This window comes from Micromonospora carbonacea, assembly GCF_014205165.1.
In the GTDB taxonomy this organism is placed as follows: domain Bacteria; phylum Actinomycetota; class Actinomycetes; order Mycobacteriales; family Micromonosporaceae; genus Micromonospora; species Micromonospora carbonacea.
Genome location: NZ_JACHMZ010000001.1, coordinates 1 through 914,915, shown reverse-complemented (window position 1 = coordinate 914,915; position 914,915 = coordinate 1). Strand labels below are relative to the sequence as shown.

The 914,915-nt window shown below is 74.1% G+C and carries 822 protein-coding genes, 11 tRNA genes, 1 other RNA gene, 15 pseudogenes, 1 CRISPR repeat array and 3 riboswitches (1 of these 853 running past the window's edge); of the genes and pseudogenes, 331 read left to right on the top strand and 518 right to left on the bottom strand.

Annotation, left to right across the window (positions count from 1 at the left end; all coding sequences use genetic code 11):
- On the top strand, positions 1-540 hold the 3' portion of the coding sequence (locus HDA31_RS04200) for a penicillin-binding transpeptidase domain-containing protein (protein WP_178066223.1). The gene continues 1,440 nt to the left of window position 1, outside the view; the window shows 540 of its 1,980 coding nt (coding positions 1,441-1,980); its start codon lies beyond the left edge, outside the window; its stop codon occupies positions 538-540.
- Positions 541-747: 207 nt separating this feature from the next.
- On the opposite strand, the gene HDA31_RS04195 is transcribed toward HDA31_RS04200, so the two are convergent.
- The 6 genes from HDA31_RS04195 to HDA31_RS04170 form a co-directional block, all read right to left on the bottom strand.
- Complete coding sequence (locus HDA31_RS04195) at positions 748-2,142, bottom strand: arginase family protein (RefSeq protein WP_376701357.1); 1,395 nt, start codon at positions 2,140-2,142, stop codon at positions 748-750.
- 65 nt (positions 2,143-2,207) lie between these two features.
- Positions 2,208-3,122 carry a tetratricopeptide repeat protein gene (locus HDA31_RS04190; protein ID WP_178066224.1) on the bottom strand — a complete coding sequence of 305 codons (915 nt, stop codon included), beginning with the start codon at positions 3,120-3,122 and terminating at the stop codon, positions 2,208-2,210.
- Positions 3,123-3,264: 142 nt separating this feature from the next.
- Positions 3,265-4,953 (bottom strand): coenzyme B12-dependent isobutyryl-CoA mutase large subunit, encoded by a 1,689-nt coding sequence (icmA, locus tag HDA31_RS04185; protein ID WP_178066225.1) that lies wholly within the window; start codon positions 4,951-4,953, stop codon positions 3,265-3,267.
- Positions 4,954-5,047: 94 nt separating this feature from the next.
- Positions 5,048-5,461, bottom strand: a complete 414-nt coding sequence (locus tag HDA31_RS04180; RefSeq protein WP_074477410.1) for an Asp23/Gls24 family envelope stress response protein — start codon at positions 5,459-5,461, stop codon at positions 5,048-5,050.
- A gap of 88 nt (positions 5,462-5,549) precedes the next feature.
- Positions 5,550-6,485, bottom strand: coding sequence for a methylmalonyl Co-A mutase-associated GTPase MeaB (meaB, locus tag HDA31_RS04175; RefSeq protein ID WP_221486917.1), 936 nt, complete (start codon positions 6,483-6,485; stop codon positions 5,550-5,552).
- Between the two features lie 65 nt (positions 6,486-6,550).
- Entirely contained in the window at positions 6,551-7,747 is a 1,197-nt protein-coding gene (locus HDA31_RS04170; protein ID WP_178066227.1) for an acetyl-CoA C-acetyltransferase, read from the bottom strand.
- An 81-nt stretch (positions 7,748-7,828) separates the two neighbouring features.
- Here HDA31_RS04170 and mce point away from each other — a divergent pair, with 81 nt between their 5' ends.
- From mce to HDA31_RS04150, 4 genes are all read left to right on the top strand, one after another.
- Positions 7,829-8,299, top strand: coding sequence for a methylmalonyl-CoA epimerase (gene mce / locus HDA31_RS04165; RefSeq protein ID WP_074477404.1), 471 nt, complete (start codon positions 7,829-7,831; stop codon positions 8,297-8,299).
- 667 nt (positions 8,300-8,966) lie between these two features.
- The gene (locus HDA31_RS04160; RefSeq protein ID WP_074477402.1) at positions 8,967-10,220 is read left to right on the top strand and encodes a coiled-coil domain-containing protein; all 1,254 of its coding nucleotides are present in this window, start codon (positions 8,967-8,969) and stop codon (positions 10,218-10,220) included.
- A 180-nt stretch (positions 10,221-10,400) separates the two neighbouring features.
- Entirely contained in the window at positions 10,401-12,515 is a 2,115-nt protein-coding gene (locus HDA31_RS04155; RefSeq protein WP_178066228.1) for a coiled-coil domain-containing protein, read from the top strand.
- A gap of 207 nt (positions 12,516-12,722) precedes the next feature.
- Complete coding sequence (locus HDA31_RS04150; protein WP_178067784.1) at positions 12,723-13,952, top strand: AI-2E family transporter; 1,230 nt, start codon at positions 12,723-12,725, stop codon at positions 13,950-13,952.
- Positions 13,953-13,974: 22 nt separating this feature from the next.
- Here HDA31_RS04150 and HDA31_RS04145 read toward each other — a convergent pair whose 3' ends face one another.
- From HDA31_RS04145 to HDA31_RS04125, 5 genes are all read right to left on the bottom strand, one after another.
- Positions 13,975-14,784 (bottom strand): alpha/beta hydrolase, encoded by an 810-nt coding sequence (locus HDA31_RS04145; protein ID WP_178066229.1) that lies wholly within the window; start codon positions 14,782-14,784, stop codon positions 13,975-13,977.
- Between the two features lie 66 nt (positions 14,785-14,850).
- The gene (locus tag HDA31_RS04140) at positions 14,851-15,177 is read right to left on the bottom strand and encodes an Rv1322 family protein (protein ID WP_043966091.1); all 327 of its coding nucleotides are present in this window, start codon (positions 15,175-15,177) and stop codon (positions 14,851-14,853) included.
- Between the two features lie 132 nt (positions 15,178-15,309).
- On the bottom strand, positions 15,310-16,980 hold the full coding sequence (locus tag HDA31_RS04135; RefSeq protein ID WP_178066230.1) for a 3-hydroxyacyl-CoA dehydrogenase family protein: 1,671 nt from the start codon (positions 16,978-16,980) through the stop codon (positions 15,310-15,312).
- 169 nt (positions 16,981-17,149) lie between these two features.
- Complete coding sequence (locus tag HDA31_RS04130) at positions 17,150-18,208, bottom strand: alpha/beta fold hydrolase (RefSeq protein ID WP_178066231.1); 1,059 nt, start codon at positions 18,206-18,208, stop codon at positions 17,150-17,152.
- A 119-nt stretch (positions 18,209-18,327) separates the two neighbouring features.
- Complete coding sequence (locus HDA31_RS04125) at positions 18,328-18,756, bottom strand: FHA domain-containing protein (protein ID WP_178066232.1); 429 nt, start codon at positions 18,754-18,756, stop codon at positions 18,328-18,330.
- Positions 18,757-19,048: 292 nt separating this feature from the next.
- Between HDA31_RS04125 and HDA31_RS04120 the strand changes: the two genes are divergently transcribed.
- Complete coding sequence (locus tag HDA31_RS04120) at positions 19,049-20,551, top strand: aldehyde dehydrogenase family protein (protein WP_178066233.1); 1,503 nt, start codon at positions 19,049-19,051, stop codon at positions 20,549-20,551.
- Between the two features lie 41 nt (positions 20,552-20,592).
- Here the strand turns inward: HDA31_RS04120 and nucS are convergent, their stop codons facing one another.
- On the bottom strand, positions 20,593-21,252 hold the full coding sequence (gene nucS, locus HDA31_RS04115) for an endonuclease NucS (protein WP_043966085.1): 660 nt from the start codon (positions 21,250-21,252) through the stop codon (positions 20,593-20,595).
- Positions 21,253-21,323: 71 nt separating this feature from the next.
- Between nucS and HDA31_RS04110 the strand changes: the two genes are divergently transcribed.
- Positions 21,324-21,941: a DUF4126 domain-containing protein gene (locus HDA31_RS04110; RefSeq protein WP_074477388.1), complete on the top strand. Its 618-nt coding sequence runs from the start codon at positions 21,324-21,326 to the stop codon at positions 21,939-21,941.
- A gap of 82 nt (positions 21,942-22,023) precedes the next feature.
- Here the strand turns inward: HDA31_RS04110 and HDA31_RS04105 are convergent, their stop codons facing one another.
- On the bottom strand, positions 22,024-22,632 hold the full coding sequence (locus HDA31_RS04105; RefSeq protein ID WP_178066234.1) for a hypothetical protein: 609 nt from the start codon (positions 22,630-22,632) through the stop codon (positions 22,024-22,026).
- A 662-nt stretch (positions 22,633-23,294) separates the two neighbouring features.
- Between HDA31_RS04105 and HDA31_RS31735 the strand changes: the two genes are divergently transcribed.
- Both HDA31_RS31735 and HDA31_RS04095 read left to right on the top strand, forming a co-directional pair.
- Positions 23,295-24,290, top strand: coding sequence for a polysaccharide deacetylase family protein (locus tag HDA31_RS31735; RefSeq protein WP_246384118.1), 996 nt, complete (start codon positions 23,295-23,297; stop codon positions 24,288-24,290).
- A gap of 142 nt (positions 24,291-24,432) precedes the next feature.
- Positions 24,433-24,729 carry a DUF1540 domain-containing protein gene (locus HDA31_RS04095; RefSeq protein ID WP_178066235.1) on the top strand — a complete coding sequence of 99 codons (297 nt, stop codon included), beginning with the start codon at positions 24,433-24,435 and terminating at the stop codon, positions 24,727-24,729.
- Between the two features lie 99 nt (positions 24,730-24,828).
- On the opposite strand, the gene HDA31_RS04090 is transcribed toward HDA31_RS04095, so the two are convergent.
- Entirely contained in the window at positions 24,829-26,832 is a 2,004-nt protein-coding gene (locus HDA31_RS04090; RefSeq protein ID WP_178066236.1) for an ethylmalonyl-CoA mutase, read from the bottom strand.
- Between the two features lie 96 nt (positions 26,833-26,928).
- Between HDA31_RS04090 and HDA31_RS04085 the strand changes: the two genes are divergently transcribed.
- The 3 genes from HDA31_RS04085 to HDA31_RS04075 all read left to right on the top strand — a co-directional run bounded on the left by HDA31_RS04085 (position 26,929) and on the right by HDA31_RS04075 (position 29,550).
- Positions 26,929-27,777 carry an ABC transporter ATP-binding protein gene (locus tag HDA31_RS04085; protein WP_178066237.1) on the top strand — a complete coding sequence of 283 codons (849 nt, stop codon included), beginning with the start codon at positions 26,929-26,931 and terminating at the stop codon, positions 27,775-27,777.
- Positions 27,774-28,622: an ABC transporter permease gene (locus HDA31_RS04080; protein ID WP_074472780.1), complete on the top strand. Its 849-nt coding sequence runs from the start codon at positions 27,774-27,776 to the stop codon at positions 28,620-28,622. Before HDA31_RS04085 ends, HDA31_RS04080 begins: the two co-directional genes overlap by 4 nt.
- Positions 28,623-28,746: 124 nt before the next feature.
- Complete coding sequence (locus tag HDA31_RS04075) at positions 28,747-29,550, top strand: alpha/beta hydrolase-fold protein (protein WP_178066238.1); 804 nt, start codon at positions 28,747-28,749, stop codon at positions 29,548-29,550.
- Between the two features lie 133 nt (positions 29,551-29,683).
- On the opposite strand, the gene HDA31_RS04070 is transcribed toward HDA31_RS04075, so the two are convergent.
- Together HDA31_RS04070 and murA are read right to left on the bottom strand one after the other, a co-directional pair.
- Positions 29,684-30,532, bottom strand: a complete 849-nt coding sequence (locus HDA31_RS04070; protein WP_043966069.1) for a 3-hydroxyacyl-CoA dehydrogenase family protein — start codon at positions 30,530-30,532, stop codon at positions 29,684-29,686.
- A gap of 174 nt (positions 30,533-30,706) precedes the next feature.
- Positions 30,707-32,143 carry a UDP-N-acetylglucosamine 1-carboxyvinyltransferase gene (gene murA, locus HDA31_RS04065; RefSeq protein WP_178066239.1) on the bottom strand — a complete coding sequence of 479 codons (1,437 nt, stop codon included), beginning with the start codon at positions 32,141-32,143 and terminating at the stop codon, positions 30,707-30,709.
- Between murA and HDA31_RS04060 the strand changes: the two genes are divergently transcribed.
- Entirely contained in the window at positions 32,142-32,714 is a 573-nt protein-coding gene (locus HDA31_RS04060; protein WP_074472777.1) for a cob(I)yrinic acid a,c-diamide adenosyltransferase, read from the top strand. The genes murA and HDA31_RS04060 overlap by 2 nt on opposite strands.
- Before the next feature lie 301 nt (positions 32,715-33,015).
- Here the strand turns inward: HDA31_RS04060 and HDA31_RS04055 are convergent, their stop codons facing one another.
- The 12 genes from HDA31_RS04055 to HDA31_RS04000 form a co-directional block, all read right to left on the bottom strand.
- Complete coding sequence (locus HDA31_RS04055) at positions 33,016-33,471, bottom strand: DUF2550 domain-containing protein (protein WP_178066240.1); 456 nt, start codon at positions 33,469-33,471, stop codon at positions 33,016-33,018.
- 12 nt (positions 33,472-33,483) lie between these two features.
- Positions 33,484-33,768, bottom strand: coding sequence for a F0F1 ATP synthase subunit epsilon (locus tag HDA31_RS04050; protein WP_178066241.1), 285 nt, complete (start codon positions 33,766-33,768; stop codon positions 33,484-33,486).
- A gap of 125 nt (positions 33,769-33,893) precedes the next feature.
- Positions 33,894-35,030: an LCP family protein gene (locus HDA31_RS04045; RefSeq protein ID WP_178066242.1), complete on the bottom strand. Its 1,137-nt coding sequence runs from the start codon at positions 35,028-35,030 to the stop codon at positions 33,894-33,896.
- A 213-nt stretch (positions 35,031-35,243) separates the two neighbouring features.
- Positions 35,244-36,680, bottom strand: coding sequence for a F0F1 ATP synthase subunit beta (gene atpD / locus HDA31_RS04040; RefSeq protein ID WP_178066243.1), 1,437 nt, complete (start codon positions 36,678-36,680; stop codon positions 35,244-35,246).
- A complete protein-coding gene (locus HDA31_RS04035; protein WP_074472774.1) occupies positions 36,680-37,609 on the bottom strand; it encodes a F0F1 ATP synthase subunit gamma in 930 nt (309 codons plus the stop codon). The genes atpD and HDA31_RS04035 overlap by 1 nt, the downstream gene beginning before the upstream one ends.
- Positions 37,610-37,618: 9 nt before the next feature.
- Positions 37,619-39,259, bottom strand: coding sequence for a F0F1 ATP synthase subunit alpha (gene atpA / locus HDA31_RS04030; RefSeq protein WP_178066244.1), 1,641 nt, complete (start codon positions 39,257-39,259; stop codon positions 37,619-37,621).
- A 103-nt stretch (positions 39,260-39,362) separates the two neighbouring features.
- On the bottom strand, positions 39,363-40,184 hold the full coding sequence (locus HDA31_RS04025; protein ID WP_178066245.1) for a F0F1 ATP synthase subunit delta: 822 nt from the start codon (positions 40,182-40,184) through the stop codon (positions 39,363-39,365).
- The gene (locus tag HDA31_RS04020; protein ID WP_043966052.1) at positions 40,184-40,723 is read right to left on the bottom strand and encodes a F0F1 ATP synthase subunit B; all 540 of its coding nucleotides are present in this window, start codon (positions 40,721-40,723) and stop codon (positions 40,184-40,186) included. Before HDA31_RS04020 ends, HDA31_RS04025 begins: the two co-directional genes overlap by 1 nt.
- Before the next feature lie 30 nt (positions 40,724-40,753).
- Positions 40,754-40,987 (bottom strand): ATP synthase F0 subunit c, encoded by a 234-nt coding sequence (locus tag HDA31_RS04015; RefSeq protein WP_178066246.1) that lies wholly within the window; start codon positions 40,985-40,987, stop codon positions 40,754-40,756.
- Between the two features lie 67 nt (positions 40,988-41,054).
- The gene (gene atpB, locus HDA31_RS04010) at positions 41,055-41,852 is read right to left on the bottom strand and encodes a F0F1 ATP synthase subunit A (RefSeq protein ID WP_007072697.1); all 798 of its coding nucleotides are present in this window, start codon (positions 41,850-41,852) and stop codon (positions 41,055-41,057) included.
- Positions 41,853-41,863: 11 nt separating this feature from the next.
- Positions 41,864-42,100, bottom strand: a complete 237-nt coding sequence (locus tag HDA31_RS04005; RefSeq protein ID WP_074472880.1) for an AtpZ/AtpI family protein — start codon at positions 42,098-42,100, stop codon at positions 41,864-41,866.
- Positions 42,101-42,281: 181 nt separating this feature from the next.
- A complete protein-coding gene (locus tag HDA31_RS04000) occupies positions 42,282-42,713 on the bottom strand; it encodes a hypothetical protein (protein ID WP_178066247.1) in 432 nt (143 codons plus the stop codon).
- A 78-nt stretch (positions 42,714-42,791) separates the two neighbouring features.
- Between HDA31_RS04000 and HDA31_RS03995 the strand changes: the two genes are divergently transcribed.
- The gene (locus HDA31_RS03995; protein WP_178066248.1) at positions 42,792-44,291 is read left to right on the top strand and encodes an SDR family oxidoreductase; all 1,500 of its coding nucleotides are present in this window, start codon (positions 42,792-42,794) and stop codon (positions 44,289-44,291) included.
- A 149-nt stretch (positions 44,292-44,440) separates the two neighbouring features.
- Here the strand turns inward: HDA31_RS03995 and HDA31_RS03990 are convergent, their stop codons facing one another.
- The 4 genes from HDA31_RS03990 to prmC all read right to left on the bottom strand — a co-directional run bounded on the left by HDA31_RS03990 (position 44,441) and on the right by prmC (position 49,255).
- A complete protein-coding gene (locus tag HDA31_RS03990; protein ID WP_178066249.1) occupies positions 44,441-46,561 on the bottom strand; it encodes a transglycosylase domain-containing protein in 2,121 nt (706 codons plus the stop codon).
- A gap of 261 nt (positions 46,562-46,822) precedes the next feature.
- Complete coding sequence (locus tag HDA31_RS03985) at positions 46,823-47,434, bottom strand: arsenate reductase/protein-tyrosine-phosphatase family protein (RefSeq protein WP_178066250.1); 612 nt, start codon at positions 47,432-47,434, stop codon at positions 46,823-46,825.
- A complete protein-coding gene (locus HDA31_RS03980) occupies positions 47,435-48,085 on the bottom strand; it encodes an L-threonylcarbamoyladenylate synthase (RefSeq protein WP_178066251.1) in 651 nt (216 codons plus the stop codon). It abuts the gene before it with no gap.
- 159 nt (positions 48,086-48,244) lie between these two features.
- Positions 48,245-49,255 (bottom strand): peptide chain release factor N(5)-glutamine methyltransferase, encoded by a 1,011-nt coding sequence (gene prmC, locus HDA31_RS03975; RefSeq protein WP_178066252.1) that lies wholly within the window; start codon positions 49,253-49,255, stop codon positions 48,245-48,247.
- A gap of 77 nt (positions 49,256-49,332) precedes the next feature.
- Between prmC and HDA31_RS03970 the strand changes: the two genes are divergently transcribed.
- The gene (locus HDA31_RS03970) at positions 49,333-50,883 is read left to right on the top strand and encodes a GGDEF domain-containing protein (RefSeq protein ID WP_074472762.1); all 1,551 of its coding nucleotides are present in this window, start codon (positions 49,333-49,335) and stop codon (positions 50,881-50,883) included.
- 44 nt (positions 50,884-50,927) lie between these two features.
- On the opposite strand, the gene prfA is transcribed toward HDA31_RS03970, so the two are convergent.
- From prfA to thrB, 4 genes are all read right to left on the bottom strand, one after another.
- Entirely contained in the window at positions 50,928-52,016 is a 1,089-nt protein-coding gene (gene prfA / locus HDA31_RS03965) for a peptide chain release factor 1 (protein ID WP_178066253.1), read from the bottom strand.
- Positions 52,017-52,130: 114 nt separating this feature from the next.
- Entirely contained in the window at positions 52,131-52,355 is a 225-nt protein-coding gene (gene rpmE / locus HDA31_RS03960; RefSeq protein WP_043966028.1) for a 50S ribosomal protein L31, read from the bottom strand.
- A gap of 361 nt (positions 52,356-52,716) precedes the next feature.
- Positions 52,717-54,807, bottom strand: coding sequence for a transcription termination factor Rho (rho, locus tag HDA31_RS03955; protein WP_178066254.1), 2,091 nt, complete (start codon positions 54,805-54,807; stop codon positions 52,717-52,719).
- Between the two features lie 296 nt (positions 54,808-55,103).
- Positions 55,104-56,057, bottom strand: a complete 954-nt coding sequence (gene thrB, locus HDA31_RS03950; RefSeq protein ID WP_221486555.1) for a homoserine kinase — start codon at positions 56,055-56,057, stop codon at positions 55,104-55,106.
- A 112-nt stretch (positions 56,058-56,169) separates the two neighbouring features.
- On the opposite strand from thrB, the gene HDA31_RS03945 reads away from it, so the two are divergent.
- On the top strand, positions 56,170-56,589 hold the full coding sequence (locus HDA31_RS03945; protein ID WP_074472759.1) for a hypothetical protein: 420 nt from the start codon (positions 56,170-56,172) through the stop codon (positions 56,587-56,589).
- Here the strand turns inward: HDA31_RS03945 and HDA31_RS03940 are convergent.
- The 7 genes from HDA31_RS03940 to argS all read right to left on the bottom strand — a co-directional run bounded on the left by HDA31_RS03940 (position 56,505) and on the right by argS (position 67,980).
- Positions 56,505-57,749, bottom strand: a complete 1,245-nt coding sequence (locus HDA31_RS03940; RefSeq protein ID WP_178066255.1) for an MFS transporter — start codon at positions 57,747-57,749, stop codon at positions 56,505-56,507. The two genes, HDA31_RS03945 and HDA31_RS03940, sit on opposite strands and share 85 nt — an antisense overlap.
- Before the next feature lie 11 nt (positions 57,750-57,760).
- Entirely contained in the window at positions 57,761-58,582 is an 822-nt protein-coding gene (locus HDA31_RS03935; RefSeq protein ID WP_178066256.1) for a polysaccharide deacetylase family protein, read from the bottom strand.
- 156 nt (positions 58,583-58,738) lie between these two features.
- On the bottom strand, positions 58,739-61,990 hold the full coding sequence (locus HDA31_RS03930; RefSeq protein ID WP_178066257.1) for an efflux RND transporter permease subunit: 3,252 nt from the start codon (positions 61,988-61,990) through the stop codon (positions 58,739-58,741).
- A gap of 236 nt (positions 61,991-62,226) precedes the next feature.
- Entirely contained in the window at positions 62,227-63,276 is a 1,050-nt protein-coding gene (gene thrC, locus HDA31_RS03925) for a threonine synthase (protein ID WP_074472755.1), read from the bottom strand.
- Positions 63,277-63,442: 166 nt separating this feature from the next.
- Positions 63,443-64,750, bottom strand: a complete 1,308-nt coding sequence (locus HDA31_RS03920) for a homoserine dehydrogenase (protein ID WP_043966014.1) — start codon at positions 64,748-64,750, stop codon at positions 63,443-63,445.
- Between the two features lie 8 nt (positions 64,751-64,758).
- A complete protein-coding gene (gene lysA / locus HDA31_RS03915; protein ID WP_178066258.1) occupies positions 64,759-66,144 on the bottom strand; it encodes a diaminopimelate decarboxylase in 1,386 nt (461 codons plus the stop codon).
- A 171-nt stretch (positions 66,145-66,315) separates the two neighbouring features.
- Positions 66,316-67,980, bottom strand: coding sequence for an arginine--tRNA ligase (gene argS / locus HDA31_RS03910; RefSeq protein ID WP_178066259.1), 1,665 nt, complete (start codon positions 67,978-67,980; stop codon positions 66,316-66,318).
- 99 nt (positions 67,981-68,079) lie between these two features.
- Here argS and HDA31_RS03905 point away from each other — a divergent pair, with 99 nt between their 5' ends.
- From HDA31_RS03905 to HDA31_RS03880, 6 genes are all read left to right on the top strand, one after another.
- Positions 68,080-68,895, top strand: coding sequence for a thioredoxin-like domain-containing protein (locus HDA31_RS03905; protein ID WP_178066260.1), 816 nt, complete (start codon positions 68,080-68,082; stop codon positions 68,893-68,895).
- A gap of 34 nt (positions 68,896-68,929) precedes the next feature.
- Positions 68,930-69,610, top strand: coding sequence for a DUF305 domain-containing protein (locus HDA31_RS03900; RefSeq protein WP_178066261.1), 681 nt, complete (start codon positions 68,930-68,932; stop codon positions 69,608-69,610).
- A 189-nt stretch (positions 69,611-69,799) separates the two neighbouring features.
- Positions 69,800-70,492 (top strand): winged helix-turn-helix domain-containing protein, encoded by a 693-nt coding sequence (locus HDA31_RS03895; protein WP_074472750.1) that lies wholly within the window; start codon positions 69,800-69,802, stop codon positions 70,490-70,492.
- A 65-nt stretch (positions 70,493-70,557) separates the two neighbouring features.
- A tRNA-Arg gene (locus HDA31_RS03890) sits at positions 70,558-70,629 on the top strand.
- A gap of 173 nt (positions 70,630-70,802) precedes the next feature.
- The gene (locus HDA31_RS03885; protein WP_178066262.1) at positions 70,803-71,489 is read left to right on the top strand and encodes a TetR/AcrR family transcriptional regulator; all 687 of its coding nucleotides are present in this window, start codon (positions 70,803-70,805) and stop codon (positions 71,487-71,489) included.
- Positions 71,490-71,594: 105 nt separating this feature from the next.
- Complete coding sequence (locus HDA31_RS03880; protein WP_178066263.1) at positions 71,595-72,785, top strand: FAD-dependent oxidoreductase; 1,191 nt, start codon at positions 71,595-71,597, stop codon at positions 72,783-72,785.
- Positions 72,786-72,899: 114 nt separating this feature from the next.
- On the opposite strand, the gene HDA31_RS03875 is transcribed toward HDA31_RS03880, so the two are convergent.
- Complete coding sequence (locus tag HDA31_RS03875; protein ID WP_178066264.1) at positions 72,900-73,865, bottom strand: DNA polymerase domain-containing protein; 966 nt, start codon at positions 73,863-73,865, stop codon at positions 72,900-72,902.
- 166 nt (positions 73,866-74,031) lie between these two features.
- Entirely contained in the window at positions 74,032-74,814 is a 783-nt protein-coding gene (locus HDA31_RS03870) for an isocitrate lyase/PEP mutase family protein (protein WP_178066265.1), read from the bottom strand.
- A 253-nt stretch (positions 74,815-75,067) separates the two neighbouring features.
- Between HDA31_RS03870 and HDA31_RS03865 the strand changes: the two are divergent.
- The 3 pseudogenes from HDA31_RS03865 to HDA31_RS33315 form a co-directional block, all read left to right on the top strand.
- A pseudogene (locus HDA31_RS03865) lies at positions 75,068-75,604 on the top strand (TetR/AcrR family transcriptional regulator); the annotation flags it as partial.
- A 124-nt stretch (positions 75,605-75,728) separates the two neighbouring features.
- Positions 75,729-76,799 (top strand): annotated as a pseudogene (locus HDA31_RS33320) (MMPL family transporter); the annotation flags it as partial.
- A gap of 9 nt (positions 76,800-76,808) precedes the next feature.
- Positions 76,809-77,948: pseudogene (locus HDA31_RS33315) on the top strand (MMPL family transporter); the annotation flags it as partial.
- Between the two features lie 75 nt (positions 77,949-78,023).
- On the opposite strand, the gene HDA31_RS03855 reads toward HDA31_RS33315, so the two are convergent.
- Entirely contained in the window at positions 78,024-78,215 is a 192-nt protein-coding gene (locus HDA31_RS03855) for a DUF2795 domain-containing protein (RefSeq protein ID WP_178066267.1), read from the bottom strand.
- A 91-nt stretch (positions 78,216-78,306) separates the two neighbouring features.
- Between HDA31_RS03855 and HDA31_RS03850 the strand changes: the two genes are divergently transcribed.
- Positions 78,307-79,563 carry an erythromycin esterase family protein gene (locus HDA31_RS03850; RefSeq protein ID WP_074472744.1) on the top strand — a complete coding sequence of 419 codons (1,257 nt, stop codon included), beginning with the start codon at positions 78,307-78,309 and terminating at the stop codon, positions 79,561-79,563.
- Between the two features lie 30 nt (positions 79,564-79,593).
- Positions 79,594-79,794, top strand: coding sequence for a type II toxin-antitoxin system RelE family toxin (locus tag HDA31_RS03845; protein WP_178066268.1), 201 nt, complete (start codon positions 79,594-79,596; stop codon positions 79,792-79,794).
- Between the two features lie 33 nt (positions 79,795-79,827).
- Here the strand turns inward: HDA31_RS03845 and HDA31_RS03840 are convergent, their stop codons facing one another.
- Positions 79,828-80,733 carry a Gfo/Idh/MocA family protein gene (locus HDA31_RS03840; protein WP_178067788.1) on the bottom strand — a complete coding sequence of 302 codons (906 nt, stop codon included), beginning with the start codon at positions 80,731-80,733 and terminating at the stop codon, positions 79,828-79,830.
- A gap of 219 nt (positions 80,734-80,952) precedes the next feature.
- Here HDA31_RS03840 and HDA31_RS03835 point away from each other — a divergent pair, with 219 nt between their 5' ends.
- Entirely contained in the window at positions 80,953-81,345 is a 393-nt protein-coding gene (locus tag HDA31_RS03835) for a hypothetical protein (RefSeq protein ID WP_178067790.1), read from the top strand.
- On the top strand, positions 81,338-81,754 hold the full coding sequence (locus tag HDA31_RS03830; RefSeq protein ID WP_074472740.1) for a hypothetical protein: 417 nt from the start codon (positions 81,338-81,340) through the stop codon (positions 81,752-81,754). Before HDA31_RS03835 ends, HDA31_RS03830 begins: the two co-directional genes overlap by 8 nt.
- Before the next feature lie 84 nt (positions 81,755-81,838).
- On the opposite strand, the gene fabG is transcribed toward HDA31_RS03830, so the two are convergent.
- Together fabG and HDA31_RS03820 are read right to left on the bottom strand one after the other, a co-directional pair.
- Complete coding sequence (gene fabG, locus HDA31_RS03825; RefSeq protein ID WP_178066269.1) at positions 81,839-82,597, bottom strand: 3-oxoacyl-ACP reductase FabG; 759 nt, start codon at positions 82,595-82,597, stop codon at positions 81,839-81,841.
- 56 nt (positions 82,598-82,653) lie between these two features.
- A complete protein-coding gene (locus HDA31_RS03820) occupies positions 82,654-84,306 on the bottom strand; it encodes an alpha-amylase family protein (protein ID WP_178066270.1) in 1,653 nt (550 codons plus the stop codon).
- A gap of 77 nt (positions 84,307-84,383) precedes the next feature.
- On the opposite strand from HDA31_RS03820, the gene HDA31_RS03815 reads away from it, so the two are divergent.
- A complete protein-coding gene (locus tag HDA31_RS03815) occupies positions 84,384-84,989 on the top strand; it encodes a DUF1349 domain-containing protein (RefSeq protein WP_178066271.1) in 606 nt (201 codons plus the stop codon).
- Positions 84,990-85,108: 119 nt separating this feature from the next.
- Positions 85,109-85,780 (top strand): DedA family protein, encoded by a 672-nt coding sequence (locus HDA31_RS03810; protein WP_178066272.1) that lies wholly within the window; start codon positions 85,109-85,111, stop codon positions 85,778-85,780.
- A gap of 48 nt (positions 85,781-85,828) precedes the next feature.
- Here HDA31_RS03810 and HDA31_RS03805 read toward each other — a convergent pair whose 3' ends face one another.
- The 4 genes from HDA31_RS03805 to HDA31_RS03790 all read right to left on the bottom strand — a co-directional run bounded on the left by HDA31_RS03805 (position 85,829) and on the right by HDA31_RS03790 (position 90,342).
- Positions 85,829-87,412 carry a cellulose binding domain-containing protein gene (locus HDA31_RS03805; RefSeq protein ID WP_246384119.1) on the bottom strand — a complete coding sequence of 528 codons (1,584 nt, stop codon included), beginning with the start codon at positions 87,410-87,412 and terminating at the stop codon, positions 85,829-85,831.
- Positions 87,413-87,459: 47 nt separating this feature from the next.
- Positions 87,460-88,875, bottom strand: a complete 1,416-nt coding sequence (locus HDA31_RS03800; protein WP_178066273.1) for a chitinase — start codon at positions 88,873-88,875, stop codon at positions 87,460-87,462.
- A gap of 62 nt (positions 88,876-88,937) precedes the next feature.
- Positions 88,938-89,780, bottom strand: coding sequence for a YidC/Oxa1 family membrane protein insertase (locus tag HDA31_RS03795; RefSeq protein WP_178066274.1), 843 nt, complete (start codon positions 89,778-89,780; stop codon positions 88,938-88,940).
- A gap of 262 nt (positions 89,781-90,042) precedes the next feature.
- Positions 90,043-90,342, bottom strand: coding sequence for a DUF6412 domain-containing protein (locus HDA31_RS03790; protein WP_246384121.1), 300 nt, complete (start codon positions 90,340-90,342; stop codon positions 90,043-90,045).
- Between the two features lie 223 nt (positions 90,343-90,565).
- Between HDA31_RS03790 and HDA31_RS03785 the strand changes: the two genes are divergently transcribed.
- The 4 genes from HDA31_RS03785 (at position 90,566) to HDA31_RS03770 (ending at position 95,760) form a co-directional block, all read left to right on the top strand.
- The gene (locus HDA31_RS03785; protein WP_178066275.1) at positions 90,566-91,714 is read left to right on the top strand and encodes a carboxylate-amine ligase; all 1,149 of its coding nucleotides are present in this window, start codon (positions 90,566-90,568) and stop codon (positions 91,712-91,714) included.
- A 123-nt stretch (positions 91,715-91,837) separates the two neighbouring features.
- Positions 91,838-93,211 carry an FAD-dependent oxidoreductase gene (locus tag HDA31_RS03780; protein ID WP_178066276.1) on the top strand — a complete coding sequence of 458 codons (1,374 nt, stop codon included), beginning with the start codon at positions 91,838-91,840 and terminating at the stop codon, positions 93,209-93,211.
- Between the two features lie 180 nt (positions 93,212-93,391).
- Complete coding sequence (locus HDA31_RS03775) at positions 93,392-94,813, top strand: WGR domain-containing protein (protein ID WP_178066277.1); 1,422 nt, start codon at positions 93,392-93,394, stop codon at positions 94,811-94,813.
- Positions 94,814-94,854: 41 nt separating this feature from the next.
- Entirely contained in the window at positions 94,855-95,760 is a 906-nt protein-coding gene (locus HDA31_RS03770; protein WP_178066278.1) for an aminoglycoside phosphotransferase family protein, read from the top strand.
- Between the two features lie 12 nt (positions 95,761-95,772).
- Here HDA31_RS03770 and HDA31_RS03765 read toward each other — a convergent pair whose 3' ends face one another.
- Positions 95,773-96,627, bottom strand: a complete 855-nt coding sequence (locus tag HDA31_RS03765) for an Fpg/Nei family DNA glycosylase (RefSeq protein WP_178066279.1) — start codon at positions 96,625-96,627, stop codon at positions 95,773-95,775.
- Between the two features lie 168 nt (positions 96,628-96,795).
- Between HDA31_RS03765 and HDA31_RS03760 the strand changes: the two genes are divergently transcribed.
- Positions 96,796-97,647 carry a DMT family transporter gene (locus HDA31_RS03760; protein ID WP_246384123.1) on the top strand — a complete coding sequence of 284 codons (852 nt, stop codon included), beginning with the start codon at positions 96,796-96,798 and terminating at the stop codon, positions 97,645-97,647.
- Between the two features lie 312 nt (positions 97,648-97,959).
- On the opposite strand, the gene HDA31_RS03755 is transcribed toward HDA31_RS03760, so the two are convergent.
- Positions 97,960-98,328, bottom strand: a complete 369-nt coding sequence (locus tag HDA31_RS03755; protein ID WP_178066280.1) for a winged helix-turn-helix transcriptional regulator — start codon at positions 98,326-98,328, stop codon at positions 97,960-97,962.
- A gap of 97 nt (positions 98,329-98,425) precedes the next feature.
- On the opposite strand from HDA31_RS03755, the gene HDA31_RS03750 reads away from it, so the two are divergent.
- The 3 genes from HDA31_RS03750 to rocD all read left to right on the top strand — a co-directional run bounded on the left by HDA31_RS03750 (position 98,426) and on the right by rocD (position 101,378).
- Positions 98,426-99,079, top strand: a complete 654-nt coding sequence (locus tag HDA31_RS03750; protein ID WP_074472728.1) for an NAD(P)-dependent oxidoreductase — start codon at positions 98,426-98,428, stop codon at positions 99,077-99,079.
- Positions 99,080-99,348: 269 nt separating this feature from the next.
- Positions 99,349-100,164, top strand: coding sequence for a dimethylargininase (ddaH, locus tag HDA31_RS03745; protein ID WP_178066281.1), 816 nt, complete (start codon positions 99,349-99,351; stop codon positions 100,162-100,164).
- Positions 100,164-101,378: an ornithine--oxo-acid transaminase gene (rocD, locus tag HDA31_RS03740; protein ID WP_178067797.1), complete on the top strand. Its 1,215-nt coding sequence runs from the start codon at positions 100,164-100,166 to the stop codon at positions 101,376-101,378. Before ddaH ends, rocD begins: the two co-directional genes overlap by 1 nt.
- A gap of 58 nt (positions 101,379-101,436) precedes the next feature.
- Here rocD and HDA31_RS03735 read toward each other — a convergent pair whose 3' ends face one another.
- The 7 genes from HDA31_RS03735 to HDA31_RS03705 all read right to left on the bottom strand — a co-directional run bounded on the left by HDA31_RS03735 (position 101,437) and on the right by HDA31_RS03705 (position 110,062).
- Complete coding sequence (locus HDA31_RS03735) at positions 101,437-102,585, bottom strand: FHA domain-containing protein (RefSeq protein ID WP_178066282.1); 1,149 nt, start codon at positions 102,583-102,585, stop codon at positions 101,437-101,439.
- Positions 102,582-102,875, bottom strand: a complete 294-nt coding sequence (locus HDA31_RS03730) for a 4a-hydroxytetrahydrobiopterin dehydratase (protein ID WP_074472724.1) — start codon at positions 102,873-102,875, stop codon at positions 102,582-102,584. Before HDA31_RS03730 ends, HDA31_RS03735 begins: the two co-directional genes overlap by 4 nt.
- Before the next feature lie 34 nt (positions 102,876-102,909).
- Complete coding sequence (locus HDA31_RS03725) at positions 102,910-103,956, bottom strand: fatty acid desaturase family protein (protein ID WP_178066283.1); 1,047 nt, start codon at positions 103,954-103,956, stop codon at positions 102,910-102,912.
- A 150-nt stretch (positions 103,957-104,106) separates the two neighbouring features.
- Positions 104,107-107,826, bottom strand: coding sequence for an SCO7613 C-terminal domain-containing membrane protein (locus tag HDA31_RS32865; RefSeq protein WP_184871933.1), 3,720 nt, complete (start codon positions 107,824-107,826; stop codon positions 104,107-104,109).
- Positions 107,827-107,873: 47 nt separating this feature from the next.
- On the bottom strand, positions 107,874-108,194 hold the full coding sequence (cutA, locus tag HDA31_RS03715) for a divalent-cation tolerance protein CutA (protein WP_074472721.1): 321 nt from the start codon (positions 108,192-108,194) through the stop codon (positions 107,874-107,876).
- A gap of 9 nt (positions 108,195-108,203) precedes the next feature.
- Positions 108,204-109,229: a 1-acyl-sn-glycerol-3-phosphate acyltransferase gene (locus HDA31_RS03710; RefSeq protein ID WP_178066285.1), complete on the bottom strand. Its 1,026-nt coding sequence runs from the start codon at positions 109,227-109,229 to the stop codon at positions 108,204-108,206.
- On the bottom strand, positions 109,229-110,062 hold the full coding sequence (locus tag HDA31_RS03705) for a patatin-like phospholipase family protein (protein ID WP_178066286.1): 834 nt from the start codon (positions 110,060-110,062) through the stop codon (positions 109,229-109,231). Before HDA31_RS03705 ends, HDA31_RS03710 begins: the two co-directional genes overlap by 1 nt.
- Before the next feature lie 153 nt (positions 110,063-110,215).
- Here HDA31_RS03705 and HDA31_RS03700 point away from each other — a divergent pair, with 153 nt between their 5' ends.
- On the top strand, positions 110,216-111,778 hold the full coding sequence (locus HDA31_RS03700; protein WP_074472719.1) for a serine/threonine-protein kinase: 1,563 nt from the start codon (positions 110,216-110,218) through the stop codon (positions 111,776-111,778).
- 22 nt (positions 111,779-111,800) lie between these two features.
- Here HDA31_RS03700 and HDA31_RS03695 read toward each other — a convergent pair whose 3' ends face one another.
- The 8 genes from HDA31_RS03695 to HDA31_RS03660 all read right to left on the bottom strand — a co-directional run bounded on the left by HDA31_RS03695 (position 111,801) and on the right by HDA31_RS03660 (position 120,569).
- Positions 111,801-112,859 carry a glycosyltransferase family 4 protein gene (locus HDA31_RS03695; RefSeq protein ID WP_083302446.1) on the bottom strand — a complete coding sequence of 353 codons (1,059 nt, stop codon included), beginning with the start codon at positions 112,857-112,859 and terminating at the stop codon, positions 111,801-111,803.
- Positions 112,860-113,166: 307 nt separating this feature from the next.
- Positions 113,167-114,714 carry a S1C family serine protease gene (locus HDA31_RS03690; RefSeq protein ID WP_178066287.1) on the bottom strand — a complete coding sequence of 516 codons (1,548 nt, stop codon included), beginning with the start codon at positions 114,712-114,714 and terminating at the stop codon, positions 113,167-113,169.
- 62 nt (positions 114,715-114,776) lie between these two features.
- Positions 114,777-116,336, bottom strand: a complete 1,560-nt coding sequence (locus HDA31_RS03685; RefSeq protein ID WP_178066288.1) for a sensor histidine kinase — start codon at positions 116,334-116,336, stop codon at positions 114,777-114,779.
- Positions 116,333-117,034 (bottom strand): response regulator transcription factor, encoded by a 702-nt coding sequence (locus HDA31_RS03680; protein ID WP_043966583.1) that lies wholly within the window; start codon positions 117,032-117,034, stop codon positions 116,333-116,335. The genes HDA31_RS03685 and HDA31_RS03680 overlap by 4 nt, the downstream gene beginning before the upstream one ends.
- 107 nt (positions 117,035-117,141) lie before the next feature.
- Positions 117,142-117,765, bottom strand: a complete 624-nt coding sequence (locus HDA31_RS03675; RefSeq protein ID WP_074472715.1) for a PadR family transcriptional regulator — start codon at positions 117,763-117,765, stop codon at positions 117,142-117,144.
- Positions 117,762-118,589, bottom strand: coding sequence for a DUF4097 family beta strand repeat-containing protein (locus HDA31_RS03670; RefSeq protein WP_178066289.1), 828 nt, complete (start codon positions 118,587-118,589; stop codon positions 117,762-117,764). The genes HDA31_RS03675 and HDA31_RS03670 overlap by 4 nt, the downstream gene beginning before the upstream one ends.
- A gap of 103 nt (positions 118,590-118,692) precedes the next feature.
- Positions 118,693-119,685 carry a lysophospholipid acyltransferase family protein gene (locus tag HDA31_RS03665; RefSeq protein ID WP_178066290.1) on the bottom strand — a complete coding sequence of 331 codons (993 nt, stop codon included), beginning with the start codon at positions 119,683-119,685 and terminating at the stop codon, positions 118,693-118,695.
- Positions 119,682-120,569 (bottom strand): GNAT family N-acetyltransferase, encoded by an 888-nt coding sequence (locus tag HDA31_RS03660; RefSeq protein ID WP_178066291.1) that lies wholly within the window; start codon positions 120,567-120,569, stop codon positions 119,682-119,684. The genes HDA31_RS03665 and HDA31_RS03660 overlap by 4 nt, the downstream gene beginning before the upstream one ends.
- Before the next feature lie 189 nt (positions 120,570-120,758).
- Between HDA31_RS03660 and HDA31_RS03655 the strand changes: the two genes are divergently transcribed.
- The 7 genes from HDA31_RS03655 to HDA31_RS03625 all read left to right on the top strand — a co-directional run bounded on the left by HDA31_RS03655 (position 120,759) and on the right by HDA31_RS03625 (position 130,982).
- A complete protein-coding gene (locus tag HDA31_RS03655; RefSeq protein WP_178066292.1) occupies positions 120,759-121,415 on the top strand; it encodes a hypothetical protein in 657 nt (218 codons plus the stop codon).
- Positions 121,416-121,614: 199 nt separating this feature from the next.
- Positions 121,615-122,556: an ABC transporter ATP-binding protein gene (locus tag HDA31_RS03650; protein WP_178066293.1), complete on the top strand. Its 942-nt coding sequence runs from the start codon at positions 121,615-121,617 to the stop codon at positions 122,554-122,556.
- Positions 122,553-123,377 carry a DUF2705 family protein gene (locus HDA31_RS03645; protein WP_074472710.1) on the top strand — a complete coding sequence of 275 codons (825 nt, stop codon included), beginning with the start codon at positions 122,553-122,555 and terminating at the stop codon, positions 123,375-123,377. Before HDA31_RS03650 ends, HDA31_RS03645 begins: the two co-directional genes overlap by 4 nt.
- Positions 123,378-123,648: 271 nt before the next feature.
- A complete protein-coding gene (locus HDA31_RS03640) occupies positions 123,649-127,404 on the top strand; it encodes a multifunctional oxoglutarate decarboxylase/oxoglutarate dehydrogenase thiamine pyrophosphate-binding subunit/dihydrolipoyllysine-residue succinyltransferase subunit (protein WP_178066294.1) in 3,756 nt (1,251 codons plus the stop codon).
- Positions 127,405-127,520: 116 nt separating this feature from the next.
- Complete coding sequence (locus tag HDA31_RS03635) at positions 127,521-127,700, top strand: DUF6104 family protein (protein WP_074472708.1); 180 nt, start codon at positions 127,521-127,523, stop codon at positions 127,698-127,700.
- A gap of 88 nt (positions 127,701-127,788) precedes the next feature.
- Positions 127,789-129,858 (top strand): phosphate acetyltransferase, encoded by a 2,070-nt coding sequence (gene pta, locus HDA31_RS03630; RefSeq protein ID WP_178066295.1) that lies wholly within the window; start codon positions 127,789-127,791, stop codon positions 129,856-129,858.
- On the top strand, positions 129,855-130,982 hold the full coding sequence (locus HDA31_RS03625) for an acetate/propionate family kinase (protein ID WP_178066296.1): 1,128 nt from the start codon (positions 129,855-129,857) through the stop codon (positions 130,980-130,982). The genes pta and HDA31_RS03625 overlap by 4 nt, the downstream gene beginning before the upstream one ends.
- Positions 130,983-131,033: 51 nt before the next feature.
- Here the strand turns inward: HDA31_RS03625 and HDA31_RS03620 are convergent, their stop codons facing one another.
- Positions 131,034-131,207 carry a hypothetical protein gene (locus HDA31_RS03620; RefSeq protein WP_176734753.1) on the bottom strand — a complete coding sequence of 58 codons (174 nt, stop codon included), beginning with the start codon at positions 131,205-131,207 and terminating at the stop codon, positions 131,034-131,036.
- 187 nt (positions 131,208-131,394) lie between these two features.
- Here HDA31_RS03620 and HDA31_RS03615 point away from each other — a divergent pair, with 187 nt between their 5' ends.
- Both HDA31_RS03615 and HDA31_RS03610 read left to right on the top strand, forming a co-directional pair.
- Entirely contained in the window at positions 131,395-132,300 is a 906-nt protein-coding gene (locus tag HDA31_RS03615) for an alpha/beta hydrolase family protein (RefSeq protein ID WP_221486896.1), read from the top strand.
- A gap of 102 nt (positions 132,301-132,402) precedes the next feature.
- Positions 132,403-133,374 carry an alpha/beta hydrolase family protein gene (locus tag HDA31_RS03610; RefSeq protein ID WP_178066298.1) on the top strand — a complete coding sequence of 324 codons (972 nt, stop codon included), beginning with the start codon at positions 132,403-132,405 and terminating at the stop codon, positions 133,372-133,374.
- 81 nt (positions 133,375-133,455) lie between these two features.
- Here HDA31_RS03610 and HDA31_RS03605 read toward each other — a convergent pair whose 3' ends face one another.
- The 3 genes from HDA31_RS03605 to HDA31_RS03595 form a co-directional block, all read right to left on the bottom strand.
- Positions 133,456-134,418: a zinc-binding dehydrogenase gene (locus HDA31_RS03605; protein WP_178066299.1), complete on the bottom strand. Its 963-nt coding sequence runs from the start codon at positions 134,416-134,418 to the stop codon at positions 133,456-133,458.
- Positions 134,419-134,494: 76 nt separating this feature from the next.
- On the bottom strand, positions 134,495-135,673 hold the full coding sequence (locus HDA31_RS03600) for an NAD(P)-dependent malic enzyme (protein WP_178066300.1): 1,179 nt from the start codon (positions 135,671-135,673) through the stop codon (positions 134,495-134,497).
- A gap of 143 nt (positions 135,674-135,816) precedes the next feature.
- Entirely contained in the window at positions 135,817-136,206 is a 390-nt protein-coding gene (locus tag HDA31_RS03595) for a S24/S26 family peptidase (protein WP_221486549.1), read from the bottom strand.
- A gap of 53 nt (positions 136,207-136,259) precedes the next feature.
- Between HDA31_RS03595 and sodN the strand changes: the two genes are divergently transcribed.
- Genes sodN through HDA31_RS03580 form a run of 3 tightly spaced genes read left to right on the top strand, consistent with a single transcriptional unit; the run spans position 136,260 to position 137,631 of the window.
- Positions 136,260-136,664: a superoxide dismutase, Ni gene (gene sodN / locus HDA31_RS03590; protein WP_074472701.1), complete on the top strand. Its 405-nt coding sequence runs from the start codon at positions 136,260-136,262 to the stop codon at positions 136,662-136,664.
- A complete protein-coding gene (locus tag HDA31_RS03585; protein WP_178066302.1) occupies positions 136,661-137,194 on the top strand; it encodes a GNAT family N-acetyltransferase in 534 nt (177 codons plus the stop codon). Before sodN ends, HDA31_RS03585 begins: the two co-directional genes overlap by 4 nt.
- A gap of 32 nt (positions 137,195-137,226) precedes the next feature.
- Positions 137,227-137,631: an ATP-binding protein gene (locus HDA31_RS03580; RefSeq protein WP_178066303.1), complete on the top strand. Its 405-nt coding sequence runs from the start codon at positions 137,227-137,229 to the stop codon at positions 137,629-137,631.
- Positions 137,632-137,682: 51 nt separating this feature from the next.
- Here the strand turns inward: HDA31_RS03580 and HDA31_RS03575 are convergent, their stop codons facing one another.
- Complete coding sequence (locus HDA31_RS03575) at positions 137,683-138,117, bottom strand: hypothetical protein (protein ID WP_221486548.1); 435 nt, start codon at positions 138,115-138,117, stop codon at positions 137,683-137,685.
- Here HDA31_RS03575 and HDA31_RS03570 point away from each other — a divergent pair.
- Positions 138,116-139,066, top strand: coding sequence for a diacylglycerol/lipid kinase family protein (locus tag HDA31_RS03570; protein WP_178066304.1), 951 nt, complete (start codon positions 138,116-138,118; stop codon positions 139,064-139,066). The two genes, HDA31_RS03575 and HDA31_RS03570, sit on opposite strands and share 2 nt — an antisense overlap.
- Positions 139,067-139,515: 449 nt before the next feature.
- Positions 139,516-139,773, top strand: coding sequence for a WhiB family transcriptional regulator (locus HDA31_RS03565; RefSeq protein ID WP_007072794.1), 258 nt, complete (start codon positions 139,516-139,518; stop codon positions 139,771-139,773).
- Positions 139,774-139,931: 158 nt separating this feature from the next.
- Here the strand turns inward: HDA31_RS03565 and HDA31_RS03560 are convergent, their stop codons facing one another.
- Genes HDA31_RS03560 through HDA31_RS03545 form a run of 4 tightly spaced genes read right to left on the bottom strand, consistent with a single transcriptional unit; the run spans position 139,932 to position 143,324 of the window.
- Positions 139,932-140,693, bottom strand: coding sequence for a sirohydrochlorin chelatase (locus tag HDA31_RS03560; protein WP_376701435.1), 762 nt, complete (start codon positions 140,691-140,693; stop codon positions 139,932-139,934).
- Positions 140,694-140,695: 2 nt separating this feature from the next.
- A complete protein-coding gene (locus tag HDA31_RS03555; protein ID WP_178066305.1) occupies positions 140,696-141,460 on the bottom strand; it encodes a phosphoadenylyl-sulfate reductase in 765 nt (254 codons plus the stop codon).
- Positions 141,457-141,615, bottom strand: a complete 159-nt coding sequence (locus HDA31_RS03550; RefSeq protein WP_176734126.1) for a hypothetical protein — start codon at positions 141,613-141,615, stop codon at positions 141,457-141,459. Before HDA31_RS03550 ends, HDA31_RS03555 begins: the two co-directional genes overlap by 4 nt.
- Positions 141,612-143,324 (bottom strand): nitrite/sulfite reductase, encoded by a 1,713-nt coding sequence (locus tag HDA31_RS03545; RefSeq protein ID WP_178066306.1) that lies wholly within the window; start codon positions 143,322-143,324, stop codon positions 141,612-141,614. The genes HDA31_RS03550 and HDA31_RS03545 overlap by 4 nt, the downstream gene beginning before the upstream one ends.
- Positions 143,325-143,821: 497 nt before the next feature.
- On the opposite strand from HDA31_RS03545, the gene HDA31_RS03540 reads away from it, so the two are divergent.
- Positions 143,822-145,387: a glycosyltransferase family 39 protein gene (locus HDA31_RS03540; protein WP_178067800.1), complete on the top strand. Its 1,566-nt coding sequence runs from the start codon at positions 143,822-143,824 to the stop codon at positions 145,385-145,387.
- 147 nt (positions 145,388-145,534) lie between these two features.
- Here HDA31_RS03540 and HDA31_RS03535 read toward each other — a convergent pair whose 3' ends face one another.
- Positions 145,535-147,124, bottom strand: a complete 1,590-nt coding sequence (locus HDA31_RS03535; protein ID WP_178066307.1) for a PAS domain-containing sensor histidine kinase — start codon at positions 147,122-147,124, stop codon at positions 145,535-145,537.
- Between the two features lie 139 nt (positions 147,125-147,263).
- Entirely contained in the window at positions 147,264-148,295 is a 1,032-nt protein-coding gene (locus HDA31_RS03530; protein WP_178067802.1) for an SIS domain-containing protein, read from the bottom strand.
- 225 nt (positions 148,296-148,520) lie between these two features.
- Between HDA31_RS03530 and HDA31_RS03525 the strand changes: the two genes are divergently transcribed.
- Entirely contained in the window at positions 148,521-150,350 is a 1,830-nt protein-coding gene (locus HDA31_RS03525; protein WP_178066308.1) for a tetratricopeptide repeat protein, read from the top strand.
- Positions 150,351-150,425: 75 nt separating this feature from the next.
- Here HDA31_RS03525 and HDA31_RS03520 read toward each other — a convergent pair whose 3' ends face one another.
- Positions 150,426-152,012, bottom strand: coding sequence for an MDR family MFS transporter (locus tag HDA31_RS03520; protein ID WP_178066309.1), 1,587 nt, complete (start codon positions 152,010-152,012; stop codon positions 150,426-150,428).
- 112 nt (positions 152,013-152,124) lie between these two features.
- Between HDA31_RS03520 and HDA31_RS03515 the strand changes: the two genes are divergently transcribed.
- Positions 152,125-152,688: a TetR/AcrR family transcriptional regulator gene (locus tag HDA31_RS03515; RefSeq protein WP_074472688.1), complete on the top strand. Its 564-nt coding sequence runs from the start codon at positions 152,125-152,127 to the stop codon at positions 152,686-152,688.
- An 80-nt stretch (positions 152,689-152,768) separates the two neighbouring features.
- Here HDA31_RS03515 and HDA31_RS03510 read toward each other — a convergent pair whose 3' ends face one another.
- The gene (locus HDA31_RS03510) at positions 152,769-153,281 is read right to left on the bottom strand and encodes a GNAT family N-acetyltransferase (protein ID WP_178066310.1); all 513 of its coding nucleotides are present in this window, start codon (positions 153,279-153,281) and stop codon (positions 152,769-152,771) included.
- Positions 153,278-153,493 (bottom strand): biotin/lipoyl-binding carrier protein, encoded by a 216-nt coding sequence (locus tag HDA31_RS03505; protein ID WP_074472686.1) that lies wholly within the window; start codon positions 153,491-153,493, stop codon positions 153,278-153,280. The genes HDA31_RS03510 and HDA31_RS03505 overlap by 4 nt, the downstream gene beginning before the upstream one ends.
- Positions 153,494-153,776: 283 nt before the next feature.
- Between HDA31_RS03505 and HDA31_RS33310 the strand changes: the two genes are divergently transcribed.
- The gene (locus HDA31_RS33310) at positions 153,777-153,851 is read left to right on the top strand and encodes a 50S ribosomal protein bL37 (RefSeq protein ID WP_369752275.1); all 75 of its coding nucleotides are present in this window, start codon (positions 153,777-153,779) and stop codon (positions 153,849-153,851) included.
- 115 nt (positions 153,852-153,966) lie between these two features.
- Here the strand turns inward: HDA31_RS33310 and rsrA are convergent, their stop codons facing one another.
- The 5 genes from rsrA to HDA31_RS03480 form a co-directional block, all read right to left on the bottom strand.
- Positions 153,967-154,254 carry a mycothiol system anti-sigma-R factor gene (rsrA, locus tag HDA31_RS03500; RefSeq protein WP_074472685.1) on the bottom strand — a complete coding sequence of 96 codons (288 nt, stop codon included), beginning with the start codon at positions 154,252-154,254 and terminating at the stop codon, positions 153,967-153,969.
- Between the two features lies 1 nt (position 154,255).
- Positions 154,256-155,089, bottom strand: a complete 834-nt coding sequence (locus HDA31_RS03495) for a sigma-70 family RNA polymerase sigma factor (protein ID WP_074472684.1) — start codon at positions 155,087-155,089, stop codon at positions 154,256-154,258.
- Positions 155,090-155,310: 221 nt separating this feature from the next.
- Positions 155,311-155,928, bottom strand: a complete 618-nt coding sequence (locus HDA31_RS03490) for an alpha/beta hydrolase family protein (protein WP_178066311.1) — start codon at positions 155,926-155,928, stop codon at positions 155,311-155,313.
- A gap of 217 nt (positions 155,929-156,145) precedes the next feature.
- A complete protein-coding gene (locus HDA31_RS03485; RefSeq protein WP_043965878.1) occupies positions 156,146-156,538 on the bottom strand; it encodes a WhiB family transcriptional regulator in 393 nt (130 codons plus the stop codon).
- Between the two features lie 199 nt (positions 156,539-156,737).
- Positions 156,738-157,445, bottom strand: coding sequence for an SOS response-associated peptidase (locus tag HDA31_RS03480; protein WP_178066312.1), 708 nt, complete (start codon positions 157,443-157,445; stop codon positions 156,738-156,740).
- A gap of 149 nt (positions 157,446-157,594) precedes the next feature.
- On the opposite strand from HDA31_RS03480, the gene aroA reads away from it, so the two are divergent.
- The 4 genes and pseudogenes from aroA to HDA31_RS03460 all read left to right on the top strand — a co-directional run bounded on the left by aroA (position 157,595) and on the right by HDA31_RS03460 (position 161,915).
- Positions 157,595-158,896, top strand: a complete 1,302-nt coding sequence (gene aroA / locus HDA31_RS03475; protein ID WP_178066313.1) for a 3-phosphoshikimate 1-carboxyvinyltransferase — start codon at positions 157,595-157,597, stop codon at positions 158,894-158,896.
- A gap of 166 nt (positions 158,897-159,062) precedes the next feature.
- Positions 159,063-159,995: a ribosome small subunit-dependent GTPase A gene (gene rsgA, locus HDA31_RS03470; protein ID WP_221486887.1), complete on the top strand. Its 933-nt coding sequence runs from the start codon at positions 159,063-159,065 to the stop codon at positions 159,993-159,995.
- A gap of 87 nt (positions 159,996-160,082) precedes the next feature.
- Positions 160,083-160,901 (top strand): histidinol-phosphatase, encoded by an 819-nt coding sequence (gene hisN / locus HDA31_RS03465; protein WP_178066314.1) that lies wholly within the window; start codon positions 160,083-160,085, stop codon positions 160,899-160,901.
- Positions 160,902-160,960: 59 nt separating this feature from the next.
- Positions 160,961-161,915 (top strand): annotated as a pseudogene (locus tag HDA31_RS03460) (hypothetical protein).
- Here the strand turns inward: HDA31_RS03460 and HDA31_RS03455 are convergent.
- The gene (locus HDA31_RS03455) at positions 161,870-163,072 is read right to left on the bottom strand and encodes a glycosyltransferase (RefSeq protein WP_074472680.1); all 1,203 of its coding nucleotides are present in this window, start codon (positions 163,070-163,072) and stop codon (positions 161,870-161,872) included. The pseudogene HDA31_RS03460 and the gene HDA31_RS03455 overlap by 46 nt on opposite strands.
- Before the next feature lie 172 nt (positions 163,073-163,244).
- Between HDA31_RS03455 and HDA31_RS03450 the strand changes: the two genes are divergently transcribed.
- From HDA31_RS03450 to HDA31_RS03440, 3 genes are read left to right on the top strand one after another with little or no spacing between them, the layout of a single operon-like run.
- The gene (locus tag HDA31_RS03450) at positions 163,245-164,243 is read left to right on the top strand and encodes an SDR family oxidoreductase (RefSeq protein WP_178066315.1); all 999 of its coding nucleotides are present in this window, start codon (positions 163,245-163,247) and stop codon (positions 164,241-164,243) included.
- Positions 164,243-165,094 carry an ATP-binding protein gene (locus HDA31_RS03445; RefSeq protein ID WP_074472678.1) on the top strand — a complete coding sequence of 284 codons (852 nt, stop codon included), beginning with the start codon at positions 164,243-164,245 and terminating at the stop codon, positions 165,092-165,094. Before HDA31_RS03450 ends, HDA31_RS03445 begins: the two co-directional genes overlap by 1 nt.
- A gap of 58 nt (positions 165,095-165,152) precedes the next feature.
- Positions 165,153-165,725, top strand: coding sequence for a DUF5709 domain-containing protein (locus HDA31_RS03440; RefSeq protein WP_178066316.1), 573 nt, complete (start codon positions 165,153-165,155; stop codon positions 165,723-165,725).
- A 66-nt stretch (positions 165,726-165,791) separates the two neighbouring features.
- Here the strand turns inward: HDA31_RS03440 and HDA31_RS03435 are convergent, their stop codons facing one another.
- Both HDA31_RS03435 and macS read right to left on the bottom strand, forming a co-directional pair.
- Entirely contained in the window at positions 165,792-166,457 is a 666-nt protein-coding gene (locus tag HDA31_RS03435; RefSeq protein WP_178067805.1) for a response regulator, read from the bottom strand.
- Positions 166,458-166,489: 32 nt separating this feature from the next.
- Positions 166,490-167,623, bottom strand: a complete 1,134-nt coding sequence (gene macS / locus HDA31_RS03430) for a MacS family sensor histidine kinase (protein WP_246384125.1) — start codon at positions 167,621-167,623, stop codon at positions 166,490-166,492.
- Positions 167,624-167,745: 122 nt separating this feature from the next.
- Between macS and HDA31_RS03425 the strand changes: the two genes are divergently transcribed.
- Both HDA31_RS03425 and glpK read left to right on the top strand, forming a co-directional pair.
- The gene (locus HDA31_RS03425; RefSeq protein WP_246384128.1) at positions 167,746-168,177 is read left to right on the top strand and encodes an ATP-binding protein; all 432 of its coding nucleotides are present in this window, start codon (positions 167,746-167,748) and stop codon (positions 168,175-168,177) included.
- 65 nt (positions 168,178-168,242) lie between these two features.
- On the top strand, positions 168,243-169,730 hold the full coding sequence (gene glpK / locus HDA31_RS03420; protein WP_178066318.1) for a glycerol kinase GlpK: 1,488 nt from the start codon (positions 168,243-168,245) through the stop codon (positions 169,728-169,730).
- 21 nt (positions 169,731-169,751) lie between these two features.
- Here glpK and HDA31_RS03415 read toward each other — a convergent pair whose 3' ends face one another.
- Entirely contained in the window at positions 169,752-170,585 is an 834-nt protein-coding gene (locus HDA31_RS03415; protein ID WP_178066319.1) for a phosphoribosylaminoimidazolesuccinocarboxamide synthase, read from the bottom strand.
- Between the two features lie 127 nt (positions 170,586-170,712).
- Here HDA31_RS03415 and HDA31_RS03410 point away from each other — a divergent pair, with 127 nt between their 5' ends.
- Positions 170,713-172,044, top strand: coding sequence for an ABC transporter substrate-binding protein (locus HDA31_RS03410; RefSeq protein ID WP_246384130.1), 1,332 nt, complete (start codon positions 170,713-170,715; stop codon positions 172,042-172,044).
- Positions 172,045-172,346: 302 nt separating this feature from the next.
- Here the strand turns inward: HDA31_RS03410 and HDA31_RS03405 are convergent, their stop codons facing one another.
- From HDA31_RS03405 to HDA31_RS03385, 5 genes are all read right to left on the bottom strand, one after another.
- Complete coding sequence (locus tag HDA31_RS03405) at positions 172,347-172,598, bottom strand: hypothetical protein (protein ID WP_074472671.1); 252 nt, start codon at positions 172,596-172,598, stop codon at positions 172,347-172,349.
- A 232-nt stretch (positions 172,599-172,830) separates the two neighbouring features.
- Positions 172,831-172,904 (bottom strand) — tRNA-Met (locus HDA31_RS03400).
- Positions 172,905-173,171: 267 nt separating this feature from the next.
- Positions 173,172-173,245, bottom strand: a tRNA-Met gene (locus HDA31_RS03395).
- A gap of 72 nt (positions 173,246-173,317) precedes the next feature.
- Positions 173,318-176,308, bottom strand: a complete 2,991-nt coding sequence (locus HDA31_RS03390) for a UPF0182 family membrane protein (RefSeq protein WP_221486546.1) — start codon at positions 176,306-176,308, stop codon at positions 173,318-173,320.
- 122 nt (positions 176,309-176,430) lie between these two features.
- The gene (locus HDA31_RS03385; RefSeq protein ID WP_176734750.1) at positions 176,431-177,444 is read right to left on the bottom strand and encodes a YlbL family protein; all 1,014 of its coding nucleotides are present in this window, start codon (positions 177,442-177,444) and stop codon (positions 176,431-176,433) included.
- A 179-nt stretch (positions 177,445-177,623) separates the two neighbouring features.
- On the opposite strand from HDA31_RS03385, the gene HDA31_RS03380 reads away from it, so the two are divergent.
- A complete protein-coding gene (locus HDA31_RS03380; protein ID WP_074472668.1) occupies positions 177,624-178,844 on the top strand; it encodes a zinc-dependent metalloprotease in 1,221 nt (406 codons plus the stop codon).
- 165 nt (positions 178,845-179,009) lie between these two features.
- Here the strand turns inward: HDA31_RS03380 and HDA31_RS03375 are convergent, their stop codons facing one another.
- Together HDA31_RS03375 and HDA31_RS03370 are read right to left on the bottom strand one after the other, a co-directional pair.
- Positions 179,010-179,615: a hypothetical protein gene (locus tag HDA31_RS03375; protein ID WP_178066322.1), complete on the bottom strand. Its 606-nt coding sequence runs from the start codon at positions 179,613-179,615 to the stop codon at positions 179,010-179,012.
- A 232-nt stretch (positions 179,616-179,847) separates the two neighbouring features.
- Complete coding sequence (locus HDA31_RS03370; protein ID WP_074472666.1) at positions 179,848-180,378, bottom strand: M48 metallopeptidase family protein; 531 nt, start codon at positions 180,376-180,378, stop codon at positions 179,848-179,850.
- A gap of 513 nt (positions 180,379-180,891) precedes the next feature.
- Between HDA31_RS03370 and HDA31_RS03365 the strand changes: the two genes are divergently transcribed.
- The 3 genes from HDA31_RS03365 (at position 180,892) to HDA31_RS03355 (ending at position 183,915) form a co-directional block, all read left to right on the top strand.
- Positions 180,892-181,059, top strand: coding sequence for a DUF5679 domain-containing protein (locus HDA31_RS03365; protein ID WP_007464795.1), 168 nt, complete (start codon positions 180,892-180,894; stop codon positions 181,057-181,059).
- A 205-nt stretch (positions 181,060-181,264) separates the two neighbouring features.
- Positions 181,265-182,317 carry a hypothetical protein gene (locus HDA31_RS03360; RefSeq protein ID WP_178066323.1) on the top strand — a complete coding sequence of 351 codons (1,053 nt, stop codon included), beginning with the start codon at positions 181,265-181,267 and terminating at the stop codon, positions 182,315-182,317.
- Between the two features lie 266 nt (positions 182,318-182,583).
- Entirely contained in the window at positions 182,584-183,915 is a 1,332-nt protein-coding gene (locus HDA31_RS03355; protein ID WP_178066324.1) for an ABC1 kinase family protein, read from the top strand.
- A 416-nt stretch (positions 183,916-184,331) separates the two neighbouring features.
- Here the strand turns inward: HDA31_RS03355 and HDA31_RS03350 are convergent, their stop codons facing one another.
- The 3 genes from HDA31_RS03350 to HDA31_RS03340 all read right to left on the bottom strand — a co-directional run bounded on the left by HDA31_RS03350 (position 184,332) and on the right by HDA31_RS03340 (position 187,372).
- Positions 184,332-184,697, bottom strand: coding sequence for a WhiB family transcriptional regulator (locus tag HDA31_RS03350; protein ID WP_074472662.1), 366 nt, complete (start codon positions 184,695-184,697; stop codon positions 184,332-184,334).
- A 131-nt stretch (positions 184,698-184,828) separates the two neighbouring features.
- Positions 184,829-185,083 (bottom strand): hypothetical protein, encoded by a 255-nt coding sequence (locus tag HDA31_RS03345; protein WP_178066325.1) that lies wholly within the window; start codon positions 185,081-185,083, stop codon positions 184,829-184,831.
- 126 nt (positions 185,084-185,209) lie between these two features.
- Complete coding sequence (locus HDA31_RS03340) at positions 185,210-187,372, bottom strand: ATP-dependent DNA helicase UvrD2 (protein WP_178066326.1); 2,163 nt, start codon at positions 187,370-187,372, stop codon at positions 185,210-185,212.
- Between the two features lie 88 nt (positions 187,373-187,460).
- Between HDA31_RS03340 and HDA31_RS03335 the strand changes: the two genes are divergently transcribed.
- Positions 187,461-187,703, top strand: a complete 243-nt coding sequence (locus tag HDA31_RS03335) for a mycoredoxin (protein ID WP_043965836.1) — start codon at positions 187,461-187,463, stop codon at positions 187,701-187,703.
- A 61-nt stretch (positions 187,704-187,764) separates the two neighbouring features.
- Here HDA31_RS03335 and HDA31_RS03330 read toward each other — a convergent pair whose 3' ends face one another.
- Positions 187,765-189,039: an MFS transporter gene (locus tag HDA31_RS03330; RefSeq protein WP_178066327.1), complete on the bottom strand. Its 1,275-nt coding sequence runs from the start codon at positions 189,037-189,039 to the stop codon at positions 187,765-187,767.
- A 178-nt stretch (positions 189,040-189,217) separates the two neighbouring features.
- Here HDA31_RS03330 and HDA31_RS03325 point away from each other — a divergent pair, with 178 nt between their 5' ends.
- The 3 genes from HDA31_RS03325 (at position 189,218) to HDA31_RS03315 (ending at position 190,982) form a co-directional block, all read left to right on the top strand.
- Complete coding sequence (locus tag HDA31_RS03325) at positions 189,218-190,198, top strand: helix-turn-helix domain-containing protein (protein ID WP_074472659.1); 981 nt, start codon at positions 189,218-189,220, stop codon at positions 190,196-190,198.
- A gap of 83 nt (positions 190,199-190,281) precedes the next feature.
- Complete coding sequence (locus HDA31_RS03320) at positions 190,282-190,521, top strand: DUF397 domain-containing protein (protein WP_074472658.1); 240 nt, start codon at positions 190,282-190,284, stop codon at positions 190,519-190,521.
- A 218-nt stretch (positions 190,522-190,739) separates the two neighbouring features.
- On the top strand, positions 190,740-190,982 hold the full coding sequence (locus tag HDA31_RS03315; RefSeq protein WP_178066328.1) for a hypothetical protein: 243 nt from the start codon (positions 190,740-190,742) through the stop codon (positions 190,980-190,982).
- A 66-nt stretch (positions 190,983-191,048) separates the two neighbouring features.
- Here HDA31_RS03315 and nudC read toward each other — a convergent pair whose 3' ends face one another.
- From nudC to HDA31_RS03295, 4 genes are read right to left on the bottom strand one after another with little or no spacing between them, the layout of a single operon-like run.
- Positions 191,049-192,029 (bottom strand): NAD(+) diphosphatase, encoded by a 981-nt coding sequence (gene nudC / locus HDA31_RS03310; RefSeq protein WP_376701356.1) that lies wholly within the window; start codon positions 192,027-192,029, stop codon positions 191,049-191,051.
- Positions 192,026-193,366 (bottom strand): M16 family metallopeptidase, encoded by a 1,341-nt coding sequence (locus HDA31_RS03305; protein WP_074472657.1) that lies wholly within the window; start codon positions 193,364-193,366, stop codon positions 192,026-192,028. The genes nudC and HDA31_RS03305 overlap by 4 nt, the downstream gene beginning before the upstream one ends.
- Complete coding sequence (locus tag HDA31_RS03300; RefSeq protein WP_074472656.1) at positions 193,363-194,673, bottom strand: M16 family metallopeptidase; 1,311 nt, start codon at positions 194,671-194,673, stop codon at positions 193,363-193,365. The genes HDA31_RS03305 and HDA31_RS03300 overlap by 4 nt, the downstream gene beginning before the upstream one ends.
- Positions 194,674-194,695: 22 nt before the next feature.
- Positions 194,696-195,775 carry an LLM class flavin-dependent oxidoreductase gene (locus HDA31_RS03295; RefSeq protein ID WP_178066329.1) on the bottom strand — a complete coding sequence of 360 codons (1,080 nt, stop codon included), beginning with the start codon at positions 195,773-195,775 and terminating at the stop codon, positions 194,696-194,698.
- 240 nt (positions 195,776-196,015) lie between these two features.
- Here HDA31_RS03295 and HDA31_RS03290 point away from each other — a divergent pair, with 240 nt between their 5' ends.
- Genes HDA31_RS03290 through HDA31_RS03275 form a run of 4 tightly spaced genes read left to right on the top strand, consistent with a single transcriptional unit; the run spans position 196,016 to position 199,232 of the window.
- Positions 196,016-197,080, top strand: coding sequence for an ABC transporter substrate-binding protein (locus HDA31_RS03290; protein WP_178066330.1), 1,065 nt, complete (start codon positions 196,016-196,018; stop codon positions 197,078-197,080).
- Entirely contained in the window at positions 197,077-197,856 is a 780-nt protein-coding gene (locus HDA31_RS03285) for an ABC transporter ATP-binding protein (RefSeq protein WP_074472653.1), read from the top strand. Before HDA31_RS03290 ends, HDA31_RS03285 begins: the two co-directional genes overlap by 4 nt.
- Complete coding sequence (locus HDA31_RS03280; protein WP_043965819.1) at positions 197,846-198,727, top strand: ABC transporter permease; 882 nt, start codon at positions 197,846-197,848, stop codon at positions 198,725-198,727. The genes HDA31_RS03285 and HDA31_RS03280 overlap by 11 nt, the downstream gene beginning before the upstream one ends.
- Position 198,728: 1 nt before the next feature.
- Positions 198,729-199,232: an RrF2 family transcriptional regulator gene (locus HDA31_RS03275; RefSeq protein ID WP_178066331.1), complete on the top strand. Its 504-nt coding sequence runs from the start codon at positions 198,729-198,731 to the stop codon at positions 199,230-199,232.
- Between the two features lie 77 nt (positions 199,233-199,309).
- Here the strand turns inward: HDA31_RS03275 and HDA31_RS03270 are convergent, their stop codons facing one another.
- The 7 genes from HDA31_RS03270 to HDA31_RS03240 all read right to left on the bottom strand — a co-directional run bounded on the left by HDA31_RS03270 (position 199,310) and on the right by HDA31_RS03240 (position 210,458).
- The gene (locus tag HDA31_RS03270) at positions 199,310-199,531 is read right to left on the bottom strand and encodes a hypothetical protein (protein WP_074472651.1); all 222 of its coding nucleotides are present in this window, start codon (positions 199,529-199,531) and stop codon (positions 199,310-199,312) included.
- Positions 199,532-199,732: 201 nt separating this feature from the next.
- Positions 199,733-201,145, bottom strand: a complete 1,413-nt coding sequence (locus HDA31_RS03265) for a DEAD/DEAH box helicase (protein WP_178066332.1) — start codon at positions 201,143-201,145, stop codon at positions 199,733-199,735.
- Between the two features lie 197 nt (positions 201,146-201,342).
- Positions 201,343-201,546: a cold-shock protein gene (locus tag HDA31_RS03260; protein ID WP_043965813.1), complete on the bottom strand. Its 204-nt coding sequence runs from the start codon at positions 201,544-201,546 to the stop codon at positions 201,343-201,345.
- 230 nt (positions 201,547-201,776) lie between these two features.
- Positions 201,777-205,289 carry an ATP-dependent helicase gene (locus HDA31_RS03255; protein ID WP_178066333.1) on the bottom strand — a complete coding sequence of 1,171 codons (3,513 nt, stop codon included), beginning with the start codon at positions 205,287-205,289 and terminating at the stop codon, positions 201,777-201,779.
- Between the two features lie 91 nt (positions 205,290-205,380).
- A complete protein-coding gene (locus tag HDA31_RS03250) occupies positions 205,381-208,956 on the bottom strand; it encodes an ATP-dependent helicase (RefSeq protein WP_181019397.1) in 3,576 nt (1,191 codons plus the stop codon).
- A 97-nt stretch (positions 208,957-209,053) separates the two neighbouring features.
- Entirely contained in the window at positions 209,054-209,599 is a 546-nt protein-coding gene (locus HDA31_RS03245; RefSeq protein ID WP_178066334.1) for an LOG family protein, read from the bottom strand.
- Positions 209,600-209,603: 4 nt separating this feature from the next.
- A complete protein-coding gene (locus HDA31_RS03240) occupies positions 209,604-210,458 on the bottom strand; it encodes an LOG family protein (protein ID WP_178066335.1) in 855 nt (284 codons plus the stop codon).
- Between the two features lie 162 nt (positions 210,459-210,620).
- Between HDA31_RS03240 and HDA31_RS03235 the strand changes: the two genes are divergently transcribed.
- Positions 210,621-210,788: a hypothetical protein gene (locus HDA31_RS03235; protein ID WP_176734749.1), complete on the top strand. Its 168-nt coding sequence runs from the start codon at positions 210,621-210,623 to the stop codon at positions 210,786-210,788.
- A gap of 153 nt (positions 210,789-210,941) precedes the next feature.
- On the opposite strand, the gene dapE is transcribed toward HDA31_RS03235, so the two are convergent.
- The gene (gene dapE, locus HDA31_RS03230) at positions 210,942-212,015 is read right to left on the bottom strand and encodes a succinyl-diaminopimelate desuccinylase (protein ID WP_178066336.1); all 1,074 of its coding nucleotides are present in this window, start codon (positions 212,013-212,015) and stop codon (positions 210,942-210,944) included.
- 24 nt (positions 212,016-212,039) lie between these two features.
- Between dapE and dapD the strand changes: the two genes are divergently transcribed.
- On the top strand, positions 212,040-212,999 hold the full coding sequence (dapD, locus tag HDA31_RS03225) for a 2,3,4,5-tetrahydropyridine-2,6-dicarboxylate N-succinyltransferase (protein WP_178066337.1): 960 nt from the start codon (positions 212,040-212,042) through the stop codon (positions 212,997-212,999).
- A 150-nt stretch (positions 213,000-213,149) separates the two neighbouring features.
- On the opposite strand, the gene HDA31_RS03220 is transcribed toward dapD, so the two are convergent.
- Positions 213,150-216,485, bottom strand: coding sequence for a S8 family serine peptidase (locus tag HDA31_RS03220; RefSeq protein ID WP_178067810.1), 3,336 nt, complete (start codon positions 216,483-216,485; stop codon positions 213,150-213,152).
- 187 nt (positions 216,486-216,672) lie between these two features.
- Between HDA31_RS03220 and HDA31_RS03215 the strand changes: the two genes are divergently transcribed.
- Complete coding sequence (locus tag HDA31_RS03215; RefSeq protein ID WP_178066338.1) at positions 216,673-217,230, top strand: sugar O-acetyltransferase; 558 nt, start codon at positions 216,673-216,675, stop codon at positions 217,228-217,230.
- Positions 217,231-217,347: 117 nt separating this feature from the next.
- On the top strand, positions 217,348-219,954 hold the full coding sequence (locus tag HDA31_RS03210) for a hypothetical protein (RefSeq protein ID WP_178066339.1): 2,607 nt from the start codon (positions 217,348-217,350) through the stop codon (positions 219,952-219,954).
- Between the two features lie 219 nt (positions 219,955-220,173).
- On the opposite strand, the gene HDA31_RS03205 is transcribed toward HDA31_RS03210, so the two are convergent.
- Genes HDA31_RS03205 through fdxA form a run of 5 tightly spaced genes read right to left on the bottom strand, consistent with a single transcriptional unit; the run spans position 220,174 to position 224,060 of the window.
- A complete protein-coding gene (locus HDA31_RS03205; RefSeq protein WP_178066340.1) occupies positions 220,174-220,821 on the bottom strand; it encodes a nucleoside/nucleotide kinase family protein in 648 nt (215 codons plus the stop codon).
- Positions 220,821-221,468, bottom strand: coding sequence for an SIMPL domain-containing protein (locus HDA31_RS03200; RefSeq protein ID WP_074472639.1), 648 nt, complete (start codon positions 221,466-221,468; stop codon positions 220,821-220,823). The genes HDA31_RS03205 and HDA31_RS03200 overlap by 1 nt, the downstream gene beginning before the upstream one ends.
- Positions 221,469-221,527: 59 nt before the next feature.
- Positions 221,528-222,613, bottom strand: a complete 1,086-nt coding sequence (locus HDA31_RS03195; RefSeq protein WP_178066341.1) for a prephenate dehydrogenase — start codon at positions 222,611-222,613, stop codon at positions 221,528-221,530.
- Positions 222,614-222,621: 8 nt separating this feature from the next.
- On the bottom strand, positions 222,622-223,737 hold the full coding sequence (gene dapC / locus HDA31_RS03190) for a succinyldiaminopimelate transaminase (RefSeq protein ID WP_278136249.1): 1,116 nt from the start codon (positions 223,735-223,737) through the stop codon (positions 222,622-222,624).
- Positions 223,734-224,060 carry a ferredoxin gene (gene fdxA / locus HDA31_RS03185; RefSeq protein ID WP_007072862.1) on the bottom strand — a complete coding sequence of 109 codons (327 nt, stop codon included), beginning with the start codon at positions 224,058-224,060 and terminating at the stop codon, positions 223,734-223,736. Before fdxA ends, dapC begins: the two co-directional genes overlap by 4 nt.
- A 79-nt stretch (positions 224,061-224,139) precedes the next feature.
- Here fdxA and HDA31_RS03180 point away from each other — a divergent pair, with 79 nt between their 5' ends.
- The gene (locus HDA31_RS03180) at positions 224,140-225,297 is read left to right on the top strand and encodes a GNAT family N-acetyltransferase (protein WP_376701355.1); all 1,158 of its coding nucleotides are present in this window, start codon (positions 224,140-224,142) and stop codon (positions 225,295-225,297) included.
- 22 nt (positions 225,298-225,319) lie between these two features.
- Here HDA31_RS03180 and HDA31_RS03175 read toward each other — a convergent pair whose 3' ends face one another.
- From HDA31_RS03175 to mshB, 3 genes are all read right to left on the bottom strand, one after another.
- Entirely contained in the window at positions 225,320-225,784 is a 465-nt protein-coding gene (locus HDA31_RS03175; protein ID WP_178066343.1) for a hypothetical protein, read from the bottom strand.
- Positions 225,785-225,865: 81 nt separating this feature from the next.
- The gene (locus tag HDA31_RS03170) at positions 225,866-226,315 is read right to left on the bottom strand and encodes a hypothetical protein (protein WP_074472864.1); all 450 of its coding nucleotides are present in this window, start codon (positions 226,313-226,315) and stop codon (positions 225,866-225,868) included.
- A 17-nt stretch (positions 226,316-226,332) separates the two neighbouring features.
- Positions 226,333-227,262 (bottom strand): N-acetyl-1-D-myo-inositol-2-amino-2-deoxy-alpha-D-glucopyranoside deacetylase, encoded by a 930-nt coding sequence (mshB, locus tag HDA31_RS03165; RefSeq protein WP_178066344.1) that lies wholly within the window; start codon positions 227,260-227,262, stop codon positions 226,333-226,335.
- A gap of 86 nt (positions 227,263-227,348) precedes the next feature.
- Between mshB and HDA31_RS03160 the strand changes: the two genes are divergently transcribed.
- Complete coding sequence (locus HDA31_RS03160; protein WP_178066345.1) at positions 227,349-229,493, top strand: S9 family peptidase; 2,145 nt, start codon at positions 227,349-227,351, stop codon at positions 229,491-229,493.
- Positions 229,494-229,577: 84 nt separating this feature from the next.
- Here the strand turns inward: HDA31_RS03160 and HDA31_RS03155 are convergent, their stop codons facing one another.
- The 9 genes from HDA31_RS03155 to HDA31_RS03115 all read right to left on the bottom strand — a co-directional run bounded on the left by HDA31_RS03155 (position 229,578) and on the right by HDA31_RS03115 (position 240,757).
- The gene (locus HDA31_RS03155) at positions 229,578-230,687 is read right to left on the bottom strand and encodes a TIGR03857 family LLM class F420-dependent oxidoreductase (protein WP_219824957.1); all 1,110 of its coding nucleotides are present in this window, start codon (positions 230,685-230,687) and stop codon (positions 229,578-229,580) included.
- Positions 230,684-231,754 (bottom strand): hypothetical protein, encoded by a 1,071-nt coding sequence (locus HDA31_RS03150; protein ID WP_178066346.1) that lies wholly within the window; start codon positions 231,752-231,754, stop codon positions 230,684-230,686. The genes HDA31_RS03155 and HDA31_RS03150 overlap by 4 nt, the downstream gene beginning before the upstream one ends.
- Complete coding sequence (locus tag HDA31_RS03145; protein ID WP_178066347.1) at positions 231,751-233,103, bottom strand: cytochrome P450; 1,353 nt, start codon at positions 233,101-233,103, stop codon at positions 231,751-231,753. Before HDA31_RS03145 ends, HDA31_RS03150 begins: the two co-directional genes overlap by 4 nt.
- 74 nt (positions 233,104-233,177) lie before the next feature.
- The gene (locus HDA31_RS03140; protein WP_178066348.1) at positions 233,178-234,515 is read right to left on the bottom strand and encodes a cytochrome P450; all 1,338 of its coding nucleotides are present in this window, start codon (positions 234,513-234,515) and stop codon (positions 233,178-233,180) included.
- 335 nt (positions 234,516-234,850) lie between these two features.
- A complete protein-coding gene (locus HDA31_RS03135; protein WP_178066349.1) occupies positions 234,851-236,593 on the bottom strand; it encodes an ABC transporter substrate-binding protein in 1,743 nt (580 codons plus the stop codon).
- A gap of 38 nt (positions 236,594-236,631) precedes the next feature.
- Entirely contained in the window at positions 236,632-237,618 is a 987-nt protein-coding gene (locus HDA31_RS03130; RefSeq protein WP_178066350.1) for an ABC transporter permease, read from the bottom strand.
- 12 nt (positions 237,619-237,630) lie between these two features.
- Positions 237,631-238,632: an ABC transporter permease gene (locus HDA31_RS03125; protein ID WP_178066351.1), complete on the bottom strand. Its 1,002-nt coding sequence runs from the start codon at positions 238,630-238,632 to the stop codon at positions 237,631-237,633.
- A complete protein-coding gene (locus HDA31_RS03120; RefSeq protein ID WP_246384134.1) occupies positions 238,629-239,705 on the bottom strand; it encodes an ABC transporter ATP-binding protein in 1,077 nt (358 codons plus the stop codon). Before HDA31_RS03120 ends, HDA31_RS03125 begins: the two co-directional genes overlap by 4 nt.
- Complete coding sequence (locus HDA31_RS03115) at positions 239,702-240,757, bottom strand: ABC transporter ATP-binding protein (protein WP_178066352.1); 1,056 nt, start codon at positions 240,755-240,757, stop codon at positions 239,702-239,704. Before HDA31_RS03115 ends, HDA31_RS03120 begins: the two co-directional genes overlap by 4 nt.
- 226 nt (positions 240,758-240,983) lie before the next feature.
- Here HDA31_RS03115 and HDA31_RS03110 point away from each other — a divergent pair, with 226 nt between their 5' ends.
- The 6 genes from HDA31_RS03110 to HDA31_RS03085 all read left to right on the top strand — a co-directional run bounded on the left by HDA31_RS03110 (position 240,984) and on the right by HDA31_RS03085 (position 248,718).
- On the top strand, positions 240,984-241,532 hold the full coding sequence (locus tag HDA31_RS03110; protein ID WP_178066353.1) for a Uma2 family endonuclease: 549 nt from the start codon (positions 240,984-240,986) through the stop codon (positions 241,530-241,532).
- Between the two features lie 110 nt (positions 241,533-241,642).
- Positions 241,643-243,079: a TldD/PmbA family protein gene (locus HDA31_RS03105; protein WP_178066354.1), complete on the top strand. Its 1,437-nt coding sequence runs from the start codon at positions 241,643-241,645 to the stop codon at positions 243,077-243,079.
- 67 nt (positions 243,080-243,146) lie between these two features.
- On the top strand, positions 243,147-244,634 hold the full coding sequence (locus HDA31_RS03100; protein WP_178066355.1) for a metallopeptidase TldD-related protein: 1,488 nt from the start codon (positions 243,147-243,149) through the stop codon (positions 244,632-244,634).
- Between the two features lie 286 nt (positions 244,635-244,920).
- Positions 244,921-245,727, top strand: a complete 807-nt coding sequence (sdhC, locus tag HDA31_RS03095) for a succinate dehydrogenase subunit SdhC (protein ID WP_074472623.1) — start codon at positions 244,921-244,923, stop codon at positions 245,725-245,727.
- A 10-nt stretch (positions 245,728-245,737) separates the two neighbouring features.
- Positions 245,738-247,654 (top strand): fumarate reductase/succinate dehydrogenase flavoprotein subunit, encoded by a 1,917-nt coding sequence (locus HDA31_RS03090; protein WP_178066356.1) that lies wholly within the window; start codon positions 245,738-245,740, stop codon positions 247,652-247,654.
- Positions 247,654-248,718, top strand: coding sequence for a succinate dehydrogenase/fumarate reductase iron-sulfur subunit (locus tag HDA31_RS03085; RefSeq protein ID WP_178066357.1), 1,065 nt, complete (start codon positions 247,654-247,656; stop codon positions 248,716-248,718). Before HDA31_RS03090 ends, HDA31_RS03085 begins: the two co-directional genes overlap by 1 nt.
- A 125-nt stretch (positions 248,719-248,843) precedes the next feature.
- Here the strand turns inward: HDA31_RS03085 and HDA31_RS03080 are convergent, their stop codons facing one another.
- Complete coding sequence (locus HDA31_RS03080; protein WP_043965766.1) at positions 248,844-249,284, bottom strand: (deoxy)nucleoside triphosphate pyrophosphohydrolase; 441 nt, start codon at positions 249,282-249,284, stop codon at positions 248,844-248,846.
- A 183-nt stretch (positions 249,285-249,467) separates the two neighbouring features.
- On the opposite strand from HDA31_RS03080, the gene HDA31_RS03075 reads away from it, so the two are divergent.
- Complete coding sequence (locus HDA31_RS03075) at positions 249,468-249,776, top strand: 4a-hydroxytetrahydrobiopterin dehydratase (RefSeq protein ID WP_074472620.1); 309 nt, start codon at positions 249,468-249,470, stop codon at positions 249,774-249,776.
- A 38-nt stretch (positions 249,777-249,814) separates the two neighbouring features.
- Complete coding sequence (locus tag HDA31_RS03070; protein ID WP_043965760.1) at positions 249,815-250,177, top strand: PH domain-containing protein; 363 nt, start codon at positions 249,815-249,817, stop codon at positions 250,175-250,177.
- Positions 250,178-250,270: 93 nt separating this feature from the next.
- Here the strand turns inward: HDA31_RS03070 and HDA31_RS03065 are convergent, their stop codons facing one another.
- The 3 genes from HDA31_RS03065 to HDA31_RS03055 form a co-directional block, all read right to left on the bottom strand.
- Positions 250,271-252,109: a hypothetical protein gene (locus HDA31_RS03065; protein WP_246384137.1), complete on the bottom strand. Its 1,839-nt coding sequence runs from the start codon at positions 252,107-252,109 to the stop codon at positions 250,271-250,273.
- Positions 252,110-252,464: 355 nt separating this feature from the next.
- Entirely contained in the window at positions 252,465-252,722 is a 258-nt protein-coding gene (locus HDA31_RS03060; RefSeq protein ID WP_178066359.1) for a hypothetical protein, read from the bottom strand.
- Positions 252,722-253,042, bottom strand: coding sequence for a DivIVA domain-containing protein (locus HDA31_RS03055; RefSeq protein ID WP_178066360.1), 321 nt, complete (start codon positions 253,040-253,042; stop codon positions 252,722-252,724). The genes HDA31_RS03060 and HDA31_RS03055 overlap by 1 nt, the downstream gene beginning before the upstream one ends.
- 146 nt (positions 253,043-253,188) lie before the next feature.
- On the opposite strand from HDA31_RS03055, the gene HDA31_RS03050 reads away from it, so the two are divergent.
- Complete coding sequence (locus HDA31_RS03050) at positions 253,189-253,599, top strand: GntR family transcriptional regulator (protein ID WP_178066361.1); 411 nt, start codon at positions 253,189-253,191, stop codon at positions 253,597-253,599.
- A gap of 131 nt (positions 253,600-253,730) precedes the next feature.
- A complete protein-coding gene (locus tag HDA31_RS03045; RefSeq protein WP_178066362.1) occupies positions 253,731-254,450 on the top strand; it encodes a SanA/YdcF family protein in 720 nt (239 codons plus the stop codon).
- A gap of 166 nt (positions 254,451-254,616) precedes the next feature.
- Here the strand turns inward: HDA31_RS03045 and HDA31_RS03040 are convergent, their stop codons facing one another.
- The 8 genes from HDA31_RS03040 to HDA31_RS03005 form a co-directional block, all read right to left on the bottom strand.
- Positions 254,617-254,952, bottom strand: a complete 336-nt coding sequence (locus HDA31_RS03040; RefSeq protein ID WP_178066363.1) for a glyoxalase superfamily protein — start codon at positions 254,950-254,952, stop codon at positions 254,617-254,619.
- A 40-nt stretch (positions 254,953-254,992) separates the two neighbouring features.
- The gene (locus tag HDA31_RS03035) at positions 254,993-255,619 is read right to left on the bottom strand and encodes a histidine phosphatase family protein (RefSeq protein WP_043965748.1); all 627 of its coding nucleotides are present in this window, start codon (positions 255,617-255,619) and stop codon (positions 254,993-254,995) included.
- Between the two features lie 53 nt (positions 255,620-255,672).
- On the bottom strand, positions 255,673-256,200 hold the full coding sequence (locus tag HDA31_RS03030; protein WP_178066364.1) for a dihydrofolate reductase family protein: 528 nt from the start codon (positions 256,198-256,200) through the stop codon (positions 255,673-255,675).
- A 150-nt stretch (positions 256,201-256,350) separates the two neighbouring features.
- Positions 256,351-256,746 carry a PIN domain-containing protein gene (locus HDA31_RS03025; RefSeq protein WP_077938391.1) on the bottom strand — a complete coding sequence of 132 codons (396 nt, stop codon included), beginning with the start codon at positions 256,744-256,746 and terminating at the stop codon, positions 256,351-256,353.
- A complete protein-coding gene (locus tag HDA31_RS03020; protein WP_178066365.1) occupies positions 256,743-256,982 on the bottom strand; it encodes a hypothetical protein in 240 nt (79 codons plus the stop codon). Before HDA31_RS03020 ends, HDA31_RS03025 begins: the two co-directional genes overlap by 4 nt.
- A 72-nt stretch (positions 256,983-257,054) precedes the next feature.
- Positions 257,055-258,140, bottom strand: a complete 1,086-nt coding sequence (ychF, locus tag HDA31_RS03015) for a redox-regulated ATPase YchF (protein WP_074472611.1) — start codon at positions 258,138-258,140, stop codon at positions 257,055-257,057.
- Between the two features lie 84 nt (positions 258,141-258,224).
- On the bottom strand, positions 258,225-258,962 hold the full coding sequence (locus HDA31_RS03010; RefSeq protein WP_178066366.1) for a Type 1 glutamine amidotransferase-like domain-containing protein: 738 nt from the start codon (positions 258,960-258,962) through the stop codon (positions 258,225-258,227).
- 118 nt (positions 258,963-259,080) lie between these two features.
- Complete coding sequence (locus HDA31_RS03005; protein ID WP_176734748.1) at positions 259,081-259,602, bottom strand: MarR family winged helix-turn-helix transcriptional regulator; 522 nt, start codon at positions 259,600-259,602, stop codon at positions 259,081-259,083.
- A 92-nt stretch (positions 259,603-259,694) separates the two neighbouring features.
- On the opposite strand from HDA31_RS03005, the pseudogene HDA31_RS03000 reads away from it, so the two are divergent.
- A pseudogene (locus HDA31_RS03000) lies at positions 259,695-260,465 on the top strand (EamA family transporter); the annotation flags it as partial.
- A 236-nt stretch (positions 260,466-260,701) separates the two neighbouring features.
- Here HDA31_RS03000 and HDA31_RS32860 read toward each other — a convergent pair.
- On the bottom strand, positions 260,702-261,160 hold the full coding sequence (locus HDA31_RS32860; protein WP_311774332.1) for a hypothetical protein: 459 nt from the start codon (positions 261,158-261,160) through the stop codon (positions 260,702-260,704).
- 254 nt (positions 261,161-261,414) lie between these two features.
- Here HDA31_RS32860 and HDA31_RS02995 point away from each other — a divergent pair, with 254 nt between their 5' ends.
- The 5 genes from HDA31_RS02995 (at position 261,415) to valS (ending at position 269,929) form a co-directional block, all read left to right on the top strand.
- Positions 261,415-262,839, top strand: a complete 1,425-nt coding sequence (locus HDA31_RS02995) for an AlkA N-terminal domain-containing protein (protein ID WP_178066369.1) — start codon at positions 261,415-261,417, stop codon at positions 262,837-262,839.
- A complete protein-coding gene (locus HDA31_RS02990; RefSeq protein ID WP_178066370.1) occupies positions 262,836-263,402 on the top strand; it encodes a methylated-DNA--[protein]-cysteine S-methyltransferase in 567 nt (188 codons plus the stop codon). The genes HDA31_RS02995 and HDA31_RS02990 overlap by 4 nt, the downstream gene beginning before the upstream one ends.
- A 17-nt stretch (positions 263,403-263,419) precedes the next feature.
- Entirely contained in the window at positions 263,420-265,288 is a 1,869-nt protein-coding gene (locus tag HDA31_RS02985) for an ABC transporter ATP-binding protein (RefSeq protein ID WP_178066371.1), read from the top strand.
- A 47-nt stretch (positions 265,289-265,335) separates the two neighbouring features.
- On the top strand, positions 265,336-267,174 hold the full coding sequence (locus tag HDA31_RS02980) for an ABC transporter ATP-binding protein (protein ID WP_221486865.1): 1,839 nt from the start codon (positions 265,336-265,338) through the stop codon (positions 267,172-267,174).
- 136 nt (positions 267,175-267,310) lie between these two features.
- Positions 267,311-269,929, top strand: coding sequence for a valine--tRNA ligase (gene valS, locus HDA31_RS02975; RefSeq protein ID WP_178066373.1), 2,619 nt, complete (start codon positions 267,311-267,313; stop codon positions 269,927-269,929).
- Positions 269,930-270,007: 78 nt separating this feature from the next.
- Here valS and HDA31_RS02970 read toward each other — a convergent pair whose 3' ends face one another.
- The 4 genes from HDA31_RS02970 to HDA31_RS02955 form a co-directional block, all read right to left on the bottom strand.
- On the bottom strand, positions 270,008-270,655 hold the full coding sequence (locus HDA31_RS02970; protein ID WP_246384140.1) for a hypothetical protein: 648 nt from the start codon (positions 270,653-270,655) through the stop codon (positions 270,008-270,010).
- A 133-nt stretch (positions 270,656-270,788) separates the two neighbouring features.
- Positions 270,789-272,489, bottom strand: a complete 1,701-nt coding sequence (locus HDA31_RS02965) for a CotH kinase family protein (protein WP_178066374.1) — start codon at positions 272,487-272,489, stop codon at positions 270,789-270,791.
- Positions 272,489-273,166: a DUF4956 domain-containing protein gene (locus HDA31_RS02960; RefSeq protein WP_178066375.1), complete on the bottom strand. Its 678-nt coding sequence runs from the start codon at positions 273,164-273,166 to the stop codon at positions 272,489-272,491. Before HDA31_RS02960 ends, HDA31_RS02965 begins: the two co-directional genes overlap by 1 nt.
- A 13-nt stretch (positions 273,167-273,179) precedes the next feature.
- Positions 273,180-274,124 carry a polyphosphate polymerase domain-containing protein gene (locus HDA31_RS02955; protein ID WP_178066376.1) on the bottom strand — a complete coding sequence of 315 codons (945 nt, stop codon included), beginning with the start codon at positions 274,122-274,124 and terminating at the stop codon, positions 273,180-273,182.
- A gap of 209 nt (positions 274,125-274,333) precedes the next feature.
- On the opposite strand from HDA31_RS02955, the gene HDA31_RS02950 reads away from it, so the two are divergent.
- The 4 genes from HDA31_RS02950 (at position 274,334) to galT (ending at position 278,718) form a co-directional block, all read left to right on the top strand.
- Complete coding sequence (locus tag HDA31_RS02950) at positions 274,334-274,930, top strand: DM13 domain-containing protein (protein WP_178066377.1); 597 nt, start codon at positions 274,334-274,336, stop codon at positions 274,928-274,930.
- Positions 274,931-275,028: 98 nt separating this feature from the next.
- Positions 275,029-276,558 (top strand): adenylyl-sulfate kinase, encoded by a 1,530-nt coding sequence (gene cysC / locus HDA31_RS02945; RefSeq protein WP_074472605.1) that lies wholly within the window; start codon positions 275,029-275,031, stop codon positions 276,556-276,558.
- Between the two features lie 205 nt (positions 276,559-276,763).
- A complete protein-coding gene (locus HDA31_RS02940) occupies positions 276,764-277,636 on the top strand; it encodes a DeoR/GlpR family DNA-binding transcription regulator (protein WP_246384143.1) in 873 nt (290 codons plus the stop codon).
- Positions 277,633-278,718, top strand: a complete 1,086-nt coding sequence (galT, locus tag HDA31_RS02935; protein ID WP_074472604.1) for a galactose-1-phosphate uridylyltransferase — start codon at positions 277,633-277,635, stop codon at positions 278,716-278,718. Before HDA31_RS02940 ends, galT begins: the two co-directional genes overlap by 4 nt.
- Positions 278,719-279,037: 319 nt before the next feature.
- On the opposite strand, the gene HDA31_RS02930 is transcribed toward galT, so the two are convergent.
- Positions 279,038-280,255 (bottom strand): NADP-dependent isocitrate dehydrogenase, encoded by a 1,218-nt coding sequence (locus HDA31_RS02930; protein WP_178066378.1) that lies wholly within the window; start codon positions 280,253-280,255, stop codon positions 279,038-279,040.
- 136 nt (positions 280,256-280,391) lie between these two features.
- Between HDA31_RS02930 and HDA31_RS02925 the strand changes: the two genes are divergently transcribed.
- Entirely contained in the window at positions 280,392-281,189 is a 798-nt protein-coding gene (locus HDA31_RS02925; RefSeq protein ID WP_178066379.1) for an MBL fold metallo-hydrolase, read from the top strand.
- A 113-nt stretch (positions 281,190-281,302) separates the two neighbouring features.
- On the opposite strand, the gene mdh is transcribed toward HDA31_RS02925, so the two are convergent.
- The 4 genes and pseudogenes from mdh to purN form a co-directional block, all read right to left on the bottom strand.
- A complete protein-coding gene (gene mdh / locus HDA31_RS02920; protein WP_074472602.1) occupies positions 281,303-282,253 on the bottom strand; it encodes a malate dehydrogenase in 951 nt (316 codons plus the stop codon).
- Between the two features lie 183 nt (positions 282,254-282,436).
- On the bottom strand, positions 282,437-283,297 hold the full coding sequence (locus HDA31_RS02915; RefSeq protein ID WP_043965711.1) for a bifunctional methylenetetrahydrofolate dehydrogenase/methenyltetrahydrofolate cyclohydrolase: 861 nt from the start codon (positions 283,295-283,297) through the stop codon (positions 282,437-282,439).
- A 127-nt stretch (positions 283,298-283,424) separates the two neighbouring features.
- Positions 283,425-284,996 (bottom strand): bifunctional phosphoribosylaminoimidazolecarboxamide formyltransferase/IMP cyclohydrolase, encoded by a 1,572-nt coding sequence (purH, locus tag HDA31_RS02910; RefSeq protein WP_219825142.1) that lies wholly within the window; start codon positions 284,994-284,996, stop codon positions 283,425-283,427.
- Positions 284,997-285,614: pseudogene (gene purN / locus HDA31_RS31930) on the bottom strand (phosphoribosylglycinamide formyltransferase); the annotation flags it as partial.
- 305 nt (positions 285,615-285,919) lie between these two features.
- Here purN and HDA31_RS02905 point away from each other — a divergent pair.
- Positions 285,920-286,174, top strand: a complete 255-nt coding sequence (locus HDA31_RS02905; RefSeq protein WP_228986539.1) for a CD225/dispanin family protein — start codon at positions 285,920-285,922, stop codon at positions 286,172-286,174.
- A 29-nt stretch (positions 286,175-286,203) separates the two neighbouring features.
- On the top strand, positions 286,204-286,743 hold the full coding sequence (locus HDA31_RS02900) for a DUF4190 domain-containing protein (protein WP_178066381.1): 540 nt from the start codon (positions 286,204-286,206) through the stop codon (positions 286,741-286,743).
- A 126-nt stretch (positions 286,744-286,869) separates the two neighbouring features.
- On the opposite strand, the gene HDA31_RS02895 is transcribed toward HDA31_RS02900, so the two are convergent.
- Positions 286,870-288,150: a cell division protein PerM gene (locus tag HDA31_RS02895; protein ID WP_178066382.1), complete on the bottom strand. Its 1,281-nt coding sequence runs from the start codon at positions 288,148-288,150 to the stop codon at positions 286,870-286,872.
- Between the two features lie 159 nt (positions 288,151-288,309).
- Between HDA31_RS02895 and HDA31_RS02890 the strand changes: the two genes are divergently transcribed.
- Positions 288,310-288,573 (top strand): hypothetical protein, encoded by a 264-nt coding sequence (locus HDA31_RS02890; protein WP_043965704.1) that lies wholly within the window; start codon positions 288,310-288,312, stop codon positions 288,571-288,573.
- Between the two features lie 84 nt (positions 288,574-288,657).
- On the opposite strand, the gene sucD is transcribed toward HDA31_RS02890, so the two are convergent.
- From sucD to icmB, 3 genes are all read right to left on the bottom strand, one after another.
- Positions 288,658-289,545, bottom strand: coding sequence for a succinate--CoA ligase subunit alpha (gene sucD, locus HDA31_RS02885; RefSeq protein WP_178066383.1), 888 nt, complete (start codon positions 289,543-289,545; stop codon positions 288,658-288,660).
- A 2-nt stretch (positions 289,546-289,547) separates the two neighbouring features.
- Complete coding sequence (gene sucC, locus HDA31_RS02880; RefSeq protein ID WP_074472598.1) at positions 289,548-290,726, bottom strand: ADP-forming succinate--CoA ligase subunit beta; 1,179 nt, start codon at positions 290,724-290,726, stop codon at positions 289,548-289,550.
- Positions 290,727-291,149: 423 nt separating this feature from the next.
- Entirely contained in the window at positions 291,150-291,554 is a 405-nt protein-coding gene (icmB, locus tag HDA31_RS02875) for a coenzyme B12-dependent isobutyryl CoA mutase small subunit (protein ID WP_043965699.1), read from the bottom strand.
- 392 nt (positions 291,555-291,946) lie between these two features.
- Here icmB and HDA31_RS02870 point away from each other — a divergent pair, with 392 nt between their 5' ends.
- A complete protein-coding gene (locus tag HDA31_RS02870; RefSeq protein WP_074472855.1) occupies positions 291,947-292,660 on the top strand; it encodes a M23 family metallopeptidase in 714 nt (237 codons plus the stop codon).
- Between the two features lie 330 nt (positions 292,661-292,990).
- Positions 292,991-293,719 carry a M23 family metallopeptidase gene (locus HDA31_RS02865; RefSeq protein ID WP_178067815.1) on the top strand — a complete coding sequence of 243 codons (729 nt, stop codon included), beginning with the start codon at positions 292,991-292,993 and terminating at the stop codon, positions 293,717-293,719.
- Positions 293,720-293,775: 56 nt separating this feature from the next.
- Here HDA31_RS02865 and HDA31_RS02860 read toward each other — a convergent pair whose 3' ends face one another.
- A complete protein-coding gene (locus HDA31_RS02860) occupies positions 293,776-294,225 on the bottom strand; it encodes a tetratricopeptide repeat protein (RefSeq protein WP_178066384.1) in 450 nt (149 codons plus the stop codon).
- 14 nt (positions 294,226-294,239) lie between these two features.
- Positions 294,240-296,639, bottom strand: a complete 2,400-nt coding sequence (gene pcrA, locus HDA31_RS02855) for a DNA helicase PcrA (RefSeq protein WP_178066385.1) — start codon at positions 296,637-296,639, stop codon at positions 294,240-294,242.
- Between the two features lie 203 nt (positions 296,640-296,842).
- On the opposite strand from pcrA, the gene HDA31_RS02850 reads away from it, so the two are divergent.
- Both HDA31_RS02850 and HDA31_RS02845 read left to right on the top strand, forming a co-directional pair.
- On the top strand, positions 296,843-298,693 hold the full coding sequence (locus HDA31_RS02850; RefSeq protein ID WP_178066386.1) for a bifunctional metallophosphatase/5'-nucleotidase: 1,851 nt from the start codon (positions 296,843-296,845) through the stop codon (positions 298,691-298,693).
- Between the two features lie 505 nt (positions 298,694-299,198).
- Positions 299,199-299,561: a chorismate mutase gene (locus tag HDA31_RS02845; protein ID WP_074472852.1), complete on the top strand. Its 363-nt coding sequence runs from the start codon at positions 299,199-299,201 to the stop codon at positions 299,559-299,561.
- Positions 299,562-299,668: 107 nt separating this feature from the next.
- On the opposite strand, the gene HDA31_RS02840 is transcribed toward HDA31_RS02845, so the two are convergent.
- The 7 genes from HDA31_RS02840 to HDA31_RS02810 form a co-directional block, all read right to left on the bottom strand.
- Positions 299,669-300,682, bottom strand: coding sequence for an ABC transporter ATP-binding protein (locus HDA31_RS02840; RefSeq protein WP_178066387.1), 1,014 nt, complete (start codon positions 300,680-300,682; stop codon positions 299,669-299,671).
- Positions 300,675-301,703, bottom strand: a complete 1,029-nt coding sequence (locus tag HDA31_RS02835) for an ABC transporter ATP-binding protein (RefSeq protein WP_178067816.1) — start codon at positions 301,701-301,703, stop codon at positions 300,675-300,677. Before HDA31_RS02835 ends, HDA31_RS02840 begins: the two co-directional genes overlap by 8 nt.
- Positions 301,704-301,729: 26 nt before the next feature.
- Entirely contained in the window at positions 301,730-302,713 is a 984-nt protein-coding gene (locus HDA31_RS02830; RefSeq protein ID WP_178066388.1) for an ABC transporter permease, read from the bottom strand.
- Positions 302,714-302,788: 75 nt separating this feature from the next.
- Entirely contained in the window at positions 302,789-303,715 is a 927-nt protein-coding gene (locus HDA31_RS02825; RefSeq protein WP_074472592.1) for an ABC transporter permease, read from the bottom strand.
- Between the two features lie 146 nt (positions 303,716-303,861).
- Positions 303,862-305,502, bottom strand: coding sequence for a peptide ABC transporter substrate-binding protein (locus HDA31_RS02820; protein ID WP_178066389.1), 1,641 nt, complete (start codon positions 305,500-305,502; stop codon positions 303,862-303,864).
- A gap of 641 nt (positions 305,503-306,143) precedes the next feature.
- On the bottom strand, positions 306,144-306,830 hold the full coding sequence (locus HDA31_RS02815) for a response regulator (RefSeq protein WP_178066390.1): 687 nt from the start codon (positions 306,828-306,830) through the stop codon (positions 306,144-306,146).
- 2 nt (positions 306,831-306,832) lie between these two features.
- A complete protein-coding gene (locus HDA31_RS02810; protein WP_178066391.1) occupies positions 306,833-308,071 on the bottom strand; it encodes an ATP-binding protein in 1,239 nt (412 codons plus the stop codon).
- Positions 308,072-308,288: 217 nt separating this feature from the next.
- Between HDA31_RS02810 and HDA31_RS02805 the strand changes: the two genes are divergently transcribed.
- The 3 genes and pseudogenes from HDA31_RS02805 (at position 308,289) to HDA31_RS02795 (ending at position 312,009) form a co-directional block, all read left to right on the top strand.
- Complete coding sequence (locus tag HDA31_RS02805) at positions 308,289-310,103, top strand: PspC domain-containing protein (RefSeq protein WP_221486544.1); 1,815 nt, start codon at positions 308,289-308,291, stop codon at positions 310,101-310,103.
- A pseudogene (locus tag HDA31_RS32855) lies at positions 310,100-310,312 on the top strand (hypothetical protein); the annotation flags it as partial. The gene HDA31_RS02805 and the pseudogene HDA31_RS32855, both read left to right, overlap by 4 nt.
- A 443-nt stretch (positions 310,313-310,755) precedes the next feature.
- Positions 310,756-312,009 (top strand): phosphatidylserine decarboxylase, encoded by a 1,254-nt coding sequence (locus tag HDA31_RS02795; protein WP_178066392.1) that lies wholly within the window; start codon positions 310,756-310,758, stop codon positions 312,007-312,009.
- 60 nt (positions 312,010-312,069) lie between these two features.
- Here HDA31_RS02795 and HDA31_RS02790 read toward each other — a convergent pair whose 3' ends face one another.
- The 3 genes from HDA31_RS02790 to HDA31_RS02780 all read right to left on the bottom strand — a co-directional run bounded on the left by HDA31_RS02790 (position 312,070) and on the right by HDA31_RS02780 (position 315,332).
- Positions 312,070-312,990 carry a CDP-alcohol phosphatidyltransferase family protein gene (locus tag HDA31_RS02790; protein WP_178066393.1) on the bottom strand — a complete coding sequence of 307 codons (921 nt, stop codon included), beginning with the start codon at positions 312,988-312,990 and terminating at the stop codon, positions 312,070-312,072.
- Positions 312,991-313,335: 345 nt separating this feature from the next.
- The gene (locus HDA31_RS02785; RefSeq protein ID WP_178067821.1) at positions 313,336-314,241 is read right to left on the bottom strand and encodes an NUDIX hydrolase; all 906 of its coding nucleotides are present in this window, start codon (positions 314,239-314,241) and stop codon (positions 313,336-313,338) included.
- 143 nt (positions 314,242-314,384) lie between these two features.
- Positions 314,385-315,332 carry an NUDIX hydrolase gene (locus HDA31_RS02780; protein WP_178066394.1) on the bottom strand — a complete coding sequence of 316 codons (948 nt, stop codon included), beginning with the start codon at positions 315,330-315,332 and terminating at the stop codon, positions 314,385-314,387.
- A 144-nt stretch (positions 315,333-315,476) separates the two neighbouring features.
- Here HDA31_RS02780 and HDA31_RS02775 point away from each other — a divergent pair, with 144 nt between their 5' ends.
- A complete protein-coding gene (locus HDA31_RS02775; RefSeq protein ID WP_178066395.1) occupies positions 315,477-315,743 on the top strand; it encodes a PspC domain-containing protein in 267 nt (88 codons plus the stop codon).
- Between the two features lie 15 nt (positions 315,744-315,758).
- On the opposite strand, the gene guaA is transcribed toward HDA31_RS02775, so the two are convergent.
- Together guaA and HDA31_RS02765 are read right to left on the bottom strand one after the other, a co-directional pair.
- Positions 315,759-317,315: a glutamine-hydrolyzing GMP synthase gene (guaA, locus tag HDA31_RS02770; RefSeq protein WP_178066396.1), complete on the bottom strand. Its 1,557-nt coding sequence runs from the start codon at positions 317,313-317,315 to the stop codon at positions 315,759-315,761.
- Between the two features lie 137 nt (positions 317,316-317,452).
- On the bottom strand, positions 317,453-319,150 hold the full coding sequence (locus HDA31_RS02765) for an FAD-dependent oxidoreductase (RefSeq protein WP_178066397.1): 1,698 nt from the start codon (positions 319,148-319,150) through the stop codon (positions 317,453-317,455).
- 139 nt (positions 319,151-319,289) lie between these two features.
- Between HDA31_RS02765 and HDA31_RS02760 the strand changes: the two genes are divergently transcribed.
- Positions 319,290-320,411, top strand: a complete 1,122-nt coding sequence (locus tag HDA31_RS02760; RefSeq protein WP_178066398.1) for an LCP family protein — start codon at positions 319,290-319,292, stop codon at positions 320,409-320,411.
- A gap of 6 nt (positions 320,412-320,417) precedes the next feature.
- Here HDA31_RS02760 and HDA31_RS02755 read toward each other — a convergent pair whose 3' ends face one another.
- Positions 320,418-321,266, bottom strand: a complete 849-nt coding sequence (locus HDA31_RS02755; protein ID WP_178066399.1) for a LysR family transcriptional regulator — start codon at positions 321,264-321,266, stop codon at positions 320,418-320,420.
- A 92-nt stretch (positions 321,267-321,358) separates the two neighbouring features.
- On the opposite strand from HDA31_RS02755, the gene HDA31_RS02750 reads away from it, so the two are divergent.
- Positions 321,359-322,090, top strand: a complete 732-nt coding sequence (locus HDA31_RS02750; RefSeq protein WP_178066400.1) for an SDR family oxidoreductase — start codon at positions 321,359-321,361, stop codon at positions 322,088-322,090.
- 38 nt (positions 322,091-322,128) lie between these two features.
- Here HDA31_RS02750 and HDA31_RS02745 read toward each other — a convergent pair whose 3' ends face one another.
- From HDA31_RS02745 to guaB, 4 genes are all read right to left on the bottom strand, one after another.
- Entirely contained in the window at positions 322,129-323,580 is a 1,452-nt protein-coding gene (locus HDA31_RS02745) for a M1 family metallopeptidase (RefSeq protein ID WP_376701434.1), read from the bottom strand.
- Positions 323,581-323,758: 178 nt separating this feature from the next.
- A complete protein-coding gene (locus tag HDA31_RS02740) occupies positions 323,759-325,174 on the bottom strand; it encodes a M1 family metallopeptidase (protein ID WP_178066401.1) in 1,416 nt (471 codons plus the stop codon).
- A gap of 163 nt (positions 325,175-325,337) precedes the next feature.
- The gene (locus HDA31_RS02735; protein WP_074472577.1) at positions 325,338-326,456 is read right to left on the bottom strand and encodes a GuaB3 family IMP dehydrogenase-related protein; all 1,119 of its coding nucleotides are present in this window, start codon (positions 326,454-326,456) and stop codon (positions 325,338-325,340) included.
- 38 nt (positions 326,457-326,494) lie between these two features.
- Entirely contained in the window at positions 326,495-328,057 is a 1,563-nt protein-coding gene (gene guaB, locus HDA31_RS02730; protein WP_178066402.1) for an IMP dehydrogenase, read from the bottom strand.
- A 233-nt stretch (positions 328,058-328,290) separates the two neighbouring features.
- Here guaB and HDA31_RS02725 point away from each other — a divergent pair, with 233 nt between their 5' ends.
- Positions 328,291-328,695 carry a DUF5319 domain-containing protein gene (locus HDA31_RS02725; protein WP_043965658.1) on the top strand — a complete coding sequence of 135 codons (405 nt, stop codon included), beginning with the start codon at positions 328,291-328,293 and terminating at the stop codon, positions 328,693-328,695.
- A 28-nt stretch (positions 328,696-328,723) separates the two neighbouring features.
- Here HDA31_RS02725 and HDA31_RS02720 read toward each other — a convergent pair whose 3' ends face one another.
- Positions 328,724-329,545 carry a helix-turn-helix transcriptional regulator gene (locus HDA31_RS02720; RefSeq protein ID WP_178066403.1) on the bottom strand — a complete coding sequence of 274 codons (822 nt, stop codon included), beginning with the start codon at positions 329,543-329,545 and terminating at the stop codon, positions 328,724-328,726.
- A 254-nt stretch (positions 329,546-329,799) separates the two neighbouring features.
- On the opposite strand from HDA31_RS02720, the gene HDA31_RS02715 reads away from it, so the two are divergent.
- Together HDA31_RS02715 and HDA31_RS02710 are read left to right on the top strand one after the other, a co-directional pair.
- The gene (locus HDA31_RS02715) at positions 329,800-330,183 is read left to right on the top strand and encodes a WhiB family transcriptional regulator (RefSeq protein ID WP_178066404.1); all 384 of its coding nucleotides are present in this window, start codon (positions 329,800-329,802) and stop codon (positions 330,181-330,183) included.
- Between the two features lie 87 nt (positions 330,184-330,270).
- Positions 330,271-331,509 carry a hypothetical protein gene (locus tag HDA31_RS02710; protein ID WP_178066405.1) on the top strand — a complete coding sequence of 413 codons (1,239 nt, stop codon included), beginning with the start codon at positions 330,271-330,273 and terminating at the stop codon, positions 331,507-331,509.
- A gap of 108 nt (positions 331,510-331,617) precedes the next feature.
- Here HDA31_RS02710 and HDA31_RS02705 read toward each other — a convergent pair whose 3' ends face one another.
- The 3 genes from HDA31_RS02705 to groES form a co-directional block, all read right to left on the bottom strand.
- Positions 331,618-333,240, bottom strand: a complete 1,623-nt coding sequence (locus tag HDA31_RS02705) for a molybdopterin-dependent oxidoreductase (protein WP_178066406.1) — start codon at positions 333,238-333,240, stop codon at positions 331,618-331,620.
- 178 nt (positions 333,241-333,418) lie between these two features.
- Complete coding sequence (gene groL / locus HDA31_RS02700; RefSeq protein ID WP_178066407.1) at positions 333,419-335,065, bottom strand: chaperonin GroEL; 1,647 nt, start codon at positions 335,063-335,065, stop codon at positions 333,419-333,421.
- Positions 335,066-335,135: 70 nt separating this feature from the next.
- Entirely contained in the window at positions 335,136-335,444 is a 309-nt protein-coding gene (groES, locus tag HDA31_RS02695; RefSeq protein ID WP_012015047.1) for a co-chaperone GroES, read from the bottom strand.
- Between the two features lie 349 nt (positions 335,445-335,793).
- On the opposite strand from groES, the gene HDA31_RS02690 reads away from it, so the two are divergent.
- The 8 genes from HDA31_RS02690 (at position 335,794) to HDA31_RS02655 (ending at position 343,693) form a co-directional block, all read left to right on the top strand.
- Positions 335,794-337,089 carry a THUMP-like domain-containing protein gene (locus tag HDA31_RS02690; RefSeq protein ID WP_178066408.1) on the top strand — a complete coding sequence of 432 codons (1,296 nt, stop codon included), beginning with the start codon at positions 335,794-335,796 and terminating at the stop codon, positions 337,087-337,089.
- A 9-nt stretch (positions 337,090-337,098) separates the two neighbouring features.
- Entirely contained in the window at positions 337,099-337,578 is a 480-nt protein-coding gene (gene ybaK / locus HDA31_RS02685) for a Cys-tRNA(Pro) deacylase (RefSeq protein WP_178066409.1), read from the top strand.
- Positions 337,579-337,937: 359 nt separating this feature from the next.
- Positions 337,938-339,038: a sugar ABC transporter substrate-binding protein gene (locus HDA31_RS02680; protein WP_178066410.1), complete on the top strand. Its 1,101-nt coding sequence runs from the start codon at positions 337,938-337,940 to the stop codon at positions 339,036-339,038.
- A gap of 118 nt (positions 339,039-339,156) precedes the next feature.
- Positions 339,157-339,978 carry an ATP-binding cassette domain-containing protein gene (locus tag HDA31_RS02675; RefSeq protein ID WP_178066411.1) on the top strand — a complete coding sequence of 274 codons (822 nt, stop codon included), beginning with the start codon at positions 339,157-339,159 and terminating at the stop codon, positions 339,976-339,978.
- Positions 339,975-341,234, top strand: coding sequence for a sugar ABC transporter permease (locus tag HDA31_RS02670; RefSeq protein WP_178066412.1), 1,260 nt, complete (start codon positions 339,975-339,977; stop codon positions 341,232-341,234). The genes HDA31_RS02675 and HDA31_RS02670 overlap by 4 nt, the downstream gene beginning before the upstream one ends.
- Positions 341,235-341,259: 25 nt before the next feature.
- On the top strand, positions 341,260-342,441 hold the full coding sequence (locus tag HDA31_RS02665; protein ID WP_074472567.1) for an ROK family protein: 1,182 nt from the start codon (positions 341,260-341,262) through the stop codon (positions 342,439-342,441).
- Positions 342,442-342,495: 54 nt separating this feature from the next.
- Positions 342,496-342,783, top strand: coding sequence for a DUF1707 SHOCT-like domain-containing protein (locus HDA31_RS02660; RefSeq protein ID WP_178066413.1), 288 nt, complete (start codon positions 342,496-342,498; stop codon positions 342,781-342,783).
- 166 nt (positions 342,784-342,949) lie between these two features.
- Positions 342,950-343,693 carry a DUF4142 domain-containing protein gene (locus HDA31_RS02655; RefSeq protein ID WP_074472565.1) on the top strand — a complete coding sequence of 248 codons (744 nt, stop codon included), beginning with the start codon at positions 342,950-342,952 and terminating at the stop codon, positions 343,691-343,693.
- A 95-nt stretch (positions 343,694-343,788) separates the two neighbouring features.
- Here HDA31_RS02655 and HDA31_RS02650 read toward each other — a convergent pair whose 3' ends face one another.
- The 10 genes from HDA31_RS02650 to HDA31_RS02605 form a co-directional block, all read right to left on the bottom strand.
- A complete protein-coding gene (locus HDA31_RS02650) occupies positions 343,789-344,043 on the bottom strand; it encodes a hypothetical protein (RefSeq protein WP_043965635.1) in 255 nt (84 codons plus the stop codon).
- Positions 344,044-344,103: 60 nt separating this feature from the next.
- Positions 344,104-345,150, bottom strand: a complete 1,047-nt coding sequence (tsaD, locus tag HDA31_RS02645) for a tRNA (adenosine(37)-N6)-threonylcarbamoyltransferase complex transferase subunit TsaD (RefSeq protein WP_074472564.1) — start codon at positions 345,148-345,150, stop codon at positions 344,104-344,106.
- 6 nt (positions 345,151-345,156) lie between these two features.
- Positions 345,157-345,603: a ribosomal protein S18-alanine N-acetyltransferase gene (rimI, locus tag HDA31_RS02640; protein WP_074472846.1), complete on the bottom strand. Its 447-nt coding sequence runs from the start codon at positions 345,601-345,603 to the stop codon at positions 345,157-345,159.
- Positions 345,604-345,772: 169 nt separating this feature from the next.
- The gene (gene tsaB, locus HDA31_RS02635; RefSeq protein ID WP_178066414.1) at positions 345,773-346,450 is read right to left on the bottom strand and encodes a tRNA (adenosine(37)-N6)-threonylcarbamoyltransferase complex dimerization subunit type 1 TsaB; all 678 of its coding nucleotides are present in this window, start codon (positions 346,448-346,450) and stop codon (positions 345,773-345,775) included.
- Positions 346,451-346,580: 130 nt separating this feature from the next.
- On the bottom strand, positions 346,581-347,441 hold the full coding sequence (locus HDA31_RS02630; RefSeq protein ID WP_083302421.1) for a maleylpyruvate isomerase family mycothiol-dependent enzyme: 861 nt from the start codon (positions 347,439-347,441) through the stop codon (positions 346,581-346,583).
- A gap of 186 nt (positions 347,442-347,627) precedes the next feature.
- Positions 347,628-348,329: a uracil-DNA glycosylase gene (locus HDA31_RS02625; RefSeq protein WP_043965627.1), complete on the bottom strand. Its 702-nt coding sequence runs from the start codon at positions 348,327-348,329 to the stop codon at positions 347,628-347,630.
- Between the two features lie 120 nt (positions 348,330-348,449).
- Complete coding sequence (gene tsaE, locus HDA31_RS02620) at positions 348,450-348,956, bottom strand: tRNA (adenosine(37)-N6)-threonylcarbamoyltransferase complex ATPase subunit type 1 TsaE (RefSeq protein ID WP_376701354.1); 507 nt, start codon at positions 348,954-348,956, stop codon at positions 348,450-348,452.
- Positions 348,953-350,050, bottom strand: a complete 1,098-nt coding sequence (locus HDA31_RS02615) for an alpha/beta fold hydrolase (RefSeq protein ID WP_178066415.1) — start codon at positions 350,048-350,050, stop codon at positions 348,953-348,955. Before HDA31_RS02615 ends, tsaE begins: the two co-directional genes overlap by 4 nt.
- Positions 350,047-351,165, bottom strand: coding sequence for an alanine racemase (gene alr / locus HDA31_RS02610; protein WP_178066416.1), 1,119 nt, complete (start codon positions 351,163-351,165; stop codon positions 350,047-350,049). Before alr ends, HDA31_RS02615 begins: the two co-directional genes overlap by 4 nt.
- Positions 351,166-351,313: 148 nt before the next feature.
- Complete coding sequence (locus tag HDA31_RS02605) at positions 351,314-352,783, bottom strand: NAD(P)H-hydrate dehydratase (protein ID WP_178066417.1); 1,470 nt, start codon at positions 352,781-352,783, stop codon at positions 351,314-351,316.
- Positions 352,784-353,114: 331 nt separating this feature from the next.
- Between HDA31_RS02605 and HDA31_RS02600 the strand changes: the two genes are divergently transcribed.
- The 4 genes and pseudogenes from HDA31_RS02600 (at position 353,115) to HDA31_RS31915 (ending at position 355,140) form a co-directional block, all read left to right on the top strand.
- A complete protein-coding gene (locus HDA31_RS02600) occupies positions 353,115-353,411 on the top strand; it encodes a hypothetical protein (RefSeq protein WP_074472559.1) in 297 nt (98 codons plus the stop codon).
- Positions 353,294-354,655 (top strand): annotated as a pseudogene (locus HDA31_RS32850) (alpha/beta hydrolase); the annotation flags it as partial. The gene HDA31_RS02600 and the pseudogene HDA31_RS32850, both read left to right, overlap by 118 nt.
- Positions 354,556-354,858: pseudogene (locus HDA31_RS32845) on the top strand (alpha/beta hydrolase); the annotation flags it as partial. The pseudogenes HDA31_RS32850 and HDA31_RS32845, both read left to right, overlap by 100 nt.
- A gap of 117 nt (positions 354,859-354,975) precedes the next feature.
- On the top strand, positions 354,976-355,140 hold the full coding sequence (locus HDA31_RS31915; RefSeq protein ID WP_246384734.1) for a hypothetical protein: 165 nt from the start codon (positions 354,976-354,978) through the stop codon (positions 355,138-355,140).
- 43 nt (positions 355,141-355,183) lie between these two features.
- Here the strand turns inward: HDA31_RS31915 and glmS are convergent, their stop codons facing one another.
- Positions 355,184-357,097 (bottom strand): glutamine--fructose-6-phosphate transaminase (isomerizing), encoded by a 1,914-nt coding sequence (glmS, locus tag HDA31_RS02590; protein WP_074472558.1) that lies wholly within the window; start codon positions 357,095-357,097, stop codon positions 355,184-355,186.
- 250 nt (positions 357,098-357,347) lie between these two features.
- Between glmS and HDA31_RS02585 the strand changes: the two genes are divergently transcribed.
- Positions 357,348-358,535, top strand: coding sequence for a pyridoxal phosphate-dependent aminotransferase (locus HDA31_RS02585; RefSeq protein ID WP_311774331.1), 1,188 nt, complete (start codon positions 357,348-357,350; stop codon positions 358,533-358,535).
- Positions 358,536-358,541: 6 nt separating this feature from the next.
- Here HDA31_RS02585 and glmM read toward each other — a convergent pair whose 3' ends face one another.
- From glmM to HDA31_RS02555, 6 genes are all read right to left on the bottom strand, one after another.
- A complete protein-coding gene (gene glmM / locus HDA31_RS02580) occupies positions 358,542-359,897 on the bottom strand; it encodes a phosphoglucosamine mutase (protein WP_178066418.1) in 1,356 nt (451 codons plus the stop codon).
- A gap of 114 nt (positions 359,898-360,011) precedes the next feature.
- Positions 360,012-360,476, bottom strand: coding sequence for a 30S ribosomal protein S9 (gene rpsI, locus HDA31_RS02575; protein WP_043965609.1), 465 nt, complete (start codon positions 360,474-360,476; stop codon positions 360,012-360,014).
- 20 nt (positions 360,477-360,496) lie between these two features.
- The gene (gene rplM / locus HDA31_RS02570) at positions 360,497-360,940 is read right to left on the bottom strand and encodes a 50S ribosomal protein L13 (RefSeq protein ID WP_043965607.1); all 444 of its coding nucleotides are present in this window, start codon (positions 360,938-360,940) and stop codon (positions 360,497-360,499) included.
- A 210-nt stretch (positions 360,941-361,150) separates the two neighbouring features.
- Positions 361,151-362,518: an MFS transporter gene (locus HDA31_RS02565; protein ID WP_178066419.1), complete on the bottom strand. Its 1,368-nt coding sequence runs from the start codon at positions 362,516-362,518 to the stop codon at positions 361,151-361,153.
- Between the two features lie 180 nt (positions 362,519-362,698).
- Positions 362,699-362,992: a type II toxin-antitoxin system PemK/MazF family toxin gene (locus tag HDA31_RS02560; RefSeq protein WP_043966519.1), complete on the bottom strand. Its 294-nt coding sequence runs from the start codon at positions 362,990-362,992 to the stop codon at positions 362,699-362,701.
- Complete coding sequence (locus HDA31_RS02555) at positions 362,982-363,239, bottom strand: DUF6364 family protein (RefSeq protein WP_178066420.1); 258 nt, start codon at positions 363,237-363,239, stop codon at positions 362,982-362,984. The genes HDA31_RS02560 and HDA31_RS02555 overlap by 11 nt, the downstream gene beginning before the upstream one ends.
- Before the next feature lie 176 nt (positions 363,240-363,415).
- On the opposite strand from HDA31_RS02555, the gene HDA31_RS02550 reads away from it, so the two are divergent.
- The 7 genes from HDA31_RS02550 to HDA31_RS02520 all read left to right on the top strand — a co-directional run bounded on the left by HDA31_RS02550 (position 363,416) and on the right by HDA31_RS02520 (position 372,340).
- Positions 363,416-363,874: an excisionase family DNA-binding protein gene (locus HDA31_RS02550; protein ID WP_178066421.1), complete on the top strand. Its 459-nt coding sequence runs from the start codon at positions 363,416-363,418 to the stop codon at positions 363,872-363,874.
- Between the two features lie 37 nt (positions 363,875-363,911).
- A complete protein-coding gene (locus tag HDA31_RS02545) occupies positions 363,912-364,538 on the top strand; it encodes a PIN domain-containing protein (RefSeq protein WP_178066422.1) in 627 nt (208 codons plus the stop codon).
- 101 nt (positions 364,539-364,639) lie between these two features.
- Complete coding sequence (locus tag HDA31_RS02540) at positions 364,640-366,754, top strand: molybdopterin oxidoreductase family protein (protein ID WP_178066423.1); 2,115 nt, start codon at positions 364,640-364,642, stop codon at positions 366,752-366,754.
- Positions 366,751-368,277, top strand: a complete 1,527-nt coding sequence (locus HDA31_RS02535) for an FAD-dependent oxidoreductase (RefSeq protein WP_178066424.1) — start codon at positions 366,751-366,753, stop codon at positions 368,275-368,277. Before HDA31_RS02540 ends, HDA31_RS02535 begins: the two co-directional genes overlap by 4 nt.
- Positions 368,278-368,321: 44 nt before the next feature.
- Positions 368,322-370,877 carry a nitrite reductase large subunit NirB gene (nirB, locus tag HDA31_RS02530; protein WP_178067828.1) on the top strand — a complete coding sequence of 852 codons (2,556 nt, stop codon included), beginning with the start codon at positions 368,322-368,324 and terminating at the stop codon, positions 370,875-370,877.
- Positions 370,874-371,251 carry a nitrite reductase small subunit NirD gene (gene nirD / locus HDA31_RS02525; RefSeq protein WP_178066425.1) on the top strand — a complete coding sequence of 126 codons (378 nt, stop codon included), beginning with the start codon at positions 370,874-370,876 and terminating at the stop codon, positions 371,249-371,251. The genes nirB and nirD overlap by 4 nt, the downstream gene beginning before the upstream one ends.
- Complete coding sequence (locus tag HDA31_RS02520) at positions 371,252-372,340, top strand: uroporphyrinogen-III synthase (protein ID WP_077938323.1); 1,089 nt, start codon at positions 371,252-371,254, stop codon at positions 372,338-372,340.
- A 289-nt stretch (positions 372,341-372,629) separates the two neighbouring features.
- Here the strand turns inward: HDA31_RS02520 and HDA31_RS02515 are convergent, their stop codons facing one another.
- The 4 genes from HDA31_RS02515 to HDA31_RS02500 form a co-directional block, all read right to left on the bottom strand.
- Positions 372,630-373,253 carry a GTP-binding protein gene (locus tag HDA31_RS02515; protein WP_043965589.1) on the bottom strand — a complete coding sequence of 208 codons (624 nt, stop codon included), beginning with the start codon at positions 373,251-373,253 and terminating at the stop codon, positions 372,630-372,632.
- Complete coding sequence (locus HDA31_RS02510; RefSeq protein WP_007072983.1) at positions 373,234-373,599, bottom strand: DUF742 domain-containing protein; 366 nt, start codon at positions 373,597-373,599, stop codon at positions 373,234-373,236. Before HDA31_RS02510 ends, HDA31_RS02515 begins: the two co-directional genes overlap by 20 nt.
- A gap of 70 nt (positions 373,600-373,669) precedes the next feature.
- Positions 373,670-374,077: a roadblock/LC7 domain-containing protein gene (locus tag HDA31_RS02505; RefSeq protein WP_043965587.1), complete on the bottom strand. Its 408-nt coding sequence runs from the start codon at positions 374,075-374,077 to the stop codon at positions 373,670-373,672.
- Entirely contained in the window at positions 374,074-377,250 is a 3,177-nt protein-coding gene (locus tag HDA31_RS02500) for a sensor histidine kinase (RefSeq protein WP_178066426.1), read from the bottom strand. Before HDA31_RS02500 ends, HDA31_RS02505 begins: the two co-directional genes overlap by 4 nt.
- A 448-nt stretch (positions 377,251-377,698) precedes the next feature.
- Between HDA31_RS02500 and HDA31_RS02495 the strand changes: the two genes are divergently transcribed.
- Positions 377,699-378,880 (top strand): ABC transporter substrate-binding protein, encoded by a 1,182-nt coding sequence (locus HDA31_RS02495; RefSeq protein WP_178066427.1) that lies wholly within the window; start codon positions 377,699-377,701, stop codon positions 378,878-378,880.
- A gap of 52 nt (positions 378,881-378,932) precedes the next feature.
- On the opposite strand, the gene HDA31_RS02490 is transcribed toward HDA31_RS02495, so the two are convergent.
- A complete protein-coding gene (locus HDA31_RS02490) occupies positions 378,933-379,793 on the bottom strand; it encodes an ABC transporter permease (protein ID WP_178066428.1) in 861 nt (286 codons plus the stop codon).
- A 101-nt stretch (positions 379,794-379,894) separates the two neighbouring features.
- The gene (locus tag HDA31_RS02485; RefSeq protein WP_178066429.1) at positions 379,895-380,923 is read right to left on the bottom strand and encodes an ABC transporter substrate-binding protein; all 1,029 of its coding nucleotides are present in this window, start codon (positions 380,921-380,923) and stop codon (positions 379,895-379,897) included.
- A 266-nt stretch (positions 380,924-381,189) separates the two neighbouring features.
- Between HDA31_RS02485 and HDA31_RS02480 the strand changes: the two genes are divergently transcribed.
- The 4 genes from HDA31_RS02480 to HDA31_RS02465 all read left to right on the top strand — a co-directional run bounded on the left by HDA31_RS02480 (position 381,190) and on the right by HDA31_RS02465 (position 385,602).
- Positions 381,190-381,984 (top strand): ABC transporter ATP-binding protein, encoded by a 795-nt coding sequence (locus tag HDA31_RS02480; RefSeq protein WP_074472544.1) that lies wholly within the window; start codon positions 381,190-381,192, stop codon positions 381,982-381,984.
- Between the two features lie 2 nt (positions 381,985-381,986).
- Positions 381,987-382,955: an LLM class F420-dependent oxidoreductase gene (locus HDA31_RS02475; protein WP_178067830.1), complete on the top strand. Its 969-nt coding sequence runs from the start codon at positions 381,987-381,989 to the stop codon at positions 382,953-382,955.
- 4 nt (positions 382,956-382,959) lie between these two features.
- Positions 382,960-383,268, top strand: a complete 309-nt coding sequence (locus tag HDA31_RS02470) for a cupin domain-containing protein (RefSeq protein ID WP_043965575.1) — start codon at positions 382,960-382,962, stop codon at positions 383,266-383,268.
- A 66-nt stretch (positions 383,269-383,334) separates the two neighbouring features.
- On the top strand, positions 383,335-385,602 hold the full coding sequence (locus tag HDA31_RS02465; RefSeq protein ID WP_178066430.1) for a hypothetical protein: 2,268 nt from the start codon (positions 383,335-383,337) through the stop codon (positions 385,600-385,602).
- A 129-nt stretch (positions 385,603-385,731) separates the two neighbouring features.
- Here the strand turns inward: HDA31_RS02465 and thiC are convergent, their stop codons facing one another.
- The 8 genes and pseudogenes from thiC to HDA31_RS02430 form a co-directional block, all read right to left on the bottom strand.
- Positions 385,732-387,324, bottom strand: a complete 1,593-nt coding sequence (gene thiC / locus HDA31_RS02460) for a phosphomethylpyrimidine synthase ThiC (RefSeq protein WP_178066431.1) — start codon at positions 387,322-387,324, stop codon at positions 385,732-385,734.
- Positions 387,325-387,344: 20 nt separating this feature from the next.
- Positions 387,345-388,130, bottom strand: a complete 786-nt coding sequence (gene thiD / locus HDA31_RS02455; RefSeq protein ID WP_178066432.1) for a bifunctional hydroxymethylpyrimidine kinase/phosphomethylpyrimidine kinase — start codon at positions 388,128-388,130, stop codon at positions 387,345-387,347.
- 254 nt (positions 388,131-388,384) lie between these two features.
- Positions 388,385-388,693: pseudogene (locus HDA31_RS33420) on the bottom strand (thiamine phosphate synthase); the annotation flags it as partial.
- A 213-nt stretch (positions 388,694-388,906) separates the two neighbouring features.
- Positions 388,907-389,206, bottom strand: a pseudogene (locus HDA31_RS33300) (thiamine phosphate synthase); the annotation flags it as partial.
- Positions 389,207-389,277: 71 nt separating this feature from the next.
- Positions 389,278-390,063 (bottom strand): thiazole synthase, encoded by a 786-nt coding sequence (locus HDA31_RS02445; RefSeq protein ID WP_178066433.1) that lies wholly within the window; start codon positions 390,061-390,063, stop codon positions 389,278-389,280.
- Between the two features lie 4 nt (positions 390,064-390,067).
- Positions 390,068-390,268 carry a sulfur carrier protein ThiS gene (gene thiS / locus HDA31_RS02440; protein WP_074472538.1) on the bottom strand — a complete coding sequence of 67 codons (201 nt, stop codon included), beginning with the start codon at positions 390,266-390,268 and terminating at the stop codon, positions 390,068-390,070.
- Positions 390,269-390,355: 87 nt separating this feature from the next.
- Complete coding sequence (thiO, locus tag HDA31_RS02435) at positions 390,356-391,441, bottom strand: glycine oxidase ThiO (protein WP_178066434.1); 1,086 nt, start codon at positions 391,439-391,441, stop codon at positions 390,356-390,358.
- Positions 391,442-391,566: 125 nt separating this feature from the next.
- Complete coding sequence (locus tag HDA31_RS02430; RefSeq protein WP_178066435.1) at positions 391,567-392,193, bottom strand: thiamine phosphate synthase; 627 nt, start codon at positions 392,191-392,193, stop codon at positions 391,567-391,569.
- Positions 392,188-392,296: riboswitch (TPP riboswitch) on the bottom strand. Its footprint overlaps the gene before it by 6 nt.
- Before the next feature lie 486 nt (positions 392,297-392,782).
- On the opposite strand from HDA31_RS02430, the gene HDA31_RS02425 reads away from it, so the two are divergent.
- On the top strand, positions 392,783-398,605 hold the full coding sequence (locus HDA31_RS02425; protein WP_178066436.1) for a ThuA domain-containing protein: 5,823 nt from the start codon (positions 392,783-392,785) through the stop codon (positions 398,603-398,605).
- Between the two features lie 79 nt (positions 398,606-398,684).
- Entirely contained in the window at positions 398,685-399,233 is a 549-nt protein-coding gene (locus tag HDA31_RS02420) for a hypothetical protein (protein WP_178066437.1), read from the top strand.
- 106 nt (positions 399,234-399,339) lie between these two features.
- On the opposite strand, the gene HDA31_RS02415 is transcribed toward HDA31_RS02420, so the two are convergent.
- From HDA31_RS02415 to HDA31_RS02405, 3 genes are all read right to left on the bottom strand, one after another.
- The gene (locus tag HDA31_RS02415; protein ID WP_074472839.1) at positions 399,340-400,284 is read right to left on the bottom strand and encodes an aldo/keto reductase; all 945 of its coding nucleotides are present in this window, start codon (positions 400,282-400,284) and stop codon (positions 399,340-399,342) included.
- 88 nt (positions 400,285-400,372) lie between these two features.
- Positions 400,373-402,049 (bottom strand): ABC-F family ATP-binding cassette domain-containing protein, encoded by a 1,677-nt coding sequence (locus HDA31_RS02410; protein ID WP_074472533.1) that lies wholly within the window; start codon positions 402,047-402,049, stop codon positions 400,373-400,375.
- 179 nt (positions 402,050-402,228) lie between these two features.
- Positions 402,229-402,834 carry a class I SAM-dependent methyltransferase gene (locus HDA31_RS02405; protein WP_178066438.1) on the bottom strand — a complete coding sequence of 202 codons (606 nt, stop codon included), beginning with the start codon at positions 402,832-402,834 and terminating at the stop codon, positions 402,229-402,231.
- A gap of 155 nt (positions 402,835-402,989) precedes the next feature.
- On the opposite strand from HDA31_RS02405, the gene HDA31_RS02400 reads away from it, so the two are divergent.
- Positions 402,990-404,084: a hypothetical protein gene (locus tag HDA31_RS02400; protein WP_178066439.1), complete on the top strand. Its 1,095-nt coding sequence runs from the start codon at positions 402,990-402,992 to the stop codon at positions 404,082-404,084.
- A 27-nt stretch (positions 404,085-404,111) separates the two neighbouring features.
- Here HDA31_RS02400 and truA read toward each other — a convergent pair whose 3' ends face one another.
- The 59 genes from truA to HDA31_RS02105 form a co-directional block, all read right to left on the bottom strand.
- A complete protein-coding gene (gene truA / locus HDA31_RS02395) occupies positions 404,112-404,957 on the bottom strand; it encodes a tRNA pseudouridine(38-40) synthase TruA (RefSeq protein ID WP_074472531.1) in 846 nt (281 codons plus the stop codon).
- 71 nt (positions 404,958-405,028) lie between these two features.
- Positions 405,029-405,595: a 50S ribosomal protein L17 gene (gene rplQ / locus HDA31_RS02390; protein WP_178066440.1), complete on the bottom strand. Its 567-nt coding sequence runs from the start codon at positions 405,593-405,595 to the stop codon at positions 405,029-405,031.
- Positions 405,596-405,629: 34 nt separating this feature from the next.
- Entirely contained in the window at positions 405,630-406,652 is a 1,023-nt protein-coding gene (locus tag HDA31_RS02385; protein WP_074472529.1) for a DNA-directed RNA polymerase subunit alpha, read from the bottom strand.
- Between the two features lie 98 nt (positions 406,653-406,750).
- A complete protein-coding gene (gene rpsD / locus HDA31_RS02380; protein ID WP_043965544.1) occupies positions 406,751-407,377 on the bottom strand; it encodes a 30S ribosomal protein S4 in 627 nt (208 codons plus the stop codon).
- Between the two features lie 14 nt (positions 407,378-407,391).
- Positions 407,392-407,799 carry a 30S ribosomal protein S11 gene (gene rpsK / locus HDA31_RS02375; RefSeq protein ID WP_007073011.1) on the bottom strand — a complete coding sequence of 136 codons (408 nt, stop codon included), beginning with the start codon at positions 407,797-407,799 and terminating at the stop codon, positions 407,392-407,394.
- Between the two features lie 18 nt (positions 407,800-407,817).
- Entirely contained in the window at positions 407,818-408,198 is a 381-nt protein-coding gene (gene rpsM, locus HDA31_RS02370; protein ID WP_043965541.1) for a 30S ribosomal protein S13, read from the bottom strand.
- A gap of 256 nt (positions 408,199-408,454) precedes the next feature.
- The gene (gene rpmJ / locus HDA31_RS02365) at positions 408,455-408,568 is read right to left on the bottom strand and encodes a 50S ribosomal protein L36 (protein WP_043965539.1); all 114 of its coding nucleotides are present in this window, start codon (positions 408,566-408,568) and stop codon (positions 408,455-408,457) included.
- A gap of 96 nt (positions 408,569-408,664) precedes the next feature.
- On the bottom strand, positions 408,665-408,886 hold the full coding sequence (gene infA, locus HDA31_RS02360; RefSeq protein ID WP_007073013.1) for a translation initiation factor IF-1: 222 nt from the start codon (positions 408,884-408,886) through the stop codon (positions 408,665-408,667).
- 286 nt (positions 408,887-409,172) lie between these two features.
- The gene (gene map / locus HDA31_RS02355) at positions 409,173-410,024 is read right to left on the bottom strand and encodes a type I methionyl aminopeptidase (protein ID WP_178066441.1); all 852 of its coding nucleotides are present in this window, start codon (positions 410,022-410,024) and stop codon (positions 409,173-409,175) included.
- 133 nt (positions 410,025-410,157) lie between these two features.
- On the bottom strand, positions 410,158-410,811 hold the full coding sequence (locus tag HDA31_RS02350; protein WP_043965534.1) for an adenylate kinase: 654 nt from the start codon (positions 410,809-410,811) through the stop codon (positions 410,158-410,160).
- Positions 410,812-412,140, bottom strand: a complete 1,329-nt coding sequence (gene secY, locus HDA31_RS02345) for a preprotein translocase subunit SecY (protein WP_074472527.1) — start codon at positions 412,138-412,140, stop codon at positions 410,812-410,814.
- 235 nt (positions 412,141-412,375) lie between these two features.
- Positions 412,376-412,819: a 50S ribosomal protein L15 gene (gene rplO / locus HDA31_RS02340; protein WP_074472526.1), complete on the bottom strand. Its 444-nt coding sequence runs from the start codon at positions 412,817-412,819 to the stop codon at positions 412,376-412,378.
- Positions 412,819-413,001: a 50S ribosomal protein L30 gene (gene rpmD, locus HDA31_RS02335; RefSeq protein WP_043965530.1), complete on the bottom strand. Its 183-nt coding sequence runs from the start codon at positions 412,999-413,001 to the stop codon at positions 412,819-412,821. The genes rplO and rpmD overlap by 1 nt, the downstream gene beginning before the upstream one ends.
- The gene (rpsE, locus tag HDA31_RS02330; RefSeq protein WP_007073019.1) at positions 413,001-413,615 is read right to left on the bottom strand and encodes a 30S ribosomal protein S5; all 615 of its coding nucleotides are present in this window, start codon (positions 413,613-413,615) and stop codon (positions 413,001-413,003) included. Before rpsE ends, rpmD begins: the two co-directional genes overlap by 1 nt.
- Positions 413,616-413,648: 33 nt before the next feature.
- Positions 413,649-414,038: a 50S ribosomal protein L18 gene (gene rplR, locus HDA31_RS02325; protein ID WP_043965529.1), complete on the bottom strand. Its 390-nt coding sequence runs from the start codon at positions 414,036-414,038 to the stop codon at positions 413,649-413,651.
- Complete coding sequence (rplF, locus tag HDA31_RS02320; protein WP_043965528.1) at positions 414,035-414,577, bottom strand: 50S ribosomal protein L6; 543 nt, start codon at positions 414,575-414,577, stop codon at positions 414,035-414,037. Before rplF ends, rplR begins: the two co-directional genes overlap by 4 nt.
- 16 nt (positions 414,578-414,593) lie before the next feature.
- Entirely contained in the window at positions 414,594-415,001 is a 408-nt protein-coding gene (gene rpsH / locus HDA31_RS02315) for a 30S ribosomal protein S8 (RefSeq protein WP_018784557.1), read from the bottom strand.
- A gap of 118 nt (positions 415,002-415,119) precedes the next feature.
- Positions 415,120-415,305 (bottom strand): type Z 30S ribosomal protein S14, encoded by a 186-nt coding sequence (locus HDA31_RS02310; protein ID WP_007073023.1) that lies wholly within the window; start codon positions 415,303-415,305, stop codon positions 415,120-415,122.
- A 1-nt stretch (position 415,306) separates the two neighbouring features.
- The gene (gene rplE / locus HDA31_RS02305) at positions 415,307-415,876 is read right to left on the bottom strand and encodes a 50S ribosomal protein L5 (RefSeq protein ID WP_007073024.1); all 570 of its coding nucleotides are present in this window, start codon (positions 415,874-415,876) and stop codon (positions 415,307-415,309) included.
- Entirely contained in the window at positions 415,876-416,196 is a 321-nt protein-coding gene (gene rplX / locus HDA31_RS02300; protein ID WP_007073025.1) for a 50S ribosomal protein L24, read from the bottom strand. The genes rplE and rplX overlap by 1 nt, the downstream gene beginning before the upstream one ends.
- The gene (rplN, locus tag HDA31_RS02295) at positions 416,193-416,561 is read right to left on the bottom strand and encodes a 50S ribosomal protein L14 (protein ID WP_007073026.1); all 369 of its coding nucleotides are present in this window, start codon (positions 416,559-416,561) and stop codon (positions 416,193-416,195) included. Before rplN ends, rplX begins: the two co-directional genes overlap by 4 nt.
- A 97-nt stretch (positions 416,562-416,658) precedes the next feature.
- Complete coding sequence (gene rpsQ / locus HDA31_RS02290; protein WP_178066442.1) at positions 416,659-416,940, bottom strand: 30S ribosomal protein S17; 282 nt, start codon at positions 416,938-416,940, stop codon at positions 416,659-416,661.
- Positions 416,937-417,173, bottom strand: a complete 237-nt coding sequence (gene rpmC / locus HDA31_RS02285) for a 50S ribosomal protein L29 (RefSeq protein WP_007073028.1) — start codon at positions 417,171-417,173, stop codon at positions 416,937-416,939. Before rpmC ends, rpsQ begins: the two co-directional genes overlap by 4 nt.
- The gene (gene rplP / locus HDA31_RS02280) at positions 417,173-417,598 is read right to left on the bottom strand and encodes a 50S ribosomal protein L16 (RefSeq protein ID WP_043965519.1); all 426 of its coding nucleotides are present in this window, start codon (positions 417,596-417,598) and stop codon (positions 417,173-417,175) included. The genes rpmC and rplP overlap by 1 nt, the downstream gene beginning before the upstream one ends.
- Before the next feature lie 3 nt (positions 417,599-417,601).
- The gene (rpsC, locus tag HDA31_RS02275) at positions 417,602-418,456 is read right to left on the bottom strand and encodes a 30S ribosomal protein S3 (protein WP_074472522.1); all 855 of its coding nucleotides are present in this window, start codon (positions 418,454-418,456) and stop codon (positions 417,602-417,604) included.
- A complete protein-coding gene (gene rplV / locus HDA31_RS02270) occupies positions 418,456-418,914 on the bottom strand; it encodes a 50S ribosomal protein L22 (protein WP_043965515.1) in 459 nt (152 codons plus the stop codon). The genes rpsC and rplV overlap by 1 nt, the downstream gene beginning before the upstream one ends.
- Before the next feature lie 39 nt (positions 418,915-418,953).
- Positions 418,954-419,235, bottom strand: a complete 282-nt coding sequence (rpsS, locus tag HDA31_RS02265; protein WP_007073032.1) for a 30S ribosomal protein S19 — start codon at positions 419,233-419,235, stop codon at positions 418,954-418,956.
- Positions 419,236-419,247: 12 nt separating this feature from the next.
- A complete protein-coding gene (gene rplB / locus HDA31_RS02260; RefSeq protein ID WP_043965513.1) occupies positions 419,248-420,087 on the bottom strand; it encodes a 50S ribosomal protein L2 in 840 nt (279 codons plus the stop codon).
- Between the two features lie 12 nt (positions 420,088-420,099).
- Positions 420,100-420,402, bottom strand: coding sequence for a 50S ribosomal protein L23 (gene rplW, locus HDA31_RS02255; RefSeq protein WP_007073034.1), 303 nt, complete (start codon positions 420,400-420,402; stop codon positions 420,100-420,102).
- Positions 420,399-421,049 carry a 50S ribosomal protein L4 gene (gene rplD, locus HDA31_RS02250; RefSeq protein ID WP_074472520.1) on the bottom strand — a complete coding sequence of 217 codons (651 nt, stop codon included), beginning with the start codon at positions 421,047-421,049 and terminating at the stop codon, positions 420,399-420,401. Before rplD ends, rplW begins: the two co-directional genes overlap by 4 nt.
- Positions 421,046-421,711 (bottom strand): 50S ribosomal protein L3, encoded by a 666-nt coding sequence (rplC, locus tag HDA31_RS02245; RefSeq protein ID WP_074472519.1) that lies wholly within the window; start codon positions 421,709-421,711, stop codon positions 421,046-421,048. The genes rplD and rplC overlap by 4 nt, the downstream gene beginning before the upstream one ends.
- 11 nt (positions 421,712-421,722) lie before the next feature.
- The gene (gene rpsJ, locus HDA31_RS02240) at positions 421,723-422,031 is read right to left on the bottom strand and encodes a 30S ribosomal protein S10 (RefSeq protein WP_007073037.1); all 309 of its coding nucleotides are present in this window, start codon (positions 422,029-422,031) and stop codon (positions 421,723-421,725) included.
- Between the two features lie 357 nt (positions 422,032-422,388).
- Positions 422,389-423,582, bottom strand: a complete 1,194-nt coding sequence (tuf, locus tag HDA31_RS02235) for an elongation factor Tu (protein WP_043965499.1) — start codon at positions 423,580-423,582, stop codon at positions 422,389-422,391.
- A 223-nt stretch (positions 423,583-423,805) separates the two neighbouring features.
- Positions 423,806-425,902 carry an elongation factor G gene (gene fusA / locus HDA31_RS02230; RefSeq protein ID WP_178066443.1) on the bottom strand — a complete coding sequence of 699 codons (2,097 nt, stop codon included), beginning with the start codon at positions 425,900-425,902 and terminating at the stop codon, positions 423,806-423,808.
- A 75-nt stretch (positions 425,903-425,977) separates the two neighbouring features.
- A complete protein-coding gene (gene rpsG / locus HDA31_RS02225; protein WP_013735957.1) occupies positions 425,978-426,448 on the bottom strand; it encodes a 30S ribosomal protein S7 in 471 nt (156 codons plus the stop codon).
- Between the two features lies 1 nt (position 426,449).
- The gene (rpsL, locus tag HDA31_RS02220) at positions 426,450-426,824 is read right to left on the bottom strand and encodes a 30S ribosomal protein S12 (protein ID WP_014440718.1); all 375 of its coding nucleotides are present in this window, start codon (positions 426,822-426,824) and stop codon (positions 426,450-426,452) included.
- A gap of 733 nt (positions 426,825-427,557) precedes the next feature.
- Positions 427,558-427,926, bottom strand: coding sequence for a hypothetical protein (locus HDA31_RS02215; RefSeq protein ID WP_074472517.1), 369 nt, complete (start codon positions 427,924-427,926; stop codon positions 427,558-427,560).
- Between the two features lie 941 nt (positions 427,927-428,867).
- Complete coding sequence (locus HDA31_RS02210; protein WP_074472837.1) at positions 428,868-429,236, bottom strand: hypothetical protein; 369 nt, start codon at positions 429,234-429,236, stop codon at positions 428,868-428,870.
- A 164-nt stretch (positions 429,237-429,400) separates the two neighbouring features.
- Entirely contained in the window at positions 429,401-433,288 is a 3,888-nt protein-coding gene (locus HDA31_RS02205; protein ID WP_178066444.1) for a DNA-directed RNA polymerase subunit beta', read from the bottom strand.
- Positions 433,289-433,409: 121 nt separating this feature from the next.
- A complete protein-coding gene (gene rpoB, locus HDA31_RS02200; protein WP_074472515.1) occupies positions 433,410-436,841 on the bottom strand; it encodes a DNA-directed RNA polymerase subunit beta in 3,432 nt (1,143 codons plus the stop codon).
- Positions 436,842-437,420: 579 nt separating this feature from the next.
- Positions 437,421-437,810, bottom strand: a complete 390-nt coding sequence (gene rplL, locus HDA31_RS02195; protein ID WP_074472514.1) for a 50S ribosomal protein L7/L12 — start codon at positions 437,808-437,810, stop codon at positions 437,421-437,423.
- A gap of 54 nt (positions 437,811-437,864) precedes the next feature.
- Positions 437,865-438,413, bottom strand: a complete 549-nt coding sequence (rplJ, locus tag HDA31_RS02190) for a 50S ribosomal protein L10 (protein ID WP_074472513.1) — start codon at positions 438,411-438,413, stop codon at positions 437,865-437,867.
- A gap of 331 nt (positions 438,414-438,744) precedes the next feature.
- Entirely contained in the window at positions 438,745-439,434 is a 690-nt protein-coding gene (locus tag HDA31_RS02185) for a hypothetical protein (RefSeq protein WP_178066445.1), read from the bottom strand.
- Positions 439,431-440,315: an ABC transporter ATP-binding protein gene (locus HDA31_RS02180; RefSeq protein WP_178066446.1), complete on the bottom strand. Its 885-nt coding sequence runs from the start codon at positions 440,313-440,315 to the stop codon at positions 439,431-439,433. Before HDA31_RS02180 ends, HDA31_RS02185 begins: the two co-directional genes overlap by 4 nt.
- Positions 440,316-440,393: 78 nt before the next feature.
- The gene (gene rplA / locus HDA31_RS02175; protein WP_043965479.1) at positions 440,394-441,107 is read right to left on the bottom strand and encodes a 50S ribosomal protein L1; all 714 of its coding nucleotides are present in this window, start codon (positions 441,105-441,107) and stop codon (positions 440,394-440,396) included.
- Between the two features lie 85 nt (positions 441,108-441,192).
- On the bottom strand, positions 441,193-441,624 hold the full coding sequence (gene rplK / locus HDA31_RS02170) for a 50S ribosomal protein L11 (RefSeq protein ID WP_074472510.1): 432 nt from the start codon (positions 441,622-441,624) through the stop codon (positions 441,193-441,195).
- Positions 441,625-441,817: 193 nt separating this feature from the next.
- A complete protein-coding gene (nusG, locus tag HDA31_RS02165; protein ID WP_043965476.1) occupies positions 441,818-442,540 on the bottom strand; it encodes a transcription termination/antitermination protein NusG in 723 nt (240 codons plus the stop codon).
- Between the two features lie 38 nt (positions 442,541-442,578).
- Positions 442,579-442,974, bottom strand: coding sequence for a preprotein translocase subunit SecE (secE, locus tag HDA31_RS02160; RefSeq protein WP_074472508.1), 396 nt, complete (start codon positions 442,972-442,974; stop codon positions 442,579-442,581).
- 209 nt (positions 442,975-443,183) lie between these two features.
- A tRNA-Trp gene (locus HDA31_RS02155) sits at positions 443,184-443,256 on the bottom strand.
- 127 nt (positions 443,257-443,383) lie between these two features.
- Positions 443,384-443,776: a MaoC/PaaZ C-terminal domain-containing protein gene (locus tag HDA31_RS02150; RefSeq protein WP_178066447.1), complete on the bottom strand. Its 393-nt coding sequence runs from the start codon at positions 443,774-443,776 to the stop codon at positions 443,384-443,386.
- Position 443,777: 1 nt separating this feature from the next.
- A complete protein-coding gene (locus HDA31_RS02145; protein WP_043965472.1) occupies positions 443,778-444,224 on the bottom strand; it encodes a MaoC family dehydratase N-terminal domain-containing protein in 447 nt (148 codons plus the stop codon).
- 123 nt (positions 444,225-444,347) lie between these two features.
- Positions 444,348-444,515: a 50S ribosomal protein L33 gene (rpmG, locus tag HDA31_RS02140; RefSeq protein WP_013288652.1), complete on the bottom strand. Its 168-nt coding sequence runs from the start codon at positions 444,513-444,515 to the stop codon at positions 444,348-444,350.
- A 133-nt stretch (positions 444,516-444,648) separates the two neighbouring features.
- A tRNA-Met gene (locus tag HDA31_RS02135) sits at positions 444,649-444,721 on the bottom strand.
- 25 nt (positions 444,722-444,746) lie between these two features.
- Positions 444,747-444,819, bottom strand: a tRNA-Thr gene (locus HDA31_RS02130).
- Between the two features lie 126 nt (positions 444,820-444,945).
- On the bottom strand, positions 444,946-447,486 hold the full coding sequence (locus tag HDA31_RS02125; RefSeq protein ID WP_178066448.1) for a putative bifunctional diguanylate cyclase/phosphodiesterase: 2,541 nt from the start codon (positions 447,484-447,486) through the stop codon (positions 444,946-444,948).
- Between the two features lie 110 nt (positions 447,487-447,596).
- On the bottom strand, positions 447,597-447,743 hold the full coding sequence (locus HDA31_RS02120) for a hypothetical protein (RefSeq protein ID WP_158229434.1): 147 nt from the start codon (positions 447,741-447,743) through the stop codon (positions 447,597-447,599).
- Between the two features lie 464 nt (positions 447,744-448,207).
- Positions 448,208-448,834, bottom strand: coding sequence for a class I SAM-dependent methyltransferase (locus tag HDA31_RS02115; protein WP_178066449.1), 627 nt, complete (start codon positions 448,832-448,834; stop codon positions 448,208-448,210).
- A 365-nt stretch (positions 448,835-449,199) separates the two neighbouring features.
- Positions 449,200-450,387, bottom strand: a complete 1,188-nt coding sequence (locus tag HDA31_RS02110) for a helix-turn-helix domain-containing protein (RefSeq protein WP_178066450.1) — start codon at positions 450,385-450,387, stop codon at positions 449,200-449,202.
- The gene (locus HDA31_RS02105) at positions 450,384-450,527 is read right to left on the bottom strand and encodes a hypothetical protein (RefSeq protein ID WP_178066451.1); all 144 of its coding nucleotides are present in this window, start codon (positions 450,525-450,527) and stop codon (positions 450,384-450,386) included. Before HDA31_RS02105 ends, HDA31_RS02110 begins: the two co-directional genes overlap by 4 nt.
- 325 nt (positions 450,528-450,852) lie before the next feature.
- Here HDA31_RS02105 and HDA31_RS02100 point away from each other — a divergent pair, with 325 nt between their 5' ends.
- Positions 450,853-451,626, top strand: coding sequence for a GntR family transcriptional regulator (locus HDA31_RS02100; protein WP_178066452.1), 774 nt, complete (start codon positions 450,853-450,855; stop codon positions 451,624-451,626).
- Positions 451,616-452,539 (top strand): DMT family transporter, encoded by a 924-nt coding sequence (locus HDA31_RS02095; protein WP_219824958.1) that lies wholly within the window; start codon positions 451,616-451,618, stop codon positions 452,537-452,539. Before HDA31_RS02100 ends, HDA31_RS02095 begins: the two co-directional genes overlap by 11 nt.
- Positions 452,540-452,738: 199 nt before the next feature.
- On the opposite strand, the gene HDA31_RS02090 is transcribed toward HDA31_RS02095, so the two are convergent.
- From HDA31_RS02090 to HDA31_RS02080, 3 genes are all read right to left on the bottom strand, one after another.
- Complete coding sequence (locus tag HDA31_RS02090; protein WP_178066453.1) at positions 452,739-453,257, bottom strand: hypothetical protein; 519 nt, start codon at positions 453,255-453,257, stop codon at positions 452,739-452,741.
- 338 nt (positions 453,258-453,595) lie between these two features.
- On the bottom strand, positions 453,596-453,832 hold the full coding sequence (locus tag HDA31_RS02085; protein WP_178066454.1) for a hypothetical protein: 237 nt from the start codon (positions 453,830-453,832) through the stop codon (positions 453,596-453,598).
- Positions 453,833-454,385: 553 nt separating this feature from the next.
- A tRNA-Tyr gene (locus tag HDA31_RS02080) sits at positions 454,386-454,469 on the bottom strand.
- Positions 454,470-454,619: 150 nt separating this feature from the next.
- Here HDA31_RS02080 and HDA31_RS02075 point away from each other — a divergent pair.
- Complete coding sequence (locus HDA31_RS02075) at positions 454,620-455,114, top strand: YajQ family cyclic di-GMP-binding protein (protein WP_074472499.1); 495 nt, start codon at positions 454,620-454,622, stop codon at positions 455,112-455,114.
- A 124-nt stretch (positions 455,115-455,238) separates the two neighbouring features.
- A CRISPR array of direct repeats spans positions 455,239-456,243; the repeat unit is 28 nt; unit sequence GGATCACCCCCGCGTGCGCGGGGAACAG.
- A 355-nt stretch (positions 456,244-456,598) separates the two neighbouring features.
- A complete protein-coding gene (locus HDA31_RS02070) occupies positions 456,599-456,934 on the top strand; it encodes a YnfA family protein (RefSeq protein WP_178066455.1) in 336 nt (111 codons plus the stop codon).
- A 52-nt stretch (positions 456,935-456,986) separates the two neighbouring features.
- Here HDA31_RS02070 and HDA31_RS02065 read toward each other — a convergent pair whose 3' ends face one another.
- The 8 genes from HDA31_RS02065 to HDA31_RS02030 form a co-directional block, all read right to left on the bottom strand.
- Entirely contained in the window at positions 456,987-458,246 is a 1,260-nt protein-coding gene (locus tag HDA31_RS02065; protein ID WP_077938275.1) for an MFS transporter, read from the bottom strand.
- A gap of 184 nt (positions 458,247-458,430) precedes the next feature.
- Positions 458,431-459,309 (bottom strand): zinc metalloprotease HtpX, encoded by an 879-nt coding sequence (gene htpX / locus HDA31_RS02060; protein ID WP_178066456.1) that lies wholly within the window; start codon positions 459,307-459,309, stop codon positions 458,431-458,433.
- A gap of 156 nt (positions 459,310-459,465) precedes the next feature.
- Entirely contained in the window at positions 459,466-460,962 is a 1,497-nt protein-coding gene (locus HDA31_RS02055; protein WP_178066457.1) for an NADH-quinone oxidoreductase subunit N, read from the bottom strand.
- Positions 460,959-462,464 (bottom strand): complex I subunit 4 family protein, encoded by a 1,506-nt coding sequence (locus HDA31_RS02050; protein WP_178066458.1) that lies wholly within the window; start codon positions 462,462-462,464, stop codon positions 460,959-460,961. The genes HDA31_RS02055 and HDA31_RS02050 overlap by 4 nt, the downstream gene beginning before the upstream one ends.
- Positions 462,461-464,404 (bottom strand): NADH-quinone oxidoreductase subunit 5 family protein, encoded by a 1,944-nt coding sequence (locus HDA31_RS02045; RefSeq protein ID WP_178066459.1) that lies wholly within the window; start codon positions 464,402-464,404, stop codon positions 462,461-462,463. The genes HDA31_RS02050 and HDA31_RS02045 overlap by 4 nt, the downstream gene beginning before the upstream one ends.
- A complete protein-coding gene (nuoK, locus tag HDA31_RS02040) occupies positions 464,401-464,793 on the bottom strand; it encodes an NADH-quinone oxidoreductase subunit NuoK (protein WP_246384145.1) in 393 nt (130 codons plus the stop codon). Before nuoK ends, HDA31_RS02045 begins: the two co-directional genes overlap by 4 nt.
- Positions 464,790-465,362, bottom strand: a complete 573-nt coding sequence (locus HDA31_RS02035; protein WP_246384147.1) for an NADH-quinone oxidoreductase subunit J family protein — start codon at positions 465,360-465,362, stop codon at positions 464,790-464,792. The genes nuoK and HDA31_RS02035 overlap by 4 nt, the downstream gene beginning before the upstream one ends.
- Entirely contained in the window at positions 465,359-466,012 is a 654-nt protein-coding gene (locus tag HDA31_RS02030; RefSeq protein ID WP_178066460.1) for a NuoI/complex I 23 kDa subunit family protein, read from the bottom strand. The genes HDA31_RS02035 and HDA31_RS02030 overlap by 4 nt, the downstream gene beginning before the upstream one ends.
- Before the next feature lie 95 nt (positions 466,013-466,107).
- On the opposite strand from HDA31_RS02030, the gene HDA31_RS02025 reads away from it, so the two are divergent.
- Positions 466,108-466,683: a Uma2 family endonuclease gene (locus HDA31_RS02025; RefSeq protein WP_178066461.1), complete on the top strand. Its 576-nt coding sequence runs from the start codon at positions 466,108-466,110 to the stop codon at positions 466,681-466,683.
- Positions 466,684-466,764: 81 nt separating this feature from the next.
- Here HDA31_RS02025 and HDA31_RS02020 read toward each other — a convergent pair whose 3' ends face one another.
- Complete coding sequence (locus HDA31_RS02020; protein WP_246384151.1) at positions 466,765-467,205, bottom strand: ester cyclase; 441 nt, start codon at positions 467,203-467,205, stop codon at positions 466,765-466,767.
- 141 nt (positions 467,206-467,346) lie between these two features.
- On the opposite strand from HDA31_RS02020, the gene HDA31_RS02015 reads away from it, so the two are divergent.
- Positions 467,347-468,426 carry a glutathione S-transferase family protein gene (locus HDA31_RS02015; RefSeq protein ID WP_221486540.1) on the top strand — a complete coding sequence of 360 codons (1,080 nt, stop codon included), beginning with the start codon at positions 467,347-467,349 and terminating at the stop codon, positions 468,424-468,426.
- Positions 468,427-468,630: 204 nt separating this feature from the next.
- The gene (locus tag HDA31_RS02010; protein WP_219824959.1) at positions 468,631-469,893 is read left to right on the top strand and encodes a S8 family peptidase; all 1,263 of its coding nucleotides are present in this window, start codon (positions 468,631-468,633) and stop codon (positions 469,891-469,893) included.
- 55 nt (positions 469,894-469,948) lie between these two features.
- On the opposite strand, the gene HDA31_RS02005 is transcribed toward HDA31_RS02010, so the two are convergent.
- Positions 469,949-470,911, bottom strand: coding sequence for a complex I subunit 1/NuoH family protein (locus tag HDA31_RS02005; protein ID WP_178066463.1), 963 nt, complete (start codon positions 470,909-470,911; stop codon positions 469,949-469,951).
- Positions 470,911-471,594, bottom strand: a complete 684-nt coding sequence (locus HDA31_RS02000; RefSeq protein ID WP_246384153.1) for an NADH-quinone oxidoreductase subunit C — start codon at positions 471,592-471,594, stop codon at positions 470,911-470,913. The genes HDA31_RS02005 and HDA31_RS02000 overlap by 1 nt, the downstream gene beginning before the upstream one ends.
- 125 nt (positions 471,595-471,719) lie before the next feature.
- Here HDA31_RS02000 and HDA31_RS01995 point away from each other — a divergent pair, with 125 nt between their 5' ends.
- Positions 471,720-472,766 (top strand): glucose 1-dehydrogenase, encoded by a 1,047-nt coding sequence (locus HDA31_RS01995; RefSeq protein ID WP_178066464.1) that lies wholly within the window; start codon positions 471,720-471,722, stop codon positions 472,764-472,766.
- Between the two features lie 21 nt (positions 472,767-472,787).
- Here the strand turns inward: HDA31_RS01995 and HDA31_RS01990 are convergent, their stop codons facing one another.
- From HDA31_RS01990 to HDA31_RS01980, 3 genes are read right to left on the bottom strand one after another with little or no spacing between them, the layout of a single operon-like run.
- Positions 472,788-474,104: a DUF2252 domain-containing protein gene (locus tag HDA31_RS01990; RefSeq protein ID WP_178066465.1), complete on the bottom strand. Its 1,317-nt coding sequence runs from the start codon at positions 474,102-474,104 to the stop codon at positions 472,788-472,790.
- 50 nt (positions 474,105-474,154) lie between these two features.
- Positions 474,155-474,391 (bottom strand): flavin reductase, encoded by a 237-nt coding sequence (locus tag HDA31_RS01985; RefSeq protein WP_178066466.1) that lies wholly within the window; start codon positions 474,389-474,391, stop codon positions 474,155-474,157.
- Positions 474,388-474,756: a hypothetical protein gene (locus HDA31_RS01980; protein WP_246384154.1), complete on the bottom strand. Its 369-nt coding sequence runs from the start codon at positions 474,754-474,756 to the stop codon at positions 474,388-474,390. The genes HDA31_RS01985 and HDA31_RS01980 overlap by 4 nt, the downstream gene beginning before the upstream one ends.
- 147 nt (positions 474,757-474,903) lie before the next feature.
- Between HDA31_RS01980 and HDA31_RS01975 the strand changes: the two genes are divergently transcribed.
- Positions 474,904-475,089 (top strand): helix-turn-helix transcriptional regulator, encoded by a 186-nt coding sequence (locus HDA31_RS01975; protein WP_246384722.1) that lies wholly within the window; start codon positions 474,904-474,906, stop codon positions 475,087-475,089.
- A gap of 549 nt (positions 475,090-475,638) precedes the next feature.
- Here the strand turns inward: HDA31_RS01975 and HDA31_RS01970 are convergent.
- From HDA31_RS01970 to HDA31_RS01950, 5 genes are all read right to left on the bottom strand, one after another.
- Positions 475,639-475,989, bottom strand: a complete 351-nt coding sequence (locus HDA31_RS01970) for a hypothetical protein (RefSeq protein ID WP_178066468.1) — start codon at positions 475,987-475,989, stop codon at positions 475,639-475,641.
- 557 nt (positions 475,990-476,546) lie between these two features.
- Positions 476,547-477,128, bottom strand: coding sequence for an NADH-quinone oxidoreductase subunit B (locus HDA31_RS01965; RefSeq protein ID WP_178066469.1), 582 nt, complete (start codon positions 477,126-477,128; stop codon positions 476,547-476,549).
- 85 nt (positions 477,129-477,213) lie between these two features.
- Entirely contained in the window at positions 477,214-478,761 is a 1,548-nt protein-coding gene (locus HDA31_RS01960; protein ID WP_178066470.1) for a pyridoxal phosphate-dependent decarboxylase family protein, read from the bottom strand.
- Complete coding sequence (locus HDA31_RS01955; RefSeq protein WP_178066471.1) at positions 478,758-480,203, bottom strand: MFS transporter; 1,446 nt, start codon at positions 480,201-480,203, stop codon at positions 478,758-478,760. Before HDA31_RS01955 ends, HDA31_RS01960 begins: the two co-directional genes overlap by 4 nt.
- Positions 480,204-480,235: 32 nt before the next feature.
- Positions 480,236-480,550: an MGMT family protein gene (locus HDA31_RS01950; RefSeq protein ID WP_074472481.1), complete on the bottom strand. Its 315-nt coding sequence runs from the start codon at positions 480,548-480,550 to the stop codon at positions 480,236-480,238.
- A 13-nt stretch (positions 480,551-480,563) separates the two neighbouring features.
- On the opposite strand from HDA31_RS01950, the gene proB reads away from it, so the two are divergent.
- Both proB and HDA31_RS01940 read left to right on the top strand, forming a co-directional pair.
- Positions 480,564-481,721: a glutamate 5-kinase gene (proB, locus tag HDA31_RS01945; protein ID WP_178066472.1), complete on the top strand. Its 1,158-nt coding sequence runs from the start codon at positions 480,564-480,566 to the stop codon at positions 481,719-481,721.
- Between the two features lie 69 nt (positions 481,722-481,790).
- Positions 481,791-483,035, top strand: coding sequence for a glutamate-5-semialdehyde dehydrogenase (locus tag HDA31_RS01940; RefSeq protein ID WP_074472479.1), 1,245 nt, complete (start codon positions 481,791-481,793; stop codon positions 483,033-483,035).
- Between the two features lie 90 nt (positions 483,036-483,125).
- Here the strand turns inward: HDA31_RS01940 and HDA31_RS01935 are convergent, their stop codons facing one another.
- The 6 genes and pseudogenes from HDA31_RS01935 to HDA31_RS01910 form a co-directional block, all read right to left on the bottom strand.
- Positions 483,126-484,088 (bottom strand): prenyltransferase/squalene oxidase repeat-containing protein, encoded by a 963-nt coding sequence (locus HDA31_RS01935; RefSeq protein WP_178066473.1) that lies wholly within the window; start codon positions 484,086-484,088, stop codon positions 483,126-483,128.
- Positions 484,089-484,289: 201 nt separating this feature from the next.
- On the bottom strand, positions 484,290-485,537 hold the full coding sequence (gene moeZ, locus HDA31_RS01930) for an adenylyltransferase/sulfurtransferase MoeZ (protein ID WP_176734760.1): 1,248 nt from the start codon (positions 485,535-485,537) through the stop codon (positions 484,290-484,292).
- Positions 485,538-485,577: 40 nt separating this feature from the next.
- Positions 485,578-486,483: a DUF3152 domain-containing protein gene (locus HDA31_RS01925; protein ID WP_178066474.1), complete on the bottom strand. Its 906-nt coding sequence runs from the start codon at positions 486,481-486,483 to the stop codon at positions 485,578-485,580.
- A gap of 135 nt (positions 486,484-486,618) precedes the next feature.
- Positions 486,619-487,551: a DUF3152 domain-containing protein gene (locus tag HDA31_RS01920; protein ID WP_376701353.1), complete on the bottom strand. Its 933-nt coding sequence runs from the start codon at positions 487,549-487,551 to the stop codon at positions 486,619-486,621.
- Positions 487,552-487,556: 5 nt separating this feature from the next.
- Positions 487,557-488,531 (bottom strand): alpha/beta fold hydrolase, encoded by a 975-nt coding sequence (locus HDA31_RS01915; RefSeq protein ID WP_178066475.1) that lies wholly within the window; start codon positions 488,529-488,531, stop codon positions 487,557-487,559.
- Positions 488,532-488,656: 125 nt separating this feature from the next.
- Positions 488,657-490,360: pseudogene (locus tag HDA31_RS01910) on the bottom strand (hypothetical protein); the annotation flags it as partial.
- A 1,305-nt stretch (positions 490,361-491,665) separates the two neighbouring features.
- Here HDA31_RS01910 and HDA31_RS01905 point away from each other — a divergent pair.
- The 4 genes from HDA31_RS01905 to HDA31_RS01890 all read left to right on the top strand — a co-directional run bounded on the left by HDA31_RS01905 (position 491,666) and on the right by HDA31_RS01890 (position 495,961).
- A complete protein-coding gene (locus HDA31_RS01905; protein WP_074472473.1) occupies positions 491,666-492,304 on the top strand; it encodes a TetR/AcrR family transcriptional regulator in 639 nt (212 codons plus the stop codon).
- Between the two features lie 65 nt (positions 492,305-492,369).
- Positions 492,370-492,597, top strand: a complete 228-nt coding sequence (locus HDA31_RS01900; protein ID WP_007073114.1) for a DUF3107 domain-containing protein — start codon at positions 492,370-492,372, stop codon at positions 492,595-492,597.
- A 384-nt stretch (positions 492,598-492,981) separates the two neighbouring features.
- The gene (locus HDA31_RS01895; RefSeq protein ID WP_178066476.1) at positions 492,982-494,646 is read left to right on the top strand and encodes a DEAD/DEAH box helicase; all 1,665 of its coding nucleotides are present in this window, start codon (positions 492,982-492,984) and stop codon (positions 494,644-494,646) included.
- A gap of 160 nt (positions 494,647-494,806) precedes the next feature.
- Positions 494,807-495,961: a class I SAM-dependent methyltransferase gene (locus HDA31_RS01890; RefSeq protein ID WP_178066477.1), complete on the top strand. Its 1,155-nt coding sequence runs from the start codon at positions 494,807-494,809 to the stop codon at positions 495,959-495,961.
- Positions 495,962-496,105: 144 nt separating this feature from the next.
- Here HDA31_RS01890 and HDA31_RS01885 read toward each other — a convergent pair whose 3' ends face one another.
- A complete protein-coding gene (locus tag HDA31_RS01885) occupies positions 496,106-496,567 on the bottom strand; it encodes a hypothetical protein (RefSeq protein WP_178066478.1) in 462 nt (153 codons plus the stop codon).
- A 274-nt stretch (positions 496,568-496,841) separates the two neighbouring features.
- Between HDA31_RS01885 and HDA31_RS01880 the strand changes: the two genes are divergently transcribed.
- A complete protein-coding gene (locus HDA31_RS01880) occupies positions 496,842-497,258 on the top strand; it encodes a helix-turn-helix transcriptional regulator (protein ID WP_043965390.1) in 417 nt (138 codons plus the stop codon).
- Between the two features lie 148 nt (positions 497,259-497,406).
- Here HDA31_RS01880 and HDA31_RS01875 read toward each other — a convergent pair whose 3' ends face one another.
- The 8 genes from HDA31_RS01875 to HDA31_RS01840 all read right to left on the bottom strand — a co-directional run bounded on the left by HDA31_RS01875 (position 497,407) and on the right by HDA31_RS01840 (position 507,427).
- Positions 497,407-498,363, bottom strand: coding sequence for a DUF8832 domain-containing protein (locus HDA31_RS01875; RefSeq protein ID WP_178066479.1), 957 nt, complete (start codon positions 498,361-498,363; stop codon positions 497,407-497,409).
- 149 nt (positions 498,364-498,512) lie between these two features.
- Entirely contained in the window at positions 498,513-500,663 is a 2,151-nt protein-coding gene (locus HDA31_RS01870; RefSeq protein WP_178066480.1) for a RecQ family ATP-dependent DNA helicase, read from the bottom strand.
- 38 nt (positions 500,664-500,701) lie between these two features.
- Positions 500,702-501,817 (bottom strand): branched-chain amino acid ABC transporter permease, encoded by a 1,116-nt coding sequence (locus tag HDA31_RS01865; RefSeq protein WP_178066481.1) that lies wholly within the window; start codon positions 501,815-501,817, stop codon positions 500,702-500,704.
- A complete protein-coding gene (locus HDA31_RS01860) occupies positions 501,814-502,704 on the bottom strand; it encodes a branched-chain amino acid ABC transporter permease (protein ID WP_178066482.1) in 891 nt (296 codons plus the stop codon). The genes HDA31_RS01865 and HDA31_RS01860 overlap by 4 nt, the downstream gene beginning before the upstream one ends.
- Positions 502,701-503,489, bottom strand: coding sequence for an ABC transporter ATP-binding protein (locus tag HDA31_RS01855; RefSeq protein ID WP_074472465.1), 789 nt, complete (start codon positions 503,487-503,489; stop codon positions 502,701-502,703). The genes HDA31_RS01860 and HDA31_RS01855 overlap by 4 nt, the downstream gene beginning before the upstream one ends.
- Positions 503,486-504,229, bottom strand: coding sequence for an ABC transporter ATP-binding protein (locus HDA31_RS01850; protein WP_178066483.1), 744 nt, complete (start codon positions 504,227-504,229; stop codon positions 503,486-503,488). Before HDA31_RS01850 ends, HDA31_RS01855 begins: the two co-directional genes overlap by 4 nt.
- A 3-nt stretch (positions 504,230-504,232) precedes the next feature.
- Complete coding sequence (locus tag HDA31_RS01845; RefSeq protein ID WP_178066484.1) at positions 504,233-505,438, bottom strand: substrate-binding domain-containing protein; 1,206 nt, start codon at positions 505,436-505,438, stop codon at positions 504,233-504,235.
- Between the two features lie 828 nt (positions 505,439-506,266).
- Positions 506,267-507,427: a glycerophosphodiester phosphodiesterase gene (locus HDA31_RS01840; protein ID WP_178066485.1), complete on the bottom strand. Its 1,161-nt coding sequence runs from the start codon at positions 507,425-507,427 to the stop codon at positions 506,267-506,269.
- Between the two features lie 105 nt (positions 507,428-507,532).
- Between HDA31_RS01840 and HDA31_RS01835 the strand changes: the two genes are divergently transcribed.
- Both HDA31_RS01835 and HDA31_RS01830 read left to right on the top strand, forming a co-directional pair.
- Positions 507,533-508,867, top strand: a complete 1,335-nt coding sequence (locus HDA31_RS01835; protein WP_178066486.1) for a TrkH family potassium uptake protein — start codon at positions 507,533-507,535, stop codon at positions 508,865-508,867.
- A 25-nt stretch (positions 508,868-508,892) separates the two neighbouring features.
- A complete protein-coding gene (locus HDA31_RS01830) occupies positions 508,893-509,525 on the top strand; it encodes a potassium channel family protein (RefSeq protein ID WP_178067843.1) in 633 nt (210 codons plus the stop codon).
- A 6-nt stretch (positions 509,526-509,531) separates the two neighbouring features.
- On the opposite strand, the gene HDA31_RS01825 is transcribed toward HDA31_RS01830, so the two are convergent.
- The 7 genes from HDA31_RS01825 to HDA31_RS01795 all read right to left on the bottom strand — a co-directional run bounded on the left by HDA31_RS01825 (position 509,532) and on the right by HDA31_RS01795 (position 518,337).
- Complete coding sequence (locus tag HDA31_RS01825; protein WP_178066487.1) at positions 509,532-511,217, bottom strand: serine/threonine-protein kinase; 1,686 nt, start codon at positions 511,215-511,217, stop codon at positions 509,532-509,534.
- A gap of 70 nt (positions 511,218-511,287) precedes the next feature.
- On the bottom strand, positions 511,288-512,862 hold the full coding sequence (locus HDA31_RS01820) for a fused MFS/spermidine synthase (RefSeq protein ID WP_178066488.1): 1,575 nt from the start codon (positions 512,860-512,862) through the stop codon (positions 511,288-511,290).
- Positions 512,863-512,898: 36 nt separating this feature from the next.
- Entirely contained in the window at positions 512,899-513,912 is a 1,014-nt protein-coding gene (locus HDA31_RS01815; RefSeq protein WP_074472833.1) for a coiled-coil domain-containing protein, read from the bottom strand.
- Between the two features lie 145 nt (positions 513,913-514,057).
- Positions 514,058-514,876, bottom strand: coding sequence for an inositol monophosphatase family protein (locus HDA31_RS01810; protein ID WP_074472457.1), 819 nt, complete (start codon positions 514,874-514,876; stop codon positions 514,058-514,060).
- Positions 514,869-515,321 (bottom strand): response regulator, encoded by a 453-nt coding sequence (locus HDA31_RS01805; protein ID WP_178066489.1) that lies wholly within the window; start codon positions 515,319-515,321, stop codon positions 514,869-514,871. The genes HDA31_RS01810 and HDA31_RS01805 overlap by 8 nt, the downstream gene beginning before the upstream one ends.
- Positions 515,318-517,135 carry a sensor histidine kinase gene (locus HDA31_RS01800; RefSeq protein ID WP_246384159.1) on the bottom strand — a complete coding sequence of 606 codons (1,818 nt, stop codon included), beginning with the start codon at positions 517,133-517,135 and terminating at the stop codon, positions 515,318-515,320. Before HDA31_RS01800 ends, HDA31_RS01805 begins: the two co-directional genes overlap by 4 nt.
- A complete protein-coding gene (locus HDA31_RS01795; protein ID WP_178066491.1) occupies positions 517,132-518,337 on the bottom strand; it encodes a PP2C family protein-serine/threonine phosphatase in 1,206 nt (401 codons plus the stop codon). Before HDA31_RS01795 ends, HDA31_RS01800 begins: the two co-directional genes overlap by 4 nt.
- Positions 518,338-518,676: 339 nt before the next feature.
- On the opposite strand from HDA31_RS01795, the gene HDA31_RS01790 reads away from it, so the two are divergent.
- Both HDA31_RS01790 and HDA31_RS01785 read left to right on the top strand, forming a co-directional pair.
- Entirely contained in the window at positions 518,677-521,058 is a 2,382-nt protein-coding gene (locus HDA31_RS01790) for a M28 family peptidase (protein ID WP_178066492.1), read from the top strand.
- A gap of 144 nt (positions 521,059-521,202) precedes the next feature.
- Positions 521,203-521,847, top strand: coding sequence for a class I SAM-dependent methyltransferase (locus HDA31_RS01785; protein ID WP_178066493.1), 645 nt, complete (start codon positions 521,203-521,205; stop codon positions 521,845-521,847).
- Between the two features lie 225 nt (positions 521,848-522,072).
- On the opposite strand, the gene HDA31_RS01780 is transcribed toward HDA31_RS01785, so the two are convergent.
- From HDA31_RS01780 to HDA31_RS01770, 3 genes are all read right to left on the bottom strand, one after another.
- Complete coding sequence (locus tag HDA31_RS01780; RefSeq protein ID WP_178066494.1) at positions 522,073-522,714, bottom strand: hypothetical protein; 642 nt, start codon at positions 522,712-522,714, stop codon at positions 522,073-522,075.
- Positions 522,715-523,220: 506 nt separating this feature from the next.
- Positions 523,221-523,475: a Smr/MutS family protein gene (locus HDA31_RS01775; RefSeq protein WP_030329768.1), complete on the bottom strand. Its 255-nt coding sequence runs from the start codon at positions 523,473-523,475 to the stop codon at positions 523,221-523,223.
- 128 nt (positions 523,476-523,603) lie between these two features.
- Entirely contained in the window at positions 523,604-523,972 is a 369-nt protein-coding gene (locus tag HDA31_RS01770) for a tetratricopeptide repeat protein (protein ID WP_074472452.1), read from the bottom strand.
- 187 nt (positions 523,973-524,159) lie between these two features.
- Between HDA31_RS01770 and HDA31_RS01765 the strand changes: the two genes are divergently transcribed.
- The 3 genes and pseudogenes from HDA31_RS01765 to HDA31_RS01755 all read left to right on the top strand — a co-directional run bounded on the left by HDA31_RS01765 (position 524,160) and on the right by HDA31_RS01755 (position 527,010).
- Positions 524,160-525,797, top strand: a complete 1,638-nt coding sequence (locus tag HDA31_RS01765) for an ABC-F family ATP-binding cassette domain-containing protein (RefSeq protein ID WP_178066495.1) — start codon at positions 524,160-524,162, stop codon at positions 525,795-525,797.
- Positions 525,798-525,884: 87 nt separating this feature from the next.
- A pseudogene (locus tag HDA31_RS01760) lies at positions 525,885-526,130 on the top strand (hypothetical protein); the annotation flags it as partial.
- 154 nt (positions 526,131-526,284) lie between these two features.
- The gene (locus tag HDA31_RS01755; protein WP_074472450.1) at positions 526,285-527,010 is read left to right on the top strand and encodes a methyltransferase domain-containing protein; all 726 of its coding nucleotides are present in this window, start codon (positions 526,285-526,287) and stop codon (positions 527,008-527,010) included.
- Positions 527,011-527,063: 53 nt separating this feature from the next.
- Here the strand turns inward: HDA31_RS01755 and HDA31_RS01750 are convergent, their stop codons facing one another.
- The 3 genes from HDA31_RS01750 to HDA31_RS01740 form a co-directional block, all read right to left on the bottom strand.
- Positions 527,064-528,482: a hypothetical protein gene (locus tag HDA31_RS01750; protein ID WP_178066496.1), complete on the bottom strand. Its 1,419-nt coding sequence runs from the start codon at positions 528,480-528,482 to the stop codon at positions 527,064-527,066.
- On the bottom strand, positions 528,479-528,946 hold the full coding sequence (locus HDA31_RS01745) for a hypothetical protein (protein WP_178066497.1): 468 nt from the start codon (positions 528,944-528,946) through the stop codon (positions 528,479-528,481). The genes HDA31_RS01750 and HDA31_RS01745 overlap by 4 nt, the downstream gene beginning before the upstream one ends.
- A gap of 136 nt (positions 528,947-529,082) precedes the next feature.
- Positions 529,083-530,090, bottom strand: a complete 1,008-nt coding sequence (locus HDA31_RS01740) for a LacI family DNA-binding transcriptional regulator (protein WP_178066498.1) — start codon at positions 530,088-530,090, stop codon at positions 529,083-529,085.
- Between the two features lie 103 nt (positions 530,091-530,193).
- Between HDA31_RS01740 and arfA the strand changes: the two genes are divergently transcribed.
- The gene (gene arfA, locus HDA31_RS01735; protein ID WP_178066499.1) at positions 530,194-531,705 is read left to right on the top strand and encodes an arabinosylfuranosidase ArfA; all 1,512 of its coding nucleotides are present in this window, start codon (positions 530,194-530,196) and stop codon (positions 531,703-531,705) included.
- Between the two features lie 244 nt (positions 531,706-531,949).
- Positions 531,950-533,149 (top strand): IS110 family RNA-guided transposase, encoded by a 1,200-nt coding sequence (locus HDA31_RS01730; protein ID WP_178067049.1) that lies wholly within the window; start codon positions 531,950-531,952, stop codon positions 533,147-533,149.
- A gap of 99 nt (positions 533,150-533,248) precedes the next feature.
- Here HDA31_RS01730 and HDA31_RS01725 read toward each other — a convergent pair whose 3' ends face one another.
- On the bottom strand, positions 533,249-534,736 hold the full coding sequence (locus HDA31_RS01725) for an amino acid permease (RefSeq protein WP_246384161.1): 1,488 nt from the start codon (positions 534,734-534,736) through the stop codon (positions 533,249-533,251).
- 274 nt (positions 534,737-535,010) lie between these two features.
- Here HDA31_RS01725 and HDA31_RS01720 point away from each other — a divergent pair, with 274 nt between their 5' ends.
- Both HDA31_RS01720 and HDA31_RS01715 read left to right on the top strand, forming a co-directional pair.
- On the top strand, positions 535,011-536,738 hold the full coding sequence (locus HDA31_RS01720) for a glycoside hydrolase family 10-like protein (RefSeq protein ID WP_178066500.1): 1,728 nt from the start codon (positions 535,011-535,013) through the stop codon (positions 536,736-536,738).
- 182 nt (positions 536,739-536,920) lie between these two features.
- Positions 536,921-537,445, top strand: coding sequence for a phospholipase (locus HDA31_RS01715; protein ID WP_178066501.1), 525 nt, complete (start codon positions 536,921-536,923; stop codon positions 537,443-537,445).
- A gap of 52 nt (positions 537,446-537,497) precedes the next feature.
- On the opposite strand, the gene HDA31_RS01710 is transcribed toward HDA31_RS01715, so the two are convergent.
- The gene (locus HDA31_RS01710; protein ID WP_221486537.1) at positions 537,498-540,329 is read right to left on the bottom strand and encodes an ATP-binding protein; all 2,832 of its coding nucleotides are present in this window, start codon (positions 540,327-540,329) and stop codon (positions 537,498-537,500) included.
- 201 nt (positions 540,330-540,530) lie between these two features.
- Positions 540,531-540,758: an FmdB family zinc ribbon protein gene (locus HDA31_RS01705; protein ID WP_074472443.1), complete on the bottom strand. Its 228-nt coding sequence runs from the start codon at positions 540,756-540,758 to the stop codon at positions 540,531-540,533.
- Between the two features lie 56 nt (positions 540,759-540,814).
- Between HDA31_RS01705 and HDA31_RS01700 the strand changes: the two genes are divergently transcribed.
- The 3 genes from HDA31_RS01700 to HDA31_RS01690 all read left to right on the top strand — a co-directional run bounded on the left by HDA31_RS01700 (position 540,815) and on the right by HDA31_RS01690 (position 546,660).
- Positions 540,815-542,176 carry a lytic transglycosylase domain-containing protein gene (locus HDA31_RS01700; RefSeq protein ID WP_178066502.1) on the top strand — a complete coding sequence of 454 codons (1,362 nt, stop codon included), beginning with the start codon at positions 540,815-540,817 and terminating at the stop codon, positions 542,174-542,176.
- 89 nt (positions 542,177-542,265) lie between these two features.
- Positions 542,266-543,276: a GNAT family N-acetyltransferase gene (locus HDA31_RS01695; RefSeq protein ID WP_178067849.1), complete on the top strand. Its 1,011-nt coding sequence runs from the start codon at positions 542,266-542,268 to the stop codon at positions 543,274-543,276.
- A gap of 105 nt (positions 543,277-543,381) precedes the next feature.
- A complete protein-coding gene (locus HDA31_RS01690) occupies positions 543,382-546,660 on the top strand; it encodes a lamin tail domain-containing protein (protein WP_178066503.1) in 3,279 nt (1,092 codons plus the stop codon).
- Between the two features lie 84 nt (positions 546,661-546,744).
- Here HDA31_RS01690 and hemB read toward each other — a convergent pair whose 3' ends face one another.
- Genes hemB through HDA31_RS01665 form a run of 5 tightly spaced genes read right to left on the bottom strand, consistent with a single transcriptional unit; the run spans position 546,745 to position 552,425 of the window.
- Positions 546,745-547,728, bottom strand: coding sequence for a porphobilinogen synthase (gene hemB / locus HDA31_RS01685; RefSeq protein ID WP_178066504.1), 984 nt, complete (start codon positions 547,726-547,728; stop codon positions 546,745-546,747).
- A 41-nt stretch (positions 547,729-547,769) separates the two neighbouring features.
- On the bottom strand, positions 547,770-549,350 hold the full coding sequence (locus HDA31_RS01680; protein WP_074472437.1) for a bifunctional uroporphyrinogen-III C-methyltransferase/uroporphyrinogen-III synthase: 1,581 nt from the start codon (positions 549,348-549,350) through the stop codon (positions 547,770-547,772).
- Positions 549,347-550,315, bottom strand: coding sequence for a hydroxymethylbilane synthase (gene hemC, locus HDA31_RS01675; RefSeq protein ID WP_178066505.1), 969 nt, complete (start codon positions 550,313-550,315; stop codon positions 549,347-549,349). The genes HDA31_RS01680 and hemC overlap by 4 nt, the downstream gene beginning before the upstream one ends.
- Positions 550,312-551,655, bottom strand: coding sequence for a glutamyl-tRNA reductase (locus HDA31_RS01670; RefSeq protein ID WP_178066506.1), 1,344 nt, complete (start codon positions 551,653-551,655; stop codon positions 550,312-550,314). The genes hemC and HDA31_RS01670 overlap by 4 nt, the downstream gene beginning before the upstream one ends.
- Positions 551,652-552,425 carry a redox-sensing transcriptional repressor Rex gene (locus HDA31_RS01665; RefSeq protein WP_043965317.1) on the bottom strand — a complete coding sequence of 258 codons (774 nt, stop codon included), beginning with the start codon at positions 552,423-552,425 and terminating at the stop codon, positions 551,652-551,654. Before HDA31_RS01665 ends, HDA31_RS01670 begins: the two co-directional genes overlap by 4 nt.
- A 386-nt stretch (positions 552,426-552,811) precedes the next feature.
- On the opposite strand from HDA31_RS01665, the gene HDA31_RS01660 reads away from it, so the two are divergent.
- Both HDA31_RS01660 and HDA31_RS01655 read left to right on the top strand, forming a co-directional pair.
- Positions 552,812-554,107, top strand: coding sequence for a sensor histidine kinase (locus HDA31_RS01660; protein WP_178066507.1), 1,296 nt, complete (start codon positions 552,812-552,814; stop codon positions 554,105-554,107).
- A gap of 131 nt (positions 554,108-554,238) precedes the next feature.
- Positions 554,239-554,892, top strand: coding sequence for a response regulator transcription factor (locus HDA31_RS01655; RefSeq protein WP_178067851.1), 654 nt, complete (start codon positions 554,239-554,241; stop codon positions 554,890-554,892).
- A gap of 16 nt (positions 554,893-554,908) precedes the next feature.
- On the opposite strand, the gene HDA31_RS01650 is transcribed toward HDA31_RS01655, so the two are convergent.
- Together HDA31_RS01650 and HDA31_RS01645 are read right to left on the bottom strand one after the other, a co-directional pair.
- On the bottom strand, positions 554,909-555,559 hold the full coding sequence (locus HDA31_RS01650) for an HAD family hydrolase (RefSeq protein WP_074472433.1): 651 nt from the start codon (positions 555,557-555,559) through the stop codon (positions 554,909-554,911).
- An 87-nt stretch (positions 555,560-555,646) separates the two neighbouring features.
- Positions 555,647-555,901: a glutaredoxin family protein gene (locus HDA31_RS01645; RefSeq protein ID WP_043965311.1), complete on the bottom strand. Its 255-nt coding sequence runs from the start codon at positions 555,899-555,901 to the stop codon at positions 555,647-555,649.
- 572 nt (positions 555,902-556,473) lie between these two features.
- Here HDA31_RS01645 and HDA31_RS01640 point away from each other — a divergent pair.
- The 3 genes from HDA31_RS01640 (at position 556,474) to HDA31_RS01630 (ending at position 559,888) form a co-directional block, all read left to right on the top strand.
- Positions 556,474-557,442: an ECF subfamily RNA polymerase sigma factor, BldN family gene (locus tag HDA31_RS01640; protein ID WP_178066508.1), complete on the top strand. Its 969-nt coding sequence runs from the start codon at positions 556,474-556,476 to the stop codon at positions 557,440-557,442.
- A 419-nt stretch (positions 557,443-557,861) separates the two neighbouring features.
- Complete coding sequence (locus HDA31_RS01635; protein WP_178066509.1) at positions 557,862-558,776, top strand: DUF5667 domain-containing protein; 915 nt, start codon at positions 557,862-557,864, stop codon at positions 558,774-558,776.
- A gap of 254 nt (positions 558,777-559,030) precedes the next feature.
- On the top strand, positions 559,031-559,888 hold the full coding sequence (locus HDA31_RS01630) for an HAD family hydrolase (protein ID WP_221486800.1): 858 nt from the start codon (positions 559,031-559,033) through the stop codon (positions 559,886-559,888).
- A 49-nt stretch (positions 559,889-559,937) separates the two neighbouring features.
- Here HDA31_RS01630 and HDA31_RS01625 read toward each other — a convergent pair whose 3' ends face one another.
- From HDA31_RS01625 to HDA31_RS01600, 6 genes are all read right to left on the bottom strand, one after another.
- Positions 559,938-560,795, bottom strand: a complete 858-nt coding sequence (locus tag HDA31_RS01625; RefSeq protein WP_178067853.1) for a lysophospholipid acyltransferase family protein — start codon at positions 560,793-560,795, stop codon at positions 559,938-559,940.
- A 230-nt stretch (positions 560,796-561,025) separates the two neighbouring features.
- On the bottom strand, positions 561,026-562,099 hold the full coding sequence (locus HDA31_RS01620) for an NAD-dependent epimerase/dehydratase family protein (RefSeq protein WP_178066511.1): 1,074 nt from the start codon (positions 562,097-562,099) through the stop codon (positions 561,026-561,028).
- Between the two features lie 124 nt (positions 562,100-562,223).
- A complete protein-coding gene (locus HDA31_RS01615) occupies positions 562,224-562,325 on the bottom strand; it encodes a 30S ribosomal protein bS22 (RefSeq protein WP_007465623.1) in 102 nt (33 codons plus the stop codon).
- Between the two features lie 340 nt (positions 562,326-562,665).
- Positions 562,666-562,875, bottom strand: coding sequence for a helix-turn-helix domain-containing protein (locus tag HDA31_RS01610; protein ID WP_007073166.1), 210 nt, complete (start codon positions 562,873-562,875; stop codon positions 562,666-562,668).
- A 731-nt stretch (positions 562,876-563,606) separates the two neighbouring features.
- Positions 563,607-564,020 (bottom strand): hypothetical protein, encoded by a 414-nt coding sequence (locus tag HDA31_RS01605; protein ID WP_219824960.1) that lies wholly within the window; start codon positions 564,018-564,020, stop codon positions 563,607-563,609.
- A 77-nt stretch (positions 564,021-564,097) separates the two neighbouring features.
- Positions 564,098-570,982 (bottom strand): RHS repeat-associated core domain-containing protein, encoded by a 6,885-nt coding sequence (locus tag HDA31_RS01600; protein ID WP_246384163.1) that lies wholly within the window; start codon positions 570,980-570,982, stop codon positions 564,098-564,100.
- A gap of 333 nt (positions 570,983-571,315) precedes the next feature.
- On the opposite strand from HDA31_RS01600, the gene HDA31_RS32835 reads away from it, so the two are divergent.
- Positions 571,316-575,914 (top strand): FG-GAP-like repeat-containing protein, encoded by a 4,599-nt coding sequence (locus tag HDA31_RS32835; protein WP_178066514.1) that lies wholly within the window; start codon positions 571,316-571,318, stop codon positions 575,912-575,914.
- A 69-nt stretch (positions 575,915-575,983) separates the two neighbouring features.
- Here HDA31_RS32835 and HDA31_RS01590 read toward each other — a convergent pair whose 3' ends face one another.
- From HDA31_RS01590 to HDA31_RS01575, 4 genes are all read right to left on the bottom strand, one after another.
- Positions 575,984-577,297 (bottom strand): hypothetical protein, encoded by a 1,314-nt coding sequence (locus tag HDA31_RS01590; protein WP_246384165.1) that lies wholly within the window; start codon positions 577,295-577,297, stop codon positions 575,984-575,986.
- A gap of 154 nt (positions 577,298-577,451) precedes the next feature.
- Positions 577,452-578,024 (bottom strand): TetR/AcrR family transcriptional regulator, encoded by a 573-nt coding sequence (locus HDA31_RS32830; protein WP_178066515.1) that lies wholly within the window; start codon positions 578,022-578,024, stop codon positions 577,452-577,454.
- Positions 578,017-578,817: an alpha/beta fold hydrolase gene (locus HDA31_RS01580; protein ID WP_178066516.1), complete on the bottom strand. Its 801-nt coding sequence runs from the start codon at positions 578,815-578,817 to the stop codon at positions 578,017-578,019. Before HDA31_RS01580 ends, HDA31_RS32830 begins: the two co-directional genes overlap by 8 nt.
- 95 nt (positions 578,818-578,912) lie before the next feature.
- Positions 578,913-579,833 carry a proline dehydrogenase family protein gene (locus HDA31_RS01575; RefSeq protein WP_178066517.1) on the bottom strand — a complete coding sequence of 307 codons (921 nt, stop codon included), beginning with the start codon at positions 579,831-579,833 and terminating at the stop codon, positions 578,913-578,915.
- Between the two features lie 196 nt (positions 579,834-580,029).
- Here HDA31_RS01575 and HDA31_RS01570 point away from each other — a divergent pair, with 196 nt between their 5' ends.
- From HDA31_RS01570 to HDA31_RS01560, 3 genes are read left to right on the top strand one after another with little or no spacing between them, the layout of a single operon-like run.
- Positions 580,030-580,320: a hypothetical protein gene (locus HDA31_RS01570; protein ID WP_246384167.1), complete on the top strand. Its 291-nt coding sequence runs from the start codon at positions 580,030-580,032 to the stop codon at positions 580,318-580,320.
- A gap of 1 nt (position 580,321) precedes the next feature.
- Entirely contained in the window at positions 580,322-581,488 is a 1,167-nt protein-coding gene (locus HDA31_RS01565) for a glutathionylspermidine synthase family protein (RefSeq protein WP_178066518.1), read from the top strand.
- Positions 581,489-581,506: 18 nt separating this feature from the next.
- A complete protein-coding gene (locus tag HDA31_RS01560; protein ID WP_074472421.1) occupies positions 581,507-582,076 on the top strand; it encodes a CGNR zinc finger domain-containing protein in 570 nt (189 codons plus the stop codon).
- Positions 582,077-582,154: 78 nt separating this feature from the next.
- Here HDA31_RS01560 and HDA31_RS01555 read toward each other — a convergent pair whose 3' ends face one another.
- On the bottom strand, positions 582,155-582,961 hold the full coding sequence (locus HDA31_RS01555; RefSeq protein ID WP_178066519.1) for a sugar phosphate isomerase/epimerase family protein: 807 nt from the start codon (positions 582,959-582,961) through the stop codon (positions 582,155-582,157).
- An 86-nt stretch (positions 582,962-583,047) separates the two neighbouring features.
- Positions 583,048-584,013, bottom strand: a complete 966-nt coding sequence (locus tag HDA31_RS01550) for a Ppx/GppA phosphatase family protein (RefSeq protein ID WP_178066520.1) — start codon at positions 584,011-584,013, stop codon at positions 583,048-583,050.
- Between the two features lie 74 nt (positions 584,014-584,087).
- On the opposite strand from HDA31_RS01550, the gene HDA31_RS01545 reads away from it, so the two are divergent.
- On the top strand, positions 584,088-584,894 hold the full coding sequence (locus tag HDA31_RS01545; protein ID WP_178066521.1) for a DUF3109 family protein: 807 nt from the start codon (positions 584,088-584,090) through the stop codon (positions 584,892-584,894).
- 107 nt (positions 584,895-585,001) lie between these two features.
- Here the strand turns inward: HDA31_RS01545 and HDA31_RS01540 are convergent, their stop codons facing one another.
- Complete coding sequence (locus HDA31_RS01540) at positions 585,002-585,685, bottom strand: response regulator (protein ID WP_043965295.1); 684 nt, start codon at positions 585,683-585,685, stop codon at positions 585,002-585,004.
- Positions 585,682-587,010, bottom strand: coding sequence for a sensor histidine kinase (locus HDA31_RS01535; protein ID WP_178066522.1), 1,329 nt, complete (start codon positions 587,008-587,010; stop codon positions 585,682-585,684). The genes HDA31_RS01540 and HDA31_RS01535 overlap by 4 nt, the downstream gene beginning before the upstream one ends.
- 212 nt (positions 587,011-587,222) lie before the next feature.
- Here HDA31_RS01535 and phoU point away from each other — a divergent pair, with 212 nt between their 5' ends.
- Positions 587,223-587,876 (top strand): phosphate signaling complex protein PhoU, encoded by a 654-nt coding sequence (gene phoU, locus HDA31_RS01530; protein ID WP_074472419.1) that lies wholly within the window; start codon positions 587,223-587,225, stop codon positions 587,874-587,876.
- Positions 587,877-587,944: 68 nt separating this feature from the next.
- On the opposite strand, the gene HDA31_RS01525 is transcribed toward phoU, so the two are convergent.
- Entirely contained in the window at positions 587,945-588,712 is a 768-nt protein-coding gene (locus HDA31_RS01525) for a phosphoglyceromutase (RefSeq protein WP_074472820.1), read from the bottom strand.
- A 151-nt stretch (positions 588,713-588,863) separates the two neighbouring features.
- On the opposite strand from HDA31_RS01525, the gene HDA31_RS01520 reads away from it, so the two are divergent.
- A complete protein-coding gene (locus HDA31_RS01520) occupies positions 588,864-590,141 on the top strand; it encodes an MDR family MFS transporter (RefSeq protein WP_178066523.1) in 1,278 nt (425 codons plus the stop codon).
- 407 nt (positions 590,142-590,548) lie between these two features.
- On the opposite strand, the gene HDA31_RS01515 is transcribed toward HDA31_RS01520, so the two are convergent.
- The 3 genes from HDA31_RS01515 to mshA form a co-directional block, all read right to left on the bottom strand.
- Complete coding sequence (locus HDA31_RS01515; protein ID WP_246384724.1) at positions 590,549-591,412, bottom strand: hypothetical protein; 864 nt, start codon at positions 591,410-591,412, stop codon at positions 590,549-590,551.
- Positions 591,413-591,602: 190 nt separating this feature from the next.
- Positions 591,603-592,136, bottom strand: coding sequence for a type III secretion system chaperone family protein (locus tag HDA31_RS01510; RefSeq protein WP_178066525.1), 534 nt, complete (start codon positions 592,134-592,136; stop codon positions 591,603-591,605).
- A gap of 127 nt (positions 592,137-592,263) precedes the next feature.
- Entirely contained in the window at positions 592,264-593,625 is a 1,362-nt protein-coding gene (gene mshA, locus HDA31_RS01505; protein WP_178066526.1) for a D-inositol-3-phosphate glycosyltransferase, read from the bottom strand.
- Between the two features lie 192 nt (positions 593,626-593,817).
- Here mshA and HDA31_RS01500 point away from each other — a divergent pair, with 192 nt between their 5' ends.
- Both HDA31_RS01500 and HDA31_RS01495 read left to right on the top strand, forming a co-directional pair.
- Positions 593,818-594,582 (top strand): SDR family NAD(P)-dependent oxidoreductase, encoded by a 765-nt coding sequence (locus HDA31_RS01500; RefSeq protein WP_178066527.1) that lies wholly within the window; start codon positions 593,818-593,820, stop codon positions 594,580-594,582.
- Positions 594,582-595,391, top strand: coding sequence for a class I SAM-dependent methyltransferase (locus tag HDA31_RS01495; protein WP_178066528.1), 810 nt, complete (start codon positions 594,582-594,584; stop codon positions 595,389-595,391). The genes HDA31_RS01500 and HDA31_RS01495 overlap by 1 nt, the downstream gene beginning before the upstream one ends.
- A 33-nt stretch (positions 595,392-595,424) precedes the next feature.
- On the opposite strand, the gene HDA31_RS01490 is transcribed toward HDA31_RS01495, so the two are convergent.
- Positions 595,425-596,516, bottom strand: coding sequence for a UDP-N-acetylmuramate dehydrogenase (locus HDA31_RS01490; RefSeq protein WP_178066529.1), 1,092 nt, complete (start codon positions 596,514-596,516; stop codon positions 595,425-595,427).
- A 69-nt stretch (positions 596,517-596,585) separates the two neighbouring features.
- Between HDA31_RS01490 and HDA31_RS01485 the strand changes: the two genes are divergently transcribed.
- The 7 genes from HDA31_RS01485 (at position 596,586) to HDA31_RS01455 (ending at position 603,880) form a co-directional block, all read left to right on the top strand.
- The gene (locus HDA31_RS01485; protein WP_074472412.1) at positions 596,586-597,347 is read left to right on the top strand and encodes a maleylpyruvate isomerase family mycothiol-dependent enzyme; all 762 of its coding nucleotides are present in this window, start codon (positions 596,586-596,588) and stop codon (positions 597,345-597,347) included.
- 283 nt (positions 597,348-597,630) lie between these two features.
- The gene (locus HDA31_RS01480; protein ID WP_074472411.1) at positions 597,631-598,935 is read left to right on the top strand and encodes an ABC transporter substrate-binding protein; all 1,305 of its coding nucleotides are present in this window, start codon (positions 597,631-597,633) and stop codon (positions 598,933-598,935) included.
- An 86-nt stretch (positions 598,936-599,021) separates the two neighbouring features.
- Positions 599,022-600,038: a carbohydrate ABC transporter permease gene (locus HDA31_RS01475; protein WP_074472410.1), complete on the top strand. Its 1,017-nt coding sequence runs from the start codon at positions 599,022-599,024 to the stop codon at positions 600,036-600,038.
- Entirely contained in the window at positions 600,035-600,868 is an 834-nt protein-coding gene (locus HDA31_RS01470; RefSeq protein WP_074472409.1) for a carbohydrate ABC transporter permease, read from the top strand. The genes HDA31_RS01475 and HDA31_RS01470 overlap by 4 nt, the downstream gene beginning before the upstream one ends.
- A gap of 58 nt (positions 600,869-600,926) precedes the next feature.
- A complete protein-coding gene (locus HDA31_RS01465; protein ID WP_178066530.1) occupies positions 600,927-602,306 on the top strand; it encodes a GH1 family beta-glucosidase in 1,380 nt (459 codons plus the stop codon).
- A gap of 19 nt (positions 602,307-602,325) precedes the next feature.
- Positions 602,326-603,333 (top strand): LacI family DNA-binding transcriptional regulator, encoded by a 1,008-nt coding sequence (locus HDA31_RS01460; RefSeq protein WP_178066531.1) that lies wholly within the window; start codon positions 602,326-602,328, stop codon positions 603,331-603,333.
- A 130-nt stretch (positions 603,334-603,463) separates the two neighbouring features.
- Entirely contained in the window at positions 603,464-603,880 is a 417-nt protein-coding gene (locus HDA31_RS01455; RefSeq protein ID WP_178066532.1) for a RidA family protein, read from the top strand.
- Positions 603,881-603,975: 95 nt separating this feature from the next.
- On the opposite strand, the gene HDA31_RS01450 is transcribed toward HDA31_RS01455, so the two are convergent.
- Together HDA31_RS01450 and HDA31_RS01445 are read right to left on the bottom strand one after the other, a co-directional pair.
- Complete coding sequence (locus HDA31_RS01450) at positions 603,976-604,509, bottom strand: hypothetical protein (RefSeq protein WP_178066533.1); 534 nt, start codon at positions 604,507-604,509, stop codon at positions 603,976-603,978.
- A gap of 130 nt (positions 604,510-604,639) precedes the next feature.
- A complete protein-coding gene (locus HDA31_RS01445) occupies positions 604,640-605,455 on the bottom strand; it encodes an EI24 domain-containing protein (RefSeq protein ID WP_178066534.1) in 816 nt (271 codons plus the stop codon).
- 121 nt (positions 605,456-605,576) lie between these two features.
- Here HDA31_RS01445 and HDA31_RS01440 point away from each other — a divergent pair, with 121 nt between their 5' ends.
- Positions 605,577-606,596 carry a helix-turn-helix transcriptional regulator gene (locus tag HDA31_RS01440; protein ID WP_178066535.1) on the top strand — a complete coding sequence of 340 codons (1,020 nt, stop codon included), beginning with the start codon at positions 605,577-605,579 and terminating at the stop codon, positions 606,594-606,596.
- Between the two features lie 43 nt (positions 606,597-606,639).
- Here HDA31_RS01440 and HDA31_RS01435 read toward each other — a convergent pair whose 3' ends face one another.
- Positions 606,640-607,560, bottom strand: coding sequence for an SDR family oxidoreductase (locus HDA31_RS01435; protein WP_178066536.1), 921 nt, complete (start codon positions 607,558-607,560; stop codon positions 606,640-606,642).
- Between the two features lie 75 nt (positions 607,561-607,635).
- Between HDA31_RS01435 and HDA31_RS01430 the strand changes: the two genes are divergently transcribed.
- Positions 607,636-608,334 carry a nucleotidyltransferase domain-containing protein gene (locus HDA31_RS01430; RefSeq protein WP_178066537.1) on the top strand — a complete coding sequence of 233 codons (699 nt, stop codon included), beginning with the start codon at positions 607,636-607,638 and terminating at the stop codon, positions 608,332-608,334.
- A gap of 18 nt (positions 608,335-608,352) precedes the next feature.
- On the opposite strand, the gene HDA31_RS01425 is transcribed toward HDA31_RS01430, so the two are convergent.
- From HDA31_RS01425 to HDA31_RS01410, 4 genes are all read right to left on the bottom strand, one after another.
- Positions 608,353-609,240: an alpha/beta fold hydrolase gene (locus HDA31_RS01425; RefSeq protein WP_178066538.1), complete on the bottom strand. Its 888-nt coding sequence runs from the start codon at positions 609,238-609,240 to the stop codon at positions 608,353-608,355.
- Entirely contained in the window at positions 609,237-609,554 is a 318-nt protein-coding gene (locus HDA31_RS01420) for a DUF2516 family protein (RefSeq protein ID WP_043965247.1), read from the bottom strand. Before HDA31_RS01420 ends, HDA31_RS01425 begins: the two co-directional genes overlap by 4 nt.
- Before the next feature lie 204 nt (positions 609,555-609,758).
- Positions 609,759-610,634, bottom strand: a complete 876-nt coding sequence (locus HDA31_RS01415; RefSeq protein ID WP_178066539.1) for a hypothetical protein — start codon at positions 610,632-610,634, stop codon at positions 609,759-609,761.
- Positions 610,631-611,386 carry a helix-turn-helix domain-containing protein gene (locus HDA31_RS01410; protein WP_178066540.1) on the bottom strand — a complete coding sequence of 252 codons (756 nt, stop codon included), beginning with the start codon at positions 611,384-611,386 and terminating at the stop codon, positions 610,631-610,633. The genes HDA31_RS01415 and HDA31_RS01410 overlap by 4 nt, the downstream gene beginning before the upstream one ends.
- Positions 611,387-611,586: 200 nt before the next feature.
- Here HDA31_RS01410 and HDA31_RS01405 point away from each other — a divergent pair, with 200 nt between their 5' ends.
- Positions 611,587-612,384 (top strand): alpha/beta fold hydrolase, encoded by a 798-nt coding sequence (locus HDA31_RS01405; protein WP_246384168.1) that lies wholly within the window; start codon positions 611,587-611,589, stop codon positions 612,382-612,384.
- Between the two features lie 61 nt (positions 612,385-612,445).
- On the opposite strand, the gene HDA31_RS01400 is transcribed toward HDA31_RS01405, so the two are convergent.
- The 4 genes from HDA31_RS01400 to HDA31_RS01385 all read right to left on the bottom strand — a co-directional run bounded on the left by HDA31_RS01400 (position 612,446) and on the right by HDA31_RS01385 (position 616,133).
- Positions 612,446-613,405, bottom strand: coding sequence for an asparaginase (locus HDA31_RS01400; protein WP_178066541.1), 960 nt, complete (start codon positions 613,403-613,405; stop codon positions 612,446-612,448).
- A 121-nt stretch (positions 613,406-613,526) separates the two neighbouring features.
- Positions 613,527-614,363 (bottom strand): beta-keto acid cleavage family enzyme, encoded by an 837-nt coding sequence (locus tag HDA31_RS01395; protein WP_178066542.1) that lies wholly within the window; start codon positions 614,361-614,363, stop codon positions 613,527-613,529.
- Between the two features lie 199 nt (positions 614,364-614,562).
- Positions 614,563-615,669, bottom strand: coding sequence for a CAF17-like 4Fe-4S cluster assembly/insertion protein YgfZ (gene ygfZ, locus HDA31_RS01390; RefSeq protein WP_178066543.1), 1,107 nt, complete (start codon positions 615,667-615,669; stop codon positions 614,563-614,565).
- Positions 615,666-616,133 (bottom strand): Fur family transcriptional regulator, encoded by a 468-nt coding sequence (locus HDA31_RS01385; protein ID WP_178066544.1) that lies wholly within the window; start codon positions 616,131-616,133, stop codon positions 615,666-615,668. The genes ygfZ and HDA31_RS01385 overlap by 4 nt, the downstream gene beginning before the upstream one ends.
- A 78-nt stretch (positions 616,134-616,211) precedes the next feature.
- Here HDA31_RS01385 and HDA31_RS01380 point away from each other — a divergent pair, with 78 nt between their 5' ends.
- Positions 616,212-617,084 carry an aminotransferase class IV gene (locus tag HDA31_RS01380; RefSeq protein ID WP_246384725.1) on the top strand — a complete coding sequence of 291 codons (873 nt, stop codon included), beginning with the start codon at positions 616,212-616,214 and terminating at the stop codon, positions 617,082-617,084.
- Between the two features lie 37 nt (positions 617,085-617,121).
- On the opposite strand, the gene HDA31_RS01375 is transcribed toward HDA31_RS01380, so the two are convergent.
- Positions 617,122-617,715, bottom strand: coding sequence for a heme-binding beta-barrel domain-containing protein (locus tag HDA31_RS01375; RefSeq protein ID WP_178066545.1), 594 nt, complete (start codon positions 617,713-617,715; stop codon positions 617,122-617,124).
- Between the two features lie 4 nt (positions 617,716-617,719).
- Complete coding sequence (gene mtfM, locus HDA31_RS32825) at positions 617,720-617,824, bottom strand: small membrane protein MtfM (RefSeq protein ID WP_278129622.1); 105 nt, start codon at positions 617,822-617,824, stop codon at positions 617,720-617,722.
- 12 nt (positions 617,825-617,836) lie between these two features.
- Here mtfM and HDA31_RS01370 point away from each other — a divergent pair, with 12 nt between their 5' ends.
- The 3 genes from HDA31_RS01370 to HDA31_RS01360 are packed head-to-tail and all read left to right on the top strand — an operon-like array spanning position 617,837 to position 620,715.
- Positions 617,837-618,211 carry a DsrE family protein gene (locus HDA31_RS01370; protein WP_074472393.1) on the top strand — a complete coding sequence of 125 codons (375 nt, stop codon included), beginning with the start codon at positions 617,837-617,839 and terminating at the stop codon, positions 618,209-618,211.
- 49 nt (positions 618,212-618,260) lie between these two features.
- A complete protein-coding gene (locus tag HDA31_RS01365) occupies positions 618,261-618,653 on the top strand; it encodes a hypothetical protein (RefSeq protein ID WP_074472392.1) in 393 nt (130 codons plus the stop codon).
- Positions 618,654-618,663: 10 nt separating this feature from the next.
- Positions 618,664-620,715: an amylo-alpha-1,6-glucosidase gene (locus HDA31_RS01360; RefSeq protein WP_178066546.1), complete on the top strand. Its 2,052-nt coding sequence runs from the start codon at positions 618,664-618,666 to the stop codon at positions 620,713-620,715.
- 28 nt (positions 620,716-620,743) lie between these two features.
- On the opposite strand, the gene HDA31_RS01355 is transcribed toward HDA31_RS01360, so the two are convergent.
- Positions 620,744-621,598, bottom strand: coding sequence for a hypothetical protein (locus HDA31_RS01355; RefSeq protein WP_178066547.1), 855 nt, complete (start codon positions 621,596-621,598; stop codon positions 620,744-620,746).
- 214 nt (positions 621,599-621,812) lie between these two features.
- Between HDA31_RS01355 and HDA31_RS01350 the strand changes: the two genes are divergently transcribed.
- From HDA31_RS01350 to HDA31_RS01335, 4 genes are all read left to right on the top strand, one after another.
- The gene (locus HDA31_RS01350) at positions 621,813-623,018 is read left to right on the top strand and encodes a glycosyltransferase (RefSeq protein ID WP_178066548.1); all 1,206 of its coding nucleotides are present in this window, start codon (positions 621,813-621,815) and stop codon (positions 623,016-623,018) included.
- Between the two features lie 11 nt (positions 623,019-623,029).
- The gene (locus HDA31_RS01345) at positions 623,030-623,170 is read left to right on the top strand and encodes a hypothetical protein (RefSeq protein WP_178066549.1); all 141 of its coding nucleotides are present in this window, start codon (positions 623,030-623,032) and stop codon (positions 623,168-623,170) included.
- Positions 623,171-623,411: 241 nt separating this feature from the next.
- Positions 623,412-624,002 carry a DinB family protein gene (locus HDA31_RS01340; protein WP_178066550.1) on the top strand — a complete coding sequence of 197 codons (591 nt, stop codon included), beginning with the start codon at positions 623,412-623,414 and terminating at the stop codon, positions 624,000-624,002.
- A 311-nt stretch (positions 624,003-624,313) separates the two neighbouring features.
- Complete coding sequence (locus tag HDA31_RS01335) at positions 624,314-624,523, top strand: hypothetical protein (protein WP_376701351.1); 210 nt, start codon at positions 624,314-624,316, stop codon at positions 624,521-624,523.
- A 143-nt stretch (positions 624,524-624,666) separates the two neighbouring features.
- On the opposite strand, the gene HDA31_RS01330 is transcribed toward HDA31_RS01335, so the two are convergent.
- From HDA31_RS01330 to HDA31_RS01315, 5 genes are all read right to left on the bottom strand, one after another.
- On the bottom strand, positions 624,667-624,999 hold the full coding sequence (locus HDA31_RS01330; RefSeq protein ID WP_178066551.1) for a DUF1416 domain-containing protein: 333 nt from the start codon (positions 624,997-624,999) through the stop codon (positions 624,667-624,669).
- Between the two features lie 3 nt (positions 625,000-625,002).
- Complete coding sequence (locus tag HDA31_RS01325) at positions 625,003-625,851, bottom strand: sulfurtransferase (RefSeq protein ID WP_043965215.1); 849 nt, start codon at positions 625,849-625,851, stop codon at positions 625,003-625,005.
- Between the two features lie 205 nt (positions 625,852-626,056).
- Positions 626,057-626,134, bottom strand: a complete 78-nt coding sequence (locus HDA31_RS32820; protein WP_311202345.1) for an Ms5788A family Cys-rich leader peptide — start codon at positions 626,132-626,134, stop codon at positions 626,057-626,059.
- Positions 626,135-626,251: 117 nt separating this feature from the next.
- The gene (locus HDA31_RS01320; RefSeq protein WP_178066552.1) at positions 626,252-627,040 is read right to left on the bottom strand and encodes an LmeA family phospholipid-binding protein; all 789 of its coding nucleotides are present in this window, start codon (positions 627,038-627,040) and stop codon (positions 626,252-626,254) included.
- A gap of 146 nt (positions 627,041-627,186) precedes the next feature.
- Positions 627,187-628,239 (bottom strand): hypothetical protein, encoded by a 1,053-nt coding sequence (locus tag HDA31_RS01315; protein ID WP_074472384.1) that lies wholly within the window; start codon positions 628,237-628,239, stop codon positions 627,187-627,189.
- 252 nt (positions 628,240-628,491) lie between these two features.
- On the opposite strand from HDA31_RS01315, the gene HDA31_RS01310 reads away from it, so the two are divergent.
- From HDA31_RS01310 to pstB, 7 genes are all read left to right on the top strand, one after another.
- A complete protein-coding gene (locus HDA31_RS01310; RefSeq protein ID WP_043965210.1) occupies positions 628,492-629,205 on the top strand; it encodes a winged helix-turn-helix transcriptional regulator in 714 nt (237 codons plus the stop codon).
- A 260-nt stretch (positions 629,206-629,465) separates the two neighbouring features.
- On the top strand, positions 629,466-630,359 hold the full coding sequence (locus tag HDA31_RS01305; RefSeq protein WP_178066553.1) for a polysaccharide deacetylase family protein: 894 nt from the start codon (positions 629,466-629,468) through the stop codon (positions 630,357-630,359).
- A gap of 103 nt (positions 630,360-630,462) precedes the next feature.
- Positions 630,463-631,386, top strand: coding sequence for a mycothiol synthase (mshD, locus tag HDA31_RS01300; protein ID WP_178066554.1), 924 nt, complete (start codon positions 630,463-630,465; stop codon positions 631,384-631,386).
- Between the two features lie 310 nt (positions 631,387-631,696).
- A complete protein-coding gene (pstS, locus tag HDA31_RS01295; RefSeq protein WP_074472381.1) occupies positions 631,697-632,803 on the top strand; it encodes a phosphate ABC transporter substrate-binding protein PstS in 1,107 nt (368 codons plus the stop codon).
- A 46-nt stretch (positions 632,804-632,849) separates the two neighbouring features.
- The gene (pstC, locus tag HDA31_RS01290; protein ID WP_074472380.1) at positions 632,850-633,941 is read left to right on the top strand and encodes a phosphate ABC transporter permease subunit PstC; all 1,092 of its coding nucleotides are present in this window, start codon (positions 632,850-632,852) and stop codon (positions 633,939-633,941) included.
- A complete protein-coding gene (gene pstA / locus HDA31_RS01285) occupies positions 633,938-635,026 on the top strand; it encodes a phosphate ABC transporter permease PstA (protein WP_178066555.1) in 1,089 nt (362 codons plus the stop codon). The genes pstC and pstA overlap by 4 nt, the downstream gene beginning before the upstream one ends.
- A 20-nt stretch (positions 635,027-635,046) precedes the next feature.
- On the top strand, positions 635,047-635,823 hold the full coding sequence (gene pstB, locus HDA31_RS01280; protein ID WP_074472378.1) for a phosphate ABC transporter ATP-binding protein PstB: 777 nt from the start codon (positions 635,047-635,049) through the stop codon (positions 635,821-635,823).
- A 105-nt stretch (positions 635,824-635,928) separates the two neighbouring features.
- On the opposite strand, the gene HDA31_RS01275 is transcribed toward pstB, so the two are convergent.
- Positions 635,929-636,762, bottom strand: coding sequence for an NUDIX hydrolase (locus tag HDA31_RS01275; protein WP_178066556.1), 834 nt, complete (start codon positions 636,760-636,762; stop codon positions 635,929-635,931).
- Positions 636,763-636,843: 81 nt separating this feature from the next.
- Here HDA31_RS01275 and HDA31_RS01270 point away from each other — a divergent pair, with 81 nt between their 5' ends.
- Complete coding sequence (locus HDA31_RS01270; RefSeq protein WP_178066557.1) at positions 636,844-637,812, top strand: Gfo/Idh/MocA family protein; 969 nt, start codon at positions 636,844-636,846, stop codon at positions 637,810-637,812.
- 118 nt (positions 637,813-637,930) lie between these two features.
- On the opposite strand, the gene HDA31_RS01265 is transcribed toward HDA31_RS01270, so the two are convergent.
- The 4 genes from HDA31_RS01265 to HDA31_RS01250 all read right to left on the bottom strand — a co-directional run bounded on the left by HDA31_RS01265 (position 637,931) and on the right by HDA31_RS01250 (position 641,412).
- A complete protein-coding gene (locus HDA31_RS01265) occupies positions 637,931-638,938 on the bottom strand; it encodes an inorganic phosphate transporter (protein WP_074472375.1) in 1,008 nt (335 codons plus the stop codon).
- Positions 638,939-638,942: 4 nt separating this feature from the next.
- Entirely contained in the window at positions 638,943-639,569 is a 627-nt protein-coding gene (locus tag HDA31_RS01260) for a DUF47 domain-containing protein (RefSeq protein WP_043965192.1), read from the bottom strand.
- A gap of 258 nt (positions 639,570-639,827) precedes the next feature.
- A complete protein-coding gene (locus HDA31_RS01255) occupies positions 639,828-640,739 on the bottom strand; it encodes a PPK2 family polyphosphate kinase (protein WP_178067863.1) in 912 nt (303 codons plus the stop codon).
- Positions 640,740-640,905: 166 nt separating this feature from the next.
- A complete protein-coding gene (locus tag HDA31_RS01250) occupies positions 640,906-641,412 on the bottom strand; it encodes a ribonuclease FAU-1 family protein (RefSeq protein ID WP_178066558.1) in 507 nt (168 codons plus the stop codon).
- Between the two features lie 138 nt (positions 641,413-641,550).
- Between HDA31_RS01250 and HDA31_RS01245 the strand changes: the two genes are divergently transcribed.
- The gene (locus tag HDA31_RS01245) at positions 641,551-643,713 is read left to right on the top strand and encodes an ATP-dependent DNA helicase (protein ID WP_178066559.1); all 2,163 of its coding nucleotides are present in this window, start codon (positions 641,551-641,553) and stop codon (positions 643,711-643,713) included.
- Positions 643,714-643,756: 43 nt separating this feature from the next.
- On the opposite strand, the gene HDA31_RS01240 is transcribed toward HDA31_RS01245, so the two are convergent.
- Positions 643,757-645,106, bottom strand: a complete 1,350-nt coding sequence (locus HDA31_RS01240; protein ID WP_376701350.1) for an AI-2E family transporter — start codon at positions 645,104-645,106, stop codon at positions 643,757-643,759.
- A gap of 152 nt (positions 645,107-645,258) precedes the next feature.
- Here HDA31_RS01240 and HDA31_RS01235 point away from each other — a divergent pair, with 152 nt between their 5' ends.
- Together HDA31_RS01235 and HDA31_RS01230 are read left to right on the top strand one after the other, a co-directional pair.
- Positions 645,259-645,606, top strand: a complete 348-nt coding sequence (locus HDA31_RS01235; protein ID WP_178067867.1) for a GroES family chaperonin — start codon at positions 645,259-645,261, stop codon at positions 645,604-645,606.
- Between the two features lie 162 nt (positions 645,607-645,768).
- Positions 645,769-645,930 (top strand): hypothetical protein, encoded by a 162-nt coding sequence (locus HDA31_RS01230; RefSeq protein WP_176734729.1) that lies wholly within the window; start codon positions 645,769-645,771, stop codon positions 645,928-645,930.
- Between the two features lie 35 nt (positions 645,931-645,965).
- Here the strand turns inward: HDA31_RS01230 and HDA31_RS01225 are convergent, their stop codons facing one another.
- Entirely contained in the window at positions 645,966-647,465 is a 1,500-nt protein-coding gene (locus HDA31_RS01225) for a PrsW family intramembrane metalloprotease (protein ID WP_074472372.1), read from the bottom strand.
- A gap of 24 nt (positions 647,466-647,489) precedes the next feature.
- A riboswitch (SAM riboswitch) is annotated at positions 647,490-647,609 on the top strand.
- A gap of 46 nt (positions 647,610-647,655) precedes the next feature.
- On the opposite strand from HDA31_RS01225, the gene HDA31_RS01220 reads away from it, so the two are divergent.
- Positions 647,656-648,954 carry an aminotransferase class V-fold PLP-dependent enzyme gene (locus HDA31_RS01220; RefSeq protein ID WP_178066560.1) on the top strand — a complete coding sequence of 433 codons (1,299 nt, stop codon included), beginning with the start codon at positions 647,656-647,658 and terminating at the stop codon, positions 648,952-648,954.
- Positions 648,955-649,035: 81 nt separating this feature from the next.
- Here HDA31_RS01220 and HDA31_RS01215 read toward each other — a convergent pair whose 3' ends face one another.
- Positions 649,036-650,259 carry an FUSC family protein gene (locus HDA31_RS01215; protein WP_181019400.1) on the bottom strand — a complete coding sequence of 408 codons (1,224 nt, stop codon included), beginning with the start codon at positions 650,257-650,259 and terminating at the stop codon, positions 649,036-649,038.
- A gap of 237 nt (positions 650,260-650,496) precedes the next feature.
- Here HDA31_RS01215 and HDA31_RS01210 point away from each other — a divergent pair, with 237 nt between their 5' ends.
- The 3 genes from HDA31_RS01210 to HDA31_RS01200 all read left to right on the top strand — a co-directional run bounded on the left by HDA31_RS01210 (position 650,497) and on the right by HDA31_RS01200 (position 652,340).
- Positions 650,497-651,156, top strand: coding sequence for an HD domain-containing protein (locus HDA31_RS01210; RefSeq protein WP_178067869.1), 660 nt, complete (start codon positions 650,497-650,499; stop codon positions 651,154-651,156).
- Positions 651,157-651,306: 150 nt separating this feature from the next.
- Positions 651,307-651,639, top strand: a complete 333-nt coding sequence (locus tag HDA31_RS01205; RefSeq protein ID WP_246384172.1) for a PadR family transcriptional regulator — start codon at positions 651,307-651,309, stop codon at positions 651,637-651,639.
- Complete coding sequence (locus HDA31_RS01200) at positions 651,636-652,340, top strand: hypothetical protein (RefSeq protein ID WP_178066562.1); 705 nt, start codon at positions 651,636-651,638, stop codon at positions 652,338-652,340. Before HDA31_RS01205 ends, HDA31_RS01200 begins: the two co-directional genes overlap by 4 nt.
- Positions 652,341-652,763: 423 nt before the next feature.
- Here the strand turns inward: HDA31_RS01200 and HDA31_RS01195 are convergent, their stop codons facing one another.
- Positions 652,764-653,036 carry a DUF4031 domain-containing protein gene (locus HDA31_RS01195; RefSeq protein ID WP_074472369.1) on the bottom strand — a complete coding sequence of 91 codons (273 nt, stop codon included), beginning with the start codon at positions 653,034-653,036 and terminating at the stop codon, positions 652,764-652,766.
- Between the two features lie 35 nt (positions 653,037-653,071).
- Between HDA31_RS01195 and HDA31_RS01190 the strand changes: the two genes are divergently transcribed.
- Positions 653,072-654,472, top strand: coding sequence for an FAD-binding oxidoreductase (locus HDA31_RS01190; protein ID WP_178066563.1), 1,401 nt, complete (start codon positions 653,072-653,074; stop codon positions 654,470-654,472).
- 44 nt (positions 654,473-654,516) lie between these two features.
- Here the strand turns inward: HDA31_RS01190 and HDA31_RS01185 are convergent, their stop codons facing one another.
- Both HDA31_RS01185 and HDA31_RS01180 read right to left on the bottom strand, forming a co-directional pair.
- Entirely contained in the window at positions 654,517-655,017 is a 501-nt protein-coding gene (locus HDA31_RS01185; protein ID WP_246384173.1) for a hypothetical protein, read from the bottom strand.
- 121 nt (positions 655,018-655,138) lie between these two features.
- On the bottom strand, positions 655,139-657,007 hold the full coding sequence (locus HDA31_RS01180) for a glycerol-3-phosphate dehydrogenase/oxidase (RefSeq protein WP_178066565.1): 1,869 nt from the start codon (positions 657,005-657,007) through the stop codon (positions 655,139-655,141).
- 27 nt (positions 657,008-657,034) lie between these two features.
- On the opposite strand from HDA31_RS01180, the gene HDA31_RS01175 reads away from it, so the two are divergent.
- Complete coding sequence (locus tag HDA31_RS01175; protein ID WP_178066566.1) at positions 657,035-659,560, top strand: S8 family serine peptidase; 2,526 nt, start codon at positions 657,035-657,037, stop codon at positions 659,558-659,560.
- 189 nt (positions 659,561-659,749) lie between these two features.
- Positions 659,750-660,013, top strand: coding sequence for a hypothetical protein (locus HDA31_RS01170; protein ID WP_074472364.1), 264 nt, complete (start codon positions 659,750-659,752; stop codon positions 660,011-660,013).
- A 238-nt stretch (positions 660,014-660,251) separates the two neighbouring features.
- On the opposite strand, the gene groL (HDA31_RS01165) is transcribed toward HDA31_RS01170, so the two are convergent.
- Positions 660,252-661,874: a chaperonin GroEL gene (groL, locus tag HDA31_RS01165; protein WP_178066567.1), complete on the bottom strand. Its 1,623-nt coding sequence runs from the start codon at positions 661,872-661,874 to the stop codon at positions 660,252-660,254.
- Positions 661,875-663,098: 1,224 nt separating this feature from the next.
- On the bottom strand, positions 663,099-663,302 hold the full coding sequence (locus HDA31_RS01160) for a cold-shock protein (RefSeq protein WP_007073263.1): 204 nt from the start codon (positions 663,300-663,302) through the stop codon (positions 663,099-663,101).
- 338 nt (positions 663,303-663,640) lie between these two features.
- On the opposite strand from HDA31_RS01160, the gene HDA31_RS01155 reads away from it, so the two are divergent.
- Entirely contained in the window at positions 663,641-664,120 is a 480-nt protein-coding gene (locus HDA31_RS01155) for a GNAT family N-acetyltransferase (RefSeq protein WP_246384726.1), read from the top strand.
- A 66-nt stretch (positions 664,121-664,186) separates the two neighbouring features.
- On the opposite strand, the gene paaN is transcribed toward HDA31_RS01155, so the two are convergent.
- From paaN to thrC (HDA31_RS01140), 3 genes are all read right to left on the bottom strand, one after another.
- Complete coding sequence (gene paaN / locus HDA31_RS01150) at positions 664,187-665,860, bottom strand: phenylacetic acid degradation protein PaaN (RefSeq protein WP_178066568.1); 1,674 nt, start codon at positions 665,858-665,860, stop codon at positions 664,187-664,189.
- An 87-nt stretch (positions 665,861-665,947) separates the two neighbouring features.
- Positions 665,948-666,967, bottom strand: coding sequence for a GNAT family N-acetyltransferase (locus HDA31_RS01145; protein WP_178066569.1), 1,020 nt, complete (start codon positions 666,965-666,967; stop codon positions 665,948-665,950).
- Between the two features lie 260 nt (positions 666,968-667,227).
- Entirely contained in the window at positions 667,228-668,514 is a 1,287-nt protein-coding gene (gene thrC / locus HDA31_RS01140) for a threonine synthase (protein WP_178066570.1), read from the bottom strand.
- 12 nt (positions 668,515-668,526) lie between these two features.
- Positions 668,527-668,658, bottom strand: a riboswitch (SAM riboswitch).
- A gap of 186 nt (positions 668,659-668,844) precedes the next feature.
- On the opposite strand from thrC (HDA31_RS01140), the gene HDA31_RS01135 reads away from it, so the two are divergent.
- A complete protein-coding gene (locus HDA31_RS01135) occupies positions 668,845-669,300 on the top strand; it encodes an Rv0361 family membrane protein (protein ID WP_178066571.1) in 456 nt (151 codons plus the stop codon).
- A gap of 181 nt (positions 669,301-669,481) precedes the next feature.
- Here the strand turns inward: HDA31_RS01135 and HDA31_RS01130 are convergent, their stop codons facing one another.
- The 3 genes from HDA31_RS01130 to HDA31_RS01120 all read right to left on the bottom strand — a co-directional run bounded on the left by HDA31_RS01130 (position 669,482) and on the right by HDA31_RS01120 (position 673,916).
- Positions 669,482-669,931: a DoxX family protein gene (locus HDA31_RS01130; RefSeq protein WP_178066572.1), complete on the bottom strand. Its 450-nt coding sequence runs from the start codon at positions 669,929-669,931 to the stop codon at positions 669,482-669,484.
- 242 nt (positions 669,932-670,173) lie between these two features.
- A complete protein-coding gene (locus HDA31_RS01125) occupies positions 670,174-671,046 on the bottom strand; it encodes a DUF2705 family protein (RefSeq protein WP_074472356.1) in 873 nt (290 codons plus the stop codon).
- Entirely contained in the window at positions 671,046-673,916 is a 2,871-nt protein-coding gene (locus tag HDA31_RS01120; RefSeq protein WP_178066573.1) for an alpha/beta fold hydrolase, read from the bottom strand. Before HDA31_RS01120 ends, HDA31_RS01125 begins: the two co-directional genes overlap by 1 nt.
- A 368-nt stretch (positions 673,917-674,284) precedes the next feature.
- Between HDA31_RS01120 and HDA31_RS01115 the strand changes: the two genes are divergently transcribed.
- From HDA31_RS01115 to HDA31_RS01085, 7 genes are all read left to right on the top strand, one after another.
- Positions 674,285-675,517, top strand: a complete 1,233-nt coding sequence (locus HDA31_RS01115; RefSeq protein WP_178066574.1) for a hypothetical protein — start codon at positions 674,285-674,287, stop codon at positions 675,515-675,517.
- Positions 675,507-678,323, top strand: a complete 2,817-nt coding sequence (locus tag HDA31_RS01110; protein WP_178066575.1) for a sensor histidine kinase — start codon at positions 675,507-675,509, stop codon at positions 678,321-678,323. The genes HDA31_RS01115 and HDA31_RS01110 overlap by 11 nt, the downstream gene beginning before the upstream one ends.
- Positions 678,320-678,784 carry a roadblock/LC7 domain-containing protein gene (locus tag HDA31_RS01105; protein ID WP_074472352.1) on the top strand — a complete coding sequence of 155 codons (465 nt, stop codon included), beginning with the start codon at positions 678,320-678,322 and terminating at the stop codon, positions 678,782-678,784. The genes HDA31_RS01110 and HDA31_RS01105 overlap by 4 nt, the downstream gene beginning before the upstream one ends.
- A gap of 377 nt (positions 678,785-679,161) precedes the next feature.
- Positions 679,162-679,545 carry a DUF742 domain-containing protein gene (locus HDA31_RS01100; protein ID WP_178067872.1) on the top strand — a complete coding sequence of 128 codons (384 nt, stop codon included), beginning with the start codon at positions 679,162-679,164 and terminating at the stop codon, positions 679,543-679,545.
- On the top strand, positions 679,523-680,275 hold the full coding sequence (locus HDA31_RS01095) for a GTP-binding protein (protein WP_083302415.1): 753 nt from the start codon (positions 679,523-679,525) through the stop codon (positions 680,273-680,275). The genes HDA31_RS01100 and HDA31_RS01095 overlap by 23 nt, the downstream gene beginning before the upstream one ends.
- Before the next feature lie 39 nt (positions 680,276-680,314).
- A complete protein-coding gene (locus tag HDA31_RS01090) occupies positions 680,315-680,989 on the top strand; it encodes a hypothetical protein (RefSeq protein ID WP_178066576.1) in 675 nt (224 codons plus the stop codon).
- Positions 680,990-681,053: 64 nt separating this feature from the next.
- On the top strand, positions 681,054-683,345 hold the full coding sequence (locus HDA31_RS01085; protein WP_178066577.1) for an AAA family ATPase: 2,292 nt from the start codon (positions 681,054-681,056) through the stop codon (positions 683,343-683,345).
- A gap of 36 nt (positions 683,346-683,381) precedes the next feature.
- Here HDA31_RS01085 and HDA31_RS01080 read toward each other — a convergent pair whose 3' ends face one another.
- From HDA31_RS01080 to HDA31_RS01055, 6 genes are all read right to left on the bottom strand, one after another.
- Positions 683,382-683,891: a GNAT family N-acetyltransferase gene (locus tag HDA31_RS01080; RefSeq protein ID WP_178066578.1), complete on the bottom strand. Its 510-nt coding sequence runs from the start codon at positions 683,889-683,891 to the stop codon at positions 683,382-683,384.
- Positions 683,892-683,961: 70 nt separating this feature from the next.
- A complete protein-coding gene (locus HDA31_RS01075) occupies positions 683,962-684,957 on the bottom strand; it encodes a hypothetical protein (RefSeq protein ID WP_178066579.1) in 996 nt (331 codons plus the stop codon).
- 66 nt (positions 684,958-685,023) lie between these two features.
- Positions 685,024-685,473 (bottom strand): DUF3263 domain-containing protein, encoded by a 450-nt coding sequence (locus tag HDA31_RS01070; RefSeq protein ID WP_178066580.1) that lies wholly within the window; start codon positions 685,471-685,473, stop codon positions 685,024-685,026.
- 127 nt (positions 685,474-685,600) lie between these two features.
- A complete protein-coding gene (locus tag HDA31_RS01065; RefSeq protein WP_178066581.1) occupies positions 685,601-686,626 on the bottom strand; it encodes an ABC transporter permease subunit in 1,026 nt (341 codons plus the stop codon).
- Positions 686,623-687,573, bottom strand: coding sequence for an ATP-binding cassette domain-containing protein (locus tag HDA31_RS01060; protein WP_311774380.1), 951 nt, complete (start codon positions 687,571-687,573; stop codon positions 686,623-686,625). The genes HDA31_RS01065 and HDA31_RS01060 overlap by 4 nt, the downstream gene beginning before the upstream one ends.
- A gap of 146 nt (positions 687,574-687,719) precedes the next feature.
- Positions 687,720-688,505, bottom strand: coding sequence for a DeoR/GlpR family DNA-binding transcription regulator (locus HDA31_RS01055; protein ID WP_074472345.1), 786 nt, complete (start codon positions 688,503-688,505; stop codon positions 687,720-687,722).
- Positions 688,506-688,699: 194 nt separating this feature from the next.
- Between HDA31_RS01055 and HDA31_RS01050 the strand changes: the two genes are divergently transcribed.
- From HDA31_RS01050 to nagA, 3 genes are all read left to right on the top strand, one after another.
- Positions 688,700-689,629 (top strand): SIS domain-containing protein, encoded by a 930-nt coding sequence (locus HDA31_RS01050; RefSeq protein WP_074472344.1) that lies wholly within the window; start codon positions 688,700-688,702, stop codon positions 689,627-689,629.
- A gap of 62 nt (positions 689,630-689,691) precedes the next feature.
- Positions 689,692-690,600 (top strand): ROK family protein, encoded by a 909-nt coding sequence (locus HDA31_RS01045; RefSeq protein WP_178067876.1) that lies wholly within the window; start codon positions 689,692-689,694, stop codon positions 690,598-690,600.
- 35 nt (positions 690,601-690,635) lie between these two features.
- The gene (gene nagA / locus HDA31_RS01040; protein ID WP_074472342.1) at positions 690,636-691,745 is read left to right on the top strand and encodes an N-acetylglucosamine-6-phosphate deacetylase; all 1,110 of its coding nucleotides are present in this window, start codon (positions 690,636-690,638) and stop codon (positions 691,743-691,745) included.
- A 218-nt stretch (positions 691,746-691,963) separates the two neighbouring features.
- On the opposite strand, the gene HDA31_RS01035 is transcribed toward nagA, so the two are convergent.
- Positions 691,964-693,187: a DUF4032 domain-containing protein gene (locus HDA31_RS01035; protein WP_176734741.1), complete on the bottom strand. Its 1,224-nt coding sequence runs from the start codon at positions 693,185-693,187 to the stop codon at positions 691,964-691,966.
- A 78-nt stretch (positions 693,188-693,265) separates the two neighbouring features.
- Here HDA31_RS01035 and HDA31_RS01030 point away from each other — a divergent pair, with 78 nt between their 5' ends.
- Positions 693,266-694,042 carry a phosphatase PAP2 family protein gene (locus HDA31_RS01030; RefSeq protein ID WP_178066582.1) on the top strand — a complete coding sequence of 259 codons (777 nt, stop codon included), beginning with the start codon at positions 693,266-693,268 and terminating at the stop codon, positions 694,040-694,042.
- 10 nt (positions 694,043-694,052) lie between these two features.
- The gene (locus HDA31_RS01025; protein ID WP_178066583.1) at positions 694,053-695,303 is read left to right on the top strand and encodes an APC family permease; all 1,251 of its coding nucleotides are present in this window, start codon (positions 694,053-694,055) and stop codon (positions 695,301-695,303) included.
- Positions 695,304-695,314: 11 nt separating this feature from the next.
- Here the strand turns inward: HDA31_RS01025 and HDA31_RS01020 are convergent, their stop codons facing one another.
- Positions 695,315-697,111 carry a potassium channel protein gene (locus HDA31_RS01020; protein WP_178066584.1) on the bottom strand — a complete coding sequence of 599 codons (1,797 nt, stop codon included), beginning with the start codon at positions 697,109-697,111 and terminating at the stop codon, positions 695,315-695,317.
- A gap of 99 nt (positions 697,112-697,210) precedes the next feature.
- Between HDA31_RS01020 and HDA31_RS01015 the strand changes: the two genes are divergently transcribed.
- Both HDA31_RS01015 and HDA31_RS01010 read left to right on the top strand, forming a co-directional pair.
- On the top strand, positions 697,211-697,693 hold the full coding sequence (locus HDA31_RS01015; RefSeq protein WP_178066585.1) for an MSMEG_6728 family protein: 483 nt from the start codon (positions 697,211-697,213) through the stop codon (positions 697,691-697,693).
- A 99-nt stretch (positions 697,694-697,792) separates the two neighbouring features.
- Positions 697,793-699,340 carry an FAD-dependent oxidoreductase gene (locus HDA31_RS01010; RefSeq protein ID WP_178066586.1) on the top strand — a complete coding sequence of 516 codons (1,548 nt, stop codon included), beginning with the start codon at positions 697,793-697,795 and terminating at the stop codon, positions 699,338-699,340.
- Between the two features lie 79 nt (positions 699,341-699,419).
- Here HDA31_RS01010 and adhE read toward each other — a convergent pair whose 3' ends face one another.
- Positions 699,420-702,110, bottom strand: a complete 2,691-nt coding sequence (adhE, locus tag HDA31_RS01005) for a bifunctional acetaldehyde-CoA/alcohol dehydrogenase (RefSeq protein ID WP_178066587.1) — start codon at positions 702,108-702,110, stop codon at positions 699,420-699,422.
- A 214-nt stretch (positions 702,111-702,324) separates the two neighbouring features.
- On the opposite strand from adhE, the gene HDA31_RS01000 reads away from it, so the two are divergent.
- On the top strand, positions 702,325-703,797 hold the full coding sequence (locus tag HDA31_RS01000) for a hypothetical protein (RefSeq protein ID WP_246384175.1): 1,473 nt from the start codon (positions 702,325-702,327) through the stop codon (positions 703,795-703,797).
- Positions 703,798-704,019: 222 nt separating this feature from the next.
- Positions 704,020-704,463 carry an HNH endonuclease gene (locus HDA31_RS00995; RefSeq protein WP_178066588.1) on the top strand — a complete coding sequence of 148 codons (444 nt, stop codon included), beginning with the start codon at positions 704,020-704,022 and terminating at the stop codon, positions 704,461-704,463.
- 103 nt (positions 704,464-704,566) lie between these two features.
- Here HDA31_RS00995 and HDA31_RS31725 read toward each other — a convergent pair whose 3' ends face one another.
- From HDA31_RS31725 to HDA31_RS00980, 3 genes are all read right to left on the bottom strand, one after another.
- Positions 704,567-706,186 carry a serine/threonine-protein kinase gene (locus tag HDA31_RS31725; protein ID WP_246384177.1) on the bottom strand — a complete coding sequence of 540 codons (1,620 nt, stop codon included), beginning with the start codon at positions 706,184-706,186 and terminating at the stop codon, positions 704,567-704,569.
- 66 nt (positions 706,187-706,252) lie between these two features.
- Positions 706,253-707,062: an enoyl-CoA hydratase/isomerase family protein gene (locus HDA31_RS00985; protein ID WP_178067878.1), complete on the bottom strand. Its 810-nt coding sequence runs from the start codon at positions 707,060-707,062 to the stop codon at positions 706,253-706,255.
- Positions 707,063-707,141: 79 nt separating this feature from the next.
- Positions 707,142-709,538: a M4 family metallopeptidase gene (locus tag HDA31_RS00980; protein WP_178066589.1), complete on the bottom strand. Its 2,397-nt coding sequence runs from the start codon at positions 709,536-709,538 to the stop codon at positions 707,142-707,144.
- A 167-nt stretch (positions 709,539-709,705) separates the two neighbouring features.
- Here HDA31_RS00980 and HDA31_RS00975 point away from each other — a divergent pair, with 167 nt between their 5' ends.
- Positions 709,706-710,245 carry a hypothetical protein gene (locus HDA31_RS00975; protein ID WP_178066590.1) on the top strand — a complete coding sequence of 180 codons (540 nt, stop codon included), beginning with the start codon at positions 709,706-709,708 and terminating at the stop codon, positions 710,243-710,245.
- A 15-nt stretch (positions 710,246-710,260) separates the two neighbouring features.
- On the opposite strand, the gene HDA31_RS00970 is transcribed toward HDA31_RS00975, so the two are convergent.
- The 3 genes from HDA31_RS00970 to HDA31_RS00960 form a co-directional block, all read right to left on the bottom strand.
- On the bottom strand, positions 710,261-710,680 hold the full coding sequence (locus HDA31_RS00970) for a VOC family protein (RefSeq protein WP_178066591.1): 420 nt from the start codon (positions 710,678-710,680) through the stop codon (positions 710,261-710,263).
- A 35-nt stretch (positions 710,681-710,715) separates the two neighbouring features.
- On the bottom strand, positions 710,716-711,114 hold the full coding sequence (locus HDA31_RS00965) for a helix-turn-helix domain-containing protein (protein ID WP_178066592.1): 399 nt from the start codon (positions 711,112-711,114) through the stop codon (positions 710,716-710,718).
- Positions 711,115-711,495: 381 nt separating this feature from the next.
- Positions 711,496-711,572 (bottom strand) — tRNA-Thr (locus HDA31_RS00960).
- A 365-nt stretch (positions 711,573-711,937) separates the two neighbouring features.
- On the opposite strand from HDA31_RS00960, the gene HDA31_RS00955 reads away from it, so the two are divergent.
- On the top strand, positions 711,938-713,029 hold the full coding sequence (locus HDA31_RS00955) for an ABC transporter ATP-binding protein (protein ID WP_178066593.1): 1,092 nt from the start codon (positions 711,938-711,940) through the stop codon (positions 713,027-713,029).
- A gap of 133 nt (positions 713,030-713,162) precedes the next feature.
- On the opposite strand, the gene rlmB is transcribed toward HDA31_RS00955, so the two are convergent.
- Complete coding sequence (gene rlmB, locus HDA31_RS00950) at positions 713,163-714,293, bottom strand: 23S rRNA (guanosine(2251)-2'-O)-methyltransferase RlmB (protein ID WP_178066594.1); 1,131 nt, start codon at positions 714,291-714,293, stop codon at positions 713,163-713,165.
- On the bottom strand, positions 714,293-715,708 hold the full coding sequence (gene cysS, locus HDA31_RS00945; RefSeq protein WP_091277942.1) for a cysteine--tRNA ligase: 1,416 nt from the start codon (positions 715,706-715,708) through the stop codon (positions 714,293-714,295). Before cysS ends, rlmB begins: the two co-directional genes overlap by 1 nt.
- 193 nt (positions 715,709-715,901) lie before the next feature.
- Here cysS and HDA31_RS00940 point away from each other — a divergent pair, with 193 nt between their 5' ends.
- Both HDA31_RS00940 and HDA31_RS00935 read left to right on the top strand, forming a co-directional pair.
- Positions 715,902-716,513: an IclR family transcriptional regulator gene (locus HDA31_RS00940; protein WP_141723625.1), complete on the top strand. Its 612-nt coding sequence runs from the start codon at positions 715,902-715,904 to the stop codon at positions 716,511-716,513.
- Positions 716,514-716,806: 293 nt separating this feature from the next.
- Positions 716,807-717,886, top strand: coding sequence for a hypothetical protein (locus HDA31_RS00935; protein WP_178066595.1), 1,080 nt, complete (start codon positions 716,807-716,809; stop codon positions 717,884-717,886).
- 266 nt (positions 717,887-718,152) lie between these two features.
- Here the strand turns inward: HDA31_RS00935 and HDA31_RS00930 are convergent, their stop codons facing one another.
- The 3 genes from HDA31_RS00930 to HDA31_RS00920 form a co-directional block, all read right to left on the bottom strand.
- Positions 718,153-719,829, bottom strand: coding sequence for a S8 family serine peptidase (locus HDA31_RS00930; RefSeq protein WP_178066596.1), 1,677 nt, complete (start codon positions 719,827-719,829; stop codon positions 718,153-718,155).
- A 184-nt stretch (positions 719,830-720,013) separates the two neighbouring features.
- Positions 720,014-720,712, bottom strand: a complete 699-nt coding sequence (locus HDA31_RS00925; RefSeq protein WP_074472325.1) for an HAD family hydrolase — start codon at positions 720,710-720,712, stop codon at positions 720,014-720,016.
- Between the two features lie 58 nt (positions 720,713-720,770).
- Complete coding sequence (locus tag HDA31_RS00920) at positions 720,771-721,742, bottom strand: EamA family transporter (RefSeq protein WP_178066597.1); 972 nt, start codon at positions 721,740-721,742, stop codon at positions 720,771-720,773.
- A gap of 76 nt (positions 721,743-721,818) precedes the next feature.
- On the opposite strand from HDA31_RS00920, the gene HDA31_RS00915 reads away from it, so the two are divergent.
- The gene (locus HDA31_RS00915; protein WP_178066598.1) at positions 721,819-722,364 is read left to right on the top strand and encodes a CGNR zinc finger domain-containing protein; all 546 of its coding nucleotides are present in this window, start codon (positions 721,819-721,821) and stop codon (positions 722,362-722,364) included.
- A 187-nt stretch (positions 722,365-722,551) separates the two neighbouring features.
- On the opposite strand, the gene HDA31_RS00910 is transcribed toward HDA31_RS00915, so the two are convergent.
- The 4 genes from HDA31_RS00910 to HDA31_RS00895 all read right to left on the bottom strand — a co-directional run bounded on the left by HDA31_RS00910 (position 722,552) and on the right by HDA31_RS00895 (position 725,726).
- The gene (locus tag HDA31_RS00910; RefSeq protein WP_178066599.1) at positions 722,552-723,283 is read right to left on the bottom strand and encodes a GNAT family N-acetyltransferase; all 732 of its coding nucleotides are present in this window, start codon (positions 723,281-723,283) and stop codon (positions 722,552-722,554) included.
- Between the two features lie 110 nt (positions 723,284-723,393).
- Positions 723,394-723,795, bottom strand: coding sequence for a TIGR03618 family F420-dependent PPOX class oxidoreductase (locus HDA31_RS00905; protein WP_178066600.1), 402 nt, complete (start codon positions 723,793-723,795; stop codon positions 723,394-723,396).
- Positions 723,792-723,974, bottom strand: a complete 183-nt coding sequence (locus HDA31_RS00900) for a DUF397 domain-containing protein (protein WP_178066601.1) — start codon at positions 723,972-723,974, stop codon at positions 723,792-723,794. Before HDA31_RS00900 ends, HDA31_RS00905 begins: the two co-directional genes overlap by 4 nt.
- A gap of 342 nt (positions 723,975-724,316) precedes the next feature.
- On the bottom strand, positions 724,317-725,726 hold the full coding sequence (locus tag HDA31_RS00895; protein WP_176734739.1) for a class II fumarate hydratase: 1,410 nt from the start codon (positions 725,724-725,726) through the stop codon (positions 724,317-724,319).
- A gap of 130 nt (positions 725,727-725,856) precedes the next feature.
- Between HDA31_RS00895 and HDA31_RS00890 the strand changes: the two genes are divergently transcribed.
- Positions 725,857-726,468, top strand: a complete 612-nt coding sequence (locus HDA31_RS00890; protein ID WP_178066602.1) for a DNRLRE domain-containing protein — start codon at positions 725,857-725,859, stop codon at positions 726,466-726,468.
- Positions 726,465-728,276 carry a hypothetical protein gene (locus HDA31_RS00885; protein ID WP_178066603.1) on the top strand — a complete coding sequence of 604 codons (1,812 nt, stop codon included), beginning with the start codon at positions 726,465-726,467 and terminating at the stop codon, positions 728,274-728,276. The genes HDA31_RS00890 and HDA31_RS00885 overlap by 4 nt, the downstream gene beginning before the upstream one ends.
- 105 nt (positions 728,277-728,381) lie before the next feature.
- Here HDA31_RS00885 and HDA31_RS00880 read toward each other — a convergent pair whose 3' ends face one another.
- The 3 genes from HDA31_RS00880 to HDA31_RS00870 are packed head-to-tail and all read right to left on the bottom strand — an operon-like array spanning position 728,382 to position 729,232.
- Positions 728,382-728,624, bottom strand: coding sequence for a type II toxin-antitoxin system RelE family toxin (locus HDA31_RS00880; RefSeq protein WP_178066604.1), 243 nt, complete (start codon positions 728,622-728,624; stop codon positions 728,382-728,384).
- Entirely contained in the window at positions 728,621-728,920 is a 300-nt protein-coding gene (locus HDA31_RS00875; protein ID WP_176734164.1) for a type II toxin-antitoxin system Phd/YefM family antitoxin, read from the bottom strand. The genes HDA31_RS00880 and HDA31_RS00875 overlap by 4 nt, the downstream gene beginning before the upstream one ends.
- A 48-nt stretch (positions 728,921-728,968) precedes the next feature.
- Positions 728,969-729,232, bottom strand: a complete 264-nt coding sequence (locus tag HDA31_RS00870) for a GntR family transcriptional regulator (RefSeq protein WP_178066605.1) — start codon at positions 729,230-729,232, stop codon at positions 728,969-728,971.
- A gap of 487 nt (positions 729,233-729,719) precedes the next feature.
- Between HDA31_RS00870 and HDA31_RS00860 the strand changes: the two genes are divergently transcribed.
- The gene (locus HDA31_RS00860) at positions 729,720-729,911 is read left to right on the top strand and encodes a hypothetical protein (protein ID WP_178066607.1); all 192 of its coding nucleotides are present in this window, start codon (positions 729,720-729,722) and stop codon (positions 729,909-729,911) included.
- Between the two features lie 205 nt (positions 729,912-730,116).
- On the opposite strand, the gene HDA31_RS00855 is transcribed toward HDA31_RS00860, so the two are convergent.
- From HDA31_RS00855 to HDA31_RS00845, 3 genes are all read right to left on the bottom strand, one after another.
- On the bottom strand, positions 730,117-731,784 hold the full coding sequence (locus HDA31_RS00855) for a fumarate hydratase (protein WP_178066608.1): 1,668 nt from the start codon (positions 731,782-731,784) through the stop codon (positions 730,117-730,119).
- Positions 731,785-731,910: 126 nt separating this feature from the next.
- Complete coding sequence (locus HDA31_RS00850) at positions 731,911-733,335, bottom strand: PQQ-binding-like beta-propeller repeat protein (protein WP_178067880.1); 1,425 nt, start codon at positions 733,333-733,335, stop codon at positions 731,911-731,913.
- Between the two features lie 135 nt (positions 733,336-733,470).
- The gene (locus tag HDA31_RS00845) at positions 733,471-733,977 is read right to left on the bottom strand and encodes an Lrp/AsnC family transcriptional regulator (protein ID WP_178066609.1); all 507 of its coding nucleotides are present in this window, start codon (positions 733,975-733,977) and stop codon (positions 733,471-733,473) included.
- A gap of 140 nt (positions 733,978-734,117) precedes the next feature.
- Here HDA31_RS00845 and hppD point away from each other — a divergent pair, with 140 nt between their 5' ends.
- Genes hppD through hisC form a run of 4 tightly spaced genes read left to right on the top strand, consistent with a single transcriptional unit; the run spans position 734,118 to position 738,147 of the window.
- Positions 734,118-735,323: a 4-hydroxyphenylpyruvate dioxygenase gene (gene hppD, locus HDA31_RS00840; RefSeq protein ID WP_074472310.1), complete on the top strand. Its 1,206-nt coding sequence runs from the start codon at positions 734,118-734,120 to the stop codon at positions 735,321-735,323.
- A 21-nt stretch (positions 735,324-735,344) separates the two neighbouring features.
- Positions 735,345-735,983 (top strand): RDD family protein, encoded by a 639-nt coding sequence (locus tag HDA31_RS00835; RefSeq protein WP_178066610.1) that lies wholly within the window; start codon positions 735,345-735,347, stop codon positions 735,981-735,983.
- Complete coding sequence (locus HDA31_RS00830) at positions 735,980-737,047, top strand: RDD family protein (RefSeq protein WP_246384180.1); 1,068 nt, start codon at positions 735,980-735,982, stop codon at positions 737,045-737,047. Before HDA31_RS00835 ends, HDA31_RS00830 begins: the two co-directional genes overlap by 4 nt.
- On the top strand, positions 737,044-738,147 hold the full coding sequence (gene hisC, locus HDA31_RS00825; protein WP_178066611.1) for a histidinol-phosphate transaminase: 1,104 nt from the start codon (positions 737,044-737,046) through the stop codon (positions 738,145-738,147). Before HDA31_RS00830 ends, hisC begins: the two co-directional genes overlap by 4 nt.
- Positions 738,148-738,225: 78 nt before the next feature.
- Here the strand turns inward: hisC and HDA31_RS00820 are convergent, their stop codons facing one another.
- From HDA31_RS00820 to HDA31_RS00800, 5 genes are all read right to left on the bottom strand, one after another.
- On the bottom strand, positions 738,226-739,479 hold the full coding sequence (locus HDA31_RS00820; RefSeq protein ID WP_178066612.1) for an outer membrane protein assembly factor BamB family protein: 1,254 nt from the start codon (positions 739,477-739,479) through the stop codon (positions 738,226-738,228).
- A 75-nt stretch (positions 739,480-739,554) separates the two neighbouring features.
- The gene (locus tag HDA31_RS00815) at positions 739,555-740,037 is read right to left on the bottom strand and encodes an SRPBCC family protein (protein WP_178066613.1); all 483 of its coding nucleotides are present in this window, start codon (positions 740,035-740,037) and stop codon (positions 739,555-739,557) included.
- A 114-nt stretch (positions 740,038-740,151) separates the two neighbouring features.
- Positions 740,152-740,361, bottom strand: a complete 210-nt coding sequence (locus tag HDA31_RS00810) for a DUF397 domain-containing protein (RefSeq protein WP_178066614.1) — start codon at positions 740,359-740,361, stop codon at positions 740,152-740,154.
- Between the two features lie 242 nt (positions 740,362-740,603).
- Complete coding sequence (gene fahA / locus HDA31_RS00805) at positions 740,604-741,800, bottom strand: fumarylacetoacetase (RefSeq protein ID WP_178066615.1); 1,197 nt, start codon at positions 741,798-741,800, stop codon at positions 740,604-740,606.
- Positions 741,797-742,771, bottom strand: coding sequence for a hypothetical protein (locus HDA31_RS00800; protein WP_178066616.1), 975 nt, complete (start codon positions 742,769-742,771; stop codon positions 741,797-741,799). Before HDA31_RS00800 ends, fahA begins: the two co-directional genes overlap by 4 nt.
- 133 nt (positions 742,772-742,904) lie before the next feature.
- Between HDA31_RS00800 and HDA31_RS00795 the strand changes: the two genes are divergently transcribed.
- Positions 742,905-744,077 carry a homogentisate 1,2-dioxygenase gene (locus HDA31_RS00795; RefSeq protein WP_178066617.1) on the top strand — a complete coding sequence of 391 codons (1,173 nt, stop codon included), beginning with the start codon at positions 742,905-742,907 and terminating at the stop codon, positions 744,075-744,077.
- On the opposite strand, the gene HDA31_RS00790 is transcribed toward HDA31_RS00795, so the two are convergent.
- Positions 744,074-744,976 carry an NAD(P)H-binding protein gene (locus HDA31_RS00790; RefSeq protein ID WP_219824962.1) on the bottom strand — a complete coding sequence of 301 codons (903 nt, stop codon included), beginning with the start codon at positions 744,974-744,976 and terminating at the stop codon, positions 744,074-744,076. The genes HDA31_RS00795 and HDA31_RS00790 overlap by 4 nt on opposite strands.
- A 112-nt stretch (positions 744,977-745,088) precedes the next feature.
- On the opposite strand from HDA31_RS00790, the gene HDA31_RS00785 reads away from it, so the two are divergent.
- Positions 745,089-745,535, top strand: coding sequence for a winged helix-turn-helix transcriptional regulator (locus HDA31_RS00785; RefSeq protein ID WP_246384183.1), 447 nt, complete (start codon positions 745,089-745,091; stop codon positions 745,533-745,535).
- Between the two features lie 177 nt (positions 745,536-745,712).
- Here HDA31_RS00785 and HDA31_RS00780 read toward each other — a convergent pair whose 3' ends face one another.
- Genes HDA31_RS00780 through HDA31_RS00765 form a run of 4 tightly spaced genes read right to left on the bottom strand, consistent with a single transcriptional unit; the run spans position 745,713 to position 748,477 of the window.
- Positions 745,713-746,735 (bottom strand): tetratricopeptide repeat protein, encoded by a 1,023-nt coding sequence (locus HDA31_RS00780; RefSeq protein ID WP_178066618.1) that lies wholly within the window; start codon positions 746,733-746,735, stop codon positions 745,713-745,715.
- Positions 746,736-746,744: 9 nt separating this feature from the next.
- Positions 746,745-747,227, bottom strand: a complete 483-nt coding sequence (gene ispF / locus HDA31_RS00775) for a 2-C-methyl-D-erythritol 2,4-cyclodiphosphate synthase (protein ID WP_074472299.1) — start codon at positions 747,225-747,227, stop codon at positions 746,745-746,747.
- Positions 747,228-747,243: 16 nt separating this feature from the next.
- Positions 747,244-747,939: a 2-C-methyl-D-erythritol 4-phosphate cytidylyltransferase gene (gene ispD, locus HDA31_RS00770; RefSeq protein ID WP_074472298.1), complete on the bottom strand. Its 696-nt coding sequence runs from the start codon at positions 747,937-747,939 to the stop codon at positions 747,244-747,246.
- Positions 747,940-747,991: 52 nt separating this feature from the next.
- Entirely contained in the window at positions 747,992-748,477 is a 486-nt protein-coding gene (locus HDA31_RS00765) for a CarD family transcriptional regulator (RefSeq protein ID WP_007073334.1), read from the bottom strand.
- A gap of 328 nt (positions 748,478-748,805) precedes the next feature.
- Between HDA31_RS00765 and HDA31_RS00760 the strand changes: the two genes are divergently transcribed.
- Complete coding sequence (locus HDA31_RS00760) at positions 748,806-749,537, top strand: hypothetical protein (protein WP_178066619.1); 732 nt, start codon at positions 748,806-748,808, stop codon at positions 749,535-749,537.
- Between the two features lie 19 nt (positions 749,538-749,556).
- On the opposite strand, the gene HDA31_RS00755 is transcribed toward HDA31_RS00760, so the two are convergent.
- The 3 genes from HDA31_RS00755 to HDA31_RS00745 all read right to left on the bottom strand — a co-directional run bounded on the left by HDA31_RS00755 (position 749,557) and on the right by HDA31_RS00745 (position 752,337).
- Entirely contained in the window at positions 749,557-750,300 is a 744-nt protein-coding gene (locus HDA31_RS00755) for a hypothetical protein (protein WP_178066620.1), read from the bottom strand.
- Positions 750,301-750,410: 110 nt separating this feature from the next.
- Positions 750,411-751,460 carry a type III polyketide synthase gene (locus tag HDA31_RS00750; protein WP_178066621.1) on the bottom strand — a complete coding sequence of 350 codons (1,050 nt, stop codon included), beginning with the start codon at positions 751,458-751,460 and terminating at the stop codon, positions 750,411-750,413.
- A 94-nt stretch (positions 751,461-751,554) separates the two neighbouring features.
- Positions 751,555-752,337: a class I SAM-dependent methyltransferase gene (locus tag HDA31_RS00745; RefSeq protein WP_178066622.1), complete on the bottom strand. Its 783-nt coding sequence runs from the start codon at positions 752,335-752,337 to the stop codon at positions 751,555-751,557.
- A gap of 46 nt (positions 752,338-752,383) precedes the next feature.
- On the opposite strand from HDA31_RS00745, the gene HDA31_RS00740 reads away from it, so the two are divergent.
- The 4 genes from HDA31_RS00740 (at position 752,384) to disA (ending at position 757,002) form a co-directional block, all read left to right on the top strand.
- Entirely contained in the window at positions 752,384-753,226 is an 843-nt protein-coding gene (locus HDA31_RS00740; RefSeq protein WP_246384186.1) for a UbiA family prenyltransferase, read from the top strand.
- 134 nt (positions 753,227-753,360) lie between these two features.
- The gene (locus HDA31_RS00735; protein ID WP_178066624.1) at positions 753,361-754,143 is read left to right on the top strand and encodes a copper chaperone PCu(A)C; all 783 of its coding nucleotides are present in this window, start codon (positions 753,361-753,363) and stop codon (positions 754,141-754,143) included.
- 89 nt (positions 754,144-754,232) lie between these two features.
- Positions 754,233-755,675, top strand: a complete 1,443-nt coding sequence (radA, locus tag HDA31_RS00730; RefSeq protein ID WP_043965049.1) for a DNA repair protein RadA — start codon at positions 754,233-754,235, stop codon at positions 755,673-755,675.
- A gap of 142 nt (positions 755,676-755,817) precedes the next feature.
- Positions 755,818-757,002 carry a DNA integrity scanning diadenylate cyclase DisA gene (gene disA, locus HDA31_RS00725; protein WP_074472796.1) on the top strand — a complete coding sequence of 395 codons (1,185 nt, stop codon included), beginning with the start codon at positions 755,818-755,820 and terminating at the stop codon, positions 757,000-757,002.
- A 97-nt stretch (positions 757,003-757,099) separates the two neighbouring features.
- On the opposite strand, the gene HDA31_RS00720 is transcribed toward disA, so the two are convergent.
- The 3 genes from HDA31_RS00720 to HDA31_RS00710 all read right to left on the bottom strand — a co-directional run bounded on the left by HDA31_RS00720 (position 757,100) and on the right by HDA31_RS00710 (position 759,080).
- Complete coding sequence (locus HDA31_RS00720; RefSeq protein WP_178066625.1) at positions 757,100-757,852, bottom strand: hypothetical protein; 753 nt, start codon at positions 757,850-757,852, stop codon at positions 757,100-757,102.
- A 158-nt stretch (positions 757,853-758,010) separates the two neighbouring features.
- Positions 758,011-758,571 (bottom strand): peptide deformylase, encoded by a 561-nt coding sequence (locus HDA31_RS00715; RefSeq protein WP_178066626.1) that lies wholly within the window; start codon positions 758,569-758,571, stop codon positions 758,011-758,013.
- Complete coding sequence (locus tag HDA31_RS00710) at positions 758,568-759,080, bottom strand: glycine cleavage system transcriptional repressor (RefSeq protein ID WP_178066627.1); 513 nt, start codon at positions 759,078-759,080, stop codon at positions 758,568-758,570. The genes HDA31_RS00715 and HDA31_RS00710 overlap by 4 nt, the downstream gene beginning before the upstream one ends.
- 96 nt (positions 759,081-759,176) lie before the next feature.
- Between HDA31_RS00710 and HDA31_RS00705 the strand changes: the two genes are divergently transcribed.
- Entirely contained in the window at positions 759,177-760,088 is a 912-nt protein-coding gene (locus tag HDA31_RS00705; protein WP_178067886.1) for an iron-sulfur binding domain-containing protein, read from the top strand.
- A gap of 267 nt (positions 760,089-760,355) precedes the next feature.
- Here HDA31_RS00705 and HDA31_RS00700 read toward each other — a convergent pair whose 3' ends face one another.
- From HDA31_RS00700 to HDA31_RS00650, 11 genes are all read right to left on the bottom strand, one after another.
- A complete protein-coding gene (locus HDA31_RS00700) occupies positions 760,356-762,875 on the bottom strand; it encodes an ATP-dependent Clp protease ATP-binding subunit (protein WP_178066628.1) in 2,520 nt (839 codons plus the stop codon).
- Positions 762,876-763,522: 647 nt separating this feature from the next.
- On the bottom strand, positions 763,523-763,867 hold the full coding sequence (locus HDA31_RS00695) for a histone-like nucleoid-structuring protein Lsr2 (RefSeq protein ID WP_198956599.1): 345 nt from the start codon (positions 763,865-763,867) through the stop codon (positions 763,523-763,525).
- A 113-nt stretch (positions 763,868-763,980) separates the two neighbouring features.
- The gene (gene lysS, locus HDA31_RS00690) at positions 763,981-765,489 is read right to left on the bottom strand and encodes a lysine--tRNA ligase (RefSeq protein ID WP_074472290.1); all 1,509 of its coding nucleotides are present in this window, start codon (positions 765,487-765,489) and stop codon (positions 763,981-763,983) included.
- A 166-nt stretch (positions 765,490-765,655) separates the two neighbouring features.
- Positions 765,656-766,414: a type III pantothenate kinase gene (locus HDA31_RS00685; protein WP_074472289.1), complete on the bottom strand. Its 759-nt coding sequence runs from the start codon at positions 766,412-766,414 to the stop codon at positions 765,656-765,658.
- A 25-nt stretch (positions 766,415-766,439) separates the two neighbouring features.
- Entirely contained in the window at positions 766,440-767,390 is a 951-nt protein-coding gene (gene nadC, locus HDA31_RS00680) for a carboxylating nicotinate-nucleotide diphosphorylase (protein ID WP_178066629.1), read from the bottom strand.
- Entirely contained in the window at positions 767,387-769,072 is a 1,686-nt protein-coding gene (locus HDA31_RS00675) for an L-aspartate oxidase (RefSeq protein WP_178066630.1), read from the bottom strand. The genes nadC and HDA31_RS00675 overlap by 4 nt, the downstream gene beginning before the upstream one ends.
- A gap of 138 nt (positions 769,073-769,210) precedes the next feature.
- Positions 769,211-770,107, bottom strand: a complete 897-nt coding sequence (locus tag HDA31_RS00670) for a septum formation family protein (protein WP_178066631.1) — start codon at positions 770,105-770,107, stop codon at positions 769,211-769,213.
- 156 nt (positions 770,108-770,263) lie between these two features.
- Entirely contained in the window at positions 770,264-770,689 is a 426-nt protein-coding gene (gene panD, locus HDA31_RS00665) for an aspartate 1-decarboxylase (RefSeq protein WP_178066632.1), read from the bottom strand.
- Positions 770,690-770,720: 31 nt separating this feature from the next.
- On the bottom strand, positions 770,721-771,569 hold the full coding sequence (gene panC, locus HDA31_RS00660) for a pantoate--beta-alanine ligase (RefSeq protein WP_178066633.1): 849 nt from the start codon (positions 771,567-771,569) through the stop codon (positions 770,721-770,723).
- Entirely contained in the window at positions 771,566-772,534 is a 969-nt protein-coding gene (locus tag HDA31_RS00655) for a Rossmann-like and DUF2520 domain-containing protein (RefSeq protein WP_178066634.1), read from the bottom strand. Before HDA31_RS00655 ends, panC begins: the two co-directional genes overlap by 4 nt.
- Before the next feature lie 145 nt (positions 772,535-772,679).
- The gene (locus tag HDA31_RS00650; protein WP_178066635.1) at positions 772,680-773,957 is read right to left on the bottom strand and encodes a phytase; all 1,278 of its coding nucleotides are present in this window, start codon (positions 773,955-773,957) and stop codon (positions 772,680-772,682) included.
- Positions 773,958-774,012: 55 nt separating this feature from the next.
- On the opposite strand from HDA31_RS00650, the gene HDA31_RS00645 reads away from it, so the two are divergent.
- Both HDA31_RS00645 and HDA31_RS00640 read left to right on the top strand, forming a co-directional pair.
- Positions 774,013-775,056 carry an SAM-dependent methyltransferase gene (locus HDA31_RS00645; protein ID WP_281370242.1) on the top strand — a complete coding sequence of 348 codons (1,044 nt, stop codon included), beginning with the start codon at positions 774,013-774,015 and terminating at the stop codon, positions 775,054-775,056.
- A complete protein-coding gene (locus tag HDA31_RS00640) occupies positions 775,053-776,222 on the top strand; it encodes an NADH-quinone oxidoreductase subunit D (RefSeq protein ID WP_178066636.1) in 1,170 nt (389 codons plus the stop codon). The genes HDA31_RS00645 and HDA31_RS00640 overlap by 4 nt, the downstream gene beginning before the upstream one ends.
- Before the next feature lie 31 nt (positions 776,223-776,253).
- Here HDA31_RS00640 and HDA31_RS00635 read toward each other — a convergent pair whose 3' ends face one another.
- From HDA31_RS00635 to HDA31_RS00620, 4 genes are all read right to left on the bottom strand, one after another.
- Positions 776,254-777,993: a hypothetical protein gene (locus tag HDA31_RS00635; protein WP_178066637.1), complete on the bottom strand. Its 1,740-nt coding sequence runs from the start codon at positions 777,991-777,993 to the stop codon at positions 776,254-776,256.
- A gap of 94 nt (positions 777,994-778,087) precedes the next feature.
- Entirely contained in the window at positions 778,088-779,092 is a 1,005-nt protein-coding gene (locus HDA31_RS00630; RefSeq protein ID WP_178066638.1) for a glycine betaine ABC transporter substrate-binding protein, read from the bottom strand.
- Between the two features lie 165 nt (positions 779,093-779,257).
- Positions 779,258-779,983, bottom strand: coding sequence for an ABC transporter permease (locus tag HDA31_RS00625; RefSeq protein WP_077938030.1), 726 nt, complete (start codon positions 779,981-779,983; stop codon positions 779,258-779,260).
- An 82-nt stretch (positions 779,984-780,065) separates the two neighbouring features.
- The gene (locus HDA31_RS00620; protein WP_074472276.1) at positions 780,066-780,752 is read right to left on the bottom strand and encodes an ABC transporter permease; all 687 of its coding nucleotides are present in this window, start codon (positions 780,750-780,752) and stop codon (positions 780,066-780,068) included.
- 2 nt (positions 780,753-780,754) lie between these two features.
- Between HDA31_RS00620 and HDA31_RS00615 the strand changes: the two genes are divergently transcribed.
- On the top strand, positions 780,755-781,768 hold the full coding sequence (locus HDA31_RS00615; RefSeq protein WP_178066639.1) for an ABC transporter ATP-binding protein: 1,014 nt from the start codon (positions 780,755-780,757) through the stop codon (positions 781,766-781,768).
- A 24-nt stretch (positions 781,769-781,792) separates the two neighbouring features.
- Here HDA31_RS00615 and HDA31_RS00610 read toward each other — a convergent pair whose 3' ends face one another.
- The 7 genes from HDA31_RS00610 to folP form a co-directional block, all read right to left on the bottom strand.
- Entirely contained in the window at positions 781,793-782,311 is a 519-nt protein-coding gene (locus HDA31_RS00610) for a hypothetical protein (protein WP_178066640.1), read from the bottom strand.
- A gap of 64 nt (positions 782,312-782,375) precedes the next feature.
- Positions 782,376-782,684, bottom strand: coding sequence for a hypothetical protein (locus tag HDA31_RS00605; protein WP_074472273.1), 309 nt, complete (start codon positions 782,682-782,684; stop codon positions 782,376-782,378).
- 60 nt (positions 782,685-782,744) lie between these two features.
- Complete coding sequence (locus tag HDA31_RS00600) at positions 782,745-783,962, bottom strand: ABC transporter permease (protein WP_178066641.1); 1,218 nt, start codon at positions 783,960-783,962, stop codon at positions 782,745-782,747.
- 119 nt (positions 783,963-784,081) lie between these two features.
- Complete coding sequence (locus HDA31_RS00595; protein ID WP_074472793.1) at positions 784,082-784,618, bottom strand: DUF3180 domain-containing protein; 537 nt, start codon at positions 784,616-784,618, stop codon at positions 784,082-784,084.
- A 19-nt stretch (positions 784,619-784,637) separates the two neighbouring features.
- Positions 784,638-785,165, bottom strand: a complete 528-nt coding sequence (gene folK, locus HDA31_RS00590) for a 2-amino-4-hydroxy-6-hydroxymethyldihydropteridine diphosphokinase (protein WP_178066642.1) — start codon at positions 785,163-785,165, stop codon at positions 784,638-784,640.
- Positions 785,162-785,560 (bottom strand): dihydroneopterin aldolase, encoded by a 399-nt coding sequence (gene folB, locus HDA31_RS00585; protein ID WP_178066643.1) that lies wholly within the window; start codon positions 785,558-785,560, stop codon positions 785,162-785,164. The genes folK and folB overlap by 4 nt, the downstream gene beginning before the upstream one ends.
- Entirely contained in the window at positions 785,557-786,477 is a 921-nt protein-coding gene (gene folP / locus HDA31_RS00580; protein WP_178066644.1) for a dihydropteroate synthase, read from the bottom strand. The genes folB and folP overlap by 4 nt, the downstream gene beginning before the upstream one ends.
- Before the next feature lie 352 nt (positions 786,478-786,829).
- Between folP and HDA31_RS00575 the strand changes: the two genes are divergently transcribed.
- Genes HDA31_RS00575 through HDA31_RS00545 form a run of 7 tightly spaced genes read left to right on the top strand, consistent with a single transcriptional unit; the run spans position 786,830 to position 795,303 of the window.
- Positions 786,830-787,144 (top strand): hypothetical protein, encoded by a 315-nt coding sequence (locus HDA31_RS00575; protein ID WP_077938023.1) that lies wholly within the window; start codon positions 786,830-786,832, stop codon positions 787,142-787,144.
- Between the two features lie 10 nt (positions 787,145-787,154).
- Positions 787,155-787,517 (top strand): hypothetical protein, encoded by a 363-nt coding sequence (locus HDA31_RS00570; protein ID WP_043965000.1) that lies wholly within the window; start codon positions 787,155-787,157, stop codon positions 787,515-787,517.
- A gap of 49 nt (positions 787,518-787,566) precedes the next feature.
- Entirely contained in the window at positions 787,567-791,034 is a 3,468-nt protein-coding gene (locus HDA31_RS00565) for an ATP-binding protein (protein ID WP_178066645.1), read from the top strand.
- A gap of 1 nt (position 791,035) precedes the next feature.
- Positions 791,036-792,988, top strand: a complete 1,953-nt coding sequence (locus HDA31_RS00560) for an MraY family glycosyltransferase (RefSeq protein ID WP_178066646.1) — start codon at positions 791,036-791,038, stop codon at positions 792,986-792,988.
- Positions 792,985-793,542 carry a hypothetical protein gene (locus HDA31_RS00555; RefSeq protein WP_178066647.1) on the top strand — a complete coding sequence of 186 codons (558 nt, stop codon included), beginning with the start codon at positions 792,985-792,987 and terminating at the stop codon, positions 793,540-793,542. Before HDA31_RS00560 ends, HDA31_RS00555 begins: the two co-directional genes overlap by 4 nt.
- Before the next feature lie 8 nt (positions 793,543-793,550).
- Positions 793,551-794,690, top strand: coding sequence for a M23 family metallopeptidase (locus tag HDA31_RS00550; protein ID WP_178067889.1), 1,140 nt, complete (start codon positions 793,551-793,553; stop codon positions 794,688-794,690).
- Positions 794,691-794,703: 13 nt separating this feature from the next.
- Entirely contained in the window at positions 794,704-795,303 is a 600-nt protein-coding gene (locus tag HDA31_RS00545) for a hypothetical protein (protein WP_074472263.1), read from the top strand.
- 9 nt (positions 795,304-795,312) lie between these two features.
- Here HDA31_RS00545 and HDA31_RS00540 read toward each other — a convergent pair whose 3' ends face one another.
- On the bottom strand, positions 795,313-795,876 hold the full coding sequence (locus tag HDA31_RS00540) for a hypothetical protein (protein WP_178067891.1): 564 nt from the start codon (positions 795,874-795,876) through the stop codon (positions 795,313-795,315).
- Positions 795,877-796,082: 206 nt separating this feature from the next.
- Here HDA31_RS00540 and HDA31_RS00535 point away from each other — a divergent pair.
- From HDA31_RS00535 to HDA31_RS00530, 3 genes and pseudogenes are all read left to right on the top strand, one after another.
- Positions 796,083-798,521 (top strand): annotated as a pseudogene (locus HDA31_RS00535) (FtsK/SpoIIIE domain-containing protein); the annotation flags it as partial.
- A gap of 138 nt (positions 798,522-798,659) precedes the next feature.
- Positions 798,660-799,169: pseudogene (locus tag HDA31_RS33295) on the top strand (hypothetical protein); the annotation flags it as partial.
- Complete coding sequence (locus HDA31_RS00530; protein WP_178062720.1) at positions 799,166-800,041, top strand: hypothetical protein; 876 nt, start codon at positions 799,166-799,168, stop codon at positions 800,039-800,041. The pseudogene HDA31_RS33295 and the gene HDA31_RS00530, both read left to right, overlap by 4 nt.
- A gap of 112 nt (positions 800,042-800,153) precedes the next feature.
- On the opposite strand, the gene folE is transcribed toward HDA31_RS00530, so the two are convergent.
- The 4 genes from folE to HDA31_RS00510 all read right to left on the bottom strand — a co-directional run bounded on the left by folE (position 800,154) and on the right by HDA31_RS00510 (position 804,058).
- A complete protein-coding gene (gene folE, locus HDA31_RS00525) occupies positions 800,154-800,819 on the bottom strand; it encodes a GTP cyclohydrolase I FolE (protein WP_074472260.1) in 666 nt (221 codons plus the stop codon).
- Positions 800,820-800,851: 32 nt separating this feature from the next.
- A complete protein-coding gene (gene ftsH / locus HDA31_RS00520) occupies positions 800,852-802,867 on the bottom strand; it encodes an ATP-dependent zinc metalloprotease FtsH (protein WP_178066648.1) in 2,016 nt (671 codons plus the stop codon).
- A gap of 378 nt (positions 802,868-803,245) precedes the next feature.
- Positions 803,246-803,818, bottom strand: coding sequence for a hypoxanthine phosphoribosyltransferase (gene hpt, locus HDA31_RS00515; RefSeq protein ID WP_074472259.1), 573 nt, complete (start codon positions 803,816-803,818; stop codon positions 803,246-803,248).
- 102 nt (positions 803,819-803,920) lie between these two features.
- Positions 803,921-804,058, bottom strand: coding sequence for a hypothetical protein (locus HDA31_RS00510; RefSeq protein WP_176734735.1), 138 nt, complete (start codon positions 804,056-804,058; stop codon positions 803,921-803,923).
- A gap of 150 nt (positions 804,059-804,208) precedes the next feature.
- Here HDA31_RS00510 and HDA31_RS00505 point away from each other — a divergent pair, with 150 nt between their 5' ends.
- Positions 804,209-805,180, top strand: a complete 972-nt coding sequence (locus tag HDA31_RS00505; RefSeq protein ID WP_178066649.1) for a GlxA family transcriptional regulator — start codon at positions 804,209-804,211, stop codon at positions 805,178-805,180.
- Between the two features lie 118 nt (positions 805,181-805,298).
- Here HDA31_RS00505 and tilS read toward each other — a convergent pair whose 3' ends face one another.
- From tilS to dacB, 3 genes are all read right to left on the bottom strand, one after another.
- Positions 805,299-806,324: a tRNA lysidine(34) synthetase TilS gene (tilS, locus tag HDA31_RS00500; RefSeq protein WP_178066650.1), complete on the bottom strand. Its 1,026-nt coding sequence runs from the start codon at positions 806,322-806,324 to the stop codon at positions 805,299-805,301.
- A gap of 10 nt (positions 806,325-806,334) precedes the next feature.
- The gene (locus HDA31_RS00495) at positions 806,335-807,399 is read right to left on the bottom strand and encodes an Rv3626c family coenzyme F420 biosynthesis-associated protein (protein ID WP_178066651.1); all 1,065 of its coding nucleotides are present in this window, start codon (positions 807,397-807,399) and stop codon (positions 806,335-806,337) included.
- Positions 807,400-807,468: 69 nt separating this feature from the next.
- Positions 807,469-808,896, bottom strand: a complete 1,428-nt coding sequence (dacB, locus tag HDA31_RS00490) for a D-alanyl-D-alanine carboxypeptidase/D-alanyl-D-alanine endopeptidase (protein WP_376701430.1) — start codon at positions 808,894-808,896, stop codon at positions 807,469-807,471.
- A 552-nt stretch (positions 808,897-809,448) separates the two neighbouring features.
- On the opposite strand from dacB, the gene HDA31_RS00485 reads away from it, so the two are divergent.
- On the top strand, positions 809,449-809,955 hold the full coding sequence (locus HDA31_RS00485) for an inorganic diphosphatase (RefSeq protein WP_007073387.1): 507 nt from the start codon (positions 809,449-809,451) through the stop codon (positions 809,953-809,955).
- Between the two features lie 31 nt (positions 809,956-809,986).
- On the opposite strand, the gene eccD is transcribed toward HDA31_RS00485, so the two are convergent.
- Positions 809,987-811,387 (bottom strand): type VII secretion integral membrane protein EccD, encoded by a 1,401-nt coding sequence (gene eccD, locus HDA31_RS00480; RefSeq protein WP_178066653.1) that lies wholly within the window; start codon positions 811,385-811,387, stop codon positions 809,987-809,989.
- Between the two features lie 101 nt (positions 811,388-811,488).
- Between eccD and eccCa the strand changes: the two genes are divergently transcribed.
- The 3 genes from eccCa (at position 811,489) to HDA31_RS00465 (ending at position 817,810) form a co-directional block, all read left to right on the top strand.
- Positions 811,489-815,469 carry a type VII secretion protein EccCa gene (eccCa, locus tag HDA31_RS00475; protein ID WP_178066654.1) on the top strand — a complete coding sequence of 1,327 codons (3,981 nt, stop codon included), beginning with the start codon at positions 811,489-811,491 and terminating at the stop codon, positions 815,467-815,469.
- Positions 815,470-815,568: 99 nt separating this feature from the next.
- Positions 815,569-816,969 carry a type VII secretion-associated serine protease mycosin gene (gene mycP / locus HDA31_RS00470; protein WP_178066655.1) on the top strand — a complete coding sequence of 467 codons (1,401 nt, stop codon included), beginning with the start codon at positions 815,569-815,571 and terminating at the stop codon, positions 816,967-816,969.
- 109 nt (positions 816,970-817,078) lie between these two features.
- Positions 817,079-817,810, top strand: coding sequence for a phosphatase PAP2 family protein (locus tag HDA31_RS00465; RefSeq protein ID WP_178066656.1), 732 nt, complete (start codon positions 817,079-817,081; stop codon positions 817,808-817,810).
- Between the two features lie 18 nt (positions 817,811-817,828).
- On the opposite strand, the gene HDA31_RS00460 is transcribed toward HDA31_RS00465, so the two are convergent.
- The 6 genes from HDA31_RS00460 to HDA31_RS00435 form a co-directional block, all read right to left on the bottom strand.
- Entirely contained in the window at positions 817,829-819,007 is a 1,179-nt protein-coding gene (locus tag HDA31_RS00460) for a MarP family serine protease (protein ID WP_043964968.1), read from the bottom strand.
- Between the two features lie 89 nt (positions 819,008-819,096).
- Positions 819,097-819,795, bottom strand: a complete 699-nt coding sequence (locus HDA31_RS00455) for an NUDIX hydrolase (RefSeq protein ID WP_178066657.1) — start codon at positions 819,793-819,795, stop codon at positions 819,097-819,099.
- Positions 819,792-820,406 carry a TlpA family protein disulfide reductase gene (locus HDA31_RS00450; RefSeq protein ID WP_178067893.1) on the bottom strand — a complete coding sequence of 205 codons (615 nt, stop codon included), beginning with the start codon at positions 820,404-820,406 and terminating at the stop codon, positions 819,792-819,794. Before HDA31_RS00450 ends, HDA31_RS00455 begins: the two co-directional genes overlap by 4 nt.
- A gap of 80 nt (positions 820,407-820,486) precedes the next feature.
- Positions 820,487-821,275, bottom strand: coding sequence for an endonuclease III (gene nth, locus HDA31_RS00445; RefSeq protein ID WP_074472248.1), 789 nt, complete (start codon positions 821,273-821,275; stop codon positions 820,487-820,489).
- Between the two features lie 84 nt (positions 821,276-821,359).
- Positions 821,360-822,544: a CapA family protein gene (locus tag HDA31_RS00440; protein ID WP_178066658.1), complete on the bottom strand. Its 1,185-nt coding sequence runs from the start codon at positions 822,542-822,544 to the stop codon at positions 821,360-821,362.
- Positions 822,545-822,600: 56 nt separating this feature from the next.
- Entirely contained in the window at positions 822,601-823,326 is a 726-nt protein-coding gene (locus HDA31_RS00435; protein WP_178066659.1) for an adenosylcobinamide amidohydrolase, read from the bottom strand.
- Between the two features lie 160 nt (positions 823,327-823,486).
- Here HDA31_RS00435 and HDA31_RS00430 point away from each other — a divergent pair, with 160 nt between their 5' ends.
- The 7 genes from HDA31_RS00430 (at position 823,487) to HDA31_RS00400 (ending at position 832,454) form a co-directional block, all read left to right on the top strand.
- Complete coding sequence (locus HDA31_RS00430; protein WP_007073398.1) at positions 823,487-824,164, top strand: Crp/Fnr family transcriptional regulator; 678 nt, start codon at positions 823,487-823,489, stop codon at positions 824,162-824,164.
- Positions 824,165-824,248: 84 nt separating this feature from the next.
- Positions 824,249-824,992 (top strand): metallophosphoesterase family protein, encoded by a 744-nt coding sequence (locus tag HDA31_RS00425; RefSeq protein WP_178066660.1) that lies wholly within the window; start codon positions 824,249-824,251, stop codon positions 824,990-824,992.
- 310 nt (positions 824,993-825,302) lie between these two features.
- Positions 825,303-825,908, top strand: a complete 606-nt coding sequence (locus tag HDA31_RS00420; RefSeq protein ID WP_178066661.1) for a TetR/AcrR family transcriptional regulator — start codon at positions 825,303-825,305, stop codon at positions 825,906-825,908.
- A 65-nt stretch (positions 825,909-825,973) separates the two neighbouring features.
- The gene (locus tag HDA31_RS00415; protein WP_178067895.1) at positions 825,974-827,659 is read left to right on the top strand and encodes an acyclic terpene utilization AtuA family protein; all 1,686 of its coding nucleotides are present in this window, start codon (positions 825,974-825,976) and stop codon (positions 827,657-827,659) included.
- The gene (locus HDA31_RS00410; protein WP_178066662.1) at positions 827,656-829,257 is read left to right on the top strand and encodes an acyl-CoA carboxylase subunit beta; all 1,602 of its coding nucleotides are present in this window, start codon (positions 827,656-827,658) and stop codon (positions 829,255-829,257) included. The genes HDA31_RS00415 and HDA31_RS00410 overlap by 4 nt, the downstream gene beginning before the upstream one ends.
- Positions 829,258-829,269: 12 nt before the next feature.
- A complete protein-coding gene (locus tag HDA31_RS00405; protein ID WP_178066663.1) occupies positions 829,270-831,294 on the top strand; it encodes an ATP-binding protein in 2,025 nt (674 codons plus the stop codon).
- Positions 831,291-832,454 carry an acyl-CoA dehydrogenase family protein gene (locus HDA31_RS00400; protein ID WP_178066664.1) on the top strand — a complete coding sequence of 388 codons (1,164 nt, stop codon included), beginning with the start codon at positions 831,291-831,293 and terminating at the stop codon, positions 832,452-832,454. The genes HDA31_RS00405 and HDA31_RS00400 overlap by 4 nt, the downstream gene beginning before the upstream one ends.
- A 154-nt stretch (positions 832,455-832,608) precedes the next feature.
- Here the strand turns inward: HDA31_RS00400 and HDA31_RS00395 are convergent, their stop codons facing one another.
- Together HDA31_RS00395 and HDA31_RS00390 are read right to left on the bottom strand one after the other, a co-directional pair.
- The gene (locus HDA31_RS00395) at positions 832,609-832,797 is read right to left on the bottom strand and encodes a DUF397 domain-containing protein (RefSeq protein ID WP_178066665.1); all 189 of its coding nucleotides are present in this window, start codon (positions 832,795-832,797) and stop codon (positions 832,609-832,611) included.
- Positions 832,794-833,648, bottom strand: a complete 855-nt coding sequence (locus HDA31_RS00390) for a helix-turn-helix domain-containing protein (RefSeq protein ID WP_178066666.1) — start codon at positions 833,646-833,648, stop codon at positions 832,794-832,796. The genes HDA31_RS00395 and HDA31_RS00390 overlap by 4 nt, the downstream gene beginning before the upstream one ends.
- Before the next feature lie 231 nt (positions 833,649-833,879).
- On the opposite strand from HDA31_RS00390, the gene HDA31_RS00385 reads away from it, so the two are divergent.
- The 5 genes from HDA31_RS00385 to HDA31_RS00365 all read left to right on the top strand — a co-directional run bounded on the left by HDA31_RS00385 (position 833,880) and on the right by HDA31_RS00365 (position 837,366).
- Positions 833,880-834,065 (top strand): hypothetical protein, encoded by a 186-nt coding sequence (locus tag HDA31_RS00385; protein WP_178066667.1) that lies wholly within the window; start codon positions 833,880-833,882, stop codon positions 834,063-834,065.
- 50 nt (positions 834,066-834,115) lie between these two features.
- Positions 834,116-834,418, top strand: a complete 303-nt coding sequence (locus HDA31_RS00380; protein ID WP_246384729.1) for a hypothetical protein — start codon at positions 834,116-834,118, stop codon at positions 834,416-834,418.
- A gap of 85 nt (positions 834,419-834,503) precedes the next feature.
- Positions 834,504-835,178 (top strand): hypothetical protein, encoded by a 675-nt coding sequence (locus tag HDA31_RS00375; RefSeq protein WP_178066668.1) that lies wholly within the window; start codon positions 834,504-834,506, stop codon positions 835,176-835,178.
- A 125-nt stretch (positions 835,179-835,303) separates the two neighbouring features.
- The gene (locus HDA31_RS00370; protein ID WP_178066669.1) at positions 835,304-836,500 is read left to right on the top strand and encodes a hypothetical protein; all 1,197 of its coding nucleotides are present in this window, start codon (positions 835,304-835,306) and stop codon (positions 836,498-836,500) included.
- Positions 836,501-836,511: 11 nt separating this feature from the next.
- Positions 836,512-837,366, top strand: coding sequence for a hypothetical protein (locus HDA31_RS00365; RefSeq protein WP_178066670.1), 855 nt, complete (start codon positions 836,512-836,514; stop codon positions 837,364-837,366).
- An 83-nt stretch (positions 837,367-837,449) separates the two neighbouring features.
- Here HDA31_RS00365 and HDA31_RS00360 read toward each other — a convergent pair whose 3' ends face one another.
- Both HDA31_RS00360 and HDA31_RS00355 read right to left on the bottom strand, forming a co-directional pair.
- A complete protein-coding gene (locus tag HDA31_RS00360; RefSeq protein WP_178066671.1) occupies positions 837,450-839,078 on the bottom strand; it encodes an ArnT family glycosyltransferase in 1,629 nt (542 codons plus the stop codon).
- Positions 839,079-839,224: 146 nt separating this feature from the next.
- Complete coding sequence (locus tag HDA31_RS00355) at positions 839,225-840,370, bottom strand: phospholipase D-like domain-containing protein (protein WP_178066672.1); 1,146 nt, start codon at positions 840,368-840,370, stop codon at positions 839,225-839,227.
- Positions 840,371-840,571: 201 nt separating this feature from the next.
- Here HDA31_RS00355 and HDA31_RS00350 point away from each other — a divergent pair, with 201 nt between their 5' ends.
- On the top strand, positions 840,572-840,988 hold the full coding sequence (locus HDA31_RS00350; RefSeq protein WP_178066673.1) for a hypothetical protein: 417 nt from the start codon (positions 840,572-840,574) through the stop codon (positions 840,986-840,988).
- Here HDA31_RS00350 and HDA31_RS00345 read toward each other — a convergent pair.
- The 3 genes from HDA31_RS00345 to HDA31_RS00335 form a co-directional block, all read right to left on the bottom strand.
- A complete protein-coding gene (locus HDA31_RS00345; protein ID WP_178066674.1) occupies positions 840,978-842,060 on the bottom strand; it encodes a hypothetical protein in 1,083 nt (360 codons plus the stop codon). The two genes, HDA31_RS00350 and HDA31_RS00345, sit on opposite strands and share 11 nt — an antisense overlap.
- The gene (locus tag HDA31_RS00340; protein WP_178066675.1) at positions 842,057-842,998 is read right to left on the bottom strand and encodes a transporter substrate-binding domain-containing protein; all 942 of its coding nucleotides are present in this window, start codon (positions 842,996-842,998) and stop codon (positions 842,057-842,059) included. The genes HDA31_RS00345 and HDA31_RS00340 overlap by 4 nt, the downstream gene beginning before the upstream one ends.
- Positions 842,999-843,129: 131 nt before the next feature.
- Complete coding sequence (locus tag HDA31_RS00335) at positions 843,130-844,944, bottom strand: alpha/beta hydrolase (RefSeq protein ID WP_178066676.1); 1,815 nt, start codon at positions 844,942-844,944, stop codon at positions 843,130-843,132.
- 288 nt (positions 844,945-845,232) lie between these two features.
- Here HDA31_RS00335 and HDA31_RS00330 point away from each other — a divergent pair, with 288 nt between their 5' ends.
- Positions 845,233-845,583 (top strand): hypothetical protein, encoded by a 351-nt coding sequence (locus HDA31_RS00330; RefSeq protein ID WP_178066677.1) that lies wholly within the window; start codon positions 845,233-845,235, stop codon positions 845,581-845,583.
- Here HDA31_RS00330 and HDA31_RS00325 read toward each other — a convergent pair.
- The 7 genes from HDA31_RS00325 to HDA31_RS00295 form a co-directional block, all read right to left on the bottom strand.
- Positions 845,570-847,192 (bottom strand): serine/threonine-protein kinase, encoded by a 1,623-nt coding sequence (locus tag HDA31_RS00325; RefSeq protein WP_178066678.1) that lies wholly within the window; start codon positions 847,190-847,192, stop codon positions 845,570-845,572. The genes HDA31_RS00330 and HDA31_RS00325 overlap by 14 nt on opposite strands.
- A gap of 30 nt (positions 847,193-847,222) precedes the next feature.
- Positions 847,223-847,738, bottom strand: a complete 516-nt coding sequence (locus HDA31_RS00320) for a hypothetical protein (protein ID WP_178066679.1) — start codon at positions 847,736-847,738, stop codon at positions 847,223-847,225.
- A gap of 178 nt (positions 847,739-847,916) precedes the next feature.
- Complete coding sequence (locus tag HDA31_RS00315; protein ID WP_178066680.1) at positions 847,917-851,498, bottom strand: adenylate/guanylate cyclase domain-containing protein; 3,582 nt, start codon at positions 851,496-851,498, stop codon at positions 847,917-847,919.
- Positions 851,495-852,307: an MBL fold metallo-hydrolase gene (locus tag HDA31_RS00310; RefSeq protein ID WP_178066681.1), complete on the bottom strand. Its 813-nt coding sequence runs from the start codon at positions 852,305-852,307 to the stop codon at positions 851,495-851,497. The genes HDA31_RS00315 and HDA31_RS00310 overlap by 4 nt, the downstream gene beginning before the upstream one ends.
- Positions 852,308-852,447: 140 nt before the next feature.
- Positions 852,448-852,909 carry a RidA family protein gene (locus tag HDA31_RS00305; RefSeq protein WP_074472790.1) on the bottom strand — a complete coding sequence of 154 codons (462 nt, stop codon included), beginning with the start codon at positions 852,907-852,909 and terminating at the stop codon, positions 852,448-852,450.
- A 5-nt stretch (positions 852,910-852,914) separates the two neighbouring features.
- On the bottom strand, positions 852,915-853,070 hold the full coding sequence (gene sp36 / locus HDA31_RS00300; protein WP_141723594.1) for a Sp36 family protein: 156 nt from the start codon (positions 853,068-853,070) through the stop codon (positions 852,915-852,917).
- A gap of 44 nt (positions 853,071-853,114) precedes the next feature.
- On the bottom strand, positions 853,115-853,603 hold the full coding sequence (locus tag HDA31_RS00295) for a hypothetical protein (RefSeq protein ID WP_074472226.1): 489 nt from the start codon (positions 853,601-853,603) through the stop codon (positions 853,115-853,117).
- A gap of 361 nt (positions 853,604-853,964) precedes the next feature.
- On the opposite strand from HDA31_RS00295, the gene HDA31_RS00290 reads away from it, so the two are divergent.
- The 3 genes from HDA31_RS00290 to bagB are packed head-to-tail and all read left to right on the top strand — an operon-like array spanning position 853,965 to position 856,897.
- Complete coding sequence (locus tag HDA31_RS00290; protein WP_178066682.1) at positions 853,965-854,666, top strand: Rv0361 family membrane protein; 702 nt, start codon at positions 853,965-853,967, stop codon at positions 854,664-854,666.
- A 47-nt stretch (positions 854,667-854,713) separates the two neighbouring features.
- On the top strand, positions 854,714-855,691 hold the full coding sequence (gene bagA / locus HDA31_RS00285) for an ATPase BagA (protein WP_178066683.1): 978 nt from the start codon (positions 854,714-854,716) through the stop codon (positions 855,689-855,691).
- A 54-nt stretch (positions 855,692-855,745) separates the two neighbouring features.
- Positions 855,746-856,897, top strand: a complete 1,152-nt coding sequence (bagB, locus tag HDA31_RS00280) for an ArsA family ATPase (RefSeq protein ID WP_178066684.1) — start codon at positions 855,746-855,748, stop codon at positions 856,895-856,897.
- Between the two features lie 41 nt (positions 856,898-856,938).
- Here the strand turns inward: bagB and HDA31_RS00275 are convergent, their stop codons facing one another.
- Entirely contained in the window at positions 856,939-857,256 is a 318-nt protein-coding gene (locus HDA31_RS00275) for a WhiB family transcriptional regulator (protein WP_074472222.1), read from the bottom strand.
- A gap of 396 nt (positions 857,257-857,652) precedes the next feature.
- On the opposite strand from HDA31_RS00275, the gene HDA31_RS00270 reads away from it, so the two are divergent.
- Positions 857,653-860,109: a penicillin-binding protein gene (locus tag HDA31_RS00270; RefSeq protein WP_178067897.1), complete on the top strand. Its 2,457-nt coding sequence runs from the start codon at positions 857,653-857,655 to the stop codon at positions 860,107-860,109.
- Between the two features lie 118 nt (positions 860,110-860,227).
- Here HDA31_RS00270 and HDA31_RS00265 read toward each other — a convergent pair whose 3' ends face one another.
- Positions 860,228-860,683 (bottom strand): GatB/YqeY domain-containing protein, encoded by a 456-nt coding sequence (locus HDA31_RS00265; RefSeq protein WP_043964919.1) that lies wholly within the window; start codon positions 860,681-860,683, stop codon positions 860,228-860,230.
- Between the two features lie 25 nt (positions 860,684-860,708).
- Between HDA31_RS00265 and HDA31_RS00260 the strand changes: the two genes are divergently transcribed.
- From HDA31_RS00260 to HDA31_RS00230, 7 genes are all read left to right on the top strand, one after another.
- On the top strand, positions 860,709-861,602 hold the full coding sequence (locus HDA31_RS00260; RefSeq protein ID WP_178066685.1) for a metallophosphoesterase: 894 nt from the start codon (positions 860,709-860,711) through the stop codon (positions 861,600-861,602).
- A gap of 298 nt (positions 861,603-861,900) precedes the next feature.
- A tRNA-Pro gene (locus HDA31_RS00255) sits at positions 861,901-861,974 on the top strand.
- A gap of 265 nt (positions 861,975-862,239) precedes the next feature.
- Entirely contained in the window at positions 862,240-863,463 is a 1,224-nt protein-coding gene (locus tag HDA31_RS00250) for an NsdA family TPR-like regulatory protein (protein ID WP_376701429.1), read from the top strand.
- A 148-nt stretch (positions 863,464-863,611) separates the two neighbouring features.
- On the top strand, positions 863,612-863,818 hold the full coding sequence (locus tag HDA31_RS00245; protein WP_178062721.1) for a hypothetical protein: 207 nt from the start codon (positions 863,612-863,614) through the stop codon (positions 863,816-863,818).
- Positions 863,805-865,007: a helix-turn-helix domain-containing protein gene (locus tag HDA31_RS00240; protein ID WP_246384191.1), complete on the top strand. Its 1,203-nt coding sequence runs from the start codon at positions 863,805-863,807 to the stop codon at positions 865,005-865,007. The genes HDA31_RS00245 and HDA31_RS00240 overlap by 14 nt, the downstream gene beginning before the upstream one ends.
- Before the next feature lie 2 nt (positions 865,008-865,009).
- Positions 865,010-865,249, top strand: a complete 240-nt coding sequence (locus HDA31_RS00235) for a hypothetical protein (RefSeq protein WP_178066686.1) — start codon at positions 865,010-865,012, stop codon at positions 865,247-865,249.
- 774 nt (positions 865,250-866,023) lie between these two features.
- Positions 866,024-866,260, top strand: coding sequence for a hypothetical protein (locus tag HDA31_RS00230; RefSeq protein WP_178066687.1), 237 nt, complete (start codon positions 866,024-866,026; stop codon positions 866,258-866,260).
- Positions 866,261-866,420: 160 nt separating this feature from the next.
- Here the strand turns inward: HDA31_RS00230 and HDA31_RS00225 are convergent, their stop codons facing one another.
- The 5 genes from HDA31_RS00225 to HDA31_RS00205 all read right to left on the bottom strand — a co-directional run bounded on the left by HDA31_RS00225 (position 866,421) and on the right by HDA31_RS00205 (position 869,938).
- Positions 866,421-867,080 (bottom strand): HNH endonuclease family protein, encoded by a 660-nt coding sequence (locus HDA31_RS00225; protein ID WP_178066688.1) that lies wholly within the window; start codon positions 867,078-867,080, stop codon positions 866,421-866,423.
- 125 nt (positions 867,081-867,205) lie between these two features.
- A complete protein-coding gene (locus tag HDA31_RS31720; protein WP_219824963.1) occupies positions 867,206-867,442 on the bottom strand; it encodes a GNAT family N-acetyltransferase in 237 nt (78 codons plus the stop codon).
- Positions 867,443-867,777: 335 nt separating this feature from the next.
- Positions 867,778-868,236: a lamin tail domain-containing protein gene (locus HDA31_RS00215; RefSeq protein WP_246384193.1), complete on the bottom strand. Its 459-nt coding sequence runs from the start codon at positions 868,234-868,236 to the stop codon at positions 867,778-867,780.
- 288 nt (positions 868,237-868,524) lie between these two features.
- Complete coding sequence (locus HDA31_RS00210; protein WP_246384194.1) at positions 868,525-869,157, bottom strand: histone deacetylase; 633 nt, start codon at positions 869,155-869,157, stop codon at positions 868,525-868,527.
- A gap of 1 nt (position 869,158) precedes the next feature.
- A complete protein-coding gene (locus HDA31_RS00205) occupies positions 869,159-869,938 on the bottom strand; it encodes a phosphodiesterase (RefSeq protein ID WP_178066689.1) in 780 nt (259 codons plus the stop codon).
- 253 nt (positions 869,939-870,191) lie between these two features.
- On the opposite strand from HDA31_RS00205, the gene HDA31_RS00200 reads away from it, so the two are divergent.
- On the top strand, positions 870,192-871,571 hold the full coding sequence (locus HDA31_RS00200) for a sensor domain-containing diguanylate cyclase (protein WP_178067906.1): 1,380 nt from the start codon (positions 870,192-870,194) through the stop codon (positions 871,569-871,571).
- A 25-nt stretch (positions 871,572-871,596) separates the two neighbouring features.
- Here the strand turns inward: HDA31_RS00200 and HDA31_RS00195 are convergent, their stop codons facing one another.
- Positions 871,597-872,658, bottom strand: coding sequence for an aspartate-semialdehyde dehydrogenase (locus HDA31_RS00195; protein WP_178066690.1), 1,062 nt, complete (start codon positions 872,656-872,658; stop codon positions 871,597-871,599).
- Positions 872,659-872,662: 4 nt separating this feature from the next.
- Positions 872,663-873,928 (bottom strand): aspartate kinase, encoded by a 1,266-nt coding sequence (locus HDA31_RS00190; RefSeq protein ID WP_077937963.1) that lies wholly within the window; start codon positions 873,926-873,928, stop codon positions 872,663-872,665.
- Between the two features lie 289 nt (positions 873,929-874,217).
- On the opposite strand from HDA31_RS00190, the gene HDA31_RS00185 reads away from it, so the two are divergent.
- The 3 genes from HDA31_RS00185 to leuA all read left to right on the top strand — a co-directional run bounded on the left by HDA31_RS00185 (position 874,218) and on the right by leuA (position 877,852).
- Positions 874,218-875,024 (top strand): hypothetical protein, encoded by an 807-nt coding sequence (locus HDA31_RS00185; protein ID WP_246384735.1) that lies wholly within the window; start codon positions 874,218-874,220, stop codon positions 875,022-875,024.
- An 84-nt stretch (positions 875,025-875,108) separates the two neighbouring features.
- The gene (locus tag HDA31_RS00180) at positions 875,109-875,735 is read left to right on the top strand and encodes a nitroreductase family protein (RefSeq protein WP_178066691.1); all 627 of its coding nucleotides are present in this window, start codon (positions 875,109-875,111) and stop codon (positions 875,733-875,735) included.
- 353 nt (positions 875,736-876,088) lie between these two features.
- A complete protein-coding gene (leuA, locus tag HDA31_RS00175) occupies positions 876,089-877,852 on the top strand; it encodes a 2-isopropylmalate synthase (RefSeq protein ID WP_178066692.1) in 1,764 nt (587 codons plus the stop codon).
- Positions 877,853-877,922: 70 nt separating this feature from the next.
- Here the strand turns inward: leuA and HDA31_RS00170 are convergent, their stop codons facing one another.
- Entirely contained in the window at positions 877,923-879,317 is a 1,395-nt protein-coding gene (locus HDA31_RS00170) for an MFS transporter (RefSeq protein ID WP_178067910.1), read from the bottom strand.
- Between the two features lie 154 nt (positions 879,318-879,471).
- Between HDA31_RS00170 and HDA31_RS00165 the strand changes: the two genes are divergently transcribed.
- Both HDA31_RS00165 and HDA31_RS00160 read left to right on the top strand, forming a co-directional pair.
- Positions 879,472-880,131 carry an HNH endonuclease family protein gene (locus tag HDA31_RS00165; protein WP_178066693.1) on the top strand — a complete coding sequence of 220 codons (660 nt, stop codon included), beginning with the start codon at positions 879,472-879,474 and terminating at the stop codon, positions 880,129-880,131.
- Entirely contained in the window at positions 880,113-880,631 is a 519-nt protein-coding gene (locus HDA31_RS00160) for a hypothetical protein (protein ID WP_178066694.1), read from the top strand. Before HDA31_RS00165 ends, HDA31_RS00160 begins: the two co-directional genes overlap by 19 nt.
- Before the next feature lie 94 nt (positions 880,632-880,725).
- On the opposite strand, the gene HDA31_RS00155 is transcribed toward HDA31_RS00160, so the two are convergent.
- The 9 genes from HDA31_RS00155 to ffs form a co-directional block, all read right to left on the bottom strand.
- A complete protein-coding gene (locus HDA31_RS00155) occupies positions 880,726-881,829 on the bottom strand; it encodes an ABC transporter ATP-binding protein (RefSeq protein ID WP_043964893.1) in 1,104 nt (367 codons plus the stop codon).
- A complete protein-coding gene (locus tag HDA31_RS00150) occupies positions 881,826-882,893 on the bottom strand; it encodes an ABC transporter ATP-binding protein (RefSeq protein WP_074472206.1) in 1,068 nt (355 codons plus the stop codon). The genes HDA31_RS00155 and HDA31_RS00150 overlap by 4 nt, the downstream gene beginning before the upstream one ends.
- A gap of 69 nt (positions 882,894-882,962) precedes the next feature.
- Positions 882,963-883,925, bottom strand: a complete 963-nt coding sequence (locus HDA31_RS00145; RefSeq protein ID WP_178066695.1) for an ABC transporter permease — start codon at positions 883,923-883,925, stop codon at positions 882,963-882,965.
- The gene (locus tag HDA31_RS00140; RefSeq protein WP_043964889.1) at positions 883,922-884,926 is read right to left on the bottom strand and encodes an ABC transporter permease; all 1,005 of its coding nucleotides are present in this window, start codon (positions 884,924-884,926) and stop codon (positions 883,922-883,924) included. Before HDA31_RS00140 ends, HDA31_RS00145 begins: the two co-directional genes overlap by 4 nt.
- Positions 884,927-885,004: 78 nt before the next feature.
- The gene (locus HDA31_RS00135) at positions 885,005-886,669 is read right to left on the bottom strand and encodes an ABC transporter substrate-binding protein (RefSeq protein ID WP_178066696.1); all 1,665 of its coding nucleotides are present in this window, start codon (positions 886,667-886,669) and stop codon (positions 885,005-885,007) included.
- A gap of 236 nt (positions 886,670-886,905) precedes the next feature.
- Positions 886,906-887,499, bottom strand: a complete 594-nt coding sequence (gene recR / locus HDA31_RS00130; protein WP_043964885.1) for a recombination mediator RecR — start codon at positions 887,497-887,499, stop codon at positions 886,906-886,908.
- A 14-nt stretch (positions 887,500-887,513) separates the two neighbouring features.
- Positions 887,514-887,822, bottom strand: a complete 309-nt coding sequence (locus tag HDA31_RS00125) for a YbaB/EbfC family nucleoid-associated protein (RefSeq protein WP_043964883.1) — start codon at positions 887,820-887,822, stop codon at positions 887,514-887,516.
- Between the two features lie 111 nt (positions 887,823-887,933).
- On the bottom strand, positions 887,934-890,471 hold the full coding sequence (locus HDA31_RS00120) for a DNA polymerase III subunit gamma and tau (RefSeq protein ID WP_178066697.1): 2,538 nt from the start codon (positions 890,469-890,471) through the stop codon (positions 887,934-887,936).
- A 131-nt stretch (positions 890,472-890,602) separates the two neighbouring features.
- Positions 890,603-890,692, bottom strand: an RNA gene (gene ffs, locus HDA31_RS00115) — signal recognition particle sRNA small type.
- Between the two features lie 82 nt (positions 890,693-890,774).
- On the opposite strand from ffs, the gene HDA31_RS00110 reads away from it, so the two are divergent.
- The 6 genes from HDA31_RS00110 to HDA31_RS00085 all read left to right on the top strand — a co-directional run bounded on the left by HDA31_RS00110 (position 890,775) and on the right by HDA31_RS00085 (position 897,483).
- Positions 890,775-890,859: transfer RNA gene (locus tag HDA31_RS00110), tRNA-Ser, on the top strand.
- Positions 890,860-891,083: 224 nt separating this feature from the next.
- Positions 891,084-892,748: an FG-GAP-like repeat-containing protein gene (locus tag HDA31_RS00105; protein ID WP_178066698.1), complete on the top strand. Its 1,665-nt coding sequence runs from the start codon at positions 891,084-891,086 to the stop codon at positions 892,746-892,748.
- Between the two features lie 183 nt (positions 892,749-892,931).
- The gene (locus HDA31_RS00100; RefSeq protein WP_178066699.1) at positions 892,932-893,546 is read left to right on the top strand and encodes a hypothetical protein; all 615 of its coding nucleotides are present in this window, start codon (positions 892,932-892,934) and stop codon (positions 893,544-893,546) included.
- On the top strand, positions 893,543-894,145 hold the full coding sequence (locus HDA31_RS00095) for a hypothetical protein (RefSeq protein ID WP_178066700.1): 603 nt from the start codon (positions 893,543-893,545) through the stop codon (positions 894,143-894,145). Before HDA31_RS00100 ends, HDA31_RS00095 begins: the two co-directional genes overlap by 4 nt.
- A 112-nt stretch (positions 894,146-894,257) precedes the next feature.
- A complete protein-coding gene (locus HDA31_RS00090; protein ID WP_178066701.1) occupies positions 894,258-896,330 on the top strand; it encodes an NACHT domain-containing protein in 2,073 nt (690 codons plus the stop codon).
- 112 nt (positions 896,331-896,442) lie between these two features.
- Positions 896,443-897,483 carry a hypothetical protein gene (locus tag HDA31_RS00085; RefSeq protein WP_178066702.1) on the top strand — a complete coding sequence of 347 codons (1,041 nt, stop codon included), beginning with the start codon at positions 896,443-896,445 and terminating at the stop codon, positions 897,481-897,483.
- Between the two features lie 73 nt (positions 897,484-897,556).
- Here HDA31_RS00085 and HDA31_RS00080 read toward each other — a convergent pair.
- A tRNA-Ser gene (locus tag HDA31_RS00080) sits at positions 897,557-897,643 on the bottom strand.
- A gap of 75 nt (positions 897,644-897,718) precedes the next feature.
- Here HDA31_RS00080 and deoD point away from each other — a divergent pair.
- Positions 897,719-898,426, top strand: coding sequence for a purine-nucleoside phosphorylase (gene deoD / locus HDA31_RS00075; RefSeq protein ID WP_178066703.1), 708 nt, complete (start codon positions 897,719-897,721; stop codon positions 898,424-898,426).
- 131 nt (positions 898,427-898,557) lie between these two features.
- On the opposite strand, the gene HDA31_RS00070 is transcribed toward deoD, so the two are convergent.
- The 4 genes from HDA31_RS00070 to HDA31_RS00055 form a co-directional block, all read right to left on the bottom strand.
- Complete coding sequence (locus tag HDA31_RS00070; RefSeq protein ID WP_178067912.1) at positions 898,558-899,031, bottom strand: nucleoside deaminase; 474 nt, start codon at positions 899,029-899,031, stop codon at positions 898,558-898,560.
- Between the two features lie 190 nt (positions 899,032-899,221).
- Entirely contained in the window at positions 899,222-899,749 is a 528-nt protein-coding gene (locus HDA31_RS00065; RefSeq protein WP_178066704.1) for a tRNA adenosine deaminase-associated protein, read from the bottom strand.
- 137 nt (positions 899,750-899,886) lie between these two features.
- Entirely contained in the window at positions 899,887-900,054 is a 168-nt protein-coding gene (locus HDA31_RS00060; RefSeq protein ID WP_176734415.1) for a hypothetical protein, read from the bottom strand.
- A gap of 112 nt (positions 900,055-900,166) precedes the next feature.
- Entirely contained in the window at positions 900,167-900,562 is a 396-nt protein-coding gene (locus HDA31_RS00055) for a hypothetical protein (protein WP_178066705.1), read from the bottom strand.
- Positions 900,563-900,653: 91 nt separating this feature from the next.
- Between HDA31_RS00055 and HDA31_RS00050 the strand changes: the two genes are divergently transcribed.
- The 3 genes from HDA31_RS00050 (at position 900,654) to HDA31_RS00040 (ending at position 905,704) form a co-directional block, all read left to right on the top strand.
- Positions 900,654-901,430 carry a M23 family metallopeptidase gene (locus HDA31_RS00050; protein ID WP_178066706.1) on the top strand — a complete coding sequence of 259 codons (777 nt, stop codon included), beginning with the start codon at positions 900,654-900,656 and terminating at the stop codon, positions 901,428-901,430.
- Positions 901,431-901,626: 196 nt separating this feature from the next.
- Complete coding sequence (locus HDA31_RS00045; RefSeq protein WP_281370211.1) at positions 901,627-904,563, top strand: glycosyl hydrolase; 2,937 nt, start codon at positions 901,627-901,629, stop codon at positions 904,561-904,563.
- 76 nt (positions 904,564-904,639) lie between these two features.
- Positions 904,640-905,704 carry a PHP domain-containing protein gene (locus HDA31_RS00040; protein WP_178066708.1) on the top strand — a complete coding sequence of 355 codons (1,065 nt, stop codon included), beginning with the start codon at positions 904,640-904,642 and terminating at the stop codon, positions 905,702-905,704.
- A 31-nt stretch (positions 905,705-905,735) separates the two neighbouring features.
- Here HDA31_RS00040 and HDA31_RS00035 read toward each other — a convergent pair whose 3' ends face one another.
- The gene (locus HDA31_RS00035; protein ID WP_178066709.1) at positions 905,736-906,707 is read right to left on the bottom strand and encodes a DMT family transporter; all 972 of its coding nucleotides are present in this window, start codon (positions 906,705-906,707) and stop codon (positions 905,736-905,738) included.
- Between the two features lie 117 nt (positions 906,708-906,824).
- On the opposite strand from HDA31_RS00035, the gene HDA31_RS00030 reads away from it, so the two are divergent.
- Positions 906,825-907,424 (top strand): Uma2 family endonuclease, encoded by a 600-nt coding sequence (locus HDA31_RS00030; protein WP_178066710.1) that lies wholly within the window; start codon positions 906,825-906,827, stop codon positions 907,422-907,424.
- A gap of 52 nt (positions 907,425-907,476) precedes the next feature.
- Complete coding sequence (locus tag HDA31_RS00025) at positions 907,477-909,147, top strand: DUF885 domain-containing protein (protein ID WP_074472181.1); 1,671 nt, start codon at positions 907,477-907,479, stop codon at positions 909,145-909,147.
- A gap of 62 nt (positions 909,148-909,209) precedes the next feature.
- Here HDA31_RS00025 and HDA31_RS00020 read toward each other — a convergent pair whose 3' ends face one another.
- Both HDA31_RS00020 and HDA31_RS00015 read right to left on the bottom strand, forming a co-directional pair.
- Positions 909,210-910,901, bottom strand: a complete 1,692-nt coding sequence (locus HDA31_RS00020) for a DUF6114 domain-containing protein (protein WP_178066711.1) — start codon at positions 910,899-910,901, stop codon at positions 909,210-909,212.
- Between the two features lie 82 nt (positions 910,902-910,983).
- Positions 910,984-911,526 carry a DUF6230 family protein gene (locus HDA31_RS00015; protein ID WP_074472784.1) on the bottom strand — a complete coding sequence of 181 codons (543 nt, stop codon included), beginning with the start codon at positions 911,524-911,526 and terminating at the stop codon, positions 910,984-910,986.
- A gap of 608 nt (positions 911,527-912,134) precedes the next feature.
- Here HDA31_RS00015 and HDA31_RS00010 point away from each other — a divergent pair.
- Positions 912,135-913,958 (top strand): VanW family protein, encoded by a 1,824-nt coding sequence (locus HDA31_RS00010; RefSeq protein WP_178066712.1) that lies wholly within the window; start codon positions 912,135-912,137, stop codon positions 913,956-913,958.
- A gap of 102 nt (positions 913,959-914,060) precedes the next feature.
- Here HDA31_RS00010 and HDA31_RS00005 read toward each other — a convergent pair whose 3' ends face one another.
- Positions 914,061-914,687 (bottom strand): NADPH-dependent F420 reductase, encoded by a 627-nt coding sequence (locus tag HDA31_RS00005; protein ID WP_178066713.1) that lies wholly within the window; start codon positions 914,685-914,687, stop codon positions 914,061-914,063.
- Between the last annotated feature and the right edge of the window lie 228 nt (positions 914,688-914,915).

Below are 914,915 nucleotides of genomic sequence, written 5' to 3'. Positions count from 1 at the left end.
AAGCTCGGGCCCGACGGCCTCGCCGCGACCGGCCGGGCACTGGGCCTGGAGACCGAGTGGGACCTCGGCCTGGACGCGTTCACCGGCAAGGTCTCCGCCGGCGGCTCACCGGCCGAGCAGGCCGCCGCCGCGTTCGGGCAGGGCACCACCCTGGTCAGCCCGCTGGCCATGGCCGCCGCCACCGCCGCCGTCGCCCGGGGCCGCTGGGAGCAGCCGAAGCTGGTCGTCGACCCGGCCCCGGCCAAGGCCGCGCCCGCCGGGCCGCAGCTCAAGCCGGAGTCGGTCGAGCCGCTGCGCACGATGATGCGCGAGGTGGTCACCGCCGGCACCGCCACCGCCCTCAAGGACGCTCCCGGCGGCCCCGTGCACGGCAAGACCGGCACCGCCGAATACGACGACGACCCGGCGCACACCCACGCCTGGTTCGTCGGCTGGCAGGGCGACGTCGCGTTCGCGGTGTTCGTGGAGCGGGGCGGGTCGAGCGGGTCGAGCGCGGTCCCGATCGCCGAGCGCTTCCTGCGCGCCCTGGCCGCCTCCTGACGCCCCGGCCTGGGCCGCGCCGCGCGGGCCGCGCACCGGGCCGGGCCGCCATGTCGGCGACATAGCGGTATCCGGGGCGGCGGGATGCCCCCATGTCGCCGACATGGCAGCACGCCCGAGCCCCACGCGCCCCCGCCCGAGCCCCGCGACGGCCCACGACGAGACCGGCGGCGGCACCGGCGGGCGGTGGGGAGCAGCGGCCCTCGGTCAGGCGATGCCGGCCGCCGGCCGGGGCGGGGCACCGTCCTCGGAGGGCGGCGGGGCGTCGCCCGGGGCCGCCCCGGTGACCCGGCGCAGCAGGCCCGGCCCGGCCGAGGCCGGCGGCCCGACGGGCTCCAGCAGCGGGGCGGTCCCCGTCGGGCCGGGTGGATAGCCCGCGACGAGGCCGGCATCGTCGACCCGCCCAGCCGGTCCCACCGGCCCGCCCCCGGTCCTGTCCGGCCCGGCCGGCGGGTCGGTCGGCGCACCGGCTGCGGCCGGCGGCGCACCGGCTGCGGCCGACAGGTCGGCGGCCAGCGGGTCGACGGCAGCGGCCAGCGGGTCGGCGGCCGGGCCGTCCGGGCCGGCGGGCGCCAGCCGCTCCGGGGCCGGGAACGGGCGGGACCCGGGAGGCAGGCGGGGTTCCGGGGCCGCCGGGACCAGACGGGTCTCCGGGGCCGCCGGCAGCAGGCGGGGCGGCACCGCGCTCGGGGCGGTCACCGGGGCGAGCCCGGCCACCACCGTGTTGACGATCTCGGCGGCGTACGCGCCGTCGACGTCGTAGTCGGGGTCGAAGACGGTCAGCTCCACCCCGAGGCAGTGCGGGGTGTCGACCAGGCCGGCGAGCAGGATCTCCAGCTCGGCGAAGGCGATCCCGCCCGCGTCCGGTGCGTCGACCGCCGGCATCACCGCCGGGTCGAGCACGTCGACGTCGACGTGCACCCAGTAGCCGGCGCAGTCGGCCAGCTCCTCGTGGGCCCACTGGGCGGTGCGGGCCGCGCCCTCGGCGCGCAGCGCCGGCACCGGCCGGGTGGTGATGCCGGCGGCCTGGAGGTCGAGGCGGTACTCGTCCTGGGCGCGGATGCCGAGGACCACCACGTCGATGTCGCGGAAGTAGGGTCGCCGCCCCTCGATCGCGGCCAGGTCGGCCTGCCCCCGCCCGGTGACCAGCGCCAGGTCCTCCCCGGCCGCCGCGCCGACGTACGAGGCGTTGCCGGGGTGCCGGAAGTCGGAGTGGCCGTCGACGAAGACGAGCCCGATCCGCCCGCCGACCGCCTCGCCGAGGCGGTGCATGGCCAGCGCCGAGCCGAGCAGGATCGAGCAGTCCCCGCCGAGGACGAGCGGGAACTCCCCCCGGTCGATGATCGCCCCGATCCGGTCGGCCAGCGCCGCCGAGTACGCGGCGATCTCCGGGGCGTGGCAGACGCCGTCGCCGGGGCGCCAGTCGCCCGGGTCGTACCGGGGCGGGGTGAGGCAGCCGGCGTCGCGCGCGCGCAGCCGGGCGAGCAGGCCCTGGTCGCGCAGCGCTCCCGGTGCCTTGGCGCAGCCGGGGACGGCGGTGGGGGTGGGCGGGCGCAGCCCGAGGTTGGACGGCGCGTCGAGGACGGCGATCCGGCGCATCATGGGCTCCCGTCCTCGTGGGTCGGGCGGGCCGGCGAACGCCGGCCCGCGCTGGCGTACGGCGGAACTCAGAACAGGGCGCTGGCCAGGGCCCGGCGGGCGGAGGCGACGGCGGGGTCGTCCGGGCCGGCGACGGTGAACAGGGCGATCAGGTGCTGGCGCGCCTTGTCCCGGTCGTCGCCGGAGGTGCGGCGCACCAGGTCGACCAGGCGGGCGTACGCCTGCTCGGCCATGCCGCTGAGCACCTCGATGTCGGCGGCGAGCAAGTGGGCGGGCACGTCGCCGGGGTTGGCCTCGGCGGCGGCGAGCGCCGCGCGCGGGTCGGCGCCGGCGACCCGGCGGGCCAGCCCGACCTGGGCCAGGCCGGCCTCGGCCGCGGCGTCCGCCGGCGACTCGGCGAGGATCTTCCGGTACGCCTCCTCGGCCGCGTCCAGGTCGCCGCTCATCAGGGCGTCGTCGGCCTCGTCGAGGCGGGGGTCGCCCGGTGCGGCGACGTCGACGCCGCCGGCCTTGAGCACCGCGCCGATCCACTGCCGCAGCTGGGCCTCGGGGACCGCACCCGAGAACGCGTCGACGGGCCGGCCGCCGACCACCGCGTAGACCGTCGGGACCCCCTGCACCTGGAACATCTGAGCGATCCGCGGGTTTTCCTGGACGTCGATGCGGGCCAGCGCCCACGCGCCGCCGCCCTCGGCGGCCAGCCGCTCCAGCAGCGGGGCGAACTGGTCGCTCTCCGGGTAGCCGGCCGCGCCGAAGAAGACGACGACGGGCATCGTGGTGGACCGTTCGAGCACCTCGGCCTGGAGGTTGGCCTCTGTCACGTCGATCACGGAGCCGCCGCCGGCGGCGGCCGGCAGCCCGGAGGACGGACCGGCCTGGGCCGGTGTGCTGGGGCGGGTGGCGGGCGGTGCGGTGTTGCGCAGTCCGCTGAGGTCGACCGCGCCGCGGGTGAAGATCGACGAGGTGATCCGTGGGTCGCTCATGGTTATCTAGTCTCGCACGTGTCCCGCCGAACTCAGATCAACCGCGACGGCGACAGTTGCGACTCTCACCCCCGCCCCGGCCTGCAAGGAAGGGTCCCTTCCTATCGCTTTTCGGATAGGAAGGGACCCTTCCTTGCACCTGTCAGAAGCGGGCCGGCTCGCGGTAGGTGCCCCACTCGGCGCGCAGCGCGTCGCAGATCTCGCCGAGGGTCGCCTCGGCGCGGACGGCGTCGAGCATGGCCGGGATCATGTTGTCGCCGGTGCGGCCGACCTCGACCATCCGGGTCACCGCCGCGCGTACCGCCGTGTCGTCGCGGGCCGCCTTGCGCTCGGCGAGCACCCGGCGCTGCTCCACCTCGACCTCGTGCGAGATGCGCAGGATCTCCAGGTCCTTGGCGATGGTGCCGGTGTGGCAGTTGACGCCGACGATGCGCTTGTCGCCCTTTTCGAGGGCCTGCTGGTAGACGAAGGCGGACTCGGCGATGTGCCCGGTGAACCAGCCGTCCTCGATGCCGCGCAGGATGCCGGAGGTCATCGGACCGATCCGGTGCGGCCCGTCCCCGCCAAGCTGCCGGATGCGGGCGAAGATCTCCTCCGCCTCGGCCTCGATCTTGTCGGTCAGCGCCTCGACGTACCAGGAGCCGCCGAGCGGATCCGCCACGTTGACCACGCCGGTCTCCTCCATCAGCACCTGCTGCGTGCGCAGGGCGATCTCGGCGGACTCGTCGGTGGGCAGCGCGAGGGTCTCGTCGAGGGCGTTGGTGTGCAGCGAGTTCGTCCCGCCGAGCACGGCGGCGAGCGCCTCGACGGCGGTGCGTACGACGTTGTTGACCGGCTGCTGGGCGGTCAGCGACACCCCGGCGGTCTGGGTGTGGAACCGCAGCCACTGCGCCTTCTCGCTGGTCGCGCCGTAGACGTCGCGCAGCCAGCGGGCCCAGATCCGGCGGGCGGCCCGGAACTTCGCGATCTCCTCGAAGAAGTCCACGTGCGAGTCGAAGAAGAAGCTGAGCCCGGGGGCGAAGACGTTCACGTCCAGCCCGCGCGACAGCCCCAGCTCGACGTAGCCGAAGCCGTCGGCGAGGGTGTACGCCAGCTCCTGCGCGGCGGTCGCGCCGGCCTCCCGGATGTGGTAGCCGGAGACGGAGAGCGGCTTGTACCGGGGGATCTCGCGCGCGCAGTATTCCATCAGGTCGCCGATGAGGCGCAGGTGCGGCTCGGGGTCGAAGAGCCACTCCTTCTGCGCGATGTACTCCTTGAAGATGTCCGTCTGGAGGGTGCCGTCCAGGGTGGACACGTCGGCGCCCTGCCGCTCGGCGGCGACCAGGTACATGCAGAACACCGGCACCGCCGGCCCGGAGATGGTCATCGAGGTGGTGACGCCGGCGAGGTCGATGCCGTCGAAGAGCGTCTCCATGTCGGCGGCGGAGTCGACCGCCACCCCGCAGTGCCCCACCTCGCCGAGGGCCTGCGGGTCGTCGGAGTCGCGGCCCATCAGCGTCGGCATGTCGAACGCGACGGAGAGGCCGCCGCCGCCCGCGCCGAGGATCATCTTGTAGCGCTCGTTGGTCTGCCGGGCGTTGCCGAAGCCGGCGAACTGCCGGATCGTCCAGGTCCGCCCCCGGTAGCCGGTGGGATACAACCCCCGGGTGTACGGGAACTCCCCCGGCCAGCCGATCCGCTCGAAGCCGGGGTGGGCGACGCCCTCGGGCGGCCCGTAGACCGGGTCGACGGGCATCCCGGAGAGCGTGGTGAAGTCGGCGTCCCGCTTCCGCGCGGCGTCGTAGCGGGCCTGCCAGCGCGCCCGTCCGGCGGCGATCTCGTCGGCGTCCATGCGCAGGGCTCCTCCTCGAGTCCTCGTCAGAGGACCGAGTGTAGCCCCCGGCCTGAACGATCGCTAAGGAGTCGTGTACCGGCAGGTAACCCGGTCAGGCCGGCGCGGCGGCGGGGTCGCCGAGCGCCACGTCGTCCACCCGGATGTTGATCTCGTCGACCCGCAGCCCGTACGCCTCGACGGCCCGGGTCACCGCCGCCCGCACCCCGTCGGTCACCTCCGGCACCGGCCGGCCGGCGTCGAGCACGACGACCAGGTTGACCACGGCCGCGCCGTTCGTGACGTGCGCCGAGCAGCCGCGCCGGGCATCGCCGACCTGGTCCAGCCCGACTCGGTCGAAGACGGCGTTGAAGAACCGGGCCACGTCGCCACCGAGGTCGGCCACCCCGGGGACGGACCGCGCGGCGGCCACCGCGATCTTCTCCACCACCTCGTCGGAGACGTGGGTGGTCCCGCCCGCCACCGCGTCCGGCGTCACCGACAGCTCCTGCGTCGCCTCGTCAGCCATGACCTCTCCCCCAACACGCGCGCACCGCCCCACGCCGACCGTGGGGCGGTGCGAGCGTACTCGTTGCCGGGGGTCCGCAGTGGACGCGTCAGGAGCCGATCTGGGCCAGCAACTCGTCGGCGGCGGCGTACGGGTCGAGCGCCCCCTCGGCCACCTTCGCGGCGAGCGCCGGCAGCTCCGTACCGTCGTGCAGCGAACCGATCCGCGCCCGCAGCACGCCCAGCGTGATCGCCTCGATCTCGGCGGCGGCCCGCTTCTCGCGGCGGCGGCGCAGCTCGTCGTGCTCGACCAGCCAGCCGCGGTGCTTGTCGATCGCGGCGGCGACGTCGTCGATCCCCTCGCCCCGCGCGGCGACCGACCGCACCACCTGCGGCCGCCACTCGCCGGGCCCCCGCTCGCCGAGGGCGATCATGCCCTGGATGTCGCGGACGGTGGCGTCTGCGCCGTCGCGGTCGGCCTTGTTGACCACGAAGACGTCGGCGATCTCCAGGATGCCGGCCTTCACCGCCTGGATCGCGTCGCCCATGCCCGGGGCGAGCAGCACCAGCGTCGTGTCGGCCAGCGAGGCGACCTCGACCTCGGCCTGCCCGACGCCGACGGTCTCCACCAGCACCACGTCGCAGCCGGCGCCCTCCAGCACCCGCACCGCCTGCGGGGTCGCCGCCGACAGCCCGCCGAGGTGGCCCCGGCTGGACATCGACCGGATGTAGACGCCCGGGTCGGTGGCGTGGTCCTGCATCCGGACCCGGTCGCCGAGGATCGCCCCGCCGGTGAACGGGCTGGACGGGTCGACGGCCAGCACCCCGACCCGGTGCCCGCGCGAGCGCAGCGCCCGGACCAGCTCGTTGGTGGTGGTCGACTTGCCCACCCCGGGCGACCCGGTCAGCCCGACCACCTGGGCCTGCCCGGCGTACGGCGCGAGGGCCGCCGCCACCCGGGGCAACACCTCGTCGCCGGATTCGACCAGGGTGATCAGCCGGGCCACGGCGCGCGGGTCGCCGGCGCGGGCCCGCTCCACGAGCATCGGCACGTCCCGGCTGCGGCGCACCGACGGCACGCCGCCGGCCGGGACCTGCGCGACGGCTCCGCTCACTGCTGCTCGGCGGGGTCGGGTACGTGGATGATCAGGGCGTCGCCCTGGCCCCCGCCGCCGCAGAGCGCCGCCGCGCCGGTGCCACCGCCGCGCCGCCGCAGCTCCATGGCGAGGGTGAGCACCAGCCGGGCCCCGGACATGCCGATCGGGTGGCCCAGCGCGATCGCGCCGCCGTTGACGTTGACCTTGTCGTCGCCGATGCCCAGGTCGCGCATGGACTGGATGCCGACCGCGGCGAACGCCTCGTTGATCTCGACCAGGTCGAGGTCCTCCACCCCCAGGCCGCCCTTGCGCAGCGCGTGGTTGATCGCGTTGGAGGGCTGCGAGTGCAGCGAGTTGTCGGGGCCCGCCACGTTGCCGTGCGCGCCGATCTCGGCGAGCCAGGTCAGCCCCAGCTCCCGGGCCTTCGCCTCGCTCATCACGACCACGGCCGCGGCCCCGTCGGAGATCGGCGAGGCGCTGCCGGCGGTGATCGTGCCGTCGGAGGTGAAGGCGGGGCGCAGCCGGCCCAGCGACTCGACGGTGGTGTCCGGGCGGATGCCCTCGTCCTCGCTGATCACCACCGGGTCGCCCTTGCGCTGCGGGATGACCACCGGGGTGATCTCGTCGGCGAAGTGGCCGTTCTTCTGCGCGGCGGCGGCCCGCTGGTGGCTGGCGGCGGCGAAGGCGTCCTGCTCGGCGCGGGTGATGCCGTGCCGCGCGCCGTGCCGCTCGGTGGACTCGCCCATCGAGCAGCAGTCCCAGGCGTCGGTCAGCCCGTCGAGGGCCATGTGGTCCTTGATCGTCACGTCGCCGTACTTGTAGCCGGCGCGCTGGCCGAGCAGCAGGTGCGGGGCGTTGGTCATCGACTCCATGCCGCCGGCCACCACGACGTCGAACTCGCCGGCCCGGATGAGCTGGTCGGCCAGGGCGATCGCGTCCAGGCCGGAGAGGCAGACCTTGTTGATCGTCAGCGCCGGCACGGACATCGGGATGCCCGCCTCGACGGCGGCCTGCCGGGCCGGGATCTGCCCGGTGCCGGCCTGGAGGACCTGGCCCATGATGACGTACTGCACCTGCTCGGGGGGCACCCCGGCGCGCTCCAGCGCGGCCTTGATCGCGATGCCGCCGAGCTTGGTGGCGGGAAGGTCCTTGAGGTTGCCGAGCAGGCGACCCATCGGGGTCCGCGCGCCGCTGACGATCACCGAAGCCATGTGCTTGCCCTCCGAGGGGGGTGCCGAGCTGTGAACCTTAACGATTGTTCGGTTGGACGGGTGTTCGGTCAGACTAACGCCATGGCTGAGAACTCCCCCGTCGAGCCCGCTGCCGACTTCGTCACAGACATCGGCCTGCGCCGCATCGACCACGTCGGGATCGCCGTCGCCGACCTCGACGCCGCGATCGACTTCTACCAGCGCACCTTCGGCATGCGCTGCGTGCACACCGAGACCAACACCGAGCAGGGCGTCCGCGAGGCGATGCTGACGGTCGGGCCGACCGCCGAGGGCGGCTGCGTGCAACTGCTCGCCCCGCTCACCCCGGAGTCGACCATCGCCAAGTTCCTCGACCGCTCGGGGCCCGGCGTGCAGCAGGTGGCGTACACGGTGGCCGACATCGACGCGGCGTGCGCGGCGCTGCGCGAGCGCGGCCTGCGGCTGCTCTTCGAGACCCCGCGCCGGGGCACCGCCGACTCCCGGATCAACTTCGTCCACCCGAAGGACGCGGGCGGCGTCCTCGTCGAGCTGGTCGAGCCCGCCCGGCGGTGAAAGGTGAAAGGAAGGGCCCCCTGTTAACGCATTCTGTAGAGCAGGGGCCCCTTCTTAACCACCCCCACCCCACCCCGCGCCGGCACCACCACAGCCCCCCGCGCGAGCGCAGTGGTGCGCGGCCGAGTTGATCGACTTCACGTCGGTGACCTGGCGGTGTCGACGGGACGGGAGACCCCCATCCGGCCGACATGAAGTCGATCAAGCGGTCCTGCAGCCGCTGACCCCCCGGCCGCCGGCGAGTCGTCCGGGGAGGCCCAGTCGGGCATCGCGGTGGTCGGGCATTGCCTTTCGACGCCGGCTGCGGTCCCCATTTCGCGCGATGCCGGCACGGCCGACAGGGAAAATCGCCGGCACCGGCCGACAAGAAACCGGCACGGGCCGGCAAAGGACCGCCGGGCGCTCCCGCGGCCCTTTTCCCGCACGCCCCCGCGCGCCCGAACACCCGCCCACCGGGCCACCCGGCCACCGCCCACCCGGCCGCCCGACCACTCGCCTCCGGCGCGCCCGACCATCCGCCCACCGGGCCGCCGGACCGGCCCGGGAGCTGCCAAGATCGCCCACCGATCGGACCCGCCCGACGGCAGTCAGTTGACCATGTAAACAGGACACGAAAGGCCCGCACCGCTCTTGCGAAGCACCCCGGGGGGTCTGCGAGTATGTCCCAATGCCCCAGCAGCAGTCCTCCCCTCTTGCGTTCTTCGATAACGCGAACTCGCAGCCAGATTTCACCGTTGGCCTGCGCGGATACAACGTCGGGCAGGTCGATGACTTCATCGGTCGGCTGACCGCCGCGCTGACCCAGTCCGAGCAGGCCCGCGCCGAGGCCGAGCAGCGGATGAACGACGCCCAGCGTCGGCTCCGCCAGGCCGAGCAGCGCCAGAGCGCGCTGGAGCAGAAGCTCGCCGAGACCAACAAGCAGCTCGAGGAGAACAGCCGGCCGACCCTCTCCGGCCTGGGCACCCGCGTCGAGCAGATCCTGCGGCTGGCCGAGGAGCAGGCCAACGACCACCGCAACGAGGCCAAGCGCGAGTCCGAGGGCATCCTCTCCGCGGCCCGCCTGGAGGCGCGCGAGATCACCGACAAGGCCCGCGCCGAGGCCGCCGCGATGAAGGCCACCGCCGAGCGCGAGGCCGGCAGTGTCCGCACCGCCGCCGAGCGCGAGGCCGCCGAGGTGCGCGTGCAGGCCCGCCGGGAGGCCGACACCCTGCGCGCCGACGCCGAGCGGGAGACCAAGCAGCTGCGCACCGTCACCGCGCACGAGGTCGCCGAGCTGAAGTCGACCGTCGAGCGTGAGGTCGCCACCCTGCGCGCCACCGCCGAGCGGGAGATCACCCAGCAGCGGGCGAAGGCCGCGCGGGAGGCCGAGGAGAAGCGCGCCGAGGCGACCAAGCTCCTCACCGACGCCCGCGACAAGCGCGACAAGGACCTCCAGGCCCTGGAGCTGCAGCTCGCCGAGCGGCGCGAGAAGGCCGAGCGCGAGGAGTCCGAGCGGCACGCCGCCCAGGTCGCCCAGACGCAGAAGCTGGTCGGCGAGGCCGAGCAGCGCGCCCGGGCCGCCCAGGAGCGGGCCAAGGAGATCGAGCAGCGCGCCGAGGCCCGCCGGGTCGAGTCCGAGCGCACCGCCAACGACACCGTCGAGAAGGCCAAGGCGCTGTCCGAGAAGACGCTCAACGAGGCCAAGGCCGAGGCGAAGCGGCTGCTCACGGAGGCCCGCACCGAGGCCGACCTGACCACGCAGGCCGCCCGCCGCGAGGTCGAGGACCTCACCCGGCAGAAGGACGCCGTCACCTCGCAGCTCGGCCAGATGCTGTCGGGCCTCGCCGGCATCGTGCCGGGCGTGCCGCCGGCGCAGGCCAAGCCGGAGCCGGCCAAGGCGGACGGCAAGGACGAGCGGGTGAGCGCGGAGTCCGCCGGCTGACCGACCGCACGGCCGGGGGGCATGGACACGGCGCGGGGTGACACCGGGTAACCGGTGGGACCCCGCGCCGTATGCGTTTTCCCGCGCCGCGGCACGGGCGTCGGTAACGGCAGTGAATCAGCTCCCATCCGGGGCGTCCGTATCGCCCCAGCCGAGCCGGATGCGTGTGAGGATGGGGGCATGTCGCACGGCGAGGAACTGTTCGCTCTCGGCGGGGATGTGACGACGGAGCCCAGCTTCGAGTCCGCCCTGCGGGGGTACGAGAAACGACAGGTCGACAGGTACGTCGCTCGCGCGGAGCACGAGATCGCGACACTGGCGGCCGAGCGGGAACAGGCGTACACCCAGATCCACAAGCTGGCCGGGCAGGTCGAGGTGCTGCAACGCGACCTCGCCCAGGTGCGCAAGCAGGTCGGCGTGGTGGACCGGGCCTCGTTCCGGCACCTCGGCCCGCGGGTGGAGCAGATCCTCGTCCTCGCCGAGGAGCAGGCCGACGACATCCTCGCCGCCGCCAACGAGGAGATCGAGGCGCGGCGGGCCGCCGCCGAGCACATCGTCGCGGAGGCCAAGGAACAGGCCGCCCAGGCGCTCAAGGACTTCGAGATCGCCCTCGCCGCCCGGCGGGCCGAGGAGGAGCGGCACGGCGCCGCCCGGCGCGCCGAGGCGGACGCCACGCTGAAGGCCGCCAAGGACGAGTCCGCCCAGCTGCGCGCGGCGGCCAAGGACGAGTCGACCCGGCTGCGCAAGGCCGCCCAGGAGGCCCTGGAGAAGGCCCAGCAGGAGGCGACCCAGCTCCGGGACGCCGCGAAGGAGATCCACACCCGGGCCCAGCAGGAGGCGACCAAGCTGCGCGAGGCCGCCCGGGAGGCCCTCGCCAAGGCCCAGCAGGAGGCCACCCAGCTCCGCGAGGCGGCCAAGGAGGTGCACGCCAAGGCCCAGCAGGAGGCGAAGCGGCTCACCGACAACGCCACCGAGGCCAGCCGGGCCACCCACGCCAAGGCGTTGCAGGAGGCCAAGCGGATCACCGACGACGCCGAGGGCGCCGCGAAGGCCACCCGCGACCGGGCCCGGCAGGAGGCCGAGCGGGTCACCGCCCAGGCGGCCGAGGCCGGCAAGCGCCAACGTGCCGACACCGAGGCGTACGTGCAGCGGATGCGCACCGAGACCGAGGCGTACGTGCAGCAGGCCCGCGCCCAGACGCAGCAGGAGCTGGGCGCCTGGCGGGCCGGGGTGGAGCAGGAGGTCAACGGCCGGCGCGAGGCGGCCGACCGGGAGCTGGCCCAGCGCAAGGAGGCCGCCGAGCGGGAACACTCCCAGCGCCGCGACGAGCTGGACCGGCAGCACACGGCCCGGCAGACCGAGCTGGAGCAGCAGTACACCGCCCGGCGGGCCGAGATCGAGGACGGTGCCGCGGAGATCCGGCGCGCCGCCGAGCAGGACGCCCTCACGATGCGCCGGCAGGCCGAGGAGGAGGCCGCCGACCTGCTGGGCCGGGCCGAGGCCGACGCGACCGACAAGCGACGCCGGGCCGACGAGCACGTCGCCGCGTCCCGCCGCCAGTTCGAGGAGTACGCGGCCACCACGCAGCAGCATCTGGCCACCACGCAGCAGCACCTCGCGGCGACCCAGCAGGAGGTGGCCGCCGGCCGCCAGCAGCTCGCCCAGGTGATGCTGGAGATCGCCCAGGCCCAGCAGCAGCTGGCCGACCTGCGGCAGGAGACCTGGCAGTCCCGGCAGGAGTCGGACGAGCTCCAGCATCAGCTGCTCGACCTGCGGCAGCAGCTGGCCGGCGTCCGGCTGTCGGCCACGGCGGGCGCGCCGGTGGCCGGGCCCGCGAAGGCGGGCGACACGCCGAACGGGACCGAGCCGGCGACGACGGCCGGCGCGCCGAAGGGGACCGGGCCCGCGAAGGCGACCGGCGCGCCGAAGGGCACCGAGCCGGTGCCCGTGAAGGCGACCGGGTCGGCGACGGCAGCCGCCGAGTCCGGCGAGCCGGTGCAGCCCGCGCGGGTCAAGGCGACCGCCGACGCGGGGGTGGCGAAGGCCGTGCCGGCCGACGACGCCGCCCCGGCCCGGACCCGGCCGGTGGCCGAGCCGGTGACCACGGTGGACGGGGGCGCGGCCAGCGCCGGGGTGGACGGCGAGCCGACGGTGGCCGCGGTGCCCGGCGAGGGCGGCCGGGGGGCGACCCCCACGAAGATCACCAGCACCGGCGAGAACGGCAAGCGGCCGACCAAGCCGACGACCGACGAGCGCAGCGCCCGGCCGAGCAAGGTGTCCGTCGAGTCCGAGTGAGCCGGGGTGGCCGGGCCGTCCGCCCGGCAACTACCCTCCTGTCGGCAGGACCCGCGCCCGGCCAGGGCCGTGGGCGGCTGACGACGACGCTCCGGGCGCATCCGCCGGAGGGCGGAGGAGGTCTCGGTGGCGGACGGCGCACGGGCGCACGGCGGGCAGCCGGACGACAGGCCGGTGAGCCACGAGCCACCGGTAAGCCACGGACCGGTGGGCCACGGGCAGCCGGCCCGCACCGGTCCGGACGGCGACCCGGCGGACCGCGCCACCCCCGTCGGCCCCCCGCCCGGCGGCGACCGGCCGGACGACGACCGGCCGGACGACGACCGGCCGGACGACGACCGGGCGGACCCCGGCGACTTCGACCCGCCCGGCGCGCTCGCCGCCGGCTCGGGCCGCTTCGGGGTGCCGGGGCGGCCCCTGCGCCGCAACAGCTTCCTCGTCGGCTTCACCGGCGCACTCGGCGTGCTGCTGGCGTACGCCGTCTTCCTCGGCGTCCGCAACTCGGCCGGCATCCTGGTGCTGGTCGTCATCGCGCTCTTCCTCGCCGTCGGGCTCAACCCGGCGGTGGTCCGGCTGCGCTCGTGGGGCCTGCCCAACGGGCTGGCCGTCGCGGCGGTGACGCTGATCGTGCTGTCGCTGATCGTCGGCGGCCTGGTGGCGCTGGTCCCGCCGGTGGTCACCCAGTCCGGGCAGTTCGTCGAGCAGTTGCCCAGCTACGTCGAGGAGCTGCGCCGCAACGAGGCCGTCAACGACTTCGTCGTCCGGTACGACGTGATGGCGAAGGTGCAGGCCGCGGCCAACGCCGACACCGTGGGGCGGGCGCTCGGCGGGGTCCTCGGCGGCGCCCAGCTCATCTTCGGCACGGTCTTCCGGGCGCTCACCGTGCTGGTCCTGACGATCTACTTCCTCGCGTACTTCGACCGGCTGCGCCGCGTCGGGTACGCGCTGGTGCCCCGCTCCCGCCGGCACCGGGTGCGGCTCATCGGCGACGAGATCCTGGCGAAGGTCGGCGCGTACATGGTGGGCGCGCTGAGCATCGCCGTGCTGGCCGGGGTGACCACCTTCGTGTTCGCGCTGGCCGTCGGGCTGCCGTACCCGTTCGCGCTGGCCGTGGTGGTCGCGGTGACCGACCTGATCCCGCAGATCGGCGCCACCATCGGCGCGGTGGTGGTCAGCCTCGTCGGCTTCGCCACCGACCTGCCGGTGGGGATCGCGTGCGTCGCGTTCTTCGTGGTCTACCAGCAGGTGGAGAACTATCTGATCTACCCGAAGGTGATGCGCCGCTCGGTCGAGGTCAACGAGGTCGCGGCCCTGCTCGCCGCGCTGCTGGGGGTGTCGCTGATGGGCGTGGTCGGCGCGCTGATCGCGATCCCGACGGTGGCCGCCCTCCAGCTCATCCTGCGCGAGGTGGTGCTGCCCCGCCAGGACTCCCGCTGACCGCCGCCCGCCCCGACCGGGCTCAGTCGGCGGCGTCGGCCTTCGGGCCCGGCACCGGGACGTCGGCGAACGAGGCGACCGTCCGGTCGGCGTACGCGCTGACGTCGCCGGTGGTCATCGGGCCGTCCCAGGTGCGGGGCAGGGGCAGCGGGGCGGCCGGGTTGACCCGGCGGACGATCTCGTCGAGCACGGTCTCGGCGTCGCCGACCCACAGGTGCTTCGCGCCGGGCACCCCGACGACCTCGGCCTGCGGCACCGCCGCGAAGCGCCGCCGCGCCTCGTCGGGGCGAAGGTAGTCGTCGAACTCGGGCACCAGGGCGGTCAGCGGCTTGCCCTCCTGCGCCCAGTGCGCGAGATCGGCGGGGGCGGAGAAGCGCAGCGGCGGGGAGAGCAGGATCGCGCCGGCCACCGCCGGGTCGCAGCCGTACTTGAGGGTCAGGTCGGTGCCGAACGACCAGCCGACCAGCCAGACGTTCGGCAGCTCGGCGAACTCGGCGTACTCGATGGCGGCGGCCACGTCGAAGCGCTCGCCGACGGCGTTGTCGAACGCGCCCTCGCTGGTGCCCCGCACGCTGCTGGTGCCGCGCGTGTTGAACCGGAGCACGGCCAGGTCGGCCAGCGCCGGCAGCCGCCAGGCGGCCTTGCGGAAGACGTGGCTGTCCATCATCCCGCCGTGGGTGGGCAGCGGGTGCAGGCAGACCAGCGTGCCGGCCGGCTCCTTCGCCACGGGGCGGGCCAGCTCGCCGACGAGGGTCAGGCCGTCGGCGGTGTGCAGCTCGATGTCCTCGCGGTGCCCGGGCAGGATCGAGGACGCGCGGATCGGTGTGCTCACCGTCCCAGTCTCGCGCGTCGGCGCCGGCACCGCCCGCCCGGGCGGAAACAGGGTGATCCAGATCGCTCAGCCGTAGCGGGGCGCGCCCCGCCCGCGCTGGATCCCGGGGCCGCGCCGGTCCCGCGCCCGCCAGCACCCGCTGTGCCAGTGCCGGCGGTCGGTGAGGTCGCCCCGGTCGTCGGCCGGCCAGGCCACCAGGTGCGCCACCCCCGGGCGGATCTCCTGGTCGCAGCCCGGGCAGCGGTACGTCTTGACCGACGCGCCGCCGCTGATCCCGCGCACCTGCCAGTCGCCGTCGCGCCACTGCTGCACGGTGGGCACCCCGTGGCGGGCCCGGTCGGCGTCGAGGTGGGCGTGCTCGTCCCGGCGGGGACGGTTGCGACGGGGGCTCACCTCGTCAAGGTTACGGTCGGTTCCCCACCCCGGCCCGGCGAGGTGCGCGGCTGCGCGGCCCGGCCGGCGGAAGGTGCCGCACGCGCGGGGGCGGCCCGGCCGGCGACCGGGGCCACCCGCCGGGGCGGCCCGTCAGCGGCCGGGGTGCTCGCGGAAGCCGCGCCCGGCCCTGCGGCCCAGGTAGCCGGCGGTGACGAGGTGCTCCAGCAGCGGGGCCGGGGCGAGGCCGGGGTCGCGCAGCTCGCGGTACAGCGCGCGCTGGCTGGCGAGCGCCACGTCCAGGCCGACCGCGTCGAGCAGCTCGAACGGGCCCGTCGGGTAGCCGCAGCCGAGCTTCATCGCGTGGTCGATGTCGTCGATGGTGGCGTAGCCGGCCTCCAGCATCTTCACCGCGTCGTTCAGGTACGGGAAGAGCAGCGCGTCGACCACGAAGCCGGCCCGGTCGCCGCAGACCACGGCGGTCCTGTCGAGCGTGGCGCAGACGGCGCGGGCGGTCTCGGTGGCCTCCGCGCCGGTGCGGACGGTCCGCACGATCTCCACCAGGGGCCGCGCCGGCACCGGGCCGGAGAAGTGCAGCCCGATCACGTCGGCGGGCCGCCCGGTGGCCATCGCGATGTCGATCACCGGCAGCGACGAGGTGGTGGTGGCGAGCACGACGCCCGGCTTGCAGACGCCGTCGAGGCTGGCGAACAGCTCCTTCTTGACGTCGAGGTCCTCGGCCACGGCCTCGACGACCAGGTCGACCTCGGCCAGGCCGTCGAGGTCTCCGCCCGGGGCCACCCGGACCACCTCGTAGCCGGCCCCGGCGAAGACCTCGACGAGCCCGGCGGCCGTCGCCCCGGAGCCGACGACGCCGACCCGGGCGACACGGCGCGCGCCGTCGCCGGCCGCCGGCCGCTCCTGCGGGGTCGACCCGTCCGGCACGACCTTCGCCGAGCCCGGCTTCTCGTAGGTGTAGAAGCCCCGGCCGGACTTGCGGCCGAGCAGGCCCGCGGTGACCATCTGCCGGACCAGCGGCGCCGGGGCGTGCCGGCGGTCCCGCCCGCCGCGCCGGTACATGGTGTCCAGGATCTCGCACGCGGTGTCGAGGCCGATGAGGTCCAGCAGGGCGAGCGGCCCCATCGGCAGGCCGCCGCCGAGCTTCATGGCGGCGTCGATGTCCTCGCGGCTGGCGTAGCGCGACTCGAACATGCCGACGGCGTGGTTGAGGTAGCCGAAGAGCAGCGCGTTGGCGATGAACCCGGCCCGGTCGCCGATGGTGACGCCGACCTTGCCGAGCCGGGCGCAGAGGGCCTCGACGTCGGCGACCACGTCGGCGGCGGTGACCACCGTGCGGACCACCTCGACCAGCCTCATCACCGGGGCCGGGTTGAAGAAGTGGATGCCGACGACCTGCTGGGGTCGGCCGGTGGCGACGGAGACCTCGGTGACCGACAGCGAGGAGGTGTTGGTGGCGAGGACCGCCTCGGGCTTGCAGACCCGGTCCAGTTCGGCGAAGATCCGCCGCTTGAGGTCGAGGCGCTCGGGGACCGCCTCGACCACCAGGTCCACCGAGTGCAGCGCGGCCAGCCCGACCTGGAAGTCGACCCGGGCCAGCAGGGCGTCCCGGTCGGCCTCGGCGAGCTTGCCCCGGGCGACGGCCCGGTCGGTCGAGCCGGTCAGGTGGGCCCGGCCACGGTCGAGGGCGGCGTCGGAGACCTCGACCGCGACGACGTCGATGCCGTTGCGCGCGAAGACCTCGACGATGCCGGCACCCATGGTGCCCAGCCCCACAACGCCCACGCTGGTGAACTCGCGCGCCACGACCGGCCTCCCCAATGCTGCGCGGGACCGCGGGACGGGACCCCCGCGGGACCGCTTGAACGGTCACTAAGGTTCTGCGCGCGAGTCTGCCACGCGACGGTCCGCCGCCGGGACGCGGAGGGTGCCGGCGGCTCCGGCCGGGCGGCTCAGTGGCTCCGGCAGGGGCCTGTCAGCGGCTCCGGCCGGTCAGCGCCAGCAGCTCGGCGACGAACTCCGCCGGCCGCTCCAGGTGCGGGCTGTGCCCGCACCCCGGCAACACCACCTCGCGGTACGCCCCGCCGGCCGCAGCGTACCGGTCGAGCACCGCCCGGGTCTGCCCGACCATCGGCTGCGGCGGGCAGTCCCGCTCCCCCGGCCAGCCGGGCACCACCCCGAGCGACCCGAGGTGGGCCAGGTCGAACAGCGAGGTGTCCGACACGATCACGTCGGCGTCGCCGCGTACCCAGGTGACGGGGGGCTTGCCGGCGACGGCGACGAGGTCGTCGGCGATGCGGAAGTGGGCCGGGGCGAGCGCGTTGAGCACGCCGCTGCCGCCGGCCGCGATGCCCGGCCAGTGCGGCGAGGCGACCGCCGTGCCGGGGTAGTTGCCGTCCCCGGTGGCGGTGGACAGGAGGCTGTCCAGCAGCAGTTCCTCGTCGTCGCCGAGCGACGCCGGATCGGCCACGTACGCGGTCCGCAGCACGTTGCGGGGGCTGGTCGGGCCGTCCGCGCCCCGGTCGCCCGCGACCAGCCGGGCCACGAAGTCCCCGTTCGCGGTGCCGCCGCCGGTGCCCGCGAAGTCGGGCGTGGTCGGGGTGCCGGCCAGGTCCCGGGTGCCGCCGAAGCCGTACGGGGAGACGGGCGCGGAGAGCAGCAGCCCGGCCACCCGGCCGGGGTGGTCGACCAGCAGCCGCATCGCCACTCCCCCGCCGAGGGAGTGCCCGACCACCACCGGCCGCGCGCCGGGGGCGAAGAGCCCCGGGGCGTCGAGCAGGGCGGCGACGTCGTCGGCGAAGTCCCGCAGGCCCCGGGTGGCGTCCACCGCGGCGGTCTCGGTGCCGCCGTAGCCGCGCAGGTCCGGGGCGACCACCCGGAGAGTGTCGGGCAGCCGCCGCAGCAGCGGCTCCCAGAACGCCGAGGACGAGCAGTTGCCGTGCACCAGCAGCACGGGCGCGCCGTCGGGCGGGCCGGCCACCCGGACCCGCTGGACGATGCCGTTGGCCTGCACGGTGTGCTGCGTGCTCTCCATGCCGCGGCATGCTGCCACGGGGCGGCGGCCGGCTCCATGTGGGCGGCCCACATGAAAGGAGGGGCCCCCTGTTAACGCCCGTGGTAGAGAAGGGTCCCCTTCTCGCCCGCCGGCACGGGTCAGACGCGGGCGGCCGGCGGGGTGGCGACGGGCAACGGCAGGGTGGGCCGGCGGTCGCGGCGCTGCGGGCCCAGTTGGGGGGCCAGCCGCAGCCCGACCGGGTCGGTCCGGGCCAGGCCCGGGTCGAAGAAGCGCAGCTCGGTGCGGCCCAGCCGGATCACGTCCCCGTCGGAGAGCAGCTCCGGCGACTCGATCCGGCGGTCGTTGAGCCACGTGCCGTTGGTCGAGCCCAGATCCTCAAGCCACACCCCGTCGCCCGACAGCCGTACGCTGGCGTGCCTGCGGCTCAGATGCGGATCGTCCACGCTGACCTCCGCGGTCGTCGCACGGCCGATCACCTGTGGCGTGCGGCCGAGCCGGAAGCTCACCCCACGCATCGGTCCACCCGCCACCGCCAGCAGCGGCATCAGTTCCGGAAAGTCCTCCATGGACGGTCAGCCTCCAGCCACCGGTGTCCGGCGTCAGCCTGCCAGCACACCGCATCGATGCCCACCACCGCCCGGACACCTCCCGGTCCCCGGGCGGACAACTCCCGTTAGCCGATTCGGCTTTCGCCGGTGGCGCACCAGGGCCGTTGGTCCCGTGCCGAAAACCGACTCCCGGGTCCGCCGGTCCCGCCCGGGAGGCCCCGCCACCAGGCCCGTTGGCCCCGCGCCGGGGTCGGCGTACGGGCCACCCGAACACCTACCGACGAGTAGCTTCGGGGTCTACACTTCCGCCATGACGGCTGTGCGTGTCCCGGGTGCCCCGATCATCTCAGACGGCCGGCTGGTCTCCACCAGCCCCGCCACCGGGGCCGAAGTCGGTCGACTGCCCGTCGCCGCCGGGGACGACGTCACGCGCGCGGTCGCGCGGGCCCGCGAGGCGGCCGGCTGGTGGGCGGGGCTCGGCTTCACCGGCCGCCGGGAGCGGCTGCTGCGCTGGCGGGGTGTCCTCGCCCGGCGGATCGAGGAGCTGGCCGAGCTGATGCACGCCGAGGGCGGCAAGCCCGTCCCGGACGCGATCGTCGAGGTCCTCACCGCCATCGAGCACATCGACTGGGCCGCCCGCAACGCCGGCCGGGTGCTGCGCCCGCGCCGCGTGCGCTCCCGGCTCATCCTGGCCGAGTTCACCGGCCACCTCGAATACCAGCCGTACGGGGTGGTCGGCGTCATCGGCCCGTGGAACTACCCGGTCTTCACCCCGGTCGGCTCCGCCGCGTACGCGCTCGCCGCCGGCAACGCGGTCGTGCTGAAGCCCAGCGAATACACCCCCGTCGTCGGCCAGTGGCTGGTCGACAGCCTCGCCGAGGTGGTGCCCGAGCAGCCCGTCCTCACCGCCGTGCACGGCCTCGGCGACGTCGGCGCGGCCCTGTGCCGATCCGGGGTCGACAAGCTGGCCTTCACCGGCTCGACGGCCACCGCCAAGAAGGTGATGGCCGCCTGCGCCGAGACGCTCACCCCGGTCCTGCTGGAGGCCGGTGGCAAGGACGCGATGATCGTCGACAGCGACGCCGACCTCGACGCCGCCGCCGAGGCGTGCGTCTGGGGCGGGCTCACCAACGCCGGCCAGACCTGCATCGGCATCGAGCGGGTCTACGCCGTCGAGCCCGTCTTCGACGCGTTCGTCGGCAAGGTCGTCGAGCGGGCCGGGCGGCTGACCGTCGGCGCCGACGGGGCCGACATCGGGCCGATCACCATGCCCGGCCAGCTCGACGTGATCCGCCGGCACATCGACGACGCGCTGGCCCGGGGCGGGCGGGCGGTCCTCGGCGGCGCCGACGCGGTGCAGCCGCCGTACGTGCGCCCGACCATCCTGGTCGACGTGCCGGAGGACTCGCTCGCCGTCCGCGAGGAGACCTTCGGCCCGACGCTGACCATCAACCGGGTCCGCGACGCCGAGGAGGCGATCACCCGCGCCAACGCGCTCCCGTACGGCCTGGGGGGTTCGGTCTTCGGCCGGCGGCGGGCCGTGGCCATCGCGCGGCGGCTGCGCTCGGGGATGGCCGCGGTGAACTCCACCCTGACGTTCGCGGGCATGTCCACCCTGCCGTTCGGCGGGGTCGGCGAGTCCGGCTTCGGCCGCATCCACGGCGAGGACGGGCTGCGCGAGTTCGGCCGCCCCAAGGCCGTCACCCGCCGCCGGGCCCGGTCGCTGCTGCCGGCGATGACCTTCGAGCGCACCCCCGCCGACGTCGCCCGCCTGGTCAAGGTCACCAAGCTGCTGTACGGCCGCCGGCGCTGACTCGGCCGCCGGGTGACGCCCGCCGAGCGGGCGGTGAGCGCTCAGAACAGGGTCAGCTCGTCGCGCTCGATCCCGCGCAGCTTGTCGTAGTCGACGACCACGCACCGGATGCCCCGGTCCGTGGCCAGCACCCGGGCCTGCGGCTTGATCTCCTGGGCGGCGAAGACGCCGGTGACCGGGGCGAGCAGGGGGTCGCGGTTCATCAGTTCGAGGTAGCGGGTGAGCTGCTCCACCCCGTCGATCTCGCCGCGCCGCTTCACCTCGACGGCGACGGCGCCGAGGTCGGCGTCCCGGCAGAGCAGGTCCACCGGCCCGATCGCCGTCATGTACTCCCGGCGCACCAGCGTGTAGCCCTCGCCCAGCGCCGTCGGGTTGGCCGCCAGCAGCTCCTGGAGGTGCGCCTCGACGCCGTCCTTGCGCAGCCCGGGGTCGACGCCCAGCTCGTACGAGGTGTCCTGGAAGACCTCCTCCAGGGTGATCCGCAGCTCCTCGCCGGCCTTGTTGACCACCCGCCACACGCCGGGGGCCTCCTCCAGCCGGCAGGGCGGACTCATCCAGTTCAACGGCTTGTACGCCCGGTCGTCGGCGTGGATCGACACCGACCCGTCCGCCTTCACCATCAACAGGCGCGTGGCCAACGGCAGGTGTGCCGAGAGCCGTCCGACGTAGTCCACCGAGCACTTCGCAATCACCAGCCGCACCCGAAGAGGGTAGCCCAGACGCCGGCGTCCACCGCCGAGCGGCACTGGCGCGCCGGTGCCATGCTGAGACGGTGTTCGAAGTCCTCACGGGTACCGGGCTGGCCGCGTCGGCCGGCCTGAACGCCTACATACCCCTGCTGACCATGGGACTGCTCGCCCGCTACACCGATCTGATCGACCTGCCCGGCGGCTGGCAGTGGCTCGGCAACGGCTGGGTCGTCGCCATCCTCGCGGTGCTGCTCACCGTCGAGGTCGTCGCCGACAAGGTGCCGGTGCTCGACCACGTCAACGACGTCGTACAGACCGTGGTCCGGCCGACCGCCGGCGGCCTGGCCTTCGGCGCGGGCGCCACCTCCGAGACGGTCACCGTGAGCGACCCGGGCAGCTTCTTCTCGTCCAACGACTGGGTCCCGGTGGTCACCGGCGTGCTCATCGCGCTCGGCGTCCACCTGCTCAAGTCCGCCGCCCGCCCGGTGATCAACGCGACCACCGCCGGCTTCGGCGCGCCGGTCGCCAGCACCGCCGAGGACGCCACCAGCGTCGTCATGTCCCTGGTGGCGATCATCCTGCCGGTGCTGGTGCTGGCCTTCCTGCTCGGCCTGGCCGCCTTCACCGTCTGGTTCCTGCGCCGCCGCCGGGGCCGCCGCCGCGAACGCCAGGCCGCCCGCGCCGCCGGCTACCGCGTCTGATCCGGTACGCCCCACGCAACCGCCACCGGCCGGGCCCCGTCATCGGGGCCCGGCCGGTGGCTGGTTGTGGCTGGTTTTGGTGTCAGCTGTTGTTCCAGTGCCGGGTGACGAGGTCGGCGGCCTGCTGTTCCCACTGCGCGTACGCGTCGGGGTAGGCCGACACCTGCACCGTCTGGGCGGCGTCGGTCAGGGCCATGTCCTGCCAGCCGTCGACCTGCTTGAGGCCCTTGAGGAACGCCGTCGTCGCATACTCGGGGTCGGTGATCTGCTCCGGCGAACCCCAGCCGCTGGAGGGGCGCTGCTGGAACAGGCCGAGGGAGTCGTGGTCGTTGCGGTCACCCAGGTGGCCCAGGTTCTCCAGCTTCGACTCCTGCAACACCGTGCCGATCGAGATCACCGCGGCGCGCTCGTCCAGGCCCGCCTTCTTCGTGGCGGCGATGACGGCCTTGACGTTGGCGGTCTGCTCCGGGTCGAGGTCGATGCGCGACTGCGCGCCCTGCACACCGTGGGGGATGAGCTTCCCGGCGTCCACGCCAGCGGCCTTGTCGGCCTGGACGGCCTGGACGGCGGCGACGGGCCGCGCGTCAACAGTGTCGGTGGTGGCGTGGTGGAGGGGGCCGGCGGCGAGGCCACCGGCGAACGCGAGTCCGGCGATGCCGAGGACGCTCTTGCGCAGGATGGTCGTGTTCATGGGGGGGTGACTCCAATCCGGGGGTCGGCACACCCACCTGCGCCGGGGAAGGCTCAGGGGTGTGCGAGCACCACGTCGAGGCGCCCGAACAACGAACAAAGGGGGAAAGACGAGGGAGGGCCGGGCCGGCTGCCATGTGCGGTACCGCGCCGGGTCCAGGTGTAACGACCGGCGACCCGCCCCCATTCCCGGCGACCGGCCACCACGCTGGGGGGGCGGGGGCTGCTGGGTCGGGGGGTCTGGTGGGTGCTGCTTCGGTCGTGCGTCAGGTGTAACGACCCCGACCCCGCCGAGATTCCGGCCCTCGGGTGCCGCCGGCCACCCCACCCCCGGTCCCGCGCCCGGGCCGGTGCCGGCCTCGACGCCCACGCCCCGCACCCACTCCCCGCCCACCCCACCCACCCCGCCAAGTCGGACAATCCGCCCATCCCGGTGGGGGCGTGACGGGATGCCGGGCAGGTGGGGGTATCAGCGGGCCGGGATACCGCCATCTGCCCGACATGAAGTCGATCAAGCCGGCCGCCCCCGCCTCGACCCACCCCGCCACGCCCCACCTCGCACCGGCCCACCCCGCGCCGCCCGACACCGACCCGCCCCGCCCGACGGCGTGGCCCCGGTGGGGTGGGGCAGCCGACGGGCACCCGCCAAGAGATCATCTCCCGGTGCCCGCACAGACCTCTCGCGTACCACTGATCGCGACGCTCGCCGCCCTGGCGGGCGTCGCCGTCCTCCTCGTCGCGCCCGCGCCGTCGGACGCCCCCGGCCGGGCCGCCATCGGCCGGGTGCCCACGTCCGCGACACCCCCCGCCACCGACGGGGAGGACCAGCCCGGCCAGGGGACGAACCGCCCGACCCCGCCGGTGTCGGCATCGGGGCGACCGGGAGACCCCTCGCGGCCGGAACGGGACGGGCGGGCCGACGAGCCCGGCGCGGTACCCTCCGCCACGGCCCACCCGGGCGCGAGCCGCACCGACCGGCGGCCCCCGGTGGTCGACCACGGGCCGCGCGTCGGCAATCTGGTGGCGTTGACCTTCGACGCGGACATGACGGACGCCATGCGGTACCAGCTGCGCAGCGGGGCGGTGCGGTCGTACGCGAACCTGGCGATCATCGACCTGCTGGAGCGGGAGCGGGTGCCGGCCACCTTCTTCCTGACCGGCAAGTGGGTCGAGGAGTACCCCGGGGTGACCCGTCGCCTGGCCGCCAATCCACGCTTCGAGCTGGCCAACCACACGTACGGCCATCTCGCCTTCACCGCCGACTGCTACCAGTTGCCGACGATCCCCCGGCAGCGGATGGCCGCCGACGTGGCCAGGACGTTCGACGTGATCGCCCCGTACGGCGGCCGGCAGACCCGCTACTTCCGTTTCCCCGGGCTGTGCCACGACCGCACCGCGCTGGCCGAGCTCGCCCCGCTGGGCGTGACCGTGGTGGACGGGGACGTCGTCAGCGGGGACCCGTTCGCGAAGTCCTGGCGGCCGGTCGTCGACGCGGTGCTGTCCCGGGTGCGTCCCGGCTCGGTCGTCGTCCTGCACGTCACCGAGGCGAACGCCCCCATGACCGACGAGGCGCTGCCGCGCATCCTGGCCGGGCTCGCCGAGTTGGGCCTGCGGCCGGCCCCGCTCTCCGAGGTACTGGAGGCGAGACCGGCCGGGTGACCCGGTGGCCCGATCGCAGCTCGCGGCCTGATCGCGGTCGGCGGCCCGATCGCGGTCGGCGGGCCGGGACGGCCGATCGGCTACGACAAACCCGGCAAAAACCTAATATGGGAGGAGACCCGAGAGCCCAGAGGAGGCCGTCATGACTACGGCGATGGAGATGCCCCGCGTCCAGGAATGCGTGGTCGCGGCCTGCGCCTACAACCACACCGGCGACTGCCACGCGTTCGCCATCACGATCGGCAGCGCCGATCACGCGCACTGCCACACCTTCGTCGAGATGCCGATCCGGGGTGGCATCGACACGATGATCGCCCAGGTCGGCGCATGCCAGCGCTCGGACTGCCGGCACAACTCCGACCTGGAGTGTCATGCCCCGGCGATCCGCGTCGGGCCGGACAACGACATGGCCGACTGCATGACCTACGCCAGCCGCTGACCCACGTCCGGCAACCGACCCGCCGCCGCTGGCGGCGGCCACGGCAGGTGTTAAGAGGGGCCCCTTGTACAACGGAATGCGTTAACAGGGGGCCCTTCCTTACAAGCCGTTGGCGTGGCGGACCACGGTGACCAGCTCGTCGACGATGCCGGTCAGCGCGAAGTCCCTCGGCGTGAAGACCCGGGCGACGCCGGCCGCCCGCAGCGCGTCGGCGTCGCCGGCCGGGATGATGCCACCGACCACCACCGGCAGGTCGCCCCGGCCGGCGGCGCGCAGGCCGTCCAGCACCGCCGGCACGACGGCCAGGTGCGAGCCGGAGAGCACGGACAGGCCGACGAGGTCGACGTCCTCCTCCACGGCGGCGGCGACGATCTGGCCGGCGGTCAGCCGGATCCCCTGGTAGATCACCTCGAAGCCGGCGTCGCGGGCGCGCACGGCAATCTGCTCGGCCCCGTTGGAGTGCCCGTCGAGGCCGGGCTTGCCGACCAGCAGCCGCAGCCGACCGCCGCCCAACTCCCGGCCGGTCACGGCGACGCGCTGCCGCACGGCGGCCAGGGTCGCGTCGCCGCCGGCCCCGACGCCGCCGGCCAGCCCGGTCGGCGCCCGGTACTCGCCGAAGACCCGCCGCAGCGCGCCGGCCCACTCGCCGGTGGTCACCCCGGCCCGCACGCACTCCAGCGTCGCGGGCATCAGGTTCGCGGTGGTCGCGGCGTCCGCGCGGAGCCGCTCCAGTGCCGCGTCGACGGCCGCGCCGTCGCGTCCGGCCCGCCAGTCGCGTACGGCGGCCACGGCCGCCGCCTCCACCGCCGGGTCGACCTGCTCGATGGAGTCGGCGCCGGCGGCGGTCAGCGGCGACGGCTCGGTCCCGGTGAACCGGTTGACGCCCACCACCGTGTCCGCGCCGGACTCCAGCCGGCGACGGCGCTCGGCCAGCGAGGCGACCAGCGCGCTCTTGAGGTATCCGGATTCGACGGCGGCCACCACGCCGCCCATCCCCAGCACCTTCTCCAGTTCGACCCGCGCCCCGGTGACGATCCCGTCGACCAGCGCGGTCATCACGTGCGAGCCGGCGAACAGGTCCGGATATTCCAGCAGGTCGGACTCGTACGCGAGGACCTGCTGCATCCGCAGCGACCACTGCTGGTCGAAGGGGCGGGGCAGGCCCAGCGCCTCGTTCCAGGCCGGGAGCTGCACGGCGCGGGCGCGGGCGTCCCGGGAGAGGGTGACGCCGAGCATCTCCAGCACGATGCGCTGGACGTTGTTCTCCGGCTGGGCCTCGGTCAGCCCGAGCGAGTTGACCTGCACCCCGTACCGGAAGCGGCGCTGCCCGGGGTCGGTCACGCCGTAGCGGTCGCGGGTGATCTCGTCCCAGAGCGCGCCGAACGCGCGCATCTTGGCGGTCTCCTCGACGAACCGCACCCCGGCGTTGACGAAGAACGAGACCCGGGCGACGACGTCGCCCATCCGCCCGGGCGGCACCTGGCCGCAGTCGCGCACCGCGTCGAGGACGGCGACGGCGGTGGCGAGGGCGAAGCCGACCTCCTGCACGGGCGTCGCCCCGGCCTCCTGGAGGTGGTAGGAGCAGATGTTCACCGGGTTCCACCGGGGCATCCGGAGCAGCGCGTACGCGACCAGGTCGGCGGTGAGCCGCAGCGACGCCGCCGGCGGGAAGATGTACGTGCCCCGGGACAGGTACTCCTTGATGATGTCGTTCTGCGTGGTGCCGGCGCAGCGGGCCAGCTCCGCCCCCTGCTCGGCGGCGACCGTGCCGTAGAGGGCGAGCAGCCACATGGCCGGCGCGTTGATCGTCATGGACGTGTTCGTGTCGGCCAGCGGGATGCTGTCGAAGAGGGCCCGCATGTCGCCGAGGTTCGCCACGGGCACCCCGACCCGGCCGACCTCGCCGGCCGCGAGCTCGTGGTCGGGGTCGTATCCGGTCTGGGTGGGCAGGTCGAAGGCGACCGACAGGCCGGTCTGCCCCTTGGCCAGGTTGCGGTGGAAGAGGGCGTTGCTCGCGGCGGCCGAGGAGTGGCCGGCGTAGGTGCGCATCACCCAGGGGCGGTCGCGCTCGGGCAGCCGGCCGGCGGGGGCCTTCTCGTCCATTTCCGGAGTTTAAGTTACCGGTCAGTAGAACGGGTTGTGCAAAACCACACAGGCCCGCCTGCCCGCCCGTCCCGCCCAGGTCGCACACTTGACGGCATGGATGACGAGCTGGCGATCTCCGTCCGGGGGCTGCGCAAGGCGTACGGCGACAACGTCGCGGTGGCGGGCGTGGACCTCGACGTCCGGCGGGGCGAGGTGTTCGCGCTGCTCGGCCCGAACGGGGCGGGCAAGACCACCACGGTGGAGATCCTGGAGGGCTACCGGCGGCGCGACTCCGGCGAGGTCCGGGTGCTGGGCAGCGACCCCGCCGCCCCAGCCCCGGACTGGCGCTCCCGGGTCGGCATCGTGCTCCAGGGCACCGGCGAGTTCGACGAGCTGACCGTCGGCGAGGTGGTCCGGCACTTCTCGGGCTTCTATCCCGACGCCGACGACCCGGCGAAGGTCGTCGAGCGGGTCGGCCTCGGCGCGAAGGCGAAGGCCCGCACGCACACCCTCTCGGGCGGGCAGAAGCGCCGCCTCGACGTGGCGCTGGGCATCATCGGCCGCCCCGAGCTGCTCTTCCTCGACGAGCCGACCACCGGGTTCGACCCGGAGGCGCGGCGCGAGTTCTGGGAGCTGATCCGGGACCTGGCCGCCGCCGGCACCACCATCGTGCTGACCACCCACTACCTCGACGAGGCCGAGGCGCTCGCCGACCGGGTCGGGGTGATCGCCGCCGGACGGGTGATCGAGGTGGCCCCGCCGAAGCTGCTAGGCAACCGCCAGGAGTCCCTGGCGACGGTCTCCTGGCGTACCCCCGACGGGGTGCCGGAGAGCGCGGAGAGCGCGACGCCGACGGCCCTGGTCGCCGAGCTGGCCGCGCGCTACGGCGGTGAGGTCCCCGGCCTCACGGTGACCCGGCCGACCCTGGAAGACGTCTACCTGACCATGATCGGACACCGATGACGACCACGACGAAGCCGGCGGCCCCGGCCACCGCCGCCGCGCCCGCCCGCCGGCCGGGCGCGGGCACGCTCGCCCTGCGCCAGGGCCGGCTGGAGATCACCCAGTTCCTGCGCAGCCGGGAGTCCGTCGTGTTCACGATGGGCTTCCCGATCATCATGATCCTGATCTTCGCGGCCATCTTCAGCGACGAGATCGCCCCCGGGGTGAGCTACACGCAGTACTTCATCACCGGCATGATCGCGACCGGCCTGATGACGGTCAGCTTCCAGAACCTGGGCATCTGGATCCCGATCGAGCGGGACCGGGGGGTGCTGAAGCGCTACCGGGGCACGCCGATGCCGAAGTGGGTGTGGTTCGCCGGCAAGGTGATCATGGTGGTGGCGGTCGGCGTCGCCGAGACCGCCCTGCTGCTCGCCGTCTCGGTCGCCCTGTTCGACCTGGAACTGCCCGGCACGGCCGGCAGGTGGCTCACCTTCGGCTGGGTCTCCGTCCTCGGGGTCACCGCGTGCACGCTGTGCGGCATCGCGATCTCGTCGCTGGCCCGCACGGCGCGCAGCGGCTCGGCCGTGGTCACCCCGGTCGCCCTCGTCCTCCAGTTCATCTCCGGCGTCTTCTTCGTCTTCACCAACCTGCCCTCCTGGATGCAGCAGGTGGCGGCGCTGTTCCCGCTGAAGTGGATGTGCCAGGGCCTGCGCTCGGTCTTCCTGCCCGACGGCTTCGGCGCGCAGGAGCCGGGCGGCTCGTTCGAGCTGGGCCGGGTCGCCCTCGTGCTGGGGCTGTGGTGCGTGATCGGCCTGGTCCTGTGCCTGACCACCTTCCGCTGGACCACGAAGCGCGACGGCTGACCTGGCGCAAGGAAGGGCCCCCTGTTAACGCATCCGGTAGAGCGGGGCACCCCGCTCACCGCCGGCCCCCACCCGCGCCGGGCGCGGGGCAGCCGCTGCGGGGCGGGGCTGGGAGACTGTGCCGGTGGTGGCACGACTGAGTCGGCGCGGGGTGCTGGTGGCCGCGTCCGGCGCGGCGGTGCTCGCCGTGGGCGGTGCCGTGGCGGCCCGGGAGCTGATCCGCCCCCGCCCGGGGCCGGCCCCCGCGCTGCCGGACGCCCCGGCCGGCGACGAGCGGCTGCTCCGGCGGGAGTCGGCGGCCCGGGGCCGTACCGTCGACTTCTGGACGGCCGTGCCCGCCGGCCACGGCGACGGGCGGGGGCTGCCGGTCTGCCTGGTGTTGCACGGCGCGTCGGCCACCCCGCGCGACTACGCGCGCTTCGGTCTCGCCCGGTTCCTCACCGACGCCGTGCGCGGCGGCGCGCCGCCGTTCGTCCTCGCCGGGGCGACCGGCGGCCGGCTCTCCTGGCGCCCGTCGGGGGCCGACGATCCACAGCGGATGGTGCGCGAGGAGGTGCCGGCCTGGTGCGCCGAGCGCGGCTTCGACGTCGCCCGGGTCGCCGCCTGGGGCTGGTCGATGGGCGGCTTCGGGTCGCTGCTGCTCGCGGAGACCTTCCCCGGCTGGCTGCGCGCGGTGGCCGCCTTCTCCCCCGCCGTACACGCCGGGGACGCCGTCTTCACCGGCGCGGCCCGGCTGCGCGGCACCCCGGTCGGGCTCTGGTGCGGCCGGCAGGACGGGCTGCTGGACGACGTGCAGGCGCTGGCCCGCGCCCTGCCCGAGCCCCCGGTCCGGGAAGGGTACGCCGACGGCCGGCACGACTTCACCTACTGGGGGCGGGTCGTCCCGGACGCCTTCGCCCTGCTGGGCGCCGCCCTCGCCCGCCCCTGACGTCGACCGGCGGCGGGCGGGGTCCCCGGGAGCGGGCTGCGGGAGGGCCGCAGGGCGTGGACGGCGACGTGGCCCGCAGGGCACGGGCGGCGGGAGGGCCCGCAGGGTGCGTCTGCGGGCCACGCCGCGCCCGTCAGTACGTGTAGAAGCCCTTGCCCGTCTTGCGCCCCAGGTCGCCGGCGGTGACCATCCGCTGGAGCAGCTCCGGCGGGAAGAACTTCTCGTCGGCCGTGTCGGTGTAGATGTTCTTCGAGGCGTGCATGAGCACGTCGACGCCGGTCAGGTCGGTGGTCGCCAGCGGCCCCATCGCGTGCCCGAAGCCGAGCTTGCAGGCGGTGTCCAGGTCCTCGGCCGACACCACGCCGGACTCGACCAGCTTGACCGCCTCGACGACCAGCGCGGCGATCAGCCGGGTGGTGACGAAGCCGGCGATGTCCCGGTTCACCACGACGACGGTCTTGCCGATCTCCTCGGCGAACGCCCTCGCGGTGGCCAGGGTCTCGTCGCTGGTCTTGTAGCCCCGGACCAGCTCGCACAGCTTCATCATCGGCACCGGCGAGAAGAAGTGCGTGCCGACGACCGACTCGGGGCGCTCGGTGACGGCGGCGATCTGGGTGACCGGGATGGCGGAGGTGTTGGTGGCGAGCACCGCGTCGGCCCTGCAGAGCTTGTCCAGGGCCCGGAAGACCTCCTGCTTGATCTCCAGCCGCTCGAAGACCGCCTCGACGACGATGTCCGCGTCGGCCACCGCCTCCAGGTCGGTCGTCGGGGTGATCCGGCCGAGCGCGGCGTCCACCTCGCCCGGCTCGATCTTGCCCTTCTCGGCGAACTTCTCCAGCGACTTCCGGATGCCGGCCAGTCCGCGGCCGGTGGCCGCGTCGTCCAGGTCCCGCAGCGTCACCTGCCATCCCGCCTGCGCCGCCACCTGGGCGATGCCCGAGCCCATCAGCCCGGCCCCGACGACCGCGAGTCGACCCGCCATCTGCTTCTCCCTCGCCTGATTGAGTGTCTGTCAGCACCCTAGCGGCGAGACTGAACGAAGGCTAAGGCCAGGGCCACGCGGTGCACAGGCTGGGACGAGGCCCCCCGACCCGCGCCGGGGCACGGGCCGCCGGGCACGGGCCGCGCGGCGCGCGCCGGGCCCGCCCGCGCGCGCTCAGATCTCCAGGGCTGGTTCCTCCGGTACGCTGCCCCGCTCGACCTCCACGCCGAGCGCCCGCAGGTCGGCGACGAAGTCGGGGTAGCCGCGGTCGACATGGTGCACGTGGGAGACCTCGGTGACCCCGTCCGCGCAGAGCCCGGCGATGATCAGCCCCGCGCCGGCCCGGATGTCGGTGGCCCGCACGGGCGCGCCGGAGAGCCGGTCCCGGCCCCGCACGACGGCGTGGTGCCCGTCGGTCTTGATGTCCGCGCCGAGCCGCATCATCTCGTTGGCGAACATGAACCGGCCGTCGAAGATGTTCTCGGTGATCAGGGACGCGCCGTCGCTCACCGCCGCGAGGCCGATCGCCATCGGCAGCAGGTCCGTGGCGAACCCCGGGTACGGCAGGGTGACCACGTCGACGGACGTGGGCCGCTCGTCCATCCGTACCCGGAAGGCGTCGCCCCGGGTCTCCACCAGGCCGCCGGCGCAGACCAGCTTGTCCAGCGCGACCTCCAGGAAGCCCGGGTCGATGCCGGTGACGGTGACGTCCCCCCGGGTCATCGCGGCGGCGAACGCCCAGGTCCCGGCGACGATCCGGTCCCCCACCGTGGCGTGCCGCACCGGCCGCAGCTCGGGCACCCCGTCGATGTGCAGGGTGGAGGTGCCCTCCCCCTCGATGCGCGCGCCCATCCGGATCAGCATCGAGCAGATGTCGACGATCTCCGGCTCCCGGGCCGCGTTGTCGATCACCGTCGTGCCCTGGGCCAGCACGGCGGCCATCACCAGGTTCTCGGTGGCCCCGACGCTGGGGAAGTCGAGGACGATGTCCGCGCCGTGCAGGCCGTCCGGGGCGGCGGCGATGACGAAGCCGTGCTCGCCGGAGATGTCCGCACCCATCCGGGTCAGCCCGGCGACGTGCATGTCCAGCCCTCGGGAGCCGATGGCGTCCCCGCCGGGGTGGGCCACCCGGACGTACCCCCGGCGGGCCAGCAGCGGGCCCAGCACGCAGATGGACGCGCGCAGCCGACGGACGAGGTCGTAGTCGGCCTCCGCGCCGGGCAACTCGGGCACGTCGATGGCGACCGACCGGGACCGGGCCACGCCGCCCCGGGCCACCATCGGATCGACCGGCTCGTCGGCGTCGAAGCGGACGCCGCAGCCCAGCCGGCGCAGCACCTCGCCCATGATGGCGATGTCGGTGATGCGCGGGACGTTGGTGATCACGGTGCGGCCGGGGGCGAGCAGCGCGGCGGCCATCAGCTTGAGGGCCGAGTTCTTCGCCCCGACCACGTGCACCGTGCCGGCGAGGCGGGCGTCACCGGCGACGCGGATGACGTCGACGTCGTTGACCGCCGGGTCGCCGGCGTCGCCGGGGCCGAGCCCGGCGGGGCGCGCCGGGGCCGGTCGGGCGGGGATCGTCAGGTCCGGTATCCGTAGGCTGTGCGTCATGGCCGTCCACCTCACGCGCATCTACACCAAGGCCGGCGACGCCGGCATGACCAGGCTGAGCAACAACGAGCAGGTGCCCAAGACCGATCCGCGGATCGCCGCGTACGCGGACGTGGACGAGTGCAACGCCGCGATCGGGGTCGCGCTCGCCCTCGGCCAGCTCGACGACGAGTTGCGGACGGTGCTCGGGTCGATCCAGAACGACATGTTCGACGTGGGCGCCGACCTGTCCACGCCGGTGGAGCCGGATCCGAAGTATCCGCCGCTGCGGGTCACCGAGGAGTACGTGGAGCGGCTCGAAGGATGGTGCGACGAGTTCAACGCACGCCTGGGCAAGCTCGACTCCTTCATCCTCCCCGGCGGCACCGCGGGAGCGGCGCTGCTGCACGTGGCACGGACGATCGCCCGGCGGGCCGAGCGGGCGGCGTGGGCACTGGTCGCGCACGACCCCGACCGGACCAGCACCCTCCCGGCAAAGTATCTCAACCGGCTCTCCGATCTGCTCTTCATCCTGTCAAGAACGGCGAATCCGGCGGGCGACGTGCTATGGGTCCCGGGCGGCCAACGCTGACCCGTCTCCCCCTCGGATGATCGGGCGGCCAGCCGCTCACCAGCGGGCCCACCCGGTCGGCTGGGCCCGCCCACCTCGGGCCGGCAGAGTCCCCGCCCCTGCCCAACCGAAACCCACCCCGCCCCCGACACGCCCCCGACCACCGCGATCTTGCACTTGCGGCCCTCGGGATGCGCCTTTTGCCCCGTTCGCCGGGGCCCAAAGTGCAAGATCGCGCACGGGGCGGGGGGAGCGGGCGGGGCGGGCGGAGCGGGGTGGGGTGGGGTGGGGGCTTGCCGGAAAGCTTGGGGGGCGGGACGGGTTAGGCGGCGGGCCAGTCCTGGGGGGCCAGACGCGGCGAGGCCGCCCCGGGCGGGGCGGCCTCTAGCCAGGACAGGAAGCCCGTGACGGTGGAGCGGGCCATGGCGATCTCCACCGGCACGTGGCGACTGGCACAGCGCAGGATCACCCAGTCGGCGGGCATGGAGAGGCGTTCCTGCCCCTCGGGCAGCCGGCGGCGCTCCACGACCAGCGTCTTGCGGGAGAGCACCCGCTTGGGGCGCAGGGCGAGACTGAACATCCGGTACCACCGGAGTTCGTCACCGGCGAACCGGCCGAAACCCGGCGACCAGCCCCGCCCGTCGAGCACGGTGGTCACCCGGACGCTGAGCCGGATGATCCCACCGCTGCGGGTGACCAGCGCGCGCCGGAGGAAGAGGACGAACAGGGCCACGAGCACCGCGGCGACGCCGATTCCGATCCCTTCCACGATCTCCATCGGCGGGGCGGCTCAGCGGCTCTGCGCGGCGGTGACCGGGGTGGCGCTCTCGGCCAGCACGGTGACGCCCTCGCGGCTCACCGAGAGGAAGCCACCGGCCACCTCGTACGAGACCTGCTCGCCGCCGGAAAGCTTGATGCGGACCTGACCGGGCTCGGCGAGCTGCCCCAGCAGGGGCGCGTGCCCCGGCAGCACACCCAGCTCACCCTCGGTCGTGCGGGCGACGACCATCTCGGCCTCGCCGGACCAGACCTTCTCCTCGACGGCTACGAGCTCGACGTGAAGCTGCTGTGCCACGCTGTCTCCTTGCTGCGGCGGCGGATTGCCGAAAGTCTAGTCGCGCCCGTCGCGGGCCCCCAACGCGGGTGGCGTAAGCTGCGCCACCCGCGCCTGAGGAGCGCTCCGTTCGGCCCGGGGAAACGCTACTTCGTCTTGTTCCGGAAGTCCGGGTGCTCCAGCAGGAAGGCGTCGAGCTGTTCCTTCTCCAGGGCGGTGAAGAAGTCCTCCGCCTCGGGCCGCAGCCGCTCCCCCCGGTACGCCGACCCGGTGCCGATGTTCTCCCCCGGCAGCTTGATCAGCTCGACGTTGTTCGAGCGGATGTCCTTGAGCGCGATCGCGAAGTCGACCACGCTGTTGCCCCGGCCGTTGAAGATCAGCGACTGCCCGGCGGCCCGGATCACCTTGTCCAGCTTGATCGGGTTGGTCACCACGTCGGCGCTGAACGCCTGGTCGACCATCGCCTTGATGAACTGCTGCTGGTGCCGCTGCCGGCCGTAGTCGGCGTCGGGGACGCCGTTCTTCGGGTACCGCTGCCGGACGTAGTCCAGCGCCTGCCAGCCGCTGAGGTGCTGGTTGCCCTTCTTGTAGACCGCCTGCGGGCCGATGTAGCCCTCGCCGTTCGGGTTGCCCTTGCGGTGCACGCCGCTCGGCTCGCGGTGCTCGGAGCGCACCTCGCGCTCGATGTACATGTCGACGCCGCCCATCGCGTCGACGATCTTCTGGAAGCCGGTGAAGTTGATGATCGCACCCGCGTCGAAGCGGTCGATGCCGGTCACCTGCTGCACGGTCTTGGCCAGCAGCTCGAAGCCCCGGGCCGCGTCGGGATTCTGCCCCGGCACCCGGCTGCCGTACGACATGGCGGCGTTGAGCTTGTCGGTGCCGCCGTTGAAGTCCGCCTTGCTGAACCTCGGGATCTCGACCCGCAGGTCCCGGGGCAGCGAGAAGAGGTAGGCCCGGTCCAACTCGCTCGGGATGTGCAGGACCATGATCGAGTCGGCCAGCGGCGGGGTCTTCGCGTCGCGCGGGTCGATGCCGACCAGCAGGATGTTGAGCGGGCCCTTGATGTCGCTCTTGCGCTCCTGGGCGCCGGCGGCCTGGTCGCCGAACAGGTCGCCCTTGCCCACCGCGCCCTCGTAGCGGGCCATCAGCGCCTCGTAGCCGACCAGCACCGCGCCGCTGAGCAGCATGAGCACGGAACCGAAGATCGTGCACACCCGCGCCCAGCGGGGCACCCGGGACCACGCCGACGGTTTCTTCCTGCCGCCCTTACCCACGAGCATCTCCGTTCGTCACGCCCACGAAGTGGAGACGGGCGCACGCAGCCGAAAAGTTGCAACGATGTTCACTCGTCCGGGGGACGGCGTGAGTCGACGGTACCTCGCGTTCGGCCGAGCCGCCGATCAGCGACCGGACAGCGGAGATCATAGGGCCTGTAGATGAACGAGGGCCGCCCCGGATGTTTCCGGGACGGCCCTCGACAGTGTGACGTGCGTCTAGCTCTTCATCAGCTCCGCGGCCTTGCGCTCCAGGTCCTCCAGGCCACCGCACATGAAGAAGGCCTGCTCGGGGAAGTGGTCGTACTCACCCTCGCTGATCTTCTTGAACGCCTCGATGGTCTCGGCGATCGGGACCGTCGAGCCCGGCACGCCGGTGAACTGCTCAGCGGCGTAGGTGTTCTGCGACAGGAAGCGCTCGATGCGCCGCGCGCGCTGCACGGTGATCTTGTCTTCCTCGGAGAGCTCCTCGATGCCGAGGATGGCGATGATGTCCTGCAGGTCCTTGTACTTCTGCAGGATCCGCTTGACCTCGGTGGCCACCGCGAAGTGCTCGGCGCCGACGAACTCCGGGGCGAGGATCCGGGACGAGGACGCCAGCGGGTCCACGGCCGGGTAGATGCCCTTGTCGGAGATCGACCGCTCCAGGTTGGTGGTCGCGTCGAGGTGGGCGAACGTGGTGGCCGGGGCGGGGTCGGTGTAGTCGTCCGCCGGCACGTAGATCGCCTGGAGCGAGGTGATGGCCTGGCCCCGGACGGAGGTGATCCGCTCCTGGAGCTCGCCCATCTCGTCGGCCAGGGTCGGTTGGTAACCCACGGCGCTCGGCATCCGGCCGAGCAGGGTGGACACCTCGGAACCGGCCTGGGTGAAGCGGAAGATGTTGTCGATGAAGAGCAGCACCTCCTGCTTCTTCACGTCGCGGAAGTACTCCGCCATGGTCAGCGCGGACAGGGCGACGCGCAGCCGGGTGCCCGGCGGCTCGTCCATCTGGCCGTAGACCAGCGCGGTCTTGTCGATGACGCCGGACTCGGTCATCTCGGCGATGAGGTCGTTGCCCTCACGGGTGCGCTCACCCACGCCGGCGAAGACCGACGTGCCACCGAAGTTCCGCGCCACCCGGGTGATCATCTCCTGGATGAGCACCGTCTTGCCCACGCCCGCGCCGCCGAACAGGCCGATCTTGCCGCCCTTGACGTACGGGGCGAGCAGGTCGATGACCTTGATGCCGGTCTCCAGCATCTCGGTCTTCGGCTCCAGGTCCGCGAAGGCCGGGGCCTTGCGGTGGATGCCCCAGTGGTCGTCGGGGCTGAGCGTCTCGCCCTCGGTGAGGTTGAGGCACTCGCCGATGGCGTTGAACACGTGGCCCTTGACGGTGTCGCCCACCGGCACGGTGATCGGCGAGCCGGTGTCGCGCACCTCGGCGCCGCGCACCAGGCCGTCGGTCGGCTGCATCGAGATGGCGCGGATCAGGTTGTCGCCCAGGTGCTGGGCGACCTCCAGGGTCAGCGTCTTCTCGCCGCCGGAGAGGCTCACCTGGACGTTCAGGGCGTTGAACAGGGGCGGCATGGCGTCGCGCGGGAACTCGGCGTCGACGACCGGGCCGATGACCCGGACCACCCGACCGGTGGCCGTCTTGGTCTCTACTGGGGCAGTCATCACACTTCACTTCCCGACGCGGCGAGCGCGTTCGCGCCGCCGACGATCTCGCTGATCTCCTGGGTGATCCCGGCCTGGCGGGCCGAGTTCATCTCACGCGTGTACTTCTCGATCATCTCTTCGGCGTTGTCGGTGGCGCTCTTCATCGCCCGCCGACGCGACGCCGACTCGCTCGCCGCCGACTCCAGCAACGCCGCGTAGATCCGCGTGTTGATGTACTTCGGCAGGAGCGCGTCGAGCAGCGCCTCCGCCTCCGGCTCGAACTCGTACGCCGGGAGCAGGCCCTCGGACTTGGGCCGGTCCTCGACCTGCATCGGGCCGATGACCTTCGTGACCGGGGTCTGGGTCATCAGGGAGTGGAACTCGGTGTAGACGATGTGCAGCTCGTCGACCCCGAGCACCCCGTCCGGCCCGGCGGAGCCGTCGGTGTCGTCCGCGCCGGCGGTGAACGCCTTGATCAGCGTCTCACCGACCTCGCGGGCGTCGGCGAACGTCGGCTGCTCCGAGAAGCCCGTCCAGTTCGCCTCGATCGGCCGGTCGCGGAACCGGTAGAACCCGACGCCCTTGCGCCCGATGACGTAGAGCACGGGCTCCTTGCCCTCGGCGCGCAGCCGGGCGATCAGCGACTCCGCCGTCTTGATCGCGTTGGAGCTGTAACCGCCGGCCAGGCCCCGGTCGGCGGTCACCAGCAGGACGCCCGCCCGCCGCACCCGCTCGCGCGGGGTGAGCAGCGGGTGGTCGATCCGGGCGTTGGACGCCAGCGCGGTGAGCACGCCGGTGATGGCCTGGGCGTACGGCAGGGACGCCTCCACCCGGGCCTGGGCCTTGGCGATCCGGCTCGTCGCCACGAGCTCCATCGCCTTGGTGATCTTCTTCATCCCCTTCGCCGAGCGGATCCGTTGACGAAGAACGCGTACCTGGGCCGCCATGAGTCAGCCCTACTGCTTCTCGGCGTTGTCGCGGTAGCGGGTCACCGTCTCGCGGTCCACGTCGCCCTCCAGCGGGGCGGCCGGGGCCTCGTTGATCCGGGGCTCGTCCTCCTTGCCCAGGAACGTCTGCTTGAAGCTCACGATGGCCTGGTCGAGGGAGGAGATCACCTCGTCGTCCCACTTGTTGTCGGCGATCGCCGCGAGGGTGCCCTCGTGCTTGTGCCGCAGGTACTGGAGGAACTCGGACTCGAACCGGCGGACCTCGCCGACGGGGATGTCGTCGAGCTTGCCCTCGGTGCCGGCCCAGACGGAGACGACCTGCTCCTGCACCGGGAACGGCGAGTAGTTCGGCTGCTTGAGCAGCTCGACCAGGCGGGAGCCGCGCTCCAGCTGGGCGCGGGAGGCCTTGTCCAGGTCGGAGGCGAAGGCGGCGAACGCCTCCAGCTCACGGAACTGGGCGAGGTTGAGCCGCAGCGAGCCGGCGACCTTCTTCATCGGCTTCACCTGGGCGGCGCCGCCGACCCGGGAGACCGAGGTGCCGACGTTGATGGCCGGCCGGACGCCCTGGTTGAACAGGTCCGTCTCCAGGAAGATCTGGCCGTCGGTGATGGAGATGACGTTGGTCGGGATGAAGGCCGAGATGTCGTTGGCCTTCGTCTCGATGATCGGCAGGCCGGTCATCGAGCCGCCGCCCAGCTCGTCGGAGAGCTTCGCGCAGCGCTCCAGCAGGCGGGAGTGCAGGTAGAAGACGTCACCCGGGTACGCCTCGCGGCCCGGCGGGCGGCGCAGCAGCAACGACACGGCGCGGTACGCCTCGGCCTGCTTGCTCAGGTCGTCGAAGACGATGAGGACGTGCTTGCCGCCGTACATCCAGTGCTGCCCGATGGACGAGCCGGTGTAGGGCGCGAGGTACTTGAAGCCGGCCGGGTCGGACGCCGGGGAGGCCACGATGGTGGTGTACTCCATCGCGCCCGCCTCCTCCAGGATGCCCTTGATCGAGGCGATCGTGGAGGCCTTCTGGCCGATGGCGACGTAGATGCAGCGGACCTGCTTCTTCGGGTCGCCGGAGCGCCAGTTGTCCCGCTGGTTGAGGATGGTGTCCAGGGCGACCGTGGTCTTGCCGGTCTTGCGGTCGCCGATGATCAGCTGCCGCTGGCCCCGGCCGATCGGGGTCATGGCGTCGACCGCCTTGATACCGGTCTGCAGCGGCTCGTCCACGGACTGCCGGGCCATCACGTTCGGGGCCTGGAGCTCCAGCTCGCGGAAGCCCTCGTTGGCGATGTCACCGAGGCCGTCGATCGGCTGGCCGAGCGCGTTGACCACGCGGCCGAGGAAGGCGTCGCCGACCGGCACCGAGAGCACCCGGCCGGTGCGCTTGACGCGCTGGCCCTCTTCGAGCTTGGCGGAGTCACCGAGAACGACGACGCCGATCTCCCGGACGTCGAGATTCAGCGCCACGCCGAGCGTGCCGTCCTCGAACTCCAGGAGCTCGTTGGTCATGGTCGAGGGCAGGCCCTCGACGTGGGCGATGCCGTCGCCGGTGTCGGCGACGGTGCCGACCTCCTCGCGGGAGACGTCGGGCGAGTAGGAGGAGACGTAGCGCTCCAGGGCGCCGCGGATCTCCTCCGTCGAGATGGTCAGCTCGGCCATCCTCTGCTTCCTTAAGTATCAGGGGCCCGGGGATACCTAGTACCGACCGGTCCGAATGGCGTCTGTCAATCCAGGCGTTCGCGGTGTGCCAGCGGGACGCCGGTCAGCGCTTCGCGAGCGCGTTGCGGGTCTCGTTGAGGCGGCGCAGGACGGTGCCGTCGTACAGGTCGGACCCGACCCGGACGCTGACGCCGCCGAGGACCGAGGGGTCGACCGTCTGCTTGACGGAGACCTCCCGACCGTACATCGCGGAGAGGCGGGCACCGAGCCGGCGCTCGTCCTCGTCGCTCAACGGGGCCGCCACGGTCACGTACGCGACCTGCCGGTCCCGCCGGTCGGCGGTCAGCTCGACCAGCCGGGTCAGCGAGCCGGTGAAGGAGCGCCCGCCAAACCCGTTCAGCGCCACCTCGACGAGGCGGACGGTGACCGGGCGGGCCTTGCCGGCGAGCAGCTCGCGGGCCAGCTCGGCCCGCCGCTCGGCCGGGCCGACCGGGTCGGACAGCGCCGCCGACAGCGCGGGCTGGCCGGCGACCACCTGACCGAAGCGGAACAGCTCGTCCTCGACCTCGCCCAGGTCACCGGCCGCGTCGGCGCTGGCCAGCAGCGCCTCCACGCCGAGACGCTCGACACCGTCGAGCAGCTCCGACGGCGCCGACCACCGGCCGGAGACCAGCCCGGTGAGCAGGTCGAGCGCGTCCGCGCCGACCTTGCCCCGGAGCATGTCCCCCAGCAACCCGGCGCGGTCCGCGCCCGGCCGGGCCGGGTCGGACAGCGCCCGGCGCAGCCGCGGCTCGCGCCGCAGCAGGCCGGCGACGGCGAGCAGGTCGTCGGCGGTGGCGGCCACCGCCGACGGCTCCGCACCCCGCGCGTACGCCGCCAGGCGCTCGGTCGCGGCCTGGTACGACTCCCGGCTGGCGGCCTGCATCAGCGGGCCCCCGCGCTCTCGAGGTCGCTGAGGAAGCGGTCGACGGTGCCCTTGCGGCGGGCCTCGTCGGCCAGCGACTCACCGACGATCTTGCTGGCCAGGTCGACCGCGATCGTGCCGACCTCCGTGCGCAGCTCGCGCACGATGGTGGCCCGCTCGGCGGCGAGCTGCTCCTTGCCGGCGGCGATGATGCGGTCGGACTCCTCCCGCGCCTTGGCGAGGATGTCCTGCCGGATGCCCTCCGCGTCGGCCCGGGCGTCGTCCCGGATCTTCGCGGCGTCGGTGCGCGCCTCGGCGAGCTGCGCACGGTATTGCTCAAGGAGCTGGTTGGCCTCGGCCTGGGCGGCCTCGGCACGCTTGATGCCACCCTCGATCGCGTCGACCCGGGCCTGGAACGTCTGCTCCATGCGCGGGAAGACGAACTTCATCAGCACGATGCAGAGCAGGATGAAGGCGATGCCACCGACCACGATCTCCTGCCAGATCGGGATGATCGGGTTGTGCGTCGACTCACCACCCTCTGCGGCGAGCAGGTACATGGGAGACCTCCCGGTCAAAGGGGGGCGGGTTTAGAGCTGGCCCTGCCAGATGAAGCCGAAGGCGATGCCGAGCAGCGCGAGCGCCTCGATGACGGCGAAGCCGATCCAGACGTACGGCAGGGTCATCCGGGACGACTCCGGCTGCCGGGCGGTCGACTGGATGTAGGCGGCGAAGACCAGGCCGACACCGATGCCCGGGCCGATGGCCGCGAGACCGTAGCCGATGGCGGCGGTGCTGCCCTCTACCGCGGCGATGAAGTCCATTAGTGGGTTCCTCCTGGTTATCACGCGTGACTCTCACGCGGGACGACAACGGGTGGTACGAGGTTGATCAGTGCTCGTCGGCGAGCGCGCCCTGCACGTAGCTGGCGGTGAGCACCGTGAAGACGTATGCCTGCAGGCAGATGACCAGGAACTCGAGGAAGGTGAGCGCGATGGTCATCACCCACGAGAGCACCGAGACCGGGGCCAGCCAGGCGTTGGCGCTGAGCATCGCGAACCCGCCGAGCGTGAAGACCAGCAGGAGCATGTGGCCGGCGAACATGTTCGCGAAGAGACGGACGGCCAGCGAGAACGGCCGGACCAGGAAGGTCGAGAAGAACTCGATCGGGATCAGCAGCGGCAGGATGTACCACGGTGCCGGCGGGATCAGGGAGTTCTTGACGAACTTGCCGAAACCGTGGTGCCGGATGCCCACCCAGATGAACATCACGTAGCTGATCACGGCGAGGAAGGCCGGGAAGGCGATGTGCGAGTTCGGCGAGATCTGGAACAGCGGCACGATCGCGAAGAAGTTGGTCAGCAGGATGAAGCAGAACAGCGTCGTGAAGTACGGCGCGAACCGCACCCCCGCGTGCCCGATCATCTCGACGGCGATGTTGTTGCGCACGAAGCCGTAGATGGACTCGGCGAGCCACTGCTTCTTCGTCGGCACCAGCTGTGGCTTCCGGTAGGTCGCCAGGAAGAAGATGATCAGGACGCCGACGGCGATCCAGACCATGGCCGTGATCTTGGTGAACCAGTAGGAGTCGTGCGCACCCCAGGGCAGGATGCTGGGCAGGTAGAAGTCCTCCACGCTGGGTGGGAATGCCGCCTGGCCCGCTGCCAGGACGTTCGCCTGTCCGAACACCGCGTCCCTTCCTAAGTAGGCGTGCCGAGTCGGCGGACGACCAGGATGATCCCCCCGGCCATGCCGAGCACGACGCCGATCCCGGTGGCGATGCCGCCGGTGTCGAGCCACTGGTCGACCAGCCAGCCGATGAAACCCCAGACGAGCATGCCCCCGATGAGGTACGAGAGCGCGGTCCAACCCTGGCCGGCACCGGTCGGAATGTCGTCCGGGCCGCCGCTGGGTCGGGGGTTTTGGTCACCAGCCATGACGGGGCGAACGATATCAGTCGGGAAAACGAGGCTGTGCCTCACCCCCCGCACAACCGTGGTTGTGTGGGCGTCGGGCGGGCGCGTCGTCTGTGGGCACGCTACTCCCCTTGCGCCACCGAATGAACGACCGGTGTCGGACACAATCGCGCGTCGTACCGAAACGTGGGACGCTGGAACCTCAGCCCCTGCTCCGGCGCGCGTGCACCGTGCTGATCCACCAGATGTGCGCGCCGGTCCAGACGACCACGCCGACGGCGATGCCCAGGCAGAGCGGGACCACGCCCGCCCAGCCCGTCGAGGCGACCGCCACCATCACGCCACCCAGGAGGGTGAACTTCGCGACGTACAGGCCCACCCCGAACGGCAGCACGAGCTGCGGGTTACGCGCGTCCGCCCAGGCCAGGACCACGGTGGTGAGGACGTAGCTGGCCATCGTGACCGCGACACCGACCGCCACGCCGAGCGCCGCGTCGGCCCCGCCGAGGACGCCGCCGGCCGCCGTGCCCAGCGCCGCCACCGCGGCCGAGACGGCCAGCAGCACCGGCAGGTGGCGCAGCCGCCAGCCCCGGTCGTCGGCCGCCGGCTCCGCGGCCACCCCGGGCTCAGCCACGGGAGCACTCCGGCCCCCGGAAGGTGCTCCTCGCGTTCTCCACAGCGAACGAGTCTACGGAGCCGCACACTGGAGGCCGTGAGATGCCTCGTCACCGGCGCGACCGGGTACATCGGCGGGCGGCTCGCGCCCCTGCTGCTCGCCGAGGGGCACCAGGTGCGCTGCCTGGCCCGGCACGCCGGTCGGCTGCGCGACGTGCCGTGGGCGGAGCGGGCCGAGATCGCCGAGGGCGACCTGCGCAAGCCGGAGACCCTGCCGGCCGCGTTCGCGGACGTGGACGTCGCCTACTACCTGGTGCACTCGCTCGGGCAGGCCGGCTTCGAGGCCGCCGACCGGGAGGCCGCGGTCGCCTTCGCCGACGCGGCGCGCGCCGCGGGCGTACGCCGGATCGTCTACCTCGGCGGCCCCGAGCCGAAGGGCGACGACGGCCTCCCGTCGGCGCACCTGCGGTCCCGGGCCGAGGTCGGCCGGATCCTGCTCGACAGCGGGGTGCCCACGGCGGTGCTCCGGGCGGCGATCATCATCGGGTCCGGCTCGGCGTCGTTCGAGATGCTGCGCCACCTCACCGAGCGGCTGCCCGCCATGGTCACGCCGCGCTGGGTGCGCAACCGGATCCAGCCGATCGCCGTGCGGGACGTGCTGCACTACCTGGTCGGCTGCGCCGCCCTGCCGCCGCAGGTCAACCGGACGTTCGACATCGGCGGCCCCGACGTGCTCACCTTCGGCGACATGATGCAGCGCTACGCCCGGGTGGCCGGGCTGCGCCGGCGGCTCATCCTGCCGGTCCGGCCGCTGACCCCGTCGCTGTCGTCGCACTGGGTCGGCCTGATCACCCCCGTGCCCAACGCGATCGCCCGGCCGCTGGTGGAGAGCCTGGTCCACGAGGCGGTCGCCCACGAGCACGACATCGCGGCGTACGTGCCGGACCCGCCCGGCGGGCTGACCGGCTTCGACCGGGCGGTCGAGCTGGCGCTCGCGCGGGTCCGCGACGCGCAGGTGGAGACCCGCTGGTCCACCGCCAGCGGGCCGGACGCCCCAGCCGAGCCGCTGCCCAGCGACCCGAAGTGGTCCGGCGGCACGGCGTACACGGACGTGCGGGAGCGGGCCGTGCGCGCCCCGGCCGACGCGCTGTGGCGGGTGATCGAGGGCGTCGGCGGCGAGAACGGGTGGTATTCGTTCCCGCTGGCCTGGGCGGTACGCGGCTGGCTGGACCGGCTGGCCGGCGGGGTGGGGCTGCGCCGGGGCCGGCGCGACCCGCACCGGCTGCGCGTCGGCGAGGCGCTGGACTTCTGGCGGGTCGAGGAGATCGTCCCGGGCGAACTGCTGCGGCTGCGCGCCGAGATGCGGCTGCCCGGCCGGGCCTGGCTGGAGATGCGCGCCGAGCCGACCGGGGACGGCACCAGCCGGTACGTCCAGCGCGCGGTCTTCCTGCCGAGGGGCCTGCCCGGGCACGCCTACTGGGGCGCGGTGTTCCCGTTCCACGCGATCGTCTTCGGCGGCATGGCGAGGAACATCGCCCGAGGCGCGGAAGCCCTCCCGTCGGCGGCCGACGACCCTTCGCGCGCCCTACGAAGCTGAGTCGAACACGACATCACCCCCCACGCGTCGTCGCAGCGCCGCGCGCCCCGGAGCCGGGCGCGGAGGTCGGGCAGATCTTGGAGGATTTCGGCCCCTTGAGGGGCCCGTTGTTTCCAAGACCCCCCATTTCCTCGGTTCATGAGCCACGGTCAGTTGCCGGCGCGGGGGGCCGTGGCGTGTCGGGCCACCGACTCGCTCGGTGGGACGAAGTCACGCACCGGCTGGCCCTGGAGGGTGTCGTAGAGGATGCGCCCCACCACGTCGACCAGTTGGGCCTGGACCGCCCGGCCGACCGCGTCGCGGGGATCGTCCGGGTTCGCGGCGATCGAGGCGACGGCGAGCTGCGGCGTGAACGCGACGACGGTCTCCGTGCCGTTCCCCTCCGAGCTGCCGGTCTTGCCGGCCACCGGCCGACCCAGCCGGGCGCGCAGGTCCGGGGCGGTGCCGCCGGCGCAGCCGCCGTACATCGACTGGTCGCCGACCGGGCACCGGGCCGCGTCGGCCGCGCCCCGGGCCACGTCCGTGTCGAGCACCTGCCGGCAGTCCGGGCGTCCGGCGGCGACCTCCCGCCCGGCGGCGTCAAGGATCCGCACCACCGGCGTGGGCGCGCACCACATCCCCTCGGCGGCCACCGCCGCGTACGCCCCGGCGAGGTCGAGCGGGGTGGTCGCGGCGACGCCCAGCGTGAACGGGCCCCAGTCCCGCGCGCCGTAGCGGGCCATCCTGGCGTCGGGCTCGGCGCGCAGCCGGATGCCGAGCCGTTCGGCCATCTCCACCACCCGGTCCGCGCCGACCCGCTCGGTGAGCCAGGCGAAGTAGGTGTTCACCGACCGGCCGAACGCGTCCCACATGGTCCGGTAGCCGTCCATCCCGAGCGGGTCGGCGTTGACCGGGCACCAGCGGCCCCGGCAGTCGGCGGTGCCGCCGGTCACCGGGAAGCGGGTGACGATGCGGGACGGCGCGTCGAACAGGGTGTCCAGCGGCAGGCCCGCCTCCAGCGCCGCAAGCACCGCGAAGATCTTGAACGTCGACCCGGCCTGGTAACCGGTGATGGCCCCGCCCCCGGCGACGAGCTGGTTGACGGTGTTCGGCCGGTTGCGCCACCCTTGCGGGTTCTCCTCGACGCTGTAGTTGCGGTTCACCGCGAGGGCGAGCACCCGGCCGGTGCCGGGCTGCACCACGGCGGTCGGCGCGGCGCGGGGGTCGTCGACGTCGTAGACGCCGAGCACCTGCTCGGTGGCGGTCCGCTGCACGGCCGGGTCGAGCGAGGTGACGATCCGGAAACCGCCCCGGCGCAGGGTGCGCTGCCGCTCGTCGGCGGTGGCGCCGAACGCCGGCTGCTCGCCCCACCAGCGGGTGAACCAGTCGCAGAAGAAGCCCCAGTCGTTGTGCTCCTGCGGGACTGCCGTGCAGTCGTTCGGCGTGGCGCTGGGCTTCAGCTTGAGCGGCTCGGCCTTCGCCGCCTCGGCCGCCTCGGGCGCGACCTGGCCGGTCTCGACCATCCGGTCCAGCACGTACGCCCGGCGGGCCAGCGCCGCGTCGGCGTCGCCGTTGATCGGGTCGTCGGTGTCCGGCGAGCGGACCAGGCCGGCCAGCAGGGCCGACTCGGCCAGGGTGAGCTTCGCCGGTGACTTCGAGAAGTAGCGCTTGCTGGCGGCCCCCACCCCGTAGGCTCCGGCGCCGAAGTAGGCGATGTTGAGGTAGCCGGCGAGGATCTGGTCCTTGCTCAGCTCGCGCTCCACCGCCAGGGCGTACCGCATCTCCTTGACCTTGCGGGTGAGGGTGACCTCGGTGGCCTTGGCCCGCTGCTCCTCGGTGAGGGCGGGGTCGCCGGCAAGCACGTTGCGCACGTACTGCATGGTCAGGGTCGACGCGCCCTGCCGGGGCGCGCCGTCGCGGCGGTTGGCGGTGAACGCCCGGACGACGCCGCGCGGGTCCACGCCCTTGTGCTCGTAGAAGCGCACGTCCTCGGCGGCGACGACGGCCTGGCGCATCGCCGGCGCCACCTGGGCCAGCGGCACGTCGACGCGGTCCTCGGTGTAGAAGGACGTGATCAGGGTGCGGCCGTCGTTGGCGTAGAGGGTGGACCGTTGCGCCGTGGGCGGCGTGAGCAGCGACGCCGGCAGCTCCGACCACGGCTCGGTGATGCCCCGGATGCCGATCCCGAAGACCAGGGCGGCCGGCAGCGCCGCCACGGCGAGCGCCAGCCCGGCGAGCACGCCGGCCAGCACGATGGTCATGAGCTTGTGGAGACGACGGGCCCGGATCATCAGCTCTCCCCGCAGGAGCCGGTCAGGTACGGACCCGTTCAGAATGACCCGGACGGCGGCTAACCCCGCCGCTTTTCCCCAAAGGGGTACGAAATTCGCGAGAAAGACACGCGACGCGCGCCGCCGGCTCCCGGGGAGGGGCACGCCGCCGGGCCCCGGGCCCAGCGCGGCGGACTCCCCCACAGTCGCTCGGGGCAGCCGGCGGGTCAGCCCTCCGCAGCCGGCTCAGGGTAGCCGGCGGGTCAGTCCCCCGCAGCCGGCTCAGGGCAGCAGCGCGGCGGCCAGCGGGTGAACGGTCTCCTCGATCTCGTCGGCGACCCGGCTGAAGCACTGGTCGCCGCGCCCCCACGGGTCGTCGAGGTCGTCGGTGTGCAGCGGGGCCGCGCCCTCCCGGGCGGCGTGCACGGCGGCGACCAGGGCCACCCCCCGGGCGTACACGGCGTCGCCGGTGGCGTCGGCCGGAGGCAGCCCGGCGGCGTCCACGGCCGCCAGCAGCCGGCCGAACTCGCCGAGCACGAACGTGCGGGGCGCGGCGTCGGGGCGCAGCGCCACCACGTACTCCTGCTGGTCTGCGGTGGCCGTGAGCACCAGGTCGGCCGCGTCGATGAGATCGGAGCGCAGCTTGCGGGCGGCGAAGCCGGCCACGTCGCCGCCCCGGGCGGTCAGCTGGCGGGCGGCCGGCGGGTTCATCTCCTCGCCCGCGTGCCACCCCCCGGTGCCGGCGCTGTGGCTGTGCAGCAGCGCGTCGGCGTCGGCCGGGTCGACGCCGCGCCGCGCCAGCCGCTCGCGGACGGCCAGCGCCAGCAGCCGCTCCGCCATCGGCGAGCGGCAGATGTTCCCCATGCAGACGTGCAGGACGGTGAACGGCGGCACTCAGCCCACCCGGCTCTCGACGAGGTCCGGCACGACGTCGCGCAGTTGCTCGACCGGGATCGCCCCGGCGCGCACCAGCGTCGGCGTCTCGCCGGTGAGGTCGACGATGGTGCTCGGCACCGGGTCGGGACACGCCCCCGCCTCCAGGTAGGCCCGCACCGTGTAACCGAGCTGTTCCCGGGCCGCCTCGGCGGTCACCGCAGCCGGCTGGCCCACCTTGTTGGCCGACGCCACCGCCATCGGGCCGGTCTCCCGCAGCACCTCCAGGGCCACCGGGTGCAGCGGCATCCGCACCGCGACCGTGCCGCTGCCCGTCTCGTCGCCGAGGTCCCACGACAGGCTCGGCGAGTGCTCCACGATGATCGTGAGCGCGCCCGGCCAGAACGCCTCGACCAGGTCGCGGGCCGACCGGGGCAGCGTGAAGACCAGGCCGTCGAGGGTGTGCCGGGACCCGATCAGCACCGGGGGCGCCTGCCGGGTGCCGCCCTTGGCGTCCGAGAGCGCCCGCACCGCGTACGGGGTGAAGGCGTCCGCGCCGATCCCGTAGACCGTGTCCGTCGGCAGGACGACCAGCTCGCCGTTCTTGACGGCCTCGATGGCAGCGGCGATGCCGCGGTCCCGGTCGGCGAGCGACCGACAGTCGTAGAGCATCACGAGAAGTCAGTCTGCCACGCCCCGGCCCGGTCGGCGTCGTCGGCGTGAACGGGTCCCACAGGTCCGGATGCGACCGCCTCCGCGAGGCGCGGCGGGCGGCCGGTCACCGACGGCGCGCGGTCACCGACGGGCGGGCCGGCAACCGGCGGCGGGCGGTCACCGGGCGGCGGCCGGCAGCCGGCGGCGGGCGGTGGTGAACCGGGGCCGCCCGGCCAGGTCCCGGTGCTCCTCGACCACCTCGTACCGGCCGTCGGCGGCCAGCAGCGCGGGCACCGCCGCGCCGTGCGTGTCGTCGTGCTCGACGCCGAGCACCCCGCCGGGGCGGAGCAGCAGCGCGGCCCGGGCCAGCACCGGCCGGATCACGTCCAGCCCGTCCGCCCCGCCGAAGACCGCCTCGTCCGGGTCGTGCGCCGCCACCTCCGGGGGCACCTCGACCGCCCTCGGCACGTACGGCGGGTTGCACAGCAGCACGTCCACCCGCCCCTCAAGGCCGCCCAGCAGGCCCGGGTCGGTGACGTCGGCGGCCACCACCTCCACCGGGCGATCCCCGGCGGCGGCCCGGTCGGCCGCGTTGCGCCGCAGCCACGCCAGCGCCGCCGGGGACCGCTCCACGGCCACCACCCGGGCGGCGGGCGTCTCCTGGGCCACGGCGAGGGCGATCGCCCCCGACCCGCTGCACAGGTCGACGACCAGCGGGCTGCCGGCGGTCGCGGGCGCGCCGGCCGGCGCGGCGCCGCTGGCCGCCGACCCGCCCGGGACCGCCGACCCGCCTGGGCCCGACGACCCTCCGCCGCCGGACCGTAGCCGGGCCTGGTCGACGCCCCAGCCGGCGAGCAGCTCCGTTTCCGGGCGGGGCACGAAGACGCCGGGGCCGACCGCCAGCTCCAGGTGTCGGAAGGCGGCCGTGCCGGTGAGGTGCTGGAGCGGCTCGCGGGTGGCCCGCCGGGCGACCAGGGCGTCGTACCGGTCGAGCTGGTCGGGGGCGAGGCCGTCGGCCAGCGCCAGCCGTCCCCGGGGCACGCCCAGCACGTGCGCGGCGAGCAGCTCGGCCTCGGCGCGGGGGGCATCGATCCCCGCCGCGGCGAGGACGCGGGCGGCGCGGGCCACCGCCACCGTGGGCCTGAGGCGTTCTGACCCTTCGGACGGGTGTTGCGGACGGGAGGTCACGACATAATCATGAAGCGTCGCGGACCCGCGCCACGAGTTGGTGCCTCCGTGTGCACACACCGACAGGGAGGTCGCGGGTGGGGTGGCTCAACCGGGTCAACGACCAGGTTGACGTCCTGACACGGGCACGCGCCCTGCAGGAGGTGAGTCGCTCCGCCGAGTCGTGCCTCCTGCTCGACGGCGTGATCCGCAGCACGGACGACCAGTACGCCCGGGCCGACGCGCTCGTGCAGCGCCTCTCCGCGTTGATCAATCTCGGGCGCACCGCCGAATACACCCGGGCCATCGAGGAGGCGTCCGCCGCCGTACGGGACCTCGCCGAGCCCTACCTGCACGGGCACCTCAACGCGCTGGCCGCGCTCGCCGCCCACCATCAGGGGGCGCTCGACCGGTGCGTCACCCACCTGGTGAAGGCGGCCCGGGCGCTGGGCGCGGTCGAGGACCCGGACCGGGACACCGCCTGGGGCTGGCACGACCTGGCGATGGCCTACTCCTACCTCAGCTTCCACGGGTACGCGCTCGGCGCGATCGAGCGCGCCCGCCAGCTCGGGCTGGCCGCCGGCATCCCCGAGGAGACGTTCGCCGCGCCCGGCATCCGGCTGCGCAACGCGGTCGCCCTCGACCACAACGGCGACAGCGACGGCTGCCTGCGGGTGCTGCGGGACGTCGCCGCCGACCTGGGCCGGTTCCTGCGCGGCGGGCGCGCCGAGGAGCTGCGCCCGAGCAGCCTGGCCGCGTACGGCTACGCCGCCGCCCGACGGGCCGCCCTCGGCGACCGGGTGGAGACCGCCGCCGACGCCGACCCGAACCGCCTGCTCGGCCACGGCGCGGACAGCGCCCGCGCCCGGGACATGCGCCAGCTCGGCCAGGTCTGCCTGGCCATCGCGGCCGGCAACCCGATCGAGGCGATCACCCGGCTCGACACCGCCCGGGTCTCCAACGAGACCCTCGGCGCGGCGGAGCCGGCCCGGCTGCGCAGCATCGCGTACGCCCGGGCGGGCGACCACGCGGCGGCCCACCGGGCCGACCGGCACGCGTTCCGCCTCGCCGCGCAGCGCAACGACCGGCTGCGGGACGTCTACATCGACGGCATCGCCGCCCGGATCGACCACGAGGAGATGCGGCGGGAGGCGGCCCGGTTCGAGGGCGAGGCGCTCACCGACCCGCTGACCGGCCTGCCCAACCGCCGCCGGCTGGAGCGCTACATCGCGGCCGTCGTGGCCGGCGGGGAGCGGGTGGTGATCGGGGTGTGCGACCTCGACGGCTTCAAGGCGGTCAACACCCGCCACGGCCACCACTCCGGCGACCTGGTCCTCCAGCGCATCGCCGGGGTGATCAACCGGGTCATGCGCCGGGGCGACTTCGTGGCCCGCTACGGCGGCGACGAGTTCGTGGTGGTGCTCTCCGGTGCGGGCATGGCCGAGGCGGCCGACGTGGCCCGCCGGATCGAGGCGGCGGTGCGCACGGAGGACTGGGAGGCGCTGGTGCCGGGCACCCCGGTCGGGGTGACCATCGGCTTCGCCGAGGTCGAGGCCAACGGCCCGGGCCTGCGCGGGGCGATCGGCGCGGCGTTCGAGACCGCCGACCGGGAGATGCTCGCCGCGAAGAACCGCCTCCGCGCCGGCTGAGCCCCCGTGCGGGGCGCGCCCCGCCGCAGGCCCGCCGGCACGCCTCAGCGGCGGGTCAGCTCCGGGTCGCCGGCCAGCCGCGCCGCGCGGTCCGCGTCGGCCAGGGCGTCCAGCACGCCGTCCAGCTCACCGGCGAGGGCCAGGTCGAGGTTGTACGCCGTGTAGCCGATCCGGTGGTCGGTGATCCGGTTCTGCGGGAAGTTGTACGTGCGGATGCGCTCCGAGCGGTCCACGGTGCGCACCTGGGCCTTGCGGGCGTCCGAGGCGGCGGCGTCGGCCTGCTCCTGGGCGGCGGCCAGCAGCCGCGCCCGCAGGATGCGCATCGCCTGCTCCCGGTTCTGTAGCTGCGACTTCTCGTTCTGGCAGGAGACGACGATCCCGGTCGGCACGTGGGTGATCCGCACCGCCGAGTCGGTGGTGTTGACCGACTGCCCGCCCGGGCCCGACGAGCGGAACACGTCGATCCGCAGGTCGTTGGCGTCGATGGTGACGTCGACGTCCTCGGCCTCGGGCAGCACCAGCACCCCGGCGGCGCTGGTGTGGATGCGCCCCTGCGACTCGGTGACGGGTACGCGCTGCACCCGGTGCACGCCGCCCTCCCACTTGAGCCGGGACCACACCCCGTTGCCGCCCTCCGGGACGCCCTTGGTCTTGATCGCCAGCGAGACGTCCTTGACTCCGCCCAGGTCGGAGTCCTGCGCGTCGATGACCTCGGTGAGCCAGCCACGGCGCTCGGCGTACCGGGTGTACATCCGCAGCAGGTCCCCGGCGAACAGGGCCGACTCCTCGCCGCCCTCGCCGGCCTTGATCTCGACGATCACGTCCTTGGCGTCGTGCGGGTCGCGCGGGATCAGCAGCTCGGCGAGGCGCTCCTCCAGGGCGGGCAGCCCGGCGGCGATCGCCTCCGCCTCGCCGGCGAAGGACGGGTCCTCGGCGGCCAGCTCCCGGGCCGCGGCCAGGTCGGCACGGGCCTGCTCCAGCTCACCGGCCGCCTTGTGCAGGGGCGACAGCTCGGCATAGCGGCGGCCGACCCGGCGGGCGACGCCCTGGTCCGCGTGGATCGCCGGGTCCGCGAGGCGCTTCTCCAGCTCGGCGTACTCGTCGAGGAGGGCCGCCAGCCGCTCGCTGCTCATGCTCGGGTGCTCCTTCGACGACGACGTACCGGCCGGCAGCATCCGGACGGAAGCGGGCAATACGGACAGCGCCCGCGCCCGGCGGGAAGCCGGACGCGGGCGCCGAACGTGGAGCTACTTGGCCTTCTTGGCCTGAACCTTGGCGTACTTCTGCTGGAACTTGGCGACCCGGCCGGCCGTGTCGAGAACGCGCTGCTTACCGGTGTAGAACGGGTGGCAGGCGCTGCAGGTCTCGACGTGGATGGAACCGCCCTTGGCGGTGCTGCGGGTCGTGAAGGTGCTGCCGCAGGAGCAGGTGACCTCGGTGGTCGTGTACTCCGGGTGGATGTTGGGCTTCATGTCGCCTCGGTCCTCTCGCTTGGTGGTCGCCGGGTCGCCCGTGCGGCCCCGACACGTGCGTCGGGATCGGGCGTGAACCGGAACCGGTGGCCGATTGACCAGTGTGCCATGGGCGTGAGCCGGCCCCTCGCGCGGGCCGCACAGCAGGTCCGGCTTGGTCAACGTGCCGGTCCCCTCCCGCATTCCCCGGGTGCAAGGAAGGGCACCTTGTTAACGCATCCGGTAGAGAAGGGTCCCCTTCTCACCACCCGGACCGGGGGCGCGGGGCGCGCGGAGGGGGCACGGGGCGCGCGGGGCGCACACCGCGCGGAAGGGCACGGCCGCTCACGGCCGTGCCCTTCCGCGCGTACTGCCTACCGGATCACTCGCCCGGTGTGGACTTCGCGATCTGCATCAGGAACTCGATGTTGGTGCGGGACTGCTTGAGCCGGTCCAGCAGGAGGTCGAGCGCCGCCTGCGAGTCCAGCGAGTGCAGCACCTTGCGGAGCTTGTGGATGATGGCCAGCTCCTCCGGCGCGAGCAGGATCTCCTCCTTGCGCGTGCCCGAGGCGCTGACGTCCACGGCCGGGAAGGTGCGCTTGTCGGCGATCTTCCGGTCGAGCTTCAGCTCCGCGTTGCCGGTGCCCTTGAACTCCTCGAAGATGACCGTGTCCGCCATGGAACCGGTCTCCACCAGCGCGGTGGCGAGGATGGTCAGCGAGCCGCCGTTCTCGATGTTGCGGGCCGCACCCAGGAAGCGCTTCGGCGGGTAGAGCGCGGTGGAGTCGATACCACCCGACATGATCCGGCCGGAGGCCGGCGCCGCCAGGTTGTACGACCGACCGAGCCGGGTCACCGAGTCGAGCAGCACGACCACGTCGTGCCCCAGCTCGACCAGTCGCTTCGCCCGCTCGATCGCCAGCTCCGCCACCGTCGTGTGGTCCTGCGGCGGGCGGTCGAACGTGGCCGCGATGACCTCGCCCTTCACCGACCGCTGCATGTCGGTGACCTCTTCGGGCCGCTCGTCCACCAGCACCACCATCAGGTGGCACTCCGGGTTGTTGTGCGTGATGGCGTTCGCGATCGCCTGGAGCACCATCGTCTTGCCCGCCTTCGGCGGCGAGACGATCAGCGCCCGCTGGCCCTTGCCGAGCGGCATGACCAGGTCGATCACCCGCGTCGTCAGGATGTGCGGCTCCGTCTCCAGCCGCAGCCGCTCCTGCGGGTAGAGCGGGGTGAGCTTGTAGAACTCCGGCCGCCGCCGGGCCTCCTCCGGCTCCATCCCGTTGATCGTGTCGAGCCGCACCAGCGGGTTGTACTTGTCCCGCCGCTGCTCGCCGTCCCGGGCCGCCCGCACCGCGCCGGTGATCGCGTCGCCCCGGCGCAGGCCGTACTTCTTGATCTGGGACATCGAGACGTAGACGTCGTTCGGGCCGGCCAGGTAGCCGGTGGTCCGGACGAAGGCGTAGTTGTCGAGCACGTCGATGATGCCGGCGACCGGGACGAGCACGTCGTCCTCGCTCACCTGCGGCTCGCGCCCGCCGCTACCGCCACCGGCGGCGCCGTCGCCTTCGCCGCGCTCGCCCCGGCCCCGGCGGCGGTCGCGGAAGCGGCTGCGCCGGCCCCGCCGGCCGCCGCCCTCGTCGTCGTCGTCGCCGCCGTTGTCCCGCTCGGCGCGCTGACCCCGGTCGTTGCGGTCGTTGCGGTCGCCACGGTCGGTCCGCTCGTTGCGGTCGGCCCGCTCGTTGCGGTCGCCACGCTCGGCCCGCTCGCCACGGTCGTTGCGGTCACGCTCGGCCCGCTCGGACCGGTCGCCCCGCTCGTTGCGGTCCCCGCCGCGGTCGGTGCGGTCGGTGCGGTCGGCACGGTCACCGCGCTCGGCCCGCTCGGCCCGGTCACCGCGCTCAGCCCGCTCGGCCCGCTCGGTCCGCTCGCCGCGCTCGGCCTGGTCCCGGCTGCCCCGCTCCCGACGCCCCTCGACCCGCTCGGCGGGCTCGGCGACAACGGTGGCGGCGGCCGGCGGCTCCTCGGCCCGGGGCTCCGCCGGCCGGGTCTCGGCCTCGGCGGGCCGGGACTCGGCCGCCGCGACGGCCCGGCTGCGCCGGGTCCGGGTCCGGCCCTCCGCCGGGGCGGCGGTCGGCTCGGCCGGGGCCCGCTCGGTGCCCGACGGGGCCTGGGTGACCTCGGCGCGCACCTCCTCGCGGGCCGGAGCGGCGGCGGCCGTGGCCTCGGCCCGTGGACGAGGGGTCCCGGCGGCGGCGCCGCCCTGCCGCTCGGAGATCGCGCTGATCAGCTCGCCCTTGCGCATGCGAGCCGTGCCGGAGATGCCGAGCGACGCGGCCAGGCTCTGGAGCTCCGGCAGCAGCATCGCCGACAGCCCGGTGCCGCTACGCCGACGACGGGTGGGGGCAGCGGCGGTGGCATCGCCAGCGACGTTGGAAACATCCGACGTCACGTCGGTGGTGTCGCTCAATGGATTCCTTCCCTCGATAGGCCGGGACTGCCCGGAGTCGACAAGCAGGTGGCCGGGCGGCCTCGGTGCACCCGCCTCGCATGACGCGTCGCGGGAGACTGTGACACAGCAGCCGGTCGGTTTCCCCGACTCACCAACCTCGGTGAGCAGGTCTCGCCGTCTGCGGCGACCTGCGGAAACTGCGGTGCGGCGTGGGCCTTAGGCAGGGGTGACGGGCTGACCGCCGATAGCTTCGGGGGTGCGCCGACCCGCAGGAGGATCGCATGCTTCGCGGCTGTGCTAAGTCTAGAGCGTAATCAACTCTTCCGACCTGCGGCAACAGGGTCCCGCTCGGCGTGTTCAAGTGTACCCCGCGCGACACGCGCTCCGCGGCTGTCTATACCCAACGACCAGACCTGCCAACCGGCCCCGGGCGCGAAATGTTCCGCGGGCTCGGTGAGCGCCAGCACGGTGGGCCCGGCCCCACTGACCACCGCCGCCACACCGGCCGCACGCAGCGCTGACACCAGCGCCGACGAGCCCGGCATACCGGCGGCGCGGTAGTCCTGGTGCAGCCGGTCGACCGTGGCGGGCAGCAGCAGCGCCGGCTCGGCGGTCAGGGCGTGCACCAGCAGCGCCGCCCGGCCGGCGTTGAGCGCGGCGTCGCCGTGCGGGACCGCCGCCGGCAACGCGGCCCGGGCCACGGCGGTCAGCCCGCGCTCGGCGGGCACGAAGACGATCGGGCGCACCCCCTCGGCCACGGCCAGCGAGACCGCCCGGGCGCCGGTCGGCTCCGTCCAGGCGATCGTGAAGCCGCCGAGCAGGCAGGGCGCGACGTTGTCGGGGTGCCCCTCGATCTCGGCCGCCAGCCGCAGCGCGCCCGCGTCGTCCAACCGGGTCGCGCCGTCGACGACCAGGGACCGGGCCAGTTGCACGCCGGCCACGATGGCGGCCGACGAGGAGCCCAGCCCACGGGCCTGCGGGATCCGGTTGACGCACTCCACCGCGAGGCCCGGCGGCTGCGCGCCCAGCGCGTCGAAGGTGGCCCGCATGGCCTGGACGACCAGGTGCGACTCGTCGGCGGGCAACTCGCCCGCGCCCTGCCCGGACACCGTGACCCGGACGCCGTCGGGCACCACCTCGGCGGCCACGTCGTCGTGCAGGCCGAGCGCCAGCCCCAGCGCGTCGAACCCCGGCCCGAGGTTGGCGCTGGTGGCGGGGACCCGGACCTTCACCGGCCCGGACACGAATGTCGTCGGCACGACGCTCATGCTAGGCCGCCGCACCGGCCCCGCACCGGCCCCGCGGCGTCCCGCCCGGCCCGTGGGACGTGACGCCCTTCGCTAGCCTGACGGCCGACGGGTCCGCAGGGAGGGGAACGGCGTGGAATTCCTGGGGTACGCGGCCGTGCAGACGGCCACCCAACTGCCCACCGTGCTGGTGCTGGTGACCGGGCTGGTCCTGGCCGCCGTGAGCCGCCACCGCCTGCGGGGCCCCTCGCGGGCCCTGCTGCTGGCCGGCGTGGTGGTCCTGCTGGTCACCGCCCTGCTCAACATCGCCTGGCTGGTCGCCCTGCCCCAGCTCTACTCCTCCGCGTGGTCGTCGCTGCCCGCCGGCACGGTCGCCCGCTACAGCGCGGCGGTCGGCGTGGTCTTCGCCCTGCTGCACCCCACCGGGCTGGGTCTGGTGATCGCCGGGGCGCTGACCGGGCGCGCCCCTCACGCCGCCCCCGTCGGACTGGCCTCGGCGACCGGGTCGGTCAGCGACAGCCGCCGGGTGGCGACCCGCCAGCCGAGCGCGTAGACCAGGGTGACCAGGCCGCAGCCGGCCAGCACCACCCGCTCGTCGACCAGGTCCACCACCCCGGCCACCACCAGCTGGCTCACCGAGATCGCCAGGGTGGCCAGCATCATGTCGGTGGCGAAGACGCGCCCGCGCAGCCGGTCCGGCACCTCGCCCTGGAGGGCGAAGTTCGACATCACCCAGTTGCTCCCGCCGGCGAAGTGCGCGACGAACACCAGCGCCAGCACCAGCGGGAACCAGTTCACCACCGCCGTGCCCAGGTAGGCCAGGCCGTACAGCGACATCGACAGCGCGAGGCCGGGGAGCAGCCAGGCGCGGTTCGTCAGCACCCGGCGCATCAGGATCGGCCCGACCAGCGCGCCCGCGCCGCGTACCGCGAAGAGCAGGCCGACGCCGATCGCGCTCACCCCGTAGACGCCGGCGAGCAGCGGGAAGACGGTCAGCACCCCGTTGCCGAGCCCGACCGCCGACTTCACCGTGACCAGGCCGAGCACCCGGGGCCGGTGCCCGATGTAGCCGAGGGCCTCCCGGATCGCCGCCCAGGTGCGCTGTGCGGGCACGGCGGCGTCGCGGGGGGCCTGCAACGGGCGGCGGATCAGCCCGGCGAGGCCCGCCGCCAGCGCCAGGCCGCCGGCGGCCACCCAGAAGCAGGCGTACGGCCCGGCGGCGGCACTGAGCACGCCGCCCAGCGACGCGCCGACGACGGTCATGGTGCCCCAGGCCGAGCCGGCGATCGCGTTGCCGGCGGCCAGGTCCTGCGGGTCGAGGACGTTGGGCAGGGCGGCCTGGGCGGCCGGCGAGTAGAACGCCTTCGCCACCGCCACCACGGCGATCGCCACCATCGCCAGCCACGCCGTGCCCGCGCCCCGGACGCCCAGCAGCAGGAGCACGCCGAGCAGCGCGGCGACGTTGGCCGCCATCATGATCTTCTTGCGGTCGAACCGGTCCGCGATCGTCCCCGTGTACGGCAGCAGCAGCGCCACCACGCCGGTGTCCAGGGCGAGCACAAGGGCGCCCCAGACCCCGCTGCCGGTCAGCTTCGGCAGCAGGACGAGCAGCGGCACCATGACGAACCAGTCCGCGCCGAAGACCACCAGTTCGGCCAGGAAGAGGTTGCGGAAGCTGCGGTTGCGGACCAGGACCGAGAGGGTGGGAGACACGTACGGGAAGCCTACCCGCCGGGCTGCGGCGCGCCCGCCTGCCGCAGCAGCTCGGAGACGGTGACGAAGGTGAAGCCCCGGCCCCGCAGGCCCGTGATCATGTCGGGCAGGCCGCGCAGGGCGACCAGCCGGCGGGCGTCCCCGACGTCGTGGGCGAGCAGGATCATGCCCGGTCGCACCCCGGCGACGACCCGCCGGGCGTGCCCGGCCGGGTCGTCCGGGAACCGCGCCTCGGCCATCTGGAACGACCAGAGCACGAGCCGGTAGTCCAGCCGGGCGGCGGCGTGCAGCACCGCGCCGCCGAGGTGCCCGTACGGGGGACGCAGCAGCCGGGGGGCGACCCCGACGCCCTCGGCGATCGCGTCGTGCGCCCGGCTCAGGTCGTCGTGTACCTCGTCGGCGTCGTGCCGGGCGAGGTCGTGGTGCGCCCAGCTGTGGTTGCCCACCTCGTGCCGGCCGAGCCGGCCGCGCAGCAGGCCCGCGTGCTGCCGGACGCGCTGCCCGACCAGGAAGAACGTTGCCGGCACGGCATACCGCTCCAGGGTGTCGAGCACCATCGGGGTCCACTGTGGGCGGGGACCGTCGTCGAAGGTGAGCGCCACCAGCCGCTGGCCGGTGCGGGCGCCCCAGACGACCGACACCTCGCCGTCGCCGACCTGCTGCGCGTCGCCGCCCACGGTGGCGCTGGCCGGGCCGCCGGCCAGGGGCAGCCGCCGGTCGGCGATCCAGGTGGACTGGGCCGTGACGCCGGCCCCGACGAGCGCGCCCCCGGCGAGCAGCCCGGCCCGGCGCAGCACCGCCCGCCGCCCCCACCGGCCCGCGCCGTCCGCCATGCCCGCTCCCGCGCGACAGCAGGTCACCCGACGCGACCCGACACCGTCAGTATGCGACCTCTGACGCAACGCAACCGGTCGGATGCGCGACCCGGGCGGACGCGCGCACGCCCCCGCCGGAGTGGAACCCGGCGGGGGCGTGCGCGGTCGCGGCGGTTACTCGGCCGGCGGCGGCAGCGGCGACTGCCGGCTCTTCGGCAGGCGCAGCACCTCGAACTGGTCGGTGCCGTCCACCAGGGCCGCCGACGGCGCGGCACCGGCGGGCACGGGCTCGGCGGCGGGCACGGGCTCGCCGGCCGGCGTCGGGCCGGCGTCGGCGGGCTCCACCGGCGGTACGCCCCGACGACGCTGCCGGCGGGCCCGCAGCGACTCCTTGGTGTTCTCCACCATCGTGTAGAGGGTCGGGACCAGGATCAGGGTGAGCATGGTGGAGCTGAGCAGGCCACCGATCACCACGATCGCCAGCGGCTTGGAGATGAAGCCGCCCTCCCCGGTCAGGCCGAACGCCATCGGCAGCAGCGCGAAGATCGTGGCGACGGCCGTCATCAGGATCGGGCGCAGCCGCCGCCGGCCGCCCTCGATCACCGCCTCGCCGACGCCCATGCCCTGCGCCCGGTACTGGTTGATCAGATCCAGCAGCACGATGGCGTTGGTCACCACGATGCCGACCAGCATCAGCACGCCGATCAGCGCCGGCACGCCCAGCGGGGTGCCGGTGGCCAGCAGCAGGCCGATCGCGCCGGTCGCCGCGAACGGCACGGAGATCAGCAGGATCAGCGCCTGGGTCAGGCTGCGGAACGTCGCCACCATGATCAGGAACACGATCGCGATGGCCGCGAGCACGGCCAGCCCCAGGTCGGCGAACGCGTCCGCCTGGTCGGCGCTGACGCCGCCGATGCTGATGGTCGCGCCGGGGACGTCGATGGCGTCCAGCTTCTTGCGCAGCTCCTCGGTGGTCGCGCCGAGGTTGGCGCCGGTCGCCGTGCCGGTGACCGTGACGCTGCGCTCCCCGTCGATGCGGGTCACCTGCTGCGGCCCCTCGGCCTGGGTGATGTCGGCGATGTCGTCGAGCTTGACCGGGCCGACGCGCAGGGCCCGCAGCTCCTCCACCGTCAGCGGCGGCTGCGCGCCGGAACGCAGCACCACGTCCTGCTGGCCGCCGTCGAAGGTGACCTGCCCCAGCGGGGTGCCCCGGTAGACCTGGGCCACGAGCTGCCCGACGGCCGCCTCGGTGAGCCCCGCCCGCGCCGCGGCCAGCCGGTCCACGGTCACGTCCACCCGCGGCACCCGCTCGGCCAGGCTGGTCGAGACGTCCTCGACGTCGGCCGTGCCGGCCATGGCGGCCCGCGCCTGCTCGGCGGCCCGGGTCAGCACCTCGGTGTCCGCCGCCTGCACGACGACCTCGAGCTGGTTGGTCGACCCGCCGGCGTCGGCCCCGCCGAAGCTCAGCTCGCCGACGGAGGCGCCGAGGGAGTCGAACTCGCGGCGCAGCTCCCGCTTCACCTCCGCGACGTCGGTCTCGCCGTCGAGCGTCACCGAGAAGGTGGCGGCGTTGTTGCCGCCGCCGCCCGCCCAGGGCTGGTCGCTGCCCCCGGCGCTGACCTGGTAGGTCTCGACGCCCTCGGCCCGGTCGAGCACCGACTCGACCTGGCGGGCCGCCCGGTCGGTGGCGGCCAGGCCGCTGCCCGCCGGGAGCTGCTGGGTGATGGTCAGCGTGTCCTGACCGGAGTCGTCAAGGAAGTTGGTCTTCAGCGCGCCGGAGAGGACGAACGTGCCGAGCAGCACCACCAGCCCCAACGCGACGGTGATCCAGCGGGTGCCCCGGCTGCGGGTGGCGAACCCGATCACCGGCAGGTAGCCCCGCTGGAGCGGGCTGCGCAGCTCCTTCTCCTCGGCGGCCCGGCGCGCGGCTTCGTCGTCCGCCCCGCCCTGCTTCGGCTTGAGGAACCAGTAGGCCAGCACCGGGATCACCGTGAGCGAGACCAGCAGCGAGGCGAGCAGGGCCACCGTCACGGTGATCGCGAACGGCGCGAAGAGCTGCCCGACGAAGCCGCCGACCAGCGCGATCGGGGCGAACACGGCGACCGTGGTCAGCGTCGACGCGGTCACCGCGCCGGCCACCTCCCGGACCGCCGCGAGGATCGCCTGCCGCTTCGGCTCGCCGTATTCCAGGTGGCGTTTGATGTTCTCCAGCACCACGATCGAGTCGTCGACCACCCGGCCGACCGCGATGGTCAACGCGCCGAGGGTGAGCAGGTTGAGCGAGTAGTCGCCGATCCACAGCGCGATGAGCGCCACCAGCACCGACAGCGGGATCGACACGGCGGTGACCACGGTGGAACGCACCGACAGCAGGAAGACCAGGATGACCACGACCGCCATGACCAGGCCCAGCAGGCCCTCGGTGGTGAGGCTCTCGATGGACTTCTCCACGAACGGGGCCTGGTCGAACACGACGGTCAGGTCCGCGCCGGAGGCCGAACGCAGGTCGGCGAGGCGGTCGCGGATCTCGTGGGAGATCTCGACGGCGTTGCCGTCCGGCGCGGCGATGACGGCGATGCCGAGGCTGTCCCGGCCGTTGGTGCGGGTGAACGAGGTGGGCGGGGCGAGCTGCTGCTCCACGGCCGCCACGTCGCCGAGCTTCACCGGGGCCGTCTTCGGCGCGGTGGAGGCGAGCACGATGCCCTTGAGGTCGTCGACGGAGCGGATCGGCGTGCCCACCTGGACGGTGAGGGCCCGCGAACCGTCGCTGACCGCGCCGGCCGGCACGGCGACGCCGTTGGTCTTCAGGGCGGTGCCGATCGCGGTCGGCGCGAGCTTCGCGGCGGCCAGCTTCGCCGGGTCCGGCGTGATCGTGACGACCTGCTCCCGGGTGCCGGTCACCGCGACGGTGCGGACCCCGTCGATGCCCTCCAGCTCCGGCACGACGGTGTCGCGCAGCCGGTCGGCCAGCGCCCGCTCGTCGCCGCCGCCGCCCGAAGCGGCGATGACCACGGCCGGGAGGTCGTCGGTGGTGCCGGTGAGGATCTGCGGGTCGACGCCCTCGGGGAGCAGGCTGTCGATCCGGTTCAGCGCGGTCTCCATCTTGTTGACCACGTTGTCCAGGTCGGTGCCGAACGTGAACTCCACCTGGACGGTGGCCGAGCCCTCGCGGGAGGTGGAGGTGACCTTCTCGAGCCCGGGGATGCCCTGGATGCTGTTCTCGATCGGCTCGGTCACCTGCGACTCGACGATCTCGGGCGCGGCGCCGGGGTAGACGGCCACGACGAACGCGCCCGGGAACTCCAGCGACGGCAGGAGTTGCTGCTTCAACGACGGGACGGCGAACAGACCGAACAGCGTCGTGACCACCGCGATGAGGGCGACCAGCCCTCGGTTGGCGAGGCTGAATCTGGCGAGCAGCGACATCGGCGTGGCTCAACTCCTGGGAAGAGAAGGATGGGACGACTCGGTAACGAAGAGTGTGCCCGACCCCATCATCCCGGTTGGGCCAGGGGTCGCGCTGCCCCGCCCCGACGGCGTGTCCCGCCCGTCGCCGCGCGGGCCGCGCCCGCCGCCCGTGGACCCGACGGCCCGTCACCCCCCATCACCGGCCCGCCCGACCGGCCACGTCGGCGCTCGGCGGGCCGCCGCCCGGCGCGGGCTCAGGCCAGATCGAGGGAGCGGGCGGCGGCGAGGGCGTCGTTGCCGATGGTGATCGGGGCGGGGGCCGTGGAGATGGCCCACTCCGGGTCCTTCAGGCCGTGCCCGGTGACCGTGCAGACGACCGTCGAGCCGGCCGGAACCCTGCCGGCGGCGGCCTGCTGGAGCAGCCCGGCGACGCTGGCCGCGCTGCCCAGCTCCACGAACGCGCCGACCTCGCGGGCCAGCAGCCGGTAGGCGGCCAGGATCTCCCGGTCGCTGACGGCGGCGATCAGGCCGCCGGAAGCGTCCCGGGCGTCGACGGCCTTCGTCCAGCTCGCCGGGTTGCCGATCCGGATGGCGGTGGCGATGGTCGACGGCTCGTGCACCACCTGGCCGGTGACGATCGGGGCGGCCCCGGCGGCCTGGAAGCCGTACATCTTCGGGGCCTTCGTGGCGTTGCCGTCGCGCAGGTCCTCCGAGTAGCCCATCCAGTAGGCGGAGATGTTGCCCGCGTTGCCGACCGGCAGGCAGTGGATGTCGGGCGCGTCGCCGAGCGCCTCGACGATCTCGAAGGCGGCCGTCTTCTGCCCGTGCAGGCGGTCGGGGTTGACCGAGTTGACCAGCGCGACCGGGTAGTCCTGGGCGAGCTTGGCGGCCAGCGCCAGGCAGTCGTCGAAGTTGCCGGTGACCTGGAGCAGCCGCGCGCCGTGGACCAGCGCCTGGGCCAGCTTGCCCAGCGCGATCTTGCCCTGCGGCACCAGCACGGCGCAGGTGATCCCGGCGCGGGCCGCGTACGCGGCGGCGGAGGCGCTGGTGTTGCCGGTCGAGGCGCAGATGATGGCCTTGTCGCCGTGCTCGACGGCCTTGGAGACCGCGAGCGTCATGCCCCGGTCCTTGAACGAGCCGGTCGGGTTGGCCCCCTCGACCTTGAGATAGACGTCACAGCCGAGCCGGGCGGAGAGCACCGGCGCGGGCAGCAGCGGGGTGTTCCCCTCGTGCAGGGTGACGACCGGGGTGGCGTCGGTGACCGGCAGCCGGTCCCGGTACGTCTCGATCAGACCCCGCCACATGTCGCTCTCCTCACCTCTACCGCCCCGCCGACAGGCCGGGCACACCCAGCGTGGACCAGCCTCGCCGACCGGCGCGCGCCGCACCTGAGCGTAACCACCAGGCGAGACGCCCACGCGCACGCCGTGGTGGGCGCGCCGCCCGCGCGGGAGCCGGCGGGCAGCCGCGTCAGGCCCCGCCCTCGACCCGCAGGACGCTCGCCACCGACCGCACGATGTCCAGCCCGCGCAGCTCCTCCACGGTGGCGGCGAGCGCGGCGTCCGGCGCGACGTGGGTGACGATGACCAGCTCGGCGTCGCCGGAGCCGGCCGGACCGTCCGCCGAGCCCTGCCGGACCGTGGCGATGGACACGTCGTGCCGGGCGAACACCCCGGCCACCGCCGCGAGCACGCCCGGACGGTCGGCCACGTCGAGGCTGATGTGGTAGCGCGTCAGCGCCTCCCCCATCGGCCGCACCGCGAGGTCCGCGTACGCCGACTCGCTGGGCGCGCGCACCCCGGCGAGCCGGTTGCGGGCCACCGCCACCACGTCGCCGAGCACGGCGCTGGCGGTCGGCGCACCGCCCGCGCCCCGGCCGTAGAACATGAGCTGCCCGGCCGCCTCGGCCTCGACGAAGACCGCGTTGAACGCGTCGCCGACGCTGGCCAGCGGGTGGGTCAGGGGGATCATCGCCGGGTGCACCCGCACGCTGACCGTCTCCCGGCCGGCGGCGTCGCGGCCCCGGGCGGCGATGCAGAGCAGCTTGATCGTGCAGCCCATCGCCTTGGCGCTGGCGACGTCGGCGGCGGTGACCTCGGTGATCCCCTCGCGGTGCACGTCGGCGGCGGTGACCCGGGTGTGGAACGCCAGCGAGGCGAGGATCGCCGCCTTGGCCGCCGCGTCGAAGCCCTCCACGTCGGCCGTCGGGTCGGCCTCGGCGTAGCCCAGCTCGGTGGCCTCCTCCAGGGCCTCGGCGAAGCCGGCCCCGGTGGCGTCCATCGCCGAGAGGATGAAGTTGGTGGTGCCGTTGACGATGCCGGTGACCCGGTTGACCCGGTCGCCGTGCAGCGAGTCGCGCAGCGGGCGCAGCAGCGGGATGGCCCCGGCGACCGACGCCTCGTAGTAGAGGTCGGCGCCGCCCTCGGCCGCCGCGTCGTGCAGGGCCGGGCCGTCCTCGGCGAGCAGCGCCTTGTTGGCGGTGACCACGCTCTTGCCCGCCCGCAGCGCCTCGACGAGCCAGCCCCGGGCCGGCTCGATGCCGCCGACGACCTCGATCACCACGTCGACGTCGTCCCGCTTGATCAGGCCGAGCGGGTCGGTGGTGAACAGCGCCTCGTCGACCGGCAGGTCGCCCCGGTCCCGGCCGAGCCGGCGCACGGCGATGCCGGCGATCTCCAGGGGCGCACCGATGCGGGCCGCGAGGTCGGCCGACTGCTCGTGCAGCAGCCGTACCACCTCGCTGCCGACCGTTCCGCAGCCGAGCAGCGCCAAGCGCACAGGTGAGGTCATCCGACGTCCAATGCGAGCAGGTCCTCTTCCGTCTCCCGCCGGACGATCAGTCGCGCCCGGCCGGCGCGCACCGCCACCACCGCGGGGCGGGGCACGTGGTTGTAGTTGCTGGCCATGCTCCGGCAGTAGGCACCCGTCCCGGGCACCGCGACAAGATCTCCGGCCTGCACGTCAGCGGGCAGGAATTCATCCTTCACCACGATGTCCCCGGACTCACAGTGCTTTCCCACCACGCGGGCGAGCAGCGGCTCGGCCGTCGAGGCCCGGGAGGCCAGCGTCGCCGAGTACGACGCGTCGTAGAGGGCGGTGCGGATGTTGTCGCTCATCCCCCCGTCCACGCTCACGTAGGTGCGGATGCCGTCGACGTCCTTGACCGTGCCGACCTCGTAGAGCGTGAACACCGCCGGGCCGACGATGGCCCGGCCGGGCTCGATGGACAGGCGCGGCACGGCCAGCCGCTCGGCGGCGCACTCCCCGTCGACGATCTTGCGCAGCCGCTTGGCCAGCTCCTGCGGGGTCGCCGGGTCGTCCTGGGTCGTGTACGCGATGCCGAAGCCGCCGCCCAGGTCCAGCTCGGGCAGCTCGACGCCCCGGGCGTCGCGGATCTGCGCCTGCAGGGCGAGCACCCGGCGGGCGGAGACCTCGAACCCGCTGGCGTCGAAGATCTGCGAGCCGATGTGCGAGTGCAGCCCGCGCAGGTCGAGCACGCCGTCGTCGATGACCTGGAAAGCGGCGGCGGCCGCCGCCCCGCCGGCCAGCGAGAAGCCGAACTTCTGGTCCTCGTGCGCGGTGGCGATGAACTCGTGGGTGTGCGCCTCCACGCCGACGGTGACCCGGATCAGCACGGCGGGGCGGACCCCGCGCTCGCGGGCCAGCGCGGTGAGCCGGTCGATCTCGGTGAACGAGTCGAGGACGATCCGCCCCACCCCCGCGTCCAGGGCCCGGGTCAGCTCCGCCACCGACTTGTTGTTGCCGTGGAAGCCGATCCGCTCCGCCGGCATCCCGGCCGACAGCGCGGTGGCCAGCTCCCCGCCGGTGCAGACGTCGAGGAAGAGGCCCTCCTCGGCGATCATCCGCACCACCGCCCGGCACAGGAACGCCTTGCCCGCGTAGTAGACGTCGGCGTCGGGGAAGGCCGCCCGGAAGTCGCGGCAGCGCGAGCGCAGGTCGTCCTCGTCGAGCACGTACACCGGGGTGCCGAACTCGGCCGCGATCTCGCGCACGCCGAGCCCGCCGACGGCGAGCGCGCCGTCGGCGGCCCGGGTCACCGTGCGCGGCCAGAGCTGCGGCACCAGGGCGTTGACGTCGATCGGGGTACGCAGCCACGCCGGTCCCCGGCTGCCGATGTCGCCGTGCAGCGCGCCGGCCTCGTGAGCCCGCATCAGTGTTCTCCGCTTCGCGGCTGCGGGGTTCGCAAGCTCACTCCTCGCGCTCGCATGCACCGGTCTCCGCTTCGCGGCTGCGGGGCTCGCAAGCTCACTCCTCGCGCTCGCATGCACCGGTCTCCGCTTCGCGACTGCGGGGCTCGCAAGCTCACTCCTCGCGCTCGCATGTCACATCCTCTCCGGGGCGGACACGCCGAGCAGCCGCAGCCCGTTGGCGATCACCGTGCGGGTGGCGTCGTTGAGCCAGAGCCGGGCCCGGTGCAGGTCGGTGACCTCCTCGTCGCCGCGCGGCAGGATCCGGCAGTTGTCGTAGAACCGGTGGTACGCCCCGGCCAGCTCCTCCAGGTAGCGGGCCACCCGGTGCGGCTCCCGCAGCTCGGCGGCGGTGGCGACCACGGCCGGGAACTCGGCGAGCGCCTTGAGCAGGTCGTTCTCCTTGTCGTGGGAGAGCAGCTCGGGGCGGAACGCCTCGGCGTCGCCCCGGGTCAGCCCCACCTCGGCCGCGTTGCGGCCCACGCTGGCGGTGCGCGCCGCCACGTACTGCACGTAGTAGACCGGGTTGTCGCGGGTGGCCCGGGTCCACAGCTCCACGTCGATGTCGATCGGCGAGTCGCTGGAGTAGCGGGCCAGCGCGTACCGGGAGGCGTCCACGCCGATCGCGTCGACCAGGTCCTCCAGGGTGACCACGGTGCCGGCCCGCTTGCTCATCCGCACCGGCTGCCCGTCGCGGACCAGGTTGACCAGCTGGCCGATCAGGATCTCCAGGTTGACGGCGGGGTCGTCGCCGAAGCAGGCGGACATCGCCTTCATCCGGCCGATGTATCCGTGGTGGTCGGCACCCAGCATGATCACCACGCGGTCGAAGCCGCGCTCACGCTTGTCGAGGTAGTACGCGCAGTCCGCGGCGAAGTACGTCCACTCGCCGTTGGACTTGCGCAGCACCCGGTCCTTGTCGTCGCCGAAGTCGGTGGTGCGCAGCCAGGTGGCCCCGTCGGCCTCGTAGAGGTGGCCCTGCTCGCGCAGCCGGGCCAGGGCGTGGTCCAGCTCGCCTCGGTCGTGCAGGTCCTTCTCGTTGAAGTAGGTGTCGAACTCCACCCCGAAGTCGCGCAGCGAGGACCTGATCTCCTCGAACATCAGCTCGACGCCCTCGACCCGGAACACCTCCTGCGCGGCGGCGTCGCCCAGCTCCAGCACGTCGGGCCGCCGGCTGCGGACCTCGGTGGCGATCTCCGCGATGTACGCGCCGCCGTAGCCGTCCTCCGGGGCGGGCTCGCCCTTGGCGGCGGCGAGCAGGGACCGGGCGAACCGGTCGATCTGGGAGCCGGCGTCGTTGAAGTAGTATTCCGTGCCCACGTCGGCGCCGGTCGCGCGCAGCAGCCGGCTCAGCGCGTCGCCGACGGCGGCCCAGCGGACCCCGCCGATGTGCACCGGGCCGGTCGGGTTCGCCGAGACGAACTCCAGGTTGATCTTCTGGCCGGCGAGGGCCGTGCCGGCGCCGTACGCCGGGCCGGCCTCGACGATCGACCGGGCGAGCTGCCCGGCGGCGGCGGCGTCGAGCCGGATGTTGAGGAAGCCCGGCCCCGCGATCTCCACCGACTTGACCCCGGGGGCCCGGCCGAGCTGCTCGGCCAGCGCCGTGGCCAGCTCCCGCGGCGGCACGCCCACCTTCTTGCTCAGCTGGAGCGCGAGCGTCGAGGCGTAGTCGCCGTGCTCGGGGTTGCGCGGTCGCTCGACGGCGGTGCGCCCCGGAAGCGCGGAGCTGTCCAGGCCCCGGTCGGCGAAGACTGCGTGGGCTGCGGAGAGGACGACCTCGGCCAGTTCTGCGGGAGTCACCGAACCATGTTATCGGGGGTAGACTCGGTCACTCGGCGGCCACCCTGCGCGTGAACACCGTCCGCCACCCACTCTGACCGACCGACCTGACGAGGCACGATGAGCATCAGCACCCCGGGCGGCCCGGAGCGCCGTCCGACCGTGGTCACCACCGGCAAGAAGCCGGCGGCGGGCCGGCCGGCGCCCGGCGCCAAGGCCGGGGCCGGCAAGTCGACGGGCGACGCCCCACGCCCCTCGGCGGGCGGCAAGGGCAAGGGCCCCCGCAAGCCGATCGCACCGGTGAAGGTCAGCCAGGGCCGCTCGTGGGGCCCGATCGCGCTGTTCACCGCGGTCGGCGTGCTCGCCGTCGCCATCATCGGCTTCGGCGCCTGGGCGACGTTCCAGGGCTCGAAGCCGTGGGAGGACCGGGCCGCCGACATCAGCGGCATTGTCAACTTCCGCAAGACGGACCCGGATCTGGTCAAGGGCAGCAACCACCAGCAGGGCTCGATCAAGTACGCCCAGGCCCCGCCGGTGGCCGGCCCGCACAACGCGACCTGGCAGAACTGCATGGGCGACGTCTACGACGCCCCGATCGCCAACGAGCACGCGGTGCACAGCCTGGAGCACGGCGCGGTGTGGATCACCTACCGCCCCGACCTGCCGGCCGACCAGGTGACCAAGCTCAAGGAGCGGGTCCAGGGCCAGGAGAAGCTGATGCTCAGCCCGTACGAGGGGCTGGACAAGCCGATCTCCCTCCAGGCGTGGGGCTACCAGCTCAAGGTCGACAACGCCGACGACAGCCGGATCGACGAGTTCATCAAGACGCTGCGGGTGAACGCCTCGATCGAGGGTCCCACCGCCAACTGCGGCCAGCCGGGCATCACCGCCACCGGCACCACGCCGCGTGACGGCGCCGCGATGCCCACCCAGTGACCCGGGACCGAGACCACCGAGGACGAGGACACCGATGACCGCACCCACGACGACGGAACCCGACACGGCCGAGGGCCCGGCGACCGGCGACGACGGCGGCGCGACGGGCGCGCGCCGACGCTTCGGCACCCTCGCGGTGGTCGCCGCCGTCGTGGTCGGCCTCCTCCTCGGGTACGCGGGCGGCCTGCTCACCCCGAAGCTCACCCGCCCGGGTGACGCCTCGGCCGAGGCGGGCTTCGCCCGGGACATGACCACCCACCACGCCCAGGCGGTGGAGATGGGGCTGATCGCGTTCCAGCAGGGCACCGACGCCGAGGTGGTCAGCATCGGTGGCGACATCGCCACCGGCCAGCAGGGCGAGATCGGCACCATGCAGACGTGGCTGCGCTCCTGGGGTCTCGACCCGACCGGGTCGCAGCCCCGGATGGCGTGGATGCCCGACGGCGCGGCGTCGATGAAGAACGGCCTGATGCCGGGGATGGCCACCCCGGAGCAGATGGCGAAGCTGCGGGACACCCCCCGGGGCCGGGAGAAGGACGTCCTCTTCCTGGAGATGATGATCCAGCACCACCTGGGCGGCGTGCACATGATCGACGGCATCCTCAAGGCCAGCGACGACTCCGAGGTCGTGCGGGTGGCCCAGACGATGAAGAACACGCAGCAGACCGATCTGACCAACCTCACGGCCGCGCGCGACCGGCTCTCGAAGGGCTGACCCGCCGGATTCCGGCATCGAAGGCCCGCGCCCCGCCGACCCCGGCGGGGCGCGGGCCTTTTCCGGGCCGCTCCCGCGCCCATCAGCACCCCGTGTCCGTTTAGATGGCGTCTGACCCTTTGGCCAGCTTGAGAGAGTTTTCTACCTACATATCGTGACCAGTTGCGATTCGGGCTCGTTGCGCAGGACGTGGGGGTTGCACTCAGAGACGCACGGCGGTCGGTCACCAGCTGGTGCCGACGCCACACCATCGGCGGTGACGGGACGGTGGCAGCCGTCCGTCGCGGACAGCGGCAGGGCGAGCCGGGAGCCCTCAGCCGCGAACAGGAACTGGAGCTGATCGACGTCCTGCGCGGCGTCCACCCCGACGAGTTCGGCCTGGACGAGGAGCTGTGGACGCGGCAGAGCCTCACCACGCTCGTCCAGCGCCGCTTCGACCCCCGGGCCGACGCGGGCGCCGTCGGGGCGTACCTGCGGGCCTGGGGGTTGGGTCCGCGCGAGCCGCGCGAGCGCGCCTGCGGGCTCTGCGTCGGCGCGGTCGAGCGCTGGGTACGCCTGGAGTACCCGGCGATCACCCGGGCCGCCCAGGAGCACCTCGCCGAGGTCTACTGGCTCGGCCGGGTGCGGCTGCGCGGCACGATGCCGGCGGCCGACGTGATCTCCGCCGTGTCGTCCCGGGGCCGGGTCCGCTTCATGATCACCACCCCGTCGGTCGACCCGCCGCTGCCCCGCGACTTCGTGCTGCGGCTCAGCGGGGCCGAGGAGAACCCGGTGCACCTCATCGTCGACGGCTCCTGGCCGAAGAACGAGTGGCCGCGCCGGCTGCCCCGGCGGATCGCCCTGCACCCGCTACCGAGCTGCGGACGGGCGATCGCGGCCTGACCCGCCGGGCCCGATACCGATTCGGCGTTCGGTGAGGACGTTTGCTAGTCTTCTCCCGTCGCTGAGCCCCCGTAGCTCAGGGGATAGAGCACCGCCCTCCGGAGGCGGGGGCGCAGGTTCGAATCCTGCCGGGGGCACCTGAGCAGATCAGCACGAAAGGCCGCCGACCAGGGAAAACCCGGTCAGCGGCCTTTATCGTGTGTCCGGCTGCGCCCTACCGTCGGCGCTCTCCCCGTTCGTGGGGTCGTGGTCGACGCACGAAGCCGGCCGCGCCTTGCGGTGGACGAACGCGTTCGTTACGATCGCGTTCATGAGTCCTCGGCGCGTTCCCGTGAGTCGCCGCGACCGCCCCGCCAAGCCGCCGCTGAGCCGGGACGGCGTGGTGAGCGTCGCCCTGCGCGTCATGCGCGAGGAGGGGCTGGAGCGGGTCACGATGCGCCGGCTGGCGGCGGAGCTCGACACCGGCCCCGCCTCCCTGTACGTCTACGTCGACAACCTGGCCGAGATGCACGCCGCCCTGCTCGACGCGCTGATCGCGGATCTTCCGCTGCCGTCCGGCGACGAGCCCCGGCGCTGGCGGGAGGACCTGATCGACCTGCTCGACGCGTACATCCGGATCCTGATGGGCTATCCGGGCCTGGCCCGGTCGGCGCTGGTGCTGCGCCCCTCCGGGCCGCACTACGTCCGGCTGGCCGATGCGGTGCTGGGCCTGCTGCACGCGGGCGGCATCCCCGTGCGGCAGGCCGCCTGGGGCATCGACCTGCTGTTGCAGCACGCCACGGCCACCGCCGCCGAACAGGGCACCCGGGGCGAGTCGGCCGACGCCGACAGCGAGGTGCGCCACCAGGTGTCGGCCGTGGCCAATGCCGATCCGGACGACCACCCCCACCTCCACCGCGCCCGCGGCGAGCTGTTCTCCGGCACGGGCGAGCAGCGGATGCGGTGGGCGTTCACCACACTGCTCGACGGCCTCGCCGCCGGCCGGGCCGGCGACTGACCGCCGCCCGGCCGCGCGGCGGCCTTCCGTGACCATTCCGAACGCGTTCGTCAGGAACGCGTTCGCCGACCGCGACCAGCAACATCCCCACCTGAAGGAGACCCCGTGCGCACACCATCGATCGGCATCGTCGGCGGCGGCCTGGGCGGCCTCACGCTCGCCCGCGTCCTGCACGTCCACGGCATCCCCGCCACCGTCTACGAGCGCGACGCCGCACCGGATGCCCGCACCCAGGGCGGCATGCTCGACATCCACCGGCAGAACGGCCAGGTCGCCCTGCGGGCCGCCGGCCTGCACGAGCAGTTCCTGCGCCTCGTCCACCCCGGCGGGCAGGCCGTGCGGGTGCTCGACCGGCACGGCGTCGTGCACCTGAACGAGGCCGACGAGGCCGACGGCGACCGCCCCGAGGTCAACCGGGGCCACCTGCGCCGGCTGCTGCTGGACTCGCTGCCCGTGGGCACCGTCCGCTGGGGCGGCGGGGTCACCGCCGCCCGCCCCCTCGGCGACGGGCGGCACGAGCTGACCCTCGCCGACGGCGGCACCGCCACCACCGACCTGCTCGTGGGCGCCGACGGCGCCTGGTCCCGGATCCGGCCGCTGGTCTCCGCCGCCACGCCCGCCTACGCCGGGTTGTCGTTCGTCGAGGCCACCCTGCGCGACGCCGACCGCCGACACCCCGCGCACGCCGCGCTCGTCGGGCCCGGAATGCTGTTCGCCCTCGGCCCCGGGCGGGGCTTCCTGGCCCACCGGGAGACCGACGGCAGCCTGCACGTCTACGTCGCCCTCCGGGTGCCCGAGGGCGGACTCGCCGGCCTCGGCACCGGCGCGGCCCCGGGACACCGGCGGCCGGGCGACGACCCGGGGCACCGGCGGCCGGGCGACGAACCGGTCCGGTCCTTCCTGCTCGACCGGTTCGCCGGCTGGGCGCCCGAGCTGCGGGCGCTGATCACCGACGCCGACGGCCCCCTGGTGCCGCGCGCCATCCACGCCCTGCCGGTCGGCCACCGCTGGGACCGCGTGCCCGGCGTCACCCTGCTCGGCGACGCCGCCCACCTCATGTCGCCCTTCGCCGGGGAGGGCGCCAACCTCGCCATGCTCGACGGCGCCGAACTCGGCCGGGCCCTCGCCGCCCACCCCGACGACGTCGAAAGCGCGCTGGCGGAGTACGAACGGGCGCTGTTCCCCCGCGCCGAGGAGGCCGCCCGGGAATCCGCCGCGAACCTGGAGATCTGCTTCCGCGACGACGCACCGAACGGCCTCGTCGACCGCTTCGCCGCGTACGGCGAGGCCCGCTGACGGCCGTCGGGCACGCCGGGGCTCCGGCGGCGGGCCGGCGGGGATCGGCGACGTGGCAGCGGGGATCGGCGTACGCGGCGGTGGCCGGCGTGCCGGTCGCCGGCCGCCCCGCCGCTACGGCGACTGCGCGGCGCGGCGGGCCCGCGCCCGGCGGCGGCCCTCGTGCATCGCCTGCACGCGGGCGACCGGGATGCCGCGCCCCTGCTCGACCAGGTCGGCGGGGAGGCGCTGCGGCGGCGGCAGCAGCCCCGCCCACGGGTCGCGGTCGGCGACCAGCGCGGGCACCGTCCGCACGGTGAAGTCGGTGGGGGCGACCGCGCCGAGGTCGTCCCACCCCACGGGGTACGACACGGGCAGCCCCGGGCGCAGCCGGGGGCTGAACACGGCCACCAGGCTCGCCCCGCCCGCCCGGGTCGAGTCGACGAACACCCGGCCGCCCCGGTCCTCGCGGATGAAGGCGGTGGTGGCCAGCGCCGGGTCGAGCCGCTCGGCCCGGACGGCGAGGGCCCGGGTGGCGGCGGCGGCCTCCTCGGCGCTCGTCGCCCCGTCGACCGGGACGAGGACGTGCAGCCCCTTCGCCCCGCTGGTCTTGACCGCACCGGCGAGCCCGGCGTCGGCGAGCGCCTGCCGCACCAGCCGGGCGGCGGCCACGGCAACGCCGAAGTCGGCCCCCTCCGGCGGGTCCAGGTCCAGCACCAGGTGGGTCGGGTGCCCCGGGCGGTCGGCCGTCGAGAGGGTCGGGTGGTATTCCACCGCGCGCTGGTTGGCGAACCAGAGCAGCGTCCGCCGGTCGTCGCAGAGGGCGTACGACACGTCGCGGTGGGACGCCTCGGCCCAGACCGACGTCCGGCGTACCCAGTCGGGGGTGTACTTCGGCAGGTTCTTCTGCATGAACGGCGCCTGCCCGCGCAGCGCCCGCACCACCGACAGCGGCCGGTCCCGCAGCCACGGCACCAGCCGCCCGTGGACGGCGTCGAGATAGTCGACCAGGTCCCGCTTGCTCGCCCCGACCCCGGGGGCGAGGGGCTGGTCGAGGTTGGTCAGCGACACCCCGTCGCGGGTCTGCTCCGCGCTGCTCATCGTCCTACCCTGGCCCCCCGCCCGCCGGCCGGCAACCGGAACAGGCCCACCGGGCCGACCGGCTGTGCCGCCCCGAGCTGGGCTGTGCCGGCTGCCGGCCGGGCCGGGCCGGGCTGGTTAGGAAGGGGCCCTTCCTATACCGAAAGCGTTAACCAGGGGCCCTTCCTTACGCGTAGGGGTTGGCGCCGGAGCGGACGGCGTCGAGCAGCCCGGCGATCCGCGCCTGACTGACCCGGTACGGGCCGGGGCCGAAGCTCACCCGGGACACGCCCAGCGCGGCCAGCTCGGCCAGGCTCGGCCCGCCCGGTTTGAAGCCGACGTTCACCGGGGCGGGCACGGCGGACACGAGTTCCGCGATCCCCTCCGGCTCGGCGAGGAAGATCGGATAGGCGCAGTCCGCCCCGGCGGCCCGGTAGAGCTGCCCCCGGCGGACCGCCTCGGCGGTGCGGCCCGCCGGGTCGCCGGCCCCGCGCAGGTAGAGGTCGATGCGCGCGTTGAGCACCAGCGGCACCCGGGCCGCGTCGGCCGCCGCCCGCACGGCGGCCAGCAGGTCGGCCTGCTCCTCGGCGTCGTACAGCGCGCCGGTGCGCGGGTCGGAGTCCTCCAGGTTGCACCCGACGACCCCGGCGGCGAGCATCCGTTCGACCAGTTCGGCGGGGCGCAGGCCGTACCCCCGCTCCAGGTCGGCGGTGACCGGGACGGGCACGGCGCGCACCATCCGGGCGACGGCGGCGAACATCTCCTCGACCGGGGTGTCCTCGCCGTCGGCGTACCCGAGGGACTCGGCCACGGCGGCGCTGCTGGTGGCGACGGCCGCGAAGCCGGCCGCGACGACCGCCCGGGCCGAGCCGGCGTCCCAGGCGTTGGGCAGCACCAGCGGGTCGCCGGACTTGTGCAGGGCGCGCAGCGCGTCCGCGCGCTCGACGAGGGTCGATGGGTTCTCGGTCATCCCCGCATCATGGCACCCCGGGGTGTGGGCCCGGTTCTTCGAGCGGGCCGTGTCCGGCGTCGCCGCCGGCCGGTTCGGTCCGACCCCGGCCGGTGCCGTCCGACCCGGCACCGACCGGTGCCGTCCAACCCCGGCCGGTGCCGGTTCCGCCACCGGCGGGCGGCGCTGTGGCCAACGCCACCCGATTCCTCTGACCGATCGGTCAGGGTCTGACCGATCGGTCAGGCATGCTGGTGGGCGGGAGGTGGCCGGCATGGCACGGGCGGTACCGGAGACACACGCGGAGATCCTCGCGGCGGCGGGGCGGCGGTTCGCCGTCACCGGGTACAAGGGCACCTCGTTGCAGGACATCGCCCGCGAGGTGGGCGTCTCGAAGGCCACGGTGCTCTACCACTTCGCCAACAAGGAGGCCCTGCTCAGCGAGCTGATGGCCCCGGAGCTGGCGGCGGTGGTCGAGCTCGACCAGCGGATCGCCGGGCTCGCCGGCGACCGGGCCCAGCGGGTCGCCGCCGAGGGCTTCGTCGACCTCGCGGTGCGCTTCCGCCGGCAGATCGCGCTGCTGCGCGGCGAGTTCCCCGTGCTGCTCCAGCAGCCGGCCTTCGCGCACGTGCAGCAGATCTCCGAACGGCTGGTCGCGGCCTTCGCCGGCCACTCGCCGCGCCCGGCCGCCCGGGTCGCGGCCCTGGTGGTGCTCGCCGGGATCGCCGAGACCTGCGGCGAGTTCGACGACCTCGACGACGACGAGCTGCGCGACGCGCTGCTCGGCCTCGTCCGGCGGGCGCTGGTGCCGCCGGCCGACCCGACGCCGGCCGACCCGACGCCGCCCGGTCGGCCCGACGGCTCCCCCCACGACGACTCCACCACCACGGTTTGACCCACGACAGACTCCACCCACGACCGAGGACAAGGATCTGATGGCGACCCTGTTGTACCGGCTCGGCCGGGCCTCACTACGCCACCGGCGGCTCGTCGCCGTCGTCTGGCTCGTCGTGCTCGTCGGCCTCGGCATCGCCGCGGCGACGCTGCGCGGCCCGACGGCGAGCAACTTCACCATGCCCGGCACCGAGTCCCAGCGCGCGATCGATCTGCTCGCCGAGCGGTTCCCGGCGGCCAGCGGGGCCACCGGCACCATCGCCGTCAAGGCGCCGGCGGACGGCCAGCTCGCCACGCCCGAGGGGCAGGCCCTGGTCAAGCAGGTGACCCAGGAGGCGGCCACCCTGCCCGGGGTGGTCGGCGCGGTGGACCCGTACCAGTCCCAGGCGATCTCCCCCAACGGCCGGTACGCGCTGATCCAGGTGCAGTTCGCCGGCCGCGCCGACGACGTCACCGACGACCAGCGCGACGCGTACGAGCAGGTGGGCACGCAGGCCGAGGCGCAGGGGTGGCAGATCGCCCCGGGCGGCGAAGTGCTCGGCGGCGAGCCGGAGGTCGGCTCCACCGAGGCGCTGGGCGTCCTGGTGGCGGCGATCGTCCTGGTCATCACGTTCGGGTCGCTGGTCGCGGCCGGGATGACCATGCTCAACGCGCTGATCGGCGTCGGCGTCGGCATGGCCGGCCTCTACGCGCTCTCCGGCACCATCGAGCTGACCAGCACCGCGCCGATCCTGGCCCTGATGCTCGGCCTCGCGGTCGGCATCGACTACTCGCTGTTCATCACCTCCCGCCACAGGCAGCACCTGATCGAGGGGCTCTCCCCGGAGGAGGCGGTCGGCCGCGCCGTCGGCACCGCCGGCTCCGCCGTGGTCTTCGCCGGGGCCACCGTGGTCATCGCGCTGGCCGGTCTCGCCGTGGTGGACATCCCGTTCCTCACCGTCATGGGCCTGGCCGCCGCCGGCACGGTGAGCATCGCCGTGCTGGTCGCCATCACCCTCGCCCCCGCGCTGCTCGGCTTCGCCGGCCACCGGGTGCTCCCCCGCCGGCTGCGCCGGGCCGGCAGCACCGCGGCCGCCGCGCCGGCGAACGGCGTCGTAGCCGGTGAGCGCACCGGACCGGAAGGCGCCGAGGACCGGTCCGGCTTCGGCTTCCGCTGGGCCCGCCTGGTCACCCGGCTGCGCGTACCGGTGATCCTGGTGGCCCTGCTCGGCCTGGGCCTGCTCGCGGTGCCCGCCCCCGACATGCGGCTGGCCCTGCCGGACGCCAGCACCGCCGCCGCGGGCTCGCCGGCCCGGGTCAACAACGACCTGGTCCGGGAGGGCTTCGGCCCCGGCTTCACCGGCCGCCTCGCGGTGCTCGTCACGTCCGACTCCCCGCAGGCCACCGCCGCCGCGGCCCCGCAGGTCGCCCAGCTGGTCCAGGCCACCGACGGGGTGCTCGCGGTGGCCCCGCCGCAGACCGACCCGACCGGGCGGACCGCGCTGCTCGGGGTGATCCCCCGCAGCGGACCGACCGACAAGGCGACCGAGGAGCTGGTGCACGACATCCGCCGCCAGGTCGCCGGCGTCGACGGGGCGGACGTGCTGCTGACCGGCGCGACCGCAATCGGCATCGACGTGTCGGAGAAGCTCTCGGACGCGCTGCCGGTCTATCTGCTGCTGGTCGTCGGCCTGTCGATCCTGCTGCTGATGCTGGTGTTCCGGTCGGTCCTGGTGCCGGTCAAGGCGGCGCTGGGCTTCCTGCTCACGGTCGCCGCGACGTTCGGCATCACGGTGGCGGTGTTCCAGGAGGGGACGCTGGCCGGGCTGGTCGGCCTCGACACCCCGGGGCCGCTGGTCAGCTTCCTGCCGATCCTGCTCATCGGCATCCTGTTCGGTCTGGCCATGGACTACGAGGTGTTCCTGGTCTCCCGGATGCGGGAGGACTACGTGCACGGCGACACCGCGCGCCAGGCCACGATCAACGGCATGGGCCACGGCGCGCGCGTCGTCACCGCCGCCGCGCTCATCATGATCTCGGTCTTCGGCGGCTTCGTGTTCCTCGACGACCCGGTGATCAAGTCGATGGGCTTCGCGCTCGCCGCCGGGGTCGCGATCGACGCCTTCGTGGTCCGGATGACCATCGTGCCGGCGGTGATGTCGCTGCTCAACACGGCGGCGTGGTGGATCCCCCGCTGGCTGGACAAGGTCCTGCCCAACGTGGACGTCGAGGGCGAGGGCCTGCGCACCCACCTGGCCGAGAAGGAACCGGCCAACGTCTGAGCGGTGCAAGGAGGGGCCCCCTGTTAACGCTTTCTGTTGCACAGGGGGCCCCTGCAAACACCTGAGCGGGCACGGTCAGGCCAGCGTGCCCAGCGCCTCGGTCAGCTCCGCCGGGGAGAAGAACTCCTCCGCCGGCAGCGCGCGCAGCATCTGCAACACCTCGGTGCCGGCCCCGTTCTCCTGGCCCCAGCGGACCAGGTCCTCCCGGGAGACCGGGTAGTCGAGCCCGGCCAGGTGCTCCTGCAACTCCACCCCACTGACGGTCATGTCGGCCGGCTACCCGTTCGGCCCCGCTCCATGCCCCGCCCGGCGGCCCCGCCGGGCGGTTTGTCCCGGCGGGGGCCGGGTAGCCGCGGACATGCTGGTACAGCGGCTCGGCGCGCCGAGCGACTTCGATCCCCTGCTGGACCGGATCCGGGGCGCCCGGATCGTCATGATCGGCGAGGCGACGCACGGCACCCACGACTACTACCGCCTCCGCGAGCAGCTCACCCGGCGGCTCATCGCCGAGCAGGGCTTCCGCTTCGTCGCCGTCGAGGGGGACTGGCCGGACTGCGAGCGCGTACACCGGTCGGTCACCGCCGCGCCCGGCGGGCTCGCCGACCCGCAGGCCGCGCTGGAACGCTTCACCCGCTGGCCGACCTGGATGTGGTCCAACGCCGAGGTGGCGCGCTTCTGCCGCTGGCTGCGCGCCTGGAACCAGGAGCGCCCCCGGGAGCAGCGCGCCGGCTTCCACGGGCTCGACGTCTACAGCCTCTGGGAGTCCATGCAGGCGATCTTCGACTACCTGGGCGAGGAGGAACCGGCCTCGTTGGAGGCCGCGCAGGAGGCGTACCGGTGCTTCGAGCCGTACGGGCGGCGCATCGAGGAGTACGGGGCGGCCAGCCGGTTCGTCTCGGCCCGCTGCGAGGAGGAGGTGGTGCGGCTGTTGGCGCGTACCCGGGAACAGGCCACCGCGGACGGCCCGGACCGCTTCTCGGCCTGGCAGAACGCGGAGGTGGTGGCCGGCGCGGAACGCTACTACCGGGCGATGATGGGCGGCGGCCCGCACTCGTGGAACGTCCGGGACATCCACATGGCGGACACCCTGGACCGGCTGCTGGACTTCCACGGCCCCGGCTCGCGGGGGATCGTGTGGGCGCACAACACCCACGTCGGCGACGCCCGGGCCACCGACATGGCCGCCGACGGGATGGTCAACATCGGCCAGCTCGCCCGGGAGCGGCACGGCGCGGACGCCGTGGTGCTGGTCGGCTTCGGCAGCTACCGGGGCACCGTCGTCGCCGCGCCGCGCTGGGGCTCACCGGCCGAGGAGATGGTGGTGCCACCCGCCCGCCCCGGCTCGGTCGAGCGGCGGCTGCACGAGCTGCTGCCGGAGCGGGCGGTGTTGGTCTTCGGCGGCGCCGACCAGCCCGGCTGGGTCACCGAGGAGCAGGACCACCGGGCGGTCGGCGTCGTGTACGACCCGAGCTTCGAGTCGTGGGGCAACTACGTGCCGACCCGGCTGGGCGAGCGCTACGACGCGTTCGTCTGGTGCGACGACACGCGGGGCCTGCATCCGCTGCCGGCGCTCACCTCGTTCGGCGAGATGGAGACGTACCCGGCGGGGGTGTGACCCTCAGCGGAGCAGGCGCTCGACCACCGGGTGCAGGCCCGTCTTCTTGCCGCCATCGCCGGACTCGCCACGCAGCCCCGGCCCGCAGGGGTCAAGGCGTTGACCGGGCATCGCGGCCTGCTGCGCATCCGCTCGGGTAGTTACCGGATCGTCTACACCGTCCGCGACGAGGAGTTGATCGTGCTCGTGGTCCACCTCGGCCACCGGAGCGACGGCTACGACGTCCTGTGACGACCGGGATGCCCCACGGCCGACGCTGCGGTCTCAGTCGGGCACGGTGACGGTGCGGCCCTCGGCGCGGGCCGTCTCGGCGGCGGCGAGGACGGCCACCACGTCGCGGCCGAACCGCACGTCGCACCGGTGGTCCCGGGTGCCGGCGTCGATCTCCTCCAGGAGCTGGTCGATCGCCACCCCGAACGCGGTCAGCGAGCTGCCGTCGCCGGGCGGGACCGGCTCGACGCCGCCGTCGCCGTAGAAGGCGAACTCGGTGGCGACGGCCTCGGGCGGGGCGTCGAGGGTCAGCGAGACCGTGCTCGTCGCGCCGCCGGAGTGGGTGAGCAGCAGGTGGACCAGGCCGCGCGGGCCGTCCATCGCGGCGACCCGGGTCACCGGGCCGAGCACCGGCAGGATGATCGACAGGGCGTGCGGGCCGATGTCCCACAGCGCGCCCCGGTCGCGACGCCACTGGGAGCCGCCGTACGGGCTGCCGGGCTGGAAGATCGACCCGAAGCGGACCGCCTTGGCGGTGTGCCAGCCGCCCGCGGCGGCGGCCGAGGCGAGGAAGCCGGCGATGTTCGGCTGGAAGCGGCTGGTGAAGAAGACCACGGAGGCGACGCCGGACTGCGCGGCGGCGGCGACCACCCGGTCGGCGTCGGCGACCGTCAGCGCCAGTGGCTTGTCCAGCAGCAGGTGCCGCCCGGCCGTGGCGGCGCGGACGGCGACGTCGGCCTGGACGTCCGGCGGCAGCGCCACGGCGACTGCGTCGCAGGCGTCGAGCAGCGCGTCGACCTCGGTGAACGCGGGCACCCCGTGCCGGCGGGCCAGCGCGGCGGCGCGCTCGGGGTTGCGGCCCCAAACGCCGGCCAGCTCGGCGCGGGGGTGCGCGCCGATGCCCGCCGCGTGTGTCTCCGCCGCCCAGTGGCCGGTGCCGAACAAGCCGAACCGCAGCACGGTCCACCCCCGGTGTCCGTCGTCGGCACCGGCGAGCCCGGAGCCGTGATCCACGCTAGCCCGCCCGCCCCACCCGACGCAGTCGACGCGTCGGGAACGCCGAACGCGGTCGGACGGGCACGGGGCGGGACGCGACAGCGGACGGACCGGGCCGGGGGCGTGTACTACGCCGGTTAGTAGGCTGTCCCGGTGACCGAGACTGCGACGCCGTTGGCGTCGATGACCAGCGCGGCGGCCGGTTCCCCGGTGGACGGGGCGCTGGCGACGGCGACGATCGTGCTGTCGCTCGTACTCGCCGGGTGGGCGCTGGTGGCGGCGGTGCGCAACCGGCCGCCGGACCGGGCGCAGGTCGCCGGCCTGGCCGTGCTGGAGCTGGCGCTGCTCGCGCTGGCCGTGGTGGCGCTGGTCGCCCTCGGCGGCGGCGAGCGGCCGGGCGAGCCGGGCGCGTTCTTCGGCTACCTGGTGACGCTGGTCTGCCTGCCGCCGCTGGCCTGGGTGCTGGCCCGGATGGAGCCGACCCGGTGGGGCTCGGCGATCGTCTGCGCGATCTGCGTGGTCACGCCGGTCGTGGTGGTCCGGCTCCAGCAGACCTGGGAGGTCGTCGGTGGTTGAGACCGAGACGCACCCGCCCGCCACCAACACCGGGCCCGGCCGGCTGCTGATCGCCGTGTACCTGCTGTTCGCCATCGCCGCGACGTCCCGGGCGGGCCTGCAGATCGCCACGCGGTTCGCCGAGGCCCCGGTGGCGTACCTGCTGTCGGCGCTGGCCGCGCTGGTCTACATCGTGGCCGCCGTGGGGCTGGCCCGCGCCGGGCACGCCGGCCGGCGGGTCGCCCTGGCCTGCTGCTCGGTGGAGCTGGTCGGGGTGGTCGGCGTGGGCCTGCTCAGCCTCGCCGACCCGGCGCTGTTCCCCGACGAGACGGTCTGGTCCGGGTTCGGCAGCGGGTACGGCTACGTCCCGCTGGTGCTGCCGGTGCTCGGCCTGCTCTGGCTCTGGCGCACCCGCACCCGCACCCGCTGACGCCCCGCCCCACCTCACCGCTGACGGGCTGAGAAGGGTGCCCTTCTATACAGAAGGCGTTAACAAGGTGCCCTTCCTTCCACCTCAGTCCTTCGGGCCGCCCGCGACGTAGACGACCTGGCCGGAGACGAACGACGCGCCCTCGCTGACCAGGAACGAGATGGTGTGCGCCACGTCCTCGGGGCGGCCGACGCGGCGCACCGGGATCTCCGACTCGGCGTGCTTCTGGAACGCCTCGAAGTCCACCTTCATCCGGGCGGCGGTGGCGGCGGTCATGTCGGTGACGATGAACCCGGGCGCGACCGCGTTGACGGTCACCCCGAACGGGCCCAGCTCGATGGCGAGGGTCTTGGTGAAGCCCTGCAGGCCCGCCTTCGCCGCCGCGTAGTTGGCCTGGCCCCGGTTGCCCAGCGCGGAGGTGCTGGACAGGTTGACGATCCGGCCCCAGCGCCGCTCGACCATGTGCTGCTGGGCGGCCTGGCTGAACAGGAACGCGCCGCGCAGGTGCACGCCCATGACCGTGTCCCAGTCGGCGTCGGTCATCTTGAACAGCAGGTTGTCGCGGAGCACGCCGGCGTTGTTGACCAGCACGGTGGGCGCGCCCAGGTCGGCGGCGACCCGCTCGACGGCGGCGGTGACCTGGGCCCGGTCGGCGACGTCCGCGCCGACGCCGAGCGCCCGGCCGCCGGCGGCCACGATCGCGTCGACGGTGTCGGCGGTGGCCGCCTCGTCGATGTCGACCACGGCGACGGCCAGCCCGTCGGCGGCCAGCCGGCGGGCGGTGGCCGCCCCGATCCCCCGCGCGGCCCCGGTCACGATGGCGACCCGCTGCTCCTCCGACATTCCTACCTCCCGGTAACCTACGCCCGACCCGGGGAGCGTAACCCACCGGCCCGGGGTCAGAACGTGTCGCCGCGGCAGAGCCGGATCCAGCGGTAGCCGTAGCCGGCGAGCTTCAGCGAGTCGAGCTTGCCCACCTCGCCGTACCGGCGGTCGGCGAGCACGTCCATCGGCAGGTCCGCCTCGGCGGCGAGCATGCCCAGGTCGACCTCCACGTCGTCGGTGCCGAGGTTGTGCAGGAAGACCATCGTCCCGGTCGGGCCGTCGGCCCGGTGCGCCAGCACCCCGGCCGGCATCGGCACGTCGATGTGGGTGGTCGACCCGGAGCCGATCTCCGGGGCCTCGCGCAGCGTGCGGATCATCCGCTCGAACCACGACAGCAGCGAGCGCGGGTCGCCGCGCTGGGCGGTCACGTTGACCTTCTCGTACGAGTAGTCGCCCGCGTCGATCACGGGGCGGACCAGCTTCTCCGGGTCCGCCGTGGAGAAGCCGGCGTTCGGCTTGAACGACCACTGCATCGGGGTACGGATCGCCTCCCGCCCCGGCAGCGACAGGTCCTCGCCCATGCCGATCTCCTCGCCGTAGCGCAGCACCGGCGTGCCGCGCAGCGAGAACTGGAGCGCGTACGCCAGCTCGACGCGGCGGCGGTCGTTGCCGAGCATCGGGGCGAGCCGGCGGCGGATGCCCCGGTCGTAGATGCGCATGTGCTCCTCGGGGCCGAACTCGGCGTACACCTGATCGCGCTGCGCGGCGGTGAGCCGCGACAGGTCGATCTCGTCGTGGTTGCGCAGGAAGGTGGCCCACTGGCCGCCGGTGGGCAGCGTCGGGGTGTCGCGCAGCGCCTCGATGACCGGCTCCGGGTCCCGCCGGGCCAGAGCGAGCATGAGCCGGCCGTTGAGCATGAAGTCGAACAGCATGTGGATCCGGTTGCCGGAGCCGCTGCCGTCGCCGAAGAAGGTAGGCAGCTCGTCGGGCTCCACGTTGGCCTCGGCGAGCAGGACGGCGTCGCCCCGGCGCCACTGGACGTGCTGGCGCAGCTCGGTGAGGAACTCGAAGTCCTTCGGGGAGTCGGCGTTGCCCGGCTCGGTCAGCTCGATGATGAACGGGACGGCGTCCATCCGGAAGCCGGAGACGCCGAGCTGGAGCCAGAACGAGACGATCTTCTTGACCTCGGCGCGCACCTTCGGGTTCGCGAAGTTGAGGTCCGGTTGGTACTTGTAGAACCGGTGGTAGTACCACGCCTTCGCCGTCCGGTCGTACGTCCACGTCTCGTTCTGCTCGCCCGGGAAGACCATGCCCTGGTGCCGGTCGGCGGGCTCGTGGTCGGCCCAGACGAACCAGTCGCGGTAGGGCGAGTCGGGCGACGACCGGGCGGACTGGAACCACGGGTGCTGGTCGGAGGTGTGGTTGACCACCAGGTCGATGATGACGCGGATGCCCCGGTTCTGCGCCTGGTGCAGCAGCTCCGCGAAGTCGCCGAGGGTGCCGAAGCGCGGGTCCACGTTGTAGAAGTCGGTGACGTCGTAGCCGTCGTCCCGGTTGGGCGACGGGTGGATCGGGTGCAGCCACAGGCAGGTCACCCCGAGCCGGGCCAGGTAGTCCAGCCGGCCGATCAACCCCCGGATGTCGCCGACCCCGTCGCCGTCGGAGTCCGCGTACGTGTCGATGTCGAGGCAGTAGACGACGGCCTCGGAGTACCACCTGTCACCCATGCCGGCGTACCTTCTCCGATCCGGCCCGCCGGCAAACGCGAGAACCCTCCGGGCCGCGGGGGCGGTACCGTCCGGGCATGAGCATCGGATCGGGTACGGGGCTGCGCGACGTCGACTGGGCGCAAGGTGGATGGCTGCACCAGCCGGTGCGGGCCGAGCCGACGCCCGACGGGGGGCTCGTCGTGGAGCCGGGCGCGGGCAGCGACTTCTGGCGGCACACCAGCTACGGCTTCGTGCACGACGACGGCCCGGCCCTGCTCGCCCCGCTGCCGGCCGGCAGCGCCGTGGAGGTCGACTTCCGGCTCGACTTCACCGAGCAGTTCGACCAGGCGGGCGTGCTGGTCCGGGTGGACGAGCGCACCTGGGTCAAGGCCGGGGTGGAGGTCAGCGACGGCGAGCCGCAGGTCGGCGCGGTGGTCACCCGGGAGGTCTCCGACTGGTCGGTGGGCCCGGTGCCGCAGTGGGCGGGGCGCGCGGTGAGCGTGCGGGTGAGCCGGGCCGGCGACGCGCTGACCGTGCGGGCCCGCGCGGGCGACGAGCCGTGGCGGCTGGTCCGGGTGGCCCCGCTCGCGCCGGACGCCGAGGCGTCGGCCGGGCCGTTCTGCTGCTCGCCGTCACGCGGCGGGCTGGCCGTGACGTTCACCGGCTGGCGGCGCGGCCCGGCGGACGCGGCCCTGCACTGAGCCCCGCTCCGGGTGGGCCCGGTCACCGGCGGGTGTGATCGGCCGCGGAGTGGGTAACACCTCCCGATCCCCCGGCGGCCCCACCCGGTCCGCTCCCCCGGCTCCACGGAAGGACACCCATGGCCCTCGCCCAGGACGTCGAACCGTCGCAGTTCACCGGGCTGACCGGGTGGGTGGCCGACGTCATCGGGGCGCTCGGCGCGGTCGGGGTGGCCCTGCTGGTGGCCCTGGAGAGCATCATCCCGCCGATCCCGAGCGAGATCGTGCTGGCCATGGCCGGCTACCTCGCCTCGCAGGGCCAGTTCAACGTGGTGCTGATCGTCGTCGCCGCGACGGTCGGCTCGCTGCTCGGGGCGCTGGTGCTCTACTGGCTCGGCGCGGCGCTGGGCGAGGAGCGGCTCAAGCGGTGGCTGGACCACATCCCGCTGGTCGACCGCGACGACCTGGAGAAGGCCGACCGCTGGTTCGAGCGGCACGGCCGGTGGGCGGTGCTGATCGGCCGGGTGGTGCCGGTGGTCCGCAGCCTGGTGTCGGTCCCGGCCGGGGCGGACCGGATGCCGCTGGGCGAGTTCGTGCTGCTGACCACGCTGGGCAGCGGGGTGTGGAACGCGCTGATCGTGGGGGCCGGCTTCGCGCTCGGGTCGCGCTGGGAGGAGGTGGACCGCTACAGCAGCTGGTTCAACTACGCGATCTTCGCCGTGTTCGGGGTGATGGTCGTGAGCTGGGCGGCGAAGAAGGTGCGCCGCCGCCGCGCGCAGCGCGACCGGCAGTCGGTGACCGCCGGCCGCTGACCGCGCGCGGGTTCCGGGTTCCCGTCCCGGCGCTCAGTACCGGGCGGCTCAGTACCGGGCCGTGATGTTGGTGAACTCCCAGGTGTTCTGGGCGATGCCGGAGCAGTTGGCGACCACTCCCCCGCCGGGGCACGGCCGGTCGCGGTTGACCGACCAGAAGGTGAAGCGGGACAGGCCGCGCGCCTTCGCCCAGTCGCGGATCTGCGTCCAGGTGGCCGGGGAGGTCAGCTCCTGCTGGTCGGACAGGCCGTTCATGCCGGAGATGCCCATGTGCGCGTACGCGGTCGCGTCGGACCAGCCGAACGCGCTCTTCAGCGCGGTCTTCAGCCCCTCGGCGGCGTTGACGGTGTTCTGGTACATGTTCGCGCCGCCGCCGAAGTCGAACGGCATGATCGTGAACGTGTCGATGTTCGCCCCGAGCGCGGCGGCCTGGTTGATCAGCCGGGTGCCGTAGTACGACGGCCCGGTGGTCGAGGTGCCGAACGTGACGATCGTCTTGATCCCCGGGTTGTTCTGCTTGACGATCTTCAGCGCGCCGAGGATGCGGTCCTGCACCGCCTCGTTCTCGAACTCGTCGCTGTTCTCGATGTCGATGTCGATGGCCTTGAGCCCGTACGCGTTGATGACCTGCTGGTACGCCCCGGCGAGCGCGCTGGCCGAGGAGCAGTTCGGGCCCAGCTTGTTGCCACTCCAGCCGCCGAAGGACGGAATGACGTCGCCGCCGGCCGCCCGGATCGCGGCGATGGTGGCGGCGTGCGCGCCGCCGGTCAGCGGGCCGCTGCCGTCCCACGCCGGGGTGCAGCCGCCGCCGGAGAGGACGAACGCGATGGTGAACCACTTGACGCCGGTCGCGCCCATCACCGTGGCCGGGGCGGGCGGGTCGCCCCAGCCCGGGTAGAGGTACGGCGCGGCGGCCATCGGGCCGTTCCCGCCCGTGCAGCCGGAGGTGGTGGCGGACACGGCGGCCGACTTCGCCGACTCGCCCGAGGAGTTGTACGCCGCGACGGTGTAGCTGTGCGCGGAGCAGGTAGCCAGCCCGGAGACCGTCGCCGAGGCGCCGGTGACGGTGGCCCGCAGGGCGCTGCCCTCGTACACCCGGTAGCCGGTCGCGCCGGAGACGGTGTTCCAGGCCAGCGACACCGACGAGGCGGTGGTGCCGGTGACCCGCAGCCCGCCGGGGGTGGCCGGGCCGGACGGGTTGCCGCCGCCGGTGCAGGAGCCGCCGTTGACGGTGCAGTTGGTCGGGTCGCCGGTGCCGGCGGCGACGAAGCCGAACGAGGTGCTCGCCCCCGGGGCGAGGGCGCCGTTCCAGGACGCGTTGACGGCGGTGACGTGCTGGCCGGAGGCGGTCATCGAGGCGTCCCAGAAGGAGCCGAGGGTGGTGCCGGCGGGCAGGTCGAACTGGACGTTCCAGGAGCCGATCGCGGCCGAGGTGTTGTTGGTGACGGTGAACCTCGCCTCGTACCCGCTGCTCCAGCTCGCGGTGCGGACGAACGCGGCGGTGGCCGCCGACGCGGCCGGCGGGGCCACGAGGGTGGCCGCGACGACGGCGGCGGCGAGCGCGGCGGCGAACGTCGCCACGCGGGGGGTGCGCAGTCTCGGGGTACGCAGTGTCGGGGCGCGCAGTTTCACGATGGCCTCCAGGGACCGGGGGGTGGGGGTGGGGGCGGGGCAGGAGCTCAGGGCAGGGTGGCGAGGTGCGGCTTGACGGTGCGGGCGAAGCCGTTGCCGTTGCTGACGTCCCAGTTGACCGACCAGGTCATCGCGCCACGGATGCCCGGGTAGGTGCGCGGCGGGCGGAAGCTGCCGCAGTTGGTGCCCCTCGCCAGGCAGTCGAGGGCGGCGTTGACGACGCTCGGGGCGACGATGCCGCCGCCGGCCGCGCCGGGACCGGCGGGCAGGCCGAGGCCGACCTGGTCGGGGCGCAGCCCGGCCTCCAGCTGGATGCAGGCGAGCGCGACGATGAAGTTCACGCTGCCCTGGGGGTAGGCGGCGTTCTGGTCGCAGCCGAGCATCGCCCCCGAGTTGTAGAACTGGGTGTTGACGACGGTGAGAATGTCGCGGATGTCGAGGGCCAGCTTGAAGTAGCCGGCGGCCGGGGACTGCATGTCGATGGTCTGCGGCGCCATGGCGATGATCAGGGACGGGCCGGCCTTGGCCCGCAGGGCGCGCAGCGCCTGCGCCATGTACGTCGGGTTGAGCCCGTTCTCCAGGTCGATGTCGACGCCGTCGAAGCCGTAGCGGCGCAGCAGCGCGTACGTGCTGTCGGCGAACGCGGTGGCCGAGGCGGCGTCGTTCACGGCGACCCGGCCGGTCTCGCCGCCGACGGAGAGGATCACCCTCTTGCCGCGCGAGCGCAGCGCCTGCACGTCGGCGGTGAACTCGGCGTCGGAGTAGCCGCCGAGGGCGGCGGACAGGCCGGGGTCGACGGCGAAGGTGACCGCCCCGGGCGTCGCGGTGGCCTCGGCGAAGGCGACCGCGACGAGGTCGTAGTCGGCGGGCACGTCGCGCAGCCGCAGCTCGACGGCCGGGTTGTCGAAGTTGTGCCAGTAGCCGGTGAGCAGGTGCTTCGGCAGGTCACCGGTGGGTGGGGTGGTGGTGGGCGGGGGTGTCGTGGCCGGCGGGGTGGTGGCCGGCGGGGTCGTCGGGGGCGCGGTGGTGGCCGGCGGCGTGGTGCGGGTCGGGGTCGGGGTGGGGCCCCCGCCGCAGGGCGCGCCGTTGAGCTGGCAGTTGGCCGGGCTGCCGGAGCCGGTGGCGAGGAAGCCGAACGAGGTGCTCGCCCCCGGGGCGAGGGTGCCGTTCCAGGACCGGTTGGTGAAGGTGTGCCGCTGGCCGGAGGAGGTCAGCAGGGCGTCCCAGTAGGTGCCGAGGGTGGTGCCGGCCGGCAGGTCGAAGGTGACCGCCCAGCCGGAGATGGTGCTGGCCCCGCCGTTGGTGATCGTGTACTTGCCCTCCCAGCCGGTGCCCCAGTCGGCGGTCTTGACGAAGGTCGCGGTGGCCCCGGCGGCGAACGCCGGCAGGGCCACCCAGGCCGCGCCGACGGTCGCCGCCAAGGCGGTCACCAGCGTGAGGATCAGGGTTCGGGTACGCCTCATGCAGCCCTCCACGCCCGGACGGCATTCACATCCGTCAACGTTGGCGCTTATTATTAGGACTGTTAACTGTTTCTGTCCAGAGGTTGCCCGGTCCGAACCTGCGGGCGGCGCAGCACCGCCTGTTCGAGGGCCGTCCACGCCGTCGTGGTGACCAGGTAGAGCACCGCCGCCAGCGGCACCACCAGCGCCGCCACCACGGTCAGGTACGGCAGCAGCGGCAGCACCCGGCCGAGCACGGCCGGCACCGCCCCGGCGGCCGCCGCGCCGGCCGGGGTGCCGGCCGGGGTGCCGCCGGTCGCGCCGGGTCCGGTGCCGGCGGCCGTGGCAGCGCCGGCCGCCGCCGCGCGCCGGGCGCGTCGGGACGACCACCAGGCCAACGCCACCAGCGCCGCCAGCAGCGCCCCGAACAGCGGACCCGCCGCCCCGGCCAGCCCGTCGGAGAGGTGCCAGCCCAGCGGCACCCCGGCCAACTGCTCCGCCAACAGCCCGGCGCCGGCGCCCCCCGCGCCGGTCCCGCCGTCGCCCGTGCTGCCCTCGCCGGTGCTGAACAGCCGGTACATCACCAGGAAGAAGGGGGCCTGGAGCAGCGCCGGCAGGCAGCCCGCGACCGGGCTCGCCCCGGCCGACCGGTACAGCCCGAACAGCTCGGCCTGTAGCCGGGTGGGGTCGTCGGCGTGCCGGCGCTGAAGGTCGCGGACCTGCGGGGCGAGGGCCGCGCGGCGGCGCTCCCCGCGGACCTGGGCCAGGGTGAGCGGTGAGATCAGCAGGCGGACGGCGATCGTGAACACGACGATGGCGGCGGCCGTGGCGGCCCCGCCGGTCAGCGGTTGCAGCGTGCCGGCGAGCCAGGTGACGGCGTCGGCGGCGACGCCGGCGGCGGCGTGCAGCGGTGCGAAGGCGAGCATGGGTGACCCCTCGGTCCGGTTTCCGGCGGCGTCCGGCCGGCCCGGGAACGGGCGCGGCGGGACGGACGACTGTCCGTGACCTCCGACCGGCCCGGGAACGGGCGCGGCGGCACGGACGACATCCCGTGATCTCCGGCCGGCCCGGGGACGGGCGCGGCGGGACGGATCACGGCGGAACCGGCCGGGCGGCGGCAGGGGACGGCGGGCTGCCGCCCCGGCCCACCGGCGGGCGGGGCGGGGGGCGGACGCCGCCCGGGGTGCGCTACCCGGCCGGCAGGACCAGGCCCGGCGCGCGGGGGCGGGGACGGCCGTCGGCGTCCGGGTCGACCTGCCGGGGCACGCCCCGGCGGCGGGCGCGTTCGCGCAGGCCCACGCCCCGGCCGGTGCCCCGCCCCGGCGGGCCGGCCGCCGCCGACGGACGACCCGCCAGCAGCACGGCGAGCAGCACGACGGCGACCACGGCCGCCCCGGCGAGCAGCTCGGCGGGACGGTCCGCGAGCAGGGTCAGGTGGGTGAGCGCGTACGCCCACGCCCCTGTCACCGCCAGCAGCAGCCCCGTCACGCCGGCCAGGGTAGGAGGTGCCGTCCACCCGACGAAGGAAGGGCCCCCTGTTAACACCCCCGATGAGAGGGGTTCCCTTCTCTACCGAAAGCGTTAACAAGGGGCCCTTCCTTGCACGCGACGCGCCGGCCCGACACGCGGGTGGGCGTTTTCCCGCGCCGACACGGTGGGTAATGCGCCGTCGACGTCGTGGCACGGTGCCGCGACCGGCACGGGACGGACGGTGAGGGCGATGAGCGGGTCAGTGGTCGAGCGGGAGCGGGACGCCGCCCAGGGCGGCACCGACCTGCTCACCGTCGGCGTGGAGGAGGAGTTCCTGCTCGTCGACCCGCACACCGGCACCGCCGTGCCGGCCGTCGACCTGGTCATGGAGCAGGTGCCGGCGGAGCTGCGCGGGCAGGTCGAGCGGGAGTTCCAGACCAGCCAGATCGAGATCGGCAGCCCGCCGGGGCTGGAGCTGTCGTCGATCCGGCACTCCCTCGGGGTGCTGCGCCGGGCGCTGGCCGACGCCGCCGAGCGGGCCGGCGTACGGGTGCTGGCGATCGGCACGGGCCCGGTCGAGGGTCCCGTCCCGCCGGTGGTCGACAAGCCCCGCTTCGACCGGATGATCGAGCGGTTCCGGCTGCTGGTGCCGGGGCCCGGCAACAACGGCATGCACGTGCACGTCGGGGTGCCGGACGCGGAGACCGGGGTGCGGGTGCTCAACCACGTCCGGCCCTGGCTGCCGATCCTGCACGCGGCCACGGCGAACTCCCCGTTCTCCGCCGGGGCGGACACCGGCTACGCGAGCTGGCGCTCGGTGGAGTGGGAGCGCTGGCCGTCGGTGGCCCCGACGCCGTACCTGGAGTCGCACGAGCACTACGAGCGGCTGATCCGGCAGCTCATCGCCAGCGGGGTGATGCTCGACGAGGGGATGCTCTACTGGTATGCCCGGCTGTCGGCGAAGTACCCGACGGTGGAGCTGCGCATCGGCGACGTCTGCCCCTCGGTGGACGACGCGGTGCTGATCGCCGCCCTGGTGCGGGCCCTGGTGGCGACCGCGATGACCGACATCGCCGCGGGCCGACCGCCCGTCCGCACCGACCACCACCTGCTGGTGGCCGCGCACTGGCGGGCCGCCCACGACGGCCTGGAGGGTCAGGGCGTCGACCTGACCGACGGCGAGCTGCGCCCGGCGTGGGAGCTGCTGGACTCCCTCGTCGAGCGGCTCTCCCCCGCCCTCGAACGGCACGGCGACCTGGCCGAGGTGACCGACCTGCTGGGCGGGCTGCGCCGGCAGGGCACCGGGGCGGCCCGGCAGCGGGCCGTCTTCGCGCGCACCGGCAGCCTGGTCGACGTGGTGCACGACGTGGCCCGGCAGACCCGTGGCTGAGCGTGGCGGCCGGGCTCCCGCCCCCGGCCAGGGTGAACGCCCGCTTCTCCCCCGCCGGGATGCCCGCCACCCGCGCCGCCGGGACCGGCCCGGGGCGGGGCGCGGCGTGACAGGATGGTCGGCGTGGCGCAACGGCTGATCGTCGTCGGCGGGGACGCCGCCGGCATGGCGGCGGCCTCCCAGGCCCGCCGCCGCCGCGACCGGTCCGACCTGGAGATCGTGGCGTTCGAGCGGGGGCGCTTCACGTCGTACTCGGCGTGCGGCATCCCGTACTGGATCAGCGGGCTGGTCCCGGAGCGGGACCAGCTCATCGCCCGCGACCCGGCCACCTTCCGCGCCGACTTCGACATCGACGTCCGGCTGCGGCACGAGGTCACCGCGATCGACCTGGACCGCCGGGAGGTCGTCGCCCACGACCTCGACGGCGGCGGCGAGGTCCGCGAGCGCTTCGACGAGCTGGTATACGCCACCGGCGCGGTGCCGAAGCAGCCCGACTGGGCCGACCCCGCGGTGCGCGGCGTCTTCGGCGTGCAGACCCTCGGCGACGCCTCGGCGCTGCGCGAGTGGCTGGACGCCGAGCCCGCGCCCCGCCGTGCCGTGGTGGTGGGCGGCGGCTACATCGGGGTGGAGATGGCCGAGGCCCTGATCCAGCGCGGGCTGGCGGTCACCCTCGTCGAGCAGGCCGACCAGCCCATGTCGACCGTCGACCCGGACATGGCGGCGCTGGTCGCCGACGCGATGCGCGGCATCGGCATCGACATCCGCACCGGGGTCGAGGTGATCGGGCTCGACGGCCGCGACGGGCGGGTGTCGGCGGTGGTCACCGCCGACGGGCCGCTGCCGGCCGACGTCGTGGTCCTGGGCCTGGGCGTACGCCCCGACACCGCCCTCGCCGAGGCCGCCGGCCTGCCCGTCGGCCTCTCCGGGGGGATCCGGGTGGACCGGCGGATGCGGGTGCCCGGGGCGCCCGGGGTGTGGGCGGCCGGCGACTGCGTGGAGACCCTGCACCGGGTCAGCGGGGTGCCCGTGCACGTGCCGCTGGGCACCCACGCCAACAAGCAGGGCCGGGTCGCGGGGATCAACATCGGCGGCGGGTACGCCACCTTCCCGGGCGTCATCGGCACGGCCGTGACGAAGGTCTGCGAGCTGGAGGTGGGGCGCACCGGCCTGCGCGAGCGGGACGCCGCGGCCAGCGGCTTCGAGTTCGTGTCGGTGCGGGCCGAGTCGACGAACCGGGCCGGCTACTACCCGGGGGCGCGGACGATGACGGTGAAGCTGATCGCCGAGCGGTCCAGCGGGCGGCTGCTCGGGGCGCAGATCGTCGGCTGGTCGGAGGCGGCGAAGCGGATCGACACGCTGGCCGTGGCGCTGTGGAACAGGATGACGGTGGACGAGATGACCGCCCTCGACCTCGGCTACGCCCCGCCGTACGCGCCGGTGTGGGACCCGGTGCTGATCGCCGCCCGCAAGGCGGTCGACGCCCTGCACCAGGGGTAAGGAAGGGCCCCCTGTTAACGCTTTCTGTATAGGAAGGGCCCCCTCCTAACACCGCTGGGCGCGACGGCGGCGGTTCTGTCGCTGGCGCTATGGCGGCGCTTTGTGTCGGGGGGCGTGGTTAGCGTGTGGGCGCAGTCGTGGTGCCGGGTCCGGCGCCCACTCCCCCTCGAAAGGCACGCCATGTCGCAGGAGACGACCTACCTCGAACTGTCCGAAGTGGACGGTGCGGCGCACAAGTTCTACGAGGTGGTGGTGGACGACACCGCGCTGACGCTGCGCTACGGCCGGATCGGCGACCAGGGCCAGGTGAAGACCACGACCTACCCGGACAACGCGCGCGCCCGCGCCGCCGCCGCGAAGAAGATCGGCGAGAAGGTCCGCAAGGGGTACGCCCCGGCGGTGCCCGGCGTCCGCCAGAAGCGGCCCGTGTCGCGGCGGCAGATCGTCAGCACCCGCTCGACGGCCCGCACCGCCCCGGTGCTGTGGCGCTACGCCTCCGGCGCGCCCGCGTTCGGCATCTTCGTCGACGGGCAGCACTGCATGGTCGGCAACGAGCACGGGGTGATCACCACCCTCGACCACGAGGCCCGGGTGCTGGGCCAGGTCCGCCTGCCCGACGGGGTGAAGTGCATCGTCGCCGACGACGCCTGGATCTACGCGGGCTGCGACGACGGCAACGTCTACGACCTGTCCGGCAAGGTGCCCCGGGTCGCGTACGCGATCGCCCCCGACATCGACATCTACTGGCTGGACATCCACGACGGGGTGCTGGGCGTCTCCGACGCCGACGGCGGCATCGCCGCGATCGACCACGAGGACGAGTTCCTGTGGCGGCGGCCGGGGCGCGGCCGGGCGGCGTGGATGGTGCGCTGCGACGCCGACGCGCTCTACCACGGCCACTCGCAGGGGGTCACCGGCTACGACTGGCGCACCGGGCGGGAGCTGTGGCACACCCGCACCGGCCCGGTCCTGTTCGGGTGGCAGGAGCGCGACGCCGTGTTCGCCGGCACCGGCACCCGCGAGGTGGTGCGGCTGCGCAAGGACGGGCGGGCCGGGCAGACGTACCGCTGCGACGCCCCGGTCTTCTCGTGCGCCACCGCGGAGGACGGCCGGTACGTCTTCGCCGGCGACAACCAGTCCTCGATCTACTGCTTCGACGCGGCCGGCAACCGACTGTGGAAGCTCGGCACCGGCTGTGGCTCGGCCTACTCGATGCAATACCACGACGACCGGCTCTACGTGGTCACCACCAGCGGCTACCTGGCCTGCGTCGACGCCAGCGAGCCGGCGATCCGGGCCGCCGAGGCGGGCACCGTGCCCGAGGTGGTGGACGTCAAGGCCCCCGCCCGGCAGCCCGAGCCGGCGGCGTGGACCGCCGTGGAGGTGGTCACCGACGACCGGGGCGGCGTGGTGGTGCAGTGCGTCGACGACGGCGGGCGGCTGCGCATCCACGTGCTCTCCGACGGCTACCGGCGGGACTGGTCGGTGCAGTTCCCCAAGGGCATCCGCGAGCCGGGCGCGCGCTACCTGGTCACCGAGGTCCGCGAGGCGGGCCGGGGCGGCTTCTACCGGGCGTACGGCGACATCCGCCGGCTGCGCTGAGCGGTCCCCGGCGCGCGGCCGTGCTGCGGCAGGATGGTCCGATGGAGACGGAGCTGGCGATCCCCGAGCGGCTGAGCTGGGTGCGGCGGACGCCCGCCGGCCGGGCCTGGCTGGCGGCGCTGCCGGGCCGGCTCGCCGACTGCGTCGAGCAGTGGGGGCTGCGGCTCACCGGCCCGCCGTTTCCCTACGCGTTCGCCTCGCTGGCGCGGCCGGTCGAGCTGCCCGACGGCACCCGGGCGGTGCTCAAGCTCCAGCTTCCCGACGCCGACAGCGTGCACGAGGCCACGGCCCTGGCGTGCTGGGCGGGCGACGGGGCCGCCCGGCTGCTGGCGCACGATCCGGGCCGGCGGGCGCTGCTGGTGGAGCGCTGCGACCCGGGCACGCAGCTGCACGCCCCCGGTCGGGACGGCGCGCCGGCGGTGCCGCTGGACGAGGCGCTGGACGTCGTCGCCGGGCTGCTGCCCCGGCTGTGGCGGCCCGTCGGCGCGCCGTTCACGCCGCTGGCCGAGGAGGCCGCCGTCTGGTCGGAGCAGTTGCCGGCGCGGTGGGAGCGGCTCGGCCGGCCGTTCGAGCGCCGGCTGCTCGACGCCGCGCTCGGCCGGCTCGCCGAGCTGGTCGACACGCAGGGCGAGCAGGTGCTGGTCAACCAGGACATGCACGCGGGCAACATCCTGCGGGCCACCCGCGAGCCGTGGCTGGTGATCGACCCGAAGCCGCTGGCCGGGGAGCGCGAGTTCGGCGTGGTGGCGATCGTCCGGGGACAGGAGCTCGGCCATTCCCCGGCGACGGTGCGGCGGCGGCTGGACCGGCTCACCGACGCGCTCAGCCTCGACCGCGAACGGGTGCTGGGCTGGGCGATCGGGCACACGCTGGCCTGGAGCATGACCGACGACATGGTGTTCGCCGGCCAGGCCGACACCGTCCGCTGGCTGCTCGACCTCGCCTGAGCTGCCGGCCGGTCAGGGCCGACCGGGCTGGCAGCTGGCGCACCAGTAGAGATTGCGGCCCGCCAGCTCGCCCCGGCGCACCTCGTCGCCGCAGACGTGGCACGGCTGGCCGGGCCGGCGGTAGACGTAGACCTCACCGCCGTGCCGGTCCACCCGGGGCGCGCGGCCGGTGGCCTCCGGCAGGTGGGCGTCCCGCACGGTGTCGATCCGGCCCGCCTCGACGGCCCGGGTCATCAGGTGCACCAGGTCCGCCCACAGCTCCCGCCACCGGGCCGGGGTCAGCTCCCGGCCGGGCAGCAGCGGCGACAGGCCGGCCCGGAACAACGCCTCCGTGACGAAGATCAGGCCGGTGCCGGCCACCACCGACTGGTCGAGCAGCAGCGCCGCGAGCGGGGTCGCGCTGCGGGAGATCCGGGCGTACGCGCGGGCCGGGTCGGCGTCGGCGCGCAGCGGGTCGGGGCCGAGGCGGTCGCGCAGCGCCGCCACCTCGGGCGGGGTGAGCAGCTCGCAGGCGTTCGGGCCGCGCAGGTCCAGCCAGTGCGCGGGGGCGGACGCCGCCGACCCGGTGCGCGTACGCCCACCGTCGCCGGTCAGCCGCAGCCGCACCTGGCCGACGGGCGGCGGGGGCGCGCCCGACCCGTCGGCGAACCTGCCATACAGGCCGAGGTGCACGTGCAGGGTCAGCCCGTTCGCGTGGTGGTGCAGCAGGTGCTTGCCGTACGCCTCGGTGCCCTCCAGGACGGTGCCGCAGAGCCGGGCCGCTCCGTCGGCGAAGCGGCCCTGCGGGCTCGTGGCCTGCACCTCCACGCCGGCGAACAGCTCGGCGTGCCGGGCGGCGAGACGGTGGATGGTGTGTCCCTCTGGCACGGCCGCCAAGCATAGACAACGGCGGGGGCGGGCCACCGGGGGCACACGCGACCCCCGATCGGGTGAACCGGGTGTCGCCGGATCGGCGGCTGGGTACCTCTGTGGCGTTACCGCGTGGCTGCCGCCGGCGCTTCCGAGGTCTCCACGCGTTCATCAGGAGGTGAAGAGGTGAAGATTCCTTCGCTGTTGTCCCGCCGGAACGAGCCGGCGACGACGTACGACAGCAACGGCGACGGCCGGGTCGACGAGCGCGACGGTGCTGTCGCGTCCGGCGCCGACGGCCGCCCCGACGGGCAGCCGGTGGTCACCGACCGGGGCGGGGAGCAGACGACGTACCGCAGCAGCGCGACCGCCACCGACGGCGAGCGGGCCTCCGACGTGGAGCGCCGGGCCGCCGAGCGGGGGGCGCTGGCCCGCGCCGCCACCGCCCGCGCGGCCACCGCCCGCACCCCGGACGGCGAGCTGCGCCGCCCGGCCACCGCCGCGCCCACGGTCGACTCCCCGGACCCGGAGCGGGAACACGGCGTCACCCGGACCCTGCCGGCGGCCCCCACGGCCGCACCGGCGACGGACCGCACGGCCGAGCGTCCGCTGCCGGCCGAGCGGGACCGCGCCGCCGAACGCCCGCTGCCGGCCGACCGGGTCGAGGCGGGGGACGAGGCCCGGCGGGAGCCGGTGCCGGTGCCGGCCGGGCCGAAGCCGCGGGCCAGCCTGCTCGCCAGCCTCGGCCTGGTCGTCGGCGTCGCCGGGCTGGCCGCCGTGCTGACCGGCACCCTCGCCGGCTACGGCATCGCGGTCGGCGCGCTGGGCGCGGTGCTGTCGGTGTTCGGCCTGCTCGCCACCCGCCGCCGGCACATCGCGGGCAAGACGGACGCGCTGCTGGGCATGGCCTTCGGCGTGGCCGCCGTGGTGCTCGGCGTGCTGGCGATGACCGGGCAGTTCGTCTGGCCCACCACCGACGGCGACTGGGTGCAGCGGCTGCGCGAGTGGCTCGACTCACAGTTTGTCGACCGCCTCTGACGGGCACATTGGACCCCGCCGGCGGTTCGCCGGCACCGCTCGAACCGGCGATGCGCCGGCCCTGATCGACCCGGCGGTTCGCCGGGGCTGCTCGACCCCGGTGGTGCACCGGGGCGGTGGAACCCGGTGGTGCACCGGGACTTGTGCGACCCGGCGAACCCGCCGGCAGCCCGACGGATCCGGTGGTTCACCGGCCGGGCACACCCTTTTCGGGGGCGGCGATTCGCCGCCCCCGAAGCATGTCCGGCGAGCAGGTGCGGCAAGCCGGTCCGGGTGGCGTCTCCGGGGGTGGGCCCCGCCCTCGGTCCCGCCTCAGTCCGGTCGGGCGACGCCCTCCCGGGCGTCGAGAAGCTCGTCCCAGTGCTCGCGGTTCCAGGCGCAGACGGCCTCGATCGGGCCGAGCATGCTGCGGCCGAGCGGCGTGAGAGCGTACTCGACCCGGCGCGGCGGGCCGGGCTGCTCCGCACGGCGCACCAGGCCGCTGGCCTCCAGCCGGCGCAGCGAGGCGGTGAGGGCCTTGGCACTGACGCCGCGCAGCGGCACCCGCAGCTCGGAGAAGCGCCGGGGGCCGCCCTCCAGGCAGCGGATCACCATGCCGCCCCACTTGTCGCCGAACCGGAACGGCGACAGGTCCGAAGGGCAGAGCGGATCGAACATCTCCGGATCCAGCGGCGTCACCATGGCACTCACCGTAATCGGTATCCGGGCGGTAACCGGCCCCCCGGCTAGCGTCGCCGCGGGGTCGCCGAGGGGGCGACCGGAGCGAGGGGGTACGTCGATGAGTGGGATCGTCGTCTTCGGGGCCGGCGGCCGGGCCGGCCGGGCCGTGCTGGCCGAGGCGCGGGCGCGCGGCCACGAGGTGACCGCCGTGGTGCGGGATCCGGCCCGCCACCCCGCCCTGGCGGCCGAGCCGGGCGTCCGGGTCGCCACCGGCGACGTCACCGACGCGGGACAGGTCGCCGAGCTGGCGGCCGGGCACGACGCGGCGGTGCACGCCGCCGTCGACCTCGGCGTGCCGGCCGACGTCTTCTTCCCCGCCGCCGCCCGCGCGCTCGCGGCCGGGCTGGGGCGGGCCGGGGTGGGCCGGCTGGTGGTCGTCGGGCTGGCCGCCGTCCTGCCCACCGCGGCCGGGACCCCGCTGCTGGACACCCCGGGCTTCCCGCCGGAGTTCCGCTCGTTCTGCCTGGGGCACGGCGCCGGCACGGACGAGTTGCGCCGGGCCGGGGACGCGCCGGACTGGCTGGTGCTCAGCCCGGCCGGCGACTTCGACCACACCGGCCAGCCCGCCGGGGGCTACCGGTTCGCCACGGCGGACGGCGCGAGCCGGATCACCTACCCCGATCTCGCCCTCGCCCTGCTCGACGAGATCGAGGCGCCCCGTCACCACCGCCTGCACCTGGGCGTGGAGGGCACGACCCCACCCGCCCCGTGACCCTCCTCACCCGCCCGCCCCGCCCCCTGGGCTCCCGCTCCCACCCGCCGAGCCGGGCGGGGCGAGGGCGGGACGGCAGCGAGGGCGGGGCGGGTGAGCGTGGGCGCAACGGATCGCCGCTGCCAGCCTTCGAGACGCAACGAATCGTCGGGTGACGCAACTTCCGGCGGTGGATGTCGTCGCTGCCCCCGCATACCGTTGGGCAACGGCGCCAGCCCGTGGGCCGACGGTGGCCGGGCGCGCCCGACCCTGGGAGCAGGACAGTGACGATGGACGCCACCAGCCAGCGCTTTCTGATGTGCCGGCCGACGTACTTCGCCGTCGACTACGCGATCAACCCCTGGATGGACCCCACCGCACCCGTCGACGCCGAGCGGGCCGTCCGGCAGTGGGAGCGGCTGCGGCAGGTCTACCGCGAGCTGGGCCACACCGTCGAGGAGATCGTGCCCGTGCCCGGCCTGCCCGACATGGTCTTCGCCGCCAACGGCGGCACCGTGATCGACGGCAAGGCGATGTCCGTGCAGTTCCGCGACCCGCAGCGCGCCGACGAGGCCCCCGCCTACCGGGCCTGGTTCGCCGCCGCCGGCTTCGAGCTGCACGACCCGAAGCACGTCAACGAGGGCGAGGGCGACGTCCTGCTCGCCGGGGACGTGCTGCTCGCCGGCACCGGGTTCCGCACGGCGCACGCCTCACACGCCCAGCTCCAGGAGGTCTTCGGCTACCCGGTGGTCACCCTGCAACTGGTCGACCCCCGCTTCTACCACCTGGACACCGCGCTCACCGTGCTCGACGAGCGCACCGTGGCGTACCTGCCGGAGGCGTTCTCGCCCGGCAGCCGGGCCGCGCTGCGCCGCCTCTTCCCGGACGCCGTCCACGCCACCGCCGCCGACGCCGAGGTGCTCGGCCTCAACGCCGTCAGCGACGGCCGGCACGTGGTGCTGCCGGAGCAGGCCACCGACCTGGCCGCGCGGCTGCGCGACCGGGGCTACGAGACCATCGGAGTCGACCTGTCCGAGCTGCGCAAGGCCGGCGGCGGACCGAAGTGCTGCACGTTGCGACTCCGTCAGGGAAAGGCGAGCAAGTGATCGTGGAAGACATGCTGCGGACGCCGGGGGCGGTCCGGGACGCCGAGCGCCACACCGCGCACAACTACCACCCGCTGCCGGTGGTGATCAGCTCCGCGGAGGGCGCCTGGCTCACCGACGTCGACGGGCGGCGCTACCTGGACTGCCTCGCCGGATACTCGGCGCTCAACTTCGGCCACCGGCACCCCCGGCTGATCGCCGCCGCGCACGCCCAGCTCGACCGGCTGACCCTCACCAGCCGGGCGTTCGTCCACGACCAGTTCGCCGACTTCTGCCGGGAGCTGGCCGAGCTGTGCGGCAAGGACCTGGTCCTGCCGATGAACACCGGCGCGGAGGCCGTCGAGACCGGGATCAAGGTGGCCCGCAAGTGGGGCTACCGGGTCAAGGGCGTCCCGGCCGGGCGGGCGAACATCGTGGTGGCCGAGGGCAACTTCCACGGGCGCACGACCACCATCGTGAGCTTCTCCACGGATGAGGACGCGCGGGCCGACTTCGGGCCGTACACGCCGGGCTTCACCGTGGTCCCCTACGGCGACCTGGCGGCGCTGGAGGCGGCGATCGACGACGACACCGTGGCCGTGCTGCTGGAGCCGATCCAGGGCGAGCAGGGCGTCGTGGTGCCGCCGGCCGGCTACCTGCCGGGCGTACGGCGGGTCTGCACCGAGCGGAACGTGCTGTTCCTCGCCGACGAGATCCAGTCCGGCCTGGGCCGCACCGGGGCGACGTTCGCCTGCGACCACGAGGACGTGGTGCCCGACATGTACCTGCTCGGCAAGGCGCTGGGCGGCGGCATCGTGCCCGTCTCCGCGGTCGCCGCGAACGCCGACGTGCTCGGGGTGCTCCAGCCCGGCCAGCACGGCTCGACGTTCGGCGGCAACCCGCTGGCCTGCGCGGTGGCCACCCAGGTCGTCCGGCTGCTGGCCACCGGCGAGTTCCAGCGCCGCTCGGCGGAGCTGGGCGAGCGGCTGCACGCCGGGCTGCACGGCCTCGTCGGCCGGGGCCTCGTCGCCGTGCGCGGCCGGGGGCTCTGGGCCGGCCTCGACATCGACCCGGCGCTGATGACCGGCCGGCAGGCGTGCGAGCGGCTGATGGCCCGCGGCGTGCTGGCCAAGGACACCCACGGCTCCACGATCCGGCTCGCCCCGCCGCTGGTCATCACCGCCGAGGAGATCGACCACGCGGTCGCCCAGCTCGCCGCCGTGCTGACCGACTGACCGTACGACGTCGCGGGGGCGCCGGGCCACGGCCCCACGCCCCCGCGACGCGCCCGGCTCACGGCCGGGGCAGGCGCATCGCCATGGTCGGGGCCTCGGCCATCACCGAGGTCGGGGTGAACGGCGCGCCCGAGGGCAGCTCGTCGGCGCGACCGACCTGCACCCCCGGATAGAGCTCGACCATGTCGCCGGCGGACAGCACCCGCGACTGCTGCGGCTTGAGCGCGATCCGGTCCGCCTCCGCCATCGAGCCGCCGGGGCGCACCCCCGACCCGTTGGTGCTCACGTCGGTCACGATCACCTCGCCGACGCGGAGCTCGAAGCGGACGTGGCCGCGGCTGATCCAGCGCCGCGCCTCGTCGTTGAGCCACTGGCCGAGCACGATCCCGCCCTGCTCCTCCGGCGCGCGCCCGACCAGCACCGGCTGCTCCTCGGTGAGCACGAACCGGCGGCGGATCAGCCCGCCGATGCGTACGGCCAGCACCTCCGTGCGGGGCCGGGGCCCGGCGTCGCGGAGCCGCGCGCCGTGCCGGGGGCAGGTCGGCACGCCGCCGCGCAGGGCGGGCGGCGGCTGCCCTGCCGGGGCCCGCTCGACCCGGGCCAGGTCGGCGAACGCGCCGCCGCCCCCGCCGCCGAACAGCGCGCAGCCCGGCTCCGGGCAGCGCCACTGCCGGGCGAGCAGCTTCTCCCCCGTCGCCGAGCGGGTGCCGGCGACCGGCACGTTGCCGCCGCCGACGTGGGCGATGAACACCGGCCCGCCCGCGCCGGGCACCGGGGCGAGCACCCGGCCGGGCTGCTCGACGGTCCACGGGAACCGGCCGCGCAGGCCGTCGAAGCGGGCCCGGCTGAGCACCGGCAGCCCCAGCAGGTCGGCGACCTCCAGCATCCGGTCGCCCGGGTGGTCGAGCACCTCCACCAGGCCGTCGTCGGCCCAACGGCGCACCACCATCCGCTCGTTGGAGGTGAGGTCGGGGTCGGAGAGCAGGGCGCGGTGCACGATCGCGTACACCGGGACGCTGTCCTCCTCCAGGTCGCGGGCGAGCGCGTCGATCACCATGCCGAGCCGGAGCAGGTTCGCCGGACGGCCGCCGTCGAGGTCCTGGTAACGGATCACCTCGGCCAGGTCGAGGACGGCCCGCGCCAGCGACGGGTCGGTGCAGACCCGCCCCTCGATGGCGTCGAGCACCTTGCTGATCTCGAATCTCATCGGGCACTCCGGACGATGTCGTCGATGCGCCGCGCCAGCTCCAGGTCCCGGTGGGTCACCCCGCCGGCCGAGTGGGTGACGCAGCGGAAGGTGAGGGTCCGCCACCGGATGTCGATGTCGGGATGATGGTCGAGCTCCTCGGCCACCTCGGCGACCCGGTCGACCACCGCGACGGCCGCCGGGAAGCTCGCCAGCTCGACGGTGCGACCGATCCCGGTGGGATCCCCCGTCCAGCCGGCCAGCCCGCCCAGCCCGTCTCGCACCGCCTCCGCGGTGAGCACGTCTGCCATGGTCAGACCCTACCGCCAGGGCCGACCGGGCGGCTCAACCCCGCAGCGGGCGGCCCACCTCGTGCAGGTGGGCCAGCGCCTGCCGGTACGACTCGACCAGTCCGGTCTCGACGTACGGCACCCCGTGCTCGGCGCAGTACGCCCGCACGATCGGCCGGGCCCGGCGCAGGTTGCCCCGGGGCATGTTGGGGAAGAGGTGGTGCTCGATCTGATAGTTGAGCCCGCCCAGCGCGACGTCGACGAACCAGCCGCTCCGCACGTTGCGCGAGGTGAGCACCTGCTTGCGCAGGAAGTCCAGCTCCTCGCCGGCCCTCGGCATCGGCATGCCCTTGTGGTTCGGGGCGAACGCGCACCCCATGTAGAGCCCCCACAGCCCCTGGTGCACGGCGACGAACGCCAGCGCCTTCCCCGGCGGCAGCACCGCGAACAGCAGGCCGAGATAGCCGGCCGCGTGCAGTGCGAGCAGCAGCCCCTCGACGGCCCGGTGCCGCACCGGGGTGGCGTACCGGCCGTCGGGGGCGCGGCCGAGCAGCGCCCGCACGCTCGCCACGTGCAGGGCCAACCCCTCCAACAGCAGCATCGGGAAGAACAGCCACGCCTGCCGCCGGGCCAGCCGCCGGCCGATCCCCCGGGTCGCGGCGGCCTGCTCGTACGACCAGACCAGCGCCCCGGCCCCGACGTCCGGGTCCTCGTCGTGGTGGTTGGGGTTGGCGTGGTGCCGGTTGTGCTTGTCGACCCACCAGCCGTAGCTGAGGCCGACCGCGAGGTTGCCGGCGAGCAGCCCGGCCACCTCGCTCGGGCCCCGGCGGCGGAACATCTGCCGGTGGCCGGCGTCGTGCCCGAGGAACGCCACCTGGGTGGTCGCCACGGCCAGGGCGGCCGCCACCAGCAGTTGCCACCAGGAGTCGCCGACCAGCGGCACCACCGCCCAGCCGGCGACGAAGGCCGCCAGCGTCAGGGCGATCCGGGCGGCGTACCCGGCGGGCCGGCGGTCGAGCAGGCCCGCCTCGTTGATCCGTCTGGACAGTCGTGCATAGTCGCTGCCCCGTCGGGCCGGCGGGTCCGCTGTCGCTGCAAGCATGATCTGAGCTCCCCGCATCTCGACACCCGGGCTGCGCCGGACGGCGGGCCCTGATGTCGAGTCTCGCGGCAACAGTAGCTCTGGGTAATCCGGGCAGCACCCGTATCCGGGGTGGGGTGCTCCCCACCCTCGCCCCGCCAGCCCCGTCCGTCAGCTCATCCGCCCCACCGCCGCCCGGAACCGGGCCAGGTCGCGGCGACGCCGCTCGTAGGTCGCGGCCAGGCCGATCAGCGCCAGCCCGCCGGCCGCCAGGAAGATCCACCGGGGCAGCAGGTCCCAGCCGCGGGCCAGCTCGTGCAGCGCGAGCAGGACGAGGGTGACCCCGCCGAGCAGCACCGGGGCCTGCCAGCGGCGGGCCGCGCCGGCCAGCACCACGGCCAGCGCGCCGGCCCCGAGCAGCAGCCGCCGCCAGGGCTGCGGGTCGGGCGCGAACAGCACCGACACCCCGCTGGGCAGCAGCGCGGCGACCAGCCCCGGGCCGAGCGCGAGCCAGCTGTTCAGGCCCGGCCGGGTGCGCAGCGCCACCGCGCCCGCCGCCAGGGCCAGGCCCGCCGCCGGCAGGGTGTACGCCTCCAGCAGCACCACCCCGCCCGCGACCAGCAGCAGCCAGGCGCCGAGCAGTTCGCTGCCCCCGGCGACGCCCGCGAACGCCCAGCGCCAGCCGACCGGCTCGCCCCGGCGCAGCAGCCGCAGCCCCACGGCGGCCCCCCAGAGCACGCAGGCCGCGGCGGCGTAGCGGGGCGACCCGACGGCGAGCAGCACCGCCAGCAGGGCGACGGCCTGGGCGGCCACGTCGAGCACCCGGCCCCGCAGCCGGTCGGCGGCCGGCAGGGCGGCGGCGGCCAGGACCAGCACCGCCACCGCCAGGACGGCGAAGGAGGCCCCGCGCAGCGGCAGGCCCGCCGCCCGCGCGGCGGTGACCGCGAACCCGGTCGCCGAACCGACCGCCACCAGGGCACCGGCCAGCCGGGCCACGCCCGTGCGGCCCGCGACGGCGGCCACCACGGCGGCGACCACCAGCGTCCCGAGGCCGGTGAGCGTGCCGGCCCGGGTGGCGAGCAGCCCGACCAGCCCGGCCACCGTGGCCACCAGCCCCACCGGCACGGTGACCGCGACGAGCAGCGGCCGGGGCCGGGCCAGCGCGGCAGCCAGCAGGGCGGCCACCCCGATCCCCAGCAGGACCGCCGGCACCACCGGCCACGGCGCACCGGCGGCGGCGTGCAGCACCGGCGTCGCCGCCGCGGCGAACGGCAGCGCGAACAGTGCCGCGTCGCCCGGCCCCGCCGCCCGGGGCGGCGGCCCGCCGGCCGGATCGACCGTCGCCCGGCCGGGCGCGCGGCCCGCCAGCGCGGCGGCCAGGGTCAGCACGAGCAGGGCCACGCCGGCCGGGGTGGCCCCCGGAACCGGGCCGCCGGTGGGCGCGCCGGACCACGGCGCGGCCACCTCGCCGTACGGGGCGACGAGCACCCGCGCGAGCACCCCGGCGGAGGCGGACAGCGCCACCGCGAGCAGCCCGAGGCCGCTGACCAGCGGCGCTCCCGCCGGCCGGGTGCCCGGCCCGGCGAGCACGTTCAGCAGGACCGCCACGGCGGCGTAGAGCGCCACCGGCTCGTCGACCCGGGCGACCAGGGGGGCCAGCGCCACCAGCGCGGAGCCGACGGCGAAGGCGACGGAGGCGTACCCGGTCAGCTCGGGCCACCGGCGGCGGACGGCGACCAGCGCGACCAGCGGCAGCCCGACGGCGGCGAGGGCGGCCCGCGCCTGCCACCAGGGCGGCACCCCGGCGGCGAAGAGCGCGACGGCGACCGCCGCCGGCACCGCCAGCAGCGCGGCGGCCAGGGCGGCCCCCGCGACGCCCCGCCGGACGCCGCCGGCCCGCCGGCCCACGGCGGCGACGGCCGCCCCGAGCGGCACGACCGCGCCGAGCAGGGCCGCCTCCCCGGCCGGGGAGGCCAGGCCGACCAGGAGCGCGTGCCCGACCAGCGCCGCGCCGGCGACCGCCGCCGCCAGCACGCCCCACCAGGGCCGGGCCCGGGTGATGGCGAACAGCAGCAGCCCCGCGCCGACGACCAGGCCGGCAGCCGGCACCGCCGGCCACGGCACCGGCCCGACGCCCGACACGCCGAGGGTGGCGAACGCGACGGCGGCCACCCCGACCACCGGCCACGCCACCCGGGGCAGCAGCACCGCCAGGGCGAGGGCCGCCGCCGCCACGGCGACCGGGACCTGCCACCCCCAGGGCAGGTGCGGGCCGGCGGCAACGCCCGACCAGGGCGGCAGCACCCGGCCCACCGCGACCGCGCCCAGCACCACGGCGAGCACGGCACCGACCTGCGCCGCCCCGGCCGCGACCACCAGGGCCCCGGCCCTCGGCCCGGCACCGACCCGGCCGGGCAGCGCCCGGACCGCCCCGGCCAGCGCCAGCGCGACGAGCGCCGTGGCCACCGTCAGCAGCCCCGGGCGCAGCTCCGCCACCGGCCGCAGCAGCGCGAGGCCGAGCACCGGGACCAGCGCCCCGGCCGCGGCGGCCCGGAACAACCGGCCACCGGCGACCAGCGCCGCGCCGAGCAGGGCCAGGCTGACCAGGAGCAGGGGCCCGCCGGCCAGCAGCGGCGACCCGGCGGCCCGGCCCACGGCGAGCGGCACCAGCGCGCAGCCGGCCGCGACGAGGAGCGCGCCGCCGTACCCGAGCCAGGCCAGCACCCGGCCGGCGGCGGGGGCCCACCCCCCGGCGGCACCCGCCCCGACCGGCGCTCCCCCGACCGGCGCTGTCGTCGACGCCGCTGCCGGCTGGGCCGGCGACCCCGGCGGAACCGGGGCCGCTGCCGGAGCGCGGGCCGGCGTCGGGGCCGGGGCACGGTCGCGCAGGGCGGCGACCACGACGAGGTTCAGCGCCGCGACGCCGACGAACACCACCGTCCAGCCGGCGGCCGACGGGTGGGCCGGGCCGGCCAGCAGCGGCAGCACCGGCTGCACGGTGCACAGCGCCGCGAACCACGGCACCGTCAGCCGGGTCAGCCGGCCGTAGCCCGCCGCCAGCGCCGCGCTGACCCCCCCGACCAGCGCGGCGTAGCGGGCACCGGGCCAGCCGGCCACCCCGAACAGGTCCACCGACCAGGCGGCGTACCCGTCGAGCACCACCAGCAGCAGCCCCACGGCGGCGAACGTCTCCGCCGTGCCGCGCAGCCCGCGCCGCGCCGCGAGCGGCGGCACGGCCAGGGCGAGCGCGGTGAACGCGAGCAGGATCAGCGCCCGGCCGGCGACGCCCACCGTGGCCCAGGCGACCGCCGTGAAGACCACCGCCGCCGTGCCGAGCAGCAGGCCGCCGAGCACGAAGAGCAGCCCCTGCACCGTGCGGGTGGAGGTCTCCGCCCCGCCGACCTGCACCGGCCGCTGCGGCGGCATCGGGCCGACCGGCACGGCCGGCACCGGGCCGGGCAGCCGCACCGCCGGGCCCGGCGGCCGCACCTGTCCGCCGGACACCGGCGACGCGGGGCCGGGCAGCCGCACCTGCGGCCCGGCCGCCGGCACGGGGGCCGGCGCGACGGGGGGCGGCGCGACGAGGGGCGGCGCGACGAGGGGCGGCGGCACGGCAGCCGGCCCGGCCGGGCGCAGGGCGCCGACCGGGGTCGCCGCGCGGACCCGGGCCGCCAGGTCCGCCCGGCGGGCCTGCGCCGACCGCACCGACCCGACCAGTTCGAGGTACGCCCGCCGGGCCTGCTCCGCCTGCCCGGAGAGCACGACGATCTCCCGGTCGAGCCGGATCACCTCGGCGGCGGTCGGGTCGGGCGCCCGCCCACAGCGCCGGCAGCCGACACTCAGGTCGGCCGGGGCGCCGCACGCCGGGCAGGGGTAGCCACTCGTGTCCACCCGGCCATCATGGTGCCCTGGTCAAGACCCACCCAGAGTGCGCGTACTCAGGGCCGGGTCTGCTCGTGCACCCAGGCCGTGTAGTCGGGGTTGCCGCTGTCCACCCGGGTCACCAGGACCTCCGGAACTTCGTACGGATGGCTGAGGCGGATGTGGTCGACCAGCGCCGGAACCCGGTCCGGGGCGGTCTTGAACAGCACCGACCACTCGGTGGTCGTCTCCACCGCGGACCGCCACCAGTAGGTGCTGTCCACCTGGCCGCCCACCTGCGCGCAGGCGGCCAGCCGACCGGCGACCGCGGCCGCCGCGAGCACGTCCGCGACCGAGCGGCTGTCCACCACGGTCGTCACCACGCTGATCTGCTCCACGAGCGCACCCTACGCGTCGTCGACGTCCCCGTCGTGGTGCGCCGCGATCCATTCGTCGATGCGTGACCACCAGTCGAACAGCCAGTCAACACGCTCCTGGCGGCCGGCGGGGATCTCCTCCGGGGGCACCGACCAGAACCGCATGATGATCCGCTTGTCCATCGGCAGCTCGCGCCACACGTCGGCGACGGTGAGCATCCGGTCGAGGCCGGTGTGCGCCACGAAGATCACCCCGGCGTCGGGGGCGGCGTCCAGCGCGGCGAGCAGCCCGCCCGGCTGCGGGGCGAGCACGTGCCGCATCCGCTCCGCCCGCAGCGCCATCTGCTCCAGGCCGCGCGACCGCAGCCGGGCGATGGCGCGCAGCCGGCGGCGCGGGGTGAAGTTGCCCCCCTCGGGGAAGATCACGAAGGCGTCGTCGTCGTCGAGGCCGGTCGCCAGGTGGCCGATCTGCTCGGTCACCGGCTCACGCCGGCCGGAGGCCGGGGCGAGGAACCGGTTGGGCAGCCGGTTGAGCAGCACGTCGATCGCCGGGTCCCACTGGAGGCTCTCCTTGAGCACGATCCGGGGCTCCCGGTGGAACCAGTTGACCAAAGCGTGGATCAGGATGAACGAGTCGCCCGGCCCGGCGTGCCGGCAGACCACCAGCTCCGGGCGGCCGGGCAGCGCCGTGTCGGGGTCGGTGCCGACCACGTCGATGCGCAGCCGCAGCGTCCACCGGGCCTGCCAGAAGAACACCTGGAGGAAGTGGCCGGCGAGCACGTAGTGCGCCCGCTGGAACGGCGGCGTCCGCTTCCACACCCCGAAGCCGGAGGCCACCCAGAGCACGAACAGGGCCAGCAGCGCCGCCGCGTCCCAGACCAGGTAGACACAGCCGATCCAGAGCAGGCGCAGCGGTCGCAGCCGGCCGGGGACCAGCGGGGACAGCGCCAGGGCGGCGAACGCCCAGACCGGCAGGCTGGTCACCACGGCCACGGCGAGCAGCACCACACCGGGCGCCAGCAGCAACCGGCGGACCCATCGGGGCGGCAGCGGCATCAGCGGTCCAGGTGGGTGGCCAGGTAGCGGCGGGAGGCCGTGTACGCGCGGCTGATCCGCCGCCCCACCGCCGCCATGTCCCGGTACGCCCACGGGCTGTCCTCACGCGGCCCCGGCCCCCCGGTGGGCAGCACGTGCACCCGCACCCCGTCGGGCAGCGCCGCCATCTCCCGGGAGAACCGGTGCCGGCGGGCGATCTCGAACGCCACCTGAGCGATCTCCCAGGGCCGCCGGGGCGGCGTCAGCTCCCGCTCGATGCGGCCCACCTGGAGCACGAAGACCTCCCGCGCCCCGGCCTCGACCGCCGCGCCGATCGGGATGGAGTTGACGATCCCGCCGTCGATGAAGTGCTGCCCGCCGATCTCGGTGGGCGGCAGCAGCCCCGGCACGGAGGCGGAGGCGAGCACCGCCGGCACCAGCGGGCCCGCGTCGAACCAGTGCTCGGCGGCCCGCTCGATGTGCGCCGCGCAGCAGCGGAACGGCACCCGCAGGTCGGCGAAGGTGGTCTCCTCGCCCAGCTCGGCCTCCAGCAGCCGGCGCAGCGGCCGGGGCGAGTGCAGGTGGGTGCGGGCGGCGAAGCGGCGCAGCTGACGGGCGACGGAGTCGCCGTACACCTCGCTGGCCTCGGGGGACGCCCAGAGCCGGACCAGCCGGTCGGTGACCGCCTCGGTCGGATCGGCCGCGACGAGCGCCCCGTTGACCGCCCCGATCGAGGTGCCGAGCACCAGGTCCGGGCGGACGTCGGCGCGGAACAGGGCGCGCAGCATGCCCACCTCGACCGCGCCGAGGACTCCCCCGCCGCCGAGCACGAACGCCACCGGACCGCTGACCATGCCGTTCATCCTGGCACGCGGGGTCACGCCGGCCGTCCGGTGCCCGGGCGCGCCCGTCCACGCGCCGGTCGGGTGAGACCGGACGGGCGTTGACAGGCCGGACACATTCGCGCAACCTGATACCGCCCCGACCTCAGGCAGGTGCGATCCGTCATGGCAACACTGCACGCCGGCAGGCTGCTGGCCCGCAGGTACCGACTCATCGACCAGATCGGCGCGGGTGGCATGTCGGTCATCTGGCGGGCCCGCGACGAGGTTCTCGACCGCACGGTCGCCCTGAAGGTGCTCGCGCCCTCGCTCGCGGCGGACGCCCGGTTCCGCGACATGGTCCGCGAGGAGGCCCGCTCCGCCGCGCAGCTCGTCCACCCGCACGTGACGTCGGTGCACGACTACGGCGAGACGCTCGCCCCGGACGGCAGCATCACCTCGTTCGTGGTGATGGAGCTGCTCGCCGGGGAGGAGCTGGAATACCGGCTGACCGAGGGCCCGCTGCCCTGGCCGGAGGCGGTGGAGATCGGCGCCCAGGTGGCCGAGGCGCTCGCCGCCGCGCACCGGCTCGGCATCGTGCACCGGGACATCACCCCGGCCAACGTGATGATGACCCCGGTCGGCGCGAAGGTCCTCGACTTCGGCATCGCCACCCACGTCGGCGCACCGGACGAGGACGAGGACGGCGGCACCTTCGGCACGCCCGCGTACGTCGCGCCGGAGCGGCTGGACGGGGCCCCGGCGCAGCCGGCCACCGACATCTACTCGCTCGGCGTGCTGCTCTACGAGACCCTGACCGGGCAGGTGCCGTACCCGGCGGACACCTGGGAGCAGCTCGGCGCGGCCCTGGCCGGCGGCGACGAGCCCCCGCCGCTGGAGGTCCCGGGCCTGCCGCCCGAGGTGGTCCGGATCTGCCTGCGCTGCCTGTCCCGGCAGCCACGGGACCGGCCCACCGCGCACCAGGTGGCCCTCGCGCTGCGCGACCAGCTCCTGCCGGCCGACCCGCAGGCCGCCACCATGCTCGCCCCGACGATGACCCTGCCGTCGATCGTCGCCCCGCCCGCCGCGCCGCCGGTCCCGGCCGGTCCGCCCGCCCCGACGTCGGCTCCCCCGGCGCAGGCCGCGCCCCCCGGGGCGGCCCCGGCGGGTGGCACGCCCGGCCCCGCGTCGTCCCCGCAGCCCGCCGGGGCCGGGTCGCAGGGCCGGCCCCGGCGTCGCTGGGCGGTGCCCGTGGTGGCGGCGGGGGCCGCGGTGGCGGCGGCGGGGGCGCTCCTGTGGCCCAGGCCCGACGAGCAGCCCGACCCGATGCCCCGGGCCCTGCCCACCGAGTCGCCCGCCGGGGAGTCGCTGGGGACGGCGCCGACCCGGTCGCCGAGCGCGCCGCCGACCACGACCCGGCCGCCCGCCCGGCCCCGGGCCACCCCCTCGGCCGCGCCGACGACCACGCCGCCCGCCCCGTCCGGCGGCAGCGTGACCGAGGTGGCCAGCGACATCGGGCAGCTCATCGACACGGGGGTGGACGACGGCGGGATCCGCGTCGACGTCGGCACCGACATCCGCAACCTGCTCGGCCACGCCGTCGAGGCCACCGGCCCGAGCGACCTGGCCGCCGCCGTGCAGCGGGCCCGCGACAAGGTCGCCGAGCGGCAGCGCGAGGGCAGCATCACCCCCGCGTACGCCCGCCAGCTCGACACCGCGTTCCAGCGGCTCGGGGCGGCGCGCCTGTGACCCGCCCCGGCCGCCCCGGCGGTCAGCGGGCCGGCACCGGGATCGGCCGGCTCGGCGGGGCGGGCGCGCGCCCGTGCAGGAAGTCGCGGTAGACCGCCTCGTAGCCCTGCGCCATCCGGGCCGTGGAGAAGTTCTCCGCGACGTGCGCCACGCAGTCGGCCGGGTCCAGCCGGTCGACCTGCCGCAGCGCGCCGGGCAGGTCGTCGGGGCGGTCGCAGACCAGCCCGGTGACGCCGGGGCGGACCAGCTCCGGCACGGCGCCCCGGCGCAGCGCCACCACGGGCGTGCCCGTCGCCATCGCCTCCAGGATCACCATCCCGAACGGCTCCTCCCACTGGATCGGCATGATCAGGCAGCGGGCGTCGACGAGCATCCGCAGCGCGGCCGCCCGGTCGGCGTTGAACACCACTGTCACGTCGTCGTCGAGCATCGGCTCCACCACCTGCTCGAAGTAGCGGCGCTCGGCGGGCTCGTTGCACTTGCCGGCGAGCACCAGCGGCAGGCCCGCCGCCCGGCAGGCCCCGATCGCCACGTCCGGGCCCTTGTCGGGGCTGAACCGGGCCAGCCAGAGCACCGGGCCACGCCCCGGCGCGGTCTTGTGCGGCACGTCGGCGACGTCGAGCGCGTTGTGCACGGTGCCGACCCACGGCAGCCCGGGGTTCAGCCGTCGCTGGGTGTGCGAGATGGCGACCAGGCCGACCCCCTGGTCGGTGTCGCTGAGCACGGTGCCGTACTCGCCGACCGGGTTGCCGTGCACGGTGGCCACCGTGGGCACCGCCCGCCGGCCGGCGACCAGCGGGCCGATCGTGGTGTGGTCGTGCACGACGTCGAAGTCGGCAGGCGAGACGAGGTGGCCGACGTGGGCCAGGTGGGCCAGCTCGGGCAGCGCCTCGCCGAGCCGGTCGTACTGGAGGTCGTCGCAGGTGGCGACGTAGCCGGCCCGGGTGCCGTGCCGCCGGCCCGCCCCGAAGACGGTCACCGCGTGCCCCCGCTCGACCAGCGCGTCCACCAGGCCGGCGACGACCTGTTCCAGGCCGCCGTAGCCGGGCGGTGGCACGGTCAGCCACGGCGGGACCACCATGGCGATCCGCAGCGGCCGTTCCTCCGAGCGGTCGAGCGGCAGGTGGTTCACGGCCACGAGTCCTCCCCGGTGGTCCCAGCGCGCGTGGTCTGCGGGCTTTCCCGGCCCCGGTCGGGCCAAACGGAACGGGCCCGGCACGGGCAGGGCCGGACGGCCGGGGGTGAGCGCGGCTCACCCGGTCCGGGTGAACGGCCTGCGCCCGCGACGGCTCCGGCGGGTCGGGAAGGGCGAAGGGCGGCGGGTGACGAAGCCAACCCCCTTGGCTCCGCCACCCACCGCCCTTCGGGAGGAGGTAGGTCTGCTGTCGTTACGACGTTTCGGCGAGCGTCACGGTTGCCGTCGCCGCCGATCCATTTCGCTGGTACTGCACCTCGACCCGGTCGCCGACCTTGCGGGCCTGGACCGCGCCCACCAGGTCGTCGGAGTCGTTGATCACGGTGTCGCCGAACTTGGTGATCACGTCGCCCTGCCGGATGCCGGCCTTCTCGGCGGCGCTGCCGGGGGTGACGGACGCGACCACCGCGCCGCCGTTCTCGGCCGGGCTCACGCTCACCCCGAGCGAGGGGTGGCTGACCTTCTCGCCGCGCTGGAGCTTGCCGGCCACGTCCTTGGCCTTGTTGCTCGGGATGGCGAAGCCGACGCCGATGTTGCCGGTGCTCTGCCCGGAGGTGGCGATGGCGGTGTTGATGCCGATCACCTCGCCCCGCGTGTTGACCAGCGCGCCGCCGGAGTTGCCCGGGTTGATCGGGGCGTCGGTCTGGAGCAGCCCGGCGATCGAGCTGACCCCCTGCCGCGGGTCCTGCTGCTGGCTCTCGCCGGCCTGGATGGTGCGGTCCCGGGCGCTGATGATGCCCGAGGTGACCGAGCCCTGCAGGCCCAGCGGGCTGCCCAGGGCGAGCACCTGGTCGCCGACCTGCATCGCGTCGCTGTCGCCCAACGTGGCGGCCTTCAGCCCGCTGACCCCGCCGGCCTTCACCACGGCCAGGTCGGTCTTCGGGTCGGTGCCGACGATCTCCGCGTCGGCGGTCTTGCCGTCGGCGAAGACCACCTTGACGGTCTTGCCCGAGGCGGAGGCGACCACGTGGTTGTTGGTCAGCACGTAGCCGTCCTCGGAGAGGATGACCCCGGAGCCCTCACCGCTGCCGGTGCTGATCGAGACCACGCTGTCCTGCACGGACGCGGCGATCTTCGGCAGGTCGGCGCTGTTGAGCACCGGCGCGGCCGAGTAGGTGCGGGTGATCCCGCCCGAGTTGCCGTCGACGGCGAGCGCGAGCGCGCCGCCGGCCACGCCGGAGCCGAGCATCAACGCGAACACCGCCACCCCGGCGCCGGCCAGCTTGGCCACCCGGCTCGGCTTCGGGGCCTGCGCCCACGCCGGCACCGGCTGGCCGGGGTGCTGCGGCGGCACCGGGCCGCCCGGGTACGCGGGACCACCGGCGTGCGGGGCGTACCCGGGGGCCGCCGGACCGTGCTGGCCCCCCGCGGCCCAGCCGGAGTGCTGCCCGGCGGAGTGCTGCCCGGCGTGCTGGGGCTGCCAGGGGCTGTTGGGGTACGGCCCGGCCGGCTGCGGCTGCCCCGACACCGGGTACGGCGGCGCGGACGGGGTGGCCGGGCCGCCGTACGGCTGCGGGCCGGAACCCGGGGCGACGGGCCCGGCGGGGGCGTGCTGCCCGGCGGCCGGCGCGGCGGGGCCTGGGTAGGTGGGGTGGGCGGCGGGCGCGGCCGGAGCGGCGGGCTCGACGGCCGGGGAGTCGGACTGCCCGGTCTCGACGCGGGACAGCTCGGCGGTGGGGTGCGACGGCTCGGCGTCGGAGGGCGCCGGTCGCCGCTGCGGGTCGGTCTCGTACTCGGTCATGCATCCACCTTCTCCCATGCCACTGCGACGAGCCTGGAATCCGCCTGGAAGTTCCCTGAAAGTCACTCGCCCGGGTCGTCGCCGCTGTCGGGCAGCAGCGGCACCCGGACCCGGAAGGTCGCTCCCCCGCCCGGCGTCTCGCCGACCTCGACGGTGCCGTGGTGCGCGGCGACCAGCGCCGCCACGATGGCCAGCCCCAGCCCGGTGCTGGTCATCCCGCCGGCCCGCCGGGTGCGGGCCGCGTCGGCCCGGTAGAACCGCTCGAACACCCGCTCGGCCTGCTCCGGGGAGAGCCCCGGGCCGGTGTCGGCCACCTCCACCACCGCCAGGTTCCCCGGCTCGGTACGCAGCCGCAGCGTCACCGAGGCGTCCGGCGGGGTGTGGGTGAGCGCGTTCGTCATCAGGTTGCCGATCACCTGCCGCAACCGGGCGTCGTCGCCCAGCACCACCAGCGGCCCGGAGCCCGGCTCGATCTCCAGCTCGATGCGCCGGTCGGGGGCCACCACCCGGGCGGCCTGCACGGCGTCGCCGGCCAGCAGCGGCAGCTCCACCGGGCCGAGGGCGAGGGGCCGCTCCCGGTCCAGCCGGGCGAGCAGCAGCAGGTCCTCCACCAGCAGCCCCATCCGGGCGGCCTCGTCCTCGATGCGGCGCAGCAGGCCGGCGGTCTCCTCCGGGGCCCGCGCCGCGCCCTGCCGGTACAGCTCGGCGAAGCCGCGGATGGTGGTCAACGGGGTACGCAGCTCGTGCGAGGCGTCTGCGACGAACTGCCGCATCCGCTCCTCCGAGCGGCGGGCCCGCGCCTCGGACGCCTGCGCCGCGGCGGCCGCGTCCCGCGCGCCCGCCTCGGCCGAGCGGGCGGCGATCTCCGAGGCCGCGCGGGCGGTGAAGGCGGCCTCGATCTGGGCCAGCATCGTGTTCAGGGCCCGGGACAGCCGCCCCAGCTCCGAGGTCGGGCAGGGCTCGCCGTCCTCCGGGTCGGGCACCCGCCGGGTCAGGTCGCCACCGGCGATGGCGGCGGCGGTGCGCTCGATCTCCACCAGCGGCTTGAGGCTGGTCCGCACGATCGCCGCGCCGATGGACGCGAGCAGGATCAGCACCGCCCCGCCGACCAGCAGGTCTATCCAGACCAGCCGCTTGACCGCCAGGTCGACGTCGGTGAGGTTCTGTGCGATGGCCACCATCTGCCCGTTCGGCAGCTCGGCGTAGATGATCCGCCAGCGCACCCCGCTGTCGCGGGCCGGGACCGTCCGTGGCTTGCCGACCTTGGCCGCGAAGCCGGCCGCGTCGCTCGGCCAGGACGGCAGGTCCTCGATGCGGAACCGGCCCCGGTCGTACTCGGTGACCGACACCGCCCCGGAACGCCGGTCGGTGGCCACCACCAGGTAGTCGGTGGGCACGACCGACCGCGTGGGCTGGGCCGTGATCAGGGTGGTCTCGATGTTGTCCACCGAGGCGTTCAGCTCGACGTCGACCTGGGCGACCAGGTAGTTGCGCAGGAAATAGGTGGTCAGGGAGCTGATCACCAGCAGGGCCGCGGCGACCAGCGTCAGCACCGCCGCCACCAGCTTCACCCGCAGCGGTACGCTCCGCAGCCGCCCCTTCGCCAGCGCGACGGCGTTCACGCCGCCGGCTTGCGCAGCACGTATCCCACGCCGCGCAGAGTGTGGATCAGCCGGGGCTGGGTGTTGTCGACCTTGCGCCGCAGGTAGGAGATGTAGGACTCGACGATGTTGTCGTCGCCCCGGAAGTCGTAGTTCCACACGTGGTCGAGGATCTGCGCCTTGGACAGCACCCGGTTGGCGTTGAGCATCAGGTAGCGCAGCAGCTTGAACTCGGTCGGCGAGAGCTGCACGCGCTGCCCGGCCCGGTGCACCTCGTGGGTCTCCTCGTCCAGCTCCAGGTCGGCGAAGGTGAGCCGGGAGGGCGTCTGGTCGCCGCTGGCCGTGCGGCGCAGCACGGCGCGGATCCGGGCCGTGAGCTCCTCCAGGCTGAACGGCTTGGTGACGTAGTCGTCGCCGCCCAGGGTCAGCCCGCGGATCTTGTCGTCGGTGGCGTCCCGGGCCGTCAGGAAGACCACCGGGGTCCGGGTGCCGCCCTCGCGGAGCATCCGGATGACCTCGAAGCCGTCGAGGTCGGGGAGCATCACGTCGAGGACCACCAGGTCGGGGCGGTGGTCCTTGGCGGCGTGCAGCGCGGCGCTCCCGCTGGTCGCGGTGGCCACGTCGAAGCCGGCGAAGCGGAGGCTCGCGGAGAGCAGTTCGAGGATGTTGGGATCGTCCTCGACGACGAGCAGTCGCGCCTCGGTCTGGGTAGCGGCCATGCCGACCATCATCCGTGACCTCGCTGCGTCGGCGCTGGGCGGTTGCTGGAAACTCCCTGAGAACTCCGGGCCGCTTCCGCGCCGGCCCCGGGCCGGCCCGGGGTCGGCTAGCGCAGCAGCCGGCGCAGCCCGTCCAGGGCGCCGTCGAGGACCCGGATCGCCGCGCGGAGCTGGACGTCGTCGAGCCGGCCCGCCCGCGTCAACGCGTCGACCTCGACGGTGAACGCGGCCAACCGGTCGTCGAGCTCGGCCAGCAGCGGCGAGGAGCCGGCGGGGGCGGCGGACCGCGCCGGGCCCGGGGGCGACGCGGCCTCCCACGGGGTACGGCGGGACTGGCGCGTCCGCCGGGTCGCCTCGCGCAGCTCCCGCTTGAGGTCGCGCACCGACCCGCGTACCTCGGAGCGGATCTCGCCGGCCAGGGCGGAGAGGTCGGCCACCGACGAGCTGATGTCGGACTCCAGGGTGGCCAGCTCGGCGGCCCGCTGGCGCAGCTCGGCCCGGCCCGCCTCGGTGATGTCGTAGACCTTGCGGCCACCGGCGGCGGTGTGGGTCACCCGCCCCTCCGCCTCCAGCCGCTGGAGCCGGGGGTAGATCGTGCCGGCGCTCGGCGCGTACAGGCCGAGGAAGCGGTCCTCCAGCAGCCGGATCAGCTCGTAGCCGTGCTTCGGGCCGTCGTCGAGCAGCTTGAGCAGATAGAGCCGGAGCCGCCCGTGGCTGAACACGGTGGTCACGGCAGCTCCTCAGCGTCGTCGACCGGACGGGCGAGCAGCGCGATGCTGCCGGAGGTCGCGGACGCCCAGAGCCTACCCGCGCCGGTGCCGAGGACCCCCGCGCTGTCCCGCACGCCGCCGAGCCCGCTTCCGTCGCGCACCTGCGGGAACCCGCTGGTGATCCGGCCGGCGGTGGTGTGCAGGCGGACGTCGAGGTCGCTGTCCTCGCGGACCCGGACGGTGATCCGGCCGGAGATGGTGCTCAGCCGGATCTCGCCGCCGCGCTGGGTGTCCAGGTCGCAGGTGATCTCGCCGGAGACGGTGTGCGCGCGCACCGTGCCGACGGTGCCGTCGGCGAGGACGACCTCCCCGGAGACGGTCTCCAGGCTCAGGTCCCCGGCCACCCCCAGGGCCTCCACCGGCCCGGAGACGATCTTCGCGGTGGTGCGGCCCCGCACACCCATCAGGGCGATCTGGCCCGCCGTGACGTCGGCGCGCGTCTCCCGGCTCAGGCCCGAGGCGACCAGCGAGCCGTCGACCAGCCCGAGGTCGGCCAGCACGTCGGCGGGCACGGCGATCGAGACGTCGGCCCGGAAGCGCCGGCCGAGCCGGCCGAGCCACCAGAGCAGCCCGGGCCACCTCGGTCGGCGTTCGTGCCGGACGGTCAGCACCCCGTCGTGCTGCTCGACGAGCACGGGCCGGCTGCTGACCCGGGTGACGTCCACCCGGGCCGGGCCGTCCGTGCCGACGACGGCGAGCCGCCCGGTCACCAGCCGGACGTGCAGGGCGGTGACCGGCTCGTCGAGGGTGAGCCGCTGTGGGCGGTCGACGGTCCACCTGGGCATGGCATCCTCCCGCCGGCGGGCGCGCCCCGGCGGCGCGCTCCTCCGGTGGCAGAATAACGCGATACATCGCGACCGAACAAGACTGTCGCGTGTCGGGGACGCGTCAGGCCGCGAGGCCGACCTGCGCGGCGGCGGGGGACGTCGGGCCGACCTGCGTGCCGGCGACCCGAGGCGACCCGGGCGCGAGCGGCAGCACCGGGACGGCGGCCCGGGGCGGGACGGCCGCAGCGGCGGCCCGGGGCGGCACGAGGTGGACCGCCGACTCGGCGATCCGGGCGAGCCGCCGCCGGTCCGCGTCCCGCCCGGGGTGCAGCGCGGCGGTCGCCGTCACCGTCACCGTGAGCCCCCGGGTCGCCAGGACCCGCCAGACCGACCGGCCCAGACTCTCCGCGCCGAGGAAGGCGCCGACGGTCGTCGGCCCACCGGCGGGAGCGGCCGGGAGGCCGGGGGCCGGCGCAGCGGCGGCCAGGTGGTAGCCGATCCGGACCGGGACGACCGGCGCGCCCGCGTCGACCGCCGCCTGGAACACGGCGGGACGGAACCCGCCGCCCGGCCGGCAGCCCACGGCCGCGCCGCACCACGTCGTACCCTCGGGAAAGACCGCGACCGGGTGACCGGCCCGCAGCGCGGCGGCGACCCGGCGCACGGCGGCGGGCAGCGCCCGGGGGCGCGCGCGGTCCACGAAGAGGGTGCCCACCGCGACGGCCAGCGGCCCGACCAGCGGCCAGCGGCGCACCTCGCGCTTGGCCAGGACCCGGGCCGGCGCCACGGCCAGCAGCGCGAGCACGTCCAGCCACGACGCGTGGTTGGCGACCACGAGCGACGGCCGCCGGGGCAGCCGGCCCCGGACCACCAGCCGCACGCCGCAGGCCCGGGCCGCGCCCCGGGCCCAGCCGCGCAGCGCGGCCCGCCGCTCCCGGGCCGGCAGCACCGGCAGCAGCCCGGCCAGCGCCGCGCCGGCCACCAGCATCAGGAGTACGGCCGCCAGCCGCCCGAGCCGGCGGGCGACCGGCACGGTGGGGGTGTCCCCCGGGCCGGGCAGGCAGTCCGCGTCGCAGCCGGAGACCGGCCGCCAGAGGTCGTGGCGGGCGGTCACCGCCCGCCCCCGTCGCCGAGGAAGTGCCGCAGGTGGCGAGGGCTCATCCGGTCCAGCGAGAAGATCACGTAGAAGTCGGCGACCCGGAAGTCCGGGTCGTACGCCGGCTCGCCGGCCACCCAGGCGCCCAGCCGCAGGTACCCGCGCAGCAGCGGCGGCAGCGCGACCCGCCCGGCCGGGCGCGGATCGCCGGGCGCGGTGGTGGTGGGCGTCGCGACGGCGTGCGGGGCGGTGGTGTCGGGCCCGGCGGCGGCCTGCCCGGCGCCGACGCGCGGCCCCGCGACGCGCGGCCCCGCGACGGGCGGCTCAGCGGCGCGCGGCTCGGCCAGCCAGGGGCGCAGCGGCCGGACCCGCAGCGGCGGCGGGGCCAGGTGCCGGGCCCGGACGTGCTCCCAGACGCCGGCGGCGAGCAGCCCGCCGTCGTCGACCGGCACGGAGGCGCAGCCGCCCAGCCAGCGCGACCCGCGCAGGTGCAGGTAGCGGGTGATGCCGGTCCACATCAGGTTGATCACCGCGCCGGAGCGGTGCGCCGGGTGGACGCAGGACCGACCGGCCTCCACCAGGACGTCCCGCAGCGGGTCGAGCGCGGTGAGGTCGAACTCGGCCTCCGCGTACCGGCGCGGGGTCCGGCCGGGCGGCAGCAGCCGGTACGTCCCGACCACCGCCCCGGTGCGCTCCTCGCGGACGATCAGGTGGTCGCAGTAGGGGTCGAGGTCGTCGGCGTCCAGGCCGGCCGGACCGGGGCGCAGGGTGGCCCCGAGCTCGGTGGCGAAGACCTCGTGGCGCAGTCGCTGCGCGGCCGCGACCTGACGGGGGTCGTCGGCGATCGACACGGTGTATCCGCTGGTCGTCAGGGGAACGCCAGCGACGGGCAGAACAGCCATGAGCTCTGTGTAGGTGCCCCGGATGCCGCGGGCGGGGACGACCGGTGTCGATCCGGTGAACGCCACCGGGCGGACTTCCCCGGCCCGGCGGAGGGCGGTGAGAGGGGGACCCTTCTCTACCGCAGGCGTTAACAAGGGGCCCTTCCTTGCCCGGAACCGGGCGTGCGAGGCTGCGCGGAGGAGGTGCGCGTGATCATCCCCGCGAGATACAACGGGCCGCCCGGGTCGGGCAACGGCGGTTGGTGCGCCGGCGTCTTCGCCGCCGCGTCCGGGCTCGGCGGCACGGTCGAGGTGACGTTGCGGCAGCCGCCGCCGCTGGAGACCCCGCTGACCCTCGACGGCGGCGAGGTGCACGACCCGGACGGCCGGCTGATCGCCCAGGTGCGCGGCGTGGACGAGGTTCCGGAGGTGGTGCCCCCGGTGGACGTCGACACGGCGCGGGCCGCGTCGGCGGCGTACCCGGGCCTGGTGGACCACCCGTTCCCCGGCTGCTTCGTCTGCGGGCCCGGCCGGGCCGACGGGCTGCGGATCTTCCCGGGCCGCCTGCCCGACGGGCGGACCGCCGCGCCGTTCACCGCCCCGGCCGAGGTGGACGCGGCTACGGTATGGGCGGCGCTGGACTGCCCCGGCGGCTGGGCGGTGATCGACGCGGGCCGGCCGTACGTGCTGGGCCGGATGACCGCCGTGCTGGAGGGGCTGCCGACGCCGGGCGACGAATGCGTGGTGACGGGCATGGCCGACGGCGTGTGGGGACGCAAGGCGGTGGTCCGGACCAGCCTGTACGCCCCGGACGGCCGGCTGCTGGGCCGGGCCCTGGCCGCCTGGATCGCCCTGTCGGAGGCGTGACCGGCGGGTCGGGGGGCCGGGCCCCGGGCGGGGCGTTCTCGTCCCTGGGGAGGACCGGCTCCTGCCTGAGGTGGAGGCGGAGGTAGGTGTCGCGCCTGATTGACCTGGTTGCGCGGCCTTGCCAGGCTGTGCCACGGCGCGTCCGCAACCGCGCCGCACATCTCGGCGCGCTCTCCGCGCCGTGCACGGGAGGAGAAAGATGTCTGACGGGCAGCGAAGCCCCATAACCGACAGCGGTCAGATCGTGGTGTCCGGCCTGACGAAGCAGTACAAGAACGTCCGGGCGGTCGACAATCTGTCGTTCACGGTCGAACCGGGGCGGGTCACCGGCTTCCTCGGCCCGAACGGCGCCGGCAAGACCACCACGCTGCGCATGCTGCTGAACCTGGTCACCCCGACGGGCGGCACGGCGACCATCGGCGGCCAGCGCTACGCGGACCTGACCGACCCGCTGCGCCACGTCGGCGCGGTGCTGGAGGCGTCCAGCGCGCACAAGGGCCGCACCGGGATCAACCACCTGCGGGTGATCTGCGCGGCGGCCGGCCTGCCGAAGTCGCGCGCCGACGAGGCGCTGGCCCTGGTGGGGCTCACCCCGGCGGCGAAGCGTAAGTTCAAGGGCTACTCGCTGGGCATGAAGCAGCGCCTCGGCATCGCCGCCGCGATGCTCGGCGACCCCCGGGTGCTGATCCTCGACGAGCCGGCGAACGGGCTCGACCCCGAGGGCATCCGGTGGATGCGCGGCTTCCTCAAGGGCCTGGCCCACGAGGGCCGCACGGTGCTGGTCTCCAGCCACCTGCTGTCGGAGATGCAGCTGCTCGCCGACGACGTGGTGATCATCGCGGCCGGCAAGCTGGTCCGGCAGGGGCCGGTCGAGCAGGTGCTGGGCTCGATGGCGCAGGGCGGCGGCCGGGTGCGGGTGCGCACCCCGCAGGCCGACGAGCTGGTCGCGGCGCTGCGCGCGCAGTCGGCGACGGTGGAGACCGGTGAGCACGGCGTGCTGCTGGTCACCGGGGCGGACGCCCCGGCGATCGGCAAGGCCGCGCTGGCCGCCGGTGTGGAGCTGCACGAACTGACCCCGGAACGGCCCGACCTGGAACGGGTCTTCCTGGAGCTGACGGCCGGAAAGGCGGGCATCCGATGAACCTCGTCCGATCCGAGCTGCTCAAGATCCGCACCACCAACACGTGGTGGGTCTTCGCGCTCATCTCGCTGCCGCTGTGGGGCCTCACCGCGCTGATCAACTGGTTGCAGACCGACGCGCTGGCCAGCGGCAACTTCGGCGACGTGCCGGCCGACCAGGCCGACCAGGTGGCGGCCGTGCAGTCCGTGGACAGCCTGGCCGCCAACATCTACACCAACGGGCAGTTCTTCGGGCTGCTCATCGTGATGCTGCTCGGCATCATCGTGGTGACCAGCGAGTTCTTCCACCAGACGGTGACGACCACGTTCCTCACCGTGCCGCACCGCACGGCGGTGATGACGGCGAAGCTGGTCGCGGCGGCCGTGCTGGCGATGCTGTTCTGGCTGGTCACCACGGGGCTCAACCTGGTGCTCGGCGTGCTGGTGCTCAACAGCGTCGACCTCGGCTCCCAGCTCGGCAACGGCGCGGTCTGGACGGCGACGGCGCTCAACGCGCTGGCGTACCTGCTCTGGTCGGTGCTGGGCGTCGGCATCGGCGTGCTGATCCGCAGCCAGATCGGCGCGACGGTGACCGGCATCCTGCTCTACCTGGGCGGCTCGATCGGCGCGGCCATCGCGATCAGCATCCTCGCCGCCCGCTGGGGCGAGTGGATCAACAACCTCCAGGTGCTGGTGCCCTCGCTGGCCTCGTCGCTGATGGTCAGCGGCACCGAGATCCCCGGCAACCCGCCGCGCTGGGCGGGCGCGGCGGTGCTGATCGGGTACGCCGTGGTGACCGGCATGATCGGCACCCTCACCATGCGGCGGCGGGACATCTCCTGACCCCTCGCCGGATGGCCGGCGGCCGGCCCCGGAGCGTGATCGCAGGATCGCGCCCGGGGCCGGCTCCGTTCCGGGCCGGAGTCAACGGGACACGCGGCGCTGACCGAACCTGTGTCATCTTCTGTGAAACCGACCACGCGCCCGAGCCGGAAATGCCTAGCGTATTCGTACGGCGTAGCCTGGGAGCCGTCCCCCGTCCGCCCCTCGCATTCGGGGCGTCGGAGGACACCGCGTGACACACAAACCCGCGTGAAAGAGGCGATTACCGGCCGTGTCGACCCAGCAGACTTCGCAGGAGAACCCACTGGCGGGTTTCGGCCCTAACGAGTGGCTCGTCGAGGAGATGTACCAGCGTTACCTCGCCGACCCGAGCAGCGTCGATTCGGCCTGGCACGACTTCTTCGCCGACTACCGCCCCGCGCCGGGCGCCGCCACGGCACGCCCGGACGGCCAGTCCGCCAAGGCCGCGCCGGAGCCGGCCGGGCAACAGGAGGCCGCCGCCACCGTCGCCCAGCCGGCGGCGCAGGCCGCGCCGGCCCCCGCGAAGGCCCCCGCGCCGAAGGCGTCCGCGTCCGGGGCGCAGCCGACGGTGAAGCCCGCCACGAAGCCGACGCCCGCCAGAGCCACGAAGGCCGAGCCGGCCGCGAAGGCGGCGGCGAAGCCGACGGTGACCGGCCCGCAGACCACCCCGCTGCGCGGCGTCGCCGCGAAGATCGTCCAGAACATGGACGCCTCGCTGAGCGTGCCGACCGCGACGAGCGTGCGTGCCGTCCCGGCGAAGCTGCTGGTGGACAACCGCATCGTGATCAACAACCACCTCGCCCGGGGGCGCGGCGGCAAGGTCAGCTTCACCCACCTGATCGGTTACGCGATGGTCCGGGCGCTCGTCGAGCACCCGGAGATGAACAACTCCTTCGCCGAGGTCGACGGCAAGCCGGCGATGGTCCGCCCCGAGCACGTCAACCTGGGCATCGCGATCGACCTGGCCAAGCCCGACGGCAGCCGCAACCTGGTGGTGCCGTCCATCAAGGGCTGCGAGACGATGGACTTCCGGCAGTTCTGGCAGGCGTACGAGGACGTGGTCCGGCGCGCCCGCCGCAACGAGCTGACCATGGAGGACTACTCGGGCACCACGATCTCGCTGACCAACCCAGGCGGCATCGGCACGGTGCACTCGATCCCGCGTCTGATGACGGGGCAGAGCGCCATCATCGGCGTCGGCGCGATGGAGTACCCGGCGCCCTACCAGGGGATGAGCGAGGCCACCCTCGCCGAGCTGGCCGTCAGTAAGATCATCACGCTGACCAGCACGTACGACCACCGGATCATCCAGGGCGCGCAGTCCGGCGAGTTCCTCAAGGTCATGCACGAGCTGCTGCTCGGCGGGCACGGCTTCTACGACCAGATCTTCACCTCGCTGCGCATCCCGTACGAGCCGGTGCGCTGGATGCAGGACGTGGCCGTCAACTCCGAGGGCCAGATCAACAAGACCGCGCGGGTGCACGAGCTGATCCACGCGTACCGGGTGCGCGGTCACCTGATGGCCGACACCGACCCGCTGGAATTCAAGATCCGCAAGCACCCCGACCTGGACGTCCTCCAGCACGGGCTGACCCTGTGGGACCTGGACCGGGTCTTCCCGGTCAACGGCTTCGCCGGCAAGCAGCGGATGAAGCTGCGCGACATCCTCGGCGTGCTGCGCGACTCCTACTGCCGCCGGGTCGGCGTGGAGTACATGCACATCCAGGACCCGGAGGAGCGGCGCTGGATCCAGGAGCGGATCGAGCGCAAGTACGAGAAGCCCACCTCCGACGAGCAGAAGCACGTGCTCAACCGGCTCAACGCCGCCGAGGCGTTCGAGACCTTCCTCCAGACGAAGTACGTGGGCCAGAAGCGCTTCTCGCTGGAGGGCGGCGAGTCGCTGATCCCGCTGCTCGGCGAGGTGCTGGAGTCCTCCGCCGAGGCGGGGCTCGACGAGGTCGTCATCGGCATGGCCCACCGGGGCCGGCTCAACGTGCTGGCCAACATCGTCGGCAAGCCGTACGAGAAGATCTTCTCGGAGTTCGAGGGGCACCTCGACCCGCGCTCGACGCAGGGCTCGGGCGACGTGAAATACCACCTCGGCCAGAACGGCAAGTTCACCACCCCCGACGGCGAGCACTCCGTCAAGGTGTCGGTGGTGGCCAACCCGTCGCACCTGGAGGCCGTCGACCCGGTGCTGGAGGGCATCGTCCGGGCCAAGCAGGACCGGATCGACCTCAAGCTGGAGGGCTACACCGTGCTGCCGCTGGCGGTGCACGGTGACGCCGCCTTCGCCGGGCAGGGCGTGGTCGCCGAGACGCTCAACCTGTCGCAGCTGCGCGGCTACCGCACCGGCGGCACGGTGCACGTGGTGGTCAACAACCAGGTGGGCTTCACCACCGCCCCCGAGCACTCCCGGTCCAGCCTCTACAGCACCGACGTGGCCCGGATGATCGAGGCCCCGATCCTGCACGTCAACGGCGACGACCCCGAGGCCGTGGTCCGGGTCGCCCGGCTGGCGTTCGAATACCGGCAGGCGTTCAACAAGGATGTCGTGATCGACATGGTCTGCTACCGCCGGCGCGGCCACAACGAGGGCGACGACCCCTCGATGTCCAACCCGCAGATGTACAAGATCATTGACTCGAAGCGGTCGGTCCGCAAGCTCTACACCGAGGAGCTGATCGGCCGGGGCGACATCACCGTGGAGGACGCGGAGGAGCTGCTGCGCGACTACCAGGCGCAGCTGGAGCGGGTCTTCAAGGCCACCCGGGACGCCGCCTCCGCGCCGAAGCAGGCGGCCCGGCCGCGCCGCGAGGACGAGCCGGAGCCGCAGGTGGCGACCGCCACGACGGCCGAGGTCGTCAAGGCCGTCGGCGAGGCGCACACCACCCTGCCGGAGGGCTTCACCCCGCACAAGCGGATCCAGCAGCTGCTCGACCGGCGGGCCAAGATGTCCGTCGAGGGCAACATCGACTGGGGGTACGGCGAGATCATCGCGTTCGGCGCGCTGCTGCACGACGGGGTCACCGTCCGGCTCGCCGGGCAGGACTCCCGCCGGGGCACGTTCGTGCAGCGGCACGCCTCGGTGGTGGACGCCCGCACCGGCGACGACTACCTGCCGCTGAAGTCGCTCACCGCCGACGGCGAGCGGTCCCGGTTCTTCGTGCACGACTCCCTGCTGTCGGAGTACGCGGCGATGGGCTTCGAGTACGGCTACTCGGTGGAGAACGTCAACGCGCTGGTCTGCTGGGAGGCCCAGTTCGGCGACTTCGTCAACGGCGCGCAGTCGGTGATCGACGAGTTCATCTCCTCCGGCGAGGTGAAGTGGGGCCAGCGCTCCGCCGTCACCCTGCTGCTGCCGCACGGCCACGAGGGCCAGGGCCCGGACCACACGTCCGGCCGCCCGGAGCGGTTCCTCCAGCTCTGCGCCGAGGACAACATGCGGGTGGCCATGCCGACCACCCCGGCGAACCACTTCCACCTGCTGCGCCGCCAGGCCCTGTCGCCGAAGCGCAAGCCGCTCGTGGTGTTCACGCCGAAGTCGCTGCTGCGGCACAAGCTCTGCGTGTCGCCGGTGGAGGACTTCACCACGGGCACCTTCGCCCCGGTGCTGGCCGACACCGCCGCCCCGCCCGCCGGGCAGGTGAAGCGGGTGCTGCTCTGCTCGGGCAAGGTCTACTACGACCTGTTCCAGGCCCGGGCCGAGCGCGGCGTCACCGACACCGCGATCGTCCGGATGGAGCAGCTCTACCCGCTGCCCGTCGAGGAGATCCGGGCCGCCCTCGCGCAGTACCCGAACGCCGAGGACTTCGCCTGGGTGCAGGAGGAGCCGGCCAACCAGGGCGCGTGGAGCTTCGTCGCGCTCAACCTGCTGGAGCACCTCAGCGAGGTCCGGCTGCGCCGCATCTCCCGCCCCGCCGCCGCCGCGCCGGCGGTCGGCTCGGCGAAGATGCACGAGGTCGAGCAGAACGCGCTGATTGAGGCGGCCCTGCCCCGCCCGTGACCTGACCGCACCACCGCGCGCCGGGGCAGCGACCGTCACCACGACGGTCGCTGCCCCGCTCGCGTCCCTGACCGCACGACCCGGCCGCCGGCCGGCACTACCGATGAGGACGCACGATGTACTTCACCGACCGTGGCATCGAGGAACTGGTCGAGCGGCGGGGCGAGGAGCAGGTGAGCGTGGAGTGGCTGGGCGAGCGCCTGCGCGACTTCGTGGACCTGAACCCCGAGTTCGAGACGCCGATCGAGCGCTTCGCCACCTGGCTCGCCCGGTTGGACGACGAAGACGACGACTGACCGCGACGACTGACGGCGGCGACGGCCGGCCGCCGGCCCGGGTCCAAGGACCCGGGCGACCCTCGCCGCGATCTTGTAGCGTGGGGACGTGGCCCGGAGCGTGTATCTGACCAGCGTCGGTTCCGGCGGGGGCAAGTCGACGATCGCGCTCGGCCTCGCCGAGCTGCTCTCCCGGCAGGTCGGCCGGATCGGCGCGTTCCGGCCCCTCGTCCCCGGCCGGGGCCCCGACCAGATCCTCGCCCTGCTCACCGAGCGCTACCGCGTCGAGATCCCGGTCGACGAGCTGCACGGCTGCACCTACGCCGAGGCGGGCGCGCTGGTCGGCGACGGGCGGCGCGAGGAGCTGATCTCCCGGATCGTCGAGCGCTACCGCGACGTCGAACGGCGCTGCCCCGCGGTGGTCGTGGTGGGCAGCGACTTCGCCGACGGCGGCGACGGCGCGGGCCCCCGCGAGCTGGCGTTCAACGCCCGCCTCGCCACCGAGTTCGGCAGCGTGGTGGTGCCCGTCGTCGACGGCTTCGGGCAGGAGCCGGAGGCGATCGCGGCGGCGGCGCGCGGGGCGTACCACGATCTGGTGGACCTCGGCGCGACGGTGCTGGCGGTGATCGCCAACCGGGTGCCGGGGCCGATGACGCTGCCCGACCTGCCCGTCCCCGCGTACGCGATCCCGGAGGTGCCGACCGTGTCGGCGCCGACGGTGGCCGAGGTCGCGGCGGCGCTCGGCGCGACCCTGCTGGCCGGCGACGACGCCGCGCTCGGCCGCGACGTGCTCGACTACGTCGTCGGCGCGGCGCACGTGCCGACGCTGCTGGACCACCTCACCGAGGGCGCGCTGGTGATCACCCCGGCCGACCGGGCCGACCTGCTGGTGGCGGCCAGCGCCGCGCACGTCGCCGGCCAGGTCTCCGTCGCCGGGCTGGTGCTCACCCTCGGCGAACGGCCCGACCCGAGGGCGATGCGCCTGGTCGAGGCGCTCAACACCGGGCTCGCGGTGCTCTCGGTGCGCAGCGACAGCTACGACACGGTCGCCGCGTCCAGCCGGATCGAGGGCCGGCCCAGCATGGCCCACCCGCGCAAGGTCGAGGCCGCTCTTGGCGCGTTCGAGGACTGCGTCGACACCGTCGACCTCGCCCGCCGGCTGCGGGTCAGCCGCTCCGCGCGGGTCACCCCGCTGATGTTCGAGTACGACCTGATCGACCGGGCCCGCTCCCACCGGCGCCGCCTCGTGCTGCCCGAGGGGGCGGAGGAGCGGATCCTGCGCGCGGCGGAGATCCTGCTGCGCCGGGGCGTGGCCGACCTGACCCTGCTCGGCCGCCCCGACGACATCGCCCGGCGCACCCGGGAGCTGGGCGTCGACATCACCGGGGCGGCCGTCGTCGACCCGGCGACCAGCCCCTGGCGCGACGAGTTCGCCGAGGCGTACGCGAAGCTGCGCGCCCACCGGGGCATGACCGCCGAGCTGGCGCACGACATCGTGGCCCAGCCCAACTACTTCGGCACGATGATGGTGCACACCGGGCACGCCGACGGGATGGTCTCCGGGGCCACCCACACCACCGCCGCCACCATCCGCCCCGCGTTCGAGATCATCCGTACGGTGCCGGGGGTGTCGGTGGCCTCCAGCGTGTTCTTCATGCTGCTCGCCGACCGGGTGCTCGTCTACGGCGACTGCGCCGTCAACCCCGACCCGGACGCCGCCCAGCTCGCCGACATCGCCATCTCCTCCGCCGACACCGCCGCCCGGTTCGGCATCGAGCCCCGGGTGGCGATGCTGTCCTACTCGACCGGGGACTCCGGGGCCGGGGCCGACGTGGAGAAGGTCGCCGCCGCCACCCGCCTCGTCCGCGAGCGGCGGCCGGAGCTGCTGGTCGAGGGCCCCATCCAGTACGACGCGGCGATCGACCCGCACGTCGCGGCCACCAAGCTGCCCGACAGCGCCGTCGCCGGGCGGGCCACCGTGTTCGTCTTCCCCGACCTCAACACGGGCAACAACACGTACAAGGCGGTGCAGCGCTCCGCCGGGGCGGTGGCCGTCGGCCCCGTCATGCAGGGCCTGCGCCGCCCCGTCAACGACCTGTCCCGGGGCGCGACCGTCCCCGACATCGTCAACACCGTCGCCATCACCGCCATCCAGGCCGCCGCCGAGGAGTCGTCATGAGTCGGGTGCTCGTCCTCAACTGCGGCTCGTCGTCGGTGAAGTACCGGCTCTACGCCGGCGACGAGGTGCTGGCCTCCGGCACGGTGGAGCGGGTCGGCGAGCCCGGCGGCGGGCCGGCCGACCATGAGACGGCCGTCCGGGAGATCCTCGACCGACTCGGCCCGGACGGGCTCGCCGGGCTGACCGCCGTCGGGCACCGGGTGGTGCACGGCGGGCGGCGCTTCACCGCGCCGGTGCTGGTCGACGACGCCGTGTTCGCGGCGATCGAGGAACTCGTCCCGCTCGCCCCGCTGCACAACCCCGCCAACCTGGCCGGCATCCGGGTCGCCCGCGAGGCGCTGCCCGGGGTGCCGCAGGTCGCCGTCTTCGACACCGCGTTCCACCACACCCTGCCCGAGGCCGCCGCCACCTACGCGATCGACCGGGACACCGCCCGCAGACACGACATCCGCCGGTACGGCTTCCACGGCACCTCCCACGCGTACGTCTCCCGGCGCACCGCCGAGCTGCTGGGCCGGCCGTACGACGAGCTGAACACGATCACCCTGCACCTGGGCAACGGGGCGAGCGCCTGCGCGGTGCAGGGCGGGCGCAGCGTGGCCACCTCGATGGGGATGTCCCCCCTGGAGGGCCTCGTGATGGGCACCCGCAGCGGCGACCTCGACCCGACGATCGTCTTCCACCTGCGCCGCGAGGCCGGCATGGGCGTCGACGAGATCGACGACCTGCTCAACCACCGCAGCGGCCTGCTCGGCCTCGCCGGGGTCAACGACATGCGCGAGGTGCTGGCCCGCCGGGACGCCGGCGACCCGGCCGCCGCGCTCGCCTTCGACGTCTACACCCGCCGGATCACCGGCTACGTCGGGGCGTACTACGCGCTGCTCGGCCGGGTGGACGCGGTCACCTTCACCGCCGGGGTGGGCGAGCACGCGGCGCCGGTGCGGGCCGCCGCGCTGGCCGGCCTGGGGCGGCTCGGCATCGCCGTCGACCCGGCGCGCAACGACGGCACCGGCGACCGGGTGATCTCCCCGGCGGGCGCGGAGGTCGCCGTCTGCGTCGTCGGCACCGACGAGGAACGCGAGATCGCCCGCGCGGCCCGGGCCGTGGCCGACGCGGCGACCTGAGGCGGCGGCGCACGCCTCAGTCGAGGGCGAGCCGAGCGGCGACGCGCGTGCTCAGCTCAGGGCCAGCCAGGCGACGACGGCCACCAGCAGCACCACGGCCACCGCGATGCCGGCGACCAACGGAACCCGGGACGCCGGGGCGGCCGGGGCGGCTGCCTCCGGCGCGTGGGCGAACGCCCGGAACTGCTCTGTGTTGCCGCTCGGGTCCACGTACTTGTCAGACATGGCCAGACCCTAGCCAAGAAGGTCCACCCCGCGCCCGCCCGACCGGGCGGCACGCCGTAGGACCGCCGGATCGGCGGAGCCACCCCGACCGGGTGGCGTCGCCCACCGGTCCGGACGGCGGGGCCGCCGGACGTCGCCGGCCGCCTACCGTGAGGGCGTGTGGGTACGCCGGCTGGTCGCCGCGACGATGACGGCGCTGCTGGCCGGCTGCGGCACGGCCACCGTGGCCCCGGGGTCGGCCCCGGGATTCCGCAGCGCCCCGTCTGCCGGCCCCGCCCCGGCGACGGCGTACCCGGTCGGGGTGCACACCTTCACCCTCGACCCGGGCGGCGCGCGCCCGCTGCCGGTGACCGTCTGGTATCCGGCCGCCCGGGGCGGGGTCGCCCCCGGCCGGTTCCCCGTCGTCGTGTTCAGCCACGGGCTCGACAGCCTGCCCGCCCTGCACGCCCCGCTGACCAGCCGGTGGGCCGCCGCCGGCTTCGTGGTCGCCGCGCCCGCGTACCCGCACACCCGGCGCGGGGCGGCCCGGTTCACCCGCGCCGACGTGCGCCACCAGCCGGCCGACGGGTGGCGGCTGATCCGGCACCTGGTGCGCCTCGACACCCGCCGGGGCGACCCGCTCGCCGGGCACCTGGACGTGGCCCGGTTCGCCGCCGCCGGCCACTCGGCGGGCGGCTTCACCACCGCCGGGATGCTCACCTCCGGGCACCCGCCCCGGCTGCGGGCGGGCATCGTGATCGCCGGGGGCGGCCTGGCCGGGGCGTTCGCCGGGCCGACCGCGCCGGTGCTGTTCGTGCACGGCGACGCCGACCCGGTCGTCGGGGTGACCGTCGGCCGGGCCGCGTACGCCCGCACGCCCGGCCCGGCCGGGTTCCTCACCGTGGCCGGGGGCGACCACGGCGCCTACCTGACCCCGGGCCGCCCCGGCTTCGCCCAGGTCCTCGCCGCCACCACGGACTTCCTGCGCTGGGCGCTGTACGGCGACCGGGCCGCCCTGCGCCGCCTCCCCACGGACGCCACCCTCCCCACCCACTGGAGTTGCAAGGAAGGGCCCCCTGTTAACGCTTTCTGTATAGGAAGGGCCCCCTCCTAACAGCGCCCCGCCGGGCCTGCCACCGTCGCCCGGGGTGAGCGCACCCTGACCTGCGGTGCGATGCGGGCCGGCGCCCCCGTCCGGCGAGGCACAATCGGTTTCATGTGCCGCCGCCGTCGTACCGCAGCCCTGCTGGCCACCGCCCTGCTTGCCGCCGGCCTGGCCGGCTGCTCGGGCGGCGCGGAGCCCGCCTGGCGCGAGGCCGCCCCGGCGCAGGCCCCGAAGGCGACCACCCCGGCCCCGCGCGTGCCCGCCGGCAGCGCGCCGAGCGAGAGCTTCGCGGTCGGCGTACGCCAGCTCAAGCTCAACCGCGACGGCGACCGCCCGCTGCCGGTGACGATCTGGTACCCGGCCCGGGGCGCGGCGGGCGGGACGCCGCAGCGGTCCGCGACGGCCGCGACGGGGCGCTTCCCCGTGGTGATGTTCAGCCACGGCCTCAACGGGCGGCCCGAGGACTACGAGCTGCTGCTCACCCGCTGGGCGGCGGCCGGGTTCGTGGTGGCCGCGCCGGCCTTCCCGCACACCGCGCGGGGCACCGACACCAACGTGCTGGACGTGCTGAACCAGCCGGCCGACGTGTCGTACGCGCTGACCCGGGTGCTCGCCCTGGACGCGAAGGCGGGCGACCCGCTGCGCGGGCGGCTCGCCACCGACCGGGTGGCGGCGGCGGGGCACTCGGCCGGCGGGGTGACCACGATCGGCCTGTTCACCGCGGGCCGGGACGACCGGCTGGACGCCGGGGTGGTCTTCGCCGGCACCGGCCTGGGCGTGGGCACCGCGTTCGCGGGGGCCGCCGCACCGCAGTTGTTCGTGCACGGCGAGGCCGACGAGGTGGTCGACTACGCCTCGGGCAAGGCCGCGTACGACAGGGTGCCCTGGCCCAAGGCGATGCTGAGCCTGCCGAAGGGCGACCACGGGCGGGCCCTGCTCACCGACGGCGCTGCCCTGCGGGTGGTCTCGGACACCTGCGTCGAGTTCCTGCGCTGGACCCTGTACGGGGACGCGGCGGCCAAGCGCCGGCTGCCGGACGAGGCCACCCGCGGCGGCGTCGCCACCCTCGACGACCGCTTGTAAGGAAGGGCCCCCTGTTAACGCATTCGGTATAGGAAGGGCCCCCTCCTAACAAGCTCCCGGCAGGCGCCCGACGGCCAGCGCTCACGCCGTGTGGTCGATGACGATCTTGCCGAACGCCGCGCCCGAGTGCAGCCGGGCGAACGCCTCCTCGATCCGGCCGAACGGCACCACGCTGTCCACCACCGGGCGCACCTCGTGCTCGGCGCAGAACGTCAGCAGCTCGGTCAGCTCTCCCGGCGTGCCCATCGAGGTGCCGAGGATCTCCAGCTGCATGGCGAAGACCCGCCGCAGGTTGACCTTCGGCTCGTGCCCGGCGGTCGCGCCGGAGACCACGATCCGGGCCATCGGCGCGGCCGACTTCAGGGAGTGGTCGAACGTGGCCTCCCCGACCGTCTCGATCACCACGTCGACCCGTTCGGGCAGCCGCGCGCCGGGCTCCAGCGCGGTCGCCCCCAGCTGCGCGATCCGCTCCCGCTTGCCGGCGTCGCGGCTGGTCGCGTACACCCGCTTGCCGAGCGCGACGGCGAGCGCGACGGCCGCCGTCGCGACGCCGCCGCCCGCGCCCTGGACCAGCACGGCGTCGGCCTCGTCGACCCGGCCCTTGGTGGTCAGCATCCGCCACGCGGTGAGCCAGGCCGTCGGCAGGCAGGCGGCGTCCGTCGCCGACAGGCCCGCCGGCAGGGGCAGCAGGTTCATCCGGGGTACGGCCACCCGCTCGGCGAAGGTGCCGGGGAAGTGCTCGGAGAGGATCGACATGCCGCGCGGGTCGCCCGGGTCGACGACCAGCGGGAAGACCACCACGTCGGTGCCGTCCGGGGCCGTGCCGACGGCGTCGCAGCCGAGGATCATCGGCAGCCGGTCCGCACCGAGCCCGATGCCGCGCAGCGACCACAGGTCGTGGTGGTTGATCGAGCTGGCCCGCACCTGCACGGTCACCCAGTCGTCCTCGGGGTGGGCCGGCTCGGGCTGCTCGCCGACGGTCAGCGCGGCGAGCGGGTTGTCGGCGTCGAATCTCGAGGCGAAGGCGGCACGCATGATCCGCACCGTAACAAGGAGCGGGGGTGTTAAGAAGGGGCCCCTGCTATACCGAAGGCGTTAACAGGGTGCCCCTCCTTGCACGTCAGGCGCGGGCGACGCCGTCGCGGCGGGCGGCCTCGGCGACGGCCTCGGCCACCGCGGGGGCGACCCGCGGGTCCAGCGGGGAGGGCACGATCGCGTCGGCGGTGAGCGTCTCGGCCACCACGCCGGCGATCGCGTCGGCGGCGGCCACCTTCATCCCGTCGGTGATCCGGGTCGCCCGGGCGTCCAGCGCGCCCCGGAACACCCCGGGGAAGGCCAGCACGTTGTTGATCTGGTTGGGGTAGTCGCTGCGGCCGGTGGCGACGACGGCGACGTGCCGGGCGGCCACCTCGGGGTGCACCTCGGGCGTCGGGTTGGCCAGGGCGAAGACGATCCCGCCGGGGGCCATCCCGGCCACCGCCGCCTCGCAGATCTCGCCGCCGGAGACGCCGACGAGCACGTCCGCGCCACGCAGCGCCTCGGCGACGTCGCCCGACCGCCCCTCGGCGTTGGTGTCGGCCGCGAGGTCGGCCTTGGCGCCGGTGAGGTCGGCGCGGTGCCGGCCGATGATGCCCTTCGAGTCGCAGACGACGACCCGGGCCGGGTCGACGCCGCCGGCGATGAGCATCCGGGTGACCGCCACCCCGGCCGCGCCCGCGCCGCTGACCGCCACCCGCAGGTCGCCGAGCTTGCGGTTGAGCAGCGCGGCCGCGTTGCGCAGCGCGGCGAGCACGACGATCGCGGTGCCGTGCTGGTCGTCGTGGAAGACGGGGATGTCCAGCGCCTCGTCGAGCCGGCGCTCCACCTCGAAGCAGCGCGGGGCGCTGATGTCCTCCAGGTTGATCCCGCCGAACGAGGGGGCGAGGGCCTTCACCACGGCGACGATCTCGTCCACGTCCTGCGTGTCGAGGCAGACCGGCACCGCGTCGACGTCGGCGAACTGCTTGAACAGCACCGCCTTGCCCTCCATCACCGGCAGCGCCGCGCGCGGGCCGATGTTGCCCAGCCCGAGCACGGCCGAGCCGTCGGTGACGACGGCGACGGTGTGCCCCGCCCAGGTGTAGTCGTCGGCCAGCGCCGGGTCGGCGGCGATCGCCTCGCACACCCGGGCCACGCCCGGGGTGTACGCGAGGGAGAGGTCCTCGCGGCTGCTCAGCGGGACGGTGGAGGCGACGGCCAGCTTGCCGCCGACGTGCAGTTGGAAGACGGGATCAGCAGGATCCACGGTGGACGAAGACATGGTGACTCCAGGAAATCTGTCGGGTAGACGAGGCGACCGGCGCCAGCGCGAGGTGAGGCGGCCAGCGGCGGTGGCACGGTGCGGGGGTCACCCGGATACCTGCCGAGCATAGTGTCGGGAGCACAAGTCGGATGTGAGTAGGGTCATACTCGCCGGTAGCCGGCGGGGCGGGGCAGCCGGCCCGGCCGGGGCCAGTAGCGGGCCACGACGCGGCCGTGCACGTCGGCCACGCCGTACGCCCGGGAGTCGTCGGTGACGAGGTCGTTGTCGCCGCGTACCCACCAGCCGCCGTCGGCGGGGCGGACCGCGCGCTTGACCACGAGCAGGCCCGGACGGCTGCGGAAGACCGCGACCACGACGTCGCCGGGGCGGATCGGACGGCCCCCGCGCCGCACCAGCAGGGCGTCGCCGTGGCGCAGGGTGGGTGCCATCGACGGACCGGTCACCAGTACGGCGGCGAGCGGCCCCCGCAGCCGGTCGGCGGCGGGCGTGTCGGGGGGCACCGGTTTCACCTCCGCACCGCTGGGGAGCATCTCCAGGAGTAATGTCGTCCTGGATCATCGCAAACTTCCCATGGAGGATCCCGATGCGACTTCCGCGCATCCTCATGCCGAGCGTCACCGTCAGCGCCCACTGCGACCTGCCGTGCGGCGTCTACGACCCGGCCCAGGCCCGGATCGAGGCCGAGTCGATCAAGGCGATCGCCGAGAAGTACCAGGCGAACACCGACCCCGAGTTCCGCACCCGGGCGCTGATCATCAAGGAGCAGCGCGCCGAGCTGGTCAAGCACCACCTGTGGGTGCTGTGGACGGACTACTTCAAGCCGGCGCACTTCGAGAAGTACCCGAACCTGCACAGCCTGTTCAACGAGGCCACCAAGCTCGCGGGCGCCAGCGGCGCCAAGGGCAGCGCCGACCCGGCCAAGGCCGAGGAGCTGCTCGCGAAGATCGAGGAGATCTCGAAGATCTTCTGGGAGACCAAGCAGGCGTGACCTCCGGGTCGACACCGACGGTACGGCCGGCGCGTCCCGGGGACGTGCCGGCCGTCGTCGCCATGGTGCACGAGCTGGCCGCGTACGAGCGGGCCGCCGACGAGTGCCACCTGACCGCCGGGCAGCTCACCGAGGCCCTGTTCGGCCCGACGCCCGCGCTCTTCGGCCACGTGGCCGTCGACGGCTCCGACCGGCCGGTCGGCTTCGCGTTGTGGTTCCTCAACTTCTCCACCTGGGCCGGCGTGCACGGCATCTACCTGGAGGACCTCTACGTCCGCCCCGAGGCGCGGGGCACCGGCGCGGGCCGGCGGTTGCTGGCCACCCTGGCCGCGATCTGCGTCGAGCGGGGCTACCGACGGCTCGACTGGTGGATGCTGCACTGGAACCCGGCGGCCCGGTTCTACGCCTCGATCGGCGCGTCCCCGATGGAGGAGTGGGTGCCGTACCGGCTGACGGGGGCGGCCCTGACCGCCCTCGCGGCCGACGCGACGCCGCCCGCGAGCGCCGCGTCCACGCGTCCGTCCGCCTGACGGGGTAGAGTCCCCCACCGGGGGGATGAGGCGTGACTCAACTGACCGGCCAGCCAGCCACCGACGACGACATCGTGCACCTCACGGTGCCCGCCGACGGTGGCTACCTCGGCGTGCTCCGCACCGCCACGGCCGGCCTCGCCGCCCGCCTCCAGTTCGCCCTCGACGAGATCGAGGACCTGCGGATCGCCGTGGACGAGGCGTGCGCCATGCTCCTCGCGGTCGCCACCCGCGACGCCGAGCTGGAGTGCCGGTTCCAGGTGACCGAGGACGCCCTGACCGTCGAGGTGACCGTGCCGACCGTGCGCGGGGCGACGCTCCCCTCCGAGTCGTCGTTCGCCTGGAAGGTGCTGACGGCCCTCACCACGGCCGCCTCGGCGAGCGCCCACAACGGCCGGGCCACCATCTCCCTGCTGACCCGCCGCGCCGGCTACTGACCGCGCTCCTCGCCCGCCACGGGCCGCCCAGCGGGCCCGCGCCCACCCGGCTCAGGTGAGGCCGAGGGCCCGGGTGGTCGGCGGGCTGACGAGCAGCGCGCTGACGCCGAGGCCGAGCGCCATCAGCGGCACGCCGAGCCAGCCGAGCCCGCCCTGGATCATGTACCAGCCGACCGGCAGCAGCATCAGTTGCAGGACGATCGCCGGAGCCCGGGCCCCGGCGCGCCGGCGGCCGAGCGCGCCGCCGAGCGCCCAGAGGGCGGCCGCGCCGCCGAGGGCGAACGCGGTCACCAGCAGCGCCGACGGCAGGTCGGTGGTGGTGGCGGTGAGGTCGGCCCAGACGAGCCAGACGGCGACCAGGCCGAGGGCGACCGCCTCCGCCCGGAGCAGCCGGACCGCCCAGCGCAGCGTGGTCGGGTCCTGGTCCGAGTCGATGGTCACGCGCGCCACGATACCGGTGGTGGGGCGCGGTACAGTGCCGCCCATGCGGGCCGTCCTGGTGGTCAATCCGAAGGCCACCACCACCAGCGAACGCAGCCGGGACGTCCTGGTCCGGGCGCTGCGCAGCGAAGTCGACCTGTCGGTGCGGTACACCCGCCGGCGGGGTCACGCCATGGACCTCGCCCGGGAGGCGGCCGAGGAGGGCGTCGACCTGGTGGTGACGCTCGGCGGCGACGGCACCGTCAACGAGGTGGTCAACGGCCTGATGGCGGCCGAGCCCCCGACGATCCGCACCGGGCGCAGCCCCGCCGAGCGGCTGCCGGCGCTGGCCACCGTCCCCGGGGGCTCCACGAACGTGTTCGCCCGCGCGCTCGGCCTGCCCCGGGAGTGGCCGGAGGGCACCAGCATGATCCTGGAGGGGCTGCGGCTCGGGCGGTCCCGCACGATCGGGCTGGGCCGGGCCGACGACCGCTACTTCACCTTCTGCGCCGGCTTCGGCCTCGACGCGGCGGTGATCCACCGGGTCGAGCAGGCCCGTCGGCGCGGCCGGGTCTCGACGCCGGCGCTCTATCTGCGCTCGACGGTCAATCAGTATTTCCTCGGCTCGAACCGTCGCCATCCGACGATCTCACTGGAACGCCCCGGCGAGGTTACCGAGGGTGAGATCGCCACGGTCATCATCCAGAACACCGCGCCCTGGACGTACCTGGGCGAGCGGGAGATCAACCCGAATCCGGCGGCGTCCTTCGATCTCGGGCTCGACGTGCTCGCCATGCGGCAGCTCCGCGTGGCGAGCACGGCACGCACAGTGACCCAGTTCTTCTCCCACACGCCCAATCCGCGGGGGCGTCAGGTGTTGCAGCTGCACGACCTGGCCGAGTTCACCCTGGTCGCGAGCCGTCCTCAGGCTTTCCAGCTCGACGGGGACTATCTCGGCGAGCGGGAAAAAGTCAGATTCGCATCCGTTCCGGCCGCACTGAGAGTAATCTGCTAGGTCTCGGGTACAGCCCTTGGTCGAGCGCGGTTCCCCCACCGCTGTCGATGCGGTGGCCGCCACACCGAGGGCGAGGTGCCGGAAATGTCAGCAATGTCACGCAGACTGTACTATATTGATCCTCGACTGTGGTACGCCGGGTAACCAGGACTCCCTGCAAACCGGACAAAGGGGTCGTGAGCTTGCTCACCGCTCGGAGTTTTTCCGAGCGTCACCCTTGACATCGCGTGAGTTCGTGAAAGTATTCACAAGCGAACTTGAGTTACCGGGACATTGCTAGGACATGCTCATTGTGTTGAGCTGTTCCAGCAGGTCCCAGTGGCTACCAGAGCCTGCTCACGCAGCGCCGAATTGATGGATGCGAACCGTGACCATCGGCGTGCGGATGCATAAAGGAAAAGCACCAACGCAATATCTGCCACCCATCCAGAATGAGGAGTGTTGCCGCCATGGACTGGCGTCACCATGCTGTCTGCCGCGACGAGGACCCGGAGCTGTTCTTCCCGATCGGGACGTCCGGTCCGGCTCTCCTGCAGGTCGAGCAGGCCAAGGCCGTCTGCCGGCGCTGCTCCGTGACCGACCAGTGCCTCCAGTGGGCACTTGAGTCCGGTCAGGACGCCGGCGTCTGGGGCGGGATGAGCGAGGAGGAGCGGCGCGCCGTCAAGCGCCGCGGTGGTCTCCGGGTGCTGCGCGCTCACTCCGCCTGACCTACTGCACGCACCACAGCTCCACGCCCCGACAGGGCAACCCCTGTCGGGGCGTTCTGCTGTGCGGCGTCCTCCCGGGCCCGCTGCGCGCCCCGGGCCGGGCCGCACCGATCACCCGGCCGACGCGCCGCCGCCCGGAAGCAGCCGCCCGCCCGGATTCACTCCGGCGGTGCGGCGTCCGCCCGGCGCAGCACCAGATCGGCCAGCTCCGGGGCGTCGGTGAGCGGCCCGGAGACGGTCACCGCGCCGGCCGCCCGCGCCCCCGCCAGCACCGCGTCGTGGAAGAGCCCCGGGGCCAGGAAGTACGCCGACACGACCACCCGCCGGGCCCCCGCCGCGCGCAGCCGGGACACCGCCGCGCCCGCGTCCGGCGGGGCCGCCGAGGCGTACGACACCCGGCAGGGCACCCCGAGCGCCGCGCCGAGCGCCGCCGCGACCTGGCCCACCGAACCCCGCGCCCGGGGATCCCGGGTGCCCGCGGCGGCGAGCACCAACGCGTCGAACCGGCCGGGCTCCGCCTCCGCCAGCCGCCGCCGCAGCCCGGCCAGCAGCGCCCCGTCGACCACCCCGTCGGCCGGGCCGAGCACGTCGGAGACGCGCACGTCGATCGGCGGCCCCGACTCCCGGGCCGCCGCGACCGCCGCCGGGACGTCCACCCGCCGGTGGTACGCGGCGGTGAGCAGCAGCGGCACCAGCACCGCCCGGGGATGCCCGGCCGCCGCCAGCGAGCGCAGCGCCTCCGTCGGCCCCGGGTCCGTGTGGTCCAGCCAGCTCGCCGACACGGCCACGCCGGGGCGGGCGGCCGCGACCGCCCGGGCCAGCGCCCGGGTCGCCTCGGCCGCCCGGGGATCCCGGCTGCCGTGCGCCACCAGGACCACCGGGTCGCCGGCCGCGAGCGCCGACCCCCGGATCCCGGACACGGTCAGAGGTGCAGCCCGCACTCGGTCTTCTCGAACATCGCCCAGCGGCCGGCCCGCGGGTCCTCCCCCGCCTTCGTGCGGCGGGTGCAGGGCCAGCAGCCGATCGAGCCGTAGCCGCGCTTGAACAGCTCGTTGACCGGGATGTCGTGCCGGGCGATGTAGGCGTCCACGTCGGCCTGCTTCCAGGCGGCGATCGGGTTCACCTTCACCCTGCCCCGGCGGGCGTCGAACGTCACCACCGGCGTGTTGGCCCGGGTCGGCGACTCGTCGCGGCGCAGCCCGGCGGCCCAGGCGTCGTACCCGGACAGCGCCCGCTCCAGCGGCTCGACCTTGCGCAGCTGGCAGCAGTCGTCCGGCGACCGGTTGAACAGCCGGGGGCCGTACTCGCCGTCCTGCTGGCCGACGGTGAGCCGGGGCCGGATCGACCGGACGTTGACGGGCAGCCGGCGGGCCACCTCGTCGCGGACCCGCAGCGTCTCCGGGAAGTGCAGCCCGGTGTCGAGGAAGATCACGTCGACCCCGGGCGCGACCCGGGAGACGAGGTGGGCGAGCACGGCGTCGGCCATCGAGCTGGTCACGCAGAACCGGTCGCCGAACGTCTCGGCCGCCCAGCGGGCGATCTCCAGCGCCGGAGCGCCCTCCAGCTCCCGGCCCGCCCGCTCGGCCAGCTCCCGCAGCTCCTGCGGGCTGCGCCGGGCGGGATCGGCGGGCGTCGGGCCGCCGGGGCCGACCAGCCCCAGGGTCGCGGCCGACACCAGGGCGGTCATCGGGTCACCGCCTCGGTCAGCAGGCCGGTGAACTTCACCGTGAACACCCGGGCGCAGGCGTGGCACTCCCACGCGCCGTGCCCGGCCTCGCTCGGCCGCAGGTCCTCCTCACCGCAGTAGGGGCAGTAGAGCGGCGCTGAACGAGTCTCACTCATCGGAGTTCCTCCTCGTCTACCCTGATCACCCAGTTGGCGAAGGACTCGCCCTCGGTCCGGCTCGCCAGGTAGCGGCGGGCGAGCCGTTCCACGTACTCCGGAAGCTCGGCGGCGGTGGTCTTCAGGCCGCGCAGCTTGCGGCCGAAACCGGCGGTCTGGCCCTGCGCCATGCCCAGGCCACCGCCCAGGTGCACCTGGAAGCCCTCGACCTGGCGGCCGTCCGGGCCGACCACGAGCTGCCCCTTGAGGCCGATGTCGGCGACCTGCGTGCGGGCGCAGGCGTTCGGGCAGCCGTTGAGGTGGATGGAGATGTCCGCGTCGAAGTCGCGCAGGCGCTCCTCCAGCCGGGCCACCAGCTCCTCGCCGCGCGCCTTCGTCTCGACGATGGCCAGCTTGCAGAACTCGATGCCGGTGCAGGCCATCGTGCCGCGCCGCCACGCCGACGGCCGGGCCTGAAGGCCGATCGTGCTCAGCTCGGCCACCAGCGAGTTGGTCCGCTCCGGGGGCACGTCCAGGACCAGGAGCTTCTGGTACGGGGTGAGCCGCACCCGGCCGCTGCCGTGCGCCTCGACCACGTCGGCGAGCCGGGCGAGCTGCGTGCCGGAGACCCGCCCCACCACCGGGGCGGCCCCGACGTAGGCGAGCCCGTCGCGCTGGCGGTGCACCCCGATGTGGTCGACCGGCTTGGCGGGCAGCTCCGGGGCGGGCCCGTCGAGCAGCGTGCGGCCCAGGTATTCCTTCTCCAGCACCTCGCGGAACTTCTCCACGCCCCAGTCGGCGACGAGGAACTTCAGCCGGGCCCGGTTGCGCAACCGGCGGTAGCCGTAGTCGCGGAAGATGCCGACCACGCCGGCCCAGACGTCCGGCACCTCGGTCAGCGGCACCCAGACGCCGAGCCGCTTGGCCAGCATCGGGTTGGTGGAGAGGCCGCCGCCGACCCAGACGTCGAAGCCGGGGCCGTGCTCCGGGTGGTCGACGCCCAGGAAGGCGATGTCGTTCGCCTCGTACGGGGTGTCCACCAGCCAGGAGATCGACGTCTTGAACTTGCGGGGCAGGTTGGAGAAGCGCTTGTCGCCGACGTACCGCCGGACGATCTCCTCCAGCGCCGGGGTCGGGTCGAGCAGCTCGGCCTCGGCCACCCCGGCGACCGGGCTGCCGAGCACGATCCGCGGGCAGTCGCCGCACGCCTCGGTGGTCTGCAGGCCCACCGACTCCAGCCGACGCCAGATCTCCGGCATGTCCTCGACCCGGATCCAGTGGTACTGGATGTTCTGCCGGTCGGTGATGTCGGCGGTGTCCCGGGCGAACTCCCGGGAGATGTCCGCGACCACCCGGAGCTGCTCCAGGGTGAGCTGGCCACCGTCGACCCGGACACGGAGCATGAAGAACTCGTCCTCCAGCTCGTGCGGCTCCAGCACGGCGGTGCGTCCGCCGTCGATGCCGGCCTTGCGCTGGGTGTAGAGGCCCCACCAGCGGAACCGGCCGCGCAGGTCCTGCGGGTCGATCGAGGCGAAGCCCCGGTGGGCGTAGATGTTCTCGATCCGGGCCCGGACGTTCAGCGGATCGTCGTCCTTCTTGATCCGCTCGTTGGCGTTGAGCGGCTCACGGTGACCGAGCGCCCACTGGCCCTCCCCACGGGGGCGGCGGGGTGCCCGCGCGACGGCTGCCGTGGGTGCGTCGGGTCGGGCGGGGGTGCTGCTGACCGCCATCGCGGCGTCCTCCGTTGTCTGCTGTGCCTCTGGACGCGGGCGCGCGGCCGGCCCGTGGGACGGGGCCGTGGACAGCGGTGTCGGACGGCCGGCGCGACTACGCGCCCGAGACGGATGGGTCGGGCGTCGTCAGTGGGCCGGACAGATGGCGCTGCGCACGCGGCCGTAGTCGACGTGGCGACGGGCCACGAAGCGACGGACGACAGCGGCAAGCATGTGCCCATGCTCCCACACGCAGGGTGGACCTACCAACGGCCGTGAGTGTGATCCCACATCACGGGCCACCGATCCCCACCCCCACCGACACCCCACCCCAACAGCCAAACCACCCAACCACCCTCCCACCCCGCACCCCCGCCCCACCGCTCCCCACCCCGACGATCAAGAGAAAGGCGTCGATGTCGATCTCCACGGTGACACTTTCCTCTTGATCACCGGGCTGGGGGGGCGGGTGTGGGAGGCTCGATGACGTGGCGAAATCGTCCGTTTGGCGGTTTTTGTTGGGATGGCCCAGGGCGGTCTGGCTGTGGCCGGCTGTGGGGACGCTGGCGGCCACCGGCGTGGGCATCGGCTCGGCCCAGCCGTGGCGCGACGAGCTGGCCACCTGGAGCGCCGCCACCCGGCCGCTGGGCGACCTGACCCGGATGGCCGGCGCCATCGATGCCGCCACCTGGCCGTACTACCTGTTCATGCACGGCTGGGTGGCGCTCTGCGGGGACTCCCCCGCCGCGCTGCGGCTGCCGTCGGCGCTGGCCATGGCGGGCACGGCCGGGCTCGCCGCCGCACTCGGCGCCCGGCTGCTCGGGCGACGGGCCGGACTCGCCGGCGGCCTGCTGTTCGCGGTCCTGCCCGGCACCTCCCGGTACGCCCAGGAGGCCCGCCCGTACGCGTTCGTCGCCCTCTTCGCGGTGCTGGCGACGCTGCTGCTGGTCCGGGCGCTGGAGCGGCCCGGCTGGCGGCGCTGGGCCGGGTACGCCGCCGCGGTGGCCGCCCTCGGCCTGGCCCACCTGGTCGCGCTCACCCTGCTCGCCGCCCACGCGGCAGTCGTGCTGGCCGCCGACCGCTCCGCCCGCCGCGCCATCCGGCCAACCGTCAACCGGGACGCTCCGGACACCACCTCGGGCACCACCGACGGAAATCCTCCCGGCGTACCCGGGCCGGCGGCCCGCGGGGCCGGCGGCCCGGACGGTCTCCCCCGGATCGCCGGCCGGTGGCCGCGGCGGGCGTTGTGGGGCTGGCTGCTCGCGCTCCTGCCGGCGGCGGTCGTGCTCGCTCCCCTGGTGCTGCTGGCAGCCGGCCAGCGGGGGCGGCAGCTCGACTGGGTGGACCCGGCCCGCCCCGCCGACCTGGCCGCCCTGCCCGGCGCGCTGGCCCAGAGCGGCGCGGTGGGCGGGCTGCTGCTGGGCCTGGCCGCCCTCGGCGTCGCCCGGTCGGGCCGGGCCGGGCTGCCCCCCGCCGCCTGCCTGGTCCTGCCGGTGGCCCTGGTCTTCCTGGCCGGGCTGGCCGGGCCGCTGTGGGTGCCGCGCTACCTGTTCTTCGCCGTGCCGTTCGCGTGTCTGCTGGCCGGGGCGGCGCTGGCCACGGTGGCGCTGCCGGCGGCGCTGGCCGTGGTGCTCCTCGCCGGCCTGCTCGGGCTGCCCGACCAGGTGGCGCTGCGGCGTAGCCACGAATGGCCGCGCGGCGCGCTGGTCGACTACCGGGGGGCGGCCCGGGTGGTCGACGCGGGACGCCGCCCCGGCGACGTGATCGTCTTCTCGCCCCGGGACGGCTGGCTGTTCACGGACCTCGGCATCGGCTACCACCTCGGCGACCGGCAGCCCCCGGACGCGCTGGCCGTGCGGGGCCGCGACGCGCGCGGCGACTACTGGACCGACGAGTGCCCCGCCCCGGCCGCCTGCCTGGCCGGGGCGCGACGGGTCTGGCTGGTGGTCGCCGGCCGGCAGGCAGACCCGGCCGACGCGGTGCCCGGCGCGAAGGGGACGGCGCTGCGGGATGGCTTCGCCGTCGAGCGGGTCTGGCCACGCCCCGGCCTGACCGTGGCGCTGCTCAGCCGCCGAGGCTGACCGACCCGTCGCCCGCTCACCGCTGGACGGCCGGGCCATGCCGGTCAGGTGGGGGTATCCGGGCAACGGGACACCGCCATGTCGCCGACCTGGAGTCGATCAGGCACCCCCGCCAGCGCCCCGCCCCCGGGGACGGGTGGCCCGGTGTCAGGAGCGGACGAGGGGGACCACCAGCACCGCCTCGGTGCCGCCCTCCGCGCCGTTGCGCAGCTCGATGGTGCCGCGCAGCTCGCCGGTCACCAGCGCCCGGACGATCTGGAGCCCGAGCCGGCTGCCGCGTTCGGCGTCGAACCCGGCCGGCAGGCCCCGCCCGTTGTCGGCGACGGTGACGTGCAGCTGCTTGCGGAACCGGTGTGCCGACACGACGACCTCGGGCGGTGTCACCGACTCGACCCCGGCGGCGACCTGCGGAAGCACCCCACTCACCCCGGAGCCGCCGGCCGAAGCGGTGTCCGCCGGGCCGGTCGGGGGCTCGGCGGCCGGCGGGAAGCCGTGCTCGACGGCGTTGAGCAGCAGCTCGTTGAGGACCATGACCAGCGAGGTGGCGATCTCGGCCGGCAGCACGCCGAAGCTGCCCCGGCGGCGCATCCCGACGGTCTGCTCGGTCGCGGCGACCTCGGTCGCCGCGCTGGCCACCCGGTCGACGATGCCGTCGAACTCGACCGCCTCGTCGCTGGACATGGAGAGCGTCTCGTGCACCAGGGCGATGGAGGCGACCCGGCGTACCGACTCCTCCAGGGCGACCCGCGCCTCCGGCATGGCCACCCGGCGGGCCTGGAGGCGCAACAGCGCGGCGACGGTCTGCAGGTTGTTCTTCACCCGGTGGTGGATCTCCCGGATGGTGGCGTCCTTGGTGATCAGGGCGCGGTCGCGGCGGCGTACCTCGGTGATGTCGCGGACCAGGACCAGCGCGCCGATCGGCACCCCGGCGGGCATCAGCGGCAGGGCCCGGGTGAGCATGGTCGCGCCCCGGGCGTCGATCTCCCGCCGCGGCGGGCCCTCACCGCGCAGCGCGGCGAGGATGCCATTGGCCGCCTCGGTGCCCTCCAGGGGGTCGCCGGCCAGCCGGCGGTGCAGCTTGGCCAGGTCCTCGCCCACCAGGTGCGCGGCGAAACCGAGCCGCCGGTACGCGGACTGCGCGTTGGGGCTGGCGTAGGTGACCTTGCCGCCGGCGTCGAGCCGGACCAGGCCGTCGCCGACCCGGGGCGCGGACGTCGTCTCCCCGGGGTGCCGGGGCGGCGGGAACGTGCCGTCGGCGATCATCTGGGCGAGGTCGTCGGCGGTGGTCAGGTAGTTCAGTTCGAGCTGGCTGGGCGTGCGCGCGGTGGAGAGGTTGGTGTCCCGGCCGACGACCGCGATCACCTCGCCGGCCTCCCCGTCGGCGGTGCGCAGCCGGACCGGGATCGCCTCGTGCCGGGCGGGCACGTCGCCGTACCAGACCGGGTCGCCCTCCCGCCAGATCCGGCCCTGGCCGTACGCGACCTCCAGGTGGGCCACCTCGGGCCCGCCGACGATCCGCCCCACCTGGTCGTCCTGGTACGCGGTGGGCGCGGTCGTCGGCCGGACCTGGGCCACGCAGAGGAAGGTGCCGTCGCGGTCCACCGGCACCCACAGCAGCAGGTCGGCGAAGGACAGGTCGGACAGCAGCTGCCAGTCTCCGGCGATCCGGTGCAGGTGGTCGATGTCGGCGGGGCGGAGCTGGGTGTGCTCCTCGGCGAGGTCGCGCAACGTGGACACGCTGCACAGCGTGCCACGCCCACCCGCGCCCCGTCCCGCTGGCCGGCCGGGCTCACACCGACCGGCCCGTGCACCCGCGCCGGCCCGGCCGGCGCGGGTGCACGGGCCCGCCCCACGTTCGCCGGCCGGCCCGGGGCGCTCACATCGTCGCGGTGACCTTCTTCAGGCCGCGCGGCGCGTCGGGGTCCTCGCCCCGGGCCAGGGCCAGCGCCAGGGCGAGGCGCTGCAACGGCAGGATGTCCAGCAGCGGGGCGTACCGCTCGTCGACCTCGGGGACGGCCATCCGGGTGGCCCCCTCGACGTCGGCCGAGCCGACCACGACCACGTCGGCGCGGCGCTCGCCGAGGCGGGGCAGCACCTCGCCCATCGACCGGCCGCCGGGGCCGGAGCCGACCACGGCCAGCACCGGCACGTCCGGGTCGGTCATCGCGAGCGGGCCGTGCAGCAGGTCCGCGCCGGAGAAGGCGAGCGCCGGCAGGTACGAGGTCTCCATCAGCTTGAGCGCCGCCTCCCGGGCGGTCGGGTACGCGTACCCCCGGCCGGTGGTGACGAGCTGGGCGGCGAACCGGTAGCGCGGCGCGAGCTGGGCCGGGGTGGGGTCGTCGAGGGTGCGGGCGGCCAGCTCGGGCAGGGCCGCCAGGGCGGCGCGCTCGGCGGCGGGCAGCGCCCCGTCGCCGGCCCGGACGCCCTCCACGAGCAGCAGCAGGGCGAGCAGCTCCGCCGTGTACGTCTTGGTGGCCGCCACCGCCCGCTCTGTTCCGGCGGCGATGTCGACGTTCAGCTCGGCGATCCCGGCCAGCGGCGAGTCGGGGTTGTTGGTCACGGCGAGGGTGAGCGCGCCGGAGGCGCGGGCGGCACGCAGCACCTCGGCCAGGTCGGGTGAGCCGCCGCTCTGGCTGACCCCGACGACCAGCGCGTCGGACAGGTCGGGGCGTGCGCCGAAGAGGGTGACCGCGCTGGGCGAGGCGAGCCCGGCGGGCAGGCCGAGCCGGATCTCGGTCAGGTACGCCGCGTAGAGCGCGGCGTGGTCGGAGGTGCCCCGCGCGGTGAAGACCACGTGCCGGGGGCGGCGCTGCGCGACGACGGCGGCCACCCGGGCGATCGCCCCGGCGTGCTCGGCGGAGAGCAGCCGCTCGTAGCCGGCCGGCTGCTCGGAGATGTCGGCGGCCATGCCGGCCCCTGCACGCGTCACGGAGTGCCCCTTTCCCTGCGCGATTGCCGCGCGTTTCCTGCTCAGTCTTGCATGTTTCGGCGTACGTGAACAATCTTGCGAGCAGCATTGCGCAGTGGATCACCAAGCCGAGCCAACATCACCTACGCTTGCCCGGCCCGGCGACACTGCGACGGGGGACGCATCCGCCGCCCGGCCGCCCGCACCTACCACCGAGAGGCCCACGTGTCCGAGGGAAGGGACGATCCCCCGCTGTCGGCGGAGGAGGAGCTGGCCCTGGCCCGGCTCGCGCTGGACGAGGGGGACCTGGCGCACGCCGCCGGGCACGTCGCCGGCGCGCTGACCCGGTCGCCCACCCTGCCCGAGGCGCACGAGACGCTGGCCCGGCTGGCCGCCGCCAGCGGCGGCGGCCTCGACCTGTTCCCCCTGCACCAGCGCGCCTTCGTCGGCACGGTGGTGGCCCGGGCGCACCTGCTCGCCGCGGCGGGGCGGCCCGCCGAGGGGCTGGAGCTGCTGGCCGCCGCCACCGGGCACGACCGCAGCGCCGACTGGGCCGGGGTGCCCTGGGTGACGGCCCCCGAGCTGCCGGAACGGCTCGACCCGGAGGGCATCGCCCAGGTGCTGATGCAGGTGTGCGCCGCCACGCCCGACCCGGTGCCGCGCGCGGACCGGGCGCCCCTGACGCCGTACCTCACCCTGGCCCGCAACGCGGTCACCGTCCACCCCGAGCACGCCCTGCTGCTGGGCGCGGCGTCCGCGCTGGCCCGGCGCCTCGGCGAGGTCGCCCTGGCGGTCCGCTGGGCCGGCCGGGGCGTACGGGTGCGCCCGTCCAAGCTCGGCGAGGTGTGGCTCGGGTACGCGTACCGCAGCGCCGGCCGCACCCGGGACGCCCTCGCCGCGCTCCGCCGGGCCGTCGACCACGACCCGGACGACCTCGCCGTGTACGCCGACATCGCCGGCACGCTGGCCGACACCGGCCGGCTCGACGAGGCCCTGGAGTGGACCGACCGGGCCCTCGCCCGGAACCCCGCCTTCGACTGCGCCGTGCACACCGCGCACCGGCTGCGCTTCCAGCGCGACGGCGACGTGGCGCACCTGGTGGCGCTGGCCGACTTCGTCCGCGACCATCCCGACGACTCGCACGAGCACGGCGACCTCGCCGAGTGCTGCCGCAGCCGGCCGTGGCTGGGGCAGGTCACCCCGGCCGCCGGGGCGGCGGTCGCCGTGCTGCGGCACGCCCTGGCCGCCGAGCAGGACGCCCTCGGCGCGACCGTACGGCTGGAGACGCTGGAGCCGCCGAGCGCGCTGCGTACCGTGGCGGCGGCCGCGCCCGGCCTGCGGGTCGAGGTGGCGGCGGTGGCCGAGCCGGACCCGCGCGAGCCCCGCCGGGCCACCGACCGGCCGCTGTGGCGCTGGGACGGCACCGTGGCCGCCCCGGCGGTGCCGGCGCCCTCGGCCGAGGCGGCGGACCGCGTCCGGCAGCTCGCCCACCCGGCGTGGCCGCACCCCCCGGCGGCGTACGACGCGGCGGTCGGCCTGGCCACGCTGGGGCTGCCCGACCTGCTCGGGCTGCTGGTGCACCCGCCCGCGGCCCCGCCGACCGGGCTGGGCCGGGTGCTGGCCGGGCAGGACCCGTCGCTCTGGGTGCGCTGCGTGCAGGTGTGGGCGTGCCTGGGCCTGCTGCACCACCGCACGGACGAGCCGTGGCCGTCCTCCACCCGCCGCCGGACGCTTGTCGAGCTGGTCTGGGGGGTGGAGGACTGGATCACCGAGGCGGCCCTGTTCGCCCTGGTCACCGCCGCCTGGGTGGACCCCTCGGTCCGCGAGGACGTGGCCGGCGTGGTGGCCGAGCGGCTCGCCGACGCGGCGGCCGTGGCCCGGGACCGGAGCATGCCGATCGCGGTCTCGCTGGCGTACCTGGCGCTGGCCACCCCGGCCCTCGACCCGGCGACGGCCGCGCTGGCCGGCGAACTGATTTCCGGCCCGGCGGCGGGCCGGTCCCGCCCGGGCCGGCTGCGCCGCCTCTGGGGCCGCCTCACCCGCCGCCGGGGCTGAGGCGGGGCCGGCGGCACTGCCGGCCGGGCCGCCCGCCCCGGCGCTCGGGGTGGGCGGCCCGGCCGGGGCCGCCGCTCAGACCGCCGACGCCTTGCCCAGGGCCGCCTCGGCCTGTTCGTCCGGCGAAGCGGCCGGCGGGGCGTCGTTCGTCGAGCGCAGCGGGATCTCCCGGATGAACCAGGCCAGCACCGGCACCAGCACGGTGAACAGCACGGCCCACCAGAAGACGTGCGAGACGGCGTCGGCGAGACCGCCGAGCACCAGCTCGCGGGCCTGCGCCGGCAGCTGCTTGAGCTTGTCCAGGTCGACCTGGCCGCCCTCGCCCCCGCCGCTGAACGCGGACCCGGCGGGCGAGTCGGCGAGCCGGTTGGCGAAGATCGCGCCGAACAGCGAGATGCCGAACGAGCCGCCGATCGAGCGGAAGAAGGTGGCCGCGCCGCTGGCCGCGCCGAGGTCCTTCTGCTCGACGCTGTTCTGCGCGATCAGCATCGAGGTCTGCATGAGGAAGCCCATGCCGACGCCGAGGACGATCATGTAGAGCGAGGACTCCACCTTGCTCGTGTCCACGTCGAGCCGGGTCAGCAGGGCCAGGCCGGCGGTCATCACCACGCCGCCGACGATCGGGAACATCCGGTACCGGCCGGTCCTCGTGATCGCCCGACCGACCGCCAGCGAGACCACCAGCATGCCGAACATCAGCGGCAGCAGCAGCAGGCCGCTGTTGGTGGCCGACGCCCCCTGCACGGTCTGCTGGTAGAGCGGCAGGAAGTTCATGGCCCCGAACATCGCGAAGCCGAGCAGGAAGCCGATCATCGAGATCAGCGCGAAGTTGCGGTTGGCGAACAGCCCGAGCGGCAGGATCGGCTCCGCCGCGCGCCGCTCCACGAAGCCGAACACGACCAGGCTCACCAGGGCCAGGGCGGACAGGCCGAGGATCTGCGGCGAGGTCCAGTCGTAGGAGTTGCCGCCCCAGGTGGTGATCAGCACGATCGCGGTGATGCCGACCGAGAGCAGCCCCGCGCCCAGCCAGTCGATCCGGTGCTCGGTGCGGTACTTCGGCAGGTGCATGGTGGTGGCGAGCACCAGCAGCGCGACGCCGCCGAGCGGCAGGTTGACGTAGAACGCCCAGCGCCACGAGAGGTTGTCGGTGATGAAGCCGCCGACCAGCGGCCCGGCCACCATGGCGATGGCCATGATGCCGGCCATCATGCCCTGGTAGCGGCCCCGTTCCCGGGGCGGGACGAGGTCGCCGATGATCGCCATCACGCCGACCATCAGCCCGCCCGCGCCGAGGCCCTGGACGGCCCGGAAGGCGATCAGCTCGATCATGCCGCTGTCGGTGCCGCCGAACACGCCGGAGCCGGCCATGCCGCACAGCGCGGAGCCGACCAGGAAGATGCCCACGGAGGTCAGGAAGACCGCCTTGCGGCCGTAGAGGTCGCCGAGCTTGCCCCAGATGGGGGTGGAGACGGTGGTGCCCAGCACGTACGCGGTGACGACCCAGGTGAAGTGGTCGACCCCGCCGAACTCGCCGACGATGCGCGGCAGCGCGGTGCTGACGATCATGTTGTCGAGCATCGCGAGCATCATCGCGATCATGAGGCCGAAAAGGACGACCCGGATGTTGGGTCGTCGCTCCGCGCCCTCGACTTCCTGACTCATCGGTAAGCTCCCCCCGGGATGTGACCGACTTACTTGCCGACCGGCTAGTTACCTTACTAGCCGCACGGTAAGTTGGGTGGCAACTGGTCGTCAAGCGAGTTGGGTGGTTTGGGTGAGAGAGAGCACAGGCACGCGGGAGCGCATCAAGGCCGTGGCCCTCGAACTCTTCACCGAGCAGGGCTACGAGAAGACCTCGCTGCGCGAGATCGCCGAGCGGCTGAACGTGACGAAGGCCGCCCTCTACTACCACTTCAAGAGCAAGGACGAGATCGTCAGCAGCTTCGTCGAGGAGCGGCTGGACCGGATGGACGCGCTGATCGCCTGGGCCGACGGGCAGCCCGCCACGCTGGCGACGCGGCGGGAGCTGATTGCCCGCTACGCCGACAGCATGTTCGCCACCGAGCAGCCCTCGGTGATGCGCTTCTTCGAGCAGAACCAGACCGCGCTCAAGAGCCTGGCCGCCGGGCAGCAGATGCGCGACCGGATGTTCCGGCTGGCCGACGCGCTGGCCCGGGGCGACGAGTCGCCCGAAGCCCAGCTGCGCGCCGCCCTGTCACTGTTCGCCGTGCACAGCAGCTGGTTCGCCATCCGCACCCCGCACGTCACCGACGAGGAGCGGCGGAAGATCGCCCTGGAGGTGGCCGACGAGCTGCTCGCCCGCATCGCCGAGGGCTGAGCCGCCGCAGTCCGGTCGACGCCGGACACCGTCGACGGCGGAGGCTGCGGCAGCGCGAGCAGGACCGACCGGGCGCAGGATCAGCTCGGGCCGGGCAGCTCCCGCCGCAGGCCGAGCAGGTCCACCCCGGGCAGCGGGGACCAGTCCCGCTCCGGCGTGCGGACGAAGCCCAGCCGCTCGTAGAGCCGGTGGGCGGCCGCGGCGAGCCCGCCGCGCACGCAGATCACCACCGCCGAGCAGCCCCGCTCGGCGGCGCGGGACAGGCACGCCTCCACCAGCGCCGCACCGACCCCCCGGCCCTGGGCCGCCGGGTCCACGGCCAGCATCCGGAACTCGGCCTCGCCGGGCCCGGAGAGCTCGGCGTAGGGGGTGCCGGGCAGCACGAACGTGACCGAACCGAGCAGTTCGCCGGTCGCCGCGTCGACGGCGACCAGCACCTCGCCGGCCTCCGCCCGGGCGGCCACGTCGGCGAGCACGGCACCGTAGCCGTGCTCGCCCTTGAGCTGACCGTCGGCCTCGTACGCGGCGACCGTCAGCCGGGCCACCGCCGAGAAGTCGGCAGGGGTGGCCCGCCGGACCCGCAGCCCGGTCAACCGATCACCGCGATCAGGTCACCGTCCTGCACCACGTCGCCCTCGTTGACGGCGAGCCGCTCGACGACGCCGTCGGACTCGGCGACGACCGGGATCTCCATCTTCATCGACTCCAGGATCACCAGCGTGTCCCCCTCGGACACGGTGTCCCCGGCCGACGCGACGACCTTCCACACGTTCGCCACCATCTCGGCGCGGATCTCGTCGGCCATCTCCGGGCCCTCCCTCTTCCGCCAGTGTCTCGATCGGTATCCAATCACGTGCCGGACCGTCGCGGGCGCGTCGGCGGCCCCCGACATGCGATCCCGCCGGGCCCGCGCGCCACACCGGGCCGGTCGACGGAGCATCGGCCCCGCCACCGGTGCCCCGGCGGACCACGGCCGCGGCGGGCCGCACTAGCATCAGCGGATCGGCCCCGGGTGACCGGGCGACCGGTACGCGACCACCGCCGCGCTCGCCGCCGGCGGACACCGACCAGCACCCGAGGAGGTCAGCATGGCGAAGAAGGCCCGCAAGAAGAAGGCCCGCAAGAAGAGCAGCGCGAACCACGGCAAGCGCCCCAACTCCTGAGTCGCGCGGCGGGCGACCGCCGACCGCTCAGCGCTCCTCGCCGCCCACGGCCGGAGACGCCGGTGGCCCGGGTCTGATCGACCCGGGCCACCGGCACGTCCAGGCACGCCGGCCGTCAGTCGGCCAGCTCCCGGGACTCGCTCGTCTCGAAGACCACCAGCTCGGTGAGGCGGACCCGCAGCCGCTCGCGCAACTGCTCGGGCGCGGTCTCGTTGCCGCAGCAGCGGGCGACCAGCGCCTTCACCTCCTGCTCCAGGCCGTACTCCCGCAGGCACGGCCCGCACTCGTCGAGGTGCCGCCGGATCAGCGTCCGGCGCTCCTCGGCGCACTCCAGGTCGAGGTAGAAGTAGACCTCCGCGAGCACCTCACGGCAGTCCGTCTCGTGCGGCTTCCCACAGCTCACGTCACACCTCCCGGCCGGCGGCGGCGGTCGAGCCCTTCGGGGACCGCGCAGCGCTGAAACCGCGCTCGGCGGCGTAGCCCTCGAGCAGCTTGCGCAGATTACGACGACCCCGGTGCAACCGCGACATCACCGTGCCGATGGGCGTGCCCATGATGTCGGCCACCTCCTTGTAGGAGAAGCCCTCGACGTCGGTGAGGTAGACCGCCAGGCGGAACTCCTCCGGCAACTGCTGGAGGGCCTCCTTGACGTCGCTGTCGGGCAGCCGGTCGAGCGCCTCGGTCTCGGCCGAACGCAGCCCGCTGGAGGTGTGCGACTCGGCCTCGGCGAGCTGCCAGTCGGTGATCTCCTCGGTCGGCGCCTGGATGGGCTGGCGCTGCCGTTTGCGGTAGGAGTTGATGTAGGTGTTGGTCAGGATCCGGTACAGCCAGGCCTTCAGGTTGGTGCCCTGCTCGAACTGGTGGAAGGCCGCGTACGCCTTCAGGTACGTCTCCTGGACCAGGTCCTCGGCATCCGCCGGGTTGCGGGTCATCCGCAGCCCGGCAGCGTAGAGCTGGTCGACGAATGGCATCGCGTCCCGCTCGAAGCGGGCCCTGCGCTCGTCCGTCTTCTCGGTGGTCAACCGCACATCCCCTCGCGTCGGATGCTTTCCCGCCGAGGATACGCGCCGGGCAGTGCCCGCAGATTCACTTTCGGCCGGTGTGCTGGTCCTCACCGCCCCGGGCCACCCCGGCCCGGCCGGCCCCGCCACCGCGGGCCAGTCCGGTCCGCCCAGCAGCCTTCTGAGCTGCTGCGCCTCCCGTTCGTCCCGTTCCCGGCTCCGCGTCTCGGTCGGCACCGGTCACACCCCCCTGAAGCAGAAGTCTCTTCCGTGGGGGTAACGCGGGGCGCGGGTCCCGGCATTCCGGCCCGCCGGCCCCGTTCCTGGTCCCGGCCCCGGCGGGCGCCGACGCTGGGACCAGGAAGGGCCTGGGAGGGACGGCGTCGGCCGCCCGGACCGGGCACCCGACACCATCGGAGACAACGAGGCGTACGGCCCCGGGTCACGGCCGGTGCGCCTCAGCGCGACGCCCAGCCCCGCCTACGCAGCCAGTCGACGACCACCGCGGCCGTGCCGGCCGGATCGCCGGCCAGGTCGTGCCGCTCGCCGGGCCGGACCACCACCCGCACCCGTCGGCCCGGCTCGGGCACGCCGAAGGGGTCGCGGTCGCCGTTGACCACCAGCGTCGGCAGCCCGGTGGCCAGTTCCGCCGCCCGGGAACGCTCGGGCCGACCGGGCGGGTGCAGCGGGAACGCCAGGGCCACCACCGCGTCCGCGCCGACGGCGGTCGCGGTGCGGCAGGCCACCCGGGCACCGCTGGACCGGCCGCCGACCACGAGCGCGGGCACGGCGGGGTGCCGCCGGCGCAGCTCGGCCAGGACCGCCGTCCACGCCTCGTCGAGGTGCCCGGCGGGGGCCGGCGCGCGTCGCCCGGCGACCCGGTAGGGCTGGGTCACCCGGCACACGACGAGCCCGGCACGGGCCGCCGCGTCCCGCAGCGCGCCCAGGTCCGGCGCGTCGACGTCACCGCCCGCGCCGTGCCCGAGCGCCAGCAGCGCCCTCGGCGGGCCGGCGGGCAGGTCGGTGTCGACCCGGGCCGGTCCGCGTGGGGTGACGATCTCGTCCGCGTCTCGCACGGGCCCATTCTGCGGGTCACCGCCGCGAACCGACCCGGCACGCGCCGGAGCCGATGGACGTCGCCGGGCCCGGGGCACCCGGCCCACGCCACCCGGAGGCGGGCGCGCCCGCCGTCCCACCCGGCCGCCGTCCCGTTGGTCGCCGCCGTCCCGGCGGGCGCTGTCGGACCGCCGCCGGCCGTCCCGTCCTTGCCGGGGGGCGGGACGGCCGGGGCGGTCAGCTCAGCGGCACCAGGGTGAGCAGCCGGTCCCGCACCGGCGGGCCGGCCTCGTCGGCCGCGTCGGGGTTCGGGTCGACCTCGCTGCGCCAGGCGACCAGCATGGCCCGGCGCTCGCGCGGGGTGGTGCCGCCCCACACGCCGTGGCAGTCACCGACCTCCAGCGCCCAGGCCAGGCACGATCCCTGCACGTCACAACTGCGGCAGAGCGCGACGGCCGCGTCGGCCGGCTCGTTGGGGGCCGGAAAGAACGTCTCCGGATCCACGCTCTGGCAGGTGCCTCTGGTGCGCCAGGCTTCGTCCTGCCGCCGTTCCCGCAACGCCCGCAACAGTCGCGGATCTCGTCGTGCGGCAGCCACCTCGTGCGGGCGGGGCATACGCGCCCGTGTCATCCACCCACCTCCCCCGTGGGACCGGAAAGATCGATGAGTGCCGTTCGCACCGTACGAATCGTCACCCACTACCGGCGCTGTGTTGTATCGCACTTTCAGACACCGGGACAAGAGTCTTCCGTAAAGATGACTAAAAGCTCAGGCGACGATTCGCCCGCAACTCTGGCAAATCAGCACGCGACAATGCCCGCGGCGACTGTCAGAAAAGCGTCACCTCGTCGGCCGGGGCGGCCGGGGCGGGCACCCGGGTGATCAACTCCGGCCCGTCGTTGCGGACGTTGCCGACCGCCGGGCCGACCGGGCGGATCTCCAGCCCCGCCAGCCACCCGGGATCGGGCGGGGCCAGCAGGGCGGCCGGCTCGTCGGTCGACCCCAGCCAGGACGCCCACCGCTGGCGGGGCAGCAGCAGGGGCATCCGCTCGTGCACCCGGGCCAGCTCGCCCACCGCCGCGGTGGTCAGCACGCTGAAGGTCAGCACGGGCCCGGCGGGCCCCTCCCAGACCGACCAGATGCCCGCCAGGGCGAGCACCGACGAGTCGGCCGGGGTCATGAAGTAGGGCTGCCGCCCGCCCTCGGGCAGCCGGACCCACTCGTACCAGCCGTCGGCGGGGACGAGGCAGCGCCGCCGGGCGAACGCGGGCGCGTACGCCCGGCTGGTGGCCACCGTCTCCGCCCGCGCGTTGATCATGCGGGCCCCGGCGGCGGGCGACTTCGACCAGGGCGGGAGGAACCCCCAGCGGCCGGCGGACAGGGCGCGGTGCCCCTCCGGGGTGAGCCGCACCAGCGGCACGGTCGTCGTGGGGGCGACGTTGTGGCTCGACCGGGCCCGGCCCTGCGTCTCGTCGGCCGACTCGAACACGGCGCTCAGGTCGACCGCGCTCCGGGTCGTGGCGTACCTCCCACACATGGGGCACACGCTAACGCCCCGGGCCGCGTTCGGCTGTCCCGCCGGGGACCGCCCCGGCCCGGGCCCGGCGTCGGGAGGCCCGTCCCGCCCACCGGGAGCGCGCCCGGGCGGCCCGTCCGGCGGCGGCCGGGGCGCGGCAGAATGTGACCGTGGGGAACACGACCGCGACCCGGCCGCTGCGGCCGTGGACCGCTCCGACCGCGTCCGACCCGGTGGTTGCCGCGCTGCGGCTGCCCGGCTCCAAGTCGATGACCGCCCGCGCGCTGGTGCTCAGCGCGCTGGCCGGCGGCCCCTCCACCATCGCCGGGGCGCTGCGCGCCCGCGACACCGAGCTGATGGCCGGCGGCCTGCGGGCCCTCGGCGCGCACATGTCGATCGCCGACGACGACCGCTGGCTGGTCCGGCCCCGCCCGCTCGCCGGCCCGGCGCACGTCGACGTCGGCCTCGCCGGCACCATCATGCGGTTCGTGCCCCCGGTCGCCGGGCTCGCCGAGGGGCGGATCACCTTCGACGGCGACCCGCAGGCCCGCACCCGCCCGCTGGGCCCGCTGATCGACGCGCTGCGCTCCCTCGGGGTGCGGGTCGAGTCCCCGGCCACCGGCAGCCTCCCGCTGACCGTGTTCGGCACCGGGAGCGTGGCCGGCGGCGAGGTGGTCATCGACGCCTCCGCCTCCAGCCAGCTCGTCTCCGGCCTGCTGCTGGCCGCGCCGCGCTTCGACCGGGGCGTGGTGGTCCGGCACGTCGGCCCGCCGGTGCCGTCCACGCCGCACCTGCGGATGACCGTGCAGATGCTGCGGGCCGCCGGGGCGGCCGTCGACGACGGCACCCCGGACGTCTGGGTCGTCGAGCCGGGGCCGCTGACCGGGCGGGGCTGGGAGATAGAGCCCGACCTGTCGGGCGCGGTGCCGTTCTTCGCCGCGGCGCTGGTCACCGGCGGCGAGGTCACGTTGCGGGGCTGGCCGCGCAGCAGCGCCCAGCCCGTCGAGCAGCTCCGCACGCTGCTGCACCGGATGGGCGGCGAGGTGGTCCTCACCACCGGCGGGCTGACCGTGCGCGGCACCGGCGTGGTGCACGGCATCGAGGCCGACCTCTCCGACGTCAGCGAGCTGACCCCGGCGCTGACCGCGCTCGCCACGCTCGCCGACTCGCCGTCCCGGTTCACCGGCGTGGCGCACATCCGGGGGCACGAGACCGACCGGATCGCCGCGCTCGCCCGCGAGTTCACCGGCCTCGGCGCCGACCTCACCGAGTCGGCCGACGGACTGGAGATCCGGCCCCGGCCGCTGCACGGCGGGCAGTTCCGGACGTACCACGATCACCGCATGGCGCACGCCGCGGCGGTGACCGGCCTGGCGGTCCCCGGCGTCGAGCTCGACGACGTGTCGTGCACCTCCAAGACCATGCCGGAGTTTCCGGCACTATGGTCGGCGATGGTGACCGGAGCGAGCTGACCCGACGGAGGGCGTCCTGGCGACGAAGCGGCGGGAGTACGACGAGGACGACGTACGGGTCCGGCCCGGGAGGTCGTCGCGCCCGCGGACCCGCACGAGACCCCGGCACGCCGACGCCGTCGACGGCTTCGTCATCGCCGTGGACCGGGGCCGCTACACGTGCGTGCTGCTGCCCGGCGGCGACCCCGACGCCCTGCTGGTGACCGCCATGCGGGCCCGGGAGCTGGGCCGCAAGTCGGTGGTGGTGGGCGACCGGGTGGGCCTGGTCGGGGACACCTCCGGGGCGGCCGGCGCGCTGGCCCGCATCGTCCGGATCGCCGAGCGCACCTCGGTGCTGCGGCGCACCGCCGACGACGACGAGAACACCCCCGAGGGGCGGCTGGAGCGGGTCGTGGTGGCCAACGCCGACCAGCTCGTCATCGTCAGCGCGCTGGCCGACCCGCCGCCGCGCACCGGGTTCGTCGACCGCTGCCTGGTCGCCGCGTACGACGCGGACATCGATCCGCTGCTCTGCCTCACCAAGGCCGACCTGGCCGGCCCGGAGCAGGTGCTCGGCTACTACGCCGAGCTGGAGCTGCCGTACGTGCTGCTGCGGCCCGACGCCGACCTCGACGCGCTGCGCGACCTGCTCGCCGGCCGGGTGTCGGTCCTGGTGGGCCACTCCGGGGTGGGCAAGTCGACGCTGGTCAACCGGCTGGTCCCCGACGCCGACCGGGCGGTCGGGGTGGTCAGCGCGATCGGCCGGGGCCGGCACACGTCGACCAGCGCGGTGGCGCTGCGGCTGCCGCCCCGCCCCGGCGTCGGCACCGACCCGGGCTGGATCGTCGACACCCCGGGGGTGCGCAGCTTCGGGCTGGCGCACGTCTCGGCCGACAGCCTGCTGCACGGCTTCCCCGACCTGGTGGAGGGCACGGTCGACTGCCCGGTGAACTGCCAGCACACCGCCGAGGAGGCCGACTGCGCGCTGGACGCCTGGGTGGCCGCCGGCAAGGCCGACGGGCGCCGGCTGGCCTCGTACCGCCGGCTGCTGGCCTCCCGGTCCGGGGAGGGCGATAGCCGCGAGCCCGACCAGCGCAACCCGGGCGTGCGCGAGGAGTGAGCCGGCGAGCCCCGCAGTCGCACGCGGAAGGCGGGCACGGCGACCCGCCGGCAGGAGCGTGACCGGGCCGCCGCTACCGTTTGCGGCATGACCGGGTACGCCGACGACCTCGCCCTCGCCCACCTGCTCGCCGACGCCGCGGACGCCATCTCCACGGCCCGGTTCCGGGCCCTCGACCTGCGGGTGGAGGCGAAGCCGGACCTGACCCCGGTCTCCGACGCCGACACGGCCGTGGAGCGGCAGATCCGGGCGCTGCTGGCGGAGCGCCGCCCCGGCGACGGCCTGCTCGGCGAGGAGTACGGCGGGCAGCCCCCGGCCGCCCCGGGCGGGCGGCGCTGGGTGGTCGACCCGATCGACGGCACCAAGAACTTCGTCCGGGGGGTGCCCGTCTGGGCCACCCTGATCGCCCTGCTGGAGGGCGACCGGCCGGTGCTCGGGCTGGTCTCCGCGCCGGCGCTGGGCCGCCGCTGGTGGGGCGCGCTCGGCGCGGGCGCGTACGCCGGCCCGGACGCCGCCCACGGCGCGCCGATCCGGGTGTCGGCGGTGGGCCGCCTCGCCGACGCCAGCTTCTGCTACTCGTCGCTGTCGGGGTGGGAGTCCGCCGGGCTGCTGGAGCCGGTGCTCCAGCTCATGCGGGACACCTGGCGCAGCCGGGCCTACGGCGACTTCTACGGCTACATGCTGCTCGCCGAGGGGGCCCTGGACGTGATGGTCGAGCCGGAACTGTCCCTGTGGGACGTCGCCGCGCTGGTGCCGATCGTGACCGAGGCGGGCGGCACGTTCACCGACCTGGCCGGGCGCCCCGCCCCGGGCGGCGACGCCGCGGTGGAGAACAGCGCCGTGGCCAGCAACGGGGCGCTGCACGCCGACATCCTGGCGAGGCTGGGTCGGCCGGCCGCGCGCTGAGCGCCGCCAGCCTCTATCCTCGCCAGGTGGTGTCCTCCGGTTGGTGCTTCCTGGCGGCGATGATCGTCGCGTACGGCTTCGCCAACCTCCTCCAGTCCGTCGCCGCGGCGCGGACCACCGTGCACCACACCTTCGACCCGGGGCTGCTGCTGCGGCTGGCCGGTCACCGCACCTACCTCGTGGGGCTGGCCTGCCAGGTCGGCGGCTTCGTGCTGGCCTTCCTGGCCCGCCGGGACCTGCCGCTGTTCCTGGTCCAGGCCAGCGTGGCGGCGGGGCTCGGGGTGACCGCGATCCTCGGCGTGCTGGTGCTCAAGTGGCGGCTGCCCACCGCCGAGGTCGGGCTGCTGGCGCTGCTCGTCCTCGGGGTCACCGGCCTGGTGCTGTCGGCGCAGCCGGCGCAGTCCCGGCCGCTGGGGCCCGCCGGCCTGGTCACGCTGGCGGCGGCGCTCGCGGTGATCGCCGTGGTCGGCTTCTTCGCCGTACGGCTGCACGGCGCGCCCGGGTCGGTAGCGCTCGGCTCGCTGGCCGGGCTGGCCTTCTCCGCCGCGGCGGTGGCCGCCCGCCCGCTGGCCGCCGTGACGAGCGTGGAGGGGTTCGTCCGGGACCCGCTGCTCTACCTGCTGGTGGCCCACTCGCTGGTCGGCCAGCTCCTGCTCGGCCTGGCCATGCAGCGCGGCTCGACCACGGCGGCGGTGGCCGCGATGGACGCGGCCGGGGCGGTGCCCGCCGCGATCGTCGGGCTGCTGCTGCTCAACGACAAGATCTGGCCGGGCCGGGAGTGGCTGGCCGCCCTGGGCTTCCTGGCCACGCTGGCCGCGGTGATCGGGCTGACGCGCTACGCCGAGCCGCAGCACCACCACGAGGTGGTCTCCCGGGAACGCGCCCGGGGGATGCTCCCCGCCGGCGCGCCGGCCCGCCCCCGCCGCTGACCGGCCGCCCCGGCATCGTGCACGCGGGCCGGTTTCCGGCTACGCCGCCTCGACCGGCTTGCGGCGCAGCACCACCCGCTCGTAGAGCCGCTCCAGCGCGCCGGCCGTGCGTTCCCACGTGTAGCTGCACCGGACCCGGTCCACGGCGGCGTGCCCGTACGCGAACCGGCCGGCGTTGTCGGCGAGCAGCCGGCGCAGGGTCATCCCGAGGGCCCGCACGTCGCCCGGCGGCACCAGCTTCCCGGTGACCTCGTCGACGACGGCGTCGGCGATGCCGCCCATCGCGTACCCGACGACCGGCACGCCGCAGGCCATCGCCTCCAGCGAGACCCGGCCGGCGGACGAGTAGTGCGGGGTGCAGGCCACCACGTCGGCCGAGCGGTACCAGGTGGCCATCTGGTCGTGCGGCACCGCGCCGACCAGCGTCACCTGCTCGGCCACCCCGGTGCGCTCGGCCAGCTCGCGCAGGCGGCGCGCCTCGGCGTGGCCGGCGAGCTGGTCGGCCGGCGGGCCGCCGGCGATCACCAGCTCGGCATCGCCGACCAGCCGCATCGCCCGGATCAGGTCGTCGTGGCCGTGCCCGGGCGTCAGGCCCCCGACGGAGAGGATGCGCGAGCGCTGGTCGCGCGGGGCCGCCTCGCCGTCGGGGTGGAACTGGTCGGTGTCGACCCCGGTGGGGACCATCGCCACGGAGCTGCGTTGCAGCCCCATCCGGGTCAGCTCGTCGACCTCGTCGTTGCACTGGGCGACCGCGATGTCCACCGCCCGGGTCAGGGCCCGCTCCAGCGGGATGCGGGTGCCCGGGCCGTCGTAGCCGGGGCCGAGGTGGCGCAGCTGCTCCACGCCGAGCGAGTGGAAGGTCTGCACGACGGGGATGTCGGTCTCGCGCACCGCGTGCGCGGCGGCCAGGCCGCCGACCCAGTAGTGCCCGTGCACCACCTCCGGGGACCACCCGCCGGCCCACCGGTCGGCCAGCCACCGCCCGAACTCGGACACGTGTCCGACCAGCTCGGCGGTGGGCATCGGGGCGGCCGGGCCGACCGGCGCCCGCTCCACCCGGTAGCCGTCGACCTCCGCCGTGGCGGGCAGCGCGGGATCGTCCCGGCGCTCGTAGACGTGCACGTCGTGGCCGCGCCCGGCCAGCTCGGCGGCGACCCGCGCGATGTGCTCGCGCGTGCCGACGACGGGGCCGTCGGCGGGCCGCGACGGGCCGGAGTGCGCGCACACTAGGCCGACGCGCATGGGTCACCTCCATGCGGTTCGTTGAGCTGGTGGGTCCTCCCGGTCAGAGGGTCCCATTAACCGCGCCGCCCGGAGCCGAAACCTGCCAAGTCCCCCGCCGGTCCGGGCCGCCGGCCGCCGATCCGGGCCGGGCCGCCGGCATGAGCGGGCCCCACCGGGGTACGGGCGTGGAATGCCTCTGACCCGCACCCTCGACGACGCCGTCGTCGTGCTCACCGGCGCCTCCAGCGGCATCGGCGCGGCCACCGCGTACGCCCTCGCCCGACGGGGCGCGGCCGTGGCGCTGGCGGCCCGCAGCGAGGACGCCCTGGAGCGGGTGGCGGCGCGGTGCCGGGAGCTGGGCGGGCAGGCGCTCGCCGTGCCCACGGACGTCACGGACCCGGTGGCCGTGGAGATCCTCGCCGCCCGCACGGCGGAGGAGTTCGGCCGGATCGACGCCTGGGTCAACAACGCGGCGGTGAGCGCGGTCGGACTGTTCGACGAGATACCGGTGCGGGAGTTCCGCCGGGTGCTGGAGGTGAACCTGCTCGGCGTCGTGCACGGCATGCGGGCCGCTCTGCCGTACCTCGCGGCGGCCGGCGGCGGGGTCCTGGTCAACAACGCCTCCGTGCTGGCCGAGGTGGCGATGCCCTACCAGTCGGCGTACAACGCCACCAAGCACGGCATCCGGGGGTTGGCCGACACGGTGCGGCAGGAGCTGCGGCTGACCGGGCGGGGCAACGTCTCCGTGTGCACGGTGCTGCCGGCGAGCATCGACACCCCGTTCTTCCGGCACGCCGCCAACCACACCGGCCGGGAGCTGGTGCCGCCCCCGCCGGTGTACCCGCCGGAGCTGGTGGCCGAGACCGTCGTCCGGCTGCTGCGCCGGCCGCGCCGCGAGGCGTACGCCGGCGGGGCCGCCCGGCTGCTCGGCGCGCAGTGGCGGCTCGCCCCCGCACTGGCCGAACGCGTCCTCGGCTGGTACGTCCACCGCACCCAGTTCGGGCCGGCCCGGCGGCCGGACAGCGCCGGGAACGTCTTCGTCGCCGACGCCACCGCCCGGCGGGACGGCGGGTGGCACGGCCGGCGGCGGCACCTGGTCCGGATGACCACGGCCTTCGGGCTCGCCGCCGCCGGCACGGCGGTCGGCACGATGGCGGCCCGGGCCAGGCGGTCGCGGGCGGACCGCTGATGAACTCGCCCGACCGGCAGGATGCGCCGTCCGTCGCCACGACGCACAATGGGACGATCATGCCGACCGACCTGCGCTGCGTGGTGGAGACGGACGAGTCGTCCGGAGTGCTCCGGCTGACGGGGGTGCTCGACGCCGCCGGCACCGCCGCCGTCCGGGACGCGCTGCTCGTGCGGCTCTGCGACCGCCCCGGCCCGGTGGTGGTCGACCTGACCCGGCTGCGGTTGACCGCCCCCGCCCGGGGGCTGTTCGCCGAGGTGCGCCGCGAGATCGCCGACTGGCCGGCCGCGGGGGTGCTGGTCGTCGACCCGACGGGGGCAGCGGCCGGCCCGGAGCTGCCGGTCTGCGCGACCCTGGCGGAGGCGACGGCGGCGCTGACCCGGGCACCGATGGCCGCGGCGACCACCACCGCGCTGCCGCCGGTCGTCGGCGCGGCCCGGCAGGCCCGGGCGCTGGTCACCGACGGCTGCGCCCGGTGGGGGATCGGCGCTCTGGCCGAGGCGGGCTGCATCGCGGTGACCGAGATGGTCAACAACGTGGTGGCGCACGCGCGCACCCCGATGACCCTGCGGCTGGCCCCCGGCGACGGCACGCTGCACCTCGGCGTGCGCGACCGGTCGCGGCGGCAGCCACGGTACACCGGGGTGACCCCGCCGCACCTGGCCGGCGGCCGGGGGCTGCTGCTGATCGACACGGTGGCCCGCCGCTGGGGCAGCACCCTGCTGCCCGACGGCAAGCTCGTCTGGGCGGTCGTGCACCCCGAGGGCGGGGACACGCGTCCCGACCCGGACGTCGCGCACCCGGACACCGGGGGCGCGCGGCCCGACGGCGGGCCGGACCGGCACGCTTGACCCCGCTTCGCCCGCCCGTGGCCGGTTACGGGCGGTGGGCAGCGGGTAGTGATCAGCCATGCGCGACGACGAGTACCCGACCCCCGTCTCCGACCCGGAGGCCGACGGCCTGCCCGACACCGCCGACGACGACTCGACCGCCAACGACGACGTCGAGACCGGTCGCGAGGCGGACGGCCCGGCGCCGGCCCAGCTGCCCGGCGACCGCATGCCCGTGGCGGTGGACCGGTACGGCACCACCGCCGAGGAGCAGCTCGACGGCGAGTCGCTGGACTACAAGCTCCAGCGGGAGAGCTTCGAGCGCCCCGCCGACGACCCGCTGGCCGGCCCGGTCGACCCGGACATCGCGGCCGAGGCGGACAGCGAGGAGGCCGCCGCCCAGGCGCAGCTCGACGCCGACGTGATCGACCCGGGCCCCACCTCGGACCCGCACTCCCCCGTCTCCCTCTACGACCACGGCCAGCTCGGCAGCGTCGCCGACGCGGAGGTGGGCCGGCTGGTGGAACCGGACGAGGGGGCGCACACCGACCTGGAGACCGACAACGTCGCGTACGACGCGGGCTCCGCCGGTGGCGGGGCGAGCGCCGAGGAGCTGGCGATCCACGAGACCCGGCCGCCCGGGGCGCACTGACCGGGCCCCCGCGCCCGGCCGACCGGATGCGCCGGCCGGTGGGGCGGTCGCGCCCGGCCCGGCGGGTCAGGCGTCGAGGCCGCGCTCGATCGCGTAGCGGGTCAGCTCGACCCGGTTGTGCAGCTGGAGCTTGCCCAGCGTGTTCTGCACGTGGTTCTGCACCGTCCGGTGGGACAGCCCGAGCCGCTCCGCGATCTGCTTGTACGACATCCCCTTGGCGACCAGGCGCAGCACCTCGGTCTCCCGGTCGGTGAGCCGGGGCGCGTCGGCGGGGCGGCCCGCCGGGGCCGCCCCCCGGTCCCCGGCGGCCCCGCCCGCGCCCGCCGCGAGCCGGCGGAACTCCCCGAGCACGAGGCCGGCCAGCCCGGGGGTGAAGACCGGCTCGCCGGCGGCGGTGCGGCGCACCGCGTCCAGGAACTCGGCCGGGGCCGCCGACTTCACCAGGTAGCCGGTCGCGCCGGCCTTCACCGCGTCCAGGACGCTCTGCTGTTCGCCGCTGGCCGAGAGCATCAGCACCCGCACCTCGGGCAGCGCCGCGCGCAGCCCCCGGATCACCTCCACCCCGGAGATGTCCGGCAGTTGCAGGTCGAGCACCACCAGGTCGGGCCGGGCGGCGGGGGCGACCCGCACGGCCTGGCGGCCCTCCCCGCTGGTGGCGACCACGAGGTGACCGGCCTCGGTGAGGTCGCGGGCCACCCCCTCACGCCACATCGGGTGGTCGTCCACCACCATCACCCGCACGCCGGGCGGGGCGTCGGCGGCGCTCACCGGGGCGTCCTCGGCACGGTCAGCTCGACCTCCGTGCCCGCGCCCGGCGTGGAGGTGATGGTGACCGTGCCGCCCAGGTCGGCGACGCGGCCCCGGATCGACTGCGCCACCCCGAGCCGGCCCTGCCGGACCGCCTCGTCGAGCCGGCCCGCCGGGATCCCCGGCCCCTCGTCGCGTACCGAGACCGTCACCGTCTCCCCCTCGTCCTCGATCAGCACCCAGGCCCGGCCGCCCGCGTGCCGGCGCACGTTGTCCAGCGTCGCCCCGGTCGCGGCGGCGAGTTCCCGGGCCACCAGGGCGGGCAGCGGGACGCCGGTGGCCGGCGCGGACAGCGAAACCGTAGCCGAGGCGTACCGGCCGAGCAGGGCGCGCAGGTCGAGGGTGTCCGGCCCGGCCGGGCCGGCGTCGCCGGGGGACGCCGCCCCGGCGATCAGGGCACGCAGGGCGGCCTCCTGCTCCCCCGCCAGCCGGGCCAGCTCGCCGGCCTCCCCGTCCAGGTGCGCGCCGCGCCGCTGCACCAGCGCGAGCACCTGGAGCACCGAGTCGTGGATGTCCCGGGCCAGCCGCTCCCGCTCCCGGGTCGCCGCCTCCAGCTCCACCGCCCGGTGCAGCCGCTGCTCGGCGGTCACCGCCAGCCGGGCGACGTGGCCGACCACCGCCCCCGCCATCAGCAGCAGGATCCAGCCGGTGAGGGCGGACTGGCCGATCCGCTCCCGGGCCGCCAGGTCGGCCGCGCACACCACCAGCGCGGCCACGGTGCCGCGCCGCCGCCCGCCGGAGACCGCCCAGGCGAGCACCGGCCCGGCCAGCCAGACCACGGCGAGGCTGGGCGCGCCGGCCGCGAGGGCCGACCGGCCGACCGCCCACGGGCTGACCTGGAGCACCCCGACCACGACGGCGAGGTCGGCGGCCAGCAGCGGCCAGCCCCGCCGGGCGGGGCGGGCGTAGCCGAGGGCCGTGGTCACCGTCCAGCCGAGCATCACCAGCAGGACGAGGCCGGCGACGACCGGGTGGGCGTACCCGCTGGCGTCGCGCGCCACGATCAGGCCGACGTACGCCAGGGCGGCGAACCGGAACACCGCGACGGCCCGCCAGAGCGGGACCTCGAATCCACCGGTCGTCGACGGCACCCCGACACGATGCCACACGCCCGCGCCCCGCCTGATCGCCTGCCGTCCGGGGCGACCCGCCCGCCACCTGCCCCGGGCACAGCGGACGATCATGGCTGCCCCGACCGACACGGCGTACGGTTGTGCCCATCGACACCACCCTCCTGATCGCCGAGGCCTTCGACCAGGCACAGGTGACCGAGCTCCGGCACTCGGTCACCTCCTGCGCGCACGCCGTCGGGCTGCGCGGGCAACGGCTGGACGACTTCGTGCTGGCCGTCAACGAGCTGCTCACCAACGCGGTGCGGCACGGCGGCGGGCGGGGGTGGCTGCGGCTGTGGCGGCAGCCGGGGCGCCTGGTCTGCGAGGTCGCCGACCACGGTCGGGGGATCAGCTCCCGGCGGCTCGACGACCGGAGCCGCCCCGCGCCCGAGACCGCCGGCGGCTGGGGCCTCTGGCTGGCCCGGGAGCTGAGCGACGCCATGGACGTCGAGACCGGCCCGGCCGGCACCACGGTCCGGATCGGCACGCCCCTCGGCCCGCTCCTCGACGCGGGCGGGCGCGTGTCGGACTGACACCGCGCCGGCCCGCCCGTCGACGATGGGCGGCGCCCCGGCGGCGGGGCGGGTACGGTGCTGCGGTGACCGGAGAGTACGTCGCCGCCATCGACCAGGGCACCACCTCGTCCCGGTGCCTCGTCTTCGACCGGGCCGGGGAGATCGTCTCCGTGGCCCAGCGCGAGCACCGGCAGCACTTCCCCCGGCCGGGCTGGGTCGAGCACGACGCCGAGGAGATCTGGGACAACGTCCGGATCGTCGTCCGCGAGGCGCTGGACGCGGCCGGCACCGGCCCGGAGCGGATCGCGGCCGTCGGCATCACCAACCAGCGGGAGACCACCGTCGTGTGGGACCGCGCCACGGGCCGCCCGGTCGCCAAGGCCGTCGTCTGGCAGGACACCCGCACCGGGCCGCAGCTGCGCGCGCTCGCCGAGGCGTACGGCGAGCAGCGGCTCTGCGAGCGCACCGGGCTGCGGCTGGCCACCTACTTCGCCGGCCCGAAGCTGCGCTGGCTGCTGGACAACGTCGACGGGCTGCGCGCGCGGGCCGAGCGGGGCGAGGTGCTGTTCGGCACCATGGACAGCTGGCTGATCTGGAAGCTGACCGGGCGGCACGTCACCGACGTGACCAACGCGAGCCGCACCATGCTGATGGGCCTGGACACCCTCGACTGGGATCCGGAGCTGCTCGACGCGCTCGGCGTGCCGGGCGCGATGCTCCCCGAGATCCGCAGCTCCGCCGAGGTCTACGGCACCGCCGTCGACGGGCCGCTCGCCGGGGTGCCGGTGGCCAGCGCCCTCGGCGACCAGCAGGCCGCCCTGTTCGGGCAGACCTGCTTCCAGCCCGGCGAGGCCAAGTGCACGTACGGCACCGGCAGCTTCCTGCTGCTCAACACGGGCGCGAGCCCGGTCATCTCCTCGCACGGGCTGCTGACCACCCTCGCGTACCGGATCGAGGGGCAGCCCGCCGTGTACGCGTTGGAGGGCGCGATCGCGGTCACCGGGTCGCTGGTGCAGTGGCTGCGGGACAACCTCGGCCTGATCTCCACCGCCGCCGAGGTGGAGGAGCTGGCCCGCACGGTCGACGACAACGGCGGCTGTTACGTGGTGCCGGCGTTCTCCGGGCTGTTCGCCCCGCACTGGCGCAGCGACGCGCGCGGGGTGGTCGCCGGGCTGACCGGCTACATCACCAAGGGGCACCTGGCCCGGGCGGCGCTGGAGGCGTCGGCGTGGCAGACCCGCGAGGTGGTCGACGCGATGAACGCCGACTCCGACGTGGCGCTGCGCCGGCTGCGGGTCGACGGCGGGATGACCGCGAACGGGCTGCTCATGCAGTTCCTCGCCGACGTGCTGGACGTGCCGGTGGTCCGCTCCCGGATCACCGAGACGACCTGCCTCGGCGCGGCGTACGCGGCGGGCCTCGCCGTGGGCTTCTGGCCGGACCTGGCCACCCTGCGCGCCCAGTGGCGCTCCGACGCGCAGTGGACCGCCGCGATGGCCCCGGACGAGCGGGACCGGGAGCTGCGCCAGTGGCGCAAGGCCGTGCAGCGCACCCTCGACTGGGTGGACTGACCGGCCGCGGGCCGGGGCCGGTCAGGACCAGGTGCGGCCGGTGAGCTTCTCGTAGACCTCGACGTAGCGGGCCCGGGTCGCCTCGATCACCTCGGCGGGCACCTCGGGGGCGGGGGGCCGCTTGTCCCAGCCGCCGCCGGTCGCCCAGTCCCGGACGTACTGCTTGTCGTAGGAGAACTGGGTCCGGCCCGGCTGGTACGACTCGGCCGGCCAGAACCGCGACGAGTCGGAGGTGAGCACCTCGTCGCCGAGGACGAGGGTGCCGTCCGCCGCCCAGCCCAGCTCGATCTTGGTGTCGGCGACCAGGATGCCCCGGTCGGCGGCCAGCTCCGCCCCCCGGCAGTAGATGTCGAGGGTGATCTGCCGCAGCCGCGCGGCGGTCTCCGCGCCGACCTTGTCCACCACCTGCTGGTAGGTGATCGGCTCGTCGTGCTCGCCCTTGGGGGCCTTCGTCGACGGGGTGAAGATCGGCTCGGGCAGGATCGACGCCTCGACCAGGCCTCTCGGCAGCGCCACGCCGGAGACCGCGCCGGTGCGCTCGTACTCGGCGAGGCCGCCGCCGGTGAGGTAGCCCCGCGCGACGCACTCGACCGGGACCATCTCCAGCCGCCGGCAGCGGATCGCGCGGCCGGCGAACTCCGTCGGCACGTCCGTGACGGAGACGACGTGGTTCGGCACCAGGTCGGCGAGCTGCTCGAACCACCACAGGGACAGCGCGGTGAGCAGGCGGCCCTTGTCCGGCACCGGGGTCGGCAGCACCACGTCGTAGATCGAGATCCGGTCGGAGGCGACCAGGATCAGGTCGTCGCCGTCGGCGTAGACGTCCCGGACCTTGCCCGAGTGCAGAAGTTCCACGCGCCCTAGTACACCACGGGCCGGCGGACGCCCCGGGACGGCCACCCGTCGGGCCGGCGGCCGTTGACACCCGCCCGCCCCGGCTGTGTAAATGGTCCGACCCCCGCCGGACAGACCAGGAGCACCCGTGCGCGACGCCCGTACCCCACCGCCCCGCACCGGCCCGGACCCGGGCCGGCGGCGGCTGCTCGGGGCGTTGCTCGGGGCGCCGCTCGCGGCGACCGGCCTCGCGGGCTGCGGCCGCCGGGAGGACGACCGCCCGGTCGAGGACGGGCCGGTCGAGCTCTCGGTCTTCTGGTACGGCACCGCCGCCCGGGCCGAGACGACCGAGAAGGCGCTGCGGCTCTACTCCTCCCGCAACAACCTGGTCAGCTTCCGGGTCACCTGGCAGGGCCTGCCCGGCTACTACGACCGGCTCGCCACCCAGGCCGCCGGCGGCAATGTGCCCGACCTGATCCAGGTCGACGACACCGTCCTCGCCGAGTACGCCCGGCGGGAGATCCTGCTCGACCTCGGCGGGTACGTCACCGACGAAAGGCTCGACCTGCGGGGGCTCCCGCCGGAGCTGGCGCGCTACGGCGAGGTGGACGGCCGCACCGTGGCGGTCGCCGCCGCCCAGACGACCGCCGCCCTCGTCTACAACCGCAGCCTGCTGCGCCGGCTCGGCGTCGCCGAGCCCCGCACCGGCATGTCCTGGCCCGCGTACGTCGACTGGGCGGCCCGGGTCACCCGGGCCGCCGACGGCCGGGTGGCCGGCACCATGGACCCGTCCGGGGACCACCGGGCGCTCTGGCTGTGGCTGCGGTCCGGGGGCACCGAGCTGTACCAGGGCCGGCAGCTCGGCTTCGGCGCGACCGAGCTGGTCGACTGGTTCGAGCTGTGGCAGAACGCGCGGGCCCGGCGCGCCACCCCGAGCGCCGCCCTGGTGGACCAGGCCGACGGCGGCGAGCCGGGACGGCAACTGGTGGTCACCGGCCACACGGCCGCGTCGTTCGCCTGGGCCCACCAGTTCCCCGAGTTCCGCCGGCAGACCCGGGACGAGCTGGCCCTGGCCGCGTTCCCCGGGCCACCGGCGGCGCAGTGGCCGCGCGCCTCGATGTACTGGGCGGGCTTCCGGGGCACCCGGCACCCCGCCCTGGTGGCCGACGTCATCCAGTTCCTCACCAACAACATGGACGCCGGCCTGGCCCTCGGCCACGAACGCGGGGTGAGCCCCAACCTCGCCATCCGCCGGTACGTGCGGGAGAGCCTGGCCGACCCGGGGCAGCAGGCCGCCGCCGCCCTCGCCGAGACCGTGGCCGACCAGCTCGGCCCGGCCCCCGGCCCGCCGCCGAAGGGGCACGCCCGGGTCCGGGCCCTGCTGGTCGAGACGGCCGAGGGCGTGCGCTCTGGCCGCGCCGGGACCCGGGCGGCCGCCACCCGGTTCGTCGCCCAGGCCGAGGCCGCCCTGGCCTCCTGACCCGCCGGCAGGACCCGCAGCCCGCCCGGGCCCGCCCGCGGGTGCCCGTTCTCGGGTGCCCGCCGGCCCCGGGCGCCCGCTTTCGGTACGCGCCCGCGGGTGGCCGCCCTCGGGTGGCCGCCCTCGGGTCACCGCCGGCAAGATCGTGCTCAATCGCGGATCGAGTGGCCTCCGAGTGGCCGGAGGCCACTCTTTCCCGGTTCGAGCGCGATGTTGGGCACGCGGACGCGGGGCGGGCCGGGCACACGGGCCCGGGCCGGGCACACGGGCCCGGGCCGGGCCGGGTCCACGGGCCGCCGGAGTCAGCGCGGCGGGCGGTTGCGCCGGTTGCGCATGAGCAGGACCACCAGCAGGACGATCCCGCCGACGACGACCAGGCAGCACAGCAGCCCGAGGAAGCCGATGCCGCCGCCCCTCGACCGCCGCTTGGCGGCCTCCACCACGAGCTCACCCGTGCCGGTGGACGCCCAGGCCGCGACCGGGACGAAGACCGACAGCACGACCGCACCGAGGACCGTGCTGAGCCGGCCCCACCACTTGTTCCACGAAGACATGCCCCCATCCTCGCCGAGGAACGCAAGTGGAGCACGCGGGACGGCCGGGGATTCGCCGGACGGCGTGCCCGGCGGCGCGCGGAGCCTCGCGGCGGGGTGTGGAGAGGGGCAGCGCGTGCGGCGGAAAGGCGAAGGGCCCGCGCATGCGGGGCGGGAAAGGCGAAGGGCCCGCGCATGCGGGGTGGGAAAGGCGAAGGGCCCCGGAGCGAACTCCGGGGCCCTTCCGAACGAGTAGCGGGGACAGGATTTGAACCTGCGACCTCTGGGTTATGAGCCCAGCGAGCTACCGAGCTGCTCCACCCCGCGTCGGCTCACAAAGCTTAGCGCATCCCCGCGGCGGAGATCAGCGGCCCCCCGAAAGCCCGCCGCCGGACCACCGCACCGCAGCTCAGCCCGGCCGCCGACCGGCGCAGCACCGGACCACCGAACCCCCAGGACCACCGAACCCCCAGGAGCGCCGCACCGCCGGAGCGCCGGAACCGCCGGGATGCCGATCCGCCGACACCGCCCGACCGATTCGACACGGCCCACGCGAAAGGCCCCGGAGCGAACTCCGGGGCCTTTCCGAACGAGTAGCGGGGACAGGATTTGAACCTGCGACCTCTGGGTTATGAGCCCAGCGAGCTACCGAGCTGCTCCACCCCGCGTCGGCTCGTTAACCCTAACGCACCGCGCCCGCGGGCCGCAAAACGGCCCACGGGCCGGGGCGTAACCGCTGGTCATCCCCCTGCCGTCGCCGACGGCGACGGGGCGGAACCACCGCTGGGCGAGGCGGACGGCGAACCCGACGGGGCGGCCGGAGCGGTCGGGCTGGCCGCCTGCTGGGCCTGCTGGAACGCCGTCATCGCCTCGTCCAGGGCCTTGAGCGCCCGGCCGTACCGCTCGAAGTCACCGGACGTCTGGGCGGCCTTGACCTCGGCGATGGCCGCCTGCACCTTGCTCGCCGCCTCGGCCAGCTCGCCGGTCAGGGGCGGGGCGTTGCTGCCGTCGCCCGGCGGCGGCGTGCCGCCGGTCGGCGGCGGGGTCCCGCCCTCGGCGGCCTGCTTGCCCTGGTCGACGAGCTGCTTGATGCCGTCGGTCAGGTTGTTGGCGAGCACCACGTACGAGCCGCCGTCGCCGTAGGAGAGCAGCACCTTCTGCAACAGCGGGTACGCGTCCTGCTGGTTGCTCTTGACGTAGACCGGCTCGACGTACAGCATCCCGTCGCCGAACGGCAGCGACAGCAGGTTGCCGTACTGCACCTGGGCCTGGTTGGACGAGAGCAGGTTCAGCTGCTGCCGGATGTTGGCGTTGTTGGTCATCTGCTGGTGCACCTGCACCGGCCCGGAGATCCGGGTCTGGTCGGGCAGCTCCAGCACCTCCAGCTGCGGCTTGCCGTCGACGTACGACCCGGAGATCAACGCGGCGAGGTTCTGCCGCCCGTTCGGGGTGACGGCGGAGGTGAGCTGGAAGCGCGGCGCGGTCTGCCCCGGGAACTGCGTCCACAGGTAGTACGGCGGCTGCTTCTGCCCGCCGTCGGGGTTGTCCGGCACGTTCGGCACCTGCCAGAAGTCCTGCGCCGAGTAGAAGTCGCCCGGGTCGGTGACGTGGAACTTGGTCAGCAGGTTGCGCTGCACCTTGAACAGGTCGGCCGGGTAGCGGAAGTGCTCCCGCAGCTCGGCCGGGATCTTGTCGTTCGGCAGCACCAGGTCCCCGCCGAACGCCTTGTTCCACGCCTTGAGCACCGGGTCGGTCTGGTCGAACTCGTACAGCCGGACCGTGCCGTCGTACGCGTCGACCGTGGCCTTGACCGAGTTGCGGATGTAGTTGACGTTCTCCCGGGCGAGCTGGAACGTGCCCCGGCCGGTCAGCTCGTCGGTGGTCTCCGCCTGGAGGTTGACCCGCTCGGCGTACGGGTAGGTCGCGGCCGTGGTGTAGCCGTCGACGATCCACTGCACCCGGCCGCCGACCACCGCCGGGTACGGGTCGCCGTCGAGGGTGAGGAACGGCGCGACCTTCTCCACCCGGTCCCGGGGGTTGCGCACGTACAGCAGCTTCGAGTTCTCGTTGACGGCCTCGGAGAGCAGGAAGTTGGACTCCTGCTCCTTGATGGCGTAGAGCAGCCGGCGGGTGAACGAGCCGATCTCGACGCCGCCCTCGCCGGTGTAGGTGTAGTACTGCTCGCCGCCGGTCTGGGTCGGCCGGTCGAACTCGGCGTTGCGCTCCGGGTTGGCCTGCCCGACGATCGCGTAGTCCTCGGGCTCCATCCGCTCGCCGTAGTAGATGCGCGGCTGGGTGGCCGGGATCTGCTCGGTCTGCGAGGAGCACGCCTCCTGGGTCTTCTCGCCGAGGAAGCCCGAGACGAAGTACGGCTGGCCGCCGCAGACCACCTGGTTGGCCGGCGCGGCCACCAGCCCGTAGCCGTGGGTGTAGACGGTGTGCCGGTTGATCCAGGTGTTCTGCTGGTCGGTCAGCTCGCCGTAGTTGACCTCCCGGACGCCGACCACGTAGTCGGAGGTCTTGCCGCCCGCGGCGTACCGGTCGATGTCCAGCTTCGGGCCGAAGTCGTAGAAGCCCCGGACCTGCTGGAGCTGGGTGTACGTCTCGGAGACGAGCTGCGGGTCGAGCAGGCGGACGTTCGGCACCACGGAGGCGTCGGTGCCCAGGCTCGCCGGCGGCACCAGGTTGCTCGCCGCGTACGGCTGGATCTTCGTGTCGGCCAGCCCGAACGCGGCCCGGGTGGCGTCGATGCTCCGCTCGATGTACGGCGCTTCCTTGTCCTTGGCGCTCGGCTTGACCTCGAAGGTCTGCACGGCCCACGGGTAGATGCCGCCGATGGCGACGGCGGAGACGCCGAGCAGGGCCAGCGAGATGCCCGGCCACACCAGGTTTCGCATCACCGCGTTGGAGAAGACGATGATCGCGATGGCCACCACGACCGAGATGTAGGCGAGGATCTCCTTGGCCGGCAGCAGCGCGTTGATGTCGGCGTACCCGGCGCCGTAGAGCTTCGCGCCCTCGTTGTACTCCAGCAGCATGCTGCGCCGGTCGAGCACGTACGCCACGGCCTTGAGCAGGACGAAGACCGCGACGAGCGTGCTCAGGTGGGCCCGCGCGGCGTTGGTCATCCGGTCGCCGACGCCCTGCAGGCGCACGCCGCCGAAGATGTAGTGCACGGCCAGCGCGCCGAGCAGGGCCAGCACCACCGCCGTGAAGCCGACGCCCAGCACGTAGCGCCAGAACGGCAGCTGGAAGACGTAGAAGCCGACGTCGACGCCGAACTCCGGGTCCTTGACGCCGAAGTCGCCGCCGTTGCGGAACAGCAGCCACTGGTTCCACCGGCTCTGCGCCGACAGCCCGGCGAAGAGGCCGACCACCAGGGCGACCAGGCTGATCCACAGGCCGAGCCGGGGGCCGAGCAGCATCCGGTAGCGTTCCAGGGTGGCCTGCTCCAGCGAGTGCGGCCGCAGCTTGGGGCGCAGCCGGTGCGCCAGCCAGAGGTTGCCGCCGACGACCAGCGCCATCGCGAGGCCGACGACGAGGAAGAGCAGCAGCCGGGTGGCCAGCACGCCGGTGAAGACCTGTGTGTATCGCACCTCGTCGTACCACAGCCAGTCCGTCCACGCCTGCACCCCCCATCCGAGGAGGGTGAAGAGGACGAACACCCCGACCAGGACGCCGATGGTGACGCGTCCGCGCCGGCTCATCCTCGGCAGGGGGCTGCTACGCATGACCACTGTTTGGCTCCGCACGCTCGATGTGATCGGCTCCGACCAGGCACCCAGAGTACGGGGTGTTCCTGAGAGTGTCGGCCCACGGTCACGCCGGGCGGCGGGTCGGGCGGGCGCGTCGGTCAGCAGCGGGTGGGCTGGCCCCCGGCACGGAGGGTCTCCAGGGCGGTGAGCGCGTCGGCCAGCGACCCCACCCTGAGCAACGGCAGGCCGGGCTGCGGGTTACGCACCGCCTCCGCGCAGTTCGCCTCCGGCACCAGGAACACCTTCGCCCCGGAGTCCTTCGCGCCGACCAGCTTCTGGGCGATCCCGCCGATCGGGCCCACCCGGCCCTCGTCGTCGATGGTGCCGGTGCCCGCGATGATCGTCCCACCGGTGAGGTCGGCCGGCTCCAGCTTGTCCACGATCCCGAGGGCGAACATCAGGCCGGCGCTCGGCCCGCCGATGTCGCCGAGGTCGATGGAGAGGGTGAACGGGTGCGGCTGCTGCTGGTCGATCTCGACCCCGATGCGCGGCCGGCCGTCGGACTCCCGGCTGGTGATCCGGGCCGTGGCGGCGGCACCGGCGCGGGTGTAGCCGACGGTCAGGGCGGTGCCGGCCGGCTTGGCGCGGATCAGCTCGGTGAGCTTGCCCGCGCTGGTGACCGGCGTGCCGTCGACCGAGGTGACGACGTCGCCCGGCTTGAGCACCCCCTCCGACGGGCCGCCCGCCGTCACGGTCTTGACCAGCACCTGCACGGGGAACCCCAGCTCCCGCAGCGCGGCGGTCTCGGCGCTGGTCTGCGAGTTGCGGAAGTCCTCCTCGTTGCGCTGCTCGACCTCCTGCTGGGTCTCCCCCGGCGGGTAGACCAGCTCGCGCGGCACCACCGCCTCGTCGGCGGAGAACCAGCCCGCCAGCGCGGACCGCAGCCGCACCGTGGGCTGCACGCCGACCGTGGTCAGCCGCAGCTGGCCGGCGGAGGTGGACGTCGCCCGCCCGGTCACCTGGATGACCTCCTTGCCGTCCACGGTGCCGAGCGTGTTGACCGTCGGGCCGGGGCCGAGCACCACGTACGGGATGGGCGCGTTGAGCACGCCGAAGCTGAGCAGGGCGGTCAACAGGGCACCCAGGAGGACGGTCACGCCGCGACGTCTCATGGCGGTGAGCGTACCGAGCGGCGGTGGGTGCCCGAGGGTGACGGGGACTTCGCCCTCAGCGCAACGCCGGTGACGGCTGCCTGGGGCGCAGCCCGCGTACCGTAGAGGTCGTGCCTGATATTCCGTTCGGTTTCGCGCTCCCGGGTGGGCAACCACCAGACCCCAACGATCCCGCGGCGATGCAGCAGTTCATGTCGCAGTTGCAGCACCTGCTCTCCGCGCAGGGCGGCGGACCGGTCAACTGGGACCTGGCCCGGCAGGTGGCCGCCAGTCAGCTCGCCGCCACCGGCGACCCGGCGGCCTCACCCTACGAGCGGCACGCGGTCGAGGAGGCGCTGCGCCTGGCCGACCTCTGGCTGGAGCCGGCCACCGCCTGGCCGACGGGCATCCGCACCTCGCTGGCCTGGAACCGCAACGAGTGGATCTACAAGACGCTCGACGTCTGGCGCAAGCTGTGCGACCCGGTGGCCAGCCGGATGGTCGGCGCGATGGGCGACCTGGTGCCGCCGGAGGCCCGCGCCCAGCTCGGCCCGATGCAGTCGATGGTGGCGACGCTGGGCGGCGCGCTCTTCGGCGGGCAGCTCGGCCAGGCCCTCGGCTCGCTCGCCGCCGAGGTGCTCTCCGCCGGCGACATCGGCCTGCCGCTCGGCCCGGCCGGCACGGCCGCGCTGATCCCGGCCAACATCCGGGTGTACGGGCAGGGCCTGGAGCTGCCGGAGGACGAGGTCCGGCTGTACGTGGCCCTGCGCGAGGCCGCCCACCAGCGGCTCTTCGAGCACGTGCCGTGGCTGCGCGGGCACGTGCTCACCGCCGTCGAGACGTACGCCTCGGGCATCCGGGTCAACCGGGAGGCGATCGAGGAGGCGATGGGCCGGGTCGACCCGACCGACCCGGAGTCGATGCAGGCGATCGCCCTGGAGGGCATCTTCACCCCCGAGGACACCCCGGCGCAGAAGGCGTCGCTGGCCCGGCTGGAGACCGCGCTCGCCCTGGTGGAGGGCTGGGTCTGCCACGTGGTCGACGACGCCGCCGGCGAGCGCCTGCCCAACGTGGTGCGCCTCGGCGAGGCGTTCCGCCGTCGGCGGGCGGCCGGCGGGCCGGCCGAGCAGACGTTCGCCGCGCTGGTCGGGTTGGAGCTGCGCCCGCGCCGGCTGCGCGAGGCGGCGACCCTGTGGGCGGCGCTGACCGAGCACCGGGGCATCGCCGGCCGGGACGCCGTCTGGGGCCACCCCGACCTGCTCCCCTCCGACGACGACTTCACCGACCCGGTGGCGTTCGCCACGGCCCGGCTCGACCTCGACGACGAGCTGGCCACCTTCGACTTCACCGCTCCGGGCGGCCCCGAGGAACAACCCCCGCCCACCCCGGGCCCCTCGGATCCCCCCACCCCCCAACCCTGACCCCACCCGCTCGCTCCCCCACCCCACCCCGCACCGCCTCCACCTCGCCCCGGTGATCAAGAAAGAAGCGTCAGTGTGGATCTCTCCACGGTGACGCAAAGCTCTTGATCACCGAGGGCCGGGCGGGGCGGCGGCGGGGCGGGTGGGGTGGAGCGGGAGGCGGGTTCAGGGGCGGGCCGAGAGCAGGGCGCGGGTGGTTTCCCAGCCCTCGACGGCGGGGTCCAGGGCGGCCAGGTCGGCCGGGCCACGCATCCGCCGCCAGGCGGCGGTGACGGCCACGTCCCCGGGGCGCGGGGCGGCCCGGCGCACCTCGGCCGGGTGCGCGGCGTCCAGGTCGACCTCGGGCAGCCACGCGGGCAAGGGCAGCCGGGACGCGACGCCGAGCAGGCCGGTGTCGGAGCCCTCGACCGGGGCGAGGGCCACCGGCCGGGTGGTCAGCGGGCGGAGCAGCTTGCCGACGGTCAGGCCGGGCAGGTCCGGGGCGTCGGCGGCGACGACGGCAGCCTCGTCGTACCCGGCTCCGGCCAGCGCGGTGAGGACGGCGGTGCCGGTGGCGGCGGGCACCTCGTACACGGCCATGCCGGGCCAGGTGACGGACTCCGCCAGGGCACGGTCGGCCGGGACGGCCGCGATCGCGGTCTCGACCTCCTGGAGGGTGGCGAGCAGGTCCACCACGTCCTCCGCGAGCGCGGCCCGCCAGGCCGCCGGGTCGATCCCCGGGGGCGTCCACGCCACCGGGCCGAGCAACGCCACCACCACACGTCGGGCCACCCGCCGACCCTAGACGAGCCCGCCACGAACCCTCTCCCCCCGCCCCACCACCTCTCCCCCACCCCACCCCCGCGCCGATCTTGCACTTTCGGCCCCTCGAAAGTCCGCTTCACCCCCTTTGCCGGGGCCCCAACTGCAAGATCGGCGCGGGGGCGGGGCGGGGCGGAGTGGGGCGGGGCACGGGGGCACGGGGGGTGAGGGTGGCGGGTGGGTGGGGGGGGTTAGTGGGGATTTAGTGGGGTAGGGGGGTGCCGGAGGCGGCGGCGACGCCCTCCAGGTAGCCGCGGGCGCGCTCGGCCTTCGGGTAGCGGCCGACCAGCGCCCAGAACCGGGCGTTGTGGCTGGGCACGATGAGGTGGGCCAGCTCGTGCAGCAGGACGTAGTCGATCACCCAGTCGGGCATGTCCTGGATGCGGTGCGAGATGCGGATGGTGCGGTCGGCGGGGGTGCAGGAGCCCCAGCGGCCGTTCTGGTTGGTCACCCAGCGGACGCTCACCGGGACGGCCTGGTCGCCGTATTCGGCGAGGTAGAGACCGCGGAGCCGGGTGGCGCGGCCGAACAGCTCGTCGTCGGTGCGGACCAGGCGCCCCTCGCGGGCGGCCAACCGGGCCAGCATCCGGTCGACCCACTCGGTCTCCTCGGCCCGGGAGAACTGGTCGGGGATCAGCACCACGACCCGTTCGCCGTCGCGATAGGCGGACACCGTGCGTCGCCGGCGCTGGCTGCGCCGTACTTCGACGACCGGCTTCCGCGCCCCTGCCATCAGCGGGCCGCGCAGCCTTGGATTGCTGTCACGAAGGAAAGCTAATGGGTACTGACCAGGGGTCCGCAAGAGTCAACACCACGACACGCGCCCGGAAAGTCATGGTTGGTGACCAGGAGTCCCGAAAAAAATCCTTGCGGACCGTCACGGAAGGGCTCCGTCACGGTTCGTGGTGGCCGCGTCGGGACGGCGCGCGCCTCCGCCCCACGGTATGTGATCACGCCGCCGGCCGCCCGCCCGGGGCCGCCTCTCGGGCGATCTGAGTGGGTTCACCCGGCGTGTCCCCGCGAAACTGACTTATCCGACGTAATTCGGCATGCACACTCTCGACGTCGACTTGCTCACAGTGTCGAAGCACAGCTGACATGGAACCGCCCGCACCTGGGTAGGGTCCGCGGACCAGCGGTCACGAGGGTGGCCGCGGAGAAGTCCCAGCGCCGGCGCCCCCTGTGGCCCGCCGCCGGGCAACCCGCCGGAACCGGATTGACCGGCGGACGAGACGAGGAGGACACCGTGGCCGACCAGGCCCAGACCTACAACGGTTACTGCGTGAAGTGCAAGGAGAAGCGGGACTTCGAGGGGCACGTCGAGGTCTCGAAGACCGGGATGAACATGGCCAAGGGCAAGTGTCCGGTGTGCGGCACAACAGTGAACCGCATCCTGGGCAAGGCGAAGGTCTGACCCGTCCGGGTCCGGCACGGGGGAGGGCGGCCATCGGCCGCCCTCCCCCGTCGCCTTTCCGGGGTGCGGGAGTGTCGGTCACCCGACATGGTTACCGGCCGGTTGTGGATAACCCGCGACTTGCTGTGGACAACCCTGCGTAAGCGGGTGCGCACCTGTGGACAACGATCGACGGAAAGCAGGGACTCGGTCACGATTCGTCGTCATGACCCGCGATCCGCTGCCCCGCCCCATCCTGCTGCCCGGCCTGACCCGCCTCTGGCGGGACCGGCACACGCTCCAGCTCGGCCTGGAGCCGGGCCGGGCGGTCCTCGTCGAGGTGGCCAACCCCCGCGCCGTGCGGGTGCTCGACCTGCTCGACGGCACCCGCAGCGAACGCCTCGTGCTCGCCCACGCCGCCGGGGCCGACGTGGCACGGGACGAGGCACGCGGACTCGTCGACGCGCTGTGCGCCGCCGGGCTGGTCGTACCCGCGCACACGCTGCTTCCCCGCGACCTCGCGGGCCCGGCGCGGCGGCGGCTCAGCGCGGAGGCCGGGGCGTTGGCCTTCGCCGCTCCGACGCTGCCCGGCACGCCGGCCCAGGTGCTGCGGCGACGGCGGGCCGCGCGGGTGCTGGTCACCGGTGGCGGGCGGCTCGGCGCGCCGGTCGCCGTCGCGCTCGCCCAGGCCGGGGTCGGGCACGTGCGCCCGGACCTGGCCGGGCCGGTGTGCCCGGCCGACCTGGTCGGCACGGGCCTCGCCGCCGCCGACCTGGGCCGGCCGCTCGCCGCCGCCCTACGCGACGCGGTGGACCGGGTCGCCCCCGGCACCGTCACCCGCCCGCTGCGCGGCGGTCGGCCCGAGCTCGTGCTCCAGCTCGGCCTCGACCGGCCGGCGGCCCTCGTCGCTGCCGGTTTCGCCCAGCGCCGTCAACCGCACCTGCTGCTCGGCCTCCGCGAGGGGGTGCCCACGGTCGGGCCGCTGGTCCGTCCGCCGATCGGGCCCTGCCTGCGCTGCGTCGACCTGCACCGCACGGACCGGGACCCGGGCTGGCCGACGCTCGCCGCGCAGCTCGCCACCGACGCGCCGGGCCAGGCCGGCGGGACGGCAACCCTGCTCGCCGCAGCCGGTTACGCCGCCGCCGAGGCACTGGCCCACCTCGACGGCGGCACCCCGGAGACCCTCGGCTGCGCCGTGGAGATCGCCGGGGCGGGCCGGCTGCGCCGGCGGGCCTGGCCGCCCCACCCGTCGTGCCGCTGCGCCGGGCCGGGCCACTGACCCCGGGGCGGGCCCCGGCGGCACCACGGACGGCCACGATCCCGGGGAGCCGGGACCACCACGATCCGAGGGCGAAGCCGCCACGAGCCGGGGCCGAGGCCGCCACGATCCGAGGGCGGGGAGATGGCTGGGCCGCCACGAGCCGAGGGCGAAGCCGCCACGATCCGAGGGCGGGACGAGGGCTGGGCCGCCACGATCCGGGGGCGGGCGGCTCCGGCCCGGCAGCGGAGCAGCCGCAGGGCCGCCGAGTCGGTAACAATGGCCGGGTGACCGACATCCCGCGCCGGGCCGTGTCCCGGACCGCCAAGCTCGCCGCTCTGCCGCTCGGCTTCGCCGGCCGGACCGTCCTCGGCATGGGCAAGCGCGTCACCGGGTTGGCGTCCGACGTGATCTCCGCCGAGATCCAGCAGCGCACCGCCGAGCAGCTGTTCAGCGTGCTGGGCCAGCTCAAGGGCGGGGCGATGAAGTTCGGCCAGGCGCTGTCGGTCTTCGAGGCGGCCCTGCCCGAGGAGATCGCCGCCCCCTACCGGCAGGCCCTCACGAAGCTTCAGGAGGCCGCCCCGCCGCTGCCGGCGGCCACCGTGCACCGGGTGCTCGCCGAGCAGCTCGGCCCGGCCTGGCGGGAGCGCTTCGTCTCCTTCGACGACACCCCGGCCGCCGCGGCCAGCATCGGCCAGGTGCACCGGGCCGTGTGGCGGGACCCGGACGACGGCGCGCACCGGGACGTCGCCGTCAAGATCCAGTATCCGGGGGCCGGCGACGCGCTGCTGGCCGACCTCAAGCAGCTCTCCCGGCTGGGCGGCATGTTCCGGGCGATCCAGCCGGGGCTGGACGTCAAGCCGCTGCTGGTCGAGCTGCGGGAGCGGATCACCGAGGAGCTGGACTACGAGCTGGAGGCAGAGTCCCAGCGCGCCTTCGCCGCCGCGTACGCCGGCGACGACGAGATCTTCATTCCGGCGGTGCTCACCGCCACCCCCCGGGTGCTGGTCACCGAGTGGATCGAGGGCACCCCGCTCGCCGAGATCATCCGCGCGGGCAGCGAGGAGCAGCGCGACGAGGCCGGCCGGCTCATGGCGATCCTGCACCTGTCCGCGCCGGCCCGCGCCGGGCTGCTGCACGCCGATCCGCACCCGGGGAACTTCCGGCTGCTGCCCGACGGCCGGCTCGGCGTCATCGACTTCGGCGCGGTGGCCCGGATGCCGGAGGGCACGCCCGAGCCAATCGGCCGGCTGGCCGGGCTGGCCCTGCGCGGCGAGGCGGACGCGGTGGTCGACGGGCTGCGCGAGGAGGGCTTCGTCAGCCGGACGGAGCAGATCGACGCCCAGGCCGTGCTCGACTTCATCCGGCCCATGCTGGATCCGGTGGCCGAGGAGGAGTTCCGGTTCACCCGGGCCTGGCTGCGGGCCGAGGCGACCCGGCTGGCCAGCCCGCGCTCGCCCGCGTACCAGCTCAGTCGGCAGCTCAACCTGCCGCCGTCGTACCTGCTGATCCACCGGGTGACGCTCGGCTCGATCGGGGTGCTGTGCCAGCTGGAGGCGAAGGCGCCGTACCGGTCGATCCTGGAGCGCTGGCTGCCGGGCTTCGCCCCGGTCGGCTGATCCGGGGCCACGGGCCGCGTCGGGGCGACGGACTGCGCCGCGCCGGGCGGCAGGCGCCACCTGACGAGGGGCGACGGGCGGGTCGCTAGCGGTACCCCGGTACGACGACGCGGGGCGGGTCGGCCGGCGGCCGACCCGCCCCGCGCGGGTGTGGTGATCGGTCAGTGGACGCCCAGGTCGCGTGCCGACTGGTTGCGGCTGTTCATCGCGACGGTACGGGCGGTTCGGGTGGTGCGGGTTGCCTCAGTGCTCGTGGTGGTGCGACCGGCCTGAGGCCGGGGCATTCGGGCCCGGGACAACGCTTCGTGGAGTAGTTGCAGCTCGACGGCGCCGTGGGGAATGTGCAGCATGCGTATCGACCTTCTCTGATTTGCTCGGGCCGGTGGACACCGGCGGGGTGGTGCGGATCGGGTGTGTCAGGCAGCCAACCGGACGGCGTGCCGCGACGTGGACAGCCCACTGGCCGCCAGGCGCGCCTCGGCCTCGACCTTCAGTGCGGCGTCGCGCGCGACGTCCTCCTTGCGCGGGCGGCCCCGGGGCCGCTTGCGCGGGACGACCGCGCCACGCTCGAAGATCTCGCCGCCCCAGACGCCCCAGGGCTCGGCCCGCTCGACCGCGCCGGCGAGGCACTCGACGCGCAGCGGGCAGTCCCCGCAGAGCGACTTGGCCAACTCCAGCTCGGCGGGCTGGTCGGAGAACCACAGGTCGGGGTCGAACTTCCGGCAGGGCAGGTTCGCCTCCAGCTCGACGCTCAGGTCGACGGGGGCCAACGCCAGACTCATCTCCCGGTCACCTCTCTCTCACTTCGATCTCGTGGATCGGACTGCCGACGTACTTCGGCGGGGCAAAAACTAAGGCCGCGGATCCCGGTAGCGGGTTCCGCGGCCTCGAGGTGAGCCGGTTGGTCTGGTGATCAGACCGGTCTACCTCGAGGTGGAACGCCGCGGACATCGGTGCCCTGCTTGGCGCCCTCGATGTCCATGCCCGTGAAGCCACTGGTCCCCTCGGCTCCGGTGAGCGGCGCGACCGTCAGGTTCAGCTCGGCCTGAACCTGGACCTGGTGCGCCTGCGGAGCCGACGGTCGAGCGGCCGGGACCACCCGGACAGCCGACAGCGGAGCGACGGCAGCGGGCAGCGCCAGCGGACGCTCGTTGGTGTAGATCTCCATTGGTGCCACCTCCCTGACGTTTCCTCGATGCCGACTGGGTCTCCACCCCCGTGAGCAGCCGGAATGGCGCTGCTCGCGAGGTGTGCCCTGAGGCTATTCCTCGCCCCGGGGCGAGGGCAAACGAATTTACGGGTCGATTTTCAAAGTTTTCTCGGGGCAGACTTCGTCGACCGCCGCGCCGGCCACGAGGGCCAGCACCGGCTCGCCGTACAGGCCGATCTTGCGGGGGCCGATGCCGGCGATCGCGACCAGTTCCTCGGCCCGGCCGGGCCGCCGCTCGGCCAGCGCGGTGATGGTGGCGTCGGTGAAGACCACGTACGCGGGGACCTTCTGCGCGGCGGCCACCCGGGCCCGCCAGTCGCGCAGCCGCTCGTACAGCTCCTCGTCGATGTCCGAGGGGCAGGTCGGGCAGCGGCCGAGCTTGCGGTCCGGGCCGGCGAGCAGCGTCGCGCCGCAGATCCGGCAGGACACCACCTGGTTGCGGCGACGCTCGGCCCGCCGGGGCGTCGCCGCGCCGGCCCGCTCCGTCGGACCGCCGGAGCGGTCGAGCTGGGGCAGGAACCGCGACGGCCGCCGGGCCCGGCCGCCCGGCGAGCGGGCCACCGCGTACGACAGCCAGAGCTGCGCCCGGGCGCGGGTGATGCCGACGTAGAGCAGCCGGCGTTCCTCCTCGACCTGCTCGGCGGTGCGCGCGTACGTGGTGGGCAGGGTGCCCTCGGAGAGCCCGACCAGGAAGACGGCGTCCCACTCCAGGCCCTTGGCGGAGTGCAGGGACGCCAGGGTCACCCCCTCGACGGTCGGCACGTGCTGCGCGGCGGCGCGGCGGGCCAGCTCATCGTTGAAGTCGGCCAGCGTCACGAGGCGCTGCACGGCGGCGGCCTCGCCGATCGGCAGCACGGGCGGGCTGGCCGCGTGCTCCTCGGCGAGCTGCACCAGGGCCGCGAGCGCCTCCCAGCGTTCCCGGGCCGCGCCGCCGGCCGGGGCGGCGTCGGGGGCCCAGCCGACGGCGGCGAGCCCCTCCACCACGGCGTCGCGCAGCGGGGTCTCGCCGGGGATCGAGCGAGTGGCGGCCCGCAGCGCCACCATCGCCTGCCGCACCTCGGCCCGCTCGAAGAACCGCTCGGCGCCCTGCACCACGTACGGCACCTCGGCCTCGGTGAGTGCCTTCTCGTACGCCTCGGACTGGGCGTTGGTGCGGAACAGCACGGCGATCTCCCGGGCCGGGGTGCCGGCGTCGACCAGGGCCTTGCAGCGGGTCGCCACGGCGGCGGCCTCCGCCGGCTCGTCGGTGAAGATCCGCAGCTCGGGCTCGGGGCCCGGCGGGCGCTGCCCGACCAGCTCCAGCCGCAGCCGTGCCTCGGTGCCCCGGGCCTGGGAGATCACCGCGTTGGCCAGGCCGACCACCTGCGGGGTGGAGCGGTAGTCGCGGACCAGCCGGACCACGGTCGCCCCGCGGTGGCGGCGGGGGAAGTCGACCAGGTAGGCCGAGGTCGCCCCGGTGAACGAGTAGATGGTCTGGCTGGCGTCGCCGACCACGGTCAGGTCGTCCCGGCCGCCGAGCCACGCCTCCAGCAGCCGCTGCTGCAACGGGTTGACGTCCTGGTACTCGTCGACCACGAAGTGCCGGTACTGCCCCCGGACCTGCTCGGCGACGTCGGGGTGCTCCTCGATGCCCCAGACCGCGGCGCGCAGCATGTCCTCGAAGTCGATGACGCCGTTGGCCCGCTTGAGCTGCTCGTACGCGACGAAGACCTCGGCCACCTTCGCCGGCTCGTGCGGGGTGTCGCGCAGGGCCTTGGCGGCGGCGGCCACGTACTCCCCCGGCTCCACGAGGGACGACTTGGCCCACTCGATCTCGCCGGCCAGGTCCCGGGCGGCGGCCCGGTCGGCACGCAGGCCGACCCGGGCGGCGGCGAGCGTGACGATCCGCGCCTTGCTGTCCAGCAGCTCCGGCATGGCCCGCCCGGCGAGCAGGCGGGGCGCGAAGTAGCGCACCTGCCGCAGCGCGGCGGCGTGGAACGTGCGCGCCTGCACCCCGCCGACCCCGAGCGCGGTGAGCCGGGCCCGCAGCTCGGCGGCGGCGCGGGCGGTGAAGGTCACCGCGAGCACGTGCCGCCCGGAGACCTCGCCGGTCAGGGCGCGGTGGGCGATGCGGGAGGTGACCGCGCGGGTCTTGCCGGTGCCGGCGCCGGCCAGGACGCAGACCGGGCCGGCCGGGGCGGTCACCGCGGCGCGCTGCTCCGGGTCCAGCCCGGCGAGCACCCGTTCCGAGCCTGAGTGAACCCCCACAGCGAGGAATCATCTCAGCTCCCCCGGATGTTGCAGCGGTTAGCCTGGCCTGACCGGACGGGCGGAACGGACCTTGGAGGACGCGATCATGTTGACGATGTACTCGACCCCGTGGTGCGGCTACTGCCACCGGCTCAAGTCGCAGCTCGACCGGGAGGGCATCGCCTACCAGGTGGTCGACATCGAGCAGGACCCGAAGGCGGCCGAGTTCGTGATGAGCGTCAACGGCGGCAACCAGACGGTCCCGACGCTGCGCTTCGCCGACGGCAGCGCGCTCACCAACCCGTCGATCACCCAGGTCAAGCAGCACCTCGCCGGCCTGCCCGGCTGACCGGGCCCCGCGCCCGTCCGGAGGTGGCCGCGCCCAGGCCGGGGGCGGCCACCTCCGCGCGTCAGCGGGCGGGGCGCGCCACCTGCGGCTCGGCCTCGGACCCGGCGGCCGGGGCGGGCCGGCGTTGCAGCGGGATGCGAGGCACGCTGGGCGCGGGCGGCGCGGAGAGCCGGCGGCCCCGCCACAGGAAGACGCCGGCCCCGGTGGTGACCACGCCGACGAGCACGAACAGCAGCCGGAAGTCGAGCACGCCGACGAGCAGCGCACCGGCCCCGATGGAGACCGCCTGCGGGCCGCTGACCAGCGCCTCCGCCGCCGCGACCACCCGGCCCAGCAGGCCCGCCGGGGTGCGGCGCTGGATCAGCGTGTTGAGGCCCACGGTGATCAGCGGGAGCGAGAGCCCGGCCAGCAGCAGCGCCGCGAACCCCAGCCAGAGGGCCGGGTAGGCCAGGGCGAGGGCGGCGGGACCGAACAGGGTCACCCCGACGGCCAGCGCGCCGACCTCACCGGCGCGGCGCACCAGGGCGGCGGAGAAGAGGCCGCCGACCAGGCCGCCGAGGCCCTGCACGGTGACCAGCACGCCGACGAACGTGGCGTCGCGGCGCAGGCCTTGATCGACGTACGCGAAGATCAGCGACTCGGTGAAGCCCATCACCAGCGAGCCGAGGCCGTAGCCGAGCAGGGCCCGGCGCAGCGCCGGCTCGCCGACCAGGTGCCGCAGCCCGGCGCCCAGCTCGGCCGTCCAGCGCGACCCGCCGTCGGCGGGCGTGTCCTCGGGGGCGCGTAGCAGGGTGACCACGGCGGCGGCCGTGACGAAGCCGGCCATCGCCAGCCCGGCCAGCAGCCAGCCGCCGACGGCGGCGTAGAGCGCGGCCCCGGCGAGCGGGCCGGCGAGCCGCAGTCCCTGTCGCACGGTCTGCAGCACGCCGTTGGCGTCGGCCAGCAGCTCGACCGGGACGAGTTGCCGGATCAGCCCGGCCAGGGCCGCGCTCAGCGTCAGGTACGACAGCCCGTAGAGGCCCGCCACCACGTAGATGATCCAGATGTCGCCGGGGCGGGAGACCGCGAACAGCGGGGTGAGCAGGGCGGCGGTGGCGAGGTTCGCGGCGACGAAGAAGGGCCGCCGGGGGTACCGGTCGACGACCCAGCCGACCAGCGGCGCGAGCATCATCGGCGCGATGATCGCGAAGATGGTCGCGCCGGCCAGCCCGTCGGAGCCGGTCAGATCCTTGACCCAGATCGCGAGGGCGAGCAGCAGGATCGACTCGGCGGCCATGCTGGCCAGGAGCGCACCGAACAGCAGGCGGAAGTCGGGGCGACCCAGGACGGTGCGCATCGGGTTCCTCTTCTCGGGGCGGGGAGGGGGTTCTCGGCTGTCGGGCGGGACGGTTTCTGGAAGACACGCGCCTGTCGGAGGCTCCCGACGCCGGCCGCGCCGTCCATACTGACCGTGGGGGGCGAATTTCATACAGTTACCGTCGCGTCCCGCGGCGGTCGACGGAGATGAGGACACCGTGCCTCCTACCGGACCGAGCCCAGTGCTGCGCCGCCGCAGGTTGGGCCTTGAGCTGCGTAAGCTGCGCGAAGCCGCCGGCCTGACCGGTGACCAGGTCATCGCGCGGGTCGGCTGGGCATCCGCGTCGAAACTGTCCCGGCTGGAGAACGGCCGCAGCCGTCCCGACCCCGCCGACGTCGCCGCCCTGCTCGACCTCTTCGGCGTGACCGAAGCGCAGCGCGACGAGTTGCTCGGCATCACCGGCGAGGCCGGGGACATGCGGGGCTGGCTGCGCAGATACTCGGTGATGACCCCGCAGCAGCGGAGCTTCGCCGAGCTGGAGGCGGGCTGCGCCGAAATCCTGGAGTACAACCCGGTCCTGGTGCCGGGGCTGTTGCAGACCATCGGGTACGCCCGGCTGCGGATCGTCTCCGCCCGCCAGGTCGAGTTCTGGGCCGGCGAGTCGGAGCACGTCGGGTCGCCGGAGGACGAGGTGGCCGCCCGGGTGGCCCGGCAGTCGCTGCTGAGCCACCCCGACGACGCGCCGCGCTACACGGCGGTGCTGGAGGAGTCGGCGCTGGGCCGGCGGGCCGGCCCGCCGGAGGTGCTGCGGGAACAGCTCGCCCAGCTCTGCGAGCTGGCCGTGTTGCCGCACGTCACCCTGCACGTGCTGCTGCGGGACACCCCGATCGGCAACTGGTACCTCCCGCCGACGGCGTTCTCGATCTACCGGTTCGCCGACCCGCTCGATCCGGAGACGTTGGCGATAGAAGGTGGCTTCACCAACGCCATGTCGACCGAGGCAAACACCCTAAATGCCTATAAAGTGGCTTTCGAGTGGTTGCGCTCGGCGGCGCTCTCCGCAGCGGACACCACCTCCTGGCTCTTCGAGGCGGCGGGGCGGCTGGCCGAGGCGGCAGGCCCGTCCACGGCGGCCAACGGGTCGGCAACGGCGCCGGCCCAACGCCGCCGGCACTCCGACCGCCTGACGGATCGGTGACCCGCCGAGGCGACGCCGGACACGGCCCGCCCGGCCGCGCGCAGCCACTCGTTCCATCGGTACAGTCCAATCAGGAGCAGACCATGAACGAGATCCCCGACGTGTCCTCCGTTCTCGCCCGGCGGCTGGCCGACGCGCCCTGGCGGACCAGCACCCGCAGCCAGACCTCCAACTGCGTCGAGGTGGCCCCGCTGCGCGGCGGCCCGGCGGCCGTGGCGCTGCGGGACAGCAAGGACCGGGGCGGCCCGGTGCTGCTCTTCGACCGCGCCGGCTGGGCGGGCTTCCTCGCCGGCACGAAGAACGGGCAGTTCGACCTGAGCTGACCGTCCCGGCCCGATCGGGGCCGCCGGCCCGTGCCGGCGGCCCCGATCCGTGTCCGGGCCCGCGACCAGGGTCGGCGCGCCGTCATCCGATCGGGGGATCCGGGCCGCCGAACGCCTCGTTCCACTTGCTGGGACGCCGGTCGGGCGTAACATGTGTCGACAGAGTGACGTGGAACTTCCACCGAGTGCCGCCCGTCACCGTCGCATCGGAGACCACCATGCGGTTCCTGATCGTTCGCACCGACATCCGTGCCGCCGCAGACGTCGACATCGCGGTCGCCTGGGCCGGCGGCGGCCGGGTGCGCGACGAGACCGTCTCCCCCGAGCCGCGCCGCCAGGTGGTGCACGCCGAGGACCGGGAGGCCGCCCTGCTGCTGGCCCGGGCCCTGTCCACGGTGGGCGCGGTCCGGCGCGGCAGGCAGCGCGTCAAGGTGCTGCCGATCGACGACGCCGCCCGCTGAACCCGGCGGGGCGGGACTCACCGCAGCGGCGCGAGCGGGCCCGGGAACCCGGCGCGCCGGCCGGGGTCAGCAGTGGCCGTCGAGCCAGCGGTGGATCAGGAAGAGGGCGATCGACGACGGCGGGGGCAGGAGCAGGTGCTCGCCGTCGCCGTCCACGGCCACCGGCCGCCCGGCCAGCGCCGCGCCGATCTCCCGGCGGGTGAACCAGCGGGCGTACGCGATCTCCGTCGGGTCCACGCGCACCGGCTGCGCCGGGTCGGCCAGGGCGACGAAGCCGAGCATCAGCGAGCCGGGGAACGGCCAGGACTGGCTGCCCGCGTACGTGATGTTCTCGACCGCGACCCCGACCTCCTCGCCGACCTCGCGCACGACGGCGTCCTCGGCCGACTCGCCGGGCTCCACGTAGCCGGCGAAACAGGAGAAGCGGCGGTGCCCCCCGGTGCGCGGCCAGGCCGCGTTGCTGCCGAGCAGGCAGGCGCCCTCAGGCCCGGCCGCCCCGTCGTGCACCAGCGCGATCATCGCCGGGTCGGTGCGCGGCCAGACCCGGTCGCCGGTCTCGTCCACCCGGGACCAGCCGGCCTCGTCGACGCGGGTCGGCTGGCCGGTGACCGAGGAGAAGCCGTGCCGGGCGTGCCAGTTGGTCAGCGCCAGCGCGGCGGTGAAGATGCCGGCGTCCCGGTCCAGCAGCAGGTGCCCGACCTCCCGCAGGCCCACCGCCCGGGTGCCCGGCAGCTCCGGCAGCGGCGAGTCCACCGCGAACACGGGCACGCCGTCGGGCTCGACGCCGAGGAACATCGGCACGGAGCGGGGCACCTCGGGCAGCTCGCCCGAGCCGAGCAGCACCAGCTCCGGCGGGGAGGCCCCGGCGCGGACCAGGGCCCGGCCGTCGGCGGCGGAGTCGAGCACCAGGACCCGGGCCCGCTCCCACGCCTCGGCCAGCCACTGCGGGTCGGTGCGCCGGTGCGCGGCCCGGTCCAGGGTGGAACGGGCCAGCGGCGGGGCGGTCTCCCCGCCCCCGCCCCGGTGCGGCCCGCCCACGGCGGTCACGGCCGGACCGGCTCGGTGCGGACCGGGGCGATGGCCGACAGCGCGGGGGCGATCCGCTCGGCGTCGCCGAGCACCACCGTGACCGCCCCGGTCGGGGCCAGGTAGCGCTGGGCCACCTCGGCCACGTCGTCGACGGTGGCCTTCGCCAGCCGGGCGGCGTGCTCGGCGAGGAACTCCAGGCGCAGCCCGCTGCCCGCGAACGCGCTGGTCAGCGACGCCAACCCGGCCTGGGTGGACATGCCGAGCTGGAGGGTGCCGAGGGCGTACTGGCGGGCCTGCTCCAGCTCGTCCGGCTTCGGCGGGAGCGTGGCGAGGCGACCCAGCTCGTACGTCGTCTCCAGCAGCGCCGGCCCGGTCACCTCGGTGGCCACCTCGGCGCCGGCGACCAGCACCGACCCGGCCACCGAGTGCTCGACCAGCGAGTGCGGCCCGTACGTGTAGCCCTTGTCCTCCCGGATGTTCTCCACCCAGCGGGAGGAGAAGTAGCCGCCGAAGACCAGGTTGGCCAGTTGCAGCGCGGCGTGGTCGGGGTGGGTGCGGGGCACCGCCGGCAGGGCGATCCGCAGCGACGACTGCACCGAGCCGGGCCGGTCGACCAGCAGCAGCGGGCCCGGCTCCAGCGGCGGGGCGGGCGGCAGCTCGGCGGTGTGGCCGCCGCCGTTCCAGGCGGCGAGGGCCTTCTCGGCGGCGTCCAGGGCCCGCTCGGGCTGCACGTCGCCGACCAGCACCAGCACCGCGTCGGCCGGGTGGACCCGCTCGGCGTGCAGCCGGCGCAGCGCCGCCGGCCGGACCGCGCGCACCTGCTCCGGCTCGGGGGTCTGCACCGCGTACGGGTGCTTGCCGTAGACCCGGCGCAGCAGGGCGGTGCGGGCCAGGTGGGCCGGCTGGCTCTGCGCCACCTGGATACGGTCGACCAGCCGGTCCCGCTCGGTGCCGACCTCCTGACCCGGGTACGTCGCGCCGGTCAGCACGTCGGCCAGGATCTCCAGCATCCGGTCCAGCCCGGTGACCAGGCCCGCGCCGGAGAGCATCAGCCGGTCGGGGTCGATGCCGGCGGAGAGCCCGCCGCCGACCGCCTGGAGCTCGGCGGCGATCTGCACGCTGGTCATCGACTGCGTGCCGGAGAGCATGGTCTGCGCGAGCATCGCGCCCCGGGCCAGGTGGGTCCGGCCCGTCGGCATCCACAGCCGCAGCTCGACCAGGGGGACGGCCGGGCGGCGCACCGCGATGACGGTCAGCCCGTTGCCGAGCCTCCGCTCGGCCTGCTTCGGCACCTTGAGCCTGCGGTTGGGGCCGAGCGGCGGCAACGCCCGCGGCGACACGTCTGCCACACTCATCGGGCGCCTCCCGCGATGACCTCGATGGACGCGCGGCGCTCCGGCCGCAGGGTGGCGGCGGCGGCCCGGACCTGCTCGTCGGTGACCTCACCGACCAGCCGGGGCAGGTCGTTGAGCAGCCCCGGCTCGCCGCGCTGCTGCTCCAGCACCGCCATCCGCAGCGCCCGGCCGAGCACCGCGTCGGTGTCGCGCAGCAGGTGGGTGGCCATCCGGGCCTGGGTGCGGGCCAGCTCGCCGGCGGCCGGGCCGTCGGTGGCCAGCCGGTCCAGCTCCTCGTCGACGGTGCGCAGCACCTTGTCGACGTCGCCGCCGGGCGGCAGGTGCGCCTGGAGCAGCAGGGCGGTGGGGTCGCGCACGTCGAACGGGTCGCCCATGAAGCCCACGTACCCGCCGAGGCTGGTCACCGCGCGGTCCCGCTGGACCAGCCGCTCGACCAGCCGGGACGCGTCGCCGTCGGTGAGCACCTCGGCGAGCACCACGTAGGGCAGGTAGCCGGCGAAGTCGGTGACCGGGTCGGGCACCCGCCAGGCCGAGGCCACCGCCGGCAGCGGGGCCAGGGCGTCGGTGTACGACGAGCGCCGCTCGGCGGTCAGGTCCGGCTCGGCGAAGTCGGGGCGGTCGGGGGCGGGCCGGGCCGGCACGTCGCCGAAGTGCCGCTCGATCAGCGCGGTGGCCTCGGCGACGTCGACGTCGCCGCTGACGGCGAGGACGGCGTTGCCGCTGGCGTAGTAGCGGCGGAAGAAGTCTGCCGCGTCGTCGACGGTGGCGGACTCCAGGTCGTCGAAGGAGCCGTAGCCGTCGTGCGCGTTGGGGAACGTGTCGAACATGACCGGCGGGAGGGTCAGCCAGGGGAACCCGCCGTACGGCCGGTTGAGCACGTTGACCCGGATCTCCTCCTTGACCACGTCGACCTGGTTGCGCAGGTTCTCCTCGGTCAGCCGGGGGCCGCGCATCCGGTCGGCCTCCAGGAACAGCGCCCGCTCCAGGGCGTTGCTCGGCAGCGTCTCGTAGTAGTCCGTGTAGTCGTGGTGGGTGGACCCGTTGAACGTGCCGCCCGCGCCCTGCACGTGCCGGAAGTGGGCCAGCTTCTCCAGGTTCTCCGAGCCCTGGAACATCAGGTGCTCGAAGAGGTGGGCGAAGCCCGTGCGTCCCTCGGGCTCGGAGCGGATGCCGACGTCGTAGACGACCGCCACCCCGATCACCGGTGCGCTCCGGTCGGGGGTGAGCACCACCCGCAGGCCGTTGCCGAGGGTGAACCGCTCGACCGGATACTTCGTCGCTGGAATTCTGGATCTCCGCGCCGCCACGGGTCGACCCTAGCGCGTCGGCTCAGCCCACGGGTGCGACGGCGGCGACCCGGGGCAGCACCTCCGCGCCGACCCGCTCGGCCTCCTCGCGGTGCGGCCACCCGGAGAGGACGAACTCGTCGACGCCGTGCGCGGCGTACTCGTCGATCCGGGCCGCGACCTCGGCGTAGCTGCCGACGAGCGCGGTGCCGGCGCCCTCGCGGACCAGGCCGATCCCGGCCCACAGGTTCGGCGCGACGGTGAGCGCGCCGACGGTCCCGCCGTGCAGGGCGGCCATCCGGGCCTGGCCGACGGAGTCCATCCGGCGGAACCGGGCCTGCGCGGCGGCGATCCGCCCGGGGCTCATCCCGGCCAGCAGCCGGTCGGCCTCCGCCCACGCCTCGCCGGCCGTCGGCCGGGCGATGACGTGCAGCCGCAGGCCCGTGCGCAGGGCGCGGCCCCGCTCGGCGGCCAGGGCCCGCACCCGGGCCACCCGGGCGGCGACCGCGGCCGGCGGCTCACCCCACATGAGGTACGCGTCGGCGTGCCGGGCCGCCACCGCCTCGGCGGCCGGGGACGCCCCGCCGAGGTAGACGGGCGGCGGGTCGGCCAGCGGGGCGGGCAGACCGCCGCCGGCGATCCGGTAGTGCGCGCCGGCGAAGTCGAACGGCACGCCGCGCCAGGTGCGGCGGAGCACGTCGAGGAACTCGCCGGTGCGCGCGTACCGGTCGTCGTGGTCGAGGAAGTCGCCGTACGCCCGTTGTTCGGCGGGGTCGCCGCCGGTGACGACGTTGAGCGCGAGCCGCCCGCCGGAGACGGCCTGGAACGCCTCGGCCTGGGCGGCGACGAGCGTGGGCAGCGCGAATCCGGCCCGCACCGCGACCAGCAGGCCGATCCGGTCGGTGTGCTGGGCGACTGCGGCGCAGACGATCCACGGGTCGGGGCAGCCGGAGCCGACCGGGGTGAGCAGCGCGGCGAAGCCGGCCGCCTCGGCGGCGCGGGCGACCTCGGCCAGGTAGCCGACGGTGGCGGCCCGCTCGTGCCGGGCCGCGCCGGCCGTGACGGTGGCGGCGCCGACCTGGTGCCCGTCGCCGGAGGTGGGGAGGAACCAGTGGAAGGTCACGTCGACCGCCTCTCCGCCCGGCGCGCGGGTCGGGCTCTCCGCACCGCGGCGGCTGCGGGTTCCGCGCCGCGGGTGCGCCGCCGAACCGCCGGCAGGCGCGGCCAAACCTAGCAAGAAGGTAGGAAAAACGGGAATAATTTCGAGCGCGAATCCCGCGATGTGGACGGCCCTTGACGCCGGCCAGGACCTGCCCCCAGTCTTCCTACCAACTAAGTAGGAATACTGCGGATTGGACAGACGATGAGACGGCTACCCCTCCGTCGGACGGTCACCCTGGCCACCCTCGCCGTGGTGGGCGCGGCGACCCTGGGTGCCACCGCCGCCTGCGGCGAGGACGACGGCGCGGCCGCGGGCGGCTCCGGCCCGGTCGCGCTCCGGCTGGGCTACTTCCCCAACATCACCCACGCCCCGGCGGTCGTCGGGGTGGAGAAGGGCATCTTCGCCGAGAAGCTCGGCGGCGACGTCAAGCTGGAGACGAAGACCTTCAACGCCGGCCCGGCCGCCATCGAGGCCATCTTCTCCGGCGCGCTCGACGCGACGTACATCGGTCCGAACCCGACGGTGAACGCGTTCTCCAAGTCCAAGGGCGAGGCGGTCCGGGTGATCTCCGGTGCGGCGTCCGGCGGCGTGGCCCTGGTGGTCAAGCCGGAGATCACCTCCGTCGAGCAGCTCAAGGGCAAGAAGATCGCCACCCCGCAGCTCGGCAACACGCAGGACGTGGCGCTGCGCTACTGGCTGCGGGAGAAGGGCCTGACCGCCACCAAGGAGGGCGGCGGCGACGTCAGGGTCGTCCCCCAGGAGAACGCACAGACCGTGGAGACGTTCAGCAGCGGGGCGATCGACGGGGCCTGGGTGCCCGAGCCGTTCGTCTCCCGGCTGGTCAACGCCGGCGGCAAGGTGCTCGTCGACGAGCGCGACCTGTGGCCGGACAAGAAGTTCGTCATCACCAACCTGATCGTCTCTACCAAGTTCCTCAAGGCCCACCCCGACGTGGTGAAGAAGCTGGTCGAGGGCCAGGTGGCGGCCAACGAGTTCGTCAACACCAGGCCCGACGAGTCGCAGCAGGCCATCTCCGACCACATCGGCAAGATCACCGGCAAGCCGCTCGACGTGAAGCTGATCAAGCAGGCGTGGCCGACGCTGGAGTTCACCAACGACCCCATCGCCTCCTCGCTGAAGGCCGGCCTCGACCACGCGGTCGCCGTCGAGCTGACCCAGCCGGTCAGCCTCGACGGGCTCTACGACCTGAAGTACCTCAACGAGGTGCTCAAGAACCAGGGCAAGCCCGAGGTCGTCCAACCATGACGTCGACCACGACGACGCCCCGCAGCGCGACCGGCTCGGTCGCGCTGCACGGGGTCACCAAGGTGTACGGGCAGGGCGAGCACGCCGTCCTCGCCCTGGACGGGGTCTCCCTCGACGTCGCCCCCGGCGAGTTCGTCTGCCTCGTGGGCGCCTCCGGCTGCGGCAAGAGCACCCTGCTCAACCTGGTCGCCGGCCTGGACAAGGTCAGCAGCGGGCGGATCGAGCTGGGCGACGGGGTCAACCCCGGCCTGATGTTCCAGGAGTCCGCCCTCTTCCCGTGGCTCACCGTCGAGGGCAACGTCGACGTGCCGCTCAAGCTGCGCCGGCTGCCCCGGGCGCAGCGCCGGGAACGGGTCGCCGAGCTGCTGCGCACGGTGCACCTGGCCGAGTTCGGGCGCAAGCGCCCGCACCAGCTCTCCGGCGGCATGCGGCAGCGGGTCGCGCTCGCCCGCACCCTCGCCCTGGACACCCCGGTCCTGCTGATGGACGAGCCGTTCGGCGCGCTCGACGCGATGACCCGCGACATCCTGCACGACGAGCTGGAACGGATCTGGGCCGAGCGCAAGCTCACCGTGCTCTTCGTGACGCACAACGTCCGGGAGGCGGCGCGGCTCGCCGACCGGATCATCCTGCTCTCCAGCCGGCCCGGCCGGATCATCTACTCCACCCGGGTCGACGTGCCCCGGCCCCGACGCATCGACTCCCCGGAGATCGCGTCGATCGCCGCCGACGTCACCGACCGGCTCCGTACGGAGGTGGGCCGCCATGGCCAGTGACACGATCGCCGAGGCGCGCGCCGACGCCGAGATCTCCGGCCTCGACGCGCTGGAGATCGCCGGCCGGCAGAAGACGACCACCCGGGCCGCCACCATCTGGGCGTCCACCTGGCCGAAGCTGGCCGCGCTGGCCATCGCCATCGCCGCCTGGCAGGTCGTGGTGTGGGCGGAGATCTGGCCGCCGTACTCGCTGCCCGGGCCCGGCCCCGTCTGGCAGGAGCTGGTCCGCCAGGCCAGCGGGGCGCAGCTCTGGGACGGGCTGGTCACCACCCTGCGCCGGGCCGCCCTCGGCTACGTCTTCTCCGTCGGCGTCGGCCTGCTGCTCGGCCTCGCCGTGGCCCGGTTCCGGGTGCTGCGGGCGGCCATCGGTTCGATGATCACCGCGTTGCAGACCATGCCGTCGATCGCCTGGTTCCCGCTGGCGATCCTGCTGTTCGAGCTGAGCGAGAAGGCCATCTTCTTCGTCGTGGTGCTCGGCGCGGCCCCGTCCATCGCCAACGGGGTGATCAGCGGGGTCGACTACGTGCCGCCGCTGCTGCAACGGGCCGGGCGCAACCTCGGCGCCCGCGGGCTCAACCTCTACCGGTACGTCATCGCCCCGGCCGCCCTGCCCGCCATCGTCGCCGGGCTCAAGCAGGGCTGGGCGTTCTCCTGGCGCAGCCTGATGGCCGGCGAGCTGATCGTGGTGGGCATCTCGCAGACCTCGCTCGGCGCGCAACTGACGTACGCCCGGGAACTGGCCGACGCGCCCTGGCTGCTCTCCACGATGATCGTCATCCTGGTCGTCGGCCTCGGGGTCGACGCCGCGTTCGGGGCCGCGGACCAGGCGATCCGACGCCGCTGGGGCGTGCTGGACCAGGCCGGGCAGTGACGTGTACGTCTCCGCGCGCAGCGACTACGCGCTCCGGGCCATGCTGGCCGTCGCCGCCGCGGCCCGCAGCCCGCGCCCCGCGCCCGGCGGCGAGCTGGTCAAGGCGGCGGCCCTGGCCGAGAGCCAGGCCATCCCGCTGAGTTTCCTCCAGGGCATCCTGCTCGACCTGCGGCGGGCCGGGCTGCTGTTCAGCCACCGGGGCACCGACGGCGGCTACGCCCTGGCCCGGCCGGCCGCCGAGATCAGCGTCGGGGACGTGCTCCGCGCGGTCGGCGGGTCGCTCACCTCGGTGCGCGGCCTGCCGGCCGAGGTGGCCGGCTATCACGGGGTGGCCGCCGGGCTGCGCGACGTGTGGCTGGCGGTCGACGGGGCGATCGCCCTGGTGGTGGACCACACGACCCTGGCCGCCCTGCTCACCGGGGAGGACGACCCGACGCCGACCGCGCGGGACGGGGCCGGGGCGACGGCCAGGACGCCCGTCGTCGACCCGGTCGGCGGGGCCTGACCGGGCGGTCCGCCGGCTGAGCGGTGTGGGCTCAGCCGGCGGACCGCCACGGGTTCGGCCGGCGGACCGGCGCGGGCTCAGCCGGCGGACCGGTCGGTCACCTCGATGACCGCGCCGGTGAGCTTCGCGTCCGCCCCGTCCGGGTTGTGCAGCCCCACCACCCCGGCGGGCGGTCGGGCGCTCCGGGCGGGATGCCACGGCGAGAAGGCCGCCGCCGTGGCAAGCAGCAGTCCCGCCCCCGCGACCGCCAGCACCACCAGCAACTCCCGTGCCGCCCCCGACTCGACGTCGGCCGTCATGGTCTTCCTCCCCCCAGCAAGGCCGGTCCCCACCGGCCGTGTTCCCCCACGGCTAGCATCGTCCACCAGGCGCGCGGGCGACAGTCGCCGATCGGACCCGCGCCTGCCTGATTCCCGACTCAGCCTCCTGATTATCGGCTCAGGCACGCCTGGTTTTCGAATCAGCCAGAGGCAGGGGTGCGGCTCCCGACCGGCGGACGGTCAGGCGGAACGGGGGCGACGCGGGCGACGCGACCGGCCCGACGCGCGGTGCCCGGCGCGCCGGCCCTCGCCGGCCGCCGCGTCGCGGCCGGCCGGGGTGTCGCCCTGCGCGCCGGCGGGACGGGGCGCGCCGCCGGACGCGGCCGCGCCGTGGGCGGCGCGGGCGGACCGGGAGCCCCGGCCCGACGTCGCCGGGGCGGACCGCTGCGGCGGCGGGGCGACGACGGTCACCGGCACGCCCGACGGCTCCCGGGCGCCGGTGACCCGGGCCAGCGCCGCCTCCTCGCCCGGGCGGACCTGGGTGGCCTGCGGCCGGATGCCGGCGGTGGCCATCAGCCGGGACACCTCCCGGCGCTGCTCGGGCAGGACCAGGGTGACCACCGTGCCCGACTCGCCGGCCCGCGCCGTGCGCCCGCCCCGGTGCAGGTAGTCCTTCGCCTCCGTCGGCGGGTCGACGTTGACCACCATGTCGAGGCCGTCGACGTGGATGCCCCGGGCCGCCACGTCGGTGGCGACCAGCGCGGTCACCTGGCCCGTGCGGAACTGCTCCAGGATCCGGGTGCGCTGCGGCTGCGACTTGCCGCCGTGCAGGGCCGCCGCGCGCACGCCCTTGGCGAGGAGCTGCCGGGCCAGCCGGTCGGCGCGGTGCTTGGTGCCCATGAACAGGATGGTGCGGCCCTCGCGGGCCGCGATCCGGGTCAGCGTGGCCGGCTTGTCCTCCGCCTCGACGTGCAGCACGTGGTGCGTCATCGCGGTGACCGTGGCGGTACCCGGGTCGACCGAGTGCGACACCGGGTCGGTGAGGAACCGGCGGACCAGCTTGTCCACGCCGCCGTCGAGGGTGGCGGAGAAGAGCATCCGCTGGCCGTCGCCGGCCACCTGCTCCAGCAGCTTGGTGACCTGCGGCAGGAAGCCCATGTCGGCCATCTGGTCGGCCTCGTCCAGCACCGTCACGGCCACCTGGTCGAGCCGGGCGTCACCGCGGTTGATCAGGTCGTGCAGCCGGCCGGGGGTCGCGACGACCACCTCGGCGCCGGCGCGCAGCGCGTCCGCCTGCCGCCCCAGCGACAGGCCGCCGACCACGGTCGCGACGCGCAGCCCCAGCACCCGGGCGTACGGGGCGAGCGCGGTGGTCACCTGCTGGGCCAGCTCACGCGTCGGCACCAGCACCAGCGCCAGCGGACGCCCCGGACGGGCGCGACGGCCGGCGGTGCGGTGCAGCAGCGGCAGCCCGAAGGCGAGGGTCTTGCCCGAGCCGGTGCGGCCCCGGCCGAGCACGTCCCGGCCGGCCAGCGAGTCCGGCAGCGTCGCCGCCTGGATCGGGAACGGCTCGGTGATGCCCTGCGTGGTCAGCTCGGCGAGCAGCGCCGGCGCCAGGCCGGTGGCGGAGAAAGAGGGCAGAACGGTGGTCATGGCAGAGCCTTCCTCGACGCGGCACGTGTCGAGGGAGGGCGCCGGGGCGGCGCTGTCGACCGGCGGACGGGGCCGCCGGGACTCACAAGCACGAACCGAATGGGGTCGTGGCCGGCCCGCCGCACGAGGGGCGGACCGGCCACGTCGTCACGCCCGGAGGGCGCGACGGATGTTACGGGTGGAACGGGTGCCGGAGATCAGAGCGGGCGGATGTTCTCCGCCTGCGGGCCCTTCTGGCCCTGGGTGATCTCGAACTCGACCCGCTGGTTCTCGTCCAGGCTCCGGTAGCCGGAGGTCTGGATCGCCGAGAAGTGGGCGAAGACGTCGGCGCCGCCGCCGTCCGGGGTGATGAAGCCGAAGCCCTTGTCAGCGTTGAACCACTTGACGGTGCCAATTGCCATGTGTTTCGTCTCCTTGACGGAACGTCGGACCCGCACCTGTTGCGGGCCCGAAGAGGAGCGCTCCGCGCGGGGTGCGCGGACCGCCTGTCGCTTCTGGTTCGCCCCGCCCGGAGAACTCCGGACACAACAAAGAGCGCCTGGGGCCACAATCCGCCAGGCGCACACAGAGTCTCTGGGAACCATAACTGCAACGCAGCCAGGCTATCACGGATCACGCCGCCCGTCGCCCGTCACCGGGAACTTGCCGGCCGCGCACCGCCCGCCGCGGCGTCGGCGCCTGCGGCGACCTGGTCGCGGGCGACCTCCGGCACGGCCGCGACCAGCGCGGTGAGGCCGTCGGCGTCCAGCAGGTCCGCCGGGCGGACGGTCGCGCCGTCCCGCACGTAGTGGAAGGCCGCGCCGACCCGGTCGACCGGCACCCCGGCCAGCTCGGCCCAGGCCAGCCGGTAGACGGCGAGCTGCACCGCCGCCGCCTCGGCCGCCGCCCCCGAGGGCTGCCGCCCGGTCTTCCAGTCGACCACGTCGAACCGCCCGCCCGGCCGGGCGAAGACGGCGTCCATCCGGCCCCGCACCACCACCCCGGCGATCACCGTGGCGAACGGCACCTCCACCTCCACCGGCACCCGCTGCGCCCACTCGCCGGCCAGGAAGCGCGCCTGCAACTCCGCGAGCGCCTCGTCCGGCGCGGCGTCGGCGTCGGCCGCCCCGGGCAGCTCGTCCACGTCGAGCAGCCGGTCCGCGCCGAAGCGCTGCTCCAGCCAGGTGTGGAACGCGGTGCCCCGCCGGGCGTACGGGTTCGGCGCGCTGGGCATCGGCCGGCGCAGGGCGCGGGCCAGCTCCGCCGGGTCGCGGCGCAGCGCGACGAGCTGGGTGACGGAGAGCTGCCCGGGCAGGGCCACCTCGACCGCCCCCGCCCCGGCGACCAGCTCGGCCCGCTCGGCGAGCAGCAGGTCGGCCTCCCGCCGCCAGCGCGCCACCTCCGGGTCCTCGGCGACGACCGGCCCCCGCCCCCCGTCGGGGCCGCCGGATCCGCCACCCGGGACGGCGGCCCCGCCACCAGGAGCGGCCGGTCCGCCGTCCGGAACGGCGGCCCCGCCACCGGTGGCGGCCGGTGCGGCGTCCGGGTCGGCGAGGAAGCGGCGCACCAACGCGGCGGCCTCGGCCAGCGCCGGACGACGCCCGCCCAGCGGATCCGCCGGCCACTCGGCGCGCAGCACCACCTCCGTGGTCGGGTTCACCGCGTCACCGGCCGGCTCCGGGGCCCACCGGTCCACCAGCAGCCCGTCGCCGGAGCACGCGTCGTGCACCTCCCGCAGGAACGCCGACGGGCCGCGCGGACGCTTCGTCCCCTCGCCCCACCAGTAGCCGGAGCAGAGCAGCAGCCGCCGGGGACGGGTCACCGCCACGTACGCCAGGCGGCGCTCCTCCCGCTCGTCGTGCACCCGCCACGCGTCGGTGAAGTCGGCCAGCGCCCGCGCCACCGCGCGCTGGTCGGCGGCGTCGGCCAGGCCCAGCTCGGGCAGCCCGTCGGCGTCCCCGCGCAGCGGGAACGGCAGCACCCCCAGCCCGCCCAGCCAGTGATCGGAGTTGCGCACCGGCCCCGGCCAGACGCCCCGGCTCAGGCCGGCGACCGCCACCACGTCCCACTCCAGGCCCTTCGCGGCGTGCGCCGTGAGGATCTGCACCGCGCCGTCGACCACCTCCACCTCGCCCGGGGCGAGGCCGCGTTCCTCGTCCTCGGCGGCGGACAGGTAGGCCAGGAACCCCGACAGGGTCGCCGCCGGGGACTCCCCGCTGAACCGGGCCGCCACGTCGCCGAGGGCGTCCAGGTGGCCCCGGGCCAGGCCGGCGTCGCCGGTGCCGTCCCGGCCCGCCCGCACCGCCACCTCCACGTCCAGGCCGATGGTCCGCTCGACGTCCGCGATCAGCTCCGGCAGCGTCTGGTCCAGCCGGTAGCGCAGCAGGGCCAGTTCCTCGCCGTACGCGCGCAGCCGCGCGTAGCCCTGGTCCGAGTACGCCTGCGCCGGCCCCAGGTCGGCCAGCGCCTCCACGAGGGTGGCCTCGTCGAGCAGGTCCACGGCGATCTCCGGCTCGTCCCCGGCGGCGAGCCGGCGGCGTTGGCCGGCGATCGACCGGGCCCGCCGGTGCAGGGCCACCAGGTCGCGCGGCCCGATCCGCCAGCGCGCCCCGGTCAGCAGCCGCAGCAGCGCCGCCCCGTCGGTCGGGTCGGCGAGCACCCGCAGGGTGCACACCACGTCCCGCACCTCGGGGGTGTCCAGCAGCCCGCCCAGCCCCACCACCTCGACCGGCAGCCCCCGGGCGCGCAGCGCCGTGGCCAGGGCGGGGATCTGGCTGCGCAGCCGCACCAGCACGGCGGTGGTGGGCCGCAGCCGCACCGGGACGTGCTCGGGCGACGCGCCCGGCATCCCGGCCGCCCCCCGCCACGCCGCGAGGACGCTGTCGGCGATCCAGTCGGCCTCGTCGGCGTACGTCGGCAGGAGCGCACAGTGCACGGTGCCGGCGGCCAGGCCACCCGGCGTGCGGTGCGGGATCGGTTCGGCGACGCTCAGCGCCGCGCGCAGCTCCGGCACCCGGGCGCCCGCCGCCCGCAGCGGCGTGGCCAGGGCGTTCGCCACCCCCAGGATCTCCGGGCGGTTGCGCCAGCTCGTGGTCAGGCCCAGCACGGCGGCGGGGGTGCCGTCGACGCGGGCGAACTCCGCCGGGAAGCGGTCCAGGGTGCCCGCGCTGGCCCCGCGCCAGCCGTAGATGGACTGGCAGGGGTCGCCCACGGCGGTCACCGGGTGGCCGCCGCCGAACAGCGCGTTGAGCAGCACCACCTGGGCGTGGCTGGTGTCCTGGTATTCGTCGAGCAGCACCACCCGGAACCGGTCCCGCTCGATCGCGCCGACCGCCGGGTGGTCGCGGGCCACCCGGGCCGCCCGGGCGAGCTGGTCGGCGAAGTCCATCGCCTCGAAGTCGTCCTTGCGCCGGCCGTACGCGCGGACCAGCGGCAGCAGCTTCAGCCGGGTCTGCTGGAGGGCGAGCGCCCGGCGCACGTCGGCGTAGACGCGGCCGGGGCGGGACTGCACGTCGGCGAAGAACCGGCCCGTCCAGGCGGCCAGGGCGTCCGGGTCGACCAGGTGCTCGTCCAGCTCGCCGGCCAGCGCCAGCACCGCGTCGGTGATCGTGCTGGGCATCCGGTCCACGCCGGTCATGTCGCCGTCGTAGTTGCGCACCAGCAGGTCCACGAGCTGCCAGCGGGACGCCTCGGTGAGCAGCCGGGTGGACGGCTCGTACCCGGCGCGCAGCCCGTGCTCGGTGACGATCCGGCCCGCGTACGAGTGGTAGGTGGACACCGTCGGCTCGCCGGCCAGCGGGTCGTCGAGCGGGTCGCGGCCCCGCCGCCCCAGCCGGCGCACCAACTGGTCGAGCCGGGTACGCACCCGGTGCGCCAGCTCGCCGGCCGCCTTGCGGGTGAACGTCAGGCCGAGGACCTGCTCCGGCCGGACGTACGCGTTGGCCACCAGCCAGACCACCCGGGCGGCCATCGTCTCGGTCTTGCCCGAGCCGGCCCCCGCGACCACCAGCAGCGGCTCGACCGGCGCGGCGATGATCGCGGCCTGCTCCCGGGTGGGCGCGGGCAACCGGAGCAGCCTCGCCAGCTCGACCGGCGTGTAGCGGGGCCCGGAGTCGGCGGCCCGGGGCGCCGGGGCGGCGGCGCTGAACAGGGCGGGCTGGGTCACGGGGCGTCCTCAGGTCGCGACGGCGCGGCTCGCAGGCTCACGGGTTCATCTCAGTTCGCGACTGCGGGGCTCGCAAGCTCACTCCTCGCGCTCACTCTGGCTGCTCCCGCCGGGGGGCTGGTGGCTCGACCACCTGGCGGCCCTGCCCGGACACCGGACAGCTCGTGCGCACCGGGCAGACCCGGCACGTGGAGTTGGCGACCGCGGCGAAGGTGGCGGCGGCCATCGTATCGGCGGTGCGCCGGACCAGCGCGGTCGCCCAGCCGGCCGCCGGCCCCTGCCCCGCCGCCGGCTGGCTCTGCTCCCGGGCGTCGCGCGCCCCCGTGCCGAGCTGCACCAGGGCCGCCCCGCCGGACTCGTCGCCGTGCTCGGCGAACGCCCCCGCCTCGACCGCCGCCTGGTAGGCCCCGAGCTGCGGGTGCTCGCCGATCTCCCGCTCGGTGACCACGGTGGACTTGCCGGTCTTCAGGTCGACCACCACCAGCCGGCCGGCGGCATCGACCTCCAGCCGGTCCACCCGGCCGGTCAGCTCGACGGGCCGCTGCGGGTCGTCCAGGCGGACGGCGAACTCGTGCTCGATGGCCAGCAGCCGGCGCGGGTTGCCCGCCAGCCAGCGCAGCAGCTTGTCCACCATCGCCTCGGCGCGCTCCCGCTCGGGGCCCACCATCCACCGGGCGGCCAGCTCGATCGCGTCGAACCGGGCCGCCACGTATTCCAGCAGCGCGGACCGGTCGGCGCTGGCGTCCTCGGCGAGCATCGCGGCGGCGTGCACCAGGTTGCCCACCCCCTGCGCGGCGCTGGCCGGGCCGCTGCCGCCGTGCCGCTCCAGCAGCCAGCGCAGGCTGCACCGCAGCGCGCTCTCCATGCCCGACGGGGTGACCCGCACCGGCTCGCCCTCGTCGACCAGCGGCCGGTCGTCGGAGAGGCCGCGCAGGCCCCACCAGTCGTCCGGGTGCGCGCCGGGCACCCCGGCGGCGGCGAGGCGGGCCAGCTCGGCCGCCGCCGCGCTGCGCCGGTGGTAGGGCGCGGCCGGATCGGCCACGGCGGTACGCAGCTCCGCGACCAGCGCCGGCAGCGTCAACGCCCGGGGCGGCCCGGCCACCGGCAGGGTCCCCCGGCCGGGCTCCGCGCCGCCGGCCGGCTCACCGGGGATGCCCGCCGGGCCACCGGGGGTGGTGCCCGCCGTTCCGCCTCGCCCGCCGCCGGGGGCGGTGTCGGGGGCGGTGCCCGCCGTTTCGGCTGCCCCGCCGCCGGGGGTGGGGTCGGGGCCGCCGCCGGGGACCGGGCCGCCGGCGTCGCCGCCGGGCGGCGGGGTCGGGTCCAGCTCGTACAGGAACCGGCTGGGCTGCTCCTCGTGGTCGTCGCCGCCCACCGCGGCCGAGGCGACGGCGCTGACCAGCAGCCGGCGGCGGGCCCGGGTCACCGCCACGTGGAAGAGCCGGCGCTCCTCGTCGAGCAGGGCGGAGGTCTGCCCGACGAGGACCGCCCGCCCGACGTCCCCGGAACCCCGGCGACCCTCGCCGGAATCGCGGCCGGCGTCGAGGTCGTGGCCGGCGTCGCGGCCGGCGAGCACGTCCACCAGCCGCTCGGAGCCGAGCAGGGTGCCGCGCAGCCGCAGGTCCGGCCAGACGCCCTCCTGCACACCGGCGACGGCGACCAGGTCCCACTCCAGTCCCTTCGCGGCGTGCGCCGTGAGCAGCCGGACGGCCTCGCCCCGGTCCGCCGTCGGCGCGAGCGTGTCGGCCGGCAGGTCCTGGCCGAGCACGTGGTCGAGGAAGACCTCGGTGCGCGCGCCGGGCAGCCGGTCGGCGAACCGGGCCGCCGCGTCGAAGAGCACCAGCACGGCGTCGAGATCCCGGTCGGCGGCCTCCGCCCGCCACCGCCGCGCGGTCTCGTGCTCCCCGGTCGCCGCCCGTCCGAGGGTGATCGCGCCGGCCCAGCGCTCGGCCAGCCCGCTGGCGTCCCACACCGCCCACAGCACGTCCTCGGCGGTGGCGCCCGGCCGCTGGGCCGCCTCCCGGGCGATGGCCAGCAGCCCGGCGACCGCCTGCGCCGGCTCCGCCCAGTGCCGGTCGATCCCGGACAACTCCTCCGGGTCGCGCAACGCGTCGACGATCAGCTCGCCGGAGGGGCGACGGTCCCCGACCGCCAGGGCGAGCGCCCGCAGCCCCTGGCGCAGCCGCCGCTCGGCCAGCGGGTCTGCCCCGCCCAGCGGCGAGTGCAGCAGCGCCACCGCCGCCTCCTCGTCCAGCCGGGTCGGCTCCAGGGCACACCGCAGCAGGAGCAGCAGCGGGGCGACCGCCGGCTGGAGGTGCAGCGGCAGATCCTCGCCGTGCACCACCGTCGGCACCCCGGCCGTGTGCAGGGCCCGGCGCAGCGACGGCAACTGCCGGGCCGTCGAGCGCACCAGCACCGCCATCCGCGACCACGGCACCCCGTCGAGCAGGTGCGCGGCCCGCAGCGCCTGGGCCAGCCAGGCGGCCTCGCTGGTGGCCGAGCGGAAGGTGCGTACTTCCACCGTGCCGGGCGGGGCGTCGGGCAGCGGGCGCAGCCGCCGGTGGGCCGCCGGGCCACGCAGCCGGCCGGCGAGCCGCCGGGTCGCGGCGATCAGCCCCGGCCCCGCCCGGTACGAGGTGGTCAGCACGACCTGCGCGGCCGGTGCTCCGGAGGCGGTGCGGAAGCGGTGCGGGAACGCGGCCACCCCGGCCGGGTCGGTGCCCCGGAACGCGTACGTGGCCGAGTCGGGATCGGCGAACGCGACCAGGGACTTGCCGCCGCCGGCCAGCACGGCGAGCAGGTCGAGCTGGGCGGGGTCGGTGTCGGCCAGCTCGTCGACGTAGACGTGGGCGAGGCGGCGGCGCTCGGCCTCCAGCAGCTCCGGATCGTCGAGCAGCAGGCCGGTCGCGGCGCGGACCAGCTCCGCCGGGTCGTACGCGATCGAGCCGCGGTTGCTGACGTCGCGCAGCGCGAGCACGGCCACGTACTCCCGCAGGAAACGCGCGGCGGCCGGCCAGTCGGCGCGGCCCAGCCGCTCGCCCAGCCGGGCCAGCTCCACCGGGCCCACCCCGCGCTCGGCCGCCCGCATCAGCAGGTCGCGGAGCTGGGCCGCGAACGCCCGGGTACGCAGGGCGGGCCGCAGGTCCTCCGGCCAGCCGACCGGGTCGTCGTCGGGATCCTCGCCGACCACGTCCAGCAGCTCCCGGATGATCAGATCCTGCTCGGGGCCGGTGAGCAGGCGCGGCGACGGCTCGCCCCGCTCGGCGGCGGCCCGGCGCAACAGCCCGAACGCGTACGCCGGGAAGGTGCGCACCAGCGGCTCGCGCAGCACCCGCTGCCCGTCGCCCGCCACCCGGGCCTCGATCCGGCGGCGCAGGTCGGTGGCCTGCCGCCGGCCGAAGGTGAGCACCAGCACCCGCTCCGGGTCGACCCCCTCGGCCACCCGGGCGGCCACCGCCTCCACCAGGACGCTGCTCTTGCCGGTGCCCGGCCCGCCGACGACCAGCATCGGCCCGTCGGTGTGCGCCACGACCTCGGCCTGCACCGGGTCGGCCCGCCACCCGCCGCCGGCCTCACCTTCGGGCCGACCGCCCCCCAACGCCGCCCCGTCGGACCGACGGTCCCCCCGGGCCGTCTCGACAGGCCGGCGCACCAGCCGGTACGCCTGCATCCCCCCATCCCACCACGCCCCACCGACACCCACCCCACCGCGCCCCACCCACTCCCCCGCCCCCGCGCCGCGAGACGGGGTGGGACGGGTCTGGGGGTCAGGGGAGGTGGGATTCCAGGGTGGTCAGGGCGTCGGGGATGGTGTCGGCCAGCAGGAGGAGGTCCATGCCCGCCGGCTTGAGGAAGTTGCGGTCGGTGAGCAGCGTGAGCCAGTCGAGCAGGGGGCGGTAGAAGCCGTCCGTGTCCACCAGCACCATCGGCTTGGCGTGCAGGGCGAGGGTGGCGGTCGTCCACACCTCGAACAGCTCGTCCAGGGTGCCCAGCCCGCCGGGCAGGGTGAGGAACGCGTCCGACTTCTCGATCATCAGGGTCTTGCGGTCGGCCATGCTGGCGGTGACCAGCAGCTCGTCCGAGGCGAGATCGGCGACCTCCAGGTCGACCAGGGACTGCGGGATCACCCCGACCGTACGGCCGCCGGCCGACCGGGCCCCCTCGACCACCGCCCCCATCATCCCGACGCAGCCGCCGCCGCTGACCAGGGTGTGCCCCCGTCGGGCGATCTCCCGGCCGGTCTCGGCGGCGAGGTCCAGCCAGCGCTGGTCGAGCGTGCGGGAGGACGCGCAGAACACGCAGATCGCGGCCACCGGTTCAGCCCTCCCGGGTCTGCTGGTCGGCGGCCTGCTGGTCGGCGGCGGTCCGCTCGACGGCGGCCTGCTCGGCGGAGAGCGCCGCCTCGGCGGCCACGATGTGCCGCACGGCGGCGTCGACGTCGTCGGTGAGGCAGATCAGCTCCAGGTCGGCCGGCCCGATCTTGCCGTCGACGGCCATCGTGTCGCGTAGCCAGTCGAGCAGGCCCCGCCAGTACTCCGTGCCCATCAGCACCACCGGGAACCGGGTGACCTTGCCGGTCTGCACCAGCGTCAGCGCCTCGAACAGCTCGTCCATGGTGCCGAACCCGCCGGGCAGCACCACGAACGCCTGCGCGTACTTGACGAACATGGTCTTGCGGGCGAAGAAGTACCGGAAGTCGATGGCCAGGTCGACCCAGTCGTTGAGGCCCTGCTCGAAGGGGAGCTCGATGCCGAGCCCGACGGAGAGCCCGCCGGCCTCGCTGGCGCCCCGGTTGGCCGCCTCCATCACGCCCGGCCCGCCGCCGGTGATCACCGCGTACCCGGCGCGGGCCAGGGCGGCGCCGAGCTCCTCGGCCAGCCGGCACTCGGGGCTGTCCGGCTTGCTGCGGGCGGAGCCGAAGACGCTGACCGCGGGCGGCAGGTCGGCGAGGGTGTCGAAGCCCTCCACGAACTCGGACAGGATGCGCAGCGCCCGCCAGGCGTCCTTCGTCTTCCAGTCGCCCCGGCCCCGGGAGTCCAGCAGCCGCTGATCGGCGGTGCTGGTCGGGATCGCGCCGCGACGCAGGGTGACCGCACCCCGGTGCCGCTCCCGCCCCGGCCCGCGGGCCGTACCGCGCCCGTCGCTGTCGCTCCTGGCAGCCCTGTCACTCATGGAAGCAACCGTAGTGGAGGGGTGGTAGCGGGGTGCGACGCCCGCACCAGGGGCGGGCCGGAGAAATTTTCCGCGACCAGGGCAACTAATTCGCTCGCCCGTACGTCTTACCATTCATATACCGGGTATGCCCCGGCACGCGCCTTCGGGGGAGGAGCCAGCGTGATCAGCAACAGCGAGATGATCCGGATCCGTCGGCAGATGCAGCGGCGGATCCGGGACGTGGTGGCCGAGCGCCGCCGCGCCCGGCAGATGGAAGCCCCCGTCGCCGACCTCACCGGCGACCCGACCGACACCCGCCCCGAGTCGTCCCTGACCCCGACCGCCTGACCGACCACCGCAGGTCGCCGGGGCGGCCCGCCCACCGCAGCGCGGTGCCGCGGGCCGCCCCGGCGCGTCCGGGCCGTTCCGGTGCGCTCAGGCCGGACCGGTTCCGGTGCGCTCATGCCGGGCCGGCTTCGGTGCGCACCGGCCCCGGGGTGCTCAGGCCGGGGCGAGCCAGCGGTGCAGGGTCGCCGCGCCGTCGCGGATCTTGCCGATCTCGACGTGCTCGTCGGGGTGGTGGGCCAGGTTGGGGTCGCCCGGGCCGAAGTTCAGCGCGGGGATGCCCATCGCGGCGAACCGGGCCACGTCCGTCCAGCCGAGCTTGCCGATCGGCGCGGCGCCGACGGCCGCCAGGAACTCCTTCGCCGGGGCCGCCTCCAGCCCGGGCGCCGCCCCGGCGGCCACGTCGGTCACCCGCAGCTCGAAGCCGTCGAAGACCTCGCGCAGGTGCGCCTCGGCCTCGGCCGGCGTCCGGTCGGGGGCGAACCGGTAGTTGACCTCGATCTCGCACCGGTCGGGCACCACGTTGCCGGCGACCCCGCCGCTGATCCGCACCGCGTTCATGCCCTCGCGGTAGTCGCAGCCGTCGATGGTGACGCGCCGCGCCTCGTACGCCGACAGCCGGCGCAGCACCTCGCCCGCGCCGTGGATGGCGTTCACCCCGTGCCAGGAGCGCGCCGAGTGGGCCCGGACGCCGGTGGTGGTCACCACCGACCGCATGGTCCCCTGGCAGCCGGCCTCGACGATGCCGTACGTCGGCTCCAGCAGCACCGCGAAGTCCGCCTGGAGCCACTCCGGGTGCGCCTCGGCGACCAGGAAGAGCCCGTTGTACTTGGACTCGATCTCCTCGGCCTCGTAGAAGAAGTAGGTCACGTCGTAGCGCGGGTCGGGCAGGGTGACCGCCAGGTGCAGCGCGTACGCGACGCCGGACTTCATGTCGGAGGTGCCGCAGCCGTACATGAGGTCGCCGCGCATGGTCGACGGGAAGTTGTTGTTCAGCGGCACGGTGTCCAGGTGCCCGGCGAGCACGACCCGGGAGGACCGCCCCAGGTCGGTGCGCGCCATCACGGTGTTGCCGTGCCGGAACGTGGTCAGGTGCGGCACCCCGCGCAGCACCTCCTCGACGCAGTCGGCGATGGCCTTCTCGTGGAGGGAGACGGACTCTATGTCGACCAGTGCACGGGTCAACGCCACCGGATCGGCGAGGACCTCGGGGGTCAGCGGGTTCTCCATGGTTCGCACGGTACCGTCACAGGCGTGACGACTGCACAGCCTGCGTGGGGCATCGGCCTGGCCACGATCACCGCCGACGAGCAGGTGCTCGACACCTGGTATCCGACGGGCAAGCTGGGGCTCGGCGAGCTGCCGCTGGTCCCGGGCGAGGACGAGGCGGACGTGCTGGACCTGCCGCCGGGCGCGGTCGGCGAGCGGGCGCTGCCAGGGCTGCGCACGGTCCAGGTGGTCACCGTGATCGGCTCGCTGGACGACCCGATCAAGGACGCCGCGGACGCGTACCTCAGGTTGCACCTGCTCTCCCACCGCCTGGTGCGGCCCAACGAGCTGAACCTCGACGGCATCTTCGGCAAGCTGGCCAACGTGGCCTGGACGTCGGCCGGGCCGTGCCCGCCGGAGCGGGTCGACGAGCTGCGGGTGATCGAGCGGGCCGCCGGCCGCCACCTGGCGGTCCACGGGGTGGACAAGTTCCCCCGGATGACCGACTACGTGGTGCCCTCCGGGGTGCGGATCGCCGACGCGGACCGGGTCCGGCTCGGCGCGCACCTGGCCGCCGGCACCACGGTCATGCACGAGGGCTTCGTCAACTTCAACGCCGGCACGCTGGGCACCTCGATGGTGGAGGGGCGGATCGTGCAGGGCGTGGTGGTCGGCGACGGCTCCGACATCGGCGGCGGCGCGTCGATCATGGGCACCCTCTCCGGCGGCGGCACCGACCGGGTGCGCATCGGCGAGCGGAGCCTGGTCGGCGCGAACGCGGGCGTCGGCATCTCGCTCGGCGACGACTGCGTGGTCGAGGCCGGCTGCTACGTCACGGCGGCCTCGAAGATCGCCCTGCCGGACGGCCGGGTGGTCAAGGCCCGCGAGCTGTCCGGGGTGGACGGGCTGCTGTTCTGGCGCAACTCGGTCACCGGCGCGCTGGAGGCCCGCCCGCGCACGGGCCGGGGCATCGAGCTGAACGCCGCCCTGCACGCCAACGACTGACGCCCGCGCCGACGGCCGGGCGGCCCTGCGCCCGAGGGCCGGCGGCGGCCCGCGCGCCGACGACCGACGATGGGGCCGCGCGCCGGCGACCGACGGCAGGGCCGCGCGTCCGGGCCCGGCGGGAGGGGACCGCCGGGCCCGGACGCCGGGTCACCTCAGCCGGTACGCCTGGATGATCCGCGTGGTCACCGTGTTGCCGGCGGTGTCCTTCGCGGTGGCGCGCAGCGACACGTAGCCGGTGCCCGCCGGGTGGTGCAGCGTCGCCACCCAGCCGGCGCCCTGGCGGCGCAGTTCCGCCTTGCGCCAGGTCTTGCCGCCGTCGTAGGAGGCGTCGACGGTCAGCGAGGCCACCTTCGCCGCCGGCGCGCCGTCCTGCGGTTCGACCCGCACCGGCACGGTGAAGGTGCGGCCCGCCGGGGCGCTGTTGTCGGGGCGCAGCGCCGGGGCGAAGCGCACCGCCGCCGCCGGCTGCGGCACGAAGTCGTCACCGGCGACGTGCTTCGAGCGGAACGTCCACGCGGCGGCCACCTCGGTGCTCAGGTCGGCGACGTCGCGGGTGGCGAGGGTCTCCACCCGGTAGTCCGCCGCGCCCGGGGGCACCTCGAACTCGCCGTAGCCGGGGTATCCGCTCTCCCCGACCAGCTTCCCGTTGCGGTAGAGCCGGGTCCACTGGGTCTCGTTGAGGGACCCGCCGACGTGCCCGGCCTGGTCGCTGTGCGCGGCCAGGTCGACCACGATGAGGTCGCCCTGGCGGGTGATCCCCTCGGTCCCCCAGCGCCGCACCGGGAACGACGGCGCGAACGGGGCGACGCCCCAGGTCTCGTGCCGGGTCTCGCCGGGCCGGTACCGGGTCAGCGGCGACGCCAGCAGCGCCTTCACGTCCAGCCAGCCGTCCTCGGTCGGGGTGCCGAAGTCCAGCTCGGTGCTCCAGCTCACGGCGTTGGTGCTGAAGTGCTCGACCCGCTTGCCGGGCACCGCCGTGGGCACGACCAGCGCGGACCCGCCCGTGTTGTACTCCGGCTCGCCGTAGACGATCCGTTCCGCCTTCGTCCCCGGGTAGGCGTCCCGGAACGTCTGCACGACCGTGGCGAGGTCCTTGGCGCGGTAGTGCTTGACGAAGCCGGTCGGCAGCCGGCCCGGGAACGCCTCCAGCAGCGCGTAGAGGTAGGGGCTGCTCTCGGCGTCCGCGTCGACCCACTGGCTGCCGATGGTGGCGACGAAGCGGTCCGGCGTGCTGGCCGGGCCGAGCTGCCCGCTGGTCACCCCGGCGAAGCCGGAGCTCCACAGGCTGAACGAGTAGACGCTGTCGTCGGCCCCGTAGAAGACCGCGCTCACGTCGACCAGCTCCGCCGTCGCGCCCCGCTCGGGCACCGTGGCCAGCACCGGCTTGCCGGCGCGGGCGTCGAGGGTGAGCTCGACCGGCCCGTCGACGACCAGCTCGGGCCGGGCGAGCAGGGTGGCTCCGACCGGTTCGCCCGCCTCGTCGGTGGCGAACAGGTAGCTGCCCAGCCCGTAGCGGCCCTTCGGCAGTCGCACCGTGGCCGTCGGGACGCCGCCGTAGAGGTCGACGGGGAAGGCGAAGCCGTCCAGGTCCATCAGGCTGGTGCCGTAGTCGGTGGTGGGCTTGCCGTCGACCCCGATGTGGCTGATGGTGACGTCGTAGCTCTCCACCTCGCGGTGCACGGCGATCGGGGTGACCGCCACCGTGTCGCCGGAGCGGGCGACGACCCGGCCGGTGTGGTAGCCGTCCGGGGCGTCGACCCGGGTGTCGGCGCTGACCGTCACCCCGGCCGTGCCGCCGGCCGGCACGGTGACGCGGGGCGCGCCGAGGCGGAACAGGCCGGCGGGGGCCGGCTCGCCGTCCGGCCCGGTGGCCTCGATCGTGAGGTCGAGGGTGACCGGGGCGGTCCCGGAGTTGTGCCAGGTGACCGTGCGGTCGAGCACCGGGTCGTCGTCGTGCGGCCACTGCGCCCGGCCGAACGACACGCTCACCGGGTCGCTGGTGACCTGCTGCCCGATGGCCCGGGCCACGTCGACCCGGCCCGCGCCCTGCTGGTAGGCGGTCTGCCCGGGGTGCGGCTTCGCGGCCGCCATCAGGGTGGCCTTCAGCGCGCCGGCCTTCCAGTCGGGGTGCCGCTGGGCGAGCAGCGCCACCGAACCGGCGACGTGCGGGGTGGCCATGGACGTGCCGGAGGCCGTCACGTACTGGTCGCCGACCGGCTCGCCGAGGGTGGTGCCGGCGGCCCGGGCGGCGACGATGTCCACGCCGGGGGCGGTGATGTCCGGCTTGAGGGCGTCGTCGCCGGTGCGGGGGCCACGGCTGGAGAAGTCCGCCAGCTCGTCGTCCCGGTCGACCGCGCCGACGGCGAGGGCGGCGTCGGCGCTGGCCGGGGAGCCGACGGAGGCGTCCATTCCGGCGTTGCCGGCGGCGAGGACGAACAGGGTGCCGGTCTGCGCGGTGAGGGTCTGCACCGCCTCCTCCAGCGGGTCGACCTCCGGGGTGTCCCAGCCGCTGAGGCTCATGTTGACCACGGTGGCCCGCTTGTCGACGGCGGCCCACTGCATGCCGGCGAGGATCGCGGAGTCGGAGCAGCCGTTGTCCTCGCACACCTTGCCGGAGACCAGCGTGGCGTCCGGCGCGACGCCCCGGTACTTCCCGCCGGAGGCCGCGCCGCTGCCGGCGATGGTGGAGGCGACGTGGGTGCCGTGGCCGATCGTGTCGCTCGGCTCGGGCACCTCGCTGAAGTTGCGCGACTCGGCGAGCCGGCCGGCGAGGTCGGGATGCTCGGCGTCGACGCCGGTGTCCAGCACCGCGACGGTGACGCCCTTGCCGGTGAGGCCGGCCGCCCACGCCGTGGGCGCGCCGATCTGCGGCACGCTGTGGTCGAGGGCGACCCGACGCCTGCCGTCCAGCCAGAGCCGGTCGACACCCCCCGCCGTGTCGACCCGGGCCGCCGCCCGGCCGGTGGTCACCGCGCCCCAGACCGTGCCGGCCCGGGCCTTCTCGGCCGTCACGGCCGCGCCCCGGATGGCCGGCAGGTCGCGGGTCACCCGGGCGCCGGCGATGCCGGCGACGGCCCGGCGGGCGTCACCCGGCCGGTACGACACCAGCAGCGGCAGGCTGTCGCGGCGGGAGTCGTCGTAGCCGGCGGCGATCAGCTCGGTCACGTCGAACAGCCGGGGATCCACCCGGCCGGAGCGCAGCAGGGGCAGGGCGTCCTGCGGCTGCACGGTGACGTGGCCCCGGTCGCGCCGGACCAGGAAGCGCAGCTTGTCGCGCCCCGCGCCGGGGCGGATGCTCACCGCGCCGGAGCCGGTGACGGTGACCCGGTCACCGGTGACCAGGGTGACGGTGGCCGGGCGGCCGGCGACGGGCCCCGCCGGACCGGTCGCGCCGGTCGCGGCGGCGGGCGTCCCGGGTGGAACGGCCGCGGGGGACGTGGCCGGGGCGGCGGCGGCCGGGGTGGTCAGGGGCGCGGCGAGCACCAGACCCAGGGCCAGCGCCAGGCCGGCCGGTTTTCTTCCCTTTCGATGCAACTCGATCCTCCTCGCAAGGCGTAGTCAATACGGGTCGCATTGACAGGAGTAGAATTGCATACTGAGTATGCAAGGTAAAGACGTAAATGTGACGAACTTCGCACAAGGCGGAGATTCGACCGGGCATCATCGTCCGATGACCTCCATGAAGGACCGCATGCTGGCCGGCGAGCTCTACCGCGCCGAGGGTCCCGAGCTCCTCGCCGACCTGGACCTCGCCGCGCGCCGCAGCGAGGCGTTCAACCGCAGCTCCGCCGCCGACCCCGAGGCCCGGCTGGCCGCGCTGCGCGAGCTGCTCGGCTCGGTCGGCGAGGGCACCTGGGTCCGCCCGCCGTTCCACTGCGACTACGGCTGGAACACCCACCTCGGGCCGCGCGGGTTCGTCAACTTCAACGCCGTCTTCCTCGACGTCGCCCCCATCACCATCGGCGCGGACGTCCAGATCGGACCGAACGTGCAGCTCCTGACGGCCACCCACCCCGTCGACCCGGAGCCACGGCGACAGAAGTGGGAGGCGGCGCAGCCGATCACCCTCGGCGACAACGTCTGGCTCGGCGGTGGGGTGATCGTGCTCGCCGGGGTCACCATCGGCGACAACACCGTGGTCGGCGCCGGGGCCGTGGTGACCCGCGACCTGCCGGCGAACGTCGTCGCCGTGGGCAACCCCGCCCGGGTGGTACGCGCCATCGACTGACCCGCCGCAGATCCGGTCATCACGGCCCCTACCTGCGAAAACATCTCGCCCCAGGGGTGGTCGAAGCAGCCCCGCAGGGTGCACTCTGGGTAGTGGAGCCATCACTAGGAGGTACCGATGGCCGGTCGGGTGCTCGAACTGCGCGTACACGGGGTGTCCAACACTCCCCCGGACCAGGTGCTCGGCCTGGCCCCACAGCCCGGCGACGAGGGCCCCCGCCCCTGGCTCGTCGCCGGCGACGAGGTGACCGGCTTCTACCGCTCCACCGACGTCGGGCCGGACGACGCGGTGGTCGTCGAGGCGTACAGCTGGGGGCAGTTGACCTCCGGCGCGCGGACCGCGCGGGACGTCGAGCGGGCCCTCTGGACGCTGCTGCTGCCCTTCACCCTGGCGAACGTGGCGCTGCACGCCCGGCCCGGCATCCCACCCGACCCGGACGAGGAACGCTGGGGCAGCCGGTCCGGCATCACCGCCTGGCTGGTCCGGCTGTTCTGCCTCAGCCTCACTGGGACGCTGGTCCTCGCCGCCACCGGCATCGGCGTGGACCTCGTCGCCTGGCAGTGCGTCGACGAGGAGTGCCTGCGCCGCGTCCCGGGCGTGTGGGAGTTCCTCGCCCACGGCTGGTGGCGGCAGGGCGCGCACTCCCTCGTCGTCGGCCTCGTGATCCCGCTCGGCCTGCTGGCGCTGCTCGGCCTGCTCGCCTGGCGCACCTACCAGTACGAGGCGGAGATGCCGGCCGCGCCGGCCGCCCGGCCGCCGGCCGATCCCGCCCCGGCCGGCGCGCCGTCTCCCGCCGACGGCCCCCCGCCGGGCGAGGCCGCCAGCGCCAACCCGTTGCAGGACCCCACCTTCTGGTGCGGCGAGGGGCAGCTACGCCGCGCCGGGGTGCTGCACCTCTGCGTCGGCGCGGTGGTCGCGGCCGCCGTGCCGCTCGGCACTGTGCTGGCCATGGACCCGCCCCTGGGCGTACGGGCCGCCGTCGCCTGGCCCACCGTGGCGGTGCTCGGCGCGGTGGTGCTGATCGCCGTGGTGGCCCTCGGCCGGCCCTGGCTCAGCCGCCGCGCCGGAGACACCCCCCTCGGCCCGTGGAGCGCGGCGGTCATCGTGCTGACCTGCGCCGGGGTGGCCGGCACGGTGCTGCTCCTGCTGCTGCCCGACGGCCCGGCCGGCACCCCGCTGGCGCAACTGCGCCCGCCCGCCGGGTGCATCCGCGACCCGGCGCAGGCCGGCTGCCTCGTCGACCGCTCGCTGCCCGGCTACGACTGGATCATCGCCTGGTACGGCACCGGGCAGGTGCTCCTGCTCGCCGCCATCGGCGCGGTCGCCCGGTCCGGCCGGCGGGCGCTGGCCGCGCCGGTCGCCGCCGCGCTGCTCCTGCCGCTCGGCGTCGCCTGGATCGCCGGCTGGCTGCCCGCCGTCCCGCCGGCCCCGCACCGGCTGGACGACTGGATGCTCACCGTCCCCGCGATCGCGCTGGCCGGCGGCGGGCTGCTGCTGCCCCGCACCGGCCCCGCCGCGCCGCCCCGGCCCGGGCAGCCGCACGCCGACCTCGGCTGGGGCGGGCGCGGGCCGGCGGTGATCGCCGGATTCGGCTGGCTGCTCGGCATCGCGTACTGCTCCGGGGTGCTCTACTGGGTCACCGACCGGCTCACCGACGGCGACCCGGCGGGCGGCCGGACCGGGGTGGTCCCGCCGCTGCCGGTGATGTGGGCCGGTCTGGCCTTCGCCGTCGCGGTGCTCGCCCTGGCCGGCGTCGCGCTCCGCGCCGGCCTGCTGTTCCACCGGCTCCGCCGGCAGGAGTACGCCGGGCTGGTGCCCGGCGACAACGCCCTCTCCGCGCACGACCGGCGGCGCTGCCGCGACGTGAGCGGTTACCGGGCGCTGCACCGGCTGGTGGGCGAGCACGCGCTGCGCCTCATCGGCTGGTACGCGGCGGTCGGCGCCGCGCTCGCCACCCTCGGCTCCGCCGCCGCCCTGTCCCACGTCCCGCCCGACGCGGCCGCCGTGAACGGGTGGCCGACCGTGGTCAAGACGGTGGCCGACGCCGGCGACGGCCTGCTCGGCTGGCTGCCGGTGGCCATCGCCGCCGTCGGGCTCATGGTCTACCGCAACGACACCGTGCGCCGCTCGGTCGGCGTGCTCTGGGACATCGGCACCTTCTGGCCCCGGGCCGCGCACCCGCTCGCCCCGCCCAGCTACGCCGAACGGGCCGTGCCGGAACTCCAGACCCGCACCGCCGGCCTGCTCGCGCTCGGCGAGCACGACCCGCGCCGGGTCGACGGGATCATCCTCTCCGGGCACAGCCAGGGCGCGGTGATCTGCGCGGCGGTGCTGCTCCAGCTTCCCGCCCGGTGGCGGCGACGGATCTGGTTCTTCTCCTACGGCTGCCAGCTCACCCGGCTGTACGGGCGGATCTTCCCCGCGTACTTCGGGCCGGACCGGCTGCCGGCGCTGGCCGACGCGCTGCGCGGGCCGTCCGGGCGGCCCGGCTGGACCAACTTCTGGCGGGACACCGACCCGCTGGGCTGGCCGGTGACGGCCGGCGAACGGAACCTGCCCGTCCACGACCCGGACGCGCTGCACCCCACCGGCGGGGAGGTCGCCGACCCGCCGATCCGCAACCACAGCGCCTATCCCGACGCCGCCGAGTTCCGCCGCGAACGGGCCCGGGTGACCTGGCTGCTGCGCCGCGGCGTGCCGACGCCCCGGCAGGGCGTCGGCTGACGTGCCCGGCGCGGCATGCCCGGCGGGCGGGTCGGGCGGCCCCCGCCCGGCGGGGCGTCCCGGTGACCCGCCCGGCGCGGCGTCCGGTGACCCGCCCGGCGCGGCGTCCGGTGACCTGGCCGGCGCGGCGTCCGGTGACCTGGCCGGCGCGACGTCCGGTGACCCGCCCGGCGCGACGTCCGGTGACCCGCCCGGGCCGCGTGGCCGGTGCCGCCCAGGTCAGGCCGGCGGCGGGTCGGCCAGCCGGACCACCAGGTCCGCCCGGTCGGCGGTGCCGGCCACCAGGGCCGCGTTGGTCTCGTCGCTGCCCAGCGCCCAGGCCCGCGCCTGCTCCGGCGACCGCCCGTACGCCTCGTGCCGGGCGGTCAGCCGGCGACGCCGCACCTCGACGTCCAGGTCCAGGAACCACGCCTCGTGCAGCAGCGCCCGCACCTCGTCCCACGGGTAGTCCGGCAGCAGCAGGTAGTTGCCCTCGGTCACCACCAGCCGAACCTCCGGCGGTACCTCGATCGCCCCCGCGACCGGCTCCTCCAGGTCCCGGCGGAACTCCGGGGCCCACACCGACGTCGGCTCCAGCCGATGCAGCCGGCGCAGCAGCGACACGTACCCGACCACGTCGAACGTGTCCACCGCGCCCTTGCGCGCGTCCAGGCCGAGCCGGCGCAGCTCCGCCTGCGCCAGGTGGAACCCGTCCATGGGCACCAGCCGGGCCACCCCGCCCAGCTCGGCGACGACCCGCTCGGCCAGCGTCGACTTGCCCGCCCCGGGCGCGCCCGCGATCCCCAGCAACTGGCGGGGGCCGGCGTCGGCGAGGGCACGGGCCCGCGCGACCAGCTCCTCGACGGCCAGCACGTCGGCGGCCGGCATCAGCCCAGCACCGGCTCGGAGATCGTGAACCGGGCCTCGACCGCCGCGTGCACGGTCTGCGGCTGCGGGTCGAGGTCCAGCTCCGGCGGGCCGCCGGACTCCGCGCCGCCGCCGGCGAACGCGGCACGGGCGAACATCGGCTGCGGGGCCGGACCGGTGTCGGCCAGCTCCAGCAGGGCGGTCACCCGCGCGCCGAGCGCCTCCGCGTACTCCCGGGCGCGGGCCAGCGCGTCGGCGATCGCGGCGTGCCGGGCGTCGCGGTGGGCCGGGCTGTCCGGCCGCAGCGACCACCACGGGCCGGCGATCTCCACCTGGTCCTGGTCGGCCAGCCGCAGCATCAGCTCGCCCAGCGCGGTGAAGTCGGTGACGGTGACGGTGGTGGCGACGCTGCCGTGCCAGGCCACCACCCGCTCGCCGGAGCGACGCGTCTGCGGCCACACCCGCAGGTCACCGGTCTCCCGGCGGTCCACGGCCGGCTCGGCGGCGTCGAGCAGCACCCGCACGGCGGCGGCCCGCTCGGCGAGCCGGCTCAGGACGGCCTCCCGGCTGCGGTCCCGGGCCGTCGCGGTCACCGCGAACCGCGCCAGCTCGGGCGGAACCTCCCGGTACGCCTCGCCGCGCACCGCCACGACCGGTCCGTCCACCATGCCTTCACCCTAAAGGAAGGGCACCTTGTTAACGCATTCTGTAGCGCAGGGGCCCCTTCTTAACCCGGGGCGGCGGGCAGGTGGGCCGTGTAGGTCACCGTGGAGTCCGTGACCACGCAGCCGGTCAGGTAGCCGCCGGCCGCACCGAGCGACAGCAGGTAGGCCAGCTCGCCGTCGGCCGCCGCGCCGCGCGCCTCGTCGGCGGGCTCCGCGTCGTGCGGAAGGTCATGTGGAAGTGCGGGTGGAAGGTCGTGCGGGAGTGCGCGCGGGAAGACGCGGGGGGCGGCGGCGGGCAGCTCCCGGTCGAGCAGCGCCAGCCGGAGCCCGCGCGCCCGCTGCTGGAGACCGGCCAGGGCCGCCGCGTCGCCGCCACGCAGCGCGGCTGCGTACCGGTCGAGGAGACCGGCGACCCGGTCGAGCTGGGCGAGGACCTGGTCGCGGTTGTTCAGCAGCATGTCCACCGTGCGGGCGGCCGGCGTGCCGACGACGCGGGTGCCGTCGCGGAAGCTGCCGGCGGCCAGGCCCAGCGCGGCGTCGCGCAGGTCGGCCTCCGCCACCGTGGCGGCCAGGACGCCGGCCAGCAGGTGCGGCAGGTGCGAGGCGAGGGCCGCGGCCGCGTCGTGGGCGTCCGGATCCAGCGGTACGACCCGCGCGCCGAACACCCCCACGAGCAGGGCGGCCAGCGTCCGGAACCGGTCGAGGCCCGCCGCCGCGGGGCAGAGCACCCAGGCCGCCCCGTCGAAGAGGGCGGGGCTGGCGGCGGTCAGCCCGGCGCGCTCCGTCCCGGCCATCGGATGTCCCGGCACGAAGCGGCCGGTCAGCCCGTGCGCCGCCGCGTACGCGGCGATCCCGCCCTTGGTGCTGCCGACGTCGGTGAGCACGCAGTCGGGGCCGGTCAGCCCGCTGACGGCGCGCAGGGTCTCCGGCAGGCTGGACAGCGGACCGCAGAGGAACACCACGTCCCGGTCGCGGACGGCGTCGGCCAGCGCGTCGGGGAAGTCGACGCCCCGCGCGCGGCCCTCCGCCCGGGTGGCGGCGTCCGGATCCCAGCCGGCGACGTCGACGCCCCGCTCCCGCAGCCGGAGCAGGATCGAGCCGCCGATGAGCCCGGTGCCCACCACCGCGGCCCGGAGACTGTCCACCATCTGCGCCGTCAGGGCTGGGCGAGGCGGGCGGCGACCGCCGCGACGTGCTCGTCGGACTCGGTCAGCGCCGCCCGGACGTGCCGCGCGCCGCCCGGCCCGTAGAAGACGCCGGCGGCGACCAGGATGCCCCGGCGGGCCAGCCAGTCGACGGTCGCCCAGCAGTCCTCGCCCCGGGTCAGCCACAGGTAGAGCCCGGCCTCGGAGTGCTCGACGGTGAACCCGGCCCCGGTGAACGCGGCCAGCAGCCGCTCCCGCCGCGCCCGGTAGCGCTCCCGCTGGGCGTCGGCGTGCTCCTGGTCGCCGAGCGCGGCGATCATCGCCGCCTGCACGGGGGCCGGCACGATCATGCCGGCGTGCTTGCGCACCTTCAGCAGCTCCGCCACGAGGGCGGGGTCCCCGGCGACGAAGCCCGCGCGGTAGCCGGCCAGGTTGGACCGCTTGGACAGCGAGTGCACGGCCAGCAGCCCGTCGTACGACCCGCCGCTCACCTCGGGCGCGAGCACCGAGACCGGCTCGGCGGCGGCCGACCAGCCCAGCGGCAGGTAGCACTCGTCGCTGGCCACGACGGCCCCCCGCTCCCGCGCCCAGTCGACCACCTTGCGCAGGTGGTTGGCGGGCAGCACCCGGCCGGTCGGGTTGCCGGGCGAGTTGACCCAGACCAGGCGGACCCGGGGGTCGGGGCCGAGCGCCGTCAGCGAGTCGGTGCGCACGGTGGTGGCCCCGGCGATCCGCGCCCCGTCCTCGTACGTCGGGTAGCAGATCGACGGCACCACGACGACGTCACCGGGCCCGAGGCCCAGCAGGGTGGGCAGCCACGCCACCAGCTCCTTGGAGCCGATGGTGGGCAGCACGCCGAGGCCGTCGACGCGCGCGCCGCAGGACCGGGCCACCCACGTCGCGACGGCGTCCCGCAGAGCGGGGGTGCCGGCGGTCAGCGGGTATCCGGGCGCGTCGGACGCGTCGGCCAGGGCCTGCCGGATCACCGGGGGCACCGGGTCGACCGGGGTGCCCATCGACAGGTTGATCGGGCCGTCCGGGTGCGCCGCGGCCAGGGCGGCCGCGGCGTCCAGGGTGTCCCAGGTGAACTCGGGCAGCCGCGACGAGACCGGCGCGGGCCGGTTCAGTGGCCCTCTCCGCGCGGCGGCTGGCCCGCGACGAACGTCGCGTCCTTCTCCACCTTGCCGATCTTCGAGGCGCCACCGGGCGAGCCCAGGTCCTCGAAGAACTCGTAGTTCGCCCCGGTGTAGTCCTTCCACTGCTCCGGGACGTCGTCCTCGTAGAAGATCGCCTCGACCGGGCAGACCGGCTCACAGGCACCGCAGTCGACGCACTCGTCGGGGTGGATGTAGAGCATCCGGTTGCCCTCGTAGATGCAGTCGACCGGGCATTCCTCGATGCATGCCTTGTCGAGCACATCCACGCAGGGCTCGGCGATGATGTAGGTCACCGGTCTTCTCCTCCGCAAGACACGCCGCGATCACCCGCGACGGTTAGAGCCTAGTATCTCGCCGGGGAGGGGGTCGATCGTGCTCCGACAGCAGGATGTGGGACACCGGATCGTGGTCCGCCGAATTGTGGGGATTCGCGAAGGCCGGCCGCTTTTTTCCGATGCCCTCGGCGAGCTGGTCGAGCTGACCGAGACCCACGTCACCCTGACCACCGATCAGGGCCGGCTGCGGGTGCCGGTGGCCGAGGTGCACCGGGCCAAGCGGGTGCCGCCGGCGCGCCGGCCGACCGCTGCCGCCGTCGTGGCGCTGGAGCTGGCCTCCGACGAGGCGTGGCCGGCGCCCACCCGGGGCCGGCTCGGCGACTGGCTGCTGCGCAGCGCGCAGGGCTGGACGGGCCGGGCGAACTCGGCGCTGCCGGTCGGCGACCCGGACCGGCCGCTGCCGGCCGCGCTGGACGCCGTCGAACGCTGGTACGCCGACCTCGGGCAGCCCGCCATGGTCAACACGCCGCTGCCGCTCGCCGCCCCGGTCGGGGCCGAGCTGGACGCGCGGGGCTGGACCTCCCGGCCGCTGACGCTGGTGCAGACCGCACCCCTCGCCCCGCTGCGCGCCGGCCGCGCCGCGCCGCCACAGGGCCAAGCCGCCCCGGGCAACGCAGGACCGGAGCACGCAGGAGCGGACGACGAACCGGCGGACCACGCCTCGCCGGGCCGGGTCGACCCGCCGCCCGCCGGGGCCGACCCACCGCCGGGCCGGGTCGGCGCGCCGCTGGGCCGGCACGGCGAGGTCGAGCCGGGGGCCGGCACCCCGCCCGCCGTACCGGGGCCCGCCGGCCTGCCGCCGGTCGAACTGGCCGCCGCGCCGTCCGACGACTGGCTCGCGGTCGCCGCCGGGCGCAAGGGCGGCTTCCCGGACGCCGCCCACCACGTGCTCACCGCCGTGGACCAGGTCCGCTTCGCCCACGTGTACGCCGACGGCGCGCTGCTCGCCGTCGGCCGCGGCACGGTCACCGGCGACGGGCGCTGGCTCGGGCTGAGCCTGATCGAGGCGCTGCCGCACGCCCGCCGCCTCGGCCTCGCCACCCACGTCATCCGCGCCCTGGCCGACTGGGGGGCCGCCCTGGGCGCCTCCGGCGCGTTCCTCCAGGTGGAGCAGCGCAACACCCCGGCGGTGAACCTCTACCGTGGCCTGGGCTTCACCACGCACCACACCTACCTCACCCGCGTCGCCCCCTGACCCGCGACGGCGGGGGTGACGGTCAGCGGCGCACGGGCCGGCGCGGCTTGGCGGTCTTGATCTCGGCGTAGCGCTTGAGCATCCGCGAGCGGTGGTCGCGGCCGAGCGCGGTGACGGTCAGGTAGCCGACGAGGACACCGGCGGCGGTCGCCGCGAGATAGAGCCAGATCTGGGCGAAGAAGGTGCCCGCGCCACCGCCGAACGGGTTCTGCCCGACCAGCAGCGGCCCGACCAGGACGGTCAGCAGCAGTGCCGCCCCGACTGCGGCTGCCACGTCGGCGGCCCAGCGGCCCAACGGGCGGTCCTGCCCCCAGCGGAACGCCAGCACGGCGAGGATCAGCCCGATCACCAGGAACATCGCCAACGAGACCCGGTCGGCGGCGGTGTCGTCGCCGTCGAAGCCGAGCCTGATGACCACCCGGGCGACCACGTTGACCGCGAACAGCGCCACCGCGAGCACCCCGACCGCCCGCCACCGATCCCCCATCGCACGCCTCCCGCCGCACCGCCCGCCCCGACGGCGGGCCTCCTGGCAGGAATATCTACCACCGCAACCTGTGCGTCGTCATCACCCGTCGCGACGGGCCGGTGGCGGGGCGAGCACCTGCCGGAACCCCATCACCGCGAACGTCATCGCGCCCGCCACGATCATCGCCAGCCCGACCCAGTTGTCCCCGGCCAGCAGCAGGTCGCCCTCGCTGGTGCGGATCGCCGCCGCGCCCATCAGCACGAACCACGGCGTCGCGGGCAGCACCACCGCCCAGCGGCGGCCCACCGCCGCGTGGGCGAACCAGCTCAGCGCGACGTTGGCGAGGACCGCCACCGGCACCGACACGCCGACCAGCGTCCCGGAGACCCGGACGGTCGACAGGATCAGCTCCAGCAGGCCCGTCGCCACCGCGCCCACCACGGCCACCACGCCACCGGCGACCCGCAGGGCGAGGTCGAGCAGCCGCCACGGCCAGCCCGGCCGCCCCGGCGGGGACGGGGCGGGGGCCTGCGGCGGGACGACCGACATCGGCGCGGCGGGCAGGGTCACCGGACGCCGGCCGCCGCGACCGGGGCCCGCCCCGAGCCGTCCCCGTCGAGGCCGAGCCCGGCGAACAGGTCGTCCTCCCAGCCGTACGGGCCGCTGCCCGGCCCCTTCTCCCCCACCGCCAGCGTGAAGTACTCCACGCCCATGAACTCGGCCCCGAAGTTGCCGGCGATCGAGTAGAGCCAGGAGTTGGCCGGGATCTGGGTGGCGTGCGCCCGCATCGCCGCCTCCTTCGCGGCGTGCTGGTCGGTGGCGTCGATCCGGGCGGCGATCTGCTCGTCCGGGGTGCCGAAGGGCAGGTCGTCGATGCTGCCGATGCCCTCGAACGGGTTGTCCGCCGCCTCGGTGAAGTGGCTCAGGCCGGCCTCCAGCACGCTGCGCGGCATGGCCGTCCAGTAGACCTTCGCCGGGGCGGTCCCCTCCGCGGCGGCCAGCTCGTGCGCCCGCATCGCCACCCGGTGCGCCTGGATGTGGTCGGGGTGGCCGTAGAAGCCGTTCGGGTCGTACGTGATCATGACCTGCGGGCGTACCTCCCGCATGACCTCCACGACGAACCCGGCGGCCGTGTCGAGGTCGGCCTGCCAGAACGCCCGGGGGTGGTCGTTGGTGGCCAGGCCCATCATCCCGGAGTCGCGGTAGCGGCCCGCGCCGCCGAGGAACCGGTGGTCGGTGACGCCGAGCGCGGCGCAGGCGGCGGCCAGCTCCCCGATGCGGAACCCGCCGAGCTGGTCGGCCTCGGCGGCGGCGAGCTGCGCCAGCTCCGGCACGTGGATCTCGCCCTCCTCGCCGAGCGTGCAGGTCACCAGCGTGACGTGGGCGCCGGCGGCGGCGTAGTGGGCCATCGTCGAGCCGGTGCCGATGGACTCGTCGTCGGGGTGCGCGTGGACCAGCAGGAGGCGGCGGTCGGGCAGCGTCGTCACGACGGTCACTCTAACCGGCGGTTCACCCGCGCCGGCCCCGACGCGTCCCGCCAGGTCCGCCACATCACCCCCGGGGCGGCTCTACGATCCGACGTGTGGACTTTCCGGAGCTGGCCGCCCGCACCCGCCGGTTCGGCCACGGGGCGCCGCGCGCCGTCACCGTGGCCGGCGACGGGTCCCGGGTGATGTTCCTGCGCTCGGCCGGTCCCGAGGATCCCGCCGACGCGCTCTGGCTGCTCGACCCGGCCACCGGCGAGGAGCGGCTGGTCGCCGACCCGGTGGCCCTGCTCGGCGCGGGCGGCGACCCGGCCGCTCTCACCCCCGGCGAGCGGGCGCTGCGCGAGCGGCGGCGGCTCAGCGCCGCCGGCATCGGCTCGTACGCGCTGGACGCGGCCGGCCGGATCGCGGTGTTCGCGCTGGCCGGGCGGCTGTTCCGGGCCGACCTGGTGCACGGCGACGTGGTCGAGGTGGCCACCGTCGGCCCGGTGCTCGACCCGCGCCCCGACCCCACCGGCGAGCGGCTGGCGTACGTCACCGACGCCGCCGACGGGGTCCGCCGGGGTGAGCTGCGGGTGGTGGCCCCCGACGGCACCGACAGCCTGCTGGCCGGCGAGGACGGCGGGGTCACCTGGGGGCTGCCCGAGCACGTCGCCGCCGAGGAGTTCCAGCGGTTCCGGGGCTACTGGTGGGCGCCCGACGGGCGCGGCGTGCTGGCCGCCCGCGTCGACGAGTCCCGCCTGCCCCGCTGGCACCTGCACGACCCGGCCGACCCGGCCAGCCCGCCGACCACGGTGGCGTACCCGCGGGCGGGCGGGCCGAATGCGGAGGTCAGCCTGCACCTGCTCGACCTCGACGACGGCTGGGTCGACGTGCACTGGGACCGGGAGACCTACCCGTACCTCGCCTCCGTCGACTGGGCCGACGGCAACCCGCTGCTCACCGTGCTGCGCCGGTCGCAGCAGCACGGCCTGGTGCTCGCGGTCGACCCGCGCACCGGCGAGACCCAGGTGCACGCCGAGCTGGCCGACCCGCGCTGGGTGGAGCCGATCCCCGGCACCCCGGCCCACCTGCCCGACGGGCGGGTGCTGGTCGGCGGCGAGCTGGCCCACGACGGGTACGACGCCCGCTGCCTGTTCGCCGACGGCACCCTGCTCACCCCGCCGTCGCTGTACGTGCGCCGGGTGGTGGGCCGGCTGCCCGGCGGCAACGGCCCGGCCGACCTGCTGGTGGAGGCGAGCGAGGGCGAGCCCAGCCAGCGGCACCTCTACCGGGTGCGGACGCTGATCGGCGGCGGCGTGGACGCCCGCCGGATGAGCGGCACCCCAGGGTGGCACGCGGCCGCCGTGGGCGGGGACACGCTGGTGGTCGGCACCGCGTCGCTGGACCAGCCGGGCACCACCTGGGCGGTGTGGCGCGGCGACCGGGAGGTCGCCCAGCTCCGCTCGCTGGCCGCCGCCCCGCCGTACGCGCCCCGGCCGACGATGGTGCGGGTGACCGACCGGCGGCTGCCCAGCGCGGTGGTCTACCCCACCCAGCACGTCAAGGGCACCCGGCTGCCGGTGCTGCTGGACGTCTACGGCGGGCCGGGGCACCAGGAGGTGGTGGCCGCGCGGGCGGCCTGGCTGGAGCGGCAGTGGTGGGCCGACTCGGGCTTCGCGGTGGTGACGGTCGACAACCGGGGCACCCCGGGGGTGGCCCCGTCGTTCGAGAAGGCGGTGCACCGCCGGCTGGCCGACGTGGTGCTGACCGACCAGATCGACGCGCTGACCGCGCTCGCCGACAAGCATCCCGACCTGGACCTGGGGCGGGTCGGCATCCGGGGCTGGTCGTTCGGGGGCTGGCTGGCCGGGCTGGCGGTGCTGCGCCACCCGGAGCTGTTCCGCTGCGGCATCGCCGGCGCCCCGGTCAGCGACTGGACGCTGTACGACACGGCGTACACCGAGCGCTACCTGGGCCTGCCGGAGGACGGCATGGACGTGTACGCGCACCACTCGCTGCTGGAGCTGGCGGCCGAACCGCCGGTGCCGGGTGAGCCGGCCCGGCCGCTGCTGCTGGTGCACGGCCTGGTCGACGACAACGTGGTGGCCGCGCACACGCTGCGGCTGTCGGCGGCGCTGCTGGCGGCGGGCCGCCCGCACTCGGTGCTGCCGCTGACCGGGGCCACCCACATGGCGGCGGGCGGCCTGTCGGAACGCCTGCTCCGCCTGGAGCTCGACTTCCTCCGCACCCACCTGGGGTGAGGAGGGGCACCTTGTCACGCGGGCGATGACACAGATCCGGTCGCGGGTCTGCTCATCGATCCGTCCCGGCGCGCCCCCGGTCCGTCATCGCAGGCGGTCCTGTGTGTCTGCCGCGGCGGGTTGCGGTCGCGAGGGTGGGCGGAGCGCAGAGAAAGCGTGGATGACGGGGGCGAGCCGGTCGGGTGTGGTGCCGTGCAGGACCAGCTCGTCGGCACCGGCGTCGAGGTAGTCCTGAAGCCGGGCGGCGCAGGCATGGGGGCTTCCGGTTGCGGTGGACTCGTCAAGCCAGGTAGCGGGTATCAGGTCGGCGGCCTCGGCGAGGTCGAGGGGGTCGAGGACGGCGTCGGCGTACGTGTCGCCGAGCCGGGCGATGTGGGGGTGTCCGCGCAGTCGTCGAAGCGCGTCCAGGTCCCAGCCGTTGGTCCGGACCAGCCGTTCGCCGCCGACGGGAGCCTGTAGGTAGGTTGCCGCCCGACCCGCGATGACAGCCCTGGCCTCGGGTGTCGGGTCGGCCACGGTGAGGACGGTGGCGTAGACGCGCACGGCGTTCGGGCTACGGCCGCAGGTCGCCGCGGTCTGGCGGACGCGGGCGGCGGTCCGTGCGACCGCCTGCGGCGTGGTGAACGCCGGCAGGAGCACACCGTCGAAGTGTTCTCCGGCGAGCCGCAGGGACTGCTCACCTATCCCGGCCAGGACGACGCGGGGTGGCGGTGTGGTCGGCAGTTCCCGGAGCTGAAGCCTCGGGAAATCGCCCACGGGGCCGTGGTAGGTCACCTCTTCGCCGTTCCACAGCCGGCGCAGCATGGTCACGGTGTCGACAACCATCCGTGCCGTGGCGGTGGGCGGCACGCCGAGTCCGGACAGCCAGCCGCCGCCGCGTCCGAGCCCGAGCAGGAAGCGGCCTGCGGTCAGCGACTGGAGGGTGGTCGCGAGTGACGCGAGCTGCAAGGGGTGCCGGGTCTGAAGGGGGACGACTCCGGCGGCGATGCCGGGTCTTGTGGTGCATGCGGCCAGTGCGCCTGCGAGGGCGCCGAGATCCTTCGTGCCGAACTTCTCGGAGATCCACAGGTTGCTGAGCCCGAGTGCCTCTCCGGCCTGCGCCTGGGCGATGCCCGCACGCGCGTCAGGCACGCGGCCGGACAGGATGTATGCCCCCAGCGGCAAGGTGGCGGGGGTGGAAGGGGTGTCGCTCACGGCATCCTGCCGTCGTGGTTCGCGCCTACGGTGTCACGCTGCACGGCGAGCAGGGCCTTGAGGCAGAGCGCGGTGGTGACCGCGCGGCTTCCCCACACTCTGGCGTGGTTGTCGAGCCAGGGCACTGCCTCCCATGAGCCGTCGGGGAATTGGCTGCCGATCAGCAGATGGCAGTCGTCAGGGGACACGGCGGTGCCGGCCGCGGTCAGGGCCAGCATGGCCAGGGCCCGGTTGAGGGGATCGGGTGCGGGTGCCTGTGCGAGGAAGCGTGCGGCCCGGGCGATCTCTTGTTGATGTCCGTCCAGGGCAGCGAGGTGACGTACGGCGACGTAGGTGCTGTAGCAGGTTCCCACATACCAGGAGGCTCGCCAGAAGCCCATGGGCTGTTGCTGGTCGATCAGCCAGCGGGTCGCCGGGCCGACGAGCGGGCTCAGCGGTAGGGGCCCGATGTGCTGCTCGTACAGGTGGGTGGCGTGTGCGAGGTTCGCGACCACCTCGGGATCGCGGCCGGTGTCGTTCCGGCCCCGGCCCCAGACCCGGTTGGCCGTGTCGCGTTCGCCGGGTGTGTCGAGCAGCCAGGTGTTGACGACGCCGTCGTCCCAGGCGCTGCGCGCGGCGAGAGCTGTGGCGGCTCGTACGACGGCGTTGTCGGCGTGGCCTGTGCGGATGAGGATCCGCAGGACCTGGGCGAGGGTGTCGGCGTCGTGCGGTAGGGGTTCGAAGCCGGGGAAGTACCGCCAGGAGACGCCGTCGCGTTGGGAGAACAGCCAGGCGGTGTTCTCGTCGGCGAGCCGCCGGCATTCCTGGTGGCCGGCCTCTGCGGCGTCCAGGAGCGCATCGGTGATGGTGGCAACGTGGTAGATGGCGCCCACGCAGCGGAACTCGGCGAACCTCCCTGCCTCTTCTCCCGCCTTTGGCAGGGGCTGGTGCTGCTGGTCAAGCTTGACGAACTGCGCGGTGGAGTAGGAGCCCATGACGTGTGCCGCGTCCGGGTAGGACAGGTCGTGCTGTCCTGCCAGGTACTCCAGTGCCCGTTCGACGGCGGCGTCGACGGTCGGGGGTGTCATCGGGTCACCGCCTCCGGTGAGGTCGACACGGGTGGCTCCTTGCGGGGACGCACGGCCAGCGGAATGGGCCCCGGCATCGGGATGAGCGTGGTGACGATCCGGGCCGGTTCGTCGGACACCGGAACCAGGGTGTGCCGTTGGGCCAGGGTGGCGAGGAACACCGACGCCTCGGTGTGGGAGAACGGGCCCCCGATGCACCCTCGCGGGCCGGCGCCGAAGGGCAGGTAGGCGTGGGGCGGAATCGTCTCGGCACGGGCCGGCAGCCAGCGGTCCGGGTCGAAGTGCTCCGGATCCGGGAAGAGGGCCGGGTCGCGGTGCAGGGCGAAGATGGAGAACAGCACCATCGCATCGGCCGGGAGCCGGTAGCCGCCGAGGTCGACGTCGACGAGGGGACGGCGCATCAGCATCCAGGTGGTCGGGTAGAGGCGCAGGGTCTCCTTGACGACGCGATGGGTGTACTGCAGTCGCCCCAGGTCCTCGTACCGCACCGGACGGCCCTGTAGGACGTCGTCGACCTCGTCCTGCACGGCGCGTTGCGCAGCCGGGTGGGCGGCGAGCAGGTAGGCCGCCCAGGACATCGCAGCCGCCGTCGTCTCGCTGCCGGCGATGATCATGCTGGTGACCTCGTCGTAGACCTGGTCGTCCGTCATGGCCGCACCGGTGTCCGCGTCCACGGCCCGCAGCAGCGAGGTCAGCAGGTCCGGGTGTTGCCCGAGGTCTAGCCGGTGCTGACGGATCATCCGGTAGACCACGGCCTGGAACCGCGGCAGCGCGCGCTCGAACGCCCGGTTGGTCGGCGTCGGCAACCGGTCCAGGAAGTCGAACGGCGCCAGGGCGCGCTGGCCGAGACCCCGCAGCAGCACGGGGAGGGTCTCCTGGACCTCGGCCGCGGCCTCCGGGTCGAGGTCCGTGGAGAACAGGACCCGGGCGACGATGCCGAGCGCCAGCGGGAAGGTGACCTCGTCCATCCGGACGACTTCCCCGTCGGCCCATGCGGTCACCAGCCCCTGGACGTGGTCCCCCATGGTCCGGGTGTAGCCGGCGATCTCGGAGGCGTGGACTGCCGGCTGGATGAGTCGGCGCTGCCGGGCGTGGAACTCCCCCTCCGACGTGAACAGGCCGTTGCGGGCCAGGACCTGTGCCTTCTGGAACATCACCCCCTTGTGGAACTTCTCGGCATCCGTCACCAGCATCTGACGGATCAGATCGGGGTGGTTCACCACGTACGCCGTCCGCGGGCCCAGTTTGAACGTGGCCACATCGCCGTAGCGGCGGATCTGCTGCACGAACCCCAGCGGATCGCGGCGGATGCGAACGGCGCTGCCGATCAGCGGAACACGCGAACGCATGGCCTTCGGCACGCGGTGCGGGACTGCCGTCGACACGGACTTCTCTCCGCCCTGCCGGGGAACTTGAATTCGCCTCATGGCCGCTCGTGCTCCGACCGCGCCGGAGCCGGCGTGCCCAGCCGGACCGGGAGCGCGGTGACACTGCGGCTGTACGAGGTGCGTCCCCACGTCACCGGCCCCTCCAGGTGCAGGTCCGGCAGGAGCGCGTGGATCTCCTCGAAGACCACCTCAAGCTCCATCGAGGCCAGGTGCGCCCCGACGCAGCGGTGGATCCCCGTGCCGTAGGCCAGCACGGGGGCAGCGACACGCCGCCGTGACGAGGGATCGAAGCGCGACGGATCGAACACTCCAGGATCCTGGAACGCCCGGGGGTCGTGGTTGGCGCCGGTGATCAGCCCGTAGATCCGCGAGCCCGCAGGGAGAACCTCACCCCCCAGTTCGATGTCGCGTACGGCGACTCGCGGGATCGGGCTGTACATCGCCGGCGATTCGAACCGCAGCAACTCCTCGACGTACGCCGCAGCCCCGCCGGGGGGTCCGTCGAGGCGGTCGACGTGCTCACGACGGACCAGCGTGCGCCACAGCGCCAAGGCGATGACCCAGGCCATGGTGGGCCCTCCGCCCGCGAGGATGGTGAACACCATGGCGATGATGTCGTTCTGCGAAAGGCCACCCTCGTCATCTCTCGTGTCGGCCAGTGCCGTGATCAGATCGCTGCCTCCGCTGCCGCGCCGACGGGCCACCAGATCCGTCACGAAGGCGTCCAGTTCCGCACTGCTGCGATCCGCGTCGGACAGGCGGGCGTCGGTGAGCGTCGGATCGAATGGCTGCTCGATGCGCCACACGCACGTGTTCAGCCAGGAGATGTCCGCCGGGGGCAGGTCCAGCAGCAGGCTCATCATGTGCGTGGGCAGAGCCGTCGCCAGTTCGTGCAGGTCCGCCTGCTGTCCGGCGGTCAATCTCGCCGTGAGGTCTCGGACGCTGTCCGCCACGATCACCCGGGTCCGCTCTCGGAGCGCGGACACCCGTGCGGCAGTGAAGTACCGCAGGTAGACCCGGTTGAGGCGGGTGTGCTCGGGCGGATTCCGGAGCCCGATGGTGTCCGCCAGCCGACGAACGCTCGGGTGCTGTTCCATGGCCCCGGACCGGAGGATGCCGGCCGCCTGCACCCGGATGTGATCCGGCGGGGCCCGGAAGAGACGGGAGACGTCCTCGTAGCGGCTGACCAGGTACTCGCCGTTCGCTCTCCGGTACACGGGGGCGTTCTCCCGCAGCCAGGCAGCCAGGGGCAGCGGATCCGCCATCACCGCCGGGTCGGACAGCACGGCGTACACGTCCGACGAGGCCAGCACCGTCCGCCAGTCCCGACTGGTGCTGGAAGCCGACGCAGCGAAGTGCGGTTTGGCTGCCATGCTCGAATCACCCCTGTCCTTCTCCCATCTCGATAACACCACGCACACAGGGGCTCGCATAGAGTTCAATCCATACCTGCAATTTTTCCCTCACCTCCCCAAACTGCTCCCCCCGTGGTCGTCTGGTGATAGCGGCGGACATGTCGATCAGCTAGTGCCCCGTCTTCGAACTCCGACTCCGAGATCCGCCGCCCGGATCACCCGTTCAAGGCTGCATGGCGGGACACAGGTCACCCAGTCGGTCGCCCGGAAAGCCTGAGAGGACACATCCGTAGATCGGATGTGCCCTCTCAGGTGGTTGAGGTGGCCGGGCCGGACGAGTAGTCAGCGGTGGTTCACTGCTTCACGTACGCGTTGACGAAGGACGGGTAGCCGAAGACGCTGGAGATGAAGACGCCGCCGGCCTTGGAGCCGTGCACGTTGTAGGCCACGTCGACGTAGAGCGGCACCACGGGGGCGTGCTCGGTCATGATCCGCTGGTCGAGCTTGGCCCACTCCGGGCCCTGCTTCGCCGGCTCCAGGGCGAGGATCCGGTCGAACTCGGCGTTGATCGCCGGGTCGTTGAAGTACGACTGGTTGCTGTTGCCCTCGGCCTTGATGGTGCGGCCGTCGTAGAGCACCGGCAGGATCGACGCGCCGCTGGGCCAGTCCGCCGCCCAGTTGCCGATGTAGAGGTCCCAGGGGTTGTTCTTCTTCTTGACCTCGTCGAGCTTGGCGTCGTCCGGGATGTTCCGCACGGTGATCTTGAAGCCGGCCCGCTCCAGGTTGCCCTTGAGCTGGGTCGCCTGCACCTGCTCGTCGGTGTTGTCGGCCACGCCGAGGACCAGCTCGGGCGTCTTGCCGCCGAGCAGCTCCTTGGCCTTGTCGACGTCGCCGTTCGCCCCGGCCGGGTACGCCTCGTACGCCTGGAAGCCGATCGTGGCCGGCGGCATCAGGGTGGTCAGCGGCTGGGCGACGGTCTGCCCACCGAGCGCCTTGACCAGGCCCTCCCGGTCGATGGCGTAGTTCAGCGCCTGGCGGACCTTCAGGTCGGTCACCCGCTGGTTGTTGATGACGAGCTGGTTGGCGCTCGGCGTCGGCGAGAGGATGGTGCGCGACTTCAGCGCCGCGTCCTGGGCCACCCGGGCGACCAGCGAGGGCGGCACGGAGTTGAAGGCGAGCGCGCTCTGGTCGGGGCCGTTGTCGGCGATCACCCGGTTGTTGGCGGCGTCGGCGGTGGGGCCGAAGCTCCACACGAACTGGTCCGGGTACTGGTGGCGCACCGGGTCGGTGGCCGGGTCCCAGTTCGGGTTGCGGTCGAGGGTGAGCTGCACGCCGACCTGGTTGTTGGCGATCTTGTAGGGCCCGGACGAGAACGGCCGCTGGTCCAGGTTGACCCCGGTGTCCTTGTCGGGCCGCAGCGGCGCGGTGGTCGGCAGCGACACCGCGAACGGCAGGTCGCAGCGGGGCTTGGCGAACTCGAAGCGCAGGGTCCGCTCGTCCGGGGTGGTCAGGCCGGGCGGCAGCGCGCCCTTGTTCTTCGTGAAGTCCCACTTCGTGTCGAACTGCGGGGTGTCGGCCAGCCACTCCTGGAGGTAGGTGGGGCCGCCGGCGAGGTCCGGGTCGAAGGACCGGGCGATGCCGTACGCGATCTCCTTCGACGTGATCGGGCTGCCGTCCTCGAACTTCACGCCCTGCTTGATCGTGAACTGCCAGACCTTGCAGTCGTTGTCGACGTTGGTCCCCGGGGTCTCGGCCAGGTCGCCGACGAGCACGAGGCCGCCCTTGCCGTCGTCCTTCCAGGTCGTCAGGTAGCGGGCGAAGAGCGGGTTGGCCATCAGGCCCGCGAACGAGTACGTCCGCTGCGGGTCCAGGTGGGAGATCGGGGTCTCCCGGATGATGGTGAACGTGCCGCCCCTGCGCGCCCCGCTCACCTCGGCCGCCGGGCCCTGCGAGTCCTTCGGGTCGGTGGCGATGACGCCGGTCTGCTGCCGGCCGGTGTCGACCGTGGTGCCCTCGCCCGTGTTCTCCGAGCACGCCCCCAGCGCCACCACCAGTGCGATGGCGCCGCCGACGCCGGCCGCTGCGCGTGGTCGCATCTCCTACCTCCTCTGTCGGATGAATCCCGTCGAAACGTTCAGCGCAGCCGCACCCGGGGGTCGATCGCCGCGTAGAGCAGGTCCACCACGACGTTGGCCAGCACCACGAACACCGCGGCGATGAGCACGGTCGCCATGATGGTGGGCAGGTCGCCGGCGCGGACGGCGTCGACGGCCGTACGCCCGAGCCCCTGGATGCCGAACGTGGTCTCCGTGATGACGGTGCCGCCCAGCGCCCCGCCCACGTCCAGCCCCGCGATGGTCACCACCGGGGTGATCGCCGCGCGCAGCGCGTGCCGCCCGTACACCCGGGGTTTGGTCAGGCCCTTGGCGCGGGCCGTGCGGACGAAGTCCTCCGACAGCGTCTCCAGCATCTGCGCCCGCGACAGCCGGGCGTAGATCGCGGAGAAGAGGAACGCCAGCGAGACCCACGCCAGCACGAGGCCGCCGGCCCACTTGAGCGGGTCGTCGAACAGCGGGGTGTAGCCGGGCACCGGCAGCAGCCGCAGGTGGTAGACGAAGACCAGCAGCAGCACCGCGCCGACGAAGTAGAGCTGCAACGACGCGCCGGTCAGCGAGAAGCCGATGGCCAGCCGGTCCAGCCAGGTGCCCCGGCGCAGCGCCGAGACCATGCCCAGGCCGACGCCGAGCAGCAGCCACAGCACCGCCGCCGGGATGACGATGCTCAGGGTCACCGGCAGCACCCGGGCGATGGTGTCGCTGACCGCCTCGTTGGTGACGTACGACCAGCCCAGGCAGGGCGCGTCGCACCGGCCGCCCTGGGCGCTGCCGAGGTCCCGCCCGGCGACGATGCCCTTCATGTAGCCGGCGTACTGGCTGACCAGCGGGTCGCGCAGGCCCAACTCCTGGCGGACCCGCTCCAGGCGCTCCGGGTTGCAGTTCTTGGGGCACATGCCGCTGACCGGGTCGCGGGGCAGGGCGAAGAACATCAGGAAGCTGAGCACGCTCACCGCGAACAGGGTGAGCGTCGCCGAGAGCAGCCGCTTGACCAGGAACCGCGCCACGGTGCAGCCCTCCTACCGGGACGACTTCGGGTCGAGCGCGTCGCGCAGCGCGTCCCCGAAGAGGTTGAAGGCGAAGACCAGCGCGAAGATCGTCACGCCGGGGAAGAAGACGTACGCCGGGTCGGTCTGGAGGTAGTCGAGGCTGCGGTAGATCATCCGGCCGAAGCTCGGCGTGGCGTCGGTGAGCCCGACCCCGATGAACGACAGCGCCGCCTCGCCGGTGACGTACGACGGCACGGCCAGCGAGAACGACACCAGGATGGGCGCCCAGAGGTTCGGCAGGAGCTGGCGGAACAGCATGTGCCCCAGCCCGGCCCCGCTGGCCCGGGCGGCCTCCACGAACTCCCGCTCGCGCAGCGCGATGACCTGCCCGCGCACGAGGCGGGCGGTGCTGGTCCAGCCGAACAGGGCGAAGATGGCGATGAGCACGCCGATCTGGAACGCGGGCGGCACCTCCTCGCGCTGGCCGTAGAAGCGCAGCGCGATGGTCGGGGTCAGCGCCAGCGCGATGATCAGGAACGGCATGGCCAGGGTCAGGTCGGTGATCCAGTTGACCACCGCGTCGAGCCAGCCGCCGAGATAGCCGGCGAGGGTGCCGAGCACGACGCCGATCGCGGCGGTGATCACGGCGGCGGCGATCGCGATGAACAGCGACGTGCGCAGCCCGTGCACCATCCGGATGAAGATGTCCCGGCCCAGGCCCGGCTCCAGCCCGAACCAGTGCTCCCCGGTGACGCCGCCGGCATAGCCGAGCGGCATGCCGAAGCCGTCCAGCCGGCCCTGGAACTGCTCGCGGGGGCCGATGCCGTACAGCGCCTCGATCAGCGGCACGGCGAGCGCGACCAGCAGGAAGAAGGCGAGCACCGCGGCGCTGACGACGGCCGTGCGGTCCCGGCGCAGCCGGGCCCAGGCGAGCTGGCCGGGCGACCGGCCGACGACGCGGGAGCCCCCGGGGCCGTCGCCGGTCGACTCGATCTCCGCGAGGGCCACGCCCTCGACCGGGGACAGGCTCACGCCGTCACCTCCGTACCGCTCACGCCGCTCGCGCCGGTCGCGCCGCGCCCGTCCGGCTCCGGGAGGTCGCCAGCACCGTCGTGCCCCGGGAGGTCGCCAGCACCGTCCGGCTCCGGGAAGTGGCAGGCGACCGACTGCCCGCTGCCGTCGCGGGGCACCAGGGCCGGCTCCTCGGTGGCGCAGACGTCGCGGGCCTTGGGGCAGCGGGTGCGGAACCGGCAGCCCGACGGCGGGTCCAGCGGCGTCGGCACGTCGCCGGTGAGCCGGATCCGCCCGCCGGGGCCGAGCCGCGTCGGGTCCGGGACCGCCGACAGCAGGGCCCGCGTGTACGGGTGCCGGGGCCGCTCGTAGATGTCCGCCCGGTCGCCGATCTCCACGATCCGCCCCAGGTACATGACGGCGACCCGCTGGCAGAAGTGCCGCACCACCGCGAGGTCGTGGGCGATGAACACGAACGCCAGCCCGAGGTCGCGTTGCAGGTCGCGCAGCAGGTTGACGACCTGCGCCTGGATCGACACGTCGAGGGCGGAGACGGGCTCGTCGGCGACGATCAGCTTCGGCCGCAGCGCGAGGGCCCGGGCGATGCCGACGCGCTGGCGCTGCCCGCCGGAGAACTCGTGCGGGTAGCGGTTGTAGTGCTCGGGGTTGAGCCCGACCAGTTCCAGCAGCTCCTGCACCCGGCGGCGCACCCCGCCCGGCGGGTCGATCCCGTTGACCCGCAGCGGCATCGCCACGATCCGGCCCACGGTGTGCCGGGGGTTCAGCGACGCGTACGGGTCCTGGAAGATGATCTGGAGGTCCTGGCGCAGCGGGCGCAGCTCCCGCCGCCCGGCGTGGGTGATGTCGCGGCCGGCGAACTCGATGCGCCCGGCGGTCGGCTCCAGCAGCCGCACCAGCAGCCGGCCGGTGGTGCTCTTGCCGCAGCCGGACTCCCCCACCAGGCCGAGCGTCTCGGCGGGGCGCACCGCGAAGTCGAGGCCGTCGACGGCCCGCACCAGGCCGCTGGCGCGGAACCCGGTGCGCACCGGGAAGTGCTTGGTCAGCCCGCTGACCCGCAGCAGCGGCTCGCTCATCGGGCCGCCCCCGTGGGCGCGACGCCCGCGGCGTGCAGCCGGGCGCGCTCGTCGGCCGGCAGGTGGCAGGCCGCCAGGTGGCCGGGCTCGCCGGCCGGGGCCAGCGCCGGGACCTCGACGCGCGAGCGGCCGCCGGTGCGGTCGGCGTACCGGCAGCGGGGGTGGAAGGCGCAGCCCGGCGGCAGGTCGATCAGGCTGGGCGGGTTGCCGGGGATGGGCACCAGGTCCGCGTCGGCGTCACCGTGCAGCGACGGCACGCTGGAGAGCAGACCCCAGGTGTACGGGTGCCGGGGCCGGCGCAGCACCTGCTCGGCGCTGCCGTGCTCGACGGCCCGGCCGGCGTACATCACCAGCACCTCGTCGGCGACCTGGCCGACCACGCCGAGGTCGTGGGTGATCAGGATGATCGCCGAGCGGAACTCGGCCTGGAGGTCGGCGAGCAGGTCGAGGATCTGCGCCTGCACGGTGACGTCGAGGGCGGTGGTCGGCTCGTCGGCGATCAGCAGGGCCGGGTCGTTGACCAGGGCCATGGCGATCATCGCCCGCTGCCGCATGCCGCCGGAGAACTCGTGCGGGTACTGGTCGTAGCGCCGCTCCGGCTGGGGGATGCCGACCCGGCCGAGCATGTCGACGGCCCGCCGCCGGGCCTCCCGCCGCCCGGCCCGGCGGTGGTGCACCCGGTACGCCTCGGCGATCTGCCGGCCGACGGTGTAGTAGGGGTGCAGCGCCGACAGCGGGTCCTGGAAGATCATCGCGACGTCCCGGCCGCGCAGCCGGCGGACGTCCTCTTCGGGCAGGCCGACGAGCTGCCGGCCGCCGACGGAGATCCCGCCGGTGACGGTGGTGCGCCTCGGGTCGTGCAGCCCGAGGATCGCCAGCGAGGTGACGCTCTTGCCGGAGCCCGACTCGCCGACGACGGCGAGGGTGCGGCCCCGCTCGACGGCGAAGGAGACCCCGTCGACCGCGCGGACGGTGCCGTCGGCGGTGTCGAAGCGCACCCGCAGGTCGTCGACCCGCAGGTACGGGTCGGACGCCGGTGCCGGCTCGCCCACGACCACCTCCCCAGTGACGAAGAAGAGAAACTACAACAGATCACTGAGGCTGAAAATAAGCTACAGATCGAGGGCTGTCAGCGGTGCTGAGCGTAACGACTCGGCAACTCCCTCCGACACCCCTGATCGCGAGACCGGCGCAGCGCACAGGTCGCACGTCGGGTGCGACTGCGGTGGGGGCGGCCGGGAGAGGATCCGGGCCCGATCGATCGAGGTGGAGGTGACCATGACCGCGGCGGTGTTCGACCACGACGGACCGTGGACCGAGGAGGAGCAGCTCGCCCTCGGCGAGACATCGCAACGGGTCGAACTCTTCGACGGGAGCCTCCACCTGACCTCGGCCCCCACCCCACGCCACCAACGGATCTCCCGCAAGCTGGGCAACATCCTCGAACCGGCCGCCGAGGCGGCCGGACTGGAGCTGCTGGAGGCGGTGAACGTCCGGCTCCGGCCCGGGCGGGTGCCCGTTCCCGACCTCGTCGTCACGGACCCGGTCGACCTCGACGACGTCTACGTGGCGGCGGCCGACGTCCGGCTGGTCTGCGAGATCATCTCGCCGGGAAACGCGTCCACCGACAAGGTGCTGAAGATGCACTACTACGCCGCCGCCCACATCGACTGGCACCTGCTGGTCGAGCAGGAGACCGGCGCGCTGCGCCTGCACCGGCGTCGGCACGCCCACTACGTGGAGCACTCCGCCGCCCAGCGGGGCGAGATTCTGGAGTTGGTCGAGCCCGTCCGGGCGAAGATCCGGCCCGAGGATCTCGTCCCCTGACGGATGTCGGTCCCGTCCCCTAGGGTCGGGCGCATGAGCGAGCGCCAGCGAGCGAACCATCCATCTGGCCCGGTGTCTCAGGGCGGCGCGCAGCGCGGCGGAGCGTCGTCATGACCGGATTCGATGCGGCGTCCGCCGCCGTGCAGGCCGCCCTCGACGCGGGCGCGCGCTACGCCGACGCCCGGGTGATGCACCGCCGCTACGAGTCGATGTCGGCCCGCAACGGCGACGTCGAGGAGCTGACCCAGGACGAGAGCCTCGGGCTGGGCGTCCGGGCGCTGGTGGGGTCGGGCTGGGGCTTCCACGCCGTACCGGAGCTGTCGGACGCCGCCGCCCGCGACGCCGGCCGGCGGGCCGCGCTGATCGCCGCCGCGAGCGCCCGGGTCCCCGGCCCGCAGGTCGACCTGGTGCCGGCCGAGCCGGTCGTCGCAAGCTGGTCCTCGGCGTGCGAGGTGGACCCGCTCGGGGTGGCCCTGTCCGCCAAGGGCGACCTGCTGGTCGGCGCGACCGCGACGATGCGGGAGCACGGCGCCGACCTGGCCGAGGGCCTCTACCAGGTGTGGGACACGACGAAGTGGTTCGTCTCCAGCGAGGGCCACCGCATCGACCAGCGCATCCGCGAGTGCGGCGGCGGCATCTCGGCCACCTCGATCGGCGACGGCGAGACCCAGCGCCGGTCCTACCCGAGCTACCGCGGCCAGTACGGCACGACCGGCTGGGAGCTGGTCACCCGGCTCGACCTGGCCGCGCACGCCGCCCGGGTCGCCGAGGAGAGCCGCGCGCTGCTCACCGCGCCCGAGTGCCCGGCGGGCGAGACCGACCTGATCCTCGGCGGCGAGCAGCTCGCGTTGCAGATCCACGAGTCCGTCGGGCACGCCATCGAGTTGGACCGCATCCTCGGCTGGGAGGCCGCCTTCGCCGGCACGTCCTGGCTGGACCTGGCGCAGCTCGGCTCGCTGCGCTACGGCTCCGAGCTGATGAACGTCACCATCGACCCGACCATCCCGGGCGCGCTGGGCAGCTTCGGCTTCGACGACGAGGGCTCCCCGGCGGTGCGGCGGGACGCGGTGCGCGAGGGCCGGTGGGTGGGGGTGCTCGCCGGCCGTGACTCGGCCGCCGTCGCCGGCCTGGACTACGGCGGCAGCGTACGCGCCGACGGCTGGGCGCGGCTGCCGATGGTGCGGATGACGAACGTCGGGCTGGAGCCCGGCCCGCACACCCTCGACGAGATCGTCGCCGCCACCGACGACGGGGTGCTGATGGACGTCAACCGCTCCTGGTCGATCGACGACAAGCGGCTCAACTTCCAGTTCGGCTGCGAGATCGGCTGGGAGGTGAAGCGGGGCCGGCGGGGGCGGATGCTGCGCAACCCGACCTACACGGGCATCGGCCCGCTGTTCTGGCGCTCGATGGACATGCTCTCCGCCGAGACCGTCGCCTGGGGCACGCCCAACTGCGGCAAGGGCCAGCCCGGCCAGGTCGGCCACACGGGTCACCCGGCCGCGCCGGCCCGGTTCCGCAACGTCCGAGTGGGGGTGCGCGCGTGAGCGAGCAAAGCAGCAGGCTCGGTGCCATGAGGTCTCCTACGGCCGCCGAGCGCAGCGGGGTGGTCGCATGAGCGAGGACGTGCTGGGGCTCGCCGACCAGGTGGTCGACCTGGTCCGCCGGCTGGCCGGGCCGCAGGCCGAGGCGGAGGTGGTGGTCACCCGCGCCGACCTGGCGCTGACCCGGTTCGCCAACTCCTTCGTGCACCAGAACGTCGCCGAGTCGGGCGTCTCCGTGCGGCTGCGCGTGCACGCCGACGGGCGCACGGCGGCCGGCGGCGGCAGCGTGGTCACCCCGGAGGGGCTGGCCGCCCTGGTCGAGCGGGTCCTCGCGGCGGCCCGCCTCTGCCCGCCGGATCCGGCCTGGCCGGGGCTGACCCCGCGCTCGCCGGTGCCCGCCGCCCCGGCCTGGGACGAGGCCACGGCCTTCGCCGAGCCGGGCGAGCGCGCCGAGCGGGTGCGCGCCTTCGTCGACGCCGTGGGCGGGCTGGAAGCCGCCGGCTACTGCCGCACCGGCTACCGGGCGGCGGCGTTCGCCAACTCCACCGGGCACTCGGCGCAGGGCGTCGCCGCCGCGGCGGCGATGGACGGCATCGCCCGCACCGGCGGCGCGGACGGCGTGGCCCGGCTGCACGTCGACCGGCTGGCCGACCTCGACGGGGCGGCGCTGGGGGCCCGGGCCGCCGCGAAGGCGCGGGCGGCCGTTGACCCGGTCGAGCTGCCCCCGGGCCGCTACGAGGTGGTGCTGGAGCCGGCCGCCGTCGCCGACCTGCTGCACAACTTCGCCATGTGGGGCTTCAACGGCAAGCGGCACGCCGAGCGGCAGTCCTTCGCCGAGCCGGGCGTGGCCCAGTTCGATCCGGCGGTCACGCTGGTCGACGACCCGCTCGCCGGGTCGGGGCTGCCGTTCGACGTGGAGGGCACGGGCCGGCGGGCACTGACGCTGGTCGACGCCGGCACCACGGTCGCCGTGGCGCACGACCGGCGCAGCGGCGCGGCGGCCGGGGTGGGCTCCACCGGGCACGCGTCGCCGGAGGCAGCCACCTTCGGCCCGATGCCGGTCAATCTGCGGCTGTCGGGCCCCGCCCCGGCGGGCGACGCCGGTGCTCCGGCGCACGCGCCGGCCGGCGGCTACCGGGCTCAGCACGCCGCCGGGGCGGGGCACGCCGCCGGGGCGGGGCACGGCGACGGGGCAGGGCACGGGTCGCCGGCGCCGGCGGGGCCGCTGGTCGACGACGCCACGGCCGACCTGGTCGCCGGGATGGAACGGGGCCTGCTGGTCAGCGACCTGTGGTACACCCGGGTGCTGGACACGAAGAGCCTGGTGATCACGGGGCTGACCCGCAACGGGGTGTGGCTCGTGGAGGGCGGGGTGCCAGTGCGGGCGGTGCAGAACTTCCGGTTCACCGAGTCCTACCCCCGGGCGCTGGGCCCGGGGGCCGTGCTCGGGATCGGCCGCCGGGCGGTCCGGCAGCCGGACCGGTTCGACGGCGTCTGGTGGGACGCGCCGGCGCTGCGGCTGGCGTCCTGGAACTTCACCGGGGGCGCGTCCGGCTGACCCGCGCGGATGATCCTCGCCGGTTCTGGCGGCGGCCGGGGAGTGAGGTTCTTAACATCCGACATCGATCGTGTTGCGGGGACTTTTCCGCAGGCCGGACACACGGGACACTCCCTTGCGCGGACGGCCCACGGAGATCGGCGTAACGTGTGTCAACTAGCTGCGCCGGTACGGCCGGTGTGGTCGTTGGTGTGCGCGGTGAGGTGGCAGCGGGTACGGGGTCGCCGGTCCGCGTGCCGACCGGAACAACTGCCGCCCGTGAGGGCCCCGTCAGGGAGACGACCGAATGACTTCAACGGCAACGAGGCCGCGGGGAGCGCGAGCGCGCGCCGCCATAGCGGCGAAGACGTTGCGGACGGACCGGTGGTGGTTCGCTCCGCTGATCACCGTCATCGGGCTCAGCGCCTGGGTGGCGTACGCGACGGTCCGGGTCTTCATGCACAAGTGGTACTGGGTCGAGCAGTACCACTACCTGACCCCGTTCTACTCCCCGTGCGTCACGGACCGGTGTGTCGAGGGGGCCTCCCACTTCGGCAGGTTCCTGCCCGGCTGGTGGATCATCCCGGACGCGGCGCTGACCCTGCCGTTCCTGCTGCTGTTCCGGCTCACCTGCTACTACTACCGCAAGGCCTACTACCGGTCGTTCTGGCTGTCGCCGCCGGCCTGCGCCGTGCCGGACAAGCACGACAGCTACTCGGGCGAGACCCGGTTCCCGCTGCTGGGCCAGAACCTGCACCGCTACTTCTTCTACGCCGCCGCGATCATCTCGCTGATCAACACCTGGGACGCGGTGCTGGCCTTCCACTCGCCGGAGGGCTTCGGCTTCGGGCTGGGCAACGTCGTCCTGCTGGTCAACGTGGTCATGCTGTGGGCGTACACGATCTCCTGCCACTCCTGCCGGCACATCATCGGCGGGCGGCTCAAGCACTTCTCCAAGCACCCGGTGCGATACAAGGCCTGGACCGGCGTGTCCTGGCTGAACGTCCGGCACATGCAGCTCGCGTGGATCACCCTCGGCACCCTGGCGCTGACCGACTTCTACGTCATGGCGGTCGCGGCCGGCTGGTTCAACGACCTGCGGTTCATCAACTAGAGGGCCTGACATGACGACCACGAATCGCATCGAACGACACCACTACGACGTCGTCGTGATCGGGGCCGGCGGCGCCGGCCTGCGCGCGGCGATCGAGGCCCGGCTCGCGGGCAAGAAGACGGCGATCATCTCGAAGTCGCTGTTCGGCAAGGCCCACACCGTGATGGCCGAGGGCGGCGCGGCCGCCGCCATGGGCAACGTGAACAGCCGGGACAACTGGCAGGTGCACTTCCGCGACACCATGCGCGGCGGCAAGTTCCTCAACAACTTCCGGATGGCCGAACTGCACGCGAAGGAGTCGCCGCAGCGCATCTGGGAGCTGGAGACGTACGGCGCGCTGTTCGACCGCACCAAGGACGGGAAGATCTCGCAGCGCAACTTCGGTGGCCACGAGTACCCCCGGCTGGCGCACGTCGGCGACCGGACGGGCCTGGAGCTGATCCGCACCCTCCAGCAGAAGATCGTCTCCCTCCAGCAGGAGGACAAGGCCGAGTTCGGCTCGTACGACGCCCGGATCAAGGTGTTCGCCGAGACGACGATCACCGAGCTGCTGCTCGACGGCGACAAGGTCGCCGGGGCGTTCGGCTACTACCGGGAGTCCGGCGAGTTCATCCTGTTCGAGGCCCCGGCCGTGGTGCTGGCAACGGGCGGCGTCGGCCGGTCGTACAAGGTCACGTCGAACTCCTGGGAATACACCGGCGACGGGCACGCGCTGGCCCTGCGCGCCGGGGCGACGCTGATCAACATGGAGTTCCTCCAGTTCCACCCGACCGGCATGGTGTGGCCGCCCTCGGTGAAGGGCATCCTGGTCACCGAGTCGGTGCGCGGCGACGGCGGCATCCTGAAGAACTCCGACGGCAAGCGGTTCATGTTCGACTATGTCCCGGACGTGTTCCGCAAGCAGTACGCGGACAACGAGGCCGAGGCGGACCGCTGGTACAAGGACCCGGACAACAACCGGCGTCCGCCGGAGCTGCTGCCCCGCGACGAGGTGGCCCGGGCGATCAACAGCGAGGTCAAGGCCGGTCGGGGCACGCCGGCCGGCGGCGTCTACCTCGACATCGCGTCCCGGCTGCCGGCCGAGGAGATCCGTCGTCGCCTGCCGTCGATGTACCACCAGTTCAAGGAGCTGGCCGACGTCGACATCACCAAGGAGCCGATGGAGGTCGGGCCGACCTGTCACTACGTGATGGGCGGCGTCGAGGTGGACCCGGACTCGGGCGCCGCCTACGGCACGGTGCGCGGGCTGTTCGCCGCCGGTGAGGTGTCCGGCGGCATGCACGGCTCCAACCGGCTCGGCGGCAACTCGCTGTCGGACCTGCTGGTCTTCGGCAAGCGGGCGGGCGGCCACGCGGCGTCGTACGCCGATCAGTTGACCTCGCGCCCGAAGGTGTCGATCGGCGCGGTCGAGGCGGCCGTGGAGACGGCGCTCGCGCCGTTGCAGCGCGACACCGGGGAGAACCCGTACCACCTCCAGCAGGACCTCCAGGCGGTCATGGGGGATCTGGTCGGGATCATCCGCCGGGAGGGCGAGCTGGCCGACGCGCTGGTCAGGCTGACCGAGCTGCGCGAGCGGGTGGCGAAGGTCAGCGCGGCCGGCGGGCGGCGCTACAACCCGGGCTGGCACCTCGCGCTGGACCTGCGCAACATGCTGGTGGTCTCGGAGTGCACCGCGAAGGCGGCGCTGGAGCGGCAGGAGTCGCGCGGCGGCCACACCCGGGAGGACTTCCCGGCGATGGACCCGAAGTGGCGCATGGTGAACCTGGTCTGCGCCCTGGACGGCGACACGGTGCGGCTGACCCACAAGCCGCTGCCGAAGATGCGCGCCGAGCTGGTCGCCCTGTTCGACCGGGCCGAACTGGCCAAGTACCTGACCGACGAGGAGCTCGCGGACTTCGACGCCCTCGCTGAGGAGGCGGGCAAGTAATGGGAACCAAGCGTCACTTCAGGATCTGGCGGGGCGACGAGAGCGGCGGCGACCTGCAGGACTACCAGGTCGAGGTCAACGAGGGCGAGGTGGTCCTCGACGTCATCCACCGGCTCCAGGCCACCGACGCGCCGGACCTGGCCTGCCGGTGGAACTGCAAGGCCGGCAAGTGCGGCTCCTGCTCGATGGAGATCAACGGGATGCCCAAGCTGGGCTGCATGACCCGGATGTCGACCTTCGAGGAGGCCGAGACCGTCACGGTCACCCCGCTGCGCACGTTCCCGATCATTCGGGACCTGGTCACCGACGTCTCGTTCAACTACGAGAAGGCGCGGGAGACCCCGGCGTTCGCGCCGCCGGCCGGCGTGGCCCCGGGCGAATACCGGATGCAGCAGGTCGACGTCGAGCGCTCGCAGGAGTTCCGCAAGTGCATCGAGTGCTTCCTGTGCCAGAACGTCTGCCACGTGGTCCGCGACCACGAGGAGAACAAGCAGGCGTTCTCGGGTCCCCGGTTCTTCATCCGGGCCGCCGAGCTGGACATGCACCCGCTCGACGCGAAGACCGACCGCAAGGAGTACGCGCAGGCGGAGCAGGGCCTCGGCTTCTGCAACATCACCAAGTGCTGCACCGAGGTCTGCCCCGAGCACATCAAGATCACTGACAACGCGATCATCCCCATGAAGGAGCGCGTGGTCGACCGCAGGTACGATCCCCTGGTATGGCTCGGTAGCAAGATCTTCCGGAGGGGTCAGGTGCCTCAGACCAGCGTGACCAGCGCCTCGCACAGCGGCGCCGTGCACTCCCACGCCGCCGCCGGCGGGGTCCACTCGCACGCGGGTGGCTCCCACGACCAGGCCGCCGAGGCGCAGGCCCAGGCCGGCGTCAACTGGCACCGCGAGGTGCCGAAGCCGACCGCCCCGGCCGTGGACGACAACGGCAAGCTGCCGCTGACGGAGCTCACCTTCGACCGGGCCGCCGCGCCGTCGCCGTTCGGCGACGACGTGCAGTTCCCGCTGCCCCCGGAGCACCTCAACTTCGCCCACCCGGAGCAGGACAAGCACTGACCACGGCGAGACGGCGGGGGCTGGCGGCGCAGGCCGCCGGCCCCCGCCGGCGTTTCCGGGGTCGCCCGCCTGGTCCTGCCGCCCCTGCTGCCCGGCTGTCCCCGCTTCCCTGCTGCCCGGCGGCTTCAGTCGGCGGCGAGCAGGGGGCGCAGGGCGGCGACGATGGGGGCGTCGGCGGGCAGCCAGGTCACCGTGTCCAGCTCGGCCGCGGAGAGCCAGCGCAGCGCCGAGTGCTCCAGGGCCTTCGGCCGGTCGCCGTGCAGCAGGCGGGCCGCGTACACCTTCAGCACCGAACGGCCGTGGGCCATCCGCACGTTGCGGCCGACCCGGTCGCCGATCTCCACGCGTACGGCCAGCTCCTCGGCGCACTCGCGGACCAGGGCGGCGGTCTCGCTCTCGCCCGGCTCGACCTTGCCGCCGGGGAACTCCCACATGCCGGCCACCTCGGGCGGGGCCGACCGGGCGCAGGCCAGCACCCGCCCGTCGGCGATGATCGCCGCGCCGACGACCACCTTCGGGTCGCGTCGCTCGGTCTGTCCGCTTTCGTTAGCCCGTTCGGTCCGCACGGGCTCCCAGCGTGCCAGATCAATAGGCGGTTTGGGTACCGTGGCCGTCCGCTAGGCCAGTAGAAGTGGGAAGTGTGGGCGTGGACACACCCTCCGTCGGACGACAGACTGGGGTTACCGACTTAGACACGGGACGGCGACGATTTGGCCACAAGCCGGCAACGACGCCTGGGAGGTGCGGTGATGCGGGTGCTGTTCAGGAGCCGGGCGAAGCACGACTACCTGAGCGACGCACTCACCCTGCTGACCGGGTGGACCCGCGAGGGCGAGCAGATCCGGCGCACGCTGGTGATCGACGACACCCAGCACGCCGCGCTGACCGAACGGGTGAAGGTGGTCGCCGACGCCCTGCGCCTGCGCCCCGAGATCAGCCGCCGCGAGGACCGGACGCAGATCCGGGTCGGACACGGCGACGGCGCGCCGCTGAGCGAGGGCGAGGTCCTGCTGGCGGCCCGCATCGAGGACGCGTACCGCACCGTCACCGGCTCCTGAGCGGTCGCCTGTTTGGCGAGCCCGCCTACCGTGGGGTCATGGCGAATGCGACATACGACCGCAAGGAGCAGTTCCAACAGATCCAGAGCGGCCTGCTCACGGGTGAGCAGATCATCGCCGTCTACGACGCCGTCGGCACCGGCACCGGGTTCATCGGCCTCACCGACCGGCGGGTGATCATCCAGGACCGCTCCTTCGTCGGCAAGCGGTACGCGATCACCAGCATCCCCTACTCGAAGATCACCAGCGTGAGCGTGGTGAGCAACAAGTCGTGGGGCGGGGAGTTCTTCTCCACCGGCTCGATCGCCATCCACGTCGGCACGCACACGTACGAGGTCGAGTTCCGGGGCGCGCAGAAGAGCCACCACGTGCACAACGTGATCCTGCACTACATCTCCTGAGCGGGCCCGAGGCCGACTCCGGCCCCCGCCCCGCCGCCCCGAGCCCGCCCCGGTGGGTCGCCCGGCAAGCCGGGCGACCCACCGGGGTCAGGGTCAGCTCCAGGTCAGCTTGAGCAGTTCCCAGCCGCCTTCCGGGATGTCGTCGGTCGGGTCCGTACGCAGGTTCATCGGGTTGCCCATGCCGAGGTAGAGGGTCTTCCCGTCAGTGATCATGGTGCGGAAGCCGTAGTTGAGCTGGTTGCCCAGCCCCTTCGTGTCCACCGCCGTCGCCGGGTGCAGGTTCGAGTCGAACATGAACAGGTCGCCGCCGTAGAGCTCCGGGTCGATCGTGATCGGGTCCAGCCCGTCGCTCAGCCCCTCGACCGCGCCGCTGAAGCCCATCTGCGCCGCCGTCTGTGGCAGCAGGTCCTTGGCGAGATAGCTCCAGTCCATCGTGCCGACGAAGAGCCGGCCGTCGGTGACGGCCATGGTCCAGGTGTAGTTCGTGTAGATGTTGCCGAACCCCATCCGCCCGAACTGCGCGCTGTAGCCGGTGGACATGTTCTCCCAGCCGCCCGCGCCGGCGTTCGCCTGCGCGTTGTAGACGGGCAGTTGCGGCTCGCCGTAGAGCAGGTCCACGTCCTCGATCAGGTCGATCCCGCCGAGGAGCGGGCCGAACCCCCGGCCCCGGAAGATGCTGACCGCCCGCTGGGTGTTCTCCAGCGTGTCCCGGGCCGCGTACTCGTCGGCCGGCGGGTACATGGCGGCGACCACGCTCGTCGACTTCATCGGCACGTGCATCGTGCCCCAGTAGAGGTAGCCGCCGTAGGAGACCAGCGCGCCGAGCCCGTAGGTGGTGGCGATCAGCGGATCCGGCTCGTACTGCTGGACGCTCCAGACCTGCTCCCAGCCGGTGACGTCGTCCGTGGTCAGGCCGGGCGCGCCGTTCTTCAGCGGCGGGCTCATCCACACCCCGGCGATGGTGGGGTCGACGTCCTGGATCGGCCGGACGCCGAGGCGTTCGAGCAGCGGGTCGAGGACGGTGTGCGGCGGGTTTCCGCCCGCCGACCCACCCGCTGAGCCGCCCGCCAGCGAGCCGCCGCCGCTCCACGCCGACCAGGTGCTGACGAAGATCCGGCCGTCGTGCTCCGTCAGGTCGGCGATCTGGGCCGGGAGCTTGCCGACCTCGACGAAGTTGAACGGGTTGGTCCGGTCGCCGGCCCAGCGCAGCAGGTATCCGCCGTCCTTGCCGTTGGCACCCACCCCGACGCCCGCGTAGAGGACGCCGTCGGCCACGAGGAAGTGGCGGATGTTGCCGTATTTGGTGAAGTTGGCCGAGCCGAGATAGTCGCCGGTGACGGTGTCGAAAGCGAACATGTTGACGGTCGCGCCGAGGGCCGGCCCGGCAAGGAAGACGACTCCCTGGTTGGTCCCGCCGGCCCGCAGTCCCAGCGTCCGCTTCAACCGGTTCAGGTCGTCGGTCGACCGGTTCTTGATGACGTCCGTCTTCTCGGTGAGCACGCCGGAGGCGAGATCTTGGACGTAGACCCGGGGTTGCCGGTGATCGCCGACATTTGTCGGCATGGTCGGATTCTGCACCACGATCTGACTGCTCGCGTATTCGCACACGTAGTCGTCGTACAGCCGGGGCGTCGGCTGGGCGAGAGTGGTGCCGGCGACGATGCAGTTCACATTCGCCCCGGTGCCGAACCACAGCCGGCCGTTCGCCTGGGCGAGCGACCACACGTACGCCTGGTTGACCTTGGCCTGACCCTGCGCGCAGGGCGGCCCGGCCGGATAGGGCACCCCGACCCCGGCGAAGCACTCGTCGGCAGTGGCCTTGGCCAGCAGTTGGTGCCGGAAGGTCGGCGTCGAGTCCGGCAGCAGCACGCCGCGCCCGGCACCCGCTGCGGACGGGACGGCGGCGAGAACCGGCAGGACGCCGAGCAACACGGCGGACAGTAGACGCCATCGAGACATTCTGGGCCGATGCATCGCTAACCTCTCCTCAAACGAAGCCCATTAGTAGTAATGCACGGCAATGGCATCGATCATCGAAAGCCGCAGCCACCACGGGGACGGAGGCGTGGTCGCCAGTGACAGCAATCGGCGCACGAGCATTGCCCGCAATGCATCTTGGTGGCGATTCGACACAGCGGCTCTGGTGGATAGCTTGCTCCGATTTCGAGCGCCCATAGCGTACCGTCGGCGACCGCTCTTGTCAGCCACCCAAAGGCACCGGCCGACCACCGGGAGCTTCGTAGTCGAATTCCCCGAATGCCGGCAATCCGAGCGGCGGTCGCCTGCCTCAGCGAGCCGGACGGCGGGCGCAGGGGCCGTCGTGGTCGGCGCGGAGCAGGCAGCGCCGGCCGCCGGGCAGCCGCAGGTCGCAGAAGACCCGATGCCGTACGCCCTGCTCGTCCTCCGCCGACACGGTGGTCTCCCCCGGGTCCGCGCAGGAGAGCACGCCCACCCAGCGGGCCACCACCCGGGCGAGGCGCACCGCGCCGGCCAGGTCGACGGCGAGCACGGGCAGGTGGATGACGTACCGCCCCCGGTCCGCCATCAGCGTCGGCCCGCGTGGGGTTGGCGGGCGCGCTCGGCCCGCAGGCGGCGCACCTCGCCGCCGAGCCGCACCGCCTCCAGCCGGGCCGCCCGCAGCGCCTCGTGTTGGGCGGTCAGCTCGGTGGCCAGCCGGTCCAGGAACGCCCGCACCTCCCCCGGGTCCAGGCCGCGTCGCCCGAACCGGGCCGCCCGGAACCGCTGGGTGCGCACCTGCCAGGGCTGCAACGGCACGTACGCCGAGGGGCGCGGGCCGGGCGCGGCCCCGAACCTCCGCGACGCCCACCCGGCACCACCGTCCCACCTGAAGAACCCACCCACCATCGCCCCGCTCCTTCGCCTGACTGCTCCGGGTTTCCGTCCCAACTGGGGGAGCAACTGAAACCATAGCCATGGAGCCTTATGGCCACAAGGCCTTGTTGCCATATAGCCAAGAGGAGTCTCGCCCACGAGGCCACCACGCTGATGCCATGACCATCGATCCGCGCTCCCACACGCCCGTCTACGTGCAGCTCGCCGACCTGCTGCGCGAGCGGATCGAGGCTGGCGATCTCCCGGCGGGCTCGGCGATCGGCAGCGAGACGCAACTGATGCAGGAGTACGGCATCGGGCGGGACGCGGTCCGGATGGCGATCTCGACCCTGCGCTCGGAGGGGCTGGTCACCACCAACCGCGGCCGGGGCAGCCTCGTCCGGGAAGCGCCTCCGCGGCGGCGGGTGGAGTTGGCGCCGGGGGCCACGGTCGTCGCGCGGATGCCCAGCGGCACCGAGCGCCGGGCCATGCAGCTCGACGAGGGCGTGCCGGTCCTGGAGGTACGCGGCCCGGACGGCGGCGTGGAGGTCCTGCCCGGCGACGAGGTCGAGCTGACCCGCCCGGCCTGAGGACCCCGAACGCGCTTGATCCACACCATGTCGGGGACATGGTCCGGTCGGGGGCCGGTTGATACCGCGATGTCCCCGACATGGAGTTGATCAACGCTCAGTCGCGCGGATGATCGGGAATACTCGTACCCATGCGGCGTCGACTGTCCACCCTGATCGGCAGGCTGCGCACGGCCGGGGGCGCGCGCTGGCGCTGGCTGCGCCGCGCCCTCGTCGCGGGCGTCGTCGGGGCGGCGCTGCTGACCGGCGGCACCGTGGCCAGCGTGACGTGGATCCGCGCAGGCGCGCAGGGGCACGTCTTCGCCGAGGCGGACGTCCCGGAGGCCCCCGTCGCCCTGGTGCTCGGCACGAAGGTGCATCCGGACGGGACGCCGTCGCCGTTCCTCACCGCCCGGCTGGAGATCGCCCGGCGGCTGTTCGTCGCCGGGAAGGTGCGCGCCATCCTGCTCTCCGGCGACAACATGAACGCCGACTACGACGAGCCGACCGCGATGCGGCGCTGGCTGCTCGACAACGGGGTGCCGGCAGAGAGGATCGTGCTGGACTACGCGGGCTTCGACACGTACGACTCGTGCGCCCGCGCGAAGCGGATCTTCGGGGTGGAGCGGGCCACGGTGGTGACGCAGTCCTTCCACCTGCCCCGCGCCGTGGCGGTGTGTCGGCGGCTCGGCGTCGATGCCAGCGGGGTGGGCGACGACACCGCCCGCGCGTACGCCAGGACGTGGCAGGTCAGCTCCACCCGGGAGTACGGGGCCTGCGTGAAGGCCGCCGTCGACCTGCTCTCCGGCCGCGACCCCGCGCACCTCGGCCGCCGCGAGACCGGCGTCGACGACGCCCTGCGCGGCGCCTGAGCCGGGCTCGTCCCGCCGACCGCTCGTCCCGCCGACCGCCGGACGGCCGGGCCGGGTGTTCGGCGCGGAAGCACAACCGGTGCCCCGCCCCGGCACGCCGGCGTCTCCCGACCCTGGACAGTCGTCGTCGGCCGGTGACGCCGATTGTCCAGGAACGCGGGCGGGATCAGGCGGGGACGGTGCCGACCCGGATGCGGTTGCCGTCGGGGTCGGTCAGGTGGAACTCCCGGCCCCAGTCCCGCTCGGCGATCTCGACGCCGCCGCAGTCCGCCGCGACCGCGTCGACGTCGTCGACGTACAGGTAGAGCGAGGTGCCCGGCCGGGCGTCCCCCGCGTGCTCCGACAGGTGCACCTCGATGCCGCCGCGCGCGATGCTCACGTATCGCGGCAGCTCCGGCGCGAACCGGTGCTCCCACTGCTTGCGGAAGCCGAGCCGGGCATACCACCCGGCGGTCGCCTCCGCGTCCGCGACCCGCAACACGGGTGCCAGTCGTTCCGTCATCCGCACAGTGTGCACGTCAGGACCGACACCCCCGAGGGCTTCAGGAGACGTCGCTGAAGCGCCGCAGGGTCCAGCGGGGCGGCGGCCAGCCCGTCGGATCGCCGTCGGTGGTCCACTCGGTGATCGAGGCCGGCGCCACCTCCATGTCGAACGCCCGGAACAGCGGCTGGGCGGCGAGCGCGTGGAAGGACGCCTCGACCGTCTCGGTGTGCCCGACCAGCACGGCCGTGCCGCCCCAGTGCCGGTGCGCGATGTCCATGATCGCGCGACTGACGCGGACGACCAGCTCGGCCCAGCTCTCGTTGCCCTCCTCGAACGGCCGGAACACCCCGCCGCCCTCGACGGCGTGCTCGGTCTGGAACTGGGCGGTGGGCAGCCCGTCGGCGTACGGCGGGGTGTGCCAGGCGCAGAGCCCGCAGTCGGGCACCGGGCTGACGCCCAGCGCCTCGGCGATGGGCCACGCGGTCTCGACGGTCCGGCGCAGCACCGAGGAGTAGACCGCCACCGGCCCGGCGACGGCGAGTTCGTCGCGGAGCCGGTCGGCCAGCCGGCGCGCCTGCTGATGGCCAGAGTCGGTCAGTCCCCGGCAGCCACCGGGGCCGCCCACGACATCCTCGACCTTGTGCACCGACTCGCCGTGCCGGACGAAGAGGAGCCGAGTTCGCATCAGGACATCATGTCCTGCCCCGGGGCACCCTGTCGATCAAGCAGCGGCAACGTTCAGTACGCGACGCGGTACCAGTGGGCCGTCTCGCCGGGGATCGGCGTCAGTCGAACGGCAGGCCCGCCCGGGTCGTCGAAGATGCGCACCCCCGCGCCGAGCAGCACCGGAGCGAAGAAGATCAGAACTTCGTCGAGCAGCCCGGCGCGGACGCACTGGCGGGCGACGTCCGCGCCGAGGACGTTGACGTAGCGGTCGCCGGCGGCCTCCCCGGCCTGCGCCACGGCGCTGGGCAGGTCGCCGACGAACGTGATCCCCGGGTGCGGCTCGGCCGGCGGCCGGTGGGTGAGCACGAACACCGGCCCGTGGTACTGCCCGCCGAACGCGCCCTCCTTGTCGGTGCCCCGGTTGGGGTCGCCGCCGCCGAAGGTGCCGTTGCCGGCGAGGATCGCGCCGACCCCGGCCAGCAGGCGCTCCGCCGTCGGGTTCTCGCCCGTCAGGTGCTCGGTCAGCCAGGACATGTCGCCGCCGGGGCCGGCGATGTAGCCGTCGAGCGACGCCGTCGCCGAGTACAGCAGCTTGGCCATGGTGCTCCGTTCGTCGGTGGTCGGTCGGGTGGACCGCCGCCGGCCGGCGGACTCATCGGCGGAGCGGCCTCAGACGTTGAAGCGGAACTCCACCGGGTTGCGTCGCCGATCAACAGCTTGACGCACCGTCGCGGCCGTCGGAGAACCCACCTACAGCGCTATGGTCCGCACCCGCCTCCCGCACAGCTTGACCATGTCGTCGACATCGGAGGTCAGGACCGCCACCGGTGCGGGTAGCCGTAGCGCCACCTCGGCGACCATGGCGTCGATGGCGTACTTGTGCCCGTGTAGCCCGGCCGCCTTCAGCAGCCCGGCACTGCGACGGGCACTCTCCTTCGTCACCGCCTCGACTCGGATTCGGGACAGCAACCAGTTCAGCCGCGCGATGTCCAGACCGGAGTGGGAGACCTCGATGATGGTGGCCGCCGACATGGCGAGGTCGACCCCATCACGCTCCGCCTGCTCGAACAGGCGCATCACCTTTCGATCCTGGTCGATCCACCTTGAGAAACCCTGCGAGTCGAGCACCAGCGACTCAAGGCTCACGCCGCGCGCCCGATCTCCTCGGTTCCGTGCAACAGCGCCCGAGCCTCGGCCATCTCCTCGTCAGTGAACGCCCCGAGCTCGTCTTGGTAGCGGTCCAACTCCTCCCGGAGAAGTCTGCGCCGCTCGGCCCGCTCGGCCAGCTCGGTGAGGTAGCCGGAGACGTTGTCGGTGTGGGTCTTCATGCTCTCCAGCAGCTCTGCCGGCAGCGTGATGGTGACCTTCTTCGTCCTCGCCATTCACCGACCATACCACGGTGTTACCACCGCTGAGCGGAACCGATCCGAGCCGCGCGCATGACCTGACCGGCCTCAGACGTTGAAGCGGAACTCCACGACGTCGCCGTCCTGCATGACGTACTCCTTGCCCTCGATGCGGACCTTGCCCGCCGCCTTCGCCGCCGCCATCGAGCCGGCCGCGACCAGGTCGTCGTAGGAGACGACCTCGGCCTTGATGAAGCCGCGCTGGAAGTCGGAGTGGATGACCCCCGCGGCCTCCGGGGCGGTCGCGCCGACCGGGACGGTCCAGGCCCGCGCCTCCTTGGGCCCGGCCGTGAGGTACGTCTGGAGCCCGAGCGTGCGGAAGCCGACCCGGACGAGCTGGTCGAGCCCTGGCTCGGACTGCCCGATGGACTCCAGCAGCTCGCGGGCCTCCTCCTCGGGCAGGTCCACCAGCTCGGACTCGATCTTGGCGTCCATGAAGACCGCCTCGGCCGGGGCGACCAGGGCGCGCAGCTCGTCGAGGAACTCGGCGTTGGCCAGCTCGGCCTCGTCGACGTTGAAGACGTAGAGGAACGGCTTGGTGGTGAGCAGGTGCAGCTCGCGCAGGTGCTCCAGGTCGATCTTGGCGGGGGCCGCGCCGGCGTACAGGGTGGTGCCGCCGTCGAGGACCTCGACGGCCTGCTTCGCGGCGGTCACGGCGGCGGCCCGGTCCTTGCGGAGCTTGGCCTCCTTCTCCAGCCGGGGCAGCGCCTTCTCCAGCGTCTGGAGGTCGGCCAGGATCAGCTCGGTGTTGATCGTCTCGATGTCGTCGGCCGGGGAGACCTTGCCGTCGACGTGCACCACGTTCGGGTCGGAGAAGGCGCGCACCACCTGGCAGATCGCCGACGCGTCCCGGATGTTCGCCAGGAACGCGTTGCCCCGCCCCTGCCCCTTCGACGCGCCCCGGACCAGGCCGGCGATGTCGACGAACGACACCGGCGCGGGCAGGACCTTCTGCGAGGAGAAGATCTCGGCCAGCTTGGTCAGCCGCTCGTCCGGCAGCCCGACGACGCCGACGTTGGGCTCGATGGTGGCGAAGGGGTAGTTCGCCGCGAGCACGTCGTTCTTGGTCAGCGCGTTGAACAGGGTGCTCTTGCCGACGTTGGGCAGGCCGACGATCCCGATGGTGAGGCTCACGGCCGGCCAGTCTACGCGGCCGACCCCCGTCGGCTCCGGTCAGCTCGCCCCACCGGGTCACCGGCCGCCTCCGGTCGGCTCACCTCACCCGGCCAACAGGCGCGGCTCGATCCGGGTCTCCCGGACCTCGCCGTCGGCGGCGCGGGTGACCTCGTACGCGGCGACGCCCGGCCGGTCGGCGACCGCCTCGACCAGGCGGGTGCCCCGGTAGACCAGCCCGACGCCGTCGTCGGTGCAGTGGCTCGTCGGCAGCGTGCCGTCGGCGACCAGCGCGTGCATCAGGGGTCGCCGCTGCTCCTCGCTGTCGTAGTGCACCCCGTTGCCGTACGGCAGCCAGCCCAGGCCGTCGGTGAAGCCGCGCAGCCGGGGGCCGAAGCTGTCGGTGGCGCCGCCGAGGTGCCAGCAGATCGAGCCGGCGGAGACCCCGGCCAGCACCACCCCGGCCTGCCAGCACTCGTGCAGGATCTCGTCGAGGCCGTGCACCCGCCACACCGCGCACAGGTTGGCGACGCTGCCGCCGCCGACCCAGAGCACGTCCTGGGCGAGCAGGTGCGCCCGGACGTCGTCGACGTTCGGCATCGGGAACAACGCCAGGTGCGACGCCCGGAACCGGGTGCCGGCGAAGGCCGCGTGGACGGCGGCGATGGAGGCGTCCCGGTCGCCGACGGCCTGGCCGAGGTAGCACAGCCGGGGCTCGGGACCGGCCTCGGCCAGCTCGGCGGCCAGCTCGAAGACCGGCCCGGGGCGCAGGTCGTTCGGGCCGAGCCGGCGGCTGAGGAAGCCCATGCTGGTGGCGACGATGGTCGGTTCGCTGGCGGGCACGGCGGTCGGTCCTCTCCTCGGCGGGCCGCCGCGACGCGCGGCGGGCGCGCGGCACGGCCTCAGGGCGGGGTGGGGTCGGGGCGGGGTGTCAGGGGTGGGATGGGGTCGAGGGCGCGGGTCAGGGGCGGGGGCGGCGGCTGGTGGGGTCGGGGGCGGCAGCGGCGAGCAGCTCGCGCAGCAGCTCCGCCAGCCGCTCCTGGTCCCGTTGCGGGAGGACGTCGAGCAGCCGCTGCTGGGTCGCCAGCCCGGCGTCGGCGGCCTCCTCGGCGACCCGCCGGCCGGTGTCGGTCAGGGTCACCTGGAGGCCCCGCCGGTCGGCCGGATCCGGAGCGCGGCGCACGAGGCCGGCGCGCTCCAGGCGGTCGAGGCGGCCGGTCATCCCACCCGAGGTGAGCATCAGCCCGGCGGCCAGGGCCTTGGGTGCGAGCGTGTACGGGGCCCCGGCCCGGCGCAGGGCGGCCAGCACGTCGAACTCGCCCCGGCTGATCCCCCAGGCCGCGTACACCCGCTCCTGCTCGTCGCCGACCAGCCGGGCCAGGCGGTAGATCCGGCCGAAGACGGCCATCGGCTCGGGCCGCATCCCGGCGCGTTCGCGCCGCCACTGCTCGACGATGGCGTCGACGTCGTCCCGCTCGGTCACCCCGGCATTGTGCCGCACCTCGCATTGGCTCTGTCTGCTCGGTCGTGATTAGCTTAGTGGCAAGCTACTTAGTTGATAACGATTGGTGTCCCATGTCCCACCGCACCGCCGACCTGCTGGCCACCGCCGCCGCGCCCGCCGCCTGGGGCACCACCTATCTGGTCACCTCCGAGCTGCTGCCGCCCGACCGGCCGCTCTGGTCCGGGGTGGTGCGGGCCCTCCCGGCCGGGCTGCTGCTGCTCGCCCTGACCCGACGCCGCCCCCACGGCGCGTGGTGGTGGCGGGCCGCCGCGCTCGGCGCGCTCAACATCGGCGCGTTCTTCCCGCTGCTCTTCTACGCCGCGTACCGGCTGCCCGGCGGCACCGCCGCCGTGCTCGGCGCGGCACAGCCGCTGCTGGTCGCCGCGCTGGCCGTGGGCGCCCTCGGCGAACGCCCCCGGCCGCCGGCCGTGCTCGCCGCGCTCGTCGCCCCGCTGGGCGTGACGCTGGTCGTGCTCCGCCCCGACGCCGGCACCGACCCGCTGGGCGTCGCCGCCGGGCTCACCGGCACCGCCGCGATGGCGGCCGGGCTGGTGCTGACCCGCCGCTGGGGCCGTCCGGCCGGCGTCGGCACCCTCGCCGCGACGAGCTGGCAGCTCACCGCCGGAGGCCTGCTGATCGCGCCGCTCGCCGTCGCGGTCGAAGGACCGCCGCCGCCCGTCGACGGCCCGGCCCTGCTCGGGTACGCCTGGCTCGGGCTGGTCGGCACCGCCGCCGCGTACGCCCTGTGGTTCCGCGGCGCGGCGCGGCTGCCCCTGACCCAGGTCTCCGTGCTCGGCGCGCTGAGCCCGCTGACCGCCGCCGCGCTCGGCTGGCTGGCGCTGGGCCAGGCGTTGAGCGCGACGCAGCTCGCGGGCTTCGCCCGGGCGATCGCCGCCACCGTCGTCGGGCAGCTCCCGGCGCTGCCGGGCATCCGGCCCGGACGACGCGCCGCCGGCCACCAGCGGCCCCGCACGACGCCGCCCGCAGGCGCTTCGCCGCCCGCGCGCACGACGACCTCCGCAGGCGCGGCACCACCTCCGCGCACGACGACCTCCGCAGGCGCGTCACCGCCCGTCGGCTATCCGGGCTCGCGGCTGCCGACCCCGGAGAGCACGGCGGCGGCGAACTCCCGGCGGGCCGTCGGCGGCAGGCCCCGGGCCGCCGCGCCCGGCAGCGTGAACCGGTGCGCGGCCGACGGGCCGGCCGCCTCCGACTCCCCGAGCATCCAGCGCACCTCGTCGACCGTCCAGCCCAGCCCGGGGCGACCGGCGATCTCCCGCACCAGGCGCAGCCCCACCCGGGTGTCGTCGTCATAGAACCGCATGCACCAGTGGTGCGCCCACATGCCGAGCGCGCGCAGGCCGGGGGCGTCGAGCGAGGCGACGAGCCGGCCGCAGGCCGTGTCCGGGAACGCCCGCCCCGGGTCACCGGCCCGGTCCCGCTCCATCGCCCCGTACGCCGCCGGGGCGACCGCCCGCATCCGGTCGTAGAAGCCCTGGACCACCGTGCGGTCGAGCCGCGCCCGCCCCGACCGCATCAGCGGACCTCCCGCCCGACCAGGCTCGCCATCGCCGCACCCCTTCTTGAGTTGGTGGCGGGACGGTACCGGCCACGACCGACACTTTCCCGCCCGGTTTCGCCCGCCCCGGCACTCGCGGGCGGGCTGACCTGGAGCGCCGTTGTTAACAGGGGGCCCTTCCTCTACAGAAGGCGTTAACAAGGGGCCCTTCCTTGCAACCAGGTCCGAATTCCGCGAGCCGGGCGCCAGGAGGGCGGGGCAGTATCGGGGGCGTGGAGTTGGAGTTCGAGCGCTGCTACCGGGCCGTCGACAGCCGCGACCAGCGGTTCGACGGCTGGTTCTACACGGGCGTGACGTCGACCGGGATCTACTGCCGGCCGTCCTGCCCGGCGACGACGCCGAAGCGGCGAAACGTCCGGTTCTTTCCGTCGGCCGCCGCCGCCCAGTCGGCCGGGCTGCGGGCCTGCCGGCGGTGCCGCCCCGACGCCGCCCCAGGCTCGCCCGAGTGGGACGTCCGGGCGGACGTGGTGGGCCGGGCCATGCGGCTCATCGCCGACGGGGTCGTCGACCGGGACGGCGTGCCCGGGCTGGCCACCCGGCTCGGCTACACCGAGCGGCACCTGCACCGGATGCTCCGCGCCGAGCTGGGGGCCGGGCCCCTGGCGCTCGCCCGGGCGCAGCGCGCCCAGACCGCCCGCATCCTGATCGAGACGACCGGGCTCGGGATGGCCGAGATCGCGTTCGCGGCCGGGTTCGGCAGCGTCCGGCAGTTCAACGACACGGTGCGGGAGGTCTACGCCCTCGCCCCGTCGCAGCTACGGGCCGCCCGGGGTGGCCGGCCGACGCCGGGCGGGGCGGGCACGATCACGCTGCGGCTGGCGTACCGGCCGCCGTTGCACGCGGCGGCGCTGCTGGACTTCCTCGCGCTGCGGGCGCTGCCCGGCGTGGAGGAGGTGCGCGACGGGACGTACCACCGGGGGTTGCGGCTGCCGCACGGCGCGGCGGAGGTGGCGCTGACCCCGGCGGACGGCCACGTCTCGGCGACGCTGCGGCTGGCCGACCTGCGCGACCTGGCCCCGGCGGTGGCCCGCTGCCGCCGGCTGTTCGACCTCGACGCCGACCCGGTGGCCGTCGACGGCACCCTCGCCGCGGATCCCGCGCTGGCCCCGGCGGTGGCGGCCGAACCGGGCGTGCGCCTGCCCCGCGCCGTCGACGGCCTGGAGATCCTCGTCCGCGCCGTCGCCACCCAGCAGGTCTCGGTGGCCTCGGCCCGCACCACCCTCACCCGGCTGCTGCCGCCCGCCACCGCCGACGGCGGGTTGCGGGGCTTCCCCGACGCGGAGGAGCTGCTGGCGGCGGCCGACGGGGCGTTCCGGATGCCGGCGGCCCGGCGGGAGACGATCCGCGCCGCCGCGCGGGCCGTCGCCGACGGCACGCTCGACCTCGACCCCGGCGGGGACCGGGAGGAGGCCGTGCGGCGGCTCCTGGCGATCCCCGGGATCGGCGCCTGGACGGCCGGCTACGTGGCCATGCGCGCCCTCGGCGACCCGGACGTCGGCCTCACCACCGACCTGGCCGTGCGGCGCGGCGCCGCCGCGCTCGGCCTGCCCGACGACCCATCGACCCTCGACGCGTACGCCGGGCGCTGGCGCCCCTGGCGCTCGTACGCGGTGATCCGACTCTGGAGAGCAGCATGACCACCACCCTCGACGGCGCGGTCGTCGGCACCCCCGCCGGCCCGCTGAGCATCGTGACCGGCCCCGACGGGGCGGTCCGGGCGGCCGGGTTCACCGCCGAACCGGATTCGCTGCTGCCGCTGGTGCACCCCGGGCTGCGTGGCCCGGTGCGGCGGCGCGGCGACCTCGGGCCGGTGACCGCCGCCGTCGCCGCGTACCTCGACGGCGACCTGACGGCCATCGACCCGGTGCCCGTGCAGCAGCACACCGGCGGGGCGTTCCAGGCGCACGCGTGGCGGGTGCTGCGCGAGGTGGGGCCCGGTCACCCGGTCACCTACACGGCGTACGCGGCGCTGGCCGGGCGGCCGGCGGCGGTGCGCGCCGCGGCGGCGGCCTGCGCCCGCAACGCCGCCGCCCTGTTCGTCCCGTGCCACCGGGTGCTGCGCACCGACGGGAGCCTCGGCGGCTACCGCTGGGGGCTGGACGTGAAGCGCTGGCTGCTCGCCCACGAGGCCCGGACGGCGGCGGAAGCCGTTGCGGACAAAGAGAACTGCCGAAAGCTGACAGCATCAACCATCCACTGAGGCGCTACCGTCGGTTGATGCCTGCGGAGAGCGACGGCCTACCGACCCACCGTGGCGGCCCCGCTCGCCCGCTGCGCAACCTGTGGCGGCTGCGCCACTACCTCCGCCCGCACGCCGTCGCGTTCTGCTGGCTGCTCGCGGCGGCGCTCGCGGCCACTGGGGCGAGCCTGGCCGTGCCGCTGGTGATACAGAGGGTGGTCGACGGCCCGGTCGCCCGGCACGACCCGGGCGGCCTGGTCCGGCTCGGCGGGCTGGCCCTGCTACTCGGCCTGGCCGAGGCCCTGCTGATCTTCATCCGGCGGTGGGCCCAGACCTCGTCCTCGGTGGGCATGGAGGCGACGATCCGGGCCGACATCTACGCCCACCTGCAACGGCTGCCGGCCAGCTTCCACGACCGGTGGCAGACCGGGCAACTGCTGTCGCGGGTCACCAGCGACCTGTCGGTGATCCGCCGGTTCCTCTCCTTCGGCCTGCTGTTCCTGGTGCTCAACCTGGTCACGTACGTCGCCGTGGTGGTGCTGCTCGTCCGGCTGCACCCGGCGCTGGGGCTGCTGGTGGCGGCCAGCGCCGTGCCGCTGTTCCTGATCAGCCGCCGGTTCGGCCGCTATTACCACGCGGCGTCGCGGCGGATGCAGGACCAGCAGGGCGACGTGGCCACCCTCGTCGAGGAGACCGCGCAGGGCCTGCGCACGATGAAGGCGTACGGCCGGGGGCCGGAGCTGGCCACCCGGTTCGCCGACGGCGCGCGGGCGCTGCACGACACCGGCGTGGCCAAGAGCCGGCTGCTGGCCCGCACCTCCGCGCTGTTCGACCTGGTGCCCAACCTGACCCTCGGCGTGGTGCTGGTCGCCGGGGCGGTCGCCGCCGCCCGGGGCGCGCTGACCATCGGCGAGCTGGTCGCGTTCGTCAGCCTGCAACTGATGCTGGTCTGGCCGGTGCAGTCGCTGGGCTGGATCATCGCCAACGGCCAGGAGGCGGCGACGGCCGCCGACCGCATCCAGGAGGTGCTGGACACCGAGCCGGCGATCGTGGACGCCCCGCACGCCGTCGGCCTGGCCCGGGCGGGGGTCCGGGGCCGGCTGGCGTTCGAGGGCGTGTCGTTCCGCTACCCCGGCACGCCCGCGCCGGTGCTGCGCGGCATCGACCTGACCGTGGAGCCGGGCGAGACGCTGGCCCTGGTGGGCGCCACCGGGGTCGGCAAGAGCACCCTGCTCTCGCTGGTGCCCCGGCTACACGACGTGACCGCCGGCCGGATCACCCTCGACGGCCACGACGTGCGGGACCTGCGGCTGTCCTCGCTGCGCCGGCTGGTCGGGGTGGCCTTCGAGGAGCCGACGCTGTTCTCCATGTCGGTCTGGGAGAACCTCACGCTGGGCCGCCCGGACGCCGACGAGGACGAGGTCCGCGCGGCGCTGGCGCTGGCCCAGGCGGACTTCGCGTACGAGCTGCCGTGGGGGCTGGCCACCCGGGTCGGCGAGCAGGGGCTCACCCTCTCCGGCGGGCAGCGGCAGCGGCTGGCGCTGGCCCGGGCCGTCCTCGGCCGGCCGGCGGTGCTGGTGCTGGACGACCCGCTGTCCGCCCTCGACGTGCACACCGAGGCGCTGGTCGAGGCGGCGCTGCGGCGGGTGCTGCGGGACACCACCGCCCTGCTCGTGGTGCACCGGCCGTCGACCATCGCGCTGGCCGACCGGGTGGCGCTGCTGGAACGGGGCCGGATCACGGCGGTCGGCACCCACTCGCGGCTGCTGGCCACGGTGCCGGCGTACCGGGCGGTCCTCTCCGCCGACCCGGCCCCACCGACAGCCGCGGCCCCACCGACAGACACGGTGCCGCGGACGGGAGCGGCGCTGGCCGGGCCGGACGGACGGGGGCTGGTGCGGTCGTGACCACCAGCGCCGCCGACGACGCCGACAGTCCCGAGCCGGCGACGCACCTGGACCTCCAGCGGTGGCGGGGGCGGGCCATCGACCCGGAGGCCGACCGGAGCCGGGCCGAGGAGGCCACCCCCGAGGCGATCGCGCGGCTGCGGGTGCGCAGCCGGGCCCTGCTGCGCGACCTGCTGCGCCCGCACCGGGGCCGGCTGGGGCTGGCCGTGGGGCTGCTGCTGGCCCAGAACGCCGCCGCCATGTCCGGGCCGTACCTGGTGATGCTCGGCATCGACCGGGCCATCGGGCCGCTGCGGGCCGGCGACAGCGGGCCCCTGGCCGCCATCGCCGGCGCGTTCGCCGCCGCCACCGTCGTCGAGTACGCGGCCCGGCGCGGCTTCCTCACCCTCTCCGCCCGGATCGGCCAGGCCGTGCTGCTGGAGCTGCGCCAGCGGGTGTACGGCCACTTCCTGCGGCTGTCCGTCGGCTTCCACGAGCGCTACACGTCGGGCCGGATGATCTCCCGCCTCACCAGCGACCTGGACTCCATCGCCGAGCTGCTCGACGGGGGCGTCGACAACCTGGTCCTCGCCGCGCTGTCGATCCTGTCGGTGGCCGGCATCCTGCTCTGGCTGGACCTGCCGCTGGCGGCGGTGACGCTGCTGGCGTTCCCGTTCCTGTTCTGGCTGTCCCGCTGGTTCGCCCGCGCCTCGGCCGGCGCGTACCGGCGGACCAGGGAGGCGGTGTCGCTGGTCATCGTGCACTTCGTCGAGTCGCTGCGCGGCATCCGGGCGGTGCAGGCGTACCGGCGGGAGCCGCGCAACCAGCGGATCTTCGCGGCCGTCAACGACGACTACCGGCAGGCCAGCCTGCACGCGTTCCGGCTGATCGCCACGTACTCCCCGGGGATCAAGGTGATCGGGAACGTGACCGTGGCGGTGGTGCTCGGCTACGGCGGGGCCCGGGTGCTCGGCGGCGCGATGGAGGTGGGGGTGCTCGCCGCGTTCCTGCTCTACCTGCGCCGCTTCTTCGAGCCGATGCAGGAGCTGAGCCAGTTCTACAACTCGCTCCAGTCGGCGACGGCGGCACTGGAGAAGCTCGCCGGGGTGCTCGACGAGCGGCCGGCGGTCGCCGAGCCGGCGCACCCGACGCCGTTGCCCGGCGGCGACGCGCGCGGCGCGGTGGAGTTCCGGTCGGTCTCCTTCGGCTACCGGGCCGGCGCCCCGATCCTGTCGGGCCTGGACCTGACGGTGCCGGCCGGGCAGACCGTCGCGCTGGTCGGGGCCACCGGGGCGGGCAAGTCCACCATCGCCAAGCTGCTGGCCCGGTTCCACGACCCGGACGCCGGCGCGGTCGCCCTGGACGGGGTCGACCTGCGGGACCTGGCCGACGCCGAGCTGCGCCGGGCGGTGGTGCTGGTGACCCAGGAGAACCACCTGTTCAGCGGCTCGGTGGCGGAGAACATCCGGTTCGGCCGGCCGGGCGCGGACGACGCGGCGGTGCAGGCGGTGGCCCGCGCCATCGGCGCGCACGACTTCATCGCCGCCCTCCCCGACGGGTACGCCACCGAGGTGCGCCGCCGGGGCGGCCGGCTCTCCGCCGGGCAGCGGCAGCTCGTGGCGTTCGCCCGCGCGTTCCTCGCCGACCCCCGCGTGCTGATCCTCGACGAGGCGACGTCGTCGCTCGACGTGCCCACGGAACGGCTGGTGCAGCGGGCGCTCGCCACCGTGCTGCGGGACCGCACGGCGCTGGTGATCGCGCACCGGCTCTCCACCGTCGAGACGGCCGACCGGGTGCTCGTCCTCGACGGCGGCCGGGTCGTGGAGGACGGCCCGCCGGAGCGGCTCACCGCCTGCGGCGGCCGGTACGCGGCGCTGCGCCGCCAGTGGCGCGACTCCCTGGTCTGACCGGGTGCCCGCCGATCTGGGCTGACCGGACGCCCGCCGATCTGGGCTGACCGGGTGCCCGCCGATGTGGGCTGACGGGCGCCCGGCGAGCCGATATGCCGTGGCCGGCGCGGTCGGCGGTGCCTACCATCGGCGGATGACTGAACCGGGCAGGTCGGCCCGCGCCGGTGTCCCCGAGCGTCCCGCGCTCGACGGGATCGAGGACACCTGGGCGCGCCGCTGGCAGGACGACGGCACGTACGCGTTCGACCGCACCAGGACGCGGGCCGACGTGTACTCCATCGACACCCCGCCGCCGACCGTATCGGGCGAGCTGCACATGGGCCACGTCTTCTCCTACACGCACACCGACACCGTGGCCCGGTTCCAGCGGATGCGCGGCCGGACGGTCTTCTACCCGATGGGCTGGGACGACAACGGCCTGCCCACCGAGCGGCGGGTGCAGAACGTCTACGGGGTGCGCTGCGAGCCGACGTTGCCCTACGACCCGCACTGGCGGCCGCCGGACGCGCCCGTGGACGACGCCGCCCGGAAGAACCCGACCCCGGTCTCCCGGCGCAACTTCGTGGAGCTGTGCGAGACGCTGACCGCCGTCGACGAGGAGGCGTTCGAGGCGTTGTGGCGGCGGCTCGGGCTGAGCGTGGACTGGTCGCTGACGTACACGACGATCGGCCGGGCGGCCCGGGTCGCCTCGCAGCGGGCGTTCCTGCGCAACCTGGCCCGGGGCGAGGCGTACCAGGCGGAGGCCCCGACGCTGTGGGACGTCGGGTTCGCCACCGCAGTGGCGCAGGCCGAGCTGGAGGACCGGGAGCGGCCGGGGGCGTACCACCGGCTGCGGTTCGCCGGGCCGGACGGGCGGGAGGTGCTGATCGACACCACCCGGCCGGAGCTGCTGCCGGCGTGCGTGGCGCTGGTCTGCCACCCCGACGACGAGCGCTACGCCGGGCTGGTGGGCGCGGTCGTGCGTACCCCCGTGTTCGGGGTGGCGGTGCCGGTGCGCGCGCACCCGCTGGCGGACCCGGCCAAGGGCACGGGCGTCGCGATGGTGTGCACGTTCGGCGACCTGACCGACGTGACCTGGTGGCGGGAGCTTCAGCTCGACACGCGGGTGGTGGTCGGCCGCGACGGCCGGCTGCTGCCGGAGCCGCCGGCCGGGGTGCCGGCGGGGCCGTACGCGGCGCTGGCCGGGCAGACCGTGGCCGGGGCCCGGCGGGCCGTGGTGGGGCTGCTCGCCGACGCGGGCGACCTGGTGGGCGAGCCGCGCCCGGTGGTGCACCCGGTGAAGTTCTACGAGAAGGGCGACCGGCCGCTGGAGATCGTCTCGACCCGGCAGTGGTATCTGCGCAACGGGGGCCGCGACGCCGGCCTGCGCGCGGAGCTGCTGGCCCGGGGCGGGGAGCTGCACTGGGTGCCGGGGCACATGCGCAGCCGTTACGAGCACTGGGTGGGCGGGCTGACCGGCGACTGGCTGGTCAGCCGGCAGCGCTTCTTCGGGGTGCCGGTGCCGGTGTGGTACCGGCTCGACGACACTGGCGAGCCGGACTTCACCCACCCTCTCACACCGGACGAGTCGGCGCTGCCGGTCGACCCGTCCGGCGAGCCGCCGCCCGGCTACGACGAGTCGCTGCGCGGGCGGCCGGGCGGTTTCGTCGGCGACCCGGACGTGCTGGACACCTGGGCCACGTCGTCGCTGACCCCGCAGATCGTGGGCGGCTGGGAGACCGACCCGGACCTGTTCGGGCGGGTCTTCCCGATGGACCTGCGCCCACAGGGGCAGGAGATCATCCGCACCTGGCTGTTCGCCACCGTGGCCCGCGCCCACGCCGAGCACGGGGTGCTGCCCTGGCGGGACGCGGTGCTGTCCGGCTGGATCCTCGACCCGGACCGCAAGAAGATGGCCAAGTCCAAGGGGAACGTGGTGACCCCGATGGCGCTGCTGGAGCAGTACGGCTCCGACGCGGTCCGCTACTGGGCCGCCAGCGGACGGCCGGGGATGGACCTGGCGTTCGACCCGGCGCAGATCCGGGTGGGCCGGCGGCTGGCCACCAAGCTGCTCAACGCGTCGCGGTTCGCCCTTGGGCTGGGCGCGGCGGACGCCCTGCGCGCCCCGTACGACAGCTCCAGCTCGGCGCGTCCGACTCCGCGCCGCGACCTGGAGCTGTCGGCGACACAGCCGCTGGACACCGCGCTGCTCGCCGAGCTGTCCGGCGTGGTCGCCGCCGCCACGGCGGCCTTCGACGCCTACGACCACACGGCCGCGTTGCAGGCGACCGAGTCGTTCTTCTGGCGGTTCTGCGACGACTACATCGAGCTGGTGAAGGAGCGCGCCTACGGCACCGGGCCGGGGGCCGACTCGGCGCGGGCGGCGCTGACCACCGCCCTGTCGGTGCAGCTACGGCTGTTCGCCCCGGTGCTGCCGTTCGTCACCGAGGAGGTGTGGTCGTGGTGGCGCTACGGTTCGGTGCACCGCGCGCCGTGGCCCACCACCTACGAGGTGGACCGGGCGATCGGCGGCGCGGCCGACGCGGGGCTGCTGCGGCTGGCGTCCGACGCGCTGGGTCAGGTGCGCCGCGCCAAGTCGGAGCGGAAGCTGTCGATGAAGGCGGAGGTGCCGCTGGCCGAGGCGCTCGGCCCGGCCGACCTGCTCGACCGGCTGACGCTGGTGGTCGACGACGTGCGGGCGGCGGGGCGGATCGGCCGGCTCGACCTGCTGCCGGGCCGCACCCCGGAACTGGTGATCGCCTGCGCCGTGTAGCAAGGAGGGGCCCCCTGTTAACGCATTCTGCATAGCAGGGGCCCCCCTCCTCACACCGGCGGCGGGGCGACGGCCGGGTCACCAGCCGCGCAGCATGCGCACGCCGAGCAGGGCGGCGACCACCGCCGGCCCGAGCAGCAGGGTGACCGCCTGGAGCCGGTACGGCATCCGGTGCCGGGCCACCTCGACGGCGTTCGCGCCGACGAGCAGGCCGGCGGCCAGCACGAAGCCGCCCCACCAGTGCGTCTGCCCCGGGTCGACCAGGCGGTGCCGGATCAGCATCAGGGCCACGCCGACCCCCGCGCCGGCCAGGGCGAGCAGGGCGACCGTGCGGTGCAGCCCGCGCGCCAGCGGGTCGGCGGGCCGCCACAGGTAGGTGCCGACGCCCGCGAGGCAGGGCAGCATGACCAGGACGGGCCAGCCCCCGCCCATCGTGCCGGTCATCAGCAGCGCGCCGACCGTGAAGACCAGCAGCCCGACGCAGCCGACGACGTATCCGGCGAAGGCCCGGCCACCGCCGCGCGTCAGCAGCGCCCCGCCGGCCGCGCCGATCAGCGCGCCGGGGATCAGCACGAAGCCCGCCCACCAGTGGAACCGGTCGATCGTCTGGGCGACCGAGGTGGTCGCCGCCACGGCCACGCCGGCGGCCGCCAGGCTGGTCGCCCAGTGCCGGGCGTGCTTCGGGTACGTCCGCCGGGGCGCCGCCCGGCCCGTGTCGGCCACCATGCCCCCAGCCTGCCGGGCGGCGCGAGCGGGGACCATCCGGCAGGCCCTACCTTGTCCGTTCCGGCAGCCGGGTGGGGAGCCGGCGCGACGCGTCCGCCGTGCCGGCTCCCTGGCTCCCCCGGCTCCCCCGGGCTCAGCTCCGGTTGATCACCTCGTTGCCCTTGAGGCTCTCCGTCCGCTGTTTGACGAGGCTGCGCAGCCGCTCGGCGTCGGAGTCCACCGCCGCCGCGTCGACCCCGTCCACGGTCTTCAGCACACCGGTGATCGCGTCGAGCGCCCCGGTCGCCCGGCCGCTGGCGTAGACCTCCTGGTAGAGCTGGCGGTACGCGTTCTCGTAGACCTCCTTGAACGCCTCGCTGGCCAGGAACCGCTCCTTGAGCTTGTTGCCCATCATCATGCCGCCGACGCGGCCCCGCTCGGCATTGCCGCCCTCCTGCTCCCTCGCTCCGCCGCCCGGCGGTTGCATGCCCTCCGGGAGCTGCATGCCCTCGGGCAGTTCCATGCCCTCCGGGAGCTGCATGCCCTCGGGGAGCTGCATGCCCTCCGGGAGCTGCATACCGCCCCGCATGCCGAAGCCGCCGCTCTCGTGCGGCCCCTGCGCGGCGTTGCCGCTGAAGGTCAGGTTGTGGTCCCAGCTGATCACGCTGAACTTCTTCGTCTCCAGGTCGTACCAGAGGTAGTAGTTCTTCCCCGGCCCGGACATGTCGTCGAAGTTGAGCAGCAGATTCTGTAGGGCCACGTAGCGGGCGAACGACTCCACGTCGACCCGGTCGGCGAGCTGTGCGTCGAACTCCTCGTCGCTGGCCGAGTTGACCCACTTGATCAGGTTGATCACGGGCTGGAGGTCCTGGCTGCCCTTCATCGTGATCTGCTTGAAGTCGTCGGCGTAGTCGGTCTGGTCGTCGCCCTGGTCGGTGAAGCTGCTGCTGGCCAGGGACTTGTAGAGCACGCCGGTGCCGCCCATCTGGTCGGCGAAGTGCTCGTCCGGGTGCTCGACCAGCAGCCGGGCCGTGGTGGGCCGGTCGTTGACCGTGAACGACGAGTACGCGTACCGCTGGGCGGCCTCGCCGGTGCTGTCGAGCAGGGACAGCGCCAGCGCCTCGTTGAGCACGGTGGAGCCGCCGCCCATGCCGGCGACCCGGACGGCCACCTCGCGGTGCCCCTGGTAGCGGCGACCGTCGACGAACTCGTCGAAGCTGATCAGCCAGGGCAGCGCCTCGGGCTCCTCGGCCTTCAGGCTGGTACGGGTCATCCCGCCACCGGGAAACCCGCCACCAGGGAACCCGCCACCGCCCTGCTGTTGACCACCCTGCTGTTGACCACCCTGCTGCTGGCCGCCCTGCTGTTGACCGGCACCGGCGGGGGGCCGCTGGCCGCCACCGGGCGGGCCACCGCCGTTCCCGCGCGGCCGGGACTCGCCCTTCCAGGTCAGGCCCTGCAGGGTCGAGTTGCCCTTGAGCCGGATGCCCACGCTGGGGAGCGTGGTGCCGTCGACGGTCAGGTCCGCCTCGACGTACCCCTTCTCCCCCTCCTTCCAGTAGGTCTCCAGCATCTGCTGGTAGTCCGTGTCCTTGAAGGTCAGCGAGATCGAGTGGGCGACGGTCGCGTCGAACAGGTCCGTCGTGCCGGCGATGTTCACAGTGACCGTGTCCGATCCGACGTCGCCGGTGCTGGTCACGTACGGGCGGATCCGCTCGGTGCCGAGCACCAGGGTGAGGACGGCGAGGAACGCCGCGCAGGTGGTGAGCAGCTTCCAGTTCTGCCGCACCCGGGCGGGCAGCCGGCGGCGCAGCGCCCGGGGCAGCGGGGACCTGGCCCGAGGTGGCTCGGCCATCACAGGTCCGTCTGGTCGTAGCCGGTGAGCACGGTCACCCGCTGGCCGGAGGTCCGCTCGCTCAGCGCCGAGATCAGGTCGCCCGGCTCGGTGCCCTTCTTGAGCCGGACGGTGTACATCAGCTCGGTGAGCGCGCCGGCCCGGATCGACTCCAGGCTGACCAGCTCGAACTCGGTGGTGTAGCGGACCAGCACGTCCTGGATGTCGGCGGTGTGGTTGCCGCCGGCCGGGAGCTGGACCTTGACCACCTGCCGCTGCACGTTCAGCGCGAACCAGTTGAACCGGTACATCACCACGATGATCAGGCTGATCGCGACGGCCGCGACGACCGCCAGGGTGTAGAAGCGGGTGCCGCAGGCCATCCCGACGCCCATCACCAGGAAGATGAACCCGACGTCCCGGGTCTCCTTGATCGCGTTGCGGAACCGTACCACCGACAGCGCGCCGACCAGGGCGAACGCCCGCGCGATGTTGGAGCCCACCACCAGCATGATCAGCGAGATCAGCATACCGAGGATGATCAGCGTCTGGACGTACGACTGGCTGTAGGACACGTTGCGGTGGGTGGCCCGGTAGACCCAGCCGATCATGGCGCTGAGCAGGAACGACAGCGACAGCGCGATGGCGATGTCGCCCACACTGAACGTGCCGGACAGATCCTGGAACGTGATGTCCATCGGGGTTCGGGCCTCACTTCTCGAAGTAGGCCGCCGCCAGATCGGCGGCGGGGTCGGTGTCCTGGACGTGGAAGACCGAGCGCGGGGCGCGGCCGAACGCCTCGACGCTCTGGCAGTACTTGGAGACCCGCACCACCGACAGTTCGGCGCGGGCCGCGAGGTCGGTGAGCCAGTACGGCACCCGCTCGTTGGCCTTGACCTCGACGACCGCGAGCCGGGCCGGCACGATGAGCCGGTTCTCGGCGTCCGCGCCGAGGTGGAAGTCGCGGTCCCGGCCCCGGACCCGGTGGTCGAGGGTGACCCGCAGGCCGAGGTCGGCGTCCTGGCCGACGTACGCCTCGCGGTGGTAGCCCGTCATCGCCACCGGCCGCAGGTCGAGCCCGGAGACGAGTTCGAGGACCTCCTCGACGAACCCCCGCTGGGACGGGTCGTGCTCGACCAGTTCCCGCCCGTCGAGCAGCCGCCTCGCCACCCGGTACGGCAGGGCGATCCGCCGCTTCTGGGTGACCCGGTTGACCCGCTGCTTGATCTCGACGTAGACGGTGGTGTCGTCGTCGATCGTGGACCGGTCGCCGTAGTGGCGCACGCGCAGCTTGCGGCGGAACCTGAGCCCCTCGATCTTCTCCCAGTAGAACCGCAGGTCGGCGGTGTCGTAGTAGACGCTCCACACGCCGTACCCGCTGGTGCCGGCGAAGCTGTCCGGGGCCAGCCGGGCGGCCAGCTCCCGCCGCAGCCCCGGCACCTTCGCGGCGTCCACGAGGTACTTGATCTCGTACCGGTTGAAGGCGTGCAGCTTGCTCGGCGCGCGCAGCGCGTGCCCCGCCCGGTCCGCGCCGGCGGGGGGTGGGCCCGCGGCGGGGGCCGGATCGCCGTCGGGCGGGACGGCCGGGGCCGGTCCACCCCGGCCGTCGGCGGCCGGCTCCGGGGTTCGGGCTCGGCGGGGGAACCGTAGACGCATGGACGCACTTCCTCCGGTCTGGCGGCGCGGACGCTCCGTGGCGGCGCGGATCGGTCGAAGGGCAGCCAACCGGTCGGGTATGCGAACGGCATATGAACGACCTGTGGATGGGCTATGGACGGCAGGTGACGGGCGTCCGACGCGCCGGTAAGGGTTCCGTAACCGGCGCGACCGGTGCCGCCGGGCGCGGGCCGGACGAGACTGGACGCATGATCACCCGCCTGCTGCGCAAGCCGCTGGCCTGGGTCGCGGCCGCCGTGGTCGCCGCCGGGGCCGCCGTCGGCCTGGCCTGGTTCCAGCCCTGGAAGCTGGTCACCGACACCGAGGTCGACGAGACGCTGTCGGCCGTGGCGACCACCTCCGCCCCGGCGACGGCGGGTCCCGCCGGCCCGCCCGCGACCGGCCCGGGTTCCGCCACCGGCCCGGCCGCCGCGACCGGACCGACCGGGCCGACGCTGGTGAGCCGGGGTGACTTCGTCACCCACGAGCACGACACGTCGGGCAGCGCCCGGATCGTCCGGACCGCCGACGGGCGGCACCGCCTGGAACTCGTCGGGCTGGACACCAGCAACGGGCCGGACCTCCGGGTCTGGCTCACCGACCAGCCGGTGCGCGAGGGGGTCGCCGGCTGGCGGGTCTTCGACGACGGTCGCCGGGTGGAGTTGGGCCGGCTGAAGGGAAACCGGGGCGACCAGGCGTACGACATCCCGGCGGGCACCGACCTGACGGCCCTGACCAGCGTCTCGATCTGGTGCAAGCGGTTCTCGGTCTCGTTCGGCGCGGCCCCGCTGCGGGCCGCCACCTGATCCCGCGGCGAGGATCAACCCCTAGTGATGGGAATGGCACTCTCGACCGATCGGCGACGGGCTGAGAAACTGTGAGCCGGCCGGAAAGTGGGGGTGCGATGAGCAACGGGTGGGTGCTGCCCGACGAGGTGCTTCGGGACGCGCCGGCGTACACGCCGCGGCCCGGGGAACTGGCCGATCTGGAGTTGCTGGTCTCCGGGGCGTACGCGCCCCTGACCGGCTTCATGACCCGGGCGGATCTGGCCTCGGTGAGTCGGCGGGGCCGGCTCGCGGACGGCGCGCCGTGGCAGGTGCCGGTGGCCCTCCAGATCCCGGCGTCGCTCGCCGGCGACCTGGATCCGGCCGATCCGGCCCGCCGGGTGCTGGTGCTCTCCGACGGCGAGGGCGCCCCGGTGGCCTCGCTGGAGGTCACCGACGTGTGGTCGGCCCGCGAGGGCGTCGCCGGGGTCGGCGGCACGGTGCGCCGGCTCGGCGACGGCGGCCACGGCCCGTTCCAGCGGCTGCGCCGCAGCCCGGAGGAGATCCGGGCGCTGCTGCCCCCGGGCCGGGTGCTGGGGGTGGTCGCCGACCGGCCGCTGCACCGGCCGCAGCTCGCGCAGATCGCCCACGCGGCGCGCACCCTGGGCGCGCACCTGCTGGTGATGATCCCGGTCGCCGAGGGGACGATCAACGGGTTGCCCTCCGAGGCGCTGGTGCGGGCGGTCTTCGCCGCCCGGGACCGGATGCCCCCGGCGACGCTGGTCGCGGTGCCACTGGCCCGCCGCCGGGACGAGATCAGCGACGCGCTGCTCCAGGCCCGGGTGGCCGCCGCGTACGGGGTGACCCACCTGCTCTCCACCGGCGAGATGCTCTCCGGCGCGGGGCTGCGGGTGCTGGTCCCCCGCGAGCTGGCCTACGACAACCGGGACGGGCAGTGGCGCTGGCGGGAGGACATCCCGCCGCGCAACCGGCGGCTGGCGCTCAGCCAGGCGGAGATCGACGACCTGCTCGACCGGGGCTTCCCGCTGCCGGAGTGGCACACCCCGCCGGCCGTGGCGAAGGAGCTGGTGCGGGCCCGGCCGCCCCGGCGGCACCGGGGGCTGGTGCTGTTCCTCACCGGCTTCTCCGGCTCCGGCAAGTCGACGATCGCCCGGGGCCTGGCGGACGTGCTGCGCGAGGGCGGCGACCGCACGGTGACCCTGCTCGACGGCGACGTGGTGCGCCGGGAGCTCTCCGCCGGGCTGACCTTCAGCAAGGCCGACCGGGACCTGAACGTCCGGCGGATCGGCTGGGTGGCGGCCGAGATCGCCCGGCACCGGGGGGTCGGCATCTGCTGCCCGATCGCCCCGTACGCGGCGGCGCGGACCACCGCGCGGGAGATGGCGCACGCGGCCGGGGCCGGTTTCGTGCTGGTGCACGTCGCGACCCCGATCGAGGTGTGCGAGCAGCGCGACCGCAAGGGCCTCTACGCGCGGGCCCGCGCCGGCCTGCTCACGGGCATGACCGGCATCGACGACCCGTACGAGGTGCCGACGGACGCCGACGTCGTGGTCGACACCACCGGCATGTCGATCGACGAGGCGGTGCAGGCGGTGATGCATCACCTGACCGAGACGGGCTGGGTCGAGCCACGCCTCCAGTCCACCTGACCGCCGCTCCTCCGCCGCGTCGCCGCCGCCCGGTCCTCCTCCGTCCTTCGCCGGGGGGCCGGGCGGCGGTGTGTGCCGGGCACGTGTCGGCGCCCACCGCCCCTACGGCTCCGCTTCCGCAACGGCCACCCGCCGCGCTAGTGTTCAGCTTTGTTGGAACGCGTGCGACCACGTGAGAAGTGGGCGCGGGAGTCGGAGGTGCGGAATGCTCGCGCGGCAACGGCAGGCGGCCATCCTGGACCGCGTCCGGGCCACCGGCGGCGTCCGGGTGACCGAGCTGGCCGCCGAGTTCGGCGTCTCCGACATGACGATCCGGCGCGACCTGGACACGCTGCACGAGCAGGGCGTGCTGGCCAAGGTGCACGGCGGCGCCACCACGACCGGCCCCGGCTCCACCGACGAGCCGGGCTTCCACGCGAAGTCGGTGCGCCAGCTGCCGGAGAAGGCGGCCATCGCCGCCCGCGCCGCCGAGCTGGTGCGCCCCGGCGCGGCGGTCGCCCTCTCCGCCGGCACCACCACCGCCGAGCTGGCCCGCCGGCTGGTCGACGTGCCGGGGCTGACCGTGGTGACCAACTCCCTGCCGGTCGCCGAGATCCTGCACGCCGGGGGCCGCACCGATCAGACCGTGGTGCTCACCGGCGGGGTGCGGACGCCGTCCGACGCGCTGGTCGGGCCGCTCGCGGTCGCGGCGATCCGGTCGCTGCACCTGGACCTGCTCTTCCTCGGCGTGCACGGGATCAGCGAGCGGGCCGGCTTCACCACCCCCAACCTGATGGAGGCCGAGACCGACCGGGCCCTGGTGGCCGCCGCCGACCGGCTGGTCGTGCTCGCGGACCACACCAAGTGGGGCACCGTCGGCATCTCCTCGATCGTCGAGCTCTCCGCCGCCGACGTGCTGGTCACCGACGACCGGCTCGACCCGCAGGCCCGGCAGGTGCTCGACGAGCGGGTCGGCGAGCTGGTCCTGGTCGCGGGGGCGGGGACGACGAGCAGACCGACGCCGGGTCGGACGCCGGCCCCGGCGGATCGCGGCCCCGGCCGCGTGGCCGCGGCGACGAGGGAGGGAACGGCGGAGTGAAGCGTACGACGATCGAGCTGGCCGACGGCCGGGAGCTGATCTACTTCGACGAGCGGGACGACGCGGTCCGCGACCAGCCGGACCGGCGCGAGCTTCCGCCGCCGCCGCCCGCGTCCCAGCTCCGCTACGACCCGCTCACCGACGAGTGGGTGGCGGTCGCCGTGCACCGGCAGAGCCGGATCTTCCTCCCGCCGGCCGACCAGTGCCCGCTCTGCCCGTCCCGGGGCGACCGGCTCAGCGAGATCCCGGCGCCGGACTACGACGTGGCCGTCTTCGAGAACCGGTTCCCGTCGCTGAGCCAGCGCACCGCCGACGAGCCGGCGGAGATCACCCCGTTCACCCCGGTCCGGCCCGGCCAGGGGCGGTGCGAGGTGGTCTGCTTCACCGACGACCACCACGCCTCGTTCGCCGGCCTCCCGCCGGGCCGGGTGCGCACGGTGCTCGACGTCCTCGCCGACCGGACGGCGGCCCTGGCCGAGTTGCCCGGGGTGGAGCAGATCTTCTGCTTCGAGAACCGGGGTGTGGAGATCGGGGTGACCCTGCACCACCCGCACGGCCAGATCTACGCGTACCCGTTCGTCACGCCGCGCACCCGGGCGATGCTCGGCGCGGCCCGCCGCCACGCCGAGCGCACCGGCGGCGGCAACCTCTACGCCGACGTGCTCGCCGCCGAGCGCGCCGCCGGCACGCGCGTGGTGGCGGCCAACGAGCACTGGACGGCGTACGTGCCGGCGGCGGCCCGGTGGCCGTTCGAGGTGCACCTCGCGCCGCACCGGCCGGTGCCGGACATCCCCGCGCTGACCGACGCCGAGCGCGACGCGTTCGGCCCGCTCTACCTGGACCTGCTGCGCCGCTTCGACGCCCTGTTCGACATGCCGATGCCGTACATCGCGGCCTGGCACCAGGCGCCGGTGCGGATCGACCGCGAGCTGGGGCACCTGCATCTCCAGCTGTTCAGCGTCCGGCGGGCGAAGGACAAGCTGAAGTTCCTGGCCGGCTCGGAGTCGGGCATGGGGGTGTTCATCAACGACATCGCCCCGGAGCGCGCCGCCGCCCTGCTGAAAGCAGGGGCCCCTCGTTAACGCTTTCTGTATAGCAGGGGCCCCCTGCTAACAGGGCGGGACAGGCGGGACAGCCAGGCGCAGCGCAGCAGGGCGCGGGGGGCCCGGGACGGGCCCCCCGCAGGGAAGGGACGGCTGGCTGTGTGCGACAGCCGGGGAGGCTGGTTTCGTCGGCACTCGTGCCGCGCGGCGACCGCGGTCAACCCCCCTTGGACGCGACTGGCACCACGTCCATCCTGCACAACGAGCCACCTCACCCCGAGTGACGGCGGGACGGCCGCAGGCGCGCCGAAGCCCGCCGGCGGGCGGCCGGCGGGCTTCGGAAGGTGTGACGGTACGGTCAGGCGGCGAGCCGACGCGCCAGGTTCTCGTCCAGCGCGTTCATGAACTCGTCGGTGGTCAGCCACGGGGCGTCGCGCGAGATGAGCAGCGCGAGGTCCTTGGTCATCTGGCCGCCCTCGACGGTGTCGATGATGACCTGCTCCAGCGTGTCGGCGAACTCGGTGACGGCGGGGGTGCCGTCCAGCTTGCCCCGGTGGGCCAGGCCGCGGGTCCAGGCGTAGATCGAGGCGATCGGGTTGGTCGAGGTCTTCTCGCCCTTCTGGTACTGCCGGTAGTGCCGGGTCACCGTGCCGTGCGCGGCCTCCGCCTCGACGGTGCGGCCGTCCGGGGTCATCAGGACCGAGGTCATCAGGCCCAGCGAGCCGAAGCCCTGCGCCACGGTGTCCGACTGCACGTCGCCGTCGTAGTTCTTGCAGGCCCAGACGAAGCCGCCCTCCCACTTCAGCGCGGCGGCCACCATGTCGTCGATGAGCCGGTGCTCGTAGGTGATGCCGGCGGCCTCGAACTCGGCCTTGAACTCGTTCTCGAACACCTCGGCGAAGATGTCCTTGAACCGGCCGTCGTACGCCTTGAGGATGGTGTTCTTCGTCGACAGGTAGACCGGGTAGCCGCGGTCCAGGCCGTAGCGCATCGAGGCGCGGGCGAAGTCCCGGATCGAGTCGTCGAAGTTGTACATGCCCATGGTGACGCCGCCGCCGGGGAAGTTGGCGACCTCCATCTCGACCGGGGCGGAGCCGTCGGCCGGGGTGTAGGTGATGGTCACCGTGCCCGGGCCGGGGACGACGAAGTCGGTGGCCTTGTACTGGTCGCCGTGGGCGTGCCGGCCGATGATGATCGGCTTGGTCCAGCCGGGGACCAGGCGCGGCACGTTCGACATGATGATCGGCTCGCGGAAGACGACGCCGCCGAGGATGTTGCGGATGGTGCCGTTCGGCGACCGCCACATCTTCTTCAGGCCGAACTCCTCCACCCGCGCCTCGTCCGGGGTGATGGTGGCGCACTTGACGCCGACGCCGTGCTCCTTGATCGCGTTGGCGGCGTCGATGGTGACCTGGTCGTCGGTGGAGTCGCGGTACTGGATCGAGAGGTCGTAGTAGTGCAGGTCGACGTCGAGGTAGGGCAGGATCAGCTGCTCCCGGATCTGCTTCCAGATGATCCGGGTCATCTCGTCGCCGTCGAGCTCAACGACCGGGTTGTTTACCTTGATCTTCGCCATCGACCGGCGCTCCTCTCGGGGGACACGTGCTCAACAGTACGAGCGTACTGGAAACCGACTCGCAGTCCCCAGCCGGCCCGCGCCGACCGGGGAAAACGGGATACACGGCACAGCCGACGGCTGACACGATCACCGGATGCCGCCGCGCCGCACCCTCGGGTCTATCACGGTCACCGCCCTGACCGACGGCGAGGGGCCGTTCTTCCAGCCGCGCGAGGAAACGTTCCCGGCCGCCACCGCCGAGCAGTGGGCCGCCGCCGACCGGCGCGACCCGGGCGCGGTCACCGGCGACGGCCGCTGGTGGCTGCCGTTCCGCTGCTTCGCCCTGCGCGCCGCGGACGGCCCGGTCACCCTGGTCGACGCCGGCATCGGCCCGGCCGACGCGCCCGCCGCGAGCTGGGCCCCGGTGCCCGGCCGGCTCCCCGCCGAGCTGGCCGCCGCCGGCATCGACCCGGCCGACGTCCGCACGGTCGTGCTGACCCACCTGCACACCGACCACGTCGGCTGGGCGGTCGTCGGCACCCCCTGGTTCCCCAACGCCGACTACCTCGTCCAGCGGGCCGAGCTGGCCGCCCTGGCCTCGGTCAACCCCGCCCTGGAGGCCGGCCTGGTCGCGCCGTTGCGCGCCGCCGGCCAGCTCCGGGTCCTCGACGGCGACACCCCGCTCACCCCGGGGGTACGCGTGCTGAGCACCCCCGGGCACACCCCCGGCCACCAGTCGGTGCTGGTGGACTCCGGCGACGAGCGGCTGCTGGTCACCGGCGACCTGCTGGTGCACACCGTCCAGCTCGTTGACCCCGACGTGGCGTACGCCCACGAGGAGCAGCCGGAGACGGCGCGCGTCTCGCGGGCGACGCTGCTGCGCCACCTGGCCGCGCGGGGCCCGGCGGCCCTGGCCACCCCGCACCTGGGCGAGCCGTTCGTGGCGCTCTGAGCGCCGACGGGACTTCACGCACCCGGCGCGCCGGTCCCGGCCGCTCGGACGGGGGCGGCGGAAACGGCGAAGGGGCGGGTCCGGCGTCGGCCGGCCCGCCCCTTCCGCGTGGCTCACATGCTGGCGACGTCGGCCTGCTTCGCGCGGACGGCCTCGGCGGCCTCCTTGAGGCTGGCCAGCTCGTCGGCGTCGAGGTCGGTCTCGACGACCCGCTTGATCCCCTCGGCGCCGATCTGGGCCTCGACGCCCAGGTAGACGCCGGAGATGCCGTACTCGCCGTCGACCCAGGCGCAGACCGGCATGACCTCGCCGGAGTCCTCCGCGACGGCCTTGGCCATCCGGGCGGCGGCGGCCGACGGGGCGTAGTAGGCCGAGCCGGTCTTCAGCAGCGCGACCACCTCGGCGCCGCCGTTGCGGGTCTTGACGACCAGCTCCTCGATCTGCTCGGCCGGCATGGCCTCGCGCAGCGGCTTGCCGTCGACGGTGCTCTGCGACGGCACCGGGACCATGGTGTCGCCGTGCGAGCCCAGGGTCAGCGTCTTCACCGAGCGCACCGGCACGCCGAGCGCCTCGGCGACGAAGTTGGTGAACCGGGCGGTGTCGAGCATGCCGGCCTGGCCGAGCACCCGGTTCTTGGGGAACTGGGTGGCGAGCTGGGCCAGCGCGGTCATCTCGTCGAGCGGGTTCGACACGACGATGACGACGGCGTTCGGGGCGTACTTGGCGACGTTCTCGGAGACCTGACGGACGATCTTGGCGTTCGTCTCCAGCAGGTCCATCCGGCTCATGCCCGGCTTGCGCGGGAGGCCGGCGGTGATCACCACGACGTCCGAGCCCTCGATGGCCTCGTAGCCCTCGCCGTTTCCGCCGGTGGTGACGCCGACGACCTTGGTCTCGAAGCCCTCGATGGCCCGCGACTGGTTGAGGTCCAGGGCCAGGCCGGCGGGCTTGCCCTCCACGATGTCGGTGATCACGACGGTGTCGAAGACGTCGTACTCGGCCAGGCGCTGCGCGGTGGTGGAGCCGTAGAAGCCGGCCCCGACGACAGTGACCTTCTTACCCATGGTCGTCCCACTCCCTGTTACCAGTCGTTTTCCGGACCGTATCAGTCATCCTGGCAGCCCACCGGCCAGGGGCGGCGGCCATCGGCGGGATGGGGCGAACGTCACCGTCGCCGGGTTCGGCCCGAGGTCGCCCCGGAGTCGGCCCGACGCCGGCCCGGCCGCTCCGGGCCGGGCGGTCGCGGCTCAGCCGCGCTCGGCCCGCTCGACGACGTTGGTCAGCAGCATCGCCCGGGTCATCGGGCCGACGCCGCCGGGCATCGGGACCACCTTGCCGGCCACCTCGGCCACCTCGGGATCGACGTCGCCGGTGTAGCGGCCCTTGCCGTCCGCCCCAATCACCCGGGTGATGCCGACGTCGACCACCGTCGCGCCGGGGGTGACCATGTCGGCGGTGAGCAGGCCCGGCACCCCGGCCGCGACGATCACGATCTCGGCCGCGCGGGTGTGCCCGGCGAGGTCGAGCGTGCCGGTGTGGCAGAGGGTGACCGTGGCGTTCTCGCTGCGCCGGGTCAGCAGCAGGCCCAGCGGGCGGCCGACGGTGTTGCCCCGGCCCACCACGGCGACGTTCGCGCCGCGCAGCGGCACGTCGTGCCGGCGGAGCAGCTCGACGATGCCGCGCGGGGTGCACGGCAGCGGGCCGTCGTAGCCGAGGACCAGCCGGCCGAGGTTGACCGGGTGCAGGCCGTCGGCGTCCTTGTCGGGGTCGATCATCTCCAGCGCCCGCTGGGTGTCCAGGTGACCGGGCAGCGGGAGCTGGACGATGTAGCCGTGGCAGGCCGGGTCGGCGTTCAGCTCGGCGAGGACGTCGTCGACCTGCTGTTGGGTGGCGTCGGCGGGCAGCTCGCGGCGGATCGAGGCGATCCCCACCTCGGCGCAGTCACGGTGCTTGCCGTTGACGTACGCCTGGGAGCCCGGGTCCGCCCCGACCAGGACCGTGCCCAGCCCGGGGACGACGCCCCGCTCCGCCAGTGCCTTCACCCGCGCCCGCAGCTCGTCCTTGATCTCCGCCGCGGTCGCCTTGCCGTCCAGGATCGTCGCCGTCACGCCCAGATCGTCTCACGTCCGCCCGCCCCGCTGACTGCGGACCCGGTGCAGGTCGGTCGAGGCAGCGGGGCGCGGCGGCGGCATCAGCGGCTCGACTCGCCAGGATCGGCGGGTCGAGCCGGCGGGGTCAGTGGAAGAAGTGGCGGGTGCCGGTGAGGTAGAGCGTGACGCCGGCCTCCTTGCAGGCGGTGGCGACCTCCTCGTCGCGGATCGAGCCGCCCGGCTGGACGATCGCCTTCACCCCGGCCCCGATGAGGACCTTCGGGCCGTCGGCGAACGGGAAGAACGCGTCGGAGGCGCAGACCGAGCCGGCGGCCCGCTCCGCGCCGGCCCGGGTGACCGCGAGCTGCGCCGAGTCGACCCGGTTGACCTGGCCCATGCCGACGCCGACGGTCGCCCCGTCCTTGGCCAGCAGGATCGCGTTGCTCTTCACCGCGCGCACCGCCCGCCAGGCGAACGCCAGGTCACGCAGGGTGGCCTCGTCGGCCGCCTCGCCGGTGGCGAGCCGCCAGTTGGCCGGGTCGTCGCCCTCGGCGTCCACGGCGTCACGGGTCTGCACCAGCATGCCGCCGGTGACCTGCCGCCACTCCGCCGGCAGCGGGGCGTACGCCGGGGCGCGCAGCAGCCGCAGGTTCTTCTTCGCCCGCAGCAGCTCCAGCGCGTCCGCGTCGAAGCCCGGGGCCACCAGCACCTCGGTGAACACCTCGGCGACCTGCCGGGCCAGCTCGGCGGTGACCTGGCGGTTCACGGCGATCACCCCGCCGTACGCCGACACCGGGTCGCAGGCGTGCGCCTTGCGGTGCGCCTCGGCGACGTCGGCGCCGACCGCGATCCCGCACGGGTTGGCGTGCTTGATGATCGCCACGGCCGGCCGGTCGGCGAAGTCGTTCGCCGCCCGCCAGGCGGCGTCCGCGTCGACGTAGTTGTTGTAGGACATCTCCTTGCCGTGCAGCTGTTCCGCCTGGGCCAGGCCGGCGGGGCTGGCCGGGTCGGTGTAGAGGGCGGCGGCCTGGTGCGGGTTCTCGCCGTAGCGCAGCACCGCCGAGCGGCGCAGCGACACCCCGGCGGACTCCGGCCAGCCGGCGGCGTCGGGGGCGAGCGTGGTCGCGCACCACTGCGCCACGGCCACGTCGTACTCGGCGATGGCGGCGAACGCGCGGGCCGCCAGCACCCGGCGCTGGGCCAGGGTGAACCCGCCCGCGCCGAGGGCGGCCACCAGCTCCGGGTACGCGGCCGGGTCGGTGACCACCGCGACGGACGCGTGGTTCTTGGCGGCGGCGCGCACCATCGCCGGCCCGCCGATGTCGATCTGCTCCACGCACTCCTCGACGCCGGCGCCGGAGGCCACCGTGTCCTGGAACGGGTAGAGGTTCGACACCAGCAGGTCGACGCCGGCGATGCCGTGCTCGTCGAGCTGGGCCGCGTGCGCGGGCTTGCGCAGGTCGGCCAGGAGCCCACCGTGGATCGCCGGGTGCAGGGTCTTGACCCGGCCGTCGAGGATCTCGGGGAAGCCGGTCACCGACTCCACCGGGGTCACCGGCACCCCGGCGGCGGCGACGGTCGACGCGGTGCTGCCGGTCGAGACGATCTCCACGCCCGCCGCGTGCAGGGCCTGGGCCAGCTCGACCAGGCCGCTCTTGTCGTAGACGCTGACCAGCGCCCGTCGGATGGGGCGGCGCTCGCCCTGACTGGAACTCACTCCGACCGTGACCTTTCTTCCGGTGATCGTCCAACCTTCGCGGACCAGCCGACCGACCTGCTCCACGAGCTGACGCCGCTCGGCGGACTTGATGCGCTCGGTGAGCGTCTCCTCGTCGTCGTCGTCGCACACGGGCACGGCGACCTGGGCCACGATCGGCCCGGTGTCCATGCCGGCGTCGACGAAGAAGAGGGTGGCCCCGGTGATCTTCACCCCGTAGGCGAGGGCGTCCCGGGGGCCGTGGATGCCGGGGAACGCCGGCAGCAGCGTGTTGTGGGTGTTGAGGTAGCGGTCGCCGAAGGCGGCGAGGAACTCCGGGCCGACCAGCTTCAGGAAGCCGGCGGAGACCACCAGGTCGGGGCGGTGCGCGGCGACCTGCCTGGTCAGCGCGGCGTCCCAGTCCGCCCGGGTCGGATGGTCGGCGACCCGCTCGACGAAGGTCGACACCCCGGCGGCGGCGGCCCGGTCCAGGCCCGCGATCCCGGCGCGGTCCGCGCCCACGGCGACGACCCGGGCGCCGTACGCGGGGTCGACGGCGGCGTCGAGCAGCGCCTGGAGGTTGCTCCCGGAGCCGGAGACGAGGACGACTATGCGGGCGACGGACGCGGGCTCGGTCACGCGGCCACCCTATCGGGCAGGTCGGGCCCGCTCCCGGGCGGGCGTCCAGGTCGGGGCCGCACAGCAGCGCGCGGGCAGACGGCCCGGGGCCGCACAGCGACGCGCGGGGCGTCCAGGTCCGGGCCGGAATTCGGTGCCCCTTCCTGTCGCCCGGACCCTGTACGCTGCCGGTCGCTCGGTGCCCGGCGCACGCCGGGTCCCGCACCTGTCAGTGACGCGACACGCGCGGTGTGTCGACGGAATGAGGAGCACCCAGGATGCAGCCCGGTTACCAGTCCCCCCAACCGCAACAGATCAATAACAACATGACGATGTCCATCGTGGCCATCTTCCTGTTCTGGCCGCTGGCCATCCCCGCCATCATCAACGCGTCGAAGGTCAACCCGCTGATCCAGCAGGGTGACTACGCCGGGGCCCAGGCGGCGGCGGCCGAGTCGAAGAAGTGGTCCAAGTGGGCCCTGATCGTCGGCATCGTCTGGCTCGTGATCGTCCTCGTGTGCTGCGCGCTGGGCGGTCTTGCCGGGATCATGGGTGGAGCCAGCAGCACCAGCAGCTACTGACAGCAGCCCGAAGCAAGGAGCACCGACGCATGCAGCCCGGTCAGGACCCGTACGGCCAGCAGCCACACGACCCGAACCAGCCGCAGTACCACGACCCGTACGCCCCGCCGCCCGCGGCGCCGTACGGGCAGCAGCCGACATCGGGCCAGCCCTACGGGCAGGACCCGTACGCCCAGCAGGCCCCGCCGCCGTACGGGCAGCCGCCCACCTCGGGCCAGCCCTACGGGCAGGACCCGTACGCCCAGCAGCCGCCGCCCTACGGGGCCGCGCCGGGCTACCCGAACGCCGGCTACCCCCACCCGCAGGGGCAGAACAACACCCTCGGCCTGGTGTCGATGATCCTCGGCATCGCGTCGATCCCGCTGGTCTGCTGCCTGTACCTGGGCATCCCGGTCGGCATCGCCGCCGTGGTCACCGGCTACCTGGGCCGGCAGAAGGCGGCGCAGGGGCTGGCCAGCAACGACGGTCAGGCCAAGGCCGGCCTGATCTGCGGTGCGGTCGGCGCCGGGCTCGGCGTCCTGCTGTTCATCCTCGGGGTGGTGGGCAACGTGACCCTGCCCACCACCTGAGGCGGGCCCAGACCACCTGGTCGCGCACCGACGCGAGGGGCGCTCCGGAGATTTCCGGGGCGCCCCTCGCCGTGTCCCGCCCGCCGCGCTCAGGTGTGAGCGGGGCGCCCCTCTCTACCGGATGCGTTAGGAGGGGGCCCTTCCTTTCACCCGCAGCGCGCGGGTGGCGGCGGCGCCGAGCAGGGCGCCGGCCGCGATCACGGCGGTGGCCGCCCCGGCCACCTGCCAGCCGACCGGGCCGATGTCGGCCAGCCGGCCGCCGCCGAGCGGGCCGCCGGAGACCGCCGCGAGCACGCCGAGCAGCAGCCCGGCGACCGGTCCGGCCAGCGCCGCCGGGACGAGCAGCGCCGGCCAGGCCAGCTCGGCGCGGTCCTCGGCGGCGATCCGCAGCAGCCGGCGGGCGAGCAGCCACCCGGCGGCCATGCCGGCCAGCACGGGCACGGCGAGCAGGCCCGCGCCGTAGCCGTCGACGGGCCCGCTGGGCAGCCCCGCCAGCAGCGGCACCGCCGGGAGCGCGCCGACGGAGACCTCGCTGGTGCGGACGGCGGTGTCGACGCCGACGGCGAACCCGGGGCCGAGCAGGTAGCTGGCCGACCAGATCGTCGCGTTCGGCGCGTAGGCGAGGCTGACCAGGGTGATCCCGGCCTGCCCGGCCACCCCGGTGCGGTAGGCGCCGATCATGTCGGCGGCGTCGCCGCCCCCGGTGGCCACCGCGAGCCCCGCTGCTCCGGCCCCCGCGCCGAGCAGCAGCAGCCCGGCGACGAGGCCGGTGCGCACCCCGTCCCGAAGCTGGGTGGGGGCCCGGGCGGCGAGCAGGCGGGCCACCGCGGTGGTCCGGAGCGCCCCGGCCAGCGCGGCGAGCGTGCCGACAAGGGCGAACGTCGCCCCGGCGCGGGCCGGGGCGGTGCCGGTCGGCACGGCGGCGAGCGCGCCGAGCAGCGCGTACCCGACGCCGACCGCGCCGGCGGCGGTGAGCGCCTGGCGCGGGGAGCGCCCGCCCCGCGCCCCGATGGCCCGGCTGGCGTGCACCCCGGCGCGGGTGAGCCGCCAGACGGCCAGCGCGGTCAGCGCGAGCGGGGTCAGGCCGAGTGGGCCGGCATCGGTGGCGAGCGGGACGCCGTGGCCGAGCAGCCAGCCGGCGAGCCCGGCGCGCAGCGCGCCGGTGACGGAGCCGGCGTCCTCGGTGAGCTGGGCGAGCCCGAGCACGAGGGCGACCGGGAGGTAGGACGTGAGCGCGGCCCAGGCGGCGGCGACCCCGGCGGCCACCACGAGGGGGGCCCGACCGCGGGTGGGCTCCCCGGGCCGGGGCGCGGGCCCCCGGGGACCCGGGACGCGGCCGGCGGGCCGGGCGTCGGCGCCGACCCTGGCGGCCGGACGACGGGGCTGGTCAGGGGTGACGGAGGACATCGGCTCTACTCTGGCATGTCGCGCCGTCGTGGGCAGTCCGATACCGCCCCCGACCGGCCGGAAGTTCGGTGATCCACCGACCTGGCACCCCCGATCCGGTCTAGCCTCGGCCCCAGGACGCGAATTCCTGTCGCGGCCGCGGACCGCTCGGAGGAAGCCGTGAACGCTCCGTATCCACCGCCCCCCGCGCAGGCCGGGGGCCGGGACCGCACCACGTTGTGGGGCGTGCTCGGCATCATCCTGGGCCTGCTCTGCTGCGGCATCCTGGGGATCATCTTCGGGTACCTGTCGATCCGGGACGCCAAACGGTACGGCCAGTCGCCGGTGCTGGGTTACCTCGCCATCGCCTTCGGCGTGATCAACATCATCGGCAGCGCGATCCTGCGGGCGAGCGGCAACTACCCGTTCTGGAACAACAACTGACCGCTGCGGCCGGACGCCGGGCCGACGTGACGACGCGAGGGGGCCGACCGGCTCGGTCGACCCCCTCGGCGCGTCGCGCGGCGGTCAGCCGGCCGACATGATCTCCCGCATGAGCTTGGCGGTCTCGGTCGGGGTCTTGCCGACCTTCACGCCGACGGCCTCCAGCGCCTCCTTCTTCGCCTCGGCGGTGCCCGCCGAGCCGGAGATGATCGCGCCGGCGTGGCCCATGGTCTTGCCGGGGGGCGCGGTGAAGCCGGCGATGTAGCCGACCACCGGCTTGGTGACGTGCGACTTGATGAACTCGGCGGCCCGCTCCTCGGCGTCGCCGCCGATCTCGCCGATCATCACGATGGCGTCGGTGTCGGGGTCGGCCTCGAACGCGGCGAGGGCGTCGATGTGGGTGGTCCCGATGATCGGGTCGCCGCCGATGCCGACGCAGGTCGAGAAGCCGATGTCGCGCAGCTCGTACATCATCTGGTAGGTCAGGGTGCCGCTCTTGCTGACCAGGCCGATCCGGCCGGAGCCGGTGATGTCGGCCGGGATGATGCCGGCGTTCGACGCGCCCGGCGAGGCGATGCCGGGGCAGTTGGGCCCGATGATCCGGGTGCGCTCGCCCTTGGCCACGTTGTACGCCCAGAAGGCGGCGGTGTCGTGCACCGGCACGCCCTCGGTGATGACCACGGCCAGCGGGATCTCCGCGTCGATCGCCTCGATCACGGCGGCCTTGGTGAACTGCGGCGGGACGAAGATGACCGTCACGTCGGCCCCGGTCTCGGCCATCGCGTCGGCGACGGTCGCGAAGACCGGCAGCGCGGTGCCGTCGAAGTCGACGCTCTGGCCCGCCTTGCGCGGGTTGGTGCCGCCGACGACGTTCGTGCCCGCGGCGAGCATCCGCCGGGTGTGCTTGGAACCCTCGGATCCGGTCATCCCCTGCACGATGACCTTCGAGTCCTTGGTCAGCCAGATAGCCATTGTCAGACCCCCGCAGCCGCCAGCTCGGCGGCCCGCTCGGCCGCGCCGTCCATGGTGTCGACCCGCTGCACCAGCGGGTTGTTCGCGCCGTCGAGGATCGCCCGACCGGCCTCGGCGTTGTTGCCGTCCAGCCGGACGACGAGCGGCTTGGTGACCTTCTCGCCGCGCTGCTCCAGCAGGGCCAGCGCCTGCACGATGCCGTTGGCGACCTCGTCGCAGGCGGTGATGCCGCCGAAGACGTTGACGAAGACGCTGCGCACCGACGGGTCGGACAGGACGATCTCCAGCCCGTTGGCCATCACCGCGGCGCTCGCGCCGCCGCCGATGTCGAGGAAGTTGGCCGGCTTGACGTTGCCGTGCCGCTCGCCCGCGTAGGCCACGACGTCGAGGGTCGACATGACCAGGCCCGCGCCGTTGCCGATGATGCCGACCTCACCGTCGAGCTTGACGTAGTTGAGGTCCTTCTCTTTGGCGGCCTGCTCCAGCGGGTCCACGGCGGCCTGGTCGACGAGCGCCTCGTGGTCCGGGTGCCGGAACCCGGCGTTCTCGTCCAGGGTGACCTTCGCGTCGAGCAGCAGCAGCTTGCCGTCACCGGTCTTGGCCAGCGGGTTCACCTCGACCAGCGTGGCGTCCTCGGCGACGAAGGCCTGCCACAGGCCCACGGCGACCTCGACGACCTGGTCGGCGACGTCGGCCGGGAAGCCGGCGGCGGTGACGATCTCGCGGGCCTTCGCCTCGTCGACGCCCGCGACCGCGTCGATCGGGGCCTTGACGACCTTGTCCGGGGTCTCGGCGGCGACCTGCTCGATGTCCATTCCGCCGGCGACGCTGGCGATGCAGAGGAAGGTGCGGTTCGCCCGGTCGAGCAGGTAGGAGAAGTAGTACTCCTCGGCCACGTCCGCCGTCACGGTGATCATGACCTTGTGGACCGTGTGACCCTTGATGTCCATGCCGAGGATGTCGGTGGCGCGGGCCACCGTCTCATCCGTGCCCTCGGCCAGCTTCACGCCGCCGGCCTTGCCACGGCCGCCGACCTTCACCTGTGCCTTGACGACCACCCGGCCGCCGAGGCGTTCGGCGATCGCGCGGGCCTCCTCCGGGGTGTTGGCGACGCCGCCGGCCAGCACGGGCAAGCCGTGCCGCTCGAACAGGTCCCGCCCCTGGTACTCGTACAGGTCCACGATTGCGCGTCCCGTCCCGTCTCCGCGGCGCGCCGTCGCGCCGCCGCCAGCGTTGTGGAATCAGTTTGACGCCTGTCATCAGTTGAAACAGGCCATTGGGCGCAGCCTAGCGAGGTCGGCACCGGCGGCAACCGAGCGGGTGCGCGGTGTGCCCTACTCCACAACCAGCGGGATCGCGGTCGTCGGCGGGGCGCGCAACAGCGCGCGTGGGAATTCCGCGGGGGATGTTCCCAGCTCCGCGTAACCCCCTGGTCAGGGCGTCGTTGAGTCAGGTGTCGGAGCGCTGCCGAGGCGCGAGGACGGAGACGGCCGATGCCCTGTCGGTCGAGGGGTGGCGGCGGGGCATCGTGCATAGAGGGGCCGGACGTGTGAGGGGTGCGTCCGGCCCCTCACCCTGCCCGCCGCAGGGCGGAGGGGCGCGGGTCAGGCGACCGGCTGGGCCACGTTGGCCCGCACCCACTCGACGATCGACTGCGTGGTCGCGCCCGGGGTGAAGATCTTCTTGACGCCGAGCTGCTCCAGCTCGGGGATGTCGGCGTCGGGGACGATGCCGCCGCCGAAGACGACGATGTCCTGCGCGTCCCGCTCGCCCAGCAGCTCGACGACCCGCCGGAACAGGGTCATGTGCGCGCCCGAGAGCACCGAGAGCCCGACCGCGTCGGCGTCCTCCTGGATGGCCGTCTCGACGATCTGCTCCGGGGTCTGGTGCAGGCCGGTGTAGATGACCTCCATGCCGGCGTCGCGGAGGGCGCGGGCGACGACCTTGGCCCCCCGGTCGTGGCCGTCGAGGCCCGGCTTCGCGACGACGACCCGGATACGAGAGCTCATCAGCGGACACCTTTCGAGGGCGCTACGACTGTCACCTGAACGAACGGTAACCCGGCGGGTCGCCGGCAGGGAATCCGACCTGCGCTCCGAGGGCAGAGCCTAGGGGGCCGGGGCAGGGGGTCGGACATTCGGGCGACAGTGGTCACGGTGCGCGACGAACGGGCAGGTGAGGGCACGTATGACCAAGTGACGAGGCGTGACAATAGAGGACGTAAACGGACAGATCGACACGCCAATTACCCCGTCTGGCTTGTGACGGGCGTGGCGGTTGGCTACCGTGTCCACGGTTGTCATCAGGTCCACGGACGGGTGACGACGCGGCCAGCCGACGTTCACCACCGCTTCACGAGCGCCGGCCGACCGCATCGGATCCCCGACAACGGAGGGTGTGCGTGCGCCAGCGCCTGTCGTCTGAGCCCGATCGATATCGCGGTCGCCGCCGCGTACCCACCCCGCCGCGTAGCCGCTACGCCGCCGTCGTCACCACCGCGTTCGTCGGGGCCGGCATCGTCGCGATCGGCGCGGGAGCACTGCCGGACGCCAAGAGCGTCAGCCCGTCGGTCCTCGACGAGCTCAAGCAGGCCTCCATCACCAGCCAGGACGCGGCGGCCCGCGCGGACTCCGCCGACCGGGCCTCCCGCGACAGCCGGGTCGAGACGAAGGCGGCCGGCGAGCAGGAGGCCTGGCTCCTGCCGTTGCAGGGCTACGACTTCAACTCCCCCTACGGCATGCGCTGGGGCAAGCTGCACACCGGGATCGACCTGGTGGCCCCCGAGGGCACCCCCTACGTCGCCATCCACGAGGGCACCGTCACGAAGGCCGGCTGGTTCGGCGGCTACGGCTACGCGGTGATCGTCAAGCACGCCGACGGCAGCGAGGCCATCTACGGCCACTCCTCCGCCGTGAGCGTCAAGGAGGGGCAGCAGGTCAAGGCCGGCGACCAGCTCGGCCTGGTTGGCAATACCGGCCACTCCTACGGCTCCCACCTGCACCTGGAGATCCATGTCAACGGTGACCCGCTGGACCCGGTGCCGTGGCTCCAGGAGCGCGGAGTGGACATCAAGATGCAAATCGAGCTGTACTACAGCGACGTAGCCGCTTCCTGACGCTGCGCATCGACCGTTGACCGCCCGGATCGACTGATCCGGGCGGTTCTTCGTGCGCCGCCCGCACACCAATGTCTGCTGCGTCACAGCCGCTGATGTGACCAGCCGCACATCGCCAATGATCAATTATCCGGACATGGGGGTCCGGCACGGGACGCCGCGGACACCGTCCCTCCCGGTCCACGTCGCCCCACCCGTCCCCCTGCCCGCCTCCTCACCAGCGCGAACACCAGTATTTCGAGGTCCACGTCCCCTCGAAGGTGTAGGTCCGCCGTGCACGAAGAGAACATCCGCGACAGCAGCACCCCCGACGCGCCGGCCCGCCACCGGATGCGTCCCCGGCCCGGCACCCGGGCCCTGGTCGTCGGCGCGGTCGCCCTGGTCGGGCTCGGTCTCGCCGGTGCCGCCGTCGCCACGACCGCCGGCGACGACGACCCGGCCCCCGCCACCGTGGCGGTCGACGCACCGGCCCGCGCCGAGGCCGCCGACCGGGCCGACCGCGCCGCCCGCGGGTCGGCCAGCCCCGCCGCCAGCCCCAGCACCGTCTCGCCGAGCCCGTCGAGCGCCAGCCCCAGCCCGACGGCGAAGAAGGCCACCGCCAAGCCCAAGCCCAGGCCGACCCCGAAGCCCGCGCCGAAGAAGACCAGCAAGCCCGCCCCCGCCTGGGTCATCCCGATGGCGGGGGCGACGATCACCTCCTGCTACGGCCCGCGCGGAGGCGCCCTGCACGCCGGCATCGACTTCGCCCTGCCCGCCGGCACCCCGATCCACGCCGCCGCCGCGGGCACGGTCGTGAAGGCCGGCGACGTCGGCGACGGCTACGGCATCTCCGTCTTCGTCGACCACGGCAACGGCTACCTGACCCACTACGCCCACCAGAGCCGCACCGCCGTCGGCGTCGGCGACAAGGTCACGGCGGGCCAGGTCATCGGCTACGAGGGCTCCACCGGCGACTCCACCGGCCCGCACCTGCACTTCGAGGTGCACCAGGGCCAGATGTGGAACCAGATCGACCCCGCGCCGTTCCTGCGGGCCCGGGGCATCGACGTCGCCTGCTGACGACCCGGCGACGCGCCGGCCGCCGGAGGGAACCACCGGCGGCCGGCGCCCACCGGTCAGCCCAGTTGCTGCGCCAGCGTGTCCAGGCCGCCCCGGATCAGCTCCCCGTAGGCGTCGTCGCCGAGCGCGCCGATGCCCGCCCGCGCCTGCCGGAGGCACTCGCGGGCCCGGTCGAGGTCGCCGAGCCGGCGGTAGCACTCACCGAGGTTGAGGTGCAGCGACGGATAGAGGGCGGCCACCGACATCGGCACCCCGGCCTGCGCCACGCGATCGTCGGTGAGCAGGTCGGCCGCCGCCAGGGCCCGCTGGTCCCAGCGCAGCTCCTCGTGGACGTCGTCCTGCACGTCGGCCATCGAGTGCGCGAGGACGCACACGTGCAGCGGATCGCCCCGCTCCCCGCCGATCTCGGCCCAGAGCTGGGCGAACAGGTCGCGGGCCGCCTCGCGCCGACCCTGCTGGTGGTGCAGCTGCACGCCCTCGTTGATCCGGGTGAGCGTCTCGTCCATGGTCGTCGGCCGGCTCAGAGCTTGTCGATCGGGGCGTGCCGCAGCACCAGCCACATCGTCTGGTCGCCGAAGTCGATCTGCGCCCGCGCCCCCGGGCCGTGGCCCTCCACGGCGAGCACCCGACCCAGGCCGTACCGCTGGTGGTTGACCCGGTCCCCGGCGGCGACCTTCGGGCCCTGGGGCAGCTCGCTGGCCGTGGCCAGCCGGCTGCCGTCGACGCCGAGCCGCTTGGCGAGCTGCGCGGCCTTCGGGGTGCCCCCGGTGAAGCCGCCGCCGCGCGGCGCGCGGTCCGCGCGCCCGCCGACGCCGCCGCCACCGCCGCCCCACGAGGTGTACGTCCCTTCGGTGCGCTCCCAGCGGACCAGCTCCGGCGGCAGCTCCTCCAGGAACCGCGACGGCGGGTTGTAGGCCGGCTGTCCCCACGCCGAGCGGGTCACCGCCCGGGACAGGTAGAGGCGCTGCCGCGCGCGGGTGATCCCCACGTAGGCCAGCCGCCGCTCCTCCTCCAGCTCCCGGGTGTCGCCCAGCGCGCGCAGGTGCGGGAAGACGCCGTCCTCCAGCCCGGTCAGGAACACCACCGGGAACTCCAGCCCCTTGGCGGTGTGCAGGGTCATCAGGGTGACCACGCCCTGGTGGTCGGGGTCGTCGGAGGGGATCTGGTCGGCGTCGGCGACCAGCGCCACCTGCTCCAGGAAGCCGGCGAGGGTGGCCCGCTCCCCCTCCTCCCCCAGCGCCTCGACCCGCTCCGTGTACTCCCGGGCGACGCTCACCAGCTCCTGGAGGTTGTCGACGCGGCCAGCGTCCTGCGGGTCGAGGCTCTCCTCCAGCTCGGTCAGGTAGCCCGAGCGGGTCAGCAGCGCCTCCAGCACCTCCTCCGGGGTGCCGGTCTCGGCCAGCTCCCGGGCCCCGTCGAGCAGCGCCACGAAGTCGCCGATGCCGTTGGCCGCCCGGGTGGAGATGCCCGGCGCGTCGCCCGCCCGGCGCAGGGCCGCCCCGAAGGAGATGCGGTCCCGGCTGGACAGGGCCTCCACGCACGCCTCCGCGCGTTCGCCGATGCCCCGGCGGGGGGTGTTGAGGATGCGGCGCAGGCTGACCGTGTCGTCGTCGTTGACCACCGCCCGCAGGTAGGCCAACGCGTCGCGGACCTCCTTGCGCTCGTAGAAGCGCACCCCGCCGACCACCTTGTAGGGCAGGCCGACCCGGATGAACACCTCCTCGAACACCCGGGACTGGGCGTTGGTGCGGTAGAACACCGCCACGTCGCCGGGGCGGGCCTCGTCGTCGTCGACCAGCCGGTCGACCTCCCGGCCCACCCAGTCGGCCTCGGCGTGCTCGGTGTCGGCCACGTATCCGACGATCTGCTCGCCGGCCCCGGCGTCGCTCCACAGCCGCTTGGGCTTGCGGGAGGTGTTGCGGTCGATCACCGCGTTGGCGGCGTTGAGGATGGTCTGGGTGGAGCGGTAGTTCTGCTCCAGCAGGATCGTCCGGGCGTCGGTGAAGTCCCGCTCGAACTCCAGGATGTTGCGGATCGTCGCGCCCCGGAACGCGTAGATCGACTGGTCGGCGTCGCCGACCACGCACAGCTCCGCCGGCGCGATCCCCTCGGTGCCGGAGACCAGCTCCTTGATCAACGTGTACTGCGCGTGGTTGGTGTCCTGGTACTCGTCGACCAGCACGTGCCGGAACCGGCGGCGGTAGCCCTCCGCGACGTGCGGGTGCGACTGGAACAGGTGCACCGTCGTCATGATCAGGTCGTCGAAGTCCAGCGCGTGCGCCTCGCGCAGCCGCCGCTGGTAGAGCGTGTACGCCTCGGCGAGGGCCCGCTCGTTGGGCCCCTTGGCCCGGCCGGCGAACTCCTCCGGGTCGACCAGCTCGTTCTTCAGGTTGGACACCTGGGCGGCCAGCCCCCGCGCCGGGTAGCGCTTCGGGTCCAGGTCCAGCTCGCGGGCGACGAGCTGCATCAGGCGGCGGGAGTCGTCGGCGTCGTAGATCGAGAAGCTCGACTTCAGGCCGGCGTGCTCGTGCTCGGCCCGCAGGATGCGCACGCACGCCGAGTGGAACGTCGACACCCACATCAGCCGGGCGCGCGGGCCGACGAGCTGGGTCACCCGCTCCTTCATCTCGCCGGCGGCCTTGTTGGTGAAGGTGATCGCGATGATCTCGCCGGGGTGGACGTCGCGGGCCGCGAGCAGGTAGGCGATCCGGTGGGTGAGCACCCGGGTCTTGCCGGAGCCGGCGCCGGCCACGATCAGCAGCGGCGAGCCGGCGTGCACGACGGCGTCGCGCTGGGGGCCGTTGAGGCCCTCCACCAGGGCCTGCGGGTCGAGGCGGACGGCCGGGCCGGGCCGGGGCGGCGGGGCCGACGCGGGCTCGGGCTCGGGCGGGGGCGCGGGGATGTCGAAGAGAGGCTGCATCGCACGGCGAGTCTATGCCGCCGGCCGGACACTTCCCGACAGCGCGGCCCCGACGCGACCGATCGGGGCGGCAGGGACACCGGGCGACATCAGGAAGAGACCAACCCGTCACCCGTCCGGCTCTGGCGCGGCCGTCCCCGATCCACAACGATGGCTGGTGAACCCCCACTTCCTCCCCCGTACACGATTTTGGGAGAAAAACCATGAGTCAACCGCGCTCGCGCGGTCGGGCGGTGCTGCGTCACCTCGCCGCGCCGGCCCTCGCACTGGCTGTCGTCGCCACGCTGCCGGCCGCCACGCGGCCCGCGCCGGCCCCGGCCGCCGACCCCTGGGCGGCGCTCGCCCCGGTCTCGGTCTCCTACGCCAAGCCCCCCGGCGGCGAGGTCAAGGGCAACTTCCTCAGCTACAACGACTTCCACGGCGCGATCGACCCGCCGGCGGGCAGCGGCGCCGTGGTCAACGGCACCCCGGCCGGCGGCGTGGAATACCTCGCCACCTGGCTCAAGAAGCTGCGCGCCGAGGCCAAGGCCGAGGGGCGGACCAGCACCACCGTCGGCGCTGGCGACCTGGTCGGGGCGACCCCGCTGGTCAGCGCCGCGTTCCACGACGAGCCGACGATCGAGCTGATGGACAAGATCGGGCTGGAGATCAGCTCGGTCGGCAACCACGAGTTCGACGAGGGCGTCGACGAGCTGATCCGGCTCAACAAGGGCGGCTGCCACCCGGTCGACGGCTGCCAGGACGGCGACGGCTTCAAGGGCGCGAAGTTCACCTACCTCGCCGCCAACACCATCAGCAAGAAGACCAAGCTGCCGATCCTGCCCCCGGTCGACGTCAAGTTCGTCGGCGGCGTGCCCGTCGGCTTCGTCGGGGTCACCCTGGAGGGCACCCCCGGCATCGTCAACCCGGCCGGCATCACCGGCGTCACCTTCGCCGACGAGGTGGAGACCGCCAACAAGTGGGGCGGCCTGCTCAAGCTGTTCGGTGTGAAGGCCATGGTGCTGCTGGTGCACGAGGGCGGCGCGCAGTCCCCGCCGCCGAGCACCCCCGGCGTCTCCGACTGCGCCAACTTCTCCGGCCCGATCGTCGACATCGTCAAGGGCCTGCGGCCCGAGTTCGGCCTGGTCGTCTCCGGCCACACCCACCGGTTCTACTCCTGCTCGCTGCCGAACTCCTCCGGCCAGCCCAGCGTGGTCACCAGCGCCGGCAACAACGGCCAGCTGATCACCGACGTCGACTACTCCCTCAACCGGCGCACCGGCCGGTTCACCGGGATCTCGGCCCGCAACGTCATCGTCGAGAACGGCGTCCGCAACGCCGACGGCACCTGGCAGCAGACCAGCCCCGGCGTGTACGCCCGCAACCCCGACCTGGTGGACGCGGGCGCGAAGGCGCTGGCCGACAAGTACCGCACGGCGGTCGCCCCGATCGCCAACAAGGTGGTCGGCAAGATCAGCGCCGACATCGTCCGCGACGCCCTGCCCAACGGAGAGAGCCCGCTCGGTGACGTGATCGCCGACGCGCAGCTCGCGTACACGAAGAGCAACGGGGCGCAGATCGCGCTGATGAACCCGGGCGGCGTGCGGGCCTCCATGTCGTACGGGGCGTCGGCCGGCGGCGAGGCGCCGGGCGAGGTGACCTACGGCGAGGCGTTCGCGGTGCAGCCGTTCAACAACCTCGTGGTCACCCAGACCTTTACCGGGGCACAGCTCAAGAACGTGCTGGAGCAGCAGTTTGTGGGCTTCAACGGGCAGACCACCCAGCGGATCCTCCAGGTGTCGGCCGGGCTCACCTACTCGTACGACAGCACCGCCCCGGCGGGCTCTCGGGTGAGCGCCCTGGCGCTGAACGGGACCCCGATCGACCCGGCGGCCAGCTACCAGGTCACCACGAACGACTTCCTGGCCAACGGCGGCGACGGCTTCACGGAGCTGAAGGGCGGCACCGGCCGCACCACCGCCCCCGGCTTCGACGTCGACGCGCTGGTGGCGTACGTGGGCGCGGGCGACCCGGTCGCCCCGGGCCCGGCGAACCGCATCACCCGCCTCGGCTGAGCTGGTGGTAAGGAGGGGCCCCTTGTTAACGCATACGGTCGAGAAGGGGCCCCTTCTCACACTGCCCGCCCGGATGGTGGGCGGCGGCAGTGCTTGCGCAGGTGGCCGGGCAGTCGGCATACTCGACGGCGTGTTCGGTCAGCGCTTCTACTTTTACTACGGCACCGGGAGTCCGGCAGCCGTGGGTCGCGCCTGATCAGATCAGACCTACGAAAGCCCCGGGCTCTGGAGAGCCCGGGGCTTTTCCGTCCCGGGATCCGGGCACCGGGCCCGACGTCCGAGGGGTACGGCGATGATGGCAGACGTGATGGAGCAGAACGGCAGCTTGGCGCGGTCCCGCCCGCAGGGTGACCAGGGCGGCGGCGTCCAGGCCAACGCCGGCAGCGGCGGCACGGGTAGCGGGAACGCGGGCGGCGGCCTCCCCGGCGGTGGCACCGGCCCCGGCAACCCGAACGCGGGTGCCGCCGGCGGCGGAAACCCGGCCAGCGCCGGCAAGGCCGGCAACGTGGGCGGCGGCAACGGCGGCCCGGTCCCCGCCGGCAAGGCGGGCAACACGGGCGGCGGGCGGGGCGAGCCGGCGTCGTCGGCCGCCGGGCCGACCCGGACCGGCACCGACGACTCGGTGGCGGCGGAGCGGATCGTCGCCATCCGGGAGCGGATCGACGAGATCGACAGCACGTTGATCGCGCTGTGGCAGGAACGGGCCGCCCTGTCGCAGGAGGTCGGCGCGACCCGGATGGCCTCCGGGGGCACCCGGCTGGTGCTGTCGCGGGAACGCGAGATCCTGGAGCGGTTCCGGCAGGCACTGGGGGCTGACGGCACCCAGTTGGCCCTGCTGCTGCTCCGCGCCGGCCGCGGCCCGCTGTAGCAAGAACCGCCTGCCGGCGTCGCGGGGACGCCGGCAGGCGGTCGGATGTCACAGGCCGGCCGAAGGCCCGGCAGGTGGGCCGGGACCGGTCGGTCAACCGGGGAGGCTCACGCCTCGTGACTGGCCACGATCTCGCGCTTCTCGGCGAAGTGGCAGGCGCTCGGGTGGTCCGAGCCGGAGCGGATCTCCAGCAGCGGGACCTGCTCGGCGCAGACGTCCTGCGCCTTCCAGCACCGGGTGCGGAACCGGCAGCCCGAGGGCGGGCTGACGGGCGACGGCACGTCGCCGGTGAGCCGGATGATCGCCTTCTGGTCGCGCAGCGTCGGGTCCGGCACCGGCACCGCCGACAGCAGCGCCTGCGTGTACGGGTGGGTGGGGCGCTCGTAGATCTCGTCCTCGGTGCCGATCTCGACGATCTTGCCGAGGTACATGACCGCGACCCGGTCCGACAGGTGCCGGACCACCGACAGGTCGTGGGCGATGAAGACGTACGACAGGCCGAGCTCGGCCTGGAGCTTCTCCAGCAGGTTCATCACCTGGGCCTGGATGGACACGTCCAGGGCCGACACCGGCTCGTCGCAGATGATGATCTCCGGCCGCAGGGCGAGGGCCCGGGCGATGCCGATGCGCTGCCGCTGGCCGCCGGAGAACTGGTGCGGGTACCGGTTGATGTGCTCCGGGTTCAGGCCGACGAGGTCGAGCAGTTCCTTGACCTTGTCTCGCCGGCTGCCCTTCGGGGCCACCTCGGGGTGGATCTCGAACGGCTCGCCGATCAGGTCGCCGACCGTCATCCGCGGGTTCAGCGAGGTGTACGGGTCCTGCATGACCAGCTGGATCTGGCGGCGCAGCCGGCGCAGGGCGCCGCCGGAGAGCTTGGAGATGTCCTGGCCCTTGTAGTTGACGCTGCCGGCGGTCGGCCGCTCCAGGTTCATCAGCACCCGGGCCAGCGTGGACTTGCCGCAGCCGGACTCGCCGACCACGCCGAGCGTCTCGCCGGCCTTGAGCTCCAGCGACACCCCGTCGACGGCCTTGACGTGCCCGATGGTCTTCTTGAACACCACGCCGCGGGTGACGGGGTAGTGCTTGACCAGGTCACGGACTTCGAGGATGTTCTCAGTCACGGTTCACCAGATCCTCAGCGAAGTGGCAGGCGCTGGCGCGGTCGGCGCCGATCTGCAGCAGCGGCGGCAGCGTCTCCCGGCAGACCGGCTGCGCCATGGGGCAGCGCGGGTTGAACGGGCAGCCCGGCGGGATGTTCATCAGGTTCGGCGGCAGGCCCTTGATGGTGCGGAGCTGCTGCCCCCGCTCGTCCATCCGCGGGATCGAGTCGATCAGACCGATGGTGTACGGGTGCGCCGGCTTGGCGTACAGGTCGTAGACGTTGGCTTCCTCGACGATCCGGCCCGCGTACATGACCGCGATCCGGTCCGCGACGTCGGCGACCACGCCGAGGTCGTGGGTGATCAGGATCATGCCCATCTGCCGCTCGCGCTGGAGCTCGGCGAGCAGGTCCATGATCTGGGCCTGCACGGTCACGTCGAGCGCGGTGGTGGGCTCGTCGGCGATCAGCACCTCGGGGTCGAGCGCCAGCGACATCGCGATCATCGCGCGCTGCCGCATGCCGCCGGAGAACTGGTGCGGGTAGTTGCTGAACCGGCCCTTGGCGTTCGGGATCTTGACCTGGTCGAGCATCTCGATCGCGCGCTTCTTGGCGTCGGCGCGGCTGAGGCCGCGCCGGACGCGGAACTGCTCGGCGATCTGGAATCCGACGGTGAAGACGGGGTTCAGGGCGGAGAGCGCGTCCTGGAAGATCATCGCGATGCCCTCGCCGCGGATGCGGCGGCGCTCCTCGGCGGACATGGTGAGCATGTCCTTGCCGTGGAAGCGCACCTGGCCGCCGGTGACGAAGCCGGGCGGCGTGTCGAGGATGCCCATGATGGTCTGCGCGGTGACGCTCTTGCCGGAGCCGGACTCGCCGAGCACGGCGAGGGTCTCCCCCGCGTCGACGTGATAGGTGACGCCGTTGATGACCTTGGCGACGCCGTCGCGGGTGCGGAACTCGACCCGCAGGTCCTCGACCTCCAGGAGGCGACCCGAGGGGCGGCCGGATCCGGCGGCACCCGGCTTGGACTGCTCGGACACGAGAATGTCGGACAACTCAATCTCCCCTAGCGCAGTTTCGGATCGAGGGCCTCGCGGACCGCCTCACCGAGCATCACGAAGCTCAGCACGGCGGTGACGAGGAACGCGGAGGGGAAGAAGAGCAGGAAGGGCGAGACCCGGATGTAGTTCTGCGCCTCACTGATCATGATGCCCCAGGAGACCACCGGGGTCTTCAGGCCGATGCCCAGGAACGACAGCGTGGCCTCCGCGCCGATGAACGACCCGACCATGATCGTGCCGTAGACCAGCAGCGGGGCGAGGCAGTTCGGCAGCAGGTGCTTGAGGATGATCCGGCCGTGGCCGGCGCCCAGCGCCCGGGCCGCGACGATGTAGTCGGCCTCCTTGGTGGCCAGCACCGAGGAGCGCATCAGCCGCATCACGACCGGCCAGCTCAGCACGACCAGGGACATGATGACCAGGCCCATGATCTGCCACTCGTTGTTGCTCGACCCGGCCCCGTTGAAGGTGGTCAGGATGACGATCGCGCCGAGCACGAAGGGCAGGCCGAAGAAGATGTCGGCGAAGCGGGACAGCAGGGCGTCGACCCAGCCGCCGGCGTAGCCGGCGATCATGCCGACCGCGCCGCCGATCAGCAGCGTGCCGATGGTGGAGATCAGGGCCACCACGATCGAGGCGCGGGCGCCGTAGATGACCCGGGCGTAGACGTCACGGCCCTGCACGTCGTAGCCGAACCAGGCGTCGGTGGACGGCTCGACCCGGCTGCGGGACAGCGCGCCGTTGACCGCGTCGCCGGAGGTGAACAGCGACGGGAAGGCCGCCATCAGCACGAAGACCACGATGAGGGCCGCGGAGATCCAGAACAGCGGCTTGCGGCGCAGGTCGCGCCAGGCGTCGCCGAGCAGGCCGCGCGGCTTCTCCTTGCGGGCGTTCTCGGGCAGGCCGGCGTCGACGGGCGCGCCGGAGCCCGCCTCGGTGGGCATGGTCGCCGGCGGGGTCGAGACGATCGATGCGGTGCTGGGGTCACTCATGCCGCCACCTCGCTGCGCTCGGTGCCGGCACGGTGGCCCCGGCACGCTGCGTTCTTGACTCGTTCGCGACGCTGCTCACTCATAGCGGATCCTCGGGTCGAGAGCGGCGTAGAGCAGGTCCACCAGCAGGTTCATCAGGAGGTAGACGAGCACCAGGACCACCACGATGGAGACAACGGTAGCGCTCTCCTTCGTGACGATCGCCCGGAGCACGGCGCGGCCGATGCCGTTGATGCCGAAGATGCCCTCGGTGACGATGGCGCCGCCCATGAGCGCGCCCAGGTCGGTGCCGAGCAGGGTGACGACCGGGATCAGCGAGTTGCGCAGCAGGTGGACGCCGACGACGCGCCGCATCGGCAGGCCCTTGGCGATGGCGGTGCGGACGTAGTCGGCGCGCCGGTTCTCCGCGATGCTGGTGCGGGCCACGCGGGCGACGTACGCCGTGGACGCGCTGCCGAGGACGAAGCCGGGCAGGAGCAGCTCGGTCAGCCGCATCTCGCTGGAGACCGTCGGGTGGACGATGCCCCACTTGACGCCGAGCAGCCACTGGAGCACGAAGCCGACGACGAAGACCGGCAGCGCGATCAGGAAGAGCGTGGAGACGAGGACCAGGTTGTCGAAGAAACCGTTGCGCCGCAGGCCGGTCAGGACACCGGCGGTCAGGCCGATGATCGCCTCGATCGCCAGGGCCACCACGGCGAGCTTCAGCGTGTTCGGGTACGCGGTGGCGATGATGTCGCCGACCTCGCGGTTGTTGAACGTGATGCCGAAGTCCCCCTGGAACAGGTTCTTCATGTAGGTGGCGTACTGCACCCAGATCGACTCGTCGAGCTGGTACTTCTCGGTCATGAAGTTGATGTACGAGTCCGGGCACCGGCGGTCGCCGCACTTGCCGGCGAACGGGTCGCCCGGCACGGACCAGACGAGCCAGTAGATCAGGAACGTCGTACCGATGAAGACCGGGACGAGTTGCAGTAGCCGTCTCAACAGATAACGGCCCATGGGGGTCCTCCTGACAGGGGGCGCGTCGGACGACCGCCGACACGGGGTGACGTCAACGTGGCGGGGAGTGTTGTGCACTCCTCGCGGAACGGCCCCGGGCCGGACCCACCGGTAGGTGAGCCCGACCCGGGGTCAGACCGAACGGATCAGAGCTCGACCGAGGTGATGTCGAGTTCGCCGACGTTGCTCAGCTCCATCTTCTTGACCTTCTCCGAGTGGCCGGACTGCTGGCCACCGAAGTAGATCGGCATCGACGGAACGTCCTGGTCGATGAGCTTGACGGCCTCGGCGAACTTGGCGTGCGAGGCGTCGAGGCTCGGTGCCGCGCTGGCCTCCTTGGCCAGGGCGTCGACCTGCTTGTTGCTGTACATACCGTCGTTGGACGAGCCACCGGTCACGTAGAGCGGGTTGACCCAGTTCTCCACGTCGGGGTAGTCCTGCTGCCAGCCGGCGCGGTAGGCGCCCTTCATCTTGTGGGCGTTGATGTTCTGGCGGAACACCGCGAAGGTCGGCACGCCCTCGGCGCGGGCGTTGATGCCGAGGTTGGTCTTGACCTGCTGCGCGACGGCCTCCATCCACTCCTTGTGGCTGGCGTCGGCGTTGTAGTACATGACCAGCTCGCCCGTGAAGCCGCCGGCCTCGGCGAGCAGCTTCTTGGCCTCGTCCACGTTGAACTGGCACGCGGTGCAGTTGCCCGGCGCCGCGCCCGGGGTCAGCGGGTTGGCCCAGCTGTCGGCCGGCTTCCGGCTACCGAAGAAGATCTTGTCGGTGATCTCCTGCCGGTTGATCGACAGCGAGATGGCGCGACGCAGCTTCGGGTTCTGGAAGCGCTTGTCGTAGATCGGGAAGGCGATGATGCCGGTCGACGGGGTGGTCGACGAGATGGCCCGCTCACCCAGGTCCGACTTCCACTTGTCGCCCGCGATGGCGGACACCGGCACCTGCTGCATGAAGTCGAGGTTCCCGGAGACCAGGTCGCTGTACGCGGCCGTGTCGTCCTGGTACATCTTGATGGTGACGTCCTTGATCTTCATCTTGTCGCGCAGCTGGTAGTCGTCGAACCGCGTCAGCTTGATCTGGACGTTGTTCTCCCAGGACACGAACTTGACCGGCCCGTTGCCGATCGGCTTCTTGCCGAACTCCTCGGCGCTGCCCGAGAAGAACGCGTCCGGCAGCGGCATGAAGGTGCTGTAGCCGAGCTTGGTCGGGAACACGGCGGTCGGCGCGGCGAGCGTGACCTCGAAGTTCCAGTCGTCGACGACCTTGAGGCCGGACATCTCCTTGGCCTTCGGCTCCGGGGCCTTCTGCGGGCCCTCGGGGCCGTCCGGGTCCGCCGTGTTGACGTCGGCGAAGCCCTCGATGTCGGCGAAGAAGCTGGAGTTCTGCGCGCCGTTCGGCGAGTAGGCGCCCCAGTTCCAGGCGTCCACGAAGTTCTTGGCCTTCACGACGGTGCCGTCGTGGAACTTCGTGTCCTGCTTGATCTTGATCTTGTAGACCTTGGAGTCGGTCGTCTCGATCGACTCGGCCAGGGCGTTCTGCGGGGCACCACCGTTGTTGGGGTACTCGACCAGACCGGTCCACATCCAGTCGATGATCTTGCCGCCACCGGTCTCGGTGGTGTTCGACGGAACCAGCGGGTTCTCCGGCTCGGTGCCGTCGACCGTGATCGCGCCGTCCGCGCTGGTGGCGTCGCCACCCTCTCCGTCGCTGCTGGAGCAGCCGGACGCGACGAGCGCGAAAGCCGCGCCCAGCGCGATCGCGCCACTCGCCCGCTTCGAGACTCTCATTCCGAGGGGCCTCCTCTTTCTAACCTGTTCCGTCGTGGGTTTCACGCACGCATGGGGGGTGACACCGCCGGCGGTCACAACCACCGACCGCCGGTTACCGCAGGAAATCGGGACACCCCTGATGTACCGATCCGCCGGGCTGCCGCACCGTACCGGATTCGGCCCCCGCGCAGGAATCGACGACCACGAACCGTGACTTCTCGCCGCATCCGTGGCCGCGCGACCGTGCCTGGGTGCCTCACACCGGGGGTGAGGTGCTGCAACTGTGACACCTACCGGCCCGTTACGTGAAGGTGCCGTTATCAAGCCGTTAGTTGCCCGCAGTGCGGCCGATACTTGAGAAATGATCTTGAAACAAGTCGGCCGCGCCCCGCTGAACAGCCAACATACAACCCCTTTTTGCGCTCCGCCCAACGCCCGTGACCGGCCTGTGAGCTTCCCCGCGCCCGCGGCGCGGGCGCGGGGGATCGGGACGGGCAGCGACACGGTCTGCCCGTCCGGGCGAGGCGGCCTTCGGCCACCCGGTGAGCAGCACGGACCGAGCGGGGGATGCGACGGGAATGACCAGACTCACAGTTACGCTGCGTCACGTCGGCCGGCACCCGGGATCACCGTCGGGGCCGGCCGGGACAAGGAGTGGATCACACCAGTCGGCGGTCCGCAGCCCAGCGCGACAATTCGTACCGATTGGACATCTGGAGCTTGCGCAGGACGTTCGACACGTGCGTCTCGACCGTCTTGATCGAGATGTAGAGCTCCTTGGCGATCTCCTTGTACGCGTACCCCCGGGCGAGCAGGCGGAGCACCTCGCGCTCCCGGTTGGTGAGCTGGTCCAGCTCCGGATCGGCCACCGGGGCGTCCGGCCGGGCGGCGAACGCGTCCAGCACGAACCCGGCCAGCCGGGGGCTGAACACGGCGTCCCCGTCGGCCACCCGACGGATCGCCCCGGCCAGCTCGTCCGGGGAGATCGTCTTGGTGACGTAGCCCCGGGCGCCGGCCCGGATCAGGCCGATCACGTCCTCGGCGGCGTCGGACACGCTCAGCGCCAGGAAGCGCACCTGCGGGTGGCTGCGGCGCATCGCCTCCAGCACCGCCCGGCCGCCGCCGTCGGGCATGTGCACGTCCAGCAGCACCACGTCGGGCGTGCTGGCGGCGATCCGGGCGACCGCCTCGGCCACCGTGCCGGCCTCGCCCACCACGTCGACGTGGACGCCCAACTCGGCGCGGACCCCGGCACGGAACATGGCGTGGTCGTCGACGAGGAAGACGCGCAGGCGCGCAGGCGCGCCCGCCCCGCCCTCGACCGGTCCGGTCGGCTGCTCCGCCATGGTCATCTGTCCCTTTCCGCCGTGGACTGGTCGCGGGAGATCGGCAGGATCAACCGGACCTCCGTCCCCTCACCCGGCTCGGAGCGGATCTCCGCCCGGCCGCCGTGCCGCCTCATGCGCCCGACGATCGACCCCCGGACCCCGTGCCGGTGGTCCTCCACCGTATCCGGGTCGAAGCCCTTGCCCCGGTCCCGGACGAAGACGCTCACCTGCTCCGGTTCGACCTCGGCGTACAGCGAGACCGTCCGCACCCCGGCGTGCCGGGCCGCGTTCACCAGCGCCTCGCGGGCCGCCGCCACCAGCGCGCCGACCCGCTCGTCGGTGCCCCGGTCGCCCACCACCACCGTCTCCACCGTGATGGCGAAGGTGTCCTCGACCTCGGCCGCCGCCTGCTCCAGGGCCGCGGCGAACCGCTCCGTCGGCGAGGCGGTCGGCTTGTAGAGCCAGTTGCGCAGCGACCGTTCCTGCCCGCGCGCGAGCCGCTGCACCGTCGTGGTGTCGGCGGCGTTGCGCTGGATCAACGCGAGGGTGTGCAGCACCTGGTCGTGCACCATGGCGGCCAGCTCCGCCCGCTCCTGCTCGCGGATGCGCCCCTCGCGCTCCGAACGGAGCTGGTTGTAGGTCCGCCAGAGCACCGGGGCCGCCACCACCCCCACCCCGGCCAGCCCCACCAGCGCGAAGATGACGCCGTTGACCACCGCGTCGAAGTTCTGCGCGGGCGAGTAGACCGCCGCGACGCCGATGATGCCGACCGCGACCAGCACCCCGCCGCCGATGAACCGCAGCACGAACGCGCGCCGGTCGTTCTCCTCGATCACCGCGCCGAGCCAGGGCACCGGCATCCGCTCGTCCCACTGCCGACGCCGCTCCGGCGCGGACTGGTGCCAGATCACCCCGGCCCCCACCGCGATGATCGCGACCAGCCAGCCGGCGGTGCCCGCCGCCCCGACGGAGCCGAAGAGCACCGTCTGGAGCACCAGCACCACCAGCCCGATCGCCACGAACGGCAGGAGCTGGCCGAGATCACGACGGGCCGGGACGGCCGCGTCACCGGGCCGCAGCGGGACCACCGCCCAGAACGCGGCGTAGAGCAGCAACCCGAGCCCGCTGAGGCCGAGCAGCACCATGAACGCGATCCGCACCCGGACCACCGAGATGCCGAGGTGGTCGGCGATGCCGGCGGCGACGCCGGCGGCCATCCGGTGCTCGGGCGCCCGGTAGAGGCGGGGCGGCTGGGTCACAGCGCTGATCGCAGGCTCCCTGCTCGGGCGGGGCGCGCCCCGGGCGTGCGGCGCGGGCGCGGGCGCACGCCGGGTCGACGTCGCCGATCCGATCGTCACACGCCACGCCGGCCGCAGACCACGGGGAACGCCCGGACATCCCGGCCCGCCGGATCTCAGGGTGGGGTCAGGGTCGGTTCCGGAGGTCTCTCGCCGGCCCGCGCAGCAGGATCGAGGCATGACCGAGGAAGCTGCCCCGCCGCCCCGCCCCGGGACGGCACCGCCGGGCGGGCCACCACCGCCCCCGCCGCCGGCCCCGGCGGCCCCCGCCACCCCCGCCGCCTGGGCCGCGCCGACCGCCTTCGGCCCGGCGACGCCCGACGCGCCGGGCACACCCGGGCAGGCCGGCCGGGACGCCGGGGGCGCGCCGCCGCCGGAGAGGCCGGGCCCGGCCGCGCCACCCCCACCGCCACCGCCACCGCCCGGGGGCGACGGTCCGGGGGCGGGCGGCCCACCACCCGGGGGGTACGCGGCCCCGCCGCCCCCGCCGCCCGAGGGCGCCGGCTTCACCTCCCGGTACGGGCTCATCCGGCCGCGCGAGGGTCGCTACCTGGCCGGTGTCTGCGCGGCGATCGGCCGGGCCACCAACACCGACCCGGTGCTCTGGCGGGTGCTGCTGGCGGTGCTGGGCTTCTTCGGCGGCATCGGCATCCTGGTGTACGTCACGGCCTGGCTGATCATCCCCGGCGAGGGCGACACCGCCTCCCCGGTCGAGTCGATGCTCGGCCGGGGCCGGTCCAGCATGTCCCCGGTCACCGTGATCGTGCTGAGCATCCTGGTCGCGGTGAGCTTCGGCTACATCGTCACCGACGCGTTCCGGGCGGTGCTGCTCGGCGCGGCCATCCTGATCGGCGGCGCGCTGCTGCTCAACCGCGACCACGCCACGGCGGGCCGGGGCGCGGGCCACGCTCCGACGCCCGCCGGCGGGCCGGGGTCGGCCCCGCCGGTCGCCTGGCCCACGCGAGGCCCGGTCGTCCCGCCCGCGCCGGGCCTGTTCACCCCGCCCACCGGCCCGCAGGCCACCCCCGGCACGCCGCCGGCCGGCCCCGGCGCTCCCGGTCAGCCGGCCACGGCACCGCTCGGGGGGCAGCCGTTCGGGGTCGCCCTGGGGCAGCCGTTCGGGGCGGCCGTCCCCGGGCAGCCCGGCCCCCGGTGGGTCGCGCCGCCCCCGCCCCGGGGCGGGGCCACCGCCGAGCTGCCGGCCTGGCCGCCCACGCCCGCCCCGTCGGCCGGCCCACCCGCTCCGGTCGCCTACCCGCCGGTCACCCCGCCCGCGCCGTCCGGCTACCGGCCGCCGTTCGCCCCGCACGGCCCGTACGCCCAAGGGCCGCAACCGGCCCCGGCCGCGCCGTACCCGCCGGCCAAGCCGCCGAAGCGGCCCCGGGAACGGTCCCCGCTGGGTGCCGTGACGTTCTCGCTGATCTTCCTGGCGCTGGGCGTGGTGGCCGTGCTCGACCTGCTGGACGTGGTCGAGGTGGGTGCGGCGGCGTACTTCGCCGCGGCCCTGGCGACCATCGGGCTCGGGCTGCTCGTCGGCGCCTGGTTCGGCCGGGCGCGGTGGCTGATCGCGCTCGGGCTGGTCACCGCGGCGGCGCTCGGCGTCGCCACCGTCGCCGAGTCCTACGACCGGGTCCGGGGCGTGGACGGGGACGTCACCTGGGCCCCCACGGACCGCCGCGACCTGGCCGACCGCTACGAGAACAACTTCGGCGACGCCGTGCTGGACCTGCGCGCCATCGACTTCGACAAGCAGGAGACCCAGATCACCGTCGCGATCAACTTCGGCAAGGCGACCGTCGTGGTGCCGCCCGACGTCGACGTCACCACGACCGCCGACGTCAACGCCGGGGACGCGACCATCTTCGGCAACCGTTCCGGCGCGCTGGACGGCCGGCTCCGGGAGGTCACCGACCTCGGCGCGGACGGCCCCGGCGGCGGGAAGCTGCGCCTCTACGTCCACGTCAACGCCGGAGACCTGGAGGTGACCCGGTGAAGGCGCACCGCACCGACGTCGTATCGCTCGGCTTCGGGCTGTTCTTCGTCGCGCTGGCCGCCTGGTGGCTGCTCGCCCAGCTGCTCGGCCTGGCCCTCCCCCCGGTCGGCTGGTTCCTGGCCGGCGGGCTGCTCCTGATCGGCGTGCTGGGGCTGGTCGGCGCGCTGCGCTCCGGCCGGGGCAACCGGGCGGCCGACCAGCCGCAGGCCGACCAACCGCAGGCCGACCCGCAGCAGGCCGACCCGCAGCAGGCCGACGTCGGGGCCGAGGCCGAGGAGCCGGGCGTCGGGCGGACCGACGAGTGGCCGACCGCCGCCGTCACCGACGACCTGCCCGAGGCGGTCGAGGACCGGCCGGTCAGCGGCGGCGGGACACCCCGTGGGGACGAGCGGGCCGGCGGTTGACCGCTGCGGTGCGGCTCCCGGCGGAGGGCGCATATGCTGGCCGTGGAGATCTCGCCTCCGCCGGCCGGTCCACGCCGCGGGCCTCGCCCGTAACGAGCCGCCGGGCCGTCGACGACCGGGCCGCGTCGCGGGGCCCCGCCCCCGGCCCGCCGCCCGGTCGTCGGGCCCGTCCGCGGTCGACCCCGACCGGTTCGCCGTGGCGATCCCGCCGCGATTGCCGTCTCTACCCCGTCAGGAGCCCGTCCGACATGACCCAGTCCCCCGCCGTGCGCACCTCCGGCCGGCCCGGTCCGGTCCGCATCGGCGAGCGTGCCGCCCGTACCCTCGTCACCGAGCTCGCCCGGCGCAACGACCCGAAGGCCGCCCTGGTGGTCGGCGCGACCCCGGACTCCGCGGTCCTGGCCGCGGCGATCGACGCCCTGCTGCCCGGCGACGTCCTCACCGTCGTGCCCGCCGGATCGGCGACGCCGGCCGCGCTGCGCGAGCACGTGAGCGCCCAGGGCAGTTGGGTCGCCGACCGGGTACGCGTGGTGGACTCCCTCGCCGAGGCCGACGCCGTCGAGGTGGTGATCGCCGCCGAGCCGCTCACCGGCACCGCCGACGAGACCCGCACGACCGTCGACGGCCTGGCGAAGTACCTTGTCGACGGCGCGGTGCTCGCCGTGGCTGTGCCGGCGACCCCGGCCCGGACGGCCGGCGCGGCGGCCGAGCTGGAGCGGCAGGCAGCCCTGCACGGCGTCGGGAGCGACCTGGTGCTGCGCAACCCCCCGCCGGTGCGGGTGCACCGGCTCCGGTTCACCCCGGCCGACGCGGCGGTCGCCGCCCGCCTCGCCCCGGCCCACCGGCCGTCGAGCGTTCCGTTGACCCGAGGCATGCACATCGACTCCAACGGGGTCGCGGCGGCCGGCATCACCCTCGGCCTGGCCGCGCTGACCCGCCTCGCCCGGCCCAAGTCGAAGCTGTGGCTGGTGCCGGCCCTCGCCGCCGTCCCGGTGGCCGCGTTCTTCCGGGACCCGCAGCGGGACGTCCCCGAGGACCAGTCGGCCGTCGTGGCCGCCGCCGACGGTCAGGTGCTGTCGGTGCAGCGGCTGCACGACGAGCGGTTCGGCGACGGCGAGTGGCTGCGGGTCGCGGTGTTCCTGTCGGTGCTGGACGTGCACGTCAACCGCTCCCCGGTGGCCGGCAAGGTGGTCGACTACTTCGTCGCCGACGGCGGGTTCGTCAACGCCATGAAGCCGGACGCCGAGCACAACGTGGCGGCGTACACGGTGCTCGACACCGACCACGGGACGGTCGTCGTGGCGCAGCGCACCGGGCTGATCGCCCGGCGCATCGTGCAGCGGGCCCCGATCGGCTCGCTGCTGGCCCGGGGTGAGCGGTTCGGCCTGATCCGGTTCGGCTCGCGCACCGACGTCTACCTGCCGGCCGACGCCGCCGACCCGCTGGTCGGGCCGGGCGACCGGGTGGTCGGCGGGTCCACGGTCATCGCCCGCTGGCGCTGAGCCGGGCACGACGAAGGGGGCACCGCGGTCGCGGCGCCCCCTTCGTCGTCGAGCGTCGGATCAGGCGGTGCGGCGCTGGTGCAGCCAGAGCACCGGGCCGCTGACCAGGTAGCCCACCACGATCAGGGCGAAGGTGAGCCGGATGTCGACAAGCGCGCCGACCACCGGGGCCAGCCAGAGCCACGGCGGCAGCTTCACCAGCCGGGCCAGCTTCGCGTAGGGGAAGCTGGAGACCATCGCGAACGCGAGCAGCGCCACCCCGGCGATCTGCACGAGGCCGGGCAGCGGCAGGCCAAGGGCGACGGTCAGCGCCAGCACGGCCGCGGCCATCGTGGTCGGCACGCCGCAGAAGAAGCGGCCGTCCTTCGGCGAGACGTTGAACCGGGCGAGCCGGATCGCCGCGCAGGCGGCGACGAGCGCGGCGGCGACCGCGGCGGCGGCGCGCGGGGCCTCGCCGGCGAGTGAGGCGTAGACCACGACGGGGGCGGCCAGGCCGAAGGAGCACATGTCGGCCAGCGAGTCCATCTGCGCGCCGAACGGGCTGGCCACGCCGAAGCGGCGGGCGAGCGCGCCGTCGAGCCCGTCGAACGCCACGCAGGCGATCAGCAGGAGCGCGGCGAGGCGCACCTGACCCTGCATGGCCACGAAGATGGCGTTGATGCCGAGCACGAGGCTGGCCAGGGTGCAGGCGTTGACCAGCGCGAACTTGACCCGGCGGCCCGTCGTCCGCGCGCCGGGCAGCAGCGGGATCGACATCGACGCCGCGTCGTCGACCGGGGCGGCGGGGCCCACAGCCGGGCTGACCGGCGCGACCGACTCGACCTCGGTGCGCTGGTAGCGGTCGAGGCCGTAGCGGCGGCGCTGCCGGTCGAGGTAGCGGTGCTCGGGCGAGGTCAGGTCGGTGCCCGCGGCGGCGACGCCGTCGCGGCGTCCCACCCGGACGAGCAGCACCTGGCGGGCGAACGTGCTGCTGCGGCGCAACGGGCCCGCCCAGCGACGCCCTGCGGGGCGCGGACTGTCAGTCGTACGACGCCGGCGCCATGGGGCTCTCGGCACGTTTCCTCCATCACCGGATCGGGCTGGCCGCCGCGGGGGCGGGTGTCCGGCTGTCTCGTGCCGGACCGCTTCGGGCCCGGCAGCCGTCAAAGCGGAGTACACCATTGCACAGGGGTAGGGGGCTTGGCGATAGCTGCCGGCGGACCTGATATCTCCGTTAACCGCGCGAATCGCCTCTTCTATTCCCATCTCGGGCCTGATCGCCCGATCCTCCACCAACCCCGCCTTCAGCCTACCGGAGGGCGTCGATACCGGCTCGGCGGGCGGGCGCTATGCGACCCGATGTCCGGTTACCAGGGCCGCCACCTCGGTCAACGGCAGGTCGCCGAGCGCGTCCGGCGGAAACCAGGCGGCGGCGGCCGTCGAACCGCCGGCCAGCTCGGTGACCCGGGCCTCGGTGGGGTCGTCGACCACCACCCGGTAGACCACCCGCACCCCGTGCCAGTCCAGCGGCCGGCCCTCCGGGCCCAGCGCGCCCGGATCGTAGCGGTCGTGGACGGTGAGCAGCTCGACCACCCGGCCGAGCTGGCCGGCCTCCTCGACCAGTTCGCGGAGCAGGCCGGCGGCCGGCTGCTCGCCGTGGTCGGTGCCGCCACCGGGCAGGTGCCACAGCCCGGCCCCCGGGTAGCCGTCGGCGATCAGGGTGAGCAGCACCCGCCCGTCCGGGTCGGTGACCAGCCCGTACGCCGCGAAGCGCTGCCTCCGGTCGGCCGGCACCGGCGGTTGCGCCCCGCCGGGGGACGCCCCGGACGCGGGCCGCACCGGGGCGACCGGCAGGCCGAGCGCCTCGGCGGTGAACGGCAGCAGCGGCAGCCCGGCGGCCTCCTCGGGCGTCGACCAGCGCGCCAGGTCGGTGACGCCGTCGGGCGCGGCGCGCAGCGTGCCGCCGGACGCCTCGACGGCGAAGACGATCCGGTCGGTGTGCAGCGCCACGCCCGGCAGCCCGGTGACGTCCGAGACGGCGGCGAGCAGGCCCGTCACCTGCACGGCGAGGCCGGTCTGCGCGGCGAACTCCCGGACCACGCCGGCCTCCGGGTGCTCCCCGTGCGCCAGCCCGCCGCCGGGCAGCCGCCACGCCCCCGGGTGGTCGGCCGACGCGGAGCCGCGCACGAGCAGCACCCGCCCGTCACGCCCCCGGCACACCCCGTGGACCCCCACCTGCCGTCGCTGCTCCAGCACGCCGCGCCTCCCGATCCCCCGGGCGGGACGCCCGGTCGGTCAAGAAGCTATCGCGGACGCCGGGTGGGCGGGCGACGACGTGGGGCCGTAGGGCCGCGCCCCGGGTCGGGCCACCGGTCCGGCCCGGGCTCGGGCGGCAGTCAGGCGAGGCGGGCGGCCTGGACGGCCTCCGCCGTGACCTCGGTGAGGCGGTCGGCGGGCAGCGCGCCCAGCTCCTCGCGGGCGAACCAGCGGGCCTCGCAGGTGGAGCCGCCGACGTCGGTCACCGTGGGCGGGGCGGGCTGGTCGACCATCACCCGGTAGAAGGCGCGCACGCCGTGCCAGTCGATCGGGTAGCCCTCGGGGCCGAGGGAGGCGGCGTCACGGTGGCTGGCCACCCCGAGCAGCTCGACGAGGCGGCCCTGCTGGCCGGTCTCCTCGACCAGCTCGCGGATGAGCGCCGCGCCCGGCTGCTCGCCGTAGTCGGTGCCGCCGCCGGGCAGGTGCCAGCAGCCGGCCCCCGGGTAGCCGTCGGAGACCCGGGTGAGCAGCACCCGGCCGTCGGGGTCGGTGGCCACCGCGTACGCGGCGAAGCGCTGGGCGCGGTGCAGCCCGTCGGGGCCGGGCACCGCGTAGAAGGAGGGGAACTCCGGCGGCTCGTCGGGCACCACGTCGGCCGAGGAGGCGGGCAGCCCGAGGGCCCGCGCGGTGAACGAGCGCAGCGGCAGCTCGCGCGCCTCGGTGGGAGTGACCCAGCGGGCCAGGTCGGTGGGGCGGTCGACCCGGTCGGTGAGCGTGCCGCCCCGCACCGACACCCGGTAGATGAGCCGGTCGGTGTGGATGGTGATGCCGCGCTCGGGCAGGGCCCGCATGTCGGCCAGCACGTCGTCGAGGCCGGAGACGGCGACCGAGAGCCCGGTCTCGGCGGCGGTCTCGCGGACGACGGTGTGGTTCGGGTCCTCGCCGTGGTCGACCGCCCCGCCGGGGAGGGACCACGTGCCGGGGGTGCCGGAGCGCTCCGATGCGCGGACCAGCAACACTCGGCCGACTGAGTCAGCACAGACTGCGTATGCCGCGATCCTGCGGAGCGGCTCCAGCATGGTGGTCACGGGGCCAAATTCTCCCCGTCCCTCGTTACCTGCATTGAAAAGAGTCAGATTCCTGACTGAATACTTGATCATCAGGGATCGGTCAGGGTAATGATCCGGGCCGTCACCGAGGCCGGCGGGCCCTCCGGCGCGGAACGTGGAGGCATGACCTCGACACCGCACCAGGCACCGTACAAGCAACTCCGCCGACCCACCACGGACCGGATGGTCGCCGGGGTGGCCAGCGGCCTCGGCCGCTACTTCGCCGTCGACCCCACCCTAGCCCGGGTGCTCTTCGCCGTCGCGACGCTCGCCACCGCCGGGGTGGCCGCGCTCGCGTACCCGATCATGTGGTTCCTGATGCCCGAGGAGCCGGCCGACGCCCCGGCCTGGCCGCACCCGACGGACCCCGCGTCGCCGACCGGCGGCTGAGCCGGCGGGCGGGGGTCACTCCCACTCGATGGTGCCCGGCGGCTTGCTGGTCACGTCCAGGACCACCCGGTTCACCTCGGCCACCTCGTTGGTGATCCGGGTGGAGATCCTGGCCACCACCTCGTAGGGCAGCCGGGACCAGTCGGCGGTCATCGCGTCCTCGCTGGAGACCGGGCGCAGCACCACGGGATGCCCGTAGCTGCGCCCGTCGCCCTGCACGCCGACGCTGCGCACGTCGGCCAGGAGCACCACGGGGAACTGCCACACGCCCCGGTCCAGGCCGGCGGCGGTCAGCTCCTCGCGGGCGATCAGGTCGGCCTGGCGCAGCAGGTCCAGCCGCTCCCGGTCGACCGCCCCGATGATCCGGATGGCCAGGCCCGGCCCCGGGAACGGGTGCCGCCAGACCATCGCCTCGGGCAGGCCCAGCTGGAGGCCCAGCGTGCGCACCTCGTCCTTGAACAGCGTGCGCAGCGGCTCGACCAGGGCGAACTTCAGGTCCTCCGGCAGGCCGCCGACGTTGTGGTGGCTCTTGATGTTGGCGGTGCCGGTGCCGCCGCCGGACTCCACCACGTCCGGGTAGAGGGTGCCCTGCACCAGGAACTCGACGTCGCCGTGCGCGGCGACCTCCCGGGCGGCGGCCTCGAAGACCCGGATGAACTCCCGACCGATGATCTTGCGCTTCTGCTCCGGATCGGTCACCCCGGCCAGCGCGCCGAGGAACCGGTCGGCCGCGTCGACCACCTTCAGCTTGATGCCGGTGGCGGCGACGTAGTCCTTCTCCACCTGCTCGGCCTCGCCCGCCCGCAGCAGGCCGTGGTCGACGAAGACGCAGGTGAGCTGGTCGCCGACGGCCCGGTGCACCAGCGCGGCGGCGACGGCCGAGTCGACCCCGCCGGACAGGCCGCAGATGACCTCCTTGTCGCCCACCTGGGCGCGGATGCGGGCCACCTGCTCGTCGATGATGTTCTCGGGCGTCCAGGTCGGCTCGATGCCGGCGATGTCGTAGAGGAACCGGGTGAGCATCTCCTGGCCGTGCGCGGTGTGCCCCACCTCCGGGTGGAACTGCACGCCCGCGCGGCGACCGGCCAGGTCCTCGAACGCGGCGACCGGGGCGCCGGCCGACTCGGCCGTCACCGCGAAGCCCGCCGGGGCCTCGGTCACGCAGTCGCCGTGGCTCATCCAGACCGGCAGGTCGGCCGGCAGGTCGCGCAGCAGCACCCCGGGCTCGGTGAGGCGGGGGCGCAGCGGGGTGCCGCCGTACTCGCGGTTGCCGGTGCGCGCGACCGTGCCGCCGAGGGCCTGGGCCATCGCCTGGAAGCCGTAGCAGATGCCGAAGACCGGCACGCCCGCCTCGAACACCCCCGCGTCGACCTGCGGGGCGTCGGGCGCGTAGACGCTGGCCGGGCCGCCGGACAGGATGATCGCGGCCGGGTCCCTCGCCAGCATCTCCGCCACCGGCATCGAGTGCGGCACGATCTCCGAGTAGACCCGCGCCTCGCGCACCCGGCGCGCGATGAGCTGGGCGTACTGGGCTCCGAAGTCCACCACGAGGACGGGGCGAGGCGTGCTCATGGGCACGAAGCCTACCGACAGTCACCCCCAGCCCCGCGCGGACCCCGGCGCACGCCCGACGCGGCCCCGCGCGCCTGCGGGTGAAGTGGTGAGAAGGGGACCCTTCTCTACCGTAGGCGTTAACAAGGGGCCCTTCCTTACCAGCGGAGCGCGCCGGGTGCGTCCGCCGGCACGGCCGGACGCACCGGCGGCACCGCCGCCACCCGCCGGTACGCCTCCCCCAGCGGCGGCCGGGGGTCCGCCTCGCCCCGGTTGGGCCAGAACGACATCGCCCGTTCCGCCTGCGCGGTGATGGTCAGCGACGGGTTCACGCCCAGGTTCGCCGACACGGCCGCCCCGTCCACCACGTGCAGCCCCGGGTGCCCGTGCACCCGGTGGTACGGGTCGACCACCCCGTCGGCGGCGGTGGCCCCGATCACCGCCCCGCCGAGGATGTGCGCGGTGATCGGGATGTCGAACGGCTCGGTGAGCGACCCGCCCGGCGTGCCGCCGATCTCCTCGGCGAGCAGCCGCGCGGCGGCGTTGCCGGCGGGGATCCACGTCGGGTTGGGCGCGCCGTGGCCGGGCCCGGCGACCAGCCGCCGCCCGAGCGGGCCGCGCCGCCAGCGGGTCGTCAGCGAGTTGTCGGCCGACTGCATGACCAGCGCGATGACGGTGCGCCGCGACCAGTCGCGGACGGTGAGCATCCGCACGGCGAGGCGCGGCTGGGTGAGCAGGCCGACCAGCCAGCGGCGGACCCGGTGCGGCCCGCCGTCGACCAGCAGCGACTGGAGCAGCCCCATCGCGTTGGAGCCCCGCCCGTAGCGGACCGGCTCGATGTGGGTCTGCGGGTCGGGGTGGAACGAGCTGGTGATCGCCACCCCGTCGGTGAAGTCCAGCCCCTGCGCGCGGGCCGGCCCGAGGGGCACGGACGCGCCGAGGATCGCCTCGGAGTTGGTCCGGGTCAGCTCGCCGAGGCGGTCGGACAGGTGCGGCAGCACGCCGGTGGCCTTCATCTCGTGCAGCAGCCGCTGGGTGCCGAGCGCCCCGGCGGCGAGGACCACCTGGTCGGCGTGCCACACCCGGCGACGCCTGCGCAGCCAGGACCCGGTGCGGACGGTCTCGACCCGGTAGCCGCCGCCGGCGGCGGGGCGCACGGCGGTGACGGTGGTCAGCGGGTGCACCTGCGCGCCGAGCCGCTCGGCCAGCCAGAGGTAGTTCTTGACCAGGGTGTTCTTCGCCCCCTGCCGGCAGCCCGTCATGCACGCCCCGCAGTGGGTGCAGCCGGTGCGCTCCGGGCCGACGCCGCCGAAGTACGGGTCGGCGGCCCGCTCCCCCGGCCGGCCGATGTGCACGCCGACGGGGGTGGGGTGGAAGGTGTGCCCGGCCCCCATCCGGTCGGCGACCGCCCGCATCGCGGAGTCCGCGCGGGTGTGCCGCGGGTAGGTGGTGACGCCGAGCATCCGCTTCGCCTGGTCGTAGTGCGGGGCCAGCTCGGCCCGCCAGTCGGTGACGTCCCGCCACTGCGGGTCGGCGTAGAACGCGTCGAGGGGCTCGTAGAGGGTGTTCGCGTAGACCAGCGAGCCGCCGCCCACCCCCGCGCCGGAGAGCACCAGCACCCCGCCGCCGGCCCGCCGGTCGGCGGAGCGGAGCAGGGTGAGGCGTTGCAGGCCGAAGCAGCCGAGCCGCGGGGCCCACAGGAAGCGCCGCAGCCGCCACGACGTCTCGGGGAACTCGTCGTCGGCGAAGCGCCGCCCGGCCTCCAGGACGCCGACCGAGTAACCCTTCTCGGCCAGCCGGAGCGCGGTGACGCTGCCGCCGAAGCCGGACCCGATGACGAGCACGTCGTACCGCATGAACGCATCATTACCGACGAGTAGCTCTCGCGCCATAGCCGGTTTTCGCGCGACCATGCACCCCGCCGCAGGTGATCCGCGGCTCAGCGGCCGCAACCCGGCGCGGCCCTCGGAGCGTTGTAGGTGCGGGGGTGCGGACATGGCCGGACAGGCGGGGACCGGACGGCGGCGGTGGCGGGCGGGGCTGGCCGTCGTCGTGGCGGCCGTCGTGCTGGCGCTCGGGGGCACGGTGGCGGCCCGGCTGGTCGCCGACCGGCAGACCGAGCGCGGGGCGGGGCGGGTCACGGCCGCGCCCACCCCCACGCCGTCGCCGACGCCGAGCCCGACGCCGCCGCCCGGGGCCGACGTCACCGGGCCGCTCAACCTGCTGCTCGTCGGCGTGGACACCCGGGTCAGCGTGCCCGGCTGGGAGCCGCACGGCGACGCGGTGCTGGTGGCGCACGTGCCGGCGGGGCTGGACCGGGCGTACCTCTTCTCGCTGCCCCGGGACCTGCTGGTCGACATCCCGGCCTACCCGAAGGCCGGCTACTCCGGCGGGAAGACCAAGCTCACCCACGCGATGAGCTACGGCAGCCGGGTGCCGGGCAAGCCCAAGAAGCCGAGCGCCGCCCAGGGCTACGAGCTGCTGCGCAGCACCGTCAGCGGCTACACCGGGCTGCGCTTCGACGCCGGCGCCGTGGTCACCTTCACCGGCTTCGAGAAGCTGGTGGACGCCGTCGGCGGGGTCGACCTCTACGTCGACGAGCGGACCGTCTCGCTGCACCGGCGGCCGGACGGCCGGCACCGCGAGGCCGCCCCGGGCGGCGGCGGCTACGTCGGCCCGCAGATGGTCTACGAGAAGGGCGAGCGGCACCTCAACGGCTGGCAGGCGCTGGACTACGCCCGGCAGCGCTACGGCCTGAAGAACGGCGACTACGACCGGCAGCGGCACCAGCAGCAGCTCATCCGGGCCATCGTGGCGAAGATGCAGTCCGAGAGCCTGCCCCGGCAGCCCGACCGGGTCGAGCAGGTCGTCGGGGCGCTCGGCGACACCCTCGTCTACGCGGGCGGGCCACGGATCGTCGACCTCGCGTACGCCCTCGGCGGGCTGCCCGCCGACCGGCTCGTCCTCGTCGGCCTGCCCGGCGAGGGGGTGGGCAGGGGCAGCGGCTACCGCGGTGAGCAGCTCAAGCCGGTCGGCCGGCAGTTCCTCACCGCGCTCGAGGAGGGCCGGGCCGAGCAGTACCTCGCCGACCACCCGGAGCTGGTGGTGAAGAACTAGGCCCGGCTAGAGGCCGAGCGCCGTCCGGATCAGCACGGCCAGCGCCCGGGACCGGCTGTGCGGCGGCCAGGCGATCACCGTCGTCACGCGCGGCGCGTCCGACACCGGCACGGCGGCGATGTCCCGGCGCAGGTGGGTCCGGCACGACTCGGGCACGACCGCCGACGCCCGGCCGAGCGCGATCAGCTCGTGCAGCTGCGCGTGGTCGCGGACCTGCGGGCCGGGACCGTCCGGGTAGCTGCCGTCGCGGCACGGCCACCGCGGCAGCGGCAGGCCGGGAAGATCGGCGACGTCGGCCTCCCGCAGCTCCGCCCGGCCGGCGAGGGGATGCCCGGCCGGCAGGAGCACCACCTGCCCCTCCGTGCACAGCTCCTCAGCGTCGAACCCGACGGTCGAGTCGAACGGCCGGTGCAGCAGCGCCACGTCCGCCCGGCCGTCGCGCAGCAGCCGCTCCTGCTCGCCGATCCCGCACAGGTGCACGTCGACGGCGACCGCGCCGGGCTCGGCGGCGTAGGCGTCGAGCAGCTTCGCCAGCAGTTCGCTTGACGCTCCGGCCTTGGTGACCAGGACCAGGCCGGGGTCGCCGGTCGCGGCGCGGGCGGCGCGGCGGGTACGGCGGTCGGCGGCGGCCACCGCGTCGAGGGCCGCCCGGCCCTCGACCAGCAGCACCGCGCCGGCCTCGGTCAGGGCGACGCTGCGGCTGGTGCGGTCCAGCAGCGTCACCCCGAGCCGCCGTTCGAGTTGCGCGATCGCCCGCGACAGCGGCGGCTGCGCGATGCCGAGGCGCTGCGCCGCCCGCCCGAAGTGGAGTTCCTCGGCGACGGCGACGAAATATCGCAGCTCCCGCGTCTCCATGCCCCCACCGTACCCGCGCCGATACCCGTCGGGTATCGCTGCCCACTCAGCCGGTGTTGGTGACCCGGCCGGCCCCGGCCAGGATCGGCCGCATGAGCGAAGCGAAGATCGCGCTGGTCACCGGCGCCAACAAGGGAATCGGGTACGAGATCGCCGCCGGCCTGGGTGCCCTCGGCTTCACCGTCGGCGTCGGCGCGCGGGACGGCCAGCGCCGGGAGACCGCCGTGGCGAAGTTGCGCGCAGCCGGCGTCGACGCGTTCGGGGTGCCGCTGGACGTGACCGACGACGCGAGCGTGACCGCCGCCGCCGCGCTGGTCGAGGAACGCGCCGGCCGCCTCGACGCGCTGGTCAACAACGCCGGGGTGACCGGCGACCGGGCGCAGCTGCCCACCACCGTCGACCTCGCGGTGATGCGGGCCGTCGTGGAGACGAACGTGCTCGGCGTCATCCGGGTCACCAACGCCATGCTGCCGCTGCTGCGCCGGTCGACCTCGCCCCGGATCGTGAACATGTCCAGCAGCGTCGGCTCCCTCGCCCGGCAGTCCGCCGCCGAGAGCGAGCTCACCACGGGTCCGATCGCCGTCGCGTACTCGCCGTCGAAGACGTTCCTCAACGCCGTCACCGTCCAGTACGTCAGGGAGCTGCGCGGCACGAACATCCTGATCAACGCCGCCTGCCCCGGCTACGTCGCCACCGACCTCAACGGCTTCCGGGGGGTCCGTACCCCGGAGCAGGGTGCGGCGATCGCGGTCCGGCTCGCGACCCTGCCCGACGACGGCCCGACCGGCGGCTTCTTCGAGGACGCCGGGGTGGTGCCCTGGTGACGGCGTGACCGGGTGACGGCGGGCGGAGCGCCCGGGGGTCAGCGGGCCGTCGGGCGCTCCGGCCGCTCGGTGCCGTGGAGCCAGGCGTCGAAGAGCGCGTCGAGCTGCCGGCCGGAGACCTGCTCGGCGTGGGCGACGAAGTCGGCGGTGGTGACGTTGCCGTCGCGCCGGTCGGCCGCCCAGCCCCGGACGATCCGGAAGAACGCCTCGTCGCCGACGGTGACGCGCAGCGCGTGCACGGTCATCGCGCCCCGCTGGTAGACGGAGTCGCTGAACAGGTTCGCCGCCCCCGGCCGGCCGGGCGGCGTCCGCCACAGCGACGCCGACGCGCCGAGGTACTCCCCGTCGAACGACTGCTGCACCGTCCGGCCGCCGTCGTGCTCCAGCCAGAGCCATTCGGCGTACGTGGCGAAGCCCTCGTTGAGCCAGATGTCGCTCCACCGGGCCAGCGAGACGCTGTCGCCGAACCACTGGTGGGCCAGCTCGTGCGCGACCACCCCGCTGTTCGCGCCGCGGCTGAAGAAGGTGGCCGAGTAGACCGGGCGGCTCTGCGTCTCCAGGGCGAACCTGATGCCCGGATCGTCGACGACCACCCCGCCGTACGACCCGAACGGGTACGGCCCGAACACGCCCTCCAGGTAGTCGGCCACCTCGACGGTGCGGGCGATCGAGGCGTCCGCCGCGCCCTCGGGCAGCTTCGTGGTGACCGCGCTGAACACCGGCCGTCCCTTGTGCTCGGCGCGGGTCACCCGGAAGTTCCCGATGGCCACCATGCTCAGGTAGCTGGCCATCGGGGACCGCTCGGCCCACTTCCAGGTGGTCCAGCCGGCGCGGGTGGCCTTGCCCACCGGCACCCCGTTGCTGACGGCGGTCAGCCCCTCCGGGACGGTGATCTCGAAGTCGTAGGTGGCCTTGTCGGACGGGTGGTCGTTGACCGGGAACCAGGTGCTCGCCGACTCGGGCTGGCCGAGGGCCACCGCGCCGTCGGAGGTGTGCCGGAAGCCGCCCTCGCCGAGGGTCTCGTTGGTCAGCGGCTTCGGCGTGCCCTCGTACCGGATCTCGGCGGTGAAGCCGTTGCCCGAGGTCAGGCCGGCGGCGGGGGTGACGACCAGCTCGTCGCCGGCGCGGGCGTGCCGGGCCGCGACGCCGTCGACCGTCACCCCGCGCACGGTGAGCCCGGCCAGGTCCAGGTGGAACGCGGACAGGCTCGCGGTGGCCGTGGCCTGCACGGTGGTGGTGCCGGTGAGGCGGTCCGTCGCGGGGTCGTAGCGGACCTTCACCACGTACCGGGTCACGTCGTACCCGCCGTTGCCGTACCGGGGGAAGTAGTCGTCGCCGACCCCGGCCGCGCCGGGCTTGAACTGCCGCGCCGCCGTCGGCGACGGGGTGGCCTCCCGGGCGGCCGGCTCGGGCGTCGAGGAGCAGGCGGCCAGCCCGAGCACGCCGGCCAGCAGCAGCCCGGTGCGCAGGCGCAGGCCCCGCAGGCGCAGCGTCATCGCGTCGTCCCTCCCGGCGGAGGCCCCCGGCCCGGCGACGGCCCTCGGCCCACCCGGCCGGCCCGGCTCGTCCGGGCCGCTCCACCCGCGGCAGCCTACCGAGCGCGGGCACGGCGCACGGCGGCGCGGGCACGGCGGGTCACCGGCCGGCAGCCCCGGGTGCCGACGCCGCTCAGGGCAGCGCGGGCGCGATGCCGCCGACGAGCCAGGCGTCGAGCAGCGCGGCCAGCCGCCGGCCGGAGACCCGCTCGGCGAGGGCGACGAAGTCCGCCGTCGTGGCGTTGCCGCCGCGCCGCTCGGTGGTCCAGGCGCGCAGGATCCGGAAGAAGGCGTCGTCGCCGACGGTCCGCCGCAGCGCGTGCACCGCGAGCGCGCCCCGCTGGTAGACGGCGTCGCCGAACATGTTCGCCCGGCCCGGGTCGACCGACGGCTGCGACCAGTCCGTCGCGGCGTGGCGGTCCGCGACGGTCTGCGCGACGGTCCGGCCGCCGTCGTGCTCCCGCCAGAGCCATTCGGCGTACGTGGCGAAGCCCTCGTTGAGCCAGATGTCGCTCCACCGGGCCAGCGAGACGCTGTCGCCGAACCACTGGTGGGCCAGCTCGTGCGCGACCACCCCGGTGTCGGGGCGGCCGGAGCGGAAGAAGCCCGGCCCGTAGACCGGGCGCGACTGGGTCTCCAGGGCGTACGAGATGCGGCGCTCGGCGAGCGCGATCCCGCCGTACGACTCGAACGGGTACGGCCCGAAGCGGTCGGCGAGGAAGTCGGCGATCTCGCCGGTGCGGGCCAGCGAGGCGGCGGCCGGCCCGTCGGCGGGCAGGCTCGCCGCGACGGCCGTGACCATCGGCTTGCCCCGGTGGGTGCCGGTGGCGACCCGGTAGTCGCCGATCACCAACGTGCTCAGGTAGCTGGCCATCGGGGCCCGCTCGACCCAGCGCCAGGTGGTCCAGCCGCCGGCGCTGGCGCGTCCCGCCGGCACGCCGTTGCCGAGCGCGGCCAGCCCGTCGGGGACGGTGACCTCGACGTCGTAGGTGGCCTTGTCGGACGGGTGGTCGTTGACCGGGAACCAGGTGCTCGCCGAGTCGGGCTGGCCGAGCGCGACCGCGCCGTCGGCGGTGGCGAGGAAGCCGCCGACGCCCAGCGTGGTGCTCTCGACCGGCTGCGGCACCCCCGCGTACTCCACGTCGACGGCGAACCGGGCGCCCCGGTCCAGGCCGCGCGCCGGGGTGACCACCAGCTCGTCGCCCTCGCGGGCGTGCCGGGCCTTCGCGCCGTCGACGCGGACCGCGCCGACGGTCAGGCCGGACAGGTCCAGGTTGAACCGGGACAGCCCGGCCGTCGCGGTGGCCGTGATGGTGGCGTGGCCGGTGAGCCGGTCGTCCGCCGGGTCGTAGCGGATCCGCAGCCGGTACGCGGCCACGTCGTAGCCGCCGTTGCCGCGCCCGGGGACGTACGGGTCGCCCGCGTCGGCCGCCCCGTGGCGGGCGCGGTCGGCGTCGGGCGGCGGCCCGGTGCAGGCGGCGAGGGCAGCCGCGACGAGGCAGGCGGTCAGGACGACGCGGCCGACCGGTCGGCTTCCTGTTCGGACCATCGCTCTCCCTCGGCTGTCGGGGGCGAGCCTAGCCCACGCCGACCGGCAGAAGCGTCCATAACCGGCAATACCCCCACGAGCGACCCTACCGGTGCGAACGGCCCCGCCGCTGTCCCGCGGCGGGGCCGTTCCACGTGCTCTCCGGGTCGCCCCGGACGGCGGGTCAGCGGTCGAGGACCAGGCCGACCTTCTGGAACTCCTTGAGGTCGCGGTAGCCGCACTTGGCCATCGCCCGGCGCAGCCCGCCGAACAGGTTGAGCTGGCCGTCCGGCTCGTCGGCCGGGCCGAACAGCAGCCGCTCCATCTCCCCGAGCGGCTCGCCGGCCACCTCGAACGCGCCGCGCGGCAGCGACGGGTGGCTGGCCGCCGAGTGCCACCACGCGCCGCCGGCCGGGGCCTCCGCGCACAGCGACAGCGGCTCGCCGAGCATCACCGCGTCCGCGCCGCAGCCCAGCGCCTTGGCGATGTCGCCGGAGGTCTGGATGTCGCCGTCGGCGATCAGGTGCACGTACCGGCCGCCGGTCTCGTCGAGGTAGTCGCGGCGGGCCGCGGCGGCGTCGGCGATCGCGGTGGCCATCGGCACCCGGATGCCCAGCACCGACTCGGTGGTCGACCAGCCGTCGCCGCCGATGCCGACGATCACACCGGCCGCGCCGGTGCGCATCAGGTGCAGCGCCGTCTTGTAGTCGGTGCAGCCGCCGACGATGACCGGCAGGTCGAGGTCGGCGATGAACTCCTTGAGGTTGAGCGGCTCGTCGGTGGTGGAGACGTGCTCGGCCGAGACGATGGTGCCCTGGATGACCAGGATGTCCACGCCCGCGTCGAGGATCACCGGGGCCAGCGCCAGGGTGTGCTGCGGGGAGACCCGCACGGCCACCGTGCCGCCGCCGGCCCGCAGCTCGCGGACCCGCTCGGCGATGAGGTCCGGGCGGATCGGCTCGGCGTAGACCTCCTGGAGCCGCTTGGTGGCGCGGGCGTCCTCGCCGAGGCCCGACAGCTCCTCCAGGATCTTGGTCGGGTTCTCGTACCGGGTCCACAGGCCCTCGACGTTGAGCACCCCGAGGCCGCCGAGCTGGCCGAGCCGCACGGCGGACGCCGGGCTCATCGTCGCGTCAGAGGGGTGCCCCACGCAGGGGATGCCGAACTGGTACGCGTCGAGCTGCCAGGTGGTGGAGACGTCGTCGACGTCCCGGGTGCGGCGGCTCGGCACGATGGCGATGTCGTCCAGGTGGTAACCGCGCTGCGCGGTCTTGCCCAGGCCGATCTCGACCACGTCACGCATGGTGGCTCCAGGTGGTGTCGGGGGTGGTGGTCAGCGGGTCAACGGGAGTGGTAGTTGGGCGCCTCGACGGTCATCTGGATGTCGTGCGGGTGGCTCTCCTTGAGCCCGGCCGCGGTGATCCGGATGAGCTGGCCGCGCCGGTGCAGCTCGGGGATGCTCTCCGCGCCGACGTACCCCATCGCGGCCCGCAGCCCGCCGGTGAGCTGGTGGGCGACGGCGGCGAGCGGCCCCCGGTAGGGCACCTGGCCCTCGACGCCCTCCGGGACCAGCTTGTCCTCGGCGAGCACGTCCTGCTGGAAGTAGCGGTCCTTCGAGTACGACTTGGCCTGCCCCCGCGACTGCATCGCGCCGAGCGAGCCCATCCCCCGGTACGCCTTGTACTGCTTGCCGTTGATGAAGATCAGCTCGCCGGGGCTCTCCTCGCAGCCGGCCAGCAGGCTGCCGAGCATCACGGTGTCGGCCCCGGCCACGAGGGCCTTGGCGATGTCGCCCGAATACTGGATGCCGCCGTCGCCGATGACCGGCACGCCGGCCGGGCGGGCGGCCCGCGCCGCCTCCATGATCGCGGTGATCTGCGGCACGCCGACGCCGGCGACGATCCGGGTGGTGCAGATCGCGCCCGGGCCCACCCCGACCTTCACGCCGTCCGCGCCGGCCTCGACCAGGGCCTTCGCCCCGGCGTAGGTGGCCACGTTGCCGCCGACGATGTCGATCGTCACGTCCTTCTTGAGCTGGCGGACCATGTCCAGCACCGCCCGCTGGTGGCCGTGGGCGGTGTCCACGATGATCACGTCGACGCCCGCGTCGACCAGCGCCCGGGCCCGCTTGTACGCGTCCTCGCCCACGCCGACGGCGGCGGCCACCCGGAGCCGGCCCACGTCGTCCTTGGTGGCGTTCGGGTACTGCTCGCTCTTGGTGAAGTCCTTCACGGTGATCAGCCCGCGCAGCCGGCCCGCGCCGTCGACGATCGGCAGCTTCTCGACCTTGTGCTGACGCAGCAGGGCCAGCGCCTCGTCCTTGCTGACCCCGACCGGGGCGGTGACCAGCGGCGTGCGGGTCATGATCTCGCGGACCGGGGTGGCCGGCTCGGAGACGAAGCGCATGTCCCGGTTGGTGACGATGCCGACGAGCTGGCCCTCGCCGTCGACCACGGGGACGCCGGAGATGCGGTAGCGCCCGCAGAGCGCGTCGACGTCGCGCAGGGTGTCGTCGGGGCTGGCCGTCACCGGGTTGGTGATCATGCCGGACTCGGAGCGCTTGACCAGGTCGACCTGGAGCGCCTGGTCCTCCAGGGACAGGTTGCGGTGCAGCACGCCGATGCCGCCCTGGCGGGCCATGGCGATCGCCATCCGCGCCTCGGTGACCGTGTCCATCGCGCTGGACAGCAGCGGGACGGTCAGCTCGACGTTGCGGGTGAGCCGGGTGCGGGTGTTGACCCGGCTGGGCACGACGTCCGACTCGCCGGGCTGGAGGAGCACGTCGTCGAAGGTGAGGCCGAGCGGGACCACCCGGGCCGAGCCGGCGGGCAGCTCCGGCAGATGGCCGCCCAGCTCGCCGGTGTCGGCGCCGGCCGGAAGATCGATGCTGGGCGAATTGTCCACGATTGCTCTCCTGAGCTGGGTCGGGCGGGCTTCGGCGAGACGGCGCGCGCGGACGTCCGGCGCACGCCGGGTGAGGACGCGTCAGTGCCATCGTACCCATCGGCCCAGCCCGGCCCCGCCGGAGCCGGGCCGGCGGACGACGCTGCGTGACGCTCACGCCCGCCGAGGCCGACGCGGGGTGACCGGCCGGACGGGGGCGGGCGTCCGGCGGGCGCGGGGTCTACGGTGAGGGGGTGCACGACGAGCCCATCGACCCGTTCAACGGCGACCCGGCCGATCCGGCGGCGGAGCTGCACGACCCGGCGGACGACGACACGCTCGACCCGCTGACCGAGGTCGAGCGGCAGGACGTGCTGGAGGATCTGGCCGACCTGGAGATCTACCAGGCCCTGCTGGCCCCCGTCGGCGTGCGCGGGCTGGTCATCGAGTGCGAGGACTGCCGCGAGCCGCACTACTTCGACTGGGACCTGCTCCGGGGCAACCTGCGCCACCTGCTCAGCTCCGGCCGTCCCCGGGTGCACGAGCCGGCCTACGACCCGGATCCCGACCACTACGTGACGTGGGACTACGCCCGCGGCTACGCCGACGGCGTGCACGACACCCTCACCGAGGGCACCGACGACGACCCGACCCCCTAGGGTCCCCGGCGCTTCGCGGGTGGGCGGGTCAGGTGACCAGGCCGGCGCGGAAGCCGGCGGCCACCGCGTGCGCGCGGTCCCGGGCGCCGAGCTTGCGGAACAGCCGGCGGGCGTGCGTCTTGACGGTGTCCTCCGAGACGAAGAGCTCGCGGCCGATCTCGGCGTTGCTCTTGCCCTCGGCCATGCCGAGCAGCACCTGGAGTTCCCGCTCGGTCAGGCCGATCGCGCTGCGGCCGCCCCGGGCCGGGGCGGGGCGCTGCCCCGCCGTCGCCGGGGCCTCCCCCTCGCCGCCCGCCTCCACCTCGTCGTCGCCGCGCTGCACCGGCACCACCGGCGGCGCGCCGCCGGGCGGCTCCTCGGGCCCCGCCGGCCAGGCCGGGCTGGACTTGGCCGAGGGCCGGCCGGCCGGTGCGGGTCGGGCGGGCCCGCCGACGGAGGCCGCGTCGCGGGCCGGATCGGTCACCCGGCTGCGGGTCGCGCGGCCCGGTGCCGAGAGCAGCAGCAGCGCCTTCGCCACCGCGCTGGTCAGGTCGTGGTCGGTGCCCTGGATCAGCCCCCGGGCACCGGCGCCGATGGTCGCGGCGGCGGCCTCGGACTCCTCCGCGCCGAGCAGCAGCACCGCGGCCTGCGGGGCGCGGGCCAGCACCCGCCGGACGAAGCCGGCGCTGTCCGGCCGGGTGAGGGCGGTGTCGGCGAGCACGACGTCCGCCGGGCCCTCCGCCAGGCGCAGCATCACCTCGGGATCGGAGACGGCGGTACGGACGGCGGCGGACAGTCCGAGCCGCGCCGCCGCGGAGTTCAGTTGCTGCGCGGCGAGCGGTGTCCGAACGCACACGAGAACGGTACGCACTGTGGTCTCCTCTCCGACCCCGAGCAGACCATGGGGAGGTGGCGTCGGGTGGGCGTTCCCGGCAATCCTTCGAACTTTTCCGACAGTTAGGTCATATCAGGCAAGTTGTCCGACCTTTTCGATCACACACGTGTGAGCGGGAGCGAGGCTGGGTACCGGGGAGCCCGAGCCGGAAACGGTGCGCCAGCGCGGCCGCCGCCCGGACACCGGACAACTGAGGATCTCCGCGGTGCCGCGCGGGAGGAGGGGTGCTGATGTCGAACGTACGCAGGCTGCCCGGACCCATCGTCGACCTCTGGGACTGGCAGCGGCTCGGTGCCTGCCGGGGCCGCGACAGCGCCCAGTTCTTCCACCCGGACGGCGAGCGCGGCTCCTCCCGGCTGCGCCGGGAGTCCGGCGCCAAGACGGTCTGCCGGACGTGCCCCGTACGTGCCGAGTGCGCCGCGCACGCCCTCGCCGTCCGTGAGCCCTACGGGGTGTGGGGCGGCTTCAGCGAGGCGGAGCGGCTGCGGCTGCTCGCGGTGGGCTGGGAGGACCTGGCCGACCGCCGGCAGTCCCGCGTCGACGTGGCCCGGCTGGAGGCCCGCCTGGGCCGTCCGCACAAGTCCACCGTCCCGGCGCAGCGCAGCGTCGCCTGACGGCGCCGGTGGACGCCGGCGCGAACACCTCCGCCCCCGGCGACCATCGCGCGGTGCGTTGTCCCACCGGTCTGCCAGGATCCCGGGATGCTGATCGACATCGCGGACCCCGACACGCTCTGGGCCCGGTGGGGCACACACGCCGCCGCCCTCGCCGCGCTCGGTCACCACGACGTCTGGTGGTGCGACGCCGACGGGGCCCACCACGACGACCACGGAGGCAACTGGGCCCGGCTCGTGCTGGTCGAGGGCGGCCGGGCGGTGCTCTTCGGGTACGACCACGAGTACAGCGACACGACCTGGGCCAGCCCGCCGCTCGACCTGCTCGCCGGGGCGCCCGCCTGGCTGCCCTGGCCGGAGCTGACCCGGTTCGCCGAGGAGGACCAGCTCGGCTACGTCCACTGGTACGACGCCGGTGGCTGGGCCCGGGTCGCGTACCCGGAACCGAACCTGGGAGACGGCCTGTCGGCCACGGCCGGGCCGGTGCTCGACGGCGACCGGGCCCGGCGGGAACTGCTCGACGTGGTCTTCGAGTGGGGCGGGCACGACGCCGCGGACGAGGCGGAGCGGGCCGACGTGACGGCGGCGGCCGACCGGCTGCTCGCCGCGGCGGTCGCCGGGCTCGTCGACGCGGCGGCGCTGGACGGGCTGCTCGGCCGGCTCCGGCCCGACCGGGTCGACGTGGCCGCCGGCCTGGCGATGGCCGCGCGCGCCGGGCTGACCCCGGGCACCGCCCGGCCGGAGGTCCCCGCGTCGGTCGAGGCCCCGCCGCGGCGCGTCCGGGTGCTCAGCGACGACCAGCACGACGAGCTGGTCTGGGCCGCCATGCGCGCGGCTGCCGAGACGCCCCGCCCGGCCCCGACGCCCACCGCGGAGCTGGCGGCCCTCGTCGACTGGGCGCGCCGCCGGGCCCCGGCCGGGGACGGCCGCTGCGCGCTGGTCGTCCAGGTCACCGACAGCGCCCTCAGCCAGCACGACGGCGACCCGGCACCCGCCCCACGGCCCGGCGAGGACGACTGGACGGCCTTCCGGGAGGCCGGCGAGCTGGTCCGGCGGCTCCGGGCCGCCGAGGCCGACCCGGCCCACGGCCGCTGGATCTTCCTCCGCCTCCGGACCACGGCCGACGGCTTCACCGTCGACCGGTGCTACGACTCGTGGCCGGAATGGCTGCCGCACCACGGCCGGGGCGGGCCGTGGCGCGGCGAGCTCCAGGCGGAGCTGGACCGCCGGTCGCCGGAGTTCCGGCCGCCCTGGTCGGTGCTGCTGGCCCCGGAGGTCGCCCACCTCGGGCCGCCGCCGTCCTTCGCCACGCCCACCGCCGGGTGACCGGCGCGCCGCCCGCCACGCCCACCGCCGGGTGACCGGGCCACCGGCGCGCCACCCGCCACGCCCACGGCCGGGTGACCCACCTGCCGGCGCGGCTCCGCCCGACGGTCAGCGCACGGTGACCCGGACGGTGTGCCAGCCCGTCGCGCCGTCCGGGTCGACCCGCTGCCGGCGCTCGGTCTGCGTCTCGCCGTCGGCGTCGGTGGCCCGCACCTGGAGGGTGTGCTCGCCGGGGGTGGCCGTCCACTGCCAGGACCACTGCACCCAGGTGTCCACCGACACCGTCGGGGCGAGCGTCGCCTCCCGCCACGGGCCGTCGTCGACGCGTACCTCGACCCGGCGGATGCCCCGGTGCTGCGCCCAGGCCACCCCGGCGACCATGACCGGGCCGGCGGTGAGCCGGTTGCGCGGGCGGGGCGTGTCGATCCGTGACTGCGTCTTGATCGGCCCCTGCGCCGACCAGCCCCGGGGCACCCAGTACGCGTCGAAGTCGGCGAAGCTGGTCAGCTCCAGCTCGGTCACCCACTTGCAGGCGGAGACGTAGCCGTAGAGGCCGGGCACCACCATGCGGACGGGGAAGCCGTGCTCCACCGGCAGCGGCTCGCCGTTCATCCCCACCGCGAGCAGGGCGTCGCGGCCGTCGCGCAGCGCCGCCGTCGGGGTGCCGCACGTCCAGCCGTCGACCGAGCGCCCGACGACCTGGTCCGCGCCCTCCTCCGGCTGCGCCTCGTCGAGCAGCTCCCGGATCGGCACCCCCAGCCAGCGGGCGTTGCCGATCAGGTCCCCGCCTACCTCGTTCGACACGCAGGCCAGGGTGACGTACCGCTCGACCATGGGGCGGGCCAGCAGGTCGGCGAAGGTCAGCTCGATCGGGTTGCGCACCCGGCCGTGGATGCGCAACCGCCAGGTGTCCGGGTCCACCTGGGGCACCACCAGCGCGGTGTCGATGCGGTAGAACCCGGACGTCGGGCTGACGTAGGGGGCGAGCTGGGTGAGGGAGAGATCCGCGCCGGCCGGCACCGGCGGCGCGGGCGAGGCCGGCGCGGGCAGGGCGACCGCCTGCCGGGCCTCCGCCACCCCGCGCCGCCCGGCCAGCCAGTGCCCGCCCAGCCCGGTCACGACGGCCGCGCCGGCCAGCGCGCCGACGCCGGTCAGGAACCGCCGCCGCCCCTCCGCGCGCTCGGGGCGCTCGGGGCGCTCGGGGCGCAAGGAAGGGCCCCTTGTTAACAGGGGGGTGTTAACAAGGGGCCCTTCCTTGCCGGCGGCGGCGGTGGGCGGGGTCCACGGCCAGGGGTCGGGGTGCAGGGGGCCGGCCAGCAGGAGCCAGAGCGTCAGCGCGCCGAGGGCCGCCCCGGCCAGCGCCGGCAGCGCGTCGGTGGCGTCCGCGCCGGCCCGGGTCAGCGCGGCGGCCACCCCGAGGGCCGCGAACGCCCCGATGCCCGCCAGGCCGAACCACAGCCGGCGCGCGGCGAGGACGCCGAGCAGCGCCGCGAAGCCGGCCAGCAGCAGCGCCGTCCCGACCAGCAGAGCGATCTTGTCGTACGTGCCGAAGACCGCGATGCCGAACTGCTTGACCGGTTCGGGGACGGTGTCGACGACCAGCCCGCCGACCGCGACCAGCGGGGCCGACCGGGGGCCGGTCAGCACCGCCACCGGTTCGGCGGCGCCGATCGCCACGGCGGCGGCGGTGATCCCGGCCAGCGCGGCGTACCCGCGCGAGATGGTGCCCATCCGCCCAGTGTTTCCGATCGGCCGGGGACGCGACAGGCACGTCAGCGTTCCGTAAGCAACCGCCCCGTGCTCCGGACCCGGGACGGGCGGCCGGGACACGGGGCGGACAAGCGTCAAGGCACGCCGTGGGGAGCCGGCGTGCCTTGACAGTGGTGCGGCTGGGTCGGACCCGGGTGGGTCAGAAACCGGGGCCGTGCTGGTGGCCGTGGCCGTGCGAGTGGCCGTGGCCACCGGCGGCGGCCGGCTCGGCCTTCTCCGGCTTCTCCACCACCAGGCTCTCGGTGGTGAGCAGCAGGCCGGCGATCGAGGCGGCGTTGGTGACGGCGTTGCGGGTCACCTTCACCGGGTCGATGATGCCGGACTTGACCAGGTCGACGTAGTCGCCGACGGCCGCGTCGAGGCCGTGGCCCCACTGGCTGCCGGCGACCTTCTGCACCACCACGTAGCCGTCGTGGCCGGCGTTCTGGGCGATCCAGCGCAGCGGCTCGACGAGCGACTTGCGCACGATCGAGACGCCGGTCTTCTCGTCACCGGTGAAGCCGAGGTCGTCGTCGAGCACCGACAGGATCTGCGCCAGGGCGGCGCCGCCGCCCGGGACCGTGCCCTCCTCGACGGCGGCCTTCGTCGCGGCGATGGCGTCCTCGATGCGGTGCTTGCGCTCCTTCATCTCGACCTCGGTCGCCGCGCCCACCTTGATGACCGCGACGCCGCCGGAGAGCTTCGCCAGCCGCTCGGCCAGCTTCTCCCGGTCCCAGTCGGAGTCCGAGGCCTCGATCTCCTTGCGGATCTGGGCGACCCGGTCGGCGACCTCGTTGGCCTTGCCGCCGCCGTCGACGACGGTGGTGGTCTCCTTGTCGACCACGACCCGCCGGGCGGTGCCGAGCACCTCCAGGCCGACCTGGTCGAGCTTGTAGCCCAGCTCCGGGGCGACCAGCTCGGAGCCGGTGAGGATCGCCATGTCCTGGAGCATCGCCTTGCGGCGGTCGCCGAAGCCCGGGGCCTTGACCGCGCAGACCTTGATGGTCTTGCGGATCGCGTTGACCATGAGGGTGGACAGGGCCTGGCCCTCGACGTCCTCGGCGACGATCAGCAGCGGCTGGTTGTTCTGGAGGACCTTCTCCAGCAGCGGCAGCAGCTCCTCGATCGCCGAGATCTTCTGCGTGGTGATCAGGATGTACGGGTCCTCCAGGACCGCCTCCTGGCCCTCCGCGTCGGTGACGAAGTTGGGGGAGATGAAGCCCTTGTCGAACTGGAGGCCCTCGGTCACGTTGAGCTCGGTGGTGAGCGCCGAGCCCTCCTCGACGGTGATGACGCCGTCGCGGCCGACCCGCTCCATCGCCTCGGCGATCAGGTCGCCGATGGTGGCGTCCTGCGCGGAGATCGTCGCCACGTGCGCGATCGACTCCTTGCCGGCGACCTCGACGGCCCGGTCGAGCAGCGCCTCGGAGACCTTCGTCGCCGCCGCGTCGACGCCCCGCTTGAGGCCGGACGGGTTGGCTCCGGCGGCCACGTTGCGCAGGCCCTCGCGGACCATCGCCTGGGCCAGCACGGTCGCGGTGGTGGTCCCGTCGCCGGCGACGTCGTTGGTCTTGGTCGCCACCTCCTTGACCAGCTGCGCGCCGAGGTTCTCGTACGGGTTGGTGAGCTCGATCTCCTTGGCGATGGTCACGCCGTCGTTGGTGATCGTGGGCGCACCGAATTTCTTGTCCAGGACGACGTTGCGCCCGCGCGGGCCGAGAGTGACCTTGACCGCGTCCGCGAGGGCGTTGACACCGTGCTCCAGCAGGTGCCGGGCGTCGTCCGAGAAGCTCAGGATCTTCGCCATCTGTATCCCTTCGAAGCGTCACTGCCCCGGCCCGGCGAGCCGGACCGGGGCAGTGACGCGGATCGGTTGCTTACTTCTCGATGACCGCGAGGACGTCGCGGGCGGAGAGCACCAGGTACTCCTCGCCGGCGTACTTGACCTCGGTGCCGCCGTACTTCGAGTAGAGGACGGTGTCGCCGACCTTGACGTCGATCGGCACGCGGTTGCCCTTGTCGTCGATCCGGCCCGGGCCGACAGCGAGGACGGTGCCCTCCTGCGGCTTCTCCTTGGCGGTGTCGGGGATCACGATGCCCGACGCCGTGGTGGTCTCAGCCTCGTTCGCCTGGACCACGATGCGGTCCTCGAGCGGCTTGATCGCAACCTTGGTCGCGGTAGTCACGGGCATACCCTCCTGGGGTACTGGTTTCGTTGCCGGACGGCGGGGCCGACCAGCGTCAATCTGCCACATGCCACCGGGCGGGGCCGTCGTCGCGGGTGCCGGTCCGCCTGGCGTCACCCCCGGGCGCGGGGCCCGGAAGCTGGCACCCTCGATGGGAGAGTGCTAATCGCAGGTTAGGCCGTGGCTAGCACTCCGTCAAGGAGAGTGCCAACGCGTCGCCCGTCGTGTCGCCACAGTTCCGCCACCCGTCACCTCGACACGCCGCCGGCACGGGCCCCGGACCCCGCCAACCTCCGGCACCGCCGCCACCGCCGCCGGCCGGCCGCCGCCCGGGCCCGACAATGGGCGCGTGGATCTCGATCAGCTCGCCGCCCTGCGTACCCCCGAGGGGTCGGCCGCGCTCGCCGCGGCGACCGAGGTGGCCGGCGGCGACCCGCTGGCCGCGGCGGCCGCGCTCCGCTCGGCCGGGGTGCCCGCCGGGCTGGCCGCCGCCGCGCTCACCCAGGCCGAGCTGCGCCGCCGGGCGGTCGGCAAGTTCGGGCCGGCGGCGGCCGGCATGTTCCTCACCCGCGCCGGCCTGGAGCAGGCGACCCGGGGGGTCGTCGCGGCCCGGCGGGCCGACCGGCTGCGCGCCGCCGGGGTGCGCACCCTGGCCGACCTGGGCTGCGGCCTCGGCGCCGACGCGCTCGCCGCCGCCCGCGCCGGCATCCGGGTGTACGGGGTGGAGGCCGACCCGGTCACCGCCGCGATGGCCGCCGCGAACGCCGAGGCAGCCGGGCTGGCCGGGGAGTTCACGGTGGAGTGCGGCGACGCCACGGCGTTCGACGTGTCCTCCGTCGACGCGGCGTTCTGCGACCCGGCGCGGCGCAGGGCCGGCACCGGCCGGCGGATCTTCGACCCGAACGCCTACTCGCCGCCGTGGGACTTCGTCACCGCGCTGGCCGAACGGGTGCCGCACACGGTGGTGAAGGTGGCCCCGGGGCTCGACCACGCGCTGATCCCGGCGGGCGCGGAGGCGGAGTGGGTGAGCGTCGGCGGCGACCTGGTCGAGGCCGCCCTGTGGTGCGGCCGCCTCGCCGAGGTCCCCCGCCGCGCCACCGCGCTGAAGGAGGGGCCCCCTGTTAACGCTTTTTGTATAGCAGGGGCCCCCTGCAATCACCCCACCCCCTGCGATCACCCCGCCGGCCGCCAGCCCGCCTGCCATCAGCTCACCGGCTCCGGCGCGGAAGAGGCCACCGTCGGTCCCGTCCGGCGGTACGTCCACGACCCCGACCCGGCCGTCGTCCGCGCGCACCTCGTGGCGGAGCTGGCCGGCGAGCTGGACGCCACGCTCGCCGACCCGACCATCGCCTACCTGTACGCCGACGCTCCCGGCGCGACGCCCTTCGCCCGCTGCCTGGAGGTCACCGACGTGCTGCCGTTCTCGCTGAAGCGGCTGCGCGCCCTGCTGCGCGAGCGCAGGGTGGGCCGGGTGGAGATCCTCAAGCGCGGCTCGGCGCTGGAGCCGGAGCGGCTGCGGCGCGACCTGCGGCTGGCCGGCCCGGAGGCGGCGAGCCTGGTGCTGACCCGGGTGGCCGGCGCGCCGACCGTGCTGGTCTGCCGTCCGGTGCCGGATCCGCTGGATCAGGAGGCGGCGGCCGGCTAGCTTGTCGGCATGGCGGGACAGGGGACTCCGGCGACGGCGCTGCTGACGAAGCGGAAGATCCGGCACAGCACCCACCCGTACGACGTGTCGCCGGACGCGCCGAACTACGGCGCGCTCGTCGCGGCGGCCCTGGGCGTGCCGCCGGAGCGGGTGTTCAAGTCCCTCGTCACCGAGGTCGACGGCGCGCTCGCGGTGGCGGTGGTGCCGGTGACCGGCGAGCTGGACCTCAAGGCGCTCGCCGCCGCGCTCGGCGGCAAGCGGGCGACGATGGCCGACCGGACGGTCGCGGAGCGGGCCACCGGGTACGTGCGCGGTGGGATCAGCCCGCTCGGCCAGCGCAAGCGGCTGCCCACGGTGCTGGACGCCTCCGCGCTGGCCCACGACACCGTGTACGTCTCGGCGGGCCGGCGCGGCCTCCAGCTCCAGCTCGCCCCGGCCGACCTGGTCGCCCTCACCGACGCCACCGCCGCCCCCATCGCCGCCGGCTGACCCGACGCCGCGCGCCGAGCGGCATCCCGGGCCGACGCCCGAGCCCGACATTCCGGGCCGGCATCCCGAGCCCGGCGCCCCGAGCCGGCACCCCCGAGCCGAGGTGTCGGCCGGCGGCAGGTTTGGCGGCCGGCGACATCGGCAACTCTCATGATCGCCGCGCCCGGGCGCGGCTCCTCGGTCTGCCCGCTTTCGGGGCGGTTAGGGCGGAGTGTCGTTCACGTTGCTGAATTGTTACCGCCGCCAACAAACTTCTGACCTCGGTGGTCTTGTGGGGGCGGCGCGGCGCGCAATACGTTGCCGGACACAACAAAACACCGCCCCACTCCCGCTCCCCCACCCCGAAAGGACCCGTGCAGATGCGCAAGGGCTTCCTCACCTTCGCCGCCGTGGGCCTGCTGGCCGCCGGCAGCATGGCCGCCTGCGGCGAGAACTCCGACAGCGGCGACCAGGCCGGCTCCTCCGCCAAGAAGCCGAAGATCGGCGTGATCCTGCCGGACAGCAAGTCCTCCGCCCGCTGGGAGGGCGCCGACCGCAAGTTCCTGGAGGCCGCGTTCAAGACCGCGAACGTCGAGTACGACATCCAGAACGCGCAGGGCGACAAGACCGCGTTCCAGACCATCGCGGACCAGATGATCACCAACGGGGTGACCACCCTGATGATCGTCAACCTGGACTCGGGCACCGGCAAGGCCGTGCTCGACAAGGCCAAGTCGCAGGGCGTCGCCACGATCGACTACGACCGGCTCACGCTGGGCGGCTCCGCGCAGTACTACGTCAGCTTCGACAACGAGGCCGTCGGCAAGCTCCAGGGCGAGGGTCTGGCCAAGTGCCTGACCGACAAGGGCGTCAAGAACCCGGCGATCGCCTACCTCAACGGCTCGCCGACCGACAACAACGCGACCCTGTTCAAGAACGGGTACGACTCGGTGCTCAAGCCGAAGTTCGACTCGAAGGAGTACACCAAGGTCGCCGACGACTCGGTGCCGGACTGGGACAGCACGCAGGCCGCCACGATCTTCGAGCAGCAGTACACCAAGGCCAGCGGCAAGATCGACGGAGTGCTGGCCGCGAACGACGGCCTCGGCAACGCCGCCATCTCCGTGCTGAAGAAGAACAAGCTCAACGGCAAGGTCCCGGTGACCGGGCAGGACGCCACCGTGCAGGGCCTCCAGAACATCCTCGCCGGCGACCAGTGCATGACCGTCTACAAGGCCGTCAAGAAGGAGGCGGACGCCGCCGCCGAGCTGGCCATCGCGGTCGCCAAGGGCGAGAGGAAGGACACCGGGCAGACCGTCAAGGACGTCGAGGGCAACCGGGACGTCCCGGCCGTGCTGCTGGAGCCGAAGGCCATCTACAAGGACAACGTCAAGGACGTCGTCGCCGACGGCTTCGTCACCAAGGAAGAGCTCTGCACCGCCGCCTACGCCAAGTTCTGCACCGAAGCCGGCATCAGCTGACCCGTACGCGACCGTCGTACCCGCCAGGCGACGCCGCCCGGCACGGTGACCCCGTGCCGGGCGGCGGCCCGCGCCGGACGGGCTCCGCGATCTCCCCTCCGTGCATTAGGAGACCCTTGTGTCCGCAACCCCCCTGCTGGAACTACGAGGGATCGACAAGAGCTTCGGTCCCGTCCAGGTGCTGCGCGACGTCGCCCTCACCGTCCACCCCGGCGAGGTCACCGCGCTGGTCGGCGACAACGGCGCCGGCAAGTCGACCCTGGTGAAGTGCATCAGCGGCATCCACCCCGTCGACTCCGGCGAGTTCCTCTTCGAGGGCCGCCCGGTCGGCATCAGCAGCCCCCGCGACGCCGCCGCCCTGGGCATCGAGGTCGTCTACCAGGACCTCGCGCTCTGCGACAACCTCGACATCGTGCAGAACATGTTCCTCGGCCGGGAGAAGCGCACCGGCATCGTCCTCGACGAGCCGACCATGGAGCAGATGGCCGCCGAGACCCTCGCCGGGCTGAGCGTCCGGACGGTGAAGTCGCTGCGCCAGCACGTCTCCAGCCTCTCCGGCGGCCAGCGGCAGACCGTCGCCATCGCCAAGGCGGTGCTGTGGAACAGCCGGCTGGTCATCCTCGACGAGCCGACCGCCGCGCTGGGCGTCGCGCAGACCGCCCAGGTGCTGGAGCTGGTCCGCCGGCTCGCCGACAGCGGCCTCGCCGTCGTGCTCATCTCGCACAACATGAACGACGTCTTCGCGGTCTCCGACCGGATCGCCGCGCTCTACCTCGGCCAGATGGTGGCCCAGGTGAAGACCACCGACATCACCCACTCGCAGATCGTCGAGCTGATCACCGCCGGCCGCTCCGGCGCCCTCGGGCTCGCCGCCGACCCGGCGGGTGGCAACGGCACCGGCGGCGCGGCCGTCGGCACGACCCCGGGAGCCCTCCGATGACCACCACCGCCGTGAAGAAGGAAGGGCCGGCGGCGGTCACCCCGCCCGTCACCGTCGGCGGCCACCTGAGCAACTACGTCAGCCGGGTACGCGGCGGCGACATCGGCGCCCTGCCCGCCGTGCTCGGCCTGATCGTGCTCTGCACGGTCTTCGCGATCATGCGCCCGTCGTTCCTGTCCGCCGGCAACTTCGCCAACCTGTTCACCCAGGGCGCGGCGGTCACGCTGATCGCGATGGGACTGGTCTTCGTCCTGCTGCTCGGCGAGATCGACCTCTCCGCCGGCTTCGCCAGCGGCGTCTGCGCGGCCGTCCTCGCCAACATCGTCACCGTGCTCGGCTACCCCTGGTGGGTGGCGGTGCTCGCCGCCCTCGTGACCGGCCTGCTCATCGGCACCACGCTGGGCTTCCTGGTCGCGAAGGTCGGCATCCCGTCGTTCGTGGTCACCCTCGCCGGCTTCCTCGCCTTCCAGGGCATCGTGCTGATGCTGATGAAGGAGGGCGCCAACATCTCGGTACGCGACGACACGCTGGTGGCGATCGCCAACCGCAACCTCCCGCCCGCGATCGGCTGGGTGCTGGCCGCCGTCGCCGTCGCCGGCTACGCGGCGGTGCAGCTCGTGCGGCACCGCAACCGCTCCGCCCGGGGGCTCGTCACCGACCCGCTGGCCGTCGTGGCCGCCCGGGTCGGCGTGCTGGCGGTCATCCTCGGCGTCGCCGTGTACGTGCTCAACCTGGAGCGCAGCCGCAACGTCCTGATCACCTCGCTCAAGGGCGTGCCGATCGTGGTGCCGATCATCGCGGTGCTGCTGATCGCCTGGACGTTCGTGCTCCAGCGCACCAGCTACGGCCGGCACGTCTACGCGGTCGGCGGCAACAAGGAGGCGGCCCGCCGCGCCGGCATCAACGTCGACCGGATCCGCATCTCGGTCTTCGTCATCTGCTCCTCGATGGCCGCGATCGGCGGCATCGTGGCGGCGAGCAGGGCCAACTCGGTGGACCCCAACACGGGTGGCAGTAATGTGCTGCTCTACGCCGTGGGCGCGGCGGTGATCGGCGGCACCAGCCTCTTCGGGGGCAAGGGCCGGGTGCTCGACGCCGTGCTCGGCGGCGCGGTGGTCGCCGTGATCGACAACGGCATGGGTCTGATGGGCTACAGCTCGGGGGTCAAGTACGTGGTCACGGGCGTGGTACTGCTGCTCGCCGCGAGCGTGGACGCGCTGTCCCGCCGCCGGTCGGCGGCCACCGGCAACCGTTGACACCCGCACGGAAGCACCGGTAGCGATGCGCGTGGGACCGAGCCAGGACGAGATCCGTCGGCAGAACCTCGGTGCCCTGCTGCGCTACGTGCACGTCCACGGCGCGACGACCCGCGCCGAGCTGACCACCACCCTCGGGCTCAACCGGAGCACCATCGGCGCGCTGACCGCCGACCTGGCCGGCGCCGGGCTGGTCAGCGAGGGGGCGCCGAAGGAGACCGGCCGGGCCGGACGACCGTCGCTGGTCGTCCGGCCCGAGTCGGAACGCGTCTACGCGTACGCGTACAGCGTGGAGGTGGACCGGCTGCGGGCCGCACGGATCGGCCTGGGCGGCGCGGTGCTCGACCGCCGGGAGGTCGACCGGCCCCGCAACCTGGTGGCCGGGGAGGCCGCGCCGCTGCTGGCCGGCGCGGTCAAGGAGATGCACCAGTCCGTCGCCGCCGACGCGGTCTGCGTCGGGGCCGGGGTGGCGGTCTGCGGCATGGTCCGCCGCGACGACGGCCTGGTCCGGCTCAGCCCGACCACCGGCTGGGTCGACGAGCCGATCGGCGCGGCCCTCGCCGCCGAGCTGGGCATCGACGTGCCGATCACCGTCGGCAACGTGGCCGACGTGGCGGCGTTCGCCGAGCACGCCCGGGGCGTCGCCGCCGGCTGCGACAACGTCATCTACCTGTACGGGGACGTCGGCGTCGGCGCCGGCATCATCGCCGGCGGCCGGCGGCTGACCGGGCACGGCGGGTACAGCGGCGAGGTCGGGCACATGGTGGTGGTGCGCGACGGCCAGCCCTGCGAGTGCGGCTCGCGGGGCTGCTGGGAGACCGAGATCGGCGAGCACGGGCTGCTGCGGGCCGCCGGCCGCTCCGACGCCCGGGGGCCCGACGCGGTGCTGGCCGTCTTCGAGGCCGCCGACCGGGGCGACGCGCGGGCCCAGACGGCGGTACGGCAGGCCGGCGACTGGCTCGGCTTCGGCGTGGCCAACCTGGTCAACATCTTCAACCCCGAGATGGTCATCTTCGGCGGCGCGATGCGGGACCTCTACCTCGCCGCGGCGGCCCAGGTGCGCAGCCGGCTCAACTCGATCGGGCTGCCGGCCTGCCTGGAGCACGTGCGGCTGCGTACCCCGAAGCTCGGCGACGACGCGGCGCTGATCGGCGCGGCGGAGCTGGCGTTCGAGCGGCTGCTCGCCGACCCCCTCGACGCGGCCTGACCGCCCGCCGCGCGGGCGTGCCGCGACCGGGCGCGGCTGCGTACGCTGTCCGGCGTGGACGTCGAGCTGCGCGCCTCCGACGACGACCGGCACCGGGTGGTCGCCGACCTGCAACGGCACGCCTCGGCGGGCCGGCTCACCCTGGACGAGTTCTCCGAGCGGGCCGCCGACGCCTGGGCCGCCCGCACCCTCGGCGACCTGGCCGCGGTGACCCGGGACCTGCCGGCCGACCCGGTCCTCCCCGCCTCGCCCGCGCACGGCCGGCGCGACCTGCTGGTCGTCTTCGCGGTCGCCGTCGCCACGCTGCTCCTGCTCGGCCTGCTGATGGCCGTCACCCGCTGACCCGCGCCGCCGGCGGATCCACGCCGTCGGATTTCGCGAGACGCTCTTCCGGGATCCGGATGAACTGATCGCGGCGACGATCCGTACCAGTGACCGGAGGGGCGGCCCGGGGGACCCGGCCGCCCGGACGGACGCGTTCGGCCCGGACCGAGGAGGCACCGCACCCATGGCACCGCTCAGATCCGCACGTCGCCGGCCAGGGCACCGGACCCACCGGATGGCGGCGCTGGTGGTCACCTTCGTCGCCGCGCTCGGGGTGCTCCCCGGCGTGGCCGTCGCCGCACCCGCCAACGCCCAGCTCAACGCCGCCGACATGACGCTGCTCGCCGGCGTACGGCTGGCCGGCCTGTGGGAGATGCCGGCCGGTGAGATGGCCGCCGAGAAGGGCCAGTCGGCCCGGGTGCGCGAGATCGGCGCGGAGATCTCCCGGCAGCACGGGGTGCTGGACCAGCTCGTCGTGGACGCCGCCAACAAGCTCGGCGCGACCCTGCCCTCGGACGCCACCGCCGAGCAGAAGGGGTGGCTCAAGGAGATGCAGGAGTCCAGCGGCGGCCGGTTCGACCAGATCTTCGTGACCCGGCTCCGGGTGGCGCACGGCAAGATCTTCCCCGTCATCGGCGCGGTGCGCGCCAGCACCAGGGACGCGACCGTCCGCAAGCTCGCCGACGAGGCCAACGACTTCGTCTCCGACCACATGGCGATGCTGGAGAGCACCGGCCTGGTCCGCTGGGAGCAGCTCCCGCCCGCCGCCCTCCCCCCGGCGCAGAGCGACTCGCTGGTCGCGGCGGCCGCCGCGAACGTCGGCAGCGGCGGCCGGCTCGGCGTCAGCACGACGGTGGTGTGGCTGGTCTTCATCGCCGCGCTCGGCACCGGCGGCATCGCCACGTACCGCATCCTGCGCCGCAGCTGACGGAAGCCGGGGTGCGGGCTGTCACTGCTGCTGCGGTTAGGAGGGGCCCCCTGTGCAACAGAAAGCGTTAACAGGGGGCCCTTCCTTGCGCGCCGTCAGCGGTCGACCTCGGTGAAGTCCCACGCGTGCGGGGGCCGGGCCAGCAGCGTCGCGGGCGGGTCGGGCAGCGGCCGGGGGCTGCTGCGCCACTTCGAGATCACCACCACCCGGTGATCGGTGGAGCTGAACACCTCGCTGGACACGTGCAGCGGGTCGTGCTCGACCTCTGGCAGCGCCGTGTCGCAGACCCAGGTGATCAGGTCGGCGAAGCCGTAGGGCTCCGCCCGCGCCTCCCACATCCGTACGATCACGTCGTCACTCCCCTCGCTCGTGTCGGGCCTCCGGCGGCGCCTCCGGGCCGGGCCTCGCCGTCACACGCTGACCGTGGTCAGCGGCAGGGCCGAGTCGGCCGGCAGGTCGAGCCGGCTGGGCGCGACGCCCGCCGCGACCAGGTGCGAGCCCAGCGCGGCCACCATCGCCCCGTTGTCGGTGCACAGCTTCGGCCGGGGCACCCGCACCCGGATGCCGAGCTTCGCCGCCCGGTGCTCGGCCAGCACCCGCAGCCGCGAGTTCGCCGCCACGCCCCCGCCGATCACCAGCGTGTCCACCCCGTGCGCCTGGCACGCGGCCAGCGCCTTGGCGGTGAGCACGTCGCAGACCGCCTCCTGGAACGACGCGGCCACGTCGGCCACCGGCACCGGCTCGCCGGCCCGCTGGCGGGCCTCCACCCAGCGGGCCACGGCCGTCTTCAGGCCGGAGAAGGAGAAGTCGTAGCGGTGGGCGGCGAGATCCTTGGCGGCGGTGAGGCCGCGCGGGAAGCCGATCGCGGCCGGGTCGCCGGCGGCGGCCTCCCGGTCGATGTACGGGCCGCCGGGGAACGGCAGGCCGAGCAGCCGGGCCACCTTGTCGAACGCCTCACCGGCGGCGTCGTCGATGGTCGCGCCGAGCGGGGTCACCCCCCGGGCCAGGTCGTCGACGAGCAGCAGGGACGAGTGCCCGCCGGAGACCAGCAGGGCGATCGCCGGCTCGGGCAGCGGACCGTGCTCCAAAGTGTCCACGGCGACGTGGGCGGCGAGGTGGTTCACCCCGTACACCGGCTTCTCGGCGGCCAGCGCGTACCCCTTCGCGGCGGCCACGCCGACCAGCAGCGCGCCGGCCAGCCCCGGGCCGGACGTCACCGCGATGGCGTCGACGTCGGCCATGGTCACCCCCGCCTCGGCCAGCGCCCGGTCCATGGTGGGCACGATGGCCTCCAGGTGGGCGCGGCTGGCCACCTCGGGCACCACCCCGCCGAACCGGGCGTGCTCGGCGACACTGGAGGCCAGCGCGTCCGCGAGCAGGGTGTGCCCGCGCACGATGCCGATGCCGGTCTCGTCGCAGGAGGTCTCGATGCCGAGGATGAGCGGTGCGTCGGCCATGGCTCCTCAGTCCTGGTCGCGCCGCATGACCAGCGCGTCGGTGTTGCTGGGTTGGTAGTAGCCGCGGCGCACGCCGATCGGCTCGAAGCCGTACGTCGCGTAGAGCCGCTGGGCGGGGCCGTTGTCCGCCGCCACCTCCAGCAGCGTGCTGCGTACGCCCCGGCGGGCCGCCTCGGCGAGCAGCGCCTCCAGCAGCGCCCGGCCCACCCCGCGCCGCTGGGCGTCCCGGGCGACGGCGATGTTCTGCACCCACGCCTCGTCCGGCGCGGCGACGGCCAGCCCGGCGTAGCCGATCACGGCGTCCCCGTCGGCCGGGGTGGCGACCAGGTAGAAGTGGCCGTTGGCCAACTCGTTCCAGAACATCGCCGGTGACCACCGTTCGGCCCCGAACAGGTCCGCCTCGATCGGGAGCACGTCGTCGACGTGCCACCAGCGGAACCGGCCCAGCCGGATCCCCTCCGGGCCGGGCCGCTCCGGCCGGCTCACCGCCGGCGCTCCCGCCCGCCCGCGGCAGGCGCTCCCGCCCGCCCGGCAGCCCGCCCGCTCACGGCAGGCGCTCCCGCCCGCCCGGCGGCCCGCCGGCTCACGGCAGGCGCGACCATCCGCTCGGCGTCCCGCCGGCTCACGGCAGGACCGGCTTGCGGGCGGTGGCGGCCACGGCGTCGGGGCGGCGCAGGTACAGGGGGGTGAGCGGCTCGCCGGGCGTGCCGGCCCGGATCCGCTCGGCGGCGAGCAGGGCCAGCGCGGTCGGGTCCGGGTAGCGGGGCTCGGCGCGCAGCGGCAGGCCGAGCACGTCGGCGTACCGGTGTGCGCCGTCGCCGACCGCGGCGGTGGCCCCCAGGTCGCGGGCGCGCTGCGCGACGACCGCCGGGGTGTCGACGTCGGGGCCGGCGATCCGCTGGCCCGCGCCGTCGTACACCGCCCAGTAGACCTCCCGGCGGCGGGCGTCGGCCGCCGCCAGGACCGGCCCGCCGGCCGCCGCCGGGTGGCCGATCCCGTCCAGCGAGCACACGCCGTACGCCGCGACGCCGAGCACCTGGGCCATGGTGGCGGCGGTGACCAGCCCCACCCGCAGCCCGGTGAACGGGCCGGGGCCGAGGCCGGCGACGATCGCGGTCAGGTCGGCGGGGCGGGCGGCGACCTCGGCGAGGACGGCGTGCACCTGCGGGGCGAGCAGTTCGCCGTGCGCGCGGGCGTCGACGGTGCGCCGCTGGGCGCGCGGCGTCACCCCGTCCGCCGTGACCTCGACCAGCGCCGCGGTCACCGCAGGGGTCGAGGAGTCCACCACCAGTACGAGCACGAACGCAACCCTAACCGCCCACCCGCCGCCCCTCCCGCACCCCCACGCCCTCGCCCGTTTCTTCGGTGAAAGCGGCAGAGTCGATCTCCACGACGACGCAGACCTCTTGGTCGCCGAGCGGGTGACGGGGTCAGCTCGGGGTGCGCAGGACCCGCAGGAAGGGGAACAGCAGCCAGGGGCGGCGGCCCCGGATGGAGACGCCACCGGTGAGGGCGGTGCGGACGCGGCCCACCCGGCCGAACAGCATCAGGTTGAGCGCCGCCGGGTCGAACCGCACCCGCACGTCCGGCCGGGCCCCGGGCGCGGCGATCGACACCAGCCCCCGGTGCAGGACGAGGGTGACGTCGGCGCAGTACGCCGACCGGAACTCGACGGTGATCGGGCGTTCCCGGGGCGGCTCGTCGTTGTCGAGCAGCCGCCCGTAACCGGCGCGGACCACCCCGACGAGGAACACCTCGAAGAACAGCACGGCCTCGCGGCCGGGCATCTCCCAGGGCCGACCGGTGGCGCGGGCGATGTCCCACCCGTGCACCAGCAGCTCGTTGACGAGGTGGCCGAAGAGACCGGCGAGCGGTGCGCGGGCATCTCCGAACCAGGGCAGCAGCTCGTCGGGGTCACGGTCGGCGGCGATCGAGAGGATCTTCGCCACGTCGGCGCGGAACTGCGCCAGCAGCGGCGCGGGATCCCGCTCCGTCAGGTGCGCCAGGACCAGGTCGTTGACGCCCTCGATGGTGTCCACGGTGACCGTCGGCAGCCGGGCGTCGAGGCCGGGGATCGGCAGCGGCGGGTGCTGCGGGTCGAGCTTCGTCGCATACCACCAGGCGACCGAGACCAGGTGGACGACGGTGTCGGCGACCGACCAGTGCGCGGTCACCATGGTCTGCGGCCGGTCGACCGACTCGACGAGCCGGGCGAACCGGTCGGTGGCCGCCGCCAACGCCTCCCGGGCCGCGCGCCACTGCTGCGGGTTGACCGTCGCCGTAGCCGCCACGTGCCGCCTCCGATCCGTGGAGCCGCCGGGATAGCGGGATGCCGACAGTCTAAATGAGACGGTGATCGCCCGGTCACTCCGAAAGTGCGGTGTGACCGGGCGACGAAACCCGCTCGGACGGGGCGTGCTGCTCGGGCGGGTGGTCGGCGCGGGCGGGCGATCCGGGCGGGTAAGTGGTGGATCCGGTCAGCCGGCCGAACGCTCCCAGTCGATGGTCGGCAGGCCCGCGTCGGCGAGGGCCTTGTTCGTCGCGCTGAACGGGCGGCTGCCGAGGAACCCGCGCGGGTTCATCGGGCTCGGGTGACCGGCCTCCAGCACCACGTGCTGCGGGTTGGTGACCAGGGCCGCCTTCTTGCGGGCGTATCCGCCCCAGAGCAGGAAGACGACCCGCTGGTCGAGGGCGTCGAGGGCGCGGATCGTCGCGTCGGTGAACTCCTCCCACCCCTTGTTGGCGTGCGAGCCGGGGGTGGCCTGCCGGACGGTCAGCACCGAGTTGAGCAGCAGCACCCCCTGGGCGGCCCAGCCGTCGAGGTTGCCGCTGCGCGGCTTCGCCACCCCCAGGTCCTCGGTCAACTCCTTGAAGACGTTGCGCAGCGACGGCGGGACGGACACCCCCTCGCGGACGCTGAAGCTCAGCCCGTGCGCCTGCCCCGCCTTGTGGTACGGGTCCTGCCCGAGGATCAGCACCCGGGTCTGGCCCGGCCCACACAGCCGGTACGCGGAGAACAGGTCCTCGACCGGCGGGAAGACGGTCTGGGTGGCGTATTCCCCGGCGACGAACTCGGCCAGCGCGGCCGTGCGGGCCGGGTCGAGGTGCGGGGTGAGCAGGGCGCGCCACTCCTCGGGCAGCAGGGAGAGCAGGTCGAGGGTGGGGGCGTCGTGGGGCATCGGCAACCTTTCGCAGTCGGTCGCCCCCTTCCTACCAGCCCGGTCCGACACCCGCGCGGGACGGTCCGGCGGTGGGGCGGAAGCCTCGGGCCGGTGGCGACCGGATGCTCCCGTGCCGCGTCAGGCGAGAGCGGACAGCCTGGCGGCCCAGTCGCCGCCGGCCGGCGCCAGCTCGACCAGCCGGGTGTCGTCGTCGCGCCGGTCGATGCGGACCCGCAGGTGGGCGTCGACCAGTTGCTCGACCAGCCCCTCGCCCCACTCGACGACGGTGACCGAGTCGTCGACCGAGGCGTCCAGGTCGAGGTCGTCGATCTCGGCGCGCGGGTCGGCGGCGTCCCCCAGCCGGTACGCGTCGGCGTGCACCAGCGCCACGCCCCGGCCCCGTACCGGATCGGGCCGGTGCACGCGGGCGATCACGAAGGTCGGCGAGGTGATGTCGCCCAGCACGCCGAGGCCCGCGCCGATGCCCTGGGTCAGCGCCGTCTTGCCGGCCCCCAGCGGGCCGGTGAGCAGCAGCAGGTCGCCGGCGCGCAGCACCCCGGCGAGCCGGCGGCCGAACGCGTGGGTGTCCGCCACCGTCGGCAGCGCCGCGCGCACAGCGGCACCGGCCGCGTCGGCCCGGCTCACAGCCCCTCCAGGAAGCGGGTCAGGGCCCCGTTGACCTCGTCGGCGTGCTCCAGCATCACCACGTGCCCGCTGTCATGGATCTTGAGGTATTCGGCGTGCGGCAGCCGCCGGACGATCTCCTCCGAGTGGGTCACGGGGGTGATCATGTCCTTGTCGCCGACCACCACCAGCACCGGGGTGCCGGCCAACGCGGCCAGCGCCGGATAGCGGGAGTGGGTGGCCAGCGTGCGCAGGTAGCGGGTGACCGTGTCGGCCGAGGTGCGGGAGTTCATCAGCTCGACGTACGACACCAGGGCCGGGCTGGGCTTCGGGGTGCCGAAGCCGTACTTGCGGGTGAGCAGCCAGGCCACGTTGGACGTCGACTTGCGCGCGGCGTCGATCGCCGGCCCGCCGTAGCGGGTGGCGTTGCTCATCATGTAGAGCACCGGCGCGCCGACCCGGCCGAGCAGGGCCGGGGCGACGAGCTTCGTCTCGGCCAGCAGCCCGCCCGAGGTGGCCATCAGCACCGTGCCGACCACCCGGTCGCCGAACAGCTCCGGGTAGAGCTCGGCGAACGCCATGATGGTCATGCCGCCCATCGAGTGACCGACGAGCACGAGCGGGCCCTCCGGGGCGGTCCGGTCGATGACCCGGCGCAGCGTGCGGCCGAGCGCGGCGAGATCGTATTCGCCGGTCTCCAGCCGCCCCGACCGGCCGTGCCCCGGCTGGTCGTACGCGACGATGCGGTGCTCGCCCCGCTCGGCGAGCATCTTGCGCTGGAAGTGGAAGGTGCCCATGTCCAGACAGAAGCCGTGCACCAGCACCACGGTCGGGTGCCCGGGGACGGGGCGGGTCGGCTCCACCACCTCGACGTGGATGTCGGTGCCGTCGGGCAGCTCCAGCCGGAACGCCTCGTCGTAACGCTGCTGGCCGAAGACCTCGTCGGCGTGCGGGTCGGCCGGGTCCGCCTTGAGCCGGCGGACCAGGACACGCTCGCTCACCACGCCCGCCGCGAGCCCGGCGGCGGCCACCCCGACGGCCGCCCCGACGACCCCGGCCACCCGGCCGGCGGCGGTGCGCGGCCGGGGGATCCGGAAGCCCCTGCGCTCGCTCACGGCCGCTCGCCGTCGTAGACGCGGGGCACCCGCACCCCGCCGAACCGGGTGACGATCTCGTAGTTGATCGTGCCGACCGCCTCGGCCCAGTCGTCGGCCGTGGGCTCGCCGTCGGCCCCGGGGCCGAACAGGGTCGCCACGTCGCCGGCGGCCACCGGGTCGTCGCCGCAGTCGACGACGAACTGGTCCATGCAGACCCGGCCCGAGACGGTCCGCCGCCGGCCGGCGAGCTGCACCGGGCCGGTGTTGGAGGCGTGCCGGGGCACCCCGTCGGCGTAGCCGAGCGGCACCACGGCCAGGTTGGCGTCGGCGTCGGTGAGGTAGGTGTGCCCGTAGGACACTCCGCTGCCGGCGGGCACCCGCTTGGTGAGCATGACCCGGGCCCGGGCGGTCATCGCCGGGCGCAGCCCGAACCGCTCGCCGGCCACCGGGGAGAGCCCGTACGTCGCGATCCCCGGCCGGACCAGGTCGAAGTGGGTGTCGGGGCGGGTCAGGGTGGCCGCGGAGTTGGCGAGGTGCCGGTAGCGCGGGCGCAGCCCCGCCCGCTCGACCATGTCCAGCGCCTCGTGGAAGACCGCGAGCTGGCGGTCGGTCGTCGGGTGGCCGGGCAGGTCCGCGTAGACGAAGTGGCTCCACACGCCGACCACCTCGACCAGGCCGTCGGCCTGGGCCTTCGCGGCGGCCTCCAGCAGCGCCGGCCAGTCGGCGACGGTGGCCCCGCCCCGGGCCAGCCCCGTGTCGACCTTCAGGTGCAGGCGGGCCGGGCGCTCGGCGAGCCGGCCCGCCTCGACCATCTCGTCGAGCTGGGTGAGGCTCGCGGCGGCCAGGTCCACCCCGGCCGCGACGCCCTCGTGCAGCGGCAGGCCGGGGGCGAGCAGCCAGGCCAGCACGGGCGCGTCGATGCCGGCCCGGCGCAGCGTCAGCGCCTCGTCGAGGGTGCAGACGCCGAGCCAGTCCGCGCCGGCGTCGAGCGCGGCGCGGGCCGACGGGATCATGCCGTGGCCGTAGCCGTCGGCCTTGACCACCGCCATCAGCTCGGCGCCGGTGCCGGCGCGCAGCCGCGTCACGTTCTCCCGGATCGCGTCAAGATCGACCCGCACCTCGGACTGCCACATGCCCCTCAGCCTACTGACCGGGCCGCCGCGGGCTTCTCGATGTCAGGCAGGTGGCGGCATCCGGGGGCGAACGACCCCGCCATGTCGCCGGCATGGCGTCGATCGGCCCGCGCCGGCATGGCGCCGGTCGGCCCGCGCCGGCCGCCCGTCAGGCGAGCGCGGCCACCACCGGGCGGAGCGCGGCGGCCACCTCGGGCGCGGTCACCGGGCCCGACCGGGCCGCCTCCCGCCCGGCCAGCCCGTGCAGGTACGCCGCCGCGGCGGCCGCCCGCTCCGGGGCCAGCCCGGCGGCGAGCAGCGAGCCGAGCAGCCCGGCGAGCACGTCGCCGGTGCCCCCGGTGGCCAGCGCGGGGGTGCCGGTCGGGTTGACGTACGCCCGGCCGTCGGGGGTGGCGACGACCGTGCGGTCCCCCTTGAGCAGGACCACCGCGTTCATCCAGGCGGCCAGCCGCAGCGCGGCGGCGGCCCGGTCCGCGCCCGGTTCCTCCCCGCAGAGCCGGGCGAACTCCCGGTCGTGCGGGGTGACCACGATCGGCGCGTCCCGCTGGCGCAGCCGGTCCGCCATCGACCCGTCCACGAGCAGCGTCAACGCGTCGGCGTCGAGCACCACCGGCACCGGGGCGGCGAGCACCGCCCGCAGCTCGGCGGCGGCCTCCTCGCCGGTGCCCAGCCCCGAGCCGCAGACCCACGCCTGGACCCGGCCGGCGTCGGCGACCCGGCCGCTCGCGATCACGGAGGGGTGGTGCAGCAGCACGTCGGCGCGGGCGCTGCCGGCGTACCGGACCAGGCCCGTCGGGCCGGCGAGCGCGCCGCCGACGGAGAGCACGGCCGCGCCCGGGTACGCCGCCGAGCCCGTCGCCAGGCCCACCACGCCCCGGGTGTACTTCTCCGCGGCCGGGCCCGGCTCCGGCCACCAGTCGGCCACGTCGGACCGCTCGGTGACCCGCAGCGCGGGCGTGCCGCGCAGCCACGGCCCCAGGCCGATGTCGACCAGCTCGACCTGCCCGGCCAGCGCCGCCGCCGGGCCCACCACCAGGGCCGGCTTCAGCGCGCCGAACGCCACCGTCACGTCGGCCCGGATCGCGGTCGACCGGCCGGAGGCGGCCGGCGGCACGTGGCCGGTGTCCACGGCGACCCCGCTGGGCACGTCGACGGCGACCACGACCGCCCGCCCGCCGTCGCGGCCACGCAGGCCGGGCAGCTCGCCGGCCAGCCGGTCGGCCGCCTCGCGCAGCCCGCCGGTGCCGCCGATCCCGACGATCCCGTCCAGCACCAGGTCGACCACGGCGGGCGGCCGGTCCACCAGGCGGCCCCCGGCGGCGCGCAGCGCGGCCAGCCCCGGCGCGTGCGCCCGGCCCGGGGTGAGCAGCAGGGCCGACACGGAGGCGCCCCGGCGGGCCAGCCGCTCCCCCGCGTAGAGGGCGTCGCCGCCGTTGTCGCCCGTGCCGACCAGCAGCAGCACCCGGGCTCCGTAGACCCCGCCCCGGTCGGCGAGCAGCAGCGCGCAGCGGCGCGCCAGCCCGGCCGCCGCCCGGTGCATCAGCGTGCCGGCGGGGAGGGTGGCCATCAGCCCGGCCTCCGCCGCCCGCACGTCCGCGACCCGCCACACCGGTTTCATGCCGCCGCGCCCCGTCCGGCGTCCGCGCCGGGGGCGCCGACGCCGTCGCGGCCCGCCTGCCGGGGCCGCCCCGGACCGTCGAGGATCATGACCTCACCCTACCGGCGGAGGCGGCCGCAGGTTACCCGTCGGGTCGACTGTGGGCAACGCCTGTGGACAACCCGGGGGTACGACCGCCGCCCGTTGTCCACAGGGCGTTCCGGTCGGCGGGGCGGCTGCCTAGCGTCGACGGCGTCGCTGTCCACCCGTCGACGGCGGTGTCGCCGGCCCACCGGGCCGGCCCCGCCGCCCGTCATGTCGTGACGGGGCACCGAGCCGGAGGAGCCCACCGATGACCGAGGAGCCGTTCACCGTCCGCCCGGAGCTGCTGCGGGAGGTCGCCGGGGCGCTGGGCGACCTCGCGTACCGGCTCGGGCACGGGCTGTCCGGCGTGCCCGGGCTGGCGGTGCCGGCCCCCGGCTGGCGGTCGGCCGACGCCCTGGGCGGCCTGGAGTCGGCCGCGCACGCCTGGTGTGGGGCGCTCGGCGCGCGGGTCGCCGCCGCCCAGGGCGCGCTCACCGGTGCCGCCGAGGGCTACCAGGCGGCCGACGAGCGGGCCGCCCACCGGCTCAGGGTGCTCCCCCGGTGAGCCCTGCGGCGCGCCGGGGCGCGGGCGGTGGGAGCCCGGCGGCCGGCGGGGCGGGCGGCCCGGCCGGGGCAGCCGCCGGCAGGGCGGGCCGGGCCGGCGGCGTCGACCCGGCCGGCGGCCCCGGCGGGCGGGCGTCCCCCGCCGCCGCCGGGGGCGACGCCTATGCCCGGCTGTGGGCGGCCGACCCGGCCCGGTGGGCGGCGGCCGGCGCGGCCTGGCGGGGGCTGACCGGGCTGGTCGGCCGGCGGGCCGCCGAGCTGGACGCGGCGGCCCGCGCGCTGCGGGGCGGCTGGGCCGGCGCTGCGGCCGGGGCGGCGGGCGGGCGGATCGGCGCGCTCCGGTCCGAGCTGGCGGCCCTCGCGCCGGCGGCGATCGAGACCGACCAGGTGCTCGCCGAGCTGGCCGGGCGGCTCCAGCGGGCCAAGGCCCGGCTGACCGAGGCGGTCGCCCTGGCCGACGCCGGCGGGGTGCGGCTGGACCGGCGGGGCCGGGCGAGCGCCGACCCGGCGCGGGCGCGGCCGGGCCAGCCGGCCGCCGTGGCCCGGGTCGCCGCCGCCGTGGCAGCGGCCCTGGAGCTGGCCGACGCGGCCGACCGAGAGGCCGCCGGCCGGCTCGCCGAGCTGACCCGGGCGGCCGGCGCGGGCTGGGTGGCCCCGCCCCCGCCCTGGCGTCCGCCGCCGGGCGCCAGCCCGGCGACCGTCCGGTCCTGGTGGGCCGGGCTCACGCCCGCGCAACGCCGCTGGCTGGTTTCCCGGGAGCCCGAGCTCGTCGGCCGGCTCGACGGGGTGCCCGTGGCGGCCCGGGACCAGGCGAACCGGCTGCTGGTCGACCGGCGGCGGGAGGTGCTGCTGGCCGAGCGACGCCGGCTGCTCGACCGGCTGCCGCGCGGGCCGGTGGAGCTGGCCGGGCTGGCCCGGGTGGAGGGTGCCCTGACGGGGCTGGACGCGCTGGCGGCCCGGTTGACCGGCGGCGGGCAGCCCCGGGCGTACCTGCTGGGGCTGGACCCGGGCGGCGAGGGGCGGACGGTCGTGGCGCTGGGCGACCCGGACCGGGCCGACCGGGTGCTGACCTACGTGCCGGGGATGACCGCCGGCCTCGCCGACGCCACCGGCGAGCTGGGCCGCGCCGCCCGGGTGCAGGCCCGGTGCGCGGCGCTGGACCCGACGGCGTCCACCGCGGCGGTGCTCTGGCTGGACTACGACGCGCCGGACTTCCTGCACGAGGCCGTGCTGCCCCACCAGGCCCGGGACGCCGGCCCGGCGCTGCACCGGTTCCAGGAGGGGCTGCGGGCGACCCACGACGGCCCGCCGGCCCGGCGCAGACGGTGCTCGGGCACAGCTACGGTTCGCTGGTCGTGGGCACCGCCGCCCGCGACCACGGGCTCGCCGCCGACGCGCTGGTCTTCGTCGGCTCGCCCGGCGTCGGCGTCGACCGGGCCGACGGGCTGGGGCTGCCCGCCGGGGAGGTCTGGGCGAGCACGGCGCCCGACGACGGGATCCGGCTGGCCCCGGCCCCCGACGAGCTGCCCCGCCGCGTCCTGCGCGGGCTCAGCCCGCTGGCCGCCGTGCTGACCGGCCGGGACGACCACGCGCTGTGGTTCGGCCACGACCCGGCCGACCCGGGCTTCGGCGGGCGCACCTTCCCCAGCGGCCGGCACGGCCACACCGGCTACTGGGACCCGGCGAACCCGGCCCTGGACGGCATGGCCCGGATCGTCCTGGGCCGGTGACCGGCCCCTCCCGCAGGCAGCCGAGCCGCCGGCCCGCGGGCGGCTACTCCACGGTGACGGACTTGGCCAGGTTGCGGGGCTGGTCGACGTCGTGCCCCCGGGCCGCCGCGATCTCCGCCGCGAGCACCTGCAACGGCACGGTGGTCACCAGGGGCGCGAGCAGCGTCGGCGTACGCGGCACCCGGATCAGGTGGTCGGCGTAGCGGACGACCGCCTCGTCGCCCTCCTCGGCGATCACGATGGTGCGGGCCCCCCGGGCGCGCACCTCCTGGATGTTGGAGACGACCTTGTCGTGCAACATGCCCCGGCCGACGGGCGACGGCACGATGCAGATCACCGGGGTGCCCTGGTCGATGAGCGCGATCGGGCCGTGCTTGAGCTCGCCGGCGGCGAAGCCCTCGGCGTGCATGTACGCCAGCTCCTTGAGCTTGAGCGCGCCCTCCAGGGCGACCGGGTAGCCGACGTGCCGGCCGATGAAGAGCACGGTCGGCTCGGACCTGATCTCCCGGGCCAGCTCCCGCACCGGCTCGATCCGGTCCAGCAGCTCGCGCAGCTTGCCGGGCATCTGGTGGAGCTGGTCCACGACGGCGGCCACCTCGTCGGCGAACTTGATCCCGCGCACCTGGGCGAGGTGCAGGCCGATGAGATAGCAGGCGACGAGCTGGGTGAGGAACGCCTTCGTGGAGGCGACGGCGATCTCGGGCCCGCCGTGGGTGTAGAGCACGGCGTCGGACTCGCGCGGGATGGTCGAGCCGTTGGTGTTGCAGATGGCGAGCACCCGGGCCTTCTGCTCCTTGGCGTGCCGCAGCGCCATCAGCGTGTCCATGGTCTCGCCGGACTGGGAGATCACGATGATCAGCGTGGACCGGTCGAGGACGGGGTCGCGGTAGCGGAACTCGCTGGCCAGCTCCACCTCGCACGGGATCCGGGTCCAGTGCTCGATGGCATACTTCGCGACCAGCCCCGAGTGGTACGCGGTGCCGCACGCCACGATGAAGATCTTGTCGACGTCGCGCAGGTCCTGGTCGCTGAGGCGGACCTCGTCGAGCATGATCTCGCCGCTGTCGGTGAGCCGGCCGAGCAGGGTGTCGGCGACGGCCTGCGGCTGCTCCTCGATCTCCTTGAGCATGAACCAGTCGTAGCCGCCCTTCTCGGCGGCCGAGGAGTCCCAGTCGATGTGGAAGTCCTTGCCGGTGGCCGGCAGGCCGGCGAAGTCGGTGATCTCGATCGAGTCGGCGGTGATCAGGACGATCTGGTCCTGGCCCAGCTCGACCGCCTCGCGGGTGTGCTCGATGAACGCCGCGACGTCGCTGGCGAGGTAGTTCTCCCCGTCGCCCCGGCCCACCACCAGCGGCGAGTTGCGGCGGGCGCCGACCACCGCGCCGGGCACCGCCGCGTCGACGGCGAGCAGTGTGAACGCGCCTTCGAGGCGCTGGCAGACCGCCCGCATCGCGGCGGCGAGCAGGGGCGGGCCGTCGGGCTCACCGGCGGCGCGCAGGTCGGCCAGCGCGGCGGAGAGCAGGTGGGCGGCGCACTCGGTGTCGGTGTCGCTGCTGAACTGGACGCCGTCGTCCTCCAGCTCGGCGCGGAGCTTCGCGAAGTTCTCGATGATGCCGTTGTGGATCACGGCGACCCGCCCGTCCGGGGCGAGGTGCGGGTGGGCGTTGCGGTCGGTGGGGCCGCCGTGGGTGGCCCAGCGGGTGTGCCCGATGCCGGTGGTGCCGTCGCCGATGCCGATCGGGCTGGCGGCGCAGGCACCCGGGTCGGTGGCGGCCCGCTCGGCCAGCACCTTCTCCAGGTTGGCCAGCTTGCCCGCCTTCTTCTCGACCAGCAGCTCGTCGGCGCACACGACGGCCACCCCGGCCGAGTCGTAGCCCCGGTACTCCAGGCGACGCAAGCCGTCGAGCACGATGCCGAGCGCCGGGCGCGCGCCGGCGTAACCCACGATTCCACACATGGTCCGCAGCCTAACCCAGTTTCGCTCACCACGCGTGCGCAGAAGCCGGGTAAACAAGCATCGAGCTTGAGCGAATTGGGGGGTGGGCCGCTCTGGGGAACAAATCTCCCGGCCCGCACCCGGGGCGCCGCGCCGACGCGCGCCCGCCGGGCGGCCACCCGGCCGTACCCCCGGCGGCGGGCCGACCGACCACGACCGGCCATCCGGCCGAGGGTGGGCGTGGTCGGGGCGAGCCCGTAGGCTGACGCGGGTGACGACGCCCGCCGATGTCGACCCGCTGGTGGCCCGGATGCGGCCGTTCGGGACGACCATCTTCGCCGAGATGTCCGCCCTCGCCGTGCGGACCGGCGCGGTCAACCTGGGGCAGGGCTTCCCCGACACGGACGGGCCGCCCGAGATGCTCGCCGCCGCCGCCGAGGCGCTGCGCGGCGGCCAGAACCAGTACCCGCCCGGTCCGGGCATCCCCGCGCTGCGGGCCGCCGTCGCCGCCCACCAGCACCGGTTCTGGGGCCTGGAGTACGACCCGGACGACGAGGTCGTGATCACCGCCGGGGCCACCGAGGCGATCGCCGCGAGCATCCTCGCCCTCTGCGAGCCGGGCGACGAGGTGGTCTGCTTCGAGCCGTACTACGACTCGTACGCCGCGTCGATCGCCCTCGCCGGCGCGGTGCGGCGGCCGGTCACCCTGCGGCCCGAGGCCGACGGCCGGTACGCCTTCGACCCGGCGGCGCTGCGCGCCGCGTTCGGGCCGCGTACGCGGCTGGTCCTGCTGAACTCCCCGCACAACCCGACGGGCAAGGTCTTCACCCGCGAGGAGTTGACCCTGGTCGCCGAGCTGTGCCGCGAGCACGACGCGTACGCGGTGACCGACGAGGTGTACGAGCACCTGGTCTTCGCCGACGCCGCCACCCCGCACGTGCCGCTGGCCACCCTGCCCGGCATGCGCGAGCGCACCCTGCGGATCTCGTCGGCCGGCAAGACGTTCTCCTGCACGGGGTGGAAGGTGGGCTGGGTCAGCGGGCCGGCGTCGCTGGTCTCGGCGGCGCTGCGGGTCAAGCAGTTCCTCACCTACGTCAACGGCGCGCCGTTGCAGCCGGCGGTGGCGGTGGCCCTGGCCCTGCCGGACGCCTACTTCGCGGAGTTCTCGGCCGGGATGCAGGCCCGCCGGGACCAGTTGGTCGCCGGGCTGACCGACGCGGGCTTCGGCGTCCTCACGCCCGAGGGGACATACTTCGTCACGGTCGACATCGGCCCGCTCGGCGGGCGGGACGGGGTCGAGTTCTGCCGGTCGCTGCCGGCGCGGTGCGGGGTGGTGGCCGTGCCCACCCAGGTGTTCTACGACGACGTCGAGGCCGGGCGGCGGCTGGTCCGGTTCGCGTTCTGCAAGCGACCGGAGGTGCTCGCCGAGGCGGTCACCCGGCTGCGCAGCCTGGCCTGACCGCCCTTACACCGTGGGGCTGGCGGCGCGGACCTGCTCGGCGATGCGCTCGGCGACCTCGCGGGCGACGCTTTCGGTGGCCGCCTCGACCATCACCCGGACGAGGGGCTCGGTGCCCGAGGGGCGCAGCAGCACCCGGCCGGTCTCGCCCAGTTCCGCCTCGGCCCGCTCGACCTCGGCCCGCACGGCCGGCGCGGCGGCGCCCACCGAGCGGTCCCCGACCGGCACGTTGATCAGCACCTGGGGCAGCTTGGTCACCACGGCGGCCAGGTCGGCGAGGGTGCGGCCGGTGGCGGCCATCCGGGCCATCAGGTGCAGCCCGGTGAGCACCCCGTCGCCGGTGGTCGCGTAGGCCGGCATGACGATGTGCCCGCTCTGCTCGCCGCCGAGGGCGAGGCCGGAGCCGCGCAGCTCCTCCAGGACGTACCGGTCGCCGACCTTCGTCTCGATCAGCCGGATGCCCTGCGCGGACATGGCCAGCCGCAGGCCGAGGTTGCTCATCACGGTGGCGACGAGCGTGTCGTCGGTGAGCGCGCCGGACTCCCGCATGGCCACGGCGAGGATCGCCATCACCTGGTCGCCGTCGACCTCGACCCCGTCGGCGGTGACCGCCACGCACCGGTCGGCGTCGCCGTCGTGGGCGATGCCGAGGTGCGCCCCGTGCGCGACGACGGCCTCGCGCAGCGCGTCGATGTGGTTGGAGCCGCAGTCGTCGTTGATGTTGAGGCCGTCCGGCTCGGCGTGGATGGCGACGACCTCGGCCCCCGCCTCCCGGTACGCCACCGGCGCGACCTCGGCCGCCGCGCCGTTGGCGCAGTCGACCACGACCTTGATCCCGTCGAGGCGGTGCGGCACGGTGCCGACGAGGTGCTGCACGTAGTGGTCGGCGCCGTCGAGCAGGTCGTGCACCCGCCCCACCCCGGCGCCGGTCGGCCGGTCCCACGCGGTGACGGCGTTCGCCTCGACGGCCGCCTCGATCCGGGCCTCGATCTCGTCGGGCAGCTTGTGGCCGCCGACCGCGAAGAGCTTGATGCCGTTGTCGGGCATGGGGTTGTGCGAGGCGGAGAGCATCACGCCCAGGTCGGCCTTGGCCTCGGCGGTGAGGAACGCCACGGCGGGGGTGGGCAGCACGCCGACGCGCACGACGTTGGCGCCCGCGCTGGTGAGGCCGGCGACCACGGCGGCCTCCAGCATCTCGCCGCTGGCCCGGGTGTCCCGGCCGACCACGGCCAGCGGCGGATGGCTGCGGTCCGTCTCGGCCAGTGTGTGGGCGGCGGCCACCGCCACCGCGAGCGCGAGCTCCGGGGTGAGATCCGCGTTCGCGCGTCCGCGTACGCCGTCCGTGCCGAACAACCGGCCCATACCCGCCAACCTCCGATGAAATGGTGCAACAGCGAAAGCGAAACGGCCGGGCCACCCCCCGTCGAGGAGAGGTGGACCCGGCCGTTCGTCAGAAGTACAACGTGAAGCTGTTGATCAGCGCTTCGAGTACTGGGGAGCCTTACGGGCCTTCTTGAGGCCGTACTTCTTGCTCTCCTTGACCCGGGCGTCACGGGTCAGGAAGCCGGCCTTCTTCAGGGCCGGGCGGTCGTCGGGCTCGCTGACGATCAGCGCCCGCGCGATCGCGAGCCGCAGCGCACCGGCCTGGCCGGTGGTGCCGCCGCCGCGCAGGTTGGCGATGACGTCGAACGCCTCGGGCTTCTCGGCGGTCACCAGCGGGTCCTTGATGAGCTGCTGGTGCACCTTGCTCGGGAAGTAGGCCTCGAGGTCGCGGCCGTTGCAGGTGATCTTGCCGCTGCCGGGGACGATGCGCACCCGGACGATGGCCTCCTTGCGGCGGCCCACGGTCTGGATCGGGCGGTCGCCGCGGGGGGCGCGGACGACGGGCGCCGGCGCCTCGGTGGCCTCGGGGGCAACCTCGGTCTCGGTGATGTCGGTCATGCTGTTTCCTTCGCCCGCGCTCACTGCGCGATCTGCTTGATCTCGAACGGCGTCGGCTGCTGCGCGCCGTGCGGGTGCTCGGCACCGGCGTAGACCTTCAGCTTCTTGATGAGCTGACGGCCGAGCTTGTTGTGCGGGAGCATCCCCTTCACGGCCAGCTCGATGGCCCGCTCGGGGCGCTTGCTGAGCAGCTCCTCGTAGCCGACCTGCTTGAGGCCGCCCGGGTAACCGGAGTGGCGGTAGGCGACCTTCTGCTGGCGCTTGTTGCCGGTCAGCGCAACCTTGCCCGCGTTCACGACGACGACGAAGTCGCCCGTGTCGACGTGCGGCGCGAAAGTCGGCTTGTGCTTGCCACGCAGCAGCGTGGCGGCGTGGGTCGCGAGGCGGCCCAGCACGACATCAGAGGCGTCGATGACGTGCCACTGACGCTCGATCTCACCCGGCTTCGGGCTGTACGTACGCACAGGTCTACCTTGTCTCGTCGTCGGTCTGGGGTCGCGCGCCGAGGTGACCAGGACAACCCGGCCGGACCAGCGCGCACGAACGACCAAGCGTACCTGATGCGGCACGCCTCTAAATGTCGTACAACAGCAGGCAACGATACCCGGGGCCGGGTCGGCAGGTCAAAACGGGGGGCCGCCCGGCGCGGCCCCCCGTTTCGATCATGACCAGGGTCACACCCCGGCGCGGGCCATCCGGGAGCCGGGCCGCACGTACGCGACCCAGGTGACCACCAGCAGCAGGAGGAAGAAGCCGACGTAGAAGCGCAGCGCCGGCTGGATGCCGCCGTAGGTGGACTTGGCCCAGGCGTAGCAGATCGGCACGAGGAAGCCGCCGAACGCCCCGACGGAGGAGATGATGCCCAGCGCCCCGGCCGCCTGCCGCCGCATGGCCAGCATGGTCTCCGGGGAGCCGCCCAGATCCTCCCCCTTGACCCGGAAGATCTTGGAGATCATCCGGTACGTCGACCCGTTGCCGATCCCGGTCGCCACGAACAGCAGCATGAACGCGGCGAAGAAGACGCTCAGGCTGCGCTCCTGCACGGACCAGAGCGCGCCGTACGCCCCGACGGCCATCAGCACGAAGCTGCCGATGGTGACCCGCGCCCCGCCCACGCGGTCGGCCAGCCGCCCGCCCAGCGGGCGGAAGAACGAGCCGATGCCGGCACCGATGAACGCCCAGCTCAACGCGATGTCGGGCCGGCCGAACACCGAGTTGAGCAGGGTCGGGAACGCCGCCGAGTAGCCGATGAACGAGCCGAAGGTGCCGATGTACAGCAGCGACATGATCCAGGTGTCGGCGTGCCGCAGCGCGGACCAGACCGGCTTCACGTCCGCCTTCGCCTCGGCCAGGTTGTCCATGAACAGGTACGCGCAGACGGCCGCCGCGACGGCGAGCGGGACGTACATCAGGCCGGCCCGGGAGAGCGCGAGCCCGCCGCCCAACACGATCACCTGGGGCACCAGGAACTGCACGACCGCGACGCCGATGTTGCCGCCGGCGGCGTTGAGGCCCAGCGCCCAGCCCTTCTCCCGCTCCGGGTAGAAGAAGGAGATGTTGGCCATGCTGGAGGCGAAGTTGCCGCCGCCGAGGCCGGCGGTGGCGGCGACCAGCAGCAGCGGCACGTACCCGATCTCCGGGTTCTCGACCGCCCAGGCCAGGCCGAGGCAGGGCAGCACCAGCAGCAACGCGGAGACGATGGTCCAGTTCCGGCCGCCGAAGATCGGCACGGCGAAGGTGTACGGCAGCCGCAGCAGCGCGCCCACGCCGCTGGGCACGGCGGTCAGCCACAGCGTCTGGCTGGTGCTGAGCTGCCAGCCGACGTCGTCGAGCCGGACGACGACGATGCTCCAGAGCAGCCAGACCGAGAAGCCGATGTGCTCGGCGAAGATCGAGTAGACGAGGTTCCGGCGGGCGATCGACCTGCCGACGCCCCGCCAGAAGCCCTGGTCCTCGGGGTCCCAGTGCCCGATCCACCGGCCCGGCCGGCGTTGCAGGTCGATCTCGCCTGTGGGTTCGGTCTCGACCACCGTGCTGGTCATCCGCTGTCTCCTCCCGGCCGGGCGTCCACGTCGCCCGACGCCATGGGGACGGGCGACGGGCGGTTCCGCCAGCAAGTTAGGAGGCCGGGATTACCGGAACATTCGTCGCGGGAGTCGCCGACGCAACAGCCGCCGCACAGGACGGGTCGGGACAATGGTGAGATCCCGGTCGGGCTGCGGTCAGAGTTGTTGCAGGATACGCAATGCGCGGGCGACCCGCTGCATGGTGTCCGCGTCGGCCACGTCCACGCACTCGGTGAACCACTGCTTCATGGGCGAGGAGAGCCGGTCGGGCATCACCACGTGCCCGCCCATCGGCACGGCCAGCGGCGAGTCGCGCAGCAGCGCCGCCTCGACCACCTCGGCGACCATCACGATGGGCACGTCGGTGGAGTTGTAGACGTCGGAGCTGATCACGAGCCCGAGCCGCTCCCGGGCGCCGGAGATCCGCCAGACCTCCCCCCTACGCAGCACGCGGCCGCCCGGGGAAGAGCACGTCGTCGACCAGCGCCACCTCGCGGGCGTCGGCGACGGCGGCCGCTTCCAGGTCGAGCCCGGCCCGGTTGACGGCGTCGGCGTGCGCGGTGAAGACCTCGCGCAGCGCCTTCTCCCGGGCGGCCTGGTCCATCCAGGCGGAGAGCGACAGCCCCTCGCGCTTGGCGAACCGGCGCGCCTCCTCGATCGTCTCGTCGGAGAACGACAGCGTCACCTTGGCAGTCATGCCCCTCAGCCTACTCCCGGTGTGACCCCCGGTCATCCCCACTGCTTGGAACCCGGTCGCGACAGGCGCAATATTCGCAATGGCTTGCGGTTGCTTCGGACACGAGTGAATATGGAGTCCAGGGTGAGTTGTACGGATCCTCCAAACAACTCACGCAGAAGCAGGGGGGAACGGCCATGAGCGTCACCGCCACGATGTCCGTGCGGCCCGCCGAGGGCCCTGAGCGCCAACGAGTGGCCGAGATCGACGACTTCCTCAGGCGTCACCACCGCCGCCTCGGCGACGGCCCGACGCGACTCGTCTCAGCCAACGGCGAGGAGGTGCCCGTTCCCGTGCAACTGTTCGACCTGCTGCGCGAGATCGCCGCCACGCTGGCCCGCGGCGACGGCGTGGCCGTCAACGCCATCTCCCGGGAACTGTCGACCACCGAGGCGGCGAAGCTCCTGGGCATGTCCCGCCCCTCGCTCGTCCGCCTGCTCGACGACGCCACCATCCCGGCGCACCGGGTCGGCAGCCATCGCCGGGTGTTCCTGCGCGACGTCCTGGACTTCAGGCAGCGTCAACTGGAGGAGCGTCGCCGGTCGTACGAGGCGCTGATGCTGGAGTCGGACGCGCTCGGACTCAACGACGAGTAGTGCGTGCTCGATCGGTCACGATCGGTAAAGTGTCCCGGTGATCCCCAGCTCCCCCCTGGTGTTCCTGGATGCCAACGTCCTGTATTCACGGACGCTCCGCGACTGGATCTGCCTCCTTGCGTTGGAGAGCGCCTACGACCTCCGCTACAGCGAAGACGTCCTGGCGGAGTGGATGTACCGCCTGCGCCGCAAGCGCCCGGAACTGTCCGAGCACGCGATCGGCGGGCAGCGACGCAAGTTCGTCGCCGCTTTCCCCGACGGCATGGTCACCGGCTACTCCCCCGGTTCGGTGCCCTGCCCGCCCGACCCCGACGACCGTCACGTGCTCGCCGCCGCGATCCACGGCGGCGTCGACGTGCTGGTGACGAACGACCGACAAGGACGCGAGGCGTTCCCCCCGGAGTGCGTGCGAGACCGCCTTGAGGTCCACACCGCAGACGAGTTCCTGGACCACGTCGCGGGCGACTCGATGGCCCCGGTGTGGCGGGTCATGGCGAAGCAACTCGACTACTACCGGCGCACGCGGGGCATCGACGACTACACCGAGGCGGAACTGGTCGCCTTCCTGCGCAAGGCCGGTGCCGCCCGCTTCGCGGAGCGGCTGGAGCGCCTGCCGAGCCGACCGGAAAGGCTCGCCTCACGTCGGCGGACTGGCGCTGAGTAGGAGGTCCGGCGGGTTTCTCCTGTGCGGTGTGAGGTGCTCTTGACAGGACCGAAACAAACGGGACGCTGACCCGAAACCGCCCGGCGGCACGCTTTGCCGACATGACAGACGGTGCACGGCCGGCGACTGGCCCGGGGGGCTCCCCCCGGGAGGCGGCGACGCACTGCCCGTACTGCGCCCTCCAGTGCGGCATGACGCTGCGCGAGACCGGCGGCCGGGTCGAGGTCCTCCCCCGGGACTTCCCCACCAACCGTGGCGGCCTCTGCCAGAAGGGCTGGACGGCCGCCGACCTGCTCGACCACCCCGACCGGCTGACCACCCCGCTGGTGCGCGACGCCGGCACCGGGCAGCTGCGCCCGGCGTCCTGGGTCGAGGCGATGGAGCGGATCGTCGGGGGCGTGCGCGCCGTCCAGGACCGGCACGGCCGCGACGCGGTCGCCGTCTTCGGCGGCGGCGGGCTGACCAACGAGAAGGCGTACGCGCTGGGCAAGTTCGCCCGGGTGGCGCTGCGCACCCGGCACGTCGACTACAACGGGCGCTGGTGCATGTCGTCGGCGGCCGCGGCCGGCAACCGCGCGTTCGGCGTCGACCGGGGGCTGCCGTTCCCGCTGGCCGACCTGGGCCGGGCCCGCACCCTGCTGATGGTGGGCGCGAACCCGGCCGAGACGATGCCGCCGCTGATGCGCCACGTCGCCGACCAGCAGGCCGCCGGCGGGACGCTGATCGTGGTGGATCCCCGGGCCACCGCCACCGCCCGGCAGGCCGACCTGCACCTGCAACCGGTGCCCGGCACCGACCTCGCGCTGGCCAACGCGCTGCTGCACATCGCGCTCACCGAGGGCTACGTCGACCGGGCGTACGTCGCCGAGCGCACCACCGGCTTCGACGAGGTGCGGCGGACGGTGGCCGGCTACTGGCCGGCCGAGGTGGAGCGGCTGACCGGCGTGCCGGTGGCCGACCTGGAGGCCACCGCGCGGGCCCTGGCCACGGCGGGCGGCGCGATCATCCTCACCGCGCGGGGGGCCGAGCAGCACGCCAAGGGCGTCGACACGGTCACCGCGTTCATCAACTTGGCGCTCGCGCTGGGCCTGCCCGGTCGGCCCGGCTCCGGCTACGGCTGCCTCACCGGGCAGGGCAACGGCCAGGGCGGGCGGGAGCACGGCCAGAAGGCCGACCAGCTCCCCGGCTACCGCAGCATCACCGACCCGGCGGCCCGCGCGCACGTCGCCGGGGTCTGGGGGGTCGACGCCGACGAGCTGCCCGGGCCGGGTGTGCCCGCATACCAGCTCCTGGATTCCCTCGGCACCCCGGCGGGCCCGAAGGCGCTGCTGGTGTTCGGCTCCAACCCGGTGGTGTCCGCGCCCCGCGCGGCCCGGGTCGAGGGCCGGCTGCGGGGCCTGGACCTGCTGGTCGTCGCCGACCTGGTGCGCTCCGAGACCGCCGAGCTGGCCGACGTGGTGCTGCCCACCGCCCAGTGGGCCGAGGAGGACGGCACGATGACCAACCTGGAGGGCCGGGTGCTGCGCCGCCGCGCGGTGCGGACTCCCCCGCCGGGCGTGCGGACCGACCTGGCGATCATCGCCGACCTGGCCGACCGGCTCGGCGCGAAGGCGGGCTTCGGCGACGACCCGGCGGAGGTCTTCGGCGAGCTGCGCCGGGCCTCGGCCGGCGGGGTCGCCGACTACGCCGGGGTCAGCTACGACCGGATCGAGGCCACCGGCGGCGTGTTCTGGCCCTGCCCGGATGCGGACGCGCCGGACACGCCGCGGCTGTTCGCCGACGCGTTCCCCACCCCCGACGGGCGGGCCCGGTTCCGCGCGGTCGACCACCGCCCCGCCGCCGAGGAGGTGTGCGCCGACTATCCGCTGCGGCTGACCACCGGCCGGGTGCTCGCCCAGTACCAGTCCGGCGCGCAGACCCGCCGGGTGGCGGCGCTGCGCCGGGCCGCGCCGGGCGCGTTCGTCGAGCTGCACCCGGACCTGGCCGCCCGGCTCGGCGTCGGCGACGGCGAGGAGGTACGCGTCACCTCGCGGCGCGGCGAGCTGCGCGCCCCGGCCCGGCTCACCCCGACGATCCGCCCCGACACCGTCTTCGCGCCGTTCCACTGGGGCGGGGCCGCGCGGGCCAACTCGGTCACCAACGACGCCGTCGACCCGGTCTCCGGGATGCCGGAGTTCAAGATCTGCGCCGTACGGGTGGAGAGGGCGCAGGCATGACCGCCGTCGTGATCGTGGGCTACGGGATGGCCGGCGCGCGGCTCGCCGCCGAGCTGCACGCCCGCCCCGGGGACCGCAAGGTCACCGTGCTCGGCGCGGAGCCGCACCGGGCGTACAACCGGATCATGCTCTCCACCCTGCTCGCCGGGAAGGTCGACGAGCCGGACGTGGAGCTGACCGAGGCCGCCGGGCACGGCGTGGACGTGCGCACCGGGGTCGCGGTGACCGCGATCGACCGGGCCGCCCGCGAGGTGCGCACCGGCGACGGCGAGCGCGTCGGGTACGACCACCTGGTGCTCGCCACCGGCAGCCGGGCCGTGGTGCCGCCGCTGCCGGGGCTGGACCCGGCGGCCCTGCCCGACCGGGTGGCCGTCTTCCGCACCCTGGACGACTGCCGGCGCATCCTGGCCCTGGCCCGGGGCGCGCGCCGCGCGCTGGTGCTCGGCGGCGGCCTGCTCGGGCTGGAGGCGGCCCGAGGGCTCGCCGCCCGGGGGCTGGACGTGACGGTGGTCCACCCGAACGGGCACCTGATGGAGCGGCAGCTCGACCCGACGGCCGGCGCGGTGCTCGCCGGCACGCTCGCCGGCCTCGGCGTCCGCGCCCGCCTCGGCGCGTCCGCGACGGGGCTCGCCGCCGACGCCGACGGCGTCCGGCTCGACCTGTCCGACGGTTCGTCGCTGGCCGCCGACCTGCTGGTGCTCTCCTGCGGGGTGCGCCCCGACACCGCCCTCGCCGCCGCGGCGGGGCTGGCGGTGCAGCGGGGCGTCGTGGTCGACGACCGGCTGCGCACCAGCGACCCGCGCGTCTCGGCGATCGGCGACTGCGCCCAGCACGACGGCACGCCCAGCGGGCTGGTCGCGCCGGCCTGGGCGCAGGCCCGGGTGGTGGCGCAGCTGCTCAGCGGCGCGGACGCGCACGCGGCGTACCGGGCCCGGCCGGCGGTGACCCGGCTCAAGGCGGCCGGGATCGACCTCGCCGCGATGGGCGACACCGCCGCCGGGGGCGACCGGGCCGGCGACGGGCCGGTCGAGGAGCTGACCTTCGCCGACCCGGCCCGGGGCACGTACGCCCGGCTGCGCATCCGCGACGAGCGGCTGACCGGGGCGATCCTGCTCGGCGACAACCCGGCCGTCGGCACGGTGGTGCAGCTGTTCGACCGGGGCGCGCCCGTGCCGTCGGACCGGCGGGCGCTGCTGCTGGGCCGGGCGCTCGGCGGCGCGCCGGCGGCACCGGCCGCGTCACCGGCGCTGATGCCGGACGCGGCGACCGTGTGCCAGTGCAACGACGTCAGCAAGGGCGCGCTGGTGGCCTGCTGGCGGGCCGGGGCCCGGACGGTGGCGGCGATGTCGGCGGCGACCCGGGCCGGCACCGGCTGCGGCGGGTGCCGCGACGCCCTCGCCGGCATCGTCGGCTGGCTCGCCGAGGTCGACCCGGCGGCCGATGAACCGGCCGGGCCGCCCGCGACCGACCCGGCCGACGACGACAGCCCGAGGGCGCGACACGACCGCGTGGAGGTGGCGTGATGAACGGCGACACGACAGGGCCGGGCACCGGCGCAGACGGCACCGTGACCGGCGGCCGGGTGGTGGTCGTCGGCAACGGCATGGTGGGCCAGCGCTTCACCGAGGCGCTGCGCGCCCGCGACACCGGCCGCCGCTGGCAGGTCACGGTGCTCGCCGAGGAGCGCCGGCCCGCGTACGACCGGGTGCGGCTGTCGGCGTTCTTCGACGGGGTGTCCGCCGAGGAGCTGAACCTGCACACCCCCGACGACGGGGTGGAGCTGCGCCTCGGCGAGGCGGCCACCGCCATCGACCGCGAGCGGCGGGTGGTGGTCACGGCGGCCGGCGAGCACCCGTACGACGCGGTGGTGCTGGCGACCGGCTCGTACCCCTTCGTGCCGCCGGTGGCGGGCCGGGACCTGCCCGGGGTGTTCGTCTACCGCACGCTCGACGACCTGGAGGCGATCCGGGAGCACGCCCGGGGCCGGCGCGTCGGCGCGGTGATCGGCGGCGGGCTGCTCGGCCTGGAGGCGGCGAACGCGCTGCGCCTGCTCGGCCTGGCCACCCACGTGGTCGAGTTCGCGCCCCGGCTGATGCCGGTGCAGGTCGACGAGGCCGGCGGGGCGATGCTGCGCCGCTACGTCGAGGAGCTGGGGGTCACCACCCACCTCGGGGTGGCGACCACCGCGCTGCGGCCCGGCGCGGACGGCGCGGTGGCGGCGCTGGAGCTGTCCGACGGCCGCACGGTCGACGCCGAGCTGGTGGTGGTGGCGGCCGGCATCCGGCCCCGCGACGACCTGGCCCGCGCGGCCGGGCTGGAGCTGGGCCCGCGCGGCGGCGTGCTGGTCGACGCGACGTGCCGCACCGGCGACGAGCGGATCTGGGCGGTCGGCGAGTGCGCCGCCGTCGACGGGGTCTGCCACGGCCTGGTCGCCCCCGGCTACGCCACCGCCGAGGTCGTGGCCGACCGGCTGCTGGGCGGCGCGGCGACCTTCCCCGGCGCGGACACCGCGACGAAGCTGAAGCTGCTCGGGGTGGACGTGGCGTCGTTCGGCGACGCCCACGGCACCACCGAGGGCAGCCTCGACGTGACGTTCACCGACCCGGCGACCCGGTCGTACGCGAAGCTGGTCCTCTCCGACGACGCGACGACGCTGCTCGGCGGCGTGCTGGTCGGCGACGCGAGCGCCTACCCGACGCTGCGGGCCAGCGTCGGCGGGCCGCTGCCGGCCGCGCCGCTGGCGCTGCTGGCCCCGGCCGGCGGGGCGGCGGCCGGGGCCGGGGCGCTGCCCGGCAGCGCGCAGGTCTGCTCGTGCAACGCGGTGACCCGCGACGACATCGACGCGGCGATCGCCGGCGGCTGCGCGGACGTGCCGGCGCTGAAGGCGTGCACCCGGGCCGGGACGAGCTGCGGGTCGTGCGTGCCGATGCTCAAGCAGCTCCTCGACGCGGCGGGGGTGAAGCAGTCCACCGCGCTGTGCGAACACTTCGACCTGAGCCGGCAGGAGCTGTTCGACGTGGTGCGGGTGCGCGGCATCCGCACCTTCTCCCGGCTCATCGCCGAGCACGGGCGGGGCCGGGGCTGCGACATCTGCAAGCCGGTGGTCGCCTCGATCCTGGCGTCGCTGGGCACCGGGCACGTGCTCGACGGCGAACGGGCGTCGTTGCAGGACACCAACGACGCGTACCTGGCGAACCTGCAACGCGACGGCAGCTACTCGGTGGTGCCCCGGATCCCCGGCGGCGAGATCACCCCGGAGAAGCTGATCGTGATCGGTCAGGTGGCGCAGGAGTTCAAGCTCTACACGAAGATCACCGGCGGGCAGCGCATCGACCTGTTCGGGGCGCGGGTCGACCAGCTCCCGCAGATCTGGCGGCGGCTGGTGGACGCGGGCTTCGAGTCCGGCCACGCGTACGGCAAGGCGCTGCGCACGGTGAAGTCGTGCGTCGGCGAGACCTGGTGCCGGTACGGGGTGCAGGACTCCGTCGGGCTGGCCGTCGCCCTGGAGCTGCGCTACCGGGGGCTGCGCGCCCCGCACAAGCTCAAGTCGGCGGTGTCGGGCTGCGCCCGGGAGTGCGCCGAGGCCCGCAGCAAGGACTTCGGCATCATCGCCACCGACACCGGCTGGAACCTCTACGTCGGCGGCAACGGCGGCTTCCGGCCCCGGCACGCCGACCTGTTCGCCACCGACCTGTCCACGGCGGAGCTGATCCCGCTGATCGACCGGTTCCTCATGTACTACATCCGCACGGCGGACCGGTTGCAGCGCACCGCCGCCTGGATCGAGGCGATGGAGGGCGGGCTCGACCACCTGCGCGCGGTCATCGTGGACGACTCGCTGGGCCTCTGCGCCGAGCTGGAGGCGGAGATGGCCCGGCACGTGGCGGGCTACTCGGACGAGTGGCGCGACGTGCTCGACGACCCGGAGCGGCTGCGCCGGTTCACGTCGTTCGTCAACGCGCCCGACGTGCCGGACCCGTCGATCACCTTCGCCGTCGAACGCGGTCAGCCCGTGCCCGCCGGCCGGGCCCGGCCGGTCGCGGCGGCAGCGGCACCCGACGGCGAGGCGCCCGCCCGCCGCCGGCAACCGGTCACCCTCGGCCTTCCGGAGGTACGGCGATGAGCATCGCGACGGACACGTCCACGCGCCGCCCGGCGGCGGACGCACCGGGCTGGAGCCCGGTCTGCCCGCTGGAGCGGCTGGAGCCGGAACGGGGCGTGGCGGCCCTGGTCGACGGGGCGCAGGTCGCCCTGTTCCGCACCGGCGACGAGCTGTTCGCCCTGGACAACCTCGACCCGATCGGCGGCGCGTACGTGCTGTCGCGGGGCATCGTGGGCAGCCGGGGCGGCACCCCGACGGTCGCCTCCCCGCTGCACAAGCAGGTGTACGACCTGCGCACCGGCGCCTGCCTGGACCTGCCCGGCGTGGCCGTGCCCCGGCACGACGTGCGCTGCCGGGACGGCCTGGTCGAGGTGCGGTTGAGACGGGAGGGGTGAATGGCCGACGAGCTGGCCGGCTTCACCATCGGGGTCACCGCTGACCGCCGACGCGACGAGCTGGCCGCCCTGCTGCAACGGCGCGGCGCGCGGGTGGTCATCGCGCCGGCCCTGCGGATCGTGCCGCTGACCGACGACACGGACCTGCGCGAGGCGACCCGGGAGTGCCTGGCCCGCCCGCCGGACGTGCTGATGGCCAACACCGGCATCGGGATGCGCGGCTGGCTGGAGGCGGCCGAGGGCTGGGGGCTGGCGGAGCCGCTGCGCGGCGTGCTGTCGCAGGCGTACGTGGTGGCCCGGGGCCCCAAGGCGCGGGGCGCGATCCGCGCCGCCGGCCTGCACGACCAGTGGTCGCCGGACTCGGAGAGCTGCGAGGAGGTCGTCGAGCACCTGGTGCGGCGCGGGGTGGCCGGGCAGGTGATCGCCATGCAGTTGCACGGCGACCGGCAGCCCGAGTGCACGAGCGCGCTGGAGGACGCCGGGGCGACCGTGATCGAGGTGCCGGTCTACCGGTGGGCCCCGCCGACCGACCCCGCGCCGCTGCACCGGCTCATCGACCTGGTCGCGGGCCGGCTGGTGGACGCGGTCACGTTCACCTCCGCCCCGGCGGCCGAGGCGCTGCTGCGCGCCGCCGGGGACCGCACCGAGACGGTGCTGGAGGCGCTGCGCGGCGACGTGCTGGCCAGCTGCGTGGGCGCGGTGACCGCCGAGCCGCTGGTGCGGCGGGGCGTGCCCGTGAGCGCGCCGAGCCGGGCCCGGCTGGGCGCGCTGGTCCGGACCATCGTGGACGAGCTGCCCCGACGTACGGTCAGCATCAAGGCCGCCGGGCACCTGCTGACCCTGCGCGGCCACGCGGCCGTGGTCGACGGGGAGCTGCGCCCGCTCGCCCCGGCGCCGATGGCGGTGCTGCGGGCCCTGGCCACCTCACCGGGTCGGGTGCTGTCCCGCACCGCCCTGCTGCGGACGCTGCCGCGCGGCGCGGACGAGCACGCGGTGGAGATGGCGGTGGCCCGGCTGCGCGCCGGGCTGAAGGCCCCCCGGGTGGTGCAGACGGTGGTGAAGCGCGGCTACCGCCTCCGCGTCGACTGACCCGGCCGGGTTCTGCTCCCACGGCGTTCGCGGCCGGGGGAAGGTGGCTGCCTCCGGGACACGACACGCCGAGGCGACCACCCCGCAACCAGCCATCGATCGTGTGCCCGCGCCACCCGGCCCGGGGCCACTCGACAGCACGTGGCGCGGACCCCGATCACGCCCGATGCAGGAAAGAGTGGCCTCGGTGTCGCTTCGAGGCCACTCTTTCCACGATCGAGCGCGCTCCCGCCGAGCGCGCTCCCGCCGAGCGCGCTCCCGCCGGGCGGGGTCCCGCCGCGGGCGACGCTCAGCCGACCGGGGTCGGGAAGCCCCGGCCGTGCTCCGCCTGGAGGCGCATCATCGCGTGCTCGACGACCGTCACCAGCACCTGCTTGACGGGTTCCCGGTGCCGGGCGTCGGTCATGATCAGGGGCACCTGGGGCGAGATGGCGAGGGCCTCGCGGACCTCCTCCAGCTCGTACTGCGGCGCGCCGTCGAACCGGTTGAGCGCCACCACGTACGGCAGGCGGCGGTTCTCGAAGTAGTCCAGCGGGGCGAAGGCGTCGGTGATCCGGCGGGTGTCGACCAGCACCGCCGCGCCCACCGCGCCCTTGATGATCTCGTCCCACATGAACCAGAACCGGGTCTGGCCGGGCGTGCCGAACAGGTACAGGATCAGGTCCTCGGCCATGGTGATGCGGCCGAAGTCCATGGCGACCGTCGTCGTCTGCTTCCCCGGCACCTTCGACGGGTCGTCGATGCCGACGCCGGCGGAGGTCATCACCGCCTCGGTGGTCAGCGGAGTGATCTCCGAGACCGCGCCGACCAGGGTCGTCTTGCCCACCCCGAAGCCGCCCGCAACCACGATCTTCGCGGAGGTGATCCCGCGGTTGCGGCGCGCCCCGGCGGGGTCATAGCCTGCGAAGTCCACTTAGCACCCTTCCAAGAATTTCCATCCGCTCCTCGTATCCCTCGGCGGGAGCGGCAGTATGCAGGGTCAGCAGGCCCTCGGCCACCATGTCGGCGACGATGACCCGGGCGACGCCCAGGGGCATCCGGGTGTACGCGGCGACCTCGGCCAGCGACTGGGGCCGACCCTCGCAGATCGTGGCGATCCGGTGCTTGTCGTGACCGGCGAACCGGGACTCGGCGACGGCTGTCGGGCTGGCCGTCAGCACCGCCTCCAGCGCGATGTCCTGGCGTGGCTCGGTACGGCCGCGGGTGACCGCGTACGGACGCACCAGCGCGCCGCGCGGGTCCTCCCGTCGTTGGTCCATCCGCGATCACCTCCTCCCGGTCGACGTCGTCGCTCGACGTCTGGTCATCTGTCCGTGCAGCCCGGCCGCGCTACGCGCGCACCGCGTCGCGGGGCAGCGGCACCAGCGCCGCGCCCACCCGCTCGACCAGCAGGGCCATCTCGTAGCCGACCTGCCCCACGTCGCAGCTACGGGCGGCGAGCACCGCCATCGACGAGCCGTCGCTGATCGACATCAGGAAGAGGTATCCGCTGTCCATCTCGATGACCGTCTGGAGCACCCCGCCGGCGCTGAACATGCGGGCCGCGCCCTCGGTCAGGCTCACCACGCCGGAGGTGATGGCGGCGAGCTGGTCGGCCCGGTCCGGGGGGAGGTCCCGGGACGAGGCGAGCAGCAGCCCGTCCGCGGACACCGCCACCACGTGGGCGATGCCCGCCACGCTGTCGGCGAAGTTGGTGAGCAGCCAACCCATGTCCTGCATGGCCGCTGGCCTGTTCATCGGCTCGTCTCCTTGGTCGAATTGCTGTTCTGGTCCCCGCCGGCCGTCCGCCCCCGCTGCACGCCACGGTGGTAGGCCGACAGCAGGCCGCGTACCTCGTCGGGGGTGCGCCGGCTGCGGTCCCGACCGCTCTTCGGTTCGATCCCGCCGGGGACGAGCTGGGCCTGGGGCACCCGCTTGGGCAGGCCGGAGCGGGTGGTGCCGGCGGCCGGCGGTTCGGCCGCCTGGCTGGCCCGGGACCAGCCCTCGTCGGCGGCGGTCCGCCACGCCTCCGGGTCCACCGCCGGTGGCGGGGTCGGTGCCGCCGGTCCGCTGGGCGCGGCGGCGACCGGCGGCGGCGGGGGCGGTGCCACCGGCGCGCTGTGGACCTGGGGCGCCGTCGTCGTCGCGCCGGGGCCGTCCGTGTCGGTGGCCCCCGGGGTACGGGTGGGCAGCGGGGCCCGCGGCGCGGCGGTGGCCGGTGCCGGGGCGGGCTCGTCGAAGTTGGGGCGCTGGAAGATCGCGGTCACGTCGTCACCGTGCGAGCGGAACCATACCGCCTCCATCTCGCGGAAGATCGGCGCCTCCGCCTGTTGCGCCGGGCGGGCGACCACCGGGGTGGCCGGGGCGACCGGCACGGGCGGGGCGGAAGGGGCGGAGGGCGTCGTCCCGGCGACCGGGCCACCCGGCAGCGCCGGGGTCGCCGGCGCGAGCGGAGCGGTCGGCGCGAACGACGCCGTCGGGTTGGTCTGGGCGAACGGGGCGGCCGGCGCGAACGACGCCGACGGGGTGGCCGGCGCGAGCGGGGTGGCCGGCTGGGCGGGCTCCCCGTTCGGCGACCGGCGGGGCAGCGGGTCGAGCGCCGGGAACGCCACGGTCGGGCTGCCGATCGCCCCGCCGCCGGGCGCGTACGCCGGCTGGGCCGGCGCGGACGGCTGCGGAGTGGGCGGCTGCGACACGGGCGTCATGGTCGGGAGCGTCGGCTGGGACACGGTCGGGCTGCCGAACGGCGCGGCCGTCACCCCGTCCCGGGTGTCGCCGGGCACCTGCCACCGGGCCGGCGTGGGCGCGGCGGTGCGCCACTGGTCGGTCAGGGTGGCGGTGCGGCCGGCGGTCGCCGGCTCGCCGAAGCCGCTCGGGCTCGACGGGGCCTGCTCCACCTGGGCCGGCTGGCGCGCCGGGGTGAGCGGGGCCGGGGCCGGCTCGCGGCCCCGCAGCGACGGCAGCACCACGGTCGTGCTGGGCAGGGTCACCTGGGCGACCGTGCCGCCCTCCACGTTGCGCCGCAGCTCCACCCGGATGCCGTACCGGGAGGCGAGGCGGCTCACCACGGCGAGACCCATCAGCCGGAACGCGGCCACGTCCACCGTCGACGGCGCGGAGAGCCGGCGGTTGAGCGAGTCGAGCTGCTCGTCGGTGAGGCCGAGGCCCCGGTCCTCGACCTGGATGAGCACGTAGTCGCGGATCCGCCGGCCGTCGGCGACCACCACCGTGTTCGGCGGGGAGAAGCGGGTGGCGTTGTCGAGCAGCTCGGCGACCAGGCGGACGACGTCGTTCACCGCGTGCGCGGCGACCGAGATGTCGGTGTCGACGGTGCCGAACTCGATCCGGTTGTACTGCTCGACCTCGGACTGGGAGGCCCGCAGCACGTCGATCAGGAGCGCGTCGTCGCGGCGCGGCACGGCGGAGTCGGCGCCGGCGAGGACCAGCAGGTTCTCGTCGTTGCGGCGCATCCGGGTGGCCAGGTGGTCCAGCTCGAAGAGCTGGGCGAGCCGCTTCGGGTCCTCCTCGCCGCGCTCGATCGCGTCCAGCTCGCCGATCATCCGGTCGACCAGCGTCTGACTGCGCCGGGCCAGGTTGAGGAACATCGCGGAGACGCTGGTCCGCAGCGCGGCCTGCTCGGCGGCGACCCGGACCGCCTCCCGGTGGACGACGTTGAACGCCAGGGCGACCTGCCCGACCTCGTCGCGGTTGGTGAGCTTGATCGGGTCCCGGACCTGCCGGACGATCTCCTCCACGCCGCCGTCGCCGACGTTGCCGATGGTCTGGAGCCGCTGCACCGCGTCGGGCAGGTCGTGGTTGGCCACCGAGAGCGCGCCCTCGCGCAGCCGGCGCAGCGAGTGGTTGAGCGAGCGGGCCAGCACCACGGCCAGCGTGACGGCGATGATGAGGGTCAGCAGCACCAGCACCGACTCGACGATGGCCTGCTGGATGACGTCCGCGCGGGCCTGCTCGGTCTGGTCGAGCAGCCGCCGCTGGAGCTGGATCTCCGCCCACCGCATCAGGTCGTTGACCGAGCCGATGGAGGAGGACACATCGGCGGCGGTGACCAGGGGGGCCTGCCCGACCGACCGGGTCAGGTCGGCGGCCACCCGGTCGGCGAGCACGACGGCGTCACCGGAGACGGTGCCGTCGACCAGGGCCCGCTGGACCGGGTCGGCGGCCAGCGAGAAGGAGACCAGGGCCTCCTGCTGGCTGGTGAGAGTGGCCACGAAGGACGAGAACTGCTCCTCGTCGAGCCGGCCCGAGGAGAGCGCCGTGTAGGCGACCGCCTGCTCCTCGGCGACCGCGGCCTTGGCGTGGGCGAACGCGGCAACCGCCCGGCGGTTGTCGGCCAGGGCCTCCTGGCCGGGCATCTGGGCGAGCGTGTCGTTGTAGGAGACCAGGTCGGTGACGATGACGCCGTAACGCAGCGACGCCTCGGCCACCGGCATCTGCTTGCGGTCCAGCACCTCCTGGCGGGTGCTGTTCAGCGTCTTCAGGTGGTCGTCGATGACCTTGAGCCGGTCCCGTACGTCGGCCGGGACCTCCCCGATGCCGCCCCGCGCGGCGTTGTACGCCTCGATGCGCGCGTCGGTGCTGCGTACCCGCAGGTTGAACTCGTCGACGCGGCCCTTCTCCCCCGGGCGGGCCAGCAGGGTGGCCGCGGCCATCCGCTCCTTGTGCAGGTCCTGGGTGAGCGCCGAGACGTCGATCGACAGGGCGGTCAGCGACCGCAGCTGGGTCGCCTCCAGCGCGCCCTCACCGGTGGAGATGAGCCGGATGGTGGCGAGCGCGATCACCGCCGCGACGGGCACCACCAGAATCAGCGCCAGCTTCGAGCGGATCCGGGCATCCCGGAGGCGGGGCAGCCGTCGCCGGCCCCGCTCGTTCGACTCGCCGCTCTCGGGCAGGGTCGTAGGTCCGGTGCTCACGACATCGCCTCCGTCGTTTCTTCCACGCCTGAACCGCCGACCCGTGCCCGGTGCAGCGGACAGCGCCGCGCGCGGCACGGCCGCGATTTCATCAGAGAAGATCGTGTTTGGGAAGCCGCGGTGAGGTAGGAAACGGTCGCACGGCACTCATCGCGTGATCCGGTCAACTAATACCTTCATTTCCCCAAGCCCCTGATCAGGGGATGTGACTCCAGAGTGGTCGTGCGCTTATGCAAAGTAAGCGTTTGCAAACATCGGGTAGCCCCAACATGTGGGACACCCGTCCCGAAAAGCTTGGGAGCATCCGCGCTTGACCACAGGGCCCGGCATTGGCAAGGTTTTGCAGGCTTCGCGCACACCGTACGGCAGACCAATCCCGTTTCTCCACTGAGGACGGAACAAGCGGCGGTGACCGGGCAACTGCCCGCGCCGCACCTGGAGGACAGAGTTGACTCCCATCCGCTCCGTGACCATCGCGGCGCTCGCCTCGGCCGTCCTGGCCACCACGCTCACCGGCTGCCAGTTCGGCGCGGCGGAGCAGGATACGAGCCCGATCGTGATCGCCGTCGACCTGGAGCTGTCCGGCTCCGCGGCCCCGGTGGGCAAGGCGTACCAGCGCGCGCTGGAACTGAAGGTCGATCAGCTCAACGGCTCGGGCGCGCTCGGCGCCCGCAAGATCGAGCTCAAGGTGAAGGACAACCGGTCGGACGCGAGCGAGTCGCTGCGCAACATCGGCGACTTCAGCAACGACTCCCAGGTGAGCGCGATCATCATGGGCGGGTGCAACGAATGCGCCGTCGGCGCGGCGCGTACGATCAACGAGAAGAAGATCCCGACGATCGCGCTCGCCTCGTCCAGCGCCGTGGCCGCCCCGGTCGCCGACCGGCGGTACCTGTTCAAGCTGGCCCCGAACGCGGCCGACAGCGCCGCCGCCCTCACCACCGAGCTGCGCCGGCGCGGGATCCGCAAGGTGACCGTGCTCAACAGCGACGACAGCTACGGCCGCGAGGGGCTGGACGTGCTGCGCCGCGAGTTCGACAAGACCAACATCAAGCTGCTCAGCGACCAGTCGGTGAAGACCACCGACACCGACGTCAGCCAGCAGGTCGCCACGCTGGCCGCGCGGAATGCGGAGGCGATGGTGGTCTGGACCCCGCCGGAGCAGGCGATGCTCGCCGCGGGCGCGGCCGAGACGGCCGGGTTCACCGGCTCGCTGTTCTTCGACGCCTCGGCCGCCGGGGAGCTGTTCCTGGGCGCGGCGTCCCGGTCGGCGGAGCGGGCCACCCTGATCTTCACGCAGACGATGGTCATCGACGACGTCATCGCCACCACGCCGGCCAAGGCGGCCCGCCGCCAGTGGTTCCAGGACTACACGGCCCGCTTCGGCGGCTACAACGGCTTCTCCTCGTTCGCCGCGGACGCCGTGCAGCTCATCGCCGACGCCGAGCTGCGGGCCGACGGCGAGCCCGGCAGGGCCGGCCGCGACGGGTTGCGCAACGTGCTGGAGACGTCCCAGATGGACGGCCTCTCCGGCCCGATCCGGATGACGCCGGACAACCACTCGGGGCTGATGCCGCAGGCCCTCACCACGCTTGTCGCCCGGGGCGGGCGCTGGCGGCTCGCCGGCTGACGGCACGACGAGAGGGTGGGCCCGCCGGTCGACCGGCGGGCCCACCGTCGTCTCACCTCGTCGAGGTGGTCTCCCGCACCCAGGGCAGGGCCAGGCGCTCCACGAACACCAGCGCCGAGTAGAGCAGGATGCTGACCAGCGCCACCAGCATGATCGCCGCCCAGGCGGTCGCGGTGTCGCCGATGCCGGCGTACTGGGTGATGACGTAGCCGAGGCCGCTCTCGCCGGCCTGGAACTCCCCGATCACCGCGCCGATCGCGGCCAACGGCATCGCCACCTTCAGGCCGACGAAGATCTGCGGCAGCGCGGCCGGGAAGCGCACCTTGCGGAACGCCTGCCACCAGGAGGCGTTCAGGGAGCGGACCAGCTCGGCCAGGTCGGACGGCGTGGTGGTCAGCCCGGTCGCGGTGGAGAGCACGATCGGGAAGAAGCAGAGCAGGAAGACCATGGTCAGGATCGGCTTCTGCCCCCAGCCGAGCGCGACCACGAGCAGCGGCCCCAGGGTGATCTTCGGGACCGCGTTGACCGCGACCAGCAGCGGGGTGAACATCCGCTCGACGGTGCGCGAGGCGGCCAGGGAGAGCCCGAGCAGCACGCCGGCCACGGCGGAGAGCGCGAAGCCGATCAGGATCTCCAGCATGGTGTCGAGCGTGTGCTCCAGCATCCGGTCCGGCTTGTCGGTGAACGCCGACAGCACCGAGCCGGGGGTGGGCAGCGCGGCGGGATGCACCAGCTCCAGCCGGGCGGTGAGCCACCACACCGCGAACGCGACCAGCAGGCCCGCGCCGGGCAGCAGCAGGCCGTTCGCGCCTGCCCGCGCGCCGACGCCGAGTGCGCCGCGCCCCACGGCGGGGCGGCGCTGGGCGACGGGCGGGCCCGCGAGCGCCGGTTCCGGTGACCGGAGGTCGGTCATCTTGTTCTCCTCATCCATCCGGCGCGACGGCCGGGAGACGGAACGGGGGTACGCCCCGCCGGAGGCCGGCGGGGCGTACCCCTGCTGACTTGTCGGACCGGTCAGGACTGCGGCACGAGGCTGAAGTCGATGATCTGGTCGGGGGTGAGGTTCTGCTTGAGCGAGCCCGCGCCCTGGAGGATCGCGATGCTCTTGGCGACCCGGCCGCTGTCCAGCGTGCCGATCTTGGTGCCGGAGTTGTTGGACCGGACGTACCCGGCCATGAGCTGGAGCTCGGCGGCGGCCGCCGCCGGGTTGGTGGCGTCGACGTTCTTCTTCAGCAGCTCGGCGGCCTCCTGCGGGTTCGCCAGGGAGTACTCCAGGCCCTTCATCAGCGCGGCGGTGAACCGCTTCACCATCTCCGGCTTCTCCTTGGCGATCTTGCTGGAGGTGATCAGCACGTTGCCGTAGAGGTCCTGCATCACGTTGCTGTAGGGCAGCAGGACGGCCTTCTTCTTGGTGACCGCCTCGACCGTCGGCTGGCCCACGACGAACTGGCCGATGCCGTCGACGGAGCCGGAGGCGAGGGTGCCCATCAGGGTCTGCGCCTCGCCGTTGACCCAGGTCACCTTGTTGACGTCCACGCCGGCGAGCCGGGCGTACGTCGGGAAGAGGTTGCGGACCACGGACGCCGGGGCGTCGGCGAGCTTCTTGCCCTCCAGGTCCTTCGGCGAGGCGATGTTCTTGCCCTCGACCGTCACGATGGCAGCCATGGTGCGCTGCTGGATCGCCGCGACGGCGACGAAGTCCTTGGCCTGCCCGTTGCCGAGCTGGAGGAGGCCACCGGTGAGGTCGATCGGACCGAAGTCGGCCTGACCGCCGACGATGGTCTGGATCACCGCGCCCGTGCCCTGGCCGGGCTTGATCTCGACGTCGAAGCCGGCCTCCTTGAAGAAGCCCTTCTCCTTCGCCACCCAGGCGTAGGAGTCCCGGCCGAAGTTGCCGAAGGAAGTGAGGTACGTCACTTTCTCCAGTGACTTGCCGTCGCCGCCCTTCGCGTCGGACGCGTCCGAGTCGCTGCTGCACGCGGACACCAGGGTGAGGGCGGAGGCCAGGAGGGCCGCGGCGACCGTGCGGGTCAGCCTGTTCATCTGTGCACCATGTCCTTTCCGACCAGGGGCGATGCGCCTCCGGGCGGGTCGTCGAGAGCAACGGCGTCGACAGAGGGGGGAGCCGACGCCATCGTCGTGAGGGGACTATTCGCCGGCACAGACTACGCAAGAGACCTGCCGGTGTAGCGAGGAGTGTGTGTTTCGGAACGGAAACGAACTGATCTCCACCCCGGACCATTGCCTCCGGACGGCGGCGGGCTACCCTAGCTGCGATCCTGATGGTCCACTCAGGGAGGACACCGGCGATGATCCGACTGTCCGGCGTGTCCCGCACCTTCGACGGTCGGGCCGGCCGGGTCGAGGCACTGCGGGGCATCGACCTCGACGTCGCCGAGGGCGAGTTCGTCGCCGTGCTCGGGCGCTCGGGCTGCGGCAAGTCCACCCTGCTGCGGATGATCGCCGGCCTGCTGCCGGCCACCGCCGGGGAGATCACCGTCGCGGGCACGCCGATCACCCGCCCCCGCCGCGACATCGCCATGCTGTTCCAGCGCCCCGCCCTGCTGCCCTGGCGGTCGGTGCTGGACAACGTGCTGCTGCCCGTGGAGATCTTCGGGTGGAAGCGGGCCGCTCACCGCGAGCGCGCCCGGGAGCTGCTCGACCTGGCCGGTCTCGCCGGGTTCGAGAAGCGGCTGCCGCACGAGCTGTCCGGCGGCATGCAGCAGCGCGTCTCGCTGTGCCGGTCGCTGATCGGCGACCCCCGGGTGATGCTCATGGACGAGCCGTTCTCCGCCCTGGACGCGCTCACCCGCGAGGAGCTCTCCGGTGAGCTCCAGCGGGTGCACATGACCAGCGGGGCCACCGTCGTCTTCGTCACCCACTCCATCGACGAGGCGGTGCTGCTCGCCGACCGGGTGGTCGTGCTCAGCCCCCGGCCGGGCCGGATCCGCGCGATCGTCGAGGTCGACATCCCCCGGCCCCGCACCCTCGGCCGCAACGCCCACCTCGCCGACGTCGCCCGGGTCAGCGCCGAGCTGCACGAGCTGCTGATGGAACGCGACACCCCCGTCGCGCCCGCCGGGGCCGGCACGGAGGGACGGTGACCATGCGGGTCAGCGTCTTCACCGAGCCGCACCGGGGAGCCACCTACGACGACCAGCTGCGCTTCGCGCGGGCCGTCGAGGCGGGCGGCTTCGAGGGGTTCCTGCGGGCCGACCACTACCAGTTCCTCGGCACCGAGCCCGGCCTGCCCGGCCCCACCGACGCCTGGCTCACCCTCGCCGCGCTGGCGCGGGAGACCACCCGGATCCGGCTCGGCACCCTCGTCACGTCGGCCACCTTCCGGCTGCCCGGCCCGCTCGCCGTCATGGTCGCCCAGGTCGACCAGATGAGCGGCGGCCGGGTCGAGCTGGGCATCGGCGCCGGCTGGTACGAGCGGGAGCACATCTCGTACGGAATCCCGTTCCCCGGCGTCGGCGAGCGTTTCGACCGGCTCGCCGAGCAGCTCGAAGTGATCACCGGCCTGTGGCGCACCCCGGTCGGCGAGACGTACAGCTTCACCGGCGAGCACTACCGCCTGGTCGACTCCCCCGCCCTGCCCAAGCCGGTCCAGCGGCCCGGCCCACCGGTGATCGTCGGCGGACGCGGCCCCACGCGCACCCCCCGACTCGCCGCCCGGTACGCCGACGAGTTCAACATGCCGTTCAAGAGCGTCGCCGAGACCGCCGTCGCGTACGAGCGGGTGGCCGAGGCGTGCGACCGGCACGGCCGCCCGGCGTCGGGGCGGGAGCCGCTCGTCCTCTCCGCCGCCATCGCGGTGGCGGTCGGGCGCACCGACGCCGAGGCGCGGCTGCGGGCCGCACCGCTGCACGCCAAGAGCGCCCTGCCGCCGGAGGACGCGGTGGTCGGCTCGCCCGCCCGGCTCGTCGACCGGATCGGCGAGTTCGCCGCCGTCGGCGCGACCCGGGTGCACCTGCGGCTGACCGACCTCGCCGACCTCGACCACCTGGAGCTCATCGCCGCCGAGGTGCTCCCGCACCTGGCGCGCGCCGACGCTGCCGCCACTGGAGGCTGACCGGATGACCGACGTGATCGACGGGACCGAGCTGGGCCCGGTGGGCCAGGAGATCGTCTACGAGAACGACCGGGTGCGGGTGTGGCACATCCGGCTGGAGCCGGGCGAGCGGCAGCCGCTGCACCGGCACGACCACCCGTACCTGGTGATCGCCGTCCAGGGCGCGAAGAACGTGGTGCAGACGATCGACGGCACCACCATCGACGCGGACGAGCCGACCGGCGGGGTGGTGTACCGCGACCCGGGCGCCGTCCACATGCTCACCAATGTCGGGGATACGACGTACCTGGCGCGGCTGGTCGAGCTCAAGTAGTCGCAGGCCGGGCGCGTCGCCGCGCCAAGGTGGCGATCGGGCGCACCGGGCCGTAACGTGCCCGACATGGCCTTTCGGACGTGGGGCAAGCCGCTGCTCACCGCGCTCGGGGTGAGCATGCTGGCCGGGGCCGGCCAGCTCGGCATCGCGTACGGCTTCGGCATCGTGCGGATCGCCGGCGACTTCACCGACGCCACCGTCAACCGGTGGCCCGCCCAGCTCGTCTGGGTGGGCTGGTGCGCGGTGCTCGCCGCCGTGGTCGGCGCGGTGGTCACCGAGCGGCTCACCAGCGCCGACCCGGTCACCGGCAGCACGACCGGGCGGCTCGCCCTGGCCGGCGCGGCGGCCCTGGGCGCGACCGTCGTCGCGCCGTTGTGCATGCAGCCGGCCCGGGCCACCCAGCTCAACAGCGTGGACCCGGTCTGGGCGGTGGGCATCTGCGCGACCCTCGGCGCGGTGGTCGGCGCCGGCGCGGCGCTCGCCGTGCTGCTGCGCCCGCCGCTGGGCTGGAACGTCGCGGCCGTCGCCGGCACGGTCTGGTTCGTCGCCCTGGTCTCGGCCCTGCCGTCCCTCGTCGGCACCGGCCCGCTGCCGACCGTACGCCTCGGGGTGTTCGAGCCGGCCTGGCTCGCCACGGACGCGGCGCAGCGGCTGGCCACGATCGTCCTGCCGCTGGCGGCCCTGCTCGCGGGCGCGGCCTCCGGCGCGCTGGCCCGCCGGCGCGGGCATCCGCCGCTGATCGCGGGCGCGACCGGGGCGGCGGGCCCCGTGCTGGTCGCCTTCGCCTACCTCACCGCGGGCCCGGGCGACCCGGCCGACCGGTATCAGCTCGCGCCCTACTACGGCGCGCTGCTCGCGGTCGTCACCGGCCTGCTCGGCGCCACGGCCGCCGCCCTGGCCCGCTGGCCCCTCTTCGCCGGCTGGCCCCTCTTCGCCCGGTCCGCCGACGCCGACCCGCCGGCCGACGGCCCGGCCGGCGTCGTCGTCCCGGCCGGCGGGCCGGCCGACCTGGCCGGTTCCCGGGGTGCGGCCCTGCCCGGAGCGCTCGGCGCCCGCCCGCCCGGCACGCTCCGCGCGGCCCTGTCCGGGATGCGCGCCGCCGGCCTGGCCAGGGGGCGCGGCGTCGGTCTGCCCGGCACGGCCCGCGCGGCCGGCCACCGGGCCGCGATCGAGCCGACGGACATCCTCCGGCCGCTGCCGACCGGCCAAACCCCACCGGCGGCCGGCGACGCCGACGGGCCCGCCGGCCCGACCGACCCGGCCGCCCAGCCGGGCCCGACCACGGCCCGCCGGGTCCCCGCGACCATCGGCGACCCGCTGCCGGACGACCGCACCGGCGACACCCCCGCCCGCAGCGCAGGCCCCCACAGCCGGGGCGACGACACGCAGGACCCGACCGGGGCCCACGGTCCGGCCGGCGCTCCCCCCGCCCACTGGGAGTGGCCGATGGCCGCCGGCACGCCCGCCGCCCGGCCCACCGACCCGGCCGCGACCGGCGAGACGACCGGGACCGGCGAGAAGACCGGCCCAGCCCCGCTCGGCGAGGCGACCGACCCGCCCCCGATCGGCCGGGCCACCGATCCCACCCCGACCGGCGAGGCCACCGAGCCGACCCCGACCGGCCGGGCCGCCGACCCGACCCCGACCGACCCGGCCACCGAGCCGACCCCGACCGACCCGGCCACGACCGGCCGCCGGGCCACCGACCCGGTCCCGACCGGCGAGGCCGCCGACCGGTCCCCGAGCGGCCAGGCCGCCGAGGCGGCCGCACGGCCCCGCCCCCGGCTCCCCCTGCCCGACCTCGACAAGGCGGCGAGCTGGGACGCGTTCGGCAACGCCGCGCGCCGGTTCGCCACGCCGACGCCCGAGCAGCACCCGGTGGGCGACACGCCGCCCCCGCGCGACGAGCCGGGTGGACCGGGCGAGCTGTGGCAGAGCGCGGTGCGGGCTACCGGCGCGCCCCCCTCCCCCGGCACGGGCCTGCCCCCGGTCGGCGGGACCGGACCGGCACCGGCCGGCGGGGCGGCTGCCGCTCCCGTCGCCGGCGAGCCCGAGGGTCCGGCGGAGGCCGGCGCGTCGCCGGAGGACGCCGCTGCCGGCAGGTCCCGGCTCCTGCGGCCCCTGTTCCGGCGCGGCCGGACCCGGGCGGCCGACGACCCGGGCGCGGCGGCCGAGCGGGACGACCGCCGCGACCCGGAACCGCTGCCGGCGCAGGACGAGGAGTACGTCGACTGGGTCACCGGCCTCGCCCGCCCCGTGTCGGGCGAGACCGGTGGGTCGGAGGACGCCACCCGGCGCTCGCTGCGCGCCTCCGGCCGGCACCACCGGGACTGACCCCGCCTGGCGGCCGGCGTCCCACCATGTCGGCGACGTGACGGGGTCAGCCCCGGCGGGGCACCACCATGTCGCCGACCCGGCTCCGGACGCAGGCCAGGCAAGGCCACCCCGGCGGGCCGGGCGGGATCAGGCCAGCGGCAGGTACACCCGGCCACCGGAAGACACGAACTCCTCCGACTTGTCCCGCATTCCGCGTGCCGCGTACTCCTTCAGCTCCTGGGTGATCTTCATGGAGCAGAACTTCGGGCCACACATCGAGCAGAAGTGCGCCGTCTTCGCCGGCTCGGCCGGCAGGGTCGCGTCGTGGTACGACCGCGCCGTCTCCGGGTCCAGCGAGAGGTTGAACTGGTCGGACCAGCGGAACTCGAACCGCGCCTTCGACAGCGCGTCGTCCCACGCCTGCGCGCCGGGGTGGCCCTTGGCCAGGTCCGCCGCGTGCGCCGCGATCTTGTAAGCGATCACGCCGGCCTTCACGTCGTCCCGGTCGGGCAGGCCGAGGTGCTCCTTCGGCGTCACGTAGCAGAGCATCGCGGTGCCGAACATGCCGATCATGGCCGCGCCGATCGCCGACGTGATGTGGTCGTACGCGGGGGCGATGTCCGTGGTCAGCGGGCCGAGCGTGTAGAACGGCGCCTCGTGGCACCACTCCTGCTGGAGGTCCACGTTCTCCTTGATCTTGTGCATCGGCACGTGCCCGGGGCCTTCGATCATCACCTGCACGTCGTACTCCCAGGCGATCCTCGTCAGCTCGCCGAGGGTGCGCAGCTCGGCGAACTGGGCCGCGTCGTTGGCGTCGGCGATGGACCCGGGGCGCAGCCCGTCGCCGAGGGAGAACGTCACGTCGTACCGGGCGAGGATCTCGCACAGCTCGCGGAAGTTGGTGTAGAGGAAGTTCTCCTCGTGGTGCGCCAGGCACCAGGCCGCCATGATCGACCCGCCCCGGGAGACGATCCCGGTCACCCGGTCCACCGCCAGCGGCACGTACGGCAGCAGCACCCCGGCGTGCACCGTCATGTAGTCGACGCCCTGCTCGGCCTGCTCGACCACCGTCTCGCGGAACACCTCCCAGCTCAGCTTCACCGGGTCGCCGCCGACCTTCTCCAGGGCCTGGTAGATCGGCACCGTGCCGATCGGCACCGGCGAGTTGCGCACGATCGCCTCGCGGGTCTCGTGGATCCGCTTGCCGGTGGACAGGTCCATCACGGTGTCCGCGCCCCACCGCGTCGCCCAGGTCAGCTTCTCCACCTCCTCTGCCACCGAGGAGGTGACCGCCGAGGTGCCGATGTTGGCGTTGACCTTCACCAGGAACGCCTTGCCGATGATCGCCGGCTCGCACTCCGGGTGGTTGACGTTGAGCGGGAGCACCGCCCGGCCGGCGGCGATCTCGTCGCGGACGAACTCCGGGGCCATCCCCTCCCGGATCGCCACGAACTCCATCTCCGGGGTGACGACCCCGGCCCGCGCGTACGCGAGCTGCGTCGGCCGCTTCCCGTCCGCGCCCGCGAGCGGGGTGCCCGCCCCCCGCACCGGCGCGACGTCGCCGCGCTCGGCGATCCACGGCCCGCGCAGCGGGGGCAGCCCCACCTCCGGGTCGGAGCCGGGGCCGGAGGTGTCGTAGAGCCGGACCGGCGGGTTGTCGCCGGTCAGGTCGACCTCGGCGAACGGCACCCGGACGTCCGGCCGGGCCCCCTCGACGTAGACCTTGCGTCGTGCCTGCATGACAGCCTCCCAGGTGGTGGTCAGGACCAGCCGAAGTGGTCCAGCGGGCCGCGTCCCGCGCCCAGTTCCCAGTCCCGCGCGCCGGTCAGCGCGCGGGTGACGTACTCCTTGGCGGCCGCGACCGCCGCCGGCACCGGATCCCCGGCCGCCAGCCGCACGGCGATCGCCGCCGAGAACGAGCAGCCGGTGCCATGGCTGTGCCGGGTGCGCACCCGGGGCGCGCGCAGCAGCGTGGTCGACCCGCCGCCGGCCAGCACGTCCACCGACTCGCCCGCCGCGTCCACGTCGCCGCCGGTGACCACGACGTGCGCCGGGCCGCCGGCGACGAGGGCCTCGGCGGCCGCGACCATCTCCTCGACCGTGGTCACCGGGCGTCCGGTGAGGGCGGCGGCCTCCGCGCAGTTCGGCGTCGCCACCTCGGCGTACGGCAGCAGCCGCTCGACCGCCTCGACCACGCCGAGCCGGTGCCCGCTGGTGGCCACGAGCACCGGGTCGACGACGAGGTGCGGCAGGCGTCCCGCCCGCGCGGCGTCGGCGACCGCGTCGGCGACGGCCGGGTTGCCGAGCATCCCGGTCTTCACCGCCCGCACCCGGAAGTCGCCGAGCACGCTGTCGAGCTGCTCGGTGACGGTGCGCGGCGGCAGCGGCAGGACGGCGTCCACGCCCCGGGTGTTCTGCGCGGTGACGGCGGTGAGGACGCTCGTGCCGTACGCGCCGAGCGCGGCGAAGACCTTGAGGTCGGCCTGGATGCCGGCACCTCCGCCGGAGTCGGAGCCGGCGATGGTCAGCACGGTCGTCGGGGTCACCTGGTCGCCTCGCTCGCTCGGTCTGTCGGGGTCGTGGCGGTGGGTGTGGTGGAGGTCGTGGCCGGGACCGCGGCGGCGGGTGCGGTCGGGGTCGTGTCAGTGGGTGCGGTGGAGGGCTGCGGCCGACCGTGCCCACTCCGGGCGGTCAGGCTCGATCCGTGCGTGGGCACGGCCGGCCGCAGCCCCGTGTGCTGGGCCTCCGCGTGAGCGTGGTGGCTTCGGGCCCCGGCCCGGACGGCCGTCAGCGCGGCGGCCTCGGCCCAGGCGGTCGTCAGCGCGGCGGCTGCCCCGGCCGGGTCACCGGCGCGCATGATCGCGCCCTGCACCGCCACGCCCACCGCGCCCGCCGCCAGGCAGGCGCGCACCTGGTCCGGGGTCTCGATGCCGCCGAGGGCGAGGACCGGCACGGGGCTGAACCGGATCAGCGCGCCGAGCCGCAGTGTCCCCAGGGGCGGGCCGTAGCCGGGCTTCGACCTGCTCGGGTAGACCGGGGAGAGGGTCGCGTAGTCCTCGGTGGTCAGCCGCGCCAGCTCGGCCGCGTCGTGGCAGGACCGGCCGACGAGCCACGGGCGGGCACGACCGGCGGGGCCGGAATGGTCGGCGGGGCCGGGGCAGCCGGGGCGGTCGGCGGGGCCGGCGCGGTAGACCGGTTCGGCGCGGGTCGGGCCGGGGCTGCCGGCCGGGTCGTCGGGGCCGGCAGGGCCGGCGCGGTAGACCGGTTCGGCGAGGGTCGGGGCGGGGCGGTCGGCCGGGTCGGTGGGGGCGTGGCCGGTCGGGTCGCGGCGCGGCGGCGGATAGGGGCCGGCGGCCGGGAGGTGCACGGCGTCGCCGCCGAGCGGGTCGGGGCCCGCCACGACCAGGGTGCCGCCGGCCGCGGCGAGGATCGGGCGCAGCTCGGCGGCGAGCGCGGCCCGCTCGGCGCGGGGCAGGCCCTTCTCCCGCAGCACCACCCAGCGCACTCCCCCGGCGACGGCACCCGCCACCACCCGCACGAGCTCCCCCGGCCCGGCCCCTCCCGTGGCGCCTCCTCCCCGATCGGCCAGCAGGACGACGCCGCACGGCGTCGGCGACGAGATCTTGGAAGAATCCGGCCCCTGGAGGGGCCGTTCCCTTCCAAGATCCGCAGGGGGTGGGGCGGGGGGTGGGGTCACAGGTCGGGCCTTCCCTCGTCGGGGGTGGAGGGCAGGGCGTGGAAGCGGCGGGGGATGCGGCCCGCCCCGGCCGCCAGGCGGCCCGCCTCGACCGCGTACCGCATCGCGGTGGCCATCGCGACCGGGTCGGCGGCCCGGGTGACGGCGCTGGCCAGCAGCACGGCGTCGCAGCCCAGCTCCATGGCGAGCGCCGCGTCGGACGCGGTGCCGATCCCCGCGTCGAGGATCACCGGCACGTCGACGCCCTGCCGGATCAGGCGGATGTGGTGCGGGTTGTTCACGCCCAGGCCGGAGCCGATCGGCGCGCCCGCCGGCATCACCGCCGCGCAGCCGACGTCGGCGAGCCGCCGGGCCAGGATCGGGTCGTCCGACGTGTACGGCAGCACGGTGAACCCGTCCGCGACCAGGATCTCGGCGGCGCGCAGCAGCTCCACCCCGTCGGGCAGCAGCGTGCGCTCGTCGCCGATCACCTCCAGCTTCACCCAGTCCGTGTCGAACGCCTCGCGGGCCAGGTGGGCCACCTTCACCGCCTCCCCGGCCGTGTAGCAGCCGGCCGTGTTCGGCAGCAGCCGCACCCCGCACCGCTCCAGCAGCTCCAGCAGCCCGCCGCCCATGGCGGGGGCGGTGTCGACGCGGCGCAGCGCGAGCGTCACCAGCTCGGTGCCGGACGCCCGGATCGCCTGCTCCAGCGCGTGCAGGCTGGCCGCGCCGCCGGTGCCGAGGATCAGCCGGGACCCGAACGTCACGCCGCCCAGCTCGAACACGGAACCCTCGTGGGACATGCCGTCACCCGCCCTGGGCGGCGCTGAGCACCTCGACGTGGTCGCCGTCGCGCAGCGGGGTCCCCGGCCAGCCGCCGCGCGGCACGACCTCGCCGTTGACCGCGACGGCGAGGCCGCGCCGCTGATCGGTGACCAGGCCGACCAGGTCGGCCACGGTCGCTCCGGCGGGCAGGGTACGCCCGGTGCCGTTCACCGTCAGTTCCATGTGGGTGCTCCTCCTCGGATGCGTTCTCGGCCCGCCACCGGTGACGGGACGCGCCGGGCCGGACGCGATCGGTCGGGTCGACGGCGGTCAGCCGGACCGGCGTTGGCCGGCGAACCGCTCGGGGGTGAAGGGGGCGAGCAGCGGGTCCACCGCCGGGGAGCCCGGCTGCCCGGTGACGATCAGGTCGGTGACGAGGTCGGCGGTGACCGGGGTGAGCACGATGCCGTGCCGGTGGTGGCCGGTGGCGGCGAGCACGCCGGGCCGGCCGGGCAGCGGCCCGATGACCGGCCTGTTGTCGGGGGTGCCGGGGCGCAGCCCGGCGGTCGCCTCGACCAGGTCGTACTCGGCCAGCTCGGGGACGAGATCCACGGCGGCGCGGAGCAGCCGCAGCACCGCCCCGGCGGTGACGTCGGTGTCGGCGCGTTCCTCGACGGTCGCGCCGACCACCACCTCCCCGCTGGAGCGGGGCACCAGGTAGACGGGTTCGCCGTCGGCGTACCCCCGGACGACGTGCCGGAAGCCCGGCGGGCCGCCGTCGGGCGCACGCAGCCGCAGGATCTGGCCCTTGACCGGGCGGACCGGCAGCCCGGTGAGCGCGGCGGTCCCGCAGCCGGCCGCGACGACGGTGACCCGGGCGTCGAGGTCGGACAGCGACCGCACCCCGCCGGCGACGAGGGTCGCGCCGGCCCGCCCGGCGGCGGTGCGCAGCGCCGTGACCAGCCGCCGGGGGTCGACCTGGTGGTCGCCGGGGGCGATCGCGCCGCCGCGTACCCGGGTGGCGAGCGCTGGTTCGCGGTCGCGCAGCTCCGACGGGCGCAGCGGGCTGATGGGCAGCCCCAGGTCCCGCTGGTACGACCACAGCCGCCGTGCCTCGGCGAGGTCGTCGCCGGTGAGCCCGACGACGAGGGTGCCCTCGGTGCGGTACCCGAGGTCGACGCCGCTGGCGGCGGTCAGCTCGGCGGCGAACGCGGGCCAGCGGGCGGCCGAGGCGACCAGCAGCGCGGTCAACTCCCGTTCGCCGAAGTAGGACTCGGCGACCGGCGACAGCATCCCGGCGGCGACGTGGGACGCGCCCGACCCGGGGGCCGGGTCGTGCACGGTGACGCGCAGCCCGCGCGCCGCGCACCGCCACGCCACGGCCAGCCCGACGGCCCCGCCCCCCACCACCGCCACGTCGGTAAGGAAGGGCCCCCTGTTAACGCCTTCTGCATAGGAAGGGCCCCTTCCTAACCCCTCGACGTGGGCTGGCACCTCGGCGTGGGCCGACCCGTCGGCGTGGGCTGACACCTCGGCGCGGGCTAGCACGTCAGCGCCCCGAGCAGCTCGGCGGTGGCGCGCGCCGGATCGGCGGCGGCGGAGAGCGCCCCGACCACCGCTACCCCGTACGCCCCGGCGGCGCGCAGCGCCGGGACACCGGAGGCGGTCACCCCGCCGATGGCGATCACCGGCACCGCCACGGCCCCGGCCACGGCGCGTACCCCGGCGGGGCCGATCGGGTCCGGCAGCCCCGCCTTGGTGTCGGTGGCGTGGCAGGGGCCGACGCCGAGGTAGCTGGCCCCGCCGGCCACCGCCTCGGCGGCCGGTCCCGGTGACCGGGCGGTCGCGCCGAGCACCGCGGTGGGGCCGAGGATCCGGCGGGCCGCCGGGACGGGCAGGTCGTCCGCGCCGACGTGGCCGCCGGCGGCGCCGACCGCGAGCGCCACGTGCAGCCGGTCGTTGACCAGGCACGTCGCCCCGTACGGGGCGCACAGGGCGACCGCCCGCCGGGCGAGGTCGTACGCCTCGCGGTCGGTGGCGTCGTCGGTGACCCGGACCTGGACGACCAACTCGGCGCGGGCCACCGGCAGGGCGGCGCGCAGCACGGCGAGGGGGTCGCGCCCCGGCCGGGTGTCGGTGATCAGATGCAGTCGCCCAAGGGACGGCACGGCAACTCTCCTCCCTGCGCCGGCATTACCCGGATCAGGTTCGACGGTCGGGGGCTCCAGCCCCCCTCTCAGCCCGGTACACCGGGCTCCCGTGGGTTACGTCCGTGTCACCGTACGACGAATCGGCTGATCCGCCAAGGGATCCGACCGGTGGTCCAGACCACGGTCAGCCGGCCGGCGAGCCGCTTCTCCCCATTCCTCCGCATGCGCCGGATAGGTCGATCGCCGATACCGAATCGTTACACGCCGACGCCTTGCCGGAAACGAGTCCAGCGGCGCTAATTTGTTCAACCGATCGACATATTTCGGCGCGTGGCCTCGGCGTGGCCCGCACCGACCTACCGGTGAGCGGCCCTGGCGTGGTCGTCCACCCCGATCCGACCGGTGGACGGCCCTGGCGTGACCGCCCACCGACCACCGGCACGCGACCCCCTCGCGTGCCGGTCCGACCGGCGCGGGCCCAGGCCCGCGCCGACGTTACAGGTGCCCGGGTCCTGGTCTGACCCGGCACCCGCACCGACCGGGGACGGTCTGCGGCGAAGTCGTCCCCGAGCCCACCACTGTCCAGCTCGGACAAAAGGAGCATGGAGTGTCTCCATCCCGCCGCCGCCGCATACCTCGCGGCATCCTCAGTTCCTCACTTCTCAGCCTGTCCCTCGTCGCCACCGGCCTGGTCGCCGGCACCCCCGCCCAGGCGGCACCGGCCGCCGCGCAGGCGGCGCCCCTGGCGGCGGCCCCCGTGGCGGCCGCCGCCACGGACCCGTTCTCGGTGCTCGTCTTCTCCAAGACCGCCGCCTTCCGGCACGACGCGATCCCGGCCGGCATCGCCGCGATCCAGAAGCTCGGGACCGACAACGGCTTCACCGTCGACACGACCGAGGACGGCGCCGCGTTCAACGACGCCAACCTCGCGAAGTACCAGGCCGTGATCTGGCTGTCGACCACCGGTGACGTCCTGACCGCCGACCAGCAGGCCGCGTTCGAGCGCTACATCCAGGCCGGCGGCGGCTACGCCGGCGTCCACGCCGCGTCGGACACCGAGTACGACTGGCCCTGGTACGGCAAGCTGGTCGGCGCGTACTTCTCCAACCACCCGGCCAACCAGCAGGCCACCGTCAAGGTCGAGGACCACGCCCACCCGTCCACGGCCACGCTGCCGGACAAGTGGTCCCGGTTCGACGAGTGGTACAACTTCCGGACCAACCCGCGCGCCAACGTGCACGTCCTGGCCAGCCTGGACGAGAAGTCCTACACCCCGGGCACCGGCGCGATGGGCGCCGACCACCCCACCGCCTGGTGCCAGGACTACGACGGCGGCCGGGCCTGGTACACCGGCGGCGGCCACACCCAGCAGTCGTACCAGGAGCCCGAGTTCCTGGCCCACCTGCTCGGCGGCATCCGCACCGCCGCGGGCGTGGAGAAGGCCGACTGCGGCGCCTCGAAGACCTCGAACTTCGACAAGGTGACGCTGGACAGCAACACCAACAACCCGATGGAGCTGGACATCGCTCCGGACGGTCGGGTGTTCTACGCCGAGCGTGACGGCCGGGTGCAGATCATCAAGCCGGACACCGGCAACACGGTCACCGCGACCAAGCTGGACGTCTTCACCGGCAACGAGGACGGCCTGCTCGGCCTCCGCCTCGACCCGGACTTCGCCACCAACAAGTGGATCTACCTGTACTACGCGCCGGCCGGTGGCGGCCCCCGCAACTACCTGTCCCGGTTCACCGTCAACGGTGACGCCATCGACAAGGCCACCGAGAAGGTCGTCCTCCAGGTCGACACCCAGCGCAACACCTGCTGCCACGCCGGCGGCAGCATGACCTTCGACTCGAAGGGCAACCTGTACCTGGCCACCGGTGACAACACCAACCCGTTCGAGTCGAGCGCCTTCACGCCGATCGACGAGCGGGCCGGCCGGCAGGACTACGACGCGCAGCGCAGCGCCGGCAACACCAACGACCTGCGCGGCAAGGTGATCCGGATCCACCCGGAGGACGACGGCACCTACACGATCCCCACGGGGAACCTGTTCGCGCCGGGCACCGCGAAGACCCGCCCCGAGATCTTCGGCATGGGCTTCCGTAACCCGTTCCGGATCGGCGTCGACCAGAAGACCGACACCCTCTACGTCGCCGACTACGGACCGGACGCCAACTCGGCCAACCCGGACCGCGGCCCCGAGGGCCTGGTGGAGTGGAACATCGTCGCCACCGCCGGCAACTACGGCTGGCCGTACTGCACCGGCAACAACAAGGCGTACAACGACTACACCTTCCCGAACGGGCCGAGCGGGGCGAAGTTCAACTGCGCCGCGCCGGTGAACGACTCGCCGAACAACACCGGCCTGACCAACCTGCCGCCGGCCATCCCGGCGACCGTGGACTACGGCTACGCGGGCGACCCGCGCTTCCCCGAGATCGGCGGCGGCGGCGCCCCGATGGGCGGCCCGGTCTACCGGTACGACGCCGACAGCACGTCGGACCGCAAGTGGCCGGCGTACTACGACGGCAAGGCGCTCCTCGGCGAGTGGAACCAGTCGAAGATGTACACGATGCAGGTCAGCCAGGACGGCAAGTCGCTGATCGACATCAACCAGTTGCTCACCGGCATGACCATGGTCCGCCCGATGGACTTCGAGTTCGGGCCGGACGGCGCGCTCTACATGATCGAGTGGGGCAGCGGCTTCGGCGGCAACAACGACAACTCCGGGGTCTACCGGATCGACTACACCGCCGGCTCCCGGGCCCCGATCGCCCAGGCCAGCGCCGACCCCACCTCCGGGCCCGCGCCGCTGACCGTGAACTTCTCCAGCGCCGGTTCCCGCGACCCCGACGGCGGCACGCTGACCTACTCCTGGGCGTTCGGTGACGGGCAGACCTCGACCGAGGCGAACCCGACGCACACCTACGCCACCGCCGGCGACTACACCGCCCAGCTCACCGTCACCAACCCGGCGGGCCGTACCGCCGTGGCGAACGTGCCGGTGACGGTCGGCAACACCGCCCCGACGGTGACCATCGAGTTCCCGCCGAACGGCGGCTTCTTCGAGTGGGGCGACCAGGTCAACTACACGATCAAGGTGACCGACCCGGAGGACGGCACCATCGACTGTGACCGGGTCCAGCTCCAGGTGCTGCTCGGCCACGACGAGCACGCCCACCCGCTGGAGCAGCACACCGGCTGCACCGGCACCGTGCAGACCTCGCTGGCCTCCGGCCACGGCGCGGAGGCGAACGTCTTCGGCGTCTTCGAGGCGACCTACACCGACAAGGGCGGCGCCGGCGGCGCCGGCGAGCTGACCGGCCGGGCGATCGAGCAGCTCCAGCCCAAGCGCAAGCAGGCCGAGTACTTCACCGCCACCGGCCGGGCCCCCGGCAGCACCGGCGGCGGCGACCCGGGCGTGCAGAAGGAGACCACCACCGACACCGCCGGTGGCAACCAGAACATCGGCTTCATCGAGGACGGCGACTGGTGGTCGCTCGCCCCGGCCAGCCTGACCGGGATCGACTCGATCCGCTTCCGGGTGGCCTCGGAGGTCCAGGGCGGGCGGATCGAGGTCCGCTCGGGCACGGTCGACGGCCCGCTGGTCGCGTCCGCGAACGTGCCGGGCACCAGCGGCTGGCAGCAGTTCGTCGACGTGACCGCCCCGGTCACCGGCCCGGCTGAGGGCACGCTCTACTTCCTCGCCAAGGACCCGGCCGGCGGCACCGGTTCGCTGTTCAACGTCAACTGGATGGACTTCATCGGCCGAGGCGTCACCGAGAACGCGCCGCCGCAGGTCAGCGCCACGGCGACGCCGACCACCGGCACCGCGCCGGTCACCGTCGCCTTCGACGGCACGGCCACCGACGCCGAGGGCGACACCCCGCTGACGTACGCCTGGGACTTCGGCGACGGCAAGACGGCGTCGACCCTCGACGCCACCCACACGTACACCGTGCCGGGCACCTTCACCGCCACCCTGACGGTGACCGACGCCCGGGGCGCAAAGGCGTACGTGACCGTCCCGGTGAAGGTGGAGGCGGCCAACACGTCCTGCTTCGGGGCGCGTTCGGACGACTTCGCCGGCACCAGCCTGGACAAGGACCGCTGGACCGTGGTCCGGGAGAACCAGCTCTACTCGGTCTCGGGCGGGTCGCTGCGGCTGCCCACCGCGTCCGGTGACCTGTACGGCACGACCAACGGCGCCACCAACCTGGTCCTCCAGCCCGCACCCAGCGGATCCTGGCAGGCCACCACGAAGGTCACGCTGCCCGTCACCGCCAACTACCAGCAGGCCGGCCTGCTGATCTACGGCGACGACGACAACTACGCCAAGCTGGACCTGCTCTACTCCGGCTCCCGCCGGGTGGAGTTCATCCGGGAGACGGCCGGGTCGCCCCGCAACGAGGGGGCGGACGCCACCGCCGCGCCGGCCGGTGACACCGTCTGGCTGCGGATGACCAGCGACGGCACCAACCTGACGGCGGAGATGTCCGGCGACGGGACGACGTTCACCCCGGTCGGCCGGTCCGCCGCGCTCGCCGGGATCAGCAACCCCCGGATCGGTCTGTTCGCCCTCAACGGCGCCACCACCGCGCCGGTGGTGGACGCGGCGTTCGACTTCTTCCAGGTCACGCCCGACGAGCCGGCCGGCCCGGTCGACCCGTCGGACGAGTTCGGCGGCACCGCGCTCGACAAGTGCCGCTGGAACGCGATCCTGCGGGAGGACGCGGCCACCTACCGGGTGACCGGCGGGGCGCTGCAGATCGACGTGCCGAAGGGTGACATCTACGGCACCGGCAACACCGGCCCGACGAACTTCATCCTCCAGACCGCGCCGTCCGGCGACTGGACCCTGGAGACGAAGGTCGACGGCAGCCTGCTGGCCGAGCAGTACCAGCAGGCGGGTCTGATCGTCCACGCCGACGACGACAACTACGTCAAGTTCGACTACATCGTGGACAACCAGGCCGGTCAGGCCGTCTCCCGGCGGATCGAGTTCCGTGGCGAGGTCGCCGGGGTGACGCAGAACCCGCAGCCGCAGGTCTCCAACCTGACCTCGGGCGTGTGGCACCTGCGGCTCGCCCGGGCCGGTGACACCTTCACCGCGTCGTACTCGGCCGACGGGCAGGAGTGGACGACCTTCGAGACGCTGACGAACACCGCCGTCGGGGCCACCCCGAAGGTCGGTCTGTTCACCCTCGGGGCCAACGCGGCCACGTCGAAGACGGCGTCGTTCGACTACTTCCGCCTCTCCACCAAGGCCGCCGACACGGCCGCGCCGGTGACCACCGCCACGGTCTCCGGCACCCCGACCGAGGGCTGGCACAACGCGCCGGTCACGGTCACGCTCGCGGCGGCCGACGAGGCCGGCGGCAGCGGGGTGGCCTCCACCGAGTACCAGCTCGACGGGGCCACGACGTGGACCGCGTACACCGAGCCGGTGCAGGTCACCGGTGACGGCGCGCACGAGGTGCGGTTCCGGTCGACCGACAAGGCCGGCAACGTGGAGGAGGCCAAGAAGGTCAACGTCAAGATCGACGCCACCGCGCCGGTCAGCTCGGCGGCGTTCGCCCCGGCGAACGACGACGGCTGGCACGCCGGCACCGTCCCGGTGGTGCTCACCTCCACCGACGCCGGTTCCGGGGTCAAGAAGCTGGAGTGGTCGCTCGACGGCGGGGCCTGGACGGCGTACACCGAGCCGGTCGAGGTGACCGGGAACGGCTCGCACGAGCTGCTCTACCGGGCCACCGACGCCGCCGGCAACGCGGAGGCGCTGAAGTCGGCCGTCGTGAAGATCGACGGTGACAAGCCGACGCTGCTGGTCTCCGGCATCGCCGACGGCCAGCTCTACGGCGACAGCCAGGACGTGCGGATCTCGTGGCAGTCTGTCGACCCGACCTCCGGCATCAAGACGATGTCCGGCACGTTGGACGGCAAGACGTACGCCAGCGGCACCCTGCAGCCCATGTACGAGCTGCCGCTCGGCCTGCACGAGCTGGTCGTGACCGCGACCGACAAGGCGGGCAACTCCACCACCTCGACGGTCCGGTTCTACGTCACCACCTCGTTCCGGGACATGCAGAACCTGCTGGACCGGTTCAAGGCGACCGGACGACTCTCCAACGTGGCGCACCGCAAGCTGTCCAACAAGCTGGACGCGGTGCGGGCCTCCGAGGCGGAGGGCAACGACAAGCGGGCGGTGCAGCAGTTGACCGCCTTCAAGGCGTTGGCCACCGATGCCGCGCTGGTGACCGACACGGACGTCCGGGACGTGCTGGTCCGTGACGCCGACGCCATGATCGTCCGGCTCGGCGGCGCGGCCACCAAGGCCGGCGTCAAGGCGAACGACAACAAGTCGGTCGACGGGGCGGGCCGGCTCGGCGCCGACCCCACCCGGATCGCCGAGGGCGGTTCGCTGTAACGGAAAACGGGGCCGCTCCCGCCGTGCACCACGACGGCGGGGTCGGCCCCACCCGAACCGAGCGAGTGGAGCACGTGTGATGCGTACCCTCAGGATCCTCGCCGCCGCGCTCGTCGCGGCGTGCCTGGTGGCGCTGCCGGCGGGCCCGGCGGCGGCCCACGGCGGAAAGCTCAAGCTGTCGGTGGGCGGCGACGGGGCCGGCGGGGTCACGGTGCTCGCCGTCTACTCCGACGGTCACCGACTGGACCAGCCGGTGCGGCTGACCCTCACCGCCAAGGGCGAGGGCGACCGGACGGCCGGGCCGGTGCAGCTCGAAATGGCCGGGGAGGGGCAGGGCTTCTACTCCAGCGGCCCGCTGCTCTCCCCCGGCCGCTGGCGGGTGACGGTCACCGCGCCGGCCCCGTACAAGACGTCGGCGACCGCGACGGTGCAGGCGCGCGCCGCCCAGACGCCGCCCGCGCCCCGGCCCGTCGCCGTGCAGGCCGGGCCGGAGGAGCGGGACCGGTCGGGGGGCGGCTGGTGGACGTACGCGGCCGGCGGGCTCGTCGCCGTCGCGCTGCTGGCCGCGGTGCCGCTGCTGCTCGTGCGCCGACGCCGGCCGGCCGGGCCGGCAGGACCGACGGCCTGACCGGGCCGGCAGCCGGACGAGGGACGCCGGGGCGAACCGCCCCCGGCGTCCCTCGTCCGTTTCGCCCCTCGCCGTCTCCGCGATCGGCGTCGTTCCCCGACCCGGCTCAGAGGACGGCGTCGAGCGCGGCCAGGTCGTCGTCGCCGGGCTGCCACGCGCCGGCACCGGCGTTGGCGCGCACCTGCTCGGGGGTGGTGGCCCCGGCGATGACCGAGGTCACCGCGGGCCGGGCCGCCAGCCCGCCGATGGCCACCTGGAGCATGGTGAGCCCCCGCTCGGCGGCGTACGCCCCGATCGCCTCGATGGTGTCCCAGCGGGCGGCGGCGAGACGCTCGGCGTACCGGCCGCCGCCGGAGAGCCGGCTGCCGGCCGGGGCGGCCTCCCCGCGCCGGTACTTGCCGGTGAGCAGGCCGTTCGCCAGCGGGAAGAACGGCAGCAGGCCCAGGCCGAAGCGCTCGCACGCGGGAACGACCTCGGCCTCGACGCCCCGCTCCAGCAGCGAGTAGTGGTTCTGCGCGCTGACGAACCGGGTGTGCCCGTTGGACGAGGCCACCCAGTCGGCGTCCGCGATCTGCCACCCGGCGAAGTTGGAGTTGCCCAGGTAGCGCACCTTGCCGGCGCGCACCAGGTCGTCGAGGGCGGCGAGGGTCTCGTCGATCGGGGTGCCCGGGTCGGGCGCGTGCATCTGGTACAGGTCGATGTGGTCGGTGCCCAGCCGGCGCAGCGACGCCTCGACCGCGCGGGCGATGTAGCGCCGCGAGCCCCGGGCGCCGAAGTCGGCCCCGTTGGCCCCCTGCATGTCCATGCCGAACTTGGTGGCCAGCACCACCTCGTCGCGGCGGCCCTTGAGCGCCTGGCCGAGCAGCTCCTCGGAGGCGCCCTGCGGCTCGCCGTAGATGTCGGCGGTGTCGAACAGGGTGATGCCGGCGTCGAGCGCCGCGTCGACCACCGCCCGGGTGCCGTCGAGGTCGAGCTTGCGGCCGAAGTTGTTGCAGCCGATACCCACCACGGACACCACGAGCCCGGAGTCGCCCAGCCGGCGGTACGTCATCTCAGTCACGCGCCAACCCTATGCCAGGTGCAAGGAAGGGCCCCTTCTACACCGTTATGCGTTAACAGGGGGCCCTTCCTTGCACCGCTCACACGTCCCAGACCGGGTCCGGGGTCTCAGTGACCTCGCCGTCCCTGCCGAACAGCAGGAAGCGGTCGAAGGAGCGGGTGAACCAGCGGTCGTGGGTCACCGCGATCACCGTGCCCGCGAACGCCGCGAGACCGGCCTCCAGCGCCTCCGCGCTGGCCAGGTCCAGGTTGTCGGTCGGCTCGTCGAGCAGCAGCAGCGTCGCCCCGGACAGCTCCAGCAGCAGCACCAGGAAGCGGGCCTGCTGGCCGCCGGAGAGGGTGCCGAACCGCTGGTCGCCCTGCCCGGCCAGCTCGTACCGGCTCAGCGCGGCCATCGCCGCGTGCCGGTCCATCCCGGCCCGGTGGTCGTCGCCGCGCCACAGGATCTCGACCAGGGTCTTCTGCATCAGCTCGGGCCGGTCGTGGGTCTGCGAGAAGTGGCCGGGGCGGACCCGCGCGCCGAGCCGCACCACCCCGTCGTGCGCCACCGCGGCCAGCGCGCCGGCCCCGTCGACCGGGCCGTTGGCCGGGTCCGGGTCGGTGCCGCCCCGGGCCAGCAGCCGCAGGAAGTGCGACTTGCCGGTGCCGTTGGCCCCGAGCACCGCGACCCGGTCGCCGAACCAGATCTCCAGGTCGAACGGGTAGGTCAGGCCGTCCAGCTCGAGCTGCTCGGCGACCACCGCGCGCTTGCCGGTCCGCCCGCCGGTCAGGCGCATCCGGATGTCCTGGTCCTTCGGCGGTACGGGCGGCGGCCCGGCCTCCTCGAACTTGCGCAGCCGGGTCTGCGCGGCCTGGTACCGCGACGCCAGCCCGTCGTTGTACGCGGCCTTCTGCTTGTACATCAGCATCAGCTCGCGCAGCTTCTGGTGTTCCTCGTCCCAGCGGCGGCGCAACTCGTCGAGGCGGGCGTGCCGGGCCGTCCTCGCCTCGTGCCAGCTCGCGAAGCCGCCCGGGTGCACCCAGGCGCTGCCGCCCTCGACGGCGACCACCCGGTCGGCGGTGCGGGCCAGCAGTTCCCGGTCGTGCGAGACGTAGAGCACCGACTTGGCCGACTCGCGCAGCCGGTCCTCCAGCCACCGCTTGCCGGGCACGTCGAGGAAGTTGTCCGGCTCGTCGAGCAGCAGCACCTCGTCGGGGCCGCGCAGCAGCAGTTCGAGGGCGAAGCGCTTCTGCTGGCCGCCGGAGAGGGTACGCACCGGGCGCTCCCGGGCCACCTCCCAGGGCGCGTCGAGGACGATCGTCGCGACGGTGTCGAAGACGACCTCGGCGTCGTACCCGCCGGCCTCGCCCCAGGCGGCGAGCGCGTCCGCGTACGCGAGCTGGGCCTTGGCGGCGGCGTCGCCGAGCGTGCCGCGCAGCTCGGCCGCCCGCATGGCCGCCTCGGTCTCGGTGAGCCGGCGGCCGGCGTCGCGCAGCGCCGGCGGGGCGAGCGACAGGGCCAGGTCGGCGAGGGTGGAGTCGTCGCCGATCATGCCGATGAACTGGCGCATCACGCCGAGCCCACCGGAGCGGGCGATCCCGCCGCTGCGCACGGGCAGGTCGCCGGCGACCATCCGCAGCAGCGTCGTCTTGCCCGCGCCGTTCGGCCCGACCAGGGCGACCTTGGCCCCCTCACCGACCCGGAACGACACGTCGGTGAAGAGCTCCCGGCCGTCGGGGAGGATGTGCCCGACGGCTGCCACGTCCACGTATCCCACCCGGGCATCCTGCCTGAGCGGGCCGGCCTGGCGACAGCCGATTACCGGGCGGCCCGGCGACAGCCGATTACCGGGCGGCCCGCGACGACCGGTCGCCGGCCGGCGGCGACGGTCGACTGCCGGCAGGCCGCGCCAGCCGGTTGCCGGGGCGACCGCCGCCCGGCCGGGGGCCGCCGCGGTCAGCGGGTGACCCGCAGCACCCGGTAGCCCTTCTGGCTGGCGTGCCGGCCCACCTGCCAGCCCTGCTCGGTCAGCCAGCGGTGCAGCGAGTCGCCGCCGAGGTGGCGGGCGACCACCAGCCAGGCCACGCCGTCGGGGGCGAGCCGGGGCAGCCAGCGCAGCAGCAGCTCGTGCAGGCCCTCCTTGCCGATGCGGATCGGCGGGTTGGACCAGAGCTGGGCGAACGTCACGTCGGCCGGCACGTCGTCGGGGGCGGCGACCCGGACCCGGTCGGCCGCGCCGACCCGCTCGGCGTTGGCGGCGGCGAGCGCCCGGGCCCGTTCGTTGACGTCGACGGCCCAGACGGTGGCCGCCGGGGCGCTGCCGGCCAGCACGCAGGTGATCGGGCCGAAGCCGCAGCCCAGGTCCAGCAGGTCGCCGGCGGCGTCGGGGGCCGGCAGGTCGGCCTTGCGCAGCAGCACAGCGGTGCCGGGGTCGAGGCGGGCGGCGGAGAAGACCCCGCCGGCCGAGGTCAGCGTGTAGTCGCGCCCGGCGACGGTGAACTCGACCTCCCGGGGGCGGGCGGCGGTTCCGGGTTCAGCGGTGAAGTAGTGGTCGCCGGTCACGCCCGGCATTCTCGCACTGGTGTCGCCGTCCGCCGGGCGGGGTCTCGGGCGGCGCGCGGGGCGCGGCCGGCGTGCCCACCGGCGGCGGCCGGCGGACCTGCCACAGTTTCCGGGTATTACCCCCTAAAGGGACAATAGCCCCTAGTCTGGGTCGCATGGTGTATCGGTACGAGTCCGATGAGGACGCTTTCGAGGGGCACCCCGGGTCGGGGTCGGACCTGTCGGTGGCCTGGAACCGCCCGCCCGCCCGTACCGGGCCCGCGCCGTCCCGCTTCCCGACGCCGTCGCTGCCCCGGACCAGCCGGATCGCGCTGCCCGCGGCCGCCCCGCCCCCGCCCTCGCCCCCGGCGGCGGCCTACCCGCCGCCACCGGCCGCGCACCGACCCGCCCCGCCGGCCGGCGGGTACGCCACCACGCAACCGCTGCACCTGCCCCGGTCCCGGCGCGCCCGGGACAGCGGCCGCCACGGCGCCCGGCTCTGGCAGGTGGTGTTCGGCGGGGCGGCGGTCCTGGCGCTGTTCGCCCTCTGCGGGCTCGGCGGTGCCGCGCTGCTGGCCGACCGGGCCACCGACCCCCAGGTCGCGCCGAGCCCGCCGGCCGCCGCCGCCCCGTCGCCGTCCGCGACCGAACGGCAGGACATCGACTCCCGGGACACCGACTCCGCTCCCCTGACGGTCAAGGAGGTCTTCCCCGGCCGGCAGGTCACGGTCGACGACGGCGCGGAGCCGTACGAGGTGCTCAAGACCCAGTCCAGCGGAAGCTGCGCGCTCGCCGCCAGCGGCGAGGTGGCGGACCTGCTCGCCACGCTCGGCTGCAACCAGGTGGTCCGGGCGAGCCTGCGCTCCCCCGACGGGGAGCACCTGCTCACCGCCGGGCTGTTCAACCTCACCGACAAGGCCACCGCACAGCGCGTCCGGGACCGGCTGCGGCAACTGCTCGACGATCGGGAGGGCCGCTTCCGTGGCCTGCCGGCCGGGGACGACACCGAGGCGCTGACCGAGGCCCCGGCCCGGGTCGGCTGGCAGGTACGCGGCCACTACCTCGCGTACTGCCTCGTGGTCCGCGCCGACGGCGCGCCGGTGAAGGCCGCCGACCCGGCGGTACGCGAGATCCTCTTCGACCTGATCGAGACGCACCTCACCAAGGGGGTGCTGGAGCGCCGGGCCACCGGCGGCAGCGCCGAGCAGCCGACGGCCACCCCCAGCGAGCGCGACAACGACAGCGACGAGAACGACAGCGAGAACGACTGAAACGACGGCGGGAACGGCCGGGGGCTCTCAGCCCTCGACGGCGAGCCCGCCCGTGGGGACGCGGAGCCGGCGGGTCGCCTCGGCGCGGCGGGCGTACTCGGCCGGGTCGTCGGGATAGCCGACGGCGACCAGCGTGAGCCCGTGCGCCGGGGCCACCGTCACCTCGCTGGACCGCTCCCGCCGGGTCAGCAGGCTGCCCGGCCACTGCACCGGACGCCGCCCGTCCCCCGCCACCAGCATCGCCCCGACCAGGCTGCGCACCATCGCCTGACAGAACGCGTCGGCCTGGACGGTGGCGACCAGCAGCCCGTCGGGGTCGCGCCGCCAGTCCAGCCGGGTCACCTCGCGCAGGGTGGTGGCGTGCTCCTTGCGCCGGCAGTACGCGGCGAAGTCGTGCTCCCCCACCAGCCCCGCCGCGGCGGCGTTGAGCAGGTCGAGGTCGAGCGGCCTCGGCCAGGCCAGCACCTCGTGCCGGCGCAGCGGCTCGGCCCCGAACGGCGCGTCGGTCACCCGGTACTCGTAGCGCCGGTAGGTCGCCGAGAACCGGGCGTCGAAGTCCGCCGGCACCGGCGTCATCGCCCGCACCCGCACGTCGGTGGGGAGCAGCCGGGCCAGCCGGCGCAGCAGCCGCCCCTCGTGCTCGCGCCACACGGCGGCCGGCAGGTCGAGGTGGCAGACCTGACCGGTGGCGTGCACCCCGGCGTCGGTCCGGCCGGCCACGGTCAGCCCCGTCGCCACGCCCGCGCCGAGGACCAGGTCCAGGGTCTCGGCGAGCACGCCGGCCACCGTCCGCCGGGTCGGCTGGGCCGCCCAGCCGGAGAAACCGGTCCCGTCGTACGCGACCGCCAGCCGCAGCCGGACCCGCTCGTCCACCTCGTACCTCCTCATGGGTCGGGCCCGGCACCCCAGGAAGGGATGCCGGGCCCGACGGTGCTGCCGTTTGCTCAGGCCTTGTTCTCGGTGCCCTCGGCGGCCTCGTCGCTGTCCTCGCGGGCGGCGGCGGTGTCACCGGACGCCGACACCGGCGCCTCGGAGTCCTGGTCGGCCTGGGCCGACGCCGGGGTCTCCTCGGCCGGGGCGAGCGCCTCGACCTTGTCCTGCTGCGCGGCCTTGCGGGCGGCGGTCTTCTTGTTCGCCTTCGGCTCGGCGACCTGGAGCTCCTCGACCAGCTCGATGATCGCCATCGGAGCGTTGTCGCCCTTGCGCGGACCGGTCTTCACGATCCGGGTGTAGCCACCCGGGCGGTTGGCGTACCGGGGCGCGATCTGGTCGAACAGGGAGTAGACCACGTCCTTGTCCTTGACGACGCCCAGCACCCGCCGACGGGAGGCGAGGTCGCCCCGCTTGGCCTTGGTGATGAGCTGCTCGGCCAGCGGACGCAGCCGCCGGGCCTTCGTCTCGGTGGTCTTGATCTTGCCGTGCTGGAACAGCGCGGTGGCCAGGTTGGCCAGCATCAGCCGCTCGTGCGCGGGGCTGCCGCCGAGGCGGGGGCCCTTGGTGGGCGTGGGCATGCTTGGTGCTCCTCAGGTGTGGCGGCAGCGCGGACTAGAGCTGCTCGGTCTCGCGGTAGTCGTCGGTGTCGTAGTCGGCCTCGCCGAAGGTGTCCACGACGTGCGCCGGGTCGAAGTTCGGAGCCGAGTCCTTCAGCCCCAGACCCATCCCGGCGAGCTTCATCTTGACCTCGTCGATCGACTTCTGGCCGAAGTTGCGAATGTCGAGGAGGTCGGCCTCGGTGCGCCCGATGAGCTCACCAACGGAGTTGATGCCCTCGCGCTTGAGGCAGTTGTAGGAGCGGACGGTCAGGTCCAGCTCCTCGATCGGCAGGGCCAGGTCCGCCGCGAGCTGCGCGTCCTGCGGGGACGGCCCGATGTCGATGCCCTCGGCGGTCTCGTCCAGCTCCCGGGCCAGCCCGAAGAGCTCCACCAGCGTCGAACCGGCGGAGGCCAGCGCGGTGCGCGGGCCCATCGACGGCTTGGTCTCGACGTCGATGATCAGCCGGTCGAAGTCGGTCCGCTGCTCGACCCGGGTCGCCTCGACGCGGTACGTCACCTTCAGCACCGGCGAGTAGATCGAGTCGACCGGGATCCGGCCGATCTCGGCGCCGGCCTGCTTGTTCTGCGCCGCCGTCACGTAGCCGCGACCCCGCTCGACGGTCAGCTCCATGTCGAGCCGGCCCTTGCCGTTGAGGGTGGCGAGCTTCAGGTCCGGGTTGTGCACCGAGACGCCGGCCGGGGGCTGGATGTCGCCCGCCGTCACGTCGCCCGGGCCCTGCTTGCGCAGGTACATGCTGACCGGCTCGTCGTGCTCGGAGCTGACGCACAGCTCCTTGATGTTCATGACGAGCTCGACCACGTCCTCCTTGACGCCGGGGATCGTGGTGAACTCGTGCAGCACGCCGTCGATCTTGATGGAGGTGACCGCCGCACCCGGGATCGACGACAGCAGCGTGCGCCGCAGCGAGTTGCCCAGGGTGTAGCCGAAGCCCGGCTCCAGCGGCTCGATGGTGAACCGGGAGCGGGTCTCGTTGATCGACTCTTCGGACAGAGACGGTCGCTGGCTGATGAGCATGTCTTCTCTTCTCTTCCGGGACGCCCGCTATTTGACGTCCGCGACACAAACCGTTCCGGTGGTCCGCCCCGCAGGGCGGACCACCGCAACGAGCCCGACTACTTGGAGTAGAGCTCGACGATCAGCTGCTCCTGGACCTGGGTGTCGATCACCTGGCGGGCCGGGAGCGAGTGCACGAGCACCTTCATCTGGCTCGGGATGGCCTCCAGCCACGCCGGAACCGTCTTGGAGCCGGCCTCGGCCTGCGCCACGATGAACGGGGTGAGCTCCTTGCTCTTGCCCCGGACCTCGATGATGTCGTGCTCCTTGACGCGGTACGACGGGATGTCGACCTTCTTGCCGTTCACCGTGAAGTGACCGTGCTTGACCAGCTGGCGGGCCATGTCCCGGGACTTGGCGTAGCCGGCCCGGTAGACCACGTTGTCCAGCCGCGACTCGAGGATCTGCAGGAGGACCTCACCGGTCTTGGCCTGCTTGGCCACGGCCTCCTCGTAGTAACCGCGGAACTGCTTCTCCAGCACGCCGTAGACGCGGCGGGCCTTCTGCTTCTCACGGAGCTGGAGCAGGTACTCCGTCTCCTTCGTGCGGCCGCGGCCGTGCTGCCCGGGCGGGAACGGCCGGGACTCGAACGGGCACTTCGGGCCATCGCACTTGCTGCCCTTGAGGAACAGCTTCATCTTCTCCCGCCGGCAACGGCGGCAGTCAGCACCGGTGTAACGAGCCATCTCTCTCTAACCTCTCAGACCCGGCGACGCTTCGGCGGACGGCACCCGTTGTGCGGCTGCGGGGTCACGTCGGAAATCTGACCGACCTCCAGCCCGACGGCCTGCAGCGAACGGATGGCGGTCTCCCGGCCGGAGCCGGGGCCCTTGACGAACACGTCGACCTTGCGCATGCCGTGCTCCATCGCCCGGCGCGCGGCGGCCTCGGCGGCCAGCTGCGCGGCGAACGGGGTCGACTTGCGGGAGCCCTTGAAGCCCACCTGGCCGGCCGAGGCCCAGGAGATGACCGCACCGGTCGGGTCCGTGATGGACACGATGGTGTTGTTGAAGGTGCTCTTGATGTGCGCCTGCCCGTGGGCGACGTTCTTGCGTTCCTTGCGCCGGACCTTCTTGACGGCGGCTCCGGCACGAGCCTTCGGTGGCATAAGTCTGTGCGCTCCTAATTACTTCTTGCCGGGCTTCTTCTTGCCGGCGACGGTCCGCTTCGGGCCCTTGCGGGTGCGGGCGTTGGTCCGCGTCCGCTGGCCACGCACCGGGAGACCACGGCGGTGGCGGATACCGGCGTAGCAGCCGATCTCGACCTTGCGGCGGATGTCAGCGGCGACCTCGCGGCGCAGGTCGCCTTCAACCTTGTAGTTGCCCTCGATGTGGTCGCGGAGCTGGACCAGCTCCTCGTCCGTGAGGTCCCGAGCGCGCTTGTCCGGCGAGATACCGGTCGCGGCGAGCGTCTCCAGGGCACGGGTGCGGCCGACCCCGAAGATGTAGGTGAGCGCGATCTCCATCCGCTTCTCGCGGGGGAGGTCCACGCCGACTAGACGAGCCATGTGCGGGCGTACTCCTTGTGGTTTCCTGGCGGAGGTCTGCACCCGCCCCACCCCGCTCCGGTCGTCCGACCGGCGCCGTGGCGCCGGGAGGAACGACCGCTGCCCGAGCGGGCCCCGGCCTCCGACCGGGGGTCAACCACGCAGGGGTACGCGATGCGCACCGCTCGCGGCTGGGACGAGCTGATGATGTGTTGGCTGGATCTGCGACGCCGGGACCGGACCGACCGGCCGTGGACTCACGGTCGGTCGGGCTGGATCAGCCCTGGCGCTGCTTGTGGCGCGGGTCGCTGCAGATGACCATGACCCGGCCGTGCCGGCGGATGACCCGGCACTTGTTGCAGATCCTCTTGACGCTCGGCTTGACCTTCACGGTTGCCTTACTTCCCATCTGGCCCGGAGGCGCGACGACGCGCGACGCCGGACGTCGAGGACGGACACGGGGACTACCCGGCCGTCGTCAGGTCGCTTACTTGTAGCGGTAGACGATGCGCCCGCGGGTCAGGTCGTACGGCGAGAGTTCGACGACGACGCGGTCCTCCGGCAGGATGCGGATGTAGTGCTGCCGCATCTTGCCACTGATGTGAGCCAGCACCTTGTGACCGTTCGCGAGCTCCACCCGGAACATGGCGTTCGGCAGGGGCTCGATGACCCGACCCTCGATCTCGATGGCTCCGTCTTTTTTCGGCATGTCCTCCGCTGTCCTGACGTCGGTTACTCCGGACGGCCCACAACGTCTTACACGGGCCCCCGACGGTGATCGGGTGCCCGCGCCAGCCGCGGCTCCGGCCCCACCGAAGCGCAGGGTGGGCATGCCGGAGTGGACGCTGTGCGCCGATCAGAAAGTGTACGCCCGCCTGCACGCCGCCGCCAAACCGGCCACCCGCCAGGTCACCCGGCCGGAGTATTTCCGCCCCGACCCGAGCCGGGAGTGACCGGGGTCACCCCGAACGGCCGATCTCCCCGGCCCCCGACGGTCAGATCGCCGGCGAGTCGGCGGGCTGGCGGGCGGTCACGAGGTCGCCCAGGCGCGCCCGGCCGCCGTCGAACGCGGTCAGCACCCAGACCCCGTCCGGGAGCAGCGCCATCGAGTGCTCGACGTGCACCGCCATCGACCCGTCCCGGGTGACCACGGTCCAGCCGTCGGCCAGCTCCACCGTCCGGGGCGAGCCCATCGTGATCATCGGCTCGATGGCCAGCGCCAGGCCCGGCACCAGCCGGGGGCCCTTGCCGGGCCGGCCGTGGTTGAGCACGTGCGGGTCCTGGTGCATCTCGGTGCCGATGCCGTGCCCGCCGTACCCGTCGACGATGCCGTACCGGCCGCCCCGGCGGACCGCGTTCTCCACCGCGTGCGAGATGTCGGTGAGCCGGCCCCGGCCGCTGGCCGCCCCGCGCGCCGCCGCGGCGATCCCGGCCCACATCGCGTCCTCGGCCACCGCGGCCATCTTCAGCAGCGCCGGGTCGCCCTCCCCCACGCCGACCGTGATCGCCGCGTCGCCGTGCCAGCCATCCAGCACCGCGCCGCAGTCGATCGAGATCAGGTCACCCTCGCGGAGCACCTGGGCCGGCGACGGGATCGCATGCACCACCTGCTCGTTGACCGACGAGCAGATCGAGGCCGGGAAGCCGTGGTAGCCCTTGAACGACGGGACGGCCCCCGCCTCCCGGATGGTCGACTCGGCGATCGCGTCCAGGTCGGCGGTGCTGACCCCGGGGGCCACCGCCTCCCGCATCCGACGCAGCGCCTCGGCCACCACGAGGCCGGCGGCGCGCATCTTCTCGATCTGGTCGGGGGTCTTCAGCTGGATGTCCAGCTGGGGACGACGCATGGGGCCGTTACCTTTCGTCGCGCGGAGCAGCGGGGCACGTCGCACGTACCCCGCTGTTCGCACTCTATCCGCCGGGACCCCGGCGTCCGCCAGTCGCCGGACGACCTTCCGTCAGCCGCAGCGCGGCCGTTCGTCAGCCGCCGTACGAGCGCAGGGCGTCGATGGCGCGGACGGTGACGTCCTCCACCGGGCCGGTGGCGTCGATGCCCACCAGCTTGCCCTGGGCGCCGTAGTAGTCGACCAGCGGCGCGGTCTTGTCGGCGTACTCGCGCAGCCGGGCGGCGATCGTCTCGGGCTTGTCGTCGTCGCGCTGGAACAGCTCGGCGCCGCAGCGGTCGCAGATGCCGTCCCGGGTCGTCGCGTCGAACTCGACGTGCCAGATCTTGCCGCAGCCCCGGCAGGTGCGCCGGCCCGACAGCCGCCGGATCACCTCGTCGTCGTCGACGACCAGCTCCAGCACCAGGTCCAGCGCGGTGCCCAGGTCGGCGAGGAGCTTGTCCAGCGCGGCGGCCTGCGGCGTGGTGCGCGGGAAGCCGTCGAGCAGGAAGCCCTCCGAGGCGTCCGGCTCGGCGAGCCGGTCCCGGACCATGTTGATGGTCACCTCGTCCGGGACCAGCTTGCCCGCGTCCATGTAGCGCTTCGCCTCGACACCCAGCGGCGTGCCCTGCGAGACGTTCGCCCGGAAGATGTCACCGGTCGAGATCTTCGGCACCGAGAGGTGAGCGGCGATGAACTCCGCCTGTGTGCCCTTGCCCGCGCCCGGCGGGCCAACCAGAACGAGTCGCATCTACCGCAGGAACCCTTCGTAGTTCCGCTGCATGAGTTGGCTCTCGATCTGCTTCACGGTCTCCAGACCGACGCCGACCATGATGAGCACAGCGGTGCCGCCGAACGGGAAGTTCTGGAACTGCTCGCTGTTCAGCCAGATGAAGAAGAAGTTCGGCAGGATCGAGACGATGCCCAGGTAGAGAGCGCCCGGCAGGGTGATCCGGCTGAGGATGAAGTCGAGGTAGTCGGCGGTCGGCTTGCCGGGGCGGATGCCCGGCACGAAGCCGCCGTACTTCTTCATGTTGTCCGCGACCTCGGTCGGGTTGAACGTGATCGACACGTAGAAGTACGTGAAGAAGATGATCAGCAGGAAGTAGATAGCGATGTGCAGCGGGCTCGACGGGTCGACCACGTTGTTCTGGATCCAGGCCTGGGTCTTGCCCGGGTTCGTCTGGTCGAAGAACTGGAGCGCCAGCTGCGGCAGGTAGAGCAGCGAGGAGCCGAAGATGACCGGGATGACGCCCGCCTGGTTGACCTTCAGCGGGATGTAGGTCGAGGTGCCGCCGTACATCCGCCGGCCGATCATCCGCTTGGCGTACTGCACCGGGATCCGGCGCTGCGCCTGCTCGATGAAGGTGACCGCGGTGATGACCACCAGGACCAGCGCCAGCACCAGGAAGAACTTCCACCAGCCCTGCTGGGTCTTGATCCGCCAGCCCTCGCTGGGGAGGCGGGCCGCGATCGAGGTGAAGATCAGCACGGACATGCCGTTGCCGACGCCCCGGTCGGTGATCAGCTCGCCGAGCCACATCACCACGCCGGTGCCGGCGGTCATCGTCATGACCAGGATCGTCAGCGTCAGCCAGTCCGGGATGCCGGTGCCCTCGGGCACGATCGGGAACTGGTCGCACTGGTTGTTGAAGAGCTGCCCGGACCGGGCCAGCGCCACGAACGCCGACGACTGGAGGATGCCCAGGCCCAGCGTCAGGTAGCGGGTGTACTGGGTGATCTTCGCCTGGCCGGCCTGCCCCTCCTTGCGGAGCTGCTCCAGCCGCGGGATGACCACGGTGAGCAGTTGCAGGATGATCGACGCTGTGATGTAGGGCATGATGCCCAGCGCGAAGACCGAGAGCTGCAGCAGCGCCCCGCCGGAGAAGAGGTCCAGCAGGTTCAGCACCCCGGTGTTCGCGCTGCCGATGGTGTCGAGGCACTTCTGGACGTTGCCGTACGAGACACCAGGGCTGGGCAGGGTGGCGCCGAGCCGGTAGACCGCGATGATGCCTACCGTAAACAGCAGCTTCTTGCGCAGGTCAGGCGTACGGAACGCACTGAGAAAGGCGGACAGCAACTTCTTCCTCCTGCGCGAGGCGGGCCGCCGGTGGTGGTCCCTGGCGGATCGGGGTGGGTGCCGGGCGAGCGCCCGATATCCATAGCTGGGATGGGAGCCTAACAGCCCCGTCCCGGTCCGGGCAGGTGTGCCCGGCTACATAAATCGAATCCGATATTACCCGGTGGTGACGCCCGGGGTAGACCGAGGCGCCCGCCCAGTCACGAAGAACTGAGCGGGCGCCACGGACACAGCCTTACAGCTCGGTGACCGAGCCACCGGCGGCGGTGATCTTCTCCTTGGCCGACGCGCTGAACGCCTGCGCCGACACCTGGAGGGACACGCCGTTGAGGTCGCCGGTGCCGAGCACCTTGACCGGGTGGCCCTTGCGGACCGCGCCGGCCTCGACCAGCTCCTGCGGGCCGACCTGGCCGCCGTTCGGGAACAGCTCGGCGAGCCTGTCCAGGTTGACCACCTGGAAGACCACCTTGAACTTGTTCTTGAAGCCCTTCATCTTCGGCAGGCGCATGTGGATGGGCATCTGCCCACCCTCGAACGCCGCCGAGATGTTCTTGCGGGCCTTGGAACCCTTGGTACCGCGACCGGCGGTCTTGCCCTTGGAGCCCTCACCGCGACCCACGCGGGTCTTCGCGGTCTTGGCACCGGGCGCCGGGCGCAGGTGGTGGACCTTGATCGTCATTACTCGACCTCCTCGACCTTCACGAGGTGGTTGACCGCGAAGATCATGCCCCGGATCTCGGGACGGTCCTCCTTGACCACCACGTCGTTGATCCGCTTCAGGCCGAGCGAACGCAGCGACTCACGCTGGTTGCGCTTGGCACCGATCTCGGACCGGAGCTGGGTGACCTTCAGGCGAGCCATCAGGACGCCACCCCCGCCCGCGACGCGAGCATCGCGGCCGGCGCGACGTCCTCGACCGGCAGGCCACGACGGGCCGCGACGGCCTCCGGGGACTCCAGCCCCTTCAGCGCCGCCACCGTGGCGTGCACGATGTTGATCGGGTTGGACGAGCCGAGGCTCTTGGAGAGCACGTCGTGGATGCCCGCGCACTCCAGCACGGCACGCACCGGGCCACCGGCGATGACGCCCGTACCGGCGGAGGCCGGCTTGAGCAGCACCACACCGGCGGCGGCCTCACCCGTCACCGGGTGCGGGATCGAGGAAGCGATCCGCGGCACCTTGAAGAAGTGCTTCTTGGCCTCCTCGACACCCTTGGCGATCGCCGCGGGCACCTCCTTGGCCTTTCCGTAGCCCACACCGACGGTGCCGTCGCCGTCGCCGACGATCACCAGGGCGGTGAAGCTGAAGCGACGACCACCCTTCACGACCTTGGCGACGCGGTTGATCGCGACGACCCGCTCGAGGTGCGGGGTCTTCTCGACGGGCGCGTTTCCGCGGCCGCCCTCACGGCGGTTGTCGCGGCGACCACCCTCGTTGCCACCGGACCCGCCGCCACGGCGCTGTTGACCTGGCATCAGCAGCCTTCCTTATCTCTCGTGACGGGGTTTCTAGAACTCGAGCCCGGCTTCGCGGGCGGCGTCGGCAAGCGCGGCGACCCGCCCCGCGTACCGGTTGCCACCGCGGTCGAAGACGACCTTCGAGACGCCGGCGGCCTTGGCCCGCTCGGCGAGCAGGGCGCCGACCTTGCCGGCCAGGGCGCTCTTGTCGCCCTCGGTGCCGCGCACCGACGCGTCGAGGGTCGAGGCCGACGCCAGGGTGTGACCCTTGGTGTCGTCGACGACCTGCGCGACGATGTGCCGCAGCGACCGGGTGACGACCAGGCGGGGACGCTCGGGGGTGCCGCTGACGTTCTTGCGGACCCGGAAGTGTCGACGCGCACGGCCGACGGCGCGCTTGGCGGCGACGCCGCGGCGACGCTTGAGCAGCGTGGCGCTCACTTCTTACCTGCCTTTCCGGCCTTACGGCGAATGACCTCGCCCTGGTACTTCACGCCCTTGCCCTTGTAGGGCTCCGGCGGGCGGATCTTCCGGATGTTGGCGGCGACCTCGCCGACGAGCTGCTTGTCGATGCCGGCCACGTGGAACACGGTCGGCTTCTCCACCGTGAAGGTGATGCCGTCCGGCGCGGGGACCAGCACCGGGTGCGAGAACCCGAGCGCGAACTCCAGGTCCTTGCCCTTGGCCGTGACCCGGTAACCGGTGCCGGCGATCTCCAGACTCTTGCGGTGGCCCTCGGTCACGCCGACGATCATGTTGGCGATCAGGGTCCGGCTCAGGCCGTGCAGTTCCTTGGCCTTGCGCTCGTCGTTCGGCCGGTTGACCTGGAGCTGGCCGTCCTCGGCCCGCTCCGCGGTGATCGGCTCGGCGAGCACGTGCGTGAGCTCGCCCTTCGGGCCCTTGACCTTGACGGCCTGGCCGTCGATCGTGATGTCGACGCCGGCAGGCACCGGGATCGACTTACGTCCAATACGCGACATTTCTACCTGTCTCCCGTTACCAGACGAAGGCGAGGACTTCCCCGCCAACGCTCCGCTTGCGGGCCTGCCGGTCGGTGAGCAGCCCCTGGGACGTCGAAATGATCGCCACGCCCAGCCCGCCGAGCACCCGCGGGAGCCCGTCCGACTTGGCGTACACCCGGAGACCGGGCTTGGACACGCGCTTGATGCCGGCCAGGCTCCGCTCGCGGTTCTGGCCGTACTTCAGCTCGACGACCAGTCGCTTGCCGACGGCGCCCTCCTCGGGCTCCTCGACCGACCAGGTGGCGATGTAGCCCTCGGACTTCAGGACCTCGGCGATGTTCGCCTTGATCTTGGAGTAGGGCATCGTCACCCGGTCGTGGTACGCCTGGTTGGCGTTACGCAGACGCGTGAGCATGTCTGCGATCGGGTCGGTCATCGTCATGGATTTCGTCAGCCTTTCTCGCCGGGGTTCCCGGGGCGGTCAGCCCCGGGCCTACGGCGAAGAGCAATACATGATCGGTGCAAGGGGGCCCCGGCCGGCAGCCGGGGCGCGGTCGCCCTTACCAGGAAGCCTTGGACACGCCCGGCAGCTCACCGCGGTGGGCCATCTCCCGGATGCAGACCCGGCAGAGACCGAACTTGCGGTAGACCGCCTTGGGACGCCCGCACCGCTGGCAGCGGGTGTACGCGCGAACCGAGAACTTCGGCTTCGCGGCCGCCTTGAGGATCAGCGCCTTCTTGGCCATCTCAGTTCTCCTTGAACGGGAAGCCCAGGAGCTTGAGCAGCGCCCGGCCCTCGTCGTCGGTCGTGGCGGTCGTGACCACCGTGATGTCCATGCCCCGCTGGCGATCGATCTTGTCCTGGTCGATCTCGTGGAACACCGACTGCTCGGTCAGGCCGAACGTGTAGTTGCCGTGCCCGTCGAGCTTGCGCCCGTCCAGCCCGCGGAAGTCGCGGATACGCGGCAGCGCGATGGAGAGCAGGCGGTCCAGGAACTCCCACATCCGGTCGCCGCGGAGGGTGACCTTCGCGCCGATCGGCATGCCCTCGCGGAGCTTGAACTGCGCGATGGACTTGGTCGCCCGCCGCACCTGCGGCTTCTGGCCGGTGATGGTGGCCAGGTCCCGGACGGCGCCGTCGATCAGCTTGGCGTCCCGGGCGGCCTCGCCGACACCCATGTTCACGACGATCTTGACCAGCCGCGGCACCTGCATGGGGTTGCCGTAGCTGTGCTGCTCCTGCAGCTTGGCCACGATCTCGTTGCGGTACCGCTCCTTGAGGCGCGGCATGGTCTTGGTTTCGGTAGCCGTGGTCATCACAGGTCCTTACCGGTGCTACGCGCGATGCGGACCTTCTGGCCGTTGTCGTCGATGCGGTATCCGACGCGGGTCGGGTTCCCGTCGGAGTCCACGACCATCACGTTGGAGACGTGGATCGGGGCTTCCTGGGTGACGATGCCGCCGGTCTTGGCGCCACGCTGGGTGGTGCTGATGCGGGTGTGCTTCTTGACCCGGTTCACGCCCTCGACCAGGACCTTGTCCTGCCGCGGGTAGGCCGCGATGACCTTGCCCTTGGCGCCCTTGTCCTTGCCGGCGATGACGACGACCGTGTCGCCCTTCTTGACCTTCACGGTCACAACACCTCCGGCGCGAGGGAAATGATCTTCATGAACCGCTTGTCCCGCAGCTCCCGACCCACCGGGCCGAAGATGCGGGTACCGCGCGGGTCCCCGCCGTCCTTGATGATGACGGCGGCGTTCTCGTCGAAGCGGATGTACGAGCCGTCCGGCCGCCGCTTCTCCTTGGCGGTGCGAACGACGACGGCCTTGACGACGTCGCCCTTCTTCACACCGGCACCCGGGATCGCGTCCTTGACCGTGGCCACGATGACGTCGCCGATGCTCGCGTAGCGCCGACCGGAGCCACCGAGAACCCGGATGCACAGGATCTCCCGGGCACCCGTGTTGTCGGCGACGCGCAGTCGCGACTCCTGCTGAATCACGTCTATCTCCTATGTCTGCCGGTTCTCCGGCCGCCTGCCGCGACCGGAGCCTGGCGGAACCTGCGCCCGGCTGACGCCGGGCGAGCTCGAGCCTTCGCTACTTGGCCTTTTCCAGGATCTCCACGAGCCGCCACCGCTTGGTGGCGGACAGCGGCCGGGTCTCCATGATCAGGACCCGGTCGCCGATGCCGGCGGCGTTCTGCTCGTCGTGCACCTTCAGCTTGCTGGTACGGCGCATGATCTTGCCGTACAGCGCGTGCTTGACCCGGTCCTCGACCTCGACGACGACGGTCTTGTCCATCTTGTCGCTGACCACGAGGCCCTCGCGCACCTTGCGGCGGGCCCGCGCGGCGGCGGTGGTGGCGGTGTTCTCACTCATGACGCAGTCACCTCAGTCGGCGCGGCCGAGAGACCCAGCTCGCGCTCACGCATGATCGTGTAGATCCGGGCGATCTCCCGACGGATGACCTGCAACCGCCGGTTGTTGTCCAGCTGACCGGTTGCGGCCTGCACGCGGAGGTTGAACAGCTCCGCCTTGGCCTCGCGCAGCTTCGTGACCAGCTCCTCCTCGGAGAGCTCACGCAGCTCGGAGGCCTTAACGCCCGCTGCCATCAGGATTCACCCACTTCGCGCGTAACAATGCGGCACTTCATCGGGAGCTTGTGGATCGCGCGACGCATCGCCTCTCGCGCGATCTGCTCGTTGGGGAAGGACATCTCGAACAGGATCCGCCCCGGCTTGACGTTCGCGACCCACCACTCGGGCGAGCCCTTGCCGGAACCCATCCGGGTCTCGGCCGGCTTCTTGGTCAGGGCCTGGTCCGGGAAGATCGAGATCCAGACCTTGCCGCCACGCTTGATGTGGCGGGTCATCGCGATACGCGCCGACTCGATCTGCCGGTTCGTCACGTACGCCGGCTCGAGAGCCTGGATCCCGAACTCGCCGAACACCACGCGGTTGCCACCCTTGGACGCGCCGTGGCGGTCCGGGTGGTGCGGCTTGCGGAAGCCCTTCGGGGGCTTGCGCGGCATCAGCATCTGTCAGCCCTCCTGCTGCGTTTCTGCCGCGGCGGCGACGGCGGACGTGTCCACCGGCTCGCCACTCGGCGTCTCGGCCTGCTGCGCGATCGTGGTCGCGGCAGCCCGGCCGGCCTCGGTGCCACCGGCGGTCGTGCCGGACGAACCGGACCGACCACGGCGCGGCCGCTCGGGGCGGTCGCCGCGCTCACGGCGCGGGCGCGACGGAGCCTCGGCCGGGGTCTCCCGACCCGGCACCGCGTCGCCCTTATAGATCCAGACCTTCACGCCGATCCGGCCGAAGGTGGTACGGGCCTCGAAGAAGCCGTACTCGATGTTGGCCCGCAGCGTGTGCAGCGGAACCCGGCCCTCGCGGTAGAACTCGGTCCGGCTCATCTCGGCGCCGCCGAGGCGGCCCGAGACCTGCACCCGGATGCCCTTGCAGACCGGGTTCTTCATCGCCGACTGCATCGCCTTGCGCATCGCCCGACGGAAGCTGACCCGGCTGGAGAGCTGCTCGGCGACGCCCTGGGCGACCAGCTGCGCGTCCGACTCGGGGTTCTTCACCTCGATGATGTTCAGCTGCACCTGCTTGCCGGTGAGCTTCTCCAGCTCGCCGCGGATCCGGTCGGCCTCCGCACCCTTACGGCCGATGACGATGCCCGGCCGGGCGGTGTGGATGTCGACGCGGACCCGGTCCCGGGTGCGCTCGATGTCGACCTTGGAGATGCCGGCCCGCTCCAGACCCTTGGACATCATCCGGCGGATCTTGACGTCCTCGCCGATGTAGTCCTTGTAGAGCTTGTCCGCGAACCAGCGGGACTTCCAGTCGGTCGAGATGCCGAGCCGGAACCCAGTGGGGTGAACCTTCTGACCCATTACTCGGCGCCCTCCGTCTTGCTCTCCGTCTCAGCGGCCGCAGGCTGCTGCGCCGGGGCGGCCTTCTTCGCCGCGGACTTCTTCGGCGCGGCCGGCGCGACCGCCTCGACCGCCACGGTGATGTGGCAGGTGCGCTTGCGGATCCGGTACGCCCGGCCCTGCGCCCGCGGCCGGAACCGCTTCATGGTCGGGCCCTCGTCGACGAACGCCTCGCTGACGAGCAGCGCGTCGGGGTCCAGCCGCTCGTTGTTCTCCGCGTTGGCGATCGCGCTAGCGAGCACCTTGTAAACCTGCTCGCTCGCAGCCTGCGGCGCGAACTGCAGCACCGTGAGCGCCTCCTTCGCGGGCAGGCCGCGGACGAGGTTGACCACCCGGCGCGCCTTCATCGGCGAGATGCGCACGTGCCGCGCAACCGCCCGCGCGCCCGGAAGCACCGGAGCGTCGCCCTTTCCTGGCATCGCTGTAACCCCTTGTTCCTCTATCCGTATGCCCGCGGCTCAGCGCCGGCGGCTCTTCCGGTCGTCCTTCTCGTGACCCTTGAAGGTGCGGGTCAGCGCGAACTCGCCGAGCTTGTGCCCGACCATCGCCTCGGTGACGAACACCGGGACGTGCTTACGTCCGTCGTGCACGGCGATCGTGTGGCCGAGCATCTCGGGGATGATCGTCGAGCGCCGCGACCAGGTCTTGATGACGTTCTTCGAGCCCTTGTCGTTCTGCGTCTCCACCTTCTTGAGCAGGTGGTCGTCGACGAACGGGCCCTTCTTCAGGCTGCGAGGCATGTCTTATCTCCCTCAGCCGCGCTTACGCGTGGCGTAGCGGCGGCGGACGATCAGCCGGTCGCTCGGCTGGCCCTTACGACGGGTGCGGCCCTCGGGCTTACCCTGCGGGTTGACCGGGTGGCGACCACCGGAGGTCTTGCCCTCACCACCACCGTGCGGGTGGTCGACCGGGTTCATGGCGACACCACGGACGGTCGGGCGCTTGCCCTTCCACCGCATCCGGCCGGCCTTGCCCCAGTTGATGTTCGACTGGTCGGCGTTGCCGATCTCGCCGACGCTGGCGCGGCAGCGCACGTCGACGCGCCGGATCTCGCCGGACGGCATACGCAGGGTCGCGTACGCGCCCTCGCGGCCGAGGAGCTGGATGCCGACGCCGGCCGAGCGGGCCAGCTTGGCGCCGCCACCCGGACGGAGCTCCACGTTGTGGATCGTCGTACCGACCGGGATGTTGCGCAGCGGCAGGTTGTTGCCGGGCTTGATGTCGGCGCCCGGACCGGACTCGACCGCGTCGCCCTGCTTCAGGTCCTTCGGCGCGATGATGTACCGCTTCTCGCCGTCGGCGTAGTGCAGCAGCGCGATGCGCGCGGTGCGGTTCGGGTCGTACTCGATGTGCGCGACCTTCGCCGGCACGCCGTCCTTGTCGACCCGCTTGAAGTCGATCAGACGGTACTGGCGCTTGTGGCCGCCACCGTGGTGCCGCGCGGTGATCCGGCCGTGGGCGTTACGCCCGCCCTTCTTCGGCAGCGGCACCAGCAGCGACTTCTCGGGCGTCGACCGGGTGATCTCGGCGAAGTCGGCGACGCTGGAGCCACGCCGGCCCGGCGTCGTCGGCTTGTACTTACGGATAGCCATTGTCTACACCCCTCAGCTGACCGGGCCGCCGAAGGCCTCGATACGGTCACCGTCAGCCAGCTTCACGATCGCCCGCTTGGTGGCCTTGCGCTGACCGAAGCCGGTCTTGGTGCGCTTGCGCTTGCCCTCGCGGTTGAGCGTGTTGACCGTCAGGACGCGGACGTTGAAGATCTGCTGGATAGCGATCTTGATCTCGGTCTTGTTGGCGTCCGGGTGCACCAGGAAGGTGTACCAGTTCCGGTTCAGCTCGCTGTAGCTCTTCTCCGAGACGACCGGCGCGATGATGACGTCACGCGGATCGGCGATCGTGCTCACTTGTCACCCTCCTCGGTGGTCTCGGCCGGCACACCCAGGAACTCGTCCAGGGCGTCCTTGGTGAAGACCACGTCGTCGGCCACCAGCACGTCGTACGTGTTGAGCTGGCCAGCCTCGATCAGGTGCACCCGCGGCTCGTTGCGCAGCGACACCCAGTTCAGCTCGTCGGTGCTGCTCAGCACGACCAGGACGCGCCGCGCCTCGGTCAGCTTGGTCAGCGTGGCCAGGGCGGCCTTGGTCGACGGCTTCTCGCCCGAGACGAACGCCTCGACGACGTGCACCTGGCCGGCGCGGGCCCGGTCGGAGAGGGCGCCACGCAGGGCGGCGGCCTTCATCTTCTTCGGGGTCCGCTGGCTGTAGTCGCGCGGCACCGGGCCGTGGACCACGCCACCGCCGGCGAACTGCGGCGCGCGGATCGAACCCTGGCGGGCCCGACCGGTGCCCTTCTGCTTGTACGGCTTCTTGCCGCCACCGGCGACCTCGCCGCGGGTCTTGGTCTTGTGCGTGCCCTGCCGGGCGGCCGCGAGCTGGGCCACCACGACCTGGTGCATCAGCGCGATGTTGGCCTGGACGTCGAAGACGTCGGCGGGCAGCTCGACGGTGCCGCTCTTCGTGCCTTCGACGTTGAGCACGTCAACGGTGGTCACTTGGCCGCACCGCCCTTCTTCGCCTTGACCTTGGCCGCGGTGCGGACCAGGACCAGCGCGCCCTTCGGGCCGGGGATGGCGCCGCGGACGAGCAGGAGGTTGTTCTCGGTGTCGACCGCCTGGACGGTCAGGTTCTGGACGGTGTAGCGCACGCCACCCATCCGACCCGCCATCCGGGTGCCCTTGAAGACGCGACCCGGGGTGGCGCAGGCGCCGATGGAGCCCGGCGAGCGGTGCTTGCGCTCGACACCGTGGCTGGCGCGCAGACCGTGGAAGCCGTGCCGCTTCATCGGGCCGGCGTAGCCCTTGCCCTTGGTCTTGCCGGTGACGTCGATGGTGACGCCCACCGGGAACTCCTCGACCGTGACCTCCTGGCCCAGCGAGTAGTCCGCGGCGTCCGTGGTGCGCAGCTCGACGATGTGCCGGCGCGGCGCCACGTCCGCCTTGGCGTAGTGCCCGGCGAGCGGCTTCTTGGCCTTGCGCGGGTCGATCGTGCCGTACGCGAGCTGGACCGCGGAGTAACCGTCCTTCTCGGCGCTACGAACCTGGCTGACGACGCACGGGCCGGCCTGAACCACGGTCACGGGCACAACCTTGTTGTTGTCCCAGACCTGGGTCATGCCGAGCTTGGCGCCCAGGATCCCCTTGACTTGCCTGTCCATTTGTCCGGTCCCTACAGCTTGATCTCGATGTCGACGCCAGCCGGCAGGTCGAGGCGCATGAGCGAGTCGACCGTCTTCGGGGTCGGGTCGATGATGTCGATCAGCCGCTTGTGCGTACGCATCTCGAAGTGCTCGCGCGAGTCCTTGTACTTGTGCGGCGAGCGGATAACGCAGAAACGGTTGATCTCCGTGGGCAGCGGCACCGGGCCAGCGACCTGCGCCCCGGTACGCGTCACCGTCTCGACGATCTTCCGAGCCGAGGAGTCGACGACCTCGTGGTCATAGGCCTTGAGCCGGATGCGGATCTTCTGTCCCGCCATGGTGGCTTCTGTTCCTTCTCTCGATGCCGCTGTGTTGCGGGCGCCTGCACCGGCTGGTGCAGGCCCACTTCCGCCGACCCCCGCGGTCGGGCGTGTCGCGCCCTCGGACCAGGCTCCGCCCCGGGACCCCGGAGCTCTGCTGGCCATGCGGTGGGTCAATGGCGCCGATCGCGTTCACCGCGACCCGGACGCCGTGCGAGGGTGGTTGGCCGCCCAGTGGCAGGCCAACCACCCTACGCGCGACTGTTCAACGACCCGGAGGTCCAACGGATGCCGGACACGGGCGAGGAACTGCCGTTACGCAACCTGACTAGTATGCCGCACGACCGGCGGCCACGCTAATCGGGGTTACCCAGTTCACTTGACGATCTTGGTGACCCGACCCGCGCCGACCGTACGGCCACCCTCCCGGATCGCGAACTTGAGGTTTTCCTCCATCGCGATGGGCTGGATGAGCTTGACGCTCATCGTGGTGTTGTCGCCCGGCATGACCATCTCGGTGCCCTCGGGCAGCGTGACGACGCCGGTGACGTCCGTGGTGCGGAAGTAGAACTGCGGGCGGTAGTTCTGGAAGAACGGGGTGTGCCGGCCGCCCTCCTCCTTGGAGAGGATGTAGACCGTCGCCTCGAACTCCGTGTGCGGGGTCGTGGTGCCCGGCTTGATGACGACCATGCCGCGCTCGACGTCCTCGCGCTTGGTGCCACGCAGCAGGAGACCGACGTTCTCACCCGCGCGCGCGTCGTCCAGGGTCTTCCGGAACATCTCGATCGCGGTGACCTTGGTCTTGAAGCCCTTCTCGCGGATGCCGACGACCTCGACGTCCTCGTTCGGGAGCAGCACGCCACGCTCGACACGACCAGTGACGACGGTGCCACGACCGGTGATCGTGAAGACGTCCTCGACGGGCATGAGGAACGGCTTCTCGGTCTCGCGCTCCGGCTGCGGGATCGCGGTGTCGACCGCGTTCATCAGCTCGAGCAGCTTCTCGGTCCACACCGGGTCGCCCTCGAGCGCCTTCAGCGCGGAGACCTGCACGACCGGCAGGTCGTCGCCCGGGTACTCCTGCGAGGAGAGCAGCTCGCGGACCTCGAGCTCGACGAGCTCCAGGAGCTCGGCGTCGTCGACCATGTCGCTCTTGTTGAGCGCCACGACGATGTACGGCACACCGACCTGACGGGCCAGCAGCACGTGCTCGCGGGTCTGCGGCATCGGGCCGTCGGTCGCCGCCACCACCAGGATCGCGCCGTCCATCTGCGCGGCACCGGTGATCATGTTCTTGATGTAGTCGGCGTGCCCGGGGCAGTCGACGTGCGCGTAGTGCCGCGCCTCGGTCTGGTACTCGACGTGCGCGATGGAGATCGTGATGCCGCGGGCCTTCTCCTCCGGCGCCTTGTCGATCTCGTCGAACGGGGTGTACGGGTTCAGGTCCGGGAACTGGTCGTGCAGGACCTTGGTGATGGCCGCCGTCAGCGTCGTCTTACCGTGGTCGATGTGACCAATGGTGCCGATGTTGACGTGCGGCTTAGTCCGCTCGAACTTCGCCTTCGCCACTGGTGTCCTCCTGTGGACTTCTTGGTTCTTCTCGCCCCGGCACGCCAGGTAGGCGCTTAGGACTCTGTCGACAGCCTTTCCGGCCTTGCGGCCGGAGAGCTTTTGTGGGTTCTGCGGCGATGAAGCCTACAGGCCCGGTCTCACACAACCCGACCGAGGTGGCCGCGGGCGGGAGCACCCTCCCGCGACCAGCCCTGGTTCATCGGATCAGCTCAGGCGAGCGTCACTCACCAGTCGCCTTGGCGATGATCTCCTTGGCCACCGAGGCCGGAATCTCGGCGTAGGAGTCGAACTGCATGCTGTAGCTAGCCCGGCCCTGGGTCTTCGACCGCAGGTCGCCGACGTAGCCGAACATCTCCGACAGCGGCACCAGCGCCCTCACGATGCGGGTGCCGCTGCGCTCCTCCATCGCCTGGATGATGCCACGGCGGGAGTTGAGGTCGCCGATGACGTCACCCATGTTCTCCTCGGGAGTGGTGACCTCGACGGACATCACCGGCTCGAGCAGCGCCGGGTCGGCCTTGCGGGCCGCCTCCTTCAGCGCCATCGAACCAGCGATCTTGAACGCCATCTCGGACGAGTCGACCTCGTGGTACTGGCCGTCCACCAGCGTCAGCTTGACACCCACCAGCGGGAAGCCGGCGAGAATGCCGTACTGCATGGCGTCCTGGGCGCCGGCGTCCACCGACGGGATGAACTCCCGGGGGATCCGGCCACCGGTGACGGCGTTCGCGAACTCGTAGGTCGGCGCGTCGTTGTCCAGCGGCAGCGGCTCCAGGCTGATGATGACCCGGGCGTACTGGCCGGAACCACCGGTCTGCTTCTTGTGGGTGAACTCGACCTTCTCCACCTTGCGGCGGATGGTCTCGCGGTACGCCACCTGCGGCTTGCCGATGTTCGCCTCGACGTTGAACTCGCGGCGCATCCGGTCGACCAGGATGTCCAGGTGCAGCTCGCCCATGCCGGAGATGACCGTCTGGCCGGTCTCGTCGTCCAGCTTGACGCGGAAGGTCGGGTCCTCCTCGGCCAGCCGCTGGATGGCGGTGCTGAGCTTCTCCTGGTCGGCCTTGGTCTTCGGCTCGATGGCGACCTCGATGACCGGCTCCGGGAAGGTCATCGACTCCAGGATGACCGGGTTCGCCGGGTCGCACAGCGTGTCACCGGTGGTGGTCTGCTTCAGACCCTGCACCGCGATGATGTCGCCAGCCTGGGCCGAGCCGCGCTCTTCCCGCTTGTTGGCGTGCATCTGGTAGATCTTGCCGATCCGCTCCTTGCGGTCCTTGGTGGAGTTGACCACCTGGGACCCGGACTCGACCACGCCGGAGTAGACCCGGACGTAGGTGAGCTTGCCGAGGTGCTTGTCGGTCTGGATCTTGAAGGCGAGACCGGAGAACGGCTCCGTCTTCGACGGCTTCCGCTGCAACGGCGTCTCGCCGTCGGTGGCGGTGCCCTCGATGGCCGGGATGTCCAGCGGCGACGGCAGGAAGTCGACCACGGCGTCGAGCATGGGCTGCACGCCCTTGTTCTTGAACGCCGAACCGCACAGCACCGGGTTGGCCTTGCTGGCGATCGTGGCCCGCCGGATGGCGGCCTTGATCTCCTCGACGGAGATCTCCTCGCCCTCCAGGTACTTCTCCATCACCGCGTCGTCGACGTCGGCCAGGGTCTCCATCAGCTTCTCGCGCCACTCCGCAGCGGAGTCGGCGAGGTCGGCCGGGATCTCCTCGATCGCGTAGTCCTCACCCTTCTGGGTCTCCCCGCGCCAGGTGAGGGCACGCATGCCGATCAGGTCGACGACGCCGATGTGGTCGCCCTCGAGCCCGATCGGGATCTGGAGCACCAGCGGGGTGGCGTTCAGCCGGTCGATCATCATCTGGACGCAGCGGAAGAAGTCCGCGCCGGTCCGGTCGAGCTTGTTGACGAAACACATCCGCGGGACGTTGTACTTGTCGGCCTGACGCCAGACGTTCTCCGTCTGCGGCTCCACACCGGCGACGCCGTCGTAGACCGCGACCGCACCGTCCAGCACCCGCAGCGACCGCTCGACCTCGACCGTGAAGTCGACGTGACCGGGCGTGTCGATGATCTGGATCGTGTGGCCCTTCCACTCACACTTGGTGGCAGCGGAGGTGATGGTGATACCACGCTCCTGCTCCTGCTCCATCCAGTCCATGACGGCAGCGCCCTCGTGGACCTCACCGATCTTGTACGTGATACCGGTGTAGAAGAGGATCCGCTCGGTGGTAGTGGTCTTACCGGCATCGATGTGCGCCATGATGCCGATGTTGCGTACGTTGGCGAGCGCGTCTGCGGCGGCCACTTCAATCCCTACTTATCGTCGTCTCGACACAACTGGTGGTGGTTCCGGCGCCCGCGGGCGCCGGAACCAGATGTGTTACCAGCGGTAGTGCGCGAAGGCCTTGTTCGACTCGGCCATCTTGTGCGTGTCCTCGCGCCGCTTGACGGCGGCGCCGAGGCCGTTGCTCGCGTCCAGCAGCTCGTTCATCAGCCGCTCGACCATGGTCTTCTCGCGCCGGGCGCGGGAGTAGGTGACCAGCCAGCGCAGGCCCAGGGTGGTCGCCCGGGCCGGGCGGACCTCGACCGGGACCTGGTAGGTGGCGCCACCGACACGGCGGCTGCGCACCTCGAGGGTCGGCTTGACGTTGTCCATCGCCCGCTTCAGGGTGACGACCGGGTCGGTGCCGGACTTCTCGCGGCAGCCCTCCAGGGCCGCGTACACGATGCGCTCGGCGAGCTGGCGCTTGCCGCGCAGCAGGATCTTGTTCACCAGCTGGGTGACCAACGGCGAGTTGTACACCGGGTCAGCGACCAGCGGCTTCCGCGGAGCAGGTCCCTTACGCGGCATCTCAGCTCTTCTCCTTCTTCGCGCCGTAACGGCTGCGCGCCTGCTTGCGGTTGCGGACACCCTGGGTGTCCAGCGAGCCGCGGACGATCTTGTAACGCACGCCGGGGAGGTCCTTCACCCGGCCGCCGCGGACGAGCACGATGGAGTGCTCCTGCAGGTTGTGACCCACGCCCGGGATGTAGGCGGTCACCTCGATCTGGCTGCTGAGCTTGACACGAGCGACCTTGCGCAGCGCCGAGTTCGGCTTCTTCGGGGTGGTGGTGTACACACGGGTGCACACGCCGCGCCGCTGAGGGGAACCCTTCAGCGCCGGGGTCTTGGTCTTGCTCGTCTTCGCCTGGCGGCCCTTTCGGACCAGCTGCTGGATCGTGGGCACCGGGTTTCTCCGCTCCCTTCGGCCGCCTTCCGGCGACCGCGCCGTCTGCTCGTAGCCATCCCTCGTGGAAAGGCTCTCCTACATTCCGGCCAGGCCCACCTCGCGGAGGTCCCGGCACCCGCGGTCGGGCGTGTCGCCCGGCTCACGGTTCCGGCGCAGTCGCTCGCGCGCGCACCGGCTTTCTGTCACCGGCACACGGTCACCGCGCGCCGGGTCTTCTTGGCTCTGTCGTGCTGCCGCGCGATCACCGGGCATCCGGTTCCAACGCACGCACGAGTTGCCCGGGCGAGCCCGGGCACAAGGGGAAAGAGTACCTATCACAGCCGCACAGGTCAAAACGGAGAGGTCCCGGAGATCGGCGTCACCGCCCTGCCGGCCGAACCGTCGCGCCTGCCCACCCGCGATGGGCACCTACAGAAACAAGTGTAACGGCTACCCCGGCACCCGGCCCGTCGGCCCTGGGAACGCCTCCCGCCCCGCCCGCCACCTGCCCGGTTCAGGCCGAGCCGCCCCGGGCTGAGCCGCCATGTCGGCGAGATGGCGGTATCCCGGCACCCACAACCCCACCATGTCGCCGACATGGAGTCGATCAAGCCGGGCCACACCGGGCCACACCCGGAGCCCGCCCCAGCCGAAGCCAGCCCAGACAGAGCCAGGCCAGAGGGAGCAGACAGCGGCGCAGGCCCCAGGGGTGACTCAGGCCCGACGAGGGGGCTTAGCGCAGGGCGGAGGCTCAGGCCAGGGCGAGCAGCAGGGCCAGGCCGAGACCCAGCAGGCTGAGCACCATACCCACCGCGCCGCAGCTGATCCCGGCCACCGCCAGGCCACCGCCGGTGAAGCGCACCGCGGGCGGGGGTGCCGGACGCCGGATCTGCCGCCGGCCGAGCAGGCCGGCCACCACCGCCGCCGTGCCCGCGAGCAGTCCCAGGACCGTGAACACGCCGGCGGCCCAGGCCCCCTGGCTGCCCGCGGTCGCCCCGAGACAGATCACCAGGAACGACACGAGGGTGGAGGCGATGCCCGCCACCAGGGACCCGATCGCGAGCCCGGACGTCACCGGGGGCACGTCGAGGTGCACCACGCCGAACGGGGTGCCCGGCACCGGGTCGACCCGCTTGGGCGGCCGGGCCGCCTCCTTCGGCGGCGGGGGCGCCGCCCCCCAGCCGGTGCCCGGCCCGCCCCAGGCGCCGCCCGGTGCCTGGCCCGGGTATCCCCCCGGCGCGCTCCCCGCCTGGGCTGCAACGGGATGCCCCGCCCAGGGGGCGGGACCCGGTTGCGGCCAGGCCGGCGGCTGTGGGGCTGGGCCAGGCTGCACAGCGGTAGCCGGCTGCGTGGCAGGAGCCGACTGCGTGGCAGGGCCCGGCTGCACGGGAGAGAACGGCTGCCCGAAGGAGGCGGGCGGTGCCGAGGCACCCGGCTGCGCAGGCGAAGCGGCTTGCGCAGGAGGACCAGCTTGCGCAGGGGAAGCCGGCCGCGCAGAGGAGTCAGGCTGCGCCGCCGAAGGACCCGGGGGCACGGCGGAGGCCGGCGGTGACCCGGAACTCGACCGCGCGGCATCACCGGCTCCCAGGCCGGGGCCGAAGGGGCCGGACTGCGGCGACGGGCCGGCCGCCCGGCCAGGATCGAGCTGCGGTGGAGAGCCGGCCGCCCCACCGGGACCGAACTGCGGCGGAGCGCCGGCCGACGGGCCGGGACCGGGCCCGGGGAACGGATCGGGCTGCGGGAACGCACCGGCGGAAGGCCCGGTGCTCCCGATCGACGGGGAGACCGACGAGGCGTCGGCGGCGGGCACGCCCGGTGCCTGCGGATCGGCGTCGGCGGGGGGCCGGGCCCACGGGGACTCCTCCGGCGCTGCCGGCGACCCCGCCGGATCCGGGAGCGCGGCGGATCCCTCCGCCGACTCGCCCGAGGGCCGCGCCGGTTCCGTCACGAGGGCCTCCTGTCACCGGTCGTCGCCCGTCGCCGCGCGACGGACACCGGCCAGGCTACCGCCGCCCGGCCAGCCCCGTGGTCGCGCGTCGACGTCTCCCCCGCGCGGGGCGGTCAGTCCACGTTCGGGGCGTAGTCGTGGCCGAACGGCGTGCCGGCCGACCGGACCAGGCCGATCACCAGGGCCGCCACCACGACCGCCGCGACCAGGACCAGCCCGGCCCAGGCCAGGCGCTCCCCGCGCCGCAACCAGGCCGCGCCGGTGAGGAAACCCCCCGAGGCGTACGCCTCGCGGCGGGCCTGCCGGGCGAGCACGAGAGCGAGCGTGGCCGGCACCACACCGCCGACGAACAGCCCGGTCAGCGCGCCCATCAGGCCGAGCGCGAAGACCGCCCGCGCCTTGCTGGAGCGCACCGGGTCGGGGTCGAGCGGATGGCGTGCCCCGTGCGGGGCGACGGGCACCTGCCCGGGTGCGATCGTCATGCCCTCCATCATGCCCGTCCCCCGCGTCGACTCCAGTCGACCCCGGACAGATGGCGGTATCCCGAGCCTGCGTCCCCGCCAGGTCGGCGACATGGCGGGCGCACGGCCCGACGCGACGAGGCCCCCGGCGGTGCGCCGGGGGCCTCGTCGTCAGTACGTGATCCTTAGCGGTACGACCCGAAGTCGAAGTCGTCCAGCGGCACGGCCTGCCCGCTGGCCGGCCCGAAGCCGTAGTCGGTCTCCGGGTATCCGGTCATCGAGTAGACCTTGGCCTTGGCCTCCTCGGTCGGCTCGACCCGGACGTTGCGGTACTTGCTGATGCCCGTACCGGCCGGGATGAGCTTACCGATGATCACGTTCTCCTTGAGGCCGATCAGCGAGTCGCTGCGGGCGTGGATCGCCGCGTCCGTCAGCACCCGGGTGGTCTCCTGGAAGGAGGCCGCCGACAGCCAGGAGTCCGTGGCCAGCGAGGCCTTGGTGATACCCATCAGCACGGGGCGACCGGCGGCGGGCTCGCCGCCCTCGCCGACGAGCCGGCGGTTCTCCGACTCGAACAGCGCCCGGTCGACCAGCACGCCCGGCAGGAACTCGGTCGAGCCGGAGTCGATGACCGTCACCCGCTTGAGCATCTGGCGGATGATGATCTCGATGTGCTTGTCGTGGATGAGCACACCCTGCGAGCGGTAGACCTCCTGGACCTCCTGGGTCAGGTGGACCTGGACCGCGCGCGGGCCGAGGATGCGCAGCAGCTCGTGCGGGTCGATGGTGCCCTCGGTGAGCTTCTCGCCGACCTCGACGTGGTCGCCGTCGTGGGCCCGCAGCCGGACCCGCTTGGAGATCTTGTCGTAGACGATCTCGTCGGAGCCATCGTCCGGCACCACGATGATCTTCCGCGACCGCTCGCCGTCCTCGATCCGGATCCGGCCCGGGGTGTCGGCGATGGGCGCCTTGCCCTTCGGGACGCGGGCCTCGAAGATCTCCTGCACCCGGGGCAGACCCTGGGTGATGTCCTCACCCGCGACACCACCGGTGTGGAACGTACGCATCGTCAGCTGCGTACCGGGCTCACCGATCGACTGGGCGGCGATGATGCCGACCGCCTCGCCGACGTCCACGGTCTTGCCGGTCGGCAGCGAGCGGCCGTAGCACGCACCGCAGACGCCCAGCTTCGACTCGCAGGTGAGCACGCTGCGCACCCGCACCGTCTCCGTCCCGGCGGCGACGATCGCGTCGACCAGGATGGAGTTGATGTCCTGGCCCCGGTGGGCGACGACGGTGCCGTCCGGGCCCTTGATGTCGTCGGCCAGGGTCCGGGCGTGGACGCTGGTCTCGGCGTGCTCGTGGACGTACAGCTTGCCGTCGCGCCGCTCGCCGATCTGCATCGGGATGGCCCGGTCGGTGCCGCAGTCCTCCTCGCGGATGATGACGTCCTGCGAGACGTCCACCAGACGACGGGTCAGGTAACCCGAGTCGGCGGTCCGCAGCGCGGTGTCGGCGAGACCCTTACGGGCACCGTGCGTGGAGATGAAGTACTCCAGCACGGAGAGACCCTCGCGGTACGACGCCTTGATGGGTCGCGGGATGATCTCACCCTTGGGGTTGGCCACCAGACCACGGATCGCGGCGATCTGGCGGAGCTGGAGCAGGTTACCGCGGGCACCCGAGTTGATCATCTTCCACAGCGGGTTCTCCTGCGGCAGCGCGGTGTCCATCTCCTTGGCGACCTCGTTGGTCGCCTTGGTCCAGATCTCGATGAGCTCGCCGCGACGCTCCTCGGCGGTCATCAGACCACGCTGGTACTGCTTGTCGATCCGGTCGGCCTCCTTCTCGTACCGCTCCAGGATCTCCCGCTTGCGCGGCGGAGCGATGACGTCCTCCATGCCGATCGTCACGCCGGACCAGGTGGCCCAGTGGAAACCGGCCTCCTTGAGCCCGTCGAGGGTCGCGGCGAGGGCGACCTTCGGGAAGCGCTCGGCGAGGTCGTTGACGATCGCGGAGAGCTGACCCTTGCGGATCTCGTAGTTCACGAAGCGGTAGCCCTGCGGCAGCGTCTCGTTGAACAGCACCCGGCCCAGGGTGGTCTCGACGGTGAGCGGCTCACCCTCGACCCAGCCCTCCGGCGCGACCCACGGCTGCGCGCCGGCGCCGTTGTCGACCCCGACCAGCCCGCGCAGCCGGATCCGCACCGGCGCCTGCAGGTGCAGCTCGCCGGCGTCGAACGCCATCCGCGCCTCGGCGTCCGAGCTGAACGCCCGGCCCTCGCCCTTCTCACCGGCGGTGAGGTGGGTGAGGTGGTAGAGGCCGATGACCATGTCCTGGGTGGGCATGGTGACCGGCTTGCCGTCGGCCGGCTTGAGGATGTTGTTCGACGACAGCATCAGGATCCGCGCCTCGGCCTGCGCCTCGGCGGACAGCGGCACGTGCACCGCCATCTGGTCGCCGTCGAAGTCGGCGTTGAACGCGGTGCAGACCAGCGGGTGGATCTGGATGGCCTTGCCCTCGACCAGCTGCGGCTCGAAGGCCTGGATGCCCAGGCGGTGCAGGGTCGGCGCGCGGTTGAGCAGCACCGGGTGCTCGCCGATGACCTCTTCCAGCACGTCCCACACGACCGGGCGCTGCCGCTCGACCATCCGCTTGGCGGACTTGATGTTCTGCGCGTGGTTGAGGTCGACCAGCCGCTTCATCACGAAGGGCTTGAACAGCTCCAGCGCCATCTGCTTGGGCAGGCCGCACTGGTGCAGCTTCAGCTTCGGGCCGACCACGATGACCGAACGGCCGGAGTAGTCGACGCGCTTGCCGAGCAGGTTCTGCCGGAACCGGCCCTGCTTGCCCTTGAGCATGTCGGACAGCGACTTGAGCGGGCGGTTGCCCGGGCCGGTGACCGGCCGGCCGCGGCGGCCGTTGTCGAACAGCGCGTCGACGGCCTCCTGGAGCATCCGCTTCTCGTTGTTGACGATGATCTCGGGCGCGCCGAGGTCGATCAGCCGCTTGAGGCGGTTGTTCCGGTTGATCACGCGGCGGTACAGGTCGTTCAGGTCGGAGGTCGCGAAGCGGCCACCGTCGAGCTGCACCATCGGGCGCAGGTCCGGCGGGATGACCGGGACGCAGTCCAGCACCATGCCGAGCGGCGAGTTGCGGGTGTTCAGGAACGCCGCGACGACCTTCAGCCGCTTGAGCGCCCGGATCTTCCGCTGGCCCTTGCCGGAGCGGATGGTCTCGCGCAGGCTCTCGGCCTCGGCGTCGAGGTCCATGTTCTGGACCAGCGCCTTGATCGCCTCGGCGCCCATGCCGCCGGTGAAGTACTCGCCGAACCGGTCGCGCAGCTCCCGGTAGAGCAGCTCGTCGGTGACGAGCTGCTTCGGCTCCAGCTTGCGGAACGTGTCGAGCACCTCGTCCAGGCGGTCGATCTCGCGCTGGGCCCGGTCGCGGATCTGGCGCATCTCGCGCTCTCCGCCCTCCTTGACCTTGCGCCGGACGTCCGCCTTCGCGCCCTCGGCCTCCAGCTCGGCCAGGTCGGCCTCCAGCTTGGCGGCCCGCTTCTCGATCTCCGAGTCGCGGCTGTTCTCCGACTGCCGCTTCTCGGCGAGGATCTCGTTCTCGATGGTCGAGAGGTCACGGTGACGCGACTCGGCGTCCACGCTCGTCACGACGTACGAGGCGAAGTAGATGATCTTTTCGAGGTCCTTCGGGGCGAGGTCCAGCAGGTAGCCCAGCCGGCTCGGCACGCCCTTGAAGTACCAGATGTGGGTCACCGGAGCGGCAAGCTCGATGTGCCCCATCCGCTCACGGCGGACCTTGGAGCGGGTCACCTCGACGCCGCAGCGCTCGCAGATGATGCCCTTGAACCGGACCCGCTTGTACTTACCGCAGTAGCACTCCCAGTCCCGCTGCGGACCGAAGATCTTCTCGCAGAAGAGCCCGTCCTTTTCCGGCTTGAGGGTGCGGTAGTTGATCGTCTCGGGCTTCTTGACCTCGCCGTGCGACCACTGACGGATGTCGTCGGCGGTGGCGAGACCGATGCGCAGCTCGTCGAAGAAGTTGACGTCGAGCACTATGTCCCCTATGTCGTCGTCTTTACAGCTAGATCACGGGCGGGGTTGGGGGCCGGCCGCCCCGCGGAGGGATCAAGCCTGACCGCCCGGAGCGGGGCGGCCGGCCCCCAACCCACACCACTTACACCTCTTCGACCGAGCTCGGCTCGCGCCGGGACAGGTCGATGCCCAGCTCCTCCGCGGCCCGGAACACCTCGTCGTCGGTCTCGCGCATCTCCAGGGCCACGCCGTCGCTGGAGAGCACCTCGACGTTCAGGCACAGCGACTGGAGCTCCTTGAGCAACACCTTGAACGACTCCGGAATGCCCGGCTCCGGGATGTTCTCGCCCTTGACGATCGCCTCGTAGACCTTGACCCGGCCCAGGACGTCGTCGGACTTGATGGTCAGCAGTTCCTGCAGGGCGTACGCGGCGCCGTACGCCTGCATCGCCCAGCACTCCATCTCACCGAAGCGCTGGCCACCGAACTGCGCCTTACCACCCAGCGGCTGCTGCGTGATCATCGAGTACGGACCGGTCGACCGGGCGTGGATCTTGTCGTCGACCAGGTGGTTGAGCTTCAGGATGTAGATGTAGCCGACCGCGATCGGGTCCGGCAGCGGCTCGCCGGAGCGACCGTCGAACAGCTGCGCCTTGCCGGAGGAGCCGATCAGCTGCTTGCCGTCCCGGTTGGGCAGGGTCGACGCGAGCAGACCGGAGATCTCCTCCTCGCGGGCACCGTCGAAGACCGGCGTGGCCACGTTGGTGTCCGGCTCGGACTCGTGCGCCTCGATGGAGCGCAGCTGGCGCTTCCACTCGGCGTCGTCACCGTCGACGCTCCACCCCGTCTTGGCCACCCAGCCGAGGTGCGTCTCCAGCACCTGGCCGATGTTCATCCGGGACGGCACACCCAGCGGGTTGAGCACGATGTCGACCGGGGTGCCGTCCTCCAGGAACGGCATGTCCTCGATCGGCAGGATCTTCGAGATGACGCCCTTGTTGCCGTGCCGGCCGGCGAGCTTGTCGCCGTCCTGGATCTTGCGCTTCTGGGCGACGTAGACCCGGACCAGCTCGTTGACGCCCGGGGGCAGCTCGTCGCCGTCCTCGCGGGAGAACGTGCGTACGCCGATGACCGTGCCGGTCTCGCCGTGCGGCACCTTCAGCGAGGTGTCCCGGACCTCGCGCGCCTTCTCGCCGAAGATCGCGCGGAGCAGCCGCTCCTCCGGGGTCAGCTCGGTCTCGCCCTTGGGCGTGACCTTGCCGACCAGGATGTCGCCGGGGACGACCTCGGCGCCGATCCGGATGATGCCGCGCTCGTCGAGGTCGGCGAGCATCTCCTCGCTGACGTTCGGGATGTCCCGGGTGATCTCCTCCGGGCCGAGCTTGGTGTCCCGCGCGTCGACCTCGTGCTCCTCGATGTGGATCGAGGTGAGCACGTCCTGCTGCACGAGGCGCTGCGACAGGATGATCGCGTCCTCGTAGTTGTGGCCCTCCCAGCACATGAACGCGACCAGCAGGTTGCGCCCGAGCGCCATCTCGCCCTCGTCGGTGCAGGGACCGTCGGCGATGACCTGGCCGGCCTCGACGCGGTCGCCCTCGAAGACGACCGGCTTCTGGTTGACGCAGGAGCCGGCGTTGGAGCGGCGGAACTTGTGCAGCAGGTACGTCCGGCGGTGGCCGTCGTCCTGGTGGATGGTGATGTAGTCGGCGCAGAGGTCCTCGATGACACCGCCGACCTCGGCCACGACCACGTCACCGGCGTCGACGGCGGCACGGTATTCCATGCCGGTGCCGACCAGCGGCGACTCCGCCTTGACCAGCGGCACCGCCTGGCGCTGCATGTTCGCGCCCATCAGGGCCCGGTTGGCGTCGTCGTGCTCGAGGAACGGGATCATCGCGGTCGCGACCGAGGTCATCTGCCGCGGCGAGACGTCCATGTAGTCGACGGCGGCCGGGACCACGTCCTCGGTCTCGCCACCCTTACGGCGGCACAGGACCCGGTCCTCGGCGAACGTGCCGTCGGCCTTCAGCGGCGCGTTGGCCTGCGCCTTGACGAACCGGTCCTCCTCGTCCGCGGTCAGGTAGTCGATCTGGTCGGTGACCCGACCGTCGACGACCTTCCGGTACGGCGTCTCGATGAAGCCGAACGGGTTGACCCGGGCGAAGGTGGACAGGGCGCCGATCAGGCCGATGTTCGGGCCTTCGGGCGTCTCGATCGGGCACATCCGGCCGTAGTGGGACGGGTGCACGTCGCGGACCTCGAAGCCGGCCCGCTCCCGGGACAGACCACCCGGGCCGAGCGCGCTCAGCCGACGCCGGTGGGTCAGGCCCGCCAGCGGGTTGGTCTGGTCCATGAACTGGGACAGCTGCGAGGTGCCGAAGAACTCCTTGATCGCCGCCACGACGGGACGGATGTTGATCAGGGTCTGCGGCGTGATCGCCTCGACGTCCTGGGTGGTCATCCGCTCGCGGACGACCCGCTCCATCCGGGACAGGCCGACGCGGACCTGGTTCTGGATCAGCTCGCCCACGGTGCGCAGGCGCCGGTTGCCGAAGTGGTCGATGTCGTCGGCCTCGTAGCCGTCCTCACCGGCGTGCAGCCGGCAGAGGTATTCCACGGTGGCGACGATGTCGTCCTCGGTGAGCGTGCCGGTGGTGATCGGCACGCTCAGCTCGAGCTTCTTGTTGAACTTGTACCGACCGACCTTGGCGACGTCGTACCGCTTCGGGTTGAAGAAGAGGTTGTCGAGCAGGGTCTGGGCGTTCTCACGGGTCGGCGGCTCGCCGGGGCGGAGCTTGCGGTAGATGTCTAGCAGCGCCTCGTCCTGGCCGGCGATGTGGTCCTTCTCGAGCGTCGTCATCAGCAGCTCGGACCAGCCGAACTTCTCGCGGATCCGCTCGGCCGACCAACCGATGGCCTTGAGCAGGACGGTGACGGCCTGCCGGCGCTTGCGGTCGATGCGGACGCCGACGGTGTCGCGCTTGTCGATGTCGAACTCGAGCCAGGCACCCCGGCTCGGGATGACCTTGACGCTGGAGAGGTCGCGGTCGGAGGTCTTGTCCGGCTGCTTGTCGAAGTAGACGCCCGGGGACCGGACGAGCTGGCTGACCACGACGCGCTCGGTGCCGTTGATGATGAAGGTGCCCTTGGGCGTCATCATCGGGAAGTCACCCATGAACACCGTCTGGCTCTTGATCTCGCCGGTGGTGTTGTTGGTGAACTCCGCCGTCACGAACAGCGGGGCGCAGTAGGTCAGGTCCTTCTCCTTGCACTCCTCGATCGAGGCCTTGACCTCGTCGAAGCGCGGCGCCGAAAAGGAGAGCGACATGGTGCCGGAAAAGTCCTCAATGGGACTGATCTCGTCGAGGATTTCCGCGAGACCCGAGCGTGCGTGCGGGTCGTCCGCCGACCGGCCCTGCCAAGCCTCGTTGCCGACGAGCCAGTCGAAGGACTCGTTCTGGATGGCGAGGAGGTTGGGGACCTCGAGGTGTTCGGTGATCCTGCCGAATGAAACTCGGCGGGGTGCGAAAGCGCTCGACGTACGACTGGTCTTCGCAGGGCGGGAAGCTGCCAAGATGCGTCCTTCCGAGGACCGGTGCTGCAGAACGGCTGGTACGCGTGCACTCCAATGACCCCACCAGAAATACCCGTAATCGGACATTTCTGCGCAGGGGTCAAGTCGGAAGGCAGCGCAAACTAGCAGTGTAGCCGAGAGGCTAACCGCTGTCCAGCCCAACCCGCAGGTCGCCGCGGAACGTGCCTCGGGGCCCCCGAAACGGGGCCTCACCGGGCCGCTCGGAACGCGGCATACCCACGGACCGCCCAGGTGCAGCGGGCGATGGTGCCGCCGCTGCCAATACCCGGATGGTGGCCGTCGCAAGCGCGGAAGGTCTTGCAGGTGTCAGCGTGCCTGGCAGCCGGGGGCCGCGTCAAGGGCCCGTCTCGTGCGCGACAGGTGTTTCCCACGCGTGGGCGACGGCCCCGAAGCGCCCCGCCGTCGGGCGTGGAGCGTCGCCGCCCTGCTCACGACGCTGTCAGGGAGTCACCACACGAACACGGCGGGCGGTGATCCGGAATCGGATCACCGCCCGCCGCGACGCGATGTGCCCTGGCTCACGTGGCGAGCCGGGCGCACGCCTGAGTCCTACCTCAATTACTTGAGGGTGACCTTGGCGCCCTCGCCCTCGAGCTTGGCCTTGGCCTTGTCGGCGGTCTCCTTGTTGACCTTCTCCAGGATGGCCTTCGGCGCGGCCTCGACCGCGTCCTTGGCCTCCTTGAGGCCCAGGCCGGTCAGCTCGCGCACGACCTTGATGACCTGGATCTTCTTGCCACCGTCGGCCTCGAGGATGACGTCGAACTCGTCCTTCTCCTCCTCGGCCGGCGCGGCGGCGGCGCCACCGGCGCCACCGGCGGCGGCGACCGCGACCGGGGCGGCCGCAGTGACCTCGAAGGTCTCCTCGAACTGCTTCACGAACTCGGAGAGCTCGATCAGCGTCATCTCCTTGAACGCGTCGAGCAGCTCGTCGGTGCTGAGCTTCGCCATGGCTGGCGTCCTTTCTAACGGTTGTCTAAGAACGTGGGTGCGCCGGACGCGGCCTCAGGCCGCCTCGGCGCCCTCCTGCTCGCGCTTCTTGTCCGCCAGGGCGGCCGCCGCGCGGGCGGCCTTGGAGAGCGGCGCCTGGAACAGGGCCGCGGCCTTGCTCAGGTTGCCCTTCATGGCACCGGCCAGCTTGGCCAGCAGCACCTCGCGGGACTCCAGGTCGGCGAGCTTCGTGACCTCGGCCGCCGAGATGGCCTTGCCCTCGAAGACGCCGCCCTTGATGACGAGCTTCGGGTTGGCCTTCGCGAAGTCGCGAAGCCCCTTCGCCGCCTCGACGACGTCGCCCGAAACGAAAGTCAGCGCGGTAGGACCGGTGAACAGCTCGTCGAGGCCGGAGATGCCCGCGTCGGCCGCGGCACGCTTCGCCAGCGTGTTCTTCGCGACCGTGTAGGTGGTCTCCTTGCCGAGCGAGCGCCGCAGCTGGGTGAGCTGGGAAACCGTCAGACCACGGTACTCGGTCAGCACCGTAGCTCCCGCGTTGCGGAAGCTGTCGGTCATCTCAGCGACTGCCGTGGCCTTGTCGGCCCGGATCGGCTTGTCCGCCATGTCCCTCCTCTCTCGTTGCTCCAGGCTGATCCACCAGCAGGCCGGCAGGCCTCCCGGTACCGGAGGGCCACGACAACGAGAAAAGCCCCGGCGCAGGGCGCACGGGGCGAGGGCCGGCCGGTCGCACCGCAGTCGGCGGACCACGGGAACACAGCCGAGTTTCGCTTGCCGCCCTGCGCGGGTCGCCCGTCGGATCGGGACCTTCGACCGTGCCGGAGCACGGTGACCAGCGGTCTCTGGGTGGTACTTCGCCGCAAGGTTACGCGACACGCCCCGTGAGCACCAAATCGCCCCCGGGTGCGCCCCGTCACTCCCCCGCCGCCCGCGCCCCTCAGGCGCGGGCGCGCCGCCGCCAGGCGTACCCGGTGAGCGCCGCCGCGCTCCAGGCGACGGCCCACGCGGTGAACAGGGCCACCGCGGCGGGGGACGGGCCGGCGGCCGCGGCCCGGGCGACCGGCAGCACCGGGGGCGCGAGCCAGGGGGCCACCGAGTCCGACAGGCCGAGGACCAACGAGCCGACCGCGCCGAGCGCCAGCACCGCCACCCCGTAGCCGGCGCTGCCCGTCACCGCCCGGCTGGCCAGCGCGCCCAGCGCCACCGCGGCGGGCAGGGCGAGCAGGTGCGCCCAGACGCCGAGGGCCACCCCGGCGGCCACCGACGGGCCGCCCGGCTCCGCCTGGCCGGTCACCCCGCCCACCAGCCAGGGGAAGACCAGCGCGACGGCGACCGTGCCGAGCCCGGCCACCAGCGCCGCGAGCAGCCCGGCGGCCCACTCCCGGGCGGCGCCGGCGAGCACCAGGGCCAGCCGGCGCTGGACGTCCGGCTCGACGTCGAGCAGGAGCTTGGTCTGCCACGCCAGCACGGGGAAGAGCACCACCGCCGACACGCCGTAGGCCTCCGCCGGCTGGGCCCGGCCGCCGCCGTAGAGGATGCCGAGGGCGAGCAGGCCGGCCAGCAGCGGGGCGACCGCCCGGCCGGTACGCAGGAAGCCCGCCAGCCGCAGCCGCACGAGCGCGGTCACCGGGGCACCTGCCCGCCCGCCCCGGCGGCGTCCACCGGCCCGGTCTCCGGGTCGGCCTCCCCCGCCTGCGGGGCGATCGGCGGGCCGCCCCCGGGAGCCGGGGCCGGCGGGGCGTCGGCGGGCACGGGGGCGTCGGGCGGGGCGGGGTCGGCGCGTACGCGAAGGACGTGGTGCCCGTCGGCACGGAGCCGGGCCACGGCCCCCGCGGCCCGCGCGGCCGGGACCGCCACCTCGACCACGACGAGCGCCCCCGGCGACGTGTCGGTCGGAGCCTGCGCGGAGACCGTGCCGTCGGCGACCGTCCAGCGGGCCGCGCCCGGCAGCCGGGCGGTCTCGCCCCGGTGGTCGCTGACCAGCACCGACCCGCCGGCCGCCAGCACCTCGTCGATCAGGGCCGGGACCAGGTCGCGGGCGGCGGCGTCGAGGCCCTCCCAGGGCTCGTCGAGGATGAGCAGGCCGGGCCGGCGGAGCATGGCCTGGGCCAGGCCGACCTTCTGGGCGGTGCCCTTGGACAGCTCGGGGAGCCGCACCCCGTGGAAGGGGCCCAGGCCCAGCCGCTCGGTCCACCGCCGCACGGCCGCGCCGGCCTCGGCCCCGCCCAGGCCGGCGACGCGGGCCATGCCGTCGAGGTAGCGGCCCACGGTGAACGGCTGGTCGGCGGGGAACCGCTCCGGCACCCAGCCGACGTGCCGGGGCCGGTCGACGACGCGGCCCCGGGCCGGCCGGAGCACCCCGGCCGCGAGCTGGAGCAGCGTGGACTTGCCGACGCCGTTGCGGCCGAGCACCACGGCGGCCTCGCCGGCGCCCAGCCGCAGGTCGACCTGCCGCAGCACCCACGGACCGCGCCGGTGGTAGCGGAGCCAGACATCCTCCCAGCGCATTCCGTGAGCCTGCCACACCGGACAGACGGACGGGGCCCCGCCACGAGTCGTGGCGGGGCCCCGGCGAGGCGGTGGTGCTCAGGCCTCGACGCCCTCCTGGAGGTTCTTGATCAGGTTGGGGTCGACCGGCACGCCCGGGCCCATCGTGGTGGTGAGGGTGACCTTCTTGAGGTACTTGCCCTTGGCCGCCGAGGGCTTGGCGCGCAGCACCTCGTCGAGGACCGCCGCGTAGTTGTCGATCAGCTGGGTCTCGGAGAACGAGGCCTTGCCGATGATCAGGTGGAGGTTGGAGTGCTTGTCCACCCGGAAGGTGATCTTGCCGCCCTTGATGTCCGAGACGGCCTTGGTGACGTCCATGGTCACCGTGCCGGTCTTCGGGTTCGGCATCAGGCCGCGCGGGCCCAGGATCCGCGCGATCCGGCCGATCTTGGCCATCTGGTCCGGCGTGGCGATCGCCGCGTCGAAGTCGAGCCAGCCGCCCTGGATCCGGGCGACGAGTTCGTCGGTGCCCACCTCGTCCGCACCCGCGGCGACGGCCTCCTCGGCCTTCGCGCCGGCGGCGAAGACGATCACGCGGGCGGTCTTGCCGGTGCCGTGCGGCAGGTTGACCACGCCGCGGACCATCTGGTCCGCCTTGCGGGGGTCGACGCCGAGGCGCATGGCGACCTCGACCGTGGCGTCGAACTTGGTGCTGGTGGTGTCCTTGGCGATCTTGACCGCCTCGGCCGGCGTGTAGAGCTTCGACCGGTCGATGACCTCGGCGGCCTTGCGGTAGGTCTTGCTGCGCTGCATCTCTGCTTACTCCTGTGGTCTATGGCGGGCCGCGGCGCTCCGCGTGCCCTCCCACGAACTGATCGGGTGAGGCGGTGGGGCGAGGTCAGTCGCCGACGGTCAGGCCCATCGACCGGGCGGTGCCGGCGATGATCTTCTCAGCCTGGTCGAGGTCGTTGGCGTTGAGGTCGACCATCTTCTTCTCGGCGATCTCCCGCAGCTGGGCGCGGGTGACGGAACCGATCTTCTCCTTGTGCGGGTTGCCCGAGCCCTTCTGCACACCGGCGGCCTTGATCAGCAGCTGGGCGGCGGGCGGGGTCTTCAGCACGAAGGTGAAGCTGCGGTCCTCGTAGACGCTGATCTCGGCGGGGACGATGTCGCCCCGCTGGGCCTCGGTCTGCGCGTTGTAGGTCTTGCAGAACTCCATGATGTTGACGCCGTGCTGGCCGAGCGCGGGGCCGACCGGCGGCGCCGGGGTCGCCTGGCCCGCCTTCAGCTGAAGCGTGAACGTCTTGACGAGCTTCTTCTTCGGAGGCATGTCTCTTCCTGGGGCTTGGAACTGGGAAAGGTGCCGGCCGGGGCGCGCACGGTCAGCGCGATGCGACGGTCGACGTTCTAGGTTAGCGCAAGGCTCCGCCACCGGATGCGGCGAGGTCCGCCGGGGCCGGCACCGGGCACGGAAACGGCCTCGCCGGCGGCGGGCCGCTGCCCACCGCCGGCGAGACGGAACGTCAGATCTTGGTGACCTGGTTGAAGTTCAGCTCGACCGGCGTCTCCCGGCCGAAGATCGACACGAGCACCTTGAGCTTCTGCTGGTCGGCGTTGATCTCGCTGATCGTCGCCGGCAGCGACGCGAACGCGCCGTCGGTGACGGTCACCGAGTCGCCCACCTCGAAGTCGAGGACCTTGATCTCGGGCTTGGCCTTCTTCTGCTCGGTCTCGACCGCCGGGGCCAGCCACTTGAGGACCTCGTCGAGGCTCAGCGGCGCGGGCCGGTCGGCCCGGTCGGTCGCCCCCACGAAGCCGGTGACCCCCGGCGTGTTCCGCACGCAGGAGTAGGACTCGGCGGTCAGCTCCATCCGGACCAGGATGTAGCCCGGGAAGACCTTGGCCTGGATCTGGGACCGCTTGCCGTTCTTGACCTCGACCTCTTCCCGGGTCGGCACCTCGACCTGGTAGATGTAGTCCTCCATGTCGAGGGACGTGATCCGGGTCTCGAGGTTGGTCTTGACCTTGTTCTCGTAGCCGGCGTACGAGTGCACCACGTACCAGTCGCCCGGTGCGTAGCGCAGCTTCTGGCGCAGCTCCGCGACCGGGTCGTAGTCCTCGTCCGGGGCGGGCTCGGTGGTCGGAAAGTCCGGCTCGCTGGCGGCCTCGACCGACTCATCGTTGGCCGCCGTCGCCACCGCGGACTGCTCGTCCGTGGTTTCGGCGGTCTCGTCGTACTCAGGCACGCTCGCTCACTTCCGTAACTATCGGCTGGATCAGCCGGTCAGCTGGGGTTGCCGAAGACCCACAGCACGCCCTTCGCGAAGGCGTAGTCCAGGCCGGCCACGATCGTCAGCATCACGGCGACGAAGGTGACCACCACCGCGGTGTAGGTCAGCAGCTCCTTGCGGGTCGGCCAGATGACCTTACGCAGTTCGGCCACGACCTCGCGGAAGAACCGCGCGATGCGGGCGAACAGCCCGATCCGCTCGGTGTCCTTGCGGGTCTTCCTCTCGTCGGCCGACTCGGCCTTGGCCCGCGCCCGGGTGGCCGTGCCACCGCGGGAGACCGGCTCGTCCGCGTCGGTGGCGTCGTCGTCGGCGGCAACGTCGTCGGCGACCTCGTCGTTCAGACGGTCGTCGTCGCCGGCGTCCTCGCTGCGCCGCTTGTTCTCGGCCACTTCGCCCTCCGTCGCGGGAATCGGGTCGCACGCCGTGCGGCGTGCGCGGCGCTGGTCACGCCGGCCGGACCAACCGTCCCGCGACGGGCCGCGGCCGGCGGATCGACGGACGGCCCCGATGCCTCGGAACCACCCCGCCGATGCCACCACCACGGGCCGGACGCCGCCGGTTGGCGGCGCGACCCACGGGAACGGTCAGGCCTGAGGCGCAGGGGTGACAGGACTTGAACCTGCAGCCTGCGGTTTTGGAGACCGCTGCTCTGCCAATTGAGCTACACCCCTGTGCGGCAACGCTCGCCCGACCCGGCCATGACGCACCGGGCGGGGTCACTTGCCCCACGGCGGACCAGTGTACGGGTACCGACCCGACTTTCCCAACCGGTCTGCCCCCGCGCGTGGCGCGACCCCCTCAGCGGGGCGCGCGGATCACCGCCCGAGCCTGCGAGAGCACCTTCTCGCCCCGGCACGTCGCGGTGATGTCGAGCCTGGTCAGGCCCTCCCCCGCGCCCTCGCGGACCTTCGCGGACACCTCGATCTCGGTGCCGGCGTCGTCGTCGGGGACGACCACCGGACGGGCGAACCTGACCCCGTAGTCGACCACCGCGTCGGGCGCGCCGGCCCACTCGGCGACCGCCCGGCCGACCAGGGCCATGGTGAACATGCCGTGCGCGATGACCCCGGGCAGGCCGACCCCGCTGGCGACCCGGTCGCTCCAGTGGATCGGGTTGAAGTCGCCCGACGCGCCCGCGTAGCGGACCAGGTCGGCCCGGGTGACCCGGAAGGTCTGGGTGGACAGCTCCATGTCAGGCCTCCCCGCGTACGACGAGCTTGGACCAGACGGCGACCACCGGCTCGCCGGCGGCCGTGCTCACGTCGGTGCGGGTGGTCAGGAAGTCGTGCCCGCCCCGGCTGGTGATGTCCTCGATGGTGTTCACGCAGACCAGCTCGTCGCCGGCCACCACCGGCCGGGTGTAGGCGAACCGCTGGTCGCCGTGGACCACCCGGCTGTAGTCGACCCCGAGGGCCGGGTCGTCGACGATCTGCCGGGTGGCGGCCATCGTGATCACCACGGGGAAGGTCGGCGGGGCGACCACGTCCGGGTGCCCGAGCGCGCGGGCGGCCTCCGGGTCGTGGTGCGCCGGGTCGGCGGCGCCGATCGCCGTGGCGAACTCGCGGATCTTTTCACGGCCCACCTGGTAGGGGGCGGTCGGCGGATAGGTCCGGCCGACGTAGGACGGGTCCAGGGACATGCCCGAGAACCTACACGGGAAGCACGAAAGCCGACCCGGGGGCGGACGGTCGGCCGGATGGCCGTGTCTCGCCCCGGATCGGCGATCGGGGTGTCGTGCTGGCCGGCGGATGCCGGCGACGGGTCAGCGGGTCTCGCGGTGGACCGTGTGCTTGCCGTCCCGGGGGCAGAACTTCTTCAGCTCGATGCGGTCCGGGTCGTTGCGGCGGTTCTTGCGCGTGATGTAGTTGCGCTCCTTGCACTCCACACACGCCAAAGTGATCTTCGGCCGGACATCGGTAGCCTTCGCCACGGCGGAGTGCCTTCCTCGCTAACGGACAACAACTACAGCGCCTCAGCCTACGCGCTGGCGACGCGGACATGCAAAGTGGGCGCCTATGGCGCCCATCCCACCGACCACCGGAAGCTGGCCCGGAGGACGAGAGTAGCGGTGGCCGGACTTGAACCGGCGACACAGCGATTATGAGCCGCTTGCTCTGCCATCTGAGCTACACCGCCGTGGCGGGTCCAGCCGGACCCTTTGAGCCCCCTTACGGAATCGAACCGTAGACCTTCTCCTTACCATGGAGACGCTCTGCCGACTGAGCTAAGGGGGCCTGCGCGATCACTCGGTGGCCGCGCAGAGGTAAGAGTACACGGCCCCGCGCCGCAGGTGAAATCGGATCCCCCCACCCTTGCGCGTCGCAACGTTTCCCCAGCTCAGCACCGTGTTTGCGGTGGATTCAGGGGACGATGCGCAGCCGCCGGACGTCCGGGGTGACGAACGCCTCGGACTCCAGCTGGGCCCCGAACCACGCCTCCAGCCGCTCGTACGGCAGCGGCCGGCTGAACAGGAAGCCCTGGCCGATCTCGCAGCCGATGTCCTGGAGCAGCTCCAGGGTCAGCTCGCTCTCCACCCCCTCGGCCACCACCGCGAGGCCGAACTGCTGGGAGAGGGTGACCACGGCGTTGACGATGGCCAGGTCGCCCGGGTCGGTGGCCATGCCCTGCACGAAGGAGCGGTCGACCTTCACCTCGTGCACGGGCAGCCGGCGCAGGTAGGCCAGCGAGGAGGAGCCGGTGCCGAAGTCGTCCACCGACAGCCGCACCCCGAGGTCGCGCAGCCGGTGCAGCGTCGGGATCGGGCGGTCGGTGCCGTCGAGCACCCCGGCCTCGCGGATCTCGAAGGTGAGCCGCTGCGGGGGCACGTCGTACTCGGCGAGCAGCTCGCGCACGCGGTCGGGGAAGTGCCGGTCGGTGAGCGTACGCGCGGAGAGGTTGACCGCGACGGCGAGCGGCTGCTCGGCGTGCGCCCAGTCCCGGCTGCGCCGCAGCCCCTCCCGCAGCACCACCTCGGTGAGCCGGCCCAACTGGCCGGTGTGCTCCGCCACGGCCACGAAGTCCTCCGGGGCGACCTCGCCGTGCGCCGGGTGCTCCCAGCGGGCCAGGCACTCCACCCCGACCAGGCGGCGGTGCCGCAGCGTCACCTTCGGCTGGAAGTAGACCTCCAGCGCGCCGTCGTCGAGGGCCTTGCGCAGGTCGCCGGCGAGGCCGAGGCGGCGCAACGAGCGTGACTCCAGCGCCGGGTTGAACAGCTGGATGCTGCCCGGCATGGACTTCGCCGCGGTCGCGGCCAGGTCGACCCGTTGCAGCAGGGTCGCGGCGTCGCTGCCGTGGTCGGGGTGCACGGCCACCCCGACGGCGGTGTCGACGTCGAGCGTGAACGCGTCGAAGACCATCTCGGCGCGGATCTCCTCGCGCAGCCGGGCGGCCAGGTCCAGCGCCGCCTCGGCGTTCTCCAGCCGCAGCGTCACCAGGAACTCGTCGCCGCCGGCCCGGCCGACCAGCGCCGAGGAGGGCGCGGAGGCGCGCAGCCGGACGGCGACCTCGGCGAGCACCTGGTCGCCGGCGGCGTGGCCGAGCGACTCGTTGACCTGGCGCAGCCCGTCGACGTCGAACAGCAGGACGGCCACCACCTCGCCCGGGGCCCGGATCTTCACGGCCTCGTCGAGCGCCGCGCTGATCCGCCGCCGGTTGGGCAGCTTGGTCAGCGTGTCGTGGTAGGCGTCGTGGCGCAGCCGGTCGACCAGCCGGGAGTTCTCCAGGGCCACCGCCGCGTGCGCGGCGACCGTCTCGAGCACCGGCACGTCCGACGGGGTGAAGTGGCCGACGTCGCTGAGCCGGTTGACCACCTCCAGCGTGCCGATGACCGCCTCGCCGGAGCGCAGCGGCACGACGATCGCGTCCTTGGTCGACTCCGCCCGGAGCATGGCCAACTGCACGCGGTCACCGCCGAGGCGCGCGCCGAGCGCGACGGTCTGCCGCTGCTGCACCACCTGTTCCCGCACCGACGCCGGGATCTTCGAGAAGTCGAGCAGGCCCCGCCCGTCGATCCGGGCGGTCAGCAGCACCTCCGGGTGCCGGCCCTGGGCGGGCAGCCACAGCGTCGCGTACTCGGCCTGCATGAGGGCGCGGACCCGGCCGAGCAGCGCGTCCGGCAGCGTGCCGTCCTGGCCGCTGCGGGTCATCGCCCGGGTCAGGTCGTAGATGTCGGCCAGCGTGCGGTGCTGGCGGAGGAACTGGGCGTACGCCCGGTAGACCAGCGCCACCGTGAGCGCGAGCGCGGCGAGCAGCAGCAGCGACCAGTAGGTGGCCTTCAGCGCGAGCAGGATGATCAGGCCGACGGTCGCGTTCACCGCCGCCGCGAGCAGCGGCACGGTGGACGTCCGGACCACCTCAAGGCCGGCCTGCCAGCCCTGGAGCAGGGTGATCACGCCGACCACGGCGGCGAGGGTGACCAGGGTGACGGTGCTGACCGCCGCGAAGAGGATGCCCCACGTGCCGGGGCCCACCCCCCGGATCGGGGGCAACGCCAGCAGCACCAGGCCGGCCAGGGACGTGGCCGCGGCCGACCGGGCGACGTTGAACGCGAACTTGGCCGGGCCGAGCCGCCGCCGGAACTGGGCGATCAGGGCGGCCAGGGTGGCCACCAGCACCAGGGTCAGCGGCGGGAGATAGTAGAGCGCCAGGACCAGGGGAATCTCGGTGATCGTGGCGGAGAGTGTCTGCCGCCGGACGATGAAGCTCAGCACCGGCAGGTGGGCGGCGACCAGGGCGGTGAGCAGCAGCAGGCCCAAGCCCCACTCGCCGTAGGCGTCCTTCTTGTCCTCGGTGACCAGCGCGATCAGCAGGCAGCAGATGACCGCCAGGAACGCCAGCGGCCCGGTGATCAGCCAGGCCAGGTCAGTCCCGCGTCGTCGCACGGCTGCCGCTCGGCTCGTCATCCTGCTCCCTTGTTGTCACCGAGAGTGAACTCCGCGCCGACGCCTGACCGTTGCCGCCGCCGCCCGGTGGGTGGCCGGGCGACGGCGGCGTCACACGAACTGCGAAGAACCTAGTTCCACTCGAACTCGAGGTTCACCAGGCCGCCCGAGGCTGAGGCCGGGGCACCGGCGACAGAGGCGACCGAGGCGACCCCGGAGGCGAGCGCGAACAGCATCAGGGTCATGCCGAGCAGCCGACCCAGCTTTTGAGTAGGCATCTGTGGGGCTCCTGTCACGAAACGGGCAGCACGGGGGGCGTGAAGATTCCATGATGGTGCCACACGCACTGAGGGCAACAAAGCCCTCAGTGGCCTGGCTCCGCCTGGACGGCAACAAGTCCGACCGATCGGCAGGACGCCCTGCCTGGCGGGGTGATACCCCTGCGTTCCCGCGTTCCACGCCGTCCTTCATTTGGCGAACACTCGGACCTAGCGCGCCAATCATGGAAATTCATTGAATGCATGCTCCAGCCCCCTGGCGCCACGCATCGGGAAACAGCACACCACAGACGACGAGATATCGAAAGGGACCTTCGTCCCGAACCCACGTCGACCCCTCCAGGGCGGTGCGCGACGGGCCCGGGCGGGCCGGGCCGGGCCCGGCACGTCGGCGACATGGGGGCATCCGGCGACCGGGACACCGCCACCTCCCCGACATCGGGACGCTGGGACAGAACGCCTGGTCAGGCCGGGGGTCGGCGGGCCCAGAAGAGGGCGTGCCCGCTCGTCCCCTCGGGCACGAACTCCTCGGCGGTGGCCAGCAGCCCGGCCTCCCGCAGCCAGGAGCGGTAGGTCGACGCGTCGGCCTGGCTCCACCACATCGGGGCGGGACCGCCGAGCCAGTTCTCCCCGGTGCCGGTCCAGGCGCTGTCGCCGACGGTGGCCAGCAGCCAGCCGCCCGGGCGCAGCCAGGTGGCGATCCGCCCGATGAGGCGGGGCTGCTCGGGCAGGGGCAGGTGGATGAGGGCGTACAAACAGATGATGGCGTCGAACGAGCCCGGCGGCAGGTCGACGCGGGTGGCGTCGGCGCGGAGGAAGGTCCCGGTGGGCACCAGGCGGCGGGCCCGCTCGACCTGCACGGCGCTGATGTCGACGCCCGTGACGTGGTGCCCGGCGGCGGCGAGGAAGCGGGCGGCCGGCACGCCGCAGCCGCAGCCGAGATCGAGAACCGTTGCCGCACCCGGCAGGCGCCGGTGCAAAGCGGCGAGCCACGGAGCGTATTGGCCGTCCCCGGCATCGTCCGCTCGGTAGTGGTATGACAACGCGTCGTATCCGCGCTCGACCAAGCCCCGCTCGTCAGGATCGTCCATCTTCGCGAGGCTGGGCGGCGCGATGCCGCGTGCCGATTCGATTATCCCGAAAAGGGCGGAGCCGCCGCCCATTGCCATTGCCCCGGCGGGCGGCTTCTGCCGCGCATAGGGAGCTGAGTCAGATACGACATCACGCACGACGCCCGGCCGCACTCCCGAAGCGCCATCCCGACCCCACTCGTGCCCGGATGGCAACACCTTGATCGTCTGCTCGTCACCGGCGCGACACGCCGAGCCGGACGCCGGTACCCGACAGGCGATCTTCGTGGCCGACCGTCGGGCGGTGCCGGAGCCGGCAGCACTGTCGGGCGGGGCCGCAGGGCCGGCGGCGCGACGGCAGTAGTGCGGCGAGATCGGGCAGGTGCCTACTGCCGGGTGAGTCCGATGGTGGCGGCGAGGCGGGCGACGTCGGCGGCGGTGAGCCCCGTGCGGACGACTGCGGTGAGGGCGGCGCGTGCGGCGGGGCGGGTGCGCGCCTCGGCGGGGGCGATCCGGTCGGCGGCGATCAGGGCGCGGCCGGCGGCCCGCGGGTCGCCCAGATCGAGGTGGGCGCGGGCGATGTCGATGAGGTGTGCGGCGCGGTGCTCGGCGGGAAGCTGGTGCCAGCCGTCGCCGCTGGTGGCGTACCGATGGATGGTGACGGCCCGGTGGTGGTCGCCGAGCCGGGTGGCGACCAGGGCGCGGGCGAGGGTGACGGCGGCGGAGCCGAAGGCGATGCCGTCGCCGTCACCCTGCTGGCCGTCGTGCGCGGCGGCGAGGTGGGCGGCGCGCTCGGCGAGGTCGTGGGCGGTGGCGGCGTCGCGGTAGGTGGCGGCGGCGAGGGCGGCTTCGAGCAGCAGCGTCCCGGCGAGGCCCGGGTCCGGCGGGCCGTCGTGCGCCGCCGGGTCGAGCTGGTGTACGGCGCTGAGCGCGGCGGCCTGCGCGAGGCGTCCCCGGTGCAGGGCGCGCAGGGCCTGGGCGAGGGAGACGGCGGCGAGCGCGGTGCGGTGCGGGTCGCCGGTGGCGGCGGTCATGGCGCGGTCGGCGGCCAGCCAGGCGAGGTGGGGCTGGCCGAGCTTGACCAGCGTCTGGGCGGTCAGCCGGTAGACGCGGACGGGCAGGTCGGCCGCCGGCCCGGCGCGGCCGGTGTGCCGGGTGGCGGCGAGCAGGTCGGGCAGGGCGCGCAGGACCTGGGTGTGGTGGCCGTTGCGGTACGCGGCCCAGGCGTGCCCGGCCCGGTCGTCGAGCTGCCGCACGGTGGGGCTGTCGGCGTCGGCCCCGGGTGGGTCGTGGCGGGCCAGCGCCGCGCGGATGCGTTCCACGGCGGCGTCGGTGTCGGTGACGCCTTCCCGGCGGGGACTGCCGGTGAGCAGGATCGTCGGGGTGACGCCGAGGGCGGCGGCCACGGTTTCGATGACGGAGAGCCGGTCGAGGGTGCGTACGCCTCGTTCGACCTTGTCGACCCAGCTCTTCGACCTGCCGATCCGGTCGGCGAAGACCTGCTGACTCATCCCCCGGCGGGCCCGCAGCTCGGCCATCCGCCGCCCGATCGGCACCTCGTCCCGGTCGCTCATCTGTCCAGCTCCGGGGGCATGGCCAGGGTGTGCTCGCCGCAGCGGGGGCACCAGCGGGACTTGACCCGGAAGGCGAGCAGCCCGAGCAGGAAGCCCGGCACCAGCCCACCGAACACAATCGACACGACCCCGGAGATCACGAGGGCTCCCGATTCCTGCGCAGGTCAGAGGTACGCACAGGCGAGGTCGCCCGCAGTCCTGCCCACGCCTGTCGAATCCCACCACCGGCTGTGCACCCAGGCACCGTGCAGCCTGCGGATGGGCGCCGTCGAACGGATCGGGAGCTCAATCGTGTGCGGACCATGCCCTACCTCCTGTCGCGTCGGTCTCCGCTGACGTCCGCGGACAACTGCCAGCCGCACCGCAACTGGCTTAAGCCAGATTGCGTTAGGGTGGCCCGACTGTCAATAGCTGGCTTGAGCCAGTTGCGCTAGCCTGGAGCCACATCGAGAAGCAGGTGATCTGATGACCGATCAGGAAGACCGACGACCCCCGAGCCGCCGCATCGCCGATGACCTACGGACTGCGATCACAGCAGGCGGTCTCGCGGACGGCGACCGGCTGCCCTCGGAGCGCGAGCTGGCGTCCCGGTACTCCACCGCCCGCAACACGGCCCGCGAGGCGTTGGGCATCCTGCAAGCCGAGGGCCTCGCCGTCGCCCAACACGGCCGAGGCGTCTTCGTGCGTCAGCGCCGTCCACTCGTGCGGATGGGCCGGGACAGGTACTCCCGCCAGGCCCGAGACGAGACCGGGCTGTCGCCGTTCCGCATCGAGGTGCAGCAGCAGGGCCGCACGCCGCACACCGAGTGTCGATCGGTCACCGTCGTGCCGCCGCCAGCCGACGTGGCTGACCGACTCGGGCTGAGCCCCGACCAGGACGTCGTCCGCCGCGAGAACTGGTACTTCGCGGACGACGAGCCCGTGCAGGTCGGGGTGACCTTCATCCCCACCGCCATCGTCGCGGGGTCACCCCTGGCAACCGAGAAGAAGCTCGGCCGGGGAAGCATCTACCAGCGGTTCGAGGATCTCGGCTACCCCATCGCCCGCATCCGGGAAGAGGTCAGCTCCCGGATGCCGACACCGGAGGAGTCGAGGGGCCTCGCGATGCCGCCGGGCGTGCCAGTGATCGAGGTGCTGCACACCAGCATCGACGGCAACGGGCGGGCCTTCGAGGTGACGCGGTTCGTCCTGCGCGCCGACGTGAACGGCCTGGACTACGAGATGCCCGTTGACGACTGAGCACCAGGGCGTCAGCCGGGCTGGACTCGTCCGGGTGGCCGCCCTGGCCCTCCTGTGGGGTTCCAGTTACCTCTGGATCAAGCTCGCGCTACGCGGCTTCAACCCCGTACAGATCGTCTTCGGGCGGCTCCTGCTCGGCTTCGCCGTCCTGGCCCCCGTCGCCCTGTCGCGCGGTCTACGCTTCCCCAGGCAGGGACGCACATGGGCACACCTGTTCGCCGCCGCCCTGGTCGCCAACGCTGTGCCGTACGTGCTGTTCGGCATTGGAGAGGAGACCGTCGGGTCGAACGTGGCCGGTGTTCTCAACGCCACCACCCCGCTATGGACCCTGCTACTGGCGTTCCTGGTCGGCGTTGACCGAGCCGTCACCGCGAAGAAGGCCGCCGGCATCGTCCTCGGGTTCCTCGGGGTGGTGGTCATCTTCTCGCCCTGGAGGTCCGCTGGCGAGATCGCGAGCTGGGGCGGGCTCGCCTGCCTCGCCGCAGCCGCGAGCTACGGCGTCGGCTACGTCTACATGGGCCGCTTTCTGACCGGGCGCGGCATTCCGCCTCTGATGCTGTCGGCGAGTCAACTCGGCGCAGCAACCGCGCTGCTGGCCGTCACGATGCCGTTCGCCGGCCTGGAAACGCCAACATGGCGGGGCGACGCCCTGGTCAGCCTGCTGGTGCTCGGCGTCCTCGGCACCGGGGCCGCCTATGTCCTGAACTACCGGATCATCGACGACGAAGGACCGACCGCAGCATCCGTCGTCACCTACCTGCTGCCCATCGTCGCCATCGCCTTCGGCTGGCTGTTCCTTGGGGAAGGCATCACCGCCGCCGTCGTGGTCGGCATCGTTCTGGTGCTCGCCGGGATCACCCTCAGTAGGAAGCCACGAACAGCAGGCCGTCCTCGACGGCCAGCACCCGACTGACCCGTACATCTCGGGTCGGCCACACCGGACGGACGACGCCCCCAGGCCGCCGGCTGCGCACGCAACCAGGGCCGGGTGACCGAGAGTTCCTTTCGGGACACCCGTCGCCCGGCCCCGACAGGCCCGGAGATGCAGGATCGTCACCGCAAAAGAGCCACTAGTGGGCAGCGCGGTGCCGACCGGAAGACCAGCGCTGCGACTAACCGGCCACGTTCAGCAGGAATTTCTCGTGGCCGCCACCATTGGCGTTGAACTGACAGTTGACGATCCCGCCGCCAGCATCGGTGGAGGCCGTCACCCCGGAGCCGACCAAGCGCAGATACACGTTCGGAAAGGCCGTCGCCGACTCGAAGGAGAACGAGCCGTCCGCCTGCGCGCGAAGTTTGAACTTCTCGTAGGGCTCCACGCCGAACTGGCAGTTGACCGTCCCACCACCGGGACCTGAGGTGATGGGCGGCAGCTCGGCACCGTCCATTCGGAGATACACGTTCGGAGAGACCACCGACTCGAAGGAGTACGAACCGTCCGAATTAGCGTGGAGCCTAAACTTCTCCAGGGGGCCTGCGCCGAACTGACAATTGACCGTCCCACCGCCGGACCCGGTGAACGTGGTCACCCCGGCCCCGTCCATACGCAGATAGACGTTCGGAAAGAACGTCGACTGGATCGTGATCGGCTTGTTTCCGAGCGCCGCGAAGTCCGCTACTGACAACGGCATTGGCCATCTCCTCCCATAGGGATCACTCACGATAATCGAACGACTACAGAGAGGTAAGGGGGAGGCTTGGCGCTGCTTGAACGTAACGACGATCGCGGACGGATACAGCAGAAGCCGAAATCAACCCATATGGCGGCATCACCCAATCTCGCGGTGAGAATGCCATCTGCTGGAAGGTGCGGCAAAGCCGCGCGATTATCAGAGTCACCGACGACCCAAACCAGGTGGCGGCTGAATCTTGGGTGGGGCGGCGGAGCCTGCCGGTAGTCGCGGCCAAGCGAATCCGGACTTTCGAGGCGACCGGACGGGCTCATAGTCGGCGGCCAGCGAGGAACAGCTCAATCGTCCGTTGGCGTCGGCCAGACATCGCGCGAGTCGTTGAAGGGCCGGCCCTGCGGTGAGTCGACCGTCAGCGACCTCATTCGGCGAGGCAGGGAGACAGCCCAGTGCCCCAGGGAGACAACCGCACGGGGCACCGACCACCGCAGCCAGTTCGCCAGGTACCACAGAGCGAAAACCGCCACCAAGCCCAGCACCATCAGCGCCAGACACAGGAACGCCAGCTTGAAGATCACTTACGCATTCTCGCTCAGCAGGGTCAGGCAGGCCATCGCCCCAAAGCCGCGACGAATTATGCGCAGCCCGTGGGTGCGGCACAGCTCGTGCATCGAGGGTCTCAGCCTTCCGGAGGCATCGGCCAGACGTCGCGGGCATCGTTGAAGAACTCGCCAGACGTCGAGCTGACCCGGCCTCCCGACTGGCGCGCAGGGCCCCTGCTCGCGCTCGGATGCGCCCCTTTCCTGGGTCGGGGCGCTCAGGAAGCGCACCCTTCGGTCGACGAACCGCCGCCCATGCCAGCCATCCCGCCACCGCGACGACAGAGAGGATGATCAACAGCGGAAGCCACAGTTGAATGATCACCGCAGCCAGGGCGACGAAGACGTTCATGGCAGCAGGATGCGCCGACCGCATGCCGGATGGAAGCGAAGGGGTCATCATGCGCAAGCGCCGCTGATCTCGCCGCCCTGACGGAAGCAGCCCCGAGCGGCTGGACTCGGCGGACCTTCACCGGCTCAACGAGAACGGCCCCCGATCAGCATTCCTGCTGTTCAGGGGCCGTTTTGCACCTGGTGGCGGGTAGAGGATTCGAACCTCTGTAGCTTTCGCGACGGATTTACAGTCCGCTCCCATTGGCCGCTCGGGCAACCCGCCAGGGCGTCACCGCCGCGCCGTGGCGTGGCAGCGGAGCCAAGGATAGCGGTTGCTCCCGGGGCGAGCGCAACCGGGTACCGTCAGGGGGTCGTGCCGCTGGTTGGCGGCGCGTACGTGCACTGACCACCGCCGGACAGCAGGAGCATCAGCATGGCAGCGAACCCGTCGTTCGACATCGTGAGCAAGGTCGACCGGCAGGAGGTCGACAACGCCCTCCGCCAGGCGGAGAAGGAGCTCGCGTCGCGGTTCGACTTTCGGGGCACCGGCGCGGAGATCTCCTGGACGGGCGACGAGGCGATCAGGCTCCAGGCGGAGACCGAGGAGCGGGTCCTGGCCGCCTTGGACGTCTTCAAGGAGAAGCTGGTCAAGCGGAACGTCTCGCTGAAGGCCCTGGACGCGGGCGACCCGCGCGCCTCGGGCAAGGTCTTCAGGATCGAGGCCAAGGTGGTCCAGGGCATCGACTCGGACAAGGCCAAGGCGATCAGCAAGAAGATCCGCGACGAGGGCCCGAAGGGCATCCAGGCGCAGATCCAGGGCGACCAGCTCCGGGTCACCGGCAAGAAGAAGGACGAACTCCAGGCCGTCATCGCCCTGCTCAAGAGCGAGGACTTCGGCATCGCGCTCCAGTTCACCAACTACCGCTAAGGGCCCGGTCGGGCTCTTAGCCGGGCAGCGAGCCGCGCCGTGTGAGCTGGGCGAACCTCGGCGGCTCTGGTCGTCGTTGGTCGCCCTCCTCCGGCCTTTTGACGGCCTGGGTCCGCTACCGGGTGGGACCACCCCGCGTGCGCGGGGAACAGGCCCACGGCCGGGCCCTACCGGAAGAAGCGGTGGGATCACCCCCGCGTGCGCGGGGAACAGGGCCCGCCCTCACCGGACGTAGACCGGACCGTGGGATCACCCCCGCGTGCGCGGGGAACAACGAACGCCGGGTTGCTCGGTGCCCGAAAACCACGGATCACCCCCGCGTGCGCGGGGAACAGGTGAGCCGGATACGCCCATGCGGCGGCCCAGCTAGGATCACCCCCGCGTGCGCGGGGAACAGCGGGGCACCGACCTGGCGCTCACGTACGGGCAGGGATCACCCCCGCGTGCGCGGGGAACAGTCTCACCGACCGAGCCGAGGGCTGAGACTTTCGGGATCACCCCCGCGTGCGCGGGGAACAGTCGATGTCGAAGCTTGCCCCCTGCCCGGGCCCGGGATCACCCCCGCGTGCGCGGGGAACAGGCATCGGCGGCAACGTGCGTGCCATCTCATCCCGGATCACCCCCGCGTGCGCGGGGAACAGCTGCTGACCCGCACCGCCCCCACCACCGTCGACGGATCACCCCCGCGTGCGCGGGGAACAGTCTGGACTGGGCCCCGATGTCGGGTGTCGACGGGGATCACCCCCGCGTGCGCGGGGAGCAGGTGACCGTCCAGTCGTCCCCGCCCAATTTCATGGGATCACCCCCGCGTGCGCGGGGAGCAGCCGACACTCACGGCCCGCACGCCGCTCGACACGGGATCACCCCCGCGTGCGCGGGGAGCAGCGGAATCCGCTCATGCTGAACGTCGGGTCGGTCGGATCACCCCCGCGTGCGCGGGGAGCAGGTGCGACCGGTCGCCAGGACCAGGCGGGCGCGCGGATCACCCCCGCGTGCGCGGGGAGCAGTCCTCGATGATGCCGGGGAACGCCGCCGCAGCCGGATCACCCCCGCGTGCGCGGGGAGCAGACGAGGACTCCACGGCCACCCTGGAGACCACCGGGATCACCCCCGCGTGCGCGGGGAGCAGACTTCCTGACCTGGGCCGCTAAAGATCAACAACGTCGATTTCATTCACTTGCCTGACCAAGATCTCTCCGCCCGTGCCGCCCGTCTACTGGTGACAAGGTACCGCTGACTCGTCGCGCTTGGCGCACACCATGCCCCCGCCATCCCGTCCTACGCCGACCCCCACGACGGAGAAGGGGGCCAAGGCGACAAGGTGGAGCGCCCCACAGGACGAACGACCATGCCGGCCCCGGCCCGCTCGGCTCTGCCTGAGTAGGCGGTGAACCGGATCGCACACCCACCCCTACCCCCACGACCGTTCGGCAACTCCACACCAACTACCGCTGACGAGGGATCACAGGGCTACGGTCTGACGCATGACGGTCGCCCGCTCGATCCTGCTGTTCCTGCTCGCCGCCCTCGCCGAGATCGGCGGGGCCTGGCTGGTGTGGCAGGGCTGGCGGGAGCACCGGGGGCTGCTCTGGATCGCGGGCGGCGTGGTCACGCTGGGGCTCTACGGCTTCGTCGCCACGTTCCAGCCCGACGCGAACTTCGGCCGCATCCTCGCCGCGTACGGCGGGGTGTTCGTCGCCGGGTCCCTCGCCTGGGGCATGGTCGTCGACAGGTTCCGGCCCGACCGCTACGACGTCGTCGGCGCGGCCATCTGCCTGGTCGGGGTCGCCGTCATCATGTACGCGCCACGCAACGGCTGACCAGCCCCACGCCGCGCCGAGCAGCCCGGCGCAGCGGTGAGCAGCGAGGCGCTCAGGCGGCGAGGGTCTGCTCGACGCGTACCGCCGTGGCCTCGGCGCGGGCGATGGGGCCGGCGGGCAGCGCGGCGACGGCGGCCCCGACGGCGACGGCCGACCCGGCGAAGACGAACGCCCACGGCACGCCGCCCGCGTGGTCGATGATCAGCCCGGCCACCGCGCCACCGGCGGCGCTGGACGCGACCATGATGGTCACCGCCCAGGTGTACGCCTCGTTGAGCATGCCGGCCGGGGCGATGCGCCCGACGAGGGTGTTCTCCAGGGTGAGCGCGGGGGCGATGGCCGCCCCGCCGACGACCAGCGCGACGCCGAGGGCGAGCGGGCCGGGCATCACCGCGTACACGGCGAAGGTCGCGGCGACGGCGGCGAGCAGCCAGGCGAACTGGCGGGTCATGTTGGCCGCGGGCTTGCGCACGCCGAACCAGAAGCCGGCGGCGGCGCTGCCGAGGCCCCAGACGGCGAGCAGGACGCCGGCCATGCTCTCCGGGTCGTCGGTGGGCTGGTTGCCGGCGAACGCCGGGACGATGACCCCGGCGGCCCCGAACGCGATGCCGAGGCCGGCGATGCAGAGCAGCAGGGCGGGGAAGCCGCCGACGCGCAGCGGGCCGAGCCCCCGGGCGTGGTTCTCCTTCGGGTGGGGCTGCCAGCCGCGCATGACCCGGCCGAGCGCCACGGCGACGGTGCCGACGAGGGTGACCACGGCCGCGCCGACCAGGGCGGCTGCCGCGTCGGCGATGAGGACGAACGCGGCAACCAGCAGCGGGCCGAGCACGAAGACGACTTCGAGGAGCGCGGTCTCCGCGCCGAGGGCGGTGTTGCGCAGGTGGTACCGGCCGGTGGCGGGGCTGGTGAGGTCGTTCCAGGCGCCGCGCAGCGCGGCGGTCAACGGAGGATACGTGGCACCGGCCACCCCGGCGGCGAGGTAGATCAGGGCGATGCTGGCCCCATCGGCGCGGCTGGCCCAGAGCAGCCCGCCGAGGGCGAGGGGGTGGGCGACGGCGGTGGCCAGCAGCACGGGGGTGGGGCCGACCCGGTCGGCGACGCGGCCGGCGACGGGGCTGAGCGCGGCACCGGCGAGGGCGTAGATGCCACCGGCGACGGCGGCGAGCGAGTAGCGCCCGGTGACCTGTTGCACGACGAGCAGCAGCGCCAGCGGCGTCATGCCGATCCCGAGCCGGCCGATGACGCCGAGGACGAGCAGCATCGGCGCGCCGGGGATCCGCCATACGCCGAGGTACTGGCGCAGTGCGGCCACGGGAACCTCCAGGGGTGCAAACGAGAGGGGTACAACGAGGGCTTGTAACGAGCCGGAAACGTTCCGACCCTAACGCCGCAGCCCGGCGGGAGTGAACAGGTTATGGTGCGCGTCTCGCCGCGTACCAGACGAAACGCCCGCGCCCGGTCGGACCGGGCGCGGGCGGGATCGGGGTCGGGACGGGTCAGCGCTGGAACTGCACGGGGCCGGCGCTGGCGGCCATCCGCTCCAGCCGGGCCACCCGCTCCTCCATCCGGGGGTGGGTGGAGAAGAGCGCGGCGATGCCGCCGCCCCGCTTGAACGGGTTGTCGATCATCAGGTGGGCGGTGCTGGTGAGCTGCCCCTGGGCCGGCAGCGGCCGGGCCTGGGTGCCTAGGTGGATCTTCCGCAGGGCGCTGGCCAGGGCCAGCGGGTCCCGGGTGAGCCGGGCCCCCGACTCGTCGGCCTGGAACTCGCGGCTGCGGCTGATCGCGAGCTGGATCACGGTGGCCGCGAGCGGGCCGAGGATCAGGGTGAGCAGCAGCACGACCGGGTTGGGGGCGTCCTCGTCGTCGCCACCGCCGAGCGGGATGAACCAGGCGATGTTGGCCAACATGGTGATGATGCCGGCGAGGCCGGCGGCGACGCTGGAGATGAGGATGTCCCGGTTGTAGACGTGCGACAGCTCGTGCCCGATCACGCCCCGCAGCTCCCGGTAGTCGAGGATCTCGGTGATCCCCTGGGTCACGCAGACCGCCGCGTTGGCCGGGTTGCGGCCCGTGGCGAACGCGTTGGGCTGGGAGGTGGGGCTGACGTAGAGGCGGGGCATCGGCTGGCGCGCCTCGGTGGCCAGCTCGCGGACCATCCGGTACAGCTCGGGGAACTGTGCCTCGCTGACCGGTTGCGCCCGCATCGAGCGCAGGGCGAGCTTGTCGGAGTAGAAGTAGGTCACGCCGTTCATCACCAACGAGACGACGACGGCGAGGACGAGCCCGCCGCTGCCACCGAACCAGTAGCCGACCGCGAGGATCAGCGAGGTCAGCAGGCCGAGCAGCGCTGCGGTCTTCAGACGGTTGTGATGCACGATCGCTCCTTCGGTGCGCGGACCGCGCGGGATCCGCTGACCGGTACAACACCTCGGTACCCGCCAACCATCCGTCTCAACGCTGTGAGTTGCCTGGGATCGACCTGCGGAAACACTGGGTCGGGGGCGACTCGGGGGCGGTGGCCCGGCGACCGCTCAGCGGGCGGCCAGGTCCAGCACGAGCTGCGGGGCGACGCCGACGGCCAGGGCGACCAGGGTGGCCACGGCGAGGGTGACGAGCACCGCCCAGGCGGGCCGGGTGCCGGCGGTCCCCACAGCCCCGGCGGACGGGGCCGCCTCGGCGGGCGGGGCGTAGAGGGTGGCGGCGAGGCGGAGGTAGTAGGCCAGGCCGATCACCGCGTTCACCGCCACCACCAGCGCCAGCCAGCCCGCGCCGCCGTCCAGCAGCGCCCGGACCACGGTCACCTTGGCGAACAGGCCGGCCAGCCCCGGCGGGAGCCCGGCCAGCCCGACCAGGGCCAGCGCGAACGCCGCCGCCACCCAGGGCCGCCGCCGGGCCGCGCCGCGCAGGTCGGCGAGGCTGCCGCCGTCGGCGCCGGCCGGGCGCAGGGCCACCAGCGCCGCGAAGGCGGCCAGCTCCAGGACCACGAAGAACACGGCGTACGCCACGGCGGCGGCGTACGCGGCGGCGCGGGCGTCGGCGGTGCGCCCGGCGGCCAGCGCGAGCGCGCCCAGCGGGGCGAGGATGTAGCCGGCCTGGGCCACCGACGACCAGGCGAGCAGCCGCACCGTGCGGCGCTGGCGCAGCGCCACCAGGTTGCCCACGGTCATGGTGAGCACGGCGAGCCCGGCCAGCACCGGGCCGGTCACCTCGGCGGGCAGGGCCCGCTGCACCACCGCGAGCAGGGCCACCACGCCGCCCAGCTTCGACGCGGTCGACAGGTAGGCCGCCACGGGCAGCGGCGCGCCGTCGTAGGTGGCCGGGGCCCAGGCGTGGAACGGCACGGCGGCCACCTTGAACGCCAGCCCGAGCAGCACCAGCGCCACCGCCGCCGTGGTCAGCGGCACGTCCAGCAGGTCGGGCCGCCCGGCGAGCAGCGCGCCGACCCGGTCGAGGTGCAGGCCGCCGGTGACCGCGTAGAGCAGGGCCGCGCCGAGCAGCGTGACGGTGGTGGCGACCACGCTCACCACGAAGAACGTGACCGCCGCCTCGGCGGAGGCGAGGCTCCCCCGGCGCAGGCCGACGAGCACGTACAGCGGGAGGGTCAGCGTCTCCAGCGCCACGATCAGGGTGATCAGGTCGCCGGCCGCGCCGAGCACCACGCCGCCGGTCATCGAGCAGGCGAGCAGGAAGCAGTATTCGCCGACGGGCGACCGCCCGGCGCGCAGCGCCGGGCCGGACAGGGCCAGCACCCCGAGGGTGAGCAGCGCGAACAGCGCCCCGACGAGGGCGGCCCGGCCGCCGTAGACGTATGAGCAGTCGGTGGCGACGCAGAAGGTGGACCGCTGCCCGCCCGCCCCGACGACCGCGCTGCCCAGCGCGGTGGCGACCGCCCCGGCAGCGGCCACGGCGACCGTCGCGGCGGCGCGGGCCACCAGCAGGTCGGCCAGCAGCACCAGGACGGCGGTGCCGGCGGCCAGGTAGGCCGGGAGCAGCGCCACGTTGTCGACGCTCTGCACGAGGCTGCTCATCTGACTGCCTCCAACAGGGCCGCCACCGGGTCGGCGGCGACGCCGAGGACCAGCGTGGGGGCGAGGCCGACGGCGAGGGCGAGCAGCACCAGCGGGGCCCAGGCCGTCCACTCGGCGGCGGCGAGGCCGGGGCCGATCCGGCCGACCGCCGGGCTGGCCGGGCCGTGGGTGACCCGGCGCAGCAGCCGCAGCAGGTACGCGGCGGTCAGCGCCCCGCCGACGGCGGCGAGCACGCCGAGGGTGGTCCACAGCGGGCCGCCCCGCCCGATCGCGGCGACCACGGCGAACGCCTCGCCCCAGAAGCCGGCGAGGCCGGGCAGCCCCAGCGAGGCGACGGCGGCGAAGCCGAGCAGCCCGGCGAGGCGGGGCGCGGTCTCCCGCAGCCCGGACAGCTCGGCCAGCGCCCCGGTGTGCGCGCGGTCCTTGATCGCCCCGGCGAGGAAGAACAGCAGGCCGGTGATCACCCCGTGCGCGACGTTGCCGATCAGCGCGGCCTGGAGGCCGGTGGCGGTGAGCGTGGCCACCCCCAGCAGCACGAACCCCATGTGGCCGACGCTGGAGTAGGCGATGAGCCGCTTCAACTCGCCCTGCGCGAGGCAGACCAGCGAGCCGATGATGATGGCGGCGACGGCGAGCACCCCGAGCACCGGGGCCGCCCAGCGGGCCCCCTCCGGGGCCACCCCGACGGCGACGCGGATCAGCCCGTACGTGCCCATCTTGAGCAGCACCCCGGCGAGGATGACGCTGCCGACGGTGGGCGCCTGGGTGTGCGCGTCGGGCAGCCAGGAGTGCAGCGGCCACAGCGGGCTCTTCACCGCGAACGCGAGCCCGAGCAGGGTGAACGCGGCGAGCTGGGTGCCCCGCGACAGCCCCGTGCCGCCGGTGAGCGCGAGGAGGTCGGCGGTGCCGGCGGCGGCCACCACCACGTAGACGCCGACGAGCAGCAGCACCGAGCCGAGCAGCGTGTAGAGGGCGAACTTGGCCGCCGCCCGCCGCCGGTCGGCCCCGCCCCAGCCGGCGATGATCGCGTACATCGGCAGGAGGACGACCTCGAAGAACACGAAGAACAGGACCAGGTCGAGGGCGAGGAAGGTGCCGAGGATGCCGACCTCGACGACCAGCAGCAGCGCGACGAGGGCCCGGCCGCTGCCGCCGCCGTCGGGCACCTTCCACAGGGTGTACGCGCAGCAGAGCAGCGTGAGCAGCGCGGTCAGCACGACCAGCGGGTAGGAGATGCCGTCGACGCCGAGGTGGAAGCGCAGGTCGAGGGCGGGCACCCAGGGCAGGTCGAGCCGGTGCCAGGGGCGCACCGCCGGGGCGGGCCCGAAGGCCGTCCAGCTCCGGTCGCCGGTGGCCAGGGGCAGGGTCGCCAGCAGGGTCAGCCCGGCCGCCACCGTGCCGACGACGCGGGCCGCCCGGTCGCCGGGCAGCAGCGCGACCACTGCCGCGCCGAGGGCCGGGACGGCCAGCGCCGCGACGAGCAGGACCTGTCCGAGGCTCATCCGGCTCCCCCGATCAGCACGGCGGCCAGGCCGATCAGCAGCGCCCCGGCCAGCACCCCGGCCGCCGCCCGGGGCAGCGCGGCCCGGTGCAGCCCGGCCAGCGCCCCGCCGAGGCCAGCAGCGCCCCGGCCGGTGCCCTCCACCGCGCCGTCGACCACCCGCTCGTCGGCGGCGCGGGCGAACCGGGCGAGGGCGGTCACCGGGCGTACGACGAGGGCGTGCTGCACGTCGTCGAGCCGGAAGCCGGCCGCGAACACCGGCCCCAGCGGGCCGAGGGCGCGGGCCGGGTCGGCGGCGGTGTCCCGCCGCCAGCCGGCCCAGGCGAGGGCGGCCCCGGCGACCAGCAGCGCCAGCGGCAGCAGCAGCGCCGGGCCGACGTGGGTCCACTCCCCCTCGCCCGCGCCGAGCCGGCCGGTGAACGCCGGCCAGAACGCGGCGAGCCCGAGCAGCGCGGCCGGCACCGCGAGCAGCAGCATCGGCACCCGCATCACGGCCGGCGGGTCGTGCGGGTGCAGCGAGATCGGCCGGTCGTGCTGCGGCAGCGGCGGGCGGGCCGCGCCGAGGAACGCGCGCAGCAGCAGCCGGGTGGCGTACCAGGCGGTGACGGCGACGCCGGCCAGCCCGGCCAGCCACACCAGCCAGCCCACCCAGGCGGGGGCCGGGCCGGCGGAGTCGAGCGCGGCGGCCTGGGCGGCGGCGAGCACGCCGTCCTTGCTCCAGAAGCCGGCCAGCGGGGGGACGCCGGCCAGCGCGCCGAGGCCCAGCGCCGTGCACCAGAACGTCACGGGCATCGCCGACCGCAGGCCGCCCATACGGGACAGCAGCGGGGTGCCGAGGGCGTGGATCACCGCACCGGCGGCGAGGAACAGCAGCGCCTTGAACGCGGCGTGGGTGAGCAGGTGGAACAGCGCGGCGGCGGGCGCGCCGACGGCCAGCGCGCCCGTCAGGTAGCCGAGCTGGGAGACCGTCGACCAGGCCAGCACCCGCTTCAGGTCGTCCTGGGCGGTGGCGGCGAGCGCGCCGAGCAGCAGGGTCACCGAGGCCAGCACCCCGAGCACGGCCAGCGCCGCCGGGGCCCGCCCGAACAGCGGGAAGAGGCGGGTGACCGCGTAGACCCCGGCCGCGACCATGGTGGCGGCGTGGATCAGCGCGGAGACCGGGGTGGGGCCGGCCATCGCGTCGGGCAGCCAGGTGTGCAGCGGGAACTGGGCGCTCTTGCCGGCCACCCCGGCGAGCAGCAGCAGGCAGGCGGCGGTGAGCGTGCCGGCGGCGTGGTCGTGGGCGAGCACGTCGGCGATGCGGAAGCTGCCCGCCGAGACGCCGAGCAGGGCGATGCCGAGCAGGAAGCCGACGTCACCCGCGCGGGTGACCAGGAACGCCTTCATCGCGGCGGCCGGCGCGCCGGGCAGCCGGCGGTCGTGGGCGATGAGCAGGTAGGAGCAGAGGCCCATCACCTCCCAGCCGACCAGCAGCATGACCAGGTCACCGGCGACGACCACCAGCAGCATCGCGGCGGTGAAGAGGCTGATCTGCGCCGCGTACGGCGGGTAGCGGTGGTCGACGTCGACGCCGGCCTCGTCGTGCGGGCCGGCCCGCAGGTAGCCGACCGAGTAGACCTGCACGGCCAGCGCCACCGCCGCCACCGCGACGGCGACCAGGGCCGCCGCGCCGTCGAGCCGGACGCCGAGGGTGACCCTCAGGCCGCCCAGGTCGACCCAGGTGGTCGACGTCTCCACGGGCGCGCCGACCCGGGCCAGCAGCGCGACCGCGACCAGCAGCGCGCCGGCCGCGCCGGCCACGCCGAGCCCGACGGCGACCCGCCGGGCCGGGTCCGCCCCGGCCCGCGCGCCCCCGCCGCGCGACACGGGCGGCAGCAGCAACCCCACCAGACCCGCCACCAGGGGTACGGCCGGCAGCAGCGCCCCGAGCAGCCCGGTCACCGGGTCACCTCGCCGGTGGTCGGGGTGCCCGCCTGGGCCAGCCCACCGGCCGGCGGCTCGGTCAGCGGCACCCCGGTCAGTGACGGCTCGGTGAGCGGCACCTCGTCGACGGCGACGCTGGCCCGCAGCCGGTAGAGCTGGAGCACGATGGCCAACCCCACGCCGATCTCGGCGGCGGCCAGCACGATCACGAACAGCGCGAACACCTGCCCCGCGTGCGGCAGCGCCGCCCGGACCGTCGCGTCGGCGATGACCAGGATCAGGTTGACGGCGTTGAGCATCAGCTCCACCGCCATCAGCACGAGCACCGCGTTGCGGCGGCGCAGCACGCCGTAGGTGCCGAGGCCGAACAGGAGCGCGGCGGTGACGTACGGGACGACGGGCCTCACGGGCGGCCTCCCGCGCGGTCCTGGCCGGCTACCGCGCCGCCCGCTGCGCCCCGGTCCGTGCCCTCGGCCGGACGGCGGCCGATGTCGGGGCGGGACAGCACGACCGCGCCCACCAGGGCGGACAGCAGCAGCACCGACAGCACCTCGAACGGCAGTACCCAGGTGCGGAACACCTGCTCGCCGAGGCGCTCGGCGGTGCCCGGCGCGGGCAGGTCCACCCGGGTCCAGCGGTAGGCGTCGACAAGCAGGGCGGCCAGCCCGAGGCCGACGCCGCCGCCGATCAGGGCCGCCGGCCAGCCCGGCCGGTCCAGGTCGTCGGACGCGCCGATCGGGGCGCGGGTCAGCATCACCGCGAACAGCAGTAGGACCACCACGGCGCCCACGTAGATCAGCACCTGCACCCAGGCCACCAGCTCGGCGGCGAGCACCAGGTAGACGCCGGCCAGCGCGCCCAGGCAGACCACCAGGTAGAGGCCGGCGCGGACCAGGTGGCGGGTCGTCACCACCAGCGCCCCCGCGCCGACCGCCACCGCGCCGAGGGCCAGCAGCAGCGCGTCCGCTCCGGTCACGGGGCGGCACCCGGGTCGGTGGGGGAACCGTCCGCCGGGGGCTCGGGGGCCGGGCGGGCGGCGGGGCCGGGCTCGGGGCGTACCCGGGCGGGAGTCGGCCGGGCGGCGGACCCGGCGGGGGCGGCGGCCTTGCGCGCGGCGGTGGCCTCCTCCTTCGCCGGCTCGCCGTTGCGGTCGTGCGCGGGCGGCGGCGGGACGGTGGCCATCCACTCGCCGAGGTGGTCCTTGTCGTGCAGCAGGTCCCGGATGTCGTACTCGGCGTACTCGAATTCGGGCGACCAGTAGAGCGCGTCGAAGGGGCAGACCTCGACGCAGATGCCGCAGTACATGCAGAGCGAGAAGTCGATGTCGAACCGGTCGAGCACGTTGCGCTGCCGGGGGCGGGCGGCGCCGGGCACCGCCACCTCCTCCTTGTGCGAGTCGATGTAGATGCACCAGTCGGGGCACTCGCGGGCGCAGAGCATGCAGACGGTGCAGTTCTCGGCCAGCAGCGCGATCACGCCCCGCGAGCGGGGCGGCAGCTCGGGGGCGACGTCCGGGTATTGCTGGGTGGTCGAGCGGCGGGTCATCGTGCGCAGCGTGACCGCCAGCCCCTTCGCCAGCCCCTCGCCGGGCACGCCCCGCCCACTCGTCTCGCCCATGCCGACCATCCTGCCCTGTGCCCCCGGCGCGCGCGACCACCACCCGGCCCTTCGCGCGGTACGGTGACGGCGGGGAGAACGACACGCCGGGAAGGACCTGTCCCATGACCGCCGCGTTGCAGAGCGACTTCCCGCCCGAGGGCGGGTGGACGACCGACGACCTCGACGGGCTGCCCGAGGACGGTCGCCGCCGCGAACTGCTCGACGGAGTGTTGCTCTTGTCCCCCTCCCCCACCCGCATCCACCAGACCATCGCCGGTCTTCTCATGGCGGCCCTCGTCGAGGAGTGCCCCGACGAGTACGACGTGACCCAGGGCGTCGAGGTGCGGATCAACCGGACCCGCTGCTTCATCCCGGACGTGCTGGTCACCACGGCGGAGGCCGCCCGGCGCTCGCCGTCGCGGTACGCGCCGCACGAGGTGGTGCTGGCCGTCGAGGTCGTCTCCCCGAGCACCCGCTCGATCGACCGGGTGCTCAAGCCGGCCCTCTACGCGCAGGCCGGCATCCCGTTCTACTGGCGGATCGAGACCGGCGACGGCGAGCTGGCCGTCCACACCCACCGGATCGACCCGGTCGACGAGGTCTACACGGAAACCGGCCGCTGGACGAAGTTCGTCGACACCGGCGAGCCGTTCCCGGTGAACCTGTCGATCGCCCGGATCACGCCCCGGCACCTGTGACGGGTCCCGCCGCGCGGCCGGGCGACGTCACCGCCCGCCGCCGGGTCGCCAGCCGCGACGTCGGTCGTCGCCGGGCGGCCGTCAGGGGCCGGTGAGCGGCGGGAGCATCTCGACGCCGAGCTGCTGGAGGAGCTGGAACAGCTCGGTGGCGTGCCACACGTCGACGATCCGCCCCGCCGGGTCGAAGCGCAGGAACGTCGCCCCCGAGAAGCTCGCCACCCGCCCGGTGGGCGGCACCGGCCCGAACGGGCCGGCCTGGGTGCCGGCGGCCCGCCAGCGCACCGCCACCCGGTCGGCGGCGGCCACCACGTCGACGAGCTTGTAGCGCAGGTCGGGGAAGGCCGCCCGCCGCTCCCGGTGCCACGCCAGGACCGCCTCCGGGCCCGTCCCGCCCAGCCCGGGGCAGCCCGCCGCCACCAGCTCGTACGCGGACTCCTCGCGCCCGGCGTTCCACACGTCGGCGACGAAGCGCCGGGCCGCCGCCTCCCCGTCGGGCACCGCCGCCGCATCCCTGTCGCTCACCGGGGCAGCCTAGCCAGCCGGTCCTCCCGTACGCCGGGGTGCGGCGCTCTCGGCGGGCCGGGAGCGTGGCGATCGGGGCTCGGCGGGCGCGGGACGCGGGGATCGGGGCTCGGCGGGCCCCGGGGCGGCGGATCGGTCAAGATGGGACGGACGGAGACGGCGAGGCGGACAGCAGGGGGCGACGTGGGCGACGAGGCGGGCGCGACGACCGGCGGCAAGTACGTGGAGCCCGGTGGGGAGTTCACCCGGGACCAGCGGTACATCGCCACCCGGATCACCGCCGACGGGCGGGACGGCTGGCCGGTGGAGCCGGGACGCTACCGGCTGGCGGTCAGCCGCGCCTGTCCCTGGGCCAACCGGCTGATCATCGTGCGCCGGCTGCTCGGCCTGGAGGACGTCCTCTCGATGGCGGTGGCCGGGCCGACCCACGACGCCCGGAGCTGGACGTTCGACCTCGACCCGGGCGGGCGGGACCCGGTGCTCGGCATCGAGCGCCTCCAGGAGGCGTACTTCAAGCGGTTCCCCGGCTACGAGCGGGGGATCACCGTGCCGGCGATGGTGGACGTGCCGACGGGGCAGGTGGTCACCAACGACTACGCCCAGATGAGCCTGGACCTGTCGACGGAGTGGACGGCGTACCACCGCGAGGGCGCGCCCGAGCTGTACCCGGCCCGGCTGCGCGACCAGATCGACGAGGTCAACGCCGTGGTCTTCGCCGACGTCAACAACGGCGTGTACCGGTGCGGCTTCGCCGGCAGCCAGGGGGCGTACGAGACGGCGTACCGGCGGCTGTTCGACCGGCTCGACTGGCTGACCGAGCGGCTGTCGGGGCAGCGGTACCTGGTCGGCGACACGATCACCGAGGCCGACGTGCGGCTGTTCACGACGCTGGTCCGCTTCGACCCGGTCTACCACGGCCACTTCAAGTGCAACCGGAGCAAGCTGTCGGAGATGCCGGTGCTGTGGGCGTACGCCCGGGACCTGTTCACCACCCCCGGGTTCGGCGACACGATCGACTTCGACCACATCAAGCGGCACTACTACGAGGTGCACCGGGACATCAACCCGACCGGGGTCGTCCCGCTCGGCCCGGACCTGGCGAACTGGCTCACCCCGCACGGCCGGGAGGCCCTCGGCGGCCGACCCTTCGGCGACGGCACCCCGCCGCCGCCCCCGCCGCCCGCCGAGCGGGTCGACCCGGCGCACACCCCGCTGGGCTGAGACCGGGGGCGTTCCGCGCACCCGCAGGGCACCCGCTGAGCAGGCGGCGGGCACCTGCGGGGCATCCGACGAGCACCTCGAATTAATCGATAATCTTCACTGGTTAACACTCGCTTCAATTCAGGCTGATCGACTTGAGTGGCCTGCGCCGCCGGCTTTTCGCCGGTGTTCGGCGCAGGCTGTCCACAGTTGAGGAGATCAGCCTTGCGGAAGCCAGGTCGCAGAACGGCACGCCTCGGTGTGCTGGCCGGCATGATCACCGGAGCGCTCGTCACCACCCTCGCCGTACCCGCGTCGGCCGCCCCCGGCGCGGCGGAGCCCGGGCGTCCCGCGCCCGCCCCGCTGCGTCCGGGCGGACCGGAGGCCGCGCCGGACCGGTACATCGTGGTGCTCGCCGACCCGCCCGCCGGCACCGACCGCGCCACGCGCACCGCCCGCACGAGCCGGGCCGCCGCCGTCGCCGAGCGCGCCGGCGGCACCGTGCTCAACCGCTACACCCGGGTTCTCGACGGGTACGCCGCCCAGCTCTCCCCGGCGGCCCTCGCCGCCGTGCGGGCCGACCCCGCCGTCGCGTACGTCGAACGGGACAGCCGCATCTACGGCGGCGGCGCCGACGACTTCTCGACGCAGGCCGTCCAGTCGAACCCGCCGTCCTGGGGGCTGGACCGCATCGACCAGCACTACCTGCCGCTGAACAACAGCTTCGGCTACACGTCGACCGGGTCCGGCGTCACCGTCTACGTGGTCGACTCGGGCATCCGGGCCAGCCACGTCGACTTCGGCGGCCGGGCCAGCGGCGTCTACGACGCGGTCGGCGACGGCAACGGCACCAACGACTGCCACGGCCACGGCACGCACGTCGCCGGCACCGTGGGCGGCGCGACGTACGGGGTGGCCAAGTCCGTCACCATCAAGGCCGTACGGGTCCTCCAGTGCGACAACTCCGGCTGGACGACGGACCTGATCGAGGGCATGGACTGGATCGCCACCCACCACGACCCGGTGTCGGTGGCGAACTTCAGCCTCCAGGGGTACGGCACCACCCCCAACACCGCGGCCGAGAACCTGATCGACTCGGGCGTGCACACCGTCTTCATCGCCAACAACTTCAACACCGACGCCTGCACCAACGGCCCCCGGTCGTCCCGGGGCGTCACCGTCGCCGCGACCGACGTCACGGACACCCGGGCCTCGTTCTCCAGCTACGGCACCTGCGTCGACGTCTTCGCCCCCGGCGTCAACATCACCTCCGCCGGCATCGCCTCGAACACGGCCGTCGCGTCCGGCTGGTCGGGCACCTCGATGGCCGCGCCGCACGTCACGGGCTGGATGGCGCGCTACCGGCAGCAGTTCCCGACGGCCACGCTCGCGCAGGCCAAGAGCGCGCTGATCGCCGCCGCCACCACCGGCGTGGTGATCGACCCGGGCCCCGGCTCGCCGAACCGCCTGCTCTACGCCGCCCCGTAACGAGTGTTAGGAAGGGCCCCTTGTACAACAGAATGCGTTAACAGGGGGCCCTTCCTTACATCCAGACGCGGACGGTGGCCGTGAGGACGAGCTGGGCGAGGGATGCCGGCACCAGCACCAGCCAGCACAGCCGCTGGAGCTGGTCCTCGCGCAGCCGGGGGTACGACACCCGCAGCCAGATGATCACGAACGAGACGGCGAAGACCTTCAGCAGCGTCCACAGCCAGCCGAGCTGGGCGTCGGCGAACGGGCCCTGCCAGCCGCCGAGGAAGAGCACGGTGGTCAGCGCGGCGATCACCACGATGCCGACGTACTCGGCGAGCAGGAAGAACGCGAAGCGCAGCCCCGTGTACTCCGTCAGGTAGCCGAAGACCAGCTCCGAGTCGGCGACCGGCATGTCGAACGGGGGCCGCCGGATCTCGGCCAAGCCGGCCACGAAGAAGACGATCATCGCGGGGGCCTGCCAGAGCAGCCACCAGGGCCGCCACGCCTCGACGATGCCGGGCAGGCTCAGCGTGCCGGCCGCCATCGCCACCGACGCGGCGGCCAGCACCAGCGGCAGCTCGTAGCCGAGGAGCTGGGCGGCCCCGCGCAGCCCGCCGAGCAGGCTGTACTTGTTGGCGGACGCCCACGCCGACATCAGCACCGCCACCACGCCCACCCCGACCACGGCCAGGACGAAGAACAGGCCGATGTCCAGCGGCTGGCCCACCAGGTCGCCGGGCCCGAGCGGGATCACCAGCAGGGCGAGCAGGTAGGGCACCAGGGCCACCACGGGGGCCAGCCGGAACACCGCCCGGTCCGCCTCCCGTGGGGTCACGTCCTCCTTCTGCACGAACTTGACCCCGTCGGCGACGAGCTGCGCCCAGCCGTGGAAGCCGCCCGCGTACATCGGGCCGAGGCGGCCCTGCATGTGCGCCATCACCTTGTGTTCGGCCTGCCCGACGACGAGCGGCAGGGTGAGGAAGGCGACCAGCACGCCGACCACCCGCAGCACGGCCTCCAACCAGTCGGGCATCAGGCCGCGCCCCCGTCGCCCGCGCCGCCGTCGCCCCGCGTCGCGCTCTCGCCCCGCGTCGCGCTCTCGCCCCGCGTCGCGCCGGCGGGCGGCCCGGCGGCCGGTGGCGACGTCGGCCCCCACTCGCCCGGGGCCGGCACCCCAGGCGGGCGCACCGCGCGGCGGCCACCGGCGGCGGTCGACTCGCCCGGCTCCTTCGCGCCCGGCCACGGCTTCGCCACCCGGGAGGCGAGCACGAACTCCTTGCGCAACGGGTGCCCCTCGAACTCGGGCGGCAGCAGCAGCGGACGCAGCTCGCCGTGCCCGGGGAAGTCGACGCCGAACATCTCGAACGTCTCCCGCTCGTGCCAGGCCGCGCCGGGGTAGAGGTCGACGACCGAGTCCACCCGGGGCGCGTCCCACGGCACCCGGGTGCGCAGCAGCAGGCCGTGCCGACGCCCCGTCGACCACAGGTGGGCGACCACCTCGCAGCCGTCGGCGAGCTGGTCGACGGCGGAGAGCCAGTCGAAGAAGTCGCAGCCCAGGTCGGCGTCGTCGCGGGCCGCGCGCAGCGCGTCCCGCCAGCTCGCCGGGGGTACGTCGACGGTGGCCCGCGCGTACGCCTGGCCGCCGGACACCGACGCGGTGGCCTCGACGGGCGCGAGCAGCGCGACCAGTCGCTGGCCGACCTCTTCGGGAGTCATGCCGCTGATCCTATGACCGACGCCGGTCACCCGGGGCGGCCCGGATGCCGGTTCTGCCGGGCGGGCGGCGGGCCGGATGCCGGATTCGCCGAGCGGCGGCGCGCCCGGCGGTGAAGGATGGGGTCGTGCGCGCCGTGACCGTCAACCCCGGAGTCCGCGACTCGCTGCGCCTGGTGGACGACTACCCGGAGCCGCACGCCGAGGAGGGGGCGATCCTCGTCGAGGCGCTGGCCGTGGGGATCTGCGGCACCGACCACGAGATCGTCGAGGGCACCTTCGGCGAGGCCCCGCCCGGCGCGGCTGCCCTGGTGCTCGGGCACGAGTCGCTGGGCCGGGTGGTGGAGGACCCGAGTGGCATCCTGCACCCCGGCGACCTGGTGGTCGGCATCGTCCGGCACCCGGACCCGGTGCCCTGCGCCAACTGCGCGGTCGGCGAGTGGGACATGTGCCGCAACGGCGAGTACACGGAGCACGGCATCAAGGGGTTGCCCGGCTTCGCCCGGGACCGGTGGCGGGTGCAGCCGCGCTTCGCCGTCGGGCTGGACCCCGTCCTCGCCCCGGTGGGGATGCTGCTGGAGCCGACCAGCGTGGTGGCGAAGGCGTGGGACCACATCGAGCGCATCGGGGCCCGCGCCGAGTGGCAGCCGCAGACCGCGCTGGTCACCGGGGCCGGGCCGATCGGCCTGTTGGCGGCGCTGCTGGCCACCCAGCGTGGGTTCGCCGTGCACGTGCTGGACCGCGCCGAGACCGGGCCGAAGCCGGACCTGGTCCGGGCGCTGGGCGCGACGTACCACACGGGGCCGGTGAGCGAACTCGACCTCGTGCCGGACGTGGTGGTGGAGTGCACCGGCGCGCCGGCGGTCGTGCTCGACGCGATGTGCAAGGCCGGGCCGACCGGCATCGTCTGCCTCACCGGCGTGTCCAGCGGCGGCCGGACCCTCGACTTCGACGCCGGGGCGCTCAACCGGGAGCTGGTGCTGGAGAACAACGTGGTGTTCGGCTCGGTCAACGCCAACCGGCGGCACTGGGACCTGGCCGCCACGGCGCTGGCCCGCGCCGACCAGTCCTGGCTGAACGCGCTGATCACCCGCCGGGTGCCGGTGGCGGCGTACGCGGAGGCGTACACCCCCACCGGCGACGACATCAAGGTGGTGCTGGACTTCACCCGGTGAGCGGCCCGGCCCCGGGTCGGCTCAGATGCCGGGCAGCCGGCCGTTGCGGAACAGGTCGACGAAGAGCTGGTGGTCCTCGCGGGCCCGCAGCCCGTACGCGTGGGCGAACTCCACCAGGCCCGCGACGAACCCGTCGGGGTCCGTGTCGACCGCCGCGACGATCGCCTCCTCGGTGGAGTAGTCGACCAGGTCGTGGCTGGACTCGTCGTCGGCGACCGAGTGCATCCGGGCCACCGCCCGGCCCAGGTCGGCCAGCACCCCGGCCAGCTCCTCCGGCTCGTTGACGTCCGCCCAGTCCAGGTCGGCGGCGTACGGGGAGACCTCCGCGACGAGCTGCCCCGCCCCGTCCAGCTCGGTGAAGCCCAGCCACGGGTCGGCGTGGGCCTGGAGCGCCCGCTGCGACTCCGCCGTCCGGTGCCCCTGGTGCCGGAAGTACGACCGCACCCGCTCGTCGTCGATGTGCCGGGCGACCGCCGGCACCTGGGCCTGCTTCATGTAGATGACGACGTCGTTCTCCAGCGCCTCGGTGTGCCCCTCCAGCAGCAGGTTGTACGACGGCAGCCCGGCCGAGCCGATGCCCACCCCCTTGCGCAGCACGACGTCCTTGATGTGCGCGGAGACCGGGCGCAGGTTCGCCGAGGACTCGGGCAGGCTGCCGAGGTAGTCGGCGAACGCGGCGCAGACCTTCTCCCGGGTGTCGCCGTCGATCTCGAACACCCCGTCGCCGAGGGAGAACCGCCGCTCGTAGTTGTCGACGGTGGTCTGCGCGGCGAGCAGGTCCACCCGGGTGTTGAGCCGGGCCTGCTGGAGCACCCGGCGCAGCACCCCGTCGGCGTTGTCGAGGGTGATCGAGCCGATCGCGTCGTCCCCGCCGGCGGCGATGGCCCGCAGCTCCGTGAGGTACGACCGGGCGAAGCCGGCGACCAGGTCACCGATCGCGCGGTCGGAGAGCGCCTTGGCGTAGCCGAGCAGGGCGACGCTGGCGGCGAGGCGGCGCAGGTCCCAGGTGAACGGCCCGACGTACGCCTCGTCGAAGTCGTTGACGTTGAACACCAGCCGCCCGGAGGCGTTCATGTAGGTGCCGAAGTTCTCCGCGTGCAGGTCCCCGTGGATCCACACCCGGCTGGTGCGCTCGTCGAGGAACGCGTCGTCGGCGAAGTCGCCCCGCTGGTCGGCGTAGAAGAGCGAGGCGCTGCCCCGGTAGAAGGCGAACGGCGAGGCGGCCATCTTGCGGAACTTGCGGCGGAACGCCGCCGGGTCGAGCGCCATCGACGCGCCGAACTCCTCGGTCAGCACGTCGACGATGAAAGCGGAACGCTTGTCCGCAGACTGGTTCATGGCCGCAGGCTAATCCCACCCCGCCACCGTCCCGCCTACCCGGTCCCGCCCTACGCCCTGGGTCGCGCCCAGCCGGTGAAGCGCTCGGCCAGCCGGGCAGGCAGGACAGCACCGCCCAGCTCGACGGCAGCTTCCTCCATCAGGGCGGCGAGGTGGCTCAGCAGGCCGTCACGGTCCTCCCGGTACACCGCCAGGAGACGCAGCTTGGCGGGCGAGCAAGGCCAGGCGATCCCGCACGCTCGGCAGCGCCAGGTGGGTCGGCTCGGGGCGTGCTCCGGCCGCCTCATGCGGGCACCCGCACGCTGCGGGCGGCTCGGCCGGGACGGCGGGTCGCCGTCGTCACCGCCTGACCCGGGGTCAACCACCGCAGCCCGTTCCGCCGGACGAACAACTCACGCTTGGCGACCGCCTCGCCCCGGGCGTCCAACTCGTACGCCTCGATCCAGGTCCAACCGTGGTAGGTGTGCCGGTCGGTCAGCTCCCGGATCGCCCGCACGACGATCGGGCGGACGAACTGCGGGCTCGCGGCGCGGGTCAGGTGCAGCAGGTCGCCCGCCCTGATCGCCCGCGCCGTCACCAGCGGCCCGGTGTGAAGCGATCCGGGCAGGGGGCCGGCAGGCCACACGAACAGCGCCGCCAGCACGAACGCCACGTCCGGCGGTGGGAGGGAGCGAGAGGTACGGGTTTGGGTTCACGGAGTGTGGGCATACGGCCACACTGGCAGCCTATTGACAGGTAGTCAATCCCCCTGATGACAACTTGCCTACCTCTGTCATCGGAGGGTCCGCCCGTGCGAGTCATGGCGCTGTCCGAGGTCGCCGCCTATCTGGGCGTCTCACGCCAGCGCGCCGCGATCCTGGTCGACCGGCCCGACTTCCCCGCCCCCATCGACACGCTCACCGTCGGGCGCATCTGGGACGCCGCCGAGATCCGGACATACGCCGAACGCCGCAACCGTCCCCTCGCCGACGAAGAACCCACCTGACTCACCCTCACCCCGTCCGCCCGCGCCGATCTTGCACTTGCGGCCCCCGAGAAGGGCGTTTCGCCCGCTTTGCCTGGGCCGAAACTGCAAGATCGCGGGGGTGAGGGCTGCGCCAGGGGCGCATCGTGCGGGGGAGCGGGATGGGGTAGATCTTGGAAGTTCTCGGCCCCCAGAGGGGCCGTCCGCTTCCAAGATCTGTGAACTTCGGAGCGGGTGGCGTCGCAGGAGCGCTGCGGCTTGGGCAGGGATGCGAGGTCGCGCTCGATCCCGGAAAGGGTGGCCTCCTCGCCGCAACAAGGCCACGCGTTCACTGATCGAGCACGATCTTGTTGTGCAGGCCCACCTCAGGTGCTCCAGAACCCACCCATGCGGGCCGCGGTGGGTCGGCTTCGACACCGGCCCCAGCTATTCAGGGGTGGCCCGTGTCCGGTTCGCCGCCGTCAGTCGGCACCCACCATGTCCCGTCCCGCTGGGGCGTCCCCGACAGAGCCTCGGTGGCGAGAGCGATCGGCATCCTGCGGGGGCGGGCAACGGCGCGGGCGGGATGGGTCAGGAGCCCTCTGGCGGGTTCCAGACCGTGACATGGGCGGTTACCTGGAAGGAGTCGTCCGGATAGCGGATGACCTTGAACATGGCAACGTGGTCCTTGTTGGTGGTCAGGCAACCGATTCTGCCGACCGGGACGTGAACCCACTCCGCGCCGTGCGTGGAGACGCGCTCGGCGCATTGCTGCCGCGAGGGCGTGCCCGGCCCCGGCCACAAGGCGAGCTGTCCCCATTCCGCGTGCAGCCCGTCATCCGCGCTCGCCGAGTCCCGACTGAGGTCCGCGTCGGTCGACCAGTATCTCTGCACCGCCGCCGGCACGGTGTCGAGATCGACGCCGTGGGTGGCGAACTGCACCTCACCGCTCCACCGGACCTCCCCGTCGGACGGGGCGGCCACGGTGGGGCCCGGCCCGGTCGACGAAGTGGCCGTAGGGCTCGGGGTGGCCGTAGGGCTCGGGGTGGCCGTGGGACCCGGCGCGGCCGGGGAACTCGGCACCGGCGGCGCGTTGGCCGGGCTGCTCGCTCCGGCACTCGGCCTGGCGTCCGGTGGAGCGTCCTTGTCGTCGCCCCTGGTCGCCACGTAGATCGCCACCGCAGCCCCGAGCAGGGCTGTCACCAGGCCGATGAGGGCGCTCAGCACGGCCCCCCTGCCGCTGCCGTCCAGACTCTCGTTGTAGTGGCGGCTCAGGCGTCGCCGCAGGGTCGGCCGCTCGTCGGGATTCTGGTTCCTCGGCACGTCTTCTGGCACTGCCACTGCGGTCCCCTCTTCGCCTCGACTCGCTGGCGGGCCACCCGGAACATCGAGCTTCGACACGGCTGATTATGCCGGGGCAGGGCACGCACGAACCGGAGCCCGGACACGGTGTCCTGCCGAGGTCCGCATCCGTCACGCGCGCTCAATCGGGGCGGGACTCAGTCGGGGCGGCGGATGGGCGGGGCGGCCAGCGACTCCACCGAACGGGGGGACCGGCCGCCGGCCGGTGCGGCCTCCGCGTCGGCCGGGGAGGCCAGGGGGTCGGGGCGGGGGACGCCACCGATGCCGGACTGCTCGGCGGCGATCTTCTCCTGCAGGCGCAGGATGCCGTGCAGCAGCGCCTCCGGGCGGGGCGGGCAGCCGGGCACGTACACGTCGACGGGGATGAGCTGGTCGACACCCTTGGTCACCGAGTACGAGTCCCAGTAGGGGCCGCCGCAGTTGGAGCACGCGCCGAAGGAGATGACGTACTTGGGCTCGGGCATCTGGTCGTAGAGCCGCTTGATCGCCGGGGCCATCTTGTCGGTGACCGTGCCGGAGACCACCATGAGGTCGGCCTGGCGCGGGCCGTGGGCGAACGGGATCACCCCGAGCCGGATGAAGTCGTGCCGGCCCATGCTGGTGGCGATGAACTCGATCGCGCAGCAGGCCAGGCCGAAGTTGAACACCCACAGCGAGTAGCGGCGGCCCCAGTTCAGCACGAACCGGATCGGCTCCCCGAGCACTGCCGGCAGCTGCACGACCGCCTCCTCTCCTCCGCGCCAGTCAACCACAGCCGCCGCCCGCCCCGAACGGGACAGCTCAGGGCGGCGGCTCAGGGGCAGCTCAGTAGGTGGGGCGTTGCAGCAGGCCGACGAACTCGACCAACAGCCGCTCCCGCAGGGCCGGCGGGGCGGCGTCGAGCAGGGCGTTGACGGTGGCGTCCGGCGCGAAGCCGCCGCCGGAGCCAACCGCAGCGCCACCAGACCCGGCCGCAGCGCCAACGGCACCGGCCGCCGCACCGCCGAGGCCGAGGGCGGCGGCCAGGCCGGCGACCAGTTCCGGGGTGAGCGCGTCCGGGGTCAGCGTCGCCGCGAGCGCGGTCAGCTCGGCGGGCAGCTTCACCGGGCCGGCGGCGCGGGCCGCCGCCGCCGCGTCGGCCAGGTCGGGGCCGAACTCCGCCACCCGGGGGGCCACCGCGGCGGTCACGGTGAGGTGCACGCTGGCCGGCAGGTCACCGTACGAGAGTTGGGGCTGGGTGTGCCAGCCGCGCGCGGTCAGCTCGTCGACCAGCACGAACAGGTCCAGCGTCGGGTCGGTGGAGGTGAAGCAGACCACCGTCGACTCGGGCTCGGCCAGCAGCCGCAGCCCGTGGGTGCCGCGTACCGCGTCGGCGAGCCCGGCCACGGCGTCGCGGGTCGCCGCCGCGAGCCGCAGATAGCCGTCCTCGCCGAGGTGGCGCAGGGTGGCGTACGCGGCGGCGATCGGGCCGCCGGAGCGGGTGGAGGCGATCACCGGGTTGACCATCGTGTAGCCGGGCCAGTCGGCGTACGCGAAGAACTGCGGGGCGCGCAGCGCCGGGGTGCGGTGCAGCAGCACGGAGACGCCCTTCGGGGCGTACGCGTACTTGTGCAGGTCGACGGAGATCGAGGTGACCCCGGCGACGGCGAAGTCGAACGGCGGCACCGGCTCGCCGAGGCGGCGCAGCCAGGGCAGCGTCCAGCCGCCGAAGCAGGCGTCGACGTGGCAGCGCACCCCGGCCCCGGCGGCCACCGCCGCGATCTCGGCGACGGGGTCGACGACACCGTGCGCGTACGAGGGGGCGGAGCAGGCCACCAGGACCGTGTCGGGGCCGATCGCGGCGGCCACGGCGGCGGCGGACGGCCGCAGGGTCACCGGGTCGACGGGCACCGGGTCGAGGGCGACCCGCAGGTAGTGGGCGGCCTTGGCGAACGCCGCGTGGGCGGTCACCGGCACCGCGATGCGGGGCGCGGCGACGTCGGGGCGGGCGTCGCGGGCGGCCTTCACGGCGAGGATCAGCGACTCGGTGCCGCCGCTGGTCACGCTGCCGACGACGTCGGGGGCGTTCGTGCCGGTGCCGCCGCCGAGCAGCCGGGACGCCGCCCCGACCAGCGCGTTCTCCATCGCCAGCAGCGACGGGAACGCCGTCGGGTCGAGCCCGTTGACGTGCGCGCTGCCCGCGTGGGCGGCGGCGGCCAGCTCGTCCAGGCCCGGCACGGCCGGGTCGTAGACGTACGCGAAGAGCCGCCCGCCGTGGGTGGGCCGGTCGCCCGCGCGCAGCGCCTTGACGTCGCCGAGCACCCGCTCGGCCGGCAGCCCGCGCTCCGGCAGCGCCCGGCCGGTGTCCTGGCCGTTGTCCTGGTCGTCGCTCATGCGGCGGTGACGTTCCTCTCGTGGTGGCCGGTGGCGACGGTAAGCAGGTCGTCCCGGGTGAGCGTGTAGTGGCGCAGCAGGAGCAGGGGCGGGCCGACCAGCAGGGCGGGCAGCACGGTGAAGCCCAGCAGCACGCCGAGGCGGGCCGCGTCGGACTGCGCTGCCGCCGTGCCGGTGGCGGAGGAGACGTAGCCGCTGAGCTGGAGCACCAGCCCGTAGATGCCGGGGCCGAGGGCGAGGCCGAGGGTCTCGCCCGCCGTCCACAGGCCGGTGAACACGCCGGCCTGCCGGCGGCCGGTGCGCGCCGTGTCGTACGCGATGCAGTCGGGCAGCATGGCCAGCGCGAAGACCTGCTGGCCGGCGTACCCGACGCCGATGACCGCGACCACGAGGTAGACCGCGACGGCCGGCAGCGCCGGCGCGGCGACCAGGCCGGCGGCACCCGCCGTGAGCAGCACGGACGCGGCGACCAGCGCGGACCGCTTGCCGACCCGCGCGCCGACGCGGGTCCACAGCGGCATCACCAGCAGCGCTGGCCCGACGAAGCAGGCGAACAGCACGGTCGGGCCGGTGGTGGGGTCGCGCAGCACCTGGTCGGCGAAGTAGCTGACCCCGGCCAGGATGGTGGCCACCCCGGCGGACTGGATCACGAAGCAGACCAGCAGCGCCCGGAACGGCCGGTTGCGGGCGGCGACGGCGAGCTGGGCGCGCAGCGTCGGCTCGCTCTCGCCGGCCGTGCCGGTGGGCGCGCCCCGGGTGCCGAGGAACGCGCCGAGGGTGCCGAGCACGATCAGCGCGGCGACGAACAGGCCCATCCAGCGGTGCCCGGCGACGCCGTCGCCGCCGGCGGTCACCACGGCGGGGGCCACCGCGCCGGAGACCAGGATGGCCACCGCCAGCACCGCGATCCGCCAGCTCATCAGCCGGGTACGTTCGGCGTAGTCGTCGGTCAGCTCGGCCGGCATCGCCACGTAGGGAACCTGGAAGAACGCGAACGCGGTCGCCGTGGCGAGGAAGGCGAGCGCGACGTACGCCCCGGCGGCCGGTCCGGCGTCGAACGGGGCGGCGAAGATCGCGGCGAACAGCACGGCGAGGGCGAGCCCGCCGAGCAGCAGGTACGGCCGGCGGGCCCCCCAGCGCGACCGGGTGCGGTCGGAGATCCGCCCGGCGACGGGGTTGACCAGCACGTCCCACGCCTTCGGCAGGAGCACCAGCAGGGCGGCCACCCCGGCGGCGACGCCGAGGGTGTCGGTCAGGTAGGGCAGGAGCAGCAGCCCCGGCACGGTGCCGAAAGCCCCGGTGACCAGGGAGCCGAGGGCATAGCCGGCGTGCACCCGGCGGGGCAGGACGTGGCCGCCGGACTGCGGAGCGGCCCCGCCCGCGCCGGGCTGCGGCGCCTGGGCCGCGGGCGGCGTCCCGGGTCCGGCGGGCGGCAGCGTCATGACGCCGAATGTTACTCACGTTACGGTCGCGGTCACATCCCCTCTTCCGGCGACCAGGCCGCCGCGGCCATGTCCACCCCCGTCCCGCCCAGCGGGGCGCCCTCGGCGCGCAGCCGGGCCCGCGCCTCGACCTCGTGGCCGGGCGGCAGCCGGCCCGCCGAGGTGACCACCCGGTGCCACGGCACCCCGCCCCCGTGCCGGGCCATGATCGAGCCGACCAGCCGCGCCGACGCCCGCCCCGAGCGCTCGGCCAGCGCGTCGGCGACCGCGCCGTAGGACATCACCCGGCCAGGTGGGATGCGCTCGACCAGCTCCAGGACCGCCTCGACGTACTCCGCAGGTGTCACGAGCTGCCACGATATGGGAACGCCGCCGGGGCCCGCCGACCCGACCGCGCAGAATGGGCGGGTGCGTCTCGCAGTCACCTCGGCCCGGCGGGTCGTCGTCAAGATCGGCTCGTCCTCGCTGACCACCGCGTCCGGGGGCCTCGACGACGCCCGCGTCGACGCGCTCGTCGACACCCTCGCCCGGCTCGCCGCCGACGGCCGCGAGGTGGTGCTGGTCTCCTCCGGCGCGATCGCCGCCGGGCTCGCCCCGCTCGGGCTCAGCCGCCGCCCGCGCGACCTGGCCACCCAGCAGGCCGCCGCCAGCGTCGGCCAGGGCCTGCTGATCGGCCGGTACGCGGCCGGCTTCGCCCGGCACCACCTCACCGTCGGGCAGGTGCTGCTCACCGTCGACGACGTGACCCGGCGGGCGCACTACCGCAACGCGTACCGGACGCTGCGCAAGCTGCTCGACCTGCGGGCCGTGCCGATCGTCAACGAGAACGACACCGTCGCCACCGAGGAGATCCGCTTCGGCGACAACGACCGGCTCGCCGCCCTCGTCGCCGCCCTCGTCCACGCCGAGCTGCTGGTCCTGCTCTCCGACGTCGACGCCCTGTGGACCGGCGACCCGGCCCGCCCCGGGTCGACCCGGATCACCGACGTCCACGACGAACACGACCTGGCCGGCGTGCAGATCGGCGGGGCCGGGCGGGCCGGCGTCGGCACCGGCGGCATGGTCACCAAGGTCGAGGCGGCCCGGATCGCCACCGGCTTCGGCATCCCCGTGGTGCTCACCGCCGCCGGACTGGCCGCCGCCGCGCTGGCTGGCGAGGAGGTCGGCACCCTGTTCCACGCCGAGCGCAGACGCCCGACCGCCCGGCTGTTCTGGCTCGCCCACGCCACCACCCCGCGCGGCCGGCTGCACCTCGACGCGGGCGCGGTGGCCGCCGTGGTGGGGCGGCGCAAGTCGCTGCTGCCGGCCGGGATCACCGCCGTCGACGGGGCGTTCACCGCCGGCGACCCCGTCGACCTGGTCGACGCGGGGGGCGCGCCGGTGGCCCGGGGGCTGGTCAACTACGACGCCGTGGAGCTGCCCGGGCTGCTCGGCCGCTCGACGGGCGAGCTGGCGGCGGCGCTCGGGCCGGCGTACGAACGTGAGGTCGTCCACCGCGACGACCTGGTGCTGCTGTAAGCAGGGGCCCCCTGTTAACGCATTCTGTTGTAAAAGGGTCCCTTCCTAACACCGTGAGGAGTGAGCTGGATGAGCGTCGTCGAGCAGGCCAGGCGGGCCCGGGGCGCGGCGGAGGCCCTGGCGGTCGCCACGCGTACCACCAAGGACGCCGCGCTGGTGGCGATGGCCGACGCGCTGGTCGCGCGTACCGCCGAGATCGTGACCGCGAACGCGGCGGACCTGGCGGCCGGGCGGGAGGCCGGGCTGAGCGCGGCCATCCTGGACCGGCTCGCCCTCGACGCGGGCCGGGTGGCGGGCATCGCCGACGCGCTGCGCGAGATGGCCGCGCTGCCCGACCCGGTCGGCGAGGTGGTCCGCGGCTCGACCCTGCCCAACGGGCTGGAGCTGCGGCAGGTCCGGGTGCCGTTCGGGGTGGTCGGGATCATCTACGAGGCCCGCCCCAACGTGACCGTCGACGCCGCCGGGATCTGCCTGAAGTCGGGCAACGCGGCGCTGCTGCGCGGCTCCGGCTCGGCGGCGCACTCCAACGCGGCCCTGGTCGCGGTGCTGCGCGACGCGATCGCCGACGCGGGCCTGCCGGCGGACGCCGTGCAGCTCCTCGACGCCAGCTCCCGCGACTCGGTCAAGGAGCTGATGCGGGCGCGCGGCCTGGTCGACGTGCTGATCCCGCGCGGCGGGGCGTCGCTGATCCGCACCGTCGTCGAGGAGTCGACGGTGCCGGTGATCGAGACGGGGGTGGGCAACTGCCACGTGTACGTCGACGCCGCCGCCGACCTCGCCAAGGCCGTCGCGATCACCCTGAACGCGAAGACCCAGCGCCTGTCGACCTGCAACACCGCCGAGTCGCTGCTGGTGCACGCCTCGGTCGCGGACGCGTTCCTGCCGGCGGTGCTGGCCGCGTTCGCCGAGGCCGGGGTGACGGTGCACGGCTCGCCGGAGGTCGCCGCGTACTCGTCGGCGGTGGTGCCGGCGACCGACGAGGACTTCGCCACGGAATACCTTTCGGCCGACATCTCCGTCGCCGTCGTCGACTCGCTCGACGCGGCGGTGGCGCACATCCGCCGGTACGGCACGGGGCACACCGAGGCGATCGTCACCGACTCCCAGTCGGCGGCCCGCGAGTTCGTGGCCCGGGTCGACGCCGCGGCGGTGATGGTCAACGCCTCGACCCGGTTCACCGACGGCGGCGAGTTCGGCTTCGGCGCGGAGATCGGCATCTCGACGCAGAAGCTGCACGCCCGGGGGCCGATGGGCCTGCCGGAGCTGACCAGCACCAAGTACGTCGTGACGGGCGACGGCCACCTGCGGGGGTAGGTGTAAGGAGGGGCCCCCTGTTAACGCATACGGTAGAGAGGGGTTCTCTTCTCACCCCGCTGGGCGGGGCTGAGGCGGCGGTGGTGCCGGTCAGCGGCAGGCGCGGATCGCCGCCAGGGTGGTGTGCACGTCGAACTGGTGGCCGTCGTCGCTCTCCCAGCCGCCGTCGCTGCGCTGGGTCTCGGTCAGCCGGCGGCGGGCCGCGACCAGCGTCCAGTGCTGCTCGTCGACGCCGACCCGGCGCAGGGCGGCCGCCAGCGACGCCGCGTTGGCCGGGGAGAGCTTCGGCATCCGGTCGGCCAGCACCACCTGGATCCGGGCCGACTCGTAGAACAGCTCCTGCTGGTGGAAGACCGCCGCGCTCAGCCAGCCGACGGCCAGGTACGACGGGAAGGTGCCGTCCGGCTGGAGCTGCCCGGCGAGGGCCCGGACGCCGGCCTGCACGGCACCGGCGTACGCGTCGCCGGCGAGCTGGTTGCCGGCGAGCTGGTTGCCGGCGAGCTGGTTGCCGGCATGCGGGCTGCCGGTCGCCTGGTCGGGCGGGCCGGCCGGCCAGCGGGGGTCAGGCGGATGAGCCGACCAGCGGGGGTCGGGCGGGTGCGTCGACCAGCGGCCGGGCGGCGCGGCGGCCCGCGCCGCGTCCAGGTCGGCGACGGTGAGCCAGAAGGTGACGGTGGCGGTCAGGTACAGCCGCGCCTCGGGGTCGCCGGGCCGGGCCCACCAGGGAGCGTCGTCGGCGAGGGCGGCGTCCTCCTCCCAGCCGCCGTCGGCCTGCTGCCGGGACGCGAGCCAGTCCAGCGCCCGGCGGGCGGCGGGCCGGCCGAGCGCGCCGAGGTCGTCCAGCTCGGCGAGGCGGAAGCAGGTGGCGTCGACCGAGGCGAGGTCGGTGCCCCACACGGCGGGCCAGCCGCCGGTGGGCGTCTGCCCCACCTCGGCGCTGTCGAGCAACTCCGGCGACGGTGTCGCACCGGCCCGCAGCCAGGACAGCCGGGCCCGTTCCACCGCGTCACCGTGCGCCACCACGAACCCGATCGCGGCGTCCAAGTCGACCACGGCAGGAACGCTACCGACGCAAACGCGATCCCACCTCGGATGGTCGGCCGGGCGACACTGGGCGAGCAGGTGCCAACGGTGGGCGAGCAGATGTGAACGGTGGGCGCGCGGATGTGAGAAGGGGCCCCTTCTCTGCCGTAAGCGTTAAGAAGGGGCCCTTCCTTGCACCGCCAGCGCGGGCGCCGCCCGCGGTGGCCGCGGTCAGTACGCCGGCAGCGAGGGGTCGATCTGCTTGATCCAGGACAGGACGCCGCCCTGGACGTGTACCGCGTCGCGGAAGCCGGCCGCCTTGAGCGCGGCGAGCGCCTCGGCGGAGCGGACGCCGGACTTGCAGTGCAGCACGATCTGCTTGTCCTGCGGCAGCTTCGCCAGCGCCTCGCCGGAGATGATCTCGCCCTTGGGGATGAGCGTCGAGCCGGGGATCCGGACGATCTCGTACTCGGCGGGCTCGCGGACGTCGACGAGGAAGATGTCCTTGCCGGCGTCCTGCCACTCCTTGAGCTCGGCTGCGGTGATCGTCGCGTCGACCACCGCCTCCTGGGCCTCCTCGGAGACCGCGCCACAGAAGTCCTCGTAGTCCTCCAGCAGGTCGGTGACCGTCGGGTTCTCGCCGCAGAGCACGCAGTTCGGGTCCTTCCGAACCTTGATCTTGCGGTAGCTCATCTCCAGGGCGTCGTAGACCATCAGCCGGCCGACCAGCGGCTCACCGATGCCGGCGAGCAGCTTGATCGCCTCGTTGACCTGGATCGAGCCGATCGACGCGCAGAGCACGCCGAGCACGCCGCCCTCGGCGCAGGAGGGGACCATGCCGGGCGGCGGGGGCTCCGGGTAGAGGCAGCGGTAGCAGGGGCCGTGCTCGGCCCAGAACACCGACGCCTGGCCGTCGAACCGGTAGATCGACCCCCAGACGTACGGCTTGCCGAGCAGCACCGCCGCGTCGTTGACCATGTAGCGGGTGGCGAAGTTGTCGGTGCCGTCGACGATCAGGTCGTAGCCGGAAAAGATCTCCCGCACGTTGTCCCGGTCCAGCGCCGTGTTGTGGATCTCCACGGTGACCAGCGGGTTGATCTCCCGGATCGACGCGGCGGCGGACTCGGCCTTGGACCGGCCGACGTCGGAGACGCCGTGGATGACCTGCCGCTGGAGGTTGGACTCGTCGACGGTGTCGAAGTCGATGATGCCGAGCGTCCCGACGCCCGCCGCGGCCAGGTAGAGCAGGGCCGGCGAGCCGAGACCGCCGGCGCCCACACAGAGCACCCGGGCGTTCTTCAGCCGCTTCTGCCCCTCGACCCCGACGTCGGGGATGATCAGGTGGCGCGAGTAGCGGCGGATCTCGTCAACGGTCAGCTCGGCGGCGGGTTCGACGAGCGGGGGCAACGACACGGTGGACTCCCCGGGATCGGCGTGGGTGACGAGCCATTGTCGCTCGCCGGAGCGCCGGTCGGCCATGAGCAGGGACACCCGCCCGACATGCGGGAGCGGGAATATCTCAGGTGCCCGGGACCTGCTCCCCCGCGTACCGCCTGCCGTCGAGGTAGGGCCAGGGGTTCGCGACGCAGCCGTCGAGGCCGTACGTCTGCTGCTGCATCACCGGCGCGGGCTCGCCCGGCCCCGGGCACGCCTCGTGCAGCTCGCCGAGCTCGTGCCCGACCTCGTGGTTGACCACGTACGTGCGGTAGGCGTCCAGTGGGGCGCCGTAGTCCGGAACCGCCTCCATCCACCGGGCCAGGTTGATGATCACCTGCCCGGGCAGACGGCAGGAGGTGTACCGCTCGGTGCGGAGCCCGCCGAGCGCGCACATCCGCTCCGAGGTGACGGGGGTGGCCAGGTAGACGGTGAAGTCCACCTCGGGTGCGGACACACCGGAGACACCGGGGGCGGAGGGGGCGGCGGCGGCTTCCGGGCCGGCGGGAGCGGCGGGCCCGGCCACCCGTTGCAGCCGCACCTCGCCCGAGGCGGTCCAGCTGCGCGGGTCGCCCAGCGCCTCGTCGACCGCCTCGGCGAACGCGTCCGCGTCCTGGCCGGTGTCCCGCTCGACAAGCACCCGGTAACGGCGCACCGGCCCGCCCGCGCCCCGGACCGGGGACCCGCCCGCGGCGGCCACGAACCGGCCGGGTCCGCTGGTCGGCCAGTCGCCCGACCGCCCCTGCTCGGCCCGCCCGGCCCGACCGTCCTGGTCGGCCCGGTCGCCCGGCGCGGCCCCGACGCTGCGGTCGCCCGCGCCGGCCCCCGCCCCGCCGGGTTGCGCCGGCCCGGTCGGCGGCACCGCGCCGAGGACCAGGAGCACGGCGGCGGCGACGGCCGCCAGGGCGGACAGGCCGCCGAGCGCCGTACGGGGGCCCGGGCGACCCGGCCGCCGGGGGCGGTACGCCCCGGACGGGGAGAGGGAAGTCACCCCGTCAGCCTGACAGACAAATCGCGCCCAACTGCGCTTTTGCCGCTAGCAGTGCGAGAAGCCCTCGCCTTTTCCGCGCGCCCCGCCCCGGCCGCAGCGACGGGAGCCAACCCGATCACCGTGGCAGGCCCCCGGTCACAGCGGCGGGCCGGCGTAGCGGCGGCCGTCCCGGTACGGCCACGGGTTCGCCACGCAGCCCTTGAGGAAGAGGGTCTGCTGCATCATCACGGGCGCCGGCCGGCCCGGCTTCGGGCAGCGCTCGTGGCCGTGGCCCAACTGGTGCCCGACCTCGTGGTTCACCACGTACGTCCGGTAGACCGCCAGCGGCACCCCGGCCGCGACGAAGTGCGGCACCGACAGCCGCCACCGGTCCAGATTGATGATCACTTTCCCGGGCGCGCGGCAGGAGGTGTACGGCCGCCCGCCCACCCGGATGTCGACCCCGCCGGCCGCGCACATCCGCGCCGCCGTGCCGGCCGTGGCCAGGTAGACCGTGAAGTCGTGCCGGGCCGTGCCGGGCACCCGTTGCAGCCGCAGCCGGCCGCTGTCCACCCAGCTTCCCGGCCCCGCCAGCGCCTCCTGCACCGCCGTGCCGAAGTCGCCCGCGTCCTCGCCCGCCTCCCGTTCCACCGCCACCCGGTAGCGGCGCAGCGCGCCGGCCGCGCCGAGCACCGCGCCGGGGCGGTCGTCGTACCGGAAGCCACCCCGGCCGGCCGACGGCACGGGGCCCGGGATCCGCAGCACCGGGGACGCCCCGGGGGCCGGCGGGGCGCCGGGGTCGACGGGCGGGGAGCCGCCGAACGCCACCGCCGAAGGGCCGCCGGGGCCCGGCGACGCCGGGGCCGGGGCCGCGCCGCCCGGCGGGGCCGGTGTGCGGGCGGCCTGGTCCACGGCCAGCGCCTCGACCTCGGTCGGGGGCCCGCCGGTCGGGGGCCGGGCCGTCAGCAGGACCGCGCCGGCCAGGACGCACCCGGCGAGGGCGGCGGCCGACAGCAGGGCCCACCGGCGGGCGGGCGGGGTTGCGGGGGAATTCGGGCGGGAAGCGCGACGAGGCAGGAATCCGGGCATCCCGGTCAGGATGCCACGTCACGGACCGTCACGGGGTTCGCCACTTCGTCGAGCAGACCGAGCACCGCGCGGGCCACCGTGCGGGGCACCTCCAGCTGGGCCACGTGCCCGACGCCGCGCAGCATCAGCAGCCGACTGTCCGGGATCACCCGGGCGGCCTGCGGGGCCACCCGCACGTCGACCAGCCGGTCCTCGGACCCGCCGATCACCAGCGTCGGCACCCGCACCGCCGCCGCGAGCCGCCACAGCGACTCCGGCCCCCGCAGGTACGAACGCAGGAAGCTGGAGACCAGGCCGCGGAAGGTACGCACGTACACGGAGGCGTAGTGCGCGGCCTGGTAGCGCAGCAGGATCTCCTCCAACGCCTCCCGCCGGCGCTGCTCGCTGATCCGGGTCAGGTCGGCCACGCAGGACTCCAGCACCTGCTGCGCCATCACCTCCGGATCCAGCCGGGCCAGTTGCCAGCCGACGAGCCGCTCCCCGCGCGGGACGGCCAGCAGCGGCAGCATCCGGCCCTGCAACGAGCGGCGGAAGTCCAGGAAGGGCAGCGCCGGGGAGATCAGGGTCAGCGTGCGTACCAGGTCCGGGCGCAGCGCGGCGACCCGCACCGAGATCGCCCCGCCCAGCGAGTTGCCGAGCAGGTGCACCGGCCCCCGGCCGGAGTGCTCGATCCAGCGGACCACGTGCTCGGCGAACGCGGGGACGGTGTAGCGCCGGCTCGGCTCGCTGTGCCCGAATCCCGGCAGGTCGATGGCCTGGCCGTCGAGCCGGTCGGCGAGCAGCCCGGCCAGGTCGGTCCAGTTCTGCGACGACCCGCCGAGGCCGTGGACGTAGAGCGCCGGCTCCGCCGCGGCGGCGGTGGCCGGGGTGTCTCGGACGTAGGTGACGGTGCCGTCGAGGCGTACCTCCCGACCGGGCCACGGCGGCGGGGTGCCGTGCGGGGGCAGGTGGTGGTCCGGCCCGAGGATGGCGGCTTTCATGGCACCAAGTCTGCCCGCGCCCGCCGCGTCCCGCCCGCGTTGCGCCCACCGGCCGGCGACGGCCACGCCGGACCGCCGGCCGGCCCCGCACCGGGAGCCGCGTCGGGCGCGCCCGGCCCGGCGGCTCACGCGAGCAGCGCCTCCAGGCGGCGGTTGACGGCCGCCAGGGTGGCCCGGACGACGGCCTGCCGGGGGTCGCCGGCCACCAGCGCCGAGCCGGCGAGCTGCTCGACCCAGCCGTCGCAGACGAGCAGCACCACGACCGTGGCCACCTCGCAGTTGCCGAACGGCACCACCGCCGCGTGCTCGACGAAGCACCGGCCCCGGTCGGGCTCCTGCTCGCCGCCGCGCAGCAGCTGGTCCACCGCCGCCGCGGCGGCGACGGCGCAGAGCCGCAGCACGTAGCCGTCGACGGCGGGCCCGGTCGCGTAACCGGATGCGGTCTCCCGGTCGGCGAGGAGGCGGACCTCGACGTTCGCGTCGAGGCCGAACGTGCTCACCTGGACGTGGTCGATCACCACGCGGGGCCCCGGCGCGCCGCCGGTGTCCAGCGGTCGCGAGGGCGCGGTCTCCGTCGTGGTCATCTGCCCACCGGAGTACGAGGAGCCGAGCGTCGCCGGGCTGCCGGTCGCGAGCCCGGCGGGGGCGGCGCTGACCTGGCCCGGCTCCTCCACGGCGGCCCGGCCCCGGTGCGTGGTCGCCTGGCGACGCCGGCGCGGCGGCTCCCCCGCCGGGTCGGCCCGGCGGTCGAGCCGGGGCGGCGGCGCGTCGGCGGACGGTCGGCCCTCGGGCAGCCGGCCGGCGGCCCGGGGGTCGACTGCCCGGGGGTCGGCGGGCCGCCGCTCGGGGGGCCGGGGGGCGGCGCCCCGCAGGTCGGGGCGCGCCTCGGCGGAGCGGCGACGCACGGGCGGGGGCGGGGCGCCCGGTGGTCCCGCGGCGTCCTGCGGGGCGGCGGCCAGCCCCATCCGATCCTGGAGCAGACGGGCCACCTGGCGGCTCACCTCGGCGGGGTCGGCGCCGTCGGCGAGGTCGAGCCGCAGGCTGTGCGCGCCGGCCGGGGTGCGGCGCAGGGCCGCGTCCCGCACCCCGGCGACACCGCGCACGGCGTCGAGGATGGCGTTGACGTCGAACCCCTCGGGCCGCTCTTGCGGCGGGGCGGGCTCGTCGTCGCGACGAAGGTGGGTGGCGGTGCGGGCGAGCTCCGGGGTCTCTGCGGGGGGCTCCACGGCTGGCGGCTCCGGCACGACGGGCACGTCCGGTTCGGCGGGGACGCGCTGCGGCAGCACCGCCGTGCGGTCCGGCTGCCGGCCCCCGTCGGCCGGGGCGGCCGGGTTCACCGGGTCGGGTGCGGATCGGCGGGCCGCGTACGGGGGTGCGCTCGCCGGGGCGGGCGCGGGCGGGGTGCGGACCAGCCGGCCGATCCCGCTCGTGGCGGGCGCGGCGGTCGGTCCGGCGCCGGTGGCGGTCGGCGGTCGGCCGGGCGCGTCGGTGGGCGGGGCGTCCTCGGGGACCGGACGGAGCCGGAAGGGCCGGGCGGCGGCGGCCCGGACCTCGGCCGGGTCGACGGCTGCGGCGGACGAGGTCCCGGGCCCGCCGGCGGGCGGGGCGGACGCCGGGTGGGCACCGGCCCAGGCGGGGCGCTCGGCCGGCTCCGGGGCGGGTCGGGTGGTCGGCTCGGCCCCGGCACGCGGCTCGGACCCGGGACGGGGCACCTCGTACGGCCGGACCGGCTCGGCGCGGACCGGCTGGTACGGCCGGACCGGCTCGGCGCGGACCGGCTCGTAGGGCCGGGTCGGCTCGGCGGCGTAGGGGTGGACCGGCTCCGGCGGGTGGCCCCGACCGGCCGGGGGGGCCCAGTCGGCCGCCCGGCCCTCGCGCGACGGCGGACCGGCCTCCTCGGCCTCCGGGCGCGCCGGGCCGTTCGGCTCGGCCTCCGCGCGGGCCCGACGCCCGGCCAGCTCGTCGACGCCGGCGCGGCGGTCGGCGGTGTCCTCGTCGGCGCGCAGGCGACGCCCGGCCGGTCCGTCGTCGCGGGACCGGCGGGCGGGCTCGCCCTCGTCGTCGCGCAGGCGGCGGGCGACCGGCTCGCCCTGGTCGCGGGACCACGGCGGGGCCCACCCCCCGCCCCAGCTCGGGCGGTTCCAGTCGGGGCCGGCCCAGCCCGGCGGGGGCGGCGCGGCGGTCTCGTCGCGCCCCCGGTCGGGCCCGCGGTCGGGCTCGCCGGGATAGCCGCCACGACCCGGTTCGCCGGGATGGCCGCCGCGACCGGACTCGGCCGCCGGGTAGCCGCGCGGGTCGTCGTCCTCGGGCGGGAACCGGTGGGCCCAGTCGTACGGCCCGCCGGCGGTCGCGCCGTGATCGGGGGCGGCGCGGTCGGCGGGGAAGCCGCGCGCCGCGTCGAAGCCGGGGTCGGCCGGTGGGGCCTGACCGGCGGGGGGCGCGGACGCCGGGGCGTCGTCGTCCGGCCGGTGACCCAGGCGGGAGACCGGCTGGTCGTCGGAGGAGTGCCGGGCGGCGGGGTCGGGGTCGCCGCCGCGCGCCGGGGCCGACCGCTCCAGGGCGGAGGCCGGGCGCTGCGCGGGGACGGCCAGCCGGTCGTCGTCGGGCTCCCAGCCGGCGCCCTCGGCGTGCGGCGGCGCGCTGACCGGCGTGGGGCGGCCCGGGCGCGACTCGTCGCCGGGGTGGCTCACGCCGTTGACGTGCGGGTGGCCGTTGACCCGGGTCGCGGGCTCACCCCGGGTCGCCGGGCCGGGCAGGGGGGCCGGCAGGTCGCCGTGGCGGGGCGACGAGGCGCCCCAGCCGGACGCCGGCTCGGCTCGGCCCCAGCCGGACGACGCCTCCCGCGACGCGCCGGCGTCGCCGCCACCGGACCAGCCGGTCGCCGAGGGCGCCCACCCGCTGACGGAACGGGCGAGGTCGTCCTGCTGACCCGTGCCGTCGCCGTGCTCTCCCGGGGTGGCGGCACCGGGTTGCCCTGCTTCACTCACCGCGCGCTCCTTGGTCGCCCCCGCTGAGGCTACCGTGTGGTGACAGTGGCGATAAGTTACAGCGGCGGGCCAATTCCGCGCGGGGTTCGTCGACCCCGACCGGTTCGGGCGATATGCCGGCTCGTACGACCAGTTTCGGAGGTTCCCATGACGGCTGTGGGGAACGGTGCCCAGACCGCCGGCCGGCCCACGCGTTTGCCCCGCTCCGCGCGGCGCAAGCAGCTGCTCGCGGCGGCGCAGGAGGTGTTCGTCGCGCAGGGCTACCACGCCGCCGCGATGGACGACATCGCCGAGCGGGCGGGGGTTTCCAAGCCGGTGCTCTACCAGCACTTCCCGGGCAAGATGGAGCTCTACCTGGCGCTGCTGGACACGCACTGTGACGCGATCGTGGCGAAGGTGCACGACGCGATGCGGGGCACCAACGACAACAAGGAGCGCGTCGGCGCGTCGGTTCGCGCATACTTCGACTTCGTCGACCACGAGAGCGAGGCGTTCCGCCTGGTCTTCGAGTCCGACCTGCGCAACGACCCGGCCGTGCGGCAGCGGGTGGAGCGGGTGGAGCAGGGCTGCATCGCCGCGATCACCGACACGATCATCTCCGACACGGGGGTGAGCCGGGCGCACGCCGAGCTGCTCGCCTCCGGCCTGGTCGGCGCGGCGGAGACGGCCGCGCAGTTCTGGCTGGCCGGGGGCCGGCAGGTGCCGAAGGCCGAGGCCGAGGCGCTCGTGGCGGCGCTGTCCTGGCGGGGCATCGCCAGCTTCCCGTTGCAGGGTGAGTCAGCCTGAACATCCGGCCGTGAGATCGGATAGCCTTCCCACGGCGGCTTTTTCGCCCCAGTTGAGGAGGCACCGTGGAGGTCAAGATCGGCGTGCAGTACGCGCCGCGCGAGCTGGTTCTGGAGAGCGCGCAGTCGCCGGCCGAGATCGAGCAGATCGTGACCGACGCCTTCGCGAAGGACGAGGGGACGCTCTCCCTGACCGACGAGAAGGGCCGGCGGGTCATCGTGCCGGTCAACAAGGTCGCCTACGTCGAGATCGCCGAGGCGTCGCCCCGGGCGGTCGGTTTCACCGTCCGCTGAGCTCCCTGCGGGAGACCGGCGGCCAGCGGCGCTGGCCGGCCCGACCGCGCAGGTCGGCCGGCCGGGCCCGCCCACCCCGTCCCGAACGCGGCGCAACGGGGCGCAATCGGGTGGCATTCATGTGACCCAAGTCACAATCACCGACCCCAACTGTGGATACCCTGCCCTGAACAGGGACGACACCGGGGCGGCTCAGGTAGTATGGGGCAGTTGCCGTGGGCGCTGATCCGGCGAAGGGTCGATCCGACCCGAAGCCCTGCACCACGGCGCGCGTGCGGCCCGGTCCGGCTCGGCGATCTCGCCCCCGACCGTGTGGCCCGCGCACTACCGTCCGCGCCCTGAGGACCTGAGGGGCGCACCACGAGAGGGCACCCCCAAATCCATATGAGCGATCAGATCTTCGATCCCACAGCCGGCCAGGAGCTGGCACCGACCGCCCCGGTCCGCCCGGAGGCACCCACCTTCGCCGAGCTCGGCGCCCGACCGGAGACCGTCGAGGCGCTGGCCGCAGCCGGCATCACCCGCGCCTTCGCCATCCAGGAGTACGCGATCCCGATCGCGCTGCGCGGCGTCGACATGATCGGCCAGGCACCGACCGGCACCGGCAAGACCCTCGGCTTCGGCGTGCCGCTGCTGGAGCGCGTCTTCGCCCCGGCCGAGGGCGGCGACGGCGTGCCGCAGGCCCTCGTCGTCGTCCCCACCCGCGAGCTGGGCATCCAGGTCGCCAAGGACCTGGCCGCCGCCGGGCGCACCCGGGGCGTCCGGGTGCTGCCGATCTACGGCGGCGTGGCGTACGAGCCGCAGATCGACGCGCTGCGCAAGGGCGTCGAGATCCTGGTCGGCACGCCGGGCCGGCTGATGGACCTGCAGAAGCAGAAGCACCTGCGCCTCGACCGGGTGCGCGCGCTGGTGCTCGACGAGGCCGACCGGATGCTCGACCTGGGCTTCCTCGACGACGTCGAGAAGATCCTCGCGATGCTGCCGGAGGACCGGCAGACGATGCTCTTCTCGGCCACCATGCCGGACCCGATCGTCACCCTGTCCCGGCGCTTCCTGCGCCAGCCGATGACGATCCACGCCGGGCACACCGCCGAGACCGGGCCGTCGCCGCAGACCGAGCAGCTGGTCTACCGCACCCACTCGATGAACAAGATCGAGATCGTGGCCCGCATCCTCCAGGCGGAGGGGCGCGGCCTCACCATGATCTTCACCCGCACCAAGCGGGCCGCCGACCGGGTCGCCGAGGATCTCGACTTCCGCGGCTTCGCCGTGGCCGCCGTACACGGCGACCTGGGCCAGGGCGCCCGGGAGCGGGCGTTGCGCGCGTTCCGGGCCGGCAAGATCGACATCCTGGTCGCCACCGACGTGGCCGCCCGGGGCCTGGACGTCAGCGGCGTCACGCACGTCATCAACTACGACTGCCCCGAGGACCAGGACACCTACACCCACCGGATCGGCCGCACCGGCCGGGCCGGCGCCACGGGCGTCGCGGTGACCTTCGTCGACTGGGACGACATGCCCCGCTGGCGGATCATCGACAAGACGCTCGGGCTGGAGATGCCGGAGCCGCCGGAGACGTACCACACGTCGCCGCACCTCTACACCGACCTGGCCATCTCCCGCGACGTCACCGGCACCCTGCCGACGGCGGAGCGGACCCGGGCCGGGCTGTCCGCGGAGGTCGAGGAGGACCTCGGCGGCCGGTCCCGGCGCGGCGAGTCCGGCGGCCGGAGCCCCCGGCGCGGCGAGCGGGGCGAGTCCCGTGGGCGCGGCGAGCGCCGCCGGGGCCGGCCCGACGGCGACGCCGCCGATGGCCCGGCCGAGCAGGCCGCCGAGGGCGAGGCCCGCACCCCGCGCCGCCGGCGTCGCCGCCGGGCCGGCGAGGTCGTGGCCGGCGAGCCGACCGCGGTGGTCGCCGCCGAGCCGTCCGGCGCCGAGCCCGCCGCCGCTGCGGCGGGGGCCGACGGCGACCCGGCCAAGCGCCGCCGCCGACGCCGCCGGGGTGGCGGTTCCGGCCCGGGTACGCCCGCCGAGGCGACCGCCGACTGACCCACGCGCGACCGTCGACATCCCCCGCCCGGCCCCGCCGGAGCGGGGGATGTCGCATTCCGGAGCAGGCCGACCGGGCGGGGCGGCTCGGCACACCCCACGTCCCGCCGAGAGCACCGCCCGCCGCGCCCGAGACGATCCCGGCGAGGAAGATGGAGAGATGCCCGAACCCCTGGACGCCGCCCTGACCGAGGTCCGGGCCCTGTTGCTCGACCCCGCGCTGACCCGGGCCGTCGCCGCCGGCCGCCGCAAGGGGCACCGCCCCTCGGTGGTCCGCGCCGAGCTGCGCCCCGTCGCCCTCAAGGCGGGCCCGAGGTTGCAGATCGCCACCTCCGACGGGGCCCGCCCGTACACCCGCAACCTCGCGCCCGGCGCGGAGGCCGGCGCGGCCGTGGACGCCCTGCTGGCCGAGCCGTTCGGCAACTGGCACGTGGAGACGACCGACGTGACGCTCCAGCTCCGGGTGACCAAGTCCGGCGAGGCGCAGGTGCACCGGGCCGCCGCCGACCGGCCCGCCGCCGAGCCGGTCGGGCACGACCGGGCCAAGGAGTGGCTGCTCGACCCGGGCGACCCGATCTTCGCCGAGATCGGCGGATCGGCGGCCAAGCGCCGACAGGTGGACGCGTTCCTGCGGGCGCTGGCCGCCACGCTGCCGGACGACCTCACCGGGCCGCTGCGGGTGGTCGACCTGGGCTGCGGCAACGCGTACCTGACCTTCGCCGCGTACCGGTATCTCGACCAGCGGGGGCTGGACGTGCGGCTGGTCGGCGTCGACGTGCGGGAGGACCAGCGGCAACGCAACACCGAGCTGGCCGGGCGGCTCGGCTGGGTCGACCGGGTGACCTTCGTGGCCGGCACGATCGCCGACGCGGTGGTCGACCCCGCTCCCGACCTGGTGCTGGCCCTGCACGCCTGCGACACCGCCACCGACGAGGCGCTGGCCCGGGCGGTGCGTTGGGACGCCCGCTGGGTGCTCGCCGCGCCGTGCTGCCACCACGACCTCGCCGCCCAGCTACGGGCCCGTCCGGCCCCGGCCCCGTACGACCTGCTGACCCGGCAGGGCATCCTGCGCGAGCGCTTCGCGGACGTGCTGACCGACTCGCTGCGGGCCGCGCTGCTGCGGCTGCACGGGTACCGGACCGAGGTGGTCGAGTTCGTCGACTCCCGGCACACGCCCCGCAACCTGCTGATCCGGGCGCGGCGGGCGGGCGGGCCGCCGACGGCCGAGCAGCGCGCCGAGTACCGGGCGCTGGTCGACCAGTGGCAGGTGACCCCGCGCCTGGAGGCGCTGCTCGCCACGCCGCCGACCGGCTGACCCGGCCCGGCCCCCGGCTGCGTCTGTGCGCCGGGCCGCCCTGGCTGTGGCACCGGGCCGGCTCTGCTGTCCCGCCGGGCTGGCCCTCGCTGTATCGCCGGGCCGCGCCGGGTCGGGCCAGGGGCCCGGCTCGCGCCGGTCCGCTCAGCGGCGGCGGTCGCCGCTGCCGCCCCGGTCCCGCCCCTGGGCCCGCTCGTTGCCGGCGCTGCGGTCGAAGGCCGAGAACCGGTCGCCGCGTCCCCGGCCGCCCGGCCGCTCGACGTCCGGTGCCAGGGTCGGGAACGGCACCACCTTCGCCGGGGTCTCCGCGTTGCCGGCGGCGGCGAAGGCGTTCCAGGAGATGTCGACCAGCAGCCGCTTGAGCTCGGCGTGCCGCACCGCCGCGTTGCGTTGCAGGGCCAGGCGCACGCCGAGCACCACGCCGACCAGTGTCGTGGTGACCGCGCCCGTGGCGGCCAGGACGTGCGCCCCGGTCACCCGCTCGGCGTGCGACACCAGGACGAGCAGCCAGCACCAGAAGCCGGCGGCGAACACGCCGGCCTTGGCGACGAAGAAGAGACTCACCGCACCCGGACGGTGCGGCACCGGACGGCTCGGCTCGCTCATGCTGCTCCTCATCGGTTCACCCACGGCCACGGGCGGTGGGCGGATGAGCATCGAGCTTAGTTGACGTACGGCAATCAGCCGCAGGGACCGATACGCTTCCCGTGGGAACGTTCCCATTCGGCGGGAAAGAACATGAGGGATATTCGCAGGTAGCCGCCCCGGGAAGGCACCGATCGGGACGAAGGGGGCGAGCAAACGCTTGCTTCCGCCATCTGTGGGACTACCCTCAGGGGGCACCGCCCCTTGCTCCGGCCCGAAGGAAGACCGCGCAGGAATGGCTTCGCCAGAGGTTTCGCCGCAGATGGCGTTCGCGCGTTTCGTGCGACGCGCCATCGACGACGCCCGCGAGGAACGGGGCTGGACCGTCAGCGACCTGGCGTCGCACACCGGGGTGGGCCGGTCCACCGTCTTCCGCTGGCTCGCCGGCGACTGGCAGGACTACCCCGAGCTGGCGAAGGTGCGCGGCTTCTGCGCCGCGCTCGACCTGCCCGTGACGGCGGCCTTCCGGGCCCTCGGGCTGCCCGACTCGGGGCCCGTCCCCCGGCGACGCGGCGACGAGGGGCCGGTCGAGGCCGACGTCCGGGTCATCCTCCAGCGGCTGGCCGACCCGGCCGTGCCGGCCGAGGAGAAGCACCACATCCGCGACCTGCTCCGCTACCTGGCCCGCCGCCCGGTCCGCCGCGCCGGCTGAACCGCCCCGGCTGAGCCGCCCGGCCTTCGCGCCGGCTGAACCGCCCCGACCGTGGCGGGTCCTCCGACCGTGGCGGGTCCTCCGACCGTGGCGGGTCCTCCGACCGTGGCGGGTCCTCCGACCGTGGCGGGCCACTCAGCCCTGTAGGTCAGGGCACGGCCAGGGTGAACTCGGCCGTCCGCACCACGCCGGCCACCTGGAAGTCGAGGAAGAGCCGGTAACGGCCCGGCCCCGGCACGGTCACCTGGAAGCTCACCCCCGCCGTCGGCGGCCCCGCCTCCGGGTGCACGTGCAGGTAGCCCAGGTCGCCCTCGCGCAACGCCACCAGGTGCCCGTACGCGCCCAGGTAGCGCTCAAGCGGCGCGGCGGTGCCGTCGGCGGCGCGCACCTCGAACCGCAGCGGCCGGGTGAGGCCGATCCCGGGCTCGCCGGACCAGCTCACCGCGAAGCCGTCCACGGTCGCGGCACGGGCCGCCGCCGGCAGCGGCCGGGGAGCGTACTCCCCCGGGACGGCCAGGTCGGTGCCCAGCGTCCGGGCGCTCTGCCCGCCGTCGTCGGTGACCAGCGTGAAGTCGGCGTACGCCCGCCAGACGCCCGGCTGCGGCAGGGTCAGCGGGACCGACCAGGTGCCGTCCGGGGCCATCGTCGGGTGCAGGTGCTGGTAGCCGGTGAGGTCGCGGCGCACCACGATCATGTGCATCGGCTTGTCGTGCACGACCGCGAAGCGGGTCACCGGCCGCCCCTCGGCGTCCCGGATCTGGAACCGGAACTCGCCGGCCCGCCCGGCGGCGAGGTCGGCCGCCAGCGGGGTCAGCGTCCAGCCGCCGGAGCTGACCGCGAGGCCCCCGACGCCCGTCGGGTCGCTCCCGTCGGCGGTGCCGCCGTGGTCGTGCTCCCCGGTGCCGGGCGCGTGCGTGTGGTCCGCGCCGGCCGGCGTCGACGCGTAGCCGCCGGCCGCCGGGGGCGGGTTGAGCCGACCGAGGCCGAACCCGAGCAGGACCGCGAGCACCAGCCCGCCGACGACCGACGCGAGCCGCAGCGTGCCCCGGTCGACCAGCGCCCCGGGCTGCTGCGGCTCCCCGCCGTCGGGAAGCTGCTCGGTCATGCGGCCCACCGTACCGCCGGGGCCCGCCCGGCCTGGTCAGCGACGGCGCGGCGTGGCACTGGTCGCAATCCGCCGCCCCCGGGAACTTTTGTTTGCAGGGGCCCCCTGTACAACAGAATGCGTTAACAGGGGGCCCTTCCTTGCACCCGTCAGCCGGCGACGGCCAGCGCCAGGGGGAGCACGTCGGGTGCGCCGGCCCGGCGCAGCAGCCGGGCCACCATCGTCACCGTCCAGCCCGTGTCGACCAGGTCGTCGACGAGCAGCACCGGCCCGTCCAGCCCGGCGAGCGTGTCGGCCAGCCCGTCCGGCAGGGCGAAGGCGTCGTGCAGCGCGCGTACCCGCTGGGCGCTGTTGCCGCGCGGGCCGTCCGGGCCGGCGGCGCCCGTGGGCACGACCACGCCGAGCAGCGGCAGCCGGCCCACCGCGGCGATCCGCTCCGCGAGCGAGCCGACCAGCTCCGGCCGCCGCCGGGAGCCGACCGCGACCACGCCGACCGGGCGGCGCGGCCACGGGTCGTCGCCGTGCGCCCACGCCTTGAGCACCTCGACGACCGCGCCGACCACGTCGTCGGGGACCGGCCGGTCGGCCGCGCCGGGGCCGACCAGCTCCCGCAGCCGGCCGCCCCAGCCCAGGTCCGACAGCCGCCCCACGGCCCGCCCGGCCAGCGCCTGCTCCGCCGGGGGGATCCGGCCCTTCAGGGGTACGCCCACCGCGTCCAGCCCCGTCGGCCACAGCTTCTTCGGCGGGACGTCCACGCCGGGGCGGCCGAGGAACCCCTGGGCCGCGCCCAGCGCCGGCGAGGACACGTCGGCGGCGAACAGCGGGCCCGCGCACCGGTCGCACCGGCCGCAGTCGCCGGCCCCGGCGTCGTCGAGGCACTCCCGTAGGTACCGCAGGCGGCAGCCGGGCGTCGTCGCGTACGCGCGCATGGCCCGCTGCTCGGCGGTGCGCGCCTCGGCGACGCGGCGCAGCCGGGCCCCGTCGTAGACCCAGGGCTCGCCCGTGGCGAGCCAGCCCCCGCGCACCCGACGGACCGCGCCGTCCACGTCGAGCACCTTGAGCATCAGTTCGAGGCGGGCCCGGCGCAGGTCGACGATCGGTTCGAGGGCCTGGGTGGACAGCGGCCGGTCGGTGTGCAGGGCGGCCAGCACGGCGCGCACCTGCTCCTCGGGCGGGAACGCCAGCGAGGCGAAGTAGCGCCAGATGGCCGCGTCCTCCGCGCCGGGCAGCAGCAGCACCTCGGCGTGCTCGACGGCGCGCCCGGCGCGGCCGACCTGCTGGTAGTAGGCGATCGGCGACGGCGGCGCGCCGAGGTGCACCACGAAGCCGAGGTCGGGCTTGTCGAAACCCATGCCCAGCGCCGACGTGGCCACCAGCGCCTTGATCTTGTTGTCGAGCAGGTCCTGCTCGGCGGCCCGCCGGTCGGCGTCCTCGGCCTGGCCGGTGTAGGAGGCGACCGGGTAGCCCCGGGAGCGCAGGAACTCGGCGGTCTCGCCGGCCGCCGCCACGGTCAGCGTGTAGACGATCCCGGAGCCGGGCAGTTGGTCCAGGTGGTCGGCGAGCCAGCCGAGCCGGTGCGCGGGGCTGGGCAGGTCGAGCACCCCGAGGCGCAGGGACTCCCGGTCCAGCGTGCCGCGCAGCACCAGCGCGTCGCCGAGCTGTTCGGCGACGTCGGCGGTGACGCGGGCGTTCGCGGTGGCCGTGGTGGCGAGCACCGGCGTACGCTCCGGCAGGTTCGCCAGGAACGTGCGCAGTCGCCGGTAGTCGGGGCGGAAGTCGTGCCCCCAGTCGGAGACGCAGTGCGCCTCGTCGACGACGAGCAGCCCGGTGGTCGCGGCCAGCTGAGGCAGCACCGCGTCCCGGAAGTCGGGGTTGTTGAGCCGCTCGGGGCTGATCAGCAGCACGTCCACCGCGCCGTCGTGGATCTCGGCGGTGACCGCGTCCCACTCGTCGAGGTTGGCCGAGTTGATGGTGCGGGCCCGGATGCCGGCGCGGGCGGCGGCCTCCACCTGGTTGCGCATGAGCGCCAGCAGCGGCGACACGATCACCGTCGGCCCGACGACGGCGGCTCCTGCACCGACGGGCGTCGTCTCGGCGTCGCGGTCGCGCAGCAGGGCGGTGGCCACGAAGTAGACGGCCGACTTGCCCCACCCGGTGCGCTGCACGCAGAGCACCCGACGCCGGTCCACCACCAGCGCCTCGATGGCCCGCCACTGGTCCTCCCGCAGCCGGGCGTGCTCGCCGGCCAACCGGCGCAGCACCGCCTCGGCCCGCTCCCGCACCCGCCCCTGCTGATCCACCCCCCATTCCTACCAGCCCCGGCCCGCCACCCCGTCGATCAAGGGGTGCGGCGGGCGGGCAGGTGGCGGGTCAGCGGGCCGAGGCGGGTGCGGAGGCTGGCCAGGCCACCGGGGAAGAAGTAGACGGCCAGGATGAACACCGTGCCCAGCACGAACAGCGGCTGGCTCAGGGGGCGGCTCAGGAACGCCGGCAGCGACTCCACCGCGTCGCTGCTGCCGAACGCGGTGAGCCGGTGGTCCAGGTACATGTAGCCGACGCCGCCGAGCACCGGCCCCCAGCGGGTGCCGGGCCCGCCGAGCACCACCATCACCAGCAGCGACAGGGTCAGCTCGCTGGAGGTGACGTGCGGCGACGCGCCGCCGACGATCAGGCAGTAGACCACTCCCCCGCCGGCCGCGAGCCCGCCGGCCAGGGTGAACGCGACCAGCTTGAACCGGTACGGGTCGAGCCCGAGCACCCCGATCCGCCGCTCGTCGTCGCGCAGCCCGGCGAGCACCCGCCCGGTCGGCGAGCCGGACACCCGGTGCACCACGAGGACCACCAGGGCCAGGTACGCCAGCGCCAGCCAGTACAGGTTGACGGTGTTGGCCACCCCGACCAGCCCGGCGGGCAGCCCGGACACGTCCAGCGGCAGCCCCTCCTCGCCGCCGGTGAGCCCGCCGAAGTCCCGGGCCACCAGGATCGCCCCGACCTGCGCGAAGGCGAGGGTGACCATGGCGAACGCGATCCCGGCCGTCCGCAGCGCCACCGCGCCGAGCAGCCCGGCGAGGACCGTCCCGCCGGTGACCGTGAGCAGCGCGGCCTGCCACAGCGGCAGCCCGGCCCGGGTGACCAGGATGTCGGTGCCGTACACGCCGGCGGCGAAGTAGAGGGCGTGCCCGAAGGAGAGCATCCCGGTGCGCCCGAACAGCAGGTCGTAGCCGGCGGCGAGGCCGCCGAAGACGAGGCACACGGCGAGCAGTTGCAGGGTGCCGGGCGAGTTCAGCGGCCCCTCGAAGACCCCGGGCAGCTCCAGCGTCGAGTACGGCAGGACCGCCGCCACGGCCAGCGCCACCAGCGGCAGGTAGGGCCGCAGCCCGTGCCAGCCCCGCCGGTGCGGGGTCAGCTCGTCCGGCACCCGCGCCGGGGGCGCCTCGACCATCGAGTCGGTCATGCGTGAGCCACCTTTCCGGCGATGCCCTGGGGGCGCAGCAGCAGCACCACGGCCAGCAGCGCGACGACGCACAGGTCGCCGACGCCGGACGCGCCGTAGTAGTTGACGAACTGTTGCAGCAGGCCGACGGCGACGGCCGCGTACGCGGAGCCGACGACGGAGCCCATGCCGCCGATCACCACCACGATGAACGCGAAGATCAACAGGGAGCCGCCCTGGCCGGGCGAGACGGTGCCGAAGTAGACGCCGCCGAGCGCGCCCGCCAGCGCGGCGGCGGCCCCGCCGATGGCGAAGACCAGGGTGAACGCCTTGCGCACGTCGATGCCCAGCGCGGTGACCATCTCCCGGTTCTCCACGCCGGCCCGGATGATCAGCCCGTACCGGGTCCAGCGCAGGAACGCCAGCAGCGCCCCCAGCACCACGGCGGCGGCGACGATCAGCAGCAGCCCGCCGTTGGGCACCTGCGCGCCGAGGACCCCGGTGACCTGCCGGGTCCACTGCGGGCGGGGGAACGGCCGGGCGTCCGCGCCCCAGGTGGCCTGGAGCAGCGCCACCCCGGCCAGCGACAGGCCGACGGTGACGAGCACCTGCTCGATGGTGCGCGAGTAGAGCGACCGGATCAACACCAGCTCGACCAGCACGGCGACTGCCGTGCCGGCGGCCACCCCGAAGGCGACGGCGAACACGAAGCCGAGGCCCTCGCCCCCGGCACCGGGCAGGTTGCCCGCCGCCCACCACGTCCCGTACGCGCCGACGCCGAGGAACAGCCCGTGGGCGAAGTTGAGCACGTCGGCGAGGCCGAAGACCAGCGACAGCCCGGACGCGACGAGGAAGTACAGCGCCGCCAGGCCGAGCCCGGTCAGCGTCAGCAGCACGATCGTGTTCACGCAGCGCCACCTTCCGTTCGCGGCTGCGGGGCTCGCAGGCCCGGCTCACTCCTCGCGCTCACCGGCACCTCGCCCGAGCCCACGCCCAGCAGGGAGCGGGTCAGCTCCGCCGAGCCCAGCAGCTCGCCCGCGCCGCCGGCCCAGGCGACCCGGCCGGCGGAGAGCACCACCGCGTCGGTGGCGAGCCGGCGGACCACGGCGAGGTTCTGCTCGACCAGCAGCACCGGCACCGTCTCCGCGACGCGTTCCAGCACCTCGGCCACCTCGGTCACCACCTTCGGCGCCAACCCCTTCGTCGGCTCGTCGACCAGCAGCAGCCGGTTGTCGTTCAGCAGCACCCGGCCGATCGCGAGCATCTGCTGCTGCCCGCCGGAGAGCGAGCCGGCCCGTTGCCGTCCCCGCCGGTCCAGCTCCGGAAAGAGCGCGAACACCCGGTCGTACGCCGGGGTGGCGCCCCGCCGCTCGGCGAGCCGCAGGTTCTCGGCGACGGTGAGCCCGGCGAACACGTCGCGGTCCTCCGGCACGTAGCCGAGCCCGGCGCGGACGAGCCGGTGGGTGGGGCGGCCGAGCAACTCCCGCCCGCCCGTCCGCACGGTGCCGCGCGCCTCGCCGCCCCGGGGCGTGAGCCCCAGGACGGCACGCAGGGTGGTGGTCTTGCCGACGCCGTTGCGCCCGAGCAGCACGGTCACGCCGGTCGGCGCGACGGTGAACGACACCCCCTGGAGGATGTGCAGCCCGGCGATGCGCACCGACAGGTCCGCGACGGTCAGGATCGGTTCCGTCACAGCGACTCCCCCAGGTACGCCTCCTGGACGGTGGCGTCGGCCATCACGGTCTCCGGGGTGTCGCAGGCCAGCAGCGCGCCGTGGTGCATCACGGCGATCCGGTCGGCCAGTTCGAGGATCACGTCCATGTGGTGTTCCACCATGAGCACGGACCGGCCGCTGTCGCCGGTCAGCGACCGGATCACCGCGACCAGCTCGGGCACGTCCTCGGCGCTGACGCCGGCCATCGGCTCGTCGAGCAGCATCACCCGGGGCTCCCCGGCGAGCAGCAGGGCGATCTCCAGCTTGCGCTTCTCGCCGTGGGCGAGGGTTCCGGCGAGCGCCGTACCCCGGTGGTGCAGGCCGACCCGGTCGAGCGCCGCGTCGGCGGCGGCGGCCACCCCCCGGTCGGCCGCCGCCCGCCGCCACAGCTTCATCGAGCCACCCCGGTGCGCCTGTACGGCGAGCCGCACGTTCTCCCGCACGGTCAGCGACCCGAACACCGACGACGACTGGAAGGTACGCCCCAGCCCGCGCCGGGCCCGCCGGTGCGGCGGGAGGGCAGTGACGTCCTCGCCGTCGAGCAGCACCTGGCCGGCCGTCGGCGGGCGCAGGCCGGTGATCAGGTTGAACAGGGACGTCTTGCCGGCGCCGTTCGGCCCGATCACGCCGAGGAACTCGCCGGGCGCCAGGTCGAGGTGCACGCCGTCGACGATGGCGACCTCACCGATGCGCCAGGTCAGGGCGCGGGTGGCGAGCACGGGTCAGCCCTTCATCTGGCCGACCGGCGGCGCGGTCTCGTCGCCGGTCAGGCTCTTCTGCGACGTCGCCGTGTACGCGCTGCCGCTGCCGGCCAGCTTCGCCTGGAACATCGGCTGGAGCAGGGCGTGGTCCTCGGCGCGGATCGTCATCGTGCCCTTGACGCCCTCGAAGCTCCAGCCCTCCAGGCCGGCGATCATCTTGTCCACGTCGTCGCCACCCTGCTCGACCGCGCGCACGACCATCTGGGCGGCGGCGAAGCCGTCGGGGTGGAACAGGTCGAGGGTGCCGCCGGGGACCTTCGCCTTGGCGGCCTTCGCGGCCTCGGTGTCGGCGGCCCCGTCGAACCAGTGCGACAGGAAGGAGATCTTGGCACCGGCCGCGCCGAACGTCGGCCAGGACGCGCGGATGTCCAGCCCGGTGACGACCGTGGTCGAGGAGAGCACGCCCTGCTGGTCGAGGGTCTGCCACATGGCGGGGGCGGTGGTGCCCGCCCAGGCGACGAAGAGCAGGTCGGGCTTGGCAGCCTTGATCTGGCTCGCGAACGGGGTGAACTCGGTGGCGCTGGCCGGCGCGCGGACGCTGCTCACCGTGGCCCCGGCACCGCCGATGACGGCCTTCACGGCGGCCTCGTTGGCGTCGCCGAACGCGCCGTCCTGGGCGAACACGACGACCTTCTTGCCGGTCGGGTCGCCGATGAACGACCTCGCGGTCACCACGTCCTGGTAGGACTGCCGCCCCGAGCGGAACGTGTACCGGTTCGCCCCGGTCACGGCGTCGGTGGCGGCCGGGCCGGAGATGAACAGGACCTTGTTCTGGGCGGCGATCGGGGCCACCTGGAGCGCCACGCCCGACGAGGTCGAGCCGGCGATGATCTTCGTGCCCTTGCCGATCAGGTCCTTGGCCGCCGACACCGCCTTCGCCGGGTCGCCCGCGTCGTCGACCTCGGTGACCTCGATGGTCCGGTCGCCGACCTTGCCGGTGCCCCTGGTGGCATGGTCGAGCCCGGCCCGGAACCCCTCGATGTACTGCTTGCCGTAGCTGGCCAGCGCTCCCGACTGGGAGTAGACCAGGCCGACCTTCACCGGGGCGGCACCGTCACCGCCGCCGGAGGCGGTGTCCTGCGGGCTGCCACAGGCCGTGGCGGCGAGCGCCGCGGCCATCATCGTGGCGGCGGAGAGGAACACCCGCCGCGTCGTCCGGACCGTCATTGCGACTCCACGTGAGGACTCGGAGGAAGTTAACGTCATGTGTCGGATCACGCTAGAAGTGACGTCACCCACGAGCCATGTGGCGGAAACACATAAGTAGCGATGAATGGGTGGCCCGCCGGGACAGTCACGCGGCGGTAGTACGGCCGCCCCGCACCTGCCGGGGCCGCTTTCCGCACCGGCCCACCGGCCGGTGTGTCGCCACCCGCCACCGCCACCTACCACCCGCCACCCGCCACCTGGCGGCTGGCGGCTGGCGGCTGTCGGCGATGATCGACTCTATGCCGGGGACATCGGCCTGTCCTGCCTCGCCGATACCCCCATCTGCCCGACATCACGGGCTGCGTCTGGGCTCGGGGCCTCGGTCTCGCAGGCTAGGGAGCTGATGTCGCAGATGACTCGGCACCGAGCCGCACCGAGCCGCCCGCCGCGCGCCGCCGGGGCTGCGCGACCGGGTCGGACAGGTCTGCCGGGGCTGTGCGACCCGGGTCGGACAGGTCTGCCGGACCGGCAGGTGACAGGTGCAGTCACGCGGCCTGACCAGGACGCGCCCGGAACGTGGCGGTGCGGGCCCGATCCACTTACGACATCAGCTCCCTAGCCGGAAAATGGCGGTGCGGGGCCCGATCCATCTACGACATCAGCTCCCTAGCCGGCAGAACAGGGGCCGCGCCGCCAGGCGGCGCACCTAGCCAGCCGCAGCACGCCCAACCAGCGCAGCGCAACCAGCCAGCCACCCAGCCGCAGCAGGCCCAAACAGCCGCGGCATGCCCAGCCAGCGCGGCCCGCCCCCGGTGGAGGGGACGGGCCGCGTTCGTGCGAGGTCGGTCAGTGGCGGGGCAGGCCGGCGCGGGCGGCGACGGCGGTGTCCGGCTGGTCGGCGAAGACGCCGTCCAGGCCGAGGCCGTAGAACAGCTCGTACTCGGCGGTGCTGTCGCCGCGGGCGTTCGGGTCGGCACCGATGCGGAAGTCGGCCGGCAGGAACTGGTTCTCGGCCCGGAACGTCCAGGCGTGCACCACCAGCTTGAGGCGGTGGGCGTCCCGGATCAGGGCGGTGGGGGCGAGCAGCTTGCCAGCGGCGTCCCGGGGGACGATGAGGTTCTTGTTCGCGCCGACGCCGTCGGCGTACCCGGCGATCCACTTCAGGCCGGAGGCGGTGGCCAGGTCGGCGTAGGTGCGGGGGTCGCCGGCGAGGGTGAAGTCGTAGGGGCGGCCCGACGCGTCGAGGAGCTGGGCCAGCTTCACGTCGGTCAGCTTGTCCAGCTTGCGCAGGTTGGCCGTCTCGAACGACTGGATGATCACCGGGTCGCCGCGGTGGGTGAGCTTGTTCGCCTTCAGCACGGCGACCAGGGGCTCCTCCAGCGGCAGCCCGATCGAGGCGAAGTAGCTCGGGTGCTTGGTCTCGGGGTAGACGCCGATGGTGCGGCCCCGGGCCCTGCTCTCGGTGCGGGCCAGGTCGATGACCTCCTGGAGGGTGGGCACCGGGAACCTGCCGTCGAACGCGGTGTTGGCGACCCGCACCTGGGGCAGCCGCTCCGTGGCCCGCAGCGTCCTCAGCTCGGCCAGGGTGAAGTCCTCGGTGAACCAGCCGGTCACCGGCACCCCGTCGATGGTCTTCGTCGCCTTCCGGGCGGCGAACTCGGGGTGGGCCGCCACGTCGGTCGTACCGGAGATCTCGTTCTCGTGCCGGGCGACGAGCTGGCCGTCCTTCGTCGGGACCAGGTCCGGCTCGATGTAGTCGGCGCCCATCCGGATCGCCAGCCGGTAGGCCTCCAGGGTGTGCTCGGGCCGGTAGCCGCTCGCACCCCGGTGGCCGATGACCAGCGGCCGGTCGGCGGCCCGGGACCGGTCCGCGGCGGCCGGCGGGGCGGCGTCCGGGGCGGCGCCGGGGGCGGCCTCCGGCTTCGCCGAGGCGCTCAGGGCGGGCACCGCCACGGCCGCCGCGAGCAGCGCGCCGGCCAGACCGAGGGCGGAAAGGGTACGTCGCAACGCCGTCTCCTGTCGTCGAGGGAACGCGCCCAGCAGACCGGGGGCGGTTGGCCGGTAGATGGCCGTTTCGGCACCGGCGGTCGGCGGGGAACGGAAGATTGTCTGGTGCGCCGGTTTCTCCGTCACCCCGTGCGGCTGGTGCCGTTCGGGTTCCTGGCGGTGATCCTGCTCGGCACCGGCGCGCTGATGCTGCCGGCGGCGACCAGCGCGCACCGGTTCACTCCGTTCAGCACGGCGTTCTTCACGGCCACCTCGGCGGTCTCGGTCACCGGGCTGTCCGTCGTCGACACCCCGACGTACTGGAACGGGTTCGGGCTGGTGATGATCACCGTGCTGACCCAGGTCGGCGGGTTCGGCATCCTCAGCGGCGCGACCCTGGTGGTGCTCGTGGTCGCCCGGCAGCTCGGGCTGCGCAACCGGCTGCTGGTGCAGGCCGAGACCGCCGAGTTCGGCATCGGCGACGTCCGCGGGCTGCTGCTGCGGATCGCGGCCACCATGGCCGGTTTCGAGCTGGCCATGACCGCCGTCCTCGCCGGCCGGTTCTGGCTCGGCTACGGCTACCCGCCGGGCCGGGCCCTCTGGTACGGCTTCTTCCACGCCGTGCAGGGGTTCAACAACGGCGGCTTCGCGCTCTTCACCGACAGCCTCGTCGGGTTCGCCCGGGACCCGTGGATCTGCCTGCCGATCGCGTTCGGCACGATCGTCGGCGGGCTGGGCTTCCCCGCGCTGTTCGAGGCGTCGCGGGAGTGGCGGACGCCGGGCCGCTGGGCGATCGCCACCAAGCTCACCGTGTGGGGCAGCGCGGTGCTGCTCCTCGTCGGCTTCCTCGGGCTGCTCGCCGCCGAATGGCCCGACCCGCGCACCGTCGGCGGGTACGACGTCGCCGGCAAGGTGCTGGCCACCTTCACCCAGAGCGCGGTGATCCGCACCGGCGGGTTCGCCGTCCTCGACCCGGCGGGCCTGGACGAGGAGAGCGTCCCGCTGCTGATCACGCTGATGTTCATCGGCGGCGGCAGCGCCAGCACGGCGGGCGGGATCAAGGTCGCCACGTTCTTCCTGCTCGGCTTCGCCATCTGGGCGGAGCTGCGCGGCGAGCCGGACGTCATCGTGGGCCGGCGGCGGGTGTCCACCGCGAGCCTGCGGCAGGCGCTGACCGTCGCCCTGCTCAGCGTCGCGCTGGTGGTCGGCGGCACGGTCGTCCTGCTGCTGCTCACCGAGGGGCTGGCCTACCACCTGGCGCTGTTCGAGGTGACCTCGGCGTTCAGCACCACCGGACTCTCCACCGGCGTCGCGTCGACCGTCCCCGAGCCGGGCCAGCTCGTGCTGACCGTCCTCATGTACGTCGGTCGGGTCGGGCCGCTCACCCTCGGGTCGGCGATCGCGTTGAACACCCGACGACGGCTGTACCGCTACCCGGAGGAGCAACCCATTGTCGGCTAGGAACACGGACGGCGGGGGCGTCGCGGTGATCGGGCTGGGCCGGTTCGGCTGCCACCTGGCCAGCTCACTGACCCAGCTCGGCCACGAGGTGCTGGCCATCGACCGCAGCGGCGAACGGGTGCAGCGCTGGTCGCCGTACCTGGACCGGGTGGTGCAGGCCGACGCGACCGAGGAGGGGGCGCTGCGGCAGCTCGGCGTGACGGACTTCCCGCGCGTGGTCGTGGCGATCGGCGCGTCCGTGGAGGCGAGCGTGCTGACCGTCCTCGGGCTGGCCGAGCTGGGCGTGCCGGAGATCTGGGCGCGGGCCACCTCGGACAAGCACGCGAAGATCCTCGGCTCGGTCGGCGCCCGCCACGTGATCTTCCCGGAGGCGGAGACCGGCGAGCGGGTGGCGCACCTGATCATCAGCAAGATGCTCGACTTCATCGAGTTCGGCGACGACTTCGCCATCGCCAAGGTGCGGGTGCCGGACGCGCTGGTCGGGCGACCGCTGCGCGAGCTGGCCCCGGCGGACCGCTACGGGGTGATGGTGGTCGGGGCGAAGCTGCCCGGCGAGCGGTTCCGGTACGCCGACCCGGGCACCGTCCTCACCCCCGGCAGCGTGCTGATCGTGGAGGGCAGCATCGCCCAGGTGCAGCGCTTCGCCGAGCTGAGCTGAGCCGAGCTACTTGCCCTTGCCGGACGGGCCGGGCTTGCGGGGCGGAGCGGGCTTGTCGGGCGGGCCGGGCTTCGGTGGCTTGTCCGGCTGGGCCTTCGCGCCGCCGCCCGCGCCGCTGTTCCCACCGCCGGGGCCGCCGGCCTTCGCGACCGTGGCCTTCTTCGTGGCGGGCTTCGCCGGGGCCTTCGTCGGCTTGGCGGTCGGCTTGACGGTGGGCACGGTCCCGGCGACGCCGGAGACGCGTACCCGGCACTCGGCGTCGCCGAGGCGGAACTCCAGCGGCAGCGGGTTCGTGCCGGTGTACCGGCCGGTCAGGGCGACCTTGCGGGCCGCTCCGGGTGCCAGCGCGGGCTGCCCGGCGGCGGGACGCACCTCGACCGTGCGCCCCTGCTGGCGTACCGCCGGGTCGGTCTTCGTCACGGTCTGCTGGCCGGGGAACGCGAAGCTCATCGTCCAGTCGCGCAGCTCCCGTTCGGAGGTGTTGGTGAGGGTCAGCTCGGCGGTGAAGTCCTTCCCGGAGTCCTTGCGCAGCGCGTAGTCGACGGCGCAGGGCGGCGGCCCGGTCAGCCCCATCCGGGCCTCGATGGGCCGGTCGATGCCGCCGCTGGCCGGGCTGCGGGACGTCAGCCCCCACATCGTCGCGGTCACCGCCACCAGGCCGGCCGCCGCCACCCCCGCCTCGACCCGCCGCCGCCGGACCACCGCCCGCCGGGTGCGGGTGCGGCCCGGGAAGGGCAGCGCGCCGGTCTCCGTCGACCAGGGCAGGATCGTGGTGCCGGCGTTGGCGAGCACGTCCGGGTCGAGCCGGGCCGGGTCGCCGCCGGACGGCGCGGACGGCACCGTGACCGTGGCGAGCATCCCGGCGGCCCCGGCGAGGGTGCGGGCCACCTCGGCGGTCACCGGCCGGTCCTCGGGGCGCTTGGCCAGGCAGCGGTGCACCAGCCCGGCCACCTCGGCGGGCAGCCCCGACACGTCCGGCATCGGCTCGGGCTCGGCGTACATGTGGGCGCGCAGCATCTGGGTGGTGGTGCTCGCCTGCCACGGCAGCCGGCCGGTGAGCATCCGGTAGAGCAGCAGGCCGAGGGCGTACACGTCGGTGGCCGGGGAGACCTGGCCGTTGTCCAGCCGCTCCGGGGCCAGGTAGGCGGGGGTGCCGAGCAGCGTGCCGTCCGCGCCCTTCTCGCTCTCCCCGGCCAGCGCCGAGATGCCGAAGTCGACGACCTTCACGCCGGTGGAGGTGAGCATGACGTTGCCCGGGGTCACGTCGCGGTGCACCACCCCCCGGGCGTGGGCGGTGGCCAGCGCCGAGGTCACCTCCGCGCCGATGGTCACGGCCTCCCGCCAGGGCAGCGTCCCGTCGCGGCCGAGCCGGGCGCTCAGCGGCCCGCCGTCGACCAGCTCCATGACGACGTACGGGACGGTCAGCCCGACCTGCTCGGACTCGCCGTAGTCGTACACGTTGGTGATGTTGGGGTGGCAGAGCCGGGCGGCGGCCTGGGCCTCGGCGCGGAGCCGGTGCCGGAACGCCCGGTCGCTGGCCAGCCGGGAGGCGAGCACCTTCACCGCGACCTGCCGGCCCAGCACCTCGTCGTAGCCGCGCCACACGACGGACATGCCGCCCGCGCCGAGCTGCTCGACGAGCCGGTAGCGCTCACCGAGGAGCTGCGCGCCGTTACGGACCGCTCCACCCATGGTCGGAGGTTTTGCCCGACCCGCGCCGTCCTAACCCCGCACGGTCAGAATCGGTCAGGGTTTCACCCTTTCAGGCGGTCGCGAGCAGTTGGTCCACGGGCGCGTAGTCGTCGGTGAGCACCAGCGCGTCGCCGACGAAGGACGCCAGCACGTCGCCGGCGAGCACGATCGCCGCCTCGGGCAGCGCGTTGATCCGCTGCGCGAGCGGGGCCAGCGGCAGCGGCTCGTCGGAGGCGACGATGAGGAAGTTCGCGCCGGTCCGGCCGGCGACCGCGTCGGGCGGGGCGACCAGGGCGACGTGCCGGAACGCGGCGGCGACGGTGGCCACCTCGCTGCGGACGAACCGGCCGGGCGGGTAGTCGATGACGTTCTGCACGTAGATCCCGCCGGGGCGCAGCACCCGGTTGATCCCGGCGGCCATCTCCCGGGTGGCCAGGTGCCACGGCACCACGAGGTGCCCGAACGCGTCGCCGACCACCAGGTCACGGCTGTCGGCGGGCTCCGCGTCGAGCAGCACCCGGGCGTCGCCGGCCTCGATGCGCAGGTCCGGCCCGGGGCGCACGCCCAGCTCCCGGCGGTCCAGCTCGACGAGGCCGCCGTCGATCTCGAAGACCGCGTTGTCGGTGCCGGGCCGGGTGGCGGTCAGGTAGCGCGGCACGGTGAAGCCGCCGCCGCCCAGGTGCAGGGCGTCCAGCCGTTGCCCGGCGGGGGCGGCCACGTCGGCCGCCGCGCCGATCCACTGCGTGTACGCGTACTCCAGGTGGGTGGGGTCGGCCAGGTCGACGTACGAGTGCTGGGCGGAGTTGAGCAGCAGCGTGCGCCCGGACGGCCGGCCGGGATCGGTCTCCACCGACGCGCAGTGGTACGCCGTCTCCACGTCGCACGGGTTCGGGGCGACGGTGGTCAGCCCCGCCCCGGCCAGCCCGAGCACCGCGAGGACGGCCTTCGTCCGGACCGGGCCGGGCAGCCCCGTCCCCGCCCCGGCCAGCCCCGCCCGCCCCTGCCGGTGCAGGTACGCGCCGAGCCCCAGCCCGGTGCCGCCGAGCAGCACGGCGAGGGCGAGCAGGATGACGCTGCTGGGCAGCGCCGCGACGAGCACGAAGCCGGTCAGCAGGGTGGCCGTGATGCCGCCCAGCGTGCCGACGCCGGAGAGCCGGCCGACGACCTGCCCGGTGCGGCGCAGGTCGGCGAGCTGGAGCTTCACCACGAGCGGGGTGACCGCCGCGAGCAGCGCCGCCGGCACGAACACGGCAAGCGCGGTGAGCAGCAGCACGGCGCTGGCCGCCCCGCCGCGCAGCACCTCGCCCGCGTACCGGACGACGGGGAGGGTGACGGCGGTGGCGATGCCGGCCAGCACCAGCGCCGGGGCGATCAGGGCGCGCGGGTCCCGCCGGTCGGCCAGCCACCCGCCGGTCCACGCCCCGTACGCGATCGCGCCCAGCGCGATGCCGATGACGGAGCTGGTCACTTCGAGGGTGACCCCGACGTAGGGGCCGACGAGGCGCAGCGCGACGGTCTCCAGCACGAGCACCGCCCCGCTGGAGAAGAAGACCAGGAACGCGGCGAGCCCGTTGGGCAGGGCGCGGGCGTCAGGCGGCGCGGGCCGCGCCGGCGCGACGGCGGCGGACGACGATGAGCTGCTCACCGTCGCGATGGTACGCAGCGAAGCTGGGTCCCCGGGTCAGTACATCGAGAGATGAACATGGTTCGTGTGGTCGGCGGCGGGGCTGCCGCTGCCGCTGTACGCCCGCCACCCGGTGTTCGGCATCCAGATCTGCCGGTACCAGATCACGTAGAGCACGCCGAGACGGCTGGCGTTGTTCTTGAAGTAGTTGGCCAGGCTGTCGCCGTACGCCTTGTCGCCGCCGGTGGCCGTCTCGTCCTTGAAGCCGTTGGTGGCGGCGGAGAAGTCGCAGGCCCGGCCCTTGGGGTGCTCGCCGCTGCCGCCGCTGCGGTAGCAGGAGACGTACCGCTTGTAGCCGGCGGCCTTGGCCTGCTGGAGGGCGTGCAGGGTGCGTGGGGTGATGCAGCCGGAGGTGGTCGGGTCGTTGACCGAGCAGGACTCGGACGGCCAACTGCCGTCGGAGTTGCGCGGGGCCGGCTTGGCCGAGGCGGAACCGCCGCCGAACCCGGAGCCGCCGCCGGAGCTGACCGCCGCGAGCGCCGTCTCGGCCTCCCGCTTCTTCTTGGCCAGCGCCGCGAGTTGCTTCTGCTGCTCCCGCACCTCCGCGTCGATGGCGATCTTGGCGCGGTTCGCCTCGTCCCGGGTGTCGATCAGCTCGCGCAGCCGGCGGCTGTCCCGCTGGGCCATCACGTCCAGCTCGGCGGCGCGGTTGAGGAACGCCTCCGGGGAGACCGACTGGATGAGCAGCGCCGGCGCGGTCATCCGCCCCAGCCGGTAGGACTGCGCGGCCACCTCGCCGACCTGTGCGGTCAGCCCCGCCAGCCGGGTCTCGACGGTCTTGAGCTGGGCGGTGAGCAGCTGCTGCCGGCGCTTGGAGTTGTCGAGCTTCGCCTTGGCCTCGATGTGCCCCTTGGCCGCGGACTCCAGCGCCTCGCGCAGCTTCTTCGTGCCGCCCTCGTTGGGTTCGGCGGCGGCCGGCCCGGCGCCCACGCCGAGCAGCAGCGCCACGGCGACGAGCAGCACGGTCAGCGGCCCCCGGCCGCGACGCCGGATGAGGCTGGTCCTGGGCACGTCGGCGTCCCTTCCCTCGACCACCGGCTCCCGGTGGCGCGCGGCGGCCCCCACCGGCGCCGGGCGGCGGCCCGCTGGCGGAGACCGCCGGTCAGGATACCGGACCGGGCGGCGGCGGACGCCCCGCCGGATGCTCCCACGGATGTCAGTCGAGGATCAACGCCTCGCGGGCCTCGGCCCACACCCGCTCGTTCACGGCGACCAGCAGCCCCGACGCGTCCTCGGCCGGGTGGTAGTCGCTGCCGTCGAACCGGCGGGCCACCCCGCCGGCCTCGCGGACCAGCAGCGCCCCGGGGGCGTGGTCCCACGGCAGGGTGCGCCAGAAGAGCACGAACTGCTGCTCGCCGACGAGCAGGTCGAGGTATTCCCGACCGGCGCAGTGCTGGCCGGGCAGCAGCGCGCCGATGCGCTCCCCGCCGGCCTCGGCGCGCCGCCGCAGCTTCGGTGGCAGGAACTGGGTCATCGCGGTGCCGCGCAGCTCGCCCGGTGGCGGCACCGCGTCGCCGACGCGCACCGGCGCGCCGTTCACCGTCGTGCCGTGGCCCGCGCGGGCGACGGCCAGCGTCCCGCCCAGCGGGTCGAGCACCCACGCGCCGACCTGCTCGCCGCCGGTCAGCAGCGCCACCATCAGCGCGAACGGGCGCCGGCCGGCGGCGAAGTTGGCGGTGCCGTCGACGGGGTCGACCAGCCAGACGTCCCCGCCGTCGCGCAGGTGCCCGAGCAGGGCCGGGTCGTCGGCGACCGCCTCCTCGCCGACCACCACCGAGCCGGGGCGCAGCCGGCGCAGCGCGGCGCTGATCAGCTCCTCGGCCCGCTGGTCGGCGATGGTGACCAGGTCACCGGGGGCCTTCTCCGTCACGTCGCCGTCGTCGAGCTGCTGGAACAGGGGCAGCACGACGTCCGTCGCCGCCCGGTGCAGCAGCTCGGCGACGTCGTCGGTCAGGGTGTCGGTGAGGTCAGCCACGCGGCGGCAACTTCACCACGCTGACGAAGAACTCGTCGATCTGCCGGACCACCGCGATGAACCGCTCGAAGTCGACCGGCTTCGTGACGTACGCGTTCGCGTGCAGCTGGTAGCTGCGCAGGATGTCCTCGTCGGCCTGGGAGGTGGTCAGCACCACCACCGGGATGCGGCAGAGCTGCTCGTCCTGCTTTATCTCCTCCAGCACCTCCCGGCCGTCCCGGCGGGGCAGGTTCAGGTCGAGCAGGACCAGGTCCGGTGTCACCGCGTCCGCGTACTTGCCCTCGCGGCGCAGGTAGGCCAGGGCCTCCGCGCCGTCGGAGACGACGGTCAGCCGGTTGCGGAGCTTGTGCTCCTCGAACGCCTCCTGGGTCATCAGGACGTCGCCGGGGTCGTCCTCGACCAGCAGGACCTCGATCGGGCTCTTGCCGTCCGCGGGCGCGGTCATCCCACCGCCTCCTTCGTGCCGTCGCTGTCCGGGGTCCCGCCGGTCCCCTCCGCCCGCGCGCCGCGTGGGCGGGGCAGTTCCACCCGCACCCCGCCGTCGCCGGCCGGCGCGTCGTCCGCCGCCGGGTCGGTGCCGGCCGCCGCGGCGTCCGCCGCCGACCCACCGGCCGCCGGACCGTCGTCCGCCGTCGCCGCGTCGCCCGTCGCCGCGTCGCCCGTCGCGTCGTCGGCGGCCGGCTGCTCGGCGCCCCGCGCGGCGGCCGCCACGTCCTCGGGCAGCGCCGGGAGGGTGAACCGGATCGCGGTGCCCTCGGCGGTGTCGGTGTCCACCCAGACCCGGCCGCCGTGGTATTCGACGATCTTCTTGACGATCGCCAGCCCGATGCCGGTGCCCGGGTACGCGTCCTTGGAGTGCAGCCGCTGGAAGATCACGAAGATCTTGTCCGCGAACTCCGGCTCGATGCCGATGCCGTTGTCCTGGCAGCTGATCTCCCACTCGTCGCCCACCAGCCGCGCGGAGACGTGCACCCTCGGCGGCACGTCCGGGCGGCGGAACTTGATCGAGTTGCTGACCAGGTTGGCCAGCAGGTTCGTCAGCAGGGGCTCCTCGCCCCGGATCGTCGGCAGCGCGTCCCAGGTCAGCTCGCCGTCGGCGTACTGCCGGGCGGCCTCGGTCTGCCCCGCCACGTCGCCCATCACGTCGTTGAGGTTGACCTCGGTGAAGCCCGTCGTGAGCCGCCCGATCCGGGAGAACGCCAGCAGGTCGTTGATGAGCCGCTGCATCCGCTGCGCGCCGTCCACGGCGAACGCGATGTACTGGTCGGCGCGCTCGTCGAGCTGCCCCGCGTACCGGCGCTGGAGGAGCTGGCAGAAGCTGGCCACCTTGCGCAGCGGCTCCTGCAGGTCGTGCGAGGCGACGTACGCGAACTGCTCCAGGTCGCGGTTGGACCGGACCAGTTCCTCCGCCTGCTTCTGGAGCTGGCTGTTGACCCACTCGATGCGTTCCCGGGCCTCCCGGACCTCGGTCAGGTCCTTGGCGATCTTCTGGCGCATCGCGTCCACGTCGTCGGCGAGCCGCAGGAACTCCGGCGGACCCGACCCGGTGATGCGGTGCTGGAAGTCGCCCTTGGCCACCTCGCGGACCTGCTCGGCCAGGCCCGTCAGCGGCCGGACCACCATCCGCTCCAGCGAGATCAGCAGCACCGCGCCGGCCACCGCCACCACCATCGCCGCCCCGACCAGCAGCAGCACCAGCATGCTGCTGGTGCGGTAGATGTTGTCGGCGCCCTTCTCGCGCTCGACGAGGATGCCCTCCTGGAGCTGGCTCACCGAGGTGCGGATGACGTCGAAGCGCTGCCGGGACTCCTCCGTGATCAGCGCCCGCCCGGCGGTGGTGCCCTGCTCCTCGGTGGTCCGGATCACCGGCTCGGCGACCGTGCTGCGCCACCGGCCGGCCTCCGCCTCGACCCCGTCGAGCTGGCGGCCCAGCGCCGGGTAGACGCCGATCAGGCCGCGCATGCTGCGGTAGAGCTGCTGCTCGCGCTCCCCGCCCTGGACGTACGGTTCGAGGTCCCGGCGGTCGCCGGTCAGCGCGTACCCCCGGATCGCCGTCTCCTGGTCGACCAGCACGCTGAGCAGCTCCTGCGACTGGGCGCGCAGCGGGCCGGTGCGGTCCAGCACCGAGTGGGTGTAGTCGCGGTTCTTCGCGGCCACGGCGATCTCCACCGCCACCGACGCGCCCAGCAGCACGCCCACGACGGTGAGCAGCGCGACGACCCGGCGGCGCAGGGTCCAGCCGGCGGCAGGTGCCGTCACCGGCCACCGCCCCGGGTGACCAGGAGCATGGCGACGTCGTCGGCGAGCGGGCCGCCGTTGATCTGCTCGGCCCGCCCGACCAGCCACGCCGGCAGCTCGGCCAGCGGCACGGCGAGATTGTCCCGGTCGCTGAGCAGCTCGGTCAGGCCGGGGACGTCGAGCCGCTCGTCGCCGTCGCCGACCCGCCCCTCGATCAGGCCGTCGGTGTACATCAACAGGGACCAGTCATCGGTGTCGAACTCCAGGTCGAAGGCCACGGGACGGCGGGGACGGACGCCCAGCAGCAGGCCGCCCGGCGCCGGCACGGGCGCGACCTTGCCCCGGGACAGCAGCAGCGGCGGCGGATGCCCCGCGAGGCGCACCGTGGCGGCGTTGCCGGCCAGGTCGAGCCGGGCGGTGGCCACGGTGGCGAAGATCTCCTGGAGCCGGCGCTCGCTCATCAGCACCTGCTCCAGGGCCGGCAGCACCTCGTCGTCGGGCACCCCGGCCAGCACGAGCGCCCGCCACGCCACCCGCAGCTCCACCCCCAGCGCGGCCTCGTCCACGCCGTGCCCGCAGACGTCGCCGACGATCAGGTCCACCCGGTCCGGGCGGGTCTGCACCACGTCGTAGAAGTCGCCACCGATCAGCGCCGCGTGCCGGCCGGGCCGGTAGAACGTGTGCACCGCGACCTCGTCGGTCGACATCAGCGGCTGGGGCAGCAGGCCGCGCTCCAACCGGGCCGACTCCGCCTGGCGCAGCTCCACCTCGCGCAGCCGCCGCGCGTTGACGTCGGCCCGCTTGCGCTCCACCGCGTAGCGCAGCGCCCGGGTCAGCAGCACCCCGTCGACCTGGCCCTTGACCAGGTAGTCCTGCGCGCCCTCGGCGACCGCGACGATGCCCAGGTGCTCGTCGGAGCGCCCGGTCAGCACGCAGACCGCGGCGCCGCTGGACATCTCCAGCACCTGACGCAGCCCGTCCAGCCCCTGCGCGTCGGGCAGGCCGAGGTCGAGCAGCACGCAGTCGACGCCCGTCACCCGCTGCCGCGCCTCGCTCAGGCTGGTCGCGACGAGCAGGTCGATCGACGAGTTGGTCTCGGCGAGCAGCTCGCCGACCAGGAAGGCGTCGCCCTCGTCGTCCTCGACCAGCAGCACCCGCAGCCGCTCGCCGGGCGGCAGCACCGGGTGCCCCAGGCCGCCGCCGGCCGGGAACGCCCGGGGCACGACGGAGGAACCGGCGGGACCGGCCCCCCGGGGCGACCGCGTCACCGCACCGGGACGCGGGAGATCGCTGGTGATGTCGGGCTCCTTCCGAGTGCCCTGCTGATCCTGTATTAGACAACGCTCCCACACAACACGACGGGCCCGGCACGGCCGGGTCGCCGCCGGTCGTCCTCGGTGGCGACGACGGCCGCCCCGGGTGGGGACAAAGGGAACAAGTGCCCCGAGGGGAACCGACCTCTGCCCCGGGGAGTCCCGCCGCGGGCACCGGCGGTGCAGGATGGTGCCCACCCCTGGCCCACCACCCCGAGGCCCGGCCCGGCCCCACCCCGAGGAGTCACCGTGGGCGCACCGCCCCCCACCCGCGCCGCCGACCGGGCGCTGGCCCGCCCCCGCCGCCGCCCGCTCGCCGCCCTCGCCGCGCTCGCCGCCCTGCTCGCCGTGGGCGGCACCGTCGCCTACGACCTGGACACCCCCGCCCCGCGCCCCGCCGACGCCCCCGCCGACGAGTTCAGCGCCGCGCGGGCGTACCGGAACGTGGAGACGATCGCGGCCCGGCCGCACCCGGCCGGCAGCCCGGCCAACGACCAGGTCCGCGCCCACCTGGAGGGGGTGCTGCGCGGCCTCGGGCTGGAGACCACGGTGCAGGACACCGTCGCCCGGGAGGCCGGCCAGCTCAGCGGGGCCGCCGCCGGGTCGACCCTGGCCCGGGTCCGCAACGTCGTCGCCCGGCTGCCCGGCACCGACCCCACCGGCAAGGTGTTCCTGGTCGCCCACTACGACTCGGTGCAGTCCGGCCCCGGCGGCAACGACGACGCCGCCGGCACCTCCACCATCCTGGAGGTGGCCCGCGCGCTGGCCGCCGGCCCCCGCCCCCGCAACGACGTCGTGTTCGTGCTCACCGACGCCGAGGAGGCGTGCCTGTGCGGGGCGTCGGCCTTCGCCGCCGACCACCCGCTCGCCGCCGACGGCGGGGTCGTGCTCAACCTGGAGGCGCGCGGCTCGACCGGCCCGGTGATCATGTTCGAGACGTCCCGGGACAACGCGAAGCTCGTCGACGTGTTCGGCCGGGCCGCCCCGCACCCCGTCGGCACCTCCTTCGCCGTGGAGATCTACCGGGCGCTGCCCAACGACACCGACTTCACCGCGTTCCTCGACCGGGCCGGCTTCGTCGGGCTCAACTCCGCCTACATCGACGGCGGGGCGGTCTACCACACGCCGTTGGACACCCCGGCCGCGATGGACCGGGCCAGCCTCCAGCAGCACGGCGACAACGCGCTCGGCCTCGCCCGCGAGTTCGGCCGCGCCGACCTCAAGGCCCTCGACGCCGGCCACGACGCCACCTACTTCCCCGTCCCCGGCGGGCTGGCCCGCTACCCCGGCTGGCTGGTCCTGCCGCTGGCCGTGGCCGCCCTGCTGGCCGTGGCCGCGCTCGGCTGGCTCGCCCGGCGGCGGGGCCGCACCACGTACGGGCGGCTCGCCGCCGGGTTCGCGCTGGGCCTGGCGCCGATCGTCGTCGCGCCGCTGGGCGCGCAGTTGCTCTGGGCGGGCGTCACCGCCGTCCGGCCCGGCTACGCCGAGCTGCTCGACCCGTACCGGCCCACCTGGTACCGCCTCGCCGTGGTGGCGCTCGCCGCCGCGACCCTGTTCACCTGGTACGCGCTGACCCGCCGCCGGGTCGGCCCCGCCGCCCTCGCGATCGGCGGGCTGGGCTGGCTGGCCGTACTCGGGATCGTGCTCGCGGTACTGGTGCCCGGCGGGGCGTACCTGACGACCCTGCCCGCCCTGGCCGGCGCGGCGGCCGGGCTGACCGCGCTCGCCGTGCGGATCGACGGCCCGTGGCCCGTGCTCGCGGCGACCCTGGCGGGGGCGGTGGCCGTGGTGATCCTGCTGCCGACCGTGGTCCTGCTGTTCCCGGCGCTCGGCATGGCGATGGGCGGCGTCGCCGCGCTGTTCGCGGTGCTGCTCGGGCTGGCCGCGCTGCCCGTGGTGGACCTGCTGCACCCCGAGGCCGGCGGCCAGCGCGGCCTGGCCGCCGCCCGCGCCCGCCGCGCCGGCGCGCTCCCGGCCGTCGCCGCCGGGCTCGCGGCGGCGGCGTTCGCCGGGGTCGGGCTCGCCGTCGACCGGTTCGACGCCGCCCACCCCGTGCCCACCCACCTGATGTACGCCCTCGACGCCGGCACCGGGCAGGCCCGCTGGCTCAGCCACGAGACCGACCCCCAGCCCTGGACGGGTCAGTTCGTCGGCGGCGCGGCGTCGGTCGCCGACTTCCCCGGGCTCGGCGACACCGAGCTGCGCTCCGGGCCGGCGCAGGCGGCGAACCTGCCCGCGCCGAAGCTGGAGGTCCTCGCCGACACCAGGTCCTCCGAACAGCGCACCGTACGGGTGCGGGTCACGCCGCAGCGGCCCGTGCGGCTGCTCACCCTGCACGTCGACGGGGCGACCGAGGTCGAGTCGGCGGTGGTGGCCGGCCGGGCGATCCCCGGCGGACGCGCCACCGGCACCCCCTGGGGCTTCGGGATCGTGTTCCACGCCCCGCCCCCGGAGGGGATCGAGGTCACCCTCGTGCTGGCCGGCGGCTCCGGGCCGGCGGCGCTGCGCGCGATGGACGCCAGCGACGGGCTGGACGGCGTCCCCGGGATCCGGCCCCGGCCGGCGGACGTCGGGGTGGTCGGCTCGCACAGCTCGGAGATGCTGGCGGTGGCCCGCACGTACCCGCTGTAGGCCCTGCCCTTGTTGCTGGTCGGGGTGGGGTTCGCCGGGGCCCGCCCGCTCCGGGCGGTCAGGCTTGATCCCTCCGCGGGCGGGCCCCGGCGAACCCCTGACGTCGTCCCGGTCCGTGCCGGCCGGCGGGCTACTGTGACCGGCGTGGTTGCTCAGGGGTGGCTCGTCGACACTCGGGTGTCCTACGACACGGTGGCGGAGAGCTATGCCGATCTGCTGCGAGACGCCCTCGCCACCGCGCCGTACGAGCGGGGGATCCTGGCGTTGTTCGCGGAGCTGGTGCGGGCCGGCGGCGCGGGACCGGTGGCGGACGTCGGCTGCGGACCTGGGCGGATCACCGCTCACCTGCACAGCCTCGGCGTCGACGCCTTCGGGATCGACCTCTCGCCCGCCATGATCGACCGCGCCCGGCGTGACCATCCCGGCCTGCGGTTCGAGGTCGGCTCCATGACCGACCTGAGCCTCACCGATTCCTCCGCCGCCGGTGTCCTCGCCTGGTTCTCCCTGATCCACGTTCCCGACGAGGAGGTCCCGGCGGTTCTCGGGCAGTTCCATCGGGTGCTGCGCCCCGGCGGCGTCCTGCTGCTCGGCTTCCACGTCGGCGACGGTTGCCGGCTCAAGACGAAAGGCTACGGTGGCCACCCGATGAAGGTGTACGTCCACCGGCGCCCGCCCGAACGGATCAGCGCCTGGATCCGCGACGCCGGCTTCGCCGTCGAGGCTCAGGTGCTGCACCAGCGGGACGAGAGCACGCAGGGCGCGTTCCTCTTCGCGCGGCATCAGCCGTAGCTGGGCAGTAGTCGTGCTTGGATGGCCCGCCACGGTCCGCACACCTCGCTTAGGACCATCAGCGCGGGAACTGCGAGGCAGCCTCGAACTGTCGGTGCGCCCCGATCGGACCTCCTCGGATCCTGGGGCCCTGAGAAAGGGGGTGTGGCCGACCGTGAAGGTCGACCACACCCCTTCCCGCACGTCGACTTCAAGAGCCTGCGCGGATCCAGCTAGACCATTGGATCATTCGACCCTGAATCCGAAATAGTCACTAAGCAGGGCGGCAATTGCGATGACAACGCCCATTCCCGAGGCGACGAGGCTGAGGCGGCTATGCGGCGACAGATACGGGCTTCCTTCGGGGGCCCGCTCAACGATGGTATCGATGAGATGGTGCTCCGGTAGAGCCGCGCTTGGCTCTCCACTCGTGAGTGCTTGCACGATAATTGAATGGCCGGGATGAATCAGGTCCGGCCCGATCATGATGCACTGCTCGCCCTGCGAGACGTCCGGTACCGCCGATATCTGCGGATCGGTCGACACCTCCAACAACTTGACGATCGGAACACCGAGCGCGAAGGTGATTGGCCTACCCCGGTCGAAGTCGTCACTCTTGATTGCCAGGCGACCAGAGTTTGCCACCCTGATCACGATAACGCAGGGATCTTTGATGGGCCTTCCATCGATCACCACCTCCATTTTTACGCCTGGTATCGACTCATGGTTGAGCAGCGGCGCTGGGGCGACAATGGAGACGGACAACCGCTTCCTCTGAGGTTGGGTTTGCCGGCGAGCGTAGAACGTGCTAAGTATGCTGGGAACCAGACTAATGGCCGTTATCACCATTCCTGATATGGCAACAACCAGGGCCATACTGTCGCTCAATCAGAACTCCTGAGGGGCGCGAACAAGGCTGCCGTAAGTCGACCTTGCCGTTAGCACAGCAAGGCAAATCTCTTGGTGAGAAGTGGAGGCAGATTTCGCGCGCTACTGGCGGAGCACCCAGCGAGCGTGGTTGCTTCTGGAGATCTTGTCCTGCGCGAAGCCGGAGGACAAGATGCTGTGGTCGGGCTCGCGGTACGCGAGGGTAATGAATGCCATAAGGCAGTCTAAGGGCCCTTGTAACAGGCGACACGCGAGGCTCGCCAATCCCCCGCATGTTGATCTTTGAATCGCGCCGAGGGATAGAACAAAGCGCTTCTAACGGACACCACCAGGCAGCCCCGACAAGGCTAGTGGCGGAAGTCACACTCCACCCGGCGGTCGCTGCCCTGTTTGCGCATCCTCCTACGCCCCGCCCCGCCGCGCCTCCCAGCCTGTTGGCAGCGGACCTCGTCCGCGCGCCCCGGAGCGGGTAGGGCCGCCCCGGTCAAGGCAGCGCCAGTCCGTGATCACTTCCAGCGGAAGTGGACGAAGAGGCGGCCGAAGTTCTTCGAGTCCTTCTCCACCCGGTGGTAGAGCTGCTTGACGTCCTTCTGGTCGAGGAACCGCAGCACCCGCTTCTTGAGCTGGCCGGAGCCCTTGCCGGGGATGATCTCGACGAGGGTGGCCTTCTTCGCCACCGCCTCGTCCATGATCCCCCGCAGCGCGCGGTCGATGTCGTGACCCTTGTTGAAGATCTCGTGCAGGTCCAGCTTGAGCTTCATCCCGCCTCCACCACCTGCGCGACTCCCATGGCAGCCCATGGTAGGCCCGCCGCACGGCGGATGGGGACACCCGGCCGGAGGCAGAGCGCGCCGGGGAGAGCGCGCCTTGCCCTCCCCCGGCGGCGCGGTCAGTGACCGCCGCTGACCCGGTTCTCCACCCGGCGCAGCGCGGTCGTGTAGTCGGTGTTCGTCGAGTACATCGCGGCGGCGATGCGCAGGTGCCGCAGCGCGTCCGTCGGGCGGTTCATCCGCTCCAGCGTCCGGCCCAGCACGTGGTGCGCGTAGTGGTCGCTCGGGTCGCGGTCGACCAGCTCGCGCAGCTGCTCCTCGGCGCGGTTGAGCTGCGCCGTCTGGAAGTAGGCGCGGGCCAGCAACTGCCGCACCGCGGAGTTGCCGGGCTCGGCCTCGACGATCGGCTCCAGCAGCCGCACCGCCCCGGACGCGTCACCCATCTCGAAGAACATGGTCGCCCGTCGGTAGTCCGCCAGAAGGTCCATCGACCCACCTCCTCGTCTCGCGCCGGCACCTGATCCGACGCTGGCACAACACCGGCCGGACCGCGAGTGTTCCGCCACAGGAAGTTGCGACCGGGCGAGGTGTTAGGAAGGGGCCCTTCCTATACAAAAGGCGTTAACAGGGTGCCCTTCCTTACGCGCGCAGCGCGGTGGATAGGCTCGGGTGCTGATGAGCGCGACATTGGTGGTCAAGGATCTCGCGGCCGGGCACGGCGAGCGGCTGCTCTTCTCCGGGCTGGACCTGGTGGTCGCCCCGGGCGACGTGGTCGGCCTGGTCGGGGTGAACGGGGCGGGCAAGTCGACGCTGCTGCGTACCCTCGCGGGGTTGCTGCCCGTCGAGGCCGGCAGCGTCACGCTGAGCCCGCCCACCGCGACCGTCGGGCACCTGCCGCAGGAGCCGGAGCGCCGGCCCGGGGAGACGGTGCGGGACTTCCTGGCCCGCCGGACGGGGGTGACGGCCGCCCAGGCGGCCCTGGACGCGGCGACCGAGGCGCTGACGGCCGGGTCGGCCGGGTCCGACGACGCGTACGCCGAGGCGCTGGAGCGCTGGCTGGGCCTGGGCGGGGCGGACCTGGAGGAGCGGGCCGAGCAGGTGGCCGCCGAGCTGGGGCTCACCGTCGACCTGGACCATCCGATGACGGCCCTGTCCGGCGGCCAGGCGGCCCGCGCCGGACTGGCCTCGCTGCTGCTCAGCCGCTACGACGTGTTCCTGCTCGACGAGCCCACCAACGACCTGGACCTGGCCGGGCTGGACCGGCTGGAGGGCTTCGTCACCGGGCTGCGCGCCGGCACGGTGCTGGTCAGCCACGACCGCGAGTTCCTGACCCGCACGGTGACCCGGGTGCTGGAGCTGGACCTGCACCAGCAGCTCGTCCGGCACTACGGCGGCGGTTACGCGGCGTACCTGGAGGAGCGGGAGGTGGCCCGCCGGCACGCCCGCGCCGAGTTCGAGGAGTACGCCGACACCCGGTCCGCCCTGGAGGCGCGCGCCCGCACCCAGCGGGCGTGGATGGAGAAGGGCGTGCGCAACGCCCGCCGCAAGGCCACCGACGGCGACAAGCACGTGAAGCACCACCGGGGGGAGACGTCGGAGAAGCAGGCGGCGAAGGCCCGGCAGACGGACCGGCTGATCGAGCGGCTGGAGGTGGTCGAGGAGCCGCGCAAGGAGTGGGAGCTGCGGATGGAGATCGCCGCCGCGCCCCGCGCCGGCGCCGTCGTGGCCGCGCTCCGCGACGCCGTGGTACGCCGGGGAAGCTTCGCCCTCGGCCCGGTGACCCTCCAGATCGACTGGGCCGACCGGGTGGCGATCACCGGGGCGAACGGGTCCGGCAAGACGACGCTGCTCGCCGCGCTGCTGGGGCGGCTGCCGCTGGACGCCGGCCACGCCTCGCTGGGCCCCGGGGTGGTGGTCGGCGAGGTCGACCAGGCCCGGGGGCTGTTCCTCGGCGAGCAGCCGCTGCTGGACGCGTTCCGGCTGGCCGTACCGGAGCTGTCGCCGGCGGACGCGCGGACGCTGCTGGCCAAGTTCGGCCTGCGGGCCGACCACGTGCTGCGGACGGCGGCGTCGCTGTCGCCGGGCGAGCGGACCCGGGCGGCGCTGGCGCTGTTGCAGGGGCGCGGGGTGAACCTGCTGGTGCTCGACGAGCCGACGAACCACCTGGACCTGGCGGCCATCGAGCAGCTGGAGTCGGCGCTGGCCAGCTACCCGGGGACGCTGCTGCTGGTGACGCACGACCGGCGGATGCTGGACGCGGTGGCCGTCAACCGCCGGGTGCGGGTGGACGCCGGCCGGGTCGCCGAGGACTGACGGCGGCCGGGTCGCGCCGCCCGACGCGGGGCGGATCGCCAGGTCCGACGGCGTGCCGACCGGGGTCGGCGGGGTGACAATGACTCCATGCTCAAGTGGGAGTACGCGCTGTTGGTCCGACGCCGCCAGGCGGCCAGCACGGACGTCGGCTGGGAGCTGGTGTTCATCTGGTACGGCCCGGACGGCTCGATGGTCGACGTCACCCCGTACGGGGATACGGCGCTGGCGCACCTGAACCGGGCCGGCGACCAGGGCTGGGAGCTGGTCGGGATGAGCGAGGACCCGTCGCAGCCGGGCAGCAGCGAGCTGCACCGGTACCACCTCAAGCGGCCCAAGACGGCCGTCGCGCCGCCCCGGCAACGGATCCGGGGCGCGGGGCGGGGCAGCCGGCGGATCACCGGCTGACGGCTCGTCCCCCTTCGGGGGATCCCGCCCGGCCGGGGCATATCGCCCGCCCAGCCGGGTACCGGCGCACCGGAGGTGGCCCATGGTCGCGACGGTCCTGACCGCGCCCTCGGCCGACCGGCTGCGGGCGGTCGACGAGTTCCTCGCCGAGGCGTGGGCGGATCAGGCCGCCCACGACGCCCGGCTGCGTGACGTGGCGGTGCGGGTGCGCTTCGACCGGGGGGTGGCCCACCTGACCGGGGAGGTCGCCGACGCCGCGCAGTTGCGCCTGGTGCGGGGCCTGGTCGGCCGGCTCGCCGGGGTGTTCGGCGTCTGGTGCCGGGTGCGGGTCGCCGGCCGCGACCCGGTCGTGGTGGACCTGGGCTGCGGCGGCACCAAGCAGTACCCGCAGAACCTGGGGCTGGACATCTACCCGGCCCCGGGGGTGGACGCGGTGGCCGACCTGTCCGGGTCGCTGCCGCTGGCCGACGACTCCGTGGACGTGCTGTTCGCGGTGCACATCCTGGAGCACCTGATCGACTTCCTGCCGCTGGTGGACGAGTGTCACCGGGTGCTGCGCCCGGGTGGGGTGCTGCACGTGATGAGCCCCTGGTGGGGGCACGTGAACGCGGTGGCCGACCCGACCCACGTGCGGCTGCTGGACGTGCAGACGGTCAAGGGGATCTGCCTGCAACGCCCGCCGGGCACCCCGCGCTGGTTTCCCCTGCACGTGGGCTGCGACGGCGCCAGCATCTTCGCCGACCTCACCCCGCTGGGCGCGGACGACCCGGCGCCGGAGCAGCCGCACCTGGCCCGCTTCTTCGCCTGACACGGGGGCGTCGGCCCGGCCCGGGTGCCCCGGCCCCGCCGGGCCGACGTCGGTCAGCGGGGCACGTACCCCGGTGGGCGTGGCCACTGCTCCGCCTCCGGATCCACCCGTCGGGGCGCGGCGGGCGCCGGCGGGCACGGGGCGGCGGTCGCGGCCGGCGGCACGGGCGGCGGCACGGGCCCCGGGGCGGGTCCCGGGGCGACGGCGGTGGTGACCGTGGGGGTGGCGGCCACGCCCGTCGGTTGCGTCGCGCGCGGCTGCCAAGGCTTGTCGCCGGCGAGCAGGCTGCGGAAGTCGAACTGGCACTTCGGGCAGGTCCGCAGGGCCGTCTCGGCCCGCCGGTCGCCGCACCGCTGGCAGTACGTCACCACCGTCTCGTCGGCGTCCATGCCCTGACAGCGCGGGCAGGCGAAGCTGGGTCCCTTCCCGTTGAGCTGCACCAGCCGTCCGGCCAGCACGTACGGGGTGACCACCGCGCTGATGCTGCTCGCCAGGTCCCGGGTCCGGCGGGTGCGTTCCTGCAACCGTTCCAGGTCGGGGTTGGTGACCTTCTCCAGCCGGCAGGTGGTGCAGGTGCGCAGGGTCCGCACCGGGAGCATGCCCCGGATCCGGGCCTGCTGGTGCAGGAAGGTCACCACCGGCACGTCCGCCGGGTCGACGGTGAACCGGGCGGCCGGGGCCGCCCCGGCGGTGCCGGCGACCGCGGCGAGGTGCTCCTCGATCCGGACGACGAGCGACCGCACCTGCGCCACCAGGTGGGGCGGCATCCCGTCGGGGCGGCTGGCCACCAGGGTGCCGACCATCAGCATGCCGTCGGCCAGTTCGGCCGGCACCTCCGCGACGGCCTGCGGCGTCTCGAAGGCGAACGTCTCGGTGCCGGCGCGGCTGACCGACGCCCGGCGCGGGGTGGCGACGTCCCCTTCGAGCAGGCGGGAGGCGTGCCGGGACAGCACCGCTCCCGCCCGGTTGGCGATGCCGGCCGCGTTCTGCATGATCGCCACGTCGCCGGGGCCGGTCTGCCGCCACCAGGGCGCGAACGTGGCGGCGGCGGCCGGGTCGAGCCGGCCCAGCACCCCGTCGACGGCGCTGAGGACGGACCCGAACAGCTCGACGTAGACGGAGGTGAGGCCCCAGTTCCGGCCCACCTTGCCGACCCAGCGGTCGGCCAGCAGGACGGTGACCCGGGTCCCGGCCGCGTCGGCTTCGAGACCGACCCGGAGGAGGACGGGCACCCGGGCGGCGGAGAGGGTCACCCCGCCGAGCTTCGACCCGCGGACCGCCTCCAGCAGGCTGAGCTGCTCGGCGCGCAGGTCGAAGCCGAGGTCCCGGACGGCGCGGAGCAGGTGCTGCCGGACCGCGCTCGCCGGGGCGGCGATCCGGCGTTCCGCCCCGGCGGCGAGCCGGCCGGCCTCGGCGGCCAGCACGGCCGGCTGCGGCCGGCTGCCGGGGTCGTTGTCGTCGGCCCAGCTCATTCCGCGATGTCGAAGCTCGTGCCGGCGTCGAAGCCCGCCCCCGCGTCGTACGTGTCGTAGGGGGCGACCTCCGCGACGGCGGTGTCCAGGTGGGTGCCGGCCTGGGCGGCGTAGTCGAACGAGACGTCGTAGTTGCCGTCGGCCAGGTCGGCGTGGTTGGCGGCGGTGTCGAAGGCGCTGGCGGCGATGTCGGTGTTGCCGGCGGCCAGGTTCTCGTTGGCGTAGTCGACCCAGTCCTGCGCCGAGTCGGCCCACTGGTCGCCGCTGTCGGCGTGCCAGGCCGACCAGTCCTGGTCGGCGGCCGCGCCGGCCAACTCGCTCTCGACGACGTCCACCACGGGCTCGGGCAGCACCGGCTCGACCGCGACCGGCTCGACCAGCGGCTGGTCGAAGGTGGCGATGCCGGCGTCCGTGCCGGCGGTGTCAGCGGACAGGTAGTCGCCCCAGCTCGAATCGGTGCTCATCTCGCCCCCAGTTTGGTCTGCTCGTCCCCACGTGCCGCCACATCATCGCGACCCGCCGTCACCGCGCCCATCCGCCGTTCGGCGGCAGCCCGTGGCACGACTGTCGCATGTGGACGAACCGACGCCCGGGGCGGGGTCAGCGGCCCAGCGTGCTCTCCCGCGGTTCGAGCCGGTAGGGGACGGTGAGCATGCGCGGCGGGGCGCTCCGGTCCCCGTCGATCCGGTCGGCCAGCAGCGCGACGGCCAGCCGCGCGACGCGTTCCCTGTCGGGGGCGACGGTGGTGAGGGTGGGGACGGAGAAGCGCCCGTCCTCGATGTCGTCGAAGCCGGCCACCGCCACGTCGCCGGGGACCCGCAGACCGGCCTCGTGCAGCGCCCGCAGGGCACCGAGGGCGAGGGTGTCGGTGAGGCAGAGGACGGCGTCGGGGCGTACCCCCGAGGTGAGCAGATGCCGCACGGCCGCCGCGCCGTCGGCGCGACGCCAGGCCGGCGCGGGCACGACGAGGCGCTCGTCGTGGGCGATGCCGGCCGCGGCGAGCGCGGCGGCGTAGCCGGCGAGGCGGAGCCGGGCGGCGGCCACCTCGGGGGTGGGCCGCGCGCCGATCGCGGCGACGCGGCGGCGGCCGAGGGAGATCAGGTGGGCGGTGGCCGCGCGGGCGGCGGCCGCGTCGTCGGTCGCCACTTGGTCGGCGGGGCCGGGGCCGCCGGGCCCGCCGAGCAGCACCACCGGGGTGCCGTCGTCCCGGCCGGCGAGGTGCCCGGCGGTCGGCGTCAACGGGCCGACGATCAGGCCGTCGACGAGGTGGTCGCCGATGCCGGTGGCGGCCCGCCCCGGCGCGGGGCCGCCGCCGGCCCGATCGACCAGGACCGTCCAGCCCCGTTCGGCGGCGGCGGCGACGACGTGCCGGGCCAACTCGGCGAAGGAGGGGACGTCCAGCTCCGGCCCGGCCAGGGCGATCACGCCGGTACGCCCCTTGCGCAGGTTGCGCGCCGACAGGTTGGGCCGGTAGTTCAGCTCGGCGATGGCCCGCTCGACGCGGGCCCGGGTGTCGGGCCGCACGTGCTGGTAGCCGTTGACGACGTTGGAGACGGTCTTGACGGAGACGCCGGCCCGCTCCGCCACGTCCTTCAGCCTGTGTCGCACCGCCGCCTCCCCGCCGGGTGCCACGGGCGCTCCGCCGCCCCTTTACAGCGTTGAGTACAACGTTATAGAACCGACGGGACGGCGACGAAAGGTGGATTTCCCGGTGACCGCGAAGCTGACCATCGACCCGGCCTTCGCGATCGGGCCGGCCGACCGGCGGATCTTCGGGTCCTTCGTCGAGCACCTGGGGCGCTGCGTCTACGGCGGGATCTACGAGCCCGGCCACCCCACCGCCGACCCGCACGGCCTGCGCGGCGATGTGCTGGAGCTGACCCGGGAGCTGGGCGTCTCCGTGGTCCGCTACCCCGGCGGCAACTTCGTCTCCGGCTACCGCTGGGAGGACGGCGTCGGCCCCGTCGCCGACCGGCCCCGCCGGCTCGACCTCGCCTGGAAGACGATCGAGACCAACGCCTTCGGCCTCGACGAGTTCATGACCTGGGCGACGGCGGCCGGCGTCGAGCCGATGATGGCCGTCAACCTCGGCACCCGGGGTGTGCAGGAGGCCTGCGACCTGCTGGAATACGCCAACCACCCCGGCGGCACCCGGCTGTCGGACCTGCGCCGCGCCCACGGCGCGCCCGAGCCCTACGGGGTGCGGCTGTGGTGCCTGGGCAACGAGCTGGACGGCCCGTGGCAGGTCGGGCACAAGACCGCCGACGAGTACGGCCGGCTCGCCGCCGAGACCGCCCGCGCGATGAAGCTGATCGACCCCTCGGTCAGCCTGGTCGCCTGCGGCAGCTCCGGCCGGGGCATGCCGACCTTCGCCTCCTGGGAGGCGACGGTGCTGGAGCACACCTACGAGCACGTGGACTACATCTCCGCGCACACCTACTACGATCCCGCCGACGGCGACCGGGCCAGCATCCTGGCCTCGGCCGTCGACATGGACCACTTCATCGCGGAGGTGGTCGCCACCGCCGACCACGTGGCGGCGAAGCAGCGGCACCGGCGCAAGCTGAAGATCTCGTTCGACGAGTGGAACGTCTGGTACCAGTCCCGCCTCCAGGCCGACCTGGACCGGCGCGGCTGGGTCGAGGCCCCCACCCTCATCGAGGACGACTACACCGCCGTCGACGCGGTGGTGGTCGGCGACCTGCTGATCACCCTGCTCCGGCACGCCGACCGGGTCGGCGTGGCCTGCCAGGCGCAGCTCGCCAACGTGATCGCCCCGATCCGCACCCGCACCGGCGGTCCCGCCTGGCGGCAGAGCATCTTCCACCCGTTCGCCCTCACCGCCCGCCACGCCCGGGGCACCGTGCTGCGCACCGAGCCGGTCTGCCCGACGTACGCCACCAAGCGCTACGGGGACGTCCCGGTGCTGGACACCGTGGCCCTGCACGACGAGGAGACCGGCGCGCTCACCGTCCTCGCGGTCAACCGGGGCCCCGCCGACCTCCCCCTCGACCTGGACCTGCGCGGCCTGCCCGCCCTGGCCGGGGCGGCCCACCTCACCCTCGCCGCCGCAGCCGACCCGGACGCCGTCAACACCGAGGCCGAGCCCGACCGGGTCGCACCCCGGGAGCTGGCGGCCCCCGCCCCCGACGGGGGCCGCTGCGCGGTGCTGCTGCCGGCGGTCTCCTGGAACCTGCTGCGCTTCGCCCCCGCCGCCGCGTAGCGCCCCCGTTACCTTTTTGATCGTCCCCAGTCGGGGACCCTCGGTCGCCCGGCCCGGTATGACTTCCTGCCCCTGTCGTTTCGATGATCCGGGGGGTGTTGTCGCCGGGTCGGGTGGCGTCGGCGGACCGCTGATAGGGACACGGCCGCCCCGTGTTGGGGTAGGTCTCTTCGTAACGTGGCTGCCGGCAGTCCGACGCCCAGACTGCGGCCGGGGCCACGAGTGATGCGTGGAGGCGGGTGTGGTGCACGACGGATACGGTGTCTACCTCGGCTTGGACGTCGGCAAGGGTGATCACCACGCGGTCGGGTTGACCCCGGACGGCAGACGGTTGCACGACGCGCCGCTACCGAACACCGAGGCCCGGCTGCGGCAACTGTTCGACAAACTCTCCCGTCACGGCCAGGTCCTGGTCGTGGTCGACCAACCCGCCTCGATCGGTGCCCTGCCGGTGGCGGTGGCTCGGGCGTGCGGGCATCAGGTGGCCTACCTGCCCGGGCTGGCGATGCGCCGGATCGCTGACCTGCACCCAGGTTCGGCGAAGACCGACGCCAGAGACGCGTACGTCATCGCTGACGCGGCTCGTACCCTGCCGCACACGCTGCGGCGGGTCGACACCGGCGACGAGACCCTGGCTGAGCTGGAAGTTCTCGTCGGCTTCGACGACGACCTCGCCGGCGAAGCCACCCGGATATCGAACCGGATACGGGGCCTGCTGACGCAGATCCACCCCGCGCTGGAACGAGTCCTCGGCCCTAAGGTGCACCACAAAGCGGTACTGGAGCTGCTGTCCCGTTGCGGAGGACCCGCCGGGCTGCGCAAAGCCGGCCGCCGCAAACTGACCTCGATCGCCACAGCACACGCACCCCGCATGGGTGAACGGCTCGTCGAGCAGATCATGACCGCCCTGGACGAGCAGACCGTCACCGTTCCCGGCACCCAAGCGGCCGAGACGATCCTGCCTCGCCTCGCCGACAGCCTCCGCGAGACTCTGCGCCAGCGTGACCAGATCGGCGCTCAGGTCGAGGGGATGCTTGATGCGCACCCTCTTGCCCCGGTCCTGACCTCGATGCCCGGCATCGGCGTCAGGACCGCAGCCCGGATCCTCCTCGAAGTCGGCGACGGCACCGCCTTCGCCACCCCCGGCCACCTCGCCGCCTATGCCGGCCTGGCACCGGTAACCCGACGATCCGGCAGCAGCATCCGCGGCGAACACCCGCCAAGGGGCGGCAACAAGAACCTCAAACGCGCGTTCTTCCTCGCCGCCTTCGCAGCCCTCGCCGACCCCGTGAGCAGGGCCTACTACGACCGCAAACGCGCCGAAGGCAAACGCCACAACGCCGCCCTCATCTGCCTCGCCCGCCGCCGCTGCGACGTCCTCCACGCCATGCTCCGCAACAAGATCCCCTACCAACCACGCCCCACCAGCCCCGCCACCGCTTGACGAAACCCATAGGGACACCCCCCCGCCCCCGCCACCGTCCCGCGCCGCCACCCCGCGCCCATCCGGGCGGCGGGGGTGAGAAGGGGACCCTTCTCTACCTCAGGCGTTAACAGGGGGCCCTTCCTTGCGCGCCAGGCGGTTGCGGCGGTAGCCGTAGCCGAAGTAGATGATCCCGCCGAGCGCCATCCAGACGAGGAACCGGATCCAGGTCTCCACCGACAGGTTGAGCATCAGGTAGAGGCAGGCCAGCGCGGAGACGATCGGCAGCACCGGGGAGAACGGCACCCGGAACGGCCGCTCCAGGTCGGGGCGCTTGCGGCGCAGGATCGGCACGGCCACCGAGACCAGCACGAACGCGCAGAGCGCGCCGATGCTGACCAGGTCGGCCAGGGCCGACAGCGGCAGGAAGCCGGCGAGCAGCGCCACGGCCACCGTCATGACGGCCGAGATCCGGTACGGGGTGCCGAAGCGCGGGTGCACCTTCGCCACCGACGGCGGGATCAGCCCGTCGCGGCTGATGGCGAAGCCGATCCGGCCCATGGCCACCAGGTCCACGAGGATGACGCTGGTCAGGCCGGCGACGGCGGCGATGGAGACGAGGATGCCGGCCCACTCGGCCCCGACCGCGTTGAAGGCGGACGCGATCGGCGCGCCCCGGTCGATCTCGGTGTAGGGGACCATGCCGACGACGACCAGCGAGACGCCGATGTAGAGCACGGTGGAGACCAGCAGCGTGCCGAGCAGGCCGAGGGTGAGGTCGCGCTTGGGCCGGCGGGTCTCCTCGCCGAGGTTGGCCACGGCCTCGAAGCCGGTGTACGCGAAGAAGACCACGGCGGCGGCGCTGAGGACGCCGACGAACCCGAACACGGACGGCTCCAGCCCGAACAGCGCCTGGGTGACGGGCTGCTTGATCCCGTCGTCGCCGGCCCCGGCGGGCTCGGCCGGCGGGATGAACGGGGTGAGGTTCGCGGCCTTCACGAAGAACAGGCCGGCGACCACGATGAAGACGCAGATGGCCACCTTGACCAGCACGAGCAGGTTGGTGACCCGGGCGGACTCGCGGATGCCGACGATCGCCACGACGCCGAGCAGCAGCACGACGGCGATCGCGCCGACGTTGACGATGCTGCCCTCCTCGCCGAACCAGGCGGTGGGCAGGCCGAGCAGCTCGGCGAGGTAGCCGGACCAGCCGCGGGCCACCACCGCCGCGCCGAGGGCGAACTCCAGCAGCAGGTCCCAGCCGATGATCCAGGCGACGATCTCGCCCATCGTCGCGTAGGCGTAGGTGTAGGCGCTGCCGGCGGTCGGCACGCTGGAGGCCAGCTCGGCGTAGCAGAGGGCGGCGAGCAGCGCGACCACGCCCGCGATGGCGAAGGAGATCACCACGCCGGGACCGGCGCTGTCGCGGGCCTCGATGCCGGTAAGCGTGAAGATCCCGGTGCCGATGACGATGCCGATGCCGAAGCCGGTGAGGTCACGCGCGCCGAGTCGGCGCTTGAGGCCGGGGCCGCCGCCCTCACCGTCCGCCTCGCCCTGGGCTATCACGTCCTTGATCGGTTTGGTACGCAGCACCGACACCGCGCTCACCCCTCCCACCGTGCGACCACCACCGTGGCGGCCGGTGACCGGCGAAGCTACCCAGCGCGGCGACCCACGAATCACGACTTTGGGTGTCGATAAGGTCACGGTCCGCCGCGTACCCCGGCGGCGTTCCACTCCGGAGGGGCACCGATCCGGGCGGGGGGTCTTGCGCCGGCCCGCCCGATGTGAAAATTTCCTACCAGGGTCAGATTCGCTGCGGCGGTTCTTGCCGCAGCAGGCATCGCGCCCGCCCGCCGAGCCCACCGAAGGGACGCACCGGATGAAGGCAACTCGGCTCAGGGCCGCCGGGCTGGCCGTGGCCCTGCTCGGCGCGCTCGTCGCCGCCGCACCCACCGCCGCGGCGGCGGCACACGCCAGCACCGCCGCGGCGGCGGCACACACCAGCACCGCCGCGGCGGCGACGCCGTCCGGCGCAACGGCGCAGGCCACCCCCGGCGGCGTCACCTGCGCCACCGACCCGGCCACCCCGAAGCGGCAGTTCCGGGCCATGTGGATCTCGTCGGTGGTCAACATCGACTGGCCCACCAAGGCGTCGCAGACCGCCCCGGACCGCATCGCCGCCCAGCGGGCCGAATACCTGGGCTGGCTCGACCTGGCGCAACGGCTGCACCACAACGCCGTCGTCGTGCAGGTCCGGCCCACCGCCGACGCGTTCTGGCCGTCGCCGTACGAGCCGTGGTCGGAGTACCTGACCGGGGTGCGCGGGCAGGACCCGGGCTGGGACCCACTGGCGTTCCTCGTCGACGAGGCGCACAGGCGCAACCTGGAGTTCCACGCCTGGTTCAACCCGTACCGGATCTCCATGCCGGCCCCTGGCGGCGCGGGCGCGGACCTCGCCCAGCTCGCGCCCGGCCACCCGGCCCGCCAGCACCCCGAGTGGACGTTCGCCTACCCGCCGGCCGGCGTCGCCGGCAGCCGGCTCTACTACGACCCCGGCGTCCCCGCGGTCCGCGAGTTCGTCCAGACCGCCATGATGGACGCCGTCACCCGCTACGACATCGACGGCGTGCACTTCGACGACTACTTCTACCCCTACCCCAGCGGCACCTACCAGGTGCCCGACGACGCCACCTTCGCGGCGTACAACCGGGGCTTCACCGACCGGGCCGACTGGCGGCGGGACAACATCGACCTGCTGATCCAGGAGATGAACGGCAGGATCAAGGCGGCGAAGCCGTGGGTGAAGTTCGGGGTCAGCCCGTTCGGCATCTGGCGCAACGCGTCGGCCGACCCGAACGGCTCGGACACCACCGGCAGCCAGTCGTACGACATCATCTCCGCCGACACCCGCAAGTGGGTCAAGCAGGAGTGGATCGACTACATCGTGCCGCAGCTCTACTGGTACATCGGCCAGTACCCGGCGGCCGACTACGCCCGGCTGGTGCCGTGGTGGGCCGAGACGGTGCGCGGCACCCGCGTGCAGCTCTACATCGGCCAGGCCGACTACAAGAGCGGCGACCCGGCGTACGGGTCGTACTGGCAGAACCCGCGCGAGCTGTCCGACCACCTGACGCTCAACCGGGCGTACCCGGAGGTGCTGGGCAACGTGCACTTCTCGGCCGTGCAGGTGCGGGCGAACCGGCTCGGGGCGACCGACCTCTACGCCGCCGAGCACTACTCCCGCCCCGCCCTGGTCCCGGCGATGCCGCACCTGCCGGCGAAGCCGCTGCTGCCCCCGGTGGTCACCGGCGCGCAGCGGCAGGCCGACGGGGTGCGGTTGAGCTGGCGGCAGCCGGCCGACGGCGCGGGCCCGCTGGGCCGGGCCGCGTCGTACGCGGTCTACCGGTTCGACGGGACCGGCCCGGCCGGGGCGTGCGGCTTCGCCGACGCGTCCCACCTGGTCGGCACCGTGCGGGCCACCCCCGGCGCGACCCAGTCCTGGGTGGACGGCACGGCCGAGGCCGGCGCGCGGTACACGTACCACGTGACGGCGCTGGACCGGCTGTGGAACGAGAGCCCCGTCAGCCCGCCGCGCTTCGTGCGCTGAGGACTGGCGGCACGGACGAATGCCCCGGGCGCCCCAGCGTCCGGGGCATTCGTCTGTTTCAACTGATGTCACCAGATGTTGGTTTATGACGTACTCGACGCTTCGCGGTTTGATCGACACTTGTCGAATCCGGTGACCCGCCGGTAACCACCCGCACCGCACACCCCCGCGGAGGTCCCCCCGTGCCCAGACGCCTCGCCACAGTCCTCGCCTCCGGCGCGCTCGCCCTGCTCGCGGCGCTCGCGGTCGCCTCCCCCGCGACCGCCGCCGTCAGCACCAGCCAGAAGCTCGGCGTGCTGTCGAGCTGGACGCAGACCAGCGCCAGCAGCTACAACAGCTGGAACTCGGCCCGGCAGGACCAGTCCGCCTGGGCCGAGTACGCCTTCAACTGGTCCACCGACTACTGCTCGTCCAGCCCGGACAACCCGCTCGGGTTCAACTTCAAGCTCTCCTGCCACCGGCACGACTTCGGCTACCGCAACTACAAGGAGATGGGGCAGTTCCCGGCCAACAAGGCCCGGCTGGACAGCGCCTTCTACGAGGACCTCAAGCGGGTCTGCGCCACCTACAGCTCGGTGGTCCGGCCCGCCTGCTACAGCCTCGCGTGGGCCTACTACGAGGCGGTCAGCATCTTCGGCTCCCTCGCGGCGGTCCGGCAGGCCGACATCGACCGCGCCGCCCGCATGAAGGCGGCCGCCGAGCGCTGAGCCGCAAGGAAGGGCCCCCTGTCAACGCCTTCGGCAGCGCAGGGGTCCCCTCCTAACAGCAGCCCTCGGCGGGGCGCGCGGGGGCGGGCGCGGGGGCGGGCGTCGGCAGCCCGGTGGCCGCGAAGCGGGTCGAGTCCACCCCCAGGTCGGGGTGCTCCACCGCCAGGGCCAGCGCCGCCGCCTCCTCCAGGCGCAGCTCGCTCCCCTGCGCGTACGCCTCGTCGAAGGCCACGTCGCCCATCTCCCGGCGCAGCGCGGCCTGCCGTTCCAGCCAGTACGCCCCGTAGATGCCCGGGGTCGACCGCAGGCTCTCCCGGGTCGCCTGCGCCGCGCCGAAGAGCCGGGCCGCGGTCAGCGGGTCGCCGCCGGCCGCGCAGCGCACCGCGATCGCGTGCAGCGTGTCGCAGGCCCGGCGGTGGAAGCCGTGGCTCATCCGGGACCGCAACGCCACCAGCAGGTGCTCGTGTGCGGCCACCAGGTCGCCCCGGGCCAGCGCCACCATGCCGAGCAGCATGTCCACCGACCGACGCCCCCGGTCCGCCGGGCGGGCCGCCTCGACCGGGCGGGCCGCGCCGAGCAGCTCCGCGGCCTCCGCCAGCGCGCCGCGCCGCCAGAGCAGCTCGGCGAGGCTGAGCACCGCGAACAGGGCGTCCCCCGCCACCTCCCGCTCGTGCGCCCAGGCGATGACCTCCCGGCAGGCCCGCTCGGCGTCGGCGAACTGCCCCATGTCGACCAGCGGGGCGGCCCGCCCGGCCAGCACCCGGGCCAACAACCCGGCGTCGCCGGCCCGCCGGGCCGCCGCCTCGGCCTGCTGCGAGTAGCGCAGCTCCTCCGCGAACTCGCCGTCCGCGCCGGCGTGCAGCGAGTGCATGTAGTACGCGGCGGCCAGCTCGGCGTCCGGCACGTGCTCCCCGGTCTCGGCCATCCGGCCGTAGAGCCGGAACAGCCAGAGGCGTCCCTCCCGGGCCAGCCCGCGCTCCCGCCACCACTGGTCCAGGCCCCCGGCCAGGCGCAGCCCGTCCCGCGCGCTGCCGCCGGTCGTGCACCAGCGCAGCGCGGCGCGCACCTCGCCGGCGAGCGGGTCGAGGGCGTACAGGGACAGGGTCGTCGGCCGGCCGTCCGGCCCGAGGTGGGCCCGCCGCAGGGCGCGCGTCGACCAGGCCAGGTGCCGGTCCCGGGCCGCCCGCTCCTCGCCCGCCTGGGCCAGCCGCCGCGCCGCGTACGCCCGGATCGGGTCGAGCATCCGGTACGTGCTGCCCGACGCGTGCGGCTCGGCCAGGATCATCGACTTGTCCACCAGCACCGACAGCGGGTCCAGCGGGTCGTCGTCGAGCAGCCACTCCACCGTCGGCAGGTCCACCGGGCCGGCGAAGACCGCCAGCCAGCGCAGCAGCCGGGCCGCCCGGGGCCCGAGCGTCCGGTACGACCACGTGACGGTGGCCTGCATGGTGAGGTGCCGCTCGGCGGCCGACCGCTGCACGGCACGGGTCGCCGGGGTGGGCGGGGCGTTGCCCCGGGACGCCGCCACCAGGTCGACGGTGTCCTGCTGGTTGCCCGTCCAGCCGAGCTCGTCCCGGGGCGGCTGCGGGGCGGTGTCCCGGCCGGCGTCGAGGGTCCCGAGCACGTCGTCGAGGCGCTCGGCGAGCTGCCCGACGGAGAGCACCCGCAGCCGGGCGGCGGCCAGCTCGATGGCGAGCGGCAGCCCGTCGAGCTGGCGTACCACCCGCCGCAGGTCGGCCGACTCGACCGGGGCCGGCTCCCGGCCGCCCCGGGCCGCCGCCGTGCGGGCCAGCAGCAGCGCCACCGCGTCGCTCTCCGCGCCGCCCGGCCGGGGCTCCACGGACAGCGGCGGGATCCGCCACACCACCTCGCCGGGCAGGCCGAACGACTCGCGGCTGGTGGCCAGCACCCGGACCCCGCCCCCGCCGGCGAGCAGCAGGGAGATCAGCTCGGCGCAGGCGGCCGGCTGGGCGTCGCAGGTGTCCAGCAGGATCAGCATCCGACGGGCCGCGGCGTACTCGACGAGGGTGTCGACCATCCGGCGGCCGGGCTCCGGACGCAGCCCGAGCACGGCGGCGACCGCGAACGCCACCAGCCCCGGGTCGGTCACCGTGGCGATGTCGACGAACCAGACGCCGTCCGGATACTCCTCCACCATGCCGGCCGCCAGCTCGACGGCGAGCCGGGTCTTGCCGGCCCCGCCGGCGCCGAGGACGGTCACCAGCCGGTGCCCGGCGGTCAGCCGGCGCAGCTCCGCCCGCTCCGTCTCCCGGCCGACGAACGAGGTGACCTGGGTCGGCAGGTTGTGCGCCACCGCGTCGGCGGTGCGCGGGCGGGGGAACTGCCGCTCCAGGCCGGGCGCGATCAGCTGGAACAGCCGCTCCCGGTCGTCGAAGCCACGCAGCCGGTGCAGGCCGAGGTCCAGCAGGGACGCCCCCGCCGGCAACGGGGAGGCGAGCCGCGCGGTGGCCGCCGAGCAGAGCACCTGCCCGCCGTGGGCGGCGGCGGCCACCCGGGCGGCCCGGTGCACCTCGTGGCTGGCGTACTCGCCGTCGCGGGGCTCCGCCCAGCCCGTGTGCAGGCCCATCCGGACGCGGGGCGCGGCTTCCGGGGCCGGCCAGTCGTGCGTCGCGAGCGCGCGCTGCGCGGTGAGGCAGGCGGTGAGCGCGGCACCCGCGTCGGGGAAGGCGATGAAGAACGAGTCGCCCTCGGTGAGCAGCTCCGCGCCGTCGGTGCGGGCCAGGGTGTCCCGCAGCAGCCTGCGATGCTCCCGCAGCACCGGACGGTACCCGGGACCGAGCAGCTGGGCCAGGCGCGTCGAGCCTTCGATGTCGGTGAACACGAAGGTCACCCAACCGCTCGGGAGGTGGACCCCTGACGTCATACGTCGAACCTCCGCCCCCGTGACGACGGGTACATGCTGCCCTATGGTCGGGCCGTCACGCATCGTGAGAACGGATGGGCGCAATCCGCCCCAAGGTGCCAACCGGGGCCGGAAACGGCAGGACCCGGGCCGGTACGGCCCCGTCGGGGCAGGCCGGCCGGGGCGGGTCGCCCCGGTGCGCCGGGGCCGGTCGGGACCGGGTCAGCAGCCGCACCCGCCACCGCAGCAACCGCCACCGCCGCCCGCGGAGGGGGCCGGCGCAGCCGGACCCGCGCCGCCGCCACGGCCGGTCACGGCCACGGTGGACAGGAGCTTGACGGTGTCGGCGTGCCCGCTCGGGCAGGACGCCGGCTCACCGGCCTGCGCCATCGGACGGTTGACCTCGAAGGTGTCGCCGCACGCGCGACAGCGGAACTCGTACCGGGGCATGGCACCAGGGTACGACCGGGCCTGACTCCGGGCGGGGCATGGGTGATACTCGACGGGTGGTGGACGGCGAGGACAGACCGGCGGCTAGGGCCCTGCGACCGGCCGCGCCGCCCGACGATCCGGGCGGCGCGCCGCCGCGTGCCCGGGTGCCCCGCCCCCGCCGGCCCTGGCTGCGCGGCGAGCCGCCCGCCGACTCCCCGCCGCGGGTCGAGCCGGAGCCGACGCAGCCGGCGGAGCCGGAGGCGAAGCAGCCTGCCGGGCCGGAGCCGACGCAGCCTGCCGGGCCGGAGGCGAAGGAGCCGGCGGTGACCGAGCCCGCCGAGCCGACGGCGAAGGAAGCCGCCGAGCCGGAGCCGGCGACGCCGGCCGAGCCCGAGGCGGCGAAGCAGCCCGACGCCGAGCAGCCCGAGGCGGAGGCGGCGAAGCCCGCCGGGCCCGAGGCGGAGAAGAAGTCGGAGGCCGAGAAGCCGACCGGGGTGGCCCGGCGGCGTCGGGTGCCGTTCGCCCACGCCGTGCGCATGCCCCCGCCCCGGCAGGCGGCAGTCGCCGCCGCCCGCGCCACCCGGGCCTGGTCCCGCCGCCCGAGCGGCCGGCTCACGCTGCCCGGCCTCTTCCTGCTCGTGCTGGTCGCCGGGACCGCCGCCGCCGGGGCGCTGCTGGTGCCGGCGTCCGCGCCGAAGTCCCGCCCGGTGGCGGTGGACGGCACCGCCGGCACCCCGGGGGCCGGCACGGCGACCCCGCAGGGCGGGCTGCTGCCCGGCGGGTCGGCCACCCCGCTGCCGCCCGGCGCGACGGCGGTGCCCGGCGCGAGCGCGGGACCGGTCGTGCCGGCACCGACCGGCCGGCCGGCGGACGCGCTCGCCGCCTGGGCCCAGCAGACCGGGGCGAAGGTCGGCATCTCGCCGGTGGCCATGCAGGCGTACGGGTACGCCGAGCTGGCGCTCGCCCAGACCACCCCGGGCTGCCGGCTGAGCTGGACCACCCTCGCCGCGATCGGCTACGTCGAGTCGCGCCACGGCCAGGCCAACGGCGCGACCCTGGGCCCCGACGGGCAGGCGCTCCCGGAGATCATCGGCGACCCGCTCGACGGCCAGGGCGGGCGGCAGCGGATCACCGACACCGACCGGGGGCTCTACGACAAGGACACCGTCTACGACCGGGCGATCGGGCCCATGCAGTTCATCCCGACGACCTGGCAGGAGATCGGCGCCGACGCCGACAACGACGGGCGCAAGAACCCGCACGACCTGGACGACGCGGCCCTGGCCGCCGGCAACTACCTGTGCAAGGGCGGCCGGAACATGACGGCCCCCGGCGACTGGTGGGGGGCCATCCTGTCGTACAACGACGTGCGCCGTTACGCCCAGGACGTCTTCGACAAGGCCAACGAGTACGGGCTGGCCAGCCGCCGCCCGTGAGGTGGCCGCCGGCCTCGCGGGAGAAACCGGGCGCAGCCGAGAACTGGACACTTCCGTCAAGCTGCCGTAAGCGGCAAGCTAGACGGGTGATGGTGCGCGAATGGGACCCCCGGACCGCGTCGCCCGCCGAGCTCGCGTCGCTGCTGGACACGCTGAACGCGGTGCTGGCGGCCGACCTCCCGCAGGACCCGCCGTGGCAGGGGAGCCACCTGCGGGAATACCTCTCCGAGGTGATGCCCGGCGAGCGGCGGCTCGCCTGGGTGGCCCAGGCCGAGCCGGCCGCCGGGGGCGGCCCCGGGCCGATCCTCGGCCACGTCCACGTGCTGTTGCTCGGCGACATCGGCGTGCTGGAGGTGCTGGTGCATCCGTCGGTGCGCCGCACCGGCCTGGGCCGGGACCTGACCCGGGTGGCCGCCCGCCGGGTCTACCAGGAGGGCTTCCAGTCGATCGGGGTCGAGGTCGTCGGCGGCACCCCGGCGGTGGCGTTCTACGAGGCGTTGGGCTTCTCCCGGGAATACGTGGAGACCCGCAGCGTGCTCGACCTGTCCGGGGTGGACTGGTCGGCGCTGGCCGAGATGGCCACGGGCGTCGGCGCGGGCTACCAGGTGCGGTTCTGCCCGGGCGGCCCGCCGGACGACCTGATCGAGGCGTACGCGCGGGCGAAGGCCGAGGTGCGCGACGTGGACGACGGCGAGCTGCGCCCCAGCTCCTACGACCCGCAGCGGCTGCGGGACAGCCTGGCCACGCTGCACCGGCGCGGCATGAAGCCGTACATCGTGCTCGCCACCCACGACCGCACCGGCGAGGTGGCCGGGCTGACCGAGGTGGTGGTGCCGGCGCAGCACCCGACCCGGGCCGACCAGTACGACACGATCGTGGTGCAGGAGCACCAGGGCCACGGCATCGACCGGGCGATCAAGGCCCGGATGCTGCTGGAGCTGCGCTCGGCCGAGCCCACGCTGACCGAGGTGCAGACCTGGAACGCCCAGGCCAACGAGGCCATGCTGAAGGTCAATGCCGAGCTGGGCTACCAACCGGACCGGGAGTGGTGCGAATACGGCGTGGACGTCGCCGAGCTGGTGCACCGCCTCGGCGGCTGAGTCGGCTGAGTCGGCTATTCACCAAAGCGCCCCGTGGGGGATGGACGGCGGACAGCGCCGCCGCTTAACGTGCGTTCGTTCACGTCCACCCATCGTGGAGGCCCCATGCGCCCGCGCCGCAGAACTGCCGCGCTCGCGACCGCCGTAGCCGTCACCATCCCGGTCATCGGCGTCGCACCCACCGCGGCCAGCGCCGCGCCCACCGACCTTTTCATCTCGGAGTACGTCGAAGGCTCGTCGAACAACAAGGCGATCGAGCTCTACAACGGCACCGGTGCCCCCGTCGACCTCACCGCCGGCGGCTACCAGCTCCTGCTCTACTTCAACGGCAACACCACGGCCACCACCCTGGCCCTGACCGGGACGGTCGCCGCGGGCGACACGTTCGTGTTCGCCGCCGCCTCGGCCGCGCCGGCGGTCCTCGCCCAGGCCGACCAGACGACCACCGCCAGCCTCTTCAACGGCGACGACGCGATCGTGCTGCGTCGGGGCGGCAGCACCGTCGTCGACTCGATCGGCCAGGTCGGCGCCGACCCGGGCACCGAGTGGGGCAGCGGCCTGACCAGCACCGCCGACAACACGCTGCGGCGGCTGCCCACGGTCACCGCCGGCGACACCGACCCGTCGGACGCCTTCGACCCGGCCGCCCAGTGGGCCGGCTACGCCACCGACACGTTCGACGGGCTGGGCGCGCACACCGTCGACGGCGGCGGCCCCGTCGACCAGCCCGCCACCGTCACCTGCGGCGGGGCGCTGACCACCGCCGCCGGCACCGCCGCCAGCCGTGAGGTGACCGCCACCGACCCGGACGACACGATCGTCGGCCTGGCGGTCACCTCGGTCGAGCCGGCCCCGGCCACGGGCACGATCAGCCGCACCGCCTTCACCCCGGCCGACGCCGTCGGCGGCACCGCCCGCGCCACGATCGCCACCAGCGCCGACCTGGCCGCCGGGGCGTACACCGTGACGGTGACCGCGACCGACACGGACGGCGGCACCGCGACCTGCGCGCTGGCCGTGACCGTGACCCGGGAACTGACCGTCGGGGAGGTGCAGGGCCCGACCACCGACGCCGAGTCCGGCCCGGCCGACCGGTCGCCGCTCGCGCCGGCCTCCGGCAACGGCACCAGCAGCAGCCTGTACGACGTGCGGGGCGTGATCACCCAGCGCACCCTGGCCCGGACGTCGGCCGGCGCCGACCAGCACGGCTTCTTCCTCCAGAGCCGCGCGGACGCGAGCGACGGCGACCCGTCCTCCTCCGACGGCATCTTCGTCTTCATGGGCTCGTTCACGTCGCTGATCGGCGGCTACGTGCCGACGGTGGGCGACGAGGTGGTGCTGCGGGCCCGGGTGTCCGAGTACTACAACCTGACCCAGCTCTCCGGGGCCTCGCTGGTCACCAAGATCGCGTCCGGTCTCAACGTGAACTCCGTCGTCGCCGTCGCCGACGCGGTGCCCCCGGCCGACCTGGCCGCCGCGCAGCGGTTCTGGGAGCGGCACGAGGGGGCCCGGGTGCGGGTCCGGGCCGGCAGCGGCGCGGTGAGCGGCCGGAGCGTGTTCGCGTCCACGGCCGACTCCGAGGTGTGGGTGGTCGACCGGGACGACCCGCTGCTCGGCCGCGCCGACGCGTACGCCCGCCGGGTGTTCCGCGACGCGCACCCGCTGGACAACGACGCGACCCGCCGCTTCGACGACGGCAACGGGCAGCGGATCATGCTGGGCGCCATGGGCGTCAAGGCCACCGCCGGGGACAACGCCGCCCTGCTGCCGCCGGCCCGGACCTTCGACACCCTCACCGGGGACGCGTACGGCGCGCTCTACTACGCGTTCGAGAAGTACGGCGTCCAGGTCGAGCAGGCCGCCTTCGCGGCCGGGGCCGACCCGTCGAAGAACAACCCGCCGCAGCCGGCCGACCGGTCGCGGGAGATCGCGGTCGCCACATACAACGTGGAGAACCTGTACGACTACCGGGACGACCCGTTCGACGGCTGCGACTTCACCGGCAACGCCGGCTGCACCGGGGTCAGCCCGCCGTTCGACTACGTGCCGGCCAGCGAGGCCGACTACCGGGAGCACCTGACGGCGCTCGCCGACCAGATCCGCACCGACCTGCACTCGCCGGACCTGATCCTGGTGCAGGAGGCCGAGGACCAGGACATCTGCTCCGTGACCGGGGGCGCGCTGGTGTGCGGCGACACGAACGACGCCGACGGCGCGCCGGACACCCTCCAGGAGCTGGCGCTGGCCGTGGCCGCCGCGGGCGGGCCCACGTACGCCGCCGCGTACGACCGGACCGGCGCGGACGCCCGGGGCATCACCGCCGGGTTCCTCTACCGCACGGACCGGCTGTCGCTGGCCGAGGCGACCGCCACCGACCCGCTGCTCGGCTCCGCGCCGGTGGTGCCGTACCGGTCGGCGGGGCTGCCGTCCAACGCGGACGTGCAGAACCCGAAGGCGCTCAACGCGGTGCTGCCGGCCGACACCGACACCTCCACCGGCAAGGACGGCAACAACGTCTACACGCGGGCCCCGCAGCTCGGCAAGTTCTGGGTCAAGGCGACCCCGGGCGGCTCCGAGGGCTACCACCTGTGGGCGCTGAGCAACCACTTCTCGTCCGGGCCGGACAGCCGGGTCGGGCAGCGCACCGAGCAGGCCCGCTACGGTGCCGCGCTGGTCACCGCGATCCACAACGCGGACCGGAACTCCCGGGTGGTGTACGGCGGGGACCTGAACGTCTTCCCCCGCCCCGACGACCCGATCGCCACCGGGGCCGACCCGACCCCGTCGGACCAGCTCGCCGCGCTGTACGACGCGGGCCTGCACAGCCTGTGGGACGACCTGGTCGCCGAGGTGCCGTCGTCGGCGTACTCGTACAGCTTCGAGGGGCAGGCGCAGACGCTGGACCACCTGTTCGTCAACGACGCGCTGCGCGACGACCTGGTCCAGGTGCGGGCGGCGCACGTCAACGCCGACTGGCCGGCAGAGTTCACCGGGGACGGGTCGCGCGGCTCCAGCGACCACGACCCGCAGGTGGCCCGGTTCCGCTCCCGCGCGTCGCTGAGCGTCGCCGACGCCACGGTGGTCGAGGGCGACAAGGGCACCCGCCCGCTCGCCTTCACCGTCACCGTGTCCCGGCCGCTGTCGCAGCCGGCCCTGATCTGCGCCGCCACCTACGGCACCACGGCGCAGGCCGGGGCGGACTACGAGCCGTACGTCGGCTGCAAGGTCCTGGCGGCCGGGCAGACCTCGCTGACCTTCACGGTCACCGTGCGCGGTGACCGCAAGCGGGAGGCCGACGAGAAGGTGAACCTGCTGGTGGCCGGCGTGCCCGGCCTGCACCTGGCCGATCCGCTGGCCGTCGGCACCATCACCGACGACGACTGACCGGCCCGACGGCTCCACGGCGGCCCGTCGCCCGGCTCCTGGCCGGGCGGCGGGCCGTCAGCCGTACGGGGCGGCGGCGGGTGCTCAGTAACGGTCGCGGAGCAGGCGGGCGGCCTCGACCGCCCAGTAGGTGAGGATGATCTGCGCCCCGGCGCGCCGGATCGAGGTCAGCGTCTCCAGCATGACCCGCTCCCGGTCGATCCAGCCGTTGGCGGCGGCCGCCTCGACCATCGCGTACTCGCCGGAGACCTGGTAGGCGGCGACCGGGACGTCGACCGCCGCGCGCACCGCCGCCACCACGTCGAGGTAGGGCAGGGCCGGCTTGACCATCACGATGTCGGCGCCCTCGGCGACGTCCAGGGCCACCTCGCGCAGGGACTCCCGCAGGTTCGCCGGGTCCTGCTGGTAGGTGCGCCGGTCGCCGTCGAGGCACGACTCCACCGCGTCCCGGAACGGGCCGTAGAAGGCGGAGGCGTACTTCGCCGCGTACGCGAGCACCGCCACGTCGGTGTGGCCGGCGGCGTCCAGGGCCCGGCGGACCACGCCCACCTGGCCGTCCATCATCCCGGACGGGCCGACCACCCCGACCCCGGCGGCGGCCTGGGCCACCGCCATCTCGGCGTACGCGGCGAGGGTGGCGTCGTTGTCCACCTCGCCGTCGGGGGTGAGCAGGCCGCAGTGCCCGTGCGAGGTGAACTCGTCCAGGCACAGGTCGCTCATCACCACGGTCGCGTCGCCGACCTCGGCGACCACGTCGGCGATGGCGACGTTGAGGATGCCGCCCGGGTCGATGCCGCCGGAGCCGGTCGGGTCGCGCCGCTCGGGCACCCCGAAGAGCATGATCCCGCCCACGCCGGCCTGGACCGCCTCGGCGGCGGCCTTGCGCAGCGAGTCCCGGGAGTGCTGGAGCACCCCCGGGAGCGACGCGATCTGCCGCGGCTCGGTCAGCCCCTCCTTGACGAACATCGGCACGACCAGCTCGGCCGGGTCGACGCGGGTCTCGGAGACCAGCCGCCGCACGGCCGCGTTGCGGCGCAGCCGGCGGGGCCGGATCTCGGGGTACGGCATGCGGGGCCTCCCTGGGCGAGCTGGCTGTGCGGCCGGTGCGACTAGCGGAACCGCAGGGCGGTCGGCCCCTGCACCTTCGAGCCCCGGCGCTGCTTGGCCGGCATGGCGGCCAGCTTCTCGCGCAGCTCGACGGCGTAGGCGGCGAGCGCCTCCACGAGGTCGGGCACCGAGGCGTGCTGCGGCTGGACGTCGACCCGCAGGCCGAACTCCGTCGCGGTCTCCGCCGTCTTGGGGCCGATCACGGCGACAACCGTGCGCGCGTGCGGCTTCCCGGCGATGCCGACCAGGTTCCGGACCGTGGAGGACGAGGTGAACAGCACCGCGTCGAACCCGCCCGACTTGATCGCGTCGCGGATCTCGGCGGGCGGCGGGGCGGCCCGGACCGTGCGGTACGCGGTCACGTCGTCGACCTCCCAGCCGCGCTCGGTGAGCCCGGCGGCGAGGGTCTCGGTGGCGATGTCGGCGCGCGGCAGCAGCACCCGGCCCACCGGGTCGAGGATCTCGTCGTGCGGCGAGAACTCGGCGAGCAGCCCCTCGGACGACTGCTCCCCGGCGGGGACCAGCTCCGGCTGGATGCCGAACGCGCGGACGGCGTCGGCGGTGGCCTCGCCGATACAGGCGATCTTGACGCCGCCGAAGTGCCGGGCGTCCAGGCCGTGCTCGGCGAACTTCTCCCACACCGCGCGGACGGCGTTGACCGAGGTGAAGACCACCCAGGCGTACCTGCCGTCGACCAGGCCCTTGACCGCCCGCTCCATCTGGGCGGGGGTGCGCGGCGGCTCGACCGCGATGGTCGGCACCTCGCACGGGATCGCCCCGTACGCGCGCAGCCGCGCGCTCATCACCCCGGCCTGCTCCTTGGTGCGCGGGACGAGCACCTTCCAGCCGTACAGGGGGCGGTTCTCCCACCAGCTCATCTTGTCGCGCTGGCCGACGCCCTCGCCGACGGTGAGCACGACCCGGCCGGTGAAGCCCAGCGCGGCCGCGACGAACGAGTCGACGGTCGACGTGGTCGTGTACTGGGTCTCCCCGGTGCCGTCGCCGGTCACCCCGACGCCGGTCGAGCCGTCGACCCCGGCGGCGAGCAGGCCGTCGCGGATCGCGGCCAGGTCGCCGGCGTCCACGGCGAGCGCCAGCGAGCCCCGGCCGACGGCGGCGGCGAGGGCGTCGAAGTCCAGCGTGGCGACGTCCTCGACGTCGGCGGCGGTGCGTACGCCCGGCAGCGGCACGCCCGCGTAGGTGGCGACGCCCTCGGCCTGGCCGACGCCCGGCACCACCTCGAAGTGCGCGGCGGTGCGGGCGACCGCCTGCACCTCCTTGACCACGGAGTCGTGGCCGAACGGGTCACCGGCGACGAGGTGCACGGCGTTCAGGCCGGACCTCGCGGCCGAGATCAGCACCTTCGCCACGTCACCCGGCACGCCCTCCGCCGGGGAGAACTGGGCGTCGGACTTGGCCTGGGCGCGCACGGCGTCGAGCAGCGACTCGGGGACTCCCCGGTCGTATACCACCTGGTCGGCGTCGACCAGGGCGTCGTGCGCCCGGCGGGTCAGCAGGCCCGGGTCGCCGGGGCCGGCCCCGACGAACGCGATACGGCCGACGGGCTTACGGGTGCGGGTCATTCTGTGCTCCCAAATTGCTGGGTCCCCGGGCCGGCGTTTCCTTCGTGGCCGAGGATCGAGTCGGCGCCGAGTTCGAGGAGTTCGGCGGCGAGTGCCTTGCCGATCTCCGCCGCGTCGGCGGGCGTTCCGGTGCGGGACAGCCGGAGGTCTCGCGTGCCGTCCGGGCTGATCACCGCCCCGCGCAGGTAGATCTCATCGCCGGCGTCGCCTTCGGCGAGTTCCGCATAGGCGGCGACGGGTGCGCTGCACCCGGCCTCCAGGGTGGCCAGCAGCGCCCGTTCCGCGATGACCGCGGCCCGGGACGGTGCGTGGTCGAGCACCGCGAGCAGCTCGACCAGGTCGGTGTCGTCGGCCCGGCACTCCACGGCCAGCGCGCCCTGGGCGGGCGCGGGCAGCATGAGCATCGGGTCGAGCGTCTCGGTGATCACGTCGGCCCGGTCGAGCCGGGCCAGCCCGGCGCGGGCCAGGACGACCGCGTCGAGGTCGGCGTCCGGGCCGAGGACCCGCGCCAGGCGGGTGTCCACGTTGCCGCGGATCGGGGCGACCTCCAGTTGCAGCCCGAGCGCGTGCAGCTGGGCGATGCGGCGCAGCGCGCCCGTGCCGACCACCGCGCCGGGCGGCAGCTCGGCGAGGGTGCGCCCGCCCCTGGCGACCAGCGCGTCGCGCGGGTCCTGGCGGGGCGGCACCGCCGCGACGTGCAGCCCGGGGGCCGCCGCGGTGGGCAGGTCCTTGTAGGAGTGCACGGCGAGGTCGATGGTGCGGGCGGTCAGGGCGTCGCGCAGCGCGGAGACGAAGACGCCGACGCCGAGCCGGTGCACGGGGGCGGACGAGCGGTCGCCGGCGGTGACCACCTCGACGAGTTCGACCTGGCGGCCGGTCGCCTCGGTGAGCGCCGCGGCGACCTGGCCGGACTGGGCCATCGCCAGCGCGCTGCCCCGGGTGCCGAGGCGCAGGGGGGCGGTCATCTGTCGCCTCCGGGGTACGGGGTGGGGTCGGTGTCGACCACGTCGGGGACGGTGTCGACGGGGGACGTCTGCGGGACCTGGAGGTCGAACAGTTCGCGCAGCAGCGCCGCGTACTGGTCGCCGCCGGGCTCGGCGGCGAGCTGGCGGACCCGCACGGTGGGCTGGTGCAGCAGCCGCTGGACGACCCGGTGCACCGTGCGGGCCACCTCGGCGCGCTGGTCGTCGCTGAGGTCGGGGCGGCGTTGGGCCAGCCGGCGCAGCTCGGTGGCGACCACGTCCTCGGCCCGGCCGCGCAGGGCGGCCACGGTGGGTGCCACGTCGGCGCCGCGCAGCCAGGTGAGGAACGACTCGACCTCGGCGGTGACGATCCGTTCGACGGCGGCGGCCTCGGCGGCGGCGGGGCCCCCGGCCAGGACCGCCGCCATCCGGTCGATGTCGATCACCTCGACGCCGGGCAGCCCGGCCACGCCGGCCTCGACGTCGCGGGGAACGGCGAGGTCGAGCAGCACGAGCGGGCCCCGGTCGGGGTCGCGGCGGGCGAGCGCCCGGGTGACCACCTCGCGGGTGAGGACCGGTTCGGTGGCCGCGGTGGCGGCCACTACGATGTCCACTGTGGAGAGCACGTCGGTCAGCCCGGCAATGGGCGCGGCGCTGGCCCCGTACGACTCGGCCAGTCGCACTGCCCGGTCGGTCCCCCGGTTGGTCACGGTGAGCGGGCCCGCGCCGAGCCGGGAGAGCGTCGCCACGCCCAGCGCGCCCATCGCGCCGGCGCCCACCACGAGGGCCGGGCGGCCGGCGAGCGCGCCGTCGAGGTGGCCGGCGGCCAGGTCGAGCGCGGCGCTGACGACGCTCTGGCCGGCCCGGTCGATCCCGGTCTCGGCGTGCGCCCGCTTGCCCACCCGCAGCGCCTGCTGCATCAGCTCGTGCAGCAGCCGGCCGGCGGAGTCGGCGCCGCTGGCCCAGTGGTACGCGTCGCGGAGCTGGCCGAGGATCTGGGCCTCGCCGACGACCATCGAGTCCAGCCCGGCGGCGACCCGGAAGACGTGGTCGACGGCGGCGGCGTCGTAGTGCACGTAGAGGTGGTTGGCCAGGCTCGCGGGCGGGGTGCCGGCCTGCTCGGCGAGGACGGCGCAGACGTCGCCGAGGCCGCCGTGGAAACCGGACACGGCGGCGTAGACCTCCACCCGGTTGCAGGTGGAGACCAGCACCGCCTCGCTCACGTACGGCTGGGTGAGCAGGCGGTCCAGGGTGCGGGTGAGGTCGGCCGGGCCGACCGCCAGCTGTTCCAGGGTGGCGACGGGAGCGGTGCGGTAGGACGCGCCGACGACGAGCAGTTTCACGTGCCGATCGCCTCCTGGGGGTCGGTGGCCGCGAGCCCGCCGGGCAGGGCCGTGAGGGCGGTGCCGCCGGTGGCGGGCAGCGCGGTCAGCGACGCCTTGCGGTGCTCGTGGAAGGACAGGATCTGCAGCTCGATGGCGAGGTCGACCTTGCGCACGTCGACCCCGTCCGGGACCGAGAGTACGCACGGCGCGAAGTTGAGGATGCTCGTCACGCCGACGGCGACGAGCTGGTCGGCGACCGCCTGGGCGGCGCGGGCCGGGGTGGCGATCACGCCGATCGCGATCGGCTCCTCGGCGGCGATGCGGGGCAGCTCGTCGACGTGCCGCACGACCAGCCCGTTGATCTCCTCGCCGACCCGCCCCGGGTCGGCGTCCAGCAGGGCGGCGATGCGGAAGCCGCGGCTGGCGAAGCCGTCGTAGCCGGCGAGGGCGTGACCGAGATTACCCACCCCGACCAGGGCGACCGCCCGCCGCTGGGTGAGCCCGAGCACGAACTCGATCTGCTCGACCAGCAGGGCGACGTCGTAGCCGACGCCGCGGGTGCCGTAGGAGCCGAGGTGGGACAGGTCCTTGCGGAGCTTGGCGGAGTTGACCCCGGCGGCGCTGGCCAGGCCCTCGCTGGAGACGGTCTCGTGACCCGACTCGGCGAGGTTGTGCAGGGCGCGGAGGTATTCGGGCAGCCGTGCGACGGTCGCCTCGGGCAGGTCCGGGAGCGCCGGTACGGCACCGGCGCGGCCGGACGCGCCAGGGTGACGGTGCTGCTGACTCATGAGACTCCGTGCGGTGCGATCCTCGGCCGGCTCAAGCGGCCTGCCGTATCGGGACTCCCGCTGGCGACCGAGATTGCCGGCTGTGCTAGCAGGACGCGTCGGAACTACAGAGTAGGCGCTTGTGAAGACACGCACAAATCGCGATCTTGAAGACCGGCGACCCGCCTCCACCTGCCCCTCCACCCCCCAAGATCGATCCGGCGCCTCGCGTGGCCCGCGCCGATTATTGCTCATTCCCGACTTCCGTCACCAATCGCGCGAGCGCCGCGCCCGCCGCCGCCCGGTCCCGCCCGGCGGGGGCGCCGGCCGACGGTAGGGCTGGCACCACCAGCAAGAGGACGGCCGACGGGATTCCGGGGGCGGGGCCGCGTCCCTAGCCTCGAACCATGACCACCGCCGCCACGGCCGAGCCGGCCGCCCTCCCGCCCCGCCTCCCCCGCCAGCTCCTGCGCGACTCCGGGTACGTGCTGCTCGGCTTCCCCCTCGCCGTGGCCGGCTTCGTGGTCCTGGTGGCGGGGCTGGCCCTGGGCGTGGGACTGGCGGTGACCGTGATCGGCCTGCCCGTCCTCGCCGCCACCCTCTACGCCGCCCGGGGCTTCGCCGACGTGGAGCGGCTGCGGCTGACCACCGTGCTCGGGCAGGACCGGGTGCGGCCCGAGTACCGCCGGGCCGAGCCGGGAGCCAGCGCCTGGCGGCGGATCCTCGTCCCCATCGGGGACGTGCAGTCCTGGCTAGACCTGGCCCACGGCATCCTCAACCTGGTCGTGGCCCTCGTCACGTTCGTGGTGACCGTCACCTGGTGGGCCGCCGCGGTCGCCGGCACCCTCTACCCGGTCTACGACTGGGCGCTGCCCCACCCGGCCGACAACCAGCCCCTCAGCGAGCTGCTCGGCCTGGGCGACTCGGCCGCCGCCCGGATCGGGCTCAACACCGCCGCCGGGCTGTTCTTCCTGGTCACCCTGCCGCTCGTGGTACGCGGGTGCGCCCGTCTGAAGGCCGGCTTCGCCCGCGCCCTGCTCACCGGGGTGGCCGAGATGCGCAGCCAGATCACCGTCCTGGAGGAGCGGCGGCGGGCGGCCGCCTCCGCCGAGGCCACCGCGCTGCGGCGGCTGGAGCGCGACATCCACGACGGCCCCCAGCAGCGCCTCGTCCGGCTCGCCATGGATCTCAGCCGGGCCCGGCACCAGCTCGCCGACGACCCGGAGGCCGCCGGCCGGACCCTCGACGAGGCCGTCGCCCAGACCCGGGACACCCTCGCCGAGCTGCGCGCCCTGTCCCGGGGCATCGCCCCGCCGATCCTGGTCGACCGGGGGCTGCCCAGCGCCCTGGCGGCCCTCGCCGGGCGCGGCCTGATCCCGATCGAACTGCGGCTCGACCCCCGGCTGGACGCCCCGGACGGGCGGCCCGACCCGGCCGTGGAGAGCACCGCCTACTTCGTGGTCGCCGAGACGCTGACCAACGTGGCCAAGCACAGCGGGGCGACGGAGTGCCGGGTCGAGGTCACCCGGCACGACGACCGGCTGGTGGTCGCCGTCGCCGACGACGGCCACGGCGGCGCGCACCTGGCCAAGGGGCACGGCCTGGCGGGGATCGCCGACCGGGTGCGGGCGGCGGGCGGCCGGCTCGACGTCGTCAGCCCGGCCGGCGGGCCGACCGAGGTGCGCGCGGACCTCCCGCTGTGACGACGGCCGCTCCGGCGGCCGCCGGCGACACCCCCGACAGCGCCGCAGTCGCTCCCCGCGACACTCCCGACGGCGCCGCAGTCGCTCCCGGCGGCCCCACCGAGGGTCACGACGTGGTAGACACCAGCACCATGCGGGTGGTGATCGCCGACGACGCCGTGCTGCTCCGGGAGGGGCTGGTCCGGCTGCTGACCGAGCGCGGGCACGAGGTGGTGGCCGCCGTCGGCGACGGCGACGCCCTGGTCGGGGCGGTCGTCGCCCATCGGCCCGACGTGTCGATCGTCGACGTGCGGATGCCGCCGTCGCACACCGACGAGGGGCTGCGCGCCGCGGTCGAGGCCCGCCGCCTCGTCTCCCGCACCCCGGTCCTGGTGCTGTCCCAGTACGTCGAGGTGTCGTACGCCGACGACCTGCTGGCCACCACCGGCGGGGCCGGCGGCGGGGTGGGCTACCTGCTCAAGGACCGGGTGGCCGACATCGACGAGTTCCTGGACTCGCTGGCCCGGGTCGCCGCCGGCGGCACCGTGCTCGACCCGGAGGTCGTCGGCCAACTGCTGGTCCGCCGGCGGCGCGACGACCCGCTGCGGGAGCTGACCCCGCGCGAGCGCGAGGTGCTGGCCCTGATGGCCGAGGGGCACTCCAACACCGCCATCGCGAAGGCCCTCGTGGTCACCGACGGCGCGGTGGAGAAGCACGTCCGCAACATCTTCACCAAGCTCGGCCTGCCCCCGGACACCGCCCAGCACCGGCGCGTCCTGGCCGTCCTCGCCTACCTGCGCGGCTGACCGCCCGCCGCGGCAGTCAGCGCAGGGCGGCGGCCAGCGCGACGGCCTCGGTGAGGGTGTCGGCCACCGGATGACCGGAGTCCCGCAGCCGGGCCGCGTCGGTGAAGCCCCCCGTGTAGAGCACCGCCCGGCCGCCCACCGACTCGGCCGCGTCGGCGTCGTCGATCGAGTCCCCGATCAGCACCACCGCACGGCCGTCCAACCCCAGCCCGGACAGGTGCTCGGCCAGCGACCCGGCCTTGCGGTCGCCGCCGACGGTGGCGCGCAGCCCGTCCACCCGGGCGAACCGCCCCGTCAGCCCGTAGGAGTGCACGGCGGGCACCAGCTCGTCGTGGAACCACATGGACAGCAGGGACTGGCTGCCCGGCCAGGCCGCCATCGCCGCCGCCGCGTCGTCGGCCAGCGCGCAGGTGGTCAACCCGCTGCGGTACGCGTCGTGGAAGATCCGGTCCAGCTCACCGAACGCCGCGTCGTCGACCGCCCGGCCGAGCACCCCGGCGTAGTAGTCGGCGATCGGGCGGCGGAACCGCACCCGGTGCTCGTCCGCCGTGACGGCCGGCCCGCCCACGCTGGCGAACGCCGCGTTGGTGGCCGTCACCACCAGGTCGAGGTCGTTGAGCAGGGTGCCGTTCCAGTCCCAGACGAGGTGGGGGCGCGCAGGGGTCATCCGAGCACGATACGGCGGGCGGCCGCGTGGGGAACGCCGGGTCGCCTCCGGTGCGCCGTGCTGTCAGAGCTGTGGGGTGGTGTGCTGTCAGAGCTGTGGGGTGGTCAGGTCCCGCAGCAGCCGCTCCTCCTCCACCCGCCAGTACCCGTGCTCCTTGCCGTCGAGCAGCACCACGGGCAGCCGGTCGCCGTACTCCCGCTCCAGCTCGACGTCGGTGGTCACGTCCTTCTCGATCCACCGGTCGCCGGTGACCGCGACCACCCGGCCGAGCGCCGCCTTCGCGTCCTCGCAGAGGTGGCAGCCGGGGCGGGTGATCAGGGTGAGCCGGGCGTCACTGGACATCGGGAAACCTCCGTGCGGGTGTCGGCCGGGGCCGCCCTCCGGCGGCCCGCGCCCGGACAGTCTCCCCCGGCCCGTCGGTGGGACACACCCGGTACCGGCGACTCGGCAACGCACCGTGTGCGGACGGGACCGACCGGACGCGCGGGAGCGCCGCCGCCGCCCCGCGCGGGCAGCCGGCGCAGCCGTCGTCCCGGCCCCACGCCGAACGGGTCGATCGGGCGCTGAGCTGGGCATATCCCTAACCAGCCGCCGCGCGAAAGTCAACCTCCCCCGACGGACAACGGGTCCGCCGCAGATCGGACGGGCGAGCAAATACTTCTGCTCTGTGTAACGGACTTGCCACGCGCGGGTGACGTTGGCCCTATTATCACTCGGGTCGACTCACCCCATTTGCCGTGAGTCGACACCCCTCAGCCCGAGGAGGCCCCCGTGCCTGTGAGCGCATTGGACCCGTACCTCAAGGGGATCTGCCGCCCGTCGGCACGTCCCGGACGAGCCCTGCCCGACGGCCCCGGCCGCGCCCGCGCCGGGGCGGCCCCGTGGCCCGCGGCAACCCTGACCGGGGAGGCACGGTGACCAGTTTCGGCTACGCGCAGCGACCGGTCGGGCTGGCCGCGGCGGCCCGCGCCGTCCTCAACGAACGGCTGGGCATCGGCCGGAACCCCGTGGACGACGGGTCCAGCCTCGCCGTACGCGGCGACGGGGCCTCCAGACGGTTACGCAACCGGTCCCATCACAACGAGGCGGTGCCCCGGCCGGCGACGCCGGGAGGCAACGGTGGCCGGGTGGCGTCGCCCGCGCGGCCGACGATGCCGGCGCAGGGCCGACGCAGTGGCGACACCCCGCCGACGGCCGATCCGGCGGCCGGCGAGACGGCGGTGCTGCCGGCGGTGCCGGCCAACCCGCCCCCACCGCCGCCCGGGCCCCCGGGCGGCGGCACGCCGACGGGCTTCCCGAGCCGCCCCGACCCGTCCGACCCGGCCACCGAGGTCTGGAAGCTGGTCGAGCGCGCCCAGGCCGGCGAGGCCGAGGCATTCGGGCTGATCTACGACCGGTACGTCGACACCGTCTTCCGCTTCGTCTACTTCCGCGTCGGCAACCGGCAGCTCGCCGAGGACCTCACCTCCGACACGTTCCTGCGCGCCCTCAAGCGCATCGGCAGCTTCACCTGGCAGGGCCGGGACCTCGGCGCCTGGCTGGTCACCATCGCCCGCAACCTGGTGGCCGACCACTTCAAGTCCGGCCGGTACCGGCTGGAGGTCACCACCGGCGACGTGCTGGACGCCGACCGGGAGGACCGCGGCCCGGAGGGCAGCCCGGAGGCGGCGGTCGTCGAGCACATCACCAACGTCGCCCTGCTCACCGCCGTCAAGCAGCTCAACCCGGAGCAGCAGGAGTGCATCGTGCTGCGGTTCCTCCAGGGCTTCTCGGTGGCGGAGACGGCCCGGGCGATGGGCAAGAACGAGGGTGCGATCAAGGCGTTGCAGTACCGCGCGGTCCGCGCGCTGGCCCGGCTGCTGCCGGACGGCTTCCAGCCCTGACCGCCGCCGTCGGCCGCGCCGACCCGTCCCGTTCAGCCCGCCCCGGTGGGCCGCCCCGCCGCCCGGTGGGCCGGGCCGCGCGGGGCCGGGCCGCCCGGCCGGCGGCGTCCCCGCGCGGCACCCGGCCCCCGACGGCGGTGCACGCCGTACGCCGGCCGGGGCGCGCCGCGCGGACGGGAGCACCGGCCGGCGTACGGCGTGACGCCCATCACTCTTCGTGATTTCGCTCCCGCCGGCCCCGTAACCCGTGCCCGGGGCGGAGCGTTTCTCCCGGTGCGACCGGTGGTTCCCGGTATCCCCGGGCCCGACGGTCCGGAAAGCGCAGCCCGGCACGAGCTTCGTCCTGGGTGCATGCTGCCGCCGGTCGCTGGTGCCGACAGCGGCCGACCGGCCGTGACCAGCGAGAGGAGGTGCCTGCGGTGATCAGTAACCTCTTCTCCCGCCGGCGCGCCGAGCGCTTCGCGCAGCTTCTCGACGAAGCCAACGGCGGCCGGCGTCACCACGTCCGGTCCCGGGCCGACGATCATCTCGCCGCGCTCGTCGCGGTCGGCCGGCAACTTCACGCCGACCCTCCGCCCGTGAACCCCGACTTCCGCACCGGCCTGCGGGCGATGCTCGTCGCCGCCGCCGAGCGGGAGGGCATCGGGGCCACCGCCCCGGAGAGCGCGCCGGCCGTCCGGCGGGGCGTGCTCGGTCAGCGCGGCGCGGCGGCCCAGCGCGCCACCCTCGGCGGCGGCCCACGTGGCCCGTTGCTGCCGGCCGTCACCGCCCGCCGGGCCCGAGCCCGGGGCGCCATCCTCATCGGGGTGACCGCCGGCGCGATCGCCGTCTCCGGCATCTCCGCCGCCAGCGAGAACGCCGTGCCCGGCGACGCCCTCTACGGGATGAAGCGCTCCACGGAACGCGCGCAGCTCGCCCTGGCCAGCTCGGACCTCAGCCGCGGCCAGCTCTTCCTCGACTTCGCCCGCACCCGGCTCGGCGAGGCCGCCGCGCTGCGCGGGGACCGGCTCGGGTTCGACGCCGTCCTCGACGACATGGACTCGGACACCCGTCAGGGCGTACGCCTGCTCACCACCACGGCGGCACAGCGCTCCGACCCGGCCGGTCTGGAGTCGGTGAACGCCTTCGTCACGGGGCAGCGACGCGCGGTCGGCGACCTGCTCGACGGGGCCAGCCGCACGGAGCGGGACCGGGTCCGCCGGTCGATCGCCCTGCTCGACGCGATCCGCAAGCGCTCCGACGCGCTGCGCGCGGCCATCGAGTGCGAGCTGCCCGTACCCTCCGGCAGCGACGCGCTCGGCCCGACACCGACGACCTGCCCCGGCGACCGCTGACCGCCCGCTCTCCTACGCCGCTGTTCTCCTGCTTCCTGCTTCCTGCTCCCGCTGCGCTCCCGGCGTTGCCTGCGGTAAGGAAGGGGCCCCTCTACACCGTTATGCGTTAACAAGGTGCCCTTCCTTACCCCGAGCAGCGCGCGCCACAGTTCTCGCCGCAGCAGGTGGGGCGGCCGCGCGGCCCGGCTACGCTCGCGGGGAGGCACTCGTCGGGGTCGTCGAGCGAGGGAGGTCGGGTGGCCCGCAACGGCAGGATGACGGTCAGCACCGACCGGCACGGGCACACCGCCGGTTGGGCGGAGACCGAGGCCGCGCCCGCCACCCCGGTAGCCCCCGACCCGGCCGCCGCGGCCTTCTTCGACGTGGACAACACGATGATGCAGGGCGCGTCGATCTACTGGTTCGCCCGCGGGCTCGCCGCCCGCAACTACTTCACCACCGGGGACCTGGCCCGGTTCGCCTGGCAGCAGCTGCGCTTCCGGGTGCTCGCCACCGAGCACGCCGGGGACATGTCGCAGGCCAAGGACGCGGCCCTCGCGTTCATCGAGGGTTGGCGGGTCGACGACGTGGAGCGGCTCGCCGAGGAGATCTTCGACGAGCTGATGGCCCCCCAGATCTGGGCCGGCACCCGACGGCTGGCGCAACGCCACCTGGACGCCGGGGAGCGGGTCTGGCTGGTCAGCGCCGCGCCGGTCGAGATCGGCCGGGTGATCGCCGCCCGGCTGGGGCTGACCGGGGCGATCGGCACGGTCGCCGAGGTGGTCGACGGGGCGTACACGGGGCGGTTGGTGGGCGGCCTGATGCACGGGCCGGCCAAGGCCGAGGCGGTGACCCAGCTCGCCGCCGTCGAGGGGCTGGACCTGTCGCGCTGCTCCGCCTACAGCGACTCCGCCAACGACCTGCCGATGCTGTCGGCCGTGGGCCGGGCGGTGGCCGTCAACCCGGACGGCGCCCTGCTGCGGCAGGCCCGGCAGCGGGGCTGGGAGGTGCGGGACTTCCGCACCGGCCGGCGGGCCGTGAAGATCGCGGTGCCGTCGACGGCGGCGGCCGGGCTGCTCGCGGGTGCGGTCGGCGCCGGCATGGCGCTACAGAAGCGCCGCCGCGTCCGCTGACGACCCGCCGCCCCGCGTCCGGTGGGGCGCGGCCGGGGCCCCGGGCGGGTCAGGGCCCGAACGGGTCCGGGCGGCGTTCCAGCAGGCTGTGCAGGGTCTGCTGGATGGTCTCCCGCACCTGGTCGGCGAGGTTGAACACGACCAGCGGGTCGTCGGCCGAGTCGGTCAGGTGCGCGGTCGGGATCGGCGGGCAGAACTCGATGAGCCACTTGCTGGGCAGCGGCACCATCCCCAGCGGACCCAACCACGGGAACGTCGGCGTGACCGGGAAGTATGGCAGCTTGAGCAGCCGGGCGAGGGGCTTGATGTCGGCGAGCATCGGATAGATCTCCTCGCCCCCGACGATCGCCACCGGCACGATCGGGGTGCCGGTGCGCAGCGCCGCCGAGACGAACCCGCCCCGGCCGAAGCGTTGCAGCTTGTACCGGTCGGCGTAGAGCTTCCCGACGCCCTTGAACCCCTCCGGGAAGACGCCGACGACCTCGCCGGAGCGGAGCAGCCGCTCGGCGTCCGGGTTGCAGGCGACCGTGCCGCCGGTCTTGCGGGCGAGCTCGGACACCACCGGCATCCGGAACACCAGGTCGGCCCCGAGCAGCCGCAGGTAACGGTGGGCCGGGTGCTGGTCGTGCAGGGCGGCGGAGAGGATCAGCGCGTCCAGCGCCACCGTGCCGGAGTGGTTGCCGACCACCAGACCGGCACCGTCCGCCGGCACGTGCTCCAGCCCGGTGACCTCGGTGCGGAACCAGTCCCGGTAGAGCAGCCGCAGCATCGGGTGGAAGACGGACTCGGTCAGCTCCGGGTCGAACCCGAACTCGTCCACCTGGTAGTCGCCGGAGAGCCGCCGACGCAGGAACGCCAGCCCCGAGGCGACCCGCCGGTCCCACACGTCGCCCGGCTGGTCCGGCACCGCCGCGTCCCGTGGGGCGCCCGCCGCCGGCTCCGCAGGCTCCCGCTCCGCCGGCTGCTCCCGCCGGATCGGCCGCGGGGCCGCCGCGCCACGGGCGGGGTCGGCGGCGGGGCCCGGGGGCGGATGGTGGCCGTTGCGCCGCGCCGGCTCCCCGTCCGGGCGGGCCACCACCAGCGGTACGTCGTACCGGCCGTTGGCCCCGGCGCGCCCGCGCTCCTCGTCCGGCGGCGTCACGACTGCTCCCGCACGGCCGCGCGCACCTGGCGGATGCCGTCGAGGACGGCCCGCTCGGCGGCGGCCAACTGTTCCCGGGTGACCACCACGCCGCCCTGGTGGGCGCGGATGAAGTCGTCGAACGCGGCGGCGGTCGAGCGGGGCGCGAAGCCGTACTCGCGTTCCAGGGCGGAGGTGTCCACGACCCGACCGTGCACGAAAAGATCGACCTGGTCCAGGCCGTACCGGCCGAAGCCGAGGCTGCGGGCCAGCGCGACGGCCCCGGACAGGCCCGGTTCGAACACCGGCACCCCCACCCGCCCGGCCCGCCTGATCGCCTGGGACAGGGAGAGCACGCCCGGACCGGCCACGTTGAACGTGCCCGGGTGCTCCTCGGCGACCGACCGGTGCAGCACCTCCAGCGCGTCGTCGAAGTGCACGAACTGCAACCGGGGGTCGCGCCCGAAGACGGTGGGGACGAACGGCTGGGAGAAATACCTGGTCAGCGTGGTGTCGGCCGTGGAACCGATGAACGGCGCGAAGCGCAGCACCGTGGCGGTGACGTCCGACCGGCGGCGACGGAAGCCACGAACGTACCCCTCGATGTCGAGGATGTCGCGGCCGAAACCGCCGCGCGGCACCTCGCGCGGCTCGGTCTCCTCGGTGAAGACGGCCGGGTCCCGGAACGACGCCCCGTACGCGGCGGTCGACGAGCGGACCACGAGCTTGCGCAGCCGGGGCGCCCGCTGGCAGGCGGCGAGCAGCTGCATGGTGCCGATGACGTTCTGTTCCTTCATCGCCGACCGGCCGCCCTGCTGGGGGTCGGGGGAGGTGACGAGGGCGAGGTGCACCACGGCGTCGACGTCGAGGTCGGCGAGGAGCCCGCCGAGCGAGCCGAGGTCGAGCCGGATGCGCTCGACCCGGTCGAGCAGGCCGGACAGCTCGGGGCTGGGGGCGCTCGGGTCGACGCCGATCACCCGCTCGATGCGGGAGTCGGCGGCGAGGCGGGCGGCCACGTGCGCGCCGAGATAGCGGTTGACCCCGGTGACGACGACCACCCCCGGGGCACCTGGGGTGCCACCGGGGGTCACGTCGTGCACCTACCCCGGCAGGTGGGATCGAGCCGGGGCAACCGCGGCCTGATCACCTGAGCCTCCGAGGGTCGACTGTTGGCAAGCGACACGGGGTGCCGGGCCACGGTGGGCCCGGCCCCGGTCACTTGCCGAGACGGCGACGCTGGACGCGGGTCTTGCGCAGCAGCTTGCGGTGCTTCTTCTTAGCCATGCGCTTGCGGCGCTTCTTGACCACCGAGCCCATACGACGACAGCCTTTCGATGCAACGTGCGGGGCGGACCGGATGACACCACGCGGGCGTCGAGGGCCGCTTGCGGACAACGGGCCGGACCTGCTGGCGTGCGGCGGGCGCACCGGTGTGCGGTCACGGTCCGGTCCAGGGTAGCGGGAGAGCCTCAGCAGGACCAACGCGCCCCCGTCGATGCCCGTTACGTCGCACTCGGTGCCCTTTGCGACACTGCCCTCTGTGAAAGCGGGGTGCCCTGCGCGGCACGGCGGGCACCCCGTGCGGCACGCCGGACGCCCTGCGCGGGGTGCCGGGCCGTGACGTCGGCGGACGGGCGGCCCAGGTGCGGCAGGCGGATCAGGCGGTCTCCTGGAACGCGCCCCGGAGATACTCGTGCACCGCGTGCTCGGGCACCCGGAACGACCGGCCGACCCGCACGGCGGTCAGCTCACCGCTGTGCACCAGCCGGTAGACCGTCATCTTCGACACCCGCATCACCGTCGCCACCTCGGCGACGGTGAGGAACCTGACCTCCGACAGCCTGCCGTCGGACTGCGAACCGGTCATGGCCCACCGCCCCATCCCATGCCCCGGCGCGTGCCGCCGGACGGGATCCTCCCGCCAGGACGGGCTACGCGCGTGTTACCAGTACGGTAGCGGGACGGCTGTGACCGGCGCGATCCCTTCGCGCATGTTGATCACGCTAGGGACGGGTTTCCCCCGACGGTGGCCTGCCGTTTCGCCCCGCCCCGGGGGGCCGGGGCCTGCCGGGCCGGCGTCCGGTTGGGCCGGCGTCCGGTTGGGCCCGCGCCATGTCGGCGACATGGCGGTGTCCGGGGCCTCCAGACCCCGCCATGTCGCCGACATGGAGTCGATCAAGGCACCCGGTGGCTCCGGCGGCGCCACCGGAGCCACCGGGCGGGCGCCCCGGGCCGCTTCCGGACGCGGACCGGGGCTCCGCACTGGGAGCGCTTCAGTGTCGCAGGTGCCCCGTCGAGCCCGGACAGCGGTCGATCATCACGCCCACATCCGCTGGACGGACACCCAGCACCTACGGAACAAGACGCCTCGCAGTTGGCACCTCCCAGACCCGGAACTCAATGAGGTAGTCGAGCCGCCCCCACCCCTATCCCTATCGCCCGCCACCACCTCCCAAGTTCGGATCAAAGACACCGAGGCTCTCCCCTTTTCGCCGCGTTGCCCCTCACCACTCGCAGCAACCACGACCACACCCAAGGCGCACAACCGCCCCTGCCTGCACGCAGCGGAGCGAGATCGACATCTTCGCAGTGAAGCGATCAGGCTGATCGAATCGAAATTGTAGGCCCATAATCCTCTGACGCATCGGCCACGGAGACGACGAATCGCCGGGCAGGAAATGCCGATTCGAGCGCCGCCCGCCACATCGCCGCAATCCGCGGCGCCAGCTCGACCAGAACAGCGTATTCAGCTTCCACTTTCGGCGCAAAAACGTCCCACAAGTGAACATGGTTGACGACACCTTCGACCGCAACCTCATCCCCCTTGAGTTCATCGAACCAGGCGTCGACTCCGCGCCGCTCGAAGAGGAAGCCCAAGAAGACGCCCTTGCGATACTCGGTGAACTCGGGCCAGAAGAGAATCGACATAGCGGCAGCCTCACCCACGGACGCCGTGGACTGCAGAAACGATCTTGGATCGAACTCCTCGCCAGCTCTGATCCAGCCCTTCATTTCGGGAAGCCTGCTGAGATCCACCGCTTGCCTGCCTCTCTACTCTTCTGGCCCTGGCATCGCCCCCCCTGCGCCTGTCAGCACCCGACGCGCGGAAGATCCCCCGGGCCAGCCGGTGTTGCAATCTTGCTCTGCTGCGGGAAGACCCGCCCGTCAGGGGTCACGTTGCGGGTGAACTCCTGCACGTGAGGTGTCGGCACACCGCCATGCGCAGCACCAACCAAATCGACTCGCCGCAGAATGACACCATCCGCATCGTATACGGCGTAGTTACTAATAACACCATTCTGAGTGCGGTAGAGAACTCCATTCGCCGGCCCGCCGGCGTCAAGCGCGCCGCCCACCGGGAATCGTCCCCCCTGCCAAGGGGTCGCCTTGCTAAGGTCGATGCCACCGTTGTCGTTGTGGACCAGCACCGGAGTGTCACCGGCGAGGACATAGTACGTGTGGATGCCGTCGACGGTGAGGTTGTAGGCGGACGCGGCCGTCGCCGACGGCCACTCCAGCCCGCCTATCGAAAGCGCTATACCATCGCTACCCAGCGCCCAGTCGCCCCGATCGATCTCGTCGGCGCGCTGCCACTCGCGGTCGGTGTGGTTCCAGAACGGGTGGTCCTCCGTGGTGGTGACGAAGGCGTCCCCGATCCGGAGGTCGACGAGTTCGTCCTCGTGCACCCAGACGTTGGTGACGATGCGGGGACCCTGCTCACCGGTCTCCGGGTCGGCGGCGATGACCTCGTCCCCGACCCGGACATCTTCGAGCCTCCTGGTGCTCCCGTCGGCCATGAGGACCCGGGTGTCGCCGCTGAAACTCAGGCAACCGGCGCTACGGGAGCCGGTGCCCCTGCCCCCCTTCCCCTTGCCGACGCTCGTACCCGCGGGGGGCTTGGGGAGGCCACCCTCGTCCATGGGGAGGGTGTCGGCGCCCCACTGGTAGTGGATCTCCCAGAGTTCCTCGATCCACTCCTTGCACCCGCCCGGTCTGCCCATCTCACTGCAGATGTTCATGGCGAGCACGGCGGTGTCGTCGCGCATTCCGGCCCTGTCGGCGCCCTCGCCCCGCGTGGCGAACCAGTTCGCGCGCTGTTCGCGCCAGCGGCGCATGAAATCCTCGAACGGCACGCTCTCCGGCACCTGGATGCCGTAGCCGAGGTCCCTCGGGTGGTTGTCCTTGTCGGGCTTGGAGCTTCCCTTGTCGTTCTCGTCGCCCCACGTCACGTTGTCCGTCGAGCCGCAGCCGTGCGGGCAGCCCTTGTTCGGGTCGTAGCCGTAGCAGTCGAAGTACCTGCAGTCGTCCGGGATCAACCCCGACGGGTCGCTGGAGGTGACCGGCGTGTTGTTGGCGTACGCGTAGCCGTTCCACTGCTGTGGGTCGGCCGGGTCCTGCAACGGGTCGAGCGAGACGAACCGGCCGATCGTCGGGTCGTAGTTGCGGGCGCCGACCTGCGTCAGTCCCGTGTTCGGGTTCAGCGGTTGGTTGAGGAACCCCCGGTTGTCGGGGGCGGTCACCGTCGCGCCGCGCGGCGCGCCGTACGGGGTGTACTGCCGCCAGGTCGGCACCTGGGCGGTGTTGTTGAGGTACAGGCTGGGCGTGCCCTGGTGGTCGGGCAGGACGAAGCCGTACGCGGTGCCGCTGCCCGTCCGGTAGGCCACCGCGCCGCTGGGCAGGGCGTGGTACCGGATGCCGCTCAGCGCCTGGGTGCCGGTGTTCAGGGTGATCTGCTCGCCGGCCAGGTAGAGCGTGGTGGAGCCCGGGTCCCGCTGGATGAGCAGGTTGCCGTCGGCGTCGTACAGGAACGAGCTGTCCCCGTCCGTGCCGCCGGTCACCGAGGCCAGCTCGCCCGCGTCGTCCCAGGTGAGGGTCTGGGTGCCCTGCCCGGCCTGGCGGGTGGTCATGTTCCCCGCGCTGTCGTACGCGTACGACGTGCTGCCGGTGAGCCCGCCGGTGGTGGTCGTACCCGTCAGCGTGTGCGGCTGCCCGCCGCCGTTGCCGTCGTAGGCGTAGGTGGTGACGGTGTCGGCTCCGCCGGTCGGCGAGTACCGGGTCTCCTTGGTGCGGTTGCCGAGCGGGTCGATCTCCCACTCGGTCCAGTAGGCGCTGGTCGCGCCGATGCCGCTGCCGACCGTCGCGCGGTTGCCGGTCGTCGGTGTCGCGGTGCAGTCGTCGGTCGCGGTCCACGCCTTCGTGAGCCGCCGCAGCGCGTCGTACCGGAAGCACTCGGTCTCGGCGGCCGCGCCCGGCAGGTGGCGGGTGTCGACGGTCCTGACGATGTTCCCGAACAGGTCGTACGCGTAGTCCTGCCGGCCGACGTCGCTGGTCGTCGTCGTGGTCCTGGCGACCTTCTGCTGGAGCAGCCGGCCGTTGTGGTCGTCGTAGGTGTTGACGAGCGACGCCGCGCTCGTGGCCGGCCCCTGGACGCCCCGGGTGACCCGGCCCCACGCGTCGTACTCGGTGGAGCTGGCGTAGCTGGCCAGGCCGCCGAGGGTGCTGGGCAGGTCGAGGACGCCGCTGTAGCCGCGGACGACCGTCTCGGCGGGCAGGCCGCCCCGGGCCTGATAGGTGTCGCCGAGCGGCTTGCCCGTCGAGCTGTGGTAGCTGTGGGTGTAGCCGTAGGTGTTGCCGAGCAGCCCCTCCACGGCCGGGATGACGATCTTCTCGCCGGTCGAGGAGCCGTAGGCGTTGAAGCCGGTCCACTGGGTCCGGTACTCGGCGCCGCCGCGGAAGGCGATCTTCGTGGTCAGCTTGCCGACGGGGTTGGTCATCGTCGGCTCGGCGGCGTTGTCGTTGTCGTACACCCAGGCGGCGAGCCGGTTGCCGGCCGCCTGGGCGGAGAGGGCGGCGGCGTAGCTGCCCGTCCTGCGATCGATCTTGTCGTACGTGAAGGACGTCGTCCTGCCCCGGGAATCGGTCGTCTCGACGATGTTCCCGACGCCGTCGTAGCGCGTCGTGCTGATGCCGGCGTCCGGGTCGTCCCGGCTCACGACCTGCCCGAGCAGGTTGTGCTGGCGGGTCCAGACGTTGCCGGCCGGGTCGGTCAGGGTGGACTGGTTGCCGCCCGCGTCGTAGCCGTAGCCGGTGGCGACGGTGGTGCCGCCGGTGAGCTGGTAGCTCCCGGTGAACGGGTCGGCCGGACTGGTCAGGGTCGGTGCCGAGGTGTACTGGAGTTGCTGCTGCGTCCGGCCCATCGGATCCGTCACCACCGTGGTGGTGGTGCCGCCCGTCGGCGGGACGACCGTCGTCCGGTCCCCGTTGTGCACGGTCCTGGTCGCCGACCTGACCACGCCGTCACGGGCCGCCTCGGCCAGGATCACCCGGCCCAGTCCGTCGTACGTGTTGAAGGTCTGGTTCAGCGCCTTCTTCAGCAGGTTGTCGGCGTACACGGGGGTGGTGTCCGGCGTGCTCGCGGCATCCCACCAGCCGTTGTACGTGGCCCGCACCCAGCCCCGGCTGTCGTAGAACGTGTCGGTGACCATGCGCCCGCCCTGCGGGGTGTCCGCCTGGATCTGCCGCACCCGGTGCAGGGCGTCGTAGATGGTGGTCGTCTTCTGGTAGCCACCGCTGTTGTTCAGCGTCTGGGTGGTGGTCGCCGACGGGCCGGTCTTCGACACCGTGTAGGTGTGCTTGAGGTGGGCCGAGCTGCTGGTGGCCCGGGAGGCGAGCCAGACGGACGTGCGGCGGCCCAGCGCGTCGTACTGCGTGCGGGTCACCACGTTGTTCGCGTCGGTGCTGCTGGTGGTCAGGTTCCGCATCGGCGTGACGACGCTGGTGGTGGCGTGGCCCTCCGCGTTCGTCACGGTCAGGCCGGTGGTGAGCCCGACGGCGTTGTCCGTGTAGCCGACCGTGCTCTTGTGGCCGTTGCCGTCCCAGGTGCCGGTGGCCCGGCCGTACGCGTCGAACTCCGCGCGGTCGGTCGTCTGGTAGGTGTATGCGCCGGAGGCCCAGCCGGACGCCTTGCGGACCATGGTGACGGTGCCCCTGGTGGGCGCGGCGGCCTGCGGGAACGTCGTGGCGAAGGCAGGATCGTCGTAGTACGTCCGGACGTGCGAGACGACCTGCGCCGGCCGGCTGACCGTCGTGGGGGCGGTCAGCGTGTTCACGCTGCCCGGCGACGACGCCGACGGGCCCTGGGCGTAGCCGCCGCAGGCCACCGCCACGGTCTCGGTCTCGCTGGTCAGCCCGACGAGGTTGAGGCCGGCGTTCGGTGCCGCGTACGACGTGGTGGTGCACCGGTCGTAGGCGGCGCTCGCCGGCGTCGTGTGGTCGTAGGCGTGCTTCAGCAGCCCGAAGGTGGCCGAGCTGGTCGACGCGTCGTAGGAGTTGTCGGTCGCGCTGTACCGCCAGGTCGTCGCGCCGCCGGTGGTGACCGCCTGTCGCCGCCAGACCCGCGCGGGCGCGGCGAACGTCGCGGTCAGCGGGGACAGCCCGGTGCGGCTACGGGTCGCGGTCGCCTCCGACACCCAGTAGGAGGTGACCGTCGAGCTGTCGACGGGGCCGCCGTCGCCGAGGTGGCTGGTGGTCTCCAGCTCCCGGCCGGCGAGCTGGTCGACATCCTCGTGGACGCCGCCGGCGGAGTCGGTGAGGTTGACGACGGTGGTGTTGTTGTTGCGGCTCATGCCGCGGTGGTAGGTCGTCTCGGACAACGTCCGGCGGTCGTTGACCCCGTCGCCGCCGCGCACCCTGACCTTGCCGTAACCGCGGAACTGGCCGTACGTGCGGTACTTGGCCTTGACCACCTCGTTGTCGTCGTAGTGCCACGCGGCGCCGCCGACGTACTCGTAGCCGGTGGAGGTCGCGGGTGCGCCGCCGGTGGGGTCGGTGGCGGTGACCCGGGTGACGGCATAGCGGTGGAACCAGTCCCGGATCTGGTCGGTGTACCCGTCGGGGGTCCAGTGGATCGGGTAGCAGGACCTGGTGTTCGAGGCGGGGCCGGTGGTGACCGGGGCGGTGCACGGCAGGGGCAGCTCGTAGCTGGGCGAGACGACCGAGCCGGTCTCGGTGGTGATCGCCGAGATCCGCTGCCGGTAGAAGCTCGGCAGGCCACCGGTGACGTCGACGCGGTTGGCCAGCTTGATGCCGCTGAACGACACCGACGGCAGCGCGACGGGCGCGGTGGATCCGCCGGAGGCGGTGTCGTGCCCGGTGCGGGTGATCGAGGACAGCCAGAGCGTCGGGGAGGTGCCGTCACCGGTCGCCGGCATGGTGTGCGCCAGGGCGTACGAGTCGACCTTCTGGTACGTCGAGGTGGCGGTGTCGTACTGCTGGGTCTCGATCGAGGTCAGCCGGACGGTGGAGAAGAACGACGGGCTCCACGCCGGGCAGTCGGTGCCCGCGTTGCAGACCAGGTCGAAGGGCACGTCCGGCCAGTTCGCCTTGTTGGCCGAGTTCAGCGGCTGGCAGGTGCCGGCGAGGCACCGGTCGCCGGTGGCGAACACGACCCGGTTCGGCACCGTGCCGTACGCCCCGCCGTCGCGGAAGCCGTAGTCGATCCGGGCGAGATGGCTGTCCCGCACGTAGCTGACGTCGGTGGCCCCCATGTTGCGGCCGTAGCGGTTGGTGGCCTGGTCGTAGTAGTAGGCCATCGCGTTGCCGTGGACGTCGGTGACGTGGTCGAGGTTCCACCGGTACGCCATCGTGCAGACCGACGAGGAGAAGCCGGCCGGGTCGTGGCAGGGGTCGCCCGGGTGCGGGGAGTAGACCGGAACGGTGTCGACCGACTTCGTCTCCGGCTTCCCGGAGCTCCAGCCGGGCAGCCGGTTGCGGCCGAACTCGTAGACGGTGCCGTCGCGCTCGGTGACCCGCCAGTAGTCGGTGTCGTGAGTGCCGCTGCCGTTGCCGGAGTTGGTCACCCGGGTGACCGTGGCTCCGGTGTCGTTCTGAAGCTTCCACACCTGCTTGGTCGCGTCCCAGACCAGGGCGCTCGACGAGCCGTTCAACGCGATCGTCAGGACCGGGCCGGTGTAGCAGCGGTCGTGGGTCTCCACCGGGGAGGGGCTGCCACCCGGGTCGTCCTTGCAGGAGACGAAGGTCTGCTCGACGTACGACCGCGGCGTCGTCCAGCCGTCGCCGACCCAGGACGCCTGGGCGTTGGTCGAGGAGGTCTGCCCGTCGACGGCGCCAGAGTCGTACGACAGGGCCACCTTCGGCACCAGCTTGGAGCGGGTCGGCGGCACCGTCACCGGGTAGCTGTAGCTGAACGAGCCGGTGCTTCCGCCCGCGCTCCAGGACTGGGACGGCGACAGGTCGGTCGCGGCGTAGGTGCCGCCCGCGCCGCCCTCGTCCCCTGCGGTAGAGACCGCCGCCAGCACGGTCGTCGCGCCGCCCGCGGCCGCGGCGCCCGCCAGCGGGACCTCGGCCGACACGGTCCGGGCGGTGCTGTCGTTGGTGGAGGGCAGCGGCGACGCCGTGCGGCACCCCGCCGCCGCCGGGGTGGTGAGGGCGCACGCGGGCAGCCGCACCAGCCTCAGCCGGGAGCCGTAGTTCCCGCCGTACGCCTCGGCGAAGCCGGCGTAGTCCACGCCGACCCGCACCGTCGCCGCGGCGGCCCCGGGCGAGGGGGTGACCGACAGCAGCACGCCGTCGACCCCGGCGGCCTCCGCCGTGGCGCGGTCCGCGACGCGCACGTCGAGCCGGCGGGGGCCGGCGTACCGGCCGCCCCCGGCGAGCGGCTGCGCCCACACCGGCGTCCCCGCCGCCCGTGCCTTCGCCGCCGGTCGCGTGCCGGTGACGGCCGACGCGCTCAGGTCCAACCGCGCTGACGCGGCCCTGGGCCAGGCCGTCCGCGCCGGGCGATGGGTGGCCTTCGCGTCGTCGGACGGCGGCACGAACCGCGTCGGCAACGGCTTGACGCCCGTGACCGGACGGCCAGGAGACACCGGGGGCAGCAGCGCGTGCCCGCCGTCGTCCAGGGGCCTCGCCGACGCCGGGGCGCCGGACAGCACCCCCGCCGCCAACGATGCCGCCACGGCCAGCGCGATCAATCGCCCCGGACCAGCCAACAGGCGTGTTCCCCCGTGCCCGACCATGCGTGCCCCACTCCGCGAGAAAGAACCGAACCACGCAGAGTGTCCGAACAAGCACCGCGTGGCGCGAACAACTTTTCACGTTCGGCTACGCGGAAGGTCACGACGCGGTAACGATAGGTCGAGATCACTTCATCCATATCGGTCGCAGAGAGTCCCAAAGGGACGACCGATGGTGAGATTCGACGTTTCCCGTGGGCCGGTGGGGCTGCTTCACTGTGGCCGCCCACCGGACGCCGCCCGGCGTCCACCGGACACACGGGGAGGCACCGCTCCATGCTCCTAGCTCACCCGCCACGACGATCCCGCCGCGGAAGGGCCGTCGCGGCCGGCGTCAGCCTCGGCCTCCTGGCCGCCAGCGCCGCGTCGTTGCCCGCGCCTGCCGCCGAGGCGGCGTCGTCGGCACCCGCCGCGAAGCCGGCCACCGGCCCGCTCGGCGTGGACCGCGCCATGACCGAGGCCCGCCGCACCGGCCGACCCGTCGAGGCCACCGCCGCCGGCACCTCCACCTCCACGATGACCGCCCGACCCGACGGCACCGTCGAGCTGACCCAGACCGCCACACCCACCCGCACCCGCATCGACGGACAGTGGCGCACCCTCGACCCGACCCTCCTCCGCCACCCCGACGGCAGCATCACCCCAACCGTCACCACCAACCAGGTCCGACTCTCCCCCGGCGGCACCGGCCCCCTCGCCGAACTCACCAGCGGCGACCGCGCCCTCACCCTCACCGCACCCATGACACTGCCGAAGCCCGTCCTGTCCGGGCCCACCGCCACCTACCCCGACGTGCTACCCGGCGTCGACCTCACCGTCCGCGTCACCGCCGACGGCGGCTTCTCCCACGTCTTCGTCGTCAAGAACCGCCACGCCGCCCGACACCCCAAGCTGACCACCCTCGACCTCACCACGTCGACCAGAGGCGTCACGCTCACCGCCGACGCGGCGGGCAACATCACCGGCCACGACCGCACCGGCCACCCCGTCCTCACCGCACCCGCCCCCACCATGTGGGACTCCACCACCAACCCCACCGCACAGGCCACCGCGTCGAGCGCCACCGCGCCGGGCCGGACCGCGAAGAGCGCCCCCATCGGCGTACGGATCTCCCCCGGCACGCTGCGCCTGTCCCCGGACCGGAAGCTGCTCGACGACCCGGACACCGTCTACCCCGTCTACGTCGACCCCACGTTCAACTGGACCCCCGTCGGGCCCAAGATGTCCGGCTGGGCCACCATCTCCTACCAGCACCAGTCCACCAACTTCTGGAAGGACACCCCCGACCTCATCGGGCGCATGCAGGTCGGCAACTCCGGCAGCCAACGCTCCCAGACCCTGGTCAACTTCCCGATCCCCTACAGCACCCTCGCCGGGGCCGAGATCCACGACGCCATCTTCAAGATCACCAACACCAAGTCGTGGAACTGCACCGCCAAGACCGTCAACATCTACGCCCCCGCGACCACCCTGAGCTCGTCCAACGCCACCTGGAACCACTGGGAGGGGGTGGCCAACGGACCCCTCGCCGCATCGAAGAGCTTCGCCTACGGCTACAGCGGCTGCGACGCCGCCGCCGTCTCCTTCGACATCACCGGCCAGGTGGAAGCCGACGTCGCCGCCCAGAAGGCCACCCGCACCCTGCGGATGGTCGCCGCCAACGAGGCCAGCGACACCCAGAGCTGGAAGGAGTTCCTCGAAACCAGCCCCACCCTCACCATCCGCTACAACCACAAGCCCAACACCCCGACGGGGATGACCACCTCACCCAAGACCACCTGCGCCGCCGCCACGCCGACGATCGTCGGAGACGGCTCAGTCTCGCTCTACGCGCCGGTCTCCGACCGCAACGGCGGCACCGTCGGCGTCAGCTTCAAGCTCTGGAAGACCACCGACTCGGCGCAGCCGGCCGTCGCGTCCTCCGACCCGAACCTGCTGACCTACTCCTCCGGCAGCACGGCGGTGCTGGTCGTGCCGGTGGCGACCCTGCGCACCGCAGCCGCCGGCGCGGTCACCGGCTTTTCCTGGAAGGTTCAGGTGACCGACTTCCGCACCCCGAGCAACTGGTCGGCCATCTGCCGGTTCACCTTCGATCCCACCCGCGCGGGGCCGCCAGAGGTGACGGCACCGGTCGAGAGCACCATCGGCCAACTGACCACCTTCACGGTCGCCCCACCCACGACCGGCACGGCCCCTGGCGGATACGCCTACCAGCTCAACGCCGGCGCTCCGGTCGACGTTCCGGCCGACGGCAGCGGCAACGCCACCATCGCGGTCGCGCCCACCCGGTTCGTCAACACCCTGACCGTCACGAGCGTGTCCGCCGGCGGCAACGTCGGCGAGTCGGCCAGCGTCACCTTCAACGCCAACCCGGCTGCGACCGCCGCCGACGCCGACCTCACCGGCGACGGCGTCGCCGACCTGCTCACCGTCGGTGCCTCCAACGGCCTGCCATCCGGGTTGTGGCTCGGCAAGGGCGACGCCGAAGGCACGGCCGTCACCGGCACCGACATCGGTGCCCGCGGCAACGGTGTCACCGGCGACAACTCGCCCGCCGACTTCGACGGCGCCCAGGCCCTGACGGGCCGCTTCACCGGCACCGGCCTTCAGGACGTCCTCACCTACCACCCCACCGGCGCCGGAGCCGGAAGCGCGGGCGTCCTACGCGCCAACGGCGACGGCTCCGTCATCCAGGCCCAGCTCAGCGGCAACCAATACAGCATCGGCCCCGACCAGCTCCTCGACCCCGACGGCAACCAGCCCATCCAGTTGGCCAGCGCCGGCGACACCCGCCGCCTCGACTCCCCGTACCCCGATCTCATCGGCACCAGCGGCGACCCCACCAACGGCTACCACCTCACCTACCACCCCAATCTTGGCGCGCCCAACGGCTACCTCGGCGCCTTCCACACCACCGCCCTGACGCCCACCGGCGGCACCGACTGGAACAACTGGACTCTCGCCACAGCCCAGCTCACCGCCGGCACCGCCATGTTTCTGTGGCACCGCACCACCGGCGCCCTGCACCTGTGGACCGACCTGACCGTCGACCCCGACACGGGGCAGTTGACCTACCAGCCGTACGTCCTGTCCGCTGCCTGGAACGTCGGCGCGAACCTGACCCTCCGCGCCGCCGACGCCGACAACAACGGCACCCCCGACCTGTGGACCACCGGCACCGGCGGCGCCGTCACCCTCTGGAAGGTCACCACCCTCACCGTCGGTGTCCCCGGCAACGGCACCCTCGCCGCCCAACCCACGCAGAGCCTGATCACCTCCGACCACAGCTGGCAGCTCAACGACGCCGACAGCGGCGCGGTGGGCACCGCCCGCGACACCGCCGGCACCCTGCACGCCACCGGCAACGCCGGCGTGACCTGGAACACGGGCGACATGTTCGACCCCGACACGGTGTTCAACGGCACCAGCGGAACCCTCACCACACCCACACCGGCGGTGAACACGAACGCCGACTTCTCGCTCTCCGTGTGGGTCAAGCCCACCGCTCTCGGCGGCACCATCCTGTCCCAGGACGGCACCAACACCACGGGATTCAGGCTCTACACGGACGCCGCCGACAAGTCCTGGCGCTTCGCCATGCCGCGTACCGATGTCGCGGCCCCGGTGTGGGACGTCGCGATCTCGGCCGCCAACACCGCCCGGCTGGGCGTGTGGACGCACGTCACGGTCACCTACCAGAAGTCCGTCGGCACCATGTGGATCATGCTCAACGGCGTCCGGAGCGCCCACGGGGCCCACTCGTCGACCTGGAGCGCGGGCGGTGGGTTCCGGATGGGCAGCCATAGAACGGGGGCCAGCAGTCATGGAGGATGGTTCGCCGGGGAGTTGGCCGCTGCGCAGACCTGGTCGCGGACCCTGACCTTCTCCCGGGCCACAAACCTCCCGGTGGAGGACTTCGACGGCGACGGACGTTCGGACATCCTCGGCTTCTCCACCTCCCACACCGAGCTCTGGTGGACACCGAACACGACAGTGGCCGGCCAGCCCCCGTCGCGGGGCGTCAGCAAGCGGATCTCCGCCGGATGGTCGGACATCACCGACCCGTTCGTCACCGACTACGATGGGGACGGGAAGTCCGACGTCGTCGGGCGGGTCGACGACGAGCTGTGGACGTGGTCGAACGCGAGCGCCACCGGCACCCCGATCGTGGTGGCCGCCGACAAGCTCGGCGTGAACTGGGACAGTCTCCCCCGGATCGCGCCCGCCGACTTCGACGGGGACGGCAGAACCGACATCGTCGGCTACTCCAGCAACAACGACGAACTGTGGTGGGTCCCGAACACCACCCCCGTCGGCGGGATGCCGCAGCGTGGGACGAGCAAAAAGGTGTCCTCGGGATGGGGCGGCATCACCAAGCAGATGATCGCCGACTTCAACTCGGACGGTAAGCCGGACATCCTGGGCCGGGGCAGCAACAACGTCATGTACGTCTGGCTCAACACCAGCACGGTCGGCAACCCGTCCGTCGGTCCTCTCGTGGCCCTCGGCACCGCCTGGGACACGCTGCCCACCACCACGACGGCGGACTTCGACGGCGACGGACGAGAGGACATCGTCGGCTTCTCGATCAGCGGCGACAAGTTCTGGTGGGTGCCCAACACCACTCCCGCCGGCGGCACGCCGAGCCGTGGCACCAGCAAGGAAGTGGCGGCCGGCTTCGCCACCGCGACCGACAAGCGGGTCATCGACTACGACGGTGACGGCCAGCCGGACGTGCTCGCCCAGATCGGCGACGAGTTGTGGGTCTGGCCCAACACCAGCACGCCCGGCAACCCGTCCGTGGGGCCGAAGGTGTCCCTGGGACTGGCGTGGAACACCATCGGTGACTTCCTGACCGAGCGCCGGGCGTTCTGACACCGCTCCAGCCGGGGTGGGGACGGAGGCTGTCTCCGCCTCACCCCGGCGGGAGGGGCAGACGCGGGTTCAGCCGACCGCCGTCCGGGTGTACGCGACACACTCGTCGTGCAGGCCCGCCCACGGCTCACCGAACGCCTCCCCCGACGCCTCCTCCGCGGTCCGCCGGTCGTGCACCACCGCCTTGAAGAAGGCGAGCACCCGCTGCTCGCCGAACCGGTCGACGAGGTGCCGTACGGCCAGGTAGCCGACACCGTAGCTGCCACCGACGCGCCGGGCGGGGGCGTCCTCGGCCGGGGTGAGGTCGTCGAGCCGGCCGGTCCAGCCGCCGCCCGGCGCCAGCAGCTCGCGCACCTCGGCGAGCCCCTCGTACCGGCCGACGGGCGCTCCGCCGACGCCTGCGTACTCGGCGAGCCCCTCCACCAGCCACCACGTCTCCCGGCCCGGGTATCCGCGCTCGGGCAGGGAGGCGGCGTGCGTCAGCTCGTGCCGGAGCAGGTCGTCGGCGCCGGTGGCGGTGAGCCCGTCGGCGTTGAGGACCACCTCGTGGTGGCCGCCGCCGACGGTGACGGCGTACCCGCCGGTCCATGCCGGGCGGCCGCCGCCGTACCAGCTCAGCCACTCCGCCCTGCCGGCGTAGAAGACCCGGTACCGGTCGGGCGGTGGGCCGGCGACCGCGTACGCGTCGGCGGTCCGCGCCGCGGCCTCGGCCTGCCGGAGCAGGCCGGGGAGCTTCCCGCGCAGCGCCGGGGTGGTGGCCACGACCGTGCGCGGGCCCACCGCCACGACCAGGTCGCTCACCTCCCACGGCCGGGTGCCGGTCTCGGCGGACCGGGACTCCTCCATGGCGACCAGTCGGACCTGCCCGCCGGTGTCCCGCCACCGGGTGCCGACGAGCACGGGGCTGGGCCGGCAGCCGGGCACCACGAAGCAGTACTGGAAGCGGACCACGATCCGCCACTCGTCGGGCCGCCCGGCCACGGTGGTCGGCAGCCCGGTCTGTTCGGGCCGCCACACGGTGACCCGCAGGGCCCGGAGGGCGGCGTACCGGCGGGTCAGGGCGGGGTGGGCGGCGGGCTCGGCGACGGCGAGGAAGCCGGCCCGGTCGCCGTTGAGCAGGGCGGCTGCCTGCCGGTCGAGCTGGTCGGAGATCCGCTCGCCGAGCTGCCGGGCGGCCTGGACCGCCGGGTCGGCGGGCACGGTGGGCCCGAGGCGGCCGATCGTCGGCCGGTCCGCGGCCTCGTGCAGCACGCCGGCCAGCAGCACGGTCGGCAGGCCGCAGGTGAGCAGCACCAGCACCACGCCGAGTGCGGCCCACAGCGGCCAGGGCCGACGCCGTCGTGGTTGGTCCCACCGGTGCATGCCGTCCAAGCCGTCGGTCACCCGGCGAAGGGTACGACCTCCGGGGCGGATCGGGCGAACGCGCCACGGACCGCCCGGCCGCCGCCGGGCGGGCCGGCCGGGGGCAGAGGCGCGGGGCGGGCGCTCAGTCCCGCGGTGCGGTGAGCGCCAACAGGGCCCGGTCGAGGTGCACGGGTCAGCCCTCCCGGGGCCAGGAGCGGAACGCCACGTCCAGCCCGGCGACGAGCCGGTCGTAGGAGCGGTCGACGTCGCGCGGCAGTCCGAAGCCGCCGGTGGCCTCCAGGGCGAGGAAGCCGTGCAGGGCGCTGCGGAGCGTCCGGGTGGCGTCGACGGCGTCGTCGCCGTCCAGGCCGTACCCCCGGAGGATGGCGTAGATCGCGCCGACGGCCCGGTCGCTGGCCGCAACGTGGTCGGGATCGTCCGCGTCAGGTGACCGTTGGGCGGCCGGGTAGCGCCCCGGGTGCCGCCGGGCGTAGTCGCGGTAGGCGGCGGCGACGGCGCGCAGGGCGTCTCCGCCCGCGCGGCCGGCGGCGGCCGCGGTGAGCGCGTCGGCCAGCTCGGCGGTGGCCAGCGCGGCGAGCTTCTGGTTCAGCTCGTCGGCGCCCCTGACGTGCTTGTAGAGGCTGGGCAGGGCGACGCCGAGCCGGTTGGCCAGGGCGGCGAGGGTGAGCCGGTCGAGGCCGACCTCGTCGGCGAGCCGGGCCGCCTGGCGCACCACGACCTGCTGGTTGAGCCCGGCCCTAGGCACGGGCGGTGACCGTCAGGAAGGCGACGAGCTGCGCGGCGGTCTCGGCCGGACGGTCGGCGTGCGGGTAGTGGCCCGAGCCGTCGATCATGCGGGCCTCGGCGGTGGCGAAGAGCCGCCGGGCGGCGCGGGCCTCGGCGCCGGGGTCGGGGAAGTCGGGGTCCTTGGCGCCCATCAGCACGAGAACCGGCTGGCGCACCTCGGGGGCGCGGGTGGTCCAGTGCGGCTCGGCCGGGGCCGCCACCCCGCGCATCGCCGCCATCCGGCCGGGTTCGCGCAGGTTGGCCACCATCGCCCTGCGGTACGCGGCGTAGTCCGCCGGCAGGCCGCCGGGGAAGAGGCTGCGGTGGAACATGCCGAACAGCCGGGGGCTGCGCAGCACCGCCGCCACGGCCAGCCGCAGGACCGGGTTCAGCTTCCGCTCGGCGACGAACGCGCCCACTTGGACGATCGCGCCGACGAGGTCGGGGGCGTCGGCGGCGGCGAAGACCACGGCGGCGGCGCTTGAGGAGTTGCCGACCAGCGTGGCGGGGCCGCCGCCGAGGGCGCGGACGACGGCGAGCAGGTCGCCGCCGACCTCGGCCGGGGCGTACGTCGGCCAGCCGGCGCTGGACCGGCCGTGCCCCCGCACGTCGACCGACGCCACCCGGTAGCCGGCGTCGACCAGCAGCGGAACCAGGTGGCGGTAGGACGCCCGGTTCTCCCCCATGCCGTGTGCGAGGACCACCAGGGGGCCCTCCCCGTGCACCTCGTAGGCGATCCGCCCACCGTCCCGCTCGACGTAGCTAGTTGTCATAGCCAAAAAGCTAACATGATTAGCCAACCACCGACAAGCTGGTGCTCAGCATCCGGGCCCGGTCGAACGGGTGCGCCGCCTGCGCGCCGCGCCCGTCACTTCTTCGACATCAGGGCCCGGCCGAAGAAGGCCAGGTTCGCGGGGCGCTCGGCGAGACGGCGCATGAGGTAGCCGTACCAGTCGGTGCCGTACGGCAGGTAGGTGCGCACGGTGTAGCCGTCGCCGACGAGCCGGGCCTGCTCCTCCGGCCGGATGCCGTAGAGCATCTGGAACTCGAACCGGTCCGGCCCCCGGTCGAACCAGCGCGCCCGGTCCTCGCCGATGGCGATCAGGCGCGGGTCGTGGGTGGCCAGCATCGGGAACCCGTCGCCGGACATCAGGATGTTGAGGCACCGCACGTACGACTTGTCCACCTCACGGGCTGCCTGGTAAGCCACCGACTCCGGCTCCCGGTACGCGCCCTTGCACAGCCGCACCCGGGACCCGGCGTACGCCAGCTCGCGGCAGTCCGACTCGGTCCGCCGCAGGTACGCCTGGAGGACCGCCCCCGTCGCCGGGAAGTCCTTGCGGAGCCGGGCCAGCGTGTCCAGCGTCGAGTCGGTGGTGGTGTGGTCCTCCATGTCCAGGGTGACCGTGGTGCCCGCCGCGTCCGCCGCGGCGCAGATCGCCCGCGCGTTGTCGTAGGCGAGCCGCTCGTCGAAGCGCTGGCCGAGCGCGGAGAGCTTCACGCTGACCTCGGCGGCCGGGGTGAGCCCGGCGGCGGAGAGCAGGCCCAGCAGCTTCAGGTATTCGTCCCGGGTGGCGGTGGCCTGCTCGGCGGTGACGGTGTCCTCGCCGAGGTTGTCGAGGGTGACCGCGAGGCCCTCGGCGACGAGTTCGCGGGTCGCGCGCAACGCGTCGTCGGTGCCGGCGCCGGCGACGAACCGGCGGACGACGTCCCGGGTGAACGGGGCCGTCGCGACGAGCCGCTCGACCTGGGATGACCGGGAGGCGGCAAGAATGACGGAACGGAGCATGAGCTGAGCGTAACGCCAGGGGGCACCACCCCGCCCGGCGGCGGCCCCCGCCGCGACTGAAGGAAGGGCCCCCTATTAACCGGGGCGGTTGAGAAGGGAACCCTTCTCTACCGAATGCGTTAACAAGGGGCCCTTCCTTGCCCGGGGGCGCAGGCCCGGGGCGGGTGACGTGGCGCGGATCAGCTACAACGATCCCGTGGAACAACGCCCCCGACGCCGGCTCCGGTCGGCCACCGTGCAGATCGGCGCGCTGACCGCCCTCGCGCTCACCGTGTCCGGCTGCAACATGTCCTCCGGCGACGACGATGACGACGACTGCGCCCTCGGTCCGGTCGGCGGCGGGACGACCGTTGCGCTGGCGATGCACGTGCCCGCCACCGGCACCGCCGCCACCGACGCCGGGCGCGGCGACTCCCGGGCGGGCGCCGCCGCGGCGGTGCCGGACCGCGGCGGCTTCGGCACCCACCTCGCCTCCTGCGGCGGCTGACGTGCGGCGCGAGGCGGCCACCCCGCGCGCCGACTGGGACGCCACGGTGCGCTCGCAGGGCCTCGTCTACGTCGACACGGAGCTGCCCGACGGCGGGATCGTGTCGTACTGGGACGAGACCGCCGCGTACGTCTTCGGCCTGGAGGAGGTGCTCCGGCTGGAGGAGGCGACCGCCGAGCTGCACCGGATGTGCGTCGCCGCCGCCGAGCACGTGGTGGCCCGGGGCCGGTACGTCGAGTTCGGCATTCCCGGGTGGGCGGCCGAGGCGGTGGCCCGTTCCCTGCGCGAGGGACCGCCGAGCCTCTACGGCCGCTTCGACCTCTGCTACGACGGGAGCTGGCCGCCGAAGCTGCTGGAGTACAACGCGGACACCCCCACCTCGCTGGTCGAGGCGAGCATCGTGCAGTGGTTCTGGCTGGAGGACACGCGCCCGACGGCGGACCAGTGGAACAGCCTGCACGAGCGCCTCGTCGCGGCGTGGGCGCGCATCGGCGCGGGCCTGCACGACGACCGGGTGCACGTGGTGTGGTCGAACGAGGAGGAGTCGGGCGAGGACCAGATCACGGCCGGCTACCTCGCCGAGACCGCCCGGCAGGCGGGGCTGAAGGCGGAGCTGCTGCCGATCCAGGACATCGGCTGGGACGGCCGGCGCTTCGTCGACGCCGTCGACGCCCCGGTCACCACCTGCTTCAAGCTCTACCCGTGGGAGTGGATGCTCGCCGAGCCCTACGGGCCGCTGGCGCTGGAGCCGGGCACGCCGACCACCTGGATCGAGCCGGCCTGGAAGCTGCTGCTGTCCAACAAGGCGCTGCTCGCCGTGCTGTGGGAGCTGTACCCCGGGCACGAGTACCTCCTCCCCGCGTACCTCGACTCGCCGCGGTCGATGACCGAGTACGTGGCGAAGCCGCTGCTCGGCCGCGAGGGCGGGTCGGTGCGGATCGTCACGCCCGCCGGGGAGGTCAGCAATCCCAGCGACTACGGCGACGAGGGCTTCTGCTACCAGGAGTTCCGGGCGCTGCCGAGCTTCGACGGCAACCACGTGGTGCTGGGCAGTTGGATCGTCGACGGCCAGCCGGCGGGCGCGGGCCTGCGGGAGAGCGCCAGTCTGATCACCGACAACTACGCCCGGTTCCTGCCGCACTACATCGACACGCCGCGCCTGACGTGAGTCGTCTACCGTTGGGGTGTGAACTTCGACGCGTACGCCCGGACCGGGGTTGACCTCGTCAACGCCCGGCTGGACGACCTCGACGACCTGCGGGCCCTCTTCCCCGACGAGAACGCGTGGATGCGCGACGAGGTCGCGGACCGGGACCTGGCGATCTTCCGGCGGGCACAGAAGCGGCTGCGGGACGTCTTCGACTACGGCACCTCGGGGCGCGACATCGAGGCGGTCGCCGAGTTGAACGCGCTGCTGGAGGCATATCCGGTGCAGCCGCGCATCTCCGGCCACGACTCCAGCGACTGGCACATGCACGTCACCAGCCGGGGCGCGTCGGTGAGCGCGGAATACCTGGCCGGCGCGGTGTGGGGCCTGTCGGTGTGGCTCTGCCAGTACGGCAGCGCCCGGTTCGGGGTCTGCGCCGACGAGCGCTGCGGCAACGTCTACCTGGACACCTCGTCGAACTGCTGCCGGCGGTTCTGCTCGGAGCGCTGCGCCACCCGCTCGCACGTGGCCGCGCACCGGGCCCGCAAGCGGGCGGCGATCGGCGAGCAGCAGGCCGCCCCGGCCGACGCGCTGGCCCCGGCGCGCTGACCGGGCCGGGTCGACCTGCGCGTCGGCCGGCGGCCGGGCCGGGTCGCCCCGGGCGTCGGCCGGCGGCCGGGCCGCGGCTCAGGCGTCGACGGGGGACGGCGCGGTCAGGTTGGCGCGGGCGAACTCCAGGGACTCGCGCAGGTCGGCCTCGCGGACGGCGCGGCTCTTCGCGCCCCGCGTGGTGACCTCGACGGCCACCGAGCCGGTGAAGCCGCGCCCGGCCAGGGACCGCAGCAGCTCGCCGCAGGGCTGGCCGCCGCGCCCCGGCACCAGGTGCTCGTCGCGCCCCTCGCCGGTGCCGTCGCCGAGGTGCACGTGGGCGAGGGCCGGGCCCATCCGGTCGGCCATGGCCAGGGCGTCGGTGTGCGAGGCCGCGCAGTGCGACAGGTCGAGGGTGTACGACGGGTAGCCGGTCTCGGTCGGGTCCCACCCGGGGGCGTACGGGACGAACTGCCGGCCGGCCATCCGCACCGGGTACATGTTCTCCACCGCGAAGCGCAGCCCGGTGAACCGCCCGGCGACCTCGTCCAGCCCGGCGGCGAAGGTGCGGGCGTAGTCGCGCTGCCAGGTGAACGGGGGGTGCACCACGACGGTGGGCGCCTCCAGGGTGTCGGCCAGCTCGGCGGCGCGGCGCAGCCGCTCCCACGGATCGGGGCTCCACACCCGCTGGGTGACCAGCAGGCAGGGGGCGTGGACGGAGAGCACCGGCACGCCGTAGTGGTCGGCGAGGCCGCGCAGCGCGCCGGCGTCCTGGCTGACGGCGTCGGTCCAGACCATCACCTCGATGCCGTCGTACCCGAGTGCCGCGGCCAGCTGGAACGCCGCCGCGGTCCGCTCAGGGAACACCGAGGACGTGGACAGGAGCACCGGGACGCGGGAAGTCACAGCTGCCAGCGTAGCCCGGTCCACGTTGCGGCATCGTGACGAGTAATCGCAAACCGCCCGTAGCGCCGCATCGGGCCGCCGGGGCGTTACGCCTGGTCACCGCGGGTTGCGCTCTCGGTGAAGCGGTCGAGCTGGCGCAGGATGACCCCCTCCCGCAGCGCCCACGGGCAGATGTCCAACGCGGGCACGTCGAGCCGGCGCATCACCGCCTCGGCCACCACCGCGCCGGCCAGCAACTGGTGCGCCCGGCCGACGCTCACCCCCTCCAGCTCGCTCAGGTGGCGCGGCGGGATGTGCCGGACGAAGCCGAGGACCTGCCGCAGCCCCTGCCGGGTCACGCTGCGCCGGGCCCACAGCCCGGCGCCGGAGGGGGCCGCCCCGGCCAGCCGGGCCAGGGTGCGGAACGTCTTCGAGGTGGCCACGGCGCGTTCCCAGCCCACCTCGGCCATCTTCTCCACCACCGGGTCGAGCAGCCCGTCGACGTACTCCCGCAGGTCCGCCACGGCCCCGGCCGGCGGCGGCTCCGCGCCGTCGGGGTCGATGCGCAGCCGGTCCCGGGTGAGCCGGCCCGCGCCGAGCGGCAGGGAGACGGCGACGGCCGGATCCTCGTCGATGCCGGCGGCGATCTCCAGGGATCCGCCGCCGATGTCCAGGGCGAGCAGCCGGCCCGCCGACCAGCCGAACCACCGCCGGACCGCGAGGAACGTCATCCGCGCCTCGTCCGCGCCGGAGAGCACCTCCAGCCGTACGCCGGTGGCGTCGCGCACCCTCGCCAGCACCTCGGCCGCGTTGGTGGCGTCGCGCACGGCGGAGGTGGCGAAGGCCAGCAGGTCGCCGCTGCCCAGCCGGGTGGCCGAGGCGCGGGCCGCGGCGACCGCCCGGACCAGCCCGTCCGCGCCGGCCTCGGTGAGCGCGCCGTCCGGGCCGATCTGCTCGGCGAGCCGGAGCACCACCTTCTCCGAGTGCGCCGGCCACGGGTGCGCGCCGGGGTGGGCGTCGACCACCAGCAGGTGCACCGTGTTGGAACCGACGTCGAGCACTCCCAGTCGCATGCCGAAGACACTAGGGCCTGCCCGGATCGGTGGCTCGCCGGTGCGAACGGGGCACCGGGCGTACGCTGGTCCGGGTGACGAGCCAGATCGAGATCCAGGTGCTGGTGGACGACCCCGACGACCCGCGCAGCCGCGAGGTGGGGCTGGACTTCCCCCGGGAGTGGATCGAGTTCGTCGACCCGGCCGACGCCACCCACGTGGTCCGCGCCGACCTGACCTGGCTGCTGTCCCGCTGGACGTGCGTGTTCGGCCGGGGCTGCCACGGCATCGTCGCCGGCCGGGCCGCCGACGGCTGCTGCTCGCACGGGGCGTTCTTCACCGACGCCGACGACGAGAAGCGGGTCCGGGCGGCGGTCAAGCGGCTCACCCCGGACAACTGGCAGCACTTCCGGCGCGGGTTCAAGAACTGGACCGCCGACGACACGGTCGACGGCAAGACGCCGGCCCGGCGCACCGCCACCCGCGCGGTCGACGCCCCGTGCGTGTTCCTCAACGACGCAGACTTTCCCGGCGGGGGCGGCTGCGCGCTGCACGCCCAGGCCCTGCGCGACGGGGTGCACCCGCTGGAATACAAGCCGGACGTCTGCTGGCAGTTGCCGATCCGCCGAGACCAGGAGTGGCACAAGCGGCCCGACGACACGAAGGTGCTGGTCTCCACGCTGGCCGAGTTCGACCGGCGGGGCTGGGGCGCGGGCGGGCACGACCTCGACTGGTGGTGCACCTCGTCGACGGACGCGCACGTCGGCACCGAGCCGATGTACGTCTCGTACGGCCCGGAGCTGACCGCGCTGGTCGGCGCGGCGGCGTACGCGAAGCTCGCGGAGCTGTGCGCGGCCCGGCTGCGGCAGGGCCAGGTCGCCCCCCACCCGGCCAGCGCGTAAGGAAGGGCCCCCTGTTAACGCTTTCTGTATAGGAAGGGCCCCTTCCTAACCACGCTGGCGATTGCTCAGCGCACCGACCGGGTGCGGTCAGGCGGTGATCGGGCCTGTCACGGCTCGAACTTGTAGCCCAGGCCCCGGACGGTGACGATGAAGCGCGGCGCGGACGGCTCCGGCTCGATCTTCGAGCGCAGCCGCTTGACGTGCACGTCGAGGGTCTTCGTGTCGCCGACGTAGTCGGCGCCCCAGACCCGGTCGATGAGCTGGCCCCGGGTCAGCACCCGGCCGGCGTTGCGCAGCAGCAGCTCCAGCAGCTCGAACTCCTTGAGCGGAAGCTGCACGGTGCCCCCGTCCACGGTGACGACGTGCCGTTCGATGTCCATCCGCACCGGCCCGGCCGCCAGGGTCGGTGCCCCCGACTCGGCCACGTCGGGGGTCTGCCGGCGCAGCACCGCCCGGATCCGGGCCACCAGCTCCCGGGGCGAGTACGGCTTCGTCACGTAGTCGTCGGCCCCGATCTCCAGGCCGACCACCTTGTCGATCTCGCTGTCCCGCGCGGTGACCATGATGATCGGCACGTGCGAGCGCTGGCGGAGCTGCCGGCACACCTCGGTGCCGGACATCTCGGGCAGCATCAGGTCGAGCAGCACGATGTCCGCGCCCGTCCGGTCGAACTCGGTGAGGGCCGACGGGCCGGTGGCCGCGACCGAGACCTCGAAGCCCTCCTTGCGGAGCATGTACGACAGGGCGTCGGAGAACGACTCCTCGTCCTCGACCACCAGAACGCGGCTCAACGGGGTATTCCTTTCATAGCGGTCGGACCTGCCGGAAGCTCGGCCGGGCCGGCCTCGATCCCATCCGGTTGCGGTGTCGGCAGCAGGTCGTCCGGTGGACGGGCGGGCAGCCGGAGGGTGAACGTCGACCCACCACCAAGGGTGCTCGACACCTCGACCCGGCCGCCATGGTTGCTGGCGATGTGTTTGACGATGGCCAGGCCGAGGCCGGTGCCGCCGGTGGCCCGGGAGCGGGCCTGGTCGGCCCGGTAGAACCGTTCGAAGATCCGCTCGACGTCCGTCGGCGCGATCCCGATGCCCTGGTCGGCGACGGAGATCGTGACGTGCTCGCCGTCGGCCCGGGTGGTGACCCGGACGGTGGTGTCCTCGCCGGAGTAGGTGATGCCGTTCTCGACGAGGTTCGCCACTGCGGTGGCGAGCTGGGTGTCGCTGCCGTACACGGTAAGGCCGCGCTCGCCCTCGGTGGCCACCTCGATCCGCCGGGCGGCGGCGGTGGTGCGGGTGCGGTCGATCACCTCGGCGATCACCCAGTCCAGGGCGACCGGCTCCGGGGCGGGCTGCGGCTCCGCGCCCTGGAGCCGGGTCAGCTCCAGCAGCTCCTGCACCAGCCGCCCCAGCCGGGTCGACTCGTGCTGGATGCGCTCGGCGAACCGGCGCGCGGCCACCAGGTCCTCGGAGAGGTCGGGGGCCCCCGCCCCGGCCGGCTCGGTGGCGTCGAGCAGCGCCTCGGCGAGCAGTTGCAGGGCCCCGATCGGCGTCTTCAGCTCGTGGCTGACGTTGGCCACGAAGTCCCGGCGGACCCGGGCCAGCCGGTGCGACTCGGTGACGTCGGCCGCCTCCACGGCCACGTGCCCGCCGCCGATGGCCATCGCCCGCAGGTGCACGCCCAGCGGGTCGGGGCCGGAGGCGTCGCGGCCACGCGGCAGGTCCAGCTCGATCTCGCGCCGCACGCCGGTGCGCCGCACCTGACCCGCGAGGGTACGGATCAGGGGGTGCGCGGCGATCGAGCCGGGCGTGGCCCCGGTGCGCAGCAGTCCCATCGCGCGGGCCGCCGGGTTGACCAGCACCGGCACGTCGTCGGGGTCGAGCACCACGACGCCGGCCCGCAGCGAGTCCACCGTGCGGCGGCCCAGGCTGGAGAGGCCGGTCTGCTGCTCGTCGACCATCATGGGCCTCCCCCTGGTCCGGAACAGGCGGGCGGGGCCGCCGCTCCCGGCGGCCGGGCCGCGGCGACGCCACGACCGGACGAGCCGGGGCAGCAGCGACCCGATGGCCAGCCCGGCCACCAGTGTCACGACCGCCGCCGCCGTCACCGCCCACTCCACCCGGCGATCGTAGGGTCATTGTTCATCTGGACATCGCCACAAACAGGATGAAACGCTCTCGCTTCCGGCGATGTTCACCCGTCGGTCCCGCGTCGTTCACCAGCGTTCACCTCCGGTCATCTCCCCCGGCCTACGGTTGTCGCGCACCCTGCCAGACCAGCGCCGACGCCCGTACCAGCGGGGCCGGCGACCACCGACCACAGGACGTGATGATGCGCGACGAGTTCCGGGCCGACCTCCAGATTGTCAGCCAGCTGCTGGTGGACATGGCCGAGGCCATCCGCGCGGCCATGCGCCAGGCCACCCGCGCCCTGCTCACCGCCGACCGCCAGGCCGCCGAGAACGTGATCGAGCGGGACGCCGAGATCGACGAGCTCTACCGGCACGTCGAGGAGCGGGTCTGCGACCTGCTGGCCCGGCAGGCCCCCGTCGCCTCCGACCTGCGGGCCATGATCACCGCCCTGCACGTGGCCGCCGACCTGGAGCGGATGGGCGACCTGGCCGACCACGTGGCGAAGACGGCGCTGCGCCGGCACCCGTCGCCGGCCGTGCCGGCGGAGCTGCGGCCGGTCTTCGTCGACATGGCGTCGATCGCCGACCGGATGGCCGAGAAGATCGGCTCGGTGCTGGCCAAGCCCGACGCCGACCTCGCCGCCGAGCTGGACCGCGACGACGACGCCATGGACGACCTGCACAAGAGCCTCTTCGAGGTGCTGCTCGGCGACGACTGGCCGTACGGGGTGGAGACGGCGATCGACGCCACCCTGCTCGGCCGGTTCTACGAGCGGTTCGCCGACCACGCGGTCAACGCCGGCGAGCACGTCGTCTACCTGATCACCGGGGAGCCCGCCGTGTCGGCCGAGTGAGCGCCCCAGGCGTTAGGAGGGGCCCCTTGTTACCGCGAAAGCGCTAACAAGGGGCCCCTCCTTGCAGTTCAGCGGCCCTGGTTGGCGACCGCGGCGGCGGCCTCCTTGGCGGCGGCCGGGTCGAGGTACGTCCCGCCGAGGACCTGCGGACGCAGCTGCGGGTCCAGGTCGTAGCGCAGCGGGATGCCGGTCGGGATGTTCAGCTTCGCGATCGCCTCGTCGCTGATCTGGTCGAGGTGCTTGACCAGCGCGCGCAGCGAGTTGCCGTGCGCGGCCACCAGCACCGTCCGGCCCGCCAGGATGTCCGGCACGATCGAGTCGTACCAGTACGGCAGCATCCGCTCGACGACGTCCTTGAGGCACTCGGTGCGCGGCATCAGCTCGCCCGGCAGCAGCGCGTACCGGGGGTCGCCCACCTGCGACCACTCGTCGTCGTCGGCGATCGGCGGCGGCGGGGTGTCGTACGAGCGACGCCAGAGCATGAACTGCTCCTCGCCGTACTCGTCGAGGGTCTGCTTCTTGTTCTTGCCCTGGAGGGCGCCGTAGTGGCGCTCGTTGAGCCGCCACGACCGGCGCACCGCGATCCAGTGCCGGTCGGCGGCGTTCAGCGCCAGCTCGGCGGTGCGGATCGCCCGGCGCATCACGCTGGTGTGCACCACGTCCGGCAGCAGGTCGTGCTCGCGCAGCAGCTCACCGCCGCGGCGCGCCTCCGCCTCGCCCTTGGCGGTCAGGTCGACGTCGACCCACCCGGTGAAGAGGTTCTTCGCGTTCCAGTCGCTCTCGCCGTGCCGCAGCAGGACCAGCGTCCCGACGGTGGGCCCTTCGCTCGCAGTCATGCCGATCATCCTGCCGTACTCCGTCGATGCACACGCGGGGACCTGCGGTGACGACCACCACGTGGAAAAGCCGGTGACCCACCTTCGGCCCCGGGACTAGGTTGTAAGGCGCTTTAGATGCATCGGTCATTACAGAAAGCGGGGCGCGGGCGTGCGGACAGTGCGGGGCTGGGTGCGGGACACCGCGGGCGGGCTGCCGAGGACCTTCTGGTACCTGTGGACGGGCACCCTGATCAACCGCCTGGGCTCGTTCGTCCTGGTCTTCCTGGCCATCTACCTCACCCAGGAACGCGGCTTCGACGAGTTGGCCGCCGGCCTCGTGCTCGGCCTCTGGGGCGTCGGCGGCGCGGTCGGCACGACGCTGGGCGGGACGCTCGCCGACCGGTGGGGCCGGCGGCCCACGCTGCTCACCGCCCACCTCGGCGCGGCGGGCATGATGCTCGTCCTCGGCTTCGCCCAGCAGCTCTGGGCGGTGGCCGGCGGCGCGCTGCTGCTCGGCCTGTTCGCCGAGGCGGCCCGGCCGGCGTTCGGCGCGATGATGATCGACGTGGTGCCGGAGCGGGACCGGCTGCGCGCGTTCTCGCTCAACTACTGGGCGATCAACCTCGGCTTCGCCTGCGCGGCGATCCTCGCCGGCCTGGCCGCCGAGGCCAGCTACCTGCTGCTGTTCGTGATCGACGCGGCGACCACGCTGGCCACCGCCGTGATCATCTTCGTGAAGGTGACCGAGACCCGGGCCCCGGCCCGCGCCGTCGTGCTCCCCGCCGGGGCCGCCCGCCCCCGGGGGGCGCTGCGCACCATCCTCGGCGACCGGATCTACCTGGGCTTCGTGGCGCTCAACCTGCTCGGCGCGCTGGTCTTCCTCCAGCACATCTCGATGCTGCCGATCGCCATGGGCGACGACGGCCTGAGCCCCTCCACGTACGGCGTGGTGATCGCGCTCAACGGGGTGCTCATCGTGGCCGGGCAGCTCTTCGTGCCCCGGCTGATCCGTGGGCGCAGCCGCTCGCACGTGCTCGCCCTCGCCGCCGTGGTGATGGGCGTCGGGTTCGGGCTGACCGCGTTCGCCGACGCCGCCTGGTTCTACGCCCTCACCGTGCTCGTCTGGACCCTCGGCGAGATGCTCAACTCGCCGTCGAACTCCACCCTGATCGCGGAGCTCTCCCCCGCCGACCTGCGCGGCCGCTACCAGGGCGTCTTCTCGCTGTCCTGGCAGGTCGCCGGGGCCAGCGCGCCGATCGTCGGCGGCCTGGTCCGGCAGCAGGCCGGCAACGCGGCGCTCTGGCTGGGCTGCGCGGCGGTCGGCGTCGTGGTGGCGGTCGCCCACCTGGCCTCCGGGCCGGCCCGGGAGCGGCGGGCCGCCGCGCTGCGCCCGCCGGCCGGGCCCGCGCCGGCCCAGCGCGGACCGTTGACGTCCGCCGCGCACTGAGGCCGTCCGGGATCCGGGAGTACGGGAGCCGGGGCGCTCCCGGGCGACGCAAAGCGCCCACCTCGACCAGTGGTCGTGATGGGCGCCCGCATCGTGCCGGCGGCGGCGGGCGACACTCACCCCCGTAAGCGTCGCCCGCTCGCGCCGCCGGTTCCAACGGGTGGCGCCGTCCCCCAACGGCGGGATCCACCCGTCCCTGCGCCTGCGCTCGTGCGCGGATCTGATCGATCCACCGCTCCCCCGAACGGTTCCGAGCGCGGCGCGTGCAATAAAGCTAGTTTCCCCTGGTTACGGATTCAACCCGGAACGGCTGTCTCGCCGGTCACAGGGTCACCGTCCGGAACCACCCCTGCTCGCCGGGTCATCGCCGGCACCGCGGACTACCCGTGCGCCGGCCCCGCAAACCCTCAGCCGTCCTCACGATCGGGCGACTCCGTGCGGAAGAAGTTGCTCTGCCGCCCGTCCCGCAGCTGCTCCTGGTAGATCAGGTTCAGCCGGCGGCCGTCGAAGGTCCGGAACCACTCGTCCCAGGTGATCTCCCGCATCCGGCTGCTCTCCCGGTATCCCGGCAGGTTGAACGTCAGCACGCCGGCCCGGCCGTTGCGCTCCGTGCCCGCGATCGTGGCCGGCCGGGCGTTGCGCTCCCGCGCCCAGCGCCGGATCACGTCGTGGTTGGTGGTGACCAGGCTGCGCCCGGGACGCTCCGGCCGGTCCTGGAGCGAGGTGATCGGCTGCGAGGACCGCGCCGACCGGGACGACGACCGGCCGGTCCGGATCGGCGACCGCCGGGCCGTGCCCTGGCCGGCCCGCGCCGGGGCGGCCTTCCTCGCCGGGGCGGTCCGCCGGGCCGAAGCCGAGGCCGAGGCCGCCTTGGCCGCCCGCGTCGGGGTCGCCGTCGCCCGCGCCCGGCCCTGGGCCGTCGTCCGCGTCGGGGACGCCGTCGCCCGCGCCCGGCCCTGGGCCGCCCGCGCCGGGGACGGGGCCGCCTTGGCCCGGCCCGGGGCCGCCTTCGCCCTCGTCGGGGCCGGGGCGGCCTTCGCCCGGGCCGGCGTCGCCCTCGTGCGGGCGCTGGCCGCGGTGCGCGTACCCCCGGTGGTCCTGGTCCTCGTGGCGCTGGCGCGGCCCGCGGGCCCGGTGCTGCGCCGCGCCGCGCCCCGGCCCTCGGCCCGCAGGGTACGGGCCAGGGTCTTCACCAGCTCCGGCTTGCGCAGCACGGAGATCCCGGCGACGCCCCGACGGCGAAGCTGGGCGCGGATGTCGTCCACCCGCATCCGGGAGATCTCCGACTCGGAGATCGTCGGGGTGTTCGGGGTCTGGTTGCCCGCCTGCCGCCTCGTCCTGGTCGCAGTCCCGCCGCGACCTGAGCTGTTCCGCTGAGCCATGGGATACTCCCGCTCCTCGACAGTCCGTCCTCGGCGCGCGGTCGATCCCAGTGCCGCACCGCGCGGTGCGGCATACCCGTCAGGACGGCTCCGAACCCCCCGCCGGGGCCCCGCCGACGGGCGACGGCTCGAAGAGGTGCGCGAACGCGGCCAGGTTGGCCGTGGACTCGCCGCGCTTGACCCGCCACTCCCACTCCCGCCGGATGGCGGTGCCGAAGCCGATCTCCAGCATCGTGTCGAACGACTCGTCGGCGTACGTCAGCACGCTGCCGAGCAGCCGGTCCAGCTCGTCCCCGTCGACCCCCGCCAGGTTCACCCGGCCGGTCAGGTAGACGTCGCCGACCGCGTCGATGGAGAACGACACGGCGTACATCCGCGCGTTGCGCTGCAACAGCCAGGCCCACAGCTCCTCGCGCCGCTCGTCCGGCTGACGCATCACGAACGCCTCGATCCGCAGCGCGTGCTCGCCGACGACGAGGTTGCAGATCGTCTTGAGCTTGTGGGTGCCGGGCAGGGTCACCGCGTACGACGCCTCGCCGGTGGACTCGACCGCCAGCTCCCGCTCGGCGCAGAACGACTCGATCAGGGCGGCCACCTGGCTCCTCGCGCTCATCCGCCCCACTCTACGGCCGCGGCCCACCACCCGCCGCCGGGCACGGTCGGCAGCGGGTGGTGGGCGGTGGCGTGGTGAGAAGGGTGCCCTTCTCTACCGGATGCGTTAACAGGGGGCCCTTCCTTGCTCACCAGGCGCAGGAGAGCGCCGGGTCGACCGCGACCCGGCTGAGCCGCTCCCGGTGCTCGGCGATCGTCTCGCCGTAGACGGCGAGCAGGTTGCCGACGGTGCGGTCCCAGGAGAAGTTGCGGGCGTGCTGCTCGGCGCCCCGCCCCAGCGTCGCCCGCCGCGCCCGGTCCGGCAGCAGCCCCGCCAGAGTGCGGGCCCAGTCGACCGGGTCGTGGCTGTCGACGAGCACCCCGCTGGCCTGGTCCCGGACGGCGGTCACCAGGCCGCCCACGGCGGCCGCCAGCACGGGCGTGCCGCACGCCTGCGCCTCCAGGGCGACCAGCCCGAACGACTCGTTGTGCGACGGCACGGCGACCAGGTCGGCGGCCCGGTACACGGCCGGCAGGTCGTCGCCGGTGCACGGCGGCAGGAAGCGCACCCGGTCGGCGATCCCGAGCGAGGCGGCCAGCTCGATCAGGGCGGTGGGCCGGTCCAGCCCGCTGCCGCTGGGGCCGCCGACGATCACCACGGTCAGCTCGTCGGCGAGGCGCGGGTCCCGCTCGCGCAGGGCGGCGGCGGCGCGGATCAGCACGTCGGGGGCCTTCAGCGGCTGGATCCGGCCGACGAAGGCGACCACGTACCCCGTGGTGGGCAGGCCGAGCCGGCGGCGGGCGGCGAGCATGGCCGCGTGCCGGTCCCCGGCGACGGGCCGGAACCGGTCCAGGTCGACGCCGGGCTCGACCACGGTGACCCGGGACGGGTCGGCGTCGTAGCGGTCGAGCAGGTCGCGGGCCTCCACCCGGGTGTTCGCGACCAGCCGGTCGGCCTCGGCGACGACCTGCTCCTCGCCGATGACCCGGGCCTTCGGCTCGGGGCGGTCCCCGGCGGCGAGCCGGTCGTTCTTGACCTTGGCCAGGGTGTGCGCGGTGTGCACCAGCGGCACCCCCCAGCGCTCCCGGGCCAGCCAGCCGACCTGCCCGGAGAGCCAGTAGTGCGAGTGGATCAGGTCGTAGTGGCCCGGCGGGCGGGCCGCCTCGGCGCGCAGCACCCCGGCCGTGAACGCGCAGAGCTGGCCGGGCAGCTCCTCCTTGGTCAGCCCCTCCAGGGGGCCGGCGGTGACGTGCCGCACGTGCACGCCCGGGGACATCTCGACCACCGGCGGCAGGTCGCCGGAGGTGGCCCGGGTGAAGATCTCCACCTCGACGTCGGCCTCGGCCAGCCGGCGGGCGACCTCCAGGATGTAGACGTTCATGCCGCCCGCGTCGCCCGTGCCGGGCTGGTGCAGGGGTGAGGTGTGCACCGACAGGGTGGCGATGCGCCGGGGGCGCGGCCACGGCCGGGCACCTCGCTGACGACCCACGCCGGTGTGCTGTTCCGCCACGTCCGCTCCCTCTGTCACGGTTGATGCCGTCCCGCACGACCGGCGCTCCTCGGTCAACCTGCGCGCCGCGTGTCATCTTCCCCATCGGGAACCGGAAATGCGTACCGGCTGCCCCCGGGCGTGACGGACCTCATCGACGTGGGGGGCCGACCGGCGGCGCGCGCGCCGCCGCCCCGGGGTGAGAATGGCCCGATGACCTCTGTCGCGATCGTCACCGGGGCGTCCAGCGGGATCGGCGCGGCCACGGCCCGCCGGCTGGCCGCCGAGGGGTTCCACGTGCTGGCCGCCGCGCGGCGCACCGACCGGCTGGCCGCGCTCGTCGCGGAGATCGGGGCGGCCGGCGGGTCGGCCGCCGCCGTCGGGTGCGACGTCACGTCCGCCGAGTCGGTGGCCGGCCTCGCCGCCGCCGCGGCGGCGGCCCCCGGCCCGGTCACCCTGCTGGTCAACAACGCCGGCGGCGCGCGGGGGCTCGATCCGGTGGAGTCCGGGTCGGTGGACGACTGGCAGTGGATGTACGACGTGAACGTGCTCGGCACCCTGCGCGTCACCCAGGCGCTGCTGCCCGCGCTGGAGGCGTCCGGGGCCGGCACGATCGTGATCGTCTCCTCGACCGCCGGCCACGTCGTCTACGAGGGCGGGGGCGGCTACAGCGCCGCGAAGCACGCGCAGACGGCGGTCGCGGGCACGCTGCGGCTGGAGCTGTGTGGCCGGCCCGTCCGGGTGATCGAGATCGACCCGGGGATGGTGCGGACCGACGAGTTCTCGCTGGTCCGCTTCGGCGGCGACGCCGACCGGGCCGAGGCGGTCTACGCCGGGGTGGCCGAGCCGCTGGTCGCCGAGGACGTCGCCGACTGCGTCGCCTGGTGCGCGACCCGCCCGCAGCACGTCAACGTCGACCGGCTCGTGGTCCGCCCGCTGGCCCAGGCCGCGCAGCACAAGGTGCACCGGGCGGGCTGATGGTGCCCCGGTCACGGGCGGAGGCGGCGGCGCGGCCGCAGGGGGTGGTCACCCGGGGCACGACCAACCCCAACCGGTTGCGCCGGGTCGACAACTGGATCGTCGAGACGTGCGGCGACCGACTGCGGGACGCGGCGGACCCGCTGGTGGTCGACCTCGGCTACGGCGCGACCCCGGTCACCGCCGTGGAGCTGCGCGCCCGGCTGGCCGCCGGGGTCCGCGCCGACGTGCGGGTGGTCGGGCTGGAGATCGATCCGGCACGCGTCGCCGCCGCCCAGCCGGCCGCCGACCCGCCCCGGCTCACCTTCGCCCGGGGCGGGTTCGAGCTGGCCGGGCTGCGGCCCGCCCTGGTCCGGGCGTGCAACGTGCTGCGGCAGTACGACGAGGCCGAGGTCGCCGCCGCCTGGCGGGCCGTCACCGGGCGGCTGGCCCCGGGCGGGCTGCTGGTCGAGGGCACCTGCGACGAGCTGGGCCGGCTCGGCGGCTGGCTGCTGATCGACTCCGCCGGGCCCCGCACGCTCACCCTGGCGGCGAAGCTGACCACGCTGGGCAGCCCCGCCGAGCTGGCCGAGCGGCTGCCGAAGGCGCTGATCCACCGCAACGTGCCGGGCGAGGCGATCCACGGCCTGCTGCGGGACCTGGACGACGCGTGGCGCTCCGCCGCCGCGTACGCGGCCTTCGGGCCCCGGCAGCGGTGGCTGCGGGCGGTGACGGCGGTCCGCGACGCCGGCTGGCCGGTCGTCGACGGGCCCCGCCGCTGGCGGCACGGCGAGCTGACCGTCGACTGGTCCGCCGTCGCCCCCGCCTGAGCCGCCCGCTCCTCGGCCCGGCCGGTGGGGTCGTCAGACGGCGCAGTTGACTAGGACCGGCTCCGGGTGCAGGGGCACGCCGAAGCGGGCGTGCACGCCGTCGCGGATGTCGCGGGCCAGGGCGATCAGCGCGGCGGTGCTGGCGGTGCCGCTGCGGTTGGTCAGGGCGAGGGTGTGCTTGCTGGAGATGGCCACCCCCTCCGGCCCGGGGTGGCCCTTGGCGAAGCCGGCCTTGTCGATCAGCCAGGCGGCGCTCACCTTCACCGTGCCGCCCGCCCCGGGCCAGTGCGGCGGCTCGCCGAGGTCGGCGGCCCGCCCGCGGAGCAGCTCGTACGCCTCGCCGTCGAGCACCGGGTTGGTGAAGAACGAGCCCACCGAGCGGGTGTCGGGGTCGGCGGCGTCGAGCACCATGCCCTTGCCGGCGCGCAGCCGCAGCACGGCGGCCCGCGCGTCGGCCAGCGGCACCGCGTCGCCCGGCTCGACGCCCAGCGCCCGGGCCAGCTCCGCATAGCGGACGGGGCCGGACAGCGGGGAGCGGGCGAGCCGGAAGTCGACCGACAGCACCACCCAGCGCTCGCTGTACTTGAAGATGCTCGACCGGTACGCGAAGCCGCAGTCGGCCGCCTCGACCCGGCCCAGGCTCTCCTGCACGCGGTCGTACACCTGCACGCCGGTGATCGTCTCGGCGACCTCCTGGCCGTACGCGCCGACGTTCTGGATCGGGGTGGCGCCGGCCGAGCCGGGGATGCCGGAGAGGCACTCCAGCCCGGACCAGCCGTTGGCGACGGTGGCGGCGACGAGGTCGTCCCACGGCTCGCCGGCCTCGACCCGTACGGTGACGGTGTCGGCGTCCTCGGCGACGACCCGCAGCCCCCGGGACCGCACCAGCACGACCGTGCCGGGGAATCCGGCGTCGCCGACGACCACGTTGCTGCCGCCGGCGAGGATCAGGACCTCATCGTCCCACCGGCGGGCCTGCTGCACCTTTTGTACGATCTCCTCGGCGCTGGCAGCGGTCTCGATCCGTCCGGCCGGGCCACCGAGGCACAGCGTGGTGTATCCCGCCAACCTGGTCGGGTCGGCGGCGCGGGTTTCGGTGGCCGGGTGGGCACTAACGTCTGACACGCCTTTCACCCTAGGCTGAGAGGGAGCCGCGGCACCCACTTGGTGGCGCGGTCGCCCGGGAGGATCGTGATGAGCAGACTGCACGGCACGAAGGACTTCTGGATCGGCGCGCTGCGGACCGAGGGTCCCGCGTTCGCCGCCGCCGTGGCGGAGGCTCCCCCCGAGACACCCGTGCTCTCCTGCCCCGGCTGGACGATCACCGACCTGACCACGCACCTCGGCGAGGTCTACACCTGGGTGAACACCATCGTGACGACCGGGGGCACCACCCGGCCCGAGCGGCCGAGCGTCCCGGCCGCGCCGCCCGCCGGGGCGTCCGCGCTGGAGTTCTGGCAGCAGGCGTACGACCGGCTGATGGCGACCTTCGACGGGCTGGACCCGGAGACCCCCACGTGGAACTGGGCGCCGCAGCCGAAGAAGGCCGGCTTCTGGCCGCGCCGGATGGCGCACGAGACGTCGGTGCACCGCTGGGACGCCCAGCTCGCCATCGCCGCCGGTGAGCCGATCGAGGCCAAGCTCGCGGCCGACGGGGTGAGCGAGGTGCTCGACACCTGGCTGCCGGCGGGCCGGCGCAAGGCCACCGGCCAGTGGCGCGGGGTGGTGCACCTGGCCGCGCCCGACGCGGGCCAGGACTGGTACCTGCGGCTGCGCGGCGAGGGCGTGGCGCTGCTGGACACCGACACCATCCTCGACCACGACGACCACCACGCCCGGGTCGAGGTCACCGGCACGGCGAGCGACCTGCTGCTGGCGTTGATGGGCCGGGTCAGCTTCGACACCCTCGGGGTCCGGGGCGACCGCGCCCTCCTCGACGGCCTGCGCACCGGCTGACCGCTCCCCTTTCCCGCCTGACGTGGCCCCCGGCACAGCCGGGGGCCACGTGTCGTCGTGCCCGCCGCCCCGCCCGCCCGGCGGTTCGCGCACGCCGTGCGTTGTTAAGAAGGGGCCCCTGCCCTACCGAATGCGTTAACAGGGGGCCCTTCCTTTCCGCGCCGGGAGCGCTCTATTGACATCGCGGCAGCCAGCGGCCAGGCTCTTGTGAGAGCGCTCTCTCGAAGGTTCCACCCCCGTCCCCACCACCATGCGCACGACCTGAGAGGGGTCCGAGAACAAGATGGGTGTCTTTCCACGCCGCCGCCTCGCGGCCGTGGCCCTCGTCGCGGCCACCGCACTGCTGACCACCGCCGGCTGCGGCGGGGACGAGTCCGCCGAGGGCGGGCCGGTCACGCTGACCGTCGACGTCTTCGGCCAGATGGGCTACCAGGAGCTCTACCAGGAGTACATGGCCGCCCACCCCGACGTGAAGATCGTCGAGCGGGGCACCGGCGGCAACCTCGACGAATACTCGCCGAAGCTCACCCAGTGGCTCGCCGCCGGGAAGGGCGCCGGCGACGTGGTCGCCATCGAGGAGGGCCTGCTCGTCGAGTACAAGGCCAACCCGCAGAACTTCGTCAACCTGCTCGACCACGGCGCGGCCGAACTCAAGGGCAACTTCCTCGACTGGAAGTGGAACCAGGCGCTGACCGCCGACGGCAAGCAGCTCATCGGCCTCGGCACCGACGTCGGCGGCATGGCGATGTGCTACCGCAGCGACCTGTTCGCCAAGGCCGGGCTGCCGACCCAGCGCGACGAGGTGTCCAAGCTCTGGCCCACCTGGCAGGACTACATCGCCACCGGCGAGAAGTTCAAGGCGGCCAACACCGGCGCGGCGTTCCTGGACTCGGCCACCAACATCTTCAACACGATCGTGCTCCAGACCGCCGGCAACGCGCAGGGCTACCACTACTACGACACCGCCAACAACCTGGTGGTGGACAGCAACCCGGCCGTGCGGCAGGCGTGGGACACCACGATGGACATCCTCGACTCCGGCCTGTCCGGCAAGTACGGCTCCTGGTCCGAGGAGTGGGTCTCCGCGTTCAAGCAGGCCAAGTTCGCCACCATCGCCTGCCCGGCCTGGATGACCGGCACCATCGAGGGCAACGCCGGCCCGGCCGCCAAGGGCAAGTGGGACATCGCCCAGGTGCCCGGCAACGGCGGCAACTGGGGCGGCTCCTTCCTCGCCGTGCCCAAGCAGAGCAAGCACCAGGCCGAGGCGATCGAGCTGGCCAAGTTCCTGACCAGCGCCAAGGGGCAGATCGGGGCGTTCAAGGCCAAGGGCCCGCTGCCGTCCAACCCGCAGGCGCTGGACGACCCGGCCGTGGCCGACTCCACGAACGCGTACTTCTCCGACGCCCCCGTCGGCAAGATCTTCGCGGCCGGCGCGAAGAGCCTCAAGCCGGTCTACATGGGCCCGAAGAACCAGGCCGTCCGCACCGAGGTGGAGAACGCCGTGCGCACCGTCGACCTCGGCCAGCGCAGCCCCGAGCAGGCGTGGACCGACGCGGTGAACAACGCCAAGAAGGCCGCGGCCAAGTAGGCCCGACGCGGACGCGCGGGCGGCGCTCCGGCACGCCGGGGACGCCGCCCGCGCCGCGCGAGACGCGGAAAGGAGTGACCGGGCCCATGGCCGTCCAGCTCGACGCCCTGCCACCGGTGACACCGGCGGAGCGGAGCACCGCCCGCCCGCCCCGGAGGTACCGGCTCAGCCGGCTCGACGAGAAGTACTCCCCCTACCTCTACATCGCCCCGTTCTTCCTGCTGTTCGGCGTGTTCGGGGCGTACCCGCTGGCGTACACGTTCTGGGTGTCGCTGCACGACTGGGACCTGCTCGCCGCCGAGCACCCGTTCGTCGGCGGGGAGAACTACACCCGGCTGCTCGCCGACCCCGACTTCTGGCACTCGGTGGTCAACACCCTCGGCATCTTCGTCCTCTCGACCGTGCCGCAGCTGCTGGCCGCGCTCTGGCTGGCCAGCCTGCTCAACCGGCGGCTGCGGGCCCGGACCACCTGGCGGATGGCGGTGCTGGTGCCGAACGTCACCTCGACCGCCGCCGTGGCGATCGTCTTCGGGGTGCTGTTCGGCCGGCAGTTCGGCATGATCAACTGGCTGCTCGACCTGGTCGGCGTCGACGCGATCGACTGGAAGTCCAACCGGTTCGCCTCGTGGGTGGCCATCTCCGCCATGGTCGACTGGCGGTGGACCGGCTACAACGCGCTGATCTTCCTCGCCGCCATGCAGGCCGTCCCCCGCGACCTCTACGAGTCGGCGGCGATCGACGGCGCCAGCCGGGCCCGGCAGTTCTGGAAGATCACCGTGCCGCTGCTCAAGCCGACGATCATCTTCGCGGTGATCGTGTCGACCATCGGCGGCCTCCAGCTCTTCACCGAGCCCCGGATGTTCCACTCCGGCACCAACCCGATCCGGGGCGGGCCGCTGCGCGAGTCGCAGACGATGACCATGTACATGTTCGAGAACGCCTTCGCGCCGCACTACAACTTCGGCTACGGCTCGGCGGTCGCGTGGCTGCTGTTCGCCCTGATCGCGATCGTCGCGGCGATCAACGTGGTGATCCTGCGCCGGCTCGGCGGCACCGACGGGCCGCCGCGGGTCCGCCGCCCCCGGAAGGAGCGCGCCCGATGAACAAGCTCTGGTCCGCCGGCCGGCTCACGTACGCCGCCCTGGCCGTCTCGGCCCTGCTGTCGGTCTTCCCGATCTACTGGATGTTCGTGGTGGCCAGCCGCTCCAGCGACGCGATGGGCCAGATACCGCCGCCGGTCACCCCCGGCGGCAACCTGGGCGCGAACATCGCCCGGCTGTTCGACAACACCGACGCGTACTTCCTCACCGGTCTGATCAACTCGGCGATCGTGGCCGTCACGGTCACCGTGTCGGTGGTCTTCTTCTCCACGCTGGCCGGGTTCGCCTTCGCCAAGCTGCGGTTCCGGGGCCGCAGCGCGCTGCTGCTGGTGATCATCGCGACCATGATGATCCCCACCCAGCTCGGGGTGATCCCGCTGTACCTGCTGATGACGAAGCTCAACTGGAACGACCGGCTGCCGGCCGTGATCGTGCCGGCGCTGGTCACCGGGTTCGGCGTGTTCATGATGCGGCAGTACGCCAGCCAGGCCGTCAGCACCGAGCTGATCGAGGCCGCCCGGATGGACGGCTGCGGCACCGCCCGGATCTACTGGAACGTGGTGCTGCCGGCGCTGCGCCCGGCCGCCGCGGTCCTCGGCCTACTGACGTTCATGACGACCTGGAACGACTTCCTCTGGCCGTACGCTGTGCTCAACGACCCGGAGAACCCGACGGTGCAGCTGTCGCTGCGGGCGCTGTCGGACGGCTACTACCAGGACATGTCGCAGGTCTTCACCGGCACGGCCATCGCAACCCTGCCCCTTTTGCTGGTATTCGTCCTATTCGGCCGCCAGATCATCGGCGGAATCATGGAAGGTGCGGTCAAGGCGTGAGCGCGAGGAGTGAGCCGATCCTGCGAGCCCCGCAGTCGCGAACGAAGGAAGGTAAGGCGTGAGCGCGAGCAGCGAGCTACGGTTTCCCGACAACTTCGTCTGGGGCGCGGCCACCGCCTCATACCAGATCGAGGGCGCGGCCCGCGACGACGGTCGCGGCCCGTCGATCTGGGACACCTTCAGCCGTACGCCGGGCAAGGTCTTCGCCGGCCACACCGGCGACGTCGCCTGCGACCACTACCACCGGTACGCCGACGACGTGGCCCTGATGGCGGAGCTGGGGCTGAAGGCGTACCGGTTCTCGATCGCGTGGCCCCGGATCCAGCCCGACGGCACCGGGCCGGTCGAGCCGCGCGGGCTGGACTTCTACGACCGGCTCACCGACACGCTGCTCGACCGGGGCATCGACCCGATCGTCACGCTCTACCACTGGGACCTGCCGCAGACCCTCCAGGACCGGGGTGGCTGGACCAACCGGGAGACCGCCGAGCACTTCGCCACCTACGCGGGGGCCGTGCACGGCCGGCTCGGCGACCGCATCCGCACCTGGACCACGCTCAACGAGCCGTGGTGCTCGGCCTACCTCGGGTACGGCAACGGGGTGCACGCCCCCGGCGTGCGCGACGCGGGCGCGGCCTTCACCGCCGTACACCATCTGCTGCTGGGGCACGGCCTGGCGGTCCGGGCGCTGCGCGCGAGCGGCGCGGAGGTCGTCGGGATCACCCTGAACCCGGCGGAGGTGCAGCCGGCCGACCGGGACAGCGCGGCGGACGCGGCGGCGGTCCGGCTGGTCGACGGGTTGCAGAACCGGATCTTCCTGGACCCGCTGACCGGCGCCGGGTACCCCGCCGACGTGCTGGAGCACGTGGCCCGGATGGTCGACCCGGCGACGTTCCTCCGCGACGGCGACGAGAAGCTGATCGCCGCGCCGATCGACCTGCTCGGCATCAACTACTACGCGCCGACCTACGTGGCCGGGCGGCCGGACGGGGCGGGCGGCAGCGCCTGGCCGGGCACCGAGGGCGCCGTGGAGTTCCTGCCGGCGGCCGGCTCCGTGAGCGACATGGGCTGGGCGATCGAGCCGGCCGGGCTGGGCCGGCTGCTGGACCGGCTGGCCGCCGACTACCCGGGCCTGCCGCTGATGATCACCGAGAACGGCGGCGCGTTCCCGGACCGCACGACCGACTCCGCCGGTCGGGTGGCCGACGCCGACCGGATCGCCTACCTCGACGGGCACCTTCGGGCCGTGCACGCGGCCATCGGCCGGGGGGTGGACCTGCGCGGCTATCTCGTATGGTCGTTGCTGGACAACTTCGAGTGGGCCGAGGGGTACCGCAAGCGGTTCGGGATCGTCCACGTCGACTACCTGACCCAGCGGCGCACGCCGAAGGCGAGCGCCCGGTGGTACCAGGAGGTGATCTCCCGGAACGGGCTGTGACGAGGTGGGGAGCGCTCCGATGACGACGGCCCAGCGGCCGACCCTGGAGGCGGTGGCCCGGCGGGCCGGTGTCTCCCGGGCGACCGTGTCGCGGGTGGTGAACGGCTCCACCACCGTCGCCGAGCCGATCCGGGAGGCGGTCCGTCAGGCCGTGGCCGAGCTGGGGTACGTGCCGAACCTCGCCGCCCGCAGCCTGGTCACCCAGCGGACCGACTCCATCGCCCTCGTGCTGCCCGAGGAGGCCACCCGGGTCTTCTCCGACGACCAGGTGTTCCCGAGCATCATCCGGGGCGTCGCACAGGAGCTGGAGGCCGCCGACAAGCAGCTCGTGCTGATGCTCGCCGGCTCGCCGGCCGGGCACGCCCGGGTGGAGCGGTACACGACCGGGCGGCACGTCGACGGGGTCGTCTTCGCCTCGCTGCACGGGGCCGACCCGCTGCCCGCCCGGCTGGCCGGGCTCGGCATCCCCGTGGTGTGCAGCGGGCGGTTCCTCGGCGACGTCGGCGTGCCGTACGTCGACGTCGACCACGTCGGCGGGGTGACCCGGGCGGTGCGGCACCTGCTCGACTCGGGGCGGCGGCGCATCGCCACCATCGCCGGTCCGCAGGACATGTTCGCCGGGGTGGAACGCCTCGCCGGCTACCGGGCGGCGGTCGCCGAGGCGGGGCTGCCCGAGCGGGTGGCGTACGGCGACTTCACCCGGGAGTCGGGGGCCGCGGCGATGCGGCAGCTCCTCGCCACCCACCCCGACACCGACGCCGTCTTCGCCGCCTCCGACCTGATGGCGCACGCCGCCATGCGGACGCTGCGCGAGGCGGGGCGGCGGGTGCCCGCCGACGTGGCGATGATCGGGTTCGACGACATCGAGACGGCCGCGTACACGGACCCGCCGCTGACCACCGTGCGGCAGCCGATCGTCGACCTGGGCCGGCAGGCGACCCGCCAGCTCCTGCGGATCGCGGCCGGCGAGGACGTCGAGCCGGCCCTCGTGCTGCCCACGGAGCTGGTCCTGCGCGCCTCGGCTTAAGGAGGGGCCCCTTGTTAACGCATACGGTAGAGAGGGGCCCCCTTCTCACCACCTCCGGCGGGCGCGTGAGCGCGTGGCGGGGCGGTTGTCGCGTGGCGGCGGGGTCCGGGGGCGGGCTAGCGTCGCGCGGGTGAGCGATCCCGCGGCGCTGGTGCGCGTGTCCGAACTCTCCGACGTCGCCGAGTACGCGTACGCGGCGACCGTCGCCCCGCCCGCCCGACTGGTGTTCGCCGCCGGCGCGTGCCCGTTGGACGCCGCCGGGCGTACGGTCGCGCCGGGCGACCCGGCGGCGCAGGCCCGGCAGGTGATGGCGAACCTGGAGGTCGCGCTCGCCGCCGCCGGGGCGCGGCTCGCCGACGTCGTCAAGACCACGGTGTACGTGGCGTCGTCCCGGCAGGCCGACCTGGTGGCCGCGTGGGAGGTGGTCCGGGACGCGTTCGGCGGCCACGAGCCGCCGAGCACCCTGCTCGGGGTGACCGTGCTCGGCTACGACGACCAGCTCGTCGAGGTGGAGGCGGTCGCCGCCGTCCGGGACCCCGGCAGCTGACGGTGCGCTCCGCCGGCGGGGTTGCCCCGGCGGAACAGGCACCGGTCGCCGGCGACGCCCCCGCCCCGGCGGTGGGGTCGCACCTGGCGGGCCGGTCAGGACGACGACGGCGACACGGACGCCGGGCAGACCGCCGCGAGCGCGAAGGAGTCGGCGTCCCCGGCGATCGCCGCCGAGCCGCCCGTCAGGGTCCAGCCGGCGGGCAGGCGCAGCCACGCCGCGCTGCCCCCGGCCCCGTCGACGGTCAGCACGCCGGCCTCGGTGGGCACGGTGGGGGCGACGCGTTCCCGGTCCGGGGCCACGAACTCGGGCGTCACCGCGACGAACCGGGCGCCGGCCGGCAGGCCGAACACCCACACGTCCTCGTCGGGATAGGGCCCGCCGCCCAGGCCCGCGGCGCAGGCCGGCTCGCGGCCGGCCGCCCGGACCGGCGCGTCGGCCGGAGCCAGCCGGATCGTCGTGCGTGGACCGGGCAGGGGCGCGGGCGGCACCGGCGGCGCGGGCGGGCGGTCGGTCGATGGGCCGGGCCGGGCCTCGCGCCGGGGCAGGCCCGCGACCCCGAGCAGCAGCAGGCAGGCCGCGGTCGCCGAAACCGCGGACCTGAACCGGTCGGCCCGCACGCGAGGCATCCCTTATCGCACCTTTCGTCCGATTAAGGATAGGCGTAAGGAGGGGCCCCTTGTTAACGCATACGGTAGAGAGGGGTTCCCTTCTCACCACCTCTGGCGGGGCGTGCACGCGGCAGGGTCGACCTCCACGTCACCGCTTCTCGACGGGGCGGCCCGGCGGCTCGATGGACTGGCCCATCGCGCGGCGGGTGAGCAGGGTAGCGCCGGCCACCGCCGCCGGCATGACCAGCACCGCGCCGAGCGGGATCAGGAAGCACACGAAGACCGCCACCCCGAAGCCCAGCGTCGTCGGCCGGTCGGCCTTGAGCAGCGCCCGGCGGTCGGGCAGCCGCATGCCGCGCCGGTAGAACGGGGCCCCCGCCAGCTCCAGCGCGAGGAACCAGCCGCCGACCGCCGCCCCGATCACCGGCACGACGGTCTGCCCGACCACCGGGATGAAGCCGGCCGCGAAGAGCGGAATACCCACGAGTACGGAGATCGCGACCAGCCGCAGCGAGTCGACGATGCTGCGACGCAGCGACGCCCAGAACGGCGCCTCCACCGCGCCGGGCGTGCCGCCGTAACGCTCCTCGACCCGCTCGGAGATCTTCTCGTAGAACGGATCGCCGATGGCCAGGGTCACGGCGGTGAAGGTGAGCACCCCGAGCAGCCCGCCGACGCCGAGGAAGGCCAGGCCGGCGACGACCCGGACGAGGCTGCGGGCGGTGCGCGACCAGTCGTCGGCGAACGGGGTGACCAGCGCGGCCAGGTCGTCCACGAAGTAGACGAGGGTGGCGAAGGCGGCCACGAAGAGGGTTCCGGAGATCAGCGCCGGCACGATGCCGAGCAGCATCAGGCCGGGGCTGCGGACGTACAGGCCGATGCCGCGCAGGAGCAGCCCGACCCCGGAGAAGAATCGGCCGACGGCGCCGGTCACCGGCGCGGTGATGCTGCTGGGTACGTTCACGACCGCTGAGCCTAACCGCGCCTGTCCCGTCCGCCCCGCCAAGCAACGCGGAGCGGGGTGAGAAGGGTTCCCTTCTATACCGCAGGCGTTAACAGGGGGCCCTTCCTTACACAATAGGCGGGTGCGAGCCTCGCGGTTGATCTCGGTGGTGCTGCTGCTCCAGGCGCGGGGGGCGATGACGGCGGCCGAGCTGGCCCGTGAGCTGGAGGTCTCCGAGCGCACGGTCTACCGGGACGTGCTGGCCCTGTCGGCCGCCGGGGTGCCCGTCTACGCCGATCGGGGCCGGGCCGGCGGCTACCGGCTGCTCGGCGGCTACCGGACCCGGCTGACCGGGCTCACCCGGGACGAGGCGGAGGCGTTGTTCCTCGCCGGGCTGCCCGGGCCGGCGGGCGACATGGGGCTGGCCGACGCGGTCGCCTCGGCCGAACTGAAGGTGCTGGCCGCGCTGCCGCCCGCGCTGCGCGACGCGCCCGCCCGCGCCGGGCAGCGGTTCCACCTGGACGTGCCGGGCTGGTTCCGCGACGCGTCGCCGCCGCCCCGGCTGGCCGAGCTGGCCCGCGCCGTGTGGGGCGACCGGGTCGTCGAGCTGCGCTACCGGCGCGGCGACGGCGAGGTCGTCCGGCGGGTCGAGCCGTACGGGCTCGTGCTCAAGAGCGGGACCTGGTATCTGGTCGCCCGCGTCGGCGACGACACGCGCACGTACCGGGTCGACCGGGTGGTCGACGTGGCCCCGGGCGGGGAGACGTTCGACCGCGACGAGCGCTTCGACCTCGGCGGATACTGGCGCGGGCAGGCCGAGGCGTTCCTGCGCAGCATGCAGCGGACCCGGGTCCGCGTCCGGCTGAGCCCCGCCGGCCTGCGCGAGCTCCGCAGCGCCCCGGAGGCCCCCTTCGCGTACGCCGAGGCGACGGCCGCCGCCGGTGCGCCCGACGGGGACGGCTGGGTGGTCACCTGGCTGCCGATCGAGTCCGTCGACGTGGCGTACCACCTGGCGCTGCGGCTCGGGCCGGAGGCGGAGGTGCTGGATCCGCCGGAGCTGCGGGGGCGGGTGGCCGCTGCCGCCGCCCGGCTCGCCGCGCTGTACGGCGGGCCGGGCGGCGGACGGGAGGGTCACCGGCGGGCGGGCGGCGGTCAGCGGTAGTCGGCGCTCAGCGGTGTCCCGGCGGTCAGCGGCATCTCGGCGGTCAGCGGTAGTCGGCGGCGTCGGCCTGCCTGCCGCCGTGCACCACCTCGTCGAGGTAGCGGAAGGCGTCGGGTCGGCTGCCGTCGACGTCGGTGAAGCCGTACACCCGGGCCAGCTCGCCGCTGGAGGTGGACCTGCCGTTCCAGCGGGCCCGGTCGGGGTCGGCGGCCAGCGCGGCGACGGCCCGCCCGACGAACGCCGGGGTCTCCGAGATGAGGAAGTGCGGGTCCGTCGCCGCGCCGTCGCGCCAGTTGGCCTCGGTGACGCCGAAGTGCTCCAGCATGAACTCGGAGCGGATCCAGCCGGGGGTGAGCGCGACGGCGGTGCCGCCGTGCGGCTCCAGCTCGTGCGCCTGGGTGAAGGCGAGCCGGTTCACGCAGGTCTTGGCCAGGTCGTAGAAGACCGACAGCCGGTAGTGGGCGTCGTTGTACTCCCGGGTGCCGTCGCCGATCTCCACCACCAGCCCGCCGGGGCGGCGGATCAGCAGCGGCAGCGCGAAGTGGCTGGTGACGACGTGGGTGTCGACCGCGAGCCGCAGGGTCCGGAAGCCGGCGTCGAGGGGCTGTTCCCAGACCGGCTTCTCCCAGGTGATCAGGGGGTCGGCGCCCCAGACGTCGTTGACCAGCACGTCGAGCCGGCCCTGCTCGGCGTCGATGCGGGCGACCAGGTCGCGCACCTGCTCGGGCACGAGGTGGTCGACCCGGGCGGCGATGCCGGTGCCGCCGGCGGCGGTGACCAGCTCGGCGGTCTCCTCGATGGTCTCGGGCCGGTCGAGTTCGGAGCGGCCGGCGGTGCGGCTGCTGCGGCCGGTGGCGTACACCGTCGCCCCGGCCGCGCCGAGTTGGATCGCGATCTGCCGGCCGGCGCCCCGGGTCGCCCCGGCGACGAGCGCGACCCTCCCGGTCAGGGGTTTCGTTGTCATGCGTCGACCCTGACAGCGATACCTGACAGCCGAAGTCCGGTTTCCCGAACGGGTGTCCTGCGTCATGATCGGCTTATGCGCCTGCTGCTCTCCGGGATCGTCGGCTCGGTGGCGTACGGGCTGGCCCGGCCCGGCTCCGACGTCGACCGGATCGGGGTGTTCGCCGCGCCGACCGTCGCCTTCCACGGCCTGCGCCCGCCCCGGGAGTCGGTGGTCACCACCGACCCGGACGTCACCCTGCACGAGGCCGGCAAGTACGCCCGGCTGGCGCTGGGCGGCAACCCGACCGCCACCGAGCTGATGTGGCTGCCCGACGACTGCTACGAGACGCGCACCGCGCTGGGCGACCGGCTGATCGGCATCCGGTCGGCGTTCCTCAGCGCGCCCCGGGTCCGCGACGCCTACCTCGGGTACGCCGCGCAGCAGTTCCGCAAGCTGGCGTCCCGGGGCGACGGGACGTTCTCGGCGGACACGCGGCGGCGGACCGCGAAGCACGCCCGGCACCTGGCCCGGCTGGTGCACCAGGGCCGGCGGCTCTACGCCACCGGCGTGCTGGAGATCCGGCTGGCCGACCCGGAGCGGTTCCGGGCGTTCGGGGAGCGGGTGGCCGACGGGGAGCTGGCGGAGGCGCGGGACCTGCTCGCCGAGGCGGAACACGACTTCGGCACGACGCGTACGCCGCTGCCGCAGCGGCCCGACGAGGCGACCGTGGAGCGCTGGCTGCTCGACGTGCGGGCCGCCCACCTGCCGCCGGTCGGGGCGGCCCACGGCTGACACCCCCGGCGGCCGGCGTCAGCCGTTGAGGAACCCCGAGATCCGCTCCCGCAGGTCGGCGCGTTCCGACCAGAGCACGCCCGGGCGGTCGTACACGTGCAGGGTGGCGCGGGGCAGGGCGGCCGCGAGCTGCTCGGCGACCTCGACCGGGTGCAGGTCGTCGCCCGCGCAGGCGAGCACCAGGGCCGGGGCGGTCACCGCGGCCAGCTCCGCCCGGTCGCCCAGCGGGGCCTGGTCGGGCAGGTCGGCGAGGCCCGCCGCGAGGCCGTCGCGCAGCAGGTGGTCGAGCCGCTGCCGAAGGTACGCCCACCCGGCGGGCGTGTTGCGCACGGCGGGCGGCAGCTCGGCCGAGACGACGTCGGCGACGGCGGAGGCGTCCCCGCTCTCCACCGCCTCGATCAGGGCGGCGATCCGCTCCCGGGCGGCCGGGGTGCGGGGCTGGTCGAGCGCCGCCGGAAGGAAGAAGACCAGCCGGTCGAAGCGCTCCGGGCTCTCGGCGAGCAGCCGGCACAGCGCGCCCGCGCCGAGGCTCGCGCCGAACGCCCGGGTGGCGTTGGCGAGGTCGGCGACGGCCCGCAGGTCCCGGGCGAGGTCGAGGTAGCTCCACGGGCCGGGGGGCGCGTCGGAGCGGCCGTGCCCCCGGAACTGGAAGAAGACCTTGCGGCCGGCGACGCCGCTGCCGAAGGGGCGGGTGGTGGCGATGCCGTTGCCCAGCCCGTGCGCGAACACGGTGACGGGATCGCCGGCTCCGGTGACGAGCTGTTCGAGGCGTGCCCCGTGTGGGGTGGCGACCAGCTCGGTCTCCGGCTCGGGCAGGGCCGGCCGGCCCGTACGCGGGGCGCCCGGGCCGGGGCCCCAGGTCCGTGGCCCGCCGTCCGGCGGCGGTGGCCAGCGGAACCCTCTCACCAGGAGGATCCCCGGCCGTCGTGCAGGTCACGCAGCCCGACCCGGACGTCCAGCAGATAGATCAGGGCGGCGGCGATGCCGATCAGGCCGAAGATGTTCAGCACGTTGTTGGTCAGCAGCGTGAGCACCAGGCACACCGCGAGGATGGCGATCCATCCGCCCTTGGGCAGGGTGCCGATCGCGGCGAAGCCCTCGCCGCGCTGGGTGATCGCGTGCACGAGCGCCACCCCCTCGATGACGAGGGCGAACACCAGCAGCAGCATGGTGATCCAATACTGGACCTGGAAAGCGAAGATCGGCGCGGCGATGGCCATGCCGGCAAGCTTATGCCGACGACCCCGGATCCGTCCGCCAGGACGTCTCCGGGGTCGTGCGGCGTCTCTCCCGGGCTGGCCGACCCGCCGGTCGCGGCGCGGGCCACGGACCGGGGCGGCCACGGACCGGGGCGGCCACGGACCGGGGCGGGCCGGGAAGCGCGGGCCGGGGAGGTCAACCCCGGGTCGCGCGGACCAGGTCGGCTACTCGGCGGCCGGGCGGGTCCGCCGGGTGGCCTTGGGCAGCTTGGCCGACGGGGTGTCGGTGGCCTCCGGGGTCGGGCCGTCGGTGGCCTCGGCCTTGGGGCCGGCACCGGTGTCGCCCCTGGCAGCGGTCTTCGCGCTGGCCTTGGCCCCTGCCGCCTTGGTCGTGCTCGCCTTGGTCGCGGTCGCCTTGGTTGCGGTCGCCTTCGTCGCGCGGGTGCGCGGGGTCCGCGCGGCGGTCGGCTTGGCCTCGACGACCTCGGCCACGTCGGCCGGGGTCGGGACGTCGGCCTTCGCCGCCGGGGCGGGCGCGGCGGGGGCGGCCGGGGCCGGGTTCAGGTCGGCCTCGGTCGCCGCGATGTCGGCGTTGACGGTGTCGGCGGCCTCCAGCACGCCGGCGCCGACCACCCGCTCGCCACGGGCGACCAGCTCCGCGTACGCGGCGAGGGCCCGCTCCTGGGCGGCCTGCGCGCCGGCGACGACGACGGCCGCGTTCCGGGCGGCCAGCCCGCGCAGCCGGTCGAGGTCGGTCAGCTCGCGCAGCCGGTCGACGTCGGCGACCTCGCGCAGGCGGTTCAGGTCGGCGGCCTCGCGCAGGCGGTTGACGTCGGCCGCCTCGCGCAGCCGGTTCAGCTCGGCCGGGACCGACCGGCCCCGCAGCTCGGCGGCGGTCTGGTTGGCCGTACGCAGAGTCTCGGTGGCCTTCTGGCGCAGCTCGAAGCCGGTCACGACGGCCTTGCCGCCCAGGTCGGCGGCGACCCTGCCGCTCAGGTCGGTGACCACGGTGGGCAGCTTGCGGAGCTGCTCCAGGGCCAGGTCGCCGGCGCCGGCGGCGGCGTAGAGCGGGGCCGGGATGCGGTTGGTCTTCGGGCTCATGACTTCTCCTCCTCGACCGCGGCGGCGGTCTGCTCGGTCTCGACGGCGGTCGCCTTCTCGGCGGCCTTCCTCGCGGGCGTGCTGCTGGGCGGGGCGGGCGCCGGGCCGGCCTCGGTGACGGCGACCGACTCCAGGACCGCCTCGGTCGGGGTGCCCTCCGGCGTGGTGGGCCCGGTCGCGGCCGGGGTCAGCGTGCCCGGGGCCTCCGGGGCGACCCCCGGCGCGGACGGGGCCGCCGGGTCCGCCGTGGTGGCCGGGGCTCTGGTGGCCGGGGCCGTGGTGGCCGGGGCCGCCGTGCTGTTCGTGCCGGCCGGGCCGGCTTCGGCGGCCTGGGCGGTGGCCTCGGTGCTGGCCTGCGCGGCCTCGGTGGCGGCTTCGGCGGCCTCGGTGGCGGCCGTCGCCTCGGCGAGCCGGCTGTTCTCCCGGCGGAACGTCTCGTAGATCTGGGTCAGGGACTGCTTCTGCGCCATCGTCAGGTCGGGATCGACCGCGATGGCGGCGAGCACGCCCTGCCCCTCCTTGTCGTCGAGCAGGCCGGCCCGCAGGTACATCGCCGGGGTGGAGACCCGCAGCGCGCTGGCGAGCTGCTGGAGCACCTCGGCGCTGGGCTTGCGCAGGCCCCGCTCGATCTGGCTGAGGTACGGGTTGCTGACGCCCGCCTGCTCGGCGAGCTGCCGCAGCGAGATCTTCGCGTTGCGCCGCAGGTCACGGATGAACCCGCCGACGTCGGGTAGGTCCTTGGGAGTGGCCATGCCCCCACGCTAACCGGCCCTGCTAGCTGCTGCAAGCAAAACGCTAACCCGAGTTAGCAAGGTCTCACGCCGGCCGGGCACGCGGTCGTCGCGTGGCGGGATGCCGATCAACCCAGCCACGTCTCCCGGCCCGCCCCTGGTCAGCGCCGCCCGACGTGAATCTGTTGCGCGCCGTGCGTCCGGTCCGTACCTTCCCCGAGGTGACGAAGATCGAGATCAACGGCGCGAACCTCGCGTACGACGACACGGGTGACGGAACGCCCGTGCTCCTGCTGCACGCCGGCATCGCCGACCGGCGCATGTGGCGGGAACAGGTGCCCGCACTGGCCACCCGGCACCGCGTGATCACCGTCGACCTGCGCGGCTACGGCGACTCCGAGCTGCCCACCGACCCGTTCGCCCACCACGACGACGTGGTCGGCCTGCTGGACGCCCTGGGACTGCCCCGGGCCGCCCTCGTCGGGTGCTCCTTCGGCGGGGCCGTGGCACTGGACACCGCCCTCGCATACCCGGATCGGGTCGACGCACTCGCCCTGTTCGGCACGGCCGTCAGCGGCAGCGAGTGGTCCGACGAGGCAAACGACCTCTGGGACGACCTGGTGGGCGAGACGGACCCCGAGGACTTCGCGGCCACGGCGGCAGGCGAGGTGCGGTTCTGGGTGGTCGGCCCGGTCCGCCGCCCCGAGGAGGTCGACCCGGAGCTGGTCCGGTTCGCCGAGGAGATGGACCGCCGGGCGCTCGCGGCCGAGCTGGCGCTCAGCGCCGTCGACGTGGCCGAACTCGACCCGCCCGCGATCGAGCGGCTCGGCGAGCTGCGCGTACCGGTGCTGGTGGCCGCCGGGGCCGCCGACGTGCCGGACATCGGACGGCTCGCCGACCGGATCGCCGCCGAGGTGCCGGGCGCGGTGCGGCTGCCGGACGTGCCGGACGCCGGGCACCTGCTCCCCCTGGAGCGGCCGGACGCCGTCAACGACGCCCTGCTGGACTTCCTGCGGTGAGGTGCAAGGAAGGGCCCCTTGTTAACAGACGTCTGTTAACAAGGGGCCCTTCCTATCGCCGTCACCAGACCGGGCGGACCGCCCCGACCGGGATCCCGCCGCCGAGCAGCGGCAGCTCGGCGTACTCGTCGAGGACGGGCGCCCGGACGCCCAGCCGGCGCAGCGCGGAGACCAGGACCGGCATCCGGGCCCGCGAAGCCCCGTCGTCGACCTTCAGGGCGACCGCGCCGACCCCCGGGAGCGCGGCGGCGATCACCCCCTCCGCGCCGATCTTCGCGAGCGCGCCGGGCAGGCCGCGCATCAGCCGGCTGTCCTCGGCCCAGGTACCGCCGACCAGCTCCGGGTGCGCCCGCATGGCGTCCGCGACGGCCCGCTCGGGCGAGCCCGGCCCGGCCGAGACCAGCCGCAGGTACGCGCGGGCCAGCCCGGTCAGCGACACGGCCAGCACCGGCGCGCCGCAGCCGTCCACCCCGACCGCCGCCACCGGCTCCCCGGCGCACTCCTGGACGGCCGAGCGCAGCGCGCGCTGCAACGGGTGCTCCGGCTGCCGGTAGCCCGCCCGGGGCCAGCCGGCGGCCAGGCAGGTGAGCAGCATGCCGGTGTGCTTGCCGGAGCAGTTCATCCGGCCCCGGGTGGGCCCGCCGCCCGCGCGCAGCACCGCCTCCCGGGCCAGCTCGCCCATCGGCAGGTCGGGCGGGCAGCCCAGGTCGGACTCGTCCAGCCCGGCACCGGCCAGCAGCGCGCCGACCCGGGCCACGTGGAACTCCTCCCCGGCGTGGCTGGCCGACACGATCGCCACGTCGGCCGGGTCGGTCAGCGGCAGCCCGGCGCGGAGCATGCCGACCGTCTGCATCGGCTTGCTGGCCGAGCGGGGGAAGACCGGGGACGCCACGTCCCCGGCGGCGGCGACCGTCGCGCCGGCCGCGTCGAGCACCACCACCGAGCCGCGGTGCAGCCCCTCCACGAACCCGGAACGGACCACCTCGGCCAGCGGCACGCCACCGGAGTACGTCTTGCTCACGGGTGGACGGTACCGAGGGGCCGGCGGGGGGCGAAACGCGGGTGAACAGCGCAGTCACCCGAGCCGCGACAGGGGCGACGGCCTGGCCGGGGCTTACCGGCGCGCGCCGCCCGCCCGTGGCCTAGCGGGGGGCGACGCCGAGCAGGGCGCGGGCCTCGGCGGTGGTCAGCGGCGGGCGCTGCGCGAGCTGGGCGAAGCCCACCGCCCGCGCCACGAGCTGCATGTTCGACTCGACCGGCCGGCCCTTCGCGTACGTCACCGTGTCCTCCATGCCGACCCGCAGGTGCCCGCCGGCCGACAGGGAGGCCAGCAGCACCGGGATGGTGCTGCGCCCGATGCCGGTGGCCGAGAACGTGGTGCCCTCCGGCAGGTCGCGCAGCGCCTGGTGGGCGGCGGCAAGCGTCGCCGTGGTGCCCGGCATGCCGCCCGGCACGCCCATCACGAAGTCGACGTGCACGTGCCCGCCGTGCGGCAGCCCGTGCTTGCCGAGGAGCCGTTGCAGGGCGGTCAGGTGGCCGAGGTCGAAGATCTCGTACTCGGGCACGATGCCGCGCTCCTGCATCCGGGTGTGCAGGTCGACGATGAACTCCCAGCGGTTGAGGAAGACGTCGTCGCCGAAGTTGAGCGTGCCCATGGTGCAGGACGCCATGTCCGGCCCGGCGTCGAGGACGGCCAGCCGGTCGGCCTCCGGGTCGGTGACCGCGCCGCCGGTGGAGAGCTGCACGATCAGGTCGGTGCCCTCGCGCAGGGCCGCCACGGTCTCCCGCAGCCGCCCCTGGTCGAGTGTGGGCCGGGCCTCGTCGTCGCGGATGTGGACGTGGATCACGGCGGCGCCGAGCGCCTCGCACTCCTTGGCGGTCAGCATCAGCTCGTCGAGGGTCACCGGCAGCGCCGGGACCTCCGCCTTGGCCGACTCCGCGCCGGTGGGGGCAACCGTGATCAACGTCCCTGTCGTCATGCCGGCGATCCTAGACGCCCGGCGGGGGCCCGGTCGACGGCGCGCGCTCCCCCAGCGGACGCGCCCGTCCGCCAGCCGGTCGCAACGCCGCGCGCCGCTCACTCCCCGCCCGCACGCCGGCTGCGGTGCGACTGCGCGCCGGCTGCGGTGTTAGGAGGGGGCCCTTCCTATACAGAAAGCGTTAACAGGGGGCCCTTCCTTACTCGATGGCGGCGGCCGACTCGCCGACCAGCAGGCGGGCGTCGTCGGGGACGTTGCGCTTCAGCACCGCCAGCGCGACCTGGCCCAGCTCGTGGTGCAGCACCGCCGTGCCGACGAAGCCGACCGCCCGGCCGTCGAGGGTCACCGGCGTGCCGGCCGCCGGCAGCCGGTCGGTGGTCACCCCGTCCAGGTGCAGCAGGACGAGGCGACGCGGCGGCCGACCCATGTTGTGCACCCGGGCCACCGTCTCCTGGCCCCGGTAGCAGCCCTTGTCCAGGTGCACCGCCGGGGCGATCAGGTCCACCTCGGCCGGGATGGTCCGGTGGTCGGTGTCCACCCCGACCCGGGCCCGCCGGGCGGCCACCCGGATCGCCTCGTACGCCCACAGCCCCACCGGCGGCACCCCGGCCGCGCGCAGCTCGGCGACGACCCGGTCCATGGCGGGCCGGGGCACCAGCAGGTCCACGCCCAGCGGGCCCCGGCGGGCCCACCCGCCGCCGGGCAGCGGCGCGACAGCGTAGCGGACGGTGGGGCGGGGCGGCAGTTCGCCGGCGCGGAACTTCGGGCCGGGCACCGCGACGGCGTCGGGCGCGGCCAGCCCGGTCACGCCCAGCGTGGCGAGCGCCCCGGTCGCCTCGGGGCCGACCAGCGAGAGCAGGGCGTGCTCGGCGGTGGCGTCGCGCGGCTCGACCTTGCTGAAGAACCGCATCTTCTCCAGGTACGTCAGCAGGCCCCCGGTGGCCCCGGGCTCGGTGTCGAGCCAGGTGGTGTCGCCGTCCTCGGCGACCATGGCGTGCTGCTCGACGTGGCCGTGTGGGGAGAGCACCAGCAGCTCGGTGCCCTCGCCCGGGGCCAGGGCGGCGAGGTGCTGGGTGGTGAGGGTGTGCAGCCAGCCGATGCGCTCCTCGCCGGGCACGGCGACGACGCCCCGGTGTGACCGGTCGACGAGGCCGACGGCGGTGTCGAGGACGCGCTGCTCCCGCAGCGGGTCGCCGTAGTGGGCGGCGACGGGCCGCACCCCGGCCGCCCGGTGCGCCGGCTCCGGCTGGTCCCGGGTCTCCTCGTCGATGGCGTCGGTGGCCACCGCGCCTGCGATGTCGATCATTGCTGCTCCCCGTCCTCGCCCCGGCCCGGAACGCCTTCGCCCGCGGGCTCCTCCCCACACCGGCCGCAGACGCCGAACAGCGCCACGTGCCCGATGTCCACCCGGAACCCGCGCTCGGCGACCAGCCGGTCGGCCAGCGGCCCGAGCAGCTCCGGGTCGATCTCGTCGATCGCGCCGCACTCGCGGCAGACCAGGTGGACGTGCTGGTGCTCGCCGGCCGCGTGGTAGGTGGGCGAGCCGTGCGACAGGTGGGTGTGGGTCACCAGGCCGAGGCGTTCCAGCAGCTCCAGCGTGCGGTAGATGGTGGTGATGTTGACCCCGGCGGCGACCTCGCGCACGGCGGTGTGCACCTGCTCCGGTGTGGCGTGCCCGAGATCCAGCACCGCCTGGAGGATCAGCTGCCGCTGCGCCGTCAGCCGCAGCCCACGGGCGCGGAGCACTTCCGCGAGGGATGACTCGGACACCGTCCGATCATAGTTCGGCCGCCGCGACGCGCCGGCCGCCACGGGGGTACGCGACTAGGCTCACCGGTCGTGGCGGAGGTGGCGGGCGGGGCGGCGACGGGCGGCGGGGCGGACGTGCGGGTCGCGGTGCTGGGGCGGGGCGTCGTGCCGGCCGGCGCGCCGGTGCTGCGCGGCGACGACCTGGGCGCGCTCCAGGGCGACGGGCTCTTCGAGACCATGCACGTGCGCGGCGGCCGGCCGTGGCTGCGCGACGAGCACCTGGCCCGGCTGGCCCGGGGGGCCGCCCGGATCGGCCTGCCGCTGCCCCCGGCCGGGGTGCTGGCCGGGCTGCTGGAGGAGGTCTGCGCGGGCTGGCCGGTCGACGCGGAGGGCGCGCTGCGCCTGGTCTGCACCCGGGGGCCGGAGGGCGGCGGGCCGCCGTCGGCGCACGCCACGCTCGCCGGGCTGCCGGTCGCCGCCCGGCAGGCCCGGCGCGGCGGGATCTCGGTGGCGACCCTGCCGCTGGGCGTGGCCGCCACCGCCCGCCCCGCCCTGGGCTGGCTGCCGGTCGGCGTCAAGTCGACGTCGTACGCGGTGAGCGCCGCCGCCCGCCGGTGGGTCGCCGGGCACGGCGTGGACGACGCGCTGTGGGTCTCCACCGACGGCTACGCCCTGGAGGGGCCGACCGCGAACGTCGTCTGGGTGGCCGGGCGCGCCCTGTGCACGGTGCCGGCCGACGCCACCGGCATCCTGCCCGGGGTGACCGCCGCCTGGCTGCTGGGGCACGCCGCCGAGCTGGGCCTGACCGCCGAGGAGCGCATGGTCACCCCGGCGGGGCTGCGCGCCGCCGACGGGGTGTGGCTCACGTCGTCCCTGCGCGGGCTGGCCCCGGTGCACACCCTGGACGGGGTGCGCCTGCCGCGCTCGGCGCACACCGACGCCGCCCAGGCCCTGCTGGCCCACCCCCGCTGAGGACGCGGGGCGGCGAGGGCCGGGCCGGCAGCGCGGGTCAGCCGGCGACGCGGATCAGGCGGGCCGAGAGGTGCGGGGTCAGGGAGTGGCCCACGGCGGCCATGTCCTGCGCGTAGAGCAGGGCGCCCTCGACGATGCCGAAGAGGCGGTGGCCGGCGGTGACCTCCTTGGCCGTGGCGGTGCGCACCACGGCGTCGGTGACGAACTCGACCTGGGTGCCCTTGCGCTTGCCGATGTGCAGCTCCATCACGCCCGTCGGCACCGACATGAGGGCCTCCAGCTCGTCGGTTGCCCGGCCGTCGCCGTCGAGCACCGGACGCCACCAGCCGATCTCCCGGCCGCCGGCGCGCACCGGCCGGCTCTGCTCGTCGAGGATCCACGCCCGCGACTCGTAGTGCAGGAACGGCCGGCCGTCGTGGCTGATCCGGATCTCCTGGGCGAAGTCGAAGTCCTCGATCGTCGGGTAGCCGCCCCGGCCCCGGCCGCGCCACACCCCGACGTACGGCAGCAGGCCGTCCAGCGTCGGGTGGAGCTTCGGGCCGACGCGCAGGTCGTGACTCTCCTCGTACGGGTACGGGTCGACCGGGGGCGCGTTCAGCCACGGCGGCTGGAGGGGGTTCTCGTCGCTCACCAGGTCACCAACGTCCTCTCGAAATGCGCACGGCAGCGTAGACCAGGCCACCGGCGAGCGCGCCCAGGCCGGCGACCAGCAGGCTGACGAACCCGATCTCGGTAACCATCCCGGCCATCCTATGCTGGGCCCCATGGCCCGCTCTCTCGTCGTCAAGGCGACCGCCGGGGCCGACGCCCCGGAGCGGTGCGCCCAGGCCTTCACCGTCGCCGCCACGGCCGCCGCCGCCGGGGTGGACGTGTCGCTCTGGCTGACCGGGGAATCGACCTGGTTCGCGCTGCCGGGGCGGGCGCAGCAGTTCGAGCTGCCGCACTCCGCGCCGCTGGGCGAGCTGCTGCACGTGATCCTGACGACGGGCCGGGTGACCGCCTGCACCCAGTGCGCGGCCCGGCGGGACATCGGCCCCGGCGACGTGCTGCCCGGGGTGCGGATCGCCGGGGCGGCGGTCTTCGTCGAGGAGGCGATGGCCGAGGGTGCGCGGGCACTCGTCTACTGAGTGTCGATAACCACCCGGTTCGTCCCCTGCGCTGCCTACGATCTCCCCTGTGACCGGGGAGACGACCGAGGCGACGGAGCGGTTCTTCGCGTCGCTGCCGGCGCGCGCCCCCGCCGTCCTGCGCGGCCCGGTGCGGGGCACGCTCCAGCTCCGGCTCACCACCGGCGACCACAGCGAGCACTGGCGGGTCGAGATGGCCCCCGGCTCGGCCCGGGTCACCCGGGAGACCGGGCCGGCGGACGCCTACTGGTTCGGCAGCGCCGACCTCTTCGACCGGCTCGTCACGGGCCGGGCGCACGGCATCTCGTCGATGCTGCGCAACGAGAGCACGCTCGCCGGCGACGTGGTGCTCTACCTCGCCTTCCGGCGGTTCTTCCCGCAGCGGCCGGGCACCCGGGATCCCCGGGCGGTGGCCCGGGAGCAGACCGGGCGGCCGGGGTGAGGAAGCCGGCGTGAGGGGGCAGGTCAGCATCCTCGACGGCAACACCTTCTTGGTCAGCGACCGGCGGGGCGACATCGAGCCGGCGCAGGACTTCCCGACCGGGTTGTTCTCCTTCGACACGCGGTTCCTGTCGACCTGGGTGCTGACCGTCGACGGGGAGCGGCTGCATCCGCTCTCCGTCGACGACGCGTTCTCGTACCGCACCCGGTTCTTCCTGGTGCCCGGCGCGCCCTCGCACTACCTGGACGCGAAGGTGTCGGTGATCCGCAGCCGGTCCATCGGCGGCAGCTTCGCCGAGGAGCTGACCGTCCTCAACCACTCCGGGCGCGAGGTCGTGTTCGTCGTCCGGGTCGACATGGGGGCCGACTTCGCCGACCTGTTCGAGATCAAGCAGACCCGGCGCAAGACGGGCCGGGCCACCGCCGCCCCGGGGGAGGACGAGCTGCGGTTCACCTACCGGCGCGAGGGTTTCCACCGGGAGACCGTGGTGGTCAGCAGCGCCACGGCGACCGTCGACCCGACGGGGATGACGTTCCGGGTGCGCGTCGAGCCGCACGGGGAGTGGACCACCCGGCTCGACGTCCAGACGGTGATCTACGGGGCCCGGGGCGAGGACGTCCGGGACAGCCTGCCGCTCGGCGCGCACCGGTCCATCGCCGACATCCAGACCGAACACGAGGAGGTCATCGCGCGGGCACCGAAGCTCGGCTGCGACTGCGAGCCGCTGGCCGGGGCGTACCTGCGGAGCCTGAACGACCTGGCGGCCCTGCGCTACGAGTCGATCGCCCTCGGGGTGCGGCTGATGGCCGCCGGGCTGCCCTGGTTCATGACCCTGTTCGGTCGGGACAGCATCTTCACCTCGCTCCAGGTGCTGCCGTTCCTGCCGGACGTGGTGCCGCCGACGATCACCATGCTGGCCGGTCTCCAGGGGTTCCGGATCGACGACTTCCGCGACGAGGAGCCCGGCAAGATCCTGCACGAGCTGCGGTACGGCGAGACGGCCGGGTTCGAGGAGCAGCCGCACTCGCCGTACTACGGCGCCGCCGACTCGACGCCCCTGTTCGTGATCCTGCTCGACGAGTACGAGCGGTGGACGGGCGACACCGGGCTGGTGCGGCAGTTGGAGGCCGCGGCCCGGGGCGCGCTGGAGTGGATCGACACGTACGGCGACCTGCTGGGCACCGGGTACGTCTGGTACCGGACCCGCAACCCGGCGACGGGGTTGGCGAACCAGTGCTGGAAGGACTCCTGGGACGCGATCTCCTACGCCGACGGCCGGCTGCCGGGCTTCCCCCGAGCCACCTGCGAGACCCAGGGGTACGCGTACGACGCGAAGCTGCGCGGGGCGCGGCTGGCCCGCGAGGTCTGGCACGATCCCGCGTACGCGGAGCGGCTGGAGCGGGAGGCGGCGGAGCTGAAGGAGCGGTTCAACCGGGACTTCTGGCTGCCCGACCGCGAGTTCTACGCGCTGGCGCTGGACCAGGACGGGCAGCCCGTCGACGCCCTGTCGTCGAACATCGGCCACCTGCTGTGGAGCGGGATCGTCGACGCCGACAAGGCCGGGCCGGTCGCCGCGCACCTGCTCGGGCCCCGGCTGTTCTCCGGCTGGGGCGTGCGTACGCTCGCCGACGACCAGGGCCGCTACAACCCGATCGGCTACCACGTCGGCACGGTGTGGCCGTTCGACAACTCGATCATCGCGTGGGGCCTGTGGCGGTACGGCTTCCGCGAGGAGGCCGGCCGGATCTGCGAGGGGATCTTCTCCGCGTCCCGGCACTTCGGCGGGCGGCTGCCGGAGGCGTTCGCCGGCTACGAGCGGGACCTCACCGACTATCCGGTGGAGTATCCGACCGCATGCAGCCCGCAGGCGTGGTCGGCCGGCACCCCGCTGCTGCTGCTGCGGGTGATGCTCGGCCTGGAGCCGCAGGGCGAGCACCTGATCATCGATCCGGCGGTGCCGGAGGGCATGGGCCGGGTGGAGCTGCTCGACATCCCCGGCCGGTGGGGGCTGGTCGACGCGCTGGGCCGCAGCCGCACCGCGAGCGACCCGGTGCGCCGCTGAGCCCTGCCGGGCCTGCCGCCCCGGGTGCTCAGCGGCAGGACGTGGTGGCGGTGAGGTCGCCGCCGGAGAGGGCCACCGTGACCCCGCCGGCACGGTAGGCGTACCCCTCGGGGGTGTCGAACAGGACCGCGCGGCCGGCGGCCGGGGCGAGCGCGGTGGCCGGCGCGGCCGGGACGGGGTCGAGGGTGACACGGGCGGTGCGGGCCTGGCGGTCGCCGCCGGGGCACGGCGCGGCGAGCAGCTCGGGGGCCGGGCCGGCGGGGGCGGACAACGCCCGCCGGGCGGCGGCGAGCGCGTCGGCCTCCGGGCCGCCCTGCGCGGAGGGCGGGCGGTAGCCGTCGCCGACGGGCCGGCACCCGGTGCGGACGGTCAGCCGGAGCCGGCCGTCGCCGGCCGGGCGACCCTCGACCAGCACGAACTCCCCCGCGTCGGCCCGCAGGCGGGGGCCGTCGCCGGTCACCCGGACCCCGGCCTCCCAGCCGGCCGGCAGCCGGTCGGCGAGCTCGGTGAGCACCGCGCGCGGGTCGGCGGCGGGGTCGAGGATCTCCACGCCGCGCTCCAGGGTCGCGCCGTCGAGCAGGGGGGTCACCCGGCAGCCGGGCTCCGTCCGGGCCGGCGTGAGCGCGACGGCCCGGTCGCCGGCCGCCGCGACCAGCTCGCCCACCGCGCGGTCGACCACCGGCCCGGCCTGGGCCAGGCTGCGCTGCTCGCGGACCGTCGGCCCGTCGTCGCGGACCGAGACCCAGGTGAGTACGCCGAGCAGCACCGCCCAGCCCACGGTCGCCACGAGCAGCCAACGGGACCGGCGGGCCGGCGGCGTCGGCTCTCCGTTTCCGCCGGGACCGGTCGGCGGGGCGTATCCGGCGGGGGCAGCACCACTCACCCGCTCATCGTGTCACGCGGGGCCGAACGCCCGGTCGGCGCGCGGCGCATCGTGCCCCTGACCGGCGGCGACTCCACCGGGCGGGGCCGGCGGGTCGGCCGAACGGCCAGAACCCGGGCCGGCATTTGGCGACCGCCGGAAGAACACGTAGCGTTACCGCAGCGCCGCAACGTGAGCGGCCTTCGCATACCCTCTCACCTGCGAAATGGGCCTCATGCGGGAAGCTCTCCTGATCTCCACGATTACTCTCGGTGGGATCATTCTGTTCCTCCTCGTGGCCGCGTTCGGCTACGGCTTCCTCCGCCCCGAGCGGGTCACCCGGCACGGCGAGCGCCCCGAGTTCCCCCGGTACCGGCCGGTCGCCCCCGACGAGGTGGCCATCATGATCGCCTGCCGGAACGGGGCGGCGACGATCGCCGGAGCGGTGCGGGCCGCCCGCGCCACCGGCGCCCGGGTCTACGTGGTCTCCGACGCCTCCACCGACGCGACCGCGCGGGAGGCCGCCGAGGCCGGCGCCGAGGTGCTGGAGCTCACGGAGAACGTCGGCAAGCCCGCCGCCCTGCACGCCGGGTACGTCCGGTTCGGGCTCGGCACGGCGTACCGGGCCGTCGCCATCCTCGACGACGACGTGCTGGTCGCGCCCGACTTCGTCACCGCCGCGCTGGCGCACCTCACCGAGCGGGTGGCGATCGTCGTCGGGCACAACGTCACCTGGTGGCCGCCGGAGCGGCGGTGGAACCCGTGGCTGGCCAAGCGCGCCTACAGCTACTGGAACTACCAGGCCGTCGTACGCCGCATCCAGAGCCACTTCAACGTCATGAACTGCATCTCCGGCTCGAACTCGATCTACCGCACGGAGCTGCTCGACGTGCTGCTGCCGCAGCAGCCGCCGTACATCGTCGACGACACGTACTGGGTGCTGGAGACGCACCGCCGGGGCCTGGGCCGCGTCGTGTACGCCCCCCGCGCCACCGCGCTGTTGCAGGACCCGACGAACGGCCGGGACTGGTACAAGCAGAACCTGCGCTGGCTGTGGGGCACCTTCCAGGGCATCATCGGGCACTCCGTCGGCCGCCGGAACACCCGCTTCGACTACGCGTACGTGCTGCTCATGGCGCACTGGCTGCTCTACGTGCTCGGCGCGCCGCTCACGCTGTGGCTGCTCGCCACCGCCGGGCCGGGCCTCGGCACGGGCCTGCTGCTCCTGCTCGCCGGCCAGGGGCTCTGGGTCGCGCTCGCCGCCTGGCGGCTGCGCCGCCCCCGCCTGCTGCTCTTCCTGCCGACGATCGTGCTGGCCGACCTGCTGTACCGGGTGATCCTGGTGCACGCCCTGGTCAAGGCCATCCGCCAGCCAACGGTGGACCGGTGCGTGTGGGCCTCCCCCACCCGCCTCGCCGTCCCCTCCGCCACGGACGCGTGAGGGAGGTGAACATGTCCGCGAGCCAGGATCTGCCGGTGACGGGCGCCTCCACGGCGGCCGTCGGCCTGATCGGCGCCCTCGCCCTCGGCGTCGGCGCGCTGCTGGTGACGGTCGCCCAGTGGGGCGCCAAGCTCCGCCGCCGAGGCAACTGACCCCTGCCTGCCCCACCCCCACCCCCGACTCCCCGCCCCGGCTCCCCCTCCCCGCTCCCCCTCCCCCACCCCCTCCCCCCTCTCCGCGATCTTGCAGTTTCGGCCCCCGCATAAGCAGCAAAAGGGACAGAATCGGGGCCCAAAGTGCAAGATCGGCGCAGGCGGGGGGGTGGCGGCAGGGACGGGGGTGCGGCGGGTGCGGGTGCGGGTGGGGTGGGGAGGCGGGTGGGAGGGTGTGCGGATGACGCCACCCGATGCCAAGGCCGACCTGCACCAGTATCTGCGTGACGCCCGCGAGGCCCTGCTGTGGAAGCTCGACGGGCTCTCGGAGTACGACATCCGCCGGCCCGTGACCCCGACCGGCACCAACCTGCTGGGGCTGGTCAAGCACCTGGCCGGCGTCGAGTTCGGCTACTTCGGGCCGACCTTCGGCCGCCCGTACGACGAGCCGATGCCCTGGTTCGACTCCGACGCCGACCCCAACGCGGACATGTGGGCGACCGCCGACGAGTCTCGCGCGCAGATCGTCGCGCTCTACCGCCGGGCCTGGGCACACGCCGACGCGACGATCGAGGCGCTGCCGCTCGACGCGACCGGCACCGTGCCCTGGTGGCCGGCCGGCCGCAACGACGTGACCCTGCACCGGGTCCTGGTGCACGTGACCGCAGAGAGCCACCGGCACGCCGGGCACGCGGACATCGTCCGGGAGACGATCGACGGCACCGCCGGGCTGCTGCGGGGCATCGACAACCTGCCGTACGCCGACGCGAGCCGGTGGGCGGAGCACCGCGCCCGGGTGCAGCGCGCAGCCGAACAGGCGTCGGACGGGTAAGCGCCCTCCGCGCCCGCTCGGGGCATCCGTACGGGCGCACCCGCTCGGGGCGCAAGACCGCGCCTGGCGGGAGGGAGGCCCCGCTCGATCGGGGAAAGAGTGGCGTCGCCCCGCGTTTCCCGCGTGGGAGGCCACTCGATCCCTGATCGAGCACGATCATGCCCGCCCTACCCCGCCCCGCCCACCCCGCCCGCCCCGCCCGCGCCTGGCGGCGCGGGAACAGGAGATCTTGAAAGTTTGTGGCCCCTCTGGGGGCCGAATTCTGCCAAGATCTCGCCGGTCAGGGCTTGCGCAGCCAGGTCGCCGGATCGGTGACGAAGATGCCCTTGCCGGCGGCGCGGCTGCTGGCCCGCGCGATCGGCAGGTCGCTGGCGTTCCTGCCGGAGCCAGGGCTCGGCGAGACCACGGCGTCGGAGCAGGGCGCGCCGGACGCGCAGCACCAGGTCTGCTGCGACCGGCGGCTCGGCGGTCGACGCCGCTGCGTGCGGCGCGTCGATCATGCCGGCGGCTGCACGTCGTGAGGCGCTCCCGAGGCCGACACGGCTCGGGCCGGTCACCCCTTGTGCGGGGCGACCGGCCCGAGCCGATGCGCGTGCGATGCCGAGATGTTAGGAGGGGGCCCTTCCTATACAGAAAGCGTTGACAGGGGGCCCTTCCTTGCACCTCAGGGCGCTACGGTGACCGTTACCTCGTTGATGCCGCGCGCGGCCGTCACGGTGGTGTCGCCGTTGCCGTGCCGGGACAGCGCCCGCAGCGTCCAGGTGCCCGGGGCGGCGAAGAACCGGAACTGGCCGGCCGGCGAGGTGACCACCTCGGCGGTGAACTCACCGGTCGAGTCGAGCAGCCGGACGTACGCGCCCGCGACGGTGTCGCCCGCCTCGGACCGGACGGCGCCGGTGATGACGGTCTCCTTCTCCAGGTCCAGGCTCGCCGGCAGCGGGGCGGCCTGGTCGGGCGCGGCGCACCCGGCAGCGGTAGGAGCGGTGGGAGCAGTCATGGCTCAGGCCTCCCCGGGCTCGTCGCCGAGCGCGACCGGCACGCCGACCAGCGAGCCGTACTCGGTCCAGGATCCGTCGTAGTTCTTCACGTTGGCGTGGCCGAGCAGCTCCTGGAGCACGAACCAGGTGTGCGAGGAGCGCTCGCCGATCCGGCAGTAGGCGATGGTTTCCTTGCTGTCGTCCAGCCCGGCCGCGGCGTAGATCTTGCGCAGCTCGTCGTCGGACTTGAAGGTGCCGTCCTCGTTCGCCGCCTTGGACCACGGCACGCTGATCGCGGTGGGGATGTGGCCGGCGCGCTGCGCCTGCTCCTGCGGGAGGTGGGCGGGGGCGAGCAGCCGGCCGGCGAACTCGTCGGGGCTGCGCACGTCGACCAGGTTCTTGGTCCCGATCGCGGCGACGACCTCGTCGCGGAAGGCGCGGATCGAGGTGTCCGGCTCCTGCGCGACGTACTGGGTGGCCGGGCGGGTCACCGCGTCGGTCACCAGCGGGCGGGCGTCCAGCTCCCACTTCTTGCGGCCGCCGTCGAGCAGCTTGACGTCGCGGTGGCCGTAGAGCTTGAAGTACCAGTACGCGTACGCGGCGAACCAGTTGTTGTTGCCGCCGTAGAGGACGACGACGTCGTCGTTGGAGATGCCGCGCTCGGAGAGCAGCGCCTCGAACTGGGACTTGTTGACGAAGTCCCGGCGGACCGGGTCCTGGAGGTCGGTGCGCCAGTCGAGCTTGATCGCGCCGGCGATGTGGCCGGTGTCGTAGGCCGAGGTGTCTTCGTCGACCTCGACGAAGACGACGCCCGGGGCGTCGATGTTCTTCTCGGCCCACTCGGCCGAGACGAGTGCGGTGTCGCGACTCATCAGATCACTCCCTGGTGAGGTGGATGGTGAGCCTGCGCGAGGACGAAGTCTGTAGCTGTCGCACCACGCGCGGGACCCAGAGAAAGGACGGGATCACGGGTTCGTGCGACGGCGCCGCTGCCGGGCGTTCAGGGGGAAGAACCGGGAGGGTACGCAGACCCTGTGGCCGGTGGCCGCCGTCAGGCGGCCGAGGACAGCCCCGCCGTCAGATGACGGGGCGACACAGGCAGGTGGCCACGCGGCACAGGTCGACCGCGCGCCGTTTGGTGAGGAGCGTCCCCATGAGCAGGGACACTACCAGCCATCCCGGGGAACGCCACCGCCCCGACCAGCATCCGGGACGCCCGTCCCGACGGACAGTCGCCGGGCGGGCGCTCACCGTGCGGGCGAGCGCGGGCGGTCAGCCGGCCGAGTTGATCGGGACGTCCTTGGCGGCGGCGGTCACCGCCAGGCCCTGCGGCAGCGGCCTGACCTCGCGCACCGCGAGCTGGAACGGCAGGTCGGGCAGGGGGACGTCGATCGAGATGTCCTTGGCGTAGTTGCTCAGCAGGGTGCGGGCCAGCGGGATGTTCGGCAGCCCCTCGGCGTCGACGTCGTTGAAGCGCAGCGAGATCGCGCCCTCCTTGCCGACGGTCACGTCGGCGGTCCCGGTGAGCGTCAGCTTCTGCCCGAGGATGTCGACGGGGGCGGTGACGGCGAGCCGGCCGTCGCGCTGGCCGAGGGTCAGGCCGGGCCGGTCGAGGAGCGCGGCCAGGCTCTCGTACGTGATGGTGCCGGTGCCGTCGACGGTCTCGGCGACCACGTCGCCCTGCTGGGTGCGCAGGGTCTCCAGGGAGGCCCGCACGTTGCGGGCGTCGACGTCCAACTCGGGCAGGGCCACCGCGTCGCCGTTGACCGAGCCCCGCACGTCGCGCAGCCGGATGGAGATCCGTTCGTACCTGCCGTCGAGCACCTGGGTGAGGAACGGGAAGCCGCCGACCTCGACCTCGGGCGGCGAGGACTGGGCGCCCTGCTTGGTGATCTGCTGGCTGACCTGGTCGGTGATGGCCCGCTCGGCCACCCCGGCGGCCACCCGGTCGGCGGCCACCAGCAGCCCGCCCAGGATCAGCAGCAGGACCACCAGCGTGATGAGTACCTTGCGCCCGCGTCGCCGGGGACGTTCCTCGTACGCCGGGTGGGCCGTCGCCACGCCGCCTCCTTCTGTCGTGCCGGCGCGCCCCTGGCACCGGTGCCGCCCGAGCGGCGCCCCGGAGAGTACCCGAAGCGGGAAAGCGCCAACCGTCCGTCGCGCCGCACGGCCCGTTCGGCCGGCCCTCGGCCCGCCCGCAGGGGGCGTCAGAGGAACAGCACGCACATGGCGTACGCCGCCGGGGCGGCCAGGGCGAAGCCGCCGAGCGGGCCCTGCATGTGCCGGGCGACCCACATCGTCGGCGGCTCGCCGGCCATCAGCCGCCCCGCCTCCGCGTATCCGACGGCGAGGTCGGCGAGCACGGCGGTGGCGGCGGTGACCAGGCCGATCACCGCTCCGCTGGTCGGGGTGAAGCTGACCAGGAAGCTGCCGAGGACGGCGCTGGCGAGGGTGCCGACCATCGCGCCGATCACGACGCCGGCCGCCCCCCGGGGCACCTGCGGGGCGAGCCGGGGCCAGGGCAGCACCGCGTCGGTGATCCGGGCCACGGTGAGCGCGACGCCGGTGGCGGTGAGGCAGACGGTGATCGCCTGGGTGCCCGCCGGGATCCGGCTGAGCACGATCAGCGTGGCGAACGCGACCACGCCCACCACGATCAGCAGCGTGGTGCCGAGCGAGTCGGTGACCCGGACCCGGTCGACCCGGCGGACCAGCTGCCCGAGCACGCCGAGCAGGAAGCCTCCGGCGGCCAGGTAGCCCAGCGGGGCGAGGCCGGCGACGTCGGACCGCACGGCGGCGACGTCGGCGGCGGCGGCCACCACGGCGCTGGTGACCGCCACCAGCAGCAACGCGGGCGGGCGCATGGCCATCGTCCAGGCCAGCACGAAGATCAGTTGTACGCCGAAGATGATGAGCGCGAAGGGCAGCCGGTGCCCGGGCCCGGCGGTCTGCGCGCCGAGCACCAGGCCGACGCCGAGCAGCGCGGCGAACCCGGCGACGGTCAGGGCGAGCGGCCGGCGCACCTCGACCGGCTCGATCTCCTCCTCTTCCAGCTCCTCGACGGCCTCGTCGTCGGGCCGCCGGGCGGGCTCGCCGCCCCGGCGCAGCCGACGGGGCCGCCCGCGGCGGGCCGGGGGCCCGTCGTCGTCGACGTCCGGGCCGGTGCGCGGGGCCGGTGGATGCGCACGACCGGCCGGCCCAGGGTGGACGTCGTCGGCCCACGGGTCCCGGCCGGCCTCGGAGGAGGTCGAGGGAAACACGACCTGATCGTGCCAGACCGGGGTGTCGGATCGGTGGCCACGGTTTCCGTGACGTTAAAACCTGTGGCGCGTTCGTGGGCAAGGCCGACAAACGGGAAACGACCTGGAGGCACGGACGGAGCGATCGGTTACGCTCAAGCCGTTACCCGCCCGTCAGCGACGCCGGGACCCACGCAAGTTCTCAGCGCACCCCGCCTCAGGGTGCCGCTGGTCGCGCGCGGCCGTGAAGGCCGCCGGGACGGAGGTGATCGTGTGGAGATCCTGCTGCTGGTGACCGCGCGCGCAGGTGAACCATCGGTGGTGCTGCCGGCGCTCGACCTGCTGCCACACTCGGTGCGCACCGCGCCCCGCGACGTCCGCACGCTGGTTGCCGGTCCAAGCCCCGACGCCGTCCTCGTGGACGCGCGCTCGGAGCTGAGCGAGGCCCGGGCCACCTGTCGGATGCTGCATGCCACCGGGCTCGGGGTGCCGCTGGTCGCGGTGGTCACCGAGGCCGGGCTGATCGCGCTGAACGCGGACTGGGGCGTCGACGACGTCATCCTCGCCAGCGCCGGTCCGGCCGAGGTGGAGGCGCGGCTGCGGCTGGCGGTCGGCAGGTTGAGCAACGCCACGTCCGGTGCCGGCGGCTCGATCCGGGCCGGCGAGCTGAGCATCGACCCCGACACGTATGCCGCGAAGCTCAAGGGCCGGCCGCTCGACCTGACGTACAAGGAGTTCGAGCTGTTGAAGTTCCTGGCCCAGCACCCGGGTCGGGTCTTCACCCGGGACCAGCTGCTGCGCGAGGTCTGGGGCTACGACTACTTCGGCGGCACCCGCACCGTGGACGTGCACGTGCGGCGGCTGCGGGCGAAGCTCGGCTCGGAGTACGAGTCGATGATCGGCACCGTGCGCCAGGTCGGCTACAAGTTCGTCGTGCCGCCGTCGCGGTCGCTGCCCGAGTCGGAGCACGCCCCGATCCCGGTCTGACCGGCCCCGGTCCCCGCCCGGCCCGGTCCCCGCCCGGCCCGTCACCAACGGTCCGTCCCCCTGTCCCCAGCTGATCCGCCCCGTTCCGGCTGATCCGCCGGGGACAGTCGACGTCGCGGAGTTTCCGGTTTGCCCCTTTTGCTCCACTAGCCAGTTTTATCCTGACTGGCGAAGTGGCCGAGGAAAGGGGCGACGGTGCGTGCGATGACCACGGGGGCGACGAGGGGCCGACCCCCGCGACCGAGCGGCGGCGACCACTGATGCGCGTCGACACGACCGGGCGGTTCGTGGCGCTCGCCACCCTGGTGGTGGTCTCCCTGCTCGGCTCCGCGTACGCGCTGGGCCGCAGCATGGTGCCCGGCCCGGCCCGGCAGGCCACCGGGGTCAGCGCGAGCGCGGACGACCCGAGCTTCGCCGACCAGCCGGCGCAGGGTGGCCCCGGCCGGGGCGGGGCGCCGCCCACCGCCACCGACGGGCCCGGCGCGCCCACCGAGTCCGGCCAGGACGGCCAGGACGGCGGGACCGCGCAGCCGCCGGAGACCGGGGGCGACGGCCTGTTCGGCGCCCGGGTCACCACCGGGTCGGCGCAGGTGGCGCTGACCTTCGACGACGGGCCGGACCCGCAGTACACGCCGCAGGTCCTGGCGTTGCTGCGGGAGCAGGGCGTCAAGGCCACCTTCTGCGTGGTCGGCGAGAACGCGCAGCGCCACCCCGACCTGATCCAGGCGATCGTGGCCGACGGCCACACCCTGTGCAACCACTCCTGGCACCACGACGAGCTGCTCGGCAAGCGGTCGACCGACGTCATCCGGGCCGACCTGCTGCGCACCAACGCGGCGATCCGGGCCGCCGTGCCCGACGCCGAGATCGCCTACTACCGCCAGCCGGGCGGGGCGTGGACGTACCCGGTGGTGTCGGTGGCCGAGGAGCTGGGGCTGATCCCCCTGCACTGGACCGTCGACCCGTCGGACTGGCGGGCCCCGGGGGCGGCCCGGATCGTCCGCGACGTCTCCGCCGAGGCGCAGCCGGGCTCGATCGTGCTGCTGCACGACGCGGGCGGCAACCGGCAGGGCACGGTGGACGCGCTGCGCAGCATCCTGCCGGACCTGGCGGCCCGGTTCCGGCTGGAGGCCCTGCCCACCGGCAGCGCCTGAGCCGGGGCCGCCTGGGCCGGGCACCACCTGGCGTCGGCCCCCCGTCCAGCGGTGCCCGGGCCAACGGCCCCGCCCGGGCGGCGGTCCCGCTACCGTTGGTCGGATGAGCAGCGCCGAGCCGACGACCGACCGGGTGACCCGGGCCGACCTGCTGACGCCGGGCGAGGTGACCGAGGTGCTGGCCCTGGCCCGCGCGGCGGGCGACGCCGACGGGGCCGACCCGTTCGACGAGCACACGCTGCTGCGGCTGCGCGACCCGCACGCCCCGGCGGTGCACCTCGCGGCCCGTGCGCCCGGCGGCGCCCTGACCGGGTACGCGCACCTGGACACCACCGACCCGGCCGGCGGCGTCGGCGTGGAGCTGGCCGTGCACCCCGCGCACCGGCGGCGGGGCACCGGCCGGGCGCTGGCCCGGGAGGCCCTCGCGGCCGCCACCGGGCCGGTACGCGCCTGGGCGCACGGCGACCACCCGTCCGCCGCCGCGCTCGGCGTCGACCTCGGCCTCACCCGGGCCCGGGTGCTCTGGCAACTGCGCCGGCCCCTGGCCGACCCGCCGCCCGAGCCGCGCCTGCCCGACGGGGTGGCGCTGCGCGCGTTCGTGCCGGGGCAGGACGACGCGGACTGGCTCGCGCTGAACGCCCGGGCCTTCGCCAGCCACCCGGAGCAGGGTCGCTGGACGGCGGACGACCTGCGGGTACGCCTCGCCGAGCCGTGGTTCGACCCGGCCGGCTTCCTGCTCGCCGTCGCCACGGACACCGGCCGGCTGCTCGGCTTCCACTGGACGAAGGTGCACACCCGGCCGGGCGCGGCCGGCATCGGCGAGGTCTACGTGCTCGGGGTCGACCCGGCCGCGCACGGCGGCGGGCTCGGCCGGGCGCTCACCTCGGCCGGGCTGGCGTACCTGCGTCGGCGGGGGCTGAACCGGGTGATGCTCTACGTGGACGAGTCGAACGCCGGTGCGGTCGCCCTCTACGAGCGGGCCGGCTTCGCCCGCTGGTCCGCGCACGTCAACTACCACCTCGGCTGACGGCCCCGCCCCGGCACCCACACCGGCACCCGCCGCGTCACGGAGGCGTCACGGCACGGCCTCGGCGCGATAACGGCTGCCCGGATATATCGCATTAATAGCGATAGTCGGCCGCGAGTTCACGAAATGGACAACCCTTCCTCAGCCTGCGGCAACCCGCCCGGCCGCACCTGTTCACTCCTCGTTCACTTGCGACCGGCGATCCGGCTACCTGGCCCTCCTAACTTTCAGTTCAGCCGGGTCACGCCGGCCCTCCCCCGGGTCACCCAGCCGGGAACGGCCCGTCCAGACGTGAAGGGAAACCCCTCAGGTGAAGCTCCAGCGGCACGGCACTATCGCCTGCCTCGCTCTTACTGCGGTGCTCGGTCTCAGTGCATGCGGCTCGGACAACAACGAGCCCGCCAGCGGCGCCTCCGCGTCCGGCTCGGCCGCCGCGGCCGACTGCGCCACCGGCACCCTGAACGCGCAGGGCTCGTCGGCCCAGAAGAACGCCATGGCTGAGTGGATCAAGGCTTACCAGCAGAAGTGCGCCGGTAGCACGATCAACTACGAGCCGTCCGGCTCGGGCGCGGGCATCCAGGCGTTCATCGCCGGCACCGCCGACTTCGCCGGCTCCGACTCGGCGCTCAAGCCCGAGGAGCAGCCGCAGGCCGACGCCAAGTGCGCCGGCGGCGCGGCGATCCACCTGCCGATGGTGATCGGCCCGGTCGCCGTCGCCTACAACGTCAGCGGCGTGGACAACCTCCAGCTCAAGCCGGCCACCCTCGCGAAGATCTTCGCGGGCAAGGTCACCAAGTGGGACGACCCGGCGATCAAGGCCGACAACCCGGACGCCAAGCTGCCGTCGACCACCATCCAGACGGTGCACCGCTCCGACGAGTCCGGCACCACCGACAACTTCACCAAGTTCCTGGCCAAGACCTCGGCCGCGGACTGGACCTTCGAGAACGCCAAGGCGTGGAAGGCCCCGGGCGGCACCGGCGCGAAGGGCTCCGACGGCGTGGCCAGCTCCGTCAAGGGCGCCGACGGCTCGATCGGCTACATGGAGTGGTCCTTCGCCGAGAACGCCGGCCTGAAGATGGCCAAGATCGGTAACGGGGCGGGCGAGTTCGCCGAGCTGACCGCCGAGAACGCGGGCAAGACCATCGCCGGGGCCAAGATCGAGGGCCAGGGCGACGACCTGAAGATGTCGGTCGACTACGCCACCAAGGAGGCCGGGGCGTACCCGATCGTCCTGGTGACCTACGAGATCGTCTGCAGCAAGGGCATCGCCGCCGACAAGCTGCCGCTGGTCAAGGGCCTGCTGGGCCACGCCGCCAGCGCCCAGGGCCAGGCCGAGCTGACCGAGCTGGGCTACGCCCCGCTGCCGGACTCGGTCCGCACCAAGGTCGAGGCCGCGGTCAAGAACCTCTCCTGACCGCGACCGACACCACCACCTCCCTCAACTCGAAGCGAGCGAGCAGATGGGTGAAACCCCTCCCCGCTCGGCCGACGCCGGCACCGGCGGGATCCGCGTGGCCTCGGGCCACGGGCGACCCGCCGGTGCCTCGGCGCGTGTGGCCGAGGCACCAGTCAGCACCCGTACCCCCGGCGGGGGCGGCCTCGGCGGCGGCGGTGGCCTGCCCCGGGCGCGGGCCTTCGGCGCGGAGCGCGCCTTCCGCGGCCTGACCCTGGCCGCCGGCGCCGCCGTCCTGGTGATCATCGCCGCCATCGCGGTCTTCCTGATCGCCAAGGCGGTGCCGGCCCTGCGCGCCAACACCGCGAACTTCTGGACGTACGAGGGCTGGTCGCCCAACGACACCGCCCCGAAGTTCGGCATCGGCACGCTCGCCTTCGGCACGGTGCTCAGCTCCGCGCTGGCGCTGCTGATCGCGGTGCCGGTGGCGCTGGGCATCGCGCTCTACCTGTCCCACTACGCGCCGCGCCGGCTCGGCACCGCGCTGGGCTTCCTCATCGACCTGCTGGCCGCCGTGCCGAGCGTGGTCTTCGGCCTCTGGGGGCGGGACATCTTCGTCAACCCGGTGCGGGACTTCTCGGTCTGGCTGAACACCTACTTCGGCTGGATCCCGATCTTCGGCGGCGACGGCCCGTTCGGTAAGTCGATCATGCTCGGCGCGCTGGTGCTGGCGATCATGGTGCTGCCGATCGTCACCTCGCTCTCCCGCGAGGTGTTCCTCCAGACCCCGACCGCCAACGAGGAGGCGGCCCTCGCGCTCGGCGCGACCCGGTGGGAGATGATCCGCACCGCCGTCCTCCCGTACGGCCGCCCCGGCATCATCGCCGCCGTGATGCTCGGCCTCGGCCGCGCGCTCGGCGAGACCATCGCGCTGGCGATGACCCTCGGCATCACCTTCGGCATCTCGTTCAACCTGATCGAGAACGGCGGCAACACCATCGCCGCCAACATCGCCAACGCGTTCGGCGAGGCGAACGACACCGGGCGGGGTGCCCTCATCGCCTCCGGCCTGGTGCTGTTCACCATCACGCTGATCGTCAACATCACGGCGCGGGCGATCATCTACCGCCGCCGCGAGTTCACGGAGTCGGCCGCATGAGCACCACCGTCGCCAACCACCGCACCCGGCCGCCGGCCCAGCCGGCCAGCCTCCGGGCGAAGCGGCTGCCGAAGTACGCCCCGCCGGCCATCGCCGTCGGGGCCGTCGCGGTCGCCGCCGCCGTCGTGTACGGCACCGGCATCGGCGGCCCCGTGCTCGTCGTGGCCGTCGCCGCGCTGCTCTACCTGGCCGGTCTCTTCGCCGCCGCGCACGCCGTCGAGGGGCGGCGCTCGGCCCGCAACCGCACCTGGAGCGCGCTGATCCACTCGGCGTTCGTGCTGGCCGTGCTGCCCCTGGCGTCCGTGGTGTGGACGCTGGTCAGCAAGGGCGTCGAGCGCCTCGACGGCAACTTCTTCGGCACCTCGATGAACAACATCGGGGCCCGGGACGCCAACGGCGGCGCGTACCACGCGATCGTCGGGACGCTGGAGCAGGTCGGCATCGCCGCGCTGATCACCGTCCCGCTCGGCATCCTCTGCGCGATCTACATCGTCGAGTACGGCCGGGGCCGGTTCGCCTTCGCGATCCGGTTCTTCGTCGACGTGATGACCGGCATCCCGTCCATCGTCTCCGGCCTCTTCGTGCTGGCCTTCTGGGTGCTGGTCGTCTCGCCGGTGTTCAACGACGGGCGGCCGGGCTTCTCCGGCTTCGCCGCCGCGCTGGCGCTGAGCGTGCTGATGCTGCCCACCGTCGTCCGCTCCACCGAGGAGATGCTGCGGCTCGTCCCCGCGCCGCTGCGCGAGGGCGCGTACGCCCTCGGCGTGCCGAAGTGGAAGACCATCCTGCGGGTCGTGCTCCCGACCGCGCTGCCCGGCATCGTCACCGGCGTCATGCTCGCCATCGCGCGGGCGGCCGGCGAGACCGCGCCGGTGCTGCTCGTGGCCGGCGGCGGCGCGGCGATCAACTTCAACCCGTTCGAGAACAACCAGTCGTCGCTGGCCCTGTTCGTCTACCAGCAGGCGGGCGACGCGTCGAAGTACGCCCCGGCTCGCGCGTGGACGGCGGCGCTGACCCTGGTCGCCCTCGTGCTGATCCTGACGATCGCGGCGAAGCTGCTGGCTCGCCGGAACCGGCTCGGCCGATGAATCCCGGAGGTACCACCACCATGGCCAAGCGCGTCGACGCCACAAACGTCACCGCCTACTACGGCGGCTTCAAGGCGATCGAGAACATCAACCTGACCGTCGAGCCGAAGACCGTGACCGCCCTCATCGGGCCGTCCGGCTGCGGCAAGTCGACGTTCCTTCGGTCGATCAACCGGATGCACGAGGTGCTGCCGGGCGCCCGCGTCGAGGGCGACCTCACCATCGACGGGCAGAACATCTACGACCGCGACGTGGACGTCACCGCCGTACGCCGGATGATCGGCATGGTCTTCCAGCGGCCCAACCCGTTCCCCACCATGAGCATCTACGAGAACGTGGTGGCCGGGCTGCGGCTCAACGGGGTGCGCAAGAAGTCGATCCTGGACGAGGCGGCCGAGAACTCGCTGCGCGCGGCGAACCTGTGGAACGAGGTGAAGGACCGCCTCGGCAAGCCGGGCGCGGGCCTGTCCGGCGGCCAGCAGCAGCGGCTCTGCATCGCCCGCACGATCGCCGTCGAGCCGCAGGTGGTGCTGATGGACGAGCCGTGCTCGGCGCTGGACCCGATCTCCACGCTGGCGATCGAGGATCTGATGTTCCAGCTCAAGGACAAGTTCACCATCATCATCGTCACGCACAACATGCAGCAGGCCGCCCGCGTCTCCGACCGCACGGCCTTCTTCTCGATCGAGAAGACCGGCGACCCGGGCCGCCTCATCGAGTACGACAACACCCAGAAGATCTTCAGCAACCCGAGCCAGAAGAAGACCGAGGACTACATCACGGGCCGCTTCGGCTGAGGCCCGCAGAGGTGCAAGGAAGGGCCCCCTGTCAACGCTTTCTGTTGCACAGGGGGCCCTTCCTAACCCGGCGGGCCGCCGGGCGGGCAGGCAGGGCGAGGGCGCTCAGCCGAGCACGAAGCGGGGCTCGCCGTCGGCGGGCAGGTCCAGGCGCGGGGTGATCGGCGTCGCCGCGTCGCGGGTGGCCGACGCGCGGGCCACCCCGGCCAGGTCACCGGCGGCGGCCACCTCGGCCAGCGTCACCAGGGTCGGCGGCAGCATGGTCAGCTCGCCGGCCTCCGCGCGGGCCAGGGCGTCCGCCGGGCGTACCCACATGGTGTGGTCGGCCTCGCCGGAGACGTCCCGGGTCCGCTGCCCGGCCGGCAGCAGGGCCACGAAGAAGTACGTGTCGAAGCGGCGCGGCTCGAACTCCGGGGTGATCCACCGGCTCCACGGCAGCAGCAGGTCCGACCGGAGGGTCAGCCCCCGCCCGGCGAGCAGGTCGGCGAAGCCCCGGCGACGGGCCTCCAGGTCCTGCCGGGCGGACTCCCAGTCGTCCCCGCTGACGTCGCCCACCACTGTCGCCGGGTCCGGCCCGGCCAGGAGCACCCCGGACTCCTCGAAGACCTCACGGGCCGCGGCGCACACCACCGCCTGCGCGGCGTCCGGCGCGACACCCAGCCGCCCGGCCCAGCCCGCCGGCTCGGGCCCCGCCCAGTCGAGGTGCGCCGCCGAGTCGGACGGGTCCACGCCGCCGCCGGGGAACGCGTACACGCCGCCGAAGGCCATCGCGGCGGCGCGACGGATGACGTACACCTCGAAGTCGTCGCCGGCCGGGCGCAGCAGCAGCACGGTGGCCGCGACCCGGGGCCGCGCGGGCGTGCCGCCCTCGGCGCGGAACCGCCGGGCGTGCGCGACCAGGGCCGGCGGGGCGGGGAAACCGTGGCTGTCGATCGTCATGCCGCGAGCGTAGTCCCGCAGGGTGGATCCGCCGGTCCGGCAGCGGTGGGGGGTCCGCTCCCGCCCGGCTAGCGTGGTCGCATGACACGTTGGGGGATTCTGGCCACCGGTAACATCGCCGCCCACTTCGCCGAGGACCTGCGGCACGTGCCGGGGGCCGAGCTGGTCGCGGTCGGCTCGCGCACGTCGGAGTCGGCGCGGGCGTTCGCCGACCGGCACGGCGCACGGCGGGCGTACGGGTCCTGGGCGGACCTGGCCGCCGACGACGAGGTGGACGCGATCTACGTGGCGACCCCGCACTCGGCGCACCACGAGGCGACGATGACCTGCCTGACGGCGGGCCGGGCGGTGCTGGTGGAGAAGCCGTTCACCCTCGACCTGGCCGACAGCACCGAGCTGGTCGAGGCGGCCCGCGCCCGGGGGGTCTTCCTCATGGAGGCCATGTGGATGCGCACGAACCCGCTGGTCCTGCGGGTGGTGGAGCTGCTCGCCGAGGGGGCGATCGGGCAGGTCACCGGCGTGCAGGCCGACTTCGGGGTGGCCGGGCCGTTCGCGCCGGAGAGCCGGATGCGGGCCCGCGCGCTGGGCGGGGGCGCGCTGCTCGACCTGGGCGTCTACCCGGTCAGCCTGGCCCACCTGCTGCTCGGCGTCCCGCAGCACGTGCGGTCGTGGGCGAAGATCGGCCCGGAGGGGGTCGACGAGAACACCGGCATCGTCTTCGGCTACGACTCGGGGGCCGTGGCGACGCTGAGCTGCGGCATGATCGGGGCGAGCCCGATGGTCGCCTCGATCACCGGCACCACCGGCCGCATCGACCTGCCCGCGCCGTTCTTCCGGCCGCCGTCGGCGACGCTGCACCGGGCCGGCGCGGAGCCGGAGACGATCCCGGCCGACCTGACCGGCGGCGGCTACCAGTACGAGGCGATCGAGGTGCAGCGCTGCCTCGCGGCGGGGCTGACGGAGAGCCCGCTGGTGCCGCACGCCACCACGCTCGAGGTGATGGGCCTGCTGGACGCGATCCGCGAGCAGATCGGCGTCCACTACAAGTGAGGTGCAAGGAAGGGCCCCCTGTTAACGCCTTCTGTTGTACAGGGGGCCCTTCCTAACCGCCGGGCCGGCGCGCGCCGGGCGGGTGAGACCGCCGGACGTCGCGCGCGGCGGGCGGTCGTCAGCCGAAGAGGGGGCGGACCAGCAGGTAGGTGACGCAGGCGATCAGCGCCGCCGCCGGGAACGTGATGATCCAGGCGACCACGATGTTGCCGGCGACGTTCCAGCGCACCGCGGAGAGCCGTTTTGTCGCCCCCACGCCCATGATCGCCGAGGTGATCGTGTGGGTGGTGGAGATCGGCGCGTGGAGCACCAGCGCGTTGAAGTAGAGCACCGAGCTGGCCACCGTCTCGGCGGCGAAGCCCTCCGGCGGGCCCAGGTCGATGATCTTGCGGCCGAGGGTCCGGATGATCCGCCAGCCACCGGCGTACGTGCCGGCCGCCAGCATCGCCGCCGACGTCCAGAACACCCAGCCGGGGATGTGGGTCTTGTCGTCCTGGAAGCCGCCCGTGTAGAGGGCGAGGACCACGATGCCCATGGTCTTCGCGGCGTCCTGCATGCCGTGGCCGACGGACATGGCCGCCGCCGACGCGGTCTGCGCCCAGCGGAAGCCCCGGTTCAGCTTGCCCGGCTGCCCGTTGCGGAACAGCCACAGGATCGCCAGCATCAGCAGGTAGCCCAGCGTCAGGCCGACGATCGGCGAGAGCACCATCGGCAGCAGCACCTTCTCGCCGATGTTGATCCACTGCACGACGCCGCCGGTGGCCAGCAGGGTCGCCCCGACCAGGCCGCCGAACAGCGCGTGCGAGGACGACGACGGCAGGCCGAAGTACCAGGTGATCAGGTTCCAGGCGATCGCGCCGAGCACCCCGGCGAAGACGACCCCCAGGCTCGCGATGCCGGTGGGCAGGGTGACGAGGTTGTCGCCGACGGTCTTGGCGACCCCGGCGCCGAAGTGTGCGCCGACGAAGTTGCCGACGGCCGCGAGGGCGAGCGCGACCCGGGGTGTCAGGGCGCGGGTGGAGACGCTGGTCGCGATCGCGTTGGCGGCGTCGTGGAAGCCGTTGGTGTAGTCGAACGCCAGGGCCACCGCGATCACCGCCAGCACGGCGATGAGTTCGGGACTCACAGGATCAGGACTCCTTGACCGCGATGGTCTCGACGGTGTTGGCCACGTGCTCGAAGGCGTCGCAGGCGGCCTCCAGCTCGTCGGCGACCTCCTTCATCTTGAGCACCGTGAGCGCGTCGTACTCGCCGGAGAAGAGGCGGACCAGCAGCATCCGGTACGCCTGGTCGCCGTCGTTCTCCAGCCGGTTGCACTCGATCCAGTAGTCCTCGAGGTCCTTCATCGACTTGAGCCGGGGCATCGCCTCGGCGGTCAGCTTCGCCTGCTGGTCCAGCACGTTGACCAGCTCGTGCAGCTCGCGCGGGAGCGCCGGCAGCTTGGTCAGTCCGTAGAGGTAGAGCAGGTTGCCCACGGCCTCCAGGTGGTCCATCACGTCGTCGAGCAGCGACCCCAGCCGGTAGATGTCCTCCCGGTCGAACGGGGTGATGAAGGTGGAGTTGATCTTCTTGTAGAGGTCGTGGGTGATCTGGTCGCTGTCGTGCTCGACCTCGGTCAGCCGCTCGCTCACCGACTGCACGTCCACGCCCGGCAGGGCCAGCTCGTTGAGCAGCTCGGTGCCCCGCACCAGGTTCTGCGCGGCCCTGGTGAAGAGCTCGTAGAAGGCGCCCTCGGTGGGGCGGAAGGAAAACTTCACAGCCTGGACCTCGTCGTGTCGGTGGAAGGGTGGCGGACGCCCCCGGGGGTGCCTGCAACGGGAATGCTAGGAAACGGCCGGGCCGCGAATTCGTCGGCCCACCCCTGGCCAGCCGCCATTTACTGGTAGTTCACCTGTCGTTCACCTGGAACCGGGCACCCGGCCCGCAACCACCGGGCACCGGCCCACGAGCGCCGGCCGACCGCCGGACGACGCCCGGCCAGCTCACCGCCGGTCAGCCGCCGCGTAACCGGCCGGTCAGTCGCCGCGCAGCCGCCTGCGCTCCGCCGCCACGCCGAAGTCCGCCGGCGGATACCCGAGATCCAGGTCGTCGAACGTCTCCCGCAGCAGGTGCGCCACCGCCCAGTCCCGGTACCACTTCCGGTCGGCCGGCACCACGTGCCACGGCGCGGCGTCCGTGCCGCACCGGCTCAGGGCCTCGGCGTACGCGGCCTGGTAGTCGCCCCAGCGGGCCCGGGAGTCCAGGTCGCTCGGGTGGTACTTCCAGTGCTTCGTCGGGTCGGTCAGCCGGGCCAGCAGCCGCTCGCCCTGCTCCGCGTACGAGATGTGCAGCATGACCTTGACCAGCCGCACCCCGGAGCCGGTCAGCTCCCGCTCGAAGGCGTTGATCTGGTCGTACCGGGCCCGCCAGGTGGCCTCCGACACCAGCGACTCCACCCGGGCGATCAGCACGTCCTCGTAGTGCGACCGGTTGAAGACCCCGACGTAGCCGGGCGGGGGCAGGGCCCGGCGGATCCGCCACAGGAAGCCGCGCCGCCGCTCCTGCGCCGTCGGCGGCCCGAACGACCGGATGTGCAGCCCGAGCGGGTTCATCGCCCCGGCGACCCGCCGGATCGTGCCGTCCTTGCCGCCGCAGTCCATGGCCTGCAACACCAGCAGCACCCGGTCGGGCCGGTCCCGCCCCGGTGCGGCGTCGGCCGCCGCGGGAGCGCCGGTGGGCGCGCCCCGACCAGCGGCGGCCTGCGCGCCGGCGTACAGCATCTCCTGCTGCCGCCCCAGGGCCGCGCCGAGCAACCGCACCTGCTCCCGCGCCCACGCCTTGCGGCCCCCGTCGCCCTCGGCGGCGACCGCCGGCAGCCCCGGCGTCGACCGGGGGTCGATCGCCGCCAGGTCGACGGCGCCCCCGCCCACCCGCAGCAACTCCCGCATCGTCGCCCCGTGGGGCGGCACGACGTCCCGGACCGCGCGGCCGGCAGCCGACCGCGCACCATCGAACCCGCTCATGACTGGATCATCACCTACCCCGGCCACTCCCGCCCGTCGAGCGCGGTGTCACGTTCGCGGTCGCCGGCGGCGGGCCGCGGGCGGGCCGGGCTCAGACCACCAGGGCCAGCCACTTCCGGTACGCCGTGGCGAACGGCTCGCTGCCGTCGCCGAGCACGCCCAGCAGCCAGCGGGAGGCCGTCTCCGCCTCGGCCACCAGGTCGTCGGGGTAGCCGAACTGCTCGCGGTGCTCGGCGAACTCGTCCTCGTCGCGCAGCTCGACCAGGCCGGTGCCCCGGCGGCGCACCACGTCGAGGTCGAGGTCGAACAGGTGGACGGTGTCGTCGCCCTCCCAGCGGGCCGGGGTGGCGATGTCGCAGTAGACCTCGCTCGTGCGCGGCGGCGGGTTGAACATGCACGTCCACCAGGCGTGGTGCGGCACCAGCAGGACGAAGGGGATCTGCTCGACCGACGGCTGGCCGTGGTAGATGGACTCGGTGCCGGCCGGCACGCCGAGCCACACGCCGAGATCGTCCGTGGCCAGGCGGCGGGCCGGGTAGTCGCGGTGGGCTCTGCCGTCGTATTTACGGTAGATCACGCGGACCACGTCGCTCGGCATGAGTCGCACCCTAGTCGATTCCGCCCACCCGTCGCGCGGGGGGAAGTAACGGAATCGATGCCAGGAGATTTCGTACGGTGACCCCGCCACGCGGGGCGGGGGCGGACCGGTGTCGGCGGCGGCGGGTACCTTCGCACGGTGACTCCGCCGCGCACCGCTCCCGGTTCCGCCCTCCCCCGCACCTCCGCCCGGCGGCGCGGCAAGCGGGCCGACGCCGGCGAGCTGCTCGCCGCCGCGGTCGGCGCGGTCCCCGGCGGCGCGGCCCGCCCCGGCCAGCAGCAGATGGCCACGGCGATCTCCGAGTGCGTGGCCTCCGGCGAGCACCTGCTGGTGCAGGCCGGCACCGGCACCGGCAAGTCGCTGGGCTACCTGGCCCCGGCCCTGACCGTGGACGGCCCGGTGGTGGTCTCCACCGCGACCCTGGCGTTGCAGTCCCAGCTCGTCGAGCACGACCTGCCCCGGCTCGCCGAGGCGGTGGAGCCCGTGCTCGGCCGCCGGCCCACCTTCGCCGTGCTCAAGGGCCGCCACCACTACCTGTGCCTGGCCCGGCTGGACAACTCGACGGAGGACGAGCCGACGGACACCCTGTTCGACGCCGTCGAGCCCCGGTCGGGCGGCGGGGGCGGGAGGTGGCTCGGCGAGGCGGGCCGGCTCGGCAAGCAGATCGAGCGGCTGCGCGACTGGGCGATGGAGACCGACACCGGCGACCGCGACGAGCTGGACCCGGGCGTCGACGACCTGGCCTGGCGGCTGGTGTCGATGCCGGCCCGGGAGTGCGTGGGGGCGTCCCGCTGCCCGTTCGGCGCGGAGTGCTTCGCCGAGGCGTCCCGGGCCCGCGCCCGCGAGGCCGACATCGTGGTGACCAACCACAGCCTGCTCGCCGTCGACATGATCGCCGGCCGGCACATCGTGCCGCCGCACAAGCTGCTGATCGTCGACGAGGCGCACGAGCTGGCCGACCGGGTCTCCTCGGCGGCCCAGGCCGAGCTGGTGCCGGAGCTGATCGACCGGTCCACCCGGCGGGCCCGGCCGCTGCTGCGTCCGGAGGTCGCCGAGCGGCTCACCGAGGCCGGCGACGCGCTCGCCGTCGGGCTGGCCGAGGTGCCCGCCGGCCGCCTCACCGCCGGGCTGCCCGGCCCGCTGCGCGAGGCGTGCACCCTGCTCGACGCCGCCACCCGGGCCGGGCTCGACGCGATCGGCGAGGTCAAGTCCGACGACCCGGACCCGGTCCGCAAGCAGCAGGCCAAGGCGGTGCTCGACGAGCTGTCGGCCACCGCCCAGCGGCTGCTGGAGGAGTCCGAGCACGACGTGGCGTGGGTGGAGAAGCCCGACAACGGCAGCCGCCGGGCCCTGGTGGTGGCCCCGCTGTCGGTCGCCGGCACCCTCGCCACCCACCTGTACGACGAGCGCACCGTCGTCGCCACCTCGGCGACCCTGGCGCTGGGCGGCCGGTTCGACACGGTGGCCCGGGCCCTGGGGCTGGAGGCGCCGCCGCCCGCCCCGCCGTCCCCGGCCGCCGCCGCGCTGGCCGCCGCCACCGCCCGGGGGGACGCCCCGGCCGGCGCGACGCCGGTGGCCGCCGCCCCGGGCAGCCGCCCCACCACCGGCACCGTGCCCGCCACCGAGGGGCCGGGCTGGCGGTCGCTCGACGTCGGCTCCCCGTTCGACTACGCCCGGCAGGGCATCCTCTACGTGGCGGCGCACCTGCCCCGCCCCGCCGCCTCCGGGCTGCCCGACGCGGCCGGCGAGGAGCTGCTGGCGCTGGTCGGGGCGCTGGGTGGGCGTACCCTCGGGCTGTTCTCCTCCCGGCGGGCCGCGCAGCAGGCGGCGGAGCTGCTGCGCGCGAAGACCGACCTGCCGGTCCTGCTCCAGGGCGAGGAGTCGCTGCCGCTGCTGGTGCGCCGGTTCCGCGAGGAGCAGTCGAGCTGCCTGTTCGGCGTGATGTCGCTGTGGCAGGGGGTCGACGTGCCGGGCGACTCCTGCCAGCTCGTCGTGATCGACCGGCTGCCGTTCCCCCGGCCGGACGAGCCGCTCGCGGCGGCCCGCGCCGCCGCCGTGGACGCGGGCGGCGGCTCCGGGTTCTCCGCCGTCAGCGTGCCGATCGCGGCGGTCCGGCTGGCGCAGGGGGTGGGCCGGCTGATCCGGGCCACCGGTGACCGGGGCGTGGTCGCGGTGCTCGACTCGCGGCTGGAGACGGCCCGGGGCTACGGCCCGTTCCTGCGCCGCTCGCTGCCCCCGTTCTGGTACACGACGCGCCCGGAGGTGGCCCGGGGGGCGCTGGAGCGGCTCGGCAGGTCGTGACGCGGCCGGGTCGGCGGGGCGGGCCGGTTCGCCCGCCGGCCGGTCAGGGTGCTTGCGAGGCGACCACCACGGCGTCGGGCGGGGTGTCCGGCACCGTCCGCGCGGCGAGCCGGCGGACGGCCGTGTTGAGCACCGCGATCAGCGGCACCGACACCAGCGCGCCGGTGATCCCGGCGAGCACCACGCCCGCCGCGATGCCGATGATCACCGCGAGCGGGTGGATGGCCACCGCCCGGCCCATGATCAGCGGCTGGAGCACGTGCCCCTCGACCTGCTGCACGCCGATCACCACGCCGAGGATGATCAGGGCGGTGACCGGGCCGCTGTCGACCAGCGCCACCAGCACCGCGACCCCGCCGGAGAGCGCGGCCCCGACGATGGGGATGAACGCGCCGAGGAAGACCAGCGCCGCCAGCGGGAACGCGAACGGGATGTCGAAGATCACCAGGAAGGTGCCGATGCCGACCGCGTCGATGAACGCGACCAGCACCGTGGCCCGCACGTAGGCGCCCAGCGTCTCCCAGGACGCCCGGCCGGCGTCGTCGACCTTCCACCGGGCCGCCACCGGCAGCAACCGCACCAGGAAACGCCAGATCCGGCTGCCGTCACGCAGGAAGAAGAACGTGGCGAAGAGCACCAGCACGATGCCGGTGAGCACCTCGGCCAGGGTCGCCGCCGTGGAGACCGCCCCGCTGGTGAACCGCTCGGTGTTGTTGTTGATCCAGGACTGGGCCTCCTCGATGTACCGGTCGAGCTGGCTGTCCGACAGGTGCAGCGGGCCGGTCTTGAGCCAGTCCTGGATCTGCCGCACGCCCTCGGAGGACTTCTTGCTCAGCTCCGGCACGCCCTTGATGAACTCGTTGACCACCAGCGTCAGCGTGCCGACCACGGCCGCCAGGCCGCCGACCAGCACCACGGCCGTCGCCAGCGAACGGGGGAAACGCGCCCGCAGCAGCCAGCCCACGGCCGGCGCGAGCAGCGCCGAGAGCAGCATGGCGATGGCCAGCGGGATGATCACGATGCTGACGGTGGCGACGATCTTCAGCAGCGCCCAGAACACGACGCCGATGACGATCAGCCGCCACGACCACGCGGCCGCGATACGCAGCGCGTGCGGCACGTCCGCGTCGTCGCGGCTGGAGGTGGAGTTGTGCAGCGCGGCGGGCAGCTCGGCGCCGACCACGACCGCCGACGGCGGGGCCACCGGCCCCGGCGAGCGGGGCGAGGCCACCCCCGCCTCGGCCGAGGCGTCGATGCTGCCGGGCGACGCCCGGCGGCCCGTCACGTCGGCCCGCCCGGTCGGGTCGGCGCGGGCCTGCCGCACCGCGTCCCGTCCCGACTCGTACGCGCGGTGCAGCCGTCCCCACACCCGCTCGAAGCGGCTCAAGCGCACCTCCCGCAGCAGAACCCGCCCGCCCAGACGACAGGGGTGGACAGGATACGTCCTTCCGTCCCAGCCTAGGGCGGTTGCGCCAACATTGCCCTGGGCCTCGACCCCGTAACCACCGGCGGACCGGTCTGCGGGGACGCGGTACCGTTCCCGTCGTGACCGCCGATGACAGCCTCGACTCCGGCCTGCCGATCCGTCTGCTGCACGACCGGGTGCTGGTGCGGTTGGAGGGGAGCGAGGGTGAGCGCCGCTCCACCGCCGGCATCGTGATCCCGGCGACCGCCGCCGTCGGCAAGCGCCTCGCCTGGGCGACCGCCGTCGGCGTGGGTCCCCACGTCCGCTCGATCGTCTCCGGCGACCGCGTCCTCTTCGACCCCGACGACCGCTCCGAGGTCGAGCTCCAGGGCCGGGGCTACGTGCTGCTGCGCGAGCGGGACGTGCACGCCGTGGCCGCCGAACGCGTCGAGGCGGAGACCACCGGCTCCACCGGCCTCTACCTGTAAGGAAGGGCCCCCTGTTAACGCTTTCTGCATAGCAGGGGCCCCCTCTTGACACTCCTCCCCCGGGGCGCACCGTGCGCGGCCTGGCGGGGGCTGCTTCGTTTGCGGCCGTCCGCGACGGGAAGCCAGGCACGTCCAGCACCCTGGGGAGGGGAGCGTGTGCCGGTGTTCTGGAAAAAGGTGTTCCTCTGGGGCGGCGTCGCGTTCCTGATCTACTTCGTGGCGTTCCGGCCGGACGGCGCGGCGCAGGTGTGCAGGTCGGTCGGCGGGGGCCTGATGGCGATGGCGCAGGGCATGGGCGACTTCCTCACCGGCCTGACGACCTGAACGGGCCGCCCGCCCACCCCGCACACGCCCGGCCGTCAGCCCGTCCGTGGTGGCCAGGGCGGGGGCTGGTGAGGGCCGTACCAGCCGGGTGGGCCGTAGCCCGCCGGGTGGGCCGGGGGCGGTGGCGGCGGGACGAGCACCACCGGGATCGGCACGACCGGCTCGTCCGGCGCGTCGACGGCGCGCTGCGAGCCGTCGGGGAACCGCAGGTGGTAGCGGTGGCCGTCCCAGCTGCCGACGGGCGCCTGCGGGTCCCGTCCGACGAAGAACGACCGGTACGCGGTGAGCGCGTCCAGCAGCTCCCGTTCCTCCCTGATCGTCCGTTCCCGGTCGGCGGGCCGGCGGTCCAGCCCCCGGCGCATCCCGTCGCGCAGCAGCGCCAGCCGGGTGGCCGAGAACTGGTATCCCCGCATCGCCCTGAGTCCCGCGTCGCCGGCCACCCGACGGGCCCAGGTGCGGGCCGCGTGCCGCCGGCCGAGGCTGCCCAGCGACGCCACCTCGGGCGGGGTGAGCCAGCCGGCCCGCACGTAGTCGGGCAGGGTGCGTTCGGTCAGCCGCCCCTCCCAGCCGCGCAGCCAGATGGCCAGCCCGACCATGGCGAAGAAGATCGGCACCATCACGCCCAGATAGCCGTACAGGGCGATCATGGCCTGGCCGGTGGCCTGGGCCAGCGACGGCAGCAGGTTCCAGGTGCCGTGCAGCATCATCGCCAGCAGCAGGCCGGCGAGCGGGGCGAGGAACCGCACCCGCCGGTCGGCCGTGCGGGCGGCGATGCCGAGCCCCACCCCGGTCATCGAGGTGAACAGCGGGTGCGCGAACCCGAACAGCAGGATCCGGACGATGAAGATCGCGATGACCTGCCGCGCGCCGGTGGCGGGGCCGTACTCGTCGACGCCGGAGGCGTAGCCGTAGCCGCCCAGGTAGAGGATGTTCTCCACCATGGCGAAGCCGACCGCCGACAGGCCGCAGTAGACCAGGCCGTCGGTGATCCCGGACCACTCGCGGCGGCGGAAGATCAGCAGCAGGATGGGCCCGAGCGCCTTCGTCAGCTCCTCGATGAACGGGGCGACGAGCACGCCGGTGAGGGCGTTCGGCAGCCCCCAGTCGGCGAACCTGGCGGCGAAGAACTCGTTCACGGTCAGCGAGGCGGCCGTCGAGACGAACGCGCCCCACGCGAAGCAGAAGATCAGGTATTTCAGCGGCTCCGGCTCGTACCGGTCGAGCCACAGGAAGCAGGAGACCAGCACCGGCACCGGCAGGATCGCGGCGACCACCCCGATCAGCAGCGCCTGCGGCCCGAGGTTGGAGCCGAGCACGAAGAGCATGTAGACCGCGCACGCCGCGATCAGCAGCACCACCAGGGCCAGCACCAGGAACCGTCGCCAGCCCAGCCGGCGCAGCGGCATCCGGGGGGCGGACCCGCCGGGCGGCGCGGGGACGTCGGGCGCGGTCCACGGCGGCACCGGCGCGCCGCCGGGTGGGGTGTCGGCCATTCTGTCAGCGTAGTCACCCCCCGCCGCCCGTTCCGGGCGCATCCGCCGACCGTTATCCTGTCGTCAGGTCACGAGCGCCAGCGTCAAGCCCCGGCTTGCTGGCCGGCAACCCTCGTCGAGTTCGCGGTGGGGTGCCCCGGGTGATGACCGGGCCCAGCCCCGTCCGGCGCTGGGCAAGCGCGGACCCCGTCTCCGGTGGCGTCACCCGGGGTCCCCGGACCCGGAGGTCGGCATGACCGTCACCCTCGTACCCCCGCCCGCCCCGCTGCCCGCGCGGACCGCGCCGGCGTCGTCGCGGCCGCTCGACGTGCTCGGCGTGCCGGGCCAGACCAACCTGGACCACGCGGCCAGCGCGCCGTGCGCGCGGGCGGCGGCCGACGCCGTGGCCGAGCTGCTCCCCTGGTACGCCAGCGTGCACCGGGGCGCGGGCGCGCTGTCGCGGCGCTGCACCCTCGCCTACGAGCGGGCCCGGCAGACCGTCGGCGACTTCTTCGGCGCCCGCCCCGGCGACCACGTGATCTTCACCCGCAACACGACGGACGCGCTGAACCTGCTGGCCCGCGCCCTGCCCACCGGGACGACGGTGGTGACGTTCGCCGGCGAGCACCACGCCAACCTGCTGCCCTGGCCGCGCGGCTCGGTGCGGTTGCCCGTGCCGGCGGGCCCCGGCGAGGCGGTCCGGGCCCTGGACGCGGCGCTGACCGAGCTGCGCCGGGACGCGACGCCGGGGGCCGGGGGCCCGAGCCGCCCCGCCGGCCCGCCGGTGCTGGTGGCGGTCACCGGGGCGAGCAACGTGACCGGGGAACGCTGGCCGGTGGCCGAGCTGGCGGCCGTCGCCCGCCGGCACGCCGCCCGGATCGCCGTGGACGCCGCCCAGCTCGCCCCGCACGCCCCGGTCGACGTCGCCGCGCTGGGCGTCGACTACCTGGCGGTCTCCGGGCACAAGCTGTACGCGCCGTTCGGCGCGGGGGTGCTGCTCGGGCGGGGCGACTGGCTCGACGCGGCCCCGCCGTACCTGGCGGGTGGGGGCGCGACCAGCCACGTCGGGGACGCCACGCACGAGGTGCGCTGGGCCGCCGGCCCGGCCCGGCACGAGGCGGGCACCCCCAACCTGCTCGGCGCGGTCGCCCTCGCGGCGGTCTGCGCGGCGCTCGCCGAGGCCGACCGGGACGAGCTGCACGCCCGGGAGCAGGCCCTGCTGGCCCGGCTCCGGCAGGGCCTGGCCGCCCTGCCGCACGTGGTGGAGCTGCGTACCTTCGGCCCGGACGCGCCCCGCGTCGGCATCGTCTCGTTCGTCGTCGCCGGCCGGGACTCGGGCGAGGTGGCGGCGGAGCTGGCGGCCCGGCACGACGTCGGGGTCCGCGACGGGCTGTTCTGCGCACACCCGCTGGCCCGGCGGCTGCTCGCCGAGGCGGCGGCCCGCAGCGGCCGGGCGGACCTGCCGCCGACCGCCCTGCGGGCGAGCCTCGGCCTGGGCAGCACGGCGCGCGACGTCGACCGCCTGCTGGCCGCCCTCGCCGAGCTGGGCTGACCCGGTCGGCCCGGGGCGGGGCTGAGCGCGCCCCGGCCGCTCAGCCGACGGACGGGGCGGGGCTGAGCGCGGCCCGGCCGCTCAGCCGACGGACGGGGCAGCGGGCGACCTGCGGGGGCCGGGCTCGCCTTCGTCCGCCTCCGGGGCCGGCTTCTCCTGCTCGCCGAAGGACTCCCGGACCAGCCGGTTCGCCTCCTGCTGCTCGATGCCCGAGGCCACCAGCAGGTCACTGGCGGTGGTCCGCACCTGCGCGACCACCACGCTGCCGGAGAATCCGACCCCCTGCTCGTATGCCCGGCCGGCCTCGCTGACCGCGCGCAGGGACCGTTCCCGGGCCTTCTCCGGCTCCGCCCCGACGGCGAACTCGTGGCGGAGCAGGCGGACCGCCTCCGCGAGGTGGCCCACCGCGTCGGGCATGGGGCCGGGCACCGGCTCGCCGTCCTCGATCATGGTGACCGAGCGCCGGATCAGGGTGCCGCTGTTGCGCATCGCCCGGTCGATGGGCTCGGCCGCGTCGGCATAGTGGGTCAGCTCGCTGCGCCGGTGCCAGCGGGCCGGGGAGAGGGTGCTGGTCTCCTTCGCGCCCTCGATCGCCTCCGTGAAGGTGGCCAGCTCCGCCTTGTTCTCCCGGAGCCGCTCCAGTGCGCCCTGGGCGCTGTCGCGGTCCCGGTCGCGCAGCGCGGCGGCGGCCACGTCGAGCTGGTCGGCGAGCAGGTCGAGCGCCGGCCGGGCGGCCCGGTTGATCACGCGCAGCGGGTTCAGCGGCAGCAGGATCGCCGTCACCACCAGCGCGATCCCGCCGCCGACGAACGCGTCGACGAAGCGCGGTATCTCCAGGTTCTCGGTGGACGGGCTGAGCGTGACGATCAGCACGGCCGTCGCGGCGGCCTGGATGACGATCGCCACGCTCGCGCCGAAGAAGATGGTCAGCAGGATCGCGGCCGTCACCACCATCCCGAGCTGCCAACCGCCGGTGCCCAGGAAGTAGATCAGCACGTCGCCGAGGAACACCCCGACCGCCACCCCGACGATCAGCTCGACGGTGCGCCGCAGCCGCTGGCCGACCGACGCGGCGAGGGTGCCGACCGCCGAGATCGGCGCGAAGACCGGCTGCGGGTTGTGCAGCAGCTCGTGGGAGACGATCCAGGCCAGCGCCGCGGCCAGCCCGGCCTGGACGGCCAGCCCGAGCGCCATCCGGACCCGGTGCAGCCGGTCGTGCAGCGTGGCCCTGCCCCGGTGGCGCAGCTGTTCCATCGCCGCCGCGATCCGTGGCGCGTCGACGTCACCGCCGTTGCCGTCGCGCATCGTGGCGCGCCCCAGCAGCGAGGGTCGGCGGTCCCGGGCCACGGCCATGGCGGGGACTACCCGTAGCGGGGACGGCGAATCCTCGCCCGCTGCGGCAGACTCGGCCGGGTGACGGAGCTGGACGATGCCCGGGTGCCCGACCCGCACGACGACCGGGCGGCCGAGGCCGACGACCACCGCGCGGCAGTCCCGCACGACGACCGGGGGGCCGACGCCGACGACGGGCGGGGCGCCGGCCTGGTGCCCCGGTGGCGGGCGGCGGTGCGGGGCGCCGGCGCACCCGACGGCCCCGCGCTGGCCCGCGCCGGGCAGGAGCTGCTGGCCCGCTGGCGGGAGCCGCACCGCCGCTACCACACGGTCCGGCACCTGGCCGCCGTCCTCGACGTGGTCGACGCGTACGCCGGCTGCGCCGGTCGTCCGGACCTGGTCCGCCTGGCCGCCTGGTGCCACGACGCGGTCTACGACCCGCGCGCCGCCGGGGACGCCAACGAGCGGGCCAGCGCAGATCTCGCCGAGGGGCTGCTCACCGGGCTCGGGGTGCCGGCGGCGGCGGTGGCCGAGGTGCGCCGGCTGGTGCTGCTCACCGCCGGGCACACGGTCGCCGCCGACGACCGCGACGGGGCGTTGCTCTGCGACGCCGACCTGGCCGTGCTGGCCGGGCCGCCCGAGGAGTACGACCGCTATGCCGCCGCCATCCGCCGGGAGTACGCGCACGTGCCGGACGGGGACTTCCGCCGTGGCCGGGCGCGGGTCCTGCGCTCCCTCCTGTCCCTGCCCACCCTCTACCGCCACCCCCACCTGCAAACCCACTGGACCCCGCAGGCCCACGCCAACCTCACCCGCGAACTGACCACCCTCACCACCCCACCCCCACCCCCCAGCCCCCACACCCCCTGACGCCACCCCCTCTTCGTGATCTTGCACTTACGGCCCCGACAAAAGGTGTGAAAACCCCCAAGAGGCGGGCCCAAAGCGCAAGATCGCCGAGGTTGGGGGCGACGCCGAGGGGGCTAGCTAGAGATAGAGGTAGCTAGGTAGAGTACGACCATGTCCACATCGGAAGTGCGGATGACGCTGGCGACACAGCGGGTGCTGCGGGTCCTCTTGGACAAGCCCGCCGAGGCGAGATATGGCCTGCAGATCTGCGAGGAGGCCAACCTGGCCAGCGGCACCATCCACCCGATCCTGGCCCGCCTCGAAAAGGTGGGCTGGCTGGAGTCCCACTGGGAGAACGTCGACCCGCATCGGGCCGGACGGCCGCGCAGGCGCTACTACCGGCTGAGCCCGGACGGCGCACAGCAGGCGCGCACCGCCCTGGCCGCGGTCGAGGCCCGCCGTTTCCGCGGTGCGAACCCGGCCCTCCCGGGTGGGCTCGCATGAGCTTCCACGCATACCACCTGTCCCGCGACCTCGAAGTGCTCTCCGCCCTCTCCGAGGACCTGGCGCAGCGGATTCCCGAAGGTCGCCCGATGGCTGACGAGATCGCCCGGCTGGACCGCGAAGTGATCGCCATCGTTCACGACCTGGAGAACCGCGACGACCGACGCGCCTACCGCCGGGTGTGCGATCTGGACCAGGCCCTGACCCGGGAACTCGACAGGACTCTCGCCCTCGCCGAGGGAACCGCGTGGCGGACGGGCGACAACAGCGCCCGGGTCAGCTTCCTCGTCCGGTGTTTCCGACTCGCCTGCAGCAGCGCCGAGGATCTGCGACTCGCCCTCGCCCACGGGTACGGGACCTTCGCGCACGTCGGGATCCGCGTACACCTCGATCGCGACCTCGCCGAGGATCTCGGACGATCCGAGGCGCGCCTCGCCGAGGACATCCCGCCGATCGACGCCGAGCTTCAGCCGCGAAGGCAGGCGTTACGCATGGTCGACTTCATCGTCCGGATCCTTCCGCCGGACCAGCGGGCACGGTACGACGAGGAACTCCGGGCCGAACTGTACGGGCTCGCGGAAGAGAGGCGCACCTACGGGGCACAACTGCTCTACGTGCTGAGGCAGTTCAACCGGATGTTCGAGCTCCGGTACGAGCTGCGCCGCCCGTCACCGCGCAGGCTGGCACAACCCCCGGATTGAGGTGGGCGCGGATCGTCCCGACGGCCGGGGGACGACCGTTTCCCCGACCCGTCGATCTCGGGAGGGGCGCGAGTGACGATGCGCCGTAAGGGGCCTTCGGGCCCGCGAGGAAACCAGCGGACCAAAGCCAACCAGTGGAGAGAGGTCGGCGAGTGGGTGGCCTTGGCACTGAAGGTCGTCGCCTACTCGGCGGGCCTCGTGGTGACGCTGGCCGGAAACGGATGTGGGCTCAGCTGACCTGACGACCAGCTGAGCCCACACCGGGCGGGAAGGCCCCGCCTCGCGGCTCCCACACCTGGGGGCGGGGGCTTCCCCGGTGCGCCGGCGCGGCCTGCCCTGCACCGTCGTCGGACATCCGGCGCCGGGTCGTCGGGCAGGCGCCGGCGCGGCACCAGCGTAGAGCGGAGAACGGCGCCGCCGGGCTCAGGGAGCCGGGCGGTGGAGGTGCTTGGGGCGGCGGAGGTCGGCAGTGCGCAGCAGGCGGACCAGGTCGCGGCTCGGGACGACCCGCGCGCCGAGGTGCACCGCCATCCGGTACCGCTCGGCGGGGATGTCGTAGTGGTCCCGGTCGAAGGCGCGCCGGGGCACGCCCAGCGTCTCGGCGAAGACGTGCAGCTCGGCGAGGGAGGCGTCGCTGATCAGGTGGGACCAGAGTCGTCCGCGCGCCGGCCAGCGGGGCTGGTCCACGTACAGCATGGCCGCCAACCTAGCCGCCGGTTAACCTCTCCTGCATGGCCGGATCCCCTCTCCTCGCTGAGCTGCGCGCCCTCCTCGGTGACGCCGCCGTCCTGACCGACCCGGACCTGCTGCGGATGCACGAGCGGGACGAAGCCGACCTGTGCGCCTCCGGCACGCCGCTGGTGGTGGTCCGTCCGCGCGACACCGCCCAGGTGGCCGGCGTGGTCCGGGCGGCGGCCCGGCACGGCGTACCCGTGGTGCCGCAGGGTGCGCGGACCGGGCTGGCCGGCGCGGCGAACGCGGTGGACGGCGCGGTGGTGCTGAGCACGGTGGCCATGGACCGGATCCTGGAGATCGACCCGGTGGGCCGGATCGCCGTGGTCCAGCCCGGCGTGGTGAACGCGGCGCTGGCCGGGGCGGTGCGCCGGGAGGGGCTCTACTATCCGCCGGACCCGGGCTCCTGGGAGTCGTCGACGATCGGCGGCAACGTGGCCACCAACGCGGGTGGCATGTGCTGCGTCAAGTACGGCGTGACCACGGAGTACGTGCTCGGCCTGGAGGTGGTGCTCGCCTCCGGCGAGGTGCTGCGCACCGGGCGGCGCACCGCCAAGGGCGTCGCCGGCTACGACCTGACCCGGCTCTTCGTCGGCTCGGAGGGCACCCTCGGGGTGATCACGGAGGTGACCGTCGCGCTGCGGCCCGCCCCGGAGGAGTCGCTGACCCTGGTGGCCGTCTTCGACTCGACGGCGGACGCCGGCACGGCGGTGGCCCAGATCGCCGCGAAGGGCCTCACCCCGAGCCTGCTGGAGCTGCTCGACCGCACCCACCTGCGGGCCATCGAGGCGTACCAGCCGATGGGGCTGCGCACCGACGCGCAGGCGCTGCTGCTGGCCGCCGTGGACACCGGGTCGCGGGCCGCCGACGACCTGGCCCGCATCGCCGAGGTGTGCGAATACGCCGGGGCCGACGAGGTGTACGCGGCCACCGACGCCGTGGAGGCGGCGGCGCTGCTCCAGGCCCGGCGGCTGGCCCACCCGGCGATGGAGAAGTTCGCCGCCGACGCGTACCCGGGCGGCAACGGGGGTCTGGTCATCGACGACGTGGCGGTGCCGCGCGGGGCGCTCGCCGAACTGCTGGACGGGGTGGCCCGCATCGCCGAGGAGTGCGCCGTGCCGATCGGGGTGGTGGGGCACGCCGGCGACGGCAACCTGCACCCGAACATCGTGGTCGACCGGGCCGACCCGGCGAGCGTGGAGCGGGGCCGGCGGGCGTTCGACGAGATCATGCGGCTCGGGCTGGAACTGGGCGGCACCTGCACCGGCGAGCACGGGGTGGGGCTGCTCAAGCGGGACTGGCTGGCCCAGGAGATCGGGCCGGTCGGGGTGCGGGTGCACCAGGCGATCAGGGCGGCGCTCGACCCGGCGGGGCTGTTCAACCCCGGCAAGGTGCTCTGACGTCGGTGCCGCTGCGGCGGCCCAGGCCCCGGCCGAACACAGCGTCAGGCGGTGGCCTCCGCCGGGGTGGCCTGGGTGAGCAGCAGCAGGATCTCGTACCCGAGGGGCGGCCGCTCCTCCCCCGGGCAGTCCTCGATCGTGATCGGGCCGGGCGTGGTGACCAGCACGGACGTCAGCGCGTCGATGCAGCTCACCCGGTAGCCCCGGGCCTTGTCGGTCTCGGCGGCCAGCCGCTCGTCGGTGAGCAGCGCCCGCAGCCGCTGCGTCCGCTCGGGGTCGAGCTGCCCCGACGACCGGACGTCGTCGCCGGCGCAGTTGCTGCACTCCCACCGCCCGTCGGGCAGGACGGTCAGCATCCGCACCGGGCCGTCCTGGCCGTGCTTCTGCACCAGTTCCACCCGTGCCGGCCCGCCGGCCGCCGCACCGCCGGCCGGGGATGCCGTCGTCCCGTCGGGCGGCGGGGCGGTCGCCGTGCCGGCCCGCCGGACCGGCCCGACCGCCGAGCAGGCGGCGAGCGCCGCGGCGAGCAGGGCACCGGCGGCCACCGGGATGATCGAACGCGCACGGAAAGGGCGGATCACGCGCCGGAACGTACCCGATCATGGTGCCGGCGGGTACCGGCCGAGCGGCCGGTCAGGGGTGGCCCGCCCTCCGGTAAGGGTTCGGCTACCGGGGGGACGACGGGAGTTCGGCCGGGTCGCCGTCGGTGCCCCGGTCCGCCGCGAAGCCCCGCACGTCGGGCGCGCCGAGCCGGGCCGCGTCCGCCGTCGCGTCGTCCGGCATGAGCTGGGACTCCCGCTCCGCCTCCACCCGGGCCCGGTAGTGCGCGACCTCGCGCGCCCGGGTCGCCGCGTCCCAGCCCAGCACCGCGCCCATCAGCTCGGCGGTGTGCTCGGCCGACTCCAGGCCGCGGTGGGCGGTCTCGAAGGAGATCCGGGTACGCCGGGTCAGCACGTCCTCCAGGTGCAGCGCCCCCTCGGCGCGGGCCGCGTACGTCACCTCGGCCGCCAGGTATTCCGGCGCGCCGGCCAGCGGGGAGGCGAGCAGCGGATCCGCGTCGACCAGCGCCAACAGGTCGAGGGTGAGGGTGCCGTACCGCTCCAGCAGGTGCTCGACCACCCCGACCGGCACCCCGTGCCGGCGGGCCAGGTCGGCCCGGTCCCGCCACATCGCGGCGTACCCGTCGGCGCCGAGCAGCGGCAGGTCGGCCGTGCGGGACGGGCGGACCCCGCCGAGCCGGCGGGCCGCGCGGTCCACCACGTCGGAGGCCATCACCCGGTACGTCGTGTACTTGCCCCCGGCGACGAGCAGCAGCCCGAGCATGGGCTCGACCACCGCGTGTTCCCGGGACAGCTTGGAGGTGGAGTCCGCCTCGCCGGCCAGCAGCGGCCGCAGGCCGGCGTAGACGCCCTCGATGTCGTCGGTGGTCAGCGGCCGGTCCAGCACCGTGTTGACCTGCTCCAGCAGGTAGGCGATGTCGCGGGCCGACGCGGCCGGGTGGGACCGGTCGAGCCGCCAGTCGGTGTCGGTGGTGCCGATGATCCAGTGCCCGCCCCAGGGGATGACGAACAACACGCTGGTGGCGGTACGCAGGATCAGGCCCGCCTCGCCGGTGATCGCCGAGCGGGGCACCACCAGGTGCACCCCCTTCGACGCCCGGACCCGGACGCCCCGGCGCAGCCCGACGTCGTTGAGCATCCGCGACATGTCGTCGGTCCACACGCCGGTGGCGGCGACGACCGTGCGGGCGCGTACGTCGAACTCGGCGTCCGGCGAGCCGGTCGGCGCCTCCAGGTTCCGCACCCGGACCCCGGTCACCTCGCGCGCCTGCCGGACGAGGCCGACGGCGCGGGTGCTGCTGACCACCGTCGCCCCCAGGCTGGCGGCGGTGCGGGCCAGGGTGACCACCAGCCGGGCGTCGTCGACCTGCCCGTCGTAGTAGCGGATCGCCCCGGCGAGGCCGTCGGCGCGCAGGCTCGGGAAGACCCGCCGCGCGCCCTCCCGGGTGAGGTGCCGGTGCAGCGGCATCCCCCGCCCGCCCCCGAACAGCCCGGCGAACGCGTCGTACGCGGCCACGCCGAGGCCGTAGTAGGAGCGGCGGAAGGTGCGGCCGGGCAGGTCGCGCACGCCCTTGCCGGCGGGCAGCGGGACCAGGATCGGCACCGGCCGGACCAGGTGCGGGGCGAGCCGGGTGGCGAGCAGCCCCCGCTCGGTGAGCGCCTCGTGGACCAGGTGGAACTCCAACTGCTCCAGGTAGCGCAGGCCGCCGTGGATCAGCTTGCTGGACCGGCTGGAGGTGCCGGCGGCGAAGTCGCGCGCCTCCACGAGGGCCACCTTCAGGCCCCGGGAGGCGGCGTCCAGCGCCGCGCCGGCACCGGTGACGCCACCGCCGATCACCAGGACGTCGAACCGCTCGGCGCGCAGTCGCCGCAGGTCGGCGGCGCGGCGCGCCGGGGAGAGCTGGCCGGCGACGCTTCGGGAGACGTTGGGGTCACGCACCCGTCCACCGTAACCGCCGTGGCCACCGCACGGCATGTCGTGATCCGGCCGTACTGTCGGGGGATGGAGGTCGGTCCGTACGCAGGTCGTCCCTTTCTGTCGCCCGTGGCCGTCCCGCCGGCCCGCCCCGGCCCGTGGCCCGTGGTCGCGGCGGCGGTGGCCGGGTGCTGGACGGTCGCGGTCGTCGCGCCGGCCGAGCTGGTCGGCTGGCTGGCCGACCAGGTCCGGCTCGCCACCGGCCTGGACCGGGTGGTCTGGCTGTGGCCGGTGGTCGCCGTCGTGACGGTGCTGCTGGCCGGGGTGCCGGCGCTGCTGCTGGCCCTGCTGCCCCGCTCGGGGGCCGTCCGGGCCACCGGCCGGGCCTGGCTCGGCGGGCTGCTCGCCCTCGGCGCGCTCACCGGCCTGCGCGCCCTGCCACCGGTGCACCACGAGGCGTACCTGGCCGCGCTGGCGGCGACGGCGGTCCTGCTCGCCGTGGTGCTGCCCCGGCTGGTCCGGGGCCCCGCGCCCGCGCCCGCGTCGACGCCGCCGGCCGCCGGCCGCCCGGCCGACCCCGCCCCGCCCGCCGGGCCCGACCGCCCGCACGACCACGCCGCGCCCACCGCCCCGGCCGGTCCGCGCGGGACCGTCCCGGCGGCCCCACCCGCCGTGACCTGGCTGGCGGTGGCCGCCGGGCTGGCGACGCTGCTGCCCTGGGCGTGGTTCGGCGCGCTCGGCGGGCTGCTGGAGACCGTGCTCGCGGCGGCGGCCGCCGCGGCCGTCGGTGTCCTCGCCGGGGCACTGCTCGACGCCCGGTTCTGGGCGCGCCTCGCGGGCGGGCCGCCGCACCGGCCGGCGCGGCTGGTGCTGGTCGGCGGCCTGGTGGCCGGGGTGACGCTGCTGCTGCTCGCCGCCGGCACCGGGCAGTCCGGCGCGCAACTGCCCGCCCTGCTGACCCTGCCCCCGCTCGGCTTCGCGCTGGCCGCCCTCCAGGCGCCCGCGCTGCGCTCCGGCGGGCCGGTCGGCCCCGCGCCCGCGCGCTGGCTGGTCGGGCTCGCCGCGTTCGGGCCACTGGCGTTCGCCGACCCGGAGGAGATCACCCTGCTCCTGGCGGCCACCCGCGACGTCCCGTTCTGGGTGGCGGTCGCCGCCGCCGGCGGGCTCGCGGTGGCCGCGCTCCTGGCGATCGTGTACGGCGTGCTGCTGGCCCGCCCGAACGGGCACGCGCCGAGCCGGCCGGTGGCGGTGGCGACCGTCGGCGTGCTGCTCGCCGGGGCGGCGCTGGTCCACCTCGGCCCCGGCCAGCCCGGCCTGCACGGCGAACGGCTGCTCGTGGTGCTGCGCGAGCAGGCCGACCTGAGCGGCGTGCCCACCGGCGGGACGGGCCAGGCGGGCCGGGACGCCCGCGCCCGCGAGGTCTACCGGCGGCTGGTGGAAACCGCCGAACGCACCCAGGCGGGGCTGCGCCGCGACCTGACCCGGCTGGGGCTCGGCCCGACGCCGTACTACCTGGTCAACGCGATCGAGGTGGACGGCGGGCCGGCGGTCCGGGCCTGGCTGTCGGGCCGGCGGGAGGTGGACCGGGTGCTGCTGAGCCAGCGGCTGCGCCCGCTGCCGGCCCCCGCGCCGACCAGCCGGGGCGACCAGGCGGCCCCCTCCGGGCCGGCGTGGAACGTCTCCCTGCTCCGCGCCGACCAGGTCTGGTCGCAGCTCGGGGTCACCGGGGCCGGCATCGTGGTGGGCAGCTCCGACTCCGGGGTGGACGGTCGGCACCCGGCGCTGGCCGGCGGCTTCCGCGGCGGCGACGACTCCTGGTACGACCCGTGGGACCACACCCGCGCGCCGACCGACCAGGGCGGCCACGGCACCCACACGACGGGCAGCGCCGTCGGGCGGGACGGGATCGGGGTGGCCCCCGGGGCGAGCTGGGTCGGCTGCGTCAACCTCGACCGCAACCTCGGCAGTCCGGCGCGCTACCTGGACTGCCTCCAGTTCATGCTGGCCCCGTTCCCGGCCGGCGGCGACCCGTTCACCGACGGGCGGCCCGAGCGGGCCCCCCAGGTGCTGACGAACTCGTGGGGCTGCCCGCCGATCGAGGGCTGCGACCCGGCGGCGCTGCGGCCGGCAACCGACGCGCTGGACGCGGCGGGCATCTTCGTCGTCGCGGCGGCCGGCAACACCGGGCCGTACTGCCGGTCGATCGAGGATCCGCCGGCGACGTACCCGGACGTGTTCACCGTCGGGGCGACCGACCGGGACCGCCAGGTCGCCGACTTCTCCAGCCGGGGGCCGGTGCCCGGCGCGGCGAAGCCGGACGTGGTCGCCCCGGGCGTGGGGGTGCTCTCCGCGATGCCGGGCGGCGGCTACGCCACCCTCGACGGCACGTCGATGGCCGCCCCGCAGGTCGCGGGCGTGGTGGCGCTGATGTGGTCGGCGAACCCGACGCTGGTCGGCGACCTGGAGCGCACCCGCCGGATCCTGCGCGACACCGCCGTCCCGGCCGGGGCGACGTACGCCTCCCGCGACCCGGCCGACGCCTGCGGCGGGGACGCGAACATCAGCGGGGCGGGCCTGGTCGACGCGTACGCCGCTGTCCGCGCGGCCCGCTGAGCGGTAAGGAAGGGCCCCTTGTTAACGCATACGGTAGAGAGGGGTCCCCTTCTCACCTCGCGCCCCGCGCCCCGGCGGCGGCCCCGCGATCCTCGCCCCGGCGGCGGGCGAAACGGGCACCGGGCCGGATAGCGCCGTTCGGCCGCCCCGGCATCGACGGTCACCTACCGTCGAGGTGAGGAGGCCGCGATGACCACGGACGACGAGCGGGCCGAGGCTCCACGTTCCGCCGCCTGGGTGCCGGTCGAGGAGATCCCGGGGCAACTACCGTTCGACCGGCTGGACTACGGCGACGCCGAGCAACTGGCGGAGATGGCCGGGGGCGACGCGCCCGCGGCGGAGGAGCCGGTGGTCCTGGTCGACGAGCCGATCCGCGTCGACGAGCCGATCCGCATCCGCCGGCCGCCCGGTCGGGCCGGGCGGCGACGCGACCAGCCGCCCCTGCCGACGTGAGCGCCGCCGGCGTGAGAGCCGCCAGCGGGCGCGTGCCCGAGGCCGGAGTGCCCGACACGGCAGTGCCCGACACGGGAGTGCCCGAGGACCGAGTGGCCTTGGCCGGAGTACCCACGGCCCAAGTGTCCGAGGCCGGAGTGGCCGGCGCTGGCGGCCGTGACGACGCGGAGGGGGCGGGCCGCTGACGCGACCCGCCCCCTCGACGTGCGGTGTAACTGAACTCCGGTGGGAGCTGGACTCAGAAGTCCATGTCCCCGCCGCCCGGGCCAGCCGCAGCGGCCGGGGCCTTCTCCGGCTTGTCCGCGACGACGGCCTCGGTGGTGAGGAAGAGCGCCGCGATCGACGAGGCGTTCTGCAGCGCCGACCGGGTCACCTTGGCCGGGTCGATGATGCCCGCGGCCAGCAGGTCCACGTACTCGCCGCTGGCGGCGTTGAGGCCGTGGCCGGCGTCCAGGTTGCGGACGCGCTCGACGACGACGCCACCCTCGAGGCCGGCGTTGACGGCGATCTGCCGCAGCGGGGCGTCCAGCGCGATCTTGACGATCTGCGCGCCGGTCGCCTCGTCGCCGGTCAGGTCCAGCTTGTCGAAGGCGGTCTTGCCGGCCTGCACCAGCGCGACGCCACCACCCGGGACGATGCCCTCCTCGACGGCGGCCTTCGCGTTGCGGACGGCGTCCTCGATGCGGTGCTTGCGCTCCTTCAGCTCGACCTCGGTGGCCGCGCCGACCTTAATCACCGCAACACCGCCGGCCAGCTTGGCCAGGCGCTCCTGCAGCTTCTCGCGGTCGTAGTCGGAGTCGCTCTTGTCGATCTCGGCCCGGATCTGGTTGACCCGGCCCTGGATCTGCTCGGCGTCGCCGGCACCGTCGACGATGGTGGTCTCGTCCTTGGTCACCACGACCTTGCGGGCGCGGCCCAGCATGTCGAGGCCGGCGGCCTCCAGCTTGAGGCCGAGCTCCTCGCTGATGACCTGGCCACCGGTGAGGATGGCGATGTCGGTCAGCATGGCCTTGCGGCGGTCGCCGAAGCCGGGGGCCTTGACGGCCGCGGACTTGAAGACGCCCTTGACCTTGTTGACCACCAGGGTCGGCAGGGCCTCGCCCTCCACGTCCTCGGCGATGATCAGCAGCGGCTTGCCCGACTGCATGACCTTCTCCAGGATCGGGAGCAGGTCCTTCACCGACGAGATCTTGCTGTTGGCGATCAGGATGTAGGGCTCGTCGAAGACGGCCTCCATCCGCTCCGGGTCGGTCATGAAGTACGCGGAGATGTAGCCCTTGTCGAAGCGCATGCCCTCGGTGAGCTCAAGCTCCAGGCCGAAGGTGTTGCTCTCCTCGACGGTGATGACGCCTTCCTTGCCGACCTTGTCCATCGCCTCGGCGATGATCTCGCCGACGGTGCTGTCACCGGCGGAGATGGAGGCGGTGGAGGCGATCTGCTCTTTGGTCTCGACGTCCTTGGCGAGCTTGGACAGCTCCTCCGAGACGCTGGCCACGGCGGCCTCGATGCCCCGCTTCAGGGCCATCGGGTTGGCGCCGGCGGCCACGTTGCGCAGGCCCTCGCGGACCAGGGCCTGGGCCAGGACGGTCGCCGTCGTCGTGCCGTCACCGGCCACGTCGTCGGTCTTCTTGGCGACCTCCTTGACCAGCTCGGCGCCGATCTTCTCGTACGGGTCCTCGAGCTCGATCTCCTTGGCGATGCTCACACCATCGTTGGTGATGGTGGGGGCACCCCACTTCTTCTCGAGCACCACGTTGCGGCCCTTCGGGCCGAGGGTCACCTTCACGGCGTCGGCGAGCTGGTTCATGCCCCGCTCGAGGCCGCGGCGAGCCTCTTCGTCGAACGCGATCATCTTGGCCATACGGCGTTGTCCTCCTGGACACTCACGGGCCACCCGAGTGTGTGTCCCGGATGGGCCGCCTGGTGTACGCACCTTGGGACGTCGCCACCTGGCGACGACGACGTCTCCTCGGCCGGGCCGGATAGCCCGCGACGACCGGCCATGTGCCGCCCGACGGATCTCCGCCGTGCGGCCGTGGCCCCACCGTCCCGACCGTTGGCACTCACCCAAGGCGAGTGCCAATGACTTGTTTAGCACTCTGCCCTGCCGAGTGCAAGCACGATGCGGCGGACGAACCGGGTCGACCCCACCTGACCAGCGCGACCCGGCCCGCCGGTTCAGCCGATTTCACCCGCCGGCCGGGCGGCGGTAACCGACCCCTCGTACGCCCGCCGCCCGGCGCACGTGACGACCGTAACGACCGTAACGACCGGCCGGACCGGGACGACCAGGCGCACCAGGGCGGCCAGGCCCACGGCCAGGGCCAGGACGGACCAAGGCCAGGACGGACCAAGGCCAGGACGGACGAGGGCAGGACCGACGAGGGCAGGACGGATCGGACCAAGAAGGGCGAGAGAGCCGAGAGGGCGCCGCCAGGCAGGCGAGGTCCAGAGCAGGCGAGAGCCGGGACCGGCACGAGCGGCCACCGACCGCGGCGCAGCGCGCCGGGCACCCGGGACCATCCGCCCGACCCTTCCCCGGGCAGGCCGACCAGCGGGTCCGCCGGATCACAGCCGGGCAGCGGCCACGAGGCGGCGCGGCCCGGTGGGCAGGGCTGCCACGGGGGGCGGCACGGCGCGAACCAGCGGTGGGGCCGGGCCAAGGTGGGGCCGGGCCAAGGTGGGGCCGGGCCAAGGTGGGGCCTTGGCCAGGGTGGGTCGGCAACCCGGCGCGGCACCTGGCGGGCGGGAAACCGACCGCAGCCCGACCAAGCGCGGCCGACCGGCCCTTCGGGCCCCGGTGGGATCGATCGATCGGACGGAGATGGCTGGGACATGCGCCCTGGGACGCGAGCGTCAGACGTCAGCCCATGGGACCCGAGGCCAGACGTCAGCCCTGGAACGTGCGCCCTCAGACGTCGGCCCTGGACGCGGGCCCTCCCCGGCGGCGATGTGGGAACGGTCCGCAGCATTCCTGGACCGCCCCGCCCGCGCCGCCCCGGACCGATCCGTCCGCGCCGACCGGGGCGGCGCGCTCCGCCGGCCATCGGTGGCCCGCCCGCCCGCGGGCCAACCGGTCGGGGCGTCAGGCGACGACGCGTACGCGCTCGGCCTGCGGCCCCTTCTGCCCCTGCGCGATCTCGAACTCCACGCGCTGCCCGTCGTCCAGCGCCTTGTAGCCGTCCATCTCGATGGCGGAGAAGTGGACGAAGACGTCCTGCCCGCCGTCGACGGCGATGAAGCCGTAGCCCTTCTCGGCGTTGAACCACTTCACGGTGCCCTGTGCCACGGTGCACTTCCTAACGTCGCGCGGCCTTCCACGAGCGGGTACGCCGACGGAACCGGCGGCCCCGGGAACACCGGTTTCACCCGTCTGCGCCGACCGGGAAACCAGTGACCGAAATCGCACGCTACACGAGGAGTGACGACGGCGCACGACCACAAATAGGGCTATAACGGACCGACCTCAACCCGGTGCGGCATAGGCGGCCATCACTGCGATAGGTATGCGGGATGACAGCAGGTTCCCGCCCGCCGACCGACCCGGGCAGCGCCCCGACGGGGACGGCCGACACCGCCGCGCCGGCAGTCGACGTACGCCGGTTGACCCTGCCGGACGCGGCGCGGATGCGGGCGCTGCGGCTGGAGATGCTCGCCGACGCGCCGCTGGCCTTCCTGGAGACCCTGGCGGAGGCCGCCGCCCGCCCGCACGCCGAGTACGCGGCCCGCGTCGCGTCGGTCGCCAGCGGCCGGCACACCGCCCAGTTCGTCGCCGACCCCGGCGCGGACCGGCCGGGCGGCCCCGCCGGGCGGCTCGTCGGGCACGCCGGCGGGACGATCTCGGCGGACGAACCCGGCCTCACCGTCGTCTACGCCGTCTACGTCACGCCGGCCCGGCGCGGCACCGGGCTGCTCGCCGCGCTGATCGAGGGGGTCGCCGCCTGGTCCCGCGAGTGCGGTCGGCCGGAGCTGATGCTGGAGGTGGTCGTCGGCAACGACCGCGCCTACCGGGCGTACCGGAGGCTGGGCTTCGTCGACACGGGCGTGCGGGTCCCGCACCCGAGGCTCCCCGCCCTGCGCGAACTACAGATGCGCCGGCCGGCCTGAGGCGGGGGTGTTTGCAGGGGCCCCTTGTACAACGGAAAGCGTTAACAAGGGGCCCCTCCTTGCACCTCAGGCGGGGCGGCGGCTCTGGACGATGCGGAACCGGTTGGCCACGTACGCGCCGTCGGTCAGCGCCGCGTTCGCCGCCGGGTTGGCGCCGCTGCCGTGGAAGTCGGAGAACGCCGCCGACTGGTTGACGAAGACGCCGCCGGTCAGGTTGCACGACAGGTGCACGCCGACGTCGATCGCCGCCGCCTCGGCCGCGTCCAGCACCGCCGGGTCGGTCGAGTAGACGGCGGCGGTCAGCGCCCCGGACTCGCCCACGGTGGCGCGCAGGAGCTCCAGGCTGTGCGCGGTGGAGTCGGTGGCGATCACGAACGAGATCGGCCCGAACCACTCCCGGCCGTACGTCGCGGTGTCGGCGGCGGCCAGCTTGACGATGGTCGGCGTCCGCACCACCGCGCCGGGGAAGGTGGGGTGCTCGACGGTACGCGACTCCAGCACCGCCGCTCCGACCTTGGTGACCTCGTCGAGGCGTTCCAGCACCCCGTCGTTGACGATCGCGCCGGTCAGCTCGACGCCCCGGGCCGGGTCGGCGGTGAGCTTGCCCACGACGGCGGCGATCCCGGCGGCCACCTCGTCGAAGCTCTTGTGCCCCTGGTCGGTGTCGATGCCCCCGGCGGGGATGAGGATGTTCTGCGAGGTGGTGCACATCTGGCCGCTGTAGAGGGTCAGCGTGAAGCCGAGGTTGCGGCACATCCCCGCGAAGTCGTCGGTGGAGTCGATCACCACGGCGTTCAGGCCGGCCTTCTCCGTGTAGACCGTCGCCTGCCGGGCGTTGGCCTCCAGCCAGTCGCCGTACTCGGTGGAGCCGGTGAAGTCGACGATCTTCACGGCCGGGTGCAGGGCGAGGGTGGAGGCGAGCCGCTCGCCGGGGGCCTCGGGAGCGAGCAGCACCAGGTTGGGGTCGAAGCCGGCCTCGGCGAGCACCTCGCGGGCGTACTTCACGGTGATCGCGAGCGGCAGCACCGCGCGGGGGTGCGGCTTGACGACCACCGGGTTGCCGGTGACCAGCGAGGCGAACAGCCCGGGGTAGGAGTTCCAGGTCGGGAAGGTGTTGCAGCCGATCACCAGGGCCACCCCGCGCGGCACCACGTGGAACGTCTTGGTCATCCGCAGCGGGTCGCCCTTGCCGGCGGCCTTCTCCCAGCCGGCCGTCCCCGGGTGGCGGGTCATCTCCGCGTACGCGTAGGCGACCGCTTCGAGGGCGCGGTCCAGCGCGTGCGCGCCGCCGGCCTGGAAGGCCATCACGAACGCCTGGCCGCTGGTGAACTGCACCGCGTTGGCCAGCTCGAAGACGTGTCTGTGCAGCCGGTCGAGGATCTCCAGGCAGACGCCCGCGCGGGCCTGCGGGCCGGCGTCGCGCCAGGCGGGCAGGGCGGCGGAGGCGGCGGCCACCAGTTCGTCGACGCCCGGGTGCGGGTAGCTCACGTTCAGCTCCAGCCCGAAGGGGCTGGCCTCGGTGGCGACCCGGTCGCCGCTGCCCGGCTGGTCGAGCGGGAAGTCGCCGCCCAGGTACGCCTCGAAGGCGGCCTTGCCGTCGGCGGCGGCGGTCTCGCCGTACACCCGGGGGCTGGGTGACTCGGGATAGGCGGACCAGTACCCGCGCTCCGTGATCGCGGTCAGCGCCCGGTGCAGGGTGTCGGCGTGCTTGTCGTACTCGGGATGCGGGGTCTCCGTCATGCCCGCCATCATGCCGCAGCCGGCGGGTGGGCAGTAGGGCCGGCGGACGCCGCCGGACGCCCGCCGCCCCTGCCGCGGGCCGGCCAGTCAGAGGGTGAGCTGCCAGTCGGTCCAGGCGTCGACCGGGCGGAACCCGAGCGCCTCGTTGATGGCGATCATGTACGTGTTGGCCTGCGCGTTGAAGGTGTCCACCGCGCGCAGCCCCGGCTCGTGGTCGAGCGCGTACCGCAGGTTCTCGACCTTCACGAGGAGCCCGAGCCGGTGGCCGCGGTGCGCCGGGTCGACGATGGTGATCTGCTGGAACGCGTGCCACGGCACGCTGGGGCCGACGTCGATCGTCGTCCAGGCGACCAGCCGGCCGGACGCGGCGTGCACCGCCCCGTGGTGGTAGCGGCGGCGGCCCCGCGCGTCCAACGCCCGCTCGACGCCCCGGATCCGCTCGACGTCGACCCGCTCCGGCTCCCACTCCATCTCGCCCAGGGGCGCGTCGGCCATCAGCCGGCCGTCGAGGTGGGCGACGTCGGCGACGTGCTCCTGCGGGGCCGCCCCCTGCCAGCGGACCGTGCGGTAGCCGGCGGCGCGGGACCGGGCGTCGGCCAGCGCCGCGTCGAGCGCGGCCTGGTCGAGCCGGGTGGTGTCGAGGCGGCGGCGGACCTCGGCGAGCACCGCCCGCGCCCCCGTCGTCGCGGCGAACGCCCCGCCGGCCCCGCCGCGCGCCGGCCCGCCGGGCAGGGCCGCGACGGTCGCGCCGACCACCCGCTTGCGCCCCCGCTCGCCCAGCAGCTCCACGGCGTGCGCGTGCAGGGCCCGGCCGACCCCCCGCCGCCGGTGCGCCGGGTGCGTGAACAGGTCGACGGTGGCGTTGTCGGTGTTGTCGAGCTGCGGCAGGTCGAGGGCGAGGAAGCCGGCCGGCTCGCCGTCGAGCCGGGCCAGCGCCCAGGCCGGCACGTTGCCCGGCATCGGGTGCCGGATCGCCGCCTCGAAGCGGCTCCGGCACAGCGGCGGGAAGTCGGGGACGTCCGCCTGTTCGGCTGCCGCCCTGATCCGGTACGCCGCGTCGACCGCGCCCTGGTCCGCCGGGTCGATCGGGGTGATGGTGATGCCCATGGGCAGAGGGTGGCCGGGGAAAGACGATCGGGCCAGCGAATTTCTCCGCTGGCCCGATCGGACGTTGGTCGGGAGGGACGATCGCACAACGCCTCCGGCGTTGGGTCGTAAGAACTTAAAGTCTCCGGCGAAACGCCCTCCCGCACGGAGCATCTTGCGCCGTCCGGTTCCTGCCGTCAAGTCCTCGGCGGCGGGTTTTTGCGTACGGAGGGCAAAACGTCGGTTACCCGACGGATCGGCGGGCCGATCGGCCCGCGCAGTCAGCCGAGCAGGCCGGCGTCGCGGGCCGCGCGCAGCGAGGGCTTGATCCGGTGGGTGGGGCCGACCTGGGCGGCGACGGCGTCGATGGTCTTGAGCCCCTCGCCGGTGTTGAACACGACGGTCTCCGCCGTCGGGTCGAGCCGGCCGGACTCGACCAGCTTGCGCAGCACCGCCACGGTCACCCCGCCGGCCGTCTCGGCGAAGATCCCGGTCGTGCGGGCCAGCAGCCGGATGCCCGCGCGGATCTCGTCGTCGTCGACGTACTCCATCCACCCGCCGGTGCGTCGCACGGCCTCCAAGGCGTAGAGCCCGGCGGCGGGGTCGCCGATGTTCAGCGACTTGGCGATGCCGGTGGGCTTGACCGGGGTGATGGTGTCGGTGTCGGCGTGCAGGGCCGCCGCGATCGGGTTGCAGCCGGCCGACTGCGCCCCGAACACCTTCCAGCCGCCGGCCGGGGCCTCGACGAGGCCGATCTCGACCAGCTCGCTGAACGCCTTGTCGATCTTGGTGAGCAGCTCGCCGCTCGCCATCGGGATGACCACCTGCGCCGGGATCCGCCAGCCGAGCTGCTCGGCCACCTCGTAGCCCAGGGTCTTGGAGCCCTCCGCGTAGTAGGGCCGGACGTTGACGTTGACGAAGGCCGTGTCCTCGAACTCGTCGGTCTCCACCAGCTCGCCGCAGAGCCGGTTCACGTCGTCGTACGAGCCGTCGATGGCGACCAGTTCGCCGCCGTAGACGGCGGTGGTGACCACCTTGCCCGGTTCCAGGTCGCTGGGGATGAACACGATCGACGGGGCGCCGGCGCGGGCCGCGTGGGCGGCGACCGAGTTGGCCAGGTTGCCGGTCGACGCGCAGGCGAACCGGGTGAAGCCGAGCGCCCGGGCGGCGGTGAGCGCCACCGACACCACCCGGTCCTTGAAGGAGTGGGTGGGGTTGGCGCTGTCGTCCTTGACCCAGAGCGGGGCGGTGATGCCCAGCTCGGCGGCGAGGTTGCCGGCGGCGACCAGCGGGGTGAGCCCCGGGTCCACGGTCACCCGGGCGGCCGGGTCCTGGCCGGCGGGCAGGAGGGCGGCGTAGCGCCAGAGGTTCTGCGGGCCGGCCTCGATCTGCTCGCGGGTGACCCGGGCCAGGGCCGCCGTGTCGTAGTCGACTTCGAGCGGGCCGAAACACTCGTAGCAGGCGTGCTGCGCGGCGAGCGGGTAGCGCGCCGAGCAGGCGCGGCAGACCAGGGCGCGGGCGGGGCTGGCGGTGGTGTCGATGCCGGGCGCGGCGAGGGTCGACGTCATGTCGAGGAGGTCCTCTCATCTTTCCCCGCATCGCACCCTGCGGCGGGGACGGAATTGGCACCTGTCCGCGCCGTTCGCCATCGAACGCACGGGTGGTTGCCGGGGCTTCGTCGGGCCGTATCCCTCTGCCCCTCTGGATGAGGTATTCAGTTGTGCCGCCGAGTCTACGGCGGATCGCGGCGACCGCCACCCGATGTTCCCAGCGTGTGGGCCGGATCGGGGGTGCGGACTTCGTCACACCGTCACCGCGGGCACCCGCTCCGGCACCGAGGGCCACCGTCGCCAGGGCCACCGAGGCCCGGGGTGGCCTGCGGTTTCTAGCCTGACGGCGTGACGCATCCCCCGACACCCGGCCCGCCCCCGAAGCCGCGCAGGCCCGGCCGGACGACCCGTACCGTGATCATCGTGGCCGCCGTGGTGGCGCTGCTCTGTTGCGCAGGCACGCTCACCGGCGGCGGCATCTGGTTCTTCCGCACCGTCCAGGGCGCGACCGCGCCCGCCCGGGACGCCGCGACCGCGTACCTCGACGACGTGCGGGACGGCAACCACCCGGAGGCGTACGCCCGGCTCTGCGAGGAGGTGCGCAGCCAGCTGACCGAGGAGGAGTTCGCCCGGGCCCGGGCGGCCGAGCCGCCCCTGGGCGGCTACCGGGTCACCTCGACCGAGGTGAGCAGCAGCACCGGCGGCCGGTCCCGGGCCGAGGTCACCGTCACCGGCGGCGGCCGGGAGAAGGTCCTCATCCTGGTCGAGGAGGGCGGCGACTGGCGCGTGTGCGGGGGGATCTGACCGGCGGCACCGATCGGGCGGGGGACATGCCCCCGGGGCGGAGATGAGCCGCCCCGCCGCCCCGCCACCCGGAGGGAAACTCCGCCCGCCCCGTGACGCCGCCTGGCGATTCCTGGACAGTTCCGGTCTGCCGTGGGCGACAACTGGCCAAGGTCGCGGCGTCGCGGGGCGGGCGGTCGGGTCAGGCCGGCACCGAGCGCTTGCTCGGGGCGGGCGTCGCGACGGCCGGCTCCCGGCGACGGCCCAGCAGGTTGTCGACGGCCCACGTCCCGGGGCCGAGCACCGCGATGAGCACGAACGCCCAGCAGAACATCGCCGACAGCTCACCGCCGTTGCGCAGCGGCAGCAGCCCCTCCGGCTGGTGCACCACGAAGTACGCGTACGCCATCGAGCCGGAAGCGAGCAGCGCGGCGGGTCGGGTGAAGAGCCCGGCCAGCACCAGCGCGCCGCAGACGGCCTGGATCAGGGCGGCGTACCAGCCTGGCCAGGTGCCGAGCGGGACCGCCTGACCGGTTCCTCGCGCGCCGCCGAAGACACCGAACAGCGACGACAGGCCGTGGAACAAGAAGAGCAGGCCGATCACCATGCGGAACAGGGACAGGACGGGACCGCTAAGCCGGTCAATGTTCATACCACACCTCCAGTGACAGAAGTCAATGCAGCCAGAATGCGGTAAGAATTTGATAAGGTCGATGCTTGTCCCTGTCCGTGGGAGCGTTCCCACGATATTTGAGACGCGGAACTTCCCCACCAGCACAATCACTCGACGCGATCACGCCAGGCACGAGCGGTCACGGGGGCGCGATCACTCACGACCGACCTGCCCACCGGGCCCGACCGGTCCCGGCGGCGGGCAGGTGCCCGGCTCCGCCGTCAGCTCGTGACGTCCTTGCGGGTGAAGCGCCAGAAGGCCAGCGACCAGAACAGGGTGGCGTAGGCGATCGCGGAGATGCAGCCGCGCACCAGGTCGTCGGTCTGCACCGGCGTCGACAGCAGGCCCAGCCAGGCGTTGGCGTAGTGGGTCGGCAGGAACGCCCGGATCCCGCCGAGCGCCGTGATCTGGTCCAGGATGCTGGACAGGATCCACAGCAGCACCGCGCCGCCGACCGCGCCGAGCGCGGCGTCCGTGACGACGGAGAGCAGGAACGCCAGCCCGGCCACCGCCAGCAGGACGACCGCCAGGTAGCCGAGCACGGCCAGCAGCCGCAGCAGCCCCTCGGCCGGGTCGAGCTGGGCGGAGACCTGGCTGCGCAGCGGCTCCCAGCCGTAGCGGAGGGTGCCGGCGAGCAGGGCGGTGCCGGCGAGCAGCAGCAGGGCCAGCCCCGAGTACGCGAGCGCCACCAGCAGCTTCACCGCCAGCAACCGGGCCCGGGGCACCGGCACGGCCAGCAGATAGCGCAGGCTGCCCCAGCTCGCCTCGCTGGCCACCGTGTCGCCGCAGAACAGCGCCACCACCACGACCAGCAGGAACGACGCCGAGACCAGCAGCGAGAAGAGGGTGAAGTTGAGCCCGCCCGAGGTGGCCAGGTCGGCGAGGCTGGAGAACTCGCCCCCGCCGCCGTCGTCGTCGTTGCCGGAGTCGAACTGGAACGCGACAAGCACGATCAGCGGCAGCAGCACCATGAACCCGAGCGCGAGCTGGGTACGCCGCCGCGACGCCTGCCGGCGGAACTCCGCCGCGAACGGCAGGGTCGCCGACGGCCGGTAGCCGGCAGCCGCGCCCACCGTGGAAGACGACTGCGTCATCACCGGTCCCCGCTTCCCCGAGAGTTCTCGCCCACCAGGGCGAGGAACGCGTCCTCCAGGCGGCGGCGCGGCACCACCCGGTCCACCCCGATCCCCGCCCGGACCAGCTCGGCCACCACCTCGCTGCGGGCGGTGCCGTTGGTGTCCACCACCAGCTGCCCCTCGGCGTCGGGCAGCACGGTCACGCCGGCCAGCCGGCCCAGCACGTCGCGCGCCGCGTCGGGGTCGGTCACGTCGAACAGCACGCTCGGCGACTCGCCGACGATCTCCTCCACCGGGCCGGACGCGACGATCCGCCCCTTGTTGACCACCACCGCGTGCGTGCAGGTCTGCTCCACCTCGGCGAGCAGGTGGCTGGAGACCAGCACCGCCCGGCCGTCGGTGGCGTAGCGCTGGAGCACCCGGCGCATCTCGGCGATCTGCGGCGGGTCCAGGCCGTCCGTCGGCTCGTCGAGCACCAGCAGCTCGGGCAGGCCGAGCATGGCCTGGGCGATGGCGAGGCGCTGCCGCATGCCGTGGCTGTACTTGCGGGTCCTGCGGTGCACCGAGTCGCCGAGCCCGGCGATCTCCAGCGCCTCGTCGAAGTGCGCGTCCTCCCACGGTCGGCCGGTGGCCCGCCAGTAGGCCTTCAGGTTGTCCAGGCCGGACAGGTGCGGCAGGAAGCCGGGGCCCTCGACCAGCGCGCCGATGCGCGACAGCACCGGCGAGCCGGGCACCAGCCGCCGGCCGAAGACGTAGATCTCGCCCGCGGTGGGCTGGGTGAGCCCCATCAGCACCCGCAGGGTGGTGGTCTTGCCCGCGCCGTTGGGCCCGAGCAGGCCGACGACCTGACCGGGGTGCACCTCGAAGTCGACGTTCGACACGGCGACGAAGCCGTCGGCGTACTCCTTGCGGAGCTGGCGCACGGCCAGCGGCGTGCCCGCGTACTCGGGATGCACGGAGCTGTCCTGGCGGCGGTGCCGGCGGCGGGCGATCAGGACGACCGCGACGAGCCCGACCGCGATGGTGGCCAGCAGCCCGGCCAGCACCCAGCGCCAGACGACGGCCGTGGTGGGGATCGGCTCGCCGGCCACGGTCGGCAGCACGAGCGGGCCGTCACCGGCCGCCACGGTGTAGACCGCCGGCTCGGCCGGGGTCGTGTACGCCTGGTCGGACGTGGCGACCACGACCCGCAGCCGGTGCCCGGCCTCGACCCGGCGGACGATCGCGGGCAGGGTGACCGTGACCGGCTTCGCGGCGTCGATCCCGGCCGGCAGGCCGGTGAGCCGGACCGGCGCGACCAGCCCGTTGGGCAGGGTCGCCGCGCCCTGCGGGTCGACGTCGTAGAGCTTCACGAACAGCACCGCCTCGCCGCTGGCCGACGCGGCCCGCAGCGTGACGGTCGGCGACCCGGCCACGTCCACCGCCTCGCCCAGCGGCGCGGACTCGAACCGGGCGTGCTGGCCGGGCACGTCGCCGGCCACGCCGCCGAGCAGCGAGCCGAGCGCCCCGGCGAACGGGATCGAGGAGATGGCCGCCGGGTTGCCGTTGGGCGGGTTGGCGACCGGCTGGGCCGGGCCGGCCACCGCGACCTCGCGGCGCGCGTCGCCGGCCAGCCCCGGGTAGTCGGTGGTGCGGTAGCCGGTGGCGACCAGGCCGCGGTCGAGGGCGTCGAAACCGGCGATCCGCGAGTACGTGAAGTCGTCGCCGGGGGCCGCCCCCTCGCCCTTGACGTAGTGGTCGAGCCACTGGACGGTCAGGTACTTGACCCGGTCGGAGTCGTTGCGCGGCCCGTCGCCGCCGTCGTGGCCGCCGGTGAACCAGGCCACCCGGACCGGGGTGCCGGCGGCGGCGATGCCGCGCGCGTTCGCGTCGGCCTCGGCGAGCGGGAACAGCGTGTCGGCCTCGCCCTGCACCAGCAGGGTGGGCGCCTTGATCCGGTCGAGCACGCCGGCCGGGCTGGACCGGCGGAGCAGGTCCACGGCCGCCTGGTCGCCCCGCCCGGTGGTGGCGATGCGCAGGTACGCGGCGCAGACGTCGGCGGCGAACCGGCCGCAGGACGGGTCGGCGGCCCCGGCCGGCGCGCGCCCGGAACCGGTGCCCGGCCCGGCGCCCGGCGCGGGGCTCGGCGGCCCCGCCGAGGCCGGGTTGCCCTCGGGCTGGGCGGCGGAGGTGCCGGAGAGCCCGGCCGGGCCGGAGCCGGCGTTGCCGCCGCCGCCGAAGAACAGCCCCGCCCAGCCCTTCTTGAACACGCCGGAGGTGGCGGGCCCGCCGGTGCTCTCCGGCAGGAACGCGCGGGACAGGTCGTTCCAGGTGATCATGGGGACGATCGCGTCGACCCGCTGGTCCTGGGCCGCGAGCAGCAGGGCCAGGCCGCCGCCGTACGAGCCGCCGACCACCCCGACCCGGGGATCGCCGGCGGCGTCCGTGCGCACCTCGGGACGGGCGGCCAGCCAGTCCAGCAGCCGCTGCGCGTCCCGCACCTCGTGGTCGGGGCTGTCCAGGTGGATCTGGCCGCCGCTGCGGCCGAAGCCGCGCGCGGTCCAGGCGAGCACCGCGTAGCCCTGGCCGGCCAGCTCCTCGGCGTCGGAACGGACCGACTCCTTGGTGCCGCCGAAGCCGTGCGCGAGCAGCACCGCCGGCACCCGGCGGTCCGCCGTCGCGCCGTCGGGCAGGTAGAAGGTGGTGTCCAGGTCGACCGGCTCGTCGCCGGCCGGCCCGGAGCGCACGGTGATCATCGCGGGCTCGGCGCGGAAGCCGGCCTCGCCGGGTCGGGCGGCCCAGAGCACGGCGGCCGCCAGCAGCACGACCGCCACCGAGCCGGCGACGATCCGGCGGGGGCGGGTGGCCAGGGCCCGTCGGACCGGTGCGGCCGACAACGGCGATCTCATGCGGTAACGGTACGGTGCGGATCCTGAGCGTTCGCTGAGATCCTCCGTACGTCCGTCCGGCCCGGCCGATCGGCGGCCTGTTTTGATCGTTTGCGCAGCGTCTGCCGCATCCCAGCGAGACGAATTCGGATCATGTGAATTCCGATGTTCAACCGATATCGCATCCGATCGGCCCATCTCCGCCGGGCCGCCGCCACCGAGGGTGGCGGATCGGTCGACACCTGGTGACATCGCTCGTAGTGACGCAAAACTGACCGGCTGACGGCTCTGCGTGCCCGTGCCCGTCCGCTAGTTTTCCGGTCCGGTGAACGGGACTGTTCGGCAGGCCCGGCACCTGCCCGTATCCGCCGTCGCCGGAGGAGAACCACATGACCGTCCCCGCGCAGCGGGGCCCCCGACGGCCCAACCGCACCGGCCGCATCCTGCCGCTGGTGCTCGTGGTGGCGCTCCTCGCCCCGGTGGCGTTCCTCTTCGTCCAGCAGCGCCGGCACACCGGCGAGGAACGCGACCTCATGGTCCGCGAGCGGCTCGGCGTGGAGTACCTGCGCTCCCTCGGCCCGCTGACCCTCGCCCTGGTCGAGGCGCAGTCCGCCGCCGTCGCCGGCCGGACCGTCTCCCGGGAATCCCTGGGCAAGGCCGTCGAGGAGGTCGCCGCCTCGGACGCCCGCCTCGGCGACGCGCTGCGCACCCACGAGCGGTGGACCGGCCTACGGGCCAAGCTGGAGGCGCTGCCCGAGAAGGGGCTGACCGACCCGCAGGCGACCTTCGCCGCGTACGGCGAGGCCACCGACCTGCTGCTGGCCCTGCACCGCAAGGTGCGCGAGGCCTCCGGGCTGATCCGGGACCAGCAGGCCGACTCGTACTACCTCCAGGACGCGGTCAGCGACGAGCTGCCCGAATCGCTCGTGGCCACCGGCCGGCTCGGCGACCTGGCCGCCGTCGCCGCCGAGCTGCCCGACGCCCAGCGCATCGCCATGGTGTCCCAGCTCGGCGCCCTGTGGACGAGCGCCATCAGCCCCGCCAACGACCTGATCAACAACCTGCGCGCGGCCGTGGACAGCACGGACAGCACCAAGCTCGGCGCGAACGTGCTCGCCCCGCTGGACACCTACCAGCGCTCCATCGAGCGGCTCGGCGCGCTCGCCGCCCCCACCTCGGCGGTCCGGTTGGAGGACGAGGCGGCGACCGCCCGCGCGCTCACCAACCTCATCGCCGCCCGCACCGCCGCCCAGGAGGCCGCCCGCCAGCTCCAGCCCGTCATCCTCGACGAGCTGGACGCGCTGCTGACCGACCGCATCGACCAGCTCGACCGGGACCGCCGGCTCGCCGCCGGGGCGGCCATCCTGGCCGTCCTGCTGCTCGGCGCGCTCGCCGCGGTGCTGATCACCGCCCGGGACCGCCGGACCGGGCGGGACCGCCGACCGGCCGGCGGGGACACCGGCCCACCGGCGGCCGACGAGACCGGCTGGGACGCCCCGGCCGACCGCCACGGGTCCGCCCCGGCCGGCACGGTCGCCCAGGTCGAGCCCCGGATGCTCCAGCCGGCCGGGCAGGGCCGCCCCACCAGCGCCGAGCGGTGGGGGCCCTTCGATGCTCGCTAGGCTCCGCATCCGGGGCAAGCTCGCCCTGCTGGTGATCGTCCCGCTGCTCAGCATGGTCGGGCTCGCCGTGCCGATCGTCCTCGACCGGGTCGCCACCGCCGGGCGGGCAGCGGACACCGCCGAGGCCGTCCGGGTGGCCAGCCGGGTCGGCACCCTGGTCCAGGACCTCCAGCAGGAGCGCCTGCTCTCCGTCGGTCTGCTGCTCGGCCGGGCGTCCCGCACGGAGGTGATCCAGAAGTCGGCCACCGTGGACGACCGGGTCGCCGACATCCGCGCCGAGCTGGGCGGCCAGCTCACCGACCGGGTCAGGCTCGCGCTCGACCAGGTGCGGGGGCTCGCCGACGTACGCGCCGCCGTGCTCGCCGGCCGGGCCACCCCGGTGCGGGTCATGGAAGCCTTCGGCCCGCTCGCCGTGGAGCTGATCGACTCGCTGCGGCTGGCCTGGAAGGTGGACACCACCACCCCGGTCGGCCAGCAGGTGCTCGCCCTGGACGGCCTGCTGCGCGCCGACGAGAGCCTGGGCGCGTGCGCCACCCTGATCGTCCTGGTCAAGGAGACCAGCGACCCGAAGGCGATCGCCAGCTACATCGCCTGCATGGCCGCCCTGACCGTGGACACCGACCGGTTCCGCAGCCTGGTCACCCCCGAGCAGTTGGAGCTGGCGCTGCTGGACGACGCGGCGGTGGCCGCCCGGACCGGCCCGACGTTCGTCGTCGACAGCGAGAAGGACCCGGTGGCCGCCCTCAGCAGCGTGCCCCTGGACACCCTCTTCCCCTCCGTCCAGTCGATGACCACCCTCGGCCAGTTCGTCGAGAAGAAGATCGCCGCGGACGTCACCACGCAGGTGCGCGAGGAGGAGCAGCGGGCCCTCACCGCCGCCTGGGTGGTCGGCGTCACGGCGGTGCTGGTCATGCTCCTCGTGGTGCTGCTCAGCATGGCGGTGGCCCGGCTGGTCGCCCGCCCGCTGACCCGGCTCACCCGCTCCGCCGAACGGGTCGCCCGGGCCGCCGAGGCGGAGCTGGTGCGGGTCGCCGACGACGAGAGCGAGAACGTCCCGCCGATCCGCCTCGACCCGGTCGACGTCCGGGGCCGCGACGAGATCGGCGACCTGGCCCGCGCGTTCGAACGCGTGCAGAGCACCGCCGCCCGGCTGGTGGAGCGGCAGGTCGCCGGCCGACGCAACGTGGCGCAGATGTTCGGCCACGTCGGGCGTCGTACGCAGAACCTGGTGGGCCGGCAGATCGCGCTCATCGACCGGCTGGAGCAGCAGGAGACCGACCCGGGGCGGCTGGAGCACCTCTACCGGCTGGACCACGTCTCCAGCCGGCTGCGCCGCAACGCGGGCAGCCTCGTGGTGCTCTCCGGCTCGACCGGCGCCGACGGGCACGTGGCCCCGGTGCCGCTGACCGACGTGGTCCGGCTCGCGCTCGGCGAGATCGAGGACTACACCCGGGTCGACGTGCAGGTCCCGGCCGGGGTGTCGGCGGCGCCGTCCACCGTCGGCGACCTGGTGCTGGCGCTGGCGGAGCTGATGGAGAACGCCACCGTCTTCTCCCCGCCGCACACGAGGGTGGTGGTGACCGCCGAGCCGACCGGGCACGGCATGCGGCTGTCCGTGGTGGACCACGGCATCGGCATGACCGAGGAGCGGCTGGCCGAGGAGAACGCCCGGCTGACCCGCCGGGAACGGCTCGACCTCGTCCCGACCGAGGTGCTCGGCCTCTTCGTGGTGGGCCGGCTCGCCCGCCGGCACGGCTGGACGGTGGACCTCGTCCCGACCACCGGCGGCGGCGTCACCGCCCGGCTGGAGGTCCCGTCGGCGCTGCTGGTCGTGCCGCCCGCCGGCCAGGCCGGGCCGGCGGCGACCGGGACGGCCACGCCGGACCGGCCGGCCGCGTCCGGCCGTCCGCAGCCGACCGGTCCCGGCCGGGCGCTGGCCGTCGCCGCCACCGCCCACCCCGCGCCCGCCGGCGGTCCGGGGGACGGGTCGGTGGACGGGACCGTGGCGCTCGGCGTGGCGCTCGGCGTGGACCGCGAGCTGCTCAGCCGCGCCACCCGGTCGATGGAGTCGGGCGACTCCTGGAACGCCTTCGAGGCGGTCGTCGAGCCGCCGGCCGCCACGTCCGGACGGGCGGGCGCCCCCACCCTGGACGCCCCGCCGACCGTCGGCGGCACCCCGGTCGCGCCCGACGCCGCCGCTCCCCCGGCGGCCCCCGGCGCCGGCCGGCCTTCCCGTGCCGCCGGTCCGGTCGGCGGGGCCGCCGGCACACCGCTCCTGCCGGCCCGGCCCCGGCACCTCTCCTTCCCGACCGGCCCGCAGCCCGGCTCCCCGCCGCCCGGCTCCGCGCCGCCGCCCGGCGGGTCGGGCGGGACGTCGCGGGGCGCGGGCATCCGCCAGCGGGTGCCCGGCGCGAGCCTGCCGCACACCGGCCCGGTCGTCGGCCCGGTGGACGCCACCACCGCCGACCCGGCCGCCGCCCGCGCGCTGGTCGAGCAGTTCGAAGCCGGGGTACGCCGGGCCGAACTGCACCCCCCGGCGGCTCCCCCGATGCCGGGCCGCCCGGTGGCGGCTCCCCCGGGTGCTGCGGCCCCGGTGGCGGCTCCCCTGGTCGCCGACCCTCCCCGACTGACCCGACGGGTCCCCGGTGCCAACCTGGCCGTCCCGCCACCCAGGCCCGCTCCCCCGTCCGACCCCGGCGACCCCGGAGAGGTGCGCGACCTCATCAACCAGTTCGAGGCGGGCGTCGCCCGCGCGCTGCGTGAAGCCCGTCCTGACCGCCGCTACGAAGAGGGATCAACACGGTGACCAGCCCGTACCTGCACGAGAACATCGAGCACCAGCACCCCACCGACCTGAGCCCCGAGGCCCGCACGTTCAACTGGCTGCTGGACTCGTTCACGTCCAGCACCGCCGGTGTGATGGAGGCGATCGCGGTCTCCTCCGACGGGCTGCTGATGGCCATGTCGGCGATCAAGGACCGGTCCAACGCCGAGCGCCTCGCCGCCGTCGTCTCCGGCATGACGAGCCTCGCCGGCGGGGCCGCGAGCTGGTACGCCCTCGGCGGCCTGAACCGGGTCATCGTCGACATGGCCGACGGCTACCTGCTGATCAGCTCCATCAGCGCCGGCTCGGTGCTCGGTGTGGTGGCCGACCGGTCGGCGAACCTCGGCACCGTGGCCTACGAGATGACCCTCTTCGCCGGGCGGGCCGGCAGCGCCCTCACCCCGCGACTGATCGCCGAGCTGAAGAACGCCGTACAACAGTGAGCCCGGAGGTCGCCGGCACCGGGCCGGATCCGGAACCCGTCGTCCGGATCCGGCCCTACCTGCGGGCGCAGTCCCCGGACGACGACGGGACGGGCGGGTCGGGCGGCTTCCCGGGCGGCCCCGGCCACCCCGGCGGCCCGGGCGGCGCTCCCGGGCCGGCCGACGGCACCTCCGGCTTCCCGGGCGGCGGCCCCGGCTTCCCCGGCGGCGGCCTCCCGGCCGGCGGCCCCGGTTTCCCGAGCAGCCGCCTCGGCTTCCCCGGCGGCGGCACCGGCTGGCCGGAAGGCGGCCCGGACCTCCCCGGCGGCTTCCCGGAAGGCGGCACCGGCTTCCCCGGCGGTCCTGGCGACGGCCCGCCCGGCAGCCCGGCGCACGATCTGCCCGGCCGGTTGGGCGCTCCCGATCCGCACCTGCCGACGGGGCCACGCCCGTTCGTGCTGACCTCCGGCAGGGTGGCCGGGGTGGACCCGGCGATCAGCCTGGAGACCCAGGTCACCGCCCGCCCCGGTCCCGGCGTCCGGGGCGCGGGGCCGGTCTCCCGGCTCGCCCCCGAGCTCCAGGCGATCATCGCGCTCTGTGGAGAGCCGATCTCCGTGGCGGAGATCTCGGCCCGTACCCGGCTGCACTTCGGCGTCACCCGGATCCTGGTCGGCGACCTCCGGGCCGCCGGCCACCTCGACGTGCACGTCAGCACCGCCAACGACGCCCTTGACCCCGACATCATCCTGCGAGTGATTGATGGACTCCGTGCGATCTCCTGAATGGCCGCCGGCCCCGCTGAGCGGGCTCTCCGCCAACAGCGCCGCCGCCCGCTACGGCACCCCGACGGGTGCCACACCGGCCACCGGACGCGCCACCCCGCCGACCACCAACCCGGCGCCGCCGGCCGGGCCACGGCACGGCACGCCGAACGCCGGCCCGGGCCGGTCCACGCCCCCGATCCCGGTGAAGATCCTGGTCGCCGGCGGCTTCGGGGTGGGCAAGACCACCACGGTCGGGGCCATCTCCGAGATCGCGCCGCTGACCACCGAGGCGGAGATGACCAGCGCCGGAATCGGCATCGACGACCCCGGCGCGCGGTCGGGCAAGACCACCACCACGGTGGCGATGGACTTCGGCTGCGTGACGATCGACCGCAGCCTCAAGCTCTACCTCTTCGGCACGCCGGGCCAGAACCGCTTCGGCTTCATGTGGGACGACCTGGCCCGGGGGGCGCTCGGCGCGCTGGTGGTGGTGGACAGCTCGCGGCTGGACGACTGCTATCCGGCGATCGACTTCTTCGAGCGGGCCGGGCTGCCCTTCGTCGTCGGGGTGAACGCCTTCGACGGCCGGCTGGCCGTGGACCTTCCCTCGATCCGGTGGGCCCTGGCCATCTCCGACCAGGTCCCCCTGGTGCAGTTCGACGCCCGGGACCGGCTCTCGGTGCGGGACGCCCTGCTGGTCGTCCTGGACCGGGCGCTGGACCGAGCCACCCGGGACAGGAGGGACTGAACCGGCCCGGTTCGGTCCACACGCGGAAGGGGTGGCGACATGAGAGGTGATCTCGACGAGACCCTGGCCCGGCTCGCCCGGCGTGAGGAGGCGCTCCGCCGCCGGGGCGTCGACCCGGGCGACGAGCCCGGCCGAGAGCCGGCGGGGCGGACCGTCCCGGCGCAGGCCGGGGCCCATCCGGTCGGCCGGGGCGAGCCGGCCGCACGGGCCGAGGCACGACCGGATCCCACCCCGGCCGTACGCGCCGACGCGGTGGCCGACGCCGCCCCGGACCCCCGCCCCCGGCCGGCGGGCGACGTCGGCGGGGACCCGGCGGACGCCCTGCCCCGCCGGACGGGCGGCGTCCCGGCCCTGCCCGCCGCGCCGGCCCCCGTCCATCCCGCGGGTGTCGCCGGGCGGGACCCCGTCGACGAGGTGGCCGGGGCGGTGGCCCGGGTGGTGGCGGCGCACCCCGGCATGACGGTCGCGCTTCGGGTGGAGCACGACGGGCAGGCGTACCCGCTGCGGGTCGGCTGGTCGAACGGGCGGGTGACGGTCGGCGCGGAGGCCGCGACCGTGCCGCCCCCGGTGTGGCCGCTGACGGTCAAGGCCGTGCCGGCGTGGCCGTCCGACGCCGACCGGCTCAAGGTGGACCCGGCGGCCCGGCTCGCGGAGCTGATCCGGCGCGACCCGTCGCTGCTCGACGGCACCGACCCCAGCGTTGACCCGGTGTGAGCGGGGGACCCTTCTCTACCGTAGGCGTTAACAGGGGGCCCTTCCTTGCGGCTAACCTCGGGCGATGGCCGCACCCGCACCCGACCTGACCCTCGTCGCCAGCCTGCGACCGGCCGCGCTGGACGGCCGGCGCGGCGTGGTGCGGCTGCACCCCGAGGTGCTGACGGCGCTCGCGCTGCGCCCCGGCGACCCGGTGCGGCTCGCCGGCCGCCGGGTGACCGCCGGGATCGTCGCGCCGGCCGGGCCCGCCGCGAGCACGGCGCTGCTCTACGCCGACGACCTGCTCCTGGGCAACCTGGGCGTACGCGACGGCGGGCAGGTCACGGTGAGCCGCGCGCCGGTGGTGCCGGCCCGTCGGGTGACCCTGACCGGGCCGGTGCAGGTCGCCGCCGCGGTCTCCCCCGAGATGCTCCGCCTCGCGCTGCTCGGCAAGGTGGTCACCGTCGGCGACGACGTGTCCCTGCTGCCGCAGGACGTGCTGCCGGACGCCTCGGTGCGCGCCCTCGTGGCGGCGGCCCGGCACCGCCTCTCCAGCACCGTCGGGTACGCCTGGACGAGCACCCTGCTCACCGTGGTCGCCGCCGAGCCGGGCGTCGCCGCGCTGGTCACCATGGACACCGTGGTCGGCTGGGAGCACGGGCCGGCGACCCGGGCCGGCGGCTCGGCCGGGCCCGCCCACGCCGGTGCCGACGCCCACGCCGCCGCAAACGGCCCGGCGGCCGGGCCCGACACGGCGACCTGGGCGGCCGGGTCGGCCGGTCGGGCCGCCGACGCCGACGCGTCGGACGCCGCCCCCGCCGTCGACGAGCTGCCGGGGCTGCGCGCGCAGGCCGACGAGCTGACCGAGTTGCTCGACCTCGGCTTCCACCACCGGGAGGTGCTGGGCCGGCTGGGCACCACGGTGTCGCTCGGGGTGCTGATCGCCGGCCCGGCCGGATCGGGCAAGTCGGCGCTGGTCCGGGCGGTCGCCGCCCGGGTGGGCGCGCGGGTCCGCCCGCTCTGGGCGCCCGAGCTGGCCGCGCTCGCCAACGACGCCGCGGCCCGGCGGCTGCGCGCCGCCGCCGACGAGGTACGCGCCGCCGGCCCGGCCGTGCTGCTGGTCACCGACGTGGAGGCGCTCGCCCCGGCCGACGACGCCGGCCCGGTGGCCACGGTGTTCCGGCAGGTGCTCGCCGAGACCGTCGGGGCCGGGGTGGCCGTGGTCTGCACGACCAGCCGCCCCGAGGCCGTCGACCCCGGGCTGCGCGCCCCGGACCTGCTGTCGCTGCGGATCACCGTGCCGCTGCCCGACCAGGCGCTGCGCCGGGAGCAGCTCACCGTGCTGACCCGCCAGGTGCCGCTGGCCGAGGACGTCCGGTTGGACGAGGTCGCCGGGCGTACCCCCGGGTTCGTCGCCGCCGACCTGGCGGCGCTGGTGCGGGAGGCCGGGGTGCGGGCGGCGCTGCGGCAGAAGACGGCCGACGCGCCGACGGTGGCGATGGCGGACTTCACGGCCGCCCTGGAGGTGGTCCGGCCGACGACGATGGCCGCGTCCACGCTGGAGCTGGCGGACGTCACCCTCGACGACGTCGGGGACATGGTCGAGGTCAAGGAGCAGCTGACCGAGTCCGTGCTGTGGCCGCTGACCTACCCGGACACCTTCGCCCGGCTGGGCGTGCAGCCCCCGCGCGGGGTGCTGCTCTACGGGCCGCCCGGCTGCGGGAAGACCTTCCTGGTGACCGCGCTCGCCGGCTCGGGGCGGGCCAACGTGCTCTCGGTGAAGGGCGCGGAGCTGCTGTCGAAGTGGGTCGGCGAGAGCGAGCGGGCGGTGCGGGAGCTGTTCCGCCGGGCCCGGGAGGCCGCCCCGACGCTGGTCTTCCTCGACGAGGTGGACGCGCTCGCCCCGGTACGCGGGCAGGCAAGCGACGGGGGCACCACCGACCGGGTGGTCGCCGCCCTGCTCACCGAGCTGGACGGGGTGGAGTCGCTGCGCAACGTGGTGGTGGTCGGCGCGACCAACCGCCCCGACCTGGTGGACCCGGCGCTGCTGCGCCCCGGCCGGCTGGAGCGGCTGGTGTACGTGCCGCCGCCGGACGGGGACGCCCGCGCCGAGATCCTGCGCGCCGCCGCCCGCCACGTCCCGTTCGCCGACGACGTCGACCTCGCGGCGCTCGGCGGCGGGCTGGACGGCTTCTCGGCGGCGGACTGCGCGGCGCTGGTGCGGGAGGCGGCGCTCGCCGCGATGCGCGAGTCGCTGACCGCGTCGACGGTCACGGCGGGGCACGTCGAGACGGCGCGGCAGCGGGTCCGCCCGTCGCTCGACCCGGCGCAGGTCGCCTGGCTGGCCGCGTACGCGCAGGCCCGCGACGCGCGCTGAGGCCCGCGCCCCGCCACGGCAGGGGCGTCGGCCGGCTCAGAGCGCGGGCGGGATGGCGTCGAGGGAGATCTCCGCGCGCACGGCGTCGCCGTCCTCGATCAGCTTCGCGCCGCACCGGCGCAGCACCGACACGGCACCGGCGTTGTCCCGGGTGGTCTCCGCCACCACCGTGTGCATCCCGGCCGCCGCCGCGAGGTCGAGCAGCTCGCGCAGGGCCGCCGCACCCACGCCCTGCCCCCGGGCGGAGCGGCCGAGCCAGATGCCCGTCTCCACCGTCCCCGGTTCGGCGCGGCGGGTCATCCGGATCATGCCCAGCACCTCGCCGCCGACGAGGACCGCGTACATGGCGGTGTGGGTGGGGCCGTCGAGGCCCACCATGCCCGTGCGGTAGTAGTCGCGGAACGCCTCCCGCCGGGCGTGCGACCAGCCGGCCGGCGCGTCGACCGGGGGCATCACGTCGTCGGGCTCGGCCTCGGCGACGGCCACCGAGAGCAGCGGCTCCAGGTTCCGTTCGTCCACCGGCTCCAACCGGACCGTTCCCGTCACGTGCCGAAGTCTGCCGTCCCGCACCCGCCCGAGTCCACCCTTTCGCGCCCCTCCACCGGTCCGTCAGCGGCTACGAGCCGGTCGGCGGGCCGGCGGTGGCTCGACCGGGGCCGAACTCGCAGAGGACGACGGAGGCGTCGTCGGTGGCCTTGTGCCGGCGCAGCCGGTCCGGCCGGTCGCGTTCGGCGGCGCGGACCCGGTCGAGGAGCGCCCCGGGCCCCTCGGCGGCGACCAGGTCGAGCAGGCCGGCCCAGTCGAACAGCCCGAACTGCTCGACGGCGCAGGACGCGCCGTCGGTGAGCAGGGCCGCCCGGCGCAGGCCGCCCGGGCCCCGCAGCGGCTCCGTGCCGGTGAGCGCGTGGTAGGCGGCGTCGGGGTCGGCGGCGGCGACCCAGTAGCCGTGCGTGCGGTTCATCCGCTGCCGCTGCACGGTGACGGCCCGCCGGAACCGGCTGACCGGGTCGTCGCCGGGGCCCGCGGGCAGGGTGGAGGCTGTGCGCCGCAGGTCGGCCACCGCCTGTTCCAGCCGGTCGTCGGTGACGGCGCGCACCCGGCCGCCGACGTCGAGCACCAGCGGGCTGTCGCAGAGCACGAGCCAGTCCGCCTCCTCGCCGCTCTCCCGCAGCAGGCAGACGGTGGACGAGGGCGTGCCGGGATGGTCGAGGTCGCAGTCGGCGCCGTGGTCCGCCCGTACCGCGAGGATCGCCGCCGCGAGGGTGCTCACCAGGGTGGCCGCGGGCCGGGCGGCGGCGGCCAGCCCGATCCGGGCGGCGAGGTGCCGGACGTACCAGGCGGGGGAGTGCACGCAGCCGGTGGCGAAGCCCTCGGGCACGGTCGCGCCGTCGAGCACGCCGACCAGCGGACCGAAGCGGAAGACCAGGTCCTCGTTGACGGCCCGGCCGGGTGCCGGCGCGGACGCCGACCACACCCGCATCGTCGGCCCCGCCGACCCGGCGCGGGTGCCCGGCGCAGCCGCCGCCTCCGCCGGGGTCGTCGCCCGCCCGTCCGTCGCCGTCCGCCCCGGCCGGGCCTCCCCGTCCGGTACGCCCCGGTGCGCTGCCGCCATCCGCCGCTCCCTCCGTCGGCTCGATTGTGCCGGGGATCGGGACCGTCGGTGACCGGGTTCGCGCGGTCAGCGCCGCCGGTTGCGGGCCCGTGAGGAGCGCAACCGGCGCAGCCGGCCGACGAGGACCGGCTCGGCGGCCAGCGCGGCCGGATTGTCCAGCAGCCCGTTGAGCAGCTGGTAGTAACGGGTCGCGGAGAGGCCGAAGGTGTCCCGGATCGCCTGCTCCTTGGCCCCCGCGTGCCGCCACCACTGCTGCTCGAAGGCGAGGATGCGCACCTCCCGCTCGGCGAGGCCGGTGGCGGCGGCGACCGGCCCGGTGCCGGCGGCTCCGGGCTCCGGCTCGGGCTCGGCGGTCGCGGGCTCGGCGCGGGTGGCCGGGGCGGGAGTGACGGAGTCCGGCGCGGACCGGGGCGGGGGGACGGTGACGCCCTCCCGGGTGCCCGTCGCCTCCCGGCCGCGGGGGCGCGCCGGCTCGGGCCGGTCGGTGTCGGCCGGGGCGGCGTCGGCAGGCGGCATGACGGTCCTCACGCGGGCGGCGAAGGGCCGGCGAAGCCGCGCCGGCCTGGGGGATCCCCAGCCTAACCAGGGCGGACCCGGACCGCATCGGACGTGCGGTGCGGTCCGGGCCACCCGGTGCCACCGCTCAGGCGACGTCCCGCCGGCGCATGCTGACCAGCGCCGCCCCGAGGACGACCACCAGCGCGACGGAGAACAGGATCGACGCGTGCTGCCAGGTCAGGTCGAAGGTGTCCGGCTTGCACTCCCCGTAGTAGGAGGAGGAGTTGCAGGAGTTCCAGTCCTCCAGGGTGACCTTCTTCGTCATCCAGGCGAGCCCGTACGTCGGCAGCAGCCACGCCTCGACGAAGCGCGCCCCCGCCATCGACATCACGATGCCCAGGCCGAACTGGCCGACCACGACGGCCCCGATCGCCCCGCCGAGGGCCATCGCGGTGTGCCTGCCCAGCGAGGCCAGCGCGAACCCGACGGCCGCCGCGACCATGATCAGCACCAGCCCGCGCAGCCCGGTCAGCGCGAACGACTGCCACACCCCGGCGGTCATCTTCTCGGTGGTGCCGCGCAGCGTGCCGACGGCCCAGAACCCGGCCGTCCAGACCACGGCGGCGGCCAGGGCCACGGCGACCAGCCCGGTGAGCAGCGCCGCCAGCTTGGTCAGCAGCACGGTGAGCCGCTGCGGCCGCCAGAGCAGCAGGTTCATCATCCCGCCGGAGCTCCACTCGGCGCCGACGAAGGAGGCGCCGACCACGAACCCGAGCAGCGCCAGGATCGCGGTGAAGGTGACGATCATCTCCTCGAAGCTCGCGCGGAAGTCGAACGTCGACGGCAGGAACCAGTCCGCCTGGATGCTCTCCGGCGGCGGCGGGCTGATCATCTCGCAGTCCGGCGGGAACCGGCCCTCCTGCTGCTGGTCCTGACCCGACGCCTTGGCCTGCTCGCAGGCCTTGCGCTCCTGCTCGGCCCAGCGCACCTGCTCCTGGTACTGCTGCTCGGCCTGCCGCTGGGCGGCGGCCTGCTGCTCGGGCCCGATCTTCTGGTTGGTGAAGAAGACCCCGACGAGGACCGCCCCGAGCAGCAGCAGGCCGAGCACCGTCGCCCAGCGGGCGAAGCGCCGCTTGCCCAGCCGGCGCAGCTCCGTGCGATAGAGGCTCATGCGCCCCAACCTCCCCCGGCGACGCCGGGCTGACCCGCGTCGCCGACCTTCGTGGACTGGTCGACCTGGCGGTGCTGCCCCGGCACGGGTGCGGTCGAGGTCAACTCCAGGAAGACGCTCTCCAGGTCGACCGTGACGGGGGCCAGCTCGCTGACGTAGAGGCCCTGGCCGGCGAGGATCCGGCTCACCTGGGCCGGCTTCTCGACGCCGGCGAGCATCAGGTGGTCGGGGTGGGCGGTGACGGCCACGCCCGCCCGGCTGAGCGCGTCGGCCGCCGCCGGCAGGTCGGTGACCGCCTCCAGCCGGACCCGCACGGCCCCGCCGGAGTGCTCGGCGAGCACCTGGTCGACCGGGCCGAACGCGACCCGCCGGCCCAGCGAGATGATGGTGACCGAGTCGCAGATGAGCTGGATCTCGCCGAGGATGTGGCTGGACAGCAGCACGGTCATCCCCGAGGCGGCCAGGTCCCGGGTCAGCGTGCGCATCTCCCGGATGCCGCCCGGGTCGAGGCCGTTGGCGGGCTCGTCGAGGATGAGCAGCTTCGGGTTCTTGAGCAGCGCCGAGGCGACCGCGAGGCGCTGCTTCATGCCGAGCGAGTACGTCTTGACCCGCTCGCCGGCCCGGTCGCGCAGGCCGACCAGCTCCAGCACCTCGTCGACCCGGGTCTGCGGCACGTCGCCCGCCCCGGCCAGCAGCGACAGGGTGTCGCGCGCGGTGAAGTGCGGGAAGAACTGAGGGCTCTCGACGATCGCGCCGACCTGGCCGACGACGGCGGGCAGGGCGGCGGGCACCTCCTGCCCGAGGATCGCCATCCGGCCGCCGTTGGGCCGGATGAGCCCGAGCAGCGTACGCAGGGTGGTGGTCTTGCCCGAGCCGTTGGGGCCGAGGAAGCCGTGCACCTGCCCCTGCTCGACCCGCATGTCGAAGCCGTCGAGGGCGTGTCGGATCCCCCGACGGCGGCTCTTGTACGTCTTGCGTAGACCTTCTATTTCCAGGACAGCTGACAAGCTGCGCCTCCCCCGATGAGTCGGTGACGACGCACACCATACGCGGTATGCAGGGGGAAGCAATACCCGGTATGCAGCCCGGCGCGTCAGGCGATGACGACGTGCACGCCCGCCGCGCGGAACGCCTCCACCAGCTCCGGGTTCGCGCCCGAGTCGGTGACCAGCGTCTCCACCCGGTCGACGGGGCAGATCCGGGCGAACGCGTGCCCGCCCAGCTTGGACGAGTCCGCGATGATCACCACCCGCTTGGCGCGGGCCACCATCAGGTTGTTCATCGCCGCCTCGCCCTCGTGATGGGCGGCGGCGCCGAGCTGCGGGTCGATCGCGTCCACGCCGAGCAGGGCGACGTCCAGGGTGACCTCGCGCAGCAGCGCCCCGCCCAGCGGGCCGACCAGCTCGAACGACTTGGGCCGGACCACGCCGCCGGCCACCACCACCTTCATCCGGGAGCGCACCAGCAGCTCGTTGGCGATGTTGAGCGCGTTGGTGACCACGGTGAGCTGCGCGCCCTCGGCGCTGGTGTTCAGGTCGGGCCGGACGGCCAGCGCGCGGGCCACCTCCGTGCTGGTGGTGCCGCCGTTGAGGCCGACCACGGTGCCCGGGGTGACCAGCGCGGCGGCGGCGGCCCCGATCCGCTGCTTCTCGGCCGAGTGCTTGGCCGTCTTGTAGCGCAGCGGCAGGTCGTAGGAGACGCCGTTGGCGACCGCGCCGCCCCGCGTCCGGGTGATCATCTGCTGCTGGGCGAGCTGGTCGAAGTCGCGCCGGATGGTGGCCTGGGAGACGTCCAGCCGCCCGGCGGCCTCCTCCACGCTCACCCGCCCGTTGTCAGTGAGCATCTCCAGCAGCGCGTTCCATCGGGCGTACCGGTCCACTGCGGCGCCTCCACTGACTGCACGAAGGGTGATTGATTGCGTGCACAGTAGTGCGCGAAACTACCAAGGTGCAAAACTCCGCTCTGCGCGATCGGGGACCCGGTTGCCAGAGACGCGAGGTTTCGCGCAGAATAACGCGCGAAAGGCGGCCGTATTGCGCCGTATTGCGCACGACCTCCCAGCGAGGAGTTCTCATGGCGTTCGTGCACGCGGAGATCGCGAGTCAACCCGACTGTTGGCGGGAGGCAGCGCTGCTGGCCCCCACGGTCGCCGAGCACCTGCCGCGCCCCGGGGAGCGGGTCGCCGTCGTCGGTTGCGGCACGTCGTGGTTCATGGCGACGGCGTACGCCGGGCTGCGCGAGGCCGCCGGCCACGGCGAGACCGACGCGTTCCAGGCGTCCGAGTTCCCCACGGGCCGCCGCTACGACCGGCTGATCGCCGTCACCCGCTCCGGCACCACCACCGAGGTGCTGGAGCTGCTCGCCGCGCTGCGCGGCCAGCTCCCCACCACCGTCCTCGTCGGCGACCCGGTCTCCCCTGCCGTGGACGTCGCCACCGCCGTGGTCGCCATGCCGTTCGCCGACGAACGGTCCGTGGTGCAGACCCGCTTCGCCACCACCGCCCTGGCCCTGCTCCGCGCCCACCTCGGCGACAACCTGGCCGCGCTCGCCGCCGACGCCGAGGTCGCCGTCCGGGCCCCGCTGCCGATCGACCCGGCCCGCATCGAGCAGGTCACCTTCCTCGGCCGGGGCTGGACGATCGGGCTGGCCCAGGAGGCCGCGCTCAAGTGCCGTGAGGCGGCCACCTTCTGGGCCGAGGCGTACCCGGCCATGGACTACCGGCACGGCCCGATCTCGGTGGCCGCGCCGGGCCGGCTGGTCTGGGCGTTCGGCGACATCCCCGAGGGGCTCGCCGAGGACGTCGCCGCCACCGGCGCCGCGTTCGTGCACAGCCGGACCCACGGCTGCCGCACCGTGCTCGCGAGCTGGGCCGCCGGGCGCACGCCGGTCGACCCGATGGCCGACCTGATCCTCGCCCAGCGCTTCGCCGTCGCCCTGTCCACCAGCCGGGGCCTCGACCCCGACGCGCCCCGCCACCTGACCCGCTCCGTGGTCCTCGCGTGAGCCCAGCCGACGCCGCCGGTCCCGCCGACGTCGTCGTCGCGCTGGACGTGGGCGGCACCGGCATGAAGTGCGCGCTGGTCCGGCCGGACGGCACCACCGTCCACACCGAGCGGCACCCCACCGACGCCGGCCGGGGCCCCGACGCGGTGGTCGAGACGATCCTCGACGTCGCCGAGGGGCTGGCCGGCAAGGCCCGCGCCGACGGGCGCGACCCCGTCGCGCTGGGGATCGCCGTGCCCGGCGTCGTCGACGAGGCCGCCGGGGTGGCGGTCTGGTCGGCGAACGTCGGCTTCCGGGACGTACCCCTGCGGGGCCTGGCGGCAGAGCGGCTCGGGCTGCCCACGGTGCTCGGCCACGACGTGCGCGTCGGCGGCCTGGCCGAGGCCCGGCTCGGCGCGGGCCGGGGCACCGGGCACGTCCTCTTCGTCGCGATCGGCACCGGCATCGCCGCCGCCCACGTCGTCGACGGCGCGGCCGCCAGCGGCGCACACGGCGCCGCCGGGGAGATCGGCCACGTTCTCGTCCGCCCCGGCGGCCCGCGCTGCGGCTGCGGGCGCGACGGCTGCCTGGAGGCCGTCGCCTCCGCCTCCGCGATCGCCCGCCGCTACGCGGAGGCCACCGGCGCGGGGCCGACCGGCACGGCGGGCGACGGTGGGCCGACCGGCACGCCCGCGAGCGCCGCCGACGTGGCCGACCGGGCCGCCGCCGGTGAGCCAGCCGCCGCCCGGGTGTGGGCGGAGGCCGTCGAGGCGCTGGCCGACGGGCTCGCCACCGGCCAGGCCCTCTACGACGTGGAGACCGTCGTGGTCGGCGGCGGCCTCGCCCAGGCCGGTCCCCGCCTGTTCGACCCGCTGCGCGCGGCGCTGCACGAGCGGATGACGTTCCACCGCCGGCCGCGCCTCGTCGCGGCGGCCCTCGGCGACGAGGCCGGCTGCCTCGGCGCCGCCCTGCTGGCGCTCGACGCCCGCTGATCTGTACCGGCACGCCTCACACATCTGGAGATGCGATGACCCTGCGGGTGAACGGCAAGGTGGTGACCCCGACCGGCGTGATCCGGCAGGGCTGCGTGGAACTCGACGGCGACCGGATCACCGCCGTCGCGGAGTACCCGTCGGTGCGCGACGGGCACTGGATCGTCCCCGGCTTCGTCGACCTGCACACCCACGGCGGCGGCGGGCACACGTTCACCACCGGCGACGCCGGGTCCGCCCGCCAGGCGGCGGCCTTCCACCTGGGGCACGGCACCACCACCCTGCTGGCCAGCCTGGTCAGCTCGCCCTTCGAGCTGATGCGGGCCGCCACCGAGGCGTACCGGCCGCTCGTCGAGGAGGGCACGCTGGCCGGCGTCCACTTCGAGGGTCCGTACCTGTCGGCGGCCCGGTGCGGCGCGCAGAACCCGCAGTTCCTCCGCGACCCCTCCGTCGCCGAGCTGACCGAGCTGATCGAGCTGGGCGGGGGCGCGGTCCGCATGGTCACCCTCGCCCCCGAGCGGGACGGCGCGCTGGAGGCGATCAAGGTGCTCACCGCGCACCGGGTGGTCGCCGCCGTCGGCCACACCGACGCCACGTACGACCAGACCAGGGCCGCCGTGGCGGCCGGCGCGAGCGTCGGCACCCACCTGTTCAACGGCATGCGCCCGGTGCACCACCGCGAGCCCGGCCCCGTCGTGGCCCTGCTGGACGCCTCGAACGTGGTCTGCGAGCTGGTCGCCGACGGGGTGCACCTGCACGACGGGATGCTGACCCACGTCGCCGCCACCGCCGGCCCCGACCGGGCCGCGCTGGTCACCGACGCGATGTCCGCCGCCGGCATGCCCGACGGCGAGTACGAGCTGGGCGGCCAGGCCGTCACCGTCGCCGACGGCGTGGCCCGGCTGGCCGCCGACGGGGCGATCGCCGGCAGCACGCTCACGATGGACGCCGCCCTGCGGCACGCCGTGCACGCCGGCGTCCCGATGGTCGACGCCTGCCGGATGGCGGCCACCACCCCGGCCCGCGCCATCGGCCTCGGCCACCGGGTCGGCGCGCTCCAGGCCGGCCTCCGCGCCGACCTGGTCGTCCTCGACGACGACCTGAACGTGGTCCGGGTGATGCGCGGCGGCTCCTGGCTGGAGTGACGCCGGCGCGGCGGTGCCGGTGCGGTCGCGCCCCCGGGTGTGGTGGCGCGGCCGACCCGACAGGCGCACCGCGCGCTAGGGAGCTGAGTCGTTCACGACATCATCCGGTGACCGCCGACGGCCACCCGATCCATCCACGACATCAGCTCGCTAGCGTCGACGGGAGCCGTTGCCGGGCGGGGCGGGACAGGGCGGGCGGGACAGGGCGGGCGGCCGGGTCAGGGCAGGGCGTCGACCTCGACGCCGAGGACGGCCTGCTCGTCGGGGCGGTGCACCAGCACGTCGGCCAGGTACGACTGCACGGCGTGCCGCATGCCGACGTCCCGGCCGGCGCGCTCGGAGAGCAGCCACTTGTGCTCGATGATCTGCGCGAACAGCTCCTGCGGCTCCAGCTTGCGCCGCAGGTGCGCCGGCACCGCCCGCACCACCGGCTCGAAGACCTCGGTGAGCCAGCGGTGCGAGGCCTGCTGCTCGTCGGTCAGGTCGCTCTCCGCCCGGTACGCGTCGAGGTCGTTGAGCAGCTTGCGGGCCTGGTTCTCCTCGGCGTCCAGGCCGGTGAGACGGAGCAGCCGACGGTGGTGGTAGCCCGCGTCGACCACCTTCGGCCGCACCAGGTACCGCCCGTCGCCGATGGTGGACAGGGCCACCTCCGCGACGTCGAAGCCCAGCTCGTTGAGGCGGCGGATGCGGCGCTCGATGTCGTGCCGGGCCTCACGCTCGACCTGCTGCTCGTAGGTGATCTCGTGCCAGAGCCGCTCGTAACGCTGCACGACCTGCTCGCACACCACCTCGGGGTCGATCGACTCGTGCAGCAGGCCGGCGGCCTGGAGGTCGAGCGCCTCGCCGAAGATGTTGACCCGGGCGATCTCCAGGTCCTCGCCGCGCTGGCCGTTGGACAGCGAGTTGTGCAGGGCCCCCGTCTCGGCGTCCACCAGGTAGGCGGCGAACGCGCCCGCGTCCCGGCGGAACAGCGTGTTCGACAGCGAGCAGTCGCCCCAGAAGAAGCCGGTGAGGTGCATCCGGACGATCAGCGCGGCCAACGCGTCGAGCAGCCGGCCCATCGTCTCCGGACGCAGGGTGTGGGAGAACAGCGCGCGGTAGGGCAGGGAGAACTGGAGGTGCCGGGTGATCAGCACCGGGTCCAGCGGCTCCCCGTCGTCGGTCTGCCGGTCGGCGACGATCGCCACCGCCTCCACCGACGGGAAGTCGATCCGCTCCAGCGCCCGCAGCAGGTCGTACTCCCGCTCGGCGACCCGCTCGCCGGTCTCCTTGACCGCGTAGACGTACCCGCCGAGCCGGACGAAGCGCACGATGTGCCGGGAGATGCCCTGCGGCAACGCCACCAGGTGCTCGGCAGGCCACTGCTCCAGCGGGGTCGACCACGGGAGGTCGAGCAGCGCCGGGTCCACGAGGGCAGAGGTGATCCGCACGCCGACCAGCATGACGCGTCACCCCGCCGGGGCGCACCCCATCGTGCCTCGCCCCACAGCGGGCACGCGCCGGCCCGGTAGCGTGGTCGGGTGCGCGAAACCCAGACGGTACGGCGGAAAGTGCAGCTCAGGCCCGTACGCCCGGCCGGCTGGTGGTGCGACGCGCTCCTGCTCGCCGGACTGGTCGGGTTGACGGTCGCGCTCGCCGCTGACCGGCTGTTCGGCGTCGACCGCGCGGTGGCGGACTGGGCCGAGGCGCACCGGCCAACTGCGGCGTACTGGGTCGCGGTGGTGCTCAACTACCTGGGCCAGGGCACCCCGCTGACCCTGATCGCGCTGGGCATGGGGGTGCTGCTGGCCGTCCGGGTGCGCTCGGTACGCCCGGTGCTGCCGCCGGTGCTCGCCTTCGTGTTCACCCTCTTCACCATCGGCCCGCTGAAGGTGTGGACCGCCCGGCCCGCGCCGAGCGCCAGCGTCAAGGAGCCGTTCCTCCCCCCGGAGGCGACCCTACCGCTGTTCCAGCACGACCTGCCGGTGCGCTTCGCCCAGTCCTACCCGTCGGGTCATGTCGCCAACGCGATCGTCTGGTACGGGGTCATCGCGCTGCTGTTGACGCCGCTGCTGGCCAGCTTCGGCCGGGCCGTCCCGCCCCGGCTGGTCACCGTCGTCCGGCTGGCGCCGCCGGCCGTCGTGCTCTGCACCACGACCTACCTGGGCTGGCACTGGCTGACCGACTCGGTGGCCGGGCTGCTGCTGGGGCTCGTCCTCGACCGGTTGCTGCACCGGGTGCCATGGGACGACCTGCCGCTGCCCGGCCGGTTGCTGCACGGCTGGGGTCGTCCCGCGCTGTTCACCTCGGCCCCCTAGGGTCCGAGGCGTGGAGCGGCTGGCGCGGCGGTTGGGCGTACGCGATGCGGTGGTCATCGGCCTGGGGTCGATGCTCGGCGCGGGCGTCTTCGTGGTCTTCGCCCCGGCGGCGGCGTCGGCCGGCGGCGCGGGCCTGCTGGCGGCGCTGGCCCTCGCCGGGTTCGTGGCGTTCTGCAACGCGACCAGCTCGGCCCGGTTGGCGGCCCGCTACCCCGAGTCCGGCGGCACGTACGTCTACGGGCGGGAGCGGCTGGGCCCGTTCGCCGGTTTCGTGGCGGGCTGGGGTTTCGTGGTCGGCAAGACGGCGAGCTGCGCGGCGATGGCGCTGACCATCGGGGCGTACCTCTGGCCGGGGCGCGCCCGGTTCGTCGCCGTCGCCGCCGTCGCGGCGGTGACCGCCGTCAACCTGCGCGGCATCGGCAAGACCGCGACGGCCACGAAGGCCCTGGTGGGCGTGGTGCTGGCGGTGCTGGCCCTGGTCGCCGGGGCCGGCCTGCTCGGCGGCGGCTTCGACGCGGCCCGGATCGCCGGGCCCGGCGTCTCCAGCAGCACCGGCGGGCACGGCGTGCTGGCCGCCGCCGGGCTGCTCTTCTTCGCCTTCGCCGGGTACGCCCGGATCGCCACCCTCGGCGAGGAGGTGCGCGACCCGGAGCGGACGATCCCCCGGGCGGTGCCGCTGGCCCTCGGCGTGGTGCTGGCGATCTACCTGGTGCTGGCGGTGGTGGCGCTCGGCGTGCTCGGCCCCGGGCGGCTGGGCGCGTCCGCCGCGCCCCTGGCCGACGTGGTGACCGCCGCCGGCCTGCCCGGCCTCGCCTGGGTGGTGCGGGCCGGGGCGACCGTGGCCGTGACCGGCGTGCTGCTGTCGCTGGTCGCCGGGGTGGGCCGGACCCTGCTGGCGATGGCCCGCCGCCGGGACGTGCCGCACGGCCTGGCCGCCGTGCACCCCGTGCGCCGGGTGCCGCACCGGGCCGAGCTGGCGGTGGCCGCCGTGGTGACGGCCGTGGTGCTCGTCGGCGACGTACGCGGGGCGATCGGCTTCTCCAGCTGCACCGTGCTGGTCTACTACGCCGTCACCAACGCGTCGGCGCTCACGCTGGGCCGGGATTCGGGCCGCCGGCTGCCGGTGCGGCTGCTCGCCGTGCTGGGGCTGGTCGGCTGCGTGGCGCTCGCGGTCAGCCTGCCGCTGGCCAGCGTGCTCGCCGGGTTCGGCGTGCTCGCCCTGGGCGCCGCCTGGTACGCCCTGCGCCCCCGGCCCCACTGATCAACCGGACCTCACTCCGCACTCGTCCTGGGCGGGGGTGGGCCGGTCGGGTCGGCGGGCGGGGGCTCCGGGGCGGGCGGGGTCGTCTCGCGCAGCAGGGCGGTCAGCCCCGCGCGGCGGGCCACCACGGTCAGCCGGTCCCCCGCCGTGATCACCAGGCGGTGGTCGGCCGACCAGTCCGCCTTCTGGCCGGGGCGGGCGTGCGCGAGCAGGCGTACCGCGCCGGGCCGGGCCACGGCGGCCAGCGGGCGGCCGTCCAGCGGCGACCCGGCGACCACCTGGACCTCGGTGACCAGCAGCGCGTGCCGGCCGACCGGGATGGTGGCGATCACCGCCCGGTCCAGCAGCGCGGCCGCGAACGACGGCGCGGCGAGATACGACACGCTGCGCGAGATGCCGATGCCGAACGCCTTCTGGACGCGCTCGGCGAAGTCGCCGTCGAACAGGCGCAGCACCACCCGCAGGTCGGGGGTGAGACCCCGCGCGTTCAGCGCGGCCCGCAGGTTGACGTCGTCGTCGGTGGAGACCACCACGAGGGCCTGGCAGGTCTCGACGGACGCCGACCGCAGCGTCTCCTCCCGACCGGCGTCGCCGATCACCATCGGCACGCCGAGCCGGTGCGCCAGCGACGCGCCCCGGGCGTCCGGATCCTTGTCGATGGCGACCACCTCGACGCCGAAGTCGTTGAGCTGGGCCATGACGCGCGTGCCGATGTTGCCCAGCCCGACGACCACGACGTGCCCGGACCGGGCGGGCTGGATCCGGCCGGCGTGCAGGGCCAGCCGGGCGTTGACGATCCCGTCGACGACCACGGCCGTGATCAGCGGGATCAGCGCCAGCCCGGCCAGGTTGAGCACCACCTGCATGACCTGCGCGGCGACGGGCTTGGTGACGTCCGGGTCCTCGCCGGTGAGCGTGGTGACCAGGGTGAGGTAGAGCGCGTCGGCCCAGCCCACGTGCGCGGCCCGGGCGTTGAGCCCGCCCAGCGCGGCGATGACGGCCAGCAGCACCAGCACCGCGATCCCGATCTTGCGGGTGGCGAAGCTGCGGACCGCGCGCACCAGCACGGCGACGGGCCGTCGGCGGCGCCGGGCCCGGACCAGCCGGCGGGCGGCCAGCTCCGTGCCGGGCGGCTGCCCGGTCGCCTCGGCCAGCACCACGTCGGCCGTGGCCTCGTCGGCGGGCAGGACGTGTGGCCGGGCCGCGTCCCGGGTGTCGGCCACCCCGCACACCACGTCCTTCGCGCGTACGTCGGCGCGGCGTGCCACGTAGAGGGTGCGCCCGCCGTGCCGGAAGTGCGTCGGGGCGACCTCGCCGAGGGCGGCGGCCACGAACGCGGGAGCGGCCATGGAGGCGTCGGAGAGCACCGCCGAGTCGGGGAAGAGCTGCCGCAGCCCGTTGGCGAGGCTCGTGTTGAACATGCGCACCACCAGCCGCAGCCGGGGCTCCACCTCCTGCGCGCAGAGCGCGGCGTGCATGTTGCCGACGTCGTCCTGGTGCAGCAGCGCCAGCCCGTCCGCGCCGGCCAGGCCCGCCCGCCGGAACGTCACCTCGTCGAGCCGGTCGGCGCGGACGACGTGGAGGCCGGGGACGTCGCGCCCGTCGGGGCCGTCGGAGCGGCGGCGCTCCGGCACCACCAGGGTGATCCGGGCCCGGCCGGAGTCCAGCTCGGCGGCGAGCAGCGCCCGCACCACCCAGTAGGCCAGCGGGTCCGACCCGCAGACGACGTAGTGCGGGCGGGTCTCCCCGTTCATCCGCAGCCGCCAGCCGGTCGCGCGACGCGCGCGGTCGCGCAGGGGCTCCGCCATGCGCCGAATCGTAGTCAGCGGCGCGGAGGCCGCGCAGCCCCGTGATCATGAACGTTCGTCGGGGACGGTTGTCGCGCCCGGGGGCGGGTAGAGCGGGGCATGCAGACGTTCCTGCCGTACCCGGACTTCCTGGCCAGCGCGCGGGCGCTGGACACCCGGCGGCTCGGCAAGCAGCGGGTGGAGGCCATCCAGGTGCTGCGCGGGCTGACCCGGCCGGGTTACGGCTGGCGCAACCACCCGGCGGTGAAGATGTGGGCCGGGTACGAGGAGGCGCTGGTCCGCTACGGCCTGGACGTCTGCGCGGTGTGGTGCGGGCCGGGGCGGGCCGACACCTGCGCGGCGACCCTGGTCGCCGACCTCGCCGCCGCCTGCGGCGTGACCGGTGTACGCACCCAGGCGGAGCTGGCCGACGCCGGTGAGCTGCCGCCGTGGCTGGGCCGCGACGACCTGCACCGCAGCCACCGCTCGTCGCTGCTGCGCAAGGACCCGGACCACTACCGCCCGATCTTCGGCGACGTCGACCCCGACTTGGAGTACGTCTGGCCCGCCTCCGACCGCGAGCGCCGCTGCCCCGCGCGCTGAGGTGGCGCGCGCTCGCCGGGTGCTGGGTAAGAAGGGGACCCTTCTCTACCGCAGGCGTTAACAGGGGGCCCTTCCTTGCACCTCGGGCAGACTGGGCGCATGGCACTGTCTCAGGTGGCGGGTCGGCTGATCGGCGTACGGCAGCACGTGGTGGACCCGGGCGGCGGTGGCGCCCACCGCGTGCCGCGCCCGGTGGAGGCCGTGGTCGTCGGCGGCGGGATCGCCGGCATGTCGGCGGCGGTGGTGCTCGCCGAGCGCGGGGTGCGGGTGACCGTGCTGGAGGCCGCGCCGACCCTCGGCGGCCGGCTCGGCGCGTGGCCGCAGGAGCTGGCCGACGGCGTCCACGCCAACGAGCACGGCTTCCACGCGTTCTTCCGGCAGTACTACAACTGGCGGTCGATCCTGCGCCGGGTCGACCCGGAGCTGCGCTTCCTCAGGCCGGTGCCGGGCTACCCGATCCTGAGCGCCGACTGGCCCACGGAGGAGTTCGGGCGGCTGCCCCCGGCCCCGCCGGCCAACCTGCTCGCCCTGCTGCTGCGCAGCCCCAGCCTGCGCCTGGCCGACCTGCGGGCGATGGACCGGGACGCCGCGCTGCCGCTGCTCACCTACGACCCGGTGCGCACGTACGCCGAGTTCGACGGCAGGACCGCCGACGAGCTGCTGAACTCGCTGCGGCTGCCCGACCGGGCCCGCGCGATGCTGTTCGAGGTCTTCTCCCACTCGTTCTTCAACCACGAGGCGGAGATGTCGGCGGCCGAGATGATCGCCCAGTTCCACTTCTATCTGCTCGGCAACCCGGAGGGGCTGGCGTTCGACTGCCCCGACGAGGACTACGGCACCGCCATCTGGCAGCCACTGGCCGGGCACGTCGAGCGCCACGGCGGGCGGGTACGCACCGGCGTCGCCGCGACCCGGCTGGACCGCTCCCCCGACGGCTGGCGGGTGAGCGCCGCCGACGGCAGCGCGTACCCGGCCGGGCACGTGGTGCTCGCCGTCGACCCGCCGGCACTGGCCGCCCTCGTCGCCGCCTCGCCGGTGCTGGCCGGGGCCGCCCCGGAGCTGGCCGGGGCCGCCCCGGAGCTGGTGGCGGCGATGCCCGCGTTCGGCACCCCCGGCCCGCCGTACGCGGTGGCCCGCTACTGGTGCGACGGGGACGTCGACGCGGGGCGGGCGGTGTTCAGCGGGGTGTCCCGGCAGCCCACCCTGGACTCGGTGACGCTCTATCACCGGCTGGAGAACGAGTCGCGCCGCTGGGCGGAGCGCACCGGCGGCTCGGTGCTGGAGCTGCACGCGTACGCCTGCGAACCGGGCGTGCCGGCCGAGGAGCTGGCGGAGCGGATGCGCGCCGAGCTGGTGGCGCTCTGGCCGGAGGCGGCCCGGCTGCGGGTGCGCGAGCTGCGGGCCCGGGTGGAGGCGCAGGCCCCGGCGTTCACCCCGGGCGGTCACGCCGGGCGGCCGGGGGTACGCACCGACGCCGACGGGCTCTACCTGGCCGGCGACGGCATCCGCACCGACTTCCCGAGCGCCCTGATGGAGCGGTCCGCGGCGACGGGGATCGTCGCCGCGAACCACATCCTGCGCGCCGAGGGCGGGGCGGCCGAACCGGTCCGCTCGATCCGCCCCCGCGGCCTCCTCGCCCGCCGGTAAGGAAGGGCCCCTTGTTAACGCTTTCTGTATAGGAAGGGCCCCCTCCTAACGCCTGCGCCGAGCGGCAGCCACACGCGCGTCAGGCGGCCGCCCAGCGCGTGCCGTGGTACGCCGCCCGCATGAGCTGCTGCATGTCGTCGAGCATCGGCATCCTCGGGTTGGCCGGCGCGCACTGGTCCTCGTAGGCGTTGAGCGCCTGCTGCGGCAGCGCCGCCTCGAACGCCGCCTCGTCCACGCCGATCGCGGCGAACGACGGCTCGATGCCGACCGCGTCGCGCAGCCGCTCCACGGCCGCCGCCAGCGACTCGACGCCCTCGGCCGGGGTGGCCGCCGGCAGGCCCAGCGTGCGGGCGATCTCGGCGAACCGCTCCGGCGCGCGGTAGCTCTCGTACTTCGGCCAGCCGGAGAGCTTCGACGGGACGGTGCCGTTGTAGCGGATGACGTGCGGCAGCAGCACCGCGTTGGTGCGCCCGTGGGCGATGTGGAAGGTCGCCCCGAGGGTGTGCGACATGGCGTGCACGATGCCGAGGAACGCGCTGCCGAACGCCATCCCGGCGATGGTGCCGGCGTTGTGCATCCGTTCCCGCGCCTCGGCGGCGTCGCCCGCCACGGCGTGCGCCCGTGCATCGACGGCGTGCGCCCGGGGCCCCGCGTCGCCGCCGGTCCCGGCGGGGCCCGCGTCGCCGCCGGTCACCGAGCGCTCCAGGTTGGCGAAGATCAGCCGGATCGCGTGCAGGGCCGGGCCGTCGGTGAAGTCGTTGGCGTAGACCGACACGTACGCCTCGATGGCGTGGGTGAGCGCGTCGAAGCCGCTGTCGGCGGCGATGGCGCGCGGCATGCTGGCGGTCAGCACCGGGTCGACGATCGCCACGGTCGGGGTGAGCGCGTAGTCCGCGAGCGGGTACTTCTTGCCGGTACGGCGGTCGGTGATGACGGCGAACGGGGTCACCTCCGCCCCGGTGCCCGAGGTGGTCGGCACGCAGACCAGCCGGGCCTTCTCGCCGAGGGTGGGGAAGGCGAAGGCGCGCTTGCGGATGTCGAAGAACTTCTCCCGCAGGTCGTCGAAGACCACCTCGGGGTGCTCGTAGCGCAGCCACATCACCTTGGCGGCGTCCATCGCCGAGCCGCCGCCGAGCGCGATGATCGTGTCCGGCTGGAAGGACCGCATCAGGGCGGCGCCCCGGTCGACGGTCTCCACGCTGGGCTCGGGCTCGACGTCGTCGATGATCTGGAGCGCGACGTGGCCGGGGCGGCGCTGGAGCATCCGGTTGACCCGGTCGACGAAGCCGAGGCGGGTCATGGTGGCGTCGGTGACGACGGTGACCCGGTGCACGTCCGGCATCTCGGCGAGGTACCGGATCGCGTTCGGCTCGAAGTAGATCTTCGACGGGACCTTGAACCACTGCATGTTGTTGGTCCGCCGGCCGATCCGCTTGATGTTGACCAGGTTGACCGCCGAGACGTTGTTCGACACCGAGTTGCGGCCGTAGCTGCCGCAGCCGAGGGTGAGCGACGGCAGGAAGGCGTTGTACATGTCGCCGATGCCGCCCTGGGAGGCCGGCGAGTTCCAGATGATCCGCACGGCCTTGACCCGCTGCCCGAACTCCTCGACCAGCGCCTCGTCCTCGGTGTGGATCACCGCGCTGTGGCCGAGGCCGTGGAACTCGACCATCTCCTCGGCGTACCGCAGGCCCTGCTCGCGGGTCGCGGCGCGCAGCACCGCGAGGACCGGGCAGAGCTTCTCCCGGGTCAGCGGCTCGTCGGGACCGACGCGGTCGACCTCGGCCAGGATGATCGAGGTACGCGGCGGCACGGCGAAGCCGGCGCGCTCGGCGATCCACTCCGCCGACCGGCCGACGACGTCCGGGTTGAGCCGGCCGGCGGGGAACAGCAGCGCCTCCAGCTTCGCCTTGTCCTGCGTCGACGCCACGTACGCGTGCAGGGCCCGGAACTCGTCGAGCGCCGCGTCGGCGACGGCCTCGTCGAGGATCACCGCCTGCTCCGAGGCGCAGATCATGCCGTTGTCGAACGCCTTGGACAGCACGATGTCGTTGACGGCGCGCTTGAGCTTCGCGCTGGCCTCGACGTACGCGGGCACGTTGCCCGCCCCGACGCCGAGCGCCGGCTTGCCCGCCGAGTACGCCGCGCGGACCATCGCGTTGCCGCCGGTGGCGAGGATGGTCGCGATGCCGGGGTGGTGCATGAGCGCGGTGGTCGCCTCGACCGACGGCTGCTCGATCCACTGGACGCAGTGCTCGGGCGCGCCCGCCGCGACGGCCGCGTCGCGGACCGTGCGGGCCGCCTCCACGCTGCACCGCTGCGCCGACGGGTGGAACGCGAAGACGATCGGATTGCGGGTCTTCAGCGCCAGCAGGGCCTTGAAGATGGTGGTCGAGGTGGGGTTGGTGACCGGGGTGATGCCGGCGACGACGCCGACCGGGTCGGCGATCTCCACGATGCCGTCGATCTCGTCGCGGTTGATGATCCCGACGGTCCGCACCCGCGCCATGCTGTGCGTGACGTGCTCGCAGGCGAAGATGTTCTTGACGGCCTTGTCCTCGAAGACCCCCCGGCCGGTCTCCGTCACGGCGAGCCGGGCGAGTTCGGCGTGCCGGTCCAGCGCGGCCACGGACGCCTTGCGGACGATCCGGTCGATCTCCTCCTGGGTGAACCGGTCGTACTCGGCCAGGGCCTTGAGCCCGTCGGAGACGAGGGCGTCGACCATGGCGTCGAGCTCGGTCGGCGGGGCGGTCCTCGGTTCGGCCTTCATCTGTCACACCTCGGCGGTTGCGGCGTCAGGGTCATCTTCAGCATCGATCGCCGACGATTCCGGCGGTGGTGCGGAAGGGCCCCTCCGGCACCGCCGAAGGTCCCGACCCCGAGCCATAATTCTCCACAAATCAAACTATTGGTGCATATGCTCGAAAGGGTGCCGGGGCGGCCGGTGGGGCCCACCCGGGAGGTCGGACGGGGGTGTCGACGCGATGTCGACGGTGCACCGGCGGGGCGCGGGACACGAACCGGCCGTCGCCGACGCGGCCGACGGGCCGGCGACCGGCAACCAGGCCGGCGGGACGACGACCGGCGTCCAAGCCGGCGACCCGGCCGGCAGGGCGACAGCCGGCGACCGGGCCGGCGGGGCGCACGGTGCGCCGACCGGCGAGTCGACGTCCGGCGGGGCGACATTCAGCGGGGCGCACGGCGGGGCGACGTTCAGCGGGGCGCACGGCTGGTCGGCCGGCGACGCGGTCGGTCGCCGGGGCGACGACGCGGTCGGGCGGCTCCGGGACGAGCGGGGCTGCGTCGCGACGGCCCTGCGGCTGGGCTGGTGGATGGCCGACGCCTACCACCACGCGCAGACCGCCGACCTGTCGACGCCGCAGCGACGCCCGGGCGGGCCGCCGGTGAAGCTGACCAACCTCACCGAGATGTCCGGCCGGCGACGGCTGCGGATGTACCTCGACGGGATCGACGTCGCGCTGGCCCAGATCGCCGAGCTGACCGGCACCGGCGCCACCGCGCCGTCCGCCGCCGCCGTCCGGGCCGCCACCCCGGCCGAGGCGACCCCGGCAGCCGGGGCGACGACGGTCCCGCCCGCCGGGGCGGCCCCGGCAGCCGGGGCAACGATGGTGGCCGAGGTGGCGGCGCTGCTGCTCGCCCTGGACGACCTCAACGTGGACGTGCTGCGCTGGGCCATGGCCACCAACCCCCGGGTCGGGCTGGCGTACCGCCTCGGCCGGTCACTGGCCGACACCGTCCGGCACGGCGAGGCCGAACAGGTGCCGTGGCGCTTCGCCGGCCGGCAGCACGAGATCAGCCGGTGGCTCGACGAGCTGGCCAGCGTGCTGCCGCCGTACTCGGCCGCCGTGGTGCGCCGGTCGCTGCGGGCGTGGGCCGACGCGGTCGCCCGGGCCCGGTCGGGCGATCCGGCCGAGGCCGGCCTCGACGAGTTGGCCCGCGAGCTGCGCAACCAGGGCGACCGGTGGCGCAACGTGCTGACCGGCGGGTTGCACCCGCGGGACCTGCTCGACGAGGAGGACTACGCGGTCGTCGCCCGCAACGTGATCATTCGGGACCGGAAGCTGGCCGTGCAGGCGGCCCGGGGGATCTTCTGGCCCGTGCTCGTACCGTTGCTGGTGGTGCTGTTCGCGGTGGTCGGGGTGAGCGCCGCCGCGGCGGCCGGCTCCCCCGCCACCCGCGCGGCCGTCGCCCTGGTCGGGCTCGGTGCCGGGCTGACCGCGGTCTGGCGGACGGTGTCCGGGCCGGCTCTCGCGGTCGCCGGGGAGGTGAACCGGCCGCTGCTGGAGGGGGAGCTGACCGTGCGGATGGCCCGGCGGGTCGACGGGCCGCTGGCCGACGCGCGGGCCGCCGCCCGCGCCCGGCGGCAGGGCCACCCGGGCCAGGTCCCCGGAGGATCGAAATACGTTGCCGGCCTCTCCCCCGCCGACCTACCGTGATCGCGCAAGGTCAACCAGCCAGCCGGGAGACGGTCATGTCGTTGTCGCACGTCAGAGGCGTGTCGTCGGCGCTACCCGTCGACGGTTGCCGATTCGCCGCGCCCCGGGAAGGGCGGCCCGGCTGACGCGCGTCCGCACGCGTCGAGCCGCCCGTCCCCGCCGGACCCGGGCGGCTCTTCGCTGTCCGGCCCGCCCCCACCGTCGCCCCTGGAAGGAGACCCGGTGGACGCCGTCCTCGTCATCAACGCCGACCTCGGCCCGCTGCACCGGGTCACCGTCCAGCACGCGATCCGGATGCTCTGCCGGCGGGTCGCCGAGATCCACGAGGCCGAGCCGGACCGGGTGATCGGGGTCTTCCCGGTCCCCCGGGTGGTCCGCCTCGTCCGGTACGTGGTGACCCGCTGGTGGTTGCGCGCCGGCCCGGCCTGGTCCCGGGCGGGTGTGCTGCGCCGCGACGACCGCTGCTGCGCCTACTGCGGCGGGCCGGCCAGCACCGTCGACCACGTCCTGCCCCGCTCGCGCGGTGGCCGGAACACCTGGCGCAACACCACCGCCGCCTGCTACGCGTGCAACCAGCGCAAGGGCGACCGGACGCCGGCCGAGGCGGGCATGCCGCTGCGGCACGAGCCGGCCGTTCCGAGCTGGGCGTCGCTGGCCGGGCGGTGACCGGCCGGCCGGCGGGAACGGGGGGCCGCGTCGGGGGTACGCCCCGGCGCGGCACCCGCCGGCCCCGGCCGGGCAACCGCAGGCCGTGCCACCGCGGGCCGGGTCAGCGCTCGATCTCCCGTACCCTCGGCACCACCTTGCCGTTGGCGCAGCTCGCCCTGATCTCGCTGGCCCGGGTCGCGGAGCCGAGCACGACGCGGATCTCCCGGGCGGGGCCCGGCACGTACTCCTCGACCTGGTAGCCGTCCGCGGGCACGGTCGACGTCACCGCCGCGCTCTGGCCCGTGCAGGAGACCCGGACGGTGCCGCCGTTCGCGCGCACCGCGACCGCCGGCGGCTCGGCGGGGCCCGGCTCGGCCGGGTCGTCGCCGGTGCCCGGCGCGGGCGGCGACCCGGACGCGGACGTGGACGGGGCCGCCGACGGCGACCTGCCCGACTCGGCGGGGGCCGACGGACCCGGGGCACCGCCGCCCGGGGTGGGGTCGCGTGTCGGGCCGCCCGGGCGCGGCGAACCGCCGTCCCCGCCGGGCAGACCGACGTCGCCGGTGGGCCGGCTCCCGCCGACGGGGGCGACGACCTCGTCGGCGGAGGGCACCGGCGACCCGGTCGGACCGGCCGTCCCGGGCCGGTGCGGGCGGGCCGAGTCGGCGAGCGAGCCCGCGGTCGCCACGGCGATGACCAGCGCGGCGCCGACCACGAGCAGGGGCCGGTACCGCCGCCGGGCCGGACCCCGACGGGACGCGGGACGCGGCGTCGACCCGCGCGACGCGTCGCCGGGGCCGGCCTCCGCCCCGGCCACGGCACCGGACCGGTCACCCCTGCCGGACCGGTCGACGCCGCCGGGAGCCGGGCCGGCACCGGCAGCGGCGGCGGGGGCCGGCTCGGATCGGGCCGCCTCCCCGGCCCGCATCCGGGTGACCACCGCCGCCAGTCGCGCCGCCGCCTCCTCCGCGGACGGCCGGGCGGCCGGGTCCTTGGCGAGGCAGCGCCGGCACAGCTCGGCCACCTCGGCCGGCACGCCGTCGACCGGCGGCAGGGGCCTCGGCTCGACGTAGGCGTGGGCGCGCAGCATCTGGGTGGGGGTGTCGGTCTCCCAGGGCAGCTCGTCGGTGAGCACGAGGTGGACGAGCAGCCCGAGCGCGTAGACGTCGGAGGCGGGCACCACCTCCCCGGCGTCGAGCCGCTCCGGGGCCAGGTAGGCGGGGGTGCCCAGCAGCCGGCCGTCGAAGTCGATCTCCGGCTGGCCGACGGCGGCGGCCGTGCCGAAGTCGACCACCTTCGCCCCGGACGGCGTGAGCACGACGTTGGCGGGCTTGACGTCGCGGTGCACCAGACCCCGCGCGTGCGCCGCGGCGAGCGCGGCGGCCACCTCGGCGCAGATCCGCAGCCCCTCCACCGCCGGCAGCGGCCCGTCGTCGAGCCGCCGGGCCAGGGTGGGACCGGGCAGCAGCTCCATCACCACGTACGGCGCGAGCTCGCCGGTGCGGGTCAGCGCCTCGCCGTAGTCGTAGACGTTGGTGACGTTCGGGTGCGAGAGCCGGGCGGCGGCCGTCGCCTCGGCCCGGACCCGTCGGCGGGCGGCCCGGTCCGAGCCGAGCAGCACCTTGACCGCCACCTCGCGTTCCAGCAGCTCGTCGTACGCCCGGTGGACCACCGCCGTGCCGCCCTTGCCGATGCGATCTCCCAGGCGGTACCGGCCGTTGAGGAATTGATCGATCTGCACCGGCACAGCGTGCCAGCACGGGCCCCGGCACACCAACCGATCATCGAGACGACCCGATCGGGCAGGTCACCGCCCGGGAGCCGGGCAGTCCAGAGTGGAGGGTACGTCGGCGACGGGCGGGGCCCAGCCGAACCGGGGCGCCCGACGCCCGTTGGCGGCCGCCACCCCCTCCCGGGCCTCGCCGCTGTCCCGGACCTGCCCGTGCCACCAGGCGATCCGTTCCGCGTCGGCCCGGTCGTCGACGATCTCCTTCGCGGCGGCGACGGAGAGCCGGGAGCGCTCGGCGATCGTGGCGGTGAGCGCCGCCACCCGGGCGGCGAGCCCGTCCGGCGGCAGCACCTCGTCGACCAGCCCGATCCGCAGGGCCCGCTCGGCGTCGATCAAGTCGGCGGTGAAGAGCAGGTGCTTCGCGGCGGACGGGCCGACCAGCCGGGCCAGCCGCCGGGTGGTGGGCGCGGGATAGACCAGGCCGAGCCGGGCCGGGGGCACCCCGAACCGGGCGTCGGCGGCGGCGAGCCGCAGGTCGCAGGCCACCGCGAGCTGACAGCCGCCCCCGACGCACGCGCCCTCGATGGCGGCGACGGTCGGCCGGGCGAACGCGGCGAGCCGCTCCTCGGCGGCGACGGCGATGCTGGCGTCACCGGCGTCGAGCAGTTCGTCGAGTTCGCGGAGGTCGGCCCCGGCGCAGAAGGTGCCGGCAGCGCCGGTGAGCACCAGCGCGCGGACCCGCTCGTCGGCCTCCAGCCGGTCCAGCAGCACCGGCAGCCGCCGCCACATCGCCGGGGTCATCGCGTTGCGTCGGCCCGGGTTGGAGATCACGATCGTGGCCACCGGGCCGGCCGTCCCGACGGTCAGCTCCGCGTCCGGCACCGCCACCATCCCCCGACGATAACGACGTGGGCCCGGCGACCACCCGAGTGGGGTGGCCGCCGGGCCGGGAGACGGTACGGCTACGTCAGGCGACGTCGACCGCGGTGTCGTCGACGACGAAGGACGTCTGGAGCGAGGCGTCCTCGGTGCCGGTGAACTTCAGGGTGACGGTCTGGCCGGCGTACGAGGCCAGCGAGAAGGACTTCAGCGCGTACCCGGTGGCCTTGTTCAGGTTCGAGTAGGTGGCCAGGGTCGCCAGCACCGTCCCGGACGAGTTGAGCACCTGCACCGTGAGCTTGTCGTACTGGGTGCTCGTGGTGCTCTCGGCCGAGTCGATGTGCAGCCAGAAGCTGAAGTTGTACGAGGTGCAGCCGGCCGGCAGGCTCACCGACTGGGCGAGCGTGTCGGTGTGGCGGCTGCCGTAGCCGTTCAGCCAGGCGCTGTAGGTGCCGGTGCGGGCGGGCTGGTCGGAGCCGTGCTGGGCGATGACGCCGGAGGAGGCCGTCCACACCGTGTTGCCGGACTCGAAGCCGGCGTTGCCGAGCTTCTGGCCCGCGCCGGTGCAGCCGCCGCCGACGCTGCTCACGGTCAGCGTGTAGGTGGCCGTGTGGTTGATCGAGGTGCCGGTGCCGGTCACCGTGACGGTGTAGGTGCCCGCCGGGGTGCTGGCGCTGGTGGCGATGGTGAGGGTGGACGACGCGCCCGAGGTCACCGAGGCCGGGCTGAACGACGCGGTCGCGCCGGAGGGCAGGCCGGACGCGGAGAGCGCCACGGTCTGCGCGGTGCCGCTGGTGGTGGCGGTGGCCACGCTGGTGCTGGCGGAGCCGCCGGCGGTGACCGAGCCGGAGGTCGGCGAGAGGGTCACGGAGAAGTCGTTGCCGGTCGACGAGCAGGGCGCGTCGCTGCCGGCCACGTTCACCGCGGTCCACGCCGCCTGGACGGCCTTGTACTCGGTGGAGCAGCTGCCGTACAGGTCGGTGGCCGCCCGCAGGGTGTACGCCCGCGCGGTGTTCGCCGGGTTGCTGGTGTTGACGTACGACGTGTTGGAGGTGAAGTACACGTCGAGCGCGCGGAACCAGATCTTCTCGGCCTTGGCCCGGCCGATGCCGGTGACCGCCGGGGCGGAGCCGCAGACGGGCGAGGTGCCGTACGCGGTCGCGCCGGTGCCCTCGGCGAGGTTGAAGTAGAAGTGGTTGCCGACGCCGGAGGAGTAGTGCACGTCCTTGTTCTTGGTGCTGGTGGACCAGCACGAGTCGGACGAGCCGTCCAGCGACGGGTTGTACATGTAGCGCAGCGGCGTGCCGTTGCCGTTGATGTTGATCTTCTCACCGACCTGGTAGTCGCCCGGGTCGCTCGGCGCGGCGGCGTAGAACTCCACCATGTTGCCGAAGATGTCGCTGGTGGACTCGTTGAGGCCGCCGGACTCGCCGGAGTAGACCAGGCCGGCGACGGCCTCGGTGACACCGTGGCTCATCTCGTGGCCGGCGACGTCGAGGGAGACCAGCGGGCGGGAGTTGCCGGAGCCGTCGCCGTAGGTCATCCGGGAGCCGTCCCAGAAGGCGTTGACGTAGTTGTTGCCGTAGTGCACCCGGCTCGGCACACCCTGGCCGTTGCCGAAGATGCCGTTGCGGCCGTGCACGTTCTTGAAGTAGTCGAACGTCTTGGCGGCCCCGAAGTGGGCGTCGACGGCGGCCGACTGCCGGTTGGAGTTGGCGCCGGTGCCCCACACGTTGTCGGCGTCGGTGAAGGTGGTGCAGGTCGACGTGCCGTTGTTCATGTCGCAGGTGGAGCCGTTGCCGCGCACCGGGTCGATCATCTGGTACGTGCTGCCGGAGAGCGTGGTGTCGACGGTGACCGCGCCTGTGTAGATGCCGGTCCCACTGCCGGCGACCGACTCGATCTCGTCGTACGAGCCGATGAGCGCGCCGGTGACCGCGTCGGTGATCACGTGCAGCTTCGACGGGGTCTGCTTGTCGGCCTTCCAGCCGGAGACGACGGTCTCCCAGGCCAGGCGGCCCTTGCCGGAGCTGGCGTCGACGAAGAGCTCCGGGGCGCCCACGGCGGTGAGCGAGCCGGAGAACTCCTTGCGCGCGGCCGCCTTGGCCTTGGCCGAGGTGACCTTCGGGCTGGTGCCGAGGGTCAGCGGGGCCGCGAGGCCCACCGACGCGCCGGCGTACTGGCCGTTGGCCGTGGCGTGGATGACGAAGTCACCGCCGTAGACGCGCAGGCCGTGGTAGGTGCGGGTGTAGCGGGTGTGCGAGGCACCACTGCCGTCCACCTTGGTCCGGACGACCTGGTAGGCCTCCGCGCCGGTCCCCTGCACGGCGCCGGGGTTGGCGCGCAGGACCGAGTCGGCACGGGCCGCGGCGGCGGCGTCCGGGGTGGGGGCGGCGGGAGGGGCCGCTTGCGCCGTGGTGGTGACGCAGGCGAGCAGGCCGCCGGTGAGCAGCGCTGCGCTCGCAGCGGCGAGGGTTTTCTTCACGTGCCCTCCTGGCAAGGAATGTGTGACGGGGGTAGTCACGCATGTAGATATAGAGTCACATCAACGAAAGGGGAAGCCTGGCGGCGTTATCAGACACCAACACTGGCCGAACGGATGAGTAACAGCAGGTGACGGAACCGGGCCGAGTCCGGACACGTCCTACCAATATGAGATCGAATCTCTTCCGCGTCGCCATCGTCGCCGCCGTCGTCACCGCGTCGCTGGCGTCGGCCGGATGCTCCGCCGGAGACCCCGGCGCCCCCACCTCGGCCCCCTCCGGCCGCACCGGGCCGACGCCGGCCCCGGCGGCCACCGGCCCGGCGGAGGCGGCCGGCGGGCCGACGGCCACCGGCCCCGTCGCCCCGGCCGCCGCCCGCGTGGTGGTGCGGCGCTCCGGCGGCTACGGCGGGCTGGACGACACCGTCACCGTCGAGCCGGACGGCCGGTGGACGGCCGTCGACCGGGCCGGCGCGCGGCGCACCGGCCGGTTCACCGGGAGCGACCTCGACCGGCTGCGGCAGCTCGCCACCGCACCCCGGCTCGCCGAGGGCGGCACGACCGATGGGGACGGCCGTTGCTCCGACGCCTTCGAATACCGGCTCAGCGTCGGCGACGTCACGGTCGACTGGACCGACTGCCCGGTCGCGGGCACCCCGCCGCAGGCCGCGGCGGCGCTGGCCGAGTTCGTGCTCACGGCCGCCCGCTGACCTGCCACGACCGACTCAGCCGCGCGGGAACATCTGCCCGATGCGGATCTTGTTGCCGAACGGGTCCCGGATGCCGAAGTCGATGCCGTACGGGCGCTCGGTCGGCTCGTCGGTGATCTCCACGCCCTTGCCGACCAGATCCTCGTACGTCTTGCGCGCGTCGTCGGTGGTCATGAAGAGGTAGCCGCCCAGCGCCCCCTTGGTGAGCAGCTCCCGTACCTGCTCGGCCGTCGCCGGGTCGAGGGCGGGCGGCCCGGGCTTCTCCAGCAGGATCTCCCGCTCCGGGTCGCCCGGCAGGTTCACCGTCAGCCAGCGCATGAAGCCGAGGTCGGCGTCGGTGTTGACCTCCATGCCGAGCTTGCCCACGTAGAAGTCGAGCGCCTCGTCCTGGTCGAGCACGTAGATCTGGGAGCGGCTGATCGCGTTCATCGTCATGCCCGGAACGCTATGCGCCCACCCTGACCTGGTGCTTATCCAAAACTGCTGGGTCGCGTCCAGGCCCTCGCGAAGCAGGTGGGCACGTCCGCCGGAGCCCTGCCCCGCCGGTACGCCGTCGGCGATTCGCCCACGATCCGGTGGAACGTCCGGCTGAACGTGCCGAGGCTGGCGAACCCCACCGCGAAGCAGATGTCGGTGACGTCCCGGTCGGTCTGGGTGAGCAGGTACATGGCCCGCTCGACCCGGCGGCGTTGCAGGTAGCGGTGCGGGGTCTCGCCGAAGGTGGCCCGGTAGGTGCGGATGAAGTGCGCCGACGAGACGTGCGCGATCCGCGCCAGGGCGGGGATGTCCAGCGGCTGGGCGTACGCCCGGTCCATGGCGTCGCGGGCGCGCAGCATCGCCCGGTTGGACTCCTCCACGGCGCGGCTCATCCCGACTCCGTCCGGCCCGACGGCGGGCCGCCCACTCGCAGCGCCCCTGCCGGCACGGCTGACCTGTGCCGGCACGGCTGACCTGTGCCGGCACGGCTGACCTGTGCCGGCACGGCTGACCTGTGCCGGCACGGCTGACCGTGCGAGGCTAGCAACGAGCAGCAGGACGCGCGGCGCGCCGGCCCGCCAGCCTGACCGCCCGCCGACCCGAGTGTCCGAGGATGATCAGACCTTTGCGCTGTCGCCGGGCCCCACGCCTCCGAAGAATCGGGACCCCCACGCCGCGACAACCACAGGAATTCGTCAGACGGCTGCCCCGGACTGCGTTGCTGTCACGGCACCGGGACGGCCCGGCAGGACGCCGGAACCGCCTTGTGGGACTGGAGCCCCCGGCCGGGATCGAACCGGCGACATCTCGCTTACAAGGCGAGTGCTCTGGCCAGCTGAGCTACAGGGGCGCATCGTGCGTGGTCAGCATAAGCGACAGAGCTGCGAACATCCCCCTCGGCAGCCCCTCCGAGCACGGAAAACGCAATCTTTCCGGCCCGGGAGGCAACGGTTCGTCGCCGGCCCACCGTAACGGTGCGGAGATTGATGCCCGGCTGTGCCCGACTGACCGGAATGTGTATGCCGTCCGTCGCACCCGATGCTTCATGTCTTGGCAGGTTACGAAAAGCCGTTTACCGTGCAGTGACACGGATGACACTTCCGGCGGTCCCCGACTGCCCGGCGTGTCGCCCGATGGCCGGCGTCACACGACGCCGGTCGCTCCTTCACTCGGATCGTCCGGCACGTTCCTGCCGGTGAAAGGAAGCGCTCCAGCATGGCCACGGTCACCTACGCGAAGGCGTCCCGCATCTACGCGGGCACCGAGCGTCCCGCAGTGAACCAGCTCGACCTCCAGATCGGGGACGGCGAGTTCCTGGTCCTGGTCGGCCCCTCCGGTTGCGGCAAGTCCACCAGCCTGCGCATGCTCGCCGGCCTGGAGGACGTCGACGACGGCGCGATCTACATCGACGACCGCGACGTCACCCACCTGCCGCCGAAGGCCCGCGACATCGCGATGGTCTTCCAGAACTACGCCCTCTACCCGCACATGTCGGTGTACGAGAACATGGCGTTCGCGCTCAAGCTGCGCAAGACCCCCAAGGACGAGATCGACCGGCGGGTCAAGGAGGCGGCCGGGCTGCTCCAGCTGGAGGAGTACCTCAGCCGCAAGCCGAAGGCCCTCTCCGGCGGTCAGCGCCAGCGGGTCGCGATGGGCCGGGCGATCGTCCGCGAGCCGCAGGTCTTCCTCATGGACGAGCCGCTGTCGAACCTCGACGCCAAGCTCCGGGTGCAGACCCGTACCCAGATCGCGTCGCTCCAGGCGAAGCTCGGCATCACCACCGTCTACGTCACCCACGACCAGGTCGAGGCCATGACCATGGGTCACCGGGTGGCGGTCATGCTCGACGGCGTCCTCCAGCAGGTGGACACCCCCCGGGCGCTCTACGACACCCCGGCCAACGTCTTCGTCGCGGGCTTCATGGGCTCCCCCGCCATGAACATCAAGACCGTGCCGTTCAGCGAGCGGGGCGCGGCGTTCGCCGAGATGAACATCCCGCTGACCCGCGAGCAGGCCGAGGCGGCCCGCGCCGAGGGCGGCAACAACAAGGTCACCGTCGGGTTCCGCCCGGAGGACTGCGACCTGGTCAGCCCGACCGAGGGCGGCATGCCCGTCGTGGTCGAGCTGGTCGAGGACCTGGGCTCCGACGCGAACGTCTACGGCCACGCCGCGCTGGAGGGCCACAACGAGCGGTTCGTGGTCCGCACCGACCGGCGCACCATGCCGAACATGGGTGACACCGTGTTCGTCAAGCCGCGCACCGGCCGCACCCACGTCTTCAACGCCGCCACCGGCAAGCGGATCTGACGCAGCAGCACGAGAGGGGGCGGTCTGCCGGGTGGCGGGCCGCCCCTTTCGCGTACGCCCGCCGGAGCCGGACGCACGGCGGGCCGCCCTCTGGGTCAGGGGACGGCCCGGCGTGGCGGACGGATGTGGTGGCTCAGGACCCCGCGGCCCGGCGGCGGGACACCTCGGCCAGGGTGACCGCGGCGGCGACGCTGGCGTTGAGCGACTCCACGTCGGAGACCATGGGGATGCTCACCGTCAGGTCGCAGGTCTCGCCGACCAGCCGGGACAGCCCGCGCCCCTCGGAGCCGACGACCACGACCAGCGGGCCGACGGCGGCCTCCAGGTCGTAGAGGTCGGTGTCGCCGTCGGCGTCCAGGCCGACGACCATGAACCCGGCCTCCTGGCACGCCTTGAGCGACCGGGTCAGGTTGGTGACCTGGGCGACGGGCACCCGCGCCGCCGCGCCCGCGCTGGTGCGCCAGGCGGTCGCCGTGATCCCGGCGGCCCGCCGCTCCGGCACGAACACGCCCTGCGCGCCGAACGCGGCGGCGGACCGGATCACCGCGCCGAGGTTGCGCGGGTCGGTGACCCCGTCGAGGGCCACCAGCAGCGGGGCCGTCTGCTCCAGCGCGGCGGCCACCAGATCCTCGAACGGCTCGTACGCGAACGGCGGCACCTGGAGCCCGATGCCCTGGTGCAGCACGCCGCCGGTCATCCGGTCCAGCTCGGCCCGGCTGACCTCCAGGATGGCGATGCCCCGGTCGGCGGCGGTGCGGACGATCTCGGTGACCCGGTCGTCGATCTCGATGCCGTGGGCCGTGTAGAGCGCGGTGGCCGGCACCTGGGCGCGCAGCGACTCCAGCACCGGGTTGCGCCCGACCAGCAGCTCCGGGCTGTCCTTCGCCGGGTTGGACTTGCGGCCCGGCGCGACCCGGGGCCCGCTGCGACCGGCCGCCTTGCCGCCCCGGCCGCCGGCGCCGCCCCGCAGGGTCGGCACCCCCCGGCCGCCGCCCCGGCCCCAGGTGGTGTCCTTGGTGCCCGGCTTGCCGACCTTCGGGGTACGCCCCTCCTCGGCCGCCGCCCGGCGCTCCTTGTCCTGCTTCCAGGCGGTGCGCTGGGGCAGCTTCTCGGTGCCCGAGTAGGCCTTGTGCCAGGGGCGCTCGTCGGCGGGCAGGGTCTTGCCCCGGCCCGCGAGGGCGTCCTTGTTCTTGCCGCCGGAGCCCTTGGGGGCGCCCGCCTTCGACGTCAGTCGCCGGCCACGGCGCTGCGAGTTGCCGGCCATCAGTCCTGCTCTCCAATAGTCCAACGGGGGCCCTGGGGGGTGTCCTCGACCACCACGCCGGCCAGCTTGAGCTGGTCGCGGACGGCGTCCGCGGCCGCCCAGTCCTTGCGGCTGCGGGCCTGCGCGCGCTGTTCCAGGGCCAGCGCGACCAGTGAGTCGACCACGCCGCGCAGGTCGTCCACGCGGCCGCCGCCGGTCCAGGCCTCGTCGAGGGGGTCGATCCCGAGGATATCCAGCATCGCCCGCGCGGAGCCGAGCGCCGTGCGGACGGTCACATCGTCGCCGGTCGCCAGGGCGGTGTTGCCCTCCCGGAGCACCTCCTGGAGCACCGCGAGCGCGGCCGAGGTGTTCAGGTCGTCGTCCATGGCGGCGACGAAGCCGGCCGGCAGCTCGCCGAGCCCACCGGGGCCGACCCGCTCGGCGGCCCGCTGGACGAACCCCTCGATCCGCCGGAAGCCGCTGGCCCACTCGCGCAGCGAGTCCTCGGTGTAGTCGATGTGCGACCGGTAGTGCGCCGCCGCGTAGTAGTAGCGCAGCTCGATCGGGCGCACCCCGAGCGAGGCGACGTACGCCAGGTCGAGGGCGTTGCCGAGCGACTTGCCCATCTTCGCCCCGCCGATGCCGAGCAGCCCGTGGTGCACCCAGTAGCGGGCGAACGGCAGGCCGGCCGCCTGCGACTGGGCGATCTCGTTCTCGTGGTGCGGGAAGGTCAGGTCGAGCCCGCCGCCGTGGATGTCGAACTCCTCGCCCAGGTAGCGCCAGCACATCGCCGAGCACTCGATGTGCCAGCCGGGCCGCCCCCGCCCCCACGGCGACGGCCAGTAGGCGTCGGCCGGCTCGTCGGGCTTCGCGCCCTTCCACAGGGCGAAGTCGCGCGGGTCGCGCTTGCCCCGCTCCGGGGCGTCGTCGGCGGCCTGCATCGCGTCGGGCGACTGCCCGGACAGCGCGCCGTAGGCCGGCCAGGACGCCACGTCGAAGTAGACGTCGCCCGAGCCGTCGGTGGCCGGGTAGGCGTGCCCGGTGTCGATCAGCTTCGCGATCAGCTCGTGCATCTCGGGGATGTGCCCGGTGGCCCGCGGCTCGTACGTCGGCGGCAGCACGTTCAGCGACCGGTAGGCGGCGGTCAGCGCCCGCTCGTTGGCGTACGCGATCGACCAGAACGGGCGGTCCTGCTCGCAGGCCTTCACCAGGATCTTGTCGTCGATGTCGGTCAGGTTGCGGATGAACCGCACCTCGAAGCCCCGGGCCAGCAGCCAGCGGCGCAGCACGTCGTAGTTGACGCCGGAGCGGAGGTGGCCGATGTGCGGGGGACCCTGGAGAGTGAGACCACACAGGTAGACCCCCACCTTGCCGGCTTCCCGCGGGACGAAGTCCCGCACCGATCGGGTGGCGGTGTCATACAGGCGTAGCGTCACGGCTCCAGGGTAGCCGTCCACACGTTGCCGGTTCGCCCCGCGCCGGGTCGTCCGCCGCCCCGCGTTCCCGGTTCGTCCCGTGCCGGGTCGTACGCTGCCCCTCGTGGATGAGGCGGCGCGGCAGGAGCGCACGACGACCCGGACCGACGACGGCACGCGCGGTGGTGAGCGCGGTGGTGAGACAGCCCAGACGCTGGACCGGGGGCTGCGGCTGCTGCACCTGGTCGCCGACGCGCCGGGCGGGCTGACCGTCACCGAGGCGGCCAACCGGCTCGGCATCGGCCGGGCGGCCGTCTACCGGCTGGTCGGCGCGCTCAGCGGGCACGGCATGGTGCGCCGCGACGGTGACGGCCGGCTGCGCCTCGGCGCGGGCGTGCTGCACCTGGCCAGGCGGGCCCAGCCGCTGCTCGCCGAGGGGGCGCTGCCCGCCCTACGGCGGCTCGCCGAGCAGGCCGGCGCGACCGCCCACCTCACCGTCGTCGAGGGCGGCGAGGGGGTCGCCCTGGCGGTGGTGGAGCCGAGCTGGACGTCGCTGCACGTGGCGTACCGGACGGGCACGCGGCATCCGCTGGAGCGGGGGGCGGCCGGGCGGGCCATCCTCGCCGCCCGCGCCGGCTCCGCCGGCCCGGTGAGCACCAGCGGCGAGTTGCAGCCCGGGGCGTACGGCGTGGCCGCGCCGGTGCTCGGCGTGCCAGGGCTGGAGGCGAGCGTCGGCGTGGTGGCGCTGGCCCCGCTGGACCCGGAGTCGGTCGGCGAGCAGGTGCTCGCGGCGGCGACGGCGATCACCGCGGCCCTCGCCCCCTGACGCGGGCCGGCTGGGCTGGTCTGTTGGGCCGGCTGGGCTGGTCTTGGTTGGGCCGGCTGGCCGGGGCCGGCTGGGCCCGGCTGGTGGGTCGGGCCGACGGGCCGGTTGGGCCCGGCAGGTCGGCGACATGGCGGTATCCCCGCCGCCGGACACCCCCACTTGGCCGACATCGTGTCCCCGCTAGCACATCCGGGGGCGGGTGGGCCGGTTATCCACAGGGCGGGGAGCCGACGGGGTGGCCGGTTGTCCACAGGGGTGTCGCGGGGCGTGCCCGGACGGTGACGCTGGTCGACATGCCCCCACAACCTTCCCGCCCCACCGCCCTGGCCCGGCAGGTCTTCCGCGGCTCGGAGGCCGTCCGGCTCGGGCTGCTCAGCCGGCACCAGCTCCGCGGCGCGTCCTGGCTGCGCCTGCGGCAGGACGTGTACGCCGACGCCCGGCTCCACCGGGACCACGGCCTCACCTGCCGCGCCGCCGTGCTGCGGCTGCCGCCCGAGGCGGTGCTCGCCGGCCCCTCGGCGGCCTACCTGCTCGGCGTCGAGCACGCCGCCTCGTTCACCGACGACGTGCACGTACTCGTCCCCCGGTCGACCCGGATCGACTCACAGCACGGCATCCGGGTGCACACTCTCGGCGCTGCCCCGGCGCTCCTGCCGGTGGGTGGCGGCCCGGCCACCGGGGCGGGCGGCGGCCGGACACCCGACGACCGCACAGCCGGCAGCCGGACGGATGCGGCGGGAGCCGCCGCCGAACCGGCCTTCGGTCCCGCCACCGCCGGCGAGGGAGCCGTCGACAGGACCGCCGCCGGGCCGGGCATCATCGACGGGACCGCCGCCGGTGCAGGGGCCCTGCGCTGGACGCAGCCGGCCCAGGCCGCCTGGGAGACGGCCGTGTGGCTGGAGCCGCTCCGGGCGGTGACGATCGTCGACAGCCTGCTCGGTCGAGGGCTGGTCACCGTGGAGGACCTGACGGTGGTCGCCGGGCACAACGCCGACCGGCCGGGCGGGCGGCGCGCCCGCTGGGTGTTCGGGCTCACCGACGGGGGCGCGCAGTCGCCACCGGAGTCACAGCTGCGACTCCGGCTGGTGCTCGCCGGGCTGCCCCGCCCGGTGACCCAGCACCCGGTTCGGCTGGCGTCGGGCCTGGTCCTGCACCCCGACCTGGCCTGGCCGGCCTTCCGGGTCGCCGTCGAGTACGACGGGCACTGGCACGCCGACGCCGAGCAGCTGCACCGCGACCGTCAGCGGCTCAACCACCTCGTCGGGGCGGGCTGGGTCGTGCTGCACGTGACCAGCCGCCGCCTCCACCGGGACTTCCCGGCGGTGGTCCGCGAGGTGCGCGCCGCCCTGGTATCCCGCGGCTGGCGGCGATGACCCGCCCGGCCCGACCCGGCTTGCCCGCCCCGAGCCTGGCCGCCCACCACCCGCCCGCCTGGCCCCGGACGGACCTGACCCGAGGCCGGGGCCCGGCCAGGCGGGGGCAGCGCCGCCAGGTCGCCGACCTGGCGGCATCCCAGCCCTCCGGGCCCCGCCACGTCGCCGACATGGTGCGACAAGCCCCAGCGGGGCCCGGGGCCGACGATGCGCGAGGGCCCGGGCGACCGTGGTCGCCCGGGCCCCGCCGGAGAGGATCCGCGATGTCACATGCGGGTCGTCACCGCGGCGTACGCGTCGATGATGCCGTGGCCGTAGAAGCCGTTGAACGTCGAGCTGCCGGCGCAGTAGGCGTCGAACTCGGCCGGCCGGTCCTCGTTGGCGTAGCTCTGGAGCCGGGGCTCCGGGCAGGCGTGCTCGGCGGCGGTGCGGTAGAGCTGCCGCTCCACCTTGGCCGGGTCCATGCCCAGGCCGCCCTTGACCTTCTTGCCGTACTTGCTGACGATCAGCGCGGCGACACCGCTGACGTGCGGCGACGCCATCGAGGTCCCCTGGAGGTAGGTGTAGTAGCCGCAGTCGCCGTTGGCCTTGCACTCCTTGAAGACCGACTCCTCGAAGCCGGCGACGATGTTGCCGTTCTCGTCGACGGAGCCCTCCTCCTGGAGGACGTGCTTCGGGTACGTGGAGAGGATCATGTTGGAGTCGAGGCGGTAGGTGTCGGTGCCGTACCCGTCACGGAACCAGCCGCCCGGGGCGGCGACGGAGATCTGCTCGGTGCCGTAGTTGGAGTAGTCGGACTTCTTGCCCGACGGGCCGACCGCGGAGACGCCGATCACGTGCGGGCCCTCCACCGGGAGGTCCCAGCAGCTGGCGTTGTCGATCGGCCGCTCGTACGGGTCGGCGCCGTAGTCGGGGCTGGAGAAGTCGGTGCGCGGGGCGCCCAGGTCCTCGTGGTTGTTGCCGAGCGAGCCGACCAGGGTGACGCCCTTGCGGTGCGCGTAGTTGAGCGCCCGCGACATGGCCTCGATGGTCGCCCGCTGCTCGGCCTGCGACTCGGGCGAGTCGGCCGGGTTGGCCGTGCAGTTGTAGAGCCACGGGTCGACGTAGAACGACATGTTGACCACGTCCAGGCCGACCTTGCCGGCGTGCACGAGGGCGTTGACGACCGGGTCGAGGAAGAAGTAGCCGGAGTCCTGGCCGCCCTTGAGCTCGACCAGGGTCACGTTCGGGGCGACGCCGGAGAGGCCGAAGCCGTCGGCGGCGGCGCCGATCGTCCCGGCGACGTGCGTGCCGTGCCCGCCGTCGTCGGTGCCGACCGGGTCGAGGCAGCTCGCCACCTCGCACTCGCCGTCGACCTCGGGGATGTCGGGGGCGAAGTTGCGCGACAGCGACCAGCTGAAGTTCGCCGCCAGGTCGGGGTTGCTGGCGTCGACGCCGGTGTCGAGGATGCCGACGGTGACCCGGCGGTCGCCCGGCTCCACCTTGCGGGCCTTGTCGGCCCGGATCATGCCAAGGCCCCAGAGCTTGTCGTCCAGGGGGTCCAGCTTCGCGCCCCGCTTGGCGGGCGCGCCCTTCGGCTTCGCCTTGGCCTTGGCCTGGGCGAGGAGGTTCTCCTGCTCGACCCGGTCGAGCTTCGGCTTGCGGCCGATGGCCTTCTTCTCGGCCGCGCCGAGCAGGGCGGCGTTCGCGGCGGCCCGGCTGGCGAAGTCGGCGCGGTCGCTGGTGACCTGGAACAGGCCGACCTCGTCGGTGCGGGACACGACCGTGCCACCGGCGGCCTTGATCGCGGCGACCGCCGCGTCGGCGGAGACGCCGGACTCCGCCACGACGGTGAACTCCCGGGTCACGGTCGGCTCGGCATTCGCCGGGCCCACCACGCCGGTCACCGTGAGTGCCAACGCCGTTGCGGTTACGACGGCACCGGCGGTGAAGCGCTTGCTCACCACATCAGATCCTCTCGTTGAGGGACGTGGCAGCCATCCCATACCACCGGGGGGCGTTCCGCTAGATGGGAGTCCGTATTACACGGCAATCAGGCTTTCGTCGGCCGGCTGTCATCTGGAGCCGGCGAGCCGGTCGGCGCGGCGCGGCCAGCCACCCGCCGAGCCAACCGCCCGGCCCGGCGGCCTACGTGCCGCTCAGTTCGACCTGGGCGAACCGGTCGAGCACGTCCGGCAGGTCGGCCAGCGTCGACACCTCCGCGTCGGCGGGCACGCCCTCCGGGCGGGGCCGCCCGCCCCGGTTGAGCCACACCGCCCGCATCCCCGCCCGCAGGGGGGCGACGACGTCGTGGCTCGGCGAGTCGCCGACGTACACGATCTGGCGCGGGGGCACCCCGGCGGCCTCGACCACGGCGGCGAAGAACTCCGGGGCGGGCTTCTTCGGCAGGCCGTTCTCGTGCGCGTACACCTCGAAGGTGAACTCGCCGGTGAGGCCGCAGCGTTCGGCGCGGCTGTTGCCGTTGGTGGCGTAACCCAGGGTGTAGCGCGGGCGCAGGGCGGCGAGCGCGGGCAGCGCGTCGGGGAACGGCCGGGTGAGCGCGAAGCGCCGGGCGAAGAAGAGCGCCGCGAGGTCGTCGAGGTGCGCGTCGAGGCCGGCCCGGGCCAGCGACCGGGCCAGCGCGGCCCGCCGGATCTCGTTGACCGGCGCGGCGCTCAGCGCCCCGAAGACCGCACCCCAGTCCGACTCCAGGTCCGCGAGGGTGACCTCGGCGGCCGCCGGGGTCAGCCGCCGCATCTCCTCCAGTACGGCCACCAGCCCGCCGGTGACCGCCGGGCGCAGGTCGAGCAGGGTCTCGTCGGCGTCGAACACGACGTGGGTCAGCATGCCGGCAAGGGTGCCACCGCAGCGGCTCGCGGGCCACGTCGGCCCTGTTCGCGGGCGGTCATGCCTCGGCCGCGAGGGCGGGCTCGGCGGGGCGGGCGGCCAGCCGGTCGGCGGCCCGCGCCTCGCGCAGCTCGTCGACCCGGACCAGGGCGACCCCGGCGACGATCAGGACGCCGCCGAGCAGTTGCACCACGGTCGGCAGCTCGCCCAGCACCAGCCAGGCGATGAGCACCGCGAACATCACCTCGGTCAGCCCGACGAACGACGACAGCCGGGCCCCGAGGATCCGGGCCGCCGCGATCCCGGTCAGGTACGCGACGACCGCCGCGACCAGCGACAGGCCGACGATGGGCACCAGCCAGCTCGTGCGCTGCCCCGCGAAGGTCACCTCGCCGAAGGTGGCCCGCAGCGGCAGCGCCCCGGCGAGGCCGAGCACGAGCAGTGCCGCCGCGCCGACGCCCATGCCGGCGCTGGCCATCGTCACCGACGGCAGACCGTCGTCGATCCGCCCGGCGATCACGAAGTAGCCGGCGAGGCCGACGGCCGCGCCCAGTCCCCAGAGCACGCCGGCCGGGTCGAGGCGGGCCCCGCCGGTCACGTCCAGCACGGCGGGGAGGCCGGCGAGGGCGGCCACCGACCCGGCCACGGTGAGCCGGCGCGGGCGCTGCCCGTGGACCGCCCACGTCCAGCCGACCACGAGGACGATGCCCAGGTATTCCAGCAGCAGCGCCACCCCGACCGGGAGGTAGCGCACGGCGTTGAAGAAGCACGCCTGGGCGAGGGCGACGGCGAGCAGCCCGAACGCGCCCACGGAGACGAGGTTGCGGCGCAGCACGTCCCACCGGCCGCGCAGGGCCAGCGCCGCCGGCACCGCGAGGACGGCGGCGGCGCTGCCGACCCGGGCGATCACCACGGCCTCCGCGGACCATCCGGCCTCGATCAGCGACCGGGCGAAGGTGCCCGAGGTGGCGAAGGTGACGGCCGACAGCAGCGCCAGGCCGAGACCGATGCCGGCGGGTCGTTCACGCATCGACTCTCCTCGGTACGTCATGAGTAAAGTAGCTTTATGCTCGTGACGCTAGATCGGTCGGCCGACAGGAGTCAAGTTGCTTTTCGCCCATGACACCGAGCCCGCGCTGATCGCCGCCGCCGCGCTGGTCAACACCGGGGGCAGCCACGGCGAGGCGCTGCCCGACGTGGCGGCCCTGGACGCGTTCCTCACCGCGCACGGCTGGACCGGCCGGCACGAGCGCACCGAGGCGGAGCTGCGGGCCGTCCGGGACCTGCGCCCCCGGCTGCGCCGGATCTGGTACGCCGACACCGACGAGGTCGTCGCCACCGTCAACGAGCTGCTACGCGACGCCGGGGCGCTGCCGCAGCTCATCCGCCACGACGACGAGCCGTACCACCTGCACGCCGTGCCCAGGGACGCGCCGCTGGCCACCCGGATGGCCGTCGAGGCCGCGATGGCCCTCGCCGACCTGGTACGCGGCGACGAGCTGAGCCGGCTGCGCCGGTGCGACCACCCCGACTGCGACAACGTGCTGGTCGACCTGTCCAAGAACCGGTCCCGCCGGTACTGCGACGCCGGGTGCGGCAACCGGGCGGCGGTCACCGCCTACCGGGCCCGGCGGGCCGCCGCCCGGCCCTGATCCGGGGCGCTCGCCCCGCCGCCGGGGCGGGCCGGGTCGGGTCGGTGCCGAGGCCGCGCCCGGACAGCGCCAGGGTCGCGCCGCCAGGTCGGCGACGCGGCGGTATCCCGGTTGGGCCGAACGTCATGCCGGGCGGGTGGCGGTATCCCGGCTGCCGGATACCCCCACCTCGCCGACACGACGTCGATCAACCCGCCTCGCGCGCCGCCCACTCCGCGCGGAGCAGCTCGTACTCGACCTCGCCGTGCTCGGTGCCCTCGATCGGGTCGTCCCAGTCGAGGTGGAACGTGCGCACGTACCGCAGTCCGGCCTTCTCCATCACCCGCCGGGACGGCGTGTTGACCGCCATCGTCTGCGCCCACACCCGGGCCAGGCCGACGGTGGCGAACGCGTGCCGGAGCAGGGCACGGGACCCCTCGGTGGCCAGGCCGCGCCCCCACGCCGCCCGCCGCAGCCGGTACCCCAACTCGGCCTGGTTCGCCCCCGGTGCCGGTCGCGCCCCCGCCGCTACGGCTGCCGGTCGCGCCCCCGCCGCTGCCGGCCCGGGCGGGGGCCCTGCCTGCGGGGCACCTGCCCCGGGCGGGGGCTCCGCTTCCAGGGCACCTGCCCCGGGCCGCACGCCGCCCTCCGGGGCGTCCAGGGCGAACCAGCCGAGGAACATGCCCGTCGCCCGGTCCACGGCGGCCCAGCGGCCCAGCCCGGGGTGGCGGTCGTACCCGGCCAGCAGGTGGGGCAGCAGCTCGCCCCGAACCACCTCGGCCGGGGTGGGCCGACCACCGGTCAGGTAGCGCATGACCTCCGGGTCGGCGTCCAGCTCCGTCAGGGCGTCGGCGTCGGCCCCCGTGAACCGGCGCAGCCGTAGCCGCCCCGTCTCCAGCAGGACCGCCCCGGACCCGTCGACCCCCGTCACACCCGTCATCCCCTTCACCCTGAAGATCATGTCGGGCAGGTGGCGGTATCCGGCGACCGGGATACCGCCACCTGCCCGACATGAAGTCGATCAACCAGCCGGACCGGCCGGGCCGGCGGTCACGAGGCGCTGCCGGCCATCAGCCAGCGCGTGACGGCGACCCGGATCAGGACGTTGTCCCCGGCGGGCCCGGCCGGGGCGGTGACGTCCCAGTCGTACTTGCGGCGGAACTCGTCGGCGGCCCACCCGGGGAACGGCTCGCGCACGATCACGGCCGCACCCTCGGCGACGACCGGGAACTTGCCGTCGGGCAGCGCCAGCGACACGCGGGGATCGGCGACGATGTTACGGACCTTGCGGTTCCGCTCCTGCGTCCAGATGCACCACTCGTCGTCGCGGAACAGGAACCAGACCGGCGTGACGTGCGGCGAACCGTCCGGCCGCACCGTGCACAGCCAGACGATCCGCTCCTGGGCGAGGCGGTCCAGGATCTCCGGCCCGGGCGCCGGGTGGCCGATCACTGCGGGAACGCCGCGACGAAGGCCCGCCACGCGTGCGCGTCGACGGCCGGCACCGGCCCCGAAGGGTTCCTGCTGTCCCGCACCCCGACCACCCCGGGAAGATCCGTCGCCACCTCCACACACTTGTCGTTCGACCCGCTGCGGCTGCTCTTCCGCCAGTGGGCACCCATCAACTCCATGACTCCGCCACTTCCCTCAACCGATCGATCGACTCCTGCGGGGGCAACGCCGCGCCGAGGGTAACCTTCCACACCTGCCGGAGCCCTGACAGATCCTCACGCCGGCCCAGCTCCTGACCGCCGTTCTGGCCACCGCGAAAGGCCATCTCGGCACCGCCCCCTGGCCCGGCGTACGCCGGGGCCGCCCGATCCCCGGCCGGACGCCCCCACCGGGGGTGATGACGCAGACGACTCAGCTCCGTAGGGAGACAGCCTCATGCCCCGACCCTCGCGCCACCAGCGAGCCGACCCGCCCCCGACACCGGCACCGGCACCGGCAGGGCGTGACTCCGTAGACGGGGGTCAGGGGTGGGTCATGCGGAGCAGGTCGAGGGCCTCGTCGAGCTGCTCGGCGGTGAGCTTGCCGTTGGCCACGTGCCCCCGGGCGATCACCACGTCCCGGATCGCCATCTCCTTGGCCAGCGCCTCCTTGGCGATCGAGGCGGCCTCGTCGTATCCGAGGTGGCGGTTGAGGGGGGTGACGATCGACGGCGAGCCCTCGGCGTACGCGAGACAGACGTCCGCGTTCGCGACCAGGCCGGCCACGCAGCGGTCGGCGAGCAGGCGGCTCGACGCGGCCAGCAGCTTGATGGACTCCAGCAGGTTGCGGGCCATCACCGGCAGCATCACGTTCAGCTCGAAGTCGCCCTGCGAGCCGGCGAACGCCACCGCCGCGTCGTTGCCGATCACCTGGGCGCAGACCTGCCGCACGGCCTCGGCGACGACCGGGTTCACCTTGCCCGGCATGATCGACGAGCCGGGCTGGAGGTCGGGGATGCGCAGCTCGCGCAGGCCGGCGCGGGGGCCGGAGCCCATCCACCGGATGTCGTTGGCAATCTTGTAGAGGCCGACCGCGATGGTGCGGAGCTGCCCGGACGTCTCCACCAGCGCGTCCCGCGCGCCCTGCGCCTCGAAGTGGTTACGCGCCTCGGTCAGGGGCAGCCCGGTGGACTCGCGCAGTTTGGCGATCACGGCGGCTGCGAAGCCGAGCGGCGTGTTGATCCCCGTGCCGACGGCGGTGCCGCCCAGCGGCAGCTCGGCCAGCCGGGGCAGCGTCGCCTCCAGCCGCTCGACGCCGTAGCGGACCTGGGCGGCGTACCCGCCGAACTCCTGGCCGAGGGTGACGGGCGTGGCGTCCATGAGGTGGGTGCGGCCCGCCTTGACCACGGTCTCGAACTCGGCCGACTTGGTCTCCAGCGCACCGGCGAGGTGCGCCAGGGACGGGATCAGGTCCTCGACGACGAACTGCGTCGCCGCCAGGTGGATGGACGACGGGAAGACGTCGTTGCTGGACTGCGAGGCGTTGACGTCGTCGTTCGGGTGCACGTCCCGGCCCAGCTCGCGGCTGGCCAGGGTGGCGACGACCTCGTTGGTGTTCATGTTGGACGAGGTGCCCGAGCCGGTCTGGAACACGTCGATGGGGAACTGGTCGTCGTAGCCGCCGTCGGCCACGTGCGCGGCGGCGGTCGCGATCGCGGCGGCCACCTCCGCGTCGATCACGCCCAGCTCGCCGTTGACCTGCGCCGCCGCGCCCTTGATCTGGGCCAGAGCCTTGATCTGCGCCGGCTCGATGCCCCGGCCGGAGATCGGGAAGTTCTGCACCGCACGCTGGGTCTGCGCCCGCCACAGCGCCTCGGCGGGCACCTCCACCTCGCCCATCGAGTCGCGTTCGATCCGGTAGCCCGCTGCCTCTGGAGTCGTCACGCATACCATCCTGCCCCGGCCGTCGCCGGCCCGCAGATGATCGCCCGCTCCGGCGGACGGGCCGCCAGAAACCCGACGACGCGAAGACAGTCACGTAATTAAGATCATGGAATCATCGCCTGCCACGAAAGGGCCTCACTTGCAGCTCAACGGGGGTTCCACCGGCGTCCGCCCCGGACGCCCACGGCGCACACCGCGCCGGCTTCTCACCGGCGGCCTCGCCGCCCTGCTCACCGCCACCGGCGCGCTGGCCGGCACGGCCGCGCCGGCCGCCGCCGGCCTGACCCAGTACGTCCTGCCCACCAGCGTCAGCTACACCGACGCCCGGCAGCCCGCTCTCGCCTTCCCCACCACCGCCGCCGACGTGCCCGTCGGCACGTGGCAGGCCGACGGGGCGACGCACACCACACGCGCCTACTTCACCTTCGACCTCACCCCTTACCGGGGCAAGGAGATCATCACTGCCCAGGTCGTCACCGGGGAGTCGACGGTCGCCGACTGCACGAAGCCGCGCAGGCTGGAGCTGTGGCGCACCGACACCCCGGCGACCCCGCCCACCTGGAACACCGCGCCCGCCGTACGCGAAAAGGTCGGCGACGTCGGTCCCACCGCGCCCTGCCCGGCCGGCTACCTGGAGCTGGGCGTCAGCGAGGTGATCCGGCAGGCCGTCGCCGACGGGCGCGACTCGCTCACCCTGATGGCCCGCATCGCCGGCCCCACGAGGGGAACAAGCACTTCGGACGGCGGGTGAAGAAGCCCGGCGTCTCGCTGGAGGCCAACGCCGCGCCCGACGTGCCGGGCAAGCTGACCGTCGCGGGCCGGGCCTGCGCGGACGGGCTGCTGGTCGGCACCACCACGCCGGTCCTCACCGCCGAGGTGACCGACCCGGACAAGCCGGAGCCGTCCGCCGGGGACCGGGTGCAGGCCACCTTCGCCTGGTGGCCGGTGGACCGCCCCGCCGAGCGGACCGAGTGGACCTCGTCCTCCTGGTACACCCCGGCCACGATCCAGTACACGGTGCCCGGCGGCCTGCTGGTCGACGGCGGCACGTACGCCTTCGCGGTCCGCGCCGCCGACGAGCGCGCCGTCTCCGGCTGGTCGCCGGAGTGCCGCTTCACCGTCGACACGACCCGCCCGCCCGCGCCCACGGTGGCCTCCACCGACTACCCGTCCGACCGGAGCTTCCCCGGTCACGGCGGCCCGGGGATCGCCGGCGACTTCACCTTCACCAGCGCCGCCGACGACGTCGTCGGATTCTGGTACGGCCGCACCGGCCTCACCACCTACGCCGCCGCCGGCCCCGGCGGCACCGCCACGGTCAGCTACGCCCCCGACGAGTACGGCCCGGACTGGCTCAACGTGCAGGCCGTGGACCGCGCGGGCAACCGCTCCCCGCAGACCCGGTACGAGTTCTGGGTGCGCAACACCGCGCCGACGGTCACCGACGGCAACCCGGACGGCTGGCTCGGGCAGCCGCGCGAGTTCACGTTCGCGCCGAACATGACGGACGTGGTCGAGTACGTGTGGTCGCTCAACGGCGGCACCGAGCGGACCGTTGCGGCGGACGCCGCCGGGGCGGCCACGGTGACCGTCACCCCGACGGCGGTCGACAACACGCTGCACGTGCGCAGCCGCACCCGCGACGGGGTGCTCTCCGGCGACGCCGGCTACCCGTTCTCCGTGCGCACCGCGCCGTTCGTCACCTCGGAGGACTGGCCGTTCGACGGGACGCCGGGCGCGCCGGCCGGCACCGAGGGCAGCTTCACGTTCGCCCCCGCGATGGCCGACGTCACCGAGTACGTCTACACGTTCGGCCGCGGCGACGAGCGGACCGTCCGGGCCGGCGCGGACGGCAGGGCGACCGTGTCGTACACGCCGGCCAACGCCGGGTACCACACGATCGAGGTGTTCAGCCGGACCAGCGCCGGGGTGGAGTCCGAGCCGATCGGCCTGGCGTTCTATCCCGCCTCGGTCGCGCCGACCGTGGCGTCCGGGGCGTACCCGCAGAACACGACCGGCGGCGGGCCGGGCGTGCCGGGTGTCTTCACCTTCGCCCCGCACGCCTCGGTCACCGGCGTCACCTCGTACGTCTACCAGTTCCGGGGCGAGCCGGAGCGGACGGTGGCGGCGAACCCGGACGGCACCGCCACCGTCGAGTGGACGCCGTCGGCGTACGACAACGAGTACGGCGGCTGGGTCGAGCTGCGGGTGCGGGCGCGCACGGCCGCCGGGGTGACCACGGACGCGCAGTACTACTCGTTCCGGGTCGACCCGCAGAGCCCGCTGGTCACCTCGGACGTGTTCGGCTGGCAGGGCGGCGCCGTGGTCGGGCAGACGGGCGACTTCGTGTTCACCGCCCAGTTGCCGGGCACCACGGAGTTCGTCTACTCGTTCGACGACGGGGCGGAGGCCACCGTGGCGGCGGACGCGGCCGGCACGGCGCGGGTGAGCTGGGCGGCGGACTCGCCGTACGGGCACAGCCTGACCGTGCGCAGCCGCACGGCGGCGGGGATCGTCTCCGGCCCGGCGTACTACAACATCTTCATCGACCCGAGCTGACCCACGAAGTACGCCGAAGGGGCGCCGGGCTCACGCCCGGCGCCCCTTCGCGTTGCCCGAGGATGGTCAGCCGTGGCACCCGACAAGGCCGCCGGAGCTGCGTGCTTACGAGTAGACGTCCTTGCGGTGCCCGACGTCGTGGATGGTCAACTCGTCGCCGTCGAGGCGGTAGAGGACGCGGTAGTCCCCGACCCGCAACCGACGCCCGGACCCGTCGCGCATCTCGGTCGAGCCCTGCGGCACTGGGTCGGAAACCAGGCCGAGGATCGCGCTCAGGACGGTCAGGAACACGTTGCGCGGCTGCTTGTGCAGCCAGACCAACACATCCCGGTCGATCTGAACCTTCACGCCGCGGCACCGCCGGCCCGGTCGGCCAACAGCGCTTCCACCTCGCGGGGATCAACCCCGAGCGACTCCAGAGCCGCCGACAGCGGCACGAACTGACCCTCGGCACGAGAACGAGCGATCACCGCCGAGTCCCTGCGGTCTCGGAACGCCTCGATCTCCTCCCACTCGTCGATGCCGAGCAACACGGCCACGGGCCGCTCGTACTTGGTGATGATGACCGGTTCTCCGGTGCGCTCGACCCCGTCCAGCACTCGGCCCGCGCCATCGCGGAACTCCCGCAGGGTAATCTTCATCATGTACCAAACCGTACCATGCGGTACCGCGCTACGCGCCTTGCCTCTCAACTAAGCGTCAGGGTCGCCGGCGCCCTCGGGCGGGACGTGCCAGCCCACACCCGGAACCATGACGGCCAGACGCTCGGCCGCCAGCGCGTCCATTGCCTTGGAGGCGGTTTCGCGCGCCACCCCGTAGGTCTGGGTCAACGTCTTCTCGGACGGGAGCCGGCTCCCCGGCGGGTACTCACCGGCCTCGATCGCCTTCCGCAGGATCACGGCAAGTTGCCGGTATCGCGGAACCGGCGACATCAGGTCGATCCTCTTGACGCTCAAGCGTCAAGGGACCCGGCGTCACCGGGCTCCACACCGGCGGCTCGCAAGATTCGCCGGACCTGTTCACGGCCGTAGCCCGCGACCCGGGCGATCTCGCCAACCCGCTGACCGTCCCGGTATGCCGTCACAATCGCGGTGGCCAACCGCTCGCGCACCCTCGGCACGTCGGCACGGGCCGAGGCGACTTCCGCGAGCCCATCCTGCACCCGCTGGAGCGCGGCTCGGTACGCCTCCGACGCTGCCTCAAGGTCGCCCGCCACGTGGCCAACTCTGACACGTAAAGCACGTCCCACCTGGCGGCACATATCAGTGGCCACCTCCACGGTTTACAGGTGGCCTCCTGACACTTATCGTGGTGGGACATTGCAAGCGGCCCCCGGCAGGCGTGGTAGCGCCAGCCGGGGGCCTTGATCGGACACGGGAGGTCCGACCCGATGAACAGTTTCCCTGACCGCCTCCAGCCGCCCCGCATCGGAAGGTGCGCCTCATGACGATCCTGGCGATCGGCCCGCGGAAGCTACCGGCTGGGGACACGGTGGAAGTGTGGTTCGACGCCGGCAGCAGCGCGACGGGGCAGCGCGTCATGGTCCCCGTGAAGCGGCTGACCCTCTCCGACCAGGATCGCGGAGAGGGCGCGACGGCCCTGTACGAGTACGAGTCGCACAACCGCCGGAACTGACCCGAACACCCCGGCACACGGAGCCCTCGGCAACCCGCCGAGGGCTCCGCCCAAACCTGACCCCCACCCGTCGCCCGCCCACCCACTTCCGCGATCTTGCAGTTGCGGCCCCGACAAAAGGGGCGAAGCACCCATTCAAGGGGCCCAAAGTGCAAGATCGGCGAGAGGAGGTGCGCTCCGCCAGGGGCGGCCGGTCGGGGAGCGGTCAGCGGCGGCCTACGGTCAGCACCGGCTTGGTGACCTCGGCGAAGAAGTCGTTGCCCTTGTCGTCGACGACGATGAAGGCGGGGAAGTCCTCCACCTCGATCTTCCAGACCGCTTCCATGCCCAGCTCCGCGTATTCGAGGACCTCGACGTGCCGGATGCAGTCCTGGGCGAGGCGGGCGGCGGGGCCGCCGATGGAGCCGAGGTAGAAGCCGCCGTGCTGCTGGCAGGAGCGGGTCACCTGGGCGGACCGGTTGCCCTTGGCGAGCATCACCATCGAGCCGCCGGCCGCCTGGAACTTCTCCACGTACGCGTCCATCCGGCCGGCGGTGGTCGGGCCGAACGAGCCGGAGGCGTACCCCTCGGGGGTCTTGGCCGGGCCGGCGTAGTAGACGGCGTGGTCACGCAGGTACTGCGGCATCGGCTCGCCCGCGTCGAGCCGCTCGGCGATCTTCGCGTGCGCGATGTCCCGGGCGACGACGAGCGGGCCGGTCAGCGATAGCCGGGTCTTCACCGGGTACTTCGACAGCTCGGCGCGGATCTCGGCCATCGGCCGGTTGAGGTCGACGCGCACCACCTGCTCGGCGTCGAGGGTCTCGTCGGTGACGTCGGGCAGGTAGCGCGCCGGGTCGGTCTCGAGTCGCTCCAGCCACACGCCCGACGGGGTGATCTTGGCGACGGCCTGCCGGTCGGCGGAGCAGGACACGGCGATCGCCACCGGGCAGGACGCGCCGTGCCGGGGCAGCCGGACGACCCGCACGTCGTGGCAGAAGTAGCGCCCGCCGAACTGCGCCCCGATGCCGAAGTTGCGGGTCAGCTCCAGCACCTCCGCCTCCAGCTCCAGGTCGCGGAAGCCGTGCGCGGTCATCGAGCCCTGCGTCGGGAGGGCGTCCAGGTACTTCGCGGAGGCGTACTTCGCGGTCTTGAGGGCGTATTCGGCGCTGGTGCCGCCGATGACGATCGCCAGGTGGTACGGCGGGCAGGCGGCGGTGCCGATCAGCCGCAGCTTCTCCTCCAGGAACTGCATCATCCGCGTCGGGTTCAGCAGCGCCTTGGTCTCCTGGTAGAGGTACGACTTGTTGGCCGACCCGCCGCCCTTGGCCATGAACAGGAACTTGTACGCGTCGGGGTGGCCGTCCGGGTCCTCGGCGTAGATCTCCACCTGCGCCGGCAGGTTGCTGCCGGTGTTCCGCTCCTCCCACATCGTCAGCGGGGCGAGCTGCGAGTAGCGCAGGTTGAGCCGCGTGTACGCCTGGTAGACGCCCCGGGAGATCGCCTCCGCGTCGCCGCCGTCGGTCAGCACGTGCCGGCCGCGCTTGCCCATCACGATGGCGGTGCCGGTGTCCTGGCACATCGGCAGCACCCCGCCGGCCGCGATGTTCGCGTTGCGCAGCAGGTCCAGTGCGACGAACCGGTCGTTCGGCGAGGCCGCCGGATCGTCGATGATCGCCCGGAGCTGGGCGAGGTGGGCGGGGCGCAGGAAGTGGGCGATGTCGTGCATCGCCTCGGCGGTCAGCGCGGTCAGCGCGGCCGGCTCCACGGTGAGGAACCGGCGTCCGCCCGGACCGTTGACGACGTCGACACCCTCGTCGGTGACCAGGCGATACTCGGTCTGGTCGGGACCGGTCGGCAGCAAGGGAGCGTAGGAGAACGCGGCGGCACTGCTCATGAGCGGAAAGCCTAGGGCAGACCGGTCGATCGCTCGCACCCGACGGGGGCCTGAAGGGAGCTCGCTCTCCACGCCCGCTCCCGGCGGCCCCGCCGGGCCGCGCTCAGCGCCACGTCCGCCGGGCGTTCAGCAGAGCTCCCGCTTCGGGCCGCAGCGGTCCTCGTCGGCCGGGCCGTCGCCGCTGCCCGGCGCGTCGCCGCCGGGGTCGCCGCCGCTGCTGCCGGGGCCGGGCACCCCGGCGTCGCCGCCGGGCGCGGTCCCGCTGCCGCCCGCGCCGAAGCGGACGTACCCGATCTCGCGGCCCTCGCCGATGACCATGCCCGCCGGGCCCACGGCCAGGGCGTTGGCCGAGGTCCGCAGCACCAGCAGTTCCTTTCCGGTACGCGGGTCCAGCGCGATCAGCCGGTTCGGCTTCTCCTGCGTGAGCACCGCCGCGTACGGGGTGAGCGTCGCGCCGTTCCTCTCGCCGGTGGGCCGGGTCCACCGGGTGCGGTCCGCGCCCAGCTCCCGGGCGACGATGGAGCGCTTGTCGGCGGTGCGCAGCAGCGCGTACCGGTCGTCGACGGCGATCAGCTTCTGCCCCTCGTCGTTGACCTGGAGCAGCCGCCCGTCGTACCCGTCGATGACCGCCTCGCGGCCGTCCGGCGCCACGCCGATCAGCACGTTCCGCGCGCCCTGCGGGTCCTCCCGCTGCGCGCAGCCGGCGCTGTCGGCGGTGCGCAGGTTGATCCCGGTGCGCCGCCACACCTCCTTGCCGGTGGTCGGGTCGTGCGCGGTGAGGGTGAACGCGCACGCGCCGTCCTGGCCGACCGCCCTGATCCGCAGCATCCGGCCGCCGACCACGGCGAGCCGCTCGTCGCGGCCCGGCTCGACATTTTGGAGCACCCGCCCGGTGGCGGTGTCCACCACGTGCACCCGGCCGTCGACGGGGAAGCCGAGCAGCGGCGGGACCGGCTCCGGCCCGGCCGCCCCGGCGTCGATCCGGTTGGCGGTGAGCCGGCGGGTGCCGAGCAGGTCGGGGTTGTCGGCGAAGAGGCCGGTGCTGACGCCGGGCAGGAACGCCGTCCACAGCGGCGCGGTGCCGCGCGGATCCCAGGCGCTCAGCGTGCAGTCGGTCGCCTCGACGCAGTGGGCGTCGAGCAGCAGGTTCCGGTACGTCCACACGGCCACCGCGTCGTCGTCGCGGCGGCGGGTCGCGCCGGTGGTGGGGTCGAGCACCTCGTACCCCTTGACCAGGAGCTTGCCCACGGCGACGACGGGGTCGCGGTCCCCGCCGGCCACGGCGGCCCAGTCGGCCTTGCGGTCCCACAGCTGCGCGCCGGTGGCGAGGCTGCGCGACTCGACCCGGGTACGCTGCTCGACGATCACGGTGTCGCCGGCGATGGTGACGCTCTTCGGGGTGCCACCGATGCGCTGCTGCCAGATGACGTCGGGCTCGGAGATCGGCTCGCTGCGGTCGACCCAGTCCCACACGCCCGGCCACGGGTTCCACACCCCGGCCACGGCGAGGACGACCACCGTGACGAGGCCGAGCAGGAACCAGCCACGCATCCTGAGGCCGCCCACCTTCGCCACACCGGACACGGTAACGACGATCACCGCCGCCCCGAGCGCCGGTGCGGCCGTGTCGCGCCGCTTTCTCGGTGACCGACGTGTTAATAGGGGGCCCTTTCTCTACAAAAGGCGTTAGGAAGGGGCCCTTCCTTCTCCCCCGGCGGCGGAGCGGACCAGGGGGAGCGTCCGGTACGGGATCTGCTGGGCGAGCGCGATGATCGTCGACGCCCGCCGGATCCCCTCGTACGAGACGATCTGGTCGATCACCCGCTGGAGGTCGGCGTTGGAGCGGGCGACGATCCGGCAGAGCACGTCGCTGGAGCCGGTGATGGTGTGCGCCTCCAGCACCTCGGGGATCGCCGCGAGGTGGGCGGTCACCGGGTCGTGCCCGAGCCGCTGGCTGATCTCCAGGGTGACGAAGCTGGTCACCGCGAAGCCGATCGCGGCCGGGGAGATGTCCGGCCCGAACCCGCCGATCACCCCCCGGTCGACGAGCTTGTCGAGGCGGGCCTGGACGGTGCCCCGGGCCACCCCGAGCCGCCGGGAGCACTCCAGCACCCCGATCCGGGGCTCCTCGGCGAAGAGTTCGATCAGTCGCGCGTCCAGCACGTCGAGCTGGACACCCTGCACAGCGGTCACGGGTGACGACCATACCGAATGCGCAACCTGACCAGGAATCAGCGCAACTGTTGCCCACCCGGTCGGCGTCCGGCGATGCTCGCAGGACGAACCCACCCACGGCGGCCCACCAGGCCGGCCGGTACGCGAGGGAGGTCACCATGACCCAGGCGATCGACCGACCGCAGCCCACCGAGGAGATCGACGTCGACCGGCTCGTCGGCGCCGTCGACCACGACATCAGCCACGACCCGTTCCCGGTGAAGGCGCTCGACCACGTCCACTTCATCGTCGGCAACGCCAAGCAGGCGGCGCACTACTACTCGACGGCGTTCGGCATGACCTGCGTCGCGTACCGGGGGCCGGAGCAGGGCTTCCGCGACCACGCCGAGTACGTGCTGACCAGCGGTTCGGCCCGGTTCGTGCTGACCGGCGCGGTGCGCCCCGACGCCCCCGGCGTCGAGCACGTGACGAAGCACAGCGACGGCGTGGCGGACATCGCGCTGGAGGTGCCCGACGTCGACGCCGCGTACGCGCACGCCGTCGCCCAGGGCGCGACCGGCCTGGTCGAGCCGCACGACGTCGGCGACTCCCACGGCACCGTGCGGATGGCGGCCATCGCCGCGTACGGCGACACCCGGCACACCCTGGTCGACCGGTCCCGCTACACCGGGCCGTTCCTGCCCGGCTTCGTGGCCCGGGGCCCGATCGTGGACCGGCAGCCGATGATCGACGCCGGCCTCCAGCCGAAGCGCTTCTTCCAGGCCGTCGACCACGTGGTCGGCAACGTGGAGCTGGGCCGGATGGACGAGTGGGTCGACTTCTACAAGCGGGTGATGGGCTTCTCCAACATGGCGGAGTTCGTCGGCGACGACATCGCCACCGACTACTCGGCGCTGATGAGCAAGGTCGTCGCCAACGGCACCCGCAAGGTCAAGTTCCCGCTCAACGAGCCGGCCGTGGCCCGCAAGAAGTCGCAGATCGACGAGTACCTGGAGTTCTACCAGGGCCCGGGGGCCCAGCACATCGCCGTGGCCACCAACGACATCCTGGCCAGCGTCGACGCGATGCGGGCGGCCGGCGTCGAGTTCCTGGACACCCCGGACTCGTACTACGACGACCCGGAGCTACGCGCCCGGATCGGCCGGGTGCGGGTGCCGATCGAGGAGCTGAAGGCCCGCAAGATCCTGGTCGACCGGGACGAGGACGGCTACCTGTTGCAGATCTTCACCAAGCCGGTGCAGGACCGCCCGACCGTGTTCTTCGAGCTGATCGAGCGGCACGGCTCGCTCGGCTTCGGCAAGGGCAACTTCAAGGCCCTGTTCGAGGCCATCGAGCGGGAGCAGGAGAAGCGGGGCAACCTGTAGTCACCTGCGACACTGTCGAGCGTGACCCAGCCTCAGACGTACCCGACGCCACCGGCCGGCGGGCAGCCGCCCGCCGGCTACCCACCACCGGCCGGTTGGGTGCCGCCGCGCCCCGGGTACGCGCCGGTGCCGGTCGGCCCCGGCGGGCAGCCGCTGGCCAGCTTCGGCGACCGCCTGCTGGCCTTCCTGATCGACAGCGCCGTCGCCAGTGTGGTCGTCTTTACGCTGTTCCTGCCGGTCCTGGCGTTCGTCTGGTTCAGGATGTTCGACGAGTTCACCCGGACCAACCCGGACGGCACGCCCGTCGAGCCCGACCCGAGCACGTTCCTGACCGACATCATGCTGCCGCTGCTCCTGGCCGAGCTGGGGCTGGTCGTGCTGATGCTGGGGCTCTACTGGCTCTACCACGTCGAATACCTGTGCCGGTCCGGGCAGACGCTGGGCAAGAAGGTGATGAAGCTCCGGGTCGTCCCGCTCGACCCGACCCGGACGCTCGACCGCGCCATGGCCGGTCGGCGCTACCTGGTGCAGTTCGTCGCCGCCACGGTGGTGCCCGGGCTCAGCTACCTCGACGGGCTCTGGCAGCTCTGGGACAAGCCCTGGCAGCAGTGCCTCCACGACAAGTTCGCCCAGACGGTCGTCGTTAAGGTTGCTCCGTGAGCATCGCACCCGGCTGGTACGTCGACCCTGCCGACCCCGACACCAGGAGGTACTGGGACGGTGAGGGCTGGATCGGCGCGCCGATCCCGGTCGACGCCACCCCGCCGGAGGGGCCGCCCCCGGTCGAGTCCCCGGCCCCGGCCAGCCCCGCCCCCGGCCCGGGCGGTCCGGCCGCGCCCACGACCTCCGGTCCCGCCCCCGGCCCGGCCGGCGCGCCGCCCGCCCCGGGCCCGTTCCCCGGCTGGCCGGGGACCGGCCAGCCCCCGTTCCCCGGGCAGCCCGGCCAGCCGGCGGGCACCGGGCAGCCGCCGTATCCCGGTCAGCCGCCGGGGCCCGTCGGCGGCCCGCCGTACGGCCCGTTACCCGGCCAGCCGGGGGCACCCGGGCAGGGGTACCCGCCGGGGTGGGCGTACCCGGGGTGGCCGGGGCCTCCGCCCGCGCCCCGCCCGCACGGGCTGCCGCTGGCCTCCTTCGGCGCCCGGTTCGTCGCCCGGCTGATCGACTTCGGCGTGGTGTTCCTGCTCAACGCCGTCGTCAACGGCTGGTTCGTCTACCGGTACGTCGAGGAGGTCACCCCGTACTTCCGCGAGGTGCTGCGCCGGAGCATGGCCGGCGACACCTCCACCGACGGGCTGCCGCAGCCCGGCGAGCAGGCCGGCGGGCTCCAGGTCGCCATCCTGCTCATCGCCACCGCGCTCTGGTTCGCGTACGAGGTGCCGGCGATGGCCGGCAACGGGCAGACTCTCGGCAAGCGGCTGCTCGGCGTACGCGCCGTGCCGGTCGAGGCCGACCAGCCGCTCGGCTTCGGGCGGGCGCTGCGCCGGTGGAGCACGCTGGGCCTGCCCACCCTGCTCTGGTACTGCTGCGGCTTCGGCCTGCTGCTCCAGCTCGTCGACGCCCTCTCGCCGCTGTTCGACCACCCGCTGCGGCAGGCGCTGCACGACAAGCGCGCGCAGACGGTGGTGGTCCGGCTCCCGCCCCGCGCCACCACCCCGTCCGGCGGCCCCGCCGAGCCGGCCGACGACCCCGCCACCCCCGCCACCCCTTCGGGAGACAAGCCATGACCGACACCGGACGTCACGAGCCGCCGCTGCGGCTGACCCGCGCCGACCTCGACGCGCTGCCCAACTACGTGCCCGGCCGCAGCCCCGCCGACCTGGCCCGCGAGCTGGGCCTGCCGGAGGCGATCAAGCTGGCCAGCAACGAGGTGCCGTACGGGCCGCTGCCCGGCGTGGTGGAGGCGGTCGCCGAGGCGGTCGCCGGCTCGCACCGCTACCCGGACATGGGCGTGGTGGCGCTGCGCGAGGCGCTCGCCGAGCGGCACGGGGTACACCCCGACCGGATCGCCACGGGCTGCGGGTCGGTGGCGCTGGCCGAGCACCTGGTGCGGGCCACCTGCCTGCCCGGCGACGAGTTGCTCTACTCGTGGCGGTCGTTCGAGGCGTACCCGATCATCGCGGCGACCAGCGGCGCGACCAGCGTGCGGGTGCCCAACGACGCCGGGCACGGGCACGACCTCGACGCGATGGCCGCGGCGGTGACCGACCGGACCCGGATGGTGCTGGTCTGCAACCCCAACAACCCGACCGGCACCGCCGTACGCCGGGCGGAGCTGGACCGGTTCCTCGACGCCGTCGGCGAGGACGTGCTGGTGGTCATCGACGAGGCGTACCGGGAGTTCGTCACCGACGCCGAGGTGCCGGACGGCCTGACCTACCTCGACCGGCCGAACGTGGTGGTGCTGCGCACCCTGTCGAAGGCGTGGGGGCTGGCGGGGCTGCGGATCGGCTTCCTCGTCGCCGCGCCCGAGGTGGCCGCCGCCGTGCGCAAGGTCGTCACCCCGTTCTCCACCAGCATGGCCGCCCAGGCCGGCGCGCTCGCCGCCCTCGCGCAGGCCGACGAGGTGCAGCGGCGCTGCGCGCTGGTCGTCGCCGAGCGGGACCGGGTCACCGAGGCGCTGCGCAAGTTCGTCCCGGACGTGCCGGCCAGCCAGGCCAACTTCGTGTGGCTCCCGCTGGGCGACCGGGCGGTCGGGTTCGGCAAGGCGTGCGAGGCGCGCGGCGTGATCGTCCGGCCGTTCCCGGGCGACGGGGTGCGGGTCACCATCGGCACCCCCGCCGAGAACGACGCGTTCCTCGCCGCCGCGGAGTCCGTCCTGGCCTGAGCCGCCCGGCCCTGGCGCGGGTCGCGGAGTCCGCCCAGCCGGTGTGCCGCCCGGCCCGCGCCCGTGCCGCCCGGTCGCTCAGGTGGCGGCGAGCAGCACCGGCTCGGACATCAGGAAGTAGCGCTGGTCGTCGGCGTCCGGGGCGACCGGCTCGCGCAGGCGCTCCACGGCCACGTAGCCGCCGCCCGCGTACGCCAGGCCGGGGGCCCAGCCGATGCCGTCGCGGCCCACCTCCAGCCGGAAGCGGGAGCGCTGCGCGCCGGTCCTCGGATCGAGGGTGACCAGGTCCCGGGCCTCGGTGAGCAGGTGCACCCGGCCCGGCTGGACGGCCAGGATCCGGGCCGGGCCGAGGTCGGCGCGACGCCACAGCTCCTCGCCGGTGCGGGCCGAGCGGGCGGTCACCACCCCGCCGGCCGTGCCGACGACCCGGTCGCCGTCCAGCTCCGCCCCGGCCTGGTCCAGGGCCGGCGCGGCGACCGGCTCGCCGGCGCCCACCAGCCAGCCACGGCCGGCCCCGTCGGCGAAGCCCTCGGCGTGCAGGCCCCGGCACCGGGAGCGGAGGCTCACGCAGCCCACCGGGGTGACGGTGAGGTCGGCGGTGGCCCCGGCCGGCGTCAGGCGGGTCGTCGGCGTGCCGGTGGCCACGTCGCGGAACTCGACGGCCACCGGGGTGGCGCACCGGTCGACGGCGACGAGCCGCCCCGCCGACGTGGTGGCCACCTCGTCCCGGCACCCGCCGTCCACGTCGGCCGACCAGAGCCGCCGGCCGTCGGCGAACGCGAAGCCGGCGACCCGCTCCGGGCCGGCGGCGACCAGCACGGTCCGGCCGTCGACGGCGCGGGCGAGGAACAGCCCCGGCGGGGCCCACACGGTGCCGGCCCCGGTGCGGCGGGCGGTCCAGCCGGCGGCGGGCTCCGGGCCGGCGGCCTGCCAGGCCACCCGTCCGGTACGCGCGTCCAGCGCCACCAGCTTCCCGTCCGACCAGCGACTGACGACCGTCGTCCCGTCCGCCACCACCCCGCTGACCTCCGCCGGCCAGCGCCGGTACGACCAGTACGGGGTGACCCGGTTGCGGGAGTCGGCGGGCTGGTCGGCGTACACCTGGCGGGTGGCGGCGTAGACGCGGAGTCGGCCGTCCACGATCAGCGGGGCCGCCGGCAGCCGACCCACCACGCCGATCGCCGGGGTGACCGCGCCCGGGTAGGCGGCGTGGGCGGGGGTCTCCACCGCGGCCGGCGCGAGCACCCGGTGCACGACGAAGGCGACCGCCGCGACGCCGACGAGCGCCGCGAGTGCCATCGCGACGCCCCGCCGCCCCTTCGCCACAGTCATGCCGCACCTCCGCCCGGCACCCTACCGAGGCCGGCCCGCGCCGGTGCCGGCCGGCACCCGGCCCGGCGCACGCGGTCAGGCCGCCTCGGCCGACGTCGGTGGGTGGGCGGCGCGGGAGAGGTCGGCGAGGTCGCGGCGGAAGGTGCCCTCGACCGCGCGGGCGGCCAGGCCGCCGAAGAGCAGGGCCAGCACCCGGCCGTACGGTGCCGTGGCGACCGCCTCCTGCGCGACGGTGACGGCGGTGCAGGCCCGACGGCGACGCTGGACGGTGCGCAGGACCCAGGTGGTGCGGTAGGACACGCCGATGCCCGGCGAGGCGAGCACCAGCCGTCGGGGCGCGACGCACTCCACCACGACGAACTCCTCGGCCTGGGTGCCACCGTCCGGCCGGGTGCGGGTCTCCCGCCAGGCCGTGCCGGGGGCGAGCGGGCCGGGGGTGAGCAGCTCGACCGCGTCGACCGTGCGGAGCCAGTCGGCGCGGACCGGCAGGTCGACGAGGAGCCGCCAGAGGTCGACGGCGGGCGCCTCGATGAACTCGGTGACCGTGACCGTCGACATGACACCTCCCGTGTCGTCCACGGTACGGCCGGCGGGCTCGCGGTGGGGCCCCAGCGGCGGAACTTCCGCCGCTGGTGGCCGATCCGGGGGTGACGGGGCACCCCCGGGTCAGGGTCAGGCCAGGAAGCGCCCGACCCGGATCGCGTCGACGAACGCGGTCCAGCCCGGCGGGCTGACGGTCAGTGCCGGGCCCGCCGGGTCCTTCGAGTCGCGTACGGCGACGACTCCGGCGCTGCCGACCAGGTTGTCCGCCACCTCGACGCACAGTCCCTGGTCGTTCGAGCGGCTGCTGGTGCGCCAGACGGCACCCGAAAGATCGATCATTGTTGTTGCCTCCACTCCGTTGGGACGTCCCACGACGACCGGGCGGCACCTTCCGGAGCCGCCGGCCGGGTTCCGCCACGCGGGGAACCCGGCTCGATCAACGGAGCAGGGCAAGACATCGGTCGCACCGGATGTGCGACCAGGTTCCGCGGCCGTCACCGGGTGGACGCCGCCGGGCCGGCCGCCCGGACGGGGGTTCGGCGGGACCCGGCGGGCGGCCGGACGGCGGGGCGCCGCAGGGGTCAGCGGGCGGGGTGGACGGTGCCGGTCACCTCGCCGAGGGCGATCGTGGTGCCGTCGGGGCCCGGCGCGGTGGCGGTGACGGTGACGGTGTCGCCGTCGGCCAGGAAGGTGCGCTCGGCCCCGCCGACCGTCACCGGCTCCGCGCCGCCCCAGGTCAGCTCCAGGAACGAACCGACCTGGTCCCGCCGGGGGCCGGAGACGGTGCCGGAGGCGTACAGGTCGCCGGTGCGCAGGGACGCGCCGTTGACGGTCAGGTGCGCCAACTGCTGGGCGGGCGTCCAGTACATGCCGGCGAACGGCGGCTCGCTGACCCGCTCGCCGTTCCACTCGACGGCCAGCCGCAGGTCCAGCCCCACGTGCGGCACGTCCCGCAGGTACTCCGCGACCGGCGGGTCCTGCTCGGGCGCGGGCACGAACGCGTCGGCGAGCGCGTCCAGCGGGGTCACCCAGGCCGACACGGAGGTGGCGAAGGACTTGCCCAGGAACGGTCCGAGCGGCTGGTATTCCCAGGCCTGGATGTCCCGCGCCGACCAGTCGTTGACCAGCACCACCCCGAAGACGTGGTCGGCGAAGTCGGCCACTCCGACCGGCTCGCCGAGCACGCTGGGCACGCCGACGACGAAACCCACCTCGGCCTCGATGTCGAGGCGCACGGACGGCCCGCAGACCGGCCCGTCCGGGGTGGCCCGCTGCCCGGTGGGGCGGACGACAGGCGTGCCGGACACCACCACCGTGCCGGCCCGGCCGTGGTAGCCGATCGGCAGGTGCTTCCAGTTGGGCAGCAGCGGCGGCTGGCCGGGGCGGAAGATCTGCCCGACGTTGCCCGCGTGGTGCTCGGAGGAGTAGAAGTCGACGTAGTCGGCCACCTCGAACGGCAGCAGCAGCTCCGCCTCGGCCAGCGGCACCAGCAGCGGCTCGACCGCCGGCCGGTGGGCGGGGTCGGTGAGCAGCTCGGTCACCCGCTGCCGGACGGCGGTCCACTGCGGCCGCCCCAGGGCCAGGAACGCGTTGAGCGTCGGCCGGCCCAGCGCGCCGGCGGCCAGCACCAGCCCGGCCGCCTCGGCCGCGCCCAGGTCGAGCACGAACTCCCCGATCCGTACGCCGACGCGGGGTTCGCCCCCGCCAGAGCGGAACACCCCGTAGGGCAGGTTGCACACCCCGTACGCCGAGCCCTCGGCACCCGTCACCCAGGTCATGCGTCGCGTCCTCCGTCCACGTCCTGTCCTGCGCCCACGTCCTGTCGTGCGTGCACGTCGTGTCCCCCGTTCACCAGGCCGAGCCGGATCAGATCGGTCAGTGGCTCGGTGATGCTGCACGAGCCGTACCCCACCCACAGCGGCCGGTCGGCGGCGCGGGCGGCCCGGGCGCGCTCGACCAGCGGCACCGGGTCGGTGGTGGCGAGCACGGCGGCCACCTCGTCCACCTCGGCCCCGTCGGCGGCGGCGAGGGTCGCGGCGAGCACGTTGCCGAAGCCGTGGTGGGTGAAGCCGGTCTCCGGATCGCGGTGCCGCACGGCGTGGTGCAGCCCGGCGGTCAGCTTGAAGGGCAGCTCCCGGTCGCGGCAGGCGCAGATCACGGCGGCCAGCTCGACCGGGGTGGGGAACAGCTCGGCGGCCAGCCCGCCGGTGCGGAACTTCGCCGCGACCGGTGCCCCGTCGGCGCGCGCGGCGGCGACCGCGTCGAGCGCCCCGGTCAGCCCGAACGTCAGCGGCAGCTCGGCGTAGAAGGCGACGCCGCCGGACCGCCCGGCCAGGCCCAGCAGCGCGGTCAGGCCGGGCAGCGGGTCCTCGCCGCGCTTGGCGACGGCCACCTCGACCTGGCGGGCGGTGACGCCGGCCGGCAGGGCGGCCAGGGCGGCGGGCAGCCCGTCGACCCCGGTGTCGCCGATCAACCCGACCGCGAGGCCGCCCCCGGCGCTGTCGTCGCCCGGCGCGGCGGGCCCGGCCGGGTCGCCCGCTGCACCCGCCGGCCCGCCGAGGGCTCCGGCCAGCGCGCCGGAGACGACCGCCGAGGCGGGCACGAGCAGCGGGCCGACGAGCTCGGCATACCAGGAGCCCCGGTGCCGGCGGTGCGCGGCGAGCGCGTCGGGAAGCGTCGCGCTGCCGGGCGGGAAGACCGCGGCGTCGTCGACGAGGCCGGCGAGGAGGTGTGGCACGTGCGTTGACACGGAACAAGAACTTACGGGACGCTACAAGGAACGGACAACAGCGTCCGATTATCGGACGGCAGTGGCCGGTGAACGGGGCGATGGCCGGTGAAGGGTCCTATGCTCGGGTGAACGGGACGAAACGGGAGGCGACATGCCGTACTACCGCAGCGTCGGCGAGGTGCCCCGCAAGCGGCACACCCAGTTCCGCCAGCCCGACGGCACCCTCCACACCGAGGAGCTGATGGGCCAGGAGGGCTTCTCCGCCGACTCCTCCCTGCTCTACCACCGGCACGCCCCCACCGCGATCGTCGCCGCCGAGGCGTACGACCCGCCGGCCGTCACCCGCGTGCCCAACCTGCCGCTCAAGCCCCGCCACCTACGCACCCACCAGCTCGACCACACCGGGGCCGACCCGATCCTCGGCCGGCGCTACCTGCTCGCCAACGACGACGTGCGCATCGCCTACGTGTCGGCCGACCGGCCGTCCCCGCTGTTCCGCGACGCCACCGGCGACCACTGCCTCTACCTGGAGTCCGGGTCGCTGCGGGTCGAGTCGCCGTTCGGCGCGCTCGACGCGGTGGCCGGCGACTACGTGATCATCCCGACGTCGACCATCCACCGCCTCGTCCCCACCGGCGACGGGCCGGCCCGGCTGCTGGCCGTCGAGGCCGCCGGGCACGTCGGCCCGCCCAAGCGCTACCTCTCGGTGCGCGGCCAGTTCCTGGAGCACTCGCCCTACTGCGAGCGCGACGTCCGGGGGCCGGACACCCCGCTGCTGGTCGACGACTCCGACGTCGAGGTCCTGGTGCGGCACCGGCGCGGCTGGACACGACACGTCTACGCGCACCACCCCTTCGACGTCGTCGGCTGGGACGGCCACCTCTACCCGTGGGCGTTCTCCATCCACGACTTCGAGCCGATCACCGGCCGCATCCACCAGCCGCCGCCCGTGCACCAGACGTTCCAGGGCCCCAACTTCGTGATCTGCTCGTTCGTGCCCCGCAAGGTCGACTACCACCCCGACGCCATCCCGGTGCCCTACCACCACCACAACGTCGACTCCGACGAGATGCTGTTCTACACCGGCGGCAACTACGAGGCCCGGCGCGGCTCCGGCATCGGGCAGGGCTCCATCTCGCTGCACCCGTCCGGCTTCACCCACGGCCCCCAGCCCGGCGCGGCCGAACGCTCGATCGGCGTCGACTTCTTCGACGAGCTGGCCGTCATGGTCGACACGTTCCGCCCGCTCGACCTGTGCGACGCGGCGACCGAGTGCGAGGACCCGGCGTACGCCTGGACCTGGGCCCGACCCGCCGCCGGTTAGGACGCCACGGCCACGGAGGCGTCGACCCGGCGGGCGGGCCCGCCGGTCAGCTCCGGCACCGTCGTCGAGACCCGCCCGTACCGCCCCGACCGGACGGCCCGCCCGAGGGCGACGAGCGCCGCCGCCACCGGCGCGGGGGTCCCCGCCCCGACCAGCCGGTCCCGGTAGGCGTCGTCGTCGACGTGGACGACCTCGACGGGCCGGCCGAGGCGCGCCCCGAGCAGGCCGGCCAAATGGTCGGCGGTGAGGGCCTCGGGGCCGGTCACGTCGAGCGTCCGGCCCGCGAGATCACGGGCCGGCCCCGGACCGGCGGCCAGCACGGCGGCGGCCACGGCCGCACAGTCGTCCCGGGCCACGTACGCCACCGCGCCGTCCCCGGCGTTCGTCACGTGCCGGCCGGTGGACACGGCGGGGGCCAGCAGCTCCGCGACCCCCGAGGCGTAGATGGCGTTGCGCAGGATCGTCCACGGGAGCCCGCAGCCGCGCAGGTGTTCCTCGGTGGCCCGGTGGGCGGAGTTGAGCAGCTCCGGCGGCCCGTCGCAGGCCACCAGGGAGGTGTAGACGACGTGCCCCACCCCGGCGGCCACCGCCGCGTCGACCGCCGCCCGGTGCTGGGCGATCCGCCGCGCGGGCTCCCAGGCGTCCGTGCTCACGATCAGCAGCCGGTCGATCCCGGCGAGGGCCGCCGGGAGCCCGGCCGGCTCGTCGAAGTCGACCCGCCGCGCCTCGACGCGCTCCGGTGCCGCCCGGCCCGCCCCGGCCAGGGCCGCGCCCGGATCGCGGGTCAGCGCCACGACCCGGTGCCCCGCCCCGGCCAGCATCCGCACCGTACGGCCGCCAAGCCCACCGGACGCCCCCGTCACCCCAACGATCACCTGATCCCGCTCCGCTCTGCTCACGAACGTGGCCTCCCCCGCCATGGGAAAGGCAGTTGCCGCCCCCATCCTGGACAGCGAGGATCGATCGCGGAAGACGGCACATCCGCCTGCCTCAGGCACACCGGAGTAACCGATGACGACGCCCCCGCCGGGTGCCCGGCTGGCCCAGGAGCTGGCCCTCCCGCCCGACGTCCGGGTGACGGAGGCGATGCGCCAGCACTGCCCGCTCCGCGACACCCTCGACCGCATCGGCGACCGCTGGACGGTGATCGTCGTGGTGCTGCTGCGCGGCGGCCCGCGCCGGTTCAGCGACCTCCAGCGCGCCACCGAGGGCATCAGCCGGCGGATGCTGACCCGCACCCTGCGCAACCTGGAACGCGACGGACTGGTCACCCGCACCGTGCACCCGTGCGTGCCGCCCCGGGTGGACTACGCCCTCACCGACGAGGGGCACAGCCTCACCGGCCCGCTCACCGGCCTGCTGCACTGGTCGATGCGCCACCACGACCACGTCCGCAGCTCCCGGCAGGCATACGACAACTCCCGGCAGGAGCCCGAGGCGGGCGGGCCGCCCGCGTAACTCGGTGGGCCGCCCCGCCCCGCACCGCCGCCGTCCGGCCGGACGGCGACCACGTCAGGGGTTCGCCGGGGCCCGCCGCGCAGGGATCAAGCCTGACCGCCCGGAGCGGGCGGGCCCCGGCGAACCCCCACCACGACGCACCGCAACGAACGCGACACCAACGCGCCAGGACAGCGCTCAGCGCACCGTCCGGGAGAACACCGCCAGCTCCGCCACGGCCGCCACCGCGATCGCCGCCACGAGCGGCCACGGCGTCCCCACCACCGCATAGAGCAGCAACAGCAGAGGCCCGGCGGCCACCGCGTACACCGCCAGGGCCAGCGAGCGGTCCGAGCGCAGCAGACCCGGCAGCACCGTACGCGTCAGCCCCGGCACCCGCGCGGCGAGCAGCCAGCCCAGCACCGCCCCGCTCACCGCCACCAGCACCGCGAGGAACCGCGACGGGCCGGACGACGACACCCCGGCCGCCGCGACCGCCACCAGCACCGCTCCCACGAGCGTCCAGCCCGCGCCGTACAGCACGAGCCGGCGCAGGTCGTCGACGACGCCCCGGGGCGAGTCGGGCACGGCCGGGGCCGCCTGGACGGCCGGCACGTTCTCCGCCAGCTCGGCGAGCGCCGAGGCGTACCGCCGCCGTTCCAGCCGGACGATCCCGGGCTCGTCGCCGGCCCGGTCCAGTTCCGGGTCGAGCCGCAGCGCCTCCCGGTACGCCCGCTCGGCCAGGTCGTACAGCCGCAGCCGGGCGGCGACGAGGGCGAGCACCAGGTGCGCCTGGGACTCCTCCGGGGCCAGCTCGACGCCCCGCCAGGCGGCGTTGAGGGCCGGCTGCCCGTTGCGCGAGCCGGACAGGATCGCGGCGGCGCTGCGCTGGGCGTACGCGTCGTCGGCGGCGGCGAGCAGCCGGCCGGCGGTGCCGGCCGCCTCGGCGTACTCGCCCTGCTCGACCAGGGCCAGCCCACGGGCGACGAGCGCGGCGACGGTGTCCGGGGCGACGGCCAGGGCCGCCTCGGCGGCGGCGCGTGCCTCGGCGGGCCGGCCGGCGGCCAGGTGCACCCGGGCGAGGGTGGTCAGCGCGTCGGCGTTCGCCGGTTCCAGGGCGAGGGCGAGGCCGACCTCCCCGGCGGCCTCGTCGTAGCGGCCGAGGTCGGCCAGGAGTTGGGCGCGCTGGAGGTACCCCTCGGCGGTGGCGTCGCTCGACATCGGGCGACCCTACGCGGGCGGGACCGGGTGGACCAGGGCCACCGCGACACCGGCGAGCCCCTCGCCGCGCCCGGTGAAGCCGAGCCCGTCGGTGGTGGCGGCGGAGACGGTCACCGGCGCGCCGACCGCCTCGGAGAGCACCGCCTCGGCCTCGGCGCGACGCGGCCCGATCTTCGGCCGGTTGCCGACGACCTGCACGGAGACGTTGCCGATCTCGAAGCCGGCCGCCCGGACCCGGCGGGCCGTCTCGGTGAGCAGCGCCACCCCCGGCGCGCCCGCCCATTCGGGCTCGGCCACGCCGAAGTTGGCGCCGAGGTCGCCGAGGCCGGCGGCGGAGAGCAGCGCGTTGCAGGCGGCGTGCGCGACCACGTCGGCGTCGGAGTGCCCGGCCAGGCCGTCCTGGTCGGGCCAGAGCAGGCCGGCCAGCCAGCAGGGTCGGCCCGCCTCGAAGGCGTGCACGTCGGTGCCGATGGCCACCCGAGGAACGATCATGAACCGAGGGTACGCGTCACGCGCCGCCGGCCAGCAGGTGCTCGGCCAGCGCGAGGTCGAACGGGCGGGTGACCTTGAGGGCGTGCTCGGAGCCGGGGACGCAGACCACCGGCACGCCCTGCTTCTCGACGAGGCCCGCGTCGTCGGTGAGCGGGTCGCCGGCCGCCTCGTGGGCGGCGGTCAGCACGGCGCGGCGGAAACCCTGCGGGGTCTGCACGGCGCGCAGGGCGGACCGGTCGACCGTGCCGAGGACCACCTCGCCCGGGCCGACCTCCTTGATCGTGTCGACGACCGGGAGGACGGGGATCACCGCGTCGTGCCCGGAGCGGACCGCCGCGGCGACGGACTCGACCAGCTCGGGAGGGGTGAGCGCGCGGGCCGCGTCGTGCACCAGGATGATCTCCGGGCCGGCGGGGACGGCGGCCAGCGCGGCGGCCACGGAGGCCTGGCGTTCCGCCCCGCCGGGGACGACCGTCACCGGGGCGACCGGGGCGAGCAGGTCGCGGACGGCGTCGACCTCGGCCGCCGGGGCGGCCACCACGATCGTGTGCACGGACGCGGCGGCGGCGATCCGGCGCACGGCGTGCACGAGCAGCGGCTCACCGGCAAGGGGACGCAGGGCCTTGGGCGCGCCCGGGCCCAGGCGTACGCCGGCACCGGCCGCAGGCACGAGGACCGCGACGTCACCGCGCGGATTGAGCTGCGCGGTCACGTCGCGGTCCTCGGATTCTGCTGCTGCGGGGTGGTCGATGATCAGGTGCGGATCAGGCCTCGGTCAGCACCTTGTCGAGCAGCGTCTCCGCCTCGTCCTTGGTGCTCTTCTCGGCCAGCGCGACCTCGCCGACGAGAATGTCCCGCGCCTTGGCGAGCATGCGCTTCTCGCCCGCCGACAGGCCCCGCTCCCGCTCCCGGCGCCACAGGTCGCGCACGACCTCGGCCACCTTCAGCGGGTTGCCGGAGGCCAGCTTCTCCAGATTCGCCTTGTAACGCCGCGACCAGTTGGTCGGCTCCTCGGTGTGCGGAGCCCGGAGGACGTCGAAGACCTTGCCCAGGCCCTCTTCGCCGACCACCTCGCGCACGCCCACGATCTCGGCGTTCTCAGCGGGCACCCGGACCGTCAGGTCACCCTGCGCGACCCTCAGGACGAGGTACTGCTTGGGCTCGCCCTTGATGACCCGAGTCTCGATTGCCTCGATGAGTGCGGCCCCGTGGTGGGGGTAAACAACGGTCTCGCCGACACTGAAAACCATAGGTTCGAAACCCCTTTCGCTGTGTCTAGGGTAACACGCTCAGGCACCGATGTCCCACCGCTGTCCTGACCGTTGGCGCAGCTCAGGGGCCCTGTGAGAGGTATTTCTTCAGCTTGACAGGAGGCCAAACCGATGGTCTGAACACGCTCCGTGATTGACGGATGACACCCCGACGTGGGTGATCGGAGCGTGGATTTCTCGGGCGATGCGCTGTTCCCATGGTATCCCGGTCGCGCCAGCCGCGCCCAGGTGTAGCGGGAGGACCCGGCGGTGCGCGACCCTGGAGGCACAACGCTGTCCGCGCGCCGAGACGGTTGCAGGGGGTCCCATGGGCATGCCCGACGCAGAGGGCCAGGGCTCCGCCGACGGCCTTCCCGGCCTGCCACCGGAGTGGGGCCGCATCGTCGTGCCGGACGACCCGTCCGCGCTCGCCGACGAGGCCGCGCGGGTCCGCCGCGAGCTGCGCCGCCGGGCCGGCCACACCCGCTGGCGTCGCCGCCTGGGCCTGCTCCCCCGCCCCGACGGCCGGCCGCCGCTGCGCCTGCCCCTGCTGGTCCTGCTGGTGACGCTGCTGGTCACCCTCGCCGGCCTGTTCGCCGTCACCTGGCCCCGGACGCCCCGCAGCGGCGACCGCCCCACCGTCGTGCCCTACCCGACGGCGACCGACCTGAGCGGCCGGGCGCTGCCGGCGCTGGACCTGGTCGACGCCGGGAACGCGGCCGTCTCGCTGCGCGGACTCACGCCCGCCGTGATCATCCTGGTGGACGCCTGCCCCTGCTCCGAGCGGGTGACCGAGGCCACCGCGCTCGCGCCGCCCGGCGTGACAGTGGTCACCGTCGAAGGGGGCCGCACGGTCCGCGCCACCCCGGCGTCGCCCCCCGCGGGGGTACGGGCGCTCGCCGACCCGGCCGGCGGCCTGCGTGCCTTCCTGCGGCTGCCGCCGCGGCCCGGGGCGGCCACCGCGCTGCTGGTCGACCGCGCCGGCGTGCTGGTCCGGGTGGTGCCGGAGCTGCGCTCCGCCGACGACTACCGCGCCGACCTGGCCCGCCTCGGCAGCTGAGAGCCGGGAGCGTGGCGGCTCAGAAGGCCAGGGCCGCCAGCCGGGCGTCGACCACGACCGGGGCGTCGCCGGACGCGGCGAGGACGAACCGGAGCTTCTTCCCGCCGTCCAGCAGCACGGTGGCGGACGAGCCGTCGCACGCCACCCGGTGGGTTTCGCGTCGACCGAAGGGGAAGGCCACCAGCAGCAGCTCTCCCGGGCCGGTGCACCGGGCCTGGAGCAGGTGCGGCCGGGATGAGGCGGCGGGGACGACGCGCTGCTGCGGCGGCAGGCCGGGGCGCAGGGTCAGCCGGGCCTGCCACAGGGTGCCGAACCCAGCCGGGTCGCCGCCCCGGTCGAAGGGGACGGACCCGCCGGTGTCGTCGGTCAGCACCCGCCCGGTGGGTCCGTCGAGGACGACGGTCCGGCGCGGCGAGCTGAAGACCACCTGGCCGGTCGCCGAGTCGACGATGACATGGGGAGCGGCGCCGGGGGTGACCCGGTACGTTTCCCGGCCGGTCGGCCGCCCCGGAGAGGCCGCCCGGGCCGGACCCACGTCCTGCCCGGGGCGGGCCCCGCCGCCGTCCCCGGAGTCCGCGGAGTCCCCGGAGCCCACGCCGTCCGTGCCGTCCGCGCCGTCCACGGCGGACGGGCGAGCCGGCCCACCCGTCGGGTCGATGCCGGGGGCGGCAGCCCGCCACCACGCGCCACCGGCGACCACGAGGAGCACGGCCAACCCGGCCAGCACCCCACCCCGCAGCCGCCCCGCTCCCACGCCCTCCACCCCGAGAGGGTAACCCGCCCCGACCGGCCCCGACGGCTTCGGTGATCGAGAGCTCTGCGTCATCGTGGAGATCGACAGTGCTGCTTTTCTCCTGATCACCGGGGGCGGGGTTAGGGGGTGTGGTCCAGGAGGGCGGCGTAGAGGGTCAGGCCGGGGCCGAAGGCGAGCAGCAGGATGCGTTCGGCCGGGCGCTGCGCCCGCAGCAGCCGGTCCAGGATCAGCATGACCGTCGCCGAGGAGCAGTTGCCGTGGGCGTCCAGGGTGGCGCGGGCCGCGTCCAGCGCCTGCGGCGGCAACGCCAGCTCGCGTTCCACCACGTCCAGGATGCGCGGGCCGCCCGGGTGCACCGCCCAGCCGCCCACCTCCGGCAGCGTCGCGCCGTGCCGGGCCAACAGGTCGTCGACCAGGCCCCGGACGTGGCGGGAGAGCACCTGCGGGACCTTCGGGGACAGTCCCATCCGGAAGCCGGTGTCGGTGACGTCCCAGGTCATGTGGTCCGCCGTGGACGTGTCGGTGACCGCGGCGACCTCGCGCAGCGCGTACCCCCGGCCGCCGGGGACGACCACGGCGGCGACGGCGGCGTCCGAGAAGAGGGCGTGGGAGACGATCTGCTGGGTGTCCAGCCGGGCCGTGGCGGGCTGGATGTGCAGGCTGGTCAGCTCCGCGCAGAGCAGCAGCGCCGGCCGCTGCCGGGCGGTGACGAAGTCGCCGGCCGCGCCGAGCCCTGGCAGGGCCGCGTAGCAGCCCATGTGGCCGACGACCATCCGCTGGGTGTGCGGGGCCATGCCCAGGTCCCGGGCGAGCAGGATGTCCAGGCCGGGCGTGGCGTACCCGGTGCACGAGCAGACGATGAACAGGCCGACGTCCCCGGCGTCCAGGCCGGCGGCGGTGAGCGCCCGGCCGACCGCCTCCTTGCCCAGCGGCAGCGCCTCGACCTGGTAGCGGCGCATCCGGCGCTCCGTCGGCCAGTCCGAGACGTCCTCCAGCAGCGGGTTGACCGCCGCCTGCCGCCGCGTCACGCCCGAGTTGGCGAAGATCCGCTGCGCGAGCGCCCGGGTGGCGTCGGGGAAGTGGCCCGCGAAGAAGCCCGACCACAGCTCGTCCTGCGTGGCCCCCGGCGGCTGCGCCGTGCCCAGACCCGCGATCACCGGTACGGCCACGTTCCCCACCTCTCGTTCGCGTACCCCACGTCGTCACCAACGAGAGGCGGAGCTGTCGCGGTCCGGTCTGAGCAGTACCCCGGCGCGGGCCCGGCTATCCGCAACGGACGCCGCGCCCCTGGTAGAGCACCGCCGTCGACCAGGTCGGCCTGATCCGAGGTTCCCGCCCGGCCGGCGACGGGTCGCTGCGCACCGGGGGCCGACGGGCGGCCCGCAGCCGACGGGCCAGCCAGCGCAGGGTGCCGCCCAGCTCCGGCCGGACGCCCCGGACCCGCAGGTCGACGCCGTGCCGGGCGCACTCGGCGACCAGCGCCCGGTCGTCCACGAACAACCGTGGATCGTGGATGCCCCGGGGCACCGTCGGCAGCCGCTCGCCGATCTCCACGGCGACCAGCCGGCTCAGCGCGGTGTCGTTGAGCGTGTCCAGCACCAGCAGGCCGCCCGGCCGCAGCAGCCGGCAGGCCTCCGCCACGGCGGCCCGCCAGTGCGGCACGTGTTCCAGCAGCTCACCGGCGGCCACCACGTCGGCGCAGCCGTCGGCCAGCGGCACGGCGGTGGCGTCGCCGTTGACCGGGGTCACCCCGTGCGCGGCGGCCTGGGCCAGGGCGGAGCGGGTGAGGTCGACGCCGACGTGCCGGTAGCCCTTGCCCGCCAGGTGCGGGGCGAGCAGGCCGGCACCGCAGCCCAGGTCGACCAGGAGGGCGTCGGGCCGGGCGGCCGGCGGCACCAGGGCCGCCCGGGCGCGGGCGAGCCAGTGCAGCATGGCGAACGCCCCGTCCGGACGCCACCACTCGTCGGCCAGGTCGTCGTACTGCCGGGGATCGTTCGGCGGCAGCACGCGCGGCCGGTCGGACACCGGGGACGATCCGTCAGGCATGGCACCGAGCGTGGCACGACCGGACGGTAACGACCAGACTTCCCATATGGCGACGACGGTGTTAGGGCTGCTCAGGGCAAGTCACCCGGAGCCGGCCGCGGCGGTGACGGTGGTGGCGGGGCTGCTCGCCGTGGGGGTGGGGCACCGCCCGTCCGGGGTCGCCGCGGTGGCGCTCACGGTGCTCGCCAGCCAACTCGCCGTCGGCTGGTCCAACGACCACCTGGACGCCGACCGGGACGCGGCGGTGGGGCGTACCGACAAGCCGGTCGCCGCCGGCGCGGTGAGCCGGCGCGCGGTGGGGCTGGCGACGCGGGCCGCGACCCTGGCCACGGTGCTGCTCGCGACGGCGGCGACCAACCGGACGGCGGCGGTCTGGGCGACCGTGGCCCTGGTCTCCGCGCTGGCCTACAACCGGCCGTTGAAGTCGACGCCGTTCTCCGTGCTGCCCTACGCGGTGTCGTTCGGCGCGCTGCCCGCCTTCGTGGTGCTCGCGCTGCCCGGCGCCCCCGCCCCGCCGGCCTGGCTGGTGGCCGCCGCCGCCCTGCTGGGGGCCGGCGCGCACTTCGCCAACGTGCTGCCCGACCTGGCCGACGACGCCCGGACCGGGGTGCGGGGGCTGCCGCACCGCCTCGGCGCGGCCGGCAGCCGGGTGGCCGCCGCCGCGCTGCTGCTCGCCGCGACCGTCACCCTGGTCGTCGGGCCGCCCGGGCCGCCGTCGTGGTTCGGGCTGTCGGCGGTGGCGACCGCCGCGCTGGTCCCGCCCCTGACCTGGTACGCCGGCCGCAACGCCCGCCGTTCCGGCGACCGGGGGGTGGCCGCGTTCCGGGCCGTGCTGCTGGTGGCCCTGATCGACGTGGTGCTGCTGGTCACCGGCGGCCGGATGCTCTGAGTGCCCGGGAAGGTGGTGGTGCCGGGTCGGCGTGCGGGTCTCGATCAGCCCCAACTACCCTGAAGCCGGTCTGCGCGGGTATGGCCACCGTGCCCGGCGACGGCCGGGTGGGGATCGTGACGAGGAGGACCGACGTGACGCGCTCGATCAGGGGTTCCCGGCGGGCGGCCCTGCTGCTGTCCGGCGTGGCGGCGGCGACCGGCCTGCTGGCGACCGGCTGCGGCGCCGGCCAGGTGGCCGAGACCGCCATCAAGGAGCCGTCGGTCCAGGGCGTCAACACCCAGAGTGCGGACAACGCCTACAAGGTGCGCGGGCTCTACGTGGAATACCCGGGTCCGGGCGGCTACCAGGCCGGCGCGAACGCCGCCGTCAACGCGGTGCTCTACAACGACACGCAGAGCCCGGTGACGGTGACCGTCACCACGGACGGCGCGCGGGACATCGTGATCAGCGGCGGCGCGTCCGCCTCGGCGAGCCCGTCCGCGTCGGCCAGCGAGTCGCCGTCGGAGGGCGCGTCGCCGTCCGGGTCCGCGTCGCCGTCCGAGGGCGCGTCGCCGTCGGGTTCCGGGTCGCCGTCCGGGTCGGCCGGCCCGTCCGAGGGTGCGTCGGAGGGCCCGTCCGCCGCGCCGAGCCCGTCGGCCCCGGCCGGCGAGACGGCCCGGTTCGAGATCCCCGCCCTCGGCTACGTCCAGCTCAACGTGCAGGGCGGCCGGTCGCTCCAGCTCGTCGGCCTCAACCAGGCGCTGCTCGCCGGCCAGCAGGTCAACCTGACCTTCGACTTCGGCAACGGCCGCACCATCAGCACCCCGGCCCCGGTCGGCGTCCCGCTGACCCCGCTCCCGCAGCCGTCCCAGATCGTGCAGCGCGAGGGCGCGCACGGCGCGGAGGGCGGCACCGAGGGCTCCGGTCACGACTGACCCGCCCCGAGGAAGACGACCCGGCACCGCCGGCGTGGCACCCGCCATGCCGGCGGTGCTTCGTCGTACGGGGGGACTAACGTTCCGGTGTGACGACGCCCCGATCGACACCCTCCCGGGCGACCCCGCGCGGCCGGGCCGCCCGCGAGCCCCGCCCCGCCTACGAGTGCGACGCCTGCGGCCACCAGCCGCCCAAGTGGGTGGGGCGCTGCCCCGAGTGCGGCGAGTGGGGCTCGGTGGTCGAGTGCACGGTGACCGGCCCGACCGTCTCCGGGCGGGTGGTCAGCTCGCGGATGCCGGCCGAGCCGGCCCGGCCGATCGCCACCATCAGCGCCGCGCCGGCCAAGGCCCGTCCCACCGGCGTGAGCGAGCTCGACCGGGTGCTCGGCGGCGGCCTGGTGCCCGGCGCGGTGGTGCTGCTCGCCGGCGAGCCGGGGGTGGGCAAGTCCACGTTGCTGCTCGACGTCGCACAGCAGTGGGCGGCCACCGCCGGCAGCCCGTCGCTGGTGGTCAGCGGCGAGGAGTCGGTCAGCCAGGTGCGGCTGCGCGCCGAGCGGATGAACGCCCTGCACGACCAGCTCTGGCTGGCCGCCGAGAGCGACCTCGGCGCGGTCCTCGGCCACCTCGACGCGGTGAAGCCGGGGCTGCTGGTGCTCGACTCGGTGCAGACCATCTCCACCGCCGGCACCGAGGGGGTGCCCGGCGGGGTGACCCAGGTGCGGGCGGTCACCGCCGCCCTGGTCGCCGTGGCCAAGGAGCGGGGGGTCGCCACCGTCCTGGTCGGCCACGTCACCAAGGACGGCCAGGTGGCCGGGCCCCGCGTGCTGGAGCACCTGGTCGACGTGGTGCTGCACTTCGAGGGCGACAAGCATTCCTCGCTGCGGATGGTGCGCGGCGTGAAGAACCGGTTCGGCGCCGCCGACGAGGTCGGCTGCTTCGAGATGCACGAGGGCGGCATCAGCAGCCTCGCCGACCCGTCCGGGCTGTTCCTCACCCGCTACTCGGAGCCGGTGCCGGGCACCTGTGTCACGGTGGCGATGGAGGGGCGGCGGGCCCTGGTCACCGAGGTGCAGGCGTTGATCGGGGCGACCGTGGCGGGTTCGCCCCGACGCACCGTCTCGGGGCTGGACGGGGCCCGGCTGGCGATGGTGCTGGCGGTGCTCCAGCGCCGCGCCGAGCGGCTGACCCTGCACGACCGGGAGGTCTTCGCGGCCACCGTCGGCGGCATCCGGGTGGTGGAGCCGGCGGCCGACCTGGCGGTGGCCCTCGCGGTCGCCTCCGGCGGCCTCAACCTGGCCATCAACCCGCACCTGGTGGCGATCGGCGAGGTCGGCCTCACCGGCGAGGTGCGCCGGGTCGGCGCGGTGCCCCGCCGGCTCGCCGAGGCGGCCCGGCTCGGCTTCCGGGTCGCCCTCGTGCCCCCGGGGTGCGGCCCGGAGAGCGCCGGGGCGGGCCCCGAGAACATGCGCGTGATGGAGGTCACCGACGTGCGCTCGGCGCTCCAGTGTGCCGCCCGCGCATCGGCGGAGTGACCGACGGTGGCCGTCGGGTCGGACCGCCGGTGCGATTCCGGACAAGCGCGGCGGGCCTCCCGACGCGGTCGGCGGGGGGCATCGTGACACATCACAGTAACCACGACAGCACCCACCGCACGCCAGTCCGTAGACTGTGCGCGTGCCGATCGACCGCGATGCCAGCAAAACCGCCGGCGCGACACCCCACGCCCGCACCGGTGCCGTGGGCTCGCCCGCCCGTCCGATCAGCGTCAGCGTGACCGGGAGTGTCGGCGGCGCGAGCGGTGATCCGCTGCGGGCCAATCTCGCCCTCATGGCCCCCGGCACCGCGCTGCGTGACGGCCTGGAGCGGATCCTGCGCGGTCGCACGGGCGCGCTGATCGTCCTGGGCTACGACAAGGTCGTCGAGGGGCTGTGCACCGGCGGCTTCCCCCTCGACGTGGAGTTCTCGGCGACCCGGGTGCGGGAGCTGTGCAAGATGGACGGCGCGGTGGTGCTGTCCAGCGACGGCACCCGCATCGTCCGGGCGGCCGTGCACCTGATGCCGGACCCGTCGATCCCGACCGAGGAGTCCGGCACCCGGCACCGCACCGCCGAGCGGGTGGCCCGGCAGACCGGCTACCCGGTCATCTCCGTCAGCCAGTCGATGCGGATCATCAGCCTCTACGTCAACGGCCAGCGGCACGTGCTGGACGACTCGGCGGCCATCCTGTCCCGGGCCAACCAGGCCCTGGCCACCCTGGAGCGCTACAAGCTGCGTCTCGACGAGGTCTCCGGCACCCTCTCCGCCCTGGAGATCGAGGACCTGGTGACGGTCCGGGACGCGGTGGCGGTGGTGCAGCGGCTGGAGATGGTCCGCCGGATCGCCGACGAGATCGCCGGCTACGTGGTGGAGCTGGGCACCGACGGCCGCCTCCTGGCCCTCCAGCTCGACGAGCTGATGGCCGGCGTGGACGCCGACCGCACCCTGGTCATCCGCGACTACCTGCCCGCCGGCCGCAAGTCCCGCACCCTCGACGAGGCCCTGGTCGAGCTGGACCTGCTGGGCGCCACCGAGCTGATCGACCTGGTCGCGGTGGCCAAGGCCATCGGCTACCCGGCCGCCTCCGACGCGCTCGACGCGGCGGTCAGCCCACGCGGCTTCCGGCTGCTGGCGAAGGTCCCCCGGCTGCCGGTGGCCATCGTCGACCGGCTGGTGCTGCACTTCGGCAGCCTGCAGCGGCTACTCGGGGCCACCGTGGAGGACCTCCAGGCCGTCGAGGGCGTCGGCGACGCCCGCGCCCGCGGCGTCCGGGAGGGGCTGTCCCGGCTCGCCGAGGCCTCCATCCTGGAACGCTACGTCTGACGTTCCGGAACGCCACGTCCGACGCTCGCGTCAACCCGGCGGCAGTGGGGCCTGGCCGCCGGGGTCGGAGCCGGACCGGCGGCGGGCGGGCCGGACGTCAGTCGGTGATGGTGAGCTTCACCGGCGAGCTGAGCTTGGTGTCGAGCCGCCCGAACACCTGGTAGGCCCCGGCCGGCGGCAACGGGCCGTTGGCGAGGCCGTCCTTGCAGCGGCTGGTGTCCCGCCCGTTCCAGTCCACCTGGTACGACCGCTCGAAGCCGGGCGTGAACGACTGCACGTCCGAGCCCTTGACGTTGCCGCAGGTGTCGGAGGACCAGACCTTCTCCGCGCCCGACTTGACGAACAGCTCCTGGAAGTCCGCGCCCACGTCCCGGCTACAGGTGCGGTCCGACCTGTTCTTGATCTTGAGCTGGAGGCTGACCACCGTGCCCTGCGGGGCCGACGTCGGCAGCACCACGGGCGTCACCGAGATCTCCGCGTCGGTGCACGTCCCGGCGTCCGCCCCACCGGGCCCGGCCGGAGCGCCGTCGCCGCCGGAGGGGCCGCTCGACCCGCCCTGCTCGCCCCCCGACGAGCCCGGGTCGCTGCCCGGGTCGTCCGACCCGCCGGGCGGGAGACCGGTCTGCGGCGTCAGCACCGAACCGCTCGGCTCGGGCACCGCCGACGGGTCGCCGGCGCCCGGGGACGCCGTCGGAGTCGGGGTCGACTTCGACTGCGGCGTGGTGCCCGTGTTGCCCGCGCCGTTGCAGGAATAGAGCAGCACGATCAGGAAGAGAAGGCCCGCTCCAAGTACGACGGCGCGACGCCGCCAGTACACGGCGGGTGGCAGGGGGCCGACCGTCAGACGCATGATGCCCCCACCGTAGCGGCGCGACGCACCGTCGTCGGGCGCGACGCGCCGGAGCACCCTCGGCTCACCGTGACGACCCTCCACTCACGACAGCGACCCCCCGCTCGGGGCGGCGACCCCGCCGGCTGCGGCCCGGCGTCCGGCGGTGCCGGGACCGGTCACTGGTAGACCTTGCGCTGGTAGATCGCGTGCGCTCCGGCCACCCGGTCGAGGAAGAGCAGGCCGTGGCAGTGGTCGATCTCGTGCTGCAACGCGCGCGCCTCGAAGCCGTCGGTGACCAGCCGCACCGGCGCGCCGCTGCCCGGCAGCAGCCCCTCGACGACCAGGCGGCTGGCCCGCTTGACGTCGCCGGTGAGGTCGGGCACCGACATGCAGCCCTCCCGGCCGCTCTTCCACCGGGTCGCCTCCACCACCCGGGCGTTGCACAGGACGAACGTGCCGTGCACGGTGACCGCCTTCGGGTGGCCGGTGACGTCCACCGCGAACACCTGCACGCCCACGCCCACCTGCGGGGCGGCGAGGCCCACGCAGCCCGGCGAGACCCGCATCGTGGCGATCAGGTCGGCGGCGAGGCGGACGATCTCGTCCGACGTCGGGTCCACCTCCGGCCCCGGCCGGCTGAGCACCGGGTCGGGGGCGGAGACCACCGGGCGCACCTCGCCCGGCACCGGCAGCGCCGCCGGGGTCCAGCCGGCGAGGCCCGCGTACTCCGTCGTCACAGCAGGTCCGTGTCCGCCGGGCGGAGGCTGACCCCCACGCCCAACTCCGCCGCCGTACGCGCCAACCGGCCGGCCACCTCGTCGAAGGTGCCCGGCGGCAGGTCGACCTCGGCGACCACCACGTAGAGGGAGCCGGTCAGCCGGGTGCTCAGGTCGGTGACGTTGCCGCCCGCGTCGGTCAGCACCCGGGTCATCGCCGCGACGATGCCCATCCGGTCCGCGCCGTGCACCGCCAGCACGTACGGCTCACCGGCCGGCGCGGCCGCGCCGTCGGGGGTGACCGCCCGTACGGTGGCCAGGAGCTGGCCGTCGGCGGCGAGCGGGGACAGCGCGGCCTCGACGTCGGCGGCGGCCGGGCCCACGCAGATCAGGGTCATCGCGAAATGGCCCCGCAGCCGGGTCATGGTGGAGTCGGTGAGGTTCGCGCCCAGCCGGGCGAGCACCTCGGCGACGTCGGCCACGATGCCGGGCCGGTCCCGGCCGATGACGGTGATCGCGAGCTCGCTCATCCGGGCATTCTGCCCGATCGGGGGGTGGCCTCCGCGACGCCCCGCCCGGCCCGCCCACCCTGCGGGAAGGTGGCCCGTGACATGATCGACGACGCGATGTCCGAGCACACCTTCGCCACCCTCGTCAGCCGGTGGTACGAGCGCAACGCCCGCGACCTGCCGTGGCGCGTGCCCGGCGTGGGCGCGTGGGCGATCCTGGTCAGCGAGGTCATGCTCCAGCAGACGCCCGTGGTGCGGGTGCTGCCGGCGTACGAGGCGTGGCTGGCCCGCTGGCCCACCCCCGCCGCGCTCGCCGCCGACACGCCCGCCGAGGCGATCCGGATGTGGGGGCGGCTGGGCTACCCGCGCCGGGCGATGCGGCTGCACGACTGCGCGACGGCGATCGTCGAGCGGCACGGCGGCGAGGTGCCCGACCGGCTGGAACACCTGCTCGCCCTGCCGGGGGTCGGCACGTACACGGCGCGGGCGGTGGCCGCCTTCGCGTACGGGCAGCGGCACCCGGTGGTGGACACCAACGTGCGGCGGGTGGTCTGCCGGGCGATCGCCGGGGAGCCGGACGCCGGCCCCGCCACCCGCCCCGCCGACCTGGTGGCCACCGAGGAACTGCTGCCGGTGGAGCCCGCCGGGGCCGCCCTGGCCAGCGCCGCGTTCATGGAGCTGGGGGCGGTCGTCTGCACCGCCCGGTCGCCCCGGTGCGCGGTCTGCCCGGTGGAGTCGGTCTGCGCCTGGCGGGCCTCCGGTCAGGCGGCGCCCGCCGGGCCGACGCGGCGTCCCCAGCGGTACGCCGGCACGGACCGCCAGGTGCGCGGGCTGCTGCTGGCGGTGCTGCGGGAGGCCACCGGCCCCGTGCCGCGCCAACGGCTGGACCAGGTGTGGACCGACGACGTCCAGCGCTCCCGCGCCCTGGCCGGGCTGGTCACCGACGGCCTGGTGGAACCCGCCGGTGGGGAGTCGTTCCGCCTCGCGGGTGACGGCCCGCCGGTCCCGGCCCCGGCCCTGGACGCCTGACCCGCCCCGGGCCGGCCCGAGCCTGACCCGGCCCTGGTCCCGCCTCGCTAGGACCGGGCCGCCAGGTCGCCGACATCGCGGCTTCCGAGCCTGGCGATACCCCCAGATCTCCGGCATCCGACTTCCGCGCTCCCCCGATACCCCCAGGTCGCCGACATGGCGACGCCCTGCCCGTGACGGCCGGGGCCGGCGGAAGGGGAGAACGGGCGACGGCCCGGCGGCGAGAGCCGCCGGGCCGTCGCCCGTTCTGTCGTGCTGCCCCTCGGGTCAGGCGGCCTCGGTGCCGCCCAGCTCGGCGGGGACCGCGTCGGGAACCTCGGCGGGTCGGTCCGAGCCGCGGAACACCAGCTTGGACTTGTCGATGTCCTCCGGGTCGCCCTCGCAGTCGACCACGATGATCTGGCCGGGGGTCAACTCGTTGAACAGGATCCGCTCGGACAGGTTGTCCTCGATGTCCCGCTGGATCGTGCGCCGCAGCGGCCGCGCGCCCAGGACCGGGTCGAAGCCCTTCTTCGCCAGGTACTTCTTGGCGTTGTCGGTCAGCTCCAGCCCCATGTCCTTGTTGCGCAGCTGGGTCTCGATCCGGGCGATCATGATGTCCACGATCGAGAGGATCTCGGTCTGCCGCAGCTGGTGGAACACGATGGTGTCGTCGATCCGGTTGAGGAACTCCGGCCGGAAGTGCTGCTTCAGCTCGTCGTTGACCTTCTGCTTCATCCGGTCGTAGTTCGACTCCGAGTCCTCCGACGCCTGGAAGCCGAGCGACACGGCCTTGGCGACGTCCCGGGTGCCGAGGTTGGTGGTCAGGATGATGACCGTGTTCTTGAAGTCCACGATCCGGCCCTGGCCGTCGGTCAGCCGCCCGTCCTCCAGGATCTGGAGCAGGGTGTTGAACACGTCCGGGTGGGCCTTCTCGATCTCGTCGAAGAGGACCACGGAGAACGGCCGACGCCGCACCTTCTCGGTCAGCTGCCCGCCCTCGTCGTAGCCGACGTAGCCGGGAGGGGCGCCGACGAGCCGGGACACCGTGTAGCGGTCGTGGAACTCGGACATGTCGAGCTGGATGAGGGCGTCCTCGCTGCCGAACAGGAACTCCGCCAGCGCCTTGGACAGCTCGGTCTTACCCACGCCGGACGGGCCGGCGAAGATGAACGAGCCGGACGGGCGCTTCGGGTCCTTCAGGCCGGCCCGGGTGCGCCGGATGGCCTTCGAGACGGCCTTGACCGCGTCCTCCTGGCCGATGACGCGCTTGTGCAGCTCGTCCTCCATGCGCAGCAGGCGGGAGGTCTCCTCCTCGGTCAGCTTGTAGACCGGGATGCCGGTCCAGTTGCCCAGGACCTCGGCGATCTGCTCGTCGTCGACCTCGCTGACGACGTCGAGGTCGCCGGCCTTCCACTCCTTCTCCCGCTGCGCCTTCTGGCCCAGCAGCTGCTTCTCCTTGTCGCGGAGCTGCGCGGCGCGCTCGAAGTCCTGCGCGTCGATCGCGGACTCCTTGTCGCGGCGCACCTGCGCGATGCGCTCGTCGAAGTCCCGCAGGTCCGGCGGCGCGGTCATCCGGCGGATCCGCATCCGCGCGCCAGCCTCGTCGATCAGGTCGATCGCCTTGTCCGGCAGGAAGCGGTCGGAGATGTACCGGTCGGCCAGGGTGGCGGCCGCGACCAGGGCCGCGTCGGTGATCGAGACGCGGTGGTGCGCCTCGTACCGGTCGCGCAGGCCCTTGAGGATCTCGATCGTGTGGGCCAGGGACGGCTCACCCACCTGGATCGGCTGGAACCGCCGCTCCAGGGCGGCGTCCTTCTCCAGGTGCTTGCGGTATTCGTCGAGCGTCGTGGCGCCGATGGTCTGCAGCTCGCCACGGGCCAGCATCGGCTTGAGGATCGACGCCGCGTCGATCGCGCCCTCCGCCGCGCCCGCGCCGACGAGGGTGTGAATCTCGTCGATGAACAGGATGATGTCGCCCCGGGTGCGGATCTCCTTGAGCACCTTCTTCAGGCGCTCCTCGAAGTCACCGCGGTAGCGGGAACCGGCGACCAGCGCGCCCAGGTCGAGGGTGTAGAGCTGCTTGTCCTTCAGCGTCTCCGGGACCTCGCCCTTGATGATCTTCTGGGACAGGCCCTCCACCACGGCGGTCTTGCCGACGCCGGGCTCGCCGATCAGCACCGGGTTGTTCTTGGTGCGGCGGGACAGCACCTGCATGACCCGCTCGATCTCCTTCTCCCGCCCGATGACCGGGTCGAGCTTGCCCTCGCGGGCAGCCTGGGTCAGGTTCCGACCGAACTGGTCCAGCACGAGGCTGGTCGACGGGGCGGCCTCGCCCGTCGTCGTGCCGGCCGCCGCGGGCTCCTTGCCCTGGTAGCCGGAGAGGAGCTGGATCACCTGCTGGCGGACCCGGTTGAGGTCGGCCCCGAGCTTCACCAGAACCTGGGCGGCGACGCCCTCGCCCTCGCGGATCAGGCCGAGCAGGATGTGCTCCGTGCCGATGTAGTTGTGGCCGAGCTGCAGCGCCTCGCGCAGCGACAGCTCCAGGACCTTCTTCGCCCGCGGCGTGAACGGGATGTGCCCGCTCGGCGCCTGCTGGCCCTGACCGATGATCTCCTCGACCTGCTGACGCACACCCTCCAGCGAGATCCCCAGACTCTCCAGGGCCTTCGCCGCGACACCCTCACCCTCGTGGATCAGGCCCAGCAGGATGTGCTCCGTACCGATGTAGTTGTGGTTGAGCATCCGGGCCTCTTCTTGGGCCAGGACGACAACCCGTCGCGCTCGGTCGGTGAACCGCTCGAACATGCCCTCGTGCTCCTCACGTGCCGTGCGCCTTGATGGTCAGATCTCGGCGGGGCCGGTGCGCGGACGTCCGGGACGGGCGTCCTTGCCTCATTACTCTATCGCCGCGGACCGACTCCGCTGAGGTCGTGTGTCCTCCGCGAGGGTCCGGTACGCGTCGTTTTAGCCAACCGTCCGCGCTCAGGGCGTGTTCCGGGGTCTCCGCGTGTACGCGCAGAGCGAAATTCGGACGGGCGGTGGGACCCGGCTGCACGCCCCCGCACGGGCCCGCGCCGCCCTTCGGCGACCGGGTCGACCGGTCAACCGGGGGTCGGCCGGCGGTCCGGGCGACGGTCCGGGTGGGCGGCGGTCCGGTCGTCCACAGGCTGTGGACGAGTTTTCCACCGGTTGTGGACAACGCCGCGACGAGCCGGGTTCTTCCCGTCCGGCGGGCGGTGCCCCGCGCCGGGGCACACGGCCGCGACGGCGGCGGGCGGGGCGACGTCGGGCGGGGCGGCGGCCCGCCGCGCCCGGGGCGGTTCGGTGACACGGCGACGCCGGCCCGGAGGTGTGCTCCGGTCCGGCGTCGGTGTCGCCCGTGTCGGGGTTGTCCCGCCGAGGGCCCTGTCGCACCCGGCGACGGTGGCGGTCACCCGGGACCGCCTCGGCGCTCAGCGCTTGGCGTGGAACTCGTCCACGATCTCCTGCGGGATGCGTCCCCGGTCGGAGATCTCCTTGCCCTCGCGCTTGGCCCAGGCCCGGATCGCCTTGTTCTGCTCGCGGTCGGCGGTGGCACCGCCCCGGCCGCGCGCGGCCCGCCCGCCGACCACCACGCCGCCCCGGCCCACCTTGGTGCCGTTCGCGACGTAGGGCGAGAAAACCTCCCGCAATTTCTCGGCGTTCGTGGCGGACAGGTCGATCTCGTACTGAACCCCGTCGAGCGCGAACTTGACGGTCTCGTCAGCGTCCCCGCCGTCCAGGTCATCGACCAGCTTGTGAATGATCTGCTTGGCCACGTCCCACATTCCTTTCGAGCAGGGTGATCCTGCAAACTGAGAGCACAATAACCCGCCCGATGCTTGCCTCGTCAATAGGATGCGGTAACTGCCCCTGCCGGGTGGCCGGTCGGCTACTCCGCGCGGACCAACGGGAAGAGGATGGTTTCCCGAATTCCCAGGCCCGTCAGCGCCATCAACAGCCGGTCGATTCCCATTCCCATGCCGCCGGCCGGGGGCATTCCGTACTCCATGGCCCGGAGAAAGTCCTCGTCCAGCCGCATGGCCTCGTCGTCGCCGCGGGCCGCGAGCTGGGCCTGGGCGACGAGCCGTTCCCGCTGCACCACCGGGTCGACCAGCTCCGAGTACGCGGTGCCCAGCTCGAACCCGAGGACGTAGAGGTCCCACTTCTCGGCCAGCCCCGGCTCGCTGCGGTGGGCCCGGGTCAGCGGGCTGGTCTCCTCCGGGTAGTCCCGCACGAACGTCGGCGCCTGGAGCCCCGGCACGACCAGTTCCTCGAACAGCTCCTCGGCGAGCTTGCCCGGCCCCCACTTCGGGTCGACGGCCAGGCCGACCTTGTCGGCGTACTCGACGAGGCGGGCCCGCTCGGTGCGGACGGTGACCTCTTCGCCGAGCGCCTCCGAAAGCACCCCGAAGAGGGTCACGGAGCGCCACTCGCCGCCCAGATCGAACTCGCGGCCATCCGCGTGCGTCACCACGGTCGACCCGCCGACCGCGATCGCGGCCTCCTGCACCAGATTGCGGGTCAGCGCCGCCATCGTGTCGTAGTCGCCGTACGCCTGGTAGGCCTCCAGCATCGCGAACTCCGGCGAGTGCGAAGAGTCGACACCCTCATTACGGAAGTTACGGTTGATCTCGAACACCCGATCGACGCCGCCGACCACGGCGCGCTTGAGAAACAGTTCCGGCGCGATTCGCAGATACAGATCGGTGCTCAACGCATTGCTGTGGGTCACGAATGGCCGGGCCGCCGCGCCGCCGTGCAGCAACTGGAGCATCGGGGTCTCCACCTCGACGAAGCCCTGCCCGTGCAGGCAGTCGCGCAGGCTGCGCACGGCCGCGGCCCGCGTACGCACCATCTGGCGCGCCTGCGGGCGCACGATCAGGTCGACGTAGCGCTGGCGGACCCGGGCCTCCTCGCTGAGCGGCTTGTGCGCCACCGGCAGCGGGCGCAGCGCCTTCGCGGTGACCGCCCACTGCTCGGCCAGCACGGACAGCTCGCCGCGCCGGCTGGTGATCACCTCGCCGGTCACCCCGACGTGGTCGCCCAGGTCGACGAGGCGCTTCCAGTCGTCCAGCCGCTCCGCGCCGACCCGGTCGAGGGAGAGCATCGCCTGGAGCTCGGTGCCGTCGCCGTCCCGCAGCGTCGCGAAGCAGAGCTTGCCGGTGTTCCGTACGAAGATCACCCGGCCGGTGACCGAGACCCGGTCGCCCGTGGCCGTGTCGGTGGGCAGGTCGGCATACCTCGCGCGGACCTCGGCCAGGGTGTCGGTCCGGGGAAACCCGACGGGGTACGGCTCGACGCCGTCGGCGAGCATCCGGTCCCGCTTCTCCCGGCGGACCTTCATCTGCTCCGGAAGGTCGTCGGCGGGGTCGACTGGCACGGGATTCTGCTCGGTCACGGCACGCTTCCTCAGCTCAGGAGTTTCGGCGGGGTCAGGCCCGAGCGTACTCAAGGGCTCCGGCGGCCGTTACGGCATGACCCACCCCGCGGCGGCTCGTCGGGTGCGGGGTGAGCGGGGTGCCCTTCTCTACCGAAAGCGTTAACAGGGGGCCCTTCCTTGCGCCTCACACGTTGCGGTCGTAGACCATGCGCAGACCGATCAGGGTGATCATCGGCTCGTGGTGGGTGATGGTGCGGCACTCGCCGATCACCACCGACGCGAGCCCGCCGGTGGCGATCACCGCCCGCACCTCGCCCAGCTCCTCGGTCATCCGCTCGACGATCCGGTCCACCTGCCCGGCGAAGCCGAAGTACAGCCCCGACTGGAGACACTCGACGGTGTTCTTGCCGATCACCGACCGGGGCTTGGCCGCCTCCACCTTGCGCAGCTGGGCGGCGCGGGCCGCCAGCGCGTCGAAGGAGATCTCGATGCCGGGGGCGAACGCGCCGCCGAGGAACTCGCCCCGGCCGCTGATCACGTCGAAGTTGGTGGTCGTGCCGAAGTCGACCACGATCGACGGCCCGCCGAACAGCGTGTACGCGGCGAGCGTGTTGACCACCCGGTCGGCGCCGACCTCCTTCGGGTTGTCGATCGCGAGCTGCACGCCGGTGCGTACCCCCGGCTCGACGATGACGCTCGGCAGGTCGGCGTAGTAGCGGGCGAGCATCGTCCGCAGCGAACGCAGCGCGGCCGGCACCGTCGAGCAGGCGGCCACCCCGGTGATCTCCACGGCGTCACCGGCGAGCAGCCCCCGGAACATCAGCCCGAGCTCGTCCGCCGTGGAGCGGGCGTCGGTCTTGATCCGCCAGGAGTGCACCAGCTTGTCGCCGTCGAAGGTCGCCAGCACGGTGTTGGTGTTTCCGATGTCGATGCAGAGCAGCACGCACGCAGCCTAGACGCGCGGGGGCTCACCGGGGACGCAGGTCCAGCGCCACGTCCAGGATCGGCGAGGAGTGCGTCAGCGCGCCGACCGACAGGTAGTCCACGCCGGTCGCGCCGTATTCCGCCACGACGTCGAGGGTCAGCCCGCCGGTCGCCTCCAGCTCCGCCCGGTCCCCCACGGCGGCCACCACCGCGCGCAGCGTCGCCGGGGTCATGTTGTCCAGCAGCAGGAAGTCCGCGCCCGCCTCGACGGCCTCCAGCGCCTCGGCGAGGGTGTCCACCTCCACCTGCACCGCCACGTCGGGGAAGACCTGCCGGACCCGGCGGTAGGCCGCCGCGACGCCGCCGGCCGCGAACTTGTGGTTGTCCTTGATCATGGCGACGTCGTACAGGCCCATCCGCTTGTTGGTGCCGCCGCCGGCCCGCACCGCGTACTTCTCCAGCGCCCGCAGGCCCGGGGTGGTCTTGCGGGTGTCCAGCACGGTCGCCTTCGTGCCGGCCAACGCGTCCGCCCAGGCCCGGGTGTGGGTGGCCACCCCGGACAGCCGGCAGAGCAGGTTGAGCGCCGTGCGCTCGGCGGTGAGCAGCAGCCGGGTCGGCCCGGCCACCGTGGCCAGCACGTCGCCGCGGGCCACCCGCTGCCCGTCGTGGGCCACCAGCGACACCTTGACGGTACGGCCGCCGCCCGCCCCGCCGGCCAGGCCGTCGCCCGGCGCGGCACCGGGGTCGCCCGGGAAGCCGGTCACCTCGGCGGCCAGCTCGAACGCCGCGGCCGCCACGGCCAGCCCCGCGACCACCCCGTCGGCGCGGGCGACCAGGTCGGCCGTGTCGGTCTGGGTGGCCGGGATGGTGGCGACGCTGGTGACGTCGAGGAAGTCCGGGCCGAGGTCCTCGGCGAACGCGGTGACGAGCACCCGCCGTACCTCGGCGGGGTCCAGCCCGGCCGCCCGCAGCGCCTGCTCCGTCGTGTCCCTCATCGCTCTCCAGCCTCCCAGCGAGACGTCAGCCTGCCCTGCTCCCCGACCTCGGCGACCAGGTGGCCCCGCCACCGCTCGTCGGCCGTCGGGTGGTCCTCCCGCCAGTGGCAGCCCCGGGTCTCCTGGCGGGCGTACGCGGCGGCGACCAGGGCCGACGCCACCGTGATCAGGTTCGTGGCCTCCCAGTCGGCGGTGCGGGGGGTGCCCCGGCCGGAACCCAGCTCGCCCAGCTCCGTGGCCGTGGCGGCGAGCGTGTCCGCCGAGCGCAGCACCCCGGCGCCCCGGGTCATCGCCCGTTGCAGCGCGGGCGTCCCGGCGGCGGGCACCACCCAGCCGCCCCCGCCGGCCTCGGCGGGCCGGGCCTGCTCGGGCAGGCCGGCGGCGATGTCCTCGGCGATCCGGCGGGAGAACACCAGCCCCTCCAGCAGCGAGTTGCTGGCCAGCCGGTTCGCGCCGTGCACGCCCGTGCAGGCCACCTCGCCGCAGGCGTACAGGCCGGGGATGGAGGTGCGGCCCCGCAGGTCCGTGCGGACGCCGCCGGAGGCGTAGTGGGCGGCCGGGGCGACCGGGATCAGGTCGGTGGCCGGGTCGACGCCGATGGCCAGGCAGGAGGCGACGATGGTCGGGAAGCGCCCGGCCAGGAAGTCGCCGCCGAGGTGCCGGGCGTCGAGGAAGACGTGGTCGGCGCCGGTGGCCAGCAGCACCCGGTGGATGCCCTTGGCCACCACGTCCCGGGGGGCCAGCTCCGCCAGCTCGTGCTGGCCGACCATGAACCGCTTGCCGTCGCCGTCGACGAGGTGCGCGCCCTCGCCGCGCAGCGCCTCGGAGACCAGCGGCTGCTGCGCCCGGCCGGCCCCCGGCACGCCGGCGCCGGCCGGGGTGATCAGCGCCGTGGGGTGGAACTGGACGAACTCCACGTCGGTGACCGCCGCGCCGGCCCGCATGGCCAGCGCCACGCCGTCGCCGGTGGAGACGGCCGGGTTGGTGGTGGCCGAGAAGACCTGGCCCATCCCGCCGGTGGCGAGCACCACCGCGCGGGCCAGCAGCGCGCCGACGCCGTCCTCGCTGCCCTCGCCGAGCACGTGCAGGGTGATCCCGCAGGCCGGGCCGAGCCCGCCGGGCCCGTCGCCGGGGGCGCGCAGCAGGTCCAGCACGAGGGCGTGCTCGACCAGCCGGATCCACGGGTCGCGGCGGACCGCCGCGTGCAGGGCCCGCTGCACCTCCGCGCCGGTGGCGTCCCCGCCGGCGTGCACGATCCGGTCGGCCCGGTGCCCGCCCTCCCGGGTGAGCATGAGCGAGCCGTCGGGGTGGCGGTCGAACTCCGCGCCGATGCGCATCAGCTCCCGCAGCCGGGTCGGCCCCTCCTCCACCAGCACTCGCACGGCGGCCGGGTCGCACAGCCCCACCCCGGCGACCTCGGTGTCGAAGGCGTGCGCGGCCGGGGTGTCGGCCGGGTCGAGCACGGCGGCGATGCCGCCCTGGGCCCAGCGGGTCGAGCCGTCGTCGATGTTGACCTTGGTGACCACGGTGACGTGCAGGCCGGCCTCGCGCAGGTGCAGCGCGGCGGTCAGCCCGGCCACCCCGGAGCCGACCACGATCACGTCGGTGGTCTCCACCCAGCCGGGAGCGGGCGCGGCCAGCAGCGTCGGCAGGACGGGCAGGTCGACGGTCGGTAGGTCCATGAGCACAGTCAACCCGAAGGCCGCTCACCTCGGGCGGCGGGGGCGGGACGAGTGGTTTGGGCTACCCCGGGCCGCCGGCGCGCCCGGCGTCCGGGTCGGGCGGGGCGGCGGTGCCGCGCCCGGCCGCCGGGGCGACGGTCACTTCGTGCGGACCGGGAGGCCGGCCGGGCCCGCGCCCTTCAGGGAGGCGGTCACCGTGCGGTCGCTGAGCCACAGGTAGCAGCGGACCCCCCGGTCGCCGACCCGCCAGCGCCCCGCGCCCGGCGGGCGGACCACCAGGCCGCTGCGGAAGCGCAGGTCGTTGTCGTCCGGCACGCCCGCGTACCGGGCCAGGACCGTGCGGCAGCCGGCGTAGAAGGGGAGCCAGTCGGCGTCCCGGGCCGGGTACGGCTCGTCCGGCGCCTTCCACACCCCGACGAACTCGGCGTCGTGCCGGGTGGCGCACTCCACCGGCTTGAGCACCTGCGCGCCGCGCCGCCCGACGTTCTCGCTGCGCTGGCAGCCCAGCCGCAGCGGCGAGGGCCCCTTCAGCGCGCCACGCAGGCTGCCCGTGCGGGTGACCGGCACCGCGCCCGCCTCGGCGGTGCTCACCTCGGTCAGGTCGCAGCGGTACCAGCGGGCCCCGGACGTCCAGCCGGTCTTCGACGGCACCGCCACGGCCAGCCGGAGCCGGCCGGCCCGCCAGTCGTCCCCCACGTACGCGGTGGCCCTCGTGTCGCAGTCGGCGAACGGGGCGCGCAGCTCGGGCGAGCCGCTGCCCGGCGGGGCGGCCCGGTCGGCGGGGAACGCGCCGACGTGCACGGTCTCCACCCGGTGCGGGAGCGCGCAGTCGACCGGCGCGTACGCCGGCAGGGGCAGCACGTCGACGAAGTCGGCGACCTGGCAGACCCCGGCGGCCGGGGTGAACGGGCCCGCCGGACCCGGGGCGGCCCAGTCGTCGGTGAGGTCGCCGTCGACGCCGGCCGGGCCCCCACAGCCGGCCAGCACGACCGCCGCGACCAGGGCGGCGCACACGCTCGTCAACGCACGACGCATCGGGCCTCCCCAACCACCAGCTCGCGACGGGACCCCAGCGTAACCAGAGATGACCATCGGTGACATACCGCGTACGGGCAGACATCCGCGTCGACCGCGGGGTCGACCCGGACGCCCGGCGGCGCGGGCGGCGGGGATCCGGCCGGGCGGCCCGGGTCAGCCGACGACGGCCAGCGGGCTCGGGACCGGGTCGCCGGCGGTGCCCGGGGCGGCCGTGGCCGGGTCGGCGTTCAGCTCGACCACCCGGTTGTCGGCGTCGACGTGCACCACCCGGGGCCGGTACGCCCGCGCCTCGGCGTCGTCGAACTGCCCGTACGAGATCAGGATGACCAGGTCGCCGGGGTGCACGAGGTGGGCGGCGGCGCCGTTGATGCCGATCACGCCGCTGCCCCGCTCGCCGGGGATGACGTACGTCTCCAGCCGGGCGCCGTTGGTGACGTCCACGATCGCCACCTGCTCGCCGGGGAGCAGGTCGGCCGCGTCGAGCAGGTCCTCGTCCACGGTCACCGAGCCGACGTAGTGCAGGTCGGCCTGGGTCACCGTGGCCCGGTGGATCTTCGACTTGAGCATGGTGCGGAACATCGGGGTGCCTTTCGCGGTGCGGGAGGACGGGTCAGGATCGGGGGGCGAGCCGGATCGCCGTGTTGTCGATCAGGCGGGTGGTGCCGACCCTGGCCGCGATCAGCAGCCGGGCCGGGCCGGCGACCGGGCCGGGCTCCAGGTCGGCGTCGGTGAGCGCCACGTAGTCCACCTCGACCCCGGGCGGGCCGTCGCCCAGCGCCCGGTGCACGGCGGCCAGCACCTCGCCGCCGTGCTCGCCCCGGTCGGCGGCCGCCGCGCCGGCCCGCAGCGCGGCGGACAGGGTCAGCGCGGCCTGCCGCTCGGGGGGCGAGAGGTAGCGGTTGCGGCTGGACAGCGCCAGCCCGTCCGGCTCCCGCACGGTCGGCACGCCGACCACCTCGACGGGCACGTCGAAGTCCCGGGCCATCCGCCGCACCAGGGTGAGCTGCTGGTAGTCCTTCTCGCCGAAGAACGCCAGGTCGGGGCGGGTGAGATGGAGCAGCTTCAGCACCACGGTCAGCACCCCGTGGAAGAAGCCGGGCCGGCTCAGGCCCTCCAGGTCGTCGGCGAGCCGCCCCGGGTCCACCCGCACCAGGGGCTCGCCGTCCGGATACACCTCACCCCGGTCCGGCGCGAAGACCACGTCGGCCCCGGCCCGCCGGCAGACCTCCAGGTCCGCCTCCAGGGTGCGCGGGTAGCGGTCGAAGTCCTCGGTCGGCCCGAACTGGAGCGGGTTCACGAAGATCGTCACCAGCACGTGGTCGGCCCGCTCCCGGGCGGCGCGCAGCAGCGTCTCGTGCCCGGCGTGCAACGCGCCCATGGTCATCACCACGCCGACGGTGCCGGTCAGGGCGGCGCGCGCCTTCGCCAGCTCCACGCGGGTCCGCACCAGCTCCGTCATGCGTGCCTCACCTCTCGTCGGGTCCCGCCGAGCACGTCGAGCAGCGGCGCGGCGTCCGCCGGGCGCAGCCGGCCCGACGCGATGGCCCGGTCCGCCGTGCGCCGGGCCAGGGCCAGGTACGCCGCGACCGACTCGGGCGCGGTCGCTGCCAACCGTTCCAGGTGCCGGCGTACGGTGCCGGCGTCGCCCCGGGACACCGGGCCGGTCAGCGCGTCGTCACCGAGGCGCAGGGCGTTCTCCAGCGCCGCCCGCAGCAGCGGGGCGAGCACCTTCTCCGGCTGGCCCACCCCGGCGTCGCGCAGCCGGTCGGCCGCCTCGTTGACCAGGGTCACCAGGTGGTTCGCGCCGTGCGCCAGCGCCGCGTGGTAGAGCGCCCGGTCGGTCTCGCCCACCCACTCGGGCACCCCGCCGAGGTCGGCCACCAGCCGGGCGGCCAGCGGACGCAGCTCGGCCGGCGCGGTCACCCCGTACGAGATGCCGGCGAGCCGGCCGAGGTCGTCGGGCGTGCCGGTGAAGGTCATCGCCGGGTGCAGGGCCAGCGGGCGGGCCCCGACGGCGGCGGCGGGGGCGAGGACGGCCAGCCCGTGCGCGCCGGAGGTGTGCGCGACCACCTGGCCGGGGCGCAGCGCCCCGGTCTCGGCGAGACCGGCCACCACCGCCGCGAGCGCGTCGTCGGGCACGGCGACCAGCAGCAGGTCGGTCGCGGCGTGCGCCACGGAGGTGGCGGAGCGGTTGGCGGCGTCGGGCAGCAGCAGGGCGATGCGGGCCTTAGCCGCCCCGGAGACGCCGGAGGCGGCGACCACCCGGTGCCCGGCGGCGGCGAGCGTCGCGCCCAGCACGGCGCCGACCCGGCCGGCGCCGAGGACGCCGACGGTCAGCACGCGGGGGAAGGAGAGTGTGACGCCGCCCGAGGGTGCGGCGGCCCGCGCGGGGGCAGCCGGACGCGGGCGCAGCGGTGCGCTCATGGCAACGATCCAGTCCTCGAAGGGGGTACCGGTCGATCGCAAGTATGCGCCGCCGTGAAGAGGTCGCAACAAGAAGGTGTGAAAACCTTCACCGCCGGGCGGCCGGGCCGCCGCGGGGCGTCCCGACGGCCCGGCCCGGCCATGATCAGCGGCGACGCAGGAACCCGGCGTCGACGAACTTGAAGTCGGTGTCCGGGCGGGCCTCGCCGTCCCCGCCCGGGGTCTCCGGGGTGTTCCGGCCGTCGTGCACCACCAGCAGCCCGCCGGGGAAGCCCGGCAGCGGGGTCGCGGTCACGGCCGCGCCGTCGCACTCCTGCGAGCCGTCCACCACGCCGTCGACCACCGCGAAGCGGCCCGTCGGGCGGCCGCTGCGCCGGTCGTACGTGTGGAACGTGTCGTCGCCCTGGGCGGAGACGACCAGGGTGCCGGTCAGGCGGCCCGTCCGGTAGATCGTCAGCCCCTCCACGTCCTGCGCGATCGGGCCGCCGAACCCGGGATCGGCCGGGTAGTCGGTCACGCAGTCGTCCTCCGCCGGGTCGAACGCGGCCGGCACGCCGTACTCGCGGACCCGCTCGACCAGCGTCGGCGGCCCGGCGAACCGGCCGCCCGCCAGCCGGGTCCGCCACAGGCCCACCTTCTCCTGCGCCAGGTGCACCACGCCGGTGTCCGGGTCCACCACGGTCCCCTCCACCTGCGGGCCGTCGCCCGGGTCGGTGCACGGCGACCAGGCGGTGCCGTCGGGCAGGGTGAACGCCGACGGCAGCGTCAGCCGGTCCACCGGCCGGTAGGTGACCCGCCCGGCGCGCTCGACCAGCCGGAACACCCCCACCTCCGGGGTGCTGCGCCGGCTCACCACCGCGTACGCGGCCCCGGCGGGGTCGACGTAGGCGCCCAGCCCGTACGCGGTGCGCTGCTCGTCGACCTCCGCCTGGTCCCGACTGAACGCGAACGGCACGCCCGGCGCGGTCACGTCGGTGAGCAGCCGGGTCGCCGGGTCGATGCGGTAGAACCGGAGCTGGTCGCGCCCCCGGTCGGTGACCACCGCCAGGTCGACCCGCTGCCCGCCGAGCCGGAAACCGGCCACCAGGTCGACGTTGTTGAACCGGCCCGGCTCGTCGTCCGGGCCCGGGGCGGGCGGGGTGGCGATCGCCTGCCGCTCGCGGGCGGCCAGGTCGTAGACCCGCAGGCCGCCGTTCTTGGCGGTGGCGATCACCAGGCTGCCGGCCGGGTCGGTCGGGTGCACCCAGATCGCCGGGTCGTCGGCGTCGGCGTCGCCGCCGGCTGCGTCGTCGTACAGGCTGGGGGTCTCGGCCACCGCCCGCACCGCGCGCGGCGCGTCGCCCCGGGCGGGCGCGGCGGCGGCACCGGAGGCGGCCAGCAGCAGCGGTACGGCCGCCAGCGCGGGGATCGCGATTCGTCTCATGCCCGCAGACCGTAGGGTCGGCACGGTGACGGGCCCTGAACGCGGGATGAACTCCGTGCCACTGCGCTGGCGGGACGCGATGGACCGCGCCCTGTACGGGCCGGATGGCTTCTTCGTCGGCGGGGCGGGCCCGGCCGGCCACTTCCGCACGAGCGCGCACGCCTCCCCGGCGTTCGCGGCGGCGGTGTTCCGGCTCGTGTCGCGGCTCGACGCCGCCCTCGGCTTCCCCGCGCCGTTCGACCTCGTGGACGTGGGCGCGGGCCGGGGCGAGCTGCTCGTCGCCCTGGCCACCCTGGCCGACGAGGCGGCGGCCCCGGACACGGCCCCGAGCGGCACCTCCCCGCCACCGGTGCCGCTGGCCGACCGCCTGCGCCTCACGGCCGTGGAACTGGCCTCCCGCCCACCGGACCTCCCGCCCGCCATCGACTGGACGACCGAGGCCCCCACGGGAATCACCGGTCTGCTGTTGGCCACCGAATGGCTGGACAACGTCCCCGTCGACGTGGCCGTCCCCACCGAAACCGGCTGGCGCTACGTGTTGGTGGACCCGAGCACGGGCGAGGAAACCCCAGGGCCCCCACTGACCGAAGAGGACCAAACCTGGCTGACCCGCTGGCACCCCACCTCCGGCCCCGGGGGGCGGGTGGAGGTGGGGCGGGGGCGGGATCTGGCCTGGGCCGGGGTCGTGGAGCGCCTGCGGCGGGGAGTGGCGCTGGGTGTGGACTACGGGCACCTGCGCCGGGCGCGGCCGGCGGGCGGGACGCTGACCGGGTACCGGGGCGGGCGGCAGGTGCCGCCGGTGCCGGACGGCTCGTGCGACGTCACCGCGCACGTGGCCATGGACTCCGCCGCCGCCGCCGGGGAGCGGGTCGCCGGGTGCGCGTACACGCTGATGTCGCAGCGGGAGGCGCTGCGCGCGCTCGGGGCCGACGGCGGGCGACCGCCGCTGAGCCTGGCCGGCACCGACCCGGCGGGCTACCTGCGGGCGCTCGCCGCCGCGTCAGCGGTGGCCGAGCTGACCGACCCGGCCGGGCTCGGCGGGCACTGGTGGCTGCTCCAGCCGGTCGGCGTCGCCGTCGATGCGCTCATGGCACGATGACGGGCATGACCACGGACACCGGTGACCTGCGCGAGCTGACCGTCGGCACCGGGGCCGGCGGCGAGCAGCTCGGCACCGACATGGTGCTCAACATCGGGCCGCAGCACCCCTCCACGCACGGCGTGCTGCGGCTCAAGCTGGTGCTCGACGGGGAACGGGTGGTCGCCGCCGAGCCGATCGTCGGCTACATGCACCGGGGCGCGGAGAAGCTGTTCGAGGTGCGCGACTACCGGCAGATCATCGTGCTCGCCAACCGGCACGACTGGCTGTCGGCGTTCTCCAACGAGCTGGGCGTGGTGCTCGCCGTCGAGCGGCTCATGGGCATGGAGGTGCCCGAGCGCGCCACCTGGCTGCGGATGGCCCTGGCCGAGCTGAACCGGGTGCTCAACCACCTGATGTTCCTCGGCTCCTACCCGCTGGAGATCGGCGCGATCACGCCGGTCTTCTACGCGTTCCGCGAGCGGGAGACCATCCAGGCGGTCATGGAGGAGGTCTCCGGCGGCCGGATCCACTACATGTTCAACCGGGTCGGCGGGCTCAAGGAGGAGGTGCCGGCCGGCTGGACCGGCCGGGCCCACGCCGCCATCGGCGAGGTGCGCCGCCGCATGCCGGACCTGGACAGGCTGATCCGGCGCAACGAGATCTTCCTGGCCCGCACCGTCGGGGTCGGGGTGCTGTCCGCCGCCGACGCCGCCGCGTTCGGCGCGTCCGGGCCCGTCGCCCGCGCCTCCGGGCTCGACCTGGACCTGCGCCGCGACGAGCCCTACCTCGCCTACGACCAGCTCGACGTGCCGGTCGTGACGAAGACCGCCGGTGACTGCCACGCCCGGTTCGAGGTGCTGCTCGACCAGGTGTACGCCTCGCTCGACCTCGCCGAGCAGTGCCTGGAGCGGGTGGACCGGCTCACCGGGCCGGTGAACACCCGGCTGCCGAAGGTCGTGAAGGCCCCCGAGGGGCACACGTACGCCTGGACGGAGAACCCGCTCGGCATCAACGGCTACTACCTGGTGTCGCGGGGCGAGAAGACGCCGTGGCGGCTGAAGCTGCGCACCGCGTCGTACGCGAACGTGCAGGCGCTGGCCACCCTGCTGCCGGGGTGCCTGGTGCCCGACCTGATCGCGATCCTCGGCTCGATGTTCTTCGTGGTGGGCGACATCGACAAGTAGGGAGCTCCCCTGCCGGTTCGCGCCGGCGGAATCAGCGCCAGTGGTCGGCCGGGCGGGCAGCGCCGGCGCGGGGCGTCTCGTCGGGGGGCGGGTAGCCGTACCGCTGCCCGTCGGCGCGTTGGTGCCGGCTGGGCCGGGCCGGCTCGGGTTCCGCCGCCCCCCACCGCTCCGCCGAGGGGGCCTCGCGCCAGCCGCCCGGGCCGGCGGCCCCCGGGCCGGCGGCGTCCCCGTCCCACCAGCGGTCCCCCGGGCTCCCCTGCGGGTAGGGGTCGCCCTGCCGGACCGCCGCCCAGCGGTCCTCCACCCGGTACCCGCTGCTGGTCGCGTCCGCGCGCGCGGTGGCCCGGCGCTCGCCGACCCGGACCTCCCGGCCCCGGTCGTCGTCGCGCACCTCCGCCCACCGGTCGCCGGCCTCCGCCTCGGACCACTGGCCGGAGGCGGCGGGCGCGGGCGGGTACGCGGGGACGCGGTCCGCCCCGTGCCGACCCGCCGGGCCGTCGCCACCGCCGGCCCGCGACCCGCCGTAGCCGCCCCGCGCCTGCGGCTGGACGGCCGCGCCCCGATCCTCGCGTCGGGCGGCGTGGGCCGGCTCGTCCCGGAAGGACGGCTGCCGGGCCCAGGCACCGTCGTCGAACGGCTCCGCGGCGGCCGGCTCAGGGAACCGGTGGGCGTCGGCGCCCCGCACGCGGGCGACCGGGTCGGCGTGCCCGGTCCACGGCGGGCCCTCCGGCTCACCGGCCGCCGGCCGCCGGCCACCCGACCACGGCGGGCCCTCCGGCTCACCGGCCGCCGGCCGCCGGCCACCCGACCACGGCGGGCCATCCGGTTCGCTGGTCGCCGGCCGCCGGCCACCCGACCACGGCCGTTCCTGGGGAGCCGGCGACCACCTGTCGTCGTCACCACCGGGGGCCGGGGACCAGCGCTCGCCGCCATAACCGCCAGCCGCCGGATCCGGCCCGTCGACGACGGTGTGCCGGGTGGTGACGTGCACGGTCTCCGTGTGCCGGACCACGCCGACCGGGCGCGGGGCCGGGGCGGGCGCGGAGGCGGCCGGCTGCGGTGCCCGCGGGCCGGGCTCGGCCGGGCGGGACGGCGCGCCGTAGACGCCCGGCTGAGCAGGGCGGTCACCGCCGTAGACGCCCGGCTCGGCGGGACGGTCGCTGCCGTAGACGCCCGGTCGGGGCCGGCCGTCCGCGCCGTGGCGTGGGGCCGGCTGGGGGCGGTGGCCCGGGGACGCGTCGTCCGGGCGGGCGGGCGCACGGAGCCCGGCCGCCGGGGCCTCCTCGGCGTCGCCGGGCGGGCCGGCGTCGGCGTACGTCTCGGCGGGCGCGACCCGGACCCGGCCCGCTCCCGCCGGCTGCGCCGCCGGCGGATCGGGGTCGGCGGCGATCCCGGCCGCCGCGGCGTCGAGCCGGCGACGCAGCGCGCCCACCTGCTCCTGGGCCCGCTGGGACACGTCGAGGGCCTGGTTGCCGCGCTGGGCGGCGGCCACGATCTCGCCGCGCAGCTCCCGGCGCAACTGGTCGATCTCGTCCCGCAGCTCCTCGGCCGCCTCCCCGTGCCCGCCGTCGCCGTCGGCGCGCAGCGCGATCGACAGGCCGATCAGCACCACGGCGAGGATCGCCAGCACGGCGGCGAACCGCAGCGGACCGTTGCCGTCGGCGACCAGCAGGATCAGCGCCGCGACGGGGGCCAGCGCCACACCGATCCAGAACAGCACGGACAGCAGTCGGGGATCACGCCTGTCGGTGGCGGCAACCGTGGCGGGCATGGATGTGCAGCCTACCGAGAGTTCCGCCTACTGGGAACGTTCTGAACAGCACCGGTCGCCGACGGCACGGTGCCGCCGGCGACCGGTGGGCGGGTCAGCTGGCCGCGAGCGCCCCGTCGGACGAGAAGACGAGGCCGACGCTGGCGCTCCCCGTCTTCAGGGCGTTCTTGGTCTGCGGGCCACCCGCGTCCAGCGAGCTGAACGAGCCGGCCTTGAAGTCGTAGACCTCCACCAGGCCCGCCTGGCACTTCGGGCGCTGCGGGCACTCCGGCGGGCCGGCCAGCACGGTCGCGCTGCCGGAGCACTTGGCCGCCAGCTCGGACAGGGTGCCCACCCCGTACTTGTCGGCGAACGCCTTGGTGACGGCGAACGCGTTCTGGTCCTGGGCGGCGGACGGCGCGCCGAAGGCGATGCCGGCCTTCTCGCCGGCGGCCTTGAGGGCGGCGACGGTCTTGTCCAGCTCCGGCGAGGAGACCGGCTGGGCGTCCTTGCCGTTGGCCTTCGTGTTGAGGAACTCGGCCATGGTCGCCGCGTACTCCGGGACGACCTGGATCTCGCCCTTCTCCAGGGCCGGCTCGTAGAGCTCCCGGTTGCCGATCTGCTGCACCTTGACCTGGTAGCCGGCGGCGGTGAGCGCGATGCGGTACAGCTCGGCGATGGTCTGGCTCTCGGTGAAGTTGCCGGCGCCGACGACGATCGTGCCGCCCGGCCCCTTGGCGATGCCCTGGGTGACGTTGTTGGCCGTGACGAACTCCTCGGCGGCGACCTTGCTGGTCTTGCGGTCGACGTCGACGGCCTTGTTGAGCGCGATCAGCTTCGGCGTGTCCAGCGCGGCGGAGACCTTGTCCAGCGCCGCGAGCAGCTCCGGGGTGGCCGCCTTGGCGTTGACCGCCGGAATGACGTTGTCGGTGTTCTGGAGCTTCTTGTCGTCGGCGAGGACGACGAGCTGGTCACCGGCGACCGGGGCGCACCCCGCCCCCGACGCCCCCTGCTGCGGGGCCTCGGTGCCGGAGGAGCCGGCGTCGCCGCAGCCGGTGAGGAAACCGGCCGCCGCGAGGGCGCCGACCGCGCCGATGGCCAGCCGTGTACGTGCGCGCATCAAGCCCGCCTTCCGTGTCCCGGCGCGGCCCTCGGGCCGGCCGCGTGTCCGACGGACGATCTCCTGTCGTCGCCCGCGATCTTCCACCCAACATCCTGCCCGCCGGGACCGACAACCCGAGGCGAGGTTCGTCACCGGATCGTCACCCGAGCGTGACCCGGGCGGTCAGCTCCCGGCGACGGCGTCGGCGGCCCGGCGGTTGGCCCGCCGCCGCGCCGGGCGCAGCGGGCGCGGGGTGACCAGCCGCTCGACCAGGGCCAACACCAGCTCGACCAGCATCGCCAGCCCGGCCACCAGCAGGCCGCCCGCGATGATCTGCCCGCCGCCGGCGGCGATGTCCAGGCCGAAGCCGGCCCGGATGATCTGGCCCAGCCCGCCGCCGTTGACGAACGACGCCAGCGCGGCCGTCGCCACCACCTGCACCGCCGCCGTGCGGAACCCGGCCGCCAGGTACGGCACCGCCAGCGGCAGCTCCACCCGGCGCAGCACCTGCCCGCCCGACAGCCCCATCCCGCGGGCCGCGTCCCGGGCCTCCGGGTCGGTCTGCCGCACCCCCGTGTACGCGTTGGCCAGCAGCGGCGGCACCGCGAAGACGGCCAGCGCGACCACCACGGCGGGGCGGCCGAACCCGAGGAAGGTCAGCGGCAGGATGGTCAGCAGGGCCAGGGTGGGGATCGCCAGGGTGACGTTGGACACCAGCACGACCAGCCCGCCGCCCCGGCCGGTGTGCCCGAGCCACAGCCCGACCGGCCAGGCCACCAGGCAGCCGAGCAGCACGGCCGCAGCCGACATGCCGAGGTGCTCGCCGAGCCGGTCGAGGATGCCGCCCGGGTTGGTCCAGTTCAGCGGGTCGTTGAGCCAGAGCACCGCCTGGCCGACCGGGTTGCTCACCGGGCTCCCCCTCCTCGGACGCCGGTGGGGCGCGGGCCCGGCCGCCCGGCGCTCCCCGGGCGCCCGCCCCGCCGCACCGCGTTCATCGCGCCCGCCCGCGCAGCCAGGGGGTGACCGCCCGGCCGAGCCCGGCGAGGATCAGGTCCAGCACCAGGGCGAGCAGCACGCAGAGCAGCGTGCCGGTCATGATCTCGGCCTTGTAGAAGTTGTTCTGGAAACCGGCGAAGATGAGCTGGCCCAGCCCGCCCCGGCCGACCACCACCCCGACGGTCACCAGCGCCACGGTCGACACGGTGGCCAGCCGCAGGCCGGTGAGGATGCCGGGCAGCGCCAGCGGCAGCTCGATCCGCAGCAGCCGGCCCCACCGGCCGTACCCCATGCCCTCCGCCGCCTCGCGGACCTCGGGGGGCACCTGGCTCAGCCCGGCGACGGCGTTGCGGACGATGACCAGCAGCGCGTACAGCACCACCACGCTGAGCACGGTCACCGCCCCGATCCCCAGGTAGGGCGCGAGGAACGCGAACAGGGCCAGCGACGGGATCGTGTAGAGCACCCCGGTGAACGCGAGGATCGGGCCGGCGAGGGGGCGGAACCAGTGGGCCGCCACCGCGAGCGGCAGCGCCACCAGGGCGGCGATCAGCACGGCCCGGGCGGTCAGGGAGGCGTGGTCGCGCAGCGCGGCGACGATCGTGTCAGAGTTGTCCCGCACGTACTGCCAGGAGAACCACGGGTTACCCGGGTCGGCCCGGTAGCTCAGGCGGAAGGACATGCGTGGACGTTACCCCGAACACCCGGAGCGCCGCCGGACCCGAGGCGGCCGGAACCCCCGCGGCGGCCATCGCGCTGGAGGGCATCGGCAAGCGGTACCCGGACGGCACCGAGGCGGTCCGCGAGCTGACCCTGCGGGTGCCGGCCGGCGAGCTGGTGGTGCTGATCGGGCCGTCCGGCTGCGGCAAGTCGACGGTGCTGCGCATGATCAACCGGCTGATCGAGCCCACCGCCGGCCGGATCCTGCTCGGCGACGAGGACGTGACCCGGGTCGACCCGGTCGCGCTGCGCCGCCGGATCGGGTACGTCATCCAGAACGTGGGCCTGTTCCCCCACCAGACGGTCGTGGCCAACGTCGGCACCGTCCCCCGGCTGCTCGGCTGGCCCCGCGACCGGATCCGCCGGCGCAGCGAGGAGCTGCTGGAGCTGGTGGGGCTCGACCCGGGCCGGTTCGGCCGGCGCTACCCGCACGAGCTCTCCGGCGGGCAGCGGCAGCGGGTCGGGGTGGCCCGCGCGCTCGCCGCCGACCCGGTGGTGCTGCTGATGGACGAGCCGTTCTCGGCGGTCGACCCGATCGTGCGGACCCGGTTGCAGGAGGAGTTCCTGCGTCTCCAGGCCGAGGTGCGCAAGACCATCGTGCTGGTCACCCACGACCTCGACGAGGCGGTCCGGCTCGGCGACCGGATCGCCGTGCTCTCCCAGGGCGGCCGGTTGGAGCAGTACGACACCCCGGCGGCCCTGCTCGCCGCGCCCGCCTCCGAGTTCGTCCGGGACTTCGTCGGCGCGGACCGGGGCATCCGGGCGCTGGCGGTCACCCCGGTCACCCGGGAGGCGCTGGAGCCGGCCCCCGCCGACCCCGCCGGGCTGCCGCAGGTCGCGCTGGGCACCTCGGCGTACGACGCGCTCGCGGTGATGCTGACCTCCGGCGCGGACCGGGTGCTGGTGACCGCCGACGGCGGGCCGGCCGGCGTGCTCACCCGGGAACGCGCGCTGGGCGCCGGCCGGGAGGGGGCCTGAGCCAGGCGGGCGGCGGAGCGGCGGTCAGGCCCGGCCGCCGAGGCTCGCCGTGCCGATGATCCAGCCGGCGAGGAAGCCGTACCCGGCCCCGGCGCTGGCGGCCTGCAACGCAGCGAGCAGCGACGGGGCGGGCCCGAGCAGCGTGCCCAGCAGCCCGGCCAGGCCGGCGGCCAGGACGTACGCGCCCCAGCCGGAGAAGAACTGGCTCACCGACCCCGGCACCCGGGCCACCTGGGACGCGGGCAGCAGGTAGAGCAGGGCGGCCGCCAGCACCACCAGCAGGATGGCGCGCAGGTCGCTGGCGAGCGTCCCCTGCCCCGGGTCGCCGAAGCCGAACCGCCACGCCGGCCAGGCCAGCAGCCGCAGGAACCAGCCGCCGGCAGACCCGGGGTCGGTGCGGCCCTCCGCCCAGCCGACGTAGAGCGGGCTGCCGCAGACCGCGACGAGCAGCAGCACCGCGAGCGTGCCGGTGCCGGCCGCCGTCCCGTACCGGCCGAGGGAGCCCGACCGGCCGGTGCCGCCCGAGCGGTTGAAGGCAGCCATGATGCGACCGGGCCCCGACGCGCCCCGGCGGGCAGACCTGCGAGTCACGGTGACCGCGTTCCGGTCAGTGCTTCATCAGGTAGTCGATGAACTTGGCCCGCAGCAGCGGCGCCGACTCCTCGTATCCGTGCCCGGTGAGCTCCCGCCACAGCGCCGCGGCCTCGTCGATGGTCGGGCCGACGGAGTTCGGCGCGCCGTCCAGCGCGGCGGCCTCGTCGGCGTTCGGCAGGTGGCGCAGCACCGACCAGAAGAACCCGACGTCACGCCGCTCCCGGGCCGTCGCGAACGCCCGCTCCCGCAGCTCCTCCGTGGAGAGCGCGTCCAACTCGTCGAACGTGTGCCCGCCGGTGCCGGTGGAAGGTGTCTCGGTCATGCCGCCGAGCCTAACCGGCGAGATCACCGGCGGCGCGCCGCCGCCCCCGACTCGTGCAGGTCAGCGGTCGCCGGTGTCCCAGCGCGACGGGCGGTCGTCCCAGCGCGACGCGTCCCAGGGGTCGGTGGGGGTGTCGTCGGTGCGGGTGGGCAGGGCCGGGGGCCAGTCGCCCACCGGCGCCGGCCGGGGCACCGACCAGCCGGAGCTGATCGTGCCGTCGCCCCGCGGGATCGGCTCCGGGTCCACACCCGCCGTCCGGGGCCGCCCGAACGTCTCGACCAGCCGGGTCACCACCAGGCCGACGCCGAGGGCCGCCCCGCCGACCGCCCACCGGCTCACGCTCCAGCCCTCGGCGTCCAGCCAGGCACGCAGGACGGCGACGAGGCTGACGGCGAGCAGCGTGCCGAAGATCGCGCCGCGCCGGCCGTACGCGCTCGTGCCGCCGAGCAGCGCGATGCCGACGGCGAGCGTCGTCCAGCCCAGCCCCTCGGTGGGGGCGACGGGCCCGTCGCCGTTGCTGGCGAGCAGGATGCCGGCGAGCGTGGCGAACACGGTGGAGAGGACGAAGGCGAACACGACGATGGTCGCCGCGACGCCGCCCCGGCGACGGGCCGGGTCGGCCACCGGGCGGTACCGGCCGACCAGGCGGCGCACCGGGCGGACGGCCCCGAACAGTCCGCCGAGGACGGCCACGGCGGCGAAGCCGGCGAAGAGGTAGAACGCGGTGTCCCGGGGGTCGTACCCGCCCTGCACCGGCACCGGCGCGGAGCGCTGCTGGATGTAGACCACCACGCCGGCCGCGCCGGCCAGGCTCGCCGCCCAGCCGGGCACGTGCAGCACCACCACGGCGAGCCCCACGGCCAGCCCGCCGATCGCGGCCACCGCCACGGCGTGCCCCACCGCGACCTCGATTCCCCGGTCGCCCTGCTCGGCGGCGTGCAGGGCGGCGGCGACCGCCACCGGGCCGACCGCCAGGTTCACGGCCGAGGTGCGCAGGGTCAGCCCGGCGGCCAGCACGAGCAGCCCCAGCGCCACCACGTCGACCAGCAGCGACCGCAGCCCGTCGTCGCGCAGCGCGGCCGGATCCGCCCGCCACAGCAGCCAGGTCAGCACGGCGAGGGCGGCGGCCAGCAGCAGTTCCCAGACGACGTGCACGGCGACCCGGTCGCGGCCCGGCTCGCCGTGGGCCGGATCGTCGAAGACGTTCTCCAGCACCGACGCGGGCACGCCCGACGAGGGCTCCGCGGGGAGGTGCCGGCCCGGATCCTCGTGCCCCATGACGCGTGCCCTCCCCAGGTCACGGCCGCAGGGTCCGGCCCGGACGGACCGGGGCGGCCGTTGCTCTCCGGTCGCCAGGCACGGTACCTGCGCGCCGGTCCGGGCGTAACCCCCCGTGGTCAGCGCTGACCCGGGCCGCCCTCCCGCCGGTCCGCGTCCCGCTCGTCCTCGGGCCGCTCCGGCACCCGGCAGGACCGCTCCAGCCACAGCGCGGCGGCCACCAGGGCGAGCGCCGCGAGCAGGCCGGCGCCGGCGGCCGGGCGGTCCTCGGCGGCGGCCCGGGTGGGCTCGACGAAGAGCCACCCGGTCAGCCCGGCGCACCAGCCGGCGAAGATCGCCCCGGCCAGGGCGGACGCCTTCGCCAGCACCACGAACCGGGCCACCAGCAGCGGATCGACCGGGTCGCGCCCCGGCCGCCGCTCGATCCGGCTGCGGGTGTTGACCGCCGCGTACGCCTCCAGCACCGCCAGCGCGGCCAGCGTCACCACCGGCAGCCAGGGCAGCCGTGGGAATCCGCCGTAGAGGGTGCTGATCAGCAGCCAGGCCACCGCCGCGGCGGCCAGGCCGGCGACGACCAGGGTGGAGATCCGGGTGGGGCCCATCCTGGAGCGGTCGGGGTCCGACCCGCCCGGCGGTCGGGACTGCGCCTGGGTCATGCCGGCCGGCTCCACTGGCTCATGTCGACGACTCTAACGCCAGATCCGGCCGGGGGCTCAGTTCCAGGGCGTCGCCGGCCACCGGTTCGGCGTTGAGCAGGTCGGTCAGCCAGCCGTGCCCGGGCAGCCGCCCGTACGGCTGGATGTCGATCCACGGCCGGAGCACGAACGCCCGCAGGTGGGCCCGGGGGTGCGGGAGGGTCAGCTCCGGGTCGTCGCTGAGCACCGGCTCGCCGGCGTCGTCCCAGACGGCGACGACGTCGACGTCGAGGGTGCGCGGGCCGAAGCGGCGCGCCGGGTCGCGCTCGCGGCCGGCGCGCCGCTCGGCGGCCCGGGCCCGCGCCAGCCAGTCCGGCGGGGCCGCCGCCGGGTCCGCGACCAGCGCCACCGCGTTGAGGTACGCGGGCTGGTCCGCGTCGCCCCACGGCGGGGTCTCGTAGACGCCCGAGACCAGCAGCACCGCCTCGCCGAGGGAGTCCACCGCCGAGCGCAGGTGGGCCAGCCGGTCGCCGAGGTTGCTGCCGAGGGAGAGCAGGGCGCGGGTCACCCGGCACCCCCGGCGGGCGCGGCAGGCGGCGGGCCGGTCCGCGCCCTGGACATGGTGACGGCGACGTCGGTGAAGGCGTGCGGCACGGGCGCCTCCGGCTTGTGCACGGTCACCGTCGCGCGGGTCACGCGGGAGTCGGCCAGGCAGATCGTGAGCAGCCGGTCGGCGAGCGTCTCGATCAGGTTCACCGGCTCGCCGGTCAGCACCGCGACCAGCCGGTCGGCCAGCTCCCCGTAGTGCACCGTGTCGGTCACCTCGTCGGAGCGGGCGGCGGGCGCGAGGTCGAGTTCGAGGACGGCGTCGACGACGAACTCCTGCCCCCGTTCCCGCTCGAAGTCGTAGACGCCGTGCCGGCCGTGCGCCCGCAGGCCCGTCAGCGTGATCCGGTCGGTCACCGTTCCCCCTCCGTCGGTCTTCCGACTCCTGCCGCCGCCGGCCCGCCCCGGCCGGCCGGCCGACCACCCTCGCGGGCGGGCCCGAGGCGCGGGCTGCCGCTGGCCCGCCAGACCGCCAGGGCGTCGACGGTGCCGAGCACGTCGTGCACGCGTACCCCCCAGGCCCCGGCCGCGACCGCGAGCAGGCTGGTCGCGGCGGTGGCGGTCTCCCGGCCGGCGGTCGGCCGGGGGGTGCCGTCGGCGGCGGCGAGCAGCCGACCCAGGTAGGACTTGCGGCTGGCCCCGAAGAGCAGCGGGAGGCCGAGCTCCAGCAGCTCGGGCAGGCGGGCGGTGAGCTGCCAGTTGTGCTCGGCGGTCTTGGCGAAGCCGAGGCCGGGGTCGATGACGATGCGGTCGGCGGCCACCCCGGCGGCCAGCGCCGCGTCGACCCGCCCGGCCAGCTCGGCCCGCACGTCGGTCACCACGTCGGTGTAGTGGGCCAGCCCGCTCATCCCGCGCGAGTGCCCGCGCCAGTGCATGAGCACCCAGGGGCAGCCGGCGTCGCGGACCACCCGGGCCATCTCCGGGTCGGCCAGGCCGCCGGAGACGTCGTTGACCACCGCCGCCCCGGCCGCGAGGGCGGCCTCGGCCACCCGGGCCCGGCTGGTGTCGATGCTGACCGCGACGCCGGCGGCGGCGAGCTCCCGGACCACCGGCAGCACCCGGGCGGCCTCGGTGGCGGCGTCCACCCGGTGCGCCCCCGGGCGGGTCGACTCGCCGCCGACGTCCACCAGGTGCGCGCCCTCCTCCCGGAGCCGCACCCCGTGTGCGACGGCGGCGTCGAGATCGGCGTATCGACCGCCGTCGGAGAAGGAGTCGGGCGTGACGTTGAGGACCCCCATCACCACCGGGGTCCGCGTCCGTACCAGATCGGTCACGACTGCACCGTACCGGTCGCGGCGGGGTGCCCGGGCGGCCCGGTGCGCCCCGCCGGCGGCACCCCTGACATGGCAATTAGAACGAGTGTACGATCGGTCGTCCGGGTCGTTCCGGGCCGACTCTTCGCGGCTTGTCGCAAAGGGGGGCGGCCCGTACCCTTTGGAATTGCCCAGCAGCGAGACGGCGAAGCCTGGAGGGAGGGCCGAAGCGGGAAAAATCCCCCCAAAGCTCACTACTCCGCGTGGTGGGTGACGAACGCAGGGTCGCCGACACTGCGCAGAGTGAGCACCATCCCGCCAAGCTTGACCACCGCACCGCCGCGGCTCCGCCGGCCGCAACAGGGAGGTTCCAGTGATCGCCATCGAGCTCATGGAGGCGACGTCGTCCGGCGTCACCCACGCGCTCCACACCCTGGCGTCGACTCCACTCGCCGAGCCGGCACCCAAGGGCATCGACACCAACGGCGTCGTCACGTTCTTCGCCAGCAAGATCGCGCCGATCCTGCTGGCCGTGCTCGGCGTCATCTTCATCGGCCGGGCCAGCCGCGGCGAGATCTCCAAGGTCCTGACCAGCTCCGCCATCGCGATCGTCGGGCTGGCCTTCATCGCCGGAGCGGCCACACTCTTCTTCGTCGGTGATTACCTGATCGACCTGATCTTCGAATAGGCGCGGGCAGATGCGGCTGCGCACCGACGACGACATCTACCGGGCCCGCCTGGTCTACCTCGGGCCACCCGGCTACACCCTGCCCGTCCACCTGCCGTACGCCCAGTACGGCGTGTTCATGCTGCTCGTACCCCTCTACATGTTCATCCACTGGCTGTTCACGTTGCAGGTCGAGCTCTTTCCCGCCTGGGAGATCGCGCTCGCCATCGTGAGCACCTCGTTCATCTTCCGGTACGTCGACCCCGACCGGCCCGCGCGCATGGTGATCCGCACCGCGCTGACCGACTGGCGGCGCACCCGGGAGTCGGCCGCCGAGCAGCGCGACCCGCGCCTGGTGGCGAGCCGGATCAGGATCCGGGAGGAACTGGCATGACCGGGCGTACGCCGATCGGGCCGAAGCAGCACGCGGATGAGGCGGTGGCATGAGTCGCTCTTCCACGCCGGGTTCCCCGGCAGGACGTCACGCGGCCACGCACGGTAACCGTGCGCGCTCGTTCGACTACCCTCCGGACGAGGACCTGGACGAGGTCGCCCTCGACCCCGCGCTGGCCACCACCCCCGGTCACGGGCGGGTCGGCGTCTTCCAGGCGCCCCGGCCCACGCCCGGACGACCCGCGCCGACCGGCCCCGAGCCGAGCCCGCCGATGGTCGTCGACAGCGCCGACATCGACTCACCGTTCCTCGACCTCTTCGGCGGCGCCCACCCGGCGTCCCGGCCCGCGCTGCCCGCGCCGCCCCGGCCCACGCCCCGCGAGCACCCCCCGATCCCGCACCAGCCGCCGGCCGTGGCGGCCCCGCCCGCGCGGCCCGAGATCGCGCCGGCCCCCGCCGAACGGGCCACCGTCGCGCCCCCGCCGCACAGCCGGCCCCGGGTCCCCCAGCAGCACGTGGACCGGCTCCCGGCGGCACGCCCCACGCCCACGCCCGACCCGCCGCCCCCGGTCGTGGCCGAGCCCCCCGCCGATCCCGACGACGAGACGTACGGCTGGCAGGACGCCGAGCCGCCCGTGCGCCGGGAGCCCGGGCGGTCGCCGCAGCGGGCGGCCGAGCCGGCGGCACGGCGGGAGGCCGCGCACGCCCCGCAGCGCGGCGGCACGCCGTCCCCGCAGCCCGGCGTCGCCCCGTCCCCGCAGCGCGGCCCCGAGGCCCCGCCCCGGGGCTGGGAGCCGGATCGACCGGCGCTCCCGGAGCCGGCGCAGTCCCCGGCCGGCCGCGAGGTGACGCCGCCCCGCCAGCGGACGGCCGAGCGGCGCGAGCGGGCCGCCAAGCCCGCGAAGCCCGCCCGGCCCGCGAAGCCGGCCAAGCCCGCCCGCCCCGCCAAGCCACCGAAGATCAAGTTCGGGGACCGCGACCCGTCGGTCGAGCTGGCCATCACCGAGATCGCCGGCCACCTGACCTTCACCCCCAACACCGTCACGGCGTGGTACTGGCTGCCCGAGGTGCGCTGGGCGTTCCGGCCCGACGCCGAACGGGAGGCCCTGCTCGCCGCCATCTCGGAGCAGTACGCCGGCCTCGCCGGCTTCCGGCTGCACCTGCGCCGCACCACCCGCCCGTTCCCGGCCGACGAGTGGGCGCGCACCATCGACGCGCACACCACGTCCCCGCTGCCCGACGTGCCGGGCACCGCCGGCTGGGGCGACCACCTCGTCGCCGCCCAGCAGCACCTGCTGTCCGTCAACCACGCCGAGGGGCAGACGTACCTCGGGGTGACCTTCGCCCGGCGCTCCCTCGGCGACTCGCTCACCGAACGGCTCCTGCGCACCTTCGGCCGCGGCGTCGCCGAGGGCGAACGCCGCAAGCTCGGCCGCACCGTCGAGCAGTTCGACGAGGTGCTGGGCGCGTTCGGCATGCGCGGCCGGCGGGTCACGACCCAGGAGCTGGAGTGGCTCCTCTACCGCTCGGTCGCGCTCTGCATGGCCCCGCCCGGTGCCCTCTCCCCCGTCACCAACGGCCGGTGGGAACGCGGCGACCTGCTCGCCCTCACCGAGCAGGTGGAGCGGTACCGCACCCCGTACGGGTCGACGGTCAAGCTGGTCAACCGGATGACCGGCGAGGAGCGGCACGTGGCCGTGCTCGCCGTCGGCCGGATGGAGCCGCTGGAGATCCCCGAGCGGCACGAGCCCTGGCTGCACTTCCACGAGCGGCTGCCCTGGCCGATGGAGATCTCCACGCGGGTCGACATCCTCGGCTCCGGCGACAGCTTCCGCAACCTCGAACACCGGCTGCGGATGATCCGCTCCCAGCAGCTCGACTACGCCGAGCACGGCATCGACGCCCCGCCCGAGCTGGAGCGGCTGGCCAAGCGGGCGCTGGTGATCGGCGACGAGATGACCACCGGCCTGCCGGTCGACTCCGCCCGGGCCCACGGCTGGCACCGCATCGCCGTCGGCGGCCGCACCCGGGAGGAGTGCCTGGAGCGGGCCCGCCGGCTCATCCAGCTCTACTCCCGGGAACTGCGCGTGTCCTTGCAGCACCCGAAGAACCAGGACTGGCTGGCCCGCGAGTTCATCCCCGGCGAGCCGATCGCCAACACCGGCTACGTCCGGCGGATGCCGGTCAACCTGCTCGCCGCCGCGCTGCCGCAGGCCGCGTCCACCGTCGGCGACCGGCGGGGCGACCTGATCGGGCGTACCGCCGGCACCTGCCGCCGGCCGGTCTTCCTCGACCTGCACTTCCCGATGGAGGTGCGGGAGCGCTCCGGCCTCGCGGTCTTCGTCGCCGAGCCCGGCGGCGGCAAGTCCACCCTGCTCGGCGCGCTGGGCTACCTGGCCGCCCGGCGCGGCGTGCAGGTGACCCTGCTCGACCCGTCCGGCCCGCTGGCCCGGCTGTGCAGCATGCCCGAGCTGCGGCCGTACTCGCGGGTGCTCAACCTGACCGGCTCCGAGCAGGGGACGCTGGCGCCGTACGCGCTCATCCCGACGCCGCTACGCAGCGAGTTCAGCACCGGCGCGGCCGGCGACCGGGAGTTCGAGATCGCCGTCTCCAACGCCCGTGCCGAGCGGCGCATGCTGGTGCAGGACATCTGCATGATGCTGGTGCCGCCGCAGGTGGCCCGGGAGGCGTCCACCGCGACCCTGTTCCGGCACGCGGTCCGGCAGGTGCCGGCCGAGGAGACGTCCACCCTGGACGACGTGGTCGCCTGCCTCGGTCAGCTCGACGACGACGCCGGCCGGGAGCTGGCGAACCTGCTGCTGGACACCGCCGAGATGCCGCTGGCCATGCTCTTCTTCGGCCGCCCGCCGGAGGGGCTGCTCGGCGCCGACGCGGCGCTGACCGTGATCACCATGGCCGGGCTGCGCCTGCCCGACCTCAAGATCGAACGCGAGTACTGGTCGGCCGAGGAGGCGCTCGCGCTGCCCATGCTGCACACCGCCCACCGGCTCGCGGTGCGCCGCTGCTACGGCGGCTCGATGTCCTCCAGGAAGCTGGTCGGGCTGGACGAGGCGCACTTCATGGAGGGCTGGCGCTCCGGCCGGTCGTTCCTCGTGCGCCTCGCCCGCGACTCCCGCAAGTGGAACCTCGCCGCGCTGGTCGCCTCGCAGAACCCGAAGGACATCCTCGGGCTCGACGTGCAGAACCTCGTCTCCACCGTGTTCGTCGGCCGCATCGCCGAGGACACCGAGATCGCCTCCGAGGCACTGCGGCTGCTCCGCGTCCCCGTCAACGACGGGTACGAGGCGACACTGGCCTCGCTGTCCACAGCGGACGCCACCTCCGCCACCCGGCTCGGCTTCCGCGAGTTCGTCATGCGCGACGTCGACGGGCGGGTGCAGAAGGTCCGGGTGGACGTGTCGTACGTCGACGGGCTGCTGGACCACCTGGACACCACCCCCGCCGCGGTCGCCGCGGCAGCGGGCCAACTGCCGACCATCGCTGACCTGGAGGCGTGACATGGCGAGGGTCCGGGCCCGAATAGCGGCGTTCCTGCTCGCGCTCGGCGTACTCGCCGGCGCCACGGTCTCCTGGCCGGCCGTGGGCGGCGACGCCGCGTACGCCGCCCTGCCGACCGCGCAGGCGAAGGCGGACCTGTGCAGCACCCAGGAATGGCAGGCCGACTTCCGCGCCTGCGTCGACAAGCTGGGCGCGGTCAGCAAGGACCAGGTCGAATGCCGCAACGCCCCGGTCCCCTCCGCACCCGACTCCGGCCTCGCCGGCTGGTTCGCCTCCCGCCCCGACTCCGCCAAGCTGCCCGGGCCCAAGGGTCTCTACAGCGACTACGGATACGCCGGATACAGCTTTCCGACCTACGACCTGCCCGGCGGTTGCGCCTCCGCGGTGATCCATCCGGACTACAAGTTCTCCACCACGGTGGCGAACGGCGAATTCATGATCGCCACCGCGATCATCGGCGGCTCGAACGCGCTGCGGGAGCGGGCCTGGGACCCCCGGTCGATGTGGGCCTGGGCCGACCCCCTGGTGGAGCAGGCCACCAAGGCCGTCTACCAGAAGGTGTTCAGCGTCTTCGGCATCATCACGCTCTGCGTGGTGGGGCTCTACCTGCTCTGGCGTTCCCGCCAGTCCGACATGAGCAACGCCATGACCACCGCCGGCTGGGCCCTGCTGGTGATGGTGGCGGTGACCGCGCTCGCCGCGTGGCCCGTGAAGTCCGCGAACATCGCCGACGGCACGCTCGTCACCACCCTCGGCGTGGTCCACGACGCCGTCGGGCCGGCGACCCGGGACACCCCACCTGAAAAGTGCGCCCTGCCCAACCCGGATGCCTGCATTGACAAGCGGCCTCCCGCCGTGCGGGCCAGTGACACCGCGACCGAGTCCATGCTCTACCGCAACTGGCTGCGCGGGGTGCTCGGGTCGGCCGACAGCGAGACCGCCAAGAAGTACGGGCCGGCGCTCTACGACGCCAAGTCGCTGTCCTGGGAGGAGACGGAGAAGATCCGGGCCAATCCGGCGACCCGGGACACGACCATCTCCGCCAAGCAGCAGCAGTGGGCCCGGGTCGCGGAGCAGATCAAGAACGAGGACCGGGAGGCGTACGAGTACCTCCAGGGCCTTCGGGACATGGACCGGGTCGGCTCGGGCTTCATCGCCGTGCTCGCCGCGCTGCTCTTCGCGATGTTCGACCTCACCGCGTCGCTGCTGGTGCTGCTGGGCTTCCTCATCTTCCGGTGGGCGGTGATCGCGGCGCCGATCCTGGGCACGATAGGGCTGATGCGCCCGGCGAGCGCCGGGCTGCGCCGGCTGGCCAACGCCGTCGTCGCCGCCGTGTTCAACATCGCCATCTTCGGCACCGGGGCCGCCATCTACCTCTTCGCCGTGGATCTGATCATGAGCACGGCGACCCTGCCGGGCTGGCTCCAGGTGGTGCTCGTCTGGCTCTGCGGGGTGGTCGGCTGGCTGCTGCTACGGCCGTACCGGCGCATCACCCAGCTCGGCGGCAAGGACAGCAGCGAGGCCGTCAGCTCGGCCGGGTCGTGGCACCGGCGGTTCTTCCGGGACATGCGCACCGCTGCCAGGCTCGACGTCGCCGAGCCCGGTGGCACGAACGAGCCGGCCCTGGCCCGCAAGCGCGGCGCGACGGCCGAGCGGACGACTCTCCGGCCTGAGGCCCGGCACGAGGACCCGAGCCACTCCACCGTCGGCACCGCGAACCCCGCCGAGCGGCAGCGGCCCGACGGACGGGAACGTCCCGACGAGGTCACCGTGCCGGAGCAGCGCAGCCCCGCACGGCCTCCCGCGCCCCGGCCACGACGCCGCCAGCCCTCGACCTGGACCGAGCCGGACGTGCCGGCGGAGAACCCGTCCTTCGTCATCTACCGACCGGGGACCACCGAGCCGGCCACGCCCCGACCTTCCGCACCGCGGATCCGCACCGAAGCGCGGTGAGGGCCATGCGACGCGCGGTGGAGTTCCTCTTCACTCGGGTGCTGCGGTCCCGCCTGGGCATCGCGCTGGCCATCGGGGTTCTCGTCTTCGGTGTGATCGGCGCCGCCCGGCTGGCGTCCGGTCCGGGGGACCCGGCGGCGGGGCTGAGCAACCGACCCAGCCAGCCGATCACCACCGTCGACCCGACCTCTGGTGACGACGGCGTACTCGGCGGCACCGCGCCCCCGACGCCGGTGACCCGCCCCGGCGCACCGACCCCCGAGCAGGTCGCGGACCGATTCGTCGCCGCGTGGCTCGGTGGCCGCGGCAGCAACGCGGACGATTGGCACGAGGCGCTGCGTCCGCTCTCCACCCCGGAGCTCACCGAGCAGCTCTCGGGTGCCGACCCGGCGGGTGTCCCGGCGGAGCGGACGACCGGCGAAGCGAGCCTCCGCCCACGGACGGAACGCTTCGTCGAGGTGGTGGTGCCGCTCGACACCGGGCGGCTGCGCCTGGAACTGGTGGCCCCCGACGGGCAGTGGTTGGTCGACGCCGTGGACTGGGAGCGGACATGAGCGAGCACATGGGAGATGGCAGCAGCCCGCAGCGCAGGCTGCGGATCGGCGCGCTGGCCGTCGCACTGACCGCCACGCTCACGCTGCTCTGTTGCACCGGGGGGACGGCGGCGTTCTTCCTCACCGAACTGAGCGGCGGCAGTGACGACCTCTCCCCGGAGGCCCAGTCCGCCTGCGGCTCGTCCCACCAGGTCAAGATCTCCGGCAAGATGCCCCGCTTCGCGCAGTACGGCGAGAGCCAGATCCGCAACGCCGCGGTCATCATCAAGGTCGGCTCGGACATGAAGGTCCCGCCTCGCGGCTGGGTGATCGCCGTCGCGACCGCCATGCAGGAATCCGGCCTACGGAACCTTCCCCACCTGGGCAGCCGCAACGACCACGACTCGGTGGGCCTGTTCCAGCAGCGCCCCAGCCAGGGCTGGGGGTCCCCCGAGCAGTTGCAGGACCCGTCCTACTCGTCCCGCAAGTTCTACGAGAAGCTGGTGAAGGTCCCCGGCTGGGAGCAACTCTCGCTGACCAGGGCCGCCCAGCGGGTGCAGGTGAGCGCCTTCCCTGACGCCTACGCGAAGCACGAGGACCTCGCCAGCAGGATCGTCGACGCGCTCGCCGGCGGTGCGGCACGCACGGTGCAGGTGGCTCAGCGCAGCATCTGCAACGCCGCCACCCGGGGCCAGATCGCCGCCTCGGGCTGGACGGCGCCGATCCCGGGGGGTGTCGGCTCCGGATTCCGGACGGCCAGTCGCCCCCGGCACAACGGGGTGGACATCGCCGCGCCGAAGCGCACCCTGATCCGCGTGGCGGCGACCGGCCGGGTACTGGTCGCCAGGTGCGACCCGGCCAACAACGGCCAGCTGAGCTGTGATGTCGACGGCTATCCGGGCAAGGGTGGGTGTGGCTGGTTCGTCGACGTGCTGCACTCCGGCGGCTACGTGACCCGGTACTGCCACATGATCGTCAAGCCCCGGGTGGTCCCCGGCCAGATGGTCAAGGCCGGAGAGGTGATCGGTGAGGTCGGGAGCAGCGGAAACTCGTCCGGCCCGCACCTGCACTTCGAGGTCCACCTGGACGGCGACCGGTCCAGTCGTGGTGCGGTCAACCCGGTGCCGTTCATGCGGGACCGGGGTGCGCCCCTGAACGGCAAGGCGTAGGGCTCCGGTACGCATGACCGGGCCACTTCCCGACCCCTTCGCCGACCAGCCTGACTGGGCGCCCCAGCCGCCCAGGCCGATCGAGATCGTGCCCGCGACCGGACGGGTCGAACTACGGGGACGGCGGGTGCTGGTCGGGCTGCCCGGTCTCGGCTGGCGCGGCGACCTGCGCGCCGACGAGCGCGTGGTGCAGAACAGCCGCACCTACGTGCCGGTCATTCCCGAGCAGGAGTGGTACCGCGCGGAGTCCGAGCAGGTCGAGGTCTTCGCCCCGCTGGTGCCGGTCGAGCGGGTGTGGGTGGAAACCCTGGGGAACCGGCCGAGCGTCCCGACGGTCGGGGTCTCCAGCGTCAACCTGGTCTCCCTGGACGCACCGGCCCACCGGGCGCCGACTCCGGTCTTCGAGGCCGGTGCCGTCACGGGACGCCGGGTCGTGCACGTGGCTGACGCCGGTGAGCAGCGGGACCTCCGCGCAGTGACCGAGACCTACTCGGGGGCCGAGGGGGACATCTGCGTCCGGATCACGCCCGAGCTGGAGTGGTACCGCTGGGCCTGGCGAGGTCAGCCGCCCACCACTCTGGAGGTCCCGGTCCATCTCCTCTGGATCGAGTAGTGAGGGAGTTCATGCCGCAGCTGTCCCGCCACACACCCTCCACTCATCACCGGTCTCTCTGACCTCGAACTGCCACGGCTGGCGGTCGCTCTGCGAGACCCCGTCGACGTAGGCAGAAATGATCAGATCAACCTGAATGGTCGTTCTTTCCCCTTGCTTAAGAAGGTCCAGCCTGCCCCAACTTACAGAGATCGTGGTGGAGAACCGATCTTCACGGACGATCAGATCGTCGCGAAGCCTGCGCAGTTCCTCTAGTTCAGGCGGCCTTGCTGAGCAGGTGAACTGGTCGGCCTTGATGTCGTTGCGGTCGACGAGGAACGCACGCAGGTAGTTGTCGACGACCACGTCCGGGGCGCTGCGATCCGGTCTGGTGGCGCGGTCGTACAGCACGAAGGCGGTGATGCCGCCGCCGACGAGCAGCAACCCGAGCACCCCGGCGACCACCGTGATGATGGTCCGCACCCGTCCTGGCCGGCGGGCCGGCGTCGGCATCCCCGACGGGGGCACCAACTGCTCCGGCGGGGTCCGCTGCGCCGGTACGCGGGAGACCTGGGAACCGGCGGGGGGCTGCACTGATTCCACCCCTTGAGGCTATCGGCTGGACGCCTCGTACCCAATGCCCAGGATGCAGCGGATCGTGACAGGACGACCCCCAGCGGTGAGAATCCGACCGGTCACGGACATCTCCGGCGCACCCGCCGTGGCGCATCCCTGAGGACGGGCGGGACCTGGGATACCGTCACTGCTCGGGGAGGGGTTCCCAACCTCGGGACGAGGGGGTGGACGCGGTGTTCGGTCCGAGGACACGCACCAACCGCGCCGCTGCCCTGCACCGCAGGGCGGAGGCGACGGCCGCTGCGGCGGCCGCCGTCCTCGACGAGATCCGGCCCGCACCGGCGGACCAGCGCCGGCAGTACGAGTTGGCGGACCGGCTGCGGTCCACGGCGGCTGTGCTCGCGCCGGGCTGGGCGGGGGCGTCACTGGAGACACTCACCGTGGCGGTCCCGTCGGGCGAGGGCCCGCCGCCGTTCGTCCGGGTGGGCATGGCAGCTCCGCTGGACGACGCGCGCTTCCCGGCCCTCGTGCCGCTGCTCGGCACCGGGCACCTGACGATCGACAGCGACGCCCGGGATCCCCGGGTGGCGGGGCTGCTCCGGGCCGTGCTGCTGCGCCTGCTGGCGGCGACGCCGGCCGGTTGCCTGCTGGTCCGCGCCATCGACGGGACCGGCACCGGAAAAGTCAGCACCACCACCGCCGGAGCGCGAACGGATCCGGCGACCGGCGCAGGGCCGGGTGCCGCCGCCGACGCACGCACGGGCGTGACCACCGGCGCACGCGCGACCACGACCACCGACACCGGCAGCACCGACACCGGCAGCACCGGCACCGGGCTGGCCGCGCCGCCGGACGGCACGTTCGCCCCGTTCGCCGTGCTCGCGGACGCCGGCCTGCTGCCCCCGCCGGCCACGGACGTCGTCGGGCTGCGGGCCGTGCTCACCGAGGCGGAGCAGTGGGTGTCGCCGAGCAGTGGCCGACCGCGCCGCCACGACCGTACGCTGCTGGTGGTCGTGGCCGCCTGGCCGGAGGCGACGGATCCGGCCGATCTGGATCGGATCGAGGCGCTGGCGGCGCGGGGTCGGGCTGCCGGCCTGCACCTGGTCGTGGCCGGCTGGCCACCGGCCGGCCCGTACGCGACCCGTGCGCCCCTGCCGCAGACCACCCCGCTGGCCATGCGCAACGCGTACGCGCTGCTGGGTGACCCGCCGGGCAGTTCCCTGGCGGGGCCGGGGGCGGAGCCACCGGGTGGGCTGAACTCCCCCGTCTTCGTCGACGACGATCCGCCGGCTGCCCTGGTCGACGCCGTGTGCCGACGGCTTGCCGCAGAGATCGAGGCCGGTTCCCGGCTCAGCCTGGCCGACCTGCTGCCCGACCCGGCCGCCCCACTGTGGACGGCGGGCTCCGTGGAGGGCGTCTCCACCACGGTCGGGGACGCGGGTGGCCGCCCGGTCACCGTGGGGTTCACCGAGCTGACCCCGCACTGGCTGGTCAGCGGACGGTCCGGGGCGGATCGCGCCGCCTTCCTCAGCAACGTGCTGCTCGGCCTCTCCGCCCGGTACGGCCCGGACGAGCTGGCTCTGCACCTGGCCGACCTGGGCGACGGCGAGTCGTTCGCGGAGTTCCTGCAGACCGAGCGGGACCGGTCCTGGGTGCCCCAGGTGCGTTCGGCGGGGCTGGCCGCCGACCGGGAGTACGTGCTGGGCCTCCTCGACGAGCTGACGGCGGAAACCCGCCGCCGGGAGGAGGCCGGCCAGCGCGCCGGTGGGCAGCGGTTCGCCGGCCTGCGTGAGCACCAGGCCCTGCCCCGGGTGGTCTGTGTGATCGACAACTTCCCGCTCCTGCTGGCCGAGCAGGATCGGCTGGCCACTGACGCGGTCGCCCGCCTGGACGCCCTGGCCCGGTCCGGTCGGGCGTACGGGGTGCATCTGGTCCTGGCCGGGGAGGGTGATCTGGGGATCGCCGGTGGGCCGACGACCCGCGACTCGTTGCCCGGGCAGTTCCCGGTGCGGGTGGCGTTGGCCGGTGGGGGCCCGGTGCTGGAGCCGAGCAACGACGCCGCAGCGGGGCTGCCGGTGGGCAGCGCGGTGGTGAACACGGCGGGCGGCCTCGGCGGTCCCCGGGGGGCCACCCGGGGGCACGAGCGGATGGTCCGCTTCCCCGACCCGCACGAGGCCCCGGAGACGATCGGGGAGCTGCGGCGCAGGCTCTGGGCGGCCCGTCCGGAGCGGTCGGCTCCGCCGGTCGTCTTCGCCGGTTGGGCGCGCCCGTCGTTGCGTAACGATCAGCACTACCGGGCGGCCTTCGCCGGGCGGGCGCGGGGGCCGGTGGCCCTGCTGGGCCGGGCGGTGGATCCGTCCCGGTCGACGGTCACGGTGCCGCTCGGCGCGGGTGCCGGCCGTAACCTGGCCGTCCTCGGCCCGGGGGCGGAGGCGGTCGCCCTGTTGGCCACTGCGGCACGGAGCGTCGCGGCGCACCACGCGCCGGGCACGGGACGGTTCGTGGTGGCGTCACTCGCCGCCGAGGCGACGCCGGTGGCCGACGCCCTGGCGGCGGACCTCGCCGGCCAGCACCGGGTGGAACGTGTCGACCTGCCGGGCCTGCTCGCCGCCGTCGACGCCGAGGAGCCCGGCTACCTGGTGGTCTTCGGGTTGGACGGGACCGCCCCGCACGACCGGCGGGCAACCGGGGCCGCCTTACGCGAGCGACAGGCAGCCGGGGCCGCCCCGGACGAGCGACAGGCAGCCGGGCCCGCGCCGCACGAGCGACCGGCGGGCCGGCTCGCCGGCCACGAGCGTCCAGCGAGCGGCCCCGTGCCGCCCGATCTGCTGGCGGACCGGCTGCGGACCCTGCTGCGGGACGGCCCGCCGGCCGGCCGGCACCTGCTCGGCTGGTGGCGCACGGTGCCGCCGTTCACGGCGGTGGCGCGGGCCGAGGACGACCTCGACAAGCTGGCCGCCGTGGTCGCGGTGGACGTGCCGGGGGCCCAGCTCACGGCGCTGTTCGGGCATCCGGTGCAGTGGCGTCCCCGGCCGGGCCGGGCGATGCTCTGGGACGGCCCGGACGAGCGGGGTGTCCTGCTGGTGCCGTTCGCCGGCCCGGGCGACGACGCGCCACGGCCCACCGGCACCGTGACGGAAGCCGGCACCATGACGGAAGCCGGCAGCGCCCCGCAAGCCCACGCCACGACGCGAAGCGACACCACCACGGGGGCCGGGGCGGGCCCGGGAACCGACGGGGGAACTGCGGCCGAGGCCGCGACGCGGGCCGCCGGTGCCGAGGCAGGGACCGACGAGGGGGAGGGCGGATGAGCCGGGAGCCGACCACCGTCGTCGCCGCACCGCCGGCTGCGGGACCGGTCCGCCAGCGGGCCGGCGTCGACCCGGTGCCCGCCGTCGACAGCGCCGCGGCCTGGACGGAGTACGTCGCCGCCGCCCGCCAGCTCGACGGGGTGCGCCGGGGCGCGGCGACCGCCGCGACGGAGCAGGCCCGGGCGGTGCAGGCCGCCCGCGAGGAGCTGACCGGGGTACGCGAGCGGCTGGCGCCGCAGCGGTCCCGGCTGCGCGAGTTGGGCGTACCCCCGATCGTGCTGGCGCCGTCGCCGCCGGAGCTGAGCGAGGCGGCCCGGGAGATGGTCGCCGGGCCGACGGCGGTGTCGACGGCCCTGCGCGCGGCGCGGGGCTGGGCGGACGGGGCCGACGGTCTGTTGGCGGGGCGCGGCCGGTCCGGTCCGGGGGCCTGGCCGCCGCGGCTGCGCAACCTGCTGGTCTACGGGCCGCTCGCGCTGGTGGTTCCGCTGCTCCAGGTGGTGCTGTACGTGGCGACGGGTGCCGGCCCGGCGAGCGCGGTGGCCCTGGTGTGCGGGCTTCCGATGCCTGCGGCCGCCTTCGTCGCCGGCTGGATCGGCGTCGGCCGCCTCTTCGGCGGGCCGGCGGGGCCGGCGACGGATCGGAACGGGAAGCGGCCCGCCGCTGGGGCGGCGACGCACGGCACGGCACCGACCGGCCCGGTCGTGGCGGCCGGCGCCCCCGCCGCGCCTGCGGCCCCGGTCGGGCGGGCCGGCGCGGCGGGGGTGCCGGCCGACGGCCCGGTGGACCGGACGCCCCGGTGGGGGGCCCTGGTATGTCTCGTCCCGGCTGTGCTGACCACCGCCGGGCTCGTGCTGGCGATGCTGGCCGGTTGAGCCGCCCGGCCGTGACGGGCCGCGCGGCGGGACCGGGCGCGGGTAGCAGGAACGGCGACGCCGGGGCGACCGCGTGGTCGCCCCGGCGTCGTTGCGGGATTGGCGCCGCCGGTCAGCGGGGGATGATCAGGGACATCGCCTCGGCGCGGGACTTGGCGTCGTGCTGGAGCACGCCGCGGACCGCGGAGGTGATGGTCTTCGCCCCGGCCTTCTGGATGCCGCGCATGGCCATGCACATGTGCTCGCATTCGAGCACCACCACGACGCCGCGCGGGGCGAGGCTGCTCATCAGCAGGTCGGCGATCTGGGAGGTGAGCCGCTCCTGCACCTGGGGGCGGCGGGCGTAGACCTCGACGAGCCGGGCGAGCTTGGACAGGCCGGTGATCCGGCCGTCCGGCCCGGGGATGTAGCCGATGTGCGCGCTGCCCCGGAACGGGAGCAGGTGGTGCTCGCAGAGGCTCATCACGTCGATGTCCCGGACGAGCACCAGCTCCTCGTGGTTGGCCTCGAAGGTGGTGCTGAGCACCTGCGCCGGGTCGACCCGCAGGCCGGCGAAGAGCTCGGCGTACGCGCGGGCGACCCGGGCCGGGGTCTTCACGAGACCGTCGCGGTCGGGATCCTCGCCGACGGCGATGAGGATCTCGCGGACGGCCTTTTCGATGCGGGCCAGGTCGACGGACTCCTCGACCGGGCGACCGGTCAACTTGCCGTTGACCAGCCGCGCGGCGAGGTAGTCCAGACCGTCGGTGTCGGGCTCGGTCGACGAGGCACTCGGGATCGGTGCCTCGTGACCGGCCGCCGGGTCGGTGTTCAGTGCGTACCGTCCGAGTTGTTGGAGCCCGGCAGGCCGCCGCCGACGGAGGCTCCGTCGGCCTGGGCCTGCGCCTTGAGCGCCTCCTTCTCGGTCGGCGTGAGGACCGGGGGCTCGGTGGAGGGCTGGCGCTTGCCGAAGCCGTTGTAGGGGGCCATCGGCGGACGCTTCACCACGCGGGCGCAGATCCGGGCCATGTCGGCGGTGGAGAGGGTCTCCTTCTCGATCAGCTCCAGGACGATGTTGTCCAGGACGTCCCGGTATTCCACCAGGATCTCCCAGGCCTCGTCGTGGGCCAGCTCGATCAGCGCCCGCATCTCGTTGTCGATCTCGGCGGCCACCGCGTCGGAGTAGTCCCGCTCGTGGCCCATGTTGCGGCCGAGGAACGGCTCGTCGCCGCTGGTGCCGTACTTGATCGCACCGAGCTTGGAGCTCATGCCGTACTGGGTGATCATCGCGCGGGCCAGCCCGGTGGCCTTCTCGATGTCGTTGCCGGCGCCGGTGGTCGGCTCGTGGAAGACCAGCTCCTCGGCGGCCCGGCCGCCCAGCGCGTACGCCAGGGTGTCGACCATCTCGGCGCGGGTCTGGGTGTACTTGTCTTCGGTCGGCAGGACCAGCGTGTGACCCAGCGAGCGGCCGCGCGACAGGATCGTCACCTTGTGCACCGGGGCGGCGTGGGGCAGCGCCCAGGCGACCAGCGCGTGCCCACCCTCGTGGTACGCGGTGATCTTCTTCTCCTGGTCGCTCATCACCCGGGTGCGGCGCTGCGGGCCGGCGATGACCCGGTCGATCGACTCCTCCAGGGAGTCGTTGGTGATCGCCCGCTGGTCCTTGCGGGCGGTCAGCAGCGCGGCCTCGTTGATCACGTTGGCCAGGTCGGCGCCGCTGAAGCCCGGGGTGCGCCGGGCCACCGAGTCGAGGTCGACGTCGGGGGTGAACGGCTTGCCCTTGGCGTGCACCCGCAGGATGGCCTTGCGGCCCTCCATGTCGGGGGCGTCCACCGGGATCTGCCGGTCGAAGCGACCGGGGCGCAGCAGCGCCGGGTCGAGGATGTCCGGCCGGTTGGTGGCGGCGATCAGGATGACCCCGCCCTTGGTGTCGAAGCCGTCCATCTCGACGAGGAGCTGGTTGAGGGTCTGCTCGCGCTCGTCGTGCCCGCCACCCATGCCGGCGCCGCGGTGGCGGCCGACGGCGTCGATCTCGTCGACGAAGACGATCGCCGGGGCGTTGGACTTGGCCTGCTCGAACAGGTCGCGGACGCGGCTCGCGCCGACACCCACGAACATCTCGACGAAGTCGGAGCCGGAGATCGAGTAGAACGGCACCCCCGCCTCGCCGGCGACGGCGCGGGCGAGCAGCGTCTTACCGGTGCCGGGCGGGCCGAAGAGCAGCACGCCCTTCGGGATCTTGGCGCCCAGGGCCTGGTATTTCGCCGGGTTCTGCAGGAAGTCCTTGATCTCGTGCAGCTCCTCGACGGCCTCCTCGGCGCCCGCGACGTCCGCGAAGGTCGTCTTCGGGGTGTCCTTGGTGATCATCTTCGCCTTGGACTTGCCGAAGTTGAGCACCCGGGAGCCGCCGCCCTGCATCTGCGACATGAAGAACAGCAGCAGGAGCACGAGCAGCGCGATGGGGAGCAGGTTGACCAGCAGGCTCACCCAGACGCTGTCGGACGACACCTTGGTGTCGGCCGGGCCGGTGATCCGGTTCGCCGCCTTGGCCGCGAGGACCTCGTTCCAGACCTCGTCGCCGACCTCGTAGGGGAACTGGGCCTCGATCCGGTCGGTGGTGGTGTCACCGAACTTGGTCCTGCTCTCCAGGTCCAGCTGGAGCGTCTGCTCCTTGTCCTGGAAGACCGCCTTTTTGATCTTGGCGGTGTGCAGTTGGTCGAGCGCAACGGAAGTGTCCACGCGGTGGTAGCTGGGACCAGCGGTGAACAGCTGACTGAGCACAACGGCGCCGAGGATGACCAGGATGATCCAGACCACCGGTCGGCGGAAGAAACGCGTACGTTCCATGCTGTTGTCGAGCGCCGAGACGCCCGCATCCTCCTGATCGACGTCCTGACCGTCTGAATGGCTGTCGCCGCCGCGGCGGCGGCCGGAGCCGCCGTGCGGGCCGGCCTCGACCCCGGGACGCGTCACTGCCGCGTCACGGTCACTCGACGGTACACCGTGTGCGCGACATGTGGCCTTGCGAGGCCAGCAGTTACGCGTAAGGCGAACCGGGTTTCAGCCGGCGTGGCGTGGTTTCCCCGCCCGGCCACCCGACCGCCCGGTCACGCGGGTCGGGGGGTCGGACGTGGAGGGTGCGTCCACACCACCGGCCTCTACCGTAGTCCGATCAGCTGAGAGCGCGCTGAACGTCCGCTTGACGGGCCCGCGCCCGCCGCGTGGTCAGGCGCGGGCGTAGACCTCGGGCTTGAGCACCCCGACGTAGGGCAGCTCGCGGTAGCGCTCGCCGAAGTCGAGGCCGTAGCCGACGACGAACTCGGTGGGGATGTCGAACCCGACGTACTTCACCGGCACCGGGACCTTGATCGCCTCCGGCTTGCGGAACAGGGCGACGACCTCGACGCTGGCCGCCGACCGCGACTCCAGGTAGCGCAGCAGCCAGGACAGGGTGAGGCCGGAGTCGACGATGTCCTCCACGACCACCACGTGCCGGCCGGCGATGTCCCGGTCCAGGTCCTTGAGGATGCGCACCACGCCGGAGGAGGTGGTGCCCTGGCCGTACGAGGAGATCGCCATGAAGTCCAACTCGACCGGGGGGCCGTGCCGGCCGAGCGCCCGGGCGAAGTCGGCCATGAACATGACCGCGCCCTTGAGCACGCAGACCAGCAGCAGCCCGTCGACGTCGGCGTGGTCCGCCGACACCTGCTTGGCCAGCTCTGCGGTCTTCTCGCGGATCTGCGCCTCGGAAATGATCACGTGGTCGATGTCGGCGTCGTACCAGGAGCCGTCAGCCATGGCTCCTAGCCTGCCGTACGCCGGATGCTCCCCGTCGGCGGGGCCGCCTCTTTCGGGGGCGGCCCCGCCTGGCATTTCTCGCGCATACCAACAGCAATCAGGTCAGCAGGTGCGGGACCGCCACCGGCGGCCGCAGTCGGTGGGCTTCCAGTCCGCCGAGTCCCGGCTGTCGACGGTGAGGCCGGCCGCCGGGGCGACGGCGAGGAGGAGCAGGAAGAGCAGGAGCAACAGGGATTCCATGGCGGCGCTCGCTTTCGCAGGATCTGGGGTGCTTTCGCCGCCGGTGCGCACCGGACTTGACCCAGTCTGCGCCTCCACCGGACGGCGGGACAGTGGCAGGAATGCCACTGCACCTCGATTTCCTGCCACCGGTGCGGTTACCCTCGTCACATGCTCCGTTCCGTCGCCGTCGTCATGATCGACCGGGTGGCCCCGTTCGAGCTGGGCGTGTTCGCCGAGGTGTTCGGCACCGACCGCACCGACGACGGCTTCCCCGGCTACCGGTTCGACGTCTGCACCGCCGGCGGCGCTCCGGTGCGCACCTCCTCCGGCTTCCTCGTCACCCCGGACGCGGACCTGACGCCCGTCGAGGACGCCGACCTCGTGGCGGTCCCCGGGCACCACGACGGCGCGGTCGCGCCGCCCGAGGTGCTGGCGGCGCTGCGCCGGGCCCACGCGCGCGGCGCGTACGTGCTCAGCGTCTGTTCCGGCGCGTTCGTGCTCGGCGCGGCCGGGCTGCTCGACGACCGGGAGTGCACGACCCACTGGCGCCACGTCGACGAGTTGCAGCGCCGGCACCCCCGGGCGAGGGTCCGCTGCGACTCGCTCTACGTGGCCGACGGCCGCCTGCTCACGGGTGCCGGCACGGCGGCGGGGATCGACGCCTGCCTGCACCTGGTGCGCCACGAGCACGGCTCGGCCACCGCCACCCGGCTCGCCCGCCGGATGGTCGTCCCGCCGCACCGCGACGGCGGCCAGTCGCAGTACGTCGAGGCGCCCATCCCGAAGGCCCCCGAGGCGGCGACCCTGGAGCCGGTCCTGGCGTGGCTGATGGGTCACCTGGACCGGCCGGTCACCGTCGAGGAGCTCGCCGCGCACGCCGGCATGACGCCGCGCACCTTCGCCCGCCGGTTCCGCGCCGAGACCGGCACCACCCCGCACGACTGGCTGACCAACCAGCGGGTGCTGCTGGCCCGGCGGCTGCTGGAGGAGACCGGGCTGAGCGTGGAGAGCGTGGCCGGGCGCTCCGGGTTCGGCGACGCCGCGGCGCTGCGGCACCACTTCGCCCGGCGGGTCGGCACCACCCCGCACGCCTACCGCACCACCTTCCGCGACCGCGTCGCGCCCGCCCGGTCCGGGTGATCCACACGGGGTCGGCGACCTGGCGGGGTCACCGGGGACCGGAAGCCCCCAGGCCGCCGGCATCGTGTCGATCACCCGGGCCGGGGCGGCGGAGTGGGCGCAGCCGGCGCGACGTCGGTCAGCCGGGCGGCCCGGCCGCGGTCAACCGGCCCGCGCGGCGGCCCACCCGGAGGCCGCCGGGCAGATGGACCTCGCCCTGACCGTGCCAGTCGGTGACCAGGGCGTCGAGCGCCCCGACGTGCCGGTGCGACAGCGCGGCCGGCGACGCGCCCAGCTCCCGGGCCCAGGCGTGCAGCACCCGGGTCCGCACGGCCGGGGCGAGCCCGGCCAGTGCCGCCACGGCCAGCCCGCCGCCGGGGGCCCGCACGCCGGCCGGGCCGTCGGCGGCCGACGAGGCGGCGGGCAGGGCGGCGGCGGCCAGCTCGTCGAGGGCCGCCGCGTCGGCGGCCGCCAGGCGGGCGCTGCGGGCCAGGCTGTCCACCACCCCGGGGCCGAGCGCGCGGACCAGCGCGGGCAGCGCGTCGGCCCGGACCCGGGCCCGGGCGTACGACGGGTCGGCGTTGTGCGGGTCCTCCCACGGGCTGAGGCCGAGCGCGGCGCACGCCTTGCGGGTCTGCTCGCGGCTGGTGTCGAGCAGGGGCCGCAGCAGCGGCACGCCGGCCAGGTCCCGCCGGGGCGGCATCCCGGCCAGCCCGCGCGGGCCGGCGCCCCGGGCCAGCGCCAGCAGCACCGTCTCGGCCTGGTCGTCGCGGGTGTGCCCGGTGAGCAGGGCAGCCGCCCCGTGCCGCCGGGCCGCCTCGGCGAGCGCCTGGTAGCGCGCCTCGCGGGCCGCCGCCTCGGGGCCGCCGGGGCGGCCGGCGACGTCGACGCGTACCGCTTCGGCCGGCGCGAAGCCGGCCCCGGCGGCCCAGGCCGCGACGTCGGCGGCCCGCCGGTCGGAGCCGGCCTGGAGCGCGTGGTCGACGGTGACGAGGCCGACCGGGCGGCCCAGCCGGGGCGCGACGAACGCGGCGGCGGCGGCCAGGGCCAGCGAGTCGGCCCCGCCCGAGCAGGCGACGAGCACCGGCCCGGCCCCGGGCAGCCCGGTCAGCGCGCGGCGGACCGCGAGCCGGACGGCGGCGACCGCCGGGGCGAGCGCGGGCATCGGCGTACGGTCAGCCGGCGGCCGAGGCGGCGGCCGGTCCGTGCACCCGGGCGACCCACGCGTCGGGGTCGCCCAGCTCGTCGAGGCGGGGCAGGGTCAGCGGGGAGCCGAAGATCTTGTTGAAGCCGGCCATGCCGACGCGCTCGACGACCCCGTGGACGAACTTGCGGCCCTCGGCGTACTGGCGCATCTTGACCTCGACGCCGAGCAGCCGGCGGATCGCCTTCTCCAGCGGGTTGCCCGTCTCCCGCCGCCGGTTGAACGCGGCCCGGATCGACTCGACGCTGGGGATGACCTGCGGGCCGACGCCGTCCATGACGAACTCGGCGTGCCCCTCCAGCAGGGTCATCAGCGCGGTGAGCCGGTCGAGCACGGCCCGCTGGGCGGGGGTCTGCACGATGTCCAGCACGCTGGCCCGGCTCTGCGGATCCTTCACCGCGTCGGAGAGGGTGGCGACGCCCCGGCGCAGCCGCTCCAGCAGGTGCTCGCCGCCCTGCGAGGCGTCGACGAACGCCTGCACCTCGCCGAGGAAGTAGGCGCGCATCCAGGGCACGGCCGTGAACTGGGTGCGGTGGGTGACCTCGTGCAGGCAGACCCAGAGCCGGAAGTCGCGCGGGTCGGCCCCGAGCTTCCGCTCCACCTCGACGATGTTCGGCGCGACGAGCAGCAGCTGGCCGGGATCGCCGGAGAAGACCTCATATTGGCCGAGGACCCGGCCGGACAGGTAGGCCAGGACGGTGCCGGCCTGCACGCCGGTGAGCCGGGAGCCGACCGCCTCGGTGAGCGGGCCCGGCGGCTTGTCGCCGGAGAGCCGGCTGACCAGCGGGGTGATCACCTCCCGCAGGCCGGCGATGTTGGTGGCCGCCCAGTCCCGGCGGTCGACCACCCGCACGGGCGGGTGGACCACCTGGGACCGCAGCCCCGTGTAGTCGGCCACGTGCCCGGCCGCCTCGTCGGTCAGCCGCCGCAGCTCGGAGACCACCTCGGTGGCCTCGGCGTACGACACCCGGGGCCCCGACTTGCCCAGGGCCCCCGCCGTCGCGGCGGCCAGATCCCAGTCCACGAACTGCGCCATGTACCCACCGTACCCGCGCCGGGACACCCCCACCTTTCGGGAATCCAAGGACATATCACCGCGAAGCGGTCAATGGCAGCCGCAGCGGGCCAGGGCGGACGTGACGCGGTCGAGGGCGCGGCGGGTGTCGTCGAGGCTCCCGGCCGGGGCCTTGTCGGCGAGCACGGCGAAGGTGAGCAGCCGCCCGTCGGCCGTGGTGACCAACCCGGCGATGGCGTGCACCCCGGTCAGCGTGCCGGTCTTGGCGCGGACCACCCCGGCCCCGGCCGTCGTGCCGTCCGACCGGTACCGCCCGTCCAGGGTGCCCGACCAGCCGGCCACCGGCAGGCCGCCGAAGATGCTGCCGAGCTCCGGGTGTGAGCCGTCGCCGGCGATGGCGATCAGGTCGGTCAGCAGGGACGGGCTGATCCGGTCGCTGCGGGACAGCCCGCTGGCGTCGGAGAGGGTGATCTCGTCGGCGGGCAGGCCCAGCTCGCCGAGGACGATGTCCATCGCCGCCGCGCCGCCGGCGAAGGACGCCGGCTGGTCCCGGGCCAGCGCCACCTGCCGGGCGAGCGCCTCGGCGATCACGTTGTCGCTGTCGGTGATCATCATGTCGACCAGCCGGATCATCGGCGGGGACTCGACCTTGCCCAGCTCGGTGCCGGGGGCCGGGGCCGTGCCGGCCGAGGCGTCACCGGAGGTCGGCGCGGCGCCCCGCTTGACCTGGGCGGCGGCGCCGGTGAGCCCCAGCAGCCGGGCGAAGGCGCGGCCGGCGGCCAGGTCCGGCTGGGGGCTGCGCTGCGCCCAGCCGTGGCTGGCCTCGAAGTTCTTCTTCGCCGCCACCGGGTCCACCCGCGCGCCGTCGGTCATCAACGCGCTGATCGCCGCGCCGAAGCCGCCGGTCGGGATGTCGGAGTCCCAGCCGGGCCCGTAGACCGGGCCGGGGAAGAGCGAGGAGTCGACGGTGACCCGGGTCGGCGCGGTGCCGCCGAGCGCCGTCCTGACCTGCTCGGCCAGGTCGTCGAGGCGGGCCGCGCCGGGGTAGAAGCCCTCGCCGTCTACGGCGAGGGTCGGGTCGCCGCCGCCGACGAGCACCACCTCCCCCGGGGCCGCGCCGGCAACCGCCCGGGTCGGCACACGGTGGTCGGGGCCGCGGGCGGCCAGCACGGTCACCGCGGTCGCCAGCTTGGTCACCGAGGCGGGCACGGTGGCGTCGTCGCCGCCCCGCGAGTAGAGCGACCGGCCGGTCGTCACGTCGGCGACGGAGACGTTCACCCGGTCGCCCAGCTCCGGGGCGGCCAGCAGCGGCTCGATCGCGGCCTTCACCCCGTCGGCGGTGGGCTCCGGGGCGTGCGCGTCGGGGCCGGCGAGGACCGGGGTCGGGTCCGGCTCGACGACCTCGGCGTCGGCCCGGGAGGGCTCCCCGCCGTCGCCGAGCCAGCCGGCGACCGGGCCGGGCCGGACCACCGCCAAGCCCGCGCCGACCAGGGCGAACAGCAGCACCACGGCGAGCACGGCCAGCGGGAGGCGGCGTCGGCGGGCGGGCGGCGGGGCGTAAGCCGGCGGGGGGCCCGCCGGCGGGTCGGCGGGACCGCCGGGCGTGGGCGGGACCGACGCGGTGGCCGGGTCCGGCCCGCCGGGGGCCGCCGGCGCGGCGGAGACGGCGGGGGCGGCGGGGGGCGCGGCCAGCTCCGGGGCGCGGTCGCCGCCCGGGGGACGCCACACCTGCTCGCCGGACGTCACGACCGGGGCGGTGGCCTCCGGGTCGAAGTCGGTCACGGCCGGCTCCTGGGCCCGCGGGACGTGCGCCTCGGGGACCGGCACCCGTCCGGTCGCGCTCCCGGACCCCGGGCGCGGCTTCTTCCGCCCGTCAACCCCCTGCGGGCGGTAGTGTGAATCTTCCCTCCCCACGACCCCCTCCTCCCCGTGCGGAAAACAGCTTGGGTGACACTACTTCGGTCCGAACACTATGCGGCGGCCGGAGCGGGCGGGTGGGCATTCACCTGCGCGGGGAGCGCCGCCACTTGGTTCCGTCAGCCAGCGTGGGCAAACGAGGGAGCGTGGGAAATGGATTTCGACGTCACGGTTGAGATCCCCAAGGGTCACCGCAACAAGTACGAGGTGGACCACGCGACCGGCCGGATCAGGCTGGACCGCACCCTCTTCACGTCCACGCAGTATCCGGCGGACTACGGGTTCATCGAGGGCACCCTGGGCGAGGACGGCGACCCGCTGGACGCGCTGGTGCTGGTCCCCGAGCCGACGTTCCCGGGCTGCCTGATCCGCTGCCGCACCATCGGCATGTTCCGGATGACCGACGAGAAGGGCGGCGACGACAAGGTCCTCTGCGTGCCCTACGAGGACCCGCGCCAGGAGCACCTGCGCGACATCCACCACCTCGGCGAGTTCGACCGGCTGGAGATCCAGCACTTCTTCGAGGTGTACAAGGACCTGGAGCCCGGCAAGTCGGTCGAGGGCGCGACCTGGGTCGGTCGCGTCGAGGCGGAGGCCGAGATCCGCGCGTCGTACCGGCGGGCCAAGGAGGCCGAGGAGCGCGGCGAGACCATCCACTGACCCCACCCACGCCGACGGGCCCGGGAGCCGCTCAACCGAGCAGCCCCCGGGCCCGCTCGTACAGGTCGAGCACCGCGCAGGCCACCGGCACCACGGACACCACCAGCGCCGTGTCGACCAGGTCGGCCGCCCGGCCCAGGTACGGGGAGGCGGGCCGCCGCGCGTACGCGGTGCCGGCCGCCACGGCGAGCAGGGCGACGGCCAGCCCGCCGACGGCCAGCGCCAGCCGGCCCGCCGGCCCGGAGCCCCCGGCGAGCACCCCGCCGAGCAGGGCGGCCCCGGCCAGCCCGGCGACGACCGGCGGCACCCGGTGGCGGACCGCCACGAACAGCCGCGAGCGCAGCAGCAGCACGGCGCAGACCACGGCGACCAGCAGCCGCCCGGCCCCGCCGCCCGCCGTCACCAGCACCACCGCCGCCCCGGCCACCAGCACGGCGTGCCCCAGCAGCATCCCGGTGAGCATCTCCTCGGTGCGGGCCACCGCCGCGTGCACCCGGGCCCGGTCCGGCAGGTCCCGGGCGGCGTCCGCGCCGGGGCCGCCGTCGCCGGGCAGGGTGATCGGCGGCAGCGGCATCTTGCCCAGCCGGATGGCCAGCAGCGGCAGCGCGCCGAGCGCGAAGACCAGGGCGCAGAGCAGCACCGCCGCGGCGCCCCCGGCGGTCAACGCCAGCCCGCCGAGGGCGGCGGGCGCACCGACCGCGCCGACCGTCGCGCCGGCCACGAAGACCCGCACCCGGCTGGCCACCCCGAGCAGGCCGAGCACCGCCACCAGCAGCAACGCCACCGCGCCGGCCAGCAGCTCGGGGGCGCCCAGCCAGGGCAGCGGCGCGACCGGGCCGACCGGGTCGCCGGAGCTGACCGCGAGGGCGCCGGCGGCGAACGCGTACGGCAGGGCGTAGCCGCCGAGGGTCGCGCCGGTGGCCCCGTCGCCGTACGCGCGGGAGGCGACCGCCCCGGCGAGGGTGAGCAGCAGCGCCACCGCGACCGCGACGGGCCAGCCGGCCCCGGGCCCCGGGCCGGCGGCGAGGGCGGCGAGCAGCCCCACGCCGAGCGGCACGGCCGCCCCGGCCAGGGCGGCGCACCGGGTGGCGGCCGGCGACCAGGCGGCACCCCGGCGGCGGGCCCCGTCGACGATCGCCTCGACCACGTCGTCGTACTCCAGCTCGGGCCACTGCGCGCGGGCCGGCACCAGGTGCAGCACCTCGCCGTCGCGGACGCCCTGGGGCAGCAGCGCCTGGGCGGTGGCCAGGACCGCCCCGTCGGTGCGGCGCAGCACCCAGCCGCCGTGCCGTTCGCCGTCGTCGGCCAGCCCCTCGCCGGCGTGCCGGAGCACCTCGGGCAGCAGCTCGGCCAGGGGGACCTGCTCGGGCAGGGCGACGTCGACCCGGCGCTGGGGGGCGCTGATCGTGACCCGGGCCAACCCGACTGTCATCGGCGCATCTCCATATCGAGGGGGAACGGTGGCTGCGCGGACGACAGGACTTTACCTACGATGAGCCAGGCTCGGGTTACCGAGCGCTGTGGGGAGGCCGAGTGTCCACCGTCGTCATCAAGCGACCACCCCGGCGGCCGGCACCGGAGATCCCGGTCGGTGAGCTGCCCGTCGAGGCCCCGCCCGAGATCCCCGCCGTCACCGGCGGGCGCTGGCAGCAGGCGCTGATGGTGCTGCCCATGCTGGGCGGGTCGGTCGCGATGGCGATGATGTTCGGCCGGGGCGGCGGGGCGTACTCGTACGTGGTCGGCGGGATGTTCGGGCTCTCCTCGCTGGCCATGCTGGTCACCTCGTGGGGCAGCGCCGCCGGCACCCCGAAGAAGTCGGAGATGATGGCCGCGCGCCGGGAGTACCTGCGGCACCTGGGCGCGCTGCGCCGCCGGGTCCGGCAGACCGCCGAGCGGCAGCGGGCCGGGCTGCACTACCGCCACCCCGACCCGGGCCGGCTGTGGTCCACCGTCGACAGCCACCGGGTGTGGGAGCGGCGGCCCGGCGACCCGGACTTCGCCGTGGTGCGGGTGGGCGTCGGCCCGCAGACCCTGGCCACCCCGCTGGTCGGCCCGGTCACCCGCCCGCTGGAGGAGTTGGAGCCGATGACCGCCGGGGCGCTGCGGCGGTTCCTCGACGCGTACGCGGTGGTGCCCGACCTGCCGGTGGCCCTGTCGCTGCGCAGCTTCGCCCGGGTCTTCGTGCGCGGCGGGGCGCCCCGGGAGGGCGCGGAGGCGGGCATCCGCCCCGGCACCGGGTCGCCCGACGCGCAGGCGCTGGCCCGGGCGCTGCTCACCCAGCTCGCGGTGTTCCACGCCCCCGACGAGCTGCTGATCGCCGTCTGCGCCGGCCCCGAGCGGCGGGCGCTGTGGGAGTGGGTGAAGTGGCTGCCGCACGCCCACCACCCCACCCGCGTCGACGCCGTCGGCCCCGTCCGCCTGGTCACCAGCTCCGCCGTCGAGCTGGAACGGCTCCTCGACGAGGTGCTGGCCAGCCGTTCGCGGTTCAGCCCGGCCGGCCCGGCGACCGACGGGCCGCACGTCGTGGTGGTGCTCGACGGCGGCGACCTCACCGGCGCGACCGACCTCGTCGGCGACGGCGGCATCGACGCGGTCACCGTCGTCGACCTGGACACCCCGCCGCCCCGGCTGCTCGACCGGTACGCCATCCTGCTCGACCTGCGCGACGGGCGGCTGCACTCGCACTCCGTCGAGGGGCACGCCGAGGTGGGCACCCCGGACCGGCTGCCGCCCGCCGACGCCGAGGCGGTCGCCCGCCGGCTCGCCCCGCTGCGGCTCGCCACCGCCGTACGCGGGCCGGACGCCCCGGTCAACGCCGAGCTGGGCCTGCCCGAGCTGCTCGGCATCGGCGACCCGGACGGCTTCACCGCCGAGCAGGGCTGGGCGCCCCGGTCGGCGCGGGACCGGCTGCGGGTGCCGATCGGGGTGGGCGCCGACGGCGGCGCGATCGAGCTGGACCTCAAGGAGTCCGCGCAGGACGGGATGGGCCCGCACGGCCTGCTGATCGGGGCCACCGGCTCCGGCAAGTCCGAGCTGCTGCGCACCCTGGTCCTCGGGCTGGCCGCCACGCACAGCTCCGAGCAGCTCAACTTCGTCCTGGTCGACTTCAAGGGCGGGGCCACCTTCGCCTCCTTCGACCGGCTCCCGCACACCGCCGCGGTGATCACCAACCTGGCCGACGCGCTGCCGCTGGTCGACCGGATGGTCGACGCGATCAACGGGGAGCTGATGCGCCGCCAGGAGCTGCTGCGCCGGGCCGGCAACTACGCCAGCCTGCGCGACTACGAGCGGGCGCGGGCGGCGGGCACGCCGCTGGCCCCGCTGCCGTCGCTGCTGTTGGTCTGCGACGAGTTCTCCGAGCTGCTGTCGGCCAAGCCCGACTTCATCGACCTGTTCGTGCAGATCGGCCGGCTGGGCCGGTCGCTGGGGGTGCACCTGCTGCTGGCCAGTCAGCGGCTGGAGGAGGGGCGGCTGCGCGGGCTGGACACCCACCTGTCGTACCGGATCGGGTTGCGGACCTTCTCGGCCCTGGAGTCCCGGACGGTGCTCGGGGTGCCGGACGCGCACGAGCTGCCCCGCTCGCCGGGGCACGGCTACCTGCGCTTCGGCACCGAGCCGCTGATGCGTTTCAAGGCCGCGTACGTCTCGGGGCCGCTGCGGCGGCGGGTCGGCGCGACGGGGCCGGGCGGGGCCGGCGCGCCCCGCCTGCTGACCTTCACCACCCACGTGGTGCCGGTGCCGGAGCCGCCCACCCCCGCGCTGACGGCGACCGCCGAGGACGACGCCGGCCGGGACAACCTGCTCGACGTGCTGGTGGGCCGGCTGGCCGGGCAGGGCCCGCCCGCGCACCAGGTGTGGCTGCCGCCGCTGGACGCCGCGCCCACCCTCGACGAGCTCCTCGGCCCGGTCGGCGTCGACCCGGCGCGCGGGCTGACCTTCGCCAACCCGGAGCTGCACGGCGCGCTCCAGGTGCCGGTGGCGGTCGTCGACAAGCCGTTCGAGCAGCGGCGGGACCTGCTCTGGCTCACCCTCGGCGGGTCGGCGGGGCACGTCGGCGTGGTCGGCGGCCCGCAGAGCGGCAAGTCGGGCCTGCTGCGCACCCTGGTGTGCGCGCTGGCGTTGACCCACACGCCCGTCGAGGCGCAGGTCTACTGCCTGGACTTCGGCGGCGGCGGGCTGACCGCGCTGCGCGACCTGCCGCACGTGGGCGGGGTGTCCGGCCGCACCGACCAGACCGCGGTGCGGCGCACCGTCGGCGAGCTGGTCACCGTGCTGGTGGACCGGGAGCGCCGCTTCGCCGAGCTGGGGGTGGAGTCGATGTCGGCGTACCGGCAGCGGCGGGCCGCCCTCGCCGCCGCCGGGCAGCCCGCCACCGACCCGTTCGGCGACGTGTTCCTGGTGGTGGACGGCTGGGGCACGCTGCGCAGCGAGTACGACGACCTGGAGCCGCTGGTCACCGAGCTGGCCACCCGGGGCCTGTCCTACGGGGTGCACGTGGTGGCCACCGCGATCCGCTGGACGGACTACCGCCCGGCGATCCGTGACCTGTTCGGCTCCCGGGTGGAGCTGCGCCTCGGTGACCCGTCGGACTCGCTGCTGGTGCGCCGGGCGGCGGCGGCCACCGTGCCCGACAAGACGCCCGGCCGGGGCATGACCGGGGAGAGCCTGCACTTCCTCACCGCCCTGCCCCGGCTGGCCGACGGCGACACGGCGACCCTGGTCAAGGCGGTCGCCGGGGCGTGGGACGGGCCGGCGGCGCCCCCGGTCCGACTGCTCCCGCCCGTGCTGCCGTACGCGGAGCTGGACCTGACCGCGACGGCCGGGCTGGCGCTGCCGGTGGGGATCGCCGAGGCGGACCTGCGCCCGGTGGTGCTCGACTTCGCCACCGAGCCGCACCTGCTGGTCTTCGGCGACGCCGAGTGCGGCAAGTCGTCGTTCCTGCGGGCCCTCGCGGCGACCGTCGTCAGCCGGTTCACCCCGCAGCAGGCGCGGGTGATCCTGGTCGACTACCGCCGCAGCCTGCTCGGCGCGATCGAGACCGAGCACCGGATCGGCTACGGCACGGCCGCCGCCCGCACCACCGAGCTGATCGAGTCCGCCGCCGGGTACATGCAGCAGCGGCTGCCCGGCCCCGACGTCACCCCGGCGCAGCTGCGCCAGCGCTCGTGGTGGTCGGGGCCGGAGCTGTTCGTGCTGGTCGACGACTACGACCTGGTGGCCAGCGGGCCGGTCAACCCGCTGCGGGCCCTGGAGGAATACCTCCCGCAGGCCCGGGACATCGGCCTGCACCTGGTGCTGGCGCGCCGGGCCGGCGGCACCGGCCGGGGCTACGACCAGCTCCTCCAGCGGCTCAAGGAGCTGTCGACCCCGGGGCTGGTGATGGCCGGCAGCCCCGACGAGGGGCCGATCGTCGGGCAGGTCCGGCCCGGGCCGCTCCCGCCGGGGCGGGCCCGGCTGGTGACCCGGCGCGAGGGCGTACGCCTGGTGCAGCTGGCCCATCTTCCCCCGCCGTAGGGGTCCGCCGGGCCGACGACCCGGTGATCCGGCGTCGGAATGGCGCGTGACGGGCGTGGGAACCGGTAATCTCCGAGCAGCATGTGTCCGCCGCGATGAATGGCTGGGAATGTGACTGGGGTTCGGCAGGGCAGGCCCGCGACCGCGCGACGGTTCACCGGCCGCGCGCTGGTGGGCACCGCCGCGCTCGCGGTGTCGCTCGTCGGCCAGGTTCCGCCAGCGGCCGTCGCCGCACCGCCCCCCGCCGCGCTGCCCGGGTTCGCGTCGCTCGCCGCGCCGGTTTCCGGGTTGGCGTCGCTCGCCGCCCCGGTTTCGGCGGGTCCGTCCTGGCGGGTGTCCCCGGTCGACACCCCGGCCCGGGCCGACCAGGTCCGCGACGAGCAGTGGCAGCTCGACGAGCTGCGGGCGTCGACGGCGTGGCGCACCTCGACCGGGCGCGGCGTCGTCGTCGCCGTCGTCGACTCCGGGGTGGACGGTTCCCACCCGGACCTGGCGGGCCAGGTGCTGCCGGGCATCGACCTGGTCGACGACGGCGACACCGACGGGCCGGACCCGGTCGGGCACGGCACGACGGTGGCGGGCCTGATCGCCGGGCGCAACGATGACCGGCGGGGCGCGGTGGGGCTCGCCCCCGACGCGAAGATCCTCCCGGTGCGGGTCCTCGACGACGAGAACCGCTACGACGACGCCCTGATCGTCGCCCGGGGCGTCCGGTGGGCCGTCGACAACGGCGCCCGGGTGATCAACCTGTCGCTCGGCGGCAGCGGCGACAGCCCGGCCCTGGCGGCGGCGCTGGACTACGCGTTCGCCCGCGACGTGGTGGTGGTCGCCTGCACCGGCAACGTCGCCGCCTCCGCCGACACCAACGTCTGGTATCCGGCGCGGGAGCCGGGCGTGATCGCCGTCGCCGGCCTGGAACGCGCCAGCGACAACCTGTGGTCGGGGTCGATCACCGGCCGCGCCACGGTCCTCACCGCCCCGGCGACCGGCCTGGTCGGGGCCCGGCCCGGCAGCGGCTACTGGCGGGTGCAGGGCACCAGCTTCGCGTCGCCGCTGGTGGCCGCAGCCGCCGCGCTGATCCGGGCCCGCTGGCCGCAGATGTCCGCCGGTGAGGTGGTCAACCGGCTGATCAGCACCGCCCGGGACATCGGGCCCAGCGGCCGCGACGACCGCTTCGGGTACGGCCTGGTCGACCCGGTCGCCGCGCTCACCGCCGACGTGCCCCCGGTGGGGCACAACCCGCTCGACGACCAGTCCTCCCCCGGCGTGGTGGGCTTCGGCCCGGCGCCCGGCGCCACGCACGAGGCCCCCGTCGCGGGTGCCGGCGCGGACCCGCTCGGTTTCACCGCGCCCCGCCAGCACACCCGCTGGACGGCCCAGCCGGCCGGCGGCCGCGACGACGCCGACCCGCAGCGGCTCTGGGCCGGCGTGGCCCTCCTCGCCGCCCTGGTCACCGGGGCCGCGCTGATGGTCCGCCGGCTGCGCCAGCGCAGCCGTTGACCACCCCCGGGCGCGGCGTCGACCGGGGCGGCCCGGTTCCGTGCCCGGCCTGCCCGATTCCCGGCCCGGCCGGTCTGATCCGGCGTCCCGCTGGGTAGGGATGCCGGGCATGAGCACGTCCGGTCAGCGCACCCACGTCCCCGCGTCGCCGTCGTGGCGGGCCCGCCGGCTCGACCCCGACCGTTCGCTGGGGCTGCGGCTCACCCTCGCCGCGACCGCCGTCTTCCTGGTGCTGGTGCCGTTCGCCCTGCTCGCCCTGCTGGTGCTGGGCTCCTGGCCGCCGCTGCACCGGCTGGACGTCTCGGTCGCGCACCACCTGCACGGCTACGCCGTCGGCCATCCGGGCTGGGTGTGGTTCATGACCGTGTGGACGAACGTGTTCGGTCCCGGGCCGCTGCGGGTCGCCGTGCTCGCCGTGGTGGTCTGGTTGTTCGCCCGGCGTGCGCCGCGGCTGGCCTGGTGGGCGGTCACCACGATGGCGGTGGGCGGCCTGCTCGGCGCGCTGCTCAAGCTGCTGGTCGGCCGGGACCGGCCAGAGCTGCTGGACCCGGTCGCCCGGGCCGCCGGATACTCGTTCCCCTCCGGGCACGCGCTGAACGCGGCCCTCGCCGCCGGGGTGCTGCTGCTGGTCTTCCTCCCGTACGCCCGGCGGCCCGCCCGGCGGTGGGCGCTCTGGTCCGCCGCCGTCGTGGTGACGGTGCTGACCGGGGTGAGCCGGCTGGCGCTCGGCGTGCACTACACCAGCGACGTGGTCGCCGGCTGGCTGCTGGGCGTGGCGACGGTGGCCGCCACCACCGCCGCCTTCCGCACCTGGCGCACCCGGACCGGCCCGCCTTCCTGACCGGGCGACGGGTCGGCGTCAGGTGCACTCGCCGGTGCCGACCGGGCGGGTCCGCTCCGCGCCGGCCAGGGCGACCGGGCGGGCCTCGGCCGCCGTCACCGCGAAGCCGGTGTTCGGGTCGTCGGCCGCCGCCGCGAAGATCACCCCGAGCACCAGGCCGTTCGAGGAGAGCAGCGGCCCGCCCGAGTTGCCGCTGCGCACCAGCGCCCGGATCGTGTAGATCTCCCGGGTCACGTCGCCGGAGGAGTAGATGTCCGGGCCGGTGATCCGGTCGACGTCCCGGATCCGCGCCGACTGGGCGTTGTACGGCCCGTCGAGCGGGAAGCCCAGCACGATCGCGTCCGCCCCGCTGCCCGCGTTGCCGGCGGCGAACCGCAGGGACGGGCCGGGCAGCCCCGGCACCCGCAGCACGGCCAGGTCCCGGTCCGGGTCGTAGACGACGACCTCACCGTCGTACCGGTCGCCGTTCAGCTCGACCGCCACCGACCGGGTGCCCGCCACCACGTGCGCGTTGGTCATCACCCGGTCGTCGGCGTACACGAAGCCGGAGCCCTCGATGCGGCGCGCGCAGCTCGGCGCGGAGCCCAGCACCTTGACCACCGCACGCCGGCCGTCGGCCACCACCTGCGAGCCGGCGAGCGCCGGGTCGGGCGGCTCGACCTGCCGGGCCCGGGTGGGCGCGAGGTCGCCGAAGACGTCGGGGAAGCCGTTGGTGTCGACGGTGTCCCGCAGCGCGGTGGACAGCTCCTGCGCCTGGTCGGGCAGGACCCGGTCGACGACGGTGAGCAGCGCGCTGTTGCGCACCGAGGAGGCCAGCCACGGCAGCGAGGACGACCCGAGCGGCACGGCCACCAGCCAGGCGACCAGCATGACGGCGAAGAGCGAGACGACCGCCCCGCCGATGTCGTCGGCCCGCTTGGCGATGTCGCTGGTGATGGTCTGGCGCAGGTGCGAGCCGAGCCAGCCGGCCAGCGCCTGCCCCACCACCGCCAGCCCGAAGACGGCGACGAGGGAGATCAGCACCCGGGTGCCGCTGTCGGTGAACTGGCGGGCCAGCAGCGGGCCGACCTGTAGACCGATGAGCGCGCCCAGGAAGAACCCGGAGAACGACAGCACCCCGATGACGAAGCCCTGACGGTATCCGCTGATCGCGAACACGAGCATGAGCAGGAGCAGAACGAGATCCACGGCGGACACGCCCCAAGGGTACGGGCAGCGGGCCCGCCGGGTGCCCGCCGCTCGCGGAACGTGACGGTCCGGTGAGCGTCCCGCCGCCGCGCTGGCGGTCAGGTCAGCGGCCCGGCCATCTCGTCGGCGGCGTCGGTGCCGGCGGAGGGCGCCGGGGCGGCCCCGGCCGGCGGCAGGTCGACGACCCGGTCGTCCGGCCAGGGGCGGGCCCACCCGCCCATCTCGAGCAGGGCGGCGAGCACCCCGGCCGTGAACCCCCAGACCAGCATGCCGCGCACCGAGAAGGCCGGGCCGATCCAGCCGCTCGGGTGGCGTACCCGTAGCCGGTTCTCGGGGGCGACCAGCTCGGCGACCGGCAGCCGGGCGACGTGCGCGACCTCGGCCGGTTCCCGGGGGTGCACCGGGTGCGGCCGGTGCCACCAGCCGAGCACGGGGGTCACCACGAAGTCGCTGACCGGGATCCACAGCCGGGGCAGCTCGGCGAGGACGGTGACGCTGGCCGGGTCGAGGTCGACCTCCTCGTTGGCCTCACGCAGGGCGGTGGCGGCAGAGTCGGCGTCGCCCGGGTCGGCCGCCCCGCCGGGGAACGCCGGCTGCCCGGCGTGGTTGCGCAGGGTGGCGGCACGTTGCAGGACCAGCACGTCCGGGCCCGCCCCGGGCTCCTCGCCGAGGAGCACGAGCACGGCGCTCTCCCGCCCGCCGCTGGCCGGGGTGACGATCCGGGTGAAGTCCTCGGCGCGGGCGGAGCCCAGCCGGGACAGCAGGGGCTGCATCCAGGGCGGCGGCGTACGGCTCACGCCGGCACCACCACGCCGAGGTGCTCGCGGACCAGCGCGGCGAGCCGGGCGTCGTCCAGCGCGCCGGACGTGTCGACGTGCCGGATGCGGCCGTCCGCGCCGACGAGCACGGTCAGCGGGACGGCGTTGCGGTTGAGCGCCCGGCGCAGGCTCTCGCCCTGGTCGAACAGGACGGGGAAGCGCACGCCGAAGTCCTCGCCGATCGACTGGGCGGCGTCCCGGCTGTCGCGGGTGTTCACCCCGATCACCTGGAGCCTGCCGTCCGCGCGCTCGCTGAGCCGCTGGAACGCGGGCAGCTCCTTGCGGCAGGGCGGGCACCAGGACGCCCACAGGTTGACCACGGCCGGCCCGCGCACGTCCCGCAGGGCGACGGGGTCGCCGCCGGTGAAGCAGGGCAGGGTCAGCTCGGGCAGCTCCGCACCGCCGGAGCCGGCGGGGGTGGGCGCGGCCGAGGAGGGCGGCACGGTCAGGGTCGCGCAGGCGGCGAACGGCGACGGCCGGGTGTTCCGCCGGGGCTCCGTCGTCCTCTCCTCGTTCGGGGTCGCCGTGCAGGCGGCGGCGAGCAGCGCGAGCGGCAGGAGCAGGGCGGCCAGCGGACGCCGGGCCGCCAGCGGGTGCCGGGCCGCCGACCGGCGCGGGGCGGGCCGCGACGCCGGACGGGACGGCCGACGCCGGGCGGTGAAGCGGTGCGTCACGGCGCCTCCGCGGCGACCGCCTGCTGCGGCACCAGCTCCGGGTCGACGCCCGCCGCGGCGGCCAGGTCCCGCGCCCGGGGGCCCTTGAGCAGCTTCGCGGCCGGCGCGGGCTCCGTCGGCCCCGTCCCGTACGACGGGCAGAGCTTCACCAGCGTGCACGCGCCGCAGGCCGGCTTCTTGGCGTGGCAGACCCGCCGGCCGTGGAAGATGATCCGGTGCGACAGCATCGTCCAGTCGCGCTTCGGGAACATCGCGCCGATCGCGTGCTCGATCTTCACCGGGTCGGTCTCGGCGGTCAGCCGCCAGCGGTGCACCAGCCGCTGGAAGTGCGTGTCGACGGTGATGCCGGGGACGCCGAAGGCGTTGCCGAGGATGACGTTGGCGGTCTTGCGGCCCATTCCGGGCAGCGTCACCAGGTCGGCGAGCTTTCCGGGGACCTGCCCGTCGTACCGCTCGACGAGGGCCTGGCCCAGCCTGATCAGCGAGTTGGTCTTGTTGCGGTAGAAGCCGGTGGGCCGGATCAGCTCCTCCAGCTCGGCCCGGTCCGCCCCCGCGTAGTCGGCTGCCGTCGGGTAGCGGACGAACAGCTTCGGGGTGACCTCGTTGACCTTCTTGTCCGTGCACTGGGCGGACAGGATCGTGGCGACGGCCAGCTCCAGCGGATTGCTGTGGTCCAGCTCGCAGTGGGCGTCGGGGTGTGTCTGGGTGAGCACCCGGTGGATCTTCCGGGCGCGACGCGTGCGGCCGAGGTCGGTCTCGTTGGCTCCGGGGGGACTGGTGGTCACGACGGAAAGCCTACGTCGACCCGGTGACGGCGCGTCGAGCCACGCGGCCCGGCCGCGCTCGGCGACGGGTGGCCGGCCGCCGGCTCACGGCTCGGTGATCCGGCCCTCGTCGTCGAGGCGGGCGCCGCTCTTCGGGAAGTCGAGCCGGGTGAGCTCCCGGACCAGGCCGAGGCCCCGGTCGTCCGGGTCCATGGTCGGCTTGCCGATCGAGTTCATGTACGTCGAGGTGAACGACCCGCCGGCGAAGCTGCCGTCCGGCTTCAGCGACACCTTGAGCACGCCGCCCCAGCCGAGCCGGCCGTTGTTGCTCAGCGAGTTGCCGCCGCCGGCGAAGTTGCCGAGGCTGTAGGCGATCAGCCGGCCCTGGTAGAACTCCATGCCGCGCAGCACGTGCGGGCCGTGGCCGACGATCAGGTCCGCCCCCGCGTCGATCATGGCGTGGGAGAACTTGATCGGGTCGCCCCGGTTCTCGCCGAGGAACATCTCGGTGCCGGGGCGCACCCGGGTCTTGTCCGCGCCCTCGCCGCCCATGTGCACCTGCACGACGACGAGGTCGGCCATGGTGGCCGCCTTCTTGATCACCGCGCGGGCGGCGTCGATGTCGACCAGGCTGTTGGACCAGACGTACGACGAGAAGCCGGCGACGGCGACCTTGACGCCCTCGACCTCGACCACGGTGATCTGGTCGGGCGCCCCGGTGTGTTCCAGGTCGTACTTCTCCAGGGCGGCCTGGGTGTTGCGGTAGCCCTTCGGGCCGTAGTCGTAGCCGTGGTTGTTGGCCTGGTTGAGCAGCTCGAACCCGCCGTCGCGCAGGTGCGCGGCGTACTCCGGCGGGGCGCGGAACTGGAAGCAGCGGGTCGAGTTGGCCCCGCACTTGCCGGTGCCGGTGTCGACGGTGAGCGGCTCCTCCAGGTTGCCCATCACCAGGTCGGCCGCGAGCGCCTTCCTGATCGAGTCGAAGAAGCCCTTGCCGCCGTTCGGCGGGAGCCGGTTCGGCGCGTTGCCCATGATGATGTCGCCGGTGGCCGAGAGCGACACGCTCTCGACCTTGCCCTCCGGGGCCTCGCCGGAGGGTGCCGGGGAGGCGGTGCCGGTCGCGCCGGCCCGGTTGCCGGGCTGCCAGGTGGGCGCGTCGGTCGTCTCGGCGCAGCCGGCGGCGAGCAGCGTGCCGAGCAGCACGCCGAGGGCGAGCGCGGCCCGGCGGCGCGGGCGGGCGGCCCCGGCGCGGGGCAGGCGGGGACGGGGGCCGGGGCGGGCGGGAGCGTACATCGCCCGCGACGCTACCGGGCGGGATACGCGGTGACGATGGCCGATCGGCCGAAAAATCAGGCCGTGCGCCGTTCGGACCAGGGGACCACGGTCCCCGCCCCGCCGGCGAGCACGGCGGCGTGCACCGCGCGGGCCAGCGGGGCGCCCCAGGCGGAGCGGGGCCCACCGTAGGCGGACGGCTCGCCGCCGGCCGGGCAGAGCACGGTGACGGCGTCGGTGGGGGTGCCGGTGGCCGCGAGCCCCAGCTCCCGGATCGCCTGCGCCTTCGCCTCGGTCGCGGTCGCCACCGCGTTGACCAGGGCCGCGTCGCCGAGCCGGGCGGGCACCTCGACCACGATGTTGACCGTGCCGACCCGGTGGGCGGGCACGCCGCGCCGGGCCGGGCCGGGCGCGGCGGCGGGGACGGGGTCGGCGGCCTGGACAGGGTCGGCGGCCAGGTCGGGCGCGGCGGCCTGGACGGGGGTGCCCAGCCCGACGGTCGCCCAGACCCGCACCCCGGCGTCGGCGCGGGCGACCACCTCGGCGACGTCGACACCGGTCAGCAGGCCGACGCCGGGCCCGTCGAGGCCGAGCTGGTCGGCCAGCTCGGCCAGGTGGTCGGCCGGGTCGTCCCGGTGGTACGACATGGGCACGGTCGCGTTGACCACCCAGTGCCGCACCCCGATCCCGCCGCCGAGCGGCGCGGAGCTGACGCTCAGTAACGGACGGTCGGCGCGCCACACCAGCAGCGGGACGTCCCGGCCGTCCTCGCGGCGGCTGGTCAGGGTCGGCTCGGCAAGCACGCCGCCGACCCTACGTCCCGGGCGCGCCGAGGGGGACCAGGGGTTTCCCAGGGGTGCGGCTCTGATTACCGCTCACGTGCGCCTAGACTGGCCTCGCGCGAGGGATCAGCGGACGGCGCGGCCCGGCCGAGAAGACGGCACGCGCAGGCGGAGGTGCGCGATGGACGAGGTACTGGCTCGCAGCGGGATCTTCCAGGGAGTCGACCCGGAGGCTGCCGAGGCGCTCGCCAAGGAGATGGAGACGATCGAGGTCCGCAAGGGCGAGGTCGTGTTCAACGAGGGCGAGCCCGGCGACAGTCTCTACATCCTCCTGTCCGGCAAGATCAAGGTCGGTCGCCGGGCGGCCGACGGCCGGCAGAACCTGATCGCCGTGATGGGCCCGTCGGACATGGTCGGCGAGCTGTCGCTGTTCGACCCCGGCCCCCGCACCGCGACGGCCACGGCGGTGACCGACACCCGCCTCGTGCGCCTGCGCAAGCAGGCCCTGCGGCCGTGGCTCAACAACCGGCCCGAGATCGCCGAGCAACTGCTGCGGGTGCTGGCCCGCCGGCTCCGCCGGACGAACGACTCGCTGGCCGACCTGATCTTCACCGACGTGCCGGGCCGGGTCGCGAAGAACCTGCTCCAGATGGCCGGGCGATTCGGCACCCGCGACGGCGGCGTGCTGCGGGTGACCCACGACCTGACCCAGGAGGAGATCGCCCAGCTCGTCGGCGCCTCCCGGGAGACCGTCAACAAGGCGCTCGCCGACTTCGCCTCGCGCGGCTGGCTGCGGCTGGACGGCAAGAGCATCATCATCCTCGACCCGGAGCGCCTGGCCCGCCGCGCCCGCGTCTGAGTCGTCCCGCGTCCGCCCCGGCGGGCGTTCTGCCCGGCGGAGAATCCCTGGACGGGCAGGCGGGCCGGGGCGCACCGTGACGGGATGCTGGAACGGGTCGCTGTCCTCTCCGACGTCCACGGCGCGCTACCCCCGCTGGAGGCGGTGCTGGCCGAGCCGGACGTGGCCGCCGCCGACCTGATCGTGCTCACCGGCGACATCGCCGCCGGTCCCCAGCCCGTCGAGGTGCTGGACCTGCTCGCCGGGCTCGGCGACCGGGTCCTCTGGGTAGGCGGCAACGCCGACCGGGAGCTGGTCGGGGCACGGGCCGGGCGGCCGTCCGCGATCGCGGTGTCGGACTGGGCCGCCGGGCAGCTCCGCGACGATCAGGTCGCCCGGTTGGCCGCGCTCCCGCTCACGGCGACCCTGCCGGTCGTCGGGCTGGGTGAGGTGCTGTTCTGCCACGCCACGCCCCGCGACGACGAGGAGGTCGTCCTCGTGGACTCCCGGCTGTCCCGCTGGGCCGAGGTCCTCGCCGACGTGCCGGCCGACGTCCGGACCGTGGTCTGCGGGCACACCCACATGCCGTACGCCCGGCTGGTCGACCGGCGTCTGGTGGTCAACGCGGGCAGCGTCGGCATGCCGTACGGCGGGCCGGGGGCGCACTGGGCGCTGCTCGGGCCGGGGGTGCAGCTGCGGCGTACCGCGTTCGACGTCGACGCGGCGTGCGCGCGGGTCGCGGCGGAGTCCGGCTTCCCCGACGCCGCCGGCTGGGCCGACGAATACCTCCGTTCCCGGCACAGCGACGCCGAGGCGCTGACCGTCTTCGCCCCCCGCGACGGCCGCTGACCCGGCCCCGGGTTGGCACCCCTGCCGGTCCCGCCGGGACGGCATCCGCGCGGCGGACTAGGGAGCTGAGTCGTCTGCGACATCGCCGGGTGCCCGGCGACCGGTGAGTCGTCGGCGACATCAGCTCCCTAGCGGCACGGACGGCACCCGCTCCCCAGCGGGCGCGGACGACGTCATCTCCCCAGCGGGCACGGCTCCCCAGCGGGCGCGGACGGCACCCGCCACGAGCGCGTCCCGACCAGCGAACGCCACCCGGCGCACACAAAAAGTCAGTCTTGACTGTTTGTTTCGGCGGCGGCACGCTGGCCGGGTGACCGCCGCACCGACCCGCGTCCCGCAGCAGGAGCGCAGCCGCGCCACCCGGGCCCGGCTGCTGGAGGCGACCGTCGAGTGCCTGGTCGAGCACGGCTGGTCCGGCACGACCACCACGGTCGTGGCGGCCCGGGCCGGGGTGTCCCGGGGCGCCCAGCTGCACCACTACCCCACGAAGGCCGCCCTGGTCACCGCCGCCGTCGCGCACCTGGCCGAGCGCCGGGCCGACGAGCTGCGCACCGAGGCCGAGGCGCTGCCCGCCGGCCCGCAGCGGCTCGACCGGGTGATCGACCTGCTCGGCGCGGCGTTCACCGGCCCGCTCTTCGTCGCCGCCCTCGAACTCTGGGTCGCCGCCCGCACCGACGCCGAGCTGCGCGCCGCCCTGGTCCCCCTCGAACGGCAGGTCGGCCGGGAGATGCACCGGCTGACCGTGGCGCTGCTCGGCGTCGACGAGCGCCGCCCCGGCGTCCGCGAGGCCGTGCAGGCGACCCTCGACCTGCTGCGCGGGCTCGGGGTGGCCAACCTGCTCAGCGACGACTCGGCCCGCCGCACCGCCCTGCTCACCACCTGGAAACGCCAGCTCGCCACCCTGCTCACCCCCTGACCGGCCCGCCCCACCGGCCCACTGGAGGCACGATGGTCGACCTTACGAACCCGCGCAGCCGCCGCGTGAGCGGGCCGCTGCGGGTCGGCAACGCGTCCGGCTTCTACGGCGACCGGGCGACCGCGTGGCGGGAGATGCTCGACGGCGGCGACCTGGACGTGCTGACCGGCGACTACCTGGCCGAGCTGACCATGCTGATCCTCGGCCGGGACCGGCTGCGCGACCCCGCCCTGGGCTATGCGAAGACGTTCCTGCGCCAGCTCGAGGAGTGCCTCGGCACGGCGCTGGAGCGCGGGGTCCGGATCGTGACCAACGCCGGCGGGTTGCACCCCGCCGGGCTGGCCGCCGCGATCGGGTCGCTCGCCGACCGGCTCGGCCTCACCGCCCGCATCGGGTACGTCGAGGGCGACGCGCTGCCCCGCCCCGACGCGCTGACCGCGAACGCGTACCTGGGGGCGTTCGGGATCGCCGCGTGCCTCGACGCGGGGGCGGACGTCGTGGTGACCGGCCGGGTCACCGACGCGTCCCTGGCCGTCGGGCCGGCGATCGCCCGCTACGGCTGGGGGCGCGGCGACCTCGACGCGCTGGCCGGGGCGACCGTGGCCGGGCACCTCATCGAGTGCGGGGCGCAGGTCACCGGCGGCAACTTCAGCTTCTTCACCGAGCTGCCCGACGGCGGGCACCGCCCCGGCTTCCCGCTCGTCGAGATCCACCCGGACGGCTCCTCGGTCGTCACGAAGCACCCGGGCACGGGCGGCGCGGTCACCGTGGAGACGGTCACCGCCCAGCTGCTGTACGAGGTGGGCGGCCCCGACTACCTCGGCCCGGACGTGGTGACCCGGCTGGACACGGTCGAGCTGGCCGCCGACGGGCCGGACCGGGTGCGCGTCACCGGGGTCCGGGGCACGCCCCCGCCGCCCACCCTCAAGGTCGGGGTGAACAACCTCGGCGGGTTCCGCAACTCGATGACGTTCGTCCTGTGCGGGCTGGACATCCCGGCGAAGGCGGCCCTGGTCCGGGGCCAACTGGAGGCGGCGGTCGGCCCGGCGGGGCTGGAGTTCACACTGGCCCGCACCGACCACCCGGACGCGGGCGACACGGAGGCGGCGAGCGCGCTGCTGCACGTACACCTGCGGGACGGCGACAAGGCGCGGGCCGGGCGGGCGTTCTCGGCCGCCGCCGTGGAGCTGGCGCTGGCCTCCTACCCGGGCTGCACGCTGACCACCCTGCCCGGCGACGCCACCCCGTATGGGGTGTTCACCGCCGACGCCGTGCCGCAGGACGCGGTGGAGCACGTGGCCGTCCTGCCGTCGGGCGAGCGGGTGCGGATCGCTCCCCCGCCGGTGACGTGCTTGCAGGGGCCCCCTGTACAACAGAATGCGTTAACAGGGGGCCCTTCCTTGCAGCCGCAGCGCACGCGGCGGGGGGCGCTGGGCGAGGTGGTCGGGGCACGCTCCGGCGACAAGGGCGGCGACGCGAACCTCGGCGTCTGGGCGCGTACCGACGCGACCTGGGCGTGGCTGCGCGGCTGGCTGACGGTCGAACGGCTGGCCGAGCTGCTGCCGGAGACCGCCCCGCTGACCGTCGAGCGGCACGAGCTGCCGAACCTGCGCGCGGTGAACTTCGTGATCCGGGGGCTGCTCGGGCAGGGCGTGGCCGCGTCGACCCGGTTCGACCCGCAGGCGAAGGCGCTGGGCGAGCTGCTGCGGTCCCGCGTCGTCGACCTGCCGACGGAGGAGATGGGGCTGTGACCACACTGGACAGTGCGCTCGACCCGGCCGCGCCGGCCGTCCGGGCCAACCGGGAGGCCCTGCTGGAGCGGCTCGCCGAGCTGGACGCGGCCCTCGATCAGGCTCGCGCGGGCGGCGGGGCGAAGTACGTGGCCCGCCACCACCAGCGCGGCAAGCTGCTGCCCCGGGAGCGGATCGAGCTGCTGCTCGACCCGGACAGCCCGTTCCTGGAGCTGTCGCCGGTCGCCGCGTACGGGACGGACTTCCCCGTCGGGGCCAGCGTGGTCACCGGGATCGGCGTCGTCGAGGGCGTGGAGTGCCTGGTCGTCGCCAACGATCCGACGGTACGCGGCGGCGCGGTCAACCCGTGGTCCCTCGCGAAGACCCGGCGGGCCGGGGAGATCGCCCTGGCCAACCGGCTGCCGATGGTCAACCTGGTGGAGAGCGCCGGGGCGGACCTGCCCACCCAGGCGGAGATCTTCATCCCGGGCGGGCGGGTGTTCCGCGACCTGACCCGGCTCTCGGCCGAGGGCATCCCCACGGTCAGCGTGGTGTTCGGCAACGCCACGGCCGGCGGCGCGTACGTGCCCGGGATGTCCGACCACGTGATCATGATCCGGGACCGGTCGCAGGTGTACCTGGCCGGGCCGCCGCTGGTGAAGATGGCCACGGGCGAGGTCACCGACGACGAGTCCCTCGGCGGCGCGGCCATGCACGCCACCAGGTCGGGCCTGGCCGACTTCCTCGCGGAGGACGAGCGGGACGGCATCCGGCTGGCCCGGCAGTGCGTCCGCCGGCTCAACCGGCGCAAGCAGGGCCCGCCGCCGCGTACCGCGTTCCCCGCCTCGCCGAAGTACGACCCGGAGGAGCTGCTCGGCGTCGTCAGCGCCGACCTGAAGGTGCCGTTCGACCCGCGCGAGGTCCTGGCCCGGGTGCTCGACGGCAGCGAGTTCGACGAGTTCAAGCCCGCGTACGGGACGGCGCTGGTCACGGGGTGGGGCGAGCTGCACGGCTACCCGGTCGGGGTGCTCGCCAACGCCCGGGGCGTGCTGTTCAGCGAGGAGGCGCAGAAGGCGGCCCAGTTCATCCAGCTCGCCAACGCGGCCGACACCCCGCTGGTCTTCCTGCAGAACACCACCGGCTACATGGTCGGCACGGAGTACGAGCAGCGGGGCATCATCAAGCACGGCGCGCTGATGATCAACGCCGTGTCGAACTCGAAGGTGCCGCACCTGACGGTCAACCTGGGCGCGTCGTACGGGGCCGGCAACTACGGCATGTGCGGGCGGGCGTACGAGCCGAGGTTCCTGTTCACCTGGCCGAACGCGAAGTCGGCGGTGATGGGGCCGGCGCAGTTGGCCGGGGTGCTGTCGATCGTGGCCCGGCAGGCCGCCGCCGCCCGGGGGCAGGAGTTCGACGAGGACTCCGACGCCGCCATGCGGATGATGGTCGAGCAGCAGATCGAGTCGCAGTCGGGGGCGCTGTTCCTCTCGGGCCGGCTCTACGACGACGGGGTGATCGACCCCCGGGACACGCGTACCGTCCTCGGGCTCTGCCTGTCGGCTATCCACAGTGGACCGGTCAAGGGTGCCGACGGCTTCGGCGTCTTCCGGATGTAAGGGGCTGCTTTCATGATCACCCGACTGCTGGTGGCCAACCGGGGCGAGATCGCCCGCCGGGTCATCGCCACCTGCCGGGCGCTCGGCGTCGCCACGGTCGCCGTGCACTCCGACGCCGACGCCGACGCGCCGTTCGTCGCCGAGGCCGACCTGGCCGTACGCCTGCCGGGGAACGCGCCCGCCGAGACGTACCTGCGGGTCGACCTCATCCTGGACGCGGCCCGCCGCACCGGCGCGGACGCCGTGCACCCCGGCTACGGCTTCCTCGCCGAGAACGCCGAGTTCGCGACGGCGGTGACCGACGCGGGCCTGACCTGGGTGGGCCCGCCCGCGAAGGCGATCGCCGCGATGGGCGACAAGGTGGCGGCGAAGGCGCTGCTCGCCGACGCGGGCGTGCCGATGCTGCCCACCTGGACCAAACCCGACGAGATCACCGACTTCCCGGTGCTGGTGAAGGCGTCCGCCGGGGGCGGCGGGCGCGGCATGCGCATCGTCGCCGACCCGGCCGGGCTCGCCGAGGCCGTCGCTTCGGCGCGGCGGGAGGCGACGGCGGCGTTCGGCGACGGCACGGTCTTCGTCGAGCGGTACGTCGAGCGGGGCCGGCACGTCGAGGTGCAGGTCTTCGGCGACACCCACGGTGCGGTCGTGGCGCTGGGCGAGCGGGACTGCTCGATCCAGCGCCGGCACCAGAAGATCGTCGAGGAGGCCCCGGCGGTCCTGCCGGACGGGGTGCGGCAGCGGCTGCACGAGGCGGCCGTCGCCGCCGCCCGCGCCGTCGGGTACGTCGGCGCGGGCACGGTCGAGTTCCTGCTCGCCCCGGACGGGCAGTTCTTCTTCCTGGAGATGAACACCCGCCTCCAGGTGGAGCACCCGGTCACCGAGGCGGTCACCGGCCTGGACCTGGTGCGGCTGCAACTGCTGGTCGCCGAGGGGCAGCCGTTGCCGCTGGCGGCGACCCCGCCGCCCGACGGCCACGCCGTCGAGGTGCGCCTGTGCGCCGAGGACCCGGCGCACGACTACCGGCCGGCGACGGGCGTCCTGCACCGGTTCGCGGTGCCGCAGGTGGCGGGCGAGTTCGCCCCGACGAAGGGGCTGCGCCTCGACTCGGGCGTGGCGGACGGCTCGACGGTCGGCGTGCACTACGACTCGATGCTGGCGAAGCTGGTCGCCTGGGCGCCGACCCGGGCGGAGGCGACCCGGCTGCTGGCCGGCGCGCTGGCCCGCGCCGAGTTGCACGGGGTGACCACCAACCGGGACCTGCTGGTCCGGGTGCTGCGCAGCCCCGCGTTCGGGACGGCCGAGGTGGACACGGGCTTCCTCGACCGGCACCCCGACGTGTTCGCCCCGCTGCTGCCGGCCGACGAGCTGCCGCTGGCCGCCCTCGCCGCCGCGCTCGCCTCGGCCGCAGCGCGTCGGGCAACTGCGACGGTGCTCGCCGGGCTCCCCTCCGGCTGGCGCAACGTGCCGGCGTTTCCCCAGGTGACCCGGTACGCGGGGCCGGACGGCGACGGGATCGAGGTCCGCTACCGACTGGACCGCACCGGCGCACTCGCCGACTGCGCGGTGTCGGCCGGCGGCTCGGCCTCGCCCGCCGAGGGCTCGGGGCCGCCCGCCGACCGCTCCCTCCCGCCCAGCGTGGTGCTGGTCGCCGCCGCCCCGGACCGGGTGGTCCTCGACGTCAACGGCGTGCGGCGCGCGTACTCCGTACACCGGGTGGGGTCGCAGGTCTTCGTGGACGGCCCGGACGGGGCGGCGAGCCTCACGGAGCTGCCGCGCTTCCCGCTGCCCACGGCGGAGCTGGCGGCCGGGTCGCTGCTCGCGCCGCTGCCCGGCGCGGTGGCCCGGGTGCACGTCGAGGTCGGTCAGCGCGTCGCCGCCGGTGACCTGCTGCTGACCCTGGAGGCGATGAAGCTCGAACACCCCGTGCTCGCCCCCGCCGACGGCGTGGTCGCCGAGCTGCCGGTGCCGGCCGGCGGCCAGGTCGACACCGGCGCCGTGCTGGCCGTCGTCACCACCCCCGAGGAGACAGCGTCATGAACTTCGACCTCACCGACGAGCAGGAGCAGCTCCGCGACGCCGTCCGGGCGCTGGGCCGCAAATACGGTCACGGCTACTTCGTGGCGAAGGCGAAGTCCGGCGGGCACACCACCGAGCTGTGGGAGGAGGCCGCCCGGCTCGGCTACCTCGGCGTCAACATCCCCACGGAGTACGGCGGCGGGGGCGGCGGCATCACCGAGCTGGCCATCGTCTGCGAGGAGCTGGCCGCCGCCGGCTGCCCGCTGCTGCTGCTCGTGGTCTCCCCCGCCATCGTCGCCACGATCGTCACCAGGCACGGCACCGAGGAGCAGCGCGAGCGGTTCCTGCCCGCCATCGCCGACGGCACGCTGAAGGTGGTCTTCGCGATCACCGAGCCGGAGGCCGGGTCCAACTTCCACCGGCTCGGCACGGTGGCCCGCCGCGACGGCGACGACTGGCTGCTGACCGGCCGCAAGTGCTACATCTCGGGCGTCGACGAGGCACAGTACGTGCTGGTGGTGGCCCGCACCGAGGACTCGGCGACCGGCAAGCTCAAGCCGGCCCTGTTCCTCGTGCCGACCGACGCCCCCGGGCTGACCCGGTCCAAGCTGGACATGGAGATCGTCTCCCCGGAGAACCAGTTCATGCTCTACCTCGACGACGTGCGGCTGCCCGCCGACGCCCTGGTCGGCGGGTCCCTCGACGCCGGCCTGCCCGCCCTGTTCGCCGGCCTCAACCCGGAGCGCATCACGGTCGCCGCGATGGGCATCGGCACCGGCCGGTACGCGATCGAGCGCGCCAGCGAGTACACGGCCACCCGCAAGGTGTGGGGCGGCCGGAGCATCGGCACCCACCAGGGCGTGTCGCACCCGCTCGCGCACGCGGCGGTGCAGGTGGAACTGGCCCGCCTCATGATCTACAAGGCGGCCACCCTGTACGACGCGGGGCGCGACCTGGAGGCCGGCGTCTCCGGCAACATGGCCAAGTACGCCTCCGGCGAGGCGGCAGCGCTCGCGGTCGACACGGCGGTGCAGGCGCTGGGCGGCGCGGGCATGACCACGGAGTACGGCGTGGCGACGCTGCTGGGCGCGGTAAGAGCGGGCCGGATCGCCCCGGTGAGCCGGGAGATGATCCTCAACTTCGTCGCCCAGCACGTCCTGGGCCAGGACAAGTCGTACTGAGATGGCCTGTGTCGGAGCGCGGGAAAGCTAGGACGAAGATCGTGCTCGGTCCTGGAAAGAGTGGCCTCCGGCGGCGAGTATCACCACTCTTTCCCTGATCGAGCGTGGTCTTGTCCGCCCGCCTCGGTGCCCCTCCGCCCAGCGGTCAGGCGGCTCAGGCCGTGAACGCGCCCGCCTTGATGGTCTTGAGGAAGGTGGCCCAGGGGGCGGGCGCGAAGTGCAGCACCGGGCCCTGCTGGTCCTTGCTGTCGCGCACCATGACGGCCTGGGAAGGTGTGGCGACCTCGACGCAGTCTCCGCCCGCGTTGCTGCGGCTGGACTTCTTCCACTTGACCTCGGTCATGCCTGCTCCCCTGCGACTGATGCAATCAGCTTCCGAGACTGCGCCTCGTTCAGAGCCCGCTTCTCGATGGCAGACCACACGTCCCCGTACGCGGCTACCTCAGCGGGCTTGTCGAGGTAGAGGGCACCGGTGAGGCCATCCGAATAGACCACCGACGGCTCCTTATTGCCGTCGAAGTCGAGAATCGTGAACGCGCCATTGGCCATGCAGGCCCGGTGCAGGCCCATGCCGAAGGGCAGCACCCGCACCGACACGTTGGGCTGACGACTGACGGTGACGATGTGGTGAAGCTGCTCGGCATCCACGCCTCGCCGCAGCACCGCCTCGTCGAGCATGATGTCGACCTGCGGGGCGCGTGGCGTCGTGCGCGTCAGCAGCGCCTGCCGACCGAGCCGCACCGCCACGCCTCGGTCGATCTCTTCGGCGGTCATATCCGGGCGTCCAACCTGGTAGACCTGAGTGGCGTACGCCTTCGTCTGCACTAGTCCGGGGATCAGCAGCGGCTCGTACTTGCGCAGGCGGGATGCCCCGGCCTCCAGTCCCACGTACAGCTCGAACCACTCCGGGATGGCGTCGCCGTAGGAGTGCCACCAGCCGCGCGCCTTCGTCTCCTTCGCGAGGCCCATCAGCGCCTCGGTGATTTCCGGTGACGCTCCGTAGAGGCGGCACATGGCCTCCACGTCCAGCGACCGCATCGACGTCGCGCCGGTCTCGATGCGCCACATCTTCGGCGTCGACCATTCCAGCGCGTCGGCCGCAGCCTTGACCGTCATACGCGCTTCCTCGCGAAGCTGCCGCAGGTAACGCCCGAGCTGTCGCCTCGGGACCGTCGAGCCGGTATCCGTCGTCACTGGCTCTCCCTCTCCGCGACTACATACCGGGCGACGCCTGCGCTCGACATGTAATCACCTCTCGACCACGGTGAGCAACGGAGCCTATCAGAATGAAAGCACTGACATCGTTCATCCGAAACGTAATGTTGCTAATCGAGCTTCCATCCGTGAACCATGAGCACAGGATGTGGCGGTCGGATGACCGTGCGTGGCCCGGCCGCCACGTCCCCGCACCCGGAGGAGGCAGGGATGCGCAGACGCATCAGCTACGGCCAGTACCTCGCCGCCGTCGCGGCGACCCTCGCCCGCCGGCACCGGCCGGTCTGGTCCTGGATCCGGTGGCGGTACGTCTGCAAATGCGGCGACGAGCTGCCCTGCCGGCAGCGGCACAAGGTCCCCATCGGTCGTCGCCACTGGCCGGGTGAACGCGAGTGACCGCGCCCGGCCCCACTCCCCATACCGGGGTGACCGAGTTCCGGGCGGGGATGGTCCTCCACGTGACCCGGGCGGCGAGCCCACAGTTCGTCCAGCCGTTCTTCTTCCGGTTGATCAAGGTCCGCGAGGACTGGATCACCTACCACGGCTGGATCTGGTTGCACGGCTACCAGCTCGACGCCAGGGGCGAGGCCGTGGCGCAGCGCTCCATCTTCGTACAACCTGCGGGGTTGATCGTGCGGGCGACGCCCCTGCCGGCGGCTCGGCCCTCGCGCCCGGCGCGCCGCCCCACGAATCCCGGACCGGCCACCCGCGCGCGACAGGGCAAGAAATCGATAGATCGACAGGTATAGCATCCCTGGACACCGCCGGTCCGCCGCCGCCCACCGGTTGCCGGGCCGGTCCTGCCCCGCCTCACCAGGAGACCCCGGAGGAAAGATGCACCCCAGGTTCGCCCGCACGGCAGCAGCCGTCGTCCTCGCGCTCGGTGCCGCCGTCGCGCCGGCCACCGCCGCCAGCGCCCACCCCGACGGCGACTGGGTCAGCGTCTACCCGCCGATCCAAGGCTCCTCGACCTGGGACCGTTTCGGGGTCTCCGGCCCCGCCTCCCACCACATCGTCTTCGGCAACTGGGGCTACACCAACGACTGGGCGGTGGACATCTACCGCAACCCCGGCGGCACCATCGTCTCCCCCTTCGGCTCCAAGACCGCGTCCGGCCACCCGGTCGCCGTCACGGTCGTCACCGTCCGGCCGGGCTGCGCCACCGGCAACCTCGCCGACGGCGGTTACCGCATCGGGCTGGAGGCGCGGGACACCACCACCGGTCAGGTCCTCGCCCGCGCGGACGTGATGCACGTCAACAACAAGCCCGGTGGCATCGCCGTGGGCGCGACGGTGGGGCCGTGGACCAAGCTCGGCGAGACCGGCCGGTTCCGCTATTCGAGCTGCTACCAGGTCAACGGCGACAGCGGCGCCCACGTGCACCTTGAGGTGATCAACCAGCACCGGTACTCGTGCTACATCGCGCGCGGCGCGAACACCGGCCTGGGCGACGAGACCGTGATCGGCCGGGCCGGCGTCCACTACACGGGCCAGCGCCAGGCCTGCTAACCCCGGATCCCCTGGCAATCTTGGTACGAAAGGGCCCCTCCGGGGGTGCTTTCGTACCAAGATTCGCCAGACCTGCCATCGACAACCGGCCGGGGCGGGTGAAGCCTGATGTTTGCCCTCCCAAGGTGTTTGCTGTCTCGGCAAACACCCCGAAGATCGGGCATGTTTGCTGCGATCGCGTGTTTGGCGACATGCCAAACTCGATTACATGGCAAACTCCCAGGGTGAAGATGACCGGGCCAGAGCTACTCAAAGCCGCGCGAGACCAACTGGCCGCGCTACTCCCAGGGCACTTCGAGCTGACCGACACCATGATCGACGGGCGTGCGGCAGAGCCGGGCCCGGGCGACGCGCTGTGGCAGTTGAAGGAGCAGCGCAGCGGGGACACGCTGATCCTTGTCGAGGCGAAGACCTCGTTTGCCCCCCGGGACGTGGCGAGGACCGAGCAGCGGATGCCGGACGTGGTCCGACGGGCGATGCGCAACCCGGTGATCTTGGTGGTTGCGCCCTGGCTGAGCCCACGATCCAGAGCCTTGCTGGAGGAACGAGGCTACTCGTACGTTGACCTGACCGGGAACGTCCACCTACGCACCGACCGACCAGCGGTGTTCGTCAAGGTGCAGGGAGCAGACCGCGACCCCCGCCCGGCCCAGCGTGGTCCAGCTCGGCTCCACGGCCCTAAGGCGCGACGCCTCGTTCGCCTGCTGGCGGATGTGACTCCTCCGCTGCGGCTGACCGACCTGGCGCGGGTCGGCGGCCTGAACCGGGGCTACGTGTCCAGCCTTCTCAAGTCATTGGACGAGCAGGCGCTGATCGATCGCGACCGGAAAGGGACTGTTGTCGAGGTCGACTGGCCGGCACTCCTGCTGGCCGCCTCCGAGCCCTACGACCTGTTCAAGAGCAATTCCAGTGCCCTGTTCGTCGCACCAGCGGGAGCTGGTGAGTTGTTCAAACGGCTTGGAGAGGACGACGCTCCGCCAGCGGTGGTCACGGGGTCCTTTGCCGCGTCGGCGGTCGCGCCGGTTGCCGCGGCTGCTCAGTTGGTGCTCTACACCGGCGACCCCGCCGCGATGCGCAGCTTCGGGCGACTACTGCCGTCCGACCGGGGCTCGGACGTGGTGCTGTTGCGGCCGGAGGACGAGGCCCAGCTCGCCCGCTCACGCCAGGTCTCGGGCCGCACCCATGTCGGTCTGAGTCAGTTGGCGCTCGACTGTCTCAGCGGGAACGGACGGCTGCCCGAGGAGGGAGATGCGCTGGTCGACTGGATGCGGAAACACGAATCGCAGTGGCGGTTACGGGATGTCGAGAACTCCAATGCATAGAGTCGCTCTCCATGGCGTCACCATCCCCGTTGTATGTGGCAGCGCGTCGCGTTCTCCTGGATGCCCTTGACGCGCTCGCCGAACACCGCAAGGCAGTGATCCTGGCCGGCGCGCAGGCGATCTACGTACGCACCGGTCAGGCCGAACTCGACGTCAGCGTCGCGCCCTATACGACGGACGCCGACCTTGCCCTTGACCCTCGGGTGCTCGGTGCCAGCCCGGCACTCACGCAGGCTATGGAGTCCGCAGGCTTCTCCCTCACCATCGAACCAGGAATCTGGGAACGGTCTGTGCTCGTGGCCGGCCGGGAGGTCGTGGTGCCGGTGGACCTGTTGGTGCCGGAGGCGCTGGCAGCCGGAAGCGGACGCAGGTCCGCGCGCCTGCCTGAGCACGGCAGAAACGCTGCGCGGCGTACTCCCGGGCTGGAGGCGGCGGTAGCAGACCACTCCGACGTCATGATCTCCAGCCTGGAGCCCGAGGCCGACCCCCGTGCCGTGCTGGTGCCGGTGGCCGGCAGCGCCGCGCTGTTCGTGTCCAAGGCGCACAAGCTGCATGAGAGGCTCCGCGACGCGCAAGCACGACCTTCTCGGCTGAAGCCGAAGGACGCCAGCGACGTCATCCGCCTCATGCAGGCGTACCCACCCGAGCAGGTCGGCCGGCGGCTGCGTGAGATCAGCGCTGACGATGTCGCCGGCGAAAGCGTGCGCCAAGGCGTGTACCACCTGCTCGAACTCTTTGGACGACGCCGTTCACCTGGGGTGAGCCTGGCGGTCGAGGCCCTGAACGGCGCTGTGCCGGAGGCTGCCGTTCGAGCGCTCGCCCCCGCGTACACCACAGCTTTGTTGGAGGCTTACGCCGTCGACTAACTCCGCTCGTGGTTCAGGGTCAGTCTCGGAAGCCTGTCACCACCATCGCGTCACGGCCAGTCCGCCGACCACGGGATGCTTGATCAGTTCGGCTGCGGGCTCTGGCGGCAGAGGTAGACCCGGTAGCCCGCGACCACGTCCAGGGAGATCACGTCGACCCCTGCTGGGGTGGACCGTGCGAAGGTGCCCGACATGGTGCTCGACTCGGGCAGGACATAGGCCACCCGCTCCGCCTGCCGGACCTGGTCACGGTACGGCCGGTAGCGGTCGAACCCGGGCATAAGGTTGTCATCGAGGACCGCGCAGCGGACCTGCTCCGCGCTTCGGTAGGCCAACCGGTTGCACGTCCAGTACTCGGAATAGACATCCGTGAGACCGGCTGCCCTCAGCCGGTCCAGAAGCTGCCGTTCCTCGTCAGCATTGTCGGCGTAGTGCGACCGGTAGGCACTCAGTTGTCCCGTGGCGACCAGCAGACTCGCGACGATCCCGCCGAGAAGGGCGACACAGCCGATGGCCGGGATGACGTCGCGCCGGGCCGAGCCGGCCGTGCTTCCCCGCGCTGCCTCCCCGTCGCCGAAGGTCCTGGCCCCCGCCCTGCCGGCCAGGGGCGTCAGGCCGACCCACAGGGGCCAGAGAACGGCCGGCAGCGACACCATCGCGTAGTGCAGGTAACGGGCGCTCTCGATCGGCGTCACCGCCGACGAGGAACTCGCCACGTACGCGGCCAGAGTCAGCGCGGCACCGGCGAGGAGAGCGAGCCGACCGGCCTGCACCCGGCGTTCACCGGGGTCGGCGCGGCGTATCGCCACGAGCGCGACGACCGCCGCCACGACCATCAGGGTCAGGTACGCCGGCCCCCACCACATCTGCCAGGTCGCGCAGCGGCTCGGCGCGCACATCCCGGAACTGAGCGGCAGGCCGAGGAGCACCGCGCCGTACAGCCTGTCCGGCCACGCGGCCGGCTCGGTCGCGCCGCTGAGGGACAGCAGCACCGAGAGGGAGTTGGCGTGGTGGAGGTTGAACCAGAGCAACGGTGCCGCGCCGAGCACGAATCCGCAGACCGCCAGGGCGACGCGCCGCAGCGTCAGGGCCGACCGGCTCACCCAGGCCACGAGCAGCGCGGCGACGACGACGTACGGCAGCGCGAGCCAGTGGGTCCAGACGATGTAACCGGCCAGCAGGCCCCACACGGCGAATGTCGTCCTGCGCTTGTCGGGCTGGAGCGCCAGGAGCGCGGACGCCAGCATGAGCCCGGCGACGGCGGTGGCCACGTCGGAATAGCCACCGACCCCGATCATCTGATCCTTGAGCACACGGTCGGACCCGAGGGCCATGACCGCCGTGACGAAGACCGCGAACCAGGGGGTGTAGAGCGTGCGCGTCAGCCGGAAGACGAGAAGGAGGAAGACGGCGTACATGGCGAACGCCGGCAGGCGAAGCACCCACCACTGGGTGCCGAACACCTGGACCAGGGGTGCCGCCAGGTACGAGTAGAAGGTGCCCATGTAGTCCTGGCCGTAGAAGAACATCGGCCAGTGCCGACCTTCTCCGATGTGCAGGGCGGCCAGACCGGCGGTGCCCTCGTCGCTGTTGGCCGGCGGGACGTCGAGCGCCAGCAGAATCGCCCGGTACAGGACGCCGGCGAAACCGAGTGCCGCCGCCACCCGACCAGGAAGCGTTTTCCCCAGGCGAATCGACGCAGCCGGTCCCACTGTCGCTTCTCCTGTAGCCCGGGTACGCCCGGCGGGCGCGTCCGTATCGACCAACTTCCCGCCCTCCCGCGCCAAGCGAAGCTCGCGCCGCGCCCGGCGATTGTTCCACAGCGCAGGTGCGCCGATTCTGTCGTCGTCCGGCGCGGTCAGCTCACCGGCGCGGCGGCGTCGCGCAGCGCCCAGAAGTTCGAGCGGTACTGGTCGTGGATGGTGGCCGACTGGATCCGCAGCAGCGCCTCGTCGTTCTCGCGCAGCGCGGCGTTGGAGTAGTTGTGGCTGCCGGTCACCGCCCACTTGGTGTCCTTCTGCCCGTCGTACGTTCCCTCGATCAGCATGTACTTCGAGTGCACGATGTAGTCGCCGGTGATCTGGTACAGCTTGATCCGGTCGTGCCCGGAGAGGATGTTGCGCACGTCGGTGTCGGTCTCGGTGTAGACGACCTCCACCCAGCACTTCTGGTCGGCCAACTCGCGCAGCTTCGTGGCGATCGGGTTGCGGCTGAAGTGCCACATGCCGATGCGGATGATCGTGCGGCCGGTCTCGGTGCCCGTCGAGGTGTTCCCCTCGCACGTGACGTTCTCGTTGAGCATGTTGTAGATCGTGTCGGTGTCCTGGGTGGTGCCGGCGCGGGGGAAGAAGTAGGACTTGGCGGTGCCGCTGGACGTGGTCCGGTAGTAGTCGTTGTTCTTCACCTGCGCGGCGAGGTCACCGTGGTAGCTGACGTAGGAGTTGTAGACGGCGGTGTTGCCGACGATCGTGACCGCGTTGTTCCAGTAGCGTTCGGCGTTGTCGTTGGTCAGGTTGGCCGAGCTCTGCACGAGGACGTTCGTCGACCCGAGGGTGTCGGAGAACAGGAAGAACTTGTTGTGCATGATCGGCGTGTTCAGGTTGCCGATGCAGGCCCGGTCGGTGGTGCAGACGGTCACCCAGGAGGCGGCGGCCCGGTTCGTCCCGAGCTTGGCGATCAGGCCCGTCACCGCCGGGTAGGAGCGGGACTGACTGTCGACCACCACCCGCACGTTCACCCCCCGGTCGTGCGCGGCCGACAGGTCGTTCGACACCCGGGTGAGCGTGAAGTGGTACATCGCCACTCGGATCGTGGACCCGGAGGCGGCACCCTGGATCAGCCGCTGCACGTGCTCGACGATGGCGTACTGCTGACTGGCCACCGTTGGGTTGTTGAAGACCGCGCCGGAGGTCACGGCCGCGACCGCCGGCGTGGCCGGGGCCAGGAGCGCGGCGGCGGCGAGGCTGCCCGTGACGATCAATCCGACGGTACGACGCAGAAGCATGAGAACTCCTCGGTGGCAGGGTGGCCGACTCCCCGGCCGTCGCGAACCGGAACGCCCAGTATGCCTACGCTGCGCGCATTCTCCGCAACTACCCGCAACCACTTTCGACGGTCGCAACGGGCACTCCCGCGCCGCCGCTCCTCACCGAGGCGTGACGCAGCGCAACCCCCTCGTCCGACGCCACCACCCCGGCGAACCCCTTTGCTCTGCACCCACATACGCAACGGATCACGCAGCGCAACCCTCGCCGCGTTCCCGTCCGTCACGCCCGCCTGGGACCTGCTGACGGCGGTCGCGGAGCTGGGGGTCGACGTCGGGCCCTACCTGGCCGGGTTCGCCGACGGGCCGGGCGACGGCCCGGCCCGGCACCTGGCCGAGGTCATCGGGAGCTGGTCGTCCGGCGGTTCCCTGCCCGACGGCGCGGAGGAGTCGATGCGACGTTGGCTGGCCGGACCGACGCCGGTCGACGTGCTGTGGACAGCCGTGGGCACCTCGGCCAGCCCGGAGGTCGTCGCCGAACTGACCGACGCCGCCGACGCGTTCGCGTACCTCGCCCGCCGGTTCGCCCGCGCGGCCGAGCACGCCCACCTGCTCCGGGGGAGGCAGGTCAGCCGGTGACCCGGCAGGCGGCGTCGATGCGGTGCACCGGGCGGACCCGCCGCCCCAGCGCCTCCAGCAGCGAGTCCTCCACGTGGAAGTCGCGCACCCGCAGCCGGTGCCGGGGCAGCTCGCCCTCGCTCGGGCAGAGCACCTGCGCCGTCACCTGGTCGATCGGCACGTACCGGACGCCGCCGTGCTCCTGGAGCAGCACCATGCTCACGTCGTCCACGACGACGACGTGCCCGCGCACGTCCTCCGTCGTGTCGGGCGCGGTCTGCACGGTGGTGACGGTCAGCGGCAGCACCGGCGTGCTGATCACCGGCAGCGCCGCCCAGACCAGCGTGGCCAGCACGGCGGCCTGGGTGATGGAGGCCAGCGGCCGGATCACCGCGCCGGGCAGCGGCCCGGCGATGGCGAGCGCGAGCACCGGCGGCACCACGAACAGCGCCACGACCAGCGTCTCGCCCTGCCGCCAGGCGTCGAGCAGGGTCGGCGCGAGCAGGAACAGCCAGCCGCCGAGCAGGGCCGCGACGATGAGCACCCGCGCCACGGCCAGTTCGTGCAGCCGCTCGGGCCGGAGCTGGAACGCCGCGGCGAACGCGGGCAACAGCAGCGGCAGATAGAGGATCTGCCAGGTGGTCAGGGCGAGCAGGAAGCTGGTCAGCACGAACCAGGTCGGGGTGAGGTCCGCCCAGCGGGCGAAGAGCGGACGGCGGTGCCCGGGGAGCCGGTCGACGCTGACGCCGAGCACCGCGCCGAGGGCGAACACCGCGACCAGCCCGGTGGCGAGCAGCCGGGCGGCCGTGGTGAGGAACCCGGCGAGCAGGTTGACCGGCCCGACGTTGGCGACCAGCAGCAGGGTGGTCTGGAGTTCGCCGCCGGCCTCCACGCCGAGCCGCAGCACGGAGAAGACGGCGGGCACGGCCACCACGACGGCCCAGAACGACTGGCTGGCGCGGGCCCGACGCTCGGCCGCGCCGGAACCAGAACCGGAGGCGGAACCAGAACCGGAGGCGGAACCGGAGACGGGGGCAGGGGCCGAGGCGGGGACGGGCGCGTCGTCGCCTGCGGCGGCGACCGGTGCGGTCATGACGGGCGGACCTTGTCGTCGAAGTCGACCAGCTCCGGGACGTCCAGCGTCGGCGGCTGGGTCTTCGGCTGCCGCAGCCACGGCCCGAGGGTCCGGTGGTACGCGGTGAGCCAGGGGCTGGTCTGCCCGCTGCGCCCCTGCTGGTAGCTCTTGTCGAGGAAGAACGCGACGAGGTCGCGCAGCGCCGGGTCGCTGATCGGCACCCCGACGCCGATCTGTTCGCTGGTGCCGAAGGGCATGTCGACGACCGTGAAGTCCTTCGGGTGCCGGGAGAGGAACCCGGCGAGGATGGTCTCGTCGGAGCTGACCGCGTCGTAGCGCCCCGCGAGGATGCCCTCGACGCAGTCGCCGACCTCCTTGACCACGAACACCCGGATCTGGTGCCTGCCCAGCTCGGCCTCGGTGGTCGAGCCGCCGCTGGTGCAGACCTTGTAGCGGGGGTCGCGCAGGTCCTCGATGGTGCGGATGTTGTCCCGGAGCCGGTTGGGGACCATCGCCTCCTGGGTGGTCACCAGGTACGGCCCGGCGAAGCTGACCAGCTTCGCGCGCTCCTCGGTCATCGAGAAGGTGGAGACCACCAGGTCGACCAACCCGCCCTGGAGGGCGGGGATGCGGTCCTCGGTGGACACCGGCACCCACTCGATCCGGTGGTCGCCCGCGTAGCCGAGCTGGGCGGCGACGTACCGGGCGATCTCGATGTCGAACCCGGCGTAGGCGCCGTCGCGCAGCTCGCCCATCAGCGGGCCGGTCGTGGAGACGCCGATCTTGATCGTCGGCTGGCCGTAGATGTGCGTCTCACGCAGCTTGTCGTTGACGGACGGGATCCGGGGCTCCTGGCGGCTGTCGCAGCCGGCGGCAGCCGCGAGCACCAGGGTCAGTGCGACCGCCAGGGTGGTGGCGACGGAGCGGACCCGGGACCGGGGGAGGAACTGGTTCATCGGCGACCTCGCTGACCCGTGCAACTGCGGGACACCGACAGTAGCCAAACGGATCCATTCCCGTGGTCGGTGATCCGACGGCCCCGGGGGTACGGCGAACGCCCGATCGTCCGCCGTACCCCCGGGTGTCCTCAGCGGACGGTCAGCGTGCCGACCGCCGGCAGCGGGGCGACCACCGGGGGCAGCCGCTTCGGCTCGCCGCGGGCCGGCGCGGCCCGCCGGGCCAGGTCGTCCTTCGTCGCGGTGACCCGGGTGCCGGCCGCACCGGCGGCCGGCTCGGCGAAGGGTTGGACGTCGCCGACGCAGACCTTGCCCTCGGCCGGCAGCGTCCCGTCGATCAGGTACGCCTCGATGGCTCCGGTCGCGCACGCCGAGGTGCCGTACGCGGTGTGGCCCCAGTTGTCACTGCTGAGCAGGCGGCTGTTCGGCAGCAGCGCCGCCGAGGCGACCGCGCCCTGGTAGTTGGTCGCCGGGTCCCAGTAGTTGCCGACCACCAGCACCGGGGCGCTGGTGCGCCTGTCGAACGGCCCGGGGTAGGCATCCTCGTCCCGCACCGTCCAGGTGCCGCGGGCGCACGGCGCGGTGGCCCAGGCCCAGATCCGGCCGAAGTAGGGCGCCCGCGCGTCCTGCTTCGCGGCCAGCGCCGGCCACGAGCCGGCGTCCTTCGGGTGGTACGCGTCGGTGCAGTCCACCCCGAGGAAGGTCTCCAGGCTGTTGTCGTACGGGAAGTCGTACCCGCGGCGGGCCTGCTGGGTGGCGGCGGTGGCGGCGCGGCGGGCGAGCGCCGTGCGGGTCTCGGCACGGCGGGCCGTCGGGGCCGCCGTCGGGTCGGTGAGCACCAGCAGGTCGGCGGTCATCCCGACGATGTCGTCGTAGCCGTACGGGGCGTAGAGGTCGTTCAGCATCGCGCCGACGTAGTCGGCGTAGCTGACCGTGTACGTCTCCCCGGTCTCCGGGTCGTCGAACACCAGGGGCTTCCTGCGCAGCCGCGTCGCCACGGTCTCGACGGCGGCGACGGGGTCACCGGCGGCGAGCGCGCAGGCCTGCGGGCCGGCGGAGGCGCAGCGCCTCAGGATCTCCCGCAGCGCCTTGTACGCGCCGTCGGCGCTGGCCAGCCGGGTCTCCTGGAGCTGGTTGCGGGCCTTGCCCTGCCCCACCCACGCGTTCGGGTCGAGCACGCCGTCGACGACGACGGCCCGGACCCGGTCGGGGAGCATGTTGGCGTAGTACTGCCCGAGGGCGGTGCCGTAGCTGAAGCCGAGGTAGCTCAGCTTCGGGTCGCCGACGGCCCGGCGCAGCACCTCCATGTCCCGGGCGACCTCGGCCGTCGACATGGCGCCGGTGAGCGGCTTGCCGGTGCTGGAGCACGCCCTGCCGACCGCCTTCGACGAGGCGACGTACGCCTGCTCCTCGGCCTTCGTCCACGGGAAGGCCACGTTCAGCCCGGCGTACGCCTTGGTCTGCTCCTTGACCGACGGGAAGCACCTGACGTTCTCGCTGGCCGCGACGCCGCGCGGGTCGACGCCGACGATGTCGAAACGGTCGAGCAGGTCGTCGCCGAGGAAGTACGGCGCGGCGAGCGCCAGGTCGGTGCCGGAGCCGCCGGGGCCGCCCGGGTTGACGAAGAGGCTGCCGATCCGGTTCTTCTGGTCGCGCGCCTTGACCCGCAGCACCGCCACCTCGGTGGTGGCGCCCTTCGGCTTGTCGTAGTCGAGCGGGAGCCGCACGGTCGCGCACTCGGCGGTGCCGTAGCAGGCGTACCAGTCGAGCTTCGGCGTCGGCACGCTGTCGACGCGCCTGGCCTCGACGGGGTCGGTCCGGTCCGAGGTGGCCGGACGACCGAAGCCGGCGGTGGGCGGTGCCGCGCCGGCCGGCGCGACGGCCGTTCCGGCGAGGACGATCCCCGCGATTCCTGCTGCGGCGAGAGACCGGGTTGTGCGGGGCATTCGGCTGCCTTCCGGTGGGCTACAGGACGTGTCGGGGCAACCCCGACTCTCGTCACTCTAGGGACCCGGGCCCACGACCAACGCCCGCAAAATGCCTGGGAAAAAGTCATTTCTCCGACTGATGTAACGAATCTCGCCACTTCGACGCTGCGGCTTCACCCGTCCACTGGGGAGCGCGGGCGGGCGGGCCGGGCGGGCGGGCGGCGACCCGGCCGGGTGGACACCCGCGCGGGGCCGGTGACCGGGGCCGACGGTTGACAGGGCGGTCGGCTCCGCCATCCTTGACGGGTGACCCGAATCCCTCGGCCCGATGTGCCCGTCGTGGCGGTCGCCGCGTCGCTGGCGGCGGTCGCCCTGCTGGTGGCGCTGGTCTGGTGGCAGCCGCGCAGCATCGTGGCGGTGGTGCTCGCCCTGCTCTGCGTCCTGTTCGTGATGATCGCCGGGGTGTCGGTGACGGAGGGGCGGCACCGCCGCGAGGAGGCCCGCGAACGCGGGGGCGACGAACCGGCGCAGTGGCCGGGGCAACCCGTCGCCCGGCTCAGCGACGTCGACGCCGACACCCTGGAGGCGTTGGACAGCCGCGACCTGCGGGCCATGCGGGAACGCCGGCAGGGCGCGAGCGGGTTCAGCGACCGGTGAGGGTCGGCTCGTACAACCCGTCGACGCCGCGCCCGGCCAGGCACCGGAACGTGCGGTCCGGGCCGTCCGCCGCCGGCGGCAGCACCTCCAGCCGCCAACCGCTGGTGTACGCGATCCCGCTGGTCAGCCGGAACGTCACCGGACTGCACACCTGACGCACCTGCGGGTCGGCGGCCACCTCGTCGTGCGCGGCGTCGACCAGGGCGGCCGGCAGCTCCCCCTCGGCGTAGGCCTCCCAGGTGTGCCGGCCGTCGCAGGGCAGTCGGGGCGCGTCCGCCCGGGTGCCGCGCACCCGCATCGGCCCGTAGCACTGCAACTCGGCGACGCACCGCGCGCCCGCCGGCAGCTCGGCCGGGCCCGCCGACCCGGATACGCAGCCCGGCAGCGCCCCCCACCTGCTGGCCGTCGTCGTGCCGCCCACCGTGACGACGGGGGTGGGCGTCGGCGTGGCGGGCGCGCTCCCGGCGACCCAGGCCCCGGCGCTCGCCGAGGCGGCCAGCGCGAGCGCCCCCGCGCCGCCGAGGAACCAGCGCCGCCGCCACCGACGCCCGGACGTCACCGGCTCGGTGGGGTGGTCGTGCGTCACCGGGGGGCGCGGGGCGGGACGGGACGGCTGGCCGGTGCCGTAGAGGCCGCCGGAGGTGGACGGGCCCCCGGTGACGCCGGGCTGGCTGGTGCCGTAGAGGCTCCCGGACGTGGACGGGCTGCCGGTGGTGGTGCCGGTCGGGCCGCCGGACGTGGGGCCGCCGGAGATCGGGGCGCCGCTGACGGGCGCGCTGACCGGGTCGAGCGGCAGGGCGGCGAGCAGGCCGCGCAGCTCGATGGCGGACGGGCGGGCCCCCGGGTCGTTCGACATGCCGGCCCGCAGCACGTCGACCAGCTCCTCCGGCACCCCGGGCAGCCCGGGGATCGGCTGGTGGAACATCTCCAGCACGGTGACCAGGCTGGGGCTGCGCTCGGACTGCCAGCGCGGCGGGCGGCCGAACATGACGGCGTAGAGGGTGGCGCAGAGCGAGTAGACGTCGACGGCCGGCGACGGCGGGCTGTGGTTGAACATCTCCGGCGGCGCGTAGGCCGGGGTGAGCACCTCCAGGGTCACCGTCGGGTCGCGCACCTCGCCCAGCACGGCGAGCCCGAAGTCGGCCAGCACCGCCGGGTTGAAGTGCGAGTACAGGATGTTCGCCGGCTTGACGTCGCGGTGCAGCACGCCGTTGGCGTGCGAGTGGGCGAGCGCGTCGGCGATCTTCACGCCGAGGTCGCGGGTCTCCGCCGGGCCCAGGGGCGAGGTGCGCATCCGCTCGGCGTAGGACCCGTCGCACAGCTCCATGATCAGGTAGGGGTGCCGGTCGACGGTGACGCCGACGTCGAAGAGGTCCACCACGTGCGGGTGCGACGACATCCTCCCGGCGGCCCGCGCCTCGCGCAGGAAGCGGGCCTGGTCCCGCTCGTTGTCCAGGGTGCGGTTCTCGACCTTGACCGCGACCTCCCGCCCGACGGAGATCTGGGTGGCCCGGTAGACGGTCGCGTAGCCGCCCCGGGCAAATACCTCCAGATCGGTCAGACCGGGCACGATGGGCAGCCGCAGGGCGCCAGGCGGGGTGTCGGTCACTGCTCGAAAATACCTAACCGGTCCGGTGACTCAGCGGTCCGCGCCCGCAGACCGGGAGCCGCCGCCCGCCGACGCGGGTGCCGGACGCCCGCTCTCCGCCACCGCCGACGCCTGCCGCGCCGGCTGCGCCGCGCCGGGAGCGGGGGCGGCGCGGCGGGCGTCCCGGCGCAGGGCCACGGCGGTGGCGACCGCGCCCAGCCCCTCCCAGAGCGCCACCCCGAAGAACCGGTCCGGTGCGACGTCCGCGAGCACCACGATGGTGAAGACGGCGAAGGTGACCAGCCGGAAGACGACCGTGAACCGGTAGAAGGCCCGCCACTCGGTCGCCGTGGCGAGCAGGTAGTAGACCCCCATGTTGAACGACGCCATGGCCGACGCCGTCAGGAACGTGCCGGTGTAGTCCCCGGCGGACCGGCTCTGCGGCACCTCGAAGCCGAGCATGCGCAGCTGTGCCTCGGGCCAGAGCAGCCCGAGCGCGCCCATCAGCAGTGCCAGGACGCCGAAGACCGCGATCGTCCAGCCGGCACTGGAACGGGGCAGCCTCATCACGCCTCCCGGGGACGGGCACGACGGCCCCACAGTGGACCGCCTCATCGAGTGTCACCGTAGCCGCTGCCGCCGACACCCGCATCGGCGGAACCGACAGGATCGCCTCAGCGCGCCCACCGCTGACCGGTGAGTAGGGGACCCCTCTCTACCGTAGGCGTTAACAAGGGGCCCCTCCTTACCCCCGCAGGCGCACGCGCAGCGCGTCGGCCGCGAGCCGCTCGCTGCGCTGCTCCGTCGCGTACGCCAGGCGCACCGCCTCCTCGGCCCGGGCCAGCGCCTCGACGGGACGCCCGCAGGCGGCCAGCGCCTCGGCCAGCACGCTCGCCGCGATCACCTGGCTGCGCACGTCCTCGGCGGGGACGGCCAGGGCCCGGTGCGCCCAGTCGAGCGCCTGGTCGAGCTGGCCGTGGGCGAGCAGCGCGGAAGCGTACCGGGCCATGGTCTGCTGGCGGGAGAAGAGCAGCGAGGGCGCGTTCGCGGCGGCGGTGGCCACCGGGGCGAGCAGCCCCACGGCGGTCGCCGGGTCGCCGGCGGCGAGCCGGGCGGTGGCCAGCAGCACCCGGGGGCCCACCTGGGCGGGGGCCTGCGGGTTGTGCGGCTCGACGGTGGTCAGCACCGCCCGCGCCGACCGTTCGGCGGTCTCGCAGTCGCCCAGGTCCAGCGCCACGAAGCCGCGCAGCGTGCCGGCCATCCCGGTGAGCAGCGGGTGCGAGGTCCGCTCGGCGTACGACAGGGCGTCGGCGAGCAGGTCGGCGGCATGCTCCGGCTCGCCCAGCCCCCGGGCGACCACCCCCCGCGCCACCAAGGCGAAGCCCCGCCCCCAGTCGTCGGAGACCTCGGCGAAGTCCCGGTACGCCCGGCGGGCCGCCCCGTCGGCCTCGCCCAGTTCGCCCAGCTCCGCCCCGGCGAACGCCTCGACGGCGCGCAGCGTGCCGACGGCCCACGCCTCGCCGACCCGCTCCCCGAACGGCAGGAAGACCCGCGCCAGCCGGCGGGCCTCGCGCAGCCGGCCGGCGAGCAGCCGGGCGAACGCCGTGGTGCCGCGCAGCCACGCCCGCCCGTACGGGTCCTTCAGCTCGGCGAAGAGGCGGGCGGCCCGGCTCAGCACCGCGTCGGTGCCGGCGAAGTCGCCGCGGGTGGTGGTGACCCAGGCCAGGTTCTGCAACGACCACGCCTGCCCCCGCCGGTCCTGCGCCGCGAGGCTGACCTGGTAGGACGCGGCGAGCCGGCTGCTGGCCTGGCCGAGCCGGCCGGCGATGAAGTCGGCCATGCCGAGCCGGCGCATCGCCGAGGCGCGCAGGTTGGGCAGCCCGCCGACGCCGGCCACCTGCAACGCCTCCTGCCAGGAGGCCACGGCCCGGCCCTGGTCGCCGAGGGTCTGGTGGGCCTGCCCGGCGAGCAGCAGGGCGCTGGCCCGGGTGCCCGCGTCGTCCCCGGCGTTGGCGGCGATCTTCTCGGCGTAGGCGAGCGCGTCCCCGGGCCGGCCGACCTGGAGCAGCGCGCGGGCGTGCACCACCCGGTCGGCGGCGGGCAGCCCGTCCCGGGCCAGCTCGGCGGCGCGTTCGGCGTACTCGACGGCGGCGGCCGGCTCCCCGGCCTGCAGGGACCGGCGGGCGGCCCGGCCCAGCGCGGCCACGCCCAGCGGCGCGACGGTGCGGGCCGGCGCGTCCGGGCGCAGCTTGACGGCGTCGGCGAGCGCGGCGGCCCGCTCGACGTGCTCGGCGACGAACGCGTCGCGGGCGGTGTCGGTGAACCCGCCCGGCGCGGCCGGCCCGTCGGGGGCGGCCCACCGGGCCAGCGCCGCGTGCCGCTCGGCCAGCTCGGCCTTGCTCACCCCGGAGTACGCGGCCTCCCGCATCAGCGGGGTGGCGAACGCGTACCCGGTGCGGGTGCGGTGCAGCATCCGGCGTTGCAGCAGCTCCTCGACGGCCCGGTCCAGCTCGACGGCGACCACGGCGGCCGGTCGGCCGTCCCGCCCGGCGCGCTGCTCGCGCAGCGCCTCCAGCCCGCCGTCGGGCACGGTGTCGCCGACGACGGCGGCGTCGCGCAGCACCGACCGGGCGTCCGGCGGCAGCGCGTCGATGCGCGCGGCGAGCACGGCGGCGAGGTCGCGGGAGAGCAGCCGGCTGCCCAGCGAGCCGGGGGCGAGCCGCCAGCCGGAGTTGGCCGGGGCGGACCGGTCGGCCACGGCGGTCAGCGCGCCCCGCTCCATGAGCAGGGTGACCAGCTCGGCGAGGTAGAACGGGTTGCCCTGGGCGGTGGCGAGCAGCCGGTCGGCGTCGGGCTGCGGCAGCTTCCCGCCGCCGAGGTAGCTGGTGAGCAGCCGGGCCGCGTCGGCGCCGCGCAGCGGGGGCAGGGCGTGCACCTCGGCGTCGGCGACCCGGGTCAGCGCGCCGGCGGTGCGGACCAGCTCGGGGCGGCCGAGCAGCAGCACCAGCACCGGGCCGGCGATGCGGGACAGGGCGACCCCGAGGGCGCGGATCGTCTCGGTGGTGGCGTCGTGCAGATCGTCGACGAGCACCACCAGCGGCGCTTCGGCGGCCAGGGCGCTGAGCAGGTCGGCGACCGCGTTGGGCACGGCGTCCACGTCGGCGGGCTGCTGCGCGCCGCCGCCCCACTCGCCCTGGTCGGCCGGGTTGCCGGCGGGCAGGTCGGCGTAGCCGAGCAGGGCCAGCAACTGGTCGGCGGCGACCGGCGGGGCGTCGTCCCCGAGCCGGCCGATGCGCTGGTTGAGCCGGCGCAGCCGCTCCTCGACGGCGGGCCGGGTCAGCGCGGTGGCCGTGTCGTTGGGCAGGCCGACGGCGGCGCGGACCAGGTCGGCCAGGGGCGCGAGCCGACGGCGTTCGCCGAACGCGGCGCAGCGCACGGACAGCACCCGCGCGCCGGTGTGCGCGGCGTACCGGCCGGCCCCGACGTCGTAGCCGGCGGCGAGGCGTTCGACCTCGGCGGCGAACCGGGACTTGCCGATGCCCGCCTCGGCGGTCATCAGCAGCACCCGGGGCTCGCCCCGGTCGATGACCTCGGCGAGCCGGCCGGCGACCCGGCCGATCTCGGTCTCCCGGCCGACGAACGGGGCCTCGTCGCCGAGGCCGGAGCGGGTGCCGGGGGCGTCGAGGAGGCCGAGCAGCTCGTACGCCTCGACGGGTTCCCGCTTGCCCTTGAGCCGCAGCGGGCGCAGCGCCCGCCAGGACGCCACGTGCCGGGTGGCGGCGGAGGTGCGGGCCCCGGCGTAGACGGCGCCGACGGCGGCGGCGTCGGCGAGCCGGGCGGCGGTGTTGACGGTGTCACCGATGACGGTGTATTCGATGGCCGCCTGGATGCCGGCGATCACGTCGCCGGTGTTCAGGCCGACGCGCAGGCCGAGCGGCGCGCCGCCGCCCCGCTCGTCGTCGAGCACCCGGCGCACCGCCCGCTGCATGGACAGGGCGGCGCGGACGGCCCGCTCGGCGTCGTCCTCGTGGGCGACGGGCGCGCCGAAGACGGCCATGATCCCGTCGCCGGTGAGCTTGTCGACGTGCCCGCCGAACGTCTTCACGGCCCCGGCGAGGGCGGCGAGCACCCGGTCGGTGACCGCGCCGACGCGTTCCGGGTCGAGGTCCTCCGACCAGGAGGTGAAGTCGGACAGGTCGCCGAACAGCACGGTGACGACCCGCCGTTCGGCGGCGGGCAGCGTGGCGGCGGCCGGCAGCGCGGCTCCGCAGTTGTGGCAGAACCGGGCCCCCGGCACGGCGACCGTCCCGCAGACGGGGCAGGTCACGACCGGCCCGCCGGTTCGGGGGGCACCCCCAGGTAGTCCAGTTGCGCGCGGACCGACCACTCGGCCGCCCACCACAGCGACCGGTCGACGTCCGCGTACACCCGGGCCACCACCTCGGGGGCGGTCCGCGCGCCCTCGGCGACCGCCTGCCGCACCTGGTCGAGCCGGGCGCGGCGGTGGGCGAGGTAGAACTCGGCGGCGGCGCCGCAGTCGGCCAGCGCCGGGCCGTGGCCGGGCAGCGCCGGGATCCCCCGGTACGTCGAGAGCAGCTCCAGGCTGTCGAAGTATGCCCCGAGCTGCCCGTCGGGGTGGGCGACGACGGTGGTGCCCCGCCCGAGGATGGTGTCGCCGGTGAGCACGACCCGCTCGTCGCCGTGCTCGACGAGGAAGCAGACGGAGTCGCCGGTGTGCCCGGGGGTGGGCAGCGCCCGCACGGTGAGGCCGGCGGCGGGCAGGGCCTCGCCGGCGGTCAGCGGCGGACCGCCGTGGCTGTGCGCGGGGTCGACGGCCCGCACGGGCGCCCCGCCGAGCAGCTCGCGCAGCCGGGGCGAGCCCTCGGTGTGGTCAGGGTGCCCGTGGGTGATCAGCACGGTGGCGACGGGGGCGTGGGCGGCGATCGCGGCCAGGTGCCCGTCGTCGGCGGGCCCCGGGTCGACGACCAGGGCGGGCGCGCCGGGCCCGGCCCGCAGCACCCACGTGTTGGTGCCGTCGAGGGTCATCGGCCCCGGGTTCGGTGCCCGCAGCAGGGTCACCCATCCCGGCAGCTCGTCAGCCAGCGCGGCCACGGCCGCCGTGATGTGCCCGGTCATGCCAGCGATCGTACGACTCCCCCCGCCACTCCCCGCGATCTTGCACTTGTGGCCCGGTTTTCGTGCCCGTACGCGGCTTTCGCCCGGGCCCGAAGTGCAAGATCGCGGGGGTGGGGGGGTGCGGGTGCGGGGGGTGCGGGTCAGGCGACCTCGACGATCAGTTCGACCTCTACCGGGGCGTCCAGGGGGAGCTCCGAGACGCCTACCGCGGAGCGGGCGTGCCGGCCCGCCTCGCCGAAGACCGCGCCGAACAGGTCGGACGCGCCGTTGATCACGCCGGGCTGGCCGGTGAAGCCGGGCGCGCTGGCCACGAAGCCGGTCACCTTGACGACCTTGACCACGTTCTCCAGGCCGACCAGCGCGTCGACGGCGGCGAGGCCGTTCAGCGCACACCGCTGCGCCAGGTCCTTGGCCTGCTCGGCGGAGACCCCCGCGCCGACCTTGCCGGTGGCCAGCAGCTTGCCGTCGGCCATCGGGAGCTGCCCGGAGACGAAGACGTGCTGCCCGGACTGCACGGCCGGCACGTAGCTGGCCACCGGGGGCACCACGTCGGGCAGGGTCAGCCCGAGCTCGGCGAGCTTCGCGTGCGGCCCGTTGCCCACCCCGCTCACGCCTTCGGCCGCTTGAGGTACGCCACGAGCTGCTCCGGGTTGGGGCCGGGGACCACGGAGACGAGTTCCCAGCCGTCCTCGCCCCAGGTGTCGAGGATCTGCTTGGTCGCGTGGACCAGCAGCGGGACGGTCGAGTATTCCCACTTCTGCATCGGTGCGGGGCTCCCTAGGAGGCGGCGACTGTGTCGGCCCCAGCCTACGATCCGGCGGGACCGCCCGGCGCGGGACGCTGCTCCGGGGCGGCCGGCGGCTCGCCGCAGGGGCCCTCGTGGTCGTACCGCTGGGGGCAGCGCGACCGGTCCGCCAGCAGCAGGTCGCAGAAGACCCGGTGCCGGTTGTTCTGGTCGTCGGCCGTCGAGACGGTGGTCTCCCCGGCGTCCAGCTCGGGCAGGAAGCCGAGCGAGACCGCCACGCGGCCGGCCAGCGCGGTGGCCGTCGCCAGGTCGGCCACCCGGATCGGCAGGTGGATGACGTAGCCGGTCTCCTCCTCGTCGCGGGGGCGCTCGGCGGGCCGGCTCAGCGTGCGCAGCATCTCCCCCGGGTCGGTGAGCCGGCGGTAGGAGCGCTCGTTGAACGGCAGGCCGGTGACCGGTCCCTCCTCGCCGCCGGGGCCGGCCCCGGCGCGCCGGGCGCAACCGGTCTGCGGCGGGAACTGGGCTCGGGAGATGTTGTCGGTGTCGCGCATTGCTGCCTCCGGGCCTCGCACCTGATCACGTCGTCACCATCGGCTCGGACCATCCGCCGATCCGCCCCCCGCGTGGGCACGAACGTAGGGCCGTTTTCGGACAGGGACAACCGGGCGCGCATGACCGGGCACCGAAAGTCACATATGCGACAGATCGCGGTCCGGTACCGGATGGCGCCGCGCGCGCTTTCGTGATCGTCGTGTCCATCAGGCCGCCCGGGGCCCCACCCTGGGTCGGGTTCACCGCTACCCTTCCGTCGGACGGGCCACGCAAGCCCGACCGCCTCCGCAACCTGCCTTCGCTCGACCAGTGCTCGCGTCCCACCGGGACGACGACGCGCCGCACCCCCGGGGGAAAGACATGACCCAACCGCCCCACGGCGGCGCCACCGGATCGCCCAGCGGTCCGCCCTCCGGCGACCACACGCCCGGCCCACCGGGCGGGCCGGTCTCCCCCGCGCCGCCGGGCGCCAGCCCGTTCGGCTCCCCGGCCGGGCCCGCGCCGTTCGGCTCCCCGGCGACCCAGCCCTTCCCCTTCGGCGGCCCCGCGGGGCCGGGGGCCGGCGCGATCCCGCCACCCCCGCCGGGCTACCCGCCTTACCACGCACCGGGCGCGCCGAAGCAGCGGCGGGGCGTGCTCGTCGCCTCGCTCGTGGCGGTCCTGGCGCTGCTGCTCTGCGGTGGCGGCGGCGCCGCCGCGTTCTTCACCCTGCGCAGCACGGAGAACGGCGAGGGCGCGACGGAGCCGACGGTCGCCGTGGAGAACTTCCTCACCGCCGTCTACCGGGAACGGGACGCCCGCAAGGCGGCCGGCTACGTCTGCGCCGCCGCCCGCGACGACCGCAAGATCACCGCCAAGGTCGCGGAGCTGAAGCGGTACGCCGAGCAGTACTCCGACGCCCGGTTCCGGTGGACCGGCCCGAAGGTGGACAACCAGACCGGCGACCGGGCCACCGTCACCACGAGGGTGACCATGACGACGTCCGACGAGAAGGTCGCCGACCAGGATCTCCGCTTCACCGTCGTGCAGAAGACCGGCTGGTGGGTCTGCGAGATCGCCTGACGGGGCGACCCGACGGACGACGCCGGCCGGGTGGATAGGCTCGACGGGTGCGAGCAGCTGAGCGGCCGGCCGACCCGGTCTCCACGCAGTGGCCGGCGCGCCTGAACGTCGTGACCGGCAAGGGTGGCACCGGCAAGACCAGCGTGGCGGCGGCCCTGGCCCTGGCACTGGCCGCCGACGGCCGGCGCACCCTGCTGGTCGAGGTCGAGGGGCGGCAGGGCATCGCCCAGCTCTTCGGCACCGACCCGCTGCCGTACGCCGAGCGCCACCTCACCGACGCGCCGGGCGGCGGGGAGGTGCGGGCCCTCGCGGTGGACGCCGAGGAGGCCCTGCTGGAATACCTCGACATGTTCTACAAGCTCGGCGCGGCCGGCCGGGCGCTGCGCAAGCTCGGCGCGATCGACTTCGCCACCACCATCGCCCCCGGCCTGCGGGACGTGCTGCTCACCGGCAAGGTCAAGGAGGCGACGACCCGCAAGGCCGGGCAACGCCGGGCGTACGACGCGGTGGTGCTGGACGCGCCGCCGACCGGGCGGATCGGCCGGTTCCTCAACGTGACGGCGGAGACGGCCCGGCTGGCCAAGGTCGGCCCGATCAAGACCCAGAGCGAGGGGGTCGCCGCGCTGCTGCGCTCCCCGATGACCGCGGTGCACGTGGTGACGCTGCTGGAGGAGATGCCGGTCCAGGAGACGATGGACGCCGTCGCCGAGCTCACCCAGCTCGGCTTTCCGGTGGGACGGGTGATCGTCAACGCCGCCCGGCCGCCGCTGCCCGCCGGCCGGCCGGTGACCGCCGCCGAGTTGCGGCGTGGCCTGGCCGCCGCCGGGCTGCCGGCCGACCGGGAGACCGTCGCCGGGCTCGCCGCCGAGGCCCGGGACCAGCGGATCCGCCGGGACCTGGAGGACTCGTTGCGCGGCGACCTGGCCGATCTGGGCCTGCCCCTGACCGAGCTGCCGCTGCTGCCCGACGGGGTGGACCGGGCGGGGCTGGCGGAGCTGTCCCGGGTGCTCGTGCGGGCCGATTGACTCACACTGGCGGCCGGCACGGCGCGGAGACCGCGCACAGCCCGATACGCTCGATTGGTGCCTTCCGAAGCCGCGGCGCCGCAGCTGGACGTCGACCAGATCCTCGCCGACCCGGGCGTGCGGATCGTGGTGTGCTGCGGGGCGGGCGGGGTGGGCAAGACGACCACCGCCGCCGCGCTCGCGTTGCGCGCCGCCGAGCAGCACGGCCGGCGCACGGTGGTGCTCACCATCGACCCGGCCCGCCGGCTGGCCCAGTCGCTGGGCCTGACCGAGCTGGACAACACGCCCCGCCAGGTCAAGGGCATCGACGTCGAGGCCAGCGGCGGCGAGCTGCACGCCATGATGCTGGACATGAAGCGCACGTTCGACGACGTGGTGCTCCAGCACACCGACCCGGCGAAGGCGCAGGAGATCTTCGCCAACCCGTTCTACCAGGCGATGAGCTCGACGTTCGCCGGCACGCAGGAATACATGGCGATGGAGAAGCTGGGCCAGCTGCACGCCCGGGGCGAGTGGGACCTGATCGTGGTGGACACCCCGCCGTCCCGCTCGGCGCTGGACTTCCTGGACGCCCCGGCCCGGCTCTCCCGGTTCCTCGACGGCCGGATGCTGCGGCTGCTGCTGGCCCCGGCGCGCAGCGGGGGGCGCAGCATGTTCAGCCTCGTCACCGCGAGCTTCGGGATGTTCTCGAAGGTGGTGCAGAAGGTGCTCGGCGCACAGCTGCTCACCGACCTGTCCGGCTTCGTGGCGGCGCTGGACTCGATGTTCGGCGGCTTCCGGCAGCGGGCCGAGCAGACGTACCGGATCCTCCAGGCGCGGGAGACGGCCTTCCTGCTCGTCGCGGCCCCGGAGCCGGACGCGGTCCGGGAGGCGGCCTACTTCGCCGGCCGGCTGCGCTCCGAGCGGATGCCGCTGGCCGGGCTGGTGCTCAACCGGGTGCACGCGCCGACGGTGCCGGCGCTGGACGCCGAGGCGTGCCTGGCCGCCGCGCAGCGGCTGGCCGAGGCCGGCGGGCACGACGGCACGGTCGACGTGCTGCGGGCGCACGCCGCGCTGGTCCAGCAGGCGCACCGCGAGCAGCGGGTGGCGGCCCGGTTCACCGAGGCGTTCCCGCAGGTGCCGACGGTGTCGGTGACGGCGCAGCCCGCCGACGTGCACGACGTCGACGGGCTGCGGACGATCGGCGCGGCGGTCAGCCGGCCGTGAGCCGGCCCGCGATCGGCCGGCCCTGACCTGTCGACCGGCCGTCAGCCGGTCGGGACGAGGACCTTGTCCTTGCCGGACCTGTCCTTCGCGTTCTTCTTCATGGCCGCCTCGAACATCTTGCGCCAGCTGGCGACCTGGGGGTGCCGGCGCAGCAGGGCCCGGCGTTCCCGCTCGGTCATGCCGCCCCAGACCCCGAACTCGATCCGGTTGTCGAGCGCGTCGGCCAGGCACTCGTACCGAACTGGGCAGCTCCGGCAGATCCGCTTCGCCACGTTCTGTTCAGCGCCTTGTACGAACAGCGCGTCCGGGTCCCCGTTCTGACACGCCGCCAGTGACGGCCAGTCAGTGATCATGCCCATGTGTACACGTCCCCCCTTGCAGTACCTACCGACTTCGCGCGACCAGCCGTCGAATCCCCCCGGTCGTCCGGCCGGCCTCCCCAGGGCGGCACGGACGACTGTGGCTGTCGCCGCAACCATCATGCTCTGTAGTTGGACGATTACGCAACGTTGTCGGCAAAATCCATCATTACGGACACTCCCGGCTTACCGGGCCTTCGGCCCCCGTCTACCCCGCCGCAGTACGTGAAAACGCTGCGCCGCTCCTCCGATCGGTGGAGACTCGTGGCGGATCCGCGCAACCCCGCACCAGGGCTCGTGCGTTTAGCACAACGAGGTCGGCGCGCGCAGGAAATGGGGAAAAGACGCCCCAGCGCCCCTCGTTCCCTACTCGCGTACCCTGTCGAGGTGACCTGGATGCGGAAACGTGACCATAATGTGCTGACCAACGCCGCATCGCTGCTCGTCTGTGGCCTGCTGGCCGGCGTGGTGGTCGCGGCGGCGGCCTTCCCCGCGGTGGCGATGTCCGGTCTGGCCGCGAAGGCCGGCGCGGAGACCTTCGGGGCGCTGCCCAAGGAGCTGACGGTGGGCCGCGCGCCGCAGATCAGCTACCTGCTCGCGTCCGACGGCAAGACGCCGCTCGCGACCATGTACGACGAGAACCGGCGCGACGTGAAGTTCGCCGACATCTCGCCGTACATGCAGAAGGCGATCATCGCCGCCGAGGATCACGACTTCTACAAGCACAACGGCGTCGACCTCAACGGCGTCGCCCGGGCGTTCGTCAACAACCAGTCCGGCGCGAACTCCCAGCAGGGCGCGTCGACGCTGACGATGCAGTACGTCCGGCTGGCCATCGCCTACTCGGCCACCCACCCGGCCGACGTCGTCGCGGCGACCGAGGACACCAGCGCCCGCAAGCTGCGGGAGATGCGGCTGGCCCTCCAGGTCGACAAGGAGTTCTCCAAGGACGAGATCCTCACCCGCTACCTCAACCTCGCCTCCTTCGGCAACGGCGCGTACGGGGTCTACGCGGCCAGCCAGGTCTACTTCGGCAAGCCGCCGAGCAAGCTCAAGATCGAGGAAGCGGCCATGCTCGCCGGCATGGTGAAGGCCCCGAGCACGAACGACCCGACCACCAAGACCGGGTACCCGCTCGCCCTGGACCGGCGCAACTACGTGATCGACAACATGATCAAGATTGGCGCGATCACCCAGCAGGAGGGTGACGCGGCCAAGGCCACCAAGATGGTGATCAAGGACAAGACCACCCCGAACGGCTGCGTCGCCACCAACAAGAAGGAGTGGGGCTTCTTCTGCGACTACTTCTACCGCTGGTGGATGAAGGAGGAGACGTTCGGCTCGACCTCGTACGACCGGGAGCGGCGGCTCAAGAGCGGCGGCTACACGATCGTCACCAGCCTCGACGTGCAGGCGCAGAACGGCGCCGACAAGGCGGTTCGCAAGAACCTGGGCGTCAACAGCAAGGCGGCCCGGATGGTCGCGGTCGTCGAGCCGGGCACCGGCCGGGTCCGCGCGCTCTCGGTGAACCGCAACTTCAAGATCGACGACCCGAAGAAGCCGCAGAACAAGCTGAACAGCGACCCGCGCAAGCGCAGCAAGGGCATCCGGGGCAACTACCCCAACACGGTGAACCCGCTGCTCTCCGGTGGCGGCGACATCAAGGGATACCAGGCCGGCTCGACCTTCAAGATCTTCACGATCGTGGCCGCGCTGGAGAAGGGCATCCCGCTCAGCTACACGATCAACTCGCCGAAGCAGTTCAAGTCGGAATACATCATCGATCCCAGCAGCAAGGCCGCCTGCCAGGGCCCCTACTACTGCCCGACCAACTCGGTCGAATCGATGGCCGGCGTGCACAACATGTGGAGCGCGTTCGGCCGCTCGGTGAACACCTTCTTCGTCCCGCTCCAGCAGCAGGTCGGCGCGGAGAACGTGGTCAAGGCGGCGCAGAAGCTGGGCATCGAGTTCCGATCGAGCGAGGACGCGGACTTCGCCAACAACAAGGAGGCCGCGCACCAGTGGGGCGCGTTCACCCTCGGCGTGTCGGCCACCACCCCGCTGGACCTGGCCAACGCGTACGCGACCCTCGCGGCCGACGGTAAGTACTGCGAGCCGATCCCGGTGCAGGAGATCAAGGGCCCGGACGGCAAGAAGCTCGACATCGCCAACCCGCGCTGCGAGCAGCGGATCAGCACCCAGGTCGCCCGCGCGGCCGTGGACGCGGCCCGCTGCCCGGTCGGCGACCGGTCGTCCACCACCCGGTGCACCGGCGCCACCGCCGGCAATGTGCGGGGCATCGTCGGCAAGCCGGTGGCCGGCAAGTCCGGCACCACCGACTCGGAGAAGACCTCGTCGCTGGTCGCGATGACCAAGCAGTACTCGGTCGCCGGCATCATGGCCGACCCGGACTGGCCGCAGACCAACCAGCAGATGGGCCACGACACCCCGACGGGCATCAACCCCCCGGTGTACGAGACGCTGCGCGACGCCATGAAGGGCAAGAAGGGCATCGAGTTCACCCCGCCCAGCGGCAAGATCATGGAGGGTGACCAGCGGTCGATCCCCGACGTGAAGTGCGTGGACGTCGAGACCGCGAAGGACCGGCTGCGGGGCGCCGGCTTCGACCCGGTGGTCTCCTCGGCCAAGGTGCCGTCGAGCTGCGCGGCCGGCCAGGCCGCCGGCACCAGCCCGAACGGGCGCACCATCAAGGGCGGCGTGGTCGTCATCGAGGTCAGCAGCGGCAGCGGCACCCCCGCCAACCCGCCGGACAACGGCGGCGGCACCGGCGGCGGGCCCGGCGGCCCGGGCAACACCCCCGGCCAGGGCGGCCGACCGGGTCGCAACGGCTGACCCGGCCGCACCCGCATCCCGCGTGACGACGGGCGGGCACCCCTCACCGGGGGTGCCCGCCCGTTCTCGTCGGTCCGCCTGCCGGGCAGCCCGCGACCGGGCGGGCCGGCACCCGGGGTCAGAGGCCGAGCTGGCGGCGTACCTCGGTGGCCACCCGGCCCCCCTCGGCCCGGCCGGCCACCGCGGCCTGGGCCGCCTTCATCGCCGGGCCCATCTGCGCCTTGCCGGTGAACCCGCCGGCGGCGAGCGCCCCCGCGACCAGCTCGGCCAGCTCGTCGTCGGAGAGCTGCTTCGGCAGGTAGCGGTCCAGCACCTCGCCCTCGGCGCTCTCCTTCGCGGCCTGCTCGGCGCGCCCGGCGTCCGCGAAGGCGGTCGCGGCCTCGCGCCGCTTCTTCGCCTCCTTGGTCAGCACCGCGAGCACCTCGTCGTCGGTGAGCTCGCGCTTGGCCTTGCCGGCGACCTCGGCCGTGCCGACGGCCGCCAGGGCCATCCGCAGGGTGGAGGTGGTCAGCTCGTCGCGCGCCTTCAGGGCGGCGCGCATGTCGGCGGTGAGGCGGTCCTTCAGCGTGCTCATGGACGGTGAAACTACCCTGAACGGCATGCGAAAGCGCACACTATTCCGACTCGGCATGGGCACCGTCGCGGCCGGGGCGGCAACCCTGGCGTACGCGTCACTCGTCGAGCGCAACCTGTTCACCCTGCGCCGGTTCGACGTGCCGGTGCTGCCGGCCGACACCGAGCCCCTGCGCGTGCTGCACCTGTCCGACCTGCACATGATGCCGGAGCAGCGGCGCAAGCAGGACTGGGTGGCGTCGCTGGCGGCGCTCGACCCGGACCTGGTCGTGGTCACCGGCGACAACATGGCCCACCCGGGCGCGGTGCCCGGCGTGCTGCGCGCCCTCGCGCCGCTGCTGGACTTCCCCGGGGCCTTCGTGTTCGGCTCGAACGACTACACCGGGCCGGTGCTGAAGAACCCGTTCAGCTACTTCCTGCCCGACCGGGAATACAGCGAGGGCGCCGAGCTGCCGTACGACGAGCTGCGCGACGTCTTCACCGGGGCCGGCTGGGCGGACCTGAACAACGCGCGGACGACGCTCAAGGCGGGCGGGCGACTGATCGAGCTGGTCGGCGTCGACGACCCGCACATCGCGCGGGACGACTACCCGTCCGTCGCCGGCCCCGTCCCGGCGGCGGCGGAGCTGTCGATCGCGCTGTCCCACTCCCCCGAGCCCGCCGTGCTCGACCAGATGGCCGCCGACGGCTTCGAGCTGCTGCTGGCCGGCCACACCCACGGCGGGCAGGTCTGCGTGCCGGGCTTCGGGGCGCTGGTGACCAACTGCGGGCTGCCCCGGTCGATGGCGAAGGGCCTGCACCGCTGGCCGGCCTCGGACGCCTGGCTGCACGTCTCGGCCGGGCTGGGCACCCACCCGACCGCGCCGGTGCGGTTCGCCTGCCGGCCCGAGGCGAGCATCCTCACCCTGATCCCGCGCTGACACGGCCGGCTGGCGGCTGGCGGCTGGCGGCTGGCGGCTGGCGGCGAGTGTGACGTGCGCCGCCTCCGGGCGCGGTCCCGGGCCGCGCCCGGCCGCCCTGCGCGGAGGAGCGGCGGGCACGGCGGGCGGGCGCGGAGGCCGCCCGGCCAGCGCCGCCCCGGGACGTCAGGGCTGCTCGGGACGCTAGGGAGCTGAGTCGTTTACGACATCGGCCGGGGGCGCACCGGGGCCGGGCGGGGAGGTGGGGGTACCGAGTTTGACCACCGGACGGGGTGGGCTACTATTTGTCCGCACGCCTCGGGGTGTGGCGCAGCTTGGTAGCGCGCTTCGTTCGGGACGAAGAGGTCGTCGGTTCGAATCCGGCCACCCCGACCGAGGGAATCGGGCCAGGTGAGACAGCATCTCACCTGGCCCGATGCTGCATTGCTGACACTCCGCCTCAGCGATCTACGCCGATTGCTGCCTGTCTTCCTCGCCCTCGTTCCGCTCGATTGTCAGCGGAAAGTCAGCGAAGGACTCTCGGACCCGGTCCAGATCTCGACCACGCTCGATCGATACACGCACGCATTCGAGGCGGCTGCCGCAGTCCGTGAGCGACGGCCGTTACGCTCAATCAGTCCTCGATGTACCGTCAGTAGTGGCTGTCCGCTTACGAGAGCTGACCGGGTTCCTCATTCCGGCTGGGAGCGCCGTTGTGTCGCACGTCGATCCGCGTTTCGGGGCTCGGCTGCGGGCTCTGCGTGCCGAGCGGGGTCTGTCGCTGCGGGCGCTCGGCCAGCTCGCGCACCGGGGCAAGAGCCACCTTCATGATCTGGAGACGGGTGTCAAGGCTCCGACGCCCGAGACGGCCCGGCATCTCGATGAGGTCCTTCAGGCTGGCGACGCGCTCGCGCGGCTCGTTGATCAGCCTATCGACCATGATGCCGAGGCCGACGAGTTGCTTGCCCGGGTGCGGGCCAGTGATGTGAGCGCCGAGACGCTCGCCCGCATCGAGGCCAGCGTCGACGACCTGGCGAGCGCGTATGCGACGACTCCGCCGGTGGACCTGCTGCCGATGGTGCGCAGGCACCTGGCGTACGTGGGCAGGCTGCTCGATGGCCGGGGAACCCTGGGGCAGCGGCGGCGGCTGGTCGTTGCCGGCGGGTGGCTGACCGTGCTGCGTGCGACGGTGCACATCGACCTTCGGCAGCGTTCCGCAGCGGGCGCGCACCTGGTCGCTGCTGCGGCGCTCGCCGAACATGCCGAGCATGCGGAGATCCAGGCGTGGTGTCTGGAGACCCGGGCGTGGGACCGGCTCACCCAGGGTGAGCATCGGCAGGCGATCGACCTGTCTCAGCAGGCTCAACAGGTGGCACCTCGGGGCAGTTCGGCGCACATCCAGGCGACGGCGCAGGAGGCGCGGGGGTGGGCGCCCGTGGGTGACGTGCGGCGCACCCGTGACGCGCTGGACCGCCTGGAACGGTTGACCGCGAACCTGCCCGTGCCGGAGCGGGCCGAGCATCACTACCGGTACGACCCGACGAAGGCGTTGGCGTACACGGCGACGACGTTGTCGTGGGCGGGTGACCCGGCGGCCGAGCAGGTGGCCCGGGTGGCGTTGGCGGAGTTGGACCCGCGCGGTGACGGGGGTGACCGGCCACGGCGGTCCGCGTCTGCCCGCCTCGACCTGGCCCTGGCGTTGGTGGCCGCCGACCAGCCCGATGAGGCAAGCGCGGTCGCCGCCGAGGCGATCCGTTCCGGGCGGGTGGCACCGTCGAACTGGTGGCGGGCGCGCGAGGTGCTGCGGAGGGTCGAGCAGACCGACACCGCAGAGGCGTCGGCGCTGCGCGAGGTGTACGAGGCGTACCGGCCCGTCGGCTGACAGAGGACAGCCGACCCGCCCAGCGGACACCCGACACCTTTGAGTAACCGTCCGATCGCTCAATGCTGTGTGCGAGGGCGGAATCGGCGCGAACACACCAGAGCGCCGTGACCCGCCCGGAGCCGGGCGCGGCGGTGTTGGTCCTTCCATGAGCACGTCGTCGCGCCCCTACCAGCGGAGGTGGGGAATGGGCGACACCGGTCAGGCTGAGGGCAGCAGGGGCGAGCAGATCCAGCAGGCGGAACGGGAAGCCGCCCGACGGCGGATCCTGGCGCAGGCCGAGCAGGAACGGATACCGGCCGAGGAGACCACCCGGGCGTTGCCCGACCGGCGGTGGCGTCGTGAACGGCCTTGAGCTGTTGCCGGTGGGCCGGCGGGTGGCGTACTGGCGGGGGCGGCGGCAGTTGTCGCAGCAGGTGTTCGCCGATCGGCTGGGCAAGTCCAAGAGCTGGGTGGACAAGGTCGAGCGGGGCGTCCGGTCCCTCGACAGGGTCTCGACCCTGCACGACATCGCCGCCGTGCTGCGGATCGACGCGGCGGTGCTGCTGGGCCGGGACACCCAGCCCGCCGACGTGACCGGGCGGGTCGAGGGCGTCGAACAGGTCCGGGAGGCCCTGTCGACGTACGACATCGCGGTGGGCCACTCGGTGACCGACCGGGCCGTGGTGCCGGCGGATCAACTCGCGCGGGATGCGGCCCACACGTGGGTCAGCTTCCAGTACGCCCGGTACGCGCGGGTGACCGCGATGGTCCCCGAGCTGTTGGCCGGCGCGCAGCGCGCACACGCCGACGACCCTGAGCAGGCCCGGGCATCGCTGGTGGAGGCGTACCGGGTGACCGCGTCGCTGCTGACGAAGCTGGGCGAGGCCGAGCTTGCCTGGCTGGCCGCCGACCGGGCCATGCTCACCGCCACCGGCGATCCCATCCTGGTGGCCGCCGCCACCGTGCAACTCGGTCAGGCGCTCCGCGCCTACGGGCGGACACAGGCAGCCGTGTCGGCGGCCCGGGCCGCCGCGTACCGGATCGCCCCGCCCGACCCCGACGACGCGCAACCGCCGGAGCTGTCGCTGTACGGGACGCTGCTCGTCCAGGCGGCCCTGGCCGCCGCCCGCCACGGCGACGACCGCACCGCCGCCGACCTGATCGACGAGGCTGCCGCCATGGCCGCTCGGGTCGGCGACGGTCAGGACCACCACCGGACGGGGTTCGGGCCGGCAGCGGTCGACCTGGCCCGGGTCGCCGCCGCCCTCGACCTCGGCAACGCCCACGAAGCGGTCGTCTGGCACCGGAGAGCCACCAAGCGGGTGGGATGGCGGTGGCTGCCTGCGGAACACCGCGCCGCGCACCTGCTCGACGCCGCCCGCGCCTACCTCTACACCGACGACCCCAGCAACGCGGCGCGGGCCCTGGCAGAGGCCGACCGGACGGCACCGGCCGAGGTACGCCACCGCCCCGCCGCCCGCAGCATCGTCGCCCAGGTCGCCCGACACCCACACGCCCCGGCCACCATCATCCAACTCGCCGCCGTCCTCGGGGTGACCTGACCATGACCGCGCCGTTCCTGTCCCTGGCCCAGATCCGCAACCGGCTGGCCCTCACCGCGCGCCAGATCCTCCGCGACCACGAACCCGGTGCCGACGGGCGCTGCCCGATCTGCCGGACGTCGGGATGCACCGTGGCCGCCGCCGCCCGCAACGTCATCGACACCGCCGAGGAAGTACAGCAGCGGAGTACAGCAACCCCGCCAGCCACACCGGACCGCGACGACCCGCAGCACACCGGATGACCTCGGATGACACCCGATCCGACCGGCCTGCCGCGAGTTCGGGACGAAGAGGTCGTCGGTTCGCATCCGGCCACCCTGACCAGAGGTGAGAGGGCACATCCTAGCGACGGATGTGCCCTCTGGCGCTTGTACGGCAACGAGTTGACGCAGGCTCTTCCTCAGACGCTTGAGACCCGTCAGGGTGCTTGACGGGGCAGCTGACGCCCTCGCAGCAGGACACCGACCTCGGTCACGGAGGCGAGGCGATCGCCTGGCACCAGAAGACGACCATGCAGACGGGTTGCGGTGGCTGTCCGGACCCTCGGCGGCCGCTCAATGATCAACCTAGGCGCGCGATCAGGGACGAACGACCCCCTGCGGTAACAGAGGGCCGTCCTGTCCGAGACGTGCGCCGATCCGTCTAGACAACCGGCTCACTTCTCTGCTGTATAAACGATGAGAATCAGACGAGGGAGCGGCTTCCTTTCGTAAGCTTTATGTCGCCTGAGGCGAACCCAGCCTTACCTGCATACTCCCGGAAGAAAATTTCCCCGCCTTCCACACTCCGAGACTGCCGCTAACAAAAGGGACATTCTTGAGCAAACCGGTGGATGCGTGTCGGTCTTGAGGCGAATGTTGCCGCGCACCGATGCCAAAGACGGGCCGGAGTCGTTCAACCAGATGCCAAGGCCTTGAAGCGTCGCGTCCCTAGGCGGTAACCGACGGATGCGTGCACGGCGCGGAAGGCCTCGGAGTCCGAGACAACGCACGACCTCGATCCGTCAAGGGGAACTCATGCCCGACAACCATCACGAGCAGTACCTGCTGGCCCAGCGAGACTTACTGATCTTGCTCGTAACGGCAAGCGTGGGTCTACTGGCCGCAACGGTTACCGGCCTGACCGTAGGGATGCAGACAGCGTCCGCATTCGGTACGGGCGCGGGAATCGCCCTGGGCATCGCTGCCGGCGTCGTGACTCTCGTCCTGACCGGCCTGATCGTCGCAAGCAGGCTACACAAGCTCGTGCAGTAACGGCTCACCAGCGAGTGCCCTGTCTCGTCCTCAAAGAGGCAGGGCACTCCGAGGCTGGTCCGGGTCGCCCGGGGCACCCGCAGCCTTCGAACCTTCACAGATGCACGACAGGCTGCACCGACCTGCATCGTTGGCATGAAGGGTCGCGTGAGTAGGCGGGTCAGTACGCGTACGTCACCGAGATGGTGACGTTCGGGCAGGAGTTCGCCCAGCTCGTCAGGGCGTCCTTCTCGGCCGTGTCGACGGTGAGCCGCCAGCGGGTCTTGGTGGCGACCCACTCGTTGACGTAGCGGCAGCGGGCGGAGCTGTAGGACGGCATCCAGGTGGCCGGGTCCTGGTCGCCCTTGGACTGGTTGACGTTGTCGGTCACCGCGACCAGCGGGCGGGAGTCGCCCAGGTCGTTGGCGTACGCCTGGCGGCGGCTGGTGGACCAGTTGCGGGCGCCGGAGTCCCACGCCTCGGCGAGCGGCACCATGTGGTCGATGTCGACGTCGCCGGTGGCGGTCCAGTAGGCGTTGTCGTAGTAGGAGTACCAGCGCCCGCCGGAGAGCGTGCAGGTGCCGCTGACGGTGGGCGCGGTGACCGCCTCGGCGAGCAGCACCTCGTTGCGGGTGTTGCAGCCGTCGCCGTCGGCGTCGATCCAGTGCGGGAAGAGGTCTCGGCTGTAGCCGGTGCGGATCTCGGTGGCCACCGGCAGGGCCGCGACGGCGGTCTGGAGGGGCGCGGAGTAGCTGGCGGCCCAGGCGGGGTCGGCCAGGCCGACGGTTGCGGCGAGGGCGGCGGCGAGGGTGATCGCGGCGGCGCGCGGCGTGCGGTTCATGGTGCTCCGTCCGGGTAGGCTGGATGCATCGTCTCCCATGTATATAGACAGAGGCGACATTCCCACAACCAGGACCCGCAGGTGAACGCTCTGCGAACCCTCACCCGAGGCGGCTCCGCCGCGCCTCAGGCAAGCAGGTCGAGCACCCAGTGCCGGGTCCGGAAGACCTGTCCCCGGAACGGCGTCTCCCGCTTCCCGAGCAGGGCGAACCCGAGCGACCGGCAGAGGCCGTTCGAGGCTGCGTTGTCGACTCCCGGGAAGGCGTGCACCGGCGACCAGCCGCCCGCCCGCCGGGCCTCGTCGAGCAGCATCCGGACCGCCCGCCCGGCCACACCCCGCCCCTGGTGTTCGGGCAGCACCATCCAGCCGATCTCGGCGATTCCAGCACCTGCCGGACATCGTCGCCGTCGAGCCCGTCGGGGTGGGTCTCCTCCAGCAGCAGGCGGACCACCGCGCCGAGGACCAGCCCGGACCGGTCCGCCCCGGCGAGCCGGTCGACCGCCTCGTCGTACGCCTCGGTGTCCCGGACCCGGGCGGCGGCCACGGCGTCGGTGGCCGCCCGGGCGATCTCGCGGGCCGGCGCGGGCAGGTGTCGCCAGGTCGTCGTCATCGCTCCCAGGATGGCAGACCCACCAAGCGGGCCGGACGCTGGCGGCCGGCTCCCCCCTCATGAGAGCCGGCCGACCAACAAACAGCGTCAGCAGTTGGTGTAGCTGCCGCTGCTCCCCCACGAGCAGGAGTCGATGGTCTTGCCCGCCGTGTCGCGCACGTACGCGGTGTCGCCGGTGTTGTTCCAGATGTACGCGCCCGACCCCCAGTACCGGTGGGTCGAGGTGTTGGTGCCCTTGCCGGTGTGGATGGTGACGCTGGCCCCGGCGGCGAGCTTGAAGTCGCTGGTGAACGTGTAGACGTGGCTCGACTTGTCGCGCAGCGTCCACGACTTGAGGTTGACGGTCGTGGTCTTGCGGTTGGTCAGCTTCACGTACTCGGCGTTCAGGCTGCTGGTCGACCGGTCGTCGGTGCCCGGCGAGTTGTAGTAGGCCTTGGTGATCTGGATCGCCGGGGTGGCGGCCTGCGCGGGCGCGGCCAGGGTGAGCGAGCCACCGACGGTGACGGCGAGAGCGACGGCGATGCCGGTCAGCCTCTTCTTCAACACGATCCCCCACATGCTGACGGCCGGCCCTCGACGGGTGCCGGCGCGGAACGTGAGCAGAGGCTATCGGCGTCGGACAGCCACTGTGGACGGTTCGACGCCCGCGCCGGCAACTACGCCCGCGGGGCCCACCGATCGCGGCCGAACGGTGCCGCCGGCCCGCGCGAACGGTGCCGAGGGACCGCGCGAACGGCGACGCAGCGTGACGCGAACGGCGGGAGAGCACGGGGCGAACGGCGACACAGCGTGACGCGAACGGCAGTACCGGGGCACGTCCCGGGCGGGCGAGCCTCACCCGGCGAGTGTGGCCGCCACCAACGAGTCGACGGCCCGAGGGTCCCAGCGGTCGGCGACGCCGGGGCGGCCCGCCAGGTAGCCGGCGATGCGCGTCGGCGCCCAGCCGTGCGCCTCGCGCAGGCCGGCGGCGAGCATCGCGAGGTAGCCGGGGGCGGGCGCGGTCCACTCGACGTCCGCCGCCCGCCACGGCGCGGTGAAGGTCAGCATGGGCACGCCGTCGCGGAGCCCGGTGCACAGCAGCGTCTCGTAGCGCCCGGGGCCGAGGGTGGCCCGGCCGTGGGCGACCGCGGCCCCGATCAGGTCGAGGTCGACGCCGGGCTCCCGGTACATCTCCTGCGCGGCGACGTCGGCGAACTGTTCCCGGGTGAGCAGCCAGGCCCGCGCCGCCGCCGTGCCGGGCAGCGCCGGGTCGTAGAAGGCCATCCCGCCGGTCCAGGCCCGGGACTCCCCGGCGAAGTAGATGCCGCCGGGCACCAGCACCGCCGCCGACCGGCGGGGCGGCCGGCAGTCCCGACATCCGGGGTACGTCCGCAGCCCGCCCGGCGGCCGTCCCCCGCCGAGATACCAGCCGAGCCGGTCGGCGTGCATGTTCGAGCCGTACGCGACGTACCAGAGGAGTTCGCGCACGTCAGAACGCGCCGGTGCGGGCCGCCGCGTGGCTGACCTGCACGGTGTGGGTGACGCAGCCGCCGTCGGCGACGAGGTGCAGCAGGAAGGCGGTGGGTTCGAGGGCATACCCCATCTCGTCGCCCTCGTCGAGGGTGAGCGACGACTGCCGCCAGGTGCTCGGCGCGGTGGTCAGCACCGTGCCGGCGAAGCCGACCGTGACGGGGCGGTGCACGTGCCCGGCGACGACCCGGACGACGTGCGGGTGGGCGGCCACCACCGTGGCCAGGTCGTCGCCGTCGAGCAGGCGCATGCCGTCGAGGTAGGGCAGGCCCACCGGGACGGGCGGGTGGTGCAGGCAGACGACGGCCGGCAGCCCGGGGCGGCGGGCGAGCGTCTCGTCGAGCCAGGCGAGCTGCTCGGGGCCGAGCCGGCCGGCCGGCTCGCCGGGGCTGACGGAGTCGAGCACGACGATGGTCGCGTCGGGCTGCTCGACGGCGTAGTGGGCCTGGTAGCCGCCGCCGAGGTGCGGGGTGCCGCCGAAGATGTCGAGCAGCGATTCGCGGTCGTCGTGGTTGCCGGCGACGAGGTGCACCGGCACCGGGAACCGGGCGATCAGGTCGCGCAGCGCGAGGTACTCCTCGGGGCTGCCGTGCTCGGTGAGGTCGCCGGTGACGACGACATGGTCGGGCCGGGGGCGCAGGCCGAGGACCCGACCGAGCGCCCGGTGCAGCGCGGCGGCGGGCTCGGCGGCGAGCGGACCGGTGGTGAGGTGGGTGTCGCTGAGCTGGGCGATGAGCATCGCGGGCCTCCAGGTCGACCGGTTCCCTCAGGCTATCGCCGCCGCGCGCCGCCCACGGACCCGTCCACAGCCTGCGTCCACAGCTCGCGTCCACAGCCTGTGGATAGCACATGTGTACGAAGCAAATGATCTTGAGAGCAACCCGCTGAGCTGCGGTGAGTACGCTTGGTCGGGCCACCTCCCTCCCGCTGTCAGGACGCACGTGCGCGTAGATCACCACCGGGTCGTCCGGGACGTCACGGTCCGCCTGCCGATGGCGTCGACCGCCGTCGAGGCATGCCAGTGGACCGTCACCGCGCTGGCCCGGTACGCGCCGGCCACGATCTCCGTGCTGCTCCAGGTGCGCGACGGGCTGCGCTGCGTCGCCGCCACCGGCGCGTGGCAGGTCTTCGCCACCGTCCCGCCGAAGGCCGGCGTCGTCGGCCGAGTCTACGCCTCCGGCGAGCCCGCCACCGTCGAGGACGTGACCGCCGACCCCGACTACCTCCCGGTGCGCCCCGACGTGACCGCCGAGGTCTGCGTGCCGGTGCTCGACCCGGCGGGCCGGCCGATCGGGGTCCTCGACCTCCAGTGGTCCGGCCCGGTCGAGCTGGGCCCGTGGCGGGAGACCGCCGAACGCGTCGCCGCCCGGCTCGGCGCCCGGATCACCGCGCTGGGCGGGCCGCCCGCCGAGACCCGCAGCGAGAAGCTGCTGCGGCACGCCGCCGCGCTGACCGCCGCCCCCACCGAGTGGGACCTGATGACGGCGGCCATCTGCGCGGCCCGGGAGGTCTCCACCCTCTCCGCGGCCGTGCTGCTGCTGGCCGGCGGCGGCACGGGTCCCCGGCTGGGCGCGCCCACCGGCGCGCCGGGCGAGCTGGAGTCCCGCATCCGGGCCGAGCTGACCGAGGCGGGCGCGCCGGCCCTGCACCGGATGGTGGCCCGCGCCCACCGGCACGGCGTCGGCTACACCCTCGGCGAGGCCGGGCACCCGCCCACGGAGGAATACCGGCCGCTCGCCGACGCCGGGGTGCGCACCCTGGTGGCGGTGCCGGTCGGGCCGCCCGACGGCGGCGGGGTGCTGCTGGTCGCCGACGAGCGGCTGCTGCGGCCCGACCCGACCACGGTCAACCTGATGGAGCTGCTCGCCGGGCAGGCGTGGACGTGCCTGGACCGGCTGCGCACGCTGGCCCGGCTGCGCGAGCAGGCCAGCTCCGACCCGCTGACCGGGCTGCCGCACACCGGGCCGTTCGGGCAGCGGATCGCGCGGGCCACCCCGGGGCGCACGGCGCTGCTGGCCATCGACGTGGACGGCTTCAAGGCGGTCAACGACACGTACGGCCACCAGGCCGGGGACCGGCTGCTGGTGGGGCTGGCCCGGGCGCTGGAGGCGGCGCTGCGCCAGGGCGACGAGCTGTACCGGATCGGCGGGGACGAGTTCGTCGCCGTGATCGAGGTGAACCGCCCCGAAGAGGCCGTGCGCATCGCCGAGCGGCTGGCCGAGGCGGCGCGGGGCACCGGCCGCACGATCAGCGTCGGCGTCGCCCTGCCCCGGCCGGGCGAGTCGCCCGAGCAGACCCTGCGCCGCGCCGACCAGGCCCTCTACGCGGTCAAGCGCCAGGGGCGCGACGGCGTCCGCCTGGCCGCCGCCTGAGCGGTGGGCGGCGGCGCGCACGGCGTCAGCGGGCGGTGAGCTCCTTGGCCAGCAGCTCGCCGATCTGGGCGGTGTTGAGGGCCGCGCCCTTGCGCAGGTTGTCGCCGGTGACGAAGAGGTCGAGGGCGCGCGGGTCGTCGACGGCGCGGCGGATGCGGCCGACCCAGGACGGGTCGGTGCCCACGGCGTCGATCGGCATCGGGAACTCCCCCGCGGCCGGATCGTCGACCAGGATCACGCCGGGGGCGTTGCGCAGCGCCTCCCGGGCGCCCTCCGCGTCGACCTCGGTGGCGAAGACGGCGTGCACGGCCACGGAGTGCCCGGTCACCACCGGCACCCGTACGCAGGTCGCGGAGACCTTCAGGTCGGGCAGCCCGAGGATCTTGCGCGACTCGTTGCGCATCTTCAGCTCCTCGGACGACCACCCGCCGTCGGCGAACGAGCCGGCCCAGGGCACCACGTTGAGCGCCAGCGGGGCGGGGAACGGCCCCAACTCGTCGCCGACCGCCTGCCGCACGTCGCCGGGGCGGGAGCCGAGCACCCGGTCCCCGGCGACCTTGCCGAGCTGGAGGTGCAGCGCGTCCACGCCGGCCCGCCCCGCCCCGGAGGCCGCCTGGTAGGACGCCAGGACCAGCTCGCGCAGCCCGTACTCGCGGTGCAGCGGGGCGATCGCCACGATCATCGCGAGGGTCGTGCAGTTGGCGTTGGCGACGATGCCCCTGGGCCGGTTGCGCACCTGCTCGGGGTTGATCTCGGGGACGACCAGCGGGACGTCGCGGTCCATCCGGAACGCGCCGGAGTTGTCGACCGCCACCGCGCCCCGGGACACCGCGACCGGGGCCCACTCGGCGGCGACGTCGTCGGGCACGTCGAACATGGCCACGTCGACGCCGTCGAACGCCTCGGGGGTGAGCGGCCCGACGGTCAGCTCCTCGCCCCGGCAGCGCACCCGCCGCCCGACCGACCGCTCGGAGGCGATCAGCCGGATCTCGCCCCACACGTCGCGCCGCGACGACAGCAGCTCGCACATGACGGTGCCGACGGCACCGGTCGCCCCGACCACGGCGAGGGTGGGCCGCGCCGGCACGGCGTTACCGCCCGGTCCCCGCGTAGACGATGGCCTCGGTGTCGCCGCCCAGCTCGAAGGCGTCGTGGATGGCCCGGACGGCCTTGTCGAGGTCGGTGTCCCGGCAGACGACGGAGACCCGGATCTCGGAGGTGGAGATCATCTCGATGTTGACGCCGGCCGCGCCGAGGGCGGCGAAGAAGCCGGCCGCGACGCCCGGGTGCGACCGCATCCCCGCGCCGATGAGCGAGACCTTGCCGACGTGGTCGTCGTAGAGCAGACCCTTGAACTTGACCGGCTCCTGGATCTTGCTGAGCGCGGCCATGGCGGTCGGGCCGTCGGTCTTGGGCAGGGTGAACGAGATGTCCGTGCGGCCGGTGCCCTCGGTGGAGACGTTCTGCACGATCATGTCGATGTTGATCTCGGCGCTGGCGACGGTGTCGAAGATCCGCGCGGCGGCGCCCGGCTCGTCCGGCACCCCGACGATCGTGATCTTCGCCTCGCTGCGGTCGTGGGCGACGCCGGTGATCAGTGCCTGTTCCACAGCAAGGTCCTCCATCGATCCGGTGACCATCGTGCCGGTGTTGGTCGAGTATGACGAGCGGACGTGGATCGGCAGCCCCGCGCGGCGCGCGTACTCGACGCTGCGCAGGTGCAGCACCTTCGCGCCGCAGGCGGCCAGCTCCAGCATCTCCTCGTAGGTGACGTGGCGGATGTGCCGGGCGTTCGGCACGATCCGGGGGTCGGCGGTGAAGATGCCGTCGACGTCGGTGTAGATCTCGCAGACGTCGGCGTGCAGCGCGGCGGCGAGCGCCACGGCCGTGGTGTCCGAGCCGCCCCGGCCCAGCGTGGTGACGTCCTTCGTGTCCTGTGAGACGCCCTGGAAGCCGGCGACGATGACCACCGCGCCCTCGTCGAGCGCGCCCTTGAGCCGCCCCGGGGTGACGTCGATGATCCGCGCCTTGCCGTGCACCGAGGTGGTGATCACGCCGGCCTGCGAGCCGGTGAACGAGCGGGCCTCGTAGCCAAGGTTGTGGATGGCCATGGCGAGCAGCGCCATGGAGATCCGCTCCCCGGCGGTGAGCAGCATGTCCAGCTCGCGGCCCGGCGGCAGCGGGCTCACCTGGTTGGCCAGGTCGAGCAGCTCGTCGGTGGTGTCGCCCATGGCGGAGACCACCACGACCACGTCGTCGCCGGCCTTGCGGGCGGCGACGATGCGCTCGGCCACCCGCTTGATGCGCTCGGCGTTGGCGACGGAGGATCCGCCGTACTTCTGCACCACGAGTGCCACGACGGTGCACTCCCTCCCCGCGTCCTTCGAGTGTGTCGCACCGCCGGCGACCAGCCGGTGGCACCTTGTCAGACCACATCAGGGTATCCGGCGGCCAGGAAGGCCGGGTCAGGTGATCCCACCATCCGGCCCGCGCGGCGGGCCCGGCCGCGCCCGGACCCGCCCGCCGGGGGGTACGCGCCAAGCCCGCCCGGGGATCGGCGGGACGCCCGCCCAGCGGTACGCGACACGCCCGCGCAACGGCGTCGGCGGGGTCACGGGCGCGGTCCGCGCACCGCAGAATGACCCGGTGCACGCCCACCTCCGCGCGGCCCGACGCCCGACCGGCGTCGCGGCGCTCGCCCTCCTGCCGGCCCTGCTCGCCGCCTGCGCCGACGATCCGGCCCCCGCGCCGGCCCCGTCGACGTCCACCGATCCCGCGCCCGCCGCCGCCGACGCCGCCCGGGACGAGCTGGCCGCCCTGGCCGCGGCGGCCCAGGACCGCAGCTTCACCGCCCGGTACACCCTCGCCGACGGCGGCGGATCCGACCGCTCGATCGTGGTGACCAGCGCCGCCGACGGCACCTGGCGGGTGGACATCCCGGGCGGCGCGCTGGGCGGCACGGCGGACGTGTCGCTCGCCGCCACCGCCGACGGGCTCTACCAGTGCGGGCTGCCGTCGGCCGGCCGCCCGGAGCCGGCGAGCTGCGTCCGCCTCGGCGACCCGTCGGACGCCGTCCCGCACCTCCTGGACCCCCGGGTGCAGCACCCGTTCACCGACTGGCTGACGGTGCTCACCGACCGGCGCGCCCCGCTCGCGGTCTCCCCGGCCCGGCCGCCGCAGGGGGCGAGCGGGTCCTGCTACGCGGTCGACACCACCTCCGCCTCGCTGAACGCCCCGCTGGACGTCGGCATCTACTGCTACGCCCCGGACGGCACCCCGACGGCGGTGCGGACCACCGGGGGCACGCTCGTCCTGGCCGGACCGGCCGGCCCGGGGCCCGCGACGGTGCAGCTCGCCGGCCCGGTCACCGACGGCGAGCCGCTCGGCGTCGCCGCGCCGGAGCCGTCGCCGGAGTCCTCGGCGCAGACGCCATCGGGCACGGCAACGCCCTGAGCGCCTGTCCGTTACGGGTGGTTCCGGCCACATTCGCCCACCCCGGCACCTCGGGCAAAAAGTCCGATACGGGATGCTTCCCCCATGGCTGACCTGACTCCGCTGCTCGCGTTCCGCTGGAGCCCCCGGGCATTCGACCCCGCCGCCACGCTGACCGCCGACGAGGCGGCCTCGCTGCTGGAGGCGGCCCGCTGGGCGCCCTCGGCGGGCAACGGCCAGCCGTGGCGGTTCGCCCTCGGCCACCGCGACGACGAGACCTGGAAGCGCATCCTGGTCAACCTCCCCGACGACGACCAGCCGTGGGCCCGGCACGCCGCCGCCCTGCTCCTCGGCGCCCACCTCACCGCCGTCGGCGCGGCTGGCACAGGCACGGGCATCGGCACTGGCGAGGCCGGCACAGACACGGGCACCGCCGCCGATGCGGCCGGCACCGGTGCCCGTACGGCCGCCGCCGGCGCGGCGTACGACCTGGGGCAGGCGGTGGCCCACCTGACCGTGCAGGCCACCGCGCTCGGGCTCTACGTGCGCCAGCTCGCCGGCTTCGACCGCGCCGGGCTCGCCGCCGACCTGGACCTGCCGGCCGGCGTCCGCCCGCTGGTGGTGGTGGCGGTGGGCCGGCTCGGCGACCCGTCCAGCCTGCCGGTCGCGCTGCGGGAGCAGGAGACCGGGCTGCGCCGCCGACGCCCCGTGGCCGACCTGTTGCTGCACTGAGCTGGGACGGGCAGCGGTCGCCGCGATCCGGATGGCACCGCGTGCGACCAGCGGGAACGTCCGCCGACTGCGACCACCGTCTCAATCCGCGGACCGGCCTTCCCACCTCCCGTCCCATCACGTAGGGTCACCCTGTCATGTGGCAGGCGAACCTTCTCCTTGGTCGCCGCGACGGGGCCTGACCGGCCGGCACCTCGTCGCGGAGTCGAAGCGCGCCGTCCAGCAGTTCCGAACCTCCCGTCGGCGCACCGCGCCGGCCCGGCACCGTCGCCGCACCGGCCCAGCCGCCGCTGCCGCACCGTCGCCGGCCTTCCGATTGCTGACGCCACCTGACTCAGGGGGAACACTCCGCCATGGCTCAACCCACCGCCACCGACGCCGACATCGACGCTGATCCCTTCGCCCGGCAGCGCTCCAGCGGGATGCCTTACCAGCGCTACCAGCCGTACCAGCAGCAGTTCCGGATCGACCTGCCCGACCGCACCTGGCCGACCCGGCACGTCGAGGCCGCGCCCCGCTGGTGCGCCGTGGACCTGCGCGACGGCAACCAGGCCCTGATCGACCCGATGTCCCCCGAGCGCAAGCGCCGGATGTTCCAACTGCTGGTGCAGATGGGCTACAAGGAGATCGAGGTCGGCTTCCCGTCGGCCAGCCAGACCGACTACGACTTCGTCCGGCAGCTCATCGAGCAGGACCTGATCCCCGACGACGTGACCATCCAGGTGCTCACCCAGTGCCGGGAGCACCTGATCGAGCGGACGTTCGAGTCGCTGCGCGGCGCGAAACGGGCCATCGTGCACTTCTACAACTCGACCTCCACCCTCCAGCGTCGGGTGGTCTTCGGCCTGGACCGGGACGGCATCACCGACATCGCCACCAGCGGCGCGCGGCTCTGCCAGAAGTACGCGGAGATCCACACCCCGGACACGGAGATCTACTACGAGTACTCCCCGGAGTCGTACACGGGCACCGAGCTGGAGTACGCGCTCCAGGTCTGCTCGGCGGTGATCGACGTGATCGACCCGACCCCGGACCGCAAGCTGATCATCAACCTGCCGGCGACCGTCGAGATGGCCACCCCCAACGTGTACGCCGACTCGATCGAGTGGATGCACCGCCACCTGCCCCGCCGCGACAGCGTGGTGCTCAGCCTGCACCCGCACAACGACCGGGGCACCGGCGTGGCCGCCGCCGAGCTGGGCCTGCTGGCCGGCGCGGACCGCATCGAGGGCTGCCTGTTCGGCAACGGCGAGCGCACCGGCAACGTCGACCTGGTGACGCTGGGCCTCAACCTGTTCTCCCAGGGCATCGACCCGATGATCGACTTCTCGAACATCGACGAGATCAAGCGGGCCGTCGAATACTGCAACCAGCTCCCGGTGCACGAGCGCCACCCGTACGCGGGCGACCTGGTCTACACCGCCTTCTCCGGCTCCCACCAGGACGCCATCAAGAAGGGCTTCGACGCCCTGCACGCCGACGCGGCGGCGGCCGGGGTGCCGGTGGACGACTTCGCCTGGGCCGTGCCCTACCTGCCGGTCGACCCGAAGGACCTGGGCCGCACCTACGAGGCGGTCATCCGGGTCAACTCGCAGTCCGGCAAGGGCGGCGTCGCGTACATCATGAAGAGCGAGCACCAGCTCGACCTGCCCCGCCGCCTCCAGATCGAGTTCTCCGGCGTGGTCCAGCAGGTCACCGACCACGGCGGCGGCGAGGTCGACCCCGGCACCATGTGGGACATCTTCGCCGGGCACTACCTGGTCGACCACCAGAGCGACCCGGCGCTGACGCTGGCCGGCTACGCCATCGGCACCGTCGACGGCAAGGTCGAGATCGAGGCCCGGGTCGGTGTCGGCGAGGCGGACACCCGGCCGCTGACCGCCGTCGGCAACGGCCCCATCGACGCGTACGTCAACGCGCTGGAGTCGGTGGGCGTGGCGGTGCGGGTGCTCGACTACCACGAGCACGCGCTCTCCTCCGGCGGCGACGCGCAGGCCGCCGCGTACGTCGAGTGCGAGGTGGACGGCCGCACGGTGTGGGGCGTCGGGGTCGACGCGAACATCGTCACCGCCTCCGTGAAGGCGGTCACCAGCGCCGTCAACCGCGCCCGCGCCTGAGGCGCAAGGAAGGGCCCCCTGTTAACGCATTCTGCATAGCAGGGGGCCCTTCTTAACGAAGCGCTGCCGCTCACCGGGGCCGGTGGATCAGCAGGCCGGCCATCGCCGCGCCCGCCAGCAGCCCGCCCGCGCACCAGAGCATCGCCCCCCGGAACGCGTCGGTCAGCGCCGCCGCCTGCTCGTACCCGGTGCCGCTCAGTCCGACCAGCAGCGGCAGCGCGGCCACCGCGAGCAGGCCGCCGGCCCGGGACGCGGCGTTGTTGAACCCGCTGGCCACCCCGGCGAACCGGTCCGCCACGGCGGCCAGCACCGAGGCGGTCAGCGGGGCCACCACGAGGGTGAGGCCGAGGCCGAAGAGGGCCACCCCGGGCAGCACGTCCGTCCAGTACGACGCGCCCGGCCTCACCCCGCGCAGCAGCAGCAGGCCGAGCGCGGCCACGACCGGGCCGATCGTCAGCGGCAGCCGGGGGCCGATCCGGGCCGACAGCGCGCCGGCCCGCGACGAGCCGACCAGCAGCAGCACCGTCATCGGCACGGTGGCCAGCCCGGTGAGCATGGCCGACCAGCCGACGACGTTCTGGAGGTAGACGGCGAGGAAGAACGTGAACCCGCCGAGGGCCGCGTACACCACCACCGTGAAGACGTTCAGCACCGAGAAGAGCCGGCTGCCGAACAGGCCGGTGGGCAGCATCGCGGTGTCGCCCCGGCGGCGCTCCACCAGCACGAACGCCACGGCGGCGAGCACGCCGACCAGCACCGACGCCAGCACCGGCGGCGAGGTCACCCCGCGGGCCGGCGCGTCGATCAGGGCGTACGTCACGCCGCCGAGGCCGAGCGCGCCGAGCAGCGCGCCGGCCACGTCGAACCGTCGCCGGCCCGATCCGGTACGCGAGGCGTCGACGTCGCGGCTCTCGGGCGCCCAGCGCAGCGCGGCGAGGACCACCGGCACGGCCAGCGGCAGGTTGATGAAGAAGATCCACCGCCAGGACAGGGCGTCGACCAGCCAGCCGCCGACGAACGGGCCGAGCGCGGTGGAGACCCCGGCCAGCCCGGACCAGGTGCCGATGGCGCGGCCCCGGTCGTCGGGGTGGAAGCTGGACTGGAGCACCGACAGCGAGCCGGGGGTGAGCAGCGCGCCCCCGGCGCCCTGGAGGAACCGGGCCGCGATCAGCCAGCCGGTGTCCTGGGCCAGGCCGCACAGCGCGGAGGCGACGGCGAACCAGACCACGCCGAGGAGGAAGACCCGCCGCCGCCCGAAGCGGTCGCCGAGCGCCCCGCCGAGCAGCACGAACGCGGCCAGCATCAACAGGTAGCCGTTGATGGTCCACTGGAGACCGGCCACGGTGGCGTCGAGGTCCGCGCCGAGGCGGGGCAGCGCGACGTTGACCACCGTGCTGTCCAGGAACACCATCCCGGAGGCGAGGATGGCGGCGAGCAGGGTGCCCCGGCCGGCGGGCGTGCCCATCCGGAGCGCGGGCGCGGGGGCGTGGGGCGGTGTGGGTGCGGTCACGGGTACCAGTGTTCCTCCGGTCGATTTGCCGGACGCCACGAATCATGGAAACGGTGCCGGGGTACTGTGCGCAATCGCCAGGAGCCCGCAAGCTGGAGAGGTGTCGTCTGTGCGTACCAGATCAGGACGTCGCGCGGCCGCGGTGGCCGCGCTCGCCGTGGCGCTGGCCGTCGCGGCGGCCGGCTGCGAGGTCGTCGACGAGCCGGAGGCCGCGCCGAGCGGCGGCGGTGGCAACGTCGGGCAGATGCTCGACCAGCTCACCGTGGCGAGCGCGGGGTCGATGAAGGGCTACAGCCGCAACCGCTTCCCGCACTGGCGGGACACCGGCAAGAACTGCGACGTCCGTGACAGCGTGCTGAAGCGCGACGGCAAGGACGTCCGGTTCTCCGGCTGCAACGTGGTCGCGGGCCGCTGGGAGAGCGTGTACGACGGGCGGACGTTCACCGACCCCTCCGACGTGGACATCGACCACACGGTCCCGCTGGCCAACGCGTGGCGCTCGGGCGCCGACGAGTGGGACGACGCCAAGCGGGGCGACTTCGCCAACGATCTCACGCGGCCGCAGCTCATCGCCGTTTCGGCCTCCTCCAACCGGTCGAAGGGTGACCAGGATCCGTCGCAGTGGAAGCCGGCGAACCGGTCGTACTGGTGCCAGTACGCCGAGGACTGGGTGACGGTCAAGCACCACTGGCGGCTGACGGTGACCAGTGCCGAGAAGGACGCCCTGTCCGACATGTTGGGGGGCTGCACATGGGCGAGCAAGCCGTGACGGGGGAGGCCGCGGCGACGCCGGCCCCGGAGCCGAACGCGGGCGCCGCCCCGCAGCCGAACGCGGGCGCCGCCCCGCAGCCGAACGCGGGCGCCGCCCCGCAGCCGAACGCGGGCACCGCCCCGCAGCCGAACGCGGGCACCGCCCCGCAGCCGAACGCGGGCACCGCCCCGCAGCCGAACGCGGGCACCGCCCCGCAGCCGAACGCGGGCACCGCCCCGGAGCCGGAGGCGGGCACCGCCGGGGGCGGGGCGGCGAGCCGCACGGCCGACATCGTGCCCGGCCCGGGCGGCGTGATGACCGACGAGGTCGGCGTGGTGACCGGCGAGCTGACCCTGCGCACCGAGTACGCGGACGGCCAGGTCGCCCTGCGCGTGCAGTACCGGGAGGCCGACGAGTGGTACGCCGTCACCGGCGGGCGCGCCCCGCTGGCCGACCCGGCCGGGCTGGACGCCGTGCACACGATCGCCGTCGGCCTGCTCGACCGCCCGGAGGGCTGACCGGCCGCCGAGCTGAGCCCCCGGAGGGCCGGCCGGCCACAGGTGTTAACAGGGGCCCCCTGCCATACAGAATGCGTTAACAGGGGGCCCTTCCTTACACGTAGGAGCCGGGTTCCGTGGGGGCCGAGACGACCGCCGGGTCCTCGCCCTCGCCCTCGGGCCGCACGATCTGGGCGCTCACCTTGTGCGGGCGCAGCTCGCCGCTGGCGATCCGCTCCGCGAAGTGGCAGGCGACCCGGCTGCCGCCGATCTCCCGCAGCGCCGGCCGCTCGTCGGCGCAGCGGGTCGGCTGGGCCCACGGGCAGCGGGTGTGGAAGCGGCAGCCCGACGGCGGGTTGGCCGGCGAGGGCAGGTCGCCGGCGAGCAGGATGCGTTCCCGTCGGTCCTCCACGTCCGGGTCCGGCACGGGCACGGCCGACATGAGCGCCCGCGTGTACGGGTGCAGCGGCTCGCTGTAGAGCCGGTCGCTCGGCGCCTCCTCGACCAGCGCGCCCAGGTACATGACGCCGACGACGTCGGAGATGTGCTTGACCACGGCGAGGTCGTGCGCGATCACCAGGTACGTCAGGCCGAGGTTGTCCTGGAGCTCGTCGAGCAGGTTCACCACCTGGGCCTGGATGGAGACGTCCAGGGCGGAGACGGGCTCGTCGGCGACGATCAGCTCGGGGCCGAGCACGAGGGCCCGGGCGATGCCGATGCGCTGCCGCTGGCCGCCGGAGAACTCGTGCGGGTAGCGGGACAGCGCCCACCGGGGCAGCCCGACGGCGTCGAGGGTCTCGCCGATGATCCGCCGCCGGTCGTCGCGGTCGGTGCCGATGCCGTGGGTCTGCAACCCCTCGGTGAGGATCGACTCGACGTTCTGCCGGGGGTCGAGGCTCGACATCGGATCCTGGAAGATCATCTGCATCCGGCGGCGCATGGTGCGCAGCTTCCCCGCCGCGAGGGTGGTCAGCTCGACGCCGTCGAAGCGGACCTCGCCGCCGGTGGGCGGGGTGAGCTGGAGCAGCGCCCGGCCGAGCGTGGACTTGCCGCAGCCGGACTCGCCGACCAGCCCGTACGTCTTGCCGCGCGGGATGCTCAGGTCGACGCCGTCGACGGCCTTCACGTGGCCGACGACCCGGTCGAGGATCAGCCCCCGCTTGATCGGGAAGTGCACCTTCAGGTCGCGGACCTCGACGAGGATGTCGCTCTCGGTCACGGCTTCTCCTCCTCGCGCGGTGCGGGCACCGGGCCGCCGGTCGCGGGCTCCGGCGCGCCGGCGTCGGTCGCCGCCGGGGGCAGCGTGCCGGGGACCGGGGCCGGGTTGACGCACCGGTAGCTGCGGCCGTCGTAGGTGAGCGTCAGCTCCGGCGGCGCCCCCACGCACTCGTCGACGCGGCGGGTGCAGCGCGGGGCGAAGGCGCAGCCGTCCGGCCACGCCAGCACGTCCCGCACGGAGCCGGGGATGGGGTTGAGCCGTTCGCCGCGCCCGGCGTCCAGGCGCGGCACCGAGCCGAGCAACCCCACGGTGTACGGGTGCCGCGGCTCGCGGAACAGCGGGCGGCGGCGGGCCGTCTCCACCACCCGGCCGGCGTACAGCACGTTGATCGTGTCGCACATGCCGGCGACCACCCCGAGGTCGTGGGTGATCATCACGAGCGCGGTGCCGGAGTCCCGGACCAGTTCCTTGAGCAGCTCCAGGATCTGCGCCTGGATGGTGACGTCGAGCGCGGTGGTCGGCTCGTCGGCGATGAGCAGCCGGGGCTGGCAGGCCACCGCCATGGCGATCAGGGCCCGCTGCCGCATGCCGCCGGAGAGCTGGTGCGGGTACTCCTTGAGCCGGCGGCGCGGGTCGGGGATGCCGACCCGGTCGAGCAGGTCGGCGGCCTCCTTCTGGGCCGCCTCCCCCTTCATCCCCCGGTGCCGGGTGAGCACCTCGGTCACCTGGAGCCCGATCGGGATCACCGGGTTCAGCGAGGAGAGCGGGTCCTGGAAGATCATCGCGACGTCCCGGCCCCGGATGTCGCGCCGGGACCGGTCGTCGAGCTGGAGCAGGTCCGTGCCGTCGAAGACGGCCTTGCCGCCGACCCGCAGGCCGGGCTGCTTCGGCAGCAGACCCATGATCGCCAGCGACGTGACGCTCTTGCCGCAGCCTGACTCGCCGACGAGGCCGACCACCTCGCCCGCGTCGACGGAGAAGGAGACCCCGTCGACGGCGTGCACGGTGCGCTGACCGCGCCGGGCGAAGGTGACGGAGAGGTCGTCCACTTCGAGCAGTGCCATTATCGGCCTTCCGTTTGCGACTGCGGGGCTCGCAGGCCCACTCCTCGCGCTGCACACACGACAGCCGACCTACTTCCGCAGCTTCGGGTCGAGGGCCTCGCGCATCGCCTCGCCGAGCAGGGTGAAGCCGAGCGCGGTGACGATGATGGCGAGGGCGGGCAGGATGGCGAGCCGGGGCGCGGCGTCGAGGTAGCGCTGCGCGTCGGCGAGCATCACGCCCCACTCGGGGATGGACGCGTCGTTGTTGCCGAGGCCGAGGAACGACAGCGCCGCGGCCTCGATGATCGCGGTGGCCAGGGTCAGCGTCGCCTGGACGATGACCGGGGCGAGCGAGTTCGGCACCACGTGGGTCAGGGCGATCTTCGGCTTCCGCACGCCCAGCGACGTCGCGGCGAGCACGTAGTCGCTGTTCGACTGGGAGATCATCGACCCGCGCAGCAGCCGGGCGAAGACCGGCACGGAGACCACGCCGACCGCGATCATGACGGTGGTGAGGCCCGCGCCGAGCAGCGCGGCGATGCTGATCGCCAGCAGCAGGCTCGGCATGGCCAGCAGCATGTCGACGAAGCGCATGAGGGTGTTGTCGACGGCCCGGCCCCACTTGCCGCCGAGGCCGGCGCTGGCCCCGGCGATGCCGCCGATGAGCGACCCGACGGCCAGGCCGATCAGCGTGGAGACCACGCCGACGAGCAGGGTCTGCCGGGCACCGACGATCATGCGGCTGAACTCGTCGCGGCCGATGTGGTCGACGCCGAACCAGTTGTCGGCCCGGGGGCCCGGGAAGTAGCCGATGTTGTCCCGGATCTCGCCCTTCCAGAGCTGGGCGTCGGCCGGGTACGGGACGACGAACGGGCCGACGATGGCGATCAGCAGGAACAGGGCCAGGATGACCGCGCCGACGATCGCGGCCGGGTTGCGCCGCAGCCGGCGGAACGCCTCCCGCCAGAGGCTCACGCCGCGCTCGTCGTCCCGGGCGGCCAGCTCGGCGAGCCGGTCGATCTTCTCGCGCTTCTTGCCGGGGCTGATCGTCATCGCACCCTCACCCTCGGGTCGATCACGCTGTAGGAGAGGTCCACGAGGAGGTTCACCAGCACGTACACCACCGCGATGATCAGGATGAAGCCCATCAGCACGGGATAGTCGCGCTGGCTGATCGCCTCGGCGACGAACGCCCCGATGCCGCTGAAGGCGAAGACGGTCTCGGTCAGCACCGCGCCGGAGAGCAGGCCGCCGGTGAGCAGGCCGATCGAGGTGACCACGGGGAGCATGGCGTTGCGCAGCACGTGCCGGCGGCGGACCGTCGACTCGGTGAGGCCCTTGGCCTCGGCGGTGCGGACGAAGTCCTCGTTGAGCACCTCCAGCACGCTGGCCCGGGTGATCCGGACGATGATCGCCAGGGGGATGCTCGCCAGCGCGAGGCCCGGCAGCACCAGGTGCCAGAGGGCGTCGGCGGCGGCGTCCCACTCCCGGGTCATCAGCCCGTCGAGGACGAAGAAGTTGGTGATCCGGGTCGCCCCGAGGGTCGGGTCCTGCCGGCCGCTGGACGGGAACCAGCCGAGGTTCTCCGAGAAGAGGGCCTTGAGCACGTACGCGAGGAAGAACACCGGGATGCAGATGCCGATCAGCGAGCCGCCGACCGACAGGTGGTCGAACAGCCGGCCCCGGCGGCGGGCCGCCAGGTAGCCCAGCGGGATGCCGATGCCGATGGCGATGATCATGGCCATCACGGTCAGCTCGACGGTGCCGGGGAACCGCTCGAAGAACTCGGTGACGACCGGGCGCTTGGTGGAGGTCGAGGTGCCGAGGTCCAGTTTGATCAGTCGCCGGACGAACCGGCCGTACTGGATCAGGATCGGCTCGTCGAGGCCGAGGTTGCGGCGGATGGCGGCGCGCATCTCCGGGGTGCCGCGCTCGCCGAGGATGGCGGTCTCGGGGCCGCCGGGCAGCCGCCGGAGCCAGATGAACAACAGGAGGGAGAGCCCGAACAGCGTCGGTATGAGCTGGAGCAGGCGTCTGACGATGAACCGGAACACGGCGGCCTCGAAAGGGGTACGGAGGGCTGCGGGCGGGCGCCGTGGGTAACGGCGCCCGCCCGTGGTCCTTGCGTCAGGTCAGGACTTGAACTCGGCGGTTCCGAACCGCTCGTCGGTGAGCGGGCTCGCCTTGATCCCGGTCACGTCCTTGCCGAACACGATCGCCGGCGGCGAGTGCGAGATCGGCACACCCGGCAGCAGGTCCATGATCGCCTTGTTGAGGGCCTTGTACTTCTCCACCCGGGCCGCCTGGTCGGCGGTGGTGTCCGCGTCCTTGAACTGGGCGAAGAGCTGGGCGTTGTTGAAGCCCCACTCGTCCTTCGGCCGGTCGAAGAACGTGCCGATGAAGTTGTAGGCGTCGCCGTAGTCACCGGTCCAGCCGAGGAAGTGCAGGTCGTGCTTGCTGCCGGAGGTGGTGGCGTTCAGGTAGTCGGGGCTCCACTTCAGCGGGATGGCCTCGACGTTGATGCCGACCGCCTTGAGGTCCGCCGAGAGCAGCTCGAAGATGTCCTTCGGGTTCGGCATGTACGGCCGGGTGACCTCGGTCGGGTAGTGGAACTTCAGCGTCAGGTTCGACGCGCCGGCCTCGGCCAGCAGCGCCTTGGCCTTCTCCGGGTTGTAGTCGTACTTGGTGACGTCGCCGTTGAAGCCCTCGACGGTGTCGGGCATGAAGTTCAGCGCGACCTTCGCGCCCGGGGGCAGCTTCGAGTCGACAAGCGCCTGCCGGTTGAGCGCGTGCGCGATCGCCTGCCGGACCTTGAGGTCGGCGAGCTTCGGGTTGCCCTTCTGGTTGATGGCCAGGTAGAGCACGTTGAACGCCGGGCGGGTGAGGACGTTGAAGCCCTCGGTCTTCAGCGGCTCGACGTCGGCCGGGCCGACCAGGTCGTACCCCTGGATGTCGCCGGAGCGCAGCGCCTGCTTGCGCGCGTTCTCGTCGGAGATCGTCTTGAAGATCAGGGTCTTCAGCTTGGCCTTGGCGCCGTAGTAGTCGTCGTTACGCTCGATGGTGAGCGTCTTGTTGGCGACGTCCCAGGACTTGAACTTGAACGGGCCGGTGCCGGTCGGGTGCTCCGTCGCGTACGACGGGTACTTGATGTCCTCGGCGGTGCCGCCGACGTTGCTGGCGTCGTACTGCTGGAGCGCCTTCGGGCTGTGGATCGAGAACGAGGGCAGCATCAGCGCGGCCGGGATCTTGCTGGAGACCCGGGTGAACGCCAGGTCCACGGTGGTGGCGTCCTTGGCGGTGCAGGACTTGAAGAGGCTCGGCGGCAGCTCCGGGTCCTCGTTCTTGGCGAAGCCGCCCATGACGTCCTGCCAGTACGCGGTCACGTCGGGGCTCTGCATGAGGCCCTTCGCGTTGTACCAGCGGTCGAAGTTGGCGCAGACGGCCTCGGCGTTGAAGTCGGTGCCGTCGTGGAACTTCACGCCGGAACGGAGCTTGAACGTCCACGTGGTGCCGGCGGCGTCCGGGGTCCAGGACTCGGCCAGCCCCGGGGTGACCTTGGTGCCACCCTCCTCCGGCCGGACCAGGGTCTCGAAGACCTGGCGCGCCACGCGCAGCGACTCGCCGTCGCTGGCAAAGCTGGGGTCGAGGACCTTCGGGTCGCCGGCCACGCCGAAGACCATGGTGTCCTTCTTGCTACCGCCGGAGTTGTCATCGCGGTTGCTCTCGGCGCAGCCTGCTACCGCGAGGGCCGCGACCGCGACGGCCGCGACAGCGACCTTCGGCCTGGGTGCACGCATGGGTGCTTCACCTCGTCCTTGGGGGTACGGACAACGTGGTGACAGGGGTCACCGATGGGCGTGACCTTAGCTCCCGTTCGGACCGGCCCGAAACCGGCAGGGCAAGGGTTGGTATCGGATCGTGTCCCAGCCACGACACGGCCGAAGAATCCACGGCGAACAACGGGTTTCGCCGAACGATCCGAAACCGCGATGCCAAACTGTTACGTCGCCCCTGCCCCTGAGGGCACCTGGTGTCAGACCGCCCGACGCCCCTCGAACGCGCGGCCGAGGGTGATCTCGTCGGCGTACTCCAGGTCGCCGCCCACCGGCAGGCCGCTGGCGAGCCGGGTCACCGAGATGCCCATCGGCTTGACCATCAGCGCCAGGTACGTCGCCGTCGCCTCGCCCTCGGTGTTCGGGTCGGTGGCCAGGATCAGCTCCCGCACCGCGCCGCCGCCCAGCCGGGTCATCAGCTCGCGGATGCGCAGGTTGTCCGGCCCGATCCCCTCCAGCGGATTGATCGCCCCGCCGAGCACGTGGTAGCGCCCCCGGAACTCACCCGTGCGCTCGATCGCCACCACGTCCTTGGGCTCCTCGACCACGCACAGCACCTCGTCGCTGCGGCGCGGGTCGCGGCAGATCCGGCACTGCTCGGACTCGGCGACGTTGTAGCAGGTGGTGCAGAAGCGCACCAGGTCCTTGACCTTGCGCAGCGCGCCGGCCAGCCGGTTGATGTCGGCCGGGTCCGCCGACAGGACGTGGAAGGCGATCCGCTGCGCGCTCTTCGGGCCCACGCCCGGCAGCCGCCCCAGCTCGTCGATCAGGTCCTGGATGGCACCTTCGTACATCTGCGTCGGCCGGCTCAGAAGCCGGGCAGGCCGAGGCCGCCCATCCCGCCCGCGACCGGGCCCATCTTCTGCTCCGTCAGCGCCCGGGCGGCCTCGGCGGCGTTGTGCAGCGCGGCGACCACCAGGTCCTCCAGCGTCTCCACGTCCTCCGGGTCGACCGCCTTCGGGTCGATCTTGATGCTCTTGACGTCGCCGGAGCCGGAGACCGTCACGGCGACCAGGCCGCCCCCGGCGGTGCCGGTCAGCTCGGCCTCGGCCAGCTCGGCCTGGGCCTTCGCGATCTGCTGCTGCATCTTCTGCGCCTGCTTCAGCATCTGCTGCATGTTCGGCTGTCCACCTGGGCGCACGGATGGCTCCTTCTCGCACTCGTCTGCTCGGCCGCGCCCAGCCTAACCGGGGCGCGGACCGTCGCCTGGCACGGGCGACGGTCCGCGTCAGCGGGCGTCCACCTCGTCGATCTTCTCCGCGCCCAACGCCTCCCGGAGCAGCTGCACCGCCTGCTCCTCGCTGGACTGCCGGGCCGTCCGCTCGTCGATCACCTCGTCGAGCGGCTCGTCGCCCGGGTCGAAGCCCTCGTAGGTCGGTGCGGCCGACGCCGCCGGGCCCGGGCGGCCACCGCCGCGCACCGGCCCGTCGTAGTCCGGGTCGTAGGGCGGCTCGCCCGCCCAGTCGGCGTCCGCGGTCTTGCGGGCCCCGTTCTGGGTACGCGCACCCCGGCCGGCCGCCGCAGCCCGCGCGGCGGCGAGCCCGCTGCCGGCAGCGGGAGCCCTGCCGCCCGCAGCGGCGGTGCCGTTGGTCGGCGCGGTGGGGGCGGCACCACGCGCGGCGGCACCGTTGGCCGGCGTCGCCGGGGCGGCACCGTTGGCCACAGCGCCGTTGGCGGCACCGTTGGGCGACGTCGCCGGGGCGGCGGCCGGGGTGGGCCCGCCGGGCGGGGCCGTTGCCGGCGGCGCGGCGGCGGGGGCGACGCCACCCGGGCGGGCCGCCTCCGGCCAGTCGTCCCCGGCCGGTGCGCTCGCGGCGGGAGCGGCGGCCCCGCCGGGGCGGGCCGGCTCGGGCCACTCCTCGTCCCCGCCAGCGGCACCGCCGCCTCCGGCAGGACCCGGCGCGGCACCGGGCGACGGGCGGGCGTTCGTGGCGGGCGCGTGGGCTGCGGATGCGGGGGTCGCGGGCGGGGCCGGCGCGGGACGCGGCGGGGCGGGGGCGGGCCCCCGGGAGCCGCCCGGCGACCCGCCGCCCCGCTCGCCGGCCACCTCGCAGCGCACCTGCCAGCGCCCGCCGAACTCCTCGTAGAGCGCCTCGGCCAGCACCGACGTGTGGTTGCCCATCATCTGCGCGAGCACCGGAGACTTGACGGTCAGCACCAGGGTGTCGCCGTCCACGTCGCGGACCACCGCGTCGCGCATCAGCGCGGCGGCCGGCTTCTTGATCCGGTTGACCTTCGCGACGATGTCCGACCAGACCCGGCGCACCGCGACGGCGTCCAGGGGGCCCGCCGCAGCCGCGCCGGGGCGGGGCGGGGCGGGGGTCGCCGGGTCGGGCATGACCGCCTCCGGCGGGACCTCCCGCCGGGGCGCGGCCGGGGCGGAAGCAGCCGGGGCGGGGCCTGCGGACACCGGAGCCGATGCCGCGGCGGCCACGGGCGGCGGGGCGGCCGACGGGGCCGGGGCGGTCGCCGGGGCGGCGGACACCGCCGCCGGCGCGGGGTGCGCGGCAGCCGCCGCAGGCGGGGTGGCCTGCTCGGGGCGTACCGCCGGGGCGGTGGCGACCGGCGCGGAGCCGGCGGCGGCCGGCGGCAGCTCGACGGCGCCCAGGGTGAGCCGGCGCTCCATCCGCTCCAGGCGCTGGAGCAGGCCGCCGGTGGAGTCGTCCGCTCCCGGCAGCAGCATGCGGGCGCAGATCAGCTCCAGCAGCAGCCGGGGCGCGGTCGTGCCGCGCATGGCCACCAGGCCGTCGTGCACGATGTCGGCGCACCGGGACAGGGTCGCCGCGCCGAGCCGCTGCGCCTGGGCGGTCATCCGCTCGATCTGGTCGGCCGGGCCGTCGATCAGGCCCTTCTCGGCGGCGTCGGGCACCTGCTGGAGGACGATCAGGTCGCGCAGCCGCTCCAGCAGGTCCGAGGCGAAGCGACGCGCGTCGTGCCCGGCCTCGGCCACCCGGTCCACGGTCGCGTACGCCGCCGCGCCGTCGCCGGCCGCGAGGGCGTCGCACATCTCGTCGAGCAGCCCCGAGTCGGTGACGCCGAGCAGCGCGGCGGCCCGGGGATAGGTGACCCCCTCCGGGCCCGCGCCCGCGATGAGCTGGTCGAGCACGGAGAGGCTGTCCCGGGCGCTGCCGCCGCCCGCGCGCACCACCAGCGGGAAGACCGCCGGGTCGACGGTCACCCCCTCGGCCTCGGTGAGCTGCTCCAGGTAGGGGCGCAGCGTCTTCGGCGGGATCAGCCGGAACGGGTAGTGGTGGGTCCGCGACTTGATCGTGCCGAGGACCTTCTCCGGCTCGGTGGTGGCGAAGATGAACTTGACGTACTCCGGGGGCTCCTCGACCAGCTTGAGCAGGGCGTTGAAGCCGGCCGACGAGACCATGTGCGCCTCGTCGATGACATAGATCTTGAACCGGCTGCGGGCCGGCGCGAAGAACGCCTTCTCGCGCAGCTCGCGGGCGTCGTCGACGCCGCCGTGGCTGGCCGCGTCGATCTCGATGACGTCGATCGAGCCCGACCCGTCGGTGGCCAGCGAGCGGCACGAGTCACACTGCCCGCACGGCTCCGGCGTCGGGCCCTGCTCGCAGTTGAGCGAGCGGGCCAGGATGCGGGCGCTGGAGGTCTTGCCGCAGCCGCGCGGCCCGGAGAAGAGGTACGCGTGGTTGAGCCGCCCGCTGCGCAGCGCCTGCGACAGCGGCTCGGTGACGTGCTCCTGGCCGATGACCTCGGCGAAGGTGCGCGGCCGGTACTTGCGGTAGAGCGCGAGTGTCACGCGTCCCGCCTCCTCTCGACCGAGCCATTCTGCGCCGGTCAGGCACGGGTGACCACCCACCACCCCGTGCCCCGACCCGGATCTGGCCCTGCACCTGACCTGCGGCGTACCGTACCGGTGCCGGGAGACAAAAAGGCCTCCCGTGCACCCGGCAGAGCTCGCTTATCCTTGCTGCCTTCCGGCCCTGGGGAGGTTCACGAGATACCGCCGCACGGGAGGTGACACCCACCCTACCCGACGCCCGGTCGATCTTCGGGGGGTGGTGGGGTGGCCGGCGCGCGGCGGACCTGTATCCTGTCCCACGGAGGATTCGCCTAGAGGCCTAGGGCGCACGCTTGGAAAGCGTGTTGGGTTAACACCCTCACGAGTTCGAATCTCGTATCCTCCGCTCACCTGAGCAGCACGGACGACAGGGTCGGCTCCCCCACGGGACCGACCCTGAGTCGTCTCTGCGGTCCTGCCGTCTCCCGCGCCCCGCCCCGGGTCGGCCGTTCGGCCGGGTCGGCTGCCCGGTCGGCGGCCGACCCGCCCGTTCGCCTGGTTATGGGCGTTGATCTATCCCCCTAGCGTGTCGGGGCGTCCAACAACGAGCGGGGGTTTGTGTTGCGTCGGATGACGACACGTCGAAAGACAACGGCAGGGGTGTCGGCCCTGGCCGTGGTGGCCGGGCTGGCGGTCGGTGCGCCCGCGCGGGCGGCCGACGAGTTCGGCACCATCACCCGGGAGGGCATCGCCCTCCAGTATCACCGGGTGGCGAAGGCGGTGACCCCGGTGCAGGGGACGGGTGCCACCCGGTCGGACTTCGACGGCGACGGCCGCGACGACCTGGCGGCCTCGGGCGACCCCTTCGAGACCAGTCTGCCCCAGTATCCGACCGGCGTGGTGGTCGTGCGCTACTCGTCGGCGCCGCAGGTCGACTACTTCTTCGGCGTCCTGTCGTCGGAGGGCGGCTGCGGCTGCTTCGGCACCGCGCTGGCGGCGGGCGACTTCAACGGCGACGGCTACGACGACCTGGTGATCGGCGACTCGGACGAGGTGGACCCGCGCAACAAGACCCACGCGGGCGGGGTCTGGGTCATCCCGGGCAGCGCCTCGGGCCTGGTGGTCGGCGCGGCGGGCCACTTCAACCAGAGTTCGCCGAACGTGCAGGGCGAGCCGGAGAGCTACGACCGGTTCGGCGGCGCGCTCGCGACCGGCGACATCAACGGCGACGGCCGCGACGACCTGGCGATCGGCGCGTACGGGGAGGCGATCGGGGACAAGGCGGACGCCGGTTCGGTCTACGTCCTGTTCGGCGGGTCGGGTGGGCTCACCGCCACCGGCTCCCAGTATCTCCAGCAGGACCAGGCGGCGGTGCCGGGCGCGGCCGAGCGCAACGACCACTTCGGCTTCTCGCTCGCGATCGGCAGGGTCGACAACAACAGGTACGCGGACCTGGTCATCGGCGCGCCGCACGAGAACGACGGCACGTCCTGGGACGGCAGCGGCATGGTCACCCTGATGTGGGGCTCGGCGGGCGGCGTGTCGACCACGGGCGCGACGTCGGTGACCGGCGCGGCGGTGCACCCGGCGACGGGCGACGAGTTCACGATCGCCTGGTACCTGGGCGAGACCCTGGCGGTCGGCGACGTGAACGGCGACGGGCTGGGCGAGGTGATCGCGGGCGCGCCCAGCGCACAGACCCCGGACATCACCGGGGGGCTCATCGCCGCGTTCACGGGCCGGTCCGGCGGCCTGTCCGCCAGCGCCGTAAAGATCATCACGCAGCGCACGGCGGGCGTGCCGGGCGACCCCGAGGCCGAGGACCGGTTCGGCGGCTCGCTCGCGGTCGGCGACGTGACCGGCGACGGCAGGGCGGACGTGCTGGTCGGCGTGCCCGGCGAGGACATCGGCTCGACGGACAGCGCCGGCATGATCACCCTGCTGAAGGGTTCCTCCTCGGGCCTCACGGGCACCGGGGCGCAGGGCTTCGACCAGAACCACTCGGTGGTGCCGGGCTCGGCCGAGCGCGGGGACGTCTTCGGCGCCTCCGTCGCGCTGCTGAACCTCGACGGCACCGGCGCGCTGGACGCCGTCGTGGCGTCGACCGGCGAGGAGGTGGCGTCGGACACGGCGGGCTACCCGTCGGGGTCGATCGCCTCGTTCTTCGGGTCCAGCGGCGGGCTCGTGCCGCAGACCACCTCGTGGAGCGGCGCGTCGCTGCGCACCGACCGCGCCTGGCCCCACCGCTACGGCATGCGCATCGCGGGGCCGCAGAGCGGCGGCTCGTTCTACTGATCCGGGTACCTCCCGCGCTGTAGGAAGGGCCGGCCCCCCGCCCGGGGCCGGCCCTTCTTCCACGTCCGCACCGGCCCGGCGTCGGCAGGGGGTGCGTTCGGTACGGTCCGGGGCAGCGCCGGCACGCCACGCCCGGTCGTACACATGTTCTATCCACAGCCTGTGGACGGGCGGAGGGTTCCGATGAGTTACCAGCTCAGGGCGGTGGTGGCCGATGTCGAGCTGCTCCGCGAGCGGACCGCCGACCTGGACCACGCGGTGCTCGCCGCGCTGCGGCAGGACTTCGCGCTGCTGCCGGTCACCCCGCATCTCGTGGAGGAGCTGACCGGGGCGCTGCCGGACTTCGCCGCCGGGGAGCCGGGCCCGGAGCAGCCGTTCGAGCTGGTGTTGTCGCCGGCCCTGGCGGGGCTGTTCGCCGGGTGGTCCCGGTCGGGGCCGGTGGCCTATCTGGAGGCGGAGTTCTCGGGGGGCCTCGGCCGGCAGGCGTCGGTGGTGTGGCTCGGCGGCGCGGTGAGCTGGGGGCCGCACTTCGACGACGTGTTGGCCGCCCCGCGCGGGCAGTGGCCGCTGAACGCGGCGCTGATCCGCATCGGCGCGGAGCCGGGGCGGTGGATCGACCCGTTCGCCGAGCTGGGCCTGCACCTGGAGCGGAACACGGCCGGCTGGCTGGCGCACGGGCGGCGCGGGCTGACCGCCGACTACTGGGACGAGCTGGCCGAGGAGTGGGAATTCGGGGAATCCGGCGCTCGGCAGCAACCTGAGCGCCCCGGGGCCGTTGGGGACTGGGGGATTCCATGAAATTCAGACAATTCGTTTTCATTGCGACACTGCTCGCGGCTGCCTCGATCGCCGGCAGCGGCGTACGTCCACAGGGGCCGGTCGACGCCGGGGGCGACGCGCGCCCGCCCGGCCCGCCGCCCGACGCCGGCCGGTCGGCCGTCGACGAGGCCGCCGACGAGGTCGTCGACCTCAACGGCCTGCCCGACGTCGAGTTCGGCGACACCGAACAGGAGCTGGCGCGGCGCGGGATGCTGGCGTCCGACGTGGACACCTGCGGGCCCACGCTCGTCGGCCACGGCGCGGTCAGCCCGATCTTCGTCGACGACCGGCTGGTGCTGCTCTGGCTCGACGACCCGGCCCACACGGCGGAGCGGATCGACGTCCGCACCCCGCAGGGCATCGGCGTCGGCACGCCGGTCGAACAGGTCCGCGCCCGCTACCGGTCGGTCAGCCCGCTCGACGCGCCCCGGCGGACGTACCGGTTCGACGGGCTGCTGGCCCGCAGCGGCGACCGCGCGTACCTCTTCCTGCACGACGGGCGCACCGTCCGGAAGATCATCGCAGGGTACGCCGACTGGGCCCGCCGCCTCTTCGCCGAGGGCTACGGACCCTGCTGAACCGAAGCCACGGCCCCCGCTGAGCCGAGCGCTCCGGCTGCTCCTGACGGCCTGACCGACGCGTATCCGATCATGGGTTGTGCGGACGCGGGCCGGACGGTAGAGACGACGCATGCGTCGGGTAACCACGGTCGTCCTCTCGGTGGTCTGCGTGACCCTGCTGGGCGTCGTCACGAACGTCGCCACCGGGGCGCTGCCCGACGGGTGGACGCCGCACCTGTGGCTCGCCTGGCCGGCGCTCGCCGTGGTGGTCGTGGCGCTGATGGTGGTCGAGATCCGGCGGTCCCGCGAGTCCCCGCCGGCCACCGGCGTGGCCGCCGCGCACGCCCGCCGGGTCCTGCTCGACCGGGTACGCCGGTACTGGATCAGCAGCGTGCTGGACCGCTCCCTGCACCAGGAGGCCCGGATCCAGCTCGGCGTCACCGCGTCGGCCGACGACCGGCGGTACCCGTGGACGCTGCGGGCCACCCACCGTGGCAGCTTCACCGGCGTGCTCGACGGGGGCGCGTCCGTGGCCGGCCTCTTCGAGCGGCTCGACCGCGCCGTGGTGATCCTCGGTGCGCCCGGCTCCGGCAAGACGACCACCCTGCTCGAACTCGCCCGGGAGCTGGTCGACGCGGCCGGGCGGGACCCGGACGTCCCGATCCCGGTGGTGCTGAACCTGTCGTCGTGGGCCACCCGACGCCTGCCGCTGGAGCAGTGGCTCGCCGCCGAGCTGACCGAGCGCTACGGCATCCCGCCCCGGCAGGCGACCGCCTGGATCGAGGTCGGCGCGGTGCTGCCCCTGCTCGACGGCCTCGACGAGGTGGTCGCGACCCGCCGCGACGAGTGCGCGGCGGCGATCGCCGCGTTCCACGCCCGGCAGCCGCTCACCCCGATCGCGATCTGCTGCCGCGAGTCGGAGTACGGAGAGCTCCGCACCGGCCTGCCCGTCTACGGCACGGTGACGATCCAGCCGCTGACCCGGCCGCAGATCGAGCGGTACCTGGACCGCTCCGGTCCCGCCCTCGCCGGCCTCCGGGCCGCCCTCGCCGCCGACGAGGGCCTGTGGGAGTTCACCGGGTCGCCCCTGCTGCTCGCCATCATGGGCCTGGCCTACGCCGACGGTCCCGGCCCGGCCGACGGTCCCGGCGGTCGCCGCACCCGCCTCTTCGCCCGGTACGTCGAGACGATGCTGCGGCACCGCCCGCACCCGGCGTACCGGCCGGATCAGGCCGTCCAGTATCTGACGGTGCTCGGCCATCAGTTGAGCAAGCGCCAGCAGAGCATCTTCGTGCTCGACCTGGTCGCCCCGACCTGGTCGCCGTTCTGGATCGGCGGTGCCGACCTGCTCAGCCGGGCGCTGGCCAGCGTCGCCGTGGGCGGGCTGATCGCCCTGCTCGGGGCCGGCCTGCTCGGCTGGCCCGGCCTCGTGGTGGGACTGGCAGCCACGACGCTGACCATGCTCGCCCTGGCCTACGAAGATTACGACGACCTCGAACTGATCGCCTCCCGGGAACGCCGGCCGGAGAACCGGGCCATCCGGGTCAACTGGCTGACCGGCACCGCCGACGAGCTGCGCGACGTGGCCGGCAACGCCGTCGTCGGATGGACGACCGTGGCAGCGGCCCTCCTGGTCGGGCTGGCCTTCGGCCTCACCGACGAGCTGCGTGGCTGGCCGGGCCTGCTCGCCGACTTCGCGTACTGGCTCGGGCTGCTGCTGGCCACCCTGCTCGCCCTGGCCGTCAGCCGCGCCATGCTGTTCGACCTCTACCTGGTCGGCCCGCCCGGCGGCGCGCCGCGCCGCGAGATCCCGAGCCCCGCCCTGCGGCAGCGGCTCCGCTTCGCCGCGACCGGCGCGCCGCTGCTGGGCCTCGTCACCGGCGCCCTCGCCGGGCTGCCCGTCGGCCTGGCCCGCACCGGCGCCGACGGCCTCCGGTACGGGGTGGTCGTCGGCGCGTTCGCCGCGTCGTACCTGCTGGTGGCCGTCGCGCTCGGGCCACTGGCCGAACAGTGGCTGGTCCGGCGGCGGCTCGCCCGCGACGGCGTCGTGCCGTGGCCGCTGCGGCCGTTCCTCGACTACGCCGTGCAGTGCCTGTTCCTGCGGGACGTCGGCGACGGCTACATCTTCGTCCACCGGGAGTTGCTGGAGTTCTTCGCCGACCGGCTGGCCACGTCCGACGCCCGGGCGCTGCCGCGCCCGTGAGATCGGGTTGCGGATAACAGAGCCGCGGATCTCGGACAGCAGCACATCTCCCTCTGCGGCATCGTTCCGGTGTCGGCGTCGTTCCGACGTCGACGACCACGCCGAGGAGCAGATGTTGCTGACCATCGCCAAGAATCCGATTCCGGACCTGAGCGTCACGGGCGCGCTCGACCCCTACGCCGAGCAGATCGAGCAGGCGTTCGGCAAATACGAGCAGACGACCGGTGAGGAGTTGGCGGAGCACGAACGGCAGGCCATCCTGGCGCAGCTCATCGCCTGGTCCGGCCCCGAGGGCAAGGAGTCCTTCCCCTCCTGGCCGCAGGCCGTGCGGGCGGCCCAGATGCGGGTGAAGACCGGCGGTTTCCTGGGCGAGCGGAACACGACCGTCGTGCAGTCCCGCAACGAGGGCCTGTTCAACATGGCGATGGGCAGCGTCAACTGGGCCAACTGCGGAAAGACGGCGGAGAACATCCTGGTCGAGTTGAAGAAGAAGCACCCCACCTTCGTCGACGGCATCGGGGCGGGGAAGCTGGAGAAGGTCGGCTCGGGTGCCGGGGAGGAGTTGCTGAAGCTTCTCCGGAAGGTGCCGCAGAAGGGGCAGATCCTGCTTCTCGACTGTTCCTTCCCGTCCGTGCACACCTTCCTGCTGGAGATCCACCCGAACGGCAACCGCTACCTGTGCCAGGGCTACCAGGGCACCTACTACGCGAGCTGGTGGACGGGGAAGGACGAGGGCGGTCTGCTCGTCGGCGAGAAGCAGGACGCGAAGATCAGCAACGAGGACCGGGAGCGGCTGCACCGGACGCGTGAGTCCTGGGGCCTCGGCCGGTCCGTCAACCCCAACCGGTACGACGACACGGTCGTCCTGCTGGCGAAGGCGTTCGACGAGGCGGCCCTGCCGGACATCGGCGAGGGCGAGTACGCGGGCATCGAGGTCGAGAAGCTGCGTCGGCAGGAGACCGCCGCGTGGGAGGTCTTCGCCAAGTTCTGGCCGGAGCTGCCGTTCTGCCCCGTGCAGCGCGAGACGGACAGCATCGCCAAGCGCACCCAGCGCCCCGAGATCGAGATCACCACGATCCTGGTGCCGGACGTCACCGCGAACACCGGCACGTCGGTGACGGTCCCCGTGGTGCCCAACTCGATCAAGGGCTGATCAGGGCCCGGCAGAAAGCGGAAACGCCCGGTCGATCCTCGCGGATCGACCGGGCGTTCTCGCATGTCACGAGCGGTGGCGGCGGGATTTGAACCCGCGGAGGGCGTAAACCCTCACACGCTTTCGAGGCGTGCTCCTTAGGCCACTCGGACACGCCACCGCCGACGAGGGTACAGGACACCGGGACCGGGTGCCGAACCGGTATCCCCCGGGTCGGCCTGGCAGGATCTTTGCCATGAGTACGCACATCGGCGCGAAGCCGGGAGAGATCGCCGAGCGGGTCCTGATGCCGGGCGACCCGCTGCGGGCCAAGTGGATCGCGGAGACCTACCTCGAGGACGCCAGGTGCTACTCGACGGTCCGGGGCATGCTGGGCTTCACCGGCCGCTGGAACGGGGTGGAGGTGTCCGTCCAGGGCTCGGGCATGGGCATGCCGTCCGCCTCGATCTACGCCCACGAGCTGATCAACGACTACGGCGTGCGGACCCTGATCCGGGTCGGCTCCTGCGGGGCGCTGACCGAGGAGCTGAAGCTGCGGGACGTGGTGGCCGCCATCGGCTCGTCCACCGACTCCAACATGAACCGGATGCGCTTCGCCGGGCTGATCGACTACGCCCCGGTCGCCGACTTCGGGCTGCTGCGTACGTCGGTCGAGGTGGCCGAGCGGCGCGGCATCACCATGCGGGTGGGCCCGATCCTGGCAGCGGACGCCTTCTACACCGACCGGCCGGACCTCTACGACAGCCTCGCCGACTACGGCGTGCTGGCGGTGGAGATGGAGTCGGCGGCGCTCTACACGATCGCCGCGCGGTTCCGCGCCCGCGCGCTGACCCTCCTCACCGTCAGCGACCACATCAAGACCGGCGAGAAGACCACGTCGGAGGAGCGCGAGCAGACGTTCTCCCAGATGGTCGAGATCGGCCTGGACACGGCGATCGCCTGAGCGGTCCCGCCCGGCCCCGGCGTGCCGCCGGGAGATCGTGCTCGATCAGGGATCGAGTGGCCTCGGAGCGTCGCCGAGGCCACTGCATCCCGGATCGGGCACGATCTCGCCCGGGTCGGCCCGTTACCGGGTCAGCGGAAGAAGGCGCGCAGGACGGCGGAGTTCTCCGCCTCCAGCACCCCGCCGTAGACCTCGGGGCGGTGGTTGAGCCGCCGGTCGCGCAGCACGTCCCAGAGCGAGCCGGCGGCCCCGGTCTTGGGCTCCCAGGCCCCGAAGACGACCGCCGCGACGCGGGCGAGCACGATGGCCCCGGCGCACATCGTGCAGGGTTCCAGCGTCACCACGAGGGTGCAGTCGTCCAGCCGCCACCGGCCCAGGCGTTCGGCGGCCCGGCGCAGCGCCAGCACCTCCGCGTGCGCGGTCGGGTCCCCGGCCAGCTCCCGCTCGTTGCGCCCGACGGCCAGCTCGGTGCCGTCCGGGCCGTAGACGACGGCGCCGACCGGCACGTCGTCGGCCGCCTCACCAAGGCGAGCCGCACCGCCGGCCGGCGCGGCGTCGCGGGCCGGGTCGGGGCCGGTGACCGCGACCTGGAGGGCGCGCCGCATCCACAGCTCGTGCCGCTGCCGACGGCCGGCTCCACCCAGGCCCGCGCCGCCGAGATACCCGCCGTCCGGGCCGGCAAGGCCCAGTTCGGCCAGGCCCTCGTCGGCGCCCGGCCCGAACCGCCGCACCGCGCCCGGGGTCGGCTGTCCCGGCCGTACGCGCTCCAGCGCCGGGTCGGTGGCGTCCGCCGGCTCAGACGCCACGCAGCTCCTCGACCTCGTCGGCGCAGCCGAGGACCTGGCACACCTCGGCGGTCACGTCGGCCGGGAGCATGCCCTCGTGGGCGCAGAGGCGCAGCAGCCGCTGCGCGGAGATGCCGAGGTCGGCGAGGAGGTCCGCGTCGCCGACCGGGTCCGCCTCGGGGTCGACGGCCGGCTGCTCGCTGTCGTCGTCGCTGCCGGCGCTGGCGCGCGGCTCCTCGGTGTCGTCGAAGCCGGTGACCGACCCCTTGAGATCGCCGACCAGCAGCGCGCCGAGCCGGGACTCCTCGGCGTACGCGGAGTCGGAGCCGAACACCCGCAGGTCCTCGCCCTCGTCGAGGCGCAGGACGACGAGGTAGGCGTCGTCGGCCTCGACGAAGAGCAGCGACAGGTCGGCGTCGGGCTCGACGTCCCGCAGCCGGTCGGCGACCTCGTCGACGTCGGTGGCTCCGCGCAGGTTCACCTCTGCGGCGGTCCAGCCGCCTCCGTCGCGCACCACGGCGGCAGCGAAGTACGACATGGTTCCCCCAAGTTTGCCTCGGCACAGCACGCCGACTCGTTACGCGTGCACGTTAACCGGTCGGGTCGGCAGGCGACCGGTCAACGCCCCGAAGGGCCGGTCATTCCTGTGGAAAGTGTGGCGGGCGGCCGGACCCGTCAGCCCGCGACCCGGCGTCGGGTGGCGATGAGCTGCCGCAGCCGTTCGGTGCGCGCGCGTTGGGGCCGTTCCCGTTCGCGTCCCGCTCTGGCCCCCGCCAGCTCGGCGAGAATCTGGAGGCGGCGGCGGCTCCGCTCGGGGTCGAGCCGCGGGGTGGTCCAGGCCATACCGCCGAGAGTGCGCCGTCGGAGCGGGTACGTCAAGACGGGATTCGGTGCGCAGCCGGTCGGCGACCGACGGTGGCAGCGCGCCCCGGCCGGCTCCGCCGCGGGGGACCCGTCACCACAGCGGCCAGTCGCCCGTCGTCGCCCAGGTCACGGCCACCACGGCGGCGGCGACGCTCCAGCCGCCGGCGGTGACGATCGCGACGCCGGTGGCGACGCCCCGGTCGCCGTGGCGGGCCAGCGCCAGGGCCGCCCCCCAGGCCAGCCCACCGGCGACGACCGTCCACCAGGCGTAGCCGGGGACGTCGCGGCCGAGGAGGGCGAACAGCACGAGCCACGCGGCGGTGACGGCGGCGCCGGAGGCGACGGCCGACCCGGTCACCGGGTGCGGTTCGCGCCAGGTCGGCCGCGACGGCGGCCCGGAGGGGAAGAGCCCCGACGGGGTACGCGAGCCGGGGTGGGCCGGCTGTTCCGGGTCTGCCCATCCCGGGTGGGCCGGCTGCCAGGTCATCACCGCACTCCGTCCGCCGGTTGCCGCAGGCGCGGGGTGGACACCCCGGACCGTACCCTCCCCACCGTATCGGTTCTGTCAGGATGGGCGGATGTCCTCGCGCTTCCCGCGTCGGCGTCGCCCGCGCGCGGCGTACCCGGTGCTGCTGCTGCTCGCGCCGGTGCTGGCCGCCGGTTGCGGCGCGCCGCCGCCGAACCGCACGCCCGGGGCCGGCTGGGTGGCGCCGACCGGGATGGTCACCGGCGGGCAGCCGGCCGGGACGCCGGCCGACCCGTCGGGGGCGGCGGTCACCCCGTCGGCGACGGCGCGGCCGTCGGGGTCGCCCAGCCCGACCCGCACCGGCCTGCGGCACGTCTTCCCGGTGCGCGCGGGCAACGTCGCCTACCACCCGACCCACTCCGCCTATCCGGGGACCGACATCTTCGCCGACTGCGGCGAGCCGGTGGTGGCGGTGACCGACGGGACGATCCTGGAAGTGAGCCGGGTGGACCGGTTCGACAAGCGGGGGCCGCTGGGGCCCTACAACGGCGGCCTGTCGGTGTCGCTGCTGGGCGACGACGGGGTCCGCTACTACGGCTCGCACCTGAGCGCGATCGCCGACGGGATCGACGCCGGCACGCGGGTGCGGGCGGGCGAGCAGCTCGGCCGGGTGGGCCGCACGGGCAACGCGAACAACGTCTGCCACCTGCACTTCGGGCTCTCCCCGCAGTGTGCGGGCCGGGGCGACTGGTGGATCCGGCGCGGGGTGGTCTGGCCGGCCCGCTATCTCGACTCGTGGCGGCGCGGCGGCAACCGGGAGCCGGCCGCCGAGGTCGCCGCGTGGCGTCGCAAGCACGGCTGCCCGAAGGCGCCGGCCGGCACCGACTGAGCGACGCGCTGGGAGCGGGACCAGGGACGGTCCAATCGCGACATCCCGGCTCAACCGGTCGCACACATTGACGGACGTCTCACACACCGGTTAACGTCCCGGCTAGAGAGAGCGCTCTCACAGGTAACGAACCCTCCCAATACCGACCCAGCGCCGACGCCGGCCGGTCCGGCGCACCCGCGCGATGGAGGCACCCGTGACACCTCCCACACCACACCGCCGCCGCCTCTGGGCCCTCGTCTCGTCCACCGTCCTCGCCCTCGCCACCGGCGGCCTCGCCGTGGCCGTCGACACGGCCCCCGCCCAGGCCGCGTCCGTCGGGGCGGGCAGTTACACCACCACGCCCGTCGGCCCGCTGCCCGCCGGCTGCGGGCAGCTCTCCACCAACCCCCGGCAGTACGTCACCGCCGACGCCCCCGCCGGGGCCGTGCCCACCAACGACTGGTGGTCGTCGCTGCTGTTCAAGCGCACCGACTGCGCCTTCAGCGAGCCGCTGCACGCCCACCCGCTGTCCTACGACACGTTCACCGACGGCCTCGGCTTCTCGGCCAACTCCACCCCCGCGATCAGCGGGACGGCCACCGGGGTCGGCGAGTTCCACTACCCCTACACGCAGGACATCCGCGTCGGTGTCGCCGGGCTCGCCGCGCCCACCGTGAAGGTCGCCGGCTGGACCGACTGGACCGTCACCCCGTACTGGAGCGACGGCGCGCGCACCCTGCGCGCCACCATCGGCCACGGCCTGCCGTTCGCCTACTTCCAGGCCACCGGCGGCGACGCCGTCGTCAACGCCAGCAGCACCCCGACCGTGTGGTCCAACAGCGGCGCGACCATCGGCTTCACCGTCGCCGGCCACGACTACGTCGCGTACGCGCCGAGCGGCGCGAGCTGGACGGTCAGCGGGGGCCGGATCTCGTCCACCCTCGCGGGCAAGGGGTACTTCTCCGTCGCCCTGCTGCCCACCACCGCCGGCAGCACTGCCGCCGAACGCACCAGCCTCGCCGCCACCTACGGCCGGTACGCGCACGCCCACGTCACCGGCACCCGCGTCTCGTACGCGTACGACCAGGCGGCCAGCCGCCTGACCACCACGTACGCGTTCACCACCACGGCCCGGGAGGGCACCGCCACGCAGACCGTGGTGAGCCTCTACCCGCACCAGTGGAAGGCGCTCACCGGCTCGACGCCGCTCACCCAGACGTACCCGTCGGCGCGCGGCCGGATGAAGGTCCTCACCGGCGTCACCCAGTTCCGCACCGCGATGACCTACCACGGGGTGCTGCCCGAGCTGCCGGCCGTCGGCGACGGCTCCGGCGCCGACCTGGCCACCCTGCGCGACCAGCTCGCCGCCGTCCGGGGCAACCCGATGGACCAGCGCGGCGGCGACACGTACTGGACGGGCAAGGGCCTCGGCCGGGCGGCCCGGATCGCCGAGGTGGCCGACCTGGTCGACGACACGGCCACCCGCGACAGCGCGCTCAACGCCATCCGGAGCACCCTCACCGACTGGTTCACCGCCTCGCCGGGCAAGACCGCGAAGGTCTTCTACTACGACCAGAACTGGGGCACGCTGATCGGCTACCCGGCCTCGTACGGGTCCGACCAGGAGCTCAACGACCACCACTTCCACTACGGCTACTTCATCGCCGCGGCGGCCACCCTGGCCAAGTTCGACCCGCAGTGGGCCACCGACGCCCGCTACGGCGGCATGGTGGACCTGCTCATCCGCGACGCCGACAACTACGACCGCAACGACACCCGGTTCCCCTACCTGCGGGACTTCGACATCTACGCCGGCCACGACTGGGCCTCCGGGCACGGCTCGTTCGGGGCGGGCAACAACCAGGAGTCCTCGTCGGAGGGGATGAACTTCGCCAACGCCCTGATCCAGTGGGGTCAGGCCACCGGCGACACGGCCGTCCGCGACGCCGGCATCTTCCTCTACACGACGCAGGCGGCGGCGATCCAGGAGTACTGGTTCGACCACGCCGACGAGAACTTCCCGGCCGGGTTCGGGCACTCGACGGTCGGCATGGTCTGGGGCGACGGCGGCGCGTACGCGACCTGGTTCAGCGCCGACCCGGAGATGATCCAGGGCATCAACCTGCTGCCCGTCACCGGCGGCCACCTCTACCTCGGCTACGACCCCGCGTACGTCCGCACCAACTACGCCGAGCTGGTGCGCAACAACAACGGGCAGCCGACGGTGTGGCAGGACATCCTCTGGCAGTTCCAGGCGCTCGGCGACGCCGGCACGGCGCTGTCGAACCTGCGGGCCAACCCCGGCTACACGCCGGAGGAGGGGGAGAGCCGCGCGCACACCTTCCACTGGATCCGCAACCTCGCCGCGCTCGGCACGGTCGACACCACGGTCACCGCGAACCACCCGCTGAGCGCCGTCTTCACCCGCAACGGGGCGCGGACGTACGTGGCATCGAACATCACCGCCGCACCGATCACGGTGCGGTTCTCCGACGGCGTCACGCTCACCGTGGGGGCCGGGAGGACGGCCACCACCGGGGCGTACACGTGGAGCGGCGGCAACGCCGCCGGGGGCGTGCCGCCGACGGGCACCCCGAGCCCCACGCCGACCGCCAGCCCGACGCCGACCCCGACGCCGACCCCGACGAGCAGCCCCAGCCCGTCGCCGACCGCCACGCCGCCGGCCGGCTCGCCGACGCGCTACCTGCTCGCCGGGGGCGGGCTCGGTGCGGCCGGCGGCGCGGGCACCACGACGGTGGCGGCGGCGAACGGCAACCACGACGGCACCCCGACCAACGCCCAGGTGTTCACCGCGACCGGCCTCAACCTCGCGTACGCCGGCGGGCAGACCGCGTTCGACCTGTTCCTCGACGCCGGCACCGCCGTCGGCAACGGGGTGCAGGTGCGGCTCTCCTACGACCTCACCGGCAACGGGAGCTGGGAACGGGTGGAGACCTACCGCTACTTCGCCACCGACCCGGTCCCCGGCTACGAGCACTACACCCAGGCCGCCGGGTTGCAGTCCAGCAGCGGCACGCTCGGCAACCTGGCCAACGGCACCGTGAAGGTGGAGGTCTGGTCGGCCATCGGGGGCAGCCCGAGCACCCTCGGCCTCGGCAACCAGTCGGTCGTGAAGCTGCCGTACTCCTGACCGGTCCTCGCTGACGCACCACCCCGCGCCGCCGGTCGTGCCCCGACCGGCGGCGCGGGCGCGTAGGTTGCAGGGCATGACCGACCGGGACCCCGTCGCCGACCTGCGCCGGATCGCGTTCCTGCTGGAGCGGGCCAACGAGGCCACCTACCGGGTGCGGGCGTTCCGGTCGGCGGCGGCGGCCCTGGCCGCGCTGCCGGCGGCGGAGCTGGCCGAGCGGGCCCGCTCCGGCAGGCTCACCGAGCTGGCCGGCGTCGGCGACGTCACCGCCCGCTGCGTCGCCGAGTCGCTGGCCGGCGAGGAGCCGGTCTACCTGCGCCGGCTCGTCGCCACCGAGGGCACCGACCTGGACGCGGCGGCCACGGCGCTGCGCGAGGCGCTGCGCGGCGACTGCCACACCCACTCCGACTGGTCCGACGGCGGCTCGCCCATCGAGGAGATGGCGCTCGCGGCGGTCGAGCTGGGCCACGAGTACGTCGTGCTGACCGACCACTCGCCCCGGCTGAAGGTGGCCCGGGGGCTCACGGCGGACCGGCTGCGCCGCCAACTCGACCACGTGGCGGCGGTGAACGAGGCGCTGCCCGAGGGGTTCCGCATCCTCACCGGCATCGAGGTGGACATCCTCGCCGACGGCTCGCTGGACCAGGAGGAGGAGCTGCTGGCCCGCCTCGACGTGGTCGTCGGCTCGGTGCACAGCGGGCTCAACGACGAGCGGGGCCGGATGACCCGGCGGATGCTGGCGGCGATCGCCAACCCGCACCTCGACATCCTGGGCCACTGCACCGGCCGGATGGTGTCGTCGCGCCCGGCCGGCGTGCGGGGGCCGGGCGACCGGGCGCACCGTCCGCGTACCCGGGCCGAGAGCGACTTCGACGCGGACGCCGTCTTCGCCGCGTGCGCCGAGCACGACGTGGCCGTCGAGATCAACTCCCGGCCGGAGCGGCAGGACCCGCCGAAGCGGCTGATCCGGCGGGCGCTGGAGGCGGGCTGCCGGTTCGCGATCGACACGGACGCGCACGCGCCCGGCCAGCTCGACTGGCAGCGGTTCGGCTGCGAGCGGGCGGCCCTGTGCGGCGTCCCCGCCGACCGGGTGGTCAACACCTGGCCGGCGGAGCGCCTCCTGGCGTGGGCCCGGGGCTGACCGGCTCGCGCCAGACCAGTGGGTGCCGGGCTCAGCGGGCGGCGGCCGGGGCGGCCGGCGGGGCGACGTCGACGGCGCGGGCCCGCCCGCTCCGGCCGAGCACGCCCTGGGTCACCGCGACCCCGGCCAGCACGATCAGCGCACCCACCGGCTGGTGCCAGGTGAGCCGCTCGTCGAGCGCCAGCGCCCCGATCAGCACGGCGAAGATCGGCACGAGGTAGGTCACCGTGGAGGCGGTGCTCGCCCCCGCCACCCGGATGTTGCGCAGGTTGATCACGAAGGCCAGGCCGGTGCCGAGCGCGCCCAGCGCGAGCACGCTGACCAGCGCGCCGGGCGACAGGTCGGTGGGCAGCGGCGGCGCGCCCGCCACCAGCGGGCCGACCACGGCGAGCTGCGCGGTCGCCAGCACGAGCTGGGTCGCCGAGAGCGAGAGGCCGGAGTCGGCGCTACCCGCGACGAACCGCTTCTGGTACGGGATGGCGAAGCCGTAGCAGGCCGCCGCGCCGAAGCACATGAGCTGACCGGTGAAGTGGGCCCCGCCGACGCCCGCCCACACGCCGAGCACCACGAGCACCCCGGCGAAGCCGAGCCCCAGCCCGACCGCCTTGCGGCTGGTCAGCCGCTCGGTGCGGAACACCAGCACCGCCATCGGCAGCACGATCAGCGGCGTGGTGGCGTTCCAGATCCCGGCCAGCATCGACTCGACCCGCTGCTCGCCGTAGCCGAAGAGGGTGAACGGCACGGCCACGCCCAGCGCGGCGGCCACGAACTGGTGGGCCCAGATCCGGGGCTCGCGGGGCAGCCGGTCGCGCAGCAGCGCGAGCGCGACGAGCAGGGTCAGCGCGCCGGCGGCTACCCGGTAGAGGGTGAGGTGCAGCGGGTGCAGCTCGCGGACGCCGACCTTGATGAACAGGAAGCTGGAACCCCAGATCGCGGCGAGCGCGAGGAAGCCGGGCAGCCAGCTGCGCAGCGCCGACCTGTCAGGGGTGGTATCGGGTGTCACCCCTGACACTCTGCCGCAGGGGTACGACGGTGTCGCGCGGTTTCCCCGCCACCGTGTCCGCCACCATAGGAACCACCTGCAGTGGTGGTGCGTTGACCAGCCGAGGAGGTGCCCCCGATGGCGATGCCGATGCGTTTCGACCCACTCGTCGATCTCGACGGGATCTGGACCACCCAGCTCGCGGAGCAGTACCTCCCGCTGCCGCAGCTGCCCGATGTGCGGTACGAGTGCATCGACGGAAGGTTGGTCATCACGCCCGCTGCGGTCGGCACGAACAGCTATGCCGAGATCGAGCTCGCCCACCTCCTGAAGCCAGCGGCCAAGGCCGCCGGCTGCTACGTGTACGGCCAGGTCAACCTGACCTTCACGCCGCAGCGCTGGATCCAGCCGGACGTCACCGTGCTGCACGGCCTGCCGAAGGACGACGAGGAGGACCGCTGGATCCCGGCCCGCCTGTGCACCATGGCCGTCGAGTTCGTCTCGCCCGGCAGCCGGCGGCAGGACTTCGTCGACAAGCCGCGCCGGTGCGCGGCGGCCGGCGTGCCGTACTTCATGCGGGTCGAACTCTCCCGCCGCCTGCGGCACGCGGCGGTCGAACTGTTCGCCCTCGGCACGTCTGGCGTCTACGACACCATCGCGCGGGCGGTCAGCGGGGAACGGCTGCGGGCCGACGCGCCGTTCCCGATCGACTTCGACCCGGCCGAGCTGCTGCCCTGAACACGGCAATCACGCTCGACAACCGCCCGGCCGGGTCGCGTAGTGTCACCCCGTGGGACGAATCGATGACCTCGCCGACCGGTACGTCGCCGACTGGGCGCAGCTGAGCCCCGTCGGCGCGACCTACGTCGGCATCGCCGGACACGACGACCAGCTCGACGACCTGTCGCCGGAGGGCTACGCCGGCCGCGCGGAGCTGACCCGGCGCACCCTCGCCGACCTCGACGTCACCGAGCCCGAGTCCGAGTCGGAGCGGACGGCCAAGGAGGCCATGCAGGAGCGGCTCGGCCTCGACCTCGCCCGCTACGAGGCGGGTGAGACGACCAGCGAGGTCAACGTCATCGCCAGCGGGCTGCACGACATCCGCATGGTCTTCGACCTGATGCCCACCGAGGGCGAGCAGGCGCAGGCCGACATCGCGGCCCGGCTCAACCGGTTCGCGGGCACCCTGGAGAGCTACAAGACGACGCTGCGCGAGGCCGCCCGCGCGGGCCGGGTCAGCTCGCAGGCACAGCTCGTCGAGGTCGCCAAGCAGTGCGACGTCTGGACGGACCCGGGCGGCGACAACTTCTTCCACGGCCTCGTGGAGCGGCTCGGCGTCGACGGCACGCTCGGGGCGGAGCTGCGCCGGGGCGCGGCGGCGGCCACCGCCGCCACCGCCGGGTTCGGCCAGTTCCTCCGCGACGAGCTGGCCCCGCAGGGGCGCGCCAAGCAGGCCGTCGGCCGGGAGCGGTACGCGCTCGCCTCGCAGTACTTCCTCGGCGCGCGCGTCGACCTCGACGAGACGTACGCCTGGGGGTTCGCGGAGCTGGCCCGGCTGGAGGCCGACATGCGGACGGTGGCCGCGCGGATCGTCGGGCCGGGCGCGACGATCGACGAGGCGGTGGCCGCGCTGGACGCCGACCCGGCGCGCACCATCGCGGGCAAGGAGGCGTTCCGGGACTGGATGCAGGCGCTGGCCGACAAGGCAATCAGCGACCTGCACGGCACCCACTTCGACATCCCGGAGCAGGTGCGCCGCATCGAGTGCTGCCTCGCCCCGACCAGCGACGGCGCGATCTACTACACGGGCCCGAGCGAGGACTTCTCCCGGCCGGGGCGGATGTGGTGGGCGGTGCCGCAGGGCGTCACCGACTTCTCCACCTGGCGCGAGGTGACCACCGTCTACCACGAGGGCGTCCCGGGCCACCATCTCCAGGTCGCGCAGACCGCCGTCCGGGCCGACCTGCTCAACCGCTGGCAGCGGCTGCTGTGCTGGGTCTCCGGCCACGGCGAGGGCTGGGCGCTCTACTCCGAGCGGCTGATGGACGAGCTGGGCTACCTGGAGGACCCGGGCGACAAGCTCGGCATGCTCGACGGGCAGGCGTTCCGCGCCGCGCGGGTGATCGTCGACATCGGCATGCACCTGGAGCTGGAGATCCCGAAGGACAACCCGTTCGACTTCCACCCCGGCGAGCGGTGGACCCCGGAGCTGGGCTGGGAGTTCATGCGGGCGCACTGCCGGGTGCCGGACGAGAACCTGCGCTTCGAGCTGAACCGCTACCTGGGCTGGCCGGGGCAGGCCCCGTCGTACAAGGTCGGGGAGCGGATCTGGCTCCAGGCCCGGGAGGACGCGAAGGCCCGCAAGGGCGCCGACTTCGACCTGCGGGAGTTCCACCGGCAGGCGTTGGACCTCGGGGCGCTGGGCCTCGACCCGCTGCGCCGGGCGCTCGCCCGCCTCTGAGTCGCCGGGGACGACGGCCGGGGCCCGGGGGTGTGGCCCCGGCCGTCGCGTCGGAGGGCGGCTCAGGCGAGGTCGAGCCGCAGCGCCGGCTTGCCGGTGAGGACGTCGCACTGGACATACGCGAGGTCGATCACCGGGTCGGTGAAGGTGATCGGGATCGGCGAGGTGATCGGGATGCCGTCGGGGAACGGCAGGTCGGGCGTGAGCGTGATCTTGATGCCGAGCAGCCGCCCGACGAACCGGGTGGCGTAGAAGGCCACGTCGCCCTGGACGGTCAGCCGGTCCGTGACGTACCGCTGGCTCCGGCCGCCGGGGCCGTCCGCCAGGAGCTGGAAGTCGTCGGTGACGCTCTTGGCCATGCTGAACTTCAGCGCCCTGAGCGTGCCGTCGCCGGTCGGCAGGTCGACGATCCCCTCGAAGCGCAGCCCGGTCATGGTGACCTTCGAGCCGGTCAGCTTCGACGGCTTCCCCGCCACCCGGGGCTGGCCGGGCTCGGGGGCGATCCTGGGCAGCGGCTCGCCGGGCTCGACCTCGGCGGGCTCGGTGGGCTCGGGGGTGGCGCACCCGTCGCCGGGCTTGTCGGGGCTGGCCGACGCGTCCGGGGTCGGCTTCGCCGATGCCGTCGGCCGGGCGGTGGACGTCGGCGTGCCGGTGGTGGGCGCGGTGCCCGTCGGCTCCGGGCTCGCGGCCGGCTCGGCGTCGTCGTCGCCACCGGTGAACAGGTCGCCGATGCCGTCGATGATGTCGGTGAGCACGTTGCCCCCGGAGGTCTGCTCCGCGCTGGGGCTGGCACCGGGGCTGGGGCTCCTGCTGGCCGGGCGCGACGCCGACGGCCCGGGCTCGGCCGTCCGGGTGGCGGACGGGGTGGGGCACGGGGCGGCGGGGGCGGCCTGCACCGGGGCCTGGTCGCGCAGCGCCAGCGCCCCGGCGGCCGAGACGCTGAGCAGCACCAGGGTGATCGCCAGCAGCCTCGGGTCCCGTGACGCGTCGCGCCGGCCCGGGCCGTCCTCGGCCGGGTGGCGCAGCGGGAGGCCGTCCGCCCCGACCACCGGCAGCACCTGGGTGCTGTCGTCGCCCCGGTCGGCGGGCGGCGACTGCGGCGGCGGGGGCGGCGCCTCGCGCAGCGGGTTGCGGGGCGGCGGCAGGGTGTCGGTGAGCGGCCCGGTGACGTCGTCGGGGTGCTGCGCGCGGGGCATCAGCTCGTCGACCAGCGCCGCCTCGTCGGCGCGGTCGGCGTCGGCGTCGGCGTCGGTCGGCCCCTCGGTCGCGGTTGCGGTTGCGGCCGGCCCCTCGACCGCGGTTACGGCCGGGCCCTCGGTCGCGGTGGCGGGCGGGCCGGAGCCGGCCGGCGCGGCGGCCGGGCGACGGGCGGGCACCCAGGCGAAGCCGAGCGCGCTGCCGACCATGCCGAGCAGCAGGCCGACGAAGAAGCCGCCGAGGTTGACGCCGATGAGCGAGAACACGGCGGTCACCGCGCCGACGATCGCGTAGAACATCCGCTGCTGCGGGCTGAACCACATCAGCATCCCGCAGGCCACCAGGATCACCGGGATCAGCCAGGACAGGAAACCGGTCGGCCCCATCTGGAAGCTCAGGCCGCTGAGGCTCATCTGGGTGGTGGAGAAGATCTCCAGCCCGGCCAGCGCGGTGAACAGGCCGCCCCAGAAGGGGCGGGCCCGACGCCAGCGGCGGAAGCTGCGCCACGCCTGGCTGACCCGGCCCGGCTGGGCGTGCTGCGGGTTGGCGGTCGTCACGTACTCCTCCTGGCGGTGCTCACTGGTGACGGGAGGGGGCCGGGGCCCGTGGAGGGCACCCCCCACGGGCCCGGTGGCTAGCTCAGAAGCACTCCTTGGCGGCGGCACCCACGTTGACCTTGAGCTTCAGCCCGTTGAGGGTGAAGATCGCGGCGCTGGTCGAGCGGGCCACCTGCTCCAGGTCGGTGATCGTCACGCTGTCGGCGCTCTGCCCGAAGGACTTCGCGGTGGCCCCCTCGTTGAGGTCGGTGGCGTCCCGGCCGATCTTGATGTTCTTGAACTCGGCGTCGCCGCCCAGGGAGTCCATGTCGATCAGCAGGCCCTTGGCGGTGGCCGGGTTGCCGCCGCCACCGGCGTTGATGGTGAGCACGATCGGCAGGTCGGGGATCTTCACCGACTGGCACAGGTCGTAGAGCTTGGCGTCCGCGATCTCGGACACCGCCACCGGGTGCGTGGTGCCGTCCTTCTCCTTGACGAACCCGCCGTACTGCTTGAAGCCGGTGCCCTCCAGCTTCGAGGCGCCGACCTTGAAGGTCTGGCCGGAGACGGCGAACGACGCCGCGATCGCGCCGTTGGCCATGCCGAAGACGATGGCGCCGGCGACGGCGGTCGCGGGCACCATCATCGCGGCGAACCGCCGCCAACGGGTGCCGCCCTGCTCCAGACGGTCTTCCGAATCCTTCACGAGGTCCTCCTCGAACGGGGGTCACCGAGCGCGGGATCACGGCTCGGGGGTGGGGGAAGCTGCGGTGGCTGCTGCGATCCGCTGGCCGGACGGCGCGCGCAGCGTGCGGATTGGATGCTGCCGCGAAGCGACCCAGGTCACAAGACCCTTGCTACCGGCGGGTAACTCGCCCGCGTCGCCAAGATCGGTTATGGTCACCTTCGGTCAACGCCCACCTCGACGCCCCACCGGACAAACCGGGCCGAGTGCGACAGGCGGCGCGGCGAGACTCACGCGACGTAGCCGTGATACCCGCCGGTAACTTTTTGGTAACGAGAACCTGCCAGACCGCTGAGAGTGATCCATCGATCACCGCCGGGGCGATACCGGTGCGGAAATCCCGCCTGACCGGCCCGGTTCAGCCCGACGGACACCCGGTGCGCCGCACGCCGACACGCTGCCCGGACACGGCCGGGGACGCAGACTGCCGGACGGCCCCGCCGTTGGTTACCGTAGGTGTCTCCCGGGTGGGAGACGCTCCCACGTGGTACGTACCGATCGAGGTTGCTGTGACTCTGTACGGCGAAACACGACCGCCCGCCGACGACCGGCCGACCGTCAAGGTGACCGCGGTGAGCTGGCCGGTCGACGAGCCGGCCCCCGTCGCACCGGCAGCCACAGCCGCCACACCCGGCGCCGGGCCGACCCGCCGCAGCCGCCGGCTGCGGGTCCTGCTCGCCGCCGGCGTCGGCACCGCCGTCCTGGCCACCGTCGGCGGGGTGGGCGCCTACGCCTACGCCGGCGACGTCCCGCGCGGCACGACCGTGCTCGGCACCGAGCTGGGCGGCCGCAGCCGCACCGACGCGATCCGCGAGCTACGCGCGGAGCTGGAGCGGGCGGGCACGCCGCACACCCCCCTGCGGGTGACGGTCGGCGAGAAGAGCCTGGAGTTCGCCCCCGCCGACGTGGGCCTCGCCGTCGACGTCGAGGCGACGGTGGACGCGGCGGCCAAGGCCCAGGCGCACCCCGTGAGCCGCCTCGTCGGCTCCCGCGCCGTCGACCCGGTGGTGACCGTCGACCCCGCCCGGCTCGACGCGGCCCTGCGCAAGGCGGCCGGCGACCAGACCCGCGAGTGGACCGTGCCGGCCATCATCTTCACCGGCACCACACCCAAGCCGGTACGCCCCAAGTCCGGCCTCGCCCTCGACCCGCAGCGCTCGGCCCAGGCGGTCCGCGCCGGCTGGCTCTCCGGCCAGCCGGTGACCGTGCCGCTGGTCGAGAACACCCCGGCGACCAGCGCCGAGGAGGTCGACAAGCTCGTCGCCGAGCTGGCCCGCCCCGCCGTCGCCGCCCCCGTCACCCTCGACACCGACAAGGGCTCCGTCACCATCCCGCCCGCCGCCATCGCCCGGAGCCTGCGCTTCACCGCCGACGACGCCGGGAAGCTGACCCCCCGCGTCGACGTGAAGCGGCTGCGGGCCGCCCTCGGCGACAAGCTCGACGCCATCGAGACCGAGCCCCGCGACGCCCGGATGACGGTCACCGGGGGCAAGCCGAAGCCGGTCGACGGGAAGCCCGGCCAGCAGCTCGACAGCGCCGCGCTCAGCCGCGACCTGCTCGCCGTCCTGCCCCGCACCGACGACCGGAAGGTCACCGGCCGGCTCAAGGAGACCCAGCCGGAGCTGACCACCGAGAAGCTCGCCGGGCTGGGCATCGTCGAACGGGTCTCCCGGTTCACGACCCACTTCACCGGCGGCCTCTCCTCGCCCCGCAGCCAGAACATCGTCCAGATCGCCAAGGACGTCGACGGGACGGTCGTGCTGCCCGGCGAGACGTTCTCCCTCAACGGCCACACCGGCGAGCGCGGCTACGCCCAGGGCTACCGGGACGCCCCGGTGATCCTCGACGGCAAGCTCGTCCCCGGGGTCGGCGGGGGCACCTCCCAGTTCACCACCACCCTGTTCAACGCCACCTACTACGCGGGGCTGGAGGACGTCGAGCACAAGCCGCACTCCTACTGGTTCAGCCGCTACCCGCCGGTCATCGAGTCGACGATCTTCTGGCCGAACCTCGACTTCAAGTTCCGCAACAACACGAAGTACGGCGTCCTCATCGACACCTCCACGACCGCCAGCTCGGTGACCGTGTCGATCTGGAGCACGAAGATCTACGACAGCGTCAAGACGGAGTACGGCCCCCGCCGGGACGTCACCAAGCCGAAGACCATCCACCTCAAGCCCGGCCCGTCGTGCATCCCCAGCAACGGCATCGACGGCTTCACCCAGGACGCCTTCCGGGTCATCAAGAAGGACGGCAAGGTGGTCAAGCGGGAGAAGTTCACCTGGCGGTACCTGGCCGAGCCCCGCTACGTCTGCGGCGGCCCCGCCGACTGAGGCCCGCCGGGCCCCGGACACACCGATGCCCCGCCGACACGTCGTCGGCGGGGCATCCCCGTTTCGAGCACGCGAGCCGCGCCCCGCGCCCGCAGCGGGCGCTCAGGGCCGCGCGTCGGCCAACCCCTGCCGTACGCCGTCGGCGTCGCGGTCGGTGCCGTACACGGGCGTGTCCGGCTGCTGCCGCCAGCTCTCGTCGAGGGTGCCGGCGTCGACCGGGTCGAAGCCCAGGGCGTCGACCAGCTCCATCACGACCCGCTTCGCGTCGGCGTCGTCGCCGGCAACCGGAAGCCCGATCCGGTCCGAGGCGCCGGCCGGCCGCCCGTTGTCCATGAGGTGCTGGGCCTGGATGTTGTTGAACGCCTTCACCACCCGGGCACCCTTCAGGTGCTCCGCCGTCCACCGGCTCGAACTGAGGCTGCGGTCCAGCAGCTCGGCGATCTCGCCGTCGCGTTGGGGGTAGTAGTTGTCGGCGTCCACCACGATCCGGCCCTCGAAGCGCCCGGCGGGAAGGTCCGGCACCGCCCGCAGCGGGATGGCCACCACGACGATCTCGGCCTGCTCGGTGGCCTGCTCCAGGGTTCCCGCGGTCGCCCCGGTCTCCCGCGCGAGGTCGCCCAGGGACGCCGGTCCACGCGAGTTGGTGACCGTCACGTCGTGGCCCAGGGCGCTCAGCCGACGGGTGAGGGTGCCACCGATGTGCCCCGACCCGATGATTCCGATCTTCATGACCACTCCTGCCTCCGCCTCCCGGCGGTCAGATCCGGTCGGACTGTGGGCAGGTACCCCGGTCGGAGCGTCCCAATAGCGCTGGAGGTGAACGCCACGTACGGTTTTCCGGCCACGGTCGCGGGGAACGCCACCGGCGGCGGGTCCCCGACCGACGCTACCGAGACGAACGGCGTGGTTGGGAGTGTTCCGGGGAAGTGGCCGGAATGCGTTTCAGGGCCACCCCGG

Excerpts from the sequence above, each read along its gene's own strand:
- HDA31_RS03450 (WP_178066315.1), top strand. The coding sequence starts at position 163,245 with ATGCCTCTGACCCGCACCCTCGACGACGCCGTCGTCGTGCTCACCGGC.
- HDA31_RS03795 (WP_178066274.1), bottom strand. The coding sequence starts at position 89,780 with ATGCTCGCCTTCGCACCGCTGCACGCCGCCGCCGGCGTCGCCGCCGAC.
- HDA31_RS00105 (WP_178066698.1), top strand. The coding sequence starts at position 891,084 with ATGACGACACGTCGAAAGACAACGGCAGGGGTGTCGGCCCTGGCCGTG.
- HDA31_RS03775 (WP_178066277.1), top strand. The coding sequence starts at position 93,392 with ATGTCGCAGGAGACGACCTACCTCGAACTGTCCGAAGTGGACGGTGCG.
- HDA31_RS02625 (WP_043965627.1), bottom strand. The coding sequence starts at position 348,329 with ATGCCCCACGACGCCCCCACCCTCGACCTGCTCTCCCTGCTGCCCGAG.
- HDA31_RS01095 (WP_083302415.1), top strand. The coding sequence starts at position 679,523 with ATGGACTCCGTGCGATCTCCTGAATGGCCGCCGGCCCCGCTGAGCGGG.
- HDA31_RS00860 (WP_178066607.1), top strand. The coding sequence starts at position 729,720 with ATGACGATCCTGGCGATCGGCCCGCGGAAGCTACCGGCTGGGGACACG.
- HDA31_RS00545 (WP_074472263.1), top strand. The coding sequence starts at position 794,704 with ATGACCGGGCCACTTCCCGACCCCTTCGCCGACCAGCCTGACTGGGCG.
- HDA31_RS03645 (WP_074472710.1), top strand. The coding sequence starts at position 122,553 with ATGAACCTCGTCCGATCCGAGCTGCTCAAGATCCGCACCACCAACACG.
- HDA31_RS04060 (WP_074472777.1), top strand. The coding sequence starts at position 32,142 with ATGGCCGTCCACCTCACGCGCATCTACACCAAGGCCGGCGACGCCGGC.
- HDA31_RS03140 (WP_178066348.1), bottom strand. The coding sequence starts at position 234,515 with ATGGCAGCCAAACCGCACTTCGCTGCGTCGGCTTCCAGCACCAGTCGG.
- HDA31_RS04005 (WP_074472880.1), bottom strand. The coding sequence starts at position 42,100 with ATGGCTGGTGACCAAAACCCCCGACCCAGCGGCGGCCCGGACGACATT.
- HDA31_RS01895 (WP_178066476.1), top strand. The coding sequence starts at position 492,982 with ATGAGCGATCAGATCTTCGATCCCACAGCCGGCCAGGAGCTGGCACCG.
- HDA31_RS04155 (WP_178066228.1), top strand. The coding sequence starts at position 10,401 with ATGTCGCACGGCGAGGAACTGTTCGCTCTCGGCGGGGATGTGACGACG.
- HDA31_RS03875 (WP_178066264.1), bottom strand. The coding sequence starts at position 73,865 with ATGAGCAGCGCGGAGCAGACCCGCGACGGGGTGTCGCTGACCAACCTC.
- HDA31_RS03200 (WP_074472639.1), bottom strand. The coding sequence starts at position 221,468 with ATGGTGGACGGACCGGTCGTGGCGGTGCGCGGCGAGGCGTACCGGGAG.
- tilS (WP_178066650.1), bottom strand. The coding sequence starts at position 806,324 with ATGCCCGCGCTCGCCCCGGCGGTCGCCGCCGTCCGGCTCGCGGTCCGC.
- HDA31_RS01115 (WP_178066574.1), top strand. The coding sequence starts at position 674,285 with ATGACCGTCCCCGCGCAGCGGGGCCCCCGACGGCCCAACCGCACCGGC.
- rpsE (WP_007073019.1), bottom strand. The coding sequence starts at position 413,615 with ATGCCAGGTCAACAGCGCCGTGGCGGCGGGTCCGGTGGCAACGAGGGT.
- HDA31_RS01470 (WP_074472409.1), top strand. The coding sequence starts at position 600,035 with ATGAACAAGCTCTGGTCCGCCGGCCGGCTCACGTACGCCGCCCTGGCC.
- HDA31_RS03735 (WP_178066282.1), bottom strand. The coding sequence starts at position 102,585 with ATGAGATTCGAGATCAGCAAGGTGCTCGACGCCATCGAGGGGCGGGTC.
- HDA31_RS03770 (WP_178066278.1), top strand. The coding sequence starts at position 94,855 with ATGGAGACGGAGCTGGCGATCCCCGAGCGGCTGAGCTGGGTGCGGCGG.
- HDA31_RS01450 (WP_178066533.1), bottom strand. The coding sequence starts at position 604,509 with ATGCCTCGCGTGCGGGCCGACCGGTTCAGGTCCGCGGTTTCGGCGACC.
- HDA31_RS00340 (WP_178066675.1), bottom strand. The coding sequence starts at position 842,998 with ATGAACCAGTTCCTCCCCCGGTCCCGGGTCCGCTCCGTCGCCACCACC.
- thiC (WP_178066431.1), bottom strand. The coding sequence starts at position 387,324 with ATGCAGGCACGACGCAAGGTCTACGTCGAGGGGGCCCGGCCGGACGTC.
- HDA31_RS03215 (WP_178066338.1), top strand. The coding sequence starts at position 216,673 with ATGACCTCCATGAAGGACCGCATGCTGGCCGGCGAGCTCTACCGCGCC.
- HDA31_RS00385 (WP_178066667.1), top strand. The coding sequence starts at position 833,880 with ATGCGCAGACGCATCAGCTACGGCCAGTACCTCGCCGCCGTCGCGGCG.
- HDA31_RS01550 (WP_178066520.1), bottom strand. The coding sequence starts at position 584,013 with ATGCGACTGGGAGTGCTCGACGTCGGTTCCAACACGGTGCACCTGCTG.
- rpsQ (WP_178066442.1), bottom strand. The coding sequence starts at position 416,940 with ATGAGTGAGAACACCGCCACCACCGCCGCCGCGCGGGCCCGCCGCAAG.
- HDA31_RS01110 (WP_178066575.1), top strand. The coding sequence starts at position 675,507 with ATGCTCGCTAGGCTCCGCATCCGGGGCAAGCTCGCCCTGCTGGTGATC.
- HDA31_RS01575 (WP_178066517.1), bottom strand. The coding sequence starts at position 579,833 with ATGCTCCGTTCCGTCATTCTTGCCGCCTCCCGGTCATCCCAGGTCGAG.
- HDA31_RS03550 (WP_176734126.1), bottom strand. The coding sequence starts at position 141,615 with ATGAGTGAGACTCGTTCAGCGCCGCTCTACTGCCCCTACTGCGGTGAG.
- HDA31_RS01645 (WP_043965311.1), bottom strand. The coding sequence starts at position 555,901 with ATGTCCAGTGACGCCCGGCTCACCCTGATCACCCGCCCCGGCTGCCAC.
- HDA31_RS02090 (WP_178066453.1), bottom strand. The coding sequence starts at position 453,257 with ATGCCGTTGTCAGTAGCGGACTTCGCGGCGCTCGGAAACAAGCCGATC.
- HDA31_RS03250 (WP_181019397.1), bottom strand. The coding sequence starts at position 208,956 with ATGCAGGCGTACCGGCTGGTGCGCCGGCCTGTCGAGACGGCCCGGGGG.
- HDA31_RS01485 (WP_074472412.1), top strand. The coding sequence starts at position 596,586 with ATGAGCAGACTGCACGGCACGAAGGACTTCTGGATCGGCGCGCTGCGG.
- HDA31_RS04130 (WP_178066231.1), bottom strand. The coding sequence starts at position 18,208 with ATGGAGAGCACGCAGCACACCGTGCAGGCCAACGGCATCGTCCAGCGG.
- HDA31_RS00810 (WP_178066614.1), bottom strand. The coding sequence starts at position 740,361 with ATGATCGATCTTTCGGGTGCCGTCTGGCGCACCAGCAGCCGCTCGAAC.
- HDA31_RS00015 (WP_074472784.1), bottom strand. The coding sequence starts at position 911,526 with ATGATGGTGCCCGCGACCGCCGTCGCCGGCGCCATCGTCTTCGGCATG.
- HDA31_RS02985 (WP_178066371.1), top strand. The coding sequence starts at position 263,420 with ATGCCTGCGGAGAGCGACGGCCTACCGACCCACCGTGGCGGCCCCGCT.
- HDA31_RS02475 (WP_178067830.1), top strand. The coding sequence starts at position 381,987 with ATGCGGGTCAGCGTCTTCACCGAGCCGCACCGGGGAGCCACCTACGAC.
- HDA31_RS01705 (WP_074472443.1), bottom strand. The coding sequence starts at position 540,758 with ATGCCCCGGTACGAGTTCCGCTGTCGCGCGTGCGGCGACACCTTCGAG.
- sp36 (WP_141723594.1), bottom strand. The coding sequence starts at position 853,070 with ATGCAGAAGTGGGAATACTCGACCGTCCCGCTGCTGGTCCACGCGACC.
- HDA31_RS03810 (WP_178066272.1), top strand. The coding sequence starts at position 85,109 with ATGGCCCTCGCCCAGGACGTCGAACCGTCGCAGTTCACCGGGCTGACC.
- infA (WP_007073013.1), bottom strand. The coding sequence starts at position 408,886 with ATGCCGAAAAAAGACGGAGCCATCGAGATCGAGGGTCGGGTCATCGAG.
- HDA31_RS01130 (WP_178066572.1), bottom strand. The coding sequence starts at position 669,931 with ATGAACATTGACCGGCTTAGCGGTCCCGTCCTGTCCCTGTTCCGCATG.
- HDA31_RS01045 (WP_178067876.1), top strand. The coding sequence starts at position 689,692 with ATGAAGTGCGCGCTGGTCCGGCCGGACGGCACCACCGTCCACACCGAG.
- rplA (WP_043965479.1), bottom strand. The coding sequence starts at position 441,107 with ATGCAGCGCAGCAAGACCTACCGCAAGGCCGCCGAGGTCATCGACCGG.
- HDA31_RS02930 (WP_178066378.1), bottom strand. The coding sequence starts at position 280,255 with ATGGCGAAGATCAAGGTAAACAACCCGGTCGTTGAGCTCGACGGCGAC.
- HDA31_RS04095 (WP_178066235.1), top strand. The coding sequence starts at position 24,433 with ATGACTACGGCGATGGAGATGCCCCGCGTCCAGGAATGCGTGGTCGCG.
- HDA31_RS03290 (WP_178066330.1), top strand. The coding sequence starts at position 196,016 with ATGAGACGGCTACCCCTCCGTCGGACGGTCACCCTGGCCACCCTCGCC.
- moeZ (WP_176734760.1), bottom strand. The coding sequence starts at position 485,537 with ATGGCCGACCGGCGCTCCGGCGAGCGACAATGGCTCGTCACCCACGCC.
- HDA31_RS02940 (WP_246384143.1), top strand. The coding sequence starts at position 276,764 with ATGCTCGCGCGGCAACGGCAGGCGGCCATCCTGGACCGCGTCCGGGCC.
- HDA31_RS01690 (WP_178066503.1), top strand. The coding sequence starts at position 543,382 with ATGCGCCCGCGCCGCAGAACTGCCGCGCTCGCGACCGCCGTAGCCGTC.
- HDA31_RS01090 (WP_178066576.1), top strand. The coding sequence starts at position 680,315 with ATGAGAGGTGATCTCGACGAGACCCTGGCCCGGCTCGCCCGGCGTGAG.
- HDA31_RS02865 (WP_178067815.1), top strand. The coding sequence starts at position 292,991 with ATGCGTCCCCGGCCCGGCACCCGGGCCCTGGTCGTCGGCGCGGTCGCC.
- HDA31_RS00465 (WP_178066656.1), top strand. The coding sequence starts at position 817,079 with ATGAGCACGTCCGGTCAGCGCACCCACGTCCCCGCGTCGCCGTCGTGG.
- HDA31_RS00355 (WP_178066672.1), bottom strand. The coding sequence starts at position 840,370 with ATGCTTCTGCGTCGTACCGTCGGATTGATCGTCACGGGCAGCCTCGCC.
- thrC (WP_074472755.1), bottom strand. The coding sequence starts at position 63,276 with ATGTGGCGGGGTCTGATCGAGACGTACCGGGACCGGCTGCCGGTCACC.
- HDA31_RS01880 (WP_043965390.1), top strand. The coding sequence starts at position 496,842 with ATGGCTTCGCCAGAGGTTTCGCCGCAGATGGCGTTCGCGCGTTTCGTG.
- HDA31_RS02535 (WP_178066424.1), top strand. The coding sequence starts at position 366,751 with ATGACCGCCGTCGTGATCGTGGGCTACGGGATGGCCGGCGCGCGGCTC.
- hisN (WP_178066314.1), top strand. The coding sequence starts at position 160,083 with ATGACCGGGTACGCCGACGACCTCGCCCTCGCCCACCTGCTCGCCGAC.
- HDA31_RS03600 (WP_178066300.1), bottom strand. The coding sequence starts at position 135,673 with ATGTCTTCGTCCACCGTGGATCCTGCTGATCCCGTCTTCCAACTGCAC.
- HDA31_RS02310 (WP_007073023.1), bottom strand. The coding sequence starts at position 415,305 with ATGGCCAAGAAGGCGCTGATCCTCAAGGCGGCCGCGAAGCCGAAGTTC.
- HDA31_RS00030 (WP_178066710.1), top strand. The coding sequence starts at position 906,825 with ATGGCGATGCCGATGCGTTTCGACCCACTCGTCGATCTCGACGGGATC.
- HDA31_RS03195 (WP_178066341.1), bottom strand. The coding sequence starts at position 222,613 with ATGGTGGACAGTCTCCGGGCCGCGGTGGTGGGCACCGGGCTCATCGGC.
- HDA31_RS03635 (WP_074472708.1), top strand. The coding sequence starts at position 127,521 with ATGTACTTCACCGACCGTGGCATCGAGGAACTGGTCGAGCGGCGGGGC.
- rplV (WP_043965515.1), bottom strand. The coding sequence starts at position 418,914 with ATGCCAGGAAAGGGCGACGCTCCGGTGCTTCCGGGCGCGCGGGCGGTT.
- rplC (WP_074472519.1), bottom strand. The coding sequence starts at position 421,711 with ATGGACAGGCAAGTCAAGGGGATCCTGGGCGCCAAGCTCGGCATGACC.
- HDA31_RS03680 (WP_043966583.1), bottom strand. The coding sequence starts at position 117,034 with ATGGCCGCTACCCAGACCGAGGCGCGACTGCTCGTCGTCGAGGACGAT.
- HDA31_RS03990 (WP_178066249.1), bottom strand. The coding sequence starts at position 46,561 with ATGATCCGGGCCCGTCGTCTCCACAAGCTCATGACCATCGTGCTGGCC.
- HDA31_RS01515 (WP_246384724.1), bottom strand. The coding sequence starts at position 591,412 with ATGCGGGTGGACGACATCCGCGCCCAGCTTCGCCGTCGGGGCGTCGCC.
- mycP (WP_178066655.1), top strand. The coding sequence starts at position 815,569 with ATGGCTGGGAATGTGACTGGGGTTCGGCAGGGCAGGCCCGCGACCGCG.
- HDA31_RS00630 (WP_178066638.1), bottom strand. The coding sequence starts at position 779,092 with ATGCGCGCACGTACACGGCTGGCCATCGGCGCGGTCGGCGCCCTCGCG.
- HDA31_RS02180 (WP_178066446.1), bottom strand. The coding sequence starts at position 440,315 with ATGCGCTGGGAGGATGTCTGGCTCCGCTACCACCGGCGCGGTCCGTGG.
- rplJ (WP_074472513.1), bottom strand. The coding sequence starts at position 438,413 with ATGGCGGACAAGCCGATCCGGGCCGACAAGGCCACGGCAGTCGCTGAG.
- HDA31_RS02145 (WP_043965472.1), bottom strand. The coding sequence starts at position 444,224 with ATGTCCCTGGACCCGTCCTACGTCGGCCGGACCTATCCGCCGACCGCC.
- HDA31_RS04180 (WP_074477410.1), bottom strand. The coding sequence starts at position 5,461 with ATGGCTGACGAGGCGACGCAGGAGCTGTCGGTGACGCCGGACGCGGTG.
- HDA31_RS03240 (WP_178066335.1), bottom strand. The coding sequence starts at position 210,458 with ATGAGTGACAGGGCTGCCAGGAGCGACAGCGACGGGCGCGGTACGGCC.
- pstC (WP_074472380.1), top strand. The coding sequence starts at position 632,850 with ATGGGTGAAACCCCTCCCCGCTCGGCCGACGCCGGCACCGGCGGGATC.
- HDA31_RS01915 (WP_178066475.1), bottom strand. The coding sequence starts at position 488,531 with ATGAAAGCCGCCATCCTCGGGCCGGACCACCACCTGCCCCCGCACGGC.
- HDA31_RS03350 (WP_074472662.1), bottom strand. The coding sequence starts at position 184,697 with ATGAGTCTGGCGTTGGCCCCCGTCGACCTGAGCGTCGAGCTGGAGGCG.
- HDA31_RS00505 (WP_178066649.1), top strand. The coding sequence starts at position 804,209 with ATGCTCCGTTCCGTCGCCGTCGTCATGATCGACCGGGTGGCCCCGTTC.
- HDA31_RS03280 (WP_043965819.1), top strand. The coding sequence starts at position 197,846 with ATGGCCAGTGACACGATCGCCGAGGCGCGCGCCGACGCCGAGATCTCC.
- HDA31_RS02420 (WP_178066437.1), top strand. The coding sequence starts at position 398,685 with ATGCGTACCCTCAGGATCCTCGCCGCCGCGCTCGTCGCGGCGTGCCTG.
- HDA31_RS00170 (WP_178067910.1), bottom strand. The coding sequence starts at position 879,317 with ATGGGCACGCCCGCCGGCCGGGGCACCCTGCTCGCCGCCATCCTCGCC.
- HDA31_RS00955 (WP_178066593.1), top strand. The coding sequence starts at position 711,938 with ATGGCCACGGTCACCTACGCGAAGGCGTCCCGCATCTACGCGGGCACC.
- HDA31_RS00095 (WP_178066700.1), top strand. The coding sequence starts at position 893,543 with ATGAAATTCAGACAATTCGTTTTCATTGCGACACTGCTCGCGGCTGCC.
- HDA31_RS00260 (WP_178066685.1), top strand. The coding sequence starts at position 860,709 with ATGCGAAAGCGCACACTATTCCGACTCGGCATGGGCACCGTCGCGGCC.
- meaB (WP_221486917.1), bottom strand. The coding sequence starts at position 6,485 with ATGCTCGTGGAGCGGGCCCGCGCCGGCGACCCGCGCGCCGTGGCCCGG.
- HDA31_RS03440 (WP_178066316.1), top strand. The coding sequence starts at position 165,153 with ATGCGCGACGACGAGTACCCGACCCCCGTCTCCGACCCGGAGGCCGAC.
- ispF (WP_074472299.1), bottom strand. The coding sequence starts at position 747,227 with ATGATCGTTCCTCGGGTGGCCATCGGCACCGACGTGCACGCCTTCGAG.
- HDA31_RS04025 (WP_178066245.1), bottom strand. The coding sequence starts at position 40,184 with ATGCAGGCCGCCAGCCGGGAGTCGTACCAGGCCGCGACCGAGCGCCTG.
- HDA31_RS04035 (WP_074472774.1), bottom strand. The coding sequence starts at position 37,609 with ATGGCGGCCCAGGTACGCGTTCTTCGTCAACGGATCCGCTCGGCGAAG.
- nadC (WP_178066629.1), bottom strand. The coding sequence starts at position 767,390 with ATGAGGGACACGACGGAGCAGGCGCTGCGGGCGGCCGGGCTGGACCCC.
- HDA31_RS03625 (WP_178066296.1), top strand. The coding sequence starts at position 129,855 with ATGAGTCGGGTGCTCGTCCTCAACTGCGGCTCGTCGTCGGTGAAGTAC.
- HDA31_RS02465 (WP_178066430.1), top strand. The coding sequence starts at position 383,335 with ATGGCCTTTCGGACGTGGGGCAAGCCGCTGCTCACCGCGCTCGGGGTG.
- HDA31_RS00040 (WP_178066708.1), top strand. The coding sequence starts at position 904,640 with ATGACCGACCGGGACCCCGTCGCCGACCTGCGCCGGATCGCGTTCCTG.
- HDA31_RS02815 (WP_178066390.1), bottom strand. The coding sequence starts at position 306,830 with ATGGCGGAGCAGCCGACCGGACCGGTCGAGGGCGGGGCGGGCGCGCCT.
- ddaH (WP_178066281.1), top strand. The coding sequence starts at position 99,349 with ATGGACGCCACCAGCCAGCGCTTTCTGATGTGCCGGCCGACGTACTTC.
- proB (WP_178066472.1), top strand. The coding sequence starts at position 480,564 with ATGGGAACGCCGCCGGGGCCCGCCGACCCGACCGCGCAGAATGGGCGG.
- HDA31_RS03705 (WP_178066286.1), bottom strand. The coding sequence starts at position 110,062 with ATGGTCAGCGGTCCGGTGGCGTTCGTGCTCGGCGGCGGGGGAGTCCTC.
- cysC (WP_074472605.1), top strand. The coding sequence starts at position 275,029 with ATGAGCAACGGGTGGGTGCTGCCCGACGAGGTGCTTCGGGACGCGCCG.
- mce (WP_074477404.1), top strand. The coding sequence starts at position 7,829 with ATGGCTGAGAACTCCCCCGTCGAGCCCGCTGCCGACTTCGTCACAGAC.
- HDA31_RS01650 (WP_074472433.1), bottom strand. The coding sequence starts at position 555,559 with ATGACCCCTGCGCGCCCCCACCTCGTCTGGGACTGGAACGGCACCCTG.
- HDA31_RS00335 (WP_178066676.1), bottom strand. The coding sequence starts at position 844,944 with ATGCCCCGCACAACCCGGTCTCTCGCCGCAGCAGGAATCGCGGGGATC.
- HDA31_RS01845 (WP_178066484.1), bottom strand. The coding sequence starts at position 505,438 with ATGACGGTCCGGACGACGCGGCGGGTGTTCCTCTCCGCCGCCACGATG.
- HDA31_RS00070 (WP_178067912.1), bottom strand. The coding sequence starts at position 899,031 with ATGCGGCGCGCCCTCCAGGTCGCGGTCACCGGCCCCGACCCGGCCCGC.
- HDA31_RS00935 (WP_178066595.1), top strand. The coding sequence starts at position 716,807 with ATGCCCCCACAACCTTCCCGCCCCACCGCCCTGGCCCGGCAGGTCTTC.
- HDA31_RS03815 (WP_178066271.1), top strand. The coding sequence starts at position 84,384 with ATGAGCATCGGATCGGGTACGGGGCTGCGCGACGTCGACTGGGCGCAA.
- HDA31_RS00205 (WP_178066689.1), bottom strand. The coding sequence starts at position 869,938 with ATGCTCATCGCCCAGCTCAGCGACACCCACCTCACCACCGGTCCGCTC.
- sucD (WP_178066383.1), bottom strand. The coding sequence starts at position 289,545 with ATGGCTATCTGGCTGACCAAGGACTCGAAGGTCATCGTGCAGGGGATG.
- HDA31_RS01745 (WP_178066497.1), bottom strand. The coding sequence starts at position 528,946 with ATGAGCACCGATTCGAGCTGGGGCGACTACCTGTCCGCTGACACCGCC.
- HDA31_RS03090 (WP_178066356.1), top strand. The coding sequence starts at position 245,738 with ATGACGACCACGAATCGCATCGAACGACACCACTACGACGTCGTCGTG.
- ygfZ (WP_178066543.1), bottom strand. The coding sequence starts at position 615,669 with ATGATCGACATCGCAGGCGCGGTGGCCACCGACGCCATCGACGAGGAG.
- HDA31_RS00150 (WP_074472206.1), bottom strand. The coding sequence starts at position 882,893 with ATGGCACTGCTCGAAGTGGACGACCTCTCCGTCACCTTCGCCCGGCGC.
- HDA31_RS03615 (WP_221486896.1), top strand. The coding sequence starts at position 131,395 with ATGACGGCGCTGCTGGCCGGCTGCGGCACGGCCACCGTGGCCCCGGGG.
- HDA31_RS01680 (WP_074472437.1), bottom strand. The coding sequence starts at position 549,350 with ATGACCCGCACCCGTAAGCCCGTCGGCCGTATCGCGTTCGTCGGGGCC.
- HDA31_RS00635 (WP_178066637.1), bottom strand. The coding sequence starts at position 777,993 with ATGCCCGCCACGGTTGCCGCCACCGACAGGCGTGATCCCCGACTGCTG.
- HDA31_RS00600 (WP_178066641.1), bottom strand. The coding sequence starts at position 783,962 with ATGGGGCACGAGGATCCGGGCCGGCACCTCCCCGCGGAGCCCTCGTCG.
- dapE (WP_178066336.1), bottom strand. The coding sequence starts at position 212,015 with ATGGAGAACCCGCTGACCCCCGAGGTCCTCGCCGATCCGGTGGCGTTG.
- HDA31_RS00125 (WP_043964883.1), bottom strand. The coding sequence starts at position 887,822 with ATGCAGCAGATGCTGAAGCAGGCGCAGAAGATGCAGCAGCAGATCGCG.
- HDA31_RS00180 (WP_178066691.1), top strand. The coding sequence starts at position 875,109 with ATGGCTGACCTGACTCCGCTGCTCGCGTTCCGCTGGAGCCCCCGGGCA.
- HDA31_RS01510 (WP_178066525.1), bottom strand. The coding sequence starts at position 592,136 with ATGAGCGCGAGGAGCCAGGTGGCCGCCCTGATCGAGTCGTTCTGCGCC.
- ftsH (WP_178066648.1), bottom strand. The coding sequence starts at position 802,867 with ATGGAACGTACGCGTTTCTTCCGCCGACCGGTGGTCTGGATCATCCTG.
- rplO (WP_074472526.1), bottom strand. The coding sequence starts at position 412,819 with ATGACGATCAAGGTCCACCACCTGCGCCCGGCGCCCGGTGCCAAGACC.
- HDA31_RS02735 (WP_074472577.1), bottom strand. The coding sequence starts at position 326,456 with ATGCGTGACGTGGTCGAGATCGGCCTGGGCAAGACCGCGCAGCGCGGT.
- atpD (WP_178066243.1), bottom strand. The coding sequence starts at position 36,680 with ATGACTGCCCCAGTAGAGACCAAGACGGCCACCGGTCGGGTGGTCCGG.
- HDA31_RS03100 (WP_178066355.1), top strand. The coding sequence starts at position 243,147 with ATGAGCGAGGACGTGCTGGGGCTCGCCGACCAGGTGGTCGACCTGGTC.
- HDA31_RS00275 (WP_074472222.1), bottom strand. The coding sequence starts at position 857,256 with ATGGGCATGATCACTGACTGGCCGTCACTGGCGGCGTGTCAGAACGGG.
- HDA31_RS01655 (WP_178067851.1), top strand. The coding sequence starts at position 554,239 with ATGCGGGTGGTGATCGCCGACGACGCCGTGCTGCTCCGGGAGGGGCTG.
- HDA31_RS00430 (WP_007073398.1), top strand. The coding sequence starts at position 823,487 with ATGGACGAGGTACTGGCTCGCAGCGGGATCTTCCAGGGAGTCGACCCG.
- HDA31_RS03730 (WP_074472724.1), bottom strand. The coding sequence starts at position 102,875 with ATGGCAGACGTGCTCACCGCGGAGGCGGTGCGAGACGGGCTGGGCGGG.
- rpsK (WP_007073011.1), bottom strand. The coding sequence starts at position 407,799 with ATGCCACCGAAGGCTCGTGCCGGAGCCGCCGTCAAGAAGGTCCGGCGC.
- HDA31_RS01325 (WP_043965215.1), bottom strand. The coding sequence starts at position 625,851 with ATGAGTCGCGACACCGCACTCGTCTCGGCCGAGTGGGCCGAGAAGAAC.
- HDA31_RS00565 (WP_178066645.1), top strand. The coding sequence starts at position 787,567 with ATGAGTCGCTCTTCCACGCCGGGTTCCCCGGCAGGACGTCACGCGGCC.
- HDA31_RS02830 (WP_178066388.1), bottom strand. The coding sequence starts at position 302,713 with ATGAGTGACCCCAGCACCGCATCGATCGTCTCGACCCCGCCGGCGACC.
- HDA31_RS04125 (WP_178066232.1), bottom strand. The coding sequence starts at position 18,756 with ATGGAGGACTTTCCGGAACTGATGCCGCTGCTGGCGGTGGCGGGTGGA.
- HDA31_RS01940 (WP_074472479.1), top strand. The coding sequence starts at position 481,791 with ATGAGCGTCGTCGAGCAGGCCAGGCGGGCCCGGGGCGCGGCGGAGGCC.
- rpsH (WP_018784557.1), bottom strand. The coding sequence starts at position 415,001 with ATGACGATGACCGACCCGATCGCAGACATGCTCACGCGTCTGCGTAAC.
- HDA31_RS02210 (WP_074472837.1), bottom strand. The coding sequence starts at position 429,236 with ATGACGATCGCACCCGGGCAGGTGCCCGTCGCCCCGCACGGGGCACGC.
- HDA31_RS02715 (WP_178066404.1), top strand. The coding sequence starts at position 329,800 with ATGTCGAACGTACGCAGGCTGCCCGGACCCATCGTCGACCTCTGGGAC.
- HDA31_RS00510 (WP_176734735.1), bottom strand. The coding sequence starts at position 804,058 with ATGGAATCCCTGTTGCTCCTGCTCTTCCTGCTCCTCCTCGCCGTCGCC.
- HDA31_RS03110 (WP_178066353.1), top strand. The coding sequence starts at position 240,984 with ATGACCGCGGCGGTGTTCGACCACGACGGACCGTGGACCGAGGAGGAG.
- HDA31_RS04195 (WP_376701357.1), bottom strand. The coding sequence starts at position 2,142 with ATGATGCGCCGGATCGCCGTCCTCGACGCGCCGTCCAACCTCGGGCTG.
- HDA31_RS00400 (WP_178066664.1), top strand. The coding sequence starts at position 831,291 with ATGAACTTCGACCTCACCGACGAGCAGGAGCAGCTCCGCGACGCCGTC.
- tsaD (WP_074472564.1), bottom strand. The coding sequence starts at position 345,150 with ATGGCCGACGCACCGCTCATCCTCGGCATCGAGACCTCCTGCGACGAG.
- sodN (WP_074472701.1), top strand. The coding sequence starts at position 136,260 with ATGCGACTTCCGCGCATCCTCATGCCGAGCGTCACCGTCAGCGCCCAC.
- HDA31_RS01905 (WP_074472473.1), top strand. The coding sequence starts at position 491,666 with ATGACGGCTGTGGGGAACGGTGCCCAGACCGCCGGCCGGCCCACGCGT.
- HDA31_RS01000 (WP_246384175.1), top strand. The coding sequence starts at position 702,325 with ATGTCGACGGTGCACCGGCGGGGCGCGGGACACGAACCGGCCGTCGCC.
- HDA31_RS03035 (WP_043965748.1), bottom strand. The coding sequence starts at position 255,619 with ATGCGAACTCGGCTCCTCTTCGTCCGGCACGGCGAGTCGGTGCACAAG.
- HDA31_RS01865 (WP_178066481.1), bottom strand. The coding sequence starts at position 501,817 with ATGACCGACTCGATGGTCGAGGCGCCCCCGGCGCGGGTGCCGGACGAG.
- HDA31_RS00345 (WP_178066674.1), bottom strand. The coding sequence starts at position 842,060 with ATGACCGCACCGGTCGCCGCCGCAGGCGACGACGCGCCCGTCCCCGCC.
- rplF (WP_043965528.1), bottom strand. The coding sequence starts at position 414,577 with ATGTCGCGTATTGGACGTAAGTCGATCCCGGTGCCTGCCGGCGTCGAC.
- HDA31_RS01250 (WP_178066558.1), bottom strand. The coding sequence starts at position 641,412 with ATGCCGAGCGACGTGGTCCGCGTGATCTACCGTAAATACGACGGCAGA.
- HDA31_RS02565 (WP_178066419.1), bottom strand. The coding sequence starts at position 362,518 with ATGACCAGCACGGTGGTCGAGACCGAACCCACAGGCGAGATCGACCTG.
- HDA31_RS03695 (WP_083302446.1), bottom strand. The coding sequence starts at position 112,859 with ATGGTGGTCCCGCCGTGGCTGACCGTGCCACCGCCCGGCTACGGCGGC.
- HDA31_RS03700 (WP_074472719.1), top strand. The coding sequence starts at position 110,216 with ATGGCAACACTGCACGCCGGCAGGCTGCTGGCCCGCAGGTACCGACTC.
- HDA31_RS02385 (WP_074472529.1), bottom strand. The coding sequence starts at position 406,652 with ATGCTCATCAGCCAGCGACCGTCTCTGTCCGAAGAGTCGATCAACGAG.
- HDA31_RS01480 (WP_074472411.1), top strand. The coding sequence starts at position 597,631 with ATGGGTGTCTTTCCACGCCGCCGCCTCGCGGCCGTGGCCCTCGTCGCG.
- HDA31_RS03445 (WP_074472678.1), top strand. The coding sequence starts at position 164,243 with ATGAACTCGCCCGACCGGCAGGATGCGCCGTCCGTCGCCACGACGCAC.
- HDA31_RS00270 (WP_178067897.1), top strand. The coding sequence starts at position 857,653 with ATGCGGAAACGTGACCATAATGTGCTGACCAACGCCGCATCGCTGCTC.
- HDA31_RS02000 (WP_246384153.1), bottom strand. The coding sequence starts at position 471,594 with ATGACTCCCGAAGAGGTCGGCCAGCGACTGGTCGCGCTGCTCGCGCCC.
- HDA31_RS01120 (WP_178066573.1), bottom strand. The coding sequence starts at position 673,916 with ATGAGATCGCCGTTGTCGGCCGCACCGGTCCGACGGGCCCTGGCCACC.
- HDA31_RS01255 (WP_178067863.1), bottom strand. The coding sequence starts at position 640,739 with ATGCGGGAGTTGCTGCGGGTGGGCGGGGGCGCCGTCGACCTGGCGGCG.
- HDA31_RS00310 (WP_178066681.1), bottom strand. The coding sequence starts at position 852,307 with ATGACCGGGCACATCACGGCGGCCGTGGCCGCGCTGGCTGACGAGCTG.
- recR (WP_043964885.1), bottom strand. The coding sequence starts at position 887,499 with ATGTACGAAGGTGCCATCCAGGACCTGATCGACGAGCTGGGGCGGCTG.
- HDA31_RS00425 (WP_178066660.1), top strand. The coding sequence starts at position 824,249 with ATGCTGGAACGGGTCGCTGTCCTCTCCGACGTCCACGGCGCGCTACCC.
- HDA31_RS03610 (WP_178066298.1), top strand. The coding sequence starts at position 132,403 with ATGTGCCGCCGCCGTCGTACCGCAGCCCTGCTGGCCACCGCCCTGCTT.
- HDA31_RS02555 (WP_178066420.1), bottom strand. The coding sequence starts at position 363,239 with ATGACTGCCAAGGTGACGCTGTCGTTCTCCGACGAGACGATCGAGGAG.
- HDA31_RS03210 (WP_178066339.1), top strand. The coding sequence starts at position 217,348 with ATGGCCGGTCGGGTGCTCGAACTGCGCGTACACGGGGTGTCCAACACT.
- HDA31_RS02805 (WP_221486544.1), top strand. The coding sequence starts at position 308,289 with ATGACCGAGGAAGCTGCCCCGCCGCCCCGCCCCGGGACGGCACCGCCG.
- rplL (WP_074472514.1), bottom strand. The coding sequence starts at position 437,810 with ATGGCGAAGCTCAGCACCGACGAGCTGCTCGACGCGTTCAAGGAGATG.
- thiS (WP_074472538.1), bottom strand. The coding sequence starts at position 390,268 with ATGGAACTGACGGTGAACGGCACCGGGCGTACCCTGCCCGCCGGAGCG.
- panC (WP_178066633.1), bottom strand. The coding sequence starts at position 771,569 with ATGACGGAGCTGGTGCGGACCCGCGTGGAGCTGGCGAAGGCGCGCGCC.
- HDA31_RS02740 (WP_178066401.1), bottom strand. The coding sequence starts at position 325,174 with ATGGTCCGAACAGGAAGCCGACCGGTCGGCCGCGTCGTCCTGACCGCC.
- HDA31_RS03575 (WP_221486548.1), bottom strand. The coding sequence starts at position 138,117 with ATGGGCGGCACTGTACCGCGCCCCACCACCGGTATCGTGGCGCGCGTG.
- HDA31_RS04170 (WP_178066227.1), bottom strand. The coding sequence starts at position 7,747 with ATGGCTTCGGTGATCGTCAGCGGCGCGCGGACCCCGATGGGTCGCCTG.
- HDA31_RS03545 (WP_178066306.1), bottom strand. The coding sequence starts at position 143,324 with ATGGCGGTCAGCAGCACCCCCGCCCGACCCGACGCACCCACGGCAGCC.
- map (WP_178066441.1), bottom strand. The coding sequence starts at position 410,024 with ATGCGTCGTCCCCAGCTGGACATCCAGCTGAAGACCCCCGACCAGATC.
- HDA31_RS01415 (WP_178066539.1), bottom strand. The coding sequence starts at position 610,634 with ATGAGCCCGAAGACCAACCGCATCCCGGCCCCGCTCTACGCCGCCGCC.
- HDA31_RS03670 (WP_178066289.1), bottom strand. The coding sequence starts at position 118,589 with ATGCCCAGGTGGACCGTCGACCGCCCACAGCGGCTCACCCTCGACGAG.
- HDA31_RS01710 (WP_221486537.1), bottom strand. The coding sequence starts at position 540,329 with ATGACGTCAGGGGTCCACCTCCCGAGCGGTTGGGTGACCTTCGTGTTC.
- HDA31_RS03175 (WP_178066343.1), bottom strand. The coding sequence starts at position 225,784 with ATGGGGGATCGGTGGCGGGCGGTCGGGGTGCTCGCGGTGGCGCTGTTC.
- HDA31_RS03480 (WP_178066312.1), bottom strand. The coding sequence starts at position 157,445 with ATGTGTGGGAGGTACGCCACGACCCGGAGCGCGGTCGACCTGAGCGCC.
- HDA31_RS03270 (WP_074472651.1), bottom strand. The coding sequence starts at position 199,531 with ATGACGGCCGACGTCGAGTCGGGGGCGGCACGGGAGTTGCTGGTGGTG.
- HDA31_RS03980 (WP_178066251.1), bottom strand. The coding sequence starts at position 48,085 with ATGCTCTACGACTGTCGGTCGCTCGCCGACCGGGACCGCGGCATCGCC.
- HDA31_RS03405 (WP_074472671.1), bottom strand. The coding sequence starts at position 172,598 with ATGTCTTCGTGGAACAAGTGGTGGGGCCGGCTCAGCACGGTCCTCGGT.
- rpsG (WP_013735957.1), bottom strand. The coding sequence starts at position 426,448 with ATGCCGCGTAAGGGACCTGCTCCGCGGAAGCCGCTGGTCGCTGACCCG.
- HDA31_RS02030 (WP_178066460.1), bottom strand. The coding sequence starts at position 466,012 with ATGGTCGGCATGGGCGAGACGAGTGGGCGGGGCGTGCCCGGCGAGGGG.
- HDA31_RS01750 (WP_178066496.1), bottom strand. The coding sequence starts at position 528,482 with ATGAGCTGGGCCGACGACAACGACCCCGGCAGCCGGCCGCAGCCGGCC.
- HDA31_RS02925 (WP_178066379.1), top strand. The coding sequence starts at position 280,392 with ATGCCGCCGCGCCGCACCCTCGGGTCTATCACGGTCACCGCCCTGACC.
- HDA31_RS00895 (WP_176734739.1), bottom strand. The coding sequence starts at position 725,726 with ATGGTATGCGTGACGACTCCAGAGGCAGCGGGCTACCGGATCGAACGC.
- HDA31_RS03030 (WP_178066364.1), bottom strand. The coding sequence starts at position 256,200 with ATGGCCAAGCTGCTGTACTCGGCGACGGCGTCGCTCGACGGCTACATC.
- HDA31_RS02115 (WP_178066449.1), bottom strand. The coding sequence starts at position 448,834 with ATGGACGATCCTGACGAGCGGGGCTTGGTCGAGCGCGGATACGACGCG.
- HDA31_RS03800 (WP_178066273.1), bottom strand. The coding sequence starts at position 88,875 with ATGAGGCGTACCCGAACCCTGATCCTCACGCTGGTGACCGCCTTGGCG.
- HDA31_RS03370 (WP_074472666.1), bottom strand. The coding sequence starts at position 180,378 with ATGGCAGGGGCGCGGAAGCCGGTCGTCGAAGTACGGCGCAGCCAGCGC.
- HDA31_RS00650 (WP_178066635.1), bottom strand. The coding sequence starts at position 773,957 with ATGAGACGAATCGCGATCCCCGCGCTGGCGGCCGTACCGCTGCTGCTG.
- HDA31_RS00620 (WP_074472276.1), bottom strand. The coding sequence starts at position 780,752 with ATGTCCTTCCGCCTGAGCTACCGGGCCGACCCGGGTAACCCGTGGTTC.
- HDA31_RS00815 (WP_178066613.1), bottom strand. The coding sequence starts at position 740,037 with ATGTCGACGGTCACGGTCACCGAGTTCATCGAGGCGCCCGCCGTCGAC.
- HDA31_RS00970 (WP_178066591.1), bottom strand. The coding sequence starts at position 710,680 with ATGACGATGAACGCGATCAGCCGCTCCCAGATCTACGTGCTCGACCAG.
- lysA (WP_178066258.1), bottom strand. The coding sequence starts at position 66,144 with ATGCGGGCTCACGAGGCCGGCGCGCTGCACGGCGACATCGGCAGCCGG.
- HDA31_RS01215 (WP_181019400.1), bottom strand. The coding sequence starts at position 650,259 with ATGCGCGACGGCAACGGCGGTGACGTCGACGCGCCACGGATCGCGGCG.
- HDA31_RS01990 (WP_178066465.1), bottom strand. The coding sequence starts at position 474,104 with ATGAACCAGTCTGCGGACAAGCGTTCCGCTTTCATCGTCGACGTGCTG.
- HDA31_RS02665 (WP_074472567.1), top strand. The coding sequence starts at position 341,260 with ATGCGCGTGGGACCGAGCCAGGACGAGATCCGTCGGCAGAACCTCGGT.
- HDA31_RS04015 (WP_178066246.1), bottom strand. The coding sequence starts at position 40,987 with ATGGACTTCATCGCCGCGGTAGAGGGCAGCACCGCCGCCATCGGCTAC.
- HDA31_RS00785 (WP_246384183.1), top strand. The coding sequence starts at position 745,089 with ATGACGACGCCCCCGCCGGGTGCCCGGCTGGCCCAGGAGCTGGCCCTC.
- deoD (WP_178066703.1), top strand. The coding sequence starts at position 897,719 with ATGAGTACGCACATCGGCGCGAAGCCGGGAGAGATCGCCGAGCGGGTC.
- HDA31_RS00875 (WP_176734164.1), bottom strand. The coding sequence starts at position 728,920 with ATGATGAAGATTACCCTGCGGGAGTTCCGCGATGGCGCGGGCCGAGTG.
- HDA31_RS01200 (WP_178066562.1), top strand. The coding sequence starts at position 651,636 with ATGAGCTTCCACGCATACCACCTGTCCCGCGACCTCGAAGTGCTCTCC.
- HDA31_RS02100 (WP_178066452.1), top strand. The coding sequence starts at position 450,853 with ATGACCGATCAGGAAGACCGACGACCCCCGAGCCGCCGCATCGCCGAT.
- rlmB (WP_178066594.1), bottom strand. The coding sequence starts at position 714,293 with ATGGCCGGCAACTCGCAGCGCCGTGGCCGGCGACTGACGTCGAAGGCG.
- HDA31_RS02605 (WP_178066417.1), bottom strand. The coding sequence starts at position 352,783 with ATGAAACCGGTGTGGCGGGTCGCGGACGTGCGGGCGGCGGAGGCCGGG.
- HDA31_RS00705 (WP_178067886.1), top strand. The coding sequence starts at position 759,177 with ATGTCCGAGCACACCTTCGCCACCCTCGTCAGCCGGTGGTACGAGCGC.
- thrB (WP_221486555.1), bottom strand. The coding sequence starts at position 56,057 with ATGAGCGTCGTGCCGACGACATTCGTGTCCGGGCCGGTGAAGGTCCGG.
- HDA31_RS03305 (WP_074472657.1), bottom strand. The coding sequence starts at position 193,366 with ATGAGTGTGGCAGACGTGTCGCCGCGGGCGTTGCCGCCGCTCGGCCCC.
- HDA31_RS00605 (WP_074472273.1), bottom strand. The coding sequence starts at position 782,684 with ATGACCGAGACACCTTCCACCGGCACCGGCGGGCACACGTTCGACGAG.
- HDA31_RS01395 (WP_178066542.1), bottom strand. The coding sequence starts at position 614,363 with ATGACGACAGGGACGTTGATCACGGTTGCCCCCACCGGCGCGGAGTCG.
- HDA31_RS02775 (WP_178066395.1), top strand. The coding sequence starts at position 315,477 with ATGACCTCGACACCGCACCAGGCACCGTACAAGCAACTCCGCCGACCC.
- HDA31_RS02110 (WP_178066450.1), bottom strand. The coding sequence starts at position 450,387 with ATGAGCGACCGGGACGAGGTGCCGATCGGGCGGCGGATGGCCGAGCTG.
- rpsS (WP_007073032.1), bottom strand. The coding sequence starts at position 419,235 with ATGCCTCGCAGCCTGAAGAAGGGCCCGTTCGTCGACGACCACCTGCTC.
- HDA31_RS03710 (WP_178066285.1), bottom strand. The coding sequence starts at position 109,229 with ATGCCGCTGCCGCCCCGATGGGTCCGCCGGTTGCTGCTGGCGCCCGGT.
- HDA31_RS04020 (WP_043966052.1), bottom strand. The coding sequence starts at position 40,723 with ATGTACCTGCTCGCCGCAGAGGGTGGTGAGTCGACGCACAACCCGATC.
- pcrA (WP_178066385.1), bottom strand. The coding sequence starts at position 296,639 with ATGCAGCCTCTCTTCGACATCCCCGCGCCCCCGCCCGAGCCCGAGCCC.
- HDA31_RS03145 (WP_178066347.1), bottom strand. The coding sequence starts at position 233,103 with ATGCGTTCGCGTGTTCCGCTGATCGGCAGCGCCGTTCGCATCCGCCGC.
- HDA31_RS01420 (WP_043965247.1), bottom strand. The coding sequence starts at position 609,554 with ATGGCCATCGCCGCGCCGATCTTCGCTTTCCAGGTCCAGTATTGGATC.
- HDA31_RS02445 (WP_178066433.1), bottom strand. The coding sequence starts at position 390,063 with ATGTCCCACGAGGGTTCCGTGTTCGAGCTGGGCGGCGTGACGTTCGGG.
- HDA31_RS03390 (WP_221486546.1), bottom strand. The coding sequence starts at position 176,308 with ATGCGTAGCAGCCCCCTGCCGAGGATGAGCCGGCGCGGACGCGTCACC.
- HDA31_RS01525 (WP_074472820.1), bottom strand. The coding sequence starts at position 588,712 with ATGACTGCGAGCGAAGGGCCCACCGTCGGGACGCTGGTCCTGCTGCGG.
- HDA31_RS03360 (WP_178066323.1), top strand. The coding sequence starts at position 181,265 with ATGACCCGCGATCCGCTGCCCCGCCCCATCCTGCTGCCCGGCCTGACC.
- HDA31_RS00065 (WP_178066704.1), bottom strand. The coding sequence starts at position 899,749 with ATGTCGTACTTCGCTGCCGCCGTGGTGCGCGACGGAGGCGGCTGGACC.
- HDA31_RS01890 (WP_178066477.1), top strand. The coding sequence starts at position 494,807 with ATGCCCGAACCCCTGGACGCCGCCCTGACCGAGGTCCGGGCCCTGTTG.
- HDA31_RS04045 (WP_178066242.1), bottom strand. The coding sequence starts at position 35,030 with ATGCTCGTGGGTAAGGGCGGCAGGAAGAAACCGTCGGCGTGGTCCCGG.
- pstB (WP_074472378.1), top strand. The coding sequence starts at position 635,047 with ATGGCCAAGCGCGTCGACGCCACAAACGTCACCGCCTACTACGGCGGC.
- HDA31_RS03565 (WP_007072794.1), top strand. The coding sequence starts at position 139,516 with ATGGACTGGCGTCACCATGCTGTCTGCCGCGACGAGGACCCGGAGCTG.
- HDA31_RS02075 (WP_074472499.1), top strand. The coding sequence starts at position 454,620 with ATGGCAGCGAACCCGTCGTTCGACATCGTGAGCAAGGTCGACCGGCAG.
- glmS (WP_074472558.1), bottom strand. The coding sequence starts at position 357,097 with ATGTGTGGAATCGTGGGTTACGCCGGCGCGCGCCCGGCGCTCGGCATC.
- HDA31_RS03455 (WP_074472680.1), bottom strand. The coding sequence starts at position 163,072 with ATGCGCGTCGGCCTAGTGTGCGCGCACTCCGGCCCGTCGCGGCCCGCC.
- HDA31_RS03380 (WP_074472668.1), top strand. The coding sequence starts at position 177,624 with ATGCAGCAGTTCATGTCGCAGTTGCAGCACCTGCTCTCCGCGCAGGGC.
- HDA31_RS02510 (WP_007072983.1), bottom strand. The coding sequence starts at position 373,599 with ATGGACCAACGACGGGAGGACCCGCGCGGCGCGCTGGTGCGTCCGTAC.
- rpsJ (WP_007073037.1), bottom strand. The coding sequence starts at position 422,031 with ATGGCGGGACAGAAGATCCGCATCCGGCTCAAGGCCTATGACCACGAG.
- alr (WP_178066416.1), bottom strand. The coding sequence starts at position 351,165 with ATGTGGCAGTCCGAGGTGCGGGTCGATCTTGACGCGATCCGGGAGAAC.
- HDA31_RS02955 (WP_178066376.1), bottom strand. The coding sequence starts at position 274,124 with ATGCGTCTACGGTTCCCCCGCCGAGCCCGAACCCCGGAGCCGGCCGCC.
- HDA31_RS00485 (WP_007073387.1), top strand. The coding sequence starts at position 809,449 with ATGGATTTCGACGTCACGGTTGAGATCCCCAAGGGTCACCGCAACAAG.
- HDA31_RS04160 (WP_074477402.1), top strand. The coding sequence starts at position 8,967 with ATGCCCCAGCAGCAGTCCTCCCCTCTTGCGTTCTTCGATAACGCGAAC.
- HDA31_RS02680 (WP_178066410.1), top strand. The coding sequence starts at position 337,938 with ATGCGCAAGGGCTTCCTCACCTTCGCCGCCGTGGGCCTGCTGGCCGCC.
- HDA31_RS01330 (WP_178066551.1), bottom strand. The coding sequence starts at position 624,999 with ATGACTGCTCCCACCGCTCCTACCGCTGCCGGGTGCGCCGCGCCCGAC.
- HDA31_RS03930 (WP_178066257.1), bottom strand. The coding sequence starts at position 61,990 with ATGTCGCTGCTCGCCAGATTCAGCCTCGCCAACCGAGGGCTGGTCGCC.
- HDA31_RS00855 (WP_178066608.1), bottom strand. The coding sequence starts at position 731,784 with ATGAGCAGTGCCGCCGCGTTCTCCTACGCTCCCTTGCTGCCGACCGGT.
- HDA31_RS03555 (WP_178066305.1), bottom strand. The coding sequence starts at position 141,460 with ATGACCGCCCTGGTGTCGGCCGCGACCCTGGGGCTGGTCGGCCCCGGC.
- HDA31_RS00085 (WP_178066702.1), top strand. The coding sequence starts at position 896,443 with ATGTTGCTGACCATCGCCAAGAATCCGATTCCGGACCTGAGCGTCACG.
- rpmD (WP_043965530.1), bottom strand. The coding sequence starts at position 413,001 with ATGGCTCGCCTGAAGGTCACCCAGCTCCGGTCCGAGATCGGTGCCAAG.
- mtfM (WP_278129622.1), bottom strand. The coding sequence starts at position 617,824 with ATGGTTACCGAGATCGGGTTCGTCAGCCTGCTGGTCGCCGGCCTGGGC.
- rpsD (WP_043965544.1), bottom strand. The coding sequence starts at position 407,377 with ATGGCTCGTTACACCGGTGCTGACTGCCGCCGTTGCCGGCGGGAGAAG.
- HDA31_RS01660 (WP_178066507.1), top strand. The coding sequence starts at position 552,812 with ATGACCACCGCCGCCACGGCCGAGCCGGCCGCCCTCCCGCCCCGCCTC.
- HDA31_RS01175 (WP_178066566.1), top strand. The coding sequence starts at position 657,035 with ATGGAGGTCGGTCCGTACGCAGGTCGTCCCTTTCTGTCGCCCGTGGCC.
- icmA (WP_178066225.1), bottom strand. The coding sequence starts at position 4,953 with ATGGACGCCGACGAGATCGCCGCCGGACGGGCGCGCTGGCAGGCCCGC.
- HDA31_RS01370 (WP_074472393.1), top strand. The coding sequence starts at position 617,837 with ATGCTGGGCCCCATGGCCCGCTCTCTCGTCGTCAAGGCGACCGCCGGG.
- guaA (WP_178066396.1), bottom strand. The coding sequence starts at position 317,315 with ATGAGCACGCCTCGCCCCGTCCTCGTGGTGGACTTCGGAGCCCAGTAC.
- HDA31_RS01430 (WP_178066537.1), top strand. The coding sequence starts at position 607,636 with ATGCGCCTGCTGCTCTCCGGGATCGTCGGCTCGGTGGCGTACGGGCTG.
- HDA31_RS01225 (WP_074472372.1), bottom strand. The coding sequence starts at position 647,465 with ATGCGCCCGGAACGGGCGGCGGGGGGTGACTACGCTGACAGAATGGCC.
- HDA31_RS01155 (WP_246384726.1), top strand. The coding sequence starts at position 663,641 with ATGCGGGCGCTGCGGCTGGAGATGCTCGCCGACGCGCCGCTGGCCTTC.
- HDA31_RS01720 (WP_178066500.1), top strand. The coding sequence starts at position 535,011 with ATGAAGGCAACTCGGCTCAGGGCCGCCGGGCTGGCCGTGGCCCTGCTC.
- HDA31_RS00495 (WP_178066651.1), bottom strand. The coding sequence starts at position 807,399 with ATGGCGCAGTTCGTGGACTGGGATCTGGCCGCCGCGACGGCGGGGGCC.
- HDA31_RS01975 (WP_246384722.1), top strand. The coding sequence starts at position 474,904 with ATGGCGCTGTCCGAGGTCGCCGCCTATCTGGGCGTCTCACGCCAGCGC.
- HDA31_RS00655 (WP_178066634.1), bottom strand. The coding sequence starts at position 772,534 with ATGAGCGCACCGCTGCGCCCGCGTCCGGCTGCCCCCGCGCGGGCCGCC.
- fahA (WP_178066615.1), bottom strand. The coding sequence starts at position 741,800 with ATGACCTGGGTGACGGGTGCCGAGGGCTCGGCGTACGGGGTGTGCAAC.
- HDA31_RS02055 (WP_178066457.1), bottom strand. The coding sequence starts at position 460,962 with ATGAGCAGCCTCGTGCAGAGCGTCGACAACGTGGCGCTGCTCCCGGCC.
- HDA31_RS01825 (WP_178066487.1), bottom strand. The coding sequence starts at position 511,217 with ATGGGTGGAGCGGTCCGTAACGGCGCGCAGCTCCTCGGTGAGCGCTAC.
- atpA (WP_178066244.1), bottom strand. The coding sequence starts at position 39,259 with ATGGCCGAGCTGACCATCTCGACGGAGGAGATCCGCGGCGCCCTGGAG.
- HDA31_RS00700 (WP_178066628.1), bottom strand. The coding sequence starts at position 762,875 with ATGTTCGAGCGGTTCACCGACCGAGCGCGACGGGTTGTCGTCCTGGCC.
- HDA31_RS02480 (WP_074472544.1), top strand. The coding sequence starts at position 381,190 with ATGATCCGACTGTCCGGCGTGTCCCGCACCTTCGACGGTCGGGCCGGC.
- HDA31_RS04080 (WP_074472780.1), top strand. The coding sequence starts at position 27,774 with ATGACGACCACGACGAAGCCGGCGGCCCCGGCCACCGCCGCCGCGCCC.
- HDA31_RS02015 (WP_221486540.1), top strand. The coding sequence starts at position 467,347 with ATGGGACGGACGGAGACGGCGAGGCGGACAGCAGGGGGCGACGTGGGC.
- HDA31_RS02825 (WP_074472592.1), bottom strand. The coding sequence starts at position 303,715 with ATGGGCCGTTATCTGTTGAGACGGCTACTGCAACTCGTCCCGGTCTTC.
- HDA31_RS02125 (WP_178066448.1), bottom strand. The coding sequence starts at position 447,486 with ATGACGAGCCGAGCGGCAGCCGTGCGACGACGCGGGACTGACCTGGCC.
- HDA31_RS01195 (WP_074472369.1), bottom strand. The coding sequence starts at position 653,036 with ATGCTGTACGTGGACCAGCCCCGCTGGCCGGCGCGCGGACGACTCTGG.
- HDA31_RS03505 (WP_074472686.1), bottom strand. The coding sequence starts at position 153,493 with ATGGCCGACGAGATCCGCGCCGAGATGGTGGCGAACGTGTGGAAGGTC.
- HDA31_RS00965 (WP_178066592.1), bottom strand. The coding sequence starts at position 711,114 with ATGAGCCGCGCCGTGGAGGAGTCCAACCGGGCGATGCTGCGCGCCCGC.
- HDA31_RS01410 (WP_178066540.1), bottom strand. The coding sequence starts at position 611,386 with ATGGCCACTCCCAAGGACCTACCCGACGTCGGCGGGTTCATCCGTGAC.
- HDA31_RS01495 (WP_178066528.1), top strand. The coding sequence starts at position 594,582 with ATGGTGCCCCGGTCACGGGCGGAGGCGGCGGCGCGGCCGCAGGGGGTG.
- HDA31_RS02050 (WP_178066458.1), bottom strand. The coding sequence starts at position 462,464 with ATGAGCCTCGGACAGGTCCTGCTCGTCGCGGCGCTGGCCGTCCCGGCC.
- HDA31_RS01035 (WP_176734741.1), bottom strand. The coding sequence starts at position 693,187 with ATGCTGGTCGGCGTGCGGATCACCTCTGCCCTCGTGGACCCGGCGCTG.
- hpt (WP_074472259.1), bottom strand. The coding sequence starts at position 803,818 with ATGGCTGACGGCTCCTGGTACGACGCCGACATCGACCACGTGATCATT.
- HDA31_RS01125 (WP_074472356.1), bottom strand. The coding sequence starts at position 671,046 with ATGACGCAGTCGTCTTCCACGGTGGGCGCGGCTGCCGGCTACCGGCCG.
- hisC (WP_178066611.1), top strand. The coding sequence starts at position 737,044 with ATGACCGACACCGGACGTCACGAGCCGCCGCTGCGGCTGACCCGCGCC.
- icmB (WP_043965699.1), bottom strand. The coding sequence starts at position 291,554 with ATGAGCTCTCGTATCCGGGTCGTCGTCGCGAAGCCGGGCCTCGACGGC.
- HDA31_RS00380 (WP_246384729.1), top strand. The coding sequence starts at position 834,116 with ATGGTCCTCCACGTGACCCGGGCGGCGAGCCCACAGTTCGTCCAGCCG.
- HDA31_RS00160 (WP_178066694.1), top strand. The coding sequence starts at position 880,113 with ATGGGCGAGCAAGCCGTGACGGGGGAGGCCGCGGCGACGCCGGCCCCG.
- HDA31_RS02670 (WP_178066412.1), top strand. The coding sequence starts at position 339,975 with ATGACCACCACCGCCGTGAAGAAGGAAGGGCCGGCGGCGGTCACCCCG.
- HDA31_RS03070 (WP_043965760.1), top strand. The coding sequence starts at position 249,815 with ATGGCGAATGCGACATACGACCGCAAGGAGCAGTTCCAACAGATCCAG.
- HDA31_RS00975 (WP_178066590.1), top strand. The coding sequence starts at position 709,706 with ATGAGATCGAATCTCTTCCGCGTCGCCATCGTCGCCGCCGTCGTCACC.
- hemC (WP_178066505.1), bottom strand. The coding sequence starts at position 550,315 with ATGACCGCCCCCCTGCGCCTCGGCACCCGGGGCAGCGCGCTGGCGATG.
- HDA31_RS03020 (WP_178066365.1), bottom strand. The coding sequence starts at position 256,982 with ATGGCGAGGACGAAGAAGGTCACCATCACGCTGCCGGCAGAGCTGCTG.
- HDA31_RS00745 (WP_178066622.1), bottom strand. The coding sequence starts at position 752,337 with ATGCCTGACGGATCGTCCCCGGTGTCCGACCGGCCGCGCGTGCTGCCG.
- HDA31_RS00850 (WP_178067880.1), bottom strand. The coding sequence starts at position 733,335 with ATGCGTGGCTGGTTCCTGCTCGGCCTCGTCACGGTGGTCGTCCTCGCC.
- HDA31_RS01960 (WP_178066470.1), bottom strand. The coding sequence starts at position 478,761 with ATGAGCGACGACCAGGACAACGGCCAGGACACCGGCCGGGCGCTGCCG.
- HDA31_RS01630 (WP_221486800.1), top strand. The coding sequence starts at position 559,031 with ATGACGGTCAGCACCGACCGGCACGGGCACACCGCCGGTTGGGCGGAG.
- HDA31_RS01270 (WP_178066557.1), top strand. The coding sequence starts at position 636,844 with ATGACACGTTGGGGGATTCTGGCCACCGGTAACATCGCCGCCCACTTC.
- HDA31_RS32820 (WP_311202345.1), bottom strand. The coding sequence starts at position 626,134 with ATGGGGACGCTCCTCACCAAACGGCGCGCGGTCGACCTGTGCCGCGTG.
- HDA31_RS03820 (WP_178066270.1), bottom strand. The coding sequence starts at position 84,306 with ATGGGTGACAGGTGGTACTCCGAGGCCGTCGTCTACTGCCTCGACATC.
- HDA31_RS02520 (WP_077938323.1), top strand. The coding sequence starts at position 371,252 with ATGGCCGACGAGCTGGCCGGCTTCACCATCGGGGTCACCGCTGACCGC.
- HDA31_RS03690 (WP_178066287.1), bottom strand. The coding sequence starts at position 114,714 with ATGACCGAGTACGAGACCGACCCGCAGCGGCGACCGGCGCCCTCCGAC.
- HDA31_RS03900 (WP_178066261.1), top strand. The coding sequence starts at position 68,930 with ATGACCGCACCCACGACGACGGAACCCGACACGGCCGAGGGCCCGGCG.
- HDA31_RS00570 (WP_043965000.1), top strand. The coding sequence starts at position 787,155 with ATGCGGCTGCGCACCGACGACGACATCTACCGGGCCCGCCTGGTCTAC.
- HDA31_RS03265 (WP_178066332.1), bottom strand. The coding sequence starts at position 201,145 with ATGACCACCGTTCTGCCCTCTTTCTCCGCCACCGGCCTGGCGCCGGCG.
- HDA31_RS31720 (WP_219824963.1), bottom strand. The coding sequence starts at position 867,442 with ATGGTGCTGCCCGAACACCAGGGGCGGGGTGTGGCCGGGCGGGCGGTC.
- HDA31_RS03570 (WP_178066304.1), top strand. The coding sequence starts at position 138,116 with ATGCGGGCCGTCCTGGTGGTCAATCCGAAGGCCACCACCACCAGCGAA.
- HDA31_RS03435 (WP_178067805.1), bottom strand. The coding sequence starts at position 166,457 with ATGGTGGTGGACGACCACCCGATGTGGCGTGAGGGGGTGGCCCGCGAC.
- HDA31_RS00320 (WP_178066679.1), bottom strand. The coding sequence starts at position 847,738 with ATGAGGCTGCCCCGTTCCAGTGCCGGCTGGACGATCGCGGTCTTCGGC.
- mshD (WP_178066554.1), top strand. The coding sequence starts at position 630,463 with ATGAGCAGCGCCGAGCCGACGACCGACCGGGTGACCCGGGCCGACCTG.
- HDA31_RS01345 (WP_178066549.1), top strand. The coding sequence starts at position 623,030 with ATGTCCGCGAGCCAGGATCTGCCGGTGACGGGCGCCTCCACGGCGGCC.
- hppD (WP_074472310.1), top strand. The coding sequence starts at position 734,118 with ATGACCCAGGCGATCGACCGACCGCAGCCCACCGAGGAGATCGACGTC.
- HDA31_RS01010 (WP_178066586.1), top strand. The coding sequence starts at position 697,793 with ATGGCACTGTCTCAGGTGGCGGGTCGGCTGATCGGCGTACGGCAGCAC.
- HDA31_RS00245 (WP_178062721.1), top strand. The coding sequence starts at position 863,612 with ATGAGCACGTCGTCGCGCCCCTACCAGCGGAGGTGGGGAATGGGCGAC.
- pstA (WP_178066555.1), top strand. The coding sequence starts at position 633,938 with ATGAGCACCACCGTCGCCAACCACCGCACCCGGCCGCCGGCCCAGCCG.
- HDA31_RS02070 (WP_178066455.1), top strand. The coding sequence starts at position 456,599 with ATGACGGTCGCCCGCTCGATCCTGCTGTTCCTGCTCGCCGCCCTCGCC.
- HDA31_RS03315 (WP_178066328.1), top strand. The coding sequence starts at position 190,740 with ATGCGGTTCCTGATCGTTCGCACCGACATCCGTGCCGCCGCAGACGTC.
- HDA31_RS00900 (WP_178066601.1), bottom strand. The coding sequence starts at position 723,974 with ATGGAGTTGATGGGTGCCCACTGGCGGAAGAGCAGCCGCAGCGGGTCG.
- HDA31_RS02485 (WP_178066429.1), bottom strand. The coding sequence starts at position 380,923 with ATGAACAGGCTGACCCGCACGGTCGCCGCGGCCCTCCTGGCCTCCGCC.
- HDA31_RS00610 (WP_178066640.1), bottom strand. The coding sequence starts at position 782,311 with ATGGCTGCCTTCAACCGCTCGGGCGGCACCGGCCGGTCGGGCTCCCTC.
- HDA31_RS03905 (WP_178066260.1), top strand. The coding sequence starts at position 68,080 with ATGAGCATCAGCACCCCGGGCGGCCCGGAGCGCCGTCCGACCGTGGTC.
- HDA31_RS03485 (WP_043965878.1), bottom strand. The coding sequence starts at position 156,538 with ATGACACGGGCGCGTATGCCCCGCCCGCACGAGGTGGCTGCCGCACGA.
- HDA31_RS02755 (WP_178066399.1), bottom strand. The coding sequence starts at position 321,266 with ATGGAGACGCGGGAGCTGCGATATTTCGTCGCCGTCGCCGAGGAACTC.
- HDA31_RS03335 (WP_043965836.1), top strand. The coding sequence starts at position 187,461 with ATGTTGACGATGTACTCGACCCCGTGGTGCGGCTACTGCCACCGGCTC.
- HDA31_RS00050 (WP_178066706.1), top strand. The coding sequence starts at position 900,654 with ATGTCCTCGCGCTTCCCGCGTCGGCGTCGCCCGCGCGCGGCGTACCCG.
- HDA31_RS32835 (WP_178066514.1), top strand. The coding sequence starts at position 571,316 with ATGCTCCTAGCTCACCCGCCACGACGATCCCGCCGCGGAAGGGCCGTC.
- HDA31_RS04120 (WP_178066233.1), top strand. The coding sequence starts at position 19,049 with ATGACGGCTGTGCGTGTCCCGGGTGCCCCGATCATCTCAGACGGCCGG.
- glmM (WP_178066418.1), bottom strand. The coding sequence starts at position 359,897 with ATGGGCCGGTTGTTCGGCACGGACGGCGTACGCGGACGCGCGAACGCG.
- prfA (WP_178066253.1), bottom strand. The coding sequence starts at position 52,016 with ATGAGCAGCGAGCGGCTGGCGGCCCTCCTCGACGAGTACGCCGAGCTG.
- HDA31_RS03285 (WP_074472653.1), top strand. The coding sequence starts at position 197,077 with ATGACGTCGACCACGACGACGCCCCGCAGCGCGACCGGCTCGGTCGCG.
- HDA31_RS03345 (WP_178066325.1), bottom strand. The coding sequence starts at position 185,083 with ATGGAGATCTACACCAACGAGCGTCCGCTGGCGCTGCCCGCTGCCGTC.
- HDA31_RS00920 (WP_178066597.1), bottom strand. The coding sequence starts at position 721,742 with ATGCGTGAACGACCCGCCGGCATCGGTCTCGGCCTGGCGCTGCTGTCG.
- HDA31_RS03870 (WP_178066265.1), bottom strand. The coding sequence starts at position 74,814 with ATGACCGAGAACCCATCGACCCTCGTCGAGCGCGCGGACGCGCTGCGC.
- HDA31_RS04090 (WP_178066236.1), bottom strand. The coding sequence starts at position 26,832 with ATGGACGAGAAGGCCCCCGCCGGCCGGCTGCCCGAGCGCGACCGCCCC.
- HDA31_RS00780 (WP_178066618.1), bottom strand. The coding sequence starts at position 746,735 with ATGTCGAGCGACGCCACCGCCGAGGGGTACCTCCAGCGCGCCCAACTC.
- HDA31_RS02990 (WP_178066370.1), top strand. The coding sequence starts at position 262,836 with ATGACCACCACCCTCGACGGCGCGGTCGTCGGCACCCCCGCCGGCCCG.
- HDA31_RS00760 (WP_178066619.1), top strand. The coding sequence starts at position 748,806 with ATGGGCATGCCCGACGCAGAGGGCCAGGGCTCCGCCGACGGCCTTCCC.
- HDA31_RS01580 (WP_178066516.1), bottom strand. The coding sequence starts at position 578,817 with ATGACAACTAGCTACGTCGAGCGGGACGGTGGGCGGATCGCCTACGAG.
- HDA31_RS02490 (WP_178066428.1), bottom strand. The coding sequence starts at position 379,793 with ATGACCGACCTCCGGTCACCGGAACCGGCGCTCGCGGGCCCGCCCGTC.
- HDA31_RS01920 (WP_376701353.1), bottom strand. The coding sequence starts at position 487,551 with ATGCCCGGATTCCTGCCTCGTCGCGCTTCCCGCCCGAATTCCCCCGCA.
- HDA31_RS02005 (WP_178066463.1), bottom strand. The coding sequence starts at position 470,911 with ATGCCCGACTGGTTGGAGGCCGTGCTGCGGGTGGTCGGCGTGCTGGTC.
- HDA31_RS01190 (WP_178066563.1), top strand. The coding sequence starts at position 653,072 with ATGGCCGGATCCCCTCTCCTCGCTGAGCTGCGCGCCCTCCTCGGTGAC.
- HDA31_RS01755 (WP_074472450.1), top strand. The coding sequence starts at position 526,285 with ATGGTCGCGACGGTCCTGACCGCGCCCTCGGCCGACCGGCTGCGGGCG.
- HDA31_RS03650 (WP_178066293.1), top strand. The coding sequence starts at position 121,615 with ATGTCTGACGGGCAGCGAAGCCCCATAACCGACAGCGGTCAGATCGTG.
- hemB (WP_178066504.1), bottom strand. The coding sequence starts at position 547,728 with ATGCCGTACCCCGAGATCCGGCCCCGCCGGCTGCGCCGCAACGCGGCC.
- HDA31_RS02710 (WP_178066405.1), top strand. The coding sequence starts at position 330,271 with ATGCTGATCGACATCGCGGACCCCGACACGCTCTGGGCCCGGTGGGGC.
- HDA31_RS01015 (WP_178066585.1), top strand. The coding sequence starts at position 697,211 with ATGCAGACGTTCCTGCCGTACCCGGACTTCCTGGCCAGCGCGCGGGCG.
- HDA31_RS03120 (WP_246384134.1), bottom strand. The coding sequence starts at position 239,705 with ATGAGCGAGCCGCTGCTGCGGGTCAGCGGGCTGACCAAGCACTTCCCG.
- HDA31_RS02400 (WP_178066439.1), top strand. The coding sequence starts at position 402,990 with ATGGTGTATCGGTACGAGTCCGATGAGGACGCTTTCGAGGGGCACCCC.
- HDA31_RS02505 (WP_043965587.1), bottom strand. The coding sequence starts at position 374,077 with ATGAACAGGCCAGCGGCCATGCAGGACATGGGTTGGCTGCTCACCAAC.
- HDA31_RS02540 (WP_178066423.1), top strand. The coding sequence starts at position 364,640 with ATGACAGACGGTGCACGGCCGGCGACTGGCCCGGGGGGCTCCCCCCGG.
- rpmC (WP_007073028.1), bottom strand. The coding sequence starts at position 417,173 with ATGGCAGCGGGCGTTAAGGCCTCCGAGCTGCGTGAGCTCTCCGAGGAG.
- HDA31_RS00925 (WP_074472325.1), bottom strand. The coding sequence starts at position 720,712 with ATGCTGACCCACGTCGTGTTCGACGCCGACGAGACCCTGCTCGACCTG.
- HDA31_RS03660 (WP_178066291.1), bottom strand. The coding sequence starts at position 120,569 with ATGGCTGTTCTGCCCGTCGCTGGCGTTCCCCTGACGACCAGCGGATAC.
- HDA31_RS03205 (WP_178066340.1), bottom strand. The coding sequence starts at position 220,821 with ATGCCGGCCGCCGACGTGCTGGCCGTCGAGGAGCTGGTCGCGCGGGCC.
- HDA31_RS00365 (WP_178066670.1), top strand. The coding sequence starts at position 836,512 with ATGGCGTCACCATCCCCGTTGTATGTGGCAGCGCGTCGCGTTCTCCTG.
- HDA31_RS02850 (WP_178066386.1), top strand. The coding sequence starts at position 296,843 with ATGAGTCAACCGCGCTCGCGCGGTCGGGCGGTGCTGCGTCACCTCGCC.
- HDA31_RS03040 (WP_178066363.1), bottom strand. The coding sequence starts at position 254,952 with ATGACGGAACGACTGGCACCCGTGTTGCGGGTCGCGGACGCGGAGGCG.
- HDA31_RS02705 (WP_178066406.1), bottom strand. The coding sequence starts at position 333,240 with ATGGGCACCATCTCGCGCGGGTACGCCGCGCTGGCCGGGATCACCGCC.
- valS (WP_178066373.1), top strand. The coding sequence starts at position 267,311 with ATGACTGAACCGGGCAGGTCGGCCCGCGCCGGTGTCCCCGAGCGTCCC.
- HDA31_RS01435 (WP_178066536.1), bottom strand. The coding sequence starts at position 607,560 with ATGACAACGAAACCCCTGACCGGGAGGGTCGCGCTCGTCGCCGGGGCG.
- HDA31_RS00910 (WP_178066599.1), bottom strand. The coding sequence starts at position 723,283 with ATGACGGGTGTGACGGGGGTCGACGGGTCCGGGGCGGTCCTGCTGGAG.
- HDA31_RS00710 (WP_178066627.1), bottom strand. The coding sequence starts at position 759,080 with ATGAGCGAGCTCGCGATCACCGTCATCGGCCGGGACCGGCCCGGCATC.
- rplE (WP_007073024.1), bottom strand. The coding sequence starts at position 415,876 with ATGACCACGGCTACCGAAACCAAGACCATGCCGCGCCTCAAGGAGCGG.
- adhE (WP_178066587.1), bottom strand. The coding sequence starts at position 702,110 with ATGAAGGCCGAACCGAGGACCGCCCCGCCGACCGAGCTCGACGCCATG.
- HDA31_RS00265 (WP_043964919.1), bottom strand. The coding sequence starts at position 860,683 with ATGAGCACGCTGAAGGACCGCCTCACCGCCGACATGCGCGCCGCCCTG.
- HDA31_RS04070 (WP_043966069.1), bottom strand. The coding sequence starts at position 30,532 with ATGGCGGGTCGACTCGCGGTCGTCGGGGCCGGGCTGATGGGCTCGGGC.
- HDA31_RS01220 (WP_178066560.1), top strand. The coding sequence starts at position 647,656 with ATGACCGTCACCCTCGTACCCCCGCCCGCCCCGCTGCCCGCGCGGACC.
- HDA31_RS00145 (WP_178066695.1), bottom strand. The coding sequence starts at position 883,925 with ATGACGATCAGCCCCGGCAAGAAGCGCGAGAAGATCGACCGGCTCGCC.
- HDA31_RS01050 (WP_074472344.1), top strand. The coding sequence starts at position 688,700 with ATGGCGTTCGTGCACGCGGAGATCGCGAGTCAACCCGACTGTTGGCGG.
- HDA31_RS03850 (WP_074472744.1), top strand. The coding sequence starts at position 78,307 with ATGCTGGTACAGCGGCTCGGCGCGCCGAGCGACTTCGATCCCCTGCTG.
- HDA31_RS02905 (WP_228986539.1), top strand. The coding sequence starts at position 285,920 with ATGACGATGTCCATCGTGGCCATCTTCCTGTTCTGGCCGCTGGCCATC.
- HDA31_RS03855 (WP_178066267.1), bottom strand. The coding sequence starts at position 78,215 with ATGACCGTCAGTGGGGTGGAGTTGCAGGAGCACCTGGCCGGGCTCGAC.
- ybaK (WP_178066409.1), top strand. The coding sequence starts at position 337,099 with ATGGCGGGACAGGGGACTCCGGCGACGGCGCTGCTGACGAAGCGGAAG.
- HDA31_RS01985 (WP_178066466.1), bottom strand. The coding sequence starts at position 474,391 with ATGAGGCGGCCGGAGCACGCCCCGAGCCGACCCACCTGGCGCTGCCGA.
- HDA31_RS01610 (WP_007073166.1), bottom strand. The coding sequence starts at position 562,875 with ATGACCGGTTCGCAGTCCGACGGCAGGCTGTCGGAGGTCAGGTTCCTC.
- HDA31_RS02600 (WP_074472559.1), top strand. The coding sequence starts at position 353,115 with ATGACCGAGGAGCCGTTCACCGTCCGCCCGGAGCTGCTGCGGGAGGTC.
- HDA31_RS32860 (WP_311774332.1), bottom strand. The coding sequence starts at position 261,160 with ATGCGGTCGGGGCGGGCGCGGCTCGACCGCACGGTGGTCCAGGGCTTC.
- HDA31_RS02965 (WP_178066374.1), bottom strand. The coding sequence starts at position 272,489 with ATGGCCGAGCCACCTCGGGCCAGGTCCCCGCTGCCCCGGGCGCTGCGC.
- HDA31_RS00820 (WP_178066612.1), bottom strand. The coding sequence starts at position 739,479 with ATGACTGTGGCGAAGGGGCGGCGGGGCGTCGCGATGGCACTCGCGGCG.
- HDA31_RS03105 (WP_178066354.1), top strand. The coding sequence starts at position 241,643 with ATGACCGGATTCGATGCGGCGTCCGCCGCCGTGCAGGCCGCCCTCGAC.
- HDA31_RS01665 (WP_043965317.1), bottom strand. The coding sequence starts at position 552,425 with ATGAGTCAGCAGCACCGTCACCCTGGCGCGTCCGGCCGCGCCGGTGCC.
- HDA31_RS00595 (WP_074472793.1), bottom strand. The coding sequence starts at position 784,618 with ATGACCCAGGCGCAGTCCCGACCGCCGGGCGGGTCGGACCCCGACCGC.
- HDA31_RS03520 (WP_178066309.1), bottom strand. The coding sequence starts at position 152,012 with ATGAGTCAGGAAGTCGAGGGCGCGGAGCGACGACCCAACATCCGGGTC.
- HDA31_RS02470 (WP_043965575.1), top strand. The coding sequence starts at position 382,960 with ATGACCGACGTGATCGACGGGACCGAGCTGGGCCCGGTGGGCCAGGAG.
- nagA (WP_074472342.1), top strand. The coding sequence starts at position 690,636 with ATGACCCTGCGGGTGAACGGCAAGGTGGTGACCCCGACCGGCGTGATC.
- groL (WP_178066567.1), bottom strand. The coding sequence starts at position 661,874 with ATGGCCAAGATGATCGCGTTCGACGAAGAGGCTCGCCGCGGCCTCGAG.
- HDA31_RS02550 (WP_178066421.1), top strand. The coding sequence starts at position 363,416 with ATGAGCGTCACCGCCACGATGTCCGTGCGGCCCGCCGAGGGCCCTGAG.
- murA (WP_178066239.1), bottom strand. The coding sequence starts at position 32,143 with ATGACGCACAGCCTACGGATACCGGACCTGACGATCCCCGCCCGACCG.
- HDA31_RS03750 (WP_074472728.1), top strand. The coding sequence starts at position 98,426 with ATGAGTGGGATCGTCGTCTTCGGGGCCGGCGGCCGGGCCGGCCGGGCC.
- HDA31_RS02900 (WP_178066381.1), top strand. The coding sequence starts at position 286,204 with ATGCAGCCCGGTCAGGACCCGTACGGCCAGCAGCCACACGACCCGAAC.
- HDA31_RS00055 (WP_178066705.1), bottom strand. The coding sequence starts at position 900,562 with ATGACCTGGCAGCCGGCCCACCCGGGATGGGCAGACCCGGAACAGCCG.
- HDA31_RS03755 (WP_178066280.1), bottom strand. The coding sequence starts at position 98,328 with ATGGTGACGCCGCTGGATCCGGAGATGTTCGATCCGCTCTGCCCTTCG.
- HDA31_RS01805 (WP_178066489.1), bottom strand. The coding sequence starts at position 515,321 with ATGACCGCGCCCGCGGACGGCAAGAGCCCGATCGAGGTCCTGCTGGTC.
- HDA31_RS01770 (WP_074472452.1), bottom strand. The coding sequence starts at position 523,972 with ATGGACCTTCTGGCGGACTACCGACGGGCGACCATGTTCTTCGAGATG.
- HDA31_RS03135 (WP_178066349.1), bottom strand. The coding sequence starts at position 236,593 with ATGCGACCACGCGCAGCGGCCGGCGTCGGCGGCGCCATCGCACTGGTG.
- HDA31_RS01085 (WP_178066577.1), top strand. The coding sequence starts at position 681,054 with ATGGCCGCACCCGCACCCGACCTGACCCTCGTCGCCAGCCTGCGACCG.
- phoU (WP_074472419.1), top strand. The coding sequence starts at position 587,223 with ATGCGCGACGAGTTCCGGGCCGACCTCCAGATTGTCAGCCAGCTGCTG.
- HDA31_RS02765 (WP_178066397.1), bottom strand. The coding sequence starts at position 319,150 with ATGCGGTACGACGTGCTCGTCATCGGGTCCGGCTTCGGCGGCAGCGTC.
- HDA31_RS00550 (WP_178067889.1), top strand. The coding sequence starts at position 793,551 with ATGGGAGATGGCAGCAGCCCGCAGCGCAGGCTGCGGATCGGCGCGCTG.
- HDA31_RS03045 (WP_178066362.1), top strand. The coding sequence starts at position 253,731 with ATGCGGCGTCGACTGTCCACCCTGATCGGCAGGCTGCGCACGGCCGGG.
- HDA31_RS04190 (WP_178066224.1), bottom strand. The coding sequence starts at position 3,122 with ATGAGCGACCCACGGATCACCTCGTCGATCTTCACCCGCGGCGCGGTC.
- HDA31_RS01460 (WP_178066531.1), top strand. The coding sequence starts at position 602,326 with ATGACGACGGCCCAGCGGCCGACCCTGGAGGCGGTGGCCCGGCGGGCC.
- HDA31_RS00560 (WP_178066646.1), top strand. The coding sequence starts at position 791,036 with ATGGCGAGGGTCCGGGCCCGAATAGCGGCGTTCCTGCTCGCGCTCGGC.
- HDA31_RS00225 (WP_178066688.1), bottom strand. The coding sequence starts at position 867,080 with ATGAACCGCACGCCGCGCGCCGCCGCGATCACCCTCGCCGCCGCCCTC.
- HDA31_RS03075 (WP_074472620.1), top strand. The coding sequence starts at position 249,468 with ATGCGGGTGCTGTTCAGGAGCCGGGCGAAGCACGACTACCTGAGCGAC.
- HDA31_RS00290 (WP_178066682.1), top strand. The coding sequence starts at position 853,965 with ATGACCCAACCGCCCCACGGCGGCGCCACCGGATCGCCCAGCGGTCCG.
- HDA31_RS00090 (WP_178066701.1), top strand. The coding sequence starts at position 894,258 with ATGCGTCGGGTAACCACGGTCGTCCTCTCGGTGGTCTGCGTGACCCTG.
- HDA31_RS03835 (WP_178067790.1), top strand. The coding sequence starts at position 80,953 with ATGACCAGCGCGGCGGCCGGTTCCCCGGTGGACGGGGCGCTGGCGACG.
- HDA31_RS03050 (WP_178066361.1), top strand. The coding sequence starts at position 253,189 with ATGACCATCGATCCGCGCTCCCACACGCCCGTCTACGTGCAGCTCGCC.
- rplK (WP_074472510.1), bottom strand. The coding sequence starts at position 441,624 with ATGCCTCCGAAGAAGAAGCTCGTCAAGACGTTCACGCTTCAGCTGAAG.
- HDA31_RS00100 (WP_178066699.1), top strand. The coding sequence starts at position 892,932 with ATGAGTTACCAGCTCAGGGCGGTGGTGGCCGATGTCGAGCTGCTCCGC.
- HDA31_RS03085 (WP_178066357.1), top strand. The coding sequence starts at position 247,654 with ATGGGAACCAAGCGTCACTTCAGGATCTGGCGGGGCGACGAGAGCGGC.
- HDA31_RS00135 (WP_178066696.1), bottom strand. The coding sequence starts at position 886,669 with ATGCGTGCACCCAGGCCGAAGGTCGCTGTCGCGGCCGTCGCGGTCGCG.
- panD (WP_178066632.1), bottom strand. The coding sequence starts at position 770,689 with ATGTTCCGCACCATGCTCAAGTCGAAGATCCACCGGGCCACGGTGACC.
- rpsM (WP_043965541.1), bottom strand. The coding sequence starts at position 408,198 with ATGGCTCGTCTAGTCGGCGTGGACCTCCCCCGCGAGAAGCGGATGGAG.
- HDA31_RS00060 (WP_176734415.1), bottom strand. The coding sequence starts at position 900,054 with ATGGCCTGGACCACCCCGCGGCTCGACCCCGAGCGGAGCCGCCGCCGC.
- HDA31_RS00675 (WP_178066630.1), bottom strand. The coding sequence starts at position 769,072 with ATGGACCTACCGACCGTCGACCTGCCCGTCCTGCCGACGCTGCTGGCC.
- HDA31_RS02895 (WP_178066382.1), bottom strand. The coding sequence starts at position 288,150 with ATGTCCTCCGTCACCCCTGACCAGCCCCGTCGTCCGGCCGCCAGGGTC.
- HDA31_RS02415 (WP_074472839.1), bottom strand. The coding sequence starts at position 400,284 with ATGACGTACCGCCGGCTGGGCGACTCCGGGCTCGTGGTGTCCGTGGTG.
- sdhC (WP_074472623.1), top strand. The coding sequence starts at position 244,921 with ATGACTTCAACGGCAACGAGGCCGCGGGGAGCGCGAGCGCGCGCCGCC.
- HDA31_RS00720 (WP_178066625.1), bottom strand. The coding sequence starts at position 757,852 with ATGCGTCTGACGGTCGGCCCCCTGCCACCCGCCGTGTACTGGCGGCGT.
- leuA (WP_178066692.1), top strand. The coding sequence starts at position 876,089 with ATGGCTCAACCCACCGCCACCGACGCCGACATCGACGCTGATCCCTTC.
- HDA31_RS00670 (WP_178066631.1), bottom strand. The coding sequence starts at position 770,107 with ATGCGTCGTGCGTTGACGAGCGTGTGCGCCGCCCTGGTCGCGGCGGTC.
- thrC (WP_178066570.1), bottom strand. The coding sequence starts at position 668,514 with ATGACGTCGACCCTCGCCGCGCCCGGCATCGACACCACCGCCAGCCCC.
- HDA31_RS03595 (WP_221486549.1), bottom strand. The coding sequence starts at position 136,206 with ATGCTCCCCAGCGGTGCGGAGGTGAAACCGGTGCCCCCCGACACGCCC.
- HDA31_RS03885 (WP_178066262.1), top strand. The coding sequence starts at position 70,803 with ATGAGTCCTCGGCGCGTTCCCGTGAGTCGCCGCGACCGCCCCGCCAAG.
- HDA31_RS01020 (WP_178066584.1), bottom strand. The coding sequence starts at position 697,111 with ATGGCGGAGCCCCTGCGCGACCGCGCGCGTCGCGCGACCGGCTGGCGG.
- HDA31_RS00200 (WP_178067906.1), top strand. The coding sequence starts at position 870,192 with ATGGCGTCGACCGCCGTCGAGGCATGCCAGTGGACCGTCACCGCGCTG.
- HDA31_RS03530 (WP_178067802.1), bottom strand. The coding sequence starts at position 148,295 with ATGGCCGCCGACATCTCCGAGCAGCCGGCCGGCTACGAGCGGCTGCTC.
- HDA31_RS00405 (WP_178066663.1), top strand. The coding sequence starts at position 829,270 with ATGATCACCCGACTGCTGGTGGCCAACCGGGGCGAGATCGCCCGCCGG.
- nirD (WP_178066425.1), top strand. The coding sequence starts at position 370,874 with ATGAGCATCGCGACGGACACGTCCACGCGCCGCCCGGCGGCGGACGCA.
- rplB (WP_043965513.1), bottom strand. The coding sequence starts at position 420,087 with ATGGCTATCCGTAAGTACAAGCCGACGACGCCGGGCCGGCGTGGCTCC.
- HDA31_RS04105 (WP_178066234.1), bottom strand. The coding sequence starts at position 22,632 with ATGAACACGACCATCCTGCGCAAGAGCGTCCTCGGCATCGCCGGACTC.
- HDA31_RS02150 (WP_178066447.1), bottom strand. The coding sequence starts at position 443,776 with ATGGAGCTGTCCACCCAGACCTTCCGGGTCACCCGGGCCGACCTGGTC.
- HDA31_RS00395 (WP_178066665.1), bottom strand. The coding sequence starts at position 832,797 with ATGACCGAGGTCAAGTGGAAGAAGTCCAGCCGCAGCAACGCGGGCGGA.
- HDA31_RS01475 (WP_074472410.1), top strand. The coding sequence starts at position 599,022 with ATGGCCGTCCAGCTCGACGCCCTGCCACCGGTGACACCGGCGGAGCGG.
- HDA31_RS00375 (WP_178066668.1), top strand. The coding sequence starts at position 834,504 with ATGCACCCCAGGTTCGCCCGCACGGCAGCAGCCGTCGTCCTCGCGCTC.
- HDA31_RS02950 (WP_178066377.1), top strand. The coding sequence starts at position 274,334 with ATGATCACCCGCCTGCTGCGCAAGCCGCTGGCCTGGGTCGCGGCCGCC.
- HDA31_RS02970 (WP_246384140.1), bottom strand. The coding sequence starts at position 270,655 with ATGGTGGCCGACACGGGCCGGGCGGCGCCCCGGCGGACGTACCCGAAG.
- rpmE (WP_043966028.1), bottom strand. The coding sequence starts at position 52,355 with ATGAAGCCCAACATCCACCCGGAGTACACGACCACCGAGGTCACCTGC.
- HDA31_RS03385 (WP_176734750.1), bottom strand. The coding sequence starts at position 177,444 with ATGAGACGTCGCGGCGTGACCGTCCTCCTGGGTGCCCTGTTGACCGCC.
- HDA31_RS03170 (WP_074472864.1), bottom strand. The coding sequence starts at position 226,315 with ATGTCGGTCGTCCCGCCGCAGGCCCCCGCCCCGTCCCCGCCGGGGCGG.
- HDA31_RS00640 (WP_178066636.1), top strand. The coding sequence starts at position 775,053 with ATGACGGGCATGACCACGGACACCGGTGACCTGCGCGAGCTGACCGTC.
- HDA31_RS02120 (WP_158229434.1), bottom strand. The coding sequence starts at position 447,743 with ATGCCTACTCAAAAGCTGGGTCGGCTGCTCGGCATGACCCTGATGCTG.
- HDA31_RS02860 (WP_178066384.1), bottom strand. The coding sequence starts at position 294,225 with ATGGACGAGACGCTCACCCGGATCAACGAGGGCGTGCAGCTGCACCAC.
- HDA31_RS02025 (WP_178066461.1), top strand. The coding sequence starts at position 466,108 with ATGACCGCCGCGTTGCAGAGCGACTTCCCGCCCGAGGGCGGGTGGACG.
- HDA31_RS03330 (WP_178066327.1), bottom strand. The coding sequence starts at position 189,039 with ATGCGCACCGTCCTGGGTCGCCCCGACTTCCGCCTGCTGTTCGGTGCG.
- groL (WP_178066407.1), bottom strand. The coding sequence starts at position 335,065 with ATGGCGAAGATCCTGAGCTTCTCGGACGACGCCCGGCACCTGCTGGAG.
- HDA31_RS01350 (WP_178066548.1), top strand. The coding sequence starts at position 621,813 with ATGCGGGAAGCTCTCCTGATCTCCACGATTACTCTCGGTGGGATCATT.
- paaN (WP_178066568.1), bottom strand. The coding sequence starts at position 665,860 with ATGACGGAGACCCCGCATCCCGAGTACGACAAGCACGCCGACACCCTG.
- HDA31_RS03935 (WP_178066256.1), bottom strand. The coding sequence starts at position 58,582 with ATGGCGGACGGCGCGGGCCGGTGGGGGCGGCGGGCGGTGCTGCGCCGG.
- HDA31_RS02795 (WP_178066392.1), top strand. The coding sequence starts at position 310,756 with ATGACCCAGTCCCCCGCCGTGCGCACCTCCGGCCGGCCCGGTCCGGTC.
- HDA31_RS00795 (WP_178066617.1), top strand. The coding sequence starts at position 742,905 with ATGCCGTACTACCGCAGCGTCGGCGAGGTGCCCCGCAAGCGGCACACC.
- HDA31_RS03060 (WP_178066359.1), bottom strand. The coding sequence starts at position 252,722 with ATGGCGGACCGGGGGCGGTACGTCATCCACCTGCCCGTGCTCGCCGTC.
- HDA31_RS03320 (WP_074472658.1), top strand. The coding sequence starts at position 190,282 with ATGAACGAGATCCCCGACGTGTCCTCCGTTCTCGCCCGGCGGCTGGCC.
- HDA31_RS02820 (WP_178066389.1), bottom strand. The coding sequence starts at position 305,502 with ATGAGAGTCTCGAAGCGGGCGAGTGGCGCGATCGCGCTGGGCGCGGCT.
- HDA31_RS01955 (WP_178066471.1), bottom strand. The coding sequence starts at position 480,203 with ATGACGCTGCCGCCCGCCGGACCCGGGACGCCGCCCGCGGCCCAGGCG.
- HDA31_RS01765 (WP_178066495.1), top strand. The coding sequence starts at position 524,160 with ATGAGCGCGACATTGGTGGTCAAGGATCTCGCGGCCGGGCACGGCGAG.
- HDA31_RS03055 (WP_178066360.1), bottom strand. The coding sequence starts at position 253,042 with ATGGTGGGTGGGTTCTTCAGGTGGGACGGTGGTGCCGGGTGGGCGTCG.
- HDA31_RS01065 (WP_178066581.1), bottom strand. The coding sequence starts at position 686,626 with ATGAGCCTCTATCGCACGGAGCTGCGCCGGCTGGGCAAGCGGCGCTTC.
- HDA31_RS01075 (WP_178066579.1), bottom strand. The coding sequence starts at position 684,957 with ATGGCGGCAGCGCACCGGGGCGTACCGGACGGGGAGGCCCGGCCGGGG.
- eccD (WP_178066653.1), bottom strand. The coding sequence starts at position 811,387 with ATGACAGTCGGGTTGGCCCGGGTCACGATCAGCGCCCCCCAGCGCCGG.
- HDA31_RS04085 (WP_178066237.1), top strand. The coding sequence starts at position 26,929 with ATGGATGACGAGCTGGCGATCTCCGTCCGGGGGCTGCGCAAGGCGTAC.
- HDA31_RS02960 (WP_178066375.1), bottom strand. The coding sequence starts at position 273,166 with ATGGACATCACGTTCCAGGATCTGTCCGGCACGTTCAGTGTGGGCGAC.
- HDA31_RS04055 (WP_178066240.1), bottom strand. The coding sequence starts at position 33,471 with ATGGAGATCGTGGAAGGGATCGGAATCGGCGTCGCCGCGGTGCTCGTG.
- rplQ (WP_178066440.1), bottom strand. The coding sequence starts at position 405,595 with ATGCCCACGCCCACCAAGGGCCCCCGCCTCGGCGGCAGCCCCGCGCAC.
- HDA31_RS01500 (WP_178066527.1), top strand. The coding sequence starts at position 593,818 with ATGACCTCTGTCGCGATCGTCACCGGGGCGTCCAGCGGGATCGGCGCG.
- HDA31_RS00235 (WP_178066686.1), top strand. The coding sequence starts at position 865,010 with ATGACCGCGCCGTTCCTGTCCCTGGCCCAGATCCGCAACCGGCTGGCC.
- HDA31_RS03725 (WP_178066283.1), bottom strand. The coding sequence starts at position 103,956 with ATGCTTGCAGCGACAGCGGACCCGCCGGCCCGACGGGGCAGCGACTAT.
- HDA31_RS00295 (WP_074472226.1), bottom strand. The coding sequence starts at position 853,603 with ATGCGCGACACCGACAACATCTCCCGAGCCCAGTTCCCGCCGCAGACC.
- HDA31_RS01145 (WP_178066569.1), bottom strand. The coding sequence starts at position 666,967 with ATGGGCATCACCATCACCCCGATCGACCCGGCGGACCAGGGCGCGGTC.
- HDA31_RS00005 (WP_178066713.1), bottom strand. The coding sequence starts at position 914,687 with ATGAAGATCGGAATCATCGGGTCGGGGCACATCGGTGGCACCCTCACC.
- HDA31_RS02760 (WP_178066398.1), top strand. The coding sequence starts at position 319,290 with ATGGCCGGACAGGCGGGGACCGGACGGCGGCGGTGGCGGGCGGGGCTG.
- fabG (WP_178066269.1), bottom strand. The coding sequence starts at position 82,597 with ATGTCGGAGGAGCAGCGGGTCGCCATCGTGACCGGGGCCGCGCGGGGG.
- HDA31_RS02655 (WP_074472565.1), top strand. The coding sequence starts at position 342,950 with ATGGCACCGCTCAGATCCGCACGTCGCCGGCCAGGGCACCGGACCCAC.
- HDA31_RS01695 (WP_178067849.1), top strand. The coding sequence starts at position 542,266 with ATGGTGCGCGAATGGGACCCCCGGACCGCGTCGCCCGCCGAGCTCGCG.
- HDA31_RS02750 (WP_178066400.1), top strand. The coding sequence starts at position 321,359 with ATGAGCGAAGCGAAGATCGCGCTGGTCACCGGCGCCAACAAGGGAATC.
- rplP (WP_043965519.1), bottom strand. The coding sequence starts at position 417,598 with ATGCTGATGCCGCGCAAGCCCCCGAAGGGCTTCCGCAAGCCGCACCAC.
- HDA31_RS01275 (WP_178066556.1), bottom strand. The coding sequence starts at position 636,762 with ATGACGATCGACAGCCACGGTTTCCCCGCCCCGCCGGCCCTGGTCGCG.
- HDA31_RS01615 (WP_007465623.1), bottom strand. The coding sequence starts at position 562,325 with ATGGGCTCGGTGGTCAAGAAGCGCCGCAAGCGCATGGCTAAGAAGAAG.
- HDA31_RS00440 (WP_178066658.1), bottom strand. The coding sequence starts at position 822,544 with ATGTACGCTCCCGCCCGCCCCGGCCCCCGTCCCCGCCTGCCCCGCGCC.
- HDA31_RS03260 (WP_043965813.1), bottom strand. The coding sequence starts at position 201,546 with ATGGCAATTGGCACCGTCAAGTGGTTCAACGCTGACAAGGGCTTCGGC.
- HDA31_RS01170 (WP_074472364.1), top strand. The coding sequence starts at position 659,750 with ATGACCACGGACGACGAGCGGGCCGAGGCTCCACGTTCCGCCGCCTGG.
- rpsC (WP_074472522.1), bottom strand. The coding sequence starts at position 418,456 with ATGGGTCAGAAGGTTCACCCCACTGGGTTCCGGCTCGGCATCTCGACC.
- HDA31_RS00530 (WP_178062720.1), top strand. The coding sequence starts at position 799,166 with ATGAGCCGGGAGCCGACCACCGTCGTCGCCGCACCGCCGGCTGCGGGA.
- HDA31_RS01070 (WP_178066580.1), bottom strand. The coding sequence starts at position 685,473 with ATGCCGCCTGCCGACGCCGCCCCGGCCGACACCGACCGGCCCGAGCCG.
- HDA31_RS01875 (WP_178066479.1), bottom strand. The coding sequence starts at position 498,363 with ATGACCGAGCAGCTTCCCGACGGCGGGGAGCCGCAGCAGCCCGGGGCG.
- HDA31_RS03150 (WP_178066346.1), bottom strand. The coding sequence starts at position 231,754 with ATGACACCCCCGACCGTCGACGCCGCCGTCGAACGGGCACTGGAGTAC.
- HDA31_RS01340 (WP_178066550.1), top strand. The coding sequence starts at position 623,412 with ATGACGCCACCCGATGCCAAGGCCGACCTGCACCAGTATCTGCGTGAC.
- mdh (WP_074472602.1), bottom strand. The coding sequence starts at position 282,253 with ATGGGTAAGAAGGTCACTGTCGTCGGGGCCGGCTTCTACGGCTCCACC.
- HDA31_RS01205 (WP_246384172.1), top strand. The coding sequence starts at position 651,307 with ATGTCCACATCGGAAGTGCGGATGACGCTGGCGACACAGCGGGTGCTG.
- HDA31_RS01180 (WP_178066565.1), bottom strand. The coding sequence starts at position 657,007 with ATGCCGTGCGGTGGCCACGGCGGTTACGGTGGACGGGTGCGTGACCCC.
- HDA31_RS00740 (WP_246384186.1), top strand. The coding sequence starts at position 752,384 with ATGGCGACGACGGTGTTAGGGCTGCTCAGGGCAAGTCACCCGGAGCCG.
- HDA31_RS01605 (WP_219824960.1), bottom strand. The coding sequence starts at position 564,020 with ATGAAGGGCTGGATCAGAGCTGGCGAGGAGTTCGATCCAAGATCGTTT.
- HDA31_RS02350 (WP_043965534.1), bottom strand. The coding sequence starts at position 410,811 with ATGCGACTCGTTCTGGTTGGCCCGCCGGGCGCGGGCAAGGGCACACAG.
- HDA31_RS00230 (WP_178066687.1), top strand. The coding sequence starts at position 866,024 with ATGCCCGACAACCATCACGAGCAGTACCTGCTGGCCCAGCGAGACTTA.
- rpsI (WP_043965609.1), bottom strand. The coding sequence starts at position 360,476 with ATGACCGACATCACCGAGACCGAGGTTGCCCCCGAGGCCACCGAGGCG.
- HDA31_RS01305 (WP_178066553.1), top strand. The coding sequence starts at position 629,466 with ATGCGCGTCGACACGACCGGGCGGTTCGTGGCGCTCGCCACCCTGGTG.
- HDA31_RS01775 (WP_030329768.1), bottom strand. The coding sequence starts at position 523,475 with ATGAAGCTCAAGCTGGACCTGCACGAGATCTTCAACAAGGGTCACGAC.
- HDA31_RS01885 (WP_178066478.1), bottom strand. The coding sequence starts at position 496,567 with ATGAGCGAGCCGAGCCGTCCGGTGCCGCACCGTCCGGGTGCGGTGAGT.
- HDA31_RS00765 (WP_007073334.1), bottom strand. The coding sequence starts at position 748,477 with ATGGTTTTCAGTGTCGGCGAGACCGTTGTTTACCCCCACCACGGGGCC.
- HDA31_RS03620 (WP_176734753.1), bottom strand. The coding sequence starts at position 131,207 with ATGTCTGACAAGTACGTGGACCCGAGCGGCAACACAGAGCAGTTCCGG.